The sequence below is a fragment of the Sulfitobacter sp. SH24 genome (assembly GCF_965641895.1).
In the GTDB taxonomy this organism is placed as follows: domain Bacteria; phylum Pseudomonadota; class Alphaproteobacteria; order Rhodobacterales; family Rhodobacteraceae; genus Sulfitobacter; species Sulfitobacter dubius.
Genome location: NZ_OZ282575.1, coordinates 1,822,500 through 2,726,069 on the forward strand (window position 1 = coordinate 1,822,500; position 903,570 = coordinate 2,726,069).

The window sequence follows — 903,570 nt, forward strand, 5'->3', positions numbered from 1 at the left end:
GAGGTGGTCGCAGCCAAGGAATAACCGTCATGCCCTCATCAGAAGCGGCAGGCGCAATCGGTCACAAGGGAGAACGACATGACTGACGCTTCACTGGGCACGCCGGCGCAACTGCGCGACCCGAATTATACCCCCGCGCTGTCCAAGGCGATACCCTTGGGCATCCAGCACGTGCTGGCAATGTTCGTCTCCAACGTAACGCCAGCCATCATCGTGGCGGGGGCTGCGGGGTTCGGGTTTGGCTCCGACGCCGGGGCGCAGGGTTTTCCAGACATGACCTATCTGATCCAGATGTCGATGCTGTTTGCAGGCATCGCCACGCTGTTTCAGACCATCGGCTTCGGGCCCGTAGGCGCGCGCCTGCCGATTGTGCAGGGCACGAGTTTTGCCTTTCTGCCGATCATGATCCCGCTCGTCGCGGGCAAAGGGGTCGAGGCGTTGCCAGCGCTCTTTGGCGGCGTTCTGGTTGGCGGGCTTTTTCATATGGTCTTAGGCACCTTCATCGGACGCATCCGCTTTGCCTTGCCCCCGCTCGTGACCGGGTTGGTGGTGACGATGATCGGCCTCGCGCTGGTCAAAGTGGGCATCCAATATGCCGCTGGCGGCGTCCCCGCCATTGATCAACCCGAGTACGGCAGCCTGCTCAATTGGTCGGCGGCTTTGGTGGTAATTGTCGCCACGCTGGGGTTGAAGTTCTTCACCCGTGGGATGCTGTCGGTTTCAGCCGTCGTGATCGGTATCGCGCTCGGCTATATCTATGCGCTGGCGGTGGGCATGATCACCTTTGAGGGCATCGTCACCAGTTGGGATCGTGCCGCCACGGTGGCGCTGCCAATACCCTTTGCATATGGGTTCGAGTTCAGCTTTGCCGCCGTTGTTGGTTTCTGCCTCATGGCATTTGTCTCGGCTGTCGAAACCGTCGGAGATGTTTCTGGCATCACCAAAGGCGGCGCAGGGCGTGAGGCGACCGACGCCGAGATTACCGGTGCCACCTATGCCGACGGTCTGGGCAGCGCGATTGCCGGGGTTTTCGGCGGCTTTCCCAATACCTCGTTCAGCCAGAATGTCGGGCTGATCGCCATGACCGGCGTGATGAGCCGCCATGTGGTGACCATCGGCGCGCTATTTCTGATCCTCTGCGGCTTGGTCCCCAAGGTCGGCGCAGTGATCCGCACCATCCCTATCGAGGTACTGGGCGGCGGGGTGATCGTGATGTTCGGCATGGTCGTCGCTGCCGGTGTTTCGATGCTGTCGGACGTGAACTGGAACCGACGCAATATGGTTATTTTCGCTATTTCCCTGTCGATCGGTCTTGGGCTGCAACTGGACCCCAAGGCAGTGCAATATCTGCCCGATACACTGCGGGTGTTGATGACAAGCGGGCTGCTGCCAGCGGCGTTGATTGCCATCGTGCTGAACCTTCTGCTGCCAGAACAACTGTCGGATGACGCAACTGAAGAGGTTTCAGGCGGGCTCTCGGGCCACGGCAAAGGGTCACTGGAAAAACGAGGCTGATTCATCCGAAAGGGCGCCGATTGGGCGCCCTTTTATACTTCCGACGTCCTCTCGGCCATCCAGCCCCGAACCAAGGGCTGCCCTCCCAAGGCAGGCTCAGCGCAGCTTCATATGGCGGTTCACATCTTTATACAGCAGATACCGGAACGGCCCCGGCCCGCCTGCATAGCAAGCCTGCGGGCAGAAGGCGCGCAGCCACATGAAATCACCCGCTTCAACCTCGACCCAATCTTGGTTAAGCCGGTAAACCGCCTTACCCTCCAACACATAAAGACCATGTTCCATCACATGGGTTTCACAGAACGGGATCACCCCGCCGGGTTGCAGTGTGACGATGGTCACATGCATGTCATGACGCAGGTCATTGGGGTCAACAAAACGCGTGGTCGCCCAAACCCCATTGGTGTCAGGCATCACATTTGGCGCGATGTCCTGCTCATTCAGAACCAACGGATCGGGATGCTCCAGCCCTTCGACCGCCTCATAGGCTTTGCGGATCCAGTGAAACCGCGTGACCGTGTCGCTGTCGTTTTTAAGCGCCCACGTCGCGCCGGCAGGAATATAGGCATAGCTGCCTTCGCGCATCGCATGGCTTTCCCCTTCGATGGTTAGGGTGAAACCACCCTCGACCACGAACAGTACACCTTGCGCCTCTTTATCCAGTTCAGGCCTTTCCGAGCCGCCACCGGGCTGCACTTCCATGATGTATTGCGAGAATGTCTCGGCAAAGCCGCTTAAGGGGCGGGCGATCACCCATAGCCGCGTACGTTCCCAGAACGGTAGGAAAGAAGTCACGATATCGCGCATCGTGCCGCGCGGCAAAACGGCATAGGCCTCGGTAAAAACGGCGCGGTCCGACAACAAGGTCCTTTGATCTGGATGGCCGCCGGTGGGCGCGAAATAGCTGGGGGGGGTCATTTTCTCTCTCCGTCGGGGGTATCCTTAGAATTGCCGCTCCCCGCGCGAAGGCCAAGGTCTTTATCGCTGAAGGATTATCTGGCTAAATTTGATAGTCTTCGGAAACGGTTTTATCCCAATCGGGGCAAATTTCCCGCTCTTGCCTCCGAAGGCCCCAAAGAACGCCCTATTGGCTCTTTAGCCCTTAAATTACTTGAACATATCCGGCAAATGGCCGCTAAGGAAACAGATTTGCTTCATAAAACCGCCTCTCAGGATGAAAGCGGCCATCGCAAACTGTTTGAGATCCTGTGTCATGCGGAACGCGCGGCACAGACCAGCGCGCGGCTTGCCCAAAGCGCCAATCAGCCATTGGATAAACCCACGGCGCAGCGGCTTCGGCAGGAAGCGATACGCTCTCTTCATCAAAATCATACTCCCAACGCAGACCGTCCGAAATTATGGGACGGCCTGCTCAAACTGCTACAGGGTGATCAGAAGAATGCGGCAGCTTCCAACTCGACTGTAATCACGCCGATGATCGCACCGTTCGACGGTTCGGTGATAGGCATCGACACGCGGCTTTGATGGGCTTTGGTACTATCGTCGAAGGCGACTTGTTCAACCAAAAACGCCCCAGACGGCGGCGAAAACTGATTGCTGATCTTTGGCTGACCACCTTTAAAATAGACGGATGCCGTTCCACTGCTGACCACGGTTAGCCCGTAGGCATTCAGCACCGTAACGCCTGCAATCTGACCTGCCGAACTGGCGACCTGCTGCTCAAGAAATGACTCAACTGGTTTGGCGATCGATACCTGTGTCAGCGAGGGTTGAGCGGAGTTCGCCATCGCTGCCCCTCTCGCTGCAACGGGTGCTGCGACTGCTAGACTATTCATCTGTAGGTGGCGCAGGTTTTGCTCTGCAATCGCATCCACAATGCGGGCATCATTCACCCACGTCAGCAAATCCCGATCAATATAGTCGTTCAGGGCCCAAGGCACCTCTGACGCGGCGACCCTGAGCCCAGAACATAGAACGAAGATAAGCGATACAATTGGCAGATGTCTTAGCATCAAGGAGCCCTCAAAATATAGGCGGCCCAAGGACCGCGGGAGGACTGCACCCTAGATGCAGATTGGTTTACGTTACGTGAACGACAGTGCTTGCTTAGACCTCTTCGCCCTTAAACCCCGTCGCGACAACGAACTTTTCCGAAGAATCCGCGCGGCTGGCTGGCGGTTTGATATTCGCGACCTTGGTAAAGCGGCGCTTCAACAGTTTTTGCAACTCACCCTCCGCGCCACCGGCCAGAACCTTCGCGACAAAAGTGCCGCCATCTTCCAACACGTCAAAGGCGAAATAGGCAGCCGCTTCGCAGAGCGCGATGATCCGCAAGTGGTCGGTCTGCTTATGCCCCGAGGCCGAAGCGGCCATGTCGGACATTACGACATCGGCCTTCCCGCCAAGCCATTCCTTAACCTTTAGATCTGCGTCATCTTCCATAAAATCAAGCTGATGGAGTTCGCAGCCTGCGATTGGCTCCATCTCTTGCAGGTCGACGCCTAGAATAGTGCCCACCTGTTTGCCCGATCTCTCGCCCAGCACATTGCAGCGTTTGACGGCCACCTGACACCAACCGCCCGGTGCCGCGCCCAGATCGACGATCCGCGCACCTGGTACGAGGAACCGATATTTATCATCCAATTCCATGATCTTATAGGCCGCACGCCCGCGATAGCCTTCGGCCTGCGCGCGTTTGACGTAAGGATCGTTCAATTGCCGCTGCAACCAGCGGGTTGAGCTAAGCTTGCGCCCGCGTGCGGATTTCACCTTAACCTTCAGCTCACGCTGTCCGCGCCCTGATGTGTTCTTTCCGTCCGGTGTCTTGGCCATCAAAAGACCCCTTCTTCTAATACGCCATCGGCGCTCATCTGTGCATATAGCAGGCCTTCGCGCAGACCGCGATCCGCAACTGACAGCCTGTCGGTCGGCCAGCAGCGCATCAAGGCCTGTAAGATCGCAGCGCCCGACATAATTAACGCCGCCCGGTCTTGCCCGATCCGGGGATCTGCGCGTCGTCCGCCCGGCCCCATGGCAATATAGGAGTGGATCACCTTGTCGATCTGCGCGCTGCTCATGCTAAGCCCGTCGACCTTGGTCCGGTCATAGCGTTTCAGGTTCAGGTGGCTCGCCGCGACGGTGGTCACGGTGCCCGAGGTGCCGACGATCTGGAACCGCTTTTGCGACTGGATCGTCTGGTAGGGCGTGAAATCGGTGAGGTTTTCCTCAAAAAACCAGCTCATCAGAGCAAAGCGCGCGGCGTCATCCTCTACGTCTGAGAATTGGTCGCGCAGGGTCGCCACGCCCAAGGGCACGCTGATCCAATCCACCACCCGCGCCGACGGCACATCGGATTTAGCCTGATTGAACCCACCCTGCAGGCGCATGATCGAACGCGCGCGATCAGCCCGCGGCACTTTGGAGATGTCGATCCAGACCAGTTCGGTTGAGCCGCCACCGATATCGACAACCAGCAGATTTTCCGTCTTGCGACTGACCAGCGGCGCGCAGGAGATCACAGCAAGCTGGGCTTCTTCCTCGGGCCGGATAATGTCGAGCTTGAGGCCGGTTTCGCGCTGGATACGGCGCATGAACTCCGCGCCGTTATGTGCGCGGCGGCAAGCTTCTGTCGCCACAAGACGCATGTTCTGCACCTTGTTACGCCGCAGTTTCTGCTGGCAAATACGCAATGCCTGAATGGTGCGCGCCATCGATCCGCGCGACAACCGCCCGGTTTTTTCTAAACCGGCACCCAATTGGACCGATTTTGAGAAACTGTCCACCACATGGAAACCGCTGCCACGAGGCTGGGCGATCAACATGCGGCAGCTATTTGTACCCAGATCTAGGGCCGCATATAGCTCATTAGATCTGGGCGGAACTGGCGCGGGGCTCAGAGCCGGAATGTCCTTATCGAGCGCACCCGCACCTTTGGGACGCTGTGGCGCCATGGTTACGCGCCTTTCATATCGAGTTATCCCCACGGTATTCTCTGCGCAGTGCCGGTGCAAGAGGTCGCGGCGGCTTGGGCCATTTTCCGCGGCGTATTCTTTGGCCCCGGCTCACAATCATCTTGAGAATAATGGGGGCGCAGAGCCCTCGTGATGGCCCGCCCGATGCGCTATCACCACCCCAAGTCGCGGATGGGTCGTGTTTCGTCGAAAAACGGCCCTGTCCTGACCGCGACGCTCGTTAGACAGGCTTAAACCGGACCGGAGGAATCGTCCCATGCCCGCAGTCACCATCGTTTACTGGCGCGATATTCCCGCTCAGGTGATCGTCGGCAAAGGCCGCCGTGGGTCGAAACGCCCCCTGCCCGAACGCTTTGAACAGGCGATCGACCGCGCGGCTATGAAGATTGGCGCCGAGGATATCGACGCTTATCTGGCGGAATGGCGCAAGGCGGAACCCTTTGAGGTTGAGGGCGATCCCGATGCCATCGCCGACGCCGAAGCCGCCCGGATCGACGCGGAATACGACCGCGACCGGATCAAGCAACTGATTAACAACGACGGCTGGGCATAGCCTGCCAGCCCTATGATCAAGGACACGCTCATGGCACTTTTGAACTTCCGCAAGAAAGAAACGGCCGCCCCGCAGGCGCCGGTGGCCGAAGTCGAGGCGCTGTTGAAAGATTATTCAATCGAGGTGATGCCCCGCACCGCCGAGAAGGTCGAGGATTTTCGCGCCCTGCTGCCAGAGGGCACCCGTGTCTATATCGCCCATATCGACGGCACCCCGATCGAGGATATGGTCACCACCGCCGCGCGGCTAAACGCCGACGGCTTCAAGGTCATGCCGCATTTCCCCGCCCGCATCATCAAGGACCGCGCCACGCTGGCCGACTGGATCGCCCGCTATCAGGGCGAAGCCGATGTGCGCCAAGCGCTGCTGCTCGCAGGCGGTGTCACCGCGCCCGTGGGCGACTTTACCGACAGCATGCAGCTGTTGGAGACGGGGCTTTTCGACGAGGCCGGTTTCACCCGGTTGCATGTCGCCGGCCACCCCGAGGGCAATCGCGACATCGACGCCGACGGAGGCCGCCTAAACGTCGATGCGGCGCTGAAATGGAAGAACGATTTCCAGACCCGCACCGATGCAGAAATGGCCATCGCCACGCAGTTCGCCTTTGAAGCGCAGCCGATCATCGAATGGGCCGACAGCCTCAAGGCCGCAGGCATCACCCTGCCCATTCACATCGGCATCGCGGGCCCTGCGAAACTGCAAACCCTTATTAAATTCGCCATCGCCTGCGGCGTCGGCCCCTCGCTCAAGGTGCTGCAAAAGCGGGCGATGGATGTCACCAAGCTGCTGTTGCCCTATGAGCCCGCAGATGTGATCAGCGACTTGGCCGCCTACAAGGCAGCACACCCGGACTTCAACATCACCCATGTGCATCTTTTCCCGCTGGGCGGGATCAAAACGAGCGCCACATGGGTCCAAGAGAATGGCGGCGCCTCTGGGGTGCCCGCCGACGCAGCCTAAAGGAAGTTACATGACCAGAACCGTCATCGAATCCAAGACCAAGACCGCCGTCATCGGCTTTGACGAGCCGTTTTGCGTGATCGGAGAGCGGATCAACCCCACGGGCCGCAAGATCCTTAGCCAAGAGCTGGAGCAAGGCGATTTTTCGCGGGTCGAGGCGGATGCCATCGCGCAGGTCGCCGCAGGTGCCACGGTGCTGGATGTGAACTCGGGCGCGGTCTTCTCCAACAAAATGGCCGAAGACCCCCGCTATGCCGACAACAACTTTGTCGAGCCGATGCTGATGCCGGAACTGATCAAAGTGGTGCAAAACGCCGTTGATGCGCCGATTTGTATCGACAGTTCGGTTCCCGGCGCGCTGGAAGCGGGCCTTGAGGCCTGCGAGGGCCGCCCGCTGCTGAACTCCGTCACTGGCGAGGAAGAGCGGCTTGAACTCGTGCTGCCGCTGGTCAAGAAATACAATGTGCCGGTGGTGGCGATCTCAAACGATGACACCGGCATTTCTGAAGACCCGGATGTGCGTTTCGCCGTGGCGAAAAAGATCGTCGAACGTGCCGCCGATTTCGGCATTCCCGCCCATGACATCGTCGTCGATCCGCTGGTCATGCCGATTGGCGCCATGGCAACGGCAGGCCATCAGGTTTTTACCCTTGTGCGCCGCCTGCGTGAGGAGCTGGGCGTGAACACAACCTGCGGTGCGTCGAACATTTCTTTTGGTCTGCCCAACCGCCACGGGATCAACAACGCCTTCCTGCCGATGGCCATGGGCGCGGGCATGACCAGCGCGATCATGAACCCGGTGGCCGTGCCGCTCAACGCCGTCAAGATTGCCGAAAAACGCGCCGAGATGGCCGCCGCCGGTATCATCTTGCCCGAAGAGATGGACGATGAAACGTTCCTCACCCTCTTTAACCTCGGCTCGACCAAGCCACGCCCGGGCAAAGAAATGGAGGCTATCCGCGCCGCCAATTTCCTTTTTGACCGAGATCCGCACGGCAGCGCGTGGATCGAGTTCAACAAGGTAGCCCCCAAAGCAGGACAAGAAGGCCGGGGCCGCGCGGGCCGCACTGGAGGGCGTCGCCGTCGGTAAGGGAACCGCGCCCTAATGCACGTCAAAAATTGCCCCGCCAGCACCGCTGCGCGGGGTTTTTTTTACGATTTTGCGATAGCATTTCCCGACTTACGGGAATCTCGACCCCAATTCGGCCTTATTTTAAGACACTGTTCTTCTTAGGTAATCTCTGTCATTTACCGTCGATGTGGATCACCCGAATCCCGACCAAACACCGAGCCTGATGAAAGACAGCGGCATGACCGATGAAGAAGAGCGTATTGCAAGCAAACAGCAAAACGCCCGCGGCACGCCTCCGAATACCATGCCTCTGCCTTCAGCGCCGCTTGATGATCCGCCGAACGAGAGCTCAAAAGACGCTGAACGCACGCGCAGGCGGACGGCCATTCGACTTGAAACGCTGACGGGTCAACTGCCAAAAAGCGACAACCTAGCCTCTGGCTGGTGGATCGGCGTCGGCTTGATCTTTGCCATCGCCTTTTGGGGTTGGGTATTCTCTAAAGTTTGGAGCTATTTCGCCGGGACAAGTTAATGCCCCGAAAGCAGCTAGCCAATAGGGGTCTCTGCGACAAGCGCGCGGATTGCCGCCATAACTTCTTTGACATGAGGCATATCACGCGCAGCACTATGAGGCTGCCCGAAACCACCCATATCATTATCAAGATACGCGCCAGATGCATCGGCAAACTCGTCTAACAGGGCCGCGCGGCAGAGAATGTCCGCCCCGATGCTCAGGTCATTTCCAGCCACGCCAAACCCCTCCTTTACCATTTTCGATGCCAGCAGGGATCCCGGGTTCACAGCAATGAATACCGGGCCATCTTGATGCAAGCGGGCCATTTCCTGCGTCCAGATGGTGATCGCAAGTTTGCTTTGCGCATAGGCTGCCATATCTTCCAATGCCCCGTCCCCCCGCAGCGCAGCCACATCTATCGAAGCCTGCGCCGCCGAAGAGAGGTTTACCACCCTGCCCTCCTTCGGAAGCATTGGCAGCAACCGTTGTACCAGCAGATAGGGCGCCAATGTGTTCACCACAAAACGTGCGTCCAACCCTGCTTCGGTCCGCGGGTTCGGAAGTTTGAATACACCGGCGTTATTGATCACCACATCGATTTGGGCATGATCGTCGCGAAGCGCTTTAGCCAAACCTTCGACCTCCTCCAACCGAGACAGATCAGCACGGTAAGTCTTTGGGCTGCTCCCAACCTCCCCCGCAGCGCTGGCCAATTTCTCGGCGCTGCGACCATGAAGCAAGACAGTATGCCCCTGCTCGGCCAACTGCTTTGCGGTCAACAGGCCGATACCGTCGGTGGCGCCGGTGATGAGGATAGTCTTGGTCATGGGTCTCTCCTTACTGGAATATCTGCGCTGCTAAGTTTGAAGGGAGAATGTGGTGAGGATGACATCTCTATCACCAGCCGCCCAAAACCTGCTTGCCAATCACACGCCCGCTTTCCTGACGCAGATGTGCGGCGCGAAGGTTCTCTACTGTGATCGTCCCGGCGTGTTCGGTGACGGTGGACTGCAACGTACCCGCATCGATCATCTGCGATACACGGTTCAACAGATCGCGCTGCGCGGTCATATCAGCGGTCTGGAACATCGCCCTGCTGAACATAAACTCCCAATGAATGCTCAGCGCTTTGGGCTTTGCAGTCTTAATGTCTAACACATCGGGGTCATCAATCAGCGCGATCTGACCGCGCGGCGCGATGAGGTCAACAATAGCGGGCCAATGCATGTCAGTCGCGGTCAGTGCTGCCACATAGGTCGGCGTGAGTTCCAGCTCCGCCAGCTGCGCCACCAAATCGCCTCGGTGATCTACCACATGGTCTGCACCCATTTTTCGCACCCACTCTTGGGTCTCAGGCCGCGAGGCCGTGGCCACAACGGTCAATCCAGTCAGGGCCTTGGCGAGTTGGATGAGGATCGAGCCCACACCGCCGGCCCCGCCGATCACCAAGATCGATTGCCCCTTCCCAGTACCTTCGGTCAGGCGGAAGGCGCCGAACAACATTTCCCAAGCAGTGATTGCAGTGAGAGGCACACCAGCGGCTTGGACAAAATCGAGCGTCTCTGGCTTATGTCCCACGATCCGTTCATCAACAGCATGGAACGCTGCATTGGTGCCCGCACGGGTCACATCGCCCGCGTAAAAGACTTCATCGCCAACTTCAAAATCTGTGACTTCGCTGCCCACTTCGACCACGACCCCGGCCGCGTCAAAGCCCAAGACTTTCGCCCCCCCTTCCGGCGCAGCGAGTGCGCGCAGCTTTACGTCTACCGGATTGACTGAAATACCCTTTACCTCAACCAAAAGGTCACGCGACCCGAATGCGGGGCGATCGATCTCGAGTTCTTCCAAAACCTCTGCCGCGCCTGTAATGTTGTAGCCAATGGCCTTCATCTTTTTCGTCCTAGTGCATGATTTTCCTTGATGCGCACTAGGTATACGATTGCAGAGATATATAAATGCACCTAAATCGGGATTAAGTTTATAGGAGCCGCATATAATCGTGACTGGGTTATTGGCGGTTAACTTGGCATCCATTACGTTCCATTTTTTCAGAAATGCATCTCACGAACGCCTGATGGTGATCTGATCCCCCCGCAATCACAAAGCGCGGTACACTATGGAGGGGTAATTGATCCCATCTTTCCTAAGGGACGCCGACATGAAGCATTTCCATAAACTGTGTTGCCCCAGAACCTCCCGTTTTCAGCTTTCATGACAACCATCACGACGCGCCTTGTTTAACAGTCGAATGCGAGCCTTGCGTTCTAAATGCCCATTTCGAAAACGTCTCGTCTGAGATGACGCGAAGGAGCCCTGCAATTGCAGCTGTCGCAACAACCGCGAAAACGACCCGCCCCCCAAGCACAGCACCAAGGTCCGCGCCGATGGCGACCACAATCAGGGTATCCTCGATGACGCTATGTGCAAAACCCATGAACACACATGAGATGAAAATCTGACGCGGCGAGACCACGCCTGACCGTGCTTCCCGAATAAGGAGACCTCCACCATAGGAGATCCCCAGAAAGAGGCCGACCGCCGTCAAATGTCCTGCCTCGCCGCGTATCCCGGCCAACTGCAAAAGAGGCGCGAGCGCTTTCATAACGAGCTTTAGAATGCCCGTGACCCTGAGAATCTCAAGGCCCCAAGTTAGCGCGAGGAGGATGAAGAACATGGCAACCATCGCCTCAAGAAGGCCAATGAAAAACCCGGTCCAATCGGGCGCCGCGTTCATCGGAATCCACGCAGGGTTCACCGGGTCAGAAAGCCACCCCGTGACAACCAGAAAATTGTGCAGCAAGAAGGCATAAAGCAGCCCGCCAAAGATGCGCAGAGCCGTGGTTGTAAGCATTCGTGGCCCCGCCTGCTCAATGATTTTCTGCTCGATCGGCAAAGCGTGCGCAAAAAGAAGCAGAGCCGAGAAAACCGTCACGTCTGCCACGCTCAAACTGTCCATCGGGACAAGAACAAAGAGCAGAGGGACAGCCCCCCAAATGCCGACCAACATCCCGCTCAGCCATGCCAAGCCAAGCTCGGGCGGCAGCCCGACTAGGCTCATCACTGGCGCGAATGCAGGGGCGATCGCCTCAATCACCCCCATGCGGGACAGCAGCTCCGTGATGAGTGTGATCGGAACCATGACCCGTAGCAGCACCCAGTATATTTTCAGTGCTTCCAGAGTCTTAACGTAGGCGGCGCGGAGGATTGGCATCGAAGAAGTCCTATAACATTATCCCGGCCCTTCTACTGCGTCCCCTACCGCCTGTGTGGTCAAATATTGCATTATTGTGCAATTTTATTGCAAACTTGGGCTAAGCAAGAGGTGGACGCATGGATCAACTCGACAGAAAGATTTTGAACCTTTTGCAGCGTGATGCTTCACGGTCGAACGTAAGCGTGGCAGAAAAGGTCGGATTATCTCCCTCTAGCTGTCTCCGGCGGGTCCGACGGCTGCACAAGAACGGGATCATCGACCGCACTGTCGCGATTCTGAACCCCGCGAAAACGGGACGAGGCCTGAAGGCGCTGGTCACTGTCGAACTCAAACTTCATGGCGAGCAGCACATGCGCCGCTTTCTGGACCTCGCAGTGACCGAGGACGCCGTATCTCAAGCCTATGCTGCCACTGGCGAAACCGAAGTCGTTTTGATGCTAAACCTGACTGACATGGAAGAATTTGACGCGCTTTGCGATAGGTTATTCCGCGATCAGACCAATGTTGCCAGATTTTTCACGATGATGGTGATCCGCACTGCGAAAGAAGAAACAGCCGTTCGGATTTGACTGGGCTTCCGATTGATTGACGCCTCCCCACATCATTCACCAAAATCGATCAATCCCACTCAAACATACAGTTTTTATAATATCAGCGGAAAACCTAAAGATACCCCCGAATTAATCGCGAGGGGATTTCAGATGACATATTTCGGCATCCAGGAAGGTGGCGTTGAGCTGAGGCCGCAGCAAAGGACGAAAGCGCCCAGTGTGTCCCCTGGCCTTTTCCTCGCAGCGCTGATCGCAGCACTTGTATTTGGCCTGCGCCACTTGCCCGGCATTGGTACGCTCAGCCCGCTCATTTTGGCCATACTGATCGGCATGGCGTTTCACAACCTGATCGGAACCCCCGCAATTGCAAAGGCTGGTGTGTCGTTTAGCCTCAAACGCATCTTACGCGCCGGAATCGTGTTGCTTGGCCTGCAACTTACGGTTCAGCAAGTCATCGCCGTGGGCGGCGTCGGTGTGGCGCTTATTGTTGCGACGCTGCTGGCCACATTCGCCTTTACCACTTGGCTAGGGCAGGTGTTGAAAGTGAATGCAAAACTGACGCAGTTGATCGCCTCCGGCAGTTCGATTTGCGGTGCCTCTGCTGTGATTGCCACCAATACCGTGACCCGTGGCAGTGATGAGGACGTGGCATATGCCGTTGCCTGCGTGACGATCTTTGGTTCCCTCTCGATGATGCTGATGCCCGTGATTGCAGGTCTGTTTGACATGGGCCCGCAGGCCTACGGCTTGTGGACCGGAGCGTCGATCCACGAGGTAGCACAGGTTGTCGCCGCCGCTTATGTGCGCGGGCAGGAAGCCGGAGAATTCGGCACTATTGCCAAGCTGACACGTGTTATGATGCTGGCCCCTGTCGTGCTGGGCCTTGGCTTTTTTGCCGCCCGCAAACTACGTCAAACTGGTGGCGTAGCGAACCGCGCGGCAGCCCCCTTGCCGTGGTTCGTATTCGGGTTCGTCGCCATGGTCGGACTGGCCAGCACGGGCTGGGTTCCTGAGGTCACAACGCCCTACACCACCGGCATCACGCAATTTCTGCTCGCCATGGCCCTCGCGGCGATGGGGCTAGAGACCGACATGCGCAAACTGGTGGCCGCAGGCATCAGGCCCGCGCTGTTGGGGGCCGGGGCTTGGATTTTCATTTCCTTTTTCAGCCTTGGTCTGGTTCTTCTACTGACATGACGCTTGAACAACTTAGAATCTTTATCGCTGTGGCCGAACGTGAGCATGTCACTCAAGCGGCGGCGTATCTTAACCTGACCCAGAGTGCGACCAGCGCCGCAGTTGCCGCGTTGGAGGAACGCCACGCCGTTCGCTTGTTTGATCGGGTTGGAAGGCGTGTTGTGCTCACAGACTCAGGAAGGTTGTTTCTAAGCGAGGCACGGGCCGTCGTGGCACGCGCTGAACAGGCAAAACGTCTGCTAGGTGATCTGGCTGGGATGAAACGCGGCACGCTGCGCTTGGGCGCCAGCCAGACAATTGCAAACTACTGGTTACCGCCTCTGATGCAGCGTTTTCGAGAGCATCATCCGGGCATCTCACTTGAACTCGCCGTCGGCAACTCCACCCTCGTGGCGCAGATGGTCCATGACGCTACCGTCGACCTCGGATTCGTCGAGGGAGAGATCACCGATGCGGCGCTGACCAGCCAAAGCTTGCCCGGTGATCAACTGGCGCTCGTTGTGGCCCCGGGGCATGATTGGCAGTGCCGCCCGCCTTCTGCGCCTGAAGACCTTAAGGCCAGTCCATGGGTGATGCGAGAGGCAGGTTCCGGCACCCGGTCGGCCTGCGAGAAGGCCCTTCTCGACCAAGGCCTATGCACCGATGACATAGAGATTGCGTTTGAGCTGCCATCGAACGAGGCTCTTTGTGTCGCGGTAGAAGCGGGTGCAGGCGCTGCGATCTTGTCGACCCTCGTCGTCGGGCGTGCAATCAAAGCAAACCGGCTGGTTTCAGTGAATTTCAGGCTACCGCAGCGCCAGTTTCATGTATTGCGCCACAAGGAACGGCATCTCTCATTGGCAGAACAGAAGTTCCTTGAACTAATCTGAGACCCTGCAATTCATGACGAATATTACGGCTAACAACGTGATAAGCTGACGTTACCAACGTTTCGATCCGCTGGAATACCCGCTAACCCATTCGCTTTACCCTCGTTTCAACAGGTCCGTTCGAATACGCGCGGAACGCCGTATGGCGGTCAGTGCAGCACCAATGGCTGCGATCCACAGCGCCCAAGTCAGGACCGTACCTGCCGCTGCGAACAGTGGTTCGAATACTGCCAATATCGCGGCGCCCGTCACCAATGCCATGCGCTGCGGTTTCGCCATTGGTCCCCGAAAGTCAGGTGCAAGGCCAGTTCCGGTACCCAACTCGCGGGTATAAGCCGTCAACACTGACATCGCGCCTGCCGCCAGCCCTAGCGAAAGATTTCCGACGCCCAAACCTACCCCTGCGAAGATCAGCAAGTCTGACACGCGGTCAGGAAATTCGTTCCAAAGCGGCCCGTCAGGCGCGCTTTTCCCCGCTTCGACCGCGACCATTCCATCAAACAGGTTACACAGCAGCCGTAACTGGCAGAAAAACGCACCAAGGATCAAGAATGCGCCGACACCGTAAACACTGCCCACATGACCACTGGCTGCGAACGCGACACCTGCCACAAGTGCAGTCCCCATGCTGGCTTGGGAGATAGCGTTGGGCGTCACCCCCTTGTTGGCAAGCCAAGCGGCACAGCCTGCGGCCCATTTCGTATCACGGCTGCTTAGGGGGCGGCGGTTTTTAAGGTTAATCATGGACATCTTTCTTGCTAATCTTTGAGCTTTACCGGTGCTGGCGCAGGATGTTGTAGGTAAAGATATAGCTTAATGACACGCCAAGCGGCACGGCGATTGTCATCGCTATTTCCGGCGTACCGCTTAACCAATGGGTCACAACCAGCAGAAGGGCCGAACCGCAAATCGCGACTAAGGGTGGCACCCAGTATCCAATTCCGCGCGAGAGGCGCGGACGCATCCAGTCGACAGAGTATTTCAGTCCGAATGTCAGGGCGGCCGAAATCAGACCCTGAACAAGCCCCGCGACAAGCATGGCGCGTGTACCGTGCTCTGCGTTGGCAAAAACGGCCCAACCGCCCATCGCCAAGAAACCGACCGCCACATGCAGCGGTGTCGAGGAGATCAGGCGCTGAATATTCAATGCAGATCCCAGTAAAACCGAACAATATGGAAGAAGATTGGCGCGGAAAAAATCACCGAATCCAACCGATCGATGAAGCCGCCATGCCCGGCGATAAGGTGGCCCCAATCCTTAACCCCACGGTCACGCTTGATCGCGGACATGACCAGCCCGCCGAAGAAACCCATCAATGTTATGACCAGCGACAGCGCAAATGCCTGCAGAACGGAAAACGGTGTGATCCAAAACAGAGCGGCACCCATTAGGCTAGCGCTGATGACACCGCCAACCAGCCCTTCTAAAGTCTTGGAAGGCGACAGGGTTGGCGCGATCTTGCGGCGGCCCATCAGTTTACCCCAGACATATTGCAAAACGTCTGAAGACTGCACGACGACGATCAAGAAGAAAATCAAAAACAGGTTTTTTCCCTCATAGCCGGGAATATTCAAGCTTAGCAGCGCGGGCACATGGCTGACGCAGAAGACCGCGATCATCAGGGCCCATTGGGCTTCGGATACCCGGATCAGGAAGTTCTCAGACTGCCCGCGTAACGTCGATAAAATTGGCATCAACAAGAATGCGTAAACTGGAATGAAGATCGAATAGAACCCATACCAGCCCATGCCAACAGATAGATATTGCAACGGAAGCACGATGAAAACGGCGGCGGCCAGCGCCCAATGATCCGCCGCGGCGGTGTTGGTCAACGTGAGAAATTCCCGTAGTGCTGCGAACGAGCAGATGGCAAACAGGATAACTACCCCCGCCGTGCCAGCGAGGAATGCAATCGCCATAATGGCAACCATTACCCACCACGCGTTGATCCGAGCCGTGAGGTTCTGGATTGTTAGGTTATCCGCTCCAGCGCGGCGCTTCAGGAGTTGAGCTGCCCCCGTCGCTATCAGAAGGACGGTCAGCACAAGGCCGAGCAGAATGATGAAATGTCCGTTCATGTCAGCTATTTCCTTCAGGATTTAATGCGACGAGGGCGCTTTCAGCGCGCGCGAGGAAACTCGCCTTATCCTCACCAGCTTCCAGCCGCATAGCTGCGCCAAAGGTGACGGTGCAAATCAACGGAATTGGTACCAAAGCCCCCTTGGGCATGACACGGTTTAGGTTTTCGATCCAAACCGGAACCATGTCGATCTCGGGGTTTTCCGTGGCAAGGTGAAATAAACCGGATTTAAACGGCAGCAGCGGAGACTGCCCGGTGTTGCGCGTACCTTCAGGAAATAGGATCAGACTATCACCGCTTTTGAGCGCGGCGCTCATCTGTGTCATTGGGTCGTCGGTGCGCGTCTCTGGATTACGGTCGATTAGGACGGCATTGAAAACATCCTTGCCGATGAATGACTTCAGCTTTGATGTCAACCAGTAATCTGCCCCCGCCACAGGACGGGCACGAAGGCGCAGATCAGGTGGAAGGACGGTCCAAACCAACACAAAATCTCCATGACTGTTGTGATTGGCAAAATAGATACGCTGGCCCTGCACCGGCTCGATACCGTCCCAAACTCCGCGGACGGCCGTCACGGCACGGGCAAAGCCAACGATGAGCGCAGCGGTCAAACGGGATGCTAGCCTCATAAGGTGTCTCCAAGCTGACGGCAGTTGCGCAAGGCCTACAAGACCCACACAGCGCTATTGCGAATTACGCCTACTGGACAAAACAAGAAGTATCTGACCGGCACAGTCACGTTAACGGGCTTGGGACCAAATTCCCAGTGCCCCAGTTCCCGCGAAACCAACCTAAATATGATCGTGAATAGTGGCGGACCCTAGAGGATTCGAACCTCTGGCCTCTGCCTTCGGAGGGCAGCGCTCTATCCAGCTGAGCTAAGGGTCCACTGAGGGGCGGTATAGCCAGACCGGCCCGCCCCTGCAATGGGAAATCAGGGTTCAGGTGAAGCGAAAATCAGGTCAGGCGAAAAGATCATGCGCCAGTTCAAGCGCTTCGACCAGTGTGTCCACTTCGGCGCGGGTGTTGTACATGCCAAACGACGCGCGACAGGTGGCCGAGACGCCGAGATGTGTCATTAAAGGTGCCGCGCAATGGTGCCCTGCGCGCACGGCCACACCCTTCTTGTCCAACACGGTCGAAATGTCATGGGCATGGGCCGCCCCGTCGAGTGTGAAGCTAAAGATCGCAGCTTTATCCGGCGTGGTGCCCTGCAAGTTAAGCCAATTCAAACCGCCAAGACGCGAGACCGCATAGTCGCGCAAACTATCCTCATGGGCGGCGATATTCTCCATCCCGTGATCCATCATGAAATCAAGCGCCACACCCAAACCAATGGTTGCAACGATGCCGGGCGTGCCTGCTTCGAACATCATTGGCGGATCATTATAGCTGATCGTGTCCTTGGTAACTTCGCGGATCATGTCACCGCCGCCGATAAAGGGGCGCATTTCAGCCATACGCTCGGATTTGATGTAAATCGCGCCGGAGCCGGAAGGGCCATAAAGCTTATGGCCAGTCACCGCGTAGAAATCACAACCTAGGTCTTGGACATCGACCGGCATGTGAACGGCCGCTTGCGAGCCGTCAACCAGCACCGGAACACCCTTTTCATGCGCTCCTGCGGTGATTGCCTTTACATTAACTTTAGTGCCCAAAACATTGGAAAGATGAGAGATTGCAACCAGTTTTGTCTTTGGCCCGATGGCATCGATCACCGCTTGCGGGTCCAATGCACCGGTGGCGTCCACATCAACCCACTTGAGCACGACGCCTTGTCGCTCACGCAGGAAATGCCACGGAACGATATTGGCGTGGTGCTCCATCACCGACAGAACGATCTCATCGCCAGCCTGCATGCGGGGCATGGCCCATCCATAGGCAACGGTGTTAATCCCCATCGTAGCGCCGGTGTTAAGTACAATCTCATCCTCAGACCCGGCATTAAGGAAACGTGCAACCGTACCGCGCACCCCCTCATACTTGTCTGTGGCTAGGTTAGAAAGATAGTGTAAACCACGGTGAACATTAGAGTATTCTTGCGCATAGGCCTGCGTGATCGCGTCGATCACCACCTGCGGTTTCTGCGCGGATGCCCCATTATCCAGATAGACCAGCGGCTTGCCATTCACCTGACGTGAAAGGATCGGAAACTGCGCCCGGACGGCTTCAACGTCGAACATGACTTATACTCCTTGGGCGGTCAGCCCGATCAAAGACAGCAAGAGGCCAAGGCCCAACAGAACCCCAAGCGCGGCACCTGCCAGTACAGCGGCCGCATGAAAAAGCCCCGGCAGATGCAACAGTTCGGCGACGAAATTCAGCAGGATCCAAAGGCCCCAGAATGTGACCACAAAAGAGGCCAGCATAGCCAATGGCGGCAGTGCGACCGTTAGCAGCAAGATCCCCAACTGCGCACAAAGCCGCAGCGCCTGTAGCCAAACCACCGCGGCCAAGAGGGGTTCAATCATACCCTGCCCGCCCATCGCGCGCCCAACCCACGACAGCGCATGGACATAGAGCACCATCAGCCCTCCCAACAGCGCGAAGAGGACAAGTGGTGATTGAAAGTAACTGGGCAGAGCCATGGCAGGCGGCGCAATGGCGAACATGGCCGAGATCACCAGCGCATTGAGCGCCGCAACCAAGGCCAAGGCTGTCCAGACGACCTCTCGGCTAAGTTGGAGGGCCGCGATCAGACCCGCCGCTGCGCGTGGGTTGCGCAGGGTGGTTTGCACAAGTGGGATCAAGGCTGCACTGTTCATCCTAGCCCCGCTGTGCCGCAAACAGGCCCGAGACCCAGAACCAGAAGAACACAGCCAACCAAACCGCGCCCACGATCTGCGCTTGGACCCCCGGCCCGATGAAACCAAGCGCAAGGCCCAGCAGCAACAGGATCGGCGCAGAGGCCAGCAGGGACCAGACCAAGGTCAGCCGTACCGCGTAACCTGTGAGCTTTTGACCCGCGACACGGCTGATCACCCATACCATTGCCGCAAATGCATAAAGCAACAGCGGCATCAAAAAGATCCAGAAAAACGCGCTCCAATACTGCCGAACCGAAAGCGGCCCTTCAGGATCAAGATGCGCCGCCCGCGCTTGATAAGGCGACAGTGCCACGAAGATCAGCAGCCCCGCCATCAGCGCGAACATCAACACGCGCACTTCGTTACGGCCCTGCGCAAGCAGCCCCGACATCACTGTGCCGGGGCCGCGATAGGTCGCAACGATATCGCTGGTAACAGCCATCAGCTGCTACGACGCTCCAACCAAGAGCTGAGACGCCCATTGATCTCTTCGCGCAGGCCTTCGGATTCGATTTCCTCAACCGCCTCGGCAAGGAAAGCGAGCGTCAAAAGATCGGTCGCTTCGGCATGAGACACACCGCGCGCGCGGAGGTAAAACAACGCCTCTTCGTCGATCGCGCCAGAGGTCGAGCCGTGCGAACAGGCAACATCATCGGCGTAGATTTCAAGCTCAGGCTTGGCAAGAAACTGGCTGTCTCCATCCAGCAGCAGCGATTGGCTGATCTGATAACCATCCGTTTTCTGCGCGCCTTCTTTAACAAGGATCTTGCCCTGAAACACGCCCGTCGCCCCGTTCCGCAGCACCTTTTTATAGACCTGACGGCTTTCGCAATTCACTGCATCATGGGTGATGAAGACCGTATCGTCATGGTGAAAATCGCCATCGCCAACACAGGCGCCTGCCACATGCGCCGACGCATCATCGCCCGTCAATTCGATCACGCATTCATTGCGCGTCATCGCGCCGTTTACGGTCACGGTAAAGCTCTTGAACAAAGACTCGGTGCCGAGACGGGTGAAGAGATGCGTCGCGGCGCGCCGTTCATGGTCACGCCCTTGCGCGCGCACATGGTGGAAGCGCGCGGTATCGGCTACTTCGACTTCCAAAACGGTGTTGAAACGTGCCGCTGCGGGTCCGTTCTCCAACAGGGTCACTTCGGCCCCTTTGTCGAGCTTTACCACATGGTGTAACATCGCATCAGAAGTTTCTGATTTATGGTGGTAAACTAGGTTGATCGGCTTGCTTGGCGTGCCTGTCACATGGATCAAAACACCATCACTGGCGTAGGCCGTGTTCAGTGCCGCAAGTGGGCGTGCGACTGGGGTCTGGCCGTTCTTTTCCAATTTCCCATAGAGGTCACGCGCCCAATGCAGATCACTGTTCGCCGTCGCGAGTCGGTCAATGCTGACACCTTCGAGCGACAGATCATCGGAGGCTTCGGCGTCGAAGACCCCATCCACAAACACAATACGCAAACGCTCGGTATCATCGAACAGCGGCGCATCACCGTGATCAAAGATCGCAGCCGGAACAGGTTCGGCTTGTGTGAGCGTATCGGGGCGTGTGAACTTCCAATACTCATCACGGCGTTGCGGCAAGCCCATTGTGCGCACACGCGCCAGCGCGTCTTCACGCGCCGCCTGCGCCCAGCCACCCTGCGGCATATCGAGGGATGCGATCATCGCCTCGGTCGGGGTTTCTTGGAGTTTTGCTTCGGCCATTACGCCACCTCGGCGAGGATGTCGGCGTAACCGTTGTTTTCGACTTCAAGCGCCAGCTCAGGGCCACCGGTCTTGATGATGCGGCCATCTGACATGATGTGCACGACATCGGGTTTGATGTGGTCCAGAAGCCGCTGGTAGTGCGTGATCACAAGGAAACCACGGCCTTCGGTACGCAATGCGTTGACGCCTTCGGCGACCAGCTTCATCGCGTCAACGTCAAGACCGGAGTCGGTTTCGTCCAAGATGCACATCTTCGGCTCAAGCATCGCCATCTGAAGAATTTCATTGCGCTTTTTCTCGCCGCCCGAGAAGCCCATGTTCACGGGGCGTTTCAGCATATCGGCATCGATTTTCAAATCCTTTGCCTTGGCGCGGATTTCCTTAAGGAAGTCAGCCGCCGACATTTCCTCTTCGCCACGCGCCTTACGCTGCGCGTTTACGGCGGTCCGTAGGAAGGTCATGTTGCCGACACCGGGAATTTCGACCGGGTATTGAAAGGCCAAAAACAGGCCAGCTGCGGCACGCTCTTCAGGCTCCAGATCAAGCAGATCGTTGCCTTCCAGTGTTGCGGAACCGTCGGTCACCTCATAGCCGTCTTTGCCGGAAAGCACATAGCTCAGTGTCGATTTGCCCGAGCCGTTCGGCCCCATGATGGCATGCACCTTACCGGCCTCGACTTCCAGGTCGACGCCTTTGAGGATTTGCTTGTCCTCTTCTTCCAGTTTCACGTGCAGGTTTTTAATGCTCAGCATTTCGGTCTCCTTCTGGCGCGCGCTCGCGCCGCAATATCAATATTCTGTTTTCCATCAGGGGCTTCCCCCTGCGTATTAAAGTTATCACTACCATCGGCCGACGCGCTGCGCTGCGGGACACTAGCCCTCAATGCTGCGCAACACGCCATGCCCGATCAGCCGACAGAGCCTTCCAGCGAGATTGCCACAAGCGCTTGGGCTTCCATCGCGAATTCCATCGGCAAGGCCTGCAGAACGTCCTTGCAGAAACCGTTCACCACCAGCGCCACGGCCTCTTCTTCGTCCATCCCACGCGAGCGGCAGTAGAACATCTGATCGTCGTCCACCTTGGACGTTGTCGCCTCGTGCTCCACGCGGCTCGAGTTATTCTTCACCTCGATATAAGGCACCGTATGCGCCCCGCATTCCGAGCCGATTAACAGGCTGTCGCACTGGGTGTAGTTGCGCGATTCCTTGGCCTTGGGGTGCATCGACACCAGACCACGGTAGGTGTTTTGCGCCTTACCGGCAGAGATCCCCTTGGACACGATGCGCGACTTGGTGCGCTTGCCGAGGTGCACCATCTTCGTGCCGGTATCGGCCTGCTGCATGTTGTTGGCAATGGCGATGGAATAGAACTCGCCTTGGCTATCGTCACCGCGCAGGATGCAGGACGGGTATTTCCACGTCACGGCGGAGCCGGTTTCGACCTGCGTCCACATTACCTTGGCCCGGTCACCCCGGCAGTCGGCACGCTTGGTCACGAAGTTATAGATGCCGCCCTTGCCGTTTTCATCGCCGGGATACCAGTTCTGAACGGTGGAGTATTTCACCTCAGCGTCTTCTTCGATGATGATCTCGACCACGGCGGCGTGCAACTGGCTCTCATCGCGCTGCGGCGCGGTGCAGCCTTCGAGATAGCTGACGTAAGAGCCCTTGTCGGCGATGATCAACGTGCGCTCGAACTGACCGGTGTTTTCGGCGTTGATGCGGAAATAGGTCGACAGTTCCATTGGGCAGCGCACGCCCGGCGGAACGTAGACGAAGGAGCCATCGGAGAAGACGGCGGAGTTCAGCGTGGCATAGAAGTTATCCGACACCGGCACGACCGAGCCGAGGTACTTGCGCACCAGTTCAGGATGCTCGCGGATTGCCTCAGAGATCGAGCAAAAGATAACACCCGCCTTCTTCAGTTCCTCTTGAAACGTCGTGCCGACAGAGACGGAGTCAAACACGGCGTCCACAGCCACCTTGCGGCCTTCTGCTGGCGCATCCTCAGCGCCTTCGACACCGGCCAAGATCATCTGCTCTTTCAGCGGGATGCCCAGCTTTTTGTAAGTATCCAAAAGCTTTGGGTCGACGTCATCCAAAGACTTGGGTTTTTCCGCCATGCTTTTGGGGCGCGCATAGTAATACTGGTCCTGAAAATCGATTTCAGGGTAGTCGACCATCGCCCAATCGGGTTCTTTCTTGGTCAACCAACGATCATAAGCTGCGAGACGCCATTCGGTCATCCACTCCGGCTCTTCGTTCTTTTCCGAGATCAGCCGCACGATGTCTGGCGTCAGCCCTTTTGGGGCGTATTCCATTTCGATGTCGGTGGACCAACCATATTTGTATTTGCCGCCGACTTCGCGCACGGCATCCACGGTTTCCTGGTCAACGCCTTCTTTGACGCCGTCATTCTCTTTGAGGGTCATATTATCCAAGGTTTCGGTTCCTTTCCGTGGCGGCGCTCAGGCGGCCCGCGTTTCGTGCTTTTTCATTTTTGCGGTCCAGCTTGTCGCGAACCGCAAGACATCTTCCCGGGTGGTTTGCAGGCCCAGCGACACCCGGATCGCGCTGGCGGCCTGTGTTTCATCAAAGCCCATGGCGCGCAATACGGCACTGGCGCGTACCTTGCCGCTGGAACAGGCCGATCCTGCGGAGATGGCAAAACCTGCAAGATCCATCTGCATGACCTGCGTCTCACCTTTCCAGCCGGGCGAGATGATGCAGGAGGTGTTGGGCAGACGCGGTGCGTCTTTTCCTACAGAAATAGTCAACTTTGAGGCGTCCGCAAGGGTCACTTCCAGCAAATCACGAAGCTGTGCCACCTCTTCCCAACGGCCCGCAGCCACATCTGCCGCAGCCGCTTCTGCTGCCGCGCCAAAGCCTGCTATTCCGGGGATATTCTCGGTGCCCGAACGGCGGCCCATCTCTTGCCCACCGCCCCGCAACTGCGCAGCCACGTCGATGCCCCGCTTGACGATCAGCGCACCTATGCCTTTCGGCCCGCCCAGCTTATGGGCAGAGACGAGGATGAAATCAGCGCCAGAAGTGGCCATTTTGAACGAAGTTTTCCCCACCGCCTGCACCGCATCAACCAGCACATAAGGCGTGCTTTCCATCGCCCAACATTGTTGCGCCAGCGTCATGGTCTGCTGCAGCACACCCGTCTCGCTATTGGCCGCCTGAAGGGCCACCACATCGGCCCCCTCGGCAATGCTCAGATCACCGTCCCAGATGCCCTTAGCATCGACCCCCAGTCGATCCGCCTGCCCCCACGACAGGACCGCGTCATGCTCTACCGCCGATGTGACCACCCGCGTGCCCAAAGAGACGGCAAGTGCAGCCGCTTCGGTGGCGCCAGAGGTAAAGATCACATCAACCGGATCGCAGCCCACCAACCCGGCCACCTGCGTGCGCGCACGCTCGACCATGGCTTTGGCCGCGCGGCCTTCGGCATGGACCGAAGACGGGTTGCCGGGCAGGTCCATCGCCGCGAGCATTGCTGCACGTGCTTCTGCCCGCAGCGGCGTGGTTGCGTTATGGTCGAGATAGGCTCTCACGTCTCATCCACCACGGCAAAGAGGGTTGGCACCGCAGGGCATGGGGTCAATTCATTCTCAACCACATCTGACAAACGCGTTTGATGCAGGAAAACATAGACATGCGCGCTTAACCCTTGCCAGAGACGGTTGGTCAGCGATTGCGCACGGCTTCCCGACAAGCCGCCAGAGGCGCCTGCCCCTTTGTGCATCGCGTCCACTGTCTCATCCACAGCGGCCAAAACATCGACCACCCGAATATCGACTGGCGAGCGCGCCAAACGGTATCCTCCGCCGGGGCCGCGTACAGAGGTCACAAGCTCGGCGCGCCGCAGTTTGACGAACAATTGTTCCAGATAGGGCAAAGACACCGACTGCCGTTCGGCAATGTCACCCAGCGACACAAGCGACCCTTCGGGCTGCAACGCAATATCGGCCAAAGCGACCATGGCATAACGCCCTTTGGTAGATAGCTTCATCGTCTTACCCTCACTCGCCGTGCCATTTGATTGACGTGGGCGGCTTAAATGCCTAAGTCCAAAGACTGATCCACGCGACACTGCGCGGAACCAGATTTAGAACCGTTCTAAGGTGGCATAGCGAATTCGTCAACTATTCGCAGCGATCTTTGAACCCCCAGACAGGGACACCCATGCCCGAGGTTATTTTTCCCGGACCCGAAGGCCGCCTTGAAGGCCGCTACCACCCCCAAAAAGAACGTGACGCCCCGATTGCCATCGTGCTGCATCCGCACCCGCAGTTTGGCGGGACGATGAATCACAAGGTTGTCTATAACCTGCACTATGCGTTCTACAACATGGGTTTCACCGTGTTGCGCTTTAACTTCCGTGGCGTAGGCCGCAGCCAAGGCGAATATGACCAAGGCATTGGCGAGCTGTCCGACGCGGCCTCTGCGCTTGATTACCTGCAGTCGATGAACAACAACTCCAAGCATTGCTGGGTTGCTGGTTTTTCCTTCGGCGCATGGATCGGCATGCAACTGCTGATGCGCCGGCCCGAGATCACCGGCTTCATCTCGGTCTCGCCGCCCGCAAATATGTACGACTTTTCGTTCCTCGCGCCCTGCCCGGCCTCTGGTCTGGTCATCAATGGCACTGCCGACCGCGTGGCGCCGCCTGCGGACACGACTAATCTGGTCAGCAAGCTGCATGAGCAAAAGGGCATCACGATCACCCATCAGGAGGTCGAAGGCGCAGGACACTTCTTTGAAGAGCCGCATATGGACACGTTGATCAGCTCGACCAGCGACTATGTGAAACGCCGCCTGACGGAATCCACGCGCTGATGGCGGATGCGGTCGTTATCGAACTGGCCAATAAGCTTGCCGAGGAATGTCTCGCTGTGCAGGCCGAGACCGGTGAGGAGCGGCTTTTTATGGAAGTCGGCGAGGTGCTTGGCGCCTCGTCGCAAACGCTCGAAGAAGCCTTTTTGACGGCCATCCGTACGCGGATGGCCAACGACAAGGCCCGCGGCTTTCTCGCCCGCAAACTCCGCGAACATCGTGGCAAGGCAGGGGCATGACCGAGCGGCTCAACCAGCAGATCGCCTTTCTGAACGAGGCCGACAAGCTCAAGACCATCCTGCGCGGCACCACTCTGTGCGATGCTAGCCGGGCCGAAAATTCTGCCGAACACTCATGGCACCTAACTCTCTACGCACTGGTGCTGGCCGATCAGGCCGGGCCTGAGGTGGACATCAACCGCGTCATCAAAATGCTGATCCTGCACGACCTTGTCGAGATCGATGCGGGCGACAATCCGATTTTTGGCGACTACGATGCCGCCGATATGGAAGCGCAGGAACAAATCGCCGCCGACCGCATCTTTGGCTTGCTACCCCCCGATCTGCGCGATGACCTGCGCGGGATTTGGGAGGAGTTTGAAGCCGCCGAAAGCCCCTCGGCCCGCTTTGCCAAATCGCTCGATCGGTTCCAGCCGCCGATGCAGAACCTCGCCTCAGGCGGTGGCAGTTGGACCGACTACAACGTCTCAGAGGCGCAAATCGAAGAGAAGGTCGGTCGCAAGATCGCCATCGGCGCCCCTGCCCTTTGGGCCTACGCCCGCGCCCGCATAAGCAGCTTTTTTGCCGGGGCCGACGCCTAAGCGCGAGCTTCGGCATACCATGGTATACGATCTTCCTCTTTGGCCCCGGATAGGCTAAAGCACGGACAAATGCATCCCCAACCAAAGGAATTCGTCATGTCGAAGATTAAGGTAGAAAACCCCATCGTCGAACTCGACGGCGATGAGATGACCCGGATCATCTGGGATTTCATCAAGAAAAAGCTGATCACGCCCTATCTTGACGTTGACCTGAAGTATTACGACCTCGGCATGGAAGTCCGGGATGAGACCGACGATCAGATCACCGTCGACGCGGCCCATGCGATCCGCGAGCATGGCGTCGGCGTGAAATGCGCGACCATCACGCCCGATGAAGCGCGGGTTGAGGAATTTGGCCTCAAGCGCATGTACCGCAGCCCTAACGGCACCATCCGCAATATTCTGGGCGGCGTGATCTTCCGCGAGCCGATCATTTGCCGCAATGTGCCGCGCCTCGTGCCGGGCTGGACCCAGCCAATCGTCGTAGGCCGTCATGCCTTTGGCGACCAATACCGCGCCACCGATTTCCGCTTCCCCGGCAAGGGTAAGCTGACCATCAAGTTCGTTGGCGACAATGGCGAGACCATCGAAAAAGAGGTCTTCGACGCGCCTTCCGCTGGCGTCACCATGGCCATGTACAACCTCGACGATTCGATCCGTGATTTCGCGCGCGCGTCTTTTAACTACGGTCTGAACCGCGGCTGGCCTGTGTATCTTTCGACCAAGAATACAATTCTAAAAGCCTATGACGGGCGCTTCAAAGACCTGTTCCAAGAGATCTTTGACGCTGAATTTGCCGAGGATTTTAAAAAGAAGAGCATCTGGTACGAACACCGTCTGATCGACGACATGGTCGCCTCGGCTATGAAATGGTCGGGAGGCTATGTCTGGGCCTGCAAGAACTACGACGGCGACGTGCAGTCCGACACCGTGGCGCAGGGCTTTGGCTCGCTCGGTCTGATGACCAGCCAGCTGATGACCCCCGATGGCAAGATCGTGGAGGCCGAGGCCGCGCACGGCACAGTGACGCGCCACTACCGCCAGCACCAGAAGGGCGAGGAAACCTCGACCAATTCCATTGCGTCGATCTACGCTTGGACCGGCGGGCTGAAGCACCGCGGCAAGCTGGACGATAATACGGCGCTGATCAACTTCGCCGAGACGCTGGAGAAGGTCGTTGTGGACACGGTCGAGGCGGGCTTCATGACCAAAGACCTCGCGCTGTTGGTTGGCCCCGATCAGGGCTGGCTAACGACCATGGGGTTCTTGGAGAAGGTGGATGAGAACCTCAACAAGGCGCTGGCGGGCTGAACTGGCATGATGCAAGATGACAGGGGGTCGCAGCGATGCGGCCCCTTTTTTCGTAGGCCCGTTGGGATCAAGCTACAAGCGCCTTCTGATCGCCGACCCGCGGGCAGCCGCTGGCCCTCAATCCCCTACTGCCCCCGGTTATGCGTTCGCGCGTAAAGCTTGGCGATGATCCCGCTGGCGGTCTTCTCGAACAGGCAGGGGATAAGCGCATGCATCAGTGCCGCACCCGCCGCTGCAAAAAGCAGGCCCGAGAACTTCAGCGCGAAGGCCATATGTTCAAAGAATGTCTCATCCACCTTGGCGGGATGGTCGAGGAAGATGCGTGCGATCATGGAAAACTCCTGTAACTGACTTTGCATCAAAATAGACCAAAAGCCCTGTGACGTTTTCTCAAATCTGTGCAGATATATACTTGCCTATGGGAAAACTTCCCGCCAGATTTCCTAGATGACAACACTTGATGAAATTGACCGGCGCTTATTGGTCGAACTGCAACGTGATGCGGCCCAATCGCTCGAAGCGCTTGGCGCGGCGGTGAACCTATCGCGTAACGCCTGCTGGCGGCGCATTCGTACGTTGGAAAAGGCCGGCATTATTAAAGGCCGCGTGACCCTCTTGAACGCCGCAAAACTTGGCCTTGGCCTTAGTGTCTTTATCCAAGTGCGCACCAACGCCCATGCGCCCGACTGGCTTGAGAAGTTCTCCAAAGCCACGCAATCCATGCCCGAAATCCTTGGCGTCTACCGCATGACCGGGGATCTGGACTATTTGATCCGGGCGCGGGTTGCGGATATGGCGGGTTACGATCAATTGTATCAAGATCTCATTCGCCGGGTGCCGCTTTCGGATGTCTCGGCCAGTTTCGTGATGGAAGAGATCAAGGAAACCACGCAACTCCCCCTTTGATAAAGGCGCGCCCCCATGCATTACTTGTGGCTGTTCATCGCGATCATCGCGGAAACCATCGGCACGACCGCGTTGCAAGCCTCGCAGCAGTTTACCCGGCTTTGGCCCTCGGTGGCGGTGGTCGTGTTCTATCTCGTGTCGTTTTATTTCATGGCGCTGGCGCTAAAGGTCATGCCGGTTGGGATCGTCTATGCCATTTGGTCGGGCCTTGGCATCGTCTGCATCGCAGCGATTGGCTACTTACTTTTTGACCAGCGGCTTGATGGTCCGGCCCTGCTCGGGCTGAGTTTCATCATCACAGGCATTCTGATAATTCATCTCTTTTCCGGCACCACCACCCATTAAAGTGGCAGGCGCGCAGCGATGGACCGCGCAAGCGGCATCCATCGGGCATTAGGGCTAGCAATTGCAGCCGGGGCGCGGTATGGGCGGCGCAATTATTCGCGCAGCTTCAGGCTGGCGCGCCACTCCCCTATCCAAAGGCTGACTTAATGGACCTGCGCAACATCGCAATTATCGCTCACGTCGACCACGGCAAAACGACGCTGGTGGACGAGCTTCTGAAACAATCCGGCACCTATCGTGAAAACCAGGCGACCACTGAACGCGCCATGGACAGCAACGATCTGGAACGCGAGCGCGGCATCACCATCTTCGCCAAGCCGACCTCGGTCGTCTGGAACAACACCCGCATCAACATCGTCGACACCCCCGGCCACGCCGACTTTGGTGGCGAAGTTGAGCGTATCCTGTCGATGGTCGACGGTGTGGTCCTGCTGGTGGATGCCGCCGAAGGCCCCATGCCGCAGACCAAATTTGTGACCTCCAAGGCGCTGAAACTGGGCCTGCGTCCGATCGTCGTACTGAACAAGGTCGATAAGCCAGATGCCGAGCCTGACCGCGCGCTCGACGAATGCTTTGACCTTTTCGCCAGCTTGGATGCCACAGACGAGCAGCTTGAATTCCCGCACATGTACGCCTCTGGCCGTTCCGGCTGGGCCGATGCCGAGCTTGATGGCCCCCGCAAAGACCTGAACGCGCTGTTTGATCTGATCCTCACGCACGTCCCTGCCCCCAAGCAGATCGAGAACGCTGACAAGCCCTTCACCATGCTGGCCACCACCCTTGGCGGTGATCCATTCTTGGGCCGCCTGCTGACCGGTCGTGTGGAAACCGGCACATTGAAAGCCGGCCAGACCATCAAAGCAATGTCGCGCGATGGCACATTGATCGAAAACTTCCGCTGCACCAAAATCCTTGCCTTCCGCGGGTTGGAGCAGACTGCCATCGAACTTGCCGAAGCGGGTGACATCGTGTCGATCGCGGGCATGACCAAAGCGACAGTGGCCGACACATTGGCCGATGCATCGGTTAGCGAAGCCATCCCGGCACAGCCGATCGATCCGCCCACCATCACTGTGACCTTTGGCATCAACGACAGCCCGCTGGCGGGCCGTGACGGCAAGAAAGTCCAGTCCCGCGTGATCCGCGAGCGCCTGATGAAAGAAGCCGAATCCAACGTCGCGATCAAAATCTCCGACACACCGGGCGGCGACGCTTTCGAAGTGGCCGGTCGTGGCGAATTGCAGATGGGCGTTCTGATCGAAAACATGCGCCGCGAAGGGTTTGAGCTTTCGATCTCCCGCCCGCAGGTTCTGTTTCAAGAGATCGACGGCGTCCGCCACGAGCCCATCGAAGAAGCCACCATCGACGTGGATGACGAATACTCCGGCGCGGTTATCGAGAAAATTACCGGCGCCCGTAAAGGCGAGTTGGTTGAGATGAAGCCAGCCGGTGCGGGCAAAACCCGCATCATCGCGCATGTCCCATCGCGCGGTTTGATCGGTTACCACGGTGAATTCCTGACCGACACGCGCGGCACCGGCGTCATCAACCGGGTCTTCCACTCATGGGCCCCGCACAAGGGCCCGATTCCGGGCCGCCGCGCTGGCGTTCTGATCTCCATGGAAAACGGCACCTCGGTCGCCTTCGCTCTGTGGAACCTCGAAGAGCGTGGCAAGATGATGATCGGCGCACAAGCTGACGTTTACACCGGCATGATCATCGGTGAACATTCCCGCGAGAATGACCTCGAAGTGAACCCGCTGAAGGGCAAAAAGCTGACCAACGTGCGCGCTTCGGGCACTGACGAAGCGGTGCGCCTGACCACGCCAATGTCGCTGAGCCTCGAAGAAGCCATTGCTTATATTGATGATGATGAGCTGGTCGAAGTGACGCCAAACGCCGTTCGCCTGCGCAAGCGCTACCTGGACCCGCATGAGCGTAAGCGGATGGCCAAAGCCGGCTAAGCCATTGCCATAATTTGGAAGGGGCAGCGCATCTTAGTGATGCGCTGCCCCTTTTTGTTTTCAAGCCGTGGATCGGAACCTGAGCTATGCGTCGCTCGCTTCCTGTTCGATATGCCCCCGCTTTGCCAAACTCCGCGCGATAAGCAGGCACAGCACCGCCCAAGCCCCGCCCGCGAGCCAGCCGGCCGCCACATCCGTCGGCCAATGCACCCCCATATAAATCCGGCTCATCCCGACCAGAAGCGTCAATAAAACGGCGACGGACAAAGTATAGACCTTAAGCGCCCATCGCTTTTGCGCCCGCGCCACCATCGCCCCGAGGGTCAGATACGCCACCGCCGCCATCATCGAATGGCCCGAAGGAAAACTCGCTGTATGCACCAAAGATTCATGCGGAACGAGATCAGGTCGAGGGCGGTCGAAGAATTCTTTGGCGATACTGCTTAGCACGATTCCACCGCCCACGGTGGCAAGGATATAGACCATCGTCGACCAACGCCGATGTAACAAAAAGAACAGCGACACCACGACTGTAGTCAGCACAAGGACGGCCACCCCGCCCAACGCCGTCAGGTCGCGGCCGATCTCTTCGACCCACCACGGACCAATGGGATCCGAGAGGTCTCCGGGTGTGCGCAGGAACAATAGAATGTCGCGGTCGAGGTTGCTGGTACTGCCCTCGACAACTTCCTCGGTAAGCTCCGCTAAAATCCAAACCGCCCCGATGGAAAGGCTCATCAACGCCAGCGTTGTCACTTCCACGTGGCGGCGACACCAGCGGGCTAAGGCGGATATTCGGGTGAGGTTCATGTGGATCAACCTCAGTTCCGATGGAAGGTTCCCCAATCGGCGGCAAAGCGCCCCGCCTTTCACCAAGGCGGAGCTGCTTTAGATCACTCGTCAGTTTCGACGATCATCAGCTCCCGCTCAGATGCACCGCGTGCATAGCTCAACGCCGTTTGATAAGCATCTGAATGGTAACATTTTTCCGCCGTATCGACATCGGGGAAACGGGCCACGACGTTGCGAGGCCGCTCTTTGCCTTCAAGCTGCACAAAACGTCCGCCGCGTGCGATAAACTTACCGCCGTGGGCAGCAATCGCTTCGGTCGCACCGACCGCGTATTTCTTATACGCCTCTTCGTCAGAGACAGTGACATGTGCAATCCAAAGTGCGCCCATGAGTCTTATCCTTTCAAGATGTTTTCAGCGGCAGCGATCGCGGCCTCTGCATTCTCTGCCGAAGCACCGCCGCCCTGTGCCATATCAGGACGGCCGCCGCCGCCTTTGCCGCCCAGTTCAGCCACCGCGGCCTTCACCATGTCGACCGCCGAAAGGTGATCTGTCAAATCTTTGGTAACGCCGCCTGCAACCGCTGCTTTGCCGCCAGTATCGGCAATCAACAGCACCGCGCCTGAACCAAGTTTGGCCTTATGTTCGTCCACCAGACCCGGCAAGTCTTTGCCCGTCACGCCGCTCAACACTTGGCCGACGAACCTCACACCATTCACTTCGCGTGCTTCGGGTGCTGCCGCGCCGCCACCAGACATCGCCAATTCGCGGCGCAACTGGGCCACTTCGTTGGAAAGGCTGCGGCGTTCGTCAAGAAGCGCGCGGACACGATCAGGCACATCGCTTGTCGAGGTTTTCAATTCCGCCGCGACGCGGCTCAAGGCGGCCTCTTGCTCACGCAGCCAAGCCAATGCTTCTGTACCAGTCAGCGCTTCAATCCGGCGGACGCCCGCACTGCTGGCACTATCGCCCAGTAGAACAAAAGCGCCGATATCGCCCGTTTGCCGCACATGGGTGCCGCCGCAAAGCTCAAGCGAATAGGTTGATTTGTCGCTGCCCTTACCCGAGCCTTCAAGCTGCCCCATTGAGACAACCCGCACTTCATCGCCGTATTTCTCACCGAAAAGCGCCTGTGCGCCCATGCCACGGGCATCATCTGGGGTCATGATCCGAGTCTCAACCGGCGTGTTTTGGCGGATATAATCATTCACCTCGCGCTCGACCTGGCTCAGCTCTTCCTGCGTTAAGCCCTTGGCATGCGAAAAATCGAACCGCAGCCGGTCGTGCGCATTCAACGATCCACGCTGCGAAACATGGTCGCCAAGTGCGTTGCGCAACGCCTCATGCAACAGGTGCGTGGCCGAGTGATTGGCACGGATCGCGGTACGCCGCGCCGGGTCGACATTAAGAACCGCCGTCTGGCCGGGTTTCACTTCGCCTTCGACGACATGGCCGAAATGCACGAAAACGCCCGCAGATTTACGCGTGTCCGTTACATTGACGATGCCGCTTTGGGTGCGGATCACGCCAGTATCGCCAACCTGCCCGCCGCTTTCAGCGTAGAAAGGTGTCTGGTTCAGCGCGACTTGCACGTCACTGCCAACGGCTGCAGAGTCGACTTTGTCACTGCCCTGTACCAAGGCAACGATCTGACCTTCCGCGCTTTCAGTGTCATAGCCCAAGAATTCAGTGGTGCCGCTCTTGTCAGCCACGTCAAACCAGACAGTCGCATCCGCCGCTTCGCCCGACCCGGCCCAAGCGGCGCGGGCTTTGGCCTTTTGTGCCTGCATCGCAGTGTCGAACCCATCGGTGTCAACCGCACGTCCCTTTTCCCGCAACGCGTCCTGCGTAAGGTCAAGTGGGAACCCGTAGGTATCATAAAGCTTAAACGCGGCCTCCCCCGGCAGGGTCGCCCCCTCTGGGAGTGAGCTCAACTCATCGTCCAACAGCTTCAAACCCCGGTCGAGCGTTTGGCGGAAACGGGTTTCCTCCAGCAACAACGTCTCACGAATGAGCGATTGGGCCTGACCCAATTCAGGGTAAGCCGCACCCATCTGCTGCACCAGCGACGGTACCAGTTGATGCATTAACGGGTCCTTAACGCCCAGCAAATGCGCGTGCCGCATGGCGCGACGCATGATCCGGCGCAATACATAGCCGCGGCCCTCGTTCGAGGGCATAACCCCGTCGGCAATAAGGAAGGAGGTTGAACGCAGGTGGTCCGCAATCACCCGGTGGTGGGTCTTGCCCGGCCCGTCGGGATCGGTCGAAGACGCATGCGCACTGGCCTCAATCAGGCTGCGCATCAGATCGGTGGCGTAGTTGTCATTCGTGCCCTGCAGCAACGCCGCGACCCGCTCGATCCCCATGCCGGTGTCAATCGACTGGTTCGGCAACGGCTGGCGCGTGCCGTCCTCGAACTGCTCGTATTGCATGAAAACAAGGTTCCAGATCTCGACAAAACGGTCACCATCTTCCTCCGGTGATCCGGGGGGGCCACCCCAAATATGGTCGCCGTGGTCGTAGAAGATTTCAGTACAGGGTCCACAGGGGCCGGTTGGGCCAGCCGACCAGAAATTATCGTCCGTGGCGATGCGGATAATGCGGTCGTCCGGCAGGCCGGTGTGGGCTTTCCAGATTTTCACCGCTTCTTCATCCGTATGGTAAACCGTGACCAGCAGGCGGTTCGGGTCAATGCCGAATTCCTTGGTCAGCAGGTCCCAGGCAAAGGGGATCGCTTCGGATTTAAAGTAATCCCCGAAACTGAAGTTGCCCAACATCTCGAAGAACGTGTGGTGCCGTGCAGTATAACCCACATTGTCGAGATCGTTATGTTTGCCGCCCGCGCGCACACATTTCTGGGCCGACGTGGCGCGGCTGTAATCGCGGGTTTCGACCCCGGTAAAGAGATTCTTGAACTGCACCATACCGGCAGCCGTGAACATCAACGTCGGGTCATTGCGCGGCACCAATGGGCTGGAGGGCACGATCTGATGCCCCTGCGCATCGAAATAATTCAGAAAAGTTGAGCGAATTTCATTCAGCGTCTTCATGGGCGAGGCCTTCCGGGGCAGATTGGGTCGGTCCCAAATACCCCTCAGCCCCGGCGCTGTCTACCGTTCCTGCCCATGAAAAAGGGGGCGCAGCCCATGGCCACGCCCCCTTCGAAATATCAGGTCCGACCCGAAGGCTTTACGCTTCAAGGATATCCGCGTCGTCACCACCGGATCCATCAAAATCCAACCCATGTGCCGCGCGGATCTTGTCTTCGATCTCGGAGGCCATGGCGGTATTTTCTTTCAGGAAGTTCTTAGCGTTCTCACGCCCCTGCCCGATCCGCTCATCACCGTAGCTGAACCATGATCCTGACTTATCGACCACGCCGGCCTTGACCCCCAGATCAAGCAATTCGCCCATTTTCGAAATACCTTCGCCATACATGATGTCGAACTCGACCTGCTTGAAGGGCGGCGCAACCTTGTTCTTGACGACCTTAACCTTCGTCGCATTGCCGACAACTTCATCGCGGTCCTTCAATGCGCCGATGCGGCGAATGTCGAGCCGGACAGACGAATAGAATTTCAACGCATTACCGCCGGTCGTCGTCTCGGGCGAGCCGAACATGACGCCGATCTTCATCCTGATCTGGTTGATGAAGATCACCATACAATTGGAGCGGCTGATCGAACCGGTGAGCTTCCGCATGGCTTGGCTCATCAGTCGTGCCTGCACGCCGACGCTGCTGTCACCCATTTCGCCTTCGAGTTCGGATTTTGGTGTCAAAGCCGCCACCGAGTCGACGATAACCATATTCACCGCACCAGAGCGCACAAGCGTATCAGTAATCTCCAACGCCTGTTCGCCTGTGTCAGGCTGCGAAATCAGCAGTTCATCAATATCCACGCCAAGCTTTTTCGCATATTGTGGGTCAAGCGCGTGCTCCGCATCGACGAAGGCGCAAACGCCGCCAGCTTTCTGCTGTTCCGCCACGCAGTGCAGGGTCAGCGTGGTTTTACCCGAAGATTCCGGGCCGTAAATCTCGATGATACGCCCCATCGGCAAACCGCCAATGCCAAGCGCGATATCGAGGCCAAGCGAGCCTGTTGAGCTGGCCTTGATGTCTTGGATCGCCCCTTCGGCGCCCAATTTCATGATCGAGCCTTTGCCGAACTGACGTTCGATCTGGGCCAGCGCGCTGTCGAGCGCCTTTTGCTTTTCCGCGGTTTTCTTGCTGTCCATTGTCAAAAGATCTGCCATTGCCATTAGGTTCTTCCCTTAGTGTCACAGTGGCGCCCCGGCGGCAATCGCCCGCGCGCTGCGCTGCACATGTTCTTCTAATGTTCCATATGAGGGCAAACGGAGAACATTTCAATCACTTTGTTTGCGCTTTAAGTTTTATCTGGAATGGTAAAGAAATGGTTTACCCCGCAAATATGGGGTCATTCGCAGCAAGGAGTTAAGGCACGCGTGATTGTTTTTTTTAAAGAGCGGTTGGCTTTTCTGTCCGTGCCGAAAACCGGAACCACTGCCTATGAGAAAGCCCTCGCGCCGCGTGCGGACATGTTGATTTCTGAGCCGCCCATGCTGAAGCACGCTCCGGTTTACCGCTACAACCGCTTCATCCGGCCGATGTTCCTTAATGTCTGTGATGCAGAGCTTGAGCTTATGGCGGTGATGCGTGAGCCCATATCATGGTTGGGCAGTTGGTATCGCTATCGCCAGCGTCCCTTCATGGAGGGCAAACCCAACAACACATTCGGTATCACATTCGATGAATTTGTGCTCGCCTATATGAAGGGAAACAAGCCGGGTTTCGCAGATGTGGGAAGTCAGTCAAAGTTCATGGAGACCCAGCCAAACGGCACCGGCATCACCCACCACTTTCGCTATGAAGATCAGCAGCGGCTACGCAGCTTCTTGGAGGAACGACTAGAAATGAGCCTGTCACTTGGCCGAGAGAATGTCTCGCCTAAGATGGCGATCGAACTTTCGCCAACCGTCGAGAAGCGCTTTCGTCGAAAATTTGCGGCAGAATTTGAGCTTTACGAGTCGATTCCCTAACTGGAACTTATTTAAATGTTTGGGGCATAGTGTTTAGTGCAATTGGTTATGTACCGTGTTGGTCAGATCAGTCAGTGAAAAAGGCTTAGGCAGAAAGACCGAGTTTGGAATTTTTGACTGCTCTTCGCCAAAGTTATCCTCCGCATAGCCCGAAACGAAGACGACACGTACATCGGGTCGCTGTTTAAGTGCCTGACGCACCCAGCTTGGGCCGTCCATTCCGGGCATCACGACGTCTGTCACAAAAACGTCGATAACAAGTTCTTTGTCTTCGAGAGTTTTCAATGCAGCTTCCGCTGATTCCGCCTCCAGGACAGTATATCCGCGCAGGCGCAAAGCGCGGCTGGCAAAGGCCCGCACTGGCGCTTCATCTTCTACCAACAAGATCACACCATCCGAACGCTGCGGCAGTCCCTCTTCCGGTTGAGACACAGAGGCCCGAGAAACCGTCGTGGGCTGCCCTTCGAGCACAGGGAAATACAAGATGAAAGATGTACCCCGCCCCACCTCGCTGTCGACAAAGATAAACCCGCCCGTTTGTTTGACGATGCCATAGGCGGTTGAGAGACCTAGGCCCGTGCCTTCACCCGTCCGTTTGGTGGTGAAAAACGGCTCAAATACCTTTTGCAGTCTATCCCGCGGGATCCCGGTGCCATCATCATTCACTTGGACAGTTACATAGCGTCCGGCGGGCACGCTGACCCGGTCCCGCTCAAGCGGCTGCTCAAGAGTGCTCACCTCCGTCACGATGCGGATCTCCCCTCCGGCCGGCATTGCGTCCCGCGCATTTACAACGAGGTTCATCAACACCTGCTCCAATTGACGCTTGTCAGCGCGAATGGGGGCCAACACCGGATCATGGCTTAGCGTAAGTGTTACCTTTTCTCCGACCAAACGGTTGAGCAGATGGGTTAGATCGGCCAGCGTATCGCGCATGTTAAGCGTTTCAGGGCGCAAAGTTTGCTTGCGAGAGAAGGCTAGCAACTGACCGACGAGGGCAGCGGCCCGATTGGCGTTCTGGTTGATCTGAACCAGATCGCTGAAATCGGGATCGCCTTGATCATGGCGCAGCAAGAGCAGATCGCAATGGCCCGAAATAGCGGTGAGAAGATTGTTAAAATCATGCGCCACGCCCCCCGCCAACTGGCCGATGGCCTGCATTTTCTGGCTCTGCACAAATTGCGCCTCAAGGGATTTCAATTCAGTCGCGTCTTGCAGTACTGCGATCAAAGCCGGTTCTTCTCCGTCCGATATCCGGTTGAGCGAGACCTGCACAAAGATTTCTTGATCCGTACGGGTTAGCCTAAGAAATTCGGATTTCTGCACCAGTCGCCCCGCCAGACTGTCATCCAACCAATCCGAGATAGAGCGGCCCAAGCCTTCCATTAACTGCGAAAGATGTGCTTTCCGTCGCAGCGATACGCCAAGCAGCTTAGCCGCCATACGGTTGAAAGCCAGGACAGTCCCATCAGGGCCAAGCTTAATCAGGGGTACGGGGAGGTCTTGGAAAGATTCCCAGCCCAAGTCAGTCGCGGGGTTAGCCCCTTCGGGCGGCGGCAAGAGATAGATTGCGCGGCGATTGGCACCTGCCTCAATCTCGCCTACCAGAACCTGCCGATTGCCTGCGGCAGTTGTGATTTCAGTAACCGTCCCGGGCGTTATGGGGAGCGAGATAAATAACCGGTCCAAGGATTTCACCCGGTCCCCAACAACGGTGCGTGCTGCGTCATTCATAAAAAGGATAGCCCCGCTACGACCGACCATCACCATCGGTAGTGCCATGCTTTCCTGAGCGCTGCGCACGCCATCGCGGGCGGGAACGGGATCAATCCGCCACAAGAAACGCTCAACAGAAAGCTGGTGGGCAGATATCCGAACCGGGCCCTTGCGGGTAATCACTTCCTCTCGCGCAGTGCCACTAACGGCCGCCCGCGATTGAAGGCGATAGAGAAGACCAACAGGATTGGAAAAATGGGTCTGCAGGACCCCCGCAAGGGTTTCTTCCTGCTGACCGCCAAACTGCACTTCAGCCGCCTGATTGCGATACAGAATCTGCCTGTCCGTCGCTACTATGAAGCTGGGAGTGGCGTCGTCAGCGATGAAATCTGTCACCCCGGCAGAGCGCGCCTGATCCCGGGCTTTGGTGCGTAGGTCCAGACCTAAATAGCCTAACAATATCAAACCAAACGTAATAGCGGATACTGTAAAGCCGATTGCTATCGCAACCTCTGTGCTGCGCAGCGCAAGACCGGCTGCGGCCGTAGACAGTAGCCCAAGCAACCATAGCCGCCCCTGACCTGCGTGGCCCCCAACCGCTGAATGACGAACGTCCTGCCGCACGCAATTCCCCCAACAACCGAATCATATGACTATTACGTGCGACAGAGGTTAAGCAGGCTTTAACTCTGACCGCTTTGCACGCATTGGTTGATTATGGAGGTATTTAATCGCGCGTCAACTGTGCTACGAAGAAGCCGTCGCCCTCGGAAGTGATGTCAAAGCGGTCCATTCGCGTCGCTTTCCACTCCGGATGGCGGGTCAGAAAAGCGTCTACCCGTGCTTCGTTTTCTTCTCGGAACAAAGAGCATGTCGCATAGGCCAATACGCCCTGTGCCGTTGTAAGTGTCGCTGCAGCATCAAGAATTTGATCCTGAATGCCGGTCAATTCGGTCAGGCGATCGGGGGTAAGGGTCCATTTTCCTTCCGCCGCGCGCCGCCATGCGCCAGAGCCCGAACAAGGCGCATCGCACAGGACAAGATCATAGGGGCCGTCAGCCACGACCTGTTCGCGGTCTGCAATCGAAATCTCCACGCCAGCGCGTTCAGCGCGGAGCGGCAGATCGCTCATCCGGCGCGGGTCGATGTCATGGGCGGTGATTTGCCGTGAGGGGTCCATCGCCAAAGCCAGCGCCTTGCCTCCGCCCCCGGCGCAATAATCGAGCACCCGCCCACCCAAAGGCAAACCAGCGACAACGGCTTGGCTGGCTGCATCCTGCAATTCGACATAACCATCAATAAACGCCCGTGAATTTCGTATCCGGCGCGGGCCTTCGGTGACTGTCAGTGCAGCAGCGGTCAAAGGGTTGGCTCGGGTTTGAACGCCATCTTCGGCCAGTAGCTCTTGCGCGGCGGCCACTTCGATCCGCGCTGTGTTGACGCGCAGGCAAATCGGCCCACGTTCCTGCAGCGCTAAGGCGGCGGCATCTGCTTTCTCACCAAGTGCGGTATCAAACAGAGGTAGCAACCAGTCGGGCAAGTTAAGGTTCGTCGCGCGGTCTTCGGGTGTTTGCGGGAACCGGCGCTCCTCCTCGCTCAACGGCATAGGCGCGTGCCCTTCGCCTGTGAACAACGCGTCAAGATCAGCCTTCTGCCCGTGCAGCATACCAATCATTAACGCCCGGCCCGCCTCACTGCCCCCATAATGGGCCGCAGTTCGTTTTTGGCGTAGCACATCAAATACATGATCCCGCACAGCAGCCCGATCTTTGGAACCGGCAAAACGGCTTTGCCGCGCCCAACGGGTTAGCGCCTGTTCAGCGGCCAGCCCCCCGGCGATCGCGTCCAAAACTTCTATCGCAGCTGATACGCGCGCGCCCGGGGTCATGGCATCTTCCTTTTCACGAAGGGCCCGCAGGCCGTTCTCTTTGCTTTTAACCGATACGGTAGTTCGGGCTCTCACGGGTGATCTGCACGTCATGCATGTGATTATCATATAGCCGAAGCTTATTGAATTTCTTAATATTTTTCACCTTACTGCATCAGTCAGCATCAGTAGATCACCCTCTGAACAGAGGTATACACTCCCAAATGGCTGGACGGAAGGCGATCATTTTCGCTTCAGGAAATCTCGCAACTTCGAGCTTTGAGCCCACTTTCAATCGCTTTTTCAGAGGACGAACGATGCTCGATAGCCGCCATTTTATGCATTTTGAAGTATCTCGACAGCTGGCAAGCGAGAATACCTTCACAGATGCGCCGGTTGAAGCGCGTGAGTTACTTGAAAAGCTGCCAGCCGTTCAGATTGCAACTCATGCCAATCATCCGCCCTATTGGGCGGTTGTAGGGTTCACCCGTAAACTCTCAATTTGAGGCGTTTTGCACTTTGCTGCGCAAGGCAGGTCTAATTCTCAATAGCCAAATAAAACCAAGGGTCAGAAGTAATAGAACGGCACTGCCTGGGCTACGTAGGAAAATGGTTGGATCTCCCTCAGATACGATAAGTGACCGGCGCAAAAACTCTTCCAGGTAGGGGCCGAGGATTACCCCCATTAGTGCTGGCACTACAGGATAGGAAAAAATGCGTAGGAGAAAAGCTAACACACCAATCGCGAGAGCCATCCACATTTGGAAAAAAGAGAAGGATGAGGCATAGACCCCGACCATCGAAATCATGCCGATAAATGCGTAGAGTAGACCTCGATTTATCTGCGACAGACGTAAGTAAATCGGGCCGAATGCAATGACTGATAGGAACACAAAGATCGCCGCAGCAAAGAGTGCGGCGAACATGGGGGCGATGATTGCAAAATTCTCACCCAAAAGCGCAGGTCCAGGAACAAGGCCGTGGATGAGCAGCACGCCGAAGATGATGGCGGTTACCGCGTCGCCTGGAATCCCCATCGTGAGCAAAGGAATAATCGCACCGCCGCACATGCCGTTGTTGGCAGATTCAGAGGCCGCCAACCCCTCGTAAGACCCTTTGCCGAACTTCTCGGGATGACGAGAAGAACGTTTTGCTTCGGCGTAGGCAATGAATGAGGCCATTGATGCGCCACCGCCTGGCAACATACCAATCAAGACGCCAATAATTGCGCTTTTAATATAGGTGAAAAATCCGACCTCGCGGATCAATGTCCAATTAGGGAGAAAATCTCTCCGTTTTGGACGTAGTATCTTGGCCACGGCTTCAGGCTTTCCAACCTTGGTGGGCATAGATGCTTGTGCGATCAGCTCGCAGGTGGCGAAAAGACCGATGACTGCGGGTAAAAGGTTAATGCCCTCAATCAGATGATAGCTGCCGAAATCAAAACGGCCGACTGGGACCATCGGATCGATTCCGACGGTGGAGATCATTAAGCCGATTGCCATGGCCAACATCGCCTTAAGTAACGACCCCGACGCAACAATCGTGACGGTGACCACCGCGAGCAGAACCAAAGAGAACTTATCCGGCGTCTGGAACAGCAAGGCCAACGCACTGATTGGCTGAGCGAGCGCGATCAGGACAACCACCCCTATGAGCCCACCGATGGAGGACGAAAAAGCACTGAGGCCAAGGGCCTGCGTGCCTTTGCCGGCTTTCATCAGTGCGTGGCCGTCGAGTGTTGTGATGGCGCCTGACGGAGCGCCGGGAATATTTAAGGTGATGCCGGTGATCGATCCCGCGTATATCCCCGCCATATAGATAGAAGCTACCATGACCAGCGCGTCTTTAACTTCCATACCAAAGGTAAACGGCAATAAAAGCGCTATGGCGAGCGTCGCAGTAAGGCCAGGAATTGCGCCAAACGCCAACCCCAAAAGAAAACCACCGACAAGATGAAGGAACGTGCCGGGGTTGGCGAGTGCGAGGAAACCATCAGCAACTTGACCGATCATCTTAGAACTCCCACAATGGCAAATAGAGGCCAAATAATTTAACGAAGAAGAGCCAACCGGTAACCGTGATGAACAGCGCGATGATTGCCGATGAAAGGGCCGAAGCCCCCCACTTCCCGTTGCGCTCAAAGTTAAAATAAATCGCAATCAGGAAAGTGTATCCGGCGGTCGCCGTCATGTAGCCCGCATAAACGAAAGCCAAGATATAGAGTGCCGTAAGCCCTACCGCAATGACAGGACCGAGTATGACAATGCGAGGAATGTTATCCGATGTTTCGGCTGCTGCAATTATATCCTGCTGGGCCTTAAATTCTTTCAGGATGATAAGAAAGGTCGCCACATAAACAAATCCACATAGGATGATTGGCAAGAACGAAGGCCCCGGCTCGCCATTCACGAAAGGCCTGTCCATTCCCAGCAACTGGCTTGCATAAACGGTATTTAGCACCGTCAATGCAAAGGCGAAGAGAATTTGGCCTCGGAGTAATTTTGTCATGTGTCGCCCCTCGTCTCGAAGCTATTTAGTCACGCCGCGATAGGGCTGGAGCGTTGACTCCAGCCCTTGTGGGTCAATTCTTGTCCAGCACGCCGTCGGCCACCAGCTTATCCATCAGCGCAAAGGCTTTCGTCTGCGAGGAGGAGATATAGGCTTCAGTTTCTTCACCATCCATCCAAACGGCCCCCATGCCGGTTTCCTCGGCTTTCGCGAGGAAGGCTTCGTCTTGAAACACCTTCTCAAAAGCGGCTTCTAAAGTGGCCTGCTGTTCAGCATCTACAGCAGCCTGCGTGGCGATTAGCCGAAAGCCGCCCCATACGACGTCGTATCCCGCTTCCTTGAAGGTCGGCACATCAGGGAAATTTGGGTCGCGTTCATCGGCCATAACGGCCAAAACGCGGGCTTGTCCTGATTCCACTGCAGAATAGGCCGCCGAGATGCTGGTCGAAGCAGCATCGGTTTCGCCGGACAGTAAAGCTTCACGTTGGGGGCCAGAGCCTTTAGGGTAAGGGACGTGAAGAAATTCCACATCAGCCTGTTGCTCGAAGTCAAGCGCAGGCAAGTGCCACACACCGCCGGTACCCACGTTAGATATCTTGATAGTCCCCGGCGCTTTACGAGCAGCTTCGACCATCTCACCGAGCGTTGTCCAAGGCGCATCAGCACGCACGACCAGTGCAGTCGGATGCACTGTAACCGACCCAAGATAGGCCAGCTCTTCGGTGTCGTAGCCCGGTACCAGTTCGTAATAGGGAACAGTGATGACGCTATCCCATGTAAGCGACCCAATTGTGTAGCCGTCCGGGCGAGACTTCATCAAACGCAACGTGCCCACGCCACTCTGAGCGCCTGTCACGTTTTGCGTATTCACACCCACGCCCAAAGGCTTTTCGGCAAAGCTCATGAAGGTGCGCATGACGGTATCCGTGCCGCCTCCCGCGCTCCATGGCATGATATGCATAATGTCTTTTTGTGGATAGTCCTGTGCCAGTGCGGCTGACCCGAGCCCCATGACGATAGTAGCAGAGGCCGCAGCGGATTTGACCAAGGTGAATATTTGCATTTATTTCTCTCCTGTTGATTGACCGGTTCTAATGGCGATGGGACGTCGGTTTTAGTAGAAATACGGCAGCTTCCTTTCGCGGGCGACGTCGACCCACGGAGGAACAAAGGGGATAATCTTATCTTGGGAAGGGACCATCATCTCAATAAAGTTCGCGCCCGGGTTGTTTATCGCTTCAGCCAAGGTCGCTTCGATTTGATCTTCTGATGTGATCCGTGCCGTCTCGAATCCGAACCCTTCTGCGATCTTGATATAATCAACAGCGCCGAAATCAGTGGTCCAAGGGGCATCAACATCATCCAGCAAGATGGCTTCAGCCCGGATCCAGCCGTAGTTATCATTTCTGGTCAAGATGACGGTGATATTCTTATTACTGCGCTTGATTGTCTCAAAGTCTCCCAGCACAAATGCGATAGAACCATCACCCGTGAAGGAGATTACTGGGCCGTCATTTGCATATGCCGCACCGATCCCGGCAGGCACGGAATAGCCCAAGGCGCCCATAGAGTAATTTGTAATATAGCGCCGACCGGCCTCCCGCACGGAAAGCAGCGCCGAAGGGTAGATTGCACTTACTCCTGGTTCCGCCGTGACGATCGCATCGGTCGGAAGTAGTTTGTCCAGCGCTTGCGTGAGCTTAACTGGAGAAACGGTTCCCGCAGGCATTTCAATGTTAGAGTTAAATACTGCATCCAGCGCAGTGCGTTTCAGCTCGGTAAGATCAACTCTGTTTCGTGCAAGCGTAGGGCGTTCGTCACGGATTACAGCTGTCATGTATTCAAGGCTTGCGCGCGCATCCCCGACCATACCAACCTTCAGCGGGTAATTGTTTCCGACATGCGCTTCAGCAATATCAAGGTGCATGAAGGTGGTATGTTCCGGATCACCGTACAGCTTCCAATGATTGGTCCCGCTCGAGTCTGTGTTTGAACCAATGAAGAAAACGCAATCCGCTTCCTTTGCATAGGCATTGGAATATTCCATTCCGCCACGCGCGCCCACAACTCTGAGCGCAAGAGGATGAGTTTCGGGAATAATTCCCTTGCCCGGAGTAGTAGTGCCCACCGGAATTTGCAGCAGCTCCGCCAGTTCAAGAACCGCATCCGTAGCTTTGGAGATCAATGCCCCCTGACCACAAATGATCACCGGCTTTTCGGCGGAGAGCAACGCATCAACTGCTTTGCGTATTTTCTTGTGATCGGCCACTGGCCGATGAGATGGATAGAATTGGTAATCTTCTTCCGCATAGAGATCGGTGATCTCAGCTTCATCGTGGAACACATTGATTGGCACACGAATATGAACCGGTGCCGGGCGTCCCGACGTCGCGACCCGGAAAGCCCGGCGCAGCAGTAGCGGAATGTCCTTCACATTAGTTAGATAGAATGACTCCTTGCAAATACTTGCGTACATCGCAGTTTGGTCGACCCCGGTAAGCCCATGCTTTTTGTCTTGGTTCATGGGTACATCAGAGCTGAAATAGATGACAGGAACAGAAGAAAGAAACGCTTCGGTTATCCCCGGCGTGCAATGGGTCACGCCGGGGCTCGGCGCTTCCAGTACCGCTGGTCTGCCGGTTATCTTCGCGTAGGCCTCAGCGGCATAAGAGGCCGTGCGCTCGTCTCGAGTAAGGACATACTCGATGGTCGAAGATTTCTGCCATTCTTTATACCAGCCGATAGTGGTCTCACCTGGAAGGCCAAAAACATGACTAACGCCATGCAACTCAAGCATTCTCAGAATAACTTCTGCCCCGTTCATGTTCATTGCTTGCCTTCCCATACGAACTGTAGATACTTCTGTATACAGAGCGAAACACAGGTCTGAACGCAAATCAATTGATTTCTTTTGATCCTCTTTCTACTATCGGCTTTGACATAGTTTTGAGCGGATTTCGGAATCAGATGCAGACAGCCCCAGCCACCGTCGAGCGCACCTATCTCCAACTGAAAGAGATGGCGGTGAACTATGATTTTAAGCCTGATTCCCGGTTGAACGAGACTGAACTGGCTAAGAAATTAGCGACCAGTCGAACGCCACTTCGGGAGGCTCTCAACCGCTTGGTCGCCGAAGGGTTCTTTACTTTCCGCAGTGGCAAAGGGTTTTTCTGTAGGTCGCTTAACCCTATAGGCATCATGCATCTTTACGAAGCGCGTGCGGCAATTGAATGCGAGGCTGCAAGCTTGGCCGCTCACCGAGCTGATCCAACCAAGCTCAAAGAGCTTGAGCAGTACTTGGATGAATCAAAAGCCAACTACACCCCGGGTACATCCCCTACCGAACTGCTGCGGATGGACGAGGCCTTTCACGTTGGGCTGACCTCATTGACCGACAACAAAGAGATGATCCGCCTTCTTGAGAATGTGAACGACCGGATACGCTTTATTCGGCTCATCGACCTCAGAACACTCGCAGAAAGAAGCGGTGGCGAAGTCGTGACTATTCGTCCTCACGCCGAGATTTTGCAGGCGGTCAAACAGGGTGATAGCGAAGCTGCGCGGCAAGCGATGGTTCAACACCTTACAAAAAGGCTTGAGGCGGTCACCGAGAACGTTCGCAATGCGTTTGCAGAGCTCTACACGCCAGGCGACTGACCGGATCGGTCTTTGATATGCAAGGTTACTTGCGCGAATACCCACTGGAGATCTTTTAAAATGTTCCACCCCGTTACCGGCATTGATCACTGCGTCGCTCTGACCCAGGACCTTGACAGCACAGCTGAAAAGTATCGCGCAATGGGCTTTAGGCTCTCCCCCAGAGGTACGCATTCTAAGGCAAAGGGTTCAGCAAACTACACCATCATGTTCCCACAAGATTACTTTGAAATACTTGGATTTATTGCTGAGACTGAGGTCAATGCCCCACGGCGTGAGATGTTGGCCACGATGGGGGAGGGATTGCATGCGATTTCCTGCAGGATCGAAAATGCAAATGCTGCTGCAAATGGTTTGGCTGACCTTGGCTTAAAAACGCAGGAGCTCAACAGTTTTTCACGCCCCGTTCCACGCCCAGATGGTTCGGAGGAAGTTGCTTCATTCTCTACGTTGACCTTTTCTCCAAGCGAGGTGCCCTTCGGATCGGTTTTTATGTGCGAACATAAGACACCTGATGTGGTTTGGATGCCCGAACTCCTTGATCATCCGAATGGCGCCTGTGGCCTCGATGCGGTGCTCGCCATATCAGATACCCCGGAACAGGATGCGCTAAAATTTGCCCGACTTTGGGCCCACGGCAGCGTCTCAGAGAGCGAGGGTTGCTATAATGTAGCAACGGGCCCGAACTCAGCAGCGCTTTTGCTATTTACTAAAGAAAAACTTGCAAAACTTTTTCCTGACGCAGATTTTGACTCGACCGCGCGAGGTGCCTTTGCTGGAATAAGAATTAAAACAAGCGATACCGAACGACTTAAAGCATTCTTAACTGAGTCTCAGATCCCCTACTCTGTCAGTTTAGGGAGTGTTTATCTCTGCCCTCAAAACTCCTCAGGGATTCTATTGGAGTTCGTTTGAACTCAAGGGAAACCGACAATCAGACAAAGACACCCGCTAACAGGGGTAGGTTTGTTGCGCGAGCGAATGGTTAATCAAGCTCTCCAACCTCTCCGGTCCTTTCGTCCGTCTCTGGATCAAAATCTCGCAAACCTACAAGGCTGGCCATTCCGGCCAATAACAAATTTAGCCGGCCGCAAGAGAGCGCCCACTGCAGGGAATTCAAGGCTCCCGTCTTTCCGCTCGTAACGGCGGAAAGACCAGATGCGATTAACACGTAAAAAGCATGCTTAGTTCTTGATTGCCAGGCAAGGCGTGTGCCTATGGTACGAAATGGCTCACCTCGCCTGGCCCCCTTCCCTTTTCGTCAATAAATAATTTCATCAGTGGCGTTCAGCCCAGAGTTGGACGGGCTCCCCGCCCGCACACACACAAGTTAGCCCCTACGTTGACAGCTATCCCTCATCCGCCCGGTCCAGCTCCTTCTTCGCGAGATCAGCGGCAGCCTGCAGGTGGGTGGTCATTGCCAGCGCCGCCCAGTCGGGCGCGCGCGCAACAATCGCGTCGGCGATTTCGAGGTGATGGCGGGCTGAGCGCCGCATGTCCTCTTCCCGGTACATGCGGAAGGTGCGCGCCACAAGTGCGAGGTGCACCACTACCGAGAGCATCGCCTTGAGCCGTGACGACCGCGCAGCCTCGAGCACGAGGTTGTGGAAAGCCTCGTTGGCCTCCGACATGATGCGGAAGTCTTCGTCGGAGCGCGGCGGTACGTGGCGCGCCATCAGCTCGGCGAGCCGGTGCAGCTCGGCGGCTTCCTCCGGAAGCGCGTGGGTGGCGGCCCGACGTGCGGCGTAACCTTCAAGCATCATGCGGATCTCGAATATTTGCATGATCTCGTCATCGGCCAGCGCCACCACCCGCAGTCCCGGCCCGGCATCACGAGTCAGCAGGCCTTCGAGCAGCAGCCGCTTCACCGCCTCTCGCACAGGTGTCCGCGACATGTTCAGGCTCTCTGCGAGATCCACCTCCGTCACCCGGTCGTCCTCGCTCAGGCCCCCCGAGAAGATCCGGTCTCGGATCGTCTCGTAGGCCTGTTCTGCTGCCGGACCTTTCGGTGCGGCAGGTTGCGCGAGCTGCGTATCGGGCGCTGCAGGCGCGGGTGGGACGGAGGAACGGGTCATACAGCTGATATAGGTTGCTGGCTGGCAGACGGAAAGGTTCCGGCCTTCATTACCATACCCGGCACATCGTGGCCAAGCTCCGCCTCAAGCCAAAGGGCAGCCTCGGTGGCGCGCTCGATGTTCCAGCCTGTCCCGTACCCAGCCCGCTCCAGCATGTAGGCCAGATCCTCGGTTGAGATGTTGCCGGTGGCTCGCGGCGCGAAGGGGCAGCCGCCTACCCCGCCCAGCGAAGCATCGAACGATCGCACACCCGCCTGCAGCCCGGCCCAAGCGTTGGCAAAGCCGGTGTTGCGAGTGTTGTGCAGGTGCAAGCGGATCGGCAGGTCCGGCCAGCGCGCCTTCACCGCATCCACACGCTCGAGGATGTCCGAAGGCGCCGCAACACCGATGGTGTCGGCCAGTGTCAGCTCGGCGGGCATTATCTTCAACGCCTTCTCCAACACCGCCATCATGCGCTCGACAGACATCTCGCCCTCGAACGGGCAACCGAAGGCCGCCGCGAGTGTCAGCCCGGCGCAGATCTGCCCTTCGGCCACGCGAGCAACGTCATGCCAGAGCGCAATACCATCCTCTGTCGACATGCCTTGGTTTCGGCGACTGAAGGTCTCGCTCAGCACCACGGCGAAGTTCACCTCGTCAAGCTTCGCCGCGACCGCCCGGTCGAAGCCGCGCCGGTTCAGCGCGAGTCCGATGTAGCGCGCCTGCCCGCGCGGCAGCATGGCGGCCAGATCCTCGGCGTCGGCCATCTGCGGAACCTTCTTCGGGTTCACGAAGCTGGTGACCTCGATCCTGCGTGCACCCGCAGCAATCGCATGCTGAACCAAAAGTAATTTTGCATCCAATTTTAAAATGTGCTTTTCGTTCTGGATACCATCTCTCGGTGAAACTTCAACAATTTCAACTTTTTCTACGCTCATAATCAACCTCACACACCAGCACGCGAATTTCTCTGTTTACATTTCATCTCATAATGTATCCATTGCTGGCAAGAGCAGTCTTCCGGCAAGTGGTGGCCGGACTGCGGAACGACAGACGGGAGGGCAGCGGATGCAACAGGCAGACGCGACGCGGCAAGGACCGCTTTCTAACATTCGTGTACTTGAGATGGGACAACTCTTGGCAGGCCCCTTCTGCGGGCAGCTTCTGGCAGATTTCGGCGCGGAAGTAATCAAGTGTGAGCAGCCCGGCCTCGGCGATCCGATGCGGGTCTGGGGCCAAGAGAAGCCGCACGGCAAGTCGCTCTGGTGGCCCGTGGTGGCCCGCAACAAGAAGTCGCTAACCATCAACCTGCGCACGCCCGAGGGCCAGGAGCTGGTCAAGGAGCTGATCAAAAGCACCGACATTCTGGTTGAGAACTTTCGCCCCGGCACGATGGAGCGCTGGAACCTCGGCTACGAGGAGCTCAAGGCGATCAACCCGCGCCTGATCATGGTGCGGGTCAGCGGCTACGGCCAGACCGGCCCCTACTCAACGCGCGCCGGCTACGGCTCCATCGGCGAGGCGATGGGCGGGCTGCGCTACGTCGTGGGCGATCCCAGCACCGCGCCGAGCCGCGTAGGCATCTCTATCGGTGACGAGCTGGCAGCGACCTACGCCTGCATGGGCGCGCTAATGGCGCTGCATCACCGCAACGAGACCGGTGAGGGACAGGTGGTCGACAGTGCCATCTACGAATCTGTGCTGGCGATGATGGAAAGCCTTGTCAGTGAATACGACGTGGGCGGCTACACCCGCGAACGGACCGGTGCGACGCTGCCGAACATCTCGCCTTCGAACGTCTTCGAGACCCGCGACGGCAAAATGCTTTTGATCGCCGCCAACCAGGACACAGTGTTTCGTCGCCTCGCCGCCGCCATGGGTCGGCCCGAGATGGCCACCGACGACCGCTACGCTACGCACACCGCACGCGGCGCCAACATGACTGAACTTGACGGCATGATCGCCGATTGGACCAAGACTATCGACCTGGAGCCGCTCCAGGACCTGCTGGAAAGAAACGGCGTGCCCTGCGGGTTAATCTACACTGCCGCCGACATGCTTGAGGATCCGCATTTCAAGGCACGTGAGGCCATCGTAGAGCTGCCGCACAAGGACTTCGGCTCGATCCGGATGCAGAACGTAGCCCCGCGCCTGTCGCGGACCCCGGGTGCCGTGCGCCACGCCGGCCCTGATCTTGGTGAGCACACGGATCACGTGCTGCGTGACATCCTGTCCGCCACCGAAGATCGTATCGAGGAGTTACGCGCCGCAGGAATCGTCTGAGCGCTACGAACCGCAAAATAGCTGCGCGCGGGACGGGTCTGGAGGAGATCCGCCGGCCGCCAAACCGCCCAGACCGGGCAAACCGTCGAGGCATAAGCCCGCGGGCATCAAGGGAGGAAATACGCATGAAACCCCAGAAGAGCACCCTGTTCACCGGCTTGCTGCTGGCCAGCACTGCGCTTATCGCAACGTCCGGCACAGCGATGGCCGAGCGCACGCTGCGCGCTACGGTGCAGGTAGCCACCAACCACCCGATCGGCGCCAACGTCGTGACCTTCAAGGACGCGCTTGAAAAGATCTCGGGTGGCGAGATGAACGTCGAGATCTACGACAGCGCCCAGCTCTACAAGGGCAGCCAAGTGCCCAAGGCCGTCGCGAGCGGCGCCATCGACATGGGCGTGGTGCTGGCCGACGAGTACTCGGGTACCATCCCCGCCGCCGGCATCTTCTCGGTGCCGTTCCTGTTCCCGAGCTACGAGGTGTTGGCCAAGGCTGCCGATCCCGAGGGCGAGTTCCGCCAGACCTTCGACGCCATGATCGGCGAGACCGGCACCAGGGTGCTGTGGTGGCAGGATTATGGCCCGGTGCAACTGCTGTCCAAGGACGAGCCCCTGACGGAGCCATCACAGATGAACGGCCTGTTGGTGCGCGCCATGGGGAAGCCCTCGGGCGACTTCATCGACGCCGTGGGCGGTACCCCGGTGGTCATCGGCGGCTCCGAGCAGTTCATGGCCTACCAGCGCGGTACAGTCGACGTCGGCATGAGCGGCACCACCGCTGTGCAATCGCGCAGCCTGTACGAGGTGATGGACAACGTTACCATGACCAACCACTCGCTGGCCGAGTTCATCGTAGTGATCAACAACGATCTCTTCGAGGACCTCTCGGACCAGGAAAAGGAATGGGTCACCGAGGCCGCGATGACCGCCGAGCAGGACCTGCGCGAGAAAACCGAGGACAACAACGTCGCCTCGCAGGAATGGCTTGCAGACGGCAAGGCTACCGTGACCGAGCTCACGCCCGAGCAGCTTGCGGCGTGGCAGGAAGCGGCAGCCCCTGCGGTGGGCGTCTTTATCGAGGACGGCGGCGAGACCGCGCAGAACCTGGTAGATGCCGTCCAGGCCCTCCATTGAGCCCCGGCCAGGTTTCATGATGCATGACACCACAAACGATGAGGGCCGGTACAGCGCCGGCCCCGCCCCGGCGCAGGCGAAGCACCGCACGTTGCCGAAGCCTCTGAGGGTCCTGAAGGTTGCCGACCTGATCTCGGTAACGGCGGCACGCATTGGGGCCGTGATGATCGTGGTGATCGCGGTGATCCTCGCTTACGAGGTGACGGCCCGCTACATCTTCCGTGCACCGACGCGGTGGACCTCCGACGTGGGCACCACGCTGATGATGTGGCTGACCTTCATCGCGATGGCCGAAACCCTGCGCACCAACGCCATGATCCGCATCACCGCGCTGGTCGGCAATGCCCGCCCCGCCATGCGCAAACTGAGCCAGGCCTTCACCCTGCTGGTGGTGGGCGGCTTCGCGGTCCTGGCCGTTTGGCTGTGCATCGGCGAGTTCATCGAGAGCGTCGCCACGGGCCGCCGCCAGCCCACCATGCTGCAGATGCCTGAATGGCTCGCCGAGGCGCCGATCATCGCGGGCTATGCCTGCCTCGCGCTGCAGGCGTTTGCCGATCTCGTCCGCCTGCCTTTCCGGCCGGCTCCCAGCTTCATATCGCACGAAGAGGCCGAGGTACACGGTCTGGCCGAGGAGGGCAAATGATCCCCGTCTACATCGTTTCCGTCCTGGTGCTACTGATGCTCACCGGCCTGCCCGTGGCTTTCTCGTTGGCGGCGCTCGGGACTGGCCTGATCGTACTCAAAGGCCTGCCCCTTGCGCTGATCCCCACCAACCTCTTTGGCTCACTGAACGACTTCGTGCTGCTCGCGGTGCCACTGTTTTTGCTGATGTCGAACATCCTGCTGCGCGGCGGCGTGGGCCGTGACCTGTTCCGCGCGGTTCAGAGCTGGGTCGGCCACTGGCCGGGCGGCATCGGCGTTTCGGCGTTGCTGTCTTGCGGCATTTTCTCGGCAATCTCCGGAAGCTCGGTCACCACGGCGGCCACCGTCGGCACCGTGGCCGTGCCTGAGATGACCAGCCGCGGCTACAAGCCCTCATTCACGCTGGGCCTTCTCGCAGCGGGTGGTACGCTTGGCATCCTCATCCCGCCTTCGATCCCGCTGATCGTCTACGGCGTGATCGCGGAAGAAAGCATCGGCAAGCTGTTCTTGGCAGGTGTCGGCCCGGGCATCCTGCTGATCACCGTCTTCGCGATCTACACCATTCTGGTTTCGGCCTTCGGAAGCCAGGCAGAAGCAAGCCCCAAGTCGAGCTGGTCTGAGCGCATGGCCGCCACCTCGCGCGCCTTCCCCACCATCCTGCTGGCCGTGGTCATGCTGGGCGGTATCTACGCAGGCGCATTCACCCCGACCGAGGCCTCGGCCATCGGCGCCACCATGGCGCTGCTGATCACCGTCGTGCAGCGCAGCCTGAGCTGGCAGGATTTCCTCCACGCGGTGAAGGACAGCGTCAAAACGACATCGGTGATCTTCCTGATTGTCGTGGGCGCCAAGATCTTCGGCAAAGCCATCACGCTCTACCAGCTGCCCGCGCAAATCGCGCAGGTGTTCGAGACTCACGTCCCCAGCCAGCTCGGATTCATCATTATCGTGTCGCTGATCCTGCTGTTCATTGGCCTCTTCCTCGAAAGCATGTCGATGCTGCTGATCATGGTGCCGGTGCTGCTACCGACAGTGCTGGGGCTCGGCCTCGACCCGATCTGGTTCGGCGTCTACTTCGTGCTGCTGATCGAGATCGCGCTGATCACACCGCCGGTGGGGCTCAACCTGTTCGTCATCCAGGCGATTGCAGGAACGCCCCTCTCGACCGTGGTCAAGGGCGTGCTGCCCTTCGTGCTGATGATGCTTGGCGTCGCAGTGCTGCTGGCGCTGTTCCCGCAGATCGCGCTTTGGCTGCCCGGAAAGCTTTGACGCACAGGCGACGAGACAACGGAAAAACCGGCCGGGAGCTTCGAGATATTCCAAATTGTAGGACACGGGCGACAGGAGACTGTTGCCCGTTTTTCGCTTCAGATCTTCATCAACCTTGAAGTTTGGCGCTCATAAAGATGGGTAGCAGCGCGACCCCCAAGAAAACCGCGCAATGCTGGCGGAAACTTGGGACTTAGGTCAATTTAGCTACGGAGTAGCTTCCCATAATGACCGCGGTGCCGCCGCAAAACATGGGAGTCCATGACCGGTAAGGCCAGTTCGGGGCGCCGACCGCGAATCTCCAATTAAGAATATTTGTATTTGAAACCAGTAGGAGCTCGAAGCGGAAATCGCGCTTCGAGTCCTTGGCACAGCTTACCTGCACCCCGAAGTGGAATAGGCGGTCGTAGGAGTGGCTTGATTCCTATTTCCCGGGTGTGCCGTCCCGCGGGTCAGGCACGAACCCATCGGCGTTGGGCATCACGACCTTAGGCATGGTTTCGGCATCGAGCACCGAATCCGGTTCATTAGAGGTGATACCCGCGCGCCCCAAGATAAAGGCGCTCACAGCATAAACCTCGTCGGCCGTCAGGGACCCGGGTGCGTGTAACGGCATCGCGCGATGCACATAGTCGAAGAGCGTCGAGCTATGAGGCCAATAGCTCTCTATCGTTTTAATGGGCTTGTCGCTCGCCAGACTGTCACGCCCCCCGATCAATTTCGGAGCACCGAGCTCTGAGATACCTTCCAAGTTTTCCCCATGACACGAAGAGCATTCGTACTCATAGATCTCCGCGCCCTCCGCGTAGGTTCCACTGCCTTCGGGAAACCCTCTCCCGTCTGGCATTGCGTCGATATCGATCGCAGCGACCTCCTCTTTGGATGCGGGTCTTCCAATACCAAACCGGTTTTTTTCAGGAGCCAGCCCGATGTTGCTTTCCGAACTTGAAACCGGGACGGGCTGAGGCGCGCGTTCACCGGTCTCTTCAATGATGTCGGGCAGTGCGGCGGACGTCCGGGTTTCAGAATTACTCTGGGCAAGAGCAATAGAGCCGGCCAAAGTCAGTCCCCCGATGAGCAGCAGTTTATGCGTGAACATTGGTCACCTCCCCGTCCTTTGCAATGTGCCAGCTTTGAATGGAATTCAGGTGGTAGACGGACTTGGTGCCGCGCACCTCAACCAACTCCTGAAGGGTTGGCTGGACCGAACCGGTGTCGTCGACAGCTCGGCTTTGAATGACAGCCTCTTCACCAGTCCAGGTCCAGGGCAGTCTGAACCGCGTGTGGCACTTGGGAAGGACCGGTCCTTCGAGCTTGGCTTCTTGCCAGGTCTTGCCGCCATTGACGGAGATCTCGACGCGCTTGATGGCGCCTCGGCCGGACCACGCCAATCCAGTGATCTCGTAGAAACCGGCCCGCGGCAGCTTCATCGCGCCAGAGGGAAAGGTGATAACTGATTTCGTGTCCATCTCCATACTGAATTGGCGCGCCGTGCCATCAGGCATGAGATCAGTGTATTTCGAGGTCTCTTCGCGGGTCATGAAGGGCTTGTCGCTTACTTCCAGGCGCCGCAACCACTTGATGTGCGTATTACCCTCGTAGCCCGGCAGCAAAAGCCGGAGCGGGTAGCCCTGCTCCGGCCGCAGCGCCTCGCCATTTTGCGCATAGGCAAGGATGGCGTCGTCCATGGCTTTGTCGATCGGCACCGAACGCGTCATGACTGCAGCATCTGCGCCCTCTGCGAGGATCCAGGTGGCATTGCCCTTGATGCCAGCCATCTCAAGCACCGTCGACAGGCGCACGCCGGTCCATTCGGAGGTCGATGTCAGGCCATGGGTCCCCTGCACTGTTTTCAGCGTTGGCTTGACCCATTCGGTAAGGCCGTTTCCCGAGCACTCGATGAAATGGATGCGGCTTACCGCGGGCAGTCGCTTGAGATCATCCATAGTGAAGCGCATGGGCTCATCGACCATACCGTGAAGGATCAACGAATGGGTTTCCGGGTCGATCGTGGGGATGCCACCGTGGTGGCGCTCGAAGTGTAGCCCTGAAGGCGTGATGATGCCGTGGCTTGACCCCAAGGGTGTCATCGACCAGCTGGAGTCCAAACTCGCTGTCGGGTAGCGCCAGCGCACTTCGTTCTCAAATTGCGAGCGGGAACCATAGCCACCATCTTCGAGAATGGTCCTGCCCTGCTCTTTTGTTGGATCGGGCTGAACGAAATAGTCATACGCACCGGGAGGGACCTCTGCCGCAGCGCGGCTGCCCACAAACGCGGCGCCGCCCATGGCCAGCCCGCCAGACAAGAGGCCGCGCCGGGACAACCCGTTGAACATGCCCTCCTTGCAGTCGCAATCTTCATCTTGGTCGGGGTTGAGTAGCTGGCTCTCTAATTCGACCAGGCTTTCGGCCATATGTCGTTCTGCCGGGCCATATCTGGAAGCCGGGAACCGGTCGTCATGCGTCATATCATCCCTCCCTGAAATAACATGTTCTCGAAGCGAAAAACGCTCCGTTTGGAAACATAATGCGAAGACTTAATTGCTATGGCAACTTATTTTCCCTCTTAGGGAGAAATTCCAGCACAGCACCCGCCCTCCCCAAACGCTGCAGAACGGCCCCCAGCACCAGGAGTTCATTCCAGGAAAAAGCGTGCCGATTTCTCTACAGACATGGGGCTCCTTCGCAGTAACCAGCGGTTTTTGCTGGACTGTTTTCGCTGGCTCCCCCAAGATGCAGCGGAATGCACACCGCGCCGGTTAGGCGCAGCCTCGCCGCAGCTATGATCCGATCGGAGAAAGGCGACTTTGAGCAGTCCAGAAACAACTATGAGGAAACCAGCAAGCGATTGGATAAGAACGCTCGGTCGCATGAAGCCTGGCTGAAGCAAAAGCATGTTCAGAAATCCAGAACCTCAAAGACGGGTTGGAGACGCACCTACGCCAGAGTTCCGTTTGGAAGAACGCAGGCAGGGCGACCAGTCCTTGGCACTTCATCATGCATTCTGCGTTGAAATATATTGTCGCTGTGGTGGCATTTCGTGTCGAAACCCCTGACCAAATTTTCGAAAGCCGCACATACAGCTTGGACAAGTATCAACTCTAATTTCGAGTTAATCTACGCCGATTGCGCGTTCAATAGGGTCCCCCGAGCTTCCAGGTGTCGGAGACAAGGTCGACGCCTACTGAAGGGCCCATCTCAGCCTTACCAAATACTTGATGCCGCCCATCGAATGCCCGCGATAGAGGCTTTCAAGCCTTCTACCGACAACAACTTTGCCCGATCGATAACTCTCTTCGGCTCAGACCATGGCGGTAGCGACCGCCTTACTCTGGTGAGCCATCCCCGCGCAGTGCAATTCGCATCGCCGCGGCGGCCGCGGCCAGTACATGTGCTGAAATCACATTAGCCGCCCATTCAGGCGATCTTGCCGCTATCGCAACGATGATTTCGCGGTGATGCTCCGCGCTGCGCAAAAGATTCACTTCCCCGTGAGGTAATAAGTCCGCGCTACAACACCGATGTCCACCGCAACAGAAATCACCGTCATCAGCCGCGGCGAACAGACCGCTTCATAGATCGTGCGGTGAAAGGCTTCATTGGCCACGGAAATGATCCGGTAGTCATCTGGGGACTTAGACGGGGTATACGCCAGCATCCGCTCGGCCAGCGTCTGAAGCTCGGCAATCTGCTCGGGCGAGGCCGGTTTGGCCGCGCGCCCCGCAGCATAGCTTTCCAGCCTACGCCGGATTTGAAAAAATCTCCTCCAGCTCGTCTTCGGGAAACTTCGCCACCCGGGTGCTGTAGCCCTTCCCCCGCTCCACCAAGCCTTCATGGATCAAACGGTGATTTGCATCCCGCACCGGCGCTGTGCTAAACCCCAACTCCAGCGCCACGGCCTGTCCCGTTAGGCGTTGGCCTTGCACAGATCGCCTTTCAGAATTCTGCTGCGGATGGCTTTATAGGCAAGCACTGCCGCCCCAGGCTTTACTGCGTCATCCGGCATTAAGCATTGTCCGCCTAATCCAACTCCACCTCATCTCCCTTTGCCACCCGGGAAGGCCCTACGTTGTACACATAATGCGCAGTACCTGTATCGATCCGAGACCGCCCCTTTTAGACCCTCTCGTGCAAAAGGATACGGAACCTACAAGGCGCAACATAGTATTCAGGTAGTGTTTTAAGCCAACTCACGCCCGCCGCGTCTGTCACAGTTTTGTATTCATTCCACTCCCGAAAAAGAAACTTCTTTATATAAAAACCCGTTTCTTTGAAAAAAGGTATACCAAACTGTACGACCTTCTGGTTTGATGCTCCTCGGGAGATGGGGGGAGTCGGGACGTCTTTCCGATGCAGGAGAGGCGTCCAAGATCCTTTAAAAATACGTGTTTCGATCGCCAAGCGCGGTTGGATCTGGGGAGGAAGTCAGTGACAAAAGTCAAAACCCGGCAGGTGGCTGCATGATCGAGCCCACCCTCGTCGTGATTGTTCTGCTTGCGCTCATCGGAGCAGGGGCGCCTATCTTTCTCGCCTTGGGTACCAGCGGGCTTTTGGGGCTTTGGATGGCGCGCGGCCCTATCGCATTTTTCTTTGCACCCACCTCATTCTTCGGGCAGCTCAATTCCTTTGAGTTGATCGCTTTGCCGCTCTTCATTCTTATGGGCAATCTCTTGGGCGCCACCCCGGTGGGGGCTAATCTCTTCAAAGCCGCCGCGTTATGGCTGCAATGGCTCAAAGGGGGCTTGGCCATATCCACCGTGGGGGCCTCTGCCGTTTTTGGCGCAGTCTCCGGCGTCTCTGTCGCCGGCGTGGCGGCCGTGGGCTCGATTGCGGTGCCGCAAATGCTCGCGCGGGGCTATTCAGAGCGTCTGGCCGCCGGATCGGTCGCCTCCTCTGGCGCCCTGGCCATGCTCATCCCGCCTTCGGTGCCTTTCATTATCTACGGGGCCGTCTCAGGCGTCTCCGTGGGCGCGCTTTTTGTGGGCGGCATTGTGCCCGGCATCGCCTTGGCGCTGGCCTTGTCCCTCTACATCTATACCCGGGTCACACTGAACCCCGAAGAAGCGCCGCGCGACACCGGCCCCAAACCTGCCCTGTCGGTCCGGTTTAAGGCTTTGGGCGGCATCTGGCACGCGCTTTTGCTGATCTTCATTGTGCTGGGGGCGATCTATTCTGGCTTTGCCACCCCGTCAGAAGCCGCCGCCTTTGGTGCGGCGGGGGCCTTTTTAATCGCCGCCGGTATCTTTCGGGTTTTGACGCTCAAGTCCACGATGCGGATTCTGGAAAACTCGGTCAAAGTCTCCGGCACCATCCTGCTGATCATTGGCTGTGCGCGCATTTTTGGCGATTATCTGAACCTGGTGCGGGTGCCTGAGCTTATCACCGAAGCCTTGGTCTCCACACCTTTACCGGATTGGACGATCCTGGTGATCTTGATGCTCGCGCTGATCATCTTGGGGATGCTGGTGGATGCGGTCTCGCTGATCGTTGTGACCACTCCGATCCTACTGCCGCTGATCGTGACCATGGGCTATGACCCGCTGTGGTTTGGCATCATATTGGTGATGAACCTTGAGATCGCGGTGGTCACCCCACCTGTGGGGCTGAACCTATATGCGCTGCGCGGGGTCTGCCCCATGCTGCGCATTGAGACAATCATTCGCTCGGTCTTGCCCTTTGTCGCCGTGCAATTCGTCGTTTTGATGATCTTTGTTCTGTTCCCGCAACTGAGCCTTTGGCTGCCCAGTCTGCTCTAACCAAAAACGCAAGCTCAACACTGGAGGAAAGACCCATGACCATTGACCGTAGAGAGTTTCTGCAATCGAGCGCCGCCCTATTTGGCGCAAGCCTGGCATTTGGCCTGAGCGCAGGGGCCGCCCTTGCAGAGACGAAGTTGACTGGCGTGTCCTACCTGCCGCCGAGCTACAAAGCTTTGTCTTATGGCTCTGCTGGCTTTGTGGAGCGGCTGAATGCCTCAGACGCGGTAACGGTCGACTATTACGACAGCGGCAAGCTGCTGAAAGCCGATGAACAGCTGCCCGCGCTGCGCGCGGGCTCCATCGATTTTATGTTCCACACTACAAGCTATGTGACCCGCTCGATCCCCATTCTGGGCATCACCGGTCTGCCGGGCGTGGTCGACGCACTTTATGAAAACCCCGATCGCCTCAAAAAGGGCAGCCCGCTGTTTAACTTTATCAACGAGCAACTGGCCGAAGAAGACCTCTATATGGTCTCGATGATGGGCAATATCCTTGAGCCAGAATACATCTGGTCGACCGAAGCGGCCCCGGTACGTTCACTGGACGATCTGGACGGCAAAAAACTGCGGGTTGTGAGCTTTGAAGCCACCAAAGTTGTCGAAGGCTTTGGCGCGGCGGCGGTGCGCATCCCCTCCTCGGAGCTCTATCTGGCCCTTCAGCGCAACACGGTGGATGCGGCCGTTGCCAATATCTCCACCGTGGTCGGCCGGTCGCTGCAAGAGCAGATCGACCATGTCTATAAACTGCCCATGACCTCCTTTGGCATCGGTCTTTTTGTCACCACCGACAAATGGGCCAGCATGGGGGAAGCTGAGAAAGCCGCCTTTGAAGAGGCCGCCATGTGGTTTGACGAACATGGGGCTGAGCACTCCAACAATTCCATCTACCCCGATGAATATTGGCCCATGATGGAAGAAGAAGGCATCGAGGTCATCGAGCCCAGCGAAGACGACATTGCCAAGCTCAATCAGTCCGCAGAAGACGTGCGTCAGGCGTGGATTGAAGAAGTGGGCAAAGACGTCGGCGAGCGCGCCATCGCGCTGGCCCTCGGCGAGGCGTCCTAACCCATGGTCGGCGCCGTCACGCGAGGGTTCTCCGGCATTGTCCGTGCGGCGCAGATCGGCGGGCAGATCGTGTTGGCCTTTATGGTCATCACGATCTGCTATGACGCGATCATGCGCTATGTCTTCACGGCGCCGACCTCCTGGTCTTTGGAGATCAACACCTTTTTAATTGTCTATGTCGCCTTGATGACCGCAGCCGATGTGCAGCGGACCAAGGACCATATCGCGATTTCATTTTTTTCAGACGCGATGGGCCCGCGCGTCCAGCGGGCTGGCCAGGCCCTGATTGGCCTGGCCGGCATGGGCTTTTGCGGCGTCATGGCCTGGCGCGGCGTGCTGATCACCGCACAATCATGGGAATATGGTGAACGGGTCTCCTCCAGCTTTGGCACCTATATGGTGTTTCCCTATGCGCTGTTGCCTTTGGGCTTTACCATGCTGGGGTTGCAGTTTTTCGCAGACCTTATGAATGCGATAACAGGCGCGGCGGGCAAGCAAGCGCGGGACTGACCCCCGCTCCACCTAACCCGCGCTGTGGCCCGAGCGAGCGGCGCGGTGCCTCTCGGGGCAGATCAGCGGTCTGCCTTTTGTTACACGGCCAGGCTGCGGCAGTCCTCCTCAGCATGCACGCGATTGTCTTTAGTCATAAGATTTAGCAATATCAATTACTTAAAAACCTTCATGCATCAGCCTGCATCAACTTTGAAGCTTCATGTCGAAGGTCTACACTTGTGAATGGCTGGATGGAAGGCCACCACTCTGCATCGAGAACGGCCGCAACTTCAAGGACCGGCCCCAACTTTCGGCGTTTGTAGAGGTCGGTGGTAGGGCTTCCGGCCTCAAAAAGTTGCCGCCTGGTCCGAGATGATATCTCAAAATGCCCCATAACTGCGCTGATCGCTGCATCGCTCACCCTCTCGTCGAGCCAGTCGGCGAATGTGCGTCTAATCGAATACCAATTTACGTTCCCTTGTTCGGTTGGTTCCAGCACTTTCCGCTTGATTTGATCCGACGTTCTGCCCGAATGCGCTCGCGCCACCAATCTCTGAATAATTTGCGTAAAATTACGAGCCCCTGCTGAGATCGGCCCGCCGCTTTCATGAATAAGAAAACCGTCTCCATGTGCTGCAATCAGTCTGCTCAAGATACGCTCCATAGGACCAGTAACCGGAATAATGGGGGTGCTCTTTCGCCTATTCGTCTCGACAAAACCTTCCCCCAGAAGATCAATAACACCAAGGTCAATGCGAACCTTCGTCCCCGTCATGTCCGCCACCGCACCGATCCGACCACCGCAACCAATGTCGAGAAGGAGAAGATCAAGAATGTGTGGCCGCCTACATGTATCGATCAGCAGGCCCAGTTCCTCGAAGGTGATGTATCGGCCTTTAGGATTACGATCTTCCGGCGCTGTGACCCCTGCGATGAAAGGGATCTTCGGCGGCTGATGAATCGTTAGATTGTCGCTTTGCGCAAGTTTGCAGGCCTCTACCGCGCTGCCGATAATGTCAGCGATAGTATTGGGGTGCAGCCGGGGCTTGCCCTCCGGCGTCAGGGTCTTTAGCTTCGACTTGGCATTCTTGGGACGGACCCGCCCCTCTTCCATACCCTTCACCAGCGCCCGAAGAGCACGTCCCATCTTGGACATCCTGACGTTCCAAAGATGCGGCTTGAAGTATAGCTCTCTACGGTTTTCCAAAAGACGAAAGCGTTCGGCCGCAAGCTGCTTCCGCTTGTCCTGCTCAAAGCCGAGCCAAATTTCACTGAACGTTGGATCATCGCCGCTGTCAGGTCGAATGGTCTCAGTGCGATCCAAGACGACCTTCATGCGCTCCCTTGCAAGCTTTCTTGCCTGTTCGAGAGTTGCCGCATGAAGGTGCTCCGCTCTAATTTTTTTCGCGTCAGGATCCCACCACCTCAAGTAGAGTGCGCACCGGTTCTCAGCTATGGTGAACCGACCGATTTTCTCAATTGTCTTCATGCATCAGTTACCCCGTGACTTTCTCACTGGATAACAACAACATCACCCAAAGAGCAAGTCGACCACGTCATGGTCGCGCGTCATAGCTGTTCGATACTTCGATTTCTGCGGCGGCGGCGGGGATGTCGTCACCGGTGTGCGACGAGCTTCAAGGTAAGCCTGCAAGTCCGGCAGCAAGTAACGGATACCCCCGTCTCGGATGTAAGCAATCTGGCCATCACGTCGGCGACGCTGCAGCGTTTTCGTGCTCAACCTCAGGTATTGGGCGGCTTCGGGTTCTGTCATGACTTCATTCATGAACAGGAGGTCAGAGCGAAGCGAAAAAGTCAGTATCGGTTTGATTGCAACTGCGGGTCTGACCGGCTCCTGTCGAAGGCCGCGTTTATAGGTATGCTCTGTTCAGCGTTTGGTGTTCGCCCGGCCGTTGGTGATACTCCCGCAGGTAAGTCCGTCGAGGCATGTGCGCGGGCAGTGATAGTTGTAGTAGTCGTGCCCTGTTACAATCACTTGGCGGGCATGGTGCAGGGGTGGGAACCGGTGCTCGTTCTGGCATTCGCCACGGAGCGCCCGTCAAAGCTCTCCACAAAGGCATTCTGCACAGGCTCACGGTTCACCTCCGCACCATCATCCAGGACTTGTGCGGTATCTGCGCTGCGGCAGGGCGCAGCACATTGGCCAGAGTATTCTCGATCATGCGTGGGCTCGATGGCGCCACCAGCCCTTCGGCGGGTAACAGCCTGAACTCCAACCCCTTGTGCTCCAAGTATGAGGAGTCGGAGATTACCAGCTTCCGGCGAATTGGGAGCAGTGATCAAGCTTGCAGGTTGTGAACGAACCCAATTAAGGTCCGTCGTATATTAGTGCGACTGCGTGCATTTTATTAGGAGGTGCACCCGCGCAACTAATTACGTCGCGGGAGTGACCGCAACGGCACATTGCATCAGTGTTATCGCGGGGTTGAGGAATGTCCGCGCTGTGCTGGGGTCTTTGGCTTAAACTGGCGCGGAACGCAGCGAGGCCACAGATCTCAGGGAGATCTCACGCTTGGCGTAGCCCTCTGCGCCCAACCTGCGCAAGTGCCGCATTCTGGGGGGCTTCCTGATGAACTTCTGCAAAGCGATGCAGCCCGGTGGCTGTCTTTGGAGTATCGAACATGATGTTCTCCATTCGGTGCCCGCGGCAGGATGCCCTGGGTTGCAAGATCGCAGAACACTCCTTTTCGAAATGCTCCATACAAAGCCCTCAGGCTTTCAATTCGGTTGAAATCGGGGCGGGCTTGGCTTTCTGCTGCCCTCACGAAAAGGGCGGCGGGAGACCCAGCCTGCATCAGGCTTTCCCAGATAGAACACTTCCCCCTATCCAGGACCATCTTCGCGCCCTCGGGCCCACCCAACGTGTTGTTTCTCTCTCGGCTTCTTGCAAACTCATCGCAATTCTCAGCTCGCTTGCCTTCCGCTGCTGATTCCGTTCCGGCCGCGCATTCTTCCTCGTGTTGTTCTTGATCCAGATCCAGGGCTGAAGTTTCAGGCCCAATATTCTGCTCTGCCTCAGCCTCACGGACCTGGCTACGCCCCTGTAGCGGACACGGACCTGTCCACGAACACCGCGGTTCTATTTCATCGAGCGATTTAGAGCTTTTCAGCGCGTAATACTTGCTTCTGCTAATACCGAGGGCACGCCAAGGCTCAGTTCGTGTAGCGTTGTTCCTAACAAGATATTCCTCCCTGGAAACTGCACCTATTTTTGCGCGTCTCTGCCTTTCGCGTGCGGCATTGCGGTGCTTCTTTTCTTCTTCAGGCATGATCTGCTTGAGATCGAGGTCACGAGCCATTTCTGCTGAAACATCGAGCTTCTCTGCAATCGTCGCACCTGAGTAGTAGTATCTTCCTTCGTTTCCAGGAGCACCTGTGGAAGCTGGATGTTTAGTTTTCTCGAGGGCATCATTTGCAATTGCAGTGGATTCACAAGGCTCAAGCCCGGGGGTGGCAATGGCCGCCATCGTCTTCACCTCCCTCTCAATGTCACCGACGTCATGCAGGTGAGTCAGGCAGGTGGCGTAGAGGTGCAGCCATGTATTGCGAAGACCTTCTTGGATGCGGCCACCATGAGCGCTCCTTATCGTCTCGAGGTCCGACAAGATGAGCTTGAAGCGCCGAGATTGCGTCAACCCCTCTGGCACCTTCTGCGGCGTAGTTTTCGGACCCCTTCTGGTTTTCTTCCTCTCATCAAACAGATACCGGCGCGGCCTCCCAACAGAATCGAAGAACTGATCCGCAAGGCAATCAAAACTGTGGCGGACGCCGGTCCCGCCGCTTACACGGACCTCCTTTCCCACCTTTTCATTGATGGTTCCAGGGATGCGGAACACACGCGAACTATCTTTGCAGTTTTTGTCCACGCCGAACGACGCGGAGATTTCGATAAGTGCATTCATGGCAGCTTGCCATCGTGGCCGCACTGCGGCTGGTATTTCTCGGATTAGCCAAATAGCCGCGAGACCACGACCTGATTGAGAAATAATCGAAGGCTGCGGAACATTTAAGCTCAGAAGCTTTGCAGCATATGCCGCCTGCACTTCATCTGGAGTTTTCCCCCGCCATTGCGGCGTGCTGAAGTAATCCAGATCGACGTAGAGAGCATTGAAGGCAGCGAGGGACTTGCCTCGGCGACCAAACCAGAATCTGTTGAGCGTCAAGTAACTGGTTTGATCAAGGAACGAAGGCATCTGGTTCAGCAGCGTATTCCGATCAAGCGAACGGGTCTCGACACAGCCGTTGGGCGATTTAATGAAAACTGCTGCACGGCCTCGACAGCCTCTTGGATGTAGCCGATTGAAGTAATCCTCAGCAGTGAGGTCTGAAATGTGGCTGGGCTGGGCGAATTCGCCGGGGGATACATGCTGCATCCCGGGGAATTATGTCCGTCAGGCAGTTCACAGAAAAAAATGCAGCGACAAATCTTAGCGGGTTACGGCCGGACATGCTTCAATACTCTTATGTGCCTTCACATATGGACGGACATAGAGCGGCGACATCAGCCGAGACGTAGTTCCTTTTAAGAAAAAATTCGCCGAACATGATACGCGTCGTCACAGGTTCCCACCGCAGCAACACATAAGGAAGGCTCTTCAAGACAAAGCGGTTCATGTTGCTGAAAGCATCTGTGAAACACGAACGCATTTGCTTCATCCAGCTCTGCCAGACTGCGAACGGCCGCGCCCAGCTCAATTACAGAAGGTTGATGACCACCAGATACTCCCCTCTTCATCTATTTTCGCCACAATAGCTGCGGTTTGATGGGAAGGCAGTTCATCTCATTAGCTTGCATTTTAATATCGAACCAAGGACCTTTTGATCCGCAATCGAGCAGTCCAAAACTGGAGCAAATCTAACGCCCGTTAACCTCAGAACGATTATTGTGGTAGAGTAGGTTAAGCGGAAGGAGAACGCGTTGATGATAGACACAAAACCAGATGGATCAGACTCAGTGTGGATAGAATGGTTCTCCAAGAAGATGGATGAGGCCACCCCAGAGGAAGAGGCGTTCTGGAAAAGACGGCGACTGCTCGGGCTTGGGGTTGGTCTCGACGAAAACGGCAACATCGTCTCTGCAAAAGATGTGCTGCGAGCTGAAATCTATCGATCTGTCTCGATGGTGAATCAGGATGAAGCTTGTGTCTTGTTGGGCCTCTCAGGCATGGATCCTGCTGCCACCCTGACACGTCACGAGGACGATGGGCAGATCCTACGCTTCGACAATGAGGGACAGGCGGCCTACCCTCTATTCCAGTTCGACGTGATCAGGCAGCGGTTTTTTCCTGTACTTATTGAGTTAATGAAGATGCGCTTAAACGACTGGGACAGTCAGATGGCGCTTATACATTGGCTCACCCGGCCTAACTGCAGCCTTGGTGGTGCGCGGCCCTGCGATAAATTAGCGGAAGATGCGAACGCCATACTGGCCAGCTTTCGAGCTGAAATATCTGAACATTTGCACAGATAAGAAGCGAGCAGCGTTCGAGAGGCTACCGGCTTATGGTTTGCTACTGATAAGCAGATAAATAACGACCTGGTCCGGCGTGAGCCGCAGCGAGCAGTCGCTTTCGCAGGTCATCTAAGCGACAGCTCAGGGCCGCATTTACGAATGGATCCTGCCCGTTGGCATCTGCCGCGATTGAGAGATGTGGAACACCGAAAGGCAATAATTGCCCATTCCGATCTACGAGTTTGCCATTGGAGAAATTCGATTTCTGATCAAGACCACATTTAGTCAGATGCATCTGCAGCCGTCTTGAGCGCGAGTGAACAGCGTCGACGACCTTCTCTCGGGGTATCCGGATCCGAGAAGTCGGCTGCAATGGCGTCGAACTCCGGATCTTCTTCTCCATGTGCCGTGAACACATGGGCTCCTTCCGCCCGCAGTCGCCTGTCCCATCCCGGACCGTCCTCCGGCTACAAGTGCCGTCTCGCCCGCAAGGCGTTTTGGTCGACCGTCCAAACCCATCTGCATCATTGCCAGTTCACCTGTGCAGGTTCTTCCAACCAAAGATAATGCAGCACCGGATTTGGGGCGATTTTTCGAGATGACCTAAAGTTGGGTGATCATCACGGTTTGTCTAATTGCTAATTAGCCTCAGTATTTCTTCGAAAAGCCCCGCCATTTCTAACTGCCCCTTCTTTCCGGTCCTGCCAAACTCTTGAATTCCTCGACCGTCAATCACAGCGTGCTGAAAAGCTACTCGGTACCCAATTTTTGAAGCAGCAATAGGTACCTCTGCGTGTGCGCTGCTACAATATGCTTCTACATCTGCAACCTGATTTCCGCGCGCCGACGTTTGCGATAGCAAAAATAGCTTTCTACAGTCTTTGTTATTGAGAAGGCTTACCGTGCTTGCGACAGCACGCACATCAAAGAGCGACGGACGCAGCGGCAGTAGGATGAGATCGGATTTTCGGGCAACGAGATCAAACAGCGCCCAATCATCCCTACCGGGCGTATCAATTATGACGTAGTCGAAACAATCTTGCTGTGCTTGGTCTAAGGTTTGAACCAATGTCGTCAGTGTGGCGGAAACTACAACAGGATTTTCATCTCCCCGCATCCGAGACCATTCCATCACCGATCCTTGCGGATCGGTGTCGATGATTGCTACCTGACATCCTTCGCGAGACAAAAGCGCCTCCATGGCGAGATGAACTGCAATTGTTGACTTGCCGCTGCCCCCTTTTTGCCCAACTAAGCTTATGATCTTAGTCATAGCGCGCTCCGATCGCCTGTTTGGTCGCTGCTCATTGCCTCCGCGACCAGCACGTCAAAACGCTTCATGATCATGGCCTTCAGAGTGGCATGTTCGATCTGAATAGCCTTTTGAAGGAGGGCGTTCACGTATGAATCACCCTCATATTCTAACCTGCAAAGATCACGCGTGTTGAAAGTCGCGCTTGCGAGTGCGGTTCTTGCCTTTTCATACGACTTTTCAGGCGGCCTATAAGCCGTTACGGAAAGAGGATCGTCTGCGGCCTCCCTGATCGCTATCATAGCCAGTAAAATAGGATCATTAGAACTACGGTATATTCGATCAATAACCTTCCCGCAGACTTTACTCTGTGAGTTATGCGGCAACTCTTGTAGTGCTTTGACCAGCCTCTCCCATTTGGGACGACCTGCCCTTGACGAAAGAAGCGCCCTGGGAAACTCTTCAGTCTTTGCGAGGTCTTTTAGCTTCCCGTATATCCCAAGCAGCTTTGAAATATCGGTTGTCGAGAGGTTCATCATCTTGGCGATGCGAATTTGCTTGTAAGACAATTTCTTTAGTTCAATCATGATGCCGATTTTATCGCCGACTGTGTAGTCGGTTCTGGCAAGATTTTCCTGCAATTGAGCTGCCAATCTCGCATCCCCTTCGATTGGTCGCACAATCGCCTTAAGCGGAATCCCCAAGAGGGATGCGATACGAAGCCGAGTGCGCCCGGCAATGATTGGATATTTGCCCGTATGCGGATCGGATGGGCCAACGAGGATAGGTTGTTGTTGGCCGTGCTCCTCTATGCTTGCCTTCAGGGCATCAAAACCCTCTGGCAAAAGTGAGAACCGATCCCTGAGACCGGCGCTCCGATCAATGTCATCTGGCGAAATTTCTATCACTGTTTCGGACATGTTGGCAGCTGCCAACTTTTGGCTCGGCGCGCACTCTGCTGCGGCGATGGCACGAAGGCTCGCGTTCTTCCGATACGTCATGTGATGTTCTCCTTAATGCTGTCTTTGTGCTGAAAATGCACAAATGTTCTGGGCCTAATCCCTTTCACGAAGGGGATATCTGTTCATTTTCAGAACTCGGAAGTAGGTTTGGTTAAAAATTTGAAATCGCTTTAGCGCGCGAATTAGGGCTCTTTCCAAGTGATGTCTCGGTTTTGAGGAAAGGCTTGCTGACATGCGCTGCTGCACATCAAAAATCGGCCGAGGGGTTCCCCTCGACCAAACCAATTAAACACTTAGTAAACTGGACAACTTCTCGGCATTCTTCACGTTAAGTACTGTCGAAATTCGATCAGCCAGTCTGGCTACTGCCTTCTGCATCCGAAGGAGCGCATACCCGCGCTCGGTCATGTGTATCTCCTCCCACGAGCCCGAAGTGCAGCATTCATCGAAGTGGAGCGAGGTACGCGTTTCGGAGGAAATGGCTGGTTCAATGCTTTCCGCGAGTTCCTGCAGGTTGTGAACCACCTTTTCCGTAAAGCTGTCCGCAACCAAATCGCCGCGTAGCACGCTTGCTATCGGGTCAAGATTACCCTTGACGAGTTCCCCCATCGCTTCGAATTGGGACCAAGCTTCCGCGACCTCGCGGGCGGTCTCAACAGCCTCGAAAATAGCGCGCGAAAGCGCCTCCTGATGCACGTATTGATCAAGCATAGGGGTTCTCCTTTACAACAGCCTTCCGGTTCCCACTGGTCCGAAACTGATATTGGCTCAAAGCCTCCTCGAACGCTTCCGCCAGCAGGTCGATTTCTACCGAATACGCATCGATAGCATTCGGTCTGATGCGCCCTGCCGCATTTTTGCTTTTGCACTCGCAAACAGATGGTTCTGCGATCAGCGCTTGAAGCATGTAGGCGTCTTGAAGCATCCGGCGGGTGATCGGTCCTCCACGGCACAGGTCGTCCAGAAAGATCTGCGCTTTGCGCAAAGATTGCTTCCCGCCGAGTAGGAACGCGGCGTGTTGGACCGCCTGGTGATACCTTTCTGCAAAGTGGTGACGTGGGGTGGTTGGTTGTGGAACTTCGAACATCTCGTTCTCCATTCAATGCCCTCGGCAGGATGCCTCGGGTGACAAGATCGGCCACTATTCATCTTCCTATGTCGAGGAGCGCAGCCTAAGTGGCTTGATCCGTTCAGGGATTGTTTTGGTCTCCCGGTGCCTTCGCAAAGGGGGCACTGGGAGACCAAAACGATCCTGGATCGACCGATGATGTCCCTTCATGTGGCAAAGCATCTTCACGGCAACTTCGACTTCAGAAAGGAACCGACGGCTTTCTTGCCCCCTCAGCGCTTTGGTCCCTGCCCCGTATTGATGCCTCCGGCAGTTGCACGCTGCTTCCAGTGCACTTCCAGCTCGCATCCCAGGTACCTGCACACAGGTTGGCTCTGACCTGGCACTAAATTGGCCACGCCAATGTTGTCCCTATTGCATCCTCACAGTTTCGATAAAGACGATGGTTCGAAATGTGATGGTGCGAACTACCAAGCAGAATTTTCGGCATTCTGCGATCCATGAGGTTGCTTCTGCGCAGCTTGATGCCGAACACATAAATTCGGCCAACTGAAGGTGGAAACTTCGTACTTGGCCGAATGGCTTGATGAGTTCGAAACTCGGGCCGAAGCTAAAGACACGCCCTTGGTCATCGAGAACGTGGCCCTCGAACTCGCACGCGTTTTACCTCGAGAACCGGTTTCGGGTGCGACGCCGCTGGCGGCGGCTCGTAGGTTTCCAAATCGACCTCTGAAGAAAACTCGTCTGGCTTTTGGGAAGCAGGCTCGTCAGTTTTTTGAGAGGCCCAAGAAAGCGCCTGGAAAAGCGCCGAGCCCGTCTTGATGCTGTCGAACTGGGTCGCCTGCGAGATGGCCGCTTCCGCGTCCTCCGCTGATCGAGCTGTCTGAAGACGGTGCCGTTCAGCATCCGCTTCTTTTTTGCGTGCAGCTTCGCGCTCCTGCGCGATCACCGCAGCGGAATCCCTTGATTTTTCCCGCTCCAACGCACGTAACAGCATCCATGCCTGCCATGCGGTATTGTTGTGGGTTTGGGTCGCCTGACGCCGCCTCCCTGCAATGCTGGTGTCTTCGCCCTCTTCGCGCAATCGTCGCGACCGCGCCGCCCGACGGGGCCCAAGATGATCCTGAGCAATCAAGCCGTCGGGCGCATTTCCATCGGCTGCCATGGTTCTGTAGGATCGCAAATCTATACGTGCCTGTGAACCGATGCGCTTCAATGCGGCATTGGTTCTGCTTTCCCATTCCTGCCTCAGTCGCAGGATTTCCTCAGGCCCCGTTTTTCGATCGTCGAGAATCCGCGTCTTCCCACCGAAGGCGCCGGTGAGTGGGCATACCTCTCGAGTCGTCATCAGGATGTGCGCATGGAAGTTCCGGTTTGTGCGGCTGGGATCAAAAAGAGATTCGAGATAGTCTTCTTGCGCCATGGCAATCTTGCCGGCCTGATGGCGATTTTCCTTAGCGCCATCCAGGAACCTCGGTGCATGGATGTCTGCCTGCATGGCGACGCCGTAGTTATCTCTGAGCCAGAGGCAGAATCCACGAACGAGCCTCACCTGCTCGGCCAGCGGTAGCTCGGCCGGCAGGCTGGGGCGCAGTTCCCGGACGACGCGCGCATTGCCACGTGTCTCGGCCATCTCCGCATTGTTCCAAAGCATCGCAGCTGTCCCTTCCCAGTTGATTAGCTCGTGAGACAGAAGCCCACCTTTCCTGGCAGACCGAAAGTACCTACCCGTGCGCCCATCACGCCATGAGGAGCGGGCACAATAAGCGCCGGATTTGACGGCGTTTCGTCCGTCAGCTCTGGAATGGATTACGACCTCAAGTCTACTGGCAGGATGTATCATGTCTAAGATGTTGTGCTCGAGCACAATATCCGCTCCTTCAGCCCCGCCGGCGAGGCGCGCAGCAAACTTCAGTTTGCGTAACTGCGCGCTTGCCTCCGGCTCGCGGGCAGAATGCCTTCGCCAATTTTTTTTGCGAGATTCTGATGAGGCGCCTACTTCCTTCTCAGGGGGAAGGAGTTGATCTATGAAACCAAGCGAGAAGAACCATGACCTGGAAACGCGCATTGAGGAAGCACAGGCCAAGTTGAAAGACTTAAAGGCGGTGGCCCGGAAGCAAGCGCGCCGGGATGAGACTCGACGCAAAATTCTCTATGGCGCGGCGGTCTTGGATATCATTGCAAAGTGGCGCGATGAAACAGGCAAAACCGAAGGACGGCAAATTGAGGATGCGAGCAGAGCCGACCGCATGATGTTGGCGTTGCACGACCGAGTTTCTCGGAAAAGTGACCGCATTTTTCTTGGCCTGGAAGAGCGAACGGAAACGCTATAGACAACATGGCTTTCATATAGGGGCGCCTCGCAGCCCCACAGCAACCTGTAGCACAGGCATGGCGACTTGTCATATCGCTGGTACTGCCGTCTTGATCTAAGCGAACGGTTTCCGGACCACTCATCCTTCTCCAGGAACTGCCATCTCCGGTTCCGTAACAGCGAACTGCCGGCCACTATCATTCCCACAATCAGAAGTCGCCGGGCTGTTGATTGTCACTGAGAGCTGACCCGGTGGGGGTGCGGACGAAAAGTTGGACTATCTTGGAGATAGTTCATGTACAGCTACGAAGAACGACTGCGCGCGGTTAAGCTTTATATCAAGCTCGGCAAGCGCGCTCAGGCCACCATCCGTGAGTTGGGGTATCCAACGAAGAACGCCCTTAAAGGGTGGTATCGAGAATACCAACGTCTGCAGGACTTGCCGATACGATCGGCGCCACGCCCGCCTAAATTCTCGCTGGCGCAAAAGCAGGTGGCGTTAGAACATTATGCAACCCATGGCCGCTGCATCTCATGGACGCTGAGTGCTTTAGGCTATCCAGGCCGAGCCACAATGACGGCTTGGGTACGCGAGGCCTTTCCTGACATGAAGCCGGCCTCCAACGCGGCATATGGCCCTGGCAACCACTCTGACGCCGTGAAGCAGGCTGCTGTGGCCGGGCTATATAGCCGTCAAGAAAGTGCCCAGGCCCTGGCCGAAAAGTTCGGAGTTAGTCGGCCGACGCTCTATGCTTGGAAAACACAGATCCTTGGCCCGGAGGCTCCTGCCATGATGAAACGCAAGAAGAGTGTCCTTCCCCCAGAGCTTGAAGCGTTGGAGCGTCAGCGTGAAGCACTGCTGCGTGACATTCGCGAGCTCCAGATTGAGCATGATCTGCTCAAGACTGCGAGTGAAATGATAAAAAAGGAACTCGGCGGCGATCTGCAGAGCCTGAGCAATCGGGAAAAAACCATGCTGATCGTCGCCCTAAAAAAACGGTATAAGACACCAGCGCTGTTGGCTCGGCTGGGTCTCGCGCGCAGCTCGTACTTTTACCACCGCGCTCGCATGAAACAGGGAGATAAGTATCTTCCCATTCGACAGGCCATGAAGGAGGCTTTCGAAAGCAACCATCGCTGTTACGGCTACCGTCGCCTCAAAGCATATATGACGCGGGACTCCATCTCGATCTCCGAAAAAGTGGTGCGGCGCCTGATGAAGCAGGAAGCTTTGATCGTCCCTAAGCCGAAGCGCCGACGTTACAGCTCATATCTGGGTGAGATTAGTCCTGCGCCGGAGAATATCATCAACCGAAAATTCCAGACGGCAGCGCCAAACGAGAAGTGGCTGACCGATATCACCGAGTTCCACATCCGAGCGGGAAAAGTCTATCTTTCCCCAATCATCGATTGCTTCGACGGCCTCGTCTTAAGTTGGACCATAGGGACCAGACCGGATGCCGATCTCGTAAACTCAATGCTTGATGCAGCGGTAGAGACCATCGCTGACAGCGAAGTGCGGCCCATCGTCCACAGCGATCGCGGAGGCCACTATCGCTGGCCTGGCTGGCTGGAACGTATCGATGCAGCAAAGCTCGTTCGTTCGATGTCACGAAAGGCGAGTTCGCAGGACAATGCCGCATGTGAAGGCTTCTTCGGACGCCTGAAGACTGAGTTCTTCTATCCTCGCCATTGGCGAGCCTTCACCGTGGCCCAGTTTATTGACGAGGTTGACGCCTACATCCGTTGGTATAACGAAACACGCATCAAGATGTCCCTTGGTGGCAGAAGCCCAATTGAGTACCGTAAAAGCCTCGGCCTTATGCCGTGAAAACAGTCCAAGTTTTTGTCCGCACCCCCGGTATTTTCACCGAGATTTGACCCACCCTCAGTTATGCGTCGTGGTTTATGACGCGGTCAATGTTTTGGCTCCTTTCGTGTTTTCTTTGCAGCCTCAGCGCTGGCCTTGAAGCGGTAGCTGTCGTTTCCGGTTTCGAGGATGTGGCAGCGGTGGGTCAGCCTATCGAGGAGTGCGGTTGTCATCTTTGCATCCCCGAAGACCTGTGCCCATTCTGAGAAGCTGAGGTTTGTGGTTATGATGACGCTGGTGCGCTCGTAGAGCTTGCTGAGCAGATGGAAGAGCAGCGCCCCGCCCGTTGAACTGAACGGCAGGTAGCCGAGTTCGTCCAAGATGACCAAGTCGACCTTCGTCAGCATCTCGGCCAGCTTCCCTGCTTTACCAAGTGCCTTCTCCTGTTCCAGCGCGTTGACCAATTCCACGGTCGAGAAGAAGCGCACCTTACGCCGGTGATGTTCGATGGCTTGGACGCCGATTGCCGTGGCTGTATGGCTCTTGCCCGTTCCGGGACCGCCGATCAAAACAACATTCTCGGCCGCTTCGATAAACTCGCATCGGTGTAGCTGCCGCACTGTCGCTTCGTTGATCTCACTCGATGCAAAGTCGAAGCCCGTCAGATCCTTGTATGCGGGGAAGCGGGCAACCTTCGTGTGGTAGGCGATGGACCGCACCTCGCGTTCGGCGATCTCGGCCTTGAGCAGCTGTGACAGCATTGGTGTGGCAGCTTCGAACGCTGGCGCGCCCTGGGCGACCAAGTCTTCAATCGCATTTGCCATGCCGTATAGCTTGAGACTGCGCAGCATGATGACGATAGAGGCTCCTGCTGGGTCATGACGCATGGCGCTTCTCCTCAGTCTTTCGCAACCCGTCATAGCGAGCGACGTTGGCCTCTGGAGTTGTCTGCAATGCCAGTGCGTCCGGCGGATCGACCTCTGGGTGATCTGTCGGTCTGCGGTCGATCAATCGATGCAACAGGTTCAGGATGTGCGTCTTGGTGGGGACGCCCGCTTCAAGTGCCAGTTCCACTGCACGCAAAACGTCCTCTTCGTTGTGCTGAAGAACCAAAGACAGAATGTCCACCATCTCTCGGTCACCGCCTTCTTTACGCAGCATGTGATCCTGCAATTGACGGAAGGCATCCGGCATCTCCGTGAACGGCGCGCCATTCCGAAGTGCGCCCGGTTTGCGTTGGATAACAGCGAGATAGTGGCGCCAATCATAGATGACCTTGCCGGGCTTGCGATGAGATCGCTCGATGATCCGCGCATGCTTGCAAACCGCTTGCCCTTCAGCGACCACGACCAGCCGTTCGGGATAGACATGCAAACTGACACGGCGGTTCGCAAAGCTGGCAGGAACGCTGTAGCGATTGCGTTCGAACGTGATCAGGCAAGTGGGTGACACACGCTTACTGTGTTCGATAAAGCCATCGAATGCCGGCGGCAGTGCCATCAGCGTTGGCTTCTCGGCCTCCCACACGTCAGCGATGGACCCCGGCAATGCCTTGTGCGGTGTCTCTGTCCAAAGGGCGATACAGCGGTCTTCAAGCCATTGGTTCAGCTCTGCCAGATCGGCGCAGACCGGCATGACCTGCCACATGCGGTTGCGCGCATCCTGCACGTTCTTCTCAACCTGGCCTTTCTCCCAACGGGCTGCCGGATTGCAGAACTCGGGCTCAAATACGTAGTGGCTGGCCATAGCCTTGAAGCGTGCATTGACATCCCGCTGCTTGCCTTTGCCCACACGATCAACGGCGGTCTTCATATTGTCATAGATCCCGCGACCAGGCACACCGCCGAACACGCGGAATGCATGCCAGTGGGCGTCAAACAGCATCTCGTGCGTTTGCAGCGGGTAGGCCCGCACCAAGAAGGCGCGGCTGTGTGACAGTTTGATATGCGCAACCTGAAGTTTGACGCGCTCACCGCCGATGTTGGCCCAGTCCTCGCTCCAATCGAATTGGAAGGCTTCGCCGGGCGCGAACACCAAAGGCACGTAGGTGCCGCGCCCCGTCGTCTGCTCCGCTTGATGCCGATCTTCACGCCAAGCCCGAGCAAAAGCGGCAACGCGTTCATAGGAACCATCGTAGCCTAACTTCACAAGATCAGCGTGCATTTGCTTGATCGTACGCCGCTCCTTGCGCGACTTCCGCGTCTGGATCAAAAGCCAGGCTGATAGCCGATCCGCGTAGGGATCCAGCCTGCTTGGACGCTTGGGCGTCTTGAACTGTGGCTCTACCGCGCCTTCGCGCAGATACTTCCTGATCGTATTTCGAGACAAACCCGTCCGCCGGGCGATCTCGCGTATCGGCATTTTGTCACGCAATGCCCAGCGTCTGATGACACTCAAAAATCCCATGTCGATCACTCCAAATCCCCCCAACCAAAACCGTCGGGGCAGTGTGTTCACATGGGTCAATTCTCAGTGACAATTTATGGGGCTACCGGGTCAGCTCTCAGTGACAATCAACATTATCTAATCCCAAGAAGCTCCAACATTCGCTACTGTGCCGGTAAGGTATGAGAGTATAAATTCTTCAATTCGAAAAAGTCCGTCACTGAGAACGGGAAGCAATCCATCTATTTTCGCCCGAGTATTTCAGGAAAATGGAAATTGCCTTTTAATTTGGCTTTGTAGCAACGGATACTCCTTGGCGAAACATGACAATTCATGACCTACTATAAAAGTGCTGTGAAGAATTAAACTTGGTGTCTTCTTGCCCGCTGTCTCAAAAAGTTAGATAGAGGGCGGATCCCGGACTCAGGGACGACGAGCGCTTTTTTCCGTTACGACCGCTGTAAGCTCATGTAAATGGATCTAATAACGTCTAACCAAGACAAAAGGACTTTTCGCCTGGCAAGAGGGATTCATTTCATGGAGCGGCTTGTAGAATAGCAGTCATCGGTTTTGCATTGGCTCCCTCAAACGACATCAAGGCGCCAATCTCTACTAAAAACGGAGAGAGAAAGAAGCAGCCTCTCACTGTGAGCCCTCGAGAAGGCCGATGAAGTCAACATCAAACAAGTATTTCCAAAGAGGTCTAATTGGCTTCTTACCTTCTGGAGAGCGATGGTAGCAGATTGACGAACCTCCCAGAGGTCTTCTGCTTTGCCATTCTCAGAAAAATGAAGCGGAGCATGAACATATTGTATAGACAGCTGTTCGAAACTTTGCAGCGCAAACTGGGTAGAGCGATAGAAACCAAAAAAGTCTGGATATTTCCGAGCGTCAACTATCGCAACTGGATTCGAATCTTCCAAGATCTCACGAAATTCTAATTTGTTCAGATCGCTCATTGCAATCAAAACCATCCTGTTCCGCTCATCCTCTGGAAAGAGAGATAGCTGCCTGGGCGAAGCTTCAGGATACGTGCTTGCACGCTTCTGAAAATAAACTCTGTTCGTGTTATCTACGAGGGTGAGTTTTGGCTTAACCATTTTCTGCCTCTAACCCCAGTTCCCGCTCAAGTTCGACATAGGAAACTTTGTAGCTGTCGTGCGGTCCACCCCAAGCGGGGCGCCCAGTCACACGTTCGCCGGTGATCTTATCTTTGTAGTCTCGATCTTTCAAGAACACTCTTCTATACATGCGCGGCGCTACGCCCACGAAAGGTCTGAACAAGACTTTAAGTTGGCTCGGTTCGCCTGTCTCTTCTGCTTCAGCACCTCGGAGAGGCCCATCGTTAACAGTTCGCACTGCCGAAGGAGGCTCCCAGTTCCTGACTTGCGTTGTGATCGCGTCGTCGTGCAGCTCTGTTGCCTTGCTTTTTGGATAAGGCTCGATGAATTGAACTTCATCGATGCCTGCTGCAACAATATGGCGCGCGCAATAGTGACATGGATAGGTCGTTACATAAAGTCGACACCCTTTCGGTGAGACGCCGACTACAGATGCGGAAAGTATTGCGTCCATTTCTGCATGCACAGCGCGACTAAATTCAAGAAGCCCGCCCAATCTCGTCTTTCTTATTTTACGAAGTGCTTCATCGACACCACCTTCTCCCACAAGACCCGGGAACTGACCTATTAGTTCTCTGATTATTTCATTCTGCTCGTGGTTACTGCTGCAAAAGGGTTTACCTCGAAATGCACATCGATGATCGTGTGAATGCTCTTGGTCAAAGCCCTCCCCGTAAACTCCCCCACCTGCTTTCGGAACCTCATTAGTCCCAGTCGCCACGATATTTCCATTACGATCAACTAATGCAGCTCCGACTTGACGCGAAAGACATGCGCTTCGCATTTGTGCGGAGCGCGCATGATGCATGGCTGTCTCTGATATACTTGGACGCACTATACTCTTCTGAGAGATAAGAGAGACAAATCGTTTGAGATGGTCGTTCATTCCTGTGATAGTTAGCGTTTCATTCCCATCCTGCGAGTTGTCCACAAAGAAGTCTGCTTCATGGAACGTATCAGAAACGTGCTGCCCAAACTTTTCAGGGGCGTCCTCGTCTCGCTCAAGAAAAGACTTCACAAGCTGTTTGCTCATATCACTTCCCCGCTCGGCTCGGTCGAAGAAGTTCTCGCGGATTCGCTTTTCGCGGACATGCGGATCACACACAACTCCAATTAAAGCAAAGGAATCCTGATATACTTGCCTTAGCAAATTCGCCTCCGCAGGGTGTCGAAGTGAGTCGATAATATAGACACGCTTCTGACCATCAGGTGCTACGTCACCCGCACTACTGGCGTCTCTCCCCTGCATTCTCGCCCGTTCTGTCGATACCCTTCGTAAGAGGAAGCGAGCTATTGCAGCATGGTCCTCTTTTCCGCCGGGATAATTTCCACGTCGGAGATCATCACCTCTGTTCTGCATGGTTGTAATGCTTTCGACGCTTTTCCGGCCATCTATCGGAGGAACTGCGAGCTCGAAAGCGAGTGATACTTCCCTAATTATTTCGCTGGCCTTAATAACTACGGCGCTATATCCATCATCCTCAAAGAACGCTTGAAGCAGCTTGGCTGCGGTTCCCGCGCCTGAGCCTGCGGGCCCAACGATGGCAATGAACAATTCTTTGCTGTGGTGTTTCTCAAGGATTGATTGTCCCGTTCCAGTGATTTCTGGAAATTTCCTTGGAGCTTCAGCAGCCTTTACGTTCATTTTGTTGTCCTTTGTAAATGAGAGCTAAAATTAGTTAAGCGATAGTATACCTTTGATCGCCTGCCAATGGCTTGTGCCTCTTTGCGCCTGTCTTGGTTATTGAGTATTATCTCGTATCTGTAATCGTTGTTTTCTGTTCGATGTCGGGAATTTTACCTGCGGCAAAGAAGCTTTGATCCATGACTGCAGCCGTTTCCAAGGCATGTGGTGCGGATGCTATAGCAACATGTAAAGCTTTGCTGGGCCGACGGCGCAGAGGAAATTATGACGCAGACAAATCCTAAGTCCCGGGTCATTCGTGTAAGTCCAACTTCGGCAAGCCGTTTACAACCTCCATCGTCTTGAGGCTCACCGTGATTACGCGCTGGAATAGCTCGAGCGGATAGGCCGGGTTGTTCATGGTCTCGTTGGCGTAGTCGTTTGCGTCATTGACGATGCCGCTGGCCCTGTCTGTTTTGACCACCTGGCGCTCCATCACCCATTCCAGCGCCGGCTTGCTGTTGACGACGTAGTCGTAGGCCTCCAAGGGCACGTCGGTCATGGTGATGTTGGCGTTGTAGATCACCGTGGTCTTGTCCTTGTCCCGGGCCTTGCCGCCGAACTTCATCTTGGTGACGCGGTAGAAGGCCTTGGGGTCGTCGACCTTCCACAGCGCAGGCGCGCCTTGCTTGTAGGTGACGGAGTATGGCTCCACCGTTTCGTAGTTCACATGCAGGTCGGCGAGGCGTCGCCCGGCGTCGGCGAAGGAGCGGAAGTCGGCGTAGGTTTTGACGCAGGGAATGCGGGGCAGTTCCTTAGTCAGATTGTCGGCATAGCGGTCGCGGTAGTCGGGCGAATGCAGTAGGCCGTAGACGTAGTAGAAGATGTCCTCCTTGGTGATTGCCTCGCCCGGATAAGCCTCCTGGAAATGCGCCAGCCCGGCACCAGTGATCGCGTCACGGCGCTGGAGGCCGGAGGACTGGCCTTCGAAGAGACCACCGGGGTCCACGTCTTGCTGGTCGTAGAGGTAGAGGGGGAAACATTGGCCTTTCTCAATTGCATCGAAGCTGGGCGGCACAGAAGTCATGACAAGAGAGAAGTCTTTGCTCCCATGTCCGGTGACCATCATCGCGCGATTTGGCTGACCGGAAATAGGGAACACGTATTTCAGTGACGTGGAAAGGTCAGTGATCTCGAGATTGGTATGCAGCCATTGGGCGCAGTAAGGGCGATAAAGACTTCGCGTATCTGTCCCTTCACGAGCGATAAGCCGTTTACCTCGTAAGAGTCTCTGGCGAGCCATTCTGTTCCAACTGATTTTTTTCGGATCAGTGTCTATGAACTCTTCTGCGGAGGTGGGATCTGCTGTTGCACCGAACCTATCGACTTCATGATTGTAGAAGGAAACCATACCCTCCCACGTGCTTCTTCCTTTTGACTGGGAGAAATTGTAGCACCAAGCGTCTCTACCCGTTTTGACGCCGCTGTAATATCCTGAGAAAATGGAAGCTGCGGCGTTGCTTTTCTTGTCTCCAATCTTGATGAAGGCATCAAAGCTTGCATCGCGCTGGTTCAGCCAGTCGTTCTGATCGTCCGGTGTAATCCGCTCCCAGCCTTCCGATTCACCTATCGCGTTTACTGCGCCAAAGTCTCGAATGATTGCCAGCTTCTGCTTTTGGTCGAGGTAGTCGCCGATATCATGAAAGAAAATACGACCATGCTCCGCCGCGTTCGGGTTTTTAACAAAGACGCTGATGGCGATCGGTGCTCGGCTGCCAGAGCCGAAGATCTTGCCGCCTTCCATGCGGGATCGCTCTCCGCTCGTGCGCTGGTTGCCACGGAGATGGAAGACGTAAAGGTCGGTGAATTCCTCTGCCAAGCAGGCCCGCATCCCGTCCGCAGCGTTGCCGTCAACCCAGCCTGCGTTTGTTACAAAGGCCACGATGCCGGCATCCCCAATCCGATCAGAGGCCCAGCGGATCGCCCGAATATAGCTGTCATAAAGCGAGTTCTTGAGGGTAGCAGTTGATCGCGCCGCATAAGTCTCGCTGATGCGCCCATCCAATCCCGGGTAGCCCACGTTGGCATTGTTGTCATTGGCGTTGTTCTGACCTGCAGAATACGGCGGGTTGCCCACGATCACACGGATATCCAGCTCCCTTTGCCGTGTCCGTCGTTCGGAGTTGTCGGGCATATAGAGCGCCAGCTCGTCCTTGCCCTCATACATCTGGAAGGTGTCGGTAAGGCAGATCCCCTCAAAGGGCACGTAGTCGTTTTTTTTGGCCTCGCCCTGATAGACCGCTTCGATGTTGATTGCGGCGATGTAGTAGGCGAGCAGGACGATCTCGTTGGCGTGGATCTCATAACGATACTTGTGCTCCAGCTCCTCCGGCGCGATTAGGCCCGATTGCAGCAGCCGGGTGATGAAGGTGCCAGTTCCGGTAAAAGGATCCATGATGTGGACGCCGCGCGAGCCGAGGGTTTGGCCGAAATGATCCTGCAACATCTCGTTGACCGAGTGCAGGATGAAATCGACGATCTCGACCGGTGTGTAGACAATGCCCAGCTTCTCGGTCGTGCGGGGAAAGGCGTTGCGGAAGAACTTGTCGTAAAGCTCGACGATCAAGCGCTGCTTGGCCTGGGGATCGCTGATCCCTTGGGCGCGGTTGCGAACGCTGTCGTAGAACTTCTCAAGGTCCTTTGTTTCTTTGTCGATGCGGTTCTCGTCCAGCACATCCAGCACTTGCTGCATAGCACAGCTGACAGGGTTTTGATCGGTGAACTGGTGCCCAGCAAAGAGCGCCTTGAAGACGGGACGCGTGATAAGGTGCTGGGCCAACATCTCGATCGCGTCCTGTTCTGTGATAGAGTCATTTAGGTCATCGCGCAGCTCAGCCAGGAAACCGTCAAAGGCCTTACGGGCCTTGGTGTCTGGCTCCGCCAGAATGCCAGTGATACGCGAAATGTGGCGTTGCGCGATCTCGGCGATGTTGGTGGCCCAGTCCTCCCAGTAATCCCGGGTGCCGCATTTCTTGACGATCTTGGCCATGATAGCCTTAGAGAACTCATCGATGAAAAGCTCGTATTGCTCTGCGCTGGGGCTCTCGATGATAATGTCGCTATCGTCGCCCCCTGTGCCCAGACCGGCCTGAGGTTGCGCCTTGCGGCTGGGTAGTTCGGCCACTTCATGAGTAATTGACTTGAGCTCTTCGGACTCCTTAGTCACGCCCACGATCTCGATTCGATCGGACACGTCTTGCCCGAGTGAGGCCTGGTTGATTGTTCCGTCGAAGCGTTCGTCATGCGCACGGAGCGCGTTCAGGATCTGCCAGACGACGCGGTAGCGCTCGTTGTCCTTTAGCGCGACCTCAGGCTCCACGCCAGCCGGCACGCCGACCGGAAGGATGACGTAGCCCATTTTCTTACCTTCAGCTCGGCGCATGACACGACCTACAGATTGCACCACGTCGATCAACGACTTGCGCGGGTGTAAAAACATGATCGCATCCAAAGACGGCACGTCGACGCCTTCGGATAGGCAGCGGGCGTTGGTAAGAATGCGCGCAGCGTTGCCCTGCGAGCCAACCTTCAGCCAATCGAGCAGCTGATTACGCGACTTGGCATTGAAGGTGCCATCAACGTGTTCGATCTCGATATCGAGTCGGTCCGGCGATGATGGCGCTTCGTCGTCGATCATCGCATCGTCGCCGGTATATTCGGCCACCACATTGGAGAACTCATCCCGGATAAGTTTGGAGGCTGCGATACTCTTGCAAAAGGCAAGCGCGCGTTTCATCGCCTGCGGATCGAAGGACAGATCCTGCCTCAAGTCTTGTTTCGTCAGGGCTTTGTAGCAGCCGATGATCTTTGTCGCGTCATCCAGCTCGAGTTCGGAGTTCTCATCGGCCAAGCGCTTCTGGACGCTGGCGCTGACGAGGCCCTCGTCCATGGCGAGAACGATCACCTTATAGTCGGTCAGCAAGCCTTTCTGGACGGCCCAGCCAAACCCCTTGTGAAGCAACGTTTTGCCGTAGAGTTTCTCGTCGTCCATCGATGTAAGGACGGCGGATTCCTCGTCCGCGCGGGTCTTAACGGCATCGCCGAAGATACGAGGGGTCGCAGTCATGTAGAGGCGTTTGCGGCCCGCCACATAGGCATCGTCGTGGATGCGGACAAAATTCGAGTCTTCCTCTCCGGCAAGAGTCGCACCAGTGGTTCGGTGAGCCTCGTCGCAGACAATTAGGTCAAATGCTGGCAAACCTGACTTTTGTGCGGCATCGAGAACGCCAATCGATTGGTAAGTCGAGAAAACCACCGTCATCCGCTCAGGGTCTTCCTGTGCAGCCTTCTCGACAAGCCGCTCGGGCTTAGTTGTGGCCGGAAAAGCAAGGTCGTGGGCCTCAATTTCAGCCGCATCGTCATTTGAAACCCGGCGCTTGCCTACCTGCGCGTCAGAGCAGACTGCGAAAGATCGGAGAGGAGTATCTGTGTCATTTGTCCACTCACGCACGGTCTGAGACATGAGGGCCAAGGAGGGAACCATGAAGAGAACACGCCCCCCTTTGCCGACCAGATCCTCTGCAATTTTGAGCGAAGTAAAAGTCTTTCCGGTTCCGCAGGCCATGATGAGTTTGCCTCGGTCAGCCTCAGAAAGCCCAGTCCGCACAGCTTCCAAAGCTTCGACCTGATGAGGCCGCAACGCTTTTTTGTCTGAGAGGACCGCCTCGCCTTTGATCCCGAAGTGCGTCCAATCGATAGGGCTCTCGCGCAAATGCGTGAGGGATAGCCGAACTACAGGAATAGCTTGGCCGACAATCGTGGCCTCTGCGTTTACACCCCATTCAACCTCGGTTGTATCCATCACGATGCGGCGGACGAAAGGTGGCTTCCCGGAGGCCGCAATGAAACTATTGATGTCGGCCTTCTGAATCCGGTGTGCTGCCGAGTAGAATTTGCATTGAATCGCCGCGAAACCGTCCTCATTGCGCAGCTTAGCGACGAGGTCGATTCCAATGTCCTGAGCGTTGCGCCCAGTTTCAATTGCCCAGTCAGACCATGTCCAAACCTGAGAATATTCCTCAGCTTGCACCGGATCGGCCGTCAGATAGGCGCACGCGAGCCTTTCGAAATACGTGCCTTTTTCGCGTTCGGTGACTGCGGCGTCTCTGTAAGATTGAAGAAGGGTATCAAGCGAGGACATATTCAGACTGCTTTTTCATCGAGTTGAGGGTCGCTCCGGCGATTGCGCCCTTCGACCATTACAAATTGCATTTACCTGGGAAGCCTTAGCCTAAGGCTACAACTATTACTTTCACGTAGTTCGGGCTCAATTTTGGAGGTGGCGCATTCATTCGGCCGCAGTCGCACGAGCAGCATTTTCAAGTCTCGAGACATACGCCTTTGTCGCGTCCACTGAAGTGAAACAACGGAATCCCGCCTCATTTGCGATGGCGAGCAGTTCGGGGCCTTCACCCAGCAACACAGCGACAGGTTCGGAGAGCTCGGCTTGGAGGCCGTCTGGCCAAACCAAATCGAGAACGGCCTTCTGCTCACCAGTTTCTTGGTTCACAAATTCCCAAGCAATTTCGCCCTTCGAATAACCTTGGCTTTCCACCCAAGCATTCAACTCTTCGAGCTCTCGGGCCTCATCCTCGTTGGCGATACCACCGAGAAGAACGCTATCATTCACTTTAGCGGATGCGGATGCTTCCAGCATGCCAGCATCGTCGTGTAGCAATGACTTCAGACAGGTGTTTGAGGCTTCAGCAAGTAACTCTTTCCTGGCTTCCAAGAAATCCCGGAATTTGTTTAGCTTCCAAAGCTGCGGGTCTTCTGGCACCCATTGTGAGCGTAGTGCGCCTGGATGTGCCGCTTCGATCTCCTCGAAATACTCCTCCGGGCGTCTGTCACTGATAACCAGGTTTGTGTCCTTAGTCAGAAAGCAAAAGTTCCCCAATGCATTGACCTCGGATCGGCTGTAGCCCGCCTTATAAAGCTGCGCCCGCGGGAAGATGTGATGGACTTCTAAAGAGCTCATCTTGCCAAGTAATTCTCTCTTGAGCGGGAGGCCCGTTCCCCAATCGCGTGCCTCTGTCATCCTGGTTAGCATGTAGAGCACGGGGTAAAACCGAGATCCTACACTCCAGCTGTGGAAATGTCCCGGTTCCACCCGAAGCCCCCCTTGCGACAGGCGCAGTTCGTCGAGCAGCCTATCCAGATCGCCTCCACTCTGCTCCAGAATCCCGAGATCCTTATCAATCACGCTTTCGGTAGAGGCTGAGAACCTTCCCCACATTCCGCTTTGCACATACCAGAACAGCAACTTGTCTCGGGTGCGTTCATCGAGGCGCCCCCCACGCATTTCGAGAAATCGAACCATAACCGGGACGGCAAACCGGGCAAACAGCACACGGTTGTGATCGAGACCAAGCCTGCCCGCCATCATGTTCAGAGCTGTATCAGTATGCCGAACCGCACGCGTCAGGGCGTCGGCGATTTCTTCGGCTGAGCGATCGTGGAGATAGAGGAATTTAGCTTCGCCAGTCAGCACCGTATTAACAGACCGGAGCAACCAGTCGAGGGTAAAATCGTAACCCGCTTCTTTCCAGCGAGCGAGACTCGTTTTCATGGTGTCCCGGGCTTCTGGCCAGTCAGCACAGATTTTTGCAAGGGCAAGATCGCCCTTGGAAAGCTTGGTGCCGCCACTGTTCACGCGGTTGAATATGTCGACAACTACATCAAGTGTTTTGTCCGAACCCGTCACCTCCTCGATGTGAAAATTCTTGTCGCGGATGCTGAGCAACTGGTTCAGGCGGCCAACATACTCGCCCAACCGAACCGTATGCTCTGGATTGCTGTTAAGTTCGTTGATGAAGCTCCCAACGCCTGCGTTGCCACTTTTCATGAGCTCGGTGACATCGATCCAAAGAGGATCGTCGCGCATTTTGATCGGTTGGTAAAACTCGAATTCTTCTGTTGCGAGATTGAACCTAAGCTCGGTAAAGGACTTCGCATTCCCATCGAAGAACTTCGGCGGCTCACCCCGTATCACGCCATAGAGGGAGGTGATCCGCTGCTGGCCATCGAGCAGTAACTTTACCACGCCTGGAGCAAGTTCCCCATCGCCTCTGTGGGCTGCAGTTGAAGCGCTGGTCGCCCAGACCAGAAGGCTTCCGACAGGGTGCCCGCGATAGAGGGAATGGAATAAGCCCCGGACCTGCTCTCGTCCCCAGACATATCCGCGCTGGAATTCGGGGAGTGCCATATGCCCATTGTCAATGTAATCGAGGATCGAAGTAATATTCATTGTAAAATACCGTAGAAAAATTCGGTTTGAACTACTCTGCCGTATGAGGCCCATTGCGTGCAACCTCTGATAGTCTCCAAGGCGAAGCGGGGAAGCCATGGCTCGGAGCATTTGTCCTCGCGATGAACGTCACGCCGAGATATACTTATTTTAATCAGTTAGTTAGAAATTATTTCGATTTCCCCCTTCGGATCCAGCAAATTTGGCCAATGTCTATTTTGCCAACGCCGCAATGTAGGGATCAACGGGCCAGTTCTCCTGTTGATCCAAGGAGCCGGTAGGCAGTCGAAACGCTTCTTGCTGTTACGGAAGCTGCGGCTCTTGTCACCCGAGGCAGTCTGCCGAGGGCACTGCCTGGGAGAACATCATGTTCGATATCCCCACCGCGCCCACGCGCGTTCACTACCTATTTCAAGAAAACATGGAAGCGCTCCAGAATGCCGCGCTTCTTCTCGGCGGGCGGCCGTGGCTCAAACGCGTCCAAAGCTTATTCGAGACTCTCTGGACCGAGAATTCCCTTCACGGCCGTGTCGGCCGTGAAATCAATGCGCTTCATCGCCTGCTTACTCTTGCGGATGTGCACGATCCGTCCCGCCCCGAAGCTGCATACTTCGCAGCTCTCGATCCCTCATCGCCGCATGTCGAGGAAATCAGCCTGCTGGCCGACGAGCTTCGTCAGGCGTTCGAAGAGACCTATGCCGATCAACAGCCCTCCAACGATGACAAGGAGAACATAAATGGATAAGTCCCGGATGCTGGATGATAAACTGACCTCTCGAATTGAAGCTGCTCTCGATGTCTCGAACAAGACGCTGGAAGCTATCGCCCGGGCCTAAGAGGTCGAGGCGCTCGATGGGGGGCTGCTCGAAGATGTGCTGGCACTGAAAGACAGGATTGAGGGCCTCACCATCTTCGCGACAAATGAACATTTCGCTTTGAAAGAGATGGCTGACCGCCTCGAGCCAGTCATCCTGGCTGCAACGAATGTTTATTACATCCCAGCCGAGCAGTGGGATATCAACCCGCCAAGCGAAGAGAAAGTCGTGGATCGCTATGGTCTCGCGGCAATCGACCTTCGTAGCCGTCTGAAGGATCTCGCCTCACGGTTGGCCGCAATACAGAACATGCTGGAAGCGGAACGGATCGCGACGAACCTTCGCGACGAACAGAACTGATCTGCGCACCTGCGTCGCCAGATCAGGCGACGCAGCAATTCTCGGCACGTCCAGAAAGACGTTCGATAACATACAACCCAAACCTGTCACAAAACACTTGCTGAAGTTGTCACATGCGTGACGCTTTCAGCGTCACACGCGGAGTCAGACCGCGGTCGAAGGCGTTTTTTCGTTTACATCCTGAAGGTTGAGGCCAGTTTCTTGGACCCCTGCCGTCGGAGCCTTTCCTGCTTGGTTTTCTTGCTACAGATAGCGTTTGTGCATAGGCTATGCGAAGCTCGATGCGAGTGAAGGCGCTCCGTCCCTTCATCTTAGCGTAGCTCACAGCCTCGCTGACGTCTCCATCAGTGGTAGACTTCCGCCTGGGCAGCAGGCTCACCGCAGACCGTGGTCGACAACTACAGACGAGAAAGTTCAGCGCTGTTGACGGACACCCAGCTCTTGAGCTTGCGTCTGATGCGCAAACTCAATGCAATGATCTTGCGATGAGTCCACCCTGCGATGGTAAGCTCAGTTTTCGATATCGCCGAAAGCGAACGGCGCTATCCCCCATTCATGATCGCAATATCTTGTGTGTCGTCCCAGAGGCTTCAGCCTTGAGACGACGCAACCACACCTTAGTAGTAGTCGAACCAGCGAAGAACGGTCTGGATCAGGTGATCGTAATCACTGGAGGTGGCCTCCTTCCTAAATTTTTCGAGTTCGGACCGATCCAAACCCGCACGCCGGCCTGCACAGGCGCAACGTGCAAGAATTGCGAAGGCATTTCCGTCCTCCCCTACCATTGGCACTTCGATGTGAGGGTATTTTGTGTTCATTTGTCTTGTCTCCTTGCGATTTGATGCAGCAAATATCCGCCTCACAAGGGACTTGGGTTCTCAAGGCGTTCAGAGAAAAGACGGTTTGGTTTGGAATACAGCATTCGAGAACGACGGCGTAAGCGGCATTGTGACGGGGCGCGCGGTGGATCGCGGGACGGCTGTTGAGAGCGATAGGGATGCACGACGCAAATTGGGCTTTCCGACCCAACCGACAGAGATCTCGTTGAGGGATGGTCGCCTGATCCATCTTTAGCCGAGCGGCACTAACCGTGCTGTCAATTTGGGGTAGCAGCTTATCGGTTGGGCTCTTTGTCCCAACCGTGCCAGGAAGATCTATCTACTCAAACTCATTGTCGGTGGCAGGATCGATGATCCCGCCACCTCCACTTACTGCTCTCTCGATCCGACAACTATGCATCAGCTATCGCCTAACCCTATCCCAATTTGCATCAGTTGTTTCACTGATGCAATGTCCAGTTCTGGGTATGTCCGGTCCTGTTCACGCATGGTTCTCGACACAAATCAATCCATCAAATTCCACAAAAACCCAATTTAACAAAGCACTTACCCAATTCGGTAATTAGGAGACTCCCGCGTGATCTGCACGTCATGCACGTGGCTTTCTTTCAGTCCCGCACCCGTGATCTTCACAAAACTACAGTTGCTGCGCATATCGTCGACGGTCGCGCAACCGGTATAGCCCATCGCGGCGCGTAGCCCGCCGACCAGTTGGTGCAAGACGTTGTTCGCACTGCCTTTATAGGGCACCTGACCTTCGATCCCTTCAGGCACCAGCTTGTCTGAGGCGGCGTCTTTCTGGAAATAGCGATCCGCCGAGCCGCGCGCCATGGCGCCCATGCTGCCCATGCCACGGTAGCTTTTGAAGCTACGGCCTTGATAAAGAACGACTTCGCCGGGGCTTTCGTCGGTGCCTGCAATCATGCTGCCTACCATTGCGCAGGAGGCCCCTGCCGCAATCGCCTTGGCGAAATCGCCCGAAAACTTGATGCCACCGTCAGCGATGATCGGCACGTCACCGGCGGCGGCCACGCAATCCATGATCGCGGTCAACTGCGGCACGCCGACGCCCGCGACCATCCGCGTAGTGCAGATGGAGCCGGGACCGATGCCAACCTTGACCGCATCGGCGCCTGCGTCGATCAGCGCGCGGGTGGCAGCGCCGGTGGCGACGTTGCCCGCGACAACTTGAACGTCGCCGAAATGCTTTTTGGCCCGTGTCACCGCAAGGGCCACGCCTTCAGAATGGCCATGCGCTGTGTCAATTACGATCATATCGACGCCCGCGTCGACCAAAGCTTCGGAGCGTTCAAAGCCCGCGTCCCCCACCGTGGTGGCAGCAGCGACGCGCAGACGGCCCAGATCATCCTTGCAGGCGGTTGGGTTCAACACGGCCTGTTCGGTGTCGCGCAGGGTCAGAAGCCCGGTCAGCTTGCCCTTGGCATCGGTGACCAGCAGTTTTTCGATCCGGCGGGATTTCATCAGGCTGATCGCCTCGTCCCGGTCGGCAGGCTCTTGCAGGATCGCCAGCCGGTCAGAGGTCATCATCACCGACACCGGGGTACGATCGTCAGAGGCAAAGCGCATGTCACGGTTTGTCACGATGCCCAGCACACGACCGCTTTCATCCACCACCGGGAAACCCGTCACGCGGTAGCGTTCTTGCAAAGCTTTGGCATCTGCCAATGTCTGCTCAGGCCGCAGGGTAATCGGGTTGTAAACGATGCCGGATTCAAACCGCTTGACCCGGCGCACTTCGCGGGCCTGCTCTTCTACCGTCAGGTTGCGGTGCACAACACCCATCCCACCGGCCTGCGCCAGTGCAATCGCCATGCGGCTTTCGGTCACCGTATCCATGGCCGAGCTTAGCAGCGGGATATTGAGCGCAATGCTCTGCGTGACGCGGGTTCTTGTATCTGCGGTAGACGGCAACACAGAGGACGCCGCGGGAACCAGCAGTACGTCATCAAAGGTCAGGGCCTCACGAATCTCCATTTAACACCTCGGTCTGGATGGGTTCATTTGGCGGTTTCCTATTTCACGGATGGCCCGGATTGGAAAGACCTATTCCCCAGCGTAAGTCCCAAGGCTGGAATGACGTGCGCGCCACACGAATTGACGCGCAGTGCCTTTCCCCTGCCGCGCGGAACGCTATGGTGGCGCAAAGAAGCAAAGGACGGCCCCGATGAGCAGTGATCCCCTCGTGATTTTCACGCCCTCCGGCAAGAGAGGGCGCTTTCCCAAAGGCACACCGGTGCTCACCGCCGCACGGCAGTTGGGCGTCGACTTGGACTCGGTCTGTGGCGGGCGCGGCATCTGTTCGAAATGTCAGGTCTCGCCGGGCTATGGGCAGTTTTCCAAACATGGCGTAACCGTCGCGTCCGATGCGCTGAGCGAATGGAACGCGGTTGAGGAGCGCTATGACGAGAAACGCGGCCTGAAAGAAGGCCGCCGTCTGGGCTGCCAGGCCACGGTGCAGGGCGACGTGGTGATTGACGTACCACCAGAGAGCCAAGTGCATAAACAGGTCGTGCGCAAACGCGCCGAGGCGCGGGAGATCGTGCTGAACCCGTCGGTCAAACTGTTCTACGTCGAGGTGACAGAGCCCGACATGCATGAACCCTCTGGGGATCTGGAGCGGCTGCGCACCGCGCTGGCCGAGCAATGGGAGCTGGAGAAGGTCACCGCCGATCTGCACATACTGCAAATGATGCAGCCGGTCCTGCGCAAGGGCGCTTGGAAGGTAACCGTCGCCGTGCATCTGGGCGATCAAGAGAACGCGGCCCGGATCATGAACATCTGGCCGGGATACTACGAAGGAACGGTCTACGGGCTGGCGGTCGATCTTGGCTCTACCACCATCGCGGCGCATCTGTGCGACCTGCAAACTGGCGAGGTTGTGGCCTCTTCTGGCGTGATGAACCCGCAGATCCGCTTTGGCGAAGACCTGATGAGCCGTGTTAGCTATTCGATGATGAACCCCGAGGGCTCCCGAGAGATGACCCGCGCGGTCCGCGAGGGGATGAACGCGCTATTTACCCAGATCGCCGAAGAAGGCGCTATAGAGCCAAACCTGATCGTTGATGCGGTCTTTGTCTGCAACCCGGTGATGCACCACCTGCTGCTGGGCATTGACCCGTTTGAGCTGGGCCAAGCGCCGTTCGCGCTCGCAACCTCGGGTGCGCTGCGTTTACGGGCCGAGGATCTGGACCTCAATATCCACCCCTCTGCGCGGGTCTATCTGCTGCCTTGTATTGCGGGTCATGTAGGGGCCGACGCCGCCGCCGTTGCCCTATCAGAGGCACCGGAGAAATCGGATGATCTGATGCTGGTGGTGGATGTGGGCACCAATGCGGAGATCCTGCTGGGCAACAAGGAAAAGGTGCTGGCCTGTTCCTCTCCCACCGGCCCTGCGTTTGAAGGTGCGCAGATCAGCTCGGGACAGCGCGCGGCCCCCGGCGCGATTGAGCGGGTCGAGATTGACCCCGAAACCAAAGTGGCGCGGTTCAAAGTGATCGGCTGTGACCTCTGGTCCGATGAGGAAGACTTTGAGGAGGCCGTGGCCAGCACCGGGATCACCGGCATCTGCGGCTCTGGCATCATTGAGATGGTCGCAGAAATGCGCATTCACGGCATCGTCGACGCGCCCGGCTTGATCGGCAGCGCAGAGCAGACCGGCTCACCCTCGGTATTCGCCGATGGCCGCACCAACAGCTATCTGGTCTATGACGGCACGGAAAAAGGCGGACCAAAGATCACGGTGACCAACCGCGACATCCGTGAAATCCAAATGGCCAAGGCCGCGCTCTATTCCGGCGCGCGTCTGCTGATGGACAAATTCGGCGTCGATAAAGTGGACCGTGTGGTGCTCGCTGGTGCCTTCGGCGCGCATATCAGCCCGCGTCACGCGATGGTGCTGGGCATGATCCCCGACGCGCCGCTCGACAAAGTGACCAGCGCGGGTAATGCGGCAGGCACGGGGGCGCGGATTGCCCTGCTCAACACCGACGCCCGGGCAGAGATTGAGGCCACGGTGCGCGCCATCCACAAGATCGAAACCGCTGTCGAACCGCGCTTTCAAGAGCATTTCGTCAATGCCTCTGCCATTCCCAACGCGGTCGAGCCCTTCCCGATCCTCAACAGCCTCGTGGCCCTGCCGGATGTTACTTTCAACACGGGCGGCGGTGGTGCTGGCGGCGCAGAGGGCGCGCGCGGCGGACGGCGCAGAAGACGGAAGACATCGTAATGAGCGATCAAGGCAACAGCGATCAGATCGACTTCTGGAGCAGTGCTGCGGGCCATAAATGGGTCGCGCGACAGGCAGAGTTAGATACCCTCATGCAGCCGGTGCTCGACGGTGTGCTGACACGGGCAGACCTGCGCGCCGGCTTACGCGTGCTGGACATCGGTTGCGGCGCGGGCGCGGGCTGCCTTGCTGCCGCACAAGCGTTGGGTGACAGGGGCGCGGTGCTGGGCGTTGACGTTTCGGAGCCGCTGCTTGATCTGGCGCGGCAGCGGGCGGCCGCCCTGCCCCAAATCACCTTTCACCACGGCGACGCCACCGCACTGCGCCTCGATCCGCCCTATGATCGCCTGATCTCACGCTTTGGGGTGATGTTCTTTTCCGACCCAGTTCTCAGTTTTACCCGCATGGCCGCGCAGCTTCGCTCCGGCGCGCGGATCAGCTTTGCCGCTTGGGGTCAAATCCCTGAAAACCCCTTTTTCACCCTACCGGCCCGTGCTGCCCGTGCGATCATCGGTGCCATGCCCAAAACCGACCCCGACGCCCCCGGCCCCTTCGCCTGTCGCGATCCCCAACGGGTGGACGCGACCCTCACGCAGGCTGGCTTTGCGGACATCAAATGTGAGGTGATGAAGCTTGATCTAACGCCCGCAGGCTCGGTCGAAGATTTGGCCCAACAGATGTGTGATATCGGTCCTGCAAACGGTGCGATTACTCACTTTAAGGCATCCCCAGCACAGGTGGCCGAATTGCGCCAAACAATCGCCGATGCCCTGCGGCCCTACGCGCAAAACGGCCCTCTGCGCCTGCCCGCCGAGATCAATTTCGTCACCGCCATAAAACCCTGACTTGACCTTCCCCGGCGTGCCGATTATCCCACACTCAGCGCGCGGGTATGGTGAAAAGGTATCACGGCAGCTTCCCAAGCTTTAGTTACGAGTTCGATTCTCGTTACCCGCTCCACGCTGATTACCGCGGCCCTAGTGAGGCGCGGCGTCTGCCCTCTCGAAACCCGCTGGTTTCTCGCAGATCAATCACTTGAATAGCTTGAAGATGCCCGAATTTTGCCATGATTTCTATCAATGGTAGCGGCCAGCAGGATGTAAACTACGCGCAGATGGCCCAACGATGTCAAATGCGCCCGGAGGCAAAGGATAAAACGTGGGCAACACGTTTCGGGACTACGCGACATCCAAGGCGTATATCATCGTCAATTTCATCGTGCTGTGCTGCGTGGCTGGCATCAGCTATTCGATCGTCAAACTGGATTATGAGCAGCATATCGCCAGCATGCGTCAGGACGCGCGCCAAGCGCTGCACGAACTCAGCAATCAGGTGCAGCACCAGTTTCAGGAAACGATCTTAGTCACCAAAAACATCGAGAATATTCTGCTCTCGGGTGAGTCGTTTAAAGACAAAAAGATTGAATTGTTGGTTAAGGAATTGAGGGAGCGGAACCCCGGCATAAGGGCCTTTGCCCTCGCCCCTGATCTGACCATCACCCAAAGCTATCCCAAACAGCCGAATGGGCCGACCATCGGCATGGCGTACAAAAACATTCCCGCACAGTTATCAGGCGTTGCAAACGCCTATCGCCGCCAAAGCCCAACCATCGAAGGTCCGCTGACGCTTGTACAGGGCGGTAGGGGCTACATCATGCATTATCCGGTCTTTGAACGGCCCACCGGCCTTGGTGCACCGCGCTTTTGGGGCGTGATATCGATCGTTTTCCAGCCTGACCGTCTGTTTGAACCGCATCAGAATCCCCATCAAGCCGCCGATTATACCTATAGCCTACGCGCTTTCCCAACAGGCGCGATCCCGCCAGAAATAGAGCCCTCGGCGCTGGACGATGGTGATCCGGTGCGCACCCGGTTTGAGCTATTGGGCAAGACATGGGAAGCCACGGCACGCCCGGTTAACGGTCTGCCGCCCTATGCCCCGCAAAGCCCCTACCTTGTGGCCTTCGCGCTGTTTGCGACCATCGCATTGATGGCCGGGCTCTGGGCGTTCCGCCGAGTTACGTTGAAAAAGCAAGAGGCCCACGCCCTTTTGGCAGAGGGCATCGGCTCGATCCAAGAAGGCTTTATCGCTTTTGATGAAAAGGAACGGTTGGTCACCGTAAACAGCAAATTTCTCGAGTATCACCCTGAGATTGTCGATCTTCTGGTCCCCGGCAAGACTATCGAAGAATTACTACGCCATTGGGTGGCCCGCAATCAGCATCCCGAGAATGTCGAAGAGCGCGAGGCATGGATCGCGAAGCGCCTCGCCCGTTTTCGCAACCCAAGCGGCGCCTTTAACCTCGAAGTCTCGGACAATTTCTGGCTCAAGGTCACGGAATCGCGCACGCCGCACGGATACACCGTGGGAATCTGGACCGACGTGACCACCGAAAAGCGCGCGCTAGACGCGGCCAAGGCTGCAGACCGGGAAAAGACCGAGTTCCTCAACAACGTCAGCCATGAGTTGCGTACCCCACTCACCGTAATCTCTGGCCGGGCGACCTTTTTGCAGCACGCCGAGAAACTGCCACAGGCACGCCGTTTGCACACCGCACTGACCAATAGCCCCAACGCCACGCCCGAAATCCGCAACAGCGTGGATGAGTTCCAGAATTTTGTCTCTAACCAAGCGGGCGGCATTGCAGGATCGTCCAAACATATGCTGCGCCTTGTCGAAGACCTGTTGGATTGGACCAAGGTCGCCCGTGGCAAGATGGAACTTGACCTGCAAGAGATTGAGACCAGCGATATCGCCCGCTCGGTCGCCGATGACCTGCGTCCGGACGCCGAGGCCAAGGGGCTCACCCTTACCTATGAAGACAACGGCACTGCCACAGCCAACGCCGATCCGGTGCGCTTGCGGCAGATCCTCTACAATCTGATTTCAAATGCTGTCAAATTCACGCGCAGCGGGAATATTCACCTCCAAGTGCATCAAACTGCCGGAGATATCAGCTTCTCAGTGACAGATACCGGCTGTGGCATCTCCGAAGAAAACCTTGAACGGGTTTTTCTGCGTTTCCAACAGGTGGATGGGTCCATGTCGCGGGAGAACGGCGGCTTGGGACTGGGGCTTGCGATTGCCGAACAGCTCGCCACGCTGCACGGCGGTGGGCTTGCTCTGGAAAGCACCATCGATGTGGGAAGCACCTTCAGGCTTACCCTGCCGCGTCCGCTGACCGACAGTGACCAGCGCCGCTCGGCCTGAACGGCAGTTTAGAGTGCGAAGGCCCCGGCCCTAGCTGGACCGGGGCGCTTTTTTCTTAGCTCTCGCCTTGCATCAGTACGTCGCCAAAACGCTCACGCAGATCACGTTTTAGAACTTTACCTGTCGCATTACGCGGCAGTTCCTCGGCAAAGACCACGCGGTCGGGCACCTGCCATTTCGCAACTTGATCTTCAAAGACCTTAAGAATATCCGCCTCTGACGGATCGGCCCCTTCGGCCTTTACCGCGATCAGAACCGGGCGTTCATCCCATTTTGGATGCGTCGCGCCAATCACGGCGGCGTCGGCCAGATCGGGATGGGCGATGGCGATATTCTCCAACTCGACCGAACTGATCCATTCCCCGCCCGATTTGATGATGTCTTTGGCACGGTCACGGATAGTGATGTAGCCGTCTTTGTCCATCGTCGCGATATCGCCGGTGTCGAACCAACCGTCTCGCAGGGTGCTGTCGCGGTCGGACCGGTAATAAGCGTCCAAGATCCAGTGCCCGCGCGTGACCAGCGCGCCTTGGGTCTCTCCGTCATGCGGCAGCGGCTTGCCTGCGTCGTCCCAGATCTCAAGCTCGACGCCAAAAACCGGGCGGCCTTGGTTCTCGCGCAGCTTATGCTGTGCGTCTTCAGGCAATTCACCATGTTTCGCCAAGGGTTTATTGACGCTGCCCACGGGCGACATCTCGGTCATGCCCCAAGCGTGGATGGTCTCCACCCCATAGTCTTCGCGGAACGTCGCAATCATAGACGGAGGACAGGCCGAGCCGCCGACCACCGTGCGCTCAAGGCTGGTGAGTTCACTGCCCGACTTTTTGGCCGCCGCCAAGAGCCCCTGCCAGATCGTCGGCACGCCAAGTGCAAGTGACACGTTGTACCTGTCAATCAGCCCAACCAACGATGCCCCATCAAGGTTCGGCCCCGGCAGCACCATCCGCGCGCCGGTCATGGCGCTGGCATAGGGGCTGCCCCAAGCATTGACGTGGAACATCGGCACCACGGCCATAACGATATCCCGCGCGGAGATCGCGATGCTGTCAGCCATGTTGATGCCAAAGGAATGCAGCACGGTCGAGCGGTGGGAATAAAGCACGCCCTTGGGATTGCCCGTGGTGCCCGAGGTGTAGCACAGGCTCGACGCCGTGTTCTCATCCAAATCGGGCCAGTCGAAACCGGCGTCGCCTGAGGCGACCAGTTCATCGTAGAAGACCAGCCCCGGCAGGGCCTCGGTGGCCTCGGCATCAGGGCCAGACATCAGCACGAGATGCTTGAGATGCTCTAGTTTGTCGCGGATCGCGGCGATCAGCGGAACGAAGGTCTTGTCGATGAACAGTACCTCATCCGCCGCGTGATTAAGGATATAGATCAGTTGATCGGCAAAGAGCCGGGGGTTGATCGTATGGCAGACAAAGCCCGCGCCGGAGGTGCCGAAGTAAATCTCCAGATGCCGACGGTTGTTCCACGCGATGGTCCCGCAGCGCGCCTGCGGTGACAGCCCCAGACCGTTCAGCGCCGAGCCCAAGCGCCGCGCGCTCTCGGCCACCTTGCCCCAGTTGGTTTGCTCGACCCCGCCTGTGGTTAAAACCGAGATAATCTCGCCTTCGGGGTGATAGCGTTCGGCATGGGAAATCAGACTTGAGATCAGCAGCGGCTGCTTCATCATCTGGCCAAGCATAATGGGGATCCTCCAATCATTTGCGTTGAGACTGTCCAAAGGTCAGGGCAGTTGCAAGCCTTCCCCTCCGGCAAGTCAGAATCGGCAACGATAGGCAGCAGAATGGCCCGCGCAGGCGGGGTTCGCCTGCGCGCGTCGGTCCATCAATTTTGGATGTAGTCCCTAGCCGCGATGCTGGTGGATATAGCCGATCAACCCGGCGGTGGAGCCATCCTTGCCTTCGGCAGAAACCTCTCCTTCGACCAGCGGCTGAAGGGACTTGGCCAGCTCTTTGCCAAGTTCCACGCCCCATTGATCGAACGAGTTGATGCCGAGGATCACCCCTTCGACAAAGACGCGGTGTTCATAAAGCGCGATGATCTGGCCGAGCGTGAAAGGATCAAGTGTTTCATAAGCCAGCGTAGTTGAGGGCCGGTTGCCGGGGAAAACGCGGTGACGCGCTTGGCGCTCAAGCTCATCGCCCGACAGCCCGGCATCGCGCATGATCGCCCGCGCTTCGTCCAAAGACCGCCCGCGCATCAGCGCTTCGGACTGTGCGAGGCAATTGGCGATCAGCAAGTCGTGGTGATGCTGCAATTCCGGCTCATGCCCCTTGGCCGCGACCAGAAACTCGCACGGGATCACACGGGTGCCTTGGTGGATCAACTGATAAAAAGCGTGTTGGCCATTGGTGCCCGCCGCCCCCCAGACCACCGGACCGGTGTGGCGCGGGCTGTCAGAGCCGTCCATCTGCACGCCCTTGCCATTCGATTCCATCTCAAGCTGTTGCAGGTAATCCGGAAGTTTTTCTAACCGTTGGTCATAGGGCAGCACCGCACGCGTGGCATGGCCGCAGATTTGGTTGTGCCAGATGCCCACCAGCGCCAGAAGGATCGGCATGTTCTCCGCCGGATCGGCGGCGCAGAAATGGCGGTCCATCTCCTGCGCGCCGCGCAGGAAGCTGTCAAATGCCTTGGGGCCGATGGCAATCATCAGCGAGAGGCCAATGGGCCCCCAGATGGAATAACGCCCGCCGACCCAATCCTCGAACCCGAAGACCTGCGCGGAATCGATGCCAAACTCAGCGGTCTTATCCTCGGCGGTGCTGAGGGCCGCGAATTGCGTGGCCGGATCGCCGCCATGATCTTGCATCCACGCCCGCGCCGTACGCGCATTGGTCATGGTCTCGATGGTGGTAAAGGTCTTGGAGGCGACGATCACCAAAGTCGTCTTGGCATCCAGCCCGCGCAGCGTATCGGCAATATGCGCGCCATCGACGTTGGAGACGAAATGGCAGCGCGGCCCATCATGATAGGGCGTCAGCGCGCGGGTTGCCATGGCCGGGCCAAGGTCCGAGCCGCCGATGCCGATATTAACCACATCGGTAATCGCACCCGACCGCATTTGGTCGGCAAAATCACGCATCCGCGCCAGCGTGTCGCGGATCTGCGGCATGACATCCGCGCCCTCGACCTCAACCGGCCCGCCATCAAGATTGCGCAGGGCGGTATGGAGCACCGCACGGCCTTCGGTTTCATTAATCGGCTCGCCTGCAAACATCGCATCACGGCGGTGGGTCACCTTAGCGGCGTCGATCAACCGCAGCAGGGCCGCACGCGCCTCTGCGTCAATATTCGTCTTGGCGTAATCGAACAGCATGTGCTGCGTCCGCAAAGAAAATTCTTTGGCCCGTTTGGGATCCTCAAACAGCGATGTGATCTTGCGATCGGCCGTTGCACGTTGCTGTTCTTGCAAGTCTTGCCAAATGTTCATCATGCTGCCCAGTAGACTTCTATTTCATCGAGTACCGCCGCGATGGGCGCCTCTTCGGGTGAGAGTTTCTCCGCGCGTTCAAGTGCTGCGCGTTTTTCGTCGCCGAAAATCACCAAATGTTTGTTTAGCGCCCCATCCAGCACATGCGCCGGAAGTGTCACCCGCGCCGTTGGCTGGCCCTCGGGGTAAACCGGACACAAGAGCGGCGCGTCAGACGCGAGCGCATTGTTCAAGCTGGGGTCTCCGGGAAAGAGCGAGGCGGTATGCATGTCGTCGCCCATGCCCAACAGCAGCACCGAAATCGGCATATGGCGCGCCAAACTGGGTGCTACAGTCTCTGCCCCCTCGCCCGGCGACAATCCTGCGCGGAAAAATGGGATGAACTGCGCATTGGCAGCGCGGTCGTTCAGAAGGTGCTCTCGTACCAGCCGTGCGTTGGACAGGGGATCGTTTTCATCCACCCATCGCTCATCGGTCAGCATGACATCTACGCGGTCCCAATCCAGATCGGTCGCGCTGAGCATTTCGAAAATCGGCCCGGGGGTAGACCCACCCGGCACGGCAAATGACACGCGGTCATTGCCCGATAGCGCCGATTTCAATTTGCCCGCCAGTTTGTTGGCGACATTCATGACCACCATTTCGCGGTCTGCATATTCGATGAAGTTCATGGGGATACCTTTCGCCATTCACGGCCATCGCGCCGCATCATTTCACCTGCATCTGTGGGCCCGGTAGAGCCGCTGTCATAGGGTTTTGGCACATCATTGCGCGCCTCCCAGCCTTGGATGATCGGATCGGTCCAAGCCCAAGCGGCCTCGACCTCATCGTCGCGCATGAACAATGTTTGGTTGCCCCGGATCACGTCCATAATCAGCCGCTCATAGGCATCAACCTGATCCCCCCCATCGGGGCCAAGCGCCTCGGCGAATGTCATATCAAGCGGCACATCGACAAGACGCATGCCCCCCGGGCCCGGTTCCTTGATCGTCACGCCAAGGGTGATGCCTTCGTTCGGTTGCAGGCGGATCGACAGCACGTTGCGGTGGCGGCCTGCGTCTTCGGCAAAGATCGAATGGGGCGTGTCCTTGAAAACCACAGTGATTTCGCTCGATCGCGCCACCATGCGTTTGCCGGTGCGCAGGTAGAACGGTGTGCCATGCCAGCGCCAATTACTGATATGCGCCTTCAACGCCACGAAACTCTCGGTCCGCGAGCGTGGATTGTCGACGGCATCTCGATAGCTGGGCGCCTCTTCCTCATTGCCCTCTTCGGCCTCATACTGGCCACGTACCAGGTGATGTGGCAACACCGGGTCAAGCGCACGGATCACCTTAAGTTTTTCATCACGCACCGCATCGGGGTCGAAACGCGCGGGCGGCTCCATCGCGATCAGGCACAAGAGCTGCATCAGGTGGTTTTGCACCATGTCCCGCATGGCACCGGATTTGTCGTAGTATTCCCCACGCCCGCCGACACCCACCGTTTCGGCCACGGTAATCTGGATGTGATCGACATACTGCCGGTTCCACAGCGGCTCGAACAGCATATTGCCAAAGCGGACGGCCATGAGGTTTTGCACCGTCTCTTTGCCAAGGTAGTGGTCGATCCGGTAGATCTGCTGTTCTTTGAAATAGGTCGCCAGCGTGGCGTTCAACGCCCGCGCGCTTGCCAGATCACGGCCAAACGGCTTCTCTACGACGATACGGCTGTCTTCGCCCGCCATGCCCCATTGTTGCAAACGTTCTGCCAAATCACCGAACAACCCCGGCGCGACAGAGAAGTAGTAAACCTCGATCCGATCCTTGCCTGCCATCATCTGCTGCAATTCGGCCCAGCCGGTTTCGCCCCGCGCGTCGATCGCTACGTAATCAAGCATGGCAAGAAATGCGTCAAGGTTATCGCATGCATCCTTGCCGCCGAACTCACTGATCGCCTCTGACACCATTTCGCGGTAGCCCGCGCTGTCCATCTCGGTCCGCGCGGCGCCGATAATCCGCGCTTCTTCGGGCATCTGGCCTGCGCAATACCGCCGGTAAAGGCCGGGCAGTATCTTGCGCCGGGCCAGATCGCCGGTGCCGCCAAAAATAACCAAATCGAAAGGGTCGACAGGGATAACGCGCGAAACCATTATTTATTCCTTGTCCGGGTAGATTGGCAGAGTTAGCGCAAACATACCTATTTTTACCTACTTCACAAGACTGTGCACCCCGCACCTTGGACTTTTAGGCAGGGCCGCAATAGCTTACCACAACAGGACAGGAACAAATGGGATCACGCAAGGACCAATCATGAAAGATATCGCGCAAGCAAACGAGGGCAAGTTCCAGAACCCGGCGGTAACCGCCAAGGGGGAACCACGCGCCACCGTCGCTCTGCGCGGCGCGGAGACGCTGTGGTTCAACACTGGCACCCTGTGCAATATCGAATGCGTGAACTGCTATATTGCCTCAAGCCCTAAGAATGACGCGTTGGTCTATATCACCGCTGATGAAGTGCGCGATTACCTTGATCAAATCGTCGAGCGTGACTGGCCGGTACGCGAGATCGCCTTTACCGGCGGCGAGCCCTTTATGAACCCGCAGATGGTCGAGATCACCGAAGCCTCGCTGGAGCGTGGCTATGAAGTATTGATCCTGACAAATGCCATGCGTCCGATGATGCGCAAATCTGTGCAAACCGGGCTGCTGCGGCTGCGCGACACCTATCCGGGCAAGATGACTTTCCGCATCTCGGTCGACCACTACCGTCGCGATCTACATGACGCAGAGCGGGGTGCAGGTGCCTTTGATAAGACCCTTATCGGTATGGAATGGCTGCGGGATAATGATTTTCGCATGGCGGTCGCGGGACGGTCGATCTTTGCCGACAGTGATGCCGACAGCCGCGCGGGCTATGCTGCGTTCTATGCCGAACACGGGTTTGACATCGACGCAAACGATCCCGGTATGACGGTGCTTTTCCCCGAGATGGACGAAGCGGTCGAAGTGCCTGAGATCACCACCGCCTGTTGGAGCATTCTGGATGTATCGCCTGACGCGGTGATGTGCTCCTCCTCTCGCATGGTGGTCAAACGCAAGGGGGCCGAGAAACCCGCCGTGCTGGCTTGTACCCTACTGCCCTACGACCCCGAGTTCGAGCTTGGTACAACCTTGGCCGAGGCAGAGCGTGACGTGTCGTTGAACCATCCGCATTGCGCTAAGTTCTGCGTGCTGGGCGGGGCGAGTTGCTCGGCCTGACGCCCCTGCCCTTTTGCCTTAATGCAGCGTGAACTCGCCCACTTGGTTCTGCCACTCACCGGGACCGATTAGTTTCCGATGCGTGAAACGGACCGAATGCAGCGGCCCATCCAGTTCCGCGCGCCAGAATTCGACGAATTCGAACAGGCGCGGATGGTCTGGCGCGATGTCGTAATCCTGCCAGATATAGCTGTTCAGCACATGACTGTAGTCGGGCATACGATAAAAGAACTCAGCCGTGGTCAGCCCGTAACCTTTCAGCATCATTTCGGTTTCACTGCGGGGCATGTTGCGCCTCCTTTGCTGCCTCTGTATGACAAGTTTGCGCGGTGAGAATTACTTTTCAATGAAAACAGCATGTTGGCACTTGAGCCAGAGTGCTGCCAGTGCGTTTCGGCCACAGCCATTGCACCTGATATGCCCCGTCTGCTATAGAAAACCCCAAGATATAGAACCATAAAATGGTGGGCAAAATACGTGACCGATACGCCGGAAACCCCTGAGAACGCAGACAAAAAGCCTATTTTCCACGGGCCGTCGGTGACAATCGAACACGAGATGCGCACGTCCTATCTGGACTACGCGATGTCGGTGATCGTCAGCCGGGCGATCCCCGACCTGCGCGATGGGCTCAAACCGGTGCACCGCCGCATCCTTTTTGCCATGCATGAGACCGGAAACACCCACGACAAATCCTACCGCAAATCCGCCCGCCCCGTGGGCGACGTGATGGGCCAGTACCACCCGCATGGTGACTCTGCGATCTATGACGCTTTGGTGCGTATGGCGCAGGATTTTTCGATGTCGCTGCCGCTGCTTGATGGTCAGGGCAACTTCGGCTCAATGGACGGCGATAACCCTGCGGCGATGCGCTATACCGAGGTGCGGATGGACAAGCCAGCGGCCTATCTGCTGGCAGACATCGACAAAGACACTGTCGATTATCAAGACAACTATGACGGCAAACAGAAAGAACCTACGGTTCTGCCTGCGCGCTTCCCCAATATGCTGGTCAACGGCGCAGGCGGCATTGCCGTCGGCATGGCCACCAACATTCCGCCGCATAACCTTGGCGAGGTTGTCGACGCATGCCTCGCGCTGATCGACGACCCTGACCTGACTTCTGAGCAACTGATCGATTATGTCCCCGGCCCCGATTTCCCAACGGGCGGGATCATGCTTGGCCGTTCCGGCGCGCGCAAAGCGTACCTTGAGGGGCGCGGCAGTGTCGTGATCCGTGCCAAGACGCGGGTCGAAGAGATCCGCAAAGATCGCTGGGCCATTGTCATTGATGAAATCCCCTATCAGGTTAACAAAGCCTCGATGATCGAGAAGATCGCCGAACAAGTCCGCGATAAAAAGATCGAAGGCATTTCCCACGTTCAGGACGAAAGCGACCGTAACGGCGTGCGCGTGGTGGTCGAACTCAAACGCGATGCGACCGCCGAAGTCGTGATGAACCAACTGTACCGCTTCACGCCCATGCAAACCTATTTCGGCTGCAACATGCTGGCGCTGAACGGCGGCCGGCCTGAACAGCTGACTTTGCGCAAGTTCCTCAGTTACTTCATCGATTTCCGCGAAGATGTTGTCGCCCGCCGCACCGCCTATCTGCTGCGCAAGGCGCGTGAGCGGAGCCATATCCTGTGTGGTCTGGCGGTTGCCGTCACCAACATCGACGAAGTCGTCGCCACCATCCGCTCCTCCGCCGATGCCTCTCAGGCACGCGAAAAGCTGATGACGCGCCGCTGGCCCGCAGAAGACATCCTGCCCTATATTGCGCTGATCGACGATCCGACCCATACCGCGAATGAAGATGGCACTTACAACCTGTCAGAGGCTCAGGCCCGTGCAATTTTGGAACTGCGTCTGCAGCGTCTGACCCAGATCGGCGTCAAAGAAGTCACCGATGAGCTGGAGGAACTGGCCAGCAAGATCAAGGAATACCTTGAAATTCTCGGTTCACGCGAACGCATCCTTGGCATCATCTCGGACGAGCTGCGCGAAGTGCGTGAACTCTTTGCTGTGCCGCGCCGCACCGAGATTGTCGACTGGTCCGGCGACATGGACGACGAAGACCTGATCGCCCGCGAAGACATGGTCGTGACCGTGACATCTGGCGGTTACATCAAACGTACCCCCCTCGCCGATTTCCGTGCGCAGCGCCGGGGCGGCAAGGGCGTCTCGGGCATGCAGACGAAAGAAGAGGATGTCGTGACCAACCTCTTCGTCGCCAATACCCATACGCAGCTTTTGTTCTTCACCACTGATGGGATGGTCTACAAACTTAAGACTTGGCGCCTGCCACAGGGTGCGCGCACTGCCAAAGGCAAGGCCATCGTCAACATCCTACCTATTCCCACCGGCGTTTCCATTGCAGCGATTATGCCGGTCGATCGGGATGAAAAGGACTGGGATGATCTACAGGTGGTCTTTGCCACTTCTGCCGGCACCGTGCGTCGCAACAAGCTGTCGGATTTCACCAATGTAAAAGCCAACGGCAAGATCGCCATGAAGTTCGAAGGCGAACATGAAGGCACCACACTCATCAACGCACGCATCGCGTCGCATGATGATGACGTGATGCTGGTGACCGACGCTGGCCGCGCGATCCGCTTCCCGGCGACCGATGTGCGGGTGTTCAATTCGCGCAACTCTGTCGGTGTGCGGGGCATTCGTTTGGGCGAAAAAGACACCGTCGTATCGATGTCCGTGATCCGCCACTTTGAGGCTGCCTCGGAAGAGCGTGTCGCCTATCTCAAGCAACGCCGCCTCATGGCCGGGCTGACCGATGATGACAGCAACGATGACGAAGAAGAGCAAGTGCAAGCCGGGCAACTCAGCACCGAGCGCTATGCAGAGATGTCTGCGGCAGAGGATTTGATTTTGACGATCACGGCCAAGGGCGCGGGCAAAGTGTCTTCGGCACATGACTATCCGGTGCGTGGCCGTGGTGGCATGGGTGTGACGGCTTGGACCAAGACAATGGCACATGGTCCCATCGTTGCCTGCTTCCCGGTCGAGATGTCGGACCAAGTCATGTTGGCGACATCCAAAGGGCAATCGATCCGCGTTCCCGTAGAAGGGATTTCTTTCCGGTCGCGCAGTGCGGGTGGTGTAAAGGTCTTTAGCACGGGCAAGAACGAAGAGGTCGTCAGCGTGGCTTGGATCGCCGATCAGGGCAACGACGAGGATGAAGCTGTCGAAGATGACAGCACCACAGAATAACTTACACTGTACCCCGCCCCGTAGTGAAAGCTTCGGGACGGTTGGTTTATCAGCAAAATATCAAACAACAAAAAATCCCCCGCGCCATCGGCACGGGGGATTTTCTAATCTTAAGCTTCTGTAAAGAAGTTATTGAGTAGTAGTTGTGGTAGTAGAGGACGAAGAGCCCGCTGCAATCGCCACAAGAACCAGAGCCGCGCCTGCCGCTGCTGCGCCGCCACCAAGGCCAGCACCAGCTGCGAAGAGGCCAGCATCATCAGCGCGTACGCAAACGCGGGCTGTGTCGCCATCAACTGTAACCGGATCCGGCTTGCAATTGTAGATCACGCCATTCGCGCCTTGAACCTGAAGCGAATAAACGGAGTCGTCAGACGCCCCAAGAACCGCTGCCTGTGTTGTTGTTTGGGCAAATGCAGCACCCGTAAGGGCGATTGTCGCCGCAACCGTTGCAAGAATTTTCATTGTCTCGGTACTCCTATATCTCGTCAAAAATCAAAACTCACCGGACCATCGCATATTATCATGCTCAGCGCAAAGACGAATTGTTAAAGCTCAGTTAAGAATTCACGTGGTGCCTGTTGTCTGAGCAACACCGCCAAATGGCCTATTGTTCCCAGTTTTTTATATTTAAATCCCATATAGATCTTTGAATTTGTTTTCTAGGTAGTTCAGCAATGGCTCCTCGGTCGGCGGCTTTCCGCAAGCGCGTGTTATGACCTCTCGTGGTTCAAAAAGCCCACCGTGTTGTTGGACGTTTTCACGCAGCCAACCTGTTGCAGCACTTGTATCGCCCCGCCCAAGAGATTCGTCCAAATCAGGCACCGCCGCGCGCATCGCATCATTGAGGCAGCCAGCATAGACATTCCCAAGGCTGTAGGTCGGAAAATACCCCAGCAGACCAACCGACCAGTGTACGTCCTGCAAGACACCGTTCGAGGGGCGGTCAACCGGATACCCGAAATCAGCCTCAAACCGATCATTCCATGCGGTCTCTAGCTCATTAACCTGCAAGTCCCCTGACATCAGTGCACGTTCCAAATCAAAGCGCAGCAGGACGTGGAGGTTATATTGCAGTTCGTCAGCCTCAGTACGGATAAAGCCGTCCGACACACGATTGACGATTTTGTAGAATGTCTCGGCATCCGGCACACCGAAGTCACCATAAGCAGCCGTCATTTCACCGAACAACCAGCCGGTGAAGGGGCGGCTGCGGCCAATCTGATTTTCATAGATACGGCTCTGGCTTTCATGCACACCCATCGACACGCCGCGCCCCAACGGAGTCAGCAGATAAGCGTTGTCGATCCCTTGCTCATAGGCAGCGTGGCCGACTTCATGCACCGTGGAATAGAAGCAATTGAAAGGATCAAGCGCGTTGGTGCGCGTGGTAATTCTAACATCCAAGCCCGAGCCGGATGAGAAAGGATGCACTGCCTTATCGATCCGTCCGGTGGAGAGGTCATACCCAAAATGCCGGGCAAGTTTAGCTGTCAGTTCCATCTGAGAGGCTTCATCGAACACGCCTTCCAAAACTGGCGGTGCTTCGGCATCGCGCACGGCAGCGCGTAGTTCTGTTAGCTTAGGGCGCAGCGCCCCGAACATTGCCTCTAGGTCTGCCGCTGTAGTGCCGGGCTCATAGTCCTCCAGCATCGCATCGTAGATATCAATATCGCGCCCCTCGGCCAAGGCAGCCCCCTCTTCACGTTTGAGAGCAATCACCTCTTTCAAGGTCGGGGCAAAGGCGGCGAAATCATCGGCGGCGCGGGCCTCGGCCCACGTACCCTGCGCGGCGGAGGTGACACGGGCGATCTGTGCCGCCAGATCGGCGGGAACACGGGTGGCACGGTCAAAATCGCGTTTGATGTGGCGCAGGTTGGCCTGCCCCACCGCGTCCAGACCCGCCGTTTCGATACGGCCCAGCCAATCGGCGATACGCGGATCGATGCGGCGGGCGTGCAGCACGCTTTCCATCGCGGCCATTTCTTCGCCCCGTTGCGGCGCGGCGCCGCGGGGCATGACCGTTTCTTGGTCCCAGCCGAGCCGCCCCGCGACCTGTGCCAGCGCTTCGGTCTCGCGCTGAAAGGCCATCAAATCGTCGTATGCAGTCATGTCTCAGCCTCTCAGCGATGTGGCGACGGGATAGGCCGCAAGAAAACGCGCCCGCAGGATCAACACCCAGAGCAGAACGGCCAACGCCTGGTGCGCCAGCGCCAGATGCACCGGGGCGGCATAGAGCACCGTGGTGATGCCCAGAACCACCTGAAAGGCCAGCGCCGCCATCACCGCATTAAACGCAAAGCGCGTCCGCGCATGGGCCGAGCGGCGGCCGCGCAGCCAGACGACTACGCCGAAAGCAAACAGCAGATAGCCCGCCACCCGGTGCATGAATTGCACCAGCCCGGGATTTTCAAAGAAGTTGCGCCATGTGGGCGTGATGCTAAACGCGTCGGGTGGGAAGAACTGCCCCTGCATCAGCGGCCAGTCGACGAAGTAGCGGCCTGCGTCAATCCCAGCGACCAGCGCGCCCAGCAGGATCTGCAACGCTGCGAAATGCAACAAGCCGGTGGCCATGCCGAACTGCTTGGCCTCCTTGGCGCGGCGGGCCTGAATCAGGTCGCGTTCGCTGCGGCCCAGCAAGAGCACATACCATGTGATAAAACCGAGGATGACAAAGGCGAGGCCGAGATGGGTCGCCAAACGGTAAGAGGCCACATCCGTCACCCCCTGCCCGCTGGTCACGCCTGAGGCGACCATCCACCAGCCAATCGCGCCCTGCGCGCCGCCAAGTGCGCCGATAAAGAGCAGACGTTTGTTCCAGCCCACTGGAATTTGACGTCGAACGAGAAAGTAAAGAAAGCCCAAAGCCCAGACGAGGCCAATCACTCGACCAAGTTGCCGGTGGCCCCATTCCCACCAGTAGATGCTTTTAAAATCAGAAAGTTCCATCCAAGCGTTCTGGACCTGAAACTCGTCGATCTGCTTGTATTTGTCGAATTCCGCCTGCCAATCGGCCTCACTCATTGGCGGCAAGGCCCCGGTAACGGGACGCCATTCCGTGATGCTAAGCCCGCTGTCAGTCAGACGTGTCAGTCCGCCGACGGCGATCATAACAAAGACCAGCGCAAAGAGGATCATCAGCCAAATACGGATCGCGCCACGCGCGCCGCCACGGCCCTTGTCGATGCCCCCGGTTTGCACCGGGGCACGGCTGGGTTGGTCGGTCCCGACCTCTTCGAAAAGTTTGCGTTTTTCCGCCATGGCGCGCCTCATTTTCCGTTTGGATAGAGTGGTATGCCATGGGCGGGGAAAGGTCTAGCGGGGTGAGTTATGTTGCCGCATGTGCCGAGGGCCAACGGCTTGATTCCGGGCGGTGGCTTCCCTCAGCCCTTCTCTTTCCAACGGACCATTTGCCGCAGGATCCCATGCAGCATCTGCACATCCGCCCGTGTCATCGGCATCCGCGACCACATGTTGCGCAGGTTCAGCTTCATAGAGGTCGTTTTATGTTCGGGATAGAAGAACCCCGCCTCTTCCAACCGTTCCTCGTAATGCCGCGCCAGATGGTCGACCTCGGCCCCCTTTGCCCAATCGGTGCCGGCCATCTCGGTCACCTCATGGGTCACATCACCCTGCGCCCGCATCCATTCGTAGGACATCAAGAGCACGCATTGCGCGAGGTTGAGCGAGGCGAACTTGGGGTTCACCGGAACCGAGACAATCGCATTGGCCTGCGCGATATCTTCGTTCTCCAGCCCTGCCCGTTCAGGTCCGAAAAGCACCGCAACCCGTTGTCCTGCCGATATTTTCTCAGCCGCCAGCTTCATCGCAGCTTCGGGGCTATAGACCGGTTTGGTCAGGTCGCGGCCCCGCGCCGTGGTGGCAAAGGTGAAATCGCAATCGGCCAGAGCGCTCGGCAGATCGGCGCAATGCTGCGCCTCATCCAACAACCGCCCCGCGCCCGAGGCCATGGCCACGGCAGACTGACTCGGCCAGCCGTCACGCGGCGCGACGACCCGCATATGATCAAGGCCAAAGTTCCACATCGCACGCGCCGCCGCGCCAATGTTCTCGCCCATTTGCGGACGCACAAGCACAATCGCCGGGATTGGCGCGGGAAGGACGGGGGAAGATGATGTCTGGGTCATAGGCGCCTCATAGCTTCTGCGCGTTCGCACCGCAAGAAAGCCCGCGCAGCACACGCATATCCGTTTTCTTTTGCAACGCCTTGCGCTACTCAGACCCCCAGACCCGAGCAAGGACAGTGACCATGGACGCGCCAGAACAACCGCAGATTTACCTTATCACCCCACCCGAAGTTGAGCTGAGCCAATTCCCCGCGCAACTGGCCGCCGTGCTGGACGCGCATCCGATTGCCTGTGTGCGGATGGCTCTGTCGACACGCGACGAAGACCGCCTGTCTCGCGCCGGTGACGCGCTGCGCGAGGTTACCCATGCGCGCGATGTGGCCTTGGTGATCTCGGATCACCTGTTGATGGTCGAACGCCTTGGCCTAGACGGCGTACATCTGAGCGACGCGGCCCGCACCGTGCGCCATGCCCGCAAGGAATTGGGTGAGGACGCGATTGTCGGCAGCTATTGCGGCACCTCGCGGCACGAAGGCATGGCAGCAGGCGAAGCGGGGGCGGATTATGTCAGCTTTGGCCCCACGCAGGCCAGCGCGCTTGGCGATGGCAGCTTTGCCGAAGCCGATCTGTTCCAGTGGTGGTCCGAGGTGATCGAAGTGCCCGTCGTCGCCGAAGGTGCGCTCGACATCGACATGATCCGCAAACTGGCCCCACGCACAGATTTCTTCGGCATCGGAGCCGAGATTTGGGACAAGGACGATCCGGTGGCCGAACTTGCCACCCTGATCGCCGCCATGCTGGGCTGATCGGCCCTTTGGGCAGCCCGGTTAAGGGCTGCCCACTCGCTTACAGAAACACCCGCTCAATGAACCAATAGGCCCCAACCGCCGCGATCACGCAGGAGGCGGGCACCGCGATGGCGCGGCGATACCAATCTCGCGTCATCGCCCAGCCAACCAGCACAAATGCAATCGCGATCACCGCAAGCTGGCCCAGTTCCACCCCGATATTAAAGCCGATCAGCGCGGGCACAAACTGCCCCGCAGGCAGCCCAAAGTCGCCCAGCACCGAGGCAAACCCAAGCCCGTGCAAGAGGCCAAAGCCAAAGATCACCAACGGTCGCCAGCGGTTCAAACCAGAGTGGAAGATATTCTCGACCGCGACATAGGTAATGGACGCGGCGATCAGCGGCTCGACAATCGCACCGGGCACGTTAACCCAGCCCATCGCACCAAGCGCCAATGTCACCGTATGCGCCAAGGTAAAGGCCGAAACTTGCCAGATCAGCGGCCGCAGCCGGGTCGACAGGAAGAAAAGCCCCAAAACAAAGAGGATATGATCCAACCCCTTGGGCAGAATGTGGTCGAACCCAACCGGGATATAGCTGACAAACGCCTGCAACCCACTTTGCGCATCACCGCCCGCAAGGTCGATCTCGGGGCTAACCTCACCACCAGACAGATAGCCGGTGTAAGGCACCTCGACGCCCTGTTGCCGCAGTACCAACGCGCCTGCGCCTTCGGGCCAAGTGACTTGGATACGCTCTGCACCGCCGGGCACGGGCGCCTGTAATCGCCACAGGCTGTCGCGCGGCAGTTCAGGATCAACCCCATCAGGCACGTCGACCGCCACGCTCTCAAGCGCGATCGCCTCACCGTCCACGCTGAGCAGCGGCAGGCTGTTCCAAGTTGGCAAAAGATCTGGCGCAAGGGCCGCGATATCCGCCGCAGGCTGGCTGCGCAGGGCGTCATAATCCCCGGCGTTTTCAGCATTATCTGTGTCCTCGACACTGTCCAGATCGATCTCTGCCAGCAGTGCCTCTAGGTTAATCTGAAACTCCAGCACGGCGCGGCCCTCGGCGACCGTCAAATCTGCAATCGTGGGTTTGACCTCATGGGCCTGCACCGCAGCACCCGCTGAGAAAAGGATCGCGCTTGACAAAACCCATAGCAACGCCAGCTTGGATCTTAGCCAAATGAAAGTTCTCTGCATGAAAATGTCCCTGTCGTCTGTCATTATTTTCAGTATCTTATCGGCAACGCCGATCTTTGCACATGAATACTGGCTGTCGCCGCTGAACTATCAAGTGGAAAGCGGCGAAAACATCGCGGCGCATTTTCGCAACGGCGAAGAGTTTGTTGGCTCAACCTTTCCTTATCTGCCCAACCGCCTCACACGCTTTGAGCTTTTGGTAGAGGGGCAGCACTATGACCTCTCCCCCCGTGCAGGTGACAACCCGGCCTTGCAGCTTCCCGCGCCGGATCGCGATGCGCTGGTGGTCGCGGTGGCCGAAACCACCCCCTCCAGAGTGACCTACACCGAATGGGAGAAGTTCCTTTCCTTTGCCGAGCATAAGGATTTCCCCCAAGCCGAAGCAGATCACATCGCCAACGGCTGGTCGCAGGACAAAATCATCGAGAGTTACACGCGCCACGTCAAAACCCTGATCGCCACAGGGTCGGGCAACGGACAAGACGCCGCTACCGGCATGGCCACCGAATTTGTTGCCCTGACGAATCCCTATGAGGTTGATTTTGACAATCAGATGAAAGTCGCGCTGCTCTATCAAGATGCGCCGCGCGCCAATGCCCAGATCGAAGTTTTTGACCGCGCCCCGGATGACAGTGTCACCATTTCAAGGCACCGTACCGATGAAGACGGCAAAGCAGTGATTCCGGTAACGCCAGGCCATGAGTATCTCTTTGATGCAGTGGTTCTGCGCCCGGCAGAGAATGCCAAAACAGGCGAAGGCTATGACCTCGACCAACCCGCTTGGGAAACACTCTGGGCCGCGCTGACATTTGCGGTGCCACAATAAGGCCGCTTGCGCGCGGTAACGCTTGGCGGCTAGAAGCGCCGCATGACCAGAACACCTGATATCCTGTGCATTGGCTCCGTCCTTTGGGACGTGATCGGCCGCTCTGAAAACGCCATGCGCCAAGGCTCTGACATGCCGGGGCGCATCACGCGTTTGCCGGGCGGCGTGGCGCTGAACATCGGCATGGCATTGGCGCGCTTTGGGCTGACGCCCGCGCTGTTGTCCGCCGTTGGTCGCGACGCGGAGGGGGATGAATTAATCGCCGCCTGTACGTTGCGCGGTCTGATCACCGATCACGTTTACCGCTCCGACGATCTGCCGACGGACCGCTATATGGCCGTCGAAGGCTCGAACGGGTTGATTGCCGCGATTGCCGATGCCCATTCGCTGGAGGCTGCGGGGGATAAAATTCTGCGCCCGCTGGAGGATGGCAGCCTGCCTGCGCCCTATAAAGGCGCCGTGGCGCTAGATGGCAATCTCACTGTCGAATTGCTCGCTAGCATGGCGCAGAGCCCGCTACTGGCTGAGGCCGATCTGCGCGTCGCCCCCGCCTCGCCCGGCAAAGCGCTGCGGCTGACGCCCTTCCTGAAGGCCGGGCGCGGCACGCTTTACGTGAACCTCGAAGAGGCCGGGCTGCTGTGTCAGGCCAGCTTTGACGATTCCCCCACCGCCGCCCGCGCCCTGCTGGCCCGTGGCGCGCGCCGTGCTGTAGTGACAGATGGCGGCAACCCCGCCACCGTGGGGCAAGGGAATGATATCATCACCCTCACCCCGCCCTCGGTCCATGTGGCCCGTGTCACGGGCGCAGGCGACACATTCATGGCCGCCCATGTGGCTGCCGAACTTGGCGGGGCCGTCGCGCAACCCGCCCTCAAGGCCGCACTCGACGCTGCTGCCCTTTACGTTTCCGGAGAGACCAAGATATGACAACCGCCCCTTCCGCCCTGCCCCTCACCTTCAGCGCCGAAGTGGCCAAGGCCCGCGAAAGCGGTGCCGCGATCGTGGCGCTGGAAAGCACCATCATCACCCATGGCATGCCCTATCCGCAAAACCTCGAAGTGGCGCGGCAGGTTGAGCAGGACATCCGCGATGCCGGGGCCGTGCCCGCCACCATCGCCGTGATCCGTGGCGCGTTGCACATCGGTTTGGACGACGACCAGCTTAGCGATCTGGCGCAGGCCAAAGATGTGGCGAAACTTTCGCGCGCCGATATGGCCGTCTGCATCGCGTCGGGCGGCACAGGGGCCACCACCGTCGCCGCCACCATGATCGCCGCTAATCTTGCAGGCATCGAAGTCTTCGCCACCGGCGGCATCGGCGGCGTACACAAAGGCGCGGAGGAAAGCTTTGACATCTCCGCCGACCTGATGGAACTGGCACAGACCCCCGTCACCGTCATTGCCGCTGGCGCCAAGGCGATCCTCGACGTGCCGAAAACGCTGGAAGTGTTGGAAACCCAAGGCGTGCCGGTCATCACCGTGGGCCAAGACAGCTTTCCCGCCTTCTGGAGCGCGGGATCCGAATTGCAGTCGCCGCTGCGTCTCGATGACGCGGGCGCGATTGCCAAAGCCCACCGCACCCGCGCTGCCATGGGTCTCCCCGGCGGTCAACTCGTGGCCAATCCGATCCCGGCGGATGAAGAAATCCCCGCCGCCGAACTGGCCCCGATCATCGCCCAAGCACAATCTGAGGCTGACGCCCAAGGCGTGCACGGCAAGGGCGTGACCCCGTTCCTGCTCCAGCGCATCTTTGAACTGACCGAGGGCCGTTCGCTCACCGCCAATATCGCATTGGTGCGCAACAATGCCCGGCTAGGGGCCAAGATCGCCGCAAACCTCGTCAACCTGCCGCGTTAAAGGCGAAAAACACCGTCGAGCCATTGCCGGGCCGGGGCAGACGCCTTAGCTATGTTGCGATTAACTCTTCGGAAAACGGCGCAGATGAACACACCTTTCGATCCCGACCCGACGCAGGTCCGGCGCAGCCTTGTTGCAAGGCTGCGGGCGTCCTTCTTGACCGGGTTGGTTGTGATTGCGCCTGTCGGACTAACCATTTGGCTGATCTGGAGTGTGATCGGCTGGATCGACGGTTTTGTGCTGCCGCTGGTGCCCAAAGCCTATCACCCTGACCGCCTGCTCCAAGATTTCCTCGGCCTTGACCCATCGTTGCAGTTTAACGTGCGCGGCCTTGGCGTGGTGATCTTCTTGATCTTTACGATCATGGTTGGTTGGGCCGCGAAGGGTCTTATTGGCCGCTCGATGATCCGCTTTGCCGAAAGTCTTGTGGAGCGTACCCCCGTGGTGCGCACGATCTATTCCGGCATCAAGCAGATTTCCGAGACGATCTTTGCCCAATCCGAGCGGAGTTTCGAGACCGCCTGCCTGATCGAATACCCCCGGCGCGGGATCTGGGCGCTCGGGTTTATCTCCACCGAGGCGAAAGGCGAAGTGCTCAAACGCACCGGTGCCAATGGAGAAATGCTTTCTGTCTTTCTGCCGACCACCCCCAACCCCACCTCGGGGTTCTTGTTGTTCGTCCCCCGTACCGATGTCATCGAACTCGACATGAGCGTCGAGGACGCGGCGAAACTGGTGATCTCTGCCGGGCTGGTCTATCCACCACGCCCCGGTACTGATCTGCCCGGGGCGCTGGCCCTGTCGGACCCCGAAGACTCAGCCGAACATCGCGGGTAGATCGACGCTGCTGCGCTGGTTCAGGTCGTCAAAGTGATCCGCTAGGAATTGATCCGCCGCCGCGACACCCGCTTCATGCAGCGCTCGTATCACCGCCGGATTGGGCAACATCTTGGTTGCCACAGACAGCTGCGCCATGAGCGCGTCATCGGCGATCATATGCATGTGGACCCGCTTCATCCGCCCCTCTGGCAGGGTGCCATCCGCAATCAGGCGCTGCACGAAATCAATCGCGCGCATCTCCCGCAAGAGGCTGGAGTTAAAGCTGATCTCATTGATCCGGTTCTGGATCTGCTGGGGCGTCGTCGGCAGATCTTCACGCTCTAGCGGGTTGATGTTCACCACCACGATGTCCTCCGGCAAGTCGTCGCGAAACAGCGGAAACAGCGCCGGATTGCCGGTATAGCCACCGTCCCAAAAGGCTTCGCGCTGGCCGGTTTGGGCGTCGTCAATCTCAACCGCCTTAAAAATCGTCGGCAGACAGGCCGAGGCCAGCAAAGCATCGGGGCCGATCTCGTCCCCCTCAAACACCCTGATCTTGCCGTTGCGCACCCGCGTGGCGCAGACAAAGAAGAACGGCGGTTTCTGCGCCCCCACTTTGCCATAGTCGAACCGCACCACGACATCTTCGAGTGGATTGCGATAGAACGGCCCATAGGCATAGGGCGACACGACCCGCGTCAGCGAGTCTGAGATCGCCATGGGCAGGGAATATTCCATCGCCTGACTGAGCTTATCCAACCCAAAGGGCGCGAGCCAATGCGATAGCCGCAGGTCAGAAATGCCCGACACCTGCCCCCAGAGCCAATCAAGGTTCTCTCGCGCCCCCTCGCGCCCGCCTGAGATCATGCCCGATTTCAGCGCCGCACCATTCAGCGCCCCGGCTGAGGTGCCGGAGATGCCGCAGATTTCCAGATCGTCCTGCTGCAACAGCCGATCCAACACCCCCCAAGTGAAAGCGCCGTGCGCGCCGCCCCCTTGGAGGGCGAGGTTAATGCGTTTTTTGACCGCCACGGCGCTTACAACGCTGTCCAGCCGCCATCAACGCTGATGGTCGTGCCGGTGATCTGGGCCGCCGCGTCAGAGCACAGGAACGTCGCGGTGCCGCCCATCTGCTCGACAGTGGCAAATTCACGCGAAGGCTGGCGCGTGAGCATGACCTGTTCGATTACCTCTTCGCGGCTCATGTCGTATTCTTTCATCGTGTCGGGGATCTGCTTTTCGACGATGGGGGTCAGCACATAGCCCGGGCAAATCGCGTTGCAGGTGATTGGCTCCTTCGCCGTTTCCAGTGCGGTCGTCTTGCTGAGGCCCACAATCCCATGTTTCGCGGCGATATAGGCGGATTTATAGGGCGAAGCCGTCAGGCCATGCGCCGAGGCGATGTTGATCACCCGCCCCCAGCCCGCTTTGCGCATCATCGGCAGCGCTTCGGCAGTGGTGTGGAAGGCCGACGACAGGTTAATCGCGATGATCGCATCCCATTTCTCAGTCGGAAACTCAGGGATCGGAGCCACATGCTGGATGCCTGCGTTGTTCACCAGAATGTCACAAGACCCGGCTTCGGCGATCAAACGCCGACACTCCGCTCCCTTTGACATATCGGCCTTGATGTACCGGGCGGTTACGTTGCATTCGTCGGCCATCTTCTGCGCCAACGCATGATCCGCCTCGTCATCGGTAAAAGAGTTCAACACGATATCGGCCCCGGCCCGCGCCAGTTCCCAGGCGATGCCCAGTCCGATTCCAGAATTCGATCCGGTGATCACCGCAGTCTTGCCGGACAGGTCGATTGTGAAAGCCATGGCGCTTCTCCTTGTTCATGCTGCGACTGCATCATGTACTGCGAAGCGGGCAAAGGGAAAGGGTTTGCGCGCGAAACCGCCAAGGGAGGAAACTGGCGAGCGATAGGCCAAAAAAAAACGCCCGCACGAGGCGGGCGTAAGTTATTGAGGCAGGTTTCATACAGGCAAGAAACCTATCGAGCAGTGACCTCTGTATACGCCTTCTATGGTCACAATCCAAGCTAAAAGTTTGATAAGGCGGGAATCCGCGGGTATGGATTAACTCCAACAAAATAAGGGCAGATCGTGATTGTTTCAAAAATGAGCTGGGATTTTTTCTCGACAGGACGGGGCGTTGCGGCGCTTTCTTCACTGATTCTGCTCTCTGGCACGGCCTGGGCTGCCCCTCAGCATGGAATCGCCATGTACGGTGAGCCTGAACTGTCTGCCGATTTCACCGCTCTTCCTTACGTAAATCCCGAGGCTCCAAAGGGCGGAGAGATCGTTCTGGGCAATACCGGGGGATTCGACAGCCTTAACCCCTTCGTCCGTAAAGGCACCGCGCCTTGGCAGTTGCCGCATTTCACCCATGAGACCTTGATGGGCCGCTCATGGGACGAACCTTTCGCGCTTTATGGCTTGCTGGCTGAAAGCATTGAGGTGCCAGACGACCGTTCATGGGTAGAGTTCACCCTGCGTGAGGAAGCACGGTTTTCCGATGGCAGCCCGGTCACCGTCGAAGATGTGATCTTCTCGTTCGACCTGCTGGGCACTGAGGGCCACCCCCGCTACCACGGGCTGCGCCAGCAGATCGAAAGCATCGAACAAACCGGCCCGCGCAGCCTGCGGATGACCTTTGACAGCGACAACCGTGAGCTTGCCCTGCTCGCCGGGATGCGCCCCATTCTCAGCAAAGCGCAATGGGAAAGTCAGGACTTCGCCAATGCCCCCTTGACCGAAATACCACTAGGAACTGGCCCTTACGTCATCAGCGACTATCAAGCGGGCCGCCATGTCACGCTGACGCGCAATCCTGACTACTGGGGGGTCGAGGTGCCTTTCCGCCGCGGCACGCATAATTACGATGAAGTCAAAATCGACTTCTACGGCGATGCCAATGTGTTGTTCGAGGCATTTAAGGCCGGCCAAATCTCAGCCGTGCGCGAATTCAATGCCGAGACTTGGGCCACGCAATATGACTTCCCGGCGATCAACCGGGGCGAGGTGGTGAAATCCAGTTTTCCGCATAGCAAACCCTCGGGCATGACCGGCTTTGTCATGAATTCCCGCCGCGCGCCCTTTGACGATTGGCGGGTGCGCGACGCGCTGATCTCCGCCTTCAACTTCGAGTATATCAACGAAACGCTGACCGGCGGCGCCCTGCCCCGGATCACCTCATATTTCTCCAACTCCGACCTTGCCATGCGCGATGGACCTGCGACAGGCCGCGTCTTCGATTTGCTGGCTGACTACGCCGACACCCTGCCGCCGGGCACGGTGGACGGCTATACGCTGCCCGTGGCCGACGGCTCTGCCCGCAACCGATCAGGCATTCGCGCGGCGATGCAGCAACTCAGCGCTGCGGGTTATGAAGCTGAGGGCGGCGTCATGCGCCGCGCGGATGGCACGCCGCTGACATTCACCATCCTTCTGTCCAAAGGCAGCCGTGAAAACCTAGCTATTGCTGAGCTTTACACGCAGGCGCTAAAGCGGCTTGGGATCACGGCGCAGATTGAAACGGTTGATGACGCGCAATTCGTGGCGCGGCAGAACGAATATGACTTCGACATGACCTTCTTCCGCCGCGCCCTATCGCTCAGCCCCGGCACGGAGCAGCGGTTTTATTGGGGGTCAGAGGCCGCCGATCTGCCCGGCACGCGCAACCTCATGGGCGTGCGCTCTCCCGCCGTCGATGCGATGATCGATCAGATGCTGCAAGCGCGTGAGACGGCGGATTTCGTCGCCGCCACCCGCGCGCTGGACCGTATCCTCACCGCTGGGCGCTATGTCATTCCCTTCTGGCAGTTCGACGAGGGGCTGATCGCCCATGACGCGCGCATGGCATACCCTGACACGATCCCGCTTTACGGCGACGGGCCGAACTTCATGCCCGAGGTTTGGTGGTGGCAACCGGCCGAAGGCTCAGACCAGTGAGGTTACCCAAAGGATCGTCGCATCCTCATCGCTGAGCGAGACGACATTGTGCCCCATGGTGGCGTCGTAATAGGCGCTATCGCCCCGGCGCATGTCGACAGGCTCGTAGAACTCGGTAAAAAGCCGCACCATGCCGGTCAGCACATAGAGGAATTCCTCGCCGTCATGGCGCACCCAGCCGTCGAACTCCTCCATCCGCCGCGCGCGGATGCGGGCGCGGTAGGGCAGCATCTGTTTCTTGCGCAGGGCGTCGGCCAGCAGAACATGCTCGTAGGTGCCTGTGGCCTTGGCCGCGCCCTCTTCGGCGCGGGTCACTGCCATGCGCCCGGTGATCTTCTCCCCCGCAGGCGGCGTAAACAGTTGCGGCACCGTAATCTCCAACCCCACGGCGAGCTTTTTCAGCGCGTCATAGGTGGGCGACATCAGCCCGTTCTCGATCTTGCTAAGCGTGGAGCGCGCCAATCCGGCCTGCCGGGCCGCCTGCTCCAACGTCCAATTGCGCGCCTTGCGCAACTCGCGCACCCGCGCGCCAAGGTCGACCGGCGGGGCGGTCTCGCTTGCGCCGCTTTCGCGGGCGATCTGGATCATGGAACGGTGCGGCGTCTCTGTCATGGACCTGCTATAGCCGCGCCCAAAGGCGCTTGCAACGCTGCCCGCTTGCGATACCCGCCGCACCCCGCTATGCCCATTGCGCAGCAATAGATGGGGCGCACCATGGCCGAAGCGATCAAACTCGATATCATGTCAGACCCGATCTGCCCGTGGTGCTATATCGGTAAGGCGCATCTGGACCGCGCGTTGCAGGACCATCCCAATCATCCTTTCGCAATTGAATGGCACCCGTTCCAGCTGAACCCCGAGATGCCGCGCGAAGGGATGGACCGCCGTGCGTATCTCGAAGGCAAATTCGGCGGCAAAGAAGGCGCGGTGAAAGCCTATGCGCCAGTCGTGGAACACGCTGAAAAAGCCGGGCTGAACATCAACTTTGAGGCGATGAAGCGCACGCCGAACACGTTGGATGCCCACCGCCTGATCCATTGGGCCGGGATTGAGGGCCGCCAGACCGCCGCTGTCTCCGCCCTTTTTAAAGCCTATTTTGTCGATGCCCGTGACATTGGAGACGCCGAAGTGCTCGCTGATATCGCCGACAGTATCGAAATGGACGCCGCCGTGGTCGCTCGCCTGCTGAAATCCGATGTCGACGCGCAGGACATCCGCGACCGCGATGCCCATAGCCGTAAAATGGGGGTGAACTCGGTCCCCACTTTCATCATCGCCAATGCCCATGCCGTGCCGGGCGCGCAGCCGCCTGAGCTATGGGCGCAGGTCATTGCCGATTTGACCAAGCAACAGAGCTAAACGGGGCGGCAATCATTGCCAAGTTAAGCGTTCTCGATTATCGATAGCGCAACCACAAGTTATTCCCTGAAGCCTGCCCAAACGGATCCGCCGTTCGGGACAATCGCCGGAGCGCGCGCCCGTGACCACTCAAAACCCAGAATTCTCTATGGGGCGGATCGAATTCGTCGGCCTCATCGCGATGATGACCGCTACCATCGCCTTTTCCATCGATGCAATGCTGCCCGCCCTGCCTGAGATTGCAGCAGAACTCTCGCCCGAACTCGCCCACCGCGCCCCGCTGATCCTCACGGCCTTCGTGCTGGGCATGGGGCTGGGCACGTTCTTTAGCGGGCCGTTGTCGGATGCTTTCGGTCGCCGCAACGTGGTCTTTGGCGGCGCGGCACTCTATTCGCTGTCGGCCTTCGTGGCATGGATGAGCAACTCTCTGGAAGTCATGCTCGTGGCCCGTATTTTTCAAGGGCTCGGCGCCTCCGGCCCCCGCGTGGTGGCCGTGGCAATCATTCGTGACCTCTATCAAGGGCGCGAGATGGCACGGATCATGTCGGTGGTGATGATGGTATTCGCACTGGTGCCAGCAATGGCCCCGATGCTGGGCGCGGGAATCATCCTCACGGCAGGCTGGCGCGCGATTTTCATCGCCTTCATGGCCTTCTCGATCATCTCGGTGGTCTGGATGGGCCTGCGCCTGCCCGAAACACTGCCGCCAGAAAACCGCCGCCCCCTGCGGGCGCGTCTGATCATCGGCGCCGTGCGCGAGTTGATCGGACACCGCACGGTGCGCCTGTCGATCCTTGTGCAATCGCTGGCCTTGGCGATGCTATTTTCAATGATCATGCTGGTGCAGCCGATCTATGACACCGTCTATGGTAGGGGAGAGAGCTTCCCGCTGTGGTTCGGGGGCATCGCCGTTGTGGCGGCCAGCGCCAGCCTGATCAATGCGCTGCTGGTGGTGCGCTATGGCATGCGCCGATTGGTGAGCATCGCCTTTGGCTTTCAAATTCTGCTGTCAGGGGCCATGTATTTCCTGAACCTCGGCGCCCTGCCCGACCCTTACGGCTTTGCCGCCTTCGTCTTCTTCCAGACCTGCCTGTTCTTCCAAGCGGGGCTGACGTTGGGCAATCTCAACGCCATTGCGATGGAGCCGATGGGCCATATCGCGGGCATGGCGGCCTCTGTCGTAGGCGCGATCTCAACAGTGCTGGCCGCGCTGATTGCCTCCCCCGTGGGGCTGATGTTTGATGGCACGACCAAACCGCTGGCGCTGGCGATGCTTGTTATGGCGATCGCGGCCTATGGGATGATGCTCTACATGGGACGGGTTGAGAACCGGCAACCGGCGGCGGCGGAATAACCGCCGCCTTACAGGGGCTTAGCCCTTTGCCTTTGCCTTTGCCTTCTTTGCGGTTTTCTCTTTGGCGATCACATGTTCAGCAAGGTCACGTGCAATGGCAAAGGCACCCTTGATCTTATCGGCATCCGACTTCCAATCGCGGCGCACAACGATCTTGTTGTCCTTGACCTTGGCCAGACCGCGCTGATCCTGAATGAACTGCACCAGCCCCTCGGGCGAGGCGAACTTGTCGTTGTGGAACTGGATCGTCGCGCCCTTCGGCCCGCCATCGAGCTTGGCGATCCCGGCGCGTTTGCACATGGCCTTGATCCGCACGACCAGCATCAGCGTGTTGACCTCTTTCGGCAGCTTGCCGAAACGGTCGATCAACTCGGCGGCAAAACCTTCAAGTTCCACCTTGGTCGACAGCTCGCTGAGACGGCGGTAAAGGCCCAAGCGCACATCCAGATCAGGCACATAATCTTCGGGGATCAGCACCGGCACGCCAAGGTTGATCTGCGGCGCCCATTGCTCGTCGGCCTCGCTGAGACCCTCCATCTCGCCGGCTTTGATCTTGGCAATCGCCTCTTCCAGCATCGACTGGTAAAGCTCAAAGCCTACATCGCGCATCTGGCCGCTTTGCTCTTCGCCCAGCAGGTTGCCCGCCCCGCGAATATCAAGGTCTTGCGACGCCAGCGTAAAGCCCGCGCCGAGCGTGTCGAGACTGCCCAACACCCGCAAACGTTTTTGGGCGGTATCCGTCAGCTTGGCGCGCGGTTTGGTCGTGAGGTACGCATAAGCGCGGGTTTTCGAGCGGCCCACACGGCCCCTGATCTGGTAGAGCTGCGCCAGCCCGAACATGTCGGCCCGGTGCACGATCATCGTGTTGGCGGTGGGAATATCGAGGCCGGATTCAACGATTGTCGTGGCCAGCAGAATGTCGAACTTGCCGTCGTAAAAGGCGTTCATCCGGTCATCCAACTCGCCCGCCGCCAATTGCCCATGGGCAATAACGTAGGTTAATTCAGGCAGTTGCGCCTTGAGGAACTCCTCAATCTCGCGCAAGTCCGACACACGCGGCACCACGTAGAAACTCTGCCCGCCGCGATAATGCTCCCGCAGCAGCGCCTCTCGGATCGTCACCGCGTCGAATTCGCTCACATAGGTGCGGATCGACAGACGGTCGACGGGCGGCGTGCCGATCACCGACAAATCGCGCACCCCGGTCAGCGACAGTTGCAGCGTGCGCGGGATCGGCGTCGCGGTGAGGGTCAACACGTGAATGTCCGTGCGCAGCGCCTTGAGCCGCTCCTTGTGACCCACGCCAAAATGCTGCTCTTCGTCGATCACCAGCAATCCAAGGTCTTTGAACCGGATGCCCTTCGCGAGCAGCGCATGGGTCCCGATGACGATATCGACGGTGCCTTTAGCCATCCCGTCCCGCGTCGCCGTCGCCTCTTTAGCCGAGACGAAACGGCTCAACTGGCGCACTTCAATCGGAAAGCCGCGGAAGCGTTCGGCAAAGCTCTTGTAGTGCTGCCGCGCCAGCAGAGTCGTCGGCGCGATTACGGCGACCTGCACACCGGACATGGCTGCAACAAAGGCCGCACGCATGGCGACCTCGGTCTTGCCAAAGCCCACGTCGCCACAGACCAGACGGTCCATCGGGTTGCCGCTGGTCAGGTCGTCGATCACATCGCCAATTGCGCGCAGCTGGTCATCGGTCTCGCTATAGGGGAAGCGCGCCGAGAAGGCATCCCACATGCCCGGCGGCGGGTCGAGAACGGGGGCCTTGCGCAGCGCCCGCTCTGCCGCGATGCGGATGAGCTTGTCCGCCATCTCGCGGATACGTTCCTTAAGCTTGGCCTTCTTCGACTGCCACGCCCCACCGCCGAGCTTGTCCAGCAGCCCTTCTTCATGGCCATAGCGCGACAGCAGTTCGATGTTCTCAACAGGCAGATAAAGCTTTGATTGCTCAGCATATTCCAGCACGAGACATTCATGCGCCGCGCCCGCTGCCGTCACCACTTCCATGCCGTGATAGCGCCCGATACCGTGGTCCACATGAACCACCAGATCGCCGGGGCTGAGGCTTTGCGCTTCGGTCAGGAAATTCTCGGCCCGGCGCTTGCGTTTCGGGGCGCGGATGAGGCGGTCGCCCAGCACGTCTTGCTCGGAAATCACCGTCATCCCCGGCGCTTCGAACCCGTGCTCCAACGCCCAAACGGCCAGATGCAGCCCGCGTTTACCGATGCGTGTGGCATCTGTCACCGGGATCGCTTCGGCCAACCCTTCGTCTTCTATCAGCCCCGTCAGGCGTTCGCGTGCGCCTTCGGAATAGCTGGCGACCAGCACCGGCCCCACTTCAAGCTTTGCTTTAATATGCGCAGCCAAAGCACCGAAAAGGCTGACAGATTCCTGCTGACGTTCGGGCGAAAAATTGCGCCCGATCCGCGCACCTGCGTCCATCACGCCCGGCCCAGTGGGCTGCGGCAATGGGTTGAACTGGATTACCCGTTTCCCAATCAACGCCTCGTTCCAAGCGTCGTCGGTCAGATATAGCCCTTCGGGCGGCGCGGGTTTATAAACGCTGTCCATTTTGGAGCGCGTTTTCATCGCCAGTTGACGCGTCTCATATTGGTCGGCAATCGTGTCCCACCGCGCGAGGCGCATGGGCGTCAGTTGATCGTCCAGCGTTATCGTGGCTTTCGGCAGATAGTCAAAGAGCGTTTCGAGATTGTCGTGGAAAAACGACAACCAATGTTCCGCGCCTTGATGTTTGCGGCCCGCGCTGATTGCCTCATAAAGTGGATCATCGGTGCCCGCCGCGCCGAACTCAATGCGATAGTTCTGCCGGAAACGGGTGATCGCCGCCTCGTCTAGGATTACCTCGCTGACCGGGGCCAGCTCCACCAGATCAAGCTTTTCCGTGGTGCGCTGCGTCGCCGGGTCAAAGCGGCGTGCGCCGTCCAGCACATCTCCAAAGAGATCGAGCCGCACCGGGCCAAGATCGCCGGGCGGGTAGATGTCGATGATCCCGCCCCGCACCGCATAGTCGCCCGGCTCCATCACCGTGGGGCTTTGCACGAATCCCATACGCACCAAAAATTCGCGCAACGCTTTTTCGTCAATCCGGCTGCCGACACGTGCCGCGAAGGCGGCATCGCGCAGGGTGTCCCGCGCGGGGATGCGTTGGCTGGCTGCGTTCAGCGTGGTCAGCAGAACAAACTGATCCGGCATCCCATGCACCAGTGCCGCCAAGGTCGCCATGCGCTGCGCAGAGATATCCGCATTGGGCGACACACGGTCATAGGGCAGGCAATCCCAGCTTGGGAAGGTGAACACCGGCATATCAGGCGCATAAAAGCGCAGCGCGGCCTGCATCGCGGCCATACGCTTGTCATCGCGCGCCACATGGGCCACCGGCTGGCCGCCTTTGGCGATTTCATCAAGGATGGCGCGGGCATCAAAGCCTTCGGGAACGCCGGAGAGGGTGATATTGCGCGGATCGTTCATCGGGTCTCAATTGGGCCTGCGGCGTGGCCTGTCAACCCGCGAGCGGGCCAAGGTTTAGATTTTGATACATTCCCCAAAGCGCGGTCACAAAGATCGCGACCATGCCGATGACCTGGGTATAGAGGCGGTGACGCATCAGACGTCGCTGCAACACGTCGCCACTGGACCCTTCCATGCGTATCAGCCGCGCGGTCGACAAGCTCAGCAGCCCAACCAAAGACATGGGAAAACCCAGCAGAAGCAGGGCTTGGGCAAATTCGATGCCATAGGCAAACCCTAAAAGCACCAAAGAGGTCAGCACGAAGAACCCAAGCCCCAAGAGCCAGAGGCCCGAGACGTGCGAGATATAGAGCAGACGGTTCACATTGATGCGCACGATGTCTTCGAGATCAACCTGCGCCTCACCGCCATGACGCCGGGCGCGCAGCACCATGTCAAAGGGCACGCCCAGCACCCAATGACTTGCGGTGGACCACATCACAGCCAGCGCGATCCAGAACCAAAGGTTCGAGAAAGAGCGCATGTCAATCATTTCGAAAAGGGTCTGATACCAGTCCAAGGCGTGCTCGTCCGAAAATTGAGTTCGCATCTCTTAGCTGTCCGACGCGACAATTCATAGGGTTGAGGCGTTCAAAAATACATGGCAAGCCCGTGCCAAGCCATTCTGAGGTAATTTTGATGCAACCCGTCCACGCCCCCTTCCCCGCCACACGCCTGCGGCGCACCCGCGCCAACGCCGGTATCCGCGCGTTGGTGCGCGAGAATGACCTGCAACTGGGCGATCTGATCTGGCCGGTTTTCGTGCGCGAAGGCGACGGCGTGGAAGAGCCGATCCCCTCCATGCCCGGGGTCATGCGCCGCTCGGTCGACACGCTGGTCGCGGCGGTGCGCGAGGCGGCGGAACTGGGCATCGGCACGGTCTGCGTCTTTCCCTATACCGGCCCCGAGGACCGGACCGAGGATTGCGCCCGCGCCTGGGATCCGCAAAACGCCACCAACCGCGCCATCGCGGCAATCAAAGAGGCCATGCCGCAGATGGTGGTGATGACCGATGTCGCGTTGGACACCTATAACATCAACGGCCACGACGGTTTTGTCGAAGACGGCATCATCGTGAATGACCGCACGGTTGAGGCGCTGGTCAAGATGGCGCTGGCCCAAGCCGATGCGGGGGCGGACATCATCGGGCCGTCGGACATGATGGACGGTCGCATCGGCGCGATCCGCGACGCTCTTGAGCAGGCCGGGCATCATGACGTGATGATTCTGAGCTATGCCGCCAAATATGCCAGTGCATTCTACGGCCCGTTCCGCGATGCGGTGGGGGCCTCTTCGGCCCTGACCGGCGACAAAAAGACCTATCAGATGGATCCCGCCAACAGCGACGAAGCCCTGCGGCTGGTGGCGCGCGACCTGTCGGAAGGCGCGGATATGGTCATGGTCAAACCCGGCATGCCTTATCTGGACATATGCCGCCGTGTGAAAGACGCCTTTGGCGCGCCGACCTTCGCCTATCAGGTCTCCGGCGAATACAGCATGATCCGGGGCGCGGCAGACCAAGGGTGGATCGACGGCGAACGCGCGATGATGGAGAGCCTTTTGGCCTTTAAGCGCGCAGGTTGTGATGGGGTGCTCACCTACTTTGCCCCCGATGTTGCCCGGCTTTTGGCCAAAAGCGCGTGACCTGAGGGCGTAAATCTGCGCAAAGGGTCCAACCGACATGACAAAGCGCGTGATTATGCGTAATCTCGCGCATAAGTCGGGAAAACCGGCAGCAGGCAACCGATCTTGAACATACAGGCAGATAACATGAGCAATCGAACATACAATCGGCGCATTGTGACCTTGGGCGCCCTTTCGGCGCTTGGCGTGACGGCGGCATGCGGCAACGGCGTGGGCGGGCGTGGCAGCGCCATGATCGACGCGCGCGTCGACGCAACACTGGCCGAAATGTACCGCGGCTATCCCAACACACGGCAGCTGGCCGAAAAGGCCAATGGCATGTTGGTCATGCCGCTGGTCACCGAAGCGGGCCTAGGCTTTGGCGGTGCATACGGGCGCGGCGCGCTGCGCGTCAACGACGTAACGGTGGACTACTATTCAGTAACCAAAGCTTCGGGCGGCTTGCAGATCGGCGCGCAGCAATATGCGCATGTGCTGTTCTTTATGACCGAGCCTGCTTTGCGCGAATTCCGCAGCTCGCCGGGTTGGGCCGCTGGCGCCGGTTTGGAATATGTGATTTCCGATAAGGGCGACAGCGTAAGCGCCGATACCACAACCGTCATGGCCCCAGTGCTGGCGGCGGTCTTTGGCCGCGCGGGCCTGCGCCTTGGCGCCACGCTGGAAGGTACGAAATACACGCGGATCATTCCCTAACGCAGGGTCGACCGATGGTCTTTGAAGGGCAGCGCCAGTTTCACCCGGCGCTGCCCTTTTTCATGCGCAAACGCCTTAGCCCATGGCGCGCAGGCGTTTGATCAGGCTTGACGTATCCCAACGCCCGCCGCCTTGCTTTTGCACGTCTTTATAGAACTGATCGACGAGTGCCGTGACCGGCAGGCTCGCCCCTGTCTCATCCGCTGTGTCCAGACAGATACCCAAATCCTTGCGCATCCAATCCACTGCGAAACCGTGGTTGAACTCATCGTCCAGCATGGTCTCATAGCGGTTCGCCATCTGCCATGACCCGGCGGCACCTTGGCTGATCACCTCAACCACCGCGCGGCCATCAAGCCCGGCTTTTTCGGCGAAATGCAGCGCCTCAGAGAGGCCCTGCACCAGCCCGGCGATAGCGATTTGATTACACATCTTGGTCATTTGGCCCGCCCCGCTGTCGCCAATGCGGCGGCAAATCTTGGAATAGACCTCCATGATCGGGAGCGCCCGGTCAAAGGCGCCCTCATCTCCGCCACACATGATCGACAATTGGCCGTTTTCCGCTCCTGCCTGACCGCCCGAAATCGGCGCGTCGACAAAGCTCACCTGCGCGTCATCGGCGGCGGCATAAAGTTCGCGCGTAACCGCCGCCGAAACGGTGGTGTGATCGACAAAGATCGCCCCCGCCGTCATGCCGCCAAAGGCCCCGTCCTCTCCCAGACAGACCGAGCGCAGGTCATCGTCATTGCCAACGCAGGCAATCACGAAATCCGCATCCTTTGCCGCCGCGTGCGGGGTCTTGGCCATGGCGCCGCCATAGGTTTTCACCCAGTCTTCGGCCTTGGCTTCGGTGCGGTTATAGACGGTCACTTCGTGGCCGGCTTTTTGCAGATGCCCCGCCATCGGAGCCCCCATGACCCCCAGTCCCAAAAACGCGAGCTTTGCCATGTGCTTTTCCTTATCATTCAGTTGCGTTATTCCCTGTCACAACACCTACCACCCTGCGCGCTCCGGTCAATCTGCGCGCCAGCCGAGGAACCCCCGATGGCATTGATGTTTCGCTGGCTTATCCGATCGGCGGTGTTTCTCGTCACGCTGAGTGTCGTGGTTTTGCTGCTGGTCTATTGGTTCGCCGCGCGATCCCTACCCGACTATGACGATACGGTTGAGGTGCGCGGCGTCACTGCCCCTGTGGAGGTCGTGCGCGACAATGCCAATGTGCCGCATATTTTTGGTGAGACGGACGCGGATGTGTTTTTCGGCCTCGGTTTTGCCCACGCCCAAGACCGCCTCTGGCAGTTGATCACCCTGCGTCGCACCGCGCAGGGGCGGCTGTCTGAGGTTTTCGGCACCGCCACCGTGACCACCGACAAACTGATGCGCCGCTATGATATCTATCGGCTCGCCGTGGCCTCTGCGGATAAGCTTGACCCCGAAACTAAATCAGCGCTTGAAGCCTATTCAGCCGGGATCAACGCCCGCCTAGATCAGATCAACACCGAAGCCTTGGGCCGTGGCGCGCCCGAGATGTGGCTGTTCAATGCGCCCATGGCCCCGTGGCGGCCTGCGGATTCACTGGCGATCACCAAATTGATGGGCCTGCAAATGTCGGGCCATCTGGAGGCCGAAGTGCTGCGCGCGCGGGTGTCGTTGGAGTTAAGCGACCAAGATCGCCTGCGCGATATCCTGCCCGAAGCGCCGGGCAGCGGGGTCGCCGCCCTGCCTGAATATGCCGCCCTCTTCCCCGAGGTGACAACGCGCCACGCCGCAGCGGCCCCGATGGACAGTCACCCGCTGTCGCCATTCAAGCGGCAGGCCTTCGCTGGCGCTTCCAACGCTTGGGCCGCCGCGCCCACGCGCTCTGCTGCGGGCGGCACGCTTTTGGCCAATGATCCGCACTTGGGGTTCACCGCCCCGGCGATCTGGTATCTGGCCCGGCTGGAGCTTGAGACCGGCGGCGTGATCGGCGGCACCATTCCGGGCATGCCCGTGGTGCTCACCGGCCGCAGCGCCGATCTGGGCTGGGGCCTGACCACCGCCTATGTCGACGACCAAGACGTCTATATCGAAGAGCTGAACCCCGATAATACCGAGGAGTACCGCACCCCCGACGGGTTCAAGAAGTTCCGTAAACGCTCGTCAATTATCAATATCGCTGACGCCGATCCGATCACCGTCACCCTGCGGTGGACCGACAATGGCCCGGTGCTGCCCGGCAGCCATTACAACCTTGGCAGCATCACGCCGCCGGGGCACGTGGCCTCTGTCGCCTCGACGCTCTTTACCGAAGAAGACCCCTCGCTTGCCGCCGCGATGAAGGTGATGCGCGCGAAATCGGTGCAGCAGGCGATCAATGCCGCGACCGATTATGTAGCCCCGGCGCAGAACCTCACACTGGTGGACCGCGACACCATCGCGATGAAGACCATCGGCGCCATGCCGCGCCGCGATGCCAATCACCAAAGCGAAGGGCGCATGCCCAGCCCCGGCTGGATCGCCGCCAACCGCTGGGACGGCAAGTTGCCCTATACCGCGAACCCTGAATTCATCGCCCCCGCGGGCGGCATCCTCGGCAATACCAACAACAAGACGGTTGACCGCCCCTTCCCCAACCACGTTTCCTTCGTCTGGGGCGATACACAGCGGGTGCAACGCTGGCAGCGGCTGATGCAAAACCGCGAGGTACATACCCGCGACAGTTTCATCGAAGCGCAGCTTGATACGGTCAGCCCCACGGCCCGCGCGCTCCTGCCGCTGATCGGAGCGGAGCTTTGGTTCACCGGAGAGGCCGCCCCCGATGGCACGCCGGAGCGCCAGCGCCAGCGCGCGCTCGACCTGCTCGCGGGCTGGTCGGGTGAGATGAACGAACACCTGCCCGAGCCGCTGATCTATGCCGCATGGATCCGCGCACTACAGGACCGTCTGATCCGCGATGAACTGGGGCCACTTGCCGAAGAGTTCACCCACGTCCAACCGCTGTTTATCGAACGCGCCTTCCGCGATGTGCAGGGAGCCGCGGAATGGTGTGACGTGCGCCAATCCGCGCCGGTAGAGACCTGCCACGACATGGCGCGGTTGGCGCTGGACGACGCACTGCTCTGGATCAAGGAGACTTGGGGCACGCAGCTTGAGTCCCTCCGCTGGGGCGACGCGCATCAGGCCACCCATGACCACCCTGTCTTGGGCGAGGTGCCGCTCCTGCGCTATTTTGTGAACATCAGGCAATCGACCTCGGGCGGAGATAACACCCTGCAACGCGGGCTGACCCGCGGCACCGGGAAAGACCCGTTCTATAACGTCCATGGCGCAGGCTACCGCGGGGTTTACGACTTTGCCGATCCCGACAGTTCGGTTTTCGTGACCTCCACCGGGCAATCAGGGCATTTCCTGTCGCGCCATTATGACGACATGGCGCAACTCTGGCGGCGCGGTGAATATATCCCAATGTCGCTGGATGCCGAACTGGCCCGCGCCGCCGCCGTGGGCGTGACCCGTCTGGAGCCTGCACAATGACCGCCCGTGTCATCCTGCTGAACAAACCCTACGGCGTGCTGTCGCAATTCACCGATAAGGGCACCGAGGGCAGCAGCCGCCCAACCCTCTCGGCCTATGTCGATGAAAAGGGGTTTTATCCCGCCGGGCGGCTGGACCGTGACAGCGAAGGCTTATTGGTGCTGACCGATCACGGCCCGCTACAGGCCCGCATCGCGCATCCCAAGTACAAGCGACCCAAGACTTATCTCGTGCAGGTCGAAGGCACACCGGACGCCGCCGCCTTAGAGGCGTTGCGCAAAGGTGTGGAGCTTAAAGACGGCCTTACGAAACCTGCGGAGGTAGATCAGATCGACACGCCCGAGACCCTCTGGCCGCGCGACCCGCCGGTACGTTTTCGCAAGACGGTGCCCGACGCTTGGCTGCGCATCACCATCCGCGAGGGGCGCAACCGGCAAGTGCGGCGCATGACGGCGCATGTGGGGCTGCCCACCCTGCGGCTGATCCGCGCCAGCGTGGGCGATTGGGAACTGGCCGGTCTGCAACCGGGCGCTTGGCGCTGGTCGACCGAGAATGGCCGCTAGGTCAACGCGCGGGTGATCGCCACACCTGCGGTCGCCGCCGTGCCGGTCAGAACCGACCCCCAAGCGAAGTCCCGCGCCACCATGGCCCATGTCCAATCCTTGAGTGTCGCCAGATTGGTGAACTCATAGGTGCCATAGCCCATCGCGCCGATCAGCAATGCATTGCCAAAGACCCAGAGCAGCGAATGATCCCCTGTCATCGCAGGCCAGGACACGAACCACAGCACCACCGCCACGAAGAAGGCGTAGAAGATCAGCGCCGGGGCGACGCGGAATTCGTCCAGCAGCCAGTCTCCGATATCACGCTCAAACACAGGTTTGATCAGATAGGTCAGCCCAAGGTAATCCAGCCCGAGGAAGATAACGGCGGTTGTGATATAAAGGATGATCAGGGTCATGTGGCGCGCTCCGCAAAAGGTCGTTTCACCATATGCGACGCAGCGAGCCGATTTCGATGCTTGCCGGGGCAAAAATTGCCCCAGCCTGCGCCGTAGCTTTTAAATCTGCTGAAACTCAGCCTCATGGCGCGCGGACCAGCGCACGGTGATCTCAAACCCGTCTTCGGTCTGACGCTCACCTTCGACCACGTCCTGCGCAAACAGCCACGCGCGTTTCTTGCCTTCGGCAAAGCCGAGGGTCAATTCGGCCTTGCGCACCGCACCTTGCAGCGCTTCGGCAATGGTCTCTTGCAGCGTCTCAAGCCCCTCACCGGTGATGGCCGAGATCGCCAGCACGTCGTCGTTGCGCGCAGCACGGGCGCGCATGGCGTCGGCCCGGTCTTCGGGCAGCAGGTCCAGCTTGTTCCAGACCTCGAAACTGCGGGTCTCTTTCGGCACGCCGAGTGAGGCGAGAATATCGCGCACGTTCTGCGCCTGCTCTTCAGTCTCGGCGTGGGAAACATCGCGCACATGGCAGATGATATCGGCGGCCAAAACCTCTTCCAGCGTGGCGCGGAAGGCGGCGACGAGTTCCGTGGGCAAATCGCTGATGAAACCCACCGTGTCACTGAGGATGATCTCAGGTCCATCGGGCAGCACGAGGCTGCGCATGGTTGGGTCGAGCGTGGCAAAAAGCATGTCTTTCGCCATGACCTCGGCCCCGGTCAAACGGTTGAAAAGCGTGGACTTCCCGGCGTTGGTATAACCGACGAGCGCGACAATCGGGAACGGCACTTTGGCACGGGCGGCGCGGTGCAAGGCGCGGGTTTTTACGACCTTTTCCAACTGGCGGCGCAGGCGCACCAACTGGTCGTCGATGGCGCGGCGGTCCGCCTCGATCTGAGTCTCACCCGGACCACCAACAAAGCCCAAACCGCCCCGCTGCCGCTCAAGGTGGGTCCACGCGCGCACAAGCCGCGTGCGCTGGTAGTTTAGCGCGGCCATCTCGACCTGAAGCACCCCTTCACGGGTCGCCGCGCGGTCGCTAAAGATCTCCAAAATCAAACCGGTGCGGTCGAGCAGCTTGACGCCCCAAGCCTTCTCAAGGTTGCGCTGCTGAACCGGGGTCACCGGACCGTCGACCAGCACAAGCTCAACCTCGGCTTCCTTCATGCGCTGATCGAGTTCCTCGATCTTGCCTTTGCCAAACAGCATCCCGGCATGAACGGTACGCAGGGGCACGACTTCGGCCCCCACCACTTCAAGCTCTGGCAGCGCTTCTGCCAATGCAACGGCTTCGGCCAGCGCGGGCTCAGGCGCGCGCCGGTCGTTGTCGGATTTGATATCAGGATGCAGCACCCAAGCGCGTGTTACGCGGGGCCCGTCACTGTTATCGATCTGAAATGCTGGACGGCTCAAGAAGCGTCTTCGCCCTCGTAAAGGCTGATCGGCTGGCTCGGCATGATGGTCGAAATCGCGTGTTTGTAGACCAGTTGCGATTGACCGTCACGGCGCAGCAGAACGCAAAAGTTGTCAAACCAAGTAATCACGCCCTGCAATTTGACGCCATTAATCAGGAAAATTGTCACCGGTACTTTGGTCTTGCGAACGTGGTTGAGGAACGCATCCTGAAGGTTTTGTCTGTCTGACGCCATGGTAGTCTCGCCTTTTGTTCTTGCTGGCGTCCGCGTACCGGACCCCCCCATTGCCTCAAGTATGGAGTGCGAAAGCGTGAGTTTCCAGCCCCAATATCAGCGGACTAGGCCGGTTCTAGCGCTAAACGTGTCAAGCGCGCCACAAATTTGGGGTCATCAGCGCAATAATCGCCAAGGTTTCCAACCGACCCAGTACCATTGCACCGCTGAGAATGATTTTCGCGGCCAATCCCAGCTCAATCAAGCGAATGGGTGTATCGGCGGCATGTTCGATTAGCGGCCCGGTGGTGGATAGTGTCGCAACCGACATGACCACGGCAGCATCGAATGACGTACCGGTTAGGGTCAGCAATAAGGTGACCCCGGCCAGCGACATCGCAAAGAGCATAAAGAAGATCCACGCGATGAACGCGCCGTTACTTTGCAGCCGCCGCCCCGCCGCACCGGCCCCGCTGACGGAGTTGGGATAGACCAGCCGGTCCATCTCGCGCACCCCGTTTTGATAAAGCGCGAAGACTCGCAGCAGTTTCACCCCGCCCGCCGTGGTGGCCACCCCGCCACCGATCAGGGCAAGCCCCATGAGAACCAGGCCCGGCGTGCGCAGGCCCGACCAGTTCTGCGCATCCGACCAATGCTCTGAAACAAAACCGGTGGTCGTCAGGAAGGAGAGCACGGTAAACAGCCCACCCCAAAGCGCCTGAAGCGCGCGGGCGCCATCGACCTCAACCTCAACCTCGAACGCACCAATCCAATGGCGGGCGAAAAGCAGCAAAGGCACGCCAATCACCACAAGAAGGCCAATGCGGAACTCAGGGTCGGTCATCAGCCCACCTTGGGTCGCCGTGATTGTGTCTTTGGAAAAGGTGAGACGTGAAAGCGCGAACAGCATGAAAAGCATCATCACCGCTTCGCCAGAAACCCCAATCTGCGCGTTATCCACCCCGCCAACGGGGGAAATGCCCGATGTCGCCAAGACCGACATCGCATGACAAAGGGCAACCATTGCCGTCTCTCCACCGATTACGAGCAGGAGCCACAGCAGCAGTGTCAGCCCGGTGTATATCGGCAGCAAAGCCTGTGTTGTGCGCAGCAAACGTTGGCGCGGGGTGATCCTGCCCATCCGGGTGCCGATACGGTCGTCGGGCCGCCCGGGTTCGGCCTGAGCGGTCACTTCAAATCCCCCCAAGTGCAGCGGCGCCAGAATTGCCGACGCCGTGACCCACATAAGCAAACCGCCCATCCAGCCGACCTGCGCACGCCACAGATGCAGCGTATTGCTCAACCGGGCGGGGTTTTCGAACATCGTGGCCCCGGTGGTGGTCAAGGCGCTGACCATCTCGAAATAGACATTCACAAAACGCGTGGTCGGCAGCGCCTCAAGAAAGGGAATCGCGAAAAACACCGGTAGAAAGACAAAAGCCGAGAGCAGGGACAACAGCGGCCCCAATGCGCCGTCCAAAGGCTTGCGCCCTGCATGGGCGATGGCAATCAAGGTGAAAGCCACAAGACCCAGCACCCCGGCATAGAGGAACGCACGGCTGGCCTGATGATCATTCACCACCAGCCCGTAGATCGACGGCAAGAGCATGGATACAGCAGAAACGCCGAACAATTGCAGGAACAGCGGCAACTGCACGATCTCTCGGCGGATGCCGGTCGGCCCTATGCTGGTCGGTTGCGTCACGCGGCGCTCCTGCGCTTAGAAAAAGTCGATCGAGACCTGCAAAAGCTGCTCAACCCGCGGCACATCCTCGGCCAGCGCGAAGAGGGCGACAACATCGCCCTCGTCGATCCTAGTGTTGCCCAAGGGGCGGATCACCTTGCCCTCTTTGCGCAGCATGCCGATCAACACGCCTTCGGGGAAGTCGATTTCCGAGACTTTCTTGCCCGCGAGGGGCGAGGTCGACAGCACTTCGGCCTCGATCACCTCGGCCTCGGCATCGCCGATGGAATAGACCGCCCGCACCCGGCCATGCCGGATGTGGCGCAGGATCGAACTCACGGTCGTTGCGCGCGGATTGATATAGGCGTCGATGCCAAGGTGGGTCATCAGCGGCACCAGCGTCGGGTCATTGATCAGGGCGATCACATAGGGGCAGCCCTCGGCCTTGGCGCGCACACAAGACAGCATGTTGGTCTTGTCGTCATCCGTCACCGCCAGCATCGCATCGGCACGGCTGATGCCCGCCTCGGCCAACAGAGCTGCATCAAGCCCGTCGCCATTCAACACGATCGTCCGCTCAAGCCCTTCGGCGGCGCGTTCGGCGCTTTTGCGGTTTTTCTCGATCATCTTGGTGCGCACGCGCAGCGGTCCGGCCTCAAGGTGCTGCGCCACGGTCAACCCTACATTGCCGCCGCCCACCAGCACGACGCGCTCTTGCTTGGTGGTCTGTTTGCCGAAAATCTCCATCGTGCGGGCGATGTCGTCGTGATGCGAAAAGACATAGCAGTCGTCGCCGACGAAAAGCTGATCCTTCGCCTCGGGCGCGAACAGCGTGCCATCGCGGCGCACCCCCACGACCACGGCGCGCAGGGTCGAAAAGAGATCAGTCAACTGCCGCAACGGCGTGTTCACCACCGGGCAATCGCTGTCGATGGTAATGCCCAAAAGCTGCGCCTGCCCGTCCATGAAAATCTCGGTGTCGAAAGCCGCAGGTGCGCTAAGACGCTGGAGCGCTGCTGTGGCAACTTCTTTCTCAGGGGAAATCACCACGTCGATCGGCATGTGATCGCGGCGGTAGAGGTCAGAATAAATCGCGTCGAGATAGGACTGGCTGCGCAGTCGGGCGATCTTGCGGTTGATGCCAAAGACCGAATGCGCCACCTGACAGGTCACCATATTGACCTCGTCCGAGTGGGTCGCGGCGATGATCATCTCGGCGTCCCGCGCGCCTGCACGGTCCAGCACATCAGGGTAGCTGGCGAATCCGGCGATGCCCTGCACATCCAACGTGTCGGTGGCGCGGCGGATCAATTCGGCATTGCTGTCGACCACGGTCACATCGTTGCGCTCTCCGCTGAGGTGACGGGCAATCTGCCAACCCACCTGCCCTGCGCCGCAAATGATGATTTTCATGAAGGCTTCCTTACCCTGAGCAAAGATCGTGTGAGGGTTGTCTTGGGTCGGTTAGAGGGCATGACAGATGGGTTGGCAAGGGTCAAATCAATTGTCATTCCCCCGCAACAGCGGCATGATGGCGCTATGAAACCGATATCGCTTCGCCCCTCTCGCGCCGCCTTTGCCCTAACGCTTATCGCCTTGGGGGCTGCTGCCTGCGCGCCGCTGAATACCTATTACAAACCGGGCGCGAGTGTCGCGCAGGTGAACCGCGCGACCACCGCCTGCGAAGTGCAGGCGCTGCGTGATGTGCCGATCTCCACCCAAGTCCGCCGCGCCCCGCCGCGCTATGTGCCCGAGCGACGCCACTGTAATGCCGACAATAAATGTAGGTACACTGGGGGCTTTTACGTGCCGGGTGAACTGGTGACATTTGATCCTAATGAGGATCTGCGCAATCGGGTCGAGGGGCAATGTATGGCCGATCAGGGCTTTGCCCCTGTATCGATCCCCGCTTGCCCAAACAACGTCGCCCGCGCCGCCCCCCCGCGCGCGACCACGACCCTGCCGGCCCTGAACTCCAATTCCTGCGTGATCCGCAACAAGAACGGGTCTTTCCAGATCGTTACGCGCGGCTAACTGGGATCGCGAGGGGTGCGGCCCCTCGCGCCTGAGCCTTGCGGCTTAGCCCGTCGCCTCCACTTCTTCGTCCACATGCGCGATGCGCACACCTGCCTTGGCCGAGGTCACGACACCAAGCGATTTCAACTTGCGGTGCAGGGCGCTGCGTTCCATGCCGACGAAATTCGCGGTGCGGCTGATGTTGCCGCCAAAACGGTTGATCTGAGTCAGCAGGTATTCCCGCTCAAAGGCCTCGCGCGCTTCGCGCAGCGGCAGCGTTGCCAATGCGCCCGAAAGCACCACACGCCCATCATCGCCGCCTGCTTCTTCCTCGCCGGGCAACTCGCGGGCCTCAATCGGGCCGGTGCCATCGCCAAGGATCAGAACCCGCTCGACAAGGTTTTTGAGTTGCCGCACATTGCCGGGCCAGACCATCGTCTGCATCAAGGCCACGGCGTCGTCTGTCAACGCGCGCTCGGGCAGACCTTGCGAGGCTTTGAATTCGGCGATGAAATGCTCGGCCAAAAGCGGAATGTCCTCTCGCCGTTCTTCGAGCGAGGGCACGGCAATCGGCACGACGTTAAGGCGGTGGTAAAGCTCTTGGCGGAATGTATCGGCCATGATCGCTTGATCAAGATCGCGATTGGTCGACGAAATCACCCGCAGATCAACCCGCACCTTGTCGGTCCCGCCGACGCGGGTAAACTGCTGATCCACCAGCACCCGCAGGATCTTGGACTGGGTGCCAAGCGGCATGTCCGCGACCTCATCAAAGTAGATCACCCCGCCGTGGGCTTGCTCCAGCAACCCCGGCTCAACCCCGCGGTCCGGCGTCTCGCGGCCAAAAAGCACCTCTTCCATCCGGTCCGGGGCCACCCCGGCGCAGTTGACGGTGATAAAGGGCGCAGAGGCACGGGCGGAATGGGCATGGATATAGCGCGCGGCCACTTCCTTGCCCGATCCGGCGGGGCCAGTCAACATCACACGGCCATTGGATTTGGTCACCTTGTCGAGTTGGCTCAACAGTGCACGATAGGGCGCGGAGGTGCCGATCATCTCAGACGTGGCAACATCGCGGCGCTTGAGGTTCTGGTTCTCCCGGCGCAGGCGCGAGGTTTCCATCGCGCGGCGGATCACCACCAACAATTGGTCAATGTTGAAGGGCTTCTCGATAAAATCATAGGCCCCTTGCTTGATTGCCGCGACGGCAATTTCGATATTGCCGTGGCCTGAGATAATCACCACCGGCACATCCGGGTTATCGCGCTTAACGGTCTTGAGAATGTCGATCCCATCCATCCGGCTGTCTTTGAGCCAGATGTCGAGGATGATCAGCGCCGGTGCCTCGGTGTTGATTTCTGCCATCGTCTCGTCTGAGTTGCTGGCCAATCGCGTGGCAAAGCCTTCGTCCTGAAGGATATCCGAGATCAACTCACGGATGTCGCGTTCGTCATCTACAATTAGGATGTCACTCATCTGCCTTGTCCCCTTGGTCTGTCGTTGTGTCGATGGCCAGCGGCAGCGTAATAACCGCCATGGCCCCGTGATGGTCTTGCCCGTCAAATGCGGGCGCGGTTTCGAGCGTCAGGCTGCCGCCATGTTCCTCGATAATCTTTTTGACGATCGGCAGGCCCAGCCCGGTGCCTTCGCTGCGCGTGGTCACATAGGGCTCGAACAGCCGCGCGCGGTCTTCGGGCAGGCCGATGCCATTGTCGGCAATGGTCAGCCGCAAGAGCCGATTTTCGGGCGTCAGGACCACGCGAATTTGCGGCTCATGCCCCTCGGGCGCGCCGTCTTTCTTCAGGCTTTCAATGGCTTCGCCCGCGTTCTTGATCAGGTTGGTCAGCGCCTGCGAGATCATCGTCCCGTCAATATTGGCCATGATCGGCTGCGCTGGCAGGTCAAGTTTGATTGCCACGTCTTCCTGTCTGCTCTGCTGGAGAAGCACGGCATCGCGCAGCAATTGCCGGATGTCCTGACGGCTGGTTTCCGGCTCTGGCATCCGCGCGAATTTCGAGAATTCGTCGACGATGCGCCGCAGGTCGCCGGTTTGCCGGATGATCACGCCGGTCATCTGCTCCAGCGCGTCGTCATCTCCCTCGGCCATCTTGGGGCCGAACTTCCGGCGAATGCGTTCGGCGCTCAACTGGATGGGCGTCAGCGGATTCTTGATCTCATGGGCGATGCGCCGCGCCACGTCGCCCCATGCGGCCATGCGCTGCGCGCTGACCAGATCGGTCACATCGTCAAAGGCCACCACATAGCCCTCAAGATCGCCATCCTTGGACCGGCGGGTCGCCATGCGGACCAAAAGGTTCTCCATCGCCCCTTGGCGCGAGACCTTAACCTCGGCCTGCGCCACCTCATCCGACGCAGCCTTCACCGTCTCAAACAGCGGTCCGAATTCCGGCACGGCAAGGGTCAGAGGCAGGCTTTGCTGATCTTCCGACCAATCCAGCAGCCGCATGGCAGAGCGGTTCACGAAGGTGACGCGCCCCTCCGGGTCCAGCCCCACCACGCCAGAGGTCACCGAGCTCAGCACGGAATCGAACAGGCGGCGGCGGCGCTCGATCTGGTCGGTATTTTCCAGCAACGTCTCGCGTTGGCCTTTCAACTGCCGCGTCATTTGGTTGAAGTAGCGGCCCAGCATAGCGATTTCATCGTCGCCCTCTTCTTCGCGGACCTGCACGTTCAGGTCCCCCGCGCCCACCTGCTGCGCGGCCCCAGTCAACCGACCGACCGGGCCAGAGAGCCGTTCGGCAAACCACAAGCCCAGCCAGACAGCAGCCAGAATAAGAATTACCGCAAAGCCCAAATAAACAAGCGCGAATTCAAACAGCAGTCGCCCGCGCTCGGATTCAAGTTGTTGATACAGACGCACCGTCTCTTTGGTTTCATCCAGCAGGGCCAGAATCTCACCATCCACGGCGCGGGAGACATAGAGGAAGCGATCCACATAGGCGTCCATCGGCACCAGTGCGCGAAATTCGTTGTTCGGCCAATCTTCGATGACCAGAAGGCCTTCTTCGCTGGCGGCTTCAAGCTGCGCCTCGGTGGGGGCCTCGAAATCAAACAGATAGGACCGATCACCGCGGGCGCGGATTTGCGCGGTACTGTCGATCAGGAAGGCTTCGCGCAAGCCGCGCTGGATTTGCCGCTGGCCCTCGCCCAAAAGCTCACTGTCGCTGAGGTTAATGCCCTGCGCACGAGCGCTATCGATGCTGCGGGCAAGGGTTTGCGCATCTAAGATCAGGCCTTCGCGCTGCTCGGCCTCATAGGCCTCTGCCGCCGCGAGCGACGAGCCGACCACGCCGCTGACCCGGTCAGAGAACCAGCCTTCGAGGCCCACATTCACTGTCAGCCCGGCAAAAATCGCCACTGTCACCGTGGGGATCAACGCCATCAGCGCAAAGACACCCGTCAATCGCAGGTGCAGCCGGGAGCCCGCCGATTTGGCGCGGCGCGCTGAAATCAGCCGCCCGACCTGAATTAGGACCAGCGCCGCCACCAGCAGCACATAGACAAGATCGGACAGCAGGATAAGCCGCAGGTTGAGCGTATCCGCCCCCTGCCCCAAGGGCCCGAGCGCCAGATAGGTCGCAAGCGCCAAGACCGGCCCCAGCACCACCAGTCCAAAGGTGGACCAATTGCGCAGCCGTTTGACCCGCCTGAGACGCCCCAACCGCTCGAGCTTGAACCTGCGTGACCGGGTTGCCACCCCCATACCTCACCGATGTTGTGATGCATCGCTGCATCAACCGCCATATTATGTGGTCCTGACCGGGGTAGTACCCGATGGCCACTGTTATGTGGCTCTTTTACATCATCTTGCGGCCCCGTGTCACCTCAATATCGAGGTCTGTGATCTTCTTGCGCAAAGTATTTCTGTTTATCCCCAACAAAGCGGCACATTTTGCTTGGTTACCTGCGGTTGCAGCCAGTGCGATTTCAATCATCGGCAGCTCAACTTCACGCAATATCCGCGCGTACAGCCCCGGAGGCGGCAACATAGAGCCGTGCAGATCAAAGTAGCGTTGCAAATGCCGCTCGACCGACGCGCCCAGACGTTCGGTATCGGCCTCAGTCTGCATCGGCGCCGGGCCGGTCTGCGCCCCAAGCAAGAGTTCGGCCTCACTCGCTGTGATTTCTGCCGCCTGACTGGCCAGCGCCAACTGGCGCATCGCATGCTCCAACTGGCGGACATTTCCGGGCCATGGGAATTTAAGCAGAATTTGCGACGCTTTATCAGAGAGTTTGCGCGGTGACGCTGGGCCGGGATTGGCACGGGCCAAGAAATGATCGGCCAACAGCGGGATATCTTCGACACGGTCGCGCAGGGCGGGCACTTCGAGGGTCGCCCCCGACAGGCGATAATAGAGATCGCGCCGCAGCCTGCCGTCTTGCATTGCGGCATCCAGATCGCTCTGGCTGGTCGCCATAAAGCGCGGCGCGTCATCGCCCGGCGCGTCCATCATCCGCACCAAACGGGCCTGAATATCTTGGGGGAAATCCGCGATCTCGTCGATCATCAAGGTGCCACCACCCACCCGCGCGAGCACCCGTGCCGGGCCCTCGATGTCCGCAAGATCAGCATCGGTAACTGTCACGAAAGGCAGGCTGCGTCGGTCGGAAAAATCATGGATCGCGCGTGCAATGAGTGACTTGCCCGAACCACTTTCGCCCCAAATTAGCACCGGCAGGTCGGTGTTCATCACCCGCGCCACGGTGCGGTAGAGCGCCTGCATCACCGGGGTGCGGCCGATCATCGGCAGATCGTCACGCTCCGCGTCGATCTCGGCACTGTCGTCGGGGGCGGCTTTGCGGCTGAGCGTCGTGCGCTGCTCCAACGCGCGTGCGGTGCGTTTCATCAGGTCCGGCAGGTCGAAGGGTTTGGGCAGATAGTCAAAGGCTTCGGCCTCCGCCGCCTTGATCGCCGTCATAATTGTGTTCTGCGCCGAGATCACGATCACCGGCAGGCCGGGTCGGTCCTGCGCGATTTTCGGGAGCATTTCCAACCCGTTGCCATCGGGCATGACCACGTCAGAGATCACCGCGTCGCCCTTGCCCTCGCTGACCCATCGCATCAGGGTGGTCAGGCTTGAGGTCGCATGAACCTTGCAGCCCGCGCGGGTCAGCGCTTGGGTCAGAACGGTGCGGATCGTACGGTCGTCATCGGCGACGAGGATGGTGCCATCCATGTCAATTCTCCTTAAGGGCTGCGGCGCCTGCACGCGGCAACGAGATGCGAAATGCGGTTCGACCGGGGGCGGAACTGACGGAAATCCAGCCCCCATGGTCTGAGATAATCTTGCTCACTAAGGCGAGGCCTAGTCCGGTGCCATTCTCACGGCCCGACACGAATGGGTCGAAAACATCGGCGCGGATATGTTCCGGCAGGCCGGGGCCATCGTCAATCACCTCAATCTGCAGGGGCAGGAGCTGGCCATTGCCATCAGCACGGCGCAACTGGAACCCGTGTTCATAAAAACTGCGCAACCGGATCGTGCCACCGGCGTCGCCCGCGGCCTCAGCCGCGTTGCGGATCAGGTTCAGCAAAACCTGCAAAAGCTGATCCTTGTCGCCGAGCGCGGGCGGCAGCGAGGGATCGTAGTCCTCGATAATCTTCATCTTCGAGCCGAAGCCCAGCATCGCCGAACGGCGCGCGCGGTCCAGCACATCATGCAGGTTCACCGGTTTGCGCTCGGGCGCCATGAGGTTGCCAAATTGCTCGACCTGTTCCAGCAGTTTCACAATGCGCCGGCTTTCGGCAACGATGAGATCGGTCAGTTCCAGATCACTTTTGGACAGGTTCATCGACAAAAGCTGTGCCGCGCCGGTGATCCCGGCCAACGGGTTCTTGATCTCATGGGCCAGCATCTCGGCCATGCCGATGGCGGATTTGGCGGCGGATTTCACGCTGTGATCTTGGGTGATGCGCCCGGCCAATTCGCGCGGAGTGATCATCAGAACCATCTCCCCCGCCCCGCCCACCAGTGGCGCAATCTGCAAGCCGCATTGCAAAGGCGCGCGCTGCATCGCGCCGACGTCCACGTCATTCACGAACAGCGGTGTGCCCTGCAGCCGCGCACGGGCAAACGCGGCCTCAAGCGGGTGATCCACCGCGATCAACTTCCAGATCGATTGGCCAATCGTGGCGCGGGCAGAGGCATTGAGGAACCCTTCGGCAGAGGGGTTCAAATCCGCGACCCGGTCGTCGGCGCCGACGATAAAGGCAGGCACTGGCAAAGAGGTCCAAACCTGCCGCTCAGGTATCTCGGCCCTCATGCCGCGACCGGAGTTTGAGCCGCTGCGGCGCTGTACTGCATGGCCTCTGCGATTAGATCAAAGGTGGTCTTCACCTCCGGCGCCGTCAGCAAGGCGCGGCGCAGATCGGCGGGGGTGGCGCAATGGTCCATATACCAGCCCAAATGCTTGCGGGCGACCTTGGCCCCCAGCTCGACCCCGTAAAAACGCAGCATCTCGTCGTAATGTTCGGCCACCATCTGGGCCATTGCGGCCCCTTTGGGGACCATCGGTTTGGCGCGTCCGTGCAGGTCATGCGCGATTTGCGCCAGCAGCCAAGGCCTGCCTTGCGCGCCGCGCCCGACCATCACACCATCCGCGCCCGACAGCCGCAGGGCTTGGCGTGCCTCATCGCTGCCAGTGATATCGCCATTGGCGATGACGGGGACGCGCACCGTTTCTTTCACCGCCCGTATCGCGGCCCAATCGGCGCGGCCCTTGTAGAACTGACAGCGGGTGCGCCCGTGGATGGTGATCATCTGCACGCCCGCGTCCTCGGCCCGTTTGGCGATCGGTGCGGCGTTGAGCATATTGTCATCCCAGCCCAGCCGGGTTTTCAGCGTCACCGGCACCTTGACCGCGCCCACAACCGCCTCAATCAGCCGCAGCGCGTGATCGGGCGTTTTCATCAGCGCCGAGCCCGAGGCGCCCTGCGTCACTTTCTTGGCCGGGCAGCCCATATTGATGTCAATGATCCGCGCGCCCATCGCCTCGACCATCCGCGCGGCTTCGGCCATCGGTTCGGCCTCGCGCCCCGCGAGCTGTACGGAGGTGCCAATGACGTCCAACCCTAGCTCCGCCTTCTCTCGGGTACCGGGACGGCGGCTGAGCAATTCTTGGCTGGCGACCATCTCGGACACGACCAATCCGGCCCCGAATCGCGCCACAAGGCTGCGATAGGGCAGATCGGTGATCCCCGCCATCGGGGCGAGGAATACCGGAGGGTCGAATGTCAGGGGGTCGGCGATCACATGCTTAATCCTTGTGCGGTCCCTTGCTGTGTAGCTCTGCCACGGGGTGACCTCAATGAAACTAGCCTGAAAAGCAGCTATGCGCCAAACAACTGCTTATTTTTTAGGCAGCTACCCCAGATTGCACCCCGCCGCCGCATTGCCTAGACAGGGCCATGTTCACCACGTTTTCCAGATTGCCCGCATGAGTATCGCAGCTTTGATCGTCGCCGCAGGGCGCGGCAGCCGCGCGGGCGGTCCGCAGCCGAAACAATGGCAGGCGCTGGCGGGCGCGCGTGTGATCGACCACACCCTTGCCGCCTTTCGCGCCCTACCCCAGATCACCGAAATCGTGCTGGTGCTGCACGAAGACGACATGGATCAGGCCGAGGCGTTTGCGGCCCAAGGCGTTACCGTCACCACCGGCGGGGCGGAGCGTGCGGCCTCGGTCCAACGCGGGCTTGCGGCCATTCGGCAAGCAGAGAAGGTGTTGATCCATGACGCCGCGCGGCCCTGCGTTTCGGCCCAGATCATTGCTGGCGTGATTGATGCGCTCGACCAATATCAAGCCGCCGCCCCCGGACTACCGGTCACCGATGCGCTTTGGCAGGGCAACGAAGGCCACGTCACCGGCACCCAGGACCGCAGCGCCCTTTTCGCCGCGCAGACGCCTCAGGGCTTTGACCTTGTCGCGATCCGCGCGGCCCATGCCGCCTATGACGGCCAAGCGGCGGATGATGTCGAAGTCGCCCGCGCCGCTGGCCTGACCGTTGCCATCACCCAAGGCAGCGCCGATAACCTGAAAATCACCCGGCCCGAGGATTTCGCCCGCGCCGCCCGCATATTGGAGACCCGCATGGACATTCGCACCGGCAACGGATTTGACGTGCACGCTTTCGGCCCCGGAGATCATGTGACCCTCTGTGGCATCGACATCCCGCATACCCATGGGCTGGTCGGCCATTCCGACGCCGATGTCGCGCTGCACACGGTGACCGACGCGATCTATGGCGCGTTGGCGCGCGGCGATATCGGCCAGCATTTCCCGCCGAGTGATCCGCAGTGGAAAGGCGCGCGCAGCGATATTTTCCTGGGCCATGCGGCACAGCTCGCCCGCGATATGGGGTTCACCTTGACCCATGTCGATTGCACGCTGATCTGCGAGACGCCGAAGATCGGCCCTTATGTCGAGCCGATGCGCGCCGCGATGGCCGAGATGCTGGGGATTGAGATCGACCGCGTATCCGTCAAAGCGACCACGAGCGAGCGCCTCGGCTTTACCGGACGCGGCGAAGGCATTGCCTGTATGGCCACAGCAACATTGGTGAAAACATGACCCCTGCTCATCTGATCGCGACGCTTCTCGGCGTCGGCCATATCCGCCCCGCCCCGGGCACTTGGGGGTCACTCATCGCCCTGCCCTACGCGTGGCTTTTGCATGTGATGGGGGGCTTTCCGCTGCTTGCGGTTGGGATCCTCGTGTCGATCCCTTTGGGCTGGTGGGCAACCGCGCGCTATACGGCAGGCGGGCCGGATCATGATCCCGGTGAGGTGGTCATCGACGAATTGGTCGGCCAATGGATCGCGCTCTTGCCGCTGTCCTATGCCGCATGGTCGATGCAGATCCCAATCCTTGCCATGTGGCCCGGCTGGATCGCCGCTTTTGCGCTGTTCCGGCTGTTTGATATTACCAAACCGTTGATCATCGGCTGGGCCGACCGTCAGGGCGGGCCATGGGGCGTGATGCTAGACGATATCTTTGCCGGGATTTTCGCAGCACTTGGCGTCATGGCGCTGGCCGCGCTTTATCACGGGGTGCTGTAAATGACCCTTGCCGCGCAACTGTTGGAAAAAGCGCATGAAACCGGTGCGATGGTCGCCTGTGCAGAGAGTTGCACGGGCGGGATGCTGGCCGCGGCACTGACCGATTTGCCGGGGTCTTCGGCCCTACTGGATCGCGGCTTTGTCACCTATACCAATGCAGCGAAAATGGCGATGTTGGGCGTGTCGGAGGCGACGCTGGCGCAGTGGGGCGCGGTGTCTGAACAGGTGGCCGAAGAGATGGCGGCGGGTGCATTGGAGCGTTCTGAGGCGCAGATCGCGGTGTCGATCACCGGCATCGCAGGCCCCGGCGGATCAGAGCATAAGCCCGAAGGCCGGGTCTGTTTCGGCCTTGCAACGTCGGCGGGGGTCCAGACGGAAACGATTGAGTTCGGCGCGAAGGGCCGCGACGCGGTACGTCTGGCGGCCCGTGACCATGCGCTTGGCCTGTTGCTGCGAGGCTTCGCGGCGCTTTAACCTTGGGGGCCGTAAAGCTCTTTCGCACGGTTCTCGAAGGCCCGTACGATCCGCTGCATCGCTTCGTTGAAAACCACGCCGATGACCTTTTGTAGGATCGCGTTGCGGAATTCAAAATCGACAAAGAAATGCACCTGACAGCCTTCGAGGTTATCCTCAAAATGCCAGTTTGATTTCATATACTTGAACGGCCCATCCAAATATTCGGTGTCGATCTTCTTGGCCTCGGGCCAAAGCACCACACGGCTGGTGAAGCGCTCCCGAAACACTTTGAAAGAGATCACCAGATCGGCCTCCATTACCCGGTGATCGCCACGGTCTTCGTCGCTGCGAATACGCGCGGCAGCGGTCCATGGCAGAAATTCAGGATAGCGGGCCACATCGGCAACCAGATCATACATCTGTTGCGCGCTATAGGGCAATTGGCGGGTCTCAGAATGGGTGGGCATTGCGTTCCGTTGCGTTGCGAGTTACCTCCTATCTCACTGTTCGACCCCGCAAATTCAAGGGCAAAACCATGGCACAACGGCCTTACGTCATCGATGAAATGATCTCGGCCAAGGCCATCGCGGCCCGGATCGAGACTCTCTGCCGCGAAATTCACGACGAGTTTGACGGCACTGACAAACTGGTCGTGGTCGGCCTGTTGCGCGGCTCCTTCGTGTTCATCGCCGATCTGGTGCGCGAGTTGGACCTGCCGATCGAAGTCGATTTCCTCGAAGCCTCCAGCTATGGTGACGGCATGGAGAGCAGCCGAGAAGTACGCATTCTCAAAGACTTGCGCGGTGCCATCGAAGGGCGCGACGTGCTGGTCGTCGAAGATATTGTCGACACGGGCCACACGCTGCACCATGTCACCAACCTGCTACGCTCGCGCGAACCAGCCCGGTTGAAGTCCATCGCCCTGCTCGACAAACCCACCCGGCGCGAAGTGGATTTGAAAGCGGATTGGACCGGTTTTGAAATCCCGGACGAATTCGTCGTGGGCTACGGCATCGACTTTGCCCAACGCAACCGCAACCTGCCTTTCATCGGGAAAGTTCGCTTTACGTGATGGACCCACGGTGGCTGATGCGCATGTCCCAATGGGCGCGCAATCCACCGTCCACAAAACGGGTGATCGTGGTCTTCGCGATCATCGCAGTGGCCTTGGCCATCGGCTTGATCGAATGGCTGGGCTATTGGCCCGATTGGGCCACGGCAGAGCGAATCCCCCGCCGATTCTAAGCCGAGACGCGCCGGTTATCCCGCTGATCACGTTTTTGTTTTTTGTTGCAAGCCGCGCCCATGTTACGCTGCGACAAGAAAAAGGAGATGACCATGCATTTGACCAAAAGCATTACCGCCATCGGCATCGGCGCCGCGATGATCGCGACCGCTGGATTCGCCGCCAGCCACAGTGAAAAAGCCGCCAGCGACGCCGTCAACGCGCGCCACGCGCAGATGCAACTGATCGCCTATCACACCGGGATCTTAGGCGGGATGGCCAAGGGCGAGACGGAATACAACGCCGACATGGCCACCGCTGCCGCGACCAACCTTCATGCCGCTGCAGGGTTTGCGCCAGACACACTATGGCTTGAAGGGACAGAGCAAGGGGCTGTCGAAGGATCCCGTGCTAAGGCTGAAATCTGGAGTGATTCTGAAGGGTTCAGCGACGCCTTCATGGCGCTGGAAACCGCCAGTGCGGATATGATCGAAGCCGCAGGCACCGATCTGGACGCGCTAAAGGCCGGCATGGGTGCTGTGGGCAAAGCCTGTGGTGCCTGTCATGATGATTACCGCGGCCCAAAGAACTGATCCTTGCGCCGTGTAATTCCTGTACTGCTGGGCTGTGCCGCTCTTGGCGCGGCCCTCGGCTGGGTCGCAACCCGGCCCGATCCGCTTGAGCCGTCCTACGGCGCGGGGCTGACGCCTGAACCCGATGCGGGCGCGCTCGTCTTTGCCGCCGGGGGCTGCGTGTCATGTCATGCCGCGCCTGAGAGTGAGGGGGACGAGATGCTGGTTTTGGCCGGTGGCCTGCCCTTCCCCAGCGATTTCGGCACCTTTCACGCGCCCAACATATCACCAGACCCGACCCACGGCATCGGTGAGTGGACCCTGCCGGAATTCGCCCGCGCCGTGACGCGCGGCGTCTCGCCCGAAGGCCAGCATTACTACCCCGCCTTTCCCTATACCGCCTACCAGCATCTCGCCCCGCAGGACGTGGTTAATCTCTTTGCGTATATGCAAACCCTGCCCGCCGCAGAGGTGCCGAGCCTGCCGCATGAGGTGAGCTTTCCCTTCAATGTGCGGCGCGGCCTCGGCGCGTGGAAAATGCTGTTTTCTGACGAAGATTTCGTGCTGGCAGATGCGTCAGATGCACAGGTCGCGCGGGGGCGCTACCTTGTCGAAGGGCTGGCCCATTGTGGGGAATGTCATACGCCGCGCAACGCTCTGGGCGCGTTGGAGCGCGAGGCTTGGCTAACCGGCGCACCGAACCCCTCGGGAAAGGGCCGCATCCCCGCAATCACCCCGGCAAAGCTTGAATGGTCGGAGGCCGATCTGGTGGAATATTTCACCTCTGGCTTTACCCCGGAATATGACAGCGCGGGCGGAGAAATGGCCGAGGTGGTCAGCAATCTTGCACAACTGCCTGAGAGCGACCGCGAAGCGATTGCTGCCTACCTTAAGGCCCTGCCCGGCGGGTAACGCCAGGCACTTCTTTTTCGATCAGGCAATACCCAGTTTGCGGTTCCGCGCCTCACGCAAACGCGCGAAATCATCACCTGCGTGATAGCTGGACCGGGTCAGCGGCGTGGCCGAGACCATAAGGAAGCCCTTGCCGTAGGCCGCCTTTTCGTAGGAAGAAAACTCCTCCGGCGTGACAAAACGGTCCAGCGCGTGGTGTTTCGGCGTCGGCTGCAGGTATTGGCCAATGGTCAGGAAGTCGATGTCAGCGGCGCGCATGTCTTCCATCACCTGAATGACCGATTGCCGATCCTCACCCAGGCCCACCATGATGCCCGATTTGGTGAACATCGACGGGTCCAGTTCCTTCACCCGCTGAAGCAGGCGCAGAGAATGGAAGTAACGCGCGCCGGGGCGCACTTCGGGGTAAAGGCCGGGGACGGTTTCAAGGTTGTGGTTAAATACATCGGGCCGCGCTTCGACAACCTTTTCAAGGGCTTCGGGGCCGCAGCGGATGAAATCCGGCGTCAGGATTTCGATCGTCGTATCGGGGCTGCGGTGGCGCACGGCGCGGATGGTTTGGGCAAAATGCTCGGCTCCGCCATCTTTGATATCGTCGCGGTCGACCGAAGTGATGACAACGTGGTTCAACCCCAGTTTGGCAACCGCATCGGCCACACGGCCCGGCTCGAACACATCGAGATCCTCTGGAGGCTTACCCGTAGCGATGTTGCAGAAGGTGCAGGCGCGTGTACAAACCTCGCCCATGATCATCATTGTGGCATGACCCTGAGACCAGCATTCGCCAACATTCGGGCAGCCCGCCTCTTCGCAGACCGTGGTCAGCTTGTTGTCGCGCATAATGCGCGCGGTCTCGGCATAGCCCTTGCCGCCGGGCGCTTTGACCCTGATCCAACTCGGCTTTTTCGGCTGGGCGTTGTCAGGCTTGCGCGCCTTTTCGGGGTGGCGCTGTTCGGGTATCTTCAGATCGCGCATCGGGGGCCTCTGATCATTGTGTCGCACCCTGTTTATCATAGTCCATGGCCCGATGACCACCTACAGGATGCGCCCTCAGAACAAAGCAGCCATGCGCCAGCGACATCACCCTATTCCTCTGATTTAGCGCGTTGTTTTCTAACCGGAAAGTTACAATGCAGCTGCAGCATTGCGAGAGTTGATCAGGCACCCTATATGGGCTACCAAGCCTCAAAGAATCCAATCCGAGAAAGAGAGACGCGATGAAACCCGGTATCAATGTCCCCAATGTCACCTTCAAAACGCGCGTGCGCGACGACAGCATCGAAGGCTCCAACCCCTTCCGCTGGGAAGACAAGACCAGCGATGATTTCTTCAAGGGCAAGCGCGTTGTCCTGTTCTCCCTCCCCGGTGCCTTCACGCCGACATGCAGCACCTACCAGCTGCCCGGTTTTGAGAACAATTTTGCCGCCTTCCAAGAGCATGGCATCGACGGCATCTACTGCCTGTCGGTCAATGACAGCTTTGTCATGAACAAGTGGAAAGAGATGCAGGGCGTCCAGAACATCGACGTGATCCCAGATGGCTCGGGCGAATTTACCCGCCGCATGGGCATGTTGGTCGCCAAAGACAACCTTGGCTTCGGCGCACGCAGCTGGCGCTATGCCGCGATCGTCAACGACGGTCAGATCGAAGCTTGGTTCGAAGAGCCCGGCATCAGCGACAACCACGGCGATGACCCCTACGGCGTGTCCAGCCCTGAGAACCTGCTGGAATACCTCGAAAACCAGAAACAGACCGAAGCGGCCTAAGCCCTTTCTCTGTGATCAGATCGGGCCGCTTGGCCCGATCCCCCGCTGACCCGCCTGCGCCTAGTATCTCGCGCGCAGCTGCCCGGTCAGTCCTTCTCCTACCTCTGTCAGTGTCTCGGCCAGTTGCGCGGCCCAACCTCCGCCGGGCGTGCCCGCCCGACGTACGAGCCCGATCTGCCGTGAAGGCTCCGGCGCGCCGAAACGATGCAACCGCAAGCCCGGCGCGGCATCAAGCTCGGTCTTGGCAGCGATTTCGGGCATCAGGGTCAAGCCAAACCCCGCCTCGACCAGCCTTGATAGGGTGGCAAGGGACGAGGCCCCGGTATGGATGCCCGCCTGCGTCCGGTCGCGCTGACAGACCTCCAGCGCCTGATCGGTTAAGCAGTGGCCGTCCTCCAGCAGCATCAGCGGCGTGCGCGCTAAGTCGGTCGGGTGGGCGACCATGGTTCCGGCCATCCGCTCCGCCGATCCGGCGAGCAGGAAACGATCCTCAAATAGCGCCACTTCGGCCAGACCGCTTTCCCCCACGGGCAGCGCCATGACGGCGGCATCCAGCGAACCTGCACGCAGATCGGCCAAAAGCTGATCGGTCTGCGCCTCGCGTACTTCCACCCGCAGAGAAATATCCTGCGCGCGCAGGGCGGCCAGCACACCGGGCAGCAGGTAGGGTGCCACGGTGGGGATCAGTCCAAGGTTCAACGTGCCTGCCAGCCCAACCTGCTCGCGCGCGGTGGCCTCCAGCAATCTGGCGCGGCGCAGGATATCCTCGGCACGTGTCAGCACCTCGCGGCCCAAAGGCGTCAACACCGAGGCCCGGCTTCGACGCTCAATAAGCCGCCCGCCAAGCGTTTCTTCCAACCCCCGGACCTGCACCGAAAGAGCGGGTTGCGAGATGTTACACGCCTCCGCCGCGCGGCCAAAGTTGCCCAAAGTCGCCAGCGCACGGAAGTATTCGAGTTGTTTCAACGTAAAGTTCATAACTTTTTCCTATCGCAAATTTACAAAACTGCAATTGGAAATTATGGCCAGCATAGGTCATGTTCCTCCCAGACAATAACCGAGGGGAACCCAAGATGAGCAAGCGTCTCACGACCACCGCCGGCGCACCGATGCCGACCAATGAGACCAGCAAGACCGCGGGCAGCCGTGGCCCTGTGCTGCTGGATGACTACCAACTGATCGAGAAACTGGCTCATCAGAACCGCGAGCGGATCCCTGAGCGTGCCGTTCACGCCAAGGGCTGGGGCGCCGAAGGCACCTTCACCGTCACCCATGACATCAGCCAATATAGCTGCGCCGCGATCTTCTCCGAAGTCGGCAAAACCTGCGAAATCCTGTCGCGTTGGTCCACCGTGGCGGGCGAATTGGGCGCGGCCGATAGTGAGCGTGACGTGCGCGGATTCTCGGTGAAATTCTACACCGAAGAAGGCAACTGGGACGTTGTTGGCAACAACACCCCGATCTTCTTTGTCCGCGATGCCTATAAATTCCCGGACTTCATCCGCACCCAGAAACGCCACCCGCGCACCAACCTGCGCTCGCCCGAGGCGATGTTCGACTTCTGGGCGGCGCAGCCTGAATGCGTGCACCAGGTGACTATCCTAATGTCGGATCGCGGCATCCCGGTGAACCCGATGCATATGCACGGCTACGGCAGCCACACCTATTCGATGTGGAATGCCAAGGGTGAGCGTCACTGGGTGAAGTTCCACTTCCGCTGCCAGCAGGAAATCCGCAACCGCTCCAATGAGGACGCGGAAAAGCTGATCGGCTCGACCCGCGAGAACTTCCAAGAAGACCTCTTCAACGCGATCGAAGGCGGTGATTACCCGAAATGGGAGCTGAACATCCAAGTCATGCCCGAAGCGGAGGCTGAGACCTGTGGCTTCAACCCCTTCGACTTGACTAAAGTCTGGCCGCACGCGGATTACCCGCTGATCCCGGTCGGCATGTTGGAGTTCAACCGCAACCCCGACAACTACTTCCAGAGCATCGAGAACGCCGCCTATTCGCCGTCGAACAAAATCCCCGGCATCGGATTCTCACCGGATAAGATGTTGCAGGCGCGGGTGTTCTCCTATGCGGATGCGCACCGCTACCGTCTTGGCACGCATTACGAGGCCCTGCCCGTGAACGCGCCCAAGGCCGCGCCGATGCATCACTACCACAAGGACGGCGCGATGCGGTTCTTCCCGCAGCAGACCGGCCACCCGGACGCCTATTACGAGCCGAACCAATACGAAGGCTCGGCCCGTCCCGATCCATCGGTGCAGGAACCACCGCTGCGTATCTCGGGCGATGCGGACCGCTATGTGCAGGAAGAGGCGGATGCCGATTACATCCAGCCGCGCAAGCTTTATACCGAGGTGTTCGATCAGGCGCAGCGTGACCGTCTGCACGAGAACATGGCCGGTGCCATGGCCCCCTGTTCGGAATCGGTGAAAGAGCGCTGGTATGCGGTGCTTGAGAAAGTGCACCCCGACTATGCCGCCGGTGTGCGTGCCGCTTGTGAGAAAGACGAAGTGGCGATTTCGGTGACCGATGAGACGCCGACCAAAGTCGCTGACTAAGACGATTGGGGCGGCAGGGCATTTACCCTGCCGCCCCTTTTTATCCGATCATCGGGCCACCCGGCCCTACGGTTTCGTCGTAGTGTCGCTTGAGCCGCATGAGCGCGATCCGCAGCACGATCTTGCCGGAGCGTGCCGACCATCCGAGCCGCTTTTCCGTGGTTTCCAACCCTTCCAGATAGCAACAACAGCGCAGCACCACGTCAGACAGACCGGGGCCAAGGTCGGCCATGGCATCGGCCACCCGCTTGCGTGCCTCAGCTGCTGCCATGACGCCCGAATTATCGCCGCGCGCGGTTGGTTTTGCACCGGGGGTTAGAAAATTATCCCAGTTTTGCGTGATACTGCCGCCCATCTGCGCCAATTCAAAATCCTCACGCAGCCGTTCGCCTGCGAGCACCATTCCCTGCTCCAAGAAAAGCGTACCAGATTTGTCGCGGCGCCGCGCAAGCGCGGAAAGCGGGCTTTCCGATAGGCAATAGCGGCTGCGGCGCGGCTGCGCACCGGCTTTACCCTTCTCACCTGATTGATCGCAGGGCATCCCTGACAACGTGGCGCGATCCTCGGAAAAGCCGCCTGCCGATGTGTCACCCTGTTCGGCCATCATACGGCGCAATGCGCCTCGGCCCGCGCTGGTGATATGATAGCGGGTCACCCGCCCTGTGCTGCCCGGCGCAATCCAATCCTTCAGCGCCATCGCCTGCGCCACGGCACTATCGACGACGGCAGTCCGCGCGCCGGGGCCAGTTTCTGTCTCGCGCACCACGACGGCCTTTTCCATGCCCTCAGCCACGGCCAAGACGGCGCCGGTCTCATGCAAGCGACGTAGGACGCGCAGCGCCTCGGCGGCGAACGTCATTTCATCGGGGAGTTGTGCCGAGCGCTTGTTCATTGTCACTGTCTTTCCTGCTGGGGGGCCAGCAGTACAATCCAAGCCACGCCGCACCGCGCCGAGCCTGCGCAGGGCTGCATCCACCAGCGGATCGTCGCGCCGGGTCTCGATACGGCGAATTTGTCGCATGATCGTTGAGGCATGACAGCCAGCTTGGCGTGCCAAAGCCCGGATCGGTGCGCCGGTCTCCGTATGTGCGAGGTAATGCAGGGCCCCATGCGGCACCCATCCCGGCATGACTGTCTGTTGGGTTTGGTGATGCGCCTTCAATTGACTGCCACTTCCATTTTGGCGGGTCCCCAAGCCGAGGAGTTATCCCCAGAGATGTTCACAACCTATGGATGTTTTGGTTACCCGTTCGTTAAAATCATCGCGTTTGGAGATCATTGTTTCCAAATGGTAAACAGCAAGGGAACGCGCCGCACGGCGAGAACACGCAACACGCAACACCCGGAAAGGTTGTGAAACACTTCGCTTATCGGGGTGATTCACCGCCCCTCAACCGGAGAGAGTGTAATGCAAGATCTACTGACCATGCTGACAAGACTTCATCGCCCGCGCTTGCTGATGCGCGCCGCCCGCATCGGGGCCGAAGACTATCAACGCGGCACCCATTTGCCCCGCATATTGGGGTTCGGGATCCTGCCGCGTCACGGTACCGCTTTGCTAAAGTTGATCGAGATTGAGGCCGATTTGAATACCCAGCGCAAAGCCGCAGATGCGAGTTATAGCCTGATCCGCCATGTTGATGTGTTGATCGCAATGGTGGGCGAAGCGCGTTTTCTCAAAACCACCCAAACCCCCAGCGCATGACCCGATCGCGGGGGGATTACCCCCGCCGGATTATCTTACGTAAAGCTATCGGGTTCTGCGGCTTTGCGCTCAACCACAAAGGCATCAAGGGCTTCGCGAATGCCCGGGTCCAACGCTGGTTGCTGGTAATCGGCCAGCAACTTTTCCACCCGTGCGGTGGCAAGCGCTTGTGTATCGCGCGCGCCTTCGTCTGACCATGTCTCAAAGGGTTTATAGTCCAGCAAATCCGATTTCCAAAACGCCTCGCGAAAGTTGCTCTGCGTATGGGCGCAGCCAAGGTAATGCCCCCCCGGCCCGACTTCGCGGATCGCGTCCATGGCCTGCGCGTTCTCGTCCATCTCTACCCCGCGGGCTAGGTGATGCAGTGTGCCCAGTTGATCGGCATCCATGACGAATTTCTCGAAAGAAGACACAAGCCCCCCTTCCAGCCAGCCACAGGCGTGCAGCATGAAGTTCACCCCAGACAGCAGCCCCATGTTCAGACTGTTGGAGGTCTCATAGGCCGCCTGCGCATCGGGCAGTTTCGAGCCGTTGAAAGACCCAGCGCTCCGGTACGGCAGGTTCATGCGCCGCGCCAATTGCCCAGCGCCATAGGTGATATGCGCAGCCTCCGGCGTTCCAAAGGTCGGCGCGCCGCTGTTCATGTCGATGGAGGTCACAAAAGCCCCCATAATCACAGGCGCACCGGGGCGGACCAACTGGCTATAGGCAATGCCGGCCAGTGTCTCGGCCAAGACCTGTGTCAATGTCCCGGCCACACTCACCGGTGCCATCGCCCCCCCGACGATGAAGGGCGAGATGATGCAAGCCTGATTGTTCTCGGCATAGACCTTGAGCGCGCCCATCATCACATCGTCGAATGTCATCGGCGAGTTGATGTTGATGAGCGAGGTCATCACCGTATTGTCTTGGACAAACTGCTCGCCAAAGAGCACCCCACACATATCGACACTATCCTGCGCCCGTGAGGGCTCGGTCACCGATCCCATGAAGGGTTTGTCGCTCAGCGTCATATGGGCATGCAGCATATCGAGATGGCGTTTGTTCACCGGAATGTCGGTCGGCTCGCAGACCGTCCCCCCCGAATGGTGCAGCCATTTGGACATATAGCCCAGCTTCACGAATTTTTCGAAATCCGCCATCGTTGCATAACGGCGTCCCCCGGCGGCATCACGCACGAAAGGCGGGCCATAGACCGGGGCGAGGACGAGGCTCTTGCCCCCTATGACGACATCACGCTCCCGGTTACGCGCCACTTGGGTCACCGTGGAAGGTGCCGTGGCACAAAGCTTGCGCGCCAACCCCCGGGGAATGCGGACCCGCTCCCCCTGCACATCGGCCCCGGCCTCACGCCAAAGCGCCAGCGCATCGGGGTTGTCGGGGAAGTTTACACCGATCTCTTCGAGCACCGTGTCGGCGTTATGCTCGATGATCTCGAGCGCTTCTTCGGTCAGCACTTCGAAGTTCGGGATATTGCGCTCGATATAGCGCGCCGTCTCGAAGGACACCGCCGAGCGCGCCGCCCGTCGTGCCGCTCCACCACCGCCCCGTGCCCGCCGTGCTGATTCCACCATGCTCTATTCCTTCCCGCAACTCTTGACCTGTCACTAGCCCATTCCCAGCGCCCCCTTCGCGCGGATAACGTCCCCTAGCGGCAAAAAGCGACATCGCGTGCCGCCCGCGCGCCTCCTGCGCGGATTAAACGCCGCAGGTGCCTGTCTTCAGCCCGCTTGAGACTTGCCACAGCGGCCTCTCGGGCCTAATCACACCCCCATGACAGATATCACCCATGACCGCCTTCTCATCATCGACTTCGGCAGCCAGGTTACGCAGCTTATCGCGCGTCGCCTGCGGGAGCTGAATGTCTTTTGCGAAATTCACCCGTTCAACACGGTGGACGATGCTTTCCTCAAGGAATTCGCGCCCAAGGCGGTGATCCTATCGGGTGGCCCGTCCTCTGTGTTTGCCGAAGGCGCGCCGATGCCGCCGCAGGCTGTGTTTGAACTGGGCGTGCCGATCCTTGGCATCTGCTATGGCCAGCAGGTCATGATGCACTGCCTTGGCGGTCATGTGGAGCGTGGCCACGGCACCGCCGAGTTTGGACGGGCTTTCGTAACCCCCACCGGGCAACAGCTTGAACTGCTCGAAGGCTGGTTCGCCACCGACCGTGAACAGGTCTGGATGAGCCACGGCGATCACGTGAGCAAGATCGCCCCGGGGTTCGAGGTCTACGGCACCTCCCCCAACGCGCCTTTCGCCATTACCGGCGACGTGTCGCGCAACTTCTACGCCGTGCAGTTCCACCCCGAGGTGCACCATACCCCCAACGGCCCGCGCCTTTATGAGAACTTCGTGCGTCTGGCAGGGTTCAAAGGCGACTGGACCATGAGCGCCTACCGTGAGGAAGCCATCGCCGCGATCCGCGAGCAGGTGGGCGACCAGAAGGTTATCTGCGGCCTGTCGGGTGGCGTCGACTCCTCCGTGGCCGCCGTTCTGATCCATGAGGCGATCGGCGACCAGCTGACCTGCGTCTTCGTTGACCATGGTCTGCTGCGCAAGGGTGAGGCCGAAGAGGTCGTCACCATGTTCCGCGACCATTACAACATGCCGCTGATCCACGCGGATGAGCAGGAACTGTTCTTGGGCGAGCTCGACGGTGTCTCGGACCCCGAGACCAAACGCAAGATCATCGGCAAACTCTTTATCGACGTGTTCCAGAAACACGCGAAAGACGTGGGCGATGCGACTTTCTTGGCCCAAGGCACGCTCTATCCGGATGTCATCGAAAGCGTCAGTTTCTCTGGCGGCCCCTCGGTCACAATCAAGAGCCACCACAATGTTGGGGGCCTGCCCGAAAAGATGGGCCTGAAACTTGTCGAACCGCTGCGCGAGTTGTTCAAAGACGAAGTGCGCGAGCTGGGCCGTGAACTCGGTCTGCCGCCTTCGTTCATTGGTCGCCACCCCTTCCCCGGTCCGGGCCTTGCGATCCGCTGCCCCGGTGAGATCACCCGCGAGAAGCTGGCGATCCTGCGCGAAGCCGATGCGGTCTATATCGACCAAATCCGCCGCCACGGCCTCTATGACGATATCTGGCAAGCCTTCGTAGCGATCCTGCCGGTGCGTACCGTGGGTGTGATGGGCGATGGCCGTACCTATGACTTCGCCTGCGCCCTGCGTGCGGTGACCTCTGTGGATGGGATGACGGCGGATTACTATCCCTTCTCGCATGACTTCCTTGGCGAGACCGCCACGCGGATCATCAACGAGGTGCCGGGCATCAACCGTGTCACCTATGACATCACCTCGAAACCTCCGGGCACCATCGAGTGGGAATAAACTTGAGGGTGGCCCTGACCGGCCACCTTCGCTGCGCCACCCCGGCCGAAGCGGACCGGGTGCGCGCGGGGCTTGACGCGCATCTGCGCCTCACCCGTGCCGAGCCGGGATGTTTGCGGTTCGACGTGACCCCCACCGATGATCCGCTTGTCTGGCAAGTCTCAGAGCTTTTCACCGACCGTGCCGCCTTTGACGCCCACCAAACCCGCGCTGCGGCTTCTGACTGGGCCACACTTACTGCCGGGATCACACGCGACTATCAGATCACGAGCCCTGCATGACCCCCACCTTCCGCGCCGCCCTTTGGATGATCGGGTCTATCGGCTCCTTCTCGACCATGGCCGTGGCGGGGCGCGAGCTTTCGGCGCGGTTCGATACGTTTGAGGTGATGCTCTACCGCAGTGTGATCGGCGTGATCGTCGTCGTAGCACTTGCCGGGGCCACCGGCGCATGGCGGCGGATCAACACCCGTAACTTCGGTCTACAACTTCTGCGCAACCTCGCGCATTTTACCGGGCAGAACCTATGGTTCCTGGCGGTGTCGCTAATCCCGCTGGCGCAGGTCTTCGCGCTTGAGTTCACCTCCCCGCTCTGGGTCATCGTCCTGTCGATCTTTTTGCTGGGAGAGCGGTTGACCGCGACAAGGGCGCTGGCCGGGATTATGGGGTTCATCGGCATTCTGATCGTCGCACGGCCCGATATCGGTAACTTAAACACCGGCATTCTGGCAGCGGCGGGCTGTGCCGTTTTCTTTGCGCTGACCAATGTCCTAACAAAACGGTTAACGCGCACCCAAGGGATCACTACGATCCTGTTCTACCTCACCACACTGCAACTGGTTTTCGGCCTCATCGCCGCCGGATATGACGGAGATGTCGCGCTGCCCACGGTGGAAACAGCGCCCTTCCTGCTGCTGGTCGGCGCTTGCGGCCTGCTGGCTCATTACTGCTTGACCAACGCGCTTAGCATTGCCCCTGCGACCGTGGTAGTGCCGATTGATTTTGTCCGCCTTCCGGCCATCGCGGTGGTGGGGATGTTGCTCTATGGTGAAGCGCTGGATGTCTGGGTGTTCATCGGTGCCGGGATCATCTTTGCAGGCAACTATCTCAACATCTGGTTCGAGACCCGCAAACCACACATTCAGTAATTTTGTCACAGAAATGCGCCTGACCTTAGGTCAGGAATTGACGCAAACGGCAGCAATCCGCTTAGATCATTCCAACCTGCGCCGAGGAGGATCGCCGCAGAACCTTGGGAGAGAAACATGAAATCACATTTCTTGGCACTTCCGGCGCTTCTGGCGTCGACCGCCGCCGTTCATGCGGGCGGCATTGATCGCTCTGGTCAGTCCATCAACGCCCTGTTCGAAAGCGGGCGTTATGCAGAGTTTAGCTTCGGGCATATCTCGCCCGACACATCGGGTACTTCGGTGGCTGGGCTTGGTAGCCGCGATTCTGGCAATGCGACAGAAAACTACTTGCAGTTCGGCGCAGCATACAAAGCCGATATCAACGATAAATGGTCTTATGCGATCATTTACGATCAACCGTTTGGCGCAGATGTCGATTACCCCGCCGGCACGGGCTACTACGCGGCTGGGTCACAGGCCGATCTTGACAGCCATGCGCTAACCGGGCTCATGCGCTACCGCGTGAACGACAACTTCAGCGTTCACGGCGGCCTGCGTGTGCAGTCTATCGAAGCCACAGCGGCTGTCCCCTTCGTCTCGAACTATAGCGTGACCGGTGATCGTGATATCGGTGTTGGCTATTCTGCTGGCGTTGCCTATGAGCGCCCCGACATCGCCATGCGCGTGTCCTTGACCTATAACTCCAAGATCAAGCACGACCTCGACACCAGCGAAAGCTCTGTTGCGATCGGGAGCACGTCCACAAGTACAGAGATCGAAACCCCGCAGTCGTTGAATCTAGAGTTCCAGACAGGGATCGCAGCCGATACACTTCTCTTTGGGGGCGTCCGCTGGGTCGATTGGTCTGAGTTCGACATTACTCCAAGGGATTATCGCACGCTGACTAGTGGCAACTCCCTCGTCAGCTATGACGACGATGTGTTCACCTACTCGCTGGGTGTGGGCCGCCGCCTAAATGACAACTGGTCAGTCTCGGCCTCCGTCGGTTACGAGAAATCCAACGGCGGCTTTGCTTCGAACCTCGGCCCGACCGATGGCAACAAGAGCCTTGCGCTGGCTGCCGTCTATACCCGCGACAATATGAAAATCACCACCGGCGTGCGCTACGTCAACATCGGCGACGCGCAGACCGCGATTCCGGGCTTTGCACCGGCTGCGGACTTTGAAGACAACGATGCCGTGGCCTTTGGTGTGAAAGTGGGCTTCACCTTCTGATCCACACCAGAACTGTTGAGATTACGCCGCCCGAGCCTCTCGGGCGGCGTTTTTTATGCATGCGCAACTTTCGGGTCGTGCCGATCCGTGGAACGCCCTAAACCCAAGCCATGATCTCACAGAAAACCATCCCCCCGCGCGCTTGGATCGAAATGGGCTTTCTCGCTCTGCTCTGGGGCGCATCCTTTGTCGCCGTGCGGGTGGCGCTGGATGAAATCGGGCCGCTGACCTCAGTCGCGCATCGCGTGTTCTGGGCGATGCTGGTGCTTTGGGCCGCCGTTACCGTCATGCGCTTGCCCATGCCGCGCGACCCGCGCATCTGGGCGGCCTTCCTGCTGATGGGGCTTTTGAACAACGTGATCCCATTCTCGCTGATGGCATGGGGACAGTTGCACATCCCCTCTGGCCTGACCTCGATCCTCAACGCCGCCACGGCGATCTTTGGCGTCTTGGCCGCCGCGATCTTTCTGGCGGATGAGCGGATCACCCCGCGCAAAGCGATTGGCGTCTGCCTTGGCTTTGCCGGGGTCAGCACCGCCATCGGTTTGGAAAACCTCACGAATTTCGATCTCGGCAGCCTTGCACAACTCGCCGTGCTGGGCGGGGCGATGTCTTATGCCATGGCCGGGGTCTGCGCGCGCAAATTGCTGCCGGGCCAGCCGCCGCAACTGGCCGCCGCCGGGATGCTGACAGGGGCCACGCTGATCATGCTGCCGTTGGCATGGGTGGTCGAAGGGCCGCTGACGCTCGACCTCGCTCCGGCCACGCTCATGGCCATCGCCTATTATGCGCTGGCCGCCACCGCGCTGGCCTATCTGCTCTACTACCGCGTGCTCGGCATGGCGGGCAGCAGCAACCTAATGCTGGTCACGCTGCTGGTCGCACCCGTCGCGATCCTGTTGGGCGCATGGCTGCGCGATGAGACCCTCCGCCCCGCCGCCTATAGCGGTTTCGCCCTTCTCGCACTTGGGCTTCTGGTGCTGGATGGCCGCATCTGGCGTCTGGTCAAACACTGGGGTACTCAGGGGAAACGAAGCACTTAACCTTGGTGATACATGCTCTACCCCACGGCTGACGATTGGCGCGCGGCCCCGCGCCGCAAAGTTCTGATCTTTGGCATGTCGGGTCTGGGCAAGACCCATCTGTCCAGCTTGCTGCGCGCCAGCGGCGATTGGTTTCACTACTCGATCGACTACCGCATCGGCACCCGCTATCTGGGTGAGCTGATTGCCGACAACGCCAAGGCCGAGGCGATGAAAGTGCCGTTTCTGCGCGATCTGCTGCTCAGCGACAGTATATACATCGGGTCGAACATCACCTTCGACAACCTCTCGCCCGTGGCGACATGGCTGGGCAAACCGGGCGATCCGTTGCGTGGCGGGCTGCCGATGGCGGAGTATGCCCAACGCCAAGAAGCCTTCCGCCGGGCCGAGATCAGCGCCCTTCAAGACACCGCCTATTTCGCCACCCGCGCCGAAGCGCTCTATGGCTATCCGCATTTCATCTGCGACACTGGTGGGTCGATCTGCGAATGGGTCGACCCCGAAGACCCAAACGACCCGCTGTTGCAGCAATTGGCCGACGAATGTCTGCTGGTCTGGATCAAAGGCGATAAGGCCCATACCGAGGAACTCATCCGCCGCTTTGACAAAGCGCCCAAGCCGATGGCCTATCAGCCCGAATTCCTCGCCCGTGCATGGGCCGACTATCTGACCGAAAAGAACATAACCGAAGACGCGGTGAACCCCGACGATTTCATCCGCTGGACCTATGCCGCCGCCCTGTCGCACCGCCAACCGCGCTATGAGGCGATGTCGAAATGGGGCGTCACGATCACCCCCGCCGACATCGACGCACTGAACGCTCCCGAAGACTTTACCGATCTCATCGCCCGCCACCTGCCCGCGGGCGGTTGAACCCGCCCTGTCCAAGATTATCTGACTGCTCTGGCTACCCCTGAAAGACCTGTCTCATGCCCATCAAGATCCCCTCCCGCCTGCCCGCCTTCGACGTTCTGCGCAACGAAGGGGTCATGGTGCTGGACGAGGAACTGGCATCGCGGCAAGACATCCGCCCCCTGCGCATCGCCCTGCTGAACCTGATGCCCAAGAAAATCCAGACAGAGAACCAGTTCGCCCGGCTGATCGGTGCCACCCCCTTGCAGATCGAACTGAGCCTCATCCGCATGTCCGATCACCAAGCCCGCAATACGGCAGCAGAGCATATGGAGAGCTTCTATCGCCCCTTCGAGGAAATGAAGGCCGAGAAATTCGACGGGCTCATCATCACCGGCGCACCGATTGAACATCTGGAGTTCGACGAAGTGACCTATTGGGACGAGCTGCGCGAGGTGATGGAATGGACCCAGACCAACATCCACTCCACCTTTGGCGTCTGTTGGGGCGGCATGGCGATGATCAACCATTTTCATGGGGTCAAGAAACACATCCTGCCCGAGAAAGCCTTCGGCTGTTTCCGGCACCGAAACCTCGCGCCCGCCTCGCCCTATCTGCGCGGGTTTTCGGATGATTGCACCGTGCCCGTCTCCCGCTGGACCGAGATGCGGCAGGACGAAGTGAACAGGCACGCGGGCCTCACCACGCTTCTGGGCAGTGATGAGGTCGGCCCCTGCCTGATCGAAGACCCCGCGCACCGGGCGCTCTATGTCTTTAACCATTTCGAATACGACCGCGACACGCTCAAGCAAGAGTATGACCGTGATGTCGAGAATGGCGTGCCGATCAACGTGCCTTGCAACTACTACCCCGAGGATGACCCCTCGCGCACCCCGGTGAACCGCTGGCGCAGCCACGCGCATCTACTTTATGGCAATTGGATCAACGAGATATACCAAACCACCCCCTTTGATATGAATGAGATTGGCCATTAAACTGCTGCTTGCCCTCCTCCTTGGGCTGGCGCTGCTCACCGCGCTTGTCCAATGGCGTGCCGCGCGGCATGAGGCGCGGGCCGAGGCCAGCCATCCGCCCGAGGGTGAGATCATGGAGGTGGATGGCCTGCCGGTCCATGCCAAGGTCATCGGCAACGGGCCTGATCTGGTGCTGATCCACGGGGCCAGCGGCAACCTGCGTGATTTCACCATGGGGTTCGCGGAACGGCTAAGCGACCGCTACCGCGTCATTATGTTCGACCGGCCCGGCATGGGCTATACCGCCCGCCTGCCCGGCGCACGCGGCGCGTGGAACCCGCTGGGGGAATCGCCCCAAGAACAGGCCGCGCTGCTGCAAAAGGCCGCTGATCAACTGGGCGTCGAAAACCCCATCGTGCTGGGCCATTCCTTTGGCGGAGCCGTGGCGCTGGCTTGGGGGCTTCAGCGCCCCAAGGACACTGCCGCGCTGGTGCTTGTCTCTGCCGTGTCCGAGCCCTGGCCGGGCGGGCTGGGCTGGCTTTACAACGTCAGCGCCTCACGGCTTGGCGGTGCGCTCTTTATCCCTGCCGTCACCGCCTTTGTCCCCGAAAGCGTGGTGCAAAGCAGTATTGAGGCGATCTTTGCCCCGCAGCCCGCGCCCGAAGGCTATGCCGATCACATCGGCACCGGTCTGACCCTGCGCCGCAGCGCCAGCCGCGCCAACGCCCAGCAGGTCCACCAGCTTCGCCCCCATGTGGTTGAAATGGCCGCACAATATGACAGCCTGACCATGCCGGTTGAGATCATCCACGGCGATGCCGATACCATTGTACCGATGCATATCCACGCCGAGGAACTGATCAAAGACATCCCCAATGGCGTGCTGACCCGCCTGCCCGGCATGGGCCATATGCCCCATCACGCCGACGCGCAGGCGGTGGTCGACACAATCAACCGCGCCGCCACCCGTGCGGGTTTGCGTTAAGCGCCTTAACATCCCATATTGAAACAAGAACAACCCGCAAGGAGCGCCCATGGACCTGCCCTTTGACGGCGCGATCAGCGCCTTTTTTGAGAATGACGCCCCCGAGGACATTCGCCAAGCGATCCAGCGGGCCGACAAGGACGATATCCTTTCGCCCTCCTACCCGCATGACGAGCGCCTGTCGCGCAAGACCTATGAGCGCGACTACGAACGGCTCCAGATCGAAATGGTCAAACTGCAATCTTGGGTGCGCGAGACAGGCCAGCGCGTCGTCATGGTTTTTGAGGGCCGCGACGCCGCCGGGAAAGGCGGCACCATCCGCCGTATGCGCGAGAACCTCAGCCCCCGTTCTGCCCGTGTCGTCGCCCTGTCAAAACCGACTGAGACGGAACAGGGTGAGTGGTATTTCCAACGCTACATCAAACACTTGCCCACGGCGGGCGAGATGGTCTTCTATGACCGCTCTTGGTACAATCGCGGCGTGGTGGAAAAGGTTTTTGACTTCTGCACCCCCGCGCAACGTGCGCATTTCTTTGAACAAGTCACCCCGTTTGAGCAGATGCTCGTCGAAGACGGCATTCACCTGATCAAGTTCTGGCTCAACGTGGGCCGGGCCGAGCAGTTGCGCCGCATGTTGTCGCGCGAATCCGATCCGTTGAAGCAATGGAAGCTCAGCCCGATCGACGTCAAAGGTCTTGCCAAATGGGAAGAATATTCGAGCGCCATCGCCGAGACCCTGCTGCGCAGCCATACAGATGAGACCCCATGGACGGTGATCCGATCCGACGACAAGCGCCGCGCTCGTCTCGCGGCCATGCGCCACCTGCTGAACCGCTTCGACTATCCCCAGAAAGACGCCAAAGCGATTGGCAAAATCGACGATGAAATCTGCGGCGGGCCGGACATCTGGGATGCCTAAACGCGGTTATCATCACGGCAACCTGCGCCAAGCCTTGATCGACGCAGCACTTGAGTTGATTGAGCAGCGTGGCCCCACGGGCTTTACCCTCTCCGAGGCCGCCAAACGCGCGGGCGTCACCCCGGCGGCAGTCTATCGCCACTTCGAAGGCCGCGAAGACTTAATCGCCGAGGCCGCGCATCAAGGCTATGATATCTTTGCCGAATTGATGGAATTCGCCTATGAATCCGGCCAGCCCTCAGCCCTGAAAGCGTTCGAGGCCACGGGCCGCGCCTATCTGGCATTCGCACGCAAATACCCCGGCCATTACATCGCCATGTTCGAATCCGGCATCTCGGTCAACCGCACGCCGGAGCTGGCCCATGCCGCCAACCGCGCCAACGGCGTGCTGGAGCGCGCGGCATCCGACCTTAGCCAGCATATTCCGGCAGACAAACGCCCGCCAGCTTCGATGTTCTCGGCCCATATCTGGGCAATGAGCCACGGCGTGGTCGAACTTTTCGCCCGCAATTCCCCCGGTCGCGCCTCGCCCTTTCCAGCAGACGATCTGCTGGAAACCGGGATCGGGATTTACCTGCGCGGGCTGGGGTTGGTCAGCCCTGACGAGTGAGGGCGGCGGCGGCCCTTAGGCCGCCACCTTCAAGTCTTGCATCACATCCGCCGCAATCTCAAACGAGCGCAGCCGCGCCGCGTGATCGTGGATCTGCCCGGTCAAGATCAGCTCATCCGGCTGGTGCTGCGCGATCAACGCCTCTAGCTGACGTTTCACGGTCTCAGGGCTGCCCACGGCGGACACGCGCAGCGCATGATCCACCCCCTGCCGCATCCCCGCGCCAATCTCGGCGTCGATGTCACGCACCGGGGCCGGCAGCTTGCCGGGGCGGCCTGTGCGCAGACGGGCGAAGGCTTGCTGCATGGTGGTGCGCAGATAGGCACCCTCTTCATCCGTGTCGGCGGCGAATACGTTGACCGCCAGCATGAAGCGCGGCGCGGGGCAGGCCTCCGACGGTTTGAAATCACGACGGTAGATCGCCGTGGCCTCCTCCAACGCATCGGGCGCAAAATGAGAGGCAAAGGCGTAGGGCAGACCGAAATGGGCCGCCAGTTGCGCACCATAAAGCGAGGAGCCAAGGATCCAGATCGGTACATGCGTCCCCTCACCCGGATGCGCACGGACGGGCGAGCGCGGATCGGCGTCGCCCAGATAGGCCATCAACTCGGCCACATCATCGGGGAAGTGATCGCCGCCACCCATGCCGCGGCGCATGGCACGCATCACCGCCTGATCCCCACCCGGCGCACGGCCAAGGCCCAGATCAATCCGGTCGCCATGGATCGCAGCCAGCGTGCCGAACTGTTCGGCAATCGCCAAAGGCGCATGGTTGGGCAGCATGACCCCGCCTGCACCGATGCGAATATTCTGCGTATGATCCGCCACATGCCCCAGCAAAACCGATGTCGCCGCCGAAGCGATGCCCGGCATGTTGTGATGCTCTGCCATCCAGAACCGGTGATAGCCCTTGGCTTCGGCCAGTTGCGCCAAGGCGACAGAGTTGCGGATCGCCGTCGGGGTGTCGGACCCTTCCGGCACCGGGGCAAGATCAAGAACCGAATATTGCATGAATGTCTCCTGTGTTGTGCCCCATATAGGCAGCCGCCCCTAAACGCGGAACCGCGCGGGGCAGAAAAACCAACGGCTTGCCTAAAATTTCCGTCGTTCACAATGTTATGTTCTAACGTATAGCAGCTATGCACAAACGGCCCTTGCAGAGCATATGTGCCGGGCATAAGCGATGGGGACCAACAACCAGACCGCGCCAGTCAACGACAAGCCAAGGTCCAAAACTAGGCATAAGCCATGACATTCAAAACACTTCTCGGGTTCGGTCTTACCGCTGGGCTGCTCTCCACTGCCGCCTATGCGCAAGACAACATCACCACAGGGTTCGACCCGGTTATCGACGACCGCCCTACCGTCTCCGCAATCGGCTGGACGGCAGGCGTCTCTGCTGCGACCCGTTTCAACACATCCGATGATTTCGACCATTTGGAAAACGAAATCGAAGGCTTTGTTGAGTTGACCTACGGTGGTTTTCACACCGGCCTGAGCGCGACTTCCCTGTACCAAGACCCCACAGATGATGTCGAATTCGAAGCCGATCTGGGTTATGGTGCGGACTTTGGCCAAGGCATGAGCTGGGATCTGAGCTATTCCTACATTTGGCTGAACGATTCCAAAGATCACGAAGAAGAAATCACCGCGACATTGGGCTTCCCTATTGGGCGCGCCATCTCCGGCGCATTCGCTGTGATCATCAACCCCGACAACGGCGAAAGCGATCAGGAAGTGGCGTTCGAAGCGCCCCTGTCCGAGCGTTGGACCGCCGTTGGCCTGATCGGTAACAGCGACCGTGACGACAATCTCTACGCCGAAGCCGGTGCCGTCTATGACTTCGGCGATGGCGTCAGCTTTGAAGCGCTGTACGAAGACACCAACGATGGTGACGGCGTACTAGGCTTTACTGTGAGCTATGAAATCGGCGGCTAATCCCGCAAGAGATTATCGCTGATCCTGACCAAGGGCCGTTGCGGGAAACCGCAGCGGCCTTTTTCACGTGCCGCTGCCAAGTCACACTGCCCACCCCGCAAACGAAAAAGGGCCACCCCGGAGGGCAGCCCTTTCGCAAAGTTGATCGGTAAGCTTAACGCTTGGAGAACTGGAAGCTCCGACGCGCTTTGGCCTTACCGTATTTCTTCCGCTCAACGACGCGGCTGTCACGGGTCAGGAAGCCTGCCGCTTTCAGCGCACCGCGCAGGGAGGGATCGTAAAGCTGCAGCGCTTTGGAGATGCCGTGCTTAACCGCACCCGCTTGGCCGGACAGACCGCCGCCTTTGACAGTTGCGAACACGTCGAACTGGCCTTCGGTGTTGGTGATGCCGAACGGCTGCGCAAGGATCAACTGCTGCACGGGGCGCGCGAAATACTCGTTCTGCGGCTTGCCGTTCACGATAACCTTGCCGGAGCCGGGCTTGATCCAGACACGGGCGACCGCGTCTTTACGTTTGCCGGTGGCATAGGCGCGGCCCAGTTCGTCACGAACCGGCTCACGCGGGGTCATTTCGGTTTCGGTGCCCTGGACGCCGCCGATGTTCTCGGTCACAGCAGCTTCGAGACCTTCAAGTGTTTTGATTTCGTCAGCCATGCTCATGCACTCCGCGTGTTTTTCTTGTTCATGGACTTAACGTCCAGAACTTCGGGGCTCTGGGCCTCATGGGGGTGATCGCTACCTGCATAGACGCGCAGGTTGGTCATGATCTGGCGGCTCAGGCGGTTGCCGGGCAGCATGCGCTTGACCGCTTGGGTCACAACACGCTCAGGATGCGCGCCTTCAAGGATTTGCTCCTTAGTGCGCGATTTGATCCCGCCGGGGTGGCCGGTGTGCCAGTAGAAGTGCTCTTCGCGCTTCTTGCCGGTCATCTGCACCTTCTCGGCGTTGATGACGATCACGTTGTCGCCGCAATCCATATGCGGCGTGAAGGACGGCTTGTGTTTGCCGCGCAGGCGCATGGCGATGATCGAGGCGAGACGGCCCAGCACGACGCCTTCGGCGTCGATGATGATCCATTTCTTGTCGATATCTGCCGGTGTCGCAGAAAAGGTTTTCATGGATGAATTCCCGTTTGAGGTTGGTCGGAACGAGGAATCCCCGCCCGGTGTCTGATGGAGGGGTTATAACCACCTGCATCGCCGGGTCAAGCGCAGCAATCACGGATTGTGATAGCAAAAACAACACTTTACGATTTAGGTATAATAATACCCCATATTTCTACACGCTGATCTGCTCTGGCGGATTGTCCAAGAGACAGCGCAGCCGCTGCATCGCCGCCTCGAAGGATCGCAGAGAGACATGGGCGTTCACCGCGATGCGCACCGCATGGGGCGCGCGGCCATCGCGCAGGGCGAATTCATCGGCAGAGCGGATCTGCACCCCCTGCGCCTCTGCCGCGCGACAGAACCCCGCCGCACGCCAGCCGGGCGGCAGTTGCAGCCATAGAAAGGGCACATCGCGCGACCATTGCAGCTCATGCCCGCCCAGATGGTTGACGGCAACCTCTACATATTCGGCCAGTCTTTCGCGGATGTCGGCACAGATACCCTTTAGCCGCGGATCGGTCAGCAAAATGCGCGTCGCCTCGGCCAAGGGGCGCGCTAGGCCGAAATATCCGTATTCCGCCACCCGCCGCAGGTCCGCCGACCGCCCTGCCGGGGCCAGCGCAAAGCCGACTCGCAGTGCGGGCGTCAACTCTTTCGAGATCGAAGAAACATGCCAAACATGCTCAGGCCAGAGCGAGCGATAGCTCGGTGCGCGGGCAGAGCCCATGCGGTAGCAATCATCCTCCAAAATCTCCAAGCCGTGCCGCTTGGCGACCTCCAGCAGCGCGCGCCGCCGTTCAAGACTGGTGTGGCTGCCCGTAGGGTTATGCACTTCCGGCGTGGTGCAAAAGACCTGCGCCCCGCTGTCCCGCGCCGCTTTATCCAGCGCCTCGGGCAGCACGCCGTCTTTGTCCATCGCCACGCCCACCACTTCGGCGCGCAGCACCTCCGCCGCCCGGCGGAATCCGGCATAGGAGAGGTCTTCGACCAGCATCACCGGTTTCGGCCCCGACAGTATGGCTTGCAGTACCAATACAATGCCACTTTGCCCGCCATGCGACAGCACGACGTCGCGCTCGCTCAGCGGGCCAAGGGACAGATGCGACAGCCAGTCGACCACCGCTTGGCGCACCGGGGCATAGGCATCGCGGGTGGGATAGTTCATCAATTCTTCGCCCGGCACATCCGCCACCTGCCGCAGGGCGCTGCGGATCAGAGCCACTTGCCCCATGTCTGGCAAGCGTGGGCTAAAAAGGCTGACCGCATCGGTATCTGAAATCTCTAACTCTTTGATCCAGCTATCTTGTTCGCGATTCCAGACATCTTCGCGGATGGCTGCCTGCGGCGGGGCGACAAAAGTACCCCGGCCGACCTCGGCCTCCAGCAAACCTTCGTCCGTAAGAATGGTATAGGCCCGCGCCACAGTGCCGGGGGTGATCCCCAATTGCCACGCCAATTCCCGCACCGGGGGCAGCTTATCGCCAACCGCCAGCGCGCCGGAATTGATCCCCTCGCGGATGGTCAGAGCCACGAGTTTGTACTTCGGTCCCTGCCCTTCGGCGAGGGTTGGCTGCCAAATTGTACCCATTACAATATTCCTGTGGTCAAATTGTATCGCGCTTTGTACCCTTGTACCTGTAGGCTTTCTACACTTTGTGTCAATACAATTTCGCCAATACAAATTCAAGGAGTTCTCCCATGACACAGGCTCGCCCTCTTAGCGCTGATGCAATGACATTGATGACATACCGCGCCCTGCCGGTCCCTGCGGTGATCGCGCTGCGCTTTGCGGCGGTCGTGACCACATGGGCGGCCCGCCGACGCACCCGGATCGCGCTTGCCGCGCTTGAGCCGTGGGAGCTTGATGATGCGGGACTTACACCGGAACAGGCCTCAGCCGAGGCTTCCCGTGTGTTCTGGCAGGCGTAACTTCCCTGTGGCGTTCGCCAGACCTCTTCCTAGGCCGGGTTATTCCCGGCCCTTTTTTTGTGTAAGCCACCAGGTCCGGAATCAAGCCGTAGGCGCCGGGCCATCGCCTGCCCGTCCCGGCGGGCTGGCGATTTGGTTGGGCTTTTTGCTCCTTCGAGAAAGCGCACCACAGCCGCACCATAAAGTGGCGCGGATCACCGTCACAATCGCCACCCCACGGTCAGGTGCTGTCCCGAAGCTCTGCCCCTCACCCCATCGACGCAGGCGGAATCGCATAGGTCAGGCTCGCCCGCGCCACCGGCTTATCCGAGCCCTCCGAGTAAATCAGCACATCCGTCACCGACAATTGCCGCCCCAGTTTGAGCAGCTTGGCATGGGCAATCAAAGGCACATCCGCCAGCGGCTTGCGCATGAAATCAATCGAGCAATTCGTCGTCACCGCCAGCGCCTTGGGCCCGATCATCGCAAGCGTAACCAGATAGGCCGCCACATCCGCCAGCGCGAACATCGACGGGCCCGATACTGTCCCGCCGGGCCGCAGATGGCGGCGGCTGGTCAGCAAACGCATGGTGATCTCATTCTCGGCGACGTGATCCACGGCGAAATCATCCGCCACCTGATCGAAAACCTCCCGCATGAAGGCCTCCAACGCCTCTGCATCCATCACCACGGCCATACTTGTTCTCCCTGCTGTCCTCGGCGTAACGTTGGCGCGACCAGCTTGGGAGGGCAAGGTGACAATTCTTGACGTTACGGCACAAGGCCCGGTGACCCATCTGCGCATGAACGCACCCGAGCGGTTGAACGCCCTGTCGGACGAAATGCTGGCCGCCCTGCACAGCAAACTCGACGAACTGGCCGAAGACCGCCAAACACGGGTGATTATCCTGTCGGGCGCAGGCAAAGCCTTTTGCGCGGGCCACGACCTGCGCCAGATGACCGCCATGCGCCAAGCTGAGGACGGCGGAGCCGCCGCCTTCAAAGACCTCTTCGACCGCTGCGCTGCCCTCATGGCCCGCATCCAAAGCTTGCCGCAGCCCGTCATCGCCCAAGTCCATGGCGTCGCCACCGCCGCAGGCTGCCAGCTTGTCGCCACCTGCGACCTCGCCATCGCAGCTGAGGACACCCGCTTTGGCGTCAACGGCGTGAACATCGGCCTCTTCTGCTCGACCCCCATGGTCGCCCTGTCCCGAAGCGTCCCGCGCAAACAGGCGTTTGAGATGCTCACCACCGGCGATTTCATCTCCGCCTCCCGCGCCGCCGAACTGGGCTTGATCAACCGCGCGGTACCAGCCGATCAACTTCCCAACGAGGCCACGACCTTAGCCGAAAAGATCGCAGCCAAACTCGGCACCGCCGTCGCCCATGGCAAAGGCGCCTTCTACCAACAGATGCAACTGCCCACCGATCAAGCCTACGCCTTCACCGGCGACGTGATGGTCCGCAACATGCTTGAGGCTGACACCCGCGAGGGGATCGACGCCTTTTTGGAAAAACGTGCGCCCGACTGGCAGCAGTGATTGTTTCCAAATCCGCGCAACTGTGTTGCTGCGCGGGGGCTGGAAAATCTGGCAAAATCGGGGCACTGTTATATCAGGGTACAGATACCCTGATGATTTTGGGTCGCCGACGGCGGAAGGTCCCTCCGGGTCAGCCTCTCACTGACCGACCATTCCCGCAGCGGCGACCCCAAAACCATTCTCCCCCAGCACCCTCGCAACCTCTTGCCCATTGCGCGCGCTGCTGCCCTGTCCTACATCGCCTCCATGACAGATACATTGCACATCATCGGCGGCGGCATGGCCGGATCAGAAGCGGCTTGGCAAGCGGCGAACGCGGGCATCTCGGTGGTCATCCACGAAATGCGCCCCAAGGTCGAAACCTTTGCCCACCAGACCGGGCTGTTGGGCGAGATGGTCTGCTCCAACTCCTTCCGCTCGGATGATGACGAGCAAAACGCCGTAGGCCTCCTGCATTGGGAAATGCGCGCGGCCAACGGGCTGATCATGGCCTGCGCTGACAAAAACCGCCTGCCTGCGGGCGGCGCACTGGCCGTGGACCGTGACCCTTTCGCGCAGACTGTCACCGACACGCTGCTCGCGCACCCCAATATCACCGTCGAATACGGCGAGATCACCGAACTGCCAAAAGACGGCAAATGGATCATCGCCACCGGCCCGCTGACCTCTGGCGCGCTGGCCGAGGCTATCGCAGCCGAAACCGGGGCCGAAGCGCTTGCCTTTTTCGACGCCATCGCGCCTATCGTCTATTTCGACAGTATCGACATGTCGAAAGCATGGATGCAGTCGCGCTATGACAAGGGCGAAACCGAGGAAGAGCGCACCGCCTACCTCAACTGCCCCATGGACAAGCAGCAATACGACGATTTCATCGACGCGCTGCTAGAGGCTGACAAAACCGAATTCCGCGAAGGCGAGACGGCAGGCTATTTCGATGGCTGCTTGCCCATTGAAGTGATGGCCGAACGGGGCCGCGAGACCCTCCGCCATGGCCCGATGAAGCCGGTTGGCCTGACCAACCCACACCAGCCCGACGTCAAAGCCCATGCCGTGGTGCAACTGCGCCGCGACAACAAGCTTGGCACGCTTTACAACATCGTCGGCTTTCAAACTAAAATGAAATACGGCGCGCAAACAGATGTTTTCAAACGCATTCCTGGCCTGGAGAACGCACGTTTCGCCCGTCTTGGCGGCATCCACCGCAACTCTTTCATCAACTCGCCGACGTTGCTCGACGACCAGATGCGCCTACGCAGCCAGCCCAACATCCGCTTTGCAGGGCAGATCACCGGCGTCGAAGGCTATGTCGAAAGCGCCGCGATGGGGATGCTCGCGGGCCGTATGGCTGCGGCTGAGATCAACGGCAGCAATCTGCCCACCCCGCCTGACAGCACCGCCATGGGTGCGCTGATCACCCACATCACTGGCGGCGCAGATGCCAAAACCTTCCAGCCGATGAACGTGAATTTCGGCCTCTTCCCGCCCGTTGAAGGGCTCAAGTCTGGCCGTCGCGGGCGCAAAGACCGCTACAAAGCCTATACTGACCGCGCAAAAGCAGAATGGCAGAATTGGCTTAATCAAGGTTAACTCTGGTCGGGTTAAGACTGGACCCTTCGTGCCATCCCCCATACTCTAGGGGGATGACACAACATTATTTCGACAAGGCATATGCGGCACGCGACACGAAAGTCATCCGCAGCCTCTACGACGAATGGGCAAGCAGCTACGACGACGACATTACAGCTCAGGGCTATGCCACCCCCGAACGCGCCGCTGTCACGCTTGCAGAGTTTCTCGATGACAAAGACCTGCCGATTTTCGACATCGGATGTGGCACCGGGCTGTCTGGTGTAGCCCTGAAACACGTCGGCTTTACCACGATTGACGGGGGCGATGTCTCGGCTGCGATGCTGGTCGAGGCCCGGAAAAAAGGCATTTACCGGAACCTCTTAGAGCTTGAAGTTGACGCACCCTTACCTTTCGCGCCCGGTGCATATGATGCCATTAGCGCGATCGGGGTAATCGGCCCTGGTGCCGCGCCAATATCCTTGTTTGACACGCTGATGCATGGATTAGGAAGGGGTGGTAAACTCCTGTTTTCGCTAAATGAAAAAGCGCTGGAGGATCGCGGCGCTTTGGGCATGATCCATGAATGGACCGACTGTGGCGCAGCGATTTTGCTCCATGCTGAAGAAGGCGCGCATTTGCCCGGAATAAACATGAAGTCTACTGTATATCTGATTGAAAAGAATTGAAATTTACGAACAGATTCGCCCCATCCCCGACTGGCCCACTACATCTTGGCCACGCCTATTCGGCGCTTTTGGCGCATGATCTGGCCCAAGCGGCGGGCGGTAGCTTTCTTTTACGGATCGAAGATATCGACCAATCCCGCGCCCGCCCGGAATGGGAAGCGCAAATTTACCAAGACCTCGACTGGCTTGGCATAGGATGGGCACGCCCGGTAATGCGGCAATCAGACCGGATGGAGAGCTACCGCGCCGCGCTTGATGATCTCTGGGCGCGCGGCTTGCTTTACGCCTGCACCTGTAACCGCCGTGACATCGCCGCAGCCACCAGCGCCCCACAAGAAGGCGCAGCGCCGATCATCGGCCCTGATGGCATCATCTACCCCGGCACCTGCCGCGCCGCAGGCCACCCCCGTGAGACTGGCGCGCTAAGGCTAGATATGGCCAAGGCATTGGAAACGCTCAGCAGCACGCCGCTGACCTTCTTAGAGAATGGCCAAGGCCCCAATGGCGAAACCGGCCAGCAAACGATTTCCCCCGATCAGCTCATTACAACTGTTGGTGACGTGGTATTGGCCCGGCGCGACATGGGCACATCCTACCATCTATCTGTTGTTCTGGATGACGCGGCACAGAAGGTTACGCTGGTCCCACGGGGGGCCGATCTGTTTGAGGCCACCCAAATCCACGTTGTACTGCAGGCTTTGCTGGGCCTGCCAAAGCCGTGCTACCACCACCACCGTTTAATTCGCGATGAAGCTGGCAAGAGGCTAGCCAAACGCGACGACGCCCGCGCCATCGCGCTCTATCGCGAGAGCGGCACCACACCGCAGGAAATTCGTGATATGGTAGGCCTTTAGAGACCAGTCTTAATCCATCGGCTTCATCAGTTCGGCCTCTTGGCCATCCTGAATACCGGTGTAGAAACAACTGCGCCGCCCGGTGTGACAGGCGGGCCCGCTTTGGTTTACCATGACCAGCAAGCAATCACGGTCGCAATCCAGCCGCATCTCAACGAGTTCCTGAACGTTCCCGCTGGTTTCTCCCTTCACCCAAAACGCCTGCCGTGAGCGGCTCCAGTAAGTGACCTTGCCGGTTTCCAACGTGCGCGCGATGCTTTCCGCATTCATCCATGCCAGCATCAGCACCTCATGGGTCTGAGCGTCCTGAGCAATCGCCGGGATCAGGCCCGCATTGTTGAATTGAAGGCTTGCAGGATCAAAAGTCATCGGGCACCTCGTGGAAATATTTGCATCTGCGTCAGCGGCGCTTATGTAGGGTTTCAGCACGAAAAGGAACAGCCATGTCGGATGAGACGGACCTCATCAAGCTCTACTCCGCGCGTATCTTGGCGCTTGCAGCAGAGATCCCCCATCTGGGCCGCATGGACGACCCTCAGGCCAGCGTCAAACGCCGCTCGCCGCTCTGCGGCTCGACCGTGACGGTTGATGTGCGCGTGCAGGATGGGCATTTAGCCGAAATGAAGCAGGATGTGAAAGCCTGCGCTTTGGGGCAAGCTGCCGCCGCCGTTGTCGGCGCTGCGGCACCCGGAAGTTCATTTACGCAGATCACGACAGCCCGCGATCAGTTGCGCGCCATGCTGAAGGGCGAAGGCCCTGTGCCAGACGCGCCCTTTGACGGTTTCGAAGTGCTTACCCCTGCCACGGCCTATAAAAACCGCCACGCGTCGATTATGCTCAGCATCGAAGCATTAACCGAGGCAATGCAACAGGCCGTAGCCCCCGTTGAAGCGGGCGAGCATTAAGTAGAGCGCCACTCAGACGCGAACCTACCCTCGCAGTCTCTAAGCGGCCTCCCTCGTCCCCTAAAGCCGAAAAAAACGCCGCACATCCGAAAAAGGATGGCGGCGTCAGTAGGCGTAACTCATGTGGGACCCACTTTGCCAAAGGCCGATGCGGACAGGCAAATCGGTGCATCAAATTGGGACGGATGCAGGCAAAGCGGCATGAGAGCCTTAGGCAGAACTCAGATAAAAGCAGGCAGATGCAGACCAACGACCAGCATCACGATCAAAGCGGCGGCCCCTGCTGCATCCTGCAACAACGTGGCCTGTGACCTAAGAGCGATAGATTTCAGCGTGGTGTAAGTCATCATCGGTACCTCCTTATCTTTGTTGCTCCTTTGTTCTCATTTCTAGCCCGACCTGTAAAGAACTTTTTAAGAACATTAGCGAACAAAACGCGCGAAAAGGTACTAACCTACTGATATTAGACGGATCGCCTCATCCTGCCGCATCAGCCATAGCAGCAGCCTGACCGCCTTGCCGCGCGGCCCTTCAAGGGTTGGGACATCCGTCAAGAGCTTGCGGGCATCCGATTGCGCCACCGCCATTAACGCGGCCTGACGTTCCAGATCCGCCACCCGAAAGCGCGGCACACCCGATTGCGCAGTGCCGATCAAATCTCCAGTGCCGCGCATCTTTAGGTCCGTCTCTGCGATGACAAACCCATCTTCCGACTCGCGCAGCACTTCCAACCGCTGACGGCCCGTCTCACTTAAAGGCGCCTGATACATCAACAGACAGGTCGAGGCCCCCTCGCCGCGCCCGACACGCCCCCGCAGCTGGTGCAACTGAGCGAGGCCGAAAATCTCGGCGCGTTCTACCACCATAATCGTCGCATTGGGCACGTCGACGCCCACTTCGATCACCGTGGTGGCGACCAACACCTTGGTTTCGCCTGCCTGAAAGGCCCGCATCGCCGCATCCTTGTCGGCTGGTGGCATTTGCCCGTGCACCAGACCGACCACCCCCTCGCCCAAGGCTGCCCGGAGCCGTTTAAACCGGTCTTCTGCCGCCGTCAGATCACTGACCTCGCTTTCCTCCACCAGCGGGCAAACCCAGTAACACTGCCGTCCCTCTTCGATGGCGTGACGCATACGGTCGATGACTTCATCCATGCGCCCGGTCGAAACAAGCGCGGTGCGAATGGGCTGTCGTCCCGGTGGTTTCTCGTCGAGAACCGAGACATCCATATCGCCATATTGCGCCAGTGCCAGACTGCGCGGGATCGGCGTGGCGGTCATGACCAGCACATCCGCCAGCCGCCCCTTGCGCCCCAATTCCAGCCGTTGGCGTACGCCGAAACGGTGCTGTTCATCGACCACCGCAAGTCGCAGATCGCCAAAGCTTACGTCAGCTTGAAAAACAGCGTGGGTGCCAACGAGGATCTGAATATCGCCCCGCTCCAACGCGGCGAGTTTGGCCCGCCGCTCCGCGCCCTTGTCCCGGCCAGTTAGAATTTCCAGCACCACGCCTGCCTGTTCCGCGAGCGGTTGCAACCCCATAAGATGCTGACGTGCAAGGATTTCTGTCGGAGCCATCAATACCGCCTGGCCGCCTGCCTCTACCGCGCGAAGCAGTGCCATGAAGGCAACCAATGTCTTGCCCGCGCCCACATCGCCTTGCAAAAGCCGGTTCATCCGCGTGTCGAGCGCCATGTCGGCGGTGATTTCTTCAATGGCACGGCGCTGCGCCCCAGTGGGGCTGTAGGGCAGTGATTTCAGCACCCGTTGCTGCAAGCGCCCGCCGCCAAGACTTGCCCGCCCCTTTTTGCGCCGCTCATTCTGCCGGGCGAGGGCCAAGGTCACTTGATGGGCGAGCAATTCGTCATAGGCCAACCGCTCCCGCGCGGGCGCAGTTGCGGTGAGGTCTTCGGCGTTCTGAGGATCATGCGCGGCCTCGGCGGCGGCGGCGAAATCGGGCCAACCGGCCTGCGCCACTTGCCCCGGATCGGCCCATTCGGCCACCGCTGGCAGGCGAGCCAGCGCGCCGCGGGTGGCCTTGTACATCAGCTTTTGCGTCAAGCCGGAGGTTAGCGGATACACCGGCTCGAAATCCGGAATACTGCTGGCCTCTTCCTCCGGCACGGCAAAATCGGGATGGACCATCTGCGCCATCCCGTCAAAAAACTCGACCCGGCCCGAGACAATGCGGCGGCTGCCTTCGGGCAGTTGCCGCTGCCAATAATCCCCCCGCGCGTGAAAATAGACCAATTGAAAGCTGGTCTGCGCATCCTCCACCATGATGCGATACGCGCCGCCTTTGGTACGTGCCGGACGATGCGCCCCTATGGTGACGGCCACGGTGAGCGTCGCGGGCAGATGCGCGTCCTTCACACTGTCGCGCAGACGGCGGTCGATGCCGGAATGCGGCAGGGTAAAGATCAGATCACGCGGCGCTTGAATGCCCAATTGGTTCAACAATTGCGCGGTTTTCGGCCCCACCCCTTCGAGGGTTTCCAGCCCGGCAAAAAGCGGGAAAAGCTGCTCCGGCCTGCCGCTCATTTGCCTTCGATCAAGGCGAGCCAGCCGTCCTCGTCCAAAGTCTCAATCCCCAAATCGGCAGCTTTCTTGGCTTTGGAACCTGCCCCCGGACCGGCCACGAGAATGTCAGTCTTGGCACTGACCGATCCTGAGACCTTGGCCCCCAAACGCTCCGCCCGTGCCTTGGCCTCGGCGCGGCTCATCTTCTCCAGGGTGCCGGTGAAAACGACCGTTTTGCCCGCCACCGGGCTGCCTTCGGTATCGGGTCGTTCCGCTGGAACCACGGTCAGATGCGCGACCAGCCGGTCGATGGAGGCGCGCTCGGCCTCCTGCGCGAAGGCCGAAACCAGCGAGCCTGCCATGACACTGCCAACGCCATCGACACCGATCAGGTCATCCCACGCGGGGCCATCCAGCCCGCGCGCTTCGGCCATGGCGGCCTCAAAACTGTCCCAGTCGCCGTAATGCAATGCGATGAGGTTCGACGCCGCCTCGCCCACATGGCGGATGCCGAGGGCAAAGATCAGCCGCGCCATAGGGATTTCGCGCTTATCCTCAATGGCTTGGAATAGGTTGTCCGCGGATTTCGGCCCCCATCCTTCGCGGTTCTTCAACTGCTGCACGCCGCTACCATAGCGCTCTTTCAAGGTGAAAATATCCGCAGGCTCCGCGATCCAACCGTCGTGGTAGAATTGCTCAACCTGTTTGGCCCCGAGCCCTTCGATGTCAAAGGCCCCGCGGGCGACGAAATGTTTCAGCTTTTCAACAGCCTGCGCCGGGCAGATCAGCCCGCCTGTGCAGCGCCGCACCGCATCGCCCGGCTCACGGATCGCATCCGAGCCGCATTCCGGGCAGGTGGTGGGAAAGACGAAGGGCGCCGCATCCTCGGGGCGTTTGGATAGGTCAACATCCGCCACTTTGGGAATCACATCGCCCGCGCGGTAGATTTGCACCCAATCTCCAACGCGCACGTCTTTACCACCACGGATCTCAGCACCCTTACTGTCGAGCCCCTTGATGTAATCCTCATTGTGCAGCGTCGCGTTGGAGACGACGACCCCGCCGACTGTGACCGGCTGCAACCGCGCCACGGGGGACAGCGCCCCGGTGCGGCCAACCTGAATGTCGATGCCTTCCAGCCGTGTCCAAGCCAGTTCAGCCGCGAATTTATGCGCGATCGCCCAGCGGGGCGTTGTCGAGCGAAAGCCAAGGCGTTCCTGTAGGGCGAGGTCATCGACCTTGTAGACCACACCATCGATATCATAGCCAAGCGTGGCGCGCTGCGCTTCGATCTGCTCATAATGAGCCACCATGTCGTTGGGACCATCACAAAGCGCAGTCAGCGGGTTGGTGGAAAACCCCAGATCCGCCAACCGGTCGATCGCGCCCTTTTGCGTTTCGGCCAGCGGGGTCGCGAGCGCGCCCCAAGCATAGGCAAAGAACCGAAGCGGACGCGCACGGGTGATTTCCGCATCAAGCTGCCGCAACGATCCGGCGGCGGCGTTGCGCGGATTGGCAAAGGTCTTGCCCCCCGTTTCGGCCTGCCGCGCGTTCAGCGCCGCGAAATCGGCATGGCTCATGTAGACTTCGCCGCGCACCTCCAGCAGGTCAGGCGCGTTCTTTAGCTCATGCGGAATGTCGGCAATGGTGCGCGCATTGGCGGTGACATTCTCACCCACCGAACCATCGCCGCGGGTGGCGGCCTGCTTGAGCACCCCGTTCTCATAGCGCAGAGAGAGCGACAGACCATCGATCTTAGGCTCAGCAGTATAAGCCAGCGGCGCATTGCCCCCAAGCCCCAAGTACTTGCGAATCCGCGCATCGAACTCTGTCACATCCTCTGCGTCAAAGGCATTGGCCAGCGACAGCATCGACACCGCATGGCGCACCTTGCCAAAGCCGTCGGCTACCGGTGCACCGACTTGCTCCGAGGGGCTATCGCTTCGTTTTAGTTCGGGGAAACGCTGTTCGATCGCTGCGTTGCGCCGCTTCAGCGCATCATATTCCGCATCCGAGATTTCGGGCGCATCTTCCGTATGATAGGCCGTGTTGGCCGCACTCAGCAACTCTGCCAACCGCGCCAGTTCCGTTTCTGCTTGCGCCTTGTCCAGCGCTGCCACCTCGATCTGGGATGTCACGATCTGCCCCCGATATTGTCACCTGGCGCTTAGATAGGTGGCGATCCGGGGCAGGTCTAGCGATTTTCGGGTTAGCCGTCAGCCTCTCAGGCGCTGGCAGCCAAATCCATCGTCACAGGTTCTGGGTCGCGCAGCACATAACCACGGCCCCAGACGGTTTCGATGTAATTCTCCCCGCCGGTGGCTTGGCTCAGTTTTTTGCGTAGTTTGCAGATAAAGACGTCGATAATCTTTAGTTCCGGTTCATCCATCCCACCGTAGAGGTGGTTCAGGAACATTTCCTTGGTCAAGGTCGTGCCTTTGCGCAGGCTGAGCAGTTCCAACATCTGGTATTCTTTGCCCGTCAGATGCACGGGGCTGTCATTCACACTGACCGTTTTGGCATCAAGGTTCACGGCCACCTGCCCGGTTTCGATCACCGATTGCGCATGACCTTTTGAACGGCGAATGATCGCATGAATACGGGCCACCAATTCTTCGCGATGAAACGGTTTGGTGAGATAGTCATCAGCACCAAATCCAAAGCCTTTGATCTTATTCTCCGTATCATCCGCGCCAGAAAGGATCAGGATCGGCGTTTCAATGCGGGCCAATCGCAATTGTCGCAGCACCTCATGGCCGTTCATATCCGGCAGATCGAGGTCAAGTAGGATCAAATCATAGTCATAAAGCTTGGCCAGATCGATTCCCTCTTCGCCAAGGTCGGTGGCGTAGACGTTGAGATTCGCATGGGTCAGCATCAGTTCAATGCTGCGAGAGGTCGTAGGATCATCTTCAACTAACAATACACGCATTAGGTTTCTCCGGCTCATCTTGGGCGATAGCTTAACCCTGAACAAAAAAGGTTAACTACCCGTTACCGTTACTTGGACGGCACACTAACAACTTAAAGTTGTCTATATTTAGGCAGAGCAGTAGCTTTTAACGCGGCCTCACCATGCTCCGTAACTGCGTGTAACCATTCCATGAATTCATCATCGCTAATGCCATACCGCTCCAAAGCCTCAGAATGGGTGATCAGCCCATAGACCACCCCGCGCACCACCGCCGCCTTGCGTGACGCGACCCATCTTTGTGTATCTGGGCTGGGCAGGTCGGCACGAGACATCACGCTGCCGTCAGCAAGGGTAACAGACCGTGGTCCATCGACTTTTTTCAGGTACATCGCATCATCCGCCATTGTTCTGGCGTCCAATAACCCCCATCTGCCTTAACGCGGAGTGAAGCCTGCCCTTGTGACTAGGTAGGATTTTCCTATATTCGCGCACAAACTCCGGAGATACCCATGGCCCTTGATCAGACCCCGCCGCTCAATTCGCTTGGCTTTGCCAAGGCACCTGCCGACACGCGGGTCGTCGTGGCGATGTCGGGTGGTGTGGACAGTTCCGTTGTGGCGGCCATGCTCGCCGACGAAGGTTATGACGTCGTAGGCGTGACGCTTCAGCTTTATGATCACGGCGCGGCGCTGGCCAAGAAAGGTGCATGCTGCGCGGGCGTCGACATTCAGGATGCCCGCCGCGTAGCCGAAGAGATGGGCTTCCCGCATTACGTTCTGGACTATGAAAACGTCTTCAAAGACGCGGTGATCGACGAGTTTGCCGACAGCTACCTCGGCGGTGCGACACCCGTGCCCTGCATCCGCTGCAACGAGCGGGTGAAGTTCAAAGACCTGCTGGAAACCGCCAAGGATCTTGAGGCCGATTGCATGGCCACAGGTCACTATATCCAACGCAAGATGGGCGAGAACGGGCCAGAGCTACACGCCGCCGCCGATGGCAACCGCGACCAGAGCTATTTCCTTTTTTCCACCACCGAAGAGCAGCTTTCCTACCTGCGCTTCCCGCTGGGTCACCTGCCGAGCAAGGATGACACCCGTGCGCTTGCCGCGAAATACGGGCTGGTGGTGGCTGACAAACCCGACAGTCAGGACATCTGCTTTGTTCCCAATGGCGACTACGCCGCGGTGATCCGCAAACTACGCCCCGAGGCCGCCGATCCGGGCAATATCGTCGATACCGAAGGCAATGTGCTGGCGAAACATGAGGGCGTGATCCACTACACCATCGGCCAGCGCCGGGGCTTGGGCATCGGCGGTCTGGCGGATCCGCTTTATGTGGTGAAGTTGGATGCTGAGCGCAAAGAGGTCGTCGTTGGCCCGAAATCCATGCTCGCCACCCGCAAGATCCCGGTGCGTGAGATCAACTGGCTGGGTGACGAGCCCCTGATTTCGCGCCCGGAGTGGAACATCGCCGTGCGCGTGCGCTCCACTCGTCCGCCGCGCGATGCGATACTGCGCCCGATCAGCGCGACCGAGGCCGAGGTTGAACTGCTGACCGCCGAGGAAGGTGTATCGCCGGGTCAGGCTTGTGTGTTCTATGACCCTGAAAGCACGCGCATCTTTGGCGGCGGCTGGATCCACCGAGGCTAAGCCTCCCTACAGCCGCGCCAAAACCGCGCGCGCGGCCCGCAGGCCCGGCGCCTCACCACCCCGCCCCAAGCGCTGCATGGTCAGCGCCATCGCGTCCTTTTGCGCGCCGGGCGCCCGTAACACCTGCAAAACACCTTCGGCAATCGGCCCGGGGCGGCAATTGGCACCGATGAATTCCGGCACCACGCGGGTTTCGGAGACGAGGTTGACCAATGTCACCGTATCCACCCGCAGCATCCGCCCGATAATTTGACGGCTGATCCAGTTCATGTCGTAGGCAATGACCATCGGCGTGTTCACCGCAGCAAGTTCCAGCGACACGGTGCCCGAGGCCGCCAGTGCCACATCCGCCGCGCGAAAAGCGGCGCGTTTGGTGGCGGTGAACTCTTCAGAGGCCAGATCACGCGGGTCCAGCACCAGCGGGTTGCCCGCCCAATTGCGCGTCACCTGTTTGACCAATGCCGCCACGGGGGCCGCCGCTGGCACCACGACGCGCAAGGCCGGCTCTGCCTCGACCAGCCGCGCGACGACCTGCTGGAACACCGGGGCCAGCCGCGTGACCTCCCCTCGGCGCGAACCGGGCAAGGCCAAGAGCAAGGGCGCGTCGGCGAGGCGATGTTCGGCGCGGAAAGCCGCAGCGGCAGCATCATCGGCGATTGGCTCGGCCACCACCGGGTGCCCGACGAAATCGCAGGCCATGCCCGCCGCTTCCATATAGGGCGGCTCGAAGGGGAACAGCGCCAGCACATGATCGACAGATCGGGCCATCTTCTCGGCCCGACCGGGACGCCATGCCCAGACGGTCGGCGCCACGTAATGAACTGTTCTGATGTTAGATTTCTCTTTCACCTTACGCGCCACGCGCAGCGAAAAATCCGGGCTGTCGATGCTAATGAGCACATCCGGTTTCGTCTCGACCACCGCCTCTGCCGTCTCGTTGATCCGGGCCATCAGCGCGCGGTATTTGGGCAGGATCTCCGCCAGCCCCATGACGCTGAGCTCGTCCATGTCAAAGCGGCTTTCCAGCCCCTGAGCCATCATCATCGGCCCGCCGATGCCGTCGAAGGTCACCTCGGGGCAAAGCTCTTTCAGCCCCGCCATCAGCGCGCCGCCCAACCGATCGCCCGAAGGCTCGCCTGCCAGAATGAACACCCTCATGCCGTGTCTTCCTCTCGGACCCAGAGCACCAGCCCCAGCTCATCGGCCAGCGCTACACAGGCGTCACGTTCCAGCAGCATCACGCCGCCCGCCTTGACCACCACGCCCGCCAGCCCTGCCGCATGGGCGGCGCGCAGCGTATCAGGGCCGATGGTGGGCAGATCAATCTCGCGGATTTGGCCGGTTTTCGGACCTTTGCAGAGCACCGCTCGTGCATCACGCACGGCTTCCGGCAAGGTCGTCAGCAAGTGATCCGTGCCGCCGATAGCTTCAACCCCGTACAACTGCTCACGCCCAATCACGCAGGCCTGTCCGATGTCGAGCGTAGCCAAGCCATCCAGCACGGCAGCACCACGCGCGGCATCCCGGCGCATTTGTTCGTCGGGCAGTTCACGCGACAGCACACCGCTGTCGGCGAGCAGGTCGGGCACCAATTCGTCGGCCCCGACCACCCGCAGGCCGTGATCCTCGAAAATCGTCTTGATCACCTCAAGCGCGCCATTGTCGCCCGCTGCCAGTGCCTGTTTGAACTGCGGCACCAAGGGCGCTGTGCGCATATCCAACTTCGCCGGATCAAGCGTCGGCCGGTCGATTGCGCCGCAAAGACAAACCTCGCGGATGCCCACGCCCAAAAGATGCGCCAGAAGGCTGCCCAGCGTTTCCAGCCGGAACGTCAGGTCTGCCTTTAACCCATCCGGCGCGCAGCCCTCATAGGCGCAGACCAAGGGCGGCTCGGCCTGCGCTGCCGCCACCCGTGCGGGCAAGCCGCCGCGTCCGGCGATCAGCGCAAGGCTCATTTCGGCGTCAGGAAATGGCGGCCCGTGTCGGCCATGACGAAATCAACGATCTGGCGGACATAATCGCTTTGGGTTTCATCCCCCAAACGCCGCGCCCGGTCCGAGAATGTCCCCTCGCCCTGCGCCAACATCTGGAACGCGGCCCGCAGCGCCGTGATGTCGCTCCGTGCCACACCGGCGCGTTTCAGCCCGACGAGGTTCAACCCGTCCAGATCCCCGCGCGGCGCTTGCACAAGGCCGTAGGGGATCACGTCGTTCGTCACCATGGTCACAGCACCGATGATCGCACCCTGCCCGATGCGCACCCATTGGTGGATGCCCGACAGCCCGCCGATGATGACGTCATCCTCAAGCACACAGTGGCCCGCGACAGCGGCAGAGTTCACCACAATGACCCGGTCGCCCACAATCGCGTCATGCGCGATGTGACAGCCCGCCATGAACAGCCCGTCGTCGCCCACACGCGTCACGCCGCCACCGCCTTCGGTGCCGCAGTTCATGGTGACATGCTCGCGGATGCGGTTGCGTTCGCCAATCACCAGACGGCTCGCTTCGCCCTTGAACTTCAAGTCCTGTGGAATTTCACCGATCACGGCGAAGGGGAAGATCACCGTGCCTGCGCCCACCTCGGTCTGGCCGGTGACGATCACATGGGATTTAAGCTCCACATCCGCCTTCAGCACAACCTGTGGCCCAACCACGCAGAAGGGGCCGATCTTGACCGAAGGGTCGATCTGTGCGCCCTCTTCGATCACGGCACTGGGGTGAATATTGCTCATGCTGCGTCCTGCGGGAGGTCCAACATCGCCATGAACTCGGCCTCGGCGGCCATTTCACCATCGACGGTGGCCACACCGCCGAATTTCCAGATCTTCGCACCCGGCTTGCCGCGCAGGGTTTTCAGGTCCATCCGCAGCACATCGCCGGGGCCGACCTTGCGGCGGAACTTACATTTGTCGATCGACATGAAATAGATCAGCATGTCGCGGTCCTGCATGCCAAGAGCGGTGCCCACCATCACGCCTGCCGTCTGGGCCATCGCCTCAACAATGGTGACGCCCGGCATGATCGGCGTGCCGGGGAAGTGGCCCTGAAAATGTGGCTCGTTCATAGTGACGTTCTTGTAGCCGACAGCACTTTCAGTGCCGTTGATCTCTTCCACCTTGTCGACCAGCAAAAACGGGTAGCGGTGCGGCAGGATGCGCTGGATCAATTGGATATCGGCGCGCAGCAGCTCTTCGGTCATGGACTGTCCTTTGTCTCAGAAGGTTGCTGAATGGCTACCAATTCGGACGGCTGGGGGCAAGCATCCCCCGGCGCCCTGCCGCTCAGTCGGCCTCGGTCAGGCCATCGCCAATGGTCTCATCCAGCAGCGCAATCGCCTGATCCGTCACCTCAATCGCCGAGGACGAGACAAAGACGCGCCGGCGTTCAAGGATGACAGCCGCGTCGGAATTGCGCATCAACTGTTCCATTACGGGGGCTGCGGCAGCAAGGAAACGGTCCCGCTCTAGGTCGAGCGCTTCGCTCAGCGCTCGGTTCTTTGAGGCCTGCTCTGCTCGGGTGCGCTGCACCTTTTCATCGAAGGCATCTGCCAAAACGCGGAACGCCGCTGGCGTCATCTGGGTGCGTTTTTCGGTAAGCTCACGCTCTTCGGCTTCCAGCTCGGCCTCGATCTCTCGATTTTCGGTGGCCAATTGCTCGCTTTGGGCTTCGATCTCACGGGAAACCCGGCTGCCGAAAGCGCTATCGCGGAAAAGGCGTTCTGAATCAATGGTCAGAACCGGGCTGATCACGCCCTGCGCGGTGCCGCTCTGCTGTGTCTCTGCCGTAGGGGCCTGTTGCGCCTGGCCGGGGGTGACCCCGGCCAGCATCATCACAAAGGGGATGAACGCGCGGTACATGGTCTTAGAACGTGGTCCGCAATGTGATCTCAAAGCTTTGCTCTTTGTCAAAGCTCTCTTTCTTCAGCGCGTCTGAGACGTTGAACTGAAGCGGGCCAAGTGGTGTATCCCAGTAGACCGAAAAACCGACCACATGGCGGTAAGAGCCTCCTTCGCCGACGATCGAACCGCCCGTGGTGTCCACATCACTTAGGTCCCACAGGTTGCCCACGTCATAAAAGACGCCGCCGCTGATGCCATATTCTTCGGGCAGCCCCAGTGGGAACTCTGCCTCGAAACGGGCCACGGCGAAGAAGTTACCGCCAAGTGCATCGTCCACGCCGTTGCTCTGGTCACGCGGGCCAATCCCGCCCGGCTCAAAGCCGCGCATGATGGAAGGGCCAAGGATGAAACGGTCAACCGCACGGTTGGTGCCGCTGTTCCAAGCCAGCGCCCCACCTTCGAGCGTGGCACGAAGAGTTACTTCTTCGTTAAAGATACGCTTCTCGGCGCCAAACTTGGCCGAAGTCTTGATGAACTTATTGTCACCACCCAGACCTGCGAAATCCTGACCGAACTCGAACAAGATACCCTGCGTTGGGTCCAGTCCAGTGCGGCGGGTGTCATAGGTATAGGTATAGCCCACCGAGGAGGAGAACAGCGCGCCTGCGTCGATCTCGTTGGCGATGGTGGCGCTGTTATCTTCGTCGTCACGTTCCAGCATCTCGATGCCTTCATACGTGTAGCGCGCGGACAGACGGCCATTCTCGCTCACCGGGAAGGTCAGGCTGGGCTGGAACAACAAACGCTCGGTGTCGTAGCTGGTGTAGGACGAATTGGTCTCAGCATAGTCAAGCTTGAGGCCAAGCGCCACATCACGGCCAAGGAAACGCGGCTCGACAAATGTCACACCATAGCGTGTAGCATCTTCGGCGGTGGAGATCGACAGGCTCAGCTTTTGGCCACGTCCAAGAAAGTTATCCTCCTGAAAGCTGACCGCGACACCAAAACCGTCGTTGTTCGAGAAGGAGCCGCCGAAGTTCAGCGAGCCGGTGGGTTTTTCTTCCACGTCCACGTCGATCACGACCTGCTCAGGGCTGGACCCCTGGCGGGCATTAACCTCTGCTGTCTCAAAGTATTGCAGCGCACGGATGCGTTCCGCCGATTGGCGAATCTCACGCGGGTTGAACGGGTCACCCTCCACGCTGTCGAATTCACGCCGGATCACGCGGTCAAGCGTGGTGGTGTTGCCTTCGATGTCGATCCGCTCAACAAAGATGCGCTCGCCACGGGACAGCTTGTAGGTCACGTTCAGCGACAGATCGCGGTCATTGCGGTCGATCACCGGTTCAACACGCAGGAAATCCACACCATCGCGGATCGCTTGGCGTTCGATCCGGGCGATGTCATTCTCGATCAATGTCGGGGAATAGATCACACCCGGGCGGATTTTCAGAAGGTCACGATAGACCGCAGCATTCAGCCCCGGCACTTCGGATTCAAGCGACACAGTACCAAAGCGGAACTGCTGCCCCTCGGTGATGTTATAGGCGACAAAGACGCCATCACGCTCTTCGGTCAGTTCGGCATTGACCGCTTCGGTGCGCATATCGACATAGCCACGCGACAGATAGAAATCGCGCAACATCTGCTTGTCGGCTTCAACCCGGCCTTCGACATAGGTGTCACGCTTGACCAAGCGGCGGAACAGACCCGCCTGTTTCGTGCCCAACACGCGGCGCAGACGGCGATCGGAATAGATACGGTTGCCGACAAAGCTCAGGCGCTCGATCTCGACGTTGTCGCCCTCGAAAATTTCAAAGACCAGATCGACGCGGTTTTGATCGCGGCGGATGATGCGTGGCTGCACACGGGCCGACAGGCGGCCTTCGTTGCTATAGGCCTCAGCGATCGCGGCGGCGTCTTGCTCGGCTTGACCGGGGTTGAACACCCGACGCTCGGTCGAGCCGATAAGTTCGGCCAGCATCTCATCCTTGATGCGGCGGTTGCCCTCAAAGCTTACCCGGTTCAGCGTCGGCAGTTCCACCACCGTGATGACCAGCGTGTTGCCCTGCGGCTCAAGAGAGACGGATTCGAACAGGCCCGAGTTTTGCAGGTTCTGGTAGGCGTCGTTCAACTGCCCGCCCGAAACGGCCTGCCCCCGCCCGATGCCAGCCCGGCGCAGAATGGCGCTATCGCCGATCCGCTCGTTGCCTTCAATCACGACCGTATTGAACTGATATTGCTGCGCCTGCACTTCGCTGCCCGGCACAAGCCACGCGACGGACAACATGACACAAAGCGATGCGCCCCGAAGGGTCCTGCCAACATTGCTGCGCTGCGCCCATTCGATGGGCATTCTGCCCTCGTTCCTCAGTCCCATTACACCGACCCGTTTTTTTGCGACATTAATTGTCAACCTGACTACGCAGGTTAACGGGGTTTGTCAAAAGCAACGGCGGTAAAAATATACCATATCATGCGGCAACATGGGCAGGAATGACATCATAGGCGGGCAAAGGGCAGGATTGCCCGATTTGCCGCGATCGGACGGTCACAAAGAGGCGACAAATGCACCGGCAGAGAGGGCGGCGGCGATCGCCGCACCAAAAAACGCACGGTCCCAGTTCAGGTCCAGCAAAAGGCCTAGGCCGCGGGTTGATCCTTGAATCAAGTGCATCTTCGGTTCCTTCTAGATGAAGGATAATTTTACCAGGGCATTGCGGCAGGAGTGTGTTCAAATATGGCCATTTGAAGGCAAGTCGCAGATTTGCCCGTCGGCGTTAATATGAGCCCTGCCCCGTTGGGGCGAAATAAACGCTGCCCCGCTGGGGCAAGGCTCTCGCAACCACCGCTTAAGGGCAGAACAGATCGTTCCCAAGCGCAAAGAGCATCAAGGTCAGGACCAGCGTAATGCCAAGGGTCATCAAAAACCGCAGCGCGCCATCGCTGGGCGGTTTGCCTGTGACGGCCTCATAAGCATAAAAGACCAGATGCCCCCCGTCCAAAGCCGGGATCGGGAACAGGTTCAGCAACCCGACCGCCGTGCTCAGCACAGCGATGAAATAGATAAATGACTGCGCCCCTTGGCTGGCCATCGCGCCCGAAGTTTGGGCGATGCCCACCGGGCCGCTCAGGTTACAGGTGCTGATATTGCCGACAATCATCTCACGTAGCCCCGAGATGGACCCTTTGATGATCTGCCACGTATTGCCTACCCCAGTGCTCAGCGCCTCGCCCACGCCGGGCGTATCGGTCGCAGGCACAAAGGCCATGCCGCCGACGATGCCAATGCGCAGGTTCTGCTTAAAGCTGCCGTCAGGCTGCGGCTCATCCGTGGCTTTGGGAACAAGGGTGAACTCCAGCGTCTCGCCATCCCGCCAAACCGTAAGCTGCTGCGCTGCACCTTCCGATGCCTCAACAACCTCTTTCAACTCACCAAAGGCTACGATTTCTTGGCCGTTCACGGCTGTAATTACATCACCACCACGGAGCCCCGCTTCTTGGGCCGCCGATTGCGGCGCCACGTTGCTGACCAACGGCGGCATCAAGTAAGGGCCGGGCACCGTCAGCTCCGCATCGTCGCGGGTGATGTCATAGCTCAGCACCGACTGCTGCGGCAGGTTGGTTAGAAAATCACTATAGCCTTCGCCTGCAGCCAATGATGGCAGCGGCGTGCCTTCGACCGCCCGCAGCACATCGCCCGGTTCCAACTCATATGCCGCATTCGGCAGATCGCGCAGCTCGCCCACGGTGAGCGGATCACGGGCGGTGCCTGCAGTCATCGCCACGGCGAAAAAGATAAGGATCGAAAGGGCGAAGTTGAACACCGGCCCCGCCGCCACGGTCAGCGCACGGGCATAAAGCGGCGCGCCGTGCATCGTGTGGCGCAGCGCCTCGGGGTCTTCGGCCAGCGCCTGCATCGCGGTTTCGTCCTTGCCGGAAGCCGCATTGGAATCGCCCGCGAATTTCACATAGCCGCCAAAGGGCAGCAGCGCGAACTGCCAGCGCGTGCCGCGTTTATCCATGCGGGAAAACAGCACCGGACCGAACCCGAGGCTGAAGACATCCGCCTTGATCCCGGTCCAGCGGCCAACGATGTAATGGCCGTATTCGTGGATCGCCACGATCACCGAAAGCGCCACGACAAAAGCCAATATTGTCCAGATCAGCCCGCCGAACTCCGGCAATAATCCCATGATGTCCAACCTGCTACCCTGCCCTTTTTTGAATTGCGGCCTCAGCAGCCTTACGTGCGAGATGGTCGGCTTGGCCCACCAAATCAAGTGTCATATCGTCGCTGCCCCGACCCAAAGATGCGTCAGAAGCACGTGCGTCCAGCACCTCTTCGACGATTTCGGCCATTTCTGTAAAGCGCAACTTCCCGGCGATGAAGCCATCCAGCGCCACTTCCTTGGCCGCGTTAAAGACCGCGCCCATGAGCCCCCCTGCCGCCATCACCTCCCGCGCGAGGCGCAGTGCGGGCCAGCGGGCGTCGTCGGGCGCGGTGAAATCGAACCGCCCGATTTTGGTGAGATCCAGCCGCTCCACCGGCAAAGGTGCCCGCTGCGGATGGTGCAGCGCATAGCCGATCGCGTGACGCATGTCAGGCGGGCCTACATGGGCCATCAACCCACCGTCGCAAAAACCCACCAGCGCATGGATCATCGACTGCGGATGCACCAGCACTTCGATAGCCTCAGGCGAGACACCGAAAAACTCCCGCGTCTCAATGACTTCCATCGCCTTGTTAAACATCGACGCTGAGTCGATGGTGATGCGCTGACCCATGTCCCAGTTGGGATGGTTTGAGGCTTGGTCAAGCGTCGCATTGGCGAGGTCTTCCAGCGGCCAATCGCGAAATGCGCCGCCGCTGGCGGTGATGATGACGCGCTCAACGGCGGCCATGTCTTCCCCCACCAGCGCTTGAAAAACGGCGGAATGTTCGCTGTCGACCGGCAGGATCGTCGCGCCATGGCGCTTGGCCTCACCCATGATCAGCGCTCCGGCGCAAACGAGCGATTCCTTATTGGCCAGTGCCAGCGTCCCGCCTTGGCGCAGGGCGGCCAGACCGGGCGCGAGTCCTGCCGCGCCGATGATCGCCGACATGGTCCAATCCGCGGGCCGGGATGCCGCCTCGGTAATCGCCTCGGACCCCGCCGCTGCCTCGATCCCACTGCCGCTGAGCGCATCGCGCAGATCGTCCAACAGGTCTTCGCGGGCAGTGACCGCAATCTCGGCCTTCAGCGCTTTCGCGTCCTCGGCCAGCTGGGCGATATTGCCCGCGCCGGTCAGCGCTACGACGTCATAGGCGTGAGCTTCCCGGCGGATCAGATCAATCGTGTTCTGACCGATGGACCCGGTCGCCCCTAGTATCGAAATTTTGCGTGGCATGGCGGGTTAATTCAGGCCCGGAGGGAAGCCGATCAGCGGCCCAACAATCAGCAAGAACACCGCAGCGCCCAGCATCCCGTCAAAGCGGTCCAACAGGCCACCATGACCGGGGATCAGCGCTGAGCTGTCCTTGACGCCCATCTTCCGCTTCATCCCCGATTCCGCCATATCGCCCATTTGCGAAGCCATCGACAGCGCGACCGAGATGCCGACGAGTTGCAGGCCAAAGCCTGTGTTGAAGGAAAAGATCAGCCCAACAACAGCCGCCCCGACCCAGCCCGAGGCGGTGCCGGACCATGTTTTCTTGGGGCTGACCTTGGGCCAGAACTTTGGCCCGCCGATGGCACGACCGGCGAAATAGCCCACCACATCGGTGACCACGACCACCAACACCAGCCACATCAGCCAGCCAAAGCCCATGTCATCGCGCAGTTGGATCAAACCAAAGCCCGCCAGCAGGATCAGCGCGGTGAAACTCATGTAGAGCGTGCGGTTCGCGGTCAGCAGGGCAAAACCCAGAAGCGCGGGTGCCAGCAGCAGCGGCAGGCCAAAGCCCACCGGCAGATAGACCGACGCCAGCACAGCCGCGCCCGTCACCAGCCCAAGCTGCCAAGAGGCCGCCTGACCGGGGCCACGCAGCATGCCGACAAGTTCCCAAACCATCAGACCGCAGACCAGCGCCACTAAAAGGTGAAAGGCAACGCCACCCAACCAGATGCCCAGCAGACCGATCAGGATCATCGCACTGGCGGACAGCATCCGCGCGCGGAGGTCGGACCATTGTTCAGGTGATTTCATCGCAGCTCTCCTCAGGTCTTGACCGCACCGAACCGCCTGTCGCGCCCGCCATAGGCGGCGCAGAGCCGGGCGAATTCCTCGCGGGTGAAATCCGGCCACAGCGTGTCGATGAACTCATATTCCGCATAGGCCGACTGCCACAGCAGAAAGTTCGAAATCCGCGCCTCGCCGCTGGTGCGGATCACCAGATCGGGGTCGGGCAGCACATGGGTATCGAGGTAGCGCGGCAGGGTCTCTTCGTCCACGCTGTTGGGGTCAAGTTTGCCGCTGGCGACATCTTGGGCCAAACGGTGCGTGGCGCGGGCCACCTCATCGCGGCCCCCGTAATTGAGCGCAATCGTCAGATTGATACGGGTGTTATGCGCGGTGTGATCCTCAAGCTCTCCCATCAGCTTGATGAGCTTGTCATCCAGCCGGTCGCGATCCCCGATGAAACGGACCCGCGCGCCATATTCGCTGAGGCTGCGCATTTCTTTGGAGATATAGCGCCGAAACAGCGACATAAGCCCCGCCACTTCGACCTGCGTGCGTTTCCAATTCTCGGTCGAGAAGGCAAAGATCGTCAGATATTCCACCCCCACATCGGGGCAGCATTCAACGATCTCGCGCACCCTCTTGGCACCGGCGTGGTGGCCAAAAAGCCGGGGCCGCCCGCGTTGGGTGGCCCAACGGCCATTGCCGTCCATGATAATCGCCACATGGCGTGGCCCGCCGGGTATCGTTTGGGGCTGGGTTTCGGCGGTGCTCATGTCTCGACCTTTTCTTTCAAGTTCTATGTCCCTGCGCGAAAGCGCGGGTCAAACTTGCATGATTTCGGCCTGTTTCGTCTCAAGCTGGTCGTCGATGAGGGTGATGAAGCGGTTGGTCAGGTCTTGCACTTCGCCTTCCCAGATTTTCTGATCGTCCTCAGACATCGCGCCGTCGTTCTTGGCCTTCTTGATCTGGTCCATCCCGTCGCGGCGGATGTTGCGGATCGAAACGCGGGCGTGTTCGGCGTACTGGCCCGCAACCTTGGTTAACTGGGTGCGGCGCTCTTCGTTGAGCTCAGGGATCGGCAGCATGATAATGGTGCCATTGAGCTGCGGGTTGATCCCCAGACCGCTTTCACGGATGGCTTTTTCAACCTTACCGACAAGACCTTTGTCCCAAACGTTGATCGTCACCATGCGCGGCTCGGGCACGTTGACGGTGCCGACTTGGTTTACCGGGGTCATCTGGCCGTAGGCCTCAACCATCACCGGCTCCAGCATAGAGGCCGAGCCACGCCCTGTGCGCAGCGATGCGAACTCGGTCCGAAGCGACGCAATCGCGCCATTCATCCGCCGTTCAAGATCATCGGTATCGAGCATAAATTCGTCTGACATGGCGAGGCCTGCTTGTTGTTTCCTTGCGTTACGGCTTTCTAACGGTGGCGCGGCGCTTTCACAACTGCCCATTATATCGCCACCATCTGACAACCGCGCCCCCTTGCGAGAGGCGCGGCGACCTCGGGCCAATCGTCCCGCCGTAGGACGATACCCGCGCTGTGGTGCGCGTCTTAACCGACGCGGGTGTAGGTACCCTGCCCCGCCAAAATGCCTTGAAAGCCGCCCGGCTCGTCCAGCGAGAAGACGATGATCGGTAGGTTGTTGTCCCGCGCCAGCGCGATGGCAGAGGCATCCATCACGCCAAGCCGCTTTTGCAGCACGTCGTCATAGCTTACCATGTCATAGCGTTTCGCGTCGTCGAACTTGGCCGGATCCTTGTCATAGACGCCATCGACCTTGGTGCCCTTAAAGATCGCCTCGCAGGACATCTCATTGGCGCGCAGGGTCGCGGCGGTGTCTGTGGTGAAATAGGGGTTGCCGGTGCCCGCGGCGAAGATGCAGACCCGCTTCTTCTCAAGGTGGCGCACGGCGCGGCGGCGAATATAGGGCTCGGCCACTTCGTTCATGGTGATCGCGCTGATCACCCGCGTGTGAATGCCCAGACCTTCGAGTGCGGATTGCATCGCCAGCGCGTTCATCACGGTGGCGAGCATCCCCATGTAGTCCGCCGTGGTCCGCTCCATCCCCTGCGCCGAGCCTTGCAGCCCGCGAAAAATGTTGCCGCCGCCGATCACCATGCAAATCTCGACGCCCAGACTGTGCACCGATTGCACCTCACGGGCGATGCGTTCGACGGTTGGCGGGTGCAGGCCATAGCCGAGGTCACCCATCAGCGCCTCCCCGGAAATCTTTAGCATCACGCGGTTAAAGGAGACTTGGGGGGTGTCTTGGGACATCGGGCACACCTTATTATTTCACCAACCGGGGGAGATTTGAGCCTTGCGGCGGTGAAGGGTTTTCATTTCGCGCCAAAATGTCGCAAATACGCCCAAGGTTCAATGCGGGACGTAAGGAAGACGCAAAGAAATGCCGGATATTCCCAAAGCCCAGTTTGACGCGCTGCTGCAAGACCTGCCGCCCGAGCGCCCGGTGCTCATCGCCGGGCCGACCGCCAGCGGCAAATCCGCCCTGGCACTCGCCATTGCCGAGGCGCAGGGCGGTGTGATCGTCAACGCAGATGCCAGTCAGGTCTACGCCCCGCTGCGCATCATCAGCGCCCGGCCCTCAGCCGAAGAAGAGGCCCGTGCGCCGCATCTGCTCTATGGTCATCTGGCCGAGGATGCACCCTATTCCACCGGCCATTGGCTGCGCGAGGTGGCCCCGCTGCTGGGCGGCGATCAACGGGTGATTATCACCGGTGGCACCGGGCTTTACTTCGCGGCTCTGACCCAAGGATTAGCTGAGATACCGGAAACCCCGCCAGAGGTCCGCGCCCGAGGCGATGACATGACGCTCGACGACTTGCTGGCGCAGCTTGATGCTGAGACCGCGGCGGGCATCGACCAGCGCAACCGCGCACGGGTGCAGCGCGCTTGGGAAGTGTTGCAGGCCACCGGGCGCGGCCTGTCGGACTGGCAGCGCAATACCGGCGCGCCGTTCTTGCCGCTGGCAGACTGTCTGCCGATTGTCTTCGACGTGGAGCGGGATTGGCTGAACGCCCGCATCGAAAAGCGCTTTGACCAGATGCTAGAGCAAGGCGCCTTGGAAGAGGTGGCCGCCCTCCGCCCGCGCTATGACCCCACGCTGCCCGCCCATCGCGCCATCGGCGTGCCGGAACTGATCCGCCACCTTGAGGGCGATTGGCCGCTGCACCGCGCCCGCGAAGCCGCCGTGGTCGCCACCCGCCGCTTCGCCAAACGGCAGCGCACTTGGATGCGTAGCAAAATGGCAGATTGGCAGCGGGTGACGCCGCAATAGGATTAGACCTGCTCCAAACCCTTGCATAATAGCGATCATCGGATAGCGTATCGTTGAAGTTTGGCCCCAAGGGGTTTTCAATTCTCAACGAAAGGCCCCTGTGCAACAGCCGCAGATACAGCTTCTCACTTTGGCGCAGCTTTCCGCTGGGCAAGAGTGGCGGCTGTCCCTTGCCCATGACCGCGACCACCATTTATTGATCTGGATCACCCGTGGTCAGGGGCGGCTTTTACTTGACGGGCAGCGCCGGGGCTTGGGCGCCTATAACGCGCTCTGGATACCAGCGCGGTCACTCTTTGCGATGGAACTGGGCTTTCAATGTGTGGGCCATGCTGTCGTTATTCCCGAAAACACCAAACTGCGACTGCCGGATATCCCGCGTCAGCTGCGCATCCGCGAGGTGCAGGCACAAGCCGAACTTTCCGCACTGATCGAACTTGCCCAACGTGAATTGCACCAAGGCCGTCCCCTGCAACAAGACGCGCTTGAAGCGCAGGCAGCTTTGATGTCAGTCTGGCTGCACCGCCAGATCATGTCAGAGGAGCATATCACCGCCCGCCCAAACGCGGGCGCAAGGCTCAGCGCGCGGTTCTGCGCTTTGCTGGCCCAGCGCCATCCCAAAGGCGGTAGCATGGCCGATCACGCCGCCGAATTGGGTGTGACCCCTACCCATCTGACCCGAGCAGTAAAAGCCGCCACCGGAAAATCTGCCGCCGATCTGCTCAGCGAGCGCAGTTGTCACGCCGCCCGGCGCCTGTTGGGTGAAACCGATCAGACCGCCGCAGAGATCGCCGCATATCTGGGCTTTGGTTCCGCCGCTTACTTCACCCGATTCATGCAACAACACAGCGGTCTGCCGCCCAGCAAACTGCGCTAAACCCGCCGAAGAGCGCGGCAAATGTCGCTTTCAGACCAAAGTTATGTCGCAAAAACTGCATCCAGCAAAACTACGAAATGTTGACGCGCGACCAATTTCCATGCCTCATGGTCGAACCGTTCTGCAAAGGGTTGGATAGTCGGCCAAGCGAATGAGGATAAAAATGCCTTGTCTTAGGGCCATGCTGCCATAGCTCAACAAGGCGGCAAAAACTGCCGCCTCCAGTACCGGCGCTGTCATGGCGCCGCACGAATTAAAAAGGCCAAAAAGGCCGCATTGTCGGGCCAAGTCACCGCCCGACCCTGCTACAGGGGACCACATGGGACTATTTATTTTGCGCCGGCTGGGTGTGATGTTGCTGACGGCGCTGTGCCTGACGTTCATCGTATTCTGGCTGACCAATCTCTATCCGAACCTTGAAAAACTCGCCAAAACCCAAGGCAATTTCCGCATGTCAGACGAGGCCGTGGCCAGCTACCTTGAAAGCCGCGGCTATCTGCAACCCACGGTCGATAAATTCGGCGAATGGCTGGGTGTGCTGCCCGGTTGGGTGACGGAAGGTGAAACGCCCGACGAAACACTCGGGCGCTGTTTCGCCGCTGGTACCCCGGTAGAGGATCGCCCCACCCGCTGCGGCATCCTGCAGGGCGACTGGGGGTTTTCCACCGTCTTCAAAGAGCCCGTGGGCGAGACTGTCCTCACCCGTCTTGCACTCACCGGCAAGTTGATGTTCTGGGTGCTGATGCTGATGGTCCCCTCGGCGCTGATCGTAGGCGTTTTGGCGGGGATGCGCGAAGGTTCCAAGCTTGACCGCTCGCTCTCGACCTTCTCCATCGCCACCACCGCGACGCCGGAGTATGTCTCGGGCGTGATCTTCATCGCCGTATTGGCTTCCTCGCGCTTCGGCCTCTCGCCGCTTCTTTCCGAATGGGGCTGGATCGACAGTAAAACCCTGTTTCTCGGTTCCGCCACTTCCGCCATGAAAGACGCAAATTTTTGGAACTTCTTCCTGCCGGTGCTGACCATCTCGCTCTACGGCATGGGCTATATCGCGCGGATGACGCGGGCCTCGATGACCGAGGTGATGACCGCGCAATATATCCGCACAGCGCGGCTTAAGGGCGTGAAGTTCTCTGAGATCGTGCTGAAACACGCCCTGCGCAACGCGCTGATCGCGCCCTTCACCGTCATCATGCTGCAAATCCCATGGTTGTTGAACGGTGTGGTGATCGTGGAGACCCTGTTCAACTACAAGGGCTTCGGCTGGCTGCTCGTTCAAGCGGCGGCCAATAACGACATCGAACTGCTGCTCGCCGTTTCGGTCGTGTCGGTCATTGTTGTCCTCGTGACGCAGCTGATCTCCGACATCGGCTACGTCTTCCTCAACCCGCGCATTCGCATTTCTTAAGGGAGCATGGACATGGAACAACTGACATGGACCGGGTCTCTTACGGGGCTCAACATCATCTTCCTTGGCCTTTGCGTGATGCTGGCCTTGGCCGTCGCGATGCAGATCGTCGTTTCTTTCCTCCCTGCCAGTGACGCGCAGGAGATCAACCCCGATGGCACCGTCGCCCGGCGGGGCGGGCTGGCAGGCGGGTTGAACCGCGCTGTCATCCTGCTGTTTGCGCTGCTGATCCTCGTGCTGCTGATCTATATCGTCGCCGGTGCCTTCATGGGGCCGCAGGCGGGCATCTTTGGTGGCATGTCGCAACAGATGCTGCCGGTCTGGATCGCGCTGATCCTGACCTTCGCCGTCTCCATCCACTTCAAACGCCGCCTTGGCCTCTACGGCAAGCTATTCGACAGCACCGTGGGGATGATCGGCTTTGCCATCGTCATGTTCTGGGTCTTCACCGGAGTCTTCGGCGGGTTGTTCGACCTGCTGGTGACGCATGACAGCCTCAGCCAAACGTCGGGCATGAAGAACAAGCTACCCGGCACCCCGCTGCGCAGCCCCGAGGAAGGCGAATACCCTTGGTTCCTGCTTGGCGGCGACAACCTTGCCCGCGATGTCTTCTCGCGGCTGATCAAGGGCTCATGGGTCGTTGTGCAGATCGCCCCCTTGGCGACGCTCTTTGCCTTTATGGTGGGGATCACGCTGGGCTTGCCAGCGGGCTACTACGGCGGTCGGCTGGATACGATCCTCAGCTTTTTGGCAAACCTGATCCTCGCTTTCCCGGTAATCCTGCTGTTCTACCTGCTGGTGACGCCCGAAATCGTGCTGACCGGCATCCCAAACTATATGGCCGTGTTCCTGTTCATCTTCCCGCTGATCTTCCTCGCGGTGCTGTTGAACTCACGCTATTACACGCAGCCCTCCTTCCGCACGCCGCTGTTGATCGTAGTGCTGGGCATTGTCGGCTGGCTCTATCTGTCGCTGGTGTCCACCGACGGCGCGATCGTGGCGACGGACACCTACCGCATCCCCGGATTGCCGAGCACGATTGACCTCTTCGATATCGACCCCGGCGTGCTGGTGGTCTTCGTCTCGGTCGTCTTCGTGAATTCGCCCACCGTGTTCCGCATCGTGCGTGGCCTCGCGCTGGACATCAAAACGCGCGACTATGTGGCCGCCGCCCAAACCCGCGGCGAAGGCCCGTGGTACATCATGCTGTGGGAGATCCTGCCCAATGCCCGTGGCCCGCTGATCGTCGATTTCTGCCTGCGCATCGGTTATACCACGATCCTTCTGGGCACTTTGGGCTTCTTCGGTCTTGGGCTGGAAAGCGAAAGTCCGGATTGGGGCAGCACGATCAACGCGGGCCGCCGCCTGCTGTCGCTGTATCCACACGCGGCCATCGCGCCCGCGCTTGCACTTCTGAGCCTCGTGCTGGGTCTGAACCTACTGGCCGACGGCCTGCGCGAAGAATCCTTGCGCGACTAAGAAACATCCTCCGGGGGGCGCGCCCTCCCGGACCCTTTTGATCCCCCGACTGGGAGAGACAAATGCCAAAAACAGATTACGACGGCCCCATTCTTGAGATCAACAACCTGTCGATCTCGTTCTTTACCCGCCTGCGCGAGATCCCCGCCGTGATGGATTTCTCCGTCAGCGTCCAACCGGGCGAAGCCGTGGGCCTGGTGGGCGAGAGCGGCTGCGGCAAGTCCACGGTGGCGCTGGGCGTGATGCAGGATCTGGGCCGCAATGGCCGGATCGTCGGCGGCTCCATCAAATTCAAGGGCCGCGACCTCAGCGAGATGAGCCCCGAAGAGCTACGCGACATCCGCGGCAGCGAGATCGCGATGATCTATCAAGAGCCGATGGCCAGCCTCAACCCCGCCATGCGGATCGGCAAACAGTTGATGGAAGTGCCAATGATCCACGCGGGCATGTCCGAAAAAGAAGCCTATGCGCGGGCGCTTCAGGTGGTCACGGATGTGAAACTCCCCGACCCAGAGCGCATCTTGAAAGCCTACCCGCACCAACTCTCGGGCGGGCAACAGCAGCGCATCGTGATTGCCATGGCGCTGATGTCCGAACCCTCGCTTCTGATCCTTGATGAGCCGACGACCGCGCTCGACGTGACCGTCGAAGCGGCGGTGGTGGAACTGGTCAAGGATCTGGGCAAGAAATACGGCACCTCGATGTTGTTCATCTCCCACAACCTAGGGCTGGTGCTGGAAACCTGCGACCGTATCTGCGTGATGTATTCGGGCGAGGCGGTGGAGAAAGGCTCCATCCACGATGTCTTTGACGAGATGCAGCACCCCTACACGCAGGCACTCTTCCGTTCGATCCCACTGCCCGGCGCTGACAAGAACGCGCGTCCCCTCGTTGCCATTCCCGGCAACTTCCCCCTGCCCCATGAACGCCCGCCCGGCTGCAACTTCGGCCCCCGCTGCGACTATTTCGTGTCCGGCCGCTGCGACGCCGCGCCGATCCCGATGGAGACGGTCCCCGGCAATGACCGGCATGAAACCCGCTGCATCCGTTTTCAAGAAATCGACTGGCAAGCGCCGCTGGAACTGGCCGACGTTAAGGAAAAGGGCGATGTGGGCGAAGTGGTCCTCAAAATGGACCACCTCAAGAAATACTATCAGGTCGCGGCCAATGCCATGTTCGGCGGCGGCAACAAGAAAGTGGTGAAAGCCAACGAAAGTCTGAGTTTTGAGGCCCATGAAAGCGAAACACTCGCCATCGTCGGGGAATCCGGCTGCGGCAAATCCACCTTCGCCAAGGTGCTCATGGGGTTGGAGACAGCGACCGAGGGGCATATCTATCTCGACGGGAAAGATATCGGCGATGTGACCATCGAGAACCGGACGACCAAGAATGTCGCTGATGTGCAGATGGTGTTTCAGAACCCCTTCGACACGCTCAACCCCTCAATGACTGTCGGGCGGCAGATCATCCGCGCGCTGGAAATCTTCCGCATCGGCAAGAATGAGAAAGAGCGCAAGCAGCGCATGCTGGAACTGCTCGATCTGGTGAAGTTGCCGCGCGAATTCGCCACCCGTATGCCACGCCAACTGTCGGGCGGGCAAAAGCAGCGCGTCGGCATCGCCCGTGCCTTTGCAGGCGACGCGCGGATTGTGGTGGCGGATGAGCCGGTCTCGGCGCTTGATGTCTCGGTGCAGGCGGCGGTGACGGATCTGTTGATGGAGATTCAGCGCGAACAGAAAACCACGCTCCTGTTCATCAGCCACGACCTGTCGATCGTGCGCTACCTGTCGGACCGGGTCATGGTCATGTATCTAGGCCATGTGGTTGAGCTTGGAACCACCGATCAGGTCTTCTCGCCCCCCTATCACCCCTATACCGAAGCGCTGCTGAGCGCTGTGCCGATCGCCGATACCAAAGTAAAGAAAAAGCATATCGTGCTGGAAGGCGACGTGCCTTCGGCGATGAACCCGCCCCCCGGTTGCCCCTTCCAAACGCGCTGCCGCTGGAAATCTCAGGTCCCGGGCGATCTTTGCGAGCGCGAAGTGCCACCAATGGTCACTATGGCGGACGGGCATCAGGTCAAATGTCACCTCTCCAACCAGCAGTTCGCCGTGATGGAGCCAGTGATCGAAGTGGGCACCGCTGCCGAGTAACAGCACATGAAAATGGCGCGGATCCGGGGAAGATCCGCGCCTTGATCCTCAGGCTGGGGTACAGGGGAACGCCTGAGGAATCCTGTAATAGACCTTATGGGTCGATTGGTTCGCCAGCTGTGTTCACATTTGCCAGACCTTCGGCCACGACATCCGCGAATGTCGACACCATCGCGACGTAGAACTCAGTCTCGGACGGCTGCACGTTGACATAGCCTTCGGGCGCAATTTCGTCACCGGCATAGGCAGAGATCATAACCGGAAAGCTAAGACCAGCGTTGTCGCCATTGGGGCTGGTGATATCAACAACGCCTTCCAACTGGTTGAATTCTTTGCTGTCTGGCAGCATGGTCGAACCGTTCAGCGCGATCTTGCGGATATCAATCTTAATCTGCGGGTCAGCGGCGTCGCTGCTCATCGGCACGCGCTCGGCCACTTCGGCACGCAGGTCTTCTTCAAGATCAGGATAGAAATCCATCGCGTTGGCCTCGGTCGAAGCCGACACAGACGATTCTACGTCAATTGCGGATACCATGATCTTTTCATCAGCAAAGGCGGAACTGCTAAGAGCAATGGCACTAACACCGGCAGCGAGGGCGATATTTTTCATATTCGTGAACATGTTGTTCTCCTTCGATCTTTTCTTCTCTGCGGCGGGCCAATCCTGCTGCAAGAGGTTCTGATCAGAGAACACCACGAACGCCTCGGTGGTTCCCACGCACGCCGACAATGATTGAGGGACATAGGAAGAACCCCGCCCAAACCGAGCAGAGATATCAGCCATTCGCAATAAATTTCAGCAGCTTAACTACCAGAGATCACTTTGACGTAATTGCGTGTTTCTTTATAGGGCGGCACGCCGCCGTATTTCTTCACCGCGCCCGGACCAGCGTTATAGGCGGCCAAAGCAAGCTCCCACGTGCCAAATGCACGGTACTGCATCTTGAGGTAGCGCGCCCCACCTTCAAGGTTTTGCGCGGGATCGGTCGGATCCACCCGCAAGGCCTGCGCCGTTTGGGGCATCAGTTGCGCTAACCCCATCGCGCCCTTGTGAGACAGCGCCTTTGGGTTCCAACCACTTTCTTGCTGAACAAGACGCAGAAACAGATCAACCGGAATGCCATGCCGGGTCGCGGCATCGCGCGCAGTGCTCAGGTAAACACCTTTGTAAGAGCCATTATATTTCGGAACATCCCATTTGGTGGGGGTGACAACCGTGGGCGGTTGCAGCCTGACAGACGCGGAATATTGCTTGGACGCACGGTTATCGAGAATGCTTTTTTGCGATGAAAACAATCCCGCACGGTTTTTGGTCGCGAACACATCAGCAGCCGCCGAAGCTGCTCCGATTGCGATCAGCCCTGCCGCAGTGACCCCTACTGCAGCCAGACTGGCCACAAATCCCGTCTTTTGCATCAACCTGCCCCCTGTCGTTGCATCGCGCGCAGTATACCCAAAACCTCGCCGCGTGCCAGCCCCGGTTCCACCCCCGCGCGGATGGTCGCGCGGGGCGGAAAGCCGGTGTCATCCGGCGAACAACCACGGTATAAACGGCCGAATTGGGCGCGGTCGGATTCGCGCCCTGAGCAATGACACAGCAATGACAAACGAGGGGGCAAGATGGCCGGCTCAGTGAACAAAGTGATCCTAATCGGCAACCTCGGGCGCGACCCCGAGGTGCGGTCGTTCCAAAACGGCGGCAAAGTGTGCAACCTGCGCATCGCCACCTCGGAAACATGGAAAGACCGCAACACCGGTGAGCGCCGCGAGAAGACCGAATGGCATTCGGTGGCGATCTTTCAAGAAGGGCTCGTCCGCGTGGCCGAGCAATACCTCAAGAAGGGCTCCAAAGTGTATATCGAGGGCCAATTGCAGACCCGCAAATGGCAAGACCAATCCGGCGCAGACCGCTATAGCACCGAAGTCGTGCTGCAAGGCTTCGGCGGCACGTTGACCATGCTCGACGGTCCCGGCGGCGGCTCCGGCGGCGGCGGTGGTGGCGGCGGCTACGGTGGTGGCGGCAATGACTACGGCAGTGGCGGCGGTGGCAATGACTACGGTGGCGGCTATGACAGCGGCCCGTCCTCCTCGGGCGGTGGGGCCGGCGGCGGCGGAAGCCGTGACCTTGACGACGAAATCCCGTTCTAAGCTAAGCGCGATTTTCGGCGGGGCGCTGTTGCGCCCTGCCCACCCCCTGCGGCCGCTGACGTGACGCGCGCTTAACCTTGCCGCAATAGAACCCTCCCCATCGCGATACCCGCCGGGCAGGTGAATTGTTCGGCAACAGGATCAGAGGCTCCAGCTCGGGGCCATGTCGAGACGTTCAGACATGCAGGGTGACGCCTGTCTCAGACATCCGATTTGGCGGCGCCGCCCTTTTTAAACGGCCCCGAAACTGCACAGATCAGAGGATATGAACCGCCGGGCCCTGCCCGTTGCGGATCACTGTCGCGCGCTTAACGCATCGCGCAGTAAGGTCAGTACGTCGGCGTTGTCGACTTCGGCCCCGGCAAAGGCCTGCCCGATGCCCCGCGCCAGAACAAAGCGCAAGCGCCCGTCGACGACCTTCTTGTCCTGCCCCATGAGGCGCAGCAACTCATCGGCGTCCGGCAAAACACCGGGAATATCGCGCAGGTCGGTCTTCATCCCCATCTGCACCAGATGCGCCCGCAACCGGCTAGGGTCTTCTTGCGGGCACAGCCCCAAACGCGCCGAGAGTTCTAAGGCCAGCGCACAGCCGATCGCCACACCTTCGCCATGCAGCAGACGATCAGAGTAGCCCGTCGCGGCCTCCAGTGCATGACCGAAGGTATGGCCGAGGTTCAACAGCGCACGGTCCCCCTGTTCTGTCTCGTCGCGCTGGACGATATCGGCCTTCATTTGCACTGAATGGCGCACCGCTTCGACCCGCGCGGCCATATCGCCTGCGGCAAGGGCTGGCCCCTGCGCCTCTAGCCAGTCAAAGAAACCTGCGTCACCCAGCAGCCCGTATTTGACCACTTCGCCATAGCCCGCCAGAAAATCCCGCTCAGGCATGGTGCTCAATACTTCGGTATCGGCCAACACGAGGCTCGGCTGATGAAAGGCGCCGATCAGATTCTTGCCCTGTCGCGCGTTGATCCCGGTCTTGCCGCCCACAGAACTGTCGACCTGCGCCAGCAGCGACGTGGGGATCTGCACAAACCGCACCCCGCGGCGCAGGACGGCGGCGGCAAACCCCACCAGATCGCCGATCACCCCGCCGCCAAAAGCTACGACGATATCGCCCCGCTCGACCTGTTCGTCCAGCAGCCAGTCAACGCAGCGCTGAAGATTGGCCCAGTCTTTAGTGCCTTCGCCCGGCGCAAGTTCCAGCGCCGACATCGTGATGCCTTCGGCGGCCAGCCCCTCGCGCAGGGTCTGCAAATGCAGCGCGGCGACACGGCTTTCAGTGATGACGGCCACGCGCTTGCGACGCAACAAAGGAGAAATCAGCGCACCCGCCTCGGCCAGCAACCCCGGCCCGATGACCACATCATATTCGCGCCCCGGCAGGGTCACGGAAACCGTCTCACGCATCCAATTTCTCCAAAACATCGGGCCGGGTCAGCAGCTTTTCGATGACCCGGTTGGCCATTGCGTCAATCGACAGGCGCGGGTCGCAATACACCGACAGGTCCGCCAGCCGGTACAGCGGCACCCGGTCGCGATAGAGCGCCCCCAGCGTCGCCTTGGGATCGGCGGTGCGCAACAGCGGCCGGCTGTCTTTATAACGCACTCGATTCCACAAAAGATCCAGATCCGCATTCAGCCAAAGCGCCACACCATAAGCCGCGATATTGTCGCGATTCACCTCAGCCAGAAACGCGCCGCCGCCTGTGGAGAGGATGCACCGTTCTTCTGCCAACAGCCGGGCGATCACCTCGGTCTCGCGCTTGCGAAAGAACGGCTCTCCGTCGCGGGTAAAGATCTCCGGCACGCTGAGATTGGCCGCCGCTTCAATCTCGGCATCGCTGTCCAGAAAGGGCGCACCAAGTTTGGCCGAGACCGAGCGCCCCACCGCCGTCTTGCCCGCTCCCATCATGCCAACCAGCGCCACCGTCTTGTTCAGACGGTAACGGGGCGGCGTTTCTTCGCCATCGGTCATGCTGTGCTTAATTCCGCTCATTTTTCTCTGAATGACGTGATCTTGCCGAAAAGGCCATATATAGTTTGGCAAAATAGCAGAATTTCGGGCAGGCATGGTTCATGGGTAAAATTTTTAAGCTTTTGATATTTCTATTGATTGTCGGCTTTATCGGATTGGTGGGCTATGCCTATGTCGGTCCTTTCTTCGGCGTGGATTTTTCACCCGAACAAATCGAGACTCGCCAGCCCGTCACGCTGACAGCGGATTGAACAGGGTGGCAACCGCCATGTCAAATCGCGGCTGGGCCGTCTGTGCTGCATTGATTTGCTCGGTCAGCGCCAGCGCCTTGCTGGCCGAATCTGCCGAGGACCGCAATCTGGGCCGCACCCCTCGCCAAGCGTCAGAGGCAGAGCAGTCGCCCCCCGCCCCGGGCGGCCAACCGCTGTCGGTGATCGACTGGCTCGGCGCGCAGTCTCCGCCCCAGAACCGCCCCAAACGCCCGCCCAATCCCGGCCGGGCAGACGAGCCTCCGGTCGCCGATAACGCCTTGGCCCCTGAGGTGCAGGTCACCCCGTTGGGCGATGGCGCACCGCGCCGGATTGGGCTGGTGCCCAGCAGCGTCACTGGACTGCGCGGCGATATTTGGATGGGCAGCGACACCGACGCCCTGATTGACCGCATCCGCGACCTGCCTGATCTTCATCTGCCCGCCGCCCAAGCGCTACTTTACACTGTGCTTCTGGCCGAAGCGCAGGCCCCGCAGGGCGAGGCGCGCAATGGTGATCTCTTGGCACTGGCGCGGGGCGAAAAGCTGATGGAGCTGGGTGCGCTCGACCCGGCGCTTTCGTTGATTGAACAGGCCGGGGTGACCACCTCGACCGCGCATTTCGACCTGTGGATGCAGCTTTCCCTGCTGACCGGGACCGAACACCGCGTCTGCGAACGCCTCATGAAAGCACCGCATCTGACCCGTGATTATGGCACGCGTATCTTTTGCAACGCCCGCGCGGGAAATTGGGAAAACGCGGCGCTGACCTTTGGCTCGGCACAGGCGCTTGGCCTGTTGCCGGAAGAGCAGCTTGAACTCTTTGATCGGTTCCTCAACCCCGATTTCTACGAAGGGGCCGAGCCGCTGCGCGTGCCGCGTCAGATGGATCCGATGACCTTCCGTCTGTTTGAAACGATTGGCGAGCCGCTGCCCTCGCGCATTCTGCCCCGCGCCTATGCGGTGGCCGATCTGCGGGACATCGCCGGCTGGAAATCCCAGCTAGAGGCCGCCGAGCGCCTGACCCGCGCAGGTGCCCTGCCCGACAACCTGCTGCTGGGCCTTTATACCGACAGGCAGCCTGCCGCATCGGGCGGCGTCTGGGACCGGGTCGCGGCGCTGCAACGTTTCGAGACGGCCCTGCGCACCAGCAGCCCCGAAGCGGTGGCCAAAACCTTGCCCCCCGCTTGGGAAGCGATGCGCGAGGCCTCCCTCGAAGTGGCCTTTGCCACGCTCTTTGCCGAACCCTTGTCGACCATTCCGCTGGCGGGCCATGCGGCCATTTTGGCGCGGGATGTGGCGCTGCTCTCTCCGGCTTATGAAGCCGCCGCTGCGCGGGTCATTGGCAGATCGCCCGAAGACGAATTGCTGCGCGCCGTGGCCCGCGGCGATACCCCCGCAGGCCCCGCCCCCGATGCGCCTTTGGCCGCCGCGGTGCATGATGCATTTACCAATTCTGCCCCGCGTGCCGATCTGATGGCACTGGCGCGGGACAAAGAACTAGGGATGGCGGTTTTGCGCCTGCTCTCGCTCTTGCATGATGGCGCCAGTGGTGACACATCGGCGCTCCGCGACGCCCTAGCCACCCTGCGCGCCCTTGGGCTGGAAGACACCGCCCGCCGCGCCGCCTTGCAGATTGTATTGCTTCAGCAATGATGATGTCCCAGACCCCGACCTTCCACTGGATCTCTAGCTTTCTAGAGGCCGCTGCCGCCGAACAGGGCGCTGCCACGAACACGCAGCTTGCCTATGGCCGCGACCTCAAGGATTTTGACGCCTTTTTGGCGCGGCAGAACCATGACTTCCTCACCGCGAGCCGGGGCAAGGTTGAGGATTACCTTGTCTATTGCGATGCCCAAGGCCTTGCCAAATCGACCCGCGCACGGCGTCTGTCGGCGATCAAGCAGCTTTACCGTTTCGCTTTCGAGGAAGGGCTGCGCGAAGACAATCCCGCAGTGCAGATCGCCGGACCGGGCCAAGACAAACGCCTGCCCAAGATCCTCTCCGAGGAAGAGGTCGACCGCCTTCTGGATGCCGCGCGCAACTCTGGCCGCGCATTGGCCGATCAACTGCGCAACACTTGCCTGATGGAGCTGCTTTACGCCACTGGCATGAGGGTCAGCGAATTGGTCAGCCTGCCGGTCAGCGCCGCGCGGGGCGATCCGCGCCTGCTGCTGATTTCGGGCAAAGGCGGGCGCGAGCGGTTGGTGCCCCTGTCGGAACCCGCACGTGATGCACTGGCGGCATGGCTGGTGGTGCGCGACAAGGCCGATGATGCTGCCCAAGCCAAGGGCAAACCGCCCGCGCGGCACCTCTTCCCCTCCCGCGGGGCGACGGGCCATTTGACGCGGCATCGGTTTTATCTGCTGATCAAGGAATTCGCTGTGACTGGCGGTGTCCCCCCTGTAAAGGTCACGCCGCACACGCTGCGCCATGCCTTTGCGACACATCTTCTGGCCAATGGTGCAGACCTGCGCGCGATCCAGACCATGCTCGGCCACGCCGATGTCGCCACGACCGAGATCTACACCCATGTCTTGGAAGAGCGTCTGTCCGACCTTGTGCTAGAGCGTCACCCTCTGGCCAAAGACGGAACCCGCAAACCGGGCGGCAGCACGTCCTCCGAAGGCCAGTAACCGCTTTGCAGCGCGTCCGCATAGGCGCGCGGCAGACCGGCCTTGGCCATATCTGCCACGGCACCTGCGACGTCATAGCTTAACCGATGAAACGTCACCTCGCCCCCATCCAGCACAGCCACCCGCGTCTGCTGGGCACCGTCGTGGGGCGGCATGCCGATGACGCCCGCATTGATCCAACGGCCGCGCGGCGTCTCTCGTATAAACGGCAGGCCGGAATGCCCGGCGATGATGTGATCCACCGGGCCAACGACCTCCTCTAGCGCCTGCCACTCCTCCTCAAACACCGCCTCGGCACTCTCAGACCAGATGAATCGCGCCACGTCGCGCACCCCGCCGTGGAGCACGCCATAGCGCTGGCCTTGATGCTGGAACACCGCCACATCCGGCAGTGCCCCCATCCACGCCTTCGCCTCTGCGGCCAACGCCTGCGCGGCATGGGTGTACCACGCGCCCGACAGCATGTCGCAGCTGCTGCCCGGTGCAAATCCGCAGCCGCAATCCTCGGCCCCGCTGGCCAGCTGCAACTCGCAATTCCCGGCCACCACGGCACAGCCAAGCGCCCGGATCGCCGCCACACTTTCGCGCGGTGCCCCGCAGTAGGCGACGATATCCCCGGTGCAGATCATCTGCCCCCCAGGGACGTCCCGCGCCGCGGCGAACGCCGCCAGGGCCTCTACCGCCTGAAGGTTGGAATAGGGCCCGCCGAACAACAGCAGCGGTCCGTCCAGAACCCCAAGGTCTGCCCAGTTGATTTTCGCCTGCATCGCACCACCCTGCACTATCGCAACCCTTGAATGACGCAGCCCCTGCGCCCATAACAATCACACACATAATGGATGGATTTAGACCTCATGGAAACGGGCCCCGCCCTTTTTGACACCGCTTTCTGGATCAGTACCGGAATTATCCTTTTTCTCCTTGTCCTGTCAGGCTTCTTTTCGGGGTCCGAAACGGCGCTGACCGCCGCCTCGCGCGGCAAACTGCGTGCGCAGGCCGACAAAGGGTCAAGCGGGGCGATACGGGCGCTCAAGATCACCGAGGATAATGAGCGGCTGATCGGTTCGGTCCTTCTGGGCAACAACTTGGTCAACATCCTTGCAGCCTCCATGGCGACGGCGCTGTTTACGCGGCTTTTCGGTGAGAGCGGTGTGGCGCTGGCAACATTGGTGATGACGCTTCTGGTGCTCGTCTTCTCCGAGGTTCTGCCCAAGACCTATGCCATCACCAATGCCGAGACTGCCGCCGCGCTGGTTTCGCGGCCCATTAGCCTTGTGGTGTTTATGTTCTCTCCGGTCGTGACGGCAGTGCGGTATTTCGTACGCGGTGTGCTGCGGCTGTTTGGGGTGCAGATTGACCCCGACAGCAACATCCTCGCCGTGCGCGAAGAGATCGCCGGGGCGTTGCAACTGGGCCATTCCGAGGGTGTCGTCGAAAAAGAGGACCGCGACCGCATCTTGGGCGCGCTCGACCTGCGCGAACGCGCGGTCGAAGAGGTCATGCTGCACCGTTCGGGGATCGAGATGATCGACGCGGCATCCGACCCGACCGACATCATGGAAAAATGCCTGCAATCGAACCACACACGCCTGCCCGTTTTCCGCGATGACCCTGAAAACATCATCGGCGTGATCCACGCCAAAGACCTGTTGCGCGCCATGTACAAGCTGATCGGCGGCCCCAATGGCAATGCGGCGGCGCTCAAAGGGTTCAACGTGGCCGATGTGGTGATGAAACCCTATTTCGTGCCCGAAACCTCAACCCTCGATGAACAGATGCGCCAGTTCCTGCGCCGCCGCACGCATTTTGCGCTGGTGGTGGATGAATATGGCTCGCTTCAAGGTCTAATCACGCTTGAGGATATTCTGGAAGAAATCGTGGGCGAGATCACCGATGAATTCGACCCCGATGCGGATCACCCGTTAAAGCAATCCGAAGACGGGCATTTGATGGTCGAAGGTGCGATGACGATCCGCGACCTCAACCGCGCAACGGATTGGTCGCTGCCCGATGATGAGGCCAATACCATCGCTGGTCTGGTCATCCATGAGGCGCAGATGATCCCCACCGTGGGGCAGGTTTTCTCGTTCCACGGTTTCCGGTTCGAGGTGATTGAGCGGGACGGCAACCGCATTACCCAGCTGAAGATCCGTCCGCTCTAAGCGCGGGTTATTCCGGCGACTGCACCGCCGCGCGCACATCTTCCTGCGCGGCGGACCAAATGCGCGCCCGGTCTGGGCCAAAGGGCACTTCCTCAAAGGCGCGGCGCAGATGGTTCTCTGCCGCTTCTCGGGCTGCGGCGGCAAGGCCCGCATCAGGATGATGCATCAATCCGGCAAGCACCTGTTGCAAAGCCATCTGCACCTCAACCACAGACGCACCGTCGCGGGCCAATGCGCCGAAACCATCCTCGATCAGCGCCTCTGCCTCAATGGGCGCGATATGCAGGTTGGGCAGTTCCACTTCCTCTGTGGGTTCCGCTTCGTCCGAGTAATAGGACAGAATGCGCCCGATACGGGTGATCACATCAATCGCCGTGCCGCCATCGTTGATCCCCGGCGACAACGCTTTTGAGGCGACCTCTCCCAGCACACGCAACCCAAAACGCGGGTCTTGGTCAAAGGTGCGCAGATCGCCCAGCCGAACGGTGCTGATTACTTTCTCCTCAAGGCTTTCCCAATCATGTTCGGCATCCTGCGGGCTACCACGGCGGGCGGCCCTCACCAGCGGCTCTCCCACAAAGACGAAATCCCCAATCCGCCGGGTAAGATAGACCTCAACCCCATGATCGCGGGCCTGCTGATCGAGGGCTTCGGGGTAGATATGTTTCAGATAACCGCTTTCGCGGGCAAGGATTGGACGGGCATCTGCGGGGGCCGGACCCGTCAAAGGGTGGCCGCCCATACAAGGGGTTTTCAGCCGTTCCTTAAACAGCGAGGTGGTCACGCTTTCGATCTGGCGCGTGGTGTCGATCAGACTGCCAAAGCCTTGCAGATGCAGCACCCAGCGGATCAGAAAGACCACGATAATCGCCAGCACCATGACCGTTGTCAGAAACAGCACGAAGGAGCGTTCGTCGACATAGATACCCAGTTCGCGCATGATGATTGCCACCAACGCATAGACATAGGCACCGATGAACACTGCAAGCGTGTTCTGGGTGGTCCGATCTTGGATAATCAACCGATGCGCACGCGGCGTAAACTGCGCCGAGGTAGAGCGGTAGACCGTGACCATAATCGTGATCGAAAAGATCGTTACAGCCAACATCGCATCCGCAATGATTTGTAACAGCCGATCCGCGGCGTCGCCTGTTAAGCGCGTTGCGACTTCCTTGGGCACCAAGGGTTCAAACAGTTGCGTCATCCCAAGGGCGACAAAGGCCAACAGCCCCATGAAAACCACCCGCACCCAAAGCTTGCGGGAATATTCGCGGGCCTTGCGAAACAGGGTATGCGGGATCAGATCTTTAATGTTCATGGGGCAAGGGTAGCACGAAAAAGCGCCCTGCCAACGGTGCCTTAGCGGGAATCTTCGGCCTGAAGGGACTGTTGGGGTATCGCCTACGCGGCCCTAGCCCCGAAGGGTCTTATCCCCGCGCCATTCCCCCGCTATTCTGGCGGCATGACACATACCCCTCTCCCCGTGATCCTCCTTGCCGCTGGTGCCTCGACCCGGATGCGCGGGCGTGACAAATTGATGGAAGACATCGGCGGCCAGCCCTTGCTGCGCCGTCAGGCCCAACTCGCGCTATGCCTTGGCCCCGTCACAGTTGCCCTGCCGCCAGCGCCGCACCCGCGCTATACCGCGCTCAGCGGGCTTGAGGTCACCGCCCTGCCCATCTCTGATGCGGCCGAGGGCATGGGGGCGAGCCTTCGGGGTGCCTTTGCCGTCCTCCCGCCCAAGACCCCAGCGGCGATGGTGATGCTGGCCGATATGCCAGAGGTGCAGGCGGCAGACCTTACCCGCCTCGCGGCGGCGGTTGATCTGAACAGCGAGACATTGATCTGGCGGGCGGCGACTGAAGACGGCACGCCCGGACATCCGATCATCTTTGCAGCGGCGCTGTTCGATCAGCTTAGGCAGCTTAGCGGCGATGATGGCGGGCGCGCGGTGGTTCGCGGTGCCGCAGGCCGTGTGCAACTGGTCCCCCTGCCCGGTCAGCGCGCAAGGCTAGATCTCGACACCCCTGAAGACTGGGCCGCATGGCGGATCCAGCAGCGGGAGAAATAGCCCCCGCACAAAAGAAAACGGGGCGGTCACCCGCCCCGTTTCTAAGCTGCATCGCTTCCCGCCCCCGCGGGTTTATTTTACCAGCAAGCTGGCTTCGTGCTTTTTCAGCGAACGCCGCGCGGCGGTATATCCTTCGATACCCTCTTGCGTCGCAAGCTCTGGGAAGAGCTCAAGGATCTCGTTGCGTTGCTCTTCGCCGATACCGGCCAGCGACATATCACCAGGCTGGAAGCTTTCGGTCCATGTGCCGTCCGACAGGATCACCTCATGGCGGTCAAACATCACGTGGATGTAAGTGGTGCCAGAGACTTCGACCACGTCGATGCCGTCCATACCGGTCAGATGTTTCGCCGCGACCAAGACTTCACGCTCTTCAAAATACAGCGCTGTCTTCTCGTTGGCGACCAGCACGCGGTGGTTGGGGCTGACCATCATGTCACGCTCGGGCAGTGCATTGCCAAGCGCGCCCTTGCGGATCAGCACCGGCTTGAGATGTGCGGCCATTTCGAACTCGGCCCCTGTCATCTCACGGGCACCGACCCAACGGATCGTCTGAATGCCGTTGTCGCGGGTGATGACCCGGTCACCGACCTGAAGCTCCTCAACACGGACCTCGCCTTTTGGCGTGGCGATTTTGGTGCCGGGTGTGAAACAGGGGATCACATTCTCGATCTCGACAAAGTTCAGACGCCCGGCCTCGCTGCCGTCTTCGTTGAAGTAGTCAACAAAACCGTCTTCGCGGTCGTCCGACGTATAGGTGACCTCCAAACGGCCCCCCTCTGGCGCCGAGCCGCGCAGGTCGAGCGTGTCAAAGTCCACGCCGGCGCTGCCACCGTCGACATCATCGCCCGCATTCACGTTAACAAAGCTGTCCTGATCGGCCCCGCCGGTCATCACGTCAACACCCGCACCACCGTCTAGCAGATCATCGCCCTGACCGCCCATCAGCGTGTCATCGCCCTCGCCGCCCATCAGCGTGTCATTCTCGCCGCCACCGTCGAGCAGATCGTTGCCCTCGCCGCCTTCGAGATAGTCGTCGTCACGGTTGCCGCGCAGCGTGTCATCGCCAGTACCGCCATAGAGCATGTCATTGCCCTGACCGCCGGAGATGCTGTCGTCGCCCTGACCCCCAAGCAGCGTGTCGTTGCCGGTGTTGCCTTCGATGATGTCATCGTCGATCTGGCCGTCGATATAGTCGTCACCCGAGCCGCCGCGCAGCAGGTCTGCGTCATCGGCGCCATAGATCACGTCATCGCCTGCCCCACCGTCGACCGTATCCATCCCGTTGGTCGGGTTGCGGTCTGGGGTGAAGGGGTTGGACGCGTCTTCTTCGTCGGGGATGTCGAGCACGTCGAGACCCAGATCGGGGTCGTTGCCAGCATAGATCGTGTCATTGCCAGCACCGCCGAGCAGACTGTCGTTGCCTTCGCCGCCAACGATACGGTCATCGCCGTCGCCACCGTCGACAAAGTCATCGTCGATGCCTGCGTTGATGACATCATCGCCGGTGCCGCCATAGATGGTGTCACGGTCGTCGCCGGTGCTGATCGTGTCATTGCCCGCACCGCCGTCGACATAGTCGCGGTCGTTCTCGGGATCGGTGTCGGGGTCAAAGCTCAGGCTGTCGCTGTCGCTTTCTGGATAGCCCAGATCAGGTGCGATATCGCCGTTGCCGGTGGTGATCATATCGTCACCGTCGCCACCATAGACTTCGTCGGATCCTGCGCCGCCTTCGACGATGTCATCGCCGTCGCCCGCAAGAATGGTGTCGTCGCCGTCGCCTGCGCGGACGTAGTCGTCATCGCCTTCGGCACCGGGCAGCAGCGCGTCGTCGTTGTCGATCATGTCGCCATCGGGATCGCCGGTATAGGCGGTGTCGATCAGGTCTGCGCCCGCCGTGCCGTCAACATAGCCGTCGCGGGTCGCGCCGCCGTCACCCACGGTGACCGTCACGGTGCCCTCATCGGTCAGACCGTCGGGATCGGACACGGTGTAGGTGATTGTCGCGTCGCCGGTGAAACCGTCGTCGGCTTCAAAGGTGATGGTGCCGTCGTCGTTAATGGTCACGGTGCCATCGTCGCTGGAGGCATCCGCCACGCTCAGCACGTCGCCGTCAACGTCGGTGTCGTTTTCCAGAACCGGGATCACAACCGCATCGGTGCCGGTGGTGCTGGCCGTGTCGTCGTTTGCGACGGGCGCGTCGTTCACCGGGTTTACGGTGACATTAACAGTGCCGGTATCGGTGCCGCCGTTGCCGTCATCCACGGTGTAGGTAATTGTGGTGTCACCGTTGAAATCTGCGTTCGGCGTGAAAGTCAGCGTGCCATCATCGTTGATGACAACATCACCGACGGGGCAGCTTGCCATGGTGATGGTCAGCGTGTCGCCATTGGCGTCTGTGTCATTACCCAACACGTCAACGGTGCCAGAGGTGTCTTCGTCGATCTCCAGCATGTCATCTTCGGCCACCGGGGCATCGTTGCCGCCACCTTGGGGCTGGCCATCATCAAAGGTCACGTTATCAATCGCACCTGAGCCTTCAAAACGGACCTCCATACGGGACACGTCCTGCACGTTAAGCAGCACAGTCCGCTCTCCCCCGTCCCCTGTTGGGTCAACGAATTGGTTGTCGATGACATTGCCATTCGCATCGTAGAAAATCATCCGCGTGCCTTCGCCGCCGGTTTCTTCGATGTCTTTGAAAGTCAGGCTCTTCATCTGGACGCCATCTTCGAAGTCGAAGAACAGGCTGCCGCCGCCCGCGTTGTCGTCAGGGTCGCTCTGGTCGCCGTCTTCCGAGACGATCAACAGACCTTCAAGCGTGTCGGATCCCAGATCGCTATCACCGCCTGTTGGATTGCTGCTGTCAAAGACCATCGCCTGACCGGAGCCGCCGCTGGCCGAAACCGTGACGCCCAGATCTGCGTATTCATCATCGACGACGGTGCCTGCGCTGAACGCGTTGAAATCAAGTGTTCTAATCATTGTGAATTCTCCTGAGCGGTGTTGCACGCGGCGCGCAACGCGGCCGTCTTGGAAGTGAATGCAGTTTCAATCTGACGAATAGGGCGCCGAACGGAAGAGCGGCTGAATTGGGCATTTCTTGCCCCGCAGAAGGCCGATGGACTGGCCAGTCGCTTTCGTATCATCTTGTCTCTCCCTCCGTTCATACGCGCCCCGCTGGCTAAAGCTCCAGGTCTGACGGCACGCACCTTTTGCAACAACGTGGGGAACAAGCCGGCATAGGGCCTTAACCGAGATGAATTTCCCGGTGGCTTTGTGAATACGGTCGCAAACTATACGGCGTACCCACATTTCCCGCATACTCGATGCGCTCAATGCGGCCGCCCCCGTGACCTACAGACTTCTTATGCCCCCCAGTTGGGCACCTATATGAATAGACAACCTATTCTCATGGACAAAGCGAAAAATGTTTGAAACTTGCCGGAACCAAGTGAAGTTTTGCCACAATTCAGGTGGTTTAGCAGGTCAGATTGCGGCGATTGTTTCCTCGGCTCAGGGTGCCAAATTAGCAGATCGTCATAAAATTAAGGAAAAAGAACGAAACGCGACCGCCGGATACGCGCGACCGCCGAGGAAACTGTTTCATATATTGCTACAATTGCGCCACAAAATGACCTTAAGCGCGACGCCATGTTCTTGTCATATTTCCTGAATGCTTGTTCACGGCATGGAACCAATGCGGCCAAAACCTGTGAAACTGGTGACGCGACGCCCCTGCGCGCGCCTTATTTACGTCGAATCACCTTGACCGGAGAAGCGAGGCTGAAACCGGAACCCCAGCCCTGAAAGAACGCCAGCTGAGCGCGATAAAGCTGATATGGCGACTAAACCACCCCCGACATGAACAAGCGGCGGCGCGAACAAAACCGCTAAATCAGATGACCGCTACCAAGCACAGTATTGTCCTCTATCCCCCCTGCCCAAAACCACCTCGAACCGGCGCTCAAAACGACCTTTCATGCGCCCCAAACGACACGGTGCAGACACGGCGGCGACACAGGCGATAATCCAACCATACTGTGCGATGCGGCCTCTGCATGTGGCAGGTTGTCACACCCCCATTCCACCCTATTGCAAAGGCCGCTCGGGTGAACCAAATGCGCCCTATGTTGATGTATGCAGTTCATATGAGGCGCCCGCGCAGACCGGGCACATTGCTGAACCGCCGGTAGCCCCGGTCGGACAGGCCGATCCGCCTGTTCGTGCCATGGGGGTTCCAACTGACTTTCCGGATCACACTCGGGATGAGACCCACACGACCGACCCGGCCCGGCCTTTTTGCACAGACCGTCATCTTTCGCGGATCCATCCACCTCTGACACTAAATAGATATGGAGCATGCTATGCATTTCCGCCTGCTGAAAAACACCAACCAAATCGCCGGAATGCCCGGAAACGCCTTTGCCGGAAGCGCAATGCCCCATGCCGGTGCGCCAGACGGCCTGGCACTTGTCGCCATGCTGCGCCGTGTGCTGCGCGACACGGCCCGCCGTTGGGAACGTAACCGCACCCTGTCGACCCTGAACGCCATGGACGACCGTCTGCTGCAAGATATCGGCATCAACCGCAAAGACATTCCGCAGCATATTCGCGACATGGAAAGTTTTTCCCGCCGCTGATGGCTTGGGCGCGCGCGTCTGCCGAATGACGCGCGAACGGCCCTATCTATATGGCGCCTCGCATCGGGCTGCCACCTTCCAATCCTCCGCGCCGACACCGGCGCGGGGCCTGATCTTGCGTGTATCGTCACGCAATCGTGTTGCACTTAGCCGACCGACCTGTTTTCTTATCTCCAGCAAACCCGGCCATCCAAAGCTGCCGCGCCAATCCGCGCGACTGGCTTCTTACTCATGCAACGGGTCACTAAATCAGCGGACCGCGCCTGCGCGGAACTGCGGATACAATAGAGGAGATATCACTATGAAACGCTATTTACTTGGCACGGTTTTCGCCGTCGCGACCCCCATGGCTGCTGCCGCTCAGGATTGCGGCGAAGTCTCGATCGCGGAAATGAACTGGGCTTCGGCGCAGATCGTCACCGCCGTGACCGAATTCCTGCTGGTCCAAGGCTATTCCTGCGACGTGACCGTTGTCCCGTCCGACACCACGCCTGCCGTGACATCGCTGTCGGAAAACAACGAGCCGGACATCGTGCCCGAACTGTGGCCGAACTCCGCCGGTGACGCCTACAAAAAGCTGAAAGCGGACGGTAAGATCGTCGAGCTGACCTCCGTCCTCGATCCCGGCGGCGTCGAAGGCTGGTGGATCCCCACCTATCTGGCCGAAGAACACCCCGAGCTTAAGACCATCGAAGGCATTCTGGAAAATCCCGAACTGGTCGGCGGCATGTTCAACAACTGCCCCGATGGCTGGGGCTGCCGCGTGGTGAGCGACAACCTCGCACGCGCCTATGACCTCGAAGGCAACGGCATCGAAGTCTTCAACCACGGCTCAGGCGAGACGATGGTGACCTCGATGGCGTCGGCCTACGAGAGCCAAGAGCCTTGGTTCGGCTACTACTGGGCGCCGACCACCCCGCTTGGCAAATACGACATGACCAGCGTCGATCTGGGCGAATATGACGAAGCTGCGCATAGCGCCAACCAAAACGCCGACACGCCGGAGCCCAAGGCATCGGCATTCCCAACGGCGCCGGTGCTGACTGTCATGACCAAAGATTTCCACGACGCGAACCCCGAGATCGCGGAATTCATCGGCAATGTGACCTTCAAAACAGACTCGATGAGCCAACTGCTGGCTTGGCAGGGTGAGAACAACGCCTCCAACGAAGAAGCGGCTGTTTACTTCTTGCAGAACAACAAGGACGTCTGGGCCGATTGGCTGAGCGAAGACGCCCGTGGCAACCTGTCCAAGCTGCTTGAGCAGTAAGACAGTATGACAGATTATCGGGCGGGGACCTTTTCAGGTTCCCGCCCGATTGTTTCAGAACTGGCGGCAAAACTTACGTCTTTTCACACCCACTGCGCGCGGGCTTTGGCCGCGCTGCGCAGTTTCTTTGCAAGGACATAGGTGTAGATTTGCCGCCCCTCTTTGGGGCAAGTTGTTCCGTGCGACGCGCATGTTGAACCGCCTCTCAAAAAGCAAACGGTGTGTTCCAGACCGGGAAAGCGACAGATGGCAACTTACGACAATTTCTTTGACACGCTCGGCCTGCGCGGCTGGTGTGGCGACGACCAAGGCGGTGGGCTTAGCTCCATGGCCGACCTCATGGGCCAAGCGGGCGGTGATACCGACACGACGCTCTGGGACATGCCCTTCCCCTCGCTCGATGCGCTGCACGATAGCTGCGATGCGATCCCGCAGTCGCGCGACCTGACCCAAGGGCTGGAACAAGGGTTTCTTTCGATCAAGGACAGCCTGAAGGTGGTCGTCGACCCGCTGACCCAACCGCTGAGCTGGGCATTGGAGAACGCGTTGTGGATCATGCAGGCGGTGCCGTGGTTCATTATGATCCCGCTGTTGATGGTCATCACCTATACCGTTGGCCGCTCGTTGAAATTGGTCGGTCTGGTCGCGCTGGTCTTTGGCTTTCTCGCCTTCATCGACTTTTACGACCACACCATGCAGACGCTGGCGATCATCTTTGTCTGTGCATTCATATGCGTGCTTTTGGGTGTGCCCATTGGCATCGCCATGTCGCGCAGTGACCGGGTGCAGCGCACGATGATCCCGATCTTGGACATGCTGCAAACCCTGCCGCCCTTTGTCTATCTGATCCCGCTGATCTTCCTGTTCTCGGTGACCGAGCCGAAGCTCTACGGCATCGCCATCATCCTTTACGCCATCGTGCCAGTGGTGCGCCTGACCGACCTTGGCATTCGCCTTGTCGATCAGGACGTGATCGAGGCCGCAGATGCCTTTGGCATGACCAACCGTCAAAAGCTCTACAAGGTGCAGATCCCGCTGGCGCTGCCTAACATCATGGCCGGTGTGAACCAGACCATCATGATGAGCCTTGCAATGGTCGTCATCGCCTCGCTCGTTTCGGCCCCCGGTCTGGGTGTGCTGGTACTGCGCGGCATCCGAAGCCTTGAGTTGGGTGTCGGTCTTCTGTCGGGTCTGGGGATCGTCCTTTTGGCGATCATCCTTGACCGGGTCACCAAAGCCGCGCTTGCGCGGATCAATGCATCGCAGAAGTGAGACCAGCCATGACAGACGATATCAAAATCTGCGTTCGCAACCTGTATAAAATCTTTGGCGATGACCCACAGGGCGCGCTGGAGAAGGTGCGCGGCGGCATGAGCAAGGCCGACCTTCAGGCCGAGACCGGCCATGTGCTGGGCCTCAACAACATCAACGTGGACATGCCTGCGGGCAAGACCACGGTGATCATGGGGCTTTCCGGCTCGGGCAAGTCCACGCTGATCCGGCACCTTAACCGGCTCATTGACCCCACCTCGGGCGAGGTGATCATGAACGGCGAGAACATCCTCGACTATAACGAGCGGCGGCTGCGTGAGATGCGCAAGCACGAGATGTCGATGGTGTTTCAGAAGTTCGCGCTGCTGCCGCATCGCACCGTGTTGGAGAACGCCGGGATCTCTTGGGAGATCGAAGGCAAGACCCGCAAGAAATACGCGGCTGAGGCGACGAAATGGCTCGACCGTGTGGGTCTACAGGGTCAGGGCGACCAGTATCCGGCACAGCTTTCGGGCGGGATGCAGCAACGTGTGGGCATCGCGCGGGCGCTGACGTCGAACTCTGACGTGATGCTGATGGATGAGGCGTTTTCGGCCCTCGATCCGCTGATCCGGACCGACATGCAGGATCTGCTGATCGAGTTGCAGGCCGAGTTGCATAAGACGGTGATCTTCATCACCCACGATCTGGACGAGGCGCTGAAACTGGCGGACCATCTGGTGATCCTGAAAGACGGGTTCATCGTGCAACAAGGCGAGCCGCAGCATATTCTGCTGAACCCCAACGACCCGTATATCGAAGCCTTCGTCAGCGACATTAACCGCGCGCGGGTGCTGCGCGTCCGCTCGGTCATGGAGAAGACTGACGTACCGCCCAGCGACGTGGCGGGCGAGGTTGACCACGACGACACACTGGAATCGATCATCGCGGTTTCCGGAGGTGACACGACCAACAACTACCGCGTCATGCGCGAAGGCCGTCAGGTCGGCGTGCTGCATATGCGCGATCTGGTACGCGCGCTGGTGCCGCGCCACCCCGGCGAAGCAGCAGAGTAACGCCACGGCAACCTAACCGCGACAAGACAGGGGCAGCGCCCGGCCAAAGCGTCGGCGCTGCCCTTTCTGCCCCCTCTGCTCCGCCGCCACCGCGAGAGACCGCTTAAAAACAGCAGCTTAAGTCGCCTTTCATTCTGCAGAACGGCGCATTGCCGCCGATCAAAATCTATGCATCCTATTGACACTTTGCCCCACGATTGGCCTATGGGGGATGAAATAAACACTGGGGTTCAAGATGCCGCAATCTGCTACGGCCAATATTCTGACTGTTCTCGACACCGATTTCAAAGGCATCATCGAGGAGTGGCTGGGAACGCAGGTCAAAGAAGGCGTAAAGCGTTCTGACCTGTTCTCTGATGCGGAGAGCCGGAACCAGAACCGCGAATTGCTCAAAGCATTCTCCAAAGGTGTGCGCGATGGCGTCACCGGCGAAGATTTCGACTTTGACGACAACCAATGGGACGACCTGCGCGCCGTTCTGGCCGATGTGAGCCGCGAGCGGGTCAACCGTGGCGTGACTCCGACCGAAATGGCGACCTTTGTTCTGGCGTTGAAGACCCCGCTGTTTAAGCGGCTCGAAGCGATGCTGGACAGCGACCACGGCGTCTTGATCCGCGACGTGATGCTGGTCACCCGTTTGGTCGACGCCTTTGCCATTTACACCAACGAAATTTTCATTCTTGAGCGTGAGCAGATCATTGATCGGCAACGCCAAGAGATGCTGGAACTGTCGACCCCGGTCGTCGAGCTTTGGGACCGCGTTTTGACCCTGCCACTGATCGGCACGCTGGATTCCGCCCGCGCCCAAGAGGTGATGGAGAACCTGCTTCAGACCATTCTGGAGCGTCAGGCCGAAGTGGTCATCATGGACATCACCGGCGTCGGCACCGTCGACACGCAGGTGGCGCAGCACTTGCTGCGCGCGGCCGCTGCCGTGCGCCTGATGGGGGCCGAGTGCATCATCAGCGGCATCAGCCCGATGATCGCGCAGACAATGGTGCAGCTTGGCATTGATGTCGGCACCGTTTCCACCCGGTCGAGCATCCGCACCGCCCTGTCGGACGCGCTGTTGACCGTCGGCTATGTGATCAAGAAAACCGAGGGCCAATAAGGTGGCCGGTGTCACGTCGATAAATCTGGTCGAACATGCGCTCCTCGTTTCGATACAGGATGACATCACGGACACCGAGATCTTGGAGCTTCAAGACCGGTTGTCGACCAAAATATCCGAGAACCGCGTCGATGGGGTGATCCTTGATATCTCAGCGCTTGAGATCGTGGATACCTTCGTGGGCCGTGTGATCGCCCAGTTGGCGGGGATCTCCCGCCTGCTGGCGGCGGATACCTATGTTGTCGGCATGCGCCCCACGGTGGCGGTCACGCTGGTCGAGCTTGGCATGTACCTGCCAGAAATCCGCACCGCGTTAAGCCTGACACATGCCCTTGCCCAGCTACGCCGCGTTTGACGAAAAGGACCTTGGGGCGCAGGTCCTTCTCTCTCAGTACAAGTTGAGGACCAGCGGCGACGCGGTAACGGTGCGCCAAGCTGTAGCGCGCTATATGAAAGAACACGGCGCCACGGCGCTGAGTGTGACACGCTTTGCCACCGCCGTCAGTGAAATCGCGCGCAATGCGATTGTTCACGCTGGCGGGGGCGAATTTTCCATCTATGTCGATCCAAGGGCCAAGCAGCTAACCGTGGTCTGTTGGGACAAGGGGCCAGGGATTGAAGATGTGGAACTGGCCCTGACCGACGGCTATACTTCAGGCGGCGGACTTGGCCGGGGCTTGGGAGGCGCAAAACGGCTTGCCAAGATATTTGAAATCCGCACCGCCATTGGCGGGGGCACCAGCGTGTTGATGAGTGTAAACCTATGAAACAATGGGTCGAAGTACAGGACCAAAGCGCCATCGCCGTAGTCCGCCGCGCGGCGCGCAGTCTGGCCACACGGCATGATTGGCCCAAGCTGCGGATTGATGAACTGGCGATCGTCGCCACCGAGGCCACGACCAATATCCTGCGCTATGCAGAACAGGGTCGTGTTTTGATCAACGCCCCTGCCGAGGGCAAGGGCGACGAGATCATAATGATCTTTACCGACCGTGGTCCCGGCATCAGCGACATGGATCAAATGTTCCAAGATGGCATGAGCAGCGGCGATTCCGCCGGGCTGGGCCTTGGCGCGATCCGACGCCTGTCGAACGGCTTCGACATTTTCAGCGGCCCTGAGGTTGGTACCACCATCGTTTGCAGCTTTGCAAAAGAGGCCCCCCGCCCGACCTATGGCGTCGAAGCTGTGGGGCTTCGGGTTTGCCATCCAAATGAGGATGAGTGCGGCGACGCCTATCTGCTGCGCCAAACGCCCAAGGCCACGGATATTCTGCTGTGTGACGGGTTGGGCCACGGAACCGACGCAGCGGCGGCATCGCTAGAGGTGACCGAGGCCGTGTTGCGCTCGCGCAGCTTTAACAGCGAACCCGGTGCCGTGATGCATGAGGTGACCGAGCAGTTGATCGGGAAGCGCGGCGCGGTGGCGGCCCTTGTGCATATCGCACAGCCACAGATGGTGCTGCGCTATGCGGCCTTGGGCAACATCGCCACGCTGCGGGTGCGCGACGGCGATATCAAACGCCTGCCCGTCCGCGATGGGCGGATCGGCGCACGCGCCACCCGTGGCTATGAAGAAACCTTTGACCTCGAACCGGGGGATCTGCTGATATTGCACAGCGATGGGTTGAAAACCCTGCGCGACGGCTATCTCCCTCAGGGTCTATTGTGGAAATCTCCGCTTTTGATCGCGGGCTACCTGCTTGACCGGGCATTTCGCGGGCGCGATGACGCCTCGATCGTGGTCATACGCATTGCACGGAGCGCGGACTGATGAAAGCGACCAACCTCGCCTCGGTGAACCTTGAAAAAGGCGGTGATATCGCGGCCCTGCGCCAGATCGCGATGACCTTGACAGAAGCCATGCGCTTTACCTCTTTCGAGCGGACGCGCACCGTGACCGCCGCCGTGGAACTGGGCCGCAATGCGATTGAACATGGGCAGAAAGGCCGGGCGCGGTTCTCGCTGACTGATTTGAACGGCAAGCCCGCCCTTGGGCTGACGGTGATCGATCAAGGCCGCGGTATCGAAGAAGAAAAGCTTGATCCGTCGCGCGATATCGTTTCGGCAACCGGCATGGGGCTGGGCCTGCGCGGGGTGCAGCGGATCGCGGCGCGGTTTGATGTGGACACCGGCCAAGAAGGCACGCGCGTTCATGCGGAGTTTCTGTTGCCAGAACCGCAAGGAGCGGTAGAGCAGATCAAAGCCGACGCCATGGCAGCGCTGGAAGCCTATAACGCCAAAGACCCGACCGCCGCGCTGACCGAACAGAACCGCGAGTTGAGCGAAGGCATCGCCGACCGTGACCTCTTGATGCAGGAATTGCACCACCGCACGGGCAACAACCTCGCCCTGATCGTGGCGCTGATCCGGATGAGCAAGACCCAAGCCAAAGAGGACGAGACCCGCCAAGTGCTGCGCGAGTTGGAAACCCGCGTAGGCTCGCTCTCCAAGGCTCATGAGTTGATGCAACGCTCAACCGACAGCACCGATCTTGATCTGGCGGATATGCTGGATGAAGTCGCGAAAAACGCCGAACGCGCCTTTACCGGGGATCGTCAGAGCATCGCGATCAAGCTGATTTGCCCCAGCCTTAAGATGGACAACAAGCTAGCCGTCGATATCGGGCTGATTGTCGGCGAATTGATTACCAACGCCTATAAACACGCTTTCAAAGGGCGCGACAAAGGGGTGATCACCATTGAGGTCACCCCAGAGGACGACGAAGGTCTGACGCTCAAGGTCTATGACGACGGGGTTGGCCTGCCTGAGGACGCCAAACGGCCCGAGCGGTCGGATTCACTCGGCTGGCGAATGATCCGCACGCTGACGTTCCAGCATGAAGCGACGCTGAAGGTCGAAGGCCAAGACGGGCTTTGCGTTGAGATCCGTTTCCCGGCGCAGGATTAATCTTGCCCCGCCCCCCGTGGTTTTCCGCCGCTGCGCCAGTCTTTTTGATCAAAAATCACCTCTGAACTTTTCCGCCCCGTAAAATTGTCCTAGGCATATCGGGAGCCGGCGATTCCCGGACGCATCTCAGCGGCAGTCAAGACGCCCGCTTTGCCAATAACGGAGACAGAGCATGATCGAAAAACGTGATTTTTATATCGACGGTAAATGGGTCGCCCCGCTTGAGGGCCGCGAACATCAGGTCATTAACCCTTCGACCGAAGAACCCTGCACCGTGATCTCGCTCGGCGGGCCGAAGGATGTGGATGCCGCCGTGGCAGCGGCCAAGGCCGCCCTGCCCGGTTGGATGGCCACCGCCCCCGAAGAGCGTATCGCGCTGATGGAGAAACTGGCCGAGGTCTATAAGTCCCGGACCGAGGACATGGCCCAAGCGATCAGCACCGAGATGGGCGCGCCCATCGAAATGGCGCGCAGCTCGCAATGGGGGGCGGGTTATAGCCACCTGAAGAACTTCATCAAAGCGGCGAAAGACTTCAAATTCGTGAAGCCCTTGGGCGATCACGCGCCGAACGACCGGATCATCCATGAGGCGGTTGGCGTCGTGGCGATGATCACGCCGTGGAACTGGCCGATGAACCAAGTGATGCTGAAAGTGGGCGCCGCGGTCGCCGCTGGCTGCACCATGGTCCTGAAACCGTCTGAGGAAAGCCCGCTGAGCGCAGTGATCTTTGCCGAGATGATGGATGAGGCAGGCTTCCCCGCCGGTGTCTTCAACCTTGTGAACGGCGATGGTATGACCGTGGGCACCGCCCTGACCGGCCATGAAGACGTGGATATGGTCAGCTTCACCGGCTCCACCCGCGCCGGTATCGCGATTTCCAAGAACGCGGCGGATACGCTGAAAAAGGTCCATCTGGAGCTTGGCGGCAAAGGCGCGAACCTTGTTTTCGCCGATGCCGACGACAAGGCCGTGAAACGCGGCGTGCTGCATATGATGAACAACACCGGCCAAAGCTGTAACGCACCAAGCCGGATGATCGTCGAAGCCAGCGCCTATGACCAAGCGGTCGAGACCGCCGCCGAAGTCGCCAACAAGGTCGAAGTCGGCCCCGCCAGCGAAGAGGGTCGCCACATCGGCCCTGTCGTGAACGAGGCGCAATGGGGCAAGATCCAAGACCTGATCCAGAAAGGCATCGACGAAGGCGCACGGCTGGTTGCCGGTGGCACCGGACGGCCAGAGCATCTGAACCGCGGTTTCTACGTCAAACCCACGGTTTTTGCTGATGTGACGTCCGACATGACCATCGCCCGCGAGGAAATCTTTGGCCCCGTCTTAGCGATCATGAAGTTCGAGGACGAAGATCAAGCCGTCGAGATGGCCAATGACACGGTCTACGGCCTCACCAACTACGTCCAGTCCAGCGATGGCGCGCGGCGCAACCGTCTGGCGGCCAAGCTGCGGTCGGGCATGGTTGAGATGAACGGCGAAAGCCGCGGCGCCGGCGCGCCCTTTGGCGGCATGAAACGCTCGGGCAACGGGCGCGAAGGCGGCGTCTGGGGGATCGAGGACTTCTGCGAAGTCAAAGCCGTTTCGGGCTGGTCCAACGACTGATCGCTTTTTAGCGTAGCATAATACGGCAGGGCCAAGATTGGCCCTGCCGTTTGAGTTTTGGCGGTCAGATCGCCTTTTGATTCACCCGTTTGGAAAGCTCCGCAGCGCTTTCTTTTCGCTCGCTATATCGGTCGAGCAGATAGTCCTTGTTGTCGCGGGTCAGCAGGGTGAACTTCACCAGTTCCTCCATCACGTCGACCACCCGGTCATAGAAGGGTGAGGGTTTCATCCGGTCATCCTCGTCAAACTCCAAAAAGGCTTTGGGGGTTGAGGATTGGTTGGGAATGGTTAGCAGCCGCATCCAACGGCCCAAGATGCGCAACTGGTTCACTGCGTTGAAACTCTGCGAGCCGCCGCTGACCTGCATCACGGCCAGCGTCTTGCCTTGGGTCGGGCGCACCCCGCCGAGCGATAGAGGGATCCAGTCGATTTGGGTTTTCATGACGCCCGTCATCGCCCCGTGACGTTCGGGTGAACACCAGACCATGCCTTCGGACCATTGCACCAGATCGCGCAGTTCCTGCACCTTGGGGTGTTCGGGCCCCGCATCGTCGGGTAGCGGCAGCCCCGTAGGGTTAAATGTCCGCGTCTCGGCCCCGAGACGGGTGAGGATGCGGGCGGCTTCCTCGGTCATCAGGCGGCTGAAGGACCGCGGGCGGAGCGAGCCGTAGAGCAGCAGAATGCGCGGGCCGTGGGTGGCGCGCTTGGGCAAAAGCAGGCGGGTATCGTCGATGGGGTTGAAGTGGTCTTCTTCGATGTTGGGCGTATCGGTCACGGGAATTTCCTTAGGCGGCAGTGGGTTATCGGATGAGCTTCACTTGGAGATGGGAAACCAATGCTGCGTGCGGTTGGCAAAGGCCACGAGCGACAGCATAACCGGCACTTCGACCAAGACGCCCACAACGGTGGCCAAGGCAGCACCCGACCCCAGCCCAAAAAGGCTGATCGCCACGGCAACGGCCAGTTCAAAGAAGTTCGACGTGCCGATCAGCGCGCAGGGTGCGGCGACATTATAGGGAATGCCCCAAGCCCGCGCGGCGCCATAGGCGATGAAGAAGATGCCGTAGGATTGCAACAGCAGCGGCACGGCGATCAGCGCGATGACGAGCGGACGGTCAAGGATCACCTCGCCCTGAAAGCCAAAGAGCAGCACCACGGTGAGTAAAAGCCCCATGATCGCAAAGGGTTGCACGCGGGCCTTAAAGGCGTCGACCGCCGCCTCTCCGCCTTTGGCCACCAACCGCTCACGGGTGAGATAGCCCGCCAGCAGCGGCAGCATGACGTAAAGCCCGACCGAGATCAGCAGCGTGTCCCAAGGCACGGTGATGTCGGTCACGCCCAAGAGGAAAGCCACGATCGGCGCAAAGGCAAAGACCATGATCACGTCATTCACGCTGACCTGCACCAGCGTATAGGTGGCATCGCCGCGCGTGAGGTTGGACCAGACAAAAACCATCGCGGTGCAGGGCGCAGCCCCCAACAAGATCACCCCCGCCAGATAGGCCTGCGCATCATCCGGTGGGATCAACCCGGCGAAGACGTAGTTGAAGAACAGCACCCCAAGGGCGGCCATGGTGAAGGGCTTGATCAGCCAATTTACCACCAGCGTCACCACCAGCCCTTTGGGCTTCTCCCCCACCTGCCGCAGCGCACCGAAATCAACGCCAACCATCATCGGAAAGACCATGGCCCAGATCAGCACCGCCACCGGCAGGTTGACCGAGGCGACCTCAAGCGCGGCCAGTGCGCCAAAGAGGTCGGGAAAGAGATTGCCTAGCAAAAGCCCCGCGCCGATGGCCAGTGCCACCCAAAGCGAGAGCCAGCGTTCAAAGGTTCCAAGGCCAGCGGCGGCAGGTTGTGCAGGATCGGTCATGGCAGTCTTTCGTTCGTGGTTTTCGGGGGTTAGCAGCAGGTCAGTTCGTCCAGCAGGGGTTGGCAAAGCTCTGGCTGCCCGCCGCAGCAGTCCTCCAAAAGGAACCCCAGCAGCGCGCGCAGCCCGTTCATATCGGCGAAATAGCGGATGCTGCGCCCTTCTCGGTTGCTGCGGATCAAGCCCGCGCGGGCAAGCACCGAAAGATTGGCAGACATTGTGTTTTGCCGCACGTTCAGCGCGGTGCCGATCTCTCCGGCGGACATCCCCTCGCCCCCCGCTTTGATCAGCAGGCGAAAGACATCCAGTCGGGTCGGTTGGCCCAAGGCCGCGAAGGCTAGGAGAGCGTTTTCATTATCCATATCGTGAATTATTGATATAATGGCGGCAGGTCAAGCCCCTTGTGTCAATCTGAATGCAACAATGCGCTGGCCTACGCGTTAATTTCGCGACTGCGCTAGGAAAGACAGAGGAGGCAGAAGATGCTGGAGTGGATTGCAGAGAATTCCGCGACATTGCAGGTCGCGGTCAGCCTTTTTACGGCAGTGGTCTGGCTGGCCTATCTGCATATCCTATGGCTAAATTTTCGGCGGCAGAGACAGGCGGTGATCCTGATCAACCGCTCTATCGCGCGAGATGAAAACGCGCATTGCTTCGTGACCAATATGGGCGCTGAACCGATCTATTTGTTAGAAGTGATGGCGCGGGTCGTAACCGATGAAAAAACCTATCACGTCAAGGTCACCGAACGCGAAGAAGTCGCGTTGAATGAGGTTGAAAACCCGCTGACCCGCACCAACCAAGGGCCGATAAAAAGCGGCGATTTCATCGACATCGGCAGCTTTCTCGATCTTTTGCGTCGGGCCGAATCGCGTATCGGTACCGAGGGTCTGTTCGACAAGGTGCGCCAGATGGATTTGACCGTCGCCGCAGCAGATGGCCACTCCACCAAATTGATCGCCGCGCGGCATAAGTTCCGGGCGGAGTGGAAAGACGGCAAGCCTTATTTCGTGCCGGAACGGATCATGCCGCATCAGATCCGAAATATTTTTCAACGGCGCAAGATCACTGCCATGTTGGAAGAGCAGATCGAATAGCGGCGGCTGTGGTTACAGCCGGTCCAGCCCTTCCGCGATTTCACGGGCGATGGCATGGGCGTCGATCCCCTCCCGCTCGGCCGAGACGCGCAGGCCGAGCAGATCGCTTTGATAGCGCCGCGCCAGTGATTTCGGATCATGCGACGCGGCAATCTCTCCGTCCTGCTGCATCTGTGAGAAAAGGGCCGCAAATTGTTCTTCCATCCCCATGAGATGCGCGCTGGCACGTTTCGCCAACGGGTGCCCATGCGCCTGTAGTTCTAACAAAGTCTTGGACAGCATGCAGGCTTTTGCCGGGGCCTCCTCGCGGCAGATCGCCAGTTCGGGATAACGTTTCAGCGCCGCCATCGGGCCATGTGCCTCGACCAATTCGGCCAAACGTCCGGCCCCGTCTTCGGCGTATTTGTCCATCGCGATCTCGAACAGCGCCTCTTTTGATCCGAAGGCTGCATAGAAACTACCGGGCTTCATTTTCAACACCGCTTCGAGGTCTTTAAGCGACGTGCCCGCCCAGCCTTGTCGCCAAAACAGATCACGCGCCCGGGCGATGAGTTCATTCCGGTCATGGTTGGGTTTGCGGGGCATGGGATCACCAAATGTTGAACGATCACTCAAATATAAACTTGAGTGATCGCTCAAGAAACCCTAATTAACAATCATCAATGAATTACAAAGGCGAAAAACATGAACTTCCCTTCCCACGACCAAGATAGCGCGCCCGAAGCTTCCAAACCGCTGCTGGCGGAATCGCAAAAAGCCTTTGGCCGCCTGCCCGGCCTTCACAAGGTGCTGGCAGAAAGCCCACAGGCCTATGAAGGCTATCAGGTGCTGCACAAGCTTTTCACCGAGACCGATTTCGACGCCGAAGAGCTGACCGTGGTTTGGCAGTCGATCAACGTTGAGAACGAGTGCCACTACTGCGTGCCCGCCCACACCGGCATCGCAAAGATGATGAAAGTCTCGGACGAGATCAGCGACGCGCTGCGCAATGAAACCGCACTGCCCACGCCGAAACTGGAAGCGTTGCGGACCTTTACCGTTCAGATGGTGCGCAACCGGGGTTTTGTCTCTGACGAGCAGATGAAGACGTTCTTTGACGCAGGTTACAGCCACCGCGCGGTGCTGGACGTGATCCTTGGCATGGCGCAGAAAACCATTTCGAACTACGTCAACCACGTGGCCGAAACCCCCGTGGACGAAGTTTTCCAACCGCTGGCATGGAGCCGCGGCGACAACAAACTCGACGTATAAAGTTAAAGGCGCGCCCGATTGCGGCGCGCCTTTTTTCGCCTTCGCGCGGACGTAGCGCGCCCATTCTCCCCTCCATGGCCGACAGATATCTGCCCCAACGCCTGATTGGCTGCTGGTGGTCCAAATGTGCTGTCCTTCTTCAAGAGAACCGCCCCCATGCCCCTCACTCAGACCCTTCGCACCCTCGCACTGGCAGGGCTTGCCGGTGAAATCGCCTTTGAGCTTTATGCTTGGCTGTTGTCCCCCCTCCTTTTTGGCGTCGCACTCGCCCCGGCGAACCTTGTCGTAGCACTTGCTAAGCTTATCGGGGTTACCCTGCCCTATTGGCTTGGGTTTGCGCTGCATATCGCCATTGGCATCGCAGGCTTTTCCGCCACGGTCTGGCTCGCGCATCGCTTGACGCGGCTGGGGCTGGTGTTGTCAGGGGCGCTGTCGGGTCTTGTGCTTTGGTTTGTCGCACAGGGGCTTCTGGCACCACTGATCGGGCGTAGCTTTATGATGGGATTTGGCGCTTACACGCAGTCATCCTTTGTCGGACATGTCGGGATGGCCATGGTGATCGGCTATGTCATCGCGGCGTTGCAACGTAAGCAAACGACGTAAATCAAGCGCGGCAGGTGAATTGCTCCCTGCCGCGCCCGCAGTATGAATCAGGCGGCGCTTTTCCATCGATCAAGCGTTAGTGTGACCAACGCCTCTTCCAGATTGACCGTCACTTCGCCGTCTTGGATCATCACCTGAAGCTTCATCGCGCGGTTTGCCAGATCGGCCAGCGCCTTTGTGTCGGCCTCGGGCAGGTTGACCACTTCGAGATTGTCAAAACGGGTTGTGCTGTTCTTGATCTTGTCCCACCAAACCTCAGCCGTTCGGCCGCCATAGGGATAGACCACCACCTTGGCCGCTTTGTTGCAGGACTGGCGCAAGACCTTCTCGCTTGGCAGACCGAGCGTGATCCAAACATCCAACTCCCCGCTTAGGCTTTTCTGCCAGATGTCTGGCTCATCGTCGGTCGACAGGCCTTTTGTCATTTCCAAATGCTCATGGGCGTTCAGAGCAAAGGCCGCAAGACGCAGCATCAGCCGCTCATCCGTTTCCGAAGGGTGTTTGGCGATGGTCAGCTTGTGGGTCTCGTAATAGTGGCGGTCCATGTCAGAGACCGACAGTTCGACTTTGTAGATGGTGGCATTCTGCGCCATGATATGTCTCAATTTTTCTGGGTTACGGGCTGCCTACGCGCTTGGGGCTGCCGAGGAAAGGCGATAGCGATGGCCAGCGTCACGCATTTGACCAAGGACCCTATGTTTCTGCTTGGGCAGTGACTTTATCGTTGGGCTGACCTTACCTCATGGCTTGCGGCCAGCCGGGGGGTATTTATGAGCTTGATGTCGATGCGAAACTGTCGCCCCTGCCGCTGTATTGCATCTGGCGGCGCAGTTCCGATGTGGCGACCTACGAAACCAGTGCCGATCTGGCCCGGCCTGCGCAGAACCTCATCAGCGCCAGACCTAGCGCGGCCTGAAACGGGGCTGATCGGAACATACTAACACCCCCCTGAATAATCCCGTTTGTCGTTGGACCCCATCTCGGCAAGGGGGCCCCAACAACAATCGACAGAGATTGACCGCATATCGACCGCGCCCCGCCACGTGACTGGAGAACATTGCCCGAGGATCAGGATACAGAATGCAGCAATATCCGTACGACCGATCAGGCCCAGCTTCTGGTCTGGAGCGATATAGACCCCGATCATGAGGCTGATTTCAATCGGTGGTATGAACGGGAGCATATGGAAGAGCGCGTTCGCATTCCGGGCTTCGCCGGCGCGCGGCGCTATCGGGCTCGGCGCGGCGCCCTATTCCGACCATTACGCTCTGCACGGGCGGTCTGGCGATCATATTTTCGGGGCTCTGGTTCTGCTTTTCGTCAAGCCATGAGTTTGAGGAGAGACGTCTGCGTCAAGGGCGAAAGGGCAAGAAAATGCCAAACTGCCGCAAAGGCCTCAGACGACTTCGGAGGGATAAATGGTCTCTCGCTCGCCTTGTTCCACTGCGAGTTCGAAAATATCTGCCGGGATGGCTTCAGGGCCGACACGCCCCTCAAAATAACTCTACCTTGTGCTTGAGAAAGACGAACAGCTTGCGCTGCTCGCCTCCCTCATTCCTCAAGCGGCCTTATTCAGGATCGCGGATCGTGATCGCCGGGTTCATCGGGAAGAAGTTGTGCGGCATGATATGCACGGTCTTCCATTCGGTCGACATGACAGGCCAGTCTTCGGTGCGGGGCACATGGTGGAAGCCCGCGGTGAACCACGTAACGATGTCCTGATCCTGTAGCGGCGCGTCTTCCTTGACCCATTGCGCCAGCGTGTCGGAGCCGTCGCTTTGCAAAGCGAACTTGCCGCCAGCATAACGTTCCTCAGGATCATGCACCGTGTTCCATACCGAATTCTCGATATAGGCGTTGCGGATCATCGGGGGGTCGTTCTCAAAGTCGAAAGGCCCATAGGCGACGCTGCCGTGGTGGATCATGTAGCCCGGCTTGTGCCCCAACGGGCCTTTGCGGTCGGGGTTTTGCAGCATGAAGTAGCGCGGCTTGAACGAAGACACCTGATAGGTCGCCTCGGCCTCGGATTTGGGCATGTTATGCTCGACCTTCCATAGGGACCGGCGCGGACTGTCTTCGGCCACTTCGGCAGGCACGATGTCCATCGTCATGAAGCGGTTGCTGGGCTGGTCGATGTCGAAATCAAGCCGGAAGTTGAAGTAGTGGTCATGGTTCGCCGCCACTAGATTGGGCGCGATGAGCGTGCCGTACTCTGTCTCACGCGCCGCCGAAGGATCATCCATCGAAGTCGCATCAGCGCCTTTCACACCGTCGAGACCTGTGGCACCGATCTTAATCTCCATCTGACCGTTCTGCTTGAAACGGTAGTCGATCAGATAGTCATAGTTGCCCACTTCGGACGCTGTGCGCACCACCAACTCTGTCTCGGGCCGACCCTCGGCGGGGGTGTATTGATCGGGGCCTTGAGCGAAGACCTCGAAATGTCGCCACGCCGGATCACCGATGTTGCGCTCAAAGATGCAGACCGCGTCGGGGATTTCCAGCGGCTGGCCATCGTCACCCGCGATCATTGCTGGCAGGAAGGTTGCGTAAGTCGGGCAGTCGATCCCGGCCACCAGTGGGGTCAGGAACAGCCCGAAACCATATTCGCCACTGTCCATATAGGTCCGCCAATAGAGCCCGGCGCTCGGGTCCATATAGGGCACGAAGACCTCAGACAGATGCGCTTGATAGAGCAGCGTGCGCCACTCCTCGCCATCCTTCACGTCAATGTTCGACAGCACTGGACCGGGGCGTTTGTCGACCCGCAGACGCATGCGCCACATGTCCCATTCCAGCGCGCCATCGGCATAGGTGAAATTCGGCCCGCCCTCTTGGGTCAGCACGGCGGGATTCGTCGCGGCGCGTTGTGGGGTCCGGGCCTCGATCTCCTCGCCCGTGTAGCCCCAGCCGTCCTCGGGGATCGCTACGTTGCCTTCGTCGATCACCCGCAGCGCTTTGCCGCTTTGCAGATCGACCACGGCATAGATGTTCTCGATCGGTTTGGCATAGAAATTCGACCCTTCGGGCGACACGTAGCAAGGCACTTTCATCAAGCGCGTGCCGTCGTCTTCGTCCGAGAAGAAGTTACCCGCAGTGAGCGGCAGGCAGAACACCTGATCCGGCGTCAGCCCGCGTTTCTCTAGCCCCGCGATCATGTCGGGATGCTCTAGCGCGGCGGTCATAGCGTTGGCGAACTCATTGAAGAGGATCATCGGCTGACCCTCGGTGGGCGCGCTGCTCTCGATCTCTCCGGTCGTCAGGTTCACGATGGTCTCGACAAAGCCGCTGTTGTCGGCGTTGGACATATGCACCATCGCGCGGCGGTCGAGCGTGTCGCCCTCGCTCCACGCCAGCACATCGGCCTTGGGCGGCTCGATCAATTCGATCAGCGGATAGAGCGTGTCATCCCCCGCCAGATCGCCTGCGCGCAGGATTTCGTTGATCTTTTGGTATTCCTCACCGGAAAAACCATCGAGCGGATGCGCGAATGACGCCCCGCCAGTCAAGGCAAGGGCCGCGGCCCCGCCGAGTAAAGTTTTACGTAACATGCTGTCTCCCTTCATGTTTTTCTTGAAGGTGCCCGCCATGGCGGACACCGAATGATCGTCCTCCCCTCCCAGCGTCAGGCGAAAATCACCTGAATGTCGGTGTATTCCTTCAGCCCCTCTTCGCCGAACTCGACGCCGAAGCCTGACTTCTTGACGCCCCCGAAGGGCGCGTTGGGTTGGATCATGCCATGGCTGTTGATCCAGACCGAGCCGCATTCCATCCGTTTTGCCACCTCCTTGGCCGCCGCCCTATCAGACGACCAGACAGAGCCACCAAGGCCCACGTCCAGCGCATTGGCCTGCGCCAGCGCATCGTCCAGATCACTATAGCGGATGATCGGCAGCGCGGGGCCGAATTGCTCTTCGTAGACGAGCGGGTCATCTGCGGTCATCCCGGCGATGATCGTCGGCGGGTAGAACAGCCCCTCGCCCGGTTCACCGCCCAGCAGAACCTGCCCGCTTTCCTTGGCCTGCGCCACCAGCTTCGCCACCTTGTCGAATTGCATCTGGTTCTGCACGGGGCCAAGGACGCTGTCCTCCTGCGTGCCTTCGCCCACTTTGATGTTGCGTGCATAGGCGACCAGTGCGTCACAGACCGCGTCGTGGATGTCGTCGTGCACATAAAGCCGTTTCATCGCGGCGCAGGTTTGGCCGTTGTTGATGAAGGCGCCCCAGAACAGCCCTTCGGCAATCGCCTGTGGATCGGCATCGGGCAACACGATGCCCGCGTCATTGCCGCCCATCTCAAGGGTCAGACGCTTCATCGTCTCAGCGCTGGATTGCATGACCTTCTGGCCGGTCCCGCAAGAGCCGGTAAAGACGATCTTGGCGATGTCCGGATGCGCCGACATGGCCGCGCCCATGTTGAAGGCGCCATCGGCGGCGCTCACTGAATTGACCACGCCTGCTGGCAGTACTTCGTTCATCAACTCAATCATGCGCAGGGACGCGAGCGGGGTCATCGGGGATGGTTTGCTGACCACAGTATTGCCGCTACGCAGCGCGGGCAGAATGTGCCAGACCGCGATCAGCACGGGGAAGTTCCACGGGGTGATCGACCCCACCACCCCGAGCGGCTTGCGGTACATCTCGACCCGGCCCTCAGGCGTGTCTTGCAGCACTTCCATCGGCAGCGAGAGCCCCGCGGTATAGCGCGCCCAAGCGACAGCGCCGCCCAGTTCCCATTGCGATCCGATGCCGCCCAACGGCTTGCCTTGCTCGGCGGTGACAAGCTGGGCCAACTCCTCCGCATGGGCTTCGATCTTATCGGCCACGGCTGTGCAAGCGGCGGCGCGTTCTTCGTCGGATGTGGCTGACCACGCGGGGAAAGCCGCCTTTGCCGCGGCGACTGCGCGGTCCAATTCTGCCTGTCCGACATCCGGCGCCGTGCCTGCTTGGCCCCCCGTGCCGGGATTGGCCACGGGGAAACGCGCGCCCGTCTCAACCCGTGTACCGGCCGCGATCAGGCCGATGCTATCGATGGTGTCTTTCATGATGTCCTCCGTCATCCCATTCCGGCACCGCGCCGAAACGCCTCCTCTGGTCAGAGGTTAGGCGCGGATTCGACGGGCATCTTGGGATAACGCGACAGCCCTATTGGACGATCGCGCCACCGTCGCGGACTTCTGCGACAACGGCGCCGGGCGTCATTCCATAGCGCTGCCGGAAGGCGCGGTAGAAATGCGAAAGATCGTTAAAGCCGCAGCGATAGGCGCAGTCGGTGACAGAGACCTCTTTGCCCCCGCGGCGAGAGAGTTCTGCATGCGCTTGGGTCAAACGCAGTTGCAGCAGACGTTGACCCGGCGTTTCGCCCAAGGGTTCGAAATAGCGTTGCAGGCTGCGCAGAGATACGCCCAAATGCAGCGCCAAAGCGCTCGGTCCAAACTCAGGGTCGCGGTAGTGGCGGGTCATGAGTTGTAGAGCCCGCTCCATGAGCTGCCCACGTGCATCCAAGGTCTGGCTGCGCCGCTCGTGGAAATAGGCCCCCATCAGCCCATAAAACGCTTCGCTCAACTGCAAGCCGGTTTCGGGCGGGCAGTGCATCATCTTGTAAAGCACCGCGCGCAGCGCCAGCCACAGGGGATCATTGCGGTCAATCGCCACACCGCCGTCACAGATAGCGCCAAACCTGCCAATCATCTCATCCCGGGGGAGGTGCACTGAAATCTGATGCGCCAATTGCCCGTCATAGACAAATTTCGAGGGGCGGGTCGCGTCGACGATGAACATATCGCCGGGCCGCAAGAGGGTCGATGCACCGCTTTGATGCACCACGCATTCGCCGACATCCTGCACCAGCATAAAGAAATATTCGCCCGGATCGCGCCGGATGCAAGTCTGCGTGCGGGCCGCTTCTTGGGCATCGAGCGACACCAGTGCGGCTTCGAACCCACCCATCCCTTGTTTCCGGGCCCGACCATGAGACGGCCCCCCGTGGCGCGCTGGTTCCACCTCAAAAGCGCCGCAGATTTGTAGAATGTCGTTGCGTAGGACTTCGATAGGCGTGGAATTCGTCGAGATTCGGCTCAGTGCTTTCATGATCCCGCAACCCCTCAGAAACCCGCGCTGTGGCGCCCCTTAGAAAAGGTTATCGCATTCATTTGCATGCATCAAGCGCGGTCGAACGAAGGCCGATTGACGGTTTGCAACATCTAAAGAGGTGCTTTCGCTCCTTCCACCGTCCGGCCGCACCGAAGTATAGATTGCGGCACAAAGCTGCATCGAAACCTAAAACGCCGCAGGCTGACGGGCTCAGATGAGAGCTAAACGCCAAGCTCACATCAACCTTCAAGCTGAATGAAACTCACGCGCGATTTCGGCGACACCCTCCGCATTCAATCGGTAATGCGCATAAAGTGCTGCGGGTGGACCGACTTCGACGTATTTGTCTGGAACGCCGTGCTTGCGAAACCTGCACCTTGGCAGGTCAATTAGCACCTCAGTCACCGCTGATCCGAGACCGCCGGTGATGTTGTGCTCTTCTACGGTCAAGATCGCACCAGTTTCCGCGGCAGCGGCCTTGATCTCATCGCGATCCATCTCGCTGATCGTGAACATGTCGACAACGCGAACAGAGATCCCCTCGCCCGCCAAAACCTCTGCCGCGTCGAGGCTGGCGCGGACCTGCGAGCCGCAGGTGATGATGGTCAAGTCGGTCCCTTCGCGCAGCCGTGCCGCCTTACCGAAAGTAATCTGCGGCACGGACGGATACACCTCCGGATCGCGTCCCCGACCAAGCCGGATATACATCGCCTTGGGATGGTCAACCGAGGCGCGCAGGATCGCGCGCAGGTGATTGGCATCTGTGGCACAAACCACCGTCAGATCGGCCATACAGCGCAACATCCCGAGGTCTTCCAACGCATGATGCGAGCTTCCGTAGAACCCCATCGACATGCCAGAGTGGCTGCCGAGCACTCGGACCTTCATGCGCGGATAGGCGCAGTCTGTGCGGATCGCCTCAGCCCCGAGGATCGCCGCAAAGCTGGCGAAGGTCGCGACATAGGGCACCAAGCCGGTCGAAGCCATGCCCGCCGCCGCCGTGATCATGTTCTTCTCCGCGATGGAGAAATTCACGAAACGCTCAGGGTGCCGGTCGCGAAAATCATTGGTGCGGTTGGCCGAAGCCAGATCCGCCGTCGCCACAGCAATGCGCGGATCGCTGTCGGCCAGATCGGCAAGCTCCTCTCCCAATACAAAGGCCGGCATCCCGGCCTTGGGCGTGCCGCGTACCGAACGGGCATCGCGCAGCCGGGTGCTGCCGGTGGTGGTGCCGCGAAAAATCTCGCTCTCGTCCTGCATATCCTTGGTCATGCCATGCTCTCCGGCTCATAGGGTTTCAGGCCTGCTTCCAACTCGGCCATCACGGCGTCGTAGTCTTCGCCCACAAGGTTGCCGACGTGCCAATCGAGCGACATCTCCATATGCGCCACGCCGCGCCCTTTTACGGTGTCGGCGATGATCACCTGCGGTCGCCCGTCGCGGCCCGAAGGCAGGCGCGCGAATGCCTCTCGGACGGCGTTAAGGTCATGGCCCTCAATGCGCTGCACCTCCCAACCGAAGGCTGCAAAGCGGTCCTCCATTGGCTCAACGGTCATGATGTCTTCGGTATGCCCGTCGATCGAGAGACCGTTGCGGTCCACAATGGCCACGAGGTTCTGCAGTCCGAAATGCCCAGCCGAATTCGCAGCCTCCCAAATCTGTCCCTCGCTCAACTCGCCATCGCCAAGCATCACGTAGGTCCGGTAGTCGCGCTGCGTCATTCGGGCTGCCAGCGCCATGCCAACGCCGATAGAAAGCCCATGCCCCAGCGAGCCGGAGGAAAAGTCGATCCCTTTAACCTTCTTCATATCCGGATGGTCACCGTAGCTTGACCCCAGCCGGGTATAGGTGTCGAGCTCAGAGGGGTCGAAAAACCCCAGATCTGCCAGCACGGGGTAGAGCCCGATGGCGGCATGCCCCTTGGACATGACAAAGCGATCCCGCTCGGGCCACTCTGGCTGACCGGGCTCCAAGCGCATCTGATCGTAGTAGAGGGTCGCGAGCAGTTCGGCACAGGAGAATGTCGATGAGTAATGCCCCGCCCCGGCAATGCGGGACAGGCGCACGGTCTCGGTTCGGATGAACTTCGCCTTTTCTTCCAGAACCGACAGACTGACGTTGTTGCGCTCGGGTTTCATGCGGCGTCTCCTTGATCTTTGGGGCGGTTGCGCGCCAAGGCCGCGAACGCATCCTCTGTGGCCTCCAGCGCGCAGTCGATTTCAGCGTCCGTATGTGCTGTACTCAGGAACATATTGTGGCGATGGTGCAGATAGACCCCGCGGCGCAGCGCCTCTCCGCAGAACGCCTCGCCAAGCGAGGCTTTGGGGTCGTCGCCTGCGAACTGCACAAGCGGCATTGCCACTGGCCCGCTTTGGTTGAGGGCAAAGCCATGGCGCGCGGCCTGTTCGTCCAATCCGTTTCGCAGCCGGTGTCCGGCGCGGGCCATCAGCGCGGGGCCATCGATCCGCACCAATTCATCCAGCGTCGCGACCCCCGCAGCCATCTGCGCCCCGGCGTACCAGAATGAGCCGGTTACAAAGACGCTGTTGGCCGCGTCGCGCAGCCATTCGCTGCCGGTGACGGCTGAAAGCGCGTGACCATTGGCAATAGCCTTGGAAAAGGCGGTCAGGTCTGGGCGCACGCCTGTCCCCTCCCACGATCCGGCCATATTAAGCCGAAATCCCGCCCGCACATCATCAAGCACCATGACCGCGCCACTGTCGTCGCAGTGTTTGCGCACCGCATGGGCAAAGGCTTCGGTCGGCAACTCCTGCGGGATACCAAGGTCATGACGAAACGCCGAAACCACGATCGCGGCCAGGTCGTCCCCCGCGTCGGCGACCGCCGCGACAAGACTGTCGACATCGTTAAAGGTGAAATGCAGCAGATGCGCGCGGTCTTCGCTGGTTACACCCACCAGCGAAGGCGAGCACCAAGGAACCGCCCCGTGGTAGGCCCCTTTCGCGATAAGAATTTTGCGCCGTCCTGTTGCCGCACGGGCGGTGGTAATGCAGGTGGTCATCGCGTCCGATCCGTTTTTCTGCAAAAGCGCCCAGTCCGCATGGGCCACGGTATCTACCAGACGCTCCGCAAGGATCACGGCATGTTCGGTCGGCCCGTTGAGGCAGTTCCCCGCACTCGCCTGTGCCGCCGCAGCCGCTTCGACGCCCTCGTGCTGATGCCCCAGAATGATCGGCCCCCAAGCGCACATAAAGTCGATGTATTCGCGTCCGTCGACATCGGTCACCCGTGCGCCTTTGCCACTAGCGAAGAACTGCGGATAGCCCTTCGGCAGTGCTTCGGCACGCTGATGCCCCCACATGCCGCCGGGAATGACGCGTGCGGCGCGCGCGCGTAGGCGGCTGTCCTGAGACTCGTTGGTCTGAAGCATAGGCGAATTCATCTATCCGCTCCGTTATGAGAATTTGCAATTGTGGGTGCCATGCCGTCCAGCGCCGGATCGGGGCCGGGAAAATGGCAGGCGACGGCATGGTCACACGCGCCCGGCGTCAGGGCGGGGCTGACTTCGGCACAAAGCGGTTGCGCGCGGGGACAACGGGTTCGGAAACGACAGCCCGAAGGCGGGTTCAGCGGGCTGGGCAAATCGCCCTTCAGCATGGTCCGTTTGCGGCTGCGCTCGGCGCGGGGGTCGGCCAGCGGGATCGCCGAAAGCAACGCCTGAGTGTAGGGGTGCTGCGGAGCTGAAAACAGCGCATCTGCCGGACCGACTTCAACGATCTGGCCAAGGTACATCACCGCGATCCGGTGCGAAATATAGCGCACCACGCTAAGGTCATGGGCGATGAACAAAAAGGCGATCCCTAGCCGGTCCTGCAAATCACGCAGCAGGTTCAACACCCCCGCCTGAATGGACACATCCAGCGCCGAGACAGGCTCATCCAGCACCACCACCTTGGGGTCGACCGAAATGGCGCGGGCGATGCCGATGCGCTGCCGTTGTCCGCCCGAAAGCTCGTGCGGATATCGGTCTGCCACGTCTTGTGGCAACTGCACCAGCTCCAACAGGTCACGAATGCGCGTCTCGGTCGCTTTGGCGTCGAGCTTTAACAGGCGCATCCCTTCGGCCAGAATGCGCCGGATGGTTATGCCGGGATGCAGCGAGGACATCGGATCCTGAAACACGATTTGCAGATCCCGCCGGACAGGCCGCATATCCGCTGCATCAAGCCGGGTGATGTTGGCCCCGGCCAACACGATCTCGCCATCGGTGGGTTCAATCAATCGCAGGATGCAGCGGCCCAGCGTCGTCTTACCGCAGCCGCTTTCCCCCACCAGCCCAAAGGTCTGGCCCGGTGCGACGTCAAAGCTCACGTCGCTGACCGCCCGCAAAAGCTGCGCTGGCTTGGTGCCCAGAAGGTTGGAACCGACGGGGTAATCCTTGGAGAGGTTACGCACCGACAGAACTGGCTGGGAGGGAGGTGTTTGGATCATAATGCCCCCTTCTCAAATTCTGCGCGCACTGCACCTTGCGTGCCTGCAACGATTTCTTCGGCACGCAGGCAGGCCACGGATGTGCGGTGTACTGGGCGCAGGGACGGGTCGGTCGCGCGGCAATCAGGGAGTGCCAGCTTGCAGCGCGGCGCGAAGCTACACCCTGCGGGGCGGTCAAAGATTGACGGCGGTGTGCCTTCGATGGACACGAGTTTTTCGGTGATCTTCTCAAGCCGGGGCATCGCGGCGATCAGTCCGCACGTGTAGGGATGGCAGGTGTCGTAGAAGATGTCGTCCGCCGTACCAGTCTCGACCACCCGGCCACCGTACATAACCGCGATGTCCCGCGCCATGCCCGCCACAACGCCTAAGTCATGGGTGATAAGCACCATGCCAATCCCGCGCTCCGCAGCCAATTGCCGCAACAGATCAAGGATTTGCGCCTGCACCGTCACATCAAGCGCGGTTGTCGGCTCATCAGCGATCAGCAGGCTGGGATTATTGGCAAGCGCCATGGCGATCATCGCCCGCTGGCGCATCCCGCCGGAGAATTCATGGGGATACTGATCCGCGCGGCGGTCTGGCTGTGGGATCGAGACTGACGCTAAAAGGTCCAGCACCCGGCGTTTTGCGTCTTGCGTGCTGATCTTGCGGTCATGCAGACGGATCGCTTCAAGGATCTGGTCGCCGATGGTCAACACCGGGTTGAAGGCGCTCAGCGGGTCTTGAAAGATACAGCCGATCTCTTGGCCCAGAATCTGACGGATTTCCCCACGCGGCATGCCAACCAACTCGCGCCCCTTGAACCGGGCCGAGCCGCTAATGATGGCACTTGGTGGCAGCAGTTGTAGCAGGGCCATCATCGCCACAGACTTGCCCGACCCGCTCTCGCCCACGACCCCCAGCACCTCGCCTGCGTCAAGCATAAGGTCAATGCCGCGCACCGCCTCGACCGGACCATGCGGGCCGGGAAAGGCGGCGCGCAGATCACGGATTTCCAAGAGGGGTGCGGCGCTCATTTTGGCCCCCTGCGGTCAAGCACGTCACGCAGACCGTCGCCTAAGAATGCAGTTGCCAGCACCACAGAAAGGATCGCCATGCCAGGGCCAAAAGCGATCCACCAGCTGTAGAATTTCGCCGCCCCTTCCGAGATCATGCTGCCCCATTCCGGGCTTGGCGGCACAGCCCCCAGACCGATAAAGCTGAGCGAGGCGGCCAGCAGCGCCACCTGCCCGAAGTCCATTGTCGCGTTGATCAGCGTGGGCGTCCAGCACAGCGGCAGGATATGCACCACCAGCACGCGCCCGCGCCCGGCTCCGCCTGCGATGGCCGCTTCGACATGTTCGCGGGTGCGGACCTCAAGCACCTGTGCGCGCATCAGCCGCGCATAGATCGGCCACCAGACGATCACCATCGCGAGGCCTGCGTTCGGCAATCCCGGCCCCAAGGTCGCAGCGACGGTCATCGCCAGTAGGATCGGCGGGAACGACAGGGTCACATCGGCGGCCCGCATGATAACAGCATCCGTCCAGCCGCCAAGGTAGCCCGCCGCAGCCCCTAAGGCCGAGCCGATGACAACGGCAGAGACCACTACCATAAGAGCCACGGGGATCGTGTAAGTTGACCCATGTAAGGTCCGCGACAGCACGTCACGACCAAGCGCATCGGTCCCCAGCCAATGGTCAGCGGAGGGCGGCTGCAACCGCCGCCCGGCCATCATCAGCGGATCGACAAGCGGCCAGAACTGAACGGTCAGCAAGGTCACGGCCCAAAACAAAAGGATCAAGATGCCGATCTGTCCGGTCAGGGGCAAGCGGCGCACAAAGGTCCACGCACGGCGAGGCCGGCTGGGGCTTGCGGGGCGAAGGGTCTCGACCGCGCTCATCCCGACACCTTGATGCGCGGGTTGGCCCAAGCATAGGCGATGTCGGTGACCAGATTTGCCAAAAGGAAGGCCGTCGCGCCGACGATGGTGACGCCGCCAATGGCGGGATAGTCCAGCGAACGCGCGGCCGACACGGCATAGGAGCCGATGCCCGGCCAGCTAAAGATCGCCTCGGTCAGGACTGCGCCCGTGATGAGGTAGGCAAAGGTAAAGCCCAACACCGTGAGCACCGGGATAAGCGCGTTGCGCAGCGCGTGGTTAATCAGCACGACCCGCTCGGATGCGCCCTTGGCCCGTGCTGTACGCACATAGTCCTGCCCAAGCGCATCAAGCAGCGATGAGCGGACCAGTCGGGCGACAATGCCGATAACTGACCAGCCCAAAACCAGCGCAGGCAGCGCAAGATGGCTTAGCGTCTCGATGAAAAGTCCGCCGTTCCCGGCCAGTAGCGCATCGACGGTATAAAACCCGGTGACCCCTTCTGGCGCTTGGGTTCGGGCATCAAGCCGTCCCGTGCCGGGCGTCCATTTAAGCTGTACCGAGAAGATATAAAGCATGATCAGACCCGACCAGAAGATCGGCAGCGAGGACCCAAGCAGGGCAAACCCGCGGGCAGCATTGTCGAAGATCGAGTGACGGAACCGTGCCGACAGCAAGCCAATTGCCATACCAAGCGTGGTGCCGACGATCATCGCGGCGACCACCAGTTCCAAGGTCGCGGGCAAACGCTCGGCAATATCGCGGGCGACGGGGCGGCGGGTGTTAAAGGAGGTGCCCATGTCGCCCTGCACCAGATTTTTCATGTAGACGACGTAGCGCACCGGCAAAGGCTTATCCAAACCCCACTGCGCCTCTACGGCCTGCACGATTTCGGGGTTGTTCATCATCCGCTCGGGTACGAGGGCGGAAAGCGGATCGCCCTTCGTGCTTTGCGACAGGATGAAGGCCACACTGGCCACGCCGAGCAGGAGAAACGGCACTCCCAGCACCCGGCGTATGATATAGCGCAGCATGGCCTTGCCCCTTTACTTGCGCGAGATTTCGGCGAGCGGCAGGTTACAGCAGGCGCTGTAGCGAACCCCGTCGATGTCAGCGCGGTGGGCGAGCACAAGGTTGGGGCTGACCAGCGGAATGATGACGTTATCTGCCATCAACTCTCGGCCCAGCTCCTCATACTTCGCGGCGGCCTCTTCACCCGACGCGGCCAGCGCCTGCGCGTAGATTTCGCCCTCTTTCTCGTTCAGCACCGTCTCAGGCGATTGGTAGCCCGCTCGGCTGACCCAAGTGGAGCCTTCGGTCATCCCGAAATATGCTGCATATTGGCCCGAACCGTAGTAGTCGGGTGCGTAGTAAACCGCTGTAAGGTCCGCCGTACCGGCGGCCATCTCTTCGCGCCAGACCGGATAGGTCACCGGTTTGAGCGTGACCTCAACCCCCACCTGCGCGAAGTCCTGTTGCAGCTTTTGCATCATCACGTTGAGGTCAACGCCGTAGACGTTGTCGTTAGGATAAACGGCAACCATCTCAAGCCCGCTGTCCATGCCCGCCTCTGCCAGCATCGACTTCGCTTTTTCCACATCTTGCGCCCGCGGCTCAAGGTTCTGGGTGCCCGGAAAGCCGTTGGGAATGGGTGCTGCGATCTTGTTACCGTTGCCGCCGACCGTGAATTCGATCATCCCGTCATAATCGACTGCGTAGGTCAGCGCCTCCCGCACCTGAGGGGTCAGCTTGTCCTTCATCGCGGTAGAGCCCGGCATGAAAGCGAAGTAGACGAAGTTGAAGGAAGGGATAATCTCAGTCACCACGTCCGGGGTATCGAGGGATTTGGCCGTGTCTGCGTCGATCTGCATGGCAATATCGACTGAGCCCGTTTCCAGCGCCTGCGCCTGACTGACGGAATCCTGCATCTGGGTGATCACCACCTCGGAAAAGGCGGGGGCGGTGCCATAGTAGCTGTCATTGCGCGACAGACGCAGCTCGTCTTCGGGGGCGTAGTTGGCCAGAACGAATGGCCCACTGCCGACCGAATTCTCCAAGAACCAACCTTCGGCTCCATCGGCAGTCGCCGCAGTTTCATCCGCCAGCGCCCCGCCCGCCATCGCGGCTTCGGCGTTCAGGATACCTGTGTAGGGGGCGGAAACCTTATTGAGAAATTCGGAGTTGGGCGCGTCTACCGTTACTTTCACGGTATGGGCATCAACCGCTTCAATGGACTGCGTGCCATCCATCAAGAAGGAGGGCGACCCTTTAAGGTTGCGCAGCCGCTCGAAAGTCCAGACCACGTCGGAAGCTTCAACTGGGCTGCCATCGGAAAAGACGGCCTCGGGGTTTAGGTTGAAGGTGAACTCAGTGAAATTCTCGTTGTGCTCCCAACTTGCCGCAAGTTTTGGCTCCAGTGTCTTATTGTCTGCCCCGAGTGTGATCAGCGGTTCATAGACGGCCGTGAGATATATTTGGCAGGTGTCACAGAAGGCCCGCGACGGATCGAGCGAATTGACGTCCATGGAGCGGCCCACGACGAGCGTATCCTGCGCTGCCACCGCAGAGCCGAACATCAACGCGCTGGTCGTGCCAAAAAGCAGGGCCGTGCCCCGCCGCCGTGCCGTGGTCTTGAAAGATGAAGTCGTATTCATACCATAGTCCCCTTTGCTTGTTTCCCCGCCCCAGCATTCTGTGAGGTCGATGGTTCGGGCAGGACTGATTTGCCATGCCCTTTCGGGCAGGTGACCGCCAATTTGCCCGTCGGCCGTCTGGAAAATGACTGTGATCGGTGCGATTTATTAGCTGGCCCGCTGTGCCATAGAGATCAGGTTAGCGAGGGAATTTTTGGCTGCATAGAGGGTATTGATGGTCAGCAAATCGCCTATAGCTCGTTGTTCTAGAACAGCTCAAATAAAGCTGAATCATCGTGCACAGTGGCCCCAAAGGGTATAAAATCATAGTGCGGAGTAAACCGCTCAGCGTTTAACCATCGCGAAACACATAGAAAGTTAGTGGTAGAAAGTTTTGTTATTTCTCGATTAGCTCGCGCATTGGCAGAATCTCTGGCAAGAAGCAGCGCAAGTAACAGGTCGATGCACGAATGCTTTCGGTCAGATAGCTTTTGGTGATGCAGCGATGCTGTGACCACGAGATAGCCCAGATGCCATCCATGATCCCGATCGACAGCCCGATGCGGTGCTCAAGATCTGGCACGGCAGAGAAGTCGAACCACCGCCTGAACTCTGCCGTGCGGATCGCTGAAAGGGAGGCATTGCCTTGCAAATCCAAAGTGCGCACTTCGGCACTTACTCCCGCCCCCATGAAAAGCCGCAACGCGGCAGGATGGCGATTGAGGTACGCGGCCCCGTCCATCTGTCGGCGGCGGATGATCTCCTGCCAAGAGCCGGGGGGCGGGTCCAACGGCTTTTGTGCGAGTGCGGAAAGCGCCTGATGATAGCGCTGCGCCAAAGCAACAAGGATCGCGTCTTTGTTGGGGAAGAAGTGATAGATCGAGGGCAAAGGGACGCCCGCCGCCTCTGCCACGACGGCAAGGCTTATGTCGCTGTCGGGCGCTTCGGTCAAAATAACCTCTGTGGCGTCAAGGAGTTGCTGAAACCGCGCGATACCTCGCTGCCGCTGTGGCTCTCGGATCCCTGCTCGGCGTGCCACGTGCATTTCTTGGTCCATTGCGTGTCGCTTTTTGTTTATCGAATACCCACTGCTTGAAAGGCTAAGGCGTTAAACCAAAACGTACTACATTATTCACAAGAGTTTTTGCCCCCTTACTTCAGATTACCTCTTGCTCCCAATCTCAAAGCCCAGCGTCTCAGTTTTTAGCTGCCGCTGAGTTTGTTGATTTTTCTGCCCTAAAGAAATGATCGAACCCAATTTCTGATCTCCGATTGCGGTCACAGACAAAGACGGCCGCCGCAATACTCGATATGCCCACGTCTGGGATTACAAAAACACACAAGCGTTAAGTCGGCTGAAGCCAGATGCTCTGATACTGAGCCCCGTTCTATCACTGGTCAGTACCTTGAAGTGATAGCAAAACACCGCAAGAATGCACATCGTAATGAGATGTCGCGCAAGGCGCAGATGCGGCAGTCGGTGTGATATATGTGGGCGTCCCGTGTAGGAGGCACCCCCAAATCTCTTCAGTACTGACATCGAAAATTTCGCGGAAAACCTCGTGAATACAAGGTGGTACCCAAGGTCGAACTCGAACCGGCATGCCTCGCGGCGGGGGATTTTGAATTCAGTCGAAACCTTTATATTTCAGTCTCTTAAATACATGTAGCTCACATCAAAATGGGTAAAATTTCGAACATTGTATGAGTACGGTTTGTGGCACTGGCCATAAGCCCTCTCATCGCGACGATCATAAGTCATCCGTTTCAGAGGTAAGCTTGGTCCGGCAGGAAAAACCTGCCGAACCGCCTGCCTCAGCTCCAATGTGCGACGGACCGTCGCTCGAAGCTCTCGCGGAACTGCTGTGTCGATTTGGGCATCACCTCGCCGCTGCCCCAGTCAAGGATCACCGCGTATTGCCGCACCGCGTCCATCTCGTTGATCTCGCCATTGCGGTACAGGCGCGAAACCTCTTCGGGGTCCATCCGCGCCCAAGCCTTGCGGTTTTCGCGGATATGCGCCCGGGCCTTCCCGGTTGCCTCGACGTCGATTTCATAGTCCAGCATATCGGCGTCATTTACCTTGATGACCACGCCATAGTCGATCTTTGCCCGCTCGACCGAGACATATTCGTCAATCACATCATGACGCACCCGCTCTGGGTCGCGCTCCATCGGATCGCCGTATCCACCACCGCCTGCCGTGGGTCGGGTAAACCTGTCACCGCTCTTGATCTTGTAGTTGGAGAAGACGGATCCCAGCCAGTTCTGTTCGCCGGTCTCTGCGTGTTCAACCATCAGACCGTGGGGCATGGACGGCAGGCCGCCTTCAACGCCCCAAACAACGGCCCGTTCCCGGTCGCAGATATAGGACATCACGGTGTTGTCTGCCTCCAGCAGCGTCGAGGCCTTGATAACGCCCGCACCGCCGCGCCATTTGCCGGGGCCGGGGCTGTCCTGCTTGATCTGGAATTCATCCGCCCGCGTCGGGTTTACCCGCTCGTTGCCCTCGGAAGGCTGCGACATCAAACCAGTGCCGAAACAAGCGGTGGTGACATCGCTGCCGTCCTTGCCGTTGCGCCCGCCCCAGCCGCCGGGGAGCCATTCGTAGAACATGTAGATCGGCTTTTCAGGCTTGCGCAGGTCGTTGCCCCCGGCAAGTAGGTATTCAAGGTTAAAGGCACAGGCGATCGCGCGTTCTGGCATGATCTGGGACCACATCTCGAAAATCGCGTTCATGATCTTCTCAAACGGCATCAGGAAGCCGGTGACGGCAACGGGCCATTCGGCGCTTACCACGCTGTTCTTGGGCGCTTTGATCTCGACCATGCGATAGAAGCCGCTGTTAAGCGGCAGGTCGGGGAAAAAGGTCTTCATCCCCGCCACCACGGCCGAGAATGTCGCCCCATGCGCGGAGTTGTAGATCGACGAGATCGTGGGGTGACTACCCTCGAAATCATAAATGATTTCATCGCCTTTGATCGTCATCTTGATGTGGATCGGGATCATCCCCTCGCCTGCTCCGGGGTCGCGATCGATGTAATCCACGGCCTCCCATGTGCCGTCGGGCAGGTCCGAGATGCGCTGGCGCACGGCGCGCTCGACATAGTCCTGAACCTCTTCCATGCCTTGGATCACCTGATCGCGCCCGTATTTTCCAACAAGGCGTTGAAGTTCGCGTTCAGCGACCTGCGTGGCCTGCGCCTGCGAGTGGATGTCACCGATGATAGAGGCTGGATCGCGCGTGTTGGCCGCAATCATATTGGCTACGTCGGCGCAGAACTTACCCTTGCGGAACAGCCGGATCGGCGTGATCCGCACGGCCTCGCCAAACATCTCATGGGCCGTGACGTTGAACGATCCGGGCACCGAGCCGCCAAGGTCAGACCAATGCCCGTTGGACTGCGAGAAGCCGATCAGGGTTTCTTCGTCAAAGATCGGGCGGATCAGGCGCACATCGCTAAAGTGCGTGCCCCCCGCGTAGGGATCGTTGATCGCATAGACATCGCCGGGGTACATATCGCCCTCAAAGGCGCGGATCACATCCTTGCAGGTGTAATGCAGCGTGCCCACATGCACCGCGATATCCGAGTTGCCCTGCGCCACGCAGTTGCCTTGAGCATCATGCAACCCGTTCGAGAAGTCACGGTTGTAGATTACAAAGGAATAACAGGTGCGCAGCATTTGCTCTGCCATCTGGTCGACAGAGGTGATGAAAGAGTTTTTCAGAACTTCGAAGGTGACCGGATCAAGGTCGGGTCTGGATAGGGTGTTCATGGTTCAATCCTTCACGCGAATAAGAATGTTCATGTATTGATCGACCGACGCCTTTGCCTTGGGCGGTATGACCACAGTGGAATCGACTTGCTCAACGATGGCGGGGCCGCTGAACTCGGCCCCAGCCTTCATTTTCGACCGGTCATAAACGGCAGCCTCGCAGGCCTCGCCTTTGAACCAGACGGCGCGGTGCCCATCAGGTTCGGGCGTGTGTTTGACCACGTCGAAGGACGGCAATTCGGCCTTTTGCACCACGCCGGTGGCCTTGACCCCGACGCGGAAAATGCTGACGGGGGAATCTTCGCGCCGGAAATTGTATTCCCGCTCATGTTCGGCGTGAAATCCGTTCACGAGGTCTTCGGTGCTGGTGATCTTTGACGGTGCCGACACCGCCAGCGAGCGCCACTGACCTTGGTACATCATCTCGACCGTACGCTGCAAAACCGTGTTGTCCGGCGATACGCCCTCGTGGCGCAACCGCTCGACCGCCTCTTTCTCGATCCGGGCAAAGGCGGCTTCGAGGTCTTCGGGCGTCGTGCTGGCGGCATCGGCCATGAAACTGTCCGAGAAGTCATGCTGGATATCGACCAGCAGGCAGCCCATTGCGGAGGTGACACCGGGGTTGGGCGGCACGATGACAATCGGGATCGACAACTCGCGGGCGACCGCCGCACCGTGCAGCGCACCGGCCCCCCCGAAGGCGACCAAGGCGAAATCGCGGGGGTCATGTCCACGGCTGATCGACAGCAGGCGCACGGCGTTGGCCATATTGGCATTGGCCACGTCGATGATGGCCTCAGCCGCCGCGTGCAACTCCATCCCAAAGGGCTCCGCCACCGTTTCGCGCACCGCCTTTTCCGCGAGGTCGGGGTCGAGCGTGATGTCCCCCCCCGCGAGGCTGTGGCCTAGGCGGCCAAGGACGACATTGGCGTCGCTGTTCGTCGCGACCTCATTGCCGTTGGAATAACAGGCCGGTCCGGGATGCGCCCCGGCAGATTGGGGGCCGTTGCGCAACGATCCGCCCTCGTCTTTCCACGCCAGCGATCCGCCGCCCGCGCCGATGGTCAGCACCTCGATGCTCGGAAAGCGGATCGGGTAGCCGTATTCGATATACCAATCCTTGGTGACCGTGGATTCCCCCCGGTACGTCAGCGATACATCGGTGCTGGTGCCGCCCATGTCGAACCCGATGGAGTTCTCATAGCCGCAAAGGTTGCCGATAAAGCGGCTGGCGATGGCCCCCGCCGCGATGCCAGACCCGGCCAAGCGGGCGGCAAAATCCTTCACGCTCGCCGGGGTCATCACGCCACCCCCGGTGTGCAGCAGCAACAAATCACGTTTGTAGCCGCCCTCCTCCAGCTTGTCGCTGAGACGTGACACGTAGTCGACCACCACGGGCGAGACGACAGCGTTGACCATTGTGGTCGAGAACCGCTCGTGTTCGAAAATCTCAGGCATCACCTCGGATGAGATCGAGATATGCACGTCCGGCATCACCTCGCGAAGGATTTCGCGCATGCGAACCTCGTTCTCGCCATTGACGTAGGAGTTGATGAAGCAGACCGCGATTGCTTTGACGTCGCGCTTCTTGAGCACGGCAGCGACGCGGCGGGCGTCCTCTTCGTCCAACTCTCGGATTATCTTGCCGCTTGCGTCGATGCGCTCTTTGACGGTCAACCGGTCGCGGCGGGGGATGTAGGGTTTGGCCACGTCCTTGTAGGTGTCCCAAAGGTCTTCTTTGTTCGAGCGCCGGATTTCCACAACGTCGCGGAAGCCTTCGGTGCACACCATTGCGGCGCGTGGGAGTTTGCGGGTAATCAGCGCATTGGTGGCCACCGTTGTGCCATGCGAAAACATGGTGACATCCGAAAGGTCGACCTGAGCATCCGACACGCCTGTCATGATCGCGCGCATCGGGTCATCAGGTGTCGAGGGGGTCTTTTCGATGCGAATTTGACCGCTTTCCTCGTCCATGATGCATACATCGGTAAAGGTCCCTCCGACGTCTACCGCCACTCTCGTCTTGGTCATTTGCTGTTCCTAACTTGTTGCACGCCTGTCGGATGGCCGACCGGCATTGTTCTGCACCGCGAGGGCTCAGTCATTTGGTTTCGTTGAATGGGTGTTGCTTGGTCAGTCGGGGCGGTGCTCCGCCTCCGTCCGGGCTTTTTTGCGGGTTGCTGTTGGCGTGCAGCCAAAACGGCTGCGGTAGTGTTTGCAGAACTGCGCGTGGTCGTAAAAACCCCATTTGTGGGCAATCTGTGCCATCGTCGAACTGTCATGGCCCATCGTGAGCGTCTCGTGACAGCGGGTCAGCCGCTTGTCGCGGATATAGCCCGCGACCGAACAGTCGTTCTCGGCAAACAGACCTTGCAGGTAGCGTCGCGAAATCCCGCAGGATTCCGCCACCAGCATCGGGGTCAGCTTTGGGTTTGCGAGGTTGTCGCGGATGAATTGCTCTGCGCGTTGCAAATGTGCAGCGCGGATGGTGGAAACGGAACTGTCCAGAATACGATCATCGCTGCGCATCGACAGGCAAAGAAGGTCAAGCAGGTGCTGGCCTGCCAATTCGCGCGCGGCGTCGTTGATGACTTCGATACTGTCGATGGTGTTACGCACCGCCCCCACGAAAAATGACCCGACACCCGATGTCGCGTCAAAGGTCAGCGCGCTGAGGCGCTCAGTCGGCCCCAATCGGGACTGCACGCTGGCGGTCGGGACTTTGAGCACCCAAAGCTTGTTGCGCCGCGCATGGGAGAATTCATAAGGCATGTCCCCCTGCTCCACCAAGAAGCTGCCAGGGGCGCAGCGGGTCTCGCGCGATGACTGCTCAAAGAGCACATCCCCTGCTTGAGGGATCGTGATGAGCAGGCTGCTGTCCTTTTCTTCGGCAAAGTGGCTTTTGTGACGGCGGTACATGACGGCGTCGCAGTGCATCTCTGACAGCCCCAGAATGCCCAGCCCCCACGACCTGAGCGACCCGTTGAACGCCTGCGGATCGTGGCACTGTACCGACAGCGGAAAATAGGTCTCAGAGATTGTCCGGGACCATATCGCGCTCTTGTCGGTCGCTCCGCTATTATCGGTTGAAACTAACATTCCTTACTCCCGTACAACGCTTTGCGTGAAACCGCGGACCTCAAACCCTTCGGTAAACTCTATCCAGAACCAACGCGCGAAATAGGTGATTTGCGCACAAAAATTTGGATCAGTTTTGGCGGGCGGCATGTTCGAGGAACTCAACCTCAATAAAGGCAAACTCCCCGTCGTTCCCGTTCAGCACATCATGCTCAACACCGCGCTTGCGGAAATAGGGCACCCCGACCTTCAGTTCCGATCGGCTGAGGACCCCCTTCGCATCGCGGATTTCCAGCACCCCGTCCTGGATGGGCACAACCAGATAATCGTATTCGTGGCGGTGCCAGCCGGTATTGTCGCCGCGCCCCGAAAAACTCCAGCGGGTGACGCGGGTGCGCGGGTTCTCGATTAAAACGGCCGAAACCGCGGTGCCTCGATCACCGGCGTTGCACATCCTTCACCCCCTCCTCATCCTAGATCGGCGCAGCATGCTGCACCCCTATCAAGGGCAATGCTAGCCATTCTCAGGCCATCCGTCGAATGATTTGGCGCAGCGCGGTGAATTCGCCGCCAAAGGGTCAGCCGACGAGCGATATCACCAAGGGCAGTGAAATCGCGGAAAAGGCGGTGCCGTAAAGAACGGTGCGTGCGGAAAGCGGCACGCTAATCCCCTCTGCACGCGCCATCACATAGACATTCGCCGCCGGGGGCAAAGCGCCCATGATGATCGCGGTTGCGACCCAGATCGGATCGAACCCAGAGAAGACCATGAAGGCCGAGGCCACCGCCAGAGGATGCAAGATAAGCTTCACCCCAAGGCAGGCGCCAAGCCGCGCGCCCATGGCGCCCCCGCGATTGCGGGCCAATGTGAGGCCCAGCGAAAACAGCGCTGCGGGGGCGGCGGCGTCTTGAAATCCGGTGAGAGGCGTGTCGAGGAAAGTCGGCAGCACCCAGCCCGTGCGCGCAAAGACGAGTGCGGCCAGCGTGGCAAGGATGAACGGATGGGTCACAACTTTGCGCAGGGATTGAGTCAAACGGGCAAAGCCGCGCCGCCCTTCGCCGATCATAGCGGGCCAAATGGTAAAGATCAGCAAGACATCGGCGCAGAACACGAAAGCCGCGGGCGCCCCCGCCGCGGGGCCAAGCACGGCGACCGTCAGTGCAGGCCCCATGTAGCCAATGTTGGAATAGCTCGCCGCAAGGCCGAAGACTGCCGCATGGTCCCCGGTCTTGTTGCCGCGCCCGATCAGCCAGCCGATCAGAAACATCAGCCCGGTCATCGCGGTGGTCACGGCCAGAAAGCCCAAGAGACTGGCCGCGCCCGGCGGCACCACCCGCACCGATTGAAATAGCAGCGCTGGCAGCGCGAGGTAGAAGATGAAAGCATCCAGCCAGCGCTGCTGTTCCGCCCCGTGCCGCAGCAAAAGCTGGGCCACAACACCTGCGAGAATGTAGATAAAGAAGGGTGCAATCAGGCCCAGACCAGCGATCACAACAGGTCGCTCGTCAGCTTTGACACGATACTCTCACATGCGTTGGTTCGGGAATTCATGGCGCAACTCTATGGATAAATTCCGAGGGCGCTACAAGACTGTCGCGCCTAAAATTGCAACTTGGGAGATAGGAAGGCAGAGGTGAAATACGACTTCAGCGCTTGTTTGGCGGGCGTCAACGGTATGGACCGATTGACGGCCAGGCCGACATCCATCGTGGGAATTTCCACATCTGTCACCACCGTTTCGATCCGTCGCCCTTCCAGTGACCAAGGCCGATAGACCATATCCGACAGGATCGTGACCCCCTGCCCGTTCGCCACCAGCGAACGCACCGCCTCCACCGAAGACGTGCGCAACTTGATGCTCGGGTGCGCGTTGTTGCTGTTCCAGTATTTCATTGAGGAATGCGCGGCTTCGTCCACGGTCAGCATGACGTATGGCTCTTTGGCAATGCTATGCAGCGACACTGCCCCGCCGTCGCAAAACCGATGCCCCGCCGGGACCCACAACCGCCTTGGGGATTTCAGCAAAGTCAGCGTCTCGATCCCGTCGCGGTGGATGTTCGAGGTCAGGGCGACGGCCATGTCGATCTGGCCGCGCAGCAGTTGTTCCTCAATGCTCTGGCGGTTCAATTCGACGATGCGAATGTCGATACCGGGGTAAAGCTGCGCTAATCGCCCCAGATGGAACGGCAGGAAATACCCGAGGACTGTATAGGTCGCGGCGATGGTCAAGCTGCCGGTGATGTCAGAGGTGCCACGGTGGATTTGATGGGCCGCATCGACCTTTTCCAGAATGTCCCGCGCCACCGGCAGGAACTCCCGCCCCGCATCCGTCAACTCCATACCCTGAGCGCGGCGTTGAAACAGGGTAACGGCCAAAAGCGCCTCAAGATCGCGGACCGACCCCGTAACCGCAGATTGAGAAATCGAAAGCAATTTTGCCGCGCGGCTGACCTGTCCGGTTTCGGCTGTCGCCACAAAATACTTCAAGTGCTTAAAATTCAACCTCTACCCCCCTGATCCGTGGCACCAAGCATTATCTAAAAATCCAATAATGAAACAATGAAAAAAAGAAATATCAATTTTGCATCAAGCTGCCATCATAGGTCCAGACCAGTGGAGGTGTGATAATGAAAGAGGCCGTCGATCTAAATTGTGACATGGGCGAAGGATTTGGCCAGTGGGTGCTGGGCGATGCGCCAGACGAAGAGATCATGCAGATCATCAGTTCCGCCAATATCGCAGCGGGTTTCCATGCGGGCGACCCCAACTCAATGGACCGTGTCGTCAAATTGGCCCAGGCGCATGGCGTTGGGCTGGGCGCGCACCCGGGCTATGCGGATCTTCAGGGCTTCGGGCGGCGCTACATAAAGACCGATGCGGCAGAGTTGATCAATGACATCGTCTATCAGATTGGCGCGATCCGCGAATTCGGCCGCCGCCATGGCGCACCCTTGCAGCACATAAAGCTTCACGGTGCGCTTTATATGGAAGCTGCTGTGAACGAAGAACTATCGCAGATGCTGGTTGATACACTACAGGCCACCAGCCCCGACGCGCTGCTGTTTTGCATGAGCGTCTCCAAGACCTATGCCGCCGCCAAACGGGCGGGCTACCCCGTCATCCGCGAGTTCTATGCAGATCGGGACTACGGCAATTCCGGTTCAATCGTCTTTACCCGGCAGGTCGGGCGGCCCGATCCACAACAGATTGCTGAGAAATGCGTTAAGGCATGCAAGACCGGCATGGTCACCACCGTCGAGGGCGATGAGATTGAAATCCCGTTCGACTCGATCTGTTTTCATTCCGACACACCCGGTGCGCTGGCTATGGGCCAAGCCATCCGTGCGGGCCTGCTTGACGCAGGCATACGCATCGCCAGCGCCGCTGAAGTCGCGAAAACCCTTTAAGTACATCACTCTAGCAGGAGACCAACATGACACAGGTTCTTTCCCCCGTTCCCGGCACATTCTACACCCAATCTGCACCGGGTGAGCCGCTTTACAAGCAACCCGGCGACGCGGTCGCGGCAGGCGATACCGTCGGTCTGATCGAAGTCATGAAGACCTTCATCGACGTGAAGGCAGAGACCTCGGGAACCTTCAAAAGCTACCTGATCGACGATGGGGCGGCGATTGGCGCGGGCGCACCGTTGGCAGAAATCGAGGACTGATACATGGCTATCAAACGCTTGCTGATTGCCAACCGAGGTGAAATCGCCGTGCGGATCATCCGCGCTGCCAAGTCGATGGGCATTCACACCATTCAGGCCCATTCCGAAGCCGATGCGCACATGTTAGCCGTCCGGCAGGCGGATGAGGCCGTCTGCATCGGCCCCGCACAGGCCGCGCAATCCTATCTGAACGTAGAGGCCGTGGTCGCGGCGGCCAAGGCAACCCAAGCGGATGCGGTTCACCCCGGATATGGTTTCATGGCCGAAAATGCGGCCTTTGTCCGCGCGCTGGAGGAGGCCGACATTACGTTTGTCGGCCCTTCGGCGGACACGATTGATCGTATGGGCGACAAGGTGGCGGCAAGGCAGGCTGCCGAGGCGGCGGGCGTACCTGTCGTGCCCGGCTCGAAAGGGCGTCTTGAGACGGTAGATGACGCCGTGTCAGTTGCTGCGGGTTTGGGGTATCCGGTGATGATCAAGGCCGCCGCCGGGGGCGGTGGCAAGGGAATCCGCATTGCCGACAACGAGGCCGATCTGCGCAAGATGGCCCCGCAGGCGCAGGCCGAAGCGAAAGCGGCCTTTGGCGATGGTGGGCTTTACCTTGAACGGGCGATCCAGTTACCGCGCCATATCGAAGTGCAAATCATGGGCGACGGCACCGATGCGGTTCATTATTTTGAGCGCGAATGCTCAATGCAGCGCCGCCGCCAGAAAGTCTGGGAAGAAGCCGGGGCCGCTTGTCTGGACGAGGCCACCCGCCAGCACCTATGCGATACCGCCGTGTCATTGGCCAAGGCCGTCGGCTACGTTGGTGCGGGGACATTGGAGTATCTTTACGACAGCGCAACCAAAGAATTCTTCTTTATCGAGATGAACACCCGCATTCAGGTGGAACATCCGGTAACGGAAATGCTGACGGGCACGGATCTGGTGCAAGAAATGATCCATGTCGCCGGCGGTGGGAAACTGCGTCAGTCTCAAGAAGACATCACCCGCAGCGGCCATGCGATCGAGGTGCGGCTCAATGCCGAAGACCCGATGATGCAGTTCCTCCCCTTCCCCGGTCAGGTCAGCAGCCTGAAGCTGCCCGAAGGTGACGGCATCCGCTTTGATCACTTCCTCTACGAAGGCTATCAGGTGCCGCCGTTTTACGACTCCCTTTTGGGCAAGCTGATCGTCCATGGCAAAGATCGTGACGCCGCAATCGCGCTGATGATCACCGCGCTTGAGGGGCTAGAGATTGGCGGGCTGAAAACCACGAAACCGCTGCATCTTGCACTGGCGCATGACCCTGCGGTGCGGGCGGACGATTTCCATACGCAATGGCTCGAGCCTTGGCTGGCGGCGGGCAATCTCAAACCAACCCCCTAACCACAGGAGGCAACTCGTGAAAACACGCTATACCTACGGCGGCGACGAACATATCTACGTCGAGATGGACGATGAAATGTCGCTTGACGCGTTCTTTAAGTCCCTCTCGATGAGCAACGCGGTGCGCGAGGCCAAGATCGAGGGCGTCACGGAGATTTGCCCGGCGAACGCCTCCTTTCAGGTCCGCTTCGACCCTGATGTGATCGCGCCCGAGGCAATGATGAAAAAGGTGCAGGAGCTTGAGCATAAGGCCGAGGATGCCGAACAGCGGTTGAAGACGCGGATCATCGAGATCCCGGTCTATTACCAAGATCCTTGGACCCATGAGACCCTGATGCGGTTCCGTGAACGCCACCAAGACCCGTCGGGCACCGATCTCGACTATGCCGCGCGGATCAACGGGTTCGACAGCGCCGAAGCCTTTATCGAGGCGCATCACGCGCAGCCGTGGTTTGTGTCGATGGTGGGCTTCGTTGCTGGGCTGCCGTTCCTCTATCAACTTGTTGAGCGTGACAAACAGTTGCAGGTGCCCAAATACCTGCGCCCGCGCACCGATACGCCCAAGCAGACCGTGGGCTATGGCGGCTGTTTCTCTTGCGTCTATTCGGTGCGGGGGGCTGGCGGTTACCAGATGTTTGGGGTAACGCCGATGCCGATCTTCGATCCCGAGCAAAAGCAAAGCTACCTGCGCGACTTCATGGTGTTTTTCAAACCGGGCGACATCGTGAAATGGAAGCCGATCGACCGAGAGGAATATGACCGCATTCTCGCCGAGGTGGAGGCCGATACCTATGTGCCGCGCATCGCTGAGGTCGATTTCGATCTGGAAGCCTTTAACGCGGATATGCCCGGCACCAACGCCAAACTGATGGAGGCGCTCAATGTCGCTTAAAGTCATTCAACCGGGCCTCTCAACCTCAATTCAGGATTTGGGCCGTCCGGGCTATTTCCACCTTGGCATTCCGATTGGTGGCGCAATGGACCGTTTCGCGCTGCGCGTGGCCAACATGCTGGTCGGCAACCCCGAAGGGGCTGCGGGGCTCGAAGTGGTGTTCATGGGGCCCGAGATCGTCTTTGAAAAGGACGCGCTCGTTGCCGTGACCGGGGCGGATTTGCCTGCCAAGGTCGATGGCAAACCGCAGGAGGGCTGGACCGCCTTTGAGGTCAAAGCCGGTCAGACGCTGAAGTTCGATTTCCTCAAATCCGGGGCGCGGGCCTATATCGCAATCAGCGGCGGGATCGATACCCCCCCTGCCCTTGGTAGCCGCTCCACCTACCCAATCGGCGCACTCGGCGGTATCGAAGGTCGCAATGTACAGGCCGGAGACGTGATCCCGTTGGGCGAAGCGGAGATGATCGAACCGGGTCTGAATGTTCCTAAGGAGTTGCGCCGCCTGCCGGACAACCCCGCCGAACTGCGGGTGCTGCCCGGCCTTTATTGGCACCGCCTGACCCCTGCCGCGCAAGAGGGGTTCTTTGACGATGACTGGACTGTCGCACTTGAGGCGGACCGGATGGGATACCGTTTCAAGGGAGGCAAACCGCTTGAGTTTGTCGGTCGTGAACAGCCTTTCGGGGCCGGGGCCGATCCGTCCAACATTGTCGACGGCTGTTATTCCTACGGCTCCATTCAGGTGCCAGGTGGGTTGGAGCCGATCGTTCTGCACCGAGATGCGGTGTCGGGGGGCGGCTATTTCACTTTGGGCGCGATCATCTCGGCCGACATGGACCTGATCGGACAGTTGCAACCGCATACACCGGTTAAGTTCCGCAAGGTGGGCATGGACGAGGCGCTGAAAGCGCGCAGCGACCGCAAGAAGATGCTCGCAGCGGTGCGTGCACACCTCGGCTAGCCCAGGCGTGCACACCTCGGCTAGCCCAGTGTAAGTGAATGGCCTCGGCGCCCTGATCGTTTCAGGCTGCCGGGGCGACACTTCGATATGCTCTCTTGAATGCAAATCGCGTTTAAGCTCTGATGTTGCGGGCAAACATCCATGTCGGGGCGCGAACTTCACGGTTAGAAGGGAAAGCCCCCCAAACGCCCGTTGGTCAGGCCCATATGCACAGACTTGCCTCTCCCCCAAACCACAAACGACGGGTGCTGCGGGTGCGTGGCACCGATGTCACCCTGCTGGAGGAAGTGCGCAAAATGGCCGTGGCGGACCTCGGCATCGACATCGAGCACGAGTCTCTGGATTTCCTGACCTGCCAGCACCTCGCAGCAGTAGACCCGACGGGCTACGACGTCTACGAGCAATGCTTTCACAACCTCGATATCGTCTGGTACTGGGGCGCGTTGCAACCGATCCAGACCGACCGGATCAATCAATGGGATCACATTGGCGACCTTGCCAAGGACGGCGGGATTAGCAAATACACTTGGCAGGGCCATGGCGACGCCCCGGTACGCAAGCTGTACGTGCAGCCCGACGGGACTTTGGGTCAACAGCCGATGCCGACCATCAGCATGTTGCCTACAGCCCATAACGTCGACAGCTTCGGATTTGACCGCCGTCTGTTCGGCGATGAGGGGCCGGAGGGATCAAGCTGGGCGTGGCTGCTTGACCGGCGCGCCCGGGGCCGGATTGCATTGGTGGACGAGCCGGCGATCGGCATCTTTGATGCGGCCCTTGCCGCTGAAGCCAATGGTGATCTTACCTTTCAGGACATCGGGAATATGACTGTCGATGAGATCGACAGCCTGATGGCGCTGCTTGAGACCTTGCGCCAACAGGGCTTTTTCGCGGGCAGTTGGGTTACACCCGACGAGGCGGAGGCGTTCATTCAGACGGACCGCGTGTCAGTGCAGAGCATGTGGTCGCCTTCCTATGGCAACTTGGGCGAGATGGCCGGTATTTTCCGCGAAAGCGTGCCGCGCGAAGGCTACCGGGCGTGGCATGGCGGGGCCTCGCTTGCACGACACCTCGAAGGTGCAAAACTGGACATGGCCTATGACTATCTGAATTGGTGGCTTACCGGCCCCGCGGGCGCGCTCATGGCACGGCAGGGGCATTACATGACGAATTCAAAGGGAGTCCGGGAGTATCTCAGCCCCGAAGAATGGGGCTATTGGTATGACGGAGACCCTGCCCGATGCGACCTTAAGGGGCCGGACGGCAAGATTGTCGTGCGCACGGGCCAGCGTCGCCCCGGCGGTGCCTATCGTGAACGGGTCAGTCGGATCGCGCTTTGGAACACTGTCATGGACGAGTACAACTACGCCGCCCGCTCTTGGAAGCGCTTTATCCGGACTTTGGGAAGCTCGACCACATGAGTGCACGGCCGACCACCCCCGGGCAAGACCCGCTTTATGAAACCATCAGTCGCGTTCTGCGGCACAATATCCGTTCGGGGCGCTTGCCGGAGGGATTTGTTCTGATTGAGGGTCCGATTGCCAAGTTGATGCAAACCAGTCGCGCGCCCGTCCAGGCCTCTTTGCGGATCCTCAACGCTGAAGGGTTGATCCATCGGTTTCGCGGGCGCGGTTATCTGGTCGGGGATGGAGCGACGAGCCTTACGCCGATCCGCAAATCGCTGGAGGAGTTCGGGTTTGAAATCCCGGATGTCTCACGCTCAGCCCTCGCGGTCCGTGGGACGTGGCAGCGGGTCTATGACAAGGTAGAGGCCGAGATTGCCGCCTGCCAGATTTTCGGAGAGTTTAGGGTCATTGAAACGGAACTGGCCAATCATCTGGGCGTGAGCCGCACCGTGGCACGCGACGTGCTCAGCCGCCTTAACGAACGCGGGTTGATCCGCAAAGGCGCCACCTCGCACTGGCTAGCCGGGCCGCTGACGGCCCGAACCCTCCGCGAGAAATTCGAGCTGCGCAGCATCATGGAACCTGCCGCTTTAATGCAGGCCTCAGATTACATCGACCACGCGCAGATCATGCAGGTGAGCGCACATATCGAAAGCGGCAAGGCAAAGAACTCAGCTCAACTTGAAGATGAGCTGATGCGACTCTGTCTGGGGCGGACGCCGAACAGTGCGCTGGTGGAAATCATTAGCAACAACCGCCTGCTGCTTTCGGCAATGGACAAGGCTCTGAGCGACCTTGGATTGCCCGTAGATCCCGTCGCGCTGGATCAGTACCAGACCCTGTTCGAGCTAATCGGTTCACGCCAAATCGATGCAGCCACAGCGTACCTTAGGGAACATTTGCGCGTCTTGTCGTTCAAGAGCGTTGCCCGGCTTAAAATCGTTGCGCTGATTCCTGAAAGCGAGTCGCTGCCGCCCTATTTGACCCCGGTTATATAAAAATGGATTTCGGACCCTAAGTTCATTTTCATACTGAGTAAAATTACATCTTTTCGATCATTTTTCCACCTAAGGTAGCTTTTCCGGCTCTAAATTTCGAAAAGATGGCTATTGCTATGTAGTCAAATTAGCCATTTCATACTTTATACATTTTGCGGAAAGGTGCCGAAAGAGCGACCTTTTGCTCCCCCGATACCGTTCGAGGGGACATCCGCGAAAGAGAGAGGGCTCTATGACGCAAAGCGAACCAATTTTTCGGATGGAAGGTGTGACGCACAGGTACGGCGATCTGACCGCACTTGATGACATCGATTTTGTCGCCGAAGACAACAGCTATATCGCCCTACTCGGGCCTTCGGGATCCGGCAAAACCTGCCTCCTGCGGGTAATCGCGGGCTTCGAGAAGCCGGACAAGGGGCGCATCTGGTTTCAGGGGCGCGACATCACCGAGCTACCCGCCCACGAGCGCGGCATCGGTTTTGTGTTTCAGAACTTCGCCCTCTTCCCACATCTGACCATCTTCGAGAACGTGGCCTTTGGTCTACGCAATGGCGCGGTCAAAGTGTCGGAGACCGACATCGCCGATCGGGTGACGGACGCGATCGACATGGTGGGCCTCACAGGATTGGAAGACCGCAGCCCGGATCAGATTTCTGGCGGGCAGAAACAACGTGTCGCCTTGGCGCGGTCGCTCGTATTGCAGCCCAAACTGGTGCTTTTGGATGAACCTCTAGGTGCGCTTGACGCGAACCTGCGCGAACGGATGCAGATCGAACTGCGGGCCATTCGCGAACGGCTTGACGTGACCTTCCTGCATGTCACGGGCAGCGAAACCGAAGCGCTCGCGATGGGCGATAAAGTGGCGGTGCTGGATCAGGGACAAATCGTACAGTACGGAACGCCCGACGCGATTTACGACAGCCCGGCAATTTCGGATGTGGCGCTGTTTCTCAACAGGTTCAACCTATTCAATGGCGAACTTCAGGGAGATACCTTTGTTGGCCCCTTTGGCACCGTGCCGGTGACCGCCGCGCAACCGAACAAATCCGACGTCTATGCCATCCGCTATGACCGTACTCGGATCTTTAGCGCAGACGCCGTTGACCTGCCCGGCCCGGCCTTGCCCGTGCGCTACCTCGCCAGCGAATATCTCGGCTCGTCGATCGTTTTCCTGTTCGAGACCAAGGACCGCAAGACCGTCGAAGTCGACCACCACCTCAGCCTTGGTGAGCCCCGCGATCTGACGGTCGGAGAGAACTACACACTGTCATGGGATCCCGCGCAGGCGATCGTATTCGGAAAGGAAACCGCAAGATGAGCGCTGCAACTTCGAACCGGGACAAGTCAAACACTTTCCGACTACTCGTCCCCGGCGTGGTCTGGATGATTCTGTTCCTCGTCGCCCCGATCATGATGATCCTTTATGTTTCGTTCTGGACGCAGACGACCTTCTCGATCAACTCGACACTGACTCTCGACAGCTGGAAAAACTTCTTTGCATCAGAGGCTTATGTCGGTGCCTTGTGGACGACAATCCGTTTGTGGCTCATCGTTCTCACGCTGACGCTTCTGATCGGTTATCCGGCAGCGCTTTTCGTAGGGCTGCTCGTCAAGAGCAAGACGCTCTCGACGATCCTGCTGGTCCTTTGCGTTATCCCCTTCTGGACCTCCTTCCTAATCCGCGTTCTGGCCTGGCGCCCCATGCTAGGCAAGGAAGGCGCGATCAATATTATCCTTCAGAAACTGGGCCTTATCGACAGCCCGATTGAGGTGCTGCTGTTCTCGGAACTGTCGGTCGTCATCGGCATGACCCAGATTTACGTGGTCTTCATGGTTGGCCCCATCGCCTTCATGCTGGGCCGCATCGACCGCAACATTATCGAAGCTGCCCGTGACCTTGGCGCAGGCTTTGGGCGCATCTTCTGGAAAATCGTCCTGCCGCTCAGCCTGCCCGGTGTCGTGGTAGGTGCCATCTTTGTCAGCGTCATGGTGCTGGGGGAGTTCGCCACATCCGGTGCCCTGTCGGGCCGCAAGGTGAACCTTCTAGGCAATATCATCGTGACGCAGGTTGGGTCATTAAAATGGGCGATGGCCTCGGTTGTCGGGGTGATCCTGACGATCCTGCTGGGCATCGTGGTTGCAGGCTTCCTGCGCATCGTCGACCTCAAGCGGGAGATTTAAGAGATGGAATCCAAAGTCCTCAAGCCAATCCTCGCGGTCTATGTCGGCCTGTTCATCCTGTTCCTTTATGGTCCTTTCATCGTGCTGGGCATCCTGTCCTTTCAGCAAGGCCCGGAGGGCGGCCCACAGTTCCCGATTATCTCTTGGTCAACCTATTGGTATCAACACCTCTTCGGCCTGACGCCCCCCTCCCGGATTGCGCCCCTGCCCGTTGGCGAAGCGCTGATCCGCTCCTTGGTGCTGGCCTTTATGACAATGGTCACTGCGACGGTTCTGGGTGTCATGGCAGCACAGGCGTTCCGCAAGCGGTTCCGCGGCGCGGGCATCGTGTTCTACCTGATCGTGCTGGGCATGATGGTGCCGGGGGTTCTGACTGGGCTGGGCACCTCGCTTTTGGCCAACAATGTGGTCGGGATCGAGCGGCACTGGTGGAGCACGGCGTTTCTGGCGCATGTGGTCTATACCTTCCCCTTTGCCTTTTTGGTGATGCTGGCGATCCTCAACCGCTTTGACGGATCGGTCGAAGAAGCCTCCTGGTCGCTAGGCGTGTCGCCGATCACGACCTTCCGCAAGGTGACCTTCCCGCTGATCTTTCCCGGCGTGCTGTCGGCCATGCTCTTTGCATTCACGCTGAGTTTCGACGAATTCCCGCGTACGCTCTTTGCATCCGGACGTGACCAGACCCTGCCTCTTGCGATCTACGGCACCTTCTCGGTCGAAATTCACCCGAACATCTTTGCCTTCGGCGTCATGACCACCCTGTTCTCATTTGCGCTGCTGTCGGTCTACGGCATCCTGATGGCGCTGAGCGTGCGGCGCGCCAAGAAGATGGCCATGCAGGAAGACATCGCATGAGCACCGTGATCATCACAGGCGCAGGATCGGGGATCGGGCTGGCTGTCGCCACAAAACTCGCGGCACTGGAGTATAATGTCGTCGTGAACGACTACGACGCCGATGCCGCAGAGCGTGCGGCTAAGGAAGTCGGCGGCATTGGGATGCAGGGTGATGTGTCGAATGAGGCAGATGTGGCCCGCATGGTGGCGCGCTGTACCGAAGCCTTCGGCGCACCGACGCATTTGGTCAATAACGCGGGTCATGTTCACCAGTCGCGGTTTGTCGATCTGGCGCCTGAGGACTTTGACCGCATGATCGCGGTTCACCTGCGCGGCACCTATCTGTGTACCCGTTCTGTCCTGCCGCAGATGCTGAAAAACAAAGCCGGTTGCGTGGTCAACATGGCGTCGCAGCTTGGCCAGATCGGCGGGATCGAACTAGTCCATTACTCCGCCGCAAAGGCCGGGATCATCGGCATGACCAAGGCGCTGGCTCGCGAGGTGTCGACCCAGGGCGTGCGCGTCAATGCCGTGGCGCCAGGCCCGATCAACACACCACTGGTGCGTGCCCTGTCGGACGACTGGCGCGCGGCCAAGGCTGCCGAGCTTCCGCTGGGCCACTTTGGCGAGCCGGAGGATGTGGCCGAAACTGTCGCTTTCCTATGTTCAGAAGCCGCACGGATTTACGTGGGCCAGACCCTGTCACCCAACTCCGGAGACGTAATGCTATGACCTCAATCGCGTTGATCACGGGCGCCGGCATCGGCATCGGTCAGGCCACGGCCAAGGCGCTGGCCGCACGCGGCGACCATGTTGTCGTCACCGACGTACTCGAAGATGAGGGCCGCAATGTCGTGCAGGAAATCCGCAAGGCGGGCGGCAAGGCCGAATTTCAGCATCTCGACGTTACCGACACCAAACGCGCTGACACCGTGGTCAAGGATATCGAAACCCGCTTTGGCAAGATCGACACGATCGTGGCGAATGCGGGGATTGCCCACCGCGTCCCGCTGGAGCAACTGACAGACGAGAAATGGGATCAGACATTCGATATTGATCTTAAGGGCATGCTGCGTGTGATCCGCCCGGCCGCCGCCGGGATGAAAGCCCGCGGCAGTGGCGCGATTGTCTGCCTGTCGTCGATCATGGGCGTCGCCTATGGCTGGGACGAACATGTTCATTATTCCGCCGCGAAATCTGGTGTCGTGGGGCTCGTCCGGGGCTTGGCGGTTGAGTTGGGTAGCCATGGGGTGCGCGTGAACGGCGTGGCGCCGGGCTACATCCGCACTGCCCAGCTTTTGTCAGAGAAACATTCACTTGGTCCCGAAGGCGCCAAAACAGTGGGCGAGATTGTCCCTCTGGGCCGCATCGGACAGCCCGATGACATCGCTGATGTCGTGGGTTTCCTCGCGTCGGATGCGGCGCGGTATCTGACAGGACAGGTCATTACAGTGGACGGTGGGCTGATGGTCGGGCGCTACTGAACACGCAAGGAAGGTCTGCCTTCCCAACAAAAACTAAAATTAAACGACCGCAACAAGGAGTATAAAAGTGACACACTCAAATTTCTCTAGGCGCAACTTTCTAAAGACCACGGCAGGCAGCGCAGCGCTTGCTGCTGGGGGGATGCCGTTCCTTGGCGCTCAGCAGGCATTCGCTGCCGAACTGAGTAACCAGGAATTGCGGACTGTCGGCCTGTCGGTCACGGTTCAGGAACGCATCCTGAACGATTTCAAAGAGCAATCCGGAGTCGGGTCGGTCAGCGGCAAGGCAGACATTTTCCCCAACACCCAAACAGAGATCCTCTCCGGGTCGGATGCCTATGATTGCTGGGAAATCATCGGTGAACGTCTTGCTGCGATGGTCGCCACCGACAAGCTGGCGCCGATCCCTGCCGAGAATCTTAAGAACTGGGCCGGTATCCGCGAGACCTTTACCAAATCGTCCGACCGTTGGGACCTCAACCGCCAGATCGTCGGCCAGATTTGGGAAGACGAGAGCCAGACCCGCCTGAACATGGTGCCGACGGTCTACAACTACGACTCCATCGGCTACCGTCCGGACCTAGTGGAAGCAGAGGAAGCCGCGAAGTGGTCCTCCCTGTTCGATCCTAAGTTCAAGGGCAAGACCGGCCTGAACGTCGACCCGCTCATTGCATTTGGACAGGCAGTCCTGGCCATGAACGAGCTGGGCCTGTTGGAAGTCGCCAACCCGGGCAACCCGGATGCTGAAGCCATCGAGGAGGCCGCCAAGTTCCTGATTGCCAAGAAGAAAGAAGGCCAATTCCGCGCCCTTTGGGGTGACTTCGGCGAGTTGGTGAACCTGCTGGCATCTGGCGAGATGGTCATCGCCGACGCGTGGCAACCGGCTGTTATGGCGGTCAAGGCACAGGGGGTCGAATGCTCCTATGCCACGATGGACAGCGGCTACCGTGGCTGGGCGATTGGGGTGGCCCCCCTCAAGACCTCGTCGAACCTCGAAGCGGTCGCGGCCTATGCCGATTACTGGCTCTCCGGCCCGCCCGCCATCGCGGTGTCCGAGCAGGGTTATTACTCGCCCACAACCAACGTCAAGAACGTCATGGACCCCGACAAATATGCCTTCTGGTACGAGGGAAAGCCATGGGTCGGCGCAACCGAGCGCGGCATCAAAGAAGGTGATCTGCGCGACGGCGGCTCTCTCGAAGAACGCGCCGCGAATGTCGCCTACTGGCACCAGTGGCCGGATGAGTACGACTTGCTCATTCAAAAGTGGGACGAATTCCTCTCCGCTTAATGCACCAATGGTTCAGCCAGGCAACCGGCTGAACCTCCCCCCCTTCCCTTTTCCCCCGAACAGGACGTTTTCCCTTGGCCTACGATCTACAGCTTACAAATGTCTACAAGACCTACGACAATGGAACTCCGGCCGTTATTGACTTCAATCTGGATGTCGAGAAAGGGGAATTCATCGCATTCCTTGGCCCGTCGGGCTGTGGCAAATCCACGACCCTGCGGATGATCTCGGGGTTTGAGACGGTGACCTCCGGCGATCTGATGATCCGCGGCAAACGCGTGAACGATCAGCTTCCCGAAAAGCGCCCCACCTCGATGATCTTTCAAAACTACGCGCTCTTTCCGCATATGAACGTGCGCCAGAACGTGCTTTTCGGTCTTGAAGTCAAAAAGATGCCGCGCGACGAGGCGAACCGCAAGGTCGACCAGATACTCGAAAAGCTTGGCCTGAGCAGCATCGCCGACATGCCGACCTCCCGCCTGTCTGGCGGTCAGCGCCAGCGGATCGCACTGGCCCGCTCGCTTGTGGTTGAGCCAGACATTCTGCTACTGGACGAACCGCTCGGCGCGCTGGACGCGAACCTGCGCAAGAGCATCCAGAACGAGCTGAAGCTGCTTCAGCGCGACCTTGGCATCACCTTTGTGTTCGTGACCCACGCGCAGTCCGAAGCGCTCGCCCTGTCCGACCGGATCGTGGTGATGAACGCGGGCCGCGTGGAACAGGTCAGCCCCCCACGTGAGCTTTACACCCGCCCCAGCAGCCAGTTCGTGGCCCGTTTCATCGGTTCAAACGCTATCCTCCCCGGCACGGTCAGGGAAGAACAAAATGGCATCGTGATGCTCGACACCGCCTTTGGCACCTTTGGCGGGGCGAACCGCGCAGGTATCGACGCGCATAAGGGGCGAGAGATGAGCATCATCCTGCCCGCCGAAGCGGTGGACCTGGTGCCTGCCGATGTGCCCCAAGATGAGATACGTGCCAGCTTTGGCTCCAACGCGATCCCCTGCACCATCGACAGCCTCCAGATCGTTGGGCACATCATGCATATGATCGTGCGTTTTGCCGACGGCAAGCTGATCAACGTCGAGGGCCATGTAGATAAGTATCGCAACAGGCTGAAGGCCGGGGGAAGCGCGTTTATCGCGTGGAAATCCACCAATGCCAGCGTCATTGACCACTGAGGACGCTCGTATGGGCCATTTGACGGCAAGCGACATTTCTCAAGGGCTGCGGGCGGGCAAGCTCGATGCGGTCACTGTGACAGAGCAGGTGTTTGATCGCATCGCAGAGCATGGTGACGATGCGATCTATATCGACATCCTGCGCGACCGCGCGATGGTGGAAGCAAAGGCTGCGCGCCTGCGGTATCGTGCGGGCCTGCCCGCCAGCCCGCTTGACGGCGTGCCTGTTGCTTGGAAGGATCTGTTTGACCTCAAGGGCCGCGTCACCACCGTCGGAGCCGTGGTGACAAAGGCCGATCCCCCGGCTCAGGCAGATGCACCGGTCATCGCAGCCGCGCACCGTGCCGGCATCATCAGCACCGGCACCGTGAACATGACCGAGTTTGCCTATTCCGGCATCGGGCTGAACCCGCATTACGGCACACCGCGCAATGTCCACGCCCCTGCCGGGCAAACCCGCAGCCCCGGCGGGTCGTCCTCGGCCTCCGGCGTTGTGGTCTCGGCGGGGATCGTACCGATTTCGATGGGCTCGGACACCGGCGGGTCGGTGCGCATTCCTGCGTCGTTCAATGGGGTTGTCGGGTATAAGACCTCGTCGGGCCGCCACCCGATGGCGGGGGTCTATCCGCTGGCCAAATCGCTCGACACGATCGGCCCGTTGGCCCACACCGTGGCCGACTGCGCGCTTTTCGATGCGGTCTTGCGTGGCAAAAACGCGCCCGAGGCGCAGGCGGCAGACCCTGGCACGCTGAATTTTGTCATTCCCGATGACATCCTGCTCAATGACCTCTCTCCCGCCGTCGCGGAGAACTTTGACGCTACCGTCGCGCGGCTTGAAGCGGCAGGCGGGCGGGTGCGCCGCATATCATTGCCCGAACTGACCGAGTTGACCGATCTGATCGCACGCCTCGGTGTCTTGGCCGGAGCCGAAGCGCTGGTGCTGCATCAGGAGCGGATTTACGGCGCCGCAGCCGACCAGATGGACGCCCGCGTGGTGCGCCGCATCAAGCTGGCCGAAAGCATGAGCGCTGTTGATCTGCTGGTGCTGCAACAGGCCCGCGCCCGCACCATGGCCTCAACCGCCGAAGCCCTCGGCAACGCCATCGTTCTTTGCCCCACCACTGCCGTAACCGCGATGGAGACCACCCCCCTTGAGGCGGATCAGGACGCCTTTTTCCGCGCCAATGGCCTCACGTTGCGCAACACATCGCTGGGGAATTTTCTGGACTGGTGCGGCGTGTCTATTCCCAACGGCACCGATGCTGACGGCATGCCCACGGGGTTCCTGCTCTCGGCGTCTTCGGGACAGGACACGGCCCTGCTGGCCGCGGCCTTGGGCTGCGAGGAGATCATCCGCGGCTGAGGCCGCCCTGACAACGACTGAAAAATCAGAGGAGACTGAGAAATGAGTAAGAAGATCTATTGTGCCTTTGGCACCGATATCGACTCCGTCGCGGGCCAGATCGGGTCCTATGGCGGCGGCGATTCCCCCAATGACATCCAGCGTGGTATCTTTGCCACCGAAGTCGGCGTGCCGCGCCTGCTGCGCCTGTTCAAGAAGTACGAGATGCGGACATCGTTCTTCATCCCCGGCCATTCGCTCGAGACCTTCCCCAAGGAAATGGACATGATCGTCGAAGCCGGTCACGAGATCGGTGCGCACGGCTATCTGCACGAAAACCCCGTCGCGATGACGCCATCGCAAGAGGAAGACGTGTTGGTCAAATCGATCGAGTTGATCAAAGGGCTGACCGGCGAGGCACCCAAAGGCTATGTCGCCCCTTGGTGGGAAATGTCCAACGTGACCGCAGCCCTGCTGGGCAAATACGGTTTTTCCTACGACCACAGCCAGAGCTATCGTGACTTCCAGCCGTTCTATGCCCGCGTCGGCGACGAGTGGAACGTGATCGATTACTCCAAGACCGCTGGCGAGTGGATGCATCCGCTCAAGCACGGTAAGGAGATTGACCTCGTCGACATCGGCGCGAACTGGTATGTCGACGACCTGCCCCCGATGATGTTCATCAAGAACGCGCCTAACAGCCACGGCTTCGTCAGCCCTCGCGACATCGAACAGATGTGGAAAGACCAGTTCGACTGGGTCTACCGCGAGATGGAATATGGTGTGTTCCCGATCACCATCCACCCCGACGTTGCGGGCCGTCCGCAGGTTCTGTTGATGCTGGAGCGCCTAATCGAGTACATCAACGGTCATTCCGGCGTCGAATGGGTGGACTTCAACACCATCGCTGACGACTTCCGCAAACGCTTCCCCTTCGACAGCGACAAGCGCCCAGAAGTGATCTAAGCCATCAAGGGGCAGCGCGAGCCGCGCTGCCCTGTCCCTACGCAACGAGGTCTTAAGATGTGCAACGCCTGTGGTTTTCCGACACGCCCCGGCCATTGGACCGATGCAGGCGCGGACAACGCCGGCGACCGCCTGCGGCTGCAGATGCGTCGCGCGCAGATCCTGAACCGGTTGCTCAGCAGCTATGGGTTCACCGCTCGACCGCCCGGTCATGGTCCGGGTTTCGCGCTCTCGTCCTTCACAGGCCGGACCGCCCTACTCCCCGACCTCGAATCCGTCTGGGAGGACGCCGCGCGACAGATCGGCGCTCCGATTGACCCGCTCGCCCCCCGCTTTACCAAAACCCCTTCTGCCCCATGACACCGGACGCGGACGACAGCCGCCTGCGCCTGACGATCCTTGGCGGCTATCTGGGCTCTGGCAAAACCACATGGCTGCGCCATCAGTTGTTCGCGGGCACGTTTCCCGGTGCGCATATCCTTGTGAACGAAGCGGCCTTAACGCCAGTAGACGATACCTTGCTCGCCGCGCAGGCCGCCAGCATGACCATGCTCGCAGGTGGATGCGCCTGCTGCACGGGCAAGGCGGACCTGATCGCCGCCCTGCGGGCGCTTTGTGACACCCGCAGCCGCCAAAGCGCCGAGATGCGCGGCACCAATCAGATCGTGCTGGAAACCAGCGGCCTTGCCGATCCTGCTGCCATTCTTGCGGCGATCCGGGATGACGGGGTTCTTGTGCATCATATCCGTGTGGCCGAGATCGTCGTACTGGTGGACGCCCTCCACGCCGTGCAGCAGTTGCAAAGCGAACACCTGAGCCGCGCTCAGATTGAGGCCGCCGACCGCATTATCCTGACCAAAGTCGACGCCGTTACGGACCATACGCTCGCGGCTGTTATGGCGACTGTGAAACAGCTTAACCCAGCGGCAGAGATTGAGGCCGCGGCAAAGGGTCTGCCCCACGCTCTGTCGAACCTGCCGGACGTCCCCGCCTATGCGCTGCCGTTGCTATCAGACGGCATGGCTCCCATCCTCCCCACCAAGATCGACATTCCCGAGGATGTGGACTGGGCCGCCTTCTCGGTCTGGCTCTCGGCGCTTCTCTATGCGCGGGGTGACGACTTGGTGCGCGTCAAAGGTGTGTTTGAAACGCCCGCCGGGCCGCTTTTGCTACAAGCCGTCCGAAAATCTGTCCAGCCGCCCGAACTGCTCCCCGCTCCCGCGCAAGACCGCCGAAATCAGATTGTCTTCATCGGGCGAGGGTACGAAAGCGAAGACCTGCGCCGCTCGCTCGCCTATTTCACCCGCAACTGAATAAAGCCGCGACAACGTGCACTCGCAGAGTGTGCCGTTGGCGTTACAGACATCAAGCTACGGGGCTTTCGGGACTGAAGCTGACCGCAAGAATATCCAAGCAAAAGGGTGGGCTCAATGCGTTACAGCTATACAATCGGCATGTGGCTCTGCTCCCTCTGGGGGCCAGAGGGGATCAGCCAAGCCTTGGTAATAGACGAATGGCAATAGGAGACGAGCACCATAGCTGCATATACTTCAAAAGATAACGATCCCATTCATTGATAGTTTTGTTGCAAATCGAATGCCTAATTTTGCTCCCGGTTAGATTACCAATGTCAAAGCTCGACCATAAGGTGATGGCCAGCCATGTTAATCCGATGGCACGGCGCAGTAAATGCTATCAACGGAGCGGCATCAAACCGCGACAGGTCCAAAACGGGATCCAGTCACTTAGATCAAGGCGGCAGAACCAGCGATATGCGCGGTTGATATGCACCTCGTCGCACAACCGCCGCTCTGACCGGATGCCGAAGCAATAGCCGACCAACAGCATGCGGATCAGCAGTTCGCTATCGACCGAGGGACGGCCAGTGTGGCTGTAAAAGCCTGCAAGATGGGCACGGATACTGCTCAGGTCGACAAACCGGTCGATGGATCGAAGCAGGTGATCTTGCGGAACGTGATCCTCCAGCGAGGACTGATAGAATAGTGCTGGTTGAGCTTCCTGTCACGGTCCCATCATCGCCGATCCTCCTCTGAATTACACGAATTGAATCAGCAGTTCAGGGCGCGATCAAACAATCGTTTTTCAACAAAGTACGCCGCTGTCGCAAATCAGGTTCCACCACCCGCCTATGATCCCTGCTCATCATCGCTTTCTCCAGAATGCAATAATTTATCGGGGGGCCAGATACTCTTCTCTTAAAAGCCTTTTGTGCAGTTTTCCCGTCTCTGTCCGAGGTAAACTTCCACGGAACTCGATACTCCGTGGACATTTGATTGAAGACAGCTTCGTTCGGCAAAATTCAAACAAGATCTCACGGAGTCCATCTGAAGCTTCGATATTAGGGACCAACTGCACGACCGCATGAACCGCTTCGCCAAAATCCTCATGTGGGATACCTATGACCGCCGCGTCGAGCACAGCCGGATGGTTTAGCAGCGTATCTTCAGTTTCTTGCGGATAAACGTTCACTCCGCCGGAAATGATCATGAATGATTTCCGGTCCGTCAGGTAAAGGTACCCTTCCGGGTCTACCCGGCCAATGTCCCCGAGGGTCGTCCAGCCTTTTTCATTGGTGGCGCGCCGGGTCTTTTCAGGATCTTTGTGATAAGCGAACTGATGGCCATTCTCGAAAAAGATTTCCCCTTCCTGTCCGACTGGTAGCTCTTCGCCTGTCTCGCCGCAGATATGGATGACCCCCAGTTTGGCCCGGCCCACTGAGCCGGGGTGAACGCGCCACTCACGGCTTGTTATAGCGGTAAAGCCATTATTCTCAGTGCCAGCATAATACTCGTGGATGATATCCCCCCACCACGCCAGCATCTCGTGCTTGACCTCAAGCGGACAGGGTGCCGCGGCATGTACAGCCATCTGCATAGACGAAAGGTCGTATTTCTCACGTACCGCCTGAGGTAGTTTTAACAAGCGCACGAACATGGTTGGTACCCATTGGCTGTGGGTGATCCGATGCTCTTCAATAAGTCTTAGCGCCTCTTCGGCGTCAAATCGGCCCATGATGACCGCAGTACCACCCGATTTGATCGTGACCATTGAGTGGCGCAAGGGGGCTGCATGATATAGCGGCGCAGTAGACAGGTATAGCGTATCCGGTCCGTAGCCGAAAAGACCAGTCAGCAAATCGACCAGCATTGTGCGTGTTCCAAGTGGCGCAGGCTCCAACGGCCACTTGATACCTTTTGGCCGCCCTGTTGTGCCTGAGGAATAGAGCATATCAAGCCCTTGGGACTCGTCTGGGATTGGCGTGGTTGGTTGATCCGCGAGGGCTTGATCCCAGCTTGGGAGACCGTTCAAGCCCGCGCCCACGACACGCACAGCACAGATTTCGGCGAAATCTGCCCGTAGTTTCGGGATTAACCCCGCAAACCGCGCGCTTGTAATTAGCAACTGAGCATCGCAATCGCCGAGGATATATGCGATCTCTTCTGGTCCCAGATGAGTACTGATGGTCGTATAATACACTCCGGCACGATCCGCAGCAAAGCAGACCTCCAGCATTTCGCGACGGTTCTCCATCAGAATGGCAATATGCGCCCCGGCCTCGATGCCCGTAGCGCGCAGCAAATGTGCGCCTTGATTGGCCCGGGCTTCGAGCGCACCGAAGCTGACACTTTCGCCGGTGGCGGCCATGACGAATGCTGCCTTGTCCGCCGGGTGATGGCGAGGCTGCCAAGAAGTATCAATGTCGGACATGTCAGAACTCGATTAGGGTTTTGCCAAAGTGGCCACCGGCGCGTAGATGCGTTAGCGCCTCTTTCAGCTGCTCGAATTTGAAGGTCTCGCCCAGAACGGGACGCATTTCATGCTGGGCCATGGCACGCAGCATCGCTTCAAACCCGTCTCGGTGGCCCACGGTAACGCCTTGGAGACGGACCTGCCGGGCAACAATCGGACCCAGCGAGGCTTCGATGTTCAGACCCGACAGCACACCGATCATGGACAATGTGCCGCCCGGCCGCACGGCCCGCAGAGACAGAGGCAGCGTTTTCGCTCCGCCCAATTCGATAATGTTGTCATAGCCACCGCGGTCGGCGGTGATAGAACGGCTGGCGCGCGCCCAATCTTCTTCGCTGTGGTAATTGATCGTCGCGTCTGCGCCCATTTCAGAGACTTTGGCGAGTTTTTCGTCACTGGAGGAAATCACAGTGACTTGCGCCCCCTGCATCTTGGCGAAGGCCAAGGCGAAGAGCGCGACACTGCCGGTGCCTTGAACCAGCAACTTGTCCCCGGCACGGGTTTGGCCGTGGGTGACAACCGCACTCCATGCCGTGAGCGCAGCACAGGGCAGCGTCGCCGCTTCAGCGTCGCTCAGGTAGTCGGGAACCCTGACCACCCCTTCCGCAGAAAGGCAGATGCGGTCGGCCATAACCCCGTCAAGCGGCCCCCCCAAGGCTGACGCAAAACGTTCGGGGCTTGGCGCACCCGCCGTCCAGTTCTGGAAATAGGTCGGGCAGACACGGTCTCCCACGGCAACCCGGGTCACACCCGACCCCACTTCGATAATTTCACCCACCCCGTCGGACACAGGGATCAAGGGCAGTTCACCCGTAGCTCGGCCATAGCCCCGTTCGGGCACGATCAGATCGCGCGAATTGAGCGACGCCACCCGCATCTCGACGATGACCTGCCCGGGTCCGCAGCTTGGCTCATCGCGCTCAGTCAGCGTGAGATTGTCGAACCCCCAATCGCCTTCAATTTGGAATACACGCATGGTTCAGGTCTCCTTTCGGGCGGTCAAACGTGCCACCCTGTCTTTGAGAATATTTGTGGCCCCATCGGTGAAGCCCGCGATCTGCGCGGCGGCGATGTGGCGGGTAAAGGGGTGCTCCGGACGCAAACCTTCCGCCCCCATTAGTTGCAAAAGCCTTGGCAGATGGGTCTGCGCACAGGTGACTGATCCAATCTTAGCTTCGGCGGCAGCAAGCTGTGCATCTGCGCCTTGCGACACTTGGGCGACGGCATGTCGGGTCACGTCACGCGCTTGGGTCAAGGCCCTTTCAGCCGCATCAAACTCTGCATGCCAACGCGGTATCTGGTTAAGCGGCTTACCGAAACTGAGGCGCTGTGCGCCATAGGCGGCTGCACTGTCGAGCGCGGCTTGCAGCATACCGTCGCACATTGCCGCGACATAGGTCCGCGCGGCATTTATTTCTTGCAGGATCGCCTTGAATGCCGTGCCGGGCGCGGAGATCATCGCCTCCTGTGGCAGTTTGACCCCATCAAGGTGAAACCCTCCAGTCCCAAGACTGGTCTGCGCGAAAGCGCTGTCGATTGCATAGCGCGTGACCCCGGGAACAGTCAGGTCAACGACGAAGGCGCCGATACCACTGCTGTCGCCGATCTCAGCGCATTGGGCATAGACCACGGCCAATCCCGCCTGCCGCCCGTTGATGATCCAGGACTTCTCGCCGTCCAGTAGCCAGCCCCCGTCGACCTGCCGCGCCGTGGTACGGATTGCGGCAAAATCGCTTCCGGTGCCGGGTTCGGTCAATGCAGTGCAGGCGTGCATCTGCCCCGAGAGCAGCGCCGCCAAAGGTTGCTCGACGGCCGCCACCTGCCCCTCTTCACAAAGGCGCAGCGCGATATTGTGAGTATTGACGAGTGACATGGCAAAGCCGAAGTCCGCCCCTGCCATGATCTCGCAGGCCGCGACACGGGTTGCAAAGTCGACCCCCTGCCCTCCGCGCGCTTTAGGCAATTCCATACCAAGAAGTCCTAGAGCGGCGGCCTCTTGGTAAAGCGCAGGCTCCGGCGCGGCCCCGATGGACCATGCAGCGGCCTCCGGGGCGACACGGCCCTTGGCGAAGTGCGTGACCTTATCCAGAAAGGCTCGGCTCATGTCCGACCCCGCCGTTTCTCCATCAGGTCGCGGGCGATACCGGCGATCCCGCGCGGCATGAAGATCGTCGCCAGAACCAGCACCAGACCGTAAAGGATCAGCCGGAAACTGTCGGCAAAGCGCAGATATTCGGGCAGGAAGACCACGAAGAACGCGCCGATAAGTGGCCCCGCAATGGTGCCCGACCCGCCGATAATTACCGCAAGGATCGCATCAAGCGACTGCGCAATGCCAAAGATCTCCGGATTGATGAAGCTTTGGTAATGGGCGTAGATCGCACCAGCGAGGCCCGCAAACATTGCCGAGGTCACGAAGGCAAAGAGCTTGTACTTCCAAGCCGCAATCCCAACCGCGCCGACGAGGTCTTCGTTCTGGCGGATTGCGACGAGGATTTGCCCTATCCTCGAGCGCACGATCAATGCCGCAAGCCCCGTCATCAGCGCCGCGATGATCAATACAAAGTAATAATACGTCTCCCGGTCGCGCCAATTGAATAGTGCGTCCTTGCCACCGGGCTTCGGGATGCCGGTGATGCCAGCCTCACCTTGGGTAAGGTCGTGGAAATTCATCAGGACGATGAAGATCACCATGTTGAAAGCCAGTGTAACGATGGCAAAGTAGTGCCCCTTGACCCGAAGGCTGGGGTAACCTGTCAGCAGCGCGAAGAAGGCAGTCACAAAGGGCGCGAGGATGATCGTCAGCCAGACTGGCAGATCAAAGTGCATGCCCATCAGAGCCGTCGAATAGGCGCCGATTCCCATGAACCCAGCCTGCACGATCGAGACATAGCCGGTGTACCCTTGGATCAAGTTCTGGCCTTGCGCCGCGATGACCCAGATCAGGGCCAGAACGCATAGGTGGATGTAGTATTTCACGGAAATCAGCTGCGGCAACAACACGAAGCCAACCAGTGCCAAACCGTAAAGGATGAAGGTACGATTACGAGCCATTATGCTTTCCCCATCAGGCCCTGAGGCCGGAACAACAGAACGCTGATCATTACGACGAATGCGATCACGTCCTTATAAGCGGATGAAATGAAACCGGCGGCGAGTGCCTCGGTGATGCCGAGCACGAGCCCCCCCACAACGGCGCCCGGGATCGACCCCAGACCGCCCAAGATGAGCACGGCAAAGCCCTTAACCACCAAGCCTTCGCCGATGCCCGGTGCAATCGCAAAAAGCGATCCGACCATGACCCCCGCGCAGACCCCTAGCGCTGTCGAGATTGCAAAGACCACCAGCGGGATCGTCTTGACGTTAACACCCATAAGGATCGCGGCGTCGCGGTTCTCGGCCACAGCGCGGATCGCTTGGCCCGTTTTGGTGCGTTCGACAAATACCGTCATCGCGGCGATCAAAAGCGCGGCGGCAAGGATCACATAGAGCCGCAGCTCGGGAATGGTGACACCGCCGATGTTGAAGACGCGGGAGAAGTCGGTCGGGATGACGACTTGCTCATGTCCAAAGAGTTCGAGGTTGATCCCCTCGACCATCATGGTCAGGCCAAGCGCCACGATAAAGGCGTTGATATGATTGGCATCTCGTACCGGGCGATAGGCCAAGAGTTCAATCAACACCCCCAGCACAAGCCCCACCAGCAGCGCGATCAGGATCGCCAACAGCAAGGGAATGCCCCAACTGGTGACAAAAAAGAATGTCAGATAGCCACCGAACATGGAGACTGATCCATGAGCAAAATGCGCGATGCCGAGGATACCGAAAACCGTGGTCAGCCCCAGTGCAATCAGCACATAGACACCCCCGATGGCGATGCCGTTAATAATTTGTTGAAGTACCTCAACCATGCCGCACCCTGCGAATTAAAGGAGATAGAAGAATGGGGCGCAGGAAACCTGCCCGCGCCCCGCCCGGGGAGGGATCAGTCGTCCAGCGTGCTCAGGAAAGCTGAGTACGCGGCGGCGTCAGACGGCAGGTCTTGCACAAAGACCCAGTTGCCGCCCTGCCACTGGAAAGCGCCATTGGAGGTATAGGCCTGCCCGTTTTCATCGAACATTTTGTCATCGACAGGCAGGTATTGCATGACGACCTCATCAGGCACCGCAATCTCGCGCAGCGCTTCGGCCACGGCTTCGGTGTCCTCTACGGTTCCAGCAGCCTCAATGGCATCCTTCAGCGCGTAGGTCTGATCATAGGAATAAGGTGAGCTTGGCGACGGCGCGATGCCGTACTCTTCGGTATAGTTTGCGTGGTAGGCCTTCCCGTTTTCGGATGCCGAGAGCAGTGTCAGCTCGGTCGGGCGCAGGTCCCAAACGCCTTCCATCTGCTCCGAAGTGGCCACACGGGTAAACTGCTCTTCGCTACCGGAGGTGAAACCATAGCGCGGCACGTCGATGCCCAGCTCGACTGCCTGTCGGTAGATAAACGCTGCTGGCTCCACATAGCCGACGACAAGGATCGCGTCAGGCTCTTGGCCTCGGATTTTGGTCAACTGTGGAGACATGTCGCGGTCTTTCAGACCAAATGCCTCCCGGCTCACGATTTCTCCACCCGCTTCCTCCAACTCCTTTTCAAAGGCGTCGACGTAGCTGGCGTAGAACCCCACATCCAGCGCGCCCAAGACGGCAACCCGCTTGTGGCCCTTTTCGGCGACAAAGGTACCAGCCGCCGCACCAGTATAATCTGCTGGCGGACGCGTGCGCGTGAGGTTCGGGATTTCGCGGGTCGTGATCGACCGCTCAGCGGCATTGCCCACAAGCATCACCGCATCTTCATATTCGATGAAAGATGCCACAGCCCCGGTCGCACCCGAGCAGCAGAAACCAAGAATATACTTAACGCCGTCTCGGTCGATCAGCTTGCGCACGGCGTTGGAGGCCTCGGTCGGGTTGGCCTTGTCGTCATAGGCGATGACGTTGAGCATGTAGGTGTCTTCGCCCACCTTGATCCCGCCACTGGCGTTGATCTCTTTCGCGGCCAGTTTGACCGCATTGGTCTGCGGCAACCCATAGACGGCCCCGCCCCCGGTCAGCGCATCGCTGACCCCTATGTCGAGTGTCTTTTCCTCGGCCCAAGCGGCACCCGCCGTCATGACCATTGCAGCTGTCAATGCTGTCAGTCTCATGTTCTGTCTCCTCCCAGAAACGTTGGTATCAGTGGCCCAGATACGCCTTTGCCACATCTGGATGTGATTGCAGCTCTGCGCCCGTACCGCTCAGCACGATCTCTCCGGCTTCGAAAAGATAGGCCCGGTCGGCAAGCCGCAGCGCCATGGCCGAGTTTTGCTCGACCAGCAGGATGGTTTTCCCCATCTCTTTGACCCTCGCGATGGTCTCCCCCACCTCCGCGACGATTTTAGGGGCGAGCCCCAATGACGGTTCGTCAAAGATGCAGAGCTTGGGCCGCGCCATAAGCGCCCGGCCAATCGCCAACATCTCCTGCTCCCCACCCGACAGTGTGCCCGCAGCTTGATGTGCGCGGTCGCGCAGGATGGGAAACATGTCCATCATCTCTTCAACATCCGCTGCCTGCTCCGCATCCTTGCGCGGATAGGCCCCCATCTTGAGGTTCTGCAGCGTTGTCATTTGCGGAAAGACCTGACGCCCCTCGGGGCACATGGTGATCCCCGCTTTGACGATGGAGTGGCCGCTTTGGTTAGTGATATCTTGGCCCTCGAACTCAATGGTTCCTGCCGTGGCCGGAACCAGCCCGCAGATCGCCTTAAGTGTGGAAGACTTACCCGCGCCATTTGCGCCAATCAGCGCGACGCACTCGCCCTGATTAACTTGCAAGTCGATGCCGTGGATGACTTCGATCGCGCCATAGCTGACGCGGAGGTTGGATACGTTCAACATGTCAGGCCGCCTCGCCGAGATATGCGTCGATGACGACGGGATTGTTGCGGATTTCCTCGGGTGTGCCTTCTGCGATCTTTTGGCCAAAGTTCAGCACCACGATCCGGTCGCAAACCTCCATGATCAGCGCCATGTGGTGTTCAATCACCAGCACCGAAGTGCCCAGGTCGCGGATTTTCTTGATCAGGTCGCTCAGGGTTTTGCGCTCATGCGAGACAAGCCCGGCAGCGGGTTCATCCAGCAAGATAACCTTGGGATTTGACGCCAGCGCCGTTGCGATCATGAGGAAGCGTTGCTGGGCCGAGCTGATGGTGCCCACGCGTTGGTCCTGTACCGGTGTGAGGTCGGTAATGTCGAGAATCCGGTCGACACGCGCGGCCAAATCCTCTTCCTCGCTGGATTTCCGCCCGATGCCGAATACTGACGATAGTGGATGCGAAGTGCGTGTTACGTTGCAACCTAGCACGACATGGTCGCGCACCGTGAATTCCGTGAATGTGCTGGCCGTTTGAAAGGTACGCGACAGGCCCTTCGCCACGCGGTCATATTCCGGCAGATTATCGATTTTGGCACCGGCCAAGGTAATCGCGCCAGATGTGATCGGAAACAACCCCGCCAGACTGTTCACCGTGGTCGATTTTCCGGAACCATTCGGTCCAATCAGGCCGAGGATTTGCGCCTCGTTCACATCAAAGGACAGGTCTCGGATCGCATGCACGCCGCCAAACGACTTGCACAAAGATTCGACCCTCAAAACAGGTGTCGCCATAGTAAATTCCCCTCCCCGCTCCTCCTGCGGTTTGAGGAGCGTGCGACGGCCCACGGCTCAAATCAAATTCAAAGATTCCACTTGGCTATCTAATTTTTAGATGATTAGGTGTGGTGAAGCTGAACACGATCAAGGGAGTTTACCCCTGTGAGGCCGATCAGAAATATCAAGTCTATGCAAATATTTAGCCTGACTGCGGAGACTCGGAATGTCACCCGTGCGGCGCAGCTTTTGAACATCAGTCAAAGCTCAGTGAGTTATCACATTAAAAAATTAGAATCGGATCTTGGCTACCGCCTCTTCCACCGCACCAAGCAAGGGCTGACACTCACTGAGGAAGGTGTCGAGCTTGCGCGGCATGTTGGGCGGGGGCTGGAGATAATCCAAACTGGGCTCGACCAGTTATCGATACGGGCGGGCGCGATCCGTATCGCGCTTTTGCCGATGTTCTCCAGCCGATGGTTGTCATCAGAGCTGGGCAACTTGATCGAACAATATCCTGACATGCGCCTATCAATGCACAACCACAACAATAACTATGCATATATGCCCGAGCCTGGGCGTTTTGCGGATATTGGCATTCAATGGGGAAAAGGTGACTGGAACGGCTTTGAGGTTCATCCACTTTGGCCCGAGAGAATGGCATTAGTCTGCAGTCCCGAGTATCTCGAGAGCCATCCCATAACTGAGCCGAAGGATGTGACAGACTGCACTCTGTTGCATGTAGACGATACCGGCATGTGGGAGGAATGGTTCACTTTGAACGAAATGAAGATGGTAAATAACCAGCCGCAAATGATGCTTGAAGACCGCCATTTTCAGCTCAGCTCGACCATCAATGGTTTGGGATTGTCTCTCTTTGCCTCTTGGCTGGTGCAGGAGGAATTGGAAAGCGGGGCGCTGGTTAGTCCTTTCTGCCAAAATTTTAAAACCTCATATGCTTATCACCTAATTCTGCCGCGATTGAAGGTTTCATCCTCTACAGTGCTGCAGTTCCGCGATTGGCTTCTTAAAAATCGGTCCCAAGCAAATCGGCCACTTTTTTCGCCATCAGAAATTTAATGGCGAGGTAGGACAAGGCAGCATTGGCGGACCGCGCAAGTGCAACTCCGGCTGACAGCTTGAGCGGTGCTCTTTACCGCTCTGAAGGGATGGAGTTCACCGCTGCTCGAACAATTGACTGCGCGACTGAGTTCTGCGGTGCAGCTTTATCAGACCGGCCATTCATCCACCTTGCAGCATTTTCGGCGAGTAAAAGTCAGCAAAGCGGACTTGTCGGTCGCTACGGCCGCGAAGTGACCGCAGTTTGTAATTGGCCCGTTTGCAATTGAAGCGACAGGTAGTTGCAGGCCGAACACATGACGTCCGCACGATGAAAATGTTAATGCGAATGGAAGCAGGCGAAGGCCAAGCGTTCGAGTGAGCCTATGAATCCTTCTAACGTCTGGTGCAAGATGGAGAGCCGTAAACTGCCTCAGGATGACGGTGGTTGACGACAAGGCCGACAAGAAGCGAGAAGTCTATTGCCCGCGATCACTCTCAGCTGCACTGGCCACCTTTGAGAGAAGTGGTGAACATGTCCTGTCTAAGAACCTGCGCGAACCCCTAGGATATGACTCGGTCGAGAAAACTTTCCGCGCATGGCGCGGGACGCTCGGAAAACGGGCATCCCCTTACGTGCTCCTTGGTCTACGAAAACTCGCTATCGTCGAACTTGCTGAGGCCGGAGCGATGCTGAGATTCAGGCGGTCACAGGTCAAAGTGCTGAAAGGGTCGCGTACTACAGGAAGGACGCCAGCAGGGAAAAGCTCAGCCGTGCTGCTCAGGAGAAACGTGGATTAATAACCCAGCTACAGCCAAGCGCGAGCCATCTGTGTGAGACACACGATTAGAACCTCAGAACAAATGCCCTCAAAAACCAAAATACCTGATCTTCCATAAGAAGATCAGGTATTTGAATGCTGGTACCCAAGGCCGGACTCGAACCGGCACGCCTCGCGGCGGGGGATTTTGAATTTAGTCAACTGTCTTAGGTTTCAGCAAGTTAAGGCGCATTTGCCCCCCAGACATATAGAGAACGGAGAAGGAATGGGGGGCATAGTGTCTCTCAGCGTGTTTTTCATCAGAAAAATACTGCCTGATAGGCACGAAAACTTCCAAAATCGAGGCAAAGGTACTCCGGCTGAACTTTTGCAGTTTGGTGAAGAAAGTAACTAACTTCTTGCAGAGATTAGCTTTAGAGGCCTATCGAATACCGAGCACCTAATTCGCCATGCCATTTAGAAACCTCTTCATAGAATTCTCTCCATCTCAGTCGTTCAAACGCCCAGTGGTCTGGGCGAAAGCACTCTTCAGGGAGCAACACCGAGACGTCGCCAAAAATTAGACCTAAATCAACCGAAGATAATTCAATACTCAAGAGATCAATTTCTTTGAGAGCTAAGCCACTCGTAATATTTTTCCCATCGAAAATCGCGGTACCGTGCTTAATATCACTGAGATTTGCCATCGAAACATCTAGCGAACGCGCTTTGATGCCGAAAAAATGGCAGCTAGATATATTCGAAAATCTAGCTTGGGCTTGTATGAACCAGCAAGCTTCAAGAATTGAAGAATCAATCGTTGCGAAGTCCAGATTTGCCCCAGTGAAAATCGCTCCTAGCAACATGGCCTCGCTGAAACGTGACGCTGTCAGTTCCGCATTAACGAACCTAGCTCCTTCCAGTTGACAGTGGGCATGAAACTGGGCCCCTGCAAGGTCTGCATGCGAAAAGGTTACGCCATTCAAACTTGCACTGGTAAAGCTTGCCCCTCTGAGCTGAGCTCCCTTGAAAGAGGCCCCGTCTAATTTAGCGCCCTCAAGCAAAAGGCCCGAAAAAGATGCATCCGATCTGTCGATGCGTTTTGCAGAGAAGTCACCACCCTGCAAATTGGCACCACGTAGGTCCAAACGGTATCCTGAATAAGCTTCTAACGATTGCACCCAACCTTCGATGTGCTGCTGGATTGCCATCGTCTCTTTAGAAAGCAGCCCCTCAACATTTAAAGAATCTTGAAGTTTAGGAAGGCTTTCTGCCACTCTAGGTATAAATCGCTTACCTAGCTTGTCCGGCCAAACGGCTTCAACCATCCGCTGCTCTTCAGTGCGTCTTCCTATCACATTTAGAGCGAGCTGCAGGTCAATACGAAGGGATGGCAATGCACCGGCCCAGTCATAAGCTTTACCAAATAGTTTATACTCCTGGGTCCTCTCATCCAATTGTGACTTATGGAGCAACTGTGTCACTTCGTCAGCGCCATCCCCTAACGGCTCCCAATCAGGCAAAGGGAATTTCTTGTATTCATGAGAGTTTTCTCGGATGTAAGCGCAGAGGATTTCCATGATGCGAACATGATCGCGCCCACCATCATAGGTGGTAGAATCTTGAGCGATGCGCTCAAGCGATAATATGCCACCAATTCTCACTTCGATATTTGGGCAGGTTACTTCTCCGAAAACCGGTTCAGCTTTATCATCACACGCATAATCGTGCTTAGTGAAAATCAGTTTCTCAGAGCGGCTAAGGAGGCGCTTTACAGTTTTCTCAGCTCCAAGTTGTTCGGTTGCTTTATTAATTCTGTCCGTAATATGCCCTTCTTTTTGAAAAGACACTGTTCGGTGCTTTAGTACTGTTCCCCATAACAAAAAGGGTGAACCCAAAATTGCAGCCATTAAAGCGCCCGAGCCAAGCGTAGCCGTCCCATCATTGAAAACCATGTTTAGAAGCAGGCTAACGGTAGAGAATAACGCCAATGCGAAAACTATAATGAATAATACGGCAATCACTGGCCCAAGCGCTCGAGCTTTGCTCCAATTCGGATATCTTTCGAGTCCTAGCCAATCGAAAATATCATCTTCATTACTGTGCTTCTTCAACTAAAGCTCCTTTAGAAGTTATCGAACGAGACGAACAACAAGAATGCATGCGCCGGAAAACTCTCTACTTTAGAGAGAACCACACGTCGGTTATAAAATCTACGGTTTCAGCCAGCGGATCGCCTAAGCCGGTTTGAGGTTTTCCTGCACTGACTAGCGCACCGCTGCACATCGAGCGCTGAGCTACCTTGAGCTACCTATAGTATAGATTTTCAGCTCATCCTTGGTAAGGGAGAGGTCGAGAGTTCAATTCTCTCCAGCAGCACCACTAATCCCCTAATATTACTCACGTTTCACCGCCCCAGGGATTGACCTTTCTCGCCAGCTTTGCAGAACATTGCAGGAAAATACGCCGCAGAACGCGCCGCCAATGTACAAATCCTGTACATGTTTGCGCGCGTGTTCTCGATCTGTGCAGCTGCAACTGGCCCGAATCGGCGCGATCGATCAGCCCCCTTGCCCATCACATTGTCATAGGGGCTTTCTTGGGAAATTTGGTAACATATGGCCAGCCTGTACCACATTGACAGATAGCGCGCTTTTCAAACTCATGGTCTGTAATGCCATTCGGCAGATCATCTGGCTTGAGCGTAACGCTGTGACCGCAGGCCCAGCACCTTACCTCGATATGCGTAGTTCCTAGCTGAAACAGTTGATCGTTCAATGTTCGCGCTTAGCTTTCTGTAAATCACCGCCGGGTTCTATGTAGCGCCCTTACTGAAAAGGCCCGTCCCTGCGTGGGGGCGCAGAAGACGGGCGGCTTCGGGACAGAAGCGCGTGCTCCTTAAGTCGCGGCTTGGGGCTTGTACAGGTGATTTCAATTGACCTGACTTGCTCGCTTATATCACGAGGTTAATTGTATGTCATAATGGCAACACGCATACGGGTGTGACGGTCGTTTAAGCACTTGCGAATACCTCCCTAGGCGGAAGGGAAACACCATCTAGCTTTCGTCTGTGGCAATTATATTGGACGATCTTCTGCGTTAGTAGAGGAACAACCGCAACGCACCGTTCGAAACCGCCGCGAAGATTGCAATCCAGAGAACTTCTCTCGCTTTCTCAGTCATCAAACACCTCGATCTGCTGGCACTCCGTCAAAGCGCTATTCGCATACTAATGTTTCATTTGTGTGGCAGGATGCCCTCACGTGCAACCCGCATCATGGCCAAGCACCACCGCAGCACCCGCCCTGCCTACGGCATCAGGTGTCTGGGGATCGGGCAGAGCGTCCGCCAGCCGCTCGATCGCGCCCGTGAAATCCGGCCCGCAAAACGCCGCGTCATTTGTCCCGATTGCGCAACTGGTCACGCCAATCAGGGGCAGCATCAACATCCTTGATCGCATCCGATATATCCTTTGACCGCTGCAATTTGGTTTCCCGGTCATCGCGTGCCTGATCTGCACCGCCCTGGCGGTAGATCGCGAAGGCAATGGCGCAAAGGATCACCAACGCGGCGATGTACCTCACCACAGCCACCCCCAGAGGGCCGCGCCCACCAGCGCAGCCCCTACACTACCAGAAAGAAACAGGCCCATTCCGATGTAGAGGATCGGATCGGCCTGGGCGTGGTCACGGATCGCCGCGATCTGGCCGATCATTCCGCCAGCCGTGCCAGGCGCTTGCGGAAAAGATAAACCAGGGCCGCAGCCGTTAGCCCAAGCCCACCCATGGCAATGTATTGCGCGACCGGATCGAGATTGCCCAGGCTGCTAAATACACCGCCAGAAACAGCCGCAGTACCGCCCAACCCCGCAAGGATACCTTTCGCCTGGCCATCACCCGCCACGGTTTCAGCCTCGCGCGGTGTCTCGGCTGCAAAGCTCGGCGTTGCATGACGCTTGGGAAACGGCTTGCCCCAATTCGCCCGCGTGGCCCGCGCATCGACATGCACAAAATTCTGTTTGGGATAGGTGCCGATCCCCTTAAACCCGGCCGCAAGGGCCGCGCTGATATAAGTGTCGGGATCGTGGTTATCCATCCGCACATCAAAGGCGATCGCCTCCATATGCTTGCTGCCCTTTGCCCCGCCAACATTCCGGTTATGCTCTGGGCTGCGATAGGCGCTGTTCACAATCATAGGCGCGCCCAGCTTGTTTCGCAGGGCTTGCAGCTTGTCCATCGCCTCTGGCACGATCATCAAGCGCCCGGTGCCACGGCAGGCCATTTCCTGGGGCGAGAAAGAAGGCCAGCGCCATTCGGCCATCGGATAATCGCGCCAGTGTTTGTAAATCTTCGACATGGTGTTTCTCCAAAGCAAAAAACCCCGCAAGCGGGGCATAGGTTGATCGATCGAGTTTGATAGCTAGTTGGCGATCCTAAAAAACGCGGGCGGCTGTGTATACTTGAACAGCAGGCCGCCAGGGCATGTGTAAGTCAGATCGACCCGCAACTGATATTCACCGGAAGGCATAAAAGGGAGCGTGGGATATCGATAATCGAGATATGGATCATCCGCCGATCCGCCTGCCCATTCCGCATCTGGCAGATCATAAACAACGCCATCCTGACTGATTGCGGTGCGCTCTGAAACCACCGGGCAATCACCGCGCGCCTTTTCCCGCCAGATGCGAACCGGCAGCGCGTCACCCGCGCGTATGGGGCTCTTTAATGTCTCTACCTTACCGAAACCGCTGATAGGTTGCGTTCGATCAACCCGCTCATACCTAAAGGCGGTGAAGGCCACGAAGATGGAAAGCACCACGCAAACCGCGGCCAAAGCTCCGAACACGCGCATCATTTGAAGATCACCGATCGGTAGGTCCAAAGAACGCCGAACAAGGTCACAACAATACCGCCGAGCGTGGTTATTCCAACGATCAGAAGTTGGCGCTCTTTGGCAGCCTCCGCCTCTTTCATTTGGGCGATTTCTTCGTGCAGAGAACGGTTGTCCGCCCGCCACTCGGCAGCCATCACGGTATTGGCCTCCCGAAGCTCTGCGACAGACTTTTCAAGCTGCTCGATTTTGTATCCAGACAAGGTGGATTGTTGTGCGTCACCAGCCACTCATCACCTACCTATGTTGAGAATGTTGGAAACGCGGGCAAGCCAGGGTCACGCGACCGGAAATGCCTTCACCGGCTGCGGTGTCTGATCGACTACCGCCCGGGCCGCCGCTCGCTCGGCATCATCGCGCTCGATCTCTGGGTTCGGGATCATTTCGGTGCCGGTTTGCTCGCCGGTTTCTTCATCCACTACCGGCACCTCAATCTCGGTAGGTAGCGGCTCGATCTCGGGCTGCACCAGCACGCTTTCGGTGATCGGCTCGCCTGTTTCCGCGTCATATTCCCCGGTTGGCTGATCCTCATAAACCGCCGCCTGCCCCACGGCCAAGCGATACCGCGCAAGCCGAGCCAGCGCCACGCGATAGGCCGCAAGCTGGTGGTTAAACTCGTTGGTTTTAAGTGTTTCAATCAGATCAGCGCGAAACGTGGTCAGCGCGGCAATGGCGTTCTGAGCCTTTGGCGCGGCGGGGTCAGACATGAGAAGCATCGTCACATCGTCACGGTCCTCTTGCGGCCACCCTCGCGCCTTCATTACCGCTTCACGGCTTCGCCAAATCACCCGCTCTGGTATTGGTGCATCGCCATACTTGATAGGAACAATGGTCATGCGTCTACCCCTGCCCAAATGCTGAATTCTGTATCATGCCCCGGCGCAACCAACGGCTTGATGAACGTCTGTCCGTCACGGGTAATTTCGGTGTATTCAGACGGGTGCAGGATCAGGCCATCGCGCACGATCATGCCCGTCTTACCCACGCTGTAACCGTACTTCAGGCGCAGCCACGGAGCATCATCGGCGGGGTCGGCTTCCCAGACCGAGAAGTTATCGATGGATGCAGTACCCCCGTTTCCCTGCCTGAAACCGAAATTGGACACTCCACTATTACCGCTAGAGAAATTTTCGCTTAATGTCCCCGTGGTGCTGCCGTTATTGTTGAACCCCGGTGCGCGGTTTACCCCATTCACGTAGAAACTAGGGTTCCACCCTGTACCCGAAATGGCCGTTATTCCCACAGACGCTTTCAACCAAATATTGCCAGGAATTTTGACAGGTTGTTGAATGTTATGCAGGGAGCCAGTGGCGTGGTGTGCCTGCCCTCCACTGATCGTCCAGCCAGCTTCTTTCACCCAAACCGCGTCAGCATCAAACCCGCCGTTCTCAATCAAGTTGGTGAAATCAAACCGAACCAACGGCTCTTTCACGCGGCGTTCCAGCCCCATGACCCGCGCGGCAATCTCGCGCAGGTGCAGGGCATTTTTTACTGCTCTAAAAGTCATTGTGTCACCTCGTAGCCCGCGCCGCAGGCGATTAGCGTTGATGGTTCAGGGTCATGGCTAACCCGCAGCAGCCCGTCGAAGCGGCTTAGACCGCCACCAGCGCCGCTTGTGACAACCCGTTTAAGCCCGTCAATGTCGCAGCCGTCCAAGTCTGCCACCGCGTCACTGTCGCCCCACAGGGTGCAAGCGGCCCCCGGCTGGAATAGTGGTTTTTCGTCGCGGTAAATCTTGGCGATTTGCTCAGGGGTTGGGCAAGTGTGACCGTATCTGAGCAAAGCTAAGCGACCGCCCCAAGCCCCGCCTGTGATAGTTCCTTGGCGACCCACGTTCACCAGTGTTGCCGCCGATAGGTCTTCGGTAGAGATAAGGCCCGTACTTGTGTGGGTCTCCCCATTCACGCCCCCATACCAAGCACCATCCTTGCGACCTACATAGAAAAAGAACCATGACCCCAGAGGCGTTGGTTTAGTGCCGAAGTTCTTTTGGTTATTGCTGCCCCCGCGTCCCGTGAATACCGCGAATGGTGACGTGTTGTAGTGCGAAGCAATCACCAACCCGCTACCAACCAGATTGGGGTCTTCTAGCGCCAGCGGGCAATCAAGGGTGTTCGTATTGATTCCCCAACCCATAAGGCAAAAATCCCCAAGCCCCGGCGGCGTCACTTCCCGCTGCATCTTCCCAATGTGGAAGTTGCCATACCCCATAAGTTCGGAACCGGTTGCAACGGGTGTGCGCGTTATGGTGTTTTGAACTACCAAGCCCTTGCCGTTCACGCTGCGGTCGGGGTCAACGGCATCCAAATATATTCCGTTGATCGTCACAGTGCTGTTAGGATTTTGTGGCCAACCCGAGCATGCGAAAGAAGTCGCGTTTGCGACAAACTCGAAAGATTTTACTGCTGATGACACATTGGCAGTCTGACCTAAGCCTGCATTGCTGTTCTCAATCACCCATGTCCCCGGCTCCATGTCAATTGTAATTCTATAACGCTTGCCTATCGTAAGCCCGGTAAACACACGCCGTGGCCTTCCTTCCACGCTACCTGAACCGCGTGAAACCTGAAGTGTGCCTGAGACTATATCCCATGAGGTATTTGTGGCGCTCGACACACCAAACGTTTCCCAATTTGCGGCCACGGCGTCGGCCTTGTTGGTATAGGTGGAGAAGGATTCATTGATAGGACTGCCACCAACCAAGTCGCTCGCATCGGTCGACGCCAGCCAGCAGCCTTTCGGGTCCAGCATCCAGCCTGTTGCGTAGTCGTGGGCGGTGTAGGCGACCATACCGTTTGCGGGGGTTTGTAGGTTTTCAGCAATGCGGACTAGTCCTGACAAACTGTAAGACACAACGTCTGATCCACAGACGCCCACCTTGTTACCATCAGGGGCATGGATCGCCGGGACCGAGTCCGCCTTGTATGTTCGATGTGCAGGGAACGAGTTTTCCGCGTCGCGAATGTTGTCTGTGACATACACCCGGTCATAGACAGAAGCACCATATACCAAACTGTCGCCAAGGAATGCGACACTGTTGGAGGCAAGGGCGAAGCCGCTATCCACCACAGTACCATCATCCCGAATAACCGAAACGCCACCGTCAGTCGCCACGGCAATCGTCGGTCGTGGCATACCCGTTTCGGGGTCAATCGGTGCGCCGGGAAGCGTTGTGATGGCAACATCGTAGCCCTTTTTAGAAGCCACGGGAGGGACGATACCAGTGTTTAGGGTTAGTGGGGTGTTTCGCGCGTAAGCAATACCGTTAATAAAGCCGCAAAAGTTTGACGTGCCTGAGTGTTTGACGCCACGGTCTTTTACGAAATCAACAACCGACAATGCCCCATCGGAACTGTAATCGCCGTCCTTAGAAATGGCGTAAATACCGTTCAATGCAGCAACCCCTGTATTGCCGTTGATCCCTCCACGGAATAGACCCGTATTCACGCCGGTTCCGGTATCCGCTAAAACGTCCCACATAGGCAGGCTTGGGTCGTCACCATCCCAGATAACCGCGCGGCCAGCTTCGGCAGTGATAATCGCGTTGGCGGGGTGGTCTTTGCGGGAACCACGATAAACCTGCTCAATATCTGAACCGGAGATAAGTTTATAGAAATTGCCGTTTCCAGCCAGATAATAGTCACCGACTTCGCCCCCTGCCGCCACAGCAGCAGCGTAAGAGGACTGCGCCCCTAACCATCGCCCAGTTGCCGCACCTTCTTCGTCAAACCAGCTTTTACCCTGACACTGATAGCGCCACAGACCGCCCATGAAATCGCGGGTCGTGTCATATACGAAAGCATCAACAATGTTCAGGTTGTAGGACGCCATGACGCCCGCAAGGTTCTGATAGACGATTGCAGATGCTACGTCCTGCGCGTTGGCATAGGCGGCGTTCTTGTAGCCCTCAGTGGCGTCACGGGCGGCGATGGTCGTGTCACGCGCTCCGGTCGCAATGTCGCGGGCTGTTTCGGCGGTCGACACCCGAGCATCCATCTGCGCGATCTTGGCGGCAAACTCAGCTTCGGTGAGGCTCATCCAATAGGATGTCGTCGCTGGCGGCAAATTGGCCTGCAGTAAATCAGCCAAGGAATATGGCCCATCGGTGCCGACGCTGATCTGGCCATAGTGCTCCAGGCGGTTTTTCTTTTCATCCAGCAACAGAACCGTGTAGCGCGTACCCTTAAGGCCTGCAGTATTTGGCCAAAGTTCTGGCGCGATACTGCCATCGCTCTCGATCTGCGCGTCGATCTTTTCCGCCGCAGCGATCACGCCATTTTCTGTGGCATCGAACGCGCTCAGAATGAACCGAACATAGCCCGATCCGATCGGCTGACCGTCCGCCTGCGACAACCGCCCGGCGACTACTTGTGTTTGGATTGCCATTTTAGTTTCCTTTAAAAATCAGGCTGATTTCTGCAAGCGACAGGTCATGTTCCGCGATCGCCGCGACGACAGCGGGATGATCCGGCGTCACTGTGACGCTGGCTTTAACCTGGTTAATTTGGCTGTTTGCTTTTGCTTCGGTGATCCGGCCCAGGCGGACCATCCAGGCCATGAAATCTGAATGTTTCATGGCTTATCCGATCTGCCAGATGATCATTTTGCCCTTGCCGCCAGAACCGGACGTGCCGCTGGTGCTGGTAGAGCCGCCGCCGCCGCCGGGAACTAAGCCCGAACCTGCCGCGCCTGTATTCTCACCAGCACCACCATTGCCGCCGTATAGAGACACCCCAGCTGTTGTTGATTGAGGCCCACCACCATCTGCGCCGCCGTGGTCAGGGCTCCTAACCTCCTGAACCTCAATTCCCGTTTCCGCCACAGTCCCGATACCGTTCCAGCCACCGCCTCGCGCGACAACATGTGACCCCAATGTAGTGTTGCCCCCGGCGTTCCTAATACCCGTGGGACTTGCTGCGCCACCGTCACCAATCGTAACCGTTTCAGGGTCAGACAAGTCATCAGCCATTAACACTTTCAAAATATAGCCGCCGCCCTTGCCTCCTCGCGCGTTGTTAGCTTGCGCGCCGCCTTCACCACCGCCCCAAGCCTCCACAACAATGATCTTTGCCCAATCCTCTTTTTCAAAAGTGGTAGAAGCATCAATGACTGTCTCGGTCACTCTGATCTGGCCAAGAGCAGCGATTGCCTGCGCGACCCGCAAGGGGGTCATGGATTTGTCAGCCCCCGTGCCTTCCTGTGCCTCTGTCTCGCTGGCGTAGGTCAGGCCTAGGTTCGCGCGCATTGTCGGCGCATGGCCTTCCGAAAGGTTATTGGCGACAAGAAATGCACCATTGGCATTGACCGCAGCTGCGCCCCACACCCCACCGCTTCGCAATTTCAGGCCGGGGCTGACACCCAATTCGGTGTACAGCATCCCATCCGCCAGCGGATCGCCGTTCTTATCAACCAATGGCGCGCCGTTATATGCCCCAAGGTAAGTCGCGCCGAACTGCTCTGAAAGCGGGACAACAATATCGCGCGCATCTTCGGCATCATCTTTCGCCTGCAGGGCGAAGCCTGCATCCTCCGCCGCGCTCGATGCCGCTTGACCCGCATCATAAGCATCCTGTTCCACCGCCTGGCCCACGCCCTCCGCCCAGGCTCCCCAGATGTTTAGTTCTTCCTGAAATGCCAGCTGTTCATCGACCCAGCGATCGGCGTTTTGGTCAAACTCTGCGTCCGGTTGGCCGTTCTGGGGAACGTCTTCTGACAGCGCGTCAATAATTGGTCTGGTCACGAAATAACGCTCCTTACTTCCAACTCGCCTTTGGAGACTTTTGGCCCCTCAATTGGCGGTTCTAGGTTTTGAAATGTGCCGAAGATGGTGGTGCCAAAGCGATCGAGATCGGCCCCGGCCATAAACAGCATCTTGGTGGCGGTTAACTGTTCGAACTGGTCGAGCGTGTATCCGATCCGCCCGGTCAGATGGGTAAAGACAAAGTTGACGGTTCGACCGGCGCGCCGCCGCAACGTCCTAGACGTGCCATGTTCATCAACTTCATCGATCGAATAATTGTTGATCCGCGCTTCCGTGCCATAGCTAGTAGTGCCGATCTGCCAGACCCGCCCGACCAGGATTTCGCCGACCTTCGCGGTGTCGTTTGGCTTATTAATCGTGATGTCGATGGTCGCGTTTGCGGCATCCTTATACCGTGGCAGATTGGCAAAGACGATTTCGCGCTGATAGACGCGCGGCCCAAACAACCATTTTGACCAAGACCCTCTATTTTCCGATCGCAGAGTCTTTTTAGTCATATGATAGGCCGGTGTTACTTCGCCCGGCACATTGATCGTCACGGTCACTTCTGTTGCGTCCAGGGCGATAAACCCCACGGTATCAACCCGCGATCCTGGCTGTATCGTAAAAGTGATGCTGTCTACCCGTTCGGCCTGCAGCGCGTTGCTGTGATCAAAGGGGCGATAGTCATTGACCGGCGCAGTCTTTAGCCAGGCGGTGGCATCGGTCAGCGCTTTGTCATTGGATGGGATCAGGCTTTGATAGACCCATTTTTCGAACTGTACTTCGGCCCCTAGGCCATAGCTGCCCGAAGCCCAAACCGGCAGCGGGCTGTCGGCGATATTTGTCGCGATGACCTTGGCGGGATCGATCGACAATGGCGGCAAAACCCACATCAGACAGCCCCCACCTGATAAGTCTCGACACCGTTGTCGCGGAACCGTTCCTGAATGTGCAAAATCGCTTTCGCCTTTTCCAACGCCGCGGCGTTGCCTGACTTCACCTCTCTGGTCAGCTGGGCGATTTCGTCGCGCACAGCCTGCAGCCCTCCCTGCCCTGCAGGTTGTAGACCTGATGTCGGAACATAGGCTGGCTTGGGCTGCATCATCCGGCGCAATTGGCTGGCGGAATAGATGCGCGATGGCCCGGTCGCCTCTAGCTCCGGCCCATTCTCGCCCACGATCCGCAGCCCGCCGCCGTGATTACCTCCCAATGCAAACCCCGGCGTCGCGCCCAGGGCGGATGACAGTCCAGCGATCGCGTCTTTCACATCAACGGTCGCGGCGATATTGGTCCGCATTTCAGCGCGCAGCTTTTCGAACTGGTAAAGCTCACGATCCAGGCTGGCTTCGTTTGCCGACATCAGCGCCAAAATGTCTTCGCGTCGGGCTGCAAATTCGCGAAGGCCCGCCAAGGCATCATCCATGCTGGCATAAACGTCTTCTGCGTCATCCATTGCCGCCAGTTGGCTGGCGTGAAACTCCCGATCTTCCTCTGCCGCCAGTTGCGCCTGGGTAATCCGCCGATCAGCTGCTGCCAGCTGCGCTTCGGCGACTGACACCTGGCCCATGGCCTGGCCCTCTAGCTCTGCCAGAACGCTGGTCGTTTTGGCGCGATCCAGAACCATTTCCTGCAAGGTTGCAAAGAACCCGCCCGTGTCGACAGAAACACCTTCCAGCGCCGCCTGCAGTTCGTCTGGCGTATAGGCCTTGCCGTCTGCAAATGACTGCAGCGCTGCTTGTGCGTTGCGATAGCTGGCGACCTCCTGATCCGCGCCCACAGGGCCACGCGATGCAATGGCATCGCGGATGCCGTCAAGATTGTCGCGCAGCCCGTCCAGAACATCGCTAACCGCAGATTTAGCCCGCTCCAACCGGCTCAACGTCTGATCCAGGCGCCGATCAATGTCGACATTGATCTGGTCAAGCCGCGCGGAATTGAAATCCTCGATCGCTTTCTGCGCAGTTGCGATCTGACCATCGATCGCGGCCAACTGGGCTTCCAGCGCCGCATTGCTGTAGCGATCTTGAAGCGCCACGATCTGCGCAGCCGTTGCGGCATCAAAGGCATGCAGTTCGTCGGTCAGGTCGGTGACATTCCAGATCATTTGCTGCAGCGCGCGGTTGGTCGGGTCGAGCGCTTCCAGTTCGCGCCGCCGCAGCTCTGCGGTTTCCCCTGTTAGCCGCAGCAGTTCGGTTTCTAGCCCCAGACGCTCATTCAAGACCGCTTCGGCTTGGCGCGCCAATTCCGCTGACGCATTTTGGACCGCATCCGCCGCGCCCTGGGCGGTGCCATTGACCTGGACAAAAGCCCCTGCGACATCCAACAGCGCCGCATGTGTTTCGCGGCCAGCTTGGGTTGTCAGGTCTTGGGCATCCAGTAGCGCCATGAACTGGGCATGGGTGGACGGGATGGCGAACTGCAAATCGCCAAAAGTGTCGGTCAGCTGATCCAGCGCCATTTCGGTCAGCCGCGCATCCTGCGCCGCGCCGGTCAGCATGTTTTCGAAGACATATTGGGTCTTGGTGGCGAAGGCCTCCAAGCCGCCCGACAATGCAACCAGGTTGCTGGCCATGGCCGCACCCGCGACACTGGCCTCTAATGCCGCGCGATCAAACAGATATAGCGCATCATTAACGGTCTGCAGTTCGGTGACAATCCGCTGCAGGGTGGTGGCCGCGCCCTCGCCTTCCAGCTGCAGGTCCGCCAATCCCGGCACCATGCCCGCGAATTCGTCTGACAGCCCTTGCAGCGCCTCGATGATGGCCGCTTGCGCCTCATCTTCCGACAGCCCCTTGGTGCTGATCTTCATCTGATAGGCGAAATCATCAAAGGCATCCGTGCCGACATTCAGGGCTTCGGCAGTCTGCAGAATACCTGTTTGCAGATCATGGATGACCTTTTCGAGCGGGTCAGCATCTTCCGCCGCAAGCTCGGTATAGTAAGTTTTCTTTTTCTTGCTCAGACCCCAGAACCGGCTTTCTTCAACGTAGCGGAACGATTCCAGCAGACTGTCCATGCCGGTGACAGTGACCCGCAAGCCGCTGTCCAGTTCCTTGGTCTTCTTGGTAAAGAAACTAAACGCCGCTGCAGCCAGGCCAAGCACTGGAACAGCCGCACCAACGGTCGCCAAAAGCCCACCACCAGCCGCAGCAGCGTTCGCGCCGATGCTGAATATATTGCCGATGCCGCCTGAAATTGCATTTCCTAGACCGCCCAGAAGGCCCGTGCCGCCGCCAAACCCTCCCATGCCAAGGATGGAACCAGCATTGCCGAAGCCCCCCAGCAAACCACCACCCGCACCGCCGCCAAGGCCCATCAGATTGCCTAACATGCCCCCGCCGCTCGGTGCTGCCTGCCCCGCCGCGCCAGCAACTCCCCCGCCTGCAGTGATCCCCATGTCAAACATAATCCGCTGCTTTGCCGCCAGGCTGACCATTTGGCTGATCATCCCGGTAAAGTTCGACAGGATCGACTTCGTGAAACCTTTAAAATCCTTAAAGCCACGCGCGACCCAATCACCCCAGGCGTCCGACACCCCATCGATCCCGCTGATCAGCGTGTTTGCCTTTTCGGTGCCAAGTTCTTCGGCTGTGAAGGCCGCATCCTTTAGGGCGTTGGCATAGCCTTCGGCCTCGGACTTAGCGCGCTCGATCGCCTCTGCCGCCCTGCCTGCGCCCTTTGCGGCCTTACCGCCTGATGTTTCGGTGTCATCCAGGGTGTCGTTTAGGTCTTCAGTGGTTTCCGTGGTTTCTACAGTGACATCGGTTAGCTTATCCAGTGCATCCCATGCCGGGGAAAAAGCATCGCGAATAGTGCCAGCAGCAGTGCTAAAAGCCCCATCGGCTGCAGCCTTCGCCTCATAACCAGCGCGCGCCAGCGATCCAGAAGCGGCATCGGCCCCCTCAGCCAATCTCATCAGACTTGCGCTCATTCCCTCAAACGCTGGCACGCCCGAAAGCCCATCCGCGATATTCCAGATGAAATCGAAAAATCCGGTTGCCATATCAGAGAGGGCCAACAAAAAGCCCGATTTCATCAACTGCCAAACACCGTTCAGCGCTGGCGGGATCGCTGCCGCCGATGCCACAATGCCCTGCCAAACCTTGCCGGCCACCTCGCCCAGAAGTGTCAGCGCCTTACCGAAACCTCCCGCTGCGCCCATCAGATCGAGAAACTTTCCAACCAAGACCCCCGCCCCGACAATCAGCGCACCGATCCCGGTGCGGATCAGCGCTTTCTTCATCAGGTTCAGCGCGCCTACAAATTTCAGCGTCGCCAACCGTGCCGCGACCATCGCCCCGACATAGCGGGTGCCAAAGGCGGTGGTCGCCACGATCGCAATGCCAGCCAGTTCATTCAGATTTCCGACAAAGCCGTCGATCATGGCGCGCAGCGCGCCGCCCGCCTTTAGGCTTTCGGTCATCGCTTGGGCCATGGCCCCCAAAGCTGGCACCAACTCCAGCGCCAACTGCTGGCCAGCGTACTGTGTGATCAGCCCCAGACGTCCGATGCGGTCGTTTGCTTGCTCGATCCGGCTGGCATCAACCGAAGAAATCGCCAGACCGTAAGCACTAATATCCTCGCGCGCTGCGCGGATCGCGTCACCGCCCTGCAGCATCAGCAAAGACATTTCCCGGTTACGGACGCCCAGGTCGCGCAAGATCGCGGTTGTTTCGCCAGAACTGAGCCCCAAGGCTTTGACGCGATCGGCAATGGCCGCCAGTTTTTCGTCAGCATCCAAGCCGCTCAAGTCCGCCAGAGACAGGCCCAAGGCATCCAGCGCGCGCGCTGCATTGCCACTGGTGCCGATACTCGACAGTTCGCGGTTCATGGTCTGGATGTCATTGGTCAAGCTGGAGAGGTTCACGCCCGCTTCACTTGCCGCCAACTGCAGCGCGCGGAACCCTCCGATCGAACTGTCTAGACGCCGCGCGGCCTTGGCCGCTTCATCGATCTGCTTGGCCCCTGCCAGGGCTGCGGTGGTGATCGCGGCCCCCATAGCTGCGACCACCCCTGTGACAGCTGCAAATTGCTTGCGCATGTTGGCCAGCGATTTTTGCGCCTGACTTGCGCCTTTGGAGAACTTGGCGCTGTCCAGGCCAAGATCGACCCGCAAACTGCCGATCACTGCACTCATGCTTCGTTCCTCATTGCCATAGCCATGAAAAAGCCTCGGACCCGTTCGTCATCGACCGGGCTGGACACTTCTTTTTTCTTTGTGGTGGTGGTGTTGCCAGGCGGTTCTGGCATGTTTTTCGGGTCGTGGTAGGCAAAGGAAATCAACACTGCCAAATCATGGAACTGCACTTGCTGCAGCTTGTGATCCCGCTCGATCCGCGCATTTTGCCCGTCGATGATCGCGATGATTTCTTTCGGCACTAGTCGCCAGAAAAGGTCGTAATCTAGACCCATGGAAAGCCACGGGTCTAGAAGTTGGTCAATCAGGCCGCTGGGGTCGACGGTTTCGCGGCCTGCGTCTTCGCCGTCTTCGACTTTCCCGACGCTTTATCCTGGCTGGGGAATGCCGCAGCCACCGCTTCCGTCAGCAGCTCAAAGGCTTTGGCAAAGGTCAGCGTGTCAATTAGCTCGCCCGCTTCATCCTCGGAATAGTCGCCCTGCAGCGCCGCCCAGAAGATGCGGCGCAGCCGCACCACATCATTGGGATTTGTCTGCAGCGCCGCCATGCCATCGATTAAGGTTTCGCCGCCTTTGTCCTGGTAACGGCACATTGCATTGGTGGTCAGGGCAAGTTCATGCCCGTCGCCATCCGCTTCAAAAGAAATCCGCCCGCGCTTGGTGTTGCTCATGCTTGGGCCGTCCCTTTGGTCCAAGTGATGTTGCCGGTGGTGCGCAGATCGATCGACATCCCAACCGGCGCTCCCAGATCACCACCTTCGACCTTGGGCGTCGGAAAAGCAGCAAATTCGAATGCATCGCCCGTGGCTTGGCCTGGCGCTTTCTTCAAAGTGGTGCGGTAGCTGACCGGCTGACCGGTCGCCTGATCTGCCAGCGCCTGTTCATAGCCTGCGGATGTATAGCCGCAAGGAACTGACAGAACCCCCGCATCTTTCAGCCCGGCGATGTACTCGCGGAACCCGCCTTCACTGTCCAGGCTGGTGACTTCCTGGTAATCGGTTTCGACCACAGGAATGGCGACACCCTTACACTCTGGGATTTTTTCCCAGGTGGTGCCGCCATCCAGCGACCGTTCCACCAACGCCCCATAGGCGATGATCTGTTTGCTGCTCATCTGTGAGCCTCCTTAAGTTGTGTAGGTTACGGTAAAATCGAGAGACACGCGGAACGGGTGTTCCGCCTCGTTTGTGCCTCCCTCGCGGCTGTCACGCGATGACGCATGAAAGACACCCAGGATCGCCCCGCCCGCGTGTCCGCTTAGGACTCTGCGCACGGCGCGCGATAGCAATTTCGACCCGCCATAGCTGTCGGCGTAGCAATCAACCTGGACGCGGCCCTGGCTGGTCCCGTCAGGCCCGTCGATATTCATCCCCTCGACATCGCCAATCGTATTCAAGACCAGGCCAGGGAATGGATCGCCCTGCGGATGGGTGCCATAGTTCACCCGATTGCCGACAAAGGACGCCACTGCGGCATCAGCCAACAGCAGCGCGCGGATCAGTTCTTCCATCGGTTACCCCTTGGCTGCTTTGCGGTTCGCCCGCGCGATGCTCTTTTCAAGTTCGGACCACAGCGCCTGGCTTAACCGCTCCAGCATGGCCTGGCGGTCCTGGTCCCAAGCAGGGCGCAGTGCGGGCTGTGGCCCGTGGTTGGCGTTGCCAAATTCCTGCTGGATGCCAGCGGGATCATTGGTGCCGACAAAGCCTTCAACCGCCGCGCGGTCATTGCGGAACATTTTTCGGTATTTGCCCGACTGCCTCTTATTGAGTTTGGTCGCATAGATGAACGATTGCGCATAGTCGCCCGTTGCACCTTTTGGCGCTGCGGCATTTGCCATCGCCGCCATCGGCTCCGCAGCCTTTTTCAGGGATCTGCGCAATACCCCCTTGCCCGCCGCTTTGGTCAGCTTTTCCAACTCTCGTTCCAGGTCGGAAAAGCCCGACAGCTTAACCGTTGTCACGATCGACCCTGGCCCCTGCGGTGATTTCCAGTCGCCAACGGGTGCCGATTTCTTTGATGCCGTAAATGGCATATTCGACCCCTTCAAAGACCAGCTGGTCTTTGGGCGTAAGCCCTCGCGTCAATTCCATCGACGGCACCACAAAGCGGCGCGTGATTGTGGCCGAGACTTCGCCCGCGCGCATCTTTTCGCCGTCGCTGACATCGACCTTTCCAGCCCAAAGCTCTGGCCCATGATCTTCAAAAACATAGACCTTGCTGAACCCGTCATCATTCTCGCGCGATCTGCGAAGCTGGATGCGGCGATCGAGCTTCATAACCCCCGCCATCAGCCTGTGACCTGCGGCCTGCGGTAGCGCACCTGATCAATCAATCTCTGGATGCTCCAAGACAGCTTGGGCGGTTCTACCCCTTCCAGCGCGATCCCTGCGTCGCGCCACTCTTTCACCAGCATGATCACCGCCTGGCGCTGCTGGACCAGGGGCGCGCCGCCGACATTGGCCGTGACCCGTGCCGCGCGCGCATCCTGCAACGCCGCTGCCAGATCGGCAGGGATTACCAGTCGGGGTTCATCATGATTTCGCAGCACATAAGCACCCGCTGCATCGCCCCCCTGCCAGACGTTTTCCCCGTCCAACCATTCCACCTTTTTCAACGTGGTGACCGGGCGCACCGGAAACCACCAGGTTTCCCAGGTGCCAAGGGGCAAATCGAATTCATAGTCCGTCGCCGCCATCGGATGGGCCGTGCCGGTTTCGACCACGGCAGTTGCTGTCGCAATTAGATCAGTAATCAGCACATCATCATCGGTTTCGACCTCCAGCATGTGGATTGATCGTTTGAACTCAGATGCGGTGACCGGCCCTGCAGCCGCCGTGGTCAAGTTTTTCATGCCGCTGGCCTTACTTCTTGGCCGCGTCAGTGCCGCCCTGGGCAGGTGGTTCGCCCTTGCCAGATGCTTTTCCTTTGGCCGGGGTTGTTTCGTCTACGCCGCCATTGGCATTCAGAGCAGCTTCGCGCGCCGCCAAAGCCGCTTCGCGCTCCTGCAAGTCTGCCTCTTTGGCTGCAAAATCTGCACCGGCCTGGGCGATCATGTCACGCGCCTCTACTGTGCCGATCCGCTCCATCTGTTTCGCCTGTTCGGCTTCGGCCTTTTCGTCATAGGGCCGCGCGACCGATTTCAGCTTGGCCGCTTTTTCAGGCTCAAAGCCCGCAATATCGCCCGCCACATAGACACCATGGCCTTTAAAAAACTTCATCACGACTTTCGACATCGGGTCATCCTTTTCAGATTGTGTTGATTGAACGCAAAAGGGGGCGCACTGCCCCCCTTTTGCTCGCCTTGCGCCGATCTGGCGCGGGTTAGAGTGACCAGCCTTTGCCGGTCAGCTTTGCGATGGCCTCATCATGGCGCGGGGCGAAGTCATGTTCCTCGATCGCGCGCATTAGGGTCATGTCAGTCTGGAACGCAGACACCGTGTCGCCGCTGGTGTCGACGTAAGCCGCTTCAGTAGATGAAGCCATCATCAGCTTCATGCTGTCACCGACCATACAGTCATTGAAATCAGCGAAGAACACTTCGGTTTCGTCAGTGCCGACGCCCAGATTGTTGGGCAGCTGTGATGTGGTCTGGATCGGATAGCCCAGCAGCGTGTTATTCTGATCGATCGAAGGAAACAGGTAAGACCCGTGGTTAGGCTCTCGCAGACTTGCCAGAAAGTTGCGCGTCGATGCGCGCATGATCCAGCCCGGCTTGATCATACCCACGTTGGCGTCCTGCACCTTCGACACCATGCGCCGCAAAGCCGCTTCGACAAGTGCCGCCGTGTTGGCCACCGCCGTCTGGGTATGCCCTGCCAGCACCCATCCTCCCAGACCTTTAGGCGTGTTGGCAGAGCCATCGCCACGCAGGAAGGCCAGATCTTTGCGCAGCCCCATGACATCCAGCATGTCATCGCGCACCAGTTGCATTACGGCAGTGCCAGAGTGGCGCAGCAAGGCGTTGCCGACCGGCACAAGAGTGCGCAGTGTTTTGAAGTTCTGATCTACCTTGTCGAAGGTCGGTTCGCTTTCCGGCGTAACAAAGTTCTCAGGGCCATAACTGGCAGTGGCGCTGGTGGCCTGACGCGCATGGCGCACTTCGCCCGCAGGCATATCGATAACGCGCGCGCCCGAGTTGATCACCGTCACTCGGGGCTTCAGAAGCTCGATCACTTCTGCGGCCTGCGCTTGTGGAATTGTCACGCCGCCCGCGCTGTCAGTAGCCCCCGACAGCGCCGCCGACATGCCCGAATGCCCGTCTTTATCCAGCCGCGCAACCGCGCGATCCTTATCGCCGCCGCTGTTGGCCAGAGCATGAACCATGAAGGCAAAACCGATGCCCTTATCTTCGGGGTTCTTAGCCACCGCAGGTGCCACAGATGCCGCAGCCTCAGCAATTTCAGACTGTGCGGTGGCGGCATTAGCTGCTTCGACAGCTTCAGCGCGCTTGACCGCCGCATCAGCAGTTTCAAAAGCGGCTTGAGCAGCGTCAAATGCGGCGATTGCTTCGATCATCTCGGGCGCCTCAGCCCCCATCCCGCCTTCTTCAAGACCGGCCAGCGCAGTCGCGCAGGCCTGCAAAGTGGTGGCCGCTGCTTTTCGATCGCGGCGATAGTCGTTCACGTCTTTCATGTTCCAATCTCCATGGAAAAAGTGCCACTCGCGCAGCACAAAAATCCCGCCGCGATGGACAGGTCGAACACACCATTTTTGATGTGGTGTTAAAGGGCTGCGCGCGCCTGGGCTGCTGCAGCTTGGGCCATATAGGCCCGGCTTTGTTGGCGCGGTGCTGGGGCATAGTCCGCCATCACCCGCGCATAGAAAGCATCACGGCTTTCAACCGTATCGCCCAAGCCGCGCGCGACCGCCTGACCTGGGCCAAAAACCGCGCCGCCATCGGCTGGATCGCCAGTGACCGACAGCTGAGCGGTCAGCTGGCCAGGGTCGATGCCGCGCCCTGCGGAAACAGCGGCATGGAATTGCGCTTCGGTTTCATCCAGCGCCCGACGCAGTTCCGCCATGCCCGCTTCAGTCGCTGGGTCTGGGTTCTTCGCACGGGCGTTGCTGGATGAAATTTCGAACCAGCGATCCCCCCAATTGTCAGTTTCCTGGGGCGATGATGCGGTCAACCGCACCCCGATCGACCCGACCAGCGCGCCCGGCGTGATGGTGATATCGCTGGCTTGCGATGCCAGCCAATAGGCGGCAGATGCGGACAGAGGATTGACCAGGACATGGACCGGCTTGACCGACGCCGCTGCCGCGATCGCCGCCGCTGCGCCCTCAATGCCCAAGACCATGCCGCCAGGGCTGTCCATATCCAGCACGATCGCGCTGCAATCTTCATTCGACACTAGGTCTGCCATGCTGGCTTCAAGCCCTTGATAGGTGGTCCAGCCCATATACTTTTCGAACAGGAACATGTTTGGCGTCAGCAAGCCGCGCACAGGCACAACGCCCAACCCGCGCGCCACAGCATAGCGCTCGCCGCGCTCGACCGTGATGGCCTCTCCCGCATGGGCTTGCATCTTGTCGATTGGCAGATCGAACGCCAGCAGCGCATCCCCGCCGTGATGTGACAGCGCCATGGCGCTGGATTGCAGATAGTGGCCAACTGTTCGGCGCATGGGCTCAATCCTCTTTGTTGCTGGGGTCGCGGGTCATGTTCGACGCAGGGTTCAATTGGTTATCATCTGCCCCCGCCGTGATCGGCAGGTTGGCAATCCGCTGCGCAGTGTTGGCCGTCATAATCGGCCCGCCCACAGCTTTGGTCAGCGCGTCATATTTTTCTTTGGTGGTTGCCTGTAGCAGCGCGCCAAAGTCATGGCGGAAAAACAAACCACTGCGCCGCTCCGCTTCGGTCAAAAGCCCCATGGCATATTCGGCCTCAATCAGGCTTGACCAATGCATCAGACAATCGGTCAGATAATCAATCGCCTGCTGTTCGCCATTGGCCTTCACCCCGTATTCAAGCATCTGCAGCTTGCTGGGGGGCATCCGATAGACCGCCGCGATCTGTTCACGGTCAAACTTTCGGCTGGCGAGCAGTTCTTGATCTGCAGCTGTGATATCGGGGAAATCGATATCATCATTTGCCCCAATGATTGGAAAGCCCTCACTATCGGGGTCAGTTAGTGCGTTCCGGATACGCTTGGCATTGCGACTGTACGCTTCATCATCCTCATATGTATCTTCCATCTTAATCACCGCGCGCATCGTGGTTCCGGATGCTGTTCGCGCCGCCGCCTCTTGCCCTGCTAGGGCCAGACCAAAACTTTCACCCGCGACCTCGATCGGACTGCGCCCGGTCCAACCATCCTCTGGCATGTAGCGCAGGTTCACCATTGACCGAGCAGGCACCCGACGCTGGATCCCGGCACCATCCTCAAAGCCGAAAACCCGACTGCGACCCGCTTTAAACATCGATACATGATCAGGATTAATCGCCTCAATCAGCTCCAATTCACCGCCCCCATCACGCGGACTATAGCCGTGGCCTCGACCTCGGATGCAAAAGGCATAGACCAGAGCAAAGCGCAGCACCCGCGCTGATACGCCCGGCGATGCCTCGACGTTCATCAGATAGGTTGCAGGATGGTCACGCACCCGCGTTTCCCCTCCCTCCCCGTCCCGCTGGTACATCTTTAGCGGCACCTTGCTGTGATCTCCGGCGATATTATTGGCGCAGGCAAAGACCGTGGCATGGCGCTGCGCGATCAGTCCGCTGACACGCGGCAAGGTTCTTACCCGCGACTGCCCGCTACCAAAGCCCAGATTGAACACGCCACCGCTAGGGTCGCGGGTGCCGGATGTCGCGGGGGCTGCCGCGATCACAGGTTCGACCCGCGCCGCGCGCTCTGGCTTACGCCGATTTAGCAATCCTTGGAACATGGTCAAACTACCTCGATTTCGCGCGCCTTGCGCTTGCCTTCTTGTGCCTCTGCCCGCCCGATCGCCATGATCATGGCGACGGCAGCATCGATGCGCCCGTTCGATTTCTTCTTGTTCGGCTTGACGTTTTCCGCCGCGTCTTCATCGCGGTGGACGTTGCCCACTTGCCAGGCCAGCACCGGGTTGCCGCCGTGGCGGATCGTGCCTTGAACCATACGTTCTTCGACCCGCTTCATCGGCTCAGACATCGACGCATAACCTTGGCGATGCTCGACCATGGGAAAGCGCCGCTGGTCCAATTTCTTGGCCAGGTTCTTCATGCCCCAGGGATCATAGGCCACTTCGCGCAGATCAAACTTGGCCCTGATCCACTCCAAGCGATCGGCGATCTCGTCTTCGTCGATCACCCCGCCTCTGTGGACCTCTAGCCAACCCTGATCCCGCCAACCGACAAACTCGCGCTTTTCTTTCTGCGCCCGCTTAATAAAGCCCTTCGGCCCCTCTGGCAGGAAGGTGTAGGCGATCAGATAGATCACCCCATCGACCGGCACGGCGACCACGATCGCGGTCGTGTCGATCTTGTTCGACAAATCCAAACCAACCCAGGCCGGTCGCCCATAGAGCTTGCGTGGATCGAAGGGGGCAGCGCCCAGGCCCGCATCCCAACTGTCGCGGTCGATCCAGGTTTCCGCGCCTTCGGTCCAAAGGTTCAAATGGAACCGCTTAAAATTCGGCATCTTGCCCGCGATGATCTGCGCCTTTTCCGCCTGCGCCTTCACAAAGGCCAACGGCTTTGACACGCCCAGGTTCGGGTTACCCATGGCCCAAGCAGTCGGATCGAGCGGGTCACAGTCAGGATGCGGCTCTGCCACATAGCCAAAAAAGGCATCATCATCGACCGCCCCGCGCAAGACGCTTTCCGCATACCCCCGCAGTTCCCCGCAAAGACTGGCCCGATCATGGCCTGCAGTGGTGATCACCCAATCGATCGGCTGGCCCCGCGCCGCCATACTCTCGACAATCGTTTCCGCCAGTTCCCGATCGGTCCAGCGGTGCATTTCATCGCGCGCCAAAAAGCTGGGGTTGATCCCGTCGCTGCTGTCGCCGTCGCGGCTAAGGCAAGAGATTGAGCCGTCAAAACGCGGGGTTTCGATCGATGTGCGCCAGACCTGCATCATCTGACTTAGAAACGGCGACCGCTTGATCATCCGCTTGGTTTCTTTGAATAGCAGACCCGCCTGGTCGCGGGTTGTTGCGGCGCAGTAAGCCTGGGGCGCGGCCTCGCCATCAAACAGCTGCGTATAGATCAGCGGCAGCGCGGTTTCAGTGGTCTTGCCATTTTTCTTGCCCACTTGGTTATAGCAGGTTGTGAACCGCCGCAGCCCGGTGTCTTCCCGCTTCCAACCAAAGATCGAGCCAATGCGAAACTGCTGCCACGGCTCTAAGGTCAGCGGCTGACCTGCCAAAGGCCCAACAGAGTGTTGCAACAGCCCGCCAAAGCGGATCGGGCGCAGGGCCGCGTCGTGATCGAAGAACAGCCCGCGATCGGCACCGGTTTCTAGATCCATCAAATGACGTTCGCAGGCGCGCCGCACTAGGTCTCCCGCAATGGTCTTGCCCGCGATCACGTCTTCGGCGTATCCGGTAACCGGATCGTCAGCCCTTTCCATTCAACATGCCCAGAACATCTTCGAACAGATCGCCCTGACCTGCAGCGCCCAGCCGTTTTTCGTCGACCGGCGACATGCCAAACAGCGCGCCCAGACGTTGCATCTGGCCAAGCGCCTCTTGCTGCAGACCCCAGGGCGCGGTCTTCTTTTGCTGTTTTCCGTTGCGGGTCTGTGTCTCATAGTACAGCCCCTCCATCGCCAGACAGTGGGTTGCGTGGATGAAGTTCGACACGCTTTCGCAATAGCCCGCGAACATATGGATGTGATGTGGTTCCAGCCGATCTTTGGCGACCAGCTGGCCTGCCAATTCATCCCAGACGTGGCGTGCGTCATCGCTCAGAAACTCAGGCGCATCTGGCACGTGCTTTTTGGCATCACCCTTGAAAGGCACTACCGTGCCAGTGTTCGGCTTGCGTCCTTTCATCTGATCTTCCTCTCTCTGATCCAGGGCTTTCCCCGTGGGCTTTTTCTTCCAATTTCGCAGCCACAAAAAGAAACGTACCCACGCCGGTCCTTAGCAAGGCAGCTGAGTTTTCAGACCACCCCCCCTTTGGGGATAGTCGATCCAGCGCTGTCGGGATTGACACCCTGACCGGTTCACGATGACGCTAACCCTTTTGGAGTGCTGCCAATGAACCGCGTGATTGCTGAGTATCTATGCCGTGATGATGAAGGCGCGCGCTACACCGTCAATATCTATCAAGAGTTTCAGGTTGTCCGCGATCTTAACGGTCTCACCGAGGAGGTTCCGGGCATGAAGTTTGCTGTGCTCGCCGGAACCCGAAATCGAGTCAATCTCGTTGACGGTAAAACGAGCGCTTTCGAGATCGTCGAGACCGGCAGGATAATCCGAACCATCGTCGACTAGCGAGAACGCTTTGTGAGATAGAAATTCCGAACCATCTTCCATGATCTGAACTGCCGCAGACAGGATCAGTTTGCCATTGCTGAAGCTGATCTCCCACTTTTCCGGGGGTAGGATTTTGCTTGGCATTGGTCCCTCTCAATCTGAGCTAGCGCCCAATTATTTCATTTGCTGACACTTCCCAGCATGGAAAACTTCGCGCGCGGTCTTCCGGCTGTGGCAAGACTTGCACAGGGCTTGCCAGTTCGATCTGTCGAAGAACCTGGCACGGTCACCCTTGTGCGGCTCGATGTGATCCACTTCTGTGGCAGGCTCGACCGCCCCCAATTCGGCACAATCAACGCAAAGCGGATTGAGGCGCAGGTAGCGCAACCGCCCGGCGATCCAGCCTTTCAGCTTGTACAGCTGGCGATGGGCTTGCGCGTGATCCGACTGCTGTGCCCGGGCGCGGCGCGCTGCCGTGCCAGCTGCTGCGCGCGCCGCGTGATCCTCGCAATTTGCCTGACCCTCGATCGCCAGGTCATTACATCCGGCTGCCGTGCAGACTTTACGCAATGCCATCGCTGACCCTCGCCGTGCTGTGATTTCAGGAAGTCCCACGAAAAATGCGCCCTGACCGTTTCCGGTGGGCGCATTTGGTGATGATGTCATAAGTGCTACGGATCACCGACCTAACGGTCAACCCCTTTCGCAACACACGGGGAAACCTCACCGCATACGGTCCAGCGCGGCGCATAGGGCGCAGTGCAGCGCTTTTTTGCTTTCGCCCCTATCTGACCAGCCATGCGCCACTAGGATGGCGCTCAATGTCTCTCCATCGACGCAGAACATATGCACCAGGCGTTTATCGGTGATGTTGCGCGCAGGTCGGGATGCAGTGCCGCCACGCTTTGACGGGCGCACCCGGCGCACCGCCAGAGCCGTGCCGGTCCCGATGCAGCGATCGAGCCGCCGCAGATACTGCAGGTCATCCAGCACCGCTTCGCTGATTCCGGTGCCATCGCCGCCGCCACTCGACTGGCCCAGTTGTGACAGCTTTAGCCCTGACGTTTCGCAGCGGTCGAACAGATCGCGGTACACCCGACCGATGCCAATCTGGCTAGGCGTATAGGGCGCAGGCTGCTTTCGCCGTGCCGCCTGCAGTTCAGCCTTGTGGAAAGCATCCTGCACCATCAGGGCTGCGAACTGACCGACATCGCGGGTGCGGACGTTGCCCGCTTCGGTAATGACCGTTTCTCGCGGCTGGAACATCAGCACCGCACCGCGCGCCGGCGCGCGGGGGATTTGATCCCGGTCACAAGCAATTGGCACCTGGGCAAGATGATCCTGCAGCTGGCGCAGCAGCTGGTCCCGGTGATCCCGCGTCACCTGGTCAGGCCGCAGTCCCAACCGCTTGGCGACCTCAATGTCGAGCGGCGACGGCAGGGGCACCTTGACCGCCATCATGCTGACACCTTGCCGCGCGTTGCGTCACCCAGGCCCAGGTCGCGAGCGCTGGCACAGCGGGCGACCTCGGCCTGACGCGCATCGAGCCAGGCGCGATCACTGGCCGACATATCGCGGCCCCGCTCGATGCCCGTGCGCAAATCCTCGGCGCGGCGCAGGTTGTCGCGCGCGCCATCCTCAATCCCCTTGACCACATAGGCGGTCGGCCATTGCCGGTTGGCGCGCAGCCAGCGCATCAGTTCTGGCCCAAAGCCTTTTGCCAGCGCCTCCTGACCGACCCGCGCTGCAAATACCTTGCGCATCAGCGGCGATGCGTCCGCCTGCGGTGGCTCGATGTGCCTCGACCGTTCCAGCACCCTTGCCGCTAAAGGGAAACGATCACGCTCTTTTCCGCCGCCGCGCCCTGCCATATCTTCTGCCAATGCGCCCAGCCCGTCTTCGCTCATATAGGCCAGCCGCTGACACAATTCGTCCTGCATTGCGGCAAACTGCGCCTTGGTCATCCCTGCCGGTCTGGTCAGACCCATCCGTTCCAGCTGATCGATCAGCAAGGCCTGCACCCGCTTCTGCCCGTCCTTCTGTGCCTGTTCGTCCATTTGCCCCATTCCCCTTCTTCTAAGCCTTGCTACCTATCGACCTGCGCACCCATGCTCTGCGATTGACCGTCATCTGTTCCGTTCTGTGTCTTTTCTTTTATTTCCTTTCCTTTCCTTTCCTTTACGCAGAACTGTTCCAATCTGTGGAAAACTGTTCTGGAACTGTTCGGAACTGTTCTAGGAACAAACGCAGCGATTTAGCCAATGAAATCAATGACGGCTTCCTTTGCCACCGATCCAACCCTGATGGACGGCATGGTTTAGCGCGCGGGTTACAGATGCTTCAAACTGCGGCATTCGACGTTGGCCGGAATGGTTCTGCATCAACCAGGCGTCCAGCCGCTCAACCAACACCTTGTCCGCCAACAGCGCCTTGTCGCAGCGCATTTCGCGCATCACATCAACTAGGCGCTGTTGACGCTGATAGATCGCCTTATTCTCCACGCTGGCCTTACGGACCTCGCGCCGCTGCAGTGCATCTCGCGCGACCTCGATAACCACCGGATGCCCGTAGACTTCGCCTTCACCGTATTCGTAACGCCGCCAGTTGTGCAAAGGCGTGACCGGCTGCGCCATCCACCCCAGCCAATCTGAGAGGTCGACCCGCAACAGCCGCGCGATCACCTTGTCATCGACCGGAAGCGATCCGACCGGCGTTTGCTTGCGGCTCAGAAAAAACAGGTTCAACGCCGCGCCCTGGACAGCCATCGGTGCGGTCAGATGCAGAGTGCTGGACAGCCAGCGGTCATGCCAGAACATAGTGAAGTAATCAGACGTCAGGCGTGGATCGCAAAGCTCCTCGGGATATTCCGGTAAGCTGATCCCATCCACGGCCCGCAAATGTGTCGCCGTCATTATGCGGCCTCCCTCTGCCTAATGTTGCGATCGGCCAGCCAGGCGCTCTGCACCTGGGTGACATAGCGGCGCGCGGCTCGGGTTCGTTCCATGACGCCTTCGTCCTGGCGGTCATACTTGCCCAGGCGATGCACCAGCATCGGCAAGGCCATCTTATGACCCCACTTGCGCATCTCAGCCGTGCCAGCGGCCTGACAGGAGGTGCCGCAGTAAATCTGCCAGCTACGCGCCGGATTGAACGGCTTGCCGCAGCTGGGGTTAAAGCAAATGCCGATCGACCAGGGGGGTGCGATCTGCAGTTCCGCGAAGGCCGCATCTTGAAACCGTTCCGGCTCTGGATGCACTACCACTGCGTTTGCAAAGCGGGTGTCTGCTTGACGTGTCATCGCAAAGCCCCTGCCATGGCTGGTTTTAGCGCCCTCACGAACAGCCCCTGGAAATCATCGAACGGCATCATCGGGCGAACCGCCATTCTGCTACTGCCTCTGCAGCTTCACCCAGGTTCGCGTCAGCATCGATCAATCCTGCCTGAATTAGATGCCAGGCCAAGCCGCCTGCGGACAGTTCAAAACGGTGACACCCCGCCGCATCCCAGGCCGCTGTCAGAACGGCATTCACCTGGCTCCGGACACTCACGATTGCACCCGTAGACGATGCCAACGCGCTATAACCTTGGCCGTGTCTATCGCTAGATCGGTCGCGAGCTGTCCCAATGCGCGATAACGCCCACCCGTAGCGCGAACCAGATCGTCCCGGTCACAAGTCCAGAACGGCGCGCCCGGCACTGCGCGCGGCGCAGACGTGACCGCAGCCGCAGCGGCACGAATATCACGCGATCCAAGTTGAAAATGATCTGCGAGACGCAGTACTGCACGTTCCGTGCAGCGCAGGTCTTTGGCAATATCCTTAGTGGGTTTCATGCTGGTCCAGAGCGCGGTGAAATCTGTCGCCATGATCTGGATCACGTGGCCCTTTGGGTCGCGGGGGCGAAGATCATGCTTCACCGCCCAATGGTAGATGCGACCTTTGGTGCAGCTGTAAATCTGGGCCATCAAAAGCGCAGAGGTGTTAGCGTTCCATAGTTCAGCAAAGCCGTCGCGGTTCTCGATATTCAAAGCCACTACTTGCCACCGTATAGCTTATGGAAAAATTTTTCCGAACGGCGGTGCCAGCGACGCGAACGCCTCTGCCACTTAGCCGCAATAAGATCAGCGCGGGATGACCACGCCTGAAACCAAATCGCCGCAATTCGTGTGCGTAGCCTCATGCGGCTTTCCCTCCCCGCACCCCATCGAGAGCGCATTCGACACCCGCAAGAACCATCACGGCAGTGACATAACTCAATGCCGCGTCATTCTCGCAGTTCAGCCAGTTTGTGATTTGCCGCTCTGAAACCCCCAGAACAGGGGCACCAAGGCGGGCGACTTCAATGTTCGACGCTGCCGGGAAAGCGCGCCACAGCAACGCGGCAAACCATTTCCGCGACATGCTTTTGTGACGTCCGCCAAGAAAATCGCCGCGACGTACATTTTTGGAAAGATTTTTCGGCATGTTCACTCCATCTTTGACCTGTGAGTGATCAGTTGATGGAACAACAATTTGAAGGGCGGAGCGGGGCGCGCAACTTGTGCGCCCCTTTTCGTTGCGCGGAGAGACAATGCCGGCACTCATGCTGCGTCTCTTCCTTCCGTCTCACTCTTCACAAATGTGAAAAGCTCATACGGGCAATCCAGTTCAACTTCGTCGCATATTGTCTTGATGACAAGGAACCATCTCGCCGGGAACGCACCAGATACCACAGCGTTACTTACCGCGGTGACACCTACTCCCAAACGCGCAGCGAGTTCACGCCGCCCTACAGTATTACATATGCGCAAAACGTCATTCATGCAGAACGCATAATCCAGATTATCTGGATAGTAAAGCATCCAGATAACAGAAATTCACATTTTCTGTATATCGGGTAAACCAAACTCATGAATTTACTAGACAAAGAGCGCCTTGCTCGCCGACATGATGACAGCCCAGAAGCGTGCGCCGCGCGCCTGCGCGCTGCACGACTATTGACCGGTCTTAATCAGAAAGACGCCGCCAGAGAAGCCGGAGCCGGGCAAACCGCGTGGAACAACGCAGAGAACGCGCGCAACTACCCCCAGCTAAACATGATGAGGTGGCTTTACCGCGCGCACAGAGTTGATTTTAACTTCATCTTGGCAGGCGAGTTCGCCCAGCTACCGACAGATGTTCGGGATGCTATTTTCGACATCCTCGAATCGCAGACCTCAGTGACTGAACCGGATCGAAAAGCCAGTTCACGTTCACCCCAGAACGAATAAGAAAAGCAGCCGACTTCACCAAATACCTATTCACGTAAATCCCCCCGTAAAATGGAACATTAGCAGAACAAGGATTGATAATGTCAATATTTTCTTGGCTCTTCAGAAAATCCTCGCCCGACCTAAAGCAACCTGGGCCAAGCCATTTCCGCCTGATTGGCTCTGACACGGTTAGTGTCAAAGTCGTCGGAACTTCGAGGTATCAGAAGCAGATTGCGACCCTTGCTGGCCCGAAGAGCGGCGATGGAAAACGAGATCGACTGAGGGTTCTGCTTGTCGAAGAACCAGACAACGCGCACGACGCAAATGCTGTCCGCGTACAATTCCAGTGTGAGACAATTGGTTACCTCCCCAAAAAGGAGGCAATAATTTATAGAGACTTCCTGTCCACGGAGGGTCTGCAAGGAAAAACCGCAAACGTCAGTGCGAACGTTGTCGGTGGCTGGCTAGATGGAGATAGTGAGGGCAGCTATGGCATCCACCTACTTCATCGCAAACCGTTCAAGATCGGCAAAGAGCCCTCGGCAGAGTAAAATTTCGCGCCCAAAGGTAATATAGCAGCGAATCGCAAATTTTGTTAATCCAGATTAACTGAACTATTTTCTTTACTATCCAGATTTAATGGATTAACAGATCTCCTACGACTATTGGAGATTGTCAGCATGAACATCCATCCCCTCAAGGTTACCGACATCAGCGCGGCTCAAGCACGCGGCGTCCTGACCGACCCAGAGCGCTGCGCAACCAATCAAGGCTTGCGTGTAACCGCTTGGCTGATCCTGAAATCACAACGCGGCCAGACAGTCCGCCAAGTTCGATTGCGGGACATGCATCATGCATAATCGGCTCCAAACCCCCTTCGATATCCTCCCCCTCCCCCAACAGGCAGGCATCCTGTGCAATGAACCGCAGTTTCAGAATTTCGCGGCGATCCGATGCGGCGGGACGACAGGCCAATGCCTGCCCAGCTTTTCTGCTGAATATCTGCGCAGCATCTGCCGCGTGACCTCGCGCCGCGACTTGGCGGACAACCCCCAGGCCGCGCAGCGCTCTGCAGAACTGCGCACCGAATTTGATGCCTGGCGCGGGCGCATCGCCCACCCACGCAACTGACTTGATAACTGCCGGGGCGATTTCGAACCTCCCTTTCGCCCCCAACTTGCCGGGGGGTACCTACAGCCTCTCCGGCCTTTTTTTCACCGCACGACGGAAGACAGACCGATGAACGCTCCACTTCCACCACTGGCCGTAAGGGACACGACAGCCGCAAAGCTCCTCGATTTGCCTGCGGCCGAGTTTCGGCGCTTAGTAAATAGCGGGGCCCTACCCCCTCCATGCAGCGTCGGAGGACACCGCCGCTGGCGTGTAGCCGATATCAACGCGATCCTTAACGGAGACGCTGCTCTGCCCAATGAGGATTTCGACCTTTGAAGCCGCCACGCCCCCGCATAGTAAAGGAAAAGCTGAAATGGAGATTTCGGCCCGAGAAGAATGCCTGGGAGCCAATATTTCGCATTCGCTGGACTGAGAATGGCAAACGCAAAGAGAAGAACATCGCTCTTGATTGGCAAGGTGATGCGCAACGACTTGACCGCCTTTACTGGGAATGCCGATCGGGCCTCAACGCGGCTCAACAACGAGCACCCAAACATACATGGCGCGAATGTATCATCGCATGGCGTTCAGATCATACCGTCCAGCAAAACCTAGCAGCCTCGACGCGGGCTAGCTATCGTCGCGATATGGACCGGGTAATGGAAAAGAACGGCGCCAAGAATATGGCGCGAACTACCCGACCAGCTCTGAAGGCAGCGCTAGCAAAAATGGCAGGTACTCCACGCAAGGCTAGTAAATACGCTCAGGTAATCAGCATACTTTGGAACTATGCGACAACCGAGCTAGACTGGCCTCTCGGTCCAAACCCTGCAAAGAAACTGGCATCATACAAACCGGCTCGCGAATATGAGCCGTGGCCTGCTTGGCTTGTGGAGAAGCTTCATACCGCGCCGATGAACGTGCAGATCGCAGCACATCTGATCCTTGGAACCGGGCAGCGACCCAACGCCGCGATCAGCATGAAACGGGACCAGTTTCATGGCGATACGATGACCGTGCTTGACGAAAAAGGTGATGAGCTCTTTGAGACGTACTGCCCTACCCGGCTACGCGACTTCATTGCGGTGCTGCCGCCGCGGGGTGACCACCTGATCGCTAAGAACCTGCGACAACCCGTCGGCTATGACGCAGTGGAAAAGGCATTTCGTGGCTGGCGCGGAACCTTGGGGGATGGAGCAAGGCCATTTACGCTACATGGCCTTCGAAAATTGGCTATTGTGGAGCTGGCAGAGGCCGGGTGCTCGGATGCAGAGATCCAAGCTGTCACAAACCAAAGCGCTGAAATGGTTGCGTACTATCGAAAGCGAGCGAACCGACTGAGGCTATCAAGGGCCGCTCAGGAACGCAGGAAGTAGCATCGGAAATGCTCTAACCAAGTAGAAAGGTAGGTGACCCTCTCTGGCCATCTAATCTAAACTTGGGAAGTCCAGCAGAAAACCCTTGAACTCGGGCACTTCCTTGCCAGAATTATTGCGAATTGCAGCTGAGATGGCATCGATAATTTCTGACTCCTCGCTACCATAAAATTGAGGTGATGCTGCATCGAGAACCTTGATCGTAGAGCCTCCCGCCATCAAAAATTGATCAGGGCCGGCGTATGATGATGCAATTGTCGAACCAGTCATTGCCGCTTTCAACAAGTTTTCATCGTCTGTTACATTTTCAATTAGGCCTGTTTGTGAAGAATCTCCTAAAAAGTAATCATAAACAAGTTTTGCCTCGTCGGACCTGTTATCTGCAAGATAAAGGGCACCCGCTTCCACTGCTGCCGAAGCTCTCACGCTATTATCAAACTCCTCTAGTGAAGCGACCAAGTGCCAATTTTCGGCTGTTGGGTTTTCATAGACAAATTTAAGCGCCTCCTCTGGAGAACTCAAACCTCCATTCAGCAACTCCTCAACAAGGCCTGCCGACAACACGCCCCCGACATCACCAGTTGCAGCACGCTCGCTAACCCTAAAGCCACCCCTGATACCCTCTAAAATGAGTCCTTTGTCACCGATGACCGCTTCTTTCTGAATCTCACTAGACTGCTCTAAGTAGGCGTAATCGGCTGAACTATTGGCCCAACCACCGGCCACAGAGATGGCAAGTTCTGGATCTTCAAACATGAATGCGAAGTCCTTTCCTGACATCGTCCCGCTACTGTCCGCTTTCCTACTAGTGATCGCCCTTCTAATAAGTTCTCCGAGCGTACCATGACTTAGCAAGCCTAAGTGTGAGGCGTCACTCGAACGGACACCGGCTCCTTGGATTACGCCATTGGACGCAATTCCGACCGGAACCGTTTGATCGCCAGATGACATTGTTGTTTCGATGAAAATCGTCGAATCCTGTTCTTCGAGTTCATATGTTGAAAAATATGCGGCATCTCCTCTTCGCTGAGCCGAAAGAGTGACTGATGTAACTGTAGAGTCTATGCTAACCCCTCGGCTTTTAATACTCCCAACGAAATAAAGCACTTTGTCTTTCAAATCGATTGGAAGCTCGAACGACGCGAGGCGACAAGTGTTCTCAAGCGCTGAATCCAGCTTTTCTTCGAGATAGCGCTCTAAATTGGGAACGAGGTGCGGAGAAGCAATTTGCAACCTACGAATTTTGTCCATCATGCCGAGTTTTGAGAGGAAACGCGCATTGAAGGGATCGAAAGCATAAAGCGCTCCGTCTTTCTCGCGCCAGAACACTCTTGGACCTTTGATGCCGGTTGGGAGGCCATGCTCCGACAAAGGATCGTCAAAGCAGGTCTTTCCTCGAGAACGATTGCTACCGTCATGAACTGTCGCAAATGGTAGCAACTCGTAGATGCTATCAAAACTGCTTCCGAAGGCATTAAAGTTATCAAGTAGTTGCCGGCTAATTGCATTCTGACCAAACAAATCAACCGAATAGATCATAGATAGGAAGGCGGATGGTGCACCGAGATGCGGCGTACCAACGAAAATCACTCGATCAAAATTGATGACTGCCCCAGAATTCGGACAGGGTTTTCCATAAAAGTCTAAAACCCAATGTTTAAATACTAAGCCTCCCATACTGTGCGCTACTAGAACGACAGGTTCGCTGTGCAGGTTCGTTTCGGAACATAGATATTTATTCAGGCTCTCAGCAGAAACCCTGTTTGACGCCCTCCAGTCATAACTGAATGTGTAAAGGTCCGTCGTGAACGATTCCTTTTGTTCGATCATGAAAGGGCCATATGCCCAATCGCGCATCGTGGCTCCTAGAAAAGAAATCGAATCTAAAACTTCCGTTCGGATTTCCTCCTCAGGGTCATAGATCACTGATTTGGCCTCAAAAGGAAACAAACCCCAAATCTCTTCTTTCCCCCGAAATAGTCTCGATCCCATGACACCAGGCACAAAAACGATGGGTTTGGGGCTAGGGCTGAACCCGGATAATTCTTTCGACTGCGCATGAACGGGGCCGAAGCATAAAATTGAAACAAACATTAAAGCAATGAAGGTATAGTTTTTCATGAAAAAACCTCGGCATGAAACTCGCTAGCAACTAGATCGTTTTGAATATCTACCGTATTCAGTGAAGTACCTCACGGTCAATATCCATGCACTTTTAGGCTCGCGATGTCTCACGCGGCATGTATGTCAATTGCAATGCTCGGTTCCCCAAAAACGGCATGTAAACCAAGTGGGTATGACCCTCAATTGAGCGCAACAAACGAGCACGCCAATATCGAAAGGAGTAATACCTGGTCTCTGCAAAGGTAGTTTTTGTGAGTGCCTGACCCCTTAAAGCTAGATCGCTCGGACAAGAACAAAGAGCGCACAAAACAAGAAAGGGGGGCAACCATGGGGGGCGAATTGAAACGCAACACCGCGAATACAAACCAGTCTTTCGCGGAAAACCTTGCTAGGATCAAGGTGGTACCCAAGGCCGGACTCGAACCGGCACGCCTCGCGGCGGGGGATTTTGAATCCCCTGCGTCTACCATTCCGCCACTTGGGCACGTGGGGCGATGTAGCCTGCAAAGACGGTGTGAGCAAGAGGATTTTCACAAAATCTAAGCCCTGTTTGCTTGACCTTGGTCACGCGACATGGTGATGCATATAAAACAGCCGGAGCCCCCGAATGATCCGCCGCCTCTATGACTGGACTTTGGGCCTGGCCCAACATCGCCACGCCCTATGGGCCCTTGCCGTGGTGGCATTTGTTGAAAGTTCATTCTTTCCCATCCCCCCTGACATTTTGATGATTCCGATGATTATCGCACGGCCGCGCCGGGCTTGGTTGATCGCTGGGGTGGCGCTGGTCGCGTCGGTCTTGGGCGGGCTTTTGGGCTATGCCATCGGCGCGCTCGCCTTTGAAAGCCTAGGCCAGCCGATCCTCGCAAGCTTGGGCAAGGCAGAGGCCATGGCGGAATTTTCAACCCGTTTCAACGATATGGGCTTCTGGGCGGTGCTGGTCGCGGGGGTCACGCCCTTTCCTTACAAGGTCATCACGATCATGTCGGGCTGGACCGGAATGCCGTTGGGCACCTTTATCATGACCTCGATCCTTGCCCGCGGGCTGCGATTCTTTGTGGTGGCCGGGCTGCTGTGGCGCTTTGGCGCACCGATCCGAGATTTCATTGAACGGCGCTTGGGTTTGATGTTCACATTGGCCGTCGCCCTGCTGATTGGCGGCTTTATGGTGGTAAAGGTTCTATGACGGGCAAAGCACTGACTTCACTGGCAACGCTCGGCTCTGCCGCGCTGTTGCTTGGCGCTTTTGGATTTCAGCACTTGGGCGGCTATGCGCCCTGTCAGATGTGCCTTTGGCAGCGTTGGCCCCATGCGGCGGCGGTGCTGATCGGGGCGATCTTGCTGTTGGGCGGACCGCGTGTTCTTGCATGGTTTGGCGCTGCGGCGGCAGCAGTCACTGGGCTGATCGGAGCCTATCATGCGGGCGTTGAATGGGGCTGGTGGCCGGGGCCGAGCTCCTGCACCGGAGGCGGCATGGATTTGGGCAGCCTCGACGGGGGCTCGCTTTTGTCCACCGACGGCCCCAGCGGCCTTGTCATGTGTGATGAGATCGTCTGGCAGCTCCTGGGCCTGTCGATGGCCGGGTGGAATGCGATCTTCTCCTTTATCTTGGTTGGTCTTTGGGTCGCCGCGGCGCGCAAAACAGCCTAACCGACAAAAAATCGACAAACTGGAAAGATACCCTTTCAGTTTGTCAAAAACACCCCCGAAACGGTCAGTTTGACGGCTTGCCGTTAGACAGATGCGCGGATTATCTGGGTTTAAACAGCTCAGGAGTCCCCCATGTCGAACCAACAAAACTGCATCTTGCTGGGTGTTCCGCTGGACAGCGGCAAGCGCCGTCGCGGCTGCTTGATGGGGCCAGACGCCTACCGCACAGCCGGGCTGGAACGCGCCCTGCGCGATCTTGGTCATAGCGTTACCGATCGCGGCAACGTCGCGCCCGCGCCTTTCCATGCACAAGAGCATGAGAAGCTGCACGCACTGGAAGAGACGATTGCATGGACAGAAAGCCTCGCAGCCGCTGCTGATGCGGCGATGGACGATGGGCTGCCGATCTTCATGGGCGGCGACCATGCGCTGGCCCTCGGCACCGTGCTGGGCGCCATGCGCCACGCTGAAAAAGCAGGCCGCCCGCTTTTCGTGCTTTGGCTTGATGCGCATACGGATTTCCACACGCCGCAGACCAGCGACAGCGGCAACCTGCACGGCACGCCCTTGGGCTATGTCACCGGGCGCGAAGGGTTTGACGGCTTTCCCAAGATCGAAACACCCCTGCCCCACGACAATATTGCCATGATCGGCCTGCGCTCTGTCGATGCCCTCGAGCGCGCGGCGCTGCAGGAAACCACCGTCACCTACGTCGACATGCGCGAGATCGACGAGAGCGGCATCGCCAAGCCGTTGCAGCGCTTCCTTGATAAAGTCGAAGCGGCGGGCGGGATGCTGCATGTCTCGCTGGATGTCGATTTCCTCGACCCCTCTGTCGCCCCGGCCGTGGGCACGACTGTGCCAGGCGGTGCCACCGTGCGCGAGGGCCATCTGGTGATGGAGATGCTGTCGGACAGCGGTCTGATGACCTCGCTCGATCTGGTCGAATTGAACCCCTTCCTTGATGAACGGGGCCGCACCGCGCAACTGATGGTGGACCTCACCGCCTCGGCCTTTGGCCGCCGCGTGTTCGACCGCCCAACACGCGCTTATTGATCATGCAGGCACAGGCACCGAGGGCGGTTGTGATGATCCGCCCACATCATTTCCGGTCCAACCCTGAGACACAGGCCGACAATGCCTTTCAACGCGCCAGCGTTGGGGATGTTGCCGAGGCTGCAAGGGCCGAGTTTGACCACGTCGTCACCGCGCTGCGCGGCGTCGGCATCACCGTGCATGATTTCGACGACACCGGCACCGAGACGCCCGACAGTGTGTTTCCGAACAACTGGTTCTCAACCCATGCCGGCGGGCATGTGGCGGTCTATCCGATGTATGCCGCGAACCGCCGCCGCGAGCGCCGGTGGGATGTGATCGACCTGCTCAAGACCCGTTACAGGGTGCAGGACGTGATCGACTATTCTGGCCTTGAGCATGACGATCTGGCGCTCGAAGGCACCGGAGCGATGGTGCTCGATCACATCGGGCGCGTGGCCTATGTGGCGCGCTCGCACCGCGCCGATCCAATTCTGTTGGAGCGGTTCTGCACCAACTTCAACTTTGAGCCGATTGCCTTTGATGCCCATGATGCCCAAGGCCGCCCGGTCTATCATACAAATGTTCTGATGGCCGTGGGCACCAAGGTAGCGCTGGTCGGGCTTGATTTGATCAGCGATTCCAAGCGCCGTGACATGGTCCGAGACAGGCTCGCTGAAACCGGACGGGATGTGATAGCGCTGACGGCGCATCAAATCGACGAGTTCGCCGGAAATGCCATTGAGCTGGACGGTGACGACGGGCTGATCATGGCCATTTCTGACCGCGCGCTGGCCGCTCTTGACCCCGATCAGGTGGCAAGGATCGAGGCCCACGCCCGCATTCTGCCCTTGACCATTCCTACAATCGAGACCGCAGGCGGGTCTGTCCGGTGTATGATCGCCGGCCTGCACCTTGCCCGCCGCAATTAGAAAGACTTGAACATGACCAACCTCAAACCCTCCGACAAAGCGCTGGTGCCCTTCGTTTCCGTCGACAAGATGATGAAGCTGATCCACCATATCGGCGTCGAAGACATGCTGCGTGGGCTGGCCGAGTATATCGAGGCCGACTTCAAACGCTGGGAGCTGTTCGACAAGACCCCCCGCGTGGCGAGCCATTCTGAGAAAGGCGTGATCGAATTGATGCCCACCTCGGACGGCGATGTTTACGGCTTCAAATACGTCAACGGCCACCCTGACAACACCAAAGACGGGTTCCAGACCGTGACCGCCTTTGGCCTGTTGGCGAATGTCGACAATGGCTATCCGGTCCTGCTGACCGAGATGACGATCCTCACGGCATTGCGCACGGCGGCGACTTCGGCTGTGGTGGCGCGTTTGCTGGCCCCCAAGGGCGCACATGTGATGGCAATGATCGGCAATGGCGCACAGTCCGAATTTCAGAGCCTTGCGATGAAGGCGATCTGCGGCGTGGACGAGGTACGGCTTTACGACATCGACCGCGCGGCGACCGCGAAATGTGCGCGCAATCTGGCGGGCTCCGGTATCAAAGTGGTGGAATGCCACACCGCTGAGGACGCGATCCTTGGCGCGCAGATCATCACCACCTGCACGGCGGACAAGCAATATGCCACGATCTTGACCGACAATATGGTAGGCTCTGGCGTGCATATCAACGCGATCGGCGGCGACTGCCCGGGCAAGACGGAACTGGCTCCAGCGATCCTGCACCGCTCTGACATCTTTGTGGAATTCCCTGAGCAGACGCGGATTGAAGGCGAGATTCAGCAGTTGGAGGCTGATCACGAGGTCACCGAGATCTGGCAAGTTCTGACCGGTCAGGCCGAAGGTCGCCGGACTGCGGAGCAGATCACGCTCTTCGACTCTGTAGGCTTCGCCATCGAGGATTTCTCAGCCCTGCGCTATGTCCGCGACCAGATTGCCGAGACGGGGCTGTTCCAGCCGCTTGATCTGCTGGCCGATCCCGATGATCCGCGTGATCTTTTCGGAATGCTACAACGGGCAGGCTAACCCCTTGGGCCACCGGCTAAGGTCGGTGGCCTCTACCCTTTGGTGACATCATGGGCGTAGAGCCAATCAAACGCGCCCAGCATCACGCCGGGGGCGAGTTTGGAGGCGATGCGCAACCCGCTATGAGCCGCGAAACGGATCGGCCCCGGTCGTAGGTGATAGCGTGCGGCGTTGCCCTCTGACGTTTTGACGATGCGCCGGGCGCGGTCGATGCGGGCGGCTTGATAGGCGGCAAGGGCCGCATCGCGTGGCAGGCGGCTAAGATGATCGGCCAAAACCCATGCATCCTCCAACGCCATATTCGCGCCCTGCGCCAAAAACGGCAGCGTCGGGTGCGCCGCATCGCCCATCAGCGCCACCCCCTCTGCGTGCCACTCACTTGCGACCGGGTGATAATGCAGCCCCCAAAGTGTAGCCTCGCGCACGGCTTGCATCATCTGCGCGGCTTCGCCGTCAAAACTGGCGAAGGCCCGGCGCAGGTTGTCGGGATCATCGTTGTGATGCCAGCCTTCGGCGGCCCAATCGGCGCGTTCTTCCACGGCGACGAGGTTGACCAATCGCCCCTCGCGCAGCGGATAGCTGACCAAATGCCGCCCCGGCCCCATGGTGACCCGTGCCTCCGGCCCATGATTGATGTCATTGGGGATCAGCGCACGCCAGGCGACTTGGCCTGAAAACCTAGCCTGATCCGCTCCGTTCAACTGCACCCGCCCGACAGAATGGATGCCATCAGCGGCCACCACAAGCTCGGCCCGCCGCCGCCCGCCACGCGCCATCTGGACCTGAGGCAATGCGCCGGGATGGATAGAGGCGACCTGTGCACCAGTCTCGAAACTTACATTTTCGCGCTGCGCAGCCTCGCGCAGCAGATCAATCAGATCGGCACGGTGGAGGAAGTAATAGCGCTGATCATCACCCAAGCGCATCAAATCAAGCCGCGCGACCTGCGCGCCCTTAGCATAATCGCACAGACGCACCGCCTGCCCCCGTACCGCGCCGCGGGCTTTTAAACCACGCTCCAACCCAAGCGCGCGCAATACGGCAAGGCCATTGGGGCTGATCTGTAGCCCGGCACCGATTTCGGAAAATCTCTCGGCCTGCTCCAGCAGGGTTACGGCCACGCCCTTGCGTGCCAACGCGGTGGCCAGCGCCAGCCCGCCGATCCCGCCACCGACGACAATCGCATTGGAAGGTTTCATGCCAGCCTCAGACCGCGCTTAAATTATACCTAAATCACAAACGCCGAAGCGTGAGCCTCGGCGTTTGTGGTGTTCTAAATGGCTTCAGTCGTCACGGTGGACCTTCTCGCGCCGCTCGTGACGCTCTTGCGCCTCAAGCGTCATGGTTGCGATAGGCCGTGCATCCAACCGTTTAAGCGAGATCGGATCACCGGTTTTCATGCAGTACCCGAATTCACCTTCATCAATCCGGCGCAGCGCCGCATCGATCTTGCCAACCAGTTTACGCGCCCGGTCACGGGTGCGCAGTTCCAGCGCGCGATCGGTCTCTTCCGACGCACGATCGGTCACATCCGGAATGTTCCGCGTGCCGTCTTGCAATGCTTCGATGGTGTCACGGCTACCTGCCAACAGTTCCGATTTCCAATTGATCAGCTTGCGACGAAAGTACTCAAGCTGACGGTCATTCATGAATGGCTCGTCCTCAGCCGGACTGTAATCGTCCGGCAGGAAAACTTCCTGCTTCATCTGTTTTTCCCCGGCGGTTTTCAATTCAGACATTAAAAAGGCCTGTCTCCCGACATCTTCCCTGCCGCAGCGTCTATCTGAGCGGGTAACAATTGTCACTACACAATCCCTTTGATTTTTGGTTAAAGGCCAAGGATCAAGCGCCCGTCACACGAGGTTGAAAACAAGATGAAATTTCAAGGCACCAAAGACTACGTCGCCACCGATGACCTGAAAATCGCCGTCAATGCGGCGGTTACCTTGGAGCGTCCGCTTCTGGTGAAAGGCGAGCCGGGCACCGGCAAAACCGAATTGGCACGGCAGGTCAGCGACGCCTTGGGCCTGCGCATGATCGAGTGGAACATCAAATCGACCACCCGCGCGCAGCAGGGGCTTTATGAATACGACGCCGTCAACCGCCTGCGCGACAGCCAATTGGGCGATGAGCGGGTGCATGACGTCAAAAACTACATCCGCAAGGGCAAGCTCTGGCAGGCCTTCGACGCCGATGAGAAGGTCGTGCTGCTGATCGACGAGATCGACAAGGCCGATATCGAATTCCCCAACGACCTGTTGCAGGAACTCGATAAGATGGAGTTCTTCGTCTATGAGACGGGCGAGACAATCCGCGCGCGCCAACGGCCCATCGTCATCATCACCTCCAACAACGAAAAAGAACTCCCCGACGCCTTCCTGCGCCGCTGTTTCTTTCACTACATCCGTTTCCCTGAAATGGAGACCCTGAAGCAGATCGTCGAAGTGCACCATCCGGGCATCAAGCAGCAGTTGCTAACCACGGCGCTGACGCAATTCTACGAAATCCGTGAGCAGCAGGGGCTGAAGAAGAAGCCTTCGACATCCGAGGTGCTGGATTGGCTAAAGCTGCTGCTGGCCGAGGATATGGAGGCCGAGGATCTGGCCAAGGATGGCCCCAACGCCCTGCCCAAACTGCATGGGGCGCTGCTGAAGAACGAGCAGGACGTGCATCTTTTTGAGCGGCTGGCCTTCATGGCGCGGCGCCAGCGGTAGGGCGGCAACACCTCGACGACTTTAGGTCAAAAGCGGGTATTTTCCTCGCTTTTGATTTTTTGCCTGCCTAGGCTGAGGTCAATCACGGGCATCAAGACCCGGGTTTAAGCGACCAATGGGGCAGGCAAATGCAAGGACAGACAGCGGCAGCGCCGTGCGCATGCTTTCATAGATCACGCCGGAATTGGCATCTTGAAAGCCCAAGCGCATGAAGCGCGGGGTGAAGGCACGGTTGCTTCTGCCGCTGATGATGCTGTTGAACGCCTGCGTGCCCGCCTCCCACTCCGAGGTCGCCACCCGCGCGGTGATCGCCGACAGCACCCTGCCCCCGATGAAGCAGTTCGCCCAAGCCCGCCCGGCTGCGCCACATGTGTCGAACGCCGCCTTGGCCGAAGATTTCCTTGATCTGTCCTTCCGCATGGAAAGTGGCCGCGCCCTGCCCGTTCTGACCCGTTTTGAGGGGCCGATCACCCTGCGCGTCCTGGGACAACCGCCCGCCACGATGGGGCCGGACCTTGCCCGGCTACTGGCCCGTCTGCGCCGCGAAGCCGGGATTGAGCTGAGTGAGGTCACGGGCGGAGAGGCAAGCATCACCATCCAAGCGGTGACCCGCAGCCAGATCCGGCGGCTTTTGCCGCAGGCGGCCTGTTTCGTGGTGCCGAATGTTAGCACGCTTGAGGAATATCGCCGCACACGGCGCTCACCCGTCACCGATTGGACCCGCCTGACCGAACGGCGCAAGCTGGCGATTTTCCTGCCCAATGACGTGAGCCCACAGGAAAGCCGCGATTGTTTGCATGAGGAACTGGCCCAAGCGCTTGGACCGCTGAACGATCTCTACCGCCTGCCGGATTCGGTATTTAATGACGACAATGTGCATACGGTGCTGACCGGTTTCGACATGCTGGTGCTGCGCATCTATTATGACCCTGCGCTGCGCTCTGGGATGCGCCGCGAAGAAGTAGCCGCACGGCTTCCGAATATCTTGGCGCGGTTAAACCCCGGCGGCGGCACTGTCACTCCCCGCCCTGCCCGCGCCATACCGCAGGTCTGGAGCCGCGCGATCCAGACGGCCCTTGGCCGCGACGTGAGCCGCAACGCCCGCCTGAGTGCCGCCCACGACGCGCTGCGCATCGCCCAGACCCAAGGCTGGCAGGACAACCGCCACGCATTCTCTCACTACGCAATGGGCCGCGTCACGCAGATGACCGATCCTGTCGCCGCGCAGACGCATTACCAGATGGCAGACGCCCTCTATGCCCGCACCCCCGGCACCACGCTGCACCGCGCCTATGTCGCCACGCAGCGCGCGGGCTATGCGGTGACCATCGGCGACGGCGCAGGCGCACTTGCCCAGATCGAGCCGCATCTACCCATTGCCGAGGCAAGCGAGAACGCCGCACTGCTGGCCACGCTCATGCTGCTCAAGGCCGAAGCGCTGGAGATCGAAGGCCGCGGCATAGAGGCACGCCGCGTCAGGCTGGACAGCATCGGCTGGGCGCGATACGGCTTTGGCCCTGACTGGGCCGTGCGGGCCAAGCTGCGCGAAATCGCAAGCCTGAACCCGCACAATGGATAGGCCCGCTAAATAGACGGGCAATAGGTTATGATAGCACTCGGATTGGCACTGATTGGCGCGATAATCGGCGGGCTGACCGCACGCAAACGTGGCGGCAACCGCAAGGACATCGCGCAATATGCCGCAGGCTACGGCTTTGCCTTCCTGATCGTCGGCATGATTGCCACGGTCCTTCTGGACCGCGCGCTGAGCCTCTGATGTTTCTGCCGTTCTTCGATCAACTCCGCCGCCACGGTGTTCCAGTCTCGCTGCGCGAGTTTCTGGCCTTTCTGGAGGGGATGAAGGCGGGGCTGGCCACCTATGACGTAGAGGCGTTTTACTATCTCGCCCGTGTGTCGATGGTCAAAGACGAGCGCAACATCGACAAGTTCGACCGCGCCTTTGCAGCCGCCTTCAAAGGGTTGGAGAACATCAGCCTAGATGATGTGCTCGACGCCGTGGACCTGCCCGAAGACTGGCTGCGCAAGATGGCTGAAAAGCATCTTACGCCCGAGGAAAAGGCCGAGATCGAAGCCATGGGCGGTTTCGACAAGCTGATGGAGACGCTCAAAAAGCGGCTCGAAGAGCAAAAAGGTCGGCATCAGGGTGGCTCGAAATGGGTCGGCACGGCGGGCACTTCACCTTTCGGCGCTTATGGCTACAACCCCGAAGGCGTGCGCATCGGCCAGAAGGAAAGCCGCCACCAGCGCGCGGTCAAGGTCTGGGACAAGCGCGAGTTCCGCAATCTGGATGACAACGTCGAAATCGGCACACGCAACATCAAGCTCGCGCTGAAGCGCCTGCGCCGTTGGGCGCGTGACGGGGCGGCGGAGGAGTTCGACCTCAATGGCACCATCCGCGCCACGGCGGAGCATGGCTATCTGGACGTGAAAACCCGGCCAGAACGGCGCAATGCGGTCAAGGTGCTGCTGTTTCTCGATATCGGCGGTTCAATGGACCCGCATGTGAAGGTCGTTGAAGAGTTGTTCAGCGCCGCGCGTGGCGAGTTCAAACATCTTGAACATTTCTATTTCCACAACTGCCTCTACGAAGGCGTCTGGCGCGACAACCGCCGCCGCTGGGAAGCGCAGATCCCCACCCATGAGGTGCTGCGCAGCTATGGCTCTGATTACAAATGCATCTTTGTCGGTGACGCCTCCATGTCGCCCTATGAAATCGCCTATCCCGGCGGCGCGAATGAGCATTGGAACGCGGAGGCCGGTGCCACATGGCTCGCGCGTGCGCGGGATCAATGGCCAAACCATCTGTGGATCAACCCGGTGCCGGAACGACAGTGGGGCTACACCCAGTCGATCGCGATGATCCAAGAGATTTTCGGCCCCGAGGCCATGGTGCCGATGACCCTTGAAGGCTTGAGCCGAGGCATCAAGACCATGACGCGATCTTGAACGCCCGGCCTTGAAACCTTTCGATTTCGCGCCAGTTGAGGGGACGAACGCAAGCTCAGTGAAAGGATATTCCAATGGCTTCGATCGTAAAAACCGGCAGCGCAAAATGGGAAGGCTCGCTCAAAGAGGGCAAGGGCCATGTCTCAACCCAAAGCGGCGTGCTGTCTGACCAGCCCTATGGCTTCAACACCCGTTTCGAAGGCAAAGAAGGCACCAACCCCGAAGAACTCATCGGCGCGGCCCATGCGTCTTGTTTCTCCATGGCGTTGTCGATGATCCTTGGGCAGAGCGACCTGACGCCCGACAGCATCGAGACCAAGGCAGAAGTGCATCTGGAAGAGAAAGACGGTGGTTTCCACGTGCCTAAAGTGCACCTGACGGTCGAGGCAAAAATTCCGGGCGCGAGCCAAGAGGACTTTGACAAGGCCGCCAAGACGGCCAAGGAAAACTGCCCGATCTCCAAGCTGCTGACGGCTGAGATCACGATGGACGCCAAACTCGTTTAATCGCCGCAAATACCACCGGGGCGCAGGCCATGGCCGCTTGCCCCCGGTCCCCCTGCTCCCCATATTGAGCGCATGATCCGCGTTATCCCCATCCTTCTCGCCATCCTCTATGCGCTGGCGATGTATCGTTTCTCGGCTTGGCGCACAGCGCGGGAGTTGGATGCGAAATCGACGCCGTTGGTCGATCCAAAGTTGAACGAGGTCAGCAACCGCATGGCCCGCGCGCTGGACCTGCCGCGCATCAAGGTGCATCTCTATGAGATCGAACCCGTCAACGGGCTGGCGGCCCCCGATGGGCGTATATTCATCACCCGCGGCTTCTATAACAAGTTCCGCCAAGGTGCTGTAACGGCTGAGGAATTGGCAAGCGTCATTGCTCATGAATTAGGCCATGTGGCACTTGGGCATTCCCGCCGTCGGATGATTGATTTCTCGGGCCAGAACGCCCTGCGCACGGCGCTGGCAATGGTACTGGGGCGGCTTATTCCCGGCATCGGCGTCTGGATCGCCAGCGGGCTGACCAGCCTGCTTGCGGCGCGGCTGTCGCGCAACGATGAATATGAGGCCGACGCCTATGCCGCCGCCCTGCTGACCAAAGCGGGCATCGGCATCGGCCCGCAGATTTCACTGTTTGAAAAGCTGGACGCGTTGAGCCAATCGGGAGGCAATCGGCCGCCCGCGTGGCTGCTGAGCCATCCCAAGACCGAAGAACGGATAGACAAGCTGCGCCAGATGCAGTTGCGGTGGGACGGCTAGCCGAGCGCCTTGGCCAGCCGGGGCAGACGGGCTTTTTTCAGCAGCGCCCGCAGTTCCCAGTTTTCGCCGGACAGCCGCCGCGCTTCTTTCAGCACGGCGTCGGCCACGGGGGCGACCCGTTCCGGTGTCGCCTGCCAAATCCCATGCAGATAGCTGTCAGGATCGGCCCGGCTTAACCCCTCTTCCGCGAGGATCTGGCGCGGGAAGTCCTTGGCATTGAGCGTCAGGATCATATCGGCGCTGCTGGCCACCGCAACGGCCAGCACATGGATATCATCCGCATCCGGCAACCACAGCCGCGCCTGCAGGCCGGGGGCGGCCGCGCGTTCGCCCCCCGGCCAGTTGCCGCGCAACAGTGCAATCTCGGCCCGCGCTTGTGCTTCGCCCGCGGGGCCAAGCTTGATCGCCGCGCGGGCCCATTCTTCCAGGATCCGCGCCGACCAGATCGGCTCGAACGCGCCCGTCCGGGCCACGCCCAACACCATTTCGCGCATCACCGTGGGGTAAAGCACGCAGGTGTCGATCAGCACACGCGGACGGTTTTGCATTATAGGCGGAAGAACAGCGACTTGAGATATCCGCTTTCCGCCAACTGCGGCAGTTGCGGGTGGTCGGCCCCGGCGAAACCGGTGTGCAGCAGCATGGCGCGACGCCCGGCCCGGCCAATGCCGCGCACGGAGGCGGTGCGGAATTGGGCAAGGTCAGCGGCATGGGAACAGGAACAAAGCCCCAAAATACCATTCTCTGCCACCAGTTGCGCCGAGAGGCGCGCCACGCGCTCATAGGCGCGCAAGCCTGCCTCGACCGCTTGGCGCGAGGGGGCAAAAGCAGGCGGGTCGCAGATCACCACGTCAAAGGTCTCGCCCTCATCGCGCAGGGCGGTCAGCACGTCGAATGCATCGCCTTGGCGGGTCGCGAAACGGTCTTGCATGTTCATTGCGGCGGCCCCGGCTTCGGCCAGCTCCAGCGCGGGGGCGGAGCCGTCGACGGCCAGTGCAGAAGATGCACCATTGGCAAGTGCCGCGAGAGAGAAGCCGCCGACATGGGCAAAGACATCCAGCACCCGTGCCCCATTGCGCGCCAGATTGGCGGCAAAGGCATGGTTCGGGCGTTGGTCATAGAACAGGCCGGTTTTCTGGCCGCCGGTGAGGTCGGCCATATAGGTGGCCCCGTTCATCGGTACGGGCAGCGGGCCTTCGGGCGTGGTCCCGGCGACCGTGACCGAGGCATCGTCCAACCCTTCGAGCTTGCGCGTGCGGCCAGAGGCGTTCTTCAGCACATTGGTCACACCGGTCACTGATTGCAGGGCGGCCACGAGCGGCTCAAGCAGCGCGTCGGCCCAAGCGGCGTTGGGCTGGATCACGCAGGTGTCGCCAAAGCGGTCGATGATGACGCCGGGCAGACCATCTGCCTCGGCATGGATCAGGCGGTAGTAAGGCTGATCGTAAAGCTGGCCGCGGAGGGCAAGGGCGCGGGTGATGCGGGTCTCGAACCACGCTTGGTTGATCTCGGCTTCCGGCTCTTGGTCCAGCATCCGGGCGATGATCTTGGAGTTCGGATTGACCGCGACCAGCCCCATGGGCGTGCGGTTTTCGTCCTCAAGCCGCGCCAGCGTGCCGGGGGCAAGGCCCCGCGTGCGGCGGTCAGTCACCAATTCATTGGCATAGACCCAAGGAAAGCCATGGCGGATGGCACGGGCGTTGGCCTTGGGCAAAAGGCGCACCACGGGAAGCGTGGCGGGCTGCGGGGCGGAGGGGGTTTGGGGCGTTGTCATAGCGCCCTCGTACTGGGTTCGTGCCGTTTGGGAAAGAGGTTTTACATCACCCAACCAGCGATCAATTGCGCGCCCTACCCCGCCAGCCGCCCCGGCGCCGCGGCGTGGTAAGGGTTGTCTGCCCCTCAGACAACACCTGCGTCATCGGGTGGTCCGCGGCTGCCCCGCCGTATTGGTCCAGCAAGCGCGCAATGGCCGCCCCGCTGTCGCGCCCTTCCGGTAGGCTTAACGCCCAATCAAGAAAGACACTGCGACACTCAGTGGGGCCGATCCCCTCCATCCGGTAGGATTCGCGGATCAATCCTTTAGGATCGTCGGGATTAACGTCAGTCATGCCCCCTCCTGTGCTGGCTCCGGCAACGCGGCCGCGATAATATCGCCTGCGGTGGCATAGTCGGCCTGCACTTTAGCCTCCAAAGCGGAAAGATCATCGCAGTCAAGCACTCGGCAAAGGAAACTTGTTCCCGCCTGCCCCAACGCGGCAGCGTCCAAAGGTTTGGCCGACAGCAGGCGTTTTGCACAGATCAGGGTCCATGCGTTGGTATAAGCGCCTGAAAGGGCAGCCTCGGCATCTGCATTGATCACCCCTGCCGCACGCGCCGCGGCCAATCCTGCGTCAATCTCGCGTGCCCCAGTGCCGCCGATCAGCGCGCCCGCTTGGGCGAAAAGCTCTATGTCTTGCAACCGCCCTGCGCCGGTTTTGGCATCAAGCGGCCCAGTCGGACTGCGCGCGGCGGCGATGCGCAGGCGCATCTTGGCCACTTCGCCCAGCACATTGTCGCGCGGCGCGGCGCGGCCCAGTATCTCTTGGCGCAAGGCTTCGACATCTCGGCCCAGATCTCCGGGGCCCGCGATTACCCTTGCCCGGGTCAGCGCCAGATGCTCCCACACCCATGCCTGTTCTTTTTGATAGCTCTCAAAGCTGGCGAGGCTGGTCGCCACGGGCCCCTGATTGCCCGAAGGCCGCAGCCGCATATCGATGTCATAAAGCTTGCCTTGTGCCATCGGGGCCGTCATCGCGGTAATCATCGCCTGCGTCAGCCGCGCATAATAGGTGCGCGTGGCAAGGGGCCTGCGCCCGTCGGATGTATCCACCCCATCGGCATCATAGATCACCAGCATGTCGAGGTCAGAGGTCGGCGTCAGCCGCCCCGCCCCAAGCGAGCCCATGCCAAGGATCACCGCCCCACGCCCCGGTGGCGGGCCGTGGCGGGTAGCGAATTGATCGACAACCACGGGCCAAAGCGCCTGCAAAACGGCTTGGGCAAGCTCGGCATATTGGCGGCTGGCGGTGGCCGCGTCGATGAGCCCGCGCAGCAGATGTACGCCGATCCGAAAATGCCATTCCCGCGCCCAACGGCGGGTACCGTCGAGGCGCAATTCATAATCGGTCTCTTGCGCCAGATGGTCTTGGAGCATCTTGGTCAGCGGCTCCTGACCCGGCCACTCGGAGAAGAAGTCCCCCCCGATCACCGCATCGAATACACCCGAATTGCGCGACAGATGGGCGGCCAGTGCAGGCGATGTAGCAACAATATCGACCAGCAGATCCCCCAGCTGCGGATTGGCCCGCAAAAGCGAGAACAATTGCACCCCCGCAGGCAAGCCGGAAAGAAACCCGTCGAAGGCCAAAAGCCCCTCATCTGGCTTTGCCGATCGTGCCAGCCGATCAAGCAGCAGTGGCTTCAGCCGCCCAAAAATATCGGCCCCCCGTTCTGAACGCAATGCCGGGTAGCTGGGCCAACGGTCCAGCACCGAAGTGTCGAATTGATGTGCGGGACTGGCAGTTTGGGGCTCTTCGCGGGTGGCTGCAAAGAAGCTCTCGATCAGATCGTGCACCGCCTGCAAGCGGCGGTGTAGGTCTGCCTCCAACGCGTTCGTGTCCATGTCCATCATGCACGCGAGACGTTCAAAATCCGCTTTGCTCCGCGGCAGCGTGTGGGTTTGGGCGTCTTGCACCATTTGCAACCGATGCTCTACCGTGCGGTGCGCGCGGTAGTGATCACTGAGTGCCTCGGCGACCTCTTGCGGCACCCAGTTCTTTTCGGCCAGCACCTTGAGCCCGGCCAACGTGCCACGCGCGCGCAGTTCAGGGTCGCGCCCCCCGGCGATCAATTGTCGGGTCTGGGTAAAGAACTCAATCTCGCGGATGCCGCCCCGACCCAGTTTCATGTCATGCCCCGGCAGGGTAATTGGGCCGCCCAGACCCTTGTGCTCGCGGATCGCCAGCCGCATGTCATGGGCGTCTTGGATAGCGGCGAAATCAAGATGGCGGCGCCAGACAAAGGGCCGTAGCGATTGCAGGAATGTCTCGCCCGCCGCCGTGGCGCCCACGGCGGGCCGCGCCTTGATGTAGGCGGCGCGTTCCCATGTGCGACCAAGGCTTTCATAGTAACGCTCTGCCGCCTCCATCGCGATGCAAACGGGAGTGACGGCAGGATCGGGACGCAGGCGCAGGTCGGTCCGAAAAACATACCCTTGGGCGGTGATATCGCTCAGCGTGCCCGACATGGCCCGCGTCGCTTTGACAAAAGCGCTGCGGGCCGCGTGGAAATCATCGGGCTCAAAACGGCTCTCGTCAAAGAGGCAGATAAGATCGATGTCGGAGGAATAGTTCAATTCCCTCGCGCCCATCTTGCCCATCGCGAAAACGACCATCCCCGCGCAATCGGCTAGATCGTCCTTCGTCATGCCGGGCAGCTTGCCACGTTTGATCTGGGCGGCAAGCCCCGCCCTCAGCGCAGCGCCACAGGCGGCATCGGCGTAATCGGTCAGCGCACCAGTCACTTCCTCTAGCGACCATGCCCCGCCAAGATCGGCCAGCCCGGTCAACAGCGCCATGCGCCGCTTGCCCTGACGCAGCCCATCAGCCAGACGGTCTGGCGCAAATTCCGCCGCCGCATCGCGGTTGGCCGCAAGCGCGGCTTCGGGGTTATCGACGGCCTGCGTAAGCCAATCGGCCTCCTTTTCCAAAAGCGCCATGAGATAAGGCGCGGTAGAGGCAGCGGCCGAAACCATATCGCGAAGGTCGGGTGCAAGATCAGGCAACAGCGCAGCGGCATCCTGCGCGCGTTCGCGGTGGTAGATGCGGGGGGAACGGGTGATCCGGGCGGCAAGGGATTGGTCTGTCATATGGCCAGCTTTGCGGGCTGATCCGCACGGCGTCAATGGCTGCCGTGGATGGGGGTTGCGACAGGGCGCGGGGTTGGTAGGACTTTCACCTGTGCCCTAACCAGGGCACCTACCATCAAGAGGCGAAAGATGAGCAAGAGTTTGAAACGGGTGCGCGCAACGTTGGAAGCCGCCGGGATCACGCCAGATATCCGCGAAACTGCCTTGGCGCGCACGGCGCAGGATGCGGCAACCGCATTGGGTTGCGCGGTGGATCAAATCGCCAAATCCATCGTTCTGCGCGGAGAGGACAGCGGCAAGGCATTGCTCTTTATCACCGCCGGTGCGCAGCAGATTGATCTGGCCCGCGCCTCGGCCTTAGCCGAAGAGGCGTTGGGCAAGGCCGAGGCGGCCCTGATCCGTGCGCAGACAGGCTTTGCCATCGGCGGTGTCGCCCCCGTGGGCCATATCACCCCACCCCGCGCGTGGTTTGACCGCAGCCTATTGAAATTCCCGCTGGTTTGGGCCGCCGCAGGCACACCGCACCATGTTTTCAGCCTCGATCCGCAAAAAATGGCGGAACTTTCAGATGCCCAAGTATCTGACTTTGTTGAGATATCCTGACCAATGTAAAAAACATTCACATACCCCCTTGCGAAACGGGCCGGGCGTGCCGATCTATTCAATGTGAAAGACATTCACATTAGCTAAAACGCCCGGGCCGGCGACAGGCCCGTCACGAACCGAAAGGCTCTACAATGACGACAGTGACCACCGACCCGATCTATGGCAGCCGCGGCAACTGGTTTGCCCGTGCCGAAAGCTGGATGGACGCCCGCGGCAAAGGCGCATGGATCGCCGCCATGGTGCTTGGCTTCATCTTCTTCTGGCCTGTTGGCCTCGCCCTTCTTGCCTATATGACTTGGAGCAAACGTATGTTCTCTTCGAAATCCTGCAGCCGCAAATCCAGCCGTTCGATGATGTCACGCAGCACTGGCAACAGCGCTTTTGACGCCTATAAGGCCGACACGCTGCGCCGTTTGGAAGAGGAACAGGGCAATTTCGAAGCCTTCCTTGAGCGGCTGCGCGAAGCCAAAGACAAGGCGGAGTTTGACCAGTTCATGAACGACCGCGCCAAGCAAGACGACACGGCAACCGGCGCCTGATCCGGCCCCTGACCATCGTCCCCTCACCCCAGCCTTCCGGCTCCACGCCGGGAGGCCCTTTGCAGGACATGACATGACATGACCCAGACCCCTGACCCCGATCTGCACCCGCAATTCTACGACGGGATCGCTGGTAAGCGCCTGTTGGCTTGGATCATCGATGTGATAATTATCGTCGGCTTTTGCTTGCTGCTTGTGCCGTTCACCGCCTTCACTGCGCTGTTCTTCTTTCCCTTTTTGGTGCTGGTGGTTGGCTTTGCTTATCGTGTGGCCACCCTGACCAGCGGCTCGGCGACATGGGGGATGCGGCTGATGGCGATGGAACTGCGCGACCGCCGCGACCAGCCCTTTGACTTCATCACCGCATTGCTGCATACGATCGGCTATTCGCTGTCGATGACGGTGACGATCATTCAGGTCGTCTCGGCGGTTTTGATCTGTACCACCGCACGCCGCCAAAGCCTTACGGATATGGCGCTTGGCACCGCGCCGGTGAACCGTCGCCTTAGCCGCTAGGCGCTCACGCAAATTTGCCCTTGGCGCAGCGGGGGGGGGTTGATAGCATCCCCCGATAAATGCTGGAAACCCATGCGACATACACTGCCTTTGACACCGCAATTTTATGTCACAGCGCCGCAGCCCTGCCCCTACCTAGAGGGTCGGATGGAGCGCAAGCTGTTCACCGCCCTACAGGGGGAGAATGCCGCACGCCTAAATGACAGCCTGTCGAGCCAAGGGTTCCGCCGCTCTCAGAACGTGCTTTATCGCCCCTCCTGCGCCGATTGCGCCGCCTGCCTCTCGGCGCGGATTGATGTGGCGGCCTTTCGACCCAGCAAAAGCCAGCGCCGCATTCTGAACCGCAACACGGGGCTTGAGCGGCGCGCAACCTCTCCTTGGGCGACGGAGGAGCAATATGACCTCTTCCGGAGCTACCTTGACAGCCGCCACGCAGATGGAGGCATGGCGGATATGGACGTTTTCGAGTTCGCCGCGATGATCGAAGAAACACCGATCCGCAGCCGGGTGATTGAATACACCGATCCCGAAGCGGATGATGCACTCGTCGGTGTTTGCCTGACCGATGTGCTCAATGACGGGGTGAGTATGGTCTATTCCTTTTACACTCCAGATCGCCCGCGCAACGGATTGGGCAATTACATTATCCTTGATCATATCGAGATCGCCCGCGCTGCTGGCCTGCCCTATGTCTACCTTGGCTATTGGGTGCCGGGCAGCCAAAAGATGGGGTATAAGGCCAAGTTTTCCGGGCTTGAGGTTTATTTGGGCGGCGATTGGCAGAAGCTGCGCAATCCTGAGCAGTTTGTGCCCGACCAGCACCCGCTGAGCAATGATCCGATTGCTGAACAGGTCGCCAATATTACCCTGCCGGATGTCGGTCCACGCTAAGTCAGCATAATTTTTGCTTTTTTGATTATGTCACGGTGCCCCCGCGAGCGCCGAGTCGCGATCGACTGCTACCTATTCGCCGGTCCAATTTCGCCCAATCTCGAGATAAAGATACGCGATCGCATAAAATTCTTTCCGAAAATGTCTCGAAATAAGTCGCAGAAGAAACAAAACTCCAAATGAGACCCGTGTCGGGGCAAGTTTTTCGCCTTTTCGCTGTTGACGCCCCTCGGCAGCCCTCCTAATCTCACGCCAAGCTAAGAGGACCCAGAGATGATAAACCTAGTCATTATTGTAGGACAGACGCGCATGGGCCGGTAACGGTTAACCATACTACTTCCCATGCGCCCCCGTCAGACCGGGGGTTTTTTTATGCCAAACGCCAACAACCTGCCTTACGGAGCACCTAAGATGAAACGCCAAATGACCGGAGCGAAAATGATCGTCCAAGCCCTGATTGACCAGGGTGTGGACACCGTCTTTGGATATCCCGGCGGTGCGGTGCTACCGATCTACGACGAAGTCTTTCAGCAAAACTCGATCAAACACGTGCTGGTGCGCCACGAGCAGGGAGCGGTCCATGCCGCCGAAGGCTATGCCCGTTCGACCGGCAAACCCGGCGTCGTGCTGGTGACCTCCGGCCCCGGTGCCACCAACGCGGTCACCGGCCTGACGGATGCATTGCTCGACTCGATCCCGCTGGTTGTGCTGACCGGTCAGGTCCCGACCTTCATGATCGGCTCGGATGCCTTTCAGGAGGCCGATACCGTGGGCATCACCCGCCCCTGCACCAAGCACAACTGGCTGGTGAAAGAGACCGACAATCTGGGTGCCACCCTGCACGAGGCTTTTCACGTCGCCACCCATGGTCGCCCCGGCCCGGTGCTGATCGACATTCCGAAAGACGTGCAATTCGCGACCGGCAGCTACGAGTCCCCCAAACCCTCAACCTCGCGCTATCAGCCGCAGGTCAAAGGCAATATGGAAGAGATCACAGAACTGGTCGCCGCGATGGAGACTGCCAAGCGCCCGATCTTCTACACTGGTGGCGGGGTCATCAACTCCGGCCCGGCGGCAAGCCAGCTTTTGCGCGAATTGGTGGATGCGACGGGTTTCCCGATCACGTCGACGTTGATGGGCCTCGGCGCATACCCGGCGTCGGGTGACAAATGGCTGGGCATGTTGGGGATGCACGGGCTGTATGAAGCTAATATGGCGATGCATGACTGCGATCTGATGATCAACATCGGCGCGCGTTTTGACGACCGGATCACCGGGGTCATCGACAGTTTCAGCCCCAAGTCCACCAAAGCGCATATCGACATCGATCCCTCGTCGATCAACAAGGTGATCCGCATCGACATTCCAATCGTCGGTGACGTGGGTCATGTGCTCGAAGACCTGCTGAAGGTCTGGAAGTCGCGCGGCCGCAAGACCAATAGCGAGGGCCTCGCCAAATGGTGGTCCAAGATCGAAGAATGGCGCGCGAAGGATTGTCTGAAGTTCACCCAATCCGGCAAGGTGATCAAACCCCAACACGCGCTGACGCGGCTTGAAGCACTGACCAAAGACCACGACCGCTATATCACCACGGAAGTGGGCCAACACCAGATGTGGGCTGCGCAATACCTTGGCTTTGAAGAGCCGAACCGCTGGATGACTTCAGGCGGTTTGGGCACGATGGGCTACGGCTTCCCCGCCTCTATCGGTGTGCAGATGGCGCATCCGGAAAGCCTTGTGATCAACGTGGCGGGCGAAGCGTCTTGGCTGATGAACATGCAAGAGATGGGCACGGCAATGCAATTCGGCCTGCCGGTGAAACAGTTCATCCTCAACAATGAACGCCTTGGCATGGTGCGCCAGTGGCAAGAGCTGCTGCACGGCGAGCGCTATTCGCAAAGCTGGTCCGAAGCCCTGCCCGATTTCGTCAAACTGGCCGAAGCCTTTGGTGCCAAAGGGATCATCTGCTCTGACCCCGATGACCTTGATGACGCGATCATGGAGATGATCAACTACGATGGGCCGGTGATCTTTGACTGTCTGGTCGAGAAGCATGAAAACTGCTTCCCGATGATCCCCTCAGGCAAGGCGCATAATGAGATGCTGCTGCCGGGTGATCATGAGACCCAAGGTGTGATCGACGCAAAAGGCTCAGTGCTGGTGTGACCCGTTTTCTTTCAAAGAAAACGACCGGGGATTTTTGAAAAATTCCCGCGGCTAGATAGAAGGACAAAGACATGGCTGCCCTAAAAATCAAGAAAGGTGCGACCTCGCATTCCGCCTATAACCTACGGCCCAACTTCTCGGATGTGGTCGAAAAACACACGCTGGCGGTGCTGGTTGAAAACGAGCCCGGCGCGCTGGCGCGGGTGATCGGCCTGTTCTCGGGCCGTGGCTATAACATCGACAGCCTCACCGTGGCAGAGGTCGATCACACCGGGCATCTGTCGCGCATCACCATCGTCACCAGCGGCACCCCGCAGGTGATCGAACAGATCAAGGCGCAGGTCGGTCGGATCGTGCCAGTACATGAGGTGCATGACCTCACCGTCGAAGGCCCAAGCGTGGAACGTGAACTGGCGATGTTCAAAGTTATCTGCAAAGGCGAACACCGGGTCGAGGCGCTGCGTCTGGCGGATATTTTTCGCGTTAACGTGGTCGATAGCACGCTCGAGAGCTTTGTGTTTGAGATCACCGGCGCGCCGGAGAAGATTGACGCCTTCGCCGAATTGATGCGCCCATTGGGCCTTGCCGATGTGGCCCGCACTGGGGTTGCGGCCCTCGCACGGGGAGTCTGACCCGCCCCTAATCTTAGGCTTTTAGTTGGGCAGCGCCAAGGCGGTGCTGTCCGGCCTTTGGTGCGAAGGGAATGATCTGTGCGGTCCTGCGCGGTGCCTTCGTGCCGTTCAGCGCCTCAGCCGCAAGGGAATTGCCGCGCAGCGCGTCAGGCAAATGTCCGCCCGCATTTTCTTGGACAAGTCGTGGGTTCCCGGCAATCCGTAGTTTGCGATGCACAGAAATATCGAACTGCACCATGTCGCCGGTATCAAATCCGGAACCACACCCAATCTGGACGATTGGTTCTTCGTAATACGCCAGATCGCCATGATCTTCACACCAAAAGACTGCCTTGCCAGCGCTGTTATCGCTCCACAGAACTACACCTATCATAGTACACCCCGCTTTCGATCAATGGCTTACAGTCTGCGACAATCGGGGGAGGTAAAACATAGGTTAAAATGCAACGTGCGCTTGCAATTTGTGACGGCTCCCTTAGGCTTAGCCTTAAATTCGCGTCACCTCTGACGCTAACCAGCATCAGACCCTTAACAACTTGCCTGCGACGGTCTTTGCACTGGGACCGGCACGGAAATCAGAACGAGGCAGAATGACCGCTCCGACTCGCTCCCCCTCCGAACTCCGTAGCATGTTTGGTGCGAATTTGCGGCAATTGGCAGCCGACCACCCCTCAATATCAGAACTTGCACGAAAGCTTGGGATCAACCGCACCCAGTTCAACCGTTACCTGTCGGGCGAAAGCTTCCCTCGGCCCGATGTATTAGCCCGGATTTGCCGTTTCTTTGAGATTGATGCGCGGGTTCTGCTAGAGCCGGTCACCGAAATTTCCCTCAACCAAGATCCGATCAACAACGGCTTTCTGCGCGATTTTCTGGGCACCGGGGTTCAGAACATCCCTGAGGCGGACTTTCCCAGCGGTTTTTATCGCTTCGCGCGACGCTCTTTCTTGGATCATGACAGGTTTGTCACGGGTGTCGTTCTCGTCGCTCGGCACAACAGCAGCACCTTCCTGCGCGGATATGAAAGCGCCCGATCCCTACGCGAACAGGGGTTGCCCACAAACCCCGATGCACGAGAATATCGTGGCATCGTTTCGCAGCAGGAAAACGGTGTTTCGATCATGGTATCACGGCGCAGGACGCTGACCGGGTCGTTTAACTACCTTAACCGCGTGGCTTCATTCGAGAATAACTTTTGGGTGGGCTATGTCACCCGAACGGCCCCCGAAAGTGCCGCTGGAACACGTGTCACACGGTTGACTTACGAGTATATCGGCAGAGACCACAAAGTAGTTCTCCCCGCCGCCCGGCATGCGGGGTTTACCGACATTGACGCGCTGATGCCTTACCACCGCCGACTGCTACAACCGGACGTGCCGTTCAACTAAGGCAGCTTAGTCGCCCTGCGCCTCTGCCCGGCTTTTGCCCGCGACGGCCAATGCCAGTGTGGCCCCCATCAACCCATCAAGATCACCGTCAAGCACACCTTTGGTGTCGGATGTCTCGTAGTTGGTCCGCAGGTCTTTGACCATTTGGTAGGGCTGCAACACGTAGGATCGGATCTGGTTGCCCCACCCCGCATCGCCCGCGTTCTCATGCGCTTCGTTGACCAGCGCCGAACGCTTGTCCAACTCCATCTGGTACAGCCGCGATTTCAGCGCTTTCATGGCGATGTCACGGTTCTGGTGCTGCGACTTTTCGGAAGAGGTCACAACGATCCCGGTGGGGTGGTGGGTGATCCGCACCGCCGAGTCGGTGGTGTTGACGTGCTGGCCGCCCGCGCCGGATGACCGGTAGGTGTCGATGCGGATGTCCGAAGGGTTCACTTCGATCTCGATATTGTCGTCGACCACGGGGTAGACTTTAACAGAGGTAAAGGAGGTGTGCCGCTTGGCCGCCGAGTCGAAGGGCGAGATGCGCACCAAACGGTGCACGCCGCTTTCGGATTTCAGCCAGCCATAGGCGTTATGCCCCTCAATCTTATAGGTCGCGGATTTGATCCCCGCCTCTTCGCCCGCGCTCTCGGCCTGAAGCTCGACCTTATAGCCCTTCTTTTCGGCCCAGCGAACGTACATCCGCGCCAGCATGCTGGCCCAATCGCAGCTTTCGGTGCCGCCCGCGCCAGAGTTGATTTCAAGGAAGGTGTCGTTGCTATCGGCCTCGCCGTTCAGCAGCGCTTCGAGTTCCTTTTGCGCGGCGGTTGCGGCCAGGGTCTTCAGCGCGCCTTCGGCCTCTTTGATGACCTCTTCGTCGCCTTCCATCTCACCCAGTTCGATCAGCTCGACGTTATCGGCCAGTTCTTGTTTGATGCCTTCATAGGTGTCGATGGCATCCACCAACGACTGCCGTTCGCGCATCAGTTTTTGCGCGGCATCGGGGTTGTCCCAAAGGTTCGGGTCTTCGACGCGGGCGTTGAATTCTTCCAGCCGGTAGGGCGCGGTCTCCACATCCAGTCGCTGGGCCAGCAATTCCAGCGACTTGCTGATCTGGTCCGCGGTATTCTGTGCCTCTGCGCGCATGTGTGCCTGCCTTTGATAAGTAATGCGGCCCCGAATACCGGAGCCGCACGAGAGATAGACCAGCCCGCCAGTGGCGGCAAGTGGGGGTGGCAAACCGAACGCCTGCCCGACCCCTATGTCGGCTTAGTACAAACCGCCGGAGCTGAGCGTGCCAAAGCTCGCCTTGGGGCCTACGGTGGCCTTTTTGCCGGTCGATGTGGTGACCTCACGCGAGGAGGAACCGCCCAGTTCTTCGACCAGAGGCAAATCCGCGCCCATGGCAAAACCGCCGTCGAAAGCGATGCCAAAAAGCGGCTCTTCGCCATTGCGGAAACATTCCGACACAACGTTGGCACCCGTCGCGCTATCGCTCAGCCGTGCGCCGGTGAAACGGTCGATCTTGATGAAACGGCACTGCTCGGGGACTTTGAAATCACCGCCGCCGTATTTCTTGATCGCCTCAGACATAAAGCGCTGGAACACTGGTGCGCAAAGACGCCCGCCGCCTGCCCCGCGACCCATCGGGCGCGGCGTATCGAAACCGATGTAACATCCCGCTACCACATTGGACGAGAATCCGACGAACCACGCGTCTTTCTCATCGTTGGTGGTGCCGGTCTTGCCCGCGATTGGCACCGGCAGATTGATGGCATTGCGGGCCGTGCCGCGCTCTACCACGCCGCGCATCATTGAGGTCAGCTGATAGGCCGTCACCGGGTCCATCACCCGCTCACGGTTCGAGATGATCCGAGGCGCTGCGCCCGGCGCGAGGTTGATCTGCTCACAGTCGTAGCATTTGCGCTCGTCATGTTTGTAGACGGTTCGGCCATAGCGGTCCTGCACCCGATCCACCAGTGTGGGCTGAACCCGTTCCCCCCCATTGGCGAACATCGCATAGGCCGACACCATTTGGTAAAGTGTGGTTTCCTGACTGCCAAGCGCGTTGGACAGCAGCGGTGCGAGATCGTCGTAAACGCCAAAGCGTTCAGCATAGCTGCCGACCACATCCATGCCGACCTCTTGGGCCAGACGGATGGTCATCAAGTTCCGCGACTGTTCGATCCCGGTACGCAGTGGCGCGGGCCCATAGAACTTATGCGACGCGTTCTGAGGCCGCCACACACCCTGCGGTGTGTTGATCTCAATCGGGGCGTCCACCACGATGGTCGCCGGGCTATATCCACTGTCCAGCGCGGAGGCATAGACGAAGGGCTTGAAGCTCGACCCCGGCTGCCGCTTGGCTTGAGTTGAGCGGTTAAATACGCTCGACTGGTAGGAGAACCCGCCCTGCATCGCAATCACACGGCCTGTATGCACGTCCATCGCAACGAAACCGCCCTGCACTTCTGGCACCTGCCGCAGGGTCCAGCGGATGAACGACCCATCGCTGTCCGAGGTCATGCGGCGTACCAGCACAACTTCACCCACGTCGAGCAGGTCCCCGGCAACCTGCGCCTTACGGCCAAGTTTACCATCATCCAGCCGCTTGCGCGCCCACTGCACGTCTTTCGCGGGAATCCAGTGGCCGTCTTCGTCTTCTTCAACGCCTTCGATCCCAACGCGAGCGTCGTTATTGCCCACCTCCAGCACCACTGCCGGATACCATTGGTTTTCCAAATCGATATCGCGTGGCACCCGTAGGTCCGCGAGGGCGGCGCGCCATTTCTCTTCGCTGGTCAACTGCTCGGCTGGAATGTCAAAGCGCGTGCCGCGCCAAATACCTTGCCCTCGGTCATATTGCTCAAGCTGAAGACGCAGCGCATTGGCGGCAACAGGCTGCATTTCATTGTCGATGGTCGCGCGCACGGTCAGACCGCCTGTAAAGAACTCACCCTCGCCGAAATCTTCGCTCAACTGCCGGCGGATTTCGTCGGTAAAGTAATCACGGGGCGGCAGTTCAGCCTTGAAGCTCTCGAAATCGCCATTCTGAACCGAGCGTAGCGGCAGCGCCACTTCGGTCTCATATTCCGCCGCAGTGATATAACCGTTCTCTTTCATCTCGCGCAGCACGAAGTTCCGCCGCGCCAGCAGCCGGTCCTTGCGGCGCACCGGGTGATAGTCCGACGGCGCTTTGGGCAGTGAGGCAAGGAAAGCTGCTTCATGCGGGGCCAACTCGCTCAGCGTTTTGTTGAAATATGTCTGGCTGGCCGCAGCAACCCCATAGGAGTTCTGACCGAGAAAAATCTCGTTGAGATACAGCTCAAGGATCTTCTCTTTGCTCAGCGTCTCTTCGATCCGCGTAGCGAGGATGATTTCTTTGATTTTGCGCTCGGCCCGCCGGTCGCCGGACAGCAGAAAGTTCTTCATTACCTGCTGCGTGATCGTCGATGCACCGCGCACATCGCGCCCGCGTGATTTCACCGCATCAACCGCCGCCGCACCAATGCCGCGCAGGTCATAGCCTTCGTGGGTGTAGAAATTTTTGTCTTCCGCCGAAATGAACGCCTGTTTTACCAAATCGGGGATCGTGCTTGCCGGGGCAAACAGACGACGTTCCTTGGCGAATTCATCAATCAAACGACCTTGGCCCGAGTAGATCCGGCTGATTGTCGGCGGCGTGTATTGGGCCAGCGACTCATGGCTGGGCAGATCCCGGCCATACATCCAGAACACCGCGCCGATGGTCAAAGCGACCATGCCGACGGCCAGGGTCAGGGTGGTAAAGATACCCCCCAAAAAGGACAGGACAAATCGAAACACGCGCGCGGACCACCATTGGCTAGGGATAGAACCGAGCCTATACAGGATGGACTGGCGCGGGTCAAAACACATGGCCGCTAGCAAGGGGCGAATGTCCGCCCATCGCCGAACTGGCCATATCTATCTATTCTACTTTCGAATCAAAGGTTTGAGCGCCGCATCCTGATCGCGCCAGTTGACAATTGCATCAGCCATCGCCGTTACCATCGACGCACGCCATACAGGATCGCGCAAATTGGTTAGATCCCGCTTGGAGCTGAGAAATCCGACTTCGACCAAAACCGAGGGAATATCGGCGGATTTCAACACCGAAAACCCAGCCCGTCGCAGGGGGCGGTTGTTCATCGGCCCGCCCGCCGCGCGCATCCCCTCTACCAGCACCTTTGCCAGCGCATCCGAGCGCGGCTCGGTTTCTTGGCGCGCAAGATCAAGCAAAATACCGGCCACCTGATCATCTGATCCCGTCAAATCTGCGCCTGCGATAATGTCAGACCGATCGTGCCGCGCGGCAAGATGTTCGGTCGCCACGTCGCTGGCATCATCCGATAGCGTGTAGACCGTCGCCCCGCTCGCCCCACCCTGTGACAGGCTGTCCGCATGGAGCGAGATAAACAGATCGGCCTCCGCCTGATGGGCGATGGCGACGCGATGCTCAAGCGCCACGAAGAGGTCTTCGTCACGGGTCAGCAGCACATCCACCCCCTTGCGCCGCAGCGCATCGCGCAGGTCGCGGGCAAAGTTCAGCATCAGGTCTTTTTCATCCAGCCCTTCGCGCTGCGCACCGGGGTCGATGCCGCCATGGCCGGGGTCGAGCACGACAGTAAAGGTGTTTTTGTCGACCGCTGGCGGCTTTGGCGGCGCGGTGAGCGCTGTGGTCCACGCCGGATCAATCGGCACGCCCGCAGCCTTGGCAAAGACCTCGGCATCGACGGATTTCAACGTAATTTCCAGGCGCGCTTTGCCGCTAGCCGTATCCACCGGCATGCCGATTTCCGCAGGCACCATCGGTTCGGCCAGATCGGCGACCAGCCGCGACCAACCGGGTTGAAACGCGCCATAACGCAGGGCCGAAATGCGACCGGGTTTGTCCAGCAAATCGCCGCGAGCCACCTCACTCCAATCCGCCTCGCGGAAGTCGACGATCAACCGGGCGGGGTCATCCAGCAAGAAAACACGGAAAGGCACCCCTTGGCTCAGCGCCACGGTTAGGTCGGTCTTGCCGAACCACCCGTCTTTTACTGTGCTCTCCATCGGATCGACCCGCGCCAATGCGGTCAACTCCTGCGCCGCCCCGGCCACCGGCACTGCACAGGCCAGCGCCATTGCCAGACCCTTTAGAACTGCCCGCATGTTTGATCACCCTGCTCGTTTTGGCTCTTCTACCATTTGCCGCGCGGGCAAACCAGCGTTCAGCGTGCAGCCATGAAAGCTTTGAGCCGGGCGATGCCCTCTTCCATATCCGCCGTGCTGCGCGCGTAGGAAAAGCGCAATGTATTATGCCCCCGCGCCGGATCGAAATCGAGCCCGGGGGTCACAGCGACACCCGCCTTTTCCAAAATCTCGGCCGCAAAAGCGCGACTGTCATCGGTGAAACGCGAAACATCAGCATAGACATAGAACGCGCCATCAGGCGGCGCGATATCAGTGAATCCGGCTTCTTTCAGCCCGTCGATCATCAGATTCCGATTGCGGCGATAGACCGCAAGATTGGCCTGCAATTCATCATCACAATCCATGGACGCCAGTGCCGCAATCTGGCTGGCATGGGGGGCGCAGATGAACATGTTCTGCGCGATCCGCTCAACCACGCGCACCTGATCTTCGGGCACCACCATCCAACCCACGCGCCACCCGGTCATGGAGAAATACTTGGAGAATGAGTTGATGACATAGCAATCATCGGTGACCTCCAGCGCGGTCACGGCCTTCTTGTCATATTCAATACCGTGGTAAATCTCATCCGAGATGAAGGACATGTCATTGGCCGCACAGGCATCTGTGAGCGCCGAAAGCGCCGGGCGGTCCAGCATGGTGCCCGAAGGGTTGGCAGGTGAGGCTACCAGCAACCCGCGCAGGTCTTGCCCCGCGAAATCCGCCGCCACAGGCTGGTAGCGGTTCTCTGGTGCGGCGGGCAGATCAATTGGCTGCATACCCAAGGCCCGCAGGATTTGACGGTAACTGGGATAGCCCGGCGCGCCGATGCCGACGCGATCACCGGAATCAAACAACGCGGTAAAGGCCAGCAAAAACCCGCCCGAGGATCCGGGGGTGATGACCACCCGCGCCGGATCGAGATCGACGTTATACCATTCGCCATACATCTGCGCGATCCTTGCGCGCAACGCAGGCAAACCGAGCGCCACAGTATAGCCCAAAGCCCCTTCGCCCATGGCCTTGGTTAGCGCCTCAGCCGCCCCTTTTGGCGCGCCTGTGCCGGGTTGCCCGACCTCCATATGAATGATGTGGCGGCCCGCTTCTTCGGCGGCACTGGCGGCTTGCATCACGTCCATCACGATAAAGGGATCAACGGCAGATCGGGTTGAATTGCGCATGGGCTTGCTCCTACTCTCGGCATGTGCTTTCACCGCGCCTGATGCCGGGCGTCAACCCTTGGCCCCTATTTCGCAGCTTTACCGAAAGGACCGCCCATGTTCGCCCGCCTCGTCGCCCCTGCCTTTGCCAGCGCACTGGCCCTCGCCAGCCCCGCCGTGGCCATGGACCTGACTGAGTTGACTGACGCCGAGCGCGCCCAGTTCCGCGCCGAAGTTCGCGCCTATCTGATGGAAAACCCCGAAGTGATCCTTCAGGCGGTTGAGCAGATGCAAAACAACCAGGCCCAAGCGCAGATGCAGGCGGATTTCGATCTGGTCACTGCCAACGCCGATGAGATTTTTGACGATGGGTATTCTTGGGTCGGGGGCAACCCTGATGGGGACATCACGCTGGTCGAATTCCTCGACTACCGCTGCGGCTATTGCAAGCGCGCCCATGGTGAAGTGGCCAAGCTGCTGGAAACTGACGGCAATATCAAACTCATCGTCAAGGAGTTCCCAATCCTCGGCGATCAGTCCCTGCTGGCCTCGCGCTTTGCCGTGGCCACCAAACAGGTCGCGGGGAATGATGCATATAAGCAGTTGAACGACGCGCTGATGGCCTTCAACGGCGAAGTCTCCCTGCCTGCGCTGCGTCGTTTGGGCGAAAGCTTTGAACTGGATGTCGCGGCGATCGAGGCCAAGATGGACAGCGATGAAGTCACCCAAGAAATCGCCCAGACCCGCGCCTTGGCGCAAAAGCTGCAGATCACCGGCACCCCCACGTTTGTGATGCAAGATGAAATGCTGCGCGGTTACCTGCCCTACGATCAGATGATGGCACTGGTGGAAGAAAAACGCGGCTAAAGATGCGCGCTCCGGCAGCCATGGCGGCCCTTGCAATGGCCCTGCCTGCCTGGGCCGATGATCTCAGCGCGCTCGGCCCTACCGCGCGCGCAGCCTTCAACGCCGAAATGCGCGCGGCCATCTTGGCGAATGGCGATGTCATCGCTCGGGCTTTGGCAGAGCCACAGCCCGCCCGGTCCGAAATGCAGCAATATATTCAGGACGATCTGACCCTGCTCGAACGCCTTGCCCCTGACCTTCTGGCAGGTCACGCTGTGGCGCTTTTCACCGCAAAGGACTGCAATACCTGCGACGCAGCAATCAAAGATCTGACCGAAATCACAGAGCGTTACGGACTGACCTTCATCCAACACGATTTACAGGCACCCCAATCGGCCCGCTGGGCCGCCGCCTTAGGTCTCGACGCAGCCCCCTTCTATGTTCTGCCCGAGTTGATCCTCAACGGCCACATGCCGCCGGTGGTCCTCGAAAAACACCTCGCCCCCAACTAACATTAGCAGCCCCCGCCAACCCACTGATTACAAAGTACCTTCCAGCATAAAACAAAGCGCGCCCCTCACGGTTCGCACACCCCATTCCCATCTTCATCCTTTTAAAAGTACCGCAGCGCACCCTGTCCGCCAGCACCCGGCCAGCGGCTCAGCCACCAGCCTATTCCGCCGCCTTCACCGCCTCGGCCTCGATCTGCGCAGCACGTTCCTCGACCTGCTCGACGATATGTTCGATCATGCCCTCGTTGCCGAGCTTATGGCTTTGCTTGCCCGCGAGATAAACCATACCGGACCCCGCCCCACCGCCGGTAAAGCCGACGTCGGTCATCAGCGCCTCTCCGGGGCCGTTCACCACACAGCCGATAATCGACAGGCTCATGGGCGTCTTGATATGTTCGAGGCGCTTTTCCAATGCTTCGACGGTTTTGATCACATCAAACCCCTGCCGCGCGCAGGAGGGACAAGAGATGATGTTCACGCCGCGATGGCGCAGGCCAAGGGATTTAAGAATCTCGTAGCCGACTTTCACCTCTTCGACGGGATCGGCAGAGAGCGAAACGCGAATGGTGTCGCCGATGCCGCTCCACAGCAGATTGCCCAGACCGATGGCCGATTTGATCGTGCCTGACATCAAGCCGCCCGCCTCGGTAATGCCAAGGTGGATGGGGGCGTCGGTAGCATCAGCAAGCTGTTGATACGCGGCCGCAGCCATGAAAACATCGGACGCTTTGCAGGAAATCTTGAATTCGTGGAAATCGTTGTCCTGCAAGATTTTGATATGATCCAGCCCGCTTTCCACCATCGCATCGGGGCAAGGCTCACCGTATTTCTCAAGCAGGTGCCGCTCCAATGAGCCAGCGTTCACACCGATGCGGATAGAACAATTGTGGTCCCGCGCAGCTTTGATAACCTCGCGCACACGTTTCTCATCGCCGATGTTGCCCGGGTTGATCCGCAGGCAGGCGGCACCGGCTTCGGCGGCTTCGATCCCGCGCTTGTAGTGAAAATGGATATCCGCGACGATCGGCACAGACACTTCAGGGACAATCTCTCGCAGCGCCTTGGAGGACGCCTCATCCGGAACCGAGACCCGCACGATATCCGCACCTGCATCTGCGGCGGCTTGTACCTGCGCGATGGTCCCAGCCACATCGGTTGTCAGCGTATTGGTCATCGTCTGCACGGTGATCGGCGCATCCCCCCCGACCGGCACATTGCCCACCATGATCTGCCGGGACTTTCGACGCGGAATATCGCGCCAAGGGCGAATGGAATGAAGCGACATGAAGACACCTTTCGCGGGATCAGGGGCTATGGCCCCTACCTATTCAGCCGGGGCCTCATGTGCAATGGGAAGCGAAGACCCGCGCGCTTAGCTGCCCTGACAGGGCATTGACGCCAGCGCGGAAGGGTCAAGCGAACCTTCAAGATCGGCAAACATCCGGCTGAGGGATTGCTCTGCCTTCGGATCGACCGGCTGATACAGCTCGGCCAGCGCCTGCGCATGCAGCGGGACGTTGGATGTGACCGCGCCGCGTGGTCCGACGGGGCCAAAGCACCCATCCGCCATGGCGAAATAGAGCGCACCGGATTCGCCTGTGCGCAGGGTTGGCGGCTCTTCGGTGACGGGGATATCCCATGTGTCGCCCTTGTTCATCACGCCTTCGAAAATCACCGTGCCATCAGCCGCACGCACCCGCACCCAAGAGGGATAGGCCGCAACCATGCGCACCTTGTCGCCCAAGGGCTCAACCACCTGCGGTCTGGGCAGGCCGGTGTCAGCATTGGCAAGCATCAGGGCTTCGTCGATGGCGTCATTTATCGTGCCATTCTCAGCCACAGCGGTGCCCTGCCCCGGTGTATCCGGGCGGTCGGGGGTCGGGAAATTACTAACGGAACGCGGATCGATAGACGCAATCGGCGCATCACGGGCCACCAGAACGGGCACGTCCAGCGCTTGCGGACGGTAAAGCCGGTCAAGCGCATCGGCACGGGGGCTTTCGACACTTTGAGGGGCAGCGGAATCATCGTCAGTATCAGGGGCGCGGGCCAATGCGCCGTCCAGCGGATCAAGGTCTGACAGGACGATAGGCGTTTGATCCACAGGCGCGACCTGCACACGCTGCACTTCTTTCAGCACGGTCCAGCCGCCAAACCCAATGGCAGAAATCAGCGCGATCAGCACCAGCGAAGAGCCGACGGCACCCGGCTCAATCCGGCTGAGCAAACCGTCGCCCGTGGGCACGAAGGGCGTGTTGGGGCGGGCAAAAAGATCAGCCTCTTTCGGGGACTTACGCCGCTCTTCAAAACTCGGCTTTTTGACAACAGAGGCTTCGGCGGACATGCCATGCGCAACCGCGAAACCGGATTCCTTACAAAAGGCCGTAAAAGCCCGGTCGGGATCCATGTTGAGATAGCGTGCATAAGATCGCACATAGCCCGCGATAAAGCCGGGCGTATCAAATGCACCGGGATCGCAGTTTTCGATGGCAGCAATATAAGAGGCTTTGATGCGCAATTCGCGCTGTACGTCGAGCAGAGATTTGCCAAGCGTCGCGCGTTCGCCGCGCATGACATCCCCCAACCGCAATTCGAATGCATCGAACCCTTTGGGTTCGACTGTTTCGTCCTCAGCGGATTTGGAGGCCCAACGCCCGATCATCAATATGCCCTGTCCCAGTTAGCCTGTAGCTTTGATCCAAACACGCCCCAACGATTCGGATGTAGCCTTTTCTTGACAAAAGGCTACCACAAGACAACGCAAAACACGAATAGCGCTGCGTTATCCAGCAGCTTCGGCACGATTCAGCGCACAATGAGACCAGAGCGTGTCCATTCCACGAACGAGGGCGTCCATTTCTTTGGGCCCGTGCACGGGCGACGGGGTAAAGCGCAGCCGCTCCGTTCCGCGCGGCACAGTTGGGAAGTTGATGGGCTGGACATAGATGCCGTGATCTTCAAGCAGCATGTCCGACAGCAGCTTGGTATGGACCGGGTTGCCCACCATGACGGGCACGATGTGACTGCCATGGTCGATGATCGGCAAGCCCAAACCTTTAAGACGCAATTTCAGCGCTTTAGCTTGCTGCTGATGCTTCTCGCGCAGCTCTGGCGCACGCTTAAGATAGGCGACAGAGGCCGCCGCGCCAGCCGCCACCGCAGGCGGCAACGAGGTGGTAAAGATAAACCCCGGTGCATAGGAGCGGATCGCGTCGCACATTTTTGCCGAGGCCGCGATATAGCCGCCCATCACGCCGTAGGCCTTAGCCAGCGTGCCGTTGATGATGTCGAGGCGGTGCATCAGGCGATCACGCTCTGCCACCCCTGCCCCGCGTGGGCCGTACATGCCCACCGCGTGCACTTCGTCGATATATGTAAGCGCGCCGAATTCATCCGCGAGATCGCAAATCTCTTCGATCGGGCCGAAGTCACCGTCCATGGAGTAGATCGATTCGAAAGCAATCAACTTGGGCGCTGCAGGATCATCAGCTTCCATCAACTCGCGCAGATGGGCCACGTCATTGTGGCGGAAAATGCGTTTCGCCCCGCCATTGCGGCGCACCCCTTCGATCATGGAGGCGTGGTTCAGCGCGTCGGAATAGATGATCAGACCGGGAAAGAGCTTTGGCAGCGTCGAAAGCGTGGCATCGTTAGCAATATAGGCCGAGGTAAACAGCAGCGCGGCTTCCTTGCCATGCAGGTCGGCCAGTTCAGCCTCCAGCTGCTTGTGATAAACGGTCGTGCCAGAGATGTTGCGCGTGCCGCCAGAGCCTGCGCCAGTTGACCGCAACGCCTCTTCCATCGCCTCGATCACCACAGGGTTTTGCCCCATGCCGAGGTAGTCATTGCCGCACCAAACGGTGATGTCCTGCTGACTGCCGTCGGGCTTGGTCCAGACCGCATGGGGGAACTGGCCGTTACGGCGCTCAATGTCGATAAAGGTCCGGTAGCGTCCTTCGTCATGCAGGCGCGCAATCGCCGCGTCGAGCTTCTCGTTATAGTCCATTGCGCGTCTCCATCTTTTGGCGCGACAGGAAGGACCCCTTCCATATTCAGCTTTTAGAATGATTACAGATTTGAGACCAAAGCTTCAATCTCTTATCGGGTGACGCCTGCGGGGCGAACTGTCGCAGGTATGGGCGCGGATCCGAGGGCGATTTGTGATTGTTTGCTTGTATTTTCGGACGCATTCATGTTTTCAAGAACAAACCCAGAAAGGGCCATTGTTTTGCGCGCCAATCCCCACCCCCAGCAGGACCAGCGCCTTCGGACGCTCTATGGTTATGACATCCTCGACACCCCGCGCGAGGCGGAGTTTGACGAGATCGTCGAGCTTGCCGCAGAGATCTGCGACGCACCTATTTCGGTAATCAACCTGATCGACAAGGACCGCCAGTGGTTCAAAGCGGAGGTTGGCCTTGGCGCGCGCGAAACTCCACTGGATACATCGCTGTGCTCCCACGCCATCCTCGAAGCGCCCTTCGTAGAGATCCCGGACACGTTAGAAGACCCGCGCATGGCGGACAATCCGCTTTGCACGGCGGGCGATGGGAACGGGCTGCGCTTTTACGCTGGTGCTTTGCTGGTGGCCCCCGATGGTCTGCCGTTGGGCACGCTTTGCATCCTTGATAACAAACCCCGCGCGCTGAGCGCACATCAACGCAAGGCCGTCGCCGTGCTGGCCCGTCAGGTGATGAAGCAGCTTGACCTGCGCCTTTCGCTCAGCCGTCAGGCTGTATTGATGAGCGAAGCGGATCACCGCGTCAAAAACTCACTGCAGACACTTTCAGCGATGGTTCGGCTGCACGCGAGGCAGTTGGACGACAAAGCCACGATCGATGTGCTTGATAGCATCCAGCGCCGGGTCAACGCCATGGCAACACTACACGGCGAGCTTCAATCAAGCGGAGGGCGCGATGAAGTGGATGCAGAAAAATACCTCGACAAGGTCGCGGGGCTTTTACAGCAAACCGCGCCGGATCATATCAAAATCAGCTACACAGCTGACCAAGCTCTGCTGCGTGCCAATGTGGCGTCGTCCTTGGGCCTGATCATCAGTGAATTTGCCGCCAATTCGATCAAACACGGGTTTCCCGGCACAACTCCCGGCCATATCACGATTGATCTAGCGCTACGGGATGGCCATTTTCACCTGACCTGCAAAGACAACGGGCTGGGCACAAAAAGCGAGAGCAAACAGAGGCCTGATAGCATCGGCCAGACCTTAATGGCGGCAGCGGCCTCGCAGCTAGATGCACAGGTAGATCATAAGCTTACCCCCGAGGGCAGCCGCCTCTCGCTTACTTTCTGAGTGTCCGCCCTGCGGCCACTGGACACGCCTTACCCGCCTGATACCTTCGCGCAGAAATCAAAGCGCAAGGAAATTAGCCATGTCCCTCGACGACGTTCTCGCCCGGATCGATCATGATCTGCCCGCCGCAACCGACCGCCTACTAGAATTACTACGCATCCCGTCGATCTCAACCGATCCGGCATTTAAGGCGGATTGTGACCGGGCGGCGGATTGGCTGGTGGCTGACCTTAAATCCATGGGTGTAGACGCCGAAAAACGCGCCACGCCGGGCCATCCGATGGTTGTGGGCCATGTGGGTGAAGGCAAGCCTCATCTCCTGTTCTATGGCCACTATGACGTGCAACCGGTCGACCCGCTGAACCTTTGGGACCGCGACCCCTTCGATCCTGCGATTGAGGACACCGACAAGGGCCGCGTGATCCGTGGCCGCGGGGCTGCTGATGACAAAGGTCAGCTGATGACCATCATCGAGGCCCTGCGCGCATGGAAAGAGGTGAAGGGCGATTGGCCTTGCCGCATTACCTTCTTCCTTGAGGGCGAAGAGGAATCCGGCTCGCCCTCGCTTGTCCCGTTCATGGAGGAGAACGCCGAGGAGTTGAAAGCCGATGTGGCGATGATCTGCGACACCGGGCTGTTCGAATCCAAGACGCCTGCCATCGTCACCATGCTGCGCGGGCTTTTGGGCGAAGAGTTGACCGTGACCGCGCCATCGAAAGACCTGCATTCTGGCATGTACGGCGGCATCGCGATGAACCCAATCCGCGCGCTCAGCAAGGTGATCGCATCGCTGCATGACGACGAGGGCCGCATTACCATTCCCGGTTTCTATGACGGCGTGCCCGACCTGCCCGAAGATCTCGAAGCGCAGTGGCAGGGGCTGGCCTTTGACCATGCCGCCTTTCTTGGCGACGTAGGCCTCAGCAAACCCGCGGGCGAGCAGGACCGCACGCCCCTAGAGATGATCTGGTCCCGCCCCACCTGTGAGGTGAACGGCATCTGGGGCGGCTATACCGGTGACGGTTTCAAAACGGTCCTGCCCTCTGAGGCACACGCCAAGATCAGCTTTCGCCTTGTCGGCACCCAAGACCCGCTCGCCATCCGCGAGAACTTCCGCAAGATGGTGACCGAGATGCTGCCAGAGGATTGCACTGTCGAATTCTCCGGCCACGGCGCCAGCCAAGCGTCAGGTGCGGAAATTGACCATCCGATGTTTGAACCCGCACGAAAAGCGCTGAGCGATGAATGGCAGGTGCCAGCAGCCTATATCGGCTGCGGCGGCTCGATCCCGATTGCGGGGCATTTTCAAAAGATCCTAGGCACAGAGCCGATGCTGGTCGGGTTTGGCAAAGACGACGATCAAATCCACTCGCCGAATGAAAAGTACGACATGGAAAGCTTTCACAAAGGCATCCGTTCTTGGGCCCGCATCCTTGATGCGCTGACCTAAACCATCTGGCGATCGGGTCTGCCCGGTCGCCAAACCAACCCCCATCAAGAAACGCCAGAACCCCGGCACATAGCGCCGCTGCGACCGCTTTGGTCACAGTGTATATCTACTATGAAAAGGAGAAAGTGGCGCGGTTGACGGGGCTCGAACCCGCGACCCCCGGCGTGACAGGCCGGTACTCTAACCAGCTGAGCTACAACCGCGCGATGTGGGCGGAATAGGCCAAGGGGCCGGGGGCGTCAAGCGTATTTGAGCGAGAAAATTCGTCTTTGTGAAAAGAAGTTTTGCAGCTGATTTACTAAGGTTTAGAAACGAAAAAAGGGACCTCAGAGAGGTCCCCTTTTCAGGCAGCGGTGGCGCGGTTGACGGGGCTCGAACCCGCGACCCCCGGCGTGACAGGCCGGTACTCTAACCAACTGAGCTACAACCGCCCGCTGCACTCTCCGGGTCACCCCGAAGCGTTTGGGTGTTCTATGGTGAGCCCGCTCTGCCGTCAAGCGCGGTTTCGCGGAAAATGCGAAATTTTCGCTTTGGTGGGTATGTCGTTGGATACAGTGAGAGTTTGGGGCGATGAAGGGGAACAGTAATCCTGTGAAAGACAGGTTTATGATACCGGGCTAAGCAGCACGGGCTCCCGTGGAACCGCCTCAAAGCCCCCAATGAGGCAAGGGTCGCGACTCGTGAGAAGCTCGAACGCCCGTCCCAGACTGCCGCGACGCGGACGGGCGTCGGTCGGACCTGCAACTGTGGCAGCCGACTGATCAATACAGAAAAAGGGGGGGGGGGATGGTGGGTCGTGAGAGGCTCGAACTCCCGACATCTTCGGTGTAAACGAAGCGCTCTACCAACTGAGCTAACGACCCGACTTAGACCTCATAGCGCAAGGTGGGGGCGGGCTTCAACCCTATAATGTCAGCCTTTTTTGCTGACCATGCTCAAGGCAGAAAACCACCCCCTGCCCGCCTTGCATATCGCGCAAGCTGGCAGGGCTTTGGCCCAATAAAATAAGCCGCAACATGCGCGACGTGATGCCGTGTGTCACCAGCACATGCGGGCCGGTCAAACTGTCGAGAAAGGCAAGGCAACGCTGGTAAAGGGCGGCGAATCCTTCGCCTTCGGGGGCATATTCGTACAGATCATAGGAATCACGCGCAGCAGGGGTCTGTCGGAGCAAAGTCTCACGTTTTTCGCCCGCCCAAGCGCCGATGCCGATCTCACCAAGACGCGCATCCGTTCCGACCTCAATACCCATCCCCGCCAGCGCGATTTGCGCCGTGGTCAGTGCCCGCCCCTGGGGACTGCTAAATGCAGCAAAACCAGATAAATCGCAGCGCTGCAGAATCGCGTTCTGCGCCATAGCCTGCGCGCGGCCTTTTTCGGTCAGGGAAGAATCGAAATGCCCTTGCAGCCGGTTGGCTAGGTTCCACTCCGTCTCTCCGTGCCGAAGGATATAGAGGGTCGGATAGTGGCTCATGCAGGGGTATCCAAGATGGTCTCGCTGCCATCTTCTAGCAGATAAACACAACCCTGCCGGTTGCTGAGCCGCCCCGCATCGGCCAGATCAAGGCCGCACACCTCAGCGCGCAATACCTGCCCCCAAAGGCCGTGGGCAACCAGTACCGTCGGCGCGGTCAAACCGTTCAGTACCTCCCGAATGCGGGCGCGAAAGGCGGTGACCCCTTCCCCACCTGGGGCGGCGCCGTAGATGTCCAAGGGGGCCGGATCGCGGGTGGCGAGGTCTGGGTGCGCTGCAAAAATCTCATCGCGGGACAGGCCCTGCCACTCCCCGGCGTGAATTTCCATCAAACGCGGATCGTCACGGTAGGGTGCACCATTCAGCGCGATACGCGCCGTCTGCTGCGCACGACCCAGCGGTGACACAAGGATATCTGGATTCTGCGCAAGGATCGGCCCCATCAGCCGGGCCTGCTGCTCGGCCTCTGCAACACCTTGTGCGGTCAGCAGGGAATCGAGATGCCCCTGCAAGCGGAAGGCACGGTTCCACTCAGTCTGACCGTGGCGAAGGAACCAGATTTTCGGGTGTACTGACATATGCGCTCCGCCATTTTTACCCATGGTATAGGGCAGTTGACCCGATAAGGACCAGCCCCGCGCAGGGAACGATGGGGGTCGGTAACGGTGTGAACGATCAGGTCAGAAAAAGGAATGGTGGGTGATAAGAGATTTGAACTCCTGACATCTTCGATGTGAACGAAGCGCTCTACCACTGAGCTAATCACCCTTGCGGGGCGAAGTAGCCAATTGCGGCGGTGCATGCAAGAGGGGTTTGCGCAAAAAACAACCCTAGTGAAAGGGGTTAGCACCCCCTGCCCCAACGAGAAACGCGCGCCCCTGAAGGCGCGCGTTTTTATCTTTCAGCAAGGGCAAAAGCTCAATGCGTGGTGGTCACATCCATGCCACCTGCACGGGCCTTTATCGCGGCAGCTTCGGCGGCTTCTTGGGCCGCTTCGTCCCACTCAATCGCCTTCGGCTTGCTCACCAGCGCATGTTCCAACACTTCCGATACGTGGTTCACCGGAATGATGGTCAGCCCTTCTTTGACGTTATCCGGAATATCCGGCAGGTCTTTCTCGTTCTCCTGCGGGATCAGCACGGTGGTGATACCGCCGCGCAGGGCCGCGAGGAGCTTTTCCTTCAGGCCGCCGATTGGCATCGCGTTACCACGCAGTGAGACCTCGCCTGTCATGGCAATGTCACGCCGCACGGGGATCTGCGTCAGCACCGACACGATCGAAGTCACCATTGCCAAGCCAGCCGAGGGACCGTCTTTGGGTGTGGCCCCATCAGGCACGTGGACGTGGATGTCCAGCGTGTCGAACTTCGGCGGTTTCACCCCGATCTTCGGGCTGATCGAGCGGACGTAGGAGCTCGCTGCGTCGATGCTTTCCTTCATCACATCGCCCAGCTTACCGGTGGTCTTCATCCGGCCCTTGCCCGGCAGGCGCAGCGCTTCGATTTGCAGCAGCTCGCCACCCACGGAGGTATAGGCCAGCCCGGTCACGACACCGATCTGATCTTTCTCCTCGGCCAGACCGAAGCGGTGTTTCCGCACGCCGAGGAAATCCTCAAGGTTGTCGCCGGTGACGGTGACACTTTCGGCTTCCTTTTTAACGATTTTGGTCAGCGACTTACGCGCCACCTTGGCAATCTCACGCTCAAGGTTCCGCACGCCGGCCTCACGGGTGTAGTAACGGATCATGCCTGTCAGAGCGGAGTCTTCGATCTTGAACTCCTTCTCTTTCAAGCCGTGGTTCTTGATCTGCTTCTGCACCAAATGCTGCTTGGCGATCTCGCGCTTTTCGTCCTCGGTGTAGCCGGAAAGCGGGATGATCTCCATCCGGTCCAGCAGCGGCCCGGGCATGTTGTAGCTGTTCGACGTGGTCAAGAACATCACGTTCGAGAGGTCATATTCCACCTCGAGGTAGTGGTCCACGAAGGTGCCGTTCTGTTCCGGATCAAGCACTTCGAGCATCGCGGAAGCCGGATCGCCACGGAAGTCCTGCCCCATCTTGTCGATTTCATCGAGCAGGATGAGCGGGTTCGTGGTTTTCGCCTTTTTCAGCGCCTGAATGATCTTGCCGGGCATAGAACCAATGTACGTCCGACGGTGGCCGCGGATCTCGGACTCGTCACGCACACCACCCAGCGAGATGCGAATGAATTCGCGCCCCGTGGCCTTGGCGACCGACTTGCCCAAAGATGTCTTGCCGACGCCCGGAGGGCCGACGAGGCACATGATCGGGCCTTTCATCTTGGACGAACGCTGCTGCACGGCAAGGTATTCGACGATGCGTTCCTTGACCTTATCCAGGCCATAGTGATCGTCATCCAGCACCTTTTGCGCTCGGCTGAGGTCTTTCTTGACGCGGGATTTCACGCCCCACGGGATCGACAGCATCCAATCGAGGTAGTTCCGCACCACAGTGGCTTCGGCAGACATCGGGCTCATGTTCTTGAGCTTTTTGATCTCTGCATCCGCCTTTTCGCGGGCTTCCTTGCTCAGCTTGGTCTCAGCGACACGGGCTTCAAGCTCGGCCACTTCGTTCTTGCCGTCTTCGCCATCGCCCAACTCGTGCTGAATGGCCTTCATTTGCTCATTCAGATAGTATTCGCGCTGCGTGCGTTCCATCTGAGATTTGACGCGGGTCTTGATCTTTTTCTCGACCTGCAGGACAGACATTTCGCCCTGCATCAGGCCGTAAACTTTCTCAAGCCGCTCAGAAATGCTGAGCGTCTCCAGCAGGTCCTGCTTCTGCTCAACTTCGATGCCGAGGTGACCGGCCACGAGATCGGCCAGACGCGCGGGTTCGGCGCTTTCACCAACGGCGGCGAGCGCTTCTTCGGGGACGTTCTTCTTGACCTTGGCGTAGCGCTCGAACTCATCCGCCACAGTGCGCAGCAGCGCCTGCGTGGTGGCCGCATCGCCCGGCATCTCGGTCAGATACTCAGCGCGGGCCTCAAAGAAATTATCGTTCTCAAGGTATTCGGTGATGCGCACCCGCGCCTGACCTTCGACCAGCACTTTGACGGTGCCATCGGGCAGTTTCAGCAGTTGCAGCACATTGGCCAGCACGCCCGCTTTAAAGATACCCCCAGTATCGGGATCATCCTCGGCAGGGTCGATCTGGCTCGACAGCAGGATTTGTTTGTCGTCCGCCATCACCTCTTCAAGGGCGCGGACAGATTTTTCGCGGCCAACGAAAAGCGGCACGATCATGTGGGGAAACACGACGATGTCGCGCAGCGGAAGCACCGGGTAGGATGCGTTCAGTGGCTCTAACATGCTCAATTCCTTATCTTAGCAAGACATCCGGGCCCCTGTTATAGGCGGCCTCTGACATCCCCTTTTCTGGACAGGACATGTGTGCATCCTATCCGCCTGTTTCAATCCCTTGCGGGGTTTTAAGCCGCCATCATCGCGGTTTGGCGAGGTGGAGGCAAGCGCGGGATTGGCTGTTTTTGAGCCATTCCCGCGCCGCTTTGCCAAGGGGCGCCGCGCAGACGCCCCCGGATAGGTTAGACCTTGGCCTGTTCCAATGCCGGGTAGTCGGTAAATCCTTCGCGACCGCCACCATAGTAGGTATCGGTGTCCCCCTTGTTCAGCGGCCCGTTCATCTGCCACCGACGCGGCAGATCGGGGTTGGCGATAAAGGGGCGGCCCACTGCGATCAGATCGGCCTTGTCATTGGCCACGGCCTCTAGCGCCATCTCGCGGTCATAGCCGTTGTTGGCCATGTAGGGCCCTTTGAACAGCCGGCGCAGGGCGGCGATGCTCTCACCGTCGTCCAGCTTGCGCGAGCCGCCTGTCGCACCTTCGACGAGGTGCAGATAGGACAGGTTGTAGCGGTTCAGCCCTTCGACGACATACTCAAAAGTCTCTTGCGGGTTGGCGTCTTCGATCCCATTGGCGGGCGAGAAGGGCGAGAGCCGCAGGCCCACACGCTCACCACCCCAGACCTTTGTCACGGCATCCAGCACCTCAAACAGCAACCGCGCGCGGTTCTCCACGCTGCCGCCATAGGCATCGTCACGCTTGTTGCTGCCGGTCTTGAGGAATTGATCCAGCAGGTAGCCATTGGCGGCATGCACCTCGATCCCGTCGAAACCGGCTTTCTTTGCCATTTCGGCGGCATGGGCATAGTCGGCGACCAGACGCGGCATCTCATCCAAATCCAGCGCGCGTGGCTCGGAAGTGTCTTCAAATCCATTGGCGGTGAATGTTTTCACCCCAGCAGCGATGGCCGAAGGCGCGACAGGTTTGGCGCCCTCGGGTTGCAGCGAGGTATGGCTGATCCGGCCCACGTGCCACAGTTGGATCACGATGCGCCCGCCTTCGGAATGCACGGCGTCGGTCACTTTGCGCCATGCGGCGACTTGGCCGTCGGTATGGATGCCGGGGGTTTGGAAGTACCCTTTCCCCTCGGGGCTAATCTGGGTCGCTTCGGTGATGATGATGCCTGCGCCCGCGCGCTGGCGATAATACTCGACATGCATGTCCGAGACTTCGCCAGTCTCGTTATCCGCACGGTTGCGGGTCAGCGGGGCCATCACCAGACGGTTGTCGGCCACAATCTCACCGGCGGTGAAGGGGGTAAATAGCTTCTCGGTCATATTCGGGCCTTTCCTTGCAATAGACTGTGCAAGGGCACCTAAGACCCGACCGCGTTGCAGCAAGGACCGTCAGCACAATTTCGCGTGAGAATACGCCGCCGCCCTGCCCTTAGAGCGGGTCGATATCGCCCTGCGCGCGCCCTGCGTGGAAGTCGGCCTGCCACTGGGTAAACCGCCCCGCCGCGATGGCCTCGCGCATGCCGGCCATGATGTCTTGGTAATATTGCAGGTTGTGCCATGTCAGCAGCATCGACGAGATGATCTCTTGGCTGCGGAAAACATGATGCAGGTAGGCGCGGGAGTAGTTCTGACAGGCCGGGCAACTGCAATTCTCATCCAAGGGGCGCGGGTCATCCATGTGCCGCGCGTTTTTGATATTGAGCACGCCCATCCGGGTGAACACCTGCCCCGTGCGGCCCGAACGGCTGGGCAATACGCAGTCCATCATATCGATGCCGCGTGCGACGGCGCCCACAATATCGTCCGGCTTGCCCACGCCCATCAGGTAGCGTGGCTTGTCTTCGGGCAGCATGTCGGTGGCAAAATCAAGGGTGGAGAACATCGCCTCCTGCCCCTCGCCCACGGCCAGCCCGCCGACCGCGTAGCCGTCAAAGCCGATCTCGCGCAGCGCCTCGGCGCTCTCTTGGCGAAAGTCCTGCTCAAGCCCGCCCTGCTGGATGCCAAAGAGCATATGCCCCGGACGGTCCCCAAACGCCTCGCGGCTGCGCTTGGCCCACCGCATCGACATGCGCATGCTGCTGGCAATACGGTCGCGATCAGCAGGCAGTGCTGGGCATTCGTCGAAACACATGACGATATCGCTGCCCAAAAGCTCTTGGATCTCCATCGAGCGTTCAGGCGTGATTTCGTGCTTGGAGCCGTCGATATGGCTTTTAAAAGTCACGCCGCGTTCGGTCAGCTTGCGCAACCCGGCAAGGCTCATCACCTGAAAGCCGCCGCTGTCGGTCAGGATCGGCTTGTCCCAGTTCATGAATTTATGCAGCCCGCCCAGCTTTGCGATACGCTCTGCCGTGGGGCGCAGCATCAGGTGATAGGTATTGCCCAGCAGGATATCCGCACCCGTCGAGGCCACGCTTTCGGGCATCATCGCCTTGACCGTCGCCGCCGTGCCCACGGGCATGAAGGCGGGCGTGCGGATCTCGCCGCGCGGGGTCTGGATCACGCCGCTGCGTGCCTTGCCGTCCTGCGCGTGTTTGGTGAATCCGGTGCTGGTCATACTCTGGCCCTCTCTGGCTGCGACTGGGGCGATAAACCAGTGGCGTGGAACATGCAATAAATGTAAAATACAGGGAATTGCACAAAGTTATACCTGTCAAAGGACCATTATCTTGAACATCGAAGACATGCTGATCGGCCTGCTTGAGAACAACCTTGCTTGGCTTTTGCTGGCGCTGCTGGTCGTTATCCTGATCCTCAAATCAGTAAAAATCGTACCACAATCAGAACAGCATGTGATCGAACGCTTTGGCCGGTTGCGCGCGGTCTTGGGCCCAGGGATCAATATGATCGTGCCATTCATCGACAGCGTGGCGCATAAAATCTCGATCCTTGAGCGGCAATTGCCCACTGCCAGCCAAGACGCCATCACCCGCGACAACGTGCTTGTGCAGGTCGACACATCCGTCTTTTACCGCATCACCGAGCCGGAGAAGACCGTCTACCGCATCCGTAACGTCGACAGCGCCATTTCCACCACCGTCGCCGGGATTGTTCGGGCCGAGATCGGGAAGATGGATCTGGACGAGGTGCAGGCCAATCGCAGCCAGCTTATCACCACGATAAAGGCCAGTGTCGAAGATGCGGTCGACAGTTGGGGCATCGAAGTCACCCGTGCCGAGATCCTTGATGTAAACCTTGATGCCGCGACCCGCGCCGCGATGATGCAGCAACTTAACGCCGAACGCGCCCGCCGTGCGCAGGTGACCGAAGCCGAGGGCAGCAAACGCGCCGTTGAACTTGCCGCCGAGGCCGAGCTTTATGCCTCGGAGCAGACCGCCAAGGCGCGGCGCATTCTGGCCGATGCCGAGGCCTATGCCACGCAGGTCGTGGCCACCGCGATCAATGAAAACGGGCTGGAGGCGGCGCAATACCAGATCGCCCTGAAACAGGTTGATGCCCTCAACGCTATGGGCAAGGGGTCGGGCACTCAAACCATTGTGGTTCCTGCGCAGGCACTGGAAGCCTTTGGCGATGCGTTCAAATTGCTTAAGGGCAAAGGCTGATGGCCGCTTGGTTAACACTTTGGTGGGTCTGGGTCTGCGCCGCATTGGCGCTTGGCGTGGTTGAGTTGCTGCTTCCCGGCTCGATCTTCTTGGGCTTTGCCCTTGGCGCCTTGGCGATGGCATTGGTCGTGGCATTTTGGGCACCCGGCAATGTCGCGCTGCTGCTGGCGGTTTTCGCGGTTCTATCACTGGTCGCATGGATGGCGCTGCGCGTATTGTTCAAACGTCAATCCAGCGGGGCGCGGATCGTGACCCGCGACATTAACGAGAACTGAACCCATTCAAAACGGCGGCGCAGCCTTGATTTGCGCAAACCCCCGCTACATTGCCCTATTCATGCAGCGGCTTGCCATACTCCTACGCGCTTTTGCGTCTGTGGTTCCTCGTCTTACGGGGGCATTTGTGCTGGCGCTGGCTCTGCTTTCCGGCGCTGCCACGGGTCAGGCACAGGAGGGATGGTTTCAAACCAACGAACTGAACCCCGGCCTACCGCCCGCGCCCGGAATATTGGATCGCGGCACCCCCATGGCCGCGCTTGAGAGTTTTATCTACCTAACCGACAACGGCCACTACTCCAGTGCGGCTCATATTTTGGACCTATCGGACCTGCCTCAATCCGAGCAGGCGGTAGTTGGTGCAGAACGCGCCTTTCAATTGTCGGTGTTGATGGAACGAAAGGTCGTCGTGCCATGGCGCAGGCTGGCGGATCGGCCCGACGGGTGGCTCTCTGGCTCTGCCGAGGATAATGACACGGGGCGGGTGCGACGGTCGCTGCTAATTGACCGCTTGGAGCTTGGTGGTCACGACGTGCCGTTGCGGCTGAACCGGATCAAACCGGGCGAAGATGCTGAACCTGTCTGGGTCTTCTCGCGGCAAAGCGTTGATAACATTCCCCACCTTCACGGCCAGTACGGGCCGACGGAGATTGAAACGATGTTGCCCGATTGGCTTCGGATACGGGCATTTTGGGGCATGTATCTGTGGGAGGTGCTGTTTCTGCCGCTGTTGCTGGTGGTGGCCTTGACCGCAGGTTGGTTCGCATTTGGCCTCATGCGCCGTCTAGGCAAAGTGGCCAAACGCCGCTGGATGCGTTTTGTACTGCGGTCCTTCCGCTGGCCCGCCGCCATCGTGCTCTGCGCCGCGATCATCGGCACGGCCACCAGCCGCGTGCTGGTTGTATCCGGCTTCATCGACGCGGTGCTGAGCCCGATCTTGCTGATTGCCTATGTGACTGCTGCCACCCTCGCCATCGTCTTTACCTTTGACGAAATCTTTGACCGGATCAGCCCCAACAACGCCTATGAGCTGGCCGATCCGATGAACGCGCATATGCGCTCTATCGCCACCACGATCGCCGCTGCCCGCAAAGGGGTGATCGTGATCGCGGTACTGGTGGCCTCAGGCGTGATCCTTGTCTCGAGCAACGCAGACAACACCATTGGCCTGTCACTGCTGGCCTCTGCTGGTGCGGTGACCATCGTTCTGGGTTTCGCCGCGCGTGAGGTTCTGGGCAATATCCTTGCCTCTATTCAGATCGCGCTGAACCGCTCCGCCCGGATCGGGGACCAACTGATCTTCGAAGGGCATTTCTGCACAGTAGAGCAAATCCATTTCACCTATGTACAACTGCTGAACTGGAACGGCACGCGTCTGATTGTGCCGGTTAGCTATTTCGTCTCTGACGCCTTTGAAAACTGGTCGATCGAGGATCATGCCATGGTCCGCCCCATCATCCTGACCCTTTCGCAGAATGCTGATGTGGCCGCCCTGCGCCGCGTGTTCTTTGACATTCTGGCCCGCGAAGACCCTAATGACGTCAAACCGATGGACAAGGCCAAGGTCCATGTGCTTGAGCAAGACGCATTCGGCATCAAGGTGCGCTTTGAACTGCCCACCGACAACGCGGCGACATTCTGGGATATAGAGTGCCGCGTGCGCGAAGAGCTCCTCGCCGCCGCAGCGCGGATGGAGAAAGAAGACGACGTCCGCATGTTGCCCCCCGCGCCTGCAGATATGGGCAAACCGTAACACAGCACCGCTTGAAGCGATCCCTGCCGCAGGTTAGGCAGGCAGACCAATGACCCAAGGAGCAGGTAATGGAAAAACTCACATTTGGCTGGGAAGAATGGGTCGCCCTGCCCGATCTTGGCCTGCCCGCGATCAAAGCCAAAGTAGACACTGGCGCGCGCACCTCAGCGCTGCATGCCCATGATATTGAAGTCTTTGGCCCCGCGTCCAAGCCCAAGGTCCGCTTTAATGTACACCCGATCTCGGGCCGCGAAGACATCTCCATCACCTGTTCGGCGCCGATCATCGACCGGCGCGAGGTGACCTCCTCCAACGGCGAATCCGAGCATCGTTTCGTGATTGCCACAACCTTGGAAGTGAACGGCCAAAGCTGGCCTATCGATGTCACCCTGACCAACCGCGCGGGCATGACAAGCCGCATGTTGCTGGGCCGTCAGGCGCTGACGGAACACATCAACATCTCCGCGACCGAGCGGCGTTTGCAGCCGGACCTGAACTATGACGTCTACCACACCGCGAGCCTGCGCCACACTGCGCCACAGCGCGCGCTGCGCATCGCCGTTCTGAGTCGTGAAGATAACTACTCAACCCGCCGTCTGGTCGAGGTTGGCGAAGCCCGCGGCCATGTGGTTGAGGTCATCGACACCACGCGCTGCTATATGGCGATCAACCAACTGGCCCCCGAGGTGCATTACGACGGCAAGCGCCTGCCCCGCTATGACGCCGTGATCCCGCGCATCGGCGCGTCGATCACCCCCTATGGCACCGCCGTGATCCGCCAGTTCGAGACGATCGGCACCTATTGCGTCAACGGCTCTGCCGGGATCACCGCCAGCCGCGACAAACTGCACGCGCATCAGGTCTTGGCCGCGAAAAAGATCGGCATGCCGACCACGGCTTTCGCCGCATCGCCCAAAGACACTTCAAACCTGATGGCTTTGGTGGGCACCGCACCGCTGATCGTAAAGCTGCTGGAATCGACCCAAGGCAAGGGCGTCGTGCTGGCCGAAACCAAAAAGGCTGCCGAGAGTGTGATCGATGCCTTCCGGGGTCTGCGCGCCAACTTCCTCGTGCAGGATTTCGTGAAAGAAGCCGCCGGCGAAGATATCCGCTGCCTCGTGGTCGCCGGTAAGGTCGTCGCCTCCATGAAGCGCACCGGGGCGGAGGGCGACTTCCGCTCGAACCTGCACCGGGGCGGTTCGGCCAAAGTGGTGCGGATTTCGAAAGAGGAACGCGACACCGCCGTGCGCGCCGCGCGGGCCTTCAGCCTTGGCATCGCCGGGGTCGACCTGCTACGCTCGGAAACCGGACCGAAAGTGCTAGAGGTCAACTCATCCCCCGGTTTCGAGGGGATCGAGAAGGCGACGAGCAAGGATATCGTCGGTAAGGTCTATGATGAGATCGAAGCCCGCGTGAAACCGCAGCCTGCGCGGCGGCGCAAAACGGGGTAAAGGGGATGGCGCTGCCGTAGCCGCAGCGCCGCGCGCACTTTACGGCCCGCGTCCCTATCCCTATATAAAATGTCGAGAATGATGCGAGGCGAGAGATGACCGAACAGACCCAACCGCTTGAAGGGACGCCGCTGATTGCGCCCTCTTCCACCGATCACCCGCTCTATGAGCAGATCGTCGAGGCTTGTCGCACGGTTTATGACCCTGAGATTCCGGTGAATATCTACGAACTGGGCCTGATCTATACCATCGACATCAACGATGAAAACGAAGTCGACATCAAGATGTCGCTGACCGCGCCCGGCTGCCCCGTGGCGGGTGAGATGCCGGGTTGGGTTGCCGATGCGGTCGAACCGATTGCGGGGGTCAAGCAGGTCGATGTGGCCCTTGTTTGGGAACCGCCTTGGGGCATGGACATGATGTCCGACGAAGCCCGCCTCGAACTGGGCTTCATGTAAGCACCCGTTCCGCAGAGTGAACAAAAAACGTCGTCAATGCAGGACATTGGCGGCGTTTTCTTTTGGCCATTTCCCGCCGAATGCATCCCCGGCGCATAGTTCATTTGACTGACATCAGACCGTCGTGAAACCGTTACAAAGGGCACCCATAGAAGCCCCAGAACTTCATTCACGAACGGACACCATTATGCGTACACTTGTTTCTCTCGCCGCTCTGGCCCTCGCGCCCGGCATGGCACTGGCCGAGGCCCACGCCACCGCCACACCGGTCGAATACGGCCCCCGCCCAGCCTATCTTATCGATAAGCTGCCCGACGGCGATCTGAAGGACAAGTTGGCCTCCTGCATGGGCCAAGATGCCTCCAAGTCCGATTTCTCCATCGGCCACCGCGGCGCGCCACTGATGTTCCCCGAACATACCGTGCAATCCAACGTCGCCGCCGCGCGGATGGGCGCGGGCATTCTGGAATGCGACGTGACCTTTACTGCCGATCATGAGCTGGTCTGCCGCCACGCGCAAAACGATCTGCACACCACCACGAACATCCTCGTCTCCGATCTGGCCGAGAAATGCACCACCGGCTTTACCGCTGCTTCGGGCAACACGCCCGCCAACGCCGAATGCCGCACCTCTGACATCACTCTGGCAGAGTTCCGCACCCTGACCCCCAAGATGGACAGCGCGGACAAGACCGCCACCACCGCCGAGGACTATCAGGGCGGTGTCGCGAATTGGCGCACTGAGCTTTACAGCGACAAAGCCGATCTGATGACCCATGCGGAATCGATCGAACTGTTCAAATCCCTCGGTGCGAAATTCACGCCAGAGCTTAAATCCCCCTCCGTAGAGATGCCCCATGACGGCTTCTCTCAGGAAGACTACGCGCAGAAACTGGTGGATGAATATGTCGCCGCAGGCATCCCCGCCTCCGACGTCTGGCCGCAGTCTTTCAATCTCGACGATGTGCTCTACTGGGTTGAGAACACGCCCGAATTCGGCAAGCAGGCCGTCTATCTGGTTGAATGGTCCGATGGTTTTGATGAGCAGAACCCAGAAACATGGAAAGAAGATTTCGCCGATCTGAAAGCCAAGGGCGTGAATTACCTCGCCCCATCGCTGAACATGCTAATGACCAACAAGGACGGCGCAATTGCGGGCTCTGACTATGCCATGGCCGCGGAAGAGGCGGGTCTGACCCTGATCGCATGGACGCTGGAACGCTCCGGCCCGCTGGCCTCCGGTGGCGGCTGGTACTTCCAATCAATCAGCGACGTTGTGAAAGACGACAGCGACTATCTGGTGGCGCTGGATGTGCTGGCCCAAGACGTGGGCGTGGTCGGTGTCTTCTCCGATTGGCCCGCGACCGTGACCTATTATGCGAACTGCATGGGCCTCTGATCCGCCCACTACTTTAGATCGCTTTCAGGGTCGCCCTTCACCGGGCGGCCCTTTTCTTTGGCTGGGCTTGCATGGGTTTCGCCTTCCTGCGACATTGTTGGAAACAAGAGGCAAGCCATGGAAACTTGGGCAATTTTTACCGGCGATATCGTGAAATCCACCGCGATGACACGCGCGGAATTGGACGCGGTTTTTACCCGTCTTGAGGAGGCCGCCGACGCCGTCGCAACGTGGCAAGACCAGCCCACACGTATGACCCGCTTTCGCGGTGACGGCTGGCAAATGGCCGTGACGCCTCAGTTCACCTTTCGCGCGGCCCTCGTCCTGCGCGCCGCCGTGCGCCGTTGTGGCAAGACCGCAGACACGCGTTTCGGGATCGGGCTGGGAGATGCGCATTTCGCCGGCGATGACCTCTCCCGCGCCGATGGGGCGGCGCTGGTCCGTTCCGGTCACGCACTTGATACGATGCCCCGCGCGCGGCGGATGAATGCGCCGGATACCCCGGTCGCCCTGCGTGCAGCTCTCCCCCTTGCCGACCGGATTGTTCGCGGCTGGACGATGCGCCAAGCCGATGTCGCCTATTACATGCTCGCCCCCGAGCCCCCTGTACAAGCCATCCTCGCCCAGCAGTTCGACCTCACCCAGCAAAGCGTGCAGGGCCATGTCGACGCGGCGGGGATTGATGAATTGCGGGAGGTTTGCGACGTACTGGAAGAGCAATAAACAGCCTTTTCAAGCTGTTACTATCAATTACAGCCAAATAAACCTGTATTTCCTGCAAAGAAAGACCCTTGCCATTGCTCGCTACGGCTTTTCAAATGACAACAACCACCAACAGCCGGAACCCCTATGACCGAACAGGCCATCGCCACCGCCCTCGCTTGCCTGCTCGCCCATCTGCTAGCGGATTTCGTCTTTCAAACCAATGCGATGGTCACCGCCAAACGCAAACCACAAGTCCTTTTGCTGCATGGGATCATTGTCTTTGCCCTGACGGCACTGGCCCTAGGCGGTACTCCCATCCCCGCCGCTTTTCTCGCCCTCGCTCATGTCGCGATTGACGCGGTCAAAACCTACGCCGTGCCTGCGCAGCACCGTGAGCGGCTTTGGCCCTACCTCACCGATCAGACCGCGCATCTTGTCACCATCGCCCTCCTTGCCCTCTATCTGCCTGAGGCTTTTGCCAGCGGCATCTGGGCCGCCCATAGCACAACGCTTGTTCCGCCCGCCCTCTTCATTGCGGGGTTGATCATCGCCACCCTTGCAGGTGGCCCAGCGGTGGGTGGCCTTATGCTCCCCCACAAAGCGCAGGCCCAGCCCGATGGGCTTGATAATGCGGGCCGTATCATCGGTTTGCTGGAACGCGCGTTGATTTTCCTCATGGTTATGATTGGAGAGCCTGCGGGCATCGGTTTTCTCATCGCGGCAAAATCGATTCTGCGGTTCGACACGGTGAAAAAGAACCAGAAAATCAGCGAATACGTCATTATCGGCACGCTGGCGTCCTTTGGCTGGGCGCTTATCGCGGCCTTCGCCACCAAGGCTGCAATGAATTCCTTCTGACGGCTTGAGATCGCCGCCCCGCACCCTTATCTTGGCGGCATAGGAGAATTTCTGATGTTTGGCATACCCGGCAAGCAAGCCGTCACCATGACCCCCAAAGCTGCTGGCCAGATTGCAAAGTTGATGCAATCGGCGGGCCATGCGGGGCTGCGCATTGGCGTCAAAAAAGGCGGCTGTGCGGGCATGGAATACACCATGGAATATGTCGAAGCGACCGACCCCAACGATGAGGTGGTTGAGCAAGACGGCGCGCGGGTGATGATCGCACCCATGGCGCAGATGTTCCTCTTCGGCACCGAGATCGACTATGAGACAACGCTGCTCGAGTCCGGCTTCAAGTTCCGCAATCCCAATGTGACCGAAGCCTGCGGTTGCGGGGAATCGATTAAATTCGACGAGAGCCTCGGCGCGAAGTAAGCGCGCCGATCTGCCCCGGCCTTGACGAAAGGCCACGGGCCTGCGAACTGATCTGGCAACAGTAACAGATCAGGACGGAACCGATGCGCCCCAAAATCGCCGCCGGCAACTGGAAGATGAACGGCACCGCCGCCTCTTTGGCAGAGCTTCACAGCCTTGCCATGGGCCTGCCCGAAAACCCGCCACAGGTCGTGATCTGCCCGCCCAGCACCCTGCTGTTCCGCGCCACCAACGCGACCCACGGCAGCCCGATCCAGATCGGTGCGCAGGATTGCCATGCCGAAGATGCGGGCGCTTATACGGGCGATATTTCCGCCTCCATGGTGGCCGACAGCGGCGCGACCCATGTGATCCTTGGCCATTCCGAACGCCGCGATGCGCACCGTGAGACCGACGCCGATGTGCAAGCCAAGACCCGCGCCGCTTGGGCTGCCGGGCTCACCGCCATTGTCTGTATCGGCGAGAGTGAGGCACAGCGTGACGCGGACCAAACGCTCGACATCATCGGGGGCCAGCTTGACGGCTCCCTCCCCGAAGCTGTTGATGCGGAAAATACCGTCATCGCCTATGAGCCGATCTGGGCCATCGGCACCGGTAAAGTGCCCAGCATCGCGCAGATCAAAGAAGTGCATGACTTCATCCGCACGCGCCTCATCAGTCGTTTCGGTGCAGATATCGGCAATGCGCTTCCCCTGCTCTACGGCGGCTCGGTGAAAGCAACAAATGCGGTCGAGATCTTTGCAGTGGAGAATGTCGACGGCGCGCTAGTCGGCGGGGCCAGCCTCAAGGCCAAAGATTTCGTGCCCATTGTGGCAGCGCTCGCGCAGTCCTAATACAACCCGGGGCGGCCAGTGATGCGCCGTCCTGCGTTCTTACAACGGCAGCATCGTCGTCGATTTGATCTCTTCCATCGACAAAAGCGCCGTCACGTTGTGCACCTTCACCTCAGAAATGAGCGCCTGATAGAACACATCATAGGCCCGCGCATTCTTGACCCGCACCTTTAGGATATAGTCGATATCCCCCGCCAGCCGATGTGCCTCCTGCACCTCTGGCCGATCCTGCAACGCCTTCAGAAACGCCGCCTGCCACGCTGCCTCATGCTCCGAGGTGCGGATCAGCACGAAAAAGCACGCCTCAAACCCAAGCGCTTCGGAATCCAGCACCACGGTCTGTTGCCCGATCACCCCGGCCTCCCGCAGCTTGCGGATCCGATTCCACACCGGGGTCTTCGAAGAGCCCACTTCGCGGGCGATATCGTCCAGCGATTGGCTCGCATCCCGTTGCAGCTGCGCCAAAATCTTCCGGTCGGTCTCATCAATTCGGACAGTCATTCTCTTCTCTCTCGTCCCGGCAGGACGTTCATACTCAACCCACGACTAAATCGAACACACGTTCTTATCTGCGCCAGCAACTAGCCAATTATCGGGAATATTTCCTATATATGAGGTCACGTCAAACAGAATACAGGGCGCATCATGGATCACTTTCCCATCTTCCTCGCCACAAGCGAGCAAAAGATCCTCCTTTCCGGCGGCGGCGAAGCGGCGCTGGCCAAGTTGCGCCTGCTCATGAAGACACGCGCCGAACTGCATATTTTTGCGCCGAACCCTGCGCCCGAGATCGTGGAGTGGCAGGCGGCGGGTAAGCTGACCCTGCACCGCCGCGCGCTCAGCGCCGCCGACCTCACCGGTGCCCTGCTGTTCTATGCGGCAGATGAGCATGACGCGCTGGATGCCGAAAACGCGGCTCTTGCCCGCGCGGCTGGCGTGCTGGTCAACATCGTCGACAATCTGCACGACAGCCAGTTCATCACCCCCGCCATCGTCGACCGCGATCCGGTGACCGTGGCCATCGGCACCGAAGGCGCAGCGCCAGTGCTGGCCCGCGCGATCAAGGCCGATCTGGAAGAGCGTCTGCCCGTTACCCTCGGCCCGCTTGCGCGGATCGGCAAAGGCTTCCGCAAGCTGGCCGACGCCCTACCCATGGGCCGCGCGCGCCGCGACTTTTGGCGCGAGTATTACTTCGCCACTGGCCCCCGCGCCATGGCCGAAGGCAAAGATACCGTGCGCCCTGCGTTGAAAGACCTATTGCAGACCCACCTCACCCGCGAAGCACGCGACGGCCATGTGGCTTTCGTTGGCGGCGGCCCCGGCGATCCGGAACTGCTGACCCTCAAAGCCCGACGTGCGCTGGATGAGGCCGATGTGGTGATCTACGACCGCCTGATCAGCCCCGAGATTCTCGAACTCGCCCGCCGCGAAGCGCTGATGATCGACGTGGGCAAAGAGGGCTTTGGCCCTTCCACTGCGCAAGAGCACATCAACGCGCTGCTGGTCGAACACGCCCAAAGCGGCGCGCAGGTCGTGCGGTTGAAATCAGGCGATGCCACCGTCTTTGGCCGCCTCGACGAAGAAATCGACGCCGTAGACGCCCATGACATCGGCTGGCACATCGTGCCCGGCATCACTGCCGCCTCTGCCGCCGTAGCGGGCATCGGTCAAAGCCTGACCAAACGGGGCCGCAATGCCTCGGTCCGCTTTCTCACGGGGCACGACATGAAAGGCTTCGCCGATCACGACTGGGCCGCGCTCGCCCGCCCCAACGAGGTCGCCGCGATCTATATGGGTAAGAAATCCGCCCGCTTCGTCCAAGGCCGCCTGCTAATGCACGGCGCCGACCGCGCCACACCCGTCACCGTGATCGAAAACGCCTCGCGTGCTGATCAGCGGGTGCTGTCGACCACGCTCAACGATTTGCCGCGCGATCTGGCCGATGCCGAAATGACCGGCCCCGCGCTCACCTTCTACGGCCTCGCCCCGCGCGCCGCCGTCCAAGCTGCCTATGAAACCCCGCTAGAGGAGCTGGCCTGATATGCCCAAGCCTTTCACCCCCAAGGTCATCACCGCCAATGCGCTGCTCGAAGGCGACGTTGTCTACCAAACCGCCACCGGCTGGACCCGCAGCCTTTCCGAGGCCGAAGTGCTGACCGATGAGGCCGACGCCGATCTGCGCCTGATCGATGCGCTGAGCCAACAAGATATGGTCGTCGGCGTCTACCTCGCCGATGTGGCCCCCGAAGCGGGCGGCCCCAAGCCCACACACTTCCGCGAAGAGTTCCGCGCCAAAGGCCCGTCGAACTACGCCCACGGCAAACAGGAGACCCTGTGATGTATAGCTATATCGAATTCGACGATAAATTCCTCGCCGAGCGCAATGCCCAGTTCCGCGCCCAAGTCGAGCGCCGCATCGACGGCTCGCTCACTGAGGATGAGTTCAAACCCCTGCGCCTGATGAACGGCCTCTACCTGCAACTTCACGCCTATATGCTGCGGGTGGCGATCCCCTATGGCACGCTTAGCAGCGCCCAGATGGACAAGCTCGCATATATCGCCGAGAAATGGGACAAGGGCTACGGCCACTTCACCACGCGCCAAAACATCCAGTACAACTGGCCCGAGCTGCGCGACGTGCCCGATATGCTCGACGCGCTGGCCGAGGTAAACCTGCACGCGATCCAAACCTCCGGCAACACGATCCGCAACGTGACCGCCGACCATTTCGCCGGTGCCGCCGCTGATGAGGTCGCAGACCCCCGCCCCGTAGCCGAGTTGATCCGCCAATGGTCCACCGACCACCCGGAATTCCAATTCCTGCCGCGCAAGTTCAAGGTGGCCGTCACCGGTGCCGCCGCGGACCGTGCGGTGATCAAAGCCCATGACATCGGGCTGCGCATCGTCGAACGCGACGGCGAGCAAGGTTTCGAAGTCATCGTCGGCGGCGGCCTCGGCCGCACCCCGATGATCGGCAAGGTGCTCTATGAATTTGTCAGCGCCGACGACCTGCTGCCCACGCTCGAAGCCATCGTCAGCGTCTACAACGTGCTGGGCCGCCGCGATAACAAATACAAAGCGCGGATCAAGATCACCGTGCACGAGAACGGCATCGAAGACATCCGCGCCCGCGTTGACGCGCAATATGCGCTGATCCGCAGCCAGTTCACCGGCGTGGATCAGCAAGTGCTGTCGCGCATTGAATCCGATTTCGCAGCACCTAAGTTCAAAACCGCCTCCCTCGCGGCCTACGAGTCCGCCTATACCAACGATCCGGTTTTCCGCGCTTGGGCCGACACCAACCTCGCCGAGCACCGCGCGCCGGGCTATGCGATCGTGTCGATCAGCCTCAAGGCCCATGGTGCCACACCGGGCGATGCCACCGCAGACCAGATGCGCGTGATGGCCGACCTCGCCCGCCGCTTTGGCCATGACGAGCTGCGCATCAGCCATGAGCAAAACGTGATCCTGCCCCACGTGCACCGCAGCGACCTGCCCGAACTGCACGCCGCGCTGAAAGAGGCAAAACTCGCCACTGCCAACATCGGCTTGATCTCGGACATCATCGCCTGCCCCGGCATGGACTATTGCGCGCTGGCCACTGCCCGCTCGATTCCCATCGCCCAAGAGATCGCCACCCGCTTCGACGAGTTGAAGCTGGAGCATGACGTCGGCCCGCTCAAAATAAAAATCTCCGGGTGCATCAACGCTTGCGGCCACCACCACGTGGGCCATATCGGCATCCTCGGCCTCGACCGCGCGGGCGTAGAGAACTACCAAATCACGCTGGGCGGCGACGGCACTGAGAACGCCAGCATCGGTGAACGTGCAGGCCCCGGTTTCTCGGCTGAGGAAATCATCCCGGCCATCGAACGCCTCGTTCTGGGCTATCTCGACCTGCGTAACGATCCTTCGGAGACCTTTCTGCAAGCCTACCGCCGCCTCGGCCTCGCCCCCTTCAAGGCCGCGCTTTACCCTGAGACGGCCAGCAAGGATCAGGCCAATGCCGCTTGACATCCCTGAACTTCATCCTTTTTCAAATACCGCTGCGCCGTCCCCCGAGGGGCTGCGCACGGTCGAGGAAAAGGTGGCACGGCTCAACGCCGACCTGCGCCACCACGGGGCGACGGATGTGATCCGCCGCGCCGATGCAGAAATCGAGAACCTCACCCTCGTCTCCAGCTTTGGCGCGGAATCGGTGGCGCTCTTGCACCTTGCCTCCATGGTGTCGCGGGATATTCCGGTGCTCTTTATCGACACCGAAATGCTCTTTGCCGAAACGCTGGTTTACCAGCAGGAGCTGAGCGAACGCCTCGGCCTGCGCAATGTCACCACCCTGCGCAGCGAAGAGATCGCAGCACAGGATCCCGATGGCACGCTGTACCAATATGACACCGACGCCTGCTGTGCCTTGCGCAAGACCCGGCCTCTGCAGAGCGCGCTGGCGGGCTATGATGGCTGGATCACCGGGCGCAAACGCTTCCAATCGGGCAGCCGCGCGGCCTTGGAATTCTTCGAGGCCGAAGTTCCCAAAGACGGGGCCGCGCCGCGTATCAAGGTGAACCCGCTGGCCTATTGGGCAACCTCGGATGTGGCGGATTACATTACCGAGAACCGCCTGCCCCGGCACCCGCTGGTGGCCAAGGGCTACCCTTCGATCGGCTGCGCGCCCTGCACCTCGCCGGTGGCCCCAGGCGAAGACCCGCGTGCCGGACGCTGGCGCGATCAGAACAAAGAAGAATGCGGCATCCACTTTGTGAACGGAAAAGTGGTCCGAACAGGAGACAAATCATGAGCGTACTCGTAACCGACACAGGTTTCACCGCCGACGACTGGACCTATGGCTATTGCGAGGAGGGTGCGGCGAATGATTGCCGCGCCGTCGATCTCGGCTCGGACGCCGATGCCCATGCCCTCACGCTGACCCCGGCGCTCGAGATGATCCGCGTCGACTTCCCCTCTTTCGCGGATGGGCGCGGTTTTACCATCGCGCGCGTTCTGCGCCTCCGCGGCTACAAGGGCCGTTTGCGCGCCCGCGGGCATGTGCTGGCCGACCAATACGCCATGGCCCGCCGCGCGGGTTTTGATGAGGTCGAGATCGACAAGGATCTGGCCGCGCGTCAACCTGAGGACCAATGGCTGGCCCGCGCCGATTGGCAGGCGCACGATTATCAATCCCGCCTTCGCGGAGCCTCCTTACAGGCAGCGGCGGCCAAATAGGCCGCTTCATTGCCCTCCCCCCTTCCTTGCCATAAGTAGAGGCCGCAAACCGATTTGCGGAAACCATGATGACCGAGCAGAGCACAGTGAACCAAACCGCCGCCAAGCCCGTCCCGACGTTGCCCGATGCCCAGACTGTGACCTCAGTCACCCACTGGACGGATCAGCTATTTTCGTTCCGGGTATCGCGGCCCGCGTCCTTGCGCTTCCGCTCGGGCGAGTTCGTCATGATCGGCCTGATGGGCGATCCGCATCCCGAGACGGGCAAGCAAAAACCCCTGCTGCGCGCCTATTCCATCGCCTCGCCTGCGTGGGACGATGAGTTGGAGTTCTATTCGATCAAAGTGCAGGACGGCCCGCTGACCTCCAAGCTGCAGCACATCCAGCCCGGCGATCAGATTATCCTGCGGCCCAAGCCCGTGGGCACGCTGGTGCATGACGCGTTGCTGCCCGGCGACCGGCTTTGGATGTTCGCCACCGGCACCGGCTTTGCCCCTTTCGCCAGCCTGCTGCGTGAGCCCGAGACCTATGAGAAATTCGACGAGGTTATCGTCACCCACACCTGCCGCGATGTGGCAGAGCTGGAGTATGGCCGCCAGTTGATCGAAGGGCTGAAGGCCGACGAGCTGATGCAAGAGTTGATCGGCACCGACAACCTTGCCAAGATCCGCTATTACCCGACCACCACCCGCGAAGAGAGCCCCAAGATGGGCCGCATCACGCACCTTTTGCAGGATGGAACGGTATTTGCAGATCTGGACGTTCCGCAGATCAACGCCACTCATGACCGCGCCATGGTCTGCGGCAGTCTGGGCTTCAACAAGGATATTATGGAGATTCTCGAAGGCTTTGGCCTGACCGAGGGTGCCAATTCCGACCCACAACATTTCGTCGTTGAAAAAGCCTTTGTCGGTTAGGCCAAGTTAAGCCTTCCGAAAGGTCGCAACGTTACACCATGCATCGTCGGCGCCCCTTTGCCGACGATCTGGCAAAACCCTGCGCACGCCAATTCCGCCCCCTTCCGCTGCACTGCGGCAGGCGTTAGCTGACGGCTTTCTAGCGTGGGGGACCGCCGCGCGAAATGCAATCAAAGGCGAAAGGCACATCATGGCGAGCACTGGGACCCCGACCCCAAAGAAAGTCTCCGATCTGGCAACTGAAAAAGCCGATCTGTCCAGCACCGCGCTGATTGGCATCTTCGGCAGTGAAGCCACGCCCGGCGCCCTGATCCGCGAAGGCGGCGGCAAGATTTCCCGCGTCGGCGTTGGCGATCAAGTCGCAGGTGGCGTTGTCGCGGCGATCGGGCAAGGCGCGCTGGTGCTGTCTAGCCGTCGCGGCAACAAGGTGCTGCGCTTGCCGCAAAGCTAACACGTCCAAGGAGGCGCGACACCGCGCCTCTTGACCTGCCGCGCGGGGCAGTGCACATCGCGGGCATGAGCAAGACAGCATTGATCACCGGCGCATCGCGCGGCCTTGGCGCCGCATTGGCAGAGGCCTTGGCCCCCACCCATCACATCATCGCGGTCGGTCGCACGACCGGCGCGCTGGAAGAGCTGGATGACCGCATCCAAGCCAAGGGCGGCAGCGCCACACTGGCCCCGATGGACATCACCAACGCCGATGCCATGGCCGTGCTGTGCCGGGGCATCCATGACCGCTGGGGCGGGCTCGACCTTTGGCTGCACTGCGCCGTTCACGCTGCTCCGCTAACGCCGACCGATCACATCGACGCCAAGGATATGGAGAAATCCATCGCCGGAAACGTCACCGCCACCGCGCGGTTGATCACCTTCGTCTCGCCGCTTTTGGGGGCGAATGGCACGGCGGTCTTCTTTGAAGATCCGAGGGCGGGGACGAAATTCTTCGGCAGCTACGGGGCTACCAAGGCCGCGCAGATCGCGCTAGCGACCTCTTGGCAGGTCGAGACCGCGCAGATCGGCCCGCGCGTGCATATCCTCACCCCCGACCCGATGCCCACCGCCACCCGCGCGCGTTTCTTCCCCGGGGAGGACCGCGCCGCGCTGAGCGACACCGCCACGCAGGCCGCTGCGGTATTGGCGCAACTGTCGGAAAACTCCGCCTCCTGAACCGCGCGGCACCGGCGCGCTGCGCTTGCCGCCGGTCCGCCCCTCGCCTATCAAGGCAAAAAGGGGCCTTTCATGCGCATTCTGATTACAAACGATGACGGCATCAACGCGCCCGGTCTGGCCGTGCTGCGCGCCATTGCCGAGGAGTTGGCCGGGCCTAAGGGCGAGGTCTGGACCGTTGCACCCGCATTCGAGCAATCCGGCGTGGGCCATTGCATCAGCTACACCAAGCCGATGATGATCTCGCAACTGGACGACCGCGTTTTCGCCACCGAAGGCTCCCCCGCCGATTGTGTGCTTGCCGCGATCCATGACACAATGACCGCCGCCCCCCCCGATTTGGTGCTTTCCGGCGTGAACCGGGGCAACAATGCCGCTGAAAACGCGCTCTATTCCGGCACGCTTGGCGGCGCGATAGAGGCGGCGTTGCAGGGCCTTCCGGCCATCGCCCTGTCGCAATACTTCGGCCCGGCGAACCGCGATCTGGCCGATCCTTTTGAGGCCGCCGCCCAACACGGCGTTGAAACCTGCCGTCGCATTCTGGACCACAGTCCCAGCGAAGAAGCCGCCTATGGCCTTTTCTACAACGTGAACTTCCCTCCCGTCGCAGGGGCGGACGTGCGCGGCATCCGGCTGGCCCCCCAAGGCCGCCGCCCCGGCACCGGTTTTTCCACCGAAGCACATCTTTCGCCATCGGGGCGCCGTTTCTTGTGGATTAAAGGCGGCGACCAGCGCGTGCAAACTGCACCGGGCAGCGATGCCTGCGTGAACCTTGACGGCTATGTTTCGGTCACACCAATGCGCTGCGATTTGACGGATCACACGGCCTTAGACACACTGGCAGGCATTAACGGATGAATGAGCCGCCCATCTCTGAAGCGGAACGTAAGATGCAGTTCCTCTACGCGCTGCGCTCCAAGGGCGTGACCGACGCGCGTGTGCTGACGGCGATGGAAGCGATTGACCGCGGCCCCTTTATCCGCGGCATCTTCGCCAGCCGCGCCTATGAGGATATGCCCCTGCCCATCGCCTGCGGCCAGACGATCAGCCAGCCTTCAGTCGTGGGGTTGATGAGCCAAGCCTTGCAGGTGTCGTCCCGCGATAAGGTGCTCGAAATCGGCACCGGCTCGGGCTATCAGGCGGCGATCCTCAGCAAGCTCGCGCGGCGGGTCTATACGATCGACCGGCACCGGCGCTTGGTACAAGAGGCGCGGGGCGTGTTTGAAGCGATGGATCTTAACAACATCACCGCGATTACCGCCGACGGCAGCTTCGGCCTCGCCGAACAGGCGCCCTTTGATCGGATCATCGTCACCGCCGCCGCCGAAGACCCGCCCGGCCCCTTGCTTGCCCAACTCAAAGAGGGTGGCATCATGGTGCTGCCCGTGGGCCAATCCGACACTGTTCAGCACCTAATTCGCGTGCGAAAGACCGCTGACGGGCTGGAATACGACGAATTGCGTGCCGTGCGCTTTGTCCCCCTGCTGGAAGGCTTGGGCAAGGACGGTTAATAGGTTAGAGAGACAACGCCCCATATCTTTAAGGGGGCGAAGATGAGGACTTGCAGATGCGCCAAACACGCTTGCGCCGCCACACGCGGCTGACCCTAATGGCCGGAACCAGTGCGATACTGCTGGCCGGTTGCGAAAATCAGCCGCTTGATTACGACATGCGCAGTACCTTTGGCGATGGTTTCTCAACTGCCGAGGCCGCACGCGGCCCCCTTGCTGATCGCCCCAAACCCGATGCGCGGGGCGTCATCGCTTATCCAAATTACCAAGTCGCTGTCGCCCGCCGGGGTGATACGCTCAAAGACGTGGCTGCCCGCGTAGGCGCAGATGGCAATGAATTGGCCCGCTACAACGGCATCGAACTTAGCGTACCGCTGCGCCAAGGCGAAATCATCGCCCTGCCCCGCCGTGTGGCCGAACCCGCCCCCGGCACCGATGGCAGCGTCGACATCACCACCCTCGCAGGCAGCGCGATTGACCGCGCCCCGGCGACGCCAACGGTACAGACACAAAGCCTGCCGCCCGCAAGCAGCAGCCCCTCCACCAGCGCGCCCGCGCCTCAGCCCACGGCACCGCAATCCAAAGAGCCGGTCCGTCACCGGGTGGAGCGCGGCGAGACGGCCTATACCGTTGCCCGCCTCTATAACGTGCCAGTCAAAGCGCTGGCCGAATGGAACGGCCTTGGCCCCGATTTTGCGATCCGTGAAGGTCAATTCCTACTGATCCCGGTCGAAAAGCAAGCGCCCCCACGTCTGGCCACCAACACCGCCTCCAGCGCCGCCGCATCGCGGCCCCTTGAGCCGGTCACCAGCGCCCCCGGCGCAGGCAGCCCCACACCGACGCCCCCCTCGGCTGCCAAGCCGCTGCCGCAGGATGAGACCGCGAAACCTTTGCCGCCCAAAGCCGAGCCTGAAAAACCCGTGGCCGATGTCGGCAAGCCAACTGCACCCGCGAAGGCCTCCAAGATGACGCCGCCTGTCCAAGGCTCCATCATCCGCGCTTATGCGAAGGGCAAGAATGAAGGCATCAACATCCAAGGCAGCCCCGGCGCACCGGTCAAGGCCGCCGAAGGGGGCACCGTCGCCGCCATCACCAAGAGCGCAGAGGGCATCCCGATTGTCGTGGTGCGCCACCCGGACAACCTGTTGACCGTCTATGCCAATGTGGACGGCGTCAATGTTGCAAAAGGCGATACCGTCAGCCGAGGCCAGCAGATTGCGAAACTGCGCGGCGGATCGGAATCGCATGTGCATTTCGAAGTGCGCAAAGGCTTTGAGAGCGTCGATCCAACGCCATACATTCAGTAAGAATACGAAAAAAGGGGCCCGCAGATAATGCAGGCCCCTTTTGTCTAACATCGAGATACCGTTGTTCAGCCGCCCGTAACCGGGACACCCTTGCGGCCGGCGAGATCCACAAAATACTGCCATGCCACACGCCCCGACCGGGCACCGCGCGTGGCCTGCCATTCGACAGCCTCTGCACGCAGGGTTTCGTCGTCGATCTCGACCCCGAATGCATCGCAATAGCCCCGGATCATGGCGAGATACTGGTCTTGATCGCAGGGGTGGAACCCCAGCCACAGCCCAAAACGGTCAGAGAGAGAGACCTTTTCCTCCACTGCTTCGGACGGGTTTATCGCACTGCCACGCTCATTCTCGATCATGTCGCGCGGCATCAGGTGACGGCGGTTCGATGTGGCATAGAGCACGACATTATCAGGCCGCCCCTCGATACCGCCGTCCAGCACCGCTTTCAGCGACTTGTAATGCGCATCATCATGGCCAAAGCTGAGATCATCGCAAAACAAGATGAACCGCTGTGGTGCCCCCCGCAGAAGACTCAGCAGACGCCCGACCGACGGCAGATCCTCGCGCTGCAATTCAACAATGCGCAGACCTTCATGCGATGCATGAACATCAGCATGTATTGCTTTGACAAGGCTTGATTTTCCCATACCGCGCGCGCCCCAAAGCAGCGCGTTATTCGCAGGCAAACCCGCCGCGAATTGGCGGGTGTTGGCCAAAAGGGTATCCCTTGCCCGGTCAACGCCAATCAACAGCGGTAGGTCTATCCGCGCGACCTGCGGCACCGGCACCAGACGGTCGGGGTCGGTGTGCCAGACAAACGCCGTCGCCGCGTCAAAGTCGGGGGCGGAAAGCGGCGCCGGAGACATACGTTCCAGCGCCGCCGCGATACGGTCCATCGGGTCGTCGATCACAGCAGGTCTTCCTCGTCTTCGTCGTCAAAGTAGCCCTCTTCGCGCAGCTTTTCGTCACGCTTTTTCTCGACCCGGCGCACGAGGAAGATCGAGATTTCATAAAGGCCATAGACCACCACGAAGAGGATCACCTGCGTGATCACGTCCGGCGGGGTGACCAGCGCGGCCAACACCAGGATCGCCACCACAGCATATTTACGGACGTTGCCAAGACCTTCGGAGCTGACCAGCCCGGCCTTGCCCATCAGCGTCAGCAGAACAGGAAGCTGGAAGCAAAGACCAAAGGCCACGATGAACTTGATCGTAAGCGAAAGGTATTCCTGCGCGGAGCCTTGGAAAGCGATGGCGGCGATGCCGTTCTCACCCTCCGGCCCCTCACCAACAAGCGTGCCCGCCTGCTGGAACCCAAGGAAGAAATCGAACGCAAGCGGGGTGACGACGTAGAAGGCAAAGGCCGCGCCGAGGAAAAACATCACCGGCGAGGAAATCAGGAAGGGCAGAAAGGCGCCCTTCTCGTTCTTGTAAAGCCCCGGTGCCACAAAGCGCCACAGCTGGTAGCTAATGAAGGGAAAGCCCAGCACCAGACCGCCCAAAAGTGAGATCGAGATCGCGACAAAGAAACCTTCTTGCAACTTGATCAGGATCAGCCCGCAGTCATCCTGACCCCGTTCAGCCATGGCCGAGCACAGCGGTTCGGTCAGGAAGTTGAAGATCGGATTCCAGACGGTAAAGCAGATCACCATACCGATGATGAAGGCGATGACAGAGTGGATGAGCCGCGTGCGCAACTCGGCCAGATGCTCGATCAGCGGGGCCGAGCTGTCGTCGATATCATAGTCGTCGGAGGCGCTCATTTAATTTACTCTTTTTTCGCGGCTGGTTTGGGGGCCGCTGGCTTCTTGGTGGCAGGCTTTTTCGCGGCAGGTTTCTTGGCGGCCGTCTTCTTAACCGCTGGCTTCTTAGCCGCTGGCGCCTTTTCGATGGCAGGTTTTGCCGGGGCCGCCTTTTTTGCCGCAGGTTTGGCAGCCTCTGCCGGGGTCGCGTCAGACAACTTTGCCTCAGCCGCCTCGGCCTGTGTCATGGCTTCAGCCGCTTCGCGTTGCTTGCGCTCGGCAGCGGCGCGGGCGGTGCTGGCTTGGATCTTTTTCACATCCTCTGCCTTTTGCGCCGCCAGTTTGCCGGTCTCGCTGTCGGGGTCAAAGTTGGTCAGCGAACGGGTCGCGTCCTTCACCTCGTCCATCGCGCTGCCCAGGGGATTGGTCGCGGTTTTCAGCGACTTGTTCAGCGACGACGACATCTCGCGCATACCGCTTTCATCAGCGGCGTCGTTCATGGCTTGGCTGAATTCACGCGCCATGCCCTTGGCCTTGCCCACGAATTGCCCGACGCGCCGAAACAGCACGGGCAGATCCTTGGGGCCGACCACGATCAGGGCCACCACGCCAATGACCAGAAGTTCCGTCCAACCCAGATCGAACATCGGGTTACACCCGGTCCTTGTCGGCCTTCAGGTCGGTCTTAGGATGCGTGCCCTGATCGGCATGCTCGGGCAGGTCGGCATGGTGCACTTCGTCGACATGTTTGATGTCGTCGCTGCGCTTGGTCTCTTCTTCGCCTTCGCTGATGCCTTTTTTGAAGCTGGTGATGCCTTTGCCAACTTCACCCATAAGCGAGGAAATCTTGCCGCGGCCGAAAAGCACCAGCACGACAACCGCGATCAGCAGCAGGCCCGGCAGTCCGATATTGTTCAACATGTCTGTTCTCCCATCATGTTTGGCACGCGTGCGGGCGCACCGGTTTGTCCTGTGATAGCGGCCCTTGCCGGGGGCATGAAGAGGCAAAGCGGTCGAGACGGCAGCGCTTGGTGCCGTGCACCGCAGATTTCGCGGATGCAGAATCACTCCTGACGTGTTTATGTCAGGAGCATGAAAAACAATAATCTTAGGCTGGTCACACTGATCGACACCCTGCGGGATGGCCGGGTGCATCGGGCGGATGATCTGGCGGCCTTTCTGGGTGTATCGGTGCGTACAATTTACCGCGATATGGACAAGCTCAGCGCCTCGGGCGTGCCCGTCGCCGGGACGCGGGGCGAAGGCTACCGGATCACGCCTGCAATCACCCTGCCGCCCATCACCCTCACCCCAACTGAACTAGAGGCGCTAAACCTTGGCCTCGCAGTTGCGGCGGAGGTGGGTGATGCCGATTTGCAGGACGCGGCCGGGACATTGGCCGCAAAGTTCGACGCCGTCCTACCGACCGAGAGCATCGCCGAAGGTGCCGCATGGCGCCACGCGCTGCACCCGCAGGGCAAGGCGACACGGATCTTTGCACATCTACCCGTGCTGCGCGCGGCGATACAGGCGCGGCAGAAATTGCGGATCGGCATCGTGAACGAAGACGCTCGGGTCGTCCGACCGCTTAGGGTAGAGAATTGGGGGCGTTTTTGGCTGCTGACCGCATGGTGTGAAGACGACGAAGGATTCGCGACCTACCCGTTAAATCAGATTGATAGTGCAGAGGCGCTACCAGAACTATTCGTAGATGAGCCGGGAAAGAGCTTGGCTGACGCCCGCGCCTAGTCTTAACCCTTCAACCGCCAGCCAGTTTGCGATGGCAAGAACGCCTCGACACTCGCCTGTGCCACGACGATCGTATCCTGTCCCGTGGGCACGTTGAGCCCGCCCATGACGGCACGCACCTCGGCCCGACCACGCGGTAGCTTGGCCACCAGCACGTCGATATCCACCTTGTCAGGTTCCTGCACCGCGACGGTGACCTGCACGCGCATTTGGTCCGGTGTCACGTCTAATGCACCAAAAAGCGGCAAAGACGAGTGGCGCAGGGCATCCTCGATCGCGCGGGCGCAGGCTTTGGTATAATCCATCCCGTGCAGATCATTGCCCATGCCCATTTCGATGATGATCCGTTGCTCAGTCATCCGCACGCTCCATATCGAACCCCACAGACAGTGCTACATTGGCCATGACGGTCGGGTTGCCATCGCCTTCCGGGCGGGGCACGTTAAGCCCGCCGAGGTGCAGATTGACCGTCACCTGGCCATAGGGAAAGACCGCACGCAGTGCTTCGGCATCAACCAGATCGGGGCGCTGCACGCCCACGTCGAGGATGATGCGCATGGCGGATTTGTCGAAACCGAAAAGTTCGGCCAGATTGATCGAATTATGCCACAGCGCATCCTGCACCGCGCGTGTCGCGGCCTGCGTATAATCGGCGCGGCGCAGGGACGACCCCATGCCAAATTCTACCATCAGCGGGGTCATCGCGTCACCGGAAAGACAAAGCAGCGGTCGCGGCGGACGGTCAGCCACATGACAGCACCGGGTTGCGGAAGAAAGACATTGGGCACCGTTGCCCTCAGCCGCGAGCCGTCCTGCTCAAGCACGAATTCGACAAGGCTTTCGTTGCCCATGAACCGCGCCCGCTCCACCACGGCGCGTGCCGGAGCGCCATCGGTTGCCGTTGGGCGCGGGCCTTTGCCTGCACGGTCAAAATCAATGCGGAGATGCTGCGGGCGAAAGACGATATTGACCGGCGTACCATCGGGCACTCCGGGGGCAAGAAACTGGCCAAAGACCGTATCGGCCAATGCACCGTTCACCGTGGCTTCCAACACATTCGCATCACTGAAAAACGCGACAGAGGCGCGATCGACGGGCCGCGTATAGACGTTATAGGGCGCGCCCTGCTGGACGATCTTGCCGTCGCGCATCAGCGCGATTTCATCAGCCATGCGCATCGCCTCATCCGGTTCATGGGTGACGAGCAGAACGGCGGTGTCTTCCTCTTTCAGGATGCTTAGGGTCTCATCGCGGATGCCATCACGCAGACGGTTGTCGAGGCCAGAGAACGGCTCGTCCATCAGCATGATCCGTGGTTGCGGGGCAAGCGCACGGGCCAGCGCCACACGCTGTTGTTCACCGCCCGAAAGCTGATGCGGGTAGCCGTCGATGTAGCGCAGCAGGTCCACCCGCTTGAGCAAATCTTCGATGCGATTGCGTTTCTCGGCCTTGGTCCCGGTCTTGAGCCCGAAGCCCACGTTATCGGCCACGCTCAAATGCGGGAACAGCGCGAAGTCCTGAAACATCAAGCCAATCTCGCGCCGCTCGGGTGGGACGCGAAACACCGTGTCGCAGATCAGCTTGCCATCGACGTGGATCGTGCCGCTGTCTTGCATCTCAACCCCCGCGATCATCCGCAGGGTCGTGGACTTGCCGCAGCCAGAGGGGCCGAGCAGACAGGTCACCTGCCCCGGCATGATCTGTAAAGACACGTCGTCGACCACCTGCCGCCCGCCGTAGCTGCGGCGCAGGTTTTTGATTTCTAGTCGGGGGGTGGGGTCTGTCATAAGAAGATGCAGTATCCGATCAAATCGCTCGGAAACCCAGCTATCAGCCCCGTCGCGCCCCCGCAAGCACCGCCGCGAAACCAGCGATCAAGACGAGCACGCAGATTACCAGCAATTGCTCATATTTATGCCCCTCCGGCAGAAGGGCCGCCACAGGTTCCCAGCCCCGCGCGAAATAGGCAGCCGCCCCCAGCATCGCGGCGGCGAAGGCAGTAAGGTAGCTCCAGACCGCAATCCGCCGTCCGGCCACCAGCCCCACCAAGAGCACCGGAGTGAGGAACATCGACGCCGTCCCGCTGACCGCCACGGCGTCAAACAGCGTGGCATTGCCCCAAAGCGTCAGCAGCGCGCCGAGGATCATGAACCCTGCCATCACCAGCCGCCCGCCCATCAGGCTGCGCGGCGCGATGCGCCACTCCTCGACCATCAGCCGCGCGGCAGAGGCCAGCGCGGAATCGAGCGTCGAGAGGGCGGAGACCAGCAGCGACAGTACCAGCGCCACGAAAATCCAGCCCGGAAACATCTGCCCCCATGTGCCGATCAACTCGCCCTCATAGGCCGCGCCGGTGAGGCTGGCTTGGATGCCGAAAAAGCCAAAGCCGATGATGCAAAGGGTCGAAATCCAAAAGGCATGGAGGAAGGAGGCCCGCGTCGTGGCTTCATCCGCTAGAAAACCGCGGTCCATCATCACCGGATCGTGGGCGGGGTAAGAGAAGACCTGCAGCAGCGCGACAACCAAAAGCACCCAGCCGTTATACGGCCCCGACACGCCCGGCGCGCTCAGCACTGCGCCAAGCTCAAACCCTGGGCTAAGCAGGAGCGCGCCAAGCGCGAGGCCGAAGACCACAAGAAAAACCAGCATCTGCACCACATCCGTGCGCAGCGCGGCAGACAGCCCGCCCCATGCCGAATAGCCAAAGCCCAAAGCCGCGACGATCAGCACCGCCAGCGTGCCAGACCCCGGCCAGACGGCCTCGAAAATCAGCGCGACGACCAGCAGATTGGCAAAAACCTCTGACAGCAACCGCAGCCCGATCACGAGGTTATAGGCCGCCGTGCCCGAACGGCCGAAATGCCCGCCCAGCCAGTCCTGCACCGAGCGCGCCCCGCCGCGGCGCAGGTGGCCGACGATATAGCCGCCCGTCAGGAACGATCCGTAATAGGCCGCATAGGCCAGTGTGCCTGCGATACCGTAGAAATAGCCCAAGATCGCCGCGTTCATCAGGCTGCGGGCGAAAATCCACGTGGTAACTTGGCTCAGCACCAGCACCCAAAGTCCCGGCGCGCGGCCCGCCGCATTGGCCCCGCCAAAGAACCCTTCGATTGTGGCACGGCGCGGCGCGACAAGCAGGCTGGCAAGGATGACAGCCGCGAAGAGAACAATTAAAACGGTGCTTTGCATCGGGCAGGCCCTTTCGGTGAGACAACCCCTTTAGCGTTAGCCGCGCGGCTTGAAGTGGGCTAGTCCCGAAACACACGCTGTCAGAAATGTGATGGCCCGGCGGCGTGGCAAGGGCCTGCCTCCGCCATGCCGCCGGATCAATCCTCGCTAAAGCCCGATCCCGCATTTGCGGGTGATTGGCACCAGATCACGCTGAAAGCGAATCCCCGCATTGCGATGGATCCGCGCCGCCAATCCGCCAAAGTCCGCCGCGCGGGTCAGTCTGTGTGCTTCACCGATGGCATACTCAACCTCGCGCACATAGGCCTCGGCCACGGGGCGGCCGCGCAGTCGTTCGAGTTCGGCCAACGCACAGGCAGATTTGCCGCGCCGCTCGGGGCTCCAACGGGCCTTGGCAGGATCACTTCCCATCACGCTCAGCATCCGCCCGTCCAGCGCGACCTGCGCCGCCTCATAGCGCGGCAGCAGGTCTTGGGCGCTGGCCGAAGTGGCGAAGAGGCCGACCAGCAGCGCTGCGGCTTTTATTACCATTTCGGCCCCCTTCTCTGCTTACATTGTGATGTTGGTGCCGCCGCCGTCCAGCAGCAGGTTCTGGCCCACGATAAAGCCCGCGTGCTGCGAACAGAGGAACGCACAAGCCGCGCCGAACTCTTCGCGCGTGCCATAGCGGCCTGCGGGAATGCCAGCCTGCCGCTCGGCGCGGGCCTCCTCCAGCGTGATGCCCTTGGCCTTAACCACACCCGCATCCAGCGAATCCGCGCGGTCGGTGGCGTGAATGCCCGGCAAAAGGTTGTTGATCGTGACCCCCTTGCCCGCCACCTGACGCGAAGTGCCCGCAACATAGCCGGTAAGCCCGGTCCGGGCCGAGTTGCTGAGGCCCAGCACGCCAATCGGCGCGCGCACGGATTGGCTGGTGATGTTGACCACCCGGCCCCAGCCACGGTCCATCATGCCCGGCACCAGCGCTTTGATCAGCGCGATGGGGGCCAACATATTCGCGTCGAGCGCCTTGATGAAATCTTCGCGGTCCCAGTCATGCCACATGCCCGGAGGGGGGCCGCCCGCGTTGTTGACGAGGATGTCACAGCCCTCGGCGGCCTTGATGACCAGCGCCTGACCCTCTTCGGTGGCCACATCCGCCGCCACGGTGACGACTTCGACGCCATAGTCCTGACGGATACGTTCTGCCGACGCCTCAAGCGCCTCGGCGCCGCGTGCGTTCATCACAAGGTTGACCCCTGCCGCCGCAAGCGCTTCGGCGCAGCCAAGGCCAAGCCCTTTGGACGAGGCACATACCAGCGCCTTCTTACCTTTAATTCCCAAATCCATTATGCGATTCCTCCTATGCATTTGCATATGCCTACCACGCCCTGCGGCCAATGCCAGCAAATCACCCGAGCCTTGACCCATGTGGGCCACAATTCTACCTTATCCCGCTGGCGAAAGCCCCTGAACCAAAGGCCCGTCATGTCCCGCACCCGCCCCGCCCCCGCCCAGAGCATTGCCGTCTATCGCGCCGAACAACTCCGCGCGACCGATGGGGCGAATATGGGCGATACGCTGTCTTTTGCCGCTGAATTGGTGCTGGATGATGTCTATGAGCTGGACCGTGCGGCCGAGCCGTTGCGCCTGTCTCTGCTGACCCTGCCGGGGGATCAATTGCAGCTTGCCGAGGATACCGGCGTGGGCAGCCCCGGTGCAGACCTGCATCTCGACAGCCTGCTCACACTGATGTCGCCCGACGGTCAGACCCAAGAGGCGCTCCTGCTGGTCGAGGTAGATGGCCAAGGGCGCGCCGCTGAGGTTTACCTCTTGCCACTGGGGCCGCTGACCCCGCAAACGGGCTACCGCATTGTTGGGATTGATACCCAAACTGCGCAGCAGAAATTCGGCCAACTCGCCTGCGTGTCCTTCACACGCGGCACCCATATCTCGCTCAGCACCGGAGAGCTGCGGCGCATCGAAGACCTCCGTATCGGTGACCGTATCCTAACCCGCGACGACGGCGTTCAGACCCTACGCTGGATTGGCCAGAGCACCCTGCGCGCGGTGGGCGATTTCGCTCCGATCTGCATTCGCGCAGGCACGCTGAACAACGAGCATGACCTGATCGTCAGCCCCGACCACCGGCTTTTCATCTATCAACGCAGTGATGAGATGGGCGCGGGCCGGTCGGAACTGCTCGTGAAAGCGCGGCATCTGGTCAATGGTGACAGCGTGACGGTGCAGGACGGCGGCTTTGTCGACTACTTCCAACTGCTCTTTGACGGACACCAGATCATCTATGCCGAGGGGATTGCTGCCGAATCCATGCTGGTCGACAGCCGCACCCGCTCGGTCCTACCGCCGGAAATGGCCGCAGCCTTGGGCGAGGTGATCCCCGGCCATTCCAATCTGCCCCATGCCGGGCTTGATCTGGCCGAGGCGCTGCTCAACCGCCACGATGCGGCGGCGCTGCTGAGAAAAGCCTCAACCCGTTAGGGGGCCTCAACGGCGTAGTGAAACTCTTCTCGCACGATTTTGCCGTTCTTCACGTGGTAAACGCCGATCTCTTCCATCTGAAAGCGGTCACCGCTCTGCTTGTCGGTGGCGTCGACCTTGAAGAACGCGCTGAACTGCTCATCGCCGAAATAAAACGGGCCAGAAACTTCGGTTGCATGTTCCTCCATCGCGTTTTCCCACCAGTCGTGTTTGCCGTGGATCGCCTTGATGCCATGCGTCTCGCGCCCCTGCCCGCCCATATCGGCGGCCTCTACCGAAACGGCATCCTCGGCATACAATTTATCTAGGTTCTCGCGCACCTTAGCGGCACCGGCACGGCAGCCGTTAACCAACTCTTGAGCAATCTCTTTCAGTTCCATCGCAAATCCCTCCATGTACCACTTATGTTCTCATGCTAGGCCCGCTGTCGATTCGCAGCAATGCCCAGATTGCGCCCGGTCGCGGCGCAGCCTATATGGGGCGGATGTTGGACACGCCGCAAAACCGCCCCGCCCTGCCCGCCGAGATCGCGCGCCGTCGCACCTTTGCGATCATCAGCCACCCTGACGCGGGCAAGACCACGCTAACTGAAAAGTTCCTGCTGTTCGGCGGGGCCATTCAGATGGCTGGCCAAGTGCGCGCCAAGGGCGAGGCACGGCGCACGCGCTCGGACTTTATGGCGATGGAAAAGGACCGGGGGATTTCGGTCTCGGCCTCGGCCATGTCGTTCGATTTCCACAGTGGCGACACCAACTACCGGTTCAACCTCGTCGACACACCTGGCCACTCGGACTTTTCCGAAGACACCTACCGAACGCTGACAGCCGTGGATGCCGCCGTGATGGTGATCGACGGCGCAAAGGGTGTGGAAAGCCAGACGCAGAAACTCTTTGAAGTCTGCCGGATGCGCGATCTGCCGATCCTGACCTTCTGTAACAAGATGGACCGCGAGAGCCGCGACACTTTTGAAATTATTGACGAAATCCAAGAGAACCTCGCCATTGACGTGACACCGGCAAGCTGGCCCATCGGCGTGGGCCGCGATTTCGTCGGTTGTTATGACATGCTGCGCGACCGTCTGGAACTGATGGACCGCGCCGACCGGAACCGTGTGGCTGACAGCATCAAGATCGAAGGTTTGGACGATCCCAAACTTGAACAGCACGTCCCCGCCGCCCTGCTGGAAAAGCTGCGCGAAGATTTGGAAATGGCGCGTGAACTGCTGCCGCCTCTGGACCTCAAAGCGATGCACGAAGGGACGCTGACGCCGATTTGGTTCGGCTCTGCCATCAACTCCTTCGGCGTGCGCGAGTTGATGGAGGGCATCGCCAAATACGGGCCGGAGCCACAGATCCAAGCCGCCACGCCGCGCCAGATTTTGCCAGAAGAAACAAAGGTTTCCGGCTTTGTCTTCAAGGTGCAGGCGAACATGGACCCGAAACACCGCGACCGTGTGGCCTTTGTCCGCCTCGCCTCGGGTCATTTCGAGCGCGGCATGAAAATGACCCATGTGCGCACGAAAAAACCGATGACAATCTCCAACCCTGTCATGTTCCTCGCCTCCGACCGCGAATTGGCCGAAGAGGCTTGGGCCGGTGACATCATCGGCATCCCCAACCACGGGCAGCTGCGCATCGGTGACACGCTGACCCAAGGCGAAGCGCTGCGCGTCAGCGGTATCCCCTCCTTCGCGCCGGAACTGCTGCAATCAGTACGTGCGGGCGATCCGTTGAAAGCGAAACATCTTGAGAAAGCGCTGATGCAATTTGCCGAAGAAGGTGCCGCGAAAGTGTTCAAGCCCTCCATCGGCTCGGGTTTTGTCGTGGGCGTTGTGGGCCAGTTGCAGTTTGAAGTGCTCGCCAGCCGGATCGAGTTGGAATACGGGCTGCCGGTGCGGTTTGAGCCGTCGCAATTCACCTCGGCTCGCTGGGTGAACGGCACGAAACAAGCCGTTGATAAGTTTACCGAAGCCAACAAACAGCACATCGCCCATGACCACGATGGAGACATCGTTTACTTGACCCGGCTGCAATGGGATATCGACCGGGTTGAGCGCGATTACCCGGATGTAAAGCTGACCGCGACCAAGGAAATGATGGTCTGACGCAACCCCTCGGCACAGGCAGAAAGCCTTGATTTCGCGGTCGATAATGGCATGCTGATCTCAGCCGGGGAGATGCAATGAAGACGACGACGACAAAATGGGGCCTTGTCGCCACGATCTTGGCCCCCGCAGATGAGATACGACGCTTTGCCGCCTACCACCTCGAAGCAGGGGCGCATCGGCTCTACCTTTATCTTGACGCTGAAAACCCCGACGCATTTGCATCCCTCAAGGCCCATCCAAAGATACGCGTGATCACCTGCGATGATGCCTATTGGCAAAAACTCTGCGGTAAGCGCCCGCAGAAACATCAGGTGCGCCAGAGCCATAATGCCACCCACGCCTATCACCGCGCGGATGACGTGGATTGGCTGATCCACATGGATGTCGACGAGTTTTTGGTCGCGGATCGCCCCGTGGGCGAGGTGTTGGCCGAGCTGCCAATGGAACAGAAAATTGCCCGCATCCGCCCGATGGAGGCGCTGTCGGGGGATGCCACGGCCTTCAAGGCCTTCATCCCGAACGGCCCGAAACGCGCGCAGATCGTGTCCGATCTCTATCCGACCTATGGCAATTATATCAAAGGCGGCTTTCTCAGCCATCTCGCCGGAAAGGTCTTTGCGCGGACCGGTATGGTTAGCATTCGGGTCCAGATCCACAACGTCTTTCAAGACGATGCGATCGTCGACGGGCCAGAGCAGCAGCCCGGCATTGATCTGGCGCATCTGCACACCAAAAGTTGGCCGGAGTGGCTGACCGCCTATCGCTACCGTTTGGAGAAAGGCTCTTACCGCGCTGATCTGGCGCCCAACAGGCCCCGTGACCGCGGTGGGCTGTCGATGCATGAACTCTTTTCAATGATCGAATCCGAAGGGGGCGAGCCGGGCCTGCGTGCCTTTTTTGATGAGGTCTGCGCCGACACCCCCGAGCTGCGGGCGGCTCTTAATGCCAAAGGTCTGCTGCGCCTCATCAATTTAAACCTTGATGCAAAGGTGTCGCGCCAATTCGCAAGTTAAGCGCCTGAGAGGTCAAGTGTTTGACGGCTGAGCCACAACTTGTTATGCGCTTTCGCAACATGCCGCGGCAAATGCCGCCCCTTGGGCCATTCGGGCCGGCTTGTATTGCTGCCGCGGGCCAAGTCAGTGTCCGCTCAACCCGGACGCACATGACAAAATTTACCGATCTAAACCTGAATGCCAAGGTCCTCAAAGCTATTGAAGAGGCTGGCTACGAATCGCCCACACCCATTCAAGCGGGCGCTATTCCCCCCGCTCTCGAAGGCCGCGACGTCTTGGGCATCGCTCAGACCGGCACCGGCAAGACCGCCAGCTTTACGCTGCCGATGCTTTCGCTGCTCGCCCGTGGCCGCGCTCGTGCGCGGATGCCGCGCAGCCTCGTGCTCTGCCCCACGCGGGAATTGGCAGCGCAGGTTGCTGAAAACTTCGATACCTACTCCAAGCACCTTAAGCTCACCAAAGCGCTGCTGATCGGCGGCGTGAGCTTTAAGGAGCAAGACAAGCTGATCGACAAGGGCGTCGACGTGCTGATCGCCACGCCGGGCCGCCTGCTGGACCATTTCGAGCGTGGCAAGCTGATCCTGTCTGACGTCAAAGTCATGGTCGTCGACGAAGCTGACCGGATGCTCGACATGGGCTTTATCCCGGACATTGAGCGCATCTTTGGCCTCACGCCTTTTACCCGCCAGACGCTGTTCTTCTCCGCCACCATGGCGCCCGAGATTGAGCGGATCACCAATACATTCCTCAGCAATCCCGAGCGGATCGAAGTGGCCCGTCAGGCGACAACAAGCGAGAATATCACCCAAGGCGTGGTGATGTTCAAAGCCTCTCGCAAGGACCGTGAAGCCACCGAAAAGCGCAAGCTGCTGCGGTTGCTGATCGACGCCGAAGGCGAAAAATGCACCAACGCGATCATCTTTTGCAATCGCAAGATGGATGTGGATACCGTCGCCAAGTCATTGAAAAAATACGGCTACGACGCGGCTCCTATTCACGGCGATCTGGATCAAAGCCAGCGGACCAAAACGTTGGAAGGCTTCCGCAACGGTGAGCTGCGCTTCCTTATTGCCTCTGACGTGGCGGCGCGCGGGCTTGATGTGCCAAGCGTGAGCCATGTGTTCAACTTCGACGTGCCCAGCCACGCCGAGGATTACGTGCACCGGATTGGTCGGACAGGCCGTGCCGGCCGCGATGGCAAAGCAATCATGATCTGCGTGCCACGCGACGAGAAGAATTTCGAAGACGTTGAGCGTCTGGTGCAAAAAGAGATCCCACGGCTGGAGAATCCGCTGCAAGCCGACGTGCCTGTCGCTGAAGAGGCCACCGCCGAAGCACCGGCCAAGACCGACGACAAGCCCAAGCGCACCCGCTCGCGCAGCCGCAAGTCCGACGCCCCGCGTGCCGAGAAGACCGCCGTCGAGAAACCAGCCGAGGACAAGCAGCCCCAAGCCGAAGCGCCCAAAGACCCGCCTAAGCCCGAGGCGCAGCCTGCGCCAATGCAGGACGAACGCAAAGCACAGCGTGGCGGCGGCAATAATGACAGAACCCCGCGTGGGCGGGGCCGGAACGACAAGCGCGGCGGCAATGACAACCGCGTTGTCGGTCTGGGCGATCACACGCCTGATTTCATCGGTTTGAGCTTTCGCGAACGGATCTGAACCAGCCCATTCGCTGGCATGAATTCGCCGCCGATCCCAGCCGGGATTGGCGGCTTTTTCGTCTGTGCTATGTGAGACTTAGACCATCTCTGATAGGACCATCATGCTGCGCCCTGCCCTTGCCACCCTTGCCCTCACTCTGACCGCCCTTCTGGCCACCCCCGCCAGCGCCGAGCGATGCCGCGCCGTGGTTAACGGGGCCGAAGTCGTCGTCGAAGCCGAGAATTTCGCCAATTTCGCGGATGAGGTCGGCACGCGTGAGCGGCTGATGAATTGGCCCGCACGGAAATGGAGCAGCCTTTGGGGCGCGCCGCCCGCTTGCAACAGCGGGGTGTTGTTCGACTATCTTGCAACCACAGTGCCGCTGGACCAGATCAACGGCTATTGCCTGACCGCCACAGCGGAGGACGGGCATTTTCTAATCCCGGGAGAGCGGAACTATCGTGGCTATTGTAAAAAGACGTTTTGCGAACGGGTGAACACGACCAAAGATGAGACCGTGGACATTAGCAAAAGCATTGCACGCTCTGCGGTGGACACACTTAGCCAGCCAGAAAACCTACGCGCTGTAGCGCATAAGTCTGGGGCGTTCATTCTGACCGGAGGGGCGTCGGCCCTAAGCGCCAATTTGGCGACCACAGGCACAACGCTGGCCACCGCGTTGTCGACCCCCGCCGCCCTTGCGGCCACGGGGGTAAGCGTGGTCGCGGTGGGCGGCGCGGTCTATATGTGCAGCGGTGGGGAGGAGGTCAGCTCAGACGGCTGACCACCACGGTGACTTCGGGCTTTTTGCCAATCTCGTCATAAGACGACTGACGCGCGACCTTTTTCAGGCCGTCGTTCAGCTTGTCATCATCCCGCAGCGTGGCGGCCTTTTGACGGTTCAGCCATTGGCTGAGGTCTTGCTCCAGCACATCCACCAGCGGCGCGTTCGACCGGCCTGTTTCGGGCAGGCCCATTAGATCGACCCATGGATCGCCCAAGGGCTCATCATCCGCGTCAAGGATCATCGTCACGGTCGCATGACCGTTCAACGCCATGCGAATACGGTCGCGGATCACCCCATCAAGGGCGCCGACCTGCACAGAACCGTCAAGGTACATGCGGCCCGTATCGACATGCTCAACCACTTTGGGTTTGTTGCCTGACAGGTCAATCATCATGCCGTTCACCGCCAGAACGCCGGTGATGCCCTTTGCATCGGCAATCTTCACGTGCTCGCGCAGGTGACGGTGCTCGCCGTGCATCGGGATCAGAACCTGCGGTTTGACAATGGCGTGCAGCGTTTCCAGATCGGGGCGGTTGGCGTGGCCCGAGACGTGGTAGAGGCCCGAGGAATCATCCACCACATCAACGCCCTTTTCAGAGAATTGGTTGATAATGCTGATGACGCCGCGCTCATTGCCCGGGATGGTCTTTGAGGAAAAGAGGAACAGATCGCCCTCTTTCAACTCGATGCCCTGATACTTCCCCCGTGCCAACTGCGCAGAGGCCGCGCGGCGTTCACCTTGGCTGCCGGTGACCAGCAGCATCAGGTTCTCGCGCGGGATGGCGCGGGCATTTTCGGGAGAGATGACCGGCGGGAAGTCTTTCATCACCCCGGTCTGAATTGAGGCTTCGACCATGCGGTTCATCGCCCGGCCCAGCAGTACAATCGATCGCCCTGCCCGTGCGCCGGCCTCTGCCAGTGTTTTTACCCGCGCCACGTTCGAGGCAAAGGTCGTCGCGATGACCATGCCTTCGGCGCTGCTGACCAGCTTTTCGATCTCGGGGCCAACGGTGGCTTCCGAACGGCCAGGGTGGCTGGAGAAGACATTGGTACTGTCGCAAACCAGCGCGTTGACCCCATCCTTGCAGACCTCGGCCCAAAGGGCGTCGTCAAAGGCTTCGCCAACGCCGGGCGTGCGGTCGATCTTAAAGTCACCCGAGTGGATCGTGCGCCCCTCGGGCGTGTCGATGACCATGGCAGAGGATTCAGGGATCGAATGCGAGATCGGCAGGAAGCCGACGGTGAAGGGGCCGGCTTTGATCTGCTCGGGCCACTTGCCCACCGTCGTGATCGCATCCTCTGGATGGCCATGCTCTGACATCTTGCGACGCGCGATGTTCGCGGTAAAGGCACGCGCATAGATCGGTGCCTTGAGCGCCTCATAGGAATGGGCGACCGCACCGATGTGGTCTTCGTGGGCGTGGGTGATGAAGATCGCTTCGATCTGATCGCGCCGTTTCTTCAGCCATGTGATGTCAGGCAGGATCAGGTCCACGCCTGGGGTGCTGTCCATATCCGGAAAAGCGACACCAAGGTCGACGACGATCAGCCGCTCTTTGCCGGGTTTGCCGTAGCCGTAGACATAGGCGTTCATGCCAATTTCACCCGCCCCACCGAGGGGCAGATAGATAAATCGTTCGCTGCTCATATTATTCAGCTTTGTCCTTATTATAATCGTGGATCACGGTCAGCCCGTGCATCGTGAGTTCATCTTGATAATCATCGAACAGGTCGACTGCCTGCTGAAACAGCGGTGCCAGACCCCCCGTGGCAATAACGCGCATGGGTCTCGCACGTTCCGCCCTTATCCGCTCACATATCTCACGAACCAGTCCGACATAACCCCAAAAGACACCGGACTGCATGCAGGCCACCGTATTCGTGCCGATGACGTTCTGCGGCTTTGATATATCGATATGCGGGAGAGCTGCGGCAGCGTTATGCAGCGCCTCAAGGCTGAGGTTCACCCCCGGTGCAATCACACCCCCGATATAGGCCCCATCATCGGCCACGACGTCAAAGGTTGTGGCAGTGCCAAAGTCCACGACGATCAGATCACCGCCATAGAGGTCAAAGCCCGCCACAGTGTTCACCAACCGGTCCGGCCCCACCTGCGTGCCCGCATCGACGCGCACGTCAATCGGCAGGTCGCAGCCCGGTTTGCCCACCACGAAGGGCCGGGTGTTAAAGTAGCGATCGGCGAGAACGCGCAGGTTAAACACCACGCGTGGCACGGTGGAGCTGATAATCATATCGGTGATATCAGCCTCGATATTTCGCAACCGAATTAGCGTGTTAAGCCAAACGTAATATTGATCCGCCGTGCGTTTCCAATCGGTCGAGGTGCGCCAAGTGGCGATGAACTCTTTCCCGTCCCAGATCGAGAAAACCGTGTTGGTGTTGCCGCAATCAATTGCCAGAAGCATGGTGCCTCCCTCCCCCGAATTTAGAAAAACACGTCCGCTGCGGTGATGGGCACCGCGCCGTCGCGGGTGCGCAGGATCAGATTGCCTGCGCTGTCTACATCTTCGAAAACGCCGGTGATCTCATCGCGCATCGTGCGGGCGGTGATGACCTCTCCCAACCGCGCGGCATGGGCAAGCCATGCGCTGCGGATCGTGGCGAAACCATAAGTGGTGAATTGATCTTCCAGACCGGCATATTCTTGCGCAAGGATGTTAAGGAAGTCTTCGGCGGCCACATTGGCCCCCGCCTCGCGCAGCGTTACAGCAGGCAAGGCGCGTGCCTCAAGCGTACTCGCCTCCGGTGCATGGGCAAGGTTCACGCCGATCCCAATCGCGAGATGATCGCCGACGCTTTCCAGAAGGATCCCTGCCACCTTGCCACCGCGCAGCAGCACGTCATTCGGCCATTTCAACGCAAAGGCATCCTCGCGACCGGTCACCGCAACAAAGGCGCGGAAGAGCGCCAGCGACGTCACGAAGGACCGCAGCGCGGCAACGCCCGGTGGCTCCTTGCGGGGCATCATCAAAGTGGCCGCGAAATTGCCGCGCGGGGTGGTCCAGCTTCGACCCCGCCGGCCCCGGGCGGCGGTCTGTTCCAACGCCAGAATCCAAGTCGGCGCGGTCAGCTCTTGCTGTAACCGCGCCGCCTCTGAGAGGGTGGAATCAAGCGTGTCATAGACGCGCCGCCCATAGCCTTCCGGCCAAGGAATCATGCGGTGGTCCGGCCCGTCTTGCGCCGCACCGCTCAGTTCACCAGTGACGCCGCGGCCGAGGCGGCCATGCCTTCGACACCGAACATATTCGCGATACCGACGATCATGATGACGGCAGAGGCCATCAACACCACAGTCAGCACGCCACCGTTCTGGTGATCCAGTGTGTCAGAACGCTCTTCGCCAAAGTACATGTAGAAGACGATCCGCAGGTAGTAATAAGCGCCGATCACACTGGCGATCACGCCCGCCACCGCGAGCCATGCCATATTGGCGTCATAGGCCGCGCGCAGGACATAGAACTTGCCGAAGAAACCCAGCATCGGCGGCACACCGGCAAGGCTGAACAGCAGCACCAGCATCGCCAGCGCCCGGCCCGGATTGGTCTTGGCATACATGTTGAGCATGGTGATATCGGTCACCGGCGCGCCGTCTTTCTGCATCAGCAGAATAAAGGCGAAGGTCCCGAGGTTCATCGTCACATAAATCGCCATATAGACCAGCATCGCCTGCACGCCAAAGGCCGTGCCCGCAGCCAAGCCCATCAGCGCATAGCCCATGTGGGCAATCGACGAAAAGGCCATCAGACGTTTGATGTTGGTCTGGCCGATCGCGGCGACAGAGCCAAAGAACATCGACAGCACCGACAGCAGCGCCACGATCTGGCTCCAGTCGCTGACGATTTGGCCGAAGGCGTCATGCATCACCCGTGCGAACAGACCCATAGCGGCGACCTTGGGCGCGGTGGCAAAGAAGGCCGCAATCGGGGTCGGCGCGCCCTCATAGACGTCCGGTGTCCACATGTGGAAGGGCACGGCGGAGACTTTGAAAGCGAGGCCCGAGATCAGGAATACCAGACCAAAGAGCAGCCCCAGCGAGGTTTCCCCGGTTTGCGCGGTGGTAATGATTCCAGCGAAAGCCGTGGTCCCAGCGTAGCCATAGACAAGCGATGCACCGTAAAGCAGCAGACCCGAACTGAGTGCGCCAAGCACAAAATACTTCAGGCCCGCTTCGGTCGATTTGACCGAGTCGCGGCGGAGCGAGGCGACAACGTAAAGCGCAAGGGATTGCAATTCCAACCCCATGTACAGCGCCATCAAGTCGCCCGCGCTGACCATCACCATCATGCCGACAACCGCCAGCGAGACCAGAATGGGATACTCAAACCGCAGCAAACCGCGCAGTTTCATATAGCTTTCCGACATAACCAACACAGCCGCCGCCGACAGCAGGATCGCCACTTTGGCAAAGCGCGCGAAACTGTCGTCGATGAACATGCCGTGGAAGGCGATGTTGGTGGAGCCGTCACCCGACATGGCCACCCAACCGGCCAGCAGTACCATCACCACCGCGGTCACCCAGACGAGCACCCCGGCGGCCTTGTCTTTCGACGTATAGACCGCGCCAAGAAGGCCAAGCAGGGCAAACCCCGCAAGCACAATCTCGGGCAGAATGATGTTCAGATCAGCGGAAATCATGCGCCAAGTCCTTCTTAATGCGAGGCATCGGCGGTCTGCACAGCGGCCTCTGCCGCCTCCAGCGCCATGTCGTAATTGTCAACGAGAGCAGCCACCGACGGCCCGATCATATCCAGCACCAGTGCCGGGTAGACGCCCAGGATCAGGGTCATCGCCACCAGCGGGGCAATGATCCATTTCTCACGCGCGGTCATATCGGTAATCGCTTTAAGGCTTTCCTTGATCAGGTCGCCCATCACCACGCGGCGATAGAGCCAGAGTGCATAGGCCGCCGAGAAGATCACCCCTGTGGTCGCCACAGCCGCCACCCAAGTGTTCACTTGGAAGGTGGCCATCAGCGTCAGGAATTCACCCACGAACCCAGATGTGCCCGGCAGGCCCACGTTCGCCATGGTGAAGAACATGAAGACCATTGCATAGGCCGGCATCCGGTTCACCAGACCACCGTAGGCATCGATCTCACGGGTGTGCATACGGTCATAGATCACGCCAACGCTAAGGAAGAGCGCGCCAGAGATGAAGCCGTGGCTAATCATCTGGAAGATCGCACCATCGATGCCTTGCTGGTTGGCAGCAAAGATACCCATGGTCACGAAACCCATATGCGCGACCGAGGAATAGGCGATCAGCTTTTTCATGTCCTGCTGCACCAGCGCCACCAGCGAGGTATAGACGATGGCGATGGCCGACATCCACAAGATCAGCGGCGTCATTACCTCTGCGCCCACGGGGAACATCGGCAGGCTGAACCGCAGGAAGCCGTAGCCGCCCATTTTCAGCAAGATCGCCGCAAGCACGACGGAACCGGCTGTAGGCGCCTGAACGTGGGCGTCGGGCAGCCATGTGTGGACCGGCCACATCGGCATCTTAACTGCAAAGCTGGCAAAGAAGGCGAGGAACATCAGTGTTTGCATGCCGCCGACGACTTGGATGCCCAGAAGCTCAAAGCTTTCGGAACCGAAGTTATGGGTGAGCAGGCTGATCTCGCAGCCGCCGATGCAGGTGGTGCCCGCCTCAGTAAACATTGCCACCATCGCCACCAGCATCAGCACCGAGCCGAGGAAGGTGTAAAGGAAGAACTTAAAGCTCGCGTAGATACGCTCTTTCCCGCCCCAGATGCCGATGATCAGGAACATCGGGATCAGACCCGCTTCGAAGAAGAGGTAGAAGAGCACCAGATCCAGCGCCATGAATACGCCGAGCATCAGCGTCTCCAAGAGCAGAAAGGCGATCATGTATTCCTTGACGCGGTGCTCGACGTTCCAGCTTGCCGCGATGACCAGCGGCATCATGAAGGTCGTGAGCATCACGAAAAGGATCGAGATACCGTCAACGCCGAGGCGGTATTTTAGGCCCAGCAGCCAGTCGGCCTCATCCACGAATTGGAAGTCGGTGTTGGCGGGGTCGAACTCGAACAACACAAAAAGCGAGATCAGGAAGGTGACCGTTGTGGTGATGAAGGCCAGCCATTTCGCATTGCGCCCGGCGGCGGCATCGTCGCCCCGCAGGAAGACCGCAAGGATCAACGCAGCAAAGGCCGGGACGAAAGTGATGATTGAAAGCAGATGCGTATCCATCAGTTCGCTCCTCCGCTCATCGTCATCCATGTCACCAGAACGGCGATCCCGATCACCATCGCGAAGGCGTAGGTGAAGATATAACCCGTCTGTGCCTTACCCGCGAGGCGGGTGAAGAAGGGGATGATCCCCATGGCGATGCCGTTCAGCGTGCCGTCGATCACAGTGCCATCGCCGCGCTTCCACAGGAACCGGCCGATCGTCTTGGCGGGACGCACGAAAATCACGTCGTAGACCTCATCAAAGTACCATTTATTTTTCAGGAACAGGTAAAGCGGGCGTTGGTTGGCCGCCAGCCGTCCCGGCACGCTGGGGCTCCAGATATAGAACCACAGCGCCATGACCAGACCAGCCAGCATCGCAATGAAGGGCGAAACCTTGACCCATGTCGGAGCGGCATGGGCATCGTCCAGCACATGGTTGTCCGGCGCGAAGTACAGCGCCCCCTCGCCCGGCGCACCGCCAAAGCTTTCGTGATGCGCGCCCGCGTCTTGATGGCCTTCGACCAGCGCCTCGGCTCCGTCGTCGCCATCGACCGGACCCGTGGCGCCATGATCCTCCTCGGCCCCTTCGACATGAGCGTCGCCGCCTTCGGCCATTTCAGCCATCGGGATGCCGTAGAATTTGCCGACTTGATCGGCATGACCAAAGAAGCTGCCATACCAGACCATCCCGGCAAAGACCGACCCGAGCGCCAAAACACCAAGCGGGATCAGCATGACCATCGGGCTTTCATGCGCGTGTTCATGCGTATGTTTGTTGCCACGTGGCTCGCCAAAGAATGTGAGGAAGATCAGACGCCAGCTGTAGAAGCTTGTCATCGCAGCGGCGATCACCAGCAGCCAGAAGCCATACATTGAGCCACCACCCCAGGCGCTTTCGATGATCGCGTCTTTCGACAGGAAGCCCGCGAAACCGATATGCGTTAGCGGAATGCCGACCCCGGTGATCGCCAGCGTGCCGATCATCATCGCCCAGAAGGTATAGGGGATCTTTTTGCGCAGACCGCCGTAGTTGGTCATGTCTTGCTCATGGTGCATCGCATGGATGACCGAGCCCGCGCCCAAGAAGAGCATCGCCTTGAAGAATGCGTGTGTGAAGAGGTGGAACATCGCCGCCGAATACATGCCCACACCTGCGGCCACGAACATATAGCCAAGCTGCGACATGGTCGAATAGGCGATGACGCGTTTGATGTCGGTTTGCACCAAGCCAATGGTCGCCGCGACAAAGGCGGTGGTGGCGCCGATCACGGTGACGAAACCCATCGCCTCGGGCGCGAATTCCATCACCGGCGACATGCGGCAGACGAGGAAGACACCCGCGGTCACCATGGTCGCCGCGTGGATCAGAGCCGACACAGGTGTCGGACCTTCCATCGCGTCGGGCAGCCAAGTGTGCAGGAACAATTGCGCCGATTTACCCATCGCGCCGAGGAAGAGCAGGAAGGCGATCAGGTTCGCCGCGTTCCAATCGTTCCACAGGAAAGTCACCGTCTGCTCAGCCAAATCGGGTGCTGCGGCAAAGATATCGTCAAAGCGGATCGAATCCGTCAGCATATAGAGGCCGAAGATGCCCAGCAGGAAGGCAAAGTCCCCCACCCGGTTGACGACAAAGGCTTTCATCGCCGCGGCATTGGCAGAAGGCTTGCGGAAGTAGAAACCGATCAGCAGGTAGGAAGCGACACCGACGCCCTCCCAACCAAAGAACATCTGCACGAGGTTGTCGGCTGTCACCAGCATCAACATCGCGAAGGTAAAGAAGGACAGGTAGGCGAAGAACCGGGGGCGATAGCTTTCGTTATCGCGGAAGTTCTCGTCATGGGCCATGTAGCCGAAGGAATAGAGGTGTACGAGGCTCGACACCGTGGTAATGACGATCAGCATGATCGCGGTCAGACGGTCCAGGCGGATCGCCCAATCCGTGCTCAGCGTGCCGCTTTCGATAAAGCGCAAAATCTGAATCTGCTCGGTCGGGCCGTCCAGCGTTAGGAAAACCACCCAAGACAGGAAGGCGGCAAGAAATAGCAGCCCCGTGGCGACCCACTGGGCGGCCTTCTCACCGATGATCTTCCAGCCGAAACCGCAGAGGATGGCACCCAGCAGCGGGGCGAATAGGATCGTGGTTTCCATTGCCTCAGCCCTTCATCACGTTGACATCTTCCACCGCGATCGAGCCACGGTTGCGGAAGAAACAGACCAGAATGGCGAGGCCGATGGCAGCCTCCGCCGCAGCGACGGTGAGCACGAAGAGCGTGAAGACCTGCCCCGTCAAATCACCAAGGAAACTGGAGAAAGCAACGAGGTTGATGTTCACCGCGAGCAGCATCAATTCGATGCTCATCAGCAGAATGATCACGTTCTTGCGATTCAGGAATAGCCCGAAGATGCCGATGACAAACAGCGTCGCCGCTACCGTCAGGTAATGCTCAAGTCCGATCATGTCGTCCCTTACGTTCCCGCCCCTTAATGGGCTTTGGTCGCGCCCCATTTGATGGGGCTTTTAGTATCACTTTGCCCCGGCTGCCACCGGGATTGCCGGGTTTTAGCCGATAAAGCTGTAGCCGCCGAAAAACACGACGATCAACACCACGACAAGTACCACGATTGTTGTTCTCGACATTTCGACGTCCCTTTTCTCTCTTGGTTCAGCCGTTCTCTTTCAAAGAGAACGGCCACGGAATTCTTAAAAAATTCCGCTTGTTACAGGCCCTGCCCCGACTTCACGTCGCGCAGCTCCATCGCTTTGGCCGGGTCGCGCATCATCTGGGCCACCACGTCTTGGCGCTTCACGTCCTTGCGGTGACGCAATGTCAGCACGATCGCCCCGATCATCGCCACCAGCAGGATCAGACCCGCCAGTTGGAACAGCAGGAAGTAGCGATCATAGAGCAACAAGCCGAGCGCTTCGGTGTTGAAACGGGTGGGATCAATGGCATTGGCGCGCAGGCTCTCGGCCGCTTCGCTCTGCTCCCATGCGCCAAAGGCCATGACGAATTGCATCAAGATCACCAGAGCGATCAACAGCGCCAGCGGCATATACCGCGCCATCTCGGCCTTAAGCTCGGCGAAATCTACGTCGAGCATCATGACCACGAAGAGGAAAAGCACCGCCACCGCGCCGACATAGACGATGACCAGCAGCATCGCCACGAACTCCGCGCCGAGCAGAACGAAGAGCCCCGCCGCCGAGAGGAAGGACAGGATCAGCCAAAGCACCGAATGCACCGGGTTGCGGCTGATCACCGTGAACAGTCCGCCGGTGATGACGCTGATCGCGAAGAGGTAAAATGAAAAGACCGTCATGCGCCGTCTTCCTTCTTGGTATCTTTTTCTTCGTCTAAGACCGATTGCGCCAGTTCCAACGCCCGGGTCATCGCGGGAAGCCCGGCAAAGACCGACATCTGGCTGATCGTCTCGACGATATGTTGCTTTGTGGCCCCGGCCTCGCGCGCGTGGCGCACGGTTTGGCGGAGGGCCATATCATTCTGCGCGCCCTGCATGGTCAGCCCCGCCAGGGTCAAAAGCAGCCGCGTCCGCGCGTCCAGCCCGCCCTTATTCACCGTGTCGCCGAACCAGAAATCCATCATTTCCTTCGGCATGGTGCCCATCATCGCCTCGAACCCTTTTGGCGAAAAAGCATCCATCGCTGGAAAGGCTTTCGCCATTTCCTGCGCCTGCTTCATCATCGCATCAAAAGGGTTCTTGGGATCACTCATCTGTAGGGTGCGTCCATTTCGAGGTTGCGGGCAATCTCGGCTTCCCAGCGTTCGCCGTTGTCCAGCAGTTTCGCCTTGTCGTAGTAAAGCTCTTCGCGGGTCTCGGTCGAGAATTCGAAGTTCGGGCCTTCAACAATGGCATCCACTGGGCAGGCTTCCTGGCAGAAACCGCAGTAGATGCATTTGGTCATGTCGATGTCATAGCGCGTGGTGCGGCGGCTGCCGTCTTCGCGGGCTTCGGCGTCGATTGTGATGGCCTGCGCGGGGCAGATCGCTTCGCACAGTTTGCACGCGATGCAGCGCTCTTCACCATTGGGATATCGGCGCAACGCATGCTCCCCACGGAAACGGGGCGACAGTGGCCCCTTCTCATGCGGGTAGTTCAGCGTTGTTTTCGGCGCAAAGAAATAGCGCATCCCCAGCATGAACGCCTTGGCGTAGTCTGCCAGCAGGAAGTATTTCGCGGCACGGGTGTAGTCAGTCGTCGCCATATCAGCCCCCTACGGTCCAGCGGGCGTAGATGCCCCAGAACCAATCGAATTTTGCAGCGAATGCCACGAAGACCACCCAGAACAGCGAGAACGGCAGGAAGACTTTCCAACCCAGCCGCATCAGCTGGTCATAGCGGTAGCGCGGCGTAATTGCCTTCACCATGGCGAACATGAAGAAGACCATCAGCATCTTGATGAACATCCAGAAGAAGCCATCGGGCAGGAACGGCACCGGTGACAGCCAGCCACCGAAGAACATCAGCGACACCAGCGCGCACATCAGCACCACGGCCACCAATTCGCCGATCATAAAGAGCAGGAAGGGGGTCGAAGAATATTCCACCTGATAGCCCGCCACCAGTTCTGATTCCGCTTCCGGCAGATCGAACGGCGGGCGGTTGGTTTCCGCCAGCGCCGAGATGAAGAACAGGATCAACATTGGGAAGTGCGGCAGGAAGTACCAGTTGAACAGACCCCAGTCGCCATCCTGTGCCGCCACGATGGACGAGAAGTTCATCGACCCGGTCGAGAGGATCACGCCGATGATGATCAGGCCAATCGAAACCTCATAGGAAATCATCTGCGCGGCAGAACGCAGTGAACCAAGGAAGGGGTATTTTGAGTTCGAGGCCCAACCGCCCATGATCACGCCGTAAACCTCAAGCGAGGAGACGGCGAAGACATAGAGGATCGCCACGTTGATGTCCGACAGGATCCAGCCTTCGTTGAAAGGGATCACCGCCCAAGCGATCATCGCCATGACAAAGGAAATCATTGGCGCAAGGAAAAAGACCCCCTTGTCCGCGCCCGCCGGAACCACCACTTCTTTAACGATATATTTGAGGAAGTCGGCAAAACTTTGAAGCAGGCCGAAGACGCCCACAACGTTGGGGCCACGGCGCATCATCACGGCGGCCCAGATCTTGCGGTCGGCATACATGAGGAAGGCAAGCGCCAGCAGCAACGGCACCACCAGCAGCAACACCTGCCCAACCGTCAGCAGGCCGATGCCCAGATAGGTGTTGTAAAAGAAATCAGCCATAAGTCCTCACACCGTCGGAATGCCGCGTTCCGCGCATTGAAACGCGGTCACTTCGGCATCAATTGTCTTCAAGCCTTTCGGCAGGCTCGGCGAGATTGTGTAAACAGCATCTGCCCGCCATATGCCACCCTCTTCGGTGACATTTGTCCGCACATGACGTGCAAAACCGTAGCCCCGGATCAACGTATACTGCGCTGCAGCACATTCGGCGTAATCCGACACGTCTTGGTTCGACAACGCCTTAGTCATGGCCACGTTGAACTGCACCAAATCACCGTCCAAAAGCTGGGTTTCCACCCCCTTGTAGTCGGGGATAAAATCCTCGGCTACCGGCACCTGCGGTTCGCAGGCGGCCAGCAGCATCAAGGGGGCCAGCATCATGGCTCTCACTCCGCCGCCATCGGCTCGGACCGGCGCGCGGCGGCCAGAGCCGAAAGTTCCGCCATCAACTGGCTGGCCCGCGCGATCGGGTTGGAGAGATAGAAGTCGCGTACCGCAGGCGCGAAAGAGGCATCGCCCAGCTTACCGGCAGGCAGCGCGATCCATTCGTTTTCCGGCACCTCATCGACATTCGCCAGATGCGGCACGGCCTCGGTCAGCTTGCGGCGCAGCTGCGCGATGGAATCATAGCCCAACTGCGCGCCCAGCTCAGCCGAGAGCGCCCGGAGAATCGCCCAGTTTTCCTTGGCCTGACCCGGCGCAAATCCAGCACGTTGCGCCAATTGCGGACGGCCTTCGGTGTTGACGAACAGACCCGGCTCTTCGGTATAGGCCGCACCCGGCAGGATGATGTCGGCGCGGTGCGCGCCGCGGTCGCCATGGCTGCCTTGGTAGATCACGAAAGGACCGGCACCGATTTCGACCTCATCCGCGCCAAGGTTATAGATCACCTCCGCCGCGTTCACGTCGTCCATGCCATTTTCAGCCGTGGCACCGATGTCCATCGCGCCGACGCGCGACGCTGCGGTGTGCAGGACCATCAGCTTGCTCTTGGTTTTCTCGGCCAGTTCCATCGCCTTCGCCAGCACTGCTTCGCCATCGGCTTCGCGCAGCGCGCCTTGGCCGACAACGATCACCGAAGGCTGCTCTAGCACTTCGTCGAAATCACTGCCCATTAGTTTGTCGAGGGTCGCGCGGTCGTTGCCCAGATGGTGATGCGGGTAGGTCAGATCCGCGGCTTCGCCGATCAGGCCAATCTCTGCCCCATTGCTCCACGCCTTGCGGATGCGCGCGTTCAGCACTGGCGCTTCAACCGCTGGGTTACAGCCGATCAGTTGGATCATCTTGGCGCTATCAAGGTCTTCGATCCGCGCGTTGCCGACATAACCGAAACGATTGCCTGCAGGCAGCTTTGCCCCATCGGTGCGGCATTCGACGACACCGCCCTGCCCTTCGATCAATTGCTTAAGTGCAAAGGCGGCTTCGACCGACGCCAGATCACCAACGAGACCGGCCAGTTTCTTGCCCTTCATCGCAGCCGCCGCGGCATTCAGCGCCTCGGGCCAGCTGGCTTTGCGCAGTTTACCATTCTCACGGATGTAGGGCGTGTCCAAACGCTGACGGCGCAGGCCGTCCCAAACAAAGCGCGTCTTGTCGGAAATCCACTCTTCGTTCACGCCGTCATGGTTGCGTGGCAGGAAGCGCATGACTTCGCGGCCTTTGGTATCGACCCGGATGTTGGAGCCTAGCGCATCCATCACGTCGATGCTCTCGGTCTTGCTGAGTTCCCACGGACGCGCGGTGAAGGCGTAGGGCTTGGAGACCAGCGCGCCGACGGGGCAAAGATCAATGATATTGCCCGACAGGTTGCTATCGATCAGCGAGCCCAGATAGGTCGTGATCTCGGCATCTTCGCCCCGGCCTGTCTGCCCCATGACGTGCTGTCCCGCGACCTCAGTCGTGAAGCGCACGCAGCGGGTGCAGGAAATGCAGCGGGTCATGTGAGTCTCAACCAGCGGGCCAAGATCAAGGTCTTCGGTCGCCCGCTTGGGCTCGCGGTAGCGCGAGAAGTCGACGCCGTAGGCCATCGCCTGATCCTGAAGATCGCATTCACCGCCCTGATCGCAGATCGGGCAATCCAGCGGGTGGTTGATGAGCAGGAACTCCATCACGCCCTCGCGGGCCTTTTTGACCATGGGCGAATTGGTTTTCACAACCGGCGGCTGGCCCTCGGGACCGGGGCGCAGGTCGCGTACCTGCATGGCGCAGGAGGCGGCGGGCTTGGGCGGCCCGCCGACGACTTCAACAAGACACATCCGGCAGTTACCGGCGATCGACAGACGCTCGTGGTAACAGAAGCGCGGCACCTCGATGCCAACCTGCTCGCAGGCCTGAATGAGCGTCATCGCCCCTTCGACTTCGACTTCCTTACCGTCGATGATGATCTTGCGGATATCGCTCATAAGCTCACTTTGCCTTCAGTAACGAGCCGATCCGGCTCGATTTTTGAATCTCTTCGCGTCCAAGCGCACAATAGCTTTGCGGGTCCGAAGTATCGACCCCCTTCGCCTTGAAAAACGCGGCCCCGCGCGCTTTCATCCGTGCTTTTTCGGCGTCACTATCGATATAGGCGTCGATCTCGGCGTCGGAGTAGCCCAGATCGCCAGCCTTGCCCTTCAAATCCCATGCCATCTTGATCGCGCGCAGCATCCGCGCGCTGATGTCGGGGCAGTTTTTGCGGATGATGTCGGCCACGCCAATATCCAACAGCGCGTCATCAATCGCGGCCACGTCACGCAATGGCGGCTTGGCGGCGACCGGTGTCACGGTGGCGGCGGTCAGGCTCAGGCCCATCACGGCGATCATCAGGGTGCGCATATCAATTCTCCTTCATGCAGCGGGCCGGAACGGCCCGTCTGACAGATGGAGTTCGGGGTGCGTGATATTCAATATCACCGCCCGCACAGGCCGTGGCCCCGCGATATGTCGCCGACGCAATCACTGTGGGCAGCGACCCTGAAAGGTTACCGCACCACCATCAAGCCGCAACGTACCTGTTGGCGCGTCGGGGCCAAAGGTCCATTCGATGTCCGAGTTGCCGTAGTTGCCGACGCAGTATTTCACCGCTTCATAACGTGCCGCCGCGCGGGCACCGTCAATCGACTTGCCGGCATCTTTGACGGTCACTTGAAACACATCGCGCTGGCCATCGACCTTGCGCAGTTTGGTGCTGAAATAGTGACCGTCAAAAGCCACACGCTCACCATCATTGGCACAGCCCGCCAGCAGGGCGCTTACCGTCAAAAGCGTCAAAGCATATTTCATAGACCTACTCCGCTGCGCCCCGCGCCCGGCCTTGCCGAACGCTTCGCGCCTGTTATGGAACGGACGCGTCAAACGCGCGCCCGCTATCGCCCCTACTGCGCCAAGCGTCAAGCCACCGGCCCGGCGCATTGCACAGTTTTACTCCGCCGCGACCGCGCTGACACGGCCTGTGCGCTTGTGTTTGATCCGGTCTTCGATTTCGTCCCGGAAGTGACGGATCAAACCTTGGATCGGCCAAGCCGCCGCATCGCCAAGCGCGCAGATCGTGTGGCCTTCGACCTGTTTGGTCACGTCGAGCAGCATGTCGATCTCTTCGGGTTCTGCATCGCCGGAAACCAGACGGTCCATCACGCGCATCATCCAGCCGGTGCCTTCGCGGCAGGGCGTACACTGGCCGCAGCTTTCGTGCTTGTAGAACTTCGACAGCCGCCAGATCGCTTTGATCACGTCGGTCGAGTTGTCCATCACGATCACCGCCGCCGTGCCGAGGCCGGAGCGCTGTTCGCGCAGATAATCAAAATCCATGATCGCGTCGCGCATGTCTTTGCCGGGGATCAGCGGCACCGAAGAGCCGCCAGGGATCACGGCCTTGAGGTTGTCCCAACCGCCGCGAATGCCGCCGCAATGTTTTTCGATCAACTCTTCAAACCCGATGCTCATCGCCTCTTCAACAACGCAGGGGTTGTTGACGTGGCCCGAGATTGCAAAGAGCTTGGTGCCAGCGTTATTCGCGCGGCCAAAGCCCGCGAACCACTCCGGCCCACGGCGCAGGATGGTCGGCACCACGGCGATGGATTCGACGTTGTTCACCGTGGTCGGGCAGCCATAGAGGCCCGCGCCCGCAGGGAACGGCGGCTTCATCCGGGGCATGCCCTTCTTGCCTTCGAGGCTTTCCAGCAGCGCGGTTTCTTCGCCGCAAATGTAAGCCCCTGCCCCATGGTGCAGATAGATATCGAAGTCCCAGCCGGATTTGGAGGCGTTTTTGCCCACCAGACCGGCCTCATAGGCTTCATCAATCGCGGTCTGAAGCGCCTCACGCTCGCGGATGTATTCGCCGCGCAGGTAGATATAGCAGGCGTGGGCGTTCATCGCGAAGGAGGCGATCAGGCAGCCTTCGATCAGCGTATGCGGATCATGACGCATAATCTCGCGGTCTTTGCAGGTGCCCGGCTCGGATTCGTCGGCGTTGACCACCAGATAGGCCGGGCGCCCGTCGCTTTCCTTGGGCATGAAGGACCATTTCAGCCCCGTCGGGAAGCCCGCCCCGCCCCGGCCCCGCAGGCCAGAGGCTTTCATCTGGTCGACGATCCAATCGCGGCCCTTTTGAATGATCCCGGCCGTGCCATCCCAATGACCGCGCGACTGCGCGCCTTTCAGGGTGCGGTCATGCATGCCGTAGATATTGGTAAAAATGCGGTCTTTGTCCTGAAGCATGATGCCTACCTTTGGTTCTCACGGCTGGCCCGGCGGGCCTGCCACATTTGATATATCACGACCATCGCCCAGAAAAGCGCGGCCAGTGCAGCAAAGTCGAAGAGCAGCGCATAACGCCCCGGCAGGCCAAGCGCCGGGCCCGCCCATTGCATGGCCAGCCACAAGCACATGGTCACAGCAATGACCAGCCCTGCGGTGCGGCCCTTGCGGGCAAGCGCTCTGTCTTCGGCTTCGCTCATGTCTCTCGTCGCTCCGTCAGACCCCGGCCTTGCCGTCATTGGCAAGGGCTTTGGCCTGACCGATCCAATCGTCACGTTGAATGCGGCCCTTGAACCGCAAACGGGAATCGACCCATTCAATTTCATCGCCCTGAAGGGCTGCAATCTGATCGAAATGGTAGATGCCCAATTCATTCAGAGTCTGTTCCAACTTCGGCCCGATGCCACCAATACGCTTGAGGTCATCCGCTCCGCCCGCACGCGGCGCGTCCAGCAGTGCCGGTTTGCCTTCGGTCGATCGGCTATCGGTGGCGGCCACTCGTGCGGGTTCGGCCTCTGACAGCTCGGCTGGCGCTTCGACGACCTGTGTCGGGCTCTCTACGGCGACAGGTGCTTCCTCCGCTTCGACGACCGCTTCGGGCGCGGCCTCAACCGCGGCGGTATCGGCTACGGGCGCAGTCGGCTCCTGCTCCGGTGTTTCCTCGGCGGGTTCTACCGGCGCACTGGCCTTGCGTGCCGCTCCGATGCCGGCGTCGCCCGCTGGCACGTTGCCCACAGCCGATGAAATGCTGCCCGAAGCGGTGGACGCGCCTGCGACCGATGCCGCTGCCGCACTGCGCGTGGTATCCTGAGGGGCTGCCGCAGGCACATCTTTGCACAGCAGAGTCATCGCCAGATAGCCCACGATCACCGCCACCAGCACACCGGCCAGGATCGACATCAACAGCCCCCAAATGCCGAAGGCCAACAACAAGAATGCCACCAGCAAACCGACACCAGCACCCAGCCACCAGCAGCGCTTGGTGCAGGCTTCTCGTTCCGAAATATCCGTCATGACTGTCCTTCTCTCCCTTGATGCGGGCGATGCGGCTTATGGCTCTGCGGGGTGGTGTGGGTGCCGTCCTTGGCCCGTTGTTAATCTCCGTCCTATTCTTCTGCGAGGCGCGCGGCCTGCTCTACCCAAGTGTCGCGGCTGACGCGGCCTTTGAACCCTTCGAGGTTCTGGTCGACCCAAGCGACCTCCTCCGGGCCCCATTGGGCGATCTGGTCAAAGTGGTAAAAGCCCATGCCGTTGAGCATCTGCTCCAGCTTCGGGCCGACGCCTTTGATCTTTTTGAGATCATCCGCCCCGCCCTCACGCGGGCCATCCAACTGCGCAGGCTTTTGACCGGAGGCTGCGGGGGCGCTGGTTTCGGCCTTTGCCGCATCGGCACTCTCGCCCTTGGGGTCACGTTTGGAGCGCGGCTTGCTCTTTGACGTGGCTTCGGCTTCCTGCTCGGTCACGCCGGTCTTATCAGCGCTTTCTCCCTTGGCGGGACGCGGCTCTTCAGCTTCGACCTCCTCAACCGTCTCAGCCTCCGGAGCGTCCGGCTTGCGCTGCCAGGGGGTCAGCAGCGGCACTTCAGTGCCGTCGATCCGCTTGACGGTATCGCCGATGTCCACCGCAGCCTGCGCGCTGGCGTTATACTGCGTGCGCCCGCTTTCGTGATCCGTGAGGCTGGTCAACCCGCCCAGAGGCTCGGAGGCATAGCGCCCGTTCTGCGGGCCGGGCACGGGCACGCGCCCGTCGCTCAACTCATCAAGGATTTCGTTCAACCGCGCGGTAGTCAGGTCTTCGTAATAGTCCTTGCCAATCTGTGCCATGGGCGCATTGGAACAAGCGCCAAGGCATTCGACCTCTTCCCAAGAAAAGCGCCCATCCGCTGACAGCTCATGGGGTTTATTGGCGATGCGCTCTTTGCAGACGGCGACCAGATCTTCGGCCCCGCAGATCATGCAGGACGTGGTGCCACAAACTTGGATATGCGCAACGGAACCAACAGGTTGCAGTTGGAACATGAAGTAGAATGTAGCGACTTCCAGACCGCGGATATAGGCCATGCCCAGCATTTCCGAGACATGCTCGATCGCCGGACGGGTCAACCAGCCCTCTTGCTCCTGCGCGCGCCACAGCAGTGGAATGATCGCGCTGGCCTGACGGCCTTCGGGGTATTTGGTGATCTGCGCTTCGGCCCATTCTTGGTTGGCGGGCGTGAAGGCAAAACTGTCGGGCTGGTCAGGGTGTAGACGGCGGAGCATTAGTTCGAACCTATGGTCAGGCGGAGGCCAATGATGCCTCCGGCGTAAATTTCTTCAAAACGGAGCGATGGGACCGGCATCACCGGTCAATCTCTCCAAAGACGACGTCCATCGTACCGATGATCGCGGCCACATCGGCAAGCTGGTGACCGCTGGCCACATGATCCATCGCCTGCAAGTGCAAGAAGCCCGGTGCACGGATTTTGGAGCGGTAAGGTTTGTTGGACCCATCCGCCACAAGGTAGACGCCGAACTCGCCCTTCGGCGCTTCGACCGCGCAGTACACTTCGCCCTCGGGCACGTGGAAGCCTTCGGTGTAAAGCTTGAAGTGGTGGATCAGGCTTTCCATGTCTGTCTTCATCGCGGTGCGCGATGGCGGGGTGATCTTGCCACGGGCAAGGATATCGCCCTGCCCCTCGGGGGCGCGCAGTTTTTCGATCGCCTGCTGGATGATGTATGTCGACTGGCGCATCTCTTCCATGCGGCAGAGGTAGCGGTCAAAGCAGTCGCCGTTCTTGCCCACGGGGATTTGGAAGTCGAATTCATCGTAGCATTCATAGGGTTGCGAACGACGCAGATCCCAAGCTAACCCGGAACCGCGCACCATGACACCGCTGAAGCCGTAATCGAGAATTTCCTGCTCGGACACGATGCCGATGTCGACGTTCCGCTGTTTGAAGATCCGGTTTTCGGTCAGCAGCTCATCAATATCGACCATGAATTTGGTCAGGAATTGATCGCACCAAGCTTCGATATCGTCGAGCAGCGCTGGCGGCAGGTCTTGGTGTACACCGCCGGGGCGGAAATAGGCCGCGTGCAGGCGTGCGCCACAGGCCCGCTCGTAAAAGATCATCAGGCTTTCACGCTCTTCAAAACCCCAAAGCGGCGGCGTCAGCGCGCCCACGTCGAGGGCCTGCGTGGTGATGTTCAAAAGGTGGTTCAGGATGCGGCCAATTTCGCAGAACAGCACACGGATCAGCGAGGCGCGGCGTGGCACAACGGTGCCGGTCAGCTTTTCAATCGCCAGACACCAAGCGTGCTCTTGGTTCATCGGGGCCACGTAATCCAACCGGTCGAAATACGGTAGGTTTTGCAGATAGGTGCGGCTTTCCATCAGCTTTTCGGTGCCACGGTGCAACAAGCCGATATGCGGATCGCACCGTTCCACAACCTCGCCGTCAAGCTCCAACACCAGACGCAAAACACCATGCGCGGCAGGGTGTTGCGGGCCGAAGTTGATGTTGAAGTTGCGGATTTTCTGCTCGCCGGACTCAAAGTCGGTCGACCCGTCGTCAAAGGCTTTTGTGCGAATGTCGCCGTCCATTACCGTTTCTCCAGTTCTTGCAGCTTCATGCCCATCCACCACAGCAGGGCGATTGTGCCCAGCGGGATCAGACAGGCCGCCGCCCAGTATTTGTTAATGCCAAAGAACGGCAGCAGTTTGACCATTGGAATGGCCGTCAGTGCCGAGAGGATCAGCCAGCCAAACCCGCCCATTACTTCGCGTCCTTGCTCACATTGCCATCGGGCGCGGATTTGTCGTCGCCGGGCAGAATGTAATCGGCCCCTTCCCAGGGCGACATAAAGTCGAACTGGCGGTATTCCTGCACAAGGCTGACGGGCTCATAGACCACGCGCTTGGCGCCTTCGTCATAGCGCACCTCGGTATAGCCGGTGGTCGGGAAATCCTTGCGCAGCGGGTGCCCGCGAAAGCCATAGTCGGTCAGGATGCGGCGCAGGTCCGGGTGGCCGGAAAAGAGAATGCCAAACATGTCAAAGACTTCACGCTCGAACCAATCGGCACTGGGGTGCACGCCTGTGATTGACGGCACCATATCCTTTTCCCGCGCGGTAGCGCGCAGGCGGATGCGGTGGTTTTGGTACATCGACAGGAAGTGGTAAACCACGTCGAACCGCTTCGCCCGGCCGGGATAGTCCACCGCCGTGATGTCGACCAAGGTCGAGAAACGGCAGGTTGGGTCGCCCTTGAGGAACTCAACAAGGCCCGCGATATTCGCCAGCGCCACGGACATGTTCAACTCACCCTTGGTGACATCCCATCCCAGCACACAATCGGGCCGCTTGGCTTCGATATAGGCCCCAAGTTCCTGCAGTTGTTCGCTCATCGCAAATCTTCCTTCCACGCGCCGATCAACGCCATCTCACTGTCCCGCGCCTTTGGCGCGTTGTCCTTCTGCCTGCCCCTCACCCGGCGCAGGCCCTTGTCTTAGCGCACGATAGTCCCGGTGCGGCGGATTTTACGCTGCAATTGGAGGATACCATACAGCAGTGCCTCTGCCGTGGGCGGGCAACCGGGCACATAGACGTCAACCGGCACAATGCGGTCACAGCCGCGCACGACCGAGTAGCTGTAGTGGTAGTAGCCACCACCATTCGCGCAGGAGCCCATCGAGATCACATAGCGCGGCTCTGGCATCTGGTCGTAGACTTTGCGCAGCGCCGGGGCCATCTTGTTGGTCAGCGTGCCCGCAACGATCATCAGATCCGACTGGCGCGGGCTCGCGCGCGGTGCGGTGCCGAAACGCTCAAGGTCATAGCGCGGCATTGAGCTGTGCATCATCTCAACCGCGCAGCAGGCCAGACCAAAGGTCATCCAGTGCAAGCTGCCGGTACGCGCCCAGTTGATGATGTCTTCGGTCGAGGTCAGCAGGAAACCTTTATCCTGCAATTCGGCATTCAGGCTTTGTGTGGCAACCTCAGGGTCAGGCCCCGCACCGTATTGGCCGTAGGCTGCTGGCGCAGACGCCCCGGATTTCACCCGCGGGCTTTGGTGGCCGTCCCCCATCACGGGGGTGACCAGCGCGTCATCATTTACTGCCATTCCAGCGCTCCCTTCTTCCATTCATAGGCGAAGCCCGCCGTCAGCACGCCCAAGAACACCATCATCGACCAAAAGCCCACCATGCTCACCTCTTTGAAGGCCACGGCCCACGGGAAGAGGAAGGCGATTTCGAGGTCGAAGATGATGAAGAGGATCGACACCAGATAGAAACGCACGTCAAATTTCATCCGCGCGTCGTCAAAAGCGTTGAACCCGCATTCATAGGCCGAGACCTTTTCCGGGTCAGGGTTGCGCACAGCCACCACCACAGCGGCGAGGATCAGCACAAGGCCAAGGCCAATCGCCACGGCCAGAAAAACGAGGATGGGCAGGTATTCCCGCAGCATGTCGTCCAAGGGGATGCTCCTTTCGCGGTGCGCGGCAATCGAAAGGGGTCCGAGCCCCGCGCAGACAAACTTGGATTGGGTTTAACTCTGCCGGTGGGTAGGGTCAACGGGCCAAGCCCGCATATTGCTGCCCGCCCCGCTTCAATACCGTCAAATCTTCTGTGCTGCGCGTTAGATCACCCAAGCTGCCTTGCGCTTATCGAAAAATGCACCGATTCCTTCGGCTGCTTCTTCGGTTTCCCAACGTGCGGCCAGCGCATCGATGGACAGCTTTACCGCCTCGGGTGTGGCGATTCCGCCCAAGTCCTGTGCGAGCTTCTTGGCTGCCGCAACGGCACCCGGTGCGCAAGAGAGATAGGGCACGACTTCGGCCTCAATCGCCGCGTCGAGTTCCTCGGCCGGAACGGCGCGCGCGAGCAGCCCCAGATCAACGGCCTCTGCCGCGCCAAATAGCCGCGCCGACATAAAGACCCGCCGCGCCCGCCCCTCGCCCATCCGCGCCAGAACGTATGGCCCGATGGTCGCCGGGATGATGCCAAGGCGTGTCTCGGTGAAACCCATCTTTAAGGTATCGATCCCAACGGCCACATCACAGACTGCCGCCATACCAACCCCGCCACCAAAGGCATTGCCTTGCAGTTTGCCAATAACCGGCTTTGGCAACGCGTTGAGCGCGCCCAGCATCGTCGCAAGTTTGCCTGCCTCAGCCGAGCGTGTCTCAGCATCCATATCCGCCTGATCGCGCATCCAGCTCAGATCACCGCCCGCGCAAAAGGATTTGCCCGCCCCGGTCAGCACCACCACACGCACCGCATCGTCGGCGGCCAGTTTGCCCGCCGCATCCGTCAGGTCCGCCAGCATCTGCGCAGACATCGCGTTGTGCTTTTCAGGACGGTTCAGGGTCAGCGTCGCCACCCCGCGCGAGTCGGTTTCGATCGTCAAAGTCTCGTACATGTCAGCCTCGCATTGCCCGCGCCATTTCGGCGGCTTCCAGCACCACCGCCTGATCGACACCGGTGTCATAGCCAAGCGCCGTCAGATGTTCGTTCACCGCCTCAGTGGCGACATTGCCCGCAGCCCCCGGCGCATAGGGGCAACCGCCCAAGCCGGCCACCGCCGCATCGAAGACACGCACGCCCATCGACAGGGACGCGTCGATGTTCGCCATCGCCCGACCGTGGGTGTCATGATAATGCCCTGCCAAGCGCCCCACCGGCACCACGTCACGCACCGCCAGCAGCATCCGCGCGATGCTGTCGGGCGTGCCCGCGCCGATGGTGTCGCCAAGGGACACTTCGTAGCAACCCATCGCGAACAGCTTATCCGCCACCCGCGCCACGTCAGCCGGGGCAACTTTGCCGTCATAAGGGCATTCAACCACGCAAGAGACATAGCCCCGCACCGGCATGTCGATATGACGTGCTTCTTCAAGGATCGGCGCGAAACGCTCAAATGCCTCCTCGATGCTGGCATTGATGTTCTTCTGACTGAACCCTTCGGAGGCCGAGGCAAAAATCGCGATCTCATCTGCCTTGGCCGCCACTGCGTCCTCGTAGCCGCGCATGTTGGGGGTCAGCGCGGCATAGCGAACACCCTCAGTGCGGCTAATGCCGCCCAGCACCTCGCCCGAGCCTGCCATTTGCGGCACCCATTTGGGGCTGACGAAACTCGCACATTCAATCCGCCGAAAGCCCGCGGCGCTGAGCTTGTTCACCAGTGCTACCTTCTCGGCCACCGGTATCTCACGCTTCTCGTTTTGCAGGCCGTCCCGCGGGCCGACCTCGAAAATCTCACATGGTCCAAGGCTCATTGGCCGCTCTCCTCCGCTGTATTGCCCGCCTGCCCGGCCTTACTCGACCGGCCATGGCGCATAAAAATCCTGCGCGTACAACCGCCCCTCCTCGGGCAGTGCTTGTTCAAAGCTGTCACGCTCGGTGATCCGTTCATACCACGCCGCGACCGACGGGTGGTCATCCAATTTCACGAAATGCCGCGCCATATAGACCGCTTGGCCCACCGAGATGTCCGCGGCTGAGAAACCAGAGGTGAGCAGGTAATCGCGGTTCTCCAGCGGCGTCGACAGACGGGCCTCAAGCGCATCATAGCATTTGGCAATGCGCGCGGCCTCAAGCTTCATTATGATAGGGCTGCGCATCGCATCCTCGCGCAGGGCGATGTGCTGCTGGGTTAATGCTGCTGCGTGCTGGCTGATCGTTTCAGCGAAATTCACCCAAACAAGCCACGCCATCCGATCCGGGCTGCCGACCGAGCGGCCCATCCGATCAGGGGAGTAGCGTTCGCACAGATACTGCGTGATCGCCCCCGTCTCAAACATTCGCTCGCCGTCAATCTCTAGCGCGGGCACGCGACCTGCGGGGGAGAGGATCAGATATTCTGGGTCGCGCAGGCTGCGGTCAAAGGCATGGATTTTGACCTGAAACTCAATGTCATCCAACTCATGCAGCAGCCAGAGTGTGCGCATGGAACGGGTCTGTGGGCAGTGATGAAGTGTAATCATGCAGCGTCCTCTGCTTCGGCTTCCAACCGGACAAGAGCGGCCCCCGCCTCAACCTGATCGCCGGGTTGGGCCAGCACTTCGGCCACCACGCCATCCCGCGCGGCCAGCAGCGAATGCTCCATCTTCATTGCTTCCAGCACCGCAAGCCGATCGCCTTTGGTCACGCTTTGGCCGACTTCGGCATCAATCGCACGCACCAGACCGGGCATCGGTGCCTCGACGATATTGCCATCGCCGTGCGCACCAGCAGCCCGTGCCAGCGGGTCGACCACGTCAAAGACAATGCCGTAGGCATCAAACACCGTGACCACATTATCCGCGACCGAGACTGTCGGCGCGACATGGCCGTCAACCTTCCAACGCCCGCCAATCCGCTCAGCGCGTACCTCGCTGTCACCGACATTCCAAAGTTGCACGTCTTCCGACAGTACCCTGACCTTCAGCAGATGTTCCTCACCGTCACGCGCCAAGGTGACTTGCCGTCGCAAGGGCCGCCAAAGGTTAAACCCCGCTTCGGCCTGCGGTTGATCCACCCCAAGCGCCGCCATTCCCGCCCGCGCGAAATGCCGCGCCGGCACTTCAGGCTGAGCGGTGAGCGCATCAATGTCGCGCGCAATCAACCCGGTATCGACATCACCCTGCGCAAACCCTTCGTGGCCCGCCAGCGCACCGAGGAACGCAAGGTTCGTCACCGTGCCGCCAACTTCGCAACCCGCCAACGCCGCCCGGAGACGAGAGAGCGCCACATCGCGGGTCGGTCCATGGACGATGACCTTGGCAATCATCGGGTCATAGAAAGGGCTGATCGTATCGCCCGCCCGCACGCCGCTGTCGGCGCGGGTCTGGGGGGTGAAGTGTAGATGCGTCAGCGTGCCGGTTGCAGGCAAGAACCCTTTCGGCACATCCTCTGCATAGAGCCGCGCCTCAAAAGCATGACCGTTGATCGTCAGCGCGTCCTGCGCCTTAGGCAGTGCCTCACCCGCGGCGACACGCAACTGCCATTCGACCAGATCAACGCCCGTGATGAGTTCAGTGACTGGGTGCTCTACCTGCAAACGCGTGTTCATCTCCATGAAAAAGAACCCGTCCGCCGACAGACCGCCTGATCCATCGACGATAAATTCCACCGTCCCCGCTCCGGCATAGCCGATCGCCTCGGCCGCGCGTACCGCAGCATCGCCCATCGCTGTGCGCATCTCTTCGGTCATGCCCGGCGCGGGGGCCTCTTCGATTACCTTTTGATGGCGTCGCTGCAGCGAGCAATCACGCTCAAACAAATGCACCGCGTTCGTGCCATCGCCAAAGACCTGCACTTCGATATGGCGCGGTTTGGTGACAAATTTCTCGACCAGCACGTCAGAGTTGCCAAAGGCCGTCTTGGCCTCAGACCGGGCCGAACTGAGCGCCGCTTGAAATTCCTTCGCATCTTCGACCAGCCGCATCCCCTTGCCGCCACCGCCTGCGACGGCCTTGATCAGCACCGGATAACCAATCTTTCCGGCTTCTTCGGCCAGCAATGCGTCATCCTGATCCGCCCCGTGATAGCCCGGTACGACGGGCACGCCCGCCTCGACCATCAGTTCCTTGGCGGCATCTTTCAGCCCCATGGCCCGGATCGCCTTGGCGGAAGGCCCGATGAAGGTAAGTCCCGCCGCCTCAACCGCCTCCACGAAATCGGGGTTCTCACTCAGAAAGCCATAGCCCGGATGGATCGCCTGCGCGCCACTGTCGAGCGCCGCCTGAATGATCACATCGCCCTTGAGGTAACTCTCCGACGGTGCCGAGCCGCCAATATGCACAGCCGCATCCGCCATCTGCACATGTTTCGCCGCCGCGTCCGCATCGGAATACACCGCAACACAGCGCACCCCCATGGCCTGCGCCGTTTCCATTACCCGGCAAGCAATCTCACCCCGGTTCGCAATCAGGATCGTGTCAAACATGCTCTACCCTTTTCATCTCTTACTGGCTCCAACTGGTCTTGGGGGTCCGCAAGTAAGAACCCCGGCAAGATCACATGCGGAACAACCCAAATTTCGTCGGCTCAATCGGCGCGTTCAGGCTTGCCGAGAGGCTGAGATACAGCACATCCCGGCTCTTGCGCGGGTCGATAATCCCGTCATCCCACAGCCTCGCGGAGGCATAGAGCGGATGGCTCTGTTCCTCGAACATATCAATCGTCGGCTGTTTGAAGGCGGTCTCTTCCTCCTCGGTCCATGTATCCCCGGCCCGCTCGATCGCGTCGCGTTTGACGGTAGCCAGCACGCCCGCCGCCTGAGCGCCACCCATAACGGAAATCCGGCTGTTGGGCCAAGACCACAGGAAGCGCGGCCTGTAAGCCCGGCCCGACATGCCGTAATTGCCCGCGCCGAAGGAGCCGCCGACCAGCATGGTGATTTTAGGCACATTGGTCGTGGCCACCGCCGTCACCATCTTGGCGCCATGCCGCGCGATGCCGTCGTTCTCGTATTTGCGGCCGACCATGAAGCCGGTGATGTTCTGCAGGAAGACCAGCGGGATGTTACGCTGGCTGCAAAGCTCCACGAAATGCGCGCCCTTCTGGGCGGCTTCGGAAAATAGCACGCCGTTGTTGGCGATGATGCCGATCGGGCAGCCCTTCACATGCGCAAAGCCACAGACCAGCGTCTCGCCAAAGCGGGATTTGAACTCGTCAAAGCGGCTGCCGTCGACCAGCCGCATGATCACCTCGCGGATGTCATAGGGCGTGCGCAGGTCGGCGGGCACGACGCCCAGCATCTCGGCGGGGTCATAGGCGGGCTCTTCGGGGCTGGCCCAGTCGACAGTGGTCGGCTTGGTCTTGTTGAGCTGCCCCACCGCGCGGCGCGCTAGTGCCAGCGCATGCGCGTCGTCTTCGGCGAGGTAATCGGCCACGCCCGACAACCGCGTGTGCACGTCGCCACCGCCGAGGTCTTCGGCGCTCACCACTTCGCCCGTCGCCGCCTTCACCAGCGGCGGACCAGCGAGGAAGATCGTGCCCTGTTCCTTCACGATAATGGTCACATCCGACATGGCGGGCACGTAAGCGCCGCCGGCGGTGCAAGAGCCCATCACGACGGCGATCTGTGCGATGCCCTTGGCGCTCATCCGCGCCTGATTGTAGAAAATCGCGCCGAAATGGTCGCGGTCGGGAAAGACTTCATCTTGGTTCGGCAAGTTGGCCCCGCCAGAGTCCACCAGGTAGATGCAGGGCAGATGGTTCGCCTCGGCAATCTCCTGCGCGCGGAGGTGTTTTTTCACCGTCATCGGGTAATAGGTGCCGCCCTTCACGGTGGCATCGTTGCAGACCACCATGACCTCATGTCCCTGCACCCGGCCAATGCCCGCGATGACGCCCGCGCAAGGGGCCGCACCGCCGTAGAGCCCATGCGCCGCGGTGGCGCCGATCTCTAGAAACGGGCTGCCGGGGTCCAGTAGGTTCGCCACCCGCTCTCTGGGGAGCATCTTGCCGCGGCTCTCGTGCCGCGCGCGGGATTTTTCGCCGCCACCCAAGGCCGCAGCCTCCGCCGCGTCACGCACTTCGCTCAGCGCCTTGAGATGCGCCATCTCATTGGCCTTATAGGCATCCGAGGATGGCAGGGCTTGGGATGTCAGTTTCATGTTACGTCCTCATTCTCTCGCGCCGCCAGACGCTTTAGTTCTTTGCGGATTACCTTGCCGGTGACGGTCATCGGCAGGTCCTCCACGAATGCGATCTCGCGCGGGTAGGAATAGCTTGCGAGCCGGTCCTTCACCCAGTCCTGCAGTTCCTTTGCCTCGACCTCGGCACCGGGTTTCAGCACCACATAGGCCTTCACGATCTCGGTCCTGAGCGCGTCGGGTTTGCCGACCACGCCGCAGGTCGCAACCGCGCTATGGGTCAGCAGACAGTCTTCGATCTCCGCCGGGCCGATGCGGTAGCCAGCGGAGGTGATCACATCATCCTCGCGGCCCACGAAGCGCAGGTAGTCGCCCTCCCAGATGCCCCGGTCGCCGGTCAGCAGCCAGTTGCCGTGGAACTTAGCCGCCGTCTCCTCGGGCCGGTTCCAGTAGCGCAGCATCATCGAGGGCGCGCCGCGGCGCACGGCCACGTCGCCCTCGGCATCCGTGGGCTTGCTGTCCGCGTCGAGCACGGCGATCTCGAAACCGGGCACCGGCTTGCCGATGCAGCCGGGCTGCGCGGGGAAATCCCCCCCGCAGCTTGAGGCCACCATGTTGCATTCGGTCTGGCCGTAGAATTCGTTGATGTCCAACCCGAAGGCCTTGCGGCCCCATGCCAGCATCTCGGCGCCCAAAGGCTCGCCACCGCTGGCGACTGAACGCAGGCCGGGCAAGGATACATCCGCGGCTTTCAGCATCCGAAGCGCCGTGGGCGGGAAAAAGACATTCTTCACCTCACCGCGGGCAATCACATCGGCGCAGCCTTCGACGGTGAACTTGGGCATCCGTGCGGCCACCACCGGCACGCCAAGTGCCAGCGCAGGCATCGCCACATCGAAGAGCCCGCCGATCCATGCCCAGTCTGCCGGGGTCCAAAGGCAATCGCCCGCCTGCCCCAGATGGTCATGGCTGACCGAGACCCCGGGCAGATGGCCCGAGAGCACCCGGTGGCCGTGCAGCGCGCCCTTGGGCGTGCCGGTGGTGCCCGAGGTGTAGATCAGCACGGCGGGGTCTTCGGGGCCGACATCGGCAAAGTCGACCGGGCCGCCTGCCGCGCCCACATCAGCCGCCATCCACGGGGTTGTCAGATCGCCCAACAGGTCCGCGCCTTCGGCATCGGTCAGCACAATCGCACAGCCCGCATCGCCAATCCGGCTGGCCAGCGCGTCACGTTTAAAAAGCTTGAACAGCGGCACTGAGATCGCGCCGATCTTCCAGATCGCCAGATGCGCCGCCGCGCACCACGGCGATTGACTGAGCAAGACACCCACACGGTCACCGGGGGCCACTTCGGCCTTTAGCGCGCGGGCCAGCCCATCGACCATCTCATGCAGCGCGCCATAGCTCACGTCGCGGCGGGCCGCGCCGGTCAGATCAATGATCGCCAAGGCGTCATCGGGCTGCGCCAAACACTGCGCGGCCATGTTGCCCTGCCAGATGGGCCAATCGTCCTGTGTCATATCAGCTTCGATACTCCGGGTTTTCAAAGTCAAACCGCGCGCCCGCATCCCAGGCGTTGCGATCGTTGCCCTCTTGGCTGTAGCCGCCCGCCGCTTTCAGCATCCGCGCCAGATGCATCGCGTTCCATGTCATGATCGTGGTGTTGCGCTGCGTAAATTCATTGTCAAAGCCTGCGCGCTTGCCGTCCACATCATCGCCATAAGACGGCCCCGGCCCCGCCTCGCCAATCCAGCCGCAATCGGCCTGTGGCGGGATGGTGTAGCCAAGGTGGTTCATCGCAAACCCGGTGGTCATGGCGACGTGCTTGATGCCGTCCTCGTTGCCGGTGACGACGGTCCCGCCGACCTTGCTGTAAAAGACCGACTGGCCCCTATCGTTCAACTTGCCGCTCATCGCATAGAGCCGTTCGATCAACACCCGACAGACACTGCTTTCCTCACCCAGCCAGAGCGGCGTGCCGATAATCAGGATGTCGGCGGCCAGCACCTTCTCCCAGAGCGCGGGCCAATCGTCACGGTCCCAGCCGTGTTCTGTCATGTCCGGATAGACGCCCGGCGGCACTTGGTGGTCGAGCAAGTAGAGGTGCTCGACGCTCACCCCCTGCGCCTCCATGATGCCGGCGCTCGCGTTCATCAGAAGCTGCGTATGGCTGTCGCCCGGTGTCTTCTTGAGCGAGCAGTTGACGTAGAGCGCCTTCAGGTCGGAAAAGTCAGTCATCGCCGAGTTCCTTCTTTAGTTGCTCCAACTCCCGGTCAAGGAAGAAAGAGGTGATGGACCTGATGATGACCAGCATCAGCAGGAAGAGCAGGTCGGCAAACCGCAGGCTGATCGCAGTGTGTATCACATCCGACACGATAAAGAGTTCCAGCCCCGCAAGGATGTAGCGCCCCAGTTCGATGCGCTCGCGGTTGGTGCGGCGCACCCGCTCCGGCCCCTTCTTGGCGATCTCGGCAATCGTCACCCCGGTCAGGAAACGCGCCGCGCCGATCAGCAGCAGAATGATGGCCGCGATGTCGATGACCGCCGCCAAGATCTCGAACCCTTCAATCAGCCACGGCAGAAAATGGTGCAACACACCGCCTTCCGTCTTCAGTTCAATTAGGTTCTCCATCCCGATCCTTCCGTCCCGTTTGGCCGACACATCGTGACGCGGTTAATAGGCCGCCCCCAGACGCAGAGCCTGTTCGGCAGTCATCTGCATCAGGCAGGCCAAAGTCGCAGGCCCGCCGCCCGTGCCACCGCCCCATTGGCTGCGTTCGTAGTCACAGGCGGCATCGCGGAAGGTAATCCACGCGCGCTGCATGTCACGCAGAGCCTCGGCCTGAGAGGGCAATTCCGGCTGATAGAGCGCCGCATCCTCATCGGCAGATTTAGACTGCACCATCCGCGCGCGGTAGTTCTCGTTCAGCAACCCGTCCCAGAAAGACAGTTCCCTATCAAGGCACCCGCCCATGCCAACGGTCGAATACCCGCCCGGCCCTTCCATGCATAGGTTGGCCGAAAGCCCGATACAGACGCGCTGGCCGGTGAACTCTTCGGCTCCGGCCAGACAGTCCGCCGTGGCGGCATCGGAATAGGTAATGTCTTGCGCGGCCACCGGCCCCGCAAGAAACGCACAGACCAGCAGGACGGTGCGCATCACATCGCCCCCATCATCTCGCGGCCCACCAACATGCGGCGGATTTCCGAGGTACCTGCGCCGATCTCCATCAGCTTGGCATCGCGGAAGATGCGGCCCACCGGGTTGTCGCTGAGATAGCCTGCCCCGCCCATTGCCTGCACGGCCTGATGCGCCTGCACCATCGCCTGTTCCGAGGCATAGAGGCAGCAAGCCGCCGCGTCTTGACGGGTCACGTCGCCGCGGTCACAGGCCTGCGCGACACTATAGACATAAGCCCGGGCCGAGTTCATCGCGGTATACATATCCGCCATCTTGCCCTGCATCAGTTGGAAATCTCCGATGCGCTGGCCGAATTGCTTGCGCTCGGCCATGTAGGGCATGATCTCATCCAGACAGGCGGCCATGATGCCAAGGCCGATGCCTGCCAGCACGACGCGCTCGTAGTCGAGGCCCGACATCAGCACGCGCACGCCCTTGCCCTCTTCGCCGAGGATGTTCTCGAAGGGCACTTCGCAGTCTTCGAAGATCAGTTCCGCAGTGTTGGAACCGCGCATGCCGAGCTTGTCGAAATGCATGGAAGTGGAAAAGCCCTTCATCGACTTCTCGATCAGGAAGGCGGTGATGCCTTTGGAGCCGGCTTCGGGGTCGGTCTTGGCATAGACAACCAAGGTCTCCGCGTCGGGACCGTTGGTGATCCAGTATTTGTTACCATTCAGCCGGAAGTGATCGTTCCGCTTTTCGGCATTCAGCTTCATGCTCACCACGTCACTGCCCGCGCCCACTTCGGACATGGCCAACGCGCCGACATGCTCGCCCGAGCAGAGTTTCGGCAAGAACTGCGCCTTTTGCTCTGGCGTGCCGTTCAGCTTAATCTGGTTCACGCAGAGGTTGGAATGCGCCCCGTAGGAAAGCGAGACCGAAGCGGAGGCGCGGGCGATCTCTTCGACCGCGACCGTGTGGGCGACGTAGCCAAGACCGGAGCCGCCGAACTCTTCCTCGACGGTCATGCCCAAGAGGCCCAACTCGCCCATCTCGGTCCAAAGTTCGGGCGGGAATTCGTTCTTCGTGTCGATCTCGGCGGCCATCGGCTTGACGCGCTCCTGCGCCCAGCGGTGCACCATCTCCCGCATGGCCGCAACGTCTTCTCCCAGATCAAACTGCATACTTGCGTTGAACACGGCTTCTCCCCCCGATTTATTGAACGCTTGTTCATTACCTACCGTCCCGCCCGCTTTGCGTCAAGCGGCGCGATGTGGAACCGCCCCGCCCCGCGGCGGGTTGGCCCTGCGACCAAGCGAACACTACAACAAAGCGAGATGCAAATGAGCGATGATCTGAAAAAAGAGTTCTGGGACCGCATGGACGACACCCGCGCCGGGATGCTGATGACCAAGACCGCCCGCGCGGTGCCGATGACCCATTACATCGACGAAGACGACCGTTCCGCCGTGCTGTGGTTTATCACCGCAAAGGGCACCGATCTGGCGAAATCCGCCGAAGGCCGTGCCGCTGCGGAATATCTGATCGCCAACAAGGACGAATCCCTATGGGCACGGATCGACGGCCATCTCTCTGCCGTGACCAACCCGACGGAGTTGGACAAGATCTGGAACGCCATCGCGGGCGCATGGTTTGAGGACGGCAAGCAAGACCCCGATGTGCAACTGATCCGCTTTGATCTGACGGAGGCCGAAGTCTGGGCCACCGAAGGCGGGTTCAAGTTCCTCTATGAGATCGGCAAGGCGCAGATGACCGGCCAAAAGCCCGACATGGGCAAACACGGCACCATCCGTTTCTGAGCCTATCTGCTCTGAAAGACGGCGCTGACCTCGGCTCGGATGATCCGCGCGATCAAAGCGCAATCCTCCAGCGAGAAGGTCAGCGGCACGCGCATGTCGATCAACCCCGCCAGCACCGCATCGCTGGCGGGCATTTTTTCTGCCCGAGCGTAGCGCCATGCGTCGTAACGACTGGTGAAACCCATAGGCTCGGCCCTGCCGAACCATTTCAACTCGACACCCCGCAAGGCGCAGCGGGCGATCACCTCTTCCACTTGCGGCGCAGACCAGCCCTTGAGAAGAAATTGGATTGAAGAGCCGACGATACTTTCCGCCTCTGGCCGCTTAATCACCGTCAATCCCGTCGTGTCGTGCAGACCGGCCTCAACCATCAAATACCGCTCATTCCAGCGCGCCACCTGTTCCGGCAAGCGCCGCAACTGCGGGCGCAGGATCGCGGCGCGCAGGTTATCCATCCGGCCCGAGATATTGGGCGTCTCATAGCGGATCGTCTCAAAGGCCTCCGGCCCCGGCGCGGCGGCGTGGCGGTCATAGAGCATGTAAGACCCCGACAGAATGATCGCCCGCGCCGCGACCTCGGCATCATCGGTGATCAACATCCCGCCCTCGCCCGCGTTCACGTGTTTATAGGTCTGGCAGGAAAAACAACCGATCTTTCCTTGCGTGCCCGATGGCTTGCCGTTCCATGCCGCCCCCATCGTATGGGCGCAATCCTCAATCACCAAGATGCCATGCTGATCACAAAGCGCCGTCAGCGCGTCCATATTCACCAGATGCCCGCGCATATGGCTTAGAAGCAGCACTTCGGCCTGATCCGCTTTGGCGGCAAGATCATCGAGGTCGATCACCAACTGCTCCGTCACGCCAACGAAAACCGGAACCGCGCCGAGCGAGGCAATCGCCCCCGGCACCGGGGCGAGCGTGAAGGCATTGGTCAGCACCCGGTCGCCCGGTTTCACCCCCACCGCGCGCAAAGCGGTGGACATCGCATACCCCCCCGACGCCACAGCAAGGCAATATTTGGCGCCCATCATGGCGGCGAATTCTTGCTCTAGCAGCGCCACCTCGGCCACCTCGCCCGGCACGGTGTTGTAGCGGTGCAAACGGCCACTGCGCATCACTGCCACTGCCGCTTCGATCGCGTCTTCGGGGATCGGCTCTTGCTGCGTGAAACTGCCGGTGAAGCGCTCGGCCATCAGGCGGCTTTGCCGATCAAACGTTCAATGACCTCTGGCAGGTCGGCGAAATCATTCAGCAACGCCTCAGGCTCCAGCGCCGCCATATCCTCCCCCGAAGGGCCAAAGGTGACAAGCACACAGGGCACCCCCGCCGCGCGGGCGGTGTTACGGTCGGTATCACTGTCGCCGATCAAAACGCACTGCGCCGGATCGCCGCCTGCCCGGCGGGCGGTTTCGAACAGATGTTCGGGGTCAGGCTTGCGCACGGCCAGACTGTCGGCCCCCAGCATCGCACCGAATGCGTCGCGCACGCCAAGGCGGGTGAGCAGCAGCTCCGCCAATGCTTCGGGTTTATTTGTGCAAATCGCCACGCGGTAGCCTGCGGCCTTCAGCGCGGCCACGGCCTCCATCGCGCCGGGGTAGAGGATCGTATGGGTGTCAATTTCGCGCTTATACGCGTCAAGCAACATCGGATAGTAGCGGTCAATCGTCGCCGCATCATTGGCGCGGCCAAGTTTTTCCATGCCCAACGTCAGCATTGCCCGCCCGCCGCGCAGCGCGGTGCCCGCATCCTCGGCATGGACCAGCACATCGCCCTCACCCATGTCGCGGAAACAGGCATTGGCGGCGGCGATCAGATCGCCCGAGGTATCGGCCAACGTGCCGTCGAGATCGAAAACGACTGTCTTCACTGGGTACTCCTTGGGCGGAACCCCGCCTTGCAAAATGGCTTCGTGTTGCAGACCGCAACCTAGTTTGATGGGCGGTGGCCTTGCGCCTTTGTGCGAAGCGCGTAAAGAGAATGCAAGCTGAAGGACAAAGAGATTTACATGGATACTGCACTGATCATCCTTGCCGCAGGCAAGGGGACACGGATGAACTCGGACCTGCCGAAGGTGCTGCACCGGGTCGCCTCTGCCCCGTTGCTGGAACACGCTATGGCTGCGGGCGCTATGCTCGCTCCGCGTCATACGGTGGTGGTGGCGGGCCATGGTGCTGATCAGGTGCGTGCGGCCGCCACCCTCTTTGACGAGGATGCGCAGGTGGTCGAGCAGACCGAACAGCTAGGCACAGCCCATGCGGTGGCACAGGCCCGCCCGGCGCTGGACGGGTTCGACGGCATGGCGCTGGTGCTCTATGGCGATACCCCTTTCGTCCAACCTGAAACACTCGAAAAGATGCAAGAGGCGCTTGCGAACCATGATGTGGTGGTTCTGGGGTTCGAGGCCGCAGATCCCGCCCGCTATGGCCGGCTGGTGATGCAGGGCGACGCGCTGCAGCGGATCGTCGAATTCAAGGACGCCTCTCCGGAGGAACGCGCCATCACCCTGTGCAACTCTGGCGTCGTGGCTTGCAAATCCGAGCTGCTGTTCGATCTGATCGACAAAGTTGGCAACGACAACGCATCCGAAGAATACTACCTCACCGATATCATCGGCCTCGCCCGCGCCGAGGGGCGCAGTGCGACCGTTGTTACATGTGCCGAGGCCGAGACGATGGGCGTGAACTCTCGCGCGGACCTCGCTCGGGCCGAGGCTGCGTTCCAATCCCGCGCCCGTGCGCTTTTGATGGAGGACGGCGTGACGCTGATCGCGCCTGAAACCGTTTTTCTTGCCCGCGACACCTACATTGGCCGCGACACGGTGGTAGAGCCGAATGTCGTCTTCGGCCCGAATGTCACCGTTGAATCCGGCACCACGATCCGCGCCTTCTCGCACCTCGAGGGTTGCCATGTCTCGCGCGGCGGCGTGGTCGGCCCCTACGCCCGCCTGCGTCCCGGCGCGGAACTGGCCGAAGACGTGCGCATCGGCAACTTCGTTGAGATAAAGAACGCTCAGATCGCCGAAGGGGCCAAAGTGAACCATCTGAGTTACATTGGCGATGCAACCGTTGGCGCGCGCAGCAACATCGGCGCTGGCACAATCACCTGCAATTATGACGGGGTGATGAAACATCACACCACCATCGGCGCGGGGGCTTTCATCGGCTCCAACACGATGCTGGTCGCGCCCGTCACCATCGGTGACGGGGCCATGACAGGCAGCGGGTCAGTCATCACATCGGACGTGGAACCAGAGGCGCTGGCCCTGTCTCGCGCCCCCCAGGTCGAAAAACCCGGTATGGCGCGCAAAATGTTCGAAATTCTAAAGGCCAAAAAGGCGAAAATGCAGAGGGGCAGCTAAAAATGTGTGGAATTGTAGGGGTGCTCGGCAACCACGAAGTTGCGCCTATCCTCGTTGAATCGCTCAAACGCCTTGAATATCGCGGCTACGACAGCGCGGGCATTGCCACGCTGAACGACGGCAAACTCGACCGCCGCCGCGCTCTGGGCAAACTGGTGAACCTCTCTGATGCGCTGGTGCATGACCCACTGGCGGGGAAGTCCGGTATCGGTCACACCCGCTGGGCCACCCATGGCGCACCCAGCGTGACCAATGCGCACCCGCATCAAGCCGGACCCGTGGCCGTGGTACACAACGGGATCATTGAAAACTTCCGCGAACTGCGGGCCGAATTAGCTGAGCATGGCGTACAGGCGGTCACAGAGACCGACACCGAAACCGTCGCCCTACTGACCCAATACCACATGGCTCAGGGTGCAGGCCCCATTGAAGCGGCCAAGCAGACCCTTGCCCGGCTTGAGGGTGCCTTCGCGCTGGCCTTCCTTTTCGATGGGCATGAAGACCTGCTTATCGCCGCGCGCAAGGGCTCGCCCCTCGCCATCGGCTACGGTGAAGGTGAAATGTACGTCGGCAGCGACGCCATTGCGCTCGCCCCGTTGACCAACCGCATTGCCTATCTCGAAGAGGGTGACTGCGCCGTGATCACCCGCACCTCGGTCGAAATCACCGACCGAAACGGTACAATTGCCAATCGCGCGATTAAAACTGTGCAAGTTGATAGCACCCGGATCGACAAGGCTGGGCACAAGCATTTCATGGCCAAGGAGATCGCTGAACAGCCCGGCGTGATCGGTGCAGCGATCGGCCATTATCTGACGCCCGAGGGCGAGATCAACATCAGCACACAAGACATTGATTTTTCGCAATTCGATCGAATCATCATGGTGGCTTGCGGCACCGCGTCTTATGCGTGCCTTACGGCGAAATACTGGTTTGAGCAGATCGCCCGCCTGCCCGTTGAAGTCGATGTGGCATCTGAATTCCGCTACCGCGAGCCACCAATCCCGCCGCGCACACTGGCAGTCTTTGTCAGCCAATCGGGTGAGACCGCCGACACGCTGGCCGCCCTGCGCTATTGCGAGGGCAAAGCCGCGCGTATCCTGTCAGTCGTCAACGTGCCCGAAAGCTCCATCGCTCGTGAAAGTGACTATGCCCTGCCGATCCATGCCGGCGTCGAAGTTGGGGTTGCCTCGACCAAGGCCTTCACTTGCCAGTTGGTCGTCCTGTTTGCGCTGGTACTTAAAGCCGCGCGTGACCGCGAAGCGATCACCGCCGAGGCCTTTGCAGATCACATCTCAGGCCTGCGAGGGTTGCCCGCGATCGTCAGCACAGCGCTTGAGCAGAACAACACGATGCAAGAAGCCGCACTTAAACTTTCACACGCGCGCGATGTGCTGTTCTTGGGTCGGGGTCAGATGTACCCTCTCGCTCTAGAAGGGGCGCTTAAGCTGAAAGAAATCAGCTACATACACGCCGAAGCTTATGCATCGGGTGAACTGAAGCACGGCCCCATCGCACTGGTGGATGAGCATGTTCCGGTGGTCGTCATGGCCCCCCGCGATGCGCTCTTCGACAAGACCGTCAGCAATATGCAAGAGGTCATGGCCCGCAAGGGCAAGGTGATCTTGATCTCGGATTCCAAAGGTCAGGCCGAAGCCAATGATGGCGTCTGGTTCAGCATCGAAATGCCCCCGGTCCCCGATGCGCTGGCCCCAATTCTCTATGCCATTCCGGCCCAGTTGCTGGCCTATCACACCGCTGTTGCCAAGGGCACGGATGTGGATCAGCCGCGCAATCTGGCGAAATCGGTGACGGTAGAATGAATTTGGAAACCGCTCTGGAGGAGCTTGAAGCGCAGGCCAACCCGGCCCGCGCCGAAGAGATGCGCGCCTATCACAAGGCCGACCGTCGTTACCTTGGCCTGACAAACCCGCAAATCGCTGAACTCGCTCAGGCTTGGCGCGAGGCGCTCGATGTTGAGGGCCGTGTCGCCCTTGCCGACGGTCTTTGGCAGTCGGACATCTTTGAGGCGCGTGTGGCGGCGGCCAAACTGCTGACCCAAGCGCGGCTGCGGCCCGACGATCAAGCCGCTTGGGCGTTGATCGCCAGTTGGACCGCGGATTTCGACAGTTGGGCGATTGCCGATCATGCCAGCATGGCGGCGCAGAAACGTCTGATGGCTGAGCCCTCCCGCCTTGATGAATTGGAAAGCTGGGTCGCCTCCGACCACCTTTTGACGCGACGCGCGGTGCTGGTGTCGACCCTGCCGTGGACCAAGCAGAACAACCCAAAGCCCGAGGAACTCGACGCGCGCGACCGAATCCTTGGCTGGGCGGCAACCATGGTTCCGGATCACCGCTGGTTTATTCAGAAAGCGATCGGCTGGTGGCTGCGCGACCTGTCCAAACACGACCCCAAGCGGACCCGCGCCTTTGTCGCCACCCATGGGGAAGCGATGAAACCTTTCGCGGTAAAAGAAGCGCTGCGCCTGCTGAAAAAGTCAGAAGGCACAGGCTGATCCCCTAACCTTCGGCCGACACTTCGACCGTAGTAAGGTCCGTCAGCGAGGCACCGATCAAACGCAAGGCGGGCAGCGACATACGGCTGCCTGCCGTCGATGGCCCCTCGAGCGGGATCAGCGTCACCGCGGCCGATTTGCCCGTGGCGGGGTTCGTCACGCGGCCGGGCTGCTCGGATTTCACGAGGGGCGTTTTTAACCACAGCCCCGGCTCTGCCGCGCTGCCAAGGCTGACCACAGTTGTTCCCAAAGCAGAACCTGCGCTGGTCGGGGCGCGGGTGGCGGCTTCGCGCTCTGCCGCTGTTGTTGTATCCAGCGCCTCTGCACTGCTGCCGGACGCCGCGATTGGCGTCGCAGTGGACGCAGGCGCCGCGACCTCTGCCGATACGGATGCCGTTTCGGGTTGGGCGCGTTCTATCCCAAACCGATCAGCCAGATTACTACAGCCAGCGGAGGCGGCCACGATGAAAAGCGGGATAATAATACGTGTCATGCCGCCAGACTATCTGCGCCCTACCCCCTTATCAATCGCCCAAATGCCGCTTGCCCCGCAGTGGGCGGAGCATTACCTATAACGCATGACAGCACCCCTTATTGACCCATTCATGCGCGCAATCACCTACTTGCGCGTCTCCGTCACCGACCGCTGCGATTTTCGCTGCGTCTATTGCATGTCGGAGAACATGACCTTCCTGCCCAAGAAGGAACTCCTCACGCTGGAGGAATTGGACCGGTTGTGCAGCAACTTCGTCAATCTGGGCGTTGAGAAACTGCGCATCACAGGCGGGGAGCCTTTGGTGCGCCGGGGTATCATGACCTTCTTTGAAGGGATGAAACGGCATCTCGACAGTGGCGCGCTGAAAGAACTGACGTTGACCACCAACGGCAGCCAGCTGGAACGCTTCGCCGATGACCTCTATGCCGCCGGGGTGCGCCGGGTGAATGTCTCGCTCGACACGCTAGTCGAGCAGAAGTTCGCGGATATCACCCGCTGGGGCCGTCTGCCGCAGGTGCTGCGCGGGATTGATGCCGCGCAACGTGCAGGGCTGAAGATCAAGATCAACGCCGTGGCGCTCAAGGGCTTCAACGAACCCGAATTGCCGCGCATCACCGAATGGTGCGCCGAGCGTGGGATTGACCTGACATGGATCGAAGTTATGCCGATGGGTGATCTGGGCAACGAAGACCGCTTTGGTCAGTTCTGGTCCCTCAAGGACGTGCGCGCGCGCTATGCGGAGCATTACACCGTCACCGATCTGGCCGAGCGCACAGGCGGCCCGGCCCGCTATGTGCGATTGGAAGAGACAGGTCAGAAAATCGGCTTCATCACCCCGCTGAGCCATAACTTCTGCGAAAGCTGCAACCGCGTGCGGGTCACCTGTACGGGTGAGATTTTCATGTGTCTGGGTCAAGAAGATGTGGCCGATCTTCGCGCTCCACTGCGCGAACACCCCGATACGGATGTCCCACTGCAAGAAGCGATCCGCGCTGCGATTGACCGCAAGCCGAAGGGGCATGATTTCGACTATTCGCGCCAGCGCGTCGACGGTCAAATGCCGCGTCACATGAGCCATACGGGCGGCTGAGCCAATGGGCACGCCCTTCCTTTACAAGGCATGGGTCGCGGCGAGCACCGCAATACTGCCCATCGCTGGACGGCAATCCATGGCCAAACTGCGCCGCGCGGGGGTTGAACCATCGCGGGCCCGCGAGAAACTCGGCCATGCCAGCCAGCCGCGCCCCGACGGTACGCTAATCTGGTTTCACGCGGCTTCGGTCGGCGAAAGCCTGTCGGTCTTGGCCCTGATTGACCGGATGGGCCGCGCCCTGCCGCAGGCGCATTTTTTAATCACCTCTGGTACCGCGACATCGGCCCGACTGGTGGGCAGTCGCCTGCCCCCGCGCACGCAGCATCAATTCGCGCCGCTGGATGCCCCCGGTCCGTTAAAGCGTTTTCTGATCCACTGGCGTCCCGATGCGGCACTTTTCGTTGAGAGTGAACTCTGGCCTCAGATGCTGCATCGGACCCATGCGCGCGGCACGGCGATGGCGCTGATCAACGCACGGCTTTCGCAACGCTCAATCGCGCGGTGGCAAAAGCAACCGGCGCTGGCGGGGTTCTTGTTCGGTGTCTTTGATCTGATCCTGACGCAGAATGACGCGATGGCGCGGGCCATGGCTACGATCAACGCGCCTACCGACAGGGTTGCGCCCGGGATCAATCTTAAATCCATGGCAGGCCCCCTGCCGCAGGACGATGAAACGGTTGCGCAGGCCCGGACGGCTCTGGGCGGGCGCCCCGTCTGGATCGCCTCTTCTACTCACCCCGGAGAGGAAAAATCGGTACTTGAGGCGCATCGGCAGCTGTTGGAACGTTTTCCAAACCTTTGCCTGATCCTTGTCCCCCGCCACCCGGAACGCGGGGATGAGGTGGCCGGTCTTATCGCCAGCATCGGCCTGACCCATGGCCGCCGTACGCGGGGCGACATGCCGCAAGAGCAGGTGTTTCTCGCCGACACGTTGGGCGAGTTGGGCACATGGTACGCGCTGTCTGAGATTGTCTTTCTGGGCGGGTCGCTCCACCCCATCGGCGGGCATAACCCCTATGAGGTCGCGCAGGCCGGGGCGATGGTGCTGTCAGGCACCCATGTCACCAATTTTGCCGAAACCTATGCCGAGATGGAAACCGCAGGCGCTGCACGTCTGATTGCAGGCACGCAGGACTTGGCGGATCGCGTCGCCGACCTGCTGACGGATGATGTCGCGCGGACCAATGGTGTGGCGGCGGCCAAAGACTATGCCGCGGCGCAAACCGACAAGCTTGATAGTATCGCCGAGCGGCTGATCACCGCCTTGGGTTTGCGTAAGGGGCCGCCCGATGCCTGAACTCTACGTAACCAACTACAACCGCAATTTCACCGGGGTTTCTGCGACGGCGGCCAATGTCATCCGACAGCAGGTCGCCCGGCATGATCTAGCGCTGGTGGGCCAACCCCTGCCCGGCTGTCCGGTCCCGCTGACCCGTGCGGCGGCGGCGCGGATCACCCGAAGCCATGAACCCGCAGACCTTCCCTTTGCCATCTGGCATGTGCGCCGCAATACGGAGATGCGCAGCGCGGTTTGGCTACGTGATGTGCGCCGCGCCAATATCAAAATCGTTTTTACCTCAGCCGCGCAGCGCTTGCATTCTGCCTATCCGCGCTGGCTGATCCGTCAGATGGACGCGGTGATCGCCACGACCGAACGCGCGGCAGAGTTCGTGCCCCATGTGCGCGCCGTGGTGCCCCATGGGGTGGACACCGATGTCTTCTCGCCCGCCACGAACCGAGCGAACGCTTGGGAGCAGATGGGCTTTGGCGGCACCCACGGCATTGCCACCGTGGGGCGCATCCGGCCTGAAAAAGGCACCGACCTTTTCGTAGAGGCAATGCTGCGCCTGCTGCCTGAACGCCCCGGCGCGGTGGCGCTGGTCATTGGCCGGGCGGGTGGCAAGCATGAGGCGTTTCTGACCAAGCTCAAGGCACAGGTCGAAGCCGCAGGGCTGGCGGACCGGCTGCTTTTTATCGGGGAATATCCCGCCGCCGATCTTCCGAAACTGATGCGTGCCCTGTCACTTGTGGTGCAACTGCCGCGCTACGAAGGATACGGCATGGTCCCACTAGAAGCACTGGCGTCTGGCGTGCCGTTCGTAGGCAGTGACGCGGGCTATTACGGGGCCTTCTCAAACGCAGGTCGCGTGGGCAAGGTTGTACCTCTAGGCGCGGCAGAGGCAGCCGCTCATGCCGCGCTGTCACTGCTCCGGCGGGAAGATCAAGCCGCCCTTTCTGATGCCGCGCGACGTTGGGCCGAGGGCCGCTTTAGTGCCCGGGCGGAGGCGGACGGGATCGAAGCCGTCTATAACGCGCTTTGGGAACGCGGCTGACCCACAACGAAAAACGCGCCCCCAGAAGGAGGCGCGTTCAGTTCATGGGTCAAGGAATTACGCCGCTGGCATCCGTTGCTCGACGATCCCCGCCCACCAGCTGCAACCCGCCGGGATAGCTTCATCGTTGAAGTTGTATTCGGGGTGATGCACCGCTGCGGTATCGCCGTTGCCCACCAAAATATAAGCACCGGGGCGTTCTTCGAGCATAAAGGCGAAATCCTCGCCGCCCATAACCAAAGGCGCTTCGCTACAATCGCCAGAGATGGAGCGCGCCACGTCGGCTGCGAATTCGGTCTGCTCTTCGTGGTTCACCATGACCGGATAGCCCCGGTGATAGGTCACATCGGCCTTGCCACCAAAAGTTGCGGCGATACCGTTACAAATCTCATTGATACGTTTTTCCGCAAGGCTGCGCACGTCTGCCGACATCGTGCGCACGGTGCCTTTCATCTGCACCCGCTGCGGGATCACGTTGAACGCCTTTGAGGATGTCTCAAACGCGGTGACCGAAACCACGATCTGCTCTACCGGGTCGGCGTTGCGTGCGGCGATGGTTTGCAGCGCCAGAACCGCCTGAGCAGCCATGACTGTGGTGTCGATGGTCTCATGCGGTTTGGCGGCATGGCCCCCGCGCCCCTCAAAGGTGATGTCGAACTGGTCTGTCGCGGCAAAGAACGATCCGGGGCGGATGCCGAAGGAACCTGTGGGCATGCCCGGCCAGTTGTGCATGCCATAGACTTCCTGAATACCCCAACGGTCCATCATGCCGTCCTCGCACATTTCACGACCACCGCCGCCGCCTTCTTCGGCGGGCTGAAAGATCACAACAACCGTGCCGTCAAAGTTGCGAGTTTCCGCCAGATATTGCGCGGCCCCTAGCAGCATCGCGGTGTGGCCGTCATGGCCGCAGGCGTGCATCGCGTCGGGCGTCTTAGAGGCGTACTCCAGCCCTGTCTGCTCATTTATCGGCAACGCGTCCATATCGGCGCGCAGGCCGATCACTTTGCCCGACCCTGTTTCTTTGCCCTTGATGACACCGACAACACCCGTGCGGCCAATGCCTTCGACAACCTCATCGCAGCCGAAAGCACGCAGTTTCTCGGCCACGATGCCCGAAGTGCGATACGTCTCGAACAAGATCTCGGGGTTCTCGTGCAGATCGCGACGCCATGCGGTGATGTCATCATGCAGTTCGGCAAATCGGTTCTTAACGGCCATTTTGGAAGTTTCCTCCGGAGTTGGGTTGGCGCTGATTTTCATGCAGTCGCATTTATCTGACACATGCTTACGCCCTTGCCAGCCGGTCCTCAACCACCTGCGCGAACCATGAACAGCCCGCCGGGATCGCAGCGTCATCAAAGTCATACTCCGGGTGGTGCACGGTCGCCCCGTCGCCGTTTCCGATCACAATATAGGCACCCGGTCGCGCATTGAGCATGTAGGAAAAATCCTCCCCCGCCATAATGGGCGGTGTGTCGCGGTCGGTGCCGGGGGTGATCTGGTCGGCGGCCTCGGCAGCAAAGCGGGTGTGCTCGGCGTGGTTGCGGGTTACGGGATAGCCACGCTGATAGTCGATAACGGCCTTGCACTGATGCGCTTCTGCCGTGAGGCGGGTAATGTCGTGCAAACGCCGCTCGGCCAAATCCTGCACCTCGGGGTCCAGCGTTCGTACCGTGCCACGCAAAAGCACCTGATGCGGCAGCACATTGTGGCTTTCGGTATCGCTGCGCAGGGTGCAGACCGAGACGACGACCTGCTTTAGCGGATCGGTGTTGCGGCTGGCGATGGATTGCAGCGCGATCAGCACATGGGCGGCAGCGAGGTTGGTGTCGATGGCCTCATGCGGGGCGGCAGCATGGCCGCCCTGCCCGGTGAGCGTGATATTGAACTCATCCGCCGCCGCGAGAAGAGCGCCCTCACGGATGGCGAAATGGCCTGTGGGGTGGCCCGGCATGTTGTGCATGCCGTAAACCTCATTGATGCCCCAACGGTCCATCAACCCTTCCTGCACCATGACTTCACCGCCGCCACCGCCCTCTTCGGCGGGTTGGAAGATGAGCACGACACGCCCATCGAAATTGCGTGTCTCAGCCAGATATTGCGCCGCACCCAGCAGCATGGCGGTATGACCATCGTGGCCACAGGCATGCATCTTGCCGGGAGTTTTGGAGGCATAGGGCAGCCCCGTCGCTTCCATAATCGGGAGGGCGTCCATGTCAGCGCGCAGCCCGATGGTGCGGCCAGAGATGTTGCTCTGCCCCTCAATCACCGCGACCACGCCGGTCTGCGCGATACCGGTGGTGATGTCGGTGATGCCAAAGCTGCGCAACTTCTCTTCCACAAATTTTGAGGTTTCAGGCAGGTCGAACAACAGTTCTGGATGCTCATGCAGATGTCGCCGCCATGCGGTAATCTCGGCATGGGTTTCGGCGAAACGGTTCTTGATCGGCATGACCTGTCCTTTGATAGAGTGAAATTAGAGCGCCGGTCCGGGGCGGATGGGCGTGCCATCACTGAACCGGTCGGCGCGAAATCTGCTCAGATCATGCCCCGGCGCATCTCCCATGACCAGAGCCGCCAGCACACGTCCCATCCCCGGCCCGATGCCAAAGCCGTGCCCCGACATGCCCGTGCCAATGACGAGGCCCGGAATTTGAGCACAATTATCCACCACCGGCACGATATCGGGCATTGTGTCGATCATCCCAGCCCATGAATTGCGCGCTGTGATCGGTGGCAGTTCGGGATAAAGTGCTGCGAACTGCTTGACCGTGCGGCGCAACCGGCGGTGATCCGGGGCGGGATCAAGGATGCGCATCGCTTCAAACGGGCTGAAACTGTCAGCAGCCCAACGGCGCGGGGTGGTCCACGCGTCGGGAAACCCCTTTGGTGCCGACGCGCGGAACCGCTGGCCGAACGGGTTGTCGCGCAGTTGCGGCAGATAATGGCGGAATGAGCGGAAGGCATCAGGGCCGATGTAAAGGTCCGGCGCCGTCCCCGGTGCCAGCGTATAGCCCCCATCGGCACGGCGGCGAAAGGCAAGACCAGCCTCGGCCACCGCACCTGCATGAACGTCTGGCAGCACATTGGTCGCAACCACGGATTCCCGCACCGAAAGCTGTGGCAGGCTGACCCCATGGGCGCGCAGGAACAGCGCCGACCAAGCTCCGCCCGCCAGCACAACCGATGCTGTGCGGATCGCGCCGGCTTCGGTCACCACACCCGCGATGCGGCCAGCGGCGAGGTCGAGCTTGCGCACCGCGCAGTTTTCGATGATGCGAACGCCCTCCTTTACCGCCAATGCCGCAAGGGCGGGCACCGCCGCCCAAGGCTCAGCACGCATATCAGACGGGGTGACCAACGCTCCGGCATAGGTTTTGTTCAGCCCCGGAAAAGCAACGGCAACCTCATTCGCGCCCATCAATCGGCTGTCGATGCCATGCGCGCCCGCATGGGGCAGCCAGTCGGCATAGCCCTGCATCTTAGCGTCCGAGCTTGCCAAATAGGTCACCCCGGTCTGTTTCAGACCAATATCGCGGTCCAATTGCGGGGCCAGTTCGCGCCAGAGTTTTGCCGCCTCGACCATGATCGGCAGTTCCGCCGGATCACGCCCTTGCTGGCGGATCCAGCCCCAGTTGCGGCTGGACTGTTCGGCGGCGATGCGGCCCTTCTCCAAAAGCGTGACCTGTTTGCCTGCCCGCGCCAGAAACAGCGCCGTGCAAACGCCGATCACTCCGCCACCAATCACCACGACCTCGCTCTCGCGCGGAGGGGTGCGGGGATAGCTGGCGGGGCTGGAGAGCGTGATAGGAAAGGAGGACATGGCGCGGCCTTTAAGCTTTGGCCGCGCGAGCAGCATCAGGCGGCCGGAGGAAATTGCAGATCGTCTTGCCGGGTAGCGGGGGCAGCGGGCCCCCGCCCCCGGCTTAGCCTTGCAGACGGGTCAGCAATTTGCGCATGAAGGCATGGCCTGCCTCAAATTGCGCCACGTCGATGAATTCATTGGGCTGGTGCGCCTGCGCGATGTCGCCCGGCCCACAGATCACGGCAGAATAGCCCGCCTCTTGGAACTGCCCGGCTTCGGTGCCGTAGCTCACTTTGTGACTGGCATTGTCGCCGGTGATCTGGCGCACGATCTGCTCCGCCTCGCCGTCCTTTTCGGGCTGCAGCGCGGGCACGTCGAAACGAGTCGAGGTCTCGATATAGGTTTCGGGCACCACGTCCTGCATCTGCTTTTCGACCTCACGGACCTTCTTGAGGTAGGCGGTGCCCCATTTGTCTTTGTCTTCGCCCGGCAACACGCGGAAATCCATGGCGAATTTGCAGTCCTTGGCGGTGATGTTGTGGGCCGTGCCGCCTTCGATCACGCCGACATGGGCGGTGGTGAAGGGCGGGTCGAACATCGCCGCCGTCTCGGTCGGTTTGGCGGCCATGTTGTCGCTGTTCACGTCATTGGCCCATTCGATCAGCTTGGCACCCGCCATGATCGCATTGACCCCGGTGTGCAGCAGCGAGGAATGCACCTCGAAGCCCACGAGGTGCGTGTTAAAGCCAATGCCGCCCTTGTGGCCGGTCACCGCCTGCATGGTCGAAGGCTCGCCCACGATCACCGCCGAGCCCTTGGGCACCACGCCCTGCATCGCTTGGATCATCGGCGGCGCCCCGGTGCAGCCGATCTCTTCGTCAAAGCTGAGTGCGATTTGCAGCGGGCGCTTCACTTCGGCGTAATGCGCCTCAACCAGTGTCCAGATCGCCAGCGCATCGAACCCCTTCATGTCGCAGGTGCCGCGCCCATAATAGCGACCATCGCGCTCGGTCACAGTGAAGGGGTCAGTCTCCCACGGTTGGCCGTCGATCGGCACAACATCCGTATGGCCCGACAGCACCAACGCACCTTCTTCCCATGGGCCGACATGGGCAATAAGCGCATGTTTGGGCTGGTCGGGATCGATGTAGCGGTGGCTTTCGATGCCGTGGCTAGAGAGGTAATCAGCCACCCAGTCGATCAGCGGGATGTTGGTTTCCCGCGACACGGTGGGAAAACTGATGAGTTTTTCCATCAGTTCAAACGGCGTCATGCGTTCGGTCATTGGGGTCTTCCTTTAGTATCCGCTGTCTGTGATCAGCACATGGTGGCCCGGCTCCACCTCTCTATACGTCGACGGCTCTGCCAGATAGCTGGCAGGATGAATCGGCGATGGGATCGGTTTGAAATTCAAATCCTTCTCCGACTTCCGCCGCCGCGGGTCGGCGATGGGAACCGCCTTCATCAGGGCTTGGGTATAGGGGTGCTGCGGGTTTTCAAAGACACGTTGACGCGAGCCCAACTCGACGATGCGGCCCAGATACATGACGCCGACATAATGGCTCACCCGCTCAACCACCGCCATGTCATGGCTGATGAACAGGAAGGACAGTTCCATCTCGGCTTGAAGCTCCATCATCAAGTTCAGCACCTGCGCCTGTACAGACACATCAAGGGCCGAGACGGCCTCATCCGCGATGATCAGCTTGGGGTTCAACGCAAGCGCGCGGGCGATGGCAACGCGCTGGCGCTGACCGCCCGAGAGTTCATGCGGGAAGCGCCGCATAAAGCTGCGCGGCAATTCAACCCGGTCAAAAAGCATCTCGATCCGTTTGGTGATCTCCGCCCCTTTGAGCGTGGCGAAGTTGTGGATCGGTTCGGCCACCTGATCGGCCAACTGCATCTGCGGATTCAAAGACGCAAAGGGATCTTGGAAGATCATCTGCATATCAAGCCGCGCGGTGCGCAGGGCTTTTTGATCAAGCGCCATAACGTCGACACCGTCGAGGTTCACCTCCCCCGACATCGGCTCAACCAACCGCAAGATCGACCGACCAGCGGTGGATTTACCACAACCTGATTCGCCGACAAGGCTCAAGGTTTGGCCCTTATTGATGCTAAAGGACAGGTCTTCGACGGCATGAACATTGGCCACGGTACGACGCAGGAAACCACCCTGAACCGGGAAGCGCGTGGTCAGGTTTTTGACCGACAGCAGCACTTCGTCGCGGCCTTTGATCGGCAGGATTTCTTTGTCTTCGGACCCCAGAAGCTTCATCGGTTCAGGATAGGGCTTGCCCGTCATTTCGCCCAATTTCGGAACAGCCGCGAGCAGGGCTTTGGTATAGGGGTGTTGCGGGTTCTCAAAGATTTCCTCGACCGTGCCCTCTTCGACCTTTTTGCCGCGGAACATGACGACCACACGGTCAGCCATCTGCGCCACCACGGCCATGTCATGGGTAATGAACATCACCGCCGTGCCAGTTTCGCGCTTCAGTCGGTCCATCAGCGCAAGGATCTCGGCCTGAATGGTAACGTCGAGTGCGGTTGTCGGCTCATCCGCGATTAGTAGGCGCGGCTCGCAGGCCAGTGCCATGGCGATGACAACACGTTGACGCATACCACCCGACAGCTCATGCGGGTATTGTTTTAGTCGCCGCTCAGGCTCGGGGATACGAACCTGCCGCATCAATTCCAGCGCGCGCGCCTCCGCCTCTTGGCGGGTCAGGTTCAAATGCAGGCGCAGACCTTCTGTCATCTGCTTGCCGATTGTAAATACCGGGTTCAGCGCGGTCATCGGCTCTTGGAAGATCATACCGATCTCATTGCCGCGAATCTTGCGCATCAGACTGCCGCTGCTGGCTGCCAGATCGATCTGGCCCTTTTCACCGCGCTCAAAAAGCAGGCGACCGCCTGCTATTTCACCGCCGCCATATTCAACAAGCCGCATCAGGGACAGCGAAGACACCGATTTGCCCGACCCTGATTCCCCGACCACGCAAACCGTCTCTCCGGGATTGATGTCAAAACTGACGTCCTCAACGCCCACAACCGGGCCGTCTTTGGTCTGAAATTCGACGCGCAGGCCCTGAATTTGGGCGATTGGCGCCTCGTTTGTGTGATCCAGCATCTGTTTCCCTGTTGTTTTTATTGGCTCAGATTTTGCCTGACGCTACGGCGGATTTGATAAGACTGTCAAACCTGACGCGCGGGCGTTGGTCTTTGTCATAAATGCGCCATGTCCGGCCTTGCAATTTTCGGCAAACCTGTTTCGATATGCCCCATGCGGTTTGGAAAGAGCGCTTCGATCACAGGTTGAATATTACTTGTTTTGTTATGTTTAGCTGGTGAAGCTCATGTTCTTTCCGGGGCGACAACAACAAGGCGAGGGCAATCCCGTCGACAATAAGTGGCACGTCCACGTGTCCAACATGGAGTAAGATATGAAATTGAAGACCCTATTGATGGGGGCTGTCGCATCGACTGCGTTTGCCCCTATGGCCTTTGCCGAAGCCCATGAGGGCGAGCGCGGCCGCGATGGTGAAGTCAAAGTTATTTATTGGCAGGCACCGTCGATCCTGAACCCCTATCTGTCCTCGGGCACCAAAGATGTTGAGGCCTCCTCGTTGGTTCTTGAACCGCTTGGCCGTTATGACGAAACTGGCGCGCTGGTGCCCTATTTGGCCACCGAAATCCCGACGCTGGAGAACGGCGGCGTGAGCGAAGACCTCAAGACCATCACATGGAAGCTGAAAGACGGGCTGCTGTGGTCTGACGGCACGCCCTTCACCGCGAATGACGTCAAATTCACCGCTGATTACTGCATGAATCCCGAAGGCGGCTGCGCGCAGTTGGCGAAATTCGAAGGCGTGTCTTCGGTTGAGGTGATCGACGACCAGACGGTCAAGGTGACCTTCTCTGAGCCGATGCCAAACCCCTATGGCCCCTTCATGGGCGGCCAATCCCCCATCATTCAGGCGGCACAGTTTGCTGATTGTACCGGCGCGAAGGCGCCCGAGTGTACCGAAGCCAACTTTAACCCCATCGGCACCGGCCCTTTCACCGTCACGGAATTCCGTCCCAATGACGTGATCACCATGGCTGCCAACGAAAACTTCCGCGAAGCTGGCAAACCCGCCTTCGCCACGCTGACCTTCAAAGGCGGCGGCGACGCGACAGCCGCGGGTCGTGCCGTGATGGAAACGGGTGAGTTCGACTACGCATGGAACCTGCAATTGGCCCCCGATGTCATCGCTAAGATGGCCGAAGGCGGCAAGGGCAAGCCCATGTCGGCATTCGGCACGTTGGTTGAGCGTCTTGAGCTGAACATGACCGATGCCTCGCCAGACCTTCCAGAAGGTGAACGCGCCACAGCTAAACATCCGCACCCGATCCTGAGCGATGAGAAAGTCCGCCGGGCGCTCTCCATGGCGATCGACCGCGAACTGCTGGTCGAGGTCGGCTACGGCCAAGCGGGCCGCGCCACCTGCAACATGGTGCCTGCGCCTGAGCTTTACGCCTCTGACAACACCGACTGTCTGACCCAAGACATCGAAGGCGCCAAGGCGCTCTTGGACGAAGCGGGCTGGACCGACACAGATGGCGACGGTGTGCGTGACAAAGACGGCGAAAAGCTGGCCCTGCTCTACCAAACTTCCACCAACGCCGTGCGTCAGGACTTCCAAGCGCTGATCAAGGATTGGTGGAGCCAGATCGGTGTTGAAACCGAATTGCGCAACATCGACTCTTCGGTCTTCTTCGGTGGCGATCCCGGTTCGACCGACACGTTCCAGCGTTTCTATGCAGACGTTGAAATGTACGCCAACAACTTCGACGGCACCGACCCGCAAAGCTACCTTGCTCAGCGGACCTGCGCCAAGTTCCCAAGCCCGGAGACACAGTGGCAGGGTGAGAACATCAACCGCTTCTGTAACGAAGAGTATGATGCGATGGTGGCCGAACTGGGCCGCACCGGCGAAATGGAAAAACGTGGCGAACTGGCCAAAAAGCTGAACGACATGCTGACCAAGGACAGCTACTCGATCCTGCCGCTGGTTGACCGTGGTCGCGTCTCGGCTGCCTCCAACACCCTTGGTGGCGTTGTGCTGAACACATGGGACTCCGAGTTGTGGAATGCCGCCGATTGGTACCGCATGGAAGAGTGATCTAGGACGGAGGCGCGGCATGCTGCGCCTCCCTTCACCGACCTTTGGGGGGTGTGCGCCATCCGCACGCCCCCCTCTCGCCCCCACCCCCTCACAGACTGACTTACAAAGGCGACGCCCATGTTGACCTTCACCATCCGACGACTTCTTTTGTCGATCCCGACGCTTTTGTTTATCAGCCTGGTGATTTTCCTGCTGCTGCAACTCGCCCCCGGCGACCCGATGGCCCAAGTGCCGCTGACGGTCCCGCCCGAGGTGAAAGAGAAGATGCGCGAGGCGCTCGGCCTCGGCCAGCCGATCTATATCCAATATTGGAAATGGCTCGTGCAGGTCTTCTGGATCGAGCCGCAGGTTTTCATCGACTATCTCACCAATCGCTCTGCCCTGTTTAGCTGGCTGCCCGACACCAACCTGTCGGACGGCAAGCTGCGCGTGATCTCTTGGCAGACCCGTTCGCCCGTGATGGACATCGTGATCCAGCGCATGCCGCAGACCCTCTGGGTTGTCGGGCTGGCCTATATCGTAGGAATCGTCATCGCCATCCCGATTGGCATCTATTCCGCCTACCGCCATTACTCGGTCTTCGATCAGGCCGGGACATTCATCACCATGGTCGGCTTTTCGATCCCACCCTTTTTCACCGGCCCGCTGTTGATCGTGATCTTCTCGGTTACGCTTGGCTGGCTGCCGTCGATCTATGACACCACCCATGTGGTGAACGACTGGGCCAGCTTTAAGGTGCAGTTCATGCAGATGATCATGCCCGTCATGGTGCTGGCGCTGCAAACCACGGCGCAGATCAGCCGCTACATGCGGGGTGCCATGCTTGATAACCTCAACCAAGACTATGTGCGCACCGCCCGCGCCAAGGGGCTGAAGGAAAGCGTTGTCGTCATGGTCCATGTGCTGCGCAACTCGATGATCCCGGTGGTCACCATCATCGCGCTTGGCATGCCCGCCATCTTTGGCGGCGCCATCATCACCGAGAACGTCTTCAAGGTGAATGGCATCGGCCAGCTTCTGTTGACCGCGCTGCGTGCCAACGATCTGCCCATGGTGATGACCCTGACCTTTATCTTTGCGGTGTTGATCGTGCTGTTCAACCTGATCGCAGATATCCTCTACGGCCTGCTTGACCCAAGGATCCGTTATGACTGAGCAACCCATTCCCGCCAGCCCGGTCGAAGCCGACCTCGAATTCATGAAAGCCCTGCAAGACAAGGGCCCGCAGAAGCCCCCGCGCAGCCAATGGCGCGATGTTTGGGACCAGTTCCGCAAGCACAAGGGTGCGCTCTTTGGCGGCTCCTTCCTGATCTTCATCACGCTTGCGGTGATCTTTGGCCCCTATATCTGGGACATTGACGCCAAGAAGCTGGACATTCGCAACAAGGACTGGCGGCCGATCTATACGCTCCTCTGGGACGGGGACGCCAAGGCGGGTTGGATCCACCCGCTCGGCACCGACCAACTGGGCCGCGACATCCTTGCGCAGATGCTCTTTGGCGGGCGCGTGTCGATGGCGGTGGGCTGGATGGCCATGGCGCTGGCATTGGTTATTGGTACCGCAATCGGCGTGCTTTCGGGCTTCTTCAAGCGCATGGACTTCTGGTTGATGCGCTTCACCGACCTGATCCTCAGCCTGCCAATTCTGCCATTGGTGCTCTTGGCCGTGACGCTCTTTGGGCAACCGCTGCGGTCTCAGTTCGGCCCCGAGGGCGGCATGTTCATCCTCATCGTTTCGGTCATCAGCCTGACCTCTTGGATGCAGACGGCGCGGATCGTGCGCGGCGATATTCTGGCGCTGAAGGAACGTGAGTTCATCCTTGCCGCCCGCTCCATCGGAACCACGCCGGGCAAGATTATCCGCCGGCACCTGCTGCCCAACGTGATCTCGCCCATCATGGTTTCGGCCACGCTAGGTCTGGCCACGGCGATCATCACCGAAAGCGCGCTGAGCTTTCTGGGCGTCGGCTTCCCCTCGGACTTCCCGACATGGGGCAAGCAACTGGCCGACGCAGTGGACCGGATGCAGGAGTTCCCCGAGCGGGTAATGCTGCCCGGCATCGCCATCTCGCTGACGGTACTGGCGGTGAACTACCTTGGCGATGGCCTGCGCGACGCGCTTGATCCGCGCATTCGCGGACGCTGAGCGAACTAAGGACCGACTGGCCCCCGCTCGACTGCGCGGGGGCCAGTTGTTTTGCGCCCCTTGACGCAGGGTGAACAGCGTCGCCGCTTTTTCCATTAAAACAGAATAAATTCCGCTGGCGCTGGTGACCCCAACGTCAACTTTCACTTGATTGTGATCCCCATCCGCTCCAGATGGGAAATAATTCCGTTTTCGAGGGTTTTCGCGATGTTTGAGTCTTTCGGCTTTGAAGAGACGACAGCAAAAGAGGCGTCCGTTCTACTGGCGGCTTTCATCGGGCTGGCGTTTGGTGTGTTGGCACAGCGCACGCGCTTTTGCTTCCGTCGCAGCCTTGTGGGCGAAGACCGACGCCAAGCGCTCGGCGTCTGGCTGACCGCGCTGGCGCTGGCGGTGATCGGCACCCAAGCCGCCGTGGCCGCCGGGTGGATCAACTTTGATGCACATCGTTTCATGGCGTCTGAAGTGCCGTTCTTAGCGATTGCCATCGGCGGCTTGCTGTTCGGCGCGGGCATGGTCCTGACACGCGGCTGCATCTCGCGGCTGACGGTGCTAACCGGCGGCGGGAACCTCCGTGCTGCGCTGGTGGTGCTGGTCTTTGCCGTGGTGGCCCATGCGACGCTGAAAGGTGTGTTGGCACCGCTGCGCGTGGCTCTCGGCTCGGTGACTGTCGATATGGGGGAGAGCGTGAGCCTTGCCACCCTGCCCGGCGGCGCGCTGATTTGGGGCGGTTTGATTGCTGTGGCGGCGCTGGCCTATGCGCTGCGCTCGGGCAACCGTCCGGGGCAGCTGGTGATGGCCGCTTTGATCGGGCTTTTGGTCCCTGCCGCTTGGGTCGGTACCGGGTTTATCCTGCTGGATGAGTTCGATCCGATCGCGATGGAAAGCCTCAGTTTCACCTCACCTTCCGCCGACACCCTGTTCTGGACCATCGCCAGCAGTTCGATCCCCGCGGGCTTTGGCACCGGGCTTCTGGGCGGCGTCTTTGTCGGAGCGCTGATCGCCAGCCTGATCGCGCGTGAGTTTCATTGGCAGAGCTTTGAAGCCCCGCGTCAGACCGGCCGCTACCTAACCGGCGCAGCCATGATGGGCGTAGGCGGTGTGCTGGCCGGCGGCTGCACCTTGGGCGCAGGTCTGTCGGGTGTCCCCACGCTTTCGGTTGCGGCGATAGAGGCTATCGTCATGATCGCATTGGGCGGTCTGACCATGCAGGCGCTGCTTAGCCGATCTTCCGCCGCAAACGGCGCAGGGTCCACCACACGCCAAGTACAACCGGCAGAGTGACAAGGGCGGTCAGCAGCCCTTTGCTGACCCCCAAAGGCTCGGCCAGCGGGTAGAGCAGATAGCCCACCAGCGACACCGCGTAGTAGCTAATTGCCACCACTGACAGCCCCTCGACCGTATGCTGCAGCCTGAGTTGCAGGTCGGCCCGGCGGTCCATGCTGGCAAGGATCGCTTGGTTCTGGGCCGAGCGTTCCACGTCCACCCGCGTGCGCAAAAGCTCCGCAGCCCGCAGCGCGCGGGCGGCGATGGTTTGCAGCCGCGTTTCGGTCGATTTGACCGTGCGCATCGCAGGGGCATAGCGGCGCATCATAAACTCGCCAAAGCCCTGCCGCCCCATGAAACGCGCCTCGCGCAGGGCAGAGATACGCTCATAGACAATCGCCTCATACGCACCTGTTGCGGCAAAGCGATAGGCCGTCTCGGCGGTCAGCGCCTCAAGCGCCACCGATACGTCCAAGAGCGCGTGCAAAGTCTCTTCCGCTGCCGTGCCCGCCCCGCTGCGCATGGCCTCCATGAGGGTGGAGAGCTGCCCATCCAGATCATTCAGCGCCGTTGCCATTTCTCGCGCCTGCATGAAGCCCAGCATCGACATGGCCTTATAGGTCTCGATCTCGCACAGCCGTTGCACGATCCGCCCGATCCGCCGTTGCCCGGTCGCGGCATCGGTAAAGAGCGCCAGCCGCAGATGCCCCGCGGGATCAATGCGGAAATCGCCGGCCACCACCGCCGCGCCGTCCAGCACCTCAGCCACGGCGAGGCTTTCCGGTACGAACCAGTCTTGCAGGTGGTCTGCAATCTCCTCATCCACCGTGGATTTCGGCAAAACTGCCAGCAGCGCCGATGTGATCCGTTCGCCCTGTATCTCTGACAACCAATCATCGGGAAAGGCATCGAAATCCGACGCGGCAAAAGGCGCAGAGCGGCCAGCAGGGGCAATCACCGTATAGGTGACGAATTCCGTATGCTGCTCCCATTTCAGGGTGAAACGTCCCATCTCGCCATAGTAATGCGTCGCTTCTGCATCCGCCCGCGGCGCGCCGTAGTGGGCCAAGAGAGCGTTCAACTCCCCCTGTGCAACTGCGCCCGGGGCCAGCTTCACAGCCAGAAACGCAACCCGCGAAGGGGCCGAAAGCTGCGGGAAGGGGCGCGCGTGCATTTCACCGGTGAGGGCAAGCCGCTGGGGATGGTCTTTGATCGGGGCCATGGCGGGGTCCGCTGCTTAAGATGTCATGTTCCGGAGAGAATAGCGCCAATGGCGCCAATGAACATATAAAAAATGACATGTTTTCATATACTTAATGTGTACCGACGTATACCGCCCATAGAAACGACAAACGCCCCACCGTTTCTGGCGGGGCGTTTAAGATGTATAGGTCGGGAATTTTTTAAAAATTCCCGGTCGTTTTCTTTTAAAGAAAACGATTAGTCGATCAGTGGCAGCAGTTTATCAAGGCTGGCTTTCGCATCACCGTAGAACATCCGCGTGTTTTCCTTGAAGAACAGCGGGTTCTCGATCCCCGAATAGCCCGTGCCCTGCCCGCGCTTGGAGACGAAGACCGTCTTGGCCTTCCAGCATTCCAGCACCGGCATACCAGCGATGGGGCTGTTGGGGTCTTCCTGAGCGGCAGGGTTCACGATGTCGTTGGAGCCAATGACAATCGCCACGTCGGTGTTGGGGAAATCATCGTTGATCTCATCCATCTCCATCACGATGTCATAGGGCACCTTGGCCTCGGCCAGCAGCACGTTCATGTGCCCGGGCAGACGGCCCGCCACCGGGTGGATGGCGAAACGGACGTTCTTGCCCTTGGCACGCAGCTTCTTGACCAATTCGCTGACCGCGCCTTGGGCCTGAGCCACCGCCATGCCGTAGCCGGGGATGATGATGACACTGTCGGCCTCGTTGAGCGCCTGTGCGACACCGTCGGCCTCGATCGCCACCTGCTCGCCCTCGACTTCCATTGCCGGGCCAGAGGTCCCGCCAAAGCCGCCGAGGATAACGCTGATGAACGAACGGTTCATCGCCTTACACATGATGTAGCTCAGGATCGCCCCCGAAGAGCCGACCAACGCGCCGACCACGATCAGCAGATCGTTGCCAAGCGAGAAGCCAATCGCCGCTGCGGCCCAGCCGGAGTAGCTGTTGAGCATCGACACGACGACTGGCATGTCGGCACCGCCGATGCCCATGATCAGGTGATAGCCGATGAAGAGTGCGGCCAGCGTCAGCACGAACAGCGGCAGGAAGCCCCCGGTGTTGAAGTACCAGATCAGACAGATCAAGGAGATCGCAGCGGCAGCAGCGTTCAGCATATGACCGCCCGGCAGTTTCGTCGCAGCAGAGCTCACCCGCCCTGCCAGCTTGCCATAGGCGATGACCGAGCCGGTGAAGGTCACGGCACCAATGAAGATGCCGAGGACCAGTTCAACCCGCAGGATTGCTATTTCAACACCGTCCTTCTTGGCCAGCAGCGCCGCGAAGCCTTCGGTCGACGCGCGCGCCACCTCGTCCATCGCCAGCACGTTGCCCAATTCGATATGGGCGTTGTAACCAACGAAAACCGCCGCGAGGCCCACAAGGCTGTGCATCGCGGCGACCAGTTCGGGCATCTGCGTCATCTGCACGCGGGTGGCCAGTTGGTAGCCGATGGCCCCGCCTGCCGCGATCAGGATCAGCGAGAGGAGCCAGAACCCCGCCCCCGGCCCGATCAACGTGGCAACAACCGCCAGCGCCATGCCTGCGATGCCATACCAGACGGCGCGTTTGGCGCTTTCCTGACCCGACAGACCGCCCAAGCTAAGGATGAAGAGAACCGCTGCAACCACATAGGCTGCTGTCGTAAATCCGTATTCCATGATGCGTGCTCCTTCAGGATTTCTGGAACATGGCGAGCATGCGCCGTGTCACGAGGAAGCCGCCAAAGATGTTGATCCCACACATGAAGACCGACAGAGCAGCAAGAATAATGACCAATGCCGAGTTCGAGCCGATCTGCATCAGCGCGCCCAGAATGATGATCGAGGAGATCGCGTTGGTCACCGCCATCAGCGGCGTATGCAGGCTGTGCGCCACGCCCCAGATCACTTGGAATCCGACAAAGACCGCCAATACAAAAACGATGAAGTGCTGCATGAAGCTGGCGGGCGCCACAAGGCCCACACCCAGCAACACTGCCGCACCCACGGCCAGCAGTGTGACCTGTTTCTTCGTCTGCGCTTTGAAAGCCGCCAGTTCGTCAGCGCGCTTCTCTTCGGGGGTCTTTTCCTTGACCTTTTCCTTCTTCGGCGCTGCTGCGATGGCTGCAACCTTGGGCGGAGGTGGTGGGAAGGTAACCGCTTTCTCGTGGGTGATGGTTGCCCCACGGATCACGTCATCTTCCATATCGTGGTTAATGACACCGTCTTTTTCGGGCGTCAGATCCGTCAGCAGGTGGCGGATGTTGGTGGAATAGAGCGTCGAAGCCTGCGTCGCCATGCGCGAGGGGAAATCGGTGTAACCGATGATCGTGACACCGTTGTCGGTGACGATCTTCTCGTCCATCTTGGTCAGCTTACAGTTGCCGCCCTTTTCCGCCGCAAGGTCAACGATGACAGAGCCCGGCTTCATCGCCGCGACCATGTCTTCGGTCCAAAGCTCTGGCGCTTCGCGGTTGGGGATCAGCGCCGTGGTGATGACGATATCCACATCGGGCGCAAGCTCGCGGAACTTAGCCAATTGCGCTTCGCGGAATTCCGGCGAGGAAACAGAGGCGTAGCCGCCGGAGGCGGAGCCATCGGCTTGCTCTTCCTCAAAGTCGAGATAGACGAACTCAGCGCCCATCGACTCAACCTGCTCGGCCACTTCGGGGCGCACGTCGAAGGCAAGCGTGATGGCACCCAAAGAGGTCGATGTGCCGATGGCCGCAAGGCCCGCAACGCCCGCGCCGACGACCAGAACCTTCGCCGGGGGCACCTTGCCCGCCGCGGTGATCTGCCCGGTGAAGAAACGGCCAAAGTTGTTGCCCGCTTCGATCACCGCGCGGTAGCCCGCGATATTCGCCATGGACGACAGCGCGTCCATTTTCTGGGCGCGGCTGATGCGCGGCACCATATCCATCGCCATGACGGTCGCGCCCTTTTTGGCGGCGGCCTCCATCAGCTCGGTGTTGCCGGCGGGATTGAACATGGAGATCAGCGTCTGGCTTGCACGCAGGCGTTTTACCTCGGCGTCAGAGGGGGGGCGCACCTTGGCGACCACATCGGCGGCCTTCCACAGGGCGGCAGCGGTTTTCGCCACTTCAACGCCTGCGGCTTCATAGGCAGCATCATCAAACCCCGCAGCCGCACCGGCACCCGTTTCAATGACGCAGGTATGCCCGAGTTTCTGCAGTTGCAGCGCGCTTTCCGGCGTCATCGCGACCCGGTTTTCGCCCTCAAATATTTCCTTTGGTGTCCCGATCTTCAAACCAAGAGTCCCCCTTTGCTGGCCCGTTCCGCCGCTTTGGCGCAACTTTGTTAGTCAGACCGATAGCGCGGGCGCAGCAATAGTACAAGCAAACCGGCAGGAGAAACGGTGCAAATATGCTGCACTGCCACATTGGGGGAACGGTTTGCCGATTTCGACGCAGTGCTAGAACATCTGTTCCACCCGCTGCCGAGGGCATGGCCCGAAGGCCATGCCGTGGTGCAACACTCTCTCAACGAGAGCCGCCAGAACGCTTAGAGACCGGGGATCAGACGGGCGATGCCACGCTGGTCAAAGGTCGTGCCGCGACCGGCACCAAATGCAATCTCGCCGCCCAGACCGACGAAGGGCTCAGAGTCGCTGATACCACCGACATCTGCTTTGGCAGAGCCGACTTCCAAGAACAGGTTTGTCGTCGGCGAAACGTCACGATCCAGACGCACGGCAAAACGGGACAGATCGTCGCCGTCGCTGCCGAAATGGTCATAAGACCCCGTCAGGCCAAAGCCCTGTGCCATCTCGTAACGGGCCTTAAGGCCACCCAGCGTGCCGTCACCTAGATCAGTGTCAACATTGGCGATATAACCTTCGAATTCCCAGTTCAGCATTTCATAGCCAGCTTCGACGCCGAGGATATCCGCATCTTCGCCTTCAATGTCTTCGCGGGTGTAGAACGCGCCGAATGAGGTCGCCTGATCCATGTGGTAGATGCCGTGCAGGCCCAATGTGTGGCCATCAGCGCCGGAAGCATCGAAATCGTTGTAGCCCGCATCGGCTTGCAGACCGAGATTGCGGCTAAACCCAAGTTCGACCGAGCCATCAAGCCCAAGGCGATTGAAATCGGTGTCATCTGCAAAGGCCGAATAGGACAGGCCGACAGAGCCACCGGTCACTTCGACAGCCTGCGCAGTGCTCGCGCCAAGCGCGAAGGTCGCGGCAAGCGTCAGCACGGAAAGATTTGTGAGTTTCATGATACTGCTCCAATACACATAGTCAGGCCCTGTAATCAGGTTACCCTTCGCAACCAGTGCGTGAAGGACACCAAAGCTTCAAGACCTAAGCCAAATGGCTGGCGCGAATGTGAGCGGATTACCGCGAGTACTTAACAAAGGCACACGCATAGCGCTAGCCGTAGGCAAATAACGCCCCGTCATCCGTGTACCCCTATTGTGCCGCCCCCTCAGCCACGCCACCCTACCCCTGAAAAGGGAGGCATTATGACATTGCAGGACAAACACGCATTCATCACGGGCGGCGGTACGGGCATCGGATTGGCCATCGCACAGGATTTGGCCGCCAAAGGTGCCCGCGTCACGATCACCGGGCGGCGGCAAGAGGTGCTCGACGCTGTATCGGGCAACGGCATCACCGGCATGGCCATGGATGTGCGTGATGAGGGACAGCTCGTCGACACGATCGCCCGCGCGGTAGAGGCCAGCGGCCCGGTGCAAATCTGTATCGCCAACGCAGGTGTGGCCGAGGGGCGCTCGCTGCATAAGACTGACCTCGACTTTTGGCGCGACATGATGGCGACCAACCTCGACGGGGCCTTCCTGACGATCCGCGAAAGCCTTAAATCGATGCGCCAGACCGATTGGGGCCGCGTCATTGCCGTATCATCCATCGCAGGATTGCGCGGCTTGCCGGGAGCGGCCTGCTATTCAGCATCCAAACACGGGATGATCGGGCTGATCCGATCCCTGAGCGAAGATTACATGGGCCAACCCTTTACCTTCAACGCACTCTGCCCCGGTTATGTCGACACCGATATTATTGCACGAAACACCCGAGCGATTTCGCAACGCGCCGGGCTTTCCGAAGACAAAGCGCGCGATGTCATGGTCAACGCCAACCGCCACAAGCGACTGATTGGCCCTTCGGAGGTCGCCGCCGCTGCTGCATGGCTGATCGCAGAAGGCTCGGAAAGCGTTAACGGACAATCCATTGAGATTGCAGGCGGGCAAATGTAGCAGCGTTAAGGCAAACTTAACCAAGCTGCGCAACGTTTGGGACCATGAAACGCAATTCATCCCATGGTCCCGACAGATACTTTTTCACCTTGCGACTGGCGCGGCGGGGCGACGATGCGCTGTTGCGCCATATCTCGATTCTGCGGCAATCCATGCGAGAGACCTTGGCCCGCAAGCCATTCCAGATCAACGCGATCACGGTGTTGCCGGATGTCATCCATACGGTTTGGACATTGCCGAAGGATGATCACGACTACCCCAACCGCATTGGCATGTGGAAAGCGCGATTTTCAAAACACCTTCCCCCTGCCCCGCACCGCAGCTTGCAACAGATCAAACGCGGCGAGAAAGGGATATGGCAGCGGCGCTTTTGGGAACATCGGATAAGGGACCAAGCCGATTTTCGGCGGCACTGTGATTTGGTGCATCTCAGTCCGATGCACGCAGGCTTGTGTGACCGCCCAGAGGATTGGCCGTTCAGTTCTTACAACCGCAACAGGCCGCGCCAAGCGGCCCCAAAATTTGAAGTCGTAGACCAACGAGAAGAAGACGATGTGCTGGACGACAACGCAACGCCGCTAGTCCCTATGGATTTGTTAACAGGGCCACTGGCTCGCCTACACAGCTAGAGCCGTCCACTTGACCGTTTTCCCACCGTGATAACCGGCCCCGACCAGCATCGCAGCCAGAGCAGGTCTCATCACAGCTCAAGCACCGCGTCTTACTGCGCAGCGGTCATCACCGGCAAAGCCGAACCATCCGCTGCCCATGCCCGCACTGCCGCGCCAAAATGCTCGAACAAGGGGCGCGACACGGGGTCATTCGCGGCGTTCCATTCAGGATGCCATTGCACGGCAAGCGTAAAGCCGGGGGCATCTTTGATATAAATCGCCTCTGGCGTGCCATCATCGGCATGGCCGTCAACCACCACACGCGGGCCGGGGGCCTTGATCCCCTGCCCGTGTAGGGTGTTGGTCAACACTTTGGATGCGCCCATCACACGGTGGAATACGCCGCCTTCGGTAAATCTCACGTCATGGCGCAGCTCGAACTTCTCTTCGATGGTGCCGTCGGGGGGCATCCGGTGGTTCATCCGCCCGGGCAAATCGCGTATCTCGGGGTAGAGTGAGCCCCCCATGGCCACGTTGACCTCTTGAAAACCGCGGCACAGGCCAAGAAACGGCTGACCCCGCGCCACACAGGCCCGGATCAGCGCAAGCGCCACGGCATCGCGAGCCCGGTCAAAGGCACCATGTGCCTCTGTTTCAGGCTCACCGTATTCTTCGGGGTGTACATTGGGCCGCCCACCGGTCAGCAGGAAGCCATCGCAAACCTCAAGCAGTTCTTCGACCGAGACAAAGCGCGGATCGCTCGGCACGATGAGCGGCAGACAGCCCGAGACCTCGGCAATCGCTTCGGTGTTCATCTGCCCGCCCGCGTGGACGGGGTATTGATCGTTCAGCAGGTAGGAATTGCCAATAATACCAACGACGGGTCGGGCCATGAGTTACCTCTTATTCACCATGGCCCGAACATAGGCGCTTCGTACGGCGGCCTCAACCTCAGCCCAGCGCCTTAAGCTGCAAACGCCGCGCATGAAGCACCGGTTCGGTATAGCCAGAGGGTTGCTCGCGGCCCTTGAGCACCAAATCACAGGCCGCCTGAAACGCTACCCCGTCAAAGCCCGGCGCCATGGGACGGTAGCTTGGGTCATCCGCGTTTTGACGGTCCACCACGGCTGCCATTTTTTTAAGCGCTGCCTCGACTTCCTCGCGGCTGATGACGCCGTGGTGCAGCCAGTTTGCCAAGGCTTGGGCCGAGATGCGGCAGGTAGCGCGGTCTTCCATCAGGCCCACGTCGTTGATGTCGGGCACTTTGGAACAGCCTACCCCCTGATCGATCCAGCGCACGACGTAGCCCAGAATACCCTGCGCATTATTCTCAATTTCGCGGGTGATTTCTTCGGTGCTGAGGTTGCGGCCTTCCATCACCGGGATGGTTAACAGCGCGTCGAGCGTCCCACGCGCGCCGCCTTTCTTAATCTCTTCTTGCCGCGCGAGAACATTAACCTTGTGGTAATGCGTGGCGTGCAACGTAGCAGCTGTCGGCGATGGCACCCAAGCGCAGTTTGCGCCCGATTGCGGATGGCCTATCTTGGCCTCCAGCATCTCGGCCATCCGGTCGGGCATGGCCCACATGCCCTTGCCGATCTGCGCGCGCCCCTGAAGGCCACAGGCCAGGCCAACATCAACGTTGCGATCCTCATATGCGCCGATCCAAGCGCTGTTCTTCATCTCGCCCTTGGGCACCATCGGCCCGGCTTCCATGCTGGTGTGAATCTCATCGCCTGTGCGGTCAAGGAAACCGGTATTGATGAAGGCCACGCGATGTTTTGCGGCGCGGATACATTCCGCGAGATTGGCACTGGTCCGGCGTTCCTCATCCATAATGCCGAGCTTCACGGTATATTGCGGCAGGCCCAGCGTCTTCTCCACATGGGTGAAAATCTCATCGGCAAAGGCGACCTCTTCCGGCCCGTGCATCTTGGGCTTCACCACATAAACGCTGCCGGTGACAGAGTTGCCACCCTCGCGTTTGAGGTCGTGGATCGCGATCAACGTCGTCACCATCGCATCCATCAGCCCCTCGCCGACCTCACGGCCCTCGCGGTCATGCACGGCCGGATTGGTCATCAGGTGGCCCACATTGCGCACCAACATAAGCGAGCGGCCTTTTAGCGTGACCTCACCTGAACCATCGGGCGCGGTGTAGCGACGGTCTTCGGCCATACGCCGAGTAACGGTCTCGCCGCCCTTTTCAAATGTTTCCGACAGGTCGCCTTTCATCAGGCCCAACCAGTTGCCATAGGCCAGCACTTTGTCCTCGGCATCCACCGCCGCGACACTGTCTTCGCAGTCCATAATGGTTGAAAGCGCGGATTCGATGATCACATCGGCGACGCTGGCGGGATCGTCTTTGCCAATCGCGTGGTCCGGGTCGATCTTGATCTCAATATGCAGCCCGTTGTTGCGCAAAAGGATCACATCCGGCGCTTCGGCGTTGCCACGGTAGCCTGCAAATTGCGCCGGATCGGCCAGACCGCAGGGCGCTGCATCTTGGGATATCACACCTTCGAGATGGCCGTCTACCACGCGGTAACCCGCGAGGTCCGCATGGCTGCCAGCGGAGAGTGGGGCCGCCTCATCCAAGAAGGCCTTCGCCCGTGCCACCACCTGTGCGCCGCGCTCTGGATCATAGCCCTTGCCCGTAGGTAGATCACTCAGCGCGTCGGTGCCATAGAATGCATCATAAAGACTGCCCCAGCGCGCGTTGGCAGCGTTCAGCGCAAAGCGCGCATTGGTGATTGGCACCACAAGCTGCGGCCCCGGCACTTGGGCAATCTCCGGGTCTACGTTTTGTGTTTCGATCTGAAAGTCTGGGCCATCGGGCAAAAGATAGCCGATCTCGCGCAGAAAGGCGGTGTAGCTTTCTGCATCATGCGGCTGACCTGCGCGTTCCCTATGCCAACCGTCGATCTGCGCCTGAAGGTCCGCACGTTTTTCCAGCAAAGCGCGGTTCTTAGGACCCAGGTCATGCACCAGACCAGAGAACCCTGCCCAGAATGCCTCTGCCGTCACCCCGGTCCCCGGCAGCGCCGAGGTCTCGATGAAGTCGACCAGTGCGGCGTCTACCTGCAAACCATTCTTGTCTATTTTGCTCGTCATTCTCTGCCCTCTTCCGCACTGAATACCATTCAGAAATATCTAGCAGAAAGGCAAAGCGGCGCAAGCGCGAGGACGGCAGAGGGGGTTAGCGCTCTCCTTCGGGGGGCTGCGGGCGGGCAATCACCGGCTCGGCGTCCGCCGGGCCGTCTACGGGCTGCGCGTCACCTTCAGGTGAGGGGTCGGTGGCCTGCAGCACCGCATAGACAATGCCGGCGATCATCAGCAGTGCCCCCGCGATGATAGCGGTTTTGATACCGATCAGAGCGTGGCGATGACGTTTCTTCTGCGTTTCGGTATCGGTGTCAGGGGCAGACATGAATATACCTCATTGCTCGAAGTCACGGGGGCTCGGCTTGCAGGCAGCCTCCTGGAGACATAACCTTTCCCAGACTGATTACGTTCCCGCTACTGGAGGCCCAATGCGCGACGCCACTCCCCAAACAATCTATCTCAGCGACTATCAGCCGTTCGGCTTTCTTGTGGATGAGGTGGCCCTGACCTTTGACCTCGATCCCCATAAGACGCGGGTCAAAAGCCGCATCGCCTTTCGCCGCAATCCGGCGGCCAAGGATGCGGAATTTTTCCTTCATGGTGAGCAACTAAAGCTCATATCCGCGCAGATTGACGGCAAACCGGTCGCGCCAGAGGTGACGGACCGTGGCCTGACCTGCGCTGTACCCGACGCGCCCTTTATCTGGGAGGCTGAGGTTGAGATTGACCCTAAAGGCAACACCGCCCTCGAAGGGCTTTATATGTCGGGTGGCATGTATTGCACCCAATGCGAGGCCGAAGGCTTTCGCAAGATCACCTATTACCCCGACCGCCCCGATGTGATGAGCATCTTTACCGTCACCATCAACGGACCGCATCCTGTCTTGCTGTCCAACGGCAACCCGGTGGCGCAGGGGCAAAACCACGCCGAATGGCACGACCCATGGCCCAAACCTGCGTATCTTTTCGCGCTGGTGGCGGGCGATTTGGTCGCCCATTCCGACCGCTTTACCACCATGTCGGGCCGGGAAGTCGACCTGAACCTCTATGTGCGCCCCGGCGATGAGGGCAAATGCGCCTTTGGGATGGAGGCGCTGACGGCGTCGATGAAATGGGATGAAGAGGTCTATGGCCGGGAATACGATCTCGACATCTTCAACATCGTGGCGGTGGATGATTTCAACATGGGCGCGATGGAGAACAAGGGGCTGAACATCTTCAACTCCGCTGCCGTTCTCGCCTCCCCCGAAACCTCCACGGATGATAATTTTGAGCGGATCGAGGCGATCATCGCCCATGAGTATTTCCACAACTGGACCGGCAACCGCATCACCTGCCGCGATTGGTTCCAGCTTTGTCTGAAGGAAGGGCTGACCGTCTACCGCGATAGCCAATTCACATCCGACATGCGCTCTCCGGCGGTAAAACGTATTGGCGATGTCATCGACCTGCGGGGCCGTCAATTCGCCGAAGATCAAGGCCCGTTGGCGCATCCGGTGCGGCCCGAAAGCTTTCAAGAGATCAACAACTTCTACACCGCCACCGTCTATGAGAAGGGCGCCGAGGTGATCGGGATGCTCAAGACCTTGGTGGGCGATGATGCCTATGCCAAGGCGCTGGACCTCTATTTCGAACGTCACGACGGCGACGCGGCGACGATCGAAGATTGGCTGAAGGTGTTCGAAGACACCACAGGCCGCGATCTGACCCAGTTCAAACGCTGGTATTCGCAAGCGGGCACGCCGCGCCTTGCGGTGACGGAGGCATGGGACGCAGGCAAGGGCATCTTTACCCTCACCTTCACACAGTACACGCCCCCCAGCGCGGCCACGCCAAACCCTGAGCCACAGGTCTTGCCCATCACAGTAGGTCTAATTGGCGCGGATGGTGCCCATGTGGCCCCCTCCCGCGTGTTGGAGATGACCGAAGCCGAGCAGAGCTTTACCTTCGACGGACTTGATGCGCGTCCCGTGGCCTCCGTATTGCGTGGCTTCTCAGCCCCGGTGGTGCTTGCCCATGACCTCTCGAAAGAGGAGCGTCTGCTTCTGCTGGCGCACGACAGCGATCCCTTCAACCGCTGGGAGGCCGGGCGCACTTTGGCGCGGCAGTCTTTGCTGGCGACAATCACCGAAGGCAGCGCACCGGATGCTGAATGGCTTGCCGCACTTCAGGCTGTACTCGGTGATGAGACGCTAGAGCCCGCCTACCGTGCATTGATGCTGGGCCTGCCCAGCCATGCGGATTTGGCCAACACCCTCTATGACACGGGCAAAACCCCGGATCCGGCGGCGATCCATGAGGCGGTGGAGGCCACACGCGACGCCATGGCGCAGGCTTTCGTCTCAACCCTGAGCGAGCTTTACGATCGGCATATCGTCGACGTCCCCTACCAGCCAAATGCCGCGCAATCTGGCAAACGCGCACTGACCAATGCGGCCCTCGCCCTGCTTACCCGTGTGCAGGGCCCGGAGCATGCGCAGGCGCAATACGATCAGGCCGACAATATGACCCAGCAACTCAGCGCGCTGGCGGCCCTGCTGCGTGCGGGCCATGGCGACAAGGCGCTGGCCGAGTTTGAAGAGCAGTGGCGCGATGACCGTTTGGTGATGGACAAATGGTTCGGGCTACAGGTTTCGCAGGCCGCGCCGGAGAAGGCCGCAGAGGTCGCGCAAACGCTTACCCAGCACGCGGACTTCAACTGGAAGAACCCAAACCGCTTCCGCGCGGTCTTTGGCAGCCTTGCGATGCATCATGCGGGCTTCCACCATGAAAGCGGCAAGGGCTACGCGCTGCTAGCGGATTGGCTGATCAAACTCGACCCGGTGAACCCGCAGACCACGGCGCGGATGTGTTCGGCCTTCCAGACATGGCGGCGCTATGACGCGGCACGGCAAGAGATGATCCAAACGCAATTGGACCGCATCCTCGCCAGCCCCGACCTCAGCCGGGACACGTCAGAGATGCTTAGCCGCATTCGCGGTGCCTGACGCGGCACCCCAGACAGAGGGCATGGCGGCCTATACCTACCGCCGCCATGCCCGCAGCCGAACCGCATTGCTGGTGCTACCCGCGATCTGGGCGGCCCTCGGCGCGGGGTGGCTCTGGCTTGAGGCTTCGGGCTGGCTTGTGGGGCTATTGGCGCTTTTCACCCTACCCGCACTTTGGGAGATTTTTACCAATCCTGTCAGCGGCTTGACGATCGACGACGACACTCTGACGTGGGTCACCGGCAAGCGCGACGCGAAAATCGCGCTGGTGCAGATCGACCGCGTTCGGCTTGATACGCGGCTTGATATGTCGGTCCGGGCCACAGTCATTCTAAAGACGGGCCGCAAGATCAAACTGCCTTTTGAGGCCACCCCACCGCACCGCGCATTGGAAGCCGCGCTACATGCGCGCGGTGTCGCCACAGAGCGGCACCACTTCACCTTGATCCAATAATTTACGGACGGCTGCGGGGCCGTGTCGCGTTCAATGGCTTGCAATAGGACTGCTGCCGCAGCCAGCGGGCCATATCCTCGCGTTTGGAGGCGCTGCGCATCGGGCCCCAATCCGCGCCAACACCGCGTCTGCCGTTTCCGGCAATCACCCCATCGCGCGGCACGGTCGTCGCCATGATCCGCACGGCACAGCTGAGGTTCGCGGCGCCATTCTTGAGCGCGTCGCCGCTGCCCACGTTACACTTATACCCCCGCGCCGTGCCCGGCAGGATTTGCAACAGCCCATACCAGCGCCCACCGCCGCCCACTGCCCAAGACCGATAGGTGCTCTCATGTTTCGCCAGCGTCGACATGAACCCAACCCAAAAGGCGCGCCGCTGGCTGTCGGGTGCCGTCGGATAGGCCGGGCACCATTCCGCCACATCGGCAGGCACCATATCCACCAAGGGCTTGCCATGAGACTTGAGCGCCGAGATCGCCGCACGGGTCCAAAGCGAATGGCCCCGCATATGCTGCCAACGGGTGCGCGGCAGATTCCCCGGACGCGCGGGTGGGCGTAGGGACGTGGTGAAGGGCGCGGTCTCAAGCGCGGTCGGTTTTTCCTCAGCCTCCACCGCGTCGGGGAAGGACAACGATGTCGCGGCGGTCTGCACCACGTCATCCACCGCCACCACCGGGGCGGGCTGTTTGGGAAGCTCGGCCAAAAGCGACGTAGGGCTCGCGCAGAGCAGCAGGGCAATCATGGCAGGTCTCATGCCGCGCATAAGACCGCCCCAAAGGACGCTTGGCAAGCGCAGCGGGCTGTTCAACTCGGCAGATTTCCTCTGATCAGGAAACAACGCCCCGCCCGGCTTTGCGATTGTCGCCTTCGGCTGCGTCCGCCCTGCCCCAACCCGCTGCAGAAATTTCCCGAAAGCTCCGCATGCCGGACACGGTTCCGCCCCATTGCCCCGCCACACATTAACCATCGACAAATATCAGGCAGGACCGGCCCCAGATGAAGAAACTCTCTAATATGATCCCGTCCGCTTTGCAGGGGTTCTTTGCGAAACCCGTCCCCTGCAATTCCGAAGTTGAGCCGCTGGAAATGCCGCTGTTACGCCGCCGTGCGCCGCGCGGTGCCTTGCTTCGGATCGCCTGCCCTGACCCCACCACCGAAGAGATGCACCGCGACCGTCATCAGTACCGCGCGCAGTGGCTGGTGCGTCAGGAACGTTGGGAGGAAATGGCCGCTCTCTTGCATGACGCCGACGAAAACCGCGAAATGACACCCGGCGGGATGCCGGTGGCCGAACTCATGGCCTTTGGCGCCCGGGCGGATGTGATTCTTGCCGCCGAACACGCGCTGTTCGATGGCAAACCCGCTAGTGATGCGCCGCTGATGGCCGGGATCGAGGCCTTGGAACATGTGCTGGCCGACCATTCCAAAAGCCACGTGATCGCCGCAATTGTGGCCCAAGCGCATATGGACATCGGCTGGGCATGGCGCGGCACGGGGTGGGACGGCGATGTGCCCGCCCGCAATCGCACAGCCTTTGAGGCACATTTTGACCGCGCTGAGGAAATCCTCGTGCCATTCGAAAAGGACACGGCGGGCTCGCCCCTGCTCGCGGCGACGCGCTGTGCCTTGCTTGGGGGATCAGGCGCTGACGCCCGCATGGTTGCTGACCGCTATGAACGGCTCATTGACTTGAACCCGGAAAACCCGCGCCCTATGCGGGCCATGGGCAACCACCTCCTGCCGCGGTGGCATGGCTCATATGACCAATTGGAACTCGAGGCCCGCCGCACCGCTGCGCGGACCGAAGAAACATGGGGCGCGGGCGGCTATACCTGGGTGCAATTCGACGCGATCAGCTGCGATGCGCGGGCCTGTGCCAACCTTGATCTGCCGTTCTTTATCGAAGGCTTGCGCGACATCCTTGAACGTCGACCCGACCCACACACCGCCAATCTACTGGCGTCCTATTGTGCCAGCGCCATTGGCCAAGCCGCCCCATCAGAGGATGCCGCCGGTGAAGTACGCGCAGAGATCGCCGATTGCGCGCGCTGGATCGTACGGGACCATATGACGGAACTGCACCCGCTGCTCTGGGCACATGCTGCACGCGGCTTTGACAACAATCTCCGCGTCCGCTCCCCCAGCCGCTTTGCCGCATCGGGCCGTGAAGAGGCAATGCGCATCATTACCGGCCTGTTTCAGCGCGAGATTGAGGCAGGCAAAAGGGTCATTTTCACCGAAGGTCGCCGCCAGATTGCCCTGCCGGGCTAAGCCTGCCTCTTGAAGCGCGTGGTGCGCTCCAGTATGACCGGCCAAGTTCCAATTGACCGAAGGCGGCCGCGATGCTTGATCTGAGTTACGACACCCCGAAACCGCGCGTGATTGCCGGTGCCAAACATGACTGGGAACTGGTCATCGGGATGGAGGTGCACGCGCAGGTCGCGTCAAACGCCAAGCTGTTCTCGGGCGCGTCGACCCAATTCGGCGCCGAGCCGAACAGCAATGTCGCCTTCGTCGATGCCGCGATGCCCGGCATGTTGCCGGTGATCAATGAATACTGCGTCGAACAGGCGGTTCGCACCGGGCTGGGTCTCAAGGCAGAGATCAACCTGAAGTCCGCTTTCGACCGCAAGAACTACTTTTACCCCGACCTGCCGCAGGGCTACCAGATCAGCCAGCTTTATGAACCCATCGTCGGCGAAGGCGAAGTACTGGTGGAACTGGGCGACGGCACCGCGCGGCTCGTGCGGATCGAGCGCATCCATATGGAACAGGACGCGGGCAAGTCGATCCACGACATGGACCCGAACATGTCCTTCGTGGACCTGAACCGCACCGGCGTCTGCCTGATGGAGATCGTCTCGCGCCCCGACATCCGCGGGCCTGAAGAGGCCGCCGCCTACCTAAGCAAACTGCGTCAGATCCTGCGCTATCTGGGCACCTGCAACGGCGACATGCAGTCGGGCGCGATGCGTGCAGATGTGAACGTGTCGATCTGCCGCGTGGGCCAGTACGAGAAGTATCAGGAAACGCAGGATTTCAGCCATCTGGGCACCCGCTGCGAGATCAAGAACATGAACTCCATGCGCTTTATCCAGCAAGCCATCGAAGTCGAAGCCAAACGCCAGATCGCGATTGTCGAAGCCGGTGGCGAAGTGGTGCAGGAAACGCGTCTGTTCGACCCAGACAAGCAAGAAACCCGCTCCATGCGCTCCAAAGAAGAAGCGCATGACTACCGCTACTTCCCCGACCCCGATCTGCTGCCGCTGGAGATCGAGCAGGCCTGGGTGGATGAGATCGCCGCCAACCTGCCGGAACTGCCGGACCAGAAAAAAGCGCGGTTTATCGGTGACTTCGGGCTGAGCGACTATGACGCTTCCGTGCTGACGGCTGACCTCGACAGCGCGGGCTATTTTGAGGCCGTGGCGCAGGGCCGTGATGGCAAGATGGCCGCGAACTGGGTCATCAACGAACTCTTTGGGCGGCTGAAGAAAGACGACAAGAGCATCACCGACAGCCCGGTCACCCCGGCGCAGTTAGGCGCGATTGTCGATCTGATCGCCTCTGATGCAATTTCCGGCAAGATCGCCAAGGAAGTCTTTGAAATCACCTATACAACTGGCCGCGACCCGGCTGAGATTGTCGAGACCGAAGGCCTTAAGCAGGTAACCGACACGGGCGCGATCGAGACCGCAGTGGATGAAATCATCGCCGCCAATCCCGATCAGGTCGCCAAGGCGCAGCAGAACCCAAAACTCGCGGGTTGGTTCGTCGGTCAGGTAATGAAAGCCACAGGCGGCAAGGCCAACCCCAAGGCGGTCAACGAAATCGTGTCGCGCAAGCTCGCCCAGCAATGAGCGAGACCGCGGCCCCCTTCCGTTCGAGCGAGATGACGGTTCTCCCCGAATGGATTGATTTTAATGGCCATTTGAACATGGCCTATTACAACGTCCTGTTCGATCAGGGCGTTGACCAAGCCTATGCCGAAATCGGTCTGGGGCCAGAATACCAGCGCACGGGCTGCACCACTTATGTGGCCGAATTCCACGTTTGTTACTTACGTGAATTGCACGAAGGTGACCGCGTCTACACCACCCTCCAACTGCTCGACCATGACGAGAAGCGGTTTCACAGTTTTCAAGAGCTTTGGCACGTCGACGGCTGGCTCGCTGCCACCGCCGAGGGGCTGACGCTGCATGTGGACCAGTCCGGCCCGCGTGCGGCCCCCATGCCGGACCATATCTTGACCCATCTTGACGCGATGCGCCGCAGCCATGCCAAATTGCCCACACCGGCGCAGGCCGGTCGCCGCATCGGCATCCGCCGCAAATCCGTCTGAAACTCACCTGACGCGGCTCATGTCGCCAACCCAGCCGAGGCCCCTATGCGCTACGAATACAAGATCCTTCCCGCCCCCACCAAAGGGCAGAAAGCCAAAGGTCTGAAAGCCCCCGAAGCGCGCTTCGCCAAGACGTTGGAAGAGTGTCTGAACGAACAGGCCGCCGAGGGCTGGGAGTACCAACGAGCTGAGACTTTGCCCTCGCAAGAACGGTCTGGCCTGACCTCAACGACGACAGAATGGCGCAATGTGCTGGTGTTCCGCCGCTTGGCAAACGCGGCCAGCCAGCCGGATGACACCGATCTGCTGCCGTCCCCCGCCGTTGCTGCAACACCTGCATTGGCCGCCACGATTGAAGGCGACGACACGGCGCTTCAGGCCGATGCGCCCGCCTCCATCACGCCTGAGGATGGCGCACCCGTGAAAGAGGAGCCCGCCGAAGTGGCGACACCTCCTGCCTTTCTTTCCGACACCCCGGCAAAGGAAGGGTCGGAAGCATCTTCGCCGGGGAAAACCGACGAAGATGAGGACAAATCAAAGCCCTAAACCCGGGCCTTATTCGTCCAGATCCAGCGCCAGCGCATGAATGCGCCCCATCAGATCCGGCCCCAAGGCACTGTGCACCGCACGGTGCCGCGCCAGCCGGTTCTGACCCTTGAAACGCTCTGAGCGGATGCGCACGTTAAAGTGGCTTTCGCCCCCCTCTTGAAACCCGGCATGACCGCGATGGCTTTCGCTGTCATCCACCACATCCAATTCTCGCGGCGCAAATGCGGCTTCCAGCCGGTCTGAAATCTCTTGTGTTGTCGACATGTTTTTTACCTCGGCCCCCTTCAATCCTGCGACGCAGGGTATATGGTGACCGGCCTGAGTCGGAAAGGTCTATCCACATGCCAAAAGCTGATCCCTTCGGATTCGACATGTCCGTGTCGTCCTCCAAAAAGAAAAACCCCCGCGGCCGTCGCGGCATGTCCGGTGCGTCAGAGACATCGACGCGCATCTGCGACCATGAAGGCTGCGATGAGCCGGGCAAGTTCCGCGCGCCCAAGGCCCCCGATGTGCTCGATGATTACTTCTGGTTCTGCCAGCAACACGTCCGCGAATACAACGCGAAGTGGAGCTTTTTCGACGGCACCACCGAGGCTGAGTTGAACGCGCAAATGTCCAAGGACAAGGTCTGGGAACGCGCCACCAAACCGCTGGGTGATCCAGAGCAGCGCGCATGGGCACGCCTTGGCATCGAAGACCCGCATCAGGTTTTGGGCAAGAACGCGACCCAGAACCCCGGCAAGGGCCAGCAAGCGGGCCGCCGCCTGCCCCCGACCGAGCGCCGCGCGATTGAGATTCTCGAAGCCAAGGACACTTGGACCAAACCCGAGGTGCGCAAAGCCTACAAAGCGCTGATCAAAGTGCTGCACCCCGATATGAATGGCGGCGACCGCAGTCAGGAAGAGCAGTTGCAACTGGTCGTCTGGGCATGGGACCAGATCAAAGGTAGCCGCAACTTCAAGGACTGATCCAGCGACTGGACCAGCGGTCGGTTGCGGATAATGCCAGTTGCCCCCTTCCCCTTGCGGATATGCACGATATGTTGCACCAGATACGCGCGCGGCCCCGACCGCGCGCCTAAGGAAAAGGATGACGAGCGATGGCCGACGGTGCACTGGAACACGACATGAAACCCACCGAAGAACTCTCGGTGCGCGATGTCTTTGGCATCGACACCGATATGGTCGTCAAAGGGTTCCCGCAGCGCACCAGCCGCGTGCCGGACATCGACAGCACCTATAAGTTTGACCCTGACACCACGCTGGCGATCCTTGCGGGTTTCACCCACAACCGACGCGTCATGATCCAAGGCTACCACGGCACCGGCAAATCGACCCATATTGAACAGGTCGCGGCCCTGCTGAACTGGCCCACCGTGCGCGTCAACCTCGACAGCCACATCAGCCGGATCGACCTGATCGGCAAAGACGCGATCAAACTGCGCGACGGCAAGCAGGTCACCGAATTCCACGAAGGCATTCTGCCTTGGGCGCTGCGCAACCCGACCGCCATCGTTTTTGATGAATATGACGCGGGCCGCGCCGATGTGATGTTCGTGATCCAGCGCGTGCTGGAGCATGATGGCAAGCTCACGCTGATGGATCAGAACGAGATCATCACCCCGCACCCCTATTTCCGTCTTTTCGCCACGGCAAACACCGTTGGCTTGGGCGACACCACCGGCCTTTACCACGGCACCCAACAGATCAACCAAGCGCAGATGGACCGTTGGAGCCTTGTCGCCACGTTGAACTACCTCAGCATCGACGCTGAAACCGCGATCGTGCTGGCCAAGAACCCGCATTACAACACCGAAAAGGGCCGCAAGACCCTCAAGCAGATGGTCACCGTGGCCGACCTGACCCGGACCGCCTTTATGAATGGTGAACTGTCGACGGTAATGAGCCCGCGTACTGTCATCGCATGGGCGCAGAACGCGGAAATCTTCCGCAACGTCGGCTATGCCTTCCGCCTGTCCTTCCTCAACAAATGTGATGAGTTGGAGCGCCAAACCGTCGCGGAATTCTACCAGCGTCTGTTTGACGAAGAACTGCCAGAAAGCGCGGCGAGCCTTAGCTTGGGCTAAGGTAACCTTACATTACCACATAAATAGGGGCGCTGATTTCAGCGCCCCTTTGCATATCTATACTGCAGTCTTGGCTTAATTCACCGGCTCGGCGGTGCCAGCTTCTGGGACCACTGCGGGATCTTCAGTCGCTTGGCTTGCGGCCTCCATATCCTGAGCTGTCACGAAGGCTTCGGCGGCTTCCAGATCAGCCTTCGTGGCCGAGGACACAAGACGCAAAGTGCCGGATTCGTCAGTCATGGTGGACAGGCTGTCCATCTCAACCGCGACCCATTTCTCGCCCATGCCGAGGAATCCGCCGACACCGATCACGACACCTTCGACGGTGCCATCAAGATTGACGATCAGGTCGTCAACATCACCAATCGACTCGCCCGCGTCAGAGTATACACTGCTTCCGATCAGATCATCGGCAAGGATAGTGTTTTCACTCTGCATGGTGATCTGGCCTTCGACAGGCTTCACCGGCTCTTCGGCAGGGGCTGCATCGGCGGGGGCTTCGGCCATCGCGTCGGGCGCGGTGTCGTCAGCCATCGGCGTTTCTGCGGTATCAGTCATCGATGTCGCGTCAGAGCCTTCAGCGGCTTCGGTATCGCCTTCTGGGGCCATATCAGTCGCCGGTGCCTCTGCCGTATCGTTCATCTCTTCTGCGGCTGTGTCATCCGTTGCCGTATCGCTTGCAGCATCGGTATCAGTCATCGGCGCTTGCTCGGTGCTCTCTTCTTGCGCGGGCTCTGTCATCGGCTCGGTCGCCGTGTCCTGCGCGGCAAGGGCCAGCGGGGTCGCACTTAAAACGGTGACCAGCGCGAGGCGGCTGGCATGTTGCATAAGATTGGTCATTGTTCTTCCTCCTAATAAACAAGACGCGGCGGTGCCCGATCTCAGAGAGGCATCATTGCGTCGATGTGATTGGGAAATGCCCAAACAGGCATGGGGGTTCCCGCCTAGCGTGAACCATGGGCGGGAATTGGCGCATGGACAGGGCGTCCTGCCCCTTTGACCCTCCTGCGAAAACCTGCCAAACCTCATGCCATAGCTGACAGAGGCATGGGCTCATGAAGAAATCCGACAACCCCGCTGACGCGTTCAAAAAGGCCCTCGCTGAGGCGACCAAGGTCATGGCCGATGACGCCGAGCTGAACGTCAGCTATTCCGTTGATCCGTCAGGGCTTTCCGGTGACGCGATGCGCCTGCCACAGGTCAGCCGCCGGATGACCCGCGAAGAGGTTTTGCTGGCCCGCGGCACCGCCGATGCGCTGGCGCTGAACCGCCGCTATCATGATGACGCAACCCATGCCCGTTATGCGCCCCAAGGCGACATGGCACGCGAGCTATATGAGGCCATGGAAACCGCCCGTTGCGAGGCAATGGGCGCGCGCGACATGCCCGGCACGGCGGGCAATATCGACGTAAAGATCAAACATGACGCGCTGCGCAAGGGCTACGATCAGGCCAAACAGGCCAGCGACGTGCCGCTTTCGGTCGCCGCGGGCTATATGGTGCGCCATCTCGCCACCGGGCGACCGCTGCCCCCCGGGGCCGAGAATGCCATGGAGCTTTGGCGCGGCTTTATTGAGGATCAGGCCGGAGGCACCTTGGAGGGGCTCGACGGCAGCCTCGCCGATCAGGCCGATTTTGCACGGCTGGCACGTAAAATGATTTCCGATCTTGGCTATGGCGACCAATTGGGCGACGACCCGGACAGCCAAGACGATGAGCAAGAGGATCAAGCCGAGGAAGGTGCAGAGGAGGAGCAAGACCCCGACAGCACCGGTCAAGACGATCAGGACGAGGAAGAGGCTGAAGGCACGCCCGAGAACAGCCAAGAGCAGCAGCAGGATGAAAGTCAGGCGCAGGTCTCGATGGATGATGAGGCCGATCAGGAATTGGGCGACGAGGCCGATATGCCCGAGGGCGACGCGCCCATGGACCCGCCGCCCCCACCGCCCGTCTCAGACGCCGACCCGGAATACCGCGTCTATCTGGGCGAGCATGACGAGGTGATCGGGGCCGAGGAATTGGCCGAACCCATCGAATTGGAACGCCTGCGCGCCTATCTGGATCAGCAGTTGGAGCCGCTCAAAGGTGCCGTTGGCCGGCTGGCCAACAAGCTGCAACGCCGGTTGCAGGCGCAGCAAAACCGCTCTTGGGAGTTTGACCTCGAAGAAGGCACGCTGGATGCGGGCCGTCTGGCGCGGGTGGTGGCCAACCCCACCACGCCGCTCAGCTTTAAGGTAGAGAAGGATACGGAGTTCCGCGACACCGTGGTGACGCTGCTGCTGGACAATTCCGGCTCTATGCGCGGGCGGCCCATCTCCATCGCTGCGATCTGTGCGGATGTGTTGGCGCGGACCTTGGAGCGCTGCAATGTGAAGGTCGAGATCCTCGGCTTCACCACCCGTGCGTGGAAGGGTGGTCAGGCGCGGGAGGCGTGGTTGAACGACGGGCGGCCTGCGCAACCCGGACGGCTGAACGATCTGCGGCATATTATCTATAAATCCGCTGACGCCCCTTGGCGGCGGACCCGAGACCACCTTGGTCTGATGATGAAAGAGGGTCTGCTGAAAGAGAATATCGACGGCGAGGCGCTGGAATGGGCGCACCGTCGCATGTTGGCACGGCATGAGGCGCGCAAGATCCTGATGGTGATTTCAGACGGTGCGCCGGTGGATGACAGCACGCTGTCGGTGAACCCGGCCAACTATCTGGAAAAGCACCTGCGGGACGTGATCGCGATGGTCGAAAAACGCCGCGCGGTGGAACTGCTGGCGATTGGCATCGGCCATGATGTAACGCGATATTACGACCGCGCGGTGACGATTACGGATGTGGATCAGCTTGCCGGAGCGATGACCGAGCAGCTTGCCGCGCTTTTTGACAGTGATCCGCGGAAACGGGCGCGTGTCATGGGCATGCGTCGCGTGGGCTGAGCCGTCGGACGGTATTTGAAAAAGGATGAAGGAGGGGCGTGTGTTCCAGAGTTTCGAGGTCACCGCGCGTCCGGAACAGGGGCCGCCGCGGCTGGCGGCGCTGCGCGCAGAATTGGTCCGGGCAGGCTTGGACGGGTTCTTGGTCCCGCGCGCCGATGCGCATCAGGGGGAATATGTCGCCCCGCGTGATGACCGTTTGGCGTGGCTGACGGGGTTTACGGGCTCTGCCGGGTTTTGTGCAGCACTGCAGGGTGTTGCAGGGGTCTTTATCGACGGGCGCTATCGCACGCAGGTCAAGGCGCAGGTGGCGGATGTCTTTACGCCCGTGGCATGGCCCGAGGTGTCTTTGGCCGATTGGTTGAAGGGCCAATTGCCTGAGGGCGGTGTCGTTGGTTTTGATCCGTGGCTGCATACGCCCGCCCAAATCGCTGGGCTGGAAGAGACGCTGGCGGGCTCGGGTATTGAGATGCGGCGCGTGGACAATATGGTGGATCGCATTTGGGACGATCAGCCCGACGCGCCGATGACATTAGCGGCGGCGCATCCTATGGAGTTTGCCGGAGAGAGCCATGAGGCTAAGCGTCAGCGCTTGGCGGTGCAATTGCGTGAAGCGGGGCTGAAAGCGGCACTGATCACGCTGCCCGACAGCCACAACTGGTTGCTTAACATTCGCGGGCAGGACATTCCGCGCAATCCGGTGGCACATGGGTTTGCTGTGCTGCATGACGATGCGCGCGTCGATCTGTTTATGGCGGCAGAAAAACTGACCGTCTTAACGGATCATCTGGGGCCGCACGTAAGGCAGCGTGATCCCGCTGATTTGCCCGACTATCTGCGCGAGCTGGAGGGCCCGGTGCGGCTTGATCGACAGTCGGCTCCGGTGTTGTTTGCCGATCTGCTGGGGGCCCGTGCTGAGGCAGGAGAAGACCCATGCGCTTTGCCCAAGGCCTGCAAAAATGAGGCCGAGATTACCGGAGCCGCTGAGGCGCATCTGCGTGACGGGGCAGCAGTGGTGGAGTTGCTGGCGTGGCTGGATGCGCAAGAACCGGGAACCGTCACGGAGACCGAGGTGGTGCGCCAGTTGGAAGAGCTGCGCCGCCGAGATCCTTCCCTACGCGATATCAGTTTTGAGACGATCTCTGGCACCGGGCCAAACGGGGCGATCATCCATTACCGGGTGAACGAAGAGACCGACAGTGTGCTGCAAAACGGGCATCTGTTGGTGCTTGATAGTGGCGGCCAGTACCTTGACGGGACCACAGATATCACCCGCACCATCGCCATCGGCACGCCCGATGCTGAGGCACGTAGCGCCTTTACCCGGGTGCTAACGGGTATGATCGCCATGAGCCGTCTGCGGTGGCCGCGCGGGCTGGCCGGGCGGGATATTGAAATGCTCGGGCGTTTGCCGCTTTGGATGGCGGGGCAGGATTTTGATCATGGTTTGGGGCATGGCGTTGGCGCTTACCTGTCGGTGCATGAGGGGCCGCAGCGGCTGAGCCGGATGAGCCATGTTCCGTTGCAACCGGGTATGATCCTGAGCAACGAGCCGGGCTATTACCGCGAAGGGGCGTTTGGCATTCGCATCGAGAACCTGCTGGTGGTCCAGGAGGCGCCCGCCCTGCCCGGCGGTGACGCGCATCGCAAAATGCTGGATTGGCGCACGTTGACGCTTGTGCCGATTGATCGGCGCTTAATCGATATCAAGGCGCTGAGCCCCGAAGCACGCGATTGGTTGAACGCCTATCACCGCGACGTTGCGGAAAAGATCGGGCCGCGGGTATCACCTGTTACAAAACTGTGGTTGGATGCGGCAACGGCGCCGCTATGAGCGTCCGATTTCAGTAAAAAGGGGGGTACGGCATGTCCGACCATATTACGATCACTCCGGCCCAAGGCACATGGGTTGTCCGCGCTGGCGGGGCAGTGCTGGGTGAGAGCACAGGCGCGCTGGAACTGCGCGAGGGGGACTATCCCCCGGTGATCTATTTCCCGCGTGGTGATATCGCAATGGCCTTCCTTGATGGTACAGATAAGACCACCCATTGCCCCCATAAGGGCGAAGCCAGCTATTTTTCGGTCGTGACTAAAAGCCGCACCTTGGAAGATGCCGTCTGGTCTTACGAAGACCCCAAAGAGGATGTGGCGGCGATCAAGGGCTATCTGGCTTTCACCCCAATGGAAGAAATCGCCATCGAACGTATCTGAGCGCGGCTCAGGAATGCTCCTCTGCCGCGGTGGCGGCGAGGGCGCGGTTATAGGCCTTCAGCGCATCGACGTGGAACAAAGCGCCCAGCAGTTCGGGCGGCGCATCGGCGCTGAGGGTAACCACCGGGATGAAGTTGGAATGCGTCTGGTCGAACAGCGGCAGAGCGGCCTCAAGCGTGGCGCTGCCGTCGATATAGGTACCCTTGTCGATCAAATCCCAACAGGCGTCTTCTGAGGCGGCGCCCTCGTCATCCGGGCGGCGCATGATCCGACCCACCATAAACATCGACAGCAGATAGGCCTGTGGCCCCGCCGCCAGATGGATGCCGCGACGTTCCATCTGGGTAAGGAAAAACGAGCGATCCACCAGCTTTGACGCCAGTGCGGTCGACATGCTGACGGCGACCATCACGGCGAGGCCGGTCTGCCAGTCTCCGGTCATTTCAAAGACGATGAGCGTCGTCGATATCGGTGCGCCAAGCACGGCGGCGGCAACGGCCCCCATGCCCGCCAGCGCGTAAAGCGAGGAAGAGCCGGAGATCTCGGGGAACACGCCAGTCGCGATCAAGCCAAAGGCCAGCCCGGTGAGCGCGCCCACCATCAGCGAGGGCGAAAAGACGCCGCCCCCCATGCGCCCGCCCAACGTGATCGCCACGGCAGCGACCTTGAGCACAGCAAAGATAATCACCTCATGCAGGACCAATTCGCCCACCAGTGCACGGGACGTCGTCTCATAACCGACGCCGATAATATGCGGGAACCAAAGCGCAATAATCCCAAGAATCGCGCCCGCCACCGCTGGGCGTAGCCAACGCGCCAGACCGGTGCGGGCCTGTAGATAGTTGCCGAAATCTTCGGCCCAAAAGATCGAGCGCATGAGCACGACAGAGACCAAGCCGCAGGTCAGCCCCAGCAGCAGGAAAGCAGGCAGTTCGACGTAGAATTGCACATCCCCAAGGCTGGGCAAGACGAACTCGGTCAGCCCGCCGAACTCTAGCCGGTTGATTACCGTGCCTGCCGCCGAAGCGATCACGATGGGCGCGAAGGCATGGACTGCGAAGTGCCGCAGCACGACTTCAAGCGCAAAAAGCGCCCCGGCGATGGGGGCGTTGAAGCTCGCGGAAACCGCCGCCGCCACCGCGCAGCCCAACAGATCACGACCGGTGATTCCATCGGCCTTGATAAAGCGGCTGACCTTGGTCGAGATTACAGCGGCCAGATGCACCACCGGCCCTTCGCGGCCTGATGAGCCGCCCGTCGAGAGGGTGATGAGCGAGGCCAGTGCCGAGGCCACCCCGGCTCGTGTTTCGACCCGACCGTCATGCAAGGCGGCCCCGAGGATCACATCGCCGACGCTGCGGGCACGCCCGTCGCGGGTAAAGCGGTGCAGGATCAACCCAACAAGCAGCCCGCCCAACGTCGGGATCAGCACCACCCAATACCACGGCAACCCGGCGAGAAAGCTGTGCAAGAATTGCACGTCGTCCGTACCGTAAAGCGTGGCCTGTAACCAGTTGATCCCTTTGCGAAAGAACAAGGCCGCGAAGCCCGCCGCAATGCCCACCAACAACGCGATGAACCAAAAGGTGATCTTGCCCGGCCCCCGGGTGCGCAGCACCGTCCAGCCCTGTTTGCAGCCGCCGAGCGCCTGATGCAGTTGTTGGGAAAAGAATGCGTTATCTTGCGGAGGCATGGGACTTGGACCAGTTGGACCCTTTCTGTCTAGGGCAAGCTGACCTTGGGTAAAACCGCCATTTAAGAAGTCGTCGCGCCCTGTTGCCCGTTAAGCAATGCCTGCGCTGCCGCGCGGGCGGCATCGGTGATCGTATCGCCCGCGAGCATCCGCGCGACTTCGTCCACCCGTTCTTCGGGGGCGAGTGCCGTGACCGTTGAGGTGGTCATGCCCTTGGCAACCGATTTGGCCACGCGCCAGTGATGCGCGCCCAATGCCGCGACCTGAGGCGAGTGGGTGACGACCAGCACCTGCCCCTCAGCAGCCAACGCCTTCAGACGGCGGCCTACGGCGTCTGCGGTGGCGCCCCCCACCCCACGGTCAATCTCATCGAAAATCAATGTTAGGCCTGCTTGGCTTTGCGTCAGACAGACCTTAAGCGCCAAAAGAAACCGGCTGAGCTCCCCGCCCGATGCGATCTTGCCCAATGGCCCAGCAGGCGCGCCGGGGTTGGTTGCCACGGTGAACGACACCGCATCGCGGCCTTCGGGGCCCGGAGCGTCTTGGGTGACCTGTGTTTCAAAAACGGCGCGTTCCATTTTGAGCGGCGCTAGTTCGGCCGCCACGGCTTTGTCGAGCTTGGCCGCAGACTTGCGCCGCTTTTCGGTCAAGGCAGCGGCGCGTTCGTCATACAGCGCCTGAGCATTGTGCACGGCCTTTTCCAATTCGGCCTGCGCGGCCTCGCCTGCGTCAAGCGCGTTGAGTTTGGTACGCAGTGTGTCGGCGAACCCAGCCAATTCATCGGGTTGCACGTCATGTTTCCGCGCCAGTCCCCGGATTGCGAAAAGCCGCTCTTCGCAGGCTTCCAATTCGTAGGGGTCGAATGACATGCCGTCGATCGCATCGGCCACGCCGGACATCGCCTCATCCAATTCCACCATGGCGCGGTTCAGCGCGGCAAGTGGGCCTTCTAACGCGCCTTCGGCCTTGTCGGCCACACCGTCGAGCCAGCGCAGCGCATCGCCCATCGCCGTTTCAGCGCCGCCCTGGCCCATTAACTCATAGGCGTTCACCACATCGCGGCGGATCTTTTCGGCACCTTGCATTTGGCGGCGGCGGGTGTCGAGCGTGGCTTCTTCTCCCTCTTCGGGGGCGAGTTTGTCGAGTTCGGCTACCGCGTGGCGTAGAAATTCCTCTTCGGCGGCGATGGCGTCACGTTCGGCGGCTGCGGCGGCGGCGGCCTTACGGGCTGCGCCGAGGGCGGTCCAAGCCTCCCGTACCCCAGCGATTGCGTGGGCATTTCCGGCATAATCATCAAGGATCGCACGGTGGCCGCGCGGGTTGAGCAGGCCACGGTCATCGTGCTGGCCATGCAATTCCACCAATGTCTCAGAAAGTCGCCGCAGCACCTCGCCCGAGCAGCGCCGGTCATTTACCCAAGCCGTCTTGCGCCCGTCAGAGGTATTAATGCGGCGCAGAATCAATTCGTCCCCGCCCGGCAACCCGGCTTCTTCGAGCAGCGCATGGGCTGGATGGGCTGGCGGCAGATCAAACCACGCCGTTACCTCGCCCTGCTCGGCCCCTTGCCGTACCAGATCGGCACGGCCCCGCCAGCCGAGAACAAAACCAAGGGAATCCAACAAGATAGACTTGCCCGCGCCGGTTTCACCCGTCAACACATTCAGCCCCGGTTGGAAGCCAAGCTCCAGCCGGTCGATGATCAGCATGTCCGAAATATCAAGTCCGCGCAGCATCGGAAATAACCGTCGGGTGGGTTTGCCCCACCCCCTTTATAGCCACTCGCCTTTGATGGTCTGACGATAGGCGGCACCCAGCCAATTGTCTTTGTAGAAGGTCGGCGCAAGGCCCCGGCCCGTCAGCAGTTTATAGCTGTCTTCGTACCATTCCGAGCCACGGTAGTTGTGCCCCAGAACCGCTGCCGCTGTCTGTGCCTCTTGGTCCAGACCCAGCGAGAGATAGGATTCCACCAGACGGTGCAGCGCTTCGGCTGTGTGGGTCGTTGTCTGGAAATCCTCTACTACCACGCGGAACCGGTTGATCGCAGCAGTATAGTGATCGCGGCGCAGATAGTAGCGGCCGATCTCCATTTCTTTGCCTGCCAAATGGTCAAAGGCGAGGTCAAATTTCAGGATCGCGGAACGGGCATATTCGCTATCAGGATAATCTTCGATCACAGCGCGCAGCGATTGCAGCGCTTGGAAAGTCAGCCCCTGATCGCGGCCCACTTCGTCGATCTGATCATAATAGCTGAGCGCCAAGAGATACTGCGCATAGGCGGCATCATCTTCGGCGGGATAGAAATCGATGAACCGCTGCGCAGCCGAGCGGCTGTTGGGGTAATCCTGATCCTTGTGGTAGGCAAAAGCCTGCATGATCAGCGCGCGTTTGGCCCATTCGGAATAGGGGTAGAGGCGCTCGATCTCAGCGAAATAAAACGCCGCTTCACCGGGATTGTTGTTGGTGATCTCATATTCGCCGCGCTCAAAAATCTGCTCGGCCGAGTAGGTTTCGAGCGGGATTTCCTTTGGGTTGAGGAAACTCCCGTCTGATCGTCCGTCGCCACCGCCGCAGGCCGCCAATGTTGCGACCAGAAGCACCGCACTGATCGTCCGCTTGCGCGATCCTGCTACCGTCATGCCCGCACCCCTTGCATCGTCCAACCCATGGTCATTGACCCTCTTGCGCATGTGACTAGCACAATAATCTGCGTTGCAAAACGCCCATTCCACCCCCACCCATCGGCGGTCACGCAACGGCGTGTTACCGGGGCAGGCTTGTCACTTCAGTTTAGTGAATACAAGGCATTGGCGGAGCGTTCAATGGCACTTCGGCGTGCGGGCGACCTGAGGTTTGGCATCACTTAACCTGCGCGTGAACCCGCCCCTAGATCAAGCAACCTGCGGGATTTCATCCCAGACCAGCCCAAAGCCCGGAAGCCGTGCCGCCTGAGCCGCATCACAGGTGATCAAACGCACGGCGTCTGGTGTCGCGAAAAGCGCGCGCAGCAATGTGTTGGTCAGAGAATGGCCTGCCCGCTTGCCTTCGTAATGACCCAACAGCGGTGCACCGGCCAGTGCCAAATCACCAAGCGCGTCGAGCATTTTGTGACGCACAGGCTCATCCGCGTGGCGCAGACCACCGGGGCTGACAACCGCATCGCCATCGAAAACCACCGCGTTTTCACCGGCTTCGCCGCCAAGTGCCAGCCCATTGGCCTGCATCGCTTCGACGTCCGCCTGACGGCAGAAGGTGCGGCTGTCACAAAGTTCGCGTGCAAATGAGCCGTTGTTCATGGTCAGCGATTTGCGCTGATGGCCAATGGCGGCATCGGCGAAATCGATCTCAAAGTCGATCCGCAGCGTATCCGCTGGCGAAATACTCGCGGTCGCATCACCATCCTGCACGGTTACGGTCTTAAGCACTTCAAACGCCATCACAGGCGCGGCAAGCTGACGCAAGCCCCGCTGCATGATGCCCCGCACGAAAGGCACGGAAGACCCATCAAGGATCGGCACTTCGGGGCCGTCGATTTCGATCAGCAGGTTATGGATGCCACAGCCCGAAACAGCGGCCATCAGATGCTCTACTGTAGAGATCGACAGGCCGGTGCGGTTTTCCAGCTTGGTGCAGAGGGGCGAACGGTTCACCGCGTCCCAACGGGCGGGGATCAAACGGTCACCAACAGCGACATCGCTGCGCGAGAACCAGATACCATGATGGGCAGAGGCCGGACGCAGTGTTACAGTCGCAGGCAGACCAGAGTGCAGGCCTGTGCCAGAAAAGCTTACTGCTGATTTAATTGTTGTCTGCACCGGGTAATCCTCACGCTTCGAACATCTTCTTGTGTGTTGAACTCTGGATTAAGGCGCTGGTTCATTTTGCTCAACTCAATCTTTGCAACGGTCTGAAACATGACTGCAACATTTGGGCGCTAGCGTGCCGAGCTGTTTGCAAAAGACTGATCTAAAAGGAAAAAGGGCCGCCCCAAGGCGACCCTCTCTTCATCTATCGTGATCGGATCAGTTGGCCTGACGGCGCAGGAACGCGGGAATTTCGATGCGTTCTTGATCGGGATCATTGCTTTCTTGCGGCTGCGGCGCCGCAGCAGAGGCACGAGTCTGCACCGGAGGCTGCTGACGTGCAGGGCGCGGCTGCGCTTCGCCTTCGGCGTGGCCGGTCATCCGGTTGATCAGAGAGTTGATTCCAAAGCGACCTTTGTCGCCCTGCTCACCCTGCTGCTGCTGAGCCTGACGGTGCTGTTCGGGCGCTGCTTTTTGCGCAGCGGCGCGCAGCCGGGCCAGTGCCTCGGGGGATGGCGTGCCGGGCGTCGGCGCGCGGGGCGCGACGAATGCTTCGGGCTCGGCCTCAATCGCTTCTTCTTGACGAGGCTCAAATGCGGCGACCTCTGGCTGATACGCTGGTGCGGGCAGACCATCGTCATCTTCGACGACGTTCTCTTCTTCATAGCGGTCTTGGTCGCGCTGTGTCGGCTGAAGGTCTTGGAACAGGGCGGCCTGCTCTACTTCCTGTGTTGTTTCTGCGGCGATAGGTGCTGCAACGGGTGCCTGCGCGGCAGAAACCTGCGCCACATCGTCAACCGATACGTTCTGACGCAGCGGCTGGCTCATGGAGCGGCGCGGGACCGGCATTTCAGTGTTCACATCGGTGGCGTCGATACCGGTGGCAACAACGCTGACGCGCATCAGGCCACCAAGGCTCTCGTCCAGCGTGGAGCCGACGATGATGTTCGCCTCGGGGTCCACTTCTTCGCGAATACGGTTCGCCGCTTCGTCGAGTTCGAAGAGGGTAAGGTCGTGGCCACCAGTGATGTTGATGAGAACGCCCTTGGCACCACGCAGGCTGATTTCGTCCAGCAGCGGGTTGGCGATGGCCTTTTCGGCGGCCTGGATGGCGCGATCTTCGCCCTCGGCCTCGCCTGTGCCCATCATCGCCTTACCCATTTCGTCCATCACGGCGCGAACGTCGGCAAAGTCGAGGTTGATCAGGCCCGGACGGACCATCAGGTCGGTCACGCCCTTCACACCTTGGTACAGCACGTCATCGGCGAGCGAGAAGGCTTCGGTGAAGGTGGTCTTTTCGTTGGCCAGACGGAAAAGGTTCTGGTTGGGAATGATAATCAGCGTGTCGACGACCTTTTGCAGCGTCTCAACACCGTCTTCGGCCTGACGCATGCGCTTGGCACCCTCAAACTGGAAGGGCTTGGTCACGACGCCAACGGTCAGCACACCCAGTTCGCGGGCCGCTTGGGCGATGATCGGGGCCGCACCTGTCCCGGTGCCGCCGCCCATGCCTGCGGTGATGAAGCACATATGCGCGCCGGCAAGGTGGTCAACGATCTGCTCGATGCTCTCTTCGGCAGCGGCAGCGCCGACGCTAGCACGGGCGCCCGCGCCCAGACCTTCGGTGACCTTGATGCCAAGCTGAACGCGGTTGTCGGCCCGGGCCTGCTGGAGCGCCTGTGCGTCGGTGTTCGCCACAACGAAGTCAACGCCGTCCAGCTCTTTTTCGATCATGTTATTGACCGCGTTGCCGCCCGCCCCACCAACACCAAAGACGGTGATACGGGGTTTCAGATCATCTTGTCCTGGCATTGAAAGGTTGAGTGTCATGTGCTGTCCGCCTGTCCAGTTGCCCGCATCCCGCGGGGGTTTTTTCGACCAAATTTACCCGACCCTACCGGCCTAGGGCCGGATCGTCACCTAAAAAACGTCATTTTGACGCTAAATATGGGCAAAATCTTGCCTGTTTCCGCCTTATCTCGGGCCTGGCACCCGATATTGGGGTCACCAGTTGTCTCTAAACCATTTCACCGCCCGCTTGAGCGAGCGTGACGGGTAGCGATCGGCAGGGATGTCGAAATCCCACCACTCGTCCTGAGGATGCGCCGCAAAGAGCGCAAGGCCCACGGCAGATGCAAAGCCCGGCCCGGTTGCCGCCTGTGGCAGGCCGTGCACACGCAGCGGACGCCCCAGACGGACCTGCTGGCCAAGGATCTTGCTGGCAAGCCCATCAAGACCCGGTATCTGGCTGCCTGCCCCGGTAAGTACAATCTGTTGGCTGGGCAAGTGGTCAAAACCGGCAGCATCCAGCCGAACGCGGACCTCTTCGAGGATCTCTTCAACGCGCGGACGCATGATGCCGATCAACTCGGCCCGACTGGCGGTGCGGCGGTCGTGTTCGTAATCGCCCGTCTCGCCGCCGATCTCGATCATATCGCGGTCATCCATTCCAGTGGCATGCACGCCGCCGTAGAAGGTCTTGATCCGTTCGGCGTTGGCCATCGGCACTTGCAGCCCCATGGAAATATCCGACGTAACGTGATCGCCGCCCATACGCACGGTGTCGGCATAGATCATATGTTTCTTGATAAAGATAGACACGCCGGTGGTGCCGCCGCCAAAGTCGATACAGGCCGCGCCGAGTTCCTGTTCATCCTCAACCAGCGCCGAGATGCCCGAGGCATAGGAGGAGGAGGCGATGCCCGCGAGTTCGAGATCACAGCGTTTGATGCAATGCGCGAGGTGTTGGACCGTATCGGCATCGACGGTGAGCATGTGCATGTCCACCGACAGGCTGTTGCCCAACTGCCCGCGCGGATCGGCCAGACCACTGCGGTGATCCAGCGCAAAGTTCACCGGCTGGGCGTGTAGCACCTCGCGGCCCTCGCCGTATTCCGGCACGTCACAGCCCGCCAGCACGCGGGCCACGTCTTGCTCCGAGACCGATTGCCCCTCCAGTTCCACCGAAGCGTCGAGGCCATAACTGCGCGGCTCCCCGCCCGAGAAACAGGCAATAACGTGGTCAACCCGGATACCGGCCATCTTCTGCGCGGCTTGAAGTGCGGTGCGGATCGCGCGCTCGGTCTCGCCCATGGCGCAGATCTCACCAAAGCGGACCCCGCGCGAGCGGGTGGTCGCCGCCCCGATGACCCGGAACCCCGACTGCCCGGCCAGAGAGCCAATGTCGCCATTCTCTCCGTCATGGGTAATGCCGTCAAACCGCAGCACCAGACAGGCGATCTTGGAACTGCCCACATCCAAAATGGCAACCACCCCGCGTTGGATCGCCAATTTGCGCATGTGCCGCATCGAACGCTGACTGTCGTATAGGTCCATCATTTCGTTACTGTCCCGATTCCAATGGCCATCTTACTGGCCGGAAAGCTGCCTGATGTGCCACCATTCGCGGGTGGCATCTTCGTTCATTCTTAGGGTTGGTCTTGCCGCCAACCGCATGTCCACACGCGCCACATCCCGCGTGAGAACTTCTTGTGCGCCTTCCAGCGCGATCACCCGCTCCAGCGCTTGCAGCGCATTTTCTTCGGGCAACATGATCGTCTGATCGCGGTCCAGCACCACGTCCCAGCGGCGCCCTCCGACGCGGACCAAGCCGCGCAGACGGTCACCCAGTACGTTCGCCGCTGCGATTAGCTTGAGCGCCTCTGGCACCGCCTTGGCGGCCCCTGCCCCGGCGATCAGGGGCAGATCGGCATGGTCGCGCCGCGCCTCGATCCGTGCCACATGCGCGCCGGTATTGTCCACCAGAGCCAGCCCAGTTTCATTGCGCCAGACGGCGATGGGCACGCGCGGGGTCACGTCAATTTGCAACACGCCACCGGGGCGGATGCGCACATTGGCCTGTTTCACCCCGTCGATATCGGTGATCTTCTCGCGGATCTGCGGCAGATCGAGATCGAAGGAGGACAGCGGAAATTCCAGCGGCAGCGCAGTGCGGATTTCGGTCGAGAGCATGTCACTCGCCCCGTCGATGGCCATGAGCTTGACCATGAACTCGGGCCGCTCTTCGATGCTGGCGCGGACATCGGCGATGGCCTGCACCACGGTGCCGCGGCGCTCTTCGTCGGCCATGTAGATCGTACCGGCCAGAAGGCTCAGCGTGAAAGGCAGCCCCACGCGCAGAGCAAAGCGGAAACCCGGTGTCAGCATCAACCGCTGCATGCGCCATGACCACCGCGAGGGGGCGGGATCGGCCTTGCCTGTTTCGGGGCGGCGGCGGATCAGCGATCGCATGAGGCGTCCTCCACCATCCAAGCGCAAAGCTCAGGGAATGAAATGCCGCAGGCTGCGGCCTGCTCGGGCGAGAGCGAAGTGGCGGTCATGCCGGGCTGGGTGTTGGTCTCAAGCAGGATTAACCCGTCAACTCCGCGTGCCTCATCCCAACGGAAATCGGTGCGGCTGACGCCTTTGCAGCCAAGCGCCGCATGGGCGCGGCGGGCATAGTCGAAACACAGATCGGTAATCTCTTGCGGCAGATCGGCGGGCACAACGTGGCGCGAGCCGCCGGGCTTGTATTTCGCGTCGTAATCATACCAGCCGGTGGTGATGATATCCGTCACCGCCAGCGCACGGTCGCCCATCACGGTGGTCGTCAACTCACGCCCCGGGGCAAAGGTCTCGACCATCACCTCGGCGGGCATGTCGTCCGACAGTTGCGGCGGGCCGTTGTTTTCCTCGGCCACGAGGTAAACGCCGACTGAGGAGCCTTCGTTGTTGGGTTTGACCACATAGGGCGGCGCCATGACATGAGAGGCCATCACATCGGCCTTGGGCGCGATGACGCTTTCCAGCACCGGCAGCCCCGCATGGCGGAACACGTCTTTAGACCGCTGCTTGTCCATCGCCAGCGCCGAGGCCAGCACCCCAGAATGCGTATAAGGAATATGCAGCCACTCAAGCAGGCCCTGCACACAGCCATCTTCGCCCCAACGGCCATGCAGGCAATTCAATACGGCAAAGGGTTTCAGATCGGCAAGTACGGCAGCGAGATCGCGGCCTGCATCGACCTCGACCACGTTATATCCGCCATGTTCCCGCAAGGCAGCGGCGCATGCACGCCCACTGGACAAAGACACCTCACGCTCAGCCGAGGGGCCGCCCATCAATACCGCCACTGTCGGGGTCTGTCCGCTCGACTTACCCACCAAAGTGCCTCTTTGCCTCGGGCCGTTTGCGGCCCCTATCGTTGTTATCTTTGTTTTTCCGTCACTTAGCCACCGCCCAAAGGCTCAGCCCTGCGACACCGGATCACCCAATTTTTCACCGACGCGCATAATTTCCCATTCTAGCCTTATACCGCTTGAAGCGTAAACCTTTTTTCGCACATCTTCGCCTAAGGTTTCGAGATCATCTGCCGTGGCCGCCCCGGTATTAATCAGGAAGTTTGAATGTTTCGGGCTCATCTGCGCCCCGCCGATAGTGGCACCGCGCATCCCGGCATCATCAATCACTTTCCACGCCTTGAGGTCATGCACATCATCTGCCTTCCCCGTTGAGGAAAACCCCGCCGGGTTGCGAAAGGTCGATCCGGCGCTCCGGTCCTTGGTCGGTTGCGTTTCATCGCGTTTGGCAAGCTGCTCCTCCATCCGCGCGTGAAGCGCCTCCGGCTCCGCTTTGGGCGGCGCAAAGGTCGCGCTGATCAGCACCGAACCGGGCGAAAGGTCGGACTGGCGGTAGCGGAAGTTGAGGTCATCAGCGGTGAGGGTCACCACCTCCCCCGCGCGGGTCACAGCTTGGGCAGAGACGAAGTGGTCTGCCGTGTAGGTGCCATAGCAGCCTGCATTCATGCGCAAGGCTCCGCCGATGCTGCCGGGGATGGTGCGCAGAAAGGTAAGATCCAGCCCCGCGTCCGCCGCCTTGCGCGCCACATGCGCATCCAGCGCTGCCGCCCCGGCGGTCACTTGGTCGCCGTCAATCTCGATCCCGTTAAAGCCGCGCCCAAGACGGATCACCACTGCCCGCAGCCCGCCATCGCGTACGATCAGGTTGCTGCCCACGCCCATCGGAAATACCGCCACCTTTTGTGGCAGTCGGCGCATTAAGGTACACAGATCCTCTATGTCAGCGGGTTGAAAAAGATAATCTGCAGGCCCGCCAACGCGCAGCCATGTCAGTTCGCTCAAGGCGCGGTCGGGGGTCAGCCTGCCGCGCAGGTCGGGGATATTCAGCGTATTCATGGCGCCGGACTTAGCCCATTTGCGCGACAGAGCAAAGTATCAAGAGCGCGGGGGATCAACGCGGCTTTCGCGCCACCGCGTTACCAAGCGGCCCAGCAGCCAGCCCAGCCCGAAACCGCCCACTGCGTACAGCACGACCGACAGCTGCGCCAATAGCGCATGCGGCTCAAAAACCCGCGCATTCAGTCCAAACACCATCCAAAGGGCGTTGAGCGACAGACCAATCACCAGCACGATAACAAACCACAGCACCCGAGCGCGAAAGCCAGCCCAGATGCACGCGATCAGCCACAGCGCAAAAACAGCCAGCAACGCCACAAGTGTAGGCGTCAGGGTCACTCTGCCGGCCCTTTGACCCGCCCTGCCCCACGGCGCAACCAGCGCGCGAAATAGATCACGGGCCATCGCAGAACCGAACAGCCTCCCGCCAAAACCAACAGGCCCAGCCAAGGGCCATGTTGCGCGGTAACAAAGCCAACGATGGGGATCCCCACGACGATCAGTAAATAGGCGCTCCGCCAATGGAAATCTTTGCTGGGTGTCATGGCCAGCACATTGGCAACCACAAACCAAAAACAGGCCAGGATGAGGGATAGGCTCATTTCGGCAGCTCCGGCTTTTGGCCGCGCAGACGCGCCCAAAGGTAGCGTAGCGGATTACGGAACATTGACAGGAATGCCAAAAGCGCCAGCAGCGCAAACGCCCACGAATGGGTTACCCCGATGGCGATGATCAAAGCCGGGGCCGCGATCAGCAAGATCACCCCCGGCAGGTACTGGGAGCGCAGAGGCAGCATAGCCACGGTCACGGCGGCGAAGACCCAAAGGATCGACAGCCAAACCAAAGTCATGCCGCGGCCCCCTTGGCGGCACGCAGCGCCTCCGGCAGATCATTGGCCCATGCGCTGATCGTGCCTGCGCCAAGGCAGACGACCATATCGCCGGGTCGCGCCTCGCGCAGAACCAATCGCGTCAGCGCCTCGGCATCCTCGACCGCATAGGCGTGGCGATGCCCGTGCTGGATCAGCCCAGCGACCAGCCCGTCGCGGTCGGCACCGGGAATGGGCTCTTCGCCGGCGGCATAGACATCGGCGATGCCCACCACATCGGCATCGTTGAAACAGGCGCAGAATTCGTCGAAGTGATGGCTTAGGCGCGAGTAGCGGTGCGGCTGATGAACCGCGATCACGCGCCCCTCGCTGGCCTGCCGCGCGGCCTTGAGTACGGCATTAATCTCAACTGGGTGGTGGCCATAGTCGTCAATGATCGTAACGCCATCCACCTCGCCCACACGGGTAAAGCGACGATTCACCCCACCAAAGCTGCCCAAAGCGGTACGGATTAATTCCAACTTCATGCCAAGGTGTCGCGCCACGGTCACCGCCGCCAGCGCGTTAGAGACGTTGTGATCCCCCGGCATTGGCAGGGCGCAGTTCTCAATCACCATGTCTTCGGATTGCAGATGCACATCAAAATGCGCGACCCCGTCTTTGTAATGCAAACCCACAGCACGCACATCCGCCTGCGCGTTAAAGCCATAGGTCATAACGCGGCGATCTGTGAGCTTGCCCACCAAAGCCTGCACTTCCGGGTGGTCGGTGCAACAAACCGCCAGACCATAGAAGGGGATGTTTGAGACGAAGTTCAAAAAACCCTGCCGCAGCGTGTCAAAATCTCCCCAATGCTCCATATGCTCGGGGTCGATATTGGTGACGATGGCGATGGTTGCGGGCAGCCGGTTGAAGGTGCCGTCGCTTTCGTCGGCCTCAACCACCATCCATTCGCCCTGCCCCATTCGCGCGTTGGAGCCATAGGCATGGATGATGCCGCCGTTTACCACTGTGGGGTCGATGCCGCCCGCGACCAGCAGTTCGGCCACCAGCGTGGTCGTGGTGGTTTTGCCATGGGTGCCTGCCACGGCGATATTGGACTTCAGACGCATCAACTCGGCCAGCATTTCAGCGCGGCGCACCACGGGAAGACCCGCGCGCCGCGCGGCGTCAAGCTCTGCATTGCCCGGTTTGATCGCCGAAGAGATCACGACCACCGCGGCCCCCTCGATATTCTCGGCCGCTTGGCCTTCGAAAATCTTGGCTCCAAGTTCGGCCAATCGCACGGTGATTTTGGTCGCTTTGAGATCAGACCCCTGCACCCGGTAGCCGTGGTTCAACAAGACTTCAGCGATGCCCGACATGCCGATACCGCCAATGCCGACAAAATGGATCGGGCCGACATCGGTCGGCAATTTGGTGGCGGCGGCGTTCATTTGGGATGTTCCTCTTCTGCGGGGGTCAGCGTGCCTTGGGCGCCAAGATGTTCAACCATATCAGCCAGTGTTTCAGCCGCGTCGGGTTTGCCGACCGAAAGGGCGGCTCGCGCCATCTGCAACGCCCCTTGGGGCATCTCCAACACCGCGAGAATTTGGTCGGTCATGATTTCAGGATTGGCCTTGCTTTCGGGCACCATAATCGCGGCACCGGCCTCAACCAGACCACGGGCATTGGCGGTTTGATGGTCCCCTGCGGCAGCAGCAAAGGGGATCAGGATCGAAGGCCGCCCGATCACCGACAGGTCCGCCACGCTGGACGCACCAGAGCGGCTGATCACCAGCTGCGCTTCGGACATGCGGCGCGGCACGTCATCGAAGAAGGGGCGCACATCGGCGCTGATGCCAGACTCGGCATAGTAATCCGCCACCCGCTGGCCATCTTCGTCGCGGGCCTGATGGCTGACGCGGATATTGCGGATCATGTTCATCGGCAAAGCGGCGAGCGCGGGGGGCACCACGTCACTAAGGATACGCGCACCTTGACTGCCGCCCATCACCAGCACTTCCATAGGGTAGTCACCGGGCGGGATATAGGCGGCCCCTGCGCGGTCAAGCACAGCCGAACGCACCGGATTACCGACATGCCAGCCCTGCACGCCCTCGGGCAGTTTGGTGGGCCAGATGCCGCAGGCCACTGCATGTACCCGTTTGGCAAAAATCTCGTTCACGCGACCTAGAATGCCGTTCTGCTCGTGGATCATGCGCGGCATCCGCAGCGCCCAAGCCGCCCCAAGGGCGGGGATCGATGGATAGCCGCCAAAACCGACAACAACCGAAGGCCGGTCGCGCAGCATGTTCAGCCCAGCACGCAGCACACCGGCAGCAATACGAAACGGCACCAGCGCCTTGGCGGCGGCCCCACCACGCGCAAAGGTAGCACTGCTGATCTGGGTGATCTCGACTGCTTCGGGGAAGCCACCGGTATAGCGCGCACCGCGTGCATCGGTGCTGAGCTTGACCCGCCAGCCGCGCTTGAGCATCACCTCGGCCAAGGCCTGCGCGGGAAACATATGCCCGCCGGTCCCCCCGGCGGCGATGATCAGCAGTGGCGCGGCCATCAGCGGCGGCCCCGGCCCAGAATGTCACTGATCTCACCCTGCGGGCGCGAACGGGTAAAGGCGAGGAGCATGCCGACGGCGATGCCGCTGGCGATGACCGAAGAGCCACCGTAGCTGACGAAGGGCAAGGTCATGCCTTTTGCGGGCAAAAGCCGCACTGCCACACCCATGTTAATCATCGCCTGTACTCCGAATGTGCAGGCCAGCCCGGTTCCGGCCAGCCGGATGAAGGGATCACGCTCACGCACCAACCGCAGCAGCGAGCGCACGACGACAACAGTATATAGAGCAATGATGCAGACGACCAGAATAAGGCCATATTCCTCGGCGGCGACAGCAATGATAAAGTCAGTATGCGCATCGGGCAGCGACCATTTCACTTCGCCCTCCCCCACGCCAACGCCAAACAGCCCGCCCTCGCGGATCGCATTGGTGGCATAGCCAAGCTGGGTGGTCGGATCGACATCGACACTGAGAAACCCGTCGATACGCCGCGCGAAGTGTTCGGAGTTGGAGTAGGCGAAGGTGCCCGCCAGAACCACCAGCCCCGCCATGCCGACCAGCAGCACCATCGGCGCTCCGGCCACGAAATACATCACGCCCCAACCAAAGAGCACAAGGCAGGCTTGGCCAAAGTCAGGCTGCATCGCCAGCATCAGCACAATGGAAATGCACAGCGCAAAAGACCAAGTTTTCCCCGGAGGTCCGTTAATCTCGGTCGCGGCGGCCATCATCCATGCGGCGGCGACCATGAAACCCGGCTTTAGAAATTCCGACGGCTGAAGCGAGGCAAACCCCAGCGAGTACCAGCGCGTGGCGCCCTTGCCAAAATCGGTGCCAAAGAACGGCAACAGCGCCAGCGCTACGAAAGAAAGCACAAACCCCAGCACAGCCAAACGCCGCACCAGCGTGGGCGACATCATTGACGTCAGCAGCATCGCCACCAGCGCCAATCCGCCGAAGAACGCCTGTCGCTGCACATAGTGAAAGGCATCAAATCCGTTTTTGGAGGCCAAGGGCGGCGACGCAGCCAGCCCCAGCAACATGCCAACGGCAAACAGGATCAACACGCAGGACAATGCCCAGCGGTCCACCGTACGCCACCATTTTGGAAGGATCGGTTCACCATCCCGTACCGGGACCGCGCCATAGACCATCTCTGTCATGGGTATCTGCCTTAACTGCCTCAACGGCCCCTTTGCGGGGTCTCATCCGGGCAGAATAGCCCGAATTGCGACATGAAGCTAGTGCATTTCACCCCATGGCAGTGGCTGGGGTCGGCGGGGCCGTGCAGGGCCCCGCCGCTAGGCGATCAGATCACCGTATCAGACTGCTCATCAGGCCGCTTTGTGGGTGCCGCGCACCGGGTAGCCTTTGTCGCGAACAAATTTGAGACCGTTTAGCAGGCCTTCCAACTCGGGACGGGCGAAGGGCGCGTTCGAGATGTCGATGATCTGCAGCTTGCCTTCGTCGTTGATGACAAAGGTGGCTGGTTCGGCGAAGGGCCGGTCGGTCTCCTGCGGGCTGCGCGGGTCAGAGATGTAAAGGCCAAGTTCGGCCATTTGTTCGAGGCTCAGATCATAGCCGATGGGCAGGGTCAGGTTGTCTTCCTCGGCCATGGATTTTGCCTTTTCCTCGGGGTCGCCCGAAACGGCGATCACATCCACACCGATCTCATGGAACTGGCTTTGCAGCTTTTCCAACTGGGCGAGGTACTTTTTGCAGATCGGGCAGTGCAGGCCACGATAGACCACCACCAATTGCCAGTCGCGCCCCTCTTGCGGTTGGCCCAAGGTCAGCGTGCCGCCGCCGAGTTTGGCCACATCCATCTTCGGGAAATCTTGTTCTGCGGTCAATTTGGTCATTCTCTGCTCCTGTTACATTTGCGTCTGCTCCCCAACTATGACGCATCAGTGGTCGGGCAACCGCTGTCACGTCTTCTTGACCGGGCCTGCGCATTCGGGCAGAGCGCGCCCATGCAAGTTGATACAGCCATCATCGGAGCCGGAGCCGCTGGCATGATGTGCGCCGCCCACGCGGGCGGGCGCGTGTTGGTGGTGGACCATGCCAAAGCGCCGGGCGAGAAAATCCGCATCTCGGGCGGTGGGCGCTGCAATTTCACCAATATGTATTGCGAGCCGCAGGCGTTTCTCAGTCAGAACCCGCATTTCGCAAAATCCGCGCTGGCACGCTACACACAATGGGATTTCATCGAACTGGTCGATCGCCACGGCATCGCGTGGCATGAGAAAACGCTGGGCCAACTCTTCTGCGACACCAGCGCGAAGGAGATCATCGCCATGCTGCGCGGGCTGATGCAAAAGGCCGGGGTCGATCTGCAATTGCAGAGCAGCGCCAGCAATTTTGCGAAGGTCGATGGGCACTTTACCTTTGATTTGCAAACACCGGATAAGACAGCGAAAGTTACCGCACGTAACCTTGTGATCGCCACCGGCGGGAAGTCCATCCCCAAGATGGGCGCGACCGGCATCGCCTATGACATCGCGCGTCTGTTCGGCCTGAAGGTGACCGATACGCGCGCCGGTCTGGTGCCTTTCACCTTTGCCGAAGGCCGCTTTGCGCCGCTGGCCGGTGTGGCAACCCCTGCGCGGATCACTGCCGGGACAACTGGCTTTGACGAGGCCTTGCTGTTCACCCACCGTGGCCTCTCTGGCCCCGCGGTTTTGCAGGCGTCGTCCTATTGGCAAGAGGGCGAAGCGATCACGGTCAACCTTGCCCCCGAGGGCACTCTGTTGGACGCCCTGCGCGAGCAGAGGCAACTTGCGGGGCGGCGCAACTTTACCACCATCCTCGCGCAGCACCTGCCCTCGCGATTGGTGGACTTTTTAGGCCAAGAGTTTGACCTCTCGGGCAACTTGGCGGATTGGTCCGACGCGCGGCTCATCGCCTTTGTGGAGGCGCTGCAGAACTGGCAACTGCACCCCGGCGGTACCGAAGGCTATCGCACGGCTGAGGTCACTTTGGGCGGTGTGGATACCGATGCGCTCTCGTCCAAAACCATGGCGGCGAAGGACGTGCCCGGTCTCTATTTCATCGGCGAAGCGGTGGACGTGACCGGCTGGCTCGGCGGGTATAACTTCCAGTGGGCGTGGTCGTCGGGCATGGCAGCGGCGCGGGCGATTGGCAGCTAGGCCCCGCCCTACTCCGCCAAAACCTTCTGCACCTGCGCCACGAAATCCTCACCGCGCCGTTCGAAATTGTCATATTGATCGAAACTTGCCGCTGCCGGGGCCAGCAGGACGACATCGCCCTCTTCCGCCTCCGCCGCAGCCCGCGCCACGGCTTTCTCCATCGTGCCGCAGACTTCGGCTTCGGTCGTCAACTGCATCGCGAAATGCGCCGCCTCGCGGCCAATGACATAGGCCTTGCGTACTGACCCTTGGGCCTCCGCCAGACCTTTCAGCCCGCCTTCCTTCTCCAACCCACCGCAGATCCAGCGGATGTTGCGGAAAGCCGCCAGCGCCTTGGCCGCGCTGTCGACATTGGTGGCCTTGCTGTCGTTGACGTAGCGCACGCCATGCGCTTCGGCCACGGTCTGGCTGCGGTGCGGCAAGCCGCCGAAACTGTGAAACGCCGCCTCAATCACGCGCGGGGCGAGGCCAAGCGCGCGGCAGGCTGCATAGGCAGCACAGGCGTTCTGGTGGTTATGCGCGCCCGGCAACCCTTGGATGCTGCGCAGATCAATTGAACCGACCTGTTTGCCACGGCGGTATTCACTCAAAAACCCTTTGCGGGCAAAGACCTGCCAGCCGGGGCCGGAGAGTTTGGTCTCTGCACTGATGCGGATCACCCGGTCATCGCTCGGCCCCTCGCTCATCTGCCCAGCGAGGAAACGGCCCTCGGCTTCGTCCACACCGATCACTGCGCGGTCTGGCCCGCCTTCGGAAAACAGCCGACGTTTCGCCGCGTAGTAGCCGCCCATGCCCGCGTGCCGGTCCAGATGATCGGGGCTGAGATTGGTAAAGACCGCCACATCGGGCGTTAGCGCGCGGGCAAGTTCGGTCTGGTAGCTGCTGAGTTCCAGCACGACGACTTCGCCATCAACCGCTGGATCAAGGTCCAAAACCCCGCGCCCAATGTTGCCCGCCAATTGGCAGGGCCGCCCGACATGCTCAAGAATATGATGGATCAGCGCGGAGGTAGTGGATTTGCCGTTCGACCCGGTCACGGCCACGACGCGGGGCGCCACGTCATAATGATCCCACGCCAGCGTGGCAAAGCTTTGGAAGAAAAGGCCGATGTCATTGTCCACCGGAACACCGGCGGTGAGTGCGGAGGCGACCACTGGGTTCGGCGCGGGATAGAGATGCGGAATGCCGGGGCTGACGATCAGCCGGGTGATTTTATCGAGCGCGCCGGGACTGTTGAGGTCGACACAGGCAAACCCCTCCCGCTCGGCCCGCGCACGCGCTGCAGGGTCATCGTCCCAGCAACTGACCTTCGCCCCGCCTGCCTGCAATGCGCGTGCCGCGCTCAGGCCAGAGCGGCCCAATCCCAGCACCGCCACGCGCGCGCCTTCCAAGCCCTGTACTGGAATCATCTGCAATCCCCTGCTACCCGTTGACCCCAGAATGGGGGCATGATGCGCCTATCACAAGCCAGAGGCCGCCATAGATGTCCAGCCCCGCCAAACCAGACCTTGCCGATGTGTTGCCGCGTCTCAATGACATGATGCGCGAAGACGACCATTGGGGAGATGTGGCGGCCTATATTCCGCAACTGGCAACGGTGGATCCGGCACAGTTCGGCATCGCGGTGGTGACGGCAGATGGCCAGTGCCATGTGGCGGGCGATACGCAGGTGCCCTTTTCAGTACAGTCGATCACCAAGGTCTTTACGCTTGCCATCGCCCTTGGCCGGTCGGGCGATCAATTGTGGCACCGTGTGGGGCGCGAGCCTTCGGGGCGGGCGTTCAATTCCATCGTCCAGCTTGAGCAGGAACAGGGCCGCCCGCGCAATCCCTTCATCAACGCAGGCGCGATCGTCACCACGGATGAAGTCTTGGGCAACCGCGAGCCGCGCGAAGCACTGGCCGAGATCATGCGCTTCGTGCGCGAGGCTGCGGGCACGGACGACATTCACATCAACGACACAGTCGCAGCGTCTGAAACCGACTTCGGCCACCGCAATTTCGCGCTGGCGCATTTCCTAAAATCCTATGGCAATCTCATCAACGCGCCGGAGCGGACGCTCGGCACCTATTTCCACCACTGCGCGATGGAGATGACGGTAGAGCAACTTGCAATGGCGGGGCGTTTCCTGATCGAAGCGCCCGACGTGCCGCGCTTGGTCGCGCCAAGCCGCATCCGGCGGCTGAACGCGCTGATGCTGACCTGTGGGCATTACGATGGGTCGGGCGATTTCGCCTACCGTGTCGGTCTGCCGGGCAAATCCGGCGTGGGCGGGGGGATCTTGGCCATCGTGCCGGGGCGGGCCAGTATCGCGGTTTGGTCGCCGGGGTTGAACCGTTATGGCAACAGCCAAAAGGGCACCGAAGCACTGGCCCTTTTGGCACGTCACATGGATTGGTCGATTTTCTAAGCGCTTAGCGCACCTTGAGTGTCGCCAGCCCCAGCAGAGCGAGGATCAGCGAAATGATCCAGAAGCGGATCACGATCTGCGGCTCGGCCCAGCCCTTTTTCTCGTAGTGATGGTGGATCGGCGCCATCAGAAAGACCCGCTTGCCGGTGCGTTTGAAGTAGAGCACCTGCACGATGACCGACAGCGCCTCAACCACGAAGAGCCCGCCGACAACCGCCAGCACCAGCTCATGTTTCGTGGCCACAGCAATCGCGCCCAAAGCGCCGCCAAGCGCAAGTGAGCCTGTATCGCCCATGAAAACGGCCGCAGGTGGCGCGTTGTACCACAAAAAGCCAAGCCCCCCGCCGAAGAGCCCCGCGGTAAAGATCAGGATCTCCCCCGTCCCCGGCACGTAATGCACGTCGAGGTAGTCGGTGAAGTCCACGCGGCCCACCGCATAGGCAATAACGCCAAGCGCTCCGGCGGCGATCATCACTGGCATGATCGCCAAACCGTCAAGCCCATCAGTCAGGTTCACCGCATTGGCCGAGCCCACAATCACGATGATCGCAAACGGCACAAACAGAACGCCGAGGTTGATCAGCGTATCTTTAAAAACCGGCATCGCCAGTTGGTACTGCAACTCTGCCGGATGGTACTGCGCTGCCCAGTAGCCTGCGATGCCCGCAATCAAAAAGCCCAGCAAAAGCCGCACCTTACCCGGCACACCGTCCGTGTTCTGTTTGCTGACCTTGGCGTGATCGTCGGCGTAACCAATGGCGGCAAAGCTCATGGTTACAAACAGCACGAGCCAGATATATGGATTGTCGAGCCGCGCCCAAAGCAGGGTTGAGGTCAGTAGCGCGCCAACGATCAGCAGCCCGCCCATGGTGGGCGTGCCCGCCTTGGCGAAATGGCCTTCGGGGCCGTCATCCCGAATGGGTTGGCCCTTGCCCTGCCGCTTACGCAGCACTTCGATCAGCGGCTTGCCGAAGAGAAAACCGAAGATCAACGCCGTTAGAAACGCCCCGCCCGCGCGGAAGGTGATATAGCGAAACAGGTTAAAAAAATCGCCGCCATCAGACAGCAGCGTCAACCAATAGAGCATATATCGCGTCCTAACTCATCATGTGGGGTGAATCGCCAATCAGGCGGTCGGGACCGGATGGCCCATTTTGCGGATGGCGTCAACAATACCGCCCAGCTTCATCGAAAGCGACCCTTTGATCAGCACGACATCGCCGGAATCAAGACGACTGCGGAGACCTTGCAACATCTCTTCGGCGGTTTCGGTCCAATCGCCACGCTGGTGTTCGGGCAGGTTGTCGTAGAAGGCTTTCATCAACGGACCGACGCAATGCACCACGTCGAGCGCGCGGGTGGCCTCCAGATCGGCCAGCCCTGCATGCAGCGCCAACGCCTCGGGGCCGAGCTCTTTCATATCGCCGACAAAGGCGATCCGCCGCCCCTTGCTGACACGGCCAATGTCATGGGTCACTTCCGAGGCCGCCAGCACTTCAAGTGCTGCGGCCATGGAGGTCGGGTTGGCGTTATAGCTGTCGTCGATCAACTCCAGCGCCAAATGGGTATCCACGGGGTCCAGTTGGATGCGCTCACGCACCCCGCGTCCGGCATAGGGCGACCAGCGGCCCAGCGATTGCACCGCCAGCGCCCGATCCGCGCCAAGCGCCTCGGCCAGTGCCAGTGCACCAAGCGCGTTCATCGCAAAATGCCGCCCCGGTGTGTCAATCTTGAAAATCAGCGGCGCGCCTTCGGCCTCGGCTTGGGCCACGGTGGTATCGCCCTGCACTTTGACCTCGCCCAGCTTGTAGTGATGGCCCGCTTGACCAAAGGTGGTCTCGCGCAGGCCCCGTTCCAGCGCCTTGTCAAGCACGATATCGCTGTGGTCGTGGTCGGCGTTAATCACCGCCACGCCGCCCGGCTCCATGCCCTCAAAGATGGTGGCCTTTTCCACCGCGATGGCGGCGACATCCTTGAAGGCTTCGAGGTGGACGGCGGCGACATTGGTCACCATCGCCGCGTCGGGTCGCGCCTGTTTGGCGAGGGGGGCAATTTCTCCGGGGTGGTTCATGCCAATCTCGATCACCGCGTAATCGGTGTCGCGCGGCATCCGTGCCAGTGTCAGCGGCACACCCCAGTGGTTGTTGTAGCTGTCGACGCTGGCGTGGGCTTTACCCTGATCGCCGAAAATCGCCAGCAGCATTTCCTTGGTCGAGGTTTTGCCGACGCTGCCCGTCACCGCAGCCACCTTGGCCTGCGGACCAAGACGCGCGCGACCTGCCCGGCCCAACGCCTCAAGCGCTTGCTGCACATCCTCCACGATCAGCAGCGGCGCATTCTCGGCGACGCCGTCGGGCAGATGGGTCACAAGCGCGGCAGCGGCCCCTTTATCGAGCGCTTGGGCCACGAACTCATGCCCGTCCCGCGCGGCCTTGAGCGCGACGAAGAGATCGCCGGGCTGCAGCGTCCGTGTGTCGATCGAGACACCGTTGCAAGCCCAATCGCCCTGCGCCTGCCCGCCCGTGGCTTCCGCCGCTTCGCTCGCTGTCCAAAGGCTCATGCCAGTCTCCCGTCCAGTGCCGCCACGGCCACGCTGGCCTGTTCCACATCGTCGAAAGGCAGCACGTCGTCGCCAACGGTCTGCCCGGTCTCATGCCCCTTGCCCGCGATGAGCAGCGCGTCGCCCGGCTCCAAAGCATCGACGCCGCGCAGGATGGCTTCGGCTCGGTCGCCGACCTCCATCGCGTCGGGTGCGCCGCCCAGCACAGCGGCACGAATGCTCGCCGGGTCTTCGCTGCGCGGGTTGTCGTCAGTCACGATGACCATATCCGCATTTTCCGTCGCTGCCTGCCCCATCAAAGGGCGCTTAGCCCGGTCCCGGTCCCCGCCCGCGCCGACGATGGCAACGAGCCGCCCCATCACATGCGGGCGCATGGCCGCGAGGGCAGTGGCCACGGCATCGGGCGTATGGGCGTAATCCACAAACACCGCCGCGCCATTGTCGCGGGTGGCGGCAAGCTGCATCCGGCCCCGCACGGTGGTGAGATGCGGCAGTGTGTCAAAAACCTCTTGCGGGTCGGCCCCGCAGGCGATGACCAGCCCGGCGGCCAGCAACACGTTATCGCCCTGAAAACCGCCGATCAGATTAAGCCGCTTTTGATAGGTCTTGCCGCGCCAGCTAAAGCGCAAGTCTTGCCCGGTTGCGTCGAAACGCTGGCCCTGCAAATGCAGATCGCCCCCGTCCCGGCCCACGGTGATGACCTCACACCCCCGCGCGCGGGCAATGGCGGCGATGTCGACGCCTTTTTCGTCGTCAATATTGACCACTGCGGTGCCATCTTCGGGCAAAACACGGGCGAACAGCGCGGCCTTGGCGGCGAAATAGGCCTCGAATGTCTCGTGATAATCAAGATGGTCTTGGGTGAAGTTGGTGAATCCCGCCGCCTTGAGCGTCACCCCGTCCAGCCGCCGTTGGTCAAGCCCGTGGCTTGATGCCTCCATTGCCGCGTGGGTGATGCCGTTCTGTGCGGCCTCGGCCAGCGTACGATGCAAGGTGATCGGCTCTGGCGTGGTATGCGCCAAGGGGGCGGCCCATGCGCCTTCGACCCCGGTGGTGCCGAGGTTCACGGCAGGTAAACCCATCTCAACCCAAATCTGGCGCACGAAGGTCGAGACCGAGGTTTTTCCGTTGGTGCCCGTCACGGCGATCATCGTGGCGGGTTGGCCGCCGAACCACAGGGCCGCCGTCCGCGCCAGCGCTTCGCGCGGGGAGTCGGAAACCACCAGTGCGGCGTCAGAGCCCGCCAATTCCTCGGCGGCGAGTTTGGCACCTGCGGCATCGGTCAGCACCGCCACCGCGCCCATCCGCAGGGCGTATTGAATGAACTCTGCCCCATGCACGCGACTGCCCGGCATGGCGGCGAAGAGCGTGCCTTCGCGAACCTCGCGGCTGTCGACCGCGATCCCGGTGATCATGGGGTTGGCCCCCGCCCGCGCGGTCAGCCCGAGGGAGGAAAGGGGTACGGCCCGGTCGGTCATAGAGATGTCTTTTCAGTTGCTGCTGGTCAGCGTTAGCACAGCGTTGTTCACCGGTTCAACAGCGGGGCGCAGGCCCAGCAAAGGCGCGATGCGGCGGACCATCTCGGCGGCCACGGGCACGGCTGTCCAACCCGCCGTGCGGCGTGGTTTCGGCCCAGAGGTTTCCACCGGTTCGTCCAAGGTGACGATCAGCACATATTTCGGGTCATCGATGGGAAAGATGCTGGCGAATGTGTTGATCACCTTATCCTCGTAATATCCCCCGGTGGGTTTGGGCTTGTCCGCCGTGCCGGTCTTTCCCGCGATCTGATAGCCGGGCACCTCGGCAAAGCTGGCCGTGCCATCGGTCACGACTTTGCGCAGCATCATCCGCGCTTGTGCTGCGGTCTCTTCCGACATGACGCGGGGGCCAAGTTGGGGGCCGGATTGTTTCAGCAGCGTGGGCTTCACCACGCGCCCGCCATTGGCGATGGCGGCATAGCCCGCGGCAAGGTGCATCGGTGTGCTCGACAGCCCATGACCATAGGAGATCGTGACGCTCGACAGTTCGGTCCAGCGGCTTGGGAGCAGTGGCTTCCCGCCCGAAGCTTCGACGATTTCGAAGGGGGTTGGTTCAAAGAAACCGAGGCTTTTTAAGAACTCTTGCTGTCGCTCAATGCCGATCTCCAACGCCATCCGGCCTGTGCCCCTGTTGGAGGAATGCACGATGATGTCAGCGACGCTCAGCTTGCCGTAGTTCTTGTTGCGGAACTCACCGATGCGGAAACCACCGACCTTCATCGGGCCAGAGGTGTCGATGATCGTATCGGCGTTGAACAATCCCAACTCGATCGCCTGTGCGGCTGCGAAGATCTTGAAGGTTGAACCCAGCTCATAGACCCCCTGCACCGACCGGTTAAACAGCGGGCTGTCGGAAGCATCCCCCTTGGTTAGCGGGCGCGGTCGGTTGTTGGGGTCAAAATCAGGCAGAGAGGCGACCGAAATCACTTCGCCGGTATGCACATCCATCAGAATGCTCGTGGCACCCTTGGCGTTCATCAGCTTCATGCCGCCATAGAGCACCCGCTCAGATGCCGCTTGCACCGTCAGGTCGAGCGACAACTCCAGCGGTTTCGCGCCATTGGCCGGATCGCGCAGGTAGTCGTCGAAATATTTCTCGGCCCCTGCGACGCCAATCACTTCGGCGGCGTGGACGCCTTCCTTGCCATAGCTCGCCCCCCCCAGCACATGTGCGGCCAGCGAACCGTTGGGATAAAGACGCATGTCGCGGGGTGCGAACAAAAGGCCCGGATCGCCGATATCATGCACGGCCTGCATCTGCTCTGGGCTGATTTTCTTTTTGATCCACAGGAACTTGCGCTTGCCTGTGAAATCCTTGATCAGACGCTCTTCTTTCAGGTCGGGAAAGATTTTGACCAGCTTTTTTGCGGCCACTTCGGGGTCGATCAAATGGCGTGGCTGCGCGTAGAGCGCGTGGGTCTCAAAGTTCGTCGCCAGCAGGTTGCCGTTGCGGTCGGTGATATCCGCGCGCGAGGCCGAGATCACGGCCCCCGGCGCATAGCCGCGCGGCTCGGACGGCTCTGACATCGCCAGCAGACCCATGCGCCCGCCGATCACGGTGAAGGCACAGAGGAAACAGACACCCAACACCAAAAGCCGCCCTTCGGCGCGCATCCGGGCCTTATCACGCATCTGCTCATGGCGGATGCGCTTGTTCTCACGTTCGATCGCGTCGGGGTTTTCACCCTTTTCACGGGCGTCAAGAATACGGGCCAGAGGGCGAAGCGGGGTGCGGATCATTCAAAGTCCTCCTCGGACTCATCCGCGCCGGTGAGCGCGTCGTAATTCATGGTCGAGACATCCACAGGATCGGTGATCGGCAGCAGTTCAGACGGCGGCTGGGGATAGGCCACTTGATCGACCTGACCGAATTGGCCGGGGTGCAGCGGCAGCAGGCCGAGACGGTCAAAGTTCAGGTCGGCCAGATCGCGCAGCCGGTCGGGGCGGTTCTGAAAGGCCCATTCGGCGCGCAGGACGGCCAGACGGGCATGGGTGGCGCGGATATTGGCGTGCAGGCGGTCAGCATCGCTCAGGGCCTGCTGGGTCGCGTAATTCTCGCGGTAGGCCCAGAATGCCAGACCAACCACGGCAATGGTGGTGAGGATATACATCACTGTGCGCATCTCTCAGATCCCCCTGACCATCGGCATGCCGATGGATTTCGCATCAATCTCACCGCTGGGCGCATCGGTGCGGGTGGCGACCCGCAGCTTGGCCGAGCGGCTGCGCGGGTTTTCGTCCAATTCCTGCGCGTCAGGTCCGATGGCCTTGCGCGATTTCAGTGTAAACTGCGGCGCTTCTTGCTCCAGCGCAGGGGCGAAACGGTTGGCGTTGCCCCCGGCCCCGGCGCGGGCGGTGAGAAAGCGTTTGACCATGCGATCCTCGACCGAATGAAAGGTCACCACGGCCAGTTTGCCGCCCGGCTTCAGCGCGCGTTCAGCAGCCATAAGACCTTGAAACAACTCGCCGTATTCATTGTTCACCGCAATGCGCAGCGCTTGGAAACTGCGGGTAGCGGGATGGCTCTGGCCGGGTTTCGAGCGCGGCAGACAGCCTTCGACCAGCTTGGCCAATTCTAACGTGGTGGTAATCGGCGCATCTTCCCGTGCGCGGACAATCGACTTGGCAATGCGGCGGCTTGCGCGCTCTTCGCCGTATTGGAAGAGGATATTGGCGATGACCTCTTCTTCAGCCTCATTGACCAGGTCCGCCGCCGACGGGCCGTCTTGGCTCATCCGCATGTCGAGCGGGCCGTCCTTCACAAAGGAAAAGCCACGCTCCGCTTGATCGAGTTGCATGGAGGAAACGCCGAGATCCAGCACCACGCCGTCGAGGTCTTGGGCATATTCATCCATGCGTGAGAAGACGCCCTGTTGCATGGTGATGCGGTCATTGTAGTCTCCGGCCCATTCCGCTGCCATCTCGAACGCCAGAGGGTCACGGTCCACCGCGATCACACGCGCGGCCCCGGCTTCTAGAAAACCACGGGTATAGCCGCCCGCACCAAAAGTACCGTCAAGCCAGACCCCTTCCACGGGCGCCACGGCGCTCAGGATAGGACGCAGCAGAACGGGGGTGTGAGGGGCGGAAGGGTTAGAGGCAGCAACCATTCCGTCAGACCTCCATATCACCATCAAGGAACGAGAGCGGATCGACATCATCCGGCAGCTCTTGCTGCCATGCTTCTTCCTCGGTCTCGTAGGTTTCGGGCTTCCAAATCTGGAAGGTGTCACCGGCAGCGATAAAGAACGCCTCGCCGTTGAGTTCAATTTTGTTGCGCAGCTTGGCGGGCAGCACCAAGCGGCCTGTCTCATCTACCGTGGTCGGGAAAGACTGGCCGTGGAACAGACGCTGCAGCGCCTTACGCTGCATGGAGCCACGGGGCATGCGGTCGATCTTGGCGTCGACCTCTTCGATGGCTTCCATTGTATAGCATTCAAGGTAGTTGCGGCGCTGGTCGCCATAAACAATGACCAGTTCGGGATTGTCGCCGTTTTTCCAGTTCGGATCGCCAGCCTCCAACACACGCCGAAAAGAGGCTGGGATAGACACCCGCCCCTTCGTATCGACCTTGTGTTGGCTCTCGCCTCTGAACCTGCGGCTCACGTTCTGTCCCTGCCTCTTGCGCCTTTGCGCTTAGTTCGTTGTCCGCCCTGATCCGAAAATCGCTGCCTGGAAATGGAAACGGCGGGTTGATCTGCTGCCACTGATCAACCCGCCGCCCACGTCCCGCAGCTTGGCGGGGAAGTCCGACTGCGCGCGCCACCTGGGGGGATGTCTGCTCGCTCACGCGCCGGATCTCTTTGGTCTGATGAAAGCGAGGTGCCTGTATGAAACCTGCTAGGTTTTGTTTTATTTTGGGGTCGTTTGCTGCCCCGTGTCCCGTTCTCATCCGATGAACAAGGGATGCCATGGGAATTGATGGGCGTCTACAATTTTTTTGAAAATCGGCGCAATATTTTGTTTTGCACAGGGTGTGGGAACAACATCTGGTATAACTTTCTGAGCGGAAAATGGCTCAATTAGGTGAAATTTGAGCTAACAGCACAAGATATTGTTGCCATCTTGACGCCTGCATAATGTCCCACGGTTTCCCACCAAATTTTGCACACATAGTTATCCACAGGGCGTGTTCGTTGCCTGTTCTGCAACTTTCGCCAGAGTCGCTGGATCAGTCGACAAAATCAACGCCCATTCCCACGCCTTCGAATCGGAAATTTCCTCCAGCAGGCCATGGCTGGCCCATCATTTCCCAGACTTCCCATGTATTCCCGCGACATTTCCCATGTTGTCCCGCCCACCCATGCTTTCCCAGCGGAACCTCCCAGATCGCGTAGCTGCATCTTGTTCTTTCGCCACGCCCGCGCCATGTAGTGCCGCAAATCGGAGGAGTGCATCATGATCCAAGCCACAGCTCTTTTTACGCACGCGCTGAATATGTTGTTTCATGCGCCAGCCACGACACTGCGGGTAATCTTGCCAGCAGTTTTCTGGGTCATGGGGGCAGCAGCCGTGGCAGGCGTGCTGGCAGGTGATGCATTGGGCGCGATGGATCAAGTGATAGACCGCGCCGCCCCGCCACCAACGGATCAGCTGCTAATTTTGATCGCTTGCGGTCTTGCTGGCATCTTGGGCTATGCGCTGATGGCTGTGCTCTGGCATCGCCATGTCCTGCTTGACCGTGACGCCACAGGTACAGAGGTACGCCCGGGCGCGCGGCTGTTTTGGAGCTACGTTTGGCGCGCCATCGTGTTGGGTTTTGTGCAGTTCCTTGCTGCGATCCCCATCGGGATTGCCATGCTGTTGGTTGGCGGCCTAACCGGCTCAAGCCCTGCAGCACTGCTGCTGATCGGGCTGGTAGCGGGCGTGGCGTTTCTGTGGCTGGCGCTGCGGCTTAGCCTTGTGCTGCCCGCAGCGGCCATGGGTCACGTCATGGCAGTAAGCGAAAGCTGGCGCGCGACCGAACCGCTATCGCGCACGCTATGGGCGCTGGCCGTGCTGCTGGCTGTGGTGAATACACTATTAGGGGTTATCGCAGGCATGCTGCTCCCCGCCGACCCCGGCCTGCGCCTGATGCTGGATTCAGTGCTCTATCTTATAGAGGGGCTTGTCTTCGTCTCGATGCTGACAACGCTATATGGCCACCTGATCGAAGGGCGCGAACTGGGCTAAGCCGCCCGCGCCCCTTTATTCACGCCATACCGCCGTCGATCAACCCACGCGCGATGCGGGCATAAGCATCGGCCATCGCCCCCTCGCCTGCGGCAACTGGTGTGCCATTATCCCCCGCAAGACGGGTCTCCAGATCAATCGGCAGACTGCCCAGCAGCGGCACCCCCATCTTATCGGCCTCTGCTGCCACGCCACCGTGACCAAATATCTCATGCTGCGATCCGCAATCGGGGCAGACGAACATCGACATATTCTCAATCAACCCCAGAACGGGCGTTTTCAGGGTCGCAAACATATCCAACGCCTTGCGTGCGTCGATCAACGCAACGTCTTGCGGCGTACTGACGACAATAGCACCCGAAAGCTCAGATTTGGTGCAAAGCGTAAGCTGCACATCCCCGGTACCGGGCGGGAGATCGACAAGCAGCACATCAAGCTCGCCCCATTCCACCTGCCCCAGCATCTGCTGCAACGCGCCCATCAACATCGGCCCGCGCCAGACCACGGCCTTACCTTCTTCTAACATAAAGCCGATCGACATCAGTGTGACGCCATGCGCCTGAAGCGGAATGATCGTTTTACCGTCTGGGCTGGCGGGGCGCTTGTTCACCCCCATCATGCGCGGCTGACTGGGGCCATAGATATCAGCATCCAACAGCCCGACCTTACGGCCCGCACGCGCCAGCGCCACGGCAAGGTTGGAACTGACGGTGGATTTCCCCACACCGCCTTTACCCGAGCCGATAGCCAAGATGCGCTTCACACCGCTGGGCTTCATCGGCCCCTCTTGCGGTTTCGGATGCCCACCGATCTTCAGGCTGGGCGCCTTGGGTGCAGGACCATGCGCCGTCAGCGCGACCGAAACATCGCCAACTCCGGGTAAGTCACGCACCACCTGCTCTGCCGCATCTCGCAGTGGCGCCATCTGGCGGGCCACGTCAGCATTGGGTGCCTCGATGACGAATCGCACTTTTTCGCCATCAATCACCAATGCACGGATCAAATCATGGGATAGCAGGCTTTTTCCGTCAGGCAGTTGCACCCGCTCCAGCGCCGCTTCGACTTCTGCTTTGGTCACAGACATGCGCAAATTCTCCTCTATTAGGCCTCCTGAAATGGCAGGTTCTACGCCAAGCGCAAGGGGATGGCCTGTTTCGCATAAGGAACAGGCGCAATGCCCAAGAATTACGCAGGCATACCATGTTTTTGCTGCATAGCAGCATTGCAAAAAGAAACATTGTGCAAGCGCAGCAATTAGCGCTAACTTACTTTCATAGGCAGGGCCAAGCGCCCAGCTTTCGGAAAGACCAGACACATTCATCCTCCTCCCGAATGTGTCTGATTTTGAGAAGACTTAGATGCATCCATCCTCCTCCCGGATGTAGCTAAGTTTGGAAAGACCAGACGTATCCATCCTCCTCCCGGATGTGTCTGTATTTGGCGGCGACATCTACCTCCTCCCAGATGTCGCCGCTCTTTCCCTCCCTCCCCCTTCAGATGACAGTTTTGTGACAGTGCGCCGAGTTAGCTCGCTGATGAAACCTTTTTAATTCAATATCTTATCAAATTTTCTACCTATGCACTTTCTGCATAGCGGCATTGACTTTATGCCCGTTGTGCAAATGCAGAAAGAGCGTAAATAGCAGGCAACGAGATGATACACAGATGAAAAAAGAGGCGCCGAAATGGCTTACATGAACACAACAACCGCAAACACAACTTCCGTCTTCGCCCGTATCGGCGGCGCATTCGAAGGTCTTGCAACTCGCTACAAACAGCACCGTCTGTACCGTGAAACTTTCGACGGTTTGAGCGCGTTGAGCAACCGCGAACTGGCCGACCTTGGTCTGAGCCGTTCCGAGCTGCGCCGCGTCGCATGGGAATCTTCCCGCGGCTGAGCCGAGATAGAAATCGGACGTCAGAACCCCTCCCTGTTCTGCCGTTTGAAAGCCGGGGTGCGCGTCACTTTCCTCCTCCCTGATGAGGCGGACCCCGCAAGGAGACCCGAAGCCGACCCTCCCTCGACGCTTCGGGCCGACATAGAAACGGCGGCACCTTCCTCCCAAGGTGCCGTCGTTTTTGTATGTAAGGTGCTGTTTAAGCAGGTATTCTTTAGCCACGGGTAGGCAGCAAGATAGCCTTAGAAAGGCACGTCTTTCCCGCCGGTCAAGAACCGCGACACGACCTTCTTGGTCCCGGCCTTTTCAAAAGCGACTTCCATCTTGTCGCCCTCCATACCGATCACCTCGCCATAGCCGAATTTATCGTGAAAAACGCGCTCGCCCATTTCAAAGGAGGCGACCGCCTGCATGTCGATCGTGACATTGCGGCTTTCGCGCGGCTGGCTGGTGCCCCGCGCCCCACTGCGCGATTGCAGGCGTTTCCACCCCGGAGAATTATAGACATTCGCACTTGCCGCGCGGTCATGCAGATCAGACTGCGGCATGGCAGCCCCAAACCCACCGCCGTAAAGTCCCGGTGGGGTCAGCACATCCACATGCTCTTCGGGCAGTTCATCAACAAAGCGCGAAGGCATCGCGTTTTGCCACTGGCCAAATACCCGGCGATTGGCGGCAAAGGAGATGGTGCAAATCTGTTCGGCGCGGGTGATGCCGACATAGGCCAACCGCCGCTCTTCCTCCAAGCCCTTGATCCCGCTTTCGTCCATTGAGCGTTGCGAGGGGAACAGCCCATCTTCCCAGCCGGGCAGGAAAACCATGGGGAATTCCAATCCTTTGGCCGCGTGGAGCGTCATGATCGAGACCTTCTCGCCATCGCCCTCCTGCTCATTATCCATGATCAAGCTGACGTGTTCGAGGAAACCTTGCAGGTTTTCAAACCCTTCCAGCGCTTTCACAAGCTCTTTTAGGTTCTCCAGTCGACCCGGCGCTTCGGGCGTTTTGTCGTTCTGCCACATCCCGGTATAGCCGCTTTCGTCGAGAATCATCTCGGCCAATTCGACATGGGACACCTCGGGCGGGCCGTAATCCACCCGCAACGGGGCAATCCCGTCATCCAGCACGTTATCATCTTCGCTGATCTCAATCCGTGGACCGCGCAGCATTGATGACCAACGGTCGATCCCTTCGATCAACAGCCGCAACTGCGCCGCCCCTTTGCCGCCGATCCCGTCATGCGCCAAAAGGATCCGCGCACCCTCGACAAGGTTCACCCCGTGATCCCGCGCCGTGCGCTGAATTTTCTGCTGTGCCCTCTCGCCCAAACCGCGCTTGGGCGTGTTCACGATCCGCTCGAACGCCAAGTCATCGTCAGGGCTGGTGACCACGCGGAAATAGGCCATGGCATCACGAATCTCTAAGCGCTCGTAAAAGCGCGGGCCTCCGATCACCTTATAGGGCAAGCCGATGGTCAGGAAACGGTCCTCAAAAGCCCGCATCTGATGGCTCGCCCGCACCAGAATCGCCATATCGTCGAGAGAAAATGGGTCGAGCCCCCGCGTGCCGCGCTGCGCGGATTCGATTTCATCCCCGATCCAGCGCGCTTCTTCCTCACCATCCCAATGGCCGATCAGGCGAATCTTTTCGCCCTCGGTCTCTTCGGTCCACAGGGTCTTGCCCAAGCGCCCCTCATTGCCCGCGATCACGCCTGACGCGGCGGCCAGAATATGCGGGGTCGAGCGGTAATTCTGCTCGAGCTTCACCACATGGGCGCCGGGGAAATCCGTCTCAAACCGCAGGATGTTGCCCACTTCGGCCCCGCGCCAGCCATAAATCGACTGGTCATCGTCGCCCACGCAGCAGATGTTCTTGTGCCCCTGCGCCAAGAGCCGCAGCCACAGGTATTGGGCGACGTTGGTATCCTGATACTCATCAACGAGGATGTATTTGAACCAGCGCTGATACTGCGCCAACACATCCGGGTGCGCCTGAAAAATCGTCACCATATGCAGCAGCAAATCGCCAAAGTCTGTCGCGTTTAGTTCGATCAGACGGCGTTGATATTGCGCGTAAATCTCTGGCCCGCGGTGATTGTAAGCGCCAGCATCCGCGCTCGGGATCTTGTCCGGGGTCAGCGCGCGGTTCTTCCAGCCGTCAATAATCCCGGCCAACATTCGCGCAGGCCAGCGCTTATCGTCGATCCCTTCGGCGGCGACCAGTTGCTTTAGCAAACGCAGTTGATCATCCGTATCAAGGATCGTGAAATTGCTTTTTAGCCCGACCAGCTCCGCGTGACGCCGCAGCAGCTTGACGCAGATCGCATGGAACGTGCCAAGCCACGGCATCCCCTCAACCTGTTGGCCCAGCATCTGACCAACGCGGTTCTTCATCTCCCGCGCGGCCTTATTGGTGAAGGTGACCGCCAAAACCTCATTCGGCCGTGCCCGCCCCGTATTCAGCAAATGAACGATTCGGGCAGTCAACGCCCGTGTCTTGCCGGTGCCCGCGCCTGCGAGCATCAGTACGGGGCCGTCCAATGTCTCTACCGCAGCACGCTGGGCAGGGTTCAACCCCTCCAGATAAGGCTGCGGGCGCGCAGCCATCGCGCGGGCGGACAATGATGCACCTTCGAAGGCATCCATTTCGTCAAAATCACTCATGCCAACAATCTAGCGCGTCCGCGATACGAGATAAAGAGACGTTCCGCAAATGTTCTTTGACACAGTTTTGGGTTAGCGAATTTACGCTATGGCAGACCGCGGCGGAGTAGAGACAAGCGAACTTAAAATGCGTTGAAAATCTTTACCCGTTGATAATGCTTTGGCGTCAATGTGGCAGAATAACGACAAAGGAGAGGAACCGCTCATGTTTAGAAACGAAGATACTTCGGTCCTGCGCCGAGAGATTGACCGGTTCAAACTGCCAATGTTCATTGCTGAGTTGAACAACGATAATGGGCATTTCGAACTTCTTGCACTTAATACGGCCCACGAAGCCAATAGCGGGATGGTGATGGCAGAGGTGATCAAACGCCCCCTTCACGCCATAATGCCTGAAGATGAGGCTGAAGCGGTCAACGAACGCTATGCGCGCTGTGTCTCTAACGCGGGCCAAATTCGCTATCGTGAAATGTTACATATGCCCCGCGGCCCGCTGATCTGGGATACCACGTTGCATTATGTGCAGTCGGACCGTGGCATAGACCGGGTGGTGGGCAGTGCCATCGTTGTAGAGCGGGTGCAGCGTGATAACCGCGACACCCTCGCCTTCGAAGACGTGCGCTATTTCGCGGCGACATCTTCGTTTAAACTTGAACAGATCTCCACGGTACTGGACGCCGCTGAGAAAGGTCTGATTGATCCTGCGAAACTGACAGGGTCTGCTGGGATGCTTGCGGGGCTTTGCCGCGCCATCGACAGCACCATGCAAGAGCTACGCTCGATCGCGCAGGAACGTTTGGAGGCAGATGCCAATCCGACGGTGCACCTGATCGACGTGGACAGTGCTGATATCCAAGAAGGTGACGAGATCGAAGCCGCCATCGCAGCTCTTGTGGATATGGCCGATAACCTGCCAACGCCGCCAGCCAACAAAACAAGCGCGGCCTCGCCGCTTGCCCGGTCGGTCTTTTGACAGCAGCCAAGTGGCGTCTTGAGCGTTCGATAGAGGCGTCAATTCCGGCCCCTTAACCTCCTAGGCAGCAGCCGGGCAGGTGAACAGGATCGACGCATTTTCTTCATCTGGACAATCCGTAGCCCGTTGGCGCAAATGCCGCCATGGACTTACATGCAACCTACCCCGCCCTTTCAGACCTCCGCCGTCGCGCCCAGTCGCGCCTGCCCAAATTTGTTTGGGAGTATCTTGATTCCGCGACCGGGACTGAGGCGACCAAACACCGCAATCGCGCCGCATTGGATCGTGTCGGACTTATGCCATCGGTGCTGCATGGTGAATTTACCCCTGACCTGAACGTTGATCTTCTGGGGCAGAAACTCCCGCTGCCCTTTGGCATGTCCCCTTTGGGTATGTCGGGCTTGATTTGGCCGGATGCCGAAGCCCACCTTGCCCGGGCGGCGGACCGGGCCGGCATCCCCTTTGGCCTCTCCACCGTGGCGGCGACCAGCCCGGAAGACGTCGCACCCCATTTGGGTGATCATGGCTGGTTCCAACTCTACCCACCACGCGACCCTGAAATTCGCACCGATATGCTGGCCCGCGCCAAGGCCGCAGGTTTTACAACGCTGGTTCTCACCGTTGACGTGCCTGTCGCCTCGCGGCGCGAGCGGCAGACCCGCTCTGGCCTGACCAGCCCGCCTAAGCTCACCCCCCGGCTAATGGCACAGGTGGCGATGCGGCCTGCTTGGGCTGTGGGCATGGCCCGCCACGGCCTGCCACATATGAAAATGCTCGACAAATATACACAAGGCACGGCCACCGCGAACCTGCCACCGACCGCCCATGTGGGTTATCTGCTGCGCACCGCGCCGGATTGGGATTACCTACATTGGCTGCGCGATCACTGGGACGGCCCTTTAGTTATCAAAGGCGTTCTGCGCCCCGAGGATGCGACAGCTTTGGAAAAAGCGGGGGCCGATGCGATCTGGGTATCCAACCATTCAGGCCGCCAGTTCGATGCCGCCCCCGCCAGTGCCGAAGTCCTACCTGCCATCCGCGCGGCCACGAAACTGCCGGTGATCTTTGACAGCGGTGTGGAATCAGGGCTCGACATTTTGCGCGCCTTTGCGCTTGGTGCGGATTTTGTGATGCTGGGCCGGGCGTTCCATTTCGCGCTCGCCGCCCTCGGGCCACGGGGTGTTGATCACCTGATCGACCTGCTCGCACGCGACCTGATCGCCAATATGGGGCAACTTGGAGCGCGGAACTTGCGCGACCTGCCGCAGCCCTTCGACTTATCGCCGCTTTAATCGGTTTGCTTACAGAAATGTGACAAAGACTGTCACAGCCCTCTTGCGCTGCACCGCAGCATCCCTAAGCTGCCTCCAAATCCAGCAGGGGAGACTAACCAGTGACCGATTTCAAAAAGATCCTGATCGCCAACCGCGGTGAGATTGCAATCCGCATCATGCGCGCTGCCAATGAGATGGGCAAGAAAACGGTCGCCGTTTATGCCGAAGAGGACAAACTCGGCCTGCACCGGTTCAAAGCCGACGAAGCCTACCGCATCGGCGAGGGCCTTGGCCCTGTCGCCGCTTACCTCAGCATCGACGAGATGATCCGCGTCGCCAAAGCCTCCGGGGCCGATGCGATCCACCCCGGCTACGGTCTGCTGTCGGAAAACCCCGAGTTTGTCGACGCTTGCGAGAAAAACGGCATCACCTTCATCGGCCCCCGCGCCGAAACCATGCGCGCTTTGGGCGACAAGGCCTCCGCCCGCCGCGTCGCGATGGAAGCCGGCGTGCCGGTCATCCCCGCCACCGAAGTGCTCGGCGAAGACATGGACGCGATCCGCGCTGAGGCGGCCGAGGTCGGCTATCCCCTGATGCTCAAAGCCTCATGGGGCGGGGGCGGTCGTGGCATGCGCCCGATCATGTCCGAAAAAGAACTCGAAGAGAAAGTCCGCGAAGGCCGCCGCGAGGCCGAAGCCGCCTTTGGCAATGGCGAAGGCTATCTCGAGAAAATGATCCTCCGCGCGCGCCATGTCGAAGTGCAAATCGTGGGCGACAAACAGGGCGACATCTATCACCTGTTCGAGCGCGACTGCTCTGTCCAGCGCCGCAACCAAAAGGTCGTCGAGCGCGCCCCCGCCCCCTATCTCACCGAAGACCAACGCGCCGAGATCTGCGAATTGGGCCGCAAGATCTGCGCCCATGTGAACTACGAATGCGCTGGCACCGTCGAATTCCTGATGGATATGGACGACGGCAAATTCTACTTCATCGAAGTGAACCCCCGCGTGCAGGTCGAACATACGGTCACCGAAGAGGTCACCGGCATCGACATCGTCCGCGCCCAAATCCTCATCGCCGAGGGCAAACCGCTGGCCGAAGCCACAGGCAAGGCGCGCCAAGAGGACATCACCCTCACCGGCCACGCGCTGCAAACCCGCGTCACCACCGAAGACCCGCAGAACAATTTCATCCCCGACTATGGCCGCATCACCGCCTACCGCTCGGCCACCGGCATGGGCATTCGCCTCGATGGCGGCACCGCTTATGCAGGCGGGGTCATCACGCGCTACTACGACAGCCTGCTGACCAAGGTCACCGCCAAAGCCCCGACGCCCGAAATGGCCATCGCCCGGATGGATCGCGCCTTGCGCGAGTTCCGGGTGCGCGGGGTCAGCACCAACATCGCCTTTGTCGAGAACCTGCTGAAACACCCGACGTTTCTGAACAATGAATACACCACCAAATTCATCGACGATACGCCCGAGCTTTTCGACTTCAAACAGCGCCGCGACCGCGCCACTAAGGTGCTGACCTATATCGCCGACATCACCGTCAACGGCCACCCAGAGACCAAGGGCCACGCCCTGCCCGCCGCCCATGTCCGCGATCCCAAGCCGCCCGTGCTGCGCGGCGAGCCGCAGATGGGCACGCGCAACCTGTTGGAGCAAAAAGGCCCACAAGCTGTGGCCGATTGGATGAGCCAGCAGCGCCAACTGCTCATCACCGACACCACCATGCGCGACGCGCATCAATCCCTGCTTGCCACCCGTATGCGCAGCCGCGACATGATCCGCGTGGCCCCCGCCTATGCCGCCAATCTGCCGCAGCTTTTTTCGGTCGAGTGCTGGGGTGGGGCGACCTTTGATGTAGCTTACCGCTTTTTGCAGGAATGCCCTTGGCAACGCCTCCGCGACCTGCGCGCGGCAATGCCCAATGTGATGACCCAGATGCTGCTGCGTGCCTCTAACGGGGTGGGCTACACCAACTACCCCGACAACGTGGTGCAGAAATTCGTTTCTACCGCCGCTAATACCGGCGTTGATGTCTTCCGCGTCTTCGACAGCCTGAACTGGGTCGAAAACATGCGCGTCGCAATGGATGCCGTGGTCGAGGCGGGCAAGGTCTGCGAAGGCACGATCTGCTACACGGGCGACATCTTTGACCCTGACCGTGCGAAATACGACCTTCAGTATTACGTCACGATGGGCAAGGATTTGAAAGCCGCTGGCGCTCATGTGCTGGGCCTGAAAGACATGGCCGGATTGCTCAAACCCGCCCAGGCCCGCGTGCTGGTCAAGGCGCTGAAATCCGAAGTCGGCCTGCCGATCCACTTCCACACCCATGACACCGCAGGCAGTGCCACCGCCACCATCCTCGCCGCCTCCGAAGCGGGCGTCGATGCCGTCGACTGCGCCATGGACGCGCTGTCGGGCAACACCTCGCAGGCGACGCTGGGCACCGTGGTTTCGGCCCTGCAACACACCGACCGCGACACTGGGATCGACATGAAAGCCGTGCGCGAAATCTCGGATTACTGGGAAGAAGTACGCGGCCATTACGCCGCCTTCGAGACCGGGATGCAGGCCCCGTCCTCCGAAGTTTATCTGCACGAAATGCCCGGCGGCCAGTTCACCAACCTCAAGGCGCAGGCTGCCTCTATGGGGTTGGAAGACCGCTGGCCCGAGGTGGCGCGCACCTATGCGGATGTGAACCAGATGTTCGGCGATATTGTGAAAGTGACGCCCTCCTCCAAGGTCGTGGGCGACATGGCCTTGATGATGGTCTCCCAAGGTCTCACCCGTGCGCAGGTCGAAGACCCGAATGTCGACGTCTCCTTCCCCGACAGCGTGATCGACATGATGCGCGGCAATCTGGGCCAGCCGCCGAATGGCTTCCCGGCGGGCATCGTGAAAAAGGTGCTCAAGGGCGAGGCACCGAACACCGAGCGCCCCGGCGAACACCTTGAACCCGTTGATCTTGAGGCGATCCGCAAGGAACTGTCAGACCAGCTTGATGGGATGCAGATCGACGATGAAGACCTCTGCGGCTATCTCATGTATCCCAAGGTTTTCCTCGACTACATGGGCCGCCACCGCCTCTATGGTCCGGTCCGCACCCTGCCCACGCATACGTTCTTCTATGGCATGGAACCGGGTGCTGAAATCTCGGCTGAGATCGACCCCGGCAAGACCTTGGAAATCCGTCTTCAGGCTGAATCCGAGGCCGGAGAAGATGGCGAGGTGAAAGTGTTCTTTGAGCTCAACGGCCAACCACGGGTGATCCGTGTGGCGAACCGGTTGGTAAAAGATGCCACCGTGCAGCGGCCCAAAGCCGAAGCAGGCAATGACAACCACATCGGCGCGCCGATGCCCGGTGTAGTGGCCTCTGTCGGGGTGAAAGAAGGACAACAAATCAAGGCTGGTGATCTTTTGCTGACCATTGAAGCGATGAAAATGGAAACTGGCCTGCATGCGGAACGTGATGCCGTGGTCAAAGCGGTGCATGTGCAGGCCGGAGGACAGATTGACGCCAAAGACCTGCTTGTCGAACTCGAATAATTAAAAACCGGGCGCGGTATGCCGCGCCCGGCCCAAAGGAGCCGTCATGTATCTTTCCGCAATTGCGCTCATCGTGCCCGATTATGATCCGGCAATCGCCTTTTACTGCGGCGTTATGGGTTTTGACCTTACCGAAGACGTGGATCAGGGCCGCAAACGTTGGGTCCGCGTCACGCCGCCGGGCGCACAGACAGGGTTTATCCTTGCCCGCGCCGAGGGCAAGACGCAGGAAGAGGCGATCGGCAATCAAGGCGCAGGCCGTGTCTGGTTGTTTCTGAAGGTCGAGGATTTCACCGCTGCGTTTGATCAATTAACGGCGGCTGGCGTGACGTTCGAGGAAGAGCCGCGTCATGAGCCCTATGGCAAGGTCGCCGTCTTTCGCGACCCCTTTGGCAACCGCTGGGATCTGCTGGGCGATTAGGCGACCGCGTCCCCGCGCCGCATTGCCATCGCGCCAGTCTTGACTATCTTGATGCCCAAGTGAGCCTGAGCAACGCCATGCCCTACGAATGGACAACCCCGCCCCGCGCTGACCCGCAAATGATGCGCCTCTGGCCGCATCAATCTCTGCCCGCACGCGGCTTTGCTGCGTTCATGCTGGCGACGTTTACACTCGCGATGATCCCTTTGTTTGCCATGCTTGGCACCGCCTTGCTGTGGGGATTGCTGCCTTTTGTGTTGATCGCCTTGGGTGCGATTTACTGGGCTTTGCAGCACAACCACCACGCCCGCCAGATCGAAGAGGTTCTGACACTCGACGACACAACCGCGCGGCTGGTGCACAGAACGGCCAAGGGCGAGGTGAAGGATTGGACCTGCAACCGCTATTGGACCCGCGTGAAGAAATACCAAGATGACGGCCCGGTGCCGCATTACGTCACCCTGCGCGGGGAAGGCCGCGAGGTAGAGATCGGCGCATTCCTCAGCGAAGAAGAACGGATTGCACTGTTCGAAGACTTATCGCGCCACCTTCAAACATAAAAGGGCCAGACACAACGGCCCAGCCCCCTCGTTCTGACAGCTAAATATGCTGTTTAGCTCAGCCGTTCCTTGATGACCGGCCCGACGGCACCGAAATCCATTTGACCGGTATAGCGCTCTTTCAAAAGCCCCATGACCTTGCCCATGTCGCGGATCGAGGTCGCGCCAATCTCTTTGATGGCGGCGTCCACAGCGGCGGCGGTTTCCGGCACGGTCAGTTGCCGCGGCAGGAACTCTTCGATCACTTCAACCTCTTCGCGCTCACGCTCTGCAAGGTCCAAACGACCGCCCTCTTCATAGGCGCGCGCCGATTCTTGACGCTGTTTCGCCATCTTGCTGAGGATACCCAGCACTTCGGCATCCGACACCCCGTCGTCCTTACCCGTGGCCCGGGCGGCGATATCTTTGTCCTTGATCGCAGCATTGATAAGCCGCAGCGTCGAAAGCCTGTCCGCCGCCTTGTCTTTCATGGCCTGTTTCAAAGCATCCGAGATGCGCATCCGCAATGACATGGTGGTTTCCTGTGTTTCGCTTAATCCAAGGGTCGCAGCTTACCTGCTCTGTTCGGGCGGAGCAATGGGGGGTGACGATTGGTAACTATCTGTTTTTACACGATATCTCATTTCCTTTACCCTATTGACCCCGCGCCCGCGCGGGACTAGGTTGCCACCCGTTTACCCGCACCCTTTCAGCCCGGAGACTGCCCCATGTCCGCGCCTGCTCGCCCCCGCCCAACCGCCTGCCTTGCTCTCGCGGATGGATCGATTTTCTACGGCATGGGATTTGGCGCCACTGGCCAAACCGTGGCGGAGTTGTGCTTCAACACCGCAATGACCGGCTACCAAGAGATCATGACCGACCCCTCATATGCGGGCCAGATCGTGACCTTCACCTTTCCGCATATCGGCAACGTCGGCACCAACCCCGAAGATGACGAAACCGGCGATCCGGTCGCGGCTGGTATGGTCGTCAAATGGATGCCCACCACGCCCAGCAGTTGGCGTAACATTCAGCCGCTCTCGGAGTGGCTGGCTGCGCGTGGCCGTATCGCCATCGGCGGTATCGACACCCGCCGCCTGACCCGTGCGATCCGTCAGCAGGGCGCGCCCCATGCCGCCCTTGCGCATGATCCCGATGGCAATTTCGATATCGAAGCACTGGTTGCCGCCGCCCGCGAATTTGCCGGGCTCGAAGGGATGGATCTGGCCAAGGATGTTACCTGTGCCCAGACTTACCGCTGGAACGAGATGCGTTGGGCATGGCCCGATGGCTACGCGCCCCAGACCGAAGCGAAGCACAAAGTGGTGGCCGTCGATTACGGTGCGAAACGCAATATCTTGCGCTGTCTTGCCTCGGCTGACTGTGACGTGACCGTGCTGCCTGCAACCGCGACCTATGACGATATCATGGCCCACAAGCCCGATGGTGTCTTTTTGACCAATGGCCCCGGCGACCCGGCGGCCACCGGTGTCTATGCGGTGCCGATGATCAAGGACGTTCTGAACAAGACCGATCTGCCGGTCTTTGGCATTTGCCTTGGCCATCAGATGCTGGCGCTGGCGCTTGGTGCCAAGACCGTCAAAATGAGCCACGGTCACCACGGCGCGAACCACCCGGTCAAGGACAACGATACCGGCAAGGTTGAAATTACCTCGATGAATCACGGCTTTGCGGTTGACGGTCAATCCCTGCCAGAGGGCGTGCGTGAGACGCATGTGTCCCTGTTTGACGGGTCCAACTGTGGCATTCGCCTTGATGGACGTCCAGTCTGGTCGGTGCAACACCACCCCGAAGCCAGCCCCGGCCCGCAAGACAGCTATTACCTGTTTGAGCGTTTCAGCGAAGCCATGGCCGCGCGCAACGCCTAAATTTCGGCACATGTATTGATTGCATAGGCGGCTGTTAACTCTCGCTTAACGGTCGCCTGTCAGTCTCATTTCGAACCTCTTCGGGGCACGGAATGAGCAACCTTCGCCTAAAACTTTCGGCACCGCGTGTGGCCACCGCACCCGCCCAGCGGATGCGGTTGGGTCAATACCTAATCGCAGCAGGTGCCATTGGGCCTGATGATGTGCTACATGGACTTGCGCTGCAACGCCGGATCGATGCGCCTTTGGGCGAGGTTCTGGCCGCCGAGGGGTTAATTTCCCCCGAAGATATCGTCAAAGCCCTCGCCCGGCAGTATGGGGCGCAGCCTGTCGACCTGATCCGCAGCCCCTCTGACCCGCGGCTCTCTAAGCAGATACCCGTCACGATTTGCCTGAAATTTGGCGCGGTTCCTTGGCTGGAACTGGGCGACCGGCTTTTGGTGGCGACCGGACGACCCGGCGATTTTGCGCAGCTTTGCAATGCTTTGGGCGAAAGGGGCGAAACCCTGATGCTGGTCGTTGCCGACCCCCAGCATGTGCAGGCCCAAATCGGCAAGCTCTACGCGGCGGAACTCGCGCATCATGCCGCGACGCGCGTCCCTGCCCTAGAAAGCTGTCGAGACTGGGGCGCACACGGCAGGATCCGGCAATCTGCAACGGCAGCCCTGTGGCTGACCGCGGCCGCCTTGCTGTTGCTCTTTCCCTCGGCGGTCTTGGCAATAGCGCTTCTCTGGGGGGCGATCACACTGTTGATGACCAGCGCATTAAAAGCAGCGGCACTGTGGGGGACGCTAAATCACCCGCGCCCGCCCCCTGCCCAGCCCAACCTCCGAGACCTAAAGGGATTTCGTCTGCCACGCGTCTCGGTCTTAGTGCCGCTTTTGCGCGAGAAAGAGATCGCGCAGGCGCTTATCGCGCGGCTTTCCCGACTTACCTATCCAAAGTCTCTTTTAGAAGTGGTTTTGGTTCTTGAGGCGAGCGACAAGGTCACCCGAAATACGATTGAACGCACCTCTCTTCCCCCGTGGATCACCGTGATCGAAGTGCCCGATGCCGGGGTGTTAAAGACCAAGCCCCGCGCGCTGAATTATGCGCTCGATTTTTGCCGAGGCAGTATCATTGGGGTCTGGGATGCCGAAGACGCGCCAGAGCCGGACCAGATCGAACAAGTCGTCACCCGCTTTCAAAATGCACCGAATAATATCGCCTGTTTGCAAGGGGTTTTGGATTTCTACAACAGCCGCAGCAACTGGATGGCACGTTGTTTTACCATCGAATACGCCACATGGTGGCGCGTGATCCTGCCCGGCATCGCCCGGCTGGGGTTGGTTGTCCCTTTGGGTGGAACGACCCTGTTTTTCCGCCGTGATATCCTCGAACGTCTTGGCGCGTGGGACGCACATAACGTGACCGAGGATGCTGATTTGGGCCTGCGGCTGGCGCGGCATGGCTACGCCACCGAACTTTTGCCCACCGTCACCTTTGAAGAGGCGAACTGCCGTCCTTGGCCGTGGGTGCGACAACGTTCGCGCTGGCTTAAGGGATATCTGATTACATGGTGTGTCCATATGCGCAGGCCGCGGGCCTTGCTGAACGACCTTGGGCTGATCCGGTTCTTAGGCGTGCAGGCGACTTTCCTCGCCACGTTTTCGCAATTCGTTCTCGCCCCACTTCTTTGGTCGCTCTGGCTTAGTTACTTTGGGCTATATCATCCGGTCACAGACTTTCTGTCTTCGACACTCATGACCGCGATCTTCACGCTTTTTATCCTATCGGAAATGCTGAACCTTTGCGCTTCGGCCATTGCAGTATCAAAAAGCGGCTACCGGCATTTGCTGCCATGGGTCATCACCCTGCCGCTCTATTTCACATTAGGGGCGATCTCCGCGGCCAAGGCGCTTTATGAACTGAACCGCAGCCCGCATTATTGGGACAAAACCGCCCATGGCCATGCCCTTCCCCAGGGCGGGCAACGCAAGCCTAAAACTCATCCTCGCGCCGGGCCGCTTCCTGCTTCAATCGGGTCATGAAAGCGACGGAGATATGGGTGCGCAATGCTTGATCTGCCCCATCTTCGTCACGCGCTTCGATCATCTGCACGATACGGTCATGCTCCACTTGGGCAATCTCGCCCCGGCCTTCTACCGCCAGCGACGATGTCGCCATAAGCGCCATCGAGCGATGCACAAGATCGAGCTGCTGCACCAGATAGCGGTTATGGGACGCGAGATGAATTTGCTTATGAAACCGCTTATTTGCCCGCGCCAACGCATTGGGGTTGCCCGCGAGCGTGTTGTCGGCGTCCACCATCTCGCGCAACACGCGCACCTCCTCGGCTGTGGCATGACGTGCGGCCAACCGTGCCGCCAGCCCTTCCAGTTCGCCGCGCACGACGTAAAGCTCGGCCATTTGGTTGTGATCCAGCGAGGCAACGATCAAGCTGCGCCCATCACGCACCAGCAAAGATTGCGTCTCAAGCCGTTGCAATGCCTCACGAATGGGCGTGCGCGATACGCCAAACCGGTCGGCCAACTCACTCTCAACCAACCGGTCACCGGGGCGATAGGTGCCGATGTCGATGGCCTCTAGTATCATCGAATAGGCGTCGGTCGGGCCGGTTTTGGCGTCGGGCATTGGGTACAAGTCCTTGAAAGTTGCGCCACCTTACTCACCGCGACCATATGCGCAACCCGGGAGGGCTTGCGCGGCTGCCCGTCTCGGCCTACCTCTGCGCCATGCCGCGCGATGCTTTCTCTCATGTCACCACTTGGGTCTTCGACCTTGATCAGACGCTCTACCCCCCCGAGGCGCGGCTTTTCGATCTGATCGAGGCGCGAATGGTTGACTGGGTGATGCGTGCGATCAAGGTGGATCGGGCCGAGGCCAATCACCTGCGCCAGCACTATTGGCAGACCTATGGCACCACGCTGGCGGGGCTGATGCGCGAACATGGCGTCGATCCCGGTCCCTACCTCACGGATGTGCATGACATCCCGATGGACCGGCTGACCCCCGACCCATTGCTGGCCCAAGCGATCCGCGTTCTGCCGGGGCGGCGCATCGTCTACACCAACGGCTGCGCTCCCTACGCTGAACGGGTGCTGGAGGCGCGCGGTCTCACCGGTCTATTCGATGCGGTCTACGGCGTCGAACACGCTGATTTCCTGCCAAAACCCGAAGCCGCCGCCTATGACAAGGTCTTTGCCATCGACGGTTTCCAAACCGCAGCCGCCGCGATGTTCGAGGATGACCCGCGCAACCTTGCAGCCCCACACGCGTTGGGGATGCGCACAGTGCATGTGGCGCCCACACGTGGCGAAGGCGATCACATCCACTACCATACGCAAGACCTTTGCGAATTCCTGACACGGGTGGCGGGCTGATGACCTTTGATTGCGATATTCTGATTTCCGGTGGCGGCATTGCCGGACTGACCGCCGCGGCCGCTTTTGGCGCGGCGGGTTTCGATGTGATCTGCGTCGACCCCACACCACCCGTCACCGACGGCGCAGCCGAGGGCGCCGACATGCGCTCCACCGCGCTGCTGCAACCGGCGCGCTTGCTCTTGGAAGACGCCGGACTATGGGACCGCCTCGCCCCCCATGCCGCCCCTTTGCAGATCATGCGGATCGTCGATGCGGGGGGCGAAGACCCGAGCCCCCGCGTCACCCGCGAGTTTGACGCCGCCGATATCTCAGATGCCCCCTTCGGCTGGAACTTCCCCAACTGGCTGCTGCGCCGTGAACTGCTCACCCGCCTAAACGCGCTGCCCAACGTCGATTTTCGCCCCGGCACCAGCACCACGACACTCTTCACCCGGCAAAGCGAGGCCCGCGTGGGCCTGAGCGACGGCAGCCGGATCAGAACACGCTTGGTGATCGCCGCCGATGGGCGCAACAGCCCGATGCGCGAAGCGGCCGGGATCGAGGTCACCACCCGCCGCTACGGTCAAAAGGCGCTGGCCTTCTGCGTTACCCATCCGATCCCGCATGAGAATGTCTCGACCGAAGTGCACCGCTCCGGCGGCCCCTTCACCCTCGTCCCCCTGCCCGACCGCGACGGCATGCCCTGCTCCGCCGTAGTTTGGATGGACGACGGCCCCGCGACCCAAGCCCGCGCCACGCTGGAGACTGCCGCTTTCGAGGCCGAAGCAACGGCGCGCTCGGCCAATCTCTTCGGGCCACTCACCCTCGCCAGCCCGCGCGCGCTCTGGCCGATCATTAGCCAAGAGGCCAAGCGCCTCTCTGGCGAACGACTGGCATTGGTGGCCGAAGCGGCACATGTGCTGCCCCCCATCGGCGCGCAGGGGTTGAATATGTCGCTGACCGATCTGGCGACGCTGCTAGATTTAGCCCGCAAATCGCCCGGAACGCTCGGCGACGCTGACATGTTGGAGACCTACCACAAGGCCCGCCACGCCGACATTAGCCTCCGCGTGCGGGGCATTGACCTGCTGAACCGGGCTAGCCAAGCCAGCAGCCCACTGGCCCGCGATGCACGGGCGGCGGCGCTTAATGCGCTCTACGCCCTGCCCCAAGTGCGCAAAATGCTGATGCAAATGGGGCTGGGCCTGCGCCGCTAACGCGCGGCGCAGGCTGTCTTACAAAACCTCGTCGAGCACAGCCGTTAGCCGCGCCACGGTCGCGTCAACATCATAAAGCTTATCCAGCCCGAACAGCCCCAGACGGAAGGTGCGGAAATCATCCGGCTCTCCCACCTGCAACGGCACCCCGGCAGCAATCTGCATGCCTTGAGCGGCAAAAGCATTGCCGTTTTGCACATCCGGATCGGCGGTATAGCCGACCACCACGCCCGGCGCGGCGAAACCATCAGCAGCAACCGAAGTCACACCCCGCGCCGCCAGAGCCTGCCGCACCGCTTCACCCAATCGCCACTGCGCCTCTTTCAACCGGTCAAACCCATAATCGCGGGTCTCTTTCACCGTATCACGGAACAGCCGCAGCGCATCCGTCGGCATGGTCGCATGATAGGCATGCCCCCCGGCCTCATAGGCGTTCACAATGTCGCGCCACTTGCGCAGGTCGATGGCAAAACTGTCCGACGTCGTCTCGTTCAACCGCGCCTCTGCCCGCGCTGACATCATCACCAGTCCTGCAGACGGCGAGGCACTCCACCCCTTCTGCGGTGCCGAGATCAGCACATCGACCCCAAGCGCCTTCATATCCACCCAGACACAGCCCGAGGCGATGCAATCGAGCACCATCAGCGCGCCCACCTCATGGGCCGCCGCGGCCATCGCTTCGATATAGTCATCAGGCAGGATCATGCCCGAGCTGGTCTCGACATGCGGCGCGAAGACCACCTGCGGCTTCTGTTCGCGGATCGCGGCAGTGACCTCGTCGATCGGCGCAGGCGCAAAGGGGGCGGGGCTGGCATTGCCCTGCATCCGCGCCTTCATCACCTCGGCGCTCTTGGTCAGATCGGCGCTTTCGATGATCTGGCTCCAACGATAGGAAAACCACCCGTTGCGCACGACCAACACGTCTTGGCCCCGCGCAAACTGCCGCGCCACGGCCTCCATCGCATAGGTGCCGCCACCGGGCACCAGCGCCACGGCATCGGCGTTATAAACCTCGCCCAGCCAGTCCGAGAGGTCGCGCATGACCTGCTGAAACTCTGCTGACATGTGGTTGAGCGAACGGTCGGTGAAAACCACGCTGAATTCATCAAGCCCCGTGGGGTCTACCGTGTCGAGCAATGCCATCGTTCTTCCTCCATCTTTCGATCAAAGGCATATGGCCCGCCGCCGCAAAAGGCAATTGACGGCTAAAGCGGCCCCGGCAAACGTTCTTCACTCAAAAGCACATTGGCCTCCACCTCTCCCGCGCCGGGCAGGGTCATGATCCGCCGCCTCAGCACACGCTCGAAGTCAGGCAGGTCCCGCGCCACGACCCGCAGACGGTAGTCGAAAAGTCCCAAGACATGCTCCACCGTCTGCACCTCGGGAATGGCCGAAACCGCCCGCTCGAAATCCTCCAAACTCACCCGGCCCCGCGTGGCCAGTTTGATGCCCAGAAAAACGGTCACGCCAAAACCCAACGCCTCGGCATTCAACCGCAACCGCCGACCCGAAATCGCGCCGCCCTCCTCCAGTCGCCTGATGCGCCGCCACGTCGCAGGCTGCGACAGACCAAACCGCCGCCCCAAGGCACTCGCACTCTGTGTGGCATCCCGCGCCAAAGCGCGCAGCAAGGCGCGGTCGATCTCATCAAGCTCAATCACAACGGCAGCCCCTCTTGCGTCTTGATCCGCGCCACATGCATCAACGCTTCGATCTCGGCGATATGCGGCAGGGTCAGAATGCGGCTGCGGTAAATCTGCTGATAATGCCCCATGTCCCGCGCGATGATCGACAGCCGCAGATCGACCCGGCCCAAAAACGTCTGCAACTCGATTACCTCAGGCACCTGCCGCGCCGCCGCCATGAAGATGTCAAAGGCATTGGCCTGCGTCTTATCCAGTGTCACCCGCAAGGACACTTCCAACGCATAACCAAGTGCGGCCCAATCAACCACCACCCCGCTGCCCTGCACGATCCCCTGATCTTGCAGCCGCGCAATCCGTCGCGCCGCTTTGCCGGTGGTGATATTGCACCTCTCCGCCAGCTCCCCGGGGCTGAGACTTGGTTCCGCCTGCCAATAGCGCAAAATACGGCGATCCAGATCATCAAGCATGATATTTCCGTTTTATAGCGAAACTACGAATAACTATCTTCATTCTTTCACAAATACCTCTGCGATGACAATGGCTCCTAGACGCAAGATCGCTATGGTGAACCCCAGATAGAGATCAACAAAAGGACAAGATCATGCGCGTTTATTATGACCGTGACTGCGACGTGAACCTCATCAAGGACAAAAAAGTAGCCATCCTCGGCTACGGTTCCCAAGGCCACGCCCACGCCCTGAACCTGCGCGACTCGGGTGCCAAGAACCTCGTCGTCGCCCTGCGCGAAGGCTCCAAATCCGCCGCCAAGGCCGAAGGCGAAGGCCTCAAGGTCATGGGCATCGCCGAAGCGGCTGCTTGGGCCGACCTGATCATGTTCACCATGCCCGACGAACTGCAGGCCGAGACCTACAAGAAATACGTGCATGACAACATCCGTGAGGGTGCCGCCATTGCATTCGCCCACGGCCTGAACGTTCACTTCGGCCTGATCGAGCCGAAAGAAGGCGTCGACGTGATCATGATGGCGCCCAAAGGCCCCGGCCACACCGTGCGCGGCGAATACACCAAAGGCGGCGGCGTGCCCTGCCTCGTGGCCGTCGACAAAGACGCCTCCGGCAAAGCGCTGGAAATCGGCCTCTCCTATTGCTCCGCCATCGGTGGCGGCCGTTCGGGCATCATCGAAACCAACTTCCGCGAAGAATGCGAAACCGACCTCTTCGGTGAGCAGGCCGTGCTTTGCGGCGGTTTGGTTGAACTGATCCGCATGGGCTTTGAGACACTGGTCGAAGCGGGCTACGCTCCCGAGATGGCCTATTTCGAATGCCTGCACGAAGTGAAGCTGATCGTCGACCTGATCTATGAAGGCGGCATCGCCAACATGAACTACTCGATCTCTAACACCGCGGAATACGGCGAATATGTCTCAGGCCCCCGCATCCTGCCTTACGACGAGACCAAGAAGCGCATGAAAGACGTGCTGACGGACATCCAGAACGGCAAGTTCGTGCGCGACTTCATGCAAGAAAACGCCGTCGGCCAGCCTTCGTTCAAAGCCACACGTCGCATCAATGACGAACACCGCATCGAACAGGTCGGCGCGAAACTGCGTGAGATGATGCCTTGGATTTCCGCAGGCAAGATGGTGGACAAGGCCAAGAACTGAGCCATTTCCACCTACAGACAAGACGACATCGACCCCGGCCTCGCGCCGGGGTCTTTGCCTTCACGCCGGAGCCCCGATGAACACCACACCTCAGATCACCCGCACCAGTTGGCTGCTGATCGCCATTCTGGGCTTTGTCTGGGGCGGCACCTTTCTGGCCATCGAAATTGCGCTTACGGGCATTACACCCTTCTGGCTCGCCGCCTCTCGGATCGGCTTTGCATCGATGGTTATGCTTGCGCTATGGGCCGTGCGCGGTTTCGCGCTTTTTACAAAGCGCCCAACGCGCGGAAACATCACGATCCTAATCACCATCGGCATCATTAGCTCTGCCTTACCCTTCTCGCTGCTCGCATGGGGGCAACAATTTGTAACCTCTGGTTTTGCCGGGGTGACCATGGCCTCGGTTGCGCTGATCGTTCTGCCGCTGGCGCATTTCCTGCTTCCCGGCGAAAACATGACTCCGCGTAAGGTCGGCGGATTCGTCATCGGCTTTGTCGGCGTGGTGGTGCTGATTGGCGGCCAAGCATTTGAAAGCACGGGAGCCGCGATGGAAACTGCGGGACGGATCGCCTGCGTCGGCGCAGCCTCGTGTTATGCCGTCAGTTCGATCCTTATGCGCCGCTTGCCGTCGGTCGACCCCATAGGGCTGGCCACAATCCTCATGCTGATCGGCGCCAGTATCATGTTGCCTGCCGCTTTCCTCAGCGAAGGCCCGCCCCCCATGCCCGCGCCTAAAATATTGGGTGTGTTGGCCTTTCTTGGCCTCGTCCCTACAGCAGGCGCAGCTTTCCTGCGGGTCTATGTGGTGCGCACCGCTGGGCCGGTCTTCATGTCCCTGGTGAATTACCAAGTTCCGGTTTGGTCGGTCCTTCTGGGTGCGCTGGTACTGTCAGAGCCGCTCCCGATGTCGCTGCTCTATGCGATGGTTCTGATCCTCGCCGGGGTGGGGCTCAGCCAATATGGCGCGCTGACACGGCTGTTCCGAAACGCCTGAGGCAGCCTAGCTGCCTACCGCCACGTTCACCGCATCGACCACACTGTCCACGGCACGCTCCATCAACGCCGCATCTTCGTGCTCTGCCATGACACGGACCAAGGGCTCGGTGCCTGACTTGCGGATCAACAGCCGCCCGCTTTGGGCCAGCTCGGCCTCAGCCTGTGCGATGGCGGCCTTGACCTGTGTGTCCTCCAGCGGGGTCTGACCCGACGAGAAACGCACGTTTTTCAGCAGTTGCGGCACCGGATCGAATTGATAAAGCAGTTCAGAGGCAGGCTTCCTCGAACGGACCATCTCGGCCAAAAACTGTAGCCCGGCCATCAGACCATCACCGGTGGTGGCGTGATCGGTCATGACGATATGGCCCGATTGTTCTCCGCCGAGGTTAAAGCCCCCCGCCCGCATCCGCTCCACCACATATCGGTCGCCAACGGCGGTCCGCTCCAGTTGCACACCGCGATCATTGAGAAACCGCTCGAGTCCAAGGTTGCTCATTACCGTGGCGACAAGCGACTTGTTCGCCAGCCGGCTATCCGCAGCCCAACGCGACGCCATCAGCGCCATGAACTGATCCCCGTCGCCAATCCGCCCATTCTGGTCGATCAAGATCACCCGATCCGCATCACCATCAAGGCAAATGCCAACGTCCGCGCCATTTGCGACCACGGCCTCGGCTGCGGATTGTGGTTGGGTAGACCCGCACCCATCATTGATGTTGAGGCCATTGGGTGCCACGCCCACAGGGATAACCGTTGCGCCTAATTCCCAGAGGGCCATGGGGGCGACGTGATAAGCCGCACCATGGGCACAATCGATCACCACTTTTAGCCCATCCAGACGCATCTGACGCGGGAAAGTCGATTTGACCCGCTCAATATAACGATAGCGACTGTCGTCGATCCGCTTGGCGCGGCCGATCTGGTTGGGAGCCGTAGGCTCCACCCCCTCGGCGACCAGCGCCTCGATCTCCTGCTCAACTTGGTCAGAGAGTTTGAACCCATCCGGCCCGAAAAACTTGATACCATTGTCGCTGGCCGGATTATGACTGGCCGATATCATGACCCCCAAATCGGCCCGCATGGAGCGGGTCAAAAGCCCGACTGCCGGTGTCGGCACCGGACCAAGCAGCAGAACGTTCATCCCCGTGCTCGTCAGCCCAGCCGTCAAAGCGTTTTCAAACATATAGCCAGAAAGCCGGGTGTCTTTGCCGATCACCACACGGTGCACGGTATCCTTCTCGCGCCGGAAATATCGCCCAACAGCCGCGCCGATGCGCAGCGCCATTTCGGCGGTCATGGGGTGAATATTGGCCGTGCCACGCACGCCATCGGTACCAAAAAGCTTTGTCATATTTGTTTTCCTGCCATGGCAGCACGGTAAAGTGCAATCGCCTGAATGGTCTGCGCTACGTCATGAACGCGTAAGAACTGTATCCCGTGGCTGAGCGCCGCCAGCGCCACGGCAATTGAACCGGGAGCACGGTCTGCGCCAGCCTCTCCTCCGCCGATAGTGCCTATGAACCGCTTACGCGACGCGCCCAGCAAAATCGGTACGCCAAGGCTGTGAAACAAGCTCAGCCGCGCCAACAGCGCAAGGTTATGCTCTAACGTTTTGCCAAAGCCGATGCCGGGGTCGGCGATGATATTGTGCCGCGCGATGCCTTGCGCCTCCAGCGCGGCGATGCGGTCGGCTAGGTAGTCATAGACATCAAGCACCACGTCATCATAGCGCGGATCACGTTGCATTGTCGCCGGATCACCCTGAGCGTGCATCACACAGACGGGCAGTTCCCGCGCCGCACAGAAAGGCGCAAGGGCGGGATCGAACGTAAGGGCGGCAACGTCATTGACCAGATTAGCCCCAGCCCCCACAGCGGCCTCGGCCACGGCGGCCTTGCGGGTGTCGATGCTGATCGCCCCTGTTCCTGCGGCGCGAAGCCCTGCGATAACTGGCACAATGCGGTCAATCTCTTCGCCCTCAGGCACCGTATCGGCCCCCGGACGGGTCGATTCGCCGCCAACGTCGAGCATATCGACACCCGCCGCACGCATCGCCATGCCTGCCTCCACTGCAACTTGCGGATCAGCGTGACGGCCCCCATCGGAAAAACTGTCTGGTGTGGCGTTAAGGATGCCCATGACGCGCGGGCGGTCGAGGGCAAGCCCCGCAATAGGCGCACGCGTCGTGGTCAACGCGTCCAGGGCCGATTTGGGCAAATCCGCTGCCGAGATGACTTTCGCGGCGCGCGCACGCGACAGCACTTCAACATGGCTAAACCAACCCCAGCCACCTGCGAGGGACATAGCCCCTTCGGGTCGTGCCGGGTCGATTTGAACGAGGGGACGGAAGTAGTCTGCCATTACGCGATCTTTGCCGTATCGATCGAAAGTGCGCGCGTCGGCAGTTCCGCAATCTCTGGGACGGCAGCACCAACAATAAGCAGTTCCTTCGCAGCAAGGCTTGCCGCGAACCACGCCGCCAGCGCCGGTGCCTCATGCGGTGCAGCGGCGGGGCCGTCGACGGCATCCAGTACGATCCGCGAAGGGGCCCAGATGCAGATCTGATCGTTTTTCATCGCCCAGTCCAGCTCTGTCCGGCTGCCCACAACGGCGCAGCGAGGGTCGCGGCCAAAGACCATCCAAGCGTTCTGTTCTATCGCCAGCAAATCAATATGGCGTTGCGCTTTTTCCTGCCCGGCCTGCGGCGTGGCGATGTCAGCCGGGCCGACACACAAGATTACCGGCTGCGCCGACGCTTCCAACTGGTCAAGCCAGTCAATCAAATGGGGGGAGGCAATGGCAGCATTCGACAGATAGACAACAAGCGGTTGCGGCGTCTCAATCGCGGGGTCTTGCGGCGTGGCATCTCCGCCCCGTGCCCGCACGATCTCAACCCCAAGCGCACCGGGGCCACGGTCCAACTTTTCGATTCGCACAAAGACCCGCATCGCCTGCGGCTCCACCAAGATCCGGTCTGCCACCCGCTCGGCCAGCGTCTCCAAAAGGTTGAGCCGTTCGGCAGCAAGCTCGGCGGCAATCGCCTCGGTCACACGGTCATACGAAAGGATGCGATCCACGTCGTCATCCACGACGCCCGTCAGCGGCATCACTTCGACGACCACGTTAAAGCAGACCCGTTGTGTCACGTCCCGCTCGGCCTGAAAGGCGCCGATCTCTACTTCGACAATATGGTCACGCAGCGAAATCCGGTCGCGCGGCTCGGGCCCGGCCAGCGTCTCGGCCCGCTCAGACGGATGCGCAAAGGCAAGTCGGATTTCGTCGGACATCGGCAGCGCCTATCGGATCAGGGTAACGGCCCCTCGGGGCGCTTCTTTAGCAGCTTTAACAGGCCCACCGCCAGCAGGCCAGCACCCCAAAGCGCGGCCCGCGCGAAATCAATTCGACGCGGTTTTCCAAGTGTGACGATAGAAAAGATGCTGACCGATCCGGGCCGTCTTGGTATAGACGCGCGCCCAGTTAGGGTTCACAGCAGTGGTGTGATAATGGGTCGCGCCATTGGTCAGCTTGGGCGCGGAACCGTCGATGATCGCACGCGCCACCTTAGAGACACGGGCAAAAGCGCGCGGTTCATTGATGACTTCTTTGTTGCCATCGCAGGTATATGTGAACTGGCACTGGTACTTGCGGCCCGTTCCTTGATTGATCACACCGCAAAGCGTACCGGGGAAGCGGGCCGATTTCACGCGGTTCATAATCACTTCGGCCACGGCGAACTGACCTTTGACGGTCTCACCGCGGGCTTCAAAGTAAAGCGCCTCTGCAAGACACTGCAACTCTGCGCTGGTTTTGGCCTTGGGCTGGCTGTCGATCCATGCCTTCGAGAACTTCACATCCGTCTCGCTGGCTGATGCAGGCTGCGCGACCATTTCCTGAAGCCGGGCTGCGCCCGCGGATTTCAGGCCCTGAATTTCGATCTGCGCAAGATTGCTGGCGCTCTCGGAACTGGCGACAGCGGCCAAGGGGGCGCTGCACACAGCAACGGATAACGCAAAAGAGATCGACTGGATAAAACGCATTATGCGCCTCGCATCATTGTTAGGGCTGCGGGGCGGATAGCCAAAAGGTTCCCGGTGGTAAACCCGGCCAGACGTTATGTGCAGAAACCCGCCGAATTATGGTATAAGTTGCGCTACGGCCCGCCGCCCCTACCCGATCTTGTGGGCAATGGCGAGTTGGGCGGCGGCCAAACGTGCAACCGGTACGCGAAACGGCGAACAAGAAACATAATCAAAGCCCGATTCGCGGCAAAAAGCGATGGATTCGGGGTTGCCGCCATGCTCGCCACAGATCGAAAGAGTGATCCCGGGCTGCGCTTTACGGCCCCGCGCCGCGCCAAGTTGCAGCAATTCCCCCACCCCATCGGTGTCCAAAACGTGGAACGGATCCTCGGGGTAGACCCCCTGTTGCACGTAATTCGACATGAAGCGCCCCGCGTCGTCGCGCGAGAGGCCATAGGTCATCTGCGTCAGATCGTTGGTCCCGAAACTGAGAAAGGCACAATGCGGCGCGATGTCATCGGCACGCAGACAGGCGCGCGGGGTCTCTACCATGACGCCGAGGCGATAGGTAAAGCTCGCGTCACGCTCGCTGCGCACGGCGGCGGCCACGGCATCAACGCTGGCTTTGACCAATTCCACCTCACGCCGGGCGCTGACCAGCGGGATCATGATCTCGGGCACCACAGGCTCACCATCCCGGCTGGCCTCAATGGTCGCTTCAAAGATCGCGCGGGCCTGCATTTCGTAGATTTCCGGCACCGTCACCCCGAGCCGCACGCCGCGCAGGCCCAGCATCGGGTTATACTCCGTCATCGCCGCCACGCGGCGCGTCACGTCGGACATCTGGAGGCCAAGCGCCTCGGCCAATTCGCGCTGCCCGGCCTTGTCGGAAGGCAGGAATTCATGCAGCGGTGGATCGAACAGGCGAATGCAGACGGGTTGCCCCTGCATGATGCGGAAAAGTTGAGTGAAATCATCGCGCTGCATGGGCAGCAATCGTTCCAGCACGGCGCGGCGGTCTTCGCCGCTTTCGGCAAAGATCATCTCGCGCATCACCGTCAGGCGACCGGGCTCAAAAAACATATGCTCGGTCCGGCACAGGCCAATGCCATGAGCGTTGAAATTGCGCGCGGTCTGCGCATCGGCTGGCGTGTCGGCATTGGCGCGAATGCCGATGTCGGCCACATCCTCGGCCCAGCCCATCAGCCGGGTGAAGGTATCGTCAAGTGCGGCTTCTTGCATCTTGGCCGCCCCGGCCAGCACCTGCCCGGTCGAGCCGTCGACGGTGATCTGATCCCCTTCGACAAAGACCCGCCCATCAGGGGCGATGATCTGCCGCTGGGTCACGATAAAGCGCATGTTCGACGCACCGACAACGCAAGGAAGCCCCATGCCGCGCCCAATCACCGCCGCATGGCTGGTGATGCCGCCGCGTTCGGTCAGCACGGCGGCAGCGGCATGCATGCCGCGAATATCCTCAGGCGACGTCTCACGCCGGACGAGGATGCAAGGCTCCCCCCGCGCGGCGCTGGCCTGTGCGTCGCTGGCGGAAAAGACGATCCGCCCCGTCGCCGCACCCGGGCTGGCCGCGATGCCGCGCCCGATCACGTCCCGCTTGGCGCTTGGGTCAACCTGACGGTGAAGCAGTTCCGACAGCGTGCGCGGCTGCACACGCATGAGCGCCTCCTCGCGGCTGATGATCCCTTCGTCTGCCAGCGCCACGGCGATGCGCACGGCGGCCCGAGAGGAACGCGCGACCTTCACACCGTCCAAGATATGCAGCTTGCCCTGATCGATCACGAATTCGACCTGCATCTCGGCCCGCAGCCGTTTGCGCATCAGCGCCGCGTGCTCTTTCAACTCGGCAAAGGCATCGGGCACCAGCTCTTCCAACGACGGCCCACGCGGATCACGGGTGAGATACATCGCCGCCGCATCGCCTTCGAGCGCATCGCGGCCTTGGCTCTGGCTCAGATACCGCCCGGTGATCTGCGGCAGGCCGGTATCGCTATCAACCAGTTGTAACACACCCGAGCCGCATTGCCCCTGCCCCACGCCAAAGGCCATTTCCTGAACCACCAACCCCAGCCCCGCATCCGCAGGCGCGCCCTTAGCCTGCCGGAGCAGCCGCGCCGAGGTCCCGTTCCACGCCCGCGCCATGGAGCGCAGCACGGCGGCAAGCTGGGTCGCCGGGTCTTGGGGAAAACGCTCTTCCGTCTCGGCTTCATAAGCGCGCAAGGAGGCCATCAGCGCCGCGCGGCCATCGCCGTTCACATCGTCGAACATATCCGGGTCGAGACGGGCGACATTGACCGCATAAGACTGCACGAACCGTGAATAAAGCGCCGCCGCCGGGCCTTCGCCGATTGTGCCCGCATAGCTTTCAAAGAGCGCATCGTTGATCCCGATGTTCAACACCGCCCCCGGCCCGCCCCAATCAGGGTCTTGGCTGGAGGGCCGCACACAAAGAAGCGCCCCTTTGGGGAACTGATCGACCACTCCCTGCACATCAGGCATCTGCCCCCGCGCGATCTGCTGCACCGCGTCAAAGGACAGCGCAATGGTCCGTGGCACCGGCAGGTCGAGCCGCACAAGACGCTGCAGGCATTTGGCCCGCCCGCCGTGGGTGTTATTGGCAATCGGCGCGGTGGGGGTCACCAGCGTGGTATGGGGATCGTTCTGCACTGCGGCACCTTAATCGTTCTGGTGCAGCATAGGGGTTGAGGCAGAAGGGGCAAGGGATCTTGCCCCCTCAGCGGTCATCCATCCAGTTTGGTCAAGTCCGCCACGGCGCTACAGATCGTGCGAATGCGGCTCAACAGATTAAGCCGGTTGCGCCGCACCGTGGGGTTCTCGGCATTGACCTGCACCGCTTCGAAAAACGCATCGATCGGCCCGCGCAAGTCGGCCATCGCCGCCATCGCGGTCGAGAAATCCTGCGCGGCCATCGCCGGAGTGATCTTGGTCTCGGCCTTGTCGAGCGCGGTGAAGAGGTCTTTCTCCGCTTCGGTTTCCGCGAACTTCGGATCGGCGCCAAAGGAATATTCCACGCCGTCGGCCTCTTCGGCTTGGCTGAGGATGTTATTGGCGCGTTTGAAGCCTTGGATCAGGTTCTCGCCATCGTCGGTTTTGAGCGTCTCCGACAGGGCGCGGGCGCGTTTGACCAAGAGGGTCAGATCGTCGCTGCCGTCCATGGCGATGCAGGCGTCAATGATGTCGTGGCGGATGCCTTGATCGCGGAGGTAGACTTTGAGGCGGTCGTGGATGAAGGAGAGAATATCACCGGTATCGGCCCGACCTGCATCGCGGTCACCGACGATCTCGGCGCTTTTGTTCAGCACGTCGTTCAGCGTCAACGAGACATCATTCTCCACCAAAATCCGGATCACCCCCAAAGCCGCACGGCGCAGCGCAAAGGGATCCTTACTCCCGGTGGGTTTCTCATCAATCGCCCAGAACCCCGTTAGCTTGTCGATCTTCTCGGCCAAAGCCACAGCGATCGACACCGGTGCGGTCGGCACATCATCGGACGGCCCCAGCGGCGCGTAGTGATCTTTCGCCGCATCGGCCACGGCATCCGACATCGCCGCCTCGCGCGCGTAGTAGCTGCCCATCAGGCCTTGCAACTCGGGGAATTCGTAGACCATCTCGGAGCTGAGGTCGGTCTTGGCCACCCGCGCGGCCTGCTCGGCCTCATCGGCGTCGGCGCCGACCAGCGGGGCAAGCTCACGTGAAAGGGTCGCCATGCGGTCGATCAACTCGGCCTGGGTGCCGAGCTTGTTGTGGAAGGTCACGTTTTCCAGCGCCTTGACCCAAGTCTCCATCCCCGCGCCCGAGGTCACGGTGCGCAGGTCGTTGTCCCAGAAGAATTTCGCGTCCGACAGCCTTGCGCCCAGCACTTTTTCGTTCCCGGCGAGGATCGTTGCGCCCTCGTCGGCGGTGGTACGGTTGGCGACGGTGATGAACCGCTCGATCTGCCCCGACTTCGGATTGCGGACTGAGAAGAACTTCTGATGCTCTTTCATGGAGGTTTGCAGCACTTCCGGCGGCAGGCCGAGGAAATCCTCACCGATGCGGCCCATCAGCACGACGGGGTATTCCACGAGACCCGCGACTTCGGCCAGAAGCCCTGCGTCCTCGACCACCTCGAGCCCGGCGGCGAAGGCCATGTTGGTCGCGTCATGCCAAATCGCGTCGGCCCGCGCGGCGGGGTCGAGCACGACAAAGGCGCGCGAGAGTTTGTCTTGATAATCCTCGAACCCCGAGACTTCGATCTCAGCCGGTGCAAGGAAACGGTGCCCGCGCGTGGTATTGCCAGCGGCGATGCCGTCGATGGTCAGCGGCACCACCTCGGCCCCGGCCTCATCGCTGATGACGCAAAGGATCGAATGCAGTGGGCGAACCCATTTGAGGCTCCCCGTGCCCCACCGCATCGACTTTGGCCATGGGAAATTGCGGATGGTTTGTTCCAGCACTCCGGCCACGATCTCAGCCGCCGGGCGGCCCGGCTTTTCGATCTTGGCAAAGAACACTTTGCCTTTGGGTGTGTCGCGTTCCTCAAGCTGATCGCGAGTCAGACCAGCACCGCGCAAAAAACCTTCGATGGCTTTTTCGGGCGCGTCGGCTTTCGGGCCTTTACGTTCTTCCACCTGCCGCGGGCTGGCGGCAAGCATGTCGCCAAGCGCCAGCGTCAGACGGCGCGGGGTGGTGAAAACGGCGGCGGAGCCATAGGTCAGACCAGCCTCGACCAGACCGTTGGTCACCAGCTTTTGCAGGTCTTCGCCCGCGCGTTTCTGCATCCGCGCAGGAATTTCTTCGGAGAAAAGTTCAATCAGCAGATCTGGCACGGGCGGCCCCCAATTCTTGCCGCGACGGCGGCGTCTCATCGGGGGCTTGGATAACGAGTGCTAGGCGGAGGGTCTAGCCCCCCGCCCTGCGTTTAATCCAACAAGGTGCGGATATCGGGGTCGGAGAATTTCGGCACAACTCGGTAGGCAGCCTCAACGAAGTTATAGATCGCAAAACCGATCAGCCCCAACCCGGCACCGCCAAGCAAGAAACGCCCAAAGGCCATCCCGCGCAGGTCTTGCAACGCTTTGCCCAAACCACCCGCCTGTTCGGGATTGGCCGTGAGTGCGGCATAGCCCAAAGACCCGGCAACCAACGCCATCATGATACCATAGACAACGAGGCCGATGGTCAGAATAGGGTCAATGCTTTCGGTGAAATGTATGCGGGCCAGATGGCCTTTGTAGCTACCACTCCAGCCTTTGTAGGCATAATAGATACCCGCGCCGAGCAAGATCAGCGCAATCGCTGCCGCAACATAACGGCCCATCGGCATCGACATCAGTTTTTGTGTCCAGTCTTGCGTGGTGTCGCCGCCGCTGTTCTTCCCACTCATCGCCAGCGCCAATACTGAAACGCCAATACCGCCGTGGATCAGCCCAGTGGTGATTTGCCCCAGCCGCGCAATTAGCCCCTTGGGATCAGTTCCTTGATTTTCGACGTCCTGCACCCCAGCAACCACACGCCATACCAAATAGGCCAGCAACCCGACCCCAATAGCAAGAAGCGCTGGCACCCCGTAGGGTTCGTCCCGCAGTGCAGCGAGGGCATCTTTGGTACCTGAAGCTTGGGTCGATTTGAACGCGGCCAGCAGCGCCAGACTGCCGATGATCGTATAGATCACACCCCGCGCGCCATAGCCCGCGCGCATCACCCACTTCAGTCCTTCATGTGATTTGTCTGTCACCCGTGCCCCCGTTCTAATGGAGAACAAGCGTTCGGCGCGGGCAAAAGGTTCCGCGCTATTTTCTGCGCGGAACCTTTATTGACTTAGTTCGCAGGCCGCTCTGGGCAGGCTTCGCCCACCACGGTGCCGTCATATGACTTCTCACCGCAGTCGTTAAGCTCATGCCAAATATAGCCGCGCCCGTCGTCGGTCAGTGCCACGATCCGGTCGACGCCGTAATGCACGTTCTTGCCGCCAAGGAAGGTCAGCGCGGTGCCAGCCTCAATCTCGGCCCCGATGGCCGGAGCGTCGAAACAATCGAACCAGCCCGGCGCGTTACGCGGATCGGTGTGATTGGTCATCTCATAGGTCTCGGTCGCCATGGCAAGGCTGATGTCATGAGTAAAGCATGCGCGGAACCTGATCGGAGAGCTGTCAGCGTCGATGGCTTGCAGATTGTCTGCGGCGATCTCTTCCGGCTCTTGCGAGGTCAGCGAGACCAGTTCAACCTTGGGCTCGGGCACCTCGTGATAGAAGCCGTAGATCTGCAAATAATAAAGTGCAGCCCCAGCGATCAGCGCAGATACAAGGATCACGATGCCAACAATCTTGCCGCTCATGCCGCGCTTTCCGCGTCAGGCGTCCAGCCACCTGCACGGGTCTGCACGAAGGCATCGGCGCATTGTTTGGCCAAGGCCCGCACGCGCCCGATATAGGCCTGCCGTTCGGTGACCGAGATCACGCCACGCGCGTCGAGTAGGTTGAAGATATGGCTCGCCTTGATGCATTGGTCATAGGCCGGATGCGCCATGACAATGCGTTTCCCGGTTTTGGGATCTTCGGCGGGCTGCTCAAGGATGAACTGGCAGTGTGCCTCAGCCTCGTTGAACTGATCCAGCAGCACTTCGGTATTGGCCGTGTCAAAGTTCCAGCGCGCGAATTCTTCTTCGGTCTGTTTGAAGACATCGCCATAGGTCAGCGGGATCGGCGCGTTGGGGCTGTTGAAGGGCATGTCCATCACGTGATCGACGCCCAGCACATACATCGCCAAACGCTCCAACCCATAGGTCAACTCGCCCGATACGGGGTGACAGTCGTGACCGCCGACCTGTTGGAAATAGGTGAACTGGCTGACTTCCATCCCGTCGCACCAGACCTCCCAGCCCAGCCCCCACGCGCCCAGCGTCGGGCTTTCCCAATCGTCTTCGACAAAACGGATGTCATGCAGCGCCATGTCGATGCCGATGGCCTCAAGCGAACCGAGGTACAGTTCTTGAAGGTTGGGCGGGCTCGGTTTGATCAGCACCTGATACTGGTAGTAATGCTGCAAGCGGTTCGGGTTCTCGCCATAGCGCCCATCCGTGGGGCGACGCGAGGGCTGCACATAGGCCGCGGCCCAAGGCTGGGTGCCCAAGCTGCGCAGCGTGGTGGCCGGGTGAAAGGTGCCCGCGCCCACTTCCATGTCATAGGGTTGCAAGATCGCGCAGCCCTGCCGCGCCCAATAGCTCTGCAATGCAAGGATGATCTCTTGAAAAGAGCGTGGTTTCTGCGCCGCGTCAGACATGGTGATTGCCCCTTAATGATGCGCGCCTTTCCTACGTCTGCAATCCATGGGGGTCAATCGCAGCTTTGTGAGAAATTCAGCCCCTTTGCCATGGCATTTGCGCCGCTTTCCGGCGTAATCTGGCTCGGATTTGGTTTTACGAGAGTTGAGTGACGATGAAGCGATTTCTTTTTGCCCCCGTGGCGATGTTTTTGGCCCTGAGCCTGTCTTGGGCCGGGCTTGCACGGGCGCAATCGGCAGAGGATGTCGTTTGGGTACAGATCGAAGCGCAACCGTCATTGGCAGAGGCCACAGACCGGGCGCGGGCCTATGAGACCCTGTTGGATGACGTGAGTGGCTTTTCTTTGGGTGGCGGTTGGTACGGCATCGCCGTTGGCCCCTACCGCCGGGCAGATGCGGAACTGGTGCTGCGCAGCTATGTCCGCGACGGTCTGGTGCCGCGTGACAGCTTCATTCAGCAATCGAACCGCTTTCGCCAGCAGTTCTGGCCCGTGGGTGCCAATGTGCTTGATACCGGTGTGATTGACCCGCCTGCCGGTTTTGAGACGGAAGCCGCCGACTCCGAAACAACACCCGAAGTCACGACAACCCCGCTTGATCCGGCCGCGACAGAGAGCGATAGCACCGCAGGCGAAGAACCTGCTGAAACAATTGCCGCCCCCGCGCCGCCCGGACCGGATGAGACCCCGGCGGAGGCGCGTCGTTCTGAACGGGCCCTCTCTCCGGCAGAGCGCCGTGACTTGCAAGTCGCCTTGCAATGGGCCGGTTTTTACGACGCTGCGATTGATGGCGCTTTTGGCCGCGGCACCCGCGCGTCAATGGGGGAATGGCAGTCGGCAAACGGCTACGACCAGACAGGCGTGCTGACCACCCGGCAGCGTGCCGCGCTGATGGCGCAGTACAACGCAGTGCTTGATGGTTTGGGCCTGCAAATGGTGCGTGACGAGAAGGCGGGGATCGAAATTATGATGCCCACGGCCGAGGTTGCCTTTGCCCGTTATGAGCCACCCTTTGCGCATTACGATGCCAGCGGCAATATCGGTGCGCGGGTTCTGTTGATCAGCCAGCCGGGCAACCGCGACACGCTCTATGGTCTTTATGACATCATGCAAACCCTAGAGATCGTGCCGCTGGACGGCCCGCGCGAGCGCAAGCGCGACTCTTTCGAATTGATCGGTGAAAACGGCAGCATCATCAGCCAGACGCAGGTCTCGCTGGAGAATGGTCAGATCAAAGGCTTCACGCTTATCTGGCCCGCCGGTGACGAAGACCGTCGTCGCCGCGTGATTGCCGAGATGTCCAAAAGTCTGACCCGCCTGCCCGCTGTACTGGACGCCGCTGCCGGCAACAACGACGCCCAAGCGATTGATCTGGTCGCGGGTTTGCAGATCCGCCAGCCCAAGATCGCCCGCAGCGGCTTTTTCATTGACAGCAACGGCGCAGTTGTGACCACCAGCGAAGCGGTCGCCTCATGCACCCGTGTGACGCTGGACGCCGATACCGACGCCACAGTTGTCGCCACGGATGACGCCAGCGGCTTTGCGTTGCTCAAGCCCGAAAGCCGTCTGGCCCCTCTGGCCGTGGCGGAATTCAGCAACAGCGCACCGCGCCTGCAATCGGAAATCTCCGTGGCGGGCTACTCCTACGAAGGTGTTCTGAGTGCGGCGACCCTGACCTTTGGCGCATTGTCGGATCTAAAAGGGCTGAACGGCGAAGAAACCCTCAAGCGGCTGGCCGTAAAAGCGCAGCCCGGCGATTCAGGTGGCCCGGTCTTTGACGATAACGGCCATGTGGTTGGCATGTTGCTGCCCCGCACCGATGGCGACCGCAAGCTGCCAGAAGACGTAAGCTTTGCCCTCGACGGTGCTGTGATCCTCAAGGCCGCGCAAAACGCGGGGCTGAACAGCAAGATGGCACAAAGCACCGCTGCCCCTATCGCGCCGCGCGATCTGACGCTGCGCGCACAGGGCATGACCGTTCTGGTTAGCTGCTGGGAATAACACCGAAACACGAGGCGGGATGGTCTTTGTCTTGCTCAGTGACCTTAGACGAAGGGCGGCGCCAAGGGTGCCGCCCTTTCGCGTTTCATGCGCGCCAGAATTTTGCAGTGAACATGACGTAGACCGCCATCAGTTCCAACCGTCCGATCCACATGGCGATGATGAGTATCCATTTCGCCGTGTCGTTGAGGCTGCTGAAGTTCCCCGCCGGCCCGATGATAGGCCCCAACCCCGGCCCGATATTTGCCAACGCCGCCGCAGCGCCCGAGACAGAGGTGACGAAATCCAGCCCCGTCAGGCTCAGCGCGACCGAGATCAGCCCCAATGACACCACGAAGAACATGAAAAATGACATGACCGAGCTCAGCACATCGGGCCCAACCGGGCGGCCATCATAGCGCGGGGTAAAGATGCCATGCGGCGACCGGATGCGCCGTAACTGCGCGCGGATGGACGCGAAAAGCAATTGGTAGCGGAAGATTTTAATCGAACAGGTCGTCGACCCCGCACAACCGCCGATCAAGCCAATGAAAAAGAATAGCGCGACCGCAAAACTGCCCCATTGCATATAATCTGCCGAAGCATAACCGGTGCCCGAGATGATCGAGGTGATGTTAAAGATTGCCTCCCGCAAGACCCGCTCGGACTCGTAGGTCGTGCCGCTGCGCAGAACGAAAAAGACGATCACCACCAGAAAGGTCATCGTCATGAAAAAGCCGCGCACCTGCGGGTCGCGATGCAGCGCCACGGGGTTGCCGTTGATAAGCTGAACGTAGCGCACGAAGGGCAAAGCCGAGAGGATCATGAAAATCGCGGCGACATATTCGGCGGGGCCGGAGAAGGTGCTGAAGGATGCGTCGTAGTTGGAAAAACCACCCGTCGAGACGGTGGTCAGTGCGTGAACCGTAGCGTCAAAGGTGGTCATGCCAAGGGCAAGATAGCTCAGCATACAGGCCAGCGTCAGCCAGAGGTAGATCACCGAGATCTGCGTCGCGATCTGCCCCGCGCGCGGCAGAATCTTCCCGAAGGTGTCAAAGGACTCGGATTTAAAGATCTGCATACCCCCGACCCGCAGTTCGGGCAGGAAGACCATGGCGACCACGACGATACCGATGCCGCCCAGCCATTGCAGGATACCGCGCCAGATCAGCAGCCCTTTGGGCAGCTCTTCCAGCCCCGTAAGCACCGTCGCCCCCGTGGTTGTCAAACCTGACATGGCTTCAAATATCGCGTCGGTGACACTGGCGTCCGTCGCGCCCAAAACAAACGGCAGGGCTCCGAACAGCGGAAGCATCAGCCAGACGCCGGTGGTCAGCATGAATGTCTGTTGAATGGTGAGCCCTTCGCGGACTCCATTGGCACTGGCAAGGGCGATCATACCGCCGCCCAGCGTCGTGATCAGTGCGCTCTCGACGAAAACCCACCATTGGCCCCGGCCTTCGGCCAGATCGACCAAGATCGGTATGATCATGGCAACGCCAAGCACGGCCACCAAAAGGCCCACGACATATCCGACAGGTCGTATATCCAACATGGGCGCAGCGTTGGCTTGGCCGCTCGTCGCTGTCAAGCCGAGACGGGACCGGGGCGCGATTTGGCCCCGGTCCGTGTCGTCTTAGATGTAGTAGAGGTCTTTGAAAACGTGGTGAACGATGTCGTCACGCTTGATGCCCATGGCGGCCAATTCTTCGTCGCTTTTCGCTTGCAGGATTTGGACCTGTTCAAAACGGCGGTGGGCGGTGGAGCCCATCATGATGCCATGGCCGATCCCCGCGAAAAAGCGGCGCAGACCAGCGCCGGCGCGCCGTAGCCCTTCGAGAGGTGAGACGGAGTGGGCGAGATGAGCAGTGCTCTGGTAGGTCATCTGATTGCCTTTGCAATTTGCAGTGTTTCGATGACCGTTAGATAGGCAATGCTGCGCCGCAGCAGAACCGACGTTTTCGCATACCGGCTGGGCGTGGCTTGCAGGGCTTGAGTGCGACTATGCGCTAATATTCAGGCCATGGCGCGGGTTCTACCCCGAAAAAGCGCGCCGTTGCAGATGCAAACAACCCATGGCTGAACAGACCGCTGAGAAAAAGGCGGTTAACCAACGTGGAACAATGTGTTGAACATTTTGGGATCAATACTTTGCGCGGCGAAAGTATCGCCTTGGGTCAGCACACTGATTGCGTCATGGCTGTGCAGGCTTTCTTGATGGCTGGCGACAATGCGAAAATCGCCTACCCGCCCATCGGCCAAAAGCTGTTCACAAAACAGCCGCGCGGCATCCTCAACGAAGATCGGATTGGCGGCGTTGAGTTCGGCGAACGCCTGTTCATCCTCGCGTTTGACCATCACCTGAGTCTCAGTCGGCACAGCGCGGCGGCAAATTTCGATGAGGTCTTCGAACCACAAGCAATCTCCTGCGTCGTTGGTCTCGACGGAAATACGCGCGACGGAGCGTTGCGAATGTGGCGTGGCCAACTGCCCCCGCGTCTCCCGTGCATGTTCACTCAACTCCAGCGAACAGGGGCAGGTGCTGGAATAGACGTAGTCGAGATGCACGATCTTCTTGCGCTGCCCGTCTTGTTCGACCAGTTCCAGCGCGATGTCGTAATACTGGTACCCGGTCAGCCCCGATCGCAGACTGCCGATCTTCATGGGGAAAGAAAAGCGCATCTGGATCCGTGCATCCAAGCTTTCTAGGTCTGCCTTATAGTCATCCAATGCCGCTTCGATCACTTCAAAGCTAAAGGTCGCCTCGGCGTGGCGGTAAAAGCTGCGCATGATGCGGGACATGTTAATGCCCTTCTTCTCCGCGTCGAGCGAGACCGAGCCGGTGACGGAGGTTTCAAGGCGCAAATCCCCACCTTCACGGCTGCGGTAACGGATCGGCAGGCGAAAGTTCGAGATGCCGACATGCTGGATCAACTGCTGCGCGCCGCGGATCAGGCTGGAGGGGCCGTTTTGCAGATCCGGCAGGCTGGCGCGGTAATTGTCGCCTGCGGTGAAATCTTCGGGATAGGCGCGGCTGAGGGCGGGATATTCGGCGGGGGCCAGCATCCGCGCCATGGCCGGGTCAAGGGCTGCGATCTCTGCCGGGGTGGCCGTATCGGCCCAAGCGCGCAGGGTGGCGAGCGCAGCCTCCGCCGCGCTTCGATCCGGTGTTTCGGACATCTCAGTCACGATGTTCATTGCGCGGCCCTCCGGTCTGTCATCCTCAATGTATGATGCGCGGGGCAAAATTGCCACTGCGCCTGCGACACATCAGGTCAGGCTTGCGCCGCCGCGTCCAAAGCTTGCAACAGATCGGCCTTGAGATCGCCGGTATATTCCAGCCCCACGCTGACCCGGACGAGGCCCGGCGTAATGCCCAAAAGGTCTTTGGTTTCCTGCGGCAAACGCTGGTGCGTCGTGGTGGCCGGATGGGTCACGATGGTCTTTGCATCGCCGAGGTTGTTAGAGATCACCCCAACCTGCAACGCATTCAGGAAAGCGAAGGCCGTCGCTTTGCCGCCTTTGAGGTCGATGGAGAGCACCGTGCCCCCTGCCCCCATCTGCTGCATCGCCAGCGCGTTTTGCGGATGGGCGGAGAGGCCGGGGTAAAGCACCCGCGCCAGTGCCGCGTGACCTTCGAGCGCTTCTGCCAATTCCTGTGCGCTTGCCGCCTGTGCCCGCACCCGCAGGTCGATCGTCTCCAGCCCTTTCAGCATGATCCATGCGGTGAAGGGGCTCATCGAGCCGCCAGTGTGCTTCATGTAAGGCTCAAGCGTGCCGCGAATGAAATCACGGCTGCCCAGCACCACACCGCCAAGCGCGCGGCCCTGCCCGTCGATATGTTTGGTCGCCGAATAGACCACGACATCCGCGCCTTGCGAGATCGCGCGGGAGAATACCGGCGTGGCGAAGACATTGTCGACCACCACCAGCGCGCCCTTGGCATGGGCCAGTTTGGCAACGGCTTCGATGTCGATCACCTCAAGCGTGGGGTTGGCGACGGATTCAAAGAACACCGCGCGGGTGTCCTCGCGGATCGCGGCCTCCCACGCGCCTAGATCGCTGCCGTCGACGAAAGTGACCTCCACCCCGTAGCGGCCAAGGATTTCTTCGAGCACATATATACAGGAGCCGAAAAGCGCCCGCGCCGACACCACATGATCGCCCGCCTTCAGCATCGAGATCAGCGCACCCGACACCGCCGCCATGCCGCTGGCCGTGGCGAATGCGTCTTCGGCCCCCTCCAGCGTGGCGATGCGGTCTTCGAACATCGCGACCGTCGGGTTGCCATAGCGGGCATAGATGAACTCATCCGGGCCGATCTCTTCGAAACGCGCTTCGGCCTGTTCGGCGCTGTCATAGACGAAACCTTGTGTCAGGTAGATCGCCTCGCTCACCTCGCCATACTGGCTGCGGCGGGTGCCTGCGTGGATCGCTTGAGTGCGCGCGTGACGGTCGTTGCTCATGTATCTCATCCTTCCGGCCCGACCTTGCGGGCATAAAAAAAACCCCAGACGCGGCCAAGCGAAAGGGGTCTTTCATCCTGACCTTTTAGCGGCATGTTTAACGTGGCCCACAATCCGGTAACAAATCGCCACGCGGGGTGGATTACGCCGCGCGACGCTGCAGGTCAACAGTTTCGCGCGGGGCATGGTTTAAATTCGAATCAGCTTTGATCTTTCTTCTCGCCGTAGGCTTCGAACAACTTGCCCTGCGCCATGAAGAAAACGAAAATCGCCGCCGTCAGGCCGAAGGTTTTGAAGTAGACCCATGTGTCGGTCGAAAAGAACCGCCAGATCAGCTCATTCGCCAGCGCCAGACCAAAGAAGAAGAACATCAACCGCTTGGTCAGCAGCATCCACCCCTCATCGCGCAGCGGCATCATCTCTTCCATGACGTATTTTAGGTAGGATTGCCCGCGCAGCAGGCCCACGGCCAAAAGACCGCCGAAAAGCACATAGATCAGCGTGGGCTTCATTTTGAAAAAGCGGTCGTCGTTCAGCCAAACCGACAGCCCGCCAAAGATCACCACGAGCACCACGGTGGCGACCTGCATCCGGCTGAGCTTGCCCGTCAGCGCCCAGAGCGCGCCGGTCGACAGCACCAAAAGCGGCACAAACATCGCGGTGACAACGATGAAGCCGTCGTATTCGGTCCCGCCGAAGGTGTAGGTGTTATCCTTGAGCCACAGATAGGCCACAAGGAAGGCCAGCACCGGCCCATATTCCAAACCTGCACGCAGCATTGGGTTGATCTCTCTTGCTTCTGACATGCCTGTTCCTTCAGCCGCCCATTTCAACAATCACCGCCCCGGCCGCGATCAGCGCCATCAGCGCAATGCGGCGCGGGCCGACGGTTTCTTTCAGCACCAGCACCCCGATCAGCGCGGCAAAGACGGTCGATGTCTCGCGCAGCACCGCCGCCTCGCCCACCTTATCGAGCCGCGTGGCCAGCATGACCGACCCAAAGCTCGCGAATGCGATGAACCCGCCGATCACGCCGCGCAGCATCAGCGGTGCGACCTCGGGTGGGTTTTCCATCCGGTGCCAGCGCCGCCATGCGATCACCGGCATCACCAACCCGTCGATCATGAAAAACCACGCGAGAAAGGTAAACGGGTCCGCCGTAGCGCGGATGCCATAGGCGTCATATGTGGTGTAAAGCGCCACGAACAAGCCCGTGAGCACAGCAAGACCCAAGGCCGCGTGCAGCGTATCGCGGGCCGCGACCAGATTGCGCAGGTTATAGAGGGCAAGCCCGAAGATACCGCTGAGCAGCACGGCCACGCCAAGCCACTGCACCGCGTTGAACCGCTCGCCAAAGATCAGATAGGCCCCCACCACGGCAAAAAGCGGCCCCGTGCCGCGCACCACCGGGTAGACCACCGTATAAGCGCCCTTGGTATAGGCCCAGGCTTGCAACAGCTTGTAGATCACATGGATCACGAAAGCGCCGAGGAAAATCAGCCACATATGCGGCTCGGGCCATGGCACGACGAAGAGCGCAAAGGGCGCGGCCATCACACCATAGGAGACATCAATCGCCCCGCGCGTGAGCCACGGATCATGCCGCCCCTTTTGCAGCGCGCCAAAGACGGCATGCAAAAAGGCCGCCGAAAGCGCCAACCAGAGCGCCGCAGTATGCCCCGCGGGCGTGCCTTCGATCGACAGGATCCATTCGGTCATCGCGGAACCACCACAGCGACGAAAGGTTTATTACTCAAAGCCCTAACCACAAACGGAATTTCCATGCTCGAAAGCCTGCTTGATGACCTGACCAATAGTTTCTCTGCCGTACCGGTCACCGTCGCCGCGGCGCGGCTGCTGATGGCGGCGTTTCTTGCAGGTGTCGTGGGGTATGAGCGCGAGCGACGGGACAAGCCTGCGGGGCTGCGGACCCATATCATGGTGGCCATCGCCGCTTGTCTGTTCATCATCATCGGGCAGGAGTTGGGCAGTCTGGAGTTCGGCAAAGGCGACCAGATGCGCTTTGACCCGCTGCGCTTGATCGAAGCGGTCACGGCGGGCGTGGCCTTCCTCGCGGCAGGGATCATCTTCACCTCTAACGGCGAAGTGCGCAACATCACCACCGGCGCGTCGATGTGGTTGGCGGGGGCGATAGGTCTGTCCTGCGGCGCGGGGCAAATCCTGCTGGCCTGCCTCACGGCGGGGATCGTCGTTGCCGTGCTCACCGTGTTGCGCCAGATCGAAAAACTGCTCGGCACCCATGATTGAACCGGGCCGCCGACCGCAGCGGCCAAGAGTGCGTTAGCCATCCGTGCCCACCAAAGCAGCGGCAAATTCATCCGGGTCAAAGGGCGATAGATCATCGATCTGCTCCCCCACGCCCACGGCATGGATCGGCAGGCCGAAACGATCCGCCAACGCCACCAGAACGCCCCCCTTGGCGGTGCCATCCAACTTGGTCATAACCAGACCGCTGACGTCGGAAATCTCTTGAAAAACCTTCACTTGGTTCAGCGCGTTTTGCCCGGTCGTCGCGTCCAGCACCAATAGGGTGTTATGCGGCGCGGTCTCGTCCTTCTTACGGATGACGCGCACGATCTTGGCCAATTCCTCCATCAGGTCGCCCCGGTTTTGCAAACGGCCTGCGGTGTCGATCAGCAGCAAATCGGCGCCTTCCTCCTGCGCGCGGCCCATGGCGTCGAAGGCAAGGCTGGCCGGGTCGCTGCCCTGCGCTGCGGTCAAAACGGGCACGCCTGCGCGTTCGCCCCAGACCTGCAATTGCTCCACCGCAGCAGCGCGGAAAGTGTCGCCTGCGGCGATCACGACCTTTTTGCCCGCCGCACGGAATTGCGAGGCCAATTTGCCGATGGTCGTCGTCTTGCCCGAGCCGTTCACGCCGACCACCAGCACCACCTGCGGGGTCTTGGAATAGATCGGCAGGGGCCGCGCTACAGGCTCCATGATGCGGCTGACTTCGCTTGCGAGCAGTTGTTTGATCTCCGCCACCGAGAGTTTCTTGCCAAAGCGCCCTTCAGCCATATTCGCGGTGACCCGCAGCGCGGTGTCAACGCCCATGTCGGCACTGATCAGCAGTTCCTCGAGCTGTTCGAGCATCTCATCGTCCAGCGCGCGGCGCACCACGGGCTGTGCGGTGCTGCGGCCCATCAGACGTCCCAACAGGCCCGGCTTGGCCGGGGCGGCCTCGGTTTCGTCCAACGCAGGCGCGACCGGGGTCATCGCTTGGCGCAGATCCACGGCGGGGGGCACTTCGTCGGGGGCGGGTGCGGGTTCGGGGTCAACTGCGGGGGGCACCTGCTCCGGTTCGGGCGTGGGCTCAGGGTCCGATAGCGGCGGCACGGGCTGCGGTTCCGGCTCAGCGGGAGGCGCAGGCCGCGGTTCGGGGTCGGGAATGGCCACCGGTTCCGGGGTCGGCTCGTGCGTGGGGGCAGGCTCGGGTTCTTCCGCATCATCCCGCTCTGCAGCCAGCATCGGGCCGCTGTCCTCCTGCCCGTCGGGCATCACATCAGAGGCCGCGCCGGGCTGGTCCATCACCGCATCCACGGGGGCCGCTTCAGCCTCCGTCTCGCCGCCATCGCTGACGATCGCCTCCAGCCCCTCGTCGATCTTGGACGAGGATTTGAACAAGCGGTCCTTGAGCTTCGTGAAGAAGGCCATTGGCGTCTCCCATGCAATTTTGTCATGATCTATAGGCTTGCCCCCCCAGATGGAAGGGTGCCCGACCAGATCAACACCGCCGGAAGGGGTCGCGTTTAGATTTCGTCAGGAAAATGCTTCATCACCAGCCGGATCGGGTTCGGCGCCGCCTGCCCCAGTCCACAGATTGAGGCATCGACCATCGCGGTCGAAAGCTCCTCTAGCAGCCCTTGATCCCAGCGGTCTTCCTGCATCAGCTTGACCGCCTTTTCGCAGCCCACCCGGCAGGGCGTACATTGTCCACAGCTTTCATCCTCAAAGAACCGAAGCATGTTGAGCGCGGCCGCGCGGGCACTGTCATGTTCCGAAAGAACAACCACCGCCGCCGAGCCAATAAACGACCCATGCGGTTGCAGCGTGTCGAAATCGAGCGGCACGTCATCCATCGAAGCAGGCAGCAGGCCAGAGGACGGCCCGCCGGGCTGGTACGCCTTCAGCACATGCCCCTCGGCCATGCCGCCTGCCGCCGCGATGATATCGGTGATGGTCGACCCCGCAGGCAGCAGATACATCCCCGGCTGCGCCACGCGACCCGAGACCGAGTAGCTGCGCAGCCCCTTGCGGCCATTCTTTTCGGTCGCGTTCAACACCTGCGGCCCTTCGCGGCAGATGCGGGCGATCCAATGCAGGGTTTCCACGTTATGCACCAATGTCGGATGGCCAAAGACTCCGACCTGCGCCACATAGGGCGGGCGGTGACGCGGCAGGCCGCGCTTGCCTTCGATGCTTTCGATCATCGCGCTTTCTTCGCCGCAGATATAGGCGCCCGCGCCGCGGCGCAGATCGACATAGCCGGGCGCGATGAGGCCCGCACCTTCCAGAGCCGCGATCTCTCGGCGCAGGATTTCCAGCACCGCCGGGTATTCATCGCGCATGTAGAGGAAGACTTTTTCCGCCTCGACCGCCCATGCGGCGATCAACATGCCCTCAAGGAAAAGATGTGGTGTGCGCTCAAGATACCAGCGGTCCTTAAAGGTGCCCGGTTCGCCTTCGTCTCCATTGACTGCCAGATAGCGCGGCCCCGGATTGGCGTGCACAAAGCCCCATTTCTTGCCCGAGGGGAACCCCGCCCCGCCAAGCCCGCGCAGCCCGGCCACTAGCAGTTGCTCTTGCACCGCTTCCCAATCGCCACCCTGACGCAGGTTCAACAGTGCCTCGTAACCACCTGATGCGGCATAAGTTTCGCAGGTCTCGTAGTCAGGCAGCCGGAAATGGGTATCCCCAGCCCCTATCGCCGCGAGCACCTTTTCGGGCGTGGCATGATCGATATGGTTGTGGCCCAGTTCCAGCACCGGTGCCGTGTCGCAGCGCCCCATGCAGGGCGCGCGCAGGACGCGCACTTCGGTCGGGTCCAGCCCCTCCTCCAACGCGGTTTTCAAGGCCTGCGCCCCCGCCAGTTCACAAGACAAAGAATCGCAGACACGGATGGTTAGCGCGGGAGGCGGGGTCTCGCCCTCTTTCACCACGTCGAAATGCGCGTAGAAACTGGCGACCTCATAGACCTCGGCCATCGACAGGCGCATCTCTTCGGCCAAGGCACGCAGATGTGCGGCAGAGAGGTGGCCAAAGCGGTCTTGGATCAAATGCAGAAACTCGATCAGCAGATCGCGGGCGCGCGGGCGGTCGCCCAACAGCGCACGGACCTCCTCCCAAGCCGCGTCCTGCAACTGCCGCCCCTTTGGATGATGCCGCCCCTTGCCCTTGCCAGATTTCCAAACGCCCTTTTGCGGTTCCTGCCCCGCCGCTTTACCGTGATCATCCAGCGCCATGTCGCTTCCCCCCGCCTTGCTTTCAGCAGTCGTAGCAAATCAAGGCGCAGCCCGGCGATCAAAAAGCGACAATCGCGCGGGTGTTTGCGTTGTGCGCAGACCCTGCGGCGGGCAGAATGAGGGGGCCGAGCCCATTGGCGCGGCGTCGCAGGGGAAAACGCATGCTGTGGTATGTGATCGCAAGTCTGACACCGGCGGTGCTGATCGCCGTCGCCGCCCTCTTGGGCGGGGTCTGGCCCGTGCTGGCGCTGTTTTCGATCACGGTACATGTGGCCTTCATGGACCGGTTGGGCCGCGCGGTGAGCCTTTCCGACCGCTCCGGTCGCGCCTTGACGCTGTCCTTGGCTGCCGCGCATTTCCTGCTGCTGCCGCTCGGGGTCTGGGCGATTGGCGTGGCCCCGCATCTTGAGGGGCTGGACCGCGTTCTGATCTTCGCCGCCCTTGGCCTGTTTCTGGGTCAGATCAGCAATTCCAACGCGCATGAGTTGATACATGCCAGCCGCCGCCTGCCCCGGCGGATCGGCACGGCGGTCTATATCTCTTTGCTGCACGGGCATCATGTCTCGGCCCATCTGCGGGTGCATCACCCCGCCGCCGCCACCCCCGCCGATCCCAATTCCGCGCCCAAGGGCATGGGGTTCTGGCGCTTTCTTCTCAGCGCAAGCTGGGGAGAGTTTCGCGCCGGGTGGCAGGCCGACAGCGCGCAGCGGGCGCGCAAGACGGGGGCGAAGGGGCTGCACCCTTACGCGATCTACCTCGGCGGTGCCGCATTGGCCCTGCTCACGGCGTTGCTTTTGGGCGGCATTTCCGGGCTGTTCGCCTATCTTGGCCTTGCCGCCTATGCACAGATGCAACTGCTGCTGTCGGACTATGTGCAGCATTATGGCTTGCGGCGGCAGCAACGCCCCGATGGCCGGTTCGAGCCGATCGGCCCGCAGCACAGCTGGAACGCCCCGAAATGGTATTCCGCGGCCATGATGCTGAACGCGCCGCGCCATTCGGACCATCACATGCGCCCTGCCCGCGCCTTTCCGGCGTTGGAAGTGACCGAAGAGATGCCGAAACTGCCCTATTCCCTGCCCATCATGGCGGTGATCGCCCTAGTGCCACCGCTCTGGCGTCGGATGATGGACCGCCGCGTGGCGCGGTTGCGCAGTGGCTGATCCCACTGGCGCGGGGCGCAGGCTTCTGGCAGGCTGTTGGGATGAGACATGCCCTCGCCCTGATCTGCGCCCTCCTGCCCCTGCCCGCCTTGGCCGAAATGTCTGCGGCAGAGTTCGAGGCCTATACGCAGGGCAAAACGCTCTATTTCGGCCAGTCCGGCGCGCCCTACGGGGCGGAAATCTATCACGAGAACCGGCGCGTGCAGTGGTCCTTTCTGGATGGCCATTGCAAAGAGGGGCGCTGGTATGAGGCCGATGGGCTGATTTGCTTTGTCTACGAAGACAACCCCACCCCGCAATGCTGGAGCTTTATCGAAAGCCCATCCGGGCTGGTCGCCCGGTTCGAGAATAATCCAACCCAGACAGAACTTTACGAGGCAAAAGAACTGAACGACCCTCTGCTCTGTCTCGGGCCCGAAGTCGGGGTCTGAGCGGCCTTAGCTTTCGCCTTTGACCGCCAACCGACCATCCGCAAATTCGATTTCCAGATGTGCCGCGTTCTGGGCGGCCTCCGCACTGGTCACCACATCACCGTCGCCCCGCACCACGGCGAAACCACGGGCCAGCGTTTCGCGGTAACCGAGCGTGCCGAGCGTCCGGCCCATCGCGTCGATCTGGCGGCGACGGCGGTCTTGATCCGCGCGGCCTGCGCGCGCCAGCCGGGCGAGCATTTCCTTTAGCCGCTGGTCTTGGCGGGAAAGGTCGCGGACCAGCACCTCTGGGCGGAAGGTTTGCGTGCGGTCGAGCAGCCGTTCACGACGACGCAGGATTTGGCGTTGCAGCACCTCGGGGTGGAACCGGTCGGCCCGCGCGGCCAGCCGTTCACGCTGCCCCGCCAAGTTGCGTTGCCATGCGGGGTCGAGCCTTGCCGAAATCTGGGCCAGCCGCTGACGATCCGCCTCCAAGTGACGGCGCAGAGTGCCGGGGCGCAGCGCGCCGGACATATCGGCCAGCTTCACGCGGCGACCTTGGACGCCCGCGATCAGCGCGGGGGCGAGTTTTTCACCACCACGGTCGAGCCTTTGGCGCGGCCCTTCCAACAGCGTGTCGGCCCTGGGCAAAGCCCGCGCCAGATCCCGCATCCGCTGGCCGCGCCGGGTCAACCCTTGGCTCAGCGCCTGACGCATCCTTGCGCCCTGCCCTTCGAGCCATGCTGCCAGTTCATGCCGCACGGGCACCGCCAATTCCGCCGCAGCGGTCGGCGTCGGCGCGCGTTTGTCTGAGACAAAGTCGATCAGCGTCGTGTCGGTTTCATGCCCTACGGCAGAGATCAGCGGGATGTCCGAGGCTGCCGCCGCGCGGGCGACGCTTTCCTCGTTAAAGCCCCAAAGGTCTTCGACAGACCCACCACCTCGCGCCACGATCAACAAATCGGGCCGCGGCAATGCGCCACCGGGGGTCAGCCGGTTGAACCCTTGGATAGCGCGCACCACCTCGGGGGCGCATTTCGCCCCTTGCACGGCGACGGGCCAGACCAGCACCTTGCGCGGGAAACGGTCGCGGAGCCGGTGTAGGATATCACGGATCACGGCCCCCGAGGGCGAGGTCACGACGCCGATGATCTCGGGCAGATAGGGCAGCGGGCGCTTGCGTTCGGGGGCGAACAACCCCTCCGCCGCCAGCGCCGCCTTGCGTTTCTCCAACAGCGCCATCAGCGCGCCCATGCCCGCCGGTTTGATATCCTCAATGACGATCTGGTACTTCGACTGTCCGCCGAAGGTAGTGATGCGCCCGGTGGCGACGACCTCCATCCCCTCTTCGGGCTGGGTTTCAAGCCGCGCGGTCACCCCTTTCCAGATCACGCCTGAGATCACCGAGCGGTCGTCCTTCAGATCAAGATAAACATGCCCCGAACGCGGTCGGCTGACGCGCCCCACTTCACCCCGAATCCGGACATGGGCAAACTCACCCTCAATCACCCGCTTGATCGCGCCCGAAAGCTCGGTCACCGTGAATTCGGGGCTGTTGCCACCGGGAGCGGGGTCGTCGAACAGATCCATCTGGGCACCTTGTGTCTGTGGGCACCCCAGCTTAGAACGCGGAGCAACGAAGTCCAAGGGAGTGCGCGGCATGAATATCCTGATCCTCGGCAGCGGTGGCCGCGAACATTCACTTGCTTGGGCGGTCATGCAGAACCCCAAATGCGACAAGCTGATCGTGGCACCGGGCAATGCGGGCATCGCGGCCATCGCGCAATGCGCCAAGCTCGACATCATGGATGGCGCAGCGGTGGTGGCCTTTTGCGAGGGCAACAACATCGACTTCGTCATCATCGGCCCCGAAGCGCCCCTCGCCGCAGGTGTAGGCGACGATCTGCGTGCGGCGGGTTTCGACGTTTTCGGCCCCTCCAAAGCAGCGGCGGCGCTGGAAGCCTCCAAAGCCTTTACCAAGGAAATCTGCGACGCGTGCAAGGCACCCACGGCAGCCTATGGCCATTTCACCGATGCCGCCAGCGCCCGCGCCTATGTGGACAAGCAAGGCGCGCCGATTGTCATCAAGGCCGACGGTCTGGCAGCGGGCAAAGGTGTCATCATCGCCATGACCGACGCCGAAGCCCTCGCCGCCGTAGATGAGATGTTCGACGGTGCCTTTGGCGACGCGGGCGCCGAGGTCGTGATCGAAGAGTTCATGGAAGGCGAAGAGGCGTCCTTCTTCGTGCTCTGCGACGGGGAGACGGTGCTGCCCATCGGCACGGCCCAAGACCACAAGCGCGTCGGTGACGGCGACAGCGGTCCCAATACCGGCGGCATGGGGGCCTATTCCCCCGCGCCGGTGCTGAGCGACGAGATCGCCGAACGCGCGTTGGAAGAGATCATCCGCCCCTGCATGGCCGAGATGGCGAAACGTGGAATGCCCTATCAGGGCGTGCTCTATGCCGGATTGATGATCAAAGACGGCCAGCCGCGTCTGGTGGAATACAACGTTCGTTTCGGCGACCCGGAGTGCCAAGTGCTGATGATGCGCCTTGGCGCGCAGGCTTTTGATCTGATGCAGGCGACGGCCAAGGGGTCTTTGGCCGATATGCAGGTGAACTGGGCCGAAGACCACGCGCTGACCGTGGTGATGGCGGCGAATGGCTATCCCGGCGCCTATGACAAGGGCAGCGAGATCAAAGGGCTGAAAGACCTGCCCGAAGACAGCGCCAATATGGTGTTCCACGCGGGCACTGTGACACAGGACGGGGCGATCTTGGCCAACGGCGGCCGCGTGCTGAACGTCACCGCGCGGGGCGCCACGCTGGCCGAGGCACAACAGCGTGCCTATGCGATGGTCGACGGGATCGATTGGCCAGAAGGCTTCTGCCGCCGCGACATCGGCTGGCGCGCGCTGAGCTAACAGGCGGCGGCTTAAGCCGCCCCAGCACTCTCACTCACAGGCAAGTGCCGCGGCAAAGCTGTCGACCCCCGCAAAGGGGCCGATGTCGCGCCGCACAAGCTGCCCACCCTTCAGGGTTACCCCCACCACACGCCGCCAATCGGCATCCGCCAGCACCATCTCAGGCCCCGCACCGCAATCGCGCAGACCGCCCGAGATGAAGGACTCTCCGATCCGATGGTTGGTTAGCCCCGGCATCTGAGCCACTTCGCTCAGCTCCCCATCCGCAAAACGCCAGACCCGCAGCACCCGCGCCAGATGTGGGCGGTCGACATAGGCGATCTCAACCGCGCCGTCGCCATCCAGATCAGCAGCACCTATGGGGGCAAGCCAGCGGTTGCTTTGGCCGATATGCGGGGTCTCAGCAATCTTGCCCTTGGGGCCGTAGATTGCCAGCGCCGCACCGCGGTTCATGTCGGTCTCAATCACCAGCACTTCGGGCGTGCCATTGCCGGTCACATCGACCAGCCGCGGGGCAATATCTTCGAAAACATGGTCACAGGGCAGATTGAAGCGTCGCGCGCTTCCGTCTGCCAAGGAAATCTGCACCCCGCCCCATTCCAGCGCATCGCCCAGAATGCCATGGGCGTAGCGCCCGGTCGGGTGGATATAGCGCGCGGCGGTGATCGTCTCCGCCACGGCGCTGGTTGCGATCAGCGCCAGCAGTGCCGCGCCGACCGCCCGCATCAGATTTGCTTTTCGGGCATCTGCACGCGCAGACCGTCCAGCGCATCGGTGACTTTGATCTGGCAGGTCAGACGCGACCGCGCGGGGTCAGGCTCAAACGCGAAGTCGAGCATGTCTTCTTCCATGTCGTCCATCGGGGTCAGTTTCTCTGTCCACGCGGGATCGACATAGACGTGGCAGGTGGAGCAAGCGCAAGCCCCGCCACAGTCGGCTTCGATGCCGGGAATGTTATTGTCCCGCGCGCCTTCCATGACCGTGAGACCATTGGCCACCTCGACCACATGCTCGGTGCCGGAGTGTTCGACATAGGTGATTTTGGCCATGATGATGCCCTTTCGTCCTAAAAGTTCGGCCTTGTTTAGCGGGCTATGGCAGCCGGTTCCAGCCCCCTTTTCGTGAGGTCACGCAGTGCGTGACATTGCGGTGGGCAAGGTCCGCGCATCCCGCTAGTCTGCACCGCGAACGACAGGCAAGCCCCGAGAGAACCGGCATGAAACAGCCCATCACATTCCGATCCGCCACCCTGCGCGGGGCGCTGCTCTTGGCGGTGGCCGGGATTGCGGGGTGTGACAGCACGACCCCGGCCACCCCGCGCCCGGAGCCGGGGGTGTTGGAGGCGACGCGCAACGGCCCCGCAGGCGCGGCTGAGGGCAGTTGCTGGGGCCGCACGGTCAGCCCTGCGGTAATTGAAACGGTGACCGAACAGGTCGAAGTCACCCCCGCCAAGATGAACCCCGATGGCAGCATTGCCAAGCCGCCGGTCTACAAAACCGAGACACGGCAAGAGATTGTACGCGCGCGGGTCGACAACTGGTTTGAGACCCCCTGCCCCGATGTGCTCACGGTGGAGTTCAACAGCACGTTGCAACGCGCGCTACAGGCGCGTGGTTATTACAGCGGGCCGATCACGGGCGAAATGGACGCCGCCACACGGCAGGCGGTGCGGCGCTATCAGGCGCAGCAGGGGCCGAATAGTGAAGTGCTGTCGCTTAACACCGCCCGCGCGCTTGGATTGGTCACGGTGCCCCGGCAAGGCGGCTGATCCCGAAACGCAAAAGGGCGCCCGCAGGCGCCCTCATTAACCTCTACCTTAGCAGATTACTCAGCCAGCGACAGCGCCACAAAGCGCGGATCACCACCACGGCGCACCAGCAAGAGCAGAGACTTGCGCCCCGCATCTTTTGCCGCCTCAATACGCGCTTCCAGATCGGTGATGTTTGTCACCTTTTCCTGTCCCGCTTCGGTGATGATGTCGCCCATGCGCAGGCCTTTTTCAAAGGCTTCGGAAGTCTGATCAACGTCCGTTACCGCAAGGCCGGTCGTACCGTCATCCGCCCCAAGCTCGGCGCGGAGCGCGTCCGTGAGCGGTGTCAGTGTCAGGCCCATCAGCAGTGTCGACTGCGGCTCAGCCCCGGTGCCGTCATCGGCGTTTTCATCCATTGCAGCAGGCACCGCGCTATCCGCATCTTCGCGGCGGCCAAGCACAACCTTGATGGTCTGGGTCTTGCCATCGCGCAACACAGTCACCCGCACGGTCGCGCCCACAGGGCTATTGCCCACCTGACGCACCAGACCACGGGTATCGATCACTTCAACACCGTCAAAGGATTTGATCACGTCGCCGGTCTTAAGCCCTGCATCCCGAGCCGGGCCTTCCGGCACATCGGTGATCAACGCGCCAACGGCTTTCTTAAGACCCATGGCATCGGCCACATCATCGGTCACGTCCTGAATGCGCACGCCCAGCCAACCGCGGCGGGTCTCACCGAACTCTTTCAACTGATCGATCACCCGTGTCACCACGTTGGAGGCCATCGAAAAACCGATGCCGATGGAGCCGCCATTGGGCGACAGGATTGCGGTGTTCACGCCGATCACTTCGCCATCCATGTTGAACAACGGCCCACCGGAGTTGCCCCGGTTGATCGCGGCGTCGGTCTGGATGTAATCGTCATAGGTGCCCGACAGCGCCCGGTTGCGCGCCGAGACGATGCCCGCAGAGACCGAAAAGCCCTGCCCCAGCGGGTTGCCCATGGCGATGACCCAATCGCCAACACGCGCAGCGTTGCTATCCCCGAAAGAGACGAAGGGCAGCGGCTGTTTGGCTTCGACCTTCAGCAGTGCAATGTCGGTCTTTGGGTCGGTGCCGATCACCTCGGCGACGAGTTCCTCGCCCGAGAAGAATTCGATCGTGATCTCATCAGCGCTTTCGATGACGTGGTTGTTGGTCACCACATAGCCGTCTTCAGAGATCACAAAGCCTGAGCCAAGCGCCGAAGACCGACGCGGACGATTGCCCTCGCCGTCGTTGTTGCGGTCCTGAAATTCGCGAAAGAAATCTTCAAAAGGAGAGCCTTCGGGAACGATGCCCTGCGGCCCGGTGCGGCCCTCAACTGTGGTCGACGTGGTGATATTCACCACCGAGGGGCTGATCTTTTCCGCGAGCGGGGCGAGGCTTTCGGGTTTGGCCAGCGCCATGCTGGCTTGCAGGATCAAGAGGGTCAGCGCCATCACCCCCATTGCCATCGCTCGCATCCATTGGGTGTCTTGTGCTGTTTTGGACAGGGAAACCGCCTTGGCCTGCATTCATCGTCTCCTGATTGTTCCTGTTGTTGCCAACGTGGGCAGAGTGCATTCCGAACGGACGCGCTGCAACATCAAAGATGGGGCCGATCACGGGGTTTTCAACTGTCGGGCGCATGACGAATTTGTGCGACGTCATGTGATCATTGTAGAAGCTCAAGCGGAAACCACCCGGTAGCTCGGCGCCTTCAAGCGCCCCTAAACGCCAAGCTGGAACGCGAGCCAGACCAGCATCAGCCCCGCAACGACCGCGAGCGCGCCAACTTGGCGCAAAGCTCCCTCAGGAATGCGGCGCAGCATCTCCAGCATCTGCTCCAAAAACGAAGGGGCCAGTGCGTACACCAGCCCCTCGAATATCAGAACCGACCCGAGAGCCAGTAAAACAAGGCTCATTCGCGCTCGCCCTCGGCAGAGCGGCTGCCCTGATCAGAGCGCAGGTAGTTAAAGAACTCGCTGTCCGGTGACATCACCATGGTCGAGTTATCGCCCTGCAAGGCCTGCTCATAGGCGGTCAACGACCGGTAGAATTCAAAGAACTCCTGATCCTTGCCATAGGCCTGAGCGAAGATGTTGTTTCGCTGGGCATCGGCCTCACCTTCGATGATCCGCGCATCACGGCGCGCCTCCGAGAGGATCTCTTCATAGGTCCGGTCCGCAAGGGCAGTCACACGCTGCGCGGCTTCACGGCCACGGGCGCGTTCGTCGGTGGCTTCACGCTCACGCTCGGCGATCATCCGCTGCAGCGTCGCATCAAAGTTCTGCTCAGGCAGGTTGGTTTGACGCAGCCGCACATCGACGACTTTGAGGCCAAGCGCCTGTGCACGGGCATCAGCACGCACACGGATTTGCTCCATCAAGTCCGACCGCTCAGGCGAAAGGATCGTGTTGGAGGTCACGCCCTGCGAACCCAGAACGGCACGGATTTGGCTTTCCATGATGCCGCCCATTTCGCTTTCGGCCTGACGCTCTCCGCCCGCACCCAAAGCTTGGCGGTACTGGACCATATCGTCGATCCGGTAGAGGACGAAGGCATCGATTTCCAAACGGCGGTCATCGGCAGGGGTGACTTCGATCACCGGCGTTTCCAGCGACAGAATGCGGTCTTCGTAGCGCACAACCTCGTCCAAGAAAGGCACCTTGAAACCAATGCCCGGCTCGTTGCGGACCTGTTTGATTTGACCAAAGCGCAGAACCAGCGCTTTTTCACGCTCGTCGACCACAAAAACCGAGGCCAATATACCAACGATGGCAATGACTACGATGGGGATAAGTAGGCTCGTTTTACGCATCAGTTCGACCCTCCGCTGCGCCGCAGCTCGTTCAGTGGCAGATAAGGAACAACGCCTTGGCCATCTTGACCGCTGCCGTTTTCGAGGATGATTTTATCCACGTCGCCCAGCACCTTTTCCATGGTCTCAAGATACAGCCGCTTGCGCGTTACTTCGGGCGCGTTGCGGTACTCTTCCAACACAGCTTCAAAACGGCTGGCTTCACCCACGGCGTCGTTCACTACACGGGCACGGTAACCTTCGGCGGCTTCCAGAAGTTGCGCCGATTCACCGCGTGCTTCAGCGGTACGGCGGTTGGCATAGGCATCCGCCTGACGTTCCACCCGGTCGCGCTCCTGCTCGGCGGCCTGCACGTCACGGAAAGCATCGACAACCGACTGCGTGGTTGTGTTGCCGTTGGCATCTGTGACCTGCACAGTCTGGCTGGGCGGATCGACCTTGTTCACGTTGACACGCAGCACGTTGATGCCGGTTTTGCGGTTATCAAGCGTGGTTTGGATCAACTCTTTGACCCGGTCGGCCACCGCACCACGATCCCGGTTGAGGATCGGCGCGAGCTCGGACTGGGCGATGACTTCGCGCATCGCAGATTCGGAAATCGCACGAACGGAGGCTTCGGGGTCGCGCAGCGAGAATTTGAAATCGCGCGCGTTCTTGATGTTCCAAACCACCTGAAAGTCGATGTCGACGATGTTTTCATCCGTGGTCAGCATCAAGCCCTCGTTGCCGCCGCCCCCGCGCCGCACACCCAGTTCCTCGGTGCGGTTGGTGGTGACGTCAAAAACCTCTGCGGTGACCAGCGGCCATGGGGCAAAGTTCAGACCCTCGGTACCAATGCCGGAAAATTCGCCCAAGAACAGTTCGATCGACTGCTGTTCAGGCCGCACGGTATAAAAGCTGGCGAAACCCCAGAGCGCCACCCCGGCCAAGAGCGCGATGCCCAGGGTCGAGCGTGTCACGCCCGGCCCGCCAGAACCGCGACCGCCGCCGCCGGTGCCATTGCCCCGGTCACCACCACGGCCACCCATCAAAACGCGCAACTGCTCTTGGCCCTTACGCACCAGATCGTCGATCTCGGGCATTTGGGGGCGGTCGCCGCCCTGCCCGCGTGGACCGTCTTTGCGTCCCCCGTTGCTGCGGTCTCCACCGGTATCACGGTCTCCGCCGTTGCCCCGGTTGCCGCCTCCGCCGCCCCCCCAAGGGCCTTGCGAATTTCCTGCCATTGTTATGTTCCCCTCTTGGCCGCCCATGCGGCCTATCGTTCTAAAAATTGTACGCTTTCGCGTGATATTCAAGCCGTGCGGGTTGGATTACGCATGGTAACCAGTTCTTCCGACATGGTCGGGTGCACCGCGCAGGTGGCGTCGAACTGCTCTTTCGTGGCACCCATCTTGACTGCGATGCCGACCATTTGGATCAATTCACCCGCATTGGGTGCGACGATATGACAACCCAACACAACCCGTGTTTCAGCGCAAACGATCAGTTTCATCAGCACCCGGTCCGCCTTGCCCGCAAAGGCCCCCTGCATCGGTTTGAAGGAAGTCGCATAGACCTCGATCGGCCCTGCCTCCCGCGCGGCTTCTTCGCTCAGCCCCACGGTGCCCATTTCAGGCTGGGTGAAGATTGCCGAGGGCACCAGATCATGATCGACCGGCGTCGGCTTACCGCCAAAGACCGTTTCGACAAAGGCCATCCCTTCGCGGATCGCCACAGGTGTCAGGTTAATCCGGTTGGTCACGTCGCCGATAGCATAGATCGAAGGCACAGCCGTCTGGCTGTATTCGTCCACTTCGATCTCACCGCTGCGGCCCAGTTTCACGCCCAGTTCTTCCAGCCCCATGTCGTCGCTGTTCGGGCGACGGCCCGTGGCAAAGAGCACTTGATCGAACATCTTTTCGGTGCCGTTGGTCGGCTTGACCTTCATTGGGCCGCTGCCGTCTTCGTGGCTGGGCGTCATCTCCAGAATGTTGGTGCCAAGATGCAGGTCGATCCCCTTTTCCTGCATCATCTCGGCCACCATGCCGCGGGCTTCGTCGTCAAAGCCGCGCAGGATCTGCGCACCGCGGTAGTACTGCGTCACTTCGACGCCCAAGCCGTTGAGGATACAGGCGAATTCACAGGCGATATAACCGCCGCCGATGATCAGGATCGACTTGGGCAGTTTTTCCAGATGGAACAGGTCGTCAGAGACCAGCCCCAGTTCCGCATTCTCGATCTCGGGGCGCACGGGGCGACCGCCGCTGGCGATGAGGATATGTTTAGCGGTCTTCTCGGTGCCGTCGGACAAGGCGACGGTATGGGCGTCTTTGATCCGCGCACGGGCGTCGAAGGTGTCAACGCCAGAGTTCTTCAAGAGCTTGCGATAGACGCCTTCGAGACGGTCCAACTCTGTGTTCAGGCGGCCTTTGAAGTCATGCCAATCAAACGGCCCAGCCTTGAGATCCCAGCCAAAGCATTTCGCCTCATCCACCACATCGGCATAGCCCGAGGCGAAGACCATCAGCTTCTTAGGCACGCAGCCCCGGATCACACAGGTCCCGCCATAGCGGTCTTCCTCGGCCAGTCCGACCTTGGCGTCATGCTCGCCCGCCGCGACGCGCGCCGCGCGCACACCGCCCGAGCCGCCACCGATGACAAACAGGTCGTAGTCGAATTCATTCTTGGCCATTTGGCGCCTCTCTTAGTCGTTTTTGGTATTGCGCGGGATCGCGCATATTTTGGTGTTGCGCGGGATCGCGCATATTCTGGTGCTGCGCGGGATCGCGCGTGTCTCGCTTTGTGGGCGCTAATCGCTCAGGTCGGAAAACAGGTTGTCGGTCTCGACAAATTCCAGCCGATCGGTCGCCACAGTGCCTTCATTTATGTCGCGCACCTCAACCCTGCCATCCCCGTAGCCGATCACAACCGCGTCACAGATATCGATGAACAGGCCGTTTTCCACCACGCCGGGCATCTGGTTCAGCACCAGCGCCAATTGCCGCGCGTTGCCGATGCGCCCCAGCCGCAGGTCTAGGATATAGTTCCCCTCGTCGGTGATGAAAGGCACCTCGCCGTTCATCCGCAGGGTCGAGTTGCGGCCAAGCACATCCATCGAGATCAGCGTTTCTTCGACCAGCGCCTGCGTGGTTTGCCAGCCAAAAGGAATCACTTCGATGGGCAGGGGGAAGCCACCGAGATGCTGCACCTCTTTGCCGACATCGGCGATCACCACCATCTGGTCGCTTGCCGTGGCGACGATCTTTTCTTGCAACAGCGCACCACCACCGCCTTTAATGAGGTTCAGGTCGCCGTCGAATTCATCCGCCCCGTCAATCGTCAGGTCGAGCCATTTCGCCTCGTCGAGCGAGATCACCTCGATCCCCACATCCCGCGCCAGTTGCGCCGTGCGCGAGGAGGTCGGCACGCCTTTGATACGCAGCCCATCGTCGCGCACCATCTCGCCCAGACAGCGCACCAGCCACGCGGCGGTCGATCCTGTGCCAAGCCCGACACGCATTCCATCTTCCACAAAATCGCACGCCCGTTTCGCAGCCACAAATTTGGCCTTGTCGATAGGTGATAGTTCTCCGGACATCGGGCAGCTCCCTAGAGGCGTTTGCCGCGTTATAGGGCGAATTGGCATAGGGTGCGAGGGGCAAGTCAGCGGTTTTTGGACGCACGGCAATGCCACAGGACGGCCAGAGCGCGCGCCCTGTCGCTTTCAGCGTGCCAAGCGGCGGCAGGAAATGGTTGGCTCGGCCCACACCGCTTGCATTGCGCCAAAGGTCTGGGCGATACCCGTCTCACCGCGCCCCGACACCCGCAACCATAAAAGGGTCCGCCACCTGATGTTTCTTTCCGTATTCGACATGTTCAAAGTGGGCATCGGCCCTTCGTCTTCGCATACCATGGGGCCGATGGTGGCGGCGGGGCGTTTCCTGGACCAGATGCGCGCATCGCCCTTCCAATTCGCCGGGCTGCGCGCCTCGTTGCATGGCAGTCTCGCCTTTACCGGGGTGGGCCATGCCACCGACCGCGCCACGATCCTCGGCCTCGCCGGGTTCTCGCCCGAGGACTATGACGCCGAAGCCGCCGAGAAGGTGTTGGAAGAGATCAAACAGACCCGGCGTATCAGCGTCGACGGCCTGCCCGAACTGCGCTTCGATCCTGAGCGCGACATGATCTTCGACTACGACACCAAGCTTACAGGCCATGCCAACGGCATGATGCTGATGGCCACCGATGCCCAAGGCGACGTTGCCTTGCGCGAGACCTATTACTCCATCGGCGGCGGCTTCGTGATGACCGAAAAGGAACTGGCCGCGGGCAAGGACACGGATGAGGGCGCGCCGGTGCCCTTCCCGTTCAAGTCCGCCGCGGAAATGCTTGAGATGTCAGCGAAATCCGGCAAGACCATCGCAGGTATGAAACGCGCCAACGAAGAGGCGCGTGGCGGGGCCGAGTACCTGCGCGAAGGCAGCAAACGGCTCTGGCAGGTGATGCGCGATTGTATCGACCGCGGGCTGACGACCGATGGCACCCTGCCCGGTGGTCTTCAGGTGAAACGCCGCGCCAAGGGCATCTACGACGCGCTGATCGCCGAGCGTGGGCAGAACCAATCCGCGCCGCATACGATCAACGACTGGATGAGCGTCTATGCCATGGCGGTGAACGAGGAGAATGCGGCTGGCGGTCAGGTCGTCACTGCGCCCACGAACGGCGCGGCAGGCGTGATGCCCGCCACCTTACGCTATTACCTCGACCACGTGCCCGGCGCGTCTGAGGCGCATATCGAAGACTTCCTACTCACCGCCGCCGCGATTGGCGGGCTGGTGAAATACAACGCCTCGATCTCAGGCGCCGAAGCAGGCTGTCAGGCCGAGGTGGGCAGCGCCGCCGCCATGTCCGCCGCCGGGCTCTGCGCTGTGATGGGCGGCACGCCGGAGCAGATTGAAAACGCCGCCGAGATCGCCTTGGAGCATCACCTCGGCATGACCTGCGACCCGGTCAAAGGGCTGGTGCAGGTGCCTTGTATCGAGCGCAACGGGCTGGGCGCGATCAAGGCGGTGTCGGCGGCCTCTCTGGCGCTGCGCGGCGACGGCACGCATCTGGTGCCGCTGGACGCCTGTATTGAGACCATGCGCCAAACCGGTGCGGATATGAGCGAAAAGTACAAGGAAACCTCGCTCGGCGGGCTGGCGGTGAACGTGCCAAATTGCTGAAGCTGCGCAAATTTGCACAGCCTCCGTTCGCCGGGGCCAATTGTTGAGGGCACCGCCGCCCCCTATCTTCTAAGCAACCGCAAAGGAGAGCATCATGTCCCTTAGACCCACATTGGAAACCCGCCGCGCCACGCCCACGATGGAGGGCGCAGGCGTCAAACTGCACCGCGCTTTCGGCTTCCACGACCCGTCAGAGCTGGACCCCTTCCTGCTGTTCGACGACTTCCGCAACGACCGCCCCCAAGACTTTGAAAAGGGCTTCCCTTGGCACCCGCACCGCGGGATCGAGACGATCACCTATGTGCTTGAAGGGACCGTGGAACATGCGGATTCGCTGGGTAACACCGGCGATCTGAACGCAGGCGATGTGCAGTGGATGACCGCCGGTTCGGGCATTCTGCACCAAGAAATGCCGCGCGGGAACGACAAGGGACAGATGCATGGTTTCCAGCTTTGGGGGAACCTCCCCTCGGCCCAAAAGATGACCGCGCCGCGCTATCAGGATATGAAATCCGCCGATATTCCGGTGGTGACCGATGACGACGGCACACGGGTGAAGATCATCACGGGCGAGTTCTGGGGCAAACGTGGCCCCGTCGATGGCATCGCCGCCGATCCGCAATATCTGGATGTGTTCGTGCCCGCAGGCGTGAAGAAGACTTTTCGGATCGACACCTACCGCCGGGCCTTCGCCTATGTCTTCCAAGGCGCGGGTGCGTTCGCGGATGCCTCCGCCCCCTCGGGTGTGCTGCTGGAAAAAGAAGTCGGCGGCGAAGAGGTCAACATCCGCGATATGTCGGGCGACCGGACGCTGATCCGTTTCGGCACCGGCGATGAGGTCACGGTTCAGGCCGGGCCGGAAGGTGTGCGTTTCCTTCTGATCTCAGGCGCGCCGATTGAAGAGCCGGTGGCGTGGCACGGGCCGATCGTGATGAACACCCGCGCCGAATTGCAGCAGGCGATGCGCGATCTGAACAACGGGACCTTCATCCGCCCTGCACATTGAACGAAAGGGCCGTGGCCGCTCAGGCGGTCACGGCCTTGCGCACCATGTCCCAATATTGTGCTACGACCTCGTCCAGCGACAGCCGTCCGCCCGGGCGGTACCATGTATTCACCCCCGTCAGCATTGCGATGATCGCCAGCGTCACGATCTTGGTATCGGCGACGGAGAAATCGCCGCTGGCCACCCCGGCGCGCAGGATCGTCTCCAACCGGTCCTCATAGTCACGGCGCAGGCGCTCGATCACGGCAAAATTCTCCTCCGTCAGATTGCGCAACTCCATATAGGCGATGAAAACCTCATCAGGCCGATCCGCGTGAAAACGGATGTGGAAGGCCACAAAATCCTGCAGCTGCTGCAAGGCGGAGCGGCTGGGATCTTGGGGCGTTTCGGCCAGCAGGTCGGTCATATGCGCCTGCATCAGATCGAACAGCAGGCTTTGTTTATCGGGCGTGTAGTTATAGAGCGCCCCCGCCTGCACACCGACCTCAGCAGCAATCGCGCGCATCGACACGGCAGCATAGCCGCCCCGCGCAAAAAGCCGCAGCGCAGCCGCGCGGACGCGCGGGCCAGTGATATCGGAGTGTGAGCCTGTGGTTCTTGCCATAGCGGCAATTTAATGAACAAGCGTTCAAAAGCAAACCCCGCTTGCGCGAAGATCACCGCTGGGGCAGAACGAGGCATGACCCTCATGTTTACGCTCCGCCCCCTCTCGATCACCGCCCTGTTTCTGGGCGTCTCGCTGGTTGCGGGCTGCACGCAGTTTCCCGCGCTTGATCGCACGATCACCCCTGAGCTTGAGGCCGCGTCCTTTCCCGATATCGTACCGATCGACCCGCTTTTGGCGCAGGCCACCGCTGGCCGGATCGATCCTGTTCGAACCGAGGCAGAGCTGAGCGGACGTGCCGCCCAACTGGACGCCCGCGCCGGGCGGATCGGCAGCAACAGCGCCGATGCCGCGACCGCCGCGCGGGTGGCACGGCTGCGCGCACGGGCGGCCGAGTTAAAGCGCACGCGTCAGGCCGCCGAATCCGGTGAAGACGTCGAATAAATCCCCAGCCTACAAAAGCGTATGCGCGTTGCACGCGGGCGCTGAACCCGCTACATCGCGGCAAAGCCCGGCCCAGCCTGTCGGGCCTCTCGGATCAGACCAGAAGGACCACCGCCATGTCTAAGCCGCTTCGCCTCGGGATTGCCGGATTGGGAACTGTGGGCGTGGGTGTGCTGCGCATTCTGCGCCAGCAGGCCGCGCTGTTAGAGGCCCGCACCGGCTGCGCGATGACGGTTTCTGCGGTCTCGGCCCGCACCCGCAACAAGGATCGCGGCCTGTCGCTTGCGTCTTATGACTGGGAAGACGATCCCGTCAAACTGGCAACCCGCGATGATGTCGATGTTTTCGTCGAACTGATGGGCGGCGCGGATGGCCCCGCCAAGGCCGCGACCGAAGCCGCACTGGCGGCGGGCAAACATGTGGTCACCGCGAACAAGGCGATGCTGGCGATGCACGGCCAAGCGCTGGCCGAACAGGCCGAAGGCGCAGGCGTGGCGCTGCGCTATGAGGCCGCTGTGGCGGGCGGCATCCCGGTCATCAAGACGCTGATGGAAGGGCTTGCTGGCAATGAGATCACCCGGATCATGGGGGTGATGAACGGCTCGTGCAATTACATCCTCACGCGGATGGAAGACTCCGGGAAAACCTATCAAGAGATCTTTGCCGAGGCCGATGGGCTGGGCTATCTCGAAGCCGATCCGCAGTTAGATGTGGGCGGCATCGACGCGGCGCATAAGCTGGCGATCCTGTCCTCCATCGCCTTCGGCACCAAGATCGACTTTGACGGCATCCAGCTTGAGGGGATCGAGCGGGTCGCCATCGAAGACATCCGCGCCGCCGCCGACATGGGCTATAAGATCAAACTGCTGGGCGTGACCCAGAAAACCGGCCGCGGGCTGGAGCAGCGGATGATGCCCTGCCTCGTGCCGCAGACCTCGCCCTTGGGTCAGCTGGACGGCGGCACCAATATGGTGGTGATCGAAGGTGACGCGGTGGGTCAGATCGTGCTGCGCGGTGCCGGCGCGGGCGAAGGTCCGACGGCGAGCGCGGTGATGGCTGATGTCTGCGACATCGCACGCGGGTTGCGCGGGCCGGTCTTTGGCCAGCCTGCCGAGACGTTAGAGCAAACCACCCCCGCCAGCAGCCAGCGCCCTGCCCCCTATTATCTGCGCATGGCGCTCGTCGACAAACCCGGTGCACTGGCGAAGATCGCGACAGTGCTGGGCGAAGCGGGTGTCAGCATCTACCGGATGCGGCAGTATGAGCACGCCGATACCTCTGCCCCCGTGCTGATTGTGACGCATAAAACCAGCCGGGATGCGCTGCTCGAAGCACTAGCGAATATGGACAAAACGCGCGTGTTGGCGGGCGAACCGGTGGCCCTGCGCATCGAAGAGGTCTGAGGCTGTGGGCCATCGCCTGCCCGCGGGTCGGTGATGAGACGGTGCTTCGTGCCACTTTATAGTGTGCCCGTGATGTGCGTTTCGCGAGTGTGCGCCTAGCATCACCAAATCGCCTACCCGGTCACTCCTGAGGTGCGCCCCTATAATACGGCACGCCTTTAGCGTGACGGCCCGGCGCCTGCGGCTTGATTCCCGGCCAAGTGCTACCAGCGCCCAACCCAAAACTTGCCCCGAGGCCCGCGCGGGGGTACAGGACAGAAAACACATTGCACCCAAGGACACTCCATGACCGCTTCTGCCGAATTCCAAGACCGCATGCTCTCACTGGGCCTCGCCCGTGTTTCCGAAGCCGCCGCGCTGGCCTCGGCCAAGCTGATCGGCAAGGGCGACGAGAAGGCCGCCGACCAAGCTGCCGTGAACGCCATGCGCGAACAGCTCAACATGCTCGATATCGCGGGCGTCGTGGTCATCGGCGAAGGCGAGCGTGACGAAGCCCCGATGCTTTACATCGGCGAAGAGGTCGGCACCGGCAATGGCCCCGGCGTGGACATCGCGCTCGACCCGCTGGAAGGCACCACGCTGACCGCCAAGGACATGCCCAACGCGCTGACTGTGATCGCCATGGGGCCGCGCGGCTCCATGTTGCACGCGCCCGACACCTATATGGACAAACTCGCCATCGGTCCGGGCTTTGAGACCGATGTCGTCACCCTCGACATGACCCCGGGTGAGCGGGTCGAAGCACTGGCCCGCGCCAAGGGCTGCGCGGCGTCCGACATCACCGTCTGCATCCTCGAACGCCCCCGCCACGCCGACATGATCGCCGAGGTGCGCGCCACCGGCGCGGCCATCCGTCTGATCACCGACGGTGACGTGGCTGGTGTGATGCATTGCGCCGACCCCGAGACCGGCATCGACATGTATATGGGTCAAGGTGGCGCGCCCGAAGGCGTGCTGGCCGCTGCGGCGCTGAAATGCATGGGCGGGCAGATGTATGGCCGCCTGTTGTTCCGCAACGAAGACGAAAAGGGCCGCGCCGCCAAGGCCGGGATCACCGAATTTGACCGCATCTATTCGCGCGACGAGATGGTCACCCAAGACGTGATCTTTGCCGCGACAGGCGTCACCGGCGGCAACATCCTGCCGGGCGTGAAACGCGAGCCGGGCTGGCTGACCACCGAGACGCTGATCATGCGCTCGCGCACCGGTTCGGTCCGTCGCATCAACTACCGCACCCCGGCGGAGTGAGGGCCAGACTGGCCCTCCCCACCCCCTTCCATAACGGCCAAATGAGGTCCGCATGAGCTTTCTCGGTGTCGAAACATCTTTGACCGGGCGGCGCTGGATCGGCCCTGACGTGGAACTGACCCGCGCGGCGGAACTGCTGGTGCAGCGCGCGGGCCTGCCCGACCCGGTGTGCCAAGTGCTGGCCCGGCGCGGCGTGGTCGACACCGAGGCGGCGGGCTTTCTGGCCCCCGCCCTGCGCGACCTGCTGCCCGACCCACGCAGCTTGCGCGATATGGAGGCAGCGGCGACGCGGTTTCTATCGGCCCTGCAAAACCGTGAGCGCATCGCAATTTTCGCGGACTATGACGTTGACGGCGGCTCTTCCGCTGCGCTGTTGCTAGTCTGGCTGCGCGACATGGGCCACCGTGCGACGCTCTATATCCCTGACCGTATCGACGAAGGCTATGGCCCCAATGACGAGGCCATGTCGGCCCTCGCCGCCGAGCATGACCTGATCGTCTGCGTCGACTGCGGCACGCTCTCTCACGGCCCCATCGCCGCGGCCAAGGGCGCGGATGTCATCGTGCTCGATCACCACTTGGGCGGAGAGACGCTGCCGGATGCGCTGGCTGTGGTGAACCCCAACAGACAGGACGAAGACGGCACGCTAGCGCATCTCTGCGCCGCTGCAGTGGTGTTCCTGATGCTCGTCGAAGCAGGCCGCCAGCTGCGTGAGGCGGGCCAGAAGGGGCCGGATCTCATGGGGATGCTGGACCTCGTGGGGCTGGCCACCGTGGCCGATGTGGCCCCGCTGATCGGCGTCAACCGCGCCTTTGTGCGTCAGGGCCTGAAAGTCATGGCCCGCCGCGCACGCCCCGGTCTGGCCGCCCTCGCCGATGTGGCGCGGATGGACACGGCCCCCACGGCCTATCACCTCGGTTTTCTGCTTGGCCCCCGCATTAACGCGGGCGGGCGCATCGGGCAGGCCGACCTTGGCGCACGGCTTTTGGCCACCGCTGACCCGCATGAGGCCGCGGCCCTCGCCGAACGCCTCGACCAGCTCAACACCGACCGCCGCGAGGTCGAGGCCGCCGTGCGCGCCAGCGCCATGGCACAGGCCGAAGAACGCGGCTTTGACGGGCCGCTGGCATGGGCCGCTGGCCCCGGCTGGCACCCCGGCGTGGTGGGCATCGTCGCCTCACGCCTGAAGGAAGCCGCCAACCGCCCCTCCATCGTCATCGGCGTAGAAGACGGCATAGGCAAAGGCTCTGGCCGCTCGATCAGTGGTATCGACCTCGGCGCGCCGATCCAGCGCCTTGCTGCCGAAGGGCTGCTGATCAAGGGCGGCGGTCACAAGATGGCAGCGGGCCTGACGGTGGCAGAAGACAAGATCGACGCGGCGATGGAACGGCTTGGCGAATTGCTCACCAAACAGGGCGCGCATCTGGCCGGACCTGCTGACCTGAACCTCTGCGGCATGATGATGCCCGGCGCGGCCACGGTGGAACTGGCCGAAATGGTCGATCAGGCCGGCCCCTTCGGCGCGGGCGCCCCTGCCCCGCGCTATGCCTTCGCCGATATGCAAATCCGCTTTGCCAAACGCGTGGGTGAGAACCACCTCAAAGTAAGTTTCGGCGACGGTCTGGGCGCGAACCTAGAGGCCATTTCCTTTGGTGCCTACGACAGCCCCCTCGGCCCCGCGCTTGAAAACCACGGCGGCGCGCGCTTCCACCTCGCAGGGCGTCTCGACATCAATAATTTCCGCGGTCGGCGCAGCGTTCAACTGCGTTTGGAGGACGCCGCGCGGGCCTGAAAACTTTTTCTAGAAAAAGTTCATTTTTCTGCTTGCAGCCCTCCACAGGATTACTTAAACGTCCGCTCACAGACAGAGCAGCACACACGAAACGCTGCACTGACCTGACAAAAGAGTGGCCCGTTCGTCTATCGGTTAGGACGCCAGGTTTTCAACCTGGAAAGAGGGGTTCGATTCCCCTACGGGCTGCCACTTCTCCTGATAAGACATTAAACTCGCTGCATTTCCTGTTCGGAAATGTCCCACGGTGTTAGACTCGTGGGACACTTGAGGCTCATCCACGCTGCGCACGGCGGTCAGCAGCCTGCTTTACCAGGCCCTCACGGCGGAATTTCTTCATGTAAATTTCAGCAGTTCTTACGTCGCTGTGCGATAGGACCGCCATCACCTCGTAAACTGAACCGCCTTGTTCAACGATCTCTTCTGCGCGAGCTTTCCGGATGCCGTGCTGCGATCGTGGCGGCCCCGGTGCAGATTATTGACATGCTCGAACCCTTCTTCGTTCAACACCCCCACCTGCTCTGCATTGCCAAATGCGGCTGTGAGGCCCTCGGCTGCGGTCAATGCACTAATGATCCCGCGCAGGATCGGATCAGAACTGCTATGTGAGCCGGTCATTGGGCATAAAGCTTCCGATCCTTGCTCTTCCGCTTTTTACCGCCCCCCCCTTTACGGTCGCTGAACATTCCTGACCAAGAGGCATTTGTGGTGCCTTCTGAACAGACCTGCAACCCAAACCTGCAACCCAAACTCGCCATCTTTCAAAAAACAAATGTTTCGCGGTGACGCCGTGTTTCTTCAATGCTCAGATCGTCTAGGACCGCTTCGACACTGTTCATCATGGCGTCCGGGCCGCACATATACACATTCCGCATTCCAAGATGCGCGACCGCCTTAACGTCTTCGGGCTGCATGCGTCGCGCCTTTCTCTCTAGCGACTGACCAGCGAATGCCTCACGAAGTTCATTCCAAGCAGACTCACCAGCCAACTGGTTTTCACCCGCGCTTTGAAACGCAACGATTTGCAGTCTCAACGGGTCCAATTCAGAGCATTTCTGCAGCACAAAGTGATGAAGAACAGCGATGTCATCGTCCCGTCCAGAAAACAAAAGCACGATGTCGATAGGTCGTTTCTGTGGATGCGCCATCGCTAGCTTTTGGATCCCATCCCACATCGCCATAAACGGTGTGATGCCCACACCCCCTGCGACCCACAGCATCTTTTCAGGGATCTTTGGGTGCCCCTCTCCAGCATCGGCCGAAAAACAGGTAAAACCAGCGCCCATTCCTTTGAACTGAATAGGAAGAGCCTGCGCTAGCAATTGATCCGCGCTGTCGTGCAAAACGTTCGACATCAGGCCTCCCGGTTTGCGTTTGACGGTAACACTGACCCGGTTGGTCCGATCAAAGCCGGTTCGATCTGCGCCTAAATCCGGCGCGTTGGACACAGTCCAAGTGCGTACGAAGTCTTCATTCACTAGCTGCGGGTTCGCCTCGTTCATGTGGCTGTAGCCCGCGTGCAAAAGGCCAGAGAAGTCAAAAACACCAAACCCGCCGGGCAATGGCATCTGAACCGCTTGGGAAAGCTCGAAATCGAAGGTCGTGATCGTGAGAGACAGGGTTTTTGTCGAGACAAGCGTAGCCGTAAGCGCCTCTGTATTGATATGCGTTTCGATCGCATGCCCGCTCTGCTCCAACTCCGTGCGTAAGAGTTTGACCGGCGGATTATAGGGCGACAGCTCTTCTTGAGATGTAAGCTTTAGGTTTAGTCCGCCCCGCACAAAGACTGCCCCTGTTACCTTGATGCGCGTCAGCAAGTCTGTGCGCGGCATCAACGCATCCGCGTCAGCCCCAAGTAAATTTTCGGCCTCTCCCGTGATATAGAGAACTTCACCGGTATCAAAATCCGGAAAGACCAATCCGACCTGTGGGTCGGTTTCGATATTCCCGAGCGATTGGTAAAAACGATTGCCCGAATGATCAGGCAAAACCAGATACGTGCCGCCATCGCCCGCCTCGTACAACCGGACAAAACCCGGAGCGCCACCGCGATGATTGACGCCCATGTCGCTCTGAGCGCTGCTATCGCTCGTGTGTTTCGTCGCCATAAACACCGTACTGGCGCGCGCGACTACGGACTTTGCCGCTTCCGGCAGTGTCGAACACTGCACGTCAAAGCGATCAAGAGCATTTTTCGCACTCCGCTTTGCGTATTCCAAAGCACGGACAGTGATGTATTTCGGACAGTTCCCAAGATGCTGATCTGAGGTCAGGTTCAGTTTGATCTTTCCCCCGCCCTCGACCGCAGCATCCTCGATTGAACCTGAAATCTTGTTGCGCCGACGGTTACTGAAATCGACCCCGACCCCAGCAAATAGCCGGGCATCGCCGTTTGTAGAGTGATTTTGACTGATTGCGCGCACAAAGGGGTCAAAGGGATTGGTTTGCGCCACGACCTGTATCGCGTTCTCGCCCGCAATATGAATGCCAAGCGATGGATCGCTGGCGGACTGCGTGACCAGAAGGCTCACCCAAGGGCGTCCCTGCCGATCAAGCGTCCCCAACGGCAAATAGGACAATCCCGCAAAGAACCCCGCGTGTTGCTGTGGCATTTCGCTGTAGATGTAATGCGGGATTGCATCGCTCAGCTCCTGCGGCGTGTGACGCCGCGCTTGCAAAGCCAACTCTCCCCAGTGCGATTTATGCATCTGTCCCATCGCTCGATCGTTCCACTTTCTGCCAGTCAGAGTCCCAGATCGCTCAGACTGGGATGATTGTCCGGACGCCGCCCGAGCGGCCAGTGGAACTTGCGGTCCGCCGGCTTGATTGGGTGTTCATTGATACTGGCGAAACGGCGCTCCATGTAGCCATTCGTGTCGAACTCCCAATTCTCGTTGCCATAAGCACGAAACCAATTCCCGCTGTCGTCGCGATACTCGTAGGCATAGCGCACCGCGATACGGTTCCCATCATAGGCCCAAAGCTCTTTGATCAGGCGGTAGTCGAGCTCCTTAGCCCATTTCCGGGATAGGAACGCTTCAATCTGATCGCGTCCTTCGGGAAAGTCAGCCCGATTGCGCCATTTGCTGTCCGGCGTGTAGGCCAGCGCGACTTGCGACGGGTTTCGGCCATTCCAGCCGTCCTCCGCCAAGCGCACCTTCTGAATAGCACTTTCTTTTGTGAAGGGTGGCGAAGGATGCCGCGGGGCTTCTGGTGCCATAAATCTATCCTTTCAGTTTCCAACCAAGCCAACGGCTGTCGACGGCATTGCCTCGAAGCCTGGCAGTGCTTCGAACCTGGCCAGCCAAGCGCGAACGTGAGGGTAAGAATCGAGCGAGATGTTCCCTTCTGGCGCATGCGCGGTGTACGAATAGCAGGCAACATCTGCGATCGTGGGTCCATCACCGACAAGCCAATCATGGTCCGTGAGGCGGTACTCCAGCTTTTGCAACGCTCTTGCAGCTACAGCGGCGGCAAAATCCGGGTCCAACTGAGCACCGAAGACAGTGATCAACCGCGCAGCGCAGGAACCAAAGGCGATTTCTCCAGCCGCCAAGGTAAGCCAGCGCTGGACATCGGCCTCTCCGATCGCGTCGCTCGGAAACCAGTCCTGCGCGTAAGCCCGAGCAAGATAGACAAGGATCGCGTTCGAGTCGGACACGACCACATCTCCATCCTCAAGGACTGGAACCTGGCCATTGGGGTTCATGGCCAGAAACTTGGGCGACTTTTGCGCGCCCGCGGCCAGATCGACTGGAACGATTTCATGCGGAATCCCGGCAAGCTTGGCAAAAACCAAGGCGCGATGCGCATGGCCGGACTTGGCGAAGTGGTGAATGCGAACAGCATTGGGCATATGATTCTCCGTTTGGATTTGGATGTTGGCCCAGCAATACACCTTGCATCTTTTGGCGATAATCACCTAAATTCGACCTATTATAAGCCCTCAAAAGGCGCAATCTGATGGACAAAATCGACCGTATGCGGGCCTTTGCCTTGGTCGCAAAGAACGCATCGTTCACCACTGCCGCGAAACGCATGGGGCGTTCCGCGCGCCTTGTAAGCAAATACGTGGCTGATCTGGAAAACGCGCTTGGGGTGCAGTTGCTCAATCGCACAACGCGTAGCGTCTCGTTGACGGACGCAGGGGCGACATACCTCACGCTGTGCGAACCTCTTTTGGACGGTTTCGACGAGCTGGAAGAGCGGGTTCGGAACGAACAAGTCTCGCTGCGTGGTGTGATCCACATCTCGGCACCAACGGGCTTTGGGGTAACGCGGCTGGTCCCCTCGCTCACAAAGTTTTCCGAGGCACACCCACATGTAGAACTGGATCTGAGGTTCTCGGACCGGCGGGCATCGATTGTAGAGGAAGGCCTCGACCTTGCTATCCGGATTGGCCCGATGCGGGACAGCTCTCTGAAAATCCGACAACTGGGCCCCATGGCTTTGGTTGTCTGTGCCTCTCCGGCGTATTTGGAACGCGCAGGACGTCCAAGCCACCCACGGTCACTGACAACGCATGAGTGTATCTTGGATAGCAATATGGCCGAGCCCACAATGTGGAGGTTTGATATCGGTGGCCGGGAAGAAACCGTCCAAGTAAATGGGCGCTTCCGAATGGACGCGCCCGCAGCGTCCGCACGTCTTGCAAGACAAGGCGCAGCCATCGCCCGGTGTCCGGCATATACTGTCGCCGATTGCCTGAAGACCGGAGAGCTGGTCGAGCTTTTTGCGGAGAACCGGATTGCGCCATATGTCGTCGCCGCGCTGTTCCCTCAAAACAGGCGTTTAACAACCCGAGTACGCGCACTGATTGACCATTTGGCAAGCGATCCGGAACTATGTCCTGATGACAGGCGCTGAAGCGGACCTTTAGCAATTAGCTTAGAGCTATGGCAAAGCGCCAGTAACCCGACATCGGCAAGGCCGCGCAGCATCGCAAGTGTTCAAGGTCAGCACTGCGCGCAGAAAGCTCTTATTTCGGAGGTTTCGGCAGTGACATCCGGAAAGTTCCTTTTCTCCTTCGAAGAAGGCACAGCCGGACGACGATTGATTCAGATCAAGGAGCTTCCCCAGAAATCACGCATTCTCGAGATGTAATGTTTCTAATACCTATTCAGCACCACCACTCGACAACACCGATGAAGAAGGGTGGATCAGACCCTTCTTTGCCTCCCCCTGCCCCATAATTAACAACGCCGCCAAGGTTCACTCATAACGAGAGGAACGATCTGCCATGCACACACGCTCAATTTTCTTCGTCGGAACGATCTGCGCTTTTCTTACCGCCTGTTCCGAGCCGCCTGACCGCGACCCTCGAGCGGTGCGGGAAGGGCAGAGGATCTACGCCAACGAATGTGCCGCATGCCATGGCGGCGGCATGGAGCCGGGCAACGCGGCTGCGAGCCCTACCTACGTGGTGGCCCCCGACCTCACCCTGCTGAAACGTCGCAACGACGGCTATTTCCCACGCGAGTTCGTCAGCCGGTTTGTCATGGGCCAACTGGAAAAGGACGATCCCGCCTCCCCGATGCCGGATTTCTCCGCGCAGGGGTTGCGAAATGTGTACCCTCATGGCGGCGCGGATGGCGAAGTTCTGGAGACAGACTTCGAGAACCTTCTCGATTACTTGGAGACGATACAACGTTAACAGCCAGCGTTGCTAAACGACAGACTGCTTGCAAGACCCCACGCCAGCGGGTTTGCTGCCCTGACGCCCCTGACCGACGGAAACCCGCATGAAGATCAACGACACAAGCCCCGTCCTGCTCGCGCTTTTGGATGCCGCGGTTGATGCTATGGTCATCGCCGACCACGAGGGGCGGATCCTGCGGGTCAACAAGGCGGCAGCCGGCCTATTCGGGCACCCGGTCGAGGCCTTCGTTGGGCGCAATGTCCGCATGCTGATGCCCGCCGACATGGCGGCCCGGCACGATGGTTTTCTGCACCACCACCTCGACACCGGGGAGAAACGGATCATCGGCATAGGCCGCGACGTCGAGGGTCTGCGCGCCGATGGCAGCGTGTTCCCGCTGCACCTCTCGGTGGGCCGCGCCGATATCGAGGGCGAGGTCGCCTTTGTCGGGATCATGCACGACCTCTCGCGCCGCAAGGCCGCCGAGGAGGCGACGGCCCGCTCGCAGCGGATGGATGCCATTGGCCAGATGACCGGGGGTATCGCGCATGATTTCAACAACCTGCTGACGGTCGTCATTGGCAACCTCGAACTGCTCGAGATTGCGGAAACCTCTACGAAAAGCGGCGCGCTGATCTCGGACGCGCTTGAGGCCGCCGAGGTGGGCGCCGACCTGACCTCGCGGCTTTTGGTCTTTGCCCGCAAAAGCACGCTTAACGCCGAGGTGACCGATCTCAACGCCGAGGTCTCAAAGGCAGTCGCGATGCTGCGACGCACCATCGGCGCGCATATCGAGATCGAGACGGCCTTCGCCCCGGACCTGTGGCAGACCATGATCGACGCGACCCAGTTGCAGACCGCGGTGCTCAACATCGCGCTCAATGCGCAGGACGCCATGCCTGCGGGCGGCAGGCTCACCCTCGAGACGCAGAACATGGCGCTCGACGACAGCTACGTCGTGCAGGAAATCGGCATCGACATGGGCAATTACATACGGCTTTCCATCGCCGATACCGGAGAGGGCATGACGACAGAGACCCGCACCCGCGCGATGGAGCCCTTTTTCTCGACCAAGCCGGTGGGGCAAGGCACCGGTCTAGGCCTGTCGATGGTCTATGGCTTCATCCGACAGTCCGGCGGGCATATTTCGATCTACAGCGAGCTCGGCAAGGGCACGACGATCAGCCTCTATTTCCCCGCTCTGCCCAATGCCGCGCCCGAGGGGGACGAGGCAGATGACCGCGCGGAGGGTCATGCCGGGATCGGTGCCGGGCGGCGGGTCCTGCTGGTCGAGGACGATCCGCGCGTGCTGCGCCTGTCGGAGACCCGGCTCGAGGCGCTTGGTTTCGTCTGCGTCACGGCGACCAGTGGCGATGCGGCTTGGGAGACCCTGCAGGCGCGCCGGGACATCGACGTGGTCTTCACCGACCTGATGATGCCGGGGGAACTCTCGGGCCATGCGCTTGCCCTGCGCGTAGCGGAAGAGATGCCGGGGATCAAGGTTCTCATCACCTCGGGGTTTTCAGAAGACATCCTCGGAAGCAAGGCCATGGCCGAGCAGTTCCCGATGCTGCGCAAGCCCTACCGGCAGGCCGATCTGGCAGAGGCGCTCGGCGCGCTCCTGTCCAGCTAACCGGCCAGATCGACAGGCTTTTCGGTCAGCATATAGCCCAACCCGCGCACCGTCTTTATCAACTGCGGGCGGGCCGGGTCGCGTTCAAGCTTCTTGCGCAGGCGGGCGACCTGATTGTCGATTGTGCGGTCCAGCGGGGTCCAATCGCTGCCGTTCACCAGATCCATCAGCCGGTCGCGGGACAGCTGGCGCTGCGGGTTGCCCACGAAAGCCGCCAGCAGTTTGAAATCCGACGTGGTGAGCGCGCAGTCGCGGCCCTCGCGATCCAGAAGCTGCATGGCGTCGAAATTGATCCGCAGTCCGTCGAGGCACTGCCACAGCTCGGCGACCTCTTCTGACGCCGCGGCGGGCGGCAGGCGCTTGGCCGTGCGACGCAGCACCGAGCGCACCCGCGCCAGCACCTCGCGGACGTGGAACGGCTTGGTCAGGTAATCATCGGCGCCAAGCTCCAGCCCCACCACCCGGTCAATTACATCGTCCTTGCCGGTGACCATGAAGATCGGCACGTCATGCTCGCGCTGCAATTCGCGGGCGATGTCGAGCCCGTCCTCGGCCCCGAGGTTGAGGTCGAGCGTAACCAGATCGAAATCACCCTCGGCAAAGGCCGCGCGTACGCTTTCACTGCCCTCGGCCTCGGCCACCTCGTAGCCGTCGCTCTCAAAGCAGCGCCGCAGGAGGTTGCGGATTTTGGCGTCGTCATCGACGACGAGAATTCTCTTCGTGGTCACGGCTAAGCCCCCTGTTGCGGCCCCGTCTCGCGCGTTCAAGCAGGGCCCCTCATCCTATCCAATGCAGCGCCCGGCGACAAACCGATACAATCCGTTACACGGCCAAGCGTATCGCCGCGACCTCGGCTTGGGAAAGTGCCTTTCGACAGAACAAGGACGCCCGCATGTACGTGACACTTTCAAGCGCATTCACCCCCGCCATTGCAGCCCCCGTCGGGATACCCAACCCGGCCCCGGCACAACGCCGGACGCTTTCGGTGGGCGCCCATCTTTTCCGCGAAGGCGACATCGCCAATAACATCTACGAGATCACCTCGGGCGTCTTTCGTCTCTCCCGCGTGCTGGACGACGGGCGGCGGCAGGTGATCGCCTTCGGCCTGCCCGGCGACATCATCGGCTTTCCGAACGGCACCGTGCATCACAGCGATTGCGAGGCGATCCAGGCCGGCGCGGTCATCTCCCACCGGCGCCATACGCTGGACACGCTAAAAGGAGACGACGCCACGCACCAGCGGCTGCTGCACGCCGCCCTGCGCGAGATTTCGGCGATGCAGGACCACCTGATGATGCTGGGCCGCAAGTCGGCGATGGAGAAGGTGGCCTCTTTCCTCGTCACCCTCTCGGACCGCATCGGCACGTGTCGCGACGAGCTCACGCGCTGCGCCCTGCCGATGAGCCGCGCCGACATCGCCGACTTCCTTGGCCTGACGATCGAGACCGTCAGCCGCACCCTCACGCGGCTGCGCAAGGCCGGGGTGATCGCTTTTGACCGGGCGCAGACGGTGCTGATCAAGGATAAGGACGCACTGCTCTCGGCCGCACAGGCGCGTGTCTGACGCCGCGCCACCGCATGAAAGGAGAGAGATCATGACCATCAAGACCATCCTCGCTTGCCTCACGGACGCGCGCTCTGCCAAAAGCGTGCTGGCCGCCGCGGCCTTGATCGCGCGGCGTCATGACGCCCATGTGATCGGGCTGCACACCGTCGAATCGCTCGCTGTCTATCCCGGCGTCGCCTTGCATGTGCCCGACATCGTCTTCACCGAATACGGCCGATCGCAGGTCGCGCAATCGGAAGACATCAAGGAGATCTTCGAGACGGCCTATCAAGCAGAGGAATTTGCCCGCGAATGGCGCCTGCTGCACAGCCAGTCCGAGACCGCCGCCGAGCGAATCGTGGAAAGCGCGCATTGCGCGGACATCGTGCTGATGGCCGCCGCCGATCCCGATGCCGACACCGCCGCCCATGCCCGCCTGCTGGAAAGCGTCATCCGCGATGCGGGCCGCCCGGTGTTGGTGGTGCCGCAGGATTTCTCGGGCGACCATCTGGGGCAGAGCATCGTGTTGGGCTGGAACGGCACCCGCGAGGCGGTCCGCGCGGCGCATGACGCGTTGGTCTTGCTGCAGGCGGGCGATTGCGCGCATATCCTCCGCGTGAACGACCACAGCCACGACGCGGGGCTAAAGGCGAGCTCGGGCGATCTGGCCGCGGCCTTCGACCGCCACGGGATTGAGACCACGCTGGTCGAGCGCAGTTGGGAACGGCCGGGAGTCGCCGCGGCGCTCAGCCGCGAGGCCATGGAGCGTGGTGCCGACATGGTGGCCGTCGGCGCCTTCGGCCATTCGCGGGCCTATGATCTGGTGATCGGCGCGGCCACCCGCGACCTACTGCGCCATTCGGAGGTGCCGGTGCTGTTTTCGCGCTGAGCTCCAATCTGCAACGCATGCCCGCCCGCCGGTTCACTCCGGCGCGGCGGGCGTTTTGCTGTCCGGCCCCCGAGGGTCTAAGGGCTCTTCCAGAAGGATGCGCGCGGCATCCCCCTCGAGATCTTCGTACTGCCCGTTGCGCAGGGTCCAGAGGCAGGCGGCCAGCCCCGCCGCGCCCAGCAGGACCGACACGGGAATGAGAACGATCAGGATATTCATCGGCGCACCGCGTTCATCACCACAAGGATCGAAGACGACGACATGACCGCCGCCGCCATCAGCGGCGTGGCATGGCCCAGCACCGCGACCGGGATTGCCACGGCATTGTAGAGCGCCGCAACGGCGAGGTTCTGCCGGATACGCCGCCGCGCACGGCGGGCAAGCGCCAGCGTCTGCGCCACCGCACGCAGGTCCACGCCCAGCATCACCCCGTCGGAGGCCACCCTTGCGGCGTCGAGCGCGCTGGCGGGCGCGAGCGAGGCATGGGCCCTTGCCAGTGCGCCGGTGTCGTTCAACCCGTCACCCACCATCAGCACGCGACGGCCTTCGCGGGTCATCCCTGCAAGGCAGTCGGCCTTGTCCCCGGCGCGCACCCCGGCATGAACCTTGGCGATCCCGAGCCGCCGTGCCAGCACCTCGGCCCGGGCCGGGGTGTCTCCGGTCAGCATCACGACGTCAAAACCCGTCGCTTCCAGATCGGCGATCACCTCCAATGCGCCCGGTCGAAGGTGCTCGGTTAGGGGCAACGGGATCACTTCGCCGGGCAATTCGAGCACAGGGCCCTTCGCTCCGCGCCCCAACCGCACCGATCTGCCGTTCCAACGCGCCTCAACCCCCTCGCCCGGCAATTCGCGTAGATCGGTCAATTGCGCCGGAGCGCACTCCGCGAGCGCCGCCACCAGTGCGCGGGAAACCGGGTGATCCGAGGCCTCGGCCAGCGCCCGCGCGACCGCGGCGGCCTCGGGCGCGAGACCGGGCAGCCGCGCCACGCCTTCGGTCAGCGTGCCGGTCTTGTCGAAGACCACCGTGTCGATCTCGGCAAGACGCTCCAGCGCGGTGGGGGATTTCAGCAGTACGCCGCCGCGGAACAGCCGCCCGGTCATCGCCGCCGTCACGGCCGGGATGGCCAGCGCCAAAGCGCAGGGGCAGGTGATGATCAGCGTCGCCGTCGCCACCGAGATGGCGTGATGCAGATCGCCCGTCAGCCCCCACCAGAGGGCAAAGGCCAACGCGGCCAACCCATGCACCACTGGCGCATAGAGACGTGCGGCGCGGTCGGCGAGGCCGCTGTAGCGGTGCCGTCCGGTCTCAGCCACCTCCACAAGGGCGGCAAGGCGGCGCAGAGTGCTGTCCTCGGCCCGGCGTGTCACGGCCAAGGTCAGCGGCGCGCCAAGGATCACCTCGCCCGCGCAGACGGCGCCGCCCACCGAAAGCGGCACCGGCGCGGCCTCTCCGGTCAGCGCGGAGCGGTCGAGCGTGGCGGGGCTTTCGGCGATCCCGTCGACCGGGGCCCGCGCACCAGCCGCCAGCGCGATGCGGTCGCCGGGCAGCAGCGCGGAGACCTCCACCGTCTCGCGCCCCGCCTCGGTCAGCCGGGTCGCGCGGGGCAGTTCCAGCGCTGTCAACTCTGCCGCCGCCGAGCGCGCCGTGGCCCGAGCGCGGTGCTCAAGATAGCGCCCCACCAGAAGGAAAAAACACAGCGACAGCGCCGCGTCGAACCAGGTATGCGCGCCGGTGTCGGCGAAGGTCTCGTAGAGCGAGGTCGCGGCAGCCAAAAAGATCGCAAGCGCGATCGGCACGTCCATGTTCATACGCCCCGCCCGCAGCGCCGTGACGGTAGAGGCGAAGAAGGGCACGGCCGAAAAAGCCAGGGCCGGCAGTGCGATGGATGCGGAGACCCAATGGAACATCTCCCGCGTGACCTCACCCGCGCCGGACCAGACAGCGACGGAGACGGCCATGACGTTCATCATGGCGAACCCGGCGACAGCGGCGCGCGCCAGCAGTTTGCGGCCCTCCTCGTCTCCCGCGGGACCTAGGGCGGAAGCGTCCAGCAGATGCGCATCGAACCCGGCGGCGTTCAACACGCTCAGGGCTTCGCTCTCGTCATGGCCCGCGGTCGGCAGAAGGCGCAGCCGCTTGGCCCCGAGGTTCACCCGCGCCGCGGCGACCGACGGCAGATCGGCCAAGACGCGCTCCACCCCTGCGATACAGGCGGCGCAGTGGATTTGCGGCAGGGCGATGTAGATCGCGTCCCCGGCCTTTGGTGCCGGGCGCGCCGGCATGTCGGTCAGGGGGGCTGCGGCGATGCAGCCCGGGCAGGCCGCAACGCTCATGGTGCCACCCGCAGCGGGATGCGGCGGCGGAACGGGGTCCCGTCGGCCGCGCGCATTTCTATCCGCAGGTTCCAGTTGCCCGGCCCCGCCTTGACCGGCGCCACCCAAGCCGCACCGTCCCAAGTAAAGATCGGCGTGATGTCATCCGCCACGGTGGTCGCGCGGCCCAGCGTCGCCGAGAGAATTTCCGGCCGGACGCTGCGCCCCTCCGCCGTCACCACCAGCCGCAGGGCATTTGCTGTCAGATCGGTCTCTACCGCCCAGCCAAGCGCTTCCTGTGCCGCCCGGTCGGCCTGAAAGTGCTGCGAGGCGATGTAGCTCGACTCGGTCTCCTTGCCGGGGAAGGTCCGTACCGCATTGATCGCCAGCGCGAGATTCACCGCGATGATGATCGAGAAACCGCCGATGAAGCCCGCCAGCACGTGCCATCCCGTCAGTGGCCGATTGACCTGCCTTGCCGTCATAGCCTCACTCCTTTCCGTTGAAGATAGTATCGCCATGCGCCCGCGCGCCCGAGGAGACGTCCTCGACCCAGAAGCGCAGGTCGCTGCGAGCGCGCGCGGCCGCCGGAGCCTCGGGCGGGGCGATGACATAGACCCGCTGGCGCTGCGTGCTGTCGGGGGGCACCGCGACGGTGGTTCCCACGTAACCCTCAAGCGCCAGTTTCACTCCCGCCGCCGCGCCGAGCGACAGGCGGAAGTCGCGCGCTTCCCCGTGCTTGTTGCGCAGCCGGATGTCATAAGCATTGCGGATCGACCCGTCAGAAAGGGTTACGAAGGTCGGATTGCGCACCGGGGCGACTGTCATGTCGATCTCGGGCCGGACGAAGAGCGCCACCACCAGCGCCACGCCGATCGCGGCCCAAGCCAGCGTGTAGAACACGGTTCGAGGCCGGAAGACATGCTGCCAGAGCGGTTTTGGCCGCCAGTTGGGGTCGGCCATTGCCGCACTTTCGCCCGGGCGCGTCGGCGGCTCGTCGTCGAGCGCGAGATAGTCGATCAAACCGCGCGGGCGGCCGATCTTGTCCATCACGTCGTCGCAAGCGTCGATGCAGAGCGCGCAGGTGATGCATTCCATCTGCTGGCCCTCGCGGATGTCGATGCCCATGGGGCAGACCGCGACGCAGGCGTTGCAGTCGATGCAATCGCCGAGGGCCTCTCCGCTACGGGACTGCCGCGCACCTGCGCTGTCCTTGTCGAGCGCGGCACCATAGCGCGCTACCGCCTCCCCGCTGCCCACCGCCTCGGCCGCGGCCTGCGCACGTTTCACCCCGCCCTTGCCGCGCGGCTCACCTCGCCAGCGGCGGTAGCCGACGGTCAGCGTGCCCGGGTCCACCATCGCGCCCTGGATGCGTGGCCAGGGGCACATGTAGATGCAGACCTGCTCGCGCATGAAGCCGCCGAATAGGAAGGTCGTCGCCGTTAGTACCGCGATGGTGGCATAGGCCGCCGGTGCCGCCTCGAGCCTGACCAGATCGCGCGCCAGCGTCGGGGCGTCGGCGAAATAGAAGACCCAGGCCCCGCCGGTCGCCATGGCGATGAGGAGCCAGACCGCCCATTTCGCCCCCCGCAGTCGCGCCTTGCGCAGGCTTATTGGGGCCTTGTGCAGGCGGATGCGCGCGTTGCGGTCGCCCTCGATCCAGCGCTCCACGGTCATGAAAAGGTCCGACCAGACGGTCTGTGGGCAGGCATAGCCGCACCAGACCCGGCCAAGAGCGGATGTGAAGAGGAACAGCCCCAGACCCGCCATAATCAACAGCCCGGCGACGAAATAGAACTCATGCGGCCAGATTTCGATCCAAAAGCAATGGAAACGCCGATTGGCCAGATCGACCAGCACAGCCTGATCGGGCAGGTTTGGCCCCCGGTCCCAGCGAATCCACGGGGTCACGTAGTAGATGCCGAGCGTAAAAATCAGGATCGCCCATTTCAGCGAGCGGAAGAAGCCGTTGACCCGGCGGGGAAAGATCGGCTCGCGCGGGGCGAAGAGTGGCGGGGCTTGTGTGGACATGGGGGTTGCGGGCTCCGGGTTCTGCCTCAGTGGCCTACACCCGTCGGGCATAGGCCACTTTGATCTGCATCAAAGCGCGGCACTTAATCGGCAGGTGTCGCCGCGGCCTCCCCCACGTCGGCTTCACCGCCGCCGAGCCCATGAACATAGGCACTCACGGCGCGCACCTCGGCCTCGCCCAGACGGGCCTGCCACGGCGGCATGACCCCCATGCGCGGCGCCTTAAGCTGCGCCAGAATGTCCGCGTAGCTGTCGCCGCGCAGCCAGATCGCATCGGCAAGGTTCGGCGCACCTATCTCGCGGTCGCCAAGCCCCGCGGCCCCGTGGCAGGAACTACAATTGTCGGCGTAAAGCTGTGCCCCCTGCCCCGCGGCGGTTGCGTCATGCGTCAGGTCCGACAGGCTGCGCACATAATGCACGGTGGCGTCCAGCTCCTCGGGCGCCATCCAGTCGAAGGGGGGCATTTCCGAGAACCGCGCCTCGGGGTCCTCCTCGTTGCGGATGCCATGGCGCACGGTATAGGTGATCTCGGCCATGGTCCCTCCCCAAAGCCAGTCGTCGTCCAGAAGGTTGGGATAGCCCGAGGCTTTCACGCCCCCCGCCCCCGCGCCGTGGCATTGCGAGCAATGTGCGGCGAAGACCGAGCGGCCTGCCTGTACGGCGAAACGGTGTAACTCTTCGTTCTCCGCCAACACGCCGAGATCGACGGTGACGAGGCTCTCGGTCAGATCCGCGTTCGACAGTTCGACGCGGGCGATCTCGGCGGCGACCTCGCCGCGGGTAGAATAGCCCAGAAGCCCCGTCGTCGCGCCCGAGACCATCGGCCATGCCGGGTAGAGGATCGTGTAGATCACCCCCCAGACGACGGTTGCGTAGAAGGTCCAGAGCCACCAGCGTGGCAGCGGCGTGTTGAGCTCCTCGATCCCGTCCCAGCTGTGGCCGGTGGTCTCGGTCCCGGTGGTGGGGTCGATCTTGCGGTTGTCGGTCATTGGCGGGCTCCGTCTTGTGGGCCTTTGGGCGCGGGTTCATCGCGGAACGGTACGGTCGCCGCATCATCGTGCAGCGCGCGCGAGCCGGGCCGGAAGGCCCATCCGATCACGCCCAAAAAGATCAGAGTGAGGATCAAAAGCGCCCAGCTGTCGGCCAATTCGCGCAGGAAGGAATAGGTGTCCATCAGCGGCTCCTCAGCGGCTGGCGTCGGGCACGAAGGTCGAGAAATCGACCAGCGTCCCGAGCATCTGCAGATAGGCGATCAGCGCATCCATCTCGCTTACCCCCGGCTGGCCGTCGAAATCGCGGACCTGCGCGCCGGGATAGCGTTCGAGCAGCCCGTCGTAATCGCCGAACGGATCGACCTGAACGCGGAAATCGGCACTGGCGCTGGCGATCATCTCGTCGCTGTAGGGCACGCCCACCATACGGTGGGTCTCGACCAGATCGGCCACCTCGTCACCATCGAGCCGCGCGTCCATCAGGAAGGCGTATTTTGGCATGACGCTTTCGGGCACCACCGACTGCGGGTCGATCAGGTGATCCACTTGCCATTCGTCCGAGTAGCGCCCGCCGACACGCGCAAGGTCCGGCCCGGTGCGTTTCGATCCCCATTGGAACGGGTGGTCGTACATGGATTCGGCGGCAAGACTGTAGTGGCCGTAACGCTCGGTTTCGTCGCGCATCGGGCGGATCATCTGACTATGACAGACATAGCAGCCCTCGCGCACGTACACCTCGCGCCCGGCCAGTTCGAGCGGCGAATAGGGACGCATGCCCTCGACCTCCTCGATGGTGTTCTCCAGCCAGAACAGCGGCGCGATCTCGACGATGCCGCCGATGCTGACCACGGCGAGCGAGGCCATCAGCAGCAAGGTCGCGTTGCGCTCGAACCGCTGATGAAAGGTGATGGTCTGCGTCTCGGGCGGCAGTTCGTTCGGGATCTTTCCCTGCTGCATACCTTCCCCGGCGGTAACCACTTTGGGATCGTCGGCGGGGTCGTAGTCGGGGCTTTGGGGGTTCTTGCTCATTGTCTTACTCCGCAGGCAGGGCGACGGTAACGGGGCGTGATTTCGGTCCGCGGATGGTCATCCACATGTTCCAAACCATGACTGCACCGCCCGCGAGGTAGAGCACCCCGCCCAGAGCCCGGATCACGTACATCACGAACTTGGCCTCGACGGTGTCGGCAAAGCTGTTGACGAGGAACCCGTTGGCATCGACCTCGCGCCACATCAGCCCTTCCATGATGCCGGTCACCCACATCGAGGCCGCGTAGAGGACGATCCCCACGGTCGCGAGCCAGAAGTGCAGGTTGATCGCCGCCATGGAATGCATCTGCGTCCGGCCCCAGAGCCGCGGGGTCAGGAAGTAGAGCGCGCCGAATGTGATGAGTCCGTTCCAGCCAAGCGCGCCGGAATGCACATGGCCGATGGTCCAGTCGGTGTAGTGGCTCAGCGAGTTCACGGCCCGGATCGACATCATCGGCCCCTCGAAGGTCGACATGCCGTAGAAGGCGAGCGAGGCCACGAACATGCGGATGATCGGATCGGTCCGGATCTTGTCCCAGGCACCTTCGAGCGTCATCAGACCGTTGATCATGCCGCCCCAGCTTGGCATCCACAGGATGATCGAAAACACCATCCCCAGCGTCGCCGCCCAGTCGGGCAAGGCGGTGTAATGCAAGTGGTGCGGACCCGCCCAGATATAGAGAAAGATCAGCGCCCAGAAGTGAATGATTGACAGCTTGTAGCTATAGACCGGCCGGCCCGCCTGCTTCGGCACGAAGTAATACATCATGCCTAGGAACCCGGCGGTCAGGAAAAAGCCCACGGCGTTGTGACCATACCACCACTGCGTCATGGCATCCTGCACGCCGGCGAAGACCTGCACCGATTTAGAGCCCCAGATCGACACCGGGATGGCAAGGTTGTTGACCACATGCAGCATGGCCACGGTGATGATGAAGGCCAGAAAGAACCAGTTGGCGACATAGATATGCCGCTCGCGCCGGTTCATGATCGTGCCGAAGAAGACGGCGAGATAGGCCAGCCAGACGATGGTGAGCCAGATGTCGATGTACCATTCGGGCTCGGCGTATTCCTTGGACTGCGTGGCGCCCAGAAGGTAGCCTGTGGCCGCCAGAACGATGAAAAGCTGATAGCCCCAGAAGACGAACCACGCGGTATTGCCGCCCCAGAGCCGTGCCGCACATGTGCGTTGCACGATGTAGAAGGAACTGGCGATCAGCGCGTTGCCGCCAAAAGCAAAGATCACGGCGCTGGTATGCAGCGGGCGCAGGCGGCCGAAGTTGGCATAGGGCTGAGCCCAGTCGATGTTGAGCACCGGAAAGGCCAATTGCAGGGCGATGAAGGTCCCGACGAGGAAACCGACGACGCCCCAGAAGGCCGTCGCGATCACGCCGTAGCGGACCGGCCCGTCCATATAGTCCCGCATCCCGTAGGCCTGCGCGGACACGCTGGGCGCTGCCGGGGCATCCTCGACCGGGATCTGGCGCAACTGCCAGATAAAGGCCCCCGCCGCGAGCACCATGATGAGCACCGCATGAACCATATAAGCCGGATCGCGGGCCCAATCCGCACCGAGCGCCGCGAAAAACGCGATCAGCGCGAAGAGGATCAACTTCACCATATCGATCATATTCCGAATCCTTCACTCTTTCGAAGACGGATCGCATGGCCCGACCGGGGGCGTTTTGACTTGGGTCAATTGGGCGGCGACAAACCTGTAGAGATGTCGGTGCGCGGCTTTCGCGCGATTGCGGCGATTACTGCGCGCGAATTGATCCAGAGCAAATGCTATGCGACCTCGTCCCCCTAAACGGGGGTGCTTGATCCCGCAGATGAGTTGGACGCCCCCAATCTAATCCGCACCTCTTCGGGAAGAGCGGCAGAAGCGCAGGAAGTGCCCGCACGGGCCTCAGACATAACTGATACATCCGACTTGGACCGATAGGGGTATCGTGAATGTCGAAGCGAACAGATGATGTGCACACTGCTCGTAAGATTTTTGCTGAGAGCTGTGTAAGCGCTTGTCCAGTATCGCAGCCATCACTTGTGAAAGGTGCCCAAGCCGCTATGGAGGCAAACTTGTCATCACTGCAAATAGCAAATGGATCGACGACTTAAGGCTGATACGCACAACCATGGCCAGGTCATCCACACCACATATTTCGATTAATGCTTTTCCTCGTATTGAATCGCCGGACCGACCCTGAACAGCCACAGGGAATCACTTTGGGATTCAACCGTTCATTGGGGAGGGATAAGCCCACGAATCTTGCGTTTCGCCTAACTGTCGCCCAGCTTTCCCTTTGACATTTTCGTGACCATGGCTGGGGCGCGGGGTCCTTTTGACGCGTTTTGGTCACCTTGGCAGAGGCAGGATTATCGATCCTGCGAACACAGAATGAATAGTGCCCCGCATCGCTACCGGAAAACAAAGCTGACGCGGTCTCGAGAAATTATAGATTATAATTCAGTGCCTTATAATATACTCCAATATCTCCGGGCGCGCCTTTCACCGTGATATGAATGGTCCGATCCCATCTCTCACCATGCCGATGCCCCCTGCTCTAACTCCCCCAGATTATTGATGAAATCCTGCCCGCCTCGCCAAGAAGGAAACAGTCTGTTTCTTAAAAAAAGGAGCAAATAAGGCGCGAAGGTGGTAACAAATGATACGTACCCTACCTGAACGTATAGGTCGGATAGACTTTCGACTTTTAGCGGCGAGAACGCGCCGCGGGCCGCAGTGGCCCGAATGAATGCGATAGACCCTGGGGGGTTTGATGAAGTACTTTAACGCCGACCGACACGCTTTTGGCCTGATGGAAATCACTGCCGGACCTCCGGTGCTGGCCCGCCAGATGGACCGCGCACCTAACGCTGCGGGCGCTGCAGTTTTGCAGGCATCGCGTGAATTGGCCTCTTTCTGCCTGCGCCCCAAGGGTCTTTATGGTCGCTACGCCAAACCGGTTCTTGACAAACTGCTGATCCTTGCCGTCCTGCCTATCGCGTTGCCGATCATTGCCCTTTGTGCGCTGGCGCTATGGATCGAAAGCGGCCAACCCTTTTACACGCAGCAGCGGCTGGGCCGTAGCGGGAAACGCTTTTCCATCCTCAAACTGCGCACGATGGTTCGTGATGCCGATGCGGTACTGGAAAGCTATCTTGCCGCAAATCCGGCCATGCGTGCGGAATGGAATGAGATGCAAAAGCTGAAGAACGATCCGCGCATCACGCGGGTTGGTAACTTCTTGCGGGCCACATCCATCGATGAACTGCCTCAGATTTGGAACGTGCTGATTGGCGACATGAGCTTGATCGGCCCGCGCCCAATGATGCCGGAACAGCTTGAAATGTACGGCGACCCGAAATCCTACTTTGCTCTGCGCCCCGGCATTACCGGACTTTGGCAGGTCTCTGCGCGCAACAACAGCCGCTTTACCTACCGCAATGAAGTAGATGGCGCCTACCGTCGCAACCTCTCTCTACCGATGGATCTGACCATTCTGATCAAAACCTTCGGGGTCGTCTTGCGTCGGACGGGGTGCTGAGCGATGCTGACCACGCCTGCTAACAATCGGAAATTGTCCACCTCATGTTTAGAAAATCGAAAGGGAACAAGATGAAGGATCTTTACGCATCTGACGCCCTCGGGGCGGACAACAGCGATGTTTTGGCGACCTTTGGCGGCCCGGGGATGCGGCACAGCATCCGCCCGCGTCGTACAGTGATGGATAATGAGGACGAGTTCGACGGCGATCTGTCCTTCGAGGAGCCTCTGCCCGTCGCCGCCCCTAAGATCACGCAATACGTCAGCGATGACCGCGCCCCACGTTGGCAAGACCTGCCCATCGCAACACCCGGCCCCGGTGGGGACATGCCGCTGGTCGATGATCACCGTAACAGCGCGGCCGCACGGGCCTTTGATCTGCTGCGCACGCGTCTGCGTCAGACGATATTGGAACATGGCTGGGTGAATATCGCCGTCACCGCGCCCACGTCAGGCTGCGGCAATACTTTCTCGGCCACCAATTTGGCGCTGAGCCTGTCCCGAGTGCCGGGATCACGGACTGTCCTGATGGATATGAATATGCGTAATCCCGGTCTGGCCCGCGCATTTGACACGGACGCCCCCGGTGCAATGAGCGACCTTTTGGCCGGTCGGACCAGTCTGGGCCAGCAGATGGTTCGTGTAAGCGATACGTTGGCGCTTGGCCTGAATGACCAACCCGAGGTGAACGCCGCCGAAATCCTTCAAGACAGCGCAACGGCCGAAACCTTGCTGCGGATGCGCGCGACGCTCCAGCCAGAGATCGTCCTATATGACATGCCGCCTATGTTGGAGCATGACGACCTGTCGGCCTTCTTGCCTCAGCTTGACGGGGTATTGTTGATCTCTGACGGCAGTCAGACCATGGCGCGGCATCTGCGTGAATGTGAACGTATGCTTGAAGGTCAGGTGCCGCTTTTGGGCATCGTCCTGAACCGTGCCCGGTCTTCAAGTCTTCCGAAATATGCCTGACACCCCCTGTCTTTGCGCCTGTTAGCGCCCTATTATCGCCCAAGTCTTCTGGTCTAGGCAGGGAAACACCGCCAAGCAATGGACTGGCGGCCAAAGCAGGTTGGAAAGAGGCACATGGGACCGATCTATACATTCGATGACATCATCGACATGCTGCGCCGCCGCGCGGGTGTTATTATTCTGGTCACGCTTTTGGGCTGTGTCGCTTCGGTATTTTGGGCGCTGTCGATCGCCCATGTTTATCAATCTTCCGAAGTCATTCAGATCGAACAGCCCAAGATCGCCAATGATCTTGCCCCTTCTACCGTCGAAGGATCGTCAGCCCGTCGCCTGCAATTGATCGAACAGCAGTTGATGGCACGCGGAACGCTTGTCGACATCATTCAAAGATTTGGCCTCTATGAAGACCTGACCGCGCTGCGGATGTCAGAAAAAGTCGATCTGCTGCGCCGTTCCGTTACAATTACAGGGGTCGCAGCCCCGCGTGAGGGCTTTGCCGATGATGGCACCATCTCTGTGATGACCTTCACCGCCGAGATGGGCAACCCAGCCGATGCGCAGGCCGTGGCCCGCGAATTTGCCGACCGCACCCGCCAGATGTCTGCCGCGCAGCGTCAAAGCCAGACCCTCGAAACCTTGGAGTTTTTCCAGCGCCAAGAGCAAAATTTGATCCGCGATATTTCTACGCTTGAGGCTGAATTGGCCAACTACCGCGCCGAAAATGATCTTTCCCTCGAAGGCAGTCTAGAATTTCGCCGCGGCGAGATCAGCAGCTTGAATGACGCGATCCTAGAGCTTGATCGTGAGATCATCGCCACGCGGCTGGCCCGTGACCGGGTGAACCCCGACGCCCGCGCCGCCACCATCGCCCGCGAACAGGCTGAGCTGGACGCCACGATGGAAAGCCTCACAACACAGCGTGATTTGCTACAAGAACAGCGCGAGACACTGACCGCAAGCCTGCAAACCTCGCCAGAGGTTGAGCGTGAATTGGCCCGGTTTGAGCGCCGCATGACCCAATTGCAAAACCAGTTGGAAGTAATCACAGCCCGGCGCAATGAGGCCGAAGTCGGCTTCTCGCTCGAAACCGATCAGCGCGGCGAAAAACTGATCACGCTTGAGCAGGCCGAACTGCCCGAATATCCAGTCTCGGCCAGCCGCAAAAAACTTGCCATCATCGGCGGCCTCGCCAGTATTATGCTAGGTCTGTTCGTCGCCTTCCTGCTCGAATTGCGCCGCCCAGTGATCCGTTCGGCCCGCCAAATGACTCGCGAAACGGGCTTGATCCCTGTGGTGTCGATCCCCGACCTCAGCCCGCATGAAAAGCGCCGCACCTTGGGCAAGGTCTGGCAGGAACGGCTGAACGCTGGCAAACAAGGCCGCGCCGCACGATTGGCGCGTCAGCAAAAGGGCTAAGCGTTTTGCTAGACCGTGGCGCTGAGACCCAACACCCGATCCCAGTGCAGCCAAACTGCCAAAGCGCCGAGCCCTACCCCCAGCAAGGCAAATGTCAGATCATGGCGCGCATCCCAAACACCATGCGCCCGCGCCAACCAGATCAGCACGAGATGTGAAAGCAGCATCGCCACGCCCAGACCAATCAGCGCGCCGGGCAGCCCGGCATAGATCACGCCCGCCAGCAACATACCGATCTGCAGGCTAGCCCGAGAGGCGGAAGAGATGAAAAAACGCCGCGAATCCCCTGCGGCCAGCGCGGCTTGATCGTAGGTCATCCCGATCACCTGCGGCATCAATGCAAGCGACAGCATCACCAGAATAGCCCCGCTTTGCAGATACCGTGGGTCATAAAGAACCGACACCAGCCACGGCCCCGCCAGTGCCATTACCGCCAGCAACGCCAGCAGCCCTCCGCTCAACCCATAGCGCATCCGTCGCAGCTTTGGTTGATCGCCGCCCCCCGCCTCGCGGTAAATCGGGATCATCACCCGGGCGGTCACATTCTGCCCCAGCATGAGCGGGAAACTGGCAAGGAAATAGCCGATATTGTAGATTCCGAGCCCTTCGAGCGAGAGGAACTTGCCCAAGATCGCCTTGTCACCTTGGCTGGCAAAGAACCAAAACATCGTGGATAGGAAAATCCACTTGCCGAAATGCACCAGTTCTTGCACCGCGGGTCGCTCCCAGCGGAATTGGTTGCCCGGCCCCGGCAAAAACGCATGGGTCAGCGCCAGTTTTGCCAGCGCGCCCACCACGCCGCCCACGACCAGCGCTGCCACAGATTGATAGATCACCGCACCGATGATCATCACGATGATTCCAATGACCTGCGACGCCAGATCCAATAGCGTCAGCCGCCCCATCTGCAAATGCCGATGCGCGGTCTCAATCCGTGTGGGATTGAACCCGGCGATCACAAGGCTCAGCGCCGCGATGGGCAGATAAACCAGCAGCGATGACTCGCCATAGAACACCGCCACCGGCCATGACAGCGCGCAGGCCGCAAGCCATAGACACCCCCCCCGGATTGCTTGGATCGTCCAGGCGGTATTTAGAAAATCCCGGTCATCGCCCCGTTTGCTCTGGGCGATCGACGGTCCGATACCCACATCCGAAAACAGCGTCAGCCCGACGATCACCACTTGTATCAAGGCCATGAGCCCAAAGGCTTCGGGGAACAGGAGGCGCGTCAGGATCAGGTTTGACGCCAGCCGGATCGCTTGGGCACCACCATAGCCCAGCACAATCCAAGAAGTTGAACGCAGGGCGCGGGCCATCAGGCGATTGCCTGTCACCGCTTGGGAAACCTTTGAAAACACCCGATATCGCGCCTTATCCAATTCTTTCCGAAAGACTAAAGGCTTGCCCGCCCTTGTGCCAGTGGCAAGCAGGCGGGTAACAATGATTATCGCCCCCAGCCCAAGGCCCGCGCCCCCGTGAAGATCGCCTATATCCTCAACACCTACCCGCAGCCCTCGCATTCCTTCATCCGGCGCGAGATCGCGGCGTTGGAGGCGGCGGGCCATGAGGTCTTGCGTTTCGCCATGCGCGGCCCTGATGTGCCGCTGATTGATGCGCAAGATAAGGCCGAGCATGCACGCACACATTATGTCTTGGCCGCCGGTGGCACGGCGCTTGCCGCTGCCAGTCTGCGCGGTTTGCTCAGGTCGCCCGCGCAATTCATCAAGGCACTACGGGATGTCCGACAGGCCGCACGCCGGGCCGAGACGGGGCTTTTGCGGCATCTCATCTATCTTGCCGAAGCTTGCTACCTGCGCGATGAGTTGGAGGTCAGCGGCGTAGAACATCTGCACGCGCATTTCGGCACCAATGCCACCATGGTCGCAATGCTCTGCCACAGTTTGGGCGGGCCGGCCTATAGTTTCACCACCCATGGCCCCGAAGAATTCGACAGCCCTCGCGCGCTGTCCCTTGGCACGAAAATTCACCATGCTGCCTTTGCGGTAGCGATCAGCCAATTCGGACGCAGCCAACTTTGCCGCTGGGCCGATCCTGCCGATTGGCCGCGCATCAAAGTGGTGCATTGCGGAATAGAGCCTTCCAAATTCCCCACCCCTGCGCCCCTACCCGATGGCGAACGTCGCTTGGTCTCCATCGGTCGTTTCGTTGAGCAGAAGGGCCAGATCGCCCTGATCAAAGCGATGGCGCAGCTGCGTGACAGCCATCCCGATCTGCATCTGACGCTGATTGGTGACGGCGAATTGCGCCGCGCGATTGAGGCCGAGATTGCCCACCATGGCCTAGCAGACCGCATCACACTGACCGGCTGGGTCGACGAAGCCCGCGTCACCTCCGAACTCGCCGCCGCCCATGCGTTGGTCATGCCCAGCTTTGCCGAAGGATTGCCCATGGTGGTGATGGAGGCCATGGCCGCCGCTCGCCCGGTGATCGCCACCTATATCGCAGGCACACCGGAGTTGGTGCAGCCCGACGAAACCGGTTGGCTTGTGCCTGCCGGTGATGTCACCGCTTTAGCCGAGGCAATGACAGCGCTACATGACGCACCCTTAGCGGCATTAAATGGCATGGGGGCAAAGGCCCGCACGCGTGTTTTCGCACGCCATGACGTCACCCGCGAGGCCGCCAAATTGGCCGAATTCATACAAGATGTTGCCCGTTAACGCCCCCGCACCCAGCGATTTGCACTGCGAAAGACCGGGGCATGGATCGTCAGACGCACGGCGATAAAGACGATACCCCCCAACGGATCGCTGAGCACGCGTCTCCAGAAAGGGCGCATGTCATCATGCGCATCATCGTTTCGCATCAGTTCGGGAAAGAGCCGCCCCACCTCGGCCACGCCCGCATCCTGCCGCCGCCGCACACGCACCAGTGGCGCGAATCCTTCGATCATCGGCCAATCATATGTGGCGGCCACCGCAATACGTTCTTCGGGGCGGAAGTTCAGCCGCGCAAAGGTATCATCCGAGATGATGTTCGGCCAATCCCCCCAACGCGCCCGCCCTGCTCGGTTCATCGCAAAGATACCAAACCCCGGCACGCCGTGGGTCATAAAGCTTGTCGTGCGCCAAAAACGTGTGTAATGGCGCGTTACCCAATCGCCCATTGTAGTCACCCGTGGCACCCCGCTGGCATAGCGCGGCGCAGCGTCGACCAGCACTTCGGCCAACTGCCCCAACAAGGGCGGGGAGACCAAAACATCGGCGTCGAGATAGACCAAGACTTCACCTCGCGCTGCCGCCTCGCCCGCGTTCCACGCGCTAAGCTTGCTGCCTTCGGTTAGTTCCAGCACCCGCAACGTCCAGCCCCGCCCTTTGAAAGCCGATGCTTCCCTGCGGGCCACTTCGGCGGTCGCGTCAGTGCAACCGTTGGCCACGACAATCACCTCAACCGGCCCCGAGACCGGGCCAGATGCGCAGAGCGCATCGAGGCAAGCAGGCAGCCAATCCGCCTCATCATGGGCGGGGATCAGGATACTGACCCCCGAAAATTTGGCAGCCGCTAGCGCCATGTGGACACTGCATCCCACCGCGGGTTGTCATCCGAGAGGTAGCGCAGCGCGCCCCAAGACCCCCATTTTGTGGGGGTATAAACGTCGGCGAAATGGGTGAACAATTGCCCGCCGACAGCCTCCCAACCGGCCATCAGATCAGTATAAAGCGCGCCCATCTCAGGCGTGTAATTGAGGTGGTGAAAGAAGTCGGTCAACGCCTCGTTGTCTACCTGCGAACCAAGCCCAACCACATGGGTGCCGCCCTCATACATCACCAAATCTAGGTCATGCGCCCGCGCCACGGCTGCGTGATAGGGCCAAACACGGCCGATCAGATCGGCCAACGTATCATTCTCAAGCCCACTGGCGCCGCCATTGCGCAGGTCTTGGGCCGCGAGGGCCGAGGCCGCGTCATAGCGATGTGTCTCTATATACGCCTCTAGGTCGGCCCCGCTAAGCGCCTGCGCCTCTCCCTTCGCGCGGGCGGTGGCAAGACTGTCGGACAGCCAGCCGTTCACCATCTCGGCATTATCCTCCAGCCCCAGCACTCCGCCGAAGTATCCGGTGATGGCGTAGGCATCAAATGCAGTGGCGGGCGGGTTGTTTCCTTTTTTTTCTGCGACGTAAAGCGGTGCGTCCAGCACTTCGGTTTCCAATCCCAGCCACCCCGTCTGGCTGGAAATCACATTGCGCAACCCTGTGTCTGCTTTGTCGCCGAAGACATCCGTCCAAATCCGCGCAACTTCGGCGGCGCGGAGGCCGTAGAACTGCATTCCTTTTTCGGCTTCTCCCCAACGGGCTTGGGCCATTTCATCGGCCCAGCGGGTCTGAGCGAACTGCCAGTTCCAAACCTCATTGGAGAATTCAACATAGGTGGTCAGGTCTGTGTCCAACGTCTCTAATACATAGGTCGAGAATTCGGTGACATAGGCATCTTCTGCCAGATGCGGCATGTTGAACCACGGGTCGATCTTTAGCTCATTTGCCAGCGCCACCATGACTTCAACCGGCACGCCGCGCAGGGCATAAGTCACATCCTCAGGGCGTGGGCGATTTTCCCACGTGGCGATGGGGCTGTCATTGGTGCCCATCCAATCCATAAAGCGCAGAACCTTCATCCCCGTCAGATGCTGGGTCCAATCCGGGTTGAACCGTGCGCCTGCATCAAAAGCGGCGGCCCGATCCTCGCGCACCACGGTGATATCGCGCGGCGGGTCGCTCCGATGCATCCGTTGAATGCGAATTTCCACGCTGCCCGGCCCCGGTGCATAGTCGAACCGGACCTCATTCTTGCCATAGCGTACATTCTTGGCCCGCCCCGCAACCTCGATCACGCCTGTGCCATTGAACCGCAGCAAATAACGCCCTTCTAGCGATGCTGCCTCCTTTGGCATATCGGTCAGGATCAGCGTGCCGATACTGCCCAATTCCCGTGGCATCTTGATCGGCCAGCCCTCTGCACTGAGGTAGCCGCCGTCAACCAATTGCGCATATTCCATACCGCCAAAGCGCCCCGGCATATGGCCAAGCCATGGGCGCGCGGTTTTCATCAGATCAAGAAACGGCGCCTGAACGCTCCAATCGGTAACACTGGCAAGGTTGGTGCCCATAGCGCGCGTGCCTTTGACAGCACTCTCGGGTGCGACGATTTCAAAGGGGGCACTGAGCACTGGCGCCGGAGGCATTTCGGCCTGCGTGTTCACAGTTTCTGCTGTCGCCGGTGGCCCCGTGGGGGTGATCGGCGCGGTCTGTGCATTGTCGTCTGCCGCCGGACGCGACGCCGGGGGAACCGGCACCACGGCGCTGCTTTGATAGGCGCGCACCGCATCCCACGCAACACGCTGAAGTTCTCGTGCGAGATCTGGTGGGGGTGTTTCAAATGCCTTGCCCCAGCGATTGTTGAAGTCGCTCGGTAACCCCAACGGGTCTTTGCCCGTCAGCGTAGCGTATTGCACCATCGCAACGAAATAGTGGCCAAGATCGTTCAGGTGAATGTCATCCGCAAAAAGCGCGTCGATCTGGGTCAGCCCCGGCACGCGGTCGGCTGCAATCTCATCGTATAGCTGTGCCATCGCCTGCCCGGCTGGGATCAACTCAATCGTTGCGCTGTCTGAACTGCGCCCTTCCGCAACAGAGGCCGCGATCCCCTCCCATACCGGCAGATCACTTTCCAACCGCTCGCGCCACGGGATATGGGCATTGTCGTCGTATTCAACAGTTTCACCGCTGCCGCTTTTTAGCGAATGCCACGTCTCTTGCAGATAGACCTTTGCCGCAGGGTTGGCATTTGCAGCAAGGTCAAAGAATGCCTGCACGTAAACTTCGGTATCCGACCAGCGCGTGTGATTGGCCAGCGGGATCGCCTCGGTCAAGATCAGATGGGTGGTTTGCCCCTCGGGCAGCACGACGCGTGCATCAACGCCTTCGGCGCTGGACGATTCCTGCCAATTATGACGTAGGGGCGCACCGTTGATGATCTGGGCGCGCACCTCGCCCTGCCCCAATCCGGCCCGCAGCGTCTCTTGCAGCATATCCGGCCCGTCAGTGCCAAACAGGCTATGCCCCACCATGAGAACGGAAAACAGACTGCCCAGACCGCTCATGCTGCGACCCCGCTGTCGGGATGGGCGCGAACGACATCCCAGACCACGCGTTGCATCAGTTGGGCGGCCTCAGCACTTGGCGTATTGGCTGGGGTGCCATCGGCGCGGTTCAATTGATGCGGCAGGCCCGCCGGGTCACGGTGATAAAGCGTCGCGTAATGGGTCAGCGCCACAAGATAGGCCCCCTGATCGTTAAAATGGATCGTGTCCGAGCGACCATTATCGTCGCGCGAGAATAAATCATGCAGGCTGACAATACCGCCAACCCCACCAGTCTGCTCAACCGCACGGACAAAGGCCGCCATGGCCTGACCGGCGGGGATCAGATGCACAGGCACCTCAGAGTGGTGCAAAGCGGGGTAGAGCACCTCATCGCGCCAGTATTTGTCAAGGTCACGGTCGATGCGGTTTAGCCAGCCGTTACCATCATCGGTGTGGTGCCATGTTTCATAAAGGTAAATGCGGGTATCGGGCCGGGCCTCATGTGCCAGACTGGCCCATCGGGCAAGGTAGTCAGGGCTGTCATGATAACGAATGGCATCGGCAATTTCGACCATCTCGGTCAACACCACGGCGTCATAATCGCCCGATCCTATGGCGGCGCGGGCCGGACGGTGCTGCGCGTGATCGTTGGAGCGTTCAAATCCGTTAATCGCCTCATCCGGCTCCCAATGTTCGCGCAGGGAGGTGCCCCATCCGGTCTGACTGTGAAAACTGTGACCCGCCCCCACCATCTGCGCCAGCATCGCGGGCATGTCGTGGCCCACCAATGAATGCCCCAGATGGTAAACCTGCATAGGCCCATTCGGCGCGGTCAACGGCATGGCATAGAGGTCCTTCGCGCAATCTTGTACCTGCGCCCGGCGAAAGAACCACGTCCCGCCGCCAAGGCTGGCAAGGGCGGCTCCGCCTAGAAAAACGCGGCGTGACAGTGCGATCATGGGATCAAGCTCCTTTGCGATCAATCTGCCCAATCGCCACCCCGCTGACAAGGTGGCCCGCCACAAGGGCGACCCGCCCCAGCAGCTTCTCGCCGCGGGTAAAGCATTCAGTGGCTTGGGTGAATTCCGCCTCAAATGCGGTGGCGTCTTTGGCCAATGTGACCTCTAGCCGGTCAAAGCCGAACAGCGTTTTCGTCAGCGGATACTGCGCTTTATAGGTCGCTTCTTTGGCGCAGAAGATGCGTTTGGCAGCCCCCAACGGCGCCTGCCCTTGCAGACGGGCGACCTCTATTGGGCTACAGACTTCTTGCAGCAGGTCTGCGGGCAGCGGGCCGTCGTCTTCGATATCCACGCCAAGGGCGCGCATGTCGCTTTGGGGTGCCAGCACGGCGATACACCAATCCGCGCAATGGCTAATTGACCCCACAAGCCCCGGTGGCCAGATCGGCGCGCGATCGGAGGTGGCGAGAATGGGTTCAGGCGCATATCCAAGTTGACGCATCGCTTCTCGTGCCGCGCTGCGGCCGGCGGTGAACTCTGCGATCCGTGCAGGTCGCGCGCGGGCGATCAAGGTGGCTTCGCCCTCCCACAAGGCTGGATGAACAGCGTCAGGCCGCGTTACGGCCACGGCGACAGGCAGGTCAAACAACCTGCGCACCGCCGCCGCAATCTCGGCCTCTTGGGTCATCTTAGCCTTGCCCGCGCCCACGCCCCGCGCGCATCATCCGGCGCTTGGACATGGTTTCAGACCGTGCAGGCGCATCAACATCCGAGGGTGCGGCAGTAGGTGCTGACACCTTACCGCTCAGCCCGTCAATATGCGCGGCCAGCCCCGAAAGGGTCGGAAAGCGGAAGATATCGGTGATCGACAAAGCGCTGGTGTTCAAGGCGGCTTTGATGTCGCGATGTGCCTGCACCGCCAAAAGAGAATGTCCCCCCAAGGCAAAGAAATTATCGGCCCCGCGAATGTCAGCAACCCCCAAAAGCGCGCCCCAGACCTGCGCGATGGCGGCTTGGCTGCCTTCGACTGGGCTGGCTTCTGGCGTCTCACGTGCGGGCGCGGCGGTTCGCTTCACGGGCGCCGGCAGGGCCTTACGGTCGATTTTCTTGTTGGGTGTCAGAGGCATGGCAGGCAGCGTGACAATGGCCTGCGGCACCATGATATCTGGCAAATTCGCTGCAAGCTGGCGCTGCGCGCTGTCACTCTCAACAGTGGTATCCGCGACGACATAGCCAACAAGCTGCGCACCACCCTGCCCTGCGTCGTCGCGCAGCACGGCCACGGCTTGGCGCACGCCCGGCAATTCCGCCAGCCGCGCCTCAACCTCTCCCAATTCGATACGATGCCCGCGTATTTTGACCTGCGCATCGGCACGCCCTTCAAAATGCAGCACGCCCTCGGCGTCCATCCGCACCAGATCGCCCGTATTATAGATCCGGCCCGAAACGGCAAAAGGGTCCGCGATGAACCTCTCAGCGGTCATTTCGGCCCGCTGCCAGTAGCCCTGCGTCACCCCATCACCACCGATCCAAAGTGCGCCCGCAGCCCCAATGGGCAGCGGTTGCAGCGCATCATCCAGTACATGGACCTGCGTATTGGCAATCGGCGTGCCGATGGGCGCAGTGGTTGCTTGCGCGTCTTGTAGCACATGGGTGGTCGACCAGATCGTCGTCTCTGTCGGCCCATACATGTTTTGGATCTGTGCCTGCGTCGCCTCACGCAGTGCGCGAGACAGCGTGCCGGGCAACGCCTCCCCCCCGATCATCAAGGATGTCACCCGCGCCAGCGCACCGCGCGCTTCATCGTTCATCACCATCATCTGCGCCATTGATGGCGTGCATTGCAGATGGGTCACCCCGTGGCGGATGATCTGCGCGGCGATGGAGTGGTCATCCGCCGCCGGTTGCCCGCCCAGATTGGCGCGGCGCAGCACCTCGGCCAAAGGCTTGAGCCCCGCCATTACCTTGTCCGTCGGAATGCCGTAGTCGATCAGGCAGGCGATCTCATCCACGCCGATCCGCTTGAGTTGCTCGGCCCGCGCCAAACCGTCGGCCACGGTGCCAAACATGCCGCTGTCGTTGAAATAGCGTTGAAAGGCGAACTCAAGGATCGCATCCATTTCCTCAGGCGAAAGCCCCTCAAGGTCGATCTCGAAGGGGTTCGTCGTGCCAGCCGGTTTCTTGAAGGCCGGGAAGGCCCAAGCGTATTGTTTGATGAGCCCCGCCGCCGAGCGCAGGTAGTCTTTCATCGGTTCGCGCGCCACCTCTTCGGCCTCGGCGCGCGTATCCGCCAGATAGCTGTGCAGCATCACCGTGACCTTATGGTCCGCCGGGTCATGGCCCGCGCCGCGCAGAGCGTCGTGGTAGATTTTGAGCTTATCCGCCACCTCTTCCACGGATTGGCCAAGCAGGTGGGTCAACACATTGGCCCCAATCTCCCCCGCCTCTTTCCACGTCTGCGGGTTGCCCGCCGTGGTCACCCAGATGGGCAGCACTGTGGACACGGGCCGCGGTTGCGTTACCACTGCATGAGGTGTGCCATCGGCACGCGGGAACTCTACTGGTTCCCCGGCCCAGAGCTTGCGCAGCTGGTCTATGGCATCATACATCGCGGGCTTGTTCTGCGGCGGTGTGTTTTCCGGGCGGAGCACGAAATCATCAGGCTGCCAGCCGCTGGCGATGGCCAAGCCGACACGCCCATTGGTCAGATTGTCGATCACCGCCCATTCCTCGGCGATCCGCGCGGGGTGATGGAGTGGGGCCACGCAAGACCCGGCCCGCACATCGAGGTTTTGCGTCACCGCTGCCACGGCAGCGCCGGTGACGGAGGGGTTCGGGTAAGGGCCACCAAAGGCATGAAAGTGCCGCTCGGGCGTCCAGACGGCGTTGAAGCCATTGGCATCCGCGAATTTGGCCCCTTCGAGCAGCAGTTCGTATTTCTTGGGGCCAACGCCATCGTCATTGCCCCAATAAAACAGGTTGAAGTCGATCTTGCGGTCGCTGGTGGCAATCGGACCATTCGACATCAGCGCCCGGCTGTCATCGCCCGCCAGCACCAGCTTGAAGCCCCGCGCGAGGGTCCAGAACAGCTCTAGCACCGAGATATCAAAACTGAGGCTGGTCACCGCGAGCCAGACCGCACCCGCCTCATGGTCGATGCGGTCGTCCATTCCGGCAAAGAAATTCGCCACATTGCCGTGGCTAACCATCACGCCCTTTGGTGTACCGGTCGAGCCGGAGGTATAAATCAAATAGGCGAGGTCATCAGCCCCGGCATCGGCGGTCAGGTTCTCGTCGGATGCATTGGCAAGGCGTGGGTCGCGGTCGATCTCTAGTACCTGCGCGCTATGCGTTGGCAGGCTTGCCGTCAGGCTCGATTGCGTTACAACCACCGACGCCCCACTGTCGGAAAGATAATGCGCCAGACGGTCGGCCGGATAAGCCGGGTCGAGTGGCACATAGGCCGCCCCAGCTTTCAAAATCCCGAGTGCACCCACCAAAAGGTCTACGCCCCGCGCGGTGCAGAGCGCCACAGGAATGCCCGGCCCCACCCCCATATCGCGCAGCACATGTGCTAGTTGATTGGCGCGCGCGTTAAGTGTGGCATAGCTTAGCGTTTCGCCTTCGAACACCAGCGCTGGTGCATCTGGCGCCCGAGCCACTTGTGCCTCAAACGCCGCATGAAGGGTGAGGGGATCATAGCTGCGTTCGGTCGCGTTCACGCGGTTTAGCAATTGCTCCTCGGCCCCGGACAGCGCCCAGACTGTGCCACAATCGGGCGCATCCGCAACCTTGGCAAAGGCCGCCTCCAAACGCGCGGCAAGCAAATTGATCGCATCCTCGGAGAGCCGCGTGCCATCGGCGAGCAACATGGCTCCCTCGGGCGTCAGGCAAAGGGTCAACACCGCGCCGGTGAGGGGGGCAGTCCCGAATGAAATCGCAAAATCCGGTGTCTCAAGCGGGCCAATCGCCGGATCACGCAGCGGCAGGTCTCGGGCAAAACCCGCAGAATTGGTGGCGTGGGAGAGTTGCGGTGTCAGTAGCTCCAGCACATCGGCAATCGTCGTCCCCGCCTCTGCCGTAACGGTTATCGGCAACCAATCGGCCAGTAGCGGCGCGGGCTCTGCTTGGCGGCACAGTGCAAGGCCCCCATCGCCCCGCCCGGCGCTACGCAAAGCCACCAGCGCAGCGGCGGTAACTTGCCGCGATTGTTCAAGATCTTGCGGCAACGGGATGTTTCGCTGAGTAAACCTTGCGGCCCCGACGGTTGCATCGGCCAACGGAACTGGCAGCGGATCAAAGCTCGCCAAAGCACGCCGCCACTGCGGTTCTTCAGCGGGCGTGGGGGATGCTCCTGCGCTGCTCGGCAACCGCTCACCCGGTTTGAAGACATCTGATAGAACAATGGGGTCACCGGAAATGTCGCGCAGCCCCTCTAAGGCCAATTGTGCGTCTGCTGCGGACACGACCAGCCGCGCGCCCTCCACCGAGATCACCTCACCGGGGGTGCCGCCTGTCGTCTCTAGCACCTCCACGCTTGATACAGTCAGCACATGCCCCGCGGCGCCCACGACCTTGGCCGTGGTAAGCGGGTTCCAATATTCGCCAAAGTTCAAACCACGCACCAGCGCAGAGATCGTCTTTGCGTCATTCGCAAAGTCGATGACGCCGCCGCCTGCGGGCCGCTTGTCACGGGCAAAATAGCTTCGCTGGCTCAAGTCTTGCGGGGTGGTCTGCAAGCTGCCGCTTTCCAATTGCGCCAAGACCTCGCCAAAGCTTTCCATTCCGGCAGCATAGCATTTGGAATTCAGGCTAAAGGCCGTCTCATCTGCGGCGATATCCGCCATGCGCTGCGCCAGCAAATCGCCTTTGTCCACGCCCGCCTCGATCAGGTGCCAACTGACCCCATGCTGCGCTTCGCCGTTCATGATCGCCCAAGCGGGGGTGTTCAGCCCGGCATAGCGTGGCAGCGGCCCATCGTGAAAGTTGATCGCGCCACGGGTCGGCAGCGCCAAAACTGCGTCAGAGATTAGGCGCAGGTTGGCGATGCTCAACAACCAATCGGCAGTGACCCCTGCCTGCAACAGATCATCGGCCGCGTGGTAAATCGTCAGCCCCTGCCGTTCGGCCCAATCACGCACCGTATCATCGCGGCTGATCACGGCGGCGATCTGGTGCCCCCCCGCCAAAATCATGTCACCGCAAGCGATGGTCAGGGATTCGTCCCCCATGAGCAGGGCAGAGAACGGATTAGTCTTGAAACTGGCGGTCATGAACGATCCTCCGTGGCGGGGCAGCTGGGCGGTTTTTTGGTCGTGGCGGCAGAGCGTCTGGCGGTAAGCGCATGGGCCGCAAGGTCACGGTAAAAGCCCGGCGCATCCTCGGGTCTGCGCCCTGTCAAAAGGCAACGCAAATGGTGCAGACCGCCGCCGAGAAGCCGCGCCAAAACGGCCAGCGCGGCATAGGCACGCCCGTGATTTTTTGTGAAATATCGGCGGCGGCTATCGAACCAGTATCGCGGCATGCGACGCCATTCCTTCATCCCTGTCGAGACGGACCCCACATGCACGCATCGCGCCTGCGGCACATACCAACAATCCCAACCCGCCCGCGCGGCACGCAGGCAAAGGTCGGTTTCCTCGTAATACAAGAAATACTCTTCATCAAAGAGGCCAATCTCGGTCAGCATGTCCCATCGCATCATGACACTGGCCCCGGCCACCCAATCCACCTGTGCGGGTCTTTCCGGCAAAGGCGGCGCAACCACTGACGACGACAGCAACCGCGTCAGCGGGCCGAACCGCGCAGCGCCCTCCAACTCTCCGGCGGCAGTCGGAAATCGAAAGGCCGTGGTATGGGGCAGATCATCTTCGCCGCGCACATGGCTTCCGGCCAATCCCGCGCGGGGGTGTTCTTGCAGATGAACCAATAGCCCCGCAATGCAGCCCGGGTCCAGAAAAGCATCAGAGTTCACCACATGCACGAAATCGGGCGGTGCCCCATCAGACATGCCAGCCCGGATAGCGACATTGTTGCCCGCGCCAAACCCGCCATTGTCGGGGGCCGAGATAAGGCGCACCCGGTCACCCACCCCCCAGCCACGTTCCGTGATCGCCTGTGCCAACAGCGCGGCAGAACCGTCACCGCTGTCATTGTCGACGATCACCAATTCCGCGTTTGTGGTGGGCATATCGGCCAGAGCAGCCTCTGCCGCGCGCAGGGTCATCTCTGCGGTGCGATAGTTGAGGATAACCACCAAAAGGCGCGGCATTTGCTGCATCATTCTGCCGCCGTTGCTTGAGGTTGGGCCTTGTCCGCGTGAGCGGACAGTGTTGCGGCCTTGTCTGGGTATTCGAAGAGCGCCGCTGCGATGACTTCGGCCAGTTCTTGCGCCAGCACGGTCACGTTGGGCGCAAGGACCATGCTGACATGATCACCCGGCACTTCGACAACCTGCAGGCGCGGCGCAAACTGACGCCAGTCGTTGTCCTCAAAGACATATTCCTTTTCGGCGGTGACATGATTGCCACCGGACACCGCCCAATGGCGATCCAACGGCGGCCGAAACAGGGTCAGCGGGCCGTCCCAAGTGGGGGTTTGATATTGCCCTACAGCGCGAAGGAACGCCGCCTGAATGCGCAGGCTGTTGAAAGAGACACCTGCCTCAGCCTCACCGCCCGCATCAGGCACCGCGCGACGGCGCTCGCGCTCCCATGCCCAACGGTTACGCGCCCATTCCAGCAGATAGGCTGGCCCCTTGCGCTTGAACTCGGCCAATTTGATATACGCCTTGTCGATCTTACTGAGCGATGGGCGCACGGGCAGCGGCGTGTCGAGCATCGCTAGGACGGCCACTTCTTGCCCTGCGGCTTTCAATTGCTGCGCCATTTCATAGGATGTGATCCCGCCGCCCGAATACCCCGCCAGCAGATAGGGGCCTTGGGGCTGTAGGGCGCGGATTTCGGCGATGTAATCGGCGGCAGCGGTCTGCACCTCTTCATGTGGGGCGTCGTCCCCGATCAACCCGCGGGCCTGTATGCCAAAGACTGGGCGTTCATTGCTGAAGGGCAAGGCAAGGTGACGCAGGTTCAGCACGTTGCCGAACATGCCCGCAACAACGAAAAGCGGCGTCGCATCGCTGCGCGATTGATTCAGCGGCACAAGGTAATTGAACCGCTGCTGAGGCGCGGCAGGCGTTGTGTCTGATGCGTCAGCGTCGGCCAAATCGCCCCGTTCTGCCGCGATCAACGCGGCGCATTTGGCGATCGTGGGTGCTTCGAACAGGACAGAGATCGGGAATTCGACCTTAAACTCCCGTTTCACCGCCGCAAAAAGCCGCACGGCGATCAGCGAATGCCCTCCGAGGTCAAAGAAACTATCGTCGACCCCGACTGGGCTGACGCCCAGAAGGTTCGACCAAATTTCCGCGAGTTTATCTTCGATCGCATTGCGCGGGGCGACAAAACTGCCATCCAGATCCGGGCGCTCGAAACTTTGCCCTTGGGGCGCAGCCTCCGTCACCGGGGCGTCGGCCTGTGCGATTAAGCTCTGCAATGGCAAGGATGAAACCATGACCTGCGGAACGTCCAGCGCCAATGCCCGGCGCAGGGCTTCTGGCCCCTCCAGCGCGCGGATGCCTTGGCGTACCATACGGGCCAACCGTTCTTCGGCGGGGCTGAGTGTCGGTGTACTGTCGCCCTCTTCAAACACCACTTCGCGCGCATCGGGGGCTGGCACCTCGGCAAAGGCGCCTTCGAGCCGTTTCATCGCGAAATTGCGCACGTCGACAAGGGGTGCGCCCTGCGCATCGGTGATCGTCACATCAAAGCGGGCAAAGCCCGACGCAGCCGCCCCTTCGACCAGCCGCACATGAGACCGGATATCGGCAGGCAGTGGGGCGTGCAGCGTGATCTCACCATAGGACAGCGGCACCCACAGGTGGCGCGCAGCATAGCCGGGGACGAGCGCCATGGCCCAACCGGTGGCGATGTCCATCAGGCCGGGATGCAGCAGATGCCCGTCGGTCAAATCGCCCTGCGCCGCCTTGGGCAGATGCAAGTCCGCCAGCCCCTCGCCCTGCCCAAGGGCGGTGCGTTGCAACACGTGCCAACGTGGGCCGAACTTTAGATGCGCCTCTTGGGCGGCGGGCAAACGATCACCGGGCTCAGCCCGCGCAACGTTGGGGCAACGGGCAGCGATAGCATCTAGGTCAAGTGTTTCAGCACCCGGCTCAGCAGGCACCAAACGCGCTTGCACATGCAACTGCCATGCGGCTTTGCCGTTCACCACACAGGCGCTGCGCAGTTCAGCAGCAAAGCCTGTGCCCTCGGGGTCCAGGGTGATCTTGATATCGCGCCGCGTCCCATCGGCCAGCGGCAAGGGCCGTAGAAAATAAAGGTCTTGCAGCGTGAAACTGGCCAATCCTTGGGCCTGTGCCGCTTCGGCCAAAAGTTCGATATAGCCTGTTCCGGGCATAATTGCGCGCCCGTCGCTGGTGCGGTGCTGGTCCAGCAGCCAATGCTCTGTCGCGATTTCGGTCATGAATTCAGGGGCGCCGCTATCGCCAGATCCGGCGGTTTCAAGCAACGCCGCATTGATCGCGCGTGCGGGCAGCGCTACGGTGCCGCCCCCTCCGAGTGTTTCAGCGGCCATGCCGACATCGGCCCAAACACCCCAATTCACTGCGACGACGCGTGTCTGCGCATCCCGGCGCGATTGCGCAAAGGCATTCAGCCATGCATTCGCCGCGACATAATCCAACTGCCCCGCCGCGCGGGTGGCCGTAGAGGTTGAAGAAAACAACACCATCAGATCAAGCGCGCCATCCGGCAAAAGTTGATCCAAGACTCGCAAACCCTGCAACTTGGGGGCCAGCACCGCATCGATACCCGCATCGGATTTTGCCAGAAGTGGCGCGTCGTCCAGCACGCCTGCGGCGTGGATCACCCCGGTGAGCCCACCGTGACGGGTGGTCAGATCGTCGATCACCCGACGCATCTGCGCAAGGTTCGCCACATCTGCGCGGGCGACCTCGATCGCACCGCCAGACTGCACGGCCTGTGCCTCAAGCCGCATCACCGCACGCAAACGGCGGGCCGTGGCATCGGCAGGGCCGTGGCTGGCCAGATAGCTCTCCCATTCATGGCGCATCGGTAGGGCGGCGCGGCTTAGCAGAATAACGCGGGCGCCTTTGGTGTGCAGAATATCCGCCGCAAGGGTCAGGCCGATGCCGCCAAAGCCCCCGGTGATGAGGTAGCTTCCTTGCGCCTTCCACCCCGGTAAATCGCTTTGTGGCAGCGCAGCGTCGCGGTAGCCCAACTCATAACGGCGGCCAGCGCGGTGAGCGACCTGAAGGTTGGCGGGGCTGGCGAGAAGCTCTTCCAAAAGGTCATCCGCGTCGATCACCGGCACAGCGGCCACTGGTTTTGCGAACCACCCCGCCTGCGCCGGAGCTTGCGCGACAGCCAAATCAATCTGCGAAGCCGTCAGCCCCGGCAGTTCACGCGCCATCACCCCAACAGGGCCGGAAATCAGCGCCTTTTCGGGATAAGCCAGAACCGCGTCACCAATCTGCGTGGCCCCAGTGGTGAAAACACTCAGATGCAGCGGCGCGTCACGTTCCCCGTCGGCCAGCGCTTGGGCAAGCCACGTCAGGCTCCAAAACCCTTGTTCGATATTGCGGTCGAACCTGCTGGAGCCGGGGCGCGGCTGCACCGTATCATCGGTTAGCCAGAAATGTGCGATCCGGTCTGGCATCTGCCCATCGGCCTTTAGGGCAGTCAGCAGTTGATCATAGCTCGGACGGCCCTGTTCAGCAGCCATGGTAAACTGATCGGCACTGACGCGGGCAAAGGCATCGCCCGCGGTGACCTGCACAACGCGGTGCCCTTCTGCGCGAAGCCGCGCGGCAGCCTCGGCCCCCAGCCCGGCCTTATCCGCAAAGATCAACCAGTTAAGCGGACCGGAAACACGCATGTCGCGTTCAGCATAGCGCGGCTGCCAATGGGGCACGGCACCCCATTTGGCGATGTCATCCTCGCGCTGCAGCTGCGGTGTGGGGGAACTTTGCACGGCCTTGCCCGGCTCGATGAAATAGCGCGCGCGCTGGAATTGATAGGTCGGCAGCAGCACACGGTTACGCCGCGCCTCCCCCCAAATCTGCGCCCAGTCGGCTTCGACACCGCAGGCCCATAGCCGCCCGATCACGCCAAGGAAATAGGCATCATCCGCCATCTCCTGTTCAGGGTGACGCAGCGACGACATCACCTGCCCCGGTGCCACATCCGCGTTCATCTGCGCCAAGGCCGACAGTGCCTTGCCCGGTCCGACCTCAAGGAAGACCTTTGGGGCATCACTGGTAAGGTAGCTGATGCAATCGGCAAAATTCACCGTGTGACGCAATTGTTCGACCCAATAGTCAGGGTCTGTGGCCTGCTCTGCCGTGATCAACTGCCCCGTCCGGTTTGATAGGAAAGGCATCTGAGGCACGCGCAGGTCCAGCTTGGCCAGAAAGGCGCGGTAGCGGTCAAGGATCGGGTCCAACATCCGCGAATGGGCGGCGATGTCGATGGCGATCCTCTGGTGCTCAAGTCCAGCCGCCGTCAGACGTTCCTGCAAGGCGGCAAGCGCACTGTCGGGGCCGGAAATTGCGATCAGTTCCGGGCCATTCACGCTGGCGATATCAAGGTCTTGGCCCAGATGCGGTGTGATCCGCTCAAGCGGGGCAGAGATGCTGATCATCCCGCCTGCTGGAACTTCGTCAAACAGCCGTCCACGCAGTAGAACAAGGTCGATACACTCTTCAAAACGCATCACCCCGGCCAAACAGGCGGCAACGTTTTCGCCCATGGAATGCCCCACCAGCGCAGCAGGTTTCACGCCCCAAGACATCCAAAGCTGCGCCAATGCATATTCCACGATCATGATCAGCGGCAGTTGCACCGAAGGCTTTTTCAGCTTGGCCTCAGCTGCGGCGCGGACTTCAGGCTCTGGCAACCAAATCGCGCGGATATCATAATCAAGCTGCGGCTCCAGATGCGCCAGCCCCCGGTCCATCCATTCGGCAAAGACCGGCTCGGTTTCATAAAGGTCGCGGGCCATGTCGGCATATTGCGCACCACCACCGGGGAACATGAAGGCGACCTCGGGATCGGAGCCAAGATGGTCATGGGTAAAAACGCGGCGGCTGTCGCCACTCTCCAACAGCGCTGCGGCCTCTTCATGGCTTTCGGCCACCAGCACGCGGCGTTTGTCAAAGGCGCGGCGTCCTTGTTTCAGGGTGAATGCTACATCGGCCAGCGGCTGTTCGGGATGCGCACGTAGATGCGCGGCCAGTGCGGCGCCATTGGCCTCAAGTGCGGCCTTATTGCGGCCCGATAGGCACAGCACATGGAAGGGGAAATCGCTTTCCTCGGACGCCCTGCGCACGGGCGCTTCTTCAAGGATCATATGCGCATTGGTCCCACCAACGCCAAGCGCGTTAACCGCCGCACGGCGCGGGGTTGCCTGTGCGGGCCAATCATAAAGCTGATCATTCACACGGAACGGCGAGCCATCAAAAGGGATCGCGGGGTTCGGCGCCTCATAGCCCAGCGAGGGCGGGATCTGGTGATGGTGCAGCGACAGCGCGGCCTTTGCCAGCCCCGCAACCCCGGCTGCGGTATCCAGATGGCCAATGTTGGTTTTGACCGATCCAATGCGGCAGAAATCCTCGGCCTGCGTCTCGGCCCGGTAGGCCTGGGTCAGGGCGGCGACTTCGATCGGGTCGCCTAGATAGGTGCCCGTGCCGTGGCATTCGACCATGCCGATGCTTTGGGCCGCGACACCTGCTGCATCCAACGCGCGGGCGATGGCAGCCGTCTGCCCATCAACCGAAGGCGCCAGATATCCTGCTTTGGCCGCCCCATCATTGTTGACCGCAGACCCCTTGATAACCGCCCAGATGTGATCACCATCGGCAATGGCATCCTCAAGCCGCCGCAGTGCCACGGCACCTGCACCAGAACCAAAGACGGTTCCCTGCGCGCGGTGATCAAAGGCGTGGCATTCCCCGTCGGGCGAGAGGATCTCGTTTTCCTTGAACTCATAGCCCCTGCCCTGCGGCAGCTCGATCGTCACCCCGCCCGCCAGCGCCATATCAATCTCACCCGCTCGCAATGCCTGCGCGGCATAATGGATCGCCACCAGCGACGTGGAACAGGCGGTTTGCAGGTTGATCGACGGGCCCTTGAGGTCAAGCACATGGCTCACACGGGTCGAAAGGAAATCCTTATCGTTCCCGGTATGGCGCAGCAGGAACATGCCCACATCATCCACCAGTTCAGGGTTCGAGCAGATGTTGAAATAGAAATAGCTGCCCATGCCACAGCCCGCATAGACCCCTACAGGGCCCGAGAGGGTCTCTGGCATATGGCCCGCCTGCTCCATCGCCTGCCATGCAATTTCAAGAAACTTGCGGTGCTGCGGATCAAGGATTGCGGCATCTTTTGGAGAGAAACCAAAGAACTCTGCATCGAACATGTCATAGCCCGGCATTTCGGCGGTGACGGGCACGTAATTTGGCCGTGCCATCCGCTCGGCGCTCTCTCCGGCCGCGCGCAATTGCGCCACGTCCAACCGCTTAAGCGCACTCACGCCGTCGCGCAGGTTCGCCCAATAGGCATCAACGCCATCGGCCCCCGGAACAGTGACCGCCATGCCGACAATCGCAATATCATCGCGAGAAAAAGTGCTGTCCGTGCTATTCATTGCTACATATGCCCCATCGCCGCTCGGTCACAGTGATGAGCCTTCTTAGGTTCAATTTAAGCTTCGGATGCAGCATACAACAGGCAAATCTGTCAAAATTGAGCCAAGAACGTGCCGCAACGTCATTTCCGCCTCACAACGCAGTGATTAACGCGCGGTTTAAAAGACCGTCCGCCTGCGCGCGGTCGCGGGGGGCGTGACCTCGCTTGCGATATTCAGACCTGTCCGCGCGCCTGCTAGGGCCTCGGCATGGCCAAGGATTGCCCCGGCAGTAAGCCAAGTCAGCGGGGTCAACGTCGCATTCAGCAACATGTCCATCATGGTAATACCCAAGATCAGAAGCAGCGGTGCGATCCAAGGGGATAGGGCCGCATCCCCACGACGATAGAGGTATAGGCCCATCAAGAAGATCGGCAAGGCCAACAGCCCCATTTCACACAGGTAACCAATCCATCCAAAGGATCCGAATACGATAATCCAGCGCCCATCGGGGATCGAGAGGATATCGCCGGTGGTTGCATCGCGGATCAAGTTACGCCCCCATCCGCCCCAGCCGAACCACGGCTTTTCGGCTGCCCGTTCAAGAAGCTGCTCTTCGTTCATAAAACGGTAGCTCAGCGAATTTGCCCGCTCCGCGCTGATCGCTTCAGCTTGGGCCACAAGTGCCTCAAGCGGGACCAGACCAGCGTTGCGCAGCATAGGATAGATCATCGCCACAGCCGCAAAGACAACCGCCAACCGTATTTGCCACCGCGTGGGCAACAGCAGCACCGTCGGTACCAGCAACAGCGCATAAGCCATAGATGCAAGGCTTTTGCACAGCAGCAGCACCACAGCCAAATAGACAGCCAGAAACATCATTTTCCATCGGCTGATAACCGGGCTTTGCCGCGCCAGCGCTACCGTTGAGACCAGTGCAATACACATGAACAATGCCAACCACAGCGCATGGGGCAAGAAGACGATGGGGCGGAACCCGCCGTTGCGCATCATCTGCTCGAATGAATGTTGAAAGAACCCGTAAATCCAAGTGTTAAGCTGCGGGGAGAAGCGAACTTCAAACAACGACGGCACAGAATAGATCAGCCCGCCGATCATAAAAGCCAACAAAAGCTCGCGCAGCCCTTTCTCATCGGCAAGGAACTGGCGTGCCAGCAAAAAGGGTACGAGCACCAGAACCTGGCCGATCAGAACAGAACCGATGTCGCGGATCGACAGCCCCGGCAAAGCATCCACCGGAAACACAACCGGATCAAACCCCAAGATCGATTGAAACAAAATGGGATCGCCGTTGTTTAGAACCGTCGGTATGCCCGAAAATAAAAATCCCACAACCAACAGCCCCGCCATGCGCGAGGCAGGCCAAAGTCGAAGCTTCTCTTGCGTGCCCAGCCAAATGATTAACAGCACGCTGAGGTTGGGGATCGACACTTTATCAAGCCCCGGCACCAGCGGCAGATTGAACTCTGTCAGCGGCGGCAGGAAAAGATAGCCGCCAAGGATCGACCAGATCAGCGCCCGTTGCAGCGGCAGGTTGCGAAACAGGCCCAAACAGACAATGGGCCAGATCAGCAGCATCATATAGGCGATGGGATTAGGCATGATGTCCTTGCATGGGCCGAACGTTGGGCGCCGTAAATTACCATCTGGCCTGCGCGCTGTCATCCCGCTAGTTTCATGGCGGGCAGTCTTTGGGGTGGGCGTGGTTGTAAAATGACACATGATAACAGAGGCATGAAAGACTATCTTCACACCACTAGAGTTGTAACCGCTGCCCAGCTTTTGCGAGAAGCGCTATGAAGTATGGCAAAGGCGACGCTGCCGTGGTGGTTAATGTGGCAACAAGAGCCGTATTGTTTCAGGCCCTGCGCAAACGCTTTGACATGGGTGACGGATTCGCGCTCGCGACACTGAACCTCGACCATCTGACAAAACTGCCAAGCGACCCAACCTTCGCTGCAGCATATAGCGCGCAGGACTTGATTGTTGCGGATGGCCGCCCCGTGGTCTGGCTGTCGCAGCTAGCAAGGCAGCCGGTGGAGTTGATGCCGGGCTCTGATCTGATCCTGCCGCTATGTGAACTGGCAGCGGACCTATCGCTGCCCATCGCCTTTTTCGGCAGTGACCAAAACGCGCTCAACGGCGCTGCCCGAGTGCTGCAAGCCCGGGTGCCGGGCCTTGAAATTTGTCACATCACAGCGCCGCCGATGGGATTTGCCCCCTCAAGCCTTGAGGCCGACGCTGCCTTGCGTGAGATTGCGCAGAGCGGTGCGCGGCTGTGCTTTTTGGCGCTTGGCGCGCCCAAGCAAGAGATCCTCGCCGCGCGGGGGCGCGAGATCGCGCCGGGGGTGGGATTTGCTTCTGTCGGGGCGGGGTTGGATTTCCTTGCTAAGCGGCAGCGGCGTGCGCCAAAGTGGATGCGGATGCTGGCTTTGGAATGGCTGTGGCGCACACTGCAAAGCCCGCTCCGGATGGTGCCGCGTTATGCGCGCTGTTTTGCAATCCTACCTCGGCTCACGTTTGATGCATGGCGGATGCGCTAGGCGTTAGCGGTATTCGATAATCCGCCCATCGCGCCGCATATGGTATTTCACAACGCCCAAAGCCTCGGGGAATTTTCCCAGCAGGGTGAACACCGCCCAAGCCGTCCCGCCCCGCCGGATCAACCGCAACAGTTGCACAGGATAGAGCAGGGCCAGAATAAGCGCAGCCCAAGGCATCAGCAGCGCCAACAACACGATCATCGCAGGCAAAAGCGCCCCCCAAAGCAGGGCACGGCGTGTCTCGGCCACCCAATGGCGATCGGGGCCAGCGCCATGAAGTGCGGCTCCTTCGGCAAAGGCATGCCCGGCGCGCAGGCTGCGCCGCCACCACTGGCTGAACCGCGTGATCTGCGCGTCATGCCATGTCATTTCAGTATCCAAACGCCATATCTGCCAGCCCGCCCGGCGCAGACGTTGGCAAAGCTCTGGCTCTTCCCCGGCAATCATCTCTGCCCGGTAGCCGCCGACAGTGCGCAGCGCATGCAATCGCATCAGGGCGTCACCGCCACAGGCTTGGGCCTCTCCCACCGGCGTATCCCATTCGCGGTCGATCAGGGTGTTATATATCGACGCTTGGGGGCATTCCTCGCGCCGCCTGCCGCAAACCACAGCGATTTGCGGATGGGCATCTAAATGCGCCTCTGCCGCTTCCAGCCAGCCTGCCTGCAAGATGCAATCTCCATCAAGGAATTGCACCAGCGTGATGCCCTCCTCCAGCGCCGCGACGCCGGCATTGCGTGCCCGCGCGGCGGTAAACGGCTGTTGCATGTCCAGTTCAACCACCTTAGCCCCGAGCCCGTGCGCCATGGCGACAGAGCCGTCGGTTGACCCGCTATCGACATAAACCACCTGCGCCACCTGCCCCATGAGGGTCTGCAAGGACCGCTCCAACCGCGCCCCCTCGTTGCGGCCGATGACAACGGCACCGATGCTCATGCGGCGTTTTCGTCACGCCAAGCGGCGACATGGGCGCTATAGGCCTCGGACGGCACCAGAAACCCAGCGCGGTACAAAAGTTCAACCCGGTTCCAACGCCGCGCATCCAATGAAAAGAGCGAGACATCGGGGTTCTGCCCGATCACCGCCATGCGCCGCGCGTCTTCGTTATGAGCCAAATCGCCCGAGGCCAGTGTTGCCGCATCCCGGGTGACGGGGTCATTGGCAAATTTATAATGTTTTATCACCGCCGTCATATCCGCCACACGCAGCCCACTGGAAAGATGCGGATGCGGAGCGGGTGTGACCTCTGGCCCGTTGAAAATTAGCGGGTGTTTGGTCAGGCAGCAATCTTCACCAAACACCTTGCCGCGCACCCCACCAAAGGCAAATTTCACAGCATCGTTGGACAGGTCATTGTTGCTCAGCAGGGTCGAAAACTCTATATCAGAACTATGGTAGTCGACTTTGCGCACGGCACTGATGTCGTAGTAAAGGAAGGCTTGCAGTGCCTGTTTGTAGGGCAGCCCAGCCGCAGCGGCGAGGCTGTTCTTGGGGAACATCTCAAGCATCTGAGCCGCCAAGGCAGTATAGCCCTGCTGCTCAAGATAGGCGGTTAGCCCCCTTACACCGATTTGAGAGCGCCCTTCGAAATCAAAGATTTCGTCCATATCGACATAAAGACACCAGCGGTTTTGCCCATAGGTCTGCGCCGGGTACTGCCGGATCAAGTCTTCGTATTGGGCAAGTGGCAGGGCGCTGCGGTCTATTATCGTGCCCTTCTGCGCCTTGATCCGGGCGATTGTGTCATCACGAGAGCCATTGTCGATAAATACAAAATGCCACACGCCCATCGCACGGTAGTGACGAAAGAACGCATCGAGGTAATAGCTGCCGTCCCGCACCAAGGCGATCAACACCACGTCACCCGGCGCCACATCAAGTTTGGTAGGCCCATGCAGATGCTGCAAAGAGGCGACAAAGCGCGCGCGGCGGCGTGCGTCTTTCAGGCGTTCCCGCAGGCGGCGGATCAGATAAAGGGGCGATTTCATGCTGAGGTGATACGACAGCGATCCTGTCCGGTCTACTACCCCCATGCCAAATCACGCCCGCACAATGTCGCACCAAGCGATTAGCTGCCGCATGCCCCACCTAATCAGAAGCGGTAGGATCGAAGCCTGCGCCCCCCTGCAATGTCGGGCTATAGAAAGTGTGCCGCGCACGGCCTGCATGCTTTGAAGCATAAAGCGCAGTATCCGCATTGGCCAAAACCCCATCGCGTGAAGGCGTGTCGCCGCGCTGGACCCAGACCGTGCCAATGCTGGCAGAGACTTTGCAGACCTCACCTTTGAAATGGATAGGCTCTTCCAATCGGTCGATGATGCGCTGCCCGATCTGTTCCAACACATTTTCACTGCGCACATCGGGTAAGACGACAGTGAACTCATCCCCTCCCAGACGGACCACCATGTCGGAGCTGCGGGTCTCTTGCACCATAATCCGAGCGACCACTTGCAAAACATGATCGCCAGCGGCATGGCCAAGGCTGTCATTCACCGCCTTGAAATGATCAAGGTCGATGTGCATCACGGCAAACCCTTCCCCCGCCGCAATCAGCCGTTCCAGCACTGCGTTCAGCGCACGGCGGTTCTTTAGTCCGGTCAATAGGTCGGTAAAGGCCTGCTCCTCCGCCGCAATGCGCGCCTCTTCTAGGCGCATGTTCAAGCGACGGGAGGCTTCCATCGCGGCTGATTTCGCTTCCATAAGATAGAGCATTTCAATCGCTAGATCCGTCGCCGCGAAGTCTGCGTTGGTCAGCGCGTAATCTTGCACCCCGTCAAAAATAGAGATCCCAAATGAGAGGTTCACAATGGTTCGGCCATCGTCCAGCGGCACAAGCAGGCCCTTTAATTCGGTCCGGGGCGCATCGCGGAAAGCCAGATGAAGTTTCATGCCAGACGCACGTCGCAAATCGTCCATTCCGCGCATCGTGCGGGGCCGTTTGACGGTGACTGTATCCAAAAACAGCTTCCCAGCTAGCGGTGACTGCGGTCGCAACTTTTGTATCGTCGGTCCCGCGTGACGGATGAACCCCGTTGAGGACAAGAGTAGATGCATCGGACAAAGCCTGTCTAACACCTCCGTGTCGTGGATCGCCCCACTCATGCCCGCGCCCCAAGTTCGAAGCTGCGACCTTCCGAAAAATCGGCCTCAATCAGAATGATCTTCAGGGTTTCTATCCCTTCAGATCGCCCGCAATGCTCTAGCGCCACCAGCGCGCCATAGTCGTCCGCCATGGCCCGCAAGACCCCCATCATCAGATAGCCGTACCCGACAAGCGGCGCCTCACAGATCAACAAATACTGACCATCGGGTTCCTCGCACAACTCGATCCTAGGCAATCGAAGCTCTGAAAGCGCAAGGCGCGTGCGGTCTGGCAGCTCGTCTAAAGATTGCAAAAAGTCGCGAAAACTTACCCCGCCAAATCGCAGCAATCGCCGCACGGCCGCATAGCCCGGCTGCGCCACAAGGAAGGTGCCGACATCCTCCATCACCTCCGCGCGGGGCCGTTCTAACACGGTGCAAACCGCATCCAGAACCGCTGGCGTGACATGATCCGGATAGGTCAGCATCGCCTCGAACTCGGTGAAACCCAACCCGGCCCGAGTGGCCACAGCGGACCAAAGCGCATGGCCATAGTTGGCACAAAAGTAGTTTTGAATGCTGCGGTTTATAAGCCCGTGCATGACTGCCTCATTCCCATTTTTCCCGCAGCTAGAATGCAGGTGCAGTGGTTAAGATTGGCCTGATAATTCCAGTTGTTCGGAAATTGCGTTGAGTTGTCAGGTCACTCGCGCGGAACCGGAGGGAACCACGAAGCGTTTGATGTCTAAGGATGGCACAGTGTCTTTCCTCAACGCACAGCGATGGCGGAGTATTCTCATGAGCGATAATCCCAAACACCCCAAAGACAACAGCAAAACACCGCCAAGAAAACCTCAAGAGGACCTGCACCGCCCAGAGGCTACGTTGGACGAAGCCCCCGCGGGCAGCTCCAATGCCGAAGAACGCTCGCGGCTTTCGGATTAACAACCTTCGCCTGACCGCATCACAGGATGCATCAACAACAGAGCACCCAAGATGAGTTTCACCAGATGAGCAACAACGTCACGGCACCCCGGCCGCACAGCGCGCCGGGGTTTATGGTATGCCTTGGCTGGGTTGCGATCCTTGGCTGCGTGGTTTTCACCGTCTCGATCTTGATCGCAGATTTCGTGGTACCGGAACATGATTGGATGGCAGATACGATCAGCGATCTGGGCGCAGGTCGGTATGAGTTTATCGTCGACATCGGCATCTATGCCTTTTCCGCCGCTCTGATCGCCTGCGCCTTGCTATGCGCTCATATGCATTTCGGCGGGGCGTGGTGGAGCAGTGGCGCAATTGGTCTCGCTCTCCTTGGGCTCATCGTCTTTCTGGTCGGCGCAAGAAACGAATACGGAGATCGCGATTCTGATGGCGTGGTAATCCACATCTATCTGGTCTACGCGCTTGGGCTGATCATGCTGACCGTCCCTTGGATGCTGTCCCACGGGTTTGCCGATATCTCGCCCGTTGTTGCGAAAGCGATGAAAGGCATTTCACTGATCTGGCTGGTATCCGCACCGCCGTTCTTCTTCCTGCCCACGGGGATCGACGGAATATACGAGCGCTATCTCGGCCTTATCGCCATGGCCATGGTGGTGCTCTTGGGACGGTTCTTTATCCAGCGTGGCACCGCGTTACGCGAAAGGCAAAGCTGATGTTTTTCGAGAATGTTCCACTCGATATTGTCGCCCGCGCGCTGTTGCTTTCTTCTATCGCGTTGATCTGGGTGATTTTTGTCGTGCGCGTCATCGGGTTGCGCACCTTTTCAAAAATGACTGCCTTTGATTTTGTCGCAACTGTCGCCACCGGTTCTCTGCTTGCCGGGGCCTGTCAGGCAACGACGTGGCCGGAATTTGCGCAGCCTACGCTGGCCATTTCGGCCCTGCTCGGCGCGCAGTTTGTAATCGCACGTGGGCGGCAAGCGTCTGATCGGTTTGAACAGACCGTGCAGAATGAACCTGTGATCCTGATGCGTGATGGGCAGATTTTTGACGACGCCCTGCGCGAAACCCGCGTGGCCCGCGCCGATCTGATAGCCAAGTTGCGCGAGGCCAATGCCATGCGATTTTCAGACGTACGCGCAGTCGTGCTTGAGACGACGGGCGATATTTCTGTCCTGCATGGGGATGAACTAGAAGACCGGATACTTGAAGGCGTACGCGAGATCACGGATTGAGCAGGATATGCCGCGCTCAAGTTAGATAGCCCAGCAAATGCCCAATGTCTGGCAGCACGATATCTGCGTGCGGAGCAAGCTCCTCGGCAGTGGCGGGACCGGTCAAGACAGCCACGCGCAGCATCCCCGCCGCACGTGCCGCTTCGAGATCGTGAACACTATCTCCGATCATTGCGATGGTGCTTTCGGGCAAGTTCACATGGGCCGCAAAGGCGTGCAACTGACCCGGAGAAGGCTTGCCCCCGTGGCCAGTATCGAAACCCGCGATAAAATCGAACATATCATTCACCCCAGCCGCCACCAGATGCGCCCGCGCGGGATGCTCTGCATCATTGGTGGCAACGCCAAGGTAAAGCCCCTGATCGCGAAGCCGCTGTAGGAACGGCCTGAGCGGCACTGCTTCGCGCTGTGGTGCGCGGCTGGCCTCCATATTAACCATCTCTAGCAAAGCCGAAGGCGTTTGAGCAGGGAAATGCGGGGCCAAAGCTTGGACAACCTGCTGAGGTGTGCCAGCGATGGCGATACTGTCGCGGGCGAAACGGCGCAGGGCGAAATCAAAGCCGATGTCCGCGCCGACCCGCGCGGCAAAGCTGCGATCCCCGTTGCAGGCGCGCAGCAGAAAGGCTTCGGCCCATGGTTCCCACGTCGCGGCAAAGTCGAACAAGGTGCCATCCTTGTCGAACAGCAGACCTTTGATGTGTTTTAAGTCCAATGCACCTGCTCCCCGCCGGGCAGGGCTGCGCGGGCTTGCATGATCCGCTCATAGGAAATGGCGAGGTGATCGCAAAAGCCGATAACCCAAGCATCATCCATCATAAGGAAATCAAGCACTGCCCCTAGAAAGATAGGGTCGCTGGCCTGAGTTTTCAGATCAGCCTCCGACGCGCCGGTGCTGCCTAGGAACACGGGCAACAGATCGTCATTGGCCGCCAACCAAGCAAGCGCCTGAAGCGCTAAAGTCTCGGCGGTGTCTTGAGTGTAGGACATGTGAACCGTCTTCCGCAGTAGAGTGGAAACCCTTTGTTAACCTTTAGGGACCAAAAACTATGTCATCAAACTGATTTGTACGGTGAAGGAGTTGTCGTGCAAGGGACCATCCTTATTGCAGATGCGATTGCGACCAATCGCATCGCCCTAAAGGTCAAGCTTTGTGCGGCATATTATCAGGTCGTTCAGGCCGAAGATATGCAGCAGGCCTTGGCCGCTGTACAGGACAACCCGCCTGACCTTGTGATCTGCGCGCTAACCCTGCCCGGTGGCGGGGCCGCCGATCTATGCGAAGCTTTAAGGGCCTCTGCCGATACCGCGCAGCTTCCGGTACTGGCCATCGGGAACGGCGACCAATCAATAGACAGGCTCGCTGCGCTGGAAGCGGGGGCAAGTGATGTGCTGTTAAAGCCGCTCGATTCAACATTGCTGCTGGGCCGAGCGCGCAGTCTGATCCGCGCCCGCAATGCAGCGGACGAATGGGAAATGCGTGATGAAACCACCCGCGCGCTTGGTCTGGCGGAACCCGCGGCAGAATTCACGGCCCGCAGCCACTGTGTGTTGATCCATTCAGACAACACAACCTGCGTGAATTGGGCCAACCAACTACGCCCTTTATTGGACGCGCGGTTGACGCTTGCCAACACCGAGGAGGCCATTCGCGCGACATCCAGCAATAAGCCACCTGATGCTTTCGTTTTGGTTTTGCCCACAGAGTCCAATAGCGCCACGGCGGCACTGCGGCTGATCTCGGCGCTGCGTGCCAATGCTCAGACCCGCTATGCTGGTCTATTGGTGGTTCAACTGGCCCCTGACACCGCACAGGCGGCCACCGCACTTGATCTTGGTGCCGACGACATAATGACCGACGGCTTCAATACAGCCGAAATGGTCCTGCGCCTACATGCAGTTCTGCGCCGCAAACGCATGACGGACCAGTTGCGCGATATGGTGCGTACCGGGTTGAAAGCTGCGGTATTTGATCCGCTCACGGGGCTGCACAACCGCCGCTATGCCCTCCCCCATCTTCGCCGCATTGCAGAGCACGCCTTTGAAACGGCACGGCCCTTTGCAGTGATGGTCGCCGATCTGGATCACTTTAAAGGCATCAATGACCGCTACGGTCATGCGGCTGGGGATTCGGTATTGGTGCAAACCGCGGAACGGCTGCGCAACAATCTGCGCGGGATGGACCTTGTCGCGAGGATCGGAGGAGAGGAGTTTCTTATCGTGATGCCCGGCACAAATTTCTCCGATGCGGAATCGGCCGCCGCAGATATTTGCGCCGATATTGGCAGTCGCGGCTTCGTCGTGCCCGGAACGCCACTGCCAGTGCATGTCACAATCAGCATTGGCCTCTCTATCGGGCCGAGTGGTGATGACGGCAATCCGCTCTCGCCAGAAGCCCTAATGGCGCAGGCAGATCGGGCGCTCTATTCTGCGAAGTCTCACGGACGGAATCGGGTAAACTTAAGCCGCCCAGCGGCCTAGCTGCGCAGCGCAGGTTAACACTCGCCTCTGCCTCTGCCTCTGCCTCTGCCTCTGCCTCTGCCTCTGCCTAGAATGCCACGATAAGTGGGGCAGATAATTACAACCAAAGATTGCATCCTGCAGCGATCTTCCGTAGCGTAATCCAATGCAGCAGGATCGCCCTCTCGTCGGAATAGCCCTCATGATGGGTTTTTGCATTCTAGCCCCCGTGGGCGATGCGGTGGCCAAACTGCTTGGTGCTTCGGTCCCGCTTGGGCAGGTCGTGCTTATCCGTTTTGCCGTTCAAGCGCTGATTCTTATACCTTTCGTCTGGGCATCAGGTCGCGCGTGGCGCATGCGGGGGCGCGTACTCTGGCTTACCCTTCTGCGAACCATCCTGCACATCGCGGGTATCGCTGCGATGTTCACAGCACTCAAGTATCTCCCTTTGGCCGATGCCGTTGCCATTGCCTTTGTCATGCCCTTCATCATGCTGCTGCTCGGCAAGTTTATCCTGAAGGAAGAAGTTGGTTCTCGTCGTCTGGGCGCCAGCATCGTTGGATTTCTCGGCACGCTTCTTATCGTCCAGCCCAGTTTCGTTAATGTTGGATGGCCTGCACTGCTGCCCATCATGGTGGCGGTGGTCTTTTCATTTTTCATGCTGGTCACCCGCCAGATCGCAAAACAAACCGACCCGATCAGCCTTCAGGCCGTCAGCGGCGTGATGGCGGTAATGATCATCCTACCTCTACTTGCTCTTGGCTCTGCAACCGACATCGCGCCGCTTCAGATCATCCAGCCCGATGCAGTGGATTGGACCCTCCTGCTGGGCATTGGGATTCTCGGCACCATCGCCCATTTGCTGATGACATGGTCCTTGCGCTTTGCCCCATCGGCCACGCTGGCTCCGATGCAATATCTTGAGATCCCTTTCGCCACACTGCTGGGGCTGCTCATCTTTTCTGATTTGCCAAACCCTTTGGCGGGCTTGGGCATTCTGATCACCGTCGGTGCGGGCCTTTATGTGATTATGCGCGAGCGGGCCACGGCACGTGCATTGGCCGCAGCAATTGCGCCGCCAGTGGCGCCATAAGGCGGCGCGGCAGGATCAGCAGCATATCCGGCCCTGAAATCTCAAGCTTTACCGACCCCAACGCGCGATTTGACGTTCCAATTCGTCCTCCGGGGGCAAAGTCCAACCCGTCAATTGGCCATTCCAATCCAACGCTGCGCCCCTGAACCGGGCCCAGCGGCATAAGGGACACCACATCCCCCGCCGCCGTGGGCAGCGTGATCTGGGGCGGTGCCAGCATCACGATCTCCTGTGCGCCCAGCAAAATGCAAGGCAGATGCGGATGGGCCGCGAGCGTATTGAAGGCCGCCAACTGGTGGTCCACCCGCGCCCCGGTAAAACCAACCCCCAAGACCAATGGTGCGTCGATCCGGGTGAGCGCCTTTTCGAAATCTGTGCTCTCTTGCTCTGCAATCCGGTGGCACCGCTCGGTTGGAACCTGTGCCAACACCTCGGCCGGCGTGGAATCCAGATCACCGATAAGAGCCGTCAATGGCACCCCCGCCGCCACGGCCAGCGCGGCACCGCTGTCGGCCGCGACACATGTTGGGGCCAATGCCAACGCTGCCTCCAGGTCCCCTTCAAAGGCCTCCCCACCACCGATCAACGTGACTGGACCGCTGTCCCGAACTATGTAGTCTGTAGTGGTCAATTAACGCCCCTTTTGGAAATCTGCCTTAATCTTGCCTTGAAATCATACGTTGAATGGCACAGATTCGAGCCGCTTTGGTCTTGGACATCGTGGTAAACAATATCTGCAACACCGCAGAGGACGAGCATCCGATGATGAACAGCAACAAAATCTTGACGGTCTCCTATGGCACTTTTTCGTGCACGCTGGAAGGCTTCGACGATTCCTTTGGCACCATGAAGGCCATTGCCGAATATTTCCGCGACCTGGCCTCGGATGACCGCTACTTCGGTGCCGAACCGCCGCAGCCCGACGCCGACATGCTGGCGCGGATCGCCCAAAGAGAGGTTTCCCGCCGGGTTCAGGCCCGCGAGCAGGAAGGCAAGATCGTGCTGAGCGCGCTGGAAGATCACAGCGCCGAAGCGCAAGCCCCTGCCGCTGAAACCGCCCCTGTTCAAGCCAAAGCCGCGCCCCCCGAAGCGCCCCGCAGTGCAGAGCAAGCGCCAGCACAGCAAGAAGCATCGGCCCCGCTCAAGGCCGAGATTGCCGATACTGCTGCTGTTGCAACGCCTGCTGCGCCCGAAGCCGAGATTGCAGACACCGCCATGATGACCGAGCCTGCCCCTGCGGCGGCCCCCGTCGCTGCAGCACCGGCGCCCACAACAGACAATGAAGATGCCAACGATGCGGAAGCATTCTTTGCCAGTAGCCCGCAGCCGCAGTCCCATTACGAGGACGAAGCGCAGACTGCCACGGCAGAAGAAATTCCGGCAGCAAACGCGACACCTGCCGACAGCATCGCCGCTAAACTGCAACGCATTCGCGCCGTTGTCGCCCAGCAGGACGAAGACGACGCAGCGGGCTATGACGAGGAAGAAGCCGCCGCCGCTCCGGACGTAGCACCTGCCGCAGCCGCCCACCGTGCCGCGGCCGAAGACAACCAAGCCGCCATCGCCGCCGCCCGCCGTGACATCGAAGATGCGCTGGACGCCGACGAAGCCACGCAAATGGCCGAAGCTGATGTTGAAGAGGAAGACGACGATCTTGCCGACATCCTCAACCGACTTGATGCCGCTGAGGAAGATGAAGTTGAATCTGCTGAGGCGGACGATAGCCTCTTTGATGCAGACACCGGAGGCGCACCGGAAATAGACGCTGCCGATCTGCCCCGCCAAGGCCGGGTCATCAAGGTCAAACGTGCGGATCTTGAAGCCGCCGTGGCGCGTGGCGATCTGGAAGAAGTCTCTGCCGAGACGCCAAAGGAAGCCCCAGCCGCAAAAACGGAAGAAAAGCCCAGCTCATCCCTTTCTAAAGAAGACGAAGATGAATTGGCCCGTGAGTTGGCAGCTTTGGAAGCCGAGCTTGGTGGTGCCGCCCCCTTGCAAGAGGAAGAGACGCCTGAGCCAGAGGCCGAAATGGCCGAGGAAGAGTTGTCGCTTGCTGAGGAGGAAGACTTCGCGCCTGCCGCAGAGGTTGAATCGACTGAGCAAGCAGAGCCCGCTGAGGAAACCGCAGAAGATATCGCCCCTGCGGCAGCGGTCGAAGACGCACCCGAACTGGCCGAGGAAGAAGTTGAGCCTGCCCAAGCCGCACGTCACAGCCTGCCCACCATCGACGATGAAGCCGGCCCAGACATGTCGCGCCTGATGGCAGAAACTGACAACAAAATGGACGAGGCGGAGAGCACCACGCGCCGCGATGCTTTTGCCCATCTGCGTGCCGCCGTCGCTGCCAAAAAAGCAGACGAAGCCATGGGTGGCCGCGCCACGACCGAAACCTCGGACGACGCTTACCGCGAAGATCTGGCCGATGTGGTCCGCCCGCGCCGTCCAGTTAGCCGCCCTGTGCGGACTGAGCGTCCCTCAAGCGATGCCCGCCCCGCCCCGCTCAAACTGGTGGCCGAACAGCGCATCGACTTGGACAAGCTGCGCAGCGCGGGCCCCGTGCGTCCGCGCCGGGTGGCCGCCGTGGTCGAGCCGGTCAAAACCAACCCCGACGCCGAAAGCTTTGCCGATTTCGCCGCCGACATGGGCGCTACCAAGCTGCCCGAACTGCTTGAGGCGGCGGCGTCCTATATGTCTTTTGTTGAGGGTCGTGATCAATTCTCGCGCCCACAACTGATGGGCAAGGTCCGCTCGGTCGGACTGCCGGACTTCACCCGCGAAGACGGGCTGCGCTCTTTCGGTCAACTGCTGCGCGCAGGTAAGATCGAAAAGATCAAAGGCGGGCGGTTCACCGTTTCGGATGAGATCGGCTACCGCCCCGATCACCGCGCCGTGGGTTAAACCCCCGACCAAACTGCAGATACGAAAAAGCGCCCCGAGGGGCGCTTTTTTATTAGCTGTTACTGATCGTCGCCCGCATCCGGGTCCGCCTGTCCAATGCCCTTAAAGACAAATTTGAACGGCAGCGCCCAGACGATGCCAAGGGCAACATAGATGCCAAGCTCAAGCAGCACCGGCGGGCGGTCGAATTGGGCCACCGTCCAAACCGCCACCATGATATAGCTTGGCAGCCCGATCAGCAGGATCACCAGTGCCCAACGGCGGCGTGCTTTATAGCTCAGCGCCATCAGATCAGTCTGCGAAAGGGTCGGTCACCAGAATGGTGTCCTCCCGCTCTGGCGAGGTTGAGACCAGCGCGACCGGGCATTGAATCAACTCTTCGACCCGGCGCACATATTTGATCGCATTGGCGGGCAGGTCTGCCCAACTGCGCGCGCCTTCGGTCGATTCGGCCCAGCCCGGCAGTTCTTCATAGATTGGCACGCAGCGCGCCTGCTGTTCGGCAGCGGTCGGCAGATAGTCGAGTCGTTCGCCATCCAGATCATAGCCCACGCAGACCTTCAGCGTCTCAAACCCGTCGAGCACGTCGAGCTTGGTCAGGCATATGCCGGTGATGCCAGAGGTGGCACAGGTCTGGCGCAGCAGGGCCGCGTCGAACCAACCGCAGCGGCGCTTGCGCCCGGTGGTGGTGCCAAATTCATGGCCCCGCTCACCCAAACGCTGGCCGTCGGCGTCTTCCAATTCGGTCGGGAACGGGCCTTCACCGACGCGTGTGGTATAGGCTTTGACGATGCCCAGCACATAATCGATGGCGGTGGGGCCAAGGCCCACGCCGGTCGCCGCTTGCCCCGCGATCACGTTCGACGACGTGACGAAGGGATAGGTGCCAAAGTCGATGTCCAGCAGAGCGCCCTGCGCGCCTTCAAACAGGATGCGCTTGCCCGCCTTGCGCTTCTCGGCCAGCACTTTCCAAACAGGTGCGGCAAAAGGCAGAATTTTCGGTGCGATTTCTTGCAGTTGCGCAATCAGCGCATCACGGTCGATGGCTTCAACGCCCAAGCCTTTGCGCAGCGGGTCGTGGTGCTGCAGCGCACGGTCAACGCGGGCTTCCAAGGTCGCGGGGTCGGCCAGATCGGCCACGCGGATGGCGCGGCGGCCAACTTTGTCTTCGTAACAGGGGCCGATGCCGCGACCGGTGGTGCCGATCTTGGTGCCCTTGCTCGCCGCTTCTTCGCGGGCGCGGTCCAATTCGCCGTGGAACGGCAGGATCAGCGGCGTGTTTTCCGCGATCATCAGGTTCTCGGGGTTGATCTCAACACCCTGACCTTCGATCGTCTCGATCTCTTTCAACAGGTGCCACGGGTCCAGCACCACGCCATTGCCAATGACAGACAGCTTACCGCCGCGCACCACGCCCGAAGGCAGCGCGTGCAGCTTATAAACTTTGCCGTCGATGACCAGAGTGTGGCCCGCGTTATGCCCGCCTTGAAAGCGTGCGATCACATCTGCGCGTTCGCTGAGCCAGTCAACGATCTTGCCTTTTCCCTCGTCACCCCATTGGGCGCCGACAACGACGACATTGGCCATGATATATTCCTTTGCGATGTCCCGCGCCCGTATAGCGACAGTGGCAGGCGTGTGAAACTCGAAAAAACGCAGGAGCGGATTTAGACGCTTTGCCCTGCCTTCAGATGCACCGGATCGCCATGCGGGGTGCTGAGATAGGCGGTCTCCCACCCGTCGCGTAGGGCGCGTAGATCGCCGGGACGGGCGTGACCTGCATCAATCAGCAGGGTTTCGAGGGTTTCCAGCCAAGCGTTGAAGTAGTCTTCTCCACCGTTCAGCTCGCGCGCCAGCCCGTGTCGGGCAAGTGTCGTGCCAAACCGGTCGGCCCAAAAGGGCCAGTCGAAAAGGCCACTCTCGTTCAGATGCACCGTCAGCGCGAAAAGCTGCGCATGCCAAGGCGCTTCAAAGGCCGGTTCCGGGGCGCTCATGGGGCTTCCAGATAGCTTTGCCACAGATCGAGCACGACCTCATCACGTGGATGTTCGGGATGCGCCCAGAGTTCGCTGGCCGGGAAGGCCACGGCATAAAGCGGCTCGGGCGCCTCGCCCAGATCATGGGCGTTGCTATCAGGCAAAACATGTGTGCCATGCAGTCTGAGCACCCGCCCTTTTGCTCCCGCGGCATATGCGGGCAACCGGGTATGGCCACCGGGAACGATGGTGTTTTCGGGCTGTTTACGGGTGACGACCCCATCGCCGGGCGCGAAGAGCGGCACAATATCAGATGGTCGATCCGCCGGGCCGCCACGTGCAAGCACTCCTGCAACCTGCTGCGCTTTAAGCGTCTTTTCGGCCAGCGGGCTTGACGTAGGGTCGGCCTTGCCCGCGAGTTCCTCACGGGTGACCACCCCACGCGCGACCAGCATATCGGCCACGCCTGCGATCCATTTCTCGTAATAGGTGAATTGCGCATAATCAGTCGGTGATAGGCATTCCCGCGCATGGCGCGACACATCAATATTCCATTTGCCCAATGCGCCGGTCGCCAAGGTCAGCGCCAAGGCGCGTGGGTGCCAATCGGCGTGAAAGATCACGTCTTCATCCTCGGGCGTCACTGTGCCATCGCCGAAACGCCCGCCCATGTCATGTACGCGGGTCATGGCGCTTTGGCCAATCCGGTGCCGATCATACTGTCGCGGGTGACGAGATCACTCAGCGCATCAACATCCAGCCCTTCGCTGCCAGCAGGGCGCTGCGGAATGACCAGATAGCGAACCTCGGCGGTCGAGTCCCAGACCCGAACGGCGGTCTCTTCGGGCAGTTCGACGCCAAACTCTGCCAGCACCTTGCGCGGCTCACGCACCACGCGGGCGCGGTAGGCGTCGGATTTATACCAACCCGGCGGGATGCCCAACAGCGGCCAAGGATAGCAACTGCATAGGGTGCAAACGACGATATTATGTAGCTCGTCGGTATTTTCGACCGCGACCACATGTTCGCCCTGCCGCCCGAAAAACCCCATCTCGGCCACCACGGCGGTCGCGTCTTCAAGCAGCGCCACGCGAAACTCTGGATCGCTCCACGCGCGGGCGACAACCTCTGCGCCGTTGCGCGGGCCGATGCGGTTTTCGTAAGTGTCGATGATCTCATCCAGCGCAGCGGGGTCGATCAGCCCCTTGCGCGTCAGCAGTCTCTCAAGCGCCTTGACCCTAAGAGCGGGTTCAGGCGGCAGCAGCGCATGGGGATGGTCGTGGTCTGAATGATCATGTGGCATGGCGGCAGATTGCCCGAGCCGTGATCGGCTGTCCATCGCCGAAAACGCACAATCCATTCATTTCCCTGCAAACAATACAGGCGAATTTGATGCCGTTTTATGTTATGGTATCTTTACGAGGCGAGTCTGCACCACCTTAATTCCAGGATAGCCCTCTTACATATTGTGGTTGAGTACCGCTTCAAAAGACCGTCGCTCCCATGCGGCGGTCTTTGTCTGTCGGCGTCCGCGCTGCCCCCTATCCAATCCGATCGCCGCCGCGCGGCAATCCACCCTTGCCCCCATGGGCAAAGACGAATAGATACCCGCCAACCAAAACCGAAAGCAGTCTCGCCCATGGAAAATGTCGTTCTGATCATTCACCTGATTCTGGCCCTTGGCCTGATTGCTGTGGTGCTGCTGCAACGGTCTGAGGGCGGTGGCCTTGGCATCGGTGGTGGCGGCGGCGCTGTTTCTGGCCGCTCGGCTGCAACCGCTTTGGGCAAGATTACCTGGATCCTCGCCGCTGGTTTCATTGCAACATCGATCACCTTGACCATCATCGCGGCTGAGAAATCGGCGGGCTCGTCGGTTATTGACCGGTTGAGCGCGACACCGCCCGCACAGAACCAAGATGGCAGCCCTGCCCTGCCCGCAGGCGATGATCTGCTGCCGCCTTCTGCGGATGGCAACACACCGCTGGTCCCTGCGGCCGATTAACCTAACGAACACAAAACCTTGAGGCACGGCCCGAGTTTGCAACATCATGTTGCGGCGGGCCTTGCTTTGAATGTCCGAATCCTGTAAGGCTTAAATCCCGTGGGCTGCGGTTTTCTGCAGCGCGTTTGGTTGGTTTTTGCCTGCTACAAACTTTGAATTCACGGGGGTCTCTGATCACATGGCACGCTATATTTTCATCACCGGCGGTGTGGTCTCGTCTCTGGGCAAGGGGCTGGCCTCGGCGGCCTTGGGCGCTTTGCTTCAGGCACGCGGCTTTTCGGTACGTCTGCGCAAGCTGGACCCTTATCTGAACGTCGATCCCGGCACGATGTCGCCCTTTGAGCATGGCGAAGTTTTCGTCACAGACGATGGCGCAGAAACCGACCTTGATCTGGGCCACTACGAACGCTTCACCGGCGTTGCCGCACGCAAGACCGACAGCATCAGCTCGGGCCGCGTCTACTCCACCGTGCTAGAGAAGGAACGCCGCGGCGATTACCTAGGCAAAACCATTCAAGTCATTCCGCATGTGACCAACGAAATCAAAGACTTCATCGACATTGGTGATGACGAGGTCGATTTCATGCTTTGTGAAATCGGCGGCACCGTGGGCGATATCGAAGGTCTGCCCTTTTTCGAAGCGATCCGTCAGTTCAGCCAAGACAAGCCGCGTGGGCAGTGTATCTTTATGCACCTCACGTTGCTGCCCTTCGTTAAGGCCAGCGGCGAGTTGAAGACCAAGCCGACACAACACTCGGTCAAGGAACTGCGCTCTATCGGTATTGCGCCCGACATTCTGGTTTGCCGTTCCGAAGGGCCGATCCCCGCGAAAGAGCGCGAGAAGCTGGCGCTGTTCTGCAATGTACGCCCCGATAGCGTAATTGCTGCGCAGGACCTGAAATCAATCTACGAAGCGCCGCTTGCCTATCACCGCGAGGGGTTGGATCAAGCGGTGCTGGATGCCTTCCAGATCACCCCGGCCCCCAAGCCAAACCTGTCACGTTGGGAAGATGTGGCCGACCGTATCTACAACCCTGAAGGCGAAGTGAAGGTGGCCATCGTTGGCAAATACACCCAACTTGAAGACGCCTATAAATCCATTGCCGAGGCGCTGACCCATGGCGGCATGGCGAACCGGGTCAAGGTAAAGGTGGAATGGGTCGACGCCGAGATTTTCGACAGCGAAGACGCCGGTCCCCATCTCGAGGGTTTCCACGCGATCCTCGTCCCCGGCGGCTTTGGCGAACGCGGCACCGAAGGCAAAATCAAAGCGGCGAAATATGCGCGTGAACACAAGGTGCCCTACCTTGGCATTTGTCTTGGTATGCAAATGGCGGTGATTGAGGCCGCGCGGAATGTCGCGGGCCTGAAAACCGCAGGCTCCGAAGAATTTGACCATGAGGCCGGGAAAAAGCGTTTCGAGCCGGTGGTTTATCACCTGAAAGAATGGGTGCAAGGCAACCATAAAGTCGCGCGTAAAGTGGACGACGATAAGGGCGGCACCATGCGTCTGGGTGCCTATGACGCGACGCTGGTCGAAGGCTCGCGCGTGGCCGAAGCCTATGGCACCACTACGATCGATGAACGTCACCGCCACCGTTATGAGGTCGACATCGCCTATAAGGAACAGCTTGAGAAGGCTGGGCTGAAATTCTCGGGCATGTCGCCGGATGGCAAACTGCCAGAGATCGTGGAATGGTCGGATCACCCGTGGTTCATCGGGGTGCAGTTCCACCCCGAGCTGAAGTCAAAGCCGTTTGATCCGCATCCCTTGTTCAAGGATTTCGTGCGCGCCGCGAAGGATGTGTCGCGGTTGGTATAAGATCGAAGGCCCGAGCGTTAAACGCCGGGCCTTTTTTCTGCCGAGCAATCACTAAAAGGCCCGGAATGAAGCCGCAGGCGCCGGGCCCTCACCTCTCCGCTCTTTCGCGTTGCACCCGCCAACCACTCCGCTACAGCTAGGCCATGCTCAGCTATCAACACATCTACCACGCCGGAAACCTTGCAGACGTGCAGAAACACGCGCTGCTGGCGGGGATGCTGTCGTATCTCACCCGCAAGGACAAACCGCTCACCTATCTTGAAACCCATGCCGGACGGGCGCTCTATGACCTGTCTGATGCGGCAGCGGAAAAGACCGGCGAGGCGCGGCAAGGCATCGACAAGGTCGCCAAATGGTTCGCCCCCGATCACCCCTACAGACAGGTTCTGGAAGACCTGCGCGAGACCCACGGCCCCCGCGCCTACCCCGGCTCACCGCTGCTGGCCGCCAAGCTGCTGCGCCCCGATGACCGCATCCATCTGGCCGAGTTGCACCCCCAAGAACACAGCGCGCTTGATCTGGCGATGTCGCCCTACCCGGCCAAATGTCACCTCAGCGACGGGTTCGAGATGGCCTTTGCCCTCACCCCGCCCACGCCGCGCCGGGGGATGCTGCTGATTGATCCCTCCTATGAGATCAAGACCGATTACGAGACCATCCCGCGCCAGATCGCCAAGCTTAACCGCGCGTGGAACGTCGGGATCATCGCCCTGTGGTATCCGATCCTGACCAACCGCGCGCATGTACCGATGCTCGACACACTCACCGCTAGCCATCCCGATGCGCTGCGCCACGAGGTGCGCTTTCCGCCCGCGCGGCCCGGTCATGGCATGGTCGGGTCGGGCATGTTCGTGATCAATCCCCCCTACGGGCTGGAAACTGAGGCGCAGAACCTCACCGCCCGTTTCGCTACTTTGACCCAACAGGAGAGTTAACAAATGCCAAAAGGCTATTGGATCGCCACAATGGATATCCACGACGTTGCAATTTATGACAAATACCGCGCCGCCAATGCCAAACCATTCGCGGATTACGGCGCGCGTTTCCTCGTGCGCGGCGGCACCCAGCAGGTCCGCGAAGGCCAGATGCGCGCTCGCACTGTTGTCTTGGAATTCGACAGCTATGCCGACGCGGTCGCCTGCTATGAAAGCCCCGGCTACCAGCGCGCGAAAGACATCCGCCTAAACGTGGCGGACGGGTCTTTGGTGATCGTCGAAGGCTATGACGGCTAAATCCATGCGGACCATTGCAGGAACCAGTGCTCCCGATGCGCAGTTTCCTCTATGACGACCCTGTTTCCTGTAATAAGTGAGCCTCATGCTGAACCGACTGTTCCCCCGCCGCAAGGCACAGCCGAAACCACTGCCGCAGCCCAATGCCCAACTGGCACTGGGCGCGCTTTTGGTGCGTGTGGCCTTTGCCGACCGCAACTACCGCGCCTCCGAAATTGGCCAGATCGACCGCATTCTGGCGCGGACCTTCGGGCTCAAACCTATAGAGGCGGCGAAACTGCGCGCCACTTGCGAGGCTCTGGAACGTGACGCGCCCGGCACGCCTGAGTTCACCCGTATCCTGCGCGAAGAGGTCGACTACGCCGACCGCAAAGCACTGGGAGAGGCGATGTGGCAGGTGGCCCTGTCGGATGGGGCGCGCAACGATGATGAGGAAATTCAGCTTGTCGCCATCGAAACCGCGCTTGGCCTTTCGGACGATGACATGGCCGCCGCCCGTGCCAATGCGCTGAATGCGCTCTGACCCCCCTTTCTCACCCCGCGCGAAGGCCCGTTAGCCTTTGCCAGCAGTAGGACTATATCGCAAAACATGTTTGGTGATTTTCTCAAGCGGCTGACCCAGCCCGAGCCCGACCCATTGGCCGACAATGACGCCCGCCTCGCGCTGACCGCGCTTTTGGTGCGTATCGCCCGGTCTGACAATGACTACGCGATGAGCGAACGGCGTCTGATCGACCGGATCGCGGCTGAGCGCTATGGCCTCAACGAGGCCGATGCCACCGCTCTGCGCAAAGAGGCCGAAGAGCTTGAGACCCAAGCCCCCGACACCGTGCGCTTTACCCGTGCGATCAAGGATGCCGTCCCCTATGAACGTCGTTTGGACGTCATCGAGGCGCTTTGGCAGGTTGTACTGGCCGACGGCAGCCGCTCGGACGAAGAAGACGCGCTGCTGCGGCTGGTGTCGAATCTTCTGGGTGTGACCGACACCGACAGCGCCATGGCCCGCCAGCGCGTCGCTAAGGAAGGTTGACCTAGCGTAATCATCGGCGCTGCGAGGCGAGAGAGGCGAAAGTCTGCGTTGCAATCTGTGTCGATTCGTCGCTTTATAGCGCACTGAAATGACAGATTGGCGACAGTTTCCGTGACGACAGATACCCCGGTTATCCAGATCAAGAACCTTCACAAAGCCTATGGCGCGCTGGAGGTTCTCAAAGGGGTCGACCTGACGGCCCCCCGTGGCCATGTCATTTCGCTGATCGGCTCTTCGGGTTCTGGGAAATCCACCCTTTTGCGCTGCTGCAACCTGTTGGAGGACAGCCAACAGGGCGAGGTGATTTTCAAAGGCGAACCGGTGCGCTGGAAAGGCAACGGCCACCAGCGCTGCCCGGCGGACGCCAAACAGGTGCTGCGCATTCGTACCAATCTGTCGATGGTGTTCCAGCAGTTCAATCTCTGGGCGCATATGTCGATCCTGCAAAACGTCATGGAAGCGCCGCTGACCGTGCTGGGTCGCGAGCGCGCCGAGGTCGAGCGCGCCGCGCGCAGCTACCTCGAAAAAGTCGGTATCGGCGACAAATGTGAGGCCTACCCGGCCCAGCTTTCTGGCGGCCAGCAACAGCGTGCCGCCATCGCCCGTGCACTATGCATGGAGCCCGAGGCGCTGCTCTTTGACGAACCGACCAGCGCGCTCGACCCCGAGCTTGAGCAGGAAGTTGTTAAAGTTATCAAAGACCTCGCCGCAGAGGGGCGCACGATGGTGATCGTGACCCATGATATGAAACTGGCCGCTGATGTCAGCGACCATGTCGTGTTCCTGCACCAAGGCCTGATCGAAGAACAAGGGACGCCCGAAGAGGTCTTCGGCGCGCCCAAATCGGAACGTCTGCGTGGGTTCCTTTCGGCAACCCAGCCTGCGTAAACAAGAACCAAAGGGAGTTACCAAATGAAAAAGATCCTACTGGCAAGCGTCGCGCTCAGCATGACTGCTGGTTTCGCGATGGCCGAAGCCCATGGCAAAACCATCCGCATGGGCACCGAGGGCGCCTACCCCCCCTACAACTTCATCAACGACGCTGGCGAAGTTGATGGGTTCGAGCGTGAACTTGGCGACGAGCTGTGCAAACGCGCCGAGCTGACCTGCGAATGGGTTAAGAACGACTGGGACAGCATCATCCCCAACCTCGTGTCGAGCAACTATGACACCATCATGGCGGGCATGAGCATCACCGACGAGCGTAAGGAAGTTATCGCCTTCACGCAGAACTATTATCCGCCCACCGCCTCGGCCTATGTCGCAGCTTCCGAAGAAGCCGACCTTGAAGGCGGCGTTGTTGCCGGCCAGACCGCGACCATTCAGGCGGGTTATGTCGCTGAAAGCGGTGCCACGCTGATCGAATTCGCGACACCCGAAGAGACCGTTGCCGCCGTGCGCAATGGCGAAGCGGATGCAGTCTTCGCCGACAAAGACTACCTCGTGCCAATCGTCGAGGAATCCGGCGGTGAGCTGATGTTCGTGGGCGACGATGTGCCGCTCGGCGGTGGCATCGGCATGGGTCTGCGCCAGTCCGACACCGAACTGCGCGACACATTCGACGCTGTCATCACCGAGATGAAAGAAGACGGCTCGCTAAACGAGATGCTCAAAAAGTGGTTCGGCGACGACACCACCACCTACGAGTGATCCAACCTCAGGCGCGCCCCTCGCGGCGCGCCTGACCTTCCCTGCGCGGCACCCTCGCGCGGATCAGCCCATGGGGGCCCATGTTTTCTTTCTGCACTGACCCATCGATCCTGGACGACTGGTTCTGGACCGCCTGTTATCTGACAACCGGCGTCCATATGTCGTTCTACATGTCCTTCCTCAAGGTCTTGATGCTGCTTGCCGTGACCGCGCCCGTGGCGCTGGCCTTCGGCTTTGGCGGAGCCATGATGGCGCGCGCGCGGTTTGCGCCGCTCAGCTGGGTCGGCAAGGGCTATATCGCGCTGGTGCGCGGTGTGCCGGATATCGCCTTCTTTCTGTTTTTCGTTATCGCCTTGGATCAGGGCATCGAATACCTGCGTCACAAGGCGCTCTGTTCCGACTGGGACATGCCGGTCCGCCAAGGCAATGACTTCGTGGTCTGCCAAGCGGCCAAAATGCCCCTCGGCAATGCCGCGCAATGGGTACATGAGACCTATGGCTTCAGCCTCGCGGTCTTTACCTTTGCCATTGTTTTCGGGGCTTTCGCGGCCAATGTGCTTTTTGGTGCCATGCGCGCCGTGCCCCGCGCCCAGCTAGAGACAGCAGAGGCCTATGGCATGAGCCACCGCCAGACCTTCTGGCGCGTGCTGGTGCCGCAAATGTGGGTCTATGCCCTGCCCGGCCTTAGCAACCTTTGGATGGTGCTGATCAAGGCCACGCCGTTGCTGTTCCTTTTGGGCGTCGAAGATATCGTCTACTGGGCACGAGAACTGGGCGGCACAAAAACCCCGCGCTTCACCGATTACCCGCACCCCGACTGGCGCATGTGGTATTTCCTCGCGCTTCTGGTGTTTTACCTGCTCTTCACCCGCATCTCCGAAATCGCCTTGGACCGACTGATGAAACGACTGACACGCGGCCAAGCCACCACGGGCGGCGAAGCACAGCGGAGGGCCGGCGCATGAGCTGTCTACAGACCATCCAAGACTATGGCCTACGCTCGCTCGGCATCGGCGAACGGCTGCTTCCGCGCGAGAACTTCACGCTCTGCGAACAGTTCACGCTGATCGGCTCGGGTATGCTCTGGAACATCTACTTTGGCGTTATCGCCCTGCTGACCGGCTTCTTCTTTGCCACAGCGCTTGGCGTCGGCAAGGCCAGTCCGAACCCGTGGTTTCGCAAACCAGCGGAGTGGTTCATCTTCATCTTTCGGGGCTCGCCGCTCTTTATCCAGTTCTTCTTTGGCTACTTCCTGTTTCTGACGCTGAAGTCCGAATACGCCTTCTTCGCCCCCTTCACCGCAGCATGGCTCGGGGCGCTGATCGTGCTCTTTCTCAACACTGCCGCCTATTCGGGCGAAATCTTTTACGGCGCGCTGCAATCCATCCCCAAGGGCGATGTGGAGGCCGCGGATGCCTATGGTCTGTCCGGTTGGTCGCGCTTTCGCCGGGTGATCTGGCCCACCTCGCTGCGGCTCGCTTGGCCCGCCTATACGAATGAGGCGATTTTCCTGTTTCACGCCACGACACTGGTGTTTTTCAGCGGTTTCCCGGCATGGCAGCAGCGTGGTGACGCGCTCTATTACGCCAGCTATTTTGCCGACAAAACCTTCAACCCCTTCGTCCCCTATCCCATTCTTGCCGGTTATTTCATCCTTCTGACGCTCTGCATCATTGGCGTCTTCGGTTTGATCAATTCCCGCCTCAACCGGCACCTTCCACAGGCCCAACGCCGTAAAATTCGCTTGCGTCCCAATTTGATCCGGTAGTATCCATTATTTGATCAAATTACGCGGCGCGTGGGCGCCGACCGCTTTTGCCCTCGGGCGAACCGCTCTGTGACATGCCCACCGCCCTTGCAGGTGACGTATGAACAACTGGCTTCGTAAAAACCCCCAAGTCCGCACCATCCGTGTGGCCGCCGCTGACCTTAATGGCCAAGCGCGGGGCAAGCGCATTCCCTCGCGCTTTGCCGATAAGGTCACGACCGAAGGCACCCGCTTTCCGGTGTCGGTGCTGAACCTCGACATCTGGGGCGAGGATATCGACGACAGCCCGCTGGTATTCGAGAGCGGCGATGCGGATGGCGTGCTGAAACCTACCGAGCGGGGCTTTATGCCAATGCCATGGCTCGACGCGCCCTCGGCCCTGCTGCCGATCTGGATGTTCCGCGAAGATGGCCGCCCCTACCCCGGCGATCCGCGCCATGCGCTGCGCGCGGTGCTGGACCGTTACAAGGCGCGCGGGCTGACGCCGGTTTGCGCCGTTGAGCTAGAGTTCTTCCTGATCGACGATTCGGGCCGCAACCTTCAGGTGCCGATCTCGCCGCGCTCTGGCAAGAGGCGCAAGGCGGCTGAGACCATGTCGATCCGCGCGCTCGATCAGTTCGATCTGTTCTTCACCGATCTCTATGACGCCTGCGAAGAGATGGACATCCCCGCCGACACCGCCATTTCCGAGGCAGGTCTGGGCCAGTTCGAGATCAACCTGATGCATTGCGACGACGCCCTGCGCGCCGCGGATGATGCGTGGTTGTTCAAGATGCTGGTCAAAGGGCTGGCCCGGCGGCACGGCTTTGCCGCAAGCTTTATGGCGAAACCTTACGAGGATTACTCCGGCTCCGGTCTGCACACGCATTTCTCGGTGCTGGATGAAAATGGTGACAACATCTTTGACGATGGCGGGCCGAAGGGGACCGATACGCTGCGCCATGCCGTGGCGGGCTGCATGAGCGCGATGCGAGGCTCGGCGCTGGTCTTTTGCCCTCATGCCAACAGCTTTGACCGGATGGTGCCGGAATCCCATGCGCCCACCGGGGTGTGCTGGGCCTATGAGAACCGCACCGCAGCGATCCGCATTCCTTCAGGCAGCCACAAGGCGCGGCGGATCGAACACCGTGTGTCGGGGGGCGACGTGAACCCCTATCTGATGCTGGCTGCCGTTCTGGGCGCGGCGTTTAACGGGATCGAAGACGCGGCAGAACCGCCCGCTCCGATCACCGGCAATGCTTATGCCGCCGATCTGCCGCGCATGCCCAGCGACTGGAAAACCGCGATCGACCTGTTTGAGGGCTGCCCCCATGTCGCGCGTATTTTTGCCCCCGAGATGGTCCGCAACTTCGTGCTGACGAAACGCCAAGAATTGCATTACATGCAGGAATTGACCCCAGAGGAACAGGTCGAGATCTATCTCGACACTGTGTAACAGGTGACACATGAAAATCGGCATTCTGCAAACCGGCCATTCCCCCGATGACTTCCGAAAAGAGCTTGGGGACTATGGCGAAATGTTCACCAAGCTGCTGGACGGTCACGACTTTGACTTTCAAATCTGGTCGGTCGTCGATGGCATCCTCCCCGAAGGGGTGAGTGAGGCCGATGGCTGGCTCATCACCGGCTCGAAACACGGCGCTTACGAGGATCACGACTGGATCCCCCCGTTGGAGGATTTCATCCGCGAGACCTATGCCGATGGGCGCCCGATGATTGGCGTTTGCTTTGGCCATCAGATCATTGCCCAAGCACTGGGTGGCAAGGTTGAAAAGTTCACTGGCGGCTGGTCGATTGGCCGCACGGAATACGACATGGACGGAGACAAGCTGGCGCTCAACGCATGGCATCAAGATCAGGTTGTCGAACTGCCCGAGGGTGCGAAGGTCGTCGCCTCGTCTGATTTCTGCCCCTATGCCGCGCTGGCCTATGACAACCGCATCTGGACGGTTCAGCCGCACCCCGAATTCGGGCATGACTTCATTGACGGTCTGATCAAGACCCGTGGCAAGGGCGTGGTGCCAGACCACCAGCTTGAACAGGCCACCGCCGCGCTTGGTGGCCCCATCGATAACCAAAAAATCGCGGACCAAATGGCCGCATTCTTTAAAGACAACAGGAAAGAGAGGGCCTGATGGCCGAGGATTGGACAGAAGCACTACCCGAAGCGGCGCGCGCCTATCTTGAGGGCCGGCGTCTGGACGAAGTGGAATGTATTATCCCCGACCTGCCCGGCATTGCCCGCGGCAAGGCCGTCCCGGCATCGAAATTCGCGCGGCAGGATTACTTCCACCTACCCGACAGTATCTTTTACCAGACCATCACCGGCGAATGGGGCGAAGCGGCGGGCGATGACGGGTTTATCGAAAAAGACATGATTCTGCGCCCGGATATGGACACGGCCACCGCCGCCCCATGGACCGGCGACTGGACGCTTCAGGTGATCCACGACGCTTTCGACCGCAACAATGAGCCAGTGCCCTATTCGCCGCGCAACGTCCTGAAGCGCGTGGTGCAACTCTACCGCGACAAGGGGTGGGAGCCTGTGGTGGCCCCTGAGATGGAATTCTTCCTTGTGGCGCGCAACATCGATCCGGCCAAGGAAATTCAACCGATGATGGGCCGCTCGGGCCGGCCCGCAGCGGCGCGGCAGGCCTATTCGATGACCGCCGTGGATGAGTTCGGCCCCGTCATCGACGACATCTATGACTTCGCCGAGGCGCAGGGTTTTGAGATCGACGGCATCACCCAGGAAGGCGGCGCTGGCCAACTTGAGATCAACCTCCAACACGGCGATCCGGTGCGGCTCGCCGATGAGGTCTTCTATTTCAAACGGCTGATCCGCGAAGCGGCGATGCGGCACGAGTGCTATGCCACCTTCATGGCCAAACCCATCGCCGATGAGCCGGGCAGCGCGATGCACATCCACCATTCGGTGCTGGACGTGAAAACCGGCGAAAACATCTTTGTCGACGCCGATGGGGAAGAGACTGCACCCTTCCAGCATTTCATTGCCGGGCTGCAAAACCACATGCCCTCGGCGCTGGCCGTGATCGCGCCCTACGTCAACTCCTACCGCCGCTACGTCAAAGACCACGCCGCGCCGATCAACCTTGAGTGGGGCCGCGACAACCGGACCACAGGCATCCGCGTGCCGCTCTCGGGGCCAAAATCGCGCCGGGTTGAGAACCGTCTCGCGGGGATGGATTGCAACCCCTACCTCGGCATCGCCGCCAGCCTCGCCTGCGGCTATCTGGGCCTGATCCAGCAAAAAGATCCGCTGCCCGAATTCAAGGGCGACGCCTATGTCGGCGAAGGGGACATCCCCCAAGTTCTGGGCCAAGCGCTTGATCTGTTTGAGGAAGCCACAGAGTTGCACGAGGCTTTGGGTCCGGAGTTCGCCCGCGTCTATTCCATCGTGAAACGGGCGGAATATGAGGAGTTCCTTCAGGTCATCTCGCCTTGGGAACGTGAACATCTGCTGATGAACGTCTAACGCCGGAGCCCCGATGAACCTGCTCTACGCCAACGACACGCCCGGCCAGTATCCCACCAGCTGGTATGCCGCCACCGCCACGAAACACGCGGCCTACCCGCCGCTTCAGGGCGATACGAAGGCCGATGTCTGTGTCGTTGGCGCGGGCTATACCGGCCTATCGGCTGCGCTGCATCTGGCCGAGGCGGGCTATAACGTGGTGCTCTTGGATGCGCAGCGCGTAGGTTTTGGCGCCTCAGGCCGCAACGGGGGGCAGTTGGGGTCGGGCCAACGTGTTGAGCAGGACGGTCTGGAAAGGATGCTGGGCCAAGAGCATGCCAGCAAGCTCTGGGAGATGGGACAAGAGGCCAAAAACCTCGTCAAATCACTGATCGCAAAACATGAGATCGACTGCCACCTGAAACCCGGCGTGGCATGGACCGGATCAACCACCTCTGATGTGCGGCATCTACATGACTATGCGGAACATCTGCAAAAGCACTATGGTTATGATGAGATTGAGGTGTTGGATCACGCCGCGCTGCAATCGGTTTGCCCCTCGCCCGACTACAAGGGCGGCGTGCTCGACATGGGTGCGGCGCATCTACATCCGCTGAACTACGCGCTTGGCCTCGCCCGCGCCGCCGCAGCGGCAGGCGTGCGTATCCATGAGACGAGTCCGGCCGAGAATATCGTCGAAGGCAGCAAAGCCATCGTGCAGACCGCCACCGGCAGCGTCTCTGCCGACCATGTGGTGCTGGCCTGCAATGGCTATCTGGGCAATTTGAATGGTGAAGTGGCGGCTAGGGTCATGCCGATCAACAACTTCATTGCCGCAACAGAACCCTTGGGAGACCGGGTGAAAGACGTGCTGCCGCGTGATGTGGCCGTGGCCGACAGCCGATTTGTCGTGAACTACTTCCGCCTGTCGAATGACGGTCGGCTGCTTTTTGGTGGCGGCGAAAGCTATGGCTACCGCTTTCCGCAAGACATCGCCGCCAAGGTGCGCAAACCGATGTCGCAGGTCTTTCCGCAATTGAAGGATGTGAAGATTGACTATGCTTGGGGCGGCACCCTTGGCATTACCATGAAACGCCTGCCCTATGTCGCGCGGCTTGCGCCCAATATCCTCTCGGCCTCGGGCTACTCTGGCCACGGCGTCGGTACGGCGACCCACGCGGGCTATCTGATGGCCAAGGCGATCGAAGGCAATGCCGATGGGTTCGACACGATGGCCGCGATCCCGACGCAGGCTTTCCCCGGCGGCGCGTCGCTGCGCAGCCCGCTTCTGGTGCTAGCCATGCTTTGGTACGCGACGCGGGATCGGCTCGGGCTTTAATTTAGGCTTTAGGCCTATCGCAGGCGAGTGCGGTTTGGAGCTGGCCGGGGAGATGTGGGGGCCCTGCCCCCATCGCGCCGGGGGCGCGATTCACCCGCGGGTATTGGAGAAAGGATGAAGAGAAAGAGGGGGTGACCAGTTGTGGGGCATCCCCCTTGGTTTGCGCGGTGGATTGTTTTACTATTCTGGAAATCATTATTCAGGATTTTGAAATATGACTTTGCCCGACATGCACCGCGCCGAACCGATCCCTGCCGAAGCGGAGGCCGCCATTGCGGAGCTTTTGCAAAGTGGCGATCTTTTTCGCTACACCGCTGCCAAGGACGCGCCTGTTTCCCTGCTTGAGGTCGAATTCGCGCGGATGATGGGCAGCAAATATGCGCTGGCCGTTTCTTCATGCTCTGCCGCGCTGTTTCTGTCCTTGCTCGCCTTGGACCTGCCGAAAGAGGCGTCGGTGCTGATCCCCGGGTTTACTTTCGCCGCCGTGCCCTCTGCGGTGATCCACGCAGGCTGCAAACCGGTGCTTTGTGAAGTGGGCGAGAATTACCGCGTCGATTTGGAGGATTTCGCCGCCAAACTGCCGAGCGTTCAGGCCGTGATCATCAGCCATATGCGGGGGCATACCTCGGATATGGATGCGATCATGGGGCTTTGCGAGGCCGCTGGCGTGCCGGTGATCGAAGACGCCGCCCACTCGCTGGGCACGCTCTGGCGGGGACGGAAGATCGGGACCATTGGCAAGGTCGGCTGTTTTTCCTTCCAGTCCTACAAGATGATCAATGCGGGCGAAGGCGGCATCCTGATCACCGATGACGCCGATCTGGTGGCGCGGGCCATCATCATGTCGGGCGCTTATGAGCATAACTGGAAGAAACATGCCGCCCTACAGGACAGCTTTGCCAAGTGGCAGAACCGGCTGCCGCTTTACAATTTGCGCATGTCGAACCTCTCGGCCGCGATTATTCGCCCGCAGCTGCCGCATCTGCTGCGCCGCGTGGCTGACGGTTTACGCAACCACGATCACATGGCCGCCCGGCTGGCGGCCTCGCCCCTGATCGACGTGCCCAGCCCCCTCCCCGGAGAGACGCGCGCCCCGGATTCGATCCAATTCAATCTGGTCGGCCTTTCCGACGCAAAGGTCCGTGCCTTTGCTGAAACGGCAGAGACGGCAGGCGTCAAAGTACAGGTCTTTGGCCAGAGCACCGACAACGCCCGCGCCTTCTGGAACTGGCAATTCATCGAAGACCTACCCGACCTTCCCCGCACACGTGCCATGTTAATGCGTGCATGTGATGTGCGCCTGCCGGTGCAATTGACCCTAACTGAGATCGATGCGGTGGCGAATGTGATCCTTAGGGCATTGGCTGATGTCGCCGACGCGCGGGCGGCGTAAGCCCTAAACGAAAATGAGGGAGCACATGGGCTCCCTCATATCAATCTCACTGATGGCAAATTCAGTTCATCTTTGACAATTTATCCTGCAACTCCGCCAACTGCTTTTTGATCGCATCCAGATCATCGCCCTGTTCCGCCTGTTGGTTCGGCGGCTCTGGGGCGGTGGATTTGGCCCAGCCGCCGGTCATTGCTTTCATGAAGGCTTCTTGCTGCGCCTGCATCGCCTCCATGCCGGGCATCTTGGCCATTGGGTTCATCGCACTCATGTTTTCGACAACCTTGCTTTGCCCATCGCGCAGCATGTCGAAAGAGGCTTGCAAGAACTGCGGCACAACCGAAACATTGCCCGACATATAGCTGCGGACCAGATCGGTCAGCACATCGACAGGCAAGACGGCTTCGCCGCGACTTTCGTGTTCAGCGATGATCTGCAATAGATACTGCCGGGTCAGGTCATCACCAGATTTCAGGTCGACAATCTGAACTTCCCGGCCATCACGGATGAAACCGGCGATGTCTTCTAATGTGACATAATCGCTGGTCTCGGTGTTGTAGAGCCTGCGGCTGGCATAGCGCTTTATCAGCAAGGGCTTTGGTTTCTCCGCCATGATATTCCTCCCGGCCAGTGGTGCTGCATTGCAGCTTAGGACAGGGATCGGCAAATAGAAAGGGCGCATAACAAAAGGGGCAGACCCGGCAAGGCCCGCCCCTTTTCTATCTCTATGCGTCGCGGCAGGACCGCCAAACGGCTTACTTCGTGGCAGGTTTCTGCGCTGCGGTCTGAACTTTTTCAGCTGTCTTAGTCGCTGTTGCAGTCGCTTCGTTCTGCAGGTCTTTGCCAGCCGACATCATCAGCTCAACAGTTTCCATCTGAACTTTCTTCGCAACTTCGGCAAAGGCGGCCATATGCTCGGCTGCGGCTTCGGCGGAAGCGGATGCAAACTCGGTCATCGCTTTGGCGTAGTCTGTCGGCTCGGTCTTCGCTGCGGTCATCGCGGTCAGGCGGGTCAGCGTGTCTTTGGTCCAAGCGGTGGAGATGTCAGCGGATTTGTCGGCCGCCTCAAACGCAACGCCGGACAGTTTCTCGTTAAGAGTTGCTGTGTTCTTGAACGCGTCTTTCATGGCGGAGTTATCCATAGGGAAAGCGCCCAGAACGTCTTTGAACATCGCGGTCATATCAGGTGTATTGGTCATTGCTCTATCCTTTTAAACTGCATTTGCAGGGGAGCGGGAGAAGGCCCACTCAATTCGCGTCTGACCCCTACATAGATGCCGCAGCGCAGCATTTCAAGTTTTTTCTGCATTGCAGCATTAGCAATCGAGCGCTGCCAGATTACGTTACGTAATCAATCGTTTGCCTTGCGGGCCACATAATCACCCGGCGCATCGGCAAGGGTTTCACGCCCGCCGTCTCCCGGGAAACGCGCGGGAATCATCTTGCCTGCGCGTTTGGCCAGCCACTTGCCCCAACGTGGCCACCAAGAGCCTTCGTGGAACTTTGCCGCCTCGCGCCATGCCGCAAAGTCCTGCCCCAGATCGCCGTTAACATAGTGGCCGTATTTGTTGCGGCTGGGTGGGTTCACGATCCCCGCGATATGGCCGGACTGCGCCATGATAAAGGTTTTGTCCTCGGACCCCATCCGCTGCACTCCGCGATAGCAATCTTTCCACGGCGCGATATGGTCGGTTTCACAGGCAATCGCGCAAAGCGGTACGTCGATATCATCCAGCGTGAGCCGCTCTCCCAGCAGTTTGAAACCGCCCTCGGCCAATTCATTACGCTGACACAACCCGCGCAGATATTGCATCGCCATCTGCCCCGGCAGGTTGGCCCCGTCCCCGTTCCAGTAGAGCAGATCAAAGGCCGGAGGGGTTTCTCCCATCATATAGCTGCGCACGGCGGGGCCGTAGACCAGATCATTCGAGCGTAAGAAGGAAAAGGTGCGCGCCATGACCACCGATGGTAGAATGCCCTTATCCGCCGTCTCGGCCTCGATCCCGTCGATAAAGTCATTGGTAAGGAAGGGCTGAAACTCCCCCTGATCCGAAAAATCAGTAAGCGCAGTAAAGAAGGTCGCCGATTTGACTGACGGGTCGCCGCGCTTCTTCAGGAGCGACAGGGTCAGAGCGAGCGTGGTCCCGGCAATACAATAGCCAACGACATTCACGCGCTTTTCTTCGGTGATCGCCTTCACCTCTTCTATGGCAGTAAGGTAGCCCTCTTCGACGTAATCTTCCATCCCGATCTGCGCATAGCTGGCATCGGGGTTGACCCACGACACCACAAAAAGCGTATAGCCCTGATCGACCAACCATTTCACAAGGCTGTTTTGGGCCTTGAGGTCGAGGATGTAGAATTTGTTGATCCAAGGCGGGAAGATCAGTAGCGGGGTTTTGTGCACCTCTTCGGTGCTGGGCGTGTATTGGATCAACTCGAACATGCGGTTGCGAAACACCACCTTGCCCGGCGTGGTGGCGATGTTACGGCCCAACTCAAACGCGCTATCATCGGCGAGTTTCACGACCAACTCGCCGTTGTTCGCCTCTAGATCAGCGATCAAATTCTCAAGCCCCTTCACAAGGCTTTCGCCCTCGGTCTCAACCGCGCGCTCCAACACGTCAGGGTTGGTGGCAAGGAAATTGGTCGGCGACATCATCGCGATGATCTGCTGGCTGAAATAGACCAGCCGTTTCTTTTCCGCAGGATCCATGTCTTGGGCGTCTTCGACGGCTTGGCGCAGCGCCTCGGCGTTGATCAGATACTGCTGTTTGATAAAGCTGAAATAGGGATGGGTCTGCCAAAGCGGATTGGCAAAGCGTTTGTCGGGCACGCTGTCATCCGCCACTGGGGCCACCGCACCGCTGGCGAGCGCCTGCTGCGCCTCGACGAAATGGGTGACCGATTTGGTCCAATAGCCCATTTGATGCTCCATCAAACGTGCCGGATTGGTCATCGCTTCGGCCCAATAGGACTGCGCGGCCTTCGCAAAAAGCTGTTGATTAGGCGCGTCCAGTGCGGGCTGGTGCCCCTCGCGAGAGGCCATCACGCGGGTCAGACGTTCGGTTAACGCCTCAACTTTCTTAAGGTTTTGGGCCATCCGCGACAGTGCTGCGGGTGCCGATGGGTCTGAACTTTCGGATTCTGTTGTCATCTTAACCCTTACCTCCTATCTTCGCAGGTGCAGCATAAAGGAGCCCCCACATGCGCTACATGGCCACCTACGACATGATGGAGTCCATCCGGAACACCAATCAATGGCTCGGCGCCTCTGCCCTCGCCATGGCATCCTACCCGGCTTTCTCTCTGTTTCCAAACCCTGCGATGGAATGGTTGGCGGCATGGGGCGAGGTGACGGAACGGAGCTTTGCCCGCATGGTGGTGAAGCCCGATTGGAACATTCCCCCGGTGGTCGGCGCCAAGGGCCAAGACTGTCTGGTCAGCATCGAGCCCGTGATGGAGCGCGCCTTTGGCGATCTGCTGAAGTTTACTGTGCAGGGCCGCGAAGAGACGGGCCGCAAGGTTCTTTTGGTCGCGCCGATGTCGGGTCATTATGCTACGCTCCTTCGGTCCACCGTGATCTCCTTGCTGCCTGATTGCGACGTCTATGTGACAGACTGGCATAACGCGCGCGATATTCCAGTTAGTGCGGGCAAGTTCGACATCGAGGATTATACGCTCTACCTCGTTGATTTCATGCATCACCTTGGCCCCGACACCCATGTGATCGCGGTCTGCCAGCCTGCGCCTTTGACCCTCGCCGCCACCGCCTATCTGGCCGAGGAAGCGCCCGAAGCACAGCCGCGCACGCTGACATTGATCGGCGGTCCGATTGACCCCGATGCCAAACCCACCGATGTGACCGACTTTGGCCACAGCGTGACCATGGGCCAGCTTGAGCAGATGATGATTCAGCAGGTCGGGTTCAAATATGCGGGCGTGGGCCGCAAGGTTTATCCGGGGCTGTTGCAACTGGCGTCTTTCATCTCGATGAACAATGACACCCACCGCGATGCGTTCACCAATCAGATCACCCGCGTGGCGCAAAAAGCGGCGCATGAGCATGATAAACACAACAAGTTCTACGACGAATACCTCGCCGTGATGGACATGCCGGCGGAGTTTTATCTGTCGACCGTGCAGCGCGTGTTTAAGGAACGTGAGATCGCGCGGAATGTCTTTACCGTGGCGGGCCGTCAGGTCGATATTGGAAAGATCACAACTGTCGCGGTCAAAACGGTTGAGGGCAGCAAGGATGACATCTCGGCCCCCGGCCAGTGCATTGCGGCCCTTGATCTGCTGACCGGCCTGCCAGATTCCAAAAAGGCGAGCCATCTCGAAGAAGGCGCGGGCCACTACGGGATTTTCGCGGGCAAGAGCTGGCGCAACAACATCCGGCCCTTGGTGCTGGACTTTATCGATGCCAACAATGGCACGCCTGAGCGGCAAAAGCCCCAAGCAAAAAGGCCCGAGAAGGCTGAGCGCAACAAGTCGAAAGCGCCAACAAAACCAGCAGCGGCCTAATCCGCTGCCCCATTACAGCGCCAGAGGTTGCTGCATCCAGTCGCGCAGCGCGGCGGTTGTGGCCTCTGGTTGCTCAAGACTGGGCATATGGCCTGCATCCTCCAGCACTGTTAGCTTGGCATAAGGGATCATTTCGGCCATGAAAGCATGACGTTTAACCGGGCAAAGCGCGTCATGTTCGCCGCAAAGCACCAGCGCTGGCACTCTGCATTTGCGCAGCACTGCTTGTTGGTCTCGGCGGCGTTGTAGCGCACGGGATTGGCGCACAAAAACATCGCCGCCCAGCGTCTCGGCCATTTCCATCGCACGTGTCAGCACTTCGGCACGCCCAACGCCGGGCGCAAGAAAGCCCGACGCCATACGCGACTGCATCGCCTCTCGCAGTTTGCCTGACTGTGCCATAACGATCTGCGGCTCACGGTCGGCTGCAATCGCCGGAAGTTCGGCCAATACATGAGTGGCCAGCAAGGCGATGCGGCTGATGCGATCGGGGGCCCGGCGCAGCAGTTCCAGCGCCACAACGCCGCCCATTCCCTGCCCCACCAACGCGAAACGCTGCGGCAGTTGATCCAAAAGACCTGAGGCGATCTCTTCTATCCGTTCCCCTTGGGTGATCGGGGCCAGCACTACCGTCGATCGGGGCGAAAGCGCCTCGATCTGCGGGGCAAATGCACGGGCGTCACACATCATACCGGGCAATAGAACGAGCGGCTCAGCCATGCCCGGCTCCCCGGTCAGTTATGCAGTTGAAATGACGTGGTTTCATGCCGTTCCCCTTGGGTTTGGCTGCCTCATAGCATGGGTATTTTGGGGTGGCATCGGGGCGCAGGGTGCATCGGCGGTTCCATGCCCGCCCACGCATACCGCGTTCGACCTTATTGGGCCGACACCTCTTTGATCGCCTGCACAATCAACGCCAGACAATGCGTATCTGAAAAGCGGTGGTCGGCGTCTTTGACCAATGTCAGGTGCATATCGGGGCTTTGGGCATGCTCTAACAACCGAACGGCCGTTGCCGTGCTGACGGCGGTATCTGCGGTACCTTGTAGCAGTCGCACGGGAAACGGCAGTGTCAGAGGGTCACGCAGCACCAGCCGATTGCGTCCATCTTCAATCATGCGTCGGGTGATGACATAGGGCTCCATATAGTCCGACGGCAATTCGACCTGCCCAACCTCCGCCAGTGTCTGTTTCTGCGCTTCGGTGAAATTTGCCCAATAGCCGTCTTCGGTAAAGTCAGGTGCAGCCGCGATGCCCACCAGCCCGGCAATACGCTCAGGCCGCTGCCGGGCCAGCAACAGCGCCTGCCAGCCGCCCATAGACGACCCCACGACGACCAGCGGCCCCTCCGTCAACGCGCCCACAGCGGCCAGCGTGTCTTCGTGCCAATCGCCGATGCAGCCTTCAGCAAAGTTGCCTGAGGATTCACCGTGGCCCGAATAGTCGAACCGCAGAAACGCACGCCCCTCGGCCCGCGCCCAGTCTTCGAGATAGACCGCCTTGGTCCCCATCATGTCGGACTTCAGCCCGCCGAGGAAAACAACGCAGGGCCCCGCCCCTTCGGTCTTGTGATAGGCGATGCGCCGCCCTTCTGGGGTGTCGATGAATTTGCTGTCTGACATGCTGCCTCCGTCTTTGGCGCAATCATGGGCATCGGCGCGGTTGAGGGCAAGTCAGTCCTCAGCCAGATGCTCCACCTCGGGCAGCCAATGGGCGAGAACCGCCGCTGCAACGGCCATCGCAGCGAACAACATCAGCGTCGCCTGCGGCCCGATCAACGCGGCCCCACCGCCCAGCACCCCCGCCAGCAGCAACAGAACCCCGATCACCGTATTACTAACGGCAGCATAGGCCGCGCGGCTGTCTTTGGGTGCCATATCAACCAGATAGGTCGACCGTCCCTGCCGCACTCCGTGATAGGCAATCATCAGGATAAAGAGCACGGCAGGCATCGCCCAGACCGCCTGCGCCATGCCAAGAAACCACAGCAGCACCGCCAGCGCGATCGCCACCGCGCCCACGATTCCTGTCAGCATCAGCACCCGGCGGCTCGATAAATCCGACAGCCGCCCCCAGACGTAGGAACTGACCAAAGACGCCAGTGCCGAGGCCAAAACCAAAGCGCCCAGTTGGCCCAACTGCCCGCTCTCTGATGAGCCCGCGAGCACCACCAAATAGGGCGGCGCCAGCGCGGTAGAGACCAAGAGCCCGCGCACCAGAATGAAAAGCCACAGATCGCGGTTGCCGCGCAGCAGCTTGAAATCCACGCCATCGGCCTCTTCGGTCTCGCTCGGCGTTTCCATGATTGTCGAGAACAACAGCGCCGCGCCGATCCATAGGGCCGCCGCCAGCGCGATTGCCGCGACGACGACGCCCCGGCTCTGAAACAGGCCAGACATCAGCAGCCCCGCAAAGATCACCACTCCGACCGAGGAGGCAGACCCCGCCAGACCGGTCACCGATCCGCGCCGCGTCTTTCCCACGGTCTTGCCAAGGATGTCCTTAAACGAGACCGAACAGGCAGCTCGGCACACAGCCAGCAGCGCCAAGGCCGCGCAAACCGCATAGCCCGCTGCGGCCCCCTCAAGACTGAGCGCTGCAAGCACGATCAACGCCGCCGCCACCCCCTGCCCGACCGAGCCCACGACCCACGCCCATTTGCGCCGCGCCATCCGTTCGACCACTCCTGCCAGCGCGATCTGCGGCAACAGCGACCCGGCCTCGCGGATCGGCACCAGGGCACCCGCGAAAATCGCAGGCGCGCCAAGGGCGCTCAGCAGCCAAGCCAACACCAGCTTTGGGTCGATTAACCCGTCCGCGACCTTGGTCATCGACAGCGACACGATATGGCGCAGCCCATTGAGCGCCTCGGCCTGCTGTGCGCTGTCGTCCAACCCCGGTGCCGGGTCATCTGCCCCCGAAATCGTCTCAAAAGCGCGCTGCGCCGTGTCGTCTTGCATCTGGCCGGTCCTCATTGTTGCCCGCCTGACATAGCGCGCCGCCCGCATCGCGCAACTTTTCAGCGCGCCCTCGTGCCAGCATTGACAAGCTGCCCCCGCCCCGCCACACAGGCCCAACACATAACCCGCAACCGGGCGTCTCGTAGGCGCCAAACCGACGAGGAGCGCCCAAGATGGCCCAAATCTCCCTCACCCTTCCCGATGGCAATAGCCGCCAATATGACGCCGGTATCACCGCTGGCGAAGTGGCCGCCGACATCTCTAAATCGCTGGGCAAAAAGGCCATCAGCGCCACCGTCAACGGCGCACATTACGATCTGGCTTGGCCGATCGAAGCCGACGCCAGCATCGCGATCCACACCATGGCCGACGAGGAACAGGCCAATGAGTTGGTGCGCCACGACCTTGCGCATATCATGGCCCGCGCCGTGCAGGAAATCTGGCCCGACACCAAGGTCACCATCGGCCCGGTGATTAAGGATGGCTGGTATTACGACTTTGACCGCAAAGAGCCCTTCACCCCCGAAGACCTCGGCGCGATCGAAAAGAAGATGAAAGAGATCATCAACAAACGCGACCCCGTCCGCACCGAGGTCTGGGACCGCGCGCGCGCGATCAAGCATTACGAAGACTTGAACGAGCCCTATAAAGTCGAGTTGATCAACGCGATCCCCGGCGACGAGCCGCTGCGGATGTATTGGCATGGCGATTGGCAAGACCTTTGCCGTGGCCCACACCTGCAGCACACCGGCCAAGTGCCGGGCGATGCGTTCAAACTGATGTCCATCGCAGGTGCCTATTGGCGCGGCGACAGCAGCCGCGCCATGCTGCAACGCATCTACGGCGTGGCTTTCACCGGCAAGGAAAAGCTGCGCGCGCATCTCAACATGCTCGAAGAAGCCGCCAAGCGTGACCACCGCAAGCTGGGCAAAGAGATGGGCCTGTTCCACATGCAGGAAGAGGCACCGGGCCAAGTCTTTTGGCACCCTAATGGCTGGCGCATCTACACCACCCTGCAGGACTACATGCGCCGCATGCAAGACCGCGACGGCTATGTCGAGGTGAACACTCCGCAGGTCGTGGACCGCAAGTTGTGGGAAAAATCCGGCCACTGGGACAAATACCAAGAGAACATGTTCATCGTTGAGGTCGATGAGGAACATGCCCGCGAGAAGGCGGTGAACGCGCTTAAGCCGATGAACTGCCCCTGCCACGTGCAGGTGTTTAACCAAGGCCTGAAATCCTACCGCGACCTGCCGCTGCGCATGGCCGAGTTCGGATCCTGCGCGCGCTATGAGCCTTCGGGGGCACTGCACGGCATCATGCGGGTGCGCGGCTTTACCCAAGACGACGGCCATATCTTCTGCGCCGAGGATCAGATCACCTCGGAGACCGCCAAGTTCATCGCTTTCCTCTCCAAGGTCTATGCCGACCTCGGGTTTGAGGACTGGACCATCAAGCTCTCCACCCGCCCCGAAAAGCGGATCGGTTCCGATGAGACATGGGACAATATGGAGCAGGCGCTTGGCGATGCCTGCAAGGCCGCCGGCTATGACTTTGAGGTGCTGGAGGGCGAAGGCGCCTTCTACGGGCCGAAGCTGGAGTTCACTCTGACCGACGCCATCGGGCGCAACTGGCAATGCGGCACCCTTCAAGTCGACGCGAACCTGCCGGAGCGGCTCGAGGCAAGTTTCATCGGGCAAGACGGCAACAAGCACCGCCCGGTTATGCTGCACCGCGCGACCCTTGGCTCGTTCGAGCGCTTCATCGGCATCCTGATCGAAGAACACGCGGGCAAGCTGCCCTTTTGGCTGGCCCCGCGTCAGGTGGTCGTGGCTTCCATCACGTCTGAAGCGGATGACTATGTGGCCGAGGTCGTCGAGACCCTGAAAGCCGCTGGTGTGCGTGCGGAAGCCGACATGCGCAATGAGAAGATCAACTACAAAGTCCGTGAGCATTCGGTCGGCAAAGTGCCGGTGATCCTCGCCGTCGGGGCGCGTGAGGTTGAAGAGCGTACCGTTTCCGTGCGCCGTCTGGGACAAAAGCAGACTTCGGTTCAGCCGCTGGATGCACTCACCGCCGAACTGGCGCAGGACGCGACCCCGCCTGACCTGCGCTAACGGCTTGTAACAAATCTGCGCTCCGGCGGTCTTGCGGGCAGCTTGCCCCCTGCCCGCCGGAGCGTTTTTGTAACAATCCTTCCCTTCCTGCGCGGGAAGGTTACAATTTTCGCTAGTTTTCAGCGTGATTTCTGACGGGACCGTGACACACTCCCTCGTGACTGGCTTGTGAGTAAGCAGGCTGCTCTAGTAAACCTGTTCAAACCATCAGGAAGGAAACGACAATGTCCACCACACTCAAAACCGCCGCCATCGCAGGGGCCGTCGCCGCCGCGCTGAGCAGCCACGCCACCACCGCCACCGCCGCTTCGCAAGAGAAATGCTTTGGCGTTTCGCTGGCCGGTGAGAACGACTGCGCGGCGGGCCCCGGCACTACCTGCGCGGGCACCTCTGTGACCGATTACCAAGGCAACGCATGGACCCTCGTTGACGAAGGCACCTGTGCCGACATCGAACTGCCCGCCATGGCAGACGGCACCGAGCGGACCGGCTCGCTGGAAGCGCTCGACCGCGACCTGCCCGCTTAATCTATAGCGTTCCGGGCGGCATCCCCGCCCGGAACCCCGCCCCGCAACACGCCGGAGGCCGATATGCGCGACGATACCCTCCCCCTTACCACACTGCCGAATGCTCCTGGCGTCGGATATAAAGCCCGGCATTTCGATGCCTTGATGGCTGATCCCGGCCCGGTGCGCTGGATCGAAGTCCATGCGGAGAATTACATGGGTGATGGGGGCCGCCCTCATGCGCAACTGCGCGCGCTACAAGAGAGTTTCGCGTTGTCGGTGCATGGCGTAGGGCTGTCGATCGGCGGCGAAGGGCCACTGGATACAGATCACCTTGCCCGGCTCAAAACTCTTTGTGACCGAACACAGCCCGCGTCTTTTTCAGAACATTTGGCATGGTCGACGCATGGGATGGAGTATCTTAACGATCTCCTGCCTCTGCCTTATACCGAGGCAACGCTTGCCCGCGTCGCGGCGCATATCAATCAGGTGCAGGACGAGTTGGGGCGAAAAATGTTGCTCGAAAACCCTTCCAGCTACCTCGCCTTCGCGGAATCAGACTTGTCGGAAACCGACTTTTTGACCGAGCTTACCCGGCAAACTGACTGCGGTCTCTTGCTGGATGTCAACAATGTCTTCATTTCCGCGACGAACCTCGGGCTTTCCCCTCAAGACTACATTGATGCCTTTCCGACTGAGCATGTCGGTGAAATTCATGTCGGCGGGCATGACGACGACACCGATGACCACGGCGCGCCTTTGCTGATTGATAGTCACGGCAAAGCGGTCGTCGACCCGGTTTGGGAATTGCTGTCCTACACGCTGGCGCAAACTGGGCCAAAGCCTGTTTTGGTAGAGTGGGACAATGACGTGCCCGACTGGTCCGTACTACGGGCCGAGGCAGAGCGCGCCGCGCAGGTGCTGGTGTGACAGATCAACGCGATTTCCGCGCCGCACTGCTTGACCCCTCTCGCCCCGTGCCTGCGGACCTACGTGACGGCAACGGGCAACCCGCAGGGTCGCGTTATGGTGTCTACCGCAACAACGTCACTCATTCGTTGATCGCCGCGCTCGAAGTAGCGTTTCCGCTGGTTCGCAAGCTGATCGGTGCCCGCAATTTCGCCGAATTGGCCCCGCTTTATGTGCGGGCGTATCCACCGACATCGCCGCTTATGATGCATTACGGTGCCGAGTTCCCCACATTCATCGCCGGCTTCGCCCCTTTGGCCAAGGTTGAATACCTTGCCGATGCCGCCCGGCTCGATCTTGCCCTGCGGTCATCCTACCACGCGGCCGATGCTCCCGCACTTGATCCACTGGTGCTCCAGACGCTTGCATCTAACGCCTTGATGGCTGCCAGATTCACCATAGCGCCTGCGACGCGCATTCTGCGCTCACGCTGGCCGCTCTTCGACATTTGGCGCTACAACTTTACGGAGGCTGCGCCGAAGCCACGCAACATCCCTCAAGACGTGGTTATTGCCCGGCCCGCCTATGACCCCGCGCCCCATCTGCTACCACCCGGCGGCGCCACATGGCTGTCTCACCTCGCCGAGGGAACGACTTTCGGTGAGGCTCATGGTGCCACTGTCGACATTCAACCTGAGTTTGATTTGGCCGCCACACTGACCCTTGCACTAAGCCACGGAATTTTCAGTGCGATCTCTACGGAGGACACCCAATGAGCCAACTTCTTGGCCTCTATCGCCACGCCACCGACCGCCTTGAATCTGCCGATTGGTTGCTTCCCACACTCGCCCGTTTCCTCTTTGCAGCGGTGTTGCTGGTCTACTTCGTGAATGCTGGTGTCACCAAACTTGGCGATGGTCCCTTGGGCATCCTCAGCCCCTCCACCGGTGCCTATGCACAAATCTTTCCCCGCGCATTTGAGGCGGTAGGCTATGACAGTGATGCGCTTGGGCTGTTTCATTGGATTGTTGTCGTGGCCGGAACATTGGCAGAGTTTATCCTGCCCATTCTGATCGTGCTGGGACTATTTACCCGGCTGTCGGCCTTGGCCATGATTGGCTTTGTCACGGTTCAATCGCTGACCGATCTTTTCGGGCATGGCCAGTGGAGCGCGCTTGGTAGCTGGTTTGACAGGTTTCCAGACGCCCCCATTCTGGACCAACGAGCGCTTTGGATCTTCTTACTCTCGGTCCTAATTGTAAAGGGTGCCGGCCCGCTGTCACTGGATCGACGGCTTGGGCACAAAAGTTAAAGCATCGCTTTAACTTCGACCTCTACCTCATTGTTCCAACCAATAAAAAGCGCACCGCCCACAGCAATAAGAGGGCGCTTCATTAGGGCTGGATATGCCTTGAGCAGCGCAAGCGGGTCTTGCGCGCGAGCATCCTCATCCAAACTCCGCCAAGTCGTTGAGCGGGTATTAAGCAACGCAGCACCAAACCTCTCATAAGCCTGCGCCAAGACTGCATCTGGCACGCCTTCTTCTCGGACATCGACCAATTTCGCTTCTGGCAGCGCTTTTCGTGCCTTGCGGCAGGTGTCGCAGTTTTTCAGCCCATAAATTAACACAACCATCTCCTTAGCACGCAATCCTACGCCCCTTTTGCGGGTTTCGCCCTTGATCGCTTGATTTTTTCCTAGTCCGCGCGATCTTTCTATTATGGCGGGTCGCAATTCAATCGCTTTCGCCATTCTGCCTTGGGCAGATACGTCAAAGACAAAGGAGGCGCGGAAGTTATGCCAACTGGCACCGTGAAATGGTTTAACACCACTAAAGGCTACGGATTCATCGCCCCGGAGAGCGGCGGTAACGATGTATTCGTTCACATCTCAGCTGTTGAACGCTCCGGCTTGACCGGACTGGCGGACGACCAGAAGGTCAGTTTTGAACTGACAGAAGGGCGCGATGGCCGGCAAATGGCAACCGATCTCGCCCTGCTCTAGCCAAGATATTGCAAAAGAACACCCGGCGTTCCGCGCCGGGTGTTGCATAGTCTGTCAATTATACGAACAGCCCTTTGTTCCCTCAGGGCAAGGGACGCGGGCCGAGCGGCGCGGTGTCGCGACACGGTGGCGGCGAACCACAGGATGGGATTTGACCTCGGCATATGTCATGGTTTGGTTCGGGGTACCGCAGCAGATGACACCCGAAATGGTGATGGGCTGCAAGCCAGTCGGACAGTAATTTGCGCTGCTTGGATAGGCATAGATCTTAGGCTCGGCAGCGGCCTGATCGACCATTGCGGTTGAAAACAGCCCGATTGCGGCTGCAATAGCTGGGGTTAGACGCATGATAATCCTCGCAATTTGCTTTACCTAAATTCAATATAGCAAAGCTTGCCGGGACGGATTCATCAAGTCCAGTGTTTTGTCAAAACACATCGGTTGGCCCGGAGGCGCCTTGTAGACATTAACCTATGCGACCGCCGCCTCGGCCCGGCGCGGAGCTCATGCCACTCTCAGCAGCGGCGCAGCCACTCCCGTGCAACGGTCCGCGGGCCATCCGCACGCAAACACTGGTTCCCAAGTTCAACCCATTCCTCTGGATCAAAATCGGGGAAGAAGGCGTCTGCATCGTCAATTTCGACATCTACTTCGGTGACCAAAAGCCGATCCGCCAAGGGCAGAAGTGCGCGGTATATCCCCTCACCGCCAATGCCATAGACGCGGCGATAGCCCTCGGCCGCGCAGTAGCCCAAGGCCGACTGCGGGTCACCCGTCACATGCACCCCTTCGATATCGGCGCTTGAAACCACGCAGTTCAGGCGGTTCTTCAGTGGTTTAAACGGCAGGCTTTCCCACGTGCGGCGCCCCATGATGATCGCACCACCCGTCGTTTCACGTTGGAAAAACTTCAGATCTTCGGGCAAAGACCACGGGATATCTCCATCTTTACCAATGGCTCCGTTGCGGGCGCGGGCGACGATCAGGCTTAGCATCAGACGGCCACCGGCGCTTTGATCGCCGGATCGGGATCATAGCCCTCGAAAGTGAAATCCTCGTAGCGGAAATCAAAGATCGAACTAACCTTGCGGCCAATCCGCAGTTTTGGCAGCGGTTTTGGGGTCCGCGCAAGCTGGGTTTGCACCTGTTCTACATGGTTGGAATAGATATGCGCGTCGCCCATGGAATGCACGAAATCGCCGGGTTCGTAACCAGTGACATGGGCCAACATTTCCAAAAGCAGCGCGTAAGAGGCGATGTTAAATGGCACCCCTAGAAACATATCCGCCGAGCGTTGATAGAGTTGAAGATGCAGCTTGCCGCCCGCAATGCGCACTTGCCACAGCGTATGGCAAGGCGGCAGCGCCATCTGGTCAACCTCACCGGGGTTCCAAGCTGAAACGATCAGACGGCGGCTGTCGGGGGTGGCGCGGATTGCCTCTACCAACTTTGCGATCTGGTCAACTTGGCCTGCGCGGTGCAGCACCGTACCGTCGGGTTGCGGTATCGCATCCCCCACCGTCGGAAAGCGGCGCCATTGATGGCCATAGACCGGGCCGAGGTCACCGTCTTCATCCGCCCATTCGTTCCAAATGGAGACGCCGTTTTCCTTGAGGTAGGCGATATTGGTATCCCCTGTGAGGAACCACAGAAGTTCATGCACGATAGATTTAAGATGCAGCTTCTTGGTTGTGACCAGCGGAAAACCATCAGCCATCCGATAACGTTGCTGCATCCCGAAATGAGAGATCGTCCCCGTTCCGGTTCGGTCGGTCGAGGTCACCCCCTGTTCCAGCACTTCGCGCAGCGCATCATGGTACTGTTTCACGCGGCAACCCTCGTCATCGTGGCATTTGCTTCTGCATAGCCTCCCGCGTGCCTATCCTCAAGCAGCGTGGTATTGCTTTTGGGCTGCACTTCCGCACCGAGTTTCCCCGCAGGGCCCAAGCACATTGACAGAACGGGCGCCGCTTTGGGACAGTCCGCCAAAACTAGCAGACATAAAAATATCGAGGCAGAGCAGTATGACACGGATTTGGATGGGCCTTGCGCTCGGCTTGGGGGTTTCGGCCTGCGGTGGCACAGCACCTTTCGGCGACGACGACGATGATGATACGAACACAGGCAGCGACAGCGTCTATTTCACGGATCAAAACGAGCTGATGACCCTGAACAACATCACCTACGACCCTGACAGTGATACGCTGACGCTCAACAACATCCCGTTTGATGATCCTGACAATGTTTACGAGCGTATCCAGTCCGAAAAATTTTCCAACTCTTTCGACGCTTATGAAAGCGTACCAACATCCGGCACAAATGAGGTTGAGTATTTTGCGGTCTTCCGTCGTTCGGATTCGGGTCAATCACAAGTCGCCGCGGCCGGGACCAACCGCTATGTGAATTTCGGCTACGGCGGTGCTGGTGCCCAGCGGCTTGGCAGTCAGCCAAACCTTCCTTCGTCCGGTATCTACTCCTACAATGGCGAATATGCAGCCGTGCGCACGACGCGAGATGGCGTTAACAATGGTGTGACCTTTGTAACCGGTGACGCCAATTTGCGCGTCGATTTTGACGACTTTGATGTAGGCGGCGCGGCGGGCGGGTCGATCTCTAACCGCCAAGTCTATAATACCAATGGTCAGTCGGTCGGCGCATTGGACGGATATATCTCTCTTACCGATACGACAATCGATTTTGAGAACAGCAGCATCGCCACCTCCACCGCCACCGAATTCGATGGCACTGGCGAAGCGACAGGCGCTGGCGGAAATTGGCAGGGTGTCTTTGCCGGACCGGGCGGAAGCGAGATCGCGGGCATCGTCTTTGTCGAAGGCTCCGAAGTACGTGAAGTCGGCGGTTTCATCGCCACACAATGATGCAAAGGCTGGCCCTCGCCGCTGCGCTGAGCCTGACGGTCGGGGGCCATGGCGCAGCGCAATCCACGCTAGAGCCTGAAGCAGCGCGGCTGACCGCCGCGCAATTGCTGTCGCGCGGCCATGCACAGGCCGCAGCCCAGATCACCGATGTGCTGGTTCTCCGCGACCCCAAAGACAGCACCAGCCTAATTCTTAACGCGCATGCCCGGCGTAGGTTGGGCGACAACACCCGCGCCCGACAGGCCGCGCGGCAAGGCTGGCAGGCGGCCGACCGACCGGTTGAGCGCTATGGCGCGGCGATGGCCATGGCGCAAGCGTTATCATCAGACGGGGCCAAAACACGGGCCCAATTCTGGCTGCGCCGGGCGGCGCATGTGGCCCCCGATGCCCGCACCCGCGCCCGCGCCATTCGCGATTACCGCTATGTCAGCACGACGAACCCATGGTCGGTGAACCTGTCCTTCAGCATTGACCCCAGCGACAACGTCAATGGTGCCCCCAGCGATAATACGTTTGTGTTGGGCGGGCTGATTTTTACCAACCCCGCCGCCGTGCCAATCTCGGGCTTCGTACTGCGCCAAGACACGGCGCTGCGCTATAACTTTGGCACCACGCAGACGGAGCGGAATTTCGTTGCCCTGAATTGGACCGAGAGCCACACCGTCTTTACCGATGACGATGTGCCGACCGGGGTCAGCGCCTCTGATTTCGCCTTTCGCCGGGTGCAGGCACAGATCGGGCGCGATTTCACCACCGGTCCAGAGGCACCGCGCCAGACGCTGTCGCTGAGCTTCGGCAGACTGTGGTCTGCGAATGACCCGTTGGCCGATGAGGTCAAACTCGACTGGCGGCAAACCTATCTCCGGCCCCAGCAACGCCTTTTTTCGTGGAACGCGGAACTTGGTTATTCGCACCGCAAAGACAGTGATCTGCGCTCGGGCGTGACGGCGACGCTGGGCAGCTATTGGGCCCGCCCGACCAAAAGTGGCGGACGGCTGTCGTGGAATGCCCAAATTGGGCGCACTGACACCGACAGCGCAGCGCTGACACACACCGCCCTGTCAATGGGCGTGCAGTATACATTTTCCAAACCCGTACTGGGGGCCACCGCGCAGATCGCTTTAAGCACGCAAGCCAAACAATATGACGATCCGCTTTATGGCCCCGAGCCGCGTGCCGATCTGGGCGCGGTTGTTTCGACCTCCTTGGTGTTCACGGACTTTGACACCTACGGTTTCGCTCCTAAACTTACCCTTGAAGCGCGGAAGACAAATTCCAATGTCACCCGCTTTGAGACAGAGAATTTCGGTCTGAATATGGGGTTTCAATCCCTTTTCTGACCGTCCCAACAGACCAAAGGAACACCGATGCCCATTAAATATCTACACACGATGGTGCGCGTAAAGGATCTCGACGCCTCCATCGCATTTTACAAACTTCTGGGCCTTGTTGAGCGGCGCCGCATCGACAACGAGGGTGGCCGTTTCACGTTGGTCTTCCTCTGCCCGCCGGATCAGGCCGATGGTCATGCGGATGTGGAACTGACGTACAACTGGGACGGCGATGATGACTTGCCCAGCGACAGCCGCCATTTCGGCCACCTCGCCTATACGGTCGAGAATATTTATGAAACCTGCCAAATGCTGCAAGACAATGGCGTGACCATTAACCGCCCCCCGCGTGAAGGCCGCATGGCCTTTGTTCGCTCACCTGACAACATCTCGGTTGAGCTGCTGCAAGAAGGCGATTCCCTACCTGTGCAGGAACCTTGGGCCAGCATGGAAAACATCGGCCATTGGTAAGGTTTTGCATCAGTGCCGCGCTGGCGCTGATGCTTGCGCCAATGGCCGACGCTCAGGCGGCGCCCTGCCGCCTTGCGTTGGCTTTGGCACTGGATGTGTCCTCTTCTGTTGATCCAGAGGAGGACCGTTTGCAGCGCGGCGGGCTTGCCGCTGCGCTGCGTGCGCCCTTGGTCGCGCGGGCCTTTTTCGCCGGTGATGTGCCCGTGGCGCTGGCGGCCTATGAATGGTCAGGCGAGGCGCATCAGAAAATCGTGCTAGATTGGACGTTGATTGACCGCCCCGCCGCGCTGATGGCTGCGGCAGATATCATTGAGACTAGTCAACGCAGCGAAAGCGGGCAGCCCACCGCGATGGGCCATGCCCTGCGGTTTGGGGCGACGCTGTTTGACGCCGCGCCTATCTGCGATGCCCACGTGATCGACATGGCAGGCGATGGGCAAAACAACAAAGGGTTTGGCCCCCAAACCGCCTATCGCGCCGTGCCCTTTGCAGGGATCACCGTGAATGGGCTGGTCGTGAATGCCGCTGATTTCGAAGGCGAGTTAGGTCTGATCGCCTTCTACCAATCTCAAGTGCTACATGGGCCGGGAGCGTTCATGGTCATCGCTTCAGGATTTGTAGATTTTGAGCGGGCCATGCGGGTCAAACTGATCCGAGAGGTATCGCCTCCTGCTTTGGGTGGGCTGCCATCTACGCAAGGCTCAAGAGGATGATCCGCGCCGCCCTTGCTTTCTGTCTCACTCTTTGCACCCCACAATGGGCGGATGCCGCCTGTCGGCAGGCGCTTGCCTTGGGGCTGGATGTCTCCGGCTCGGTTGATGCGCGCGAGTATCGGCTGCAACTGGGTGGTTTAGCCAATGCGCTCAATGATCCCCGCGTGCGGCAGGCGCTGCTAACGCTGCCGGGACATACCATTGACCTACTGGTTTACGAATGGAGCGGCCTAGAGGATCAGGCGGTGATCCTGCCGTGGACAACGCTGAGCGATGCCGAAGTGCTGGATGATACCATCGCCCGCTTGCACAGCACCCAGCGGCGACAAACATCTCCCGGTACCGCCCTCGGCGCGGCCATGCAACTTGGTGCGGAGTATCTGGCAGAGCGGCCTGACTGCCAAAAACACACGCTCGACATTTCTGGTGATGGGATCTCGAACTTCGGCCCCCGCCCCCGCGACCTGCGCGTCGGTTTGGCAGCGGACCCTCCCGGGTTGACCATCAACGGATTGGTAATCGGCGTTGACGACCCGGCCGCTGACGACAGCCAACAGGCCGCGATTGGCACGCTGGCGGCCTACTACCGGGCCGAGGTGATGCTCGGCCCCAATGCCTTTGTCCAAACCGCACTTGGGTTTGAAGACTACGGCCGCGCCATGGCCGAAAAACTGCTGCGTGAATTGGACGGGACCGCTTTCTCGCAACTTGTCCACCCTACCCGCACGGATCAGTAAATATAGCGGATTTGGTCAGTCCAATACCGCTCCATCCGTTTCAAAGATCGGGTGATATCCTCAATCCCGGCATCACCGAGTACACCTTTGTTCTCCATCCCGTCGGCATGACGTGAGAAGAGATCGGCAACAACATCGCGAATATAGCGTCCCTTCTCTGTCAGCCGTACACGGACCGAACGGCGGTCAATCTCGCAACGCTGGTGGTGCATATAGCCCATCTCGACCAGCTTCTTGAGGTTATAGCTAACGTTGCTCCCCTGGTAATATCCACGGCTTTTTAACTCGCCCGCCGTGACCTCATTATCACCGATGTTGAACAGCAGCAGCGCCTGCACCGCGTTGATTTCCAACACGCCAACGCGCTCAAACTCATCCTTGATGACGTCCAACAGCAAGCGGTGCAGCCGCTCAACCAAAGACAGGGACTCAAGGTAGCCGACCATGAAACCTTTCACAGCCAAGGGCTGTGTTGCGGGATCGTGAATGCTCATGCGAAATCTCCGGTTCAATTTGTTTGAATTGGAAACTCGCTAAAAAATCAGAACAATTCGTTAAACCCGTAAGAATTTCCGCGATTAACCGCGCGCCTCGGCCAACTGCCCGCGAATATCCGCGACCAATGCCGCATAATCGGCGGGCGCTTCGGCCTGCCCGCTCACCCAAAGATAGAGGTCGTGGTCGTTCTCATTGAGCATCTGATCATACAACGTAAGGCCCGCATCATCCATCTGCGGCAACCGCGCCTCAGCATAGGCCGATAGGATCAGGTCCATCTCTTTGATGCCCCGGCGCATGGAGCGCATTTGCAGGCGTTTTAACCGGTGTTCATGGACTTCAGGCATCTGCGGGCTCCGTCATAAGGCGCCGAATGCGCTTTTCCAATTTGCCGACAGTCTCGGCCTTTTTCAGCAGGTCGGTGCGCAGGGCGCGCATGTCGGCCAGCACCTCTTCGAGATCGACGCGGCGCGCGGTTTCGCCCGCTTCGGGGGCATCGACCCCTTCGCCTTCGCCATTGATCAACCACATCATAGAGACATTGAGCAACCCCGCCAGCATCGAAAGCCGGTTGGCACGCGGCTCGGACAGGTCTTCTTCCCAGCCGCGCAAAGTCGCCAGACGCACGCCCAGCCGTTTGGCCAGCATCGCTTGGGTCATGCCAGTCTGTTCGCGGGCCGCCGCGACCCGGTCGCCAAAGGTGGCGGCCTCGGGGCCGTACCAGTCAATCTCGTCGGTCATGCTTTATCTCCTGCCAGACACCCTTGCCGGGTGCGGGGACGCCCCCTATGAACGTGGGGATATTCATAAGCAACCCGAGGCTGAAATGGAACTGCTGTCCGCGACCCTTGATCGGGTCAAACCGTCGCCCACCATCGCCGTCACCACCAAAGCGGCAGAACTCAAGGCCGCGGGGCGCGACATCATCGCGCTTGGCGCGGGCGAGCCGGATTTTGATACGCCGCAGAACATCAAGGAGGCCGCAGTCGCTGCGATCAACGCGGGCAAGACGAAATACACCCCCGTGGATGGCATCCCAGAGCTGAAACAGGCGATCTGCGCCAAGTTCAAACGCGACAACGGGTTGGACTATACGCCCGCACAGGTCAGCGTTGGGACGGGGGGCAAACAGATCCTCTACAACGCGCTGATGGCCACGATGAACCCCGGCGAAGAGGTCGTGATCCCCGCGCCCTATTGGGTCAGCTACCCCGACATGGTGCTCTTGGCGGGCGGCACGCCGGTGATCGCACCTGCGACGCTGGAGAACGACTTCAAACTGACCCCCGAGGCGCTGGAAGAGGCGATCACGCCGAAAACCAAATGGTTCATCTTCAACTCGCCCTCAAACCCCACCGGGGCGGGCTACAGCCGGGATGAGTTGAAGGCGCTGACGGACGTGCTGATGCGCCACCCGCATGTCTGGGTGATGAGTGACGATATGTACGAGCACCTCGCCTATGACGGCTTCGCGTTCTGCACCCCGGCCGAGGTCGAACCCGCGCTTTACGACCGCACGCTGACCGTCAACGGCGTGTCCAAAGCCTATGCCATGACCGGCTGGCGCATCGGCTATGCCGCAGGCCCGGAAAAGCTGATCGGCGCGATGCGCAAGATTCAATCGCAAAGCACGTCGAACCCCTGCTCGGTCAGCCAGTGGGCCGCGGTTGAGGCACTGAACGGCACGCAGGATTACATCTCTGAAAACAACGAGATGTTCGTGCGCCGCCGCAATCTGGTGGTTGAGATGCTCTCGGCCATTGATGGGATCACCTGCCCGACGCCCGAGGGGGCGTTTTACGTCTATCCCTCCATCGCCGGGCTGATCGGTAAGACCTCGGCGGCGGGCACCAAAATCTCGGATGATGAGACTTTTGCCACCGCGCTGCTTGAGGAAACCGGCGTGGCGGTCGTCTTTGGCGCGGCCTTCGGTCTTTCGCCGAATTTCCGCGTCAGCTACGCTACCTCGGATGAGGCGCTGAAAGAGGCATGCACACGCATCCAGACTTTCTGCGCCGGGCTGACGTAAAGGCGAACCATGGCAGGCGATCTTCCCGACTATTACTTCAGGGTCCGCGAGAATGGCGCGGCGGTGTTTCGGCTGGATGCCGCGAACCGCCAGCGCCGGATCGAGATGGAGCAGATCGCCATCCTCAATATCCGTAACGGAGAGGTAAAGCCCCATGGGCAGCACCGTTTGACCGAGGTCGATCAGACCGAGATTGCCCGTTGGACCAAGGCGCGCCGCGAGACTCTTGCTGCGCGCGAGCTCGAGGACATCCGCCGCGCGGTGGAGCATCTGAACCTCACCACGCAATGGGTGCAATCGCGTGCCACGGATGCCGAGCTTGACGCCGTGACCGATGACCTGTTGCTGGCAATGCATGATCTGCGCAGCACGCTGGTGCGCAAAAAAGCGGATCGGATGGATCGGGGCTGAGAGTTACCCGGCCAGTGACTTGACCGTGACGCCCCAGAATCGCGCATTGAGCAGCAGCCCCGCGACGCCCAGCCCGGCCACCAGACCGGCCCAAATGCCCATCGCTCCGAACCCCAGCGTGAAGCCAAGGAAATAGGAGCAGGGCATCCCGACAACCCAATAGCTGATTGCGGCCATCACCATCGGGATCTTGGTATCCTGTACCCCGCGCAGCAGGCCAAGCGCCACGACCTGCGCCCCGTCGACCAGTTGAAATAGCGCGGCCATGACCAGAAGGCCGGTGCCAATGGCGAGGATCTCAACCCGCGCAGGCTCATCCTCCTGCATAAAGACCGAGATCAACGGCTCGGGCCAGCCGACAAAACCGACCATGGTGATCAGCGCAAAGACCAGCGACAGCCCCGTCACGATCACCGCGCCGCGTTTCATATGCGGCACATCCCGGCGGCCATAGGCATTTCCCGCGCGGATCGTGGCGACATTGCTCAGCCCCAGATGCACCATGAAGGTCAGCGAGGCGAGTTGGATCGCAATCCCATGCGCGGCCAGCGGGATCGTCCCCAGCCAGCCCATCATCAACGATGAGGCCGCAAAAAGGCCGACTTCGCTTAGCGTGGTCAGGCCAATCGGCAGGCCCAGCGTGAAGACCCGCACCAGCATCTGCGTATCAACCCGCCAGAGCCGCACGAACAGACTGTGTTGCGGCAGGGCGATCAACACATAGATCACCACCCCGATCAGCGAGACGAACTGCGTGGTGACCGAGGCCACCGCCGCGCCCATCACGCCAAGCTCGGGCGCGCCCCAGTTGCCGAAGATCAGCGCGTAATTCGCCAGCGCATTTACCCCCGCGGCCAGCAGGGTGATCCACAGCACGACCTGCGTGCGTTCCAAAGCGGCGAGGTAGGATTTCAGCACCATGACCAGCAGTGCAGGCACGATGCCCCAGCCTGCGACTTTGAGGTAATCGCCCGCTGTATCGGCAAGGTTCGGCCCCTGCCCCAGCAGGTCCAGCACCGCAGGCGACCAGATCATCGCAGGCAGCGCGATCAACGCGAAACCCACCGACAGCCACAGCCCCATGCGCGTGGCGCGGCGCAGCCCGATCTCATCATCCTCGGCATCATAGGCCGCGACCAGTGGCATCACCGCCATGGCAAAGCCCGAACCGAAGATGAACAGCACGAAGAAATAGGTACTGCCCAGTACCACCGCCGCCAACGCCTCAACCGAATACCAACCCAGCATGACCGTATCGGTCACCCCGATGGCCATCTGTGCCAAATGTCCGCCGATCAGCGGCAGGCCAAGCGTCAAGATCGCCCGGACGTGATTGCGGTTGGTCATTACTTTGGTCATGAGAAAGCCTTACGCCGGGCCACTGCAAAGGGAAAGTCCGGTTTTTACGCTCTGTCATAGCGTTGCGGGGCTTTGTTGCCCCAATTTTGACATGAATTCCTTGCGTCCGCGGCCCTTAACGGCAAAGCTGGATGCAGGAGGGCTGGCGATGGAACCGACACGGACCGAAACCCGCCGAATAAACGGTCAGGAGATTTTTATCCGCCATTGGGGCGATGAAAGCCTGCCACCTCTGCTCATGCTCCATGGCTTTCCCGAGTATGGTGGCGCTTGGAGCGATCTGGCTCCCCTACTTTGCGACGATTTTCACTGTATCGCGCCAGACCAGCGCGGCTATGGCCAAAGCAGCGCGCCCGAGGGGATCGAACCCTATGCCATGGCGCATCTCATGGCCGATATGGCCGAATTGATCAGAGACAGGCCAGTGACGGTTTTGGCGCATGACTGGGGTGCTTCTGTGGGCTACGCACTGGCGATGTTCCGGCCCGAATTGGTGGCCCGGCTGATCATTCTCAACGGTGTGCATCCCGTGCCTTTTCAACGTGCCATGGCCGCAGGCGGTGCGCAGTCCCGCGCCTCGCAATATATCAATGCGCTGCGCGCCGAAGGCAGCGCGGTGAGGCTGGCCAAAGACGATTTCGCCGGGCTGCTAAAGCTCTTTTCGACGCATATGGACCTGAGTTGGCTGACCACAGAGCGGCTTGAGGATTACCGTTCGGAATGGGGGCGTCCCGGGCGGCTAAGGGCGATGATCAACTGGTATCGCGCCTCCCCCCTGCAAGTCGCGCCCCCCGGCAAGCCCCTGCGCGACCTGCCAGAATTCCCGGTTGAACGTTTGCGCGTGAACTGCCCGCATCTGCTGATCTGGGGCGCCGAGGATACCGCCCTTTTGCCCGAAGCCACCGCGGGGCTGGAAACCTTTGCGCCAGACCTCACCCGGATTGAGGTAGAAGGCGCGGACCACTGGTTGCACCACCAAAAACCATTGGTTGTAGCACAGGCTATCCTTGACTGGTGCGGGGCGCGGCCCTTGTAAAATGGGCGAAAGAATGTATATTCAGATATGCATTCAGGAGCCACGCCATGACCCGCATCCATACCAACCACATCGCCACCATGACCGAAATGCGCGAACCGCATAAAGTGTTGGAACGCTCTGGCGGCAAGCCCGTCGCAGTGATGAAGAATTCGCGCTGTGTGGGGTATTTCGTACCGGCTGAGGCGACCCTGCAGGAGGAGCCGCGCGTGGCCACACTGGATGAGGTGATGGAGAGCATTGCCCGCAGAAAGCACATCAATCAGCCGGTTCTGGACTATCTCAAAGATAAATGACCTATGTGCTGCTTTCACCTGAACTCGTTGTCAGGATCCACGATTCCGCGTTAAACTCTGGTGAGTTGGCCGGCATGGCCTTGGACAAATCGCTCGAAGGAGCGCTGGCACGGGTCGACAACCGACTGGTCTACGGCATGATCGAAGATGTCTTTGACCTCGCTGCGGCTTATTGCGTGGCGGTTGCCACTGGGCATGTCTTTAACGACGCGAACAAGCGAACCGCGCATCTCGTTCTCGATATCTGTCTTGATCTCAATGGGGTGCAACTTGACCACGACACCATCGAGGCAGGCGACCTGATCCGCGAAGTGGCCCAAGGCCGCATCGACGAAGAGACCCTTGCTGATTGGCTGCGCGCCAAAGCCAGCTGACCGGGTTAAATCCGCCCGACAAGACAAACCCGCGATTGCCCCCGGCGCGCGGCCCTGTCAAAATGACCCCCACCCATAAACAAAGAGCAGGCCCGCATGACCGATCTTCTTTCCGGCCAAGAACCCACAGATTATGACGCCTCCTCCATCGAAGTGCTGGAAGGGCTGGAGCCCGTCCGCAAACGCCCCGGCATGTATATCGGCGGCACCGATGAACGCGCCCTGCACCACCTCGTGGCCGAAGTGCTCGACAACTCAATGGACGAAGCGGTGGCGGGCCATGCCAACCGGATCGAGGTGGAGTTGAACGCCGATTATTCGGTCACCATTCGCGACAACGGCCGCGGCATTCCGATTGACCCGCACCCCAAGTTTCCAGACAAATCCGCGCTTGAGGTGATCCTCTGCACGTTGCACGCAGGCGGCAAGTTCTCGGGCAAGGCCTATCAGACCTCGGGCGGTCTGCATGGCGTTGGGGCCTCGGTGGTTAACGCGCTGTCGGATTCGATGGTGGTGCAGGTCGCGCGCAACCGCGAGTTGTTCGAGCAGCGGTTTTCACGCGGCATCCCGCAAGGCCCGGTGGAGAAGATCGGCGCGGCGCCCAACCGGCGCGGCACCACAGTGAATTTCCACGCGGATGAACAGATTTTCGGCGCCCACCGTTTCAAGCCTTCCCGCCTGCTCAAGATGGTTCGCTCCAAAGCCTATCTCTTCTCCGGCGTCGAAATCCGCTGGAAATCTGAGATCGAAGACGGCGACACGCCGATGGAGGCGACCTTTCATTTCCCCGGCGGTCTGGCTGATTACCTGCGCGAAACCTTGGGCAAATCAACCACCTATGCCGAGAACCCCTTTGCCGGTACGGTCGAGTTCCAAGAGCGTTTTGGCGTGCCGGGCAAGGTGGAATGGGCGATCAACTGGACCCCTGCCCGCGACGGCTTCATCCAGTCCTACTGTAACACCGTGCCCACGCCCGAAGGCGGCACACATGAGGGCGGCTTCTGGGCCGCGATCCTCAAGGGCATCCGGGCCTACGGCGAGCTGGCGAACAACCGCAAGGCCAAGGACATCACCCGCGAAGACCTGATTACGGGCGGCTGCGCGCTGGTGTCTTGCTTCATCCGCGAGCCAGAATTCGTCGGCCAGACTAAGGACCGTCTGGCCACGACCGAGGCCGCACGTTTGGTTGAGAACGCCGTGCGCGACCACTTTGACAACTGGCTGGCGGCTGACACGAAATCCGCCGGTGCGATCCTCGATTTCCTCGTCCTGCGCGCCGAGGAACGGATGCGCCGCAAGCAGGAAAAGGAAACCGCCCGCAAATCAGCTACCAAGAAGCTGCGTCTGCCCGGCAAGCTGACCGACTGCACCAGCAAGACCCGCGAAGGCACCGAGCTGTTTATCGTCGAGGGCGACAGCGCCGGCGGCTCCGGCAAGGGCGCGCGCAATCGCAACACCCAGGCGCTGCTGCCGCTAAAGGGTAAAATCCTGAACGTGCTCGGGGCAGCCTCCAGCAAGATCACCACCAACGCCGAGATCAACGACCTCTGCGAAGCGCTTGGCGTCGGCATGGGCACCAAGTTCAACCTCGACGATCTGCGCTATGACAAGATCATCATCATGACCGACGCCGACGTCGACGGCGCGCATATCGCGTCGCTGTTGATGACGTTTTTCTTCACCCAAATGCGCCCGCTGATCGACGCGGGGCATCTGTACCTCGCCTGCCCGCCGTTGTTCCGCCTGACGCAGGGGGCGAAACGGGTCTATTGCCTCGATGAGGCAGAGAAAAACATGTGGTTGGAGAAGGGCTTGGGCGGCAAGGGCAAGATTGATGTCAGCCGGTTCAAAGGTCTGGGCGAGATGGACGCGAAGGACCTCAAAGAGACCACGATGGACCCCGAGACCCGCAAGCTCATCCGCGTGACCGTGGACGAGGACGTGCCGGGTGAGACCGGGGATCTGGTCGAGCGGCTGATGGGGAAGAAGCCGGAGATGCGGTTTGCGTATATTCAGCAGAACGCGCAGTTTGTGGAGGAGTTGGATGTTTGAGCAATTGCTCACGACATTATCAACCTTAAAACCACTCACGATACGTGTGGCTTTCGCAGGCGCTGTCCTTTCCGGATTGTTGCTATTCGTACCAGTAGAAGCGCTTTCTTACCTTGAGCTTGAGCAATTCGTGAGTAGCTCAAGGACATCCATCGCTTTCTTATTCATATTCTCAATTTGTGCCCTAGCGAGTGAAGTATTCTTCGCCGTCTACGACGGCCTTGCACGCTGGTGGAAGAAAAATAGATACCGTCGTTATCTCCGATATCAGTTGTCGCAACTGAGTTCTGATGAGAAAGAAGTACTGAAAAAATTCATTAATGAAGATAGATCTACTTTCCATTTTGCTTTGTCCGCTGGTATTGCGCCCAGCCTCGAAGCAAAGCAGATACTAATGAGGTCCTCAAACCTTGGCGTACCCGGCTCCGGAGATAGATTTCCCTTTATGATCCAACCCGAAGCACGAAAAATTATTCTGCGCAAACCTACCCTTTTGAGCTAATATCCCATTCAGCTTAAATTCCCGCCCGGGACCCCGTCCCGGGCCGCGCCCTCCCTCCCCCACGGGGAGGGCGCACATGCGTGCACCCCGCGGCCTACGCCGCCCTCCGGGCTGAAAAGGTCCACTGGACCTTTTCCAAGTAGCCCTCCGGCCCGAGGTCGGGCGCGGCCCTACCGTTTCGCACTCAGCCCCAAACTTCCCCCTTGATCCGCCGCCCCTACCGGTCCTAACTCCCCCCATGATCCGCGCCCTCCTCCTTCTCCTTCTCCTCACCGCCTGCGGCCGTCCGCTGACGGAGAATGAGCGCGCCTATCTCGCCACCATTCACGGCACATCCGTCGAGTACGACCGCGTCCGCCTGCACGATGGCGCCCCCACCCGCGCCGTCACCTTCACCCGCAAGCCGCGTCCGCGCACGACCTGCCGCGAGCGCATCCTGCCGCCGCAGGAGGGCGATACCGTCACCTCCAAACCCGCCGCCGTGGCGCTGTGGAACAACCTGCTTTTCGACAAGGACTGGTATCTCAAAGACTACCTGCCCGATCACCCCGACCGCATTGGCTTGATCGCCGCGATGCTGCTGGCGCATGAGATCACCCATGTCTGGCAATGGCAGAACCGCCGCCTCACCGGCTATTCGCCGCTGCGCGCGGCCTCGGAGCAGTTCACCAGCCCGGACCCCTACCTCTTCGAGGTCGACACCCAGCCGCGCTTCCTTGATTTCGGCTACGAACAGCAAGGCTCGATCGTCGAGGAATTCGTCTGCTGCCGCGCGCTTGATCCGCAGGCGCCGCGCACCCAGCGTCTGCATGCGATGCTGTCCGAGGTCATGCCCGTGGCCCCTTTGCCCCAAAGCCGCCCCTATGACGTGAGCCTGCCTTGGGACGGGGTTGAGTTGGGCAATATCTGCGGCTGATTTAGACCGGCACCAATTGCCCGGCCTCAAGCCGGATCTGTCGGTCCATTCGCGCGGCCAGTTCGAGGTTATGCGTGGCGATCACCGCCGAAAGCCCCGTGCCGCGCACCAGCGCCATCAGCGCGGCAAACACCTGATCCGAGGTCGAGGGATCAAGGTTCCCCGTCGGCTCATCCGCCAACAGCAGGCGCGGCTCATTGGCTAGCGCCCGGCAGAAGGCCACCCGTTGCTGCTCACCGCCCGACATGGCGGCGGGGCGGTGGTCGGCGCGTTCGGCGATGCCCACCTGCGCCAGAAGATCACGCGCCCGCGCCTCTGCCGCCTTGCGCGCCACGCCATTGGCAAGCTGCGGCAGCACGATGTTTTCCAGCGCCGTGAACTCGGGCAGCAGGTGGTGGAACTGATAGATGAAGCCGACATCCGCCCGGCGCACCCCGGTGCGCTTGCGGTCGCTCTGGCCGGTCAGATCATCGCCCGCGATTTCAACCGTACCGCTATCAGCCGTATCCAGCAGCCCCGCGATATGCAGCAGGGTCGACTTGCCCGCGCCCGAAGGGGCAACCAGTGCCACGACTTCACCGGGCGCGACCGTCAGGTCAATGCCACGGAGCACCTGCACCTCATTCGGCGCGCCGGGGTTATAGGCCTTGGAAATGCCGCTCAGGCGCAAGACGGGATCATTCATAGCGCAGGGCCTCCACAGGGTTCATCCGCGCCGCACGGCGGGCGGGGAAAATCGTCACGACAAAGCTAAGGCCAAGCGACAGACCCACAGCAGAGAGCACATCGCCCAGTTGCAGTTTCGCGGGCAGGAAATAGATGCCCCGGATCGAAGCATCCCAAGCATTGCCGCCGCTGAGGTAGTTCACGAAGGCGAAAATTTGGTCGACATAGATCGCAAAGAGCACCCCCAGCACCACGCCTGCGGCGGTGCCGATGATTCCCGTGAACGCGCCGCAGATAAAGAACACCCGCAGGACCGAGCCTTCGGACAGCCCCATGGTGCGCAGAATACCAATGTCGCGGCCCTTGTTCTTGACCAGCATGATCAGCCCCGAGACGATGTTCATCGCGGCGATCAGCACCAGCACCGAGAGGATCACGAACATCACACGGTCCTCAATATCCAGTGCGCTAAGGAACGAACCCGAAGCATCGCGCCAAGTCCAGACCTGCGCCCGATCACCTGCGGCCTGCATCAATGCCCGCGCCATGGCGTCAACGCTCTCGGGGTCTTCGACCATAACCTCCAGCTCATCCGCCACGCCCTCGCGGTTGAAAAAGCTCTGCGCCTCGGCAATCGGCAGATAGACCCTTGTCTTGTCGATGTCATACCGCCCAGCGGAAAAGACATAGACCACCTCATAGCCGTTCACACGCGGGCTGGTGCCAAAGGCCGTCTTCACCCCATTGGGAGAGATCAGCTTGATCGTATCGCCGACATCCACGCCCAAGCTTTGCGCCACACCGCTGCCGATGGCGATGCCTTCCTCGAACCGGCCAATATCGCCGAAGGAACGCTCTGATGGCTGGATGCCGGGGATGGTCATCAGATCATCCGACGCGATGCCAAAGACCTCGACGCCCGCGTTGGACTGCCGACGGTTGGCCATGACCTGCTGACGCACCAAGGGGGCCACGCGGGTCACGCCGGGCACTTTCGCGACCTCGGCAGCCATCTCGGTGTAGTTGGCAATGGTGCGGTCGATCTGGCCGTTTTCCTGCACCTCGCCCATGGTGTAGACGGTGACATGGGCATTGGCCCCGAGGATCGTATCGACGAATTCAGCCCGGAATCCCGAGCGGACCGACAGCGTGGCAATCAGTGCGAAGACCGCGAGCGTAATACCGATCAGGCTGATCCACGTCATGACGCTCACCCCGCCCTCGGCGCGGCGGGCGCGCAGGTAGCGCCATGCGATCATCCATTCAAAGGCCGCGAATGGGGCGGTGCGTGTGGGTTTGCTGGCCATGCGGGAGGGCTCCGGTCTGAGGTGCGCGCAACCTGAGGCTTTGCCCCAGAAGGGTCAAGAACGCAATGCCCGGCGGCGGCGGAAGCGCGCGGGCCATGTGGGCAGCCAGAGGAGCAGCCGCGCGAAGGCGGCTCCGGCGATGAAGCCTATGGCGGTGAAGATCACTTCGGCACGGCTGCGCGGCGCGGTGGGCGAAAACTTCTGCACGGTTGCGCGCAACGCTTCTGCGTCAGGTGCGCGTAAAAGGTAATATCTGCGCAGGAACGGACCCGCCGTTTGCAGTCGCGGCACCTGCGCCTCAAGCGCCATGTGCCTTTCGACGTTGCGGGTCAGATCGATACGGCGGCGTTCCAACAAGGCCGACCCACGCAGCCGCGCCAGCACGGCCTCTCGGTCAAGCCCGGCGGTGCGGGCGGCAGCATCAAAATGCGCTACAACACCGGAAAGTGTTCGTTCTGCGGCCCCTAGCTCAAACACATAGGCCCGGGAAAACCCCGGGCCTTGCGCCGTAACTCCTGCCCCTATGATCCCACCGGCCAATGTCAGCACCCGCAGGATCATCGCAGCCCTCAGGCGATGCCTGCGTAGATTTTCGCCAGCTTCTCGACCGCCTGTTCGGGCGGCAGCTCTTCGCTTTCACCCGTACGGCGGCTGGTGAGTTCGACCACGCCGTTTTTCAACCCGCGCGGACCGACGGTAATGCGCCACGGCAGGCCGATCAGGTCCATCGTCGCAAATTTCATACCAGCGCCGCCTTTGCGGTCGTCATAAAGCGGATCGAGGCCCAGCGCCTTGAGGCTCTTATAAAGCGCGTCACAGGCCGCATCGGCTTCGTCGTCGCCTTGCTTGAGGTTGACGATACCCGCGTGGAACGGGGTCACGCCCTCAGGCCAGATGATACCCTTGTCGTCATGGCTGGCCTCAATGATCGCGCCCAGCAGACGGCTGACGCCAATGCCGTGGCTGCCCATATGCACCGGCACCTGCTTGCCGTCCGGTCCTTGGACCTTGGCGTTCATTGCATCGGAATATTTGGTGCCGAAGTAAAAAATCTGCCCCACTTCGATGCCGCGCGCGGTGCGCTGGCGCTCTTCGGGCACTTTGGCGAAAAGCTCGGGGTCGTGGGTCTCATCCGTGCGGGCGTAGCGCGAGGTGAATTCATCCAGCACAGCACGGCAGGCATCATGATCGCTGGGGTCAATCTCGCGGTCGCCGAAGGTCAGATCGGTGATCTCGCTGTCATAGAAGACTTCCGATTCGCCCGTCTCGGCCAGCACGAGGAACTCATGCGTGTCATCGCCGCCAATCGGGCCCGAGTCCGCCCGCATCGGGATCGCTTGCAGACCCATCCGCTCATAGGTGCGCAGGTAGCTCACCAAATGGCGGTTATAGGAGTGCAGCGCGTCCTCTTTCGTAAGGTCGAAGTTATAGCCATCCTTCATCAGGAACTCGCGGCCCCGCATCACGCCGAAACGCGGGCGGATCTCGTCGCGGAATTTCCACTGAATGTGGTAGAGCGTCAGCGGCAGGTCTTTGTAAGACCCGACATGGCTGCGGAAGATGTCGGTGATCATCTCCTCGTTGGTGGGACCATAGAGCATGTCGCGATCCTGGCGGTCGCGGATGCGCAACATCTCGGGACCGTAGGCGTCATAGCGGCCCGATTCCTTCCACAGATCGGCCGATTGCAGCGTCGGCATTAGCATCGGGATATGACCCACGCGCTGCTGCTCTTGGTGCACGATCTCTTCGACCTTGCGCAGCACCTTGTAGCCCAGCGGCAGCCAAGAATAGATCCCCGCGCTGGATTGCTTGATCATCCCCGCCCGCAGCATCAACCGGTGGCTGACGATCTGCGCCTCGGCCGGGTTTTCTTTCAGCACGGGCAGAAAATATTGGGACAGACGCATGGTGTTTCCTCATTGAGCGAATTGCCCCCTGACTAGTGCATGTCAGGGGGCGAGACAATCACATCGCACAGGCCGCGCGAGAGCTTGGGCGCCCGCAGCGCACAGCGCCCATCTCTCGAGCGGCCTGTGCACAACGGACGACGTGCTGCCCTGATGGTCGCACGATCTCCCCCCCCAGTCGAGCAGCCAAGACTTGAAACGAAACGCCACATGGGCGATGTGAGAACATTCCCAGCCGGAGAGCATCATGGCCCTGCCAATCCGAGATCAATTGAAATACTGGGGCATCGCCGCGGCGGTGTTCATGGTGGCACTGTGGTTCATGGGCGATGTGCTGCTGCCCTTCCTGTTGGGCGGGGCAATTGCCTATTTCCTTGACCCTGTGGCCGACCGGTTGGAGCGTTTGGGCCTAAGCCGCACCATGGCCACTGCCGTCATCACAGTGGTGGCGCTTTTGGTCTTCGTGCTGATGGCGCTTTTGGTGGTCCCGACGCTGGTCAATCAGACCGTGAACCTGATCGAGACCGCGCCCAAGCTGACCCGCAATTTCACCGATTTCATCACCGATCGCTTCCCATCGATTCTGGACGACGATTCGACCCTGCGCACCTCGCTGACGACGCTGGGGACCACCATTCAGGAACGCGGCGGGCAACTGCTGCAAACAGCGCTGGCCTCCTTTGCCTCGCTGATCAACGTCCTACTTTTGTTCGTCATCGTTCCGGTGGTCGCGGTGTACCTGCTGCTCGACTGGGACCGCATGGTCGCCGCCATCGACCGCCTGCTGCCGCGCGACCATGCGCCGACGATTCGTCAATTGGCGCGCGAGATTGACGCGACGCTGGCCTCTTTCGTGCGGGGCATGGGCACGGTCTGCCTGATCCTTGGCACCTATTACGCCGTGGCACTGATGCTGGTGGGGCTGCAATTCGGCCTCGTCGTGGGCTTTGTCGCGGGGCTGGTGACCTTCATCCCCTACCTCGGCGCATTGATTGGCGGGGCGCTGGCGATCGGTCTGGCGCTGTTCCAATTCTGGGGCGATTGGCTCTCCATCGGTCTCGTCGCGGGCATCTTCGTGCTGGGCCAAGTGGTCGAGGGCAACCTGCTGACGCCAAAGCTCGTGGGCAACTCGGTCGGGCTGCATCCGGTCTGGCTGCTGCTGGCGCTGTCGGTCTTCGGCACGCTTTTCGGCTTCGTGGGCCTCTTGGTCGCAGTGCCCGTGGCCGCCGCCATCGGCGTGATCGCGCGTTTCGCCACGGCACGCTACCGCGAAAGCGTGCTCTACAAAGGCCGCGAGCCTGAAACGACTGTCGACGAGGACATCCGCTAACATGGCCCACCAACTCGGGTTGAACCTGCCCAGCCGGACGGCTCTGGGCCGCGATGCATTCTTTGTCGCCCCCTCCAACGCCATGGCGATGGCGATGATCGACGGCTGGCGTGGCTGGGCCGGCGGCAAGCTTGCGCTGACCGGGCCGCAAGGCTCGGGTAAAACGCATCTGACGCATGTTTGGGCGGACTTGTCGGGCGCGCGGATCATCAGTGCCGCCGACTTGCTGGAGGCCGACATTCCCACCCTCGCCCGTGGCCCCTTGGCCGTCGAGGATGTGCATCTGATCGCCGGAGACGCGGCGGCGCAAACGGCGCTCTTTCACTTGCACAACCTCGTGTTGGCCGAGGGTCAGGCGCTTTTGCTCACCGGCACCGGCCCCGTGGCCCATTGGGGGCTGACCCTGCCTGATCTGGTCAGCCGGATGCGCGGCGCCACAATGGTTGAAATGGAAGCGCCGGACGACGCGCTGCTCTCGGCCCTGCTGGTCAAGCTGCTGGCCGATCGTCAACTCACGCCGAAACCGGAGCTGATCAACTACCTGATGACCCGGATGGACCGTTCCTTTGCCGCCGCCATCGCGCTGGTCGACCGGCTGGATGCTGCGAGCCTTGCGCAGAAGCGTCCGCTTACCCGCGCACTGGCCGCGCAGGTGCTGGACATCGCCCCGCCCCGCGCGTGATACTGGAATAATTAACGCAAGCCTTCGCAAACCCGTTACATTCCAATGTCATGAGGCACGCATGACCCAAGCTGATTTCCTGCAAGCGCCCTTTCCGCCAGCCACCGATCTGCCCGAGCTTGATACCGCCGGGCCGGGCCGTTTCTTCAATCGTGAGTTGAGCTGGCTCGACTTCAACTGGCGGGTGCTGGAAGAAGCAGAGAACCCGCGCGTACCGCTGCTGGAACGGCTGCGTTTTCTGTCAATCTCGGCCACCAACCTTGATGAATTCTATACCGTGCGCGTCGCGGGGCTGCGCGAACTGGCCCAAGCCGGTAACACCACCGCCGCCGCCGACGGGCTAAGCCCCGGTGAGCAATTGGTGCTGATCAACGAAGACGCCCGCAACCTGATGATGTCCCAGCAGCGCGTGCTCGTCGATCTGATGGCCGAGATGGACGACCAGAATATCATGCTGGAACGCACGGCGGACCTGACCGAGGCGGACCTTAAGCATCTCGAAGGGGTCTTTCTCAACCAAGTTTTCGCCGTGCTGTCGCCGCTGGCCATCGACCCGGCACACCCCTTTCCCTTTATTCCCAACACTGGCTACGCGTTGGCCCTGCAACTGGAGCGGAGCCGCGACAAACGCCCGCTGCAAGCCCTGCTGCCGATCCCGGCGCAGATCGACCGTTTCGTCCCCCTGCCCGCGCCCGATGGCTGCCTACGCTACTTGCCGCTTGAAGACCTGCTGATCATCAACATTCCCAACCTCTTTCCCGGCTATAAGCTGAAGGCGCATTTCGAGTTCCGCGTGTTGCGCGACAGCGATCTTGAGGTGGAAGACGAGGCCGAAGACCTCGTGCGGGAATTCGAAGTCGCCCTGAAACGCCGCCGCCGTGGTGAAGTCGTGCGGCTGACCCATTCCGCTGGCGCCCCGGAAAAGCTGAAATCCGTCGTCATGCGCGAGCTTTGCGTGCGGCCCCAAGACGTGATTGAAATCGAAGGTATGTTGGGCATTGCCGACCTGTCAAAACTGGTAACCGACGCCCGGCCCGACCTTCTGTGGCCGCAGTTCACCCCGCGGGTGCCCGAGCGGGTCAGCGACCACGATGGCGATATGTTCGCCGCGATCCGGCAAAAGGACATGCTGCTGCACCACCCCTATGAGACCTTCGACATGGTGGTGCGCTTCCTTGCCCAAGCGGCGCGGGATCCGGATGTCGTCGCGATCAAACAGACGCTCTACCGCACCTCGCGCGACAGCCCGATCGTCAGTGCGCTCTGCGAGGCGGCGGAGGACGGCAAATCGGTCACGGCGCTGGTCGAGCTTAAAGCCCGCTTTGATGAGGCCGCCAATATCCGACAGTCACGCCGGTTGGAGCGGGCGGGCGCGCATGTGGTTTACGGCTTTCTCGACCTCAAGACCCACGCCAAAATCTCGACCGTGGTGCGCCGCGAGGGCGACCAACTGGTGACCTATACCCACTACGGCACCGGCAACTATCACCCGATCACCGCACGGATTTATACGGACCTGTCGCTTTTCACCTGCGACTCAAGCCTTGGGCGCGATGCCACGAAGGTCTTCAACTTCCTCTCGGGCTATGCCCCGCCAGAGCAATTGGAGAATCTCGCCATATCCCCCACCACGCTCAAGCCGCGCCTGCTTGAGATGATCGCCACCGAGGCTGACCATGCCCGCGCCGGACGCCCTGCCGTGATCTGGGCCAAGATGAACGCGCTGATCGACGCCGAGGTGATCGACGCGCTTTATGCTGCCAGCCAAGCCGGCGTGGAAATCAGCCTCGTCATTCGCGGCATCTGCGGGCTGCGCCCCGGGGTGAAGGGGCTGTCGGAAAACATCCGGGTCAAATCCATCATCGGGCGTTTTCTGGAACACAGCCGCATCGTCTGTTTTGGCAATGGCCATGGGCTGCCGCATAAAAAGGCGCGGGTTTTCATGTCTTCCGCCGACTGGATGGGCCGCAACCTCAACCGCCGGGTCGAGACTTTAGTCGAGATCGAGAACCCGACCGTCAAGGCACAGATCACCAGCCAGATCATGGCCGCCAATCTGGCTGACGTGGCGCAAAGCTGGGTCATGGGGCCAGATGGCAAATTCACCCGGCCCGCCGTGCCGGAGGGGACTTTCGCGTTTAACTGCCACCGCTTCTTTATGGAAAACCCCTCGCTATCGGGGCGCGGCAGCGCGGGGGCGTCGGATGTGCCCAAGCTGACCCATACAGAGGATTGACCGGGCAAGCGGCCCGTTAGCAATTGACCTCACCGCCCCCCTGCGCCAATTATCCCCTCAAACGGATGGCCCGCAGGAGCATTGATGGCAGACCAGACCGCCCCTTCCCGAGCCGCCCCCGTCCCTGAGACCGGCGTGGCGGAACTGGGCCTTTTCGCGAAACCGTTGTTTCAAGATCCGGGCGCGCGCGCCTTGGCGCGGGTGGGTGTGGTGGATGTGGGCTCAAACTCCGTCCGGCTTGTAGTATTCGACGGCGCGGCCCGCTCTCCGGCCTATTTCTATAACGAAAAGATCATGTGCGCCTTAGGCGCGGGCATGTCCGAAACCGGCCATCTATCGCCCGAAGGCCGCGCCCGTGCCCTCTCGGCGCTGCGCCGTTTCAGCAAGCTGGCTGATGGCATGGGCCTGTCAGAACTCACGGTCGTTGCCACCGCAGCGGTGCGTGACGCCAGCGACGGGCGCGAATTCTGCGCCGATGTGCTGCGCGAAACCGGCCTGCGCATCTGGGTCATCGACGGCGAGGAAGAGGCGCGGCTTTCGGCCCAAGGGGTGCTACTGGGGTGGCCCGGTGCTTACGGCCTTGTCTGCGACATCGGCGGCTCTTCGATGGAGCTTGCAGAAATCTCTGGCGGGCGCGTCGGGCGGCGGGTGACCTCGCAACTCGGGCCGCTGAAACTGCGCGATCTCAAGGGTGGTGCCAAGGGGCGGCACGCCCATATCAAAGAGGTCATCACCGGGCTTCAGGAGAAGATGGGCAGCCAGCGTGACCGTCTGTTTCTTGTGGGCGGCTCATGGCGCGCCATCGCGCGGATCGACATGTACCGCCGCGGCTATCCGCTGCATGTGCTGCATGAATACCGCATGACCGTCACCTCGGTCCGCGAGACGGTGAAATTCATCCAAGCCTCTGATCTCGAAGAGCTTCGCAATGCTTGCGGAGTATCTTCAAGCCGCATGTCCTTGGTGCCCTACGCCGCCGAAGTGCTCAGCCGTCTGGTCAAAACCTTCCGGCCAAAAGACATCGCCGTCTCCAGCTATGGCATCCGCGAAGGCATGCTCTATGAGCAGATGCCGCAACGCCTGCGCGACCGCGACCCACTGATCGAAGCCTGCTATTTCGCCGAAGCCAAAGACGCGCGGATGCCCGGCTTTGGTAAGGTGCTCTATAACTTTATCCTGCCGCTCTACCGCTCTGCCCCCCATGCGCGCAGACGGTTGGTCAAAGCGGCCTGCCTCCTGCATGACGTTAGCTGGCGCGCGCATCCCGACTACCGGGCCGAGACCTGTTTTGACAACGCCACCCGCGCCAACCTTGGCGGCCTGAAGCATTTGGAACGTATCTATCTTGGGCTGGCGCTGCTGCACCGCTACTCCAACAAGCGCGAGAATACGCGGTTTGAAGATCTCTATGAGATGGTCGACGAAAAGACCCGGCTGGAGGCCGAGATATTGGGCAAGGCCATGCGCTTTGGCGCGATGCTCTGGATGGACAAAAACGAGCAACGCGGCGAGTTGCGCTGGTTCCCCAAGAAAAAGCAGTTGGAACTGTGGCTGACCCCGGACATGGTGCCCCTCTTTGGCGAGGTTGCAGAGGCGCGGCTGAACTCGCTTGCCAAATCGCTCGAAGCCGAAGTGCATGTGCGCACCGGCAAGCGAGCCGCAAAATAGTCTGCGCTACAGGTCGATCTGGGGTGCAGGCTCGGTCGGGGTTTCGGGCGGCACCATTGGATGATCCGGCTTGCGGCGAATGATGATATCGCCGTTGGGCTGCATCTCGGGCGCTTGGTATGCGCTCCAATCCTCGACCTCATCCAGCAGCTCCGTCAGCTTCGGCCCCATCTCCCGCGCGAAATCGCGCAGGGCGGGACGCATGGCTTCGGTGAAGCCTTCGAAGCCTTCCATGACCGGGCCCATCTCATCCATGATCCCGTCCATGAACATCTGCGCGCCGCGCTCCATCAAGCCGAGGCCGCGTTCTTCGGTGTCCTCCTGCGCATGGGCCGCAAGCGGCAGCATCGTGCAGAGGACGATAAGGGGCATGAAACGTGTCATGCTACACATGTAGGCGGCGCAATCGGGATTTCCAGTCCTGCGGTGATGCGCTGGCACAAGCCCGCCTAGAGGTCGACATCCAGTGTGACGGGGAAATGGTCGGAAGCCGCCAGCAGCGCATCGCGCAGCGCCACGTTCTGCCAGCAGGCGGGATCATCCATCGGGTGCCAGATGCGCCACCGGGCGTCGCGGGCCTGAATTTGTGGCGTGACCATGATGTAGTCCAATAGCGCCTGAAGGAAGCGTTCTTCGGGCGCGATCCAAAACCGCGCGCTGGTGGGAGAGGCCCCCAAACGTCGGCTAAGCGCCTGTTTAGCATGCGGGTCAAAGAGCGCCGCCGCCCCCTGCCCCAGAATGATCTCAACCGACGACCGCCCGAACAGGCTTTCGAATTCATCCAGCCCCGGCCCGTCGTTCAAATCACCCATCACCATCACGGGGCGATCCGCTGCCAGATGCATGTCGATCCGCCGCCTGAGCCAGATCGCCTGCGCCAATTGCTTGCGCCTGTTGGCGATGGCGATGCGCAGCACATCGGCGGCGGACTTGGCCCCATGGGGCGCTTTGGACTTAAGATGCGCGCCGATCATCTGGAATACAAACCCGGCCTTCGTGGTCACCTCCAACTCCAAGGGCGGCTTGGAGAAGACCACCGCGTCTTCTGTCGCATCCACGTCAAGATCAATCCGCAGCGTCCGATCAAAGCGCGGGGCATCGGCAGCGGCCAGCGGCGCATGGCGGGCCGTGAGCTTATCGGGGTCATAAAGCAGCGCAATCTCTTGCTCTGTCTCGTTGGAAAACCCCATAACGGCCTCTCGCGCGCGTAGGGAAAACCGTGCGGCGAAATGCTCAAGCGCGGCCACAGTAGACTGCCGCCGCCCATGGTTTGGCGCCTCGATCACCATCACCGCATCCGCATCCAGCGCCGCGAAAACCACCCCCAGAGCCGCCGTTTGCTGCGCGCGCGTCACCTGATAGCGCGACGACCATTCGCCGTCGTCGTAAAGCTGATTGTCGCTGTCAAACAGGCTCGCGAACCACTCAACATTGTAGGTCGCGATGCGCATCAAGCGTGTTTGCCCGAGATCGTTTCCCAAGCGCGGTTGATGTCGATCATGCGTTTCTCGGCCATTTTGATCGCCTCTTGCGGCAGGCCGCGCGCCACCAGCGCATCGGGATGGTTCTCCCGCACCAACCGCCGCCAGGCCTTACGTGCCTCTGTCAGCGTGGCATTGGGACCAATCCCCAGAACCGTGCGCGGCAGGGGGGAACTATCCGGTACGAAACGCGCCTTGAGCGAGGCGAACGCCTCTTCCCCCATGCCAAAAATTGCGGCCACGTCCTCAAGAAAGGCGTTCTCATTCGGGTGATAGATGCCATCGGCCATGGCGATGTGAAACAGCCCCTCCATCAGATCATGCAGCATCTGGGGTTGGTCGTTGAACATACTGGCGATGCGTTTGGCGTATTCCTCAAACCCCGTCACATCCTGACGGGCAAGGTTAAAGACCCGCGCCGCGCCGTCTTGGTCCCCTTCGGCAATTTGGAAGACCTCGCGAAAGGCGGTCACCTCGTCGCGAGTCACCAATCCATCAGCCTTGGCCATCTTTGCACCCAAGGCGATCACCGCGATGGTAAAGGCCACCGACCGCTCAGGCGGGCTGCGCAGGCGGTCAAAGACAGCCGACAGCCCCTCGCCCGCGGTGAGGGCTGACAAAGCTTCGGTAATGCGCGTCCAGATCGACATGGGCTAACCCCTTGGTATTCGGCCCCCAGCTTAACCGCTGGCACCGGGGAAGTCAGGATGCTGGCAGCGTTTTTTGCATCAAGATCAGGTCAAGCCATTGGCCGTGTTTGCGCCCTACCTCGGGCATCCGGCCCGCCTGTGCAAAGCCCAATTTTTCATGGAAAATCGCAGCCCCCGGATTGGCGCTGCTGATCGCGGCGACCATCACATGATGGCCCTGCCCCGCAGCCGCCTCCTCCGCCCGCGTCATCAGGCCGCGCCCCAGCCCCTGCCCCTGTGCGGCGTCCGACAGCACGATGCTATGCTCCACCGTCGCGGCATATCCCGGTCCGCCCCGAAAGCTGCCGTAGGTGACAAAGCCCAGCACCTTCCCCGCATCCTCAGCCACCCAGAAGGCACCGGCGCGGGTGGCGATGAGCGCGGCGATTTCCTCTGCCGTCTTTTCGTCGGTGGTGAAGGTCGACAGGCTATCGCGGATCATGCCGTTCCAAAGATCAGCCACGGCCACGGCATCGCGCGGCTCTGCCGGGCGGACCGCGCGGCCCGATTGGGCCGCGCCAGTTTCAGCCTGCATCACTTCCGAGTCTCGCGGATCAGCTTGAGGATATCCTGCGCAGCCGTCGGGATATTCGTCCCCGGGCCAAAGATCGCCTTGACGCCCGCATCTTCCAAGAACTTGTAATCCTGTTGCGGAATGACCCCGCCACAGATCACCAGAATATCCTCGGCCCCTGCATCCTTCAGCGCCTGAATAAGTTGCGGTGCCAATGTCTTATGCCCCGCCGCTTGGCTGGAGATGCCGACAACATGCACGTCATTGTCCACCGCATCCTGCGCCGCTTCGGCGGGCGTCTGGAACAGCGGTCCCACGTCCACGTCAAAGCCGATATCAGCGAAAGCCGTGGCGATCACCTTAGCGCCCCGGTCGTGCCCGTCTTGGCCCATCTTGACCACCAACATGCGCGGGCGGCGGCCCTCGGCCTCGGCGAACTCATCGACCGATTTCTGGATGTCAGCAAAGCCCGCGTCGCCCTCATAGGCCGCGCCATAGACGCCCGAGAGGGTCTTGACCTCGGCCCGGTGCCGCCCGAATTCTTTCTCCATCGCCATGCTGATCTCTCCCACTGTGGCACGCGCGCGGGCGGCTTCCACCGCCGCGTCGAGCAGGTTGCCGCCTTCGGCGGACCGCCGTGTCAGTTCCGCCAAGGCGGCTTCGCATGCCGCGTCGTCCCGCTCTGCCCGGATACGCTCCAGCCGCGCGACCTGACCGGCGCGGACCTTGACGTTGTCGACGTCGAGAATGTCGATCGGCTCTTCCTTGTCGCGGCGATACTTATTCACGCCGACGATCACCTCAGTCCCCCGGTCGATGCCCGCCTGACGCTGTGCCGCCGCCTCTTCAATGCGCAGTTTCGGCATGCCTGAGGCCACGGCCTTGGTCATGCCGCCCATCTCTTCAACTTCTTCGATCAGCTTCCACGCGGCCTCGGCCAGATCAGCGGTCAGCTTCTCGACGTAGTAGCTGCCTGCCAGCGGATCGACGACATTGGTGATGCCGGTCTCTTCTTGCAGGATCAGCTGGGTGTTGCGGGCGATGCGGGCCGAATGCTCGGTCGGCAGGCCAATCGCTTCGTCCAGCGAGTTCGTGTGCAGCGACTGCGTGCCGCCCAAGACCGCAGAGAGCGCCTCGTAGGCGGTGCGCACAACGTTGTTATAGGGGTCCTGCTCGGCCAAGCTCACGCCGGAGGTCTGGCAATGGGTGCGCAGCATCGAGGACTTGGAGTTCTTCGGCTCGAATTCCTCCATCACCCGTGACCAGAGCAGACGCGCGGCACGTAACTTAGCGGCTTCCATGAAGAAGTTCATGCCGATGGCGAAAAAGAACGACAGCCGCGGCGCGAAGCGGTCCACGTCCATGCCCGCCGCGATGGCGGTGCGCACGTATTCGCGCCCGTCCGCAATGGTAAAGGCCAGTTCCTGCACGAGGTTCGCGCCCGCCTCTTGCATGTGGTAGCCCGAGATCGAGATCGAGTTGAACTTCGGCATGTGGTCAGAGGTATATTCGATGATGTCCCCGATGATCCGCATCGACGGCTCTGGCGGGTAGACATAGGTGTTGCGCACCATGAATTCCTTAAGGATGTCATTCTGGATCGTCCCCGAGAGCTTGGCGCGGTCGTGGCCCTGCTCCTCGCCCGCGACGATGAAGCTCGCAAGGATCGGGATCACCGCGCCGTTCATGGTCATCGAGACCGAAACCTGATCAAGCGGGATGCCGTCGAAGAGGATCTTCATGTCCTCGACCGAGTCGATGGCCACGCCGGCCTTGCCGACATCGCCCTCAACCCGCGGGTGGTCGCTGTCATAGCCGCGGTGGGTGGCGAGGTCGAAGGCGACCGAGACACCCTGCTGCCCGGCGGCCAAAGCACGGCGGTAGAAGGCGTTGGATTCCTCTGCCGTAGAGAAGCCCGCATATTGCCGGATCGTCCAGGGGCGGCCCGCATACATCGTCGCCTTCACGCCGCGCGCAAACGGCGCTTCGCCGGGGATGCCACCCAGATGATCCAGCCCGTTCACATCCTCGGCAGTGTAAAGCGGCTGGACGTCGATCCCCTCCAACGTCTTCCATGTCAGATCGTCGAGGCTGCGCCCGCGCAATTCGCCCGTCGCCAGTTCCTGCCAACGTGTCTTGGCGTCCTTTTGGTCGGATGTCATATGCTTGTCCTTCTCCCTTAGCGCCGGGTGGCAGGCATGGGCCTGCACATCACTGGCGGCTGAATTGTCACGGGGCGCGCGCTCACGGGGATAAATGCCCCCTGCGGCGCTTTGCCCTTCGCAAAATGGTACAGGCCCCCTATATCTGAGGGGACAGGAGCCTTGATGAAACGTTTGATCTCACTAGTTTTTGCAGGATTGATGACCACTGCGGCCATGGCCCAAGGGGCCGATGCCCCGGCGGAGGATCCGTTGTTCCTGCCCGCCGATATGGCCGATCTCAGCACTTTCCAATGGACCAAGCGGCCCGTGCTGGTCTTTGCCAATTCCGAGAACGACCCCGCCTTCGTCGCCCAGATGGAGTATCTGCGCGACCGCGAGGAGGAGTTGCGCCTGCGTGATGTCATCGTGCTGACCGATACCGACCCCGCCGCGCGCAGCCCGCTCAGGCTGCGGATGCGCCCGCGTGGTTTCATGCTGGTGCTGGTCGACAAGGAAGGCCAGATTGAATTGCGCAAACCCTTTCCATGGGACGTGCGCGAGATCACCCGCAGCATCGACAAGATGCCGCTGCGCCAGCGTGAAATCAGAGAGGCAAAGGAGCGCGAAGTCATCCGCTGATAACCTGCGCCCAGCCCCATCTGATCGCCAGCGCATCGCACCCTATTCGAACTCCATGATCACATCATCAACCGCAAGACTGTCGCCCGCGCCCGCATTGACCTTGCTGACGACGCCCTTCTTCTCGGCCCGGAGGATGTTCTCCATCTTCATCGCCTCGATGGTGCAGAGCGCTTGGCCCTCTTGGACCTCATCGCCCACCTCGACGTCGAGCTTCACCACCAGACCCGGCATCGGGCAGAGCAGCATCTTGGAGGTGTCAGGCGGCAATTTTTCCGGCATCAGCGCGGCTAGTTCGGCCTGACGCGGCGTGCGCACATGAACCTTGAGATCCGCGCCGCGGGTGCGGATGCGGAAGCCGCCTGAGATTTTGCCGACCTTCAGCACCAGAGGCGCGCCATCCACGGTCATCTCGGCCAGTTGGTCGCCCGGTGTCCAATCGCCGCTGACGCGCATCTCGGCACCGTCGGAGAAGACTACCGTCGCCCCCTCGGGATCGGCCTTGGTGACCACGTCAAAGTTTTCACCCTGAAGCTTCACGTTCCAATCGCTGCCGACCTTGCGCTCGTGGTTGTCCATCCGGCCGGAGACACGGGCGCGGCGGATTTCGCCGACGCGGTGCATGGCGGCACAGGCGGCGGCGATGCGGCGCAGCTCGCCTTCTGGCAGGGTAACGCCCTCAAAACCCTCGGGGTATTCTTCAGCAATAAAGGCGGTGGTCATCTCGCCCGAGATAAACTTGGGGTGATCCATTACGGCAGACAGGAACGGAAGGTTATGTCCGATCCCCTCGACCTCAAAACTATCAAGCGCCACGCGCATCTTCTCAATCGCCTCGGCCCGGGTCGGTGCCCAAGTACAGAGTTTGGCGATCATTGGGTCGTAATACATCGAAATTTCGCCGCCCTCATAGACGCCGGTATCGTTACGCACGGCCATGTCGCCTGCAGGGGCATCGCCCTGCCATGTACCCTGGTCCAAGAGCGGGCCGGCGGCCACTTCCTGCGGCGGGCGGTAGCGGGTCAGACGGCCAATCGAGGGCAGGAAGCCGCGGTAAGGGTCCTCGGCATAAAGTCGGTTTTCGATGGCCCAGCCGGTAAGTGTCACATCGTCTTGGGTGATCGAAAGTTTTTCGCCATTGGCGACGCGGATCATCTGTTCGACTAGATCGACGCCGGTGATCAGTTCCGTCACCGGGTGTTCCACCTGCAGGCGGGTGTTCATCTCAAGGAAGTAGAAGTTCTTGTCGCCGTCGACGATGAACTCCACGGTGCCCGCGCTGGTGTAGCCCACCGCCTGCGCCAGAGCGACGGCCTGTTCACCCATCGCTTTACGGGTGGCTTCGTCAAGGAAGGGGCTCGGCGCTTCTTCAACAACCTTCTGGTTGCGGCGCTGGATCGAACATTCGCGCTCGCCCAGATAGATACCGTTTCCATGCGCGTCGCAGAGTACCTGAATCTCGATGTGGCGCGGCTGTGTGACGAACTTTTCAATAAAGATACGGTCATCACCGAAGGAGTTCGCGGCCTCGTTCTTGGACGATTGGAAACCTTCGCGCGCCTCTTCATCATTCCAGGCGATACGCATGCCCTTGCCGCCGCCACCTGCAGAGGCTTTGAGCATCACCGGATAGCCGATCTCATTGGAAATCTTCACCGCCTCATCGGCATCTTCGATCAGGCCCATATAGCCCGGCACGGTCGACACCCCGGCCTCCTGCGCGATCTTTTTGGAAGTGATTTTGTCGCCCATCTTCTCGATGGCACCGACGGGCGGGCCGACAAAAGCCACGCCAACCGCATCAAGAGCCTCGGCAAACTTGCTGTTTTCGCTGAGAAACCCATAGCCCGGATGCACCGCCTGCGCGCCGGATGTCTTGACCGCCTCCATCACCTTGTCGATGACGATATAGGATTGGTTGGCAGGGGGTGGGCCGATGTGGATGGCCTCATCCGCCATTTCGACATGCAACGCATTGGCGTCCGCGTCTGAATAGATCGCAACGGTGGTCAGCCCCATTTTCTTGGCAGTCTTAATTACGCGGCAAGCGATTTCGCCCCGGTTGGCGATCAGGATCTTGTCAAACATCAGCAGTTCCTTTGACGGTGACAGGCAACGCAAAATGCCGCGTCAGCCGGGGCTGCGCGGTGCCTGTGAATGTAGTGTTAGAAGGGTCCGAAGCTCTGCCCACGCCGATGGCGGACAGAGCGGTCCGAAGGCTTAGGTTAGCATTTGCCGGGGTTGAGCTGGCAATAGGCGACGTTGCCTGCCGCACCGATCGCAGCACCCTGCGCCAGCGACCCGCCGGTAATTGCGGCTGCGCCTGCGCCAACGGCTGCGCCGCCCAAACCTTGTTCGCCGATGTTGTCGCCACAGGCGGCAAGCCCGGCTGCCGCGCCAAGCGCGAGAATAATATTACGAATGGACATGAGCCTGTTCCTTCACTGCTGTTAACTAACCGACCAACGCCCTGATTGGCATAGGGTTCCCAGCCGGTTCTTCTGTTTGATGCCCTGCGCCAAAAAGACCACATTAGTAAAAAGTCGGACAGCGACGCCAGAGGTCTGGTCCGCTGCCCGACAGGGGAAGGGGTATGGTCTTCATGCTTAGCGGAGCTTTGGACAATTACTGCCCCGCCAACAGATTTATATCTGCCCCAAGGCCGCACCCGCGCCAAGCGGGTCATGCGCGGGGGCAAGACTTCGGCAAGGCTATGCTGATTTGCAAAGAGATGCGGCGACAACATGCCTATCAACCCTCGAATGCTTCGGGGAAGGCCGCGCGTGCGGCGGGCACATCCAACACCAACAGCGCTTCGTAATCGGCAGGATCAAACGGGTCGGTCGCGGGCAGCACTTCGCGGCCAAAGAGCCACGAAAGACGGCCTGCATCAAGGTTGCCGCGCTCGAAAGGATGTTCGCCAAAGGCTTCCCACAACGCTTTGACAAAGGCGGTGTCGGCGCGGCGATCCGGCGCGCGGCGATCAGAACGACGCTCACGACGGGTGATCGGCGTAACCCCTTTGGGGTTCGGGCGGCGAACAGTGAATTGGAAATCGGTGCCGGGCAGACGGCCCGGGAACCCGCGGTGTTTCAGCATATAGGCGGGCATTACACACCCCTCCCGATTGCAGGGGTGGCAGGGATCAGGGCAGGCGCGGACGCCTGCCCTGCAACGGCATTACTTGTACTTGCCGGTGTATACGGGCTCAACCGAAATGGGCTCGGGCTCGACAACAACGAACTCTTCTTCGGTCTGACCGCTTGTGCAGGCGGAAACGACTGCGACGAAACCGAAAGCTGCCAGCATCTTGATGCTCTTGGACATGAAAGTCTCCTATTAATGTTAGTGGAACCTGGTGCGACATCATGCCGACCAAGCCCGGGTTCTGAGGCAAGGGATACGTCGGTATTCCTTGACCGCATCATATGCGATTCACATGGCAATGGATACGGTTGCAAGCGCAATCGGTCGCGTTGTGACTCCAAAGCATCATTCCAAATGCGGGATCGGCGGATTCTTGCAAGATATTGCGTCTGCATCACAAACCCTCCCAGATGCAGGTGCCATCCTGAGCGCGGAACGCTTCGAAATACTGGGTCGCATCGGGGTCAGCGGCGCCGAATTCCACGACACGGTCAGCAAGTGAGACGACAATTACCTGCCCCGCAAGCGCGTGTTCGGTCATGTATGGCAAGGCGACGGCCGCGCAGAGGTGTTCCATATCAGGCGCGGCCAGATCATAGGCGATAGCATCCGGCCCTTTTGCAATCTGCGGCGCGACAAAGCGGAAGCGCAGCCACGTCTCGCCGCCTAGGTCCTCGACCAACACCTCTTGAAGATCAATGGCTTGGCCGGAAGGCACATCAATCGCCAGCGCGGGCGTTACCAGCCCGAATGCAAGCGCACCAGTCAGCAGCGCACGTGCGATTCTGGCGGTTAATGGTTGCGCAGCGCGTCGATCAGCGCGTCCTTGTCCATGTCCGAGCGCCCCTCGATCCCAAGCTCCTGCGCCCGGTCGTAAAGCGCGTCCTTGGTCCACTCCTCGTAGGGCGGCTGCTTGCCCCCCTTCTTGCTGGGATGCTGGCTGTCGTTGGCCTGCGCATTGGCGATCCGGGCGGCTTTCTCCTTGCTCGCTCCATCCTCGCGCAGGGACTTGTAGGTTTCTTCGTCTTTGATGGATGAATTTGGCATGGGATGGCCCTCCTTTGCGAAGGAAACCACCCAGCCTGCCGAGGGTTCCGCATGCGGCCTCGGTGGGATCGGTATTTAAGAAAGGATGAAACTGCATGGCGGTGCTCAGAGCGGGATGTTGTCGTGCTTCTTCCACGGGGTCTGCACTTTTTTGTTGCGCAGGGAGGCGAAAGCGCGGGCGACCCGTTTGCGGGTGCTGCGCGGCTGAATCACTTCGTCGATGAAGCCGCGTTCGGCGGCGACAAAGGGATTGGCGAACCGGTCTTCGTAATCCTTCGCGTGCTGCGCGATCTTTTCGGGATCGTTCAGGTCTTTGCGGTGGATGATCTCGGTCGCGCCTTTGGCCCCCATCACGGCGACCTCGGCCGTGGGCCAGGCGTAGTTGAAATCTGAGCGCAGGTGTTTGGAGGCCATCACGTCATAGGCGCCGCCATAGGCTTTGCGGGTGATTACGGTGACCATCGGCACGGTTGCTTCGCCATAGGCGAACAGCAGTTTCGCACCATGCTTGATGACGCCGCCGAATTCCTGGCCGGTGCCGGGCAGGAAGCCGGGCACGTCCACGAGGGTCAGAATTGGAATCTCGAAAGCATCGCAGAAGCGCACGAAACGCGCGGCCTTGCGAGAACTATCAATGTCGAGGCAGCCCGCCAGCACCATCGGTTGGTTGGCCACCACGCCAACGGTACGCCCCTCAAGACGGATGAAACCGGTGATGATGTTCTTGGCGAATTCCTCTTGGATTTCGTAAAAGTCGCCTTCATCCGCCAGTTTGAGGATCAATTCCTTCATGTCATATGGGGTGTTGGCGTTGGAGGGCACCAGCGTGTCGAGCGACGGCTCGATCCGGTTGGGATCATCAAAGAAGGGCCGGACGGGCGGTTTTTCGCGGTTGTTGGCAGGCAGCAGATCAACAAGGCGGCGCACTTCGGCCAGCGCCTCGACGTCATTCTCGAACGCCCCGTCAGCAACGGACGATTTGCGCGTATGGGTCACGGCACCGCCAAGTTCTTCAGCGGTGACGACTTCGTTGGTGACGGTCTTCACCACGTCGGGGCCGGTGACGAACATGTAAGAGCTGTCTTTGACCATGAAGATGAAATCGGTCATCGCAGGCGAATAGACCGCACCGCCCGCGCAGGGGCCCATGATAACGCTGATCTGTGGGATCACGCCGGAGGCTTCGATATTACGTTGGAAGACTTCCGCATAGCCCGCAAGGCTTGCCACCCCCTCTTGGATGCGCGCGCCGCCGGAATCGTTGATGCCGATCACGGGTGCGCCGTTTTGCACGGCCATGTCCATGATTTTGCAGATCTTCTGCGCATGCGTTTCCGAAAGAGAGCCGCCGAAGACGGTAAAATCCTGACTGAAGACATAGACGAGGCGGCCATTGATCGTGCCCCATCCTGTAACCACACCGTCGCCTGCGGGCTTTTGATCCTGCATGCCGAAATCGGTGCAGCGGTGGGTGACGAACATGTCGAATTCTTCGAACGACCCCTCGTCGAGCAGCAGATCGACCCGCTCGCGCGCCGTCAGCTTGCCACGGCCATGCTGCGCATCGATCCGCGCTTGACCGCCGCCCAAGCGCGCATCTTCGCGGCGCTGCTCCAGTTGTTCGAGAATGTCTTTCATGACGCACCCCTATTGTGATTTTGATCAGTCTATCGAAGGAGCGCAGACGACCAAAGCGCATTTTTGCAAATTTGCAAAACAATTACATGGGTTGCGCAGCAAAATGAAAAGTTGCAAATCAATCTAGTTAACATGGACATTGCTCACCCCCCCGACTACTTGCCATTGCATGAGCGATCTCCCCCGTGTCCGGTATTTAGACCGGACGACCCCGCCCCACATTTCCACGCTGATCCTGCTTGCGGGGCTTTCGGCCATGGTGATGAACATATTTCTGCCAAGCCTGCCCAAAATGGCAGAGCATTTCGGCACGGATTACGCTGTCATCCAGCTTTCGGTGCCGCTGTATCTGTTCTTCAGCGGGATATTGCAGATTTTCATCGGTCCAATCTCAGACAACCTTGGGCGACGGCGCGTTATGCTTTGGGGGTTGGGGCTGTTTCTTGGGGCGACCGTTGGCTGCTTGCTTGCACCAAATATCGGCATCTTTCTTGTCTTTCGAATGGCGCAGGCTGTCATTGCCACTGGCATGGTTCTCAGCCGTGCGGTGATCCGCGATCTTTACACCCAAGAACAATCAGCTTCGATGATCGGCTATGTCACCATGGGTATGGCGCTGGTGCCGATGATCAGCCCCGCCGTGGGCGGCCTGCTAGAACAAGCCTTTGGTTGGCAGGCTTCCTTCTGGGCGATGCTCATCCTTGGCGGGCTTGTGTTCTGGGCCGCGTGGGCAGATTTGGGCGAAACGGCCCGTGCGAGTGGCAAATCTTTGGCCCAACAGTTTGGTGAATACCCTGAGCTCCTGCGCTCCCCACGTTTTTGGGGTTATGCGCTGGCGACGGGATTCTGCTCGGGTGCGTTTTTTGCTTATCTCGGCGGCGCGCCCTTCGTGGGGACCGTTGTGTTTGGGATGGAACCGGCAGTGCTGGGCATCTATTTTGGCGCGCCCGCCATTGGCTATTTCGTCGGCAATTTCATCACCGCGCGCACCGCGACCCGCTACGGGGTTAATACGCTGGTGCTTTGGGGCTGCATTTCCAACGCGGTTGGCGGCACAGTATCGCTGCTAATCTTCCTCGTCGGCTACGGCTCCCCACTCAGCTTTTTTGGGCTAATGACGCTGGTCGGTCTGGGCAATGGGCTGTGCATCCCCAATGCCACCGCTGGCATGCTGTCCGTGCGACCGCATCTGGCGGGCACGGCCTCTGGTCTTGGCGGGGCGATCATGATCGTTGGCGGCGCGGCGCTTAGCGCACTGGCGGGGGCGCTGCTTACCCCTGAAACAGGGGCCTATCCGCTTTTGTGGCTGATGCTGCTGACGGCCATCGCCTCGGTCGGGTCGATCTGGCTGGTAATTCACCGCGAGAAGGTCTTGGGCCTGTAACCTGCGTTAGCCACGCGACCCACCTTGCGACCATCAGTTTGCAAAGCTACGCTGCGGGAAACTGCAAAGTTGCAAAGGGGCGCGGATGGCGATCCAAAAACTCTACGCCGGTGTGAAACTGCGTGAAACCCGCACCCGCGCGGGGCTGACGCAAAAAGACTTTGCCGCCCGGCTTGGCCTATCCTTGCCCTATCTCAACCAGATGGAAAACAACAACCGCCCCGTCAGCACCAGCGTCGTGCTGGCGCTAGCTTCAGAGTTTGGGCTGGATGTGACCGAACTTTCCAGTGGAGACGGAGAGCGATTAGTAAGCGATCTGCGCGAAGCCCTGGCCGATCCAATTTTCGCTGGAAAGGCGCCGCCAACAGCTGATCTGCGTCTTACCGCTTCTAACGCACCGGGGCTCGCGCATGCATTTCTAGCTCTACATCAAAGCTACCGGCAGGTGCACGAACGACTTGCCTCATTGGACGAAGCTTTGGGGCGCGAGGATGCACGCGCCACCCCCTCTCCGTGGGAAGAGGTGCGGGACTTCTTTCACTATTGCGACAATTACATTGATGCGGTCGACCGTGCGGCAGAACATTTTGCCACCCGCAAAGGCACGACTGGCGATGCCCGGACGACGGCGATGGCCGCCCTCAGCAATGCCGGAGTGTCGGTGGTTTTCGACGATGATGACCGCCTGCGCGCTTACGATCCGGCCGGTAAAACGCTGCAGCTCTCTGCCCGCGCAGCACCTGAGACGCAGACCTTTCAGCTTTTGCTGCAAGTGGCGCTAACCCGGCAAGACGCACTGCTAGAGGCGACACTTGATCTGGCCCGGTTCCACAGCGCCGCTGCGCGAGACATCGCCAAAATCGGGCTGGCCAATTATTTCGCTGGGGCGGCGCTGTTGCCCTATGGGCGCTTTCTGGAAAAGGCCCAGGCCTGCCGCCATGACCTTGAGGTTCTGGCCGGGCATTTCGGCGCTTCGATCGAACAGGTGGCGCATCGGCTGTCGACCTTACAGCGGCCCGGGGCGAAGGGCATCCCCTTCTTCTTTGTGCGTGTCGATCAGGCGGGCACGATCACCAAACGCCATTCTGCAACGCGGCTGCAATTCGCGCGCTTTGGCGGCGCTTGCCCGCTGTGGAATGTTCACCGCGCCTTTGAGACGCCGGGCCGTTTTCTGCGGCAATTGGCCGAAACGCCGGATGGGGTGCGCTATATTAGTCTGGCGCGCGATATCTCGAAACCGGCGGGGCGGTTTGGGGCGCCAGTGCGGCGCTACGCGATTTCTTTGGGGTGCGAGGTGCGCCATGCGCCCGCGCTTGTTTACGCCGATGGGATGGATATCAATCGCGCAGAAGCCTTTGAGCCGATTGGCATTTCCTGCCGCATCTGCGAACGCCGCGATTGCCATCAACGTTCTGTACCACCGCTGGAACGGCAGTTGGTTGTTGACCCGCATCTTCGCGACGTGCTGCCCTATCGGGTAGAGTGATCAGCGCTGTGCGCGTCGCCAACCAGCGCCGCGGGCTTCCGCCTCGGAACAGAACCAACGCTCTCCATTTTGGCTGCTGATCCGGGTCCGGCTGTAAAAACTCTGCCCCGGCATGTGATAAATCTTGGTTCCCTTGGCGCTGATGTTACCCTTGATCTGGCAACTTCCCTCGGGACGCTCGGGTTCCGCCCCCCTGCGTCGGGTCACGCGATAACGCGCAGGGGACACCGTTTTGAAGCCATGAATCCCGCGCGCCGCGACAAAGGCGGCTTTTTCATCCAGATCATAATCCATCGAGTATTTGCGATAGGCAAAGGCCAGCCCGTCCTGCACCAGCGCTTGCCCCACGTCGACGCCATCGATACGGCATCGCGCAACAATACGCCCATAGCGGTCCCGATCCAGTTCTTCGCACTGGGCCTGTTCCCCTTGATAACGGTCGCGCACCTCCCTCGTCGTCCAATCGCCGCAGGCCCAGGGCTGCCCGCCCTCGGTCTCACAGGTTTGACGCGCCTCAAGCGCGTCGATCCCATGCAAACGAATGCGCGTGCCGCCAAGATCGAAGGTATCCCCATCAATCACGCGCACCATGCCTGAAACGGTCTGCGCACCGGCCGAAGCGGCCCCAAAGCTCAGCGAGAGATTGAGGGCGAAAAGTGAACAAATCCTTAACATGGGGCAGGTATGACGCCCTGCCCCGCCAGCTTCAAGGGACCGAATTAAGAGAGGTTAACGATCAACGCTGCGCCACCTGCCAGTTCGGATGCATCCAAGGTTCTTCATTGGCGCGGGGCAGCGGATCACGGCCCAGCAACAGGTCCGAAACCTTCTCTCCTACCATGATCGACGGCGCGTTCAGGTTGCCATTGGTGATACGCGGAAAGATAGAACTGTCGGCCACGCGCAGCCCCTCAACCCCGATCACCCGGGCCTGTGGGTCGACCACGGCGTTCCGGTCATCAGCCGCGCCCATGCGGCAGGTGCCGCAGGGGTGATAGGCGCTCTCGGCATGTTCGGCGATGAAGCTGTCAAGCTCTGCGTCCGATTGCAGCGCGGCACCGGGTTGGATTTCGTGCTTCACGAAAGGCTTGAACGCCTCCTGCCCAAATATCTCGCGCGTGAGGCGGATACAGGTGCGGAACTCCTCCCAATCGTCGGGATGCGACATGTAGTTAAAGCGGATTTTCGGCGCATCTGCCGGGTCGGCTGACCGCAGGGTGATGTCGCCCCGCGACTTGGACCGCATCGGCCCGGTATGGGCCTGAAATCCATGCCCTTCGGCCGCTGCCTGCCCGTCGTAGCGCACGGCGATTGGCAGAAAATGGTATTGAATATCTGGGTATTCCACGCCGGGCTTCGAGCGGATGAAGGCCGCGGATTCAAATTGGTTCGACGCCCCCATACCGGTCTTTGTAAACAGCCACTGTGCCCCGATCACCGCCTTGGACAGCAGATTCCAGTGCTTATAGAGCGTGATTGGTTGGCTTGAGGCCATCTGGATGTAAAGCTCTAGATGGTCCTGCAAATTCTGCCCTACACCCGGACGGTCTGCGACCACATCGATCCCATGCTCGGCCAGATGGGCGGCGGGGCCGATGCCGGAGAGCATCAAGAGTTTCGGGGAGTTAATCGACGATGCCGCCAGCACAACCTCGCGCTGCGCACGGATGACCTCGACCGTCTTGCCACGCTTGACCTCGACGCCCACGGCACGCCCCTCTTCAATCACCACGCGCTGCGCCAGCGCACGGATCAAGGTGACGTTGCCCGTCTTTTGCGCAGGCCGCAAATAAGCGTTCGCCGCCGACCAGCGCCGCCCGTTCCAGACCGTCTGCTCCATGGGGCCAAAGCCCTCTTGTTTCTCGCCGTTGTAATCCTCGGTCATCTGGTACCCGGCCTGCGACCCAGCCTGCACAAAGGCGTCAAACAAAGGGTTCGCGCGCGGCCCACGGCTGACATGCAAAGGCCCGTCCTTTCCGCGCCATGCCGCATCCCCGCCATGGCCGTTCTCGTGCCACGTCTCCATGCGTTTGTAATAGGGCAACACGTCGGCATAGCCCCAGCCCTGCGCGCCGCTTTCCTCCCAATGATCGAAGTCCTTGGCATGGCCGCGCACATAGACCATGCCATTGATCGATGATGACCCGCCGATCACCTTGCCACGCGGGCAGACCAGCTCGCGGTTGTTCAAATTCGGCTCAGGCTCGGACTTATAGCCCCAGTCATAGCGCGGCATGTTCATCGGATAGCTGAGCGCCGCAGGCATCTGAATAAACGGCCCCGCGTCGCTGCCGCCATGTTCAATGACGATTACGCGGCGCCCCGCCTCGGCCAGACGGTAGGCCATGGCGCAGCCCGCAGACCCCGCCCCGACGATTACAAATTCAGCTTCCATTCCACTTACCTTCCGCAAATCCGCACGGGTGCGGGGCAGCGCCCGACGGTGTCGGCTTTATGCGCTGCGGCCTAATTTTCCGTTGCTTAGAACGGTGCTTCGACATCGCCCATGCGGACGTAGACGGACTTCAACTGGCTATAATGGTTGATCGCCGCCTTAGAGTTTTCGCGGCCCACGCCGGAGTTCTTCATGCCCCCAAAGGGCGCTTCGACCGGCGCATCGTTATAGGTGTTGATATAGCAGGTCCCCGCCTCAAACCTGGCGGCCACGCGGTGTGCGCGGGTCAGATTTTGGGTAAAGACACCAGCGGCGAGACCGAATTCCGTGGCATTGGCACGGGCCATGACCTCGGCCTCATCCTCAAAATCGAGCACGGCCATGACGGGGCCAAAAATCTCTTCGCGGGCGATGACCATGTCATCTTTAACATCGGCAAAAACGGTCGGCTGCATGTAGAAACCGTCGCGTTCAATCCGTTTACCGCCATAGATCAGGCGGGCGCCCTCGGCCTCGCCCTTCGCCACATAGTCCAGCGCGATCTGCATCTGCCGTTCGCTGACCATCGGGCCAAAGCTGGTGTCGGGGTCCATCGGGTCACCGATCACGGCATTTTCCAACCGCTCAGACAGCCGCGCAAGAAACGCCTCCTTGATGTCGCGGTGCACAAAAACCCGCGTGCCGTTCGAACAAATCTGGCCGGAGCTATAAAAGTTGCCCAAAATCGCGCCACTCACGGCGTTGTCGATATCGGCATCCTCAAAGACGATCATGGGGGATTTTCCGCCCAATTCCATCGTGACGTGTTTGATGCCCTCAGCGGCGGCTGCATAGACCTTGCGGCCCGTCGGAACGGAGCCAGTCAGCGACACCTTGTCGACGCGGGCATCAGTCACCAGCGACTGGCCCACCTCGCCCATGCCCTGGACCACGTTGAACAGGCCCGCTGGCAGCCCAGCCTCAATGAGTATCTCAGCCACTTTCAGCGCACAGAGCGGCGTGGTCTCGGACGGTTTGAAGATCATCGCATTGCCACAGGCCAGCGCCGGCGCGGCTTTCCAGCAGGCGATCTGCGTGGGGTAGTTCCACGCGCCGATGCCCACACAAAGGCCAAGCGCCTCGCGACGGGTATAGACCCAGTCTTCGCCCAGTTGGATATGCTCGCCCGTCAGGCTGCCCGCCAGCCCGCCGAAATACTCCAGCGCGTCGGCCCCGCTGGTGGCATCGGCGACAGAGGTCTCCTGATAGGGTTTGCCGGTGTCATAGGTCTCCAGCACCGACAGGTCGTGGTTGCGCTCGCGGATCATGTCGGCGGCGCGGCGCAGGATGCGCCCCCGCTCGGTGCCTGTCATCGCGGCCCATGCGGCCTGCGCCTTGCGGGCCGATGTGATGGCTTGTTCAACGATTGCAGGCGTGGCGGCATAGAGCGTGGCGATCGTCTCGCCCGTGGCGGGATAGATCACCGGGATCGGCGTGCCGTTCGTGTCTTCGACATAGGCGCCGTCGATGAAATGGCTGGCTGTGGGTTGGGGATCATAGGACATCAAAGATACTTTCTTGCCTGAGGGGCGGAGTGTTCGAGGAGGCGGAGCGCGGCATTGCCGCCCTTCTCCGCCGTGTTCAGCGGCCCGCTTTCAGCAGCAGGTCGAGGGTATAGAGCGCGCGGGTCATGGCTTCGGCAGCGCTGACATTGTCCGACAGCGCGGCGCGCAGATAGAGCCCATCAATCAGCGCCGCCAATGTGTCGGCCTCGCCTTCGGGTTGGGGGCTGATCGGCCGCAGCGCATGGGTGAGGTTGGAGCGCAGGCGGCTTTGATAAGCCGTCAGCAGCCGCCGCGTTTCGGGATTGGTGCGGGCATGGGCGTAAAGCGTCATCCACGCGCTAATCGTGCCGGGGTGAAAGCCCGTGTCGTCGAAACTGGCGACGATGATCGCCGCCGCGCGGTCATGCGGCGTGCGGGCCGTGGCCAGCCGTTCGCGCACCCCGGCGGCATATTCCGACAGGATATGACGCATCGCCGCGAGGAAGATCTGATTCTTGCCGCCGAAATAGTGATGCGCCAGCGCGCTCGACATGCCTGCCCGCTTGGCGATCTGGCTCACCGTCACATCCAGCGACTGAGCTTCGCCGATCTCGGCGATGGTGGCTTTGACCAGCGCAGAGCGGCGAATGGGTTCCATTCCGACTTTAGGCATTGGATTCGGGTCCTTGGGGCAGTGTTGACCGCCTTAGGATAGGGGAATCTTTATTGACTCGTCAATCAAGTTACCAGAGACCACCGCCTCCGTCAGAATTTCGTGGCGTGAGCGGGCGGCGTGACCTGTCGTTTCAGCATAGCTTCGCGCCATGTGATAAAAGTGACCGAGCCCAAAATCACCGCACCGCCCAGCACCACCCAGATGTCCACCGGCTCGGCAAAGACCACTACGCCGAGGATCGTGGCCCAGACCAATTGCAGGAATGTCACCGGCTGCGTCACCGTCACCGGGGCGGAGGCGAATGCCAGCGTCATGGTGAAATGCCCCGCCGTGGCGAAAAAGGCGACGCCCGCGAGGATCAGCAACTCTTGCGCGGTGGGGGTAATCCAAACGGTGAAGGCGAAGGGCGCCAGCCCGATGGTGACGAAGATCGACAGCATGGTCACGATCATCACCGGGCGGGCCTCATCCGCCAGAACTTTGGCCAAGAGGTAGGAGCCCGCAAACACCACCGCCGCTAGCAGCATCGCCAGATGCCCGGTTGAGACTTCGCGAAAGCCGGGCCGCAGGATGATCGCCGCCCCCGCCAGCCCCAGACAGACCGCCACGATGCGCCGCGCCGCGAGCTTCTCGCCCAGAAAAATAGCAGCGCCGACAGTGACATAGATCGGCGCGAGGTAGTTCATCGCCGTGACCTCGGCAATCGGCAGGCGGGTCATGGCGTAGAACCACAAGATCACCCCGCCCGCGTGGAAAAAACCACGCGTCCCGAACAGCCCCCACTGCCGTTTGCTGACCGGTGTCGCCAACAACGACCGCAGCATCGGCAGGACAAAGACCAGCCCCATGGCGTAACGCAGGAATGCGGCCTCTGCCGACGGCAGGCGCGGGCCCATATATTTGACCAGCGCGGTCACGCCGATGAAACACGCCCCTGTGACCAGCATCCAAAAGACCCCGACAAGCGGGCGGTTGGCGGGAACGGGGATGTCGGGGGTGGTCGCGGGGTTTTGTGTCATGCCGCGACCCTTTCCCAAAGTGCTGCCAAGGGCAAGATGGGCGCGGCACTTTTATTCACATCGCAAGCAATTTGATCGCAATCCCCCACATGGTCACGGCGATGACCGCGTCCAAAACCTGCCAACTGCGGGGCTTGGCGAAAAGCGGTGCAAGAAGCCGCGCGCCATAGCCGAGGGCAAAGAAGAACACGAAACTCGCCATCGCTGCGCCGATGCCAAAGCTCAGGCGGTCGGGATATTGCGCCGAGATTGAACCAAGCAGCACCAATGTGTCGAGATAAACATGCGGGTTCAGCCAGGTCAGTGCCAGCAGGGTCAGAACCGCCTTGCCCAAGCTGCGGGCGGCCTGCCCTTCGGCCTCCAACCCCTCACCGCCGCGCCATGCCGATACGGCGTTGCGCCAACCGTACCACAACAAGAAGGCCGCGCCGCCGTAGCGCATCAGTGGCCCGAACCACGGTGCCGCTTCGGCCAGCGCGCCGAAACCGGCCACACCAGCAGTGATCAAGATCGCATCCGAAGTGGCGCAGACCAATACCACCGCCAGCACATGCTCACGCCGCAGCCCTTGGCGCAGGACAAAGGCGTTCTGTGCGCCAATGGCCATGATGAGGGTGAGGCTCAGCGCGAAGCCGGGGAGGAAGGAGGTCAGCATTGGGGCGTCCTGTCTTGGGTTGCACTTGCCTAGCCTTGCGGTCCAGATTACTCAAATTTAATAGTCTACGTCGGGATTAGAAAAACTTATGCAGCTTGATAGCGCCCAGCTTACTGCTTTGGCGCAAATCCTACGGCTTGGGAGCTTTGACGCAGCGGCGGCGGCGCTTGGGGTGACCCCCTCGGCGATTTCGCAGCGGGTGAAGGCATTGGAAGACCGCGTCGGCGCGACCTTGGTCCTGCGCGGTCAACCCTGCACCGGCACGCCGATGGGCCAGCGCCTTGCCAAACACGCCGAAGACGTTGCCCTGCTCGAAGCGCAAGCTTTGGGTGCCAGCGATACCACCGCCCCACCCCGGCTGCGGCTGGCGGTGCCTGCGGATGTATTGGCGACATGGCTTATCCCGGCGCTGGCTCAAGTGCCCGAGATGCTTTTCGATCTGATGATTGACGATCAAGACACCTCAGCCGATTGGCTGCGGCGCGGAGAGGTCAGCGCGGCAGTGACGGGACAAGCCCGCGCCGCACCGGGCTGCGATGTGCTGGCTTTGGGTGCGCTGCGCTATCACGCGACCGCAAGCCCCGCCTATGTAGAAAGGTGGTTCGCAGATGGCGTAACCGCCGAGGCACTGGTGCGTGCGCCGATGCTGACCTTTAACCGAAAGGACCAACTGCAGGGGCGTTGGCTGATGCAAAAGACAGGGCAGCGGCTAACCCCGCCCAGCCACCACCTGCCCTCAAGCCACGGGTTTGTGGCGGCGGCACGCGAAGGGCTCGGCTGGGGCATGAACCCTGCCCCTTTGGTGGCTGAGGATATGGAGAAAGGCCGCCTCGTCTCGCTCGACGACGCACTACCGCTAGATGTGCCACTTTACTTGCAGGTCGCGCGGATCATGGCGCCCGCGCTGGCCCCGCTCACCGCTGCCATTCGGGCCGCGGCGCGCGAGGCGCTGGTGCAAGAGACGCGTTAAAGCTGCGCCATAACCTCGTCAGAGGCCTCAAAGTTGGTGGTGACGCGCTGCACATCGTCGTCTTCCTCAAGCGCATCGACAAGCTTCATCAGCTTTTCCATGTTCTCAAGGTCCATCTCTGTCGTCGTGACCGGACGCCAGATCAGCTTGGTCGATTCCGATTCGCCCAGTTCCGCCTCAAGCGCGGTCGAGACATCGTTGAGATCGGTGTCGGCGCAATAGATGACGTGGCCGTCTTCAGAACTTTCGACATCCTCAGCCCCGGCCTCGATCGCCGCCATCATCACAGTGTCCGCGTCGCCGACGGAAGCCGGGTAGATGACCTCGCCCTTGCGCTCGAACATAAAGCCGACCGAACCGGTTTCGCCCAGATTGCCGCCGTTCTTGGTAAAGGTCGAGCGCACGGTCGAGGCGGTGCGGTTGCGGTTGTCGGTCATCGCCTCGACAATCACCGCCACGCCATTCGGCCCATAGCCCTCATAGCGGATTTCCTCGTAATCCTCGCCCTCGCCGCCGATCGCTTTCTTGATGGCGCGTTCGATGTTGTCCTTGGGCATGGACTGGCCCTTGGCCTCTTTCACGGCCATGCGCAGACGCGGGTTCTTTTCCGGGTCGGGATCGCCCATCTTGGCCGCGATGGTGATTTCCTTGGAAAGTTTGGAAAACACCTTGGCGCGCAGCTTGTCCTGACGGCCCTTGCGATGCTGGATGTTTGCCCATTTGGAGTGACCGGCCATGAATACCTCGTTCTGGCAATGCGTTTGCGCCACTCTATATGCCAGCATCACCGCTGGAACAAGCCACCCGGCCTGTGCTTAGCTTTCCTCCTTTGGGGCAACCACGTTAGACCGGATATATGACCACAGATCAGATTATTCTTTTCACCCTCTTTGGCGCGGTCTTTGGCCTGCTGCTTTGGGGCCGCTTTCGTTATGACATCGTGGCCTTTGCGGCGCTGATGGCCGGGGTGGTGCTGGGGGTGGTGCCGACCAAGAACGCCTTTGACGGCTTTGGCCACCCGGCGACGCTGATCGTGGCGCTGGTGCTGGTGGTTTCCGCCGGGCTGGTGCGTTCGGGCGCGGTGATGTTGATCACCCGCACGCTGGTGGACAGTTCGCGCAGCTTGGGCGCGCATATCTCGATCATGGGCGCTGTGGGCGGGGTGCTCTCGGCCTTTATGAACAACGTGGCGGCCTTGGCGCTTTTGATGCCGGTCGACATTCAGACCGCGCGCAAGGCGGGCCGCGCACCGGGACTGAGCCTGATGCCGCTGAGCTTTGCCACCATCCTTGGCGGCATGGCCACGCTGATCGGCACGCCACCCAACATCATCATCGCCTCCATCCGGCAGGAATCGCTGGGCGCACCCTTCAAGATGTTCGATTTTGCCCCGGTGGGCGGTCTGGCGGCCATCGCCGGGCTGATCTTTGTGGCGCTGATTGGCTGGCGTTTGATCCCCGCTCGCGAAGACGCGATGATCGAGGCTGAGGATATCGCGGAATATATCGCCGAGCTGACCGTGCCCGAGGGCAACAAACAGATCGGCAAGCGTTTGGCAGAACTACAGGAAGAAGCACATAAGGCCGATGTGGCGATCCTTGGGCTGATGCGGGATGGCAAGAGGCGCTATGGCACCGCGCGTAATGCGGTGCTGCAAGGCGGGGACGCGCTGGTGTTGGAGGCCACGCCCGACGCTTTGGATGAATTCCGCAGCACCCTGAACCTCGCGTTGGCGGACAGTGACCGTGAAGACCTGCTGCTGGCCGATGGCGACGGGGTCGAAATTGTCGAGGTCGTGGTGACCGAAGCCTCGCGCCTCAACGGTCGCACGGCGCAGGCGGTGGGCCTCTCGTGGCGTCAGCGCACGGTGCTTCTGGGTCTGTCTCGGCAAGGCCGCAAGATCACCTCGCAATTGCGCACGACCGAGCTGAAGCCCGGTGACATTCTCCTACTGCTGGTCCCGCGCGATACGGTTGCCCATGTCACCGACTGGCTGGGCGTGCTGCCGCTGGCCGACCGTGGCCTTGCCGTCACCCAAGACAGCAAGACGTGGCTCGCCATCGGTATGTTCGCCGGGGCGGTGGCAGCGGCCTCCTTTGGACTGATCTATCTGCCCATCGCGCTTGGGATTGTCGTGGTTGGCTATGTGCTGGCCAAAATTGTGCCATTGTCAGAGCTTTACACGCATATCGAATGGCCGGTGATCGTGCTTTTGGGGTCGATGATCCCGCTGGGGGCGGCGCTGGAAACCTCAGGCGGGACCGAGCTGATTGCGGGCGCACTTGTCGGATTGACCGAAGGGCTGCCCGCTTGGGTCGTGCTGACGGTGCTGATGGTGGTGACCATGTCGCTCTCGGATGTGCTGAACAACACGGCAACAACCATCGTCGCCGCACCTGTTGGCATTCAGATGGCGCAGTCCCTAGGGGTCTCCCCAGACCCCTTCCTGATGGCGGTGGCGGTGGCGGCCTCCTCGGCCTTCCTCACGCCGATTGGACATAAGAACAACACGCTGATTCTTGGCCCCGGCGGCTATTCCTTTGGCGACTATTGGCGCATGGGGCTGCCGCTTGAGATCATCGTGGTCGCCGTGTCGATCCCGGCGATCCTCGTCTTCTGGCCGCTCTGAGCAGAACGCAAAAGGCGCGCGACCTCTCGCGCACCTTTTAAGGTTTAAATTGTCTGGCTCAGACAACATCAAAGACATCTTCATCAAGCCGATCTTAGCCCCCGCTCCCTTCTTCCTGAGCCGAGGTGCGGCTGAGCGTACCCTTCTAATCTACCAAAACAGCGGGATCACCGCGCTGACCAACAGCGACATGCTTAGGTTCAGCGGTATGCCGATGCGCATGAAGTCAGTAAATTTGTACCCCCCCGGCCCGTAAACCAGCGTGTTGGTCTGATAACCAATGGGCGTGGCAAAGGCGCAAGAGGCCGCGATCATCACTGCCACGACCAAGGGGCGCGGGTCCATGCCAAGGGCCGTGCTGAGGCTGATGGCGATGGGCGTCATGATAACGGCCACGGCGTTGTTGCTGACGATCTCGGTCAATGTCGTGGTCAGCAGAAACACCGCCCAGATGATGAAGAAGGGGGGCAACTCTGCCAATCCCGGTGCGATGTTATCGACGATCAGCGAAATCGCACCTGAGTTTTCCAGCGCCGCGCCCACGGCCAGCATGGCAAAAATAAGCGCTAACAAACGCCCTTCGACAAAAGAAAACGCCTCCTCGGCGTCGATACAGCCCGTCACCAGCACCACCGCTACGGCGATTACAGCCAAAGCCAAAATCGGCGCCACGTTAAAGGCCGCAAGCACCACGATGCCCGCAAGCGCAGCAATGGCGATCGGCGCGTGCCCCCGGCGGAACGCGCGGGACGATGGTTGGGTCACGTCCACAAGGTTCATTTCACTGGCGAGCCGCTGGATATCTTCCGCAGCCCCCTCCAGCAGCAGCGTGTCGCCCACTTTGACGATCAGTTGCTCAAGCTGCTGGCCGATGTTCTGGTTCCGCCGATGCACCGCCAGCGCATAAACCCCATAACGCCGCCGCAACCGCATGGAGCCCAGCGAGCGCCCCACCATCCGGCAACCCGGTGTGATCAGCACTTCGACGGTCGTGGTTTCGACCGCTGACAGTTGGTCAACGCGGCGCAATTCCTTGTTGTTTTGCAGGCTCAAAAGCTCGGTCATTTGGGTGCGCAGAACCACGCGGTCCCCGACCTGAAGTTCGACACCCTTAAGGCTCCGTCGCAGGGAATCATCACCGCGCACCACGTCGATCAGCCGCACGCCTTCGCGTTTGAACAGCTGGACATCCAGCACTTCGCGCCCGATAAGGTTGCTTTCGGGCGGGATTACCGCTTCGGTGAAGAACTTCATCTTGGAACGGTCCGACAGCATATTCGCCATGCTGTCGCGCGCGGGCAGCAGTTTGTCGGCAAAAAACAGCATATAGATCAGACCCCATGCACAGACCACAAGGCCCACGGGGAGGATCTCGAAGATACCGAAGGGTGCCATGCCCTGTGCCCGCGCCACACCGTCAACCAGCAGGTTGGTCGAGGTGCCGATCAGCGTGAGAGAACCGCCCATAATCGCGGCATAACTCAACGGGATCAGCAACTTAGAAGCTTTGGTGTTGAGCGTGCGGGTCAGCTGCACCACCACCGGAATCATCACCACAACAACGGGTGTGTTGTTCATGACGGCGCTGGCCGCCATAACCGACAAGACCACCCCAGCCACTGCGGATTTCGGGTGGGTCTTGGCCGTTCGCTCAGCCAGCCGGGTCAGCACATCCAGCGCCCCGGTCCGCACCAACGCCCCCATGATGATGAACATGGCGGCAATGGTCCAAGGCGCGGGGTTTGATAGCACCTCTAGCGCATCGTCATAGGGTAAAACGCCGATTGCCAGCAGCAAAGCCGCCCCAGCAATGGCAACCACCTCGGTGGGAAAGGCTTCGCGCAGGAAAAGCACGAACATCATGCCGACCACCACAAGGGTGAGAACGGCCGTCTCCATCGGAGAGAAGCTGAAAAATTCCATCAAGAACCTGTCGTTCGGGCAAAAGGCCGTTGTCCAGTTACGCCGATTGCGGCGCCCTGTGCAAGCCTGACGCAAAGGCGCATGCTGTCAGGTCTCAGGGCGTGCTGGTCTGGAGGGCACCGCCCTCGCGCACCGGCACGATCCGCGTGGCACGGCCCGTGCGGTCATCCGTTTCGATATAGACGCCAGACAGCGTCGCCTCACCATTGGCCGGGGTGAAACGTTCACGCGGCATGCCGGTGATGAAACGGCGCAGCGGCTCGGCCTTATCCATGCCGATCACCGAATGATAATCGCCACACATGCCCGCATCGCTGAGGTAGGCCGTGCCGCCCGGCAGGATCATCGCATCGGCGGTCGGCACATGGGTATGGGTGCCGACAACAAGGCTCGCGCGCCCGTCGCACCAATGGCCCATGGCCATTTTCTCGCTGGTGGCTTCGCAGTGCATATCGACGATGATCGCCTGCGCCATTCCGCCCAAAGGATGGGTTTTCAGCACCGGCTCCAGCGCCGAGAAAGGGTCATCAAAAGGCCGTTTCATAAAGACTTGGCCGAGCGCTTGGGTGACCAGAACCTTTTTGCCGTTCTGCGCCGTGAACAGTTTGGCCCCTTTGCCCGGCGCGGATTTAGAGAAGTTCAGCGGGCGGATCACGCGCGGATCCTGCTCTATAAAGCTGAGCATGTCTTTCTGATCGAAAGCGTGATCGCCAAGGGTCAGGCAATCGGCCCCGGCCTCTAGCAACGTCTTGGCATGTGCGCCCGAAAGCCCCATGCCGCCGGTCGCATTCTCGCCATTCACCACAATAAAATCGAGCTTCCAGTCGCGCCGCAGCCGCGCCAGATTTTCGGTGATCGCCCGCCGTCCGGCCCGGCCCATCACATCGCCAAGAAACAAAATCTTCATAAACTATGGACTAGGACGCAGACGCCTTGGCGGCAACCCTTATTCCGCCTGGGCGTGTTAGCGTTGCGTCACTTCGATCACACCGGCCTCTGTCACGATCAAGTCCAGCGGCTCATCGGTTTCTTCGAGCGGAATGTCATCGCACTCCTGCCCGGCAAAGGCGAAACCGATTGCCATCGTGGCCCTGCGCGCGCGCAGCATCGCCAGTGTCCGATCATAAAATCCGCCGCCATAGCCCAGCCGCGCGCCTGCGCGGTTAAAGGCGAGCAGCGGAACGATCACGATCTCTGGTTCGAAAAAATCGTTATGCTCGGGGATCATCGCGCCGAAAGTGCCCGCCACCATCGGTGTTTCAGGTGTCCAGCGCGAGAACGACAACGGGTGGTCGGGCCACATGATCACCGGCACGCCGACCGGGCCGTGGGCGCAGGCCTCGGCCATGGCCGGGCGGGGGTCGATTTCGGTACGAATGGGCATAAAGCCCGAAAGCGGCACGCCGCGATAGCCTGCCAAAACTTCGGAAAGATACCCCGCCTGCGCCGCATTCGCCGCCTCAAACAACGGCTTGCGCCGGGCAAATGCGGCCTTGCGCGCCGCTGCCTTTCGCGCCGCAGCCTCGCTCACAACAGCACCAGCGCCGCAAGACCGAGGAAGGCGAAAAAGCCAACAACATCCGTCACCGTGGTCACAAAGGCCCCCGAGGCGAGCGCCGGGTCAATCCCGAACCGCTCCAGCAAAATCGGGATACCAGTACCCGCCAACCCCGCTACTACGAGGTTAATCACCATCGCGGTCGCAATCACATAGCCAAGCGCCGGAGAGCCGAACCAGATCACGCCGACGATCCCCATGATCACCGCAAAGATCAGCCCGTTCACCAGCCCCACCAGAACCTCCCGCCGGATCACCCGCCAGACGTTCGAGCCCGTGAGGTCTTTCGTCGCAATCGCGCGCACCGCGACGGTCAAGCTCTGTGTGCCCGCATTGCCGCCCATGGAGGCGACGATCGGCATCAGCACCGCCAGCGCCACGATCTGCGCGATGGCTGCTTCAAACTGAGAAATCACCATCGATGCCGCAATCGCCGTCACAAGGTTCACCGCAAGCCACGGCAGGCGCTGTTTGGTCGTTTCCGTCACCCGGTCAGAGAGAGAGCCTTCGCCCACACCCGCCAGACGCAGGATGTCTTCTTCGTGTTCCTCATCAAGCACCGCCATCGCGTCGTCGATGGTGATGACCCCGATCAACCGCCCCTCTTCATCGACGACAGGGGCCGAAATCAGGTGGTACTGGTTAAACGCATAGGCCACATCGCCCTCATCGCGCATGGCGGGGATGATCTGGAACGTTTCCTCCAAGATATCCGCCAGCCGCGTCTCGCGGCGCGAGCGCATCAGTTTGCCCAGTGTCACATTGCCCACCGGGTGCAGGCGCGGGTCGACCATGACGATGTGATAGAACTGGTCTGGCAGGTCTTCTTCCTTGGTGGCGCGCAGATGGTCGATGGTCTGGCCCACCGTCCAATGCTCGGGCGCCATCACAACCTCGCGCTGCATCAGGCGACCGGCGGAGTATTCTGGCCAGTTCAGCGCCTGTTCCACGGCGACCCGGTCAGTCTCCTCCAGCGCATCGAGGATGGTTTCCTGCTGCGCGTCTTCCAGATCTTCGATCAGGTCGACGACATCATCGCTGTCCAGTTCGCGCACCGCTTGGGTCAGAACCTGCGGCGTCAGGATGGAGATGACTTCTTCGCGGATCGACTCGTCGAGTTCCGACAGAATCTCACCGTCGAATTCCTGCCCATAGAGCCGGATCAACGCTGCGCGGTCATCCTCGTCGATCTGCTCCAAAAGGTCAGCGATGTCCGCCGCGTGAAGCGGCTCCATCAGCTGGGTCAGATGCGCCTGATCTCCCGCCTCCACGGTTTCAAGGATCGCGGCAACGGCCTTACGGTCCAGCATATAGGCCTCGGCAGTCTCCTCAGAGGCTACCGCCGGGTCCAGCTCTTCGATCTGCTCTGACATCCGCTGCTCTCCGTGCTTGCGCCCTTGTTGGAGGCGACAATAGGCGAGCGGCCTCGGGGGTACAACGGCACCCGCGACGCTTCGGTATTGTTCCCCGTCTCGCCCTCACCTAAACCACTGGCATGACAAATCAACGACTCCTTTTGGGCGCAACGCTCAGCTATTCCGGCAACCCGATGCAAAGCGCCTGGGAGGATGCCGTGAAGATCGACACCGAAGGCGGTGTCTTGATCGAGGACGGTCGCATTGCCGCCGTGGGCAATGGCGAACGCCTGCGTGCCGATCATCCGCAGGCCGAGGTGACGCGCTACGCCGATGCGCTGATCTGCCCGGGGTTTGTCGATGCCCATGTGCATTATCCCCAGACTGCGATCATCGCCTCTTGGGGCAAGCGGCTGATTGATTGGCTGAACACCTATACCTTCCCCGAAGAGATGCGCCTTTCGGATCCGGCCTATGCGGGCGACATCGCCGCGCGCTATTTGGACCTGACGCTGGCACATGGGACCACCACTGTTGCGTCTTATTGCACGATCCATCCCCACAGCGCCGATGCCCTGTTTCAGGCAGCGGAAGAGCGCGGTCAACGGATCGTCGCGGGCAAGACCTGCATGGACCGCAACGCCCCTGAGGGGCTGCGCGACACGGTGCAATCGGCCTATGAAGACAGCAAAACGCTGATTGAGCGCTGGCACGGCAAGGGCCGTGCCTGCTATGCGATCACGCCGCGTTTCTCTCCGACCTCAACGCCCGAGCAACTCTCGACCCTCGGTGCGCTTTGGGCAGAGCATCCGACCTGTCTGATGCAGACCCACCTTAGCGAACAAACGGATGAGATCGAATGGGTGCGCGGCCTGTTCCCTGAGGCGCGCGACTACCTTGATACCTATGAGGCCCACGGGCTGCTGGGCGAACGAGGCCTTTACGGCCATGCGATTCACCTAGAGCCGCGTGAGATCGACCGGCTGGCCGAGGTTGGTGGCGCACTGGTCCACTGCCCCACCTCCAACACTTTCATCGGTTCCGGGCTGTTTGGCATGACCGGCCTCGCCGCGCGGGGCATTCCGCTGGCGCTGGCGACAGATACCGGGGGCGGCTCGTCGTTTTCGATGCTGCGTACCATGGCGGCGGCCTATGAGGTCGGCCAGCTGCGCGGCACCCCGCTACACGCAGCGCAGCTGGTCTGGCTCGCCACCGCAGGCTCAGCCCGCAGTCTTCATCTGCAGGATCATGTGGGTTCTCTAGCCGCTGGGATGGAGGCGGATATCACCGTGCTGTCGCTCGACTCGACCCCCGCTATCGCACAGCGTCACGCGGCCGCCAAGGATATCTGGGAAAGCCTCTTCGCCACCATCATGATGGGCGATGACCGCGCGATTGCAGATGTTTGGGTTGCGGGTGCGCGTCGGGTTAGCACGGCGTAACGCACCACCCGCGATTGGGTTGCCTCAGCAGGGCGCGCCCAGCACCATGACCCAAACCTCACTATCGGCCTGCACCAGCCCCATCTCTTCGGCGCGGCTGTCGACCATATTGCGGTAATGCCCCGGTGAGTTGGTCCAACCGGTCATGACCTCATCCAAGGACTGCTGACCCTTGGCGATATTTTCAGCGACAAAACACCACTGATAACCCGCCATCGCCGCGCGTCGGCCCACATCCGTGCCGTCGCGGCCCTTGTGGCTGAAATAGTTATGCTCTGCCATATCGGTGGCATGGGTTCCCGCCGCCTGCGCCAAGCGGCTGTCATAGATCAACGGTTTGAGCCCCTGCACATCCCGCAACGCATTTACGCGCTCCAACCCCATGGGATCGGCCAATGCTGGCATACCGGCCAGCATCAGGATCGATAGAAAAAATGGCCTCATTCAGCCAAGCCTTTCGCCAATTCGTTTTGCCGCGCCACCTGTGCGGCCAAGTCAATCGTAGTGACGCGACCATCGCGCACCACCTGACGGCCTTCAACGAAAAGGTCGCGCACTGCCGTCGGACCGGCAAGAAGCAGCGCAGCCGGGTCCCAACTGCCTGCGCTATGCACACCCGAGACATCCCAGATCGCCACATCGGCACGTTTGCCGGGCATCAGGCGGCCGCAATCAGCGCGCCCCAACACATCCGCCCCGCCGCGTGTCGCCAGTTCCAAGGCGGCACGCGGGCTCATCGCATCAGCGCCACGGGACACACGCTGCAACAGCATCGCCTGCCGCGCCTCGGCGGCGAGATTGCCGCTGTCGTTGCTGGCCGATCCATCGACCCCCAGCCCCAGCGGCACGCCTGCATCCAGCATCGCCCGCACCGGCGCGATGCCCGACCCAAGACGGCAATTCGAACAGGGGCAATGCGCGACCCCGGTGCGGGTCCGGGCAAAGAGGTCAATCTCGGACGCGTCCAGTTGCACGCAATGGGCATGCCAGACGTCATCGCCCAGCCAACCGAGGCTTTCGGCATATTCTCCGGGGCGGCAGCCGAATTTCTCCAGCGAATAGGCCACATCCTCGGTATTCTCGGCCAGATGGGTGTGCAGCATCACGCCCTTGTCCCGCGCCAGCAACGCCGTGTCGCGCATCAACTCGCGACTGACCGAGAAAGGTGAACAAGGGGCCAATCCGACGCGACACATCGATCCTTCGGCGGGGTCGTGAAAGGCGTCGACAACGCGGATACAATCTTCCAAGATCGCCGCCTCACGCTCCACCAGCGCATCGGGCGGCAGGCCGCCGTCGCTTTCGCCTATGCTCATCGAGCCGCGCGTGGGGTGAAACCGAAGGCCAAGCTCGGCGGCGGCATGGATCGTATCTTCCAGCCGCACGCCGTTTGGGTAGAGATAAAGATGGTCCGAACTCAGGCTACAACCCGAGAGCGCCAGTTCCGCCAGCCCGATCTGGGCCGAAACAAACATATGCTCCGGCCCCATACGCGCCCAGATCGGATAGAGCCGCTGCAACCAGCCAAAGAGCAGCGCATCCTGTGCCCCCGGCACGGCGCGGGTCATGCTTTGGTAAAGATGGTGATGCGTGTTCACGAGACCCGGCGTGACGACACAGCCGTTCGCCTCGACAATCTCGCCCTCCGTCCGAAGGCCCTGCCCGATCTCGGCAATCACCCCGTCGCGCAGCAACAGGTCTACACCGGCAAGTTCGCGCCGGGTGTCGTCCATCGTGATGAGGTAATCCGCGCCGCGGATGAGGGTCTCTGCCATAGGTCACACTTTTCGCTATGCCCGTCTCATGCAAAGTGTGTGTGGCCGATGGAAAACGGGCGAGAGAACCGACCTTTGCGGGATTTATCGCATCCCGCCGGGGCCGGTCAATCCGCGGGTTTCAACAATTGGATCAATATGCGGAAAGGATCGCAAGCGCCTGCGCGTGGATTTCGCGGTTGGCTGCCGCAAGCGCCCTGCCTCCTTCATGCACCGCATTGCCCTGCCAATCGGTGACGATACCGCCGGCCGCTTGGATCACTGCGATGGGCGCTTGGATGTCATAGGCGTTCAATCCTGCCTCGATCACCAGATCGACCTGCCCGGCCGCGACCAGAGCATAGGCGTAGCAATCCATGCCATAGCGGGTCAGCAGCGCCTGCGACGCCACGGCCCGAAAGGCCTTGGCCTCATCGCTGCTGCCGACCTCGGGGAATGTGGTGAAAACGATGGCCTGCCGCAGGTCCCGCGCGGCGCGGGTTTGCAAGAGGCGGCTTCCATGCGGCCCAACCATCAGCGCGCCATCCGGTGCGCCCTCGAACCGCTCGCCGATATAGGGCTGGTCAATGATGCCGTAGAATGGCCCCGAGATATCGCTGACCGCGATCAACACGCCCCATGTTGGTGTGCCGCTGAGAAACCCGCGCGTTCCGTCAATCGGGTCAAGCACCCAGGTCAGCCCCGATGTGCCGGGCTGCGCGCCATATTCCTCGCCCAAGATGCCATCGGCGGGTCGTTCCGCCGCCAATATATCGCGCATCGCCCGTTCGGCGGCGCGGTCGGCCTCTGTCACGGGGTCAAAACCCGTACCAAGCTTGTTGTCGGCCTGCAAATCAAGGCTGCGGAAATAGGGCAGGATCACCTGACGCGCCGCATCCGCCATCAGATGGGCGACGCGGCGAATATCGGGATCAAAATCAGTGGCGTTCATCATGACGAAGACCTGACAGCTCGCGCTTGTTTGCGCAAGCCTGCCAGTTTGACCAAAACCCCGTTAGGATCAGACTTCCGTAGCAACGATCTCGGATGCCGTCAGGCCACGTCGCTCAACACACGGGCCAATTCAAACAGCCTGCGCCGCTGGTTCTCTGGAATGGCATAATACGAGCGGACCAACTCCATCGCTTCTTTGTCAGCCATCAGATCAGCAGGTAGCCCGTCAATCGATGCAGCGCCATCGGCTTTGTCTTCCTTCAGCCCTTCGAAGAAGAAAGGCACCGGAACGTCGAGGGCATCTGCGATATCCCACAGCCGCGAAGCGCTCACGCGGTTCGCGCCAGTCTCATATTTTTGTATCTGCTGAAATTTAATGCCAACGAGTTCTGCCAGCCGTTGCTGGGTCATCCCTGTTAACCAGCGTCGTTGCCGAATGCGTTTCCCGACGTGAACATCAACTACATGTACCATCTAGCATATTCCTTATAGGGCACATGCCACCGTGCCAATCTCGTTTCCAAACAAGAACGAATTGCGCCGCCACCCAGCGCAGTACCGCATTGGTTGCGCATGATGTCTTTCCCTAATTATAGCGGTTGCGTCGAATTCGGCAAAGAAATTTCACACAATGGTAAATATCCGCCTCTATCAACTGCAACCCTAGGCGGTGCAATGCTCTTGTTTCCTCTTCGCCGAGCGGGGATGAGAGGCCCAATTTTCCTTAGGCGTACTGGTTCCCGCCCGGCAACCAGTGGATGAACGCGAAAGATATCAATCGGTTCCCAGAGTATCTTTCAGATCCTAAATTTAATCAATTTATGATGTTGGGCTTCATGTTTTCCCTCTCGCGCAGATACGCGGCAGGTGACGGGGGTTTTCCGCCTATCGAGGCTGTTTACGGGGCACTGATAGACAATAAAGGACGATCTGCCCCTTCCCCGTTGCCCATGCGATGCACATCTGTCGAAACCTGCGGCTATCACCCTGAAATCAGACAGCCAAACACTTGAAATTCAGCCCATCAAGCCCGATATTCAAACCCAAGAACGTGTCGGCTCGTTTGCGACACGCAACTTTGCCAATGGGAGTCTCTAAATGGCTGACGTCAATTCAATTCGCTCTGCTGCCGGGTCGCACGCCTCTGCGATCGACGCGGGGCTGCGCGCGCATATGAATAAGGTGTATGGCACCATGTCGGTTGGCATGTTGATCACCTTTGCCGCTGCTTGGGCCATCTCTGGCCTATCTGTCACAACTGATCCTTCCGCAGCGGTGGCGCAGTTGAGCCAAGATAAGTACCTGACACAATTGGGCTATGCGCTTTACGCCTCCCCGTTGAAATGGGTTGTGATGTTTGCTCCGCTGGCCTTTGTCTTTGGCTTTAGCGCCATGATCAACAAAATGTCGGCAGCCACGGCGCAGGTTGTGTTCTACGCATTTGCCGCGGTGATGGGCATTTCAATCAGCTCGATCTTCTTGGTCTTCACAGGTTATTCTATCGCGCAGATCTTTTTGATCACCTCGATCGCTTTCGCGGGTCTGTCGCTTTGGGGCTACACCACCAAGAAAGACATCTCGGCATGGGGCAGCTTCCTCATCATGGGTGTGATCGGTCTTGTCGTAGCGTCGATCGTGAACATCTTCCTCGCCTCTTCGGCGCTGATGTTTGCGATTTCGGCCCTTGGCGTGCTGATCTTCGCAGGTCTTACTGCCTATGACACCCAGCGCATCAAGACGGAATATCTGGCCCATGCGCACCATGGCGACACCGAGTGGTTGGGCAAAGCCGCCATCATGGGCGCGCTGAACCTTTACCTGAACTTCATCAACATGTTCATGATGTTGCTGTCGCTTTTCGGTAACCGCGAATAATTCGCGCGAGATATGAATGCGAAAGGTCGGTTCTGAAAGGGACCGGCCTTTTTCTTTATGTCCGATCCACTCTCTTATCTACCGTCCGTGTGAATTAGTAACACCCTTCCACGCAGGCGGGGCAATGCGCAGGCTTAACCCACCGCGCCGAAAAGCTGACCGACACCCGCGGTAACTGCCATAGCCAGCCCGCCCCAGAACACCACCCGCCGGATCGCAGGCCACACAGGCGCGCCGCCCAACCGTGCACCCCCTACCCCCAGCAACACCAGCGCAAACACCGCTACCAATGCGACACCGGCGCCGCGCGTGCCTGAAGGCGTTAAAATCGCGGCGATCAAAGGCAGACCACCCCCGAGTGCGAAGGCAAATGCAGAAGCCCCAGCCGCCTGCAATGGATCAGCCTGTCCGGCGAGACCAAACATCCCCAACTCTTCCCTCGCGTGGGCGCCAAGGGCGTCATGATCCGTCATCTGGGCGGCCACCTCTAGTGCAAGGTCACTTTCCACGCCCCGGTTCTCCAGCCCCTCCGCAAGCTCACTAAGTTCGTAATCCGGGTCTTCAATCAGCGCCACGCGCTCGCGTTCCAGGTCGGCTTTCTCTACGTCCGCCTGCGCGGAGACAGAGACATACTCTCCCGCCGCCATTGACAGCGCCCCTGCGGTGAGCCCGGCAAGCCCCGTCAGCACGACGTTACCATGCGCCATGCCAGCCGCACTCACCCCGACCAACAAACTGGCGGAGGAGACGATACCGTCATTGGCCCCCAGCACGGCGGCACGCAGCCAATTGCTGCGGTTGATGTAGTGTCCTTCTCTTGGCATCGCGGCCGCCTTATGTCTATTGCGGCTGGTAAACCAGTATATGTGCCGGAAAGATGACCGGGCGATCACCGCCGACGCCCGTGAAACCGACACTGCCCGTAGGCTCGCCCCGGCCCAACGGGGCGCAGGCCCCCAGCGTCAGCAACAAAATCGCAACACTCGCTTTGGCAGACATGGCATTTCCCCGGGCAGTTGGTCTTCAGGTATCCCCTGTTCCGCCTTGCAGCGCAAGGCGAAGGGGGGCCGGTCAGAGCTTGATCGGCTGCATCACCTGCGGTTCCACCACATCGACGCCCGGCAGCCCGTCGTCCAACACCTGCGCCGATTGCTCCAGTGCATCGAAGGTGCGGTAGTGGCAGGGGATAACCGTCTTGAAGTTAAAATAGCGTTTCGCGGCATAGGCGGCCTGCGCCATGTCCATCGTGAAATGCCCGCCTGCCGAGAGAATGCCGATGTCGGGTTTGTGGTAGTCGCCCATCCAATCCATATCGGCCATGATCGCCGTGTCACCAGAATGATAGATCGTATGCCCCTCGCCCGAGATCATGAAGCCGGTCTCCATCCCGGTGTAGATCGGCCCGTTGTCGCCCTCAACCGATGAGGAATGCGAGGCCGGAACCATGGTGATCGCCACTTCACTCGCGCGGATCGTGCCGCCCTTGTTGAAGCCTGTGGTGTTCTCGACACCCTGCCCTCCAAGCCAGCCCATCAGCTCGACCATCCCCGCCACCGGCGCGTTGGTCTGGCGGGCGACATCGGCGATGTCAGCAGTGTGGTCGAAATGGCCGTGGGTGACGAGGATTTGGGTCGCGCCTTTGATTGCACCGGCATGGTGTACGTCGTCCAGCATTGGGTTGTCTTTAAGCCAAGGGTCGATCAGCAGCACTTGATCTTCGATTTCGATGCGGAATGAGCCGTGGCCGAGCCAGATGATGTTCATGTGAGTCTCCTGATTTGTGCTTACCTCTAACTTGCGCTTCCATGCGACGGAATCAAGAAAACGGTTCCCAATGCCACTGGCACGGAATCAAGCCGCAGGCGCCGGGCCATTGCCTGCCCGCCCCCCGGGTAGGCGCTGGCCCTCCTCTCTCTTACTCAGCCCAAACCCTTGCGAGGCCCGCCCCCAAACGGTAGAGGAGCCACAAAGAGATGGAGATGTTCATGTCGATCGACGAAAACACCGCCGCACGCGTGGCGAAACTGGCCCGGATCAAGGTTGAACCCGAGGCGCTTCCGGCGCTGGCCGAAGAGTTCAACAACATCCTCGGCTTTATCGAACAACTGTCCGAGGTGGATGTCGACGGCGTCGAGCCGATGACCTCCGTGACCCCGCAGCGCCTGAAACGGCGCGAGGATGTGGTCACCGATGGCGACCAGCAGGACCGCGTGCTGGCCAATGCCCCCGATGCCCGTGAAGGGTTCTTTGCCGTGCCGAAGGTGGTGGAATAATGACCGATCTGAACAAACTGAGCCTTGCCGAAGCCCGCGACGCGCTGCGCAAGGGTGAGACCACCTCGAAAGACCTGACCGAAGCCTGCCTCAAAGCCATCGACGGCGCAGGCGCGCTGAACGCCTTCGTGCACCGCACCCCCGAGATCGCGATGGAACAGGCCGCCGAGGCCGACGCCCGCATCAAACAGGGTGACGCGCCTGCCATGTGCGGCCTGCCCATCGGCATCAAAGACCTCTTCTGCACCAAAGGCGTGCCGAGCCAAGCGGGCAGCCGCATCCTCGAAGGGTTCCTGCCCGAATATGAGAGCACCGTCAGCCAAAAGCTGAAAGACAGCGGCGCGGTGATGTTAGGCAAGCTCAACATGGACGAATTCGCCATGGGCTCGTCGAACGAGACATCCGTCTACGGCAATGCGGTGAACCCGTGGCGCCGCGCAGGCGACACCGCCGAACTGACACCGGGCGGCTCGTCGGGTGGCTCCGCCGCTGCCGTGGCTGCTGATCTGTGCCTCGCCGCGACCGGTACCGACACCGGCGGCTCGATCCGCCAGCCTGCGGCCTTCACCGGCACCGTGGGCATCAAGCCGACCTATGGCCGCTGCTCGCGTTGGGGCATCGTCGCCTTCGCCTCAAGCCTCGACCAAGCCGGGCCGATGACCAAAACCGTGCGCGACGCCGCGATCATGTTGGAAGCCATGTGCGGCCATGACGTCAAGGACAGCACCAGCGCCGATCTGGCGGTGCCCGACTTTGAAGCGGCCCTCACCGGCGACATCCGTGATAAGAAAATCGGCATCCCCCGCGAATACCGCATGGATGGCATGCCCGAGGAGATCGACAAGCTCTGGCAAGACGGCATCGCCATGATGAAGGATGCAGGCGCCGAGATCGTCGACATCTCGCTGCCACACACGAAATACGCCCTGCCCGCCTATTACGTCATCGCCCCCGCCGAGGCGTCCTCGAACCTCGCGCGCTATGACGGCGTGCGCTTTGGCCACCGCGCCAAGCTCGACCATGGCGACGGCATTACCGAGATGTACGAGAAAACCCGCGCCGAAGGTTTCGGCCATGAGGTCCAGCGCCGCGTGATGGTCGGGACCTATGTGCTCTCGGCTGGCTTCTACGACGCCTATTACAACCGCGCCCGCAAGGTGCGCACGCTGATCAAGAAAGACTTCGAAGACGTCTTCGCCCAAGGCATCGACAGCATCCTGACCCCGGCGACACCTTCGGCGGCCTTTGGTCTGGGTGAAATGAAGGACACCGATCCGGTTGCGATGTATCTCAACGACGTCTTCACCGTGACGGTGAACCTCGCCGGTCTTCCCGGTGTCGCGCTTCCGACGGGCCAAAGCGCCACCGGCTTGCCGCTGGGTCTGCAACTGATCGGGCGCCCGTGGGAAGAGGCCGACCTGCTATCCTCCGCCTATGCGCTGGAGCGGGCCGCTGGTTTTGTGGCCAAGCCGGAAAAATGGTGGTAAGCCCACGGGCGTTATTTAACAGGCAAGAGCGGGTCAGATGATCAAACGGACACTTCTAGCGATGACAGCGGGCGGTCTTCTGGCAGCCTGCCAACCTGCGATCCCCGATTCCGGGAGCGTCAACAGCGGGCGCGGCGTCGGCTTTGGCGACGGCAGCTTTGAGGCCGAACAGCGGGCACGTGACGCGGCACTTGCCAACGATAGCATCGACAGTGCCATCGCGGCCACGACACCCGCCCCGGCGGATGGCTCGCCCGAGGCCACAGCCGCCGAAACCGCCCGCGTTCTGGCCGCCACCCGTCCGGGCGGGGCAAGTGCCCTGAACTCCGGCGTGACCCCGGTGAACGCCAGCCCGTCGAACCCGCCCCCCGCGGCGGTCAATGCTGTGGGCATCTCGAACGAGAACAACTTTGATGCCGTATCCGGCCAGCGCAGCATTCAGGACGACGCCGCCCGCGTCGCCGCCAATCGTGCGCAATATGAGGTGATCCAGCCCGAAGCGCTGCCCGAGCGTACTGCCAGCGGCCCGAACATCGTCGCCTATGCGCTGCAAAGCAACCAACAGGTCGGTCAGCAAATCTACAGCCGCATTGGCTTTAACAAGGCCCGCAAGTTCGAACGGGCCTGTTCGCAATACAGCCACGCTGACCAAGCGCAGATCGCCTTCCTTGCTGCGGGCGGTCCTGAGAAGGACCGTGAAGGCATGGACCCTGATGGCGATGGCTTTGCCTGCGACTGGGATCCAACCCCCTTCCGCCGGGCTGCACAGGGCTGATAGATGCCTGTCGCGCCTGACGTGACGGCGCAGCCTTCGCCCAATTGCGGCCCGCGACGCGGCGGGCTGCGCCCCCGGCTTATCGTTCTGCATTACACGGCCATGGCCAGCGCCCAAGCGGCGCAGGAACGGCTTTGCGACCCGTCTTCCGAAGTCTCTGCCCATTACCTGATTTCCGAGCGCGGAGATGTCATTCAGCTGGTCGAGGAAGACCAGCGCGCGTGGCATGCAGGCCAAGGCGAGTGGGCGGGGCTCGACGACATTAATTCCCGCTCGATCGGTATCGAGTTGGACAACCGCGGCGATCACCCATTTTCCGAGCCGCAGATGCAGGCGCTCGAAACCCTCCTGCCCGGCATCATGGCCCGACATGACATCCCCGCTGAGGGGGTGATCGGTCATTCCTGCATGGCCCCGGGCCGCAAGATCGACCCTGGCCCCCGATTCGATTGGGCGCGGCTCGCACGGCGCGGGCTGGCGCTGCCTGCGGGCGATGGCCCCATTCCTGACAGCGTATCCACCGAAACCTTCCGCGATGCCGCACGGGCCGCAGGCTTCACCGCGCCCTGCGACGATGACACACTGCTGAGTACCGTGCGGATGCGGTTCAGGCCATGGGGGAGCGGCCCTCTCACCCCCGCAGACCACGCGGCCCTGCCCCGCGCCCATTGACGCGCCGCGCGGCGGGGTCTAGGGCGGTCAGGCGCGGAAGGCTGGATGGCCGCTGCGTCGACTCGTGTCGCATGACCGACGTCCGCTCCCGTCACACGCATGTGTGACATCCGCGGCGTCGCTTTTGCGAGACAAAAGCGACGTAGAGGAAAGTCCGGACTCCAAGAAGAAACGGTGCCGGGTAACGCCCGGGCGGGGCAACCCGACGGAAAGCGCCACAGAAATGAAACCGCCCCTACGGTCCGGCTTGCCGGAACAGTCGCAGGGGTAAGGGTGAAACGGTGGGGTAAGAGCCCACCGCGGGGCTGGCAACAGTTCTGGCACGGCAAGCCCCACCGGGAGCAATGCCAAATAGGGACCGCGCGCCGATGATCTTCGGGTCAAAGGCGGGGCTCTTCTGCCCCAGCAGGTCCGGGTTGGCAGCTATAGCTGCATCGGCAACGGTGCAGTCAGAGGAATGGTCATCGCCTGCTTTAGGGCAGGTACAAAATCCGGCTTATAGGCCTTCCGCGCATATTCTTGCTCTTTCAGGTCCGAAAGACAGGTTTTTCGACGAAACCGGCGTCTTTCGGCACCGGACGGGCAAATAGCGGTTGACTCGGGCGCGGGTCTGACTAGAACCCGAAATTCAGAATTCACGCACGCCTGCGCGGCGCTGCAGCAGGAGAAGACACATGGCGAAGCCAACCACGATCAAGATCCGTCTGAACTCGTCCGCGGGCACAGGCCATTTCTACGTTACAAAGAAAAACGCACGCACCATGACCGAGAAAATGGTCATCAAGAAATACGACCCTGTTGCGCGCAAGCACGTGGAATACAAAGAAGGCAAGATCAAGTAAGATCGCCTGACTTGAATGGTTTATTAGACCACGTGCTATGCGCGTGGTCTTTTGCGTATGGGATGGAGGTCAGGTTCAAAGCCCCCCTGCCCGCGCATGCGTCAGACAGGCCGCGACCATAGACAGCCATAGCGGCCCCATTCAGTGCCCTTCGATCACCCACTGCTTTGACGGTTGCGCCAGTTGGTACCGCAGGCACCCGCGCGCCCCGTCAAAGTGCAACGCGTCTCTCATAGGGGACTCCGCCTGCGCCAACTCAAACCGCGCGCAGACTTGGAAAGCATCTTCGCCTTGCGTCACCTCATAGGCTGCTCCGGTCTGTGGATCCGTTGCGTCCGCCGCAGAACGGCAAGCCCGCGAGAATGCCCTCCCATCGCCCGCATCGCAAATGATCGCATCGGCGATTCGATGCAGATCGGCGAAGCGCTGGTCATCGCGCTTTTCGGCCCGCGCCTGCCCCGGCCCGCCTACCACCGCGAGCCCCGAAACAACCGCGCCCGACACGACTGCAATCACCGCAACAAAAAGCAGCTTGTTCACACCGCTGCTCCGCGCCCATCGCCCGCGCGATAATAGCCGAAAATGCCCCCGGCAATACCCGCCACGACCAAGGCCTTCAGCGCGAACTGCAACGTGAAATCGCCATTCAGAAAGGCATAGATCACCGCAACCAGATCGCCCAAAAGCACGGCAGCGGCAAAAAGCAGCGTTACATAGGTCATCCAATTGCGGATGGCCGAACGCTGTAACGCCGGGTCCGCCGCCAGCCGCGCCCGTTCGCGGGTTGCGAGCCAGAGATAAAGCGGCAAGGTCACAATCAGAACCGCCACCGCCCAACGGATACGATGATCCGCCGTGCGCGCCGACGCGTCGAGCAGGTGGTCAATCAGCGCATGCAGCAGCCCCACCAGATAGCCCGCGCCAAACAACAGCGCGCCGAACATCAACGCATAGATAAAAAAGTCCCGCGCTGTGACGACGGTCTGCGGGCGCGGCACCGGCGGAGCGAAGGGCACATCGGCCCAGCCATCAAGCGCGTCTGTGATCTCATGCGTTGACCAGCCTGCCTGCGTCAGAACCGATGCAATCTCTGCGCGGTTTTTGCCCGCGCTCAGCGCATCCCGCACGAATACAGCTAAATCCTTACTGCTCGCCATGGGTTACCCCCCTCTTTTTGCTTTGAAAAAATCGGTCAGCAAGTCTTCGGAATCGCTCGCGGCGATACCATCAAAGACCTCTGGCGCATGGTGGCATTGCGGATGCGAAAACACCCGCGCGCCTTGTGCCACGCCGCCTGACTTGGGGTCTGCCGCGCCATAAAACAACCGCCCGACCCGGGCGGCGGCGATGGCCCCGGCGCACATCGCACAAGGCTCTAATGTGACGTAGAGCGTATGGTTAATCAGCCGCTCCGACCCAACCGCGGCACAGGCGGCGCGCAGGGCCAACATCTCGGCATGGGCGGTCGGATCATGGCGTGCGCGGGTCTCATTACCCGCCGCTGCAATGATCTCTCCTGTGGGAGAGACCACAACCGCGCCCACCGGCACCTCGCCGCGCGCGGCCGCGGCACGGGCTTCTTCCAGCGCCTGAGCCATATATGAGCGAAACTTCATCCGTTCACATGGCCGCAAACGCCACCCTTTCGCAAGGGCGTGAAACAGGGTAAGCGCAGTGTATGAACGCAAAACCTCCCTCCTCCGGCTCCGGCCCGACTGCTGATTCTTCCGATGCCGCCGCCGATACAGCAAAGGGCGACCGCATCGCCAAAGTTCTGTCTCGCGCAGGCATCGCCTCGCGTCGTGAGGCTGAGCGGATGATTGAGGCGGGCCGCGTGCGCGTGAATGGGGAGCAGATCACCTCGCCCGCGCTGAACGTGACGCCCGACGATAAGATTACAGTCGACAACACCCCCGTCGGCGCGCCCGAGCCGCCGCGCATCTGGCTCTACCACAAGCCCACCGGGTTGGTGACGACGAACTCTGACGAAAAAGGCCGCGAAACGATCTTTGACGCCCTGCCCGAGGACATGCCTCGCGTTATGACCGTGGGGCGGCTTGATCTCAATTCTGAAGGTCTGCTGCTACTGACCAATGACGGCGGCGTGAAACGCAAGCTGGAATTGCCCAGCACCGGCTGGCTACGCCGCTATCGTGCCCGGGTGAATGGCCGCCCCACCGATGAGATGCTGGAACCGCTGCGCAAAGGCATCACCGTGGAGGGCGAACAGTTCCAACCGATGGATGTATCGCTGGACCGTCAGCAAGGCGCGAACGCTTGGCTGACCATCGGCCTGCGCGAAGGCCGCAACCGTGAGATTCGCCGCGCGATGGAGGCTGTTGGCCTGACTGTGAACCGGCTGATCCGCGTCTCCTACGGCCCGTTCCAATTGGGCGAACTTAAAACTGGCGAAGTCGAAGAGCTGCGCCGCAAGGTCGTGCGTGACCAATTGGGGCTAGAGCTGGAAGACCCCACCGGCACCGCCGTCAAGAAACCCACCACAGTACGTCGCCCGCCGCGGCGCAAACCCGGTGGCTTCGGCGGCGCGGGCCAGCCGGGCATGCCGGTGCAACGCGGCGAAGACGACGAACCACCGCCCCGTCGCGGTGGCGGCAAGGCCAAGAACGCGCCGCGTGGCAAGGCGACATCGGGCAGAAACGCAGCCAAACCGGGCGCGCGCCCCGGTGGCCGTACGGGTGGTAAACCCGGCAGCAGGGGCCCAAAGCCCCGCCGCTGACATTCTCGGCCCCCGTCTGAGCCGCCGATTGCTGGAACGCTGCTGTAATGCGCGCGTTGAATAAAGAACGACAGGCAAGACCGGCGCGAAACCGCTGTCAGAAAAGGGCAATATGGCGCGAATACTGATGTTTTTGGTGGCCTTGGCTGCGCTGGTGGTTATCATCCTCGGCGCGGCCTCGCTCTTGGGGCGCGCGACAGACACCGCAGGCACAGCTCTGCGCCCCATCTGGGGCAACAAAAGGGGAAACTTGATGGCGCCCACACCCTTTCAGAAAATCGCTTATGGGGCGCTTTTGGTAGTGCTACTGGGCGTGACCAGCGGCTTTCTCGGGGGGCTTTAAGCCATGGCGCGACGCTTTGGGGGCCGCTATAGCCCCGATCCCGATACACAGCCCGGCAAAACCCCGCGCAAAACGCAACGGCTGCGCGTTGACCCAGCGGGTGGGCGTGTGAACCTGATGTTCCTGCCACCCATTGTTTTGGCCGCGACCTCTTTGATGGGGGGCGCTGGTACTCTGGTCATTGGGCTTGCCGGGGCTTTTGTGCTGGCCTCTGGCGTATGGCTTTTGCGCGAAGGTTTGCTTGCCGAAGCTGAGTATAACGAGCGCAAGGTCGCCCGCCGCCCCGCGTGGCCCCGCAAGATCTTCGCTGCCCTTCTGGCCGGATTGGGCACTGCACTCGCCGCCTACACATCAGAGCCCGGCACAGTCGCCCCGCTGCTGTACGGCGTGGCGGTTGGTGCGCTGCATGTGGCTGCCTTTGGCATTGATCCGTTAAAAAACAAAGGGATGGAAGGCATCGACACCTTCCAACAAGACCGCGTGGCCCGCGTGGTGGATGAGGCCGAAAAACTGCTGTCAGGCATGAGCCAGGCAATCCTCCGCGCCGGAGACCGCCGTGCCGAAGCACGGTTGGCAGATTTCCAAGACACCGCACGTCACCTGATCCGCACCGTCGAAGAAGACCCGCGAGATTTGACAGCCGCCCGCAAATACCTTGTCGTCTACCTACGCGGCGCGCATGATGCGACGGTGAAATTCGCCGATTTTTACGCCCGTAACCACGATGAACAAGCTCGCGATGATTACCTTGCGCTGCTCGACGATCTGGATGAGAATTTCGCCGCTCGAACGGCGAAATCCCTGCTTGACGATCGCAGCGATCTGAACGTCGAAATCGACGTGCTGCGTGCGCGTCTCTCCCGCGAGGGGGTCAGGCTGGATCAGTCTACGCCCGTAAATACTAAGGAAGATCAGTGATGACCGATGCCGTCCGTGAAAAAGCTGCCCAGTCCCAAGGGCTGGTCGAAGAAGTGAACGCAACCGTCCTGCCCGAACCTTCGGACGCCAACGCCATCGTGCCATTGGCCAAAGCCGACGCGACCCAGAGTGCAGAAATTCAAAAACGCATGGCCGAGATTGACGTGACCGACACGCAATCCATCGTCAGCTTCGGCTCTGCCGCGCAGGCCGAGCTACAAGAGATCAGCCAATCCATGCTCGCCGATGTGCGCAACAAGGATGTCGGGCCGGCAGGCGACAGCCTGCGCACCATGGTCAGCGCGATTCGCGGTTTCTCGGTCTCGGAACTGGACGTCCGCCGCAAGCAAAGCTGGTGGGAAAAACTGTTGGGCCGTGCCACGCCTTTCGCCAAATTCACCGCGCGTTTTGAAGAGGTGCAAGGCCAGATTGACCAGATCACTGACAATTTGCTGGCCCATGAGCACACGCTGTTGAAAGACATCAAATCGCTCGACTTGCTTTATGAAAAGACGCTGCAATTCTACGATGAATTGGCGCTGTATATTTCTGCCGGTGAGGCCAAGATCGTAGAGTTGGATCACAAAACCATCCCCGCAAAACAGACTGCGCTGGATAAGGCGAGCGAAGAAAATCAGGTAATGCGCGCCCAAGAATTGCGCGATCTGCGCGCCGCGCGTGATGATCTGGAACGCCGGGTGCATGACCTTAAACTGACGCGGCAGGTGACGATGCAATCCCTGCCCTCTATTCGCTTGGTGCAAGAAAACGATAAAAGTCTTGTGACCAAGATTAACTCGACCTTGGTCAACACCGTGCCGCTGTGGGAAACGCAACTTGCGCAGGCTGTGACGATCCAACGCAGCAGTGAGGCGGCAAATGCCGTGCGCGAAGCGAATGATCTGACCAACGAGTTGTTGACCTCCAACGCCAAGAACCTGCGCGACAGCAATAAGATCATCCGCCAAGAGATGGAGCGCGGTGTGTTTGACATCGAAGCGGTAAAACAGGCCAACGAAGACCTGATCGGCACCATCGAAGAATCGCTTCAGATCGCGGACCAAGGCAAAGCAAAACGTGCTGCTGCGGAAAAGGATCTGCAAGAGATGGAAGGCCGCTTGCGCGACACATTGGCCGCAGCCAAAGCCCGCGAAACGGGTTTGGGGGACACCACCAGCAACGCGGTCCCGAGCTAAGACCGACGTGAGGGAACTGGCAATGCAAGGACGTTTGCGCCGACATTTGCGCGTCGCTGGGGTGCTGTCTCTCTGCGCCTTGTTGCTTGCCTGTGCGGAACCCGCGCCGGCGCCGCAAACGGTTGCTAAACCCCAAGCACGCCCGGCTGAGCCAGCTCCGCGCCCACCCGAGGTTGCCAAACCCACATCTCAAAAAAGCGCAATGCTGCGCAGCTATTTGCATCAGGTTGAAAAGGCGCAACTGGGCCAAGACCTGCTGCGCCAAGACGGCGGCGGGCCCGACACGCCTTTCACCAGCGACATGCTGGCGCGGAACTTTGAACAGATCGCGCTTTATAATGAATACGACGGCAATTTTTCGGGCCAAGGCGGTGCAAGCCCGCTGCGCCGCTGGGAAGCGCCAGTGCATATGGGGATCATCTTTGGCGATAGCATCCCCCCTTCGCAGCGCCGCTCTGACACGGCCCACATCAAAGCGTTTGCCCGACGTCTTTCACGGGTCACCGGGCATCCGGTTTCGACCAGTGGCACGCCTAATTTCATGGTGATCGTCGCCTCAGAGGATGACCGCGTCGAAGCTTTGACCCAAGCCGCCGAAAAGGTCGCGGGTGTCAGCCCTTCATCGCTCCGCGCGATGCGCAACATGCGCCGCGACACCTATTGCGCCGTAGCGGCCTATGCGGCGGGCGACAATCCCAACGTCTACACCGCCGCCGTCGCGGTGATCCGGTCGGAAAATCCTGAACTGTTGCGGCTATCGTGCATTCACGAAGAACTGGCTCAGGGGCTGGGTCTGGCCAACGACAGCCCCAGTGCGCGGCCATCAATCTTTAACGATGACGACGAATTCGCCCTGCTCACCAAACATGACGAGCTTCTGCTTAAGATGCTCTATGACGCGCGTCTGCGCCCCGGTATGACGGCAGAGCAAGTCAACCCGATCAGCCGGATCATCGCGCGCGAGTTGACGGACGGGCCGGTGTAGCGCACCTTTACGACGAAAAAATAAGGACCATTCCCATGGGCATTTTCGATTTCCTCTCTGGCCAGTTCATCGACGTCATTCACTGGACCGACGACACCCGCGACACGATGGTCTGGCGGTTTGAGCGTGAAGGCCATGAGATCAAATACGGCGCCAAGCTGACGGTGCGCGAGGGGCAAGCCGCGGTCTTTGTGCATGAGGGGCAGCTGGCGGATGTCTTTACCCCCGGTCTCTATATGCTTGAGACCAACAACATGCCGATTATGACCTCTCTTCAGCATTGGGATCACGGCTTCAAAAGCCCGTTCAAATCCGAAATCTACTTCGTCAACACGACCCGGTTTAACGATCTGAAATGGGGCACAAAAAACCCAATCATCGCCCGCGACCCTGAGTTCGGCCCCGTGCGCCTGCGGGCCTATGGCACCTATTCAGTGCGGGTAAGCGACCCCGCGAAATTCCTGACCGAGATCGTCGGCACCGATGGTGAATTCACCATGGACGAAATCTCTTACCAAATCCGTAACATCATCGTTCAAGCCTTCTCACGCACGCTGGCATCCTCCGGCATCCCGGTGCTCGACATGGCCGCAAACACGCGTGAGTTGGGGCAGTTGGTGGGCAAGGATATCGCCGCGCAAATCGCGGAATACGGGCTGGCGATGCCCGAGCTATACATCGAAAACATCTCACTCCCGCCTGCGGTAGAAGCGGTGATGGACAAGCGCACTTCGATAGGTGTGGTCGGAAATCTCAACGAATACATGCAGTTCCAAGCCGCCGAAGCCCTTGGCCGAGATGGCGCCGGGGGTGCGGCGATGCAAACCGGCCTTGGCGCAGGGCTGGGGATGAGCATGGCCCAAGCCGCCACCGCGCAGGCCGGCCCGTGGGGCGCGCGCCCTGCCCCGACTGCTGCCACCCCCGTGCCGCCGCCCCCACCGCCGGTCGAAAAAGTCTGGCATATCGCCAAGGATGGCGCGACCTCTGGCCCCTTCTCCAAGGCCGCTATGGGGCGCAAGGTGACTGACGGCGGCCTTGCCCGCGATTCTCTGGTCTGGACACCGGGCCAAGACGGCTGGCAGCGGGCCGAGGATGTGGCCGAACTGGCGCAACTTTTCACCGTGATGCCACCTCCCCCGCCGCCACCCACGGCATGATCTGGTGGCGCGCCAAGTGAAACTTTTGCGCGCGCCTGCCCGTGGTTTTCCCATGATCACGCGCCTCAAATTTCCGCACCGCCGCAGCGCCCTCAAGGTGCTGCATTGGTCGATGGTGCCGCTGCTGATTTGGTTCATCCTTGTGACCCCCGCTGATGTACTGCCCTTTGGCCCCACGGCCTTTCGTATCCATTCGCTGCTGGGGCTGGTCTTTGTCACCGCCTGTCTGCTCTGGACTGCCGATTACCTGCGCCGGGGTCTTGCCAGCCGACCGGGGCCAAAGCTGCCGCCTTGGGCGCGGCATGTGCACCAGTGGATGCATAAGGCGTTGATTTGGGGGCTGTTTGGCGTGGCACTCACGGGCTTTGGCCTTGGTCTTACTGCACCGCGTCTCTTTATGGCGGGCGATCTGGTGCCGGTGGCCCCGCCGCTGAACCTGCCGCGTGCGCATGATCTGATTGGCAAAATCCACATCTATGAATTCTACCTTTTGGCCGCCATTGCGGGCGCCCATGCGCTGTTTCATCTTTGGCGCCACTTGCGCCTGCGCGACAACGCACTGCGGATCATGACGCCGAAATGCCTGCACCGCTTTTTGTGAGGTTCAAGGTCTGGCCCATGCCCCCCAAGGCCGCTAGGCTCCGCCGCGATTGACCTTGCAAAGCATATCTCATGTCCGCCACCGATCTGCCCCCTGCCGCCCCGCTTGAAGAGCACCGTTTCCCCTGTGATACCTGCGGCTCTGACATGCGCTTTGACCCGGCGCAGTCCCTGCTGATCTGCGACCACTGCGGCAATGTTGAACCGATCGACGGCACAGGCCGCCACGCCCATGCCATCGCCGAGCAAGATTTTCGCGCAGGCTTGCAGGCCGCGCTGCCCGCCGCCGACATGGAAGAGACCCGCGTCACCACCTGCCCCAACTGCGCGGCGGAGGTGGAGTTCACCCCCGGCAAACACGCCCGCGAATGCCCCTTCTGCGCCACGCCCATTGTGATCGACACCGGCACCAACCGCCATATCAAACCCCGCGCCGTGCTGCCCTTTGCCCTGCCCGAAGAAAGCGCCCGCAATGCAATGAAAGATTGGCTCGGCAGCCTGTGGTTCGCGCCCAACGGCTTACAGCAATACGCGCGCAAGGGGCGCAGAATGCAGGGTATCTATGTGCCATTCTGGACCTATGATGCGCAGACGGCCTCAAGCTATCGGGGCGAGCGGGGCACGGTTTATTACGTGACCCAAACCGTTATGCGCGATGGCAAAAGGGTGCAGCAGCAGGTGCCGAAAATCCGCTGGCGGGCCGCTTCGGGCCGGGTGGCGCGGTTCTTTGACGACGTGCTGGTGCTGGCCTCCCGGTCTCTGCCCAAGAAACACACCGATGCGCTGCACCCTTGGGACCTGTCCGCGCTGGAACCCTATGCGCCCGAATACCTCGCCGGTTTTCGGGCAGAGGCTTACGGCGTCACGCTGGAAGAAGGCTTCGTTCAGGCCCGCGCCCATATGGACCGGGTGATTGAACGCGACGTGAAGTTCGACATCGGCGGTGACCGTCAGCGCGTGCATGACATCAACACGCAGATCAGTGACGTGACCTTCAAACATATCCTACTACCGGTCTGGCTGGCCGCCTATAAGTACCGGGGCAAGACCTATCGCTTCGTGGTTAACGGGCATTCGGGCAAGGTGCAGGGCGAACGCCCCTATTCCGCAATCAAGATCACCTTTGCCGTGGTGCTGGGGCTGATTGCCGCCGCCATCGTTGGCTATTTCATGGCACAGCAATGACCCAGAGTTACGACCAGTTTACCGACCTCTTGCAGACGCGCCATTCCTGCCGCGCCTTTCGGCCCGACCCGCTGCCGGAGGAAACCATCACCCAGATCGTTAGCGCCGCACGCCATGTGCCATCGTGGTGCAATGCCCAGCCATGGCAAGTGACCGTGACGCGGGGCGCTGGCACAGAAGCCTTCCGCGGCGCATTCCTCAAAGCCGCGAGCGAGGGCGCCCCGGTTGAACCCGATCTACCATGGCCCAAAGGCTACTCCGGCGCCTATGCCGAGCGGCGGCGCACCTGCGGGTTCCAGCTCTATGATGCGGTGGGCATCGCCAAGTCTGACCGCGAAGCGCGTAAGGCGCAGATGCTGCGCAACTACGCGCTCTTTGATGCGCCGCATGTGGCCATCGTTGCCTCCCCTGCCGAGCTTGGCCCCTATGGCGCGATGGATTGCGGCGGCTTCGTCACGGCCTTCACCCTCGCCGCCACAGCGCTTGGCGTGGCCAGCATCCCGCAGGCTGCCATCGCCGCCTATGCGCCCTTGGTGCGTGAGGTGCTTGACCTGCCCGAAGATCGAATGGTGCTCTGCGCTATCTCCTTTGGCTATGCAGACAGCGACCACCCGGCCAACGCCTTCCGCACCGAACGGGCGACCCCCTCAGACATTATCGATTGGAAAGACTGACATGCGCGCATTGCTGCAACGGGTGACCGAGGCGTCGGTCACGGTCGAAGGTGAGATCATCGGAGAGATCGGACACGGCCTGCTGATCCTCGTTTGCGCCATGCCCGAGGACACGGAAGAAACGGCAGAGAAGCTGGCGCTGAAAATCTCGAAACTGCGGCTGTTCAAGGACGAAGGCGGCAAGATGAACCTGAGCCTCGCTCAAACCGGCGGCGCGGCTTTGGTGGTGAGCCAATTCACCCTTGCCGCAGATACATCCCGCGGCAACCGCCCCGGCTTTTCCTGCGCGGCAAAGCCCGACATGGCCGAAGCGCTTTATACGCATTTCGCCCGCAGTCTCACCACCTTGGATATTCCAGTTCAGACGGGACGGTTCGGCGCGGATATGTCAGTGGCGCTGGTCAATGACGGGCCAGTGACCCTGTGGCTCGACAGCGCGGCACCTTGATCTAAAGCGGGGAAAGCATGGGCCGGCAAGCTTGGGAGGAGGTAAGCTTGCCGGCCGGTATAACGGGTCCGGGAGGAGGAGGACCGTTAAAATGCGGTGTCAGATCAACCCGGGAAGGAGCGGGGTCCGGCACCTGACAATGCCGCGCTATTGCGCGACATTGATCTCTGAAGGTCGAAAGCCCTAAGGCTTACAAACCGTCGTATTCTTCGGTAACCAGTGCTTCGGCGTGCTGCGGGATCTGGTTCCGGTCGATGCCCGCGCGCTCTAGCTGAGCGTCGCTCATGCTGTTGAGGACGGACTGCATCCGCGAAATCTGCATCTGGGTCACGCCGCGTGCCAGCAAGCTGCCGACTTTGCCAGCTGCGGTGCCGAGGGCACCAACAACAGGCGCTGTCGCGTCGCGGAAAGAAAAGCCGTGGGGGGCGCTAAGGGTGTTGTTATACTTCATAGGTCTGCTCCTTTGAAAGTTCTTCCGACGCCACACGCCGGATGTCGCACCGCGCGATGCCGATATCGGACAGTTCGCGATCGCTCAGTACGTTAAGTTCTGTGAAAGTTCGGTCGTAAGCTGCGCGCCGGGCCTTGATCTGGGCCACACGACGACGCATGCCGTCAAAAGTGTGCTGAAGCCCATCGAGCGCGGAGCTCAGGGTGGTGCCACGTGAGATTGCCATCGTCATAAGCGCAACTCCTTTCAGAATGCTGCAAGTGCATTATTAAATGCTGCAATGCAGAAGTAGTACGCTCTGACCCTAGTTTGAACCCGCAGAATTTGCATAGGCGCTATGCCTGACGCGAAAGGCCCACCCCTAACTATGTGCAAAAAAGCCTAAAATTTTAGCGCCGATCCACAGGAATTGTGCATCGGCGCAACGCAGCAGGGCTGCAAACAGGGATTTGAGTGGCAAGAGGGCGGATCAGCCGCCCCCGAAGCTGAGTCGTTTAGCTCACGGGTTCCCAAGGGCGCGTATAGGCGCTAAGCACTTTACCGACGTCATCATGCGATGCACCGTTCATCGTCACCTTGGCCACCAAACCGCGCTTCTTGTTGTCCTCAACCTCAGTTACCCGCGCGGCGCAGCCGGCTTTCTCTAGGCTGCCATTGTAAACCCGCGTGATCGCATCTTTACGCAGGTCGGGCTTAAAGATCTTGCCAACGGCGGTCTTCGGCAACTCATCCATGATCTTGAGGTGCTTTGGCTGCGCCGCACGTTCGGCAACCTTCTCCCGCGCAAAGACGAGCAGCTCTTCCTCGGTCACATTGGCACCGTCCACCAGTTCGACGAAGGCGCAGGGCACCTCGCCCGCATGGGCATCGGGTTGGCCGATGGCCCCGGCAAAGGCGACGGCCTCATGGCCCAACAGCGCCTCTTCAATCTCAGCAGGGTCGATGTTGTGCCCGCCGCGAATGATCAGGTCTTTGGCACGCCCGGTGATCCAGATGTAGCCGTCGTTGTCGATCCGGCCCAAATCACCGGTGCGCAAGTACTTCCCATGATAGAAGAGGTCTTTGTTCTTTTCCTCTTCGACATAGGTATGGCCCGCAAAGACACCGGGGTTCGACACGCAGATCTCGCCGATCTCATCGACATCCGCGTCAACTGGTCCGTCCGCCGTGCCCTTAATGATCCGCACATCCGAATAGGGAAAGGCGACGCCGATAGAGCCAACCTTTTTGACACCATCCGGCGGGTTGCAGGACACAAGGCACGTCGCCTCAGTCAGACCATAGCCCTCAATCAACGTGATGCCTGTGGCCTTTTCAAAGCGGCGGAAGAGTTCCAGCGGCAGCGGGGCCGAGCCGGAGAAGGCGGTCTTCACAGTACTGACATCCGCATCAATTGGGCGCTGCATCTTGGCCGAAATAGCGGTGGGCACGGTGATGATAAAGGTGATTTTCCACCGTTCAATCAGCTTCCAGAAGTTGTCGAACACCCCGTCGCCGCGATAGCCCTGCGGCGTGGGAAAGACCACATGCGCGCCTGATGCCACGGCGGCCATCAGGATCACATGGCAGGCAAAGACGTGGAACAGCGGCAGCGGACACATGATATTGTCCTCTTCCGAGAACAGCAGGCGGTGCCCCAGCCAACCGTTATAGATCAGCCCGGAATATTTGTGCTGCGCCACTTTCGGCATCCCGGTGGTGCCACCGGTGTGGAAATAGCAGGCAACGCGGTCTTCTTGCACATCCTCAAAGTTGAGCGAGGTGTTCTGCTTGGCGATCTCGGCGTTGAAGCTCAGGTACTTCGCCTGATTGTTCACCATCCCCTTGGGCCGCACCAGCGGGACGATCCAGCTTTTCGGTGGGGTGAGATAGCGGACCAGATCGACTTCGAGCACCGTATGCACCTTGGGCGCAAGCCGCACCGCCTCGGCAGTCTTTTGCGCCACATCCGTCTTCGGGAAAGGCCGCAGAGTGACGACGACCGATGCGCCGACCTCGCGCAGGATGGCCCCGATTTGTTCGGCATCCAGCAGCGGGTTGATCGGGCTGACGATCCCGGCCACGGCTCCGCCCAGCAGGGTGATGGTCGTCTCGTTACAGTTCGGCAGCACATAGGCCACAACGTCTTTTTCGCCAACGCCCAGGCTGCGGAACAGGTTCGCAGCCTGCGTCACGCGGCCATGCAACTCTTTCCAAGTCAGCGTTTCCGCCTTGTCCTTGGGGCCAGAGAAAATCTGATAGCTGACGGCGTTGTGGTTGGGGAATTTCGCGGTCGTATTGCTTAGCATCCCATAGAGCGTCTTGGCCACGTCTCGGTCTTCCCACGGCATTTCCGCGGCGATGGCATTGCGGTCTTCGATCCCGGCGAATGTCATGGTGTCTCCTCCCCTATGCCGGTGTTCCGGCTTGTTCTCCGTGCTCAGATTGCGGTGAAACGCGCCATTTCGCAAGCAATCGGCGGCAACAGACGCAACGTCACACCAAGTTGACGTAACACCGGGGTGGCGCGGTTCAAGAGCAGATCAGGCGGCAGCGGCCCCATCAGTAAATTGCAAACGCGCCAAACGCGCATAAAGCCCATCCCTGGCGACCAATTCATCATGTGTGCCGATGGCGGCAATCCGCCCGGCTTCCATCACCACGATGCGGTCGGCCTTTTTCACCGTGGCCAAACGATGCGCGACGATGAGCGTCGTGCGGTCGGCACTCAGGCGGTCCACGGCGGCCTGCACCAGCCCCTCGCTTTCGGAATCCAGCGCACTTGTCGCCTCGTCCAGCAGCAACACCGGCGCATCGCGCAGAATGGCGCGGGCGATGGCGATCCGCTGCTTTTGCCCGCCTGACAACATCACGCCGCGTTCGCCCAGATAGCTGTCATACCCTTCAGGCAGTGCGGCGATGAAACCGTGCGCGGCGGCGGCACGCGCAGCTTGCTCTACCTCGGCATCGCTGGCGTCGGGCCGGCCAAAGCGAATGTTCTCAGCAGCGGTCGCGGCAAAGATTACCGGGTCTTGCGGCACCAAGGCTACGGCCCGGCGGAAATGATCCCGTGCCACATCCCGAAGGTCCACACCATCAAGCGTGATGCGGCCGGTTTGCGGATCATAGAACCGTAGGATCATTTGAATGATTGTCGTCTTCCCCGCGCCTGACGGGCCGACGAAAGCCACCGTTTCACCGGGGTTGATCACCAGATTAATTCCGTCCAATGCCGCCACATCAGGCCGTGCCGGATAGGTGAATTGTACGTTCTCAAACGTGATCTTGCCCGCGACGGGGTCCGGCAGACGGGCTTGCGCGTCGGCGGATGGGTCTTTCACACTGTCTTCGGTTTGCAGCAGATCAACCAGCCGTTCCGTGGCACCTGCCGCGCGCTGCAACTCACCCCAGATCTCTGACAGGGCAGCGACGGCACCTGCGACCATGACCGCATAGATCACGAATTGCACCAGCGCGCCCGCGCTCATCACATCGGCGCGCACGTCCCGCGCCCCGATCCAAAGCACGCCGACCACGCCGGAAAATACCAGAAAGATAACGATCATCGTCATTGCCGCGCGGGTCTTGATCCGGCGTTGCGCCGCATCAAAAGAGGCTTCGGTCATCTGCGCAAATTGGCCTCGGCTGGCCGTCTCATGGGTAAAGGCTTGCACGGTTTGTACCGCGCCTAATGTCTCTGATGCATTGCCCGAACTGGCGGCGATCCAATCTTGGTTCTCACGGCTCAGCACACGCAGACGGCGGCCCAGCGTCAAAATGGGGATCACCACAGCAGGCACGATCAGCAGCACCAGACCCGTCAACTTGGCAGAGGTCAGCAGCATTAGCCCCAGCCCGCCCACAAAGATTAACAGATTGCGCAGCGCGATGGACACCGAAGAGCCGATTACCGACAGGATCAGCGTGGTGTCGGTGGTGATGCGGCTTAGGACTTCGCCCGTCATGATGCGCTCATAGAACGACGGGCTCATCCCGATCACCCGGTCAAACACCGCGCGCCGGATGTCGGCCACGACCCTTTCGCCCAGCCGTGTAACCAGCGCATAGCGCAGGCCGGTGCCCACAGCGAGCAACCCGGCAATGATCAATGCTGCGATGAAATACTGGTCCAACAACTCCGTCTCGCCGGTGCCGAAATTGTCGATCACCCGACGCACAGCCAAGGGCAAAGTGAGCGAGATCATCGCCGTCATGACCAAAGCAGCCCCGGCGGCAACCATCAACCATCGATAGGGACCGAGGAAGGGCGTCAACGCCGCCAATGCTCCGATCCGCCGTGACTTTTCGCGTTCGTCTTTGGCGGTCGGTGCGGGGGTGGGCGTGCGGGCCATGGGCATTCCTTTGTCTTACGACATGGTCATGGCGCGGGGACTGAGCGGGGTCAAGTAAGACCGCCCCAACGGGACAATCTGCCACCCCTGCCCCTGGGGCGCAAAACAAGACGCCACAGGGTGTTGGTGTGCAAGTTTACTCGCCAGAGTGTGCGGGCACACCGTCTTTCCAGTCGCCCCAGTTGGCGACGATTTGATCGACAAGCGGCGCACCGACGAGGGTGATATTCTCTACCGTTTCGGCAAAGCCACCGGCCGTCTCACCCGGTGCCGGGTCAAGGTGCTCAAGCGTGGTCTCATCCGGGTGGCCTTGATCAAAGTTCACCGCGCCGCGCAGGCTGGCGATCCGGTCTGTGCCTTGCAGACGTTTGATAACCAGCGCGATTGCCGCCGCTTCCATCTCTGTAATCATATAGTCGTCAGCCCCATAAAGCTCGGCCATATACTGCGCCTCTTCCGACAAGCCCGGCCCGTGAAAGAAAGTATCGCCTGTCATATGCGTGCCGACCTTAACGCTCGGCGCGGCCTGCGCGGCACCATCTGGATAGCGCTGGCGGTATTGGCGCGCGGAATCGGAATCCTGCATCTCGACATCTTGGGAAAGCTCAACACCCCATGAAACCAGCTTCGCATTCAGCTCAAAGCGGCGGTAATCCTCATAACCTGCGCGCGGCATGAAAACCGGTGCGCCAGGCTCCCCTTCTTCAGGCGCCCAGCGGTGACCAAGATCATAATCCACCAACCAACTGCCCCAGACCACATCACCGATTGTGCCCCGCGATGGGGGTGTGCCCGCCACGCCAGACAACATGAAATAGGTCTGCGAAAAATCGTAAGCCGGGTTCAACAGAATCGCCTGCATGGAGGCCGAAGAGTTCACCTTGCCCATGCCCAATACCGCGCCGCAAACGCCGTCGTCGTTGCAATACATCGAAGAGAATGCCCCCGGCACGTCCTGCGCTTCAGTCTCGGACCAATATCTCTCATACCAATGCTGCAATTCGCCCGCCCGGTCGCCGGTGTTTTCGCCAATCTCAAACATCGCGCCAATGAACACTTTGACGGGCATCGGCTCTTGCGCTGCCAGCGGCGCGGCGAATGTGGAAAGGGCCAGAGCGGCAAGGCCCGGCGTGGAATGTTTTGGCATGATGTGTCCTTTAGGAGTGTCGCCCGCACGCAGCGCGCGGATGGCGCAGCTATAGACGCTGACGCAAGGGAAACCAAGCAACCAGCACGCCTTGGGTAGGACCGGCCCAAAGGATCAAGCATATCGCGGAGAGTGGATCGGGCGGCGGGAACCGAACCCTATCATCAGCTTGGAAGACAAGAGATCAAGCGGCAATTCTAGCTATGTTAACAAATATTTACGTCACCACGATGGCTGGCTTTGCAGATATCATGTCGGGAAAGTTTTTCTGGAGCGGGCGACGGGAATCGAACCCGTATCATCAGCTTGGAAGGCTGAGGTCTTACCATTACACAACGCCCGCTCAACGAGATCAGTTAGTATTTCATACCTATGGAAGCGTCAAGTACAGCTGCCAGCGATTGTTAGGTTGCAAATCGAAGAGTAACCTTCGGCGCAGAGCGGTCGAAACGAGCTTTCGCTGCGGTCACACAGATTTCCGCTTCGGCGAACTGTTCGATAAACGGTGGTTTTGAAAATCTAACCCTCAAATTCACTAAAACTTACGACTGCGTTAAGAAACATCATGCGATCAGCTGCATATTCTGCATGACACATTGCAGCTCCCCCATCTGGCGAGAACGGTAATACCCCTTTCATTTTGCAGTCGAGATCACGCGTTTGCGCCCAGCTTCTCTGTGACGCCTCCAGATCTGATAACCATTGTGCATCACCATTGTTTTCGAGTGCCGCAAGCGCCTGCGTGTAAACAACTTCCACAAGGTCTGACCATTGATCGCTTTCTCTTTGCCAACACTGCGTTTTGTCCAAGCTTACGTCGCAAGATCCGTTAATAATCTGACTTTCGCGGTAGGTTCCGATACACTGTGAACTTCCTGCACCATCATTAGGAAGGGCGCGTAGACAGTGTGAGAGAATATCAGTATTTTGTCCGTGCATGAGAGAATTAATCTGACCTATTCCTTCGAGAGGGTCTAAGGGCCACACACTTCCAGCGTCGCACGCGAGCGTAATTGTTGCATTGTTGGGGGTTGTAACGACGATTCCACCTTTAGTTCTGCCGTTATAAGGCCCTCGTTCTGTTGATGAAAAAACCTCATAACGGGTGTCACCATTGAATAGGGCTATACTTTCGAAGATGTTCCGACTTGCCCATGCGAAGGGTGTGTAGTCAGCGTCTTCAAGGTTCCGTGTCATCGATAGATCAGCCGCACCCTGCGCCGGGCCGAACTCATATGTAATGTTGCCGTTGTTATGGCATAACCCTACTTTACGAGCGCCGCCATCAAATGTGCAGGAGAACAAAAAGTCATCTGCGCTCTCACATGTCTCTGGATTCTGTGCCCCAGCCGTGCTGAAAATAGAGGCGAAAATTACGAAAAGGCCCACCGTGGCTACTTTTTCTATGGTAGGCATTGGGCCCTCCTTAATTTTACAGGTCATACTCTAGAAGCTTACAGGATCGAGAACATGTTCAAGCTGTTCATTGGATCAGTTGTGGTTTGCCTGCTCGCCCAAGGGCACTTTTTATTGCATAGCTGGGTTGAGAGCCTGCCGTTTGCAGATTCATGGGCATATTACCGCAATCTCCATCCGGTAAGGCACGATATCCTGACAGTCATAAGATGGGGTTCTTTGGGAGCATCTATACTCACAGGTACGATAATCATAGCCAAGACTGCGTTACGGTAAATTCTCTTAGAACTAAGCTCGAAATGCGAAGGTAATGCATCATAAAGGCTAGTTTTGACACGGTGTCAGACAGCTGCTTTGAGGACAAAATGCGAATCTCTGCAACTATTTTGGTGACTGGTTTGTGTGGCCAACCAAACATTGGCAGCGTCAACGTATGCTGGCATACTCGGTAAGCTGTTCAATGCGGGAAAGCGTCAACTCTACCCTGCAGACAATGGTAGCGTTTATTGATGCACTTCCGCCAAGAGCTTCCCGCTCCGGAAATTCACAGTGGAGTTTGCGATAGTTTTCAAACGCGATTTGTACCTCTTGAAGAAGTGCGCTTGTTGAGCGATCACTTTCCAAAGAATTTTCAAGATCAAAGGCTTGCAAATTCGCGTCTGCAAGACGGTAAGCCTGAACCATCTCACGTTCGACCTCATCACCAACCGCAAAATAACATTCATTGATTTCTTTTGGGCCACTTCCCGGAACGCTGCATTCTGCGAAATAGTCTGGTTCTACGGCAATTCCATCAGACATCGCGATTGTGGGATTTAGCATCGTGAGCACGACTACTTTGAGTTTCCACATATCAATTTCTCCATCGTTGACAAAAAATGAGTTTGCGCAGCCGAGTGCGAAACCCGACCAGCCACCGGCACGCGCGTCGAAGCCGACGTTCGTGCTGTCTGCAGCATCGGTCAATAGGGGCTCGATGAAGGCATTATCCGTATCTGCACAATGTATCACAAACGGTCGTTTTCGGGAAGCCGTGCAGGCGCAGAAACCAGAGCGAGCCCAAGCCGACGGTCAGCAAGCCAAACATTTATCGGACGGTCAGCCATCAAACTCGACTGCATGGATTACTCATATGCGAATTTGGGCCCCTAGCCGGGCAACTTTTTCGACATCAAGGCTGATGGCAAGATCCGTCGCTTCGGCAATGGCGAAGGCAGCAGGCCTGTCGCGCTCCGACTTTTTCGAGCGCTTTAGAAGGCAGGCTGGCCGCGCGCCGGTGGAATACGCCACCGAGTGGCGCTTGGCCGTGGCCAAGACCTTGCTGCGGCAGGGCGGGTGACCAACGCCCAAATCGTTCAGAAGGTCGGCTACGGGCCCACTAGCGCATTCGGATTGGCATTTGTCCGACACGAGAGCCTGTCAGCTGGCGCTTTTGGGAACAAGGGCGGTGGTTAGAACCGGAGCCCCCGCCCCGACCTGCGTCACTCACCCTTGGGCCGTGTTGAATCTGGGCTCAGAGCAGGCAGCGCCCCCATAGCGGCCCCCTCGCCCTACCGAGACGGCCCTCTCTCCACATCTATCGCCTTCGCGTCTGATGACCGGTTTCTGAGATTATGGAACGGTTCGATGCCATTCAGAGCGGCTGACTGAAACCGGATACGGGCTTCACATGTTGCCCGCGGTCACGGGCTGCGGGGGCGACGGCACCAAGCGACCAGCGCCTCGGCGAAGAGAGACATTGCGGGCGACACCTCGCGCGACGGATAGTAAAGATAAAACCCTGGCAACAATCCGATGTGGTCGTCCAGCACGCTCTCCAGCCGCCCCGCTTGGAGGTCCTCCGCCACCATGTGGTGCCACAGGCAGGCCAGCCCCAGCCCCCGGATCGCGCCCTGCCGCAGCAACGCCCCGTCGTTGAACACCATCGTGGTAGCATCCCGAAACGTCACTTCACCCGTCCGCCCGACGAACCGCCAAGGCATCACGCGGCCCGCCGAATGCATCCGGTAACCCAGGCAAGCGTGCCCCGCTAGGTCCTCCGGCCGGGCCGGCCGTCCGGCCTGATCAAGGTAGTCGGGCGTTGCGACAACCACCGGCCGCGTCTCTTTGGTCAGGCGCCGCGCGATCATGTCTTGCTCCAACCGGTCCCCCATACGGATACCGCCATCGAACCGACCCTGCACCAGGTCTTCCAGCGCATCGGTTGCGGCGATCTCGATCTGGATCCTCGGGTGCGCTTCGCGAAAAGCGGGGAGCATTGGCAGGACAAGCAGTTTAGCCGCGTCGCGCCCCATAGTCAGGCGCAATAGCCCAGAGGGCTGATCCGCCCCGGCCGCTACTTGCGAAAGCGCCGCACTGATCTCGTCGAGCGCCGGGCCGAGGCGCGTCAGCAGGGCCGCCCCGACCGCCGTCGGCGCGACAGAGCGCGTGGTGCGCGACAACAGCCTCTGGCCGATATCGTGCTCCAGTCGCCTGATGGCATGGCTAAGTGCCGATTGCGTCACGCCCAGATCGGCGGCCGCGCGGGTAAAGCTTCCGTGCTCGGCCACCACGCGCAACGCGGCAAGGGTATCGAGGCGGTTACGCGCCATTCATGACTCCATTTCATTGACCCCAGAGAAATGACGGACTTTTGGCGCGAATGAAAGAACCGTATCTCAATCCTATGAACTATAACTGCAGCTCTTTAGCCGTCCCGACGGAAAGGACATCAGATGACCGCTATGATCACCCGCCTCAACCCCAGCTCGCTGCCCGACACCAGCGCTATTGGCTACGCGCAGATTTCTATCGCACACCCGGGGCGCATGGCCTTCGTCTCTGGACAAGTGGCTGGTGCAGAGGCCGTGGCAAAGGGCTTTGAGGCGCAGGTCGCCGACGTGATGCTAAAGGCTCATGCTGCGCTCTTCGCGCTGGAGGCCACGCCCGAAGATATTGTTTTGGCACGCGTCTACGTTGTCGGTCTGGACGAGGTCCGGCTGGGCATCTGCGTTGCGCAGTTCAACGCTTTCTGCAACGGCGCCACGCCGTCGCTCACAGGTGTCGGTGTGGCCGCACTGGCCGGTCCAGGTCTGCTGGTCGAGATGGAATTGCAGGTCCTGCTGCGCGACTGAGGCGACCATAGCGACGCCACAGGGGTGGAGCGACAAAATCACTCCAAGCCCCGCTGGCCTGACGTTCACGCCCATTTCCGGCGGCGATAAGAAACAAAGTCGCCCGTCGGATAGCGTGCTCCTCAAGGTGCGCGATGATAAGCCCGCAGCCCTTCCCGAGGCGTCAATGCCTGTGCGCACGAAAACTCGCCCGAAGAGCGCGAAGCAACATGACCATTGCGCCGCCTTGCGGGCGGGGGAGCTCCTGCATGCCCCCCCAACCGCTCTTCCGCAGTGATTTCCGAATGCACTGTCTGACGCCGCGGCCCAAAATGAACACTCTACAGAGGCACAGCTCTTCAGGGCGCAGCGAAGGTCAGTTTTCTGCCCGGCTTTTTAGGTCACGCTGGGTCCGGCGGCGGGGTTTTGGCGAAATTTCCGCTTTCACATCCTGGCAAGGATGCCTTTGCACCCGCGGCGACTGACCGGGATCCGCCCTTTCATATAGGTGTCGTGGGAACATCACATAGCTGTAGCAGTCGGGTGCTCTACGAGAGCGGACCGCGGGGCGCAGACGCGTTATCCGCCGGACCAATACATGCCTCGCAAACCGCGAACCCACTGGAGAGCTGCACAATGAATATGAACCGACGTCACGTCATGGGCTTGATGGGGGCGACCGCCTCTGGGCTTTTCCTACCGGGCCATCTGCGGGCCCAGCAAAGCCGCCCCTCGATTAGAATCGCCGTACAGCAAGTCGTCATCAACAACACGCTGGACCCTTGGAACGAACAGTCGAATGTGGGCGAACGCGCGCTCTACCCTAACCTTTGGGAAGGGCTGCTCCTGCGCGACTGGATGGGCAACCAAGGCCCTGTGCCGGGTCTGGCGACTGAGTGGAAGCGCCTAGACGAAAAGACCGTCGAGTTGAAGCTCCGGAAAGGTGTAAAGTTCCACAATGGCGATGAGATGACTGCCGAGGACGTGGTCTTTTCACTCTCCCCCGAGCGGCTATTTGGAGACACTCAACCGGCGGGCGGCGAAACCATTTACGCAGAGAACTTTTCCCGCTCCACAGGCAAGGACATCCCTGCCGCTATGCCGGGTATCGCGCGGCGCAAATGGCCCTCGCTGGCCGGGGTCGAAGCCGTCGATAAATATACCGTGCGCTTTCATAACGCGACGCCTGATGTGACAATGGAAGGGCGCCTTTATGCTGGCGGCAGCATCGTGGCCAGCCGTCGCGCGTGGGACGAAGCAGAATCCTATGATGCTTGGGCAAAGCAACCGGTCACCACAGGCCCCTATTACGTCGACAATTTTCAGCCAGATGTCTCGCTCACCTTGCGTGCGCATGAAGACTATTGGGGTGGTCGTCCTCCCTTGGAAACTATTACCTTCGTGGAGGTGCCCGAGGTTGCAAGCCGCGTAAATGGTCTCTTGTCTGGCGAATACGACTTCGCCTGCGACTTGCCGCCCGACCAGATTGGAACCGTGATGGATGCACCGGGTCTGGAAGTTCAAAACTCCACCATCTGGAACCACCGCGTCAATGTCTTCACGCAAGACCATGAGCAGCTGCAAAACCCGCTTGTGCGCCGCGCAATGACCCATGCGATTGACCGCAAGGCCATCGTTGAGGCCCTCTGGGCCAATCTAACAGAAGTACCTGCAGGCCTTCAGTTCGACAGTTTCCGGACCTCTGACATGTTCATCGAAGGTTGGGAAGCGCCCGAATATAACCCAGAGCTGGCGCGCCAGATGCTTCAGGAGGCGGGTTACAAAGGCGATCCGATCCCATTCCGTCTCCTGAACAATTATTACATCAATCAGGTGCCGAACGGACAGATCCTCACTGAGATGTGGAACCAAGTCGGCCTGAACGTCGAGATCGAGATGAAGGAGAACTGGGGTCAGATTCTTGCTCAAGACAGTCCGCGAGGGGTACGCGACTGGTCTGCTTCCAACACGATCAACGATCCGATTTCGCCGATGGTGGTGCAATTTGGGCCGAATGGTTCCGCCCAGCAGAACCGCGAGTGGACGAATGTAGAGTTCAACGATCTCTGTCAGGTGATGGAGACTTCGACAGACCGCGCTAAGCGCAAACAAGCCATCGCGCGGATGCTGACAATCGCCGAGCGCGAAGACCCGGCTTACAATATCCTGCACCAGAACGCGGTCTTCACAGGCATGCGGTCGAACCTAAATTGGAAGGCGGCTCCCGCCTTTGCCATGGATTTCCGCGCTTCGAACTGGCCCGGCCAATCCTAATCTATGGCGGCGCGTGCCCAACTCGGCACGCGCCCTATGCTCTTCGCTAGGGATTTTCTTATCATGAACAATCTGGTCGAGATCAGAAACCTGCGGGTTGCCTTTGATGGCGTACCGGTACTGCATGGCATCGATCTTGATGTGGCTCCCGGAGAAGCCTTAGGGCTGGTCGGAGAAAGTGGCTGCGGCAAGTCTGTAACGTGGCTCGCCGCGCTTGGTCTATTGCCGGGTAAAGCCAGCGTAAGCGGTTCGGTCTACCTTCAAGGGCAGGATTTGACAGGCGCGCCGCGCCAAGCGTTGGAGCGGGTGCGCGGGAAACGCGTTGCCATGATTTTTCAAGACCCCTCGAGCGCGCTTAACCCCGTGATCCGGGTAGGCCGGCAAATCATCGAAGCATTGCGGTTACATCGTGGACTTGCAGGGACTGCAGCGAAGACCGAAGCGTTGCGATTGATGGACCTTGTCGGCATTCCCGACGCGCGCAACCGATTCAATCTTTACACCCATGAATTCTCCGGCGGACAAGCACAACGTTTGATGATCGCGATGGCGCTTGCGGGCGAGCCTGACCTGCTAATTGCCGATGAGCCCACAACTGCGCTCGACGCCACAATACAGGCACAGATTCTCGACCTGTTGATAACTTTACGTCATGAGATGTCGATGGCGACAGTTTTTATCAGCCATGATCTCGCGGCTGTGGCCCAGGTCTGCGAACGCGTCTGCGTGATGTATGCGGGCAAGATCGTCGAAGAAGGCCCTGTCGCACAACTTTTTGACACACCGCGTCACCCTTACACTCAGGGGTTGTTCGACGCGATACCTTCACTCTCTGGGCCGCGGCGGCGATTGGTGCCGATCCCCGGGACCGTACCAGATCCGCGCCACTTGCCGACAGGCTGCGCGTTTGAGCCCCGTTGCGCACGCGCACGCACGTTTTGCACGCAGCATCGTCCAGAACTGCTGCCCCAGCCGGAAGGCCGCCAGTTGGCATGCGCCTATCCCGTGCCAGTCGCGCAGGACGCTGTGCAGCCAGAGGAGGAATATCAATGAGCCCTCTGCTAGAGGCCCGCGACTTGGTGCGTATCTATCAAACCCGCCGTGGTTTGCTGGGGCGCCCTTCAAATGTACGGGCTGTGGATGGGGTCAGCCTCAAGGTCAGACGCGGTGAAACGTTGGGGGTGGTGGGTGAGAGCGGCTCGGGCAAATCCTCTCTAGGACGCATGCTTTTGGGAATTGATACGGCGCAGGGTGGCGCTGTCTATACCAACGGGAAGGCTATGCCTGTTTTTGGTTCCCCCGAGTGGCGCTCCCTGCGGGCACGTATTCAAATGATCTATCAAGACCCCCTGGCCGCGTTGGACCGGCGAATTAGCGTGGCAGAACAACTGCGTGAACCACTGGATATTCACCGAATTGATGGTTCCGAAAGCCGCATGGCGCGCGTCCACGAAGTGATGCTGTCGGTCGGTCTGCGCCTCGACCAAGCCGATAAGTTTCCTCATGAACTCTCAGGGGGGCAACGGCAGCGTGTCGTTATTGCGCGGGCCCTTATGACCGAACCCGAGCTGCTGGTCTGTGACGAGCCTGTTTCGGCGCTTGACGTATCCATTCAGGCGCAGGTGGTGAACCTGCTGGCTGACCTGCAGCACGACCGGGGCCTTGGCATGGTCTTTATCAGCCATGATCTAAAGGTCGTCCGTAACCTTTGTGATCGGGTCGCGGTGATGTATCTGGGCCGCATCGTTGAGGAGGGCCCCGCCGATACGATATTCAGTGACCCGCAGCATCCCTATACTCAGGCTTTGGTCTCTTCAGTACCACAACCCGGCCGTGCGCTTAAGAGCCGCATCATACTTCAGGGTGAACCGCCAAACCCCGGCAACCGCCCGCCCGGCTGCGCCTTTCATCCGCGCTGCCATAAGGCTGAGGACATCTGCCGCCACACCGTTCCCGAAACCCGAAGTGCCGGCGTCGAGTGCCGCGCGGCTTGCCATTTCGCTGGCCACGCATCGCTGCGTGAACTGGCTTGAACAGGAGCCATAAGTGATACGTTTCGTAACCTCCCGCCTCTTTCGGGCCGGGCTGACGGTCTTGTCGGTGATGACATTTGCCTTTGTGGTGCTACGCATGTCGGGAGACCCGGCGCAGGTGTTGTTGGGTCCGGATGTGCCGCAGAATGTGGTGCAGGATTTCCGCGACCGCTGGGGGCTCGATGACCCGATCTGGCGCCAGTATCTCTCTTACCTCCAAGCTATGATGCAAGGCGACTTTGGCCTGTCGATGCGCGACCGCTCACCCGCCATTGACCTTGTGATGCAGCGCATTCCGGCCACGTTACAATTGACGATCCCTGCGCTGATCCTGCAACTGGCCTTCGGCATCCCGGCAGGTATCTACGCCGCCCTAAAGCAGGGCACACTGGCAGATCGGAGTGTGATTGTCGCGGCGATCGTCGGGTTCACCGTCCCTTCCTTCGTAATGGGTTTGCTGCTGGTTTTGATCTTCGCCGTCACCTTAGGAGCTTTGCCCTCCGGCGGGGCGAGCAGTTGGCAACATGCGATTCTACCTGTGCTTACCATGAGCATCGGCGGCATCGGCGTTCTGGCCCGCTTTTCTCGCTCCGCGATGATTGAGGTGATGGGCGCGCCCTATATTCGCACAGCCTCTGCCAAAGGGGTCAGCTGGAGCGATGTTGTCCGCAACCACGCGCTACCGAATGCAGCGGTGCCGATCGTGACAATCGTAGGCTTCATGGTGGGCTCGTTAATTGCTGGTGCCATCATCGTTGAAACAATATTTAGCTGGCCGGGCATGGGGCGGTTGCTGATTGTGTCCGTCACCAATCGGGACCTGGCGGTGGTACAATGTATCTTGCTGCTGGTCGCCGCCGTTATGGTGGTGTCGAACTTAACAGTTGACCTCCTTTACGGCTGGCTTGACCCGCGCCTGCGCCAGACAACCTCCGCACATTAAGGAACTGACATGACTGTCACTACCGTCAATCCCCCGCGCTTTGCCAAACGCCGCCGCGCGCGGTTACCCTTCACCGTGCAACTGGCGCTATTTTGGCTTTTGGCGATGGTCATTTGCGCGCTTTTTGTAGATCTGCTGCGGCCCTATCCGATCACCCAGATGAACCTCAGCACACGGCTCGCTCCGCCGGGCACGCCGGGGCATTGGCTGGGTACAGATGAATTGGGCCGCGACGTGCTATCGCGACTGATCCAGTCGGTCCGGTCCTCACTGGTTATCGCTTTTGGGGCGACCCTACTTTCGGCCTTCTTTGGCACGTTGCTGGGCTTCATGGCGGCCAAGTTCCGCGGCGTGGTGGAGCATGTGGTCGTGATGTTGGCGGATTTTCAAGCCGCGCTGCCCTTCCTGATTATGTCGCTGGCGGTCCTCGCGTTCTTCGGATCATCTATGCTGTTGCTTGTGTGCCTAATGGGTTTTTACGGATGGGAACGTTATGCTCGGATCACCCGCGGGCTTGCCATTTCAGCAAGTGCTCAAGGATACGCCGCTGCTGTGGTTCAACTTGGTGCAAAGCCATCGCGGGTCTATCTACGCCACATTCTTCCCAATGTTGCATCGACGTTGATCGTCTCCATGACACTCACTTTCCCTGAAATTATCTTGATGGAGTCCAGCCTTTCGTTCCTAGGTCTTGGGGTGCAGCCGCCCGATACAAGCCTTGGCAATATGGTCGGCTTTGGGCGCGAGTATCTCACCACGGCACCATGGATCATGCTGTCACCTGCCGTTGTAATCGTGCTGACAACCTTAGCTATTTCATTGGCCGGCGACTGGCTGCGGGACCGTCTGGACCCAACACTCTAGAATTGGAGCCAAGGTTTGGGAGGTGCCGCGGTTACCGTGGTAAAAAAAAGGGCGGCCTGCTGGCCGCCCTTTGTGGTTAACGCGTAACGATCACAGCGCTGCTATCGATATAGTTGTCAAAATGCACCAAGGTCTGATCCGCATCGGCAAGGATCACTGCCATCTGTGCCGGGCCATCAAGTTCTTCGAACGTACCACCATCAAGGTTCACAGTTACGTTGTAATGGTTCCCTGACAGGGTGGTGAAGGGAATGCCCCGCCACAGCGCAGTAGAATTATAATGAACATGGCCGGCAATCACCTGCCGAATGTCGCCGTGTGTTGCGAGAAGATTGGCCAATCGCGCGCCGTCGCGCAGGATAATGCGGTCGACCCGCGTGAAGAGCGGGTTTGCGTGGTGGTGCAAGATGACGATGACGGGCTTGTCCGCAGCCTCCAGCAACCTTTCTTTCAGCCAGTCATATTGCGCATCGGTGAGCACGCCCGGATGGATTCCAGGCTCCGAAGAGTCGAGCAAGATGGTCCGGTAACCCTTGTGATCTATCACCTTATCAATGCAGCCGGTCTCTGCTTCATAGTCTTTACCGAAGACTTCCAGAAAAACAGGCCGATTATCATGATTGCCTAGGGTGATATGGCAAGGAACGGTTAGTTCCGAAAGGATCGACTGCAACCGGACATAGGCTTCCGCCTCCCCCAGATCGGCCAAATCCCCCGCCAAAACGCAAAAGTCCGCATCCGCATGGCGCGCATTAATGGCCGCCACGCCGCGTGCCAACCGGTCTGCAGTATCAAGCGTGTGGGTTGTCTCCCCTTCGCGTACGATGTGTAAGTCGCTTAGTACAACGATCTTGAGTGTCATTGGCCAAGCCCCTCACGTGTCAGGTAACCAATCGATGCTGGAATGCCAGCTTTGTTGCGGAGCTCCATGATCAGGCGTGGTTGTTCTTCCAGTTTGGCAAGCGCGCGGAAGACGGCATGCCAGCGGATCGTTCCTTCGCCAATCGCCCAATGCCGGTCAGCATAACCATCAGCGTCTTGTAAATGAACATGGTCCAGCAAACCCGCTGCGGCGCGCACGTAATAATCCACTGGCGGCCCGCCATTGGTGCCATGGGCATAGTGGGCGTGGCCCGTGTCGATCGACAGGCGCACCGCGGGAGAGTCAAAACTTTCCACCAACAGTCGACGGTCACGTGGGGCAATGTCTTCAATGTTTTCAATGACCAGCGTCACACCCTGATCTTCCGCACGCTTCACGGCACCTGAAAGCGTCGCATGGGTGTTTTGAACCACCATGTCGCGGGCATTCTCAAGGTTGTCGAAGTTATTGTAGTCCCAAGCAGTATAAGGCGAATGAAGCACCATCTGCGTTGCCCCGACAGCCTGGCAAACATCTAACCCTTGGTTAACCCGTTTGGTCACCACCGCGCGAACCTCAGGGTCATTTGAATGGATGGTGAAGCCCCAAAAGGGTCCGTGGATACCCAAACGTCCGGTATAGCCATCCAAAAGTGCGTTGATCCGGTCCGCTTCGGGCTGCCAATCCCCCCCCAGCACGTCAGGCGCGTGAAAGGATTGGAGTTCGAGATCGCGCTGCTTTTCAAGTATCCAATCGCGGTATGTTTCAAGGTCTGCGGTGCCAAGCGCCGCGCCGATGACGGGAGGGGTCATATTCTGTCCTGTTATTAAGAATCTGCCCCTTTCTTTGCGGCTGTTACATGTTGACCAAGCGAAGGTTCAGTGAAGATTTCATTACGGGACGTCAAGCAGATGTAGATGGGTCTGATGCAGCTTGACCTTGACGGTTCCTTGAACGTTCGCAACTTCTTGCGAGACTGGAAGGGCGAGCGAAAGCGTGCTCAGCAAAGGTGGGATTCAATTACTCTGACGAGGAACGGCTTCCGCATCGTCGAAATTTATATCCCTGCGGATTTGAAATTCGCACGAAGCCTCCATCACGGCTAAGCGCAGCCCCGGAAAGGACCTGTCGCGGTTTGATGCCGCCCCAGGTGCTCGTTTAAGCCACGTTCCTTTCGAAACCGACGGGGCTTTTCCAGCCCAATGCTGAGTGGCGGCGAGGTGGATTATAGAAGCCGTTGATGTATCCGAAGATTGCCATCTCAGCTTGTTGCCGTGTTGCCCATGATTGCAGGACGCATCAGAGAAGTTACAAAGTGATTTGGCCGAGTGTAACGCGTACGGGCATCCCTAGATTTCTTCGTTTTATGGCGCGAGAGGTTGGCCGGCACTCAAAAGAACCTCGATAGTATGACAATCTCAAAATGACGGATAATAACCGATCAAGATCCGTTTTGTTTGCCCACCAACATCCTATTGGAAGCACCTGGTTTTCGAACGCTTTGCGACTAAGGGGACCAAGCCTCTGATCTCATTGTTCCAGAACTTTTTGGTGCCGCCTTCAGCAGCGGGAAACTTCTTTACATAGGTATCAGTCAGTTTCGGGATTTTGTCGGGCGCAATATCATACCTCAGATGGAGCCATGCCCTTTGGCGCGATCAATCGAACAAGCCTGCTTTTGCCAACCGCCCTTCATCAAGGTGGTCGCCAACGCCAAGGGGCACTAGCTTATGCCTCACGAACCAAGATGAGGCACGGAAATGGACGCCAGACCGGCTCAGGACCAAAAGCGCGAAGTCGTGATGACCCACGGTGTTCTGAGTGAGAACCCCGAGGATCTTTTTCATGGCCGTGGCTGGCGGGTCGGGCGCGCAGTGCTTCACGAAGCGGTGCTGCGTCTGTGGAGCGATGATGCCTTTGGCATGGCTGGAAACGTGGCCTTTCGCGCGCTGCTGGCGATCTTTCCCTTCCTGATCTTCACCAGTTCGCTGACCGCCTTTGTCGGTGACCGGTCGATGGCCGATGACCTGATCCATTTCCTGATCGCCATCGTCCCCCCTGCCCTGATTGAACCGATCGTGTCGGAGGTGGAAAAGGTCATGACCGTGCCGCGCGGCGATCTGCTGAGCGTGGGTATCCTGTTGACCGTCTGGTTCGCCGTGGGCGGGGTCGACGGGGTGCGCGTCGGGCTGAACCGCGCCTATGGGCTTCGAGAGACGCGGTCGGTCTTCACCATCTACGCGGTGCAGGTGGCCATGGTGCTGCTGGCGAGCCTGATCCTCGTGATCGTGGGCTACCTGCTGGTGCTGGCCCCTCGGGCCGGGTCTTGGCTGCATATGCTGATGCCGGGGTTTGATCCGGGGTCGGTGACCGTCGGCCTTGTGCGCTTCCCGGTCTCGGCGACGATCCTGCTGGTGGCGCTATTTGCCGCCCATGTGATCCTGCCCGCCCGTCGCACCAAGTTTAACAACATCTGGCCCGGCGTGGTGGCAACCGCCGTCGCTTGGACCCTGCTTGCCGTGCTCTTTTCGTCCTATCTGCGGAGCTTTGCCACCTATTCCAGCTATTACGCAGGGATGGCCGGAATCATCGCGGCGCTGTATTTCATGTATCTCGCGGCATTGGTGCTGATCTTTGGCGGGGAGTTGAACCGCGCCCTCCGCATTCGCAGACTGGCCCGCGCGATGAGCGATTAGCGGTCAATCCCCTTCGCAGGGGGTGCCCGCAGCGCCCCAGACCGTCACATCATGCACCAGCGCATCAAGCGATCCTTCGGGCACTGACCGCCCCGCACCGGGGGCGAAACCCCAGTTTACAAAGGCAGAGTTTTGCAGGTGATCGACCAGTGAGGCGATGTCATGGCCGTCATTGGTCTCAGGGTCGCGCAACTGGGTGCAGACCTCTGCCGAGGTCTTACCGAGCCACGCCAATTCCACCGGAGGCAGCCGCCACGCATCGTCGATATGCGGCGGGGCGTGGGGCACGGTATTGGCGGCGGCAGAGGTGACGTGACAGGCGTCGCAGGGAATGCTTTCGGCTCCGATCCGGCTCTCGCCCGCGCGCACATTCATGCCGTGCACCGCGTCCGGCCCATAGCCCAACGCCTGCCACATCGGCTGGCCCTCTTCGCCTACATGGCAGTTGGTGCAGCGCGGGTGCGAGGTGACGGTAAAGATCCGGTCCCAAGCCGCCAGCCCCTCGACGCGGTTGGGATCGTCCTGCGCGATCGCTGGGGCGGCCAGCGTCAGCGCGGCACAGGTCAGGAGGTACTTCATGCGAAATCCACGGATTTAGAGAGGGGGAGTTCACGGATACGCTGACCCGTGGCGGCAAAGATCGCATTGGCCAGCGCCGGCGCGGCGGGCGGCACGCCCGGCTCACCAATGCCGCGCAGCTTGTCGCCATTCTCCAACCCGCGCACCTCGATCTTCGGCGTCTGATACAGCCGCAGCCCTTCGTAGAGGTGATAGTTGTCCTGCTGCGGCACCCCGTCGCGATAGGTCAGTTCGCAGTTCATCGCATGGCCCAAACCCCAGATCACCGCGCCGGAAAGCTGCGCCTCAAAGTTTACCGGGTCCAACACGCGGCCCACTTCGGCGGCCACGAAAACGCGGTCGATCTTGAGGCCCGCATCGGTCTGGCTGACCTCGACCACCTCGGCCACCGGCACGCCAAAGGACAGGCAAAACGCCAGCCCCCGACCCCGCCCCGGCCCGAGGTCAACGCCCCAATCCGACATCTCGCCCACGGCCTCCAACACCCCGCGCGAGGGCGGATGGGTGCAAAGGCGCAGCCGTTCCTCCAACGGATCGACGCCTGCGGCATGGCACATCTCATCCATGAAGCTTTCATGCAGGAATCCGTTGCCCGAGGCCCCGACAGAGCGCCACGAACTCACAGGCACCATCGCGGGCACCCGGTGGCCGGTCACGCGGTAGTCGGGGATCGCGAAAGGCTGATCCCACGCGCCCGCAACAATGGCGATGTCGGGGCCGAAAACCGGCTGGTTGAGCCGCGCCATTTGCGATTCCGCCGTTGAGGGCGCAGCGATGGCCAGATCATAGGCCGCAATCTGCCCGTCTGTGACTTTGCCACGTGCCCGAGCCATGGCCAGCGGGCGGGGGAAGTCATGGGTGAAATCCTCTTCACGCGACCAGACCATCTTAATTGGTGTGCCCGGCATCTGCTGCGCCACTTCGACGGCACGCAGGGTATAGTCATCCTCAAGCCGCCGTCCGAAACTGCCGCCTGACATCAGCACATGGATATGCACGTTCTCGGCGTCGATCCCGGTCAGCGCGGCCACATTGGCCTGCATGAAACGCGGGATTTGCGTGCCGGTCCAGATATCGACGCGGCCCTTCTCGAGCTTCACCACCACGCTCATCGGCTCGAGCGGGGCGTGGGCAAGATAGGGAATGCGATATTCGGCCTCCAAAACCTCACCATCAGAAAGCGCCGCTTTTACATCGCCGTCATCGCGAAACCGACTGTCTTGTCGGTCGTCGGTGAAGGATGCGGCAACAGTCTCGAACTGCTCTGCCGTATCGCCAATATAGGGCGACGGCCCCCAGTCACAGTCGACTGCCTGCACGGCTTGAAAGGCGCGCCACGTATTGTCCGCCACCACGGCCACCCCGCCGGTGATCGGCAGCACGGCCTGCACGCCACGCATCTTTTCGGCACGGCCTGCGTCGAACCCCATGATCTCCCCACCCTGCGCCGGATTGGTGCGGGTGGTGGCGTAGAGCATCCCTTCCATCGCCATGTCGATGCCATAGGTCTGGGTGCCGGTGGATTTGGACAGAATATCGGTACGCATCTGCGTCTTGCCCAGATGCCGCCATTCGCTGGGATCGCGCAGTGTCACCTCGGTCACTGGATCAATGTCTGCCGCGGCGGCGGCAAGGTCTTGATAGGTCAGTCGCATGCCATCAGGCAGCACCACGGCGCCCGCTTCGGTCTTGAGCTGATCACGATCCAGCCCGGTCTGCGCCACGGCGGCGGCCAGCAGCGTTTCACGTGCCACAGCCCCGGCCATGCGCAGGCGGTCAAACATATCCGGCACGGTAGAGCTGCCGCCGGTGAGTTGCAGGCCCAGAATTTTCCCCGCCACATCCGACGCCCCGCGCCCGGTGCGCGCCAGCAGTGTTTCGGAGGTCGCGGCAATCGGCATCGCCTCAACCCCGACCACGCCATTGTAATAGACCGGCGAAGGGGGGCCGGGCGTGATCTGAACTGTGTCGAGATCGACATCCAATTCTTCAGCGATCATATAGGCTTGGATAGAGTATGCTCCCTGCCCTACATCAGCGCGCGGGGTGATTAGGGTGACACCGCTGGCATCGATCATAACATAGGGCGTGATCGCCGCCGCGCCGGGGGGCAGCCCCTCTAGCAGCGGATTCTTCAGGTCACGTTTATAGAGGTAGGTGCCAAAGGCGACGCCCCCGACGATGGCCGCAGAGCCGATGATGAAACTGCGGCGGGTGATGGTGCGCAAACGCGACATGTTCAGGCCCCCCGCAGTCGGGCGGCGGCGCTGTGGACGGCGGCGCGGATGCGCGGGTAGGTGCCACAACGACAGAGGTTCCCGCTCATCGCCGCGTCGATCTGATCGTCGGTCGGATCGGGATTGAGATCAAGAAAAGAGGCCGCCTGCATGATTTGCCCCGATTGGCAGTAGCCGCATTGCGCGACCTGATGCTCGACCCATGCTGCCTGCACCACATGAAGCGCCTCGGGCGTGCCCAAGCCTTCGATGGTGGTGACGTTTCCGTTCACATCCGCCGCCCGCAATTGACACGACCGCACGGCCAGCCCGTCAACATGTACGGTACAAGCGCCGCATTGCGCGATGCCGCAGCCGTATTTAGGGCCGGTGATGCCCAACTCATCGCGCAGGACCCACAGAAGCGGCATATCGTCTTCCACATCCACTTCGTGGACCGTGCCGTTAACGGTCAATTCCATTGGTGATCCTTCTGCCCTGTTGCATATAATGTAGCCACGCAAGAACAGGCCGCAAGACCGCGCGAAGCAAGTCGCGCAGCGTCATGCAAATAAAGAAAAGGACAACTGCGGTCGCGCCGAAGACTATTCGAGGTCTTGCGCCGTCATGGCACGGTGAATTTCACGGCGCACCAGTTTACGGACATTGCGGGTGATCCGCTCTCCCAAGGCACCCTGCAACTCGGCTCGGACGATTTCGGTCACCAGATCGCGCAGCGCCTCTTCGTCGAGGAATTGGTCTTCGCCCCCTATGCCTTCATCTTCCGCAGGGGCGGCATAGCCAAATTCCGGCGCTGTTGCTGCAGGATCAGCAATACGGGGGCCGCTGTCGGCAAAGCGACGCACTTGTTCCTCGACCTGCGGCGTGGACGGTTGCGTGGAGCGCGCGCGCGGCGCGGTATCGGCGGCTTCTACAGTCGCGGTATCGGCGATCGGCGTCTCTGGCGTATCCAGTTCAACATCGTCTTTCCATTCCATCGCCGGAGGTTCCGTGCCGGAATAGTCATTATCGCCGGGGCTGTCGGGGTCCCAATCGTCAGTAATCTTGCCAATGGCCGTCTCCAACGCTGCCAGCTTGTCACTGCGCGAACCACTGCTCGCTTGGGCCGCCACCTCGGATACAGGTTTGGTCGGGGTCTCTATTTGTTTTTCAGCAACGGGTTCTGCTGGAGCTTTCACTTCGGCTGCAGCGTCCTGAGGTGGGCTGCTGAAATCTTCTGCATGTAAATCACTGGGATCATCATGCAGCATATCGTAATCCAAGGGGGTGACCTTGGCCGGTTCAATTGCGGCGGGCTTCGGGCGATCTTTGCCGTCCGACGTGGCAACCCGCAACGCCGGGGTCAGCACCAAACGCTCGCTTGATGGATCGGGTGCTTTGGCGGGGGACGGCGTAGAGGGGCGGCGCGCCGAGACAAAGGGACGTTCCGCAGTACCACCGCTTCGGCCATCTTCGGTCTGCATAGTTTGGGTCAAGCTCAGCGGGCGCGTCACACCATTGGACGCCGATCTAAGGGATAGATGCGGGGTGAAGTCATCAGAAGACGCGGCCTCGGAAGCGTCCGTATCCGAAGGCGCTACACGCGCGCTTTTGAACTCACCTTCCTGAACTGTCTGCCCCTCTGCTTGGGGCGCAGCAGCTTTGGGTGCGTTTTCCCCTGCAGGGCCAGAGGCTTGCAAGGGGCGCTTGTTTTCGGACACCAATCGGCGAATAGACGACAAAACGTCTTCCACCTCCGCATTTGTGACGGGTTCGGACATGTTTCTCTACCACTCTTTCCTCGCGGATAGCTTAACCGCGCGAGGGGATTCTCACAATGGGGCGGTGCAAAATGTCCGGTCGGTGTGACCCGTCAGTCTTTTTGCAGTGCACGCAGCACCCGATCAAGTGCTTGCCCCTCTTTCGAGTATTTAGCAGGCCCATCCTTAACAAGGTTGTAATAGGCCCCTGCATCATAGATCTGCACTGGCAATTTCAGGTCACGTGCGGTCAATTGCCCGGTCGCCGCCAACACCGAATAGGCGGCAACATATAGGTTCGCACGGGCTGACACGCGGGTCGATTCCGCATCCAGCAGGGACTGTTCCGCATCTAACACGTCCAGCGTGGTACGCGCGCCGAGTGTGGCTTCCTCTCGGACCCCGCGGAAGGCGATACGCGCGGCACGAATTTGCCGCTCAGAGGCCTCCAATTGTGCACGAGCCGAAGACAGCGCGGCATAGGCGTTGCCCACTTCCTGCTCTACGTTCCGGCGCACCACATGCAGGTTTGCCCGCTGCGCATCACGCTGGGCCATGGAACTGCGCACAGCCGAAGACAGCGCACCGCCCTGATAGATGGTCTGCCCCACTTCAACGCCGACACTGCCACTACGGGTATAGGAATCGCTGTCGAACGTCTCATTCAAACCGTATTGGCCATTCAACGTGACACGCGGCGCCATCGCCGCTTCATTGGCTTCGACCCCAAGATCGGCGGCAGCCACCTGATGCTGAGCCGAGATGATCGACGGGTGCTGACGCACGGCCAGACCTTTGGCCGCCGCAAGGTTGCCCCCGACATTGGGCAGGCTTGGCGGCTGACTAAGGTTACCGGGCTGGCGGCCAACAGCGTTGCGGTACTCTTCGACAGCACGCAGCAGATCCCCTTCGGCACCGGCCAGACCGCTGCGGGCATCGGCCAGTTGTGCTTCGGCCAAGGCCACGTCGGTACGGGTCACTTCGCCCACGTCAAAACGATCCCGCGCGGCGCGCAATTCTTGGGTCAACAGACGTAGGTTGTTGTTGCGCAGCTCCACTGTTTCCGAGGCCTCGATCACCCCCATATAGGCCGCAACCGCACGCAACAGCACTTGCTGCTCAAGGTTCACGAGCGTCTGGCGGGTGGCCAGCACAGTTTCCTTGGCGGCTTCAATGCGATAGGCACTGGCCCCGAAATCATAGATTAGCAGCTGACCGATCAGACTGATCGACGCCTTCAAGCTTTCCGTTGATTGTGCTGCCAGCAATGAAGAGGTGCGGGTGGTGCCAAAGCTCTGCGTGAGGCCGGCGGCCCACTGCAAAACCGGCTTGAGCGCTGATTTGGCAGTTGCAACATCTTCGTCGGCTGCGCGCAGCAGCGCCCGGTTCTGCTCAAGAAGCCCGGAATACTCATAGGCCCCGACCAAAGCATCGGCCAGCGTCTCGGCTGAGGCCGGACGCGGCAGCGCCACTGCACCCGCTACGGCAAGGCTTACCGGCACCGCAAGGGCAAAACGTTTAAGGGATTTTCGGATACTGATCGCACTCATGTCTCGATGCCCCTGATTGGCTTTATATAGACCTTCTTAGACCGACCCATTGGCCGACCGGGACAGGTGCCCCTACCTTGTAAACGGTGTTGCGGCACCCGATTCACTTCGAGAATCCGCCGCCCCGTTTACAGCTGAAATTCTGCCTGACGTTCAAAGCCACGCAGCACCGGTGCACCGGCGTTAAATTCGGGCCGCCACGAGACCTGCCCGCCCCGTTTATAGCCCACGCGCACCTCGCCCAGACCACGCTCCATAAAGAGGCACGCGATGCGCCCACCTTCTTTCACCTGCTCAAGCAGCGCCTTGGGCAGTTCCCCAACAGCGCCCTGCACGATCACCACGTCATAGGGTCCATGCTGCGGCGCCCCATCAGTCAACGGCGCGACATGAACAATCACGTTATCCGCACCAGCCTGCGCCAGCGCCTCCTGCGCCTCGGCGGCCATGGCTTCGTCTTCTTCAACGGCGACAACAGCTTCGGCCATATGGGCGATCACGGCGCTGGAATACCCCATGGCGCAGCCGATATCGAGCACCAGTTCGTTGTTGGTGATGTCGAGGTGATCGAGCATTTTGGCCAATGTCCGCGGGTCGAGCAGCACACGATCTTGGCCCAGATCAAGGTTTTCACCCAGATAAGCGGCCTCACGCTGCGCCGCCGGCACGAAGTCTTCGCGCTGCACGGTCAACATCGCGTCGATGATCGGGAACTTGGTCACATCCGAAGGACGAACCTGCGTATCTACCATGGTTACGCGGCGGGCGGCGAAATCACTCATCAGCTAAACTCATTCGTTCAGGGTGTCTGAAGAGTGATGTGCCACATTGCCGGGCCAGCGGCAACGCCCTGACCGCATTTTCACACGCATATGGGTCTTGCGGCCCTCTTCGTGATCCGATAGCAGTGCGCCAACCACGGAATGGCGAGTTGGCGGAGTGGTTACGCAGCGGATTGCAAATCCGTGTACACCGGTTCGATTCCGGTACTCGCCTCCAATACCCCCATAGAGAACGACGTTTGCGACCGAACGGTCGCGTGCCCGGACGGGTGGTGGCTGCTTTTCTCTATGCGTCCATACCGCGCAGCCCCGCCGTCACCTAGGACACCGTCGAACCGGTCGCCGCAATCAGAACTGCCGCACAGACCGCCTTTAAATTCATTCTCAGAATAAAGCAGTCGTTGCCCGTTTCGCCCCATGGTTTCGCGATGATCTCAACGCAAAACCGCAGTTCTCAGTGTTGGTGCTGTTGACGCACGTAATCCATCACCGCACCTCGGACCGACATTTCGCCCCGTTCGCGCGCCGCATGGATTACCTCGCGCACATCATCAAGATTGCACCGTCGCAGCAGACTTTTGACGGGCCCGATCGAAGCAGGGCGCATTGAAAGCGTTTTGAGCCCGATGGCTGCGAAACACAGCGCTTCAACGGGGCGGCCCGCGTCCTCTCCGCAGAACGACAGCGCCGTATCGGTTTCTGCGCAGCGTTCCACGATACCTTCGAGGAACGTCAGGAACGAAACGTTCAGTGTGTCATAGCGCTTGCGCACCCGCTCATTTTCGCGGTCGGCGGCAAAGAAGAACTGCTTCAGATCGTTGCCCCCGATGGACAGAAACTCAACTTCTTCAAAGAACTTCTTCGGCGCGAAAGCGAGGCTGGGAGTCTCAAGCATGGCGCCGATTTCCAACTTTTCGGGTAGTTGATGGCCCAGAATACGTTCGCGCTCCATTGCCTTGTCGACCTCGGCGCGGGCGGCGCGGAATTCTTCGAATTGCGCAACGAAAGGGAACATCACCGCTAGAGGCCGCCCCGCAGCAGCGCGGATCAGGGCTTGCAGTTGCATCCGCATGACACCCGGCTTGTCCAAGCCCACACGAATCGCGCGCCAGCCCAAAGCCGGGTTCGGCTCATCGTTTGGCTTCATATAGGGCAGCACCTTGTCCGATCCGATATCGAGCGTGCGAAACACCACCCGGCGGCCATGTGCAGCATCCAGCACGCGGGCATAAAGCGCGGCTAATTCGGTCCGGCGCGGCATCTGGTTGCGCACAAGGAACTGCAACTCGGTGCGGAACAGCCCAACCCCTTCTGCCCCCGACCCTTCGAGGGACGGCAGATCAGCCATCAAGCCCGCATTCATCTGCAGGCTGATGATCCGCCCGCATTTCGTTTCAGCAGGTTTGTCGCGGATCGAGGCATATCGCTCCTGGGCCGCCGCCTGCATCGCGATCTTGTCACGAAAGGCCGTGGCCACGGTATCGTCGGGACGCAGATGAACAACACCCTGTTCCCCATCCACCATGATATGGTCGCCATTCAGCGCGTCGTTGGTGATGCGGCTCGCGTGGACAATCAGCGGAATCGCCAACGCCCGCGCCACAATAGCCGCGTGCGACCCGACGGAGCCGCCCTCCAATACAATACCGCGCAGCGACCGCCCGTAATCCAGCAGCTCGGCCGGGCCGATGTTGCGCGCCACAAGGATCGGATCGACGGGCATCTCTGCGCCCGTGTCACTGCCCTGCCCCGTCAGATGACGCAGCAAACGGTTCGACAGATCGTCCAGATCCGATAACCGCTCCCGCAGATAAGCGTCATTGACCTGCCCCAATCGGGCGCGGGCCATGGATTGCTCCTTCTCGACCGCAGCCTCGGCGCTCAGCCCGCTTTGAATATCCTCCACCATGCGCCGCATCCAGCCTTTGGAATTGGCGAACATGCGGTAGGCTTCGAGCACCTGTTGCTGCTCTTTGTCGGCGGTAAGGCTTAACAATTGGTCAACGCTGACACGCAACTGATCAACCGCTTCGGTCAGGCGCTCAGTCTCGCGTTCGGGATCGTCAGCGATAGGGTTGGAAACCACGACACGCGGCTCATGCAGCCAGACATGGCCCTCGGCCACACCCTCCTGCCCCACGGTGCCGCGCAGCAGCACCGGCTGGCTGTGCCGGGCCGACATCGCCGCGCCTTCGCCCACAAAAGCGCCAAGCTCGGCCATTTCGGCCAGCACCATGGCCACGACCTCAAGCGCGTAAACCTCATCTGCCGAAAATTCCCGCGCCTGCTTCGACTGCACCACCAAAACGCCCAGCGTCTCGCCCAACCGCTGGATCGGCACGCCAAGGAACGAAGAATAAATCTCCTCCCCCGTCTCTGGCATGAAACGGAAACCGGCAGCCTGCGGCGCATCGGGCGTGTTGATGACCGTGCGGCGCTTAGCCACGCGCCCCACCAGACCTTCGCCCAATTTCATCCGCGTTTCATGCACCGCCGCCTCGTTCAGACCTTCGGTGGCACAAAGCTCAAGAGTGTCTTCATCACGGAACAGATAGATCGAGCAAACTTCGCAGCCCATCGAGTTGGCAATTAACTGGGTGATCTTATCCAGCCGCGCTTGCCCCGCCACATCACTGGCCATCGCATCGCGCAGCCGCCCCAGCAGCTTGCGGCTCTCTGTCTCAACCCGTTCGGCCATATGATCTGGTCCCTGTCCCTCTGGAGCAGGGTTTAGCGCACTCGCGCAAGGATAGAAATGCTATTCGCGACATACCCGGCATCCTATGCCAGCATATCGGCGGGATGCTGCAGTTTTACGCAAAGCGCAACCTCGCGTAAAACCCATTTGATCGCAGAGACTTAAGCGGCTTTATCCAGCTCGAAAGCATCATGAAGCGCCTGCACGGCCAGTTCCATATACTTGCGGTCAATCAACACGCTGATCTTGATCTCGGAGGTGGTAATAACCTTGATGTTGATCCCCTCATCCGAGAGCACCTTGAACATCTTGGCAGCCACACCGGTATGGCTGCGCATACCGATGCCGACCACGGACACTTTGGCCACACCCTTATCAGCGATCAACTCTTGGTAGTTGATGATGCCGTCTTCATGGGCTTTCTCCATCGCCTTTTCGGCGCGGATCACCTGATCGACGGGGCAGGACCACGTCATATCGGTGCGGCCTTCTTCGGCGATGTTTTGCACGATCATGTCGACGTTCACGCCACCTTCGCTGAGCGCGGTAAAGATCGTCGCGGCGATGCCGGGGCGGTCTGCCACGGACACCAAGGTCATCTTTGCCTCATCACGGGAAAACGCGACCCCGGCCACCACATTGCTTTCCATGATTTCCTCCTCATCGCAGACGAGCGTCCCGGCATCGTCAGATTGTTCTTCGAAACTGCTCAGTACCCGCAGTTTAACCTTGTAGCGCATCGCCAGTTCGACCGAACGGGTCTGCAAAACCTTTGCCCCGAGAGAGGCCAGTTCCAGCATCTCTTCAAAGGAGATCTTGTCAAGTTTGCGGGCCTTGGATTCCACCCGTGGGTCGGTGGTGTAAACGCCGTCCACATCGGTGTAGATATCGCAGCGCTCCGCATCAAAGGCGGCAGCAAAGGCCACGGCGGTCGTGTCAGACCCGCCCCGGCCGAGCGTTGTGATCCGACCCTGCGGGCTGATGCCTTGGAAACCTGCGACCACGGCCACCTTCATGCCTTCGCCGAACTTGGCGTTAATGTTGTCTGTGGGGATCTCTTCGATTCGCGCGGCGGAATGGGCATCGGTGGTACGCACCGGCACCTGCCAGCCCTGCCACGAGCGTGCGGGCACGTCCATCTCCTGCAGGGTCAGCGCCATCAGGCCCGCGGTGACATTCTCGCCACTCGACACGATAGCGTCATATTCGCGCGCATCATAGAGCGGCGAGGTCTCATTGACGAAGCCCACCAGCTTGTTCGTCTCGCCCGACATGGCCGAAACGATGACGATCACGTCATAGCCCTTAGCAACCTCGACACCGACGCGCTTTGCCGCGCGGCGAATACGGTCCAAGGTGGCGACCGAAGTCCCACCGAATTTCATAACCAGAACAGGCATATTGTCCCCCGCGCAACAGTCCAGCGCGGTCTAAGCCCACGGCACGGCAAGGGCAAGCCTATTTAACATGAGGTTATGCTCTGCCGCTTAGAACGGGTGCGGACGTCCATCCCATGTCTCAAACGCGCCGGTCTGAGCAAGGTCCAGCGCGGCAATCCGTTGCACAAGGCCTTGCGCAGACTCCGCGACGCTGATCTCGCCCTGATCGCCGCCCATATCGGTACGCACCCAGCCGGGATGGTAGATGCCCACCGCGATGCCCTTAGGTTTGAGGTCGACCGCCAGATTGCGCCCCAGATTGATCGCCGCCGCCTTGGAGGCACGGTAGATATAGCTGCCGCCCGGTGCCCGCGTCGAAGACCCCATTTGCGAAGCAATGATCGCGATTTTCGCGCCCTTTGCCGCGCGCAGGTTCGGCAGGAGCGATTGTACCGTCAGAAAAACCCCGGTCACATTGGTCGCGAAACTCTGCGTCCAGAGATCGGCACCGAAGCCGGTTTCCGGATCATCCCCTTATCAAGGTAGACGCCAGCATTGCAGATCAGCAGGTCCAGCGGACGATCTTTCAGCTGGTTAGCAAAGGCGGCGTGGCTTGCCGGGTCAGTCACATCTAGCACGGCCTCCGCCTCTGCGCCGCGCGCGGTGCCGATCACCTCTTCGCCCGCATCTTTATACTGTGCAGCCAGCGTCGCGCCGATGCCCCGGCTTGCGCCGGTGATAACGATGGTCATGGGCGATCCTTTACAAAGAATTGGCCTTTACAAGAATGAGATTTCAGGAAAGCTGGCGTTTGGGTTTGAACGGCAGCGGCATTAGGGGCACGCCTTCCTCTACCAAGGCCCGCGCCTGATCCAGCCGCGCTTCGCCATAGATCGCACGCTCAGGAATGCGCCCTGCGTGCATGTCACGCGCTTCGCGAACAAAGTTCTTGCCGACGTAGTCCGATGTGGATTCTACCTTTTTGCGCAGCGCGGTCAGGGCTTTTTCAACTTCGCTCGGAGGGTTGGACAAGACGGGTACGGATTTTTCAGCCGCCTTGGGGGCCTCGGCCACGCTATCGCTCGACGTCACGCGCGGGGCCATCAGCGATTTGCTCACCTCGCCCGATCCGCAGACGGCACAGCTTAGATGGCCGGCGCGGGCGAGGCTGTCAAAGGCTGCCGCCGATTGGAACCAACTGTCGAAACCATGCCCGGCCTCACATTTTAACGCATAACGGATCATTCGCCCGGTCCTTAAACTCTATGCATTAGATGGGCCGCGGCGCGAGAGAGGTCAAGACAGATGGGATCGGCCAATGCGTAACATCTCCGCGCGGTTATCGCGTTAGGCCGCCGCTGCGCGGGTCGAAATCACGGATTAACCGCGCCAGATCGGGCGCTTCGACCAGGCGGGCGGCCTTTCGACGAGAACACCACATCCGCTTGCGCTGCCCCTTTTCGGGGAAATGCTTGGCCAGCGCTTTGACCTTCACGGGATAGAGCATGGCCAAACAGGGTAATGTCCCGTCCGCTGCGACTTTCGCATAACTATAGACGCCCAAACATTGGCCCCGCGCTTGGCCCACTACGCCGCCTTCTTCCCACGCCTCTACCAAGGCCGAGGCCGCGGGGGTTTTCCCCTCCATCGGCCAGCCTTTGGGGATGATCCAGCGTTTGCTGCCGCGCGATGTAATCAACAGAACCTGCAACTTGCCGCGCTTGCGACGCCAGCAAAGTGCGGCAAACTGTATGCGCAGATCGTCCTTCTGTCCGCCGTTCAAGGATATCGGTGCCTGTGTCGTCATCCGTCGCGGCCGCGTCCTGTGGTTATTGGCTTCTCCTTACCCTAGCGTGGCGATCCCAGTCTGACCATATGCACTTGCCCCCCCTCAATGCATCAAAGATACTACCAAAATGATAAGATTTTGCGCCCTTCTGACCGTGTTCTGCAGCCTTGCCCTGCCCCTTCGGGCCGAGGCACCGCTGACGGTCTTTGCCGCCGCCAGCCTGCGTGGCGCGTTGGAGGAGATCGCGGCGGCGTTTCCCGCGCCCTTGATCTTGGCCTATGGCGGATCGGGCACGATGGCACGACAGGTCGCAGCCGGTGCGCCTGCGGATGTCGTTCTGCTGGCGAATAGCGACTGGATGGATTGGTTGGCGGATCAGGGGATCACTGCCGCTGAGGAAGCGCAGATCATCGCCCGCAACCACTTGGTTTTGATTGCCCCCGTCGGCACCGCCCCCCTGTCACAACCTGCCGACCTGCCCGCCCGGCTTGGCCCCACGGGCCGGCTGGCCATGGGCCAGCGCGACGCGGTGCCCGCAGGCAGCTATGCCCGCGATTGGCTGACGCATGAGGGGTTGTGGGAGGGGTTGCAGAGCCAATTGGCCGAAACGGACAATGTCCGCGCCGCGCTGGCCTTGGTCGCGCGCGGCGATACGCCCTTTGGTGTGGTTTATGCCAGCGACGCCCATGCCGAGGATGACGTGCAGATCGTCTATAAGGTGCCCGCCGACACCCATGCCCCCATCACCTATCCCGCTGCCGCCCTGACGCCGGAAGGCACCGCGCTGGTCGATTTCCTGACCACGCAAAAGGCGCAGGCGATCCTTGAGGATCATGGCTTCCTCCGGGCCAATCATGGATCTTGATGCCGCCGCTTGGGCCGCGCTGTTGCTGTCGCTGCGGGTGGCCAGCGTGGCAATGCTCTGCTCTCTGCCGCTGGCGCTTTGGGTCGCGTGGATTCTTGCCCGCAAGGAGTTTCGCGGCAAAGGTCTGCTGAGTGCGTTTGTCCATCTGCCACTGGTGCTGCCGCCGGTGGTGACGGGCTATCTGCTGCTGCTCGGCTTTGGCCGCAACGCCCCTTTGGGAAGCCTGTTAGAGAGCCTCGGCATCGGTCTTGCCTTTCACTGGACGGGCGCGGTGCTGGCCGCGCTGATCATGGGCTTCCCGCTGATGGTCCGCGCCATGCGCCTGGCGATCGAAGCCGTCGACCCACGGATCGAGGCCGCCGCCGCCACGCTTGGCGCGCCGCGCATCAGCGTGTTCTGCCGCGTCACCCTTCCGCTGATCTTTCCCGGCATCCTCGCCGGGGCGGTAATGGGCTTTGCCAAGGCGATGGGCGAATTCGGCGCCACGATCACCTTTGTCGCCAATATCCCCGGCCAGACCCAAACCCTGCCCAGTGCGATCTGGACCGCCTTGCAGGTGCCGGGCGGCGAAAACCGCGCGCTGGCTATGGCGGCACTGGCTGGGCTGGTGGCGCTGGCCGCCGTGCTACTTTCAGAAGCCTTGGCGCGACGGGTCGCCAAACGGATTTCAGGGGCGGGGTGATGCTGGAGGTTACGCTGCGCCATGGGTTCGATGGCTTCGATCTGGATCTGTCTTTCACCACCCAAGGCGGGATTACCGCGCTCTTTGGCCGCTCCGGCGCGGGCAAGACGACGGTGATCAACGCACTTGCCGGATTGCTGCGCCCCGATGTCGGGCGCGTGGTGCTGGACGGTGAGGTGCTTTTGGATACACAGCGCGGCATCTGGGTGCCGCCGCATCGCCGCAGGCTGGGCTATGTCTTTCAAGACGCGCGGCTTTTCCCGCATCTGGACGTGCGCAGTAACCTGACCTTCGGCGCGCGCTACGCCCCGCGGGGCAGCAGGGGAGCTGGTCTTGATGATGTGGTCGCTCTTTTGGGGCTGGGCCCGCTTTTGGACCGCGCCCCGGCCACGCTGTCGGGCGGAGAGAAACAGCGCGTCGCACTTGGCCGGACATTGCTCTGCCACCCTCGCCTGCTGCTGATGGACGAACCTCTGGCAAGCCTTGATGGTCCGCGCAAGCAGGAAATCCTGCCCTACCTCGAACGTCTGCGCGATGGAGCCTTGGGCTTGCCGATCCTCTATGTCAGCCACGCGGTGGACGAAATTGCGCGCCTTGCCGACCGTTTGGTGCTGCTGCAAAACGGACGGCTGAGAGCGCAGGGCGCGTTGTTTGACGTCATGGCCGACCCTGCTGCGGTACCTCTGCTGGGTGTGCGCGAAGCCGGCGCAGTGCTGGAAGCTGACGTCCTCGCCCATGCAGAGGATGGGCTCTCGACCCTTGCTGTGCGGGCGGGGCAGCTGGAATTGCCGGGGGTGCAGGCCCCCATAGGCGCGCGGGTGCGCCTGCGGGTTCTGGCGCAGGATGTGATCCTGTCCCGGCAACGGCCAGAGGGGCTGTCTTCGGTCAATATCCTGCCCGTGCGGGTTGATGCCGTGCATCCCGGCGACGGACCGGGCGCTGCCATCGCGCTGGATGCAGGCGGCGACCGTCTGCTCGCCCGCGTCACCGCCCGCGCGGTGCGCGATCTCGACCTGCGCGCGGGGATGGACTGCTATGCCATCATCAAGGCCACCACCGTGGCCCCCGGCAGTATCGGGCGCTGATCAAATTTTGGGCGGCGTTCGACCCATTTTCTGACGCAGCCGGGCGACCAGTTCTTCTTGCGGAATATCCGCCTCTATCGCCAATTTGCGCATGCCAAAATGCACATGGGCCATATCTTGGTAATAGCTGGTATAGGCATAGTTTGTCGCAGCCCCAGCTACTGCGCCCAATACCGGCACAGCTTGAGCCGCAAGCTTTTGGCCCAACACAACGGCAAGGCGCGGGGCCACACGAGCGATCACCGCGTTCATTGCACGCCCCGTAAGCGCCATCCGGACTGTCAGAAATCCCAGATCAGCCGTGTTATCATCGGCCAGCGGCCCTGCAGCGGTGAAGACATGCACGCAGTCGAACTGCACATTCTCAGCCGCCGGATCAAAGCCATGTTCTGCGGCCACACCCTGAATAACCCGCAAAAGCAGCGTCGTGGTCACGGGCAGCTCGGCCAGCGCGGTGGGCAAGCCCCCGGCCCCGCCAGCGGCCCCCATGGCGGTCGAGACCGCTTGGTTCAGCCAGCCTTGCTGGTCCTTTACATAGCTGCGGCTAGAATGCGCGGCCTGCATCGCGTGGTTCAGCGCCTTCATCGTGGCGCTTTCGAGGTTGCGGCGCACGGCCCCCGGCAAACGGTCGATCAACCCATCCGCGCTGCCTCCGATCAGGTTCAGCACATGGATGCCCACGCCCCCGGCCTGCTTATAGCGGCGGGCGATCTCGTCCAGTCGTGCATCGACGTCGATGGTGCTGGGCAGGTTACTTTCGATCTGCATGGGCGTCCCTCTTTGAGCTTAGGCACAATGTGGGTCGGGAGCGGGGTAAAATCAATCGTACCAGCGGCGAACCTTACCGGTCACCCCTGCCCAAGCGTTCTCGGCCAAGGCGCGGCCCAGGACGCGGGCCGGGTTCGTCGGCGGGGGCATCTCGACATCTTGCAGCAGGGTAAAGCCAAAGCGGTTGTAGTAAGGGGCATCGCCCACCAGCATCACCCGCTCCCACCCCAGCGGGGCCGCCTGCGCCAGTGAGGTCTCAATCAAGGCTGCGCCCAGTCCTTCGCCCTGCCGTGTGGGGTGGACGGCAACGGGGCCCAGCAACAGCGCCGGCGTCGCGTCAATGCGCACCGGCCAATAGCGGATCGCGCCTGCCAGAATCCCACCGCTATCGCGCGCCACATGGCTCAGCCCCGCCACGGGCGGCACACCGTCGCGCAGCCGGTAAGACGACAGCGCCTCACGCCCCGGCGCGAAACAGGTGTCATAAAGCGCCTCAACCTCCCAATGGTCGGCGGGCCCCTCCGGGGTCATCTTGTAGAGCGTCTGATGCAAGGCCGGAGGCTTTCAGGAGCAATTGCGGGTGGCGCTGGACGTAGCATGAGGCTAGCCATAGGTGCAAACCATCAAGGAGTGTTCATGTTTTATCGTCCCGAAGACGGCCATGGTCTGCCGCATAACCCGTTTAACGCCATCGTCACGCCGCGCCCCATCGGCTGGATCTCCAGCCGCGATGGGCAGGGCCGCGACAACCTCGCGCCCTATTCGTTCTTTAACGCCGTGGCTTATGTGCCGCCGCAGGTGATGTTCGCCTCTACCAGCGCCAAGGATGATGTGGACGGCACCAAGGATTCGGTCGCCAATATCCGCGAGACCGGTGTCTTTTGTGTAAACATCGTTGAATACGCCGCGCGGGATGCAATGAACGTGACATCGGCGCAGTTGCCGCATGGAACCGATGAGTTTGAGCGCGCCGGGATCACCAAGGCGGAATGTGATCAAATCGCCTGTGCGCGGGTGGCCGATGCCCCGGCGAATCTGGAATGCAAGGTGACGCAGATCGTGCAACTGCCCGGTGAGGCGAACTTCGTCGTGTTTGGCGAGGTAATTGGCGTGCATCTGCGTGATGATTGCGTGGTGGACGGACGTTTTGACGTGACGCAGTACCAGCCGCTGTCGCGCATGGGCTATCGTGATTACACGGTTGTGCGGGAGCTGTTTGAGTTGAAGCGTCCGAATGATTGACGAGGGCCATCGCCTGCCCGCGGGTGGGCGAACTAACAGTGGTTGAAACCACTTTATGGCTCAGCCAAGATGCGCGTTTTCAATATCGCGCCCGGCCTCACCCAATCGCCTACCCGGTCGCACCGAAGGTGCGCCAGTAATATTTAGGCACGCCTTTGGCGTGACGCGCGGGCAGGCGATGGCCCGGCGCCTGCGGCTTGATTCCGGGCTGTGGTGAAAGAAAAAACCCGGCGCTTTTATGTAGCGCCGGGCTTTCATTTTAGTGCCCGCCCAGAACCCCGGTGCGCACGTCGTAATCCACGGCCAATTCATAATCGGGGTCGTCATCGCTATCGACCATCAGATGCCCCGCTTTGTTCAGCAGACGGTGACAATCCCGGCTAAGGTGGCGCAGTTGCAAGCGCTTGCCCGCCGCCTCGTATTTCGCGGCCATCGCCTCGATCGCCTGTAGCGCGGATTGATCCACCACCCGGCTATCAGCGAAATCGACGATCACCACCTCGGGGTCGTTCTCCACGTCGAAAAGCTCGGCAAAGCCGTCGGAGGAGCCGAAGAACAGCGGCCCGTGGACTTCATAGACCTTAGCGCCCTTCTCGGTCACCGACTCGCGCGTGGTCGCGTGGATGCGGCGGGCGTTGTTCCACGCATAGGCCAGCGCCGAGACGATCACGCCCACGACCACCGCCACGGCGAGGTCTTCCATCACGGTTACCACAGTCACCAGAATGATGACGAAAGCGTCCATCAGCGGCACTTTCCGCAGGATGGTGAGCGAGTTCCATGCAAAGGTGCCGATCACCACCATGAACATCACGCCAACCAGCGCCGCCAGCGGGATCAGTTCAATCACCGAAGAGCCGATGAGGATGAAGAGCAGCAAGAACACCGCCGCCGCGATTCCGGCAACGCGGGTGCGGCCACCCGATTTCACGTTGATCATCGACTGGCCGATCATCGCACAGCCGCCCATGCCGCCAAAGAAACCGGTAACCGTATTGGCCACACCTTGGGCGATACACTCTTGGCTCGCACCGCCGCGCTTGCCCGTCAGATCGCCCACAAGGTTCAGTGTCAGCAAGCTTTCGATCAGGCCAATGGCGGCGAGGATCACGGCGTAAGGAAGGATGATCTCAAAGGTCTCCCACGTCAGCGGCACCATGGGGATGTGCAAGCTCGGCAATCCGCCTTGGATCGAAGCCAGATCACCCACCCGCGGCACGTCGAGGCCGAAACCAATCACCAAAGCGGCGATGATCCCGATGCCCGCAAGCGGCGCGGGGATCAGCTTGGTGATGCGCGGGGTGATCCAGATGATCGCCATGGTCGCCGCCACCAGCGCCAGCATCAGGTAGAGCGGCTGGCCCGAAAGCCATTCGCCACCGCCCATGCCGTGGCCCGTGTCGACCATGGTGCCGGGCACTTTAAACTGGCTCATCTGGGCCAAGAAAATCACAATCGCCAGACCGTTGACGAAGCCCAACATCACCGGATGCGGCACCAGCCGGATGAACTTGCCCCACTGCATGACGCCTGCGAAAATCTGCAACAGGCCCATCAGAACGACAGTAGCAAAGAGGTATTCAACCCCGTGCTGCGCCACCAAGGCCACCATGACGACAGCCAGAGCGCCCGTGGCACCCGAGATCATCCCAGGCCGACCGCCAATCAACGCCGTGATGAGACCGACAAGGAAGGCAGCATAAAGACCAACCAAAGGATGCACCCCGGCCACGAAAGCAAAGGCCACCGCTTCGGGCACCAGCGCCAATGCAACCGTCAGCCCCGACAGCAGTTCGATGCGCAACCGCCCGATAGAAAAACCATCGTCCGGCATCCAACGCAGATCGGTCACATCAAGGTTCTTGGTAAAATTGTGCAGCGTGGCGCGCATAGGGGCGTCCTTTGACTTTCGGAAAACGGATATAGCGCCCTGACCGCGGATGCGGGGCGCTTTTGGCTGCACCTAGAGTAGTTTTACCACGATGAAAAGCATCTTGGCGACGATCAAACTAAGGCTGCTGCAATGCAGAAACACATCTATGCAAGGGCCAGCTCTCGATGAGCACTGGCAATTCCTGACTAAGACGTGTCTTCCACGGTGGCAAAAACACTTGAACCCCACGGAAATCTGTGAGGTTCTTTAAGCTTCATTGGCAACCATCCGAGGCACAGGCTCCCCCATGACAGATACGAAAATCGCCGTGATCGGCGGCTCAGGCATCTATGATATCGACGGTCTGAAGGATGCCGATTGGGTCACGGTGGAGACCCCATGGGGGGCGCCGTCGGATCAGGTACTGACCGGGACTCTGGATGGGGTGGCCATGGTCTTTTTGCCGCGCCATGGGCGTGGGCATGTGCATACGCCAACCTCCGTGCCCTACCGCGCCAATATCGACGCGCTCAAACGGCTGGGCTGTACCGATGTGATCAGCGTGTCAGCCTGCGGATCGTTCCGCGAGGAAATGGCACCGGGCGATTTTGTCATCGTCGATCAATTCATCGACCGGACCATGGCCCGCGAGAAGAGCTTTTTCGGCCCCGGATGCGTCGCGCATGTGAGTGTGGCCCACCCCACCTGCCCGCGCCTGAGCGACGCTTGCGAGACTGCCGCACGGGACGCGGGCATCAACGTACATCGCGGCGGCACCTATCTGGCGATGGAGGGGCCGCAATTCTCGACACTGGCTGAATCCAAGATGTACCGCGAAAGCTGGAGCGCGGATGTGATCGGCATGACCAATATGCCCGAGGCGAAATTGGCCCGCGAGGCAGAGCTTTGCTATGCGAGCGTGGCGATGATCACCGATTACGACAGTTGGCACCCCGACCACGGCGAGGTGGATGTGACGCAAATCATCGCCACGCTGATGGGCAATGCCGACAAGGGCCGCGCCATGGTTTCGCGGCTGCCCGCGCTTTTGGGTGCCGAGCGTGCGCCCTGCCCGCATGGCTGTGACCGGGCGCTGGAATTTGCGATCCTGACCCAGCCGGATGCGCGGGATCCGGAATTGCTGGCCAAGCTGGATGCGGTGGCGAGGCGGATGCTTTGACCGCGGGCGGCGGTTCTGCTTGGCTGAGTGCGGAAGGTATTTAAGAAAGGATGAAGGGAGGGGGTTTGGCGCCCCTTTTCGGATGTTGGGCGGCGGGCGCAGATGGGGGGTTCGCCCGGGCGGCGCGTTGCGCTAAGACGGGTCCGGTCAAACACGCGGAAGGGCGGCATGAAACAGGTTCAGGACTATATTCGCACGATCGTAGATTTCCCCCATGAGGGGATCATGTTTCGTGACGTGACAACGCTTTTTGCCGATCCGCGCGGGTTTCGCATGGCGATCGACCAGATGCTGCACCCCTATGCGGGGATCAATATCGACAAGGTGGTGGGGCTCGAAGCGCGTGGCTTTATTCTGGGCGGGGCGATTGCGCATCAGTTGAGCGTGGGTTTTGTGCCGATCCGCAAGAAGGGCAAGCTGCCCGGCACGGTGATCAGTCAGGAATATAAGCTTGAATATGGCGAGGCCATTGTTGAGCTGCATGACGATGCGATCAAGCCGGGCGAGAAGGTTTTGGTGGTGGATGATCTCTTGGCCACCGGCGGCACCGCGGAGGCCGGGATCAAACTGATCGAGCGTTTGGGCGGCGAGATCGTTTCCTGCGCCTTTATCATCGACCTGCCCGAATTGGGCGGGCGCAAGCGGTTGGAAGCGCTTGGCAAAGAGGTGCATGCGCTCTGCGCTTTTGACGGGCTTTAAGCCCTTAGGACGGCGCCGGGGTTCATGATGCCTTGGGGGTCGAGCGCCGTTTTGATGGCGCGCATGGCGGCGAGTTTGGCGGGGTCGCTATAGCGTTCGAGGTCATCGACCTTGACGCGGCCCACGCCATGTTCCGCGCTGAATGACCCGCCCAATTCATGTACGAGATCGTGGACCAGACGTTTCAAGTCGTCGCGTTGATCTTCGTAATCGGCGCGGGTTTTTCCCTTTGCGGGGAAGACGTTGTAGTGCAGATTGCCGTCCCCGACATGGCCGAAACAGTTGATGCGGAAGTCGCCGAGCGCCGAGAGCGCGTCGGTGGCGCGGGTGATGAATTCGGGGGTCGCGCCGAGGGGCACTGAGATGTCGTGGCTTGAGACCGAGCCGATCAGGCGATTGGCCTCGGGGATGGTTTCGCGGATGGTCCAGAAGTCTTGGGCCTGCTGGGCGTTCTGCGCGATGAGGCCGTCCGAGACGAGGCCCGCGTCAAGCGCTGCGGCGAAGAGCGCTTCTAGCGCGGCGTTGGTATCGATCTCTCCGGGGGTGCCGATGTCGATCAGGACGCACCATTCGGGCGTTTCGGCGAAGGGTTGGCGGATGTTGGGGAGAGTTTCGTTAAGGAAATCGAAACCTCTACGGTGCATCAATTCAAAAGCGCTGATCATTTCGCCCAAGTGGTCCCGCGCGAGGGAGAGGAGCGCCAATGCGGCGGCCGGGCTCCCGACCACCATGAACGCGGTGCCACTGCGGGCCGGGCGCGCGTAGAGTTTGAGGGCGGCGGCGGTGATCACGCCGAGCGTGCCTTCGGCGCCGATCAGCAGGTTGCGCAGATCGTAGCCGGTGTTGTTTTTGCGCAGGCGGGTCAGGCCGTGCCAGATTTGGCCGTCAGGCAGGACGGCTTCGAGACCGAGGCAGAGGTCGCGGGCATTGCCGTAGCGCAGCACGCCAGTGCCGCCTGCGTTGGTCGAGAGTGTGCCGCCGATCCGCGCGGTCCCTTCGGCAGCGAGGGACAGGGGGAAGAGGCGGTTTGCCTCTTCGGCGGCGGCTTGGACATCAGCGAGGATGACGCCCGCTTCGGCGACCAGTACGTTCTCTTCGGGTAAGACGGCGCGGATGCGGTTCATGCGCTCAAGGGAGAGGATCAGCGGTGCCGGGCCATCGCTACTGATCTGCCCGCCAACAAGCCCGGTGCCGCCGCCGTAAGGCACGACCGGCACGCGGGCGGCATGGGCGGCGCGGATCAGGGTGGCGACCTCTTCCGTATTGCGCGGCAAGGCCAAGACGCCACCCTGCCCTGCATAACGGCCGCGGGGTTCTTCAAGGTAGCGCTGCGCGGGTTCGCGCAGCACGTCGTCGGGCAGTCGCGCGCGCAGGGTGTCGGTGAAGGCGGTGTCGGCTGGGTTCAGTGTCATGGCCCTTTGATCCTGCGCGAGGCGCGCGGATGCAAGAGCAAAGCGCCGGAACGGCTGGGAGAATGCGGGGCGTGAGGCGGGGCAATAATGCCCCGGCGATGCTTGTATCAGCAGCGAAGCGCTCCGCGCTGAGGCTTAGCCTACGTCCGTGCGCCCGCGCCGATCCTTGCGCAGGGAGGCATAGAGCACATGGGTTCGCCAGCGGCCATCGATTTGCAAATAGCTCTGCGCGACGCCTTCGTATTTAAAGCCCGCCTTTTCTAGCAGGCCGCGGGAGGCTTGGTTTTCCGGCAGGCAGGCGGCTTCGATGCGCGACAGGTCAAACCGCGTGAAGGCCTGATGCACCGTCGCTTCGATCGCCTCGCGCATGTAGCCTTGGCGCGCAAAGGGCTCGCCCGTCCAATAGCCTAACGTGCCGGATTGCGCGGGGCCACGGCGGATATTGTCGAGGGTGATCGCACCGACGAGGTTTTGATCGCTGCGGCGGATCAAGAAGAGCGGCATGGCGTTGCCCGAAGACACCGAGCGCTGCGCCCAGTAGACGCGGTTGGTGAAAGCCTTGCGGGTCAGGTGATCCTCGGCCCATGTCGGCTCCCACGGGCGTAGATAGTCGTTGCTGGCGCGGCGCAGAGCGGACCAGGCGCGGAAATCGGCATGGATCGGCGGACGCAGGGTCAGCCGTTCCGTTTCGATCCGCAGTTTGCGTCGCCCCAGCAGCATCAGGCGGCGCGTCTGCTGTGAAGCTCGTCGAGCGTTGGCGCGCCATCTACGGGGCCGTAGAGCGCAAGAGCCGCGGGCGCTTGGATGGCCATGCGTTCGGCGAAGTCGCGCACGTCGCCGGTGGTGACAGCGTCGATCTGGGCCACGGTTTCTTCCAGCGGCGGGACGCGGTCCCAGATTTGGATGAGGCGGGCCAGACGTTCGGCGCGGTTCGAGGGGCTTTCCAACCCCATCAGCAGCCCGGCTTTCATCTGGGCGCGGGCGCGGGCGACTTCGGCGGGGGACATGTCAGAGGCCGCGCGCTTCATCTCGTCGATGGTGATGTTTGCCAGTTCGGGCAGTTGCTCGGCGCTGGTGCCCGCGTAGATCGTGGTCATGCCCGTATCGGCATAGGCGCCTGCTTGGGCAAAGATCGTGTAGCAGAGGCCGCGGTTTTCGCGGATCTCTTGGAACAGGCGCGAAGACATGCCGCCGCCCAAGGCAGAGGCGTAGATTTGGGCGATATAGATATCGTCGGACCGATAGCCGGGGCTTTCAAAGCCAAGGGCGAAATGGGCCTGTTCAAGCTGTTTGACCTGTCGGAACTCGCCGCCGCCGAAACGGGCGCTGTCGATCTGGTAGAGTTTTTTCGAGGGCATGTCGCCAAAGAGGCTTTCGGCCAGTTTTACGATCTTATCGTGGTCCACGGCACCGGCAGCCGAGAGGATCATCTGCTCTGGCCCGTAGTGGTCCGCGATGAAGCGTTGCAGATCGTCGCGCGAGAAGGCCGAGACACGTTCGGACGGGCCGAGGATGGTGCGGCCGATGGGTTGATCTGGATAAGCCTGCTCTTGCAGCCAGTCGAAGATCACGTCATCGGGCGTATCGAGTGCTTGGCCGATCTCTTGCAGGATCACGCCGCGTTCGACTTCAACCTCAGAAGGGTCCAGCACCGGATTGCGCAGGATATCTGCAATCACATCAAGGCCAAGCGCCACGTCGTTTTCCAGCACGCGCGCGTAGTAGGCTGTGACCTCGCGCGAGGTATAGGCGTTGATATAGCCGCCCACGTCTTCGATCGCTTCGGCGATTTGCAGCGATGAGCGGGTCGCGGTGCCTTTGAACGCCATATGTTCAAGGAAATGCGCGATGCCGTTTTGCTGCGGCGTCTCGTGGCGCGCGCCTGCGTTGACCCAGACGCCGATGGCGGAGGAGGCGAGCCCCTCCATATGTTCGGTGACGATGCGAAAGCCGTTGGGCAATGTGGTCTGTTGAAGGCTCACGCGGGGAGGTTTCCTTTGATATGCGCTTTCAGCGCGTCGAGGTCATTGGGCAGCCGGGTGAAACGTTCTTCCCGGTCGAAAAGGTCCGCCATGCGGGGCGGCAGGGCCGGGCGGATCCCGGTGGCGGCTTCGACCGCGTCGGGGAATTTAGCCGGGTGCGCTGTGGCCAGCGTGACCATTGGGGTGGCCGGATCGCGCAGCTCATCCGCGACTTTCACGCCGACGGCGGAATGTGGGCAGAGCAGCTCACCCGTGGTGGTGCGGCGGTCTGCGATGGTGGCGCTGGTTTCTTCTTCCGACGCGCGGCCAGAGCGGTAGGTGTCTTGCAGCGCCTGCATGGCGCCTTGGGAGACATCGAAACCGCCCTGCCCCAATTCGTCCATCAGTTGCGCCACGGCCCCGGCATCGCGGTCGTATGCGTCGAAGAGGGCGCGCTCGAAATTGGACGAGACTTGGATGTCCATCGAGGGGCTGATCGAGGGGGTCACGCCGCCTTTGTGGTAGCCTTGGCCTGAGAGGCAGCGGTGCAAGATGTCGTTCTGGTTGGTGGCGACCACCAGATCGGCGATGGGCAGACCCATGCGTTTGGCGATGTAGCCCGCGAAGATGTCACCGAAGTTGCCGGTGGGCACGGTGAAGCTGATCTCACGCAGGGGCGCGCCGAGGCTAGTGGCGGCGGTGAAGTAATAGACCACCTGCGCCAGCACCCGGCCCCAGTTGATCGAGTTCACACCCGCCAGCCGCACGGAATCGCGGAAGTCAAAATCGTTGAACATGTCCTTGAGGCGCGCTTGGCAATCGTCAAAATCGCCGTCGATGGCCAGCGCGTGCACGTTGGTTTCCGCAGGCGTGGTCATCTGGCGGCGCTGCACGTCAGAAACCCGACCATGCGGGTAGAGGATGAAGACGTCGACGTTATCCAAGCCTTTGAAGGCTTCGATCGCGGCGGAGCCGGTGTCACCCGAGGTGGCGCCGACGATGGTGACGCGTTCGCCCTTGCGGCCCAGTGCGGCTTGGAACATCTGGCCGATGAGTTGCATGGCGAAGTCTTTGAACGCCAGCGTGGGGCCGTGGAACAGTTCCAGCAGGAAGTGGTTCGGCGCAAGCTGCACCATCGGCGCGCGGGCGGTGTGGCCGAAGCCTTCGTAGGCGCGGGCGATAATGGTGCGGAATTCGTCGTCAGTGAAAGTGTCACCGATGAATGGGCGCATGACGGTAAAGGCGACCTCTTCGTAGCTTTGGCCCTGCATGGCGGTGATCTGGTCCGTGCTGAGTGTCGGGATCGTTTCTGGCACATAGAGGCCGCCGTCACGGGCAAGGCCGGTCAGCATCGCCTCTTCGAAGGACAGAACGGGGGCGGAGCCACGGGTAGAGATATAGCGCATAGGGTCAGTCGACTTTCGGCGTTGCAGGGGCGCGGCGGCGGCGCAGGAAAAGAACGGTCATCGCCAGCCAGATGGCGGCGAGGGAAAACCAGGTGATCGCATATTGCAAGTGATCGTTGGGGATGCGGGCGGTATCGACGGGCAGCGGGGCGATCTTGGGGTCACCTCCCTCGGTCTCACGGGCGACGACGAGGAGTGGTTCCGTGCCAAGCGTTTCGGCCATCAAAGGCACGTCGCGGGCGAACCAAATATTGCGGGCGGTATCAACCTCGGGCGTGAAACTGTCGACCTCTTGGGGCCATTGCAGATTGCCGATGATGCGGGCGGGGCCAGCAGGTTTTACCGCGTCTTTATTCTCGGTCGCGGTGAAACCCAGATCGACGAGGATGCGGCGACCAGCGTCCAGCGTCAGCGGCGCGATGATACGATAGCCCGCGCCCTTTTGCTTTTGGCTGACGAGTACATGTAGCGCGTCCGCACCGATCTCTCCCTCCACCATCACGGGCAGGTAGGCGTCGGCCTCAGGGTCAGGTTGGGCGGGCAACTCAGCAGGCGCGGCGGTGATGCGGGCGTCGATGTCGGCGACAATTGCTTCTTTCCATGCCAGCCGCTGCACCTGCCATACCCCAAGCGCCACGAGGATGGCCGCCCCGCCAAGACCGACGATGATGAAGAACAGGCTGCGCCGCATACGAATCTCTCAGGCTGAAACGACAAACGCGCGAAGAAGGCTTCGCGCGTTTGGGTTTTACGGGTGTGGGGCGCGGATGCAACCCCGCCCTATGTTCAGGGCTGGCCCCACATGTAGACGGCGAAGAAGAGGAACAGCCAGACCACATCGACGAAGTGCCAGTACCAAGCCGCCGCTTCAAAGCCCACGTGCCGCTCGGGGGTGAAGTGGCCCCGCATCGCACGCAGCAGGCAGACGAAGAGGAAGATCGTACCGATCACAACGTGGAAGCCGTGAAAGCCTGTCGCCATGAAGAAGCTGGAGAAATACATGTCGCCGCCGAAGGTCCAATCGTCATGGACCAGCAGCTCGTAGTATTCGTAAGCCTGAAGCGCGGTGAAGAGCACACCAAGGATCACCGCAATGGTCAGGCCCGAAATCAGGTCTTTACGGTTATTCTCATGGGCCAGTGCATGGTGTGCCCAAGTCACGGCACAGCCCGAGAGCAGCAAGACCAGCGTGTTGATCAGCGGCAAGTGGAAGGCGTCTACTGCGTGAATCTCAGGTTGCACGTATTCAGTGCCCGCATATTCATACATCGGGTACAGGGCTTGCTTGAAGAAAGACCAAAACCAAGCGACGAAGAACATCACTTCGGACATGATGAAGAGGATAAAGCCATAGCGCAGGCCGATCCGCACAACGCCGGTGTGATCCCCGACTTCGCTTTCGGTTACGACTTCGGCCCACCATGCGAACATGACATAGAGCGTGGCGACCAGACCGCCGAGGAAGACAAAAGGCGTTACACCGTGCATCCAGAGCACGGCACCGGCCAGCATGACAAACCCACCAAGCGAGCCGAGCAGTGGCCAAGAAGAGGGGGGCAGAATGTGATAGTCGTGGTTCTTTGCATGGGCCATGGTTTCGGGTCCCTCACCTTTGTTTAATCAGGTCGTTAATTCGTTGCTGTGGCGCTGGCCTGATCGAGGGCGGCATAGCCTTCGGGCAGGTCAATTTCATAGAATGTATAAGATAGTGTGATGGTATGTACAAACTTCCCATCGCGGTCTTCGACCATTTCGGGGTCGACAAAGAAGCTTACCGGCATCTGGACACGTTCACCGGGGGCCAGCACCTGTTCGGTGAAGCAAAAGCAGTCAATCTTTTCAAAGAACGGCCCTGCGGTATAGGGGGTCACGTTATAGCTCGCCTGCCCTGCGACCGCATGGTCGGTTGGGTTGTAGGCTTCATAAAACGCCAGCCCGGTTTCCCCGATGCGGACCTCCATTTCGCGGACCACGGGCTTGAACTCCCACGGCATACCGTCGTTGAGCGATCCGTCAAAGCGAACCTTGACGGTTTGATCCAGCACATCCGCGCTGCCCGCCGTCACCTGCCCCGGCGTCCCGCCGAAACCTGTGACACGGCAGAACCAATCGTAGAACGGGACGGAGGCCCAAGCCAAACCGCCCATCAGCACCACGACGCTGACGGTTTGCATAACTGTTTTCTGAGGACCGGAGATCGGCATTACTGGGTCACCTCGCGTTGGTTAGCAGGCAGTTCAAAGTCGGTTTGCGTGATCTTGACGTAGGTCAGCGCCATGATCAGCACCACAAAAGCCCCCAGCATCAGACCGACACCAATATTGCGGCCCCGGCGGCGCTTGTGCAGTTCATGCTCAGGACGAAAGCTCATCACCAGCCCCCCAAACCAAAGGTACGCAGGGCGGCTTCGCCCAAGATCGCGCCGAAGTGCAGGAACAAATAGGCCAGCGACAGACGGAAGAACTTGCGCTCTTCGGCGTAATCATCGGCTTCGGCCATCACTTCATCCCGTTTCCAGATGCGCCATGCCCCCAGCAGGAAGGCTAGGTTCAGCACCAGCGCCACGGCGAAGTAAAAGATGCCGCCGATTGCGGTAAAGGCCGTTCCAATCGCCAAAGCGGCCAACAGAACGGTGTAGATCAGGATATGCATCCGCGTCGCCGGGCGACCGTGGGTCACGGTCAGCATCGGCACTTTGGCATCGTCGTAGTCAGAGCGCATGAACAGGGCCAATGCCCAGAAGTGTGGTGGTGTCCACATGAAGATCAGCGCGAACATCAGCCACGCCTCGACCGAGAAGCTGCCCGTCGCGGCGACCCAGCCGATCACCGGCGGGAAGGCCCCGGCGGCACCGCCGATGACGATGTTCTGCGGCGTCAGACGTTTCAGCCACATGGTATAGAAGACGGCGTAGAACAGGATGGTAAAAAGCAACATGCCCGCGGCCAGCAGATTGGTCGCCAGCCCCAGCATCATCACCGACAGACCCGACAAAGCCACGCCAAGCGTCAGCGCCTCTCCGGGCTGGACACGGCCCGAGGGGATCGGACGCCCGCGCGTGCGGCGCATCACGGCGTCGATATCGGCATCCCACCACATGTTGAGCGCGCCCGAGGCGCCGCCGCCGATGGCGATGAACAAGATCGCGCAAAAGCCGATGACGGGATTGACCGAGACCGGCGCGGCCAACAGACCCACGAAGGCCGTGAAGACGACAAGCGACATGACGCGCGGTTTCAACAGGGCAAAGTAATCCCCCAGCTGAGCGTCGTATTCACTTGTTGGCGTATTGGTGATGTCAGTCATCCCGAACCTTCCCAGGGCAAACACGGGGCGAAGGCCTAGGCCCTGCCCCGTGGAACTGGCTTATTTAGAAGCGACGGTCAGCGGCTGTTCGATGCCCGCATATTCCGCCTTGGCGTTGCCGAGCCACTCGGCATAGGCCTCTTCCGAAACGACTTTGACGGTGATCGGCATATAGGCGTGGGCCTGCCCGCAAAGCTCGGAACACTGACCGTAATAGACGCCTTCCTGCTCGGCGGTGAACCACAGTTCAGCCAAACGTCCCGGCACGCCATCCTGTTTCACGCCAAAGGCGGGAATGGTCCACGAATGGATCACGTCGCTTGCGGTAACCTGCACCACGATCGTCTGACCCACGGGGATCACGACAGAAGTATCGGTGGCCAGCAAAAAGTCTTCGCGGGCATAGCCTTCGTCTTCGAGCTTGGCGACCATTGCGTCATTCAACACGAAGGGGGTCACGTCTTCGTCGCCGTCACCCAAGGTGGCCGGGGCGCCGATCATGTAGCTGTCAAAAGCGATCTCTTCGTCGACATACTCATAAGTCCAATACCACTGGTTGCCTGTCGCTTTGATCGTGATGTCTGCCTCAGGGATTTCCTGCTGGCGGAACAGGATCGGCAGCGAATAGGCCCCAATCAGCACGAGGACCAGAATCGGCAGGATGGTCCATGCGATCTCAATCGGCGTGTGGTGGGTAAAGGACGACGGTGTCGGGTTCCGCTTTTTGTTGTAGCGGATCATGACCCAGATGATCAGGCCCGTCACAAAAATCGTGATGAGCGTGATGATCACGAGAATCAGGTGATCCAAATCGTGGATATCCTGCGCCAACCGCGTCACAGCGGGTTGAAAGCCTGTCTCGCCGTCAACAGGTCTGCCGATGACATCAAGCCCGTCAATGCGCAGGCTGTCCTGTGCCAATGCAGGCAGGGCGGCAAGGCTGGTCAAAAGACCGGAAAGGGGGAGTAGATGTTTCATATGTCGTCCTGATCTTGTGACCATTAAGAAGCCGATTAGACACCTGAACCACTGCTGCGATCCGGTGCCGTTGTAATCCTGGGTGCTTACAATCATATTCTGCCTACAAGATAAAGTCACATGCTTGCGTCATAGAGCCGCGCGAGACAGTTTTGTGACAGCAAGCAAGGATACCCCCAATGAGCAGCGCGCAATTCACCCCGTTTGAGGCCGATCTGGACCGAGAAACCGCTCTGAGCGTCCTTCGTGAAGCTGTGACCGGTGCGGATGACGGCGAATTATTCCTAGAACGTCGCCGTTCCGAGGCGCTGGTCTTCGATGATGGGCGTCTCAAGACCGCAAGCTATGACGCCGCCGAGGGGTTTGGCCTGCGTGCGGTACGCGGCGAGGTGGCGGGCTATGCGCATTCAACCGAACTCAGCGAAGCGTCGCTGCGTCGTGCGGCAGAAACGGCGCGGCTGGCGGTGGGTGATGGCGGTGGCACATGGGCCGACGCGCCCCAAGCGAGCAACGCACGGCTTTACACTGACGAAGACCCGATTGCCGGCCATGCCTTTCCTGTAAAAGTCGACACGCTGCGCGAGATCGACGCCTATGCCCGCGGCCTTGATTCCCGCGTGGTACAGGTAAGCGCTACGATTGCCGCAAGCATTCAAGAGGTCGAAATTCTCCGCCCCGAGGGGCATTCGGTGCGCGACGTGCGCCCCATGACGCGGGTCAACGTCTCGGTTATCGTGGAACAAAACGGCCGCCGTGAGAGCGGCGGCGTCGGCGGTGGCGGGCGGATTGGTCTCGACGGAATGCTGGCCCCAGAAGATTGGCAATCGAAGGTGCGCGAGGCGCTGCGCATTGCTTGCGTGAACCTTGATGCAGTCCCTGCCCCGGCGGGCGTGATGGATGTGGTGCTTGGCCCCGGCTGGCCCGGCATCCTGCTGCATGAGGCCATTGGCCACGGGCTAGAGGGCGACTTCAACCGCAAGGGCTCCAGCGCCTTTGCCGGGCTGATGGGCCAACAGATCGCCGCAAAGGGCGTGACCGTTTTGGACGATGGCACGATCCCGGACCGCCGCGGCTCTATCTCTGTCGATGACGAAGGCACCCCTTCGGCGCGTAATGTGCTGATCGAAGATGGGGTCTTGGTAGGCTATATGCAGGATCGTCAGAATGGGCGGCTGATGGGCGGCGCCTCAACCGGCAACGGACGGCGGCAGTCCTACGCGCACATTCCGATGCCGCGTATGACCAACACATATATGCTGGGCGGGGACGTGGCACCGGGCGATATCGTGGCTGACCTCAAAGATGGGATCTATGCCGTCGGCTTTGGCGGTGGGCAGGTCGATATTACCAACGGTAAATTCGTATTTTCCTGCACCGAAGCGTATCGCGTGCAGAACGGTAAGGTCGGCGCACCGGTCAAAGGGGCCACGCTGATCGGTGACGGGGCCACGGCACTGCAACAGATCCGCGCTATCGGCAATGATCCGGCGCTGGATCCGGGCATGGGCAACTGCGGCAAGCAGGGGCAGTGGGTGCCGGTGGGCGTGGGTCAACCGACATTGATGATCGGCGGGCTAACCGTGGGCGGCGCGGCGACCTAAGCCGAAGAGGCCGAGTTAATGCAAATGGTCGGGAAAAGATTCATGAGTTGTTAAGCAACAAATTCTATACCTGATTCTGCAACGGACGGAGTTTCGGGATGACTGACAAGGACCTACATCCTTCTTCCACTCACCCCCCACTCCCACCCACCCAGGAAGATGAACAGTTTGCCCGGCTTCGTCTGTTGCGCTCTCGCCGTGTCGGCATTTCGACCTACCGACGGTTGCTGGATGAACATGGCTCGGCGACCAATGCACTGACAGCTCTACCAGAAGTTGCCCATGCCGCTGGCATTTCTGACTATCGCATCTGCCCCGAAGGGGTTGTTCAGGCCGAACTTAACGCCGCCCGCGCCGCCGGGGCACGGCTGCTGGTGGAGGGCCAAGCGCCCTACCCTGATCTGCTATGCGACCTGCCCGATGCCCCCCCCTTTCTGTGGCTGATCGGTGATCCCGCACTGCTGACCCGCCCGATGATTTCATTGGTCGGTGCACGAAATGCCTCCTCACTCGGCCTGCGCATGGCTCGCACCCTCGCGGCAGAGCTGGGGGAGGCTGGTTTTGTCGTCGTCTCCGGCCTCGCACGCGGAATCGACGCGGCCGCGCATGAAGCGGCCCTTGCGCGCGGTACGATCGCGGTTCAAGCAGGTGGGGTCGACATCATCTATCCCAGTGAAAATGCCGCGCTGGCGGATCAGATCGCAGCGCAAGGGCTGCGCCTGTCAGAGCAACCGATGGGCCTACAACCGATGGCGCGGCATTTCCCGCGCCGCAATCGCATCATTTCCGGATTGAGCCGGGCAACCGTGGTGGTTGAGGCGGCGGCCCGCTCCGGCAGCTTGATCACCGCACGTGATGCGCTGGATCAAGGGCGCGAAGTGCTCGCGGTGCCGGGGCACCCGATGGACGCGCGCGCGGCAGGGGGCAACATGCTGATCCGTGATGGCGCTGTGCTGATACGCTCCGCCGCCGATGTGTTGGAGGTTTTGCCGGATATGCATAGGCCAACGGCGAACACGGCTACCCCTGCAAAACCTGCCTCGCGTCAAACATCCGCACGGCCGTTTCGCGCAACGCAAGCCCGTAGCAATACGGGGTCAATCGCAAAACTGCATGCGCGCATCTTGTCCCGTCTCGGCCATGCTCCGATTGCGGAGGATCAACTGATCCGCGACCTGCAAGTGCCCAGCACCACCGTAGCCCCGGCGCTTCTTGATCTTGAGTTGGAAGGACAAATCGAAAGGCAGCCCGGCGGGTTGCTAAGTCGCACGGTCTAGCGTCACAGGAGCAAAGCGGCGGCAGTTTATGCCGGGCAAACAACGGCGGACCGCCGAGGTCTTGACGCGCCTCATCCCGGCGAAAGAACCATTTCAAAGCATCCCAGCGGCAACGCTTTTCTACACCTCTCGGGACGCAAAACCGCAGTTTCGCAAAACCGTCATAAGCAGCAGCCGCATTGACAAACACCCCCGCCATCCCACATGAGACAGCGCAAAGCTGCCCTCATTTATGATCTAAGGTGCCTGTATTTATGCCCGTCGTCGTTGTCGAATCCCCCGCCAAGGCCAAAACGATCAACAAATATTTGGGCGATAATTATACTGTCCTCGCCTCTTATGGCCACGTCCGAGACCTGCCGCCCAAAGACGGATCGGTCGACACCGACGCCGATTTCGACATGAAATGGGAAGTGGCCAGCGACAGCAAAAAACACGTCAAAGCCATTGCCGACGCCTTGGCCAAAGACAACGCATTGATCCTCGCGACTGACCCCGACCGCGAAGGCGAGGCGATCAGTTGGCACCTGCAAGAAGCGCTGACCAAGCGCAAATCGATCAAGAAAGACACGCCGGTCAGCCGTGTGGTTTTCAACCAGATCACCAAAAAGGCCGTGACCGAGGCGATGGAAAATCCACGTCAGGTCGATATGCCGTTGGTCGAGGCTTATTTGGCCCGCCGCGCGCTGGACTATCTGGTGGGCTTCAACCTCTCCCCCGTGCTGTGGCGCAAGCTGCCGGGCGCAAAATCCGCAGGCCGGGTGCAATCGGTTACCCTGCGTTTGATCGTTGAACGTGAGATGGAGATCGAAGCCTTCCGCGCCCGTGAATATTGGTCGGTCAAAGCCCTGCTCGCCACCCCGCGCGGTCAGGAATTTGAAGCGCGTCTTGTCTCGCTTGCGGGCAAAAAGCTGGACCGCTTCGATCTGGCCGATGCCACGCAGGCCGAGATGGCCGTGCAGGCGATCACCAGCCGCGCGCTGAAAGTCATGAACGTTGAGGCCAAACCGGCCAGCCGCAACCCATCGGCACCCTTCATGACCTCGACCCTGCAGCAGGAGGCTAGTCGTAAATTTTCGATGGGCGCCAGGCAGACGATGTCGACGGCGCAGCGCCTTTATGAGGCCGGTCACATCACCTATATGCGGACCGATGGCATCGATATGGCGCCCGAAGCGGTGACCATGGCCCGCGATGCAATCAAAGACCGCTTTGGCGCGGACTACGTCCCGAAAGAACCGCGCATCTATAAGAACAAGGCCAAGAACGCCCAAGAAGCGCACGAATGCATCCGCCCGACGGATATGACCAAAGACGCCAAGGCTCTGAAGCTCGATGCCGATCAGGCGAAACTCTATGATCTGATCTGGAAGCGTACGCTGGCCTGCCAGATGGAAAGCGCCCGGCTGGAACGCACCACGGTTGAGGTCGGCAGCGATGACGGTCAGGTTGGCCTGCGCGCCAATGGTCAGGTCGTGCTGTTCGACGGGTTCTTGCGGGTCTATGAAGAAGGCCGTGATGATGTGGTCGATGAGGACGACAAGCGTCTGCCGCAGATCAGCCAAGGCGACGCGATGGACAAACGCGCCGTCACCCCCGAGCAGCATTTCACCCAGCCGCCGCCGCGCTATACCGAAGCCACGCTGGTTAAACGCATGGAAGAGCTCGGCATCGGCCGCCCCTCGACCTATGCCAGCATCGTCACCACGATTCAGGACCGCGAATATGTCCGTAAGGATGGCAACCGCCTGATCCCAGAGGATAAGGGCCGTTTGGTCACCGCCTTTCTTGAGAACTACTTCCGCCGCTATGTCGGGTATGATTTCACCGCCGACCTAGAAGACCAACTTGATAAGGTCAGTGCGGGCGACGCGGCCTATAAAGAAGTGCTGCGCCGCTTCTGGCGTGACTTCTCGGCGGCGATTGCAGAAACATCCGAACTGCGGATCACGGAAGTTCTGGAAAAGATCAACGAGGTGCTGGAACCGCATCTCTTCCCGCCCACCGAAGACGGCAGCGATCCGCGCCTTTGCCCGAACTGCGAAATTGGTCGCCTGTCGATGCGAACCGCGCGCTCGGGCGGGGCATTTATCGGTTGCTCAAACTACCCCGAATGCCGCTACACCCGCCCCTTCGGCCCGCCAGACCCAGAAGCCGAAGCTTCGGCGATCCCGCCAGACGGCAAGCTGCTGGGCGAAGATCAGGGAGACGAAATCCGTGTCTTCAAGGGCCGCTTTGGGCCCTATGTGCAACGCGGGCCTGTGACCGAAGAGAACAAAAAGCCCCCGCGCCAATCGATCCCCAAAGATTGGCCCGCCGAAGAAGTGACGCTTGAACAAGGTGCTATGCTACTCTCCCTCCCCCGTCAGATCGGCCCGCACCCCGAAGATGGCGTGATGGTCTGGTCGAACATCGGGCGCTATGGGCCATATATCAAACACGCTGAGAGCACCTCGGACCGGGGCGGCACCAATGCCAACCTCGAAGGGATCGATGAGGTCTTTACCGTGGGCATGAACCGCGCCGTGCAATTGCTGGCCGAAAAAGTCGCCAGCCGTGGTGGGCGTGGCAAGGCCGCCAAGCCGATCCGCGAGATGGGCGAACACCCCGATATGGGCGGCGCGGTCAATATCATGGAGGGCAAATACGGGCCTTATGTAAAGTGGGAAAAGGTCAACGCCACGATCCCGAAAGAGGTTGAACCGGCGGACCTGACCATGGAACGCGCCGTGGAGTTAATTGAAGAAAAGCTCGCCAAATCTCCGGCCAAGCGCAAAGCGGCGACCAAGAAGAAAGCGCCTGCAAAGAAGCCCGCGGCGAAGGCCGCTGCCAAGAAGCCCGCAGCGAAAAAAGCGCCTGCCAAAAAACCGGCGGCGAAAAAGCCTGCCGCCAAGAAACCAGCGGCCAATAAGGCCGACAGCGCATAAACCACGCGCCCGAACAGAGCGACCGCGCCGCCATCGGCGCGGTTCCGCCTGTGTCGTATCTTCACATCCAGCATCATGCATATGTGATTTGCCATTTCCCTTTGATTTTCGGATCAGGGGCAAACGGCACGACCAGTATGAAAGGCAGATACATGTCAGGCATTAAATTCACCCGACGCGGCGTTATTGCCGCCAGCGGTGCGGCACTGATGACTCCGCAGATCCTGCGCGCGCAGGAAGTGGGTCAAGCGGCACGCGAGTTTTCCAACGAAGCCCCGGTGTCGCGCAATGCGTCGAGCTTTGCCACGCAGCGCTGGCAGGATCATTTCGACAGCCTTGGCAAAGGTGCCATCGTGGCCGATACCATCAGCCGCGCCTTACATTATTGGAGCGCCGACGGCCAGATTTACAAGGTTTACCCAACCTCCGTGCCTGCCACCGAAGAGTTGACCAAACGCGGCTACACCGAAATCGTGCGCAAGAAAGAGGGGCCGGACTGGACCCCAACCGCCTCGATGATGGAGCGTTTCCCGCATTACAAATACATGCCGCCCGGCCCCGATAACCCGCTGGGCACCCATGCGATGTACCTAAGCTGGCCCGCCTATATCATTCACGGTACCCATGACACGCGCAAGATCGGGCGTCGCTCCTCGGACGGCTGTATCGGTCTCTATAACGAGAAGATCGAAGAGCTGTTCGGAATGTGCCCTGTAGGCACACAGGTCCGCGTGATCTAAACCTCTCGCGGCGGCCTTCCTTGCGTAGCTCCACGTAATTGACACTGCGGCAACGCAGCGTCACATATGGCGCAACGAAACCAAGGGAGGTCGTCCGTGAACAAAATCTATGGATCCGCCGCCGAAGCGCTGGAAGGCGTCTTGTCGGATGGCATGCTGATCGCCGCAGGGGGCTTTGGCCTTTGCGGCATTCCTGAATTGCTGTTGCAGGCGATCAAGGACAACGGGGCCAAAGACCTCACCTTCGCGTCGAACAATGCGGGCGTCGATGATTTCGGCATCGGCATTCTGCTGCAATCGCGGCAGGTGAAGAAAATGATCTCCTCCTATGTGGGCGAGAACGCCGAGTTCATGCGTCAGTACCTCTCGGGGGAGTTGGAGCTTGAGTTCAACCCCCAAGGCACATTGGCCGAGCGCATGCGCGCCGGCGGTGCGGGCATTCCCGGCTTTTACACCAAAACCGGCGTCGGCACCCAGATTGCCGAGGGCAAAGAGGTGAAGCAGTTTGGCGGCGAGGATTACATCCTCGAAGAGGGAATCTTTGCCGATCTGTCGATCGTCAAAGCATGGAAAGCCGACGACACCGGCAACCTTGTCTTCCGCAAGACCGCGCGCAACTTCAACCCACCAGCAGCAATGTGCGGCAAGGTCTGCATCGTCGAGGTCGAAGAGATCGTCCCGCGCGGCAGCCTCGACCCCGATCACATCCACCTTCCGGGCATCTATGTGCATCGCATCATCCAAGGCGAGCATGAGAAACGCATCGAAAAGGTCACGACACGCCAGCGGGAGGAAGCATAATGCCTTGGGATAGAGATCAGATGGCGGCGCGGGCCGCAGAGGAGCTCGAAGACGGCATGTATGTGAACCTCGGCATCGGTATTCCGACGCTGGTGGCGAACTACGTCGGCGACAAGGACATCACGCTTCAGTCGGAAAACGGCATGTTGGGCATGGGCCCCTTCCCCTTTGAAGGCGAGGAAGATCCAGACCTTATTAACGCTGGCAAGCAGACCATCACCGAACTCAGCCGCACGGCCTATTTCGACAGCGCCATGTCTTTTGGCATGATCCGTGGTGGCAAAATCGCCGCCGCGATCCTTGGCGCGATGGAAGTGGCCGAGAACGGCGATCTGGCGAACTGGATGATTCCCGGCAAGCTGGTCAAAGGCATGGGCGGGGCGATGGACCTCGTTGCAGGCGTCAAACGGGTCATCGTGGTGATGGACCACCAGAACAAGGCCGGTGAGTCGAAGGTGCTGAAGGAATGCACCCTGCCGCTGACCGGCAAGGGCGTGGTTGACCGGATCATCACGAACCTCGGTGTGCTCGACGTGGTCGAAGGCGGCTTGCGGATCGTCGAATGCGCCGATGGTGTGACCGAGGACGAGCTGCGCGCGGCCACAGACGCCACCATCGTTTGAACAAAGCCCCCGGCGGCATCCGCCGGGGCGCCACTGCGGCCCTAGTTCATCGCCGCAAAGACGCAGCCATCGCTGATAAGTTGAGGCGGTGTTAAGCAAAGCCCCTGCGCGACCTGAAACGCGGCCAGAACTTTAGGCACGTAGTCGCGCGTTTCGGCAAAGGGCGGCACGCCCGCGTGTTTGCGCACGGATCCTTCCCCCGCATTGTATCCGGCAAGCACGAGAATTGGATCGCGGTCGAACTCTCCCATCAGCCAGTCGAGGTATTTGACCCCGCCGAGGATATTCTCGGCTGCGATCAGACTGTCGCTGACGCCAAAGCGCGCGGCGGTATCGGGCATAAGTTGCATCAAGCCTGCCGCGCCTGCCCGACTTACTGCATCGCTACGCCCAGACGATTCGACACTGATGACCGCCAGCACCAACGCCGGAGAGACCTTGGTGCCAACTGTCGCGCGCAAGATATCCACACCATTGCTGCGGGCGATGTCTTGTAAGTGTTGAAGGCGCGGTGCGGGCACCTTGCCCGTAGAAAGCGCCGCCATTGCCGGGGCCAACCGCCCCGCCCCACCGACATCAGCTGCGGGAGAGACCTTATCCCAGAACCAGTCGAACTGCCCTGCCTTTAAAGGTGCTATCGCCCCTGAGGGCGTAGCAGCCACCGCCGGACCAGTCTCAACCTTGGCAGCCGCGGCAGCGCGGGCCGCGGGATCGATCTGCACAGTGATCCGCTTTGCCCCTTTCTTTGGAGGGGCGATCCGTTTGGCCGAGAATTCAGGGAAGGGCTTTGGCCCCTCTGCCGACGTGGCAGGGGCGATAAGGGCTGTCACCAGCGATAATGCCAATATGCGATACATGCCTGCTCTACCTTGCGTCTGACGCGCCTTTGGCTGGCAATATCTCATGAATCGGGGAATCGGGCCAGCGATTGAGACGCGGATCATGGCATTTTCGCCCCAATTGGCACGAAAATCCCCGGAAATAGCGCGATTCCAGAGCTTTATGTCGGGTTAAACCATTTAATTTCAGATGCTTAAGAGAATTTCGAAAGAAAAAATTAGCAGAACTGCAAAAGTCACATTTGCTGCCAAATTCGCGCCCCAATCTGACGGCTATATAGGGTCATACCAAGTCGGACAGCCTCAATGAGAGAACGAGGCAAACCGGACGGCGAGGTTAAAACCTTTTACTCAGTGATCCTTGGAGGGACATGACATGATGAACTTTATCAAAAACTTCCGCAAAGACGAAGACGGTGCCGTGACAGTTGACTGGGTCGTTCTGACCGCTGCAATCGTTGGTTTGGCTGTTGTTGCTTTCAACACGATTGGTGATAATACTACTGCTTTGACGGGCCAAATCGCTGACGACATCGCAGGTGTCACTAGAGACACTGAATAAATCCGCGACCGAGCAACCCGGATAGGTTCTAAAAAGATCTAGGACCGCCTCCCTCTTGGGGCGCGGTCCTTATTCAATGACTAGGTACAACACATCCAATCATAGGGTACGTATGCGAAGCCATTTCAAAGGATTCTTCTGCGACCAAAACGGCGCCGTCAGCGTTGATTGGGTTGTCCTGACCGCCGCGCTGGTGGGCCTTGCGATCTTGGTGCTGAGCGTACTCTCAGACAGCCTTGACGGGCTTGTCGAATACATCCGGGTGCAGCTGACGACTTAAGACGACAGCGCCCCCAAACGCACCACGGCAAGCTCCTTCGCATCGCCCCCGGGCAGACCAATTCTCGCCATATTCGGCGGCTAGCTTGCCGAGAGAACAAAGCGAGCTGAGACTCGCTTCCATAGCAAAAAGGTAACATCATGCGAGCCGTATTTGGATTGGTTCTTTTGGTAGGCATAGCACTTGCCGGTGGGGCCGTTTATCTGGCAAAAGACCGGATTTCACAGTATCAAGCCGCGAACGCACAGGCCCAGGCCGCACTGGCACAGGTGGTGCCAACGAAAACCGTTTGGGTGGCTGACAAACCCTTGAAATACGGGCAGCCCCTTACCCGCGAAGACGTCCGCGCCGTGAAGTGGCCCGAGAACGCCATTCCCGAGGGTTCATTCTTTGAGGAAACCGTGCTGTTTCCCGAAAACACCAAAGAACAGCGCATCGTGCTGCGCAACATCGAGAAAGATGAAGCGATCATGGCAGTGAAAGTAACCGAGCCAGGTGAAGACTCCGGTTTGACCTCGCGTCTTGCTCGTGGCATGCGCGCCTTTGCCCTCAAAGTCGACGTTTCAAGCGGCGTGTCTGGCTTCCTGCGCCCCGGCGACAAGGTAGATGTCTATTGGACGGGCCGCGTTAACATGGGCAGCCAATCCAGTAACGGCGATGTGACCAAGCTGATCGAATCGGCGGTGCAGTTGATCGCTATTGACCAAAGTGCCGATGCATTGGTGATGGAGGAAGCCTCTATCGCGAAGACGGTGACCGTGGCCGTGAACCCTCAACAAGTCGCCGCCCTTGCCCAAGCGCAATCGACCGGCAAACTGTCCCTATCTCTGGTCGGCACGAATGACGATACCGTCGCCGAAGCAATCGAGGTCGACCAACGTTCGCTTCTCGGCATCGAAGCACAAGAGACCATCGCAGAGATCGCCAAAGAGAAAGTGTGCACCATCCGCACGCGTCGCGGTGCCGAGGTCGTCGAACTGCCGATCCCCTGCACAAACTGACCCGATAACAACCTCTTGCCATGCTAAGCAAAGACGTCGCAGCCCCCTGCGGCGTCTTTTCCATTTTGGGTTATGTTGCGAATAGCCCACATGCAGCGCGTCCGCGAAGAGCTTGATTCTTGCAATAAAATTCTAATTGCCGCAGAGTGCTGCCAAACGAGGGCGAAAAGACCCATCCCGAGGCGTGATCAAAAAGGCAGGTCACATGAAAATCGATAGATTTCTAAAAGCGGCCCTGCTGGGGCTGACACTGGGCGCGATGCCAATGGCATTGACCCTGCCCAGTTCAGCTGGCGCCGACACATTGCGCGTTGTCAAACGTGGCACCAATTCCAGTCTCGATGTCCCGATGAACCGCGCTGTGGTGGTGGAAAGCGACATCCCCTTTGCGGAACTCAGCATCGCCAATCCCGGCATCGCAGATATCTCATCCCTGTCGGATCGCACGATTTACGTGCTCGGCAAATCGCCTGGTCTGACCACGCTGACGCTGCTGGACGCTGGCGGACAATTGATTACCAATGTCGATGTCCGCGTCGCGGCGGATGTATCAGAATTCAAAGAACGGCTGCGCCAAATCCTTCCCGGTGAAAAGATTGAGGTGCGCACCGCCAATGACGGCATCGTGCTTTCGGGCATTGTGTCCTCGACGCAGCGCTTGCAACGCGCCCTTGATCTGGCCGAACGCTATGCCCCCGAACGGGTCAGCAACCTGATGAGCGTTGGCGGCATCCAGCAGGTGATGATGAAGGTCCGCTTTGCCGAAATGCAGCGCAACGTGTCGAAATCGCTTGGGTCATCGCTTGCAATTAATGGCGCAATCGGCGGCACGGGCATCAATGCGGGCACCGGCACCACCAATACTTCGGGCGGGGTTACTTCTTCGCTTGGCGGTACAATCCCCTCGTCCAACCAGAACGCAGGCGCGGTTCTATTCGGCTTTAACGCAGGCTCTACTCAAGTGGGCATCTTGCTGGAAGCACTTGAGGAAAAAGGCGTCGTGCGGTTCTTGGCAGAGCCAAACCTCGTGGCGCTTTCGGGGCAAGAGGCCAAGTTCCTTGCCGGGGGCGAATATCCCATCCCCGTGGCCCAGACCAGTGATACCGTTTCGGTGGAGTTCAAACCCTTCGGCGTAGAGCTCGCCTTTATTCCGCGCGTCGTTGACAAGGATATCATCAATCTAGAGATGAACGCCGCCGTTTCGGCCATCGACGCCAGCAACAGCATTTCATTGGGCAACGGCATCGAGATTTCCGCCTTCACCCGCCGCGAAACCTCCACCACGGTCGAGATGCGCGATGGCGAAAGCTTTGCCATTGCTGGATTGCTGACCGATGATTTCACCGACAGCACGCGGCAATTGCCGTGGATCGGCGATGTGCCGGTTCTGGGCGCACTGTTCCGGTCGGCGGATTATCAGCGCAGCCAGACTGAATTGGTCATCATCGTCACCGCGCATCTGGTCACGCCAACCCGCGGCGAAGCTCTCGCGCTGCCGACGGACCGCATCAAGCCGCCCTCCGAGAAAGACCTGTTCTTGCACGGGCGCACTGCTGATGGCACCCGCACCCCCAGCCGGGGTGCAGCGGGCGAAGTGGCCAAGCAGGATTTCCGCGGCTCCTACGGCTATGTACTGGATTGATCCGATGACACGCAGAGATATCACGTTGATCGCTGGCACTGCGGCCCTCACTGCGCTGACGGCCTGCGCCCCCAGCAACGATCCGGTTTATACTCAATTCTACCGCGAAGCAGGTTCGGTTGTGGATACCGGACAGTTCGGCAATGCCACGCTGCACAATCGGCAGGTCATGACAGGCGAAAAACAGGTCACCTTTGATTTGGCCAATCGTTTCGCCAACGAAGTTGGCTCTACCGTGACATTCGCCTTTAATTCGGCCCAACTAGACGCCAACGCACAGGCTGTCTTGCGTCAACAGGCCGGATGGATTCGTCAGTTCCCCGAGATTCGCTTCCGCGTCTATGGCCACACCGATCTGGTCGGCTCTCAGAGCTATAACCGAGCACTCGGATTGCGGCGTGCACAGGCGGTGGTCGGATATCTTTCCACCCTTGGAATCAGCCGAAGCCGTTTGGAAGCCGTTGTTTCCTATGGCGAAACACAGCCCCTAATCGTCACTCAAGGCCGTGAGCGTCGGAACCGGCGCACGGTGACCGAGGTGAGCGGCTTTGTGAAAGGTCATCCAATGCTTCTGGATGGCAAATATGCGCAGATCATTTACCGCGAGTATGTGGCCAGCGCAGTGCCCCCCTCGCAGTTAAGCTCCGGCGCTACCGCGACAGGTGGCGGCGACAGCGGCGGAGAGTAAGGCCAAGGGCTTCTCTTGCAACGCAATTTCACCCCCGCGCCTTTTGGGCAGCGGGGGTTTTTCGTGACCCGCTAATAGATGTCCAATCGGGCGCTAAAACGCGGATCGTTTCAAGATACCCAACAATGGAGGCTTTTTGGCCCCAATCTCGCCCCAGTTGGGAGTGATATTCGACCAAGAAGGATAAATGTGCCCGGCTTAGAGGCCGCGCATGAGGCAGACGCCAGAGCGGTCGCAGCGACAGAATATCGCGATCCCCGGCCAACCCGTTGATGTAAAGGACAAAAGGTCATGAGCAGCAGTATGCCCCAACCCGAAGCAGCGCCGATTGTTGCCTGTACAATCAGCCGTGATGTGCAGAACTTCGATCTCTTGATCGAAGACATGGAGGCCACCCTAGGCGAAAGCTGGGGCGATCTGGGATTCGCTGAAGCGCTGGCATTCTTTGGTCAGCCCGAAGCCGAAGCGATGGAATTTGTGGCGCTCGCCATGGATGAAACCGACGAAGACAACCTTGTGCTGATGAGCGAAATCATCACACAGGCCAAGGCCCGCGACATCAGCGTGATCCTGATCGCCGAAGATATGACCCCCGCCGCGCTGCATTCACTGCTGCGTCAGGGTGCTGACGAATTCGTCCCCTATCCGCTGCCCGAAGGTGAGTTGGCCCAGGCCATTGCCCGGGTGCGCGCCGGAGAGAACAGCGCCCCTGCCCCCGCCGCAGAAGCAGCCGCACCGCAGCTTAAAGCTGGTGCGCAAAAGGATGGCGCATTGATCGTGGTACACGGGCTGGCCGGCGGCACAGGTGCCACGACCCTTGCCGTGAACCTCGCGTGGGAACTTGCCAACGCTGATAAAAAGAATGCCCCTTCAGTCTGCTTGTTGGATTTCGATCTGCAATACGGCTCGGTCGCGACATTCCTTGATCTGCAACGCCGCGAGGCGGTCTATGAGATGATGTCCGACACAGAATCCATGGACGAAGAGATCTTTGGCCAAGCCCTGCAAACCTTCGACGATAAACTGCATGTGTTGACCGCCCCGGCAGAAATGCTACCGCTCGACATTATCACCAACGAGGACGTCGACCGCATCCTCAGCATGGCACGCAACCAATTTGACTATGTCATTGTCGATATGCCTTCGACGCTGGTGCAATGGTCGGAAACTGTGTTGACCAGTGCCCATGTCTATTTCGCGATGCTGGAACTCGACATGCGCTCAGCCCAGAACGCCCTGCGGTTCAAACGCGCACTGCAATCCGAAGAGCTCCCCTTTGAGAAGCTGCGCTATGTCATGAACCGCGCCCCAAAGTTTACTGATCTCAGTGGCAAAAGCCGGGTCAAGCGTATGGCCGAATCGCTTAGCATCTCAATTGACGTGCACATGCCCGATGGCGGCAAAGCGGTGACACAGGCCAATGACCACGGTCTCCCCCTTGCTAATTCTGCTCCGAAAAGCCCGCTGCGGCGCGAAATCGCCAAGCTGGCAAGCTCCATCCACGATCTCAAGGGCGAGCAGGCCAAAGCGGCCTGAGCCCCCTAGCGAAAGAGCGTATCGATGTTTTCCAAGTATAAGAAACCAGCCCCCGGCGCCCCAAAAGCGGCCCCTGCCCCGGCCAAACAGGCCAAGCCTGCCAAGGTTGTCGAAGCTGCTCCAGTGGCCGCCCCGGCACCTGCTGAGGCTGCCAAGTCGGCTTCGATGCGTCGCGCCCTCAAGCCCGCCGCCGCAGCACCCGAAGACCGTGAGGTCAAGCGCAAGCAGCGGATGAGCGAAATCAAACTCGAGTTGCACCGCGCACTGTTGGACAACCTCAACCTTGCCGCGCTGGAACATGCGTCCGAAACTGATTTGCGCCAAGAAATCAACGACATTGCCGTCGAAATTCTGTCGGAAAAAAGCATCGTGCTTAACCGCGAAGACCGCATGACGCTGAACTCCGAACTCTATGACGAGGTGACCGGCCTTGGCCCGTTGGAGACGCTGCTGAAAGACGACACGGTCAACGATATTCTGGTAAACGGCCCGCAGCAGATTTTCGTCGAGCGAGATGGCAAACTGCAGTTGACCGACGTGACGTTCAAGGATGAAAAGCACCTGCTGCGGATCATCGACAAGATCGTTTCGGCCGTGGGCCGTCGTGTGGATGAAAGCAACCCCTACGTCGATGCGCGGCTCAAAGACGGCTCGCGTTTCAACGCCATGGTGCCCCCCGTCGCGGTGGACGGCTCCTTGGTGTCCATTCGTAAGTTCAAGAAAGACAAGCTGGGCATCGACGATCTGGTGAATTTCGGGGCATTCTCGGAGGAGATGGCCGCCTATTTGCAGGCCGCCGTGGCGACGCGTCTGAATATCATCGTCTCCGGCGGTACGGGCTCGGGTAAGACGACCACGCTCAACGCGCTGTCGTCCTTCATTGCCAATGATGAACGCATCCTGACCATCGAAGACACCGCCGAACTTCAGCTCCAGCAGACCCATGTGGGCCGGATGGAAAGCCGCCCGCCAAACGTCGAAGGCAAAGGCGAAGTCTCTCCCCGCGACTGTCTGAAAAACGCTCTGCGGATGCGCCCGGACCGGATCATCGTGGGTGAGACCCGCGGCGAGGAAGTGATCGACATGTTGCAGGCGATGAACACCGGTCACGACGGTTCCATGACCACGATCCACGCCAACTCGGCCCGTGATGGCATCAGCCGTCTGGAAAACATGATTGCCATGGCCGGGATTGAAATGCCGCTCAAGGCGATGCGCAGCCAGATTTCCTCGGCTGTGAATCTGATCGTGCAAGCCAGCCGCCTGCAAGACGGCTCGCGCCGGATGACCTCCATCACCGAGATCACGGGCATGGAGGGCGAGGTGATTTCGATGCAGGAAATCTTCCGGTTCCAGCGTGTCGGCCTGACGCCCGAGAACAAGATCATCGGCCATTTCACCGCCACCGGCGTGCGCAGCCACTTCTCTGAGCGGTTCCGCATGTGGGGCTATGACCTGCCCGCCTCTATCTACGAACCTGTGGCGGCCCAGTAAGGATTGATGCAATGAGTGCCGAACCAATCATCTATGGTCTGATCTTCATCGGCGTCCTGGTGCTGGTCGAAGGGCTATACCTTGTCGCATTCGGCAAATCGATCAGCCTCAACAGTCGGGTGAACCGCCGTCTTGAGATGCTGGAAAAAGGCGCCCGCCGCGAGGAAGTCTTGGACAAGCTGCGCAAGGAAATGCAGCAGCATATGAACGCCAAGTCGATCCCGCTCTATTCCCTGCTGTCAGAACGTGCGCAGAAGGCCGCGATTGCCTTCACGCCGCAGCAACTTTTGATGATTATGGCAGGTCTTGCCGCCTTGGCCTTTCTGGGGCTGACGATTGGCACCGATGCATCTGTGTCGGTCCGGGCGCTTATGGCCATCGCGATGGGTGTCGGCGCGGTGTTCTTTTGGGTCTCGCACAAAGCGGGCAAACGTATGGCGATGATCGAAGAACAGCTTCCCGATGCGGTGGAGCTGATGGTGCGCAGCCTGCGTGTGGGGCACCCGTTTTCCAACGCGATCTCGATCGTGTCCAAAGAAATCCAAGACCCGCTTGCCTCGGAATTCGGGGTGATCGCCGATGAGGCCGCTTATGGCCGCGATCTGGGTGAAGCGCTGAAAGACATGGCCGAGCGTCTCGACATGCAGGATTTGCGCTTCCTCGCCGTGGCCGTGACCATCCAGCAACAATCGGGCGGCAACCTGGCCGAGATCCTCGCTGGTCTGGCCAAGGTTATCCGCGCCCGCTTCCGCCTGTTCCGCCGTGTCAAAGCGATCACGGCGGAGGCGAAATGGTCGGGCAAGTTCCTGTCGGCCTTCCCGCTGGTCGCGCTGGTGGTGATCAACCTCGGCGATCCGCATTACTATGACGAGGTGCGCGATCACCCCTATTTCATTCCCGCCTGTTTCCTTGTCGGGATCTTCCTTGTGCTGAACCTTTTCGTGATGCGCATCCTTACCAATATCAAAGTCTGAGAGGCCGATGATGGAATTTCTCAATCAGCTTAGCGATCAGATCAACCAAGCCTTGGGGCCGATGGGTTTGATTATCATCATCGGCACATTGGGCGTCGCGTTGGTGGCGACTACACTGGTGCTGATGTTGCGCCAGCCCGAAGACCCGCTGACCAAGCTCAAACGCACCAGCACGGCCCCGTCGGGCGATAGCGCGCGCGAGAAGTTGCGCCAGTCCGACCAGAACGCACAGTTGCAGAAATTCGCCAAGTTTCTTGAGCCCGAGGACGTGGCCGAACTCAGCGCCAAACAGTTGATGCTGCGTCAGGCGGGCTATCGGTCGCGCGATGCGGTGCGGCTTTACTACTTTGCGCAGTTTGCCCTTGGGATGCTCGGGCTGGTGGGCGGTCTGGTCTATACCAATGTCTTGGGCGGCGGCGAAGGGCTGACCACCCAGCAGACCATGATGTGGGCCATCGGTCCCGGTGCGATCGGGTACTACCTACCCAAGTATTGGGTCAGACGCCGCGTCGATTCCCGCAAAGAAGAGATCACTCGCGGCTTTCCTGATGCGCTTGATATGATGCTGGTCTGTGTCGAGGCCGGGCAATCGCTGGATCAATGTATCGTCCGCGTCGGCCGTGAGTTGCGTGCCTCCTACCTCGCGTTGGCCGAAGAGTTCGAGATGGTCGCCTATGAGATGAAGGCCGGTAAGGACAAGGTCACCGTGCTTAACGATATGGCGGAGCGTTGCGGTGTGCAGGATGTGTCCTCCTTCGTGACCGTGCTGATCCAATCAGCAGCTTTCGGTACTTCCGTCGCCGACGCCCTGCGCGTCTATGCCGAAGAGATGCGCGACAAGCGCGTGATGCGCGCCGAAGAAGCGGCAAATAAGTTGCCAACCAAGATGACCCTTGCCACTATGGGGCTGACCGTACCGCCGCTGTTGATCATTCTGGTCGGCCCGTCGGCACATGGCATCTCGAAACTGGGTCAGATAGGAAATTAATGACGGAGAAAATTCGGCGCAGCCCCGCCCGCGCCGTTTTCATCGGGCCGATCTTGGCCCTTGCTCTGGCCGCCTGTTCGACAGGCGGCTTTTCCGCGTTCGGCGGGCCAAAGAAACCCGATGATCTTTATGCCCCCGGCGTAAATCAGCGAGCAGAGGCTGTCGACGGGATCGAAGTGGGTCATCGGCTTATCGCGGCGGGACAGTATGAACTGGCCATCAAATCCTTCAACCGCGCCGCACTGGATCACGGGCTGACAGGCGAAATCCTCTCAGCTTTGGGCAGCGCCAACCTTGGGCTGGGACGGTTGGGGCAAGCCGAGACCCTGCTGCGCCGCGCGGTTGAGAAGGACGCCGCCGAGCCGGAAGTCTGGAACAACCTGGGCGTTGTACTGATGGAAAGCGGTCAAACCGCCGAGGCCGAGCAGATTTTCCGCAAAGCCTATGCCCTCGATAATGGCGAAAGTGACGCAATCCGGGACAATCTGCGCTTGGCACTCGCAAAAACGGAAAAATCTGTTATAACAGAAGTCAATGAAGATAATTACAAATTGGTGCGGCGCGGCAGCGGGGATTACCTGATCCGTCCGACACCATGACCCGGCAGAGCAGTAAAAGGACGCAAAATGCGCCATCCAATCATTCTGGCCGTCTGCATGGCAGGCGTCACCGCCCTTGCTGGCTGCGGTGAAAAAGATGCGAACGCCACCGTTGAGCGGGCCTTCAAGGACGTCAATGTGGTGGATGAAACCAACCTCTCCGACGTGATGCTGACCGTGGCCGATCCCAATGAGGCGGTGAGTTACTTCGCGCGGTCAGTCAAGGAAAGCCCCGACCGGATCGACCACCAGCGCGGGCTTGCCGCATCACTCGTGCGGGCCAAACGCACCACCGAAGCCGTGGGCGAATGGGATAAAGTCATCAAAATGGAGGGCGCCACGCCCGAAGATAGCGTGCAATTGGCCGATGCGCTGATCCGCTCCGGCAACTGGGCGCGGGCCGAAACGGTTCTGAACGGCATCCCCCCCACCCATGAGACATTCGCCCGCTACCGGCTCGAAGCTATGGTCGCCGACAGCAAAGAACAGTGGAGCCGCGCCGACAGTTTCTATGAAATCGCCGTCGGGCTCACCACGACCCCCGCCGCCGTGATGAACAACTGGGGCTACTCCAAACTGACCCGCGGCGATTACCCCGAAGCCGAAAGGCTTTTTGGCGAGGCGATCCGTCAGGACAACACGCTTTTCACCGCCAAGAACAACCTCATCATGGCCCGCGCCGCACAGCGCGACTACACCCTGCCCGTCATGCCTATGGAGCAATCTGAGCGCGCACAGCTTTTGCACACGATGGCGCTGTCGGCGATCAAACGCGGCGATGTGGAAACCGGCAAGGGCCTGCTGCGCGAAGCGATCGACACACATCCTCAGCACTTCGAAGCCGCCGTCCGCTCTCTGCGCGCGTTGGAAAACGGCTGAGCCATGGCGATCTCTGCCACGGCGGCCCTGTGGTTTCTGCCCTTCGTCCTGCCGATCTGCCTCTATGTCGCTTTCACCGACATGAAGCAGATGCGCATTACAAATCAGGCGGTCTTGGTACTCACCGCGATATTCGTAATGTTGGGTCTGTTTCTGCTGCCGTTTGAGACCTACCTCTGGCGCTTGCTGAGCCTCGTGATTGTCTTGGTCATTGGCATCGTGTTGAACGCCGCTGGCGTTATGGGGGCCGGAGACGCCAAATTCGCCGCCGCTGCCGCGCCCTTTATCGCCATGGGTGATCTGCGCCTGCTGATGATGCTTTTCATGGCCACCCTTCTGGCCGCCGCTGCCACGCACCGAGGGGTGAAATACACCCCCCTGCGCCGCCTCGCCCCCGATTGGCAAAGCTGGCAAGAAACCAAGAAATTCCCCATGGGCCTCGCCCTTGGGACCACGCTGGGGCTTTATCTAATCTTAGGGGCTGTTTACGGCGTCTAACGATGACATGGGCCAGATATGCTGCCCCAATTGTCGCTTCGGCCGTCCACATTCACGCCATATTCAATAATTACGTTGCACAGTAATCGAACCGCAGCGCGCCGCCCTTTCAAGGAAGCCATTGATGAACGCCCCGACCAGCACAGTGCTTGCCCCGCCGCCCCCCAAGCGGTTGGAGGATATGAAACTGCCCATCGTGATGATGCGCGACATCCTTCTGAAAACGATCTTTCGCAAGAACGTCGAGATGGTCAGCGATCTGGCCCAAGCGCTCTGCCTGCCGACCCAAGTCACGCAAGAAATGGTCGATCAAGCCCGCGGCCAGCGCCTGCTAGAGGCGACAGGCACGCTCAGCGCAACCAGCGGCAATGAAATGGGCTATCAACTCACCGATGCTGGTAAGGCCCGGGCGCTGGACGCGCTGGCTCAGTCCGAATATTTCGGCGCCATGCCCGTCCCGCTTGAGGTTTACCGCGAGCAAGTCAAACGCCAATCCGTACGCAATCTGCAAATCACCCGCGATCAACTCACCGGGGCCATGGGCCATCTGGTGTTGCCCGATAGCCTGTTGGACCACCTTGGCCCCGCCGTCTCTGCCGGGCGGTCAATCCTGATGTACGGCCCGCCGGGAAACGGGAAATCAAGCATTTCCAATGGGATACGAGATGCCCTTGGCGATCGGGTTTATGTCCCCCGCGCCATCGAGTACGCAGGCCAAGTCATCACCGTCTATGACCCGATCGTTCATTCCGCCGCCGAGGCCGAGGTGCAAGACCCCACCTCCCTGCGCCGCATCACCCGCTATGACGCCCGCTATGTCTGCTGCGAACGCCCCACCGTCATTACCGGCGGCGAGCTGACACTCGACATGCTCGATCTGGTGTACAACCCCACGGCGCGGACCTATCAGGCGCCGCTGCAGCTCAAAGCCACAGGCGGCATATTCATCGTCGACGACCTTGGCCGCCAGAAAGAACCACCGCAGAGCATCATCAACCGCTGGATCGTGCCGCTTGAGGAAAGCAAAGACATCCTCGCCCTGCAATCGGGCGAAAAATTTGAGGTGCCCTTCGACACGCTGGTGATCTTCTCCACCAACTTTCACCCGAATGAGATTTTCGACCAAGCGGCCCTGCGGCGTATCTTCTTCAAGATTAAGATCGACGGCCCGGACCAAGAGAACTTCCTCAAAATCTTTGCCATGGTCGCCCGCAAACGCGGCATGCCGCTGGACGAGGCGACGCTGGTCCATCTGCTCAAGGTGAAATACCCAACGATCAACAACGTCTATGCGAACTATCAGCCGAATTTCCTGATCGACCAGATGATCGCCATCTGCGATTTCGAAGGCATCCCCTACCAGATGAACCCCGATCTGGTGGACCGCGCTTGGGCCAATATGTTCGTTCGCGATGAGGTGATCGTTAAATAGCCTCCGCCGCTGGCACCGCGCCCTGCCGGTACTACATTGGGTGCATGCGCGCCCTGCCCCCCAAATTCGCCGATTGGTTCGCCCAGAACGGCTGGTCCCTGCACCCGCACCAGCAAGAGATGCTGGACCGTGCCGAGGCTCCCGCCCTGCTCCTCATCGCCCCCACGGGCGGGGGTAAAACGCTGGCCGGTTTCCTGCCCACCCTCGTCGATCTGGCCGAGGATGATCACGGGGGGATGCACACGCTCTACATCTCGCCGCTGAAGGCGCTCGCGGCGGACATCAAACGCAACCTCACCCGCCCGGTCGAGGAGATGCGCCTGCCGATCCGCATCGAAGACCGCACCGGCGACACCTCGCAATCGCGTCGCCGCCGCCAGCGCGCCGACCCGCCGCATATCCTGCTGACCACGCCGGAAAGCCTCGCTCTGCTGACCTCCTACGAGGACGCCGCGCGCACCTTTCGGGGCCTTAAGCGCGTTGTGATCGACGAGATCCACGCGCTGGCCGAAAGCAAGCGCGGCGACCAGTTGATGCTGGCGCTGACCCGTCTTCAAGCCCTCTGCCCAAGCCTCAAACGGGTGGGCCTCTCGGCCACGGTCGAAGACCCTTCGGCCATCGCCCACCTCATGGCCCGCCACCCGGACCCTTGCGAAGTGCTGCTGGCCGATCCGGGCCCCGCCCCCGACATCCAGATGCTGCACACCGAGGAAGCCCCGCCTTGGGCCGGGGGCGGTGCTGCCTATTCAATTCCAGCGGTGCTTGAGCAAGTGCGCCAACACAAGACGACGCTGATTTTTCACAACACCCGCGCACAGGCCGAGATTTTCTTTCACAACCTCTGGCTCGCCAATGAAGACGCCCTACCGATCGCCATCCACCACGGCAGCTTGGATCGCGCCCAACGCGAAAAGGTCGAAGCCGCCATTGTCCGCGGCGATCTGCGTGCCATCGTTTGCACCGGCACGCTGGATCTGGGCATTGACTGGGGCGATGTGGACCTGATCATCCAGATCGGCGCCCCCAAAAATGTAAAGCGGCTGGTCCAACGCATCGGCCGCGCCAACCACCGCTACAACGCACCTTCCAAGGCGCTTCTCGTACCAGCGAACCGCTTTGAGGTGGTCGAATGCGTGGCCGCCCTAGAGGCCGTGCTCGAAGGCGCACTCGACGGCGATCCGCGCGGCCCCGGCCCGCGCGATGTGCTGTGCCAACATATTCTCATCGCCGCCTGCGCAGGCCCCTTCGACGCTGACGACCTCTTCGCGCAGGTCCGCTCCGCCGGGGCCTACGCCGCCCTGTCCCGCGCCGACTTCGACGCCTGCTTCGACTTCTGTGCCACCGGCGGCTACGCCCTGCGCGCCTACGACCGCTGGCAACGCCTGCTGCAGCGCCCTGGCGGCCAATGGCAATTGCGTGATCCGCGCGCCGCCCAACGCATCCGCATGAACATCGGCACGATCCAAGATACCGATAAGCTGAAGGTCCGCATGAAACGCAACCGCGGCGGCAAACCGCTGGGCGAGATCGAAGAAGGCTTTGCCGCAACGCTCACCAAAGGCGACACCTTTCTGATCGGCGGCCAAATCGTACGCTACGAAGGGCTGCGCGAAACCGTTGTCGAAGTCAGCCGCAACGCCGCCAAAAAGCCCAAAGTGGCGACCTTCGGCGGCACCAAATTTGCCACCTCCACACAGCTTTCCGCCCGCGTCCAACAGATGTTCACTCAAGACAGCTGGCCCGAACTGCCGCGCCACACCGCCGAATGGCTCAGCCTACAACGTGAAGTCAGCCAATTGCCGCAGCCCGGCACCCTGCTGGTCGAAAGCTTCCCCCATGACATGGCCGAACAAACGGTCTTCTACGGCTTTGCCGGGCGCAACGGCCAGCAAACGCTGGGCCTATTGCTGACCAAACGCATGGAAGACCTCGGCCTGCGCCCCCTAGGCTTCGTGGCCACGGACTATGCCACGCTTATCTGGGGCCTCTCCCCCGTCGACGACCCCGCGCCGCTGCTCGACCCCACTGTACTCAACGAGGGCCTCGACAGTTGGCTGGCGGGCAATGCCGTGATGAAACGCACCTTCCGCGCCGCTGCGACCATTGCCGGGCTCATTGAACGCAACACCCCGCAGGCCCGCAAATCCGGACGACAAACGACCTTTTCCAGCGATATCCTTTATGACACGCTGCACCGCTATGAACCGGACCATCTAATGCTCGATATCACTCGCGAAGAAGCGCTCAGCGGACTGGTGGATTTCGGCAGAATCGAAGAGATGCTGGGACGGATCGCCGGGCGGATCACCCACCGCAAACTGTCCCGCGTCAGCCCTCTCGCTGCACCGCTGTTTCTGGAAATGGGCCGCGTGCCTGTCGAAGGCGCTGGACAGGAACGCATGCTGGCGGAAGAGGCCGAAAGACTGATGGAAGCCTCCGGCCTCGCGCGGCTCACCCCACCGCCCTCGGATCAGCCGCCTTGGCGGGATGGTCGTTGAACATCGAGGTGTCGCGGGCGGAAAGGTTCTGCAAGGTATTTAAAAAAGGATGAAGATATTAAGAGTTCTTTAACCCACGCCGCGCATCTTGATCCCGCGGTACAGGCTGAGGAGCCGATGACCGCAAAGGATGAAGGCGCGTCTCCGGTCAGGTTAACGCCCGGCTGCGGGGCGCGTTTTCTACCTTTCATCCTTTCTTAAATACCGCTGCGCTGTCCTTTCCACTCTTCTGACATTCGCGTTTGACCCCTTGCCAAATCAGCGGCGATCTCAGATGAACAAAGGATGAACAGACTTGAGTTTTCATTCGTCGGGGCGGGGCTGACTGCGCTTGGTTCTGGCGCGCTTTGGTGGCGCGATAGAGATTTGCTTTGTGTGAGCGACCTTCATTTGGGCAAGTCGGAAAGGATCGCGCGGCGCGGCGGGTCAGCGCTGCCGCCCTATGAAACGCGCGATACGTTGAACCGTCTGGCAGCGGATCTGTCCTTTACGCAGGCGCGGCATGTGATCTGCCTGGGCGATAGTTTCGACGACCTTGGCGCGGCGCAGGCGCTGCCGGAGGAAGAGCGGTTTTGGATACTGGGCCTCCAAGCCGGGCGGCGGTGGGATTGGATTGAGGGCAATCATGATCCCGGCCCCGTAGGCTTGGGCGGCACGCATTTGGGAGAGATTACGCTCGGCCCGCTGACCTTTCGGCATATCGCCGCGAGCGAGGGCCGGGGCGAGGTGTCGGGGCACTATCACCCCAAGGCGTCGATCCGTGCACGGGGGCGCAGCATCTCGCGCCCGGCCTTTCTGTTTGACAGCAAGCGGCTGATCCTGCCTGCATATGGCACCTACACCGGCGGGCTGCGCAGCCAGTCGCGGGTGCTTTGTGATTTGATGGGGCCGGAGGCCCGCGCGGTGCTGACGGGGCCGCAACCAGTGGCGATCCCCATGCCTGGAAAGATGCGATGATGGATGATCAGATTGAACGCCGGGTGCTGGAGAGTTTTGCCAAGCAGACAATGATGCAGACCTTGGGCGCCGAGATCATCGAAGTGCAGTCGGGTCTGGTCAAGGTCGGAGCGCCGGTCCTGCCCGGCGCGATGCAGCAGCAGGGTTTTGGCCATGCGGGGCTGACCTTTTCCATCGGCGATTCCGCGGCGGGCTATGCGGCCTTGAGCATGTTGCCGCCGGAGGTCGATGTCGTGACTTCGGAGATCAAGATCAACCTGCTGGCCCCCGCCCGCGGGGATCGGCTGATTGCCACGGGCCGGGTTGTGAAACCGGGCCGGCGGCTTTGTGTGGTCACGGCAGAGGTGCATGCGGAAACGGATGGCGAAGCCAAGCTCATCGCCATCCTGCAGGGCACCATCGTGCCTGTGCCTGCCTCTTAAGCGGTCAGCCCTTCGGGTTCTTCCAACCCATTGGCGCGGCAGCAGGCGGTGACCGTATTGGCCAGCAGGCAAGCGATGGTCATTGGCCCGACGCCGCCCGGCACGGGTGTGATGGCCCCGGCGCGTTGGCTGGCACTGTCGAAATCCACGTCGCCGACCAGTTTGGTCTTTTCGCCAGTCTCAATCCGGTTGATGCCCACGTCGATCACCGTGGCACCCTCTTTGATCCAATCGCCCGGCACCATCTCGGGGCGGCCAACGGCGGCTACCACGATATCGGCGCGGCGCACCACTTCGGGCAGATCGCGGGTGCGGCTATGCGCGATGGTCACGGTGCAGCTATCGCCCAAGAGCAGCTGCGCCATCGGTTTGCCGACGATGTTGGAGCGGCCGATAACCACCGCGTTCAAGCCCGTTAGATCCCCATGGTGGTCCCGCAGCATCATCAGGCAGCCAAGCGGGGTGCAGGGCACCATGCTTTTCTGCCCCGTGCCCAGCAGCCCGACGTTGGAGATGTGGAAACCGTCCACGTCCTTGGCGGGCGAGACGGCATTGACCACCCGGCTTTCGTCCAGATGATCCGGCAGCGGCAGTTGCACGAGGATGCCGTGGATCTCGGGGTCGTTGTTCAACGCGTCGATCAGTTTGAGCAGGTCGTCCTGATCGACGGTCGCGGGCAGCTTGTGTTCGACCGACTTCATGCCAACCTCGCGGGTCATCTTGCCCTTGGAGCGGACATAGACTTGGCTTGCCGGGTCTAACCCCACCAACACCACAGCAAGGCCGGGCGTGATGCCGTGATCCGTCGTCAGCCGGGCGACATGGCCCGCCACCTTGTCACGCACCGTTGCCGCAAAGGCTTTGCCGTCGATGATTGTCGCTGCCATATCCGTCTCACTTTCGCTCGCTGCAGGTTGAACACGCCCTACATCACCGCGACGGCGGGGCATTGCAACCCGCCTTAGAACAATCCCTCCACATCGCCATCGGCATTGAGTTTGATTGCCTCCGCAGAAGGCGCCCGAGGCAGGCCCGGCATCGTCATGATCTCTCCGCAGATCACGACGACGAACCCGGCCCCCGCCGAGAGCCGCACCTCGCGGATGGGCACGCTGAAGCCTGTGGGCGCGCCGCGCAGATCGGGATCGGTCGAGAAGCTGTACTGGGTCTTGGCCATACAGACCGGCAGGTCGCCGTAGCCCTGTGCCTCCCAGTCTTTCAACTGGTTGCGCACCTTCTGATCGGCCAGCACCTCGTCGGCGCGGTAGATGCGTTTGGCGATGGTCTCGATCTTTTCGAAAAGCGGCATCTCGTCGGCATAGAGCGGGGCAAAGTTCGCGTGATCACCATCGGCGATTTCTGCCACGCGGGTTGCTAGATCGGCAGAGCCTTCTGACCCCAATTCCCAATGGCGCGACAAGATCGCCTCCGCCCCTTGGGCAGCGACATAGTCCTTAACCGCGGCGACTTCGGCGTCGGTGTCGGTCACGAAATGGTTAATCGCCACGACGACGGGCACGCCAAAGGATTTTATGTTCTCGATATGGCGGCCAAGGTTGGCGCATCCCTTTTGCACCGCCTCTACATTTTCCGCCCCAAGGTCCGCTTTGGCCACGCCGCCGTTCATCTTCATCGCGCGCACCGTGGCCACGACGACAACCACTGAGGGGGCCAGCCCGGCCTTTCGGCATTTGATGTTCATGAATTTTTCGGCCCCAAGATCGGCACCAAAGCCCGCCTCTGTCACCACGTAATCCGCCAGTTTCAGCGCTGTGGTCGTGGCGATAACCGAGTTACAGCCGTGGGCGATATTGGCAAATGGGCCGCCATGCACGAAGGCCGGGTTGTTCTCCAGCGTTTGGACGAGGTTGGGCTGCATCGCGTCTTTCAAAAGCACCGTCATGGCCCCATCCGCCTTGATGTCGCGGGCATAAACCGGGCTGCGGTCACGGCGGTAGGCGACGATCATCGCGCCAAGGCGCTCTTGCAGATCGGTGAGGTTTTTGGCGAGGCATAGGATCGCCATTACTTCAGACGCGACCGTAATATCAAACCCCGTCTCACGCGGGAAACCGTTGGGCACGCCGCCAAGAGACGCGGTGATTTGCCGAAGGGCGCGGTCGTTCATGTCGACCACGCGCCGCCATACGACCCGGCGGGTGTCGATCTCAAGCTCGTTGCCCCAGTAGATGTGATTGTCGATCATTGCCGCCAGCAGGTTATGAGCGCTGGTGATCGCGTGGAAATCTCCAGTGAAATGGAGGTTCATCTCTTCCATTGGCACGATCTGCGCATAACCGCCGCCCGCAGCCCCGCCCTTCATCCCAAAGTTCGGCCCGAGCGAGGCTTCGCGAATGCAGACCGCCGCCTTCTTGCCGATACGGTTAAGCCCGTCGCCCAGCCCCACGGTGGTGGTGGTCTTCCCCTCCCCCGCTGGCGTGGGATTGATCGCCGTGACAAGGATCAACTTGCCATCGGGCCGGTCTTGGACGCTGTCGATAAAGCTTTGCCTTACCTTCGCCTTGTCATGGCCGTAGGGCAGCAGGTCATCGCTAGAGATGCCCAGCTTCTCACCGATTTCCTGAATAGGGCGTTTCGCCGCTTCGCGGGCGATTTGAATGTCGGTTTTAAAAGCCATGAGAATCCCCTGTTGCCGTTGGTGGCGATCATTATCCTCCAGCCATACAGCCACAAGCCCTCAACCTGAGGCCGTGTTTCCGACACTCAAAGGGCGCGAAACGGCGCGTGGTCAGCCCAGATGCGGCCAGACAGGTTGGTTTGGCACAAACAGCCGCATTTCATCACCCAATGCCAGCGGTCCTTCCCGCTCTACCCAAGCAGTTACCCCGCGCTTGCCCTGCGCGGCGGCTTTGAACCCTTTGCCGTGGCCGGGGGCTTCGTTTTCGATTTCACGCGCGGGCAGGTTGCAGGGGCCGTTTTCAATATCCACCACCAACGTGGTGCCCTGCGCGTTCTGCAACCGTGATCCCGGTGGGATGAGGGTGAAGTCGGGGATGCCCTCAATAATGATTGAGGTGCCCAGCAGTGCCGGGTCCAACTCGGACAGGTCAATGGCCCCGGCGATCTGGGCCATCTCTTCGGCTGAGAGAATAGAGAGTTGCCGCGTATTGCGAATTTCCGTGCCTTTGGCATGTAGATTGCGCACCCGCACGCAAGCGGGGCGGGTCAGCCCGGCGTGGAAGTCCCCTTTGAATCCCGCGTAGCTGGCGAAGGCCTTTTTGATCGGCGTTGAACGGATGTTTTTGCGATCCTGCGGGACCATGCCCAGCCAAGTAATCCGACCGATATAATCTGTAGTGCGAAGCTCGGGCATGGTGCTGTCCTTTGACATGCCGTTTGAAAGGCGTGAATTTTACTGACGGGTTAGATGTACCTTGAAGCCACCGCCGCTCATTGAAGCGCGGGCAAGCTTGCGGTCCGTATACATCAACTGCATCCCGAACGACTTGAGATAAAAAGGAGAGACATACCCCGGTCCCATCACGACGCGGTAGGACATATCGCAAACCACTGTCTCGCCCTCCTGTTTCACAGCTTCGGTCGCGATCTGAACCACACGCCGGCCATCATAGACGGCGAGCGGCGATGGGCATGTTTCGGCCTCGGCAAGGGCCGCAAACAGTTCGGGCGGGAAGACAATACCCGCAGGTACCATACCGGCATCCGACATTTCTGTCATTTCAGAAGCCGGTGCGATCGTAACCGAGGCCACCTGATCCGTGCGCCGCGTGATCGCGATATCACGGGTTTCACTGCCCCGGTTCGTTCCCAGATAGTCAGTCGTGTCGCCCTCAGTCTCGGTTACGGCATTGAAAGTACCGTTTTTAATGCCAAAGGGCGCATTGTTCAGGGTCAAAAGGAACGCCGCATTCCGGCTTTGGCCGTTGAACTGCAGTGTGCCCAATTGGCGCCCGCCCAATGACACGGTGTAATTTTGCGGTTCGGCCCATGTCGGACCTGCGATCAAGGCGAGGAAAGCGGTAATAGAGAAAAATATGCGCAGCATAAAAAATCCGTCGGTTGAGACCTGTGGCCATGTCTATCTGCTCTCGGCCCCATAAGCGACCGTGGATTCCCGGACCGTACCTCGTGCACGGCGGCCCCGAACCAATGGTGCCCAACAAAGAAAAACCCCGCCGAAGCGGGGTCTTTGAAACTTCTTAAGAAGGGTCAGATCAGACCGAGGGTTCAGGCTCCATTCCGCCATCCTTCGGCGGGGTCTTCTTGCCCTTTGCCTTTGGGATCGCGGTGACGCTGGGCGCACTGCCCGCGTCGGAGTTGTCGTCGTCGGAATCTTCCGCAGGCGGCAGGCCCTCCATGACACGTTTGATCTCATCCCCGGTCAGGGTTTCATATTCCAGCAGACCTTGGGCCAGACGCTCAAACTCGACTTCTTTCTCGGTAATGATCGTCATCGCGCGGTCATAGCCGTCTTGGATGAATTTCTGGACCTCTTTCTCAACCAATTCCTTGGTATTAGCCGAGACTGAGAAACCACCCGTATTGCCCTGATAGCCCTGAGCCGCTTCGGAATAGTCGATGTTGCCGACCTTATCCGACATGCCCCATTGCAGCACCATCGCACGGGCCAGAGCGCTGGCCTGCTGGATGTCGCCCGCCGGGCCGTTGGACACGGAATCGGGGCCATATTTGTGGATTTCAGCCGCCTTGCCCGCCATGGCCATGGCCAGACGCTGGTGGCATTCGTCCTTGAACATGTTCAGGCGGTCAATTTCAGGCAGGCTCATCACCATGCCAAGCGCACCGCCACGCGGGATGATCGTGGCCTTGTAGACCGGGTCACACTTGGGCAACGTCATGCCGACCAGCGCGTGACCGGCTTCGTGATAGGCGGTCATCTCCTTCTGCTCGGCGGTCATCACCATCGAGCGGCGCTCTGGCCCCATCATCACCTTGTCCTTGGCCTGTTCGAAATCGACCATGGTGACGAAACGGCGACCGACACGGGCGGCCATGAGCGCAGCCTCATTCACGAGGTTCGCCAAATCCGCGCCCGAGAAGCCCGGCGTGCCGCGTGCAATGATGCGCAGGTCGACGTCCGGGCCCAGCGGGGTCTTGCGGGCGTGAACCGACAGGATCTTCTCGCGACCTTTGATGTCGGGGTTCGGCACGGTGACCTGACGGTCGAAACGGCCCGGACGCAGCAGTGCGGGGTCGAGCACGTCGCGGCGGTTGGTCGCGGCGAGAATGATGACACCTTCGTTGCTCTCAAAACCGTCCATCTCGACCAGAAGCTGGTTCAGGGTTTGCTCACGCTCGTCGTTGCCACCGCCATAGCCTGCGCCACGGTGGCGACCCACGGCGTCAATCTCGTCGATAAAGACGATACAGGGGGCGTTTTTCTTGGCTTGTTCGAACATGTCGCGCACGCGGCTCGCACCCACACCCACGAACATCTCAACAAAGTCGGAGCCGGAGATGGTGAAGAACGGCACGCCCGCCTCGCCCGCAATCGCACGGGCCAGCAGCGTTTTACCAGTACCCGGAGGGCCCACAAGCAGCGCGCCTTTCGGGATCTTGCCGCCAAGGCGGGAGAACTTCTGTGGGTTGCGCAGGAACTCGACGATCTCTTCAAGCTCTTCCTTGGCTTCATCAATGCCTGCAACATCGTCAAAAGTCACGCGGCCTTGCTTCTCGGTCAGCATCTTGGCTTTGGATTTACCAAAGCCCATGGCGCCACCTTTGCCGCCACCCTGCATCCGGTTCATGAAGTAAATCCACACACCGATCAGCAAAGCGATAGGCAGAAGCGACATCAGGAATGTCTGAAAGCCAGATTGTTGCTGCGGACGCGCTTTTACGGGGATGTCGCTGTTGATCAACAGCTGTGTCAGCTCTGCATCCTCGGGTTTGATCGTCAGATAATCGGCCCCGTCCGCTTTACGGAACCGAACCTGCTCGCCATCCAATGTCACATTACGGACATCACCCTGTTCTACAGAAGTGACAAACTCGGAATAGCTGACCTCGTTATTTTGTAACGATCCACTGGACCCACTGAACAGGTTGAACAGCGCCAAGACCAGCAACATCAGGACAACCCAGAAAGCGAGGTTACGAACATTTCCCAAGGGAATTCTCCTAAATTCACACGACCGCAGGCAAGTCCTGCGGCCCAAGGGGCGCCCGTCCGGGCAACCACCACACTAAGATAGACATGATGCGCTCATGTTCAATGCGATAATGGCGTGGTTTTAAGCCAACCGGCATCGCGTTCCAGCAGCACATGCCATTTCTCGTCCAGACCAGCAAGGGGTGCTGCAAGCAGCCGCCCCCCCTGCCAGACCGCCGGGGTCGACAAAAGCATCGCACGGGGCCGCCCGAAGCTGCGCCAATCAGGACAATATGCAAGACCCTCTGGCCCCAATGCCCGCAACTCGGCCCCCTGCGGAAACACCGTTGGCGGCACCGCGCGCCAGCGCCCGTCCCACAGATGATCCGCAGGCACATGAAGATTGCGTACCGCGTTATATTCGCGAAACACCCAGATTTCACCGCGCCGGAGCAGGGTTTGGCACCCATCCAGAGTCGCGCCCTGCCCGTTTGCCAGCCCAGCAATCAGCGCCGCCACCGGCCCGCGACGCGGAGGATAGGCACCGCCACTAATCTGCCCAAGCGCGCGGATCATCAAACGACGGCGGATTTCTTCCGGCTCGGCGAAAAATGCATCGGCCCTGATCACCCAGGCCCCCGCCTCCATGCGCAGAATATTGCCAGCGGCGTGGTCGGCGTGCTGGTCGAGTGCGTCACGGGCGCGGGCCATGTTGCTTGCCACCTCAGCCAGCGTTTCAACATCAAGGCCGAGTGGGGCGAGGGCAGCTAGGGTTTGGCGGGTCTGAATGCGTGTATAACGCGGGTCATCGTTGCTGGGGTCATCAACCCATTCAAGCCCCGCGCGACGCAGATAATCGCGCAAAGCCTCGCGCCGGGCAGACAGCAGGGGTCGCAGCCATGTGACACCCTGCCGCTGGCTTTGCGGGGCCATCGCGGCTAGCCCATCCACGCCCGCCCGGCGGGCCAATCGCATCAAGACAGTCTCGGCCTGATCATCCGCCGTATGGCCAAGGGCAATGCAGGGCAAATCACGCCGCGCCGCCCAATCGGCCATCAGCGCATAGCGCGCGTGACGCGCGGCGTTTTGCAGATTGCCCTGCCCGTCCCACCCGCGCCATTGCAACGTCTCGTGGTGCAGCCCCAAATCGCCCGCGCAGCGGGCGACAAGATCTGCCTCTGCCGCTGCTTCGGGTCGCAGTCCATGATCGACTGTCACAACTTCGAGATGTGTGCCCGCAACCTTGCAGAGCCCGTGCAGAAGGGAAAGCAACGCCATGGAATCGCCCCCACCCGAAACGGCAACGCCAAGGCGGGGCGGCAGCGCGCCGCCCAGCCCTGTCAGTAGCCCCTCGGCCAATGCTGCATCAGCCAAAGCGGCAGGGGCAGTCATTGCAATTTAAGAGCAACCCAGCGTCTGACGCTGCGCTTCGGCTTGGGACACCTGCGGCGCATTGGGAAAGCGCACCGCGACCTCGGATAGGGTCACGCAGGCTTCTTGGGTCTGCTCCAAAACGCCAAGTGCACGGCCCAATTCAAACAGCGATTGCGGGGCCACTGGCCCTTCGGGATCGGTGCTGAAGGCCGCCAGATAGGCACGGGCCGCTTCGCGGTTGTCACCCAGCCCGGTCAGCGCCTCGCCGCGGCGCAATTCGGATTCGGCGGCTAGCGGACCACCGGGATAGGTCTGATTGAAGGTCGCAAAGAGATCCGCGGCGCTGCGAAAGTCACCGGATGCGAGCGCCCCCTGCGCCCGCTCGAAATCGGTCTTTTCGCTGACCGCAAGCTCTGCTTCGTTGATGGGGGTGATGATACCGCCGGAAGTGTCCGCGCCACCGCTACCGGGGGCCACCTCGACCACTTCGCGGGCCGGGTCCGTTCCGGGCGCTGCCACGGCGGGCGCTTCGCCGCCACCCAGTGTGGATGTCTCACCAAGTGCGCCCAGATCGCCGCCTTCAAGCTCAACCAGACGATATTCCAGATCACCGATCCGGTTCGTACCATCGGAAACGACCCGGTTGATACGGTTCTCCATCTCCTCGGTTTTCGATGTCAGGCGCTGCAATTCGCTTTCCATCGTGCCGACACGTTCCAGCACAGAGTTGCCGCCCGTCTCGACCGAGCCGCCGCCCGTGGTGGACAACTCGCGGCGCAGCTTTTGCACCTCGACGCTCAGCACGGTCAACTGCTGGCGGATGTCCGCCAGCGTTTGATCGTTGTCCTGCGCCATGAGCGCGGCAGGGGATGTCATCAGCCCCATTACCGCCACGAAGATATATCGCTTCAGCACATCGGCCTCCTTGGATGAGTCATTGCGTCACGGGAGCCGTGATCAGCTGGTCAGCGCGCCGCCTGCCAGCACGGTCACCGCGCGGCGGTTCTTGGCATAGCAGGCCTCTTCCGAGCAGATCTCGATCGGGCGCTCTTTGCCGTAGCTGATGGTCTTGAGACGCGAAGCCGCGATCCCGCGCGAGATCATATATTCGCGCACCGCATTGGCACGACGACCGCCAAGCGCGATGTTGTACTCACGGGTGCCCTGCTCATCAGCGTGACCTTCGATCACGGCCTGATAATCTGTATTGGTCTGCAACCAAGCAACCTGCCCATCAAGAGTGGCGCGGCCCACATCCGTCAGCGACGATTGGTCGACAAGGAACAGCACCCGATCACCCACGGCCTGCTGAAAGTAGGCGGTCGAGGTCGGATCATTCGCGCTGCCCGGCACTACGCCAGAATTGACGCCTGCGCCTGCATTCGCCCCGGCGCCGCCCATGCCATCGGCACCAAAACGGTCGGGGTTAGTACAGGCCGACACGGCCAATGCGGAAATCAAAAGCGTGCTGGTCAAAATGCGTTTCATCGGGGTCTGCCTTCTCTGTGGTGGCGTTGTTGTTGCTGGTGTTAACACAGGCGCGGCATCATTGGAATTGCCCGCGCCCGTTTGGGAGGTGTGGTAAACGTTACTTCTGCAATGGAGACCACGATGGGTCAGACCCGCCTTCAGGTGTGCGCACCGGCTTGAGGTTGCGCCCCGAAATATCGACGGAATAGAGCGAGGACGACCCGCCTGCCCCTTGGGTTTCACGGGCGAACATGATCACCCGGCCATTGGGGGCCCAAGTCGGACCCTCATCAAGGAAAGAGGCGGTCAACAGACGCTCTTCGGAGCCATCAAGACGCATCACGCCGATGTGGAAACGGCCTTTATTCTGCTTGGTGAAAGCCACCAAATCCCCACGCGGCGACCAGACGGGCGTGCCATAACGCCCTTCGCCAAAGGAAATCCGCGTCGCCTCTCCGCCGGTGGCGGGCATGACGTAAAGCTGCGGACTGCCGGAGCGGTCGCTCTCAAAGACGATTTTACTGCCATCGGGAGAGAAGCTGGGCGCGGTCTCAATCGCGGGGGTGTTGGTCAGGCGCACCGATTGGCCGCTGTTGATATCCATCGAGAAGATGTCGGTATTGCCGCCTTGGCTCAGCGAATAGACAACCGTCTGACCGCTGGGCGAGAAGCGCGGCGCGAAAGCCATGCTGCCCTCGGCGCTTTCCAAGGCACGGCGCTGCACCGACCCGATATCAAGCACATAGATGCGCGGAAAACCGCTCTCATAGCTGGTATATAGCACCCGATTGCCGTCAGGCGAAAAGCGCGGCGCCAATACGATAGAGCCGGATTCGGTCAGGTACTTCAGGTTCGCCCCGTCGTAATCCATGATCGCAAGCCGCTTTTGGCGGTCGTCCTTGGGACCGGTCTCCGAGACATAGACGACGCGGCTGTCGAAATAGCCGCCTTCGCCGGTGATCCGGCTGTAGACCGCATCGGCCACCTTATGCGCCATGCGCCGCCAGCCATCGACGGTGCCGGAAAATTGCAGACCGCCCTGCCCATTTCCATCAAGCAGTTCTTCACCGGAAAAGACATCATAGACGCGGAATTTTACGTTGACGCTGTTGCCGCTGACATTGACCGCCCCGGTGATCAGCGCTTGGGCGTTGATCGCTTTCCAATCGGCATATTCCACTGGTGCGTTAAAATCGCTGACAGTCGAGATATAGGCGCTAGCTGGGATCTCACGGAAAAGGCCTGTGCCGGTCAGGTCTTCGGACACCACACGTGCTAGGTCGACGGCCATCTGCCCTGCTTCGCCGCTCTCCGGCTGAAAGCTAGGCACGGCAAAGGGCAAGGGTTCGATTGTGGGATCGTCGATTACGATGCGCAGCGGTTGGGCGTGCGACTGGTTGGGGGCCAGCGCGAGCGTGGCCGCCATGGCGCAGAGCGCCAGTAGTCCCAGAAGTCTAGTCAGCATGTTATCGGCTCCTCATTGGGTCGAATGTCATCTCGATGTCTTGCCATTGACTGTATTTTTCCTGCGGCAGTTTGTAACCACTGCTGCCGCAACGAATGACCGCACGTTTTGCGGCTTCAAAGGCTTGTCGCGCAGCGGTGTCGCTGCCGCCGCTTGAACTCAGCAAGCGGATCGAACTGGCCACTGGCGTGCCGTCGGTGTTCATCTGCATGCCCACCACGACCGTCGTGCGCGACGCCTCTGTCGAGAGTGCGCCGATGTTCCAGCAGGCAGAGACCGCCACGCGCAGAGATTCGCGCTCACCCGAGGACAGCGGCGGGCCGCTTGGCGCGGACGCGGTTGCCTCGGGCTGCCCCAAGACTTCGCTCAGCGCATCGGCGATGGCGTCCTCGGTCGAGCTTGAGGTCGCTGGCTCCTCAGCGGGTTCAGGTGTTGGATCAGGCTCTGGCGTTGGTGCAGGTGTAGGCTCAGGCGCCGGCGTTTCAGCCGGTTCTTCCGGTGCTTCGGCCACTTCGACAGGTGCCGGGGGCGGCGGTGTTGGACGGCGGCCGGGTGGGCGCGCGGAGGCAGCCGGAGCTTTATCGGCTTCGGTCACGATCTCGGTCGTGCTGTCCTCGGGCGTTTGGGCTTCCTGCGGCTCTTCCACGACGGTTTCGGCTTCGGCCTCCGCATCTGGTGCTACGGCGGGTTGCTCATCCAGATCGGGGCGCAGTTCGGGGTCGGGCTGCTCAACCGGTTCTGGGGCCACACGCGGCGCTTCGCGCGGGCGGGCCTCTGGCGCGATCTCAGGCACCAGCACGGCGGTATCACCCACCGGCTCGTTCATTTCGGGCGGCGTGTCATCCACTTGGGTCTGCGGTGGCAACTCCAACTCCGTCACCTCGGGGGGGAGGTCCTCGGGCGGGGTTTCGGTCTGCACCGGCTCGGGTTGTTCTATCTGGGTATCGGGCTCTGCTGTTACCTCGGGGGTTTGCTCGCTCACTTCTGGCGGAGCTGGCTGCGCCACTTCGGTAGACGAAGACGGCGGCTGCTGCGCGGCCACCAGCGCGTCATATTCAGCGCCAGAGATCACGGAGACTTCGGTCATCTCAACGGGGTCAGGCTCGGGGGTGAACATCCCACCAAAGAGAAGCCAACCAATAAGACCCAGATGCCCGGCACCTGATATGTAATGCCCGGTATGCACGGCTCAGCCACCCGACGTGTCGCTGCCGTCCAACGCCGGGCCACCGATGTCGGTCACCAGACCGATGTTGGAAAAGCCGCCTGCGTTGAGCGCGCCCATGACTTCCATGACCTGCGCATAAGACACTTTGCCATCCGCGCGCAGGAACACCCGGTCGCTGGCCCGTTCTGAGGCAATCGCCCGCAGTTTGGTAATGAGTTGGTCGCGGGGCGTCTCGGTGGTTTGGATCTGCACCGCCCCCTCGGCGGTCAGGGTGACGGTCAACGGCTCTTCCTGCTCGGACGGCAGGGCCGTGGCGGCGGTTTTGGGCAGTTCCACCGGCACGCCAACGGTCAAGAGCGGAGCCGCGACCATGAAGATGATCAATAGCACCAGCATCACGTCGACGAAGGGCGTGACGTTGATCTCGGCCATCGGCTGCGCGCGACCGCGACGCCGCCCCTTGCCGCCCTGTTTTTTCATGACACCTGCGCCCATGGCTTAGCTGTCCAACTGGCGGCTGAGGATGGTGGCGAATTCGTCCGAGAAGGCCTCGTAATTGCCAAGGATGCGGTCACTGTCGGCACTGAGCTTGTTATAGAACACAACCGCCGGGATCGCGGCGAGAAGGCCGATGCCCGTTGCTAAAAGCGCCTCGGCAATACCGGGGGCGACGACGGCGAGGTTGGTGTTCTGCTGGGCCGCAATCTCGATGAACGAGTTCATGATGCCGAAAACCGTCCCGAACAGGCCGACGAAGGGCGCGGTGGAGCCCACGGTCGCCAGCACCGGCAGGCCCTTTTGCAGGCGTTCGGCCTCTTTGGAAATTGCCACATCCATGGAGCGGTCAATCCGTGCGGTGGCGCCGGGGATCAGCGCGCCATCTTCGCGGTGCGAGCGGCGCCATTCCGACATGCCAGCGGCGAAGATTTTTTCTGAGGGTCCATCCGGGTCAGCGCCGATGGTGTCAAAGAGCCCGTCTAGCGGCTCTCCTGACCAGAACGCCTGATCGAACTGCGCCGCCTCGGCGCGGGCTTTGCGGTACTGGATGGTCTTTTGAACGATGATCGACCAAGACCAGAAAGAGGCCCCGATCAGCATGATCATTACAAGTTTGACCGTGACTGTCGCCTTCGCGAACAGACCCCACAGGGAGAAATCAATCCCCTGTGCCAATGCCAGCGTCTCTGCTTCCATTTAACTATGCTCTTTTACTGCCGCCCCTTTGGGGCATTCTGCCTCTGGGCCCTATTTTCCGGCCTCTATTTGGAGCAAAGCTAACGAACTGCAACAGAGATTGCCAGAATTATGGTATCACGCTGCTGGATCGCCGTCTGACAGGCGGAGTTTCGCTGGCAAACGGGTGGGTTTTCCGGCGGTGGTCATGCAAACGGCGGTGACTTTGGCGCGAAAGATGACCTTGCCGTCGCGCAGCACGTCTTGATCGAACACCCACCGCACCGGCCCTACGGCCTGATGGGTGGTCTGCACCTCCAGCCGATCCCCGAACCGCGCAGCGCCGATGTAGTCTGCCTCAACTCGCGTGACGACAAAGACCAGCCCTTCGTCGCGCATGGCCCGTTGGTCGAGACCGATCTGTTCGACGATATCCGACCGCGCCCGTTCGATATAGCGCAGGTAGTTGGCGTAATAGACGACGCCCGCCATGTCGGTGTCTTCATAGAAAATGCGGACCGGGAAGGTATGGCTCATGACGCGACCTGTACCCGTGCCGCAAGGCGCAGCGCGTGGCTGGGGTCATGGGCGGCGGGCGGCATGATCGGGTCATAGGCGGCGCGGATTACATCCGCGATCTCGGGCCGCAGCACCAGTGCTTCATCTGCCAGTGCCAGCGGAGATTGCTCTTGAAAGGCGCCCTCGGACCAGAGCAGGATGACCTGCACCGCTTGGCTCAGCGCCAAGACTTGCGCGGACATCTCTTGCAGGCTCTCGTCCATGCGCAGGAACACGAAAGCCGCCTTGATCGCGCCGTTCTCCTCAAAGCGGAAGAAGCGGTATTGGTTCGCCCCCGCCGCCTGCAAGCGCTCGACCTGCCCTGCGAGATCCGGCACTAGCCCGTCCATGCCCGGCACGTCTAGCAACTCCGCCCAATCCGCGAAGAAGAACATCATCAGGTTGCTGCCCAACTCGGTGTCGGTCTCGGCCATTTCGTGGCCTGCGAGCTTCACTACGGCCTCCAACGCGCCCTTCACCACCGGCAGCGCGTCTTCCTCGATCCCAAAGGCCACCGGCGCGATGGGGCGGCCCCAGCGGGCAAAGGCAAACTGCCCATCGCGGCGAGTGAAAAGGGTTTCGATCTGCTCTGCGGTCATCGTCATCTGTCTTACCTTCGCTCCGGGGCGTCAGCCAAAAAGGTCGTTCTGCCCCTTGGGCGCGGCCATGCCGAGGTGGGTCCAGGCCTTGGCCGCTAACATTCTGCCGCGCGGGGTACGCTGGATCAGCCCTTGCTGCAACAGGAACGGCTCGATCACCTCCTCCAGTGCGTCACGGCTTTCCGACAGCGCGGCGGAGAGGGTTTCGATCCCCACCGGACCGCCCTGATAGTTCTCCGCGATCAGCTTGAGGTAACGGCGGTCAGCGCCATCAAGGCCCAGATGATCGACCCCAAGCCGGGTCAGGGCCATGTCAGCCAAATCACGGGTCACGCGGCCATCGCCTTCGACCACCGCAAAATCCACCACGCGCCGCAGCAGGCGGCCCGCGATGCGTGGTGTGCCGCGTGCACGTTTGGCGATCTCGCGCGCACCGCCCTCATCAGCGGGCGCACCCAGTTTGCGGGCGTTGCGGTCAACGATGATGTAGAGCTCATCCTCGGTATAGAATTGCAGCCGCGTCGGGATGCCGAAACGGTCACGCAGCGGGGTGGTCAGCAGGCCCATGCGGGTGGTGGCCCCCACGAGCGTGAAGGGCTGCAACTCGATCCGTACGGTGCGCGCGGCGGGGCCTTCACCGATCACCAGATCAAGCTCGAAATCCTCCAATGCAGGGTAAAGCACCTCCTCCACCGCCGGATTCAGACGGTGGATTTCGTCGATAAACAACACGTCGCGGGCTTCGAGGTTGGTCAGGATCGCCGCCAGATCGCCCGCCTTGGCCAGCACGGGCCCTGAGGTCATGCGAAAGCCCACACCCAACTCCCGCGCCATGATCTGCGCCAGTGTGGTTTTGCCCAGACCCGGAGGCCCGTGAAACAGCGTGTGATCCATCGCTTCACCGCGCTGGCGGGCGGATTGGATGAAGACGGCAAGGTTCGCCCGCGCCTCTGCCTGCCCGACAAATTCCGCCAGCATCTGCGGCCGCAGGGCGCGGTCGAAGTCTTCGGGCATCGGCTCGGGCCGCACGGTGGGGTCAATGTCGGTCATAGGGCCTCGTTATGGCGCAGGGCGTAGGGTTCTGCCAGAGGGGGCGTCACCCCTTGGGCGCCAACAGCTTGAGCGCCGCGCGGATCAGCGTCGGCGTGTCCGCCTCAGACATCTCGCCCGCTGCCTGCGCCACAGCGCCCGCCGCGTCACCGGGACCGTAGCCAAGGTTGCCAAGCGCCGAAAGCGCCTCGGACTGGGCCGAAGCATTCGGCGCGGCGGCTTTTGGCGCGGGGCGTGGGGTCGCGGCTTCGATCACGGTCTCATCGGCGGCGGCCTGCGCCTCGCCCAGAGCGTCGGCCACGGTGCCGGTCATCGCCATGACGCCGGGGGCCTTGTCCTTGAGATCAAGCACCACACGCTGCGCGATTTTGGGGCCGATGCCCTTAGCGGCCTTGACCGCATTCCAGTCACCCAATGCAATCGCACGGCTCACGCCATCTGGCCCGAGCGTGCCAAGGATCGCCAGAGACGCCTTGGCCCCGACCCCCTGAACCGAGGTCAGCAAACGGTGCCATTCCTTCTCCACCAGCGTCTGAAAACCAAACAGTTGCATCAGGTCTTCGCGCACCACCAGATCGGTATAAAGCGCCACAACCTCACCCACGCCCGGCAGTGCGGCCATGGTGCGGTCAGAGACATAAACGAGGTATCCAACGCCGCGTACGTCGATCAAAATATGATCGGCAGCACGGTAATCGATACGGCCGGAAAGCTTACCAATCATGCCTGTGCCCTCGCCACGGCCTGCGCCAGCGTGCTGGCCCCGCCGTGATGCGCGTGGCAAATGGCGATGGCAAGCGCGTCCGCCGCATCCGGCCCCGCAATCTCGATCCCCGGCATCTGCATCCGCACCATATGCGCCACCTGTCCTTTATCCGCGTGGCCAACACCGACGACGGTTTTCTTGACCTTATTGGGCGCATATTCACCCACCGCGAGGCCAAACTGCGCAGGCACCAACATCGCAATGCCCCGCGCCTGCCCCAGTTTCAGTGTGCCAGCCCCGTCTTTGTTTACAAAGGTCTGCTCAACCGCTGCGGCACCGGGGCGGTAGGTGGCCAGCACCCGCGTTAACTGCCCGTGCAAGGAAAGCAGCCGCGCCGCAAGGTCGTCACCTTCGGAGTGGCAGATGCCATTGGCGACATGCGCGATTCGGCTGCCAGAGACGTCGATGACCCCCCACCCCAAATTGCGCAGCCCCGGATCTATGCCGATCACCCGTATCATCTCTGCCCTCGATAAATTTGTTGCTTTTTTGGTGCACTAGCACGAAACGCGAACATCGCAAAGCCCTGATGCGTCGCAAGCGCTTTGCGACACCCGCGCTGTCGCATTTGAACCGCAGCGTCGAATTGCGCCTGTTCGTGATACAAAACCGACACCCCCTAAAAGAGATTTATCACTTATAGGCAAAGGGTTAGAGCCAATTTTGACCCATGCAAAAAATGCAGACCTCCATGTCGTTTTTGAGGGATTGCGCGATCCTGTATTCGGGCATAATTGCCAAAAATCCCGTTTTGAACATGGCGCCTTTCGGTGCGCCGCCCAGGACGCAACCGACGATCAGACATAGGACGGCACCATGGCAGCTTTCGACACCACCCGCACCGCTTACGGCTCTACATCGGCCGTCTCTCGTATTTTCAGCTTTTTCGGCGCGTTCTTTGCAGCAGTCGAAGCGTGGCAGGACAGCCGCGCCACCCGCAAGGCGCTGTCGGATCTAACCGATCTTGAGTTGCAGGATATTGGCCTGATCCGCGGCGATATCGACCTTGTGGCGCAAAACCATTTCGTACGCTGATTGCCGCACGCGCGCCCCGCGACGCAGCGCCCTGCCCGAATGCAAAAGCCGTAGCCGGATATACCCGCTACGGCTTTTTCTATTTCAGAAATAGGGCGCTGTGCTTAGCGCATCATCGGGCCGGTCAGCCCTGCCAAAGCCTCTGTTACGGGATCGATGGCCATCATCTTGGCACCAATCTGCTCTAGGTGTGAACCATTGGCCAGCCGCGACAGGCGTTCGTTATAGGTCACCGGGCCGATCGCGGCGAGGGTGAAGGCTTTGAAGCCGAAAAATACCAGAACGATCAGGTAAAGCCCCCTCATCGGGAAGCCCCGTTTGCCCCGCTTTGGCAAAACGGTAATCAACCCGTCGCGCCCGACGCGGGTGACATATCCGTGTTGCATCTTCCGATGCTTGCGCCCCAGAAGTTCAATACGTTTCGCGAATTGAGCGTGTCCTTCAGCCATCACAGCCTCCGTAGCAATTCGGCCCCCACCGTTTGCTGCCAATTTGAATAAAGACAAATTGTGGCAACAAAGGGGCAAGAAGGCCAAATGCAACGAAAATGAGGCGTGAATTATGCGTTAGTTTGCAGCGTTAATGTCGTCCAGTCACCAATACTCTCACGATGCACCAGATTGATGCCGGATCGTGCATAAACGTCGATCACCTCGTCAGCCTGCTCATTCAGGATACCGGAGAGAATCGCATAGCCCGCAGGCTGCAACGCTTCGGCCATATCAGGTGCCAAGGCGACCAGCGGCCCTTTGAGGATATTGGCAAAGACCAGATCAAAGGGCGCAGCCTCGGCCAATTGCGGGTGGTCAAAGCCTGCGGCCTCGACGCAGGTCACGCGGCCGGATAGGTTGTTGGCATCAACATTGGCCTGTGCCACTTCAACGGCGACTTCGTCGATGTCACTGGCCAATACCGGCTCTGGCCAGATCTGCGCGGCGGCCATGGCCAGCACCGCGGTTCCGCAGCCGATGTCGGCCACCTTCTTGCCATGGAACCCCTCGCCCGCCAGACGGTCCAACGCACGCAGGCAGCCCAGCGTTGTGCCGTGGTGTCCGGTGCCGAAGGCCATCGCAGCCTCAATGAGCAGCGGTTCGCAATCGTCGGGCACCTTGTCAGCGTCATGGCTGCCGTAGACGAAAAAACGCCCCGCTTCGACCGGGGCCAATTCACGGCGCACATGGGCGACCCAATCTGTTTCCGGCAGTTCGGAGACGCTGAAATCTTTCGCGCCCATCGCCTTGGCCAGCACCGCCAGTGCGGCGGCGTCCGGCTTCTCCTCGAAATAACCGCCGACTTCCCAGAGGCCCGAGCCGTCTTCCATTTCAAAAACGCCAACGCCGGTGGGTTCGGGTGTCAGCCGCTCCATCGCCTCGCCCAAGGCATAGGCGGGGTCGCGGCCCGTAAGGGTAGTGAGGGCGGTGAAAGTCGGCATGGCGCGGTCCTTTGCTACGGTGCGGTTGCGCTTCGCCTAGGGCTGTGCGCGCCTCGGGTCAAGCCATGCTGGTTTTCGCGCGCTACTCGGCGGCTTGGGGCACGGCACGTTGAAAGATCGTCTCATTCCCCGGTGCCGGGTGGCGCGGGATCAGCAGCGACAGCATCAGCGAGACCGCTGCCATCCCCGCGGCAAGGAAGAACACCGCCGCAGGCGAGACGAGCCAGAGCAGGCCCAGCCCGACCGGCAAGAACACCGCCGCGATGTGGTTGATTGTAAAGGCCACCGCCGCCGTGGGTGCGATATCTGCGGGGTCTGCGATCTTTTGGAAATAGGTCTTTAGCGCCAATGCGAGGGCAAAGAACATGTGATCCAGCACATAAAGCGTGGCCGCGATCACCACGCCCCAGCCGAGGTAATAGACGCCGCCGTAGGCAAGGAAGACGAGGATCAGCCCGACATATTCGACCGTCAGCGTCCGGCGTTCGCCGAAATGACCCACCGCGCGGCCCATCAGCGGGGCGAACAGCATATTGGCGACAAGGTTGATGAGGTAGAGCATGGTGATCTCATGCACGTCAAAACCGAAGCGTTCGACCATCATGAAGCCTGCGAAGACCACGAAAATCTGCCGCCGCGCGCCTGACATGAATTGCAGCGCGTAATAGAGCCAGTAGCGCTTGCGCAGGATCATCTTTTTGTTCTGCACCGTGGGGGCTTCGAACTGCGGATAGGCCAGCATGGCGATGATTGCGACCAGCACGGTCACCCCGCCGCCAATCATATAGACGATGTTATAGCTGAGGTTCAGCGTCTCCCACAGCGCCATGATCGCCAGGTAGGCCACCAGCGTCGCCAGTGATCCAGCCGCCATAAGCCAACCGATCATGCGCGGGGCGTCTTCGATCTTGAGCCACTGAAGTTGCAGCGACTGGTTCACCGTCTCGTAGTAGTGAAAACCGATCGAGCTGAGCATGGTGATCGTCAGGATGCCGCCCATGGAGGGGAAATAGGCGGTGATCGCCGTGGCTGCCCCCAGAAGGGTCAGCGACACCAATCCCAGCACTTGTTCACGCACGAACAGTAAAATGGCGATCACGCCGATCGCCAGAAAGCCGGGGATTTCGCGAACCGTGTGCAGCAGGCCAATGTCGGACCCGTCGAAGTCTGCAACTTCGATGACGAAGTTGTTTAGCAGCGCCGACCATGTGTTGAAGGCGATGGGCATGGCCAGCGCCATGAGGAACAGCAGAGCCACGGGGCGGCGCCAGAACGGCAGGCCTTTGGCTTCTTCGAGGGTGATATAGCGGGTCATGCGGATTTATTACGCCCGCCATGCGGGAATGGCGAGAGAAAAGGCAAACGAAGAGCCGGGCAGTGCCAGACCGGGGGCTGGCGCATATGATCTCTCAGCTGGGCAGTTTATTGCAGCAGCTCATGTGGCACATACGCAAGCCGCCACTCCGATTGCAAAAGCGCCAGGCCAGGGGCCGGTCTGGCGCTGTCCGGCGGCCTTCGGCCTTGATTCCGGGCTGTTGTGTTACCGGCAGACGTCGTGCCAGCCAGCCTCAGTAAAAACTCTGCGGATCAATATCCACCGCCAGCCGCAAATCGCCTTTCAGCCGCACCGATCCGACCCAACGGCTCAGCGCCTCTTGCAAGGCGACACTCTTATCCGCCTTGACCAACAATCGCACCCGATGCCGCCCGCGCACCCGGGCGATCGGCGCGGGCGCGGGGCCAAAAACCTGCGCCCCCACCGCCCGCAACGGCCCGTCATGCCGCGCCAGATGGTTGCCCAGATCAAACACCGCCGCCGCATCGCTGCCGCTGAGGATGATCCCTGCCATACGCCCGTAAGGCGGCACCCCGGCCTGCCGCCGCTCGCCTGCCTCGGCGGCCCAGAATTTCTCTTCCTCACCCGCCAAGATCGCCCGGATCACCGGATGCTCGGGCTGATAGGTCTGCAAAAGCGCCGCCCCCGGCGCTTCGGCCCGCCCCGCACGCCCTGCCACCTGCCGCATCAGTTGAAACGTCCGCTCCGCCGCGCGCAGATCCGACCCGGTGAGGCCGAGATCAGCATCAATCACCCCCACCAGCGTCAGCTTTGGAAAGTTGTGTCCCTTGGCGACCAGTTGCGTGCCGATGATGATATCCGCCGCCCCTTCGGCAATTCCCGCGATCTCGGCCTTGAGCGCCCGCGCCGAGCCGTACATATCCGAACTCAAGGTCGCGATCCGCGCCTCGGGCCAGAGCGCCGTGGCCTCCTCGCCCAACCGCTCCACCCCAGGGCCGATGGGCGCAAGCTTGCCTTCGACCTGACAAGACGGACAGGCTTCGGGCATCGGCTTGGTCTCACCGCACTGGTGGCAGACGAGGCGCTTGAGAAACCGATGCTCCACCATCCGCGCGTCACATTGATCACAGCCAATCTGCTCGCCACAGGCACGACAAAGCGTAATCGGCGCATAGCCGCGACGGTTGATAAACAGCATCGCCTGCTCGCCCCGCTCCAGCCGCGTATCGACCTCGCGTTTCATCTCGGCCGAGATCCACTTGTCGCCGGGCAGCCCCGCCTGTCGCATGTCAATCGCGCCCATCTGCGGCATCACCGCCGGGCCAAAGCGCGAGGTCAATTCCAGCCGCCGATATTTGCCTGCCTCGGCATTGGCCCAAGTCTCAAGGCTGGGCGTGGCACTGGCCAGCACCACTTGCGCGCCGCAGATCGAGGCCCGCAGCACGGCCATGTCGCGGGCGTTATACAGGACACCGTCTTCCTGCTTGTAGGAGGTGTCATGCTCCTCATCGACAACGATGAGCCCGAGGTTCTGGAACGGCAGGAACAGCGCCGAGCGCGCGCCGATCACCAGTTGCGCATTGCCCTCGCCCACCATGCGCCAGATGCGGCGGCGCTCGGTCATGGTGACGCCGGAATGCCACTCGGCGGGCTTGGCGCCAAAGCGCTCCTCAACGCGGTCCAAGAACTGTTCGGTCAGGGCGATCTCAGGCAGCAGCACCAATGCCTGCCGCCCGGCCTCAATCGCCGCCGCCACAGCTTCGAGATAAACCTCGGTCTTGCCCGATCCGGTAACCCCGCGCAGCAGAGTCGTGCCATAGGTCTCTGCCTTGATCCCCTCGCGCAGCACCGCCGCCGCTGTCGCTTGATCCTCGGTGAGCGCCTTGCCGGGCAGTGACGGATCAAGCCGCCGGAACGGCAGATCGCGGGGGCTTTCCTCTTCGCGCACGGCACCCTGATCGACCAAGCCTTTGACCACCGAAGAGGTCACGCCGGCCATCTCCGACAGTTCCTTCAGGGTAAACGCCAGATCGCCGTATTCCTCTAGCACCGCCATGACCCGCTGGCGCGCGTCGGTCATGCGGGTCGGCAGGCCGTCGCCCGCCCGGTAAATCTTGCGCATCGACGGCGGGTCGCCCAAGCCCGGCGCGCGGGTCGCCAGCCGCAGCATCGCGGGCAGCGGGGTCAGCGTATAGGCGGCGGACCGCAGCAAAAACTCGCGCATCTCATCGCGCATCGGCGGGGCGTCCAGCACGCGGATCACATGGCGCACCTTGTTGATGTCATAGTCTCCGGCCCCCGGCCCCCAGACCACACCCATCACCTTGCGCGGGCCCAATGGCACCTCGACAAACGCCCCCGCATGGCAGCCGCCTTCGGGCGCGCGATAGTCCAGCGCGCGGCCCAAAGGCTGGGTGGTCATCACCGACAACAACTCGCCATGATGGTAGAATTCAGCCATGTCTGCCGCATGCTCCGTGTCGCTTGGGGGAATTGAGGCTTTAAGCATCGCAGATCATGCGGTAAAGCCAAGGCAAGCAATAGACCTGTTAGCGATCACATTCCAACCCGGAAGGAAAGCCCATGAAATTCTTCGTAGATACCGCCGAGATCGACGCCATTGCCGAACTCAATGACCTTGGCATGGTCGACGGCGTGACAACCAACCCCTCCCTGATCCTGAAATCAGGCCGTAACATCCTTGAGGTCACCAAAGAGATTTGTGACCTCGTCGACGGGCCTGTCTCCGCCGAAGTGGTGGCGCTGGAAGCCGACGCGATGATCGCCGAAGGCCGCAAGCTCGCGGAGATCGCCGACAACATCACCATCAAGCTGCCGCTGACATGGGACGGGCTGAAAGCCTGTAAGGTTCTGTCGGGCGAAGGCCGTATGGTAAACGTCACGCTTTGCTTCTCGGGCAACCAAGCGCTGCTGGCTGCAAAGGCTGGCGCGACTTTCATCTCGCCCTTCATCGGCCGTTTGGACGACATTAACCTTGATGGCATGGACCTGATTCAGGACATCCGCACCATCTATGACAACTACGGGTTTGAGACGCAGATCCTTGCCGCCTCCATCCGCAGCCCGAACCACGTGCTCGATGCTGCGCGCATCGGGGCCGATGTGATGACCGCGCCGCCAGAAGTGATCAAGAAGCTGGCCTCGCACCCGCTGACCGACAAAGGTCTGGAGCAGTTCATGGCCGATTGGAAAAAGACCGGTCAGAACATCCTCTGATCCGGCCTGAGCGCCAAGACATCCAACCCCTTCCGCCCTTGGCGGAGGGGGTTTTTCTTTGCCCTATGCGGCGTTGCCTTCAACTGTCAGGTGATCGCCCGACCACAGGCCGGGGCGCACCTCGGCCTCGGCCGCGCCTGCGCGGATGCGACGGCACTGCCCCACGGGAATCGCCGGAGCCTGCAACACCACGTCCATGCCCTCCGCCGCCGTCTGGGGCGGCAAGGCCGCGTGCATCCCGTCCAAGGCCACCGAAACATCGCAGGGCAGATAGACGCTCGCCCCGCCCACGCCGGTATCCTCTTGCCACGGGGTCAACGGCGCGCCCACTGCGCCGACACAGCACACTGCGGTTTGCAATTCGATCGCCCGCGCCCGTGCACAGCTGAATACACGGTTGTAGCCAGTGATCATGTCAGTCTTTGCGGGGATAATCACCAGATCAAGGTCCAACTCCCCCAGTTTCGACCAAAGCGCGGTATATTCCGCATCAAGGCAGATCGCGATAACACAGCGCAGCCCGTTCCAATCGAACAGGTTGATCCCGGTGCCTGCGATGGTCACACCGCTGGCGCCATTGGCTTCCAGCGGCGTCAGGCTCAGTTTGTTTTGCACTTGCATTCCGCCATCCGGGGTCAGGAACCACGCCTGATTAAGATACCCCTCGGGCGCGTCGACCGATGGAAAGGCCACAGGAAATGTGCCGGGCAGCAGGGCGACGCCTGTTTGCTCGACCATGCGGCGCATCGGGTCAAGCGCCAGCGCGGCGGTCTGCGCGAGCCAGCCCAGTTGCTGCTCTGCGGGCAGGTCCGCCGGGGCAAAGCTCAGCCATTGTGCGCAGCAAAACTCTGGCATCACCAAAAGCTGCGCCTCGCGCGCGGCGGCCTGTTGCAGACGCAGTTCCACACTGGCAAGCCAGCTTTGCAGCGAATCCGGCGTGACCTGAAGGTTGGCGGCCCAAAGATCGACAGAGACATGTTCCATGTAAGATTTCCTCTCCCGGCAAGGGCCATTTCGCCACATCCGGGGATATGCAGCGGGCTTCGATCAGGCGCGCGTGCCTTGCGGCTGAAATCCGCGCGTCGACCGAGGCCAACACACCCGCGCCGCTTTTGTTCCCGTGGGCTTCGCTCTACATCCCGGCCTGACGCAAGGCGGCAACAAAGACCGCAGGCGGCAAGACCCGTGACCAATTGGGGGCAGATCTTGACGCCCCACCATGCTATGACACCGCAAATCAAAAAGAGACGCCCATGAGCAGCAGCCCCAAAATTGACGACGCCCTGCGTGAGGCGATCATCTCCGCGCCCGATGTCATCCTTGACGACAGCGATGTGATGCAGGCGCTGATTGCGGCCAATGAAAAGGCCATGGGCGGCAATATCGTCGATCTGCGCGGCATCGCGATGGAGCGTTTGGAAACCCGGCTTGATCGGCTGGAAGATACCCACCGCAGCGTTATCGCGGCGGCCTATGAAAACCTTGCCGGAACCAATCAGATCCACCGCGCGATCCTGCAAATGCTGGACCCGGTGGAGTTTGAAACCTTTCTGCGCAATCTAGGCGGCGAAGTGGCCGACATCCTGCGCGTTGATGCGGTGAAACTGGTGCTTGAGTCGGTGCAGAACGACAATGATCCGGCAGTACAACGTTTGGGCGATGTGCTGACCGTGGCCGAGCCGGGCTTTATCGACGACTATCTGTCTCAAGGGCGCGGCGGCATGGTGCGTCAGGTGACCCTGCGCGCACTTCAAGACGGCTCTGAGGCGCTGTATGGCACCAAGGCGGGCTGGATCCGTTCTGAGGCCTGCCTAAAACTCGATTTCGGCACAGGCCGCCTGCCCGGTCTTTTGGTCATGGGGGCCGAAGACCCGCATATGTTTGGCCCGCAGCAAGGCACCGATCTGCTCACCTTCTTTACCGGCGTGCTGGAACGCACCATGCGCCGCTGGCTGTCTTGAGCGAGAACGCAAATCCGCTGCTGATCAGCCCCGCCGCGCGGGACGCGCTTCAGACGTGGCTGGCGCATCAGAGCGCCTTGAAGGACGCAGCAGAGAATACGATCATCGCCTATCGGGGCGATGTGACCGAGTTTCTCACCTTCATGACGCTGCACAAGGGCGACACCCAAGGTCTGGGAGCGCTGGCGAAAATCACCATTAGCGACATGCGCGCGTGGATGGCCAGCACGCGCAGCGGCGGTGTCGGCTCGCGCTCGGTCGCGCGCAAACTTTCTGCGGTAAAAGCCTTCTACCGTTGGCTGGCCGAGCGGGAGGGGTTCGAGCCCACTGCCGTCCTGCTCGCGCGCTCCCCCAAGTTCCAAAAGAAACTCCCCCGCCCGCTGGCCGAAGACGCCGCCCGCGCGCTGATCGATTGCGTCGAAACCCAAGCCCGCGCCCCATGGGTCGCGGCGCGCGATGTGGCTGTGCTGACGATGCTGTGGGGCTGCGGCTTGCGGATTTCCGAGGCGCTCGCCCTTAAAGGCGGCGATGCGCCCCTGCCAAATAGTCTGCGCATCATGGGCAAAGGCGGCAAGGAACGGGTCGTACCGGTCTTGCCCGCCGCCCGCGCTGCCGTCGAAGGTTACCTCGCCCTCTGCCCCTACCCGCAAGAGCCACATGCGCCGCTGTTCCGTGCCATTCGCGGTGGCGCCTTGGGCGCGCGCGCCGTGGCACAGGTCATGGCCGATGCGCGGATGCAACTGGGGCTGCCCGCCACCGCCACGCCCCACGCCATGCGCCACAGCTTTGCCACGCATCTGCTCGACGCGGGCGGCGATCTGCGCGCGATTCAGGAACTGCTGGGGCATGCGTCGCTGTCGACCACACAGGCCTATACTGCCGTGGATACCGCGCGGCTGATGGAAGTCTATAACAACGCCCATCCCAAGGCGGGCCGCTGACCCTCTTGCACCCTGCGCTCCGATCGCCATATTGGAGCCAAGCGAGGACGACCTCCCCCATATGGGAACACACTCGGGACGACCCGACCAATACCGGGACCGACCCCATGCGCAGTACTGCAGACCGCATCCGCCACGCCATCAGCTTTGAAGTTCTCGCCCTTTTGATCGTCACGCCCATGGGCGCATGGCTTTTTGACAAGCCATTGCATGAGATCGGCGTTGTCACCATCGTCAGCGCCAGCATCGCGACGGGATGGAACTACCTTTACAACCTCGGGTTCGACCACGCCCTGCGCCGCCTGCGCGGCACGGTGCGCAAGACGGTGCCGATCCGGGTGCTCCATGCCGTCATTTTTGAGATTGGCCTGCTTTTTGTGCTGATGCCCTTTATCGCGTGGTACCTAAGTATTTCGCTGATGGAGGCTTTCCTGATCGACGTGAGCTTTGCGCTGTTCTACCTGATCTACGCCTTCGTCTTTAACTGGGTCTACGACGTGATCTTCCCGGTGCCGGAGCCTGTCCGCCCGTCCTAATCGGCCCGGAGGCCACTCACGAACTCGGCCGCCGCCTCTGCCGGATCGCGCGCGCCCTCGGCCACGGCGTCACTGAGCCGTGCCAGATCGTCCTTCGCCTGTGGTGTCTCCAACTGCGCCAAAAGCCTCTGTTTCACGTCTTGCTCGAACCAATAGCGCGCCTGCGCGGCCCGCGTATGGTCCCAAAAGCCCTGCGCGCGGCGCCAGTCGGTCAATTCCTGCAAGGCCGCCCAAGTCTCCTCCAGCCCGTCTTCCTCCATCGCCGAAACCGCCGTGGCGCGCGGAAAGCCTTCGGGGTCTTGCGGGCGTTTGCGCAGCAGGCGCAGGGCACCGGCGTAGTCGGCCCGGGTGCGCGCGGCGGTGGACTTCAGATCGCCATCGGCCTTGTTGATGACGATGAGATCGGCAATCTCCATGATGCCGCGTTTGACGCCCTGTAATTCATCCCCGCCCGCCGGGGCCAAGAGCAACACAAAGGCGTCCGACATCTCGGCCACCACCGTCTCGGACTGGCCAACACCCACGGTCTCAATCAGTACCACGTCGAAACCCGCCGCCTCACATAGCCGCACCGCCTCCCGCGAGCGGCGGGCGACACCGCCAAGATGGGTCTGGCTGGGCGAAGGACGGATAAAGGCGCGCGGCTCGCGGCTGAGCCGGTCCATCCGCGTCTTGTCGCCCAAGATCGACCCGCCCGAACGCGCCGAACTGGGGTCCACCGCCAGCACCGCCACGCGCATCCCCTGCGCGGTCAGCATCATGCCAAAGCTTTCGATAAAGGTGGACTTCCCCACCCCCGGCGTGCCCGAGAGCCCGATGCGCAGCGCCTGAAGGTCGGTCGGCAGCTTTGCCAGCAATTCTGCCGCCGCCGCACGGTGATCCGCACGGCCCGATTCCACCAGCGTGATCGCCCGCGCCAATGCGCGACGCTCGCCTGCTATGATGCCCTTGGCCAGATCGTCGATATTCATGCACCAACTTTTGCGGGGGCGGCGCGGAATTGTCCATCCCCACCCTTGGCGCGGCGGCGGCTTTGCCCGATAACCGCGCTATGTCCAACGCTGATTTCGCCCTGCCCATCGACGCCGTTCTGCCTGAGGTCATCTCAGCCCTGCGCGACACGTGCCGCGTCGTGCTGCAAGCGCCGCCGGGCGCGGGCAAGACGACGCGGGTGCCGCTTGCGATGCTCGACGCTCGCCTGACCCAAGGCCGCATCCTGATGCTGGAGCCGCGCCGCCTCGCCGCCCGCGCCGCCGCTGCGCGCATGGCCGAAAGCCTTGGCGAAGAGACCGGCCAGACGGTCGGTTTTCGCGTGCGCGGCGCTTCGGCGGTGTCGAAAAACACCCGCATCGAAGTCGTCACCGAAGGCATCCTGACCCGCATGTTGCAGGACAACCCCGACCTGCCCGGCATCGGCGCGGTGATCTTTGACGAATTTCACGAACGCTCGCTCAACGCCGATCTTGGCCTCGCGCTTTGCCTCGAAGTCGCGGGTGCCTTGCGGGACGATCTGCTGCTCGTCGCCATGTCCGCCACACTCGATGCCGCCCCGGTGGCTGCATTGATGGCGGCCCCCATCGTCACCTCCGAGGGCCGCAGTTTTGAGGTGGTGCCGCGCTGGCTCGACAAGCCGATGGGCAAGCAGCGGCTGGAGAATGCAGTGGCCGACCTGACGCTCAGGGCGCTTGCGGAGGCCCCCGGTTCGGCACTGGTCTTCCTTCCCGGGGAGGGCGAGATCAGGCGGGTGGAAGCGCTTTTGCGCTCTACTCTGCCAAGCGACTGCACCTTGGCCCCGCTCTTCGGTGCGCTGGACTTCAAGACGCAGCAGGCCGCCATTGCGCCCGTGCGGTCGGGGCGAAAGGTTGTGCTGGCGACCTCTATTGCCGAAACCTCGCTCACCATCGAAGGCATTCGCATCGTCGTCGACGCTGGCCGCTCGCGCCGGGCGCTGTTCGATCCCGCCTCGGGCATGTCGCGGCTGGTGACCGAACGTGTCACCCGCGCCGAGGCCACGCAACGCGCGGGCCGTGCCGGACGGGTTGAGGCGGGCGTGGCCTACAAACTCTGGACGCGCGGCGAGGAAGGGGCGCTGGCCGCCTTCCCCCCGGCGGAGATTGAGGCGGGTGACCTCACCGGCTTTGCGCTGGAACTGGCGCTATGGGGCGCGCAGGCCGAAGAATTAAGCTTTGTCACCCCGCCCCATGCGGGCCGTTTGGCCGAAGCGCAGGCCGTCTTGCGCATGCTCGGTGCGTTGGACGATACGGGCCGCATCACCGACCATGGCCGCAAATTGGCCAAGTTGCCCCTGCACCCGCGTCTGGCGCATATGGTCGCGCGCGGCGGTCCGCGTGCGCCGCTGCTCGCCGCTCTTTTGGCCGAGCGCGACCCGATGCGCGGTGCGCCGGTGGACCTGTCGCTGCGGATGGATGCGCTGGCCGGGAAACGCACCGCCGCCGCGCCCCATGCCCCGACGTTGGCGCGGATCAAGGCCGAGGCCAAGCGGCTAGGTCGGATGACGAAAGCCGATGGGCCGGACGCTTTGGGCGTTCTCGCCGCCCTTGCCTATCCGGACCGCCTTGGCCTGCGGCGCAAAGGCGATGCGCCGCGCTATGTTCTGTCGGGTGGTAAAGGCGCAGTTCTGCCTGAGGCTGACCCAATGGCGGGCGCACGGCTGCTGGTGGCGACCGATCTGGACGGCGACCCACGCGAGGCCCGGATCCGGCAGGCGGCGCTGATCACGGATGCCGAATTACGCGCCACGTTCGCCGATCAAATTCACTGGCAGGACGTCTGCACATGGTCCCGCCGCGAGGGGCGCGTGCTGACCCGGCAACAAGAGGTCTTTGACGCATTGGTTCTGGAAGACCGCACATGGCCAGATGCCCCTGCCGAGGCCGTGGCCGTGGCGATGCTCGACGGTGTGCGACAGTTGGGGTTGAAACCCGGCAAGGCCGCAACGCTGTTTCTGGCCCGTGCGCGGCTGATGTCCGCGCCTTTCCCCGATTTCAGCGAAGCGCATCTGATGGAAACGCTTGATGACTGGCTGCTACCGCATCTCGCGGGTGTACGCAGCACCGGCGATTGGAAGGGGTTTGACATCACCCCGGCGCTGAAAGCGCGGCTGACATGGGAACAGCAGCAAGAGTTGGACCGCGCCGCGCCTGCGCATTTCGAAACCCCGCTGGGGCGGCGTGTGGCGATTGATTATAGCGGCGAGCTGCCCGGCATCTCGCTGCGCCTGCAAGAGATGTTCGGCGTGACCCGGCATCCGACCGTGGGCGGGCAACCGCTACAGGTCACCCTTCTCTCCCCCGCTCAGCGCCCCGTGCAGGTCACGATGGACATTCCGGGGTTCTGGGCCAGCTCCTATGCCGATGTGCGCAAAGACATGCGGGGTCGCTATCCGCGCCACCCTTGGCCCGAAGACCCCACGGTGGCAGACCCGACCCTGCGCGCCAAACCGCGCGGCACTTAAAACGGCAACGCGCGCCGAAAACGGCGCGCGGTCAGGTCGGCTATACCGTAGTAATTAGGCCGCGACGAACTTCAGCGAGACGCCATTGAGGCAATGCCGCTTGCCCGTCGGCTCTGGCCCGTCGTCAAAGATGTGGCCCAAGTGGCTGCCACAGCGGTCGCAGTGCACCTCAGTCCGGCGCATGAAGAAACTGTTGTCCGGCATCGTCTCGACCGCATCTTCGAGCGGCTGGTAAAAGCTCGGCCAGCCGGTGCCGCTTTTGAACTTGGTCGCAGCGTCATAAAGCGGCTGGTCACAGCCCTTGCAAATAAAGGTGCCGGGACGCGTCTCATCGTTGAGCGGGCTGGTAAAGGCTCGCTCCGTATCGCCTTCGCGCATCACGGCATATTCGGTATCGCTCAGCATGGCGCGCCATTCGGCCTCGCTGCGCGTAATCTCAAAATCGCCCTCGACATAGGCTGCCGATGCACCGCGTGTGCCCAGCCCGATGGCTGTGGCGCCCAGAAAGGTCGATGTCAGAAAATGACGTCTGTTCATGGTGTTACTCCTCGCGGTGGGTTGGGATCGCACCGGGCCAGCATGGGGGTACTGGCCCGGCATCTCAGTGTAGGTTGCCTATTATTTGGGAACCAACACGCTGTTTACAACGTGGATCACGCCGTTGGACTGGTTCACATCTGCGATAGTTACACGCGATGCATTGCCGTTTTCGTCAAGGATATAGACGTTTTTGCCCTTTACCTGAGCCGACAAAGCGTCGCCCGATACCGCTTCAAAGTGGTAGAAGCCATCGCTGGAAGCGCGCGCTTTGGCGGCGATGTCAGCGGCAGACCATTTGCCTGCAACAACGTGGGCTGTCAGCACTTTGGTCAGCATCTCTTTGTTTTCGGGCTTCAGCAGCGTCTCGACGGTGCCAGCGGGCAGCGCGTCAAAGGCGGAGTTGACCGGGGCGAAAACGGTGAACGGGCCTTCGGAAGCCAGCGTGTCGACCAGACCGGCAGCTTTCACAGCGGCGACCAGCGTGGTGTGATCGGCAGAGTTCACAGCGTTCTCGACGATGTTTTTGTTTTCAAACATTGGCGCGCCACCCACTTCGGGGTTGGCAGCCATGGCACCGGTTGCCAACAGAGCGGCAGTGGCGGTGGCGGCGGCGAAAGATTTGAAGTTGATCATTGGTAGTCCTCCTCAGATGCCTCCCGTTGTGGGCGGCGATGCTGAACCCACGGGCCAAGAGGTGAAGGAGTTTCAGAAACGTTCAAAAAATTCTGAATAAGCTTCAAGATACTGTTTCTATATGAACAAAGAAAAACGCCCGCCCCGATCTGGGGAGGGCGTTCAACCTTTTTACAGTTCGGCAACGGCGCCGAGGGCCATGATGCCGCCAGTGGGCGCGCCCTCCGGCGCGCCGCCCGGCGGCTCATCGGTGATGGCCAGCGTGATCTGCGCCGCTTCGGGTGCCAACTCGGCAGGCAAGGCCACGCGGTTAACGTCGCCTTCAGGCAGAACGCCCAAAGAGATCGGCGCGCGGTCGGGCAGAATGGCCCAAAGCTCCAGCACACGGCCCTCAGGTGCATTGCCCGAAACCCGACGCAGCGCGATATCGCCGCGTGACATATCCATAACGGCCAGCATTTCCAGCGCACTGTCTTCGGCAGCCATGCGGGTGGCATAGACTTCGCCCGGCACTTGGGTAGGCGCCTCGCGCAACATGGGCAGAGCAAGGAAGGCCACGGTCGCAAGTGCTGCAACCGAAATGCCCTGCCAGAGCCAGAGACGCTGCATCAACGGCACATGGCGCGTGGGGAAGAGCCGCGACATCAGCGCCTTGCGCGTCTTGGTGGACGGGGCGACAGGTGCGATATCATCGGTTAGCGCGACGAAACGCTCCTGCCAATCAGCCACGGTGCGGGCAAAATCGCGGTCTTGCAAAAGGCGGGCGCGTGCGGCCACGCGATCTTCGCCTTCGAGCAGACCCAACGCCACTTCGGCGGCCAGCAGATTGTCGTCTTCAGGGGGGGTGATAGGCGTGTCACTCATGCGCTCATACACTCCCGTAGGCTCATCAACCCGCGCCGTAGCCATGTGCGCATCGTATTAAGAGGCACATTAAAACGCTGGGCAAGGTCGGCGTAACTATCACCATCAAGATAAGCACCGCGCACGGCAGCGCCCCGGTCGGCCTCTAAATCGTCGAGGCAGCCGGTCAGGCGCTTCGCTTCGGATGCGGCAACGGCGGATTGTTCGGGGTTCGGCCCCGGCGCGGCCAGCTCCAGCCCCGGCGTGTCGATATCCTGATGCCCCTTGCGGGTCGCACGCAGCCGATCAATCGCGGTATTGCGCGCAATGGTAATCAGCCACGTCATCGGCGACAGACCATTGGCCTGATAGCGGTCGGAACTATTCCAGATTTTGACGAAACTGTCCTGCATGGCGTCCTCTGCTGCGGCCCGTGTATCCAACACACGCAGGCAGACCCCGAATAGTTTCGCGGACACCCGATCATAAAGTGTCTCGAATGCCGCACGGTCCCCCAGAGCGACCTGTCCAATCAGACGCTCGATCTCTTCACGGTCGCTGTTCAAGGGTCACTCCTTTGGGCGGTCATGTCTTTGGCGGCGCGGACGCGGCACATCGCTCATGGTGCGACAGCCGCCATAAAAGTCAACGGCGCATTACCACCAGACGCTTTCTACGGCACCTTGCCCTATCCTAAGGCATCCGCGCAACCCATCGCGGGGAAAGGAAAATTCATCACGCTGTTCACAGAGATTGCAGGCTCCGGATGCTTAGGCTACCCAAGTTTCAGAGGGGAATGCGCAAAGGGAGACTGTGCATGCAAAACGCGCTTGAGACGTCATATGACGTGGTGATTGTGGGTGGGGCCATCTACGGCTCGGCCTTGGCTTGGTGGTTGACCAACACGCCGGGGTTTGACGGCGAAGTGCTGGTGGTGGAGCGTGACCCCACCTATGAGTTCGCCTCAACCAGCCATACAAATTCCTGCATCCGCCAGCAGTTCAGCGCCCCGGTAAACATCCAGATTTCTCAGTTCGGGGCCGAGTTTATCCGCAACTTCCGCCACTTCATGCACGACGATCCCGAAGTGCCTGACCTGGCGCTGCAGAGCTTTGGCTACCTCTACCTTGCCGACACGCCGGAGTTTGCCCAGACCCTGCGGGAAGCGCAGAGCATTCAGGCCTCCATGGGGGCGCATACCCAGCATATGACCAAGGACGAGATCGCCGCGCGCTATCCGTTTTACATGCTCGACGATGTCATCGCGGGCAACCACAACACGGTGAACGAAGGCTACTTTGACGGCGGCACCATGTTTGACTGGTTCAAACGTATGGCCAGGCGTCGGGGCGTGACCTTTATCCATGATGAGGTGACGGGCATGACCCTGAACCCCGCAGGCAGCGCGGTGGATGCGGTGACGCTGAAATCCGGCGCAAAGGTCTCCTGTGGCACGGTGGTCAATGCTTCCGGCCCCCGCGCGGCGGCGACGGCGCAGATGGCGGGGATCACCCTGCCCGTGGTGCCGCGCAAACGCTACACCTTCATCTTTGACGCCGCCGAGCCGCTTGAGATGGACCTGCCGCTGACCATCGACCCCAGCGGCGTGCATATGCGCCAAGAGGGTAAGTATTATATGGCCGGCTGCCCGCCCGAAGATGACTATGACGCGGCCTATGATGATTTCACCTTTGACCATTCGATTTGGGAGGAGAAAGTCTGGCCCATCATCGCCACCCGCGTCCCGACCTTTGAACGGGTCAAAGTGATCAACGAATGGGTCGGGCATTACGCCTTTAACACTGTGGATCAAAACGCAATTGTCGGGCGGCACGACAAGGTCGAGAATTTCGTCTTTATGAACGGATTTTCCGGCCACGGGTTGCAGCAAGCCCCGGCCATCGGGCGCGGCACGGCTGAGTTGATCACCCATGGCGCCTATCGCACGCTGGACCTCACCCCACTGGACTACGGGCGCATCACGCGGTCGGAGAAATTTATCGAAAAGGCCGTGATATGAAGCACCCCGAGAACACATTCCTCACGGCCATCCGCGCCGGGAAAAAGCAGTTGGGCCTCTGGGTCTCCCTCTCGGATGGCTATGCCGCCGAGGTGGTTGCCCATGCGGGCTATGACTGGGCGATGCTGGATATGGAGCACGCGCCGAGCGATATGAAATCGGTGCTGGGGCAGTTGCAGGCGTTCTCGGGCAGCGACACCACGGCGATGGTGCGGCCTGATTGGAACGACGCGGTCAAGGTCAAACGTCTGATGGACCTCGGCGCGCCGGGGCTGCTGTTTCCGATGGTTCAATCGCCTGAAGAGGCCCGCGCCGCCGTGGCCGCCTGCCGCTACCCGCCGCGCGGTGTCCGGGGGGTGGCCGGGCTGAACCGCGCCAACCAGTTTGGCCGGGTCGAGGATTACAACACCGAAGTTGAGAACCAGACCGCTATCCTGATCCAGCTTGAAACCCGCGCCGCCGTGGAAAACGCCGCCGCCTTTGCCGAGGTTGAGGGGATCGACGGTATCTTCTTTGGCCCCGCCGATATCGCCGCTGACATGGACCATCTGGGCCAGACCCTGCACGCGGAGGTTTGGGAGGTGATCCGCCCCGCCGCCAAACTCTTGATGGACAAGGGCATTCCCGTCGGCACGCTGGTCACCGACCCCGACTTCGCCGCCGAACTGCTGAACGAAGGCTTCACCTTTGTCGCCTGTGGTACGGATGTGGGTCTTTTGGCCAAAGGGGCCGATGCCCTGCGGGCCCAAGTGCGCGACAAGATTTCTGAGACATGAAAGGAAGATGTTATGAAATTTAAGAAACTAGTCCTGACGGGCGCCGCCGGTCGGCTTGGCTCATACCTGCGCGAGCCGCTGGCCGCGATGTGCGAAGAACTGGTCAGCTCTGACATCGCCGAGGACATCGGCAAACTCTATGACGGCGAACGCTATCAGAAGGCCGATCTGGCGGAATACGATCAGGTCGCGGCGCTGATGGAGGGCGCCGACATGGTCGTGCATTTCGGTGCCATCGTGGACGAAAAACCCTTCATGGAACTGCTCGGCCCGAACTTCGTCGGCTCTTACAACGTGTGGGAAGCGGCCTATCAGGCAGGCGCACGCCGCGTCGTCTATGCCTCCTCAATCCATGCCGTGGGGATGCATAAGAAATCCGATTTCATCGGCATTGACGCGCCTCACAAGCCCGACACGTTCTACGGCCTCGCCAAATGCTTCACCGAAGACCTCGGCTCCATGTATTGGGACAAACGCCAGCTTGAATCCGTGCATCTGCGCATCCTGAGCGCGGCACAGGTCAACAACTCTCGCGCGCTCGGCTCGTGGCTAAGCTATGACGATCTGATCCAACTGGTGACCCGCGCAGTCGACACCCCCTCGGTCGGTTTCTCGGTCATTTACGGTGTATCGAACAACGACCGCGCGCCGGTAGACAATTCCAAGGCGTCCTTCCTCGGCTACCGGCCCAAGGACAACGCCGAGCAATTCGCCGAAAAAGTGCTCGCCGAAGAAGGCCCCGTCGACATCACTGACCCCGGCCAGATGTGCCACGGCGGCCCCTTCGCCAAGGTCGATCTGGGCGAAAGCGGCATCGCGCAGATGACCATCGTCGACGACAAAAAAGAGACCTGATCAAGCTCGCAGGAGAGACCGTCATGAAACTGCAAGACCTCGACATCATCGTGACGGCCCCGCCCGCCCCCGGCTGGGGCGGGCGCTATTGGATATTGGTCAAGGTGACCACCGACACCGGCATAACCGGCTGGGGCGAATGCTATGCCGCCAGCGTCGGGCCCGACGCGATGCGCGCGGTGATCGAAGATGTCTTCGCCCGTCACATGCAGGGCGAAAACCCCGAGAACATCGAGCTGATGTTCCGCCGCGCCTATTCCGCGGGCTTCACCCAGCGGCCAGACCTGACCGTCATGGGCGCATTTTCGGGGCTAGAGATCGCCTGCTGGGACATCCTTGGCAAAGACCGCGACCGTCCGGTGCATGCGTTGATCGGCGGGCGCACCAATGACCGGGTGCGCGGCTATACCTACCTCTACCCGCTGCCGCATCACAGCATGGCGGATTTTTGGACCTCGCCCGAGATGGCGGCGGAATCGGCGGCGGACTGCGTGGCGCGGGGCTATACGGCGGTGAAATTCGACCCCGCTGGCCCCTATACGCTGCGCGGTGGGCATATGCCTGCAATGTCGGATATCAGCACCTCGGCGGCCTTTTGCAAAGCCATCCGCGAGGCCGTGGGTGACCGTGCCGATCTGCTGTTCGGCACCCATGGGCAGTTCACCACCGCAGGCGCGATCCGGCTGGGGCAGGCAATCGAACCCTATAGCCCGCTCTGGTACGAAGAGCCGATTCCCCCAGACGCGCCTGAGCAGATGGCCAAGGTCGCGCGCGGCGTGCGCGTCCCCGTGGCCACGGGCGAGCGGCTGACCACCAAGGCCGAGTTCGCGCCCCTGTTGCGTGCCGGGGCGGCGGAGATCCTGCAACCGGCGCTTGGCCGCGTGGGCGGCATTGCCGAAGCCAAAAAGATCGCCGCCATGGCCGAGGTCTATAACGCGCAGGTGGCGCCGCATCTCTACGCCGGGCCGGTGGAATGGGCGGCGAATGTGCAGCTTGCCACCGCGATCCCGAACATCTTGATGTGCGAATGTATTGAGACGCCGTTTCATGACCAGCTGATCAAAGGGTCGATCCGGGTGGAGGATGGCTTCATCACCGCCCCGGATGCGCCCGGTCTGGGGATCGAAGTGGACGAAGACCTTGCCCGCGCGCATCCCTACACAGGCGATGGTCTGCATCTTGAGATGCGCGAAGCGCCTTGTGACTATGTGAATGGGAATAATTTTCAGGGCGGTGCGCCAGCGGAGAGTTGAGGGCCATCGTCTGCCCGCGGGTGGGCGATCCAACGTGCATTCGTGCCACTTTATGTCTCAACCGTGGTGTACCTTCGCGAAGGTGCACCCAGCCTCACCAAATCGCCTAACCGGGGGGCGGGCAGGCGATGGCCCGGCGCCTTCGGCTTGTTCCGGGCAGGTGGCACCTTCGCCCTACCCCACCAACTCCCGCGCCGCCGCCAAGATCCCCTCGCGTGAGGGCAGCGTCGCCGCATAGGCCGGCCCCGTGGCGATAAAGCTATCCTCCGCCGTCAGTCGCGCAAAGCGCTCAACACCGCGCTCAGCCATCAGCGCCATCAACGCTTCGGCCTGCCCGCCCGTCCTGCGGCATTCGTCGACGATAAGCACAGGCCGATCCCCGATTGCTGCCAACAGTGCCTCTTCCGGGAGTGGGGCCAGCCAACGCAGGTCAATCACCCGCGCCGCGACACCCTGCTCTGCCAGATCATGCGCCGCCTGCTGGCTCAGGTAATGCCCGTTACCATAGCTCACGATCGCCAAATCGGCCCCCTCGCCCGTGACACCAACCTCGCCCAGACCAATCCGCTGGTCCGGCGCCGGATAATTCCGCATCCAGCCGCCGTCCCCGGCCTCCAGCAAATCCCTCATCGGATAGAGCGCGATGGGCTCGACAAAAACCACAACCCGCTGCTCCTCACGCGCCAAACGGTGCGCCTCGCGCAGCATCATCGCGGCGTCATCCCCGGCCGAGGGGCAAGCAATGATGATCCCCGGAATGTCACGCAACACGGCCAGTGAGTTGTCGTTGTGGAAATGCCCGCCAAAGCCTTTCTGATAGCCCAGCCCGGCGATGCGCAGCACCATCGGGTTGGTCCATTGCCTGTCCGAGAAGAAGGGCAACGTCGCCGCTTCGCCGCGCAACTGGTCTTCGGCGTTGTGCAGATAGGCGAGGAACTGAATCTCAGGCATCGGCACGAAACCGTTATGCGCCATGCCGATGGCGAGCCCCAGAATGCTCTGCTCATCCAGCAGCGTGTCGATTACCCGCCCCGGCCCAAACCGGCCCTGCAACTTCTGTGTAACGCCATAGACCCCGCCCTTGCGGCCCACATCCTCGCCCATCAGCATGGTCTCGGGATGGGAGAGCATGAGGTCGTGCAGCGCCCAGTTGATCAGCCGCGACATCGGCTGTGGGTTGTCCATCTGCGCCATATCGCTGCCGAATGTCTCGGCTCGAACCTCGGCACTCGGCCCGTTACTGGCCGCGCAGGTCCGCTTCGGCGGCACGAGGCTCGCCATCACATCGGATGCCGTCTTGAGACGCGGGCGTTTGATCACCTCTGCCGCCGCTTTCGCCACGGCATCTTGGGTCTCGCGGTAAATCTCCAGCGCCTCATCGGCGTTCATTCCGGCCTCCACCAACAGGCGCGCGGAATGCAGCAGCGGATCATTCGCCTCATCGGCCTCGACCTCTGCACGCGGCAGATAGGAAGTCGCCACATCCGCCCCCGCATGACCATAAAGCCGCACAGTGCGCAGATGCAGGAAGGCGGGCTTGCGATGCACCCGCACATAATCCGCCGCTTCTTTCGCCGCTGCATAGGCCGCATGAAGGTCCAGCCCATCGCCCTCAAAATACTTCAAGCCCGGACGGGCAGACATAGAGGCCTTGATCCAGCCCGTCGGTGTCTTGGTCGAAATCCCGATACCATTGTCCTCACAGACGAAAAGCAACGGCAGCGGCACGCCCTGCACCGCGGTCCAGCAAGCCGCATTGATCGCGCCTTGGGCAGTGGAGTGGTTGGCCGAGGCATCGCCAAAGCTGCACATCGCAATCGCATCACGCGGCAATATTGCGTGCTCAGGCCGGTTGCGCCGCGCCATGCCGATGGAATGCGCGGCCCCTACGGCCTTGGGCAAGTGGCTGGCGATGGTCGATGTTTGCGGCGGGATCATCAGCGGGCGCGAGCCCAGCACTTTGTGCCGCCCGCCGCTGATCGGATCGTCGGCAGAACAGGCGAAACTCAAGAGCATATCACGCAGCATGTCCTGCCCCTCGGCCTGATCGGCGCGGGCGATCTGGAAAGCCGCATCGCGGTAATGCAGGAAGGCGATGTCATCGACCCGCAGCGCCGCCGCGACCGCTGCCATGCCTTCGTGCCCGGACGAGCCGATGGTGTAGAACCCCTGCCCCTCTTTTTGCATCACACGGCTTTGAAGGTCGAGCGCGCGGCTCAGTACCTGCGCGCGGTACAACTGCTCCAACGCGGCACGATCAAGCGCCTTCTTGTCGGAGGTGGAAACGGGAAAATCCCCCGCCGCAACGCGACGGAGGAAGTTCTCATGAACGATTGCAACGCGGTCCATGGGGCCTCTTGGTATTTAAAGATTTTGTTTTCGGCGAGGCGAGATGGGGGGAAGTGATCCCCCCAAACCGTTTCTTAAAAGAACGCCTGCAGGCCGGTCTGGGCACGGCCCAGGATCAGCGCGTGTACGTCATGGGTACCCTCATAGGTGTTGACCGTCTCGAGGTTCATCATGTGGCGGATCACTTGGAATTCACCGGAAATACCGTTGCCGCCATGCATGTCCCGCGACATGCGCGCCACGTCCAGCGCCTTGCCACAGTTGTTACGCTTGACGATCGAGATCATCTCAGGCGCGGCATTGGCGGCATCCATCAGACGACCTACTTGCAGCGAGCCCTGCAGGCCCAGCGAGATTTCGGTCATCATGTCCGCCAGTTTCTTCTGGAACAACTGTGTCTGCGCCAGCGGCTTATTGAATTGCTTGCGGTCCAGACCGTACTGGCGCGAGGCGTGCCAGCAGAATTCGGCGGCGCCCATCGCACCCCAAGAGATGCCGTAGCGGGCGCGGTTCAAACAGCCGAACGGCCCTTTCAGCCCCTGTACATTTGGCAGCAGCGCGTCTTCGCCGACTTCGACACCATCCATGACGATTTCACCGGTGATGGAGGCGCGGAGGCTGAGCTTGTTGCCGATCTTCGGCGCGCTCAAACCTTTCATGCCTTTTTCCAGAACGAAGCCACGGATCTTGTTGTCGTGTTCTTCGGACTTGGCCCAGACTACGAAAACATCGGCGATGGGGGAGTTCGAGATCCACATCTTGGAGCCGGTCAGCTTGTAGCCGTTCTCGGTCTTCACTGCGCGGGTTTTCATGCCCGCAGGGTCGGAGCCCGCGTCGGGCTCCGTCAGACCAAAGCAGCCGATCCATTCGCCCGAGCAAAGTTTCGGCAGGTACTTCTGACGCTGCTCTTCGGAGCCGTAGGCATAGATCGGGTACATGACGAGGCTCGCCTGTACCGACATCATCGAACGGTAGCCACTGTCGACGCGCTCAACTTCGCGGGCGACCAGACCGTAGGAGACATAGTTACCGCCCAAGCCGCCGTATTCCTCGGGGATTGTGACGCCCAGCAGGCCCATGTCGCCCATTTCACGGAAGATGCCTGCGTCGGTTTCTTCATTAGCAAAAGCGTCGATCACACGGGGCTGCAGTTTTTCTTGCGCATAGGCGTGCGCAGAATCGCGGATCATGCGCTCGTCTTCGGTCAACTGGCTGTCGAGGCGGAAGGGGTCCGTCCAGTCGAATGTACCAAGGTCGGGTTTATCTTTGGCGCGCAGCTTGGGGGCTTCGGCAGTCATGAGGCATCCTTTCGGGTGATGTGATTTGCGGCAGTATTGCAAATTGACGGCGCGAACTCTATCGCTGCTTTGTCCTGAGTTCATGAGAAAAAGTCATATGATTGCCCCGCGCCGCTTCTTGCCGTCGATCTCGGCCCTGCTGTCATTTGAGGCGGTCGTGCGACTTGGCACCGCCACGGCAGCGGCGCAGGAGTTGAACCTGACCCAAAGCGCTGTTAGCCGCCAGATCAAGACGCTCGAAGAGCAACTGGGCGTGTCGCTAATGATCCGGCAAGGGCGACGGCTAACCCCGACCCAAGCGGGTTTGGACTATGTGACGCAGGTGCGCGATATCCTGAACCGTTTGGCCCAGGCCTCGGTCTCGGCCCGGACCAACCCTACCGGCGGCACGCTTGATCTCGCGATCCTCCCCGCTTTCGGCATGCACTGGCTCGCGCCTCGGCTGCGCGATTTCGCGCGAGCGCATCCTGAGGTGACGGTGAACCTCTCGACCCGGCTGCACCCCTTTGCCTTTGCGGGCAGCCGCTTTGACGCCGCCATTCATTTTGGTCATGAAGACTGGCCCGGCGTGCGCTACCTGCCGCTGCTGCCTGAAACGGTCGTGGCAGTCTGTGCGCCTGATCTGCTGGCCGAACCGCTGGAGGATGCGCGCGACGTGCGGCACCTGCCACTGCTGCATCTGGAGACCCGCCCGCGCGGATGGGCGCGGTGGCTGTCGTCGCTGGGCGTGACCGAAGAGCCGCCCGGCGGCATGATGTTCGACCAATTCTCGACCATGGCGCAGGCGGCGATCCACGGGCTGGGCGTGGCATTGCTGCCGACCTTTTTCGCCCGCCCCTATCTGCGCGATGGGCAATTGGTGCTGGCGGCCTCGCAGACCACCCAGAGCATCGGCAATTACTATCTCGTCTGGCCAGAAGACCGCGACGAAACCGCCGCCCTCGCATCCTTTCGCGGCTGGCTGGCCCAGCAAGCCGAACCGGCGACGAACGATTAAGCCACCCCAAAGACGGCCAAAGTTATGCCGCAATCCCTTTGTACAAACGCGGCCAATCCGCCCCCGTCGGGCGACCTAAAGGAGCAGATGATGCTACGTTCATACCGCAAAAGCGCGGGCGCTCTGGCCGTTGCCATGAGTGCTCTCGCAGCCACAGGAGCATGGGCCGAAGCCCGCAACGTGCTGATTGTCGATGGTGCCTACTTTCCGTCATTCACGCATGTGCAGCCGGGCGATCAGGTGATCTTTACCAACAACGCCACGGGCAGCCATACGATCACAGGCGAAGGAGAGGCTTGGACCAGCGGCGCGATCCCTGTGAACGGCAGCTATACGCTCGACATCACCGCCGATACTCCCGGTACATTCAGCGGTCAGACCTTAGAACAGCCCGCTTTTGAAGGGGCAATCAGTTTAGATGAGCCCGCTACGCAATAAAGCAGCCGACTCAGAAAGAACCAAAGCCCCGCAGCAATAACGGGGCTTTGAGGGTCTAGCACTCAGGCTTACTGGGCGAAAACCCGTTCCATATCCGCAAAACCTTTGACCTCAATCGGGTTGCCCGACGGGTCGCGGAAGAACATTGTCGCCTGCTCGCCCGGCTCCCCTTCAAAACGCAGCGAAGGCTCGATAACGAAATCGACCTCTGCGCCTTTCAGCCGTTCGGCCAGCGCCTTCCAATCGTCCATCTGCAAGACCACGCCAAGATGCGGCATCGGCACCATATGTTCGCCAACTTTCCCCGTGGCCTGCGTGGCAAAAGGCTCTCCCAGATGCATCGAAATTTGGTGCCCAAAAAAGGAATAATCGACCCAAGTCTCGGTCGAGCGGCCTTGGATGCAGCCCAACACATCGCCATAGAAAGCGCGGGTTTGGTCAAGGTCACGGACATTATAGGCAAGGTGGAACGGCGTGAGCATTGGTAATCTCCTATCTATCTGCCGCCTGTGTATCCTGCCGGTGCGAAGGTGCAAGTGCGCCCCGCGCCGCAGCACAGCTCCATGGGCCAAAGGCCGCCACCACGCCACATACAAAGGGGGGCGCCCGCAATTGGACGCGCCCCCTCAGAGCAGGTCGAAACCTATCCTTATTTCATCGTGATGCGGCCATCGGTGTAAGGCTTATAGCTGCCGTTCTTCGCCAGATACTCCGCCGTCACATCGGCAAGGTCGGGGCCGAAATCATAGGCATTCTCGGCATCTGTGAACATCGCATAGCCGTCGCCGCCATTACGGACGTAGTTGTTGGAAACCGCGCCATATGTCTTTTCAAGGTCAATGGGCACACCCGCAACCATGACATCGCTGATACGGCTGCCCACCTCTGCCTTGGGATCAAAGGCATAGGACATGCCTGCCACTTGCGGAAAACGGCCTGCGCCATCTTCCAATTGGCTTACGCCATTTTCCAACGCCTCAACCAAAGTGGCGCCGCTGATCTGGAAGGTTGAGAGCGTGTTTTGAAACGGCAGCACCGTCAGAACTTCGCCCATTGTCACCTCGCCCGCGTCGATAGAGGCACGCAGCCCGCCCGCGTTGGAAATGGCCACGTCGATGCCCTGATCCTTCACCCGGTCAAGCATGGCGTCGGAAACGAGGTTGCCCATGGCGCATTCCTGTGCGCGGCAGACATCGCGACTTCCTTCGATGGTCTCAGATGTCTCAGCCACGACCTTTTGGCGCAACTCTTCCAGCGGCGCGGCACGTTCGGCAACCAGATCAACCGTTGCCTGATCTTCTTCGATAGAGGCATCCAACAGGATCGGATCGCCCGAGATCGATGTCACCTCACCCGCGTCGTCAAAGGTCACGCTCAACTCGCCCAGATATTTACTATAGGCATAGGCCTGAACAATCGGGACATCGCCAACCATTGTCGGGTAAGCGCCTTCGGCACTGTCATCACTGTTGCTGAGCAATGTGTGAGAGTGGCCCCCAACGATCAGGTCAACGCCGGTCAACTCTTCCGCAAGCCGTTTGTCACCCGCCAGCCCGACGTGGGTCAGCAGGATGATCTTGTTGACCCCATCATCCGTTAGCGCGTCAATCTCGGCCTGCGCAGCGTCCGCAGCAGGAGAGAAGATCACCTCAGGTCCGGGCGACGAGGTTTCAGGCGTGTCTTCGGCCAAGACTGAGACGATGCCAATCCGCTCGCCGCCGACCTCAAGCACCGTGGATTTGCCAATCTCACCGTCCAGCCCCTCAACACCGCTCACATCGATATTCGCCGACAGCACCGGAAAATCGACCTTTGCCACGAAATCGGCCAGCCCTTTGGGGCCGTCGTCGAATTCATGGTTGCCGACGGCCATCACATCATAGTCGAGCTTTGACATAAACTCGGCGGCCATCTCGCCCTTATATCGCGTATAGAAAAGTGAGCCTTGAAACCAGTCGCCTGCATCGAGCAGCAGATGGTTCTCTCCTGCGCGTTCGCGTGCGGCTTCAATCGCTGTGACCATCCGCGCGACGCCACCGAAACACTTCCCTTCGCCGTTATCCTCGGCGCTACAGGGGCCGTCATATTTGCTGATCGGCTCAAAACGGTCGTGGAAATCGTTGGTGTGCAGAATGGTGAGGTTATACTCAGCCGCCGCCATGCCGCTGGTCAAAGCCAGCGCAGCGGTCGCGGTCAGGAATCGTTTCATGATAGTTCCCCTGTTGCTTGTTCTGCCGGCATCGTGGCCCGGCGTCAGGCCTGTGTCAAAGGTCATATCACCTGCCCTATGGTCACCCGCGGGTCTTGACCCCGCCCCGCCCGGCGGGCATCAGAAGTTATGCTGATTTTCAAGATATTCCGCGCCGACGAATGGGCGGCGCTGCGCAAAGTTGGGGCCACCGATGGGGCGCCGATTGATGTCACCGACGGCTATGTACATTTCTCGACCGCCGAACAGGCCGAAGAAACCGCCGCCAAGCATTTCAAGGGCGAGGACGGGCTGTTTCTGCTTGCGGTCGACAGCGACGCCCTCGGCGAGGCGCTGAAGTGGGAGCCGTCACGCGGGGGCGCGCTGTTTCCGCATCTCTACCGCCAGCTGACGCTCGAAGACGTGGTCTGGGCGCAGCCGCTGCCCTTGGTGGATGGCGCGCATGAGTTTCCCGCCGGTCTGGGCGAAGCAAGCGCATGATGGCGCTGCTCGAAAAATTGGGCCTTAGCGCGCTGCACCGGATTGATCCCGAAGCGGCGCATGGTCTGGCAATCCGCGCCTTGCGGGCAGGTCTGGCCCCGGCCCCCGGTCCGCAAACCTCGCCCCGTCTGCATACGACGCTCGCGGGGCTGGACCTGCCGAACCCCGTCGGGCTCGCGGCGGGATTTGACAAGAACGCGACCGCTGTGGCTCCGCTGAGCCGAGCTGGATTTGGCTTTATCGAAGTGGGCGCCGCCACGCCCCTACCCCAACCCGGCAATCCGCGTCCACGCCTGTTTCGCCTGACCGAGGATCGCGCAGCGATCAACCGCTTCGGCTTTAACAACGACGGGATGGAGGCGATCTGCGCCCGCCTGTCGCAGCGCGGCACTGGCGTTCCGGTGGGGCTGAACCTCGGCGCGAACAAGACCAGCCCCGACCGCGCTGCCGACTTCGCCCGGGTGATGACCGCCGCGCGCAATCACGTAGATTTTGCCACGGTGAATGTCTCTTCTCCCAACACCGAGAAGCTGCGCGATCTTCAGGGCAAAGCGGCACTCTCGGCCCTGCTCGAAGGGGTGATGGAAGTGCGCGGTGCCACGCCCGTGTTCCTGAAAATCGCCCCCGATCTCAGCCCCGCCGAAATTGAGGACGTGGCCGAGGTCGCTCAAAATTCTGGCGTCGCTGCCATTATCGCAACCAATACCACACTCGACCGAACCGGCCTTGCCAGCGCCCATGCGAGCGAGACGGGTGGCCTTTCCGGGGCGCCATTGTTTGAGCGCTCGACCCGCGTTCTGGCGCGGCTCGCCGGGCTGACTGACATTCCGCTGATCGGTGTTGGTGGCGTGTCGGACGCCGAAACCGCCTATGCCAAAATCTGCGCGGGTGCCTCGGCGCTGCAACTTTATACGGCGCTGGTGTTCGGCGGCCTTGGGCTGGTGCGCGAGATCACCGGCGGGTTGGAGACACTTTTGGCCCGCGATGGTTTTGCCACTGTGGCCGACGCGGTGGGCAGCAAGCGCGAGGATTGGCTGTGATTACCCTTTGGCATAATCCTCGCTGCTCAAAGTCCCGCAAGACCTTGGCTTTGATCGAAGAGGCTGGCGTGACGGTGAGCCTCCGTCGCTACCTCGAAGACGCGCCGACGCGGGAGGAAATCATTGCCGCCCGCGACGCGCTTGGCCTGATGGCGATTGAGATGATGCGGACCGGCGAGAAGGTTTTTAAAGAGCTGAACCTCACCAGCGACAGCCCCGAAGACGCACTGATCGACGCTATGGCCGTTCATCCCATCCTGATCGAACGCCCTATCGCCTTTACCCAAAGCCGCGCCGTGATTGGCCGCCCACCAGAAGCGGTGAAGGCGCTGCTCTAACCCGCCGCGCGCTCCAAGGCCGGATAGCGCAGCCCGAGTGTGATGCCCCGCACCACGAAGGACACCAAGAGCGAAATCCACAGCCCGTGATTGCCCATACTTGGCACCAGCAGCAGCGCCACGGCGACATAGAACAGGAACGACACCAGCATCATATTGCGCATATCGCGCGAGCGGGTTGCCCCGATAAAAATCCCATCCAGCATATAGGCCGCGCAGCCCAGAACCGGGGCCGCGACCATATAGGGCAGATAGACCCGCGCGAGGTCTTGCACCTGCGGTGCTTTGGCCATCAGATCAATGATCGCCCCGCCGAAAGCGGCAAAAACCACGGCAAGCACTAGACTGACAAGAAGCGCCCAACCCGAGGTCAGCACTGCCCCGCGCCGCAACACCTCGCGCTGGCCCGCACCGTAAGCCCGGCCAATGATCGCCTCGGCGGCAAAGGCAAAACCGTCCAGCCCGTAGGAGGTGATCATCAGGAATTGCAGCAGCACCTGATTGGCCGCCAGCGTCACATCCCCCAAGCCCGACCCCATGAAGAGGAAGGAGACAAAGATCGCCTGCAACAGCAGTGAGCGGATCAGGATGTCGGTATTCACCCGCATCATGCGCGTCCAGCGCGGTCCGTCAAAGACCTGCACCCAATCGCGCCAGGCAGGTTGCGCAAAGGCGGCGCGGCAGAACCACAGCCCCAAGGCCGCCCCGCTCCATTCCGCGAGGAAGGTGGCAATCGCCACGCCCTCGACACCCCAGCCAAGGCCCAGCACGAACCACAGGTCCAGCAAAATGTTCAGCCCGTTCATCCAGATTTGCAGCACCAGCACAGCGCGGCTACGTTCCTGCGCAATGAGCCAGCCAGTGATTGCATAGATCGAGATGGCGGCAGGGGCGGACCAGATGCGGATCGCCATGTACTGCCGTGCCAACCCTTCAACTTCGGCAGAGGCAGGGGCAACCTGAAAGGAAGCCCAGAAGAGCGGCCATTGCAGTGCCATGAGCACCAGCCCCGCGCCCGCGCCGATCAGCAGACCGCGCGTGAGGAGCGCTGCGACCTCGCCCTCTTCGCCATTGCCCGCCGCCTGCGCGGTCAGCCCAACGGTGCCCATCCGCAGAAAGCCGAAAATCCAGTAGAGCGCCGAGAGGATGATCGCACCCAGCCCAACAGCGCCGATTGGTGCCGCTGCCCCTAGCTGCCCCACAACGCCGGTATCAACCGCGCCGAGGATGGGCACGGTGGCGTTGGAAATCACGATCGGCAGGGCAATCTTCAGCACCCGGCGGTGTGTCACCACATCGCGTGCGGCCAGCGTGCCGCGCTTTACCGCGCGCACCTCTGCCTCGGTCAGCGGCTCTGTCTCTGCGCCCGCTTCAGCCACGCCGTTGCGGCATCAGGAAGTGGCCTGTGGCCTGCGCGAAGATACGGGCGCGGTTGTCCTGCCACGCCTCGACATGCACGCTGGCATAGCGCCGCCCCGACCGGTTGATCCGCGCCCGCGCATAGGCATCACGCGGCAGGCCCGAGCGCAGGTAATCAACGGTAAAATCTATCGTCTTGGGCAGCCGGGGCAGATGATCGGCATCCAGACTGTCTAAATCGAGCGCACCGCTTTCCATATCCTCCCAGATCAGTCCCCAGCTTAGGGTAACGATCGCCGTAACCTCAAGAAACGCCGCCGTCGCCCCGCCATGCAGCGCAGGCAGGATCGGGTTGCCGATCAACTGCTCTGAGAAAGGCATGACGCCGGTCAACTCATCGCCGCGACGTTCAAACTCGATGCCCAGAAAGCGGATATAGGGGACGCCTTCGACCATGGCGCGCAGCACCCCGTCACGGCGTTGTTTGACGACCTGAACCGGCTCTGGCTTGCGATGTTTGGTCATTTGTGGCCCTCCACGGTGAAGGTTCCGGTGGCAGTGGCGACAAGGTTCTCGGCGTCCTCATCCGTCGCCGTGGCGCGCACAAAGGCGACCGAGCGAGTGACGTGATAGCAGGTCGCGCGGGTGGTGATCGTTTGGCCCGGCGTGGCCGCGCGCAGATATTCGATCCGCAGGTCCATGGTGGCGGTGGCCGATGGGTTGCTAGGGTGGCTCATCACCGCCGCCCCGCAGCAAGTGTCCATCAGGGCCGAGACCGCCCCGCCGCTGATCACCCCGGTTTTAGGGTCGCCCACCAGTTTGTCGTCATAGGGCATTGTAATCTCGGCAGAGCCGTCGCCCAGCTCCTGCAGCTCCATCCCAAGCGCCATGGAATGGGGCAGCGCCTGAATGAACTGTCGCGCCATTTTCAACTTGTCTGACATGCAGCCCACCCCTTTGCGTCTGGTTTCGACCTTTATCATGGGGGGATGGCGAAAGGGCAAGACCACCTGTTGCGCATCCCCGCGCGTGACCATAGTTTGCCTGAAGGGAGTAGATGCTTTGGACGATGAACGCCTGACATTCAAAGAGATGTGCGCGGCATTTGACGTGACGCCACGCACGTTGCGCTATTACGAATATATCGAATTGCTGCAACCGCACCGCGAAGGGCGCTCTCGGTTCTATGGCCCGCGCGAACGCGCCCGGATGAAGCTAATCCTGCGGGGCCGCAAGTTCGGCTTTGCGTTAGAGGACATCCGTCAGTGGCTTTTGATCTATGAAAAAGAGGGCACCGAGGCGCAGATGCGGGCTTGGGTCACCATGGCTGACGGGCAGTTGGAAGAGTTGGCCGAGCAGCGCCAACAACTCGACGAGGCGATGACCGAATTACAAAAGCTACGCGATGACACCGCTGCTGCAATCGAACCGGGCAAAGGTTAACCCCCGCCCCCGTTCGACGGATCAGTGGCTGCCGCGCTGCGATAGCTCTGCGATGATCATTTGCAGATCAGCAGCTATGCGGATGAGGTCTGACACCGTATCAGGGCTCGCCTCTCCGGCCAGATCAAATGCGCTATTCTCAATGGCTTCTGACGCAGCTTTCAGGTCGGTGACAACACGCGCACGCGTTTTCGCATCAGAACCGTTCTTGGCCCCGTTGCCTGAGCCTTTATTATTTTGATTTTCTGACATGCCTCTTACCTTTTTAGGTCAAGCGCCCGCACTTAAAGGCTGCCCCCATCGGGGTCACGTCACGCAGTCACGCCACAATGCGGCATGTTATGCCCTTACTTCAGGGTGCCGCGTCTTTCGGGCGCCGCAGCAACCCCGTCCCCAAGCCTCGAATGGCGGCAGTGGTGCGGTCATTCACATCAAGTTTGGAGAAAATCCGCCGCACAATCGTGTCGACGGTATGAGGTGAAATCCCAAGTATCTCGGCAATGACACCGTTGCTTTTGCCGGTGGCGATCCATTCCAATACCTCAACCTCGCGCGGGGAGAGCCCAAAATTACGGGGCGATTGGCTTTCCGCCAATACGCAATAGCGCAGATGTGCGATCTGGGCGGCGCAAAGCAGCTTATACAGCGCACTCGGCGATAGTCGCGCCTGTTTAGCGGCAAACCCCAAGCCCACCACGGCAGAATCCCCACCCGGACCGTGGACCTTCAGTGAAATGCCGCCATTTGGATGGCGCCGCAGAAGCCCTTCCATATAGAGCGTCTCGCTGCGAGTCAGACGCGCCTCTCTGACAACGTCATACCAATAGACCGGCAGCACCTGTTTTCGGACCATGGCTCCCAGCGGGCTATCGCGCAGTCTCTCAATATCCAGAAACTGAGAATGCCATTGAGGTTCTTCCGCACCTGTGGGCGCAAAGCGGTAAAGGATCGCGGGCGCGCCTGCGCTATCACCATGATAACTTACCAAATCGATCCCATGCAGTTGGTAGTAGGCCAGTCCGCAGGCCAGTAGGGTCGCGGCGGTCTTTGCTTCGTGGCAGCCGTGAACCAGTTCATCCAGCGTTTTGGGGTTGTGCTGACTGAGGTCTATCATCTCCCGTCCACTCCCATGCCCAAGCGCCGTGGTGCGGATAACACTGCCCCCGCCGCCTTTGTCAAACCCACTTGTAAATGCTTCGCCCGTAAAGTGACGCAACGTATCGCTTACGTCAACGTCAGCTTCCATTGTATCAAAAGTGCCAGTCCCCACCTGAAGTCCAGAAATGACCATCGGAGAGTGATGAGATGACCGCCGACACACTGACCATCCGCCAGATGTGCGACGCCTATGAGGTGACCCCCCGCACCCTGCGGTTCTATGAAGCGAAAGAGCTGCTCTTCCCGCTGCGGGAAGGTCAGAAACGTCTGTTCACCAAAAGCGATCGCGCCCGGCTTAAGCTAATCCTGCGCGGCAAACGCTTTGGGTTCAGTCTCGAAGAAATCCGCCAGTTGCTTGATCTGTACCACATGGGCGACCAACAGCAGACTCAAATCGCCGCCGCCTATGACGTGGCCCGCGCCCGGCTGGCCGATCTGGAATCGCGCCGTGAAGAGCTGAACGAAGCAATCGAAGACCTTAAAGATCAGTTGAAATGGGGGGAAAAGATGATCGCCTCCATGAACCAACCGCGCCGCGCCGCTGAATAAATTCCGACATCCATAAAAAGACCATCCGGAGAGCCTAGATGCCCAGCTACACAGCCCCCACCAAAGACCTGCAATTCGTCCTGCATGACGTGCTGAAAGTCACCGAAAGCAAGACCCCCGGTTATGAAGATCTGGAGCCTGATTTCACCTCCGCCATTCTAGAAGAAGCAGGCAAGCTGACCTCTGAGGTGCTGGCACCGCTGAACGCCGTGGGCGACAAAGAAGGCTGCCGTTTGGAGAATGGCGTGGTCTATACGCCCAAAGGGTTCAAGGAAGCCTTTGAAAAAGTGAAAGAAGGCGGCTGGACGGGCCTCGACATGCCCGAAGAATACGGCGGGCAAAATATGCCCTATGTCCTCGGCACCGCCGTGGGCGAGATGTTCTCGGCGGCGAACCAAGCCTTCACCATGTACCAAGGTCTGACCCACGGCGCGGCCTCGGCGATCCTTGCCCATGGCACTGACGCGCAGAAGGACACCTACCTACCCAAGATGGTCTCCTGCGAATGGACCGGCACCATGAACCTGACCGAGCCGCATTGCGGCACCGATCTGGGCCTGATGCGCACCAAAGCGGCCCCCCAAGACGACGGCAGCTACAAAATCTCCGGCCAGAAAATTTTCATCTCCTCGGGTGAACACGACATGGCCGACAACATCATCCATCTGGTGCTGGCCAAGATCGAAGGCGGCCCCGAAGGCATCAAAGGCGTGTCGCTCTTCATCGTGCCCAAATTCATGGTGAACGAAGACGGCTCCTTGGGTGAGCGCAACGGCGTCTCGGTCGGCTCCATCGAAGAGAAGATGGGCATCCACGGCAACTCCACCTGCGTGATGAACTACGACGGTGCCACCGGCTATCTGCTGGGGACCGAGCACAAGGGCATGCGCGCCATGTTCACCATGATGAACGAAGCCCGCGTCGGCGTCGGCATGCAGGGTTTGGCGCAGGCCGAAGTCGCCTACCAAAATGCCGTGATCTACGCCAATGACCGTCTGCAGGGCCGCGCCGTGACCGGTGCCGAGGCGCCCGAAAAAGCGGCTGACCCGCTGATCGTCCACCCCGACATCCGCCGCTCGCTGATGGATCAGAAAAGCTTCGTCGAAGCCGCCCGTGCCTTCATCCTCTGGGGTGCCACCATGATCGACGCCGCCCACCGCGCCGAGGATAAAGACGCCGACGGCCTCGTCTCGCTGCTGACCCCCGTCATCAAAGGCTTCCTGACCGACCAAGGCTACGACATGACTGTGAAGGCCCAGCAGGTCTACGGCGGCCACGGCTACATCGAAGAATGGGGCATGTCCCAGTTCACCCGCGATGCCCGCATTGCGCAGATCTACGAAGGCGCCAACGGCGTTCAGGCGCTCGACCTCGTGGGCCGCAAACTGGCGCAGGACGGCGGCAAGCATGTGATGGCGTTCTTCGATCTGGTCAAAGGCTTCATCAAGGACAACGCCGGTCAGGATGCCGAGTTCGACGCAGCCTTCCTCGACCCGCTAAAGGCGGCCAGCAAAGACCTGCAATTTGCGGGCATGTACTTCATGCAGAACGGCATGAAGAACCCCAACCACGCGCTCGCAGGCTCCAACGACTTCATGCACATGTTCGGCCATGTCTGCCTTGGCCTGATGTGGGCCAAGATGGGTCTGGCGGCGAAAGAGGCGTTGAAGAACGGCAGCGGCGACGCCACGTTCTATGAGACGAAGCTGGCCACTGGGCGCTACTATATGGCACGGCAGCTGCCCGCCACGGCGCTGCACCTGACCCGCATCCAATCGGGCGCGGATACTGTCATGGCGCTGGAGGCCGCAAACTTCTAAAACGGGTGGTGGGGGCCTGTCCCCCACCCTGCCCAACACCCGGAGAGACCATGCCCAAACGCTTCCGCCTGACCCGCCGCTTCCCCGTCGCCATGACCGAAGAAGGCTACCGCAGGCTCAAGAAGTTCAGCACGGATGCAGGTCTCGATGAAGGGGAAGCACTGTCATTCCTGTTCGAGAATTTCAACTCGGTCATGAACGAAGAAAACCTGACCGCGCGGCTACGCCTGTTCAATGCCGAACTGGAAAGCCGCAAACGCTGAACCCTGGGGAGGGGCGGATGACGCAAGGCAAGACATCCAGTTGGATGACCGACGAACACCAGATGATCGCCGATATGACGGCGCAGTTCATCAACGCCGAATGGGCGCCCAAGTTCGAGAAATGGCGCAAGCAAGGTCAGATGGACCGCGAGACTTGGGCACAGGCGGGTGAACTCGGCCTGCTCTGCCCCTCGGTGCCCGAAGAATACGGCGGTGCCGGCGGTGATTTCGGCCACGAAGCCGCCATCCTGATCGAAGGCTCGCGCGCCAACCTCGCCTCTTGGGGCCACGGCATCCACTCGGGCATCGTGGCGCATTACATCCTCGCCTATGGCACCGAAGACCAGAAGAAACGCTGGCTGCCCAAGATGGTCTCGGGCGAGCTGGTCGGCGCGCTGGCGATGACCGAACCCTCCACCGGATCGGACGTGCAGCGCATCAAAACCAAGGCGATCCGCGACGGCAACGCCTATAAGCTGTCGGGCCAAAAGACCTTCATCACCAACGGCCAGCACGCCAATCTGATTATCGTCGCGGCCAAGACCGACCCCAAGGAAGGCTCCAAAGGCGTCTCGCTCGTTGTCGTCGAAACCGACGGCGCGCAGGGTTTCCAGCGCGGCCGCAACCTTGACAAGATCGGCCTTCACGCCGCCGACACCTCGGAACTGTTCTTCGACAATGTCGAAATTCCACCAGAAAACATCCTCGGCCAAGACGAAGGCCAAGGCTTCTACCAGATGATGCAACAACTCCCGCAAGAGCGCCTGATCATCGGCTGCGGTGCGGTCGGCGCCATGGAAGGTGCAGTAGCGCGCACGATTCAATACTGCAAAGAACGCGAAGCCTTCGGCGGCCCGCTGACACAGTTTCAGAACACCCGCTTTCAACTGGCCGAAGTGAAAACCAAGACTGCCGTATCGCGTGCTTTCCTCGACGAATGCATCAGCGAACACCTGCGCGGCGAGTTGACCGTCGATAAGGCCGCGATGCAGAAATACTGGCTCACCGACACCCAAGGCGAAGTGCTCGATGCCTGTTTGCAACTGCACGGCGGCTACGGCTTCATGCAAGAATATGCCGTCGGTGAAATGTGGGCCGACGCGCGGGTGCAACGGATCTATGGTGGCACCAATGAAATCATGAAGGAACTGATCGCGCGCAGCCTTTGACCGCGCGCGTGCCGAAAGCGCAGCGCAGAGGTATTTAAGAAAGGATGAAGATAAGGCCCACTCTGCCCCCCTTCATCCTTTTACAAATACCGTCCGAAGGTGCAGCGGGCGATGACATTTGAGGAGGAGTGACACGTGACCATTCAACTTTATTGCTTTGGCGAATCCGGCAACGCCTATAAGGCGGCGCTTGCGCTTGAACTTTCGGGTCTGGACTGGGAGCCGGTGAAGGTCGACTTCTTCGGCGGCCAGACGCGGCAGCCGGACTACCGCGAACAGATCAACAATATGGGCGAAGCGCCGGTGATGATCGACGGTGATCTGCGGCTCACGCAATCGGGTGTCATTCAGGATTACGTGGCGGAAAAGTCAGGCAAATTCGGCGGCCGCGACGCGACGGAACGCCGTGAAATCCTGCGGTGGGTGCTATGGGATAACCACAAGCTCAGCTCCGTTGCAGGGATGACCCGTTTCTTGATGAACTTCTTGCCCGAAGACAAACGGCCCGCCGAAGTCATTGGGTTCAACCAAGGCCGGCTCAAAGCGGCCTACGCCGTGCTGAACGACCATCTCGACAGCCGCGATTGGATTGTGGGCGACGACCTAACAAACGCGGACCTAAGCTGCTGTGGGTATCTCTATTACCCCGAGCCCTTTGGCTTTGACCGCAGCGACTGGCCCCATATCGACGCGTGGCTCACGCGTCTGAGCGAAACACCGGGCTGGAAAGCCCCATACGACCTGATGCCCGGCAGCCCTGCTGACCGCGCTTGATCCCAGAGGACATGAACATGACCCAAGACGTTTACATCTACGACGCCCTGCGCACCCCCCGCGGCAAGGGCCGCAAGGACGGCGCTTTGCACGAGGTCACCTCGCTGCGGCTGTCGGCATTGACCCTGAATGCCCTGAAAGAGCGCAACAATCTGGAAGGTCACGCCGTTGAGGATGTGATTTGGGGCAACGTGACCCAAGTCATGGAACAGGGCGGCTGTCTGGCGCGCTCGGCGGTGCTGGCGTCCGACCTGGACGAGCGCATCCCCGGCCTTGCGATCAACCGTTTCTGTGCGAGCGGAATGGAGGCCGTGAACTTGGCCGCCAACCAAGTCAAAGGCGGCGCGGGCAATGGCTATATCGCCGGCGGTGTCGAGATGATGGGCCGTGTGGCGATGGGGGCCGATGGCGCTGCGATTGCCGTGGACCCGACGCTGGCGATGGAAAAGTACTTCGTCCCGCAGGGTATTTCGGCCGATATCATTGCCACCGAGTTCGGTTTCACCCGTGACGAGGCCGACCAACTGGCCATGCGGTCCCAGCAGCGCGCGGCGCGGGCTTGGGAAGAAGGCCGCTTTGACAAATCCGTGATCACCGTGCGCGACCAGAACGGCCTCGCGATCCTTGATCGTGACGAATACATGCGCCCGCAGACCGACATGCAGTCGCTTGGCGGCCTGAACCCGGCGTTCCAGCAGATGGGTGAGGTCATGCCCGGCTTCGACAAGGTCGCGCTGATGAAATATCCCCATCTGGAGCGGATCAACCACATCCACCACGCGGGCAACTCGTCGGGCATCGTCGACGGCGCCGCCGCAGTCCTGATCGGTAACAAGGAGTTCGGCGAGCAGCACGGGCTGAAGCCCCGCGCCCGCATCCGCGCCACCGCCAAGATCGGCACCGATCCCACCATCATGCTAACCGGTCCCGTTCCAGTGACCGAGAAGATCCTTAAGGACAACGGCATGACCATCGGCGACATCGATCTGTTTGAGGTCAACGAAGCCTTTGCCGCCGTGGTCCTGCGCTTCATGCAGGCCTTTGATGTGGACGACAGCAAGGTGAACGTAAACGGCGGCGGCATCGCTATGGGCCACCCGCTCGGCGCCACCGGGGCGATGATCATCGGCATTCTGCTCGATGAGATGGAGCGCGCCGACAAGGAAGTGGGGCTCGCCACGCTCTGCATCGCCTCCGGCATGGGTGCCGCCACCATCATCGAGCGCGTGTAAGCCGCGTAAGGGAGCAAGAGAATGACCGATTTTACTTTGAACAAAGACGCCGACGGCATCGCCACGATCACATGGGACGTGCCGGGCAAAAGCATGAACGTGATGTCCTTTGACGGGCTGCGCGATCTGGAAAAGCATATCGAAGACGCGCTGGCCGATGACGCCGTGAAGGGCATCGTGATCACCTCGGGCAAGGAAGGGTCATTTGCCGGAGGGATGGACCTGAACCTGCTGGCCAAGATGAAGGAAGACGCAGGCGACGATCCGGCCAAGGGTCTGTTCGAGGGCACGATGCAGATGCACGCTCTGCTGCGCAAGATCGAGCGCGCGGGCATGGACCCCAAGACCAACAAGGGCGGCAAGCCCGTGGCTTGTGTGATCCCCGGCACCGCCGCGGGCATTGGTTTGGAACTGCCGCTGGCGACGCATCGCACCTTTGCGGCGGACAACCCCAAGGCGCGGATCGGCCTGCCGGAAATCCTTGTGGGCATCTTCCCCGGGGCCGGTGGCACCACGCGGATGGTGCGCAAGCTAGGTGCCATGGCGGCCTCGCCCTTCCTCTTGGAAGGCAAAATGGTCGCCCCTGCCGCCGCGCAAAAGGCTGGGATCGTTGATGAGGTCAGCGAAGACCCGATGGCCGCAGCGCGCGACTGGGTGCTGAACGCCAAGGATGCCGATCTGGTGAAGCCGTGGGATGCTAAGGGTTATAAAATGCCCGGTGGCGCGCCTTATCATCCGGCGGGTTTCATGACCTTCGTCGGCGCCAATGCGATGGTCAACGGCAAGACACAGGGTGTCTATCCTGCGGCCAAAGCACTGCTTTCGGCAGTCTATGAAGGCGCGCTGGTGCCTTTCGACACGGCTCTGAAAATCGAGGCGCGCTGGTTCACCAATGTGCTGATGAACCCCTCCTCAGGCAATATGATCCGCTCGCTTTTCCTCAACAAAGAAGCGCTTGAGAAAGGTGCCGTGCGCCCCGAAGGCGTGCCGGACCAGCGTGTCAGGAAGCTGGGCGTTCTGGGTGCAGGCATGATGGGTGCGGGCATCACCTTGGTTTCGGTGCAGGCGGGCATTGAGGTTGTGCTGATCGACCAGACGCAGGAAGCCGCCGACAAGGGCAAGGCCTATTCCGCGAGCTATTTCGACAAGGGCATCGCCCGGAAGAAATCGACGGAGGAGAAGAAAGAGGCCGCGCTGAACCTGATCACTGCGACCACCGATCTGGACGCGCTGAAGGGCTGCGACCTGATCATCGAGGCGGTCTTTGAAGACCCCAAGGTCAAGGCCGAGATGACCCAGAAGGTCGAAGCGGTGATCCCCGAGGATTGCATCTTTGCCTCCAACACCTCGACCCTGCCCATCACCGATCTGGCGAAGGCGTCGAGCCGTCAGGAGCAGTTCATCGGCATTCACTTCTTCTCGCCCGTTGAGAAGATGCTGCTGGTGGAGATCATTAAAGGCAAGGAAACCGGCGACCGGGCCGTGGCCAAGGCGCTCGACTACGTGCGCCAGATCCGCAAGACGCCGATCGTGGTCAACGACGCGCGCTTCTTCTATGCCAACCGCTGCATTATTCCCTACATCAACGAAGGTGTGCGGATGGTGCAGGAGGGTGTCGAGCCTGCGCTGATCGAGAATGCAGCGAAACTCGTCGGCATGCCGCTCGGCCCGCTGCAGTTGATGGATGAGACCTCGATCGACCTGGGCGCCAAGATCGCCCGGGCGACCAAGGCGGCGATGGGGGCAGACTATCCCAACGACGATATCGACCCGCTGGTTTTCTGGATGGAGGCCGAGGGCCGTCTGGGCCGCAAGGCCAACGCCGGTTTCTACAGCTATGACGCTAAGGGCAAGCGCGAGGGTCTGTGGCAGGGCATGGGGGATGAGTACCCCGTGGCCGAGGAACAGCCCGATCTGATCGAAGTGCAGCACCGTTTGCTGTTCTCGCAGACCTTGGAAGCCGTGCGCGCGCTGGAAGAAGGCGTGTTGATGGACATCCGCGAGGGTGACGTCGGCGCGATCCTTGGCTGGGGCTTTGCGCCTTGGTCCGGTGGCCCGCTGAGCTGGCTTGATATGATCGGCGCGCCCTATGCGGCGGAGCGCTGTGATCAGTTGACCGAAAAGTTTGGTGAGCGGTTTGCTTGCCCTGAACTTCTGCGCGAGATGGCACAGAAGAACCAGAGTTTTTACGGTCGGTTCAACCCGGACGCCAAGGCGGCGTAAGGGAAAGGGGCGCTTCGGCGCCCCTTTTTTATTGCCACGCGGGCCATCGCCTGCCCTCGGGTCGGCGACCCGACGGGGCCTTATACCACTTTATATCTCAACCATAATGTGCGCTTTCACTGTCGCACCCAGCCTCACCAAATCGCCTACCCGGGGGCGGGCAGGCGATGGCCTGACGCCTGCGGCTTGTCCCGGGCCTAGTGCCCTTGGTAAGCGTAGCCAAACCGCGCGATGTCCTCGGCGCAGATATCTGCCACCACGTCGCGCAACTCAGGCGTATAGGCTACCGCCCCTTCTGAGGCATTCACCAGCGGCAATTCCAGCGCGAACCCCAAGTGCTCAAACAACGGCTGCGCATCCTTAGCAAAATGCTCCAACCGAATATAAAGGTCGCACCGCTCGCGACCTGCCGCATCCTTCATATACCGCCGCGCGGGCCACGCCCGTAAACTCGCCTGCGTCTGCGGATGCAGCAGAAACCCTGCGAAATCCGTGGCCTTGGCCAGCCCCACCGCCGGATGATCAAACCCCTGCCTGCGCAGCCAGCGATAATAGCTCGCCACCCGGTCCCACGGGTTGCGCACCAACGTGAAGCAAAACAACCCGTCCAGTTCATCCGCCGACACCAGCCTGTCGATGTCCGAAAGCGTGGAATGTTTCCATAGCCGCCCCGACGTTTGCACCCTCTGCAACCGCCGCCGTCGCTTTAGCGCTTTTGGCGTGTCGCCCAGCATCAGATCGTCCTTCATCGCCCGCCCCTCTAGCGCCAGCGCCAGCGAGGTGCCCCCGGTCTTGGGGATATGCACAAAGACATAGCTTCGGCCCCGGCTGATGATCACTCCACCGCCTCCGGCGCGCGCAAGGTAGACGGCTCTTCGCTGCGCAGGGCGATCACCGCCCCCGCCAGTGCAATCAACGCCATGCCCGCAAAGGCCAGCGGCGGTACCTGCTGATCCCAAAGGACATAGGCCCAGAAACTGGCGAAGATCAGCAGCGAATACTCAAAAATCGCCACATGACCGGCCTCGCCCAATTGGTAGCCGCGCACCAAGAGCCCGATCCCCACCAAGGACCCCGCCGCCTGCACCGCGATCCAGAACCACATTGGCCCGTCAAGTGGGCCCCATGTGCGACTGACAAAGCCTTCGGCCCCCGTCACCTCTGCCCCCGGCAGCAGCAGAACGCCAATCGCACCCATCACCGCCAACATTCCAAAGAACCCTGCGGTCATGACCATCGTACTTTCGCCCTCGCACCACGCCCGCGTGGCTACGGCACCAATCGCATAAAGCCCCCCGGCCAGCAGGGGCAGAAAGGCGATGGGATCCAGATCGCTTGGGTTGGGGCGGATCACCATCAACGCCCCGGCAAAGCCGACGACTACCGCGCCCCACCGCCACGGGCCGACGCGCTTGCCTTGAAACAGGGCCGAGATCATCAGCACGAAGAGCGGCGAGGTGAAGAGCCCTGCCACCACCACCCCGATGGGCAGGAATGCCAGACAGCCGAAATATATCAACATGGCACCGGCCTGAAACAGGCTACGCCCCGCCACAGCCCAGAACCGCCGGGGCCGGAGAATGCCGAAACCCAAGACCGCCAGCACCATCAGAAAGGCCACGGCCATGACACCGCGCACGAAATGAAACTGCCAAAGCGAACCGCGCTCAGTAATGAAGGGGACGAAATTATCCGTCAGCCCCAAAGCCGCCATACCGCTCACCGCGCAAAGCGCTGCCAGCCCCGATTTCACCGCTGCGTCTTGCATCTGCCCTCCTTTTCACTTCCTGCCCTCTTTTCAAAGTCACGTCCTGACAGCAATACTCAACCCCAAATCGCAACCAATGCCTTGGGAGGGGTCGCATGGGGTGGATGACGGATGAGCGCGGGCTTGAAAAATGCGCGGCAAATTATGTACCGCTGTCGCCTTTGTCACATCTACGCCGCGCGGCGCAGGTCTTTGCCCATCAGACAGCGGTGATCCATGGCGATCACCGGGTAAACTATGCGCAGTACCATGAGCGCTGTACCCGGCTGGCTTCGGCTCTTGCCAAGATGGGCGTCACACCGGGCGATGTAGTGGCCACGTTAATTCCCAACCTGCCCGCACAGGCCGAAGCGCATTTTGGCGTGCCTGCCTGTGGTGCGGTGCTGAACACCATCAACATCCGTCTTGATGCCGGAACGGTTTCCTACATCCTTGATCATGGCGGTGCGGCGGTGCTGCTGGTCGACAGCGAATTCATCGACCTTGCCGAAACCGCCTGCGCCCAGATGGAGGGCACGCCCCCCGCGATTATCGAAGTGCCTGACGCTGCAGCAGGGCATCCCGCAACCACGCGGCATCCGCTTTACGAAGACATGCTGGCAGAGGCCGATCCGGCCTTTGATTGGCTCATGCCACAAGACGAATGGGAAAGCCTTGCGCTAAACTATACCTCTGGCACCACGGGGCGGCCCAAGGGCGTGGTCTATCACCACCGTGGCGCTTACCTGATGACCATGGGCACGGTGGTGAGTTGGCAAATGGTGCTGCGCCCGGTCTTTATGCAGATCGTGCCGCTGTTTCACTGCAACGGCTGGAACCACACATGGATGATGCCTCTACTGGGCGGCACACTGGTTTGCTGCCGCGACATCACGGCGGGTGCGATCTATGACGCCATTGCCGATCACGGCGTCACCCATTTCGGCGGTGCGCCGATCGTGCTGAACATGTTGATCAATGCCGCCGCACAAGACCGCCGCGCTTTCGATCACACTGTCGAGGTCTTCACCGCTGGCGCGCCCCCTGCCCCCGCGACCCTGTCGAAGATCGAAAAGCTCGGCTTCAACGTCACACAGGTCTACGGGCTGACCGAAACCTTCGGCCATGTCACGGAATGCCTCTGGCAAGGGGATTGGGACGCGCTGTCAGAAAGCGAACGCGCCGCGATCAAAGCGCGCCAAGGCATCCCCATGCCGATGATGGAAGACATCACCGTCACTGACCCTCAGATGGCCCAGACCCCGTGCGATGGCAAATCGCAGGGCGAGATTATGATCCGCGGCAATGCGGTGATGAAAGGCTACCTCAAGAACCCCGAGGCCACCGCCGAAGCCTTCGCGGGCGGGTACTTCCATTCCGGCGATATCGCGGTGCAGCACCCAGACGGTTACATCCAGATCGCCGACCGCGCCAAAGACATCATCATCTCAGGCGGAGAAAATATCTCGAGCGTTGAGGTCGAGGGCGTGTTGATGGGGCATGAGGCGGTCAATCTTGCCGCCGTTGTGGCCCAGCCGGATGACAAATGGGGCGAAGTCCCTTGCGCCTTTGTTGAATTAAAGCCCGGGGCGGACGCCACCGAAGACGCGTTAATTGCCTTCACCCGCGAGCGGCTTGCCGGGTTCAAAACCCCAAAACGCGTAATCTTTGACGACTTACCCAAAACCTCCACCGGGAAAATCCAGAAATTCGAACTGCGCAAGCGGGCTGCAACACTCTAACGCGCGCGCATTATGTCACCTCCCATTGCTGATCCCGCAGCGCGTGGTAGAGTGGCGAAAACTGACAGGCCCGCAGCAGAACCCCATGACCGCCTTGACAAAATACGCCCGGCTCGAAGCGACGGGCCTTTGGCGCGCCACGCCCGATGCGCAGCGGCGCGAGGTGATCGTCTCTATCGGCGATGCGACGCTGGTGATTAGCGATCTCAAGGATCAAGCGCTCACCCATTGGTCGCTGGCGGCGATTGAACGGGCCAACACGGGCCAACTGCCTGCGCTCTATCATCCTGACGGTGATCCGGGCGAAACGCTGGAGCTGCCCGACAACGAAACCGACATGATCGAAGCGATCGAAAAGCTGCGCCGCGCGATCAACCGCAGCCGTCCAAAACCGGGCCGCTTGCGTTGGGTGGGCATGGTGGCATCGATGGCCGTGGTGGCAGCACTCGCGTTGTTTTGGATGCCCGGCGCGCTGCGCGATCATGCGATCAAAGTCGTGCCGGATGTAAAACGCGCCTCGCTTGGAACCGCGCTGCTGAAACGGCTCGAACGGGTCTCTGGCCCAGCCTGCGAAAGCGCCGGGGGCAGTGCCGCATTAACACGGCTATCGAACCGTTTGGACGTTGGGCGCGTGGCGATCCTACCTGATATGACCCGCGCCAGCCTACATCTGCCCGGACGCCTTATCGTGCTTGATCGTGCGGTGCTAGAGGATCACGAAGAACCCGATGTTGCCGCAGGCTATGTGCTGACCGAAGATGTCGCGCGGATGGAACATGACCCGCTGCGCGCCCTGCTCGAAGCCGTCGGCCTGCGCGAAAATTTCCGCCTGCTGACCACCGGCGATATCTCTTCCGAGGCGCTTGACGCCTACGCCGAACAATTGCTGCTGCGCCCGTCCGCGACCCCGCAGGTCGACACACAGCTGGCGCGTTTTGCCAAGGCAGAGCTGCGCAGCAAACCCTATGCTTACGCGCGTGACATCACTGGCGAAACCACCCTGCCCCTGATCGAAGGCGACCCGATGAACGGCAAGCTTACCGCACCACTTCTGTCAGACGCTGATTGGCTGCGGCTGCAAAATATCTGCGGCGGATAAGAAACTTTAACAGACCCACAAAAAAGGCCAGCCGAGCAATGCCGCGGCTGGCCTTTTGTCCTCATTTCAATTCGCTCAGCGGCGCAGGTAGGCATCCCGGTAGCCCGCGCGGCGCAGTTGGCTAACCGCTGATTGAACCGACCCGCCCGCGATGGGACCGGCCTGAACGCTGTGGTAGGTCTTGCCGCCCCGCGTCTGCTTGCCAATGCGGGCGGGCAATCCCATGCCTGAAATCTCACGCGCGGCGCGCTGTGCGTTGGCGGGGCTACCAAAGACACCAACCTGAACGTATCCCGCCTTAGAGGTCGTTTGCGTGGCCGAGGCCGAGCGGCTGGAATAGACCGGCTTGGCCTTAACCGGGCGTGCATCACGATGAACCGGCGCGGCATTGCGGTAGCGGATAACCCGTTTGACCACCTGCCCGTCGCGCTCCACGATTTTGACCACCCCGAGTTTCCGACGCTGAGTTTCAATGTCGAGGTAGGGGTAGATCAGCGGCACTTTAGCGGTCACGTCTTCCCCGGTCGCCTTATTCACCAAACGGCGCGGCACCGTCTGGGTCCAGATCAGCAACATGTCTGCACGGCCATTCAAGGTCTGCTCGGCGCGGTGCGGGTTCAGGCGATCGTCTTCCCAAACTTTCTTGTAGCCATGCGGCACTTTCACGTTGGTGGTGTTCTGACGGTTGATCGCCACATGTTTAGGCACGATACGCGTTCTTGCGCTCACGGCTTTGACGGGCGGTGCGCTTGGAACCGGTGCAGCAACCACACGAGGCGCGACAATCCGCGCCGGAGCGCCTGCAACACCCGGCATCATACCTGCACTGCGGTAGGGCTGCGGCGCCGTAGCGCGCTGCGGGCCAGAGGGAGCAAGACGGCCCGTAATAGGCTCGGCCTGCGGGCCACAGCGCACAGTATACCCATCGCCGCGCCGCATATAGCGCTGCGACAAAGGCGATGCCGCAGGACACGCAGTGGCAAACCCAGTTGGCGCTGGCGCGGCCAGAGCCACGGGTTTGCTTGGCACCACAGGCACAGGGCGCGGCGCGGTTTGACGCACGACCTTGGGCGCGGCTGTTCGGATTGGTGCGGGGGCCACACGGCGGACCACTTTTTGCGGTGCGGGGCGGGCGACCGGCGCTTTGCGCGTCTTTCCTGGGGCGGCAGAGGCTTCGGCAACGCGGGTCGGCTCGGCCGATGGCGGCGCGGCGCTGGCTGGAACCGTTTCGGCAGCTTTGGCCGCCGAGGCCGCTGCTACTTGAACGCCATTGGTGGGCTGGAACCCACAGACCTGATCCCGTGCCCGGCTCATGCGCGGCACCCATGACACATTGCCATCGATCCCTGCGCGGATGAACACACATCCCGCGCTGTCTACATATTGCTTGCCCTTGTAAGAGGACGGCGGAAATTCGGCTGGCTGGCTGCGGCTGTCTTGTGCCTGCGTCTGCGATCCGCCGACGCCCAAAGCGGCCACGATCACTGCCATGGCAATACTTTTTGTAAATGTCATCTAATGCCCCCACACTATCTGGTAGAACGATGCATCAGCGCGCGGCCTGAGTAAAGCACCGCGCGCTAAATTGCTGATCTTACCCGATCACTTGGTGCCAAACATCCGGTCGCCCGCGTCGCCGAGACCCGGAATGATATAGCCCTTCTCGTTCAGCGCTTCGTCCAGCGAGGCCGTAACGATGCGCACATCGGGATGGGCTTCCTTCATCGTGGCCACGCCTTCGGGCGAGGCGAGCAAGCAGAGGAAAATGATATTGGTGGCGCCCGCCTGTTTCAGCAGATCAATCGCCGCGACCGAGGAGTTGCCGGTGGCGAGCATCGGGTCCACAGCGATCACCAGACGATCATCCAGCCCTTCGGGCACCTTGAAGTAATATTGCACCGGCTGCAGTGTCTCTTCGTCACGATACAGACCGACAAAACCGACCCGGGCCGAGGGGATCAGCTCCAACACCCCGTCCATCAGACCATTGCCCGCCCGCAGGATCGAGATCAGCGCAAGCTTTTTGCCATCGAGCGTCGGCGCGTCCATCTCTTGCATCGGGGTTTCGATGCGTTTGGTCGTCATCGGCAGGCCGCGCGTGACCTCATATGCCAGCAACTGGCTGATCTCACGCAGCAATTGCCGGAACACTGCTGTGGGCGTGTCCTTGTCGCGCATGATGGTCAGCTTGTGCTGCACCAGCGGATGGTCGACGATCGTCAGATGATTGGGGGTATCGGTCATGCGGCAGGCTCCTTTATTTGCCTCGCTTCTAGCCGCACAAGCGCCCCGCTCGCAAGCAAAGGCTGCGCGGCTAGGCTGGCACCTTTACCCCCAGATGCCCGGCGACGAGGACTGCGACATCGGTAAAGCCGATCTGCCTCAGCTCCCCTGCCCCGGTTCCGGCGACCAGCACCGGCACCCTTTCGCGGGTGTGATCGCTGCCCGCCCAAGTGGGATCATTGCCATGATCCGCCGTCACGACCAGCATGTCACCGTCCCGCAGCGCGGCGATGACCTTGCCAATCTCGGTGTCGAACCATTCCAGTGCGCGGGCATAGCCCGACACATCGCGGCGGTGACCATAAAGGCTGTCGAACTCCACGAAATTGGCAAAGGTCAGGCTGCCGTCTTCGGCCTTATCCACCAGATCATGCAGATGGTCCATCAGCTTGGCATCCGGCCCTTTGCGCAGCTCGTCGATGCCCTGCATGGTGAAAATGTCGCCGATCTTGCCCACCGCATAGACCCGCCCCCCGGCGTTTTGCACCCAATTGGTCAGCACCGGTTTGGGCGGGGTGATGGCATAGTCGCGCCGGTTCGCGGTGCGCTGGAATGCGCCCGGTTCGCCGGTGAAGGGCCGCGCGATGACACGGCCCACCTTCATCTCATGCAGGCGCGGTGCGATGTCTTCGCAAAGCTTCAGCAAACGGTCGAGGCCAAAGGTCTCTTCATGGGCGGCGATCTGAAAAACACTGTCGGCGGAGGTATAGCAGATCGGCCAGCCGCTTTCGCAATGCGCTGCCCCCAGCCGTTCGATGATCGCCGTACCGGAGGCATGACAATTGCCCAAAATGCCATCGGTGCCCGCCAGTCGGGCGACCTCTGCGGTCAGGTCTTCGGGAAAGGCCGGCGTCTTATCCGGGAAGTAATGCCAGGCCCACGGCACCGGCAACCCCGCCAATTCCCAATGGCCGGAGGGGGTGTCTTTGCCCTGCGAAACCTCCGTCGCAGCCCCCCAGCGTCCTTCGGGCGCAGCACCCAGACCCGGCGCCTCCATCCCGCTGGCCAGCGTCAGCGCCGCGCCCAGCCCGAGCCGGTCGAGATTGGGCAGCGCAAGCGCTCCGCTCCGCCCCTCTTCGGCCTTTCCCGCGGCACAGGCCTGCGCGATATGGCTCAGCGTATTGGCCCCGGTGTCCGGCAGATCGCCGTTAAAGAAATCCCCCGCGTCCGGCGCGCCGCCGATGCCCACGGAGTCGATCACGACCAAGAATGCACGTCCCATCAGCCGATCCTTTCCAAGATCAAATCCGGCGTTTCAACCGCCCTGTCACCAAGCGTGATCGCCGCCAGAACCGCCGCCTCTGCCGCATCCGCCGCCGCGTCCCCCGCCGCATGGATCAGTGCCAAGGGCTGGCCCGCACGGACCTCATCGCCCAAGCGCAGCACTTCCGACAGGCCTACTGCCGGGTCGATCTGGTCTGCCTCGACCACCCGGCCTCCGCCGAGATTGACCACCGCCATGCCGAGTGCCGCGCCGTCGATCGCGCTAACGTAGCCGCCGCGCGGCGCGGGGACCGCTCGGATCACAGGGGCTTTGGGCAGGATGCGCCCCCAGTTCTCGGCGAAATCGGCAGGTGCGCCCATGGCGCTGAGCATTCGGGAGAAACGCTCCAACGCGCGGCCATCGGCGACCACCGCGCGCAGGGCGTCGGCACCCGCCTCAGCCGTCGCGGCCAGACCGCCATTGGCAAGAAGCCCGCCGCCCAATTCAGACGTCACGTCAAGGATCGGCCCCGTCACCGCCCCGGTCAGCACCCGCATCACCTCGGCCACTTCCAGCGCGTTGCCAAGGCTCGGCACCAGCGGCTGGTTCATATCGCTGATCACCGCCGTCGTCGGGCAGCCCGCCGCCGTGGCGGTGCCGCTCAGCGCTTCGGCCAAGGCACGCGCCTGCGACAGTTCCTTCATGAAAGCGCCCGAGCCGACCTTCACGTCGAGCACCAGCCCATCCAGCCCGGCGGCGAGCTTTTTCGACAGGATCGAGGCGGTGATCAGGTCGAGCGAATCCACAGTCGAGGTCACGTCCCGCACAGCATAAAGCCGCCGGTCCGCCGGGGCGATGTCGCCGCTGGCGCTGACGATGGCGCAGCCCACGTCCCGCACGACCGCGCGAAACTTCGCCTCTTCCAACTGCGTGCTAACGCCGGGGATCGCCTCTAGCTTATCCAGCGTGCCGCCCGTGTGCCCCAAGCCCCGGCCCGAGATCATCGGCACATAGGCCCCGCAGGCGGCCAGCGCCGGGGCAAGGATCAGCGACACGCAATCGCCCACGCCGCCGGTGGAGTGTTTGTCGAGCACGGGACCGTCCAAGTCCCAGTCCAACACCTGCCCCGAATCGCGCATCGCAAGGGTCAGAGCCACGCGGCCCGGCTGGTCCAAGCCATTAAGGCAGATGCCCATGGCAAAGGCCCCGGCCTGCGCGTCGCTGACACGGCCATCGGCCAGCGCCCCGGCCATCCAAGTCAGCGCTTCTGCATCCAATGCCTCACCATGGCGCAGCCGCGCCAGAATGTCCCGCGCGCTCATGCGGTTAACCCTGCATATGGGCAGCGCCAAAGGCCCCCGGCAGCAACTCGCCCATGGTGGTCTGCTGTTCCTTGCCCGCCACGGTGGCCATGGTCACGGATACATCCCCGCCCGAGAATTCCGCCAGTTTCTGGCGGCAACCGCCGCAGGGCGTCACCGGCATATCGCTGCCCGCTACGACATAGACCTCGGCGATCTCACGCTCGCCCGCCGCGACCATGGCGGCAATCGCCCCGGCTTCGGCGCAGGTCCCCTGCGGGTAGGCGACGTTCTCGACATTGCAGCCGCTGAACACCGCGCCCGACGCGGTGCGGATCGCCGCGCCGACCTTGAAATTCGAATAGGGCGCATGGGCGTTTTCCCGCACCAGCACAGCCGCGTCGCGCAAATCAGTCATTAGGCTCTCCCTTTTCTCGGACTATAGAAAATTGCCCCGCCCTGTGCGATGCAAAACCACATGTCACCTCAATCGCCTCATAAAGCCTGCGTAAAATGGCCCGCAAGGGCGACGCTGGGGCAAAGCCACCCGCCGCGAAAACAGACCCACCCAAATGCCGCTTTGCTTGCGCGCGAAAATTAGTTTAACGCTAAACCATTATTCGGGAGAAGCATAAACGATGTCCGACACCCCCAACCTGCGCCAAGCTGCATTGGATTACCACGAACACCCCCGGCCCGGGAAACTGGAGATCCGCGCGACCAAACCGCTGGCCAATGGCCGCGATCTGGCGCGCGCCTATTCGCCCGGCGTGGCCGAGGCTTGTATCGAGATCAAGAACGACCCCGACACCGCCGCCCGCTATACCTCGCGCGGCAATCTGGTGGCCGTGGTCACCAATGGCACTGCGGTGTTGGGGCTGGGCAATATCGGCGCGCTGGCCTCGAAACCGGTGATGGAGGGCAAGGCCGTGCTCTTCAAGAAATTCGCCAATATCGACTGTTTCGACATCGAGCTTGATCAATCCGACCCCGAGAAACTGGCCGAGATCGTCTGCGCGATGGAGCCGAGCTTTGGCGCGATCAACCTCGAAGACATCAAGGCGCCCGACTGCTTCGTGGTCGAAAAGATCTGCCGCGAACGCATGAACATCCCCGTTTTCCATGATGACCAGCACGGCACCGCCATCGTCGTCGGCGCTGCGGTCAAGAACGCGCTGCACGTGGCGGGCAAACGTTTCGAGGACATCAAGATCGTCTCCACCGGGGGCGGGGCGGCGGGCATCGCCTGCCTCAACATGCTGCTGAAACTCGGCGTGAAGCGCGAGAACGTCTGGCTCTGCGACATCAACGGGCTGGTCTATGAGGGCCGGACCGAGGATATGAACCCCAGCAAAGCCGAATATGCGCAGAAATCCGACCTGCGCACGCTGGATGATGTGATCGACGGGGCCGACCTCTTCCTCGGCCTCTCCGGTCCCGGTGTGCTCTCGCCCGAGATGGTGGCGAAGATGGCCAAACGCCCGATCATCTTCGCGCTGGCGAACCCCACGCCAGAAATCCTGCCCGATGTGGCCCGTGCCGTGGCACCGGACGCGATCATCGCCACAGGGCGCAGCGATTTTCCCAATCAGGTCAACAACGTGCTGTGCTTCCCCTTCATCTTCCGCGGTGCGCTGGATGTGGGCGCGACCACGATCAACGACGAGATGAAGATCGCCTGTATCGACGGTATCGCCGCCCTCGCCCGCGCCACGACAAGTGCCGAGGCGGCAGCGGCCTATCAGGGCGAGCAGCTGACCTTTGGCGCGGAATACCTGATCCCGAAACCCTTTGATCCGCGCCTCATTGGCGTGGTCTCTTCCGCCGTGGCCAAGGCCGCGATGGAGACGGGCGTGGCGGCGCGGCCCATCGAAGACCTCGACGCCTACAAACGCAAACTCGACGGGTCGGTGTTCAAATCGGCGCTGATTATGCGCCCGGTTTTTGAATCCGCCCGCTCCTCCCCCCGCCGTCTGGTCTTTGCCGAGGGCGAGGACGAACGCGTTCTGCGCGCCGCCCAAGCGATCATCGAAGAAACGGTGGAACGGCCCATTTTGATTGGCCGCCCCGAAGTGATCGAACGGCGCATCGAAAAGGCCGGGTTGAACCTGCAACTGGGTCAAAACGTCGATCTGGTGAACCCCGAGAACGACCCGCGCTACCGCGACTATTGGGAGACCTATCACAGCCTGATGTGCCGCCGCGGCGTCAGCCCCGACATCGCCCGCGCCATCATGCGCACCAACACCACCGCCATCGGCGCGGTCATGGTGCACCGCGGAGAGGCCGACAGCCTGATCTGCGGCACCTTTGGCGAATTTGGCTGGCACCTCAACTACGTCAATCAAGTGCTGGGCCGCGACGGTTTCCGCCCGCATGGCGCTTTGTCGATGATGATTCTCGAAGACGGACCGCTGTTCATCGCGGACACCCAAGTGAATCTGCACCCCACCCCCGAACAGATCGCCGAGATCGCCATCGGGGCTGCCCGCCACGTCCGGCGCTTTGGCATTGAGCCGAAAGTCGCGCTTTGCTCACAAAGCCAGTTTGGCAATCAGGGCGAAGGGTCGGGCAAGCGGCTGCGCGCGGCGCTGCAAATCCTCGACGCGGGCAACCATGATTTCGTTTATGAAGGCGAGATGAACATCGACACCGCGCTCGATGCCGAGTTGCGCGCGCGGCTGCTGCCCTGCAACCGGATGGAAGGGGCCGCCAATGTGCTGGTCTTCGCCCATGCCGATGCAGCCTCGGGCGTGCGCAACATACTGAAAATGAAGGGTGACGGGCTTGAGGTCGGGCCGATCCTGATGGGGATGGGCAATAGGGCGCATATCGTCTCACCCTCGATCACTGCGCGCGGGCTGCTCAACGTGGGCGCCATCGCGGGCACACCGGTCGCGCATTACGGTTGAACCCAAAGCAAAACGCCGCCCCCTTTGGGGACGGCGCTGCGTGTTCGGGCGTTGCTTATTTACGGGGCGTGGCGGGTTTGATGTCCGCGACGGAGGACGGGGCCTTGGCGGCGGGTTTTGCCGCGGCCTTGGCTTGCTTCTTCTTGTTGCCGATTTTGTCACCCATGGTAGGGCCCTTTGTCATGCGAGGGGCGCTGGCATCATGCCGCGCCTAGCTTCATCATGACAAGAATCCTGCCGCAAACTGATCCGTTTTCGACCGAGATGTCGCAAAAGGCGCGCCGCCCCGAGAGGCGGCGCAATGTCGCTTAGAACCGCCAGTTGAACGCGCGGCTGACGCCGAAGCGCATGGTCCATTGATCATCAGAACCGGCCTGCGTGATCGGGCTGTCACCGGCGTCATTCAGCAGGCGTTGATAGGCCACGGCACCTTCAAGCGCCCATGCATCATCTAGACGGTAGGTCGCCTGCACTTCGACGCCCGCGCCCAGCAGACCGCCCTCGGCCTCATAGGCCGCCAGGGTCGGAGTGGCCGTGTCGACGCCGAAATAGGTGTCGGCATAGGTGTCATTGCCAAGACTGAAACGTGGGCCTGCGGTGATGGTCCAACGCTCATCCGGGCGGAAAATCACGTCGGCGCCAATTTCGCCGGTCACGCCTTCATGGCCGCCAAAGCCACGGCGCACCTTGCCGAAGACCTGCCAGTTCACCTCGCGGTAGACCACGCCAAAGCCCAGTTCGACCGCGGCGTCGATGTCCTCAAGCCCCGCCAGTTCGGGGTGATCGGAACTGTCACGCTCGCCCAGATAGCGGAACGCGCCGGTAAAGCCGAAACCGGTTTTGGGCGCTTCGCCGATGTTGGTACCGATTTTGCGCCCTCCCCACTCCAGCGAACCAAAGGTAAAGGCCAAATCCGGCGTCGCGCGATAGCTGCTGGCGCCCGGATAATCCGGTGCCGCCCCCACCCCGCCACGCAGGGCGAAGTTGAACGAACGGTCCTGCGCCGCCACCGGCAGCGCGGCAACCATGGCGAGGCAAGAGGCAAGGGGCAAAAAAAGGGCGAGACGCATGTGGGCAGGCTCCAAAAGAAATAGGGTTTCGGGATAATCTAGCATGACGCGCCGCAACTGACAGGAACAATAGCGATCCGCTTGCCGAATTCTTTCTAAGCGGCCAGAGTGAATGGAAATATTTGCGCGCCAGTACAGCTATACCCGGCCCGCGGGTTTGCCGCACAGTGCAACAGGAGGAGGAACACCATGGGATACCGCGACACCTACGACCGCTGGAAGGCCGACCCGGAAGCCTATTGGCTGGAGCAGGCAGAGGCGATCGACTGGGACATCGCGCCGACGCGCGCGCTGTTTGACCGAGGCGACCATATCTATGAGTGGTTCGCGGATGCCAGTGTGAACACCTGCTACAACGCTGTGGATCGCCATGTGGAACAGGGCAACGGCAGCCGCGTCGCGATCATCTATGATAGCCCGATCACCGGCAATAAATCGACCCTGACCTATAGCGAGCTACAGGCCCATGTCGCCTCGCTCGCCGGGGCGCTGGTGGCCCAAGGGGTCGAGAAAGGCGACCGCGTGGTGATCTATATGCCCATGGTCCCCGAGGCGGTAGAGGCGATGCTGGCCTGCGCACGGATTGGCGCGATCCATTCGGTGGTCTTTGGCGGTTTTGCCTCAAGCGAGTTAGCGGTGCGGATCGACGATTGCAAACCCAAGGCGATCATCGCCGCCTCTTGCGGGGTTGAGCCATCGCGCGTGGTCGATTACAAACCCCTGCTGGACGGGGCCATCGAACAGGCCACACACAAGCCCGACACCTGCATCATCCTGCAACGCGGCCAGAAACCCTGTGAGTTGAACCCCGAGCGGGACATCGACTGGTACGCCGCCCAAGACGGCGTGCGCCCGGCCCCATGCGTTCCGGTTGAGGGGAACCACCCGGCCTATATCCTCTATACCTCTGGCACCACCGGCGCGCCCAAAGGCGTGGTGCGGCCCACCGCGGGACATCTGGTGGCGCTGAACTGGACGATGAAAAACATCTATAACGTCGAACCCGGGGAGGTGTTCTGGGCCGCATCAGACGTGGGCTGGGTCGTGGGGCACAGCTATATCTGCTACGCGCCGCTGATCGCGGGCAACACCACCGTCGTATTCGAGGGCAAGCCCGTGGGCACGCCCGATGCCGGCACCTTCTGGCGGGTGATCGAAGAGCATGGCGTGGCGAGCTTCTTTACCGCCCCCACCGCGATCCGCGCCGTCAAACGCGAAGACCCGGATGGCGAGGAGATCAAGAAATACGACCTGTCGAGCCTGCGTGCGCTCTATCTCGCGGGGGAGCGGGCGGACCCCGATACCGTCGAATGGGCGCAGGAGAAACTGGGCAAGCCGGTCTACGATCACTGGTGGCAGACCGAGACCGGCTATACCATCGTCGGCAACCCGGCGGGGCTTGAGGCGCTGCCGGTCAAGGTCGGCTCCCCAACCGTGCCGATGCCGGGCTATGACGTGCAAATTCTGGATGAGCGCGGCGACCCACTGCCCGCCGGAGAGTTGGGCGCCATCGCCATCAAGCTGCCCCTGCCCCCCGGCACCCTGCCGGGGCTCTGGAACGCCGAAGACCGCTTTCGCAAATCCTATCTCACCACCTTCCCCGGCTATTATGAGACCGGCGATGCGGGGCGAATTGATGAGGACGGCTATGTCTGGATCATGGCGCGCACCGATGACGTGATCAACGTCGCGGGCCACCGCCTGTCGACCGGCGCGATGGAAGAGGTCTTGGCCGGGCACCCCGATGTTGCGGAATGCGCGGTTGTGGGGGTGAGCGATGAGCTTAAAGGACAGATGCCGGTCGGGTTTCTCTGCCTGACCAAGGGTGTCGACCGCCCGCATGAGGAAATCGTCGCCGAATGCGTCACCCGGATGCGCGAGCAGATCGGCCCCGTCGCCGCCTTCAAAAAGGCCGTGGTGGTGGACCGGCTGCCCAAGACCCGCTCGGGCAAGATCCTGCGCGCGACGATGGTGAAGATCGCCGATGGGGAGGATTTCAAGACCCCTGCCACCATCGACGACCCGGCGATCTTGGACGAAATCCGCACGACGCTGAGGGGCATCGGCTACCCGCAGGGCTAACCAAAAATCACATGGCGGTGGACCTTTGCCTGTCCGGCGCTACAGTTACCCCCACAGAAACGTGCGCGCAGCCCAGCCCGCGCGTTTTTTACAATTGCGTTGCTTGCGCAAAATATGCGAAGCGCCCCCGGAAATGCCCCCCCCCCAGCGGGGCCAACCACGACAGCACATCCAGTGGGTCTTTTCCCTCCCGGAGCTAGCCCTCCGGCCGCGCAGAAAGGTTTTCGACGTGCAGACACCCTATTACCTGATCGACAAGGCCAATCTCCGCGACAATATGGAGAAGATTGCCCGCCTCCGCGCCCTCTCCGGTGCGCGCTGCCTGCTGGCGCTGAAATGTTTCGCCACATGGTCGGTCTTCGACTTCATGTCAGAGTATATGGACGGCTCGACCTCTTCTTCGCTCTACGAAGTGCGGCTCGGGGCCGAGAAATTCCCCGGGGAGACGCATGCCTATTCGGTGGCCTATGCCGATCATGAGATCGACGAGGTGCTGGGCCACGCTGACAAGATCATCTTCAATTCCATCGGCCAGCTCGACAAGTTCGACACGCAATCTTCGGGCCACATCCGCGGACTGCGGGCGAACCCCGGCGTCTCGACCTCGGAGTTCGACCTCGCCGACCCCGCGCGGCCCTTCAGCCGTCTGGGCGAGCATGACCCAGCAGCAATTGACGCCGTGGCAGACCGGATCACCGGGCTGATGTTCCACAACAACTGCGAGAACGACAGTTTCGAGCGGTTCGACGAAATGCTGACCTTGATCGAAGACCGCTTTGGCGCGGTGCTGCACAAGATGGACTGGATCAGCCTCGGTGGCGGCATCCATTTCACCGGCGCGGATTACCCGCTTGATGATCTGGCGCTGCGCCTCAAGACCTTTGCCGAGCGCTTCGGCGTGCAGGTTTATCTTGAGCCCGGCGAGGCCGCGATCACCAGTGCCGCGACGCTGGAGGTTACCGTGCTCGACACGATGTTCAACGGCAAGAACCTCGCCATCGTCGACAGTTCCATCGAGGCGCATATGCTCGACCTGCTGATCTACCGCGAACCGGCCAAGATCGCGCCCAACACCGGCGACCACGAGTGGATGATCTGCGGCAAGTCCTGCCTTGCGGGCGATATCTTTGGCGAGTTCCGCTTTGATGCGCCGCTGAAAGCCGGTGACCGGCTCTCGTTCCAAGACGCCGCTGGCTACACGATGGTCAAGAAAAACTGGTTCAACGGCGTCAAAATGCCCAGCATCGCCATCCGCGAGTTGGACGGAACCACCCGATTGGTGCGCGATTTCGACTATGACGATTTCGCCGCCGCCCTGTCGTGACAAGAAAGAGGTCCACACTATGAAACGCAATGTTCTTATCATCGGCGCGGGCGGCGTCGCACAGGTTGTGGCGCATAAATGCGCGCAGAATAATGATCGTTTGGGTGAGCTTCATATCGCCAGCCGCACGGTTTCCAAATGCGAGGCGATCATCGCAAGTGTGCATGAGAAAGGTGCGATGAAGCAGGATGGCTTCTTCAAGGCGCATGCCGTCGACGGGATGGACACAGACGCCGTCGCCGCGCTGATCAAGGAAACCGGCTGCCAGATCGTGATCAACGTGGGCTCCCCCTTCGTGAACATGACCGTGCTTCAGGCCTGCATCGACACTGGTGCCGCCTATATCGACACCGCGATCCACGAAGACCCCCGCAAAATCTGCGAGACGCCGCCGTGGTATGGCAACTACGAATGGAAGCGCCGCGAAGCCTGCGCCGAAGCAGGTGTGACCGCCATCCTTGGCGCTGGCTTCGATCCGGGCATGGTTAACGCCTTCGCCCGCTTCGCGGTGGATGAGTTCATGGACGAGGTCAAATCCATCGACATCGTCGACATCAACGCAGGCGACCACGGCAAGTATTTCTCGACCAACTTCGACCCTGAGATCAACTTCCGCGAATTCACCGGCACCGTCTACAGCTGGCAGGAAGGCGCGTGGAAAGAGAACAAGATGTTCGAGGTGGGCCGCGAATGGGACCTGCCCGTGGTCGGCAAGCAAAAGGCCTATATGTCGGGCCATGATGAGGTGCATTCGCTGGCCGCGAACTACCCCCACGCCGACGTGCGCTTCTGGATGGGTTTTGGCGATCATTACATCAATGTCTTCACCGTGCTACAAAATCTCGGACTGCTTTCCGAGCAGCCCGTGACCACCGCCGAAGGGCTGGAAGTCGTGCCGCTGAAAGTGGTGAAGGCCGTACTGCCCGATCCGTCGAGCCTTGCGCCGAACTACACCGGCAAAACCTGCATCGGTGATCTGGTGAAAGGCGTGAAAAACGGCGAAGAGGTTGAGGTGTTCGTTTATAACGTGGCCGATCACAAAGACGCCTTTAACGAGGTCGGCTCTCAGGGCATTTCCTACACTGCCGGTGTGCCGCCCGTGGCCTTCGCGATGCTGATCGCCGATGGTACCTATGATGGCGGCACCATGGTCAATGTCGAAGAACTGGACCCGAAACCGCTGTTCGGCCTGCTGGATGACATTGGCCTGCCGACCCGCGTGAAAGACGACAAGGGCGACCGCGCTTGGCACGAGGCGTGAGCCTCTCCTGAAACGTAAAAGGCGACCCCCGAGAGGGTCGCCTTTTTTAGTCAAAGCTATAAGCCTCAGTGTTTCGCTGCGAAGTCGTCCACCTGACGCTCCGCTTCGTCTTTGGCGATGCCATAGCGTTCTTGGATCTTACCCACCAATTGCTCGCGGTCGCCACGGGCTTCGGCGATTTCGTCGTCGGTCAGATCGCCCCATTGCGATTTCACCGCGCCGGTCATCTGTTTCCAATTGCCTTCGATACGGTCCCAATTCATTGCAGGTCTCCTTTCAACGGCTGCGAAGATGCGGGAATATCCCGCTCTTGCAGGTACAACGCTGACGCGAAACTTGGGTTCCGGCACAGGGGCGCAGCGGCGGAAATCTGCCAGACCCGAATGGGTAGGATCAGTTGAACTGCTCCGAGATCAACCGCTCTTCCAGCCCGTGACCGGGATCAAAGAGAATCCGGTGGCTGATACTTGGATCGGAGGAGACCTCAACCGTTATCACGTCGCGGTGCGACTGGCCGTCGGCATCGGCCATCACAGGCCGCTTTTGCGGCTCTTGCACATCAAAGCGCACCGTCGCCCGTTTCGGCAGCAACGCCCCGCGCCAGCGGCGTGGGCGGAAGGCCGCAATCGGGGTCAAGGCCAGCACATCCGACCCAATCGGCAGGATCGGTCCATGCGCGGAGTAGTTATAAGCGGTGGAGCCCGCAGGCGTCGCGACCAGCGCCCCGTCGCAGACCAGTTCCTCCATCCGCTGCCGCCCATCTATCGTGATGCGCAGCTTAGCCGCCTGCGGCCCAGCGCGCAGCAAGGACACCTCATTGATCGCAAGCGCGGTCGAGATGGTCCCATCGATATGGGTGGCGCGCATGACCAGAGGGTTAATCACCGCCTCTTCCGCCGCCGCCAGCCGCGCTTGCAGATCGCCTTCGCGGTAGGCGTTCATCAAAAAGCCGATGGTGCCCCGGTTCATCCCATAGACCGGCGCGTCCATGTCTTGGGTGCTGTGCAGCGTGTGCAGCATGAACCCGTCGCCCCCGAGCGCCACGATCACCTCGGCCTGACGCAGTGGCACGTCACCATAGCGCCCGATCAAAGCGGCCCGCGCCGTTTGGGCCACGCTGGCCCGGCTGGCCACAAAAGCGATCTTTAAGGACATGTCAGCAGGCTCATCCCGGCGAAGTTTCCGATCATCGGCGTTTGGGGCCAAAACAATCACATTATTCCGCGCGCCACCAGTGTTGACGCACATATCTTGCAACCTGTCGGTTTACAGCCTTCACCTCGCCCCGCGTTTCCGATAGGCAACACGCGAAACCAGCCCCAATGAGGATCCCCTGATGTCCGATTTCTTCACCAAATCTCTCGCTGATTCCGACCCCGCCCTCGCCGCTGCGATTGATGCCGAACTGGGCCGCCAGCGCGACGAGATCGAGTTGATCGCCAGCGAGAACATCGTCTCTGCTGCGGTGCTTGAGGCGCAGGGCAGCATCATGACCAACAAATACGCCGAAGGCTATCCGGGCCGTCGCTACTATGGCGGGTGCGAGCATGTCGACGTGGCCGAGAACCTTGCCATCGAACGCGCCTGTGCGCTGTTCGACTGCGCATTCGCCAACGTCCAGCCGAACTCGGGCAGCCAAGCGAACCAAGGTGTCTTTACCGCGCTGCTGCAACCCGGCGACACCATTCTGGGGATGAGCCTTGATGCCGGGGGACACCTGACCCACGGGGCCAAGCCGAACCAGTCGGGCAAATGGTTCAACGCTGTACAATACGGTGTGCGCAAGCAGGACAACCTGCTGGACTACGACCAAGTCGCCGAACTGGCTGCCGAGCATAAGCCCAAGATGATCATCGCCGGTGGCTCTGCCATCCCACGCCAGATCGACTTTGCCAAAATGCGCGAGATTGCCGACAGCGTGGGCGCCTACCTGCTGGTCGACATGGCGCATTTCGCCGGGCTCGTGGCGGCGGGTGAGCATCCCTCTCCCTTCCCGCATGCGCATGTGGCGACGACCACCACCCACAAAACCCTGCGCGGCCCGCGCGGCGGCATGATCCTGACCAATGACGAAGCGATCTCGAAGAAGATCAACTCCGCCATCTTCCCGGGCATTCAGGGCGGCCCCCTGATGCATGTGATCGCGGCCAAGGCCGTGGCCTTTGGCGAAGCACAGCGCCCCGAGTTCAAAGCCTACGCCAAGCAGGTCATCGCCAATGCGCAGGCGCTGTCGGATCAGTTGATCAAAGGTGGCCTCGACACCGTGACCCATGGCACCGACACCCATGTGGTGCTGGTCGATCTGCGCCCGAAAGGCGTGAAGGGCAACGACACCGAAAAGGCTCTGGGCCGGGCGCATATCACCTGCAACAAGAACGGCGTGCCGTTTGACCCGGAAAAGCCGATGGTAACGAGCGGTATCCGCCTCGGCTCCCCTGCGGGCACGACACGCGGCTTTGGTGAGGCCGAGTTCCGCCAGATCGCCGATTGGATCATCGAGGTGGTCGACGGGCTGGCGGCCAATGGTGCCGATGGCAATGCCGAGGTCGAGGCCAAGGTCAAAGCCGAGGTCGAAGCGCTGTGCCAGCGTTTCCCGATGTATCCGAACCTGTAGGCTCTCTGGCCCTCGCAGCGATGCGGGGGCCCACTTTACCCTCCGGCCGGGCGGCGCCCGACCGCGGGTGGGCATCGCAACCTGCGTTCCTACCGCTTTATTTCTCAACCATGATGTGCGGCCAAGGTGATGTGCCCGGCAGCAAAAGCGCCCGCCCATGGGGCGGTCGGGCGCTGCCCGGCGGCGCAAAGCGCCTTGATTCCGGGCGATCATCGCCAGACAGCCCCCTTGCCGATCCCCCCTCCCCGCGCCACATTCTCCGACAAAGGAGAACCGCATGATCATTCACCCCAAGGGCAGCCGCCCTTCTGAACCCGGCCCCGAAGATTACTTCACCGGAGAGGTCGAGATGACCCCGCTGATCTCGGCACCGGCGCCTGCCCGCCTGCGCGGCGTGACGGTGACCTTTCAGCCCGGCGCGCGCACGGCGTGGCATGTCCACCCTCTGGGCCAGACCCTGATCGTCACCGAAGGCACAGGCCGCGCCCAGACCGAAGGCAGCCCGGTGCAGACGCTGAACAAAGGCGATGTCGTCTGGTTCGGCCCCGGAGAGAAACACTGGCACGGCGCCGCGCCCGACAGCGCGATGACCCATATCGCCCTGCAAGAGGCGCAGGTCGGCGAGGCTGTCGAATGGATGGAAAAGGTGACGGACGCGGATTACGACCCGGCCTGAACCCCATCGGCGCGGCGGCTTAAACGTAGCCGCGCCACCAAAGCCAGATCACAAAGCCCACAATGACCACGAGAATGTTGAAGGCAATCCCGGCCAAGCGATCCAAGATAATCCCACGCCGCCGGGCTTTAGGATCGATCTTTTTCAAATGGACCGTAACCCGATTGAATGCCGCCCAAACAGGGGCATCCTCCAATTGACGGGCGATATGGGGATTGGCGACCAGATGTTCGGTCTTGCCCAACAACACGCCATCGCCACGAATGCCGCGCGGTAGTTCCGGCCCGGCACGGTGAAAAGCCTCACGCAGATCGCGGGCTTTGATGCGCAAGCGGTCCTCGAACAGGGGGCGTAGCGCCTCGGCGCGGGTGTTGAAATCTTGGCGGTCAATCATGCGCGCATCTAATCGCTCTGGTCCCCGGCCTGCAATGCCCGTAATTTGACCGCATGTTGAATTACACCGAATATGGCGAAGCCGCCGCCGACCGCCCGACCCTGCTAATCGTCCATGGCCTCTATGGCTCTGGCCGCAACTGGGGCGTGATCGCCAAACGCCTGTCAGACGAGCGTCATGTTGTCACCGTCGACATGCGCAACCACGGCAGCAGCCCGCATCACGACACCCACAGCTACCCCGAAATGGCGCAAGATCTGGCCGAAGTGATCACCCATCTTGGCGGCCCGGTGGACATTTGCGGTCACTCCATGGGCGGCAAGGCGGTGATGATGCTGGCGCTGACCCGGCCCGAGTTGCTGCGCCGCGTGATCGTCGCCGACATCGCGCCCGTCGCTTACGGTCACACGCAGCAGATGTTCATCGACGCCATGCGCGGCGTGGACCTCAGCCGTGTCGAGCGCCGCTCGGACGCCGAGGCGCAATTGGCCGATGCGGGGGTGGAGCGCGCCTTGCAAAGCTTTTTCACCCAATCGCTCGACCTGCCCCGCAAGCGCTGGCGGCTGAACCTCGACGCGCTTGAGGCTGAGATGCCCAAGATCGTCGGCTGGCCCGAGGATGTGAGCGGTCAGTTCGAGGGGCCGACCCTGTTCCTCTCGGGCGGCGCGTCAGAATACGTCCTGCCCGAACATCGCGAGCCGATCAAAGCACTTTTCCCGCAAGCGCGCTTTGCCAAAATTCCCGGGGCGGGCCATTGGCTCCACGCCGAAAAACCCCGCGAGTTCGAGGCGACACTGCGCATTTTCCTTAATACCGAACGTTCCGCCCTGCCAAGCTGATCCAATCAGCCCCCTAGAAGCACTAAAACGCTACCCTTAGCGGTTGAAGCCACAGCGCGACCCTTATTTCTCGGGTCTTCAGGGCCATTCCCCCCTTGCAGCCAGAGCCGCCTTGCCTATAAGGCAGGACAATTTGCAAATTTAGGGGGCCGCCATGCCGAAACGTACCGACATCCAGTCGATCATGATCATTGGTGCGGGGCCGATTGTCATCGGACAAGCCTGCGAGTTCGACTACTCCGGCGCACAAGCCTGTAAAGCGCTGAAAGAGGAAGGCTATCGCGTCATCCTCGTCAACTCCAACCCGGCCACGATCATGACCGATCCCGGGCTCGCCGATGCCACCTATATCGAGCCCATCACACCCGAGATCGTCGCCAAAATCATCGAAAAAGAACGCCCTGATGCGCTGCTGCCCACCATGGGCGGCCAGACGGGCCTTAACACCTCGCTCGCGCTCGAAGAGATGGGCGTGCTTGAGAAATTCGGCGTCGAGATGATCGGCGCCAAGCGCGAGGCCATCGAGATGGCCGAAGACCGCAAACTCTTCCGCGAGGCGATGGACCGTTTGGGCATCGAAAACCCCAAAGCCACCATCGTCACCGCGCCCAAACGCGCCGACGGCAAGAAAGACCTCGCCGCGGGCGTGAACCTCGCCATTGAAGCGCTGGAATACGTCGGTCTGCCCGCCATCATCCGCCCCGCCTTCACCATGGGCGGCACCGGCGGCGGCGTGGCCTACAACCGCGAGGATTACGAATTCTACTGCCGCTCGGGCATGGACGCCTCGCCCATGGGGCAAATCCTCGTCGATGAGTCGCTGCTCGGCTGGAAGGAATACGAGATGGAGGTGGTGCGCGACACTGCCGACAACGCGATCATCGTCTGCTCGATCGAGAACATCGACCCGATGGGCGTGCACACCGGCGACAGCATCACCGTGGCCCCGGCCCTGACGCTCACCGACAAAGAATACCAGATCATGCGCAACCACTCGATCGCTGTGCTGCGCGAGATCGGGGTGGAGACCGGTGGCTCCAACGTGCAATGGGCCGTGAACCCTGCCGATGGCCGCATGGTCGTGATCGAGATGAACCCGCGCGTCAGCCGCTCCTCGGCACTGGCATCCAAGGCGACCGGCTTCCCCATCGCCAAGATCGCGGCCAAACTCGCCGTAGGCTTCACGCTGGATGAACTCGACAACGACATCACCGGCGTCACGCCCGCCTCTTTCGAGCCCAGCATCGACTACGTCGTCACCAAAATCCCAAAATTCGCCTTCGAGAAATTCCCCGGTGCCGAGCCTTACCTCACCACTGCGATGAAATCGGTTGGCGAGACCATGGCCATCGGCCGCACCATCCACGAGAGTCTGCAAAAAGCGCTGGCGTCGATGGAATCCGGCCTGACGGGCTTTGACGAAGTCACCATTTCCGGTTTCGACGCCGACCTGCCCAAGGACGCGCCCGCCAATACCGCAGCACTCATCAAAGCCGTCTCGGCCCCCACGCCTGACCGGATGCGCACCATCGCGCAGGCCATGCGCCACGGCATGAGCGACGTCGACCTGCACGCGCACACCATGTTCGACCCGTGGTTCCTCGCCCGCATCCGCGAGATCATCGAGGCCGAGGAAGCCATCCGCGCAAACGGCCTGCCGCAGGACGAATACGGTTTCCGCGACCTCAAGATGATGGGCTTCACCGACGCCCGCCTCGCCATCCTGACCAACCAGCGCGAGGCCGCCGTCCGCGACGCCCGCCTCGCCCTCGGCGTCAAGGCGGTGTTCAAACGTATCGACACCTGCGCCGCCGAATTCGAAGCGCAGACGCCTTACATGTACTCCACCTATGAGACCCCGCTGATGGGCGAGGCCGAATGCGAAGCGCGCCCCTCGGACCGCAAAAAGGTCGTCATCCTCGGCGGCGGGCCGAACCGCATCGGACAGGGCATCGAGTTCGACTATTGCTGCTGTCACGCTTGCTATGCACTGACCGACGCGGGCTATGAGACCATCATGGTCAACTGCAACCCAGAGACGGTCTCGACCGACTACGACACCTCGGATCGTCTGTACTTCGAGCCGCTGACCTTCGAGCATGTCATGGAAATCCTGCGCGTCGAGCAGGAAAACGGCACGCTGCACGGCGTCATCGTCCAGTTCGGCGGCCAGACCCCGCTGAAGCTCGCCAACGGTCTGCAAGAGGCCGGCATCCCGATCCTCGGCACCACGCCCGACATGATTGATCTGGCCGAAGACCGCGAGCGTTTCCAGCAGCTTGTGCTGAACCTCGGCCTCAAGCAGCCGCACAACGGCATCGCCCATTCCGACGCCGAAGCCATAGAGATCGCCAAGGAGATCGGCTTCCCGCTGGTGATTCGCCCCTCCTATGTTCTGGGTGGCCGCGCGATGGAGATTGTGCGCGACCAAGCCAGCCTTGAACGTTACATCACCAACGCTGTGGTCGTCTCGGGCGACAGCCCCGTCCTGCTCGACAGCTATCTGTCGGGCGCGGTCGAGCTGGATGTCGACGCGCTCTGCGACGGCAAAAACGTCCATGTCGCGGGCATCATGCAGCACATCGAAGAGGCGGGCGTGCACTCCGGTGACAGCGCCTGTTCCCTCCCGCCCTACTCACTCCCGCGCGAGATCATCGATGAGGTCGAAGAGCAGACCCGCGCGCTGGCGCTGGCACTCAATGTCGTGGGCCTGATGAACATCCAATTCGCGGTCAAGGACGGCGAGATCTACCTCATCGAAGTGAACCCCCGCGCCTCCCGCACGGTGCCCTTCGTGGCCAAGGCGACCGATTCTGCCATCGCCTCCATCGCCGCACGGATCATGGCCGGGGAGCCGCTCAGCAACTTCCCCCTGCGCGCGCCCTATGACGCCTCCGCCGCTTACGAAGACACCCTGCCCTTGGGCGACCCGATGACGCTGGCCGATCCCAACATGCCGTGGTTCTCAGTCAAAGAGGCCGTGCTGCCCTTCGCCCGCTTCCCCGGTGTCGACACGCTGCTGGGGCCGGAAATGCGCTCTACGGGTGAGGTCATGGGCTGGGACCGCGACTTCCCCCGCGCCTTCCTCAAGGCGCAGATGGGCGCAGGCAACCCGCTGCCGCGTAAGGGCTGCGCATTCCTTTCAGTCAAAGATGCGGACAAGGGCCAAGGCATGCTGGATGCGGCAGAAATACTGCTTGCCCAAGGCTTTACCCTAATCGGCACCCGCGGCACTGCGGAATGGCTTACCGAGAACGGTCACGCCTGCGATGTGGTGAACAAGGTCTATGAGGGCCGCCCGGACATCACCGATCTGATGAAAGACGGCGATGTGCATCTGGTGATGAACACCACCGAAGGTGCACAGGCCGTCGAAGACAGCAAGTCCATCCGCTCCATCGCGCTTTATGACAAGATCCCATATTTCACCACCGCCGCTGGCGCCCATGCCGCCGCTCTGGCGATCAAAGCACAGGCTGAGGATGCGATTGGTGTGAAAGCGCTTCAGGGCTAAGAGAGCGGGGCCGTCCGGCGGGCGGCCCTGATACGAAAGGCGCGAAACCAGCGACATAGATCGGCAGGTTCCGCGCATCGCAGTTTTGCTAATTCTGCTCGGGCGGTATCAGCTAACTGTACATTGTTCCCAACAAAGCTGCGGCGAAAAGCGCATGCGGGTGGCGTGAGATACACTGACCTCCCTGCCCTCAAGCCCGATTTGCGCGATAGGTTCGTGGGTGAATGATGTTTCAACCAGCACCAAACGGTCACCTTCAGCCATAAGCGGCACACGCTGACGGGATTCACCGGCGGTGAAATCCTGATTGCCGAGGCTATCCAGATCTATCCCGCGGGAGAAATCAACCCGTAGGGTCCGGCCGTTGAGATCAGCACAGTCCCGAACACAGCGCACTTGGGTCACACGCAACGCAACCTGATAGCCTGTCAAACGTTCGCCGACGGCCTGAAATCCACGTAGATCATCCATGTCAATCGGCGTGGTTTGACGCGAGAGGCTATCTGCAATGACGGCAGTGGCATCCGTCGCCATGCCCCGCACGCGAAAGGCGTCTGTAAAGGTCAGCATCGCCATGATCGACCAGACCAAAAGCGGCAACAACACAAGGAAGGCAATCGTCTGGCTGCCCTCTTCATCTTGGTAAAAGCACTGTAGTTTGCCCAAAAGCTTCATCCGCGCGGCTCCGTCACGAAGGCGGTGGTGATCCGCACACCATATTCCCCATCAGATCCTTCGGGCAATTGACGCCCCAACCCCGTTCCCGGCAAAAGCGGATCAAATAACCGGCAGACCCGCATCATCATCAGGTTGTTCTGCTGGCCGGGTTTGTAATCGTTTGCGGCGTCATAATCTTCAGTCCGATCTACGCAGGGGGCAGGCCCCGTCAGATCGGCCCAATCGGCAACGGGCATAGCTTCCATCTGGATGCGGATGCCCTCAAGACAGCCAGCTTGGAAAACAGACCGCTCGCAAATCAGCGTTTTCATGGCCTCATAATTCGGCGTATTTCCCGTGGACAAACGCACGTCCCTCACCGCCAGATTGGTCGCCCGGCGCAGCATGATCTCACGTGCGCTCCACAGGCCAGTCTCAAGCGCAAGAAAGAAGAAGTAGAGCGCAAGGGGAAACAGAATGACGAACTCAATCGTCACGCCCCCGTCCTCTGATTTGCGAAAGCGATTTTTAAGGAATGCCGGGATCATTTCGTCAACCGCAACATAGAAATAGACGCGGCGATCATGTCGAATGCAGTCTGAATTTCCAGCCCCTCGACGTTGAAATAATGGGTCTCTGAAGAGGCGCAATCTTTCAAAAGGTTGAGCGAGCTTGTGCTGTCGACATCCATGCCGATGGAATAAATTACGATCCCAGCATCATTGGCCGCACCACAGATTTGACGCAGCCGACGGTCTTTTTCTCCCGCGCTGATCGTATCATGCATGTTACCCCAGAATTGCTGCATGTAGTAATTCCAGTAGTTGCTATAGTTCGAGCGTTTCCCATAGAGATTATAGCCGTAGTAGTAGGGCGACATCTCTGCCCAAACCTCTGGCCAGTCCAAATACTCTTCCTCTAGGTAGTTTCTATAGGACCGAAGATCTGGATGATCGCGCATTGTATTGTCGTCCCACATCCGACTCGAACTGAAGGGGTGAACGGCATAAAAATAGCGCTCCGAACTCGGGCTTCGCCCATCGTTCGCATTGTTCCCCTCTGGGGCATCGACAGCATAAAACCGGCTTGAATTATTGTACGTGGTGCGGATGACATCCGACTGACCAGAGGCATACTCGGGCTCAAGACGATACTCTGGAAAGTTCTCGCCGTCGGTCATCAACACCAAGACTTTCATACTGTTCTCGGCACCGTGCGGATGCGGACGTCCCTGAAACTCTGCCCCCACCACGCCGGAGGCAATCAAGCCCGAAACCGGAGCTTGAGCAGATGGGTCAAGTAATGCCAGCCCCCATTTTGCGCCCACATCAATTGACGTTGACCCTTCGGCGGTCAACGCAGAAATCTGCGCCTTCAGTGCGGCGACCGAATTGGACAATGGCGTGATCGCAAAGCCCGCATCATAGCGACAAACCCACTGCCCCCTGCTTTGATCCGAGGTCGACATGCTCTGAAATTGAAAATGCCCGGTGCGCTGCAACTGGCGCGTGGGATCAAGCGATATCAGACTGTAATCATTCGCTTCAAAATCCACACAGTGCGAGTAGTTGTGCTCGCTGGTGGTGGTATATTGCCCTAGTAAATTCGCCCCTGCGTTCACTTTGGTCGAATAAGGGATGATCGAGATTGAGACGCGCCCTTCTTCGGAATCGCTCAGAATGGTCTCAACAAAATCGCTGGCTGCGTTCTTGAGAAGGTCCAGTTTGATCCCGCTCCGGTCGCTGGTCCGTTCCCCCATTGAGCCAGAAACGTCCAGCACGAGAGAAATTTCAATATCTTCGACCCGCTCTGTCGCTTCGGAGCTGATCGTCATGCCAAGCGTTTCGATGTCGAAGAAACGAAAGAAATAGGTATTCAGCCCCGCAGGCAAAGAGGCTTCGACCGTCCGCCCCACCAAAATGCCGCCAATTTTCTCTTCACTTGTATCGATTTCGACTTCACTTGGGTCCAACCCCGCCGACAAAAGATAGCTGCGCACCACCTCTTCAGCGTCAAGCTCTTGCGATAGGCTCGCCGCGGCCAGAACCGCATTGTCGAGATGGGTTTGAAAGGTGGTCCGCATCCGCTCGTGGTTCGCCAGATCAACCGCGAGCCCGCCAAAGATCGTTATGCCGAAAAAAATCGCAAGCATAAGGATCAGCATGCCGCCGCTCTCATCCTTGCGAAAATGCTTCATCCGCCCGATAAACATAGTTGTTTTAGCGCTGCGCCTCATGCCATCCCTCGTCTACGGAGGTTAAGATCGTAGAGTTCTTTTGCTCTATGCGTTACGAAATCCGGGGCAACAAGGCCCGCATTATCGTCGCCGAATTCTTCGGCTCTAGGGCATAACTCGTAATATCATCGAATAATTAATGATCGTTAATGTCCGATGACTGCGCCCTATCGGTTGCATAGTCAAGATGGCGCGACCGCGACGGAGCGATCAAAGTCGTGACTGTAGCGGCATTCCCACGCCGGGTCTGTCAAAGCCGTGGCAAGTCTGATGTAGTTTCGCTAAAATGGACACTTACACCA

At 60.2% G+C, this 903,570-nt stretch carries 865 protein-coding genes, 10 tRNA genes, 1 other RNA gene, 5 pseudogenes and 1 riboswitch (1 of these 882 cut by a window edge); of the genes and pseudogenes, 380 read left to right on the forward strand and 501 right to left on the reverse strand.

Annotation, left to right across the window (positions count from 1 at the left end; all coding sequences use genetic code 11):
- A protein-coding gene (locus ACSQ16_RS11590; RefSeq protein WP_243263066.1) for an ureidoglycolate lyase crosses the window boundary here: on the forward strand, positions 1-24 show its end. Its footprint begins 471 nt before the window's first position; only the last 24 of its 495 coding nucleotides appear in the window; its start codon lies off the left edge, out of view; it ends in the stop codon at positions 22-24.
- Positions 25-78: 54 nt separating this feature from the next.
- Positions 79-1,515 carry a nucleobase:cation symporter-2 family protein gene (locus ACSQ16_RS11595; RefSeq protein WP_243263065.1) on the forward strand — a complete coding sequence of 479 codons (1,437 nt, stop codon included), beginning with the start codon at positions 79-81 and terminating at the stop codon, positions 1,513-1,515.
- A 96-nt stretch (positions 1,516-1,611) separates the two neighbouring features.
- On the opposite strand, the gene ACSQ16_RS11600 is transcribed toward ACSQ16_RS11595, so the two are convergent.
- The 5 genes from ACSQ16_RS11600 to ACSQ16_RS11620 all read right to left on the reverse strand — a co-directional run bounded on the left by ACSQ16_RS11600 (position 1,612) and on the right by ACSQ16_RS11620 (position 5,426).
- Positions 1,612-2,433, reverse strand: a complete 822-nt coding sequence (locus ACSQ16_RS11600) for a bifunctional allantoicase/(S)-ureidoglycine aminohydrolase (protein ID WP_243263064.1) — start codon at positions 2,431-2,433, stop codon at positions 1,612-1,614.
- Between the two features lie 189 nt (positions 2,434-2,622).
- On the reverse strand, positions 2,623-2,838 hold the full coding sequence (locus ACSQ16_RS11605; RefSeq protein ID WP_243263063.1) for a hypothetical protein: 216 nt from the start codon (positions 2,836-2,838) through the stop codon (positions 2,623-2,625).
- A 68-nt stretch (positions 2,839-2,906) separates the two neighbouring features.
- A complete protein-coding gene (locus ACSQ16_RS11610) occupies positions 2,907-3,488 on the reverse strand; it encodes a hypothetical protein (RefSeq protein WP_243263062.1) in 582 nt (193 codons plus the stop codon).
- Between the two features lie 94 nt (positions 3,489-3,582).
- Positions 3,583-4,308 (reverse strand): RlmE family RNA methyltransferase, encoded by a 726-nt coding sequence (locus ACSQ16_RS11615; protein WP_243263061.1) that lies wholly within the window; start codon positions 4,306-4,308, stop codon positions 3,583-3,585.
- Positions 4,308-5,426 carry a Ppx/GppA phosphatase family protein gene (locus ACSQ16_RS11620; protein WP_093926289.1) on the reverse strand — a complete coding sequence of 373 codons (1,119 nt, stop codon included), beginning with the start codon at positions 5,424-5,426 and terminating at the stop codon, positions 4,308-4,310. The genes ACSQ16_RS11615 and ACSQ16_RS11620 overlap by 1 nt, the downstream gene beginning before the upstream one ends.
- Before the next feature lie 277 nt (positions 5,427-5,703).
- On the opposite strand from ACSQ16_RS11620, the gene ACSQ16_RS11625 reads away from it, so the two are divergent.
- From ACSQ16_RS11625 to ACSQ16_RS11640, 4 genes are all read left to right on the forward strand, one after another.
- Positions 5,704-6,000: a virulence factor gene (locus tag ACSQ16_RS11625; RefSeq protein WP_243263060.1), complete on the forward strand. Its 297-nt coding sequence runs from the start codon at positions 5,704-5,706 to the stop codon at positions 5,998-6,000.
- Between the two features lie 30 nt (positions 6,001-6,030).
- Complete coding sequence (locus ACSQ16_RS11630) at positions 6,031-6,960, forward strand: methylenetetrahydrofolate reductase (protein WP_243263059.1); 930 nt, start codon at positions 6,031-6,033, stop codon at positions 6,958-6,960.
- Between the two features lie 10 nt (positions 6,961-6,970).
- Positions 6,971-8,050, forward strand: coding sequence for a methyltetrahydrofolate cobalamin methyltransferase (locus tag ACSQ16_RS11635; protein ID WP_093926292.1), 1,080 nt, complete (start codon positions 6,971-6,973; stop codon positions 8,048-8,050).
- A gap of 220 nt (positions 8,051-8,270) precedes the next feature.
- Positions 8,271-8,564, forward strand: a complete 294-nt coding sequence (locus ACSQ16_RS11640; protein ID WP_243263058.1) for a hypothetical protein — start codon at positions 8,271-8,273, stop codon at positions 8,562-8,564.
- 14 nt (positions 8,565-8,578) lie between these two features.
- Here the strand turns inward: ACSQ16_RS11640 and ACSQ16_RS11645 are convergent, their stop codons facing one another.
- The 3 genes from ACSQ16_RS11645 to ACSQ16_RS11655 form a co-directional block, all read right to left on the reverse strand.
- Positions 8,579-9,373: an SDR family NAD(P)-dependent oxidoreductase gene (locus ACSQ16_RS11645; RefSeq protein WP_243263057.1), complete on the reverse strand. Its 795-nt coding sequence runs from the start codon at positions 9,371-9,373 to the stop codon at positions 8,579-8,581.
- 70 nt (positions 9,374-9,443) lie between these two features.
- Positions 9,444-10,439 (reverse strand): zinc-binding alcohol dehydrogenase family protein, encoded by a 996-nt coding sequence (locus tag ACSQ16_RS11650; RefSeq protein WP_243263056.1) that lies wholly within the window; start codon positions 10,437-10,439, stop codon positions 9,444-9,446.
- A 331-nt stretch (positions 10,440-10,770) separates the two neighbouring features.
- Complete coding sequence (locus tag ACSQ16_RS11655; RefSeq protein WP_243263055.1) at positions 10,771-11,760, reverse strand: nucleoside recognition domain-containing protein; 990 nt, start codon at positions 11,758-11,760, stop codon at positions 10,771-10,773.
- 119 nt (positions 11,761-11,879) lie between these two features.
- Here ACSQ16_RS11655 and ACSQ16_RS11660 point away from each other — a divergent pair, with 119 nt between their 5' ends.
- The 3 genes from ACSQ16_RS11660 (at position 11,880) to ACSQ16_RS11670 (ending at position 14,380) form a co-directional block, all read left to right on the forward strand.
- Positions 11,880-12,332, forward strand: coding sequence for an Lrp/AsnC family transcriptional regulator (locus ACSQ16_RS11660; protein ID WP_243263054.1), 453 nt, complete (start codon positions 11,880-11,882; stop codon positions 12,330-12,332).
- Between the two features lie 201 nt (positions 12,333-12,533).
- Entirely contained in the window at positions 12,534-13,511 is a 978-nt protein-coding gene (locus ACSQ16_RS11665) for a YeiH family protein (RefSeq protein WP_243263053.1), read from the forward strand.
- Positions 13,508-14,380: a LysR substrate-binding domain-containing protein gene (locus ACSQ16_RS11670; protein WP_243263052.1), complete on the forward strand. Its 873-nt coding sequence runs from the start codon at positions 13,508-13,510 to the stop codon at positions 14,378-14,380. The genes ACSQ16_RS11665 and ACSQ16_RS11670 overlap by 4 nt, the downstream gene beginning before the upstream one ends.
- A gap of 96 nt (positions 14,381-14,476) precedes the next feature.
- Here the strand turns inward: ACSQ16_RS11670 and ACSQ16_RS11675 are convergent, their stop codons facing one another.
- The 13 genes from ACSQ16_RS11675 to ACSQ16_RS11735 form a co-directional block, all read right to left on the reverse strand.
- Positions 14,477-15,124 carry a CDP-alcohol phosphatidyltransferase family protein gene (locus tag ACSQ16_RS11675; protein ID WP_435988494.1) on the reverse strand — a complete coding sequence of 216 codons (648 nt, stop codon included), beginning with the start codon at positions 15,122-15,124 and terminating at the stop codon, positions 14,477-14,479.
- 28 nt (positions 15,125-15,152) lie between these two features.
- The gene (locus ACSQ16_RS11680) at positions 15,153-15,527 is read right to left on the reverse strand and encodes a hypothetical protein (protein WP_243263050.1); all 375 of its coding nucleotides are present in this window, start codon (positions 15,525-15,527) and stop codon (positions 15,153-15,155) included.
- Positions 15,524-16,459, reverse strand: a complete 936-nt coding sequence (locus ACSQ16_RS11685; protein WP_243263049.1) for a phosphatidate cytidylyltransferase — start codon at positions 16,457-16,459, stop codon at positions 15,524-15,526. Before ACSQ16_RS11685 ends, ACSQ16_RS11680 begins: the two co-directional genes overlap by 4 nt.
- Position 16,460: 1 nt before the next feature.
- Entirely contained in the window at positions 16,461-17,093 is a 633-nt protein-coding gene (locus ACSQ16_RS11690; RefSeq protein WP_317406215.1) for a lysophospholipid acyltransferase family protein, read from the reverse strand.
- Positions 17,094-17,275: 182 nt separating this feature from the next.
- Positions 17,276-17,352 (reverse strand) — tRNA-Arg (locus tag ACSQ16_RS11695).
- A gap of 74 nt (positions 17,353-17,426) precedes the next feature.
- Positions 17,427-18,647, reverse strand: coding sequence for a cysteine desulfurase (locus ACSQ16_RS11700; RefSeq protein ID WP_243263047.1), 1,221 nt, complete (start codon positions 18,645-18,647; stop codon positions 17,427-17,429).
- A 3-nt stretch (positions 18,648-18,650) separates the two neighbouring features.
- Complete coding sequence (locus ACSQ16_RS11705; RefSeq protein WP_243263046.1) at positions 18,651-19,229, reverse strand: YIP1 family protein; 579 nt, start codon at positions 19,227-19,229, stop codon at positions 18,651-18,653.
- A gap of 1 nt (position 19,230) precedes the next feature.
- Positions 19,231-19,713, reverse strand: a complete 483-nt coding sequence (locus ACSQ16_RS11710) for a YIP1 family protein (protein WP_243263045.1) — start codon at positions 19,711-19,713, stop codon at positions 19,231-19,233.
- Positions 19,713-20,993 (reverse strand): Fe-S cluster assembly protein SufD, encoded by a 1,281-nt coding sequence (gene sufD / locus ACSQ16_RS11715; RefSeq protein ID WP_243263044.1) that lies wholly within the window; start codon positions 20,991-20,993, stop codon positions 19,713-19,715. The genes ACSQ16_RS11710 and sufD overlap by 1 nt, the downstream gene beginning before the upstream one ends.
- Complete coding sequence (sufC, locus tag ACSQ16_RS11720; RefSeq protein ID WP_093926305.1) at positions 20,993-21,748, reverse strand: Fe-S cluster assembly ATPase SufC; 756 nt, start codon at positions 21,746-21,748, stop codon at positions 20,993-20,995. The genes sufD and sufC overlap by 1 nt, the downstream gene beginning before the upstream one ends.
- 155 nt (positions 21,749-21,903) lie before the next feature.
- Positions 21,904-23,427: a Fe-S cluster assembly protein SufB gene (gene sufB / locus ACSQ16_RS11725; protein ID WP_093926306.1), complete on the reverse strand. Its 1,524-nt coding sequence runs from the start codon at positions 23,425-23,427 to the stop codon at positions 21,904-21,906.
- A 36-nt stretch (positions 23,428-23,463) separates the two neighbouring features.
- Positions 23,464-24,498: an aminotransferase class V-fold PLP-dependent enzyme gene (locus ACSQ16_RS11730; RefSeq protein ID WP_243263161.1), complete on the reverse strand. Its 1,035-nt coding sequence runs from the start codon at positions 24,496-24,498 to the stop codon at positions 23,464-23,466.
- A 56-nt stretch (positions 24,499-24,554) separates the two neighbouring features.
- Positions 24,555-25,016 (reverse strand): Rrf2 family transcriptional regulator, encoded by a 462-nt coding sequence (locus tag ACSQ16_RS11735; protein WP_243263043.1) that lies wholly within the window; start codon positions 25,014-25,016, stop codon positions 24,555-24,557.
- A 173-nt stretch (positions 25,017-25,189) separates the two neighbouring features.
- Between ACSQ16_RS11735 and ACSQ16_RS11740 the strand changes: the two genes are divergently transcribed.
- From ACSQ16_RS11740 to ACSQ16_RS11755, 4 genes are all read left to right on the forward strand, one after another.
- On the forward strand, positions 25,190-25,843 hold the full coding sequence (locus ACSQ16_RS11740; protein WP_243263042.1) for an alpha/beta hydrolase: 654 nt from the start codon (positions 25,190-25,192) through the stop codon (positions 25,841-25,843).
- Entirely contained in the window at positions 25,843-26,079 is a 237-nt protein-coding gene (locus tag ACSQ16_RS11745; RefSeq protein ID WP_093926310.1) for a hypothetical protein, read from the forward strand. Before ACSQ16_RS11740 ends, ACSQ16_RS11745 begins: the two co-directional genes overlap by 1 nt.
- A complete protein-coding gene (locus ACSQ16_RS11750; RefSeq protein WP_243263041.1) occupies positions 26,076-26,660 on the forward strand; it encodes an HD domain-containing protein in 585 nt (194 codons plus the stop codon). Before ACSQ16_RS11745 ends, ACSQ16_RS11750 begins: the two co-directional genes overlap by 4 nt.
- 96 nt (positions 26,661-26,756) lie before the next feature.
- Positions 26,757-27,971 (forward strand): NADP-dependent isocitrate dehydrogenase, encoded by a 1,215-nt coding sequence (locus ACSQ16_RS11755; protein WP_243263040.1) that lies wholly within the window; start codon positions 26,757-26,759, stop codon positions 27,969-27,971.
- 125 nt (positions 27,972-28,096) lie between these two features.
- On the opposite strand, the gene ACSQ16_RS11760 is transcribed toward ACSQ16_RS11755, so the two are convergent.
- Positions 28,097-28,303, reverse strand: a complete 207-nt coding sequence (locus ACSQ16_RS11760) for a DUF6356 family protein (RefSeq protein ID WP_243263039.1) — start codon at positions 28,301-28,303, stop codon at positions 28,097-28,099.
- 115 nt (positions 28,304-28,418) lie between these two features.
- On the opposite strand from ACSQ16_RS11760, the gene ACSQ16_RS11765 reads away from it, so the two are divergent.
- From ACSQ16_RS11765 to typA, 3 genes are all read left to right on the forward strand, one after another.
- Positions 28,419-28,877: an Lrp/AsnC family transcriptional regulator gene (locus tag ACSQ16_RS11765; RefSeq protein WP_243263038.1), complete on the forward strand. Its 459-nt coding sequence runs from the start codon at positions 28,419-28,421 to the stop codon at positions 28,875-28,877.
- A 15-nt stretch (positions 28,878-28,892) separates the two neighbouring features.
- Entirely contained in the window at positions 28,893-29,222 is a 330-nt protein-coding gene (locus ACSQ16_RS11770; RefSeq protein ID WP_093926315.1) for a DMT family transporter, read from the forward strand.
- A gap of 146 nt (positions 29,223-29,368) precedes the next feature.
- Positions 29,369-31,186 carry a translational GTPase TypA gene (gene typA / locus ACSQ16_RS11775; protein WP_243263037.1) on the forward strand — a complete coding sequence of 606 codons (1,818 nt, stop codon included), beginning with the start codon at positions 29,369-29,371 and terminating at the stop codon, positions 31,184-31,186.
- A gap of 84 nt (positions 31,187-31,270) precedes the next feature.
- On the opposite strand, the gene ACSQ16_RS11780 is transcribed toward typA, so the two are convergent.
- The 4 genes from ACSQ16_RS11780 to recA form a co-directional block, all read right to left on the reverse strand.
- On the reverse strand, positions 31,271-31,996 hold the full coding sequence (locus ACSQ16_RS11780; protein ID WP_243263036.1) for a phosphatase PAP2 family protein: 726 nt from the start codon (positions 31,994-31,996) through the stop codon (positions 31,271-31,273).
- An 83-nt stretch (positions 31,997-32,079) separates the two neighbouring features.
- Entirely contained in the window at positions 32,080-32,367 is a 288-nt protein-coding gene (locus ACSQ16_RS11785) for a DUF1330 domain-containing protein (protein ID WP_243263035.1), read from the reverse strand.
- 5 nt (positions 32,368-32,372) lie between these two features.
- On the reverse strand, positions 32,373-35,030 hold the full coding sequence (gene alaS, locus ACSQ16_RS11790; protein ID WP_435988495.1) for an alanine--tRNA ligase: 2,658 nt from the start codon (positions 35,028-35,030) through the stop codon (positions 32,373-32,375).
- Between the two features lie 139 nt (positions 35,031-35,169).
- The gene (gene recA, locus ACSQ16_RS11795; protein ID WP_208604017.1) at positions 35,170-36,234 is read right to left on the reverse strand and encodes a recombinase RecA; all 1,065 of its coding nucleotides are present in this window, start codon (positions 36,232-36,234) and stop codon (positions 35,170-35,172) included.
- A 210-nt stretch (positions 36,235-36,444) separates the two neighbouring features.
- Between recA and ACSQ16_RS11800 the strand changes: the two genes are divergently transcribed.
- Positions 36,445-37,038 carry a gamma-glutamyl kinase gene (locus tag ACSQ16_RS11800; RefSeq protein ID WP_093926321.1) on the forward strand — a complete coding sequence of 198 codons (594 nt, stop codon included), beginning with the start codon at positions 36,445-36,447 and terminating at the stop codon, positions 37,036-37,038.
- Between the two features lie 33 nt (positions 37,039-37,071).
- Here the strand turns inward: ACSQ16_RS11800 and ACSQ16_RS11805 are convergent, their stop codons facing one another.
- Positions 37,072-38,820, reverse strand: a complete 1,749-nt coding sequence (locus ACSQ16_RS11805) for an ATP-binding protein (protein ID WP_394805087.1) — start codon at positions 38,818-38,820, stop codon at positions 37,072-37,074.
- Positions 38,821-39,009: 189 nt separating this feature from the next.
- On the opposite strand from ACSQ16_RS11805, the gene ACSQ16_RS11810 reads away from it, so the two are divergent.
- Positions 39,010-39,189, forward strand: a complete 180-nt coding sequence (locus tag ACSQ16_RS11810) for a hypothetical protein (protein ID WP_317406219.1) — start codon at positions 39,010-39,012, stop codon at positions 39,187-39,189.
- 292 nt (positions 39,190-39,481) lie between these two features.
- Here ACSQ16_RS11810 and ACSQ16_RS11815 read toward each other — a convergent pair whose 3' ends face one another.
- Positions 39,482-40,642, reverse strand: a complete 1,161-nt coding sequence (locus ACSQ16_RS11815; RefSeq protein WP_243263033.1) for an RsmB/NOP family class I SAM-dependent RNA methyltransferase — start codon at positions 40,640-40,642, stop codon at positions 39,482-39,484.
- A gap of 296 nt (positions 40,643-40,938) precedes the next feature.
- Between ACSQ16_RS11815 and ACSQ16_RS11820 the strand changes: the two genes are divergently transcribed.
- Complete coding sequence (locus ACSQ16_RS11820) at positions 40,939-41,127, forward strand: hypothetical protein (RefSeq protein ID WP_435988496.1); 189 nt, start codon at positions 40,939-40,941, stop codon at positions 41,125-41,127.
- On the opposite strand, the gene ACSQ16_RS11825 is transcribed toward ACSQ16_RS11820, so the two are convergent.
- The 4 genes from ACSQ16_RS11825 to ACSQ16_RS11840 all read right to left on the reverse strand — a co-directional run bounded on the left by ACSQ16_RS11825 (position 41,119) and on the right by ACSQ16_RS11840 (position 45,962).
- Positions 41,119-42,636 (reverse strand): tripartite tricarboxylate transporter permease, encoded by a 1,518-nt coding sequence (locus ACSQ16_RS11825; protein ID WP_349581435.1) that lies wholly within the window; start codon positions 42,634-42,636, stop codon positions 41,119-41,121. The genes ACSQ16_RS11820 and ACSQ16_RS11825 overlap by 9 nt on opposite strands.
- Before the next feature lies 1 nt (position 42,637).
- Positions 42,638-43,132: a tripartite tricarboxylate transporter TctB family protein gene (locus ACSQ16_RS11830; protein ID WP_349581433.1), complete on the reverse strand. Its 495-nt coding sequence runs from the start codon at positions 43,130-43,132 to the stop codon at positions 42,638-42,640.
- Positions 43,133-43,205: 73 nt separating this feature from the next.
- A complete protein-coding gene (locus ACSQ16_RS11835; RefSeq protein WP_349581432.1) occupies positions 43,206-44,195 on the reverse strand; it encodes a tripartite tricarboxylate transporter substrate binding protein in 990 nt (329 codons plus the stop codon).
- Between the two features lie 51 nt (positions 44,196-44,246).
- A complete protein-coding gene (locus ACSQ16_RS11840; RefSeq protein WP_349581430.1) occupies positions 44,247-45,962 on the reverse strand; it encodes a thiamine pyrophosphate-binding protein in 1,716 nt (571 codons plus the stop codon).
- A gap of 137 nt (positions 45,963-46,099) precedes the next feature.
- Here ACSQ16_RS11840 and ACSQ16_RS11845 point away from each other — a divergent pair, with 137 nt between their 5' ends.
- Both ACSQ16_RS11845 and ACSQ16_RS11850 read left to right on the forward strand, forming a co-directional pair.
- Positions 46,100-46,789, forward strand: coding sequence for a GntR family transcriptional regulator (locus ACSQ16_RS11845; protein WP_435988497.1), 690 nt, complete (start codon positions 46,100-46,102; stop codon positions 46,787-46,789).
- A gap of 60 nt (positions 46,790-46,849) precedes the next feature.
- A complete protein-coding gene (locus ACSQ16_RS11850) occupies positions 46,850-47,704 on the forward strand; it encodes a VOC family protein (RefSeq protein ID WP_349581426.1) in 855 nt (284 codons plus the stop codon).
- A gap of 434 nt (positions 47,705-48,138) precedes the next feature.
- Here ACSQ16_RS11850 and ACSQ16_RS11855 read toward each other — a convergent pair whose 3' ends face one another.
- Both ACSQ16_RS11855 and ACSQ16_RS11860 read right to left on the reverse strand, forming a co-directional pair.
- Positions 48,139-48,864 (reverse strand): GntR family transcriptional regulator, encoded by a 726-nt coding sequence (locus ACSQ16_RS11855; RefSeq protein WP_349581424.1) that lies wholly within the window; start codon positions 48,862-48,864, stop codon positions 48,139-48,141.
- On the reverse strand, positions 48,861-49,781 hold the full coding sequence (locus ACSQ16_RS11860; protein WP_349581422.1) for a hydroxymethylglutaryl-CoA lyase: 921 nt from the start codon (positions 49,779-49,781) through the stop codon (positions 48,861-48,863). The genes ACSQ16_RS11855 and ACSQ16_RS11860 overlap by 4 nt, the downstream gene beginning before the upstream one ends.
- Positions 49,782-49,911: 130 nt before the next feature.
- Here ACSQ16_RS11860 and ACSQ16_RS11865 point away from each other — a divergent pair, with 130 nt between their 5' ends.
- The 4 genes from ACSQ16_RS11865 (at position 49,912) to ACSQ16_RS11880 (ending at position 54,170) form a co-directional block, all read left to right on the forward strand.
- On the forward strand, positions 49,912-51,126 hold the full coding sequence (locus ACSQ16_RS11865; protein ID WP_349581421.1) for a CaiB/BaiF CoA transferase family protein: 1,215 nt from the start codon (positions 49,912-49,914) through the stop codon (positions 51,124-51,126).
- Between the two features lie 125 nt (positions 51,127-51,251).
- Positions 51,252-52,259 carry a TRAP transporter substrate-binding protein gene (locus ACSQ16_RS11870; RefSeq protein WP_349581420.1) on the forward strand — a complete coding sequence of 336 codons (1,008 nt, stop codon included), beginning with the start codon at positions 51,252-51,254 and terminating at the stop codon, positions 52,257-52,259.
- Positions 52,260-52,275: 16 nt separating this feature from the next.
- On the forward strand, positions 52,276-52,902 hold the full coding sequence (locus tag ACSQ16_RS11875; protein WP_349581417.1) for a TRAP transporter small permease: 627 nt from the start codon (positions 52,276-52,278) through the stop codon (positions 52,900-52,902).
- On the forward strand, positions 52,899-54,170 hold the full coding sequence (locus ACSQ16_RS11880; RefSeq protein ID WP_349581415.1) for a TRAP transporter large permease: 1,272 nt from the start codon (positions 52,899-52,901) through the stop codon (positions 54,168-54,170). Before ACSQ16_RS11875 ends, ACSQ16_RS11880 begins: the two co-directional genes overlap by 4 nt.
- A gap of 424 nt (positions 54,171-54,594) precedes the next feature.
- On the opposite strand, the gene ACSQ16_RS11885 is transcribed toward ACSQ16_RS11880, so the two are convergent.
- From ACSQ16_RS11885 to ACSQ16_RS11900, 4 genes are all read right to left on the reverse strand, one after another.
- The gene (locus ACSQ16_RS11885) at positions 54,595-55,269 is read right to left on the reverse strand and encodes a c-type cytochrome (protein WP_349581413.1); all 675 of its coding nucleotides are present in this window, start codon (positions 55,267-55,269) and stop codon (positions 54,595-54,597) included.
- Positions 55,256-56,638 (reverse strand): sulfite dehydrogenase, encoded by a 1,383-nt coding sequence (gene soxC, locus ACSQ16_RS11890; RefSeq protein ID WP_349581411.1) that lies wholly within the window; start codon positions 56,636-56,638, stop codon positions 55,256-55,258. Before soxC ends, ACSQ16_RS11885 begins: the two co-directional genes overlap by 14 nt.
- A 1,013-nt stretch (positions 56,639-57,651) precedes the next feature.
- Entirely contained in the window at positions 57,652-57,921 is a 270-nt protein-coding gene (locus ACSQ16_RS11895) for an FCD domain-containing protein (protein ID WP_435988797.1), read from the reverse strand.
- Positions 57,911-58,096 carry a GntR family transcriptional regulator gene (locus tag ACSQ16_RS11900; RefSeq protein ID WP_435988498.1) on the reverse strand — a complete coding sequence of 62 codons (186 nt, stop codon included), beginning with the start codon at positions 58,094-58,096 and terminating at the stop codon, positions 57,911-57,913. The genes ACSQ16_RS11895 and ACSQ16_RS11900 overlap by 11 nt, the downstream gene beginning before the upstream one ends.
- A gap of 534 nt (positions 58,097-58,630) precedes the next feature.
- Between ACSQ16_RS11900 and ACSQ16_RS11905 the strand changes: the two genes are divergently transcribed.
- Genes ACSQ16_RS11905 through ACSQ16_RS11915 form a run of 3 tightly spaced genes read left to right on the forward strand, consistent with a single transcriptional unit; the run spans position 58,631 to position 61,506 of the window.
- Positions 58,631-59,926, forward strand: a complete 1,296-nt coding sequence (locus ACSQ16_RS11905; protein WP_349581408.1) for a TRAP transporter large permease — start codon at positions 58,631-58,633, stop codon at positions 59,924-59,926.
- Between the two features lie 35 nt (positions 59,927-59,961).
- Complete coding sequence (locus tag ACSQ16_RS11910; RefSeq protein WP_435988499.1) at positions 59,962-60,996, forward strand: TRAP transporter substrate-binding protein; 1,035 nt, start codon at positions 59,962-59,964, stop codon at positions 60,994-60,996.
- A 3-nt stretch (positions 60,997-60,999) separates the two neighbouring features.
- Positions 61,000-61,506, forward strand: a complete 507-nt coding sequence (locus tag ACSQ16_RS11915) for a TRAP transporter small permease (protein WP_349581406.1) — start codon at positions 61,000-61,002, stop codon at positions 61,504-61,506.
- A gap of 169 nt (positions 61,507-61,675) precedes the next feature.
- Here the strand turns inward: ACSQ16_RS11915 and ACSQ16_RS11920 are convergent, their stop codons facing one another.
- The 4 genes and pseudogenes from ACSQ16_RS11920 to ACSQ16_RS11935 all read right to left on the reverse strand — a co-directional run bounded on the left by ACSQ16_RS11920 (position 61,676) and on the right by ACSQ16_RS11935 (position 65,882).
- Positions 61,676-62,977, reverse strand: coding sequence for a hypothetical protein (locus ACSQ16_RS11920; RefSeq protein ID WP_435988500.1), 1,302 nt, complete (start codon positions 62,975-62,977; stop codon positions 61,676-61,678).
- A 42-nt stretch (positions 62,978-63,019) separates the two neighbouring features.
- Positions 63,020-63,274 (reverse strand): helix-turn-helix domain-containing protein, encoded by a 255-nt coding sequence (locus ACSQ16_RS11925; RefSeq protein WP_435988501.1) that lies wholly within the window; start codon positions 63,272-63,274, stop codon positions 63,020-63,022.
- Positions 63,275-63,477: 203 nt separating this feature from the next.
- Positions 63,478-63,579: pseudogene (locus tag ACSQ16_RS11930) on the reverse strand (integrase core domain-containing protein); the annotation flags it as partial.
- 425 nt (positions 63,580-64,004) lie between these two features.
- A complete protein-coding gene (locus tag ACSQ16_RS11935) occupies positions 64,005-65,882 on the reverse strand; it encodes a hypothetical protein (RefSeq protein ID WP_435988502.1) in 1,878 nt (625 codons plus the stop codon).
- Positions 65,883-66,430: 548 nt separating this feature from the next.
- Between ACSQ16_RS11935 and ACSQ16_RS11940 the strand changes: the two genes are divergently transcribed.
- Complete coding sequence (locus ACSQ16_RS11940) at positions 66,431-66,979, forward strand: hypothetical protein (RefSeq protein ID WP_435988503.1); 549 nt, start codon at positions 66,431-66,433, stop codon at positions 66,977-66,979.
- A 613-nt stretch (positions 66,980-67,592) separates the two neighbouring features.
- On the opposite strand, the gene ACSQ16_RS11945 is transcribed toward ACSQ16_RS11940, so the two are convergent.
- From ACSQ16_RS11945 to ACSQ16_RS11965, 5 genes are all read right to left on the reverse strand, one after another.
- Positions 67,593-68,234, reverse strand: coding sequence for an AAA family ATPase (locus tag ACSQ16_RS11945; RefSeq protein ID WP_435988504.1), 642 nt, complete (start codon positions 68,232-68,234; stop codon positions 67,593-67,595).
- A complete protein-coding gene (locus tag ACSQ16_RS11950) occupies positions 68,231-69,214 on the reverse strand; it encodes a ParB/RepB/Spo0J family partition protein (RefSeq protein ID WP_435988505.1) in 984 nt (327 codons plus the stop codon). The genes ACSQ16_RS11945 and ACSQ16_RS11950 overlap by 4 nt, the downstream gene beginning before the upstream one ends.
- A gap of 246 nt (positions 69,215-69,460) precedes the next feature.
- The gene (locus ACSQ16_RS11955; protein WP_435988506.1) at positions 69,461-69,886 is read right to left on the reverse strand and encodes a hypothetical protein; all 426 of its coding nucleotides are present in this window, start codon (positions 69,884-69,886) and stop codon (positions 69,461-69,463) included.
- Positions 69,879-70,274, reverse strand: a complete 396-nt coding sequence (locus tag ACSQ16_RS11960; RefSeq protein ID WP_435988507.1) for a hypothetical protein — start codon at positions 70,272-70,274, stop codon at positions 69,879-69,881. Before ACSQ16_RS11960 ends, ACSQ16_RS11955 begins: the two co-directional genes overlap by 8 nt.
- Positions 70,275-70,872: 598 nt before the next feature.
- Positions 70,873-72,087, reverse strand: a complete 1,215-nt coding sequence (locus ACSQ16_RS11965) for a MobA/MobL family protein (RefSeq protein WP_435988798.1) — start codon at positions 72,085-72,087, stop codon at positions 70,873-70,875.
- A gap of 184 nt (positions 72,088-72,271) precedes the next feature.
- On the opposite strand from ACSQ16_RS11965, the gene ACSQ16_RS11970 reads away from it, so the two are divergent.
- The 3 genes and pseudogenes from ACSQ16_RS11970 to ACSQ16_RS11980 all read left to right on the forward strand — a co-directional run bounded on the left by ACSQ16_RS11970 (position 72,272) and on the right by ACSQ16_RS11980 (position 74,389).
- Positions 72,272-72,577, forward strand: coding sequence for a hypothetical protein (locus ACSQ16_RS11970; protein WP_435988508.1), 306 nt, complete (start codon positions 72,272-72,274; stop codon positions 72,575-72,577).
- Between the two features lie 57 nt (positions 72,578-72,634).
- Positions 72,635-72,745, forward strand: a pseudogene (locus ACSQ16_RS11975) (transposase); the annotation flags it as partial.
- Between the two features lie 108 nt (positions 72,746-72,853).
- Complete coding sequence (locus ACSQ16_RS11980; protein WP_435988509.1) at positions 72,854-74,389, forward strand: IS3 family transposase; 1,536 nt, start codon at positions 72,854-72,856, stop codon at positions 74,387-74,389.
- An 86-nt stretch (positions 74,390-74,475) separates the two neighbouring features.
- Here the strand turns inward: ACSQ16_RS11980 and istB are convergent, their stop codons facing one another.
- From istB to ACSQ16_RS12010, 6 genes are all read right to left on the reverse strand, one after another.
- The gene (gene istB / locus ACSQ16_RS11985) at positions 74,476-75,255 is read right to left on the reverse strand and encodes an IS21-like element helper ATPase IstB (protein ID WP_209217220.1); all 780 of its coding nucleotides are present in this window, start codon (positions 75,253-75,255) and stop codon (positions 74,476-74,478) included.
- On the reverse strand, positions 75,245-76,774 hold the full coding sequence (gene istA / locus ACSQ16_RS11990) for an IS21 family transposase (RefSeq protein ID WP_435988799.1): 1,530 nt from the start codon (positions 76,772-76,774) through the stop codon (positions 75,245-75,247). The genes istB and istA overlap by 11 nt, the downstream gene beginning before the upstream one ends.
- A 563-nt stretch (positions 76,775-77,337) precedes the next feature.
- On the reverse strand, positions 77,338-77,712 hold the full coding sequence (locus tag ACSQ16_RS11995) for a hypothetical protein (RefSeq protein ID WP_435988510.1): 375 nt from the start codon (positions 77,710-77,712) through the stop codon (positions 77,338-77,340).
- Positions 77,713-77,845: 133 nt separating this feature from the next.
- Positions 77,846-79,519, reverse strand: coding sequence for an anti-phage dCTP deaminase (locus ACSQ16_RS12000; RefSeq protein WP_435988511.1), 1,674 nt, complete (start codon positions 79,517-79,519; stop codon positions 77,846-77,848).
- A gap of 292 nt (positions 79,520-79,811) precedes the next feature.
- On the reverse strand, positions 79,812-84,698 hold the full coding sequence (locus ACSQ16_RS12005; protein WP_435988512.1) for a DEAD/DEAH box helicase: 4,887 nt from the start codon (positions 84,696-84,698) through the stop codon (positions 79,812-79,814).
- A 147-nt stretch (positions 84,699-84,845) separates the two neighbouring features.
- Entirely contained in the window at positions 84,846-86,804 is a 1,959-nt protein-coding gene (locus ACSQ16_RS12010) for a GmrSD restriction endonuclease domain-containing protein (RefSeq protein ID WP_435988513.1), read from the reverse strand.
- A gap of 367 nt (positions 86,805-87,171) precedes the next feature.
- On the opposite strand from ACSQ16_RS12010, the gene ACSQ16_RS12015 reads away from it, so the two are divergent.
- A complete protein-coding gene (locus ACSQ16_RS12015; RefSeq protein WP_349579106.1) occupies positions 87,172-87,549 on the forward strand; it encodes a hypothetical protein in 378 nt (125 codons plus the stop codon).
- A 127-nt stretch (positions 87,550-87,676) separates the two neighbouring features.
- On the forward strand, positions 87,677-87,979 hold the full coding sequence (locus ACSQ16_RS12020; protein WP_349579105.1) for a hypothetical protein: 303 nt from the start codon (positions 87,677-87,679) through the stop codon (positions 87,977-87,979).
- 617 nt (positions 87,980-88,596) lie between these two features.
- On the opposite strand, the gene ACSQ16_RS12025 is transcribed toward ACSQ16_RS12020, so the two are convergent.
- Together ACSQ16_RS12025 and guaB are read right to left on the reverse strand one after the other, a co-directional pair.
- Positions 88,597-88,797: a hypothetical protein gene (locus tag ACSQ16_RS12025; RefSeq protein ID WP_349579104.1), complete on the reverse strand. Its 201-nt coding sequence runs from the start codon at positions 88,795-88,797 to the stop codon at positions 88,597-88,599.
- Between the two features lie 567 nt (positions 88,798-89,364).
- Positions 89,365-90,813 carry an IMP dehydrogenase gene (guaB, locus tag ACSQ16_RS12030; protein ID WP_243263032.1) on the reverse strand — a complete coding sequence of 483 codons (1,449 nt, stop codon included), beginning with the start codon at positions 90,811-90,813 and terminating at the stop codon, positions 89,365-89,367.
- A gap of 190 nt (positions 90,814-91,003) precedes the next feature.
- Between guaB and ACSQ16_RS12035 the strand changes: the two genes are divergently transcribed.
- From ACSQ16_RS12035 to ACSQ16_RS12050, 4 genes are all read left to right on the forward strand, one after another.
- Positions 91,004-93,064, forward strand: coding sequence for an ASKHA domain-containing protein (locus tag ACSQ16_RS12035; RefSeq protein ID WP_243263031.1), 2,061 nt, complete (start codon positions 91,004-91,006; stop codon positions 93,062-93,064).
- Positions 93,064-93,909: a class I SAM-dependent methyltransferase gene (locus ACSQ16_RS12040; RefSeq protein ID WP_243263030.1), complete on the forward strand. Its 846-nt coding sequence runs from the start codon at positions 93,064-93,066 to the stop codon at positions 93,907-93,909. The genes ACSQ16_RS12035 and ACSQ16_RS12040 overlap by 1 nt, the downstream gene beginning before the upstream one ends.
- 41 nt (positions 93,910-93,950) lie before the next feature.
- A tRNA-Gly gene (locus tag ACSQ16_RS12045) sits at positions 93,951-94,024 on the forward strand.
- A gap of 198 nt (positions 94,025-94,222) precedes the next feature.
- Positions 94,223-96,274, forward strand: a complete 2,052-nt coding sequence (locus ACSQ16_RS12050) for an ATP-binding protein (protein ID WP_093926327.1) — start codon at positions 94,223-94,225, stop codon at positions 96,272-96,274.
- 55 nt (positions 96,275-96,329) lie between these two features.
- On the opposite strand, the gene ACSQ16_RS12055 is transcribed toward ACSQ16_RS12050, so the two are convergent.
- The 4 genes from ACSQ16_RS12055 to zwf form a co-directional block, all read right to left on the reverse strand.
- Positions 96,330-97,958: a long-chain fatty acid--CoA ligase gene (locus tag ACSQ16_RS12055; protein WP_243263029.1), complete on the reverse strand. Its 1,629-nt coding sequence runs from the start codon at positions 97,956-97,958 to the stop codon at positions 96,330-96,332.
- A gap of 162 nt (positions 97,959-98,120) precedes the next feature.
- On the reverse strand, positions 98,121-99,713 hold the full coding sequence (pgi, locus tag ACSQ16_RS12060) for a glucose-6-phosphate isomerase (RefSeq protein WP_243263028.1): 1,593 nt from the start codon (positions 99,711-99,713) through the stop codon (positions 98,121-98,123).
- Entirely contained in the window at positions 99,710-100,381 is a 672-nt protein-coding gene (pgl, locus tag ACSQ16_RS12065; protein WP_435988514.1) for a 6-phosphogluconolactonase, read from the reverse strand. Before pgl ends, pgi begins: the two co-directional genes overlap by 4 nt.
- Entirely contained in the window at positions 100,378-101,841 is a 1,464-nt protein-coding gene (gene zwf, locus ACSQ16_RS12070) for a glucose-6-phosphate dehydrogenase (RefSeq protein WP_243263026.1), read from the reverse strand. Before zwf ends, pgl begins: the two co-directional genes overlap by 4 nt.
- 160 nt (positions 101,842-102,001) lie before the next feature.
- Between zwf and ACSQ16_RS12075 the strand changes: the two genes are divergently transcribed.
- Positions 102,002-102,949, forward strand: coding sequence for a radical SAM protein (locus tag ACSQ16_RS12075; RefSeq protein ID WP_243263025.1), 948 nt, complete (start codon positions 102,002-102,004; stop codon positions 102,947-102,949).
- A gap of 18 nt (positions 102,950-102,967) precedes the next feature.
- Here ACSQ16_RS12075 and ACSQ16_RS12080 read toward each other — a convergent pair whose 3' ends face one another.
- A complete protein-coding gene (locus ACSQ16_RS12080) occupies positions 102,968-103,237 on the reverse strand; it encodes an usg protein (RefSeq protein ID WP_243263024.1) in 270 nt (89 codons plus the stop codon).
- Between the two features lie 189 nt (positions 103,238-103,426).
- Here ACSQ16_RS12080 and gyrA point away from each other — a divergent pair, with 189 nt between their 5' ends.
- Entirely contained in the window at positions 103,427-106,177 is a 2,751-nt protein-coding gene (gene gyrA / locus ACSQ16_RS12085) for a DNA gyrase subunit A (RefSeq protein ID WP_243263023.1), read from the forward strand.
- Positions 106,178-106,306: 129 nt separating this feature from the next.
- On the opposite strand, the gene ACSQ16_RS12090 is transcribed toward gyrA, so the two are convergent.
- The 4 genes from ACSQ16_RS12090 to ACSQ16_RS12105 form a co-directional block, all read right to left on the reverse strand.
- Positions 106,307-106,639: a hypothetical protein gene (locus tag ACSQ16_RS12090; RefSeq protein ID WP_139226259.1), complete on the reverse strand. Its 333-nt coding sequence runs from the start codon at positions 106,637-106,639 to the stop codon at positions 106,307-106,309.
- 165 nt (positions 106,640-106,804) lie between these two features.
- Complete coding sequence (locus ACSQ16_RS12095; protein WP_243263022.1) at positions 106,805-108,286, reverse strand: carboxypeptidase M32; 1,482 nt, start codon at positions 108,284-108,286, stop codon at positions 106,805-106,807.
- A gap of 3 nt (positions 108,287-108,289) precedes the next feature.
- Positions 108,290-109,435 carry a heme A synthase gene (gene ctaA / locus ACSQ16_RS12100; RefSeq protein WP_093926336.1) on the reverse strand — a complete coding sequence of 382 codons (1,146 nt, stop codon included), beginning with the start codon at positions 109,433-109,435 and terminating at the stop codon, positions 108,290-108,292.
- Positions 109,436-109,557: 122 nt separating this feature from the next.
- Positions 109,558-110,322 (reverse strand): RNA methyltransferase, encoded by a 765-nt coding sequence (locus ACSQ16_RS12105; protein WP_243263021.1) that lies wholly within the window; start codon positions 110,320-110,322, stop codon positions 109,558-109,560.
- A 122-nt stretch (positions 110,323-110,444) separates the two neighbouring features.
- Between ACSQ16_RS12105 and ACSQ16_RS12110 the strand changes: the two genes are divergently transcribed.
- Positions 110,445-111,068 carry a thiamine phosphate synthase gene (locus ACSQ16_RS12110; RefSeq protein WP_243263020.1) on the forward strand — a complete coding sequence of 208 codons (624 nt, stop codon included), beginning with the start codon at positions 110,445-110,447 and terminating at the stop codon, positions 111,066-111,068.
- A 40-nt stretch (positions 111,069-111,108) separates the two neighbouring features.
- Here ACSQ16_RS12110 and ACSQ16_RS12115 read toward each other — a convergent pair whose 3' ends face one another.
- Positions 111,109-112,254 (reverse strand): HupE/UreJ family protein, encoded by a 1,146-nt coding sequence (locus tag ACSQ16_RS12115; protein ID WP_243263019.1) that lies wholly within the window; start codon positions 112,252-112,254, stop codon positions 111,109-111,111.
- Between ACSQ16_RS12115 and ACSQ16_RS12120 the strand changes: the two genes are divergently transcribed.
- The 4 genes from ACSQ16_RS12120 to ACSQ16_RS12135 all read left to right on the forward strand — a co-directional run bounded on the left by ACSQ16_RS12120 (position 112,253) and on the right by ACSQ16_RS12135 (position 115,773).
- Positions 112,253-113,080: a DUF4198 domain-containing protein gene (locus ACSQ16_RS12120; RefSeq protein WP_243263018.1), complete on the forward strand. Its 828-nt coding sequence runs from the start codon at positions 112,253-112,255 to the stop codon at positions 113,078-113,080. The two genes, ACSQ16_RS12115 and ACSQ16_RS12120, sit on opposite strands and share 2 nt — an antisense overlap.
- A 42-nt stretch (positions 113,081-113,122) precedes the next feature.
- Positions 113,123-114,007 (forward strand): PfkB family carbohydrate kinase, encoded by an 885-nt coding sequence (locus tag ACSQ16_RS12125; RefSeq protein ID WP_243263017.1) that lies wholly within the window; start codon positions 113,123-113,125, stop codon positions 114,005-114,007.
- The gene (locus ACSQ16_RS12130; RefSeq protein WP_243263016.1) at positions 114,004-114,936 is read left to right on the forward strand and encodes a pseudouridine-5'-phosphate glycosidase; all 933 of its coding nucleotides are present in this window, start codon (positions 114,004-114,006) and stop codon (positions 114,934-114,936) included. The genes ACSQ16_RS12125 and ACSQ16_RS12130 overlap by 4 nt, the downstream gene beginning before the upstream one ends.
- A gap of 84 nt (positions 114,937-115,020) precedes the next feature.
- Positions 115,021-115,773 carry a DUF502 domain-containing protein gene (locus ACSQ16_RS12135; RefSeq protein WP_435988515.1) on the forward strand — a complete coding sequence of 251 codons (753 nt, stop codon included), beginning with the start codon at positions 115,021-115,023 and terminating at the stop codon, positions 115,771-115,773.
- Here the strand turns inward: ACSQ16_RS12135 and ACSQ16_RS12140 are convergent.
- A complete protein-coding gene (locus ACSQ16_RS12140) occupies positions 115,753-116,787 on the reverse strand; it encodes a patatin-like phospholipase family protein (RefSeq protein WP_243263014.1) in 1,035 nt (344 codons plus the stop codon). The two genes, ACSQ16_RS12135 and ACSQ16_RS12140, sit on opposite strands and share 21 nt — an antisense overlap.
- A gap of 5 nt (positions 116,788-116,792) precedes the next feature.
- On the reverse strand, positions 116,793-117,578 hold the full coding sequence (locus ACSQ16_RS12145) for a 3-hydroxybutyrate dehydrogenase (protein ID WP_276521398.1): 786 nt from the start codon (positions 117,576-117,578) through the stop codon (positions 116,793-116,795).
- A gap of 402 nt (positions 117,579-117,980) precedes the next feature.
- Here ACSQ16_RS12145 and ACSQ16_RS12150 point away from each other — a divergent pair, with 402 nt between their 5' ends.
- Complete coding sequence (locus ACSQ16_RS12150; protein ID WP_243263158.1) at positions 117,981-119,711, forward strand: extracellular solute-binding protein; 1,731 nt, start codon at positions 117,981-117,983, stop codon at positions 119,709-119,711.
- Here ACSQ16_RS12150 and ACSQ16_RS12155 read toward each other — a convergent pair.
- Entirely contained in the window at positions 119,700-120,323 is a 624-nt protein-coding gene (locus tag ACSQ16_RS12155; RefSeq protein ID WP_093927201.1) for a helix-turn-helix domain-containing protein, read from the reverse strand. The two genes, ACSQ16_RS12150 and ACSQ16_RS12155, sit on opposite strands and share 12 nt — an antisense overlap.
- A 102-nt stretch (positions 120,324-120,425) precedes the next feature.
- Here ACSQ16_RS12155 and ACSQ16_RS12160 point away from each other — a divergent pair, with 102 nt between their 5' ends.
- Both ACSQ16_RS12160 and ACSQ16_RS12165 read left to right on the forward strand, forming a co-directional pair.
- A complete protein-coding gene (locus ACSQ16_RS12160) occupies positions 120,426-121,070 on the forward strand; it encodes a DsbA family oxidoreductase (RefSeq protein ID WP_243263013.1) in 645 nt (214 codons plus the stop codon).
- 148 nt (positions 121,071-121,218) lie between these two features.
- Positions 121,219-122,424, forward strand: coding sequence for a multidrug effflux MFS transporter (locus ACSQ16_RS12165; RefSeq protein ID WP_317406346.1), 1,206 nt, complete (start codon positions 121,219-121,221; stop codon positions 122,422-122,424).
- Between the two features lie 18 nt (positions 122,425-122,442).
- Here ACSQ16_RS12165 and mfd read toward each other — a convergent pair whose 3' ends face one another.
- Positions 122,443-125,919, reverse strand: a complete 3,477-nt coding sequence (gene mfd, locus ACSQ16_RS12170) for a transcription-repair coupling factor (RefSeq protein ID WP_243263012.1) — start codon at positions 125,917-125,919, stop codon at positions 122,443-122,445.
- A gap of 31 nt (positions 125,920-125,950) precedes the next feature.
- A complete protein-coding gene (locus tag ACSQ16_RS12175; protein WP_243263155.1) occupies positions 125,951-126,478 on the reverse strand; it encodes a component of SufBCD complex in 528 nt (175 codons plus the stop codon).
- 119 nt (positions 126,479-126,597) lie between these two features.
- On the opposite strand from ACSQ16_RS12175, the gene hemB reads away from it, so the two are divergent.
- A complete protein-coding gene (gene hemB, locus ACSQ16_RS12180) occupies positions 126,598-127,602 on the forward strand; it encodes a porphobilinogen synthase (protein WP_243263011.1) in 1,005 nt (334 codons plus the stop codon).
- Between the two features lie 126 nt (positions 127,603-127,728).
- Complete coding sequence (locus ACSQ16_RS12185) at positions 127,729-128,295, forward strand: YSC84-related protein (protein ID WP_093927205.1); 567 nt, start codon at positions 127,729-127,731, stop codon at positions 128,293-128,295.
- Positions 128,296-128,370: 75 nt separating this feature from the next.
- Here ACSQ16_RS12185 and ACSQ16_RS12190 read toward each other — a convergent pair whose 3' ends face one another.
- Positions 128,371-129,243, reverse strand: coding sequence for an NAD(P)-dependent oxidoreductase (locus ACSQ16_RS12190; RefSeq protein ID WP_093926348.1), 873 nt, complete (start codon positions 129,241-129,243; stop codon positions 128,371-128,373).
- A gap of 96 nt (positions 129,244-129,339) precedes the next feature.
- Here ACSQ16_RS12190 and ACSQ16_RS12195 point away from each other — a divergent pair, with 96 nt between their 5' ends.
- Positions 129,340-131,808: a penicillin acylase family protein gene (locus ACSQ16_RS12195; RefSeq protein WP_243263009.1), complete on the forward strand. Its 2,469-nt coding sequence runs from the start codon at positions 129,340-129,342 to the stop codon at positions 131,806-131,808.
- Positions 131,805-132,371 carry a pseudouridine synthase gene (locus ACSQ16_RS12200; RefSeq protein ID WP_243263008.1) on the forward strand — a complete coding sequence of 189 codons (567 nt, stop codon included), beginning with the start codon at positions 131,805-131,807 and terminating at the stop codon, positions 132,369-132,371. The genes ACSQ16_RS12195 and ACSQ16_RS12200 overlap by 4 nt, the downstream gene beginning before the upstream one ends.
- Here ACSQ16_RS12200 and ACSQ16_RS12205 read toward each other — a convergent pair.
- From ACSQ16_RS12205 to trkA, 5 genes are all read right to left on the reverse strand, one after another.
- On the reverse strand, positions 132,368-132,769 hold the full coding sequence (locus tag ACSQ16_RS12205; protein WP_243263007.1) for a DUF2177 family protein: 402 nt from the start codon (positions 132,767-132,769) through the stop codon (positions 132,368-132,370). The two genes, ACSQ16_RS12200 and ACSQ16_RS12205, sit on opposite strands and share 4 nt — an antisense overlap.
- A gap of 99 nt (positions 132,770-132,868) precedes the next feature.
- Complete coding sequence (gene hflX, locus ACSQ16_RS12210) at positions 132,869-134,167, reverse strand: GTPase HflX (RefSeq protein ID WP_243263006.1); 1,299 nt, start codon at positions 134,165-134,167, stop codon at positions 132,869-132,871.
- Positions 134,164-134,403: an RNA chaperone Hfq gene (gene hfq / locus ACSQ16_RS12215; protein WP_007119530.1), complete on the reverse strand. Its 240-nt coding sequence runs from the start codon at positions 134,401-134,403 to the stop codon at positions 134,164-134,166. The genes hflX and hfq overlap by 4 nt, the downstream gene beginning before the upstream one ends.
- A gap of 130 nt (positions 134,404-134,533) precedes the next feature.
- On the reverse strand, positions 134,534-136,087 hold the full coding sequence (locus ACSQ16_RS12220) for a TrkH family potassium uptake protein (RefSeq protein WP_243263005.1): 1,554 nt from the start codon (positions 136,085-136,087) through the stop codon (positions 134,534-134,536).
- Between the two features lie 15 nt (positions 136,088-136,102).
- Positions 136,103-137,479, reverse strand: coding sequence for a Trk system potassium transporter TrkA (trkA, locus tag ACSQ16_RS12225; protein WP_243263004.1), 1,377 nt, complete (start codon positions 137,477-137,479; stop codon positions 136,103-136,105).
- 126 nt (positions 137,480-137,605) lie between these two features.
- On the opposite strand from trkA, the gene ACSQ16_RS12230 reads away from it, so the two are divergent.
- A complete protein-coding gene (locus tag ACSQ16_RS12230) occupies positions 137,606-138,100 on the forward strand; it encodes a hypothetical protein (RefSeq protein ID WP_243263003.1) in 495 nt (164 codons plus the stop codon).
- 45 nt (positions 138,101-138,145) lie between these two features.
- Here ACSQ16_RS12230 and ntrX read toward each other — a convergent pair whose 3' ends face one another.
- The 5 genes from ntrX to dusB form a co-directional block, all read right to left on the reverse strand.
- Positions 138,146-139,558 (reverse strand): nitrogen assimilation response regulator NtrX, encoded by a 1,413-nt coding sequence (gene ntrX, locus ACSQ16_RS12235; protein WP_243263002.1) that lies wholly within the window; start codon positions 139,556-139,558, stop codon positions 138,146-138,148.
- A complete protein-coding gene (locus ACSQ16_RS12240) occupies positions 139,551-141,806 on the reverse strand; it encodes a sensor histidine kinase NtrY-like (protein ID WP_243263001.1) in 2,256 nt (751 codons plus the stop codon). The genes ntrX and ACSQ16_RS12240 overlap by 8 nt, the downstream gene beginning before the upstream one ends.
- Before the next feature lie 94 nt (positions 141,807-141,900).
- Positions 141,901-143,280, reverse strand: a complete 1,380-nt coding sequence (locus ACSQ16_RS12245) for a response regulator (RefSeq protein ID WP_243263000.1) — start codon at positions 143,278-143,280, stop codon at positions 141,901-141,903.
- A 1-nt stretch (position 143,281) separates the two neighbouring features.
- Positions 143,282-144,367: a two-component system sensor histidine kinase NtrB gene (locus tag ACSQ16_RS12250; RefSeq protein WP_243262999.1), complete on the reverse strand. Its 1,086-nt coding sequence runs from the start codon at positions 144,365-144,367 to the stop codon at positions 143,282-143,284.
- Positions 144,364-145,308 (reverse strand): tRNA dihydrouridine synthase DusB, encoded by a 945-nt coding sequence (gene dusB / locus ACSQ16_RS12255; protein WP_243263153.1) that lies wholly within the window; start codon positions 145,306-145,308, stop codon positions 144,364-144,366. Before dusB ends, ACSQ16_RS12250 begins: the two co-directional genes overlap by 4 nt.
- Positions 145,309-145,540: 232 nt before the next feature.
- On the opposite strand from dusB, the gene ACSQ16_RS12260 reads away from it, so the two are divergent.
- From ACSQ16_RS12260 to ACSQ16_RS12270, 3 genes are read left to right on the forward strand one after another with little or no spacing between them, the layout of a single operon-like run.
- Positions 145,541-146,671 carry a bifunctional 2-C-methyl-D-erythritol 4-phosphate cytidylyltransferase/2-C-methyl-D-erythritol 2,4-cyclodiphosphate synthase gene (locus ACSQ16_RS12260; protein ID WP_243262998.1) on the forward strand — a complete coding sequence of 377 codons (1,131 nt, stop codon included), beginning with the start codon at positions 145,541-145,543 and terminating at the stop codon, positions 146,669-146,671.
- The gene (locus ACSQ16_RS12265) at positions 146,668-147,159 is read left to right on the forward strand and encodes a phosphatidylglycerophosphatase A family protein (protein WP_243262997.1); all 492 of its coding nucleotides are present in this window, start codon (positions 146,668-146,670) and stop codon (positions 147,157-147,159) included. Before ACSQ16_RS12260 ends, ACSQ16_RS12265 begins: the two co-directional genes overlap by 4 nt.
- Positions 147,160-147,633, forward strand: coding sequence for a CinA family protein (locus tag ACSQ16_RS12270; RefSeq protein WP_243262996.1), 474 nt, complete (start codon positions 147,160-147,162; stop codon positions 147,631-147,633).
- Here the strand turns inward: ACSQ16_RS12270 and ACSQ16_RS12275 are convergent.
- Positions 147,630-148,082: a type II toxin-antitoxin system RatA family toxin gene (locus ACSQ16_RS12275; protein ID WP_243262995.1), complete on the reverse strand. Its 453-nt coding sequence runs from the start codon at positions 148,080-148,082 to the stop codon at positions 147,630-147,632. The two genes, ACSQ16_RS12270 and ACSQ16_RS12275, sit on opposite strands and share 4 nt — an antisense overlap.
- 68 nt (positions 148,083-148,150) lie before the next feature.
- Between ACSQ16_RS12275 and hpt the strand changes: the two genes are divergently transcribed.
- The 4 genes from hpt to ACSQ16_RS12295 all read left to right on the forward strand — a co-directional run bounded on the left by hpt (position 148,151) and on the right by ACSQ16_RS12295 (position 150,324).
- Positions 148,151-148,687, forward strand: coding sequence for a hypoxanthine phosphoribosyltransferase (hpt, locus tag ACSQ16_RS12280; RefSeq protein ID WP_093926363.1), 537 nt, complete (start codon positions 148,151-148,153; stop codon positions 148,685-148,687).
- On the forward strand, positions 148,684-148,860 hold the full coding sequence (locus ACSQ16_RS12285; protein ID WP_167360183.1) for a hypothetical protein: 177 nt from the start codon (positions 148,684-148,686) through the stop codon (positions 148,858-148,860). Before hpt ends, ACSQ16_RS12285 begins: the two co-directional genes overlap by 4 nt.
- A gap of 93 nt (positions 148,861-148,953) precedes the next feature.
- On the forward strand, positions 148,954-149,433 hold the full coding sequence (locus ACSQ16_RS12290; RefSeq protein WP_243262994.1) for a c-type cytochrome: 480 nt from the start codon (positions 148,954-148,956) through the stop codon (positions 149,431-149,433).
- Between the two features lie 3 nt (positions 149,434-149,436).
- Entirely contained in the window at positions 149,437-150,324 is an 888-nt protein-coding gene (locus ACSQ16_RS12295; protein WP_243262993.1) for a c-type cytochrome, read from the forward strand.
- Positions 150,325-150,345: 21 nt separating this feature from the next.
- Here the strand turns inward: ACSQ16_RS12295 and lipA are convergent, their stop codons facing one another.
- Entirely contained in the window at positions 150,346-151,299 is a 954-nt protein-coding gene (lipA, locus tag ACSQ16_RS12300) for a lipoyl synthase (RefSeq protein WP_243262992.1), read from the reverse strand.
- A 242-nt stretch (positions 151,300-151,541) separates the two neighbouring features.
- On the opposite strand from lipA, the gene ACSQ16_RS12305 reads away from it, so the two are divergent.
- A complete protein-coding gene (locus ACSQ16_RS12305) occupies positions 151,542-152,090 on the forward strand; it encodes a peroxiredoxin (protein WP_243262991.1) in 549 nt (182 codons plus the stop codon).
- Between the two features lie 60 nt (positions 152,091-152,150).
- On the opposite strand, the gene ACSQ16_RS12310 is transcribed toward ACSQ16_RS12305, so the two are convergent.
- On the reverse strand, positions 152,151-153,068 hold the full coding sequence (locus ACSQ16_RS12310) for a hydrogen peroxide-inducible genes activator (RefSeq protein ID WP_243262990.1): 918 nt from the start codon (positions 153,066-153,068) through the stop codon (positions 152,151-152,153).
- A gap of 95 nt (positions 153,069-153,163) precedes the next feature.
- Between ACSQ16_RS12310 and ACSQ16_RS12315 the strand changes: the two genes are divergently transcribed.
- Complete coding sequence (locus ACSQ16_RS12315; RefSeq protein WP_243262989.1) at positions 153,164-154,660, forward strand: catalase; 1,497 nt, start codon at positions 153,164-153,166, stop codon at positions 154,658-154,660.
- A gap of 40 nt (positions 154,661-154,700) precedes the next feature.
- On the opposite strand, the gene ACSQ16_RS12320 is transcribed toward ACSQ16_RS12315, so the two are convergent.
- On the reverse strand, positions 154,701-155,789 hold the full coding sequence (locus ACSQ16_RS12320) for a DUF6456 domain-containing protein (protein ID WP_243262988.1): 1,089 nt from the start codon (positions 155,787-155,789) through the stop codon (positions 154,701-154,703).
- Positions 155,790-156,068: 279 nt separating this feature from the next.
- Between ACSQ16_RS12320 and ACSQ16_RS12325 the strand changes: the two genes are divergently transcribed.
- On the forward strand, positions 156,069-156,365 hold the full coding sequence (locus ACSQ16_RS12325; protein ID WP_243262987.1) for a DUF6477 family protein: 297 nt from the start codon (positions 156,069-156,071) through the stop codon (positions 156,363-156,365).
- A gap of 35 nt (positions 156,366-156,400) precedes the next feature.
- Here the strand turns inward: ACSQ16_RS12325 and ACSQ16_RS12330 are convergent, their stop codons facing one another.
- Complete coding sequence (locus ACSQ16_RS12330) at positions 156,401-157,939, reverse strand: trimethylamine methyltransferase family protein (protein ID WP_243262986.1); 1,539 nt, start codon at positions 157,937-157,939, stop codon at positions 156,401-156,403.
- A gap of 199 nt (positions 157,940-158,138) precedes the next feature.
- On the opposite strand from ACSQ16_RS12330, the gene guaA reads away from it, so the two are divergent.
- The 10 genes from guaA to ACSQ16_RS12380 all read left to right on the forward strand — a co-directional run bounded on the left by guaA (position 158,139) and on the right by ACSQ16_RS12380 (position 167,449).
- The gene (gene guaA, locus ACSQ16_RS12335) at positions 158,139-159,701 is read left to right on the forward strand and encodes a glutamine-hydrolyzing GMP synthase (RefSeq protein ID WP_243262985.1); all 1,563 of its coding nucleotides are present in this window, start codon (positions 158,139-158,141) and stop codon (positions 159,699-159,701) included.
- Between the two features lie 8 nt (positions 159,702-159,709).
- Positions 159,710-159,982, forward strand: coding sequence for a putative quinol monooxygenase (locus ACSQ16_RS12340; RefSeq protein WP_243263151.1), 273 nt, complete (start codon positions 159,710-159,712; stop codon positions 159,980-159,982).
- A complete protein-coding gene (locus ACSQ16_RS12345; RefSeq protein WP_243262984.1) occupies positions 159,979-160,848 on the forward strand; it encodes a DMT family transporter in 870 nt (289 codons plus the stop codon). The genes ACSQ16_RS12340 and ACSQ16_RS12345 overlap by 4 nt, the downstream gene beginning before the upstream one ends.
- Before the next feature lie 117 nt (positions 160,849-160,965).
- Positions 160,966-162,066, forward strand: a complete 1,101-nt coding sequence (locus ACSQ16_RS12350) for an OmpP1/FadL family transporter (protein ID WP_243262983.1) — start codon at positions 160,966-160,968, stop codon at positions 162,064-162,066.
- Positions 162,067-162,176: 110 nt separating this feature from the next.
- Positions 162,177-163,109 carry a DMT family transporter gene (locus tag ACSQ16_RS12355; RefSeq protein WP_243262982.1) on the forward strand — a complete coding sequence of 311 codons (933 nt, stop codon included), beginning with the start codon at positions 162,177-162,179 and terminating at the stop codon, positions 163,107-163,109.
- Between the two features lie 12 nt (positions 163,110-163,121).
- Positions 163,122-163,982 (forward strand): ATPase, encoded by an 861-nt coding sequence (locus ACSQ16_RS12360; RefSeq protein WP_243262981.1) that lies wholly within the window; start codon positions 163,122-163,124, stop codon positions 163,980-163,982.
- Between the two features lie 56 nt (positions 163,983-164,038).
- Positions 164,039-164,956 (forward strand): homoserine O-acetyltransferase MetA, encoded by a 918-nt coding sequence (gene metA / locus ACSQ16_RS12365; protein ID WP_243262980.1) that lies wholly within the window; start codon positions 164,039-164,041, stop codon positions 164,954-164,956.
- Positions 164,940-165,920 (forward strand): alpha/beta fold hydrolase, encoded by a 981-nt coding sequence (locus ACSQ16_RS12370; RefSeq protein ID WP_243262979.1) that lies wholly within the window; start codon positions 164,940-164,942, stop codon positions 165,918-165,920. The genes metA and ACSQ16_RS12370 overlap by 17 nt, the downstream gene beginning before the upstream one ends.
- Before the next feature lie 49 nt (positions 165,921-165,969).
- Positions 165,970-166,839 carry a polyphosphate kinase 2 gene (gene ppk2, locus ACSQ16_RS12375; protein WP_243262978.1) on the forward strand — a complete coding sequence of 290 codons (870 nt, stop codon included), beginning with the start codon at positions 165,970-165,972 and terminating at the stop codon, positions 166,837-166,839.
- The gene (locus tag ACSQ16_RS12380; RefSeq protein ID WP_067629863.1) at positions 166,832-167,449 is read left to right on the forward strand and encodes a TetR/AcrR family transcriptional regulator; all 618 of its coding nucleotides are present in this window, start codon (positions 166,832-166,834) and stop codon (positions 167,447-167,449) included. Before ppk2 ends, ACSQ16_RS12380 begins: the two co-directional genes overlap by 8 nt.
- 15 nt (positions 167,450-167,464) lie before the next feature.
- On the opposite strand, the gene ACSQ16_RS12385 is transcribed toward ACSQ16_RS12380, so the two are convergent.
- Positions 167,465-168,460, reverse strand: a complete 996-nt coding sequence (locus ACSQ16_RS12385; protein ID WP_243262977.1) for an LLM class flavin-dependent oxidoreductase — start codon at positions 168,458-168,460, stop codon at positions 167,465-167,467.
- A gap of 237 nt (positions 168,461-168,697) precedes the next feature.
- Between ACSQ16_RS12385 and ACSQ16_RS12390 the strand changes: the two genes are divergently transcribed.
- Positions 168,698-169,387, forward strand: coding sequence for a hypothetical protein (locus ACSQ16_RS12390; RefSeq protein ID WP_243262976.1), 690 nt, complete (start codon positions 168,698-168,700; stop codon positions 169,385-169,387).
- Positions 169,388-169,541: 154 nt separating this feature from the next.
- Here the strand turns inward: ACSQ16_RS12390 and rpsI are convergent, their stop codons facing one another.
- From rpsI to ACSQ16_RS12405, 3 genes are all read right to left on the reverse strand, one after another.
- A complete protein-coding gene (rpsI, locus tag ACSQ16_RS12395; protein ID WP_093927209.1) occupies positions 169,542-170,042 on the reverse strand; it encodes a 30S ribosomal protein S9 in 501 nt (166 codons plus the stop codon).
- Positions 170,043-170,044: 2 nt separating this feature from the next.
- Positions 170,045-170,506, reverse strand: coding sequence for a 50S ribosomal protein L13 (rplM, locus tag ACSQ16_RS12400; protein WP_093926384.1), 462 nt, complete (start codon positions 170,504-170,506; stop codon positions 170,045-170,047).
- A gap of 160 nt (positions 170,507-170,666) precedes the next feature.
- Positions 170,667-172,082, reverse strand: a complete 1,416-nt coding sequence (locus ACSQ16_RS12405) for a PLP-dependent aminotransferase family protein (RefSeq protein WP_243262975.1) — start codon at positions 172,080-172,082, stop codon at positions 170,667-170,669.
- A 110-nt stretch (positions 172,083-172,192) separates the two neighbouring features.
- Here ACSQ16_RS12405 and ACSQ16_RS12410 point away from each other — a divergent pair, with 110 nt between their 5' ends.
- On the forward strand, positions 172,193-172,423 hold the full coding sequence (locus ACSQ16_RS12410; RefSeq protein ID WP_243262974.1) for a DUF1127 domain-containing protein: 231 nt from the start codon (positions 172,193-172,195) through the stop codon (positions 172,421-172,423).
- A 247-nt stretch (positions 172,424-172,670) separates the two neighbouring features.
- Here the strand turns inward: ACSQ16_RS12410 and ACSQ16_RS12415 are convergent, their stop codons facing one another.
- Positions 172,671-173,099, reverse strand: coding sequence for a PaaI family thioesterase (locus ACSQ16_RS12415; RefSeq protein ID WP_243262973.1), 429 nt, complete (start codon positions 173,097-173,099; stop codon positions 172,671-172,673).
- A 106-nt stretch (positions 173,100-173,205) separates the two neighbouring features.
- On the opposite strand from ACSQ16_RS12415, the gene ACSQ16_RS12420 reads away from it, so the two are divergent.
- From ACSQ16_RS12420 to gluQRS, 4 genes are all read left to right on the forward strand, one after another.
- Positions 173,206-173,943, forward strand: a complete 738-nt coding sequence (locus tag ACSQ16_RS12420; RefSeq protein ID WP_243263150.1) for an enoyl-CoA hydratase — start codon at positions 173,206-173,208, stop codon at positions 173,941-173,943.
- Between the two features lie 246 nt (positions 173,944-174,189).
- The gene (gene trmFO / locus ACSQ16_RS12425) at positions 174,190-175,530 is read left to right on the forward strand and encodes a methylenetetrahydrofolate--tRNA-(uracil(54)-C(5))-methyltransferase (FADH(2)-oxidizing) TrmFO (RefSeq protein ID WP_243262972.1); all 1,341 of its coding nucleotides are present in this window, start codon (positions 174,190-174,192) and stop codon (positions 175,528-175,530) included.
- A gap of 53 nt (positions 175,531-175,583) precedes the next feature.
- The gene (locus tag ACSQ16_RS12430; protein ID WP_243262971.1) at positions 175,584-176,198 is read left to right on the forward strand and encodes a class I SAM-dependent DNA methyltransferase; all 615 of its coding nucleotides are present in this window, start codon (positions 175,584-175,586) and stop codon (positions 176,196-176,198) included.
- Positions 176,195-177,052, forward strand: coding sequence for a tRNA glutamyl-Q(34) synthetase GluQRS (gene gluQRS, locus ACSQ16_RS12435; protein ID WP_243262970.1), 858 nt, complete (start codon positions 176,195-176,197; stop codon positions 177,050-177,052). Before ACSQ16_RS12430 ends, gluQRS begins: the two co-directional genes overlap by 4 nt.
- A 9-nt stretch (positions 177,053-177,061) precedes the next feature.
- On the opposite strand, the gene hisI is transcribed toward gluQRS, so the two are convergent.
- Positions 177,062-177,421: a phosphoribosyl-AMP cyclohydrolase gene (hisI, locus tag ACSQ16_RS12440; RefSeq protein ID WP_243262969.1), complete on the reverse strand. Its 360-nt coding sequence runs from the start codon at positions 177,419-177,421 to the stop codon at positions 177,062-177,064.
- Between the two features lie 74 nt (positions 177,422-177,495).
- On the opposite strand from hisI, the gene ACSQ16_RS12445 reads away from it, so the two are divergent.
- On the forward strand, positions 177,496-177,957 hold the full coding sequence (locus ACSQ16_RS12445; protein WP_243262968.1) for an iron-sulfur cluster assembly scaffold protein: 462 nt from the start codon (positions 177,496-177,498) through the stop codon (positions 177,955-177,957).
- Positions 177,958-178,178: 221 nt separating this feature from the next.
- Here the strand turns inward: ACSQ16_RS12445 and ACSQ16_RS12450 are convergent, their stop codons facing one another.
- From ACSQ16_RS12450 to sciP, 5 genes are all read right to left on the reverse strand, one after another.
- On the reverse strand, positions 178,179-178,307 hold the full coding sequence (locus tag ACSQ16_RS12450) for a hypothetical protein (RefSeq protein ID WP_276326633.1): 129 nt from the start codon (positions 178,305-178,307) through the stop codon (positions 178,179-178,181).
- A gap of 99 nt (positions 178,308-178,406) precedes the next feature.
- On the reverse strand, positions 178,407-180,497 hold the full coding sequence (recG, locus tag ACSQ16_RS12455) for an ATP-dependent DNA helicase RecG (RefSeq protein ID WP_243262967.1): 2,091 nt from the start codon (positions 180,495-180,497) through the stop codon (positions 178,407-178,409).
- Positions 180,494-182,614, reverse strand: a complete 2,121-nt coding sequence (gene ligA, locus ACSQ16_RS12460; protein WP_317406224.1) for an NAD-dependent DNA ligase LigA — start codon at positions 182,612-182,614, stop codon at positions 180,494-180,496. The genes recG and ligA overlap by 4 nt, the downstream gene beginning before the upstream one ends.
- 86 nt (positions 182,615-182,700) lie before the next feature.
- Positions 182,701-183,408, reverse strand: coding sequence for a response regulator transcription factor CtrA (gene ctrA, locus ACSQ16_RS12465; protein WP_093926395.1), 708 nt, complete (start codon positions 183,406-183,408; stop codon positions 182,701-182,703).
- Between the two features lie 92 nt (positions 183,409-183,500).
- On the reverse strand, positions 183,501-183,779 hold the full coding sequence (gene sciP / locus ACSQ16_RS12470) for a CtrA inhibitor SciP (RefSeq protein ID WP_243263149.1): 279 nt from the start codon (positions 183,777-183,779) through the stop codon (positions 183,501-183,503).
- A 120-nt stretch (positions 183,780-183,899) separates the two neighbouring features.
- On the opposite strand from sciP, the gene mnmA reads away from it, so the two are divergent.
- On the forward strand, positions 183,900-185,042 hold the full coding sequence (gene mnmA, locus ACSQ16_RS12475; RefSeq protein ID WP_243262965.1) for a tRNA 2-thiouridine(34) synthase MnmA: 1,143 nt from the start codon (positions 183,900-183,902) through the stop codon (positions 185,040-185,042).
- A gap of 6 nt (positions 185,043-185,048) precedes the next feature.
- Here the strand turns inward: mnmA and lpxB are convergent, their stop codons facing one another.
- The 13 genes from lpxB to pyrH form a co-directional block, all read right to left on the reverse strand.
- On the reverse strand, positions 185,049-186,200 hold the full coding sequence (lpxB, locus tag ACSQ16_RS12480) for a lipid-A-disaccharide synthase (RefSeq protein WP_243262964.1): 1,152 nt from the start codon (positions 186,198-186,200) through the stop codon (positions 185,049-185,051).
- Entirely contained in the window at positions 186,197-186,997 is an 801-nt protein-coding gene (locus ACSQ16_RS12485; RefSeq protein ID WP_243262963.1) for an LpxI family protein, read from the reverse strand. Before ACSQ16_RS12485 ends, lpxB begins: the two co-directional genes overlap by 4 nt.
- A complete protein-coding gene (gene lpxA, locus ACSQ16_RS12490) occupies positions 186,994-187,776 on the reverse strand; it encodes an acyl-ACP--UDP-N-acetylglucosamine O-acyltransferase (RefSeq protein ID WP_243262962.1) in 783 nt (260 codons plus the stop codon). The genes ACSQ16_RS12485 and lpxA overlap by 4 nt, the downstream gene beginning before the upstream one ends.
- Complete coding sequence (fabZ, locus tag ACSQ16_RS12495; RefSeq protein WP_243262961.1) at positions 187,773-188,243, reverse strand: 3-hydroxyacyl-ACP dehydratase FabZ; 471 nt, start codon at positions 188,241-188,243, stop codon at positions 187,773-187,775. Before fabZ ends, lpxA begins: the two co-directional genes overlap by 4 nt.
- An 82-nt stretch (positions 188,244-188,325) precedes the next feature.
- On the reverse strand, positions 188,326-188,934 hold the full coding sequence (locus tag ACSQ16_RS12500) for an OmpH family outer membrane protein (protein WP_243262960.1): 609 nt from the start codon (positions 188,932-188,934) through the stop codon (positions 188,326-188,328).
- Positions 188,906-191,239, reverse strand: coding sequence for an outer membrane protein assembly factor BamA (gene bamA / locus ACSQ16_RS12505; protein WP_243262959.1), 2,334 nt, complete (start codon positions 191,237-191,239; stop codon positions 188,906-188,908). Before bamA ends, ACSQ16_RS12500 begins: the two co-directional genes overlap by 29 nt.
- A gap of 195 nt (positions 191,240-191,434) precedes the next feature.
- Positions 191,435-191,560 carry a hypothetical protein gene (locus ACSQ16_RS12510; RefSeq protein ID WP_276521396.1) on the reverse strand — a complete coding sequence of 42 codons (126 nt, stop codon included), beginning with the start codon at positions 191,558-191,560 and terminating at the stop codon, positions 191,435-191,437.
- Positions 191,561-191,735: 175 nt separating this feature from the next.
- Positions 191,736-193,079: an RIP metalloprotease RseP gene (rseP, locus tag ACSQ16_RS12515; protein WP_394805080.1), complete on the reverse strand. Its 1,344-nt coding sequence runs from the start codon at positions 193,077-193,079 to the stop codon at positions 191,736-191,738.
- Positions 193,080-193,092: 13 nt separating this feature from the next.
- Positions 193,093-194,274, reverse strand: coding sequence for a 1-deoxy-D-xylulose-5-phosphate reductoisomerase (gene dxr / locus ACSQ16_RS12520; protein ID WP_243262957.1), 1,182 nt, complete (start codon positions 194,272-194,274; stop codon positions 193,093-193,095).
- Positions 194,275-194,280: 6 nt separating this feature from the next.
- On the reverse strand, positions 194,281-195,072 hold the full coding sequence (locus ACSQ16_RS12525) for a phosphatidate cytidylyltransferase (RefSeq protein ID WP_243262956.1): 792 nt from the start codon (positions 195,070-195,072) through the stop codon (positions 194,281-194,283).
- 11 nt (positions 195,073-195,083) lie between these two features.
- Positions 195,084-195,821, reverse strand: a complete 738-nt coding sequence (uppS, locus tag ACSQ16_RS12530; protein ID WP_243262955.1) for a polyprenyl diphosphate synthase — start codon at positions 195,819-195,821, stop codon at positions 195,084-195,086.
- A gap of 48 nt (positions 195,822-195,869) precedes the next feature.
- Positions 195,870-196,436 (reverse strand): ribosome recycling factor, encoded by a 567-nt coding sequence (frr, locus tag ACSQ16_RS12535; RefSeq protein WP_007120421.1) that lies wholly within the window; start codon positions 196,434-196,436, stop codon positions 195,870-195,872.
- Between the two features lie 173 nt (positions 196,437-196,609).
- Positions 196,610-197,335, reverse strand: coding sequence for a UMP kinase (gene pyrH / locus ACSQ16_RS12540; protein ID WP_067628872.1), 726 nt, complete (start codon positions 197,333-197,335; stop codon positions 196,610-196,612).
- A 130-nt stretch (positions 197,336-197,465) separates the two neighbouring features.
- Here pyrH and miaA point away from each other — a divergent pair, with 130 nt between their 5' ends.
- The 5 genes from miaA (at position 197,466) to ACSQ16_RS12565 (ending at position 204,273) form a co-directional block, all read left to right on the forward strand.
- Positions 197,466-198,356, forward strand: coding sequence for a tRNA (adenosine(37)-N6)-dimethylallyltransferase MiaA (gene miaA, locus ACSQ16_RS12545; RefSeq protein ID WP_243262954.1), 891 nt, complete (start codon positions 197,466-197,468; stop codon positions 198,354-198,356).
- Positions 198,357-198,456: 100 nt separating this feature from the next.
- The gene (locus ACSQ16_RS12550; RefSeq protein ID WP_243262953.1) at positions 198,457-199,233 is read left to right on the forward strand and encodes a helix-turn-helix domain-containing protein; all 777 of its coding nucleotides are present in this window, start codon (positions 198,457-198,459) and stop codon (positions 199,231-199,233) included.
- 319 nt (positions 199,234-199,552) lie between these two features.
- Entirely contained in the window at positions 199,553-200,641 is a 1,089-nt protein-coding gene (locus ACSQ16_RS12555) for an ABC transporter permease (protein WP_243262952.1), read from the forward strand.
- Between the two features lie 12 nt (positions 200,642-200,653).
- The gene (locus tag ACSQ16_RS12560; protein WP_243262951.1) at positions 200,654-202,120 is read left to right on the forward strand and encodes an ABC transporter permease; all 1,467 of its coding nucleotides are present in this window, start codon (positions 200,654-200,656) and stop codon (positions 202,118-202,120) included.
- 62 nt (positions 202,121-202,182) lie between these two features.
- Positions 202,183-204,273: a dipeptide ABC transporter ATP-binding protein gene (locus ACSQ16_RS12565; protein WP_435988516.1), complete on the forward strand. Its 2,091-nt coding sequence runs from the start codon at positions 202,183-202,185 to the stop codon at positions 204,271-204,273.
- Positions 204,274-204,367: 94 nt separating this feature from the next.
- On the opposite strand, the gene ACSQ16_RS12570 is transcribed toward ACSQ16_RS12565, so the two are convergent.
- Complete coding sequence (locus ACSQ16_RS12570; protein ID WP_243262949.1) at positions 204,368-204,895, reverse strand: hypothetical protein; 528 nt, start codon at positions 204,893-204,895, stop codon at positions 204,368-204,370.
- A gap of 182 nt (positions 204,896-205,077) precedes the next feature.
- On the reverse strand, positions 205,078-205,689 hold the full coding sequence (locus ACSQ16_RS12575) for a lytic transglycosylase domain-containing protein (RefSeq protein WP_093926410.1): 612 nt from the start codon (positions 205,687-205,689) through the stop codon (positions 205,078-205,080).
- A gap of 204 nt (positions 205,690-205,893) precedes the next feature.
- Here ACSQ16_RS12575 and ACSQ16_RS12580 point away from each other — a divergent pair, with 204 nt between their 5' ends.
- Complete coding sequence (locus tag ACSQ16_RS12580) at positions 205,894-206,421, forward strand: single-stranded DNA-binding protein (protein ID WP_243262948.1); 528 nt, start codon at positions 205,894-205,896, stop codon at positions 206,419-206,421.
- 294 nt (positions 206,422-206,715) lie between these two features.
- Here ACSQ16_RS12580 and aroB read toward each other — a convergent pair whose 3' ends face one another.
- Both aroB and ACSQ16_RS12590 read right to left on the reverse strand, forming a co-directional pair.
- Complete coding sequence (gene aroB, locus ACSQ16_RS12585) at positions 206,716-207,831, reverse strand: 3-dehydroquinate synthase (RefSeq protein ID WP_243262947.1); 1,116 nt, start codon at positions 207,829-207,831, stop codon at positions 206,716-206,718.
- Entirely contained in the window at positions 207,824-208,420 is a 597-nt protein-coding gene (locus ACSQ16_RS12590) for a shikimate kinase (RefSeq protein WP_243262946.1), read from the reverse strand. Before ACSQ16_RS12590 ends, aroB begins: the two co-directional genes overlap by 8 nt.
- An 80-nt stretch (positions 208,421-208,500) precedes the next feature.
- Between ACSQ16_RS12590 and ACSQ16_RS12595 the strand changes: the two genes are divergently transcribed.
- From ACSQ16_RS12595 to ACSQ16_RS12605, 3 genes are read left to right on the forward strand one after another with little or no spacing between them, the layout of a single operon-like run.
- Positions 208,501-208,650, forward strand: a complete 150-nt coding sequence (locus ACSQ16_RS12595; RefSeq protein ID WP_167360187.1) for a hypothetical protein — start codon at positions 208,501-208,503, stop codon at positions 208,648-208,650.
- 17 nt (positions 208,651-208,667) lie between these two features.
- Positions 208,668-210,302, forward strand: a complete 1,635-nt coding sequence (locus ACSQ16_RS12600; RefSeq protein ID WP_243262945.1) for a hypothetical protein — start codon at positions 208,668-208,670, stop codon at positions 210,300-210,302.
- On the forward strand, positions 210,299-211,282 hold the full coding sequence (locus ACSQ16_RS12605) for a tyrosine recombinase (protein WP_243262944.1): 984 nt from the start codon (positions 210,299-210,301) through the stop codon (positions 211,280-211,282). The genes ACSQ16_RS12600 and ACSQ16_RS12605 overlap by 4 nt, the downstream gene beginning before the upstream one ends.
- On the opposite strand, the gene ACSQ16_RS12610 is transcribed toward ACSQ16_RS12605, so the two are convergent.
- Positions 211,219-212,049 carry a metallophosphoesterase family protein gene (locus ACSQ16_RS12610; RefSeq protein ID WP_243262943.1) on the reverse strand — a complete coding sequence of 277 codons (831 nt, stop codon included), beginning with the start codon at positions 212,047-212,049 and terminating at the stop codon, positions 211,219-211,221. The two genes, ACSQ16_RS12605 and ACSQ16_RS12610, sit on opposite strands and share 64 nt — an antisense overlap.
- A gap of 87 nt (positions 212,050-212,136) precedes the next feature.
- Here ACSQ16_RS12610 and ACSQ16_RS12615 point away from each other — a divergent pair, with 87 nt between their 5' ends.
- A complete protein-coding gene (locus ACSQ16_RS12615; RefSeq protein ID WP_243262942.1) occupies positions 212,137-213,444 on the forward strand; it encodes an HlyC/CorC family transporter in 1,308 nt (435 codons plus the stop codon).
- Between the two features lie 7 nt (positions 213,445-213,451).
- Here ACSQ16_RS12615 and ACSQ16_RS12620 read toward each other — a convergent pair whose 3' ends face one another.
- A complete protein-coding gene (locus ACSQ16_RS12620) occupies positions 213,452-214,762 on the reverse strand; it encodes a DUF2254 domain-containing protein (protein ID WP_243262941.1) in 1,311 nt (436 codons plus the stop codon).
- Between the two features lie 144 nt (positions 214,763-214,906).
- Between ACSQ16_RS12620 and ACSQ16_RS12625 the strand changes: the two genes are divergently transcribed.
- Complete coding sequence (locus tag ACSQ16_RS12625; protein ID WP_243262940.1) at positions 214,907-215,515, forward strand: nucleotidyltransferase family protein; 609 nt, start codon at positions 214,907-214,909, stop codon at positions 215,513-215,515.
- 72 nt (positions 215,516-215,587) lie between these two features.
- Here the strand turns inward: ACSQ16_RS12625 and ACSQ16_RS12630 are convergent, their stop codons facing one another.
- Positions 215,588-218,500 carry a Hint domain-containing protein gene (locus ACSQ16_RS12630; protein ID WP_276521395.1) on the reverse strand — a complete coding sequence of 971 codons (2,913 nt, stop codon included), beginning with the start codon at positions 218,498-218,500 and terminating at the stop codon, positions 215,588-215,590.
- A 1,382-nt stretch (positions 218,501-219,882) separates the two neighbouring features.
- Between ACSQ16_RS12630 and ACSQ16_RS12635 the strand changes: the two genes are divergently transcribed.
- The 10 genes from ACSQ16_RS12635 to ACSQ16_RS12680 all read left to right on the forward strand — a co-directional run bounded on the left by ACSQ16_RS12635 (position 219,883) and on the right by ACSQ16_RS12680 (position 229,385).
- Positions 219,883-220,158 carry a DUF1127 domain-containing protein gene (locus ACSQ16_RS12635; protein WP_243262939.1) on the forward strand — a complete coding sequence of 92 codons (276 nt, stop codon included), beginning with the start codon at positions 219,883-219,885 and terminating at the stop codon, positions 220,156-220,158.
- A gap of 301 nt (positions 220,159-220,459) precedes the next feature.
- Complete coding sequence (locus ACSQ16_RS12640; RefSeq protein ID WP_093926421.1) at positions 220,460-221,428, forward strand: ABC transporter substrate-binding protein; 969 nt, start codon at positions 220,460-220,462, stop codon at positions 221,426-221,428.
- A 246-nt stretch (positions 221,429-221,674) separates the two neighbouring features.
- Positions 221,675-222,700 carry an ABC transporter permease gene (locus ACSQ16_RS12645; protein WP_243262938.1) on the forward strand — a complete coding sequence of 342 codons (1,026 nt, stop codon included), beginning with the start codon at positions 221,675-221,677 and terminating at the stop codon, positions 222,698-222,700.
- Between the two features lie 8 nt (positions 222,701-222,708).
- Positions 222,709-223,755, forward strand: coding sequence for a quaternary amine ABC transporter ATP-binding protein (locus ACSQ16_RS12650; protein ID WP_093926423.1), 1,047 nt, complete (start codon positions 222,709-222,711; stop codon positions 223,753-223,755).
- Between the two features lie 235 nt (positions 223,756-223,990).
- Positions 223,991-224,866 carry an STAS domain-containing protein gene (locus ACSQ16_RS12655; protein WP_093926424.1) on the forward strand — a complete coding sequence of 292 codons (876 nt, stop codon included), beginning with the start codon at positions 223,991-223,993 and terminating at the stop codon, positions 224,864-224,866.
- A gap of 1 nt (position 224,867) precedes the next feature.
- Positions 224,868-225,221, forward strand: a complete 354-nt coding sequence (locus tag ACSQ16_RS12660; RefSeq protein ID WP_093926425.1) for an STAS domain-containing protein — start codon at positions 224,868-224,870, stop codon at positions 225,219-225,221.
- The gene (locus tag ACSQ16_RS12665) at positions 225,193-225,633 is read left to right on the forward strand and encodes an ATP-binding protein (RefSeq protein WP_243262937.1); all 441 of its coding nucleotides are present in this window, start codon (positions 225,193-225,195) and stop codon (positions 225,631-225,633) included. Before ACSQ16_RS12660 ends, ACSQ16_RS12665 begins: the two co-directional genes overlap by 29 nt.
- Positions 225,630-226,637, forward strand: a complete 1,008-nt coding sequence (locus ACSQ16_RS12670; RefSeq protein WP_243262936.1) for a SpoIIE family protein phosphatase — start codon at positions 225,630-225,632, stop codon at positions 226,635-226,637. The genes ACSQ16_RS12665 and ACSQ16_RS12670 overlap by 4 nt, the downstream gene beginning before the upstream one ends.
- Complete coding sequence (locus ACSQ16_RS12675) at positions 226,637-227,773, forward strand: sensor histidine kinase (protein ID WP_243262935.1); 1,137 nt, start codon at positions 226,637-226,639, stop codon at positions 227,771-227,773. The genes ACSQ16_RS12670 and ACSQ16_RS12675 overlap by 1 nt, the downstream gene beginning before the upstream one ends.
- 172 nt (positions 227,774-227,945) lie before the next feature.
- A complete protein-coding gene (locus tag ACSQ16_RS12680; protein WP_243262934.1) occupies positions 227,946-229,385 on the forward strand; it encodes an aldehyde dehydrogenase family protein in 1,440 nt (479 codons plus the stop codon).
- Between the two features lie 64 nt (positions 229,386-229,449).
- Here ACSQ16_RS12680 and arsH read toward each other — a convergent pair whose 3' ends face one another.
- Genes arsH through ACSQ16_RS12695 form a run of 3 tightly spaced genes read right to left on the reverse strand, consistent with a single transcriptional unit; the run spans position 229,450 to position 231,617 of the window.
- Positions 229,450-230,160, reverse strand: coding sequence for an arsenical resistance protein ArsH (gene arsH, locus ACSQ16_RS12685; RefSeq protein ID WP_435988517.1), 711 nt, complete (start codon positions 230,158-230,160; stop codon positions 229,450-229,452).
- A 39-nt stretch (positions 230,161-230,199) separates the two neighbouring features.
- Entirely contained in the window at positions 230,200-231,258 is a 1,059-nt protein-coding gene (gene arsB, locus ACSQ16_RS12690; RefSeq protein WP_435988518.1) for an ACR3 family arsenite efflux transporter, read from the reverse strand.
- A gap of 29 nt (positions 231,259-231,287) precedes the next feature.
- Positions 231,288-231,617 carry an ArsR/SmtB family transcription factor gene (locus ACSQ16_RS12695; RefSeq protein WP_243262932.1) on the reverse strand — a complete coding sequence of 110 codons (330 nt, stop codon included), beginning with the start codon at positions 231,615-231,617 and terminating at the stop codon, positions 231,288-231,290.
- 120 nt (positions 231,618-231,737) lie between these two features.
- Between ACSQ16_RS12695 and ACSQ16_RS12700 the strand changes: the two genes are divergently transcribed.
- Positions 231,738-232,352 carry a hypothetical protein gene (locus ACSQ16_RS12700; protein WP_093926433.1) on the forward strand — a complete coding sequence of 205 codons (615 nt, stop codon included), beginning with the start codon at positions 231,738-231,740 and terminating at the stop codon, positions 232,350-232,352.
- Between the two features lie 12 nt (positions 232,353-232,364).
- Here the strand turns inward: ACSQ16_RS12700 and ACSQ16_RS12705 are convergent, their stop codons facing one another.
- The gene (locus ACSQ16_RS12705; protein WP_243262931.1) at positions 232,365-232,937 is read right to left on the reverse strand and encodes a TetR/AcrR family transcriptional regulator; all 573 of its coding nucleotides are present in this window, start codon (positions 232,935-232,937) and stop codon (positions 232,365-232,367) included.
- 99 nt (positions 232,938-233,036) lie between these two features.
- Here ACSQ16_RS12705 and ACSQ16_RS12710 point away from each other — a divergent pair, with 99 nt between their 5' ends.
- Positions 233,037-233,603, forward strand: coding sequence for a carboxymuconolactone decarboxylase family protein (locus ACSQ16_RS12710; RefSeq protein WP_093926435.1), 567 nt, complete (start codon positions 233,037-233,039; stop codon positions 233,601-233,603).
- Between the two features lie 156 nt (positions 233,604-233,759).
- Positions 233,760-234,206, forward strand: coding sequence for a hypothetical protein (locus ACSQ16_RS12715; RefSeq protein ID WP_243262930.1), 447 nt, complete (start codon positions 233,760-233,762; stop codon positions 234,204-234,206).
- 47 nt (positions 234,207-234,253) lie between these two features.
- Here ACSQ16_RS12715 and ACSQ16_RS12720 read toward each other — a convergent pair whose 3' ends face one another.
- Entirely contained in the window at positions 234,254-234,799 is a 546-nt protein-coding gene (locus ACSQ16_RS12720; RefSeq protein ID WP_093926437.1) for a YaeQ family protein, read from the reverse strand.
- Between the two features lie 149 nt (positions 234,800-234,948).
- On the opposite strand from ACSQ16_RS12720, the gene ACSQ16_RS12725 reads away from it, so the two are divergent.
- Entirely contained in the window at positions 234,949-235,122 is a 174-nt protein-coding gene (locus ACSQ16_RS12725) for a hypothetical protein (RefSeq protein ID WP_243262929.1), read from the forward strand.
- Positions 235,123-235,774: 652 nt separating this feature from the next.
- On the opposite strand, the gene ACSQ16_RS12730 is transcribed toward ACSQ16_RS12725, so the two are convergent.
- The 18 genes from ACSQ16_RS12730 to ACSQ16_RS12815 all read right to left on the reverse strand — a co-directional run bounded on the left by ACSQ16_RS12730 (position 235,775) and on the right by ACSQ16_RS12815 (position 258,605).
- Entirely contained in the window at positions 235,775-237,757 is a 1,983-nt protein-coding gene (locus ACSQ16_RS12730) for a tyramine oxidase (protein ID WP_243262928.1), read from the reverse strand.
- Between the two features lie 74 nt (positions 237,758-237,831).
- On the reverse strand, positions 237,832-239,250 hold the full coding sequence (locus tag ACSQ16_RS12735; RefSeq protein WP_243262927.1) for an aldehyde dehydrogenase family protein: 1,419 nt from the start codon (positions 239,248-239,250) through the stop codon (positions 237,832-237,834).
- A gap of 100 nt (positions 239,251-239,350) precedes the next feature.
- A complete protein-coding gene (locus tag ACSQ16_RS12740) occupies positions 239,351-240,295 on the reverse strand; it encodes a helix-turn-helix domain-containing protein (protein ID WP_243262926.1) in 945 nt (314 codons plus the stop codon).
- Between the two features lie 249 nt (positions 240,296-240,544).
- On the reverse strand, positions 240,545-241,570 hold the full coding sequence (locus ACSQ16_RS12745) for a transketolase family protein (protein WP_243262925.1): 1,026 nt from the start codon (positions 241,568-241,570) through the stop codon (positions 240,545-240,547).
- On the reverse strand, positions 241,567-242,436 hold the full coding sequence (locus ACSQ16_RS12750; RefSeq protein WP_243262924.1) for a transketolase: 870 nt from the start codon (positions 242,434-242,436) through the stop codon (positions 241,567-241,569). Before ACSQ16_RS12750 ends, ACSQ16_RS12745 begins: the two co-directional genes overlap by 4 nt.
- Positions 242,433-243,701 (reverse strand): aminotransferase class III-fold pyridoxal phosphate-dependent enzyme, encoded by a 1,269-nt coding sequence (locus ACSQ16_RS12755; RefSeq protein ID WP_243262923.1) that lies wholly within the window; start codon positions 243,699-243,701, stop codon positions 242,433-242,435. Before ACSQ16_RS12755 ends, ACSQ16_RS12750 begins: the two co-directional genes overlap by 4 nt.
- A complete protein-coding gene (locus tag ACSQ16_RS12760) occupies positions 243,698-244,750 on the reverse strand; it encodes an ABC transporter ATP-binding protein (RefSeq protein WP_243262922.1) in 1,053 nt (350 codons plus the stop codon). The genes ACSQ16_RS12755 and ACSQ16_RS12760 overlap by 4 nt, the downstream gene beginning before the upstream one ends.
- Complete coding sequence (locus ACSQ16_RS12765; protein WP_243262921.1) at positions 244,747-245,769, reverse strand: ABC transporter ATP-binding protein; 1,023 nt, start codon at positions 245,767-245,769, stop codon at positions 244,747-244,749. The genes ACSQ16_RS12760 and ACSQ16_RS12765 overlap by 4 nt, the downstream gene beginning before the upstream one ends.
- Positions 245,766-246,635, reverse strand: a complete 870-nt coding sequence (locus ACSQ16_RS12770; RefSeq protein WP_243262920.1) for an ABC transporter permease — start codon at positions 246,633-246,635, stop codon at positions 245,766-245,768. Before ACSQ16_RS12770 ends, ACSQ16_RS12765 begins: the two co-directional genes overlap by 4 nt.
- Positions 246,632-247,648 (reverse strand): ABC transporter permease, encoded by a 1,017-nt coding sequence (locus ACSQ16_RS12775; RefSeq protein WP_243262919.1) that lies wholly within the window; start codon positions 247,646-247,648, stop codon positions 246,632-246,634. Before ACSQ16_RS12775 ends, ACSQ16_RS12770 begins: the two co-directional genes overlap by 4 nt.
- Before the next feature lie 12 nt (positions 247,649-247,660).
- On the reverse strand, positions 247,661-249,268 hold the full coding sequence (locus ACSQ16_RS12780; RefSeq protein ID WP_243262918.1) for an ABC transporter substrate-binding protein: 1,608 nt from the start codon (positions 249,266-249,268) through the stop codon (positions 247,661-247,663).
- A gap of 376 nt (positions 249,269-249,644) precedes the next feature.
- Complete coding sequence (locus ACSQ16_RS12785; RefSeq protein WP_243262917.1) at positions 249,645-250,304, reverse strand: TetR/AcrR family transcriptional regulator; 660 nt, start codon at positions 250,302-250,304, stop codon at positions 249,645-249,647.
- A gap of 758 nt (positions 250,305-251,062) precedes the next feature.
- Positions 251,063-253,024, reverse strand: a complete 1,962-nt coding sequence (locus ACSQ16_RS12790; protein ID WP_243262916.1) for a hydantoinase B/oxoprolinase family protein — start codon at positions 253,022-253,024, stop codon at positions 251,063-251,065.
- Between the two features lie 3 nt (positions 253,025-253,027).
- The gene (locus tag ACSQ16_RS12795; RefSeq protein WP_243262915.1) at positions 253,028-255,055 is read right to left on the reverse strand and encodes a hydantoinase/oxoprolinase family protein; all 2,028 of its coding nucleotides are present in this window, start codon (positions 255,053-255,055) and stop codon (positions 253,028-253,030) included.
- Between the two features lie 102 nt (positions 255,056-255,157).
- Positions 255,158-256,123 carry a helix-turn-helix domain-containing protein gene (locus ACSQ16_RS12800; RefSeq protein ID WP_243262914.1) on the reverse strand — a complete coding sequence of 322 codons (966 nt, stop codon included), beginning with the start codon at positions 256,121-256,123 and terminating at the stop codon, positions 255,158-255,160.
- 109 nt (positions 256,124-256,232) lie between these two features.
- Positions 256,233-256,556 carry a cupin gene (locus ACSQ16_RS12805; protein ID WP_243262913.1) on the reverse strand — a complete coding sequence of 108 codons (324 nt, stop codon included), beginning with the start codon at positions 256,554-256,556 and terminating at the stop codon, positions 256,233-256,235.
- Positions 256,557-256,680: 124 nt separating this feature from the next.
- A complete protein-coding gene (locus ACSQ16_RS12810; RefSeq protein WP_243262912.1) occupies positions 256,681-257,595 on the reverse strand; it encodes an AEC family transporter in 915 nt (304 codons plus the stop codon).
- Between the two features lie 107 nt (positions 257,596-257,702).
- Positions 257,703-258,605, reverse strand: coding sequence for a LysR family transcriptional regulator (locus ACSQ16_RS12815; RefSeq protein WP_093926452.1), 903 nt, complete (start codon positions 258,603-258,605; stop codon positions 257,703-257,705).
- A gap of 125 nt (positions 258,606-258,730) precedes the next feature.
- Here ACSQ16_RS12815 and ACSQ16_RS12820 point away from each other — a divergent pair, with 125 nt between their 5' ends.
- The 18 genes from ACSQ16_RS12820 (at position 258,731) to ACSQ16_RS12905 (ending at position 275,995) form a co-directional block, all read left to right on the forward strand.
- Entirely contained in the window at positions 258,731-259,510 is a 780-nt protein-coding gene (locus ACSQ16_RS12820; protein WP_243262911.1) for a 5-oxoprolinase subunit PxpA, read from the forward strand.
- Between the two features lie 26 nt (positions 259,511-259,536).
- Positions 259,537-259,773, forward strand: a complete 237-nt coding sequence (locus ACSQ16_RS12825; protein WP_093926454.1) for an acetyl-CoA carboxylase — start codon at positions 259,537-259,539, stop codon at positions 259,771-259,773.
- Positions 259,774-259,776: 3 nt separating this feature from the next.
- The gene (locus ACSQ16_RS12830; protein ID WP_243262910.1) at positions 259,777-261,144 is read left to right on the forward strand and encodes an acetyl-CoA carboxylase biotin carboxylase subunit; all 1,368 of its coding nucleotides are present in this window, start codon (positions 259,777-259,779) and stop codon (positions 261,142-261,144) included.
- A 16-nt stretch (positions 261,145-261,160) separates the two neighbouring features.
- A complete protein-coding gene (locus ACSQ16_RS12835) occupies positions 261,161-262,036 on the forward strand; it encodes a 5-oxoprolinase subunit B family protein (protein ID WP_243262909.1) in 876 nt (291 codons plus the stop codon).
- The gene (locus tag ACSQ16_RS12840) at positions 262,026-262,997 is read left to right on the forward strand and encodes a biotin-dependent carboxyltransferase family protein (protein ID WP_093926457.1); all 972 of its coding nucleotides are present in this window, start codon (positions 262,026-262,028) and stop codon (positions 262,995-262,997) included. The genes ACSQ16_RS12835 and ACSQ16_RS12840 overlap by 11 nt, the downstream gene beginning before the upstream one ends.
- 254 nt (positions 262,998-263,251) lie before the next feature.
- Positions 263,252-264,418, forward strand: coding sequence for an ABC transporter substrate-binding protein (locus ACSQ16_RS12845; RefSeq protein ID WP_243262908.1), 1,167 nt, complete (start codon positions 263,252-263,254; stop codon positions 264,416-264,418).
- Positions 264,376-265,401, forward strand: coding sequence for a GntR family transcriptional regulator (locus ACSQ16_RS12850; RefSeq protein WP_317406233.1), 1,026 nt, complete (start codon positions 264,376-264,378; stop codon positions 265,399-265,401). The genes ACSQ16_RS12845 and ACSQ16_RS12850 overlap by 43 nt, the downstream gene beginning before the upstream one ends.
- A 232-nt stretch (positions 265,402-265,633) precedes the next feature.
- Positions 265,634-266,719, forward strand: coding sequence for an ABC transporter ATP-binding protein (locus ACSQ16_RS12855; protein WP_243262906.1), 1,086 nt, complete (start codon positions 265,634-265,636; stop codon positions 266,717-266,719).
- Positions 266,716-267,582, forward strand: a complete 867-nt coding sequence (locus tag ACSQ16_RS12860) for an ABC transporter permease (protein ID WP_093926460.1) — start codon at positions 266,716-266,718, stop codon at positions 267,580-267,582. Before ACSQ16_RS12855 ends, ACSQ16_RS12860 begins: the two co-directional genes overlap by 4 nt.
- A 3-nt stretch (positions 267,583-267,585) precedes the next feature.
- Positions 267,586-268,437, forward strand: coding sequence for an ABC transporter permease (locus ACSQ16_RS12865; protein ID WP_093926461.1), 852 nt, complete (start codon positions 267,586-267,588; stop codon positions 268,435-268,437).
- Positions 268,434-269,150, forward strand: a complete 717-nt coding sequence (locus tag ACSQ16_RS12870) for an SDR family NAD(P)-dependent oxidoreductase (protein WP_243262905.1) — start codon at positions 268,434-268,436, stop codon at positions 269,148-269,150. The genes ACSQ16_RS12865 and ACSQ16_RS12870 overlap by 4 nt, the downstream gene beginning before the upstream one ends.
- Positions 269,147-269,902 (forward strand): SDR family NAD(P)-dependent oxidoreductase, encoded by a 756-nt coding sequence (locus ACSQ16_RS12875; protein ID WP_093926463.1) that lies wholly within the window; start codon positions 269,147-269,149, stop codon positions 269,900-269,902. Before ACSQ16_RS12870 ends, ACSQ16_RS12875 begins: the two co-directional genes overlap by 4 nt.
- A 67-nt stretch (positions 269,903-269,969) precedes the next feature.
- The gene (locus tag ACSQ16_RS12880) at positions 269,970-271,193 is read left to right on the forward strand and encodes an ABC transporter substrate-binding protein (protein WP_243262904.1); all 1,224 of its coding nucleotides are present in this window, start codon (positions 269,970-269,972) and stop codon (positions 271,191-271,193) included.
- 74 nt (positions 271,194-271,267) lie between these two features.
- Positions 271,268-272,374, forward strand: coding sequence for an ABC transporter ATP-binding protein (locus tag ACSQ16_RS12885; RefSeq protein ID WP_243262903.1), 1,107 nt, complete (start codon positions 271,268-271,270; stop codon positions 272,372-272,374).
- Between the two features lie 10 nt (positions 272,375-272,384).
- Positions 272,385-273,737, forward strand: coding sequence for an amidase (locus tag ACSQ16_RS12890; protein ID WP_243262902.1), 1,353 nt, complete (start codon positions 272,385-272,387; stop codon positions 273,735-273,737).
- Between the two features lie 42 nt (positions 273,738-273,779).
- Positions 273,780-274,682 carry a polysaccharide deacetylase family protein gene (locus ACSQ16_RS12895; RefSeq protein WP_093926467.1) on the forward strand — a complete coding sequence of 301 codons (903 nt, stop codon included), beginning with the start codon at positions 273,780-273,782 and terminating at the stop codon, positions 274,680-274,682.
- A gap of 57 nt (positions 274,683-274,739) precedes the next feature.
- On the forward strand, positions 274,740-275,042 hold the full coding sequence (locus ACSQ16_RS12900) for a hypothetical protein (protein ID WP_243262901.1): 303 nt from the start codon (positions 274,740-274,742) through the stop codon (positions 275,040-275,042).
- The gene (locus ACSQ16_RS12905) at positions 275,039-275,995 is read left to right on the forward strand and encodes a CobW family GTP-binding protein (protein ID WP_243262900.1); all 957 of its coding nucleotides are present in this window, start codon (positions 275,039-275,041) and stop codon (positions 275,993-275,995) included. The genes ACSQ16_RS12900 and ACSQ16_RS12905 overlap by 4 nt, the downstream gene beginning before the upstream one ends.
- Positions 275,996-276,413: 418 nt before the next feature.
- Here the strand turns inward: ACSQ16_RS12905 and ACSQ16_RS12910 are convergent.
- The 9 genes and pseudogenes from ACSQ16_RS12910 to ACSQ16_RS12950 form a co-directional block, all read right to left on the reverse strand.
- A pseudogene (locus ACSQ16_RS12910) lies at positions 276,414-276,668 on the reverse strand (transposase); the annotation flags it as partial.
- A gap of 204 nt (positions 276,669-276,872) precedes the next feature.
- Positions 276,873-278,411 carry an acyl-CoA synthetase gene (locus ACSQ16_RS12915; RefSeq protein WP_243262899.1) on the reverse strand — a complete coding sequence of 513 codons (1,539 nt, stop codon included), beginning with the start codon at positions 278,409-278,411 and terminating at the stop codon, positions 276,873-276,875.
- Position 278,412: 1 nt separating this feature from the next.
- Positions 278,413-279,429, reverse strand: coding sequence for a zinc-dependent alcohol dehydrogenase family protein (locus ACSQ16_RS12920; protein WP_243262898.1), 1,017 nt, complete (start codon positions 279,427-279,429; stop codon positions 278,413-278,415).
- A 3-nt stretch (positions 279,430-279,432) separates the two neighbouring features.
- Complete coding sequence (locus ACSQ16_RS12925; protein ID WP_243262897.1) at positions 279,433-280,557, reverse strand: acyl-CoA dehydrogenase family protein; 1,125 nt, start codon at positions 280,555-280,557, stop codon at positions 279,433-279,435.
- Positions 280,554-281,507 carry a branched-chain amino acid ABC transporter permease gene (locus ACSQ16_RS12930; RefSeq protein ID WP_243262896.1) on the reverse strand — a complete coding sequence of 318 codons (954 nt, stop codon included), beginning with the start codon at positions 281,505-281,507 and terminating at the stop codon, positions 280,554-280,556. Before ACSQ16_RS12930 ends, ACSQ16_RS12925 begins: the two co-directional genes overlap by 4 nt.
- On the reverse strand, positions 281,507-282,364 hold the full coding sequence (locus tag ACSQ16_RS12935; RefSeq protein WP_093926474.1) for a branched-chain amino acid ABC transporter permease: 858 nt from the start codon (positions 282,362-282,364) through the stop codon (positions 281,507-281,509). Before ACSQ16_RS12935 ends, ACSQ16_RS12930 begins: the two co-directional genes overlap by 1 nt.
- A 74-nt stretch (positions 282,365-282,438) precedes the next feature.
- On the reverse strand, positions 282,439-283,641 hold the full coding sequence (locus tag ACSQ16_RS12940) for an ABC transporter substrate-binding protein (protein WP_243262895.1): 1,203 nt from the start codon (positions 283,639-283,641) through the stop codon (positions 282,439-282,441).
- A gap of 28 nt (positions 283,642-283,669) precedes the next feature.
- A complete protein-coding gene (locus tag ACSQ16_RS12945) occupies positions 283,670-284,371 on the reverse strand; it encodes an ABC transporter ATP-binding protein (RefSeq protein ID WP_317406234.1) in 702 nt (233 codons plus the stop codon).
- Between the two features lies 1 nt (position 284,372).
- Complete coding sequence (locus tag ACSQ16_RS12950) at positions 284,373-285,140, reverse strand: ABC transporter ATP-binding protein (protein WP_093926477.1); 768 nt, start codon at positions 285,138-285,140, stop codon at positions 284,373-284,375.
- 147 nt (positions 285,141-285,287) lie between these two features.
- Between ACSQ16_RS12950 and ACSQ16_RS12955 the strand changes: the two genes are divergently transcribed.
- Positions 285,288-286,202 (forward strand): LysR family transcriptional regulator, encoded by a 915-nt coding sequence (locus ACSQ16_RS12955; protein WP_243262893.1) that lies wholly within the window; start codon positions 285,288-285,290, stop codon positions 286,200-286,202.
- A gap of 1,174 nt (positions 286,203-287,376) precedes the next feature.
- Here ACSQ16_RS12955 and ACSQ16_RS12960 read toward each other — a convergent pair.
- From ACSQ16_RS12960 to ACSQ16_RS13125, 34 genes are all read right to left on the reverse strand, one after another.
- The gene (locus ACSQ16_RS12960; protein WP_435988519.1) at positions 287,377-289,056 is read right to left on the reverse strand and encodes a pentapeptide repeat-containing protein; all 1,680 of its coding nucleotides are present in this window, start codon (positions 289,054-289,056) and stop codon (positions 287,377-287,379) included.
- A gap of 1,145 nt (positions 289,057-290,201) precedes the next feature.
- Complete coding sequence (locus ACSQ16_RS12965) at positions 290,202-290,384, reverse strand: hypothetical protein (RefSeq protein WP_435988520.1); 183 nt, start codon at positions 290,382-290,384, stop codon at positions 290,202-290,204.
- Positions 290,385-290,522: 138 nt separating this feature from the next.
- A complete protein-coding gene (locus ACSQ16_RS12970; RefSeq protein WP_435988521.1) occupies positions 290,523-290,657 on the reverse strand; it encodes a hypothetical protein in 135 nt (44 codons plus the stop codon).
- Complete coding sequence (locus tag ACSQ16_RS12975) at positions 290,654-291,298, reverse strand: YcbK family protein (RefSeq protein WP_435988522.1); 645 nt, start codon at positions 291,296-291,298, stop codon at positions 290,654-290,656. The genes ACSQ16_RS12970 and ACSQ16_RS12975 overlap by 4 nt, the downstream gene beginning before the upstream one ends.
- Positions 291,299-291,361: 63 nt before the next feature.
- Positions 291,362-291,796, reverse strand: a complete 435-nt coding sequence (locus tag ACSQ16_RS12980; RefSeq protein ID WP_435988523.1) for a hypothetical protein — start codon at positions 291,794-291,796, stop codon at positions 291,362-291,364.
- Positions 291,793-292,062: a hypothetical protein gene (locus ACSQ16_RS12985; protein WP_435988524.1), complete on the reverse strand. Its 270-nt coding sequence runs from the start codon at positions 292,060-292,062 to the stop codon at positions 291,793-291,795. The genes ACSQ16_RS12980 and ACSQ16_RS12985 overlap by 4 nt, the downstream gene beginning before the upstream one ends.
- Before the next feature lie 48 nt (positions 292,063-292,110).
- Entirely contained in the window at positions 292,111-292,668 is a 558-nt protein-coding gene (locus ACSQ16_RS12990) for a hypothetical protein (protein ID WP_435988525.1), read from the reverse strand.
- Complete coding sequence (locus tag ACSQ16_RS12995; protein ID WP_435988526.1) at positions 292,665-293,339, reverse strand: hypothetical protein; 675 nt, start codon at positions 293,337-293,339, stop codon at positions 292,665-292,667. Before ACSQ16_RS12995 ends, ACSQ16_RS12990 begins: the two co-directional genes overlap by 4 nt.
- Positions 293,336-296,218 (reverse strand): hypothetical protein, encoded by a 2,883-nt coding sequence (locus tag ACSQ16_RS13000; RefSeq protein ID WP_435988527.1) that lies wholly within the window; start codon positions 296,216-296,218, stop codon positions 293,336-293,338. Before ACSQ16_RS13000 ends, ACSQ16_RS12995 begins: the two co-directional genes overlap by 4 nt.
- Position 296,219: 1 nt before the next feature.
- The gene (locus ACSQ16_RS13005) at positions 296,220-296,408 is read right to left on the reverse strand and encodes a hypothetical protein (protein ID WP_435988528.1); all 189 of its coding nucleotides are present in this window, start codon (positions 296,406-296,408) and stop codon (positions 296,220-296,222) included.
- Between the two features lie 3 nt (positions 296,409-296,411).
- A complete protein-coding gene (locus ACSQ16_RS13010) occupies positions 296,412-297,572 on the reverse strand; it encodes a hypothetical protein (RefSeq protein ID WP_435988529.1) in 1,161 nt (386 codons plus the stop codon).
- A complete protein-coding gene (locus ACSQ16_RS13015; protein ID WP_435988530.1) occupies positions 297,569-298,468 on the reverse strand; it encodes a hypothetical protein in 900 nt (299 codons plus the stop codon). Before ACSQ16_RS13015 ends, ACSQ16_RS13010 begins: the two co-directional genes overlap by 4 nt.
- On the reverse strand, positions 298,468-302,712 hold the full coding sequence (locus ACSQ16_RS13020) for a hypothetical protein (RefSeq protein ID WP_435988531.1): 4,245 nt from the start codon (positions 302,710-302,712) through the stop codon (positions 298,468-298,470). Before ACSQ16_RS13020 ends, ACSQ16_RS13015 begins: the two co-directional genes overlap by 1 nt.
- A complete protein-coding gene (locus ACSQ16_RS13025; protein WP_435988532.1) occupies positions 302,709-302,987 on the reverse strand; it encodes a hypothetical protein in 279 nt (92 codons plus the stop codon). The genes ACSQ16_RS13020 and ACSQ16_RS13025 overlap by 4 nt, the downstream gene beginning before the upstream one ends.
- Before the next feature lie 29 nt (positions 302,988-303,016).
- Positions 303,017-303,382 carry a hypothetical protein gene (locus ACSQ16_RS13030; RefSeq protein ID WP_435988533.1) on the reverse strand — a complete coding sequence of 122 codons (366 nt, stop codon included), beginning with the start codon at positions 303,380-303,382 and terminating at the stop codon, positions 303,017-303,019.
- Complete coding sequence (locus ACSQ16_RS13035; RefSeq protein ID WP_435988534.1) at positions 303,379-303,825, reverse strand: hypothetical protein; 447 nt, start codon at positions 303,823-303,825, stop codon at positions 303,379-303,381. Before ACSQ16_RS13035 ends, ACSQ16_RS13030 begins: the two co-directional genes overlap by 4 nt.
- A 12-nt stretch (positions 303,826-303,837) precedes the next feature.
- The gene (gene gp17, locus ACSQ16_RS13040; RefSeq protein ID WP_435988535.1) at positions 303,838-304,221 is read right to left on the reverse strand and encodes a tail completion protein gp17; all 384 of its coding nucleotides are present in this window, start codon (positions 304,219-304,221) and stop codon (positions 303,838-303,840) included.
- A gap of 3 nt (positions 304,222-304,224) precedes the next feature.
- Positions 304,225-304,671, reverse strand: a complete 447-nt coding sequence (locus ACSQ16_RS13045; protein ID WP_435988536.1) for an HK97 gp10 family phage protein — start codon at positions 304,669-304,671, stop codon at positions 304,225-304,227.
- A complete protein-coding gene (locus ACSQ16_RS13050; protein WP_435988537.1) occupies positions 304,658-304,987 on the reverse strand; it encodes a phage head completion protein in 330 nt (109 codons plus the stop codon). The genes ACSQ16_RS13045 and ACSQ16_RS13050 overlap by 14 nt, the downstream gene beginning before the upstream one ends.
- An 11-nt stretch (positions 304,988-304,998) precedes the next feature.
- Complete coding sequence (locus ACSQ16_RS13055) at positions 304,999-305,562, reverse strand: hypothetical protein (protein WP_435988538.1); 564 nt, start codon at positions 305,560-305,562, stop codon at positions 304,999-305,001.
- Positions 305,563-305,572: 10 nt separating this feature from the next.
- Entirely contained in the window at positions 305,573-305,944 is a 372-nt protein-coding gene (locus ACSQ16_RS13060) for a hypothetical protein (protein ID WP_435988539.1), read from the reverse strand.
- A gap of 88 nt (positions 305,945-306,032) precedes the next feature.
- A complete protein-coding gene (locus ACSQ16_RS13065; RefSeq protein ID WP_435988540.1) occupies positions 306,033-307,343 on the reverse strand; it encodes a phage major capsid protein in 1,311 nt (436 codons plus the stop codon).
- A gap of 89 nt (positions 307,344-307,432) precedes the next feature.
- Positions 307,433-308,338 (reverse strand): S49 family peptidase, encoded by a 906-nt coding sequence (locus tag ACSQ16_RS13070; RefSeq protein WP_435988541.1) that lies wholly within the window; start codon positions 308,336-308,338, stop codon positions 307,433-307,435.
- Positions 308,339-308,342: 4 nt separating this feature from the next.
- Positions 308,343-309,602, reverse strand: a complete 1,260-nt coding sequence (locus ACSQ16_RS13075; protein WP_435988542.1) for a phage portal protein — start codon at positions 309,600-309,602, stop codon at positions 308,343-308,345.
- 2 nt (positions 309,603-309,604) lie between these two features.
- A complete protein-coding gene (locus ACSQ16_RS13080; RefSeq protein ID WP_435988543.1) occupies positions 309,605-311,272 on the reverse strand; it encodes a terminase large subunit in 1,668 nt (555 codons plus the stop codon).
- On the reverse strand, positions 311,259-311,696 hold the full coding sequence (locus ACSQ16_RS13085; RefSeq protein WP_435988544.1) for a phage terminase small subunit P27 family: 438 nt from the start codon (positions 311,694-311,696) through the stop codon (positions 311,259-311,261). The genes ACSQ16_RS13080 and ACSQ16_RS13085 overlap by 14 nt, the downstream gene beginning before the upstream one ends.
- Positions 311,697-311,927: 231 nt before the next feature.
- Positions 311,928-312,266, reverse strand: coding sequence for a hypothetical protein (locus ACSQ16_RS13090; protein ID WP_435988545.1), 339 nt, complete (start codon positions 312,264-312,266; stop codon positions 311,928-311,930).
- 30 nt (positions 312,267-312,296) lie between these two features.
- Positions 312,297-312,698 carry an HNH endonuclease signature motif containing protein gene (locus ACSQ16_RS13095; protein WP_435988546.1) on the reverse strand — a complete coding sequence of 134 codons (402 nt, stop codon included), beginning with the start codon at positions 312,696-312,698 and terminating at the stop codon, positions 312,297-312,299.
- Between the two features lie 147 nt (positions 312,699-312,845).
- Entirely contained in the window at positions 312,846-313,583 is a 738-nt protein-coding gene (locus tag ACSQ16_RS13100; protein ID WP_435988547.1) for a hypothetical protein, read from the reverse strand.
- Positions 313,580-314,179, reverse strand: a complete 600-nt coding sequence (locus ACSQ16_RS13105) for a hypothetical protein (protein WP_435988548.1) — start codon at positions 314,177-314,179, stop codon at positions 313,580-313,582. The genes ACSQ16_RS13100 and ACSQ16_RS13105 overlap by 4 nt, the downstream gene beginning before the upstream one ends.
- Positions 314,180-314,389: 210 nt before the next feature.
- Positions 314,390-315,034, reverse strand: coding sequence for a hypothetical protein (locus ACSQ16_RS13110; RefSeq protein WP_435988549.1), 645 nt, complete (start codon positions 315,032-315,034; stop codon positions 314,390-314,392).
- Positions 315,034-315,420 (reverse strand): hypothetical protein, encoded by a 387-nt coding sequence (locus tag ACSQ16_RS13115; protein WP_435988550.1) that lies wholly within the window; start codon positions 315,418-315,420, stop codon positions 315,034-315,036. The genes ACSQ16_RS13110 and ACSQ16_RS13115 overlap by 1 nt, the downstream gene beginning before the upstream one ends.
- A gap of 246 nt (positions 315,421-315,666) precedes the next feature.
- Entirely contained in the window at positions 315,667-316,155 is a 489-nt protein-coding gene (locus ACSQ16_RS13120; RefSeq protein ID WP_435988551.1) for a hypothetical protein, read from the reverse strand.
- 142 nt (positions 316,156-316,297) lie between these two features.
- Entirely contained in the window at positions 316,298-316,705 is a 408-nt protein-coding gene (locus ACSQ16_RS13125) for a hypothetical protein (protein WP_435988552.1), read from the reverse strand.
- Positions 316,706-317,010: 305 nt separating this feature from the next.
- Between ACSQ16_RS13125 and ACSQ16_RS13130 the strand changes: the two genes are divergently transcribed.
- The 5 genes from ACSQ16_RS13130 (at position 317,011) to ACSQ16_RS13150 (ending at position 319,841) form a co-directional block, all read left to right on the forward strand.
- Positions 317,011-317,370, forward strand: a complete 360-nt coding sequence (locus ACSQ16_RS13130) for a helix-turn-helix domain-containing protein (protein WP_435988553.1) — start codon at positions 317,011-317,013, stop codon at positions 317,368-317,370.
- A gap of 80 nt (positions 317,371-317,450) precedes the next feature.
- Positions 317,451-317,903, forward strand: coding sequence for an HIRAN domain-containing protein (locus ACSQ16_RS13135; protein ID WP_435988554.1), 453 nt, complete (start codon positions 317,451-317,453; stop codon positions 317,901-317,903).
- A gap of 129 nt (positions 317,904-318,032) precedes the next feature.
- The gene (locus ACSQ16_RS13140) at positions 318,033-318,212 is read left to right on the forward strand and encodes a hypothetical protein (RefSeq protein WP_435988555.1); all 180 of its coding nucleotides are present in this window, start codon (positions 318,033-318,035) and stop codon (positions 318,210-318,212) included.
- The gene (locus tag ACSQ16_RS13145) at positions 318,205-318,483 is read left to right on the forward strand and encodes a hypothetical protein (protein ID WP_435988556.1); all 279 of its coding nucleotides are present in this window, start codon (positions 318,205-318,207) and stop codon (positions 318,481-318,483) included. Before ACSQ16_RS13140 ends, ACSQ16_RS13145 begins: the two co-directional genes overlap by 8 nt.
- A 314-nt stretch (positions 318,484-318,797) precedes the next feature.
- Positions 318,798-319,841, forward strand: a complete 1,044-nt coding sequence (locus tag ACSQ16_RS13150) for a tyrosine-type recombinase/integrase (RefSeq protein WP_435988557.1) — start codon at positions 318,798-318,800, stop codon at positions 319,839-319,841.
- Between the two features lie 51 nt (positions 319,842-319,892).
- Here ACSQ16_RS13150 and ACSQ16_RS13155 read toward each other — a convergent pair whose 3' ends face one another.
- Positions 319,893-321,962 carry a lipase family alpha/beta hydrolase gene (locus ACSQ16_RS13155; RefSeq protein WP_435988558.1) on the reverse strand — a complete coding sequence of 690 codons (2,070 nt, stop codon included), beginning with the start codon at positions 321,960-321,962 and terminating at the stop codon, positions 319,893-319,895.
- 403 nt (positions 321,963-322,365) lie between these two features.
- Positions 322,366-322,449: transfer RNA gene (locus ACSQ16_RS13160), tRNA-Leu, on the reverse strand.
- 123 nt (positions 322,450-322,572) lie between these two features.
- Between ACSQ16_RS13160 and ACSQ16_RS13165 the strand changes: the two genes are divergently transcribed.
- The 5 genes from ACSQ16_RS13165 to ACSQ16_RS13185 all read left to right on the forward strand — a co-directional run bounded on the left by ACSQ16_RS13165 (position 322,573) and on the right by ACSQ16_RS13185 (position 326,644).
- Complete coding sequence (locus tag ACSQ16_RS13165; protein ID WP_093926480.1) at positions 322,573-323,151, forward strand: YqaA family protein; 579 nt, start codon at positions 322,573-322,575, stop codon at positions 323,149-323,151.
- Positions 323,148-323,615, forward strand: a complete 468-nt coding sequence (locus tag ACSQ16_RS13170; protein WP_435988559.1) for a disulfide bond formation protein B — start codon at positions 323,148-323,150, stop codon at positions 323,613-323,615. The genes ACSQ16_RS13165 and ACSQ16_RS13170 overlap by 4 nt, the downstream gene beginning before the upstream one ends.
- A 132-nt stretch (positions 323,616-323,747) precedes the next feature.
- A complete protein-coding gene (gene rocF, locus ACSQ16_RS13175; protein ID WP_243262828.1) occupies positions 323,748-324,671 on the forward strand; it encodes an arginase in 924 nt (307 codons plus the stop codon).
- Positions 324,671-325,582: a citrulline utilization hydrolase CtlX gene (gene ctlX, locus ACSQ16_RS13180; protein ID WP_243263146.1), complete on the forward strand. Its 912-nt coding sequence runs from the start codon at positions 324,671-324,673 to the stop codon at positions 325,580-325,582. The genes rocF and ctlX overlap by 1 nt, the downstream gene beginning before the upstream one ends.
- 12 nt (positions 325,583-325,594) lie before the next feature.
- Positions 325,595-326,644: an ornithine cyclodeaminase gene (locus ACSQ16_RS13185; RefSeq protein WP_243262827.1), complete on the forward strand. Its 1,050-nt coding sequence runs from the start codon at positions 325,595-325,597 to the stop codon at positions 326,642-326,644.
- Between the two features lie 32 nt (positions 326,645-326,676).
- Here ACSQ16_RS13185 and ACSQ16_RS13190 read toward each other — a convergent pair whose 3' ends face one another.
- Together ACSQ16_RS13190 and dksA are read right to left on the reverse strand one after the other, a co-directional pair.
- Positions 326,677-327,843: an FAD-dependent monooxygenase gene (locus ACSQ16_RS13190; protein ID WP_243262826.1), complete on the reverse strand. Its 1,167-nt coding sequence runs from the start codon at positions 327,841-327,843 to the stop codon at positions 326,677-326,679.
- A gap of 84 nt (positions 327,844-327,927) precedes the next feature.
- Entirely contained in the window at positions 327,928-328,350 is a 423-nt protein-coding gene (dksA, locus tag ACSQ16_RS13195) for an RNA polymerase-binding protein DksA (RefSeq protein ID WP_093927218.1), read from the reverse strand.
- A gap of 168 nt (positions 328,351-328,518) precedes the next feature.
- On the opposite strand from dksA, the gene ACSQ16_RS13200 reads away from it, so the two are divergent.
- The 6 genes from ACSQ16_RS13200 to ACSQ16_RS13225 all read left to right on the forward strand — a co-directional run bounded on the left by ACSQ16_RS13200 (position 328,519) and on the right by ACSQ16_RS13225 (position 333,587).
- Positions 328,519-329,358, forward strand: a complete 840-nt coding sequence (locus ACSQ16_RS13200) for an AAA family ATPase (protein WP_243262825.1) — start codon at positions 328,519-328,521, stop codon at positions 329,356-329,358.
- 208 nt (positions 329,359-329,566) lie between these two features.
- Entirely contained in the window at positions 329,567-330,937 is a 1,371-nt protein-coding gene (locus ACSQ16_RS13205) for a DUF2927 domain-containing protein (RefSeq protein ID WP_435988560.1), read from the forward strand.
- A 27-nt stretch (positions 330,938-330,964) separates the two neighbouring features.
- Positions 330,965-331,135, forward strand: coding sequence for an apolipoprotein acyltransferase (locus tag ACSQ16_RS13210; protein ID WP_093926488.1), 171 nt, complete (start codon positions 330,965-330,967; stop codon positions 331,133-331,135).
- Complete coding sequence (locus ACSQ16_RS13215) at positions 331,135-332,325, forward strand: vWA domain-containing protein (protein ID WP_243262823.1); 1,191 nt, start codon at positions 331,135-331,137, stop codon at positions 332,323-332,325. Before ACSQ16_RS13210 ends, ACSQ16_RS13215 begins: the two co-directional genes overlap by 1 nt.
- Positions 332,326-332,399: 74 nt before the next feature.
- Positions 332,400-332,831 (forward strand): OsmC family protein, encoded by a 432-nt coding sequence (locus ACSQ16_RS13220; protein WP_243262822.1) that lies wholly within the window; start codon positions 332,400-332,402, stop codon positions 332,829-332,831.
- Positions 332,832-332,903: 72 nt separating this feature from the next.
- Positions 332,904-333,587, forward strand: coding sequence for a M48 family metalloprotease (locus ACSQ16_RS13225; RefSeq protein WP_243262821.1), 684 nt, complete (start codon positions 332,904-332,906; stop codon positions 333,585-333,587).
- On the opposite strand, the gene ACSQ16_RS13230 is transcribed toward ACSQ16_RS13225, so the two are convergent.
- From ACSQ16_RS13230 to ACSQ16_RS13245, 4 genes are all read right to left on the reverse strand, one after another.
- Positions 333,584-334,135: an RSP_2648 family PIN domain-containing protein gene (locus tag ACSQ16_RS13230; RefSeq protein WP_243262820.1), complete on the reverse strand. Its 552-nt coding sequence runs from the start codon at positions 334,133-334,135 to the stop codon at positions 333,584-333,586. The genes ACSQ16_RS13225 and ACSQ16_RS13230 overlap by 4 nt on opposite strands.
- Complete coding sequence (locus ACSQ16_RS13235) at positions 334,135-335,361, reverse strand: RSP_2647 family RNA methyltransferase (protein ID WP_243262819.1); 1,227 nt, start codon at positions 335,359-335,361, stop codon at positions 334,135-334,137. Before ACSQ16_RS13235 ends, ACSQ16_RS13230 begins: the two co-directional genes overlap by 1 nt.
- Before the next feature lie 61 nt (positions 335,362-335,422).
- On the reverse strand, positions 335,423-335,695 hold the full coding sequence (locus ACSQ16_RS13240) for a hypothetical protein (protein WP_317406236.1): 273 nt from the start codon (positions 335,693-335,695) through the stop codon (positions 335,423-335,425).
- Positions 335,692-338,493, reverse strand: coding sequence for a bifunctional [glutamine synthetase] adenylyltransferase/[glutamine synthetase]-adenylyl-L-tyrosine phosphorylase (locus ACSQ16_RS13245; protein WP_243262817.1), 2,802 nt, complete (start codon positions 338,491-338,493; stop codon positions 335,692-335,694). The genes ACSQ16_RS13240 and ACSQ16_RS13245 overlap by 4 nt, the downstream gene beginning before the upstream one ends.
- A 129-nt stretch (positions 338,494-338,622) precedes the next feature.
- On the opposite strand from ACSQ16_RS13245, the gene ACSQ16_RS13250 reads away from it, so the two are divergent.
- The 6 genes from ACSQ16_RS13250 (at position 338,623) to ilvN (ending at position 343,843) form a co-directional block, all read left to right on the forward strand.
- Positions 338,623-339,096 carry a YbaK/EbsC family protein gene (locus tag ACSQ16_RS13250; protein WP_243262816.1) on the forward strand — a complete coding sequence of 158 codons (474 nt, stop codon included), beginning with the start codon at positions 338,623-338,625 and terminating at the stop codon, positions 339,094-339,096.
- 134 nt (positions 339,097-339,230) lie between these two features.
- The gene (locus ACSQ16_RS13255; RefSeq protein WP_243262815.1) at positions 339,231-339,638 is read left to right on the forward strand and encodes a DUF2852 domain-containing protein; all 408 of its coding nucleotides are present in this window, start codon (positions 339,231-339,233) and stop codon (positions 339,636-339,638) included.
- Between the two features lie 78 nt (positions 339,639-339,716).
- Positions 339,717-340,154, forward strand: a complete 438-nt coding sequence (locus ACSQ16_RS13260) for an RDD family protein (RefSeq protein WP_243262814.1) — start codon at positions 339,717-339,719, stop codon at positions 340,152-340,154.
- Positions 340,155-340,226: 72 nt separating this feature from the next.
- The gene (locus ACSQ16_RS13265; protein ID WP_243262813.1) at positions 340,227-341,045 is read left to right on the forward strand and encodes an arginyltransferase; all 819 of its coding nucleotides are present in this window, start codon (positions 340,227-340,229) and stop codon (positions 341,043-341,045) included.
- Between the two features lie 411 nt (positions 341,046-341,456).
- The gene (locus ACSQ16_RS13270) at positions 341,457-343,211 is read left to right on the forward strand and encodes an acetolactate synthase 3 large subunit (RefSeq protein WP_243262812.1); all 1,755 of its coding nucleotides are present in this window, start codon (positions 341,457-341,459) and stop codon (positions 343,209-343,211) included.
- A 71-nt stretch (positions 343,212-343,282) separates the two neighbouring features.
- On the forward strand, positions 343,283-343,843 hold the full coding sequence (ilvN, locus tag ACSQ16_RS13275; RefSeq protein WP_093926500.1) for an acetolactate synthase small subunit: 561 nt from the start codon (positions 343,283-343,285) through the stop codon (positions 343,841-343,843).
- 13 nt (positions 343,844-343,856) lie between these two features.
- Here ilvN and ACSQ16_RS13280 read toward each other — a convergent pair whose 3' ends face one another.
- Complete coding sequence (locus ACSQ16_RS13280; RefSeq protein ID WP_093926501.1) at positions 343,857-344,216, reverse strand: hypothetical protein; 360 nt, start codon at positions 344,214-344,216, stop codon at positions 343,857-343,859.
- 217 nt (positions 344,217-344,433) lie between these two features.
- Here ACSQ16_RS13280 and ACSQ16_RS13285 point away from each other — a divergent pair, with 217 nt between their 5' ends.
- Positions 344,434-345,231, forward strand: a complete 798-nt coding sequence (locus tag ACSQ16_RS13285) for a helix-turn-helix domain-containing protein (RefSeq protein WP_243262811.1) — start codon at positions 344,434-344,436, stop codon at positions 345,229-345,231.
- A 6-nt stretch (positions 345,232-345,237) separates the two neighbouring features.
- On the opposite strand, the gene prfB is transcribed toward ACSQ16_RS13285, so the two are convergent.
- From prfB to ACSQ16_RS13305, 4 genes are all read right to left on the reverse strand, one after another.
- Positions 345,238-346,362 (reverse strand): peptide chain release factor 2, encoded by a 1,125-nt coding sequence (gene prfB / locus ACSQ16_RS13290; RefSeq protein ID WP_243262810.1) that lies wholly within the window; start codon positions 346,360-346,362, stop codon positions 345,238-345,240.
- Between the two features lie 123 nt (positions 346,363-346,485).
- On the reverse strand, positions 346,486-349,041 hold the full coding sequence (locus ACSQ16_RS13295) for a penicillin-binding protein 1A (RefSeq protein WP_243262809.1): 2,556 nt from the start codon (positions 349,039-349,041) through the stop codon (positions 346,486-346,488).
- 129 nt (positions 349,042-349,170) lie between these two features.
- A complete protein-coding gene (locus ACSQ16_RS13300) occupies positions 349,171-350,391 on the reverse strand; it encodes an N-acetylmuramoyl-L-alanine amidase (protein WP_243262808.1) in 1,221 nt (406 codons plus the stop codon).
- Between the two features lie 59 nt (positions 350,392-350,450).
- Complete coding sequence (locus ACSQ16_RS13305; protein ID WP_243262807.1) at positions 350,451-351,593, reverse strand: pyridoxal phosphate-dependent aminotransferase; 1,143 nt, start codon at positions 351,591-351,593, stop codon at positions 350,451-350,453.
- Between the two features lie 96 nt (positions 351,594-351,689).
- On the opposite strand from ACSQ16_RS13305, the gene ACSQ16_RS13310 reads away from it, so the two are divergent.
- Together ACSQ16_RS13310 and ACSQ16_RS13315 are read left to right on the forward strand one after the other, a co-directional pair.
- A complete protein-coding gene (locus ACSQ16_RS13310; RefSeq protein WP_243262806.1) occupies positions 351,690-352,439 on the forward strand; it encodes a DsbA family protein in 750 nt (249 codons plus the stop codon).
- Between the two features lie 35 nt (positions 352,440-352,474).
- Positions 352,475-352,930, forward strand: coding sequence for a disulfide bond formation protein DsbA (locus ACSQ16_RS13315; RefSeq protein ID WP_317406238.1), 456 nt, complete (start codon positions 352,475-352,477; stop codon positions 352,928-352,930).
- Positions 352,931-353,090: 160 nt separating this feature from the next.
- Here ACSQ16_RS13315 and ispG read toward each other — a convergent pair whose 3' ends face one another.
- From ispG to hemA, 3 genes are all read right to left on the reverse strand, one after another.
- Positions 353,091-354,215 carry a flavodoxin-dependent (E)-4-hydroxy-3-methylbut-2-enyl-diphosphate synthase gene (gene ispG, locus ACSQ16_RS13320; protein ID WP_243262804.1) on the reverse strand — a complete coding sequence of 375 codons (1,125 nt, stop codon included), beginning with the start codon at positions 354,213-354,215 and terminating at the stop codon, positions 353,091-353,093.
- An 87-nt stretch (positions 354,216-354,302) separates the two neighbouring features.
- Positions 354,303-355,592: a helix-turn-helix domain-containing protein gene (locus ACSQ16_RS13325; RefSeq protein ID WP_243262803.1), complete on the reverse strand. Its 1,290-nt coding sequence runs from the start codon at positions 355,590-355,592 to the stop codon at positions 354,303-354,305.
- Positions 355,593-355,712: 120 nt separating this feature from the next.
- Entirely contained in the window at positions 355,713-356,936 is a 1,224-nt protein-coding gene (gene hemA, locus ACSQ16_RS13330) for a 5-aminolevulinate synthase (protein WP_243262802.1), read from the reverse strand.
- Positions 356,937-357,158: 222 nt separating this feature from the next.
- Here hemA and ACSQ16_RS13335 point away from each other — a divergent pair, with 222 nt between their 5' ends.
- Positions 357,159-358,241, forward strand: a complete 1,083-nt coding sequence (locus ACSQ16_RS13335; protein WP_167360193.1) for a histidine kinase dimerization/phosphoacceptor domain -containing protein — start codon at positions 357,159-357,161, stop codon at positions 358,239-358,241.
- A 79-nt stretch (positions 358,242-358,320) separates the two neighbouring features.
- Positions 358,321-359,691: a M20/M25/M40 family metallo-hydrolase gene (locus ACSQ16_RS13340; RefSeq protein WP_243262801.1), complete on the forward strand. Its 1,371-nt coding sequence runs from the start codon at positions 358,321-358,323 to the stop codon at positions 359,689-359,691.
- 126 nt (positions 359,692-359,817) lie between these two features.
- Here ACSQ16_RS13340 and ACSQ16_RS13345 read toward each other — a convergent pair.
- The 9 genes from ACSQ16_RS13345 to tgt all read right to left on the reverse strand — a co-directional run bounded on the left by ACSQ16_RS13345 (position 359,818) and on the right by tgt (position 367,060).
- A tRNA-Asp gene (locus ACSQ16_RS13345) sits at positions 359,818-359,894 on the reverse strand.
- A 151-nt stretch (positions 359,895-360,045) separates the two neighbouring features.
- Positions 360,046-360,122 (reverse strand) — tRNA-Asp (locus ACSQ16_RS13350).
- 356 nt (positions 360,123-360,478) lie between these two features.
- Positions 360,479-360,554: transfer RNA gene (locus ACSQ16_RS13355), tRNA-Val, on the reverse strand.
- Positions 360,555-360,595: 41 nt separating this feature from the next.
- Positions 360,596-361,165, reverse strand: coding sequence for a histidine phosphatase family protein (locus ACSQ16_RS13360; RefSeq protein ID WP_243262800.1), 570 nt, complete (start codon positions 361,163-361,165; stop codon positions 360,596-360,598).
- On the reverse strand, positions 361,162-361,743 hold the full coding sequence (locus ACSQ16_RS13365) for a histidine phosphatase family protein (RefSeq protein WP_243262799.1): 582 nt from the start codon (positions 361,741-361,743) through the stop codon (positions 361,162-361,164). Before ACSQ16_RS13365 ends, ACSQ16_RS13360 begins: the two co-directional genes overlap by 4 nt.
- Before the next feature lie 115 nt (positions 361,744-361,858).
- Positions 361,859-361,933: transfer RNA gene (locus ACSQ16_RS13370), tRNA-Val, on the reverse strand.
- 150 nt (positions 361,934-362,083) lie between these two features.
- On the reverse strand, positions 362,084-364,495 hold the full coding sequence (lon, locus tag ACSQ16_RS13375; RefSeq protein ID WP_243262798.1) for an endopeptidase La: 2,412 nt from the start codon (positions 364,493-364,495) through the stop codon (positions 362,084-362,086).
- A 233-nt stretch (positions 364,496-364,728) separates the two neighbouring features.
- On the reverse strand, positions 364,729-365,823 hold the full coding sequence (locus tag ACSQ16_RS13380) for an alkene reductase (protein WP_243262797.1): 1,095 nt from the start codon (positions 365,821-365,823) through the stop codon (positions 364,729-364,731).
- Positions 365,824-365,932: 109 nt separating this feature from the next.
- Positions 365,933-367,060 (reverse strand): tRNA guanosine(34) transglycosylase Tgt, encoded by a 1,128-nt coding sequence (gene tgt, locus ACSQ16_RS13385; protein ID WP_243262796.1) that lies wholly within the window; start codon positions 367,058-367,060, stop codon positions 365,933-365,935.
- A 127-nt stretch (positions 367,061-367,187) separates the two neighbouring features.
- Between tgt and ACSQ16_RS13390 the strand changes: the two genes are divergently transcribed.
- The 10 genes from ACSQ16_RS13390 to tpiA all read left to right on the forward strand — a co-directional run bounded on the left by ACSQ16_RS13390 (position 367,188) and on the right by tpiA (position 376,215).
- The gene (locus ACSQ16_RS13390; RefSeq protein WP_093927220.1) at positions 367,188-368,066 is read left to right on the forward strand and encodes an SPFH domain-containing protein; all 879 of its coding nucleotides are present in this window, start codon (positions 367,188-367,190) and stop codon (positions 368,064-368,066) included.
- Positions 368,066-368,341, forward strand: a complete 276-nt coding sequence (locus ACSQ16_RS13395; RefSeq protein WP_243262795.1) for an NfeD family protein — start codon at positions 368,066-368,068, stop codon at positions 368,339-368,341. The genes ACSQ16_RS13390 and ACSQ16_RS13395 overlap by 1 nt, the downstream gene beginning before the upstream one ends.
- 127 nt (positions 368,342-368,468) lie before the next feature.
- The gene (locus tag ACSQ16_RS13400; protein ID WP_243262794.1) at positions 368,469-370,094 is read left to right on the forward strand and encodes a mechanosensitive ion channel family protein; all 1,626 of its coding nucleotides are present in this window, start codon (positions 368,469-368,471) and stop codon (positions 370,092-370,094) included.
- A gap of 68 nt (positions 370,095-370,162) precedes the next feature.
- Positions 370,163-371,545 (forward strand): 30S ribosomal protein S6--L-glutamate ligase, encoded by a 1,383-nt coding sequence (gene rimK / locus ACSQ16_RS13405; protein ID WP_243262793.1) that lies wholly within the window; start codon positions 370,163-370,165, stop codon positions 371,543-371,545.
- Positions 371,546-371,640: 95 nt separating this feature from the next.
- Positions 371,641-372,003: an SUF system Fe-S cluster assembly protein gene (locus tag ACSQ16_RS13410; RefSeq protein ID WP_093926522.1), complete on the forward strand. Its 363-nt coding sequence runs from the start codon at positions 371,641-371,643 to the stop codon at positions 372,001-372,003.
- Between the two features lie 187 nt (positions 372,004-372,190).
- Entirely contained in the window at positions 372,191-373,402 is a 1,212-nt protein-coding gene (locus ACSQ16_RS13415) for a glycerophosphodiester phosphodiesterase family protein (protein ID WP_435988561.1), read from the forward strand.
- A 117-nt stretch (positions 373,403-373,519) separates the two neighbouring features.
- Positions 373,520-374,125: a hypothetical protein gene (locus ACSQ16_RS13420; RefSeq protein ID WP_243262791.1), complete on the forward strand. Its 606-nt coding sequence runs from the start codon at positions 373,520-373,522 to the stop codon at positions 374,123-374,125.
- A gap of 126 nt (positions 374,126-374,251) precedes the next feature.
- Positions 374,252-374,965: a DUF3307 domain-containing protein gene (locus ACSQ16_RS13425; RefSeq protein WP_243262790.1), complete on the forward strand. Its 714-nt coding sequence runs from the start codon at positions 374,252-374,254 to the stop codon at positions 374,963-374,965.
- A gap of 54 nt (positions 374,966-375,019) precedes the next feature.
- Complete coding sequence (locus ACSQ16_RS13430; RefSeq protein WP_067265014.1) at positions 375,020-375,382, forward strand: HesB/IscA family protein; 363 nt, start codon at positions 375,020-375,022, stop codon at positions 375,380-375,382.
- An 83-nt stretch (positions 375,383-375,465) separates the two neighbouring features.
- On the forward strand, positions 375,466-376,215 hold the full coding sequence (gene tpiA, locus ACSQ16_RS13435) for a triose-phosphate isomerase (RefSeq protein WP_243262789.1): 750 nt from the start codon (positions 375,466-375,468) through the stop codon (positions 376,213-376,215).
- A gap of 39 nt (positions 376,216-376,254) precedes the next feature.
- On the opposite strand, the gene ACSQ16_RS13440 is transcribed toward tpiA, so the two are convergent.
- Positions 376,255-376,716 carry an Lrp/AsnC family transcriptional regulator gene (locus tag ACSQ16_RS13440; protein ID WP_007120312.1) on the reverse strand — a complete coding sequence of 154 codons (462 nt, stop codon included), beginning with the start codon at positions 376,714-376,716 and terminating at the stop codon, positions 376,255-376,257.
- A 144-nt stretch (positions 376,717-376,860) separates the two neighbouring features.
- Between ACSQ16_RS13440 and cysG the strand changes: the two genes are divergently transcribed.
- From cysG to ACSQ16_RS13495, 11 genes are all read left to right on the forward strand, one after another.
- Positions 376,861-378,255 carry a siroheme synthase CysG gene (gene cysG / locus ACSQ16_RS13445; protein WP_243262788.1) on the forward strand — a complete coding sequence of 465 codons (1,395 nt, stop codon included), beginning with the start codon at positions 376,861-376,863 and terminating at the stop codon, positions 378,253-378,255.
- A gap of 1 nt (position 378,256) precedes the next feature.
- Positions 378,257-378,553, forward strand: a complete 297-nt coding sequence (locus tag ACSQ16_RS13450; RefSeq protein WP_243262787.1) for a DUF2849 domain-containing protein — start codon at positions 378,257-378,259, stop codon at positions 378,551-378,553.
- The gene (locus ACSQ16_RS13455; RefSeq protein WP_243262786.1) at positions 378,553-380,229 is read left to right on the forward strand and encodes a nitrite/sulfite reductase; all 1,677 of its coding nucleotides are present in this window, start codon (positions 378,553-378,555) and stop codon (positions 380,227-380,229) included. Before ACSQ16_RS13450 ends, ACSQ16_RS13455 begins: the two co-directional genes overlap by 1 nt.
- Entirely contained in the window at positions 380,219-381,010 is a 792-nt protein-coding gene (locus tag ACSQ16_RS13460) for a phosphoadenylyl-sulfate reductase (protein ID WP_243262785.1), read from the forward strand. Before ACSQ16_RS13455 ends, ACSQ16_RS13460 begins: the two co-directional genes overlap by 11 nt.
- Positions 381,007-381,435, forward strand: coding sequence for a DUF934 domain-containing protein (locus tag ACSQ16_RS13465; RefSeq protein ID WP_243262784.1), 429 nt, complete (start codon positions 381,007-381,009; stop codon positions 381,433-381,435). Before ACSQ16_RS13460 ends, ACSQ16_RS13465 begins: the two co-directional genes overlap by 4 nt.
- Positions 381,436-381,503: 68 nt before the next feature.
- On the forward strand, positions 381,504-382,352 hold the full coding sequence (locus ACSQ16_RS13470; protein WP_317406289.1) for a ferredoxin--NADP reductase: 849 nt from the start codon (positions 381,504-381,506) through the stop codon (positions 382,350-382,352).
- Between the two features lie 190 nt (positions 382,353-382,542).
- Positions 382,543-382,803, forward strand: coding sequence for a pilus assembly protein PilP (locus tag ACSQ16_RS13475; RefSeq protein WP_243262782.1), 261 nt, complete (start codon positions 382,543-382,545; stop codon positions 382,801-382,803).
- Positions 382,804-382,868: 65 nt separating this feature from the next.
- Positions 382,869-383,522: an SDR family NAD(P)-dependent oxidoreductase gene (locus ACSQ16_RS13480; protein ID WP_243262781.1), complete on the forward strand. Its 654-nt coding sequence runs from the start codon at positions 382,869-382,871 to the stop codon at positions 383,520-383,522.
- Positions 383,523-383,594: 72 nt separating this feature from the next.
- The gene (surE, locus tag ACSQ16_RS13485) at positions 383,595-384,380 is read left to right on the forward strand and encodes a 5'/3'-nucleotidase SurE (RefSeq protein ID WP_243262780.1); all 786 of its coding nucleotides are present in this window, start codon (positions 383,595-383,597) and stop codon (positions 384,378-384,380) included.
- Positions 384,377-385,033, forward strand: a complete 657-nt coding sequence (locus tag ACSQ16_RS13490) for a protein-L-isoaspartate(D-aspartate) O-methyltransferase (RefSeq protein WP_093926535.1) — start codon at positions 384,377-384,379, stop codon at positions 385,031-385,033. Before surE ends, ACSQ16_RS13490 begins: the two co-directional genes overlap by 4 nt.
- Before the next feature lie 56 nt (positions 385,034-385,089).
- Positions 385,090-386,340 (forward strand): M23 family metallopeptidase, encoded by a 1,251-nt coding sequence (locus ACSQ16_RS13495; RefSeq protein ID WP_243262778.1) that lies wholly within the window; start codon positions 385,090-385,092, stop codon positions 386,338-386,340.
- Positions 386,341-386,405: 65 nt separating this feature from the next.
- Here ACSQ16_RS13495 and ACSQ16_RS13500 read toward each other — a convergent pair whose 3' ends face one another.
- From ACSQ16_RS13500 to ACSQ16_RS13515, 4 genes are read right to left on the reverse strand one after another with little or no spacing between them, the layout of a single operon-like run.
- Positions 386,406-387,254 carry an ATP-binding protein gene (locus ACSQ16_RS13500; RefSeq protein WP_243262777.1) on the reverse strand — a complete coding sequence of 283 codons (849 nt, stop codon included), beginning with the start codon at positions 387,252-387,254 and terminating at the stop codon, positions 386,406-386,408.
- Complete coding sequence (gene tatC, locus ACSQ16_RS13505; protein WP_243262776.1) at positions 387,251-388,108, reverse strand: twin-arginine translocase subunit TatC; 858 nt, start codon at positions 388,106-388,108, stop codon at positions 387,251-387,253. The genes ACSQ16_RS13500 and tatC overlap by 4 nt, the downstream gene beginning before the upstream one ends.
- Positions 388,109-388,113: 5 nt before the next feature.
- Positions 388,114-388,734, reverse strand: coding sequence for a Sec-independent protein translocase protein TatB (gene tatB, locus ACSQ16_RS13510; protein WP_243262775.1), 621 nt, complete (start codon positions 388,732-388,734; stop codon positions 388,114-388,116).
- A gap of 4 nt (positions 388,735-388,738) precedes the next feature.
- Positions 388,739-389,008: a twin-arginine translocase TatA/TatE family subunit gene (locus ACSQ16_RS13515; RefSeq protein ID WP_067940504.1), complete on the reverse strand. Its 270-nt coding sequence runs from the start codon at positions 389,006-389,008 to the stop codon at positions 388,739-388,741.
- A 171-nt stretch (positions 389,009-389,179) separates the two neighbouring features.
- Between ACSQ16_RS13515 and ACSQ16_RS13520 the strand changes: the two genes are divergently transcribed.
- The gene (locus tag ACSQ16_RS13520) at positions 389,180-389,836 is read left to right on the forward strand and encodes a helix-turn-helix transcriptional regulator (protein ID WP_243262774.1); all 657 of its coding nucleotides are present in this window, start codon (positions 389,180-389,182) and stop codon (positions 389,834-389,836) included.
- A gap of 2 nt (positions 389,837-389,838) precedes the next feature.
- Here ACSQ16_RS13520 and ACSQ16_RS13525 read toward each other — a convergent pair whose 3' ends face one another.
- The 6 genes from ACSQ16_RS13525 to ACSQ16_RS13550 form a co-directional block, all read right to left on the reverse strand.
- A complete protein-coding gene (locus tag ACSQ16_RS13525) occupies positions 389,839-390,195 on the reverse strand; it encodes a Lin0512 family protein (RefSeq protein ID WP_243262773.1) in 357 nt (118 codons plus the stop codon).
- On the reverse strand, positions 390,188-390,538 hold the full coding sequence (locus ACSQ16_RS13530; RefSeq protein ID WP_243262772.1) for a Lin0512 family protein: 351 nt from the start codon (positions 390,536-390,538) through the stop codon (positions 390,188-390,190). The genes ACSQ16_RS13525 and ACSQ16_RS13530 overlap by 8 nt, the downstream gene beginning before the upstream one ends.
- Positions 390,535-391,623, reverse strand: coding sequence for an ABC transporter ATP-binding protein (locus ACSQ16_RS13535; RefSeq protein WP_243262771.1), 1,089 nt, complete (start codon positions 391,621-391,623; stop codon positions 390,535-390,537). Before ACSQ16_RS13535 ends, ACSQ16_RS13530 begins: the two co-directional genes overlap by 4 nt.
- Before the next feature lie 43 nt (positions 391,624-391,666).
- Entirely contained in the window at positions 391,667-393,025 is a 1,359-nt protein-coding gene (locus ACSQ16_RS13540; RefSeq protein ID WP_243262770.1) for a sodium:proline symporter, read from the reverse strand.
- Positions 393,026-393,172: 147 nt separating this feature from the next.
- A complete protein-coding gene (locus ACSQ16_RS13545; RefSeq protein WP_243262769.1) occupies positions 393,173-393,556 on the reverse strand; it encodes a hypothetical protein in 384 nt (127 codons plus the stop codon).
- Between the two features lie 18 nt (positions 393,557-393,574).
- Positions 393,575-394,354, reverse strand: a complete 780-nt coding sequence (locus ACSQ16_RS13550; protein ID WP_243262768.1) for an SDR family oxidoreductase — start codon at positions 394,352-394,354, stop codon at positions 393,575-393,577.
- Between the two features lie 138 nt (positions 394,355-394,492).
- Between ACSQ16_RS13550 and ACSQ16_RS13555 the strand changes: the two genes are divergently transcribed.
- Positions 394,493-395,506, forward strand: coding sequence for a Hint domain-containing protein (locus ACSQ16_RS13555; RefSeq protein WP_243262767.1), 1,014 nt, complete (start codon positions 394,493-394,495; stop codon positions 395,504-395,506).
- Here ACSQ16_RS13555 and ACSQ16_RS13560 read toward each other — a convergent pair.
- Positions 395,503-395,886 (reverse strand): SnoaL-like domain-containing protein, encoded by a 384-nt coding sequence (locus ACSQ16_RS13560; RefSeq protein WP_243262766.1) that lies wholly within the window; start codon positions 395,884-395,886, stop codon positions 395,503-395,505. The genes ACSQ16_RS13555 and ACSQ16_RS13560 overlap by 4 nt on opposite strands.
- Positions 395,887-395,990: 104 nt before the next feature.
- Here ACSQ16_RS13560 and ACSQ16_RS13565 point away from each other — a divergent pair, with 104 nt between their 5' ends.
- From ACSQ16_RS13565 to ACSQ16_RS13580, 4 genes are all read left to right on the forward strand, one after another.
- A complete protein-coding gene (locus tag ACSQ16_RS13565) occupies positions 395,991-397,610 on the forward strand; it encodes a peptide chain release factor 3 (protein WP_243263145.1) in 1,620 nt (539 codons plus the stop codon).
- A gap of 77 nt (positions 397,611-397,687) precedes the next feature.
- Positions 397,688-398,626 (forward strand): glycosyltransferase family 2 protein, encoded by a 939-nt coding sequence (locus tag ACSQ16_RS13570; protein ID WP_243262765.1) that lies wholly within the window; start codon positions 397,688-397,690, stop codon positions 398,624-398,626.
- Positions 398,627-398,775: 149 nt separating this feature from the next.
- The gene (locus tag ACSQ16_RS13575; protein WP_243262764.1) at positions 398,776-400,287 is read left to right on the forward strand and encodes a DEAD/DEAH box helicase; all 1,512 of its coding nucleotides are present in this window, start codon (positions 398,776-398,778) and stop codon (positions 400,285-400,287) included.
- 103 nt (positions 400,288-400,390) lie between these two features.
- Positions 400,391-401,053 (forward strand): hypothetical protein, encoded by a 663-nt coding sequence (locus ACSQ16_RS13580; RefSeq protein WP_243262763.1) that lies wholly within the window; start codon positions 400,391-400,393, stop codon positions 401,051-401,053.
- Here ACSQ16_RS13580 and ACSQ16_RS13585 read toward each other — a convergent pair.
- The 34 genes from ACSQ16_RS13585 to ACSQ16_RS13750 form a co-directional block, all read right to left on the reverse strand.
- Positions 401,037-402,704 (reverse strand): ribonuclease J, encoded by a 1,668-nt coding sequence (locus ACSQ16_RS13585; RefSeq protein WP_243262762.1) that lies wholly within the window; start codon positions 402,702-402,704, stop codon positions 401,037-401,039. The genes ACSQ16_RS13580 and ACSQ16_RS13585 overlap by 17 nt on opposite strands.
- Before the next feature lies 1 nt (position 402,705).
- Positions 402,706-403,482, reverse strand: coding sequence for a type III pantothenate kinase (locus ACSQ16_RS13590; RefSeq protein WP_243262761.1), 777 nt, complete (start codon positions 403,480-403,482; stop codon positions 402,706-402,708).
- A gap of 20 nt (positions 403,483-403,502) precedes the next feature.
- The gene (locus ACSQ16_RS13595; protein WP_243262760.1) at positions 403,503-404,234 is read right to left on the reverse strand and encodes a biotin--[acetyl-CoA-carboxylase] ligase; all 732 of its coding nucleotides are present in this window, start codon (positions 404,232-404,234) and stop codon (positions 403,503-403,505) included.
- Between the two features lie 32 nt (positions 404,235-404,266).
- Positions 404,267-405,712 carry an NADH-quinone oxidoreductase subunit NuoN gene (gene nuoN / locus ACSQ16_RS13600; protein ID WP_243262759.1) on the reverse strand — a complete coding sequence of 482 codons (1,446 nt, stop codon included), beginning with the start codon at positions 405,710-405,712 and terminating at the stop codon, positions 404,267-404,269.
- A 14-nt stretch (positions 405,713-405,726) separates the two neighbouring features.
- Positions 405,727-407,289, reverse strand: a complete 1,563-nt coding sequence (locus tag ACSQ16_RS13605) for an NADH-quinone oxidoreductase subunit M (RefSeq protein ID WP_243262758.1) — start codon at positions 407,287-407,289, stop codon at positions 405,727-405,729.
- A complete protein-coding gene (gene nuoL, locus ACSQ16_RS13610; protein WP_243262757.1) occupies positions 407,289-409,421 on the reverse strand; it encodes an NADH-quinone oxidoreductase subunit L in 2,133 nt (710 codons plus the stop codon). Before nuoL ends, ACSQ16_RS13605 begins: the two co-directional genes overlap by 1 nt.
- Before the next feature lie 4 nt (positions 409,422-409,425).
- Positions 409,426-409,731, reverse strand: a complete 306-nt coding sequence (gene nuoK, locus ACSQ16_RS13615; RefSeq protein WP_007119508.1) for an NADH-quinone oxidoreductase subunit NuoK — start codon at positions 409,729-409,731, stop codon at positions 409,426-409,428.
- 260 nt (positions 409,732-409,991) lie between these two features.
- A complete protein-coding gene (locus ACSQ16_RS13620; RefSeq protein WP_093926558.1) occupies positions 409,992-410,594 on the reverse strand; it encodes an NADH-quinone oxidoreductase subunit J in 603 nt (200 codons plus the stop codon).
- Positions 410,591-411,007 carry a carboxymuconolactone decarboxylase family protein gene (locus ACSQ16_RS13625; RefSeq protein ID WP_093926559.1) on the reverse strand — a complete coding sequence of 139 codons (417 nt, stop codon included), beginning with the start codon at positions 411,005-411,007 and terminating at the stop codon, positions 410,591-410,593. The genes ACSQ16_RS13620 and ACSQ16_RS13625 overlap by 4 nt, the downstream gene beginning before the upstream one ends.
- Entirely contained in the window at positions 411,004-411,498 is a 495-nt protein-coding gene (nuoI, locus tag ACSQ16_RS13630) for an NADH-quinone oxidoreductase subunit NuoI (protein WP_067630640.1), read from the reverse strand. Before nuoI ends, ACSQ16_RS13625 begins: the two co-directional genes overlap by 4 nt.
- A 1-nt stretch (position 411,499) precedes the next feature.
- Positions 411,500-412,540 (reverse strand): NADH-quinone oxidoreductase subunit NuoH, encoded by a 1,041-nt coding sequence (gene nuoH / locus ACSQ16_RS13635; RefSeq protein ID WP_093926560.1) that lies wholly within the window; start codon positions 412,538-412,540, stop codon positions 411,500-411,502.
- Between the two features lie 6 nt (positions 412,541-412,546).
- Complete coding sequence (locus ACSQ16_RS13640) at positions 412,547-412,918, reverse strand: hypothetical protein (protein WP_007119502.1); 372 nt, start codon at positions 412,916-412,918, stop codon at positions 412,547-412,549.
- Between the two features lie 8 nt (positions 412,919-412,926).
- Positions 412,927-414,942, reverse strand: a complete 2,016-nt coding sequence (gene nuoG, locus ACSQ16_RS13645; RefSeq protein WP_243262756.1) for an NADH-quinone oxidoreductase subunit NuoG — start codon at positions 414,940-414,942, stop codon at positions 412,927-412,929.
- Between the two features lie 4 nt (positions 414,943-414,946).
- Positions 414,947-415,357: a DUF5333 domain-containing protein gene (locus ACSQ16_RS13650; RefSeq protein ID WP_243262755.1), complete on the reverse strand. Its 411-nt coding sequence runs from the start codon at positions 415,355-415,357 to the stop codon at positions 414,947-414,949.
- Positions 415,358-415,477: 120 nt separating this feature from the next.
- Positions 415,478-415,804, reverse strand: a complete 327-nt coding sequence (locus tag ACSQ16_RS13655) for a hypothetical protein (RefSeq protein ID WP_093926563.1) — start codon at positions 415,802-415,804, stop codon at positions 415,478-415,480.
- A gap of 138 nt (positions 415,805-415,942) precedes the next feature.
- Positions 415,943-417,238, reverse strand: a complete 1,296-nt coding sequence (gene nuoF / locus ACSQ16_RS13660; protein ID WP_243262754.1) for an NADH-quinone oxidoreductase subunit NuoF — start codon at positions 417,236-417,238, stop codon at positions 415,943-415,945.
- Positions 417,239-417,243: 5 nt separating this feature from the next.
- Positions 417,244-417,477 (reverse strand): DUF5337 domain-containing protein, encoded by a 234-nt coding sequence (locus ACSQ16_RS13665; protein WP_067263425.1) that lies wholly within the window; start codon positions 417,475-417,477, stop codon positions 417,244-417,246.
- A 16-nt stretch (positions 417,478-417,493) separates the two neighbouring features.
- Positions 417,494-418,291, reverse strand: coding sequence for an NADH:quinone oxidoreductase (locus ACSQ16_RS13670; RefSeq protein ID WP_243262753.1), 798 nt, complete (start codon positions 418,289-418,291; stop codon positions 417,494-417,496).
- A gap of 92 nt (positions 418,292-418,383) precedes the next feature.
- Positions 418,384-419,535, reverse strand: a complete 1,152-nt coding sequence (locus ACSQ16_RS13675; RefSeq protein WP_243262752.1) for an NADH-quinone oxidoreductase subunit E — start codon at positions 419,533-419,535, stop codon at positions 418,384-418,386.
- Positions 419,536-419,614: 79 nt separating this feature from the next.
- Positions 419,615-420,859 carry an NADH-quinone oxidoreductase subunit D gene (locus tag ACSQ16_RS13680; RefSeq protein WP_243262751.1) on the reverse strand — a complete coding sequence of 415 codons (1,245 nt, stop codon included), beginning with the start codon at positions 420,857-420,859 and terminating at the stop codon, positions 419,615-419,617.
- On the reverse strand, positions 420,859-421,032 hold the full coding sequence (locus ACSQ16_RS13685; protein ID WP_167360195.1) for a hypothetical protein: 174 nt from the start codon (positions 421,030-421,032) through the stop codon (positions 420,859-420,861). The genes ACSQ16_RS13680 and ACSQ16_RS13685 overlap by 1 nt, the downstream gene beginning before the upstream one ends.
- Positions 421,032-421,661, reverse strand: a complete 630-nt coding sequence (locus ACSQ16_RS13690) for an NADH-quinone oxidoreductase subunit C (RefSeq protein WP_243262750.1) — start codon at positions 421,659-421,661, stop codon at positions 421,032-421,034. Before ACSQ16_RS13690 ends, ACSQ16_RS13685 begins: the two co-directional genes overlap by 1 nt.
- 101 nt (positions 421,662-421,762) lie before the next feature.
- Positions 421,763-422,377, reverse strand: a complete 615-nt coding sequence (locus ACSQ16_RS13695; RefSeq protein ID WP_243262749.1) for a NuoB/complex I 20 kDa subunit family protein — start codon at positions 422,375-422,377, stop codon at positions 421,763-421,765.
- On the reverse strand, positions 422,368-422,733 hold the full coding sequence (locus tag ACSQ16_RS13700) for an NADH-quinone oxidoreductase subunit A (protein ID WP_067263411.1): 366 nt from the start codon (positions 422,731-422,733) through the stop codon (positions 422,368-422,370). Before ACSQ16_RS13700 ends, ACSQ16_RS13695 begins: the two co-directional genes overlap by 10 nt.
- Before the next feature lie 162 nt (positions 422,734-422,895).
- Positions 422,896-423,678 (reverse strand): crotonase/enoyl-CoA hydratase family protein, encoded by a 783-nt coding sequence (locus ACSQ16_RS13705; RefSeq protein WP_243262748.1) that lies wholly within the window; start codon positions 423,676-423,678, stop codon positions 422,896-422,898.
- A gap of 1 nt (position 423,679) precedes the next feature.
- Positions 423,680-424,534, reverse strand: a complete 855-nt coding sequence (locus ACSQ16_RS13710) for a hydroxymethylglutaryl-CoA lyase (RefSeq protein ID WP_243262747.1) — start codon at positions 424,532-424,534, stop codon at positions 423,680-423,682.
- A 39-nt stretch (positions 424,535-424,573) separates the two neighbouring features.
- On the reverse strand, positions 424,574-425,242 hold the full coding sequence (locus ACSQ16_RS13715) for a glutathione S-transferase family protein (protein WP_243262746.1): 669 nt from the start codon (positions 425,240-425,242) through the stop codon (positions 424,574-424,576).
- The gene (locus ACSQ16_RS13720) at positions 425,239-427,185 is read right to left on the reverse strand and encodes an acetyl/propionyl/methylcrotonyl-CoA carboxylase subunit alpha (RefSeq protein ID WP_243262745.1); all 1,947 of its coding nucleotides are present in this window, start codon (positions 427,183-427,185) and stop codon (positions 425,239-425,241) included. The genes ACSQ16_RS13715 and ACSQ16_RS13720 overlap by 4 nt, the downstream gene beginning before the upstream one ends.
- Positions 427,186-427,255: 70 nt before the next feature.
- Positions 427,256-428,860 (reverse strand): carboxyl transferase domain-containing protein, encoded by a 1,605-nt coding sequence (locus tag ACSQ16_RS13725; RefSeq protein ID WP_243262744.1) that lies wholly within the window; start codon positions 428,858-428,860, stop codon positions 427,256-427,258.
- Positions 428,857-430,359, reverse strand: coding sequence for an AMP-binding protein (locus ACSQ16_RS13730; RefSeq protein ID WP_243262743.1), 1,503 nt, complete (start codon positions 430,357-430,359; stop codon positions 428,857-428,859). The genes ACSQ16_RS13725 and ACSQ16_RS13730 overlap by 4 nt, the downstream gene beginning before the upstream one ends.
- A 1-nt stretch (position 430,360) precedes the next feature.
- Entirely contained in the window at positions 430,361-431,077 is a 717-nt protein-coding gene (locus tag ACSQ16_RS13735; protein ID WP_243262742.1) for a flavodoxin family protein, read from the reverse strand.
- A complete protein-coding gene (locus tag ACSQ16_RS13740; RefSeq protein WP_243262741.1) occupies positions 431,070-431,471 on the reverse strand; it encodes a DUF1622 domain-containing protein in 402 nt (133 codons plus the stop codon). The genes ACSQ16_RS13735 and ACSQ16_RS13740 overlap by 8 nt, the downstream gene beginning before the upstream one ends.
- A 42-nt stretch (positions 431,472-431,513) precedes the next feature.
- The gene (locus tag ACSQ16_RS13745; protein WP_243263144.1) at positions 431,514-431,999 is read right to left on the reverse strand and encodes a lysozyme inhibitor LprI family protein; all 486 of its coding nucleotides are present in this window, start codon (positions 431,997-431,999) and stop codon (positions 431,514-431,516) included.
- Positions 431,999-433,159 (reverse strand): isovaleryl-CoA dehydrogenase, encoded by a 1,161-nt coding sequence (locus tag ACSQ16_RS13750; RefSeq protein WP_093926577.1) that lies wholly within the window; start codon positions 433,157-433,159, stop codon positions 431,999-432,001. The genes ACSQ16_RS13745 and ACSQ16_RS13750 overlap by 1 nt, the downstream gene beginning before the upstream one ends.
- 144 nt (positions 433,160-433,303) lie before the next feature.
- On the opposite strand from ACSQ16_RS13750, the gene ACSQ16_RS13755 reads away from it, so the two are divergent.
- The gene (locus ACSQ16_RS13755) at positions 433,304-433,780 is read left to right on the forward strand and encodes a pyridoxamine 5'-phosphate oxidase family protein (RefSeq protein WP_243262740.1); all 477 of its coding nucleotides are present in this window, start codon (positions 433,304-433,306) and stop codon (positions 433,778-433,780) included.
- Between the two features lie 2 nt (positions 433,781-433,782).
- On the opposite strand, the gene ACSQ16_RS13760 is transcribed toward ACSQ16_RS13755, so the two are convergent.
- Positions 433,783-434,976: a DegT/DnrJ/EryC1/StrS family aminotransferase gene (locus ACSQ16_RS13760; protein ID WP_243262739.1), complete on the reverse strand. Its 1,194-nt coding sequence runs from the start codon at positions 434,974-434,976 to the stop codon at positions 433,783-433,785.
- A complete protein-coding gene (locus ACSQ16_RS13765; RefSeq protein WP_243262738.1) occupies positions 434,976-435,650 on the reverse strand; it encodes an HAD-IIIA family hydrolase in 675 nt (224 codons plus the stop codon). Before ACSQ16_RS13765 ends, ACSQ16_RS13760 begins: the two co-directional genes overlap by 1 nt.
- 138 nt (positions 435,651-435,788) lie before the next feature.
- Between ACSQ16_RS13765 and glmU the strand changes: the two genes are divergently transcribed.
- From glmU to ACSQ16_RS13780, 3 genes are read left to right on the forward strand one after another with little or no spacing between them, the layout of a single operon-like run.
- Entirely contained in the window at positions 435,789-437,141 is a 1,353-nt protein-coding gene (gene glmU / locus ACSQ16_RS13770) for a bifunctional UDP-N-acetylglucosamine diphosphorylase/glucosamine-1-phosphate N-acetyltransferase GlmU (RefSeq protein ID WP_243262737.1), read from the forward strand.
- A 2-nt stretch (positions 437,142-437,143) separates the two neighbouring features.
- On the forward strand, positions 437,144-438,964 hold the full coding sequence (gene glmS, locus ACSQ16_RS13775; protein WP_243262736.1) for a glutamine--fructose-6-phosphate transaminase (isomerizing): 1,821 nt from the start codon (positions 437,144-437,146) through the stop codon (positions 438,962-438,964).
- Complete coding sequence (locus ACSQ16_RS13780; RefSeq protein ID WP_243262735.1) at positions 438,961-439,659, forward strand: DNA alkylation repair protein; 699 nt, start codon at positions 438,961-438,963, stop codon at positions 439,657-439,659. Before glmS ends, ACSQ16_RS13780 begins: the two co-directional genes overlap by 4 nt.
- 4 nt (positions 439,660-439,663) lie before the next feature.
- On the opposite strand, the gene ACSQ16_RS13785 is transcribed toward ACSQ16_RS13780, so the two are convergent.
- The gene (locus ACSQ16_RS13785) at positions 439,664-440,152 is read right to left on the reverse strand and encodes a hypothetical protein (protein WP_243262734.1); all 489 of its coding nucleotides are present in this window, start codon (positions 440,150-440,152) and stop codon (positions 439,664-439,666) included.
- 85 nt (positions 440,153-440,237) lie between these two features.
- On the opposite strand from ACSQ16_RS13785, the gene moaA reads away from it, so the two are divergent.
- Genes moaA through ACSQ16_RS13800 form a run of 3 tightly spaced genes read left to right on the forward strand, consistent with a single transcriptional unit; the run spans position 440,238 to position 443,581 of the window.
- Positions 440,238-441,245 (forward strand): GTP 3',8-cyclase MoaA, encoded by a 1,008-nt coding sequence (gene moaA, locus ACSQ16_RS13790; RefSeq protein ID WP_243262733.1) that lies wholly within the window; start codon positions 440,238-440,240, stop codon positions 441,243-441,245.
- A gap of 4 nt (positions 441,246-441,249) precedes the next feature.
- Positions 441,250-442,545, forward strand: a complete 1,296-nt coding sequence (locus tag ACSQ16_RS13795; protein ID WP_243262732.1) for a 3-deoxy-D-manno-octulosonic acid transferase — start codon at positions 441,250-441,252, stop codon at positions 442,543-442,545.
- Positions 442,538-443,581 carry a glycosyltransferase family 4 protein gene (locus tag ACSQ16_RS13800; RefSeq protein ID WP_243262731.1) on the forward strand — a complete coding sequence of 348 codons (1,044 nt, stop codon included), beginning with the start codon at positions 442,538-442,540 and terminating at the stop codon, positions 443,579-443,581. The genes ACSQ16_RS13795 and ACSQ16_RS13800 overlap by 8 nt, the downstream gene beginning before the upstream one ends.
- A 57-nt stretch (positions 443,582-443,638) precedes the next feature.
- Here ACSQ16_RS13800 and ACSQ16_RS13805 read toward each other — a convergent pair whose 3' ends face one another.
- The 5 genes from ACSQ16_RS13805 to ACSQ16_RS13825 form a co-directional block, all read right to left on the reverse strand.
- Entirely contained in the window at positions 443,639-444,802 is a 1,164-nt protein-coding gene (locus tag ACSQ16_RS13805) for a M20 aminoacylase family protein (RefSeq protein WP_243262730.1), read from the reverse strand.
- 67 nt (positions 444,803-444,869) lie between these two features.
- On the reverse strand, positions 444,870-446,036 hold the full coding sequence (locus ACSQ16_RS13810) for a M20 aminoacylase family protein (RefSeq protein ID WP_243262729.1): 1,167 nt from the start codon (positions 446,034-446,036) through the stop codon (positions 444,870-444,872).
- A gap of 24 nt (positions 446,037-446,060) precedes the next feature.
- The gene (locus ACSQ16_RS13815; protein WP_243262728.1) at positions 446,061-447,407 is read right to left on the reverse strand and encodes an NAD(P)/FAD-dependent oxidoreductase; all 1,347 of its coding nucleotides are present in this window, start codon (positions 447,405-447,407) and stop codon (positions 446,061-446,063) included.
- 103 nt (positions 447,408-447,510) lie between these two features.
- Positions 447,511-448,674 (reverse strand): acetylornithine deacetylase, encoded by a 1,164-nt coding sequence (argE, locus tag ACSQ16_RS13820; RefSeq protein WP_243262727.1) that lies wholly within the window; start codon positions 448,672-448,674, stop codon positions 447,511-447,513.
- 12 nt (positions 448,675-448,686) lie between these two features.
- On the reverse strand, positions 448,687-450,519 hold the full coding sequence (locus ACSQ16_RS13825) for an ABC transporter ATP-binding protein (RefSeq protein ID WP_243262726.1): 1,833 nt from the start codon (positions 450,517-450,519) through the stop codon (positions 448,687-448,689).
- Between the two features lie 313 nt (positions 450,520-450,832).
- Between ACSQ16_RS13825 and ACSQ16_RS13830 the strand changes: the two genes are divergently transcribed.
- The 4 genes from ACSQ16_RS13830 to ACSQ16_RS13845 all read left to right on the forward strand — a co-directional run bounded on the left by ACSQ16_RS13830 (position 450,833) and on the right by ACSQ16_RS13845 (position 455,984).
- Positions 450,833-452,554 (forward strand): peptide ABC transporter substrate-binding protein, encoded by a 1,722-nt coding sequence (locus ACSQ16_RS13830; RefSeq protein WP_243262725.1) that lies wholly within the window; start codon positions 450,833-450,835, stop codon positions 452,552-452,554.
- A 120-nt stretch (positions 452,555-452,674) separates the two neighbouring features.
- Positions 452,675-453,712, forward strand: a complete 1,038-nt coding sequence (locus ACSQ16_RS13835) for an ABC transporter permease (RefSeq protein WP_243262724.1) — start codon at positions 452,675-452,677, stop codon at positions 453,710-453,712.
- The gene (locus ACSQ16_RS13840; protein ID WP_243262723.1) at positions 453,705-454,703 is read left to right on the forward strand and encodes an ABC transporter permease; all 999 of its coding nucleotides are present in this window, start codon (positions 453,705-453,707) and stop codon (positions 454,701-454,703) included. Before ACSQ16_RS13835 ends, ACSQ16_RS13840 begins: the two co-directional genes overlap by 8 nt.
- 207 nt (positions 454,704-454,910) lie before the next feature.
- Complete coding sequence (locus tag ACSQ16_RS13845; RefSeq protein ID WP_243262722.1) at positions 454,911-455,984, forward strand: YeeE/YedE family protein; 1,074 nt, start codon at positions 454,911-454,913, stop codon at positions 455,982-455,984.
- Here the strand turns inward: ACSQ16_RS13845 and ACSQ16_RS13850 are convergent.
- The 3 genes from ACSQ16_RS13850 to ACSQ16_RS13860 form a co-directional block, all read right to left on the reverse strand.
- Positions 455,920-457,188, reverse strand: coding sequence for a DUF3422 family protein (locus ACSQ16_RS13850; protein ID WP_243262721.1), 1,269 nt, complete (start codon positions 457,186-457,188; stop codon positions 455,920-455,922). The two genes, ACSQ16_RS13845 and ACSQ16_RS13850, sit on opposite strands and share 65 nt — an antisense overlap.
- A gap of 218 nt (positions 457,189-457,406) precedes the next feature.
- Entirely contained in the window at positions 457,407-458,840 is a 1,434-nt protein-coding gene (locus tag ACSQ16_RS13855) for an NAD(P)(+) transhydrogenase (Re/Si-specific) subunit beta (RefSeq protein WP_243262720.1), read from the reverse strand.
- A gap of 13 nt (positions 458,841-458,853) precedes the next feature.
- A complete protein-coding gene (locus ACSQ16_RS13860) occupies positions 458,854-460,428 on the reverse strand; it encodes a Re/Si-specific NAD(P)(+) transhydrogenase subunit alpha (RefSeq protein WP_243262719.1) in 1,575 nt (524 codons plus the stop codon).
- A 108-nt stretch (positions 460,429-460,536) separates the two neighbouring features.
- Between ACSQ16_RS13860 and ACSQ16_RS13865 the strand changes: the two genes are divergently transcribed.
- Complete coding sequence (locus ACSQ16_RS13865; RefSeq protein ID WP_243262718.1) at positions 460,537-460,686, forward strand: hypothetical protein; 150 nt, start codon at positions 460,537-460,539, stop codon at positions 460,684-460,686.
- Here ACSQ16_RS13865 and ACSQ16_RS13870 read toward each other — a convergent pair.
- Positions 460,683-461,399: a porin gene (locus ACSQ16_RS13870; RefSeq protein WP_093926600.1), complete on the reverse strand. Its 717-nt coding sequence runs from the start codon at positions 461,397-461,399 to the stop codon at positions 460,683-460,685. The two genes, ACSQ16_RS13865 and ACSQ16_RS13870, sit on opposite strands and share 4 nt — an antisense overlap.
- A 246-nt stretch (positions 461,400-461,645) precedes the next feature.
- Between ACSQ16_RS13870 and ACSQ16_RS13875 the strand changes: the two genes are divergently transcribed.
- Complete coding sequence (locus ACSQ16_RS13875) at positions 461,646-462,398, forward strand: SDR family NAD(P)-dependent oxidoreductase (protein WP_243262717.1); 753 nt, start codon at positions 461,646-461,648, stop codon at positions 462,396-462,398.
- A gap of 44 nt (positions 462,399-462,442) precedes the next feature.
- Positions 462,443-463,027 carry an REP-associated tyrosine transposase gene (locus ACSQ16_RS13880; protein ID WP_243262716.1) on the forward strand — a complete coding sequence of 195 codons (585 nt, stop codon included), beginning with the start codon at positions 462,443-462,445 and terminating at the stop codon, positions 463,025-463,027.
- A 92-nt stretch (positions 463,028-463,119) separates the two neighbouring features.
- On the opposite strand, the gene ACSQ16_RS13885 is transcribed toward ACSQ16_RS13880, so the two are convergent.
- The 3 genes from ACSQ16_RS13885 to ACSQ16_RS13895 form a co-directional block, all read right to left on the reverse strand.
- A complete protein-coding gene (locus ACSQ16_RS13885; protein WP_243262715.1) occupies positions 463,120-463,902 on the reverse strand; it encodes a gamma-glutamyl-gamma-aminobutyrate hydrolase family protein in 783 nt (260 codons plus the stop codon).
- Positions 463,903-463,960: 58 nt separating this feature from the next.
- Positions 463,961-466,123, reverse strand: coding sequence for a malate synthase G (locus ACSQ16_RS13890; RefSeq protein WP_243262714.1), 2,163 nt, complete (start codon positions 466,121-466,123; stop codon positions 463,961-463,963).
- A gap of 85 nt (positions 466,124-466,208) precedes the next feature.
- Entirely contained in the window at positions 466,209-466,439 is a 231-nt protein-coding gene (locus ACSQ16_RS13895) for a hypothetical protein (RefSeq protein ID WP_243262713.1), read from the reverse strand.
- A gap of 103 nt (positions 466,440-466,542) precedes the next feature.
- On the opposite strand from ACSQ16_RS13895, the gene pepN reads away from it, so the two are divergent.
- Both pepN and ACSQ16_RS13905 read left to right on the forward strand, forming a co-directional pair.
- Positions 466,543-469,101, forward strand: coding sequence for an aminopeptidase N (pepN, locus tag ACSQ16_RS13900; protein WP_243262712.1), 2,559 nt, complete (start codon positions 466,543-466,545; stop codon positions 469,099-469,101).
- A gap of 22 nt (positions 469,102-469,123) precedes the next feature.
- Positions 469,124-469,555 (forward strand): hypothetical protein, encoded by a 432-nt coding sequence (locus tag ACSQ16_RS13905; RefSeq protein WP_243262711.1) that lies wholly within the window; start codon positions 469,124-469,126, stop codon positions 469,553-469,555.
- Position 469,556: 1 nt separating this feature from the next.
- On the opposite strand, the gene ACSQ16_RS13910 is transcribed toward ACSQ16_RS13905, so the two are convergent.
- Complete coding sequence (locus tag ACSQ16_RS13910) at positions 469,557-470,297, reverse strand: lytic transglycosylase (RefSeq protein ID WP_243262710.1); 741 nt, start codon at positions 470,295-470,297, stop codon at positions 469,557-469,559.
- 254 nt (positions 470,298-470,551) lie between these two features.
- On the opposite strand from ACSQ16_RS13910, the gene ACSQ16_RS13915 reads away from it, so the two are divergent.
- The 4 genes from ACSQ16_RS13915 to ACSQ16_RS13930 all read left to right on the forward strand — a co-directional run bounded on the left by ACSQ16_RS13915 (position 470,552) and on the right by ACSQ16_RS13930 (position 474,440).
- On the forward strand, positions 470,552-471,826 hold the full coding sequence (locus ACSQ16_RS13915) for a hypothetical protein (protein WP_243262709.1): 1,275 nt from the start codon (positions 470,552-470,554) through the stop codon (positions 471,824-471,826).
- Between the two features lie 71 nt (positions 471,827-471,897).
- On the forward strand, positions 471,898-473,412 hold the full coding sequence (gene gatB, locus ACSQ16_RS13920; protein ID WP_243262708.1) for an Asp-tRNA(Asn)/Glu-tRNA(Gln) amidotransferase subunit GatB: 1,515 nt from the start codon (positions 471,898-471,900) through the stop codon (positions 473,410-473,412).
- Positions 473,409-473,894 carry a thioesterase family protein gene (locus ACSQ16_RS13925; protein WP_243262707.1) on the forward strand — a complete coding sequence of 162 codons (486 nt, stop codon included), beginning with the start codon at positions 473,409-473,411 and terminating at the stop codon, positions 473,892-473,894. The genes gatB and ACSQ16_RS13925 overlap by 4 nt, the downstream gene beginning before the upstream one ends.
- Positions 473,895-473,939: 45 nt before the next feature.
- Complete coding sequence (locus tag ACSQ16_RS13930) at positions 473,940-474,440, forward strand: DUF4177 domain-containing protein (RefSeq protein WP_243262706.1); 501 nt, start codon at positions 473,940-473,942, stop codon at positions 474,438-474,440.
- A 9-nt stretch (positions 474,441-474,449) separates the two neighbouring features.
- On the opposite strand, the gene ACSQ16_RS13935 is transcribed toward ACSQ16_RS13930, so the two are convergent.
- Entirely contained in the window at positions 474,450-474,707 is a 258-nt protein-coding gene (locus tag ACSQ16_RS13935) for a BolA family protein (RefSeq protein ID WP_067625489.1), read from the reverse strand.
- 77 nt (positions 474,708-474,784) lie between these two features.
- Between ACSQ16_RS13935 and ACSQ16_RS13940 the strand changes: the two genes are divergently transcribed.
- The gene (locus ACSQ16_RS13940; protein ID WP_067625492.1) at positions 474,785-475,411 is read left to right on the forward strand and encodes a J domain-containing protein; all 627 of its coding nucleotides are present in this window, start codon (positions 474,785-474,787) and stop codon (positions 475,409-475,411) included.
- A 131-nt stretch (positions 475,412-475,542) separates the two neighbouring features.
- Complete coding sequence (cobS, locus tag ACSQ16_RS13945) at positions 475,543-476,529, forward strand: cobaltochelatase subunit CobS (protein ID WP_067625494.1); 987 nt, start codon at positions 475,543-475,545, stop codon at positions 476,527-476,529.
- A gap of 75 nt (positions 476,530-476,604) precedes the next feature.
- Here the strand turns inward: cobS and ACSQ16_RS13950 are convergent, their stop codons facing one another.
- Complete coding sequence (locus ACSQ16_RS13950) at positions 476,605-477,369, reverse strand: PRC-barrel domain-containing protein (protein WP_093926612.1); 765 nt, start codon at positions 477,367-477,369, stop codon at positions 476,605-476,607.
- A gap of 215 nt (positions 477,370-477,584) precedes the next feature.
- Between ACSQ16_RS13950 and cobT the strand changes: the two genes are divergently transcribed.
- Genes cobT through ACSQ16_RS13965 form a run of 3 tightly spaced genes read left to right on the forward strand, consistent with a single transcriptional unit; the run spans position 477,585 to position 481,667 of the window.
- Complete coding sequence (gene cobT / locus ACSQ16_RS13955; protein ID WP_243262705.1) at positions 477,585-479,459, forward strand: cobaltochelatase subunit CobT; 1,875 nt, start codon at positions 477,585-477,587, stop codon at positions 479,457-479,459.
- Positions 479,460-479,499: 40 nt separating this feature from the next.
- Positions 479,500-481,290 (forward strand): aminopeptidase P family protein, encoded by a 1,791-nt coding sequence (locus tag ACSQ16_RS13960; RefSeq protein WP_243262704.1) that lies wholly within the window; start codon positions 479,500-479,502, stop codon positions 481,288-481,290.
- A gap of 32 nt (positions 481,291-481,322) precedes the next feature.
- Entirely contained in the window at positions 481,323-481,667 is a 345-nt protein-coding gene (locus tag ACSQ16_RS13965; protein ID WP_093926615.1) for a DUF427 domain-containing protein, read from the forward strand.
- A gap of 7 nt (positions 481,668-481,674) precedes the next feature.
- Here ACSQ16_RS13965 and ACSQ16_RS13970 read toward each other — a convergent pair whose 3' ends face one another.
- The 16 genes from ACSQ16_RS13970 to ACSQ16_RS14045 all read right to left on the reverse strand — a co-directional run bounded on the left by ACSQ16_RS13970 (position 481,675) and on the right by ACSQ16_RS14045 (position 498,605).
- On the reverse strand, positions 481,675-483,360 hold the full coding sequence (locus ACSQ16_RS13970; RefSeq protein WP_243262703.1) for a chloride channel protein: 1,686 nt from the start codon (positions 483,358-483,360) through the stop codon (positions 481,675-481,677).
- A 62-nt stretch (positions 483,361-483,422) separates the two neighbouring features.
- Positions 483,423-485,093 (reverse strand): DNA repair protein RecN, encoded by a 1,671-nt coding sequence (gene recN / locus ACSQ16_RS13975; protein WP_243262702.1) that lies wholly within the window; start codon positions 485,091-485,093, stop codon positions 483,423-483,425.
- Positions 485,094-485,129: 36 nt separating this feature from the next.
- A complete protein-coding gene (locus ACSQ16_RS13980) occupies positions 485,130-485,996 on the reverse strand; it encodes an outer membrane protein assembly factor BamD (protein WP_243262701.1) in 867 nt (288 codons plus the stop codon).
- A 252-nt stretch (positions 485,997-486,248) separates the two neighbouring features.
- Positions 486,249-487,172, reverse strand: a complete 924-nt coding sequence (lpxC, locus tag ACSQ16_RS13985) for a UDP-3-O-acyl-N-acetylglucosamine deacetylase (RefSeq protein WP_243262700.1) — start codon at positions 487,170-487,172, stop codon at positions 486,249-486,251.
- Between the two features lie 207 nt (positions 487,173-487,379).
- Positions 487,380-488,990 (reverse strand): cell division protein FtsZ, encoded by a 1,611-nt coding sequence (gene ftsZ, locus ACSQ16_RS13990; protein WP_093926620.1) that lies wholly within the window; start codon positions 488,988-488,990, stop codon positions 487,380-487,382.
- A gap of 174 nt (positions 488,991-489,164) precedes the next feature.
- Positions 489,165-490,499: a cell division protein FtsA gene (ftsA, locus tag ACSQ16_RS13995; RefSeq protein ID WP_093926621.1), complete on the reverse strand. Its 1,335-nt coding sequence runs from the start codon at positions 490,497-490,499 to the stop codon at positions 489,165-489,167.
- A 30-nt stretch (positions 490,500-490,529) separates the two neighbouring features.
- On the reverse strand, positions 490,530-491,411 hold the full coding sequence (locus ACSQ16_RS14000; RefSeq protein ID WP_243262699.1) for a cell division protein FtsQ/DivIB: 882 nt from the start codon (positions 491,409-491,411) through the stop codon (positions 490,530-490,532).
- On the reverse strand, positions 491,399-492,322 hold the full coding sequence (locus tag ACSQ16_RS14005; protein ID WP_243262698.1) for a D-alanine--D-alanine ligase: 924 nt from the start codon (positions 492,320-492,322) through the stop codon (positions 491,399-491,401). Before ACSQ16_RS14005 ends, ACSQ16_RS14000 begins: the two co-directional genes overlap by 13 nt.
- Positions 492,323-492,406: 84 nt before the next feature.
- Positions 492,407-493,354 (reverse strand): UDP-N-acetylmuramate dehydrogenase, encoded by a 948-nt coding sequence (gene murB, locus ACSQ16_RS14010; RefSeq protein WP_243262697.1) that lies wholly within the window; start codon positions 493,352-493,354, stop codon positions 492,407-492,409.
- A gap of 39 nt (positions 493,355-493,393) precedes the next feature.
- Complete coding sequence (locus ACSQ16_RS14015; RefSeq protein ID WP_093926624.1) at positions 493,394-493,693, reverse strand: hypothetical protein; 300 nt, start codon at positions 493,691-493,693, stop codon at positions 493,394-493,396.
- A complete protein-coding gene (locus ACSQ16_RS14020; protein ID WP_243262696.1) occupies positions 493,690-493,956 on the reverse strand; it encodes a DUF2484 family protein in 267 nt (88 codons plus the stop codon). The genes ACSQ16_RS14015 and ACSQ16_RS14020 overlap by 4 nt, the downstream gene beginning before the upstream one ends.
- Positions 493,953-494,204, reverse strand: a complete 252-nt coding sequence (locus tag ACSQ16_RS14025) for a DUF2484 family protein (RefSeq protein ID WP_243262695.1) — start codon at positions 494,202-494,204, stop codon at positions 493,953-493,955. Before ACSQ16_RS14025 ends, ACSQ16_RS14020 begins: the two co-directional genes overlap by 4 nt.
- Positions 494,201-495,619: a UDP-N-acetylmuramate--L-alanine ligase gene (murC, locus tag ACSQ16_RS14030; RefSeq protein ID WP_243262694.1), complete on the reverse strand. Its 1,419-nt coding sequence runs from the start codon at positions 495,617-495,619 to the stop codon at positions 494,201-494,203. Before murC ends, ACSQ16_RS14025 begins: the two co-directional genes overlap by 4 nt.
- Positions 495,616-496,740, reverse strand: a complete 1,125-nt coding sequence (locus ACSQ16_RS14035; RefSeq protein WP_093926628.1) for a UDP-N-acetylglucosamine--N-acetylmuramyl-(pentapeptide) pyrophosphoryl-undecaprenol N-acetylglucosamine transferase — start codon at positions 496,738-496,740, stop codon at positions 495,616-495,618. The genes murC and ACSQ16_RS14035 overlap by 4 nt, the downstream gene beginning before the upstream one ends.
- Positions 496,740-497,906 carry a putative lipid II flippase FtsW gene (gene ftsW, locus ACSQ16_RS14040; protein WP_093926629.1) on the reverse strand — a complete coding sequence of 389 codons (1,167 nt, stop codon included), beginning with the start codon at positions 497,904-497,906 and terminating at the stop codon, positions 496,740-496,742. The genes ACSQ16_RS14035 and ftsW overlap by 1 nt, the downstream gene beginning before the upstream one ends.
- Positions 497,907-498,077: 171 nt before the next feature.
- Entirely contained in the window at positions 498,078-498,605 is a 528-nt protein-coding gene (locus ACSQ16_RS14045) for a peroxiredoxin-like family protein (RefSeq protein ID WP_243262693.1), read from the reverse strand.
- Positions 498,606-498,716: 111 nt separating this feature from the next.
- Here ACSQ16_RS14045 and ACSQ16_RS14050 point away from each other — a divergent pair, with 111 nt between their 5' ends.
- Entirely contained in the window at positions 498,717-499,892 is a 1,176-nt protein-coding gene (locus tag ACSQ16_RS14050; protein WP_243262692.1) for an NAD(P)/FAD-dependent oxidoreductase, read from the forward strand.
- Positions 499,893-499,900: 8 nt separating this feature from the next.
- Here the strand turns inward: ACSQ16_RS14050 and murD are convergent, their stop codons facing one another.
- Complete coding sequence (murD, locus tag ACSQ16_RS14055; RefSeq protein ID WP_243262691.1) at positions 499,901-501,301, reverse strand: UDP-N-acetylmuramoyl-L-alanine--D-glutamate ligase; 1,401 nt, start codon at positions 501,299-501,301, stop codon at positions 499,901-499,903.
- A gap of 74 nt (positions 501,302-501,375) precedes the next feature.
- Between murD and ACSQ16_RS14060 the strand changes: the two genes are divergently transcribed.
- The gene (locus ACSQ16_RS14060) at positions 501,376-502,302 is read left to right on the forward strand and encodes a glutaminase (RefSeq protein WP_243262690.1); all 927 of its coding nucleotides are present in this window, start codon (positions 501,376-501,378) and stop codon (positions 502,300-502,302) included.
- A gap of 4 nt (positions 502,303-502,306) precedes the next feature.
- On the opposite strand, the gene mraY is transcribed toward ACSQ16_RS14060, so the two are convergent.
- The 7 genes from mraY to mraZ are packed head-to-tail and all read right to left on the reverse strand — an operon-like array spanning position 502,307 to position 510,006.
- The gene (mraY, locus tag ACSQ16_RS14065; RefSeq protein ID WP_243262689.1) at positions 502,307-503,389 is read right to left on the reverse strand and encodes a phospho-N-acetylmuramoyl-pentapeptide-transferase; all 1,083 of its coding nucleotides are present in this window, start codon (positions 503,387-503,389) and stop codon (positions 502,307-502,309) included.
- Between the two features lie 39 nt (positions 503,390-503,428).
- Positions 503,429-504,862 carry a UDP-N-acetylmuramoyl-tripeptide--D-alanyl-D-alanine ligase gene (locus ACSQ16_RS14070; RefSeq protein WP_243262688.1) on the reverse strand — a complete coding sequence of 478 codons (1,434 nt, stop codon included), beginning with the start codon at positions 504,860-504,862 and terminating at the stop codon, positions 503,429-503,431.
- Positions 504,859-506,340 (reverse strand): UDP-N-acetylmuramoyl-L-alanyl-D-glutamate--2,6-diaminopimelate ligase, encoded by a 1,482-nt coding sequence (locus ACSQ16_RS14075; protein WP_243262687.1) that lies wholly within the window; start codon positions 506,338-506,340, stop codon positions 504,859-504,861. The genes ACSQ16_RS14070 and ACSQ16_RS14075 overlap by 4 nt, the downstream gene beginning before the upstream one ends.
- 12 nt (positions 506,341-506,352) lie before the next feature.
- Complete coding sequence (locus tag ACSQ16_RS14080; protein WP_243262686.1) at positions 506,353-508,140, reverse strand: peptidoglycan D,D-transpeptidase FtsI family protein; 1,788 nt, start codon at positions 508,138-508,140, stop codon at positions 506,353-506,355.
- Positions 508,137-508,523 carry a cell division protein FtsL gene (gene ftsL, locus ACSQ16_RS14085; protein WP_067626801.1) on the reverse strand — a complete coding sequence of 129 codons (387 nt, stop codon included), beginning with the start codon at positions 508,521-508,523 and terminating at the stop codon, positions 508,137-508,139. The genes ACSQ16_RS14080 and ftsL overlap by 4 nt, the downstream gene beginning before the upstream one ends.
- 3 nt (positions 508,524-508,526) lie before the next feature.
- Positions 508,527-509,510 (reverse strand): 16S rRNA (cytosine(1402)-N(4))-methyltransferase RsmH, encoded by a 984-nt coding sequence (rsmH, locus tag ACSQ16_RS14090; protein ID WP_243262685.1) that lies wholly within the window; start codon positions 509,508-509,510, stop codon positions 508,527-508,529.
- Between the two features lie 4 nt (positions 509,511-509,514).
- Entirely contained in the window at positions 509,515-510,006 is a 492-nt protein-coding gene (gene mraZ, locus ACSQ16_RS14095; protein WP_093926639.1) for a division/cell wall cluster transcriptional repressor MraZ, read from the reverse strand.
- Between the two features lie 792 nt (positions 510,007-510,798).
- Between mraZ and ACSQ16_RS14100 the strand changes: the two genes are divergently transcribed.
- Positions 510,799-511,572, forward strand: a complete 774-nt coding sequence (locus ACSQ16_RS14100; protein WP_243262684.1) for a hypothetical protein — start codon at positions 510,799-510,801, stop codon at positions 511,570-511,572.
- A gap of 19 nt (positions 511,573-511,591) precedes the next feature.
- Here ACSQ16_RS14100 and ACSQ16_RS14105 read toward each other — a convergent pair whose 3' ends face one another.
- Positions 511,592-512,656 (reverse strand): Mrp/NBP35 family ATP-binding protein, encoded by a 1,065-nt coding sequence (locus ACSQ16_RS14105; RefSeq protein WP_243262683.1) that lies wholly within the window; start codon positions 512,654-512,656, stop codon positions 511,592-511,594.
- A 601-nt stretch (positions 512,657-513,257) separates the two neighbouring features.
- Here ACSQ16_RS14105 and ACSQ16_RS14110 point away from each other — a divergent pair.
- Positions 513,258-513,470, forward strand: a complete 213-nt coding sequence (locus tag ACSQ16_RS14110) for a DUF1127 domain-containing protein (RefSeq protein ID WP_093926643.1) — start codon at positions 513,258-513,260, stop codon at positions 513,468-513,470.
- A 242-nt stretch (positions 513,471-513,712) separates the two neighbouring features.
- On the opposite strand, the gene ACSQ16_RS14115 is transcribed toward ACSQ16_RS14110, so the two are convergent.
- Positions 513,713-516,130 (reverse strand): ATP-dependent helicase, encoded by a 2,418-nt coding sequence (locus ACSQ16_RS14115; protein ID WP_243262682.1) that lies wholly within the window; start codon positions 516,128-516,130, stop codon positions 513,713-513,715.
- Between the two features lie 205 nt (positions 516,131-516,335).
- On the opposite strand from ACSQ16_RS14115, the gene ACSQ16_RS14120 reads away from it, so the two are divergent.
- From ACSQ16_RS14120 to ACSQ16_RS14140, 5 genes are all read left to right on the forward strand, one after another.
- Positions 516,336-517,103 (forward strand): hypothetical protein, encoded by a 768-nt coding sequence (locus ACSQ16_RS14120; protein WP_093926645.1) that lies wholly within the window; start codon positions 516,336-516,338, stop codon positions 517,101-517,103.
- A gap of 143 nt (positions 517,104-517,246) precedes the next feature.
- On the forward strand, positions 517,247-518,395 hold the full coding sequence (locus tag ACSQ16_RS14125; RefSeq protein ID WP_243262681.1) for an alpha-hydroxy acid oxidase: 1,149 nt from the start codon (positions 517,247-517,249) through the stop codon (positions 518,393-518,395).
- A gap of 101 nt (positions 518,396-518,496) precedes the next feature.
- Entirely contained in the window at positions 518,497-521,937 is a 3,441-nt protein-coding gene (locus ACSQ16_RS14130; protein WP_243262680.1) for a pyruvate carboxylase, read from the forward strand.
- Between the two features lie 46 nt (positions 521,938-521,983).
- Complete coding sequence (locus ACSQ16_RS14135; protein ID WP_243262679.1) at positions 521,984-522,358, forward strand: VOC family protein; 375 nt, start codon at positions 521,984-521,986, stop codon at positions 522,356-522,358.
- A gap of 77 nt (positions 522,359-522,435) precedes the next feature.
- Positions 522,436-522,918: a DUF2244 domain-containing protein gene (locus tag ACSQ16_RS14140; protein ID WP_243263143.1), complete on the forward strand. Its 483-nt coding sequence runs from the start codon at positions 522,436-522,438 to the stop codon at positions 522,916-522,918.
- Between the two features lie 53 nt (positions 522,919-522,971).
- On the opposite strand, the gene ACSQ16_RS14145 is transcribed toward ACSQ16_RS14140, so the two are convergent.
- Positions 522,972-523,430, reverse strand: coding sequence for a GatB/YqeY domain-containing protein (locus ACSQ16_RS14145; protein WP_093926650.1), 459 nt, complete (start codon positions 523,428-523,430; stop codon positions 522,972-522,974).
- A 195-nt stretch (positions 523,431-523,625) separates the two neighbouring features.
- Here ACSQ16_RS14145 and carA point away from each other — a divergent pair, with 195 nt between their 5' ends.
- Complete coding sequence (gene carA / locus ACSQ16_RS14150; RefSeq protein ID WP_243262678.1) at positions 523,626-524,786, forward strand: glutamine-hydrolyzing carbamoyl-phosphate synthase small subunit; 1,161 nt, start codon at positions 523,626-523,628, stop codon at positions 524,784-524,786.
- Positions 524,787-524,878: 92 nt separating this feature from the next.
- Entirely contained in the window at positions 524,879-526,816 is a 1,938-nt protein-coding gene (locus tag ACSQ16_RS14155; protein WP_243262677.1) for a glycosyltransferase, read from the forward strand.
- Here ACSQ16_RS14155 and ACSQ16_RS14160 read toward each other — a convergent pair.
- A complete protein-coding gene (locus ACSQ16_RS14160) occupies positions 526,767-527,420 on the reverse strand; it encodes a GntR family transcriptional regulator (protein WP_093926653.1) in 654 nt (217 codons plus the stop codon). The genes ACSQ16_RS14155 and ACSQ16_RS14160 overlap by 50 nt on opposite strands.
- Before the next feature lie 101 nt (positions 527,421-527,521).
- On the opposite strand from ACSQ16_RS14160, the gene ACSQ16_RS14165 reads away from it, so the two are divergent.
- Both ACSQ16_RS14165 and ACSQ16_RS14170 read left to right on the forward strand, forming a co-directional pair.
- Positions 527,522-528,169: a pyrimidine 5'-nucleotidase gene (locus ACSQ16_RS14165; RefSeq protein WP_243263142.1), complete on the forward strand. Its 648-nt coding sequence runs from the start codon at positions 527,522-527,524 to the stop codon at positions 528,167-528,169.
- Positions 528,169-529,368 (forward strand): UbiH/UbiF family hydroxylase, encoded by a 1,200-nt coding sequence (locus ACSQ16_RS14170; RefSeq protein WP_243262676.1) that lies wholly within the window; start codon positions 528,169-528,171, stop codon positions 529,366-529,368. The genes ACSQ16_RS14165 and ACSQ16_RS14170 overlap by 1 nt, the downstream gene beginning before the upstream one ends.
- 18 nt (positions 529,369-529,386) lie before the next feature.
- Here the strand turns inward: ACSQ16_RS14170 and ACSQ16_RS14175 are convergent, their stop codons facing one another.
- The 3 genes from ACSQ16_RS14175 to ACSQ16_RS14185 form a co-directional block, all read right to left on the reverse strand.
- Positions 529,387-530,511, reverse strand: coding sequence for an aminotransferase class V-fold PLP-dependent enzyme (locus ACSQ16_RS14175; RefSeq protein ID WP_243262675.1), 1,125 nt, complete (start codon positions 530,509-530,511; stop codon positions 529,387-529,389).
- 62 nt (positions 530,512-530,573) lie between these two features.
- A complete protein-coding gene (locus tag ACSQ16_RS14180; protein ID WP_093926656.1) occupies positions 530,574-531,029 on the reverse strand; it encodes an Lrp/AsnC family transcriptional regulator in 456 nt (151 codons plus the stop codon).
- Positions 531,026-531,481 carry an Lrp/AsnC family transcriptional regulator gene (locus ACSQ16_RS14185; RefSeq protein WP_243262674.1) on the reverse strand — a complete coding sequence of 152 codons (456 nt, stop codon included), beginning with the start codon at positions 531,479-531,481 and terminating at the stop codon, positions 531,026-531,028. The genes ACSQ16_RS14180 and ACSQ16_RS14185 overlap by 4 nt, the downstream gene beginning before the upstream one ends.
- Before the next feature lie 134 nt (positions 531,482-531,615).
- On the opposite strand from ACSQ16_RS14185, the gene ilvC reads away from it, so the two are divergent.
- The gene (gene ilvC / locus ACSQ16_RS14190; RefSeq protein WP_243262673.1) at positions 531,616-532,638 is read left to right on the forward strand and encodes a ketol-acid reductoisomerase; all 1,023 of its coding nucleotides are present in this window, start codon (positions 531,616-531,618) and stop codon (positions 532,636-532,638) included.
- A gap of 76 nt (positions 532,639-532,714) precedes the next feature.
- Positions 532,715-533,635, forward strand: a complete 921-nt coding sequence (locus ACSQ16_RS14195) for a DMT family transporter (RefSeq protein ID WP_243262672.1) — start codon at positions 532,715-532,717, stop codon at positions 533,633-533,635.
- Between the two features lie 6 nt (positions 533,636-533,641).
- Here the strand turns inward: ACSQ16_RS14195 and glmM are convergent, their stop codons facing one another.
- The 9 genes from glmM to ACSQ16_RS14240 form a co-directional block, all read right to left on the reverse strand.
- Positions 533,642-534,988 carry a phosphoglucosamine mutase gene (gene glmM / locus ACSQ16_RS14200; RefSeq protein ID WP_435988562.1) on the reverse strand — a complete coding sequence of 449 codons (1,347 nt, stop codon included), beginning with the start codon at positions 534,986-534,988 and terminating at the stop codon, positions 533,642-533,644.
- Positions 534,985-535,998 (reverse strand): dihydropteroate synthase, encoded by a 1,014-nt coding sequence (gene folP / locus ACSQ16_RS14205; RefSeq protein WP_243262670.1) that lies wholly within the window; start codon positions 535,996-535,998, stop codon positions 534,985-534,987. The genes glmM and folP overlap by 4 nt, the downstream gene beginning before the upstream one ends.
- Entirely contained in the window at positions 535,998-536,924 is a 927-nt protein-coding gene (locus ACSQ16_RS14210) for a dihydroneopterin aldolase (protein WP_243262669.1), read from the reverse strand. The genes folP and ACSQ16_RS14210 overlap by 1 nt, the downstream gene beginning before the upstream one ends.
- Positions 536,925-537,032: 108 nt before the next feature.
- Entirely contained in the window at positions 537,033-537,674 is a 642-nt protein-coding gene (locus tag ACSQ16_RS14215) for a cell wall hydrolase (RefSeq protein WP_243262668.1), read from the reverse strand.
- A 129-nt stretch (positions 537,675-537,803) separates the two neighbouring features.
- Positions 537,804-540,341 (reverse strand): putative PEP-binding protein, encoded by a 2,538-nt coding sequence (locus ACSQ16_RS14220; protein WP_243262667.1) that lies wholly within the window; start codon positions 540,339-540,341, stop codon positions 537,804-537,806.
- 74 nt (positions 540,342-540,415) lie between these two features.
- Positions 540,416-542,503 (reverse strand): glycine--tRNA ligase subunit beta, encoded by a 2,088-nt coding sequence (glyS, locus tag ACSQ16_RS14225; protein ID WP_435988563.1) that lies wholly within the window; start codon positions 542,501-542,503, stop codon positions 540,416-540,418.
- A gap of 92 nt (positions 542,504-542,595) precedes the next feature.
- The gene (locus ACSQ16_RS14230) at positions 542,596-543,411 is read right to left on the reverse strand and encodes a DUF1206 domain-containing protein (RefSeq protein ID WP_435988564.1); all 816 of its coding nucleotides are present in this window, start codon (positions 543,409-543,411) and stop codon (positions 542,596-542,598) included.
- A gap of 83 nt (positions 543,412-543,494) precedes the next feature.
- On the reverse strand, positions 543,495-544,010 hold the full coding sequence (locus ACSQ16_RS14235) for a DUF6446 family protein (protein WP_243262664.1): 516 nt from the start codon (positions 544,008-544,010) through the stop codon (positions 543,495-543,497).
- Positions 544,007-544,954, reverse strand: coding sequence for a glycine--tRNA ligase subunit alpha (locus ACSQ16_RS14240; protein WP_093926666.1), 948 nt, complete (start codon positions 544,952-544,954; stop codon positions 544,007-544,009). The genes ACSQ16_RS14235 and ACSQ16_RS14240 overlap by 4 nt, the downstream gene beginning before the upstream one ends.
- A gap of 155 nt (positions 544,955-545,109) precedes the next feature.
- Between ACSQ16_RS14240 and ACSQ16_RS14245 the strand changes: the two genes are divergently transcribed.
- The gene (locus tag ACSQ16_RS14245; RefSeq protein ID WP_243262663.1) at positions 545,110-546,954 is read left to right on the forward strand and encodes a serine protease; all 1,845 of its coding nucleotides are present in this window, start codon (positions 545,110-545,112) and stop codon (positions 546,952-546,954) included.
- 85 nt (positions 546,955-547,039) lie between these two features.
- Here the strand turns inward: ACSQ16_RS14245 and ACSQ16_RS14250 are convergent, their stop codons facing one another.
- The 6 genes from ACSQ16_RS14250 to ACSQ16_RS14275 form a co-directional block, all read right to left on the reverse strand.
- Positions 547,040-548,488, reverse strand: a complete 1,449-nt coding sequence (locus tag ACSQ16_RS14250; protein WP_243262662.1) for a TrkH family potassium uptake protein — start codon at positions 548,486-548,488, stop codon at positions 547,040-547,042.
- An 81-nt stretch (positions 548,489-548,569) separates the two neighbouring features.
- Positions 548,570-548,818: a hypothetical protein gene (locus tag ACSQ16_RS14255; protein ID WP_243262661.1), complete on the reverse strand. Its 249-nt coding sequence runs from the start codon at positions 548,816-548,818 to the stop codon at positions 548,570-548,572.
- A 221-nt stretch (positions 548,819-549,039) separates the two neighbouring features.
- A complete protein-coding gene (folE2, locus tag ACSQ16_RS14260; protein ID WP_243262660.1) occupies positions 549,040-550,131 on the reverse strand; it encodes a GTP cyclohydrolase FolE2 in 1,092 nt (363 codons plus the stop codon).
- A gap of 77 nt (positions 550,132-550,208) precedes the next feature.
- A complete protein-coding gene (metZ, locus tag ACSQ16_RS14265; protein ID WP_243262659.1) occupies positions 550,209-551,399 on the reverse strand; it encodes an O-succinylhomoserine sulfhydrylase in 1,191 nt (396 codons plus the stop codon).
- 65 nt (positions 551,400-551,464) lie between these two features.
- A riboswitch (SAM riboswitch) is annotated at positions 551,465-551,541 on the reverse strand.
- A gap of 58 nt (positions 551,542-551,599) precedes the next feature.
- Entirely contained in the window at positions 551,600-552,205 is a 606-nt protein-coding gene (locus tag ACSQ16_RS14270) for an inner membrane-spanning protein YciB (protein ID WP_243262658.1), read from the reverse strand.
- Between the two features lie 10 nt (positions 552,206-552,215).
- Positions 552,216-553,118: a DMT family transporter gene (locus ACSQ16_RS14275; RefSeq protein WP_243262657.1), complete on the reverse strand. Its 903-nt coding sequence runs from the start codon at positions 553,116-553,118 to the stop codon at positions 552,216-552,218.
- A gap of 63 nt (positions 553,119-553,181) precedes the next feature.
- On the opposite strand from ACSQ16_RS14275, the gene ACSQ16_RS14280 reads away from it, so the two are divergent.
- Positions 553,182-553,667 (forward strand): MgtC/SapB family protein, encoded by a 486-nt coding sequence (locus ACSQ16_RS14280; RefSeq protein WP_093926674.1) that lies wholly within the window; start codon positions 553,182-553,184, stop codon positions 553,665-553,667.
- A 33-nt stretch (positions 553,668-553,700) separates the two neighbouring features.
- On the opposite strand, the gene ftsY is transcribed toward ACSQ16_RS14280, so the two are convergent.
- Together ftsY and ACSQ16_RS14290 are read right to left on the reverse strand one after the other, a co-directional pair.
- Entirely contained in the window at positions 553,701-555,074 is a 1,374-nt protein-coding gene (gene ftsY, locus ACSQ16_RS14285; protein WP_243262656.1) for a signal recognition particle-docking protein FtsY, read from the reverse strand.
- A gap of 95 nt (positions 555,075-555,169) precedes the next feature.
- Positions 555,170-556,882, reverse strand: a complete 1,713-nt coding sequence (locus tag ACSQ16_RS14290) for an NAD(P)H-dependent oxidoreductase subunit E (protein WP_243262655.1) — start codon at positions 556,880-556,882, stop codon at positions 555,170-555,172.
- A gap of 161 nt (positions 556,883-557,043) precedes the next feature.
- Between ACSQ16_RS14290 and ACSQ16_RS14295 the strand changes: the two genes are divergently transcribed.
- Both ACSQ16_RS14295 and ACSQ16_RS14300 read left to right on the forward strand, forming a co-directional pair.
- A complete protein-coding gene (locus ACSQ16_RS14295; protein ID WP_243262654.1) occupies positions 557,044-558,045 on the forward strand; it encodes an alkane 1-monooxygenase in 1,002 nt (333 codons plus the stop codon).
- 41 nt (positions 558,046-558,086) lie between these two features.
- Positions 558,087-558,476 (forward strand): hypothetical protein, encoded by a 390-nt coding sequence (locus tag ACSQ16_RS14300; protein WP_243262653.1) that lies wholly within the window; start codon positions 558,087-558,089, stop codon positions 558,474-558,476.
- 6 nt (positions 558,477-558,482) lie between these two features.
- On the opposite strand, the gene xseA is transcribed toward ACSQ16_RS14300, so the two are convergent.
- Positions 558,483-560,045 carry an exodeoxyribonuclease VII large subunit gene (gene xseA, locus ACSQ16_RS14305; protein ID WP_243262652.1) on the reverse strand — a complete coding sequence of 521 codons (1,563 nt, stop codon included), beginning with the start codon at positions 560,043-560,045 and terminating at the stop codon, positions 558,483-558,485.
- A 70-nt stretch (positions 560,046-560,115) separates the two neighbouring features.
- Here xseA and purD point away from each other — a divergent pair, with 70 nt between their 5' ends.
- Positions 560,116-561,381: a phosphoribosylamine--glycine ligase gene (gene purD, locus ACSQ16_RS14310; RefSeq protein WP_243262651.1), complete on the forward strand. Its 1,266-nt coding sequence runs from the start codon at positions 560,116-560,118 to the stop codon at positions 561,379-561,381.
- 30 nt (positions 561,382-561,411) lie between these two features.
- Here the strand turns inward: purD and ACSQ16_RS14315 are convergent, their stop codons facing one another.
- Both ACSQ16_RS14315 and ACSQ16_RS14320 read right to left on the reverse strand, forming a co-directional pair.
- Positions 561,412-562,107, reverse strand: coding sequence for an FG-GAP repeat domain-containing protein (locus tag ACSQ16_RS14315; protein ID WP_243262650.1), 696 nt, complete (start codon positions 562,105-562,107; stop codon positions 561,412-561,414).
- Complete coding sequence (locus ACSQ16_RS14320) at positions 562,107-562,430, reverse strand: 2Fe-2S iron-sulfur cluster-binding protein (protein ID WP_067625538.1); 324 nt, start codon at positions 562,428-562,430, stop codon at positions 562,107-562,109. Before ACSQ16_RS14320 ends, ACSQ16_RS14315 begins: the two co-directional genes overlap by 1 nt.
- Before the next feature lie 167 nt (positions 562,431-562,597).
- Between ACSQ16_RS14320 and ACSQ16_RS14325 the strand changes: the two genes are divergently transcribed.
- On the forward strand, positions 562,598-563,149 hold the full coding sequence (locus tag ACSQ16_RS14325; protein ID WP_243262649.1) for a peptidoglycan-binding domain-containing protein: 552 nt from the start codon (positions 562,598-562,600) through the stop codon (positions 563,147-563,149).
- Positions 563,150-563,205: 56 nt separating this feature from the next.
- Here the strand turns inward: ACSQ16_RS14325 and ACSQ16_RS14330 are convergent, their stop codons facing one another.
- The 6 genes from ACSQ16_RS14330 to rpiA form a co-directional block, all read right to left on the reverse strand.
- Entirely contained in the window at positions 563,206-564,633 is a 1,428-nt protein-coding gene (locus ACSQ16_RS14330) for a DegQ family serine endoprotease (protein ID WP_394805088.1), read from the reverse strand.
- Between the two features lie 255 nt (positions 564,634-564,888).
- The gene (locus tag ACSQ16_RS14335) at positions 564,889-565,083 is read right to left on the reverse strand and encodes a DUF2065 domain-containing protein (RefSeq protein ID WP_093926683.1); all 195 of its coding nucleotides are present in this window, start codon (positions 565,081-565,083) and stop codon (positions 564,889-564,891) included.
- Positions 565,080-565,979 carry a protease modulator HflC gene (gene hflC, locus ACSQ16_RS14340; RefSeq protein ID WP_093926684.1) on the reverse strand — a complete coding sequence of 300 codons (900 nt, stop codon included), beginning with the start codon at positions 565,977-565,979 and terminating at the stop codon, positions 565,080-565,082. Before hflC ends, ACSQ16_RS14335 begins: the two co-directional genes overlap by 4 nt.
- Positions 565,979-567,202 carry an FtsH protease activity modulator HflK gene (gene hflK, locus ACSQ16_RS14345; protein ID WP_208604026.1) on the reverse strand — a complete coding sequence of 408 codons (1,224 nt, stop codon included), beginning with the start codon at positions 567,200-567,202 and terminating at the stop codon, positions 565,979-565,981. Before hflK ends, hflC begins: the two co-directional genes overlap by 1 nt.
- 68 nt (positions 567,203-567,270) lie before the next feature.
- Positions 567,271-568,650 (reverse strand): glutathione-disulfide reductase, encoded by a 1,380-nt coding sequence (gene gorA, locus ACSQ16_RS14350; protein WP_243262647.1) that lies wholly within the window; start codon positions 568,648-568,650, stop codon positions 567,271-567,273.
- A gap of 117 nt (positions 568,651-568,767) precedes the next feature.
- Positions 568,768-569,556 (reverse strand): ribose-5-phosphate isomerase RpiA, encoded by a 789-nt coding sequence (gene rpiA / locus ACSQ16_RS14355; RefSeq protein ID WP_093926686.1) that lies wholly within the window; start codon positions 569,554-569,556, stop codon positions 568,768-568,770.
- Between the two features lie 253 nt (positions 569,557-569,809).
- On the opposite strand from rpiA, the gene ACSQ16_RS14360 reads away from it, so the two are divergent.
- A complete protein-coding gene (locus tag ACSQ16_RS14360) occupies positions 569,810-571,183 on the forward strand; it encodes an L-serine ammonia-lyase (RefSeq protein ID WP_243262646.1) in 1,374 nt (457 codons plus the stop codon).
- 94 nt (positions 571,184-571,277) lie between these two features.
- Positions 571,278-572,189 carry a pirin family protein gene (locus ACSQ16_RS14365; protein WP_243262645.1) on the forward strand — a complete coding sequence of 304 codons (912 nt, stop codon included), beginning with the start codon at positions 571,278-571,280 and terminating at the stop codon, positions 572,187-572,189.
- A gap of 19 nt (positions 572,190-572,208) precedes the next feature.
- On the opposite strand, the gene ACSQ16_RS14370 is transcribed toward ACSQ16_RS14365, so the two are convergent.
- Positions 572,209-572,793: a TetR/AcrR family transcriptional regulator gene (locus ACSQ16_RS14370; RefSeq protein WP_243262644.1), complete on the reverse strand. Its 585-nt coding sequence runs from the start codon at positions 572,791-572,793 to the stop codon at positions 572,209-572,211.
- A 75-nt stretch (positions 572,794-572,868) separates the two neighbouring features.
- Between ACSQ16_RS14370 and ACSQ16_RS14375 the strand changes: the two genes are divergently transcribed.
- The 5 genes from ACSQ16_RS14375 to ACSQ16_RS14395 all read left to right on the forward strand — a co-directional run bounded on the left by ACSQ16_RS14375 (position 572,869) and on the right by ACSQ16_RS14395 (position 577,872).
- Complete coding sequence (locus ACSQ16_RS14375) at positions 572,869-573,237, forward strand: hypothetical protein (protein WP_243262643.1); 369 nt, start codon at positions 572,869-572,871, stop codon at positions 573,235-573,237.
- 116 nt (positions 573,238-573,353) lie between these two features.
- A complete protein-coding gene (locus tag ACSQ16_RS14380) occupies positions 573,354-574,640 on the forward strand; it encodes a homoserine dehydrogenase (protein WP_243262642.1) in 1,287 nt (428 codons plus the stop codon).
- 285 nt (positions 574,641-574,925) lie between these two features.
- Positions 574,926-575,888 (forward strand): class II fructose-bisphosphatase, encoded by a 963-nt coding sequence (gene glpX / locus ACSQ16_RS14385; RefSeq protein WP_243262641.1) that lies wholly within the window; start codon positions 574,926-574,928, stop codon positions 575,886-575,888.
- Positions 575,889-575,940: 52 nt separating this feature from the next.
- Positions 575,941-577,680: a single-stranded-DNA-specific exonuclease RecJ gene (gene recJ / locus ACSQ16_RS14390; RefSeq protein ID WP_243262640.1), complete on the forward strand. Its 1,740-nt coding sequence runs from the start codon at positions 575,941-575,943 to the stop codon at positions 577,678-577,680.
- A 117-nt stretch (positions 577,681-577,797) separates the two neighbouring features.
- Positions 577,798-577,872 (forward strand) — tRNA-Glu (locus ACSQ16_RS14395).
- 569 nt (positions 577,873-578,441) lie between these two features.
- Here the strand turns inward: ACSQ16_RS14395 and ACSQ16_RS14400 are convergent.
- From ACSQ16_RS14400 to ACSQ16_RS14410, 3 genes are read right to left on the reverse strand one after another with little or no spacing between them, the layout of a single operon-like run.
- Positions 578,442-580,397 (reverse strand): pyridoxamine 5'-phosphate oxidase family protein, encoded by a 1,956-nt coding sequence (locus ACSQ16_RS14400; RefSeq protein WP_243262638.1) that lies wholly within the window; start codon positions 580,395-580,397, stop codon positions 578,442-578,444.
- 26 nt (positions 580,398-580,423) lie between these two features.
- Entirely contained in the window at positions 580,424-580,900 is a 477-nt protein-coding gene (locus tag ACSQ16_RS14405; protein WP_243262637.1) for a DUF1348 family protein, read from the reverse strand.
- 12 nt (positions 580,901-580,912) lie between these two features.
- A complete protein-coding gene (locus ACSQ16_RS14410) occupies positions 580,913-581,536 on the reverse strand; it encodes a glutathione S-transferase family protein (protein WP_243262636.1) in 624 nt (207 codons plus the stop codon).
- Positions 581,537-581,643: 107 nt separating this feature from the next.
- Here ACSQ16_RS14410 and ACSQ16_RS14415 point away from each other — a divergent pair, with 107 nt between their 5' ends.
- From ACSQ16_RS14415 to ACSQ16_RS14425, 3 genes are all read left to right on the forward strand, one after another.
- Positions 581,644-582,546, forward strand: coding sequence for a LysR family transcriptional regulator (locus tag ACSQ16_RS14415; RefSeq protein ID WP_243262635.1), 903 nt, complete (start codon positions 581,644-581,646; stop codon positions 582,544-582,546).
- Between the two features lie 373 nt (positions 582,547-582,919).
- Positions 582,920-583,333, forward strand: a complete 414-nt coding sequence (locus ACSQ16_RS14420) for a c-type cytochrome (RefSeq protein WP_243262634.1) — start codon at positions 582,920-582,922, stop codon at positions 583,331-583,333.
- Between the two features lie 88 nt (positions 583,334-583,421).
- Positions 583,422-584,951 (forward strand): PAS domain S-box protein, encoded by a 1,530-nt coding sequence (locus ACSQ16_RS14425; protein WP_243262633.1) that lies wholly within the window; start codon positions 583,422-583,424, stop codon positions 584,949-584,951.
- Here the strand turns inward: ACSQ16_RS14425 and ACSQ16_RS14430 are convergent.
- The gene (locus tag ACSQ16_RS14430; protein ID WP_243262632.1) at positions 584,948-585,679 is read right to left on the reverse strand and encodes a response regulator; all 732 of its coding nucleotides are present in this window, start codon (positions 585,677-585,679) and stop codon (positions 584,948-584,950) included. The two genes, ACSQ16_RS14425 and ACSQ16_RS14430, sit on opposite strands and share 4 nt — an antisense overlap.
- Positions 585,680-585,843: 164 nt before the next feature.
- Here ACSQ16_RS14430 and ACSQ16_RS14435 point away from each other — a divergent pair, with 164 nt between their 5' ends.
- Together ACSQ16_RS14435 and ACSQ16_RS14440 are read left to right on the forward strand one after the other, a co-directional pair.
- On the forward strand, positions 585,844-586,515 hold the full coding sequence (locus ACSQ16_RS14435) for a helix-turn-helix domain-containing protein (RefSeq protein WP_243262631.1): 672 nt from the start codon (positions 585,844-585,846) through the stop codon (positions 586,513-586,515).
- A gap of 31 nt (positions 586,516-586,546) precedes the next feature.
- On the forward strand, positions 586,547-587,386 hold the full coding sequence (locus ACSQ16_RS14440; RefSeq protein WP_243262630.1) for a universal stress protein: 840 nt from the start codon (positions 586,547-586,549) through the stop codon (positions 587,384-587,386).
- 33 nt (positions 587,387-587,419) lie between these two features.
- Here ACSQ16_RS14440 and ccoS read toward each other — a convergent pair whose 3' ends face one another.
- The 8 genes from ccoS to ccoN all read right to left on the reverse strand — a co-directional run bounded on the left by ccoS (position 587,420) and on the right by ccoN (position 595,383).
- Positions 587,420-587,605, reverse strand: coding sequence for a cbb3-type cytochrome oxidase assembly protein CcoS (gene ccoS, locus ACSQ16_RS14445; RefSeq protein WP_243262629.1), 186 nt, complete (start codon positions 587,603-587,605; stop codon positions 587,420-587,422).
- The gene (locus ACSQ16_RS14450) at positions 587,602-589,722 is read right to left on the reverse strand and encodes a heavy metal translocating P-type ATPase (protein WP_243262628.1); all 2,121 of its coding nucleotides are present in this window, start codon (positions 589,720-589,722) and stop codon (positions 587,602-587,604) included. Before ACSQ16_RS14450 ends, ccoS begins: the two co-directional genes overlap by 4 nt.
- Complete coding sequence (locus ACSQ16_RS14455) at positions 589,719-590,186, reverse strand: FixH family protein (protein WP_243262627.1); 468 nt, start codon at positions 590,184-590,186, stop codon at positions 589,719-589,721. Before ACSQ16_RS14455 ends, ACSQ16_RS14450 begins: the two co-directional genes overlap by 4 nt.
- Before the next feature lie 4 nt (positions 590,187-590,190).
- Positions 590,191-591,732 (reverse strand): 4Fe-4S dicluster domain-containing protein, encoded by a 1,542-nt coding sequence (locus ACSQ16_RS14460; RefSeq protein ID WP_243262626.1) that lies wholly within the window; start codon positions 591,730-591,732, stop codon positions 590,191-590,193.
- Positions 591,733-591,815: 83 nt separating this feature from the next.
- A complete protein-coding gene (ccoP, locus tag ACSQ16_RS14465; RefSeq protein WP_243262625.1) occupies positions 591,816-592,721 on the reverse strand; it encodes a cytochrome-c oxidase, cbb3-type subunit III in 906 nt (301 codons plus the stop codon).
- Positions 592,718-592,906 carry a cbb3-type cytochrome c oxidase subunit 3 gene (locus tag ACSQ16_RS14470; RefSeq protein WP_243262624.1) on the reverse strand — a complete coding sequence of 63 codons (189 nt, stop codon included), beginning with the start codon at positions 592,904-592,906 and terminating at the stop codon, positions 592,718-592,720. The genes ccoP and ACSQ16_RS14470 overlap by 4 nt, the downstream gene beginning before the upstream one ends.
- A gap of 10 nt (positions 592,907-592,916) precedes the next feature.
- Positions 592,917-593,753, reverse strand: a complete 837-nt coding sequence (gene ccoO / locus ACSQ16_RS14475) for a cytochrome-c oxidase, cbb3-type subunit II (protein WP_243262623.1) — start codon at positions 593,751-593,753, stop codon at positions 592,917-592,919.
- 4 nt (positions 593,754-593,757) lie between these two features.
- Positions 593,758-595,383 carry a cytochrome-c oxidase, cbb3-type subunit I gene (gene ccoN, locus ACSQ16_RS14480; RefSeq protein WP_243262622.1) on the reverse strand — a complete coding sequence of 542 codons (1,626 nt, stop codon included), beginning with the start codon at positions 595,381-595,383 and terminating at the stop codon, positions 593,758-593,760.
- 1,150 nt (positions 595,384-596,533) lie between these two features.
- Between ccoN and ACSQ16_RS14485 the strand changes: the two genes are divergently transcribed.
- The 3 genes from ACSQ16_RS14485 to ACSQ16_RS14495 all read left to right on the forward strand — a co-directional run bounded on the left by ACSQ16_RS14485 (position 596,534) and on the right by ACSQ16_RS14495 (position 599,688).
- Positions 596,534-597,301: a sugar transferase gene (locus ACSQ16_RS14485; protein ID WP_243262621.1), complete on the forward strand. Its 768-nt coding sequence runs from the start codon at positions 596,534-596,536 to the stop codon at positions 597,299-597,301.
- Between the two features lie 71 nt (positions 597,302-597,372).
- Positions 597,373-598,272: a CpsD/CapB family tyrosine-protein kinase gene (locus ACSQ16_RS14490; protein WP_093926722.1), complete on the forward strand. Its 900-nt coding sequence runs from the start codon at positions 597,373-597,375 to the stop codon at positions 598,270-598,272.
- Positions 598,273-598,386: 114 nt separating this feature from the next.
- Positions 598,387-599,688, forward strand: coding sequence for a GumC family protein (locus tag ACSQ16_RS14495; RefSeq protein ID WP_243262620.1), 1,302 nt, complete (start codon positions 598,387-598,389; stop codon positions 599,686-599,688).
- Positions 599,689-599,696: 8 nt separating this feature from the next.
- Here the strand turns inward: ACSQ16_RS14495 and ACSQ16_RS14500 are convergent, their stop codons facing one another.
- Entirely contained in the window at positions 599,697-601,007 is a 1,311-nt protein-coding gene (locus ACSQ16_RS14500; RefSeq protein WP_243263141.1) for an oligosaccharide flippase family protein, read from the reverse strand.
- A 159-nt stretch (positions 601,008-601,166) separates the two neighbouring features.
- On the opposite strand from ACSQ16_RS14500, the gene ACSQ16_RS14505 reads away from it, so the two are divergent.
- On the forward strand, positions 601,167-602,372 hold the full coding sequence (locus ACSQ16_RS14505; protein WP_243262619.1) for a glycosyltransferase family 4 protein: 1,206 nt from the start codon (positions 601,167-601,169) through the stop codon (positions 602,370-602,372).
- Here the strand turns inward: ACSQ16_RS14505 and ACSQ16_RS14510 are convergent.
- The 8 genes from ACSQ16_RS14510 to ACSQ16_RS14545 form a co-directional block, all read right to left on the reverse strand.
- On the reverse strand, positions 602,369-603,223 hold the full coding sequence (locus ACSQ16_RS14510) for a glycosyltransferase family 2 protein (protein ID WP_243262618.1): 855 nt from the start codon (positions 603,221-603,223) through the stop codon (positions 602,369-602,371). The two genes, ACSQ16_RS14505 and ACSQ16_RS14510, sit on opposite strands and share 4 nt — an antisense overlap.
- Positions 603,214-605,808 (reverse strand): hypothetical protein, encoded by a 2,595-nt coding sequence (locus ACSQ16_RS14515; protein ID WP_243262617.1) that lies wholly within the window; start codon positions 605,806-605,808, stop codon positions 603,214-603,216. The genes ACSQ16_RS14510 and ACSQ16_RS14515 overlap by 10 nt, the downstream gene beginning before the upstream one ends.
- Positions 605,805-606,749 (reverse strand): hypothetical protein, encoded by a 945-nt coding sequence (locus ACSQ16_RS14520; protein ID WP_243262616.1) that lies wholly within the window; start codon positions 606,747-606,749, stop codon positions 605,805-605,807. Before ACSQ16_RS14520 ends, ACSQ16_RS14515 begins: the two co-directional genes overlap by 4 nt.
- A gap of 4 nt (positions 606,750-606,753) precedes the next feature.
- Positions 606,754-607,437, reverse strand: a complete 684-nt coding sequence (locus tag ACSQ16_RS14525; protein WP_243262615.1) for a 4'-phosphopantetheinyl transferase family protein — start codon at positions 607,435-607,437, stop codon at positions 606,754-606,756.
- A gap of 1 nt (position 607,438) precedes the next feature.
- Positions 607,439-612,022 carry a MupA/Atu3671 family FMN-dependent luciferase-like monooxygenase gene (locus ACSQ16_RS14530; RefSeq protein WP_317406307.1) on the reverse strand — a complete coding sequence of 1,528 codons (4,584 nt, stop codon included), beginning with the start codon at positions 612,020-612,022 and terminating at the stop codon, positions 607,439-607,441.
- Positions 612,019-613,032: a glycosyltransferase family 2 protein gene (locus ACSQ16_RS14535; protein WP_317406308.1), complete on the reverse strand. Its 1,014-nt coding sequence runs from the start codon at positions 613,030-613,032 to the stop codon at positions 612,019-612,021. The genes ACSQ16_RS14530 and ACSQ16_RS14535 overlap by 4 nt, the downstream gene beginning before the upstream one ends.
- On the reverse strand, positions 613,029-619,496 hold the full coding sequence (locus ACSQ16_RS14540) for a type I polyketide synthase (protein ID WP_243262613.1): 6,468 nt from the start codon (positions 619,494-619,496) through the stop codon (positions 613,029-613,031). Before ACSQ16_RS14540 ends, ACSQ16_RS14535 begins: the two co-directional genes overlap by 4 nt.
- 159 nt (positions 619,497-619,655) lie before the next feature.
- Complete coding sequence (locus ACSQ16_RS14545) at positions 619,656-621,098, reverse strand: hypothetical protein (protein WP_243262612.1); 1,443 nt, start codon at positions 621,096-621,098, stop codon at positions 619,656-619,658.
- Between the two features lie 194 nt (positions 621,099-621,292).
- Between ACSQ16_RS14545 and ACSQ16_RS14550 the strand changes: the two genes are divergently transcribed.
- Positions 621,293-622,039 carry a WecB/TagA/CpsF family glycosyltransferase gene (locus ACSQ16_RS14550; RefSeq protein WP_243262611.1) on the forward strand — a complete coding sequence of 249 codons (747 nt, stop codon included), beginning with the start codon at positions 621,293-621,295 and terminating at the stop codon, positions 622,037-622,039.
- A gap of 3 nt (positions 622,040-622,042) precedes the next feature.
- Here ACSQ16_RS14550 and ACSQ16_RS14555 read toward each other — a convergent pair whose 3' ends face one another.
- From ACSQ16_RS14555 to ACSQ16_RS14570, 4 genes are all read right to left on the reverse strand, one after another.
- A complete protein-coding gene (locus ACSQ16_RS14555) occupies positions 622,043-622,975 on the reverse strand; it encodes a glycosyltransferase (RefSeq protein ID WP_243262610.1) in 933 nt (310 codons plus the stop codon).
- Complete coding sequence (locus tag ACSQ16_RS14560) at positions 622,972-624,027, reverse strand: glycosyltransferase family 2 protein (RefSeq protein ID WP_243262609.1); 1,056 nt, start codon at positions 624,025-624,027, stop codon at positions 622,972-622,974. Before ACSQ16_RS14560 ends, ACSQ16_RS14555 begins: the two co-directional genes overlap by 4 nt.
- Positions 624,028-624,127: 100 nt before the next feature.
- Positions 624,128-624,997, reverse strand: coding sequence for a GGDEF domain-containing protein (locus tag ACSQ16_RS14565; RefSeq protein WP_317406309.1), 870 nt, complete (start codon positions 624,995-624,997; stop codon positions 624,128-624,130).
- Positions 624,998-625,137: 140 nt separating this feature from the next.
- On the reverse strand, positions 625,138-625,722 hold the full coding sequence (locus ACSQ16_RS14570; RefSeq protein ID WP_243262607.1) for a heme NO-binding domain-containing protein: 585 nt from the start codon (positions 625,720-625,722) through the stop codon (positions 625,138-625,140).
- 196 nt (positions 625,723-625,918) lie between these two features.
- Between ACSQ16_RS14570 and ACSQ16_RS14575 the strand changes: the two genes are divergently transcribed.
- The 3 genes from ACSQ16_RS14575 to ACSQ16_RS14585 all read left to right on the forward strand — a co-directional run bounded on the left by ACSQ16_RS14575 (position 625,919) and on the right by ACSQ16_RS14585 (position 627,299).
- Positions 625,919-626,065, forward strand: a complete 147-nt coding sequence (locus ACSQ16_RS14575; protein WP_243262606.1) for a hypothetical protein — start codon at positions 625,919-625,921, stop codon at positions 626,063-626,065.
- Positions 626,066-626,130: 65 nt separating this feature from the next.
- On the forward strand, positions 626,131-626,778 hold the full coding sequence (locus tag ACSQ16_RS14580; protein WP_317406310.1) for a DUF998 domain-containing protein: 648 nt from the start codon (positions 626,131-626,133) through the stop codon (positions 626,776-626,778).
- A complete protein-coding gene (locus ACSQ16_RS14585) occupies positions 626,778-627,299 on the forward strand; it encodes a DUF421 domain-containing protein (protein ID WP_243262605.1) in 522 nt (173 codons plus the stop codon). The genes ACSQ16_RS14580 and ACSQ16_RS14585 overlap by 1 nt, the downstream gene beginning before the upstream one ends.
- 16 nt (positions 627,300-627,315) lie before the next feature.
- Here ACSQ16_RS14585 and ACSQ16_RS14590 read toward each other — a convergent pair whose 3' ends face one another.
- Entirely contained in the window at positions 627,316-628,011 is a 696-nt protein-coding gene (locus ACSQ16_RS14590; RefSeq protein ID WP_243262604.1) for an HAD family hydrolase, read from the reverse strand.
- The gene (locus ACSQ16_RS14595; protein WP_093926739.1) at positions 628,002-628,286 is read right to left on the reverse strand and encodes a DUF3572 domain-containing protein; all 285 of its coding nucleotides are present in this window, start codon (positions 628,284-628,286) and stop codon (positions 628,002-628,004) included. The genes ACSQ16_RS14590 and ACSQ16_RS14595 overlap by 10 nt, the downstream gene beginning before the upstream one ends.
- Before the next feature lie 96 nt (positions 628,287-628,382).
- On the opposite strand from ACSQ16_RS14595, the gene ACSQ16_RS14600 reads away from it, so the two are divergent.
- Positions 628,383-629,777 carry a diguanylate cyclase gene (locus tag ACSQ16_RS14600; protein WP_243262603.1) on the forward strand — a complete coding sequence of 465 codons (1,395 nt, stop codon included), beginning with the start codon at positions 628,383-628,385 and terminating at the stop codon, positions 629,775-629,777.
- A gap of 145 nt (positions 629,778-629,922) precedes the next feature.
- Positions 629,923-630,849, forward strand: a complete 927-nt coding sequence (locus tag ACSQ16_RS14605) for a DMT family transporter (protein ID WP_243262602.1) — start codon at positions 629,923-629,925, stop codon at positions 630,847-630,849.
- On the opposite strand, the gene ACSQ16_RS14610 is transcribed toward ACSQ16_RS14605, so the two are convergent.
- Entirely contained in the window at positions 630,785-631,480 is a 696-nt protein-coding gene (locus ACSQ16_RS14610; protein ID WP_317406311.1) for a thiamine diphosphokinase, read from the reverse strand. The two genes, ACSQ16_RS14605 and ACSQ16_RS14610, sit on opposite strands and share 65 nt — an antisense overlap.
- Before the next feature lie 131 nt (positions 631,481-631,611).
- On the opposite strand from ACSQ16_RS14610, the gene ACSQ16_RS14615 reads away from it, so the two are divergent.
- Positions 631,612-633,744, forward strand: a complete 2,133-nt coding sequence (locus ACSQ16_RS14615; RefSeq protein ID WP_435988800.1) for a hypothetical protein — start codon at positions 631,612-631,614, stop codon at positions 633,742-633,744.
- 59 nt (positions 633,745-633,803) lie between these two features.
- Here the strand turns inward: ACSQ16_RS14615 and ACSQ16_RS14620 are convergent, their stop codons facing one another.
- The 5 genes from ACSQ16_RS14620 to nthA all read right to left on the reverse strand — a co-directional run bounded on the left by ACSQ16_RS14620 (position 633,804) and on the right by nthA (position 637,023).
- A complete protein-coding gene (locus ACSQ16_RS14620) occupies positions 633,804-634,031 on the reverse strand; it encodes a DUF2842 domain-containing protein (protein ID WP_243262600.1) in 228 nt (75 codons plus the stop codon).
- Positions 634,032-634,035: 4 nt separating this feature from the next.
- A complete protein-coding gene (locus ACSQ16_RS14625) occupies positions 634,036-635,331 on the reverse strand; it encodes an adenylosuccinate synthase (protein ID WP_243262599.1) in 1,296 nt (431 codons plus the stop codon).
- 80 nt (positions 635,332-635,411) lie between these two features.
- Positions 635,412-635,738, reverse strand: a complete 327-nt coding sequence (locus tag ACSQ16_RS14630; RefSeq protein ID WP_243262598.1) for a nitrile hydratase accessory protein — start codon at positions 635,736-635,738, stop codon at positions 635,412-635,414.
- Positions 635,735-636,409, reverse strand: coding sequence for a nitrile hydratase subunit beta (nthB, locus tag ACSQ16_RS14635; RefSeq protein ID WP_243262597.1), 675 nt, complete (start codon positions 636,407-636,409; stop codon positions 635,735-635,737). The genes ACSQ16_RS14630 and nthB overlap by 4 nt, the downstream gene beginning before the upstream one ends.
- Complete coding sequence (nthA, locus tag ACSQ16_RS14640) at positions 636,406-637,023, reverse strand: nitrile hydratase subunit alpha (protein ID WP_435988801.1); 618 nt, start codon at positions 637,021-637,023, stop codon at positions 636,406-636,408. The genes nthB and nthA overlap by 4 nt, the downstream gene beginning before the upstream one ends.
- 336 nt (positions 637,024-637,359) lie before the next feature.
- Here nthA and secG point away from each other — a divergent pair, with 336 nt between their 5' ends.
- From secG to ACSQ16_RS14715, 15 genes are all read left to right on the forward strand, one after another.
- The gene (gene secG / locus ACSQ16_RS14645; protein ID WP_093926747.1) at positions 637,360-637,722 is read left to right on the forward strand and encodes a preprotein translocase subunit SecG; all 363 of its coding nucleotides are present in this window, start codon (positions 637,360-637,362) and stop codon (positions 637,720-637,722) included.
- A 178-nt stretch (positions 637,723-637,900) separates the two neighbouring features.
- On the forward strand, positions 637,901-639,544 hold the full coding sequence (locus ACSQ16_RS14650; RefSeq protein ID WP_243262596.1) for a CTP synthase: 1,644 nt from the start codon (positions 637,901-637,903) through the stop codon (positions 639,542-639,544).
- A gap of 143 nt (positions 639,545-639,687) precedes the next feature.
- The gene (locus ACSQ16_RS14655; RefSeq protein WP_243262595.1) at positions 639,688-640,479 is read left to right on the forward strand and encodes a 23S rRNA (adenine(2030)-N(6))-methyltransferase RlmJ; all 792 of its coding nucleotides are present in this window, start codon (positions 639,688-639,690) and stop codon (positions 640,477-640,479) included.
- Positions 640,480-640,482: 3 nt separating this feature from the next.
- Positions 640,483-640,776 carry a DUF1330 domain-containing protein gene (locus tag ACSQ16_RS14660; protein WP_243262594.1) on the forward strand — a complete coding sequence of 98 codons (294 nt, stop codon included), beginning with the start codon at positions 640,483-640,485 and terminating at the stop codon, positions 640,774-640,776.
- 85 nt (positions 640,777-640,861) lie between these two features.
- Positions 640,862-641,299: a TerB family tellurite resistance protein gene (locus ACSQ16_RS14665; RefSeq protein ID WP_243262593.1), complete on the forward strand. Its 438-nt coding sequence runs from the start codon at positions 640,862-640,864 to the stop codon at positions 641,297-641,299.
- A gap of 66 nt (positions 641,300-641,365) precedes the next feature.
- Positions 641,366-641,806, forward strand: a complete 441-nt coding sequence (locus ACSQ16_RS14670; protein ID WP_093926751.1) for a TerB family tellurite resistance protein — start codon at positions 641,366-641,368, stop codon at positions 641,804-641,806.
- Between the two features lie 111 nt (positions 641,807-641,917).
- Positions 641,918-642,694 (forward strand): ABC transporter ATP-binding protein, encoded by a 777-nt coding sequence (locus tag ACSQ16_RS14675; protein WP_243262592.1) that lies wholly within the window; start codon positions 641,918-641,920, stop codon positions 642,692-642,694.
- Positions 642,695-642,718: 24 nt separating this feature from the next.
- Positions 642,719-643,456 (forward strand): transporter substrate-binding domain-containing protein, encoded by a 738-nt coding sequence (locus tag ACSQ16_RS14680; protein ID WP_243262591.1) that lies wholly within the window; start codon positions 642,719-642,721, stop codon positions 643,454-643,456.
- A gap of 80 nt (positions 643,457-643,536) precedes the next feature.
- Positions 643,537-644,421 (forward strand): ABC transporter permease, encoded by an 885-nt coding sequence (locus ACSQ16_RS14685; protein WP_243262590.1) that lies wholly within the window; start codon positions 643,537-643,539, stop codon positions 644,419-644,421.
- Positions 644,418-645,224, forward strand: coding sequence for an ABC transporter permease (locus ACSQ16_RS14690; RefSeq protein WP_243262589.1), 807 nt, complete (start codon positions 644,418-644,420; stop codon positions 645,222-645,224). The genes ACSQ16_RS14685 and ACSQ16_RS14690 overlap by 4 nt, the downstream gene beginning before the upstream one ends.
- A 100-nt stretch (positions 645,225-645,324) precedes the next feature.
- Positions 645,325-646,659, forward strand: coding sequence for a glutamine synthetase family protein (locus tag ACSQ16_RS14695; protein WP_243262588.1), 1,335 nt, complete (start codon positions 645,325-645,327; stop codon positions 646,657-646,659).
- 10 nt (positions 646,660-646,669) lie between these two features.
- Positions 646,670-647,359, forward strand: coding sequence for a type 1 glutamine amidotransferase (locus ACSQ16_RS14700; RefSeq protein WP_243262587.1), 690 nt, complete (start codon positions 646,670-646,672; stop codon positions 647,357-647,359).
- The gene (locus ACSQ16_RS14705; RefSeq protein ID WP_243262586.1) at positions 647,359-648,720 is read left to right on the forward strand and encodes a glutamine synthetase family protein; all 1,362 of its coding nucleotides are present in this window, start codon (positions 647,359-647,361) and stop codon (positions 648,718-648,720) included. Before ACSQ16_RS14700 ends, ACSQ16_RS14705 begins: the two co-directional genes overlap by 1 nt.
- Before the next feature lie 13 nt (positions 648,721-648,733).
- Complete coding sequence (locus ACSQ16_RS14710; protein ID WP_243262585.1) at positions 648,734-650,038, forward strand: NAD(P)/FAD-dependent oxidoreductase; 1,305 nt, start codon at positions 648,734-648,736, stop codon at positions 650,036-650,038.
- A 214-nt stretch (positions 650,039-650,252) separates the two neighbouring features.
- Positions 650,253-651,431 carry a DegT/DnrJ/EryC1/StrS family aminotransferase gene (locus ACSQ16_RS14715; RefSeq protein ID WP_243262584.1) on the forward strand — a complete coding sequence of 393 codons (1,179 nt, stop codon included), beginning with the start codon at positions 650,253-650,255 and terminating at the stop codon, positions 651,429-651,431.
- A gap of 61 nt (positions 651,432-651,492) precedes the next feature.
- Here ACSQ16_RS14715 and phaR read toward each other — a convergent pair whose 3' ends face one another.
- The 3 genes from phaR to ACSQ16_RS14730 form a co-directional block, all read right to left on the reverse strand.
- A complete protein-coding gene (gene phaR, locus ACSQ16_RS14720; RefSeq protein ID WP_243262583.1) occupies positions 651,493-652,041 on the reverse strand; it encodes a polyhydroxyalkanoate synthesis repressor PhaR in 549 nt (182 codons plus the stop codon).
- A gap of 142 nt (positions 652,042-652,183) precedes the next feature.
- Positions 652,184-652,627 (reverse strand): phasin family protein, encoded by a 444-nt coding sequence (locus ACSQ16_RS14725; protein WP_093926762.1) that lies wholly within the window; start codon positions 652,625-652,627, stop codon positions 652,184-652,186.
- Between the two features lie 152 nt (positions 652,628-652,779).
- Positions 652,780-654,585, reverse strand: a complete 1,806-nt coding sequence (locus tag ACSQ16_RS14730; RefSeq protein WP_243262582.1) for a PHA/PHB synthase family protein — start codon at positions 654,583-654,585, stop codon at positions 652,780-652,782.
- Between the two features lie 50 nt (positions 654,586-654,635).
- Here ACSQ16_RS14730 and phaZ point away from each other — a divergent pair, with 50 nt between their 5' ends.
- Positions 654,636-655,955: a polyhydroxyalkanoate depolymerase gene (gene phaZ, locus ACSQ16_RS14735; protein ID WP_243262581.1), complete on the forward strand. Its 1,320-nt coding sequence runs from the start codon at positions 654,636-654,638 to the stop codon at positions 655,953-655,955.
- Between the two features lie 12 nt (positions 655,956-655,967).
- Here phaZ and ACSQ16_RS14740 read toward each other — a convergent pair whose 3' ends face one another.
- The 3 genes from ACSQ16_RS14740 to ACSQ16_RS14750 all read right to left on the reverse strand — a co-directional run bounded on the left by ACSQ16_RS14740 (position 655,968) and on the right by ACSQ16_RS14750 (position 658,915).
- The gene (locus tag ACSQ16_RS14740; RefSeq protein ID WP_093926764.1) at positions 655,968-656,675 is read right to left on the reverse strand and encodes an alpha/beta fold hydrolase; all 708 of its coding nucleotides are present in this window, start codon (positions 656,673-656,675) and stop codon (positions 655,968-655,970) included.
- Between the two features lie 155 nt (positions 656,676-656,830).
- Positions 656,831-657,577 (reverse strand): alpha/beta hydrolase, encoded by a 747-nt coding sequence (locus ACSQ16_RS14745; RefSeq protein WP_243262580.1) that lies wholly within the window; start codon positions 657,575-657,577, stop codon positions 656,831-656,833.
- Positions 657,578-657,628: 51 nt separating this feature from the next.
- Positions 657,629-658,915 (reverse strand): MFS transporter, encoded by a 1,287-nt coding sequence (locus ACSQ16_RS14750; protein WP_243262579.1) that lies wholly within the window; start codon positions 658,913-658,915, stop codon positions 657,629-657,631.
- A gap of 173 nt (positions 658,916-659,088) precedes the next feature.
- On the opposite strand from ACSQ16_RS14750, the gene thrS reads away from it, so the two are divergent.
- From thrS to ACSQ16_RS14775, 5 genes are all read left to right on the forward strand, one after another.
- Positions 659,089-661,035: a threonine--tRNA ligase gene (gene thrS / locus ACSQ16_RS14755; RefSeq protein ID WP_243262578.1), complete on the forward strand. Its 1,947-nt coding sequence runs from the start codon at positions 659,089-659,091 to the stop codon at positions 661,033-661,035.
- Between the two features lie 224 nt (positions 661,036-661,259).
- On the forward strand, positions 661,260-661,562 hold the full coding sequence (locus ACSQ16_RS14760; RefSeq protein ID WP_093926768.1) for a BufA1 family periplasmic bufferin-type metallophore: 303 nt from the start codon (positions 661,260-661,262) through the stop codon (positions 661,560-661,562).
- A gap of 63 nt (positions 661,563-661,625) precedes the next feature.
- Positions 661,626-662,471 (forward strand): MNIO family bufferin maturase, encoded by an 846-nt coding sequence (gene bufB, locus ACSQ16_RS14765; RefSeq protein ID WP_243262577.1) that lies wholly within the window; start codon positions 661,626-661,628, stop codon positions 662,469-662,471.
- On the forward strand, positions 662,468-663,226 hold the full coding sequence (locus ACSQ16_RS14770; RefSeq protein ID WP_243262576.1) for an HvfC/BufC N-terminal domain-containing protein: 759 nt from the start codon (positions 662,468-662,470) through the stop codon (positions 663,224-663,226). Before bufB ends, ACSQ16_RS14770 begins: the two co-directional genes overlap by 4 nt.
- Positions 663,223-663,762, forward strand: coding sequence for a DoxX family protein (locus ACSQ16_RS14775; protein WP_243262575.1), 540 nt, complete (start codon positions 663,223-663,225; stop codon positions 663,760-663,762). Before ACSQ16_RS14770 ends, ACSQ16_RS14775 begins: the two co-directional genes overlap by 4 nt.
- Here the strand turns inward: ACSQ16_RS14775 and ACSQ16_RS14780 are convergent.
- The gene (locus ACSQ16_RS14780; protein ID WP_243263136.1) at positions 663,759-664,079 is read right to left on the reverse strand and encodes an ArsC/Spx/MgsR family protein; all 321 of its coding nucleotides are present in this window, start codon (positions 664,077-664,079) and stop codon (positions 663,759-663,761) included. The two genes, ACSQ16_RS14775 and ACSQ16_RS14780, sit on opposite strands and share 4 nt — an antisense overlap.
- 168 nt (positions 664,080-664,247) lie before the next feature.
- Between ACSQ16_RS14780 and ACSQ16_RS14785 the strand changes: the two genes are divergently transcribed.
- Positions 664,248-664,454: a cold-shock protein gene (locus ACSQ16_RS14785; protein ID WP_243262574.1), complete on the forward strand. Its 207-nt coding sequence runs from the start codon at positions 664,248-664,250 to the stop codon at positions 664,452-664,454.
- Positions 664,455-664,969: 515 nt separating this feature from the next.
- Here the strand turns inward: ACSQ16_RS14785 and ACSQ16_RS14790 are convergent.
- Positions 664,970-665,449 (reverse strand): dihydrofolate reductase, encoded by a 480-nt coding sequence (locus ACSQ16_RS14790; protein ID WP_243262573.1) that lies wholly within the window; start codon positions 665,447-665,449, stop codon positions 664,970-664,972.
- Complete coding sequence (locus tag ACSQ16_RS14795; RefSeq protein ID WP_243262572.1) at positions 665,449-666,282, reverse strand: thymidylate synthase; 834 nt, start codon at positions 666,280-666,282, stop codon at positions 665,449-665,451. The genes ACSQ16_RS14790 and ACSQ16_RS14795 overlap by 1 nt, the downstream gene beginning before the upstream one ends.
- Positions 666,283-666,478: 196 nt before the next feature.
- Between ACSQ16_RS14795 and ACSQ16_RS14800 the strand changes: the two genes are divergently transcribed.
- Genes ACSQ16_RS14800 through ACSQ16_RS14820 form a run of 5 tightly spaced genes read left to right on the forward strand, consistent with a single transcriptional unit; the run spans position 666,479 to position 670,585 of the window.
- Positions 666,479-667,333 carry a hypothetical protein gene (locus ACSQ16_RS14800; RefSeq protein WP_243262571.1) on the forward strand — a complete coding sequence of 285 codons (855 nt, stop codon included), beginning with the start codon at positions 666,479-666,481 and terminating at the stop codon, positions 667,331-667,333.
- On the forward strand, positions 667,330-668,673 hold the full coding sequence (locus tag ACSQ16_RS14805) for a surface lipoprotein assembly modifier (protein ID WP_243262570.1): 1,344 nt from the start codon (positions 667,330-667,332) through the stop codon (positions 668,671-668,673). Before ACSQ16_RS14800 ends, ACSQ16_RS14805 begins: the two co-directional genes overlap by 4 nt.
- A 27-nt stretch (positions 668,674-668,700) precedes the next feature.
- Positions 668,701-669,135, forward strand: coding sequence for a VOC family protein (locus tag ACSQ16_RS14810; RefSeq protein ID WP_093926777.1), 435 nt, complete (start codon positions 668,701-668,703; stop codon positions 669,133-669,135).
- Entirely contained in the window at positions 669,129-669,848 is a 720-nt protein-coding gene (locus ACSQ16_RS14815; RefSeq protein ID WP_243262569.1) for a DUF1194 domain-containing protein, read from the forward strand. The genes ACSQ16_RS14810 and ACSQ16_RS14815 overlap by 7 nt, the downstream gene beginning before the upstream one ends.
- Positions 669,845-670,585, forward strand: coding sequence for a DUF1194 domain-containing protein (locus ACSQ16_RS14820; RefSeq protein ID WP_243262568.1), 741 nt, complete (start codon positions 669,845-669,847; stop codon positions 670,583-670,585). The genes ACSQ16_RS14815 and ACSQ16_RS14820 overlap by 4 nt, the downstream gene beginning before the upstream one ends.
- Here ACSQ16_RS14820 and ACSQ16_RS14825 read toward each other — a convergent pair.
- From ACSQ16_RS14825 to ACSQ16_RS14835, 3 genes are all read right to left on the reverse strand, one after another.
- A complete protein-coding gene (locus ACSQ16_RS14825) occupies positions 670,579-671,079 on the reverse strand; it encodes a MarR family winged helix-turn-helix transcriptional regulator (RefSeq protein WP_243262567.1) in 501 nt (166 codons plus the stop codon). The genes ACSQ16_RS14820 and ACSQ16_RS14825 overlap by 7 nt on opposite strands.
- A gap of 84 nt (positions 671,080-671,163) precedes the next feature.
- On the reverse strand, positions 671,164-671,430 hold the full coding sequence (locus ACSQ16_RS14830; protein WP_243262566.1) for a succinate dehydrogenase assembly factor 2: 267 nt from the start codon (positions 671,428-671,430) through the stop codon (positions 671,164-671,166).
- The gene (locus ACSQ16_RS14835) at positions 671,423-671,824 is read right to left on the reverse strand and encodes a helix-turn-helix domain-containing protein (protein ID WP_093926781.1); all 402 of its coding nucleotides are present in this window, start codon (positions 671,822-671,824) and stop codon (positions 671,423-671,425) included. Before ACSQ16_RS14835 ends, ACSQ16_RS14830 begins: the two co-directional genes overlap by 8 nt.
- An 85-nt stretch (positions 671,825-671,909) precedes the next feature.
- Between ACSQ16_RS14835 and ACSQ16_RS14840 the strand changes: the two genes are divergently transcribed.
- A complete protein-coding gene (locus ACSQ16_RS14840; RefSeq protein WP_243262565.1) occupies positions 671,910-673,112 on the forward strand; it encodes a pyridoxal phosphate-dependent aminotransferase in 1,203 nt (400 codons plus the stop codon).
- 9 nt (positions 673,113-673,121) lie between these two features.
- Positions 673,122-673,523, forward strand: a complete 402-nt coding sequence (locus ACSQ16_RS14845) for a hypothetical protein (protein ID WP_243262564.1) — start codon at positions 673,122-673,124, stop codon at positions 673,521-673,523.
- 3 nt (positions 673,524-673,526) lie between these two features.
- Here ACSQ16_RS14845 and ACSQ16_RS14850 read toward each other — a convergent pair whose 3' ends face one another.
- Positions 673,527-674,882 carry an MATE family efflux transporter gene (locus ACSQ16_RS14850; RefSeq protein ID WP_243262563.1) on the reverse strand — a complete coding sequence of 452 codons (1,356 nt, stop codon included), beginning with the start codon at positions 674,880-674,882 and terminating at the stop codon, positions 673,527-673,529.
- A gap of 148 nt (positions 674,883-675,030) precedes the next feature.
- Between ACSQ16_RS14850 and ACSQ16_RS14855 the strand changes: the two genes are divergently transcribed.
- The 6 genes from ACSQ16_RS14855 to ACSQ16_RS14880 all read left to right on the forward strand — a co-directional run bounded on the left by ACSQ16_RS14855 (position 675,031) and on the right by ACSQ16_RS14880 (position 680,058).
- Entirely contained in the window at positions 675,031-675,918 is an 888-nt protein-coding gene (locus ACSQ16_RS14855; RefSeq protein ID WP_243262562.1) for an alpha/beta fold hydrolase, read from the forward strand.
- A gap of 47 nt (positions 675,919-675,965) precedes the next feature.
- Positions 675,966-676,214: a hypothetical protein gene (locus ACSQ16_RS14860; RefSeq protein ID WP_093926785.1), complete on the forward strand. Its 249-nt coding sequence runs from the start codon at positions 675,966-675,968 to the stop codon at positions 676,212-676,214.
- The gene (locus tag ACSQ16_RS14865; protein ID WP_093926786.1) at positions 676,211-676,588 is read left to right on the forward strand and encodes a type II toxin-antitoxin system death-on-curing family toxin; all 378 of its coding nucleotides are present in this window, start codon (positions 676,211-676,213) and stop codon (positions 676,586-676,588) included. The genes ACSQ16_RS14860 and ACSQ16_RS14865 overlap by 4 nt, the downstream gene beginning before the upstream one ends.
- 96 nt (positions 676,589-676,684) lie before the next feature.
- Positions 676,685-678,640 carry a DNA topoisomerase IV subunit B gene (parE, locus tag ACSQ16_RS14870; RefSeq protein ID WP_093926787.1) on the forward strand — a complete coding sequence of 652 codons (1,956 nt, stop codon included), beginning with the start codon at positions 676,685-676,687 and terminating at the stop codon, positions 678,638-678,640.
- A complete protein-coding gene (locus tag ACSQ16_RS14875; protein ID WP_243262561.1) occupies positions 678,633-679,142 on the forward strand; it encodes a super-infection exclusion protein B in 510 nt (169 codons plus the stop codon). The genes parE and ACSQ16_RS14875 overlap by 8 nt, the downstream gene beginning before the upstream one ends.
- 238 nt (positions 679,143-679,380) lie before the next feature.
- Positions 679,381-680,058, forward strand: coding sequence for a hypothetical protein (locus tag ACSQ16_RS14880; RefSeq protein ID WP_243262560.1), 678 nt, complete (start codon positions 679,381-679,383; stop codon positions 680,056-680,058).
- A gap of 1 nt (position 680,059) precedes the next feature.
- On the opposite strand, the gene ACSQ16_RS14885 is transcribed toward ACSQ16_RS14880, so the two are convergent.
- From ACSQ16_RS14885 to proS, 4 genes are read right to left on the reverse strand one after another with little or no spacing between them, the layout of a single operon-like run.
- The gene (locus ACSQ16_RS14885) at positions 680,060-680,743 is read right to left on the reverse strand and encodes an ABC transporter ATP-binding protein (RefSeq protein ID WP_093926790.1); all 684 of its coding nucleotides are present in this window, start codon (positions 680,741-680,743) and stop codon (positions 680,060-680,062) included.
- Complete coding sequence (locus tag ACSQ16_RS14890) at positions 680,736-682,031, reverse strand: lipoprotein-releasing ABC transporter permease subunit (RefSeq protein ID WP_243262559.1); 1,296 nt, start codon at positions 682,029-682,031, stop codon at positions 680,736-680,738. The genes ACSQ16_RS14885 and ACSQ16_RS14890 overlap by 8 nt, the downstream gene beginning before the upstream one ends.
- Positions 682,032-682,085: 54 nt before the next feature.
- A complete protein-coding gene (locus ACSQ16_RS14895; protein ID WP_243262558.1) occupies positions 682,086-682,592 on the reverse strand; it encodes a DUF2937 family protein in 507 nt (168 codons plus the stop codon).
- An 8-nt stretch (positions 682,593-682,600) separates the two neighbouring features.
- Positions 682,601-683,941, reverse strand: coding sequence for a proline--tRNA ligase (proS, locus tag ACSQ16_RS14900; protein ID WP_243262557.1), 1,341 nt, complete (start codon positions 683,939-683,941; stop codon positions 682,601-682,603).
- A gap of 247 nt (positions 683,942-684,188) precedes the next feature.
- Here proS and ACSQ16_RS14905 point away from each other — a divergent pair, with 247 nt between their 5' ends.
- The 4 genes from ACSQ16_RS14905 to ACSQ16_RS14920 all read left to right on the forward strand — a co-directional run bounded on the left by ACSQ16_RS14905 (position 684,189) and on the right by ACSQ16_RS14920 (position 689,857).
- Entirely contained in the window at positions 684,189-685,271 is a 1,083-nt protein-coding gene (locus ACSQ16_RS14905; RefSeq protein ID WP_243262556.1) for an AI-2E family transporter, read from the forward strand.
- Position 685,272: 1 nt separating this feature from the next.
- Positions 685,273-685,953, forward strand: a complete 681-nt coding sequence (locus tag ACSQ16_RS14910) for an HdaA/DnaA family protein (protein WP_093926794.1) — start codon at positions 685,273-685,275, stop codon at positions 685,951-685,953.
- A 61-nt stretch (positions 685,954-686,014) separates the two neighbouring features.
- Positions 686,015-688,189, forward strand: a complete 2,175-nt coding sequence (locus tag ACSQ16_RS14915; protein ID WP_243262555.1) for an RNA degradosome polyphosphate kinase — start codon at positions 686,015-686,017, stop codon at positions 688,187-688,189.
- An 84-nt stretch (positions 688,190-688,273) separates the two neighbouring features.
- Entirely contained in the window at positions 688,274-689,857 is a 1,584-nt protein-coding gene (locus tag ACSQ16_RS14920) for a Ppx/GppA family phosphatase (protein ID WP_243262554.1), read from the forward strand.
- A 6-nt stretch (positions 689,858-689,863) separates the two neighbouring features.
- On the opposite strand, the gene ACSQ16_RS14925 is transcribed toward ACSQ16_RS14920, so the two are convergent.
- From ACSQ16_RS14925 to scpA, 5 genes are all read right to left on the reverse strand, one after another.
- Positions 689,864-690,229: a hypothetical protein gene (locus ACSQ16_RS14925; RefSeq protein ID WP_243262553.1), complete on the reverse strand. Its 366-nt coding sequence runs from the start codon at positions 690,227-690,229 to the stop codon at positions 689,864-689,866.
- 77 nt (positions 690,230-690,306) lie between these two features.
- Positions 690,307-691,308, reverse strand: coding sequence for an endonuclease/exonuclease/phosphatase family protein (locus ACSQ16_RS14930; protein ID WP_243262552.1), 1,002 nt, complete (start codon positions 691,306-691,308; stop codon positions 690,307-690,309).
- On the reverse strand, positions 691,308-691,988 hold the full coding sequence (locus ACSQ16_RS14935; RefSeq protein ID WP_243262551.1) for a molecular chaperone DjiA: 681 nt from the start codon (positions 691,986-691,988) through the stop codon (positions 691,308-691,310). Before ACSQ16_RS14935 ends, ACSQ16_RS14930 begins: the two co-directional genes overlap by 1 nt.
- Positions 691,989-692,040: 52 nt before the next feature.
- A complete protein-coding gene (locus tag ACSQ16_RS14940; RefSeq protein ID WP_243263135.1) occupies positions 692,041-692,562 on the reverse strand; it encodes a GNAT family N-acetyltransferase in 522 nt (173 codons plus the stop codon).
- The gene (gene scpA, locus ACSQ16_RS14945) at positions 692,562-694,703 is read right to left on the reverse strand and encodes a methylmalonyl-CoA mutase (protein ID WP_243262550.1); all 2,142 of its coding nucleotides are present in this window, start codon (positions 694,701-694,703) and stop codon (positions 692,562-692,564) included. Before scpA ends, ACSQ16_RS14940 begins: the two co-directional genes overlap by 1 nt.
- Before the next feature lie 165 nt (positions 694,704-694,868).
- On the opposite strand from scpA, the gene ACSQ16_RS14950 reads away from it, so the two are divergent.
- Entirely contained in the window at positions 694,869-695,324 is a 456-nt protein-coding gene (locus ACSQ16_RS14950) for a DUF4174 domain-containing protein (protein WP_093926800.1), read from the forward strand.
- Between the two features lie 42 nt (positions 695,325-695,366).
- On the opposite strand, the gene ACSQ16_RS14955 is transcribed toward ACSQ16_RS14950, so the two are convergent.
- From ACSQ16_RS14955 to ACSQ16_RS14985, 7 genes are all read right to left on the reverse strand, one after another.
- Positions 695,367-697,412 carry an acetyl-CoA carboxylase biotin carboxylase subunit gene (locus tag ACSQ16_RS14955; RefSeq protein WP_243262549.1) on the reverse strand — a complete coding sequence of 682 codons (2,046 nt, stop codon included), beginning with the start codon at positions 697,410-697,412 and terminating at the stop codon, positions 695,367-695,369.
- A gap of 137 nt (positions 697,413-697,549) precedes the next feature.
- The gene (locus ACSQ16_RS14960; protein WP_093926802.1) at positions 697,550-697,753 is read right to left on the reverse strand and encodes a hypothetical protein; all 204 of its coding nucleotides are present in this window, start codon (positions 697,751-697,753) and stop codon (positions 697,550-697,552) included.
- Between the two features lie 322 nt (positions 697,754-698,075).
- Complete coding sequence (locus ACSQ16_RS14965) at positions 698,076-698,423, reverse strand: hypothetical protein (protein ID WP_093927245.1); 348 nt, start codon at positions 698,421-698,423, stop codon at positions 698,076-698,078.
- A gap of 81 nt (positions 698,424-698,504) precedes the next feature.
- Positions 698,505-698,651 carry a hypothetical protein gene (locus ACSQ16_RS14970; RefSeq protein WP_167360200.1) on the reverse strand — a complete coding sequence of 49 codons (147 nt, stop codon included), beginning with the start codon at positions 698,649-698,651 and terminating at the stop codon, positions 698,505-698,507.
- Positions 698,652-698,865: 214 nt separating this feature from the next.
- Complete coding sequence (locus ACSQ16_RS14975; protein WP_243262548.1) at positions 698,866-699,189, reverse strand: DUF6497 family protein; 324 nt, start codon at positions 699,187-699,189, stop codon at positions 698,866-698,868.
- 74 nt (positions 699,190-699,263) lie between these two features.
- Positions 699,264-699,518 carry a DUF7218 family protein gene (locus ACSQ16_RS14980; RefSeq protein WP_243262547.1) on the reverse strand — a complete coding sequence of 85 codons (255 nt, stop codon included), beginning with the start codon at positions 699,516-699,518 and terminating at the stop codon, positions 699,264-699,266.
- Positions 699,519-699,623: 105 nt separating this feature from the next.
- A complete protein-coding gene (locus ACSQ16_RS14985) occupies positions 699,624-701,156 on the reverse strand; it encodes an acyl-CoA carboxylase subunit beta (RefSeq protein WP_243262546.1) in 1,533 nt (510 codons plus the stop codon).
- Between the two features lie 169 nt (positions 701,157-701,325).
- Between ACSQ16_RS14985 and ACSQ16_RS14990 the strand changes: the two genes are divergently transcribed.
- The gene (locus ACSQ16_RS14990; RefSeq protein ID WP_243262545.1) at positions 701,326-702,540 is read left to right on the forward strand and encodes a multidrug effflux MFS transporter; all 1,215 of its coding nucleotides are present in this window, start codon (positions 701,326-701,328) and stop codon (positions 702,538-702,540) included.
- A gap of 85 nt (positions 702,541-702,625) precedes the next feature.
- Positions 702,626-704,026, forward strand: coding sequence for a helix-turn-helix domain-containing protein (locus ACSQ16_RS14995; RefSeq protein ID WP_243262544.1), 1,401 nt, complete (start codon positions 702,626-702,628; stop codon positions 704,024-704,026).
- Here ACSQ16_RS14995 and ACSQ16_RS15000 read toward each other — a convergent pair whose 3' ends face one another.
- The 6 genes from ACSQ16_RS15000 to ACSQ16_RS15025 all read right to left on the reverse strand — a co-directional run bounded on the left by ACSQ16_RS15000 (position 704,027) and on the right by ACSQ16_RS15025 (position 710,294).
- A complete protein-coding gene (locus tag ACSQ16_RS15000; RefSeq protein ID WP_435988565.1) occupies positions 704,027-704,701 on the reverse strand; it encodes a thermonuclease family protein in 675 nt (224 codons plus the stop codon).
- Between the two features lie 61 nt (positions 704,702-704,762).
- On the reverse strand, positions 704,763-706,421 hold the full coding sequence (gene betA, locus ACSQ16_RS15005; RefSeq protein WP_243262542.1) for a choline dehydrogenase: 1,659 nt from the start codon (positions 706,419-706,421) through the stop codon (positions 704,763-704,765).
- 86 nt (positions 706,422-706,507) lie between these two features.
- Positions 706,508-707,965: a betaine-aldehyde dehydrogenase gene (gene betB / locus ACSQ16_RS15010; protein WP_243262541.1), complete on the reverse strand. Its 1,458-nt coding sequence runs from the start codon at positions 707,963-707,965 to the stop codon at positions 706,508-706,510.
- A gap of 76 nt (positions 707,966-708,041) precedes the next feature.
- Complete coding sequence (betI, locus tag ACSQ16_RS15015) at positions 708,042-708,617, reverse strand: choline-binding transcriptional repressor BetI (protein ID WP_243262540.1); 576 nt, start codon at positions 708,615-708,617, stop codon at positions 708,042-708,044.
- Positions 708,618-708,709: 92 nt separating this feature from the next.
- Positions 708,710-709,639: a DMT family transporter gene (locus ACSQ16_RS15020; RefSeq protein WP_243262539.1), complete on the reverse strand. Its 930-nt coding sequence runs from the start codon at positions 709,637-709,639 to the stop codon at positions 708,710-708,712.
- Between the two features lie 55 nt (positions 709,640-709,694).
- On the reverse strand, positions 709,695-710,294 hold the full coding sequence (locus ACSQ16_RS15025) for a LysE/ArgO family amino acid transporter (RefSeq protein WP_243262538.1): 600 nt from the start codon (positions 710,292-710,294) through the stop codon (positions 709,695-709,697).
- 88 nt (positions 710,295-710,382) lie between these two features.
- Between ACSQ16_RS15025 and ACSQ16_RS15030 the strand changes: the two genes are divergently transcribed.
- A complete protein-coding gene (locus tag ACSQ16_RS15030) occupies positions 710,383-711,264 on the forward strand; it encodes a LysR family transcriptional regulator ArgP (RefSeq protein ID WP_243262537.1) in 882 nt (293 codons plus the stop codon).
- Here ACSQ16_RS15030 and ACSQ16_RS15035 read toward each other — a convergent pair.
- Positions 711,261-712,001 (reverse strand): YebC/PmpR family DNA-binding transcriptional regulator, encoded by a 741-nt coding sequence (locus ACSQ16_RS15035; protein ID WP_243262536.1) that lies wholly within the window; start codon positions 711,999-712,001, stop codon positions 711,261-711,263. The genes ACSQ16_RS15030 and ACSQ16_RS15035 overlap by 4 nt on opposite strands.
- A 119-nt stretch (positions 712,002-712,120) precedes the next feature.
- On the opposite strand from ACSQ16_RS15035, the gene ACSQ16_RS15040 reads away from it, so the two are divergent.
- A complete protein-coding gene (locus ACSQ16_RS15040) occupies positions 712,121-713,893 on the forward strand; it encodes an SLC13 family permease (RefSeq protein ID WP_243262535.1) in 1,773 nt (590 codons plus the stop codon).
- A gap of 150 nt (positions 713,894-714,043) precedes the next feature.
- Here the strand turns inward: ACSQ16_RS15040 and ACSQ16_RS15045 are convergent, their stop codons facing one another.
- From ACSQ16_RS15045 to mgtE, 4 genes are all read right to left on the reverse strand, one after another.
- Positions 714,044-715,816, reverse strand: a complete 1,773-nt coding sequence (locus ACSQ16_RS15045; protein ID WP_243262534.1) for an SLC13 family permease — start codon at positions 715,814-715,816, stop codon at positions 714,044-714,046.
- Positions 715,817-715,910: 94 nt separating this feature from the next.
- Positions 715,911-716,723: a TIGR00282 family metallophosphoesterase gene (locus ACSQ16_RS15050; RefSeq protein WP_243262533.1), complete on the reverse strand. Its 813-nt coding sequence runs from the start codon at positions 716,721-716,723 to the stop codon at positions 715,911-715,913.
- Positions 716,724-716,780: 57 nt separating this feature from the next.
- Entirely contained in the window at positions 716,781-717,347 is a 567-nt protein-coding gene (locus tag ACSQ16_RS15055; RefSeq protein ID WP_243262532.1) for a 5-formyltetrahydrofolate cyclo-ligase, read from the reverse strand.
- Complete coding sequence (gene mgtE / locus ACSQ16_RS15060; RefSeq protein WP_243262531.1) at positions 717,344-718,747, reverse strand: magnesium transporter; 1,404 nt, start codon at positions 718,745-718,747, stop codon at positions 717,344-717,346. Before mgtE ends, ACSQ16_RS15055 begins: the two co-directional genes overlap by 4 nt.
- Before the next feature lie 122 nt (positions 718,748-718,869).
- On the opposite strand from mgtE, the gene guaD reads away from it, so the two are divergent.
- Positions 718,870-720,171 carry a guanine deaminase gene (gene guaD / locus ACSQ16_RS15065; protein WP_243262530.1) on the forward strand — a complete coding sequence of 434 codons (1,302 nt, stop codon included), beginning with the start codon at positions 718,870-718,872 and terminating at the stop codon, positions 720,169-720,171.
- A 24-nt stretch (positions 720,172-720,195) separates the two neighbouring features.
- Here guaD and ACSQ16_RS15070 read toward each other — a convergent pair whose 3' ends face one another.
- From ACSQ16_RS15070 to ACSQ16_RS15085, 4 genes are all read right to left on the reverse strand, one after another.
- A complete protein-coding gene (locus ACSQ16_RS15070) occupies positions 720,196-720,615 on the reverse strand; it encodes a CAP domain-containing protein (protein ID WP_243262529.1) in 420 nt (139 codons plus the stop codon).
- Positions 720,612-721,946: an 8-oxoguanine deaminase gene (locus ACSQ16_RS15075; protein WP_243262528.1), complete on the reverse strand. Its 1,335-nt coding sequence runs from the start codon at positions 721,944-721,946 to the stop codon at positions 720,612-720,614. Before ACSQ16_RS15075 ends, ACSQ16_RS15070 begins: the two co-directional genes overlap by 4 nt.
- 133 nt (positions 721,947-722,079) lie before the next feature.
- Complete coding sequence (gene hisN / locus ACSQ16_RS15080; RefSeq protein WP_243262527.1) at positions 722,080-722,880, reverse strand: histidinol-phosphatase; 801 nt, start codon at positions 722,878-722,880, stop codon at positions 722,080-722,082.
- Positions 722,881-722,978: 98 nt separating this feature from the next.
- Entirely contained in the window at positions 722,979-723,353 is a 375-nt protein-coding gene (locus ACSQ16_RS15085; RefSeq protein WP_093926823.1) for a helix-turn-helix domain-containing protein, read from the reverse strand.
- 624 nt (positions 723,354-723,977) lie between these two features.
- On the opposite strand from ACSQ16_RS15085, the gene ACSQ16_RS15090 reads away from it, so the two are divergent.
- Positions 723,978-724,754: a Bax inhibitor-1/YccA family protein gene (locus ACSQ16_RS15090; protein ID WP_093926824.1), complete on the forward strand. Its 777-nt coding sequence runs from the start codon at positions 723,978-723,980 to the stop codon at positions 724,752-724,754.
- A 134-nt stretch (positions 724,755-724,888) separates the two neighbouring features.
- Here ACSQ16_RS15090 and ACSQ16_RS15095 read toward each other — a convergent pair whose 3' ends face one another.
- The 3 genes from ACSQ16_RS15095 to ACSQ16_RS15105 all read right to left on the reverse strand — a co-directional run bounded on the left by ACSQ16_RS15095 (position 724,889) and on the right by ACSQ16_RS15105 (position 726,518).
- On the reverse strand, positions 724,889-725,578 hold the full coding sequence (locus tag ACSQ16_RS15095; protein WP_243262526.1) for a VIT1/CCC1 transporter family protein: 690 nt from the start codon (positions 725,576-725,578) through the stop codon (positions 724,889-724,891).
- 16 nt (positions 725,579-725,594) lie between these two features.
- Positions 725,595-725,753: a hypothetical protein gene (locus ACSQ16_RS15100; protein ID WP_243262525.1), complete on the reverse strand. Its 159-nt coding sequence runs from the start codon at positions 725,751-725,753 to the stop codon at positions 725,595-725,597.
- 72 nt (positions 725,754-725,825) lie between these two features.
- Positions 725,826-726,518: a metal-dependent hydrolase gene (locus ACSQ16_RS15105; RefSeq protein WP_243262524.1), complete on the reverse strand. Its 693-nt coding sequence runs from the start codon at positions 726,516-726,518 to the stop codon at positions 725,826-725,828.
- Positions 726,519-726,739: 221 nt separating this feature from the next.
- On the opposite strand from ACSQ16_RS15105, the gene gatC reads away from it, so the two are divergent.
- The 6 genes from gatC to rpmG all read left to right on the forward strand — a co-directional run bounded on the left by gatC (position 726,740) and on the right by rpmG (position 730,803).
- Positions 726,740-727,027: an Asp-tRNA(Asn)/Glu-tRNA(Gln) amidotransferase subunit GatC gene (gene gatC / locus ACSQ16_RS15110; RefSeq protein WP_067627510.1), complete on the forward strand. Its 288-nt coding sequence runs from the start codon at positions 726,740-726,742 to the stop codon at positions 727,025-727,027.
- Positions 727,027-728,514 carry an Asp-tRNA(Asn)/Glu-tRNA(Gln) amidotransferase subunit GatA gene (gene gatA, locus ACSQ16_RS15115; RefSeq protein WP_243262523.1) on the forward strand — a complete coding sequence of 496 codons (1,488 nt, stop codon included), beginning with the start codon at positions 727,027-727,029 and terminating at the stop codon, positions 728,512-728,514. The genes gatC and gatA overlap by 1 nt, the downstream gene beginning before the upstream one ends.
- 37 nt (positions 728,515-728,551) lie before the next feature.
- Positions 728,552-729,289: a hypothetical protein gene (locus ACSQ16_RS15120; RefSeq protein ID WP_093926828.1), complete on the forward strand. Its 738-nt coding sequence runs from the start codon at positions 728,552-728,554 to the stop codon at positions 729,287-729,289.
- A 3-nt stretch (positions 729,290-729,292) separates the two neighbouring features.
- Positions 729,293-729,961, forward strand: coding sequence for an N-acetylmuramoyl-L-alanine amidase (locus tag ACSQ16_RS15125; RefSeq protein ID WP_243262522.1), 669 nt, complete (start codon positions 729,293-729,295; stop codon positions 729,959-729,961).
- A gap of 94 nt (positions 729,962-730,055) precedes the next feature.
- Positions 730,056-730,477, forward strand: an RNA gene (rnpB, locus tag ACSQ16_RS15130) — RNase P RNA component class A.
- A gap of 158 nt (positions 730,478-730,635) precedes the next feature.
- On the forward strand, positions 730,636-730,803 hold the full coding sequence (gene rpmG, locus ACSQ16_RS15135) for a 50S ribosomal protein L33 (protein ID WP_007119221.1): 168 nt from the start codon (positions 730,636-730,638) through the stop codon (positions 730,801-730,803).
- Between the two features lie 141 nt (positions 730,804-730,944).
- Here rpmG and ACSQ16_RS15140 read toward each other — a convergent pair whose 3' ends face one another.
- The 3 genes from ACSQ16_RS15140 to ACSQ16_RS15150 are packed head-to-tail and all read right to left on the reverse strand — an operon-like array spanning position 730,945 to position 732,419.
- A complete protein-coding gene (locus ACSQ16_RS15140) occupies positions 730,945-731,343 on the reverse strand; it encodes a hypothetical protein (protein WP_243262521.1) in 399 nt (132 codons plus the stop codon).
- Positions 731,340-731,960: a DUF5671 domain-containing protein gene (locus ACSQ16_RS15145; RefSeq protein WP_093926831.1), complete on the reverse strand. Its 621-nt coding sequence runs from the start codon at positions 731,958-731,960 to the stop codon at positions 731,340-731,342. Before ACSQ16_RS15145 ends, ACSQ16_RS15140 begins: the two co-directional genes overlap by 4 nt.
- A 3-nt stretch (positions 731,961-731,963) precedes the next feature.
- The gene (locus tag ACSQ16_RS15150) at positions 731,964-732,419 is read right to left on the reverse strand and encodes a nucleoside deaminase (protein WP_243262520.1); all 456 of its coding nucleotides are present in this window, start codon (positions 732,417-732,419) and stop codon (positions 731,964-731,966) included.
- 62 nt (positions 732,420-732,481) lie between these two features.
- On the opposite strand from ACSQ16_RS15150, the gene ACSQ16_RS15155 reads away from it, so the two are divergent.
- The 10 genes from ACSQ16_RS15155 (at position 732,482) to dtd (ending at position 741,046) form a co-directional block, all read left to right on the forward strand.
- Complete coding sequence (locus tag ACSQ16_RS15155; RefSeq protein ID WP_243262519.1) at positions 732,482-733,540, forward strand: pseudouridine synthase; 1,059 nt, start codon at positions 732,482-732,484, stop codon at positions 733,538-733,540.
- A gap of 112 nt (positions 733,541-733,652) precedes the next feature.
- Positions 733,653-733,883, forward strand: coding sequence for a hypothetical protein (locus tag ACSQ16_RS15160; protein WP_243262518.1), 231 nt, complete (start codon positions 733,653-733,655; stop codon positions 733,881-733,883).
- Positions 733,884-733,886: 3 nt separating this feature from the next.
- Complete coding sequence (locus ACSQ16_RS15165; protein ID WP_243262517.1) at positions 733,887-734,801, forward strand: 5-bromo-4-chloroindolyl phosphate hydrolysis family protein; 915 nt, start codon at positions 733,887-733,889, stop codon at positions 734,799-734,801.
- A complete protein-coding gene (locus tag ACSQ16_RS15170) occupies positions 734,801-735,997 on the forward strand; it encodes a toxic anion resistance protein (protein WP_093926836.1) in 1,197 nt (398 codons plus the stop codon). Before ACSQ16_RS15165 ends, ACSQ16_RS15170 begins: the two co-directional genes overlap by 1 nt.
- 22 nt (positions 735,998-736,019) lie before the next feature.
- Entirely contained in the window at positions 736,020-736,982 is a 963-nt protein-coding gene (locus tag ACSQ16_RS15175; RefSeq protein ID WP_243262516.1) for a DUF2927 domain-containing protein, read from the forward strand.
- Between the two features lie 35 nt (positions 736,983-737,017).
- Positions 737,018-738,139, forward strand: a complete 1,122-nt coding sequence (locus tag ACSQ16_RS15180) for an SPFH domain-containing protein (protein ID WP_243262515.1) — start codon at positions 737,018-737,020, stop codon at positions 738,137-738,139.
- A 52-nt stretch (positions 738,140-738,191) separates the two neighbouring features.
- Positions 738,192-738,740 (forward strand): cytochrome b/b6 domain-containing protein, encoded by a 549-nt coding sequence (locus ACSQ16_RS15185; protein ID WP_243262514.1) that lies wholly within the window; start codon positions 738,192-738,194, stop codon positions 738,738-738,740.
- Positions 738,741-738,811: 71 nt separating this feature from the next.
- Positions 738,812-739,924, forward strand: coding sequence for a TFIIB-type zinc finger domain-containing protein (locus ACSQ16_RS15190; protein WP_243262513.1), 1,113 nt, complete (start codon positions 738,812-738,814; stop codon positions 739,922-739,924).
- Positions 739,921-740,598 carry a nitroreductase gene (locus tag ACSQ16_RS15195; RefSeq protein ID WP_243262512.1) on the forward strand — a complete coding sequence of 226 codons (678 nt, stop codon included), beginning with the start codon at positions 739,921-739,923 and terminating at the stop codon, positions 740,596-740,598. The genes ACSQ16_RS15190 and ACSQ16_RS15195 overlap by 4 nt, the downstream gene beginning before the upstream one ends.
- A 1-nt stretch (position 740,599) precedes the next feature.
- On the forward strand, positions 740,600-741,046 hold the full coding sequence (dtd, locus tag ACSQ16_RS15200) for a D-aminoacyl-tRNA deacylase (protein ID WP_243262511.1): 447 nt from the start codon (positions 740,600-740,602) through the stop codon (positions 741,044-741,046).
- Positions 741,047-741,236: 190 nt separating this feature from the next.
- Here dtd and ACSQ16_RS15205 read toward each other — a convergent pair whose 3' ends face one another.
- From ACSQ16_RS15205 to ACSQ16_RS15240, 8 genes are all read right to left on the reverse strand, one after another.
- Complete coding sequence (locus ACSQ16_RS15205; RefSeq protein WP_093926842.1) at positions 741,237-741,497, reverse strand: hypothetical protein; 261 nt, start codon at positions 741,495-741,497, stop codon at positions 741,237-741,239.
- Positions 741,487-741,729 carry a DUF1127 domain-containing protein gene (locus tag ACSQ16_RS15210; RefSeq protein WP_093926843.1) on the reverse strand — a complete coding sequence of 81 codons (243 nt, stop codon included), beginning with the start codon at positions 741,727-741,729 and terminating at the stop codon, positions 741,487-741,489. The genes ACSQ16_RS15205 and ACSQ16_RS15210 overlap by 11 nt, the downstream gene beginning before the upstream one ends.
- A gap of 262 nt (positions 741,730-741,991) precedes the next feature.
- Positions 741,992-743,872 carry an acyl-CoA synthetase gene (locus ACSQ16_RS15215; protein WP_243262510.1) on the reverse strand — a complete coding sequence of 627 codons (1,881 nt, stop codon included), beginning with the start codon at positions 743,870-743,872 and terminating at the stop codon, positions 741,992-741,994.
- A 147-nt stretch (positions 743,873-744,019) separates the two neighbouring features.
- Positions 744,020-745,828, reverse strand: coding sequence for an ABC transporter transmembrane domain-containing protein (locus tag ACSQ16_RS15220; protein ID WP_243262509.1), 1,809 nt, complete (start codon positions 745,826-745,828; stop codon positions 744,020-744,022).
- 136 nt (positions 745,829-745,964) lie between these two features.
- Complete coding sequence (locus ACSQ16_RS15225; RefSeq protein ID WP_243262508.1) at positions 745,965-746,975, reverse strand: purine-nucleoside phosphorylase; 1,011 nt, start codon at positions 746,973-746,975, stop codon at positions 745,965-745,967.
- Between the two features lie 269 nt (positions 746,976-747,244).
- Positions 747,245-747,318, reverse strand: a tRNA-Gly gene (locus ACSQ16_RS15230).
- Between the two features lie 176 nt (positions 747,319-747,494).
- Entirely contained in the window at positions 747,495-748,391 is an 897-nt protein-coding gene (locus ACSQ16_RS15235; RefSeq protein ID WP_243262507.1) for a lysozyme inhibitor LprI family protein, read from the reverse strand.
- A 426-nt stretch (positions 748,392-748,817) separates the two neighbouring features.
- Positions 748,818-749,357, reverse strand: a complete 540-nt coding sequence (locus tag ACSQ16_RS15240) for a lysozyme inhibitor LprI family protein (protein ID WP_317406321.1) — start codon at positions 749,355-749,357, stop codon at positions 748,818-748,820.
- 214 nt (positions 749,358-749,571) lie between these two features.
- Here ACSQ16_RS15240 and ACSQ16_RS15245 point away from each other — a divergent pair, with 214 nt between their 5' ends.
- Positions 749,572-749,730 carry a hypothetical protein gene (locus tag ACSQ16_RS15245; protein WP_243262503.1) on the forward strand — a complete coding sequence of 53 codons (159 nt, stop codon included), beginning with the start codon at positions 749,572-749,574 and terminating at the stop codon, positions 749,728-749,730.
- Positions 749,731-750,073: 343 nt separating this feature from the next.
- Here the strand turns inward: ACSQ16_RS15245 and ACSQ16_RS15250 are convergent, their stop codons facing one another.
- On the reverse strand, positions 750,074-750,982 hold the full coding sequence (locus ACSQ16_RS15250; protein ID WP_243262502.1) for a LysR family transcriptional regulator: 909 nt from the start codon (positions 750,980-750,982) through the stop codon (positions 750,074-750,076).
- A 123-nt stretch (positions 750,983-751,105) separates the two neighbouring features.
- Between ACSQ16_RS15250 and ACSQ16_RS15255 the strand changes: the two genes are divergently transcribed.
- The 6 genes from ACSQ16_RS15255 to ACSQ16_RS15280 all read left to right on the forward strand — a co-directional run bounded on the left by ACSQ16_RS15255 (position 751,106) and on the right by ACSQ16_RS15280 (position 757,597).
- The gene (locus tag ACSQ16_RS15255; protein ID WP_243262501.1) at positions 751,106-751,504 is read left to right on the forward strand and encodes a RidA family protein; all 399 of its coding nucleotides are present in this window, start codon (positions 751,106-751,108) and stop codon (positions 751,502-751,504) included.
- Positions 751,505-752,119: 615 nt separating this feature from the next.
- The gene (locus ACSQ16_RS15260) at positions 752,120-753,757 is read left to right on the forward strand and encodes an ABC transporter substrate-binding protein (RefSeq protein WP_243262500.1); all 1,638 of its coding nucleotides are present in this window, start codon (positions 752,120-752,122) and stop codon (positions 753,755-753,757) included.
- 63 nt (positions 753,758-753,820) lie between these two features.
- Entirely contained in the window at positions 753,821-754,810 is a 990-nt protein-coding gene (locus ACSQ16_RS15265) for an ABC transporter ATP-binding protein (RefSeq protein ID WP_093927250.1), read from the forward strand.
- Positions 754,807-755,790: an ABC transporter ATP-binding protein gene (locus tag ACSQ16_RS15270; RefSeq protein WP_243262499.1), complete on the forward strand. Its 984-nt coding sequence runs from the start codon at positions 754,807-754,809 to the stop codon at positions 755,788-755,790. The genes ACSQ16_RS15265 and ACSQ16_RS15270 overlap by 4 nt, the downstream gene beginning before the upstream one ends.
- 13 nt (positions 755,791-755,803) lie before the next feature.
- Positions 755,804-756,733, forward strand: coding sequence for an ABC transporter permease (locus ACSQ16_RS15275; protein WP_093926855.1), 930 nt, complete (start codon positions 755,804-755,806; stop codon positions 756,731-756,733).
- 9 nt (positions 756,734-756,742) lie between these two features.
- A complete protein-coding gene (locus tag ACSQ16_RS15280; protein ID WP_093926856.1) occupies positions 756,743-757,597 on the forward strand; it encodes an ABC transporter permease in 855 nt (284 codons plus the stop codon).
- 76 nt (positions 757,598-757,673) lie between these two features.
- Here ACSQ16_RS15280 and ACSQ16_RS15285 read toward each other — a convergent pair whose 3' ends face one another.
- The 3 genes and pseudogenes from ACSQ16_RS15285 to ACSQ16_RS15295 all read right to left on the reverse strand — a co-directional run.
- Positions 757,674-758,459, reverse strand: a complete 786-nt coding sequence (locus ACSQ16_RS15285; protein ID WP_243262498.1) for a phosphodiesterase — start codon at positions 758,457-758,459, stop codon at positions 757,674-757,676.
- Entirely contained in the window at positions 758,456-759,271 is an 816-nt protein-coding gene (locus ACSQ16_RS15290; RefSeq protein ID WP_243262497.1) for a sugar phosphate isomerase/epimerase family protein, read from the reverse strand. Before ACSQ16_RS15290 ends, ACSQ16_RS15285 begins: the two co-directional genes overlap by 4 nt.
- 346 nt (positions 759,272-759,617) lie before the next feature.
- Positions 759,618-759,743 (reverse strand): annotated as a pseudogene (locus ACSQ16_RS15295) (IS3 family transposase); the annotation flags it as partial.
- A gap of 476 nt (positions 759,744-760,219) precedes the next feature.
- Between ACSQ16_RS15295 and ACSQ16_RS15300 the strand changes: the two are divergent.
- On the forward strand, positions 760,220-761,155 hold the full coding sequence (locus ACSQ16_RS15300; RefSeq protein ID WP_243262496.1) for a YihY/virulence factor BrkB family protein: 936 nt from the start codon (positions 760,220-760,222) through the stop codon (positions 761,153-761,155).
- Between the two features lie 3 nt (positions 761,156-761,158).
- Here the strand turns inward: ACSQ16_RS15300 and ACSQ16_RS15305 are convergent, their stop codons facing one another.
- The 6 genes from ACSQ16_RS15305 to ACSQ16_RS15330 all read right to left on the reverse strand — a co-directional run bounded on the left by ACSQ16_RS15305 (position 761,159) and on the right by ACSQ16_RS15330 (position 768,042).
- Positions 761,159-761,734: a hypothetical protein gene (locus tag ACSQ16_RS15305; RefSeq protein WP_243262495.1), complete on the reverse strand. Its 576-nt coding sequence runs from the start codon at positions 761,732-761,734 to the stop codon at positions 761,159-761,161.
- Positions 761,731-763,971, reverse strand: coding sequence for a xanthine dehydrogenase family protein molybdopterin-binding subunit (locus tag ACSQ16_RS15310; protein ID WP_317406323.1), 2,241 nt, complete (start codon positions 763,969-763,971; stop codon positions 761,731-761,733). Before ACSQ16_RS15310 ends, ACSQ16_RS15305 begins: the two co-directional genes overlap by 4 nt.
- 2 nt (positions 763,972-763,973) lie before the next feature.
- The gene (locus ACSQ16_RS15315; RefSeq protein ID WP_243262493.1) at positions 763,974-764,432 is read right to left on the reverse strand and encodes a (2Fe-2S)-binding protein; all 459 of its coding nucleotides are present in this window, start codon (positions 764,430-764,432) and stop codon (positions 763,974-763,976) included.
- 123 nt (positions 764,433-764,555) lie between these two features.
- Positions 764,556-765,731, reverse strand: a complete 1,176-nt coding sequence (locus ACSQ16_RS15320) for a hypothetical protein (RefSeq protein ID WP_243262492.1) — start codon at positions 765,729-765,731, stop codon at positions 764,556-764,558.
- 92 nt (positions 765,732-765,823) lie between these two features.
- Complete coding sequence (locus tag ACSQ16_RS15325; RefSeq protein WP_243262491.1) at positions 765,824-767,260, reverse strand: TolC family outer membrane protein; 1,437 nt, start codon at positions 767,258-767,260, stop codon at positions 765,824-765,826.
- A gap of 128 nt (positions 767,261-767,388) precedes the next feature.
- Positions 767,389-768,042 carry a protein-L-isoaspartate O-methyltransferase family protein gene (locus ACSQ16_RS15330; protein WP_093926866.1) on the reverse strand — a complete coding sequence of 218 codons (654 nt, stop codon included), beginning with the start codon at positions 768,040-768,042 and terminating at the stop codon, positions 767,389-767,391.
- Between the two features lie 143 nt (positions 768,043-768,185).
- Between ACSQ16_RS15330 and ACSQ16_RS15335 the strand changes: the two genes are divergently transcribed.
- Positions 768,186-768,259 (forward strand) — tRNA-Cys (locus ACSQ16_RS15335).
- A 237-nt stretch (positions 768,260-768,496) separates the two neighbouring features.
- On the opposite strand, the gene ptsP is transcribed toward ACSQ16_RS15335, so the two are convergent.
- The 5 genes and pseudogenes from ptsP to ACSQ16_RS15360 all read right to left on the reverse strand — a co-directional run bounded on the left by ptsP (position 768,497) and on the right by ACSQ16_RS15360 (position 773,926).
- Complete coding sequence (gene ptsP / locus ACSQ16_RS15340) at positions 768,497-770,740, reverse strand: phosphoenolpyruvate--protein phosphotransferase (protein WP_243262482.1); 2,244 nt, start codon at positions 770,738-770,740, stop codon at positions 768,497-768,499.
- A 161-nt stretch (positions 770,741-770,901) separates the two neighbouring features.
- Positions 770,902-772,140, reverse strand: a complete 1,239-nt coding sequence (locus ACSQ16_RS15345) for an aspartate kinase (protein ID WP_067935742.1) — start codon at positions 772,138-772,140, stop codon at positions 770,902-770,904.
- An 87-nt stretch (positions 772,141-772,227) separates the two neighbouring features.
- Positions 772,228-772,871, reverse strand: a pseudogene (locus tag ACSQ16_RS15350) (SDR family oxidoreductase).
- 43 nt (positions 772,872-772,914) lie between these two features.
- Positions 772,915-773,364 (reverse strand): DUF1178 family protein, encoded by a 450-nt coding sequence (locus ACSQ16_RS15355; protein ID WP_243262481.1) that lies wholly within the window; start codon positions 773,362-773,364, stop codon positions 772,915-772,917.
- A 94-nt stretch (positions 773,365-773,458) separates the two neighbouring features.
- On the reverse strand, positions 773,459-773,926 hold the full coding sequence (locus ACSQ16_RS15360) for an NUDIX hydrolase (protein WP_093926871.1): 468 nt from the start codon (positions 773,924-773,926) through the stop codon (positions 773,459-773,461).
- Between the two features lie 109 nt (positions 773,927-774,035).
- Here ACSQ16_RS15360 and modA point away from each other — a divergent pair, with 109 nt between their 5' ends.
- The 3 genes from modA to modC are packed head-to-tail and all read left to right on the forward strand — an operon-like array spanning position 774,036 to position 776,540.
- The gene (modA, locus tag ACSQ16_RS15365) at positions 774,036-774,773 is read left to right on the forward strand and encodes a molybdate ABC transporter substrate-binding protein (RefSeq protein WP_317406327.1); all 738 of its coding nucleotides are present in this window, start codon (positions 774,036-774,038) and stop codon (positions 774,771-774,773) included.
- Positions 774,763-775,455 (forward strand): molybdate ABC transporter permease subunit, encoded by a 693-nt coding sequence (modB, locus tag ACSQ16_RS15370; protein ID WP_243262479.1) that lies wholly within the window; start codon positions 774,763-774,765, stop codon positions 775,453-775,455. Before modA ends, modB begins: the two co-directional genes overlap by 11 nt.
- Positions 775,455-776,540 (forward strand): molybdenum ABC transporter ATP-binding protein, encoded by a 1,086-nt coding sequence (gene modC / locus ACSQ16_RS15375; RefSeq protein ID WP_394805084.1) that lies wholly within the window; start codon positions 775,455-775,457, stop codon positions 776,538-776,540. The genes modB and modC overlap by 1 nt, the downstream gene beginning before the upstream one ends.
- Here the strand turns inward: modC and ACSQ16_RS15380 are convergent, their stop codons facing one another.
- The gene (locus ACSQ16_RS15380; RefSeq protein WP_243262477.1) at positions 776,541-777,308 is read right to left on the reverse strand and encodes an EcsC family protein; all 768 of its coding nucleotides are present in this window, start codon (positions 777,306-777,308) and stop codon (positions 776,541-776,543) included. It abuts the gene before it with no gap.
- Positions 777,309-777,359: 51 nt separating this feature from the next.
- Positions 777,360-777,839, reverse strand: coding sequence for a GNAT family N-acetyltransferase (locus ACSQ16_RS15385; protein ID WP_243263133.1), 480 nt, complete (start codon positions 777,837-777,839; stop codon positions 777,360-777,362).
- Between the two features lie 105 nt (positions 777,840-777,944).
- Here ACSQ16_RS15385 and ACSQ16_RS15390 point away from each other — a divergent pair, with 105 nt between their 5' ends.
- Positions 777,945-778,550 carry a flavin reductase family protein gene (locus tag ACSQ16_RS15390; RefSeq protein WP_243262476.1) on the forward strand — a complete coding sequence of 202 codons (606 nt, stop codon included), beginning with the start codon at positions 777,945-777,947 and terminating at the stop codon, positions 778,548-778,550.
- 259 nt (positions 778,551-778,809) lie between these two features.
- Here the strand turns inward: ACSQ16_RS15390 and ACSQ16_RS15395 are convergent, their stop codons facing one another.
- Complete coding sequence (locus tag ACSQ16_RS15395; protein ID WP_243262475.1) at positions 778,810-780,441, reverse strand: SulP family inorganic anion transporter; 1,632 nt, start codon at positions 780,439-780,441, stop codon at positions 778,810-778,812.
- A gap of 289 nt (positions 780,442-780,730) precedes the next feature.
- On the opposite strand from ACSQ16_RS15395, the gene ACSQ16_RS15400 reads away from it, so the two are divergent.
- Both ACSQ16_RS15400 and ACSQ16_RS15405 read left to right on the forward strand, forming a co-directional pair.
- The gene (locus ACSQ16_RS15400; RefSeq protein ID WP_243262474.1) at positions 780,731-781,603 is read left to right on the forward strand and encodes an S-methyl-5'-thioadenosine phosphorylase; all 873 of its coding nucleotides are present in this window, start codon (positions 780,731-780,733) and stop codon (positions 781,601-781,603) included.
- Positions 781,604-781,771: 168 nt separating this feature from the next.
- Complete coding sequence (locus ACSQ16_RS15405) at positions 781,772-782,302, forward strand: adenine phosphoribosyltransferase (protein ID WP_067939895.1); 531 nt, start codon at positions 781,772-781,774, stop codon at positions 782,300-782,302.
- Here ACSQ16_RS15405 and ACSQ16_RS15410 read toward each other — a convergent pair.
- From ACSQ16_RS15410 to coxB, 10 genes are all read right to left on the reverse strand, one after another.
- A complete protein-coding gene (locus ACSQ16_RS15410) occupies positions 782,299-783,714 on the reverse strand; it encodes an FAD-binding oxidoreductase (protein WP_243262473.1) in 1,416 nt (471 codons plus the stop codon). The genes ACSQ16_RS15405 and ACSQ16_RS15410 overlap by 4 nt on opposite strands.
- Positions 783,715-783,849: 135 nt before the next feature.
- Entirely contained in the window at positions 783,850-784,434 is a 585-nt protein-coding gene (locus ACSQ16_RS15415) for a GNAT family N-acetyltransferase (RefSeq protein WP_093926879.1), read from the reverse strand.
- On the reverse strand, positions 784,434-785,696 hold the full coding sequence (locus ACSQ16_RS15420; RefSeq protein WP_243262472.1) for a M16 family metallopeptidase: 1,263 nt from the start codon (positions 785,694-785,696) through the stop codon (positions 784,434-784,436). Before ACSQ16_RS15420 ends, ACSQ16_RS15415 begins: the two co-directional genes overlap by 1 nt.
- Positions 785,693-787,081 (reverse strand): threonine synthase, encoded by a 1,389-nt coding sequence (gene thrC, locus ACSQ16_RS15425; protein ID WP_243262471.1) that lies wholly within the window; start codon positions 787,079-787,081, stop codon positions 785,693-785,695. The genes ACSQ16_RS15420 and thrC overlap by 4 nt, the downstream gene beginning before the upstream one ends.
- A 4-nt stretch (positions 787,082-787,085) precedes the next feature.
- Entirely contained in the window at positions 787,086-787,772 is a 687-nt protein-coding gene (locus tag ACSQ16_RS15430; RefSeq protein ID WP_093926882.1) for an SURF1 family protein, read from the reverse strand.
- A 95-nt stretch (positions 787,773-787,867) separates the two neighbouring features.
- On the reverse strand, positions 787,868-788,674 hold the full coding sequence (locus ACSQ16_RS15435) for a cytochrome c oxidase subunit 3 (protein ID WP_093926883.1): 807 nt from the start codon (positions 788,672-788,674) through the stop codon (positions 787,868-787,870).
- Positions 788,675-788,709: 35 nt separating this feature from the next.
- Positions 788,710-789,285, reverse strand: coding sequence for a cytochrome c oxidase assembly protein (locus tag ACSQ16_RS15440; protein WP_093926884.1), 576 nt, complete (start codon positions 789,283-789,285; stop codon positions 788,710-788,712).
- Complete coding sequence (locus tag ACSQ16_RS15445; RefSeq protein ID WP_067621905.1) at positions 789,285-789,452, reverse strand: cytochrome C oxidase assembly protein; 168 nt, start codon at positions 789,450-789,452, stop codon at positions 789,285-789,287. Before ACSQ16_RS15445 ends, ACSQ16_RS15440 begins: the two co-directional genes overlap by 1 nt.
- On the reverse strand, positions 789,452-790,387 hold the full coding sequence (gene cyoE / locus ACSQ16_RS15450; protein ID WP_243262470.1) for a heme o synthase: 936 nt from the start codon (positions 790,385-790,387) through the stop codon (positions 789,452-789,454). Before cyoE ends, ACSQ16_RS15445 begins: the two co-directional genes overlap by 1 nt.
- A gap of 60 nt (positions 790,388-790,447) precedes the next feature.
- Positions 790,448-791,365, reverse strand: coding sequence for a cytochrome c oxidase subunit II (gene coxB, locus ACSQ16_RS15455; protein WP_093926886.1), 918 nt, complete (start codon positions 791,363-791,365; stop codon positions 790,448-790,450).
- A gap of 179 nt (positions 791,366-791,544) precedes the next feature.
- Between coxB and tldD the strand changes: the two genes are divergently transcribed.
- The 6 genes from tldD (at position 791,545) to ACSQ16_RS15485 (ending at position 799,334) form a co-directional block, all read left to right on the forward strand.
- Positions 791,545-792,966: a metalloprotease TldD gene (tldD, locus tag ACSQ16_RS15460; RefSeq protein WP_243262469.1), complete on the forward strand. Its 1,422-nt coding sequence runs from the start codon at positions 791,545-791,547 to the stop codon at positions 792,964-792,966.
- 98 nt (positions 792,967-793,064) lie between these two features.
- The gene (gene dprA, locus ACSQ16_RS15465) at positions 793,065-794,243 is read left to right on the forward strand and encodes a DNA-processing protein DprA (RefSeq protein ID WP_243262468.1); all 1,179 of its coding nucleotides are present in this window, start codon (positions 793,065-793,067) and stop codon (positions 794,241-794,243) included.
- A gap of 254 nt (positions 794,244-794,497) precedes the next feature.
- A complete protein-coding gene (gene topA, locus ACSQ16_RS15470; protein WP_243262467.1) occupies positions 794,498-797,170 on the forward strand; it encodes a type I DNA topoisomerase in 2,673 nt (890 codons plus the stop codon).
- A gap of 152 nt (positions 797,171-797,322) precedes the next feature.
- Positions 797,323-797,910 carry a L,D-transpeptidase gene (locus tag ACSQ16_RS15475; protein ID WP_093926890.1) on the forward strand — a complete coding sequence of 196 codons (588 nt, stop codon included), beginning with the start codon at positions 797,323-797,325 and terminating at the stop codon, positions 797,908-797,910.
- 96 nt (positions 797,911-798,006) lie between these two features.
- Complete coding sequence (locus tag ACSQ16_RS15480; RefSeq protein ID WP_243262466.1) at positions 798,007-798,711, forward strand: CoA transferase subunit A; 705 nt, start codon at positions 798,007-798,009, stop codon at positions 798,709-798,711.
- Positions 798,711-799,334, forward strand: a complete 624-nt coding sequence (locus ACSQ16_RS15485; RefSeq protein ID WP_243262465.1) for a CoA transferase subunit B — start codon at positions 798,711-798,713, stop codon at positions 799,332-799,334. Before ACSQ16_RS15480 ends, ACSQ16_RS15485 begins: the two co-directional genes overlap by 1 nt.
- 41 nt (positions 799,335-799,375) lie before the next feature.
- On the opposite strand, the gene ACSQ16_RS15490 is transcribed toward ACSQ16_RS15485, so the two are convergent.
- Positions 799,376-800,191, reverse strand: a complete 816-nt coding sequence (locus tag ACSQ16_RS15490) for a lytic transglycosylase domain-containing protein (RefSeq protein ID WP_243262464.1) — start codon at positions 800,189-800,191, stop codon at positions 799,376-799,378.
- Between the two features lie 358 nt (positions 800,192-800,549).
- Between ACSQ16_RS15490 and ACSQ16_RS15495 the strand changes: the two genes are divergently transcribed.
- The 16 genes from ACSQ16_RS15495 to ACSQ16_RS15570 all read left to right on the forward strand — a co-directional run bounded on the left by ACSQ16_RS15495 (position 800,550) and on the right by ACSQ16_RS15570 (position 816,623).
- Positions 800,550-800,735, forward strand: a complete 186-nt coding sequence (locus tag ACSQ16_RS15495; protein WP_243262463.1) for a Flp family type IVb pilin — start codon at positions 800,550-800,552, stop codon at positions 800,733-800,735.
- A gap of 112 nt (positions 800,736-800,847) precedes the next feature.
- Positions 800,848-801,015 (forward strand): hypothetical protein, encoded by a 168-nt coding sequence (locus ACSQ16_RS15500; RefSeq protein ID WP_243262462.1) that lies wholly within the window; start codon positions 800,848-800,850, stop codon positions 801,013-801,015.
- 140 nt (positions 801,016-801,155) lie between these two features.
- Positions 801,156-802,016, forward strand: a complete 861-nt coding sequence (gene cpaB / locus ACSQ16_RS15505; RefSeq protein ID WP_243262461.1) for a Flp pilus assembly protein CpaB — start codon at positions 801,156-801,158, stop codon at positions 802,014-802,016.
- Between the two features lie 205 nt (positions 802,017-802,221).
- A complete protein-coding gene (locus tag ACSQ16_RS15510; protein WP_243262460.1) occupies positions 802,222-803,658 on the forward strand; it encodes a type II and III secretion system protein family protein in 1,437 nt (478 codons plus the stop codon).
- Positions 803,645-804,346, forward strand: coding sequence for an OmpA family protein (locus ACSQ16_RS15515; protein ID WP_394805085.1), 702 nt, complete (start codon positions 803,645-803,647; stop codon positions 804,344-804,346). The genes ACSQ16_RS15510 and ACSQ16_RS15515 overlap by 14 nt, the downstream gene beginning before the upstream one ends.
- Positions 804,347-804,637: 291 nt before the next feature.
- Positions 804,638-805,882 carry an AAA family ATPase gene (locus tag ACSQ16_RS15520; protein WP_317406328.1) on the forward strand — a complete coding sequence of 415 codons (1,245 nt, stop codon included), beginning with the start codon at positions 804,638-804,640 and terminating at the stop codon, positions 805,880-805,882.
- Positions 805,883-805,906: 24 nt separating this feature from the next.
- The gene (locus ACSQ16_RS15525) at positions 805,907-807,376 is read left to right on the forward strand and encodes a CpaF family protein (protein WP_093926898.1); all 1,470 of its coding nucleotides are present in this window, start codon (positions 805,907-805,909) and stop codon (positions 807,374-807,376) included.
- Positions 807,377-807,387: 11 nt separating this feature from the next.
- Positions 807,388-808,350: a type II secretion system F family protein gene (locus ACSQ16_RS15530; protein WP_093926899.1), complete on the forward strand. Its 963-nt coding sequence runs from the start codon at positions 807,388-807,390 to the stop codon at positions 808,348-808,350.
- 10 nt (positions 808,351-808,360) lie between these two features.
- Positions 808,361-809,338 carry a type II secretion system F family protein gene (locus tag ACSQ16_RS15535; protein WP_317406329.1) on the forward strand — a complete coding sequence of 326 codons (978 nt, stop codon included), beginning with the start codon at positions 808,361-808,363 and terminating at the stop codon, positions 809,336-809,338.
- On the forward strand, positions 809,338-809,937 hold the full coding sequence (locus tag ACSQ16_RS15540; RefSeq protein ID WP_243262456.1) for a tetratricopeptide repeat protein: 600 nt from the start codon (positions 809,338-809,340) through the stop codon (positions 809,935-809,937). The genes ACSQ16_RS15535 and ACSQ16_RS15540 overlap by 1 nt, the downstream gene beginning before the upstream one ends.
- A 27-nt stretch (positions 809,938-809,964) precedes the next feature.
- Positions 809,965-810,816, forward strand: coding sequence for a tetratricopeptide repeat protein (locus ACSQ16_RS15545; RefSeq protein ID WP_243262455.1), 852 nt, complete (start codon positions 809,965-809,967; stop codon positions 810,814-810,816).
- Between the two features lie 3 nt (positions 810,817-810,819).
- Positions 810,820-811,314, forward strand: coding sequence for a prepilin peptidase (locus ACSQ16_RS15550; protein WP_243262454.1), 495 nt, complete (start codon positions 810,820-810,822; stop codon positions 811,312-811,314).
- Between the two features lie 124 nt (positions 811,315-811,438).
- Positions 811,439-812,746 (forward strand): ATPase, encoded by a 1,308-nt coding sequence (locus tag ACSQ16_RS15555; RefSeq protein ID WP_243262453.1) that lies wholly within the window; start codon positions 811,439-811,441, stop codon positions 812,744-812,746.
- Positions 812,747-812,790: 44 nt separating this feature from the next.
- Positions 812,791-815,244 carry a ligase-associated DNA damage response DEXH box helicase gene (locus tag ACSQ16_RS15560; protein WP_435988566.1) on the forward strand — a complete coding sequence of 818 codons (2,454 nt, stop codon included), beginning with the start codon at positions 812,791-812,793 and terminating at the stop codon, positions 815,242-815,244.
- Between the two features lie 285 nt (positions 815,245-815,529).
- The gene (gene pdeM / locus ACSQ16_RS15565) at positions 815,530-816,201 is read left to right on the forward strand and encodes a ligase-associated DNA damage response endonuclease PdeM (RefSeq protein WP_435988567.1); all 672 of its coding nucleotides are present in this window, start codon (positions 815,530-815,532) and stop codon (positions 816,199-816,201) included.
- Positions 816,201-816,623: a PaaI family thioesterase gene (locus ACSQ16_RS15570; RefSeq protein ID WP_317406330.1), complete on the forward strand. Its 423-nt coding sequence runs from the start codon at positions 816,201-816,203 to the stop codon at positions 816,621-816,623. The genes pdeM and ACSQ16_RS15570 overlap by 1 nt, the downstream gene beginning before the upstream one ends.
- Here the strand turns inward: ACSQ16_RS15570 and folD are convergent.
- The 17 genes from folD to ruvC all read right to left on the reverse strand — a co-directional run bounded on the left by folD (position 816,620) and on the right by ruvC (position 832,801).
- Positions 816,620-817,510: a bifunctional methylenetetrahydrofolate dehydrogenase/methenyltetrahydrofolate cyclohydrolase FolD gene (gene folD, locus ACSQ16_RS15575; RefSeq protein WP_243262449.1), complete on the reverse strand. Its 891-nt coding sequence runs from the start codon at positions 817,508-817,510 to the stop codon at positions 816,620-816,622. The genes ACSQ16_RS15570 and folD overlap by 4 nt on opposite strands.
- 74 nt (positions 817,511-817,584) lie before the next feature.
- Positions 817,585-819,261, reverse strand: coding sequence for a formate--tetrahydrofolate ligase (locus ACSQ16_RS15580; protein WP_243262448.1), 1,677 nt, complete (start codon positions 819,259-819,261; stop codon positions 817,585-817,587).
- A gap of 111 nt (positions 819,262-819,372) precedes the next feature.
- On the reverse strand, positions 819,373-819,957 hold the full coding sequence (locus ACSQ16_RS15585) for an MOSC domain-containing protein (RefSeq protein WP_243262447.1): 585 nt from the start codon (positions 819,955-819,957) through the stop codon (positions 819,373-819,375).
- A 39-nt stretch (positions 819,958-819,996) separates the two neighbouring features.
- Entirely contained in the window at positions 819,997-820,650 is a 654-nt protein-coding gene (locus ACSQ16_RS15590) for a hypothetical protein (RefSeq protein WP_243262446.1), read from the reverse strand.
- A 169-nt stretch (positions 820,651-820,819) separates the two neighbouring features.
- Positions 820,820-822,736: an ATP-dependent zinc metalloprotease FtsH gene (ftsH, locus tag ACSQ16_RS15595; RefSeq protein ID WP_276521391.1), complete on the reverse strand. Its 1,917-nt coding sequence runs from the start codon at positions 822,734-822,736 to the stop codon at positions 820,820-820,822.
- Between the two features lie 101 nt (positions 822,737-822,837).
- Positions 822,838-824,109, reverse strand: a complete 1,272-nt coding sequence (gene tilS / locus ACSQ16_RS15600) for a tRNA lysidine(34) synthetase TilS (protein ID WP_243262445.1) — start codon at positions 824,107-824,109, stop codon at positions 822,838-822,840.
- Positions 824,110-824,115: 6 nt separating this feature from the next.
- Positions 824,116-824,976 carry a tol-pal system protein YbgF gene (gene ybgF, locus ACSQ16_RS15605; RefSeq protein ID WP_243263130.1) on the reverse strand — a complete coding sequence of 287 codons (861 nt, stop codon included), beginning with the start codon at positions 824,974-824,976 and terminating at the stop codon, positions 824,116-824,118.
- 72 nt (positions 824,977-825,048) lie between these two features.
- Complete coding sequence (gene pal / locus ACSQ16_RS15610) at positions 825,049-825,579, reverse strand: peptidoglycan-associated lipoprotein Pal (RefSeq protein WP_243262444.1); 531 nt, start codon at positions 825,577-825,579, stop codon at positions 825,049-825,051.
- 100 nt (positions 825,580-825,679) lie between these two features.
- Positions 825,680-826,987, reverse strand: a complete 1,308-nt coding sequence (gene tolB, locus ACSQ16_RS15615; protein WP_243263128.1) for a Tol-Pal system beta propeller repeat protein TolB — start codon at positions 826,985-826,987, stop codon at positions 825,680-825,682.
- Positions 826,988-827,027: 40 nt separating this feature from the next.
- The gene (locus ACSQ16_RS15620; protein WP_243262443.1) at positions 827,028-828,212 is read right to left on the reverse strand and encodes an energy transducer TonB; all 1,185 of its coding nucleotides are present in this window, start codon (positions 828,210-828,212) and stop codon (positions 827,028-827,030) included.
- A gap of 3 nt (positions 828,213-828,215) precedes the next feature.
- The gene (tolR, locus tag ACSQ16_RS15625) at positions 828,216-828,689 is read right to left on the reverse strand and encodes a protein TolR (RefSeq protein WP_093926914.1); all 474 of its coding nucleotides are present in this window, start codon (positions 828,687-828,689) and stop codon (positions 828,216-828,218) included.
- A 3-nt stretch (positions 828,690-828,692) separates the two neighbouring features.
- On the reverse strand, positions 828,693-829,388 hold the full coding sequence (gene tolQ / locus ACSQ16_RS15630) for a protein TolQ (protein ID WP_067942529.1): 696 nt from the start codon (positions 829,386-829,388) through the stop codon (positions 828,693-828,695).
- Positions 829,389-829,505: 117 nt separating this feature from the next.
- Positions 829,506-829,904: a YbgC/FadM family acyl-CoA thioesterase gene (locus ACSQ16_RS15635; RefSeq protein WP_243262442.1), complete on the reverse strand. Its 399-nt coding sequence runs from the start codon at positions 829,902-829,904 to the stop codon at positions 829,506-829,508.
- Positions 829,901-830,524, reverse strand: a complete 624-nt coding sequence (locus ACSQ16_RS15640) for a hypothetical protein (RefSeq protein ID WP_243263127.1) — start codon at positions 830,522-830,524, stop codon at positions 829,901-829,903. The genes ACSQ16_RS15635 and ACSQ16_RS15640 overlap by 4 nt, the downstream gene beginning before the upstream one ends.
- A gap of 30 nt (positions 830,525-830,554) precedes the next feature.
- Positions 830,555-831,574: a Holliday junction branch migration DNA helicase RuvB gene (ruvB, locus tag ACSQ16_RS15645; protein ID WP_243262441.1), complete on the reverse strand. Its 1,020-nt coding sequence runs from the start codon at positions 831,572-831,574 to the stop codon at positions 830,555-830,557.
- Between the two features lie 46 nt (positions 831,575-831,620).
- Positions 831,621-832,298 carry a Holliday junction branch migration protein RuvA gene (gene ruvA, locus ACSQ16_RS15650; protein ID WP_243262440.1) on the reverse strand — a complete coding sequence of 226 codons (678 nt, stop codon included), beginning with the start codon at positions 832,296-832,298 and terminating at the stop codon, positions 831,621-831,623.
- The gene (gene ruvC, locus ACSQ16_RS15655; RefSeq protein ID WP_093926918.1) at positions 832,295-832,801 is read right to left on the reverse strand and encodes a crossover junction endodeoxyribonuclease RuvC; all 507 of its coding nucleotides are present in this window, start codon (positions 832,799-832,801) and stop codon (positions 832,295-832,297) included. The genes ruvA and ruvC overlap by 4 nt, the downstream gene beginning before the upstream one ends.
- 355 nt (positions 832,802-833,156) lie before the next feature.
- On the opposite strand from ruvC, the gene ACSQ16_RS15660 reads away from it, so the two are divergent.
- Positions 833,157-833,375 carry a DUF1127 domain-containing protein gene (locus tag ACSQ16_RS15660; protein ID WP_243262439.1) on the forward strand — a complete coding sequence of 73 codons (219 nt, stop codon included), beginning with the start codon at positions 833,157-833,159 and terminating at the stop codon, positions 833,373-833,375.
- Positions 833,376-833,479: 104 nt separating this feature from the next.
- On the opposite strand, the gene ACSQ16_RS15665 is transcribed toward ACSQ16_RS15660, so the two are convergent.
- The 4 genes from ACSQ16_RS15665 to ACSQ16_RS15680 all read right to left on the reverse strand — a co-directional run bounded on the left by ACSQ16_RS15665 (position 833,480) and on the right by ACSQ16_RS15680 (position 838,565).
- Entirely contained in the window at positions 833,480-833,824 is a 345-nt protein-coding gene (locus ACSQ16_RS15665) for a hypothetical protein (protein ID WP_243262438.1), read from the reverse strand.
- 110 nt (positions 833,825-833,934) lie between these two features.
- Positions 833,935-834,807: a 50S ribosomal protein L11 methyltransferase gene (locus ACSQ16_RS15670; protein WP_243262437.1), complete on the reverse strand. Its 873-nt coding sequence runs from the start codon at positions 834,805-834,807 to the stop codon at positions 833,935-833,937.
- An 82-nt stretch (positions 834,808-834,889) separates the two neighbouring features.
- Positions 834,890-836,122: an MFS transporter gene (locus ACSQ16_RS15675; protein ID WP_243262436.1), complete on the reverse strand. Its 1,233-nt coding sequence runs from the start codon at positions 836,120-836,122 to the stop codon at positions 834,890-834,892.
- A 253-nt stretch (positions 836,123-836,375) separates the two neighbouring features.
- Entirely contained in the window at positions 836,376-838,565 is a 2,190-nt protein-coding gene (locus ACSQ16_RS15680) for a primosomal protein N' (RefSeq protein WP_243262435.1), read from the reverse strand.
- A 122-nt stretch (positions 838,566-838,687) separates the two neighbouring features.
- Between ACSQ16_RS15680 and fsa the strand changes: the two genes are divergently transcribed.
- Complete coding sequence (gene fsa, locus ACSQ16_RS15685) at positions 838,688-839,341, forward strand: fructose-6-phosphate aldolase (RefSeq protein ID WP_007119104.1); 654 nt, start codon at positions 838,688-838,690, stop codon at positions 839,339-839,341.
- A gap of 63 nt (positions 839,342-839,404) precedes the next feature.
- Here fsa and ACSQ16_RS15690 read toward each other — a convergent pair whose 3' ends face one another.
- Entirely contained in the window at positions 839,405-840,325 is a 921-nt protein-coding gene (locus ACSQ16_RS15690) for a nitrilase-related carbon-nitrogen hydrolase (protein WP_243262434.1), read from the reverse strand.
- A 269-nt stretch (positions 840,326-840,594) separates the two neighbouring features.
- Here ACSQ16_RS15690 and ACSQ16_RS15695 point away from each other — a divergent pair, with 269 nt between their 5' ends.
- The 3 genes from ACSQ16_RS15695 to ACSQ16_RS15705 all read left to right on the forward strand — a co-directional run bounded on the left by ACSQ16_RS15695 (position 840,595) and on the right by ACSQ16_RS15705 (position 842,779).
- Entirely contained in the window at positions 840,595-841,302 is a 708-nt protein-coding gene (locus tag ACSQ16_RS15695; protein WP_243262433.1) for a DUF484 family protein, read from the forward strand.
- Positions 841,299-842,243, forward strand: coding sequence for a tyrosine recombinase XerC (locus tag ACSQ16_RS15700; protein WP_243262432.1), 945 nt, complete (start codon positions 841,299-841,301; stop codon positions 842,241-842,243). Before ACSQ16_RS15695 ends, ACSQ16_RS15700 begins: the two co-directional genes overlap by 4 nt.
- 107 nt (positions 842,244-842,350) lie before the next feature.
- Positions 842,351-842,779, forward strand: a complete 429-nt coding sequence (locus tag ACSQ16_RS15705) for a PACE efflux transporter (RefSeq protein ID WP_243262431.1) — start codon at positions 842,351-842,353, stop codon at positions 842,777-842,779.
- On the opposite strand, the gene meaB is transcribed toward ACSQ16_RS15705, so the two are convergent.
- On the reverse strand, positions 842,776-843,750 hold the full coding sequence (gene meaB, locus ACSQ16_RS15710) for a methylmalonyl Co-A mutase-associated GTPase MeaB (RefSeq protein WP_243262430.1): 975 nt from the start codon (positions 843,748-843,750) through the stop codon (positions 842,776-842,778). The two genes, ACSQ16_RS15705 and meaB, sit on opposite strands and share 4 nt — an antisense overlap.
- Positions 843,751-843,830: 80 nt before the next feature.
- On the opposite strand from meaB, the gene hrpB reads away from it, so the two are divergent.
- Entirely contained in the window at positions 843,831-846,254 is a 2,424-nt protein-coding gene (gene hrpB, locus ACSQ16_RS15715) for an ATP-dependent helicase HrpB (protein WP_243263126.1), read from the forward strand.
- A 54-nt stretch (positions 846,255-846,308) separates the two neighbouring features.
- Here hrpB and msrB read toward each other — a convergent pair whose 3' ends face one another.
- The 4 genes from msrB to ACSQ16_RS15735 all read right to left on the reverse strand — a co-directional run bounded on the left by msrB (position 846,309) and on the right by ACSQ16_RS15735 (position 848,836).
- The gene (gene msrB / locus ACSQ16_RS15720) at positions 846,309-846,791 is read right to left on the reverse strand and encodes a peptide-methionine (R)-S-oxide reductase MsrB (protein WP_093926927.1); all 483 of its coding nucleotides are present in this window, start codon (positions 846,789-846,791) and stop codon (positions 846,309-846,311) included.
- Positions 846,792-846,872: 81 nt separating this feature from the next.
- A complete protein-coding gene (locus tag ACSQ16_RS15725) occupies positions 846,873-847,427 on the reverse strand; it encodes a fasciclin domain-containing protein (protein WP_093926928.1) in 555 nt (184 codons plus the stop codon).
- Positions 847,428-847,598: 171 nt separating this feature from the next.
- On the reverse strand, positions 847,599-848,291 hold the full coding sequence (locus tag ACSQ16_RS15730) for an anti-sigma factor (protein WP_093926929.1): 693 nt from the start codon (positions 848,289-848,291) through the stop codon (positions 847,599-847,601).
- Positions 848,288-848,836 (reverse strand): sigma-70 family RNA polymerase sigma factor, encoded by a 549-nt coding sequence (locus ACSQ16_RS15735; RefSeq protein ID WP_243262429.1) that lies wholly within the window; start codon positions 848,834-848,836, stop codon positions 848,288-848,290. The genes ACSQ16_RS15730 and ACSQ16_RS15735 overlap by 4 nt, the downstream gene beginning before the upstream one ends.
- 251 nt (positions 848,837-849,087) lie before the next feature.
- Between ACSQ16_RS15735 and ACSQ16_RS15740 the strand changes: the two genes are divergently transcribed.
- From ACSQ16_RS15740 to ACSQ16_RS15755, 4 genes are read left to right on the forward strand one after another with little or no spacing between them, the layout of a single operon-like run.
- On the forward strand, positions 849,088-850,290 hold the full coding sequence (locus ACSQ16_RS15740; RefSeq protein ID WP_243262428.1) for an NAD(P)/FAD-dependent oxidoreductase: 1,203 nt from the start codon (positions 849,088-849,090) through the stop codon (positions 850,288-850,290).
- Positions 850,287-851,066: an HpcH/HpaI aldolase family protein gene (locus tag ACSQ16_RS15745; protein WP_243262426.1), complete on the forward strand. Its 780-nt coding sequence runs from the start codon at positions 850,287-850,289 to the stop codon at positions 851,064-851,066. The genes ACSQ16_RS15740 and ACSQ16_RS15745 overlap by 4 nt, the downstream gene beginning before the upstream one ends.
- 12 nt (positions 851,067-851,078) lie before the next feature.
- Positions 851,079-851,921, forward strand: coding sequence for an NAD-dependent epimerase/dehydratase family protein (locus ACSQ16_RS15750; RefSeq protein WP_243262425.1), 843 nt, complete (start codon positions 851,079-851,081; stop codon positions 851,919-851,921).
- Between the two features lie 23 nt (positions 851,922-851,944).
- On the forward strand, positions 851,945-853,174 hold the full coding sequence (locus ACSQ16_RS15755) for a mandelate racemase/muconate lactonizing enzyme family protein (RefSeq protein WP_243262423.1): 1,230 nt from the start codon (positions 851,945-851,947) through the stop codon (positions 853,172-853,174).
- 174 nt (positions 853,175-853,348) lie between these two features.
- On the opposite strand, the gene ACSQ16_RS15760 is transcribed toward ACSQ16_RS15755, so the two are convergent.
- A complete protein-coding gene (locus ACSQ16_RS15760; RefSeq protein ID WP_317406334.1) occupies positions 853,349-855,523 on the reverse strand; it encodes a thiamine pyrophosphate-dependent enzyme in 2,175 nt (724 codons plus the stop codon).
- Positions 855,524-855,597: 74 nt separating this feature from the next.
- Positions 855,598-856,821: an acyl-CoA dehydrogenase gene (locus ACSQ16_RS15765; RefSeq protein WP_243262421.1), complete on the reverse strand. Its 1,224-nt coding sequence runs from the start codon at positions 856,819-856,821 to the stop codon at positions 855,598-855,600.
- Positions 856,822-856,918: 97 nt separating this feature from the next.
- On the opposite strand from ACSQ16_RS15765, the gene ACSQ16_RS15770 reads away from it, so the two are divergent.
- Positions 856,919-857,818: a LysR substrate-binding domain-containing protein gene (locus ACSQ16_RS15770; protein ID WP_243262420.1), complete on the forward strand. Its 900-nt coding sequence runs from the start codon at positions 856,919-856,921 to the stop codon at positions 857,816-857,818.
- A gap of 87 nt (positions 857,819-857,905) precedes the next feature.
- The gene (locus ACSQ16_RS15775; protein ID WP_435988568.1) at positions 857,906-858,256 is read left to right on the forward strand and encodes a cupredoxin domain-containing protein; all 351 of its coding nucleotides are present in this window, start codon (positions 857,906-857,908) and stop codon (positions 858,254-858,256) included.
- Positions 858,257-858,324: 68 nt separating this feature from the next.
- Here the strand turns inward: ACSQ16_RS15775 and ACSQ16_RS15780 are convergent, their stop codons facing one another.
- On the reverse strand, positions 858,325-858,738 hold the full coding sequence (locus tag ACSQ16_RS15780; protein WP_243262419.1) for a VOC family protein: 414 nt from the start codon (positions 858,736-858,738) through the stop codon (positions 858,325-858,327).
- A gap of 167 nt (positions 858,739-858,905) precedes the next feature.
- A complete protein-coding gene (locus tag ACSQ16_RS15785; protein ID WP_243262418.1) occupies positions 858,906-860,465 on the reverse strand; it encodes a bifunctional metallophosphatase/5'-nucleotidase in 1,560 nt (519 codons plus the stop codon).
- A gap of 129 nt (positions 860,466-860,594) precedes the next feature.
- Between ACSQ16_RS15785 and ACSQ16_RS15790 the strand changes: the two genes are divergently transcribed.
- From ACSQ16_RS15790 to arsC, 3 genes are read left to right on the forward strand one after another with little or no spacing between them, the layout of a single operon-like run.
- Complete coding sequence (locus tag ACSQ16_RS15790; protein WP_243262417.1) at positions 860,595-860,945, forward strand: DUF952 domain-containing protein; 351 nt, start codon at positions 860,595-860,597, stop codon at positions 860,943-860,945.
- Positions 860,945-861,985, forward strand: a complete 1,041-nt coding sequence (locus tag ACSQ16_RS15795; protein WP_243262416.1) for a quinone-dependent dihydroorotate dehydrogenase — start codon at positions 860,945-860,947, stop codon at positions 861,983-861,985. Before ACSQ16_RS15790 ends, ACSQ16_RS15795 begins: the two co-directional genes overlap by 1 nt.
- Positions 861,982-862,323, forward strand: a complete 342-nt coding sequence (gene arsC, locus ACSQ16_RS15800; protein WP_243263125.1) for an arsenate reductase (glutaredoxin) — start codon at positions 861,982-861,984, stop codon at positions 862,321-862,323. The genes ACSQ16_RS15795 and arsC overlap by 4 nt, the downstream gene beginning before the upstream one ends.
- On the opposite strand, the gene ACSQ16_RS15805 is transcribed toward arsC, so the two are convergent.
- The 3 genes from ACSQ16_RS15805 to ACSQ16_RS15815 are packed head-to-tail and all read right to left on the reverse strand — an operon-like array spanning position 862,320 to position 864,626.
- Positions 862,320-863,672, reverse strand: a complete 1,353-nt coding sequence (locus ACSQ16_RS15805; RefSeq protein WP_394805089.1) for an MATE family efflux transporter — start codon at positions 863,670-863,672, stop codon at positions 862,320-862,322. The two genes, arsC and ACSQ16_RS15805, sit on opposite strands and share 4 nt — an antisense overlap.
- Before the next feature lie 22 nt (positions 863,673-863,694).
- Entirely contained in the window at positions 863,695-864,207 is a 513-nt protein-coding gene (locus tag ACSQ16_RS15810) for a PaaI family thioesterase (RefSeq protein WP_243262415.1), read from the reverse strand.
- On the reverse strand, positions 864,204-864,626 hold the full coding sequence (locus ACSQ16_RS15815; RefSeq protein ID WP_093926945.1) for a PaaI family thioesterase: 423 nt from the start codon (positions 864,624-864,626) through the stop codon (positions 864,204-864,206). Before ACSQ16_RS15815 ends, ACSQ16_RS15810 begins: the two co-directional genes overlap by 4 nt.
- Before the next feature lie 118 nt (positions 864,627-864,744).
- Between ACSQ16_RS15815 and ACSQ16_RS15820 the strand changes: the two genes are divergently transcribed.
- On the forward strand, positions 864,745-865,125 hold the full coding sequence (locus tag ACSQ16_RS15820; protein ID WP_093927263.1) for a MerR family transcriptional regulator: 381 nt from the start codon (positions 864,745-864,747) through the stop codon (positions 865,123-865,125).
- A gap of 21 nt (positions 865,126-865,146) precedes the next feature.
- Here ACSQ16_RS15820 and ACSQ16_RS15825 read toward each other — a convergent pair whose 3' ends face one another.
- Together ACSQ16_RS15825 and ACSQ16_RS15830 are read right to left on the reverse strand one after the other, a co-directional pair.
- Positions 865,147-865,377, reverse strand: coding sequence for a hypothetical protein (locus tag ACSQ16_RS15825; RefSeq protein ID WP_243262414.1), 231 nt, complete (start codon positions 865,375-865,377; stop codon positions 865,147-865,149).
- Between the two features lie 100 nt (positions 865,378-865,477).
- On the reverse strand, positions 865,478-866,371 hold the full coding sequence (locus tag ACSQ16_RS15830) for a helix-turn-helix transcriptional regulator (RefSeq protein WP_243262413.1): 894 nt from the start codon (positions 866,369-866,371) through the stop codon (positions 865,478-865,480).
- Positions 866,372-866,430: 59 nt separating this feature from the next.
- On the opposite strand from ACSQ16_RS15830, the gene ACSQ16_RS15835 reads away from it, so the two are divergent.
- The 7 genes from ACSQ16_RS15835 (at position 866,431) to ACSQ16_RS15865 (ending at position 874,313) form a co-directional block, all read left to right on the forward strand.
- Complete coding sequence (locus ACSQ16_RS15835) at positions 866,431-866,832, forward strand: MerR family transcriptional regulator (protein WP_093926948.1); 402 nt, start codon at positions 866,431-866,433, stop codon at positions 866,830-866,832.
- A gap of 38 nt (positions 866,833-866,870) precedes the next feature.
- Positions 866,871-868,652 carry an acyl-CoA dehydrogenase C-terminal domain-containing protein gene (locus ACSQ16_RS15840; RefSeq protein WP_243262412.1) on the forward strand — a complete coding sequence of 594 codons (1,782 nt, stop codon included), beginning with the start codon at positions 866,871-866,873 and terminating at the stop codon, positions 868,650-868,652.
- 50 nt (positions 868,653-868,702) lie between these two features.
- Entirely contained in the window at positions 868,703-868,915 is a 213-nt protein-coding gene (locus tag ACSQ16_RS15845; protein WP_067630099.1) for a hypothetical protein, read from the forward strand.
- Positions 868,916-868,932: 17 nt separating this feature from the next.
- Positions 868,933-870,084: an acyl-CoA dehydrogenase family protein gene (locus ACSQ16_RS15850; protein ID WP_243262411.1), complete on the forward strand. Its 1,152-nt coding sequence runs from the start codon at positions 868,933-868,935 to the stop codon at positions 870,082-870,084.
- Positions 870,085-870,219: 135 nt separating this feature from the next.
- The gene (locus tag ACSQ16_RS15855) at positions 870,220-870,858 is read left to right on the forward strand and encodes a glutathione S-transferase family protein (protein ID WP_243262410.1); all 639 of its coding nucleotides are present in this window, start codon (positions 870,220-870,222) and stop codon (positions 870,856-870,858) included.
- Between the two features lie 17 nt (positions 870,859-870,875).
- Complete coding sequence (locus ACSQ16_RS15860) at positions 870,876-872,090, forward strand: acetyl-CoA C-acetyltransferase (protein ID WP_243262409.1); 1,215 nt, start codon at positions 870,876-870,878, stop codon at positions 872,088-872,090.
- Positions 872,091-872,111: 21 nt separating this feature from the next.
- On the forward strand, positions 872,112-874,313 hold the full coding sequence (locus tag ACSQ16_RS15865; RefSeq protein ID WP_243262408.1) for a 3-hydroxyacyl-CoA dehydrogenase NAD-binding domain-containing protein: 2,202 nt from the start codon (positions 872,112-872,114) through the stop codon (positions 874,311-874,313).
- Positions 874,314-874,510: 197 nt separating this feature from the next.
- Here the strand turns inward: ACSQ16_RS15865 and ACSQ16_RS15870 are convergent, their stop codons facing one another.
- Both ACSQ16_RS15870 and ACSQ16_RS15875 read right to left on the reverse strand, forming a co-directional pair.
- Positions 874,511-875,152, reverse strand: coding sequence for a sulfotransferase family 2 domain-containing protein (locus ACSQ16_RS15870; protein ID WP_243262407.1), 642 nt, complete (start codon positions 875,150-875,152; stop codon positions 874,511-874,513).
- On the reverse strand, positions 875,149-876,081 hold the full coding sequence (locus ACSQ16_RS15875) for a DMT family transporter (RefSeq protein ID WP_243262406.1): 933 nt from the start codon (positions 876,079-876,081) through the stop codon (positions 875,149-875,151). The genes ACSQ16_RS15870 and ACSQ16_RS15875 overlap by 4 nt, the downstream gene beginning before the upstream one ends.
- Before the next feature lie 95 nt (positions 876,082-876,176).
- Here ACSQ16_RS15875 and ACSQ16_RS15880 point away from each other — a divergent pair, with 95 nt between their 5' ends.
- Together ACSQ16_RS15880 and ACSQ16_RS15885 are read left to right on the forward strand one after the other, a co-directional pair.
- Entirely contained in the window at positions 876,177-877,802 is a 1,626-nt protein-coding gene (locus ACSQ16_RS15880) for an AMP-binding protein (RefSeq protein ID WP_243262405.1), read from the forward strand.
- A gap of 85 nt (positions 877,803-877,887) precedes the next feature.
- The gene (locus ACSQ16_RS15885) at positions 877,888-878,901 is read left to right on the forward strand and encodes a hypothetical protein (protein ID WP_243262404.1); all 1,014 of its coding nucleotides are present in this window, start codon (positions 877,888-877,890) and stop codon (positions 878,899-878,901) included.
- Between the two features lie 75 nt (positions 878,902-878,976).
- Here the strand turns inward: ACSQ16_RS15885 and ACSQ16_RS15890 are convergent, their stop codons facing one another.
- From ACSQ16_RS15890 to ACSQ16_RS15910, 5 genes are all read right to left on the reverse strand, one after another.
- On the reverse strand, positions 878,977-880,416 hold the full coding sequence (locus ACSQ16_RS15890) for an SPOR domain-containing protein (protein ID WP_243262403.1): 1,440 nt from the start codon (positions 880,414-880,416) through the stop codon (positions 878,977-878,979).
- An 87-nt stretch (positions 880,417-880,503) separates the two neighbouring features.
- A complete protein-coding gene (gene upp / locus ACSQ16_RS15895; RefSeq protein WP_093926959.1) occupies positions 880,504-881,145 on the reverse strand; it encodes a uracil phosphoribosyltransferase in 642 nt (213 codons plus the stop codon).
- Between the two features lie 70 nt (positions 881,146-881,215).
- The gene (locus ACSQ16_RS15900; RefSeq protein WP_243262402.1) at positions 881,216-882,406 is read right to left on the reverse strand and encodes a phosphopentomutase; all 1,191 of its coding nucleotides are present in this window, start codon (positions 882,404-882,406) and stop codon (positions 881,216-881,218) included.
- A complete protein-coding gene (locus ACSQ16_RS15905) occupies positions 882,406-883,710 on the reverse strand; it encodes a thymidine phosphorylase (protein WP_243262400.1) in 1,305 nt (434 codons plus the stop codon). Before ACSQ16_RS15905 ends, ACSQ16_RS15900 begins: the two co-directional genes overlap by 1 nt.
- Before the next feature lie 4 nt (positions 883,711-883,714).
- The gene (locus ACSQ16_RS15910; protein ID WP_093926962.1) at positions 883,715-884,107 is read right to left on the reverse strand and encodes a cytidine deaminase; all 393 of its coding nucleotides are present in this window, start codon (positions 884,105-884,107) and stop codon (positions 883,715-883,717) included.
- Positions 884,108-884,327: 220 nt separating this feature from the next.
- On the opposite strand from ACSQ16_RS15910, the gene ACSQ16_RS15915 reads away from it, so the two are divergent.
- A complete protein-coding gene (locus tag ACSQ16_RS15915; RefSeq protein ID WP_243262399.1) occupies positions 884,328-886,601 on the forward strand; it encodes an NADP-dependent malic enzyme in 2,274 nt (757 codons plus the stop codon).
- Between the two features lie 55 nt (positions 886,602-886,656).
- Here ACSQ16_RS15915 and ACSQ16_RS15920 read toward each other — a convergent pair whose 3' ends face one another.
- Together ACSQ16_RS15920 and ACSQ16_RS15925 are read right to left on the reverse strand one after the other, a co-directional pair.
- The gene (locus tag ACSQ16_RS15920; protein ID WP_067267274.1) at positions 886,657-886,767 is read right to left on the reverse strand and encodes a malic enzyme; all 111 of its coding nucleotides are present in this window, start codon (positions 886,765-886,767) and stop codon (positions 886,657-886,659) included.
- Between the two features lie 142 nt (positions 886,768-886,909).
- On the reverse strand, positions 886,910-887,671 hold the full coding sequence (locus ACSQ16_RS15925; protein ID WP_243262397.1) for a MipA/OmpV family protein: 762 nt from the start codon (positions 887,669-887,671) through the stop codon (positions 886,910-886,912).
- A 189-nt stretch (positions 887,672-887,860) separates the two neighbouring features.
- Between ACSQ16_RS15925 and ACSQ16_RS15930 the strand changes: the two genes are divergently transcribed.
- The 3 genes from ACSQ16_RS15930 (at position 887,861) to ACSQ16_RS15940 (ending at position 892,338) form a co-directional block, all read left to right on the forward strand.
- A complete protein-coding gene (locus ACSQ16_RS15930; protein WP_243262396.1) occupies positions 887,861-889,753 on the forward strand; it encodes a propionyl-CoA synthetase in 1,893 nt (630 codons plus the stop codon).
- A 229-nt stretch (positions 889,754-889,982) separates the two neighbouring features.
- Positions 889,983-891,077 (forward strand): carboxynorspermidine decarboxylase, encoded by a 1,095-nt coding sequence (locus ACSQ16_RS15935; RefSeq protein ID WP_243262394.1) that lies wholly within the window; start codon positions 889,983-889,985, stop codon positions 891,075-891,077.
- A gap of 19 nt (positions 891,078-891,096) precedes the next feature.
- On the forward strand, positions 891,097-892,338 hold the full coding sequence (locus ACSQ16_RS15940) for a saccharopine dehydrogenase family protein (protein WP_317406337.1): 1,242 nt from the start codon (positions 891,097-891,099) through the stop codon (positions 892,336-892,338).
- 65 nt (positions 892,339-892,403) lie between these two features.
- Here ACSQ16_RS15940 and ACSQ16_RS15945 read toward each other — a convergent pair whose 3' ends face one another.
- Entirely contained in the window at positions 892,404-892,601 is a 198-nt protein-coding gene (locus tag ACSQ16_RS15945) for a CsbD family protein (RefSeq protein ID WP_243262393.1), read from the reverse strand.
- A 130-nt stretch (positions 892,602-892,731) separates the two neighbouring features.
- Positions 892,732-893,493: an NAD kinase gene (locus tag ACSQ16_RS15950; RefSeq protein WP_243262391.1), complete on the reverse strand. Its 762-nt coding sequence runs from the start codon at positions 893,491-893,493 to the stop codon at positions 892,732-892,734.
- Between the two features lie 181 nt (positions 893,494-893,674).
- Here ACSQ16_RS15950 and glyA point away from each other — a divergent pair, with 181 nt between their 5' ends.
- Positions 893,675-894,952 (forward strand): serine hydroxymethyltransferase, encoded by a 1,278-nt coding sequence (gene glyA / locus ACSQ16_RS15955; RefSeq protein ID WP_317406338.1) that lies wholly within the window; start codon positions 893,675-893,677, stop codon positions 894,950-894,952.
- A gap of 277 nt (positions 894,953-895,229) precedes the next feature.
- Positions 895,230-895,628, forward strand: coding sequence for a (R)-mandelonitrile lyase (locus ACSQ16_RS15960; RefSeq protein WP_243262388.1), 399 nt, complete (start codon positions 895,230-895,232; stop codon positions 895,626-895,628).
- Positions 895,629-895,647: 19 nt separating this feature from the next.
- On the opposite strand, the gene ACSQ16_RS15965 is transcribed toward ACSQ16_RS15960, so the two are convergent.
- Positions 895,648-896,022: a hypothetical protein gene (locus ACSQ16_RS15965; protein ID WP_093926972.1), complete on the reverse strand. Its 375-nt coding sequence runs from the start codon at positions 896,020-896,022 to the stop codon at positions 895,648-895,650.
- A 53-nt stretch (positions 896,023-896,075) separates the two neighbouring features.
- Between ACSQ16_RS15965 and ACSQ16_RS15970 the strand changes: the two genes are divergently transcribed.
- Entirely contained in the window at positions 896,076-896,861 is a 786-nt protein-coding gene (locus ACSQ16_RS15970; protein ID WP_243262387.1) for an alpha/beta fold hydrolase, read from the forward strand.
- Between the two features lie 154 nt (positions 896,862-897,015).
- Positions 897,016-900,375, forward strand: coding sequence for a carbamoyl-phosphate synthase large subunit (gene carB, locus ACSQ16_RS15975; RefSeq protein WP_243262385.1), 3,360 nt, complete (start codon positions 897,016-897,018; stop codon positions 900,373-900,375).
- A gap of 108 nt (positions 900,376-900,483) precedes the next feature.
- Here carB and ACSQ16_RS15980 read toward each other — a convergent pair whose 3' ends face one another.
- The 3 genes from ACSQ16_RS15980 to ACSQ16_RS15990 are packed head-to-tail and all read right to left on the reverse strand — an operon-like array spanning position 900,484 to position 903,268.
- The gene (locus tag ACSQ16_RS15980) at positions 900,484-901,050 is read right to left on the reverse strand and encodes a hypothetical protein (protein WP_243262384.1); all 567 of its coding nucleotides are present in this window, start codon (positions 901,048-901,050) and stop codon (positions 900,484-900,486) included.
- Positions 901,047-901,529, reverse strand: a complete 483-nt coding sequence (locus ACSQ16_RS15985; RefSeq protein WP_243262382.1) for a TadE/TadG family type IV pilus assembly protein — start codon at positions 901,527-901,529, stop codon at positions 901,047-901,049. The genes ACSQ16_RS15980 and ACSQ16_RS15985 overlap by 4 nt, the downstream gene beginning before the upstream one ends.
- A 47-nt stretch (positions 901,530-901,576) precedes the next feature.
- Positions 901,577-903,268, reverse strand: a complete 1,692-nt coding sequence (locus ACSQ16_RS15990; RefSeq protein ID WP_243262381.1) for a TadE/TadG family type IV pilus assembly protein — start codon at positions 903,266-903,268, stop codon at positions 901,577-901,579.
- Between the last annotated feature and the right edge of the window lie 302 nt (positions 903,269-903,570).

What these genes read in the sequence shown, in the direction of transcription:
- ACSQ16_RS11595 (WP_243263065.1), top strand. Translation starts at nt 79, where the DNA reads ATGACTGACGCTTCACTGGGCACGCCGGCGCAACTGCGCGACCCGAAT.
- ACSQ16_RS11600 (WP_243263064.1), bottom strand. Translation starts at nt 2,433, where the DNA reads ATGACCCCCCCCAGCTATTTCGCGCCCACCGGCGGCCATCCAGATCAA.
- ACSQ16_RS11605 (WP_243263063.1), bottom strand. Translation starts at nt 2,838, where the DNA reads ATGAAGAGAGCGTATCGCTTCCTGCCGAAGCCGCTGCGCCGTGGGTTT.
- ACSQ16_RS11610 (WP_243263062.1), bottom strand. Translation starts at nt 3,488, where the DNA reads ATGCTAAGACATCTGCCAATTGTATCGCTTATCTTCGTTCTATGTTCT.
- ACSQ16_RS11615 (WP_243263061.1), bottom strand. Translation starts at nt 4,308, where the DNA reads ATGGCCAAGACACCGGACGGAAAGAACACATCAGGGCGCGGACAGCGT.
- ACSQ16_RS11620 (WP_093926289.1), bottom strand. Translation starts at nt 5,426, where the DNA reads ATGGCGCCACAGCGTCCCAAAGGTGCGGGTGCGCTCGATAAGGACATT.
- ACSQ16_RS11625 (WP_243263060.1), top strand. Translation starts at nt 5,704, where the DNA reads ATGCCCGCAGTCACCATCGTTTACTGGCGCGATATTCCCGCTCAGGTG.
- ACSQ16_RS11630 (WP_243263059.1), top strand. Translation starts at nt 6,031, where the DNA reads ATGGCACTTTTGAACTTCCGCAAGAAAGAAACGGCCGCCCCGCAGGCG.
- ACSQ16_RS11635 (WP_093926292.1), top strand. Translation starts at nt 6,971, where the DNA reads ATGACCAGAACCGTCATCGAATCCAAGACCAAGACCGCCGTCATCGGC.
- ACSQ16_RS11640 (WP_243263058.1), top strand. Translation starts at nt 8,271, where the DNA reads ATGACCGATGAAGAAGAGCGTATTGCAAGCAAACAGCAAAACGCCCGC.
- ACSQ16_RS11645 (WP_243263057.1), bottom strand. Translation starts at nt 9,373, where the DNA reads ATGACCAAGACTATCCTCATCACCGGCGCCACCGACGGTATCGGCCTG.
- ACSQ16_RS11650 (WP_243263056.1), bottom strand. Translation starts at nt 10,439, where the DNA reads ATGAAGGCCATTGGCTACAACATTACAGGCGCGGCAGAGGTTTTGGAA.
- ACSQ16_RS11655 (WP_243263055.1), bottom strand. Translation starts at nt 11,760, where the DNA reads ATGCCAATCCTCCGCGCCGCCTACGTTAAGACTCTGGAAGCACTGAAA.
- ACSQ16_RS11660 (WP_243263054.1), top strand. Translation starts at nt 11,880, where the DNA reads ATGGATCAACTCGACAGAAAGATTTTGAACCTTTTGCAGCGTGATGCT.
- ACSQ16_RS11670 (WP_243263052.1), top strand. Translation starts at nt 13,508, where the DNA reads ATGACGCTTGAACAACTTAGAATCTTTATCGCTGTGGCCGAACGTGAG.
- ACSQ16_RS11675 (WP_435988494.1), bottom strand. Translation starts at nt 15,124, where the DNA reads ATGATTAACCTTAAAAACCGCCGCCCCCTAAGCAGCCGTGATACGAAA.
- ACSQ16_RS11685 (WP_243263049.1), bottom strand. Translation starts at nt 16,459, where the DNA reads ATGAACGGACATTTCATCATTCTGCTCGGCCTTGTGCTGACCGTCCTT.
- ACSQ16_RS11690 (WP_317406215.1), bottom strand. Translation starts at nt 17,093, where the DNA reads ATGAGGCTAGCATCCCGTTTGACCGCTGCGCTCATCGTTGGCTTTGCC.
- ACSQ16_RS11700 (WP_243263047.1), bottom strand. Translation starts at nt 18,647, where the DNA reads ATGTTCGACGTTGAAGCCGTCCGGGCGCAGTTTCCGATCCTTTCACGT.
- ACSQ16_RS11705 (WP_243263046.1), bottom strand. Translation starts at nt 19,229, where the DNA reads ATGAACAGTGCAGCCTTGATCCCACTTGTGCAAACCACCCTGCGCAAC.
- ACSQ16_RS11710 (WP_243263045.1), bottom strand. Translation starts at nt 19,713, where the DNA reads ATGGCTGTTACCAGCGATATCGTTGCGACCTATCGCGGCCCCGGCACA.
- sufD (WP_243263044.1), bottom strand. Translation starts at nt 20,993, where the DNA reads ATGGCCGAAGCAAAACTCCAAGAAACCCCGACCGAGGCGATGATCGCA.
- sufC (WP_093926305.1), bottom strand. Translation starts at nt 21,748, where the DNA reads ATGCTGAGCATTAAAAACCTGCACGTGAAACTGGAAGAAGAGGACAAG.
- sufB (WP_093926306.1), bottom strand. Translation starts at nt 23,427, where the DNA reads ATGACCCTCAAAGAGAATGACGGCGTCAAAGAAGGCGTTGACCAGGAA.
- ACSQ16_RS11730 (WP_243263161.1), bottom strand. Translation starts at nt 24,498, where the DNA reads ATGCTCGCGGCGATGGACCTGCCCGGCAACCCGTCTTCGGTCCATGCC.
- ACSQ16_RS11735 (WP_243263043.1), bottom strand. Translation starts at nt 25,016, where the DNA reads ATGAAGCTATCTACCAAAGGGCGTTATGCCATGGTCGCTTTGGCCGAT.
- ACSQ16_RS11740 (WP_243263042.1), top strand. Translation starts at nt 25,190, where the DNA reads ATGCCCGAGGTTATTTTTCCCGGACCCGAAGGCCGCCTTGAAGGCCGC.
- ACSQ16_RS11745 (WP_093926310.1), top strand. Translation starts at nt 25,843, where the DNA reads ATGGCGGATGCGGTCGTTATCGAACTGGCCAATAAGCTTGCCGAGGAA.
- ACSQ16_RS11750 (WP_243263041.1), top strand. Translation starts at nt 26,076, where the DNA reads ATGACCGAGCGGCTCAACCAGCAGATCGCCTTTCTGAACGAGGCCGAC.
- ACSQ16_RS11755 (WP_243263040.1), top strand. Translation starts at nt 26,757, where the DNA reads ATGTCGAAGATTAAGGTAGAAAACCCCATCGTCGAACTCGACGGCGAT.
- ACSQ16_RS11760 (WP_243263039.1), bottom strand. Translation starts at nt 28,303, where the DNA reads ATGATCGCACGCATCTTCCTCGACCATCCCGCCAAGGTGGATGAGACA.
- ACSQ16_RS11765 (WP_243263038.1), top strand. Translation starts at nt 28,419, where the DNA reads ATGACAACACTTGATGAAATTGACCGGCGCTTATTGGTCGAACTGCAA.
- ACSQ16_RS11770 (WP_093926315.1), top strand. Translation starts at nt 28,893, where the DNA reads ATGCATTACTTGTGGCTGTTCATCGCGATCATCGCGGAAACCATCGGC.
- typA (WP_243263037.1), top strand. Translation starts at nt 29,369, where the DNA reads ATGGACCTGCGCAACATCGCAATTATCGCTCACGTCGACCACGGCAAA.
- ACSQ16_RS11780 (WP_243263036.1), bottom strand. Translation starts at nt 31,996, where the DNA reads ATGAACCTCACCCGAATATCCGCCTTAGCCCGCTGGTGTCGCCGCCAC.
- ACSQ16_RS11785 (WP_243263035.1), bottom strand. Translation starts at nt 32,367, where the DNA reads ATGGGCGCACTTTGGATTGCACATGTCACTGTCTCTGACGAAGAGGCG.
- alaS (WP_435988495.1), bottom strand. Translation starts at nt 35,030, where the DNA reads ATGAAGACGCTGAATGAAATTCGCTCAACTTTTCTGAATTATTTCGAT.
- recA (WP_208604017.1), bottom strand. Translation starts at nt 36,234, where the DNA reads ATGGCAGATCTTTTGACAATGGACAGCAAGAAAACCGCGGAAAAGCAA.
- ACSQ16_RS11805 (WP_394805087.1), bottom strand. Translation starts at nt 38,820, where the DNA reads ATGGCACTACCGATGGTGATGGTCGGTCGTAGCGGGGCTATCCTTTTT.
- ACSQ16_RS11810 (WP_317406219.1), top strand. Translation starts at nt 39,010, where the DNA reads ATGGGTCTGCAGGACCCCCGCAAGGGTTTCTTCCTGCTGACCGCCAAA.
- ACSQ16_RS11815 (WP_243263033.1), bottom strand. Translation starts at nt 40,642, where the DNA reads ATGACCCCGGGCGCGCGCGTATCAGCTGCGATAGAAGTTTTGGACGCG.
- ACSQ16_RS11820 (WP_435988496.1), top strand. Translation starts at nt 40,939, where the DNA reads ATGCTCGATAGCCGCCATTTTATGCATTTTGAAGTATCTCGACAGCTG.
- ACSQ16_RS11825 (WP_349581435.1), bottom strand. Translation starts at nt 42,636, where the DNA reads ATGATCGGTCAAGTTGCTGATGGTTTCCTCGCACTCGCCAACCCCGGC.
- ACSQ16_RS11830 (WP_349581433.1), bottom strand. Translation starts at nt 43,132, where the DNA reads ATGACAAAATTACTCCGAGGCCAAATTCTCTTCGCCTTTGCATTGACG.
- ACSQ16_RS11835 (WP_349581432.1), bottom strand. Translation starts at nt 44,195, where the DNA reads ATGCAAATATTCACCTTGGTCAAATCCGCTGCGGCCTCTGCTACTATC.
- ACSQ16_RS11840 (WP_349581430.1), bottom strand. Translation starts at nt 45,962, where the DNA reads ATGAACATGAACGGGGCAGAAGTTATTCTGAGAATGCTTGAGTTGCAT.
- ACSQ16_RS11845 (WP_435988497.1), top strand. Translation starts at nt 46,100, where the DNA reads ATGCAGACAGCCCCAGCCACCGTCGAGCGCACCTATCTCCAACTGAAA.
- ACSQ16_RS11850 (WP_349581426.1), top strand. Translation starts at nt 46,850, where the DNA reads ATGTTCCACCCCGTTACCGGCATTGATCACTGCGTCGCTCTGACCCAG.
- ACSQ16_RS11855 (WP_349581424.1), bottom strand. Translation starts at nt 48,864, where the DNA reads ATGACCCGTTCCTCCGTCCCACCCGCGCCTGCAGCGCCCGATACGCAG.
- ACSQ16_RS11860 (WP_349581422.1), bottom strand. Translation starts at nt 49,781, where the DNA reads ATGAGCGTAGAAAAAGTTGAAATTGTTGAAGTTTCACCGAGAGATGGT.
- ACSQ16_RS11865 (WP_349581421.1), top strand. Translation starts at nt 49,912, where the DNA reads ATGCAACAGGCAGACGCGACGCGGCAAGGACCGCTTTCTAACATTCGT.
- ACSQ16_RS11870 (WP_349581420.1), top strand. Translation starts at nt 51,252, where the DNA reads ATGAAACCCCAGAAGAGCACCCTGTTCACCGGCTTGCTGCTGGCCAGC.
- ACSQ16_RS11875 (WP_349581417.1), top strand. Translation starts at nt 52,276, where the DNA reads ATGATGCATGACACCACAAACGATGAGGGCCGGTACAGCGCCGGCCCC.
- ACSQ16_RS11880 (WP_349581415.1), top strand. Translation starts at nt 52,899, where the DNA reads ATGATCCCCGTCTACATCGTTTCCGTCCTGGTGCTACTGATGCTCACC.
- ACSQ16_RS11885 (WP_349581413.1), bottom strand. Translation starts at nt 55,269, where the DNA reads ATGTTCACGCATAAACTGCTGCTCATCGGGGGACTGACTTTGGCCGGC.
- soxC (WP_349581411.1), bottom strand. Translation starts at nt 56,638, where the DNA reads ATGACGCATGACGACCGGTTCCCGGCTTCCAGATATGGCCCGGCAGAA.
- ACSQ16_RS11905 (WP_349581408.1), top strand. Translation starts at nt 58,631, where the DNA reads ATGATCGAGCCCACCCTCGTCGTGATTGTTCTGCTTGCGCTCATCGGA.
- ACSQ16_RS11910 (WP_435988499.1), top strand. Translation starts at nt 59,962, where the DNA reads ATGACCATTGACCGTAGAGAGTTTCTGCAATCGAGCGCCGCCCTATTT.
- ACSQ16_RS11915 (WP_349581406.1), top strand. Translation starts at nt 61,000, where the DNA reads ATGGTCGGCGCCGTCACGCGAGGGTTCTCCGGCATTGTCCGTGCGGCG.
- ACSQ16_RS11920 (WP_435988500.1), bottom strand. Translation starts at nt 62,977, where the DNA reads ATGAAGACAATTGAGAAAATCGGTCGGTTCACCATAGCTGAGAACCGG.
- ACSQ16_RS11925 (WP_435988501.1), bottom strand. Translation starts at nt 63,274, where the DNA reads ATGAATGAAGTCATGACAGAACCCGAAGCCGCCCAATACCTGAGGTTG.
- ACSQ16_RS11935 (WP_435988502.1), bottom strand. Translation starts at nt 65,882, where the DNA reads ATGCAGCATGTATCCCCCGGCGAATTCGCCCAGCCCAGCCACATTTCA.
- ACSQ16_RS11940 (WP_435988503.1), top strand. Translation starts at nt 66,431, where the DNA reads ATGATAGACACAAAACCAGATGGATCAGACTCAGTGTGGATAGAATGG.
- ACSQ16_RS11945 (WP_435988504.1), bottom strand. Translation starts at nt 68,234, where the DNA reads ATGACTAAGATCATAAGCTTAGTTGGGCAAAAAGGGGGCAGCGGCAAG.
- ACSQ16_RS11950 (WP_435988505.1), bottom strand. Translation starts at nt 69,214, where the DNA reads ATGACGTATCGGAAGAACGCGAGCCTTCGTGCCATCGCCGCAGCAGAG.
- ACSQ16_RS11955 (WP_435988506.1), bottom strand. Translation starts at nt 69,886, where the DNA reads ATGCTTGATCAATACGTGCATCAGGAGGCGCTTTCGCGCGCTATTTTC.
- ACSQ16_RS11960 (WP_435988507.1), bottom strand. Translation starts at nt 70,274, where the DNA reads ATGGAGAACGAGATGTTCGAAGTTCCACAACCAACCACCCCACGTCAC.
- ACSQ16_RS11965 (WP_435988798.1), bottom strand. Translation starts at nt 72,087, where the DNA reads ATGATACATCCTGCCAGTAGACTTGAGGTCGTAATCCATTCCAGAGCT.
- ACSQ16_RS11970 (WP_435988508.1), top strand. Translation starts at nt 72,272, where the DNA reads ATGAAACCAAGCGAGAAGAACCATGACCTGGAAACGCGCATTGAGGAA.
- ACSQ16_RS11980 (WP_435988509.1), top strand. Translation starts at nt 72,854, where the DNA reads ATGTACAGCTACGAAGAACGACTGCGCGCGGTTAAGCTTTATATCAAG.
- istB (WP_209217220.1), bottom strand. Translation starts at nt 75,255, where the DNA reads ATGCGTCATGACCCAGCAGGAGCCTCTATCGTCATCATGCTGCGCAGT.
- istA (WP_435988799.1), bottom strand. Translation starts at nt 76,774, where the DNA reads ATGGGATTTTTGAGTGTCATCAGACGCTGGGCATTGCGTGACAAAATG.
- ACSQ16_RS11995 (WP_435988510.1), bottom strand. Translation starts at nt 77,712, where the DNA reads ATGAGCGATCTGAACAAATTAGAATTTCGTGAGATCTTGGAAGATTCG.
- ACSQ16_RS12000 (WP_435988511.1), bottom strand. Translation starts at nt 79,519, where the DNA reads ATGAACGTAAAGGCTGCTGAAGCTCCAAGGAAATTTCCAGAAATCACT.
- ACSQ16_RS12005 (WP_435988512.1), bottom strand. Translation starts at nt 84,698, where the DNA reads ATGTCCTCGCTTGATACCCTTCTTCAATCTTACAGAGACGCCGCAGTC.
- ACSQ16_RS12010 (WP_435988513.1), bottom strand. Translation starts at nt 86,804, where the DNA reads ATGAATATTACTTCGATCCTCGATTACATTGACAATGGGCATATGGCA.
- ACSQ16_RS12015 (WP_349579106.1), top strand. Translation starts at nt 87,172, where the DNA reads ATGTTCGATATCCCCACCGCGCCCACGCGCGTTCACTACCTATTTCAA.
- ACSQ16_RS12025 (WP_349579104.1), bottom strand. Translation starts at nt 88,797, where the DNA reads ATGAACACAAAATACCCTCACATCGAAGTGCCAATGGTAGGGGAGGAC.
- guaB (WP_243263032.1), bottom strand. Translation starts at nt 90,813, where the DNA reads ATGGAGATTCGTGAGGCCCTGACCTTTGATGACGTACTGCTGGTTCCC.
- ACSQ16_RS12035 (WP_243263031.1), top strand. Translation starts at nt 91,004, where the DNA reads ATGAGCAGTGATCCCCTCGTGATTTTCACGCCCTCCGGCAAGAGAGGG.
- ACSQ16_RS12040 (WP_243263030.1), top strand. Translation starts at nt 93,064, where the DNA reads ATGAGCGATCAAGGCAACAGCGATCAGATCGACTTCTGGAGCAGTGCT.
- ACSQ16_RS12055 (WP_243263029.1), bottom strand. Translation starts at nt 97,958, where the DNA reads ATGCTTGGCCAGATGATGAAGCAGCCGCTGCTGATCTCAAGTCTGATT.
- pgi (WP_243263028.1), bottom strand. Translation starts at nt 99,713, where the DNA reads ATGATGAACATTTGGCAAGACTTGCAAGAACAGCAACGTGCAACGGCC.
- pgl (WP_435988514.1), bottom strand. Translation starts at nt 100,381, where the DNA reads ATGAACTTCATCGAATATGCAGACCGCGAAATGGTGGTCATGAATGTC.
- zwf (WP_243263026.1), bottom strand. Translation starts at nt 101,841, where the DNA reads ATGGTTTCGCGCGTTATCCCTGTCGACCCTTTCGATTTGGTTATTTTT.
- ACSQ16_RS12075 (WP_243263025.1), top strand. Translation starts at nt 102,002, where the DNA reads ATGAAAGATATCGCGCAAGCAAACGAGGGCAAGTTCCAGAACCCGGCG.
- ACSQ16_RS12080 (WP_243263024.1), bottom strand. Translation starts at nt 103,237, where the DNA reads ATGCCCCGCAGTGAAACCGAAATGATGCTGAAAGGTTACGGGCTGACC.
- ACSQ16_RS12090 (WP_139226259.1), bottom strand. Translation starts at nt 106,639, where the DNA reads ATGAAAATTCTTGCAACGGTTGCGGCGACAATCGCCCTTACGGGTGCT.
- ACSQ16_RS12095 (WP_243263022.1), bottom strand. Translation starts at nt 108,286, where the DNA reads ATGACTGCATACGACGATTTGATGGCCTTTCAGCGCGAGACCGAAGCG.
- ctaA (WP_093926336.1), bottom strand. Translation starts at nt 109,435, where the DNA reads ATGGCGGAAAAACGCAAACTTTTCGAAGAGGTCGGGACCGACCAACCC.
- ACSQ16_RS12105 (WP_243263021.1), bottom strand. Translation starts at nt 110,322, where the DNA reads ATGACCCAGACATCATCTTCCCCCGTCCTTCCCGCGCCAATCCCGGCG.
- ACSQ16_RS12110 (WP_243263020.1), top strand. Translation starts at nt 110,445, where the DNA reads ATGGACGCGCCAGAACAACCGCAGATTTACCTTATCACCCCACCCGAA.
- ACSQ16_RS12120 (WP_243263018.1), top strand. Translation starts at nt 112,253, where the DNA reads ATGAAAATGTCCCTGTCGTCTGTCATTATTTTCAGTATCTTATCGGCA.
- ACSQ16_RS12115 (WP_243263019.1), bottom strand. Translation starts at nt 112,254, where the DNA reads ATGCAGAGAACTTTCATTTGGCTAAGATCCAAGCTGGCGTTGCTATGG.
- ACSQ16_RS12125 (WP_243263017.1), top strand. Translation starts at nt 113,123, where the DNA reads ATGACCAGAACACCTGATATCCTGTGCATTGGCTCCGTCCTTTGGGAC.
- ACSQ16_RS12130 (WP_243263016.1), top strand. Translation starts at nt 114,004, where the DNA reads ATGACAACCGCCCCTTCCGCCCTGCCCCTCACCTTCAGCGCCGAAGTG.
- ACSQ16_RS12135 (WP_435988515.1), top strand. Translation starts at nt 115,021, where the DNA reads ATGAACACACCTTTCGATCCCGACCCGACGCAGGTCCGGCGCAGCCTT.
- ACSQ16_RS12145 (WP_276521398.1), bottom strand. Translation starts at nt 117,578, where the DNA reads ATGGCTTTCACAATCGACCTGTCCGGCAAGACTGCGGTGATCACCGGA.
- ACSQ16_RS12150 (WP_243263158.1), top strand. Translation starts at nt 117,981, where the DNA reads ATGTACGGTGAGCCTGAACTGTCTGCCGATTTCACCGCTCTTCCTTAC.
- ACSQ16_RS12155 (WP_093927201.1), bottom strand. Translation starts at nt 120,323, where the DNA reads ATGACAGAGACGCCGCACCGTTCCATGATCCAGATCGCCCGCGAAAGC.
- ACSQ16_RS12160 (WP_243263013.1), top strand. Translation starts at nt 120,426, where the DNA reads ATGGCCGAAGCGATCAAACTCGATATCATGTCAGACCCGATCTGCCCG.
- ACSQ16_RS12165 (WP_317406346.1), top strand. Translation starts at nt 121,219, where the DNA reads ATGGGGCGGATCGAATTCGTCGGCCTCATCGCGATGATGACCGCTACC.
- mfd (WP_243263012.1), bottom strand. Translation starts at nt 125,919, where the DNA reads ATGAACGATCCGCGCAATATCACCCTCTCCGGCGTTCCCGAAGGCTTT.
- hemB (WP_243263011.1), top strand. Translation starts at nt 126,598, where the DNA reads ATGCAACCCGTCCACGCCCCCTTCCCCGCCACACGCCTGCGGCGCACC.
- ACSQ16_RS12185 (WP_093927205.1), top strand. Translation starts at nt 127,729, where the DNA reads ATGAGCAATCGAACATACAATCGGCGCATTGTGACCTTGGGCGCCCTT.
- ACSQ16_RS12190 (WP_093926348.1), bottom strand. Translation starts at nt 129,243, where the DNA reads ATGGCAAAGCTCGCGTTTTTGGGACTGGGGGTCATGGGGGCTCCGATG.
- ACSQ16_RS12195 (WP_243263009.1), top strand. Translation starts at nt 129,340, where the DNA reads ATGGCATTGATGTTTCGCTGGCTTATCCGATCGGCGGTGTTTCTCGTC.
- ACSQ16_RS12200 (WP_243263008.1), top strand. Translation starts at nt 131,805, where the DNA reads ATGACCGCCCGTGTCATCCTGCTGAACAAACCCTACGGCGTGCTGTCG.
- ACSQ16_RS12205 (WP_243263007.1), bottom strand. Translation starts at nt 132,769, where the DNA reads ATGACCCTGATCATCCTTTATATCACAACCGCCGTTATCTTCCTCGGG.
- hfq (WP_007119530.1), bottom strand. Translation starts at nt 134,403, where the DNA reads ATGGCGTCAGACAGACAAAACCTTCAGGATGCGTTCCTCAACCACGTT.
- trkA (WP_243263004.1), bottom strand. Translation starts at nt 137,479, where the DNA reads ATGAAAATCATCATTTGCGGCGCAGGGCAGGTGGGTTGGCAGATTGCC.
- ACSQ16_RS12230 (WP_243263003.1), top strand. Translation starts at nt 137,606, where the DNA reads ATGAAACCGATATCGCTTCGCCCCTCTCGCGCCGCCTTTGCCCTAACG.
- ntrX (WP_243263002.1), bottom strand. Translation starts at nt 139,558, where the DNA reads ATGAGTGACATCCTAATTGTAGATGACGAACGCGACATCCGTGAGTTG.
- ACSQ16_RS12240 (WP_243263001.1), bottom strand. Translation starts at nt 141,806, where the DNA reads ATGGGGGTGGCAACCCGGTCACGCAGGTTCAAGCTCGAGCGGTTGGGG.
- ACSQ16_RS12245 (WP_243263000.1), bottom strand. Translation starts at nt 143,280, where the DNA reads ATGGATGGCACCATCCTCGTCGCCGATGACGACCGTACGATCCGCACC.
- ACSQ16_RS12250 (WP_243262999.1), bottom strand. Translation starts at nt 144,367, where the DNA reads ATGAGGGCCGAGATACCTGAGCGGCAGGTTTGGACCTCTTTGCCAGTG.
- dusB (WP_243263153.1), bottom strand. Translation starts at nt 145,308, where the DNA reads ATGGCGGGGATCACCGATCTGCCCTATCGCAGCCTTGTGGCGCGATTC.
- ACSQ16_RS12260 (WP_243262998.1), top strand. Translation starts at nt 145,541, where the DNA reads ATGAGTATCGCAGCTTTGATCGTCGCCGCAGGGCGCGGCAGCCGCGCG.
- ACSQ16_RS12265 (WP_243262997.1), top strand. Translation starts at nt 146,668, where the DNA reads ATGACCCCTGCTCATCTGATCGCGACGCTTCTCGGCGTCGGCCATATC.
- ACSQ16_RS12270 (WP_243262996.1), top strand. Translation starts at nt 147,160, where the DNA reads ATGACCCTTGCCGCGCAACTGTTGGAAAAAGCGCATGAAACCGGTGCG.
- ACSQ16_RS12275 (WP_243262995.1), bottom strand. Translation starts at nt 148,082, where the DNA reads ATGCCCACCCATTCTGAGACCCGCCAATTGCCCTATAGCGCGCAACAG.
- hpt (WP_093926363.1), top strand. Translation starts at nt 148,151, where the DNA reads ATGGCACAACGGCCTTACGTCATCGATGAAATGATCTCGGCCAAGGCC.
- ACSQ16_RS12290 (WP_243262994.1), top strand. Translation starts at nt 148,954, where the DNA reads ATGCATTTGACCAAAAGCATTACCGCCATCGGCATCGGCGCCGCGATG.
- lipA (WP_243262992.1), bottom strand. Translation starts at nt 151,299, where the DNA reads ATGCGCGATCTGAAGATACCCGAACAGCGCCACCCCGAAAAGGCGCGC.
- ACSQ16_RS12305 (WP_243262991.1), top strand. Translation starts at nt 151,542, where the DNA reads ATGAAACCCGGTATCAATGTCCCCAATGTCACCTTCAAAACGCGCGTG.
- ACSQ16_RS12310 (WP_243262990.1), bottom strand. Translation starts at nt 153,068, where the DNA reads ATGAACTTTACGTTGAAACAACTCGAATACTTCCGTGCGCTGGCGACT.
- ACSQ16_RS12315 (WP_243262989.1), top strand. Translation starts at nt 153,164, where the DNA reads ATGAGCAAGCGTCTCACGACCACCGCCGGCGCACCGATGCCGACCAAT.
- ACSQ16_RS12320 (WP_243262988.1), bottom strand. Translation starts at nt 155,789, where the DNA reads ATGCCGGGATGGGTGCCGCATGGGGCCCTGCATTACCTCGCACATACG.
- ACSQ16_RS12325 (WP_243262987.1), top strand. Translation starts at nt 156,069, where the DNA reads ATGCAAGATCTACTGACCATGCTGACAAGACTTCATCGCCCGCGCTTG.
- ACSQ16_RS12330 (WP_243262986.1), bottom strand. Translation starts at nt 157,939, where the DNA reads ATGGTGGAATCAGCACGGCGGGCACGGGGCGGTGGTGGAGCGGCACGA.
- guaA (WP_243262985.1), top strand. Translation starts at nt 158,139, where the DNA reads ATGACAGATATCACCCATGACCGCCTTCTCATCATCGACTTCGGCAGC.
- ACSQ16_RS12345 (WP_243262984.1), top strand. Translation starts at nt 159,979, where the DNA reads ATGACCCCCACCTTCCGCGCCGCCCTTTGGATGATCGGGTCTATCGGC.
- ACSQ16_RS12350 (WP_243262983.1), top strand. Translation starts at nt 160,966, where the DNA reads ATGAAATCACATTTCTTGGCACTTCCGGCGCTTCTGGCGTCGACCGCC.
- ACSQ16_RS12355 (WP_243262982.1), top strand. Translation starts at nt 162,177, where the DNA reads ATGATCTCACAGAAAACCATCCCCCCGCGCGCTTGGATCGAAATGGGC.
- ACSQ16_RS12360 (WP_243262981.1), top strand. Translation starts at nt 163,122, where the DNA reads ATGCTCTACCCCACGGCTGACGATTGGCGCGCGGCCCCGCGCCGCAAA.
- metA (WP_243262980.1), top strand. Translation starts at nt 164,039, where the DNA reads ATGCCCATCAAGATCCCCTCCCGCCTGCCCGCCTTCGACGTTCTGCGC.
- ACSQ16_RS12370 (WP_243262979.1), top strand. Translation starts at nt 164,940, where the DNA reads ATGAGATTGGCCATTAAACTGCTGCTTGCCCTCCTCCTTGGGCTGGCG.
- ppk2 (WP_243262978.1), top strand. Translation starts at nt 165,970, where the DNA reads ATGGACCTGCCCTTTGACGGCGCGATCAGCGCCTTTTTTGAGAATGAC.
- ACSQ16_RS12380 (WP_067629863.1), top strand. Translation starts at nt 166,832, where the DNA reads ATGCCTAAACGCGGTTATCATCACGGCAACCTGCGCCAAGCCTTGATC.
- ACSQ16_RS12385 (WP_243262977.1), bottom strand. Translation starts at nt 168,460, where the DNA reads ATGCAATATTCGGTTCTTGATCTTGCCCCGGTGCCGGAAGGGTCCGAC.
- ACSQ16_RS12390 (WP_243262976.1), top strand. Translation starts at nt 168,698, where the DNA reads ATGACATTCAAAACACTTCTCGGGTTCGGTCTTACCGCTGGGCTGCTC.
- rpsI (WP_093927209.1), bottom strand. Translation starts at nt 170,042, where the DNA reads ATGGCTGACGAAATCAAAACACTTGAAGGTCTCGAAGCTGCTGTGACC.
- rplM (WP_093926384.1), bottom strand. Translation starts at nt 170,506, where the DNA reads ATGAAAACCTTTTCTGCGACACCGGCAGATATCGACAAGAAATGGATC.
- ACSQ16_RS12405 (WP_243262975.1), bottom strand. Translation starts at nt 172,082, where the DNA reads ATGGGTACAATTTGGCAGCCAACCCTCGCCGAAGGGCAGGGACCGAAG.
- ACSQ16_RS12410 (WP_243262974.1), top strand. Translation starts at nt 172,193, where the DNA reads ATGACACAGGCTCGCCCTCTTAGCGCTGATGCAATGACATTGATGACA.
- ACSQ16_RS12415 (WP_243262973.1), bottom strand. Translation starts at nt 173,099, where the DNA reads ATGGCCGTGGTGATGGATGCAGAGGCGTTGGAGGCCTTCATGCGGGAG.
- ACSQ16_RS12420 (WP_243263150.1), top strand. Translation starts at nt 173,206, where the DNA reads ATGAACGCACCCGAGCGGTTGAACGCCCTGTCGGACGAAATGCTGGCC.
- trmFO (WP_243262972.1), top strand. Translation starts at nt 174,190, where the DNA reads ATGACAGATACATTGCACATCATCGGCGGCGGCATGGCCGGATCAGAA.
- ACSQ16_RS12430 (WP_243262971.1), top strand. Translation starts at nt 175,584, where the DNA reads ATGACACAACATTATTTCGACAAGGCATATGCGGCACGCGACACGAAA.
- hisI (WP_243262969.1), bottom strand. Translation starts at nt 177,421, where the DNA reads ATGACTTTTGATCCTGCAAGCCTTCAATTCAACAATGCGGGCCTGATC.
- ACSQ16_RS12445 (WP_243262968.1), top strand. Translation starts at nt 177,496, where the DNA reads ATGTCGGATGAGACGGACCTCATCAAGCTCTACTCCGCGCGTATCTTG.
- ACSQ16_RS12450 (WP_276326633.1), bottom strand. Translation starts at nt 178,307, where the DNA reads ATGATGACTTACACCACGCTGAAATCTATCGCTCTTAGGTCACAGGCC.
- recG (WP_243262967.1), bottom strand. Translation starts at nt 180,497, where the DNA reads ATGAGCGGCAGGCCGGAGCAGCTTTTCCCGCTTTTTGCCGGGCTGGAA.
- ctrA (WP_093926395.1), bottom strand. Translation starts at nt 183,408, where the DNA reads ATGCGTGTATTGTTAGTTGAAGATGATCCTACGACCTCTCGCAGCATT.
- sciP (WP_243263149.1), bottom strand. Translation starts at nt 183,779, where the DNA reads ATGTACCTGAAAAAAGTCGATGGACCACGGTCTGTTACCCTTGCTGAC.
- mnmA (WP_243262965.1), top strand. Translation starts at nt 183,900, where the DNA reads ATGGCCCTTGATCAGACCCCGCCGCTCAATTCGCTTGGCTTTGCCAAG.
- lpxB (WP_243262964.1), bottom strand. Translation starts at nt 186,200, where the DNA reads ATGAGGGTGTTCATTCTGGCAGGCGAGCCTTCGGGCGATCGGTTGGGC.
- ACSQ16_RS12485 (WP_243262963.1), bottom strand. Translation starts at nt 186,997, where the DNA reads ATGAGCCTTGCGCTGATCGCCGGACGCGGCGGCTTGCCCGCACGGGTG.
- lpxA (WP_243262962.1), bottom strand. Translation starts at nt 187,776, where the DNA reads ATGAGCAATATTCACCCCAGTGCCGTGATCGAAGAGGGCGCACAGATC.
- fabZ (WP_243262961.1), bottom strand. Translation starts at nt 188,243, where the DNA reads ATGACCGAAGAGCTGCTGCGCGCCGATATCCAATTGATCCAGCGCATC.
- bamA (WP_243262959.1), bottom strand. Translation starts at nt 191,239, where the DNA reads ATGCCCATCGAATGGGCGCAGCGCAGCAATGTTGGCAGGACCCTTCGG.
- ACSQ16_RS12510 (WP_276521396.1), bottom strand. Translation starts at nt 191,560, where the DNA reads ATGCACTTGATTCAAGGATCAACCCGCGGCCTAGGCCTTTTGCTGGAC.
- rseP (WP_394805080.1), bottom strand. Translation starts at nt 193,079, where the DNA reads ATGGGATTATTGCCGGAGTTCGGCGGGCTGATCTGGACAATATTGGCT.
- dxr (WP_243262957.1), bottom strand. Translation starts at nt 194,274, where the DNA reads ATGCCACGCAAAATTTCGATACTAGGGGCGACCGGGTCCATCGGTCAG.
- ACSQ16_RS12525 (WP_243262956.1), bottom strand. Translation starts at nt 195,072, where the DNA reads ATGAAATCACCTGAACAATGGTCCGACCTCCGCGCGCGGATGCTGTCC.
- uppS (WP_243262955.1), bottom strand. Translation starts at nt 195,821, where the DNA reads ATGAGCACCGCCGAAACCCAGCCCCAAACGATACCCGGCGGGCCACGC.
- frr (WP_007120421.1), bottom strand. Translation starts at nt 196,436, where the DNA reads ATGTCAGACGAATTTATGCTCGATACCGATGATCTTGAACGGCGGATG.
- pyrH (WP_067628872.1), bottom strand. Translation starts at nt 197,335, where the DNA reads ATGTCCCAAGACACCCCCCAAGTCTCCTTTAACCGCGTGATGCTAAAG.
- miaA (WP_243262954.1), top strand. Translation starts at nt 197,466, where the DNA reads ATGCCGGATATTCCCAAAGCCCAGTTTGACGCGCTGCTGCAAGACCTG.
- ACSQ16_RS12555 (WP_243262952.1), top strand. Translation starts at nt 199,553, where the DNA reads ATGGGACTATTTATTTTGCGCCGGCTGGGTGTGATGTTGCTGACGGCG.
- ACSQ16_RS12560 (WP_243262951.1), top strand. Translation starts at nt 200,654, where the DNA reads ATGGAACAACTGACATGGACCGGGTCTCTTACGGGGCTCAACATCATC.
- ACSQ16_RS12565 (WP_435988516.1), top strand. Translation starts at nt 202,183, where the DNA reads ATGCCAAAAACAGATTACGACGGCCCCATTCTTGAGATCAACAACCTG.
- ACSQ16_RS12570 (WP_243262949.1), bottom strand. Translation starts at nt 204,895, where the DNA reads ATGTTCACGAATATGAAAAATATCGCCCTCGCTGCCGGTGTTAGTGCC.
- ACSQ16_RS12575 (WP_093926410.1), bottom strand. Translation starts at nt 205,689, where the DNA reads ATGCAAAAGACGGGATTTGTGGCCAGTCTGGCTGCAGTAGGGGTCACT.
- ACSQ16_RS12580 (WP_243262948.1), top strand. Translation starts at nt 205,894, where the DNA reads ATGGCCGGCTCAGTGAACAAAGTGATCCTAATCGGCAACCTCGGGCGC.
- aroB (WP_243262947.1), bottom strand. Translation starts at nt 207,831, where the DNA reads ATGCGTGAGACGGTTTCCGTGACCCTGCCGGGGCGCGAATATGATGTG.
- ACSQ16_RS12590 (WP_243262946.1), bottom strand. Translation starts at nt 208,420, where the DNA reads ATGAGCGGAATTAAGCACAGCATGACCGATGGCGAAGAAACGCCGCCC.
- ACSQ16_RS12595 (WP_167360187.1), top strand. Translation starts at nt 208,501, where the DNA reads ATGGGTAAAATTTTTAAGCTTTTGATATTTCTATTGATTGTCGGCTTT.
- ACSQ16_RS12600 (WP_243262945.1), top strand. Translation starts at nt 208,668, where the DNA reads ATGTCAAATCGCGGCTGGGCCGTCTGTGCTGCATTGATTTGCTCGGTC.
- ACSQ16_RS12605 (WP_243262944.1), top strand. Translation starts at nt 210,299, where the DNA reads ATGATGATGTCCCAGACCCCGACCTTCCACTGGATCTCTAGCTTTCTA.
- ACSQ16_RS12610 (WP_243262943.1), bottom strand. Translation starts at nt 212,049, where the DNA reads ATGCAGGCGAAAATCAACTGGGCAGACCTTGGGGTTCTGGACGGACCG.
- ACSQ16_RS12615 (WP_243262942.1), top strand. Translation starts at nt 212,137, where the DNA reads ATGGAAACGGGCCCCGCCCTTTTTGACACCGCTTTCTGGATCAGTACC.
- ACSQ16_RS12620 (WP_243262941.1), bottom strand. Translation starts at nt 214,762, where the DNA reads ATGAACATTAAAGATCTGATCCCGCATACCCTGTTTCGCAAGGCCCGC.
- ACSQ16_RS12625 (WP_243262940.1), top strand. Translation starts at nt 214,907, where the DNA reads ATGACACATACCCCTCTCCCCGTGATCCTCCTTGCCGCTGGTGCCTCG.
- ACSQ16_RS12630 (WP_276521395.1), bottom strand. Translation starts at nt 218,500, where the DNA reads ATGATTAGAACACTTGATTTCAACGCGTTCAGCGCAGGCACCGTCGTC.
- ACSQ16_RS12635 (WP_243262939.1), top strand. Translation starts at nt 219,883, where the DNA reads ATGCATTTCCGCCTGCTGAAAAACACCAACCAAATCGCCGGAATGCCC.
- ACSQ16_RS12640 (WP_093926421.1), top strand. Translation starts at nt 220,460, where the DNA reads ATGAAACGCTATTTACTTGGCACGGTTTTCGCCGTCGCGACCCCCATG.
- ACSQ16_RS12645 (WP_243262938.1), top strand. Translation starts at nt 221,675, where the DNA reads ATGGCAACTTACGACAATTTCTTTGACACGCTCGGCCTGCGCGGCTGG.
- ACSQ16_RS12650 (WP_093926423.1), top strand. Translation starts at nt 222,709, where the DNA reads ATGACAGACGATATCAAAATCTGCGTTCGCAACCTGTATAAAATCTTT.
- ACSQ16_RS12655 (WP_093926424.1), top strand. Translation starts at nt 223,991, where the DNA reads ATGCCGCAATCTGCTACGGCCAATATTCTGACTGTTCTCGACACCGAT.
- ACSQ16_RS12665 (WP_243262937.1), top strand. Translation starts at nt 225,193, where the DNA reads ATGCCCTTGCCCAGCTACGCCGCGTTTGACGAAAAGGACCTTGGGGCG.
- ACSQ16_RS12670 (WP_243262936.1), top strand. Translation starts at nt 225,630, where the DNA reads ATGAAACAATGGGTCGAAGTACAGGACCAAAGCGCCATCGCCGTAGTC.
- ACSQ16_RS12675 (WP_243262935.1), top strand. Translation starts at nt 226,637, where the DNA reads ATGAAAGCGACCAACCTCGCCTCGGTGAACCTTGAAAAAGGCGGTGAT.
- ACSQ16_RS12680 (WP_243262934.1), top strand. Translation starts at nt 227,946, where the DNA reads ATGATCGAAAAACGTGATTTTTATATCGACGGTAAATGGGTCGCCCCG.
- arsB (WP_435988518.1), bottom strand. Translation starts at nt 231,258, where the DNA reads ATGACCGATCCTGCACAACCTGCCGCCGCTGGCCTTGGAACCTTTGAA.
- ACSQ16_RS12695 (WP_243262932.1), bottom strand. Translation starts at nt 231,617, where the DNA reads ATGGATAATGAAAACGCTCTCCTAGCCTTCGCGGCCTTGGGCCAACCG.
- ACSQ16_RS12700 (WP_093926433.1), top strand. Translation starts at nt 231,738, where the DNA reads ATGCTGGAGTGGATTGCAGAGAATTCCGCGACATTGCAGGTCGCGGTC.
- ACSQ16_RS12705 (WP_243262931.1), bottom strand. Translation starts at nt 232,937, where the DNA reads ATGCCCCGCAAACCCAACCATGACCGGAATGAACTCATCGCCCGGGCG.
- ACSQ16_RS12710 (WP_093926435.1), top strand. Translation starts at nt 233,037, where the DNA reads ATGAACTTCCCTTCCCACGACCAAGATAGCGCGCCCGAAGCTTCCAAA.
- ACSQ16_RS12715 (WP_243262930.1), top strand. Translation starts at nt 233,760, where the DNA reads ATGCCCCTCACTCAGACCCTTCGCACCCTCGCACTGGCAGGGCTTGCC.
- ACSQ16_RS12720 (WP_093926437.1), bottom strand. Translation starts at nt 234,799, where the DNA reads ATGGCGCAGAATGCCACCATCTACAAAGTCGAACTGTCGGTCTCTGAC.
- ACSQ16_RS12725 (WP_243262929.1), top strand. Translation starts at nt 234,949, where the DNA reads ATGGCTTGCGGCCAGCCGGGGGGTATTTATGAGCTTGATGTCGATGCG.
- ACSQ16_RS12730 (WP_243262928.1), bottom strand. Translation starts at nt 237,757, where the DNA reads ATGTTACGTAAAACTTTACTCGGCGGGGCCGCGGCCCTTGCCTTGACT.
- ACSQ16_RS12735 (WP_243262927.1), bottom strand. Translation starts at nt 239,250, where the DNA reads ATGAAAGACACCATCGATAGCATCGGCCTGATCGCGGCCGGTACACGG.
- ACSQ16_RS12740 (WP_243262926.1), bottom strand. Translation starts at nt 240,295, where the DNA reads ATGAAAGCACTGAGCCGAATCTCGACGAATTCCACGCCTATCGAAGTC.
- ACSQ16_RS12745 (WP_243262925.1), bottom strand. Translation starts at nt 241,570, where the DNA reads ATGACCAAGGATATGCAGGACGAGAGCGAGATTTTTCGCGGCACCACC.
- ACSQ16_RS12750 (WP_243262924.1), bottom strand. Translation starts at nt 242,436, where the DNA reads ATGAAACCCGAGCGCAACAACGTCAGTCTGTCGGTTCTGGAAGAAAAG.
- ACSQ16_RS12755 (WP_243262923.1), bottom strand. Translation starts at nt 243,701, where the DNA reads ATGAATTCGCCTATGCTTCAGACCAACGAGTCTCAGGACAGCCGCCTA.
- ACSQ16_RS12760 (WP_243262922.1), bottom strand. Translation starts at nt 244,750, where the DNA reads ATGATCCAAACACCTCCCTCCCAGCCAGTTCTGTCGGTGCGTAACCTC.
- ACSQ16_RS12765 (WP_243262921.1), bottom strand. Translation starts at nt 245,769, where the DNA reads ATGAGCGCCGCACCCCTCTTGGAAATCCGTGATCTGCGCGCCGCCTTT.
- ACSQ16_RS12770 (WP_243262920.1), bottom strand. Translation starts at nt 246,635, where the DNA reads ATGAGCGCGGTCGAGACCCTTCGCCCCGCAAGCCCCAGCCGGCCTCGC.
- ACSQ16_RS12775 (WP_243262919.1), bottom strand. Translation starts at nt 247,648, where the DNA reads ATGCTGCGCTATATCATACGCCGGGTGCTGGGAGTGCCGTTTCTCCTG.
- ACSQ16_RS12780 (WP_243262918.1), bottom strand. Translation starts at nt 249,268, where the DNA reads ATGAATACGACTTCATCTTTCAAGACCACGGCACGGCGGCGGGGCACG.
- ACSQ16_RS12785 (WP_243262917.1), bottom strand. Translation starts at nt 250,304, where the DNA reads ATGGACCAAGAAATGCACGTGGCACGCCGAGCAGGGATCCGAGAGCCA.
- ACSQ16_RS12790 (WP_243262916.1), bottom strand. Translation starts at nt 253,024, where the DNA reads ATGAACACCCTATCCAGACCCGACCTTGATCCGGTCACCTTCGAAGTT.
- ACSQ16_RS12795 (WP_243262915.1), bottom strand. Translation starts at nt 255,055, where the DNA reads ATGACCAAGACGAGAGTGGCGGTAGACGTCGGAGGGACCTTTACCGAT.
- ACSQ16_RS12800 (WP_243262914.1), bottom strand. Translation starts at nt 256,123, where the DNA reads ATGTTAGTTTCAACCGATAATAGCGGAGCGACCGACAAGAGCGCGATA.
- ACSQ16_RS12805 (WP_243262913.1), bottom strand. Translation starts at nt 256,556, where the DNA reads ATGTGCAACGCCGGTGATCGAGGCACCGCGGTTTCGGCCGTTTTAATC.
- ACSQ16_RS12820 (WP_243262911.1), top strand. Translation starts at nt 258,731, where the DNA reads ATGAAAGAGGCCGTCGATCTAAATTGTGACATGGGCGAAGGATTTGGC.
- ACSQ16_RS12825 (WP_093926454.1), top strand. Translation starts at nt 259,537, where the DNA reads ATGACACAGGTTCTTTCCCCCGTTCCCGGCACATTCTACACCCAATCT.
- ACSQ16_RS12830 (WP_243262910.1), top strand. Translation starts at nt 259,777, where the DNA reads ATGGCTATCAAACGCTTGCTGATTGCCAACCGAGGTGAAATCGCCGTG.
- ACSQ16_RS12840 (WP_093926457.1), top strand. Translation starts at nt 262,026, where the DNA reads ATGTCGCTTAAAGTCATTCAACCGGGCCTCTCAACCTCAATTCAGGAT.
- ACSQ16_RS12855 (WP_243262906.1), top strand. Translation starts at nt 265,634, where the DNA reads ATGACGCAAAGCGAACCAATTTTTCGGATGGAAGGTGTGACGCACAGG.
- ACSQ16_RS12860 (WP_093926460.1), top strand. Translation starts at nt 266,716, where the DNA reads ATGAGCGCTGCAACTTCGAACCGGGACAAGTCAAACACTTTCCGACTA.
- ACSQ16_RS12865 (WP_093926461.1), top strand. Translation starts at nt 267,586, where the DNA reads ATGGAATCCAAAGTCCTCAAGCCAATCCTCGCGGTCTATGTCGGCCTG.
- ACSQ16_RS12870 (WP_243262905.1), top strand. Translation starts at nt 268,434, where the DNA reads ATGAGCACCGTGATCATCACAGGCGCAGGATCGGGGATCGGGCTGGCT.
- ACSQ16_RS12875 (WP_093926463.1), top strand. Translation starts at nt 269,147, where the DNA reads ATGACCTCAATCGCGTTGATCACGGGCGCCGGCATCGGCATCGGTCAG.
- ACSQ16_RS12890 (WP_243262902.1), top strand. Translation starts at nt 272,385, where the DNA reads ATGGGCCATTTGACGGCAAGCGACATTTCTCAAGGGCTGCGGGCGGGC.
- ACSQ16_RS12895 (WP_093926467.1), top strand. Translation starts at nt 273,780, where the DNA reads ATGAGTAAGAAGATCTATTGTGCCTTTGGCACCGATATCGACTCCGTC.
- ACSQ16_RS12900 (WP_243262901.1), top strand. Translation starts at nt 274,740, where the DNA reads ATGTGCAACGCCTGTGGTTTTCCGACACGCCCCGGCCATTGGACCGAT.
- ACSQ16_RS12905 (WP_243262900.1), top strand. Translation starts at nt 275,039, where the DNA reads ATGACACCGGACGCGGACGACAGCCGCCTGCGCCTGACGATCCTTGGC.
- ACSQ16_RS12915 (WP_243262899.1), bottom strand. Translation starts at nt 278,411, where the DNA reads ATGTCCGACATTGATACTTCTTGGCAGCCTCGCCATCACCCGGCGGAC.
- ACSQ16_RS12920 (WP_243262898.1), bottom strand. Translation starts at nt 279,429, where the DNA reads ATGCGTGTATTCCAAATTGAAGGCGATTGGGGGTTCGACAATCTCACG.
- ACSQ16_RS12925 (WP_243262897.1), bottom strand. Translation starts at nt 280,557, where the DNA reads ATGAGCCGAGCCTTTCTGGATAAGGTCACGCACTTCGCCAAGGGCCGT.
- ACSQ16_RS12930 (WP_243262896.1), bottom strand. Translation starts at nt 281,507, where the DNA reads ATGGCTCGTAATCGTACCTTCATCCTTTACGGTTTGGCACTGGTTGGC.
- ACSQ16_RS12935 (WP_093926474.1), bottom strand. Translation starts at nt 282,364, where the DNA reads ATGGTTGAGGTACTTCAACAAATTATTAACGGCATCGCCATCGGGGGT.
- ACSQ16_RS12940 (WP_243262895.1), bottom strand. Translation starts at nt 283,641, where the DNA reads ATGAGACTGACAGCATTGACAGCTGCAATGGTCATGACGGCGGGTGCC.
- ACSQ16_RS12945 (WP_317406234.1), bottom strand. Translation starts at nt 284,371, where the DNA reads ATGTTGAACGTATCCAACCTCCGCGTCAGCTATGGCGCGATCGAAGTC.
- ACSQ16_RS12950 (WP_093926477.1), bottom strand. Translation starts at nt 285,140, where the DNA reads ATGGCGACACCTGTTTTGAGGGTCGAATCTTTGTGCAAGTCGTTTGGC.
- ACSQ16_RS12965 (WP_435988520.1), bottom strand. Translation starts at nt 290,384, where the DNA reads ATGCTGCCCCTGATTGGCGTGACCAGTTGCGCAATCGGGACAAATGAC.
- ACSQ16_RS12970 (WP_435988521.1), bottom strand. Translation starts at nt 290,657, where the DNA reads ATGATCGGCCAGATCGCGGCGATCCGTGACCACGCCCAGGCCGATCCG.
- ACSQ16_RS12975 (WP_435988522.1), bottom strand. Translation starts at nt 291,298, where the DNA reads ATGTCGAAGATTTACAAACACTGGCGCGATTATCCGATGGCCGAATGG.
- ACSQ16_RS12980 (WP_435988523.1), bottom strand. Translation starts at nt 291,796, where the DNA reads ATGATGCGCGTGTTCGGAGCTTTGGCCGCGGTTTGCGTGGTGCTTTCC.
- ACSQ16_RS12990 (WP_435988525.1), bottom strand. Translation starts at nt 292,668, where the DNA reads ATGACCATTGTTCCTATCAAGTATGGCGATGCACCAATACCAGAGCGG.
- ACSQ16_RS12995 (WP_435988526.1), bottom strand. Translation starts at nt 293,339, where the DNA reads ATGACTTTTAGAGCAGTAAAAAATGCCCTGCACCTGCGCGAGATTGCC.
- ACSQ16_RS13000 (WP_435988527.1), bottom strand. Translation starts at nt 296,218, where the DNA reads ATGGCAATCCAAACACAAGTAGTCGCCGGGCGGTTGTCGCAGGCGGAC.
- ACSQ16_RS13005 (WP_435988528.1), bottom strand. Translation starts at nt 296,408, where the DNA reads ATGAAACATTCAGATTTCATGGCCTGGATGGTCCGCCTGGGCCGGATC.
- ACSQ16_RS13015 (WP_435988530.1), bottom strand. Translation starts at nt 298,468, where the DNA reads ATGTGGGTTTTGCCGCCATTGTCGATCGATCCCGCCAAGGTCATCGCG.
- ACSQ16_RS13020 (WP_435988531.1), bottom strand. Translation starts at nt 302,712, where the DNA reads ATGAGTGCAGTGATCGGCAGTTTGCGGGTCGATCTTGGCCTGGACAGC.
- ACSQ16_RS13025 (WP_435988532.1), bottom strand. Translation starts at nt 302,987, where the DNA reads ATGGGTCTAGATTACGACCTTTTCTGGCGACTAGTGCCGAAAGAAATC.
- ACSQ16_RS13030 (WP_435988533.1), bottom strand. Translation starts at nt 303,382, where the DNA reads ATGAGCAACACCAAGCGCGGGCGGATTTCTTTTGAAGCGGATGGCGAC.
- ACSQ16_RS13035 (WP_435988534.1), bottom strand. Translation starts at nt 303,825, where the DNA reads ATGAGCAGCAAACAGATCATCGCCTATGGGGCGTTGGTGGAACGGTCG.
- gp17 (WP_435988535.1), bottom strand. Translation starts at nt 304,221, where the DNA reads ATGGAAGAACTGATCCGCGCGCTGCTGTTGGCTGATGCCGCAGTGGCG.
- ACSQ16_RS13050 (WP_435988537.1), bottom strand. Translation starts at nt 304,987, where the DNA reads ATGAAGCTCGATCGCCGCATCCAGCTTCGCAGATCGCGCGAGAATGAT.
- ACSQ16_RS13055 (WP_435988538.1), bottom strand. Translation starts at nt 305,562, where the DNA reads ATGAAAAACTTGACCACGGCGGCTGCAGGGCCGGTCACCGCATCTGAG.
- ACSQ16_RS13060 (WP_435988539.1), bottom strand. Translation starts at nt 305,944, where the DNA reads ATGTCGAAAGTCGTGATGAAGTTTTTTAAAGGCCATGGTGTCTATGTG.
- ACSQ16_RS13065 (WP_435988540.1), bottom strand. Translation starts at nt 307,343, where the DNA reads ATGAAAGACGTGAACGACTATCGCCGCGATCGAAAAGCAGCGGCCACC.
- ACSQ16_RS13070 (WP_435988541.1), bottom strand. Translation starts at nt 308,338, where the DNA reads ATGCGCCGAACAGTTGGCCACTATCTGCAATCCAGCGCCATGGCGCTG.
- ACSQ16_RS13075 (WP_435988542.1), bottom strand. Translation starts at nt 309,602, where the DNA reads ATGTTCCAAGGATTGCTAAATCGGCGTAAGCCAGAGCGCGCGGCGCGG.
- ACSQ16_RS13080 (WP_435988543.1), bottom strand. Translation starts at nt 311,272, where the DNA reads ATGGAAAGGGCTGACGATCCGGTTACCGGATACGCCGAAGACGTGATC.
- ACSQ16_RS13085 (WP_435988544.1), bottom strand. Translation starts at nt 311,696, where the DNA reads ATGAAAGGACGCAAGCCGAACACTGGCACGGTAGTGCCTTTCAAGGGT.
- ACSQ16_RS13090 (WP_435988545.1), bottom strand. Translation starts at nt 312,266, where the DNA reads ATGCCAAGCAAAATCCTACCCCCGGAAAAGTGGGAGATCAGCTTCAGC.
- ACSQ16_RS13095 (WP_435988546.1), bottom strand. Translation starts at nt 312,698, where the DNA reads ATGGCATTGCGTAAAGTCTGCACGGCAGCCGGATGTAATGACCTGGCG.
- ACSQ16_RS13100 (WP_435988547.1), bottom strand. Translation starts at nt 313,583, where the DNA reads ATGATGGCGGTCAAGGTGCCCCTGCCGTCGCCGCTCGACATTGAGGTC.
- ACSQ16_RS13105 (WP_435988548.1), bottom strand. Translation starts at nt 314,179, where the DNA reads ATGGACGAACAGGCACAGAAGGACGGGCAGAAGCGGGTGCAGGCCTTG.
- ACSQ16_RS13110 (WP_435988549.1), bottom strand. Translation starts at nt 315,034, where the DNA reads ATGACGGCGACACATTTGCGGGCCGTGGATGGGATCAGCTTACCGGAA.
- ACSQ16_RS13115 (WP_435988550.1), bottom strand. Translation starts at nt 315,420, where the DNA reads ATGACACGTCAAGCAGACACCCGCTTTGCAAACGCAGTGGTAGTGCAT.
- ACSQ16_RS13125 (WP_435988552.1), bottom strand. Translation starts at nt 316,705, where the DNA reads ATGAGTGCCGGCATTGTCTCTCCGCGCAACGAAAAGGGGCGCACAAGT.
- ACSQ16_RS13130 (WP_435988553.1), top strand. Translation starts at nt 317,011, where the DNA reads ATGAATTTACTAGACAAAGAGCGCCTTGCTCGCCGACATGATGACAGC.
- ACSQ16_RS13135 (WP_435988554.1), top strand. Translation starts at nt 317,451, where the DNA reads ATGTCAATATTTTCTTGGCTCTTCAGAAAATCCTCGCCCGACCTAAAG.
- ACSQ16_RS13140 (WP_435988555.1), top strand. Translation starts at nt 318,033, where the DNA reads ATGAACATCCATCCCCTCAAGGTTACCGACATCAGCGCGGCTCAAGCA.
- ACSQ16_RS13145 (WP_435988556.1), top strand. Translation starts at nt 318,205, where the DNA reads ATGCATAATCGGCTCCAAACCCCCTTCGATATCCTCCCCCTCCCCCAA.
- ACSQ16_RS13155 (WP_435988558.1), bottom strand. Translation starts at nt 321,962, where the DNA reads ATGAAAAACTATACCTTCATTGCTTTAATGTTTGTTTCAATTTTATGC.
- ACSQ16_RS13165 (WP_093926480.1), top strand. Translation starts at nt 322,573, where the DNA reads ATGATCCGCCGCCTCTATGACTGGACTTTGGGCCTGGCCCAACATCGC.
- ACSQ16_RS13170 (WP_435988559.1), top strand. Translation starts at nt 323,148, where the DNA reads ATGACGGGCAAAGCACTGACTTCACTGGCAACGCTCGGCTCTGCCGCG.
- rocF (WP_243262828.1), top strand. Translation starts at nt 323,748, where the DNA reads ATGTCGAACCAACAAAACTGCATCTTGCTGGGTGTTCCGCTGGACAGC.
- ACSQ16_RS13185 (WP_243262827.1), top strand. Translation starts at nt 325,595, where the DNA reads ATGACCAACCTCAAACCCTCCGACAAAGCGCTGGTGCCCTTCGTTTCC.
- ACSQ16_RS13190 (WP_243262826.1), bottom strand. Translation starts at nt 327,843, where the DNA reads ATGAAACCTTCCAATGCGATTGTCGTCGGTGGCGGGATCGGCGGGCTG.
- dksA (WP_093927218.1), bottom strand. Translation starts at nt 328,350, where the DNA reads ATGAAGCAGGAAGTTTTCCTGCCGGACGATTACAGTCCGGCTGAGGAC.
- ACSQ16_RS13200 (WP_243262825.1), top strand. Translation starts at nt 328,519, where the DNA reads ATGAAATTTCAAGGCACCAAAGACTACGTCGCCACCGATGACCTGAAA.
- ACSQ16_RS13205 (WP_435988560.1), top strand. Translation starts at nt 329,567, where the DNA reads ATGAAGCGCGGGGTGAAGGCACGGTTGCTTCTGCCGCTGATGATGCTG.
- ACSQ16_RS13210 (WP_093926488.1), top strand. Translation starts at nt 330,965, where the DNA reads ATGATAGCACTCGGATTGGCACTGATTGGCGCGATAATCGGCGGGCTG.
- ACSQ16_RS13215 (WP_243262823.1), top strand. Translation starts at nt 331,135, where the DNA reads ATGTTTCTGCCGTTCTTCGATCAACTCCGCCGCCACGGTGTTCCAGTC.
- ACSQ16_RS13220 (WP_243262822.1), top strand. Translation starts at nt 332,400, where the DNA reads ATGGCTTCGATCGTAAAAACCGGCAGCGCAAAATGGGAAGGCTCGCTC.
- ACSQ16_RS13225 (WP_243262821.1), top strand. Translation starts at nt 332,904, where the DNA reads ATGATCCGCGTTATCCCCATCCTTCTCGCCATCCTCTATGCGCTGGCG.
- ACSQ16_RS13230 (WP_243262820.1), bottom strand. Translation starts at nt 334,135, where the DNA reads ATGCAAAACCGTCCGCGTGTGCTGATCGACACCTGCGTGCTTTACCCC.
- ACSQ16_RS13235 (WP_243262819.1), bottom strand. Translation starts at nt 335,361, where the DNA reads ATGACAACGCCCCAAACCCCCTCCGCCCCGCAGCCCGCCACGCTTCCC.
- ACSQ16_RS13240 (WP_317406236.1), bottom strand. Translation starts at nt 335,695, where the DNA reads ATGACTGACGTTAATCCCGACGATCCTAAAGGATTGATCCGCGAATCC.
- ACSQ16_RS13245 (WP_243262817.1), bottom strand. Translation starts at nt 338,493, where the DNA reads ATGACAGACCAATCCCTTGCCGCCCGGATCACCCGTTCCCCCCGCATC.
- ACSQ16_RS13250 (WP_243262816.1), top strand. Translation starts at nt 338,623, where the DNA reads ATGAGCAAGAGTTTGAAACGGGTGCGCGCAACGTTGGAAGCCGCCGGG.
- ACSQ16_RS13255 (WP_243262815.1), top strand. Translation starts at nt 339,231, where the DNA reads ATGACGACAGTGACCACCGACCCGATCTATGGCAGCCGCGGCAACTGG.
- ACSQ16_RS13260 (WP_243262814.1), top strand. Translation starts at nt 339,717, where the DNA reads ATGACCCAGACCCCTGACCCCGATCTGCACCCGCAATTCTACGACGGG.
- ACSQ16_RS13265 (WP_243262813.1), top strand. Translation starts at nt 340,227, where the DNA reads ATGCGACATACACTGCCTTTGACACCGCAATTTTATGTCACAGCGCCG.
- ACSQ16_RS13270 (WP_243262812.1), top strand. Translation starts at nt 341,457, where the DNA reads ATGAAACGCCAAATGACCGGAGCGAAAATGATCGTCCAAGCCCTGATT.
- ilvN (WP_093926500.1), top strand. Translation starts at nt 343,283, where the DNA reads ATGGCTGCCCTAAAAATCAAGAAAGGTGCGACCTCGCATTCCGCCTAT.
- ACSQ16_RS13280 (WP_093926501.1), bottom strand. Translation starts at nt 344,216, where the DNA reads ATGATAGGTGTAGTTCTGTGGAGCGATAACAGCGCTGGCAAGGCAGTC.
- ACSQ16_RS13285 (WP_243262811.1), top strand. Translation starts at nt 344,434, where the DNA reads ATGACCGCTCCGACTCGCTCCCCCTCCGAACTCCGTAGCATGTTTGGT.
- prfB (WP_243262810.1), bottom strand. Translation starts at nt 346,362, where the DNA reads ATGCGCGCAGAGGCACAGAATACCGCGGACCAGATCAGCAAGTCGCTG.
- ACSQ16_RS13300 (WP_243262808.1), bottom strand. Translation starts at nt 350,391, where the DNA reads ATGCGGGCAGTTCTAAAGGGTCTGGCAATGGCGCTGGCCTGTGCAGTG.
- ACSQ16_RS13305 (WP_243262807.1), bottom strand. Translation starts at nt 351,593, where the DNA reads ATGCGCAATTCAACCCGATCTGCCGTTGATCCCTTTATCGTGATGGAC.
- ACSQ16_RS13310 (WP_243262806.1), top strand. Translation starts at nt 351,690, where the DNA reads ATGTTCGCCCGCCTCGTCGCCCCTGCCTTTGCCAGCGCACTGGCCCTC.
- ACSQ16_RS13315 (WP_317406238.1), top strand. Translation starts at nt 352,475, where the DNA reads ATGGCCCTGCCTGCCTGGGCCGATGATCTCAGCGCGCTCGGCCCTACC.
- ispG (WP_243262804.1), bottom strand. Translation starts at nt 354,215, where the DNA reads ATGTCGCTTCATTCCATTCGCCCTTGGCGCGATATTCCGCGTCGAAAG.
- ACSQ16_RS13325 (WP_243262803.1), bottom strand. Translation starts at nt 355,592, where the DNA reads ATGATCGGGCGTTGGGCCTCCAAATCCGCTGAGGACGAAACAGTCGAA.
- hemA (WP_243262802.1), bottom strand. Translation starts at nt 356,936, where the DNA reads ATGGACTATAACGAGAAGCTCGACGCGGCGATTGCGCGCCTGCATGAC.
- ACSQ16_RS13340 (WP_243262801.1), top strand. Translation starts at nt 358,321, where the DNA reads ATGTCCCTCGACGACGTTCTCGCCCGGATCGATCATGATCTGCCCGCC.
- ACSQ16_RS13360 (WP_243262800.1), bottom strand. Translation starts at nt 361,165, where the DNA reads ATGAGCCACTATCCGACCCTCTATATCCTTCGGCACGGAGAGACGGAG.
- ACSQ16_RS13365 (WP_243262799.1), bottom strand. Translation starts at nt 361,743, where the DNA reads ATGTCAGTACACCCGAAAATCTGGTTCCTTCGCCACGGTCAGACTGAG.
- lon (WP_243262798.1), bottom strand. Translation starts at nt 364,495, where the DNA reads ATGTTAGAGCCACTGAACGCATCCTACCCGGTGCTTCCGCTGCGCGAC.
- ACSQ16_RS13380 (WP_243262797.1), bottom strand. Translation starts at nt 365,823, where the DNA reads ATGACCGAGAAGCTATTTACCCCCTTCACCGCCGGTGAGATTGTGGCC.
- tgt (WP_243262796.1), bottom strand. Translation starts at nt 367,060, where the DNA reads ATGACCAGCACCGGATTCACCAAACACGCGCAGGACGGCAAGGCACGC.
- ACSQ16_RS13390 (WP_093927220.1), top strand. Translation starts at nt 367,188, where the DNA reads ATGCTGATCGGCCTGCTTGAGAACAACCTTGCTTGGCTTTTGCTGGCG.
- ACSQ16_RS13395 (WP_243262795.1), top strand. Translation starts at nt 368,066, where the DNA reads ATGGCCGCTTGGTTAACACTTTGGTGGGTCTGGGTCTGCGCCGCATTG.
- rimK (WP_243262793.1), top strand. Translation starts at nt 370,163, where the DNA reads ATGGAAAAACTCACATTTGGCTGGGAAGAATGGGTCGCCCTGCCCGAT.
- ACSQ16_RS13410 (WP_093926522.1), top strand. Translation starts at nt 371,641, where the DNA reads ATGACCGAACAGACCCAACCGCTTGAAGGGACGCCGCTGATTGCGCCC.
- ACSQ16_RS13415 (WP_435988561.1), top strand. Translation starts at nt 372,191, where the DNA reads ATGCGTACACTTGTTTCTCTCGCCGCTCTGGCCCTCGCGCCCGGCATG.
- ACSQ16_RS13420 (WP_243262791.1), top strand. Translation starts at nt 373,520, where the DNA reads ATGGAAACTTGGGCAATTTTTACCGGCGATATCGTGAAATCCACCGCG.
- ACSQ16_RS13425 (WP_243262790.1), top strand. Translation starts at nt 374,252, where the DNA reads ATGACCGAACAGGCCATCGCCACCGCCCTCGCTTGCCTGCTCGCCCAT.
- ACSQ16_RS13430 (WP_067265014.1), top strand. Translation starts at nt 375,020, where the DNA reads ATGTTTGGCATACCCGGCAAGCAAGCCGTCACCATGACCCCCAAAGCT.
- tpiA (WP_243262789.1), top strand. Translation starts at nt 375,466, where the DNA reads ATGCGCCCCAAAATCGCCGCCGGCAACTGGAAGATGAACGGCACCGCC.
- ACSQ16_RS13440 (WP_007120312.1), bottom strand. Translation starts at nt 376,716, where the DNA reads ATGACTGTCCGAATTGATGAGACCGACCGGAAGATTTTGGCGCAGCTG.
- cysG (WP_243262788.1), top strand. Translation starts at nt 376,861, where the DNA reads ATGGATCACTTTCCCATCTTCCTCGCCACAAGCGAGCAAAAGATCCTC.
- ACSQ16_RS13450 (WP_243262787.1), top strand. Translation starts at nt 378,257, where the DNA reads ATGCCCAAGCCTTTCACCCCCAAGGTCATCACCGCCAATGCGCTGCTC.
- ACSQ16_RS13455 (WP_243262786.1), top strand. Translation starts at nt 378,553, where the DNA reads ATGTATAGCTATATCGAATTCGACGATAAATTCCTCGCCGAGCGCAAT.
- ACSQ16_RS13460 (WP_243262785.1), top strand. Translation starts at nt 380,219, where the DNA reads ATGCCGCTTGACATCCCTGAACTTCATCCTTTTTCAAATACCGCTGCG.
- ACSQ16_RS13465 (WP_243262784.1), top strand. Translation starts at nt 381,007, where the DNA reads ATGAGCGTACTCGTAACCGACACAGGTTTCACCGCCGACGACTGGACC.
- ACSQ16_RS13470 (WP_317406289.1), top strand. Translation starts at nt 381,504, where the DNA reads ATGACCGAGCAGAGCACAGTGAACCAAACCGCCGCCAAGCCCGTCCCG.
- ACSQ16_RS13475 (WP_243262782.1), top strand. Translation starts at nt 382,543, where the DNA reads ATGGCGAGCACTGGGACCCCGACCCCAAAGAAAGTCTCCGATCTGGCA.
- ACSQ16_RS13480 (WP_243262781.1), top strand. Translation starts at nt 382,869, where the DNA reads ATGAGCAAGACAGCATTGATCACCGGCGCATCGCGCGGCCTTGGCGCC.
- surE (WP_243262780.1), top strand. Translation starts at nt 383,595, where the DNA reads ATGCGCATTCTGATTACAAACGATGACGGCATCAACGCGCCCGGTCTG.
- ACSQ16_RS13490 (WP_093926535.1), top strand. Translation starts at nt 384,377, where the DNA reads ATGAATGAGCCGCCCATCTCTGAAGCGGAACGTAAGATGCAGTTCCTC.
- ACSQ16_RS13495 (WP_243262778.1), top strand. Translation starts at nt 385,090, where the DNA reads ATGCGCCAAACACGCTTGCGCCGCCACACGCGGCTGACCCTAATGGCC.
- tatC (WP_243262776.1), bottom strand. Translation starts at nt 388,108, where the DNA reads ATGAGCGCCTCCGACGACTATGATATCGACGACAGCTCGGCCCCGCTG.
- tatB (WP_243262775.1), bottom strand. Translation starts at nt 388,734, where the DNA reads ATGTTCGATCTGGGTTGGACGGAACTTCTGGTCATTGGCGTGGTGGCC.
- ACSQ16_RS13515 (WP_067940504.1), bottom strand. Translation starts at nt 389,008, where the DNA reads ATGTTGAACAATATCGGACTGCCGGGCCTGCTGCTGATCGCGGTTGTC.
- ACSQ16_RS13520 (WP_243262774.1), top strand. Translation starts at nt 389,180, where the DNA reads ATGAAAAACAATAATCTTAGGCTGGTCACACTGATCGACACCCTGCGG.
- ACSQ16_RS13525 (WP_243262773.1), bottom strand. Translation starts at nt 390,195, where the DNA reads ATGACTGAGCAACGGATCATCATCGAAATGGGCATGGGCAATGATCTG.
- ACSQ16_RS13530 (WP_243262772.1), bottom strand. Translation starts at nt 390,538, where the DNA reads ATGACCCCGCTGATGGTAGAATTTGGCATGGGGTCGTCCCTGCGCCGC.
- ACSQ16_RS13535 (WP_243262771.1), bottom strand. Translation starts at nt 391,623, where the DNA reads ATGACAGACCCCACCCCCCGACTAGAAATCAAAAACCTGCGCCGCAGC.
- ACSQ16_RS13540 (WP_243262770.1), bottom strand. Translation starts at nt 393,025, where the DNA reads ATGCAAAGCACCGTTTTAATTGTTCTCTTCGCGGCTGTCATCCTTGCC.
- ACSQ16_RS13545 (WP_243262769.1), bottom strand. Translation starts at nt 393,556, where the DNA reads ATGGTAATAAAAGCCGCAGCGCTGCTGGTCGGCCTCTTCGCCACTTCG.
- ACSQ16_RS13550 (WP_243262768.1), bottom strand. Translation starts at nt 394,354, where the DNA reads ATGGATTTGGGAATTAAAGGTAAGAAGGCGCTGGTATGTGCCTCGTCC.
- ACSQ16_RS13555 (WP_243262767.1), top strand. Translation starts at nt 394,493, where the DNA reads ATGTCCCGCACCCGCCCCGCCCCCGCCCAGAGCATTGCCGTCTATCGC.
- ACSQ16_RS13560 (WP_243262766.1), bottom strand. Translation starts at nt 395,886, where the DNA reads ATGGAACTGAAAGAGATTGCTCAAGAGTTGGTTAACGGCTGCCGTGCC.
- ACSQ16_RS13565 (WP_243263145.1), top strand. Translation starts at nt 395,991, where the DNA reads ATGTTGGACACGCCGCAAAACCGCCCCGCCCTGCCCGCCGAGATCGCG.
- ACSQ16_RS13570 (WP_243262765.1), top strand. Translation starts at nt 397,688, where the DNA reads ATGAAGACGACGACGACAAAATGGGGCCTTGTCGCCACGATCTTGGCC.
- ACSQ16_RS13575 (WP_243262764.1), top strand. Translation starts at nt 398,776, where the DNA reads ATGACAAAATTTACCGATCTAAACCTGAATGCCAAGGTCCTCAAAGCT.
- ACSQ16_RS13580 (WP_243262763.1), top strand. Translation starts at nt 400,391, where the DNA reads ATGCTGCGCCCTGCCCTTGCCACCCTTGCCCTCACTCTGACCGCCCTT.
- ACSQ16_RS13585 (WP_243262762.1), bottom strand. Translation starts at nt 402,704, where the DNA reads ATGAGCAGCGAACGATTTATCTATCTGCCCCTCGGTGGGGCGGGTGAA.
- ACSQ16_RS13590 (WP_243262761.1), bottom strand. Translation starts at nt 403,482, where the DNA reads ATGCTTCTGGCAATTGATTGCGGCAACACCAACACGGTTTTCTCGATC.
- ACSQ16_RS13595 (WP_243262760.1), bottom strand. Translation starts at nt 404,234, where the DNA reads ATGATTCCTTGGCCGGAAGGCTATGGGCGGCGCGTCTATGACACGCTT.
- nuoN (WP_243262759.1), bottom strand. Translation starts at nt 405,712, where the DNA reads ATGATTTCCGCTGATCTGAACATCATTCTGCCCGAGATTGTGCTTGCG.
- ACSQ16_RS13605 (WP_243262758.1), bottom strand. Translation starts at nt 407,289, where the DNA reads ATGGATACGCATCTGCTTTCAATCATCACTTTCGTCCCGGCCTTTGCT.
- nuoL (WP_243262757.1), bottom strand. Translation starts at nt 409,421, where the DNA reads ATGGAAACCACGATCCTATTCGCCCCGCTGCTGGGTGCCATCCTCTGC.
- nuoK (WP_007119508.1), bottom strand. Translation starts at nt 409,731, where the DNA reads ATGATCGGACTTGAGCATTACCTGACGGTAGCGGCGACGCTGTTTGTC.
- ACSQ16_RS13620 (WP_093926558.1), bottom strand. Translation starts at nt 410,594, where the DNA reads ATGACGGTCTTTTCATTTTACCTCTTCGCGATCAGCGTCATCACCGGC.
- ACSQ16_RS13625 (WP_093926559.1), bottom strand. Translation starts at nt 411,007, where the DNA reads ATGAGTGATCCCAAGAACCCTTTTGATGCGATGATGAAGCAGGCGCAG.
- nuoI (WP_067630640.1), bottom strand. Translation starts at nt 411,498, where the DNA reads ATGGCGACGACTGACTACACCCGTGCCGCGAAATACTTCCTGCTGGCA.
- nuoH (WP_093926560.1), bottom strand. Translation starts at nt 412,540, where the DNA reads ATGGCTGATTTCTTTTACAACACCTATCTGGGCATCGGCCTGCTGACG.
- ACSQ16_RS13640 (WP_007119502.1), bottom strand. Translation starts at nt 412,918, where the DNA reads ATGCTGGCCCCCTTGATGCTGCTGGCCGCCTGCGAACCGCAGGTGCCG.
- nuoG (WP_243262756.1), bottom strand. Translation starts at nt 414,942, where the DNA reads ATGAGCGATATCCGCAAGATCATCATCGACGGTAAGGAAGTCGAAGTC.
- ACSQ16_RS13650 (WP_243262755.1), bottom strand. Translation starts at nt 415,357, where the DNA reads ATGCGCACCCTGATGATCGCCGTGATGGGCCTGAGCCTGACCGCCGCC.
- ACSQ16_RS13655 (WP_093926563.1), bottom strand. Translation starts at nt 415,804, where the DNA reads ATGAAATATGCTTTGACGCTTTTGACGGTAAGCGCCCTGCTGGCGGGC.
- nuoF (WP_243262754.1), bottom strand. Translation starts at nt 417,238, where the DNA reads ATGCTTCAGGACAAAGACCGCATTTTTACCAATATCTACGGCATGCAT.
- ACSQ16_RS13665 (WP_067263425.1), bottom strand. Translation starts at nt 417,477, where the DNA reads ATGAGCGAAGCCGAAGACAGAGCGCTTGCCCGCAAGGGCCGCACCGCA.
- ACSQ16_RS13670 (WP_243262753.1), bottom strand. Translation starts at nt 418,291, where the DNA reads ATGACGGATATTTCGGAACGAGAAGCCTGCACCAAGCGCTGCTGGTGG.
- ACSQ16_RS13675 (WP_243262752.1), bottom strand. Translation starts at nt 419,535, where the DNA reads ATGCTCCGCCGTCTACACCCTGACCAGCCCGACAGTTTTGCCTTCACG.
- ACSQ16_RS13680 (WP_243262751.1), bottom strand. Translation starts at nt 420,859, where the DNA reads ATGGACGGCGACATTCGCACAAAAGCCTTTGACGACGGGTCGACCGAC.
- ACSQ16_RS13685 (WP_167360195.1), bottom strand. Translation starts at nt 421,032, where the DNA reads ATGGGCGGGTTTGGCTGGCTGATCCTCTCGGCACTGACGGCCATTCCA.
- ACSQ16_RS13690 (WP_243262750.1), bottom strand. Translation starts at nt 421,661, where the DNA reads ATGAGCGAACAACTGCAGGAACTTGGGGCCTATATCGAAGCCAAGCGG.
- ACSQ16_RS13695 (WP_243262749.1), bottom strand. Translation starts at nt 422,377, where the DNA reads ATGGCAGTAAATGATGACGCGCTGGTCACCCCCGTGATGGGGGACGGC.
- ACSQ16_RS13705 (WP_243262748.1), bottom strand. Translation starts at nt 423,678, where the DNA reads ATGTACGAGACTTTGACGATCGAAACCGACTCGCGCGGGGTGGCGACG.
- ACSQ16_RS13710 (WP_243262747.1), bottom strand. Translation starts at nt 424,534, where the DNA reads ATGAGCCTTGGACCATGTGAGATTTTCGAGGTCGGCCCGCGGGACGGC.
- ACSQ16_RS13715 (WP_243262746.1), bottom strand. Translation starts at nt 425,242, where the DNA reads ATGATTACACTTCATCACTGCCCACAGACCCGTTCCATGCGCACACTC.
- ACSQ16_RS13720 (WP_243262745.1), bottom strand. Translation starts at nt 427,185, where the DNA reads ATGTTTGACACGATCCTGATTGCGAACCGGGGTGAGATTGCTTGCCGG.
- ACSQ16_RS13725 (WP_243262744.1), bottom strand. Translation starts at nt 428,860, where the DNA reads ATGAAACTGACATCCCAAGCCCTGCCATCCTCGGATGCCTATAAGGCC.
- ACSQ16_RS13730 (WP_243262743.1), bottom strand. Translation starts at nt 430,359, where the DNA reads ATGACACAGGACGATTGGCCCATCTGGCAGGGCAACATGGCCGCGCAG.
- ACSQ16_RS13735 (WP_243262742.1), bottom strand. Translation starts at nt 431,077, where the DNA reads ATGACTGACTTTTCCGACCTGAAGGCGCTCTACGTCAACTGCTCGCTC.
- ACSQ16_RS13740 (WP_243262741.1), bottom strand. Translation starts at nt 431,471, where the DNA reads ATGGAGAACCTAATTGAACTGAAGACGGAAGGCGGTGTGTTGCACCAT.
- ACSQ16_RS13745 (WP_243263144.1), bottom strand. Translation starts at nt 431,999, where the DNA reads ATGCGCACCGTCCTGCTGGTCTGTGCGTTTCTTGCGGGGCCGGTGGCC.
- ACSQ16_RS13755 (WP_243262740.1), top strand. Translation starts at nt 433,304, where the DNA reads ATGAGCGATGATCTGAAAAAAGAGTTCTGGGACCGCATGGACGACACC.
- ACSQ16_RS13760 (WP_243262739.1), bottom strand. Translation starts at nt 434,976, where the DNA reads ATGGCCGAGCGCTTCACCGGCAGTTTCACGCAGCAAGAGCCGATCCCC.
- glmU (WP_243262737.1), top strand. Translation starts at nt 435,789, where the DNA reads ATGGATACTGCACTGATCATCCTTGCCGCAGGCAAGGGGACACGGATG.
- glmS (WP_243262736.1), top strand. Translation starts at nt 437,144, where the DNA reads ATGTGTGGAATTGTAGGGGTGCTCGGCAACCACGAAGTTGCGCCTATC.
- ACSQ16_RS13780 (WP_243262735.1), top strand. Translation starts at nt 438,961, where the DNA reads ATGAATTTGGAAACCGCTCTGGAGGAGCTTGAAGCGCAGGCCAACCCG.
- ACSQ16_RS13785 (WP_243262734.1), bottom strand. Translation starts at nt 440,152, where the DNA reads ATGACACGTATTATTATCCCGCTTTTCATCGTGGCCGCCTCCGCTGGC.
- moaA (WP_243262733.1), top strand. Translation starts at nt 440,238, where the DNA reads ATGACAGCACCCCTTATTGACCCATTCATGCGCGCAATCACCTACTTG.
- ACSQ16_RS13795 (WP_243262732.1), top strand. Translation starts at nt 441,250, where the DNA reads ATGGGCACGCCCTTCCTTTACAAGGCATGGGTCGCGGCGAGCACCGCA.
- ACSQ16_RS13800 (WP_243262731.1), top strand. Translation starts at nt 442,538, where the DNA reads ATGCCTGAACTCTACGTAACCAACTACAACCGCAATTTCACCGGGGTT.
- ACSQ16_RS13805 (WP_243262730.1), bottom strand. Translation starts at nt 444,802, where the DNA reads ATGGCCGTTAAGAACCGATTTGCCGAACTGCATGATGACATCACCGCA.
- ACSQ16_RS13810 (WP_243262729.1), bottom strand. Translation starts at nt 446,036, where the DNA reads ATGCCGATCAAGAACCGTTTCGCCGAAACCCATGCCGAGATTACCGCA.
- ACSQ16_RS13815 (WP_243262728.1), bottom strand. Translation starts at nt 447,407, where the DNA reads ATGTCCTCCTTTCCTATCACGCTCTCCAGCCCCGCCAGCTATCCCCGC.
- argE (WP_243262727.1), bottom strand. Translation starts at nt 448,674, where the DNA reads ATGACCGAACGCATGACGCCGTTTGAACTGATGGAAAAACTCATCAGT.
- ACSQ16_RS13825 (WP_243262726.1), bottom strand. Translation starts at nt 450,519, where the DNA reads ATGCTGGATCACACAAACGAGGCGCCAATCGCCCAAATTCAGGGCCTG.
- ACSQ16_RS13830 (WP_243262725.1), top strand. Translation starts at nt 450,833, where the DNA reads ATGAAATTGAAGACCCTATTGATGGGGGCTGTCGCATCGACTGCGTTT.
- ACSQ16_RS13835 (WP_243262724.1), top strand. Translation starts at nt 452,675, where the DNA reads ATGTTGACCTTCACCATCCGACGACTTCTTTTGTCGATCCCGACGCTT.
- ACSQ16_RS13840 (WP_243262723.1), top strand. Translation starts at nt 453,705, where the DNA reads ATGACTGAGCAACCCATTCCCGCCAGCCCGGTCGAAGCCGACCTCGAA.
- ACSQ16_RS13845 (WP_243262722.1), top strand. Translation starts at nt 454,911, where the DNA reads ATGTTTGAGTCTTTCGGCTTTGAAGAGACGACAGCAAAAGAGGCGTCC.
- ACSQ16_RS13850 (WP_243262721.1), bottom strand. Translation starts at nt 457,188, where the DNA reads ATGGCCCCGATCAAAGACCATCCCCAGCGGCTTGCCCTCACCGGTGAA.
- ACSQ16_RS13855 (WP_243262720.1), bottom strand. Translation starts at nt 458,840, where the DNA reads ATGGAATACGGATTTACGACAGCAGCCTATGTGGTTGCAGCGGTTCTC.
- ACSQ16_RS13870 (WP_093926600.1), bottom strand. Translation starts at nt 461,399, where the DNA reads ATGAAACTCACAAATCTTTCCGTGCTGACGCTTGCCGCGACCTTCGCG.
- ACSQ16_RS13875 (WP_243262717.1), top strand. Translation starts at nt 461,646, where the DNA reads ATGACATTGCAGGACAAACACGCATTCATCACGGGCGGCGGTACGGGC.
- ACSQ16_RS13880 (WP_243262716.1), top strand. Translation starts at nt 462,443, where the DNA reads ATGAAACGCAATTCATCCCATGGTCCCGACAGATACTTTTTCACCTTG.
- ACSQ16_RS13885 (WP_243262715.1), bottom strand. Translation starts at nt 463,902, where the DNA reads ATGGCCCGACCCGTCGTTGGTATTATTGGCAATTCCTACCTGCTGAAC.
- ACSQ16_RS13890 (WP_243262714.1), bottom strand. Translation starts at nt 466,123, where the DNA reads ATGACGAGCAAAATAGACAAGAATGGTTTGCAGGTAGACGCCGCACTG.
- ACSQ16_RS13895 (WP_243262713.1), bottom strand. Translation starts at nt 466,439, where the DNA reads ATGTCTGCCCCTGACACCGATACCGAAACGCAGAAGAAACGTCATCGC.
- pepN (WP_243262712.1), top strand. Translation starts at nt 466,543, where the DNA reads ATGCGCGACGCCACTCCCCAAACAATCTATCTCAGCGACTATCAGCCG.
- ACSQ16_RS13905 (WP_243262711.1), top strand. Translation starts at nt 469,124, where the DNA reads ATGGCGGCCTATACCTACCGCCGCCATGCCCGCAGCCGAACCGCATTG.
- ACSQ16_RS13910 (WP_243262710.1), bottom strand. Translation starts at nt 470,297, where the DNA reads ATGATTGCCCTGCTGCTCTGCGCGAGCCCTACGTCGCTTTTGGCCGAG.
- ACSQ16_RS13915 (WP_243262709.1), top strand. Translation starts at nt 470,552, where the DNA reads ATGAAGAAACTCTCTAATATGATCCCGTCCGCTTTGCAGGGGTTCTTT.
- gatB (WP_243262708.1), top strand. Translation starts at nt 471,898, where the DNA reads ATGCTTGATCTGAGTTACGACACCCCGAAACCGCGCGTGATTGCCGGT.
- ACSQ16_RS13925 (WP_243262707.1), top strand. Translation starts at nt 473,409, where the DNA reads ATGAGCGAGACCGCGGCCCCCTTCCGTTCGAGCGAGATGACGGTTCTC.
- ACSQ16_RS13930 (WP_243262706.1), top strand. Translation starts at nt 473,940, where the DNA reads ATGCGCTACGAATACAAGATCCTTCCCGCCCCCACCAAAGGGCAGAAA.
- ACSQ16_RS13935 (WP_067625489.1), bottom strand. Translation starts at nt 474,707, where the DNA reads ATGTCGACAACACAAGAGATTTCAGACCGGCTGGAAGCCGCATTTGCG.
- ACSQ16_RS13940 (WP_067625492.1), top strand. Translation starts at nt 474,785, where the DNA reads ATGCCAAAAGCTGATCCCTTCGGATTCGACATGTCCGTGTCGTCCTCC.
- cobS (WP_067625494.1), top strand. Translation starts at nt 475,543, where the DNA reads ATGGCCGACGGTGCACTGGAACACGACATGAAACCCACCGAAGAACTC.
- ACSQ16_RS13950 (WP_093926612.1), bottom strand. Translation starts at nt 477,369, where the DNA reads ATGACCAATCTTATGCAACATGCCAGCCGCCTCGCGCTGGTCACCGTT.
- cobT (WP_243262705.1), top strand. Translation starts at nt 477,585, where the DNA reads ATGAAGAAATCCGACAACCCCGCTGACGCGTTCAAAAAGGCCCTCGCT.
- ACSQ16_RS13965 (WP_093926615.1), top strand. Translation starts at nt 481,323, where the DNA reads ATGTCCGACCATATTACGATCACTCCGGCCCAAGGCACATGGGTTGTC.
- ACSQ16_RS13970 (WP_243262703.1), bottom strand. Translation starts at nt 483,360, where the DNA reads ATGCCTCCGCAAGATAACGCATTCTTTTCCCAACAACTGCATCAGGCG.
- recN (WP_243262702.1), bottom strand. Translation starts at nt 485,093, where the DNA reads ATGCTGCGCGGACTTGATATTTCGGACATGCTGATCATCGACCGGCTG.
- ACSQ16_RS13980 (WP_243262701.1), bottom strand. Translation starts at nt 485,996, where the DNA reads ATGACGGTAGCAGGATCGCGCAAGCGGACGATCAGTGCGGTGCTTCTG.
- ftsZ (WP_093926620.1), bottom strand. Translation starts at nt 488,990, where the DNA reads ATGACACTCAACCTTTCAATGCCAGGACAAGATGATCTGAAACCCCGT.
- ftsA (WP_093926621.1), bottom strand. Translation starts at nt 490,499, where the DNA reads ATGATGGACCTATACGACAGTCAGCGTTCGATGCGGCACATGCGCAAA.
- ACSQ16_RS14000 (WP_243262699.1), bottom strand. Translation starts at nt 491,411, where the DNA reads ATGCGATCGCTGATCCGCCGCCGCCCCGAAACAGGCAAGGCCGATCCC.
- murB (WP_243262697.1), bottom strand. Translation starts at nt 493,354, where the DNA reads ATGAATACGCTGAATATCCCCGACCTGCGCGGCAGGCTGACCCCCGAC.
- ACSQ16_RS14020 (WP_243262696.1), bottom strand. Translation starts at nt 493,956, where the DNA reads ATGAGCCTATCCCTCATCCTGGCCTGTTTTTGGTTTGTGGTTGCCAAT.
- ACSQ16_RS14025 (WP_243262695.1), bottom strand. Translation starts at nt 494,204, where the DNA reads ATGACTTTGGTTTGGCTGTCGATCCTTTGGGTCTTCGCCGCCGTGACC.
- murC (WP_243262694.1), bottom strand. Translation starts at nt 495,619, where the DNA reads ATGAACGCCGCCGCCACCAAATTGCCGACCGATGTCGGCCCGATCCAT.
- ACSQ16_RS14035 (WP_093926628.1), bottom strand. Translation starts at nt 496,740, where the DNA reads ATGGCCGCGCCACTGCTGATCATCGCCGCCGGGGGGACCGGCGGGCAT.
- ftsW (WP_093926629.1), bottom strand. Translation starts at nt 497,906, where the DNA reads ATGACAGAGATGGTCTATGGCGCGGTCCCGGTACGGGATGGTGAACCG.
- ACSQ16_RS14045 (WP_243262693.1), bottom strand. Translation starts at nt 498,605, where the DNA reads ATGACCAAATTGACCGCAGAACAAGATTTCCCGAAGATGGATGTGGCC.
- ACSQ16_RS14050 (WP_243262692.1), top strand. Translation starts at nt 498,717, where the DNA reads ATGCAAGTTGATACAGCCATCATCGGAGCCGGAGCCGCTGGCATGATG.
- murD (WP_243262691.1), bottom strand. Translation starts at nt 501,301, where the DNA reads ATGATTCCAGTACAGGGCTTGGAAGGCGCGCGCGTGGCGGTGCTGGGA.
- ACSQ16_RS14060 (WP_243262690.1), top strand. Translation starts at nt 501,376, where the DNA reads ATGTCCAGCCCCGCCAAACCAGACCTTGCCGATGTGTTGCCGCGTCTC.
- mraY (WP_243262689.1), bottom strand. Translation starts at nt 503,389, where the DNA reads ATGCTCTATTGGTTGACGCTGCTGTCTGATGGCGGCGATTTTTTTAAC.
- ACSQ16_RS14070 (WP_243262688.1), bottom strand. Translation starts at nt 504,862, where the DNA reads ATGAGCCTTTGGACAGCGAGCGAAGCGGCGGAAGCCACGGGCGGGCAG.
- ACSQ16_RS14075 (WP_243262687.1), bottom strand. Translation starts at nt 506,340, where the DNA reads ATGACCGACCGGGCCGTACCCCTTTCCTCCCTCGGGCTGACCGCGCGG.
- ACSQ16_RS14080 (WP_243262686.1), bottom strand. Translation starts at nt 508,140, where the DNA reads ATGATCCGCACCCCGCTTCGCCCTCTGGCCCGTATTCTTGACGCCCGT.
- ftsL (WP_067626801.1), bottom strand. Translation starts at nt 508,523, where the DNA reads ATGCGCACAGTGATGTATATCCTCACCACCATTGCCGTGGTTGGTCTG.
- rsmH (WP_243262685.1), bottom strand. Translation starts at nt 509,510, where the DNA reads ATGGTTGCTGCCTCTAACCCTTCCGCCCCTCACACCCCCGTTCTGCTG.
- ACSQ16_RS14100 (WP_243262684.1), top strand. Translation starts at nt 510,799, where the DNA reads ATGATCCAAGCCACAGCTCTTTTTACGCACGCGCTGAATATGTTGTTT.
- ACSQ16_RS14105 (WP_243262683.1), bottom strand. Translation starts at nt 512,656, where the DNA reads ATGTCTGTGACCAAAGCAGAAGTCGAAGCGGCGCTGGAGCGGGTGCAA.
- ACSQ16_RS14110 (WP_093926643.1), top strand. Translation starts at nt 513,258, where the DNA reads ATGGCTTACATGAACACAACAACCGCAAACACAACTTCCGTCTTCGCC.
- ACSQ16_RS14115 (WP_243262682.1), bottom strand. Translation starts at nt 516,130, where the DNA reads ATGAGTGATTTTGACGAAATGGATGCCTTCGAAGGTGCATCATTGTCC.
- ACSQ16_RS14120 (WP_093926645.1), top strand. Translation starts at nt 516,336, where the DNA reads ATGTTTAGAAACGAAGATACTTCGGTCCTGCGCCGAGAGATTGACCGG.
- ACSQ16_RS14125 (WP_243262681.1), top strand. Translation starts at nt 517,247, where the DNA reads ATGGACTTACATGCAACCTACCCCGCCCTTTCAGACCTCCGCCGTCGC.
- ACSQ16_RS14135 (WP_243262679.1), top strand. Translation starts at nt 521,984, where the DNA reads ATGTATCTTTCCGCAATTGCGCTCATCGTGCCCGATTATGATCCGGCA.
- ACSQ16_RS14140 (WP_243263143.1), top strand. Translation starts at nt 522,436, where the DNA reads ATGCCCTACGAATGGACAACCCCGCCCCGCGCTGACCCGCAAATGATG.
- ACSQ16_RS14145 (WP_093926650.1), bottom strand. Translation starts at nt 523,430, where the DNA reads ATGTCATTGCGGATGCGCATCTCGGATGCTTTGAAACAGGCCATGAAA.
- carA (WP_243262678.1), top strand. Translation starts at nt 523,626, where the DNA reads ATGTCCGCGCCTGCTCGCCCCCGCCCAACCGCCTGCCTTGCTCTCGCG.
- ACSQ16_RS14155 (WP_243262677.1), top strand. Translation starts at nt 524,879, where the DNA reads ATGAGCAACCTTCGCCTAAAACTTTCGGCACCGCGTGTGGCCACCGCA.
- ACSQ16_RS14160 (WP_093926653.1), bottom strand. Translation starts at nt 527,420, where the DNA reads ATGCCCGACGCCAAAACCGGCCCGACCGACGCCTATTCGATGATACTA.
- ACSQ16_RS14165 (WP_243263142.1), top strand. Translation starts at nt 527,522, where the DNA reads ATGCCGCGCGATGCTTTCTCTCATGTCACCACTTGGGTCTTCGACCTT.
- ACSQ16_RS14170 (WP_243262676.1), top strand. Translation starts at nt 528,169, where the DNA reads ATGACCTTTGATTGCGATATTCTGATTTCCGGTGGCGGCATTGCCGGA.
- ACSQ16_RS14175 (WP_243262675.1), bottom strand. Translation starts at nt 530,511, where the DNA reads ATGGCATTGCTCGACACGGTAGACCCCACGGGGCTTGATGAATTCAGC.
- ACSQ16_RS14185 (WP_243262674.1), bottom strand. Translation starts at nt 531,481, where the DNA reads ATGCTTGATGATCTGGATCGCCGTATTTTGCGCTATTGGCAGGCGGAA.
- ilvC (WP_243262673.1), top strand. Translation starts at nt 531,616, where the DNA reads ATGCGCGTTTATTATGACCGTGACTGCGACGTGAACCTCATCAAGGAC.
- ACSQ16_RS14195 (WP_243262672.1), top strand. Translation starts at nt 532,715, where the DNA reads ATGAACACCACACCTCAGATCACCCGCACCAGTTGGCTGCTGATCGCC.
- glmM (WP_435988562.1), bottom strand. Translation starts at nt 534,988, where the DNA reads ATGACAAAGCTTTTTGGTACCGATGGCGTGCGTGGCACGGCCAATATT.
- folP (WP_243262670.1), bottom strand. Translation starts at nt 535,998, where the DNA reads ATGGCAGACTACTTCCGTCCCCTCGTTCAAATCGACCCGGCACGACCC.
- ACSQ16_RS14210 (WP_243262669.1), bottom strand. Translation starts at nt 536,924, where the DNA reads ATGTCCGACGAAATCCGACTTGCCTTTGCGCATCCGTCTGAGCGGGCC.
- ACSQ16_RS14215 (WP_243262668.1), bottom strand. Translation starts at nt 537,674, where the DNA reads ATGCGTTTTATCCAGTCGATCTCTTTTGCGTTATCCGTTGCTGTGTGC.
- ACSQ16_RS14235 (WP_243262664.1), bottom strand. Translation starts at nt 544,010, where the DNA reads ATGAGCGGCAAGATTGTTGGCATCGTGATCCTTGTATCTGCGCTGATC.
- ACSQ16_RS14240 (WP_093926666.1), bottom strand. Translation starts at nt 544,954, where the DNA reads ATGTCTGACGCGGCGCAGAAACCACGCTCTTTTCAAGAGATCATCCTT.
- ACSQ16_RS14245 (WP_243262663.1), top strand. Translation starts at nt 545,110, where the DNA reads ATGAAGCGATTTCTTTTTGCCCCCGTGGCGATGTTTTTGGCCCTGAGC.
- ACSQ16_RS14250 (WP_243262662.1), bottom strand. Translation starts at nt 548,488, where the DNA reads ATGTTGGATATACGACCTGTCGGATATGTCGTGGGCCTTTTGGTGGCC.
- ACSQ16_RS14255 (WP_243262661.1), bottom strand. Translation starts at nt 548,818, where the DNA reads ATGACCTACCAGAGCACTGCTCATCTCGCCCACTCCGTCTCACCTCTC.
- folE2 (WP_243262660.1), bottom strand. Translation starts at nt 550,131, where the DNA reads ATGAACATCGTGACTGAGATGTCCGAAACACCGGATCGAAGCGCGGCG.
- metZ (WP_243262659.1), bottom strand. Translation starts at nt 551,399, where the DNA reads ATGAGCAACGACCGTCACGCGCGCACTCAAGCGATCCACGCAGGCACC.
- ACSQ16_RS14270 (WP_243262658.1), bottom strand. Translation starts at nt 552,205, where the DNA reads ATGTCAGAAGCAAGAGAGATCAACCCAATGCTGCGTGCAGGTTTGGAA.
- ACSQ16_RS14275 (WP_243262657.1), bottom strand. Translation starts at nt 553,118, where the DNA reads ATGACCGAATGGATCCTGTCGATCGAAGGCACGCCCGCGGGGCATACT.
- ACSQ16_RS14280 (WP_093926674.1), top strand. Translation starts at nt 553,182, where the DNA reads ATGCTCGAAAGCCTGCTTGATGACCTGACCAATAGTTTCTCTGCCGTA.
- ftsY (WP_243262656.1), bottom strand. Translation starts at nt 555,074, where the DNA reads ATGGCCTTCTTCACGAAGCTCAAGGACCGCTTGTTCAAATCCTCGTCC.
- ACSQ16_RS14290 (WP_243262655.1), bottom strand. Translation starts at nt 556,882, where the DNA reads ATGGCGCTGGATGATCACGGTAAAGCGGCGGGGCAGGAACCGCAAAAG.
- ACSQ16_RS14295 (WP_243262654.1), top strand. Translation starts at nt 557,044, where the DNA reads ATGCTGTGGTATGTGATCGCAAGTCTGACACCGGCGGTGCTGATCGCC.
- ACSQ16_RS14300 (WP_243262653.1), top strand. Translation starts at nt 558,087, where the DNA reads ATGAGACATGCCCTCGCCCTGATCTGCGCCCTCCTGCCCCTGCCCGCC.
- xseA (WP_243262652.1), bottom strand. Translation starts at nt 560,045, where the DNA reads ATGGATCTGTTCGACGACCCCGCTCCCGGTGGCAACAGCCCCGAATTC.
- purD (WP_243262651.1), top strand. Translation starts at nt 560,116, where the DNA reads ATGAATATCCTGATCCTCGGCAGCGGTGGCCGCGAACATTCACTTGCT.
- ACSQ16_RS14315 (WP_243262650.1), bottom strand. Translation starts at nt 562,107, where the DNA reads ATGCGGGCGGTCGGCGCGGCACTGCTGGCGCTGATCGCAACCAGCGCC.
- ACSQ16_RS14320 (WP_067625538.1), bottom strand. Translation starts at nt 562,430, where the DNA reads ATGGCCAAAATCACCTATGTCGAACACTCCGGCACCGAGCATGTGGTC.
- ACSQ16_RS14325 (WP_243262649.1), top strand. Translation starts at nt 562,598, where the DNA reads ATGAAACAGCCCATCACATTCCGATCCGCCACCCTGCGCGGGGCGCTG.
- ACSQ16_RS14330 (WP_394805088.1), bottom strand. Translation starts at nt 564,633, where the DNA reads ATGGCAATGGGGGTGATGGCGCTGACCCTCTTGATCCTGCAAGCCAGC.
- ACSQ16_RS14335 (WP_093926683.1), bottom strand. Translation starts at nt 565,083, where the DNA reads ATGAGCCTTGTTTTACTGGCTCTCGGGTCGGTTCTGATATTCGAGGGG.
- hflC (WP_093926684.1), bottom strand. Translation starts at nt 565,979, where the DNA reads ATGCGTAAAACGAGCCTACTTATCCCCATCGTAGTCATTGCCATCGTT.
- hflK (WP_208604026.1), bottom strand. Translation starts at nt 567,202, where the DNA reads ATGGCAGGAAATTCGCAAGGCCCTTGGGGGGGCGGCGGAGGCGGCAAC.
- gorA (WP_243262647.1), bottom strand. Translation starts at nt 568,650, where the DNA reads ATGGCCAAGAATGAATTCGACTACGACCTGTTTGTCATCGGTGGCGGC.
- rpiA (WP_093926686.1), bottom strand. Translation starts at nt 569,556, where the DNA reads ATGTCCGGAGAACTATCACCTATCGACAAGGCCAAATTTGTGGCTGCG.
- ACSQ16_RS14360 (WP_243262646.1), top strand. Translation starts at nt 569,810, where the DNA reads ATGTTTCTTTCCGTATTCGACATGTTCAAAGTGGGCATCGGCCCTTCG.
- ACSQ16_RS14365 (WP_243262645.1), top strand. Translation starts at nt 571,278, where the DNA reads ATGTCCCTTAGACCCACATTGGAAACCCGCCGCGCCACGCCCACGATG.
- ACSQ16_RS14370 (WP_243262644.1), bottom strand. Translation starts at nt 572,793, where the DNA reads ATGGCAAGAACCACAGGCTCACACTCCGATATCACTGGCCCGCGCGTC.
- ACSQ16_RS14375 (WP_243262643.1), top strand. Translation starts at nt 572,869, where the DNA reads ATGACCCTCATGTTTACGCTCCGCCCCCTCTCGATCACCGCCCTGTTT.
- ACSQ16_RS14380 (WP_243262642.1), top strand. Translation starts at nt 573,354, where the DNA reads ATGTCTAAGCCGCTTCGCCTCGGGATTGCCGGATTGGGAACTGTGGGC.
- glpX (WP_243262641.1), top strand. Translation starts at nt 574,926, where the DNA reads ATGACCGCTTCTGCCGAATTCCAAGACCGCATGCTCTCACTGGGCCTC.
- recJ (WP_243262640.1), top strand. Translation starts at nt 575,941, where the DNA reads ATGAGCTTTCTCGGTGTCGAAACATCTTTGACCGGGCGGCGCTGGATC.
- ACSQ16_RS14400 (WP_243262638.1), bottom strand. Translation starts at nt 580,397, where the DNA reads ATGGGACAGATGCATAAATCGCACTGGGGAGAGTTGGCTTTGCAAGCG.
- ACSQ16_RS14405 (WP_243262637.1), bottom strand. Translation starts at nt 580,900, where the DNA reads ATGGCACCAGAAGCCCCGCGGCATCCTTCGCCACCCTTCACAAAAGAA.
- ACSQ16_RS14410 (WP_243262636.1), bottom strand. Translation starts at nt 581,536, where the DNA reads ATGCCCAATGCTGTTCGCATTCACCACTTCGCCAAGTCCGGCCATGCG.
- ACSQ16_RS14415 (WP_243262635.1), top strand. Translation starts at nt 581,644, where the DNA reads ATGGACAAAATCGACCGTATGCGGGCCTTTGCCTTGGTCGCAAAGAAC.
- ACSQ16_RS14420 (WP_243262634.1), top strand. Translation starts at nt 582,920, where the DNA reads ATGCACACACGCTCAATTTTCTTCGTCGGAACGATCTGCGCTTTTCTT.
- ACSQ16_RS14425 (WP_243262633.1), top strand. Translation starts at nt 583,422, where the DNA reads ATGAAGATCAACGACACAAGCCCCGTCCTGCTCGCGCTTTTGGATGCC.
- ACSQ16_RS14435 (WP_243262631.1), top strand. Translation starts at nt 585,844, where the DNA reads ATGTACGTGACACTTTCAAGCGCATTCACCCCCGCCATTGCAGCCCCC.
- ACSQ16_RS14440 (WP_243262630.1), top strand. Translation starts at nt 586,547, where the DNA reads ATGACCATCAAGACCATCCTCGCTTGCCTCACGGACGCGCGCTCTGCC.
- ccoS (WP_243262629.1), bottom strand. Translation starts at nt 587,605, where the DNA reads ATGAATATCCTGATCGTTCTCATTCCCGTGTCGGTCCTGCTGGGCGCG.
- ACSQ16_RS14450 (WP_243262628.1), bottom strand. Translation starts at nt 589,722, where the DNA reads ATGAGCGTTGCGGCCTGCCCGGGCTGCATCGCCGCAGCCCCCCTGACC.
- ACSQ16_RS14455 (WP_243262627.1), bottom strand. Translation starts at nt 590,186, where the DNA reads ATGACGGCAAGGCAGGTCAATCGGCCACTGACGGGATGGCACGTGCTG.
- ACSQ16_RS14460 (WP_243262626.1), bottom strand. Translation starts at nt 591,732, where the DNA reads ATGTCCACACAAGCCCCGCCACTCTTCGCCCCGCGCGAGCCGATCTTT.
- ccoP (WP_243262625.1), bottom strand. Translation starts at nt 592,721, where the DNA reads ATGACCGACAACCGCAAGATCGACCCCACCACCGGGACCGAGACCACC.
- ACSQ16_RS14470 (WP_243262624.1), bottom strand. Translation starts at nt 592,906, where the DNA reads ATGGACACCTATTCCTTCCTGCGCGAATTGGCCGACAGCTGGGCGCTT.
- ccoO (WP_243262623.1), bottom strand. Translation starts at nt 593,753, where the DNA reads ATGAGCAAGAACCCCCAAAGCCCCGACTACGACCCCGCCGACGATCCC.
- ccoN (WP_243262622.1), bottom strand. Translation starts at nt 595,383, where the DNA reads ATGATCGATATGGTGAAGTTGATCCTCTTCGCGCTGATCGCGTTTTTC.
- ACSQ16_RS14485 (WP_243262621.1), top strand. Translation starts at nt 596,534, where the DNA reads ATGAAGTACTTTAACGCCGACCGACACGCTTTTGGCCTGATGGAAATC.
- ACSQ16_RS14490 (WP_093926722.1), top strand. Translation starts at nt 597,373, where the DNA reads ATGAAGGATCTTTACGCATCTGACGCCCTCGGGGCGGACAACAGCGAT.
- ACSQ16_RS14495 (WP_243262620.1), top strand. Translation starts at nt 598,387, where the DNA reads ATGGGACCGATCTATACATTCGATGACATCATCGACATGCTGCGCCGC.
- ACSQ16_RS14500 (WP_243263141.1), bottom strand. Translation starts at nt 601,007, where the DNA reads ATGGCCCGCGCCCTGCGTTCAACTTCTTGGATTGTGCTGGGCTATGGT.
- ACSQ16_RS14510 (WP_243262618.1), bottom strand. Translation starts at nt 603,223, where the DNA reads ATGGCGCTAGCGGCTGCCAAATTTTCGGGGGTCAGTATCCTGATCCCC.
- ACSQ16_RS14515 (WP_243262617.1), bottom strand. Translation starts at nt 605,808, where the DNA reads ATGAGCGGTCTGGGCAGTCTGTTTTCCGTTCTCATGGTGGGGCATAGC.
- ACSQ16_RS14520 (WP_243262616.1), bottom strand. Translation starts at nt 606,749, where the DNA reads ATGATCGCACTGTCACGCCGCGTTTTTCTAGGCGGAGCCGCCCTTGCC.
- ACSQ16_RS14525 (WP_243262615.1), bottom strand. Translation starts at nt 607,437, where the DNA reads ATGACCCAAGAGGCCGAGATTGCGGCGGCGGTGCGCAGGTTGTTTGAC.
- ACSQ16_RS14530 (WP_317406307.1), bottom strand. Translation starts at nt 612,022, where the DNA reads ATGACCGCCAGTTTCAAGACTAATCCGTTCTCTGCCCTGCTCATGGGG.
- ACSQ16_RS14535 (WP_317406308.1), bottom strand. Translation starts at nt 613,032, where the DNA reads ATGATGCAGCAAATGCCGCGCCTTTTGGTGGTTATCCTCAACTATCGC.
- ACSQ16_RS14540 (WP_243262613.1), bottom strand. Translation starts at nt 619,496, where the DNA reads ATGAATAGCACGGACAGCACTTTTTCTCGCGATGATATTGCGATTGTC.
- ACSQ16_RS14545 (WP_243262612.1), bottom strand. Translation starts at nt 621,098, where the DNA reads ATGCCTAATCCCATCGCCTATATGATGCTGCTGATCTGGCCCATTGTC.
- ACSQ16_RS14550 (WP_243262611.1), top strand. Translation starts at nt 621,293, where the DNA reads ATGAAGTATGGCAAAGGCGACGCTGCCGTGGTGGTTAATGTGGCAACA.
- ACSQ16_RS14555 (WP_243262610.1), bottom strand. Translation starts at nt 622,975, where the DNA reads ATGAGCATCGGTGCCGTTGTCATCGGCCGCAACGAGGGGGCGCGGTTG.
- ACSQ16_RS14560 (WP_243262609.1), bottom strand. Translation starts at nt 624,027, where the DNA reads ATGAAATCGCCCCTTTATCTGATCCGCCGCCTGCGGGAACGCCTGAAA.
- ACSQ16_RS14570 (WP_243262607.1), bottom strand. Translation starts at nt 625,722, where the DNA reads ATGCACGGGCTTATAAACCGCAGCATTCAAAACTACTTTTGTGCCAAC.
- ACSQ16_RS14575 (WP_243262606.1), top strand. Translation starts at nt 625,919, where the DNA reads ATGAGCGATAATCCCAAACACCCCAAAGACAACAGCAAAACACCGCCA.
- ACSQ16_RS14580 (WP_317406310.1), top strand. Translation starts at nt 626,131, where the DNA reads ATGAGCAACAACGTCACGGCACCCCGGCCGCACAGCGCGCCGGGGTTT.
- ACSQ16_RS14585 (WP_243262605.1), top strand. Translation starts at nt 626,778, where the DNA reads ATGTTTTTCGAGAATGTTCCACTCGATATTGTCGCCCGCGCGCTGTTG.
- ACSQ16_RS14595 (WP_093926739.1), bottom strand. Translation starts at nt 628,286, where the DNA reads ATGTCCTACACTCAAGACACCGCCGAGACTTTAGCGCTTCAGGCGCTT.
- ACSQ16_RS14605 (WP_243262602.1), top strand. Translation starts at nt 629,923, where the DNA reads ATGCAGCAGGATCGCCCTCTCGTCGGAATAGCCCTCATGATGGGTTTT.
- ACSQ16_RS14615 (WP_435988800.1), top strand. Translation starts at nt 631,612, where the DNA reads ATGATGAACAGCAACAAAATCTTGACGGTCTCCTATGGCACTTTTTCG.
- ACSQ16_RS14620 (WP_243262600.1), bottom strand. Translation starts at nt 634,031, where the DNA reads ATGGCGCTGAGCTATAAAGCACGCCGCCGTTGGGCACTGGTGATCCTG.
- ACSQ16_RS14625 (WP_243262599.1), bottom strand. Translation starts at nt 635,331, where the DNA reads ATGGCCAATGTCGTCGTTGTCGGCGCCCAATGGGGTGACGAGGGAAAA.
- ACSQ16_RS14630 (WP_243262598.1), bottom strand. Translation starts at nt 635,738, where the DNA reads ATGAGCGCCCCGGAACCGGCCTTTGAAGCGCCTTGGCATGCGCAGCTT.
- nthB (WP_243262597.1), bottom strand. Translation starts at nt 636,409, where the DNA reads ATGACCCGCGTACATGACATGGGCGGGCGTTTCGGCGATGGCACAGTG.
- nthA (WP_435988801.1), bottom strand. Translation starts at nt 637,023, where the DNA reads ATGCCACATGATCATTCAGACCACGACCATCCCCATGCGCTGCTGCCG.
- secG (WP_093926747.1), top strand. Translation starts at nt 637,360, where the DNA reads ATGGAAAATGTCGTTCTGATCATTCACCTGATTCTGGCCCTTGGCCTG.
- ACSQ16_RS14650 (WP_243262596.1), top strand. Translation starts at nt 637,901, where the DNA reads ATGGCACGCTATATTTTCATCACCGGCGGTGTGGTCTCGTCTCTGGGC.
- ACSQ16_RS14655 (WP_243262595.1), top strand. Translation starts at nt 639,688, where the DNA reads ATGCTCAGCTATCAACACATCTACCACGCCGGAAACCTTGCAGACGTG.
- ACSQ16_RS14660 (WP_243262594.1), top strand. Translation starts at nt 640,483, where the DNA reads ATGCCAAAAGGCTATTGGATCGCCACAATGGATATCCACGACGTTGCA.
- ACSQ16_RS14665 (WP_243262593.1), top strand. Translation starts at nt 640,862, where the DNA reads ATGCTGAACCGACTGTTCCCCCGCCGCAAGGCACAGCCGAAACCACTG.
- ACSQ16_RS14670 (WP_093926751.1), top strand. Translation starts at nt 641,366, where the DNA reads ATGTTTGGTGATTTTCTCAAGCGGCTGACCCAGCCCGAGCCCGACCCA.
- ACSQ16_RS14680 (WP_243262591.1), top strand. Translation starts at nt 642,719, where the DNA reads ATGAAAAAGATCCTACTGGCAAGCGTCGCGCTCAGCATGACTGCTGGT.
- ACSQ16_RS14685 (WP_243262590.1), top strand. Translation starts at nt 643,537, where the DNA reads ATGTTTTCTTTCTGCACTGACCCATCGATCCTGGACGACTGGTTCTGG.
- ACSQ16_RS14690 (WP_243262589.1), top strand. Translation starts at nt 644,418, where the DNA reads ATGAGCTGTCTACAGACCATCCAAGACTATGGCCTACGCTCGCTCGGC.
- ACSQ16_RS14695 (WP_243262588.1), top strand. Translation starts at nt 645,325, where the DNA reads ATGAACAACTGGCTTCGTAAAAACCCCCAAGTCCGCACCATCCGTGTG.
- ACSQ16_RS14700 (WP_243262587.1), top strand. Translation starts at nt 646,670, where the DNA reads ATGAAAATCGGCATTCTGCAAACCGGCCATTCCCCCGATGACTTCCGA.
- ACSQ16_RS14705 (WP_243262586.1), top strand. Translation starts at nt 647,359, where the DNA reads ATGGCCGAGGATTGGACAGAAGCACTACCCGAAGCGGCGCGCGCCTAT.
- ACSQ16_RS14710 (WP_243262585.1), top strand. Translation starts at nt 648,734, where the DNA reads ATGAACCTGCTCTACGCCAACGACACGCCCGGCCAGTATCCCACCAGC.
- ACSQ16_RS14715 (WP_243262584.1), top strand. Translation starts at nt 650,253, where the DNA reads ATGACTTTGCCCGACATGCACCGCGCCGAACCGATCCCTGCCGAAGCG.
- phaR (WP_243262583.1), bottom strand. Translation starts at nt 652,041, where the DNA reads ATGGCGGAGAAACCAAAGCCCTTGCTGATAAAGCGCTATGCCAGCCGC.
- ACSQ16_RS14725 (WP_093926762.1), bottom strand. Translation starts at nt 652,627, where the DNA reads ATGACCAATACACCTGATATGACCGCGATGTTCAAAGACGTTCTGGGC.
- ACSQ16_RS14730 (WP_243262582.1), bottom strand. Translation starts at nt 654,585, where the DNA reads ATGACAACAGAATCCGAAAGTTCAGACCCATCGGCACCCGCAGCACTG.
- phaZ (WP_243262581.1), top strand. Translation starts at nt 654,636, where the DNA reads ATGCGCTACATGGCCACCTACGACATGATGGAGTCCATCCGGAACACC.
- ACSQ16_RS14740 (WP_093926764.1), bottom strand. Translation starts at nt 656,675, where the DNA reads ATGGCTGAGCCGCTCGTTCTATTGCCCGGTATGATGTGTGACGCCCGT.
- ACSQ16_RS14745 (WP_243262580.1), bottom strand. Translation starts at nt 657,577, where the DNA reads ATGTCAGACAGCAAATTCATCGACACCCCAGAAGGGCGGCGCATCGCC.
- ACSQ16_RS14750 (WP_243262579.1), bottom strand. Translation starts at nt 658,915, where the DNA reads ATGCAAGACGACACGGCGCAGCGCGCTTTTGAGACGATTTCGGGGGCA.
- thrS (WP_243262578.1), top strand. Translation starts at nt 659,089, where the DNA reads ATGGCCCAAATCTCCCTCACCCTTCCCGATGGCAATAGCCGCCAATAT.
- ACSQ16_RS14760 (WP_093926768.1), top strand. Translation starts at nt 661,260, where the DNA reads ATGTCCACCACACTCAAAACCGCCGCCATCGCAGGGGCCGTCGCCGCC.
- bufB (WP_243262577.1), top strand. Translation starts at nt 661,626, where the DNA reads ATGCGCGACGATACCCTCCCCCTTACCACACTGCCGAATGCTCCTGGC.
- ACSQ16_RS14775 (WP_243262575.1), top strand. Translation starts at nt 663,223, where the DNA reads ATGAGCCAACTTCTTGGCCTCTATCGCCACGCCACCGACCGCCTTGAA.
- ACSQ16_RS14785 (WP_243262574.1), top strand. Translation starts at nt 664,248, where the DNA reads ATGCCAACTGGCACCGTGAAATGGTTTAACACCACTAAAGGCTACGGA.
- ACSQ16_RS14790 (WP_243262573.1), bottom strand. Translation starts at nt 665,449, where the DNA reads ATGCTAAGCCTGATCGTCGCCCGCGCCCGCAACGGAGCCATTGGTAAA.
- ACSQ16_RS14800 (WP_243262571.1), top strand. Translation starts at nt 666,479, where the DNA reads ATGACACGGATTTGGATGGGCCTTGCGCTCGGCTTGGGGGTTTCGGCC.
- ACSQ16_RS14805 (WP_243262570.1), top strand. Translation starts at nt 667,330, where the DNA reads ATGATGCAAAGGCTGGCCCTCGCCGCTGCGCTGAGCCTGACGGTCGGG.
- ACSQ16_RS14810 (WP_093926777.1), top strand. Translation starts at nt 668,701, where the DNA reads ATGCCCATTAAATATCTACACACGATGGTGCGCGTAAAGGATCTCGAC.
- ACSQ16_RS14820 (WP_243262568.1), top strand. Translation starts at nt 669,845, where the DNA reads ATGATCCGCGCCGCCCTTGCTTTCTGTCTCACTCTTTGCACCCCACAA.
- ACSQ16_RS14825 (WP_243262567.1), bottom strand. Translation starts at nt 671,079, where the DNA reads ATGAGCATTCACGATCCCGCAACACAGCCCTTGGCTGTGAAAGGTTTC.
- ACSQ16_RS14830 (WP_243262566.1), bottom strand. Translation starts at nt 671,430, where the DNA reads ATGCCTGAAGTCCATGAACACCGGTTAAAACGCCTGCAAATGCGCTCC.
- ACSQ16_RS14835 (WP_093926781.1), bottom strand. Translation starts at nt 671,824, where the DNA reads ATGACCGACGAGATTGACTGGTACGGCCCCGAGGCCGCCACCTTTGGC.
- ACSQ16_RS14840 (WP_243262565.1), top strand. Translation starts at nt 671,910, where the DNA reads ATGGAACTGCTGTCCGCGACCCTTGATCGGGTCAAACCGTCGCCCACC.
- ACSQ16_RS14845 (WP_243262564.1), top strand. Translation starts at nt 673,122, where the DNA reads ATGGCAGGCGATCTTCCCGACTATTACTTCAGGGTCCGCGAGAATGGC.
- ACSQ16_RS14850 (WP_243262563.1), bottom strand. Translation starts at nt 674,882, where the DNA reads ATGACCAAAGTAATGACCAACCGCAATCACGTCCGGGCGATCTTGACG.
- ACSQ16_RS14855 (WP_243262562.1), top strand. Translation starts at nt 675,031, where the DNA reads ATGGAACCGACACGGACCGAAACCCGCCGAATAAACGGTCAGGAGATT.
- ACSQ16_RS14860 (WP_093926785.1), top strand. Translation starts at nt 675,966, where the DNA reads ATGACCCGCATCCATACCAACCACATCGCCACCATGACCGAAATGCGC.
- ACSQ16_RS14865 (WP_093926786.1), top strand. Translation starts at nt 676,211, where the DNA reads ATGACCTATGTGCTGCTTTCACCTGAACTCGTTGTCAGGATCCACGAT.
- parE (WP_093926787.1), top strand. Translation starts at nt 676,685, where the DNA reads ATGACCGATCTTCTTTCCGGCCAAGAACCCACAGATTATGACGCCTCC.
- ACSQ16_RS14875 (WP_243262561.1), top strand. Translation starts at nt 678,633, where the DNA reads ATGTTTGAGCAATTGCTCACGACATTATCAACCTTAAAACCACTCACG.
- ACSQ16_RS14880 (WP_243262560.1), top strand. Translation starts at nt 679,381, where the DNA reads ATGATCCGCGCCCTCCTCCTTCTCCTTCTCCTCACCGCCTGCGGCCGT.
- ACSQ16_RS14885 (WP_093926790.1), bottom strand. Translation starts at nt 680,743, where the DNA reads ATGAATGATCCCGTCTTGCGCCTGAGCGGCATTTCCAAGGCCTATAAC.
- ACSQ16_RS14890 (WP_243262559.1), bottom strand. Translation starts at nt 682,031, where the DNA reads ATGGCCAGCAAACCCACACGCACCGCCCCATTCGCGGCCTTTGAATGG.
- ACSQ16_RS14895 (WP_243262558.1), bottom strand. Translation starts at nt 682,592, where the DNA reads ATGATCCTGCGGGTGCTGACATTGGCCGGTGGGATCATAGGGGCAGGA.
- proS (WP_243262557.1), bottom strand. Translation starts at nt 683,941, where the DNA reads ATGCGTCTGTCCCAATATTTTCTGCCCGTGCTGAAAGAAAACCCGGCC.
- ACSQ16_RS14905 (WP_243262556.1), top strand. Translation starts at nt 684,189, where the DNA reads ATGGCCCTGCCAATCCGAGATCAATTGAAATACTGGGGCATCGCCGCG.
- ACSQ16_RS14910 (WP_093926794.1), top strand. Translation starts at nt 685,273, where the DNA reads ATGGCCCACCAACTCGGGTTGAACCTGCCCAGCCGGACGGCTCTGGGC.
- ACSQ16_RS14915 (WP_243262555.1), top strand. Translation starts at nt 686,015, where the DNA reads ATGACCCAAGCTGATTTCCTGCAAGCGCCCTTTCCGCCAGCCACCGAT.
- ACSQ16_RS14920 (WP_243262554.1), top strand. Translation starts at nt 688,274, where the DNA reads ATGGCAGACCAGACCGCCCCTTCCCGAGCCGCCCCCGTCCCTGAGACC.
- ACSQ16_RS14925 (WP_243262553.1), bottom strand. Translation starts at nt 690,229, where the DNA reads ATGCCCCTTATCGTCCTCTGCACGATGCTGCCGCTTGCGGCCCATGCG.
- ACSQ16_RS14930 (WP_243262552.1), bottom strand. Translation starts at nt 691,308, where the DNA reads ATGCGCATCGCGACCTACAATGTTGAGTGGTTCGCGAGCCTGTTTGAC.
- ACSQ16_RS14935 (WP_243262551.1), bottom strand. Translation starts at nt 691,988, where the DNA reads ATGTCGATCTGGACGCGCATTACCGAAGCTTTGTCAGCCCTCACCGCG.
- ACSQ16_RS14940 (WP_243263135.1), bottom strand. Translation starts at nt 692,562, where the DNA reads ATGCAGGCTGAAACTGGCGCGGCCCAATCGGGCCGCGCGGTCCGCCCG.
- scpA (WP_243262550.1), bottom strand. Translation starts at nt 694,703, where the DNA reads ATGACATCCGACCAAAAGGACGCCAAGACACGTTGGCAGGAACTGGCG.
- ACSQ16_RS14950 (WP_093926800.1), top strand. Translation starts at nt 694,869, where the DNA reads ATGAAACGTTTGATCTCACTAGTTTTTGCAGGATTGATGACCACTGCG.
- ACSQ16_RS14955 (WP_243262549.1), bottom strand. Translation starts at nt 697,412, where the DNA reads ATGTTTGACAAGATCCTGATCGCCAACCGGGGCGAAATCGCTTGCCGC.
- ACSQ16_RS14960 (WP_093926802.1), bottom strand. Translation starts at nt 697,753, where the DNA reads ATGTCCATTCGTAATATTATTCTCGCGCTTGGCGCGGCAGCCGGGCTT.
- ACSQ16_RS14965 (WP_093927245.1), bottom strand. Translation starts at nt 698,423, where the DNA reads ATGCTGAAACACCGCGGGTTCCCGGGCCGTCTGCCCGGCACCGATTTC.
- ACSQ16_RS14970 (WP_167360200.1), bottom strand. Translation starts at nt 698,651, where the DNA reads ATGTCCAAGAGCATCAAGATGCTGGCAGCTTTCGGTTTCGTCGCAGTC.
- ACSQ16_RS14980 (WP_243262547.1), bottom strand. Translation starts at nt 699,518, where the DNA reads ATGCCAAATTCATCCATCAAAGACGAAGAAACCTACAAGTCCCTGCGC.
- ACSQ16_RS14985 (WP_243262546.1), bottom strand. Translation starts at nt 701,156, where the DNA reads ATGAAAGACATTCTCGAACAACTGGAGCAGCGCCGCGAAGATGCGCGC.
- ACSQ16_RS14990 (WP_243262545.1), top strand. Translation starts at nt 701,326, where the DNA reads ATGAGCGATCTCCCCCGTGTCCGGTATTTAGACCGGACGACCCCGCCC.
- ACSQ16_RS14995 (WP_243262544.1), top strand. Translation starts at nt 702,626, where the DNA reads ATGGCGATCCAAAAACTCTACGCCGGTGTGAAACTGCGTGAAACCCGC.
- ACSQ16_RS15000 (WP_435988565.1), bottom strand. Translation starts at nt 704,701, where the DNA reads ATGTTAAGGATTTGTTCACTTTTCGCCCTCAATCTCTCGCTGAGCTTT.
- betA (WP_243262542.1), bottom strand. Translation starts at nt 706,421, where the DNA reads ATGGAAGCTGAATTTGTAATCGTCGGGGCGGGGTCTGCGGGCTGCGCC.
- betB (WP_243262541.1), bottom strand. Translation starts at nt 707,965, where the DNA reads ATGTCCTATGATCCCCAACCCACAGCCAGCCATTTCATCGACGGCGCC.
- betI (WP_243262540.1), bottom strand. Translation starts at nt 708,617, where the DNA reads ATGCCTAAAGTCGGAATGGAACCCATTCGCCGCTCTGCGCTGGTCAAA.
- ACSQ16_RS15020 (WP_243262539.1), bottom strand. Translation starts at nt 709,639, where the DNA reads ATGACACAAAACCCCGCGACCACCCCCGACATCCCCGTTCCCGCCAAC.
- ACSQ16_RS15025 (WP_243262538.1), bottom strand. Translation starts at nt 710,294, where the DNA reads ATGCTGACCTCCTTCCTCCCCGGCTTCGCGCTGAGCCTCACCCTCATC.
- ACSQ16_RS15030 (WP_243262537.1), top strand. Translation starts at nt 710,383, where the DNA reads ATGCAGCTTGATAGCGCCCAGCTTACTGCTTTGGCGCAAATCCTACGG.
- ACSQ16_RS15035 (WP_243262536.1), bottom strand. Translation starts at nt 712,001, where the DNA reads ATGGCCGGTCACTCCAAATGGGCAAACATCCAGCATCGCAAGGGCCGT.
- ACSQ16_RS15040 (WP_243262535.1), top strand. Translation starts at nt 712,121, where the DNA reads ATGACCACAGATCAGATTATTCTTTTCACCCTCTTTGGCGCGGTCTTT.
- ACSQ16_RS15045 (WP_243262534.1), bottom strand. Translation starts at nt 715,816, where the DNA reads ATGGAATTTTTCAGCTTCTCTCCGATGGAGACGGCCGTTCTCACCCTT.
- ACSQ16_RS15050 (WP_243262533.1), bottom strand. Translation starts at nt 716,723, where the DNA reads ATGAAGATTTTGTTTCTTGGCGATGTGATGGGCCGGGCCGGACGGCGG.
- mgtE (WP_243262531.1), bottom strand. Translation starts at nt 718,747, where the DNA reads ATGTCAGAGCAGATCGAAGAGCTGGACCCGGCGGTAGCCTCTGAGGAG.
- guaD (WP_243262530.1), top strand. Translation starts at nt 718,870, where the DNA reads ATGACAAATCAACGACTCCTTTTGGGCGCAACGCTCAGCTATTCCGGC.
- ACSQ16_RS15070 (WP_243262529.1), bottom strand. Translation starts at nt 720,615, where the DNA reads ATGAGGCCATTTTTTCTATCGATCCTGATGCTGGCCGGTATGCCAGCA.
- ACSQ16_RS15075 (WP_243262528.1), bottom strand. Translation starts at nt 721,946, where the DNA reads ATGGCAGAGACCCTCATCCGCGGCGCGGATTACCTCATCACGATGGAC.
- hisN (WP_243262527.1), bottom strand. Translation starts at nt 722,880, where the DNA reads ATGATGAACGCCACTGATTTTGATCCCGATATTCGCCGCGTCGCCCAT.
- ACSQ16_RS15085 (WP_093926823.1), bottom strand. Translation starts at nt 723,353, where the DNA reads ATGGTACATGTAGTTGATGTTCACGTCGGGAAACGCATTCGGCAACGA.
- ACSQ16_RS15090 (WP_093926824.1), top strand. Translation starts at nt 723,978, where the DNA reads ATGGCTGACGTCAATTCAATTCGCTCTGCTGCCGGGTCGCACGCCTCT.
- ACSQ16_RS15095 (WP_243262526.1), bottom strand. Translation starts at nt 725,578, where the DNA reads ATGCCAAGAGAAGGACACTACATCAACCGCAGCAATTGGCTGCGTGCC.
- ACSQ16_RS15100 (WP_243262525.1), bottom strand. Translation starts at nt 725,753, where the DNA reads ATGTCTGCCAAAGCGAGTGTTGCGATTTTGTTGCTGACGCTGGGGGCC.
- ACSQ16_RS15105 (WP_243262524.1), bottom strand. Translation starts at nt 726,518, where the DNA reads ATGAACATCATCTGGCTCGGCCACGGCTCATTCCGCATCGAAATCGAA.
- gatC (WP_067627510.1), top strand. Translation starts at nt 726,740, where the DNA reads ATGTCGATCGACGAAAACACCGCCGCACGCGTGGCGAAACTGGCCCGG.
- gatA (WP_243262523.1), top strand. Translation starts at nt 727,027, where the DNA reads ATGACCGATCTGAACAAACTGAGCCTTGCCGAAGCCCGCGACGCGCTG.
- ACSQ16_RS15120 (WP_093926828.1), top strand. Translation starts at nt 728,552, where the DNA reads ATGATCAAACGGACACTTCTAGCGATGACAGCGGGCGGTCTTCTGGCA.
- ACSQ16_RS15125 (WP_243262522.1), top strand. Translation starts at nt 729,293, where the DNA reads ATGCCTGTCGCGCCTGACGTGACGGCGCAGCCTTCGCCCAATTGCGGC.
- rpmG (WP_007119221.1), top strand. Translation starts at nt 730,636, where the DNA reads ATGGCGAAGCCAACCACGATCAAGATCCGTCTGAACTCGTCCGCGGGC.
- ACSQ16_RS15145 (WP_093926831.1), bottom strand. Translation starts at nt 731,960, where the DNA reads ATGGCGAGCAGTAAGGATTTAGCTGTATTCGTGCGGGATGCGCTGAGC.
- ACSQ16_RS15150 (WP_243262520.1), bottom strand. Translation starts at nt 732,419, where the DNA reads ATGAAGTTTCGCTCATATATGGCTCAGGCGCTGGAAGAAGCCCGTGCC.
- ACSQ16_RS15155 (WP_243262519.1), top strand. Translation starts at nt 732,482, where the DNA reads ATGAACGCAAAACCTCCCTCCTCCGGCTCCGGCCCGACTGCTGATTCT.
- ACSQ16_RS15160 (WP_243262518.1), top strand. Translation starts at nt 733,653, where the DNA reads ATGGCGCGAATACTGATGTTTTTGGTGGCCTTGGCTGCGCTGGTGGTT.
- ACSQ16_RS15165 (WP_243262517.1), top strand. Translation starts at nt 733,887, where the DNA reads ATGGCGCGACGCTTTGGGGGCCGCTATAGCCCCGATCCCGATACACAG.
- ACSQ16_RS15170 (WP_093926836.1), top strand. Translation starts at nt 734,801, where the DNA reads ATGACCGATGCCGTCCGTGAAAAAGCTGCCCAGTCCCAAGGGCTGGTC.
- ACSQ16_RS15175 (WP_243262516.1), top strand. Translation starts at nt 736,020, where the DNA reads ATGCAAGGACGTTTGCGCCGACATTTGCGCGTCGCTGGGGTGCTGTCT.
- ACSQ16_RS15180 (WP_243262515.1), top strand. Translation starts at nt 737,018, where the DNA reads ATGGGCATTTTCGATTTCCTCTCTGGCCAGTTCATCGACGTCATTCAC.
- ACSQ16_RS15185 (WP_243262514.1), top strand. Translation starts at nt 738,192, where the DNA reads ATGATCACGCGCCTCAAATTTCCGCACCGCCGCAGCGCCCTCAAGGTG.
- ACSQ16_RS15190 (WP_243262513.1), top strand. Translation starts at nt 738,812, where the DNA reads ATGTCCGCCACCGATCTGCCCCCTGCCGCCCCGCTTGAAGAGCACCGT.
- ACSQ16_RS15195 (WP_243262512.1), top strand. Translation starts at nt 739,921, where the DNA reads ATGACCCAGAGTTACGACCAGTTTACCGACCTCTTGCAGACGCGCCAT.
- dtd (WP_243262511.1), top strand. Translation starts at nt 740,600, where the DNA reads ATGCGCGCATTGCTGCAACGGGTGACCGAGGCGTCGGTCACGGTCGAA.
- ACSQ16_RS15205 (WP_093926842.1), bottom strand. Translation starts at nt 741,497, where the DNA reads ATGAAGTATAACAACACCCTTAGCGCCCCCCACGGCTTTTCTTTCCGC.
- ACSQ16_RS15210 (WP_093926843.1), bottom strand. Translation starts at nt 741,729, where the DNA reads ATGACGATGGCAATCTCACGTGGCACCACCCTGAGCTCCGCGCTCGAT.
- ACSQ16_RS15215 (WP_243262510.1), bottom strand. Translation starts at nt 743,872, where the DNA reads ATGACATTCGCCGGGATCGAAGACCGCAATGCCATCGCCGCGGAAATG.
- ACSQ16_RS15220 (WP_243262509.1), bottom strand. Translation starts at nt 745,828, where the DNA reads ATGGCCCGCACGCCCACCCCCGCACCGACCGCCAAAGACGAACGCGAA.
- ACSQ16_RS15225 (WP_243262508.1), bottom strand. Translation starts at nt 746,975, where the DNA reads ATGCCAAAACATTCCACGCCGGGCCTTGCCGCTCTGGCCCTTTCCACA.
- ACSQ16_RS15235 (WP_243262507.1), bottom strand. Translation starts at nt 748,391, where the DNA reads ATGCCTACCATAGAAAAAGTAGCCACGGTGGGCCTTTTCGTAATTTTC.
- ACSQ16_RS15245 (WP_243262503.1), top strand. Translation starts at nt 749,572, where the DNA reads ATGGCAAGATCCGTCGCTTCGGCAATGGCGAAGGCAGCAGGCCTGTCG.
- ACSQ16_RS15250 (WP_243262502.1), bottom strand. Translation starts at nt 750,982, where the DNA reads ATGGCGCGTAACCGCCTCGATACCCTTGCCGCGTTGCGCGTGGTGGCC.
- ACSQ16_RS15255 (WP_243262501.1), top strand. Translation starts at nt 751,106, where the DNA reads ATGACCGCTATGATCACCCGCCTCAACCCCAGCTCGCTGCCCGACACC.
- ACSQ16_RS15260 (WP_243262500.1), top strand. Translation starts at nt 752,120, where the DNA reads ATGAATATGAACCGACGTCACGTCATGGGCTTGATGGGGGCGACCGCC.
- ACSQ16_RS15265 (WP_093927250.1), top strand. Translation starts at nt 753,821, where the DNA reads ATGAACAATCTGGTCGAGATCAGAAACCTGCGGGTTGCCTTTGATGGC.
- ACSQ16_RS15270 (WP_243262499.1), top strand. Translation starts at nt 754,807, where the DNA reads ATGAGCCCTCTGCTAGAGGCCCGCGACTTGGTGCGTATCTATCAAACC.
- ACSQ16_RS15280 (WP_093926856.1), top strand. Translation starts at nt 756,743, where the DNA reads ATGACTGTCACTACCGTCAATCCCCCGCGCTTTGCCAAACGCCGCCGC.
- ACSQ16_RS15285 (WP_243262498.1), bottom strand. Translation starts at nt 758,459, where the DNA reads ATGACACTCAAGATCGTTGTACTAAGCGACTTACACATCGTACGCGAA.
- ACSQ16_RS15290 (WP_243262497.1), bottom strand. Translation starts at nt 759,271, where the DNA reads ATGACCCCTCCCGTCATCGGCGCGGCGCTTGGCACCGCAGACCTTGAA.
- ACSQ16_RS15300 (WP_243262496.1), top strand. Translation starts at nt 760,220, where the DNA reads ATGGACGCCAGACCGGCTCAGGACCAAAAGCGCGAAGTCGTGATGACC.
- ACSQ16_RS15305 (WP_243262495.1), bottom strand. Translation starts at nt 761,734, where the DNA reads ATGAAGTACCTCCTGACCTGTGCCGCGCTGACGCTGGCCGCCCCAGCG.
- ACSQ16_RS15310 (WP_317406323.1), bottom strand. Translation starts at nt 763,971, where the DNA reads ATGTCGCGTTTGCGCACCATCACCCGCCGCAGTTTCATCATCGGCTCT.
- ACSQ16_RS15315 (WP_243262493.1), bottom strand. Translation starts at nt 764,432, where the DNA reads ATGGAATTGACCGTTAACGGCACGGTCCACGAAGTGGATGTGGAAGAC.
- ACSQ16_RS15320 (WP_243262492.1), bottom strand. Translation starts at nt 765,731, where the DNA reads ATGTCCGAACCCGTCACAAATGCGGAGGTGGAAGACGTTTTGTCGTCT.
- ACSQ16_RS15325 (WP_243262491.1), bottom strand. Translation starts at nt 767,260, where the DNA reads ATGAGTGCGATCAGTATCCGAAAATCCCTTAAACGTTTTGCCCTTGCG.
- ACSQ16_RS15330 (WP_093926866.1), bottom strand. Translation starts at nt 768,042, where the DNA reads ATGAGTGATTTCGCCGCCCGCCGCGTAACCATGGTAGATACGCAGGTT.
- ptsP (WP_243262482.1), bottom strand. Translation starts at nt 770,740, where the DNA reads ATGGCCGAACGGGTTGAGACAGAGAGCCGCAAGCTGCTGGGGCGGCTG.
- ACSQ16_RS15345 (WP_067935742.1), bottom strand. Translation starts at nt 772,140, where the DNA reads ATGCCTGTTCTGGTTATGAAATTCGGTGGGACTTCGGTCGCCACCTTG.
- ACSQ16_RS15355 (WP_243262481.1), bottom strand. Translation starts at nt 773,364, where the DNA reads ATGATCCGTTATGCGTTAAAATGTGAGGCCGGGCATGGTTTCGACAGT.
- ACSQ16_RS15360 (WP_093926871.1), bottom strand. Translation starts at nt 773,926, where the DNA reads ATGACGACACAGGCACCGATATCCTTGAACGGCGGACAGAAGGACGAT.
- modA (WP_317406327.1), top strand. Translation starts at nt 774,036, where the DNA reads ATGATAAGATTTTGCGCCCTTCTGACCGTGTTCTGCAGCCTTGCCCTG.
- modB (WP_243262479.1), top strand. Translation starts at nt 774,763, where the DNA reads ATGGATCTTGATGCCGCCGCTTGGGCCGCGCTGTTGCTGTCGCTGCGG.
- modC (WP_394805084.1), top strand. Translation starts at nt 775,455, where the DNA reads ATGCTGGAGGTTACGCTGCGCCATGGGTTCGATGGCTTCGATCTGGAT.
- ACSQ16_RS15380 (WP_243262477.1), bottom strand. Translation starts at nt 777,308, where the DNA reads ATGCAGATCGAAAGTAACCTGCCCAGCACCATCGACGTCGATGCACGA.
- ACSQ16_RS15385 (WP_243263133.1), bottom strand. Translation starts at nt 777,839, where the DNA reads ATGACCCCGGAGGGGCCCGCCGACCATTGGGAGGTTGAGGCGCTTTAT.
- ACSQ16_RS15390 (WP_243262476.1), top strand. Translation starts at nt 777,945, where the DNA reads ATGTTTTATCGTCCCGAAGACGGCCATGGTCTGCCGCATAACCCGTTT.
- ACSQ16_RS15395 (WP_243262475.1), bottom strand. Translation starts at nt 780,441, where the DNA reads ATGCGCGCCACGCTGCACAATTTTACCAAGAACCTTGATGTGACCGAT.
- ACSQ16_RS15400 (WP_243262474.1), top strand. Translation starts at nt 780,731, where the DNA reads ATGACAGATACGAAAATCGCCGTGATCGGCGGCTCAGGCATCTATGAT.
- ACSQ16_RS15405 (WP_067939895.1), top strand. Translation starts at nt 781,772, where the DNA reads ATGAAACAGGTTCAGGACTATATTCGCACGATCGTAGATTTCCCCCAT.
- ACSQ16_RS15410 (WP_243262473.1), bottom strand. Translation starts at nt 783,714, where the DNA reads ATGACACTGAACCCAGCCGACACCGCCTTCACCGACACCCTGCGCGCG.
- ACSQ16_RS15415 (WP_093926879.1), bottom strand. Translation starts at nt 784,434, where the DNA reads ATGCTGCTGGGGCGACGCAAACTGCGGATCGAAACGGAACGGCTGACC.
- thrC (WP_243262471.1), bottom strand. Translation starts at nt 787,081, where the DNA reads ATGCGCTATATCTCTACCCGTGGCTCCGCCCCCGTTCTGTCCTTCGAA.
- ACSQ16_RS15430 (WP_093926882.1), bottom strand. Translation starts at nt 787,772, where the DNA reads ATGCGGCGCAGCCTGTTCTTCATCATCGTCGGTCTTGGCGGGGCGGCC.
- ACSQ16_RS15435 (WP_093926883.1), bottom strand. Translation starts at nt 788,674, where the DNA reads ATGGCCCATGCAAAGAACCACGACTATCACATTCTGCCCCCCTCTTCT.
- ACSQ16_RS15440 (WP_093926884.1), bottom strand. Translation starts at nt 789,285, where the DNA reads ATGCCGATCTCCGGTCCTCAGAAAACAGTTATGCAAACCGTCAGCGTC.
- ACSQ16_RS15445 (WP_067621905.1), bottom strand. Translation starts at nt 789,452, where the DNA reads ATGAGCTTTCGTCCTGAGCATGAACTGCACAAGCGCCGCCGGGGCCGC.
- cyoE (WP_243262470.1), bottom strand. Translation starts at nt 790,387, where the DNA reads ATGACTGACATCACCAATACGCCAACAAGTGAATACGACGCTCAGCTG.
- coxB (WP_093926886.1), bottom strand. Translation starts at nt 791,365, where the DNA reads ATGAAACATCTACTCCCCCTTTCCGGTCTTTTGACCAGCCTTGCCGCC.
- tldD (WP_243262469.1), top strand. Translation starts at nt 791,545, where the DNA reads ATGAGCAGCGCGCAATTCACCCCGTTTGAGGCCGATCTGGACCGAGAA.
- dprA (WP_243262468.1), top strand. Translation starts at nt 793,065, where the DNA reads ATGACTGACAAGGACCTACATCCTTCTTCCACTCACCCCCCACTCCCA.
- topA (WP_243262467.1), top strand. Translation starts at nt 794,498, where the DNA reads ATGCCCGTCGTCGTTGTCGAATCCCCCGCCAAGGCCAAAACGATCAAC.
- ACSQ16_RS15475 (WP_093926890.1), top strand. Translation starts at nt 797,323, where the DNA reads ATGTCAGGCATTAAATTCACCCGACGCGGCGTTATTGCCGCCAGCGGT.
- ACSQ16_RS15485 (WP_243262465.1), top strand. Translation starts at nt 798,711, where the DNA reads ATGCCTTGGGATAGAGATCAGATGGCGGCGCGGGCCGCAGAGGAGCTC.
- ACSQ16_RS15490 (WP_243262464.1), bottom strand. Translation starts at nt 800,191, where the DNA reads ATGTATCGCATATTGGCATTATCGCTGGTGACAGCCCTTATCGCCCCT.
- ACSQ16_RS15495 (WP_243262463.1), top strand. Translation starts at nt 800,550, where the DNA reads ATGATGAACTTTATCAAAAACTTCCGCAAAGACGAAGACGGTGCCGTG.
- ACSQ16_RS15500 (WP_243262462.1), top strand. Translation starts at nt 800,848, where the DNA reads ATGCGAAGCCATTTCAAAGGATTCTTCTGCGACCAAAACGGCGCCGTC.
- cpaB (WP_243262461.1), top strand. Translation starts at nt 801,156, where the DNA reads ATGCGAGCCGTATTTGGATTGGTTCTTTTGGTAGGCATAGCACTTGCC.
- ACSQ16_RS15510 (WP_243262460.1), top strand. Translation starts at nt 802,222, where the DNA reads ATGAAAATCGATAGATTTCTAAAAGCGGCCCTGCTGGGGCTGACACTG.
- ACSQ16_RS15515 (WP_394805085.1), top strand. Translation starts at nt 803,645, where the DNA reads ATGTACTGGATTGATCCGATGACACGCAGAGATATCACGTTGATCGCT.
- ACSQ16_RS15520 (WP_317406328.1), top strand. Translation starts at nt 804,638, where the DNA reads ATGAGCAGCAGTATGCCCCAACCCGAAGCAGCGCCGATTGTTGCCTGT.
- ACSQ16_RS15525 (WP_093926898.1), top strand. Translation starts at nt 805,907, where the DNA reads ATGTTTTCCAAGTATAAGAAACCAGCCCCCGGCGCCCCAAAAGCGGCC.
- ACSQ16_RS15530 (WP_093926899.1), top strand. Translation starts at nt 807,388, where the DNA reads ATGAGTGCCGAACCAATCATCTATGGTCTGATCTTCATCGGCGTCCTG.
- ACSQ16_RS15535 (WP_317406329.1), top strand. Translation starts at nt 808,361, where the DNA reads ATGGAATTTCTCAATCAGCTTAGCGATCAGATCAACCAAGCCTTGGGG.
- ACSQ16_RS15540 (WP_243262456.1), top strand. Translation starts at nt 809,338, where the DNA reads ATGACGGAGAAAATTCGGCGCAGCCCCGCCCGCGCCGTTTTCATCGGG.
- ACSQ16_RS15545 (WP_243262455.1), top strand. Translation starts at nt 809,965, where the DNA reads ATGCGCCATCCAATCATTCTGGCCGTCTGCATGGCAGGCGTCACCGCC.
- ACSQ16_RS15550 (WP_243262454.1), top strand. Translation starts at nt 810,820, where the DNA reads ATGGCGATCTCTGCCACGGCGGCCCTGTGGTTTCTGCCCTTCGTCCTG.
- ACSQ16_RS15555 (WP_243262453.1), top strand. Translation starts at nt 811,439, where the DNA reads ATGAACGCCCCGACCAGCACAGTGCTTGCCCCGCCGCCCCCCAAGCGG.
- ACSQ16_RS15560 (WP_435988566.1), top strand. Translation starts at nt 812,791, where the DNA reads ATGCGCGCCCTGCCCCCCAAATTCGCCGATTGGTTCGCCCAGAACGGC.
- pdeM (WP_435988567.1), top strand. Translation starts at nt 815,530, where the DNA reads ATGAACAGACTTGAGTTTTCATTCGTCGGGGCGGGGCTGACTGCGCTT.
- ACSQ16_RS15570 (WP_317406330.1), top strand. Translation starts at nt 816,201, where the DNA reads ATGGATGATCAGATTGAACGCCGGGTGCTGGAGAGTTTTGCCAAGCAG.
- folD (WP_243262449.1), bottom strand. Translation starts at nt 817,510, where the DNA reads ATGGCAGCGACAATCATCGACGGCAAAGCCTTTGCGGCAACGGTGCGT.
- ACSQ16_RS15580 (WP_243262448.1), bottom strand. Translation starts at nt 819,261, where the DNA reads ATGGCTTTTAAAACCGACATTCAAATCGCCCGCGAAGCGGCGAAACGC.
- ACSQ16_RS15585 (WP_243262447.1), bottom strand. Translation starts at nt 819,957, where the DNA reads ATGCCCGAGCTTCGCACTACAGATTATATCGGTCGGATTACTTGGCTG.
- ACSQ16_RS15590 (WP_243262446.1), bottom strand. Translation starts at nt 820,650, where the DNA reads ATGCTGCGCATATTTTTCTCTATTACCGCTTTCCTCGCCTTGATCGCA.
- tilS (WP_243262445.1), bottom strand. Translation starts at nt 824,109, where the DNA reads ATGACTGCCCCTGCCGCTTTGGCTGATGCAGCATTGGCCGAGGGGCTA.
- ybgF (WP_243263130.1), bottom strand. Translation starts at nt 824,976, where the DNA reads ATGGGGCTGATGACATCCCCTGCCGCGCTCATGGCGCAGGACAACGAT.
- pal (WP_243262444.1), bottom strand. Translation starts at nt 825,579, where the DNA reads ATGAAACGCATTTTGACCAGCACGCTTTTGATTTCCGCATTGGCCGTG.
- tolB (WP_243263128.1), bottom strand. Translation starts at nt 826,987, where the DNA reads ATGGCGGCCACGCTCGCGCTGGCCCCCAACCAGTCGCACGCCCAACCG.
- tolR (WP_093926914.1), bottom strand. Translation starts at nt 828,689, where the DNA reads ATGGGCGCAGGTGTCATGAAAAAACAGGGCGGCAAGGGGCGGCGTCGC.
- tolQ (WP_067942529.1), bottom strand. Translation starts at nt 829,388, where the DNA reads ATGGAAGCAGAGACGCTGGCATTGGCACAGGGGATTGATTTCTCCCTG.
- ACSQ16_RS15635 (WP_243262442.1), bottom strand. Translation starts at nt 829,904, where the DNA reads ATGAGCCATACCTTCCCGGTCCGCATTTTCTATGAAGACACCGACATG.
- ACSQ16_RS15640 (WP_243263127.1), bottom strand. Translation starts at nt 830,524, where the DNA reads ATGACCGCAGAGCAGATCGAAACCCTTTTCACTCGCCGCGATGGGCAG.
- ruvB (WP_243262441.1), bottom strand. Translation starts at nt 831,574, where the DNA reads ATGACCGACATTGACCCCACCGTGCGGCCCGAGCCGATGCCCGAAGAC.
- ruvA (WP_243262440.1), bottom strand. Translation starts at nt 832,298, where the DNA reads ATGATTGGTAAGCTTTCCGGCCGTATCGATTACCGTGCTGCCGATCAT.
- ruvC (WP_093926918.1), bottom strand. Translation starts at nt 832,801, where the DNA reads ATGATACGGGTGATCGGCATAGATCCGGGGCTGCGCAATTTGGGGTGG.
- ACSQ16_RS15660 (WP_243262439.1), top strand. Translation starts at nt 833,157, where the DNA reads ATGGCAGCTTTCGACACCACCCGCACCGCTTACGGCTCTACATCGGCC.
- ACSQ16_RS15665 (WP_243262438.1), bottom strand. Translation starts at nt 833,824, where the DNA reads ATGGCTGAAGGACACGCTCAATTCGCGAAACGTATTGAACTTCTGGGG.
- ACSQ16_RS15670 (WP_243262437.1), bottom strand. Translation starts at nt 834,807, where the DNA reads ATGCCGACTTTCACCGCCCTCACTACCCTTACGGGCCGCGACCCCGCC.
- ACSQ16_RS15675 (WP_243262436.1), bottom strand. Translation starts at nt 836,122, where the DNA reads ATGACCCGCTATATCACCCTCGAAGAAGCCAAAGGCCTGCCGTTCTGG.
- ACSQ16_RS15680 (WP_243262435.1), bottom strand. Translation starts at nt 838,565, where the DNA reads ATGGCTGAATTCTACCATCATGGCGAGTTGTTGTCGGTGATGACCACC.
- fsa (WP_007119104.1), top strand. Translation starts at nt 838,688, where the DNA reads ATGAAATTCTTCGTAGATACCGCCGAGATCGACGCCATTGCCGAACTC.
- ACSQ16_RS15690 (WP_243262434.1), bottom strand. Translation starts at nt 840,325, where the DNA reads ATGGAACATGTCTCTGTCGATCTTTGGGCCGCCAACCTTCAGGTCACG.
- ACSQ16_RS15695 (WP_243262433.1), top strand. Translation starts at nt 840,595, where the DNA reads ATGAGCAGCAGCCCCAAAATTGACGACGCCCTGCGTGAGGCGATCATC.
- ACSQ16_RS15705 (WP_243262431.1), top strand. Translation starts at nt 842,351, where the DNA reads ATGCGCAGTACTGCAGACCGCATCCGCCACGCCATCAGCTTTGAAGTT.
- meaB (WP_243262430.1), bottom strand. Translation starts at nt 843,750, where the DNA reads ATGAATATCGACGATCTGGCCAAGGGCATCATAGCAGGCGAGCGTCGC.
- hrpB (WP_243263126.1), top strand. Translation starts at nt 843,831, where the DNA reads ATGTCCAACGCTGATTTCGCCCTGCCCATCGACGCCGTTCTGCCTGAG.
- msrB (WP_093926927.1), bottom strand. Translation starts at nt 846,791, where the DNA reads ATGAACAGACGTCATTTTCTGACATCGACCTTTCTGGGCGCCACAGCC.
- ACSQ16_RS15725 (WP_093926928.1), bottom strand. Translation starts at nt 847,427, where the DNA reads ATGATCAACTTCAAATCTTTCGCCGCCGCCACCGCCACTGCCGCTCTG.
- ACSQ16_RS15730 (WP_093926929.1), bottom strand. Translation starts at nt 848,291, where the DNA reads ATGAGTGACACGCCTATCACCCCCCCTGAAGACGACAATCTGCTGGCC.
- ACSQ16_RS15740 (WP_243262428.1), top strand. Translation starts at nt 849,088, where the DNA reads ATGCAAAACGCGCTTGAGACGTCATATGACGTGGTGATTGTGGGTGGG.
- ACSQ16_RS15745 (WP_243262426.1), top strand. Translation starts at nt 850,287, where the DNA reads ATGAAGCACCCCGAGAACACATTCCTCACGGCCATCCGCGCCGGGAAA.
- ACSQ16_RS15750 (WP_243262425.1), top strand. Translation starts at nt 851,079, where the DNA reads ATGAAATTTAAGAAACTAGTCCTGACGGGCGCCGCCGGTCGGCTTGGC.
- ACSQ16_RS15755 (WP_243262423.1), top strand. Translation starts at nt 851,945, where the DNA reads ATGAAACTGCAAGACCTCGACATCATCGTGACGGCCCCGCCCGCCCCC.
- ACSQ16_RS15760 (WP_317406334.1), bottom strand. Translation starts at nt 855,523, where the DNA reads ATGGACCGCGTTGCAATCGTTCATGAGAACTTCCTCCGTCGCGTTGCG.
- ACSQ16_RS15765 (WP_243262421.1), bottom strand. Translation starts at nt 856,821, where the DNA reads ATGACTGCCGAAGCCCCCAAGCTGCGCGCCAAAGATAAACCCGACCTT.
- ACSQ16_RS15770 (WP_243262420.1), top strand. Translation starts at nt 856,919, where the DNA reads ATGATTGCCCCGCGCCGCTTCTTGCCGTCGATCTCGGCCCTGCTGTCA.
- ACSQ16_RS15775 (WP_435988568.1), top strand. Translation starts at nt 857,906, where the DNA reads ATGATGCTACGTTCATACCGCAAAAGCGCGGGCGCTCTGGCCGTTGCC.
- ACSQ16_RS15780 (WP_243262419.1), bottom strand. Translation starts at nt 858,738, where the DNA reads ATGCTCACGCCGTTCCACCTTGCCTATAATGTCCGTGACCTTGACCAA.
- ACSQ16_RS15785 (WP_243262418.1), bottom strand. Translation starts at nt 860,465, where the DNA reads ATGAAACGATTCCTGACCGCGACCGCTGCGCTGGCTTTGACCAGCGGC.
- ACSQ16_RS15790 (WP_243262417.1), top strand. Translation starts at nt 860,595, where the DNA reads ATGCTGATTTTCAAGATATTCCGCGCCGACGAATGGGCGGCGCTGCGC.
- ACSQ16_RS15795 (WP_243262416.1), top strand. Translation starts at nt 860,945, where the DNA reads ATGGCGCTGCTCGAAAAATTGGGCCTTAGCGCGCTGCACCGGATTGAT.
- ACSQ16_RS15810 (WP_243262415.1), bottom strand. Translation starts at nt 864,207, where the DNA reads ATGACCAAACATCGCAAGCCAGAGCCGGTTCAGGTCGTCAAACAACGC.
- ACSQ16_RS15815 (WP_093926945.1), bottom strand. Translation starts at nt 864,626, where the DNA reads ATGTCAGACAAGTTGAAAATGGCGCGACAGTTCATTCAGGCGCTGCCC.
- ACSQ16_RS15825 (WP_243262414.1), bottom strand. Translation starts at nt 865,377, where the DNA reads ATGTCAGAAAATCAAAATAATAAAGGCTCAGGCAACGGGGCCAAGAAC.
- ACSQ16_RS15830 (WP_243262413.1), bottom strand. Translation starts at nt 866,371, where the DNA reads ATGGAAGCTGACGTTGACGTAAGCGATACGTTGCGTCACTTTACGGGC.
- ACSQ16_RS15835 (WP_093926948.1), top strand. Translation starts at nt 866,431, where the DNA reads ATGACCGCCGACACACTGACCATCCGCCAGATGTGCGACGCCTATGAG.
- ACSQ16_RS15840 (WP_243262412.1), top strand. Translation starts at nt 866,871, where the DNA reads ATGCCCAGCTACACAGCCCCCACCAAAGACCTGCAATTCGTCCTGCAT.
- ACSQ16_RS15845 (WP_067630099.1), top strand. Translation starts at nt 868,703, where the DNA reads ATGCCCAAACGCTTCCGCCTGACCCGCCGCTTCCCCGTCGCCATGACC.
- ACSQ16_RS15850 (WP_243262411.1), top strand. Translation starts at nt 868,933, where the DNA reads ATGACGCAAGGCAAGACATCCAGTTGGATGACCGACGAACACCAGATG.
- ACSQ16_RS15860 (WP_243262409.1), top strand. Translation starts at nt 870,876, where the DNA reads ATGACCCAAGACGTTTACATCTACGACGCCCTGCGCACCCCCCGCGGC.
- ACSQ16_RS15865 (WP_243262408.1), top strand. Translation starts at nt 872,112, where the DNA reads ATGACCGATTTTACTTTGAACAAAGACGCCGACGGCATCGCCACGATC.
- ACSQ16_RS15875 (WP_243262406.1), bottom strand. Translation starts at nt 876,081, where the DNA reads ATGCAAGACGCAGCGGTGAAATCGGGGCTGGCAGCGCTTTGCGCGGTG.
- ACSQ16_RS15880 (WP_243262405.1), top strand. Translation starts at nt 876,177, where the DNA reads ATGGGGTGGATGACGGATGAGCGCGGGCTTGAAAAATGCGCGGCAAAT.
- ACSQ16_RS15885 (WP_243262404.1), top strand. Translation starts at nt 877,888, where the DNA reads ATGACCGCCTTGACAAAATACGCCCGGCTCGAAGCGACGGGCCTTTGG.
- ACSQ16_RS15890 (WP_243262403.1), bottom strand. Translation starts at nt 880,416, where the DNA reads ATGACATTTACAAAAAGTATTGCCATGGCAGTGATCGTGGCCGCTTTG.
- upp (WP_093926959.1), bottom strand. Translation starts at nt 881,145, where the DNA reads ATGACCGATACCCCCAATCATCTGACGATCGTCGACCATCCGCTGGTG.
- ACSQ16_RS15900 (WP_243262402.1), bottom strand. Translation starts at nt 882,406, where the DNA reads ATGGGACGTGCATTCTTGGTCGTGATCGACTCCGTGGGCATCGGCGGC.
- ACSQ16_RS15905 (WP_243262400.1), bottom strand. Translation starts at nt 883,710, where the DNA reads ATGAGCGCGCGGGACATTCTGGCGCGGCTGCGCCATGGTGAGGCATTG.
- ACSQ16_RS15910 (WP_093926962.1), bottom strand. Translation starts at nt 884,107, where the DNA reads ATGACTGATTTGCGCGACGCGGCTGTGCTGGTGCGGGAAAACGCCCAT.
- ACSQ16_RS15915 (WP_243262399.1), top strand. Translation starts at nt 884,328, where the DNA reads ATGTCCGACACCCCCAACCTGCGCCAAGCTGCATTGGATTACCACGAA.
- ACSQ16_RS15920 (WP_067267274.1), bottom strand. Translation starts at nt 886,767, where the DNA reads ATGGGTGACAAAATCGGCAACAAGAAGAAGCAAGCCAAGGCCGCGGCA.
- ACSQ16_RS15925 (WP_243262397.1), bottom strand. Translation starts at nt 887,671, where the DNA reads ATGCGTCTCGCCCTTTTTTTGCCCCTTGCCTCTTGCCTCGCCATGGTT.
- ACSQ16_RS15930 (WP_243262396.1), top strand. Translation starts at nt 887,861, where the DNA reads ATGGGATACCGCGACACCTACGACCGCTGGAAGGCCGACCCGGAAGCC.
- ACSQ16_RS15940 (WP_317406337.1), top strand. Translation starts at nt 891,097, where the DNA reads ATGAAACGCAATGTTCTTATCATCGGCGCGGGCGGCGTCGCACAGGTT.
- ACSQ16_RS15945 (WP_243262393.1), bottom strand. Translation starts at nt 892,601, where the DNA reads ATGAATTGGGACCGTATCGAAGGCAATTGGAAACAGATGACCGGCGCG.
- ACSQ16_RS15950 (WP_243262391.1), bottom strand. Translation starts at nt 893,493, where the DNA reads ATGTCCTTAAAGATCGCTTTTGTGGCCAGCCGGGCCAGCGTGGCCCAA.
- glyA (WP_317406338.1), top strand. Translation starts at nt 893,675, where the DNA reads ATGTCCGATTTCTTCACCAAATCTCTCGCTGATTCCGACCCCGCCCTC.
- ACSQ16_RS15960 (WP_243262388.1), top strand. Translation starts at nt 895,230, where the DNA reads ATGATCATTCACCCCAAGGGCAGCCGCCCTTCTGAACCCGGCCCCGAA.
- ACSQ16_RS15965 (WP_093926972.1), bottom strand. Translation starts at nt 896,022, where the DNA reads ATGATTGACCGCCAAGATTTCAACACCCGCGCCGAGGCGCTACGCCCC.
- ACSQ16_RS15970 (WP_243262387.1), top strand. Translation starts at nt 896,076, where the DNA reads ATGTTGAATTACACCGAATATGGCGAAGCCGCCGCCGACCGCCCGACC.
- carB (WP_243262385.1), top strand. Translation starts at nt 897,016, where the DNA reads ATGCCGAAACGTACCGACATCCAGTCGATCATGATCATTGGTGCGGGG.
- ACSQ16_RS15980 (WP_243262384.1), bottom strand. Translation starts at nt 901,050, where the DNA reads ATGAAGCTTTTGGGCAAACTACAGTGCTTTTACCAAGATGAAGAGGGC.
- ACSQ16_RS15990 (WP_243262381.1), bottom strand. Translation starts at nt 903,268, where the DNA reads ATGAGGCGCAGCGCTAAAACAACTATGTTTATCGGGCGGATGAAGCAT.